816 protein-coding genes, 72 pseudogenes and 2 riboswitches (1 of these 890 only partly in view) are annotated in these 922746 nt (G+C 53.8%); of the genes and pseudogenes, 427 read left to right on the top strand and 461 right to left on the bottom strand.

Annotated features, from left to right (window positions below):
* The 3 genes from KRAC_RS63875 to KRAC_RS45690 form a co-directional block, all read right to left on the bottom strand.
* On the bottom strand, positions 1-221 hold the beginning of the coding sequence (locus KRAC_RS63875) for a PPOX class F420-dependent oxidoreductase (protein ID WP_007919032.1). The gene continues 235 nt to the left of window position 1, outside the view; only the first 221 of its 456 coding nucleotides appear in the window; the start codon lies at positions 219-221; its stop codon lies off the left edge, out of view.
* 76 nt (positions 222-297) lie between these two features.
* Positions 298-1176 (bottom strand): haloalkane dehalogenase, encoded by an 879-nt coding sequence (locus tag KRAC_RS45695; protein WP_007919031.1) that lies wholly within the window; start codon positions 1174-1176, stop codon positions 298-300.
* 403 nt (positions 1177-1579) lie between these two features.
* Positions 1580-1957, bottom strand: coding sequence for a winged helix-turn-helix transcriptional regulator (locus tag KRAC_RS45690; RefSeq protein WP_007919027.1), 378 nt, complete (start codon positions 1955-1957; stop codon positions 1580-1582).
* A 294-nt stretch (positions 1958-2251) separates the two neighbouring features.
* Here KRAC_RS45690 and KRAC_RS45685 point away from each other — a divergent pair, with 294 nt between their 5' ends.
* Together KRAC_RS45685 and KRAC_RS45680 are read left to right on the top strand one after the other, a co-directional pair.
* Positions 2252-3634, top strand: coding sequence for a cytochrome P450 (locus tag KRAC_RS45685; RefSeq protein WP_007919025.1), 1383 nt, complete (start codon positions 2252-2254; stop codon positions 3632-3634).
* A 71-nt stretch (positions 3635-3705) separates the two neighbouring features.
* Positions 3706-5073, top strand: a complete 1368-nt coding sequence (locus tag KRAC_RS45680; RefSeq protein ID WP_007919023.1) for a glutamine synthetase family protein — start codon at positions 3706-3708, stop codon at positions 5071-5073.
* A 91-nt stretch (positions 5074-5164) separates the two neighbouring features.
* Here KRAC_RS45680 and KRAC_RS45675 read toward each other — a convergent pair whose 3' ends face one another.
* On the bottom strand, positions 5165-8284 hold the full coding sequence (locus KRAC_RS45675; RefSeq protein ID WP_007919021.1) for a transglycosylase domain-containing protein: 3120 nt from the start codon (positions 8282-8284) through the stop codon (positions 5165-5167).
* 546 nt (positions 8285-8830) lie between these two features.
* Here KRAC_RS45675 and KRAC_RS45670 point away from each other — a divergent pair.
* The gene (locus tag KRAC_RS45670; protein WP_007919019.1) at positions 8831-10345 is read left to right on the top strand and encodes an APC family permease; all 1515 of its coding nucleotides are present in this window, start codon (positions 8831-8833) and stop codon (positions 10343-10345) included.
* Between the two features lie 84 nt (positions 10346-10429).
* On the opposite strand, the gene KRAC_RS45665 is transcribed toward KRAC_RS45670, so the two are convergent.
* Together KRAC_RS45665 and KRAC_RS45660 are read right to left on the bottom strand one after the other, a co-directional pair.
* Entirely contained in the window at positions 10430-11482 is a 1053-nt protein-coding gene (locus KRAC_RS45665; protein WP_052569346.1) for a WD40/YVTN/BNR-like repeat-containing protein, read from the bottom strand.
* Between the two features lie 264 nt (positions 11483-11746).
* Positions 11747-12325, bottom strand: a complete 579-nt coding sequence (locus KRAC_RS45660) for an NUDIX hydrolase (protein WP_007919015.1) — start codon at positions 12323-12325, stop codon at positions 11747-11749.
* An 87-nt stretch (positions 12326-12412) separates the two neighbouring features.
* Between KRAC_RS45660 and KRAC_RS45655 the strand changes: the two genes are divergently transcribed.
* Together KRAC_RS45655 and KRAC_RS45650 are read left to right on the top strand one after the other, a co-directional pair.
* Positions 12413-13177 (top strand): Type 1 glutamine amidotransferase-like domain-containing protein, encoded by a 765-nt coding sequence (locus KRAC_RS45655; protein ID WP_007919013.1) that lies wholly within the window; start codon positions 12413-12415, stop codon positions 13175-13177.
* Between the two features lie 120 nt (positions 13178-13297).
* Positions 13298-14251 (top strand): aldo/keto reductase, encoded by a 954-nt coding sequence (locus KRAC_RS45650; protein WP_007919012.1) that lies wholly within the window; start codon positions 13298-13300, stop codon positions 14249-14251.
* Between the two features lie 71 nt (positions 14252-14322).
* Here KRAC_RS45650 and KRAC_RS45645 read toward each other — a convergent pair whose 3' ends face one another.
* The 6 genes from KRAC_RS45645 to KRAC_RS45615 form a co-directional block, all read right to left on the bottom strand.
* Positions 14323-14757, bottom strand: a complete 435-nt coding sequence (locus KRAC_RS45645) for a hypothetical protein (protein WP_007919011.1) — start codon at positions 14755-14757, stop codon at positions 14323-14325.
* 143 nt (positions 14758-14900) lie between these two features.
* A complete protein-coding gene (locus KRAC_RS45640) occupies positions 14901-15218 on the bottom strand; it encodes a hypothetical protein (RefSeq protein ID WP_007919010.1) in 318 nt (105 codons plus the stop codon).
* Positions 15219-15419: 201 nt separating this feature from the next.
* Positions 15420-16871, bottom strand: coding sequence for an RNA-guided endonuclease TnpB family protein (locus KRAC_RS45635; protein WP_040441717.1), 1452 nt, complete (start codon positions 16869-16871; stop codon positions 15420-15422).
* Positions 16840-17448: an IS607 family transposase gene (locus KRAC_RS45630; protein WP_007904553.1), complete on the bottom strand. Its 609-nt coding sequence runs from the start codon at positions 17446-17448 to the stop codon at positions 16840-16842. Before KRAC_RS45630 ends, KRAC_RS45635 begins: the two co-directional genes overlap by 32 nt.
* An 87-nt stretch (positions 17449-17535) precedes the next feature.
* A complete protein-coding gene (locus KRAC_RS45625) occupies positions 17536-18843 on the bottom strand; it encodes an RNA-guided endonuclease InsQ/TnpB family protein (protein ID WP_007919009.1) in 1308 nt (435 codons plus the stop codon).
* A gap of 225 nt (positions 18844-19068) precedes the next feature.
* Complete coding sequence (locus tag KRAC_RS45615; protein WP_007919005.1) at positions 19069-19482, bottom strand: hypothetical protein; 414 nt, start codon at positions 19480-19482, stop codon at positions 19069-19071.
* Between the two features lie 102 nt (positions 19483-19584).
* Between KRAC_RS45615 and KRAC_RS45610 the strand changes: the two genes are divergently transcribed.
* From KRAC_RS45610 to KRAC_RS77260, 3 genes are read left to right on the top strand one after another with little or no spacing between them, the layout of a single operon-like run.
* The gene (locus tag KRAC_RS45610) at positions 19585-20181 is read left to right on the top strand and encodes an IS607 family transposase (RefSeq protein ID WP_040447880.1); all 597 of its coding nucleotides are present in this window, start codon (positions 19585-19587) and stop codon (positions 20179-20181) included.
* A 35-nt stretch (positions 20182-20216) separates the two neighbouring features.
* The gene (locus tag KRAC_RS63870; RefSeq protein ID WP_007919001.1) at positions 20217-21515 is read left to right on the top strand and encodes an RNA-guided endonuclease TnpB family protein; all 1299 of its coding nucleotides are present in this window, start codon (positions 20217-20219) and stop codon (positions 21513-21515) included.
* Positions 21418-21636, top strand: a complete 219-nt coding sequence (locus KRAC_RS77260; protein ID WP_338010161.1) for a zinc ribbon domain-containing protein — start codon at positions 21418-21420, stop codon at positions 21634-21636. Before KRAC_RS63870 ends, KRAC_RS77260 begins: the two co-directional genes overlap by 98 nt.
* 98 nt (positions 21637-21734) lie before the next feature.
* Here the strand turns inward: KRAC_RS77260 and KRAC_RS45600 are convergent, their stop codons facing one another.
* From KRAC_RS45600 to KRAC_RS45585, 4 genes and pseudogenes are all read right to left on the bottom strand, one after another.
* Positions 21735-23333, bottom strand: a complete 1599-nt coding sequence (locus KRAC_RS45600; RefSeq protein ID WP_007919000.1) for an amidase — start codon at positions 23331-23333, stop codon at positions 21735-21737.
* Positions 23334-23496: 163 nt separating this feature from the next.
* Entirely contained in the window at positions 23497-26682 is a 3186-nt protein-coding gene (locus tag KRAC_RS45595) for a winged helix-turn-helix domain-containing protein (RefSeq protein WP_007918999.1), read from the bottom strand.
* A gap of 215 nt (positions 26683-26897) precedes the next feature.
* A complete protein-coding gene (locus KRAC_RS45590; protein WP_007918998.1) occupies positions 26898-27173 on the bottom strand; it encodes a YkgJ family cysteine cluster protein in 276 nt (91 codons plus the stop codon).
* Between the two features lie 39 nt (positions 27174-27212).
* Positions 27213-28851: pseudogene (locus tag KRAC_RS45585) on the bottom strand (nuclease/transposase family protein).
* Between the two features lie 456 nt (positions 28852-29307).
* Here KRAC_RS45585 and KRAC_RS45580 point away from each other — a divergent pair.
* Both KRAC_RS45580 and iscB (KRAC_RS45575) read left to right on the top strand, forming a co-directional pair.
* The gene (locus KRAC_RS45580) at positions 29308-30384 is read left to right on the top strand and encodes a CysS/YqeB C-terminal domain-containing protein (RefSeq protein ID WP_244422581.1); all 1077 of its coding nucleotides are present in this window, start codon (positions 29308-29310) and stop codon (positions 30382-30384) included.
* A gap of 319 nt (positions 30385-30703) precedes the next feature.
* A pseudogene (iscB, locus tag KRAC_RS45575) lies at positions 30704-31970 on the top strand (RNA-guided endonuclease IscB).
* A gap of 286 nt (positions 31971-32256) precedes the next feature.
* On the opposite strand, the gene KRAC_RS45565 reads toward iscB (KRAC_RS45575), so the two are convergent.
* The 5 genes and pseudogenes from KRAC_RS45565 to KRAC_RS45545 all read right to left on the bottom strand — a co-directional run bounded on the left by KRAC_RS45565 (position 32257) and on the right by KRAC_RS45545 (position 40631).
* On the bottom strand, positions 32257-34398 hold the full coding sequence (locus tag KRAC_RS45565; protein WP_007918993.1) for an amino acid permease: 2142 nt from the start codon (positions 34396-34398) through the stop codon (positions 32257-32259).
* Positions 34399-34668: 270 nt separating this feature from the next.
* Positions 34669-36447, bottom strand: coding sequence for a peptide ABC transporter substrate-binding protein (locus tag KRAC_RS45560; protein ID WP_007918992.1), 1779 nt, complete (start codon positions 36445-36447; stop codon positions 34669-34671).
* A 460-nt stretch (positions 36448-36907) separates the two neighbouring features.
* Positions 36908-38176, bottom strand: coding sequence for a class I SAM-dependent methyltransferase (locus KRAC_RS74925; RefSeq protein ID WP_211221443.1), 1269 nt, complete (start codon positions 38174-38176; stop codon positions 36908-36910).
* A 108-nt stretch (positions 38177-38284) separates the two neighbouring features.
* Positions 38285-38890: pseudogene (locus KRAC_RS45550) on the bottom strand (AMP-binding enzyme); the annotation flags it as partial.
* 199 nt (positions 38891-39089) lie between these two features.
* Entirely contained in the window at positions 39090-40631 is a 1542-nt protein-coding gene (locus KRAC_RS45545; RefSeq protein ID WP_007918990.1) for an acyl-CoA synthetase, read from the bottom strand.
* A gap of 1266 nt (positions 40632-41897) precedes the next feature.
* On the opposite strand from KRAC_RS45545, the gene KRAC_RS45540 reads away from it, so the two are divergent.
* Entirely contained in the window at positions 41898-42863 is a 966-nt protein-coding gene (locus KRAC_RS45540) for a 3-oxoacyl-ACP synthase III family protein (protein WP_040447866.1), read from the top strand.
* A gap of 23 nt (positions 42864-42886) precedes the next feature.
* On the opposite strand, the pseudogene KRAC_RS80300 reads toward KRAC_RS45540, so the two are convergent.
* Positions 42887-42961 (bottom strand): annotated as a pseudogene (locus KRAC_RS80300) (IS6 family transposase); the annotation flags it as partial.
* Positions 42962-43583: 622 nt separating this feature from the next.
* Between KRAC_RS80300 and KRAC_RS77245 the strand changes: the two are divergent.
* A complete protein-coding gene (locus KRAC_RS77245) occupies positions 43584-43997 on the top strand; it encodes a hypothetical protein (RefSeq protein ID WP_244422521.1) in 414 nt (137 codons plus the stop codon).
* Positions 43998-44459: 462 nt separating this feature from the next.
* On the opposite strand, the gene KRAC_RS72785 is transcribed toward KRAC_RS77245, so the two are convergent.
* From KRAC_RS72785 to KRAC_RS45520, 4 genes are all read right to left on the bottom strand, one after another.
* Complete coding sequence (locus tag KRAC_RS72785; protein WP_157507913.1) at positions 44460-44627, bottom strand: hypothetical protein; 168 nt, start codon at positions 44625-44627, stop codon at positions 44460-44462.
* Positions 44624-45853, bottom strand: coding sequence for an IS701 family transposase (locus KRAC_RS45530; protein ID WP_007918972.1), 1230 nt, complete (start codon positions 45851-45853; stop codon positions 44624-44626). Before KRAC_RS45530 ends, KRAC_RS72785 begins: the two co-directional genes overlap by 4 nt.
* Positions 45854-45937: 84 nt before the next feature.
* The gene (locus KRAC_RS45525; RefSeq protein WP_244422520.1) at positions 45938-46747 is read right to left on the bottom strand and encodes an IS630 family transposase; all 810 of its coding nucleotides are present in this window, start codon (positions 46745-46747) and stop codon (positions 45938-45940) included.
* The gene (locus KRAC_RS45520; protein ID WP_157507911.1) at positions 46639-47046 is read right to left on the bottom strand and encodes a helix-turn-helix domain-containing protein; all 408 of its coding nucleotides are present in this window, start codon (positions 47044-47046) and stop codon (positions 46639-46641) included. Before KRAC_RS45520 ends, KRAC_RS45525 begins: the two co-directional genes overlap by 109 nt.
* Before the next feature lie 160 nt (positions 47047-47206).
* Here KRAC_RS45520 and KRAC_RS45515 point away from each other — a divergent pair, with 160 nt between their 5' ends.
* Positions 47207-48028 carry an IS6 family transposase gene (locus KRAC_RS45515; protein WP_007918970.1) on the top strand — a complete coding sequence of 274 codons (822 nt, stop codon included), beginning with the start codon at positions 47207-47209 and terminating at the stop codon, positions 48026-48028.
* A gap of 98 nt (positions 48029-48126) precedes the next feature.
* Here KRAC_RS45515 and KRAC_RS63865 read toward each other — a convergent pair whose 3' ends face one another.
* Positions 48127-49104, bottom strand: a complete 978-nt coding sequence (locus tag KRAC_RS63865; RefSeq protein WP_244422580.1) for an ISL3 family transposase — start codon at positions 49102-49104, stop codon at positions 48127-48129.
* 588 nt (positions 49105-49692) lie between these two features.
* Here KRAC_RS63865 and KRAC_RS45505 point away from each other — a divergent pair.
* The 3 genes from KRAC_RS45505 to KRAC_RS45495 all read left to right on the top strand — a co-directional run bounded on the left by KRAC_RS45505 (position 49693) and on the right by KRAC_RS45495 (position 52082).
* On the top strand, positions 49693-50622 hold the full coding sequence (locus KRAC_RS45505) for an aminoglycoside phosphotransferase family protein (protein ID WP_007918969.1): 930 nt from the start codon (positions 49693-49695) through the stop codon (positions 50620-50622).
* Positions 50623-50916: 294 nt separating this feature from the next.
* A complete protein-coding gene (locus KRAC_RS45500) occupies positions 50917-51429 on the top strand; it encodes a pyridoxamine 5'-phosphate oxidase family protein (protein WP_007918967.1) in 513 nt (170 codons plus the stop codon).
* A gap of 50 nt (positions 51430-51479) precedes the next feature.
* Positions 51480-52082 carry a dihydrofolate reductase family protein gene (locus KRAC_RS45495; protein WP_007918966.1) on the top strand — a complete coding sequence of 201 codons (603 nt, stop codon included), beginning with the start codon at positions 51480-51482 and terminating at the stop codon, positions 52080-52082.
* A 111-nt stretch (positions 52083-52193) separates the two neighbouring features.
* Here the strand turns inward: KRAC_RS45495 and KRAC_RS69745 are convergent.
* A protein-coding gene (locus KRAC_RS69745) for an IS1 family transposase (RefSeq protein ID WP_085954437.1) occupies positions 52194-52950 on the bottom strand; the annotation gives its coding sequence in 2 pieces (ribosomal slippage) (positions 52194-52692 and positions 52691-52950; 759 coding nt in all).
* 316 nt (positions 52951-53266) lie between these two features.
* Between KRAC_RS69745 and KRAC_RS63860 the strand changes: the two genes are divergently transcribed.
* Entirely contained in the window at positions 53267-55387 is a 2121-nt protein-coding gene (locus tag KRAC_RS63860; protein ID WP_007918963.1) for a WD40 repeat domain-containing serine/threonine protein kinase, read from the top strand.
* Between the two features lie 119 nt (positions 55388-55506).
* Here the strand turns inward: KRAC_RS63860 and KRAC_RS45480 are convergent, their stop codons facing one another.
* The gene (locus KRAC_RS45480; protein ID WP_007918962.1) at positions 55507-55749 is read right to left on the bottom strand and encodes an SHOCT domain-containing protein; all 243 of its coding nucleotides are present in this window, start codon (positions 55747-55749) and stop codon (positions 55507-55509) included.
* Positions 55750-56035: 286 nt separating this feature from the next.
* Here KRAC_RS45480 and KRAC_RS45475 point away from each other — a divergent pair, with 286 nt between their 5' ends.
* A complete protein-coding gene (locus KRAC_RS45475; RefSeq protein WP_007918957.1) occupies positions 56036-56386 on the top strand; it encodes an ester cyclase in 351 nt (116 codons plus the stop codon).
* A 106-nt stretch (positions 56387-56492) separates the two neighbouring features.
* A complete protein-coding gene (locus KRAC_RS45470; RefSeq protein WP_007918956.1) occupies positions 56493-57602 on the top strand; it encodes a Zn-dependent alcohol dehydrogenase in 1110 nt (369 codons plus the stop codon).
* A gap of 92 nt (positions 57603-57694) precedes the next feature.
* On the opposite strand, the gene KRAC_RS45465 is transcribed toward KRAC_RS45470, so the two are convergent.
* From KRAC_RS45465 to KRAC_RS45455, 4 genes are all read right to left on the bottom strand, one after another.
* Positions 57695-58141: a pyridoxamine 5'-phosphate oxidase family protein gene (locus KRAC_RS45465; RefSeq protein ID WP_007918955.1), complete on the bottom strand. Its 447-nt coding sequence runs from the start codon at positions 58139-58141 to the stop codon at positions 57695-57697.
* Between the two features lie 106 nt (positions 58142-58247).
* Positions 58248-58856, bottom strand: coding sequence for a hypothetical protein (locus KRAC_RS45460; protein WP_007918954.1), 609 nt, complete (start codon positions 58854-58856; stop codon positions 58248-58250).
* A 260-nt stretch (positions 58857-59116) separates the two neighbouring features.
* Entirely contained in the window at positions 59117-59260 is a 144-nt protein-coding gene (locus KRAC_RS72780; protein ID WP_157507909.1) for a CBS domain-containing protein, read from the bottom strand.
* Between the two features lie 8 nt (positions 59261-59268).
* A complete protein-coding gene (locus tag KRAC_RS45455; protein WP_274532214.1) occupies positions 59269-59886 on the bottom strand; it encodes a CNNM domain-containing protein in 618 nt (205 codons plus the stop codon).
* 220 nt (positions 59887-60106) lie between these two features.
* Here KRAC_RS45455 and KRAC_RS45450 point away from each other — a divergent pair, with 220 nt between their 5' ends.
* The gene (locus KRAC_RS45450; RefSeq protein WP_007918953.1) at positions 60107-60682 is read left to right on the top strand and encodes a phosphotransferase-like protein; all 576 of its coding nucleotides are present in this window, start codon (positions 60107-60109) and stop codon (positions 60680-60682) included.
* Positions 60683-60869: 187 nt separating this feature from the next.
* Here the strand turns inward: KRAC_RS45450 and KRAC_RS45445 are convergent, their stop codons facing one another.
* Entirely contained in the window at positions 60870-61322 is a 453-nt protein-coding gene (locus KRAC_RS45445) for an NADAR family protein (protein WP_007918951.1), read from the bottom strand.
* A 234-nt stretch (positions 61323-61556) separates the two neighbouring features.
* Here KRAC_RS45445 and KRAC_RS63855 point away from each other — a divergent pair, with 234 nt between their 5' ends.
* From KRAC_RS63855 to KRAC_RS80290, 9 genes and pseudogenes are all read left to right on the top strand, one after another.
* Positions 61557-62747 carry a sigma-70 family RNA polymerase sigma factor gene (locus KRAC_RS63855; protein ID WP_083815111.1) on the top strand — a complete coding sequence of 397 codons (1191 nt, stop codon included), beginning with the start codon at positions 61557-61559 and terminating at the stop codon, positions 62745-62747.
* A gap of 309 nt (positions 62748-63056) precedes the next feature.
* On the top strand, positions 63057-63899 hold the full coding sequence (locus KRAC_RS45435; RefSeq protein WP_007918947.1) for an ABC transporter ATP-binding protein: 843 nt from the start codon (positions 63057-63059) through the stop codon (positions 63897-63899).
* Position 63900: 1 nt separating this feature from the next.
* Positions 63901-64746, top strand: coding sequence for an ABC transporter permease (locus KRAC_RS45430; RefSeq protein WP_211221441.1), 846 nt, complete (start codon positions 63901-63903; stop codon positions 64744-64746).
* A 90-nt stretch (positions 64747-64836) separates the two neighbouring features.
* Positions 64837-65877, top strand: a complete 1041-nt coding sequence (locus tag KRAC_RS45425) for an ABC transporter substrate-binding protein (RefSeq protein ID WP_007918943.1) — start codon at positions 64837-64839, stop codon at positions 65875-65877.
* 222 nt (positions 65878-66099) lie between these two features.
* Positions 66100-66291: pseudogene (locus tag KRAC_RS80295) on the top strand (helix-turn-helix transcriptional regulator); the annotation flags it as partial.
* Between the two features lie 99 nt (positions 66292-66390).
* On the top strand, positions 66391-67110 hold the full coding sequence (locus KRAC_RS45420; protein WP_244422519.1) for a helix-turn-helix transcriptional regulator: 720 nt from the start codon (positions 66391-66393) through the stop codon (positions 67108-67110).
* 28 nt (positions 67111-67138) lie between these two features.
* Entirely contained in the window at positions 67139-68365 is a 1227-nt protein-coding gene (locus KRAC_RS45415; protein WP_007918940.1) for an NAD(P)/FAD-dependent oxidoreductase, read from the top strand.
* A gap of 793 nt (positions 68366-69158) precedes the next feature.
* On the top strand, positions 69159-70964 hold the full coding sequence (ltrA, locus tag KRAC_RS45410; RefSeq protein WP_007905288.1) for a group II intron reverse transcriptase/maturase: 1806 nt from the start codon (positions 69159-69161) through the stop codon (positions 70962-70964).
* Positions 70955-72107: pseudogene (locus tag KRAC_RS80290) on the top strand (RNA-guided endonuclease InsQ/TnpB family protein). The gene ltrA (KRAC_RS45410) and the pseudogene KRAC_RS80290 overlap by 10 nt, the downstream one beginning before the upstream one ends.
* A gap of 43 nt (positions 72108-72150) precedes the next feature.
* Here the strand turns inward: KRAC_RS80290 and KRAC_RS45400 are convergent.
* Both KRAC_RS45400 and KRAC_RS45395 read right to left on the bottom strand, forming a co-directional pair.
* On the bottom strand, positions 72151-72867 hold the full coding sequence (locus KRAC_RS45400; RefSeq protein WP_007918930.1) for a response regulator transcription factor: 717 nt from the start codon (positions 72865-72867) through the stop codon (positions 72151-72153).
* 50 nt (positions 72868-72917) lie between these two features.
* Positions 72918-75605 (bottom strand): ATP-binding protein, encoded by a 2688-nt coding sequence (locus KRAC_RS45395; RefSeq protein ID WP_007918928.1) that lies wholly within the window; start codon positions 75603-75605, stop codon positions 72918-72920.
* Positions 75606-76102: 497 nt separating this feature from the next.
* Between KRAC_RS45395 and KRAC_RS45390 the strand changes: the two genes are divergently transcribed.
* From KRAC_RS45390 to KRAC_RS45375, 3 genes are all read left to right on the top strand, one after another.
* Complete coding sequence (locus KRAC_RS45390) at positions 76103-77860, top strand: peptide ABC transporter substrate-binding protein (RefSeq protein WP_007918927.1); 1758 nt, start codon at positions 76103-76105, stop codon at positions 77858-77860.
* Positions 77861-78508: 648 nt separating this feature from the next.
* Positions 78509-80263 carry a peptide ABC transporter substrate-binding protein gene (locus KRAC_RS45380; RefSeq protein WP_007918925.1) on the top strand — a complete coding sequence of 585 codons (1755 nt, stop codon included), beginning with the start codon at positions 78509-78511 and terminating at the stop codon, positions 80261-80263.
* Between the two features lie 652 nt (positions 80264-80915).
* The gene (locus tag KRAC_RS45375) at positions 80916-82667 is read left to right on the top strand and encodes a peptide ABC transporter substrate-binding protein (RefSeq protein ID WP_007918923.1); all 1752 of its coding nucleotides are present in this window, start codon (positions 80916-80918) and stop codon (positions 82665-82667) included.
* Positions 82668-82945: 278 nt separating this feature from the next.
* Here KRAC_RS45375 and KRAC_RS70420 read toward each other — a convergent pair whose 3' ends face one another.
* The 4 genes from KRAC_RS70420 to KRAC_RS45360 form a co-directional block, all read right to left on the bottom strand.
* Positions 82946-83113, bottom strand: a complete 168-nt coding sequence (locus KRAC_RS70420; protein WP_007918921.1) for a lmo0937 family membrane protein — start codon at positions 83111-83113, stop codon at positions 82946-82948.
* A 233-nt stretch (positions 83114-83346) separates the two neighbouring features.
* A complete protein-coding gene (locus KRAC_RS45370) occupies positions 83347-84798 on the bottom strand; it encodes an RNA-guided endonuclease InsQ/TnpB family protein (RefSeq protein WP_040447194.1) in 1452 nt (483 codons plus the stop codon).
* The gene (locus KRAC_RS45365; protein ID WP_007918304.1) at positions 84767-85375 is read right to left on the bottom strand and encodes an IS607 family transposase; all 609 of its coding nucleotides are present in this window, start codon (positions 85373-85375) and stop codon (positions 84767-84769) included. The genes KRAC_RS45370 and KRAC_RS45365 overlap by 32 nt, the downstream gene beginning before the upstream one ends.
* Before the next feature lie 274 nt (positions 85376-85649).
* Positions 85650-86108, bottom strand: a complete 459-nt coding sequence (locus KRAC_RS45360) for a hypothetical protein (RefSeq protein WP_007918919.1) — start codon at positions 86106-86108, stop codon at positions 85650-85652.
* Positions 86109-86275: 167 nt separating this feature from the next.
* On the opposite strand from KRAC_RS45360, the gene KRAC_RS63850 reads away from it, so the two are divergent.
* The gene (locus KRAC_RS63850) at positions 86276-88369 is read left to right on the top strand and encodes an amino acid permease (protein ID WP_007918918.1); all 2094 of its coding nucleotides are present in this window, start codon (positions 86276-86278) and stop codon (positions 88367-88369) included.
* A gap of 273 nt (positions 88370-88642) precedes the next feature.
* Complete coding sequence (locus tag KRAC_RS45350) at positions 88643-89473, top strand: sugar phosphate isomerase/epimerase family protein (RefSeq protein WP_007918917.1); 831 nt, start codon at positions 88643-88645, stop codon at positions 89471-89473.
* 169 nt (positions 89474-89642) lie between these two features.
* On the opposite strand, the gene KRAC_RS45345 is transcribed toward KRAC_RS45350, so the two are convergent.
* The gene (locus KRAC_RS45345; RefSeq protein ID WP_007918916.1) at positions 89643-90695 is read right to left on the bottom strand and encodes a sodium:calcium antiporter; all 1053 of its coding nucleotides are present in this window, start codon (positions 90693-90695) and stop codon (positions 89643-89645) included.
* A gap of 274 nt (positions 90696-90969) precedes the next feature.
* Here KRAC_RS45345 and KRAC_RS45340 point away from each other — a divergent pair, with 274 nt between their 5' ends.
* The 6 genes from KRAC_RS45340 to KRAC_RS45315 all read left to right on the top strand — a co-directional run bounded on the left by KRAC_RS45340 (position 90970) and on the right by KRAC_RS45315 (position 96878).
* Entirely contained in the window at positions 90970-91896 is a 927-nt protein-coding gene (locus tag KRAC_RS45340; protein WP_007918910.1) for a bifunctional helix-turn-helix transcriptional regulator/GNAT family N-acetyltransferase, read from the top strand.
* Between the two features lie 301 nt (positions 91897-92197).
* Positions 92198-93892: a murein biosynthesis integral membrane protein MurJ gene (murJ, locus tag KRAC_RS45335; RefSeq protein ID WP_040447192.1), complete on the top strand. Its 1695-nt coding sequence runs from the start codon at positions 92198-92200 to the stop codon at positions 93890-93892.
* 33 nt (positions 93893-93925) lie between these two features.
* On the top strand, positions 93926-94483 hold the full coding sequence (locus tag KRAC_RS45330; protein ID WP_007918904.1) for a hypothetical protein: 558 nt from the start codon (positions 93926-93928) through the stop codon (positions 94481-94483).
* Positions 94484-94622: 139 nt separating this feature from the next.
* The gene (locus tag KRAC_RS45325; protein WP_007918903.1) at positions 94623-95081 is read left to right on the top strand and encodes a hypothetical protein; all 459 of its coding nucleotides are present in this window, start codon (positions 94623-94625) and stop codon (positions 95079-95081) included.
* 255 nt (positions 95082-95336) lie between these two features.
* On the top strand, positions 95337-96461 hold the full coding sequence (locus tag KRAC_RS45320) for a hypothetical protein (protein WP_007918902.1): 1125 nt from the start codon (positions 95337-95339) through the stop codon (positions 96459-96461).
* A gap of 60 nt (positions 96462-96521) precedes the next feature.
* On the top strand, positions 96522-96878 hold the full coding sequence (locus tag KRAC_RS45315) for a peptide chain release factor family protein (RefSeq protein WP_007918901.1): 357 nt from the start codon (positions 96522-96524) through the stop codon (positions 96876-96878).
* Between the two features lie 28 nt (positions 96879-96906).
* On the opposite strand, the gene KRAC_RS45310 is transcribed toward KRAC_RS45315, so the two are convergent.
* The 5 genes from KRAC_RS45310 to KRAC_RS45290 all read right to left on the bottom strand — a co-directional run bounded on the left by KRAC_RS45310 (position 96907) and on the right by KRAC_RS45290 (position 100659).
* On the bottom strand, positions 96907-97350 hold the full coding sequence (locus KRAC_RS45310) for an SRPBCC family protein (RefSeq protein WP_007918899.1): 444 nt from the start codon (positions 97348-97350) through the stop codon (positions 96907-96909).
* Positions 97343-97669: an ArsR/SmtB family transcription factor gene (locus KRAC_RS45305; protein ID WP_007918897.1), complete on the bottom strand. Its 327-nt coding sequence runs from the start codon at positions 97667-97669 to the stop codon at positions 97343-97345. The genes KRAC_RS45310 and KRAC_RS45305 overlap by 8 nt, the downstream gene beginning before the upstream one ends.
* 163 nt (positions 97670-97832) lie before the next feature.
* Complete coding sequence (locus KRAC_RS45300; protein WP_007918895.1) at positions 97833-98729, bottom strand: DMT family transporter; 897 nt, start codon at positions 98727-98729, stop codon at positions 97833-97835.
* A gap of 414 nt (positions 98730-99143) precedes the next feature.
* Positions 99144-99395, bottom strand: coding sequence for a hypothetical protein (locus tag KRAC_RS45295; RefSeq protein WP_007918893.1), 252 nt, complete (start codon positions 99393-99395; stop codon positions 99144-99146).
* A gap of 100 nt (positions 99396-99495) precedes the next feature.
* Positions 99496-100659, bottom strand: a complete 1164-nt coding sequence (locus KRAC_RS45290) for a CaiB/BaiF CoA transferase family protein (protein ID WP_007918891.1) — start codon at positions 100657-100659, stop codon at positions 99496-99498.
* A 631-nt stretch (positions 100660-101290) separates the two neighbouring features.
* Here KRAC_RS45290 and KRAC_RS45280 point away from each other — a divergent pair.
* A complete protein-coding gene (locus tag KRAC_RS45280; protein WP_007918888.1) occupies positions 101291-102652 on the top strand; it encodes a GNAT family N-acetyltransferase in 1362 nt (453 codons plus the stop codon).
* A gap of 99 nt (positions 102653-102751) precedes the next feature.
* On the opposite strand, the gene KRAC_RS45275 is transcribed toward KRAC_RS45280, so the two are convergent.
* From KRAC_RS45275 to KRAC_RS45255, 5 genes are all read right to left on the bottom strand, one after another.
* A complete protein-coding gene (locus tag KRAC_RS45275; protein ID WP_007918887.1) occupies positions 102752-104035 on the bottom strand; it encodes a glycoside hydrolase family 125 protein in 1284 nt (427 codons plus the stop codon).
* Positions 104036-104210: 175 nt separating this feature from the next.
* Positions 104211-106169 carry a glycoside hydrolase family 76 protein gene (locus tag KRAC_RS67785; RefSeq protein ID WP_007918886.1) on the bottom strand — a complete coding sequence of 653 codons (1959 nt, stop codon included), beginning with the start codon at positions 106167-106169 and terminating at the stop codon, positions 104211-104213.
* A 108-nt stretch (positions 106170-106277) separates the two neighbouring features.
* The gene (locus tag KRAC_RS45265; RefSeq protein ID WP_007918885.1) at positions 106278-107585 is read right to left on the bottom strand and encodes an ABC transporter substrate-binding protein; all 1308 of its coding nucleotides are present in this window, start codon (positions 107583-107585) and stop codon (positions 106278-106280) included.
* A gap of 129 nt (positions 107586-107714) precedes the next feature.
* Positions 107715-108620 (bottom strand): carbohydrate ABC transporter permease, encoded by a 906-nt coding sequence (locus KRAC_RS45260; protein WP_007918884.1) that lies wholly within the window; start codon positions 108618-108620, stop codon positions 107715-107717.
* Between the two features lie 115 nt (positions 108621-108735).
* Positions 108736-109740, bottom strand: coding sequence for a carbohydrate ABC transporter permease (locus KRAC_RS45255; protein WP_007918879.1), 1005 nt, complete (start codon positions 109738-109740; stop codon positions 108736-108738).
* Between the two features lie 273 nt (positions 109741-110013).
* On the opposite strand from KRAC_RS45255, the gene KRAC_RS45250 reads away from it, so the two are divergent.
* Positions 110014-111126: a LacI family DNA-binding transcriptional regulator gene (locus KRAC_RS45250; protein ID WP_007918878.1), complete on the top strand. Its 1113-nt coding sequence runs from the start codon at positions 110014-110016 to the stop codon at positions 111124-111126.
* A 10-nt stretch (positions 111127-111136) separates the two neighbouring features.
* Here KRAC_RS45250 and KRAC_RS45245 read toward each other — a convergent pair whose 3' ends face one another.
* Together KRAC_RS45245 and KRAC_RS63845 are read right to left on the bottom strand one after the other, a co-directional pair.
* A complete protein-coding gene (locus KRAC_RS45245) occupies positions 111137-111742 on the bottom strand; it encodes a TetR/AcrR family transcriptional regulator (RefSeq protein WP_007918877.1) in 606 nt (201 codons plus the stop codon).
* A 25-nt stretch (positions 111743-111767) separates the two neighbouring features.
* Positions 111768-112406 (bottom strand): GNAT family N-acetyltransferase, encoded by a 639-nt coding sequence (locus tag KRAC_RS63845; protein WP_007918875.1) that lies wholly within the window; start codon positions 112404-112406, stop codon positions 111768-111770.
* Between the two features lie 234 nt (positions 112407-112640).
* On the opposite strand from KRAC_RS63845, the gene KRAC_RS45235 reads away from it, so the two are divergent.
* Positions 112641-113138: a ClbS/DfsB family four-helix bundle protein gene (locus KRAC_RS45235; RefSeq protein WP_007918874.1), complete on the top strand. Its 498-nt coding sequence runs from the start codon at positions 112641-112643 to the stop codon at positions 113136-113138.
* Between the two features lie 115 nt (positions 113139-113253).
* Here KRAC_RS45235 and KRAC_RS63840 read toward each other — a convergent pair whose 3' ends face one another.
* The gene (locus KRAC_RS63840; protein ID WP_007918872.1) at positions 113254-113940 is read right to left on the bottom strand and encodes a hypothetical protein; all 687 of its coding nucleotides are present in this window, start codon (positions 113938-113940) and stop codon (positions 113254-113256) included.
* 305 nt (positions 113941-114245) lie between these two features.
* On the opposite strand from KRAC_RS63840, the gene KRAC_RS45225 reads away from it, so the two are divergent.
* On the top strand, positions 114246-115184 hold the full coding sequence (locus tag KRAC_RS45225; protein WP_007918871.1) for a hypothetical protein: 939 nt from the start codon (positions 114246-114248) through the stop codon (positions 115182-115184).
* 91 nt (positions 115185-115275) lie between these two features.
* On the opposite strand, the gene KRAC_RS45220 is transcribed toward KRAC_RS45225, so the two are convergent.
* A complete protein-coding gene (locus KRAC_RS45220; RefSeq protein WP_007905179.1) occupies positions 115276-116472 on the bottom strand; it encodes a hypothetical protein in 1197 nt (398 codons plus the stop codon).
* 156 nt (positions 116473-116628) lie between these two features.
* Here KRAC_RS45220 and KRAC_RS45215 point away from each other — a divergent pair, with 156 nt between their 5' ends.
* Positions 116629-117129, top strand: coding sequence for a hypothetical protein (locus KRAC_RS45215; RefSeq protein ID WP_157507907.1), 501 nt, complete (start codon positions 116629-116631; stop codon positions 117127-117129).
* A gap of 201 nt (positions 117130-117330) precedes the next feature.
* On the top strand, positions 117331-117585 hold the full coding sequence (locus KRAC_RS45210) for a DUF2277 domain-containing protein (RefSeq protein WP_007918868.1): 255 nt from the start codon (positions 117331-117333) through the stop codon (positions 117583-117585).
* A gap of 23 nt (positions 117586-117608) precedes the next feature.
* Here KRAC_RS45210 and KRAC_RS63835 read toward each other — a convergent pair whose 3' ends face one another.
* The 4 genes from KRAC_RS63835 to KRAC_RS45195 form a co-directional block, all read right to left on the bottom strand.
* On the bottom strand, positions 117609-119564 hold the full coding sequence (locus tag KRAC_RS63835) for a serine/threonine-protein kinase (protein ID WP_007918865.1): 1956 nt from the start codon (positions 119562-119564) through the stop codon (positions 117609-117611).
* 106 nt (positions 119565-119670) lie between these two features.
* Positions 119671-119904 carry an ATP-binding protein gene (locus KRAC_RS80285; RefSeq protein ID WP_420795874.1) on the bottom strand — a complete coding sequence of 78 codons (234 nt, stop codon included), beginning with the start codon at positions 119902-119904 and terminating at the stop codon, positions 119671-119673.
* Positions 119905-120066: 162 nt separating this feature from the next.
* Positions 120067-122019 (bottom strand): glycoside hydrolase family 30 protein, encoded by a 1953-nt coding sequence (locus KRAC_RS63830; RefSeq protein ID WP_007918864.1) that lies wholly within the window; start codon positions 122017-122019, stop codon positions 120067-120069.
* A gap of 367 nt (positions 122020-122386) precedes the next feature.
* Complete coding sequence (locus KRAC_RS45195; protein WP_007918863.1) at positions 122387-123460, bottom strand: LLM class flavin-dependent oxidoreductase; 1074 nt, start codon at positions 123458-123460, stop codon at positions 122387-122389.
* Positions 123461-123774: 314 nt separating this feature from the next.
* Between KRAC_RS45195 and KRAC_RS45190 the strand changes: the two genes are divergently transcribed.
* The 4 genes from KRAC_RS45190 to hflX all read left to right on the top strand — a co-directional run bounded on the left by KRAC_RS45190 (position 123775) and on the right by hflX (position 128330).
* Complete coding sequence (locus tag KRAC_RS45190) at positions 123775-124938, top strand: glycoside hydrolase family 172 protein (RefSeq protein WP_007918862.1); 1164 nt, start codon at positions 123775-123777, stop codon at positions 124936-124938.
* 323 nt (positions 124939-125261) lie between these two features.
* Positions 125262-126419 carry a Rieske 2Fe-2S domain-containing protein gene (locus KRAC_RS63825; RefSeq protein WP_007918861.1) on the top strand — a complete coding sequence of 386 codons (1158 nt, stop codon included), beginning with the start codon at positions 125262-125264 and terminating at the stop codon, positions 126417-126419.
* Positions 126420-126523: 104 nt separating this feature from the next.
* Positions 126524-126844 carry a MazG nucleotide pyrophosphohydrolase domain-containing protein gene (locus tag KRAC_RS45180; protein ID WP_007918860.1) on the top strand — a complete coding sequence of 107 codons (321 nt, stop codon included), beginning with the start codon at positions 126524-126526 and terminating at the stop codon, positions 126842-126844.
* A gap of 169 nt (positions 126845-127013) precedes the next feature.
* On the top strand, positions 127014-128330 hold the full coding sequence (gene hflX / locus KRAC_RS45175) for a GTPase HflX (RefSeq protein WP_007918859.1): 1317 nt from the start codon (positions 127014-127016) through the stop codon (positions 128328-128330).
* Positions 128331-128405: 75 nt separating this feature from the next.
* On the opposite strand, the gene KRAC_RS80280 is transcribed toward hflX, so the two are convergent.
* Positions 128406-128579 carry a sigma-70 domain-containing protein gene (locus KRAC_RS80280; protein ID WP_157508158.1) on the bottom strand — a complete coding sequence of 58 codons (174 nt, stop codon included), beginning with the start codon at positions 128577-128579 and terminating at the stop codon, positions 128406-128408.
* 245 nt (positions 128580-128824) lie between these two features.
* On the opposite strand from KRAC_RS80280, the gene KRAC_RS45160 reads away from it, so the two are divergent.
* The 4 genes and pseudogenes from KRAC_RS45160 (at position 128825) to recD2 (ending at position 133936) form a co-directional block, all read left to right on the top strand.
* Positions 128825-129433 carry an IS607 family transposase gene (locus tag KRAC_RS45160; RefSeq protein WP_007904019.1) on the top strand — a complete coding sequence of 203 codons (609 nt, stop codon included), beginning with the start codon at positions 128825-128827 and terminating at the stop codon, positions 129431-129433.
* The gene (locus KRAC_RS45155) at positions 129402-130859 is read left to right on the top strand and encodes an RNA-guided endonuclease InsQ/TnpB family protein (RefSeq protein ID WP_040447187.1); all 1458 of its coding nucleotides are present in this window, start codon (positions 129402-129404) and stop codon (positions 130857-130859) included. The genes KRAC_RS45160 and KRAC_RS45155 overlap by 32 nt, the downstream gene beginning before the upstream one ends.
* 414 nt (positions 130860-131273) lie before the next feature.
* Positions 131274-131590 (top strand): annotated as a pseudogene (locus KRAC_RS80275) (sensor histidine kinase).
* A gap of 72 nt (positions 131591-131662) precedes the next feature.
* Positions 131663-133936, top strand: a complete 2274-nt coding sequence (recD2, locus tag KRAC_RS45145; protein WP_007918855.1) for an SF1B family DNA helicase RecD2 — start codon at positions 131663-131665, stop codon at positions 133934-133936.
* 88 nt (positions 133937-134024) lie between these two features.
* Here recD2 and KRAC_RS45140 read toward each other — a convergent pair whose 3' ends face one another.
* Both KRAC_RS45140 and KRAC_RS45135 read right to left on the bottom strand, forming a co-directional pair.
* Positions 134025-134420 (bottom strand): PAS domain-containing protein, encoded by a 396-nt coding sequence (locus KRAC_RS45140; RefSeq protein WP_007918854.1) that lies wholly within the window; start codon positions 134418-134420, stop codon positions 134025-134027.
* A 279-nt stretch (positions 134421-134699) separates the two neighbouring features.
* A complete protein-coding gene (locus KRAC_RS45135) occupies positions 134700-135542 on the bottom strand; it encodes a DUF4352 domain-containing protein (RefSeq protein ID WP_007918852.1) in 843 nt (280 codons plus the stop codon).
* 282 nt (positions 135543-135824) lie between these two features.
* On the opposite strand from KRAC_RS45135, the gene KRAC_RS45130 reads away from it, so the two are divergent.
* Positions 135825-136535 (top strand): O-methyltransferase, encoded by a 711-nt coding sequence (locus tag KRAC_RS45130; RefSeq protein WP_007918850.1) that lies wholly within the window; start codon positions 135825-135827, stop codon positions 136533-136535.
* 110 nt (positions 136536-136645) lie between these two features.
* A complete protein-coding gene (locus tag KRAC_RS45125; RefSeq protein ID WP_007918849.1) occupies positions 136646-137125 on the top strand; it encodes an aminoacyl-tRNA deacylase in 480 nt (159 codons plus the stop codon).
* Between the two features lie 86 nt (positions 137126-137211).
* On the opposite strand, the gene KRAC_RS45120 is transcribed toward KRAC_RS45125, so the two are convergent.
* Complete coding sequence (locus tag KRAC_RS45120; protein WP_157507903.1) at positions 137212-139224, bottom strand: S53 family peptidase; 2013 nt, start codon at positions 139222-139224, stop codon at positions 137212-137214.
* 302 nt (positions 139225-139526) lie between these two features.
* Between KRAC_RS45120 and KRAC_RS45115 the strand changes: the two genes are divergently transcribed.
* The gene (locus KRAC_RS45115) at positions 139527-139802 is read left to right on the top strand and encodes a hypothetical protein (RefSeq protein WP_007918845.1); all 276 of its coding nucleotides are present in this window, start codon (positions 139527-139529) and stop codon (positions 139800-139802) included.
* Positions 139803-139884: 82 nt separating this feature from the next.
* On the opposite strand, the gene KRAC_RS45110 is transcribed toward KRAC_RS45115, so the two are convergent.
* Positions 139885-140196, bottom strand: coding sequence for a YtxH domain-containing protein (locus KRAC_RS45110; RefSeq protein WP_157507901.1), 312 nt, complete (start codon positions 140194-140196; stop codon positions 139885-139887).
* A gap of 289 nt (positions 140197-140485) precedes the next feature.
* Entirely contained in the window at positions 140486-141907 is a 1422-nt protein-coding gene (uxaC, locus tag KRAC_RS45105; RefSeq protein WP_007918841.1) for a glucuronate isomerase, read from the bottom strand.
* A gap of 234 nt (positions 141908-142141) precedes the next feature.
* On the opposite strand from uxaC, the gene KRAC_RS45100 reads away from it, so the two are divergent.
* Complete coding sequence (locus KRAC_RS45100; protein WP_007918840.1) at positions 142142-143947, top strand: M3 family oligoendopeptidase; 1806 nt, start codon at positions 142142-142144, stop codon at positions 143945-143947.
* A 215-nt stretch (positions 143948-144162) separates the two neighbouring features.
* A complete protein-coding gene (locus tag KRAC_RS45095; RefSeq protein WP_007918839.1) occupies positions 144163-145971 on the top strand; it encodes a M3 family oligoendopeptidase in 1809 nt (602 codons plus the stop codon).
* A gap of 110 nt (positions 145972-146081) precedes the next feature.
* Here KRAC_RS45095 and KRAC_RS45090 read toward each other — a convergent pair whose 3' ends face one another.
* On the bottom strand, positions 146082-146960 hold the full coding sequence (locus tag KRAC_RS45090) for a phosphotransferase family protein (protein ID WP_007918837.1): 879 nt from the start codon (positions 146958-146960) through the stop codon (positions 146082-146084).
* Positions 146961-147149: 189 nt separating this feature from the next.
* On the opposite strand from KRAC_RS45090, the gene KRAC_RS45085 reads away from it, so the two are divergent.
* Complete coding sequence (locus tag KRAC_RS45085) at positions 147150-147488, top strand: cupin domain-containing protein (protein ID WP_007918835.1); 339 nt, start codon at positions 147150-147152, stop codon at positions 147486-147488.
* Between the two features lie 66 nt (positions 147489-147554).
* Here KRAC_RS45085 and KRAC_RS45080 read toward each other — a convergent pair whose 3' ends face one another.
* The 8 genes and pseudogenes from KRAC_RS45080 to KRAC_RS67755 all read right to left on the bottom strand — a co-directional run bounded on the left by KRAC_RS45080 (position 147555) and on the right by KRAC_RS67755 (position 154209).
* Positions 147555-148331, bottom strand: coding sequence for a metallophosphoesterase family protein (locus KRAC_RS45080; protein ID WP_007918832.1), 777 nt, complete (start codon positions 148329-148331; stop codon positions 147555-147557).
* 111 nt (positions 148332-148442) lie between these two features.
* Complete coding sequence (locus KRAC_RS80270) at positions 148443-148784, bottom strand: VOC family protein (protein WP_420795873.1); 342 nt, start codon at positions 148782-148784, stop codon at positions 148443-148445.
* A gap of 24 nt (positions 148785-148808) precedes the next feature.
* The gene (locus KRAC_RS45070; RefSeq protein WP_420795772.1) at positions 148809-149009 is read right to left on the bottom strand and encodes a hypothetical protein; all 201 of its coding nucleotides are present in this window, start codon (positions 149007-149009) and stop codon (positions 148809-148811) included.
* 1 nt (position 149010) lies between these two features.
* Positions 149011-150396: an IS701 family transposase gene (locus KRAC_RS45065; protein ID WP_007918830.1), complete on the bottom strand. Its 1386-nt coding sequence runs from the start codon at positions 150394-150396 to the stop codon at positions 149011-149013.
* Positions 150312-150689, bottom strand: a pseudogene (locus KRAC_RS80265) (VOC family protein); the annotation flags it as partial. The gene KRAC_RS45065 and the pseudogene KRAC_RS80265, both read right to left, overlap by 85 nt.
* Before the next feature lie 54 nt (positions 150690-150743).
* Entirely contained in the window at positions 150744-151325 is a 582-nt protein-coding gene (locus KRAC_RS45060; protein WP_052568233.1) for an RNA-guided endonuclease TnpB family protein, read from the bottom strand.
* Positions 151318-153114 carry a group II intron reverse transcriptase/maturase gene (gene ltrA / locus KRAC_RS45055; RefSeq protein WP_007903864.1) on the bottom strand — a complete coding sequence of 599 codons (1797 nt, stop codon included), beginning with the start codon at positions 153112-153114 and terminating at the stop codon, positions 151318-151320. The genes KRAC_RS45060 and ltrA (KRAC_RS45055) overlap by 8 nt, the downstream gene beginning before the upstream one ends.
* A 582-nt stretch (positions 153115-153696) precedes the next feature.
* On the bottom strand, positions 153697-154209 hold the full coding sequence (locus KRAC_RS67755) for a hypothetical protein (protein WP_244422515.1): 513 nt from the start codon (positions 154207-154209) through the stop codon (positions 153697-153699).
* Between the two features lie 10 nt (positions 154210-154219).
* Here KRAC_RS67755 and KRAC_RS77225 point away from each other — a divergent pair, with 10 nt between their 5' ends.
* The 5 genes from KRAC_RS77225 (at position 154220) to KRAC_RS45025 (ending at position 158044) form a co-directional block, all read left to right on the top strand.
* Entirely contained in the window at positions 154220-154444 is a 225-nt protein-coding gene (locus tag KRAC_RS77225) for a hypothetical protein (RefSeq protein ID WP_244422514.1), read from the top strand.
* A gap of 353 nt (positions 154445-154797) precedes the next feature.
* On the top strand, positions 154798-155217 hold the full coding sequence (locus KRAC_RS45040) for an organic hydroperoxide resistance protein (RefSeq protein ID WP_007918822.1): 420 nt from the start codon (positions 154798-154800) through the stop codon (positions 155215-155217).
* A gap of 255 nt (positions 155218-155472) precedes the next feature.
* Complete coding sequence (locus KRAC_RS45035; RefSeq protein ID WP_007918820.1) at positions 155473-155952, top strand: group II truncated hemoglobin; 480 nt, start codon at positions 155473-155475, stop codon at positions 155950-155952.
* A gap of 63 nt (positions 155953-156015) precedes the next feature.
* A complete protein-coding gene (locus tag KRAC_RS45030) occupies positions 156016-156624 on the top strand; it encodes an IS607 family transposase (protein WP_007918819.1) in 609 nt (202 codons plus the stop codon).
* Positions 156593-158044, top strand: coding sequence for an RNA-guided endonuclease InsQ/TnpB family protein (locus tag KRAC_RS45025; RefSeq protein WP_040447175.1), 1452 nt, complete (start codon positions 156593-156595; stop codon positions 158042-158044). The genes KRAC_RS45030 and KRAC_RS45025 overlap by 32 nt, the downstream gene beginning before the upstream one ends.
* 274 nt (positions 158045-158318) lie before the next feature.
* On the opposite strand, the gene KRAC_RS45020 is transcribed toward KRAC_RS45025, so the two are convergent.
* Positions 158319-159884 (bottom strand): Tn3 family transposase, encoded by a 1566-nt coding sequence (locus tag KRAC_RS45020; RefSeq protein WP_075164623.1) that lies wholly within the window; start codon positions 159882-159884, stop codon positions 158319-158321.
* Here KRAC_RS45020 and KRAC_RS67750 point away from each other — a divergent pair.
* Positions 159856-160317: a tyrosine-type recombinase/integrase gene (locus KRAC_RS67750; RefSeq protein WP_169461028.1), complete on the top strand. Its 462-nt coding sequence runs from the start codon at positions 159856-159858 to the stop codon at positions 160315-160317. The genes KRAC_RS45020 and KRAC_RS67750 overlap by 29 nt on opposite strands.
* Positions 160318-160971: 654 nt before the next feature.
* Positions 160972-162282 carry an NAD(P)/FAD-dependent oxidoreductase gene (locus KRAC_RS45010; protein WP_007918815.1) on the top strand — a complete coding sequence of 437 codons (1311 nt, stop codon included), beginning with the start codon at positions 160972-160974 and terminating at the stop codon, positions 162280-162282.
* Between the two features lie 73 nt (positions 162283-162355).
* Here KRAC_RS45010 and KRAC_RS45005 read toward each other — a convergent pair whose 3' ends face one another.
* From KRAC_RS45005 to KRAC_RS44975, 7 genes are all read right to left on the bottom strand, one after another.
* A complete protein-coding gene (locus KRAC_RS45005) occupies positions 162356-163912 on the bottom strand; it encodes an alkaline phosphatase family protein (protein WP_007918814.1) in 1557 nt (518 codons plus the stop codon).
* A gap of 148 nt (positions 163913-164060) precedes the next feature.
* Positions 164061-165074 (bottom strand): alpha-hydroxy acid oxidase, encoded by a 1014-nt coding sequence (locus KRAC_RS45000; RefSeq protein WP_007918812.1) that lies wholly within the window; start codon positions 165072-165074, stop codon positions 164061-164063.
* A gap of 230 nt (positions 165075-165304) precedes the next feature.
* The gene (locus KRAC_RS44995; protein ID WP_007918810.1) at positions 165305-165805 is read right to left on the bottom strand and encodes a hypothetical protein; all 501 of its coding nucleotides are present in this window, start codon (positions 165803-165805) and stop codon (positions 165305-165307) included.
* 313 nt (positions 165806-166118) lie between these two features.
* Positions 166119-166724 carry a riboflavin synthase gene (locus tag KRAC_RS44990; RefSeq protein WP_007918808.1) on the bottom strand — a complete coding sequence of 202 codons (606 nt, stop codon included), beginning with the start codon at positions 166722-166724 and terminating at the stop codon, positions 166119-166121.
* Positions 166725-166752: 28 nt separating this feature from the next.
* On the bottom strand, positions 166753-167235 hold the full coding sequence (ribH, locus tag KRAC_RS44985; protein ID WP_007918804.1) for a 6,7-dimethyl-8-ribityllumazine synthase: 483 nt from the start codon (positions 167233-167235) through the stop codon (positions 166753-166755).
* On the bottom strand, positions 167232-168521 hold the full coding sequence (gene ribB, locus KRAC_RS44980; protein ID WP_007918802.1) for a 3,4-dihydroxy-2-butanone-4-phosphate synthase: 1290 nt from the start codon (positions 168519-168521) through the stop codon (positions 167232-167234). Before ribB ends, ribH begins: the two co-directional genes overlap by 4 nt.
* A gap of 350 nt (positions 168522-168871) precedes the next feature.
* A riboswitch (FMN riboswitch) is annotated at positions 168872-169029 on the bottom strand.
* 208 nt (positions 169030-169237) lie between these two features.
* A complete protein-coding gene (locus tag KRAC_RS44975; RefSeq protein WP_007918801.1) occupies positions 169238-170644 on the bottom strand; it encodes an outer membrane protein assembly factor BamB family protein in 1407 nt (468 codons plus the stop codon).
* Between the two features lie 209 nt (positions 170645-170853).
* Here KRAC_RS44975 and KRAC_RS44970 point away from each other — a divergent pair, with 209 nt between their 5' ends.
* The 7 genes from KRAC_RS44970 to KRAC_RS44940 all read left to right on the top strand — a co-directional run bounded on the left by KRAC_RS44970 (position 170854) and on the right by KRAC_RS44940 (position 179120).
* Complete coding sequence (locus tag KRAC_RS44970; RefSeq protein WP_007918800.1) at positions 170854-171369, top strand: MarR family transcriptional regulator; 516 nt, start codon at positions 170854-170856, stop codon at positions 171367-171369.
* A gap of 3 nt (positions 171370-171372) precedes the next feature.
* Complete coding sequence (locus KRAC_RS44965) at positions 171373-172626, top strand: epoxide hydrolase family protein (RefSeq protein WP_007918799.1); 1254 nt, start codon at positions 171373-171375, stop codon at positions 172624-172626.
* Between the two features lie 275 nt (positions 172627-172901).
* Entirely contained in the window at positions 172902-173801 is a 900-nt protein-coding gene (locus KRAC_RS44960; protein ID WP_007918797.1) for an LLM class flavin-dependent oxidoreductase, read from the top strand.
* Positions 173798-175963, top strand: coding sequence for an oxidoreductase (locus KRAC_RS44955; RefSeq protein WP_007918795.1), 2166 nt, complete (start codon positions 173798-173800; stop codon positions 175961-175963). Before KRAC_RS44960 ends, KRAC_RS44955 begins: the two co-directional genes overlap by 4 nt.
* A gap of 21 nt (positions 175964-175984) precedes the next feature.
* Entirely contained in the window at positions 175985-176779 is a 795-nt protein-coding gene (locus KRAC_RS44950; RefSeq protein WP_007918794.1) for an SDR family NAD(P)-dependent oxidoreductase, read from the top strand.
* 90 nt (positions 176780-176869) lie between these two features.
* A complete protein-coding gene (locus KRAC_RS44945; RefSeq protein ID WP_007918793.1) occupies positions 176870-177664 on the top strand; it encodes an enoyl-CoA hydratase family protein in 795 nt (264 codons plus the stop codon).
* Positions 177665-178163: 499 nt separating this feature from the next.
* Positions 178164-179120, top strand: a complete 957-nt coding sequence (locus KRAC_RS44940) for a GvpL/GvpF family gas vesicle protein (protein WP_007918791.1) — start codon at positions 178164-178166, stop codon at positions 179118-179120.
* 81 nt (positions 179121-179201) lie between these two features.
* Here KRAC_RS44940 and KRAC_RS44935 read toward each other — a convergent pair whose 3' ends face one another.
* The 3 genes from KRAC_RS44935 to KRAC_RS44925 form a co-directional block, all read right to left on the bottom strand.
* Positions 179202-180947: a serine/threonine protein kinase gene (locus tag KRAC_RS44935; protein ID WP_007918790.1), complete on the bottom strand. Its 1746-nt coding sequence runs from the start codon at positions 180945-180947 to the stop codon at positions 179202-179204.
* 178 nt (positions 180948-181125) lie between these two features.
* Positions 181126-181539: an ester cyclase gene (locus KRAC_RS44930; RefSeq protein ID WP_007918788.1), complete on the bottom strand. Its 414-nt coding sequence runs from the start codon at positions 181537-181539 to the stop codon at positions 181126-181128.
* A gap of 147 nt (positions 181540-181686) precedes the next feature.
* Complete coding sequence (locus KRAC_RS44925; RefSeq protein ID WP_007918786.1) at positions 181687-182736, bottom strand: S66 family peptidase; 1050 nt, start codon at positions 182734-182736, stop codon at positions 181687-181689.
* Positions 182737-182927: 191 nt separating this feature from the next.
* On the opposite strand from KRAC_RS44925, the gene KRAC_RS44920 reads away from it, so the two are divergent.
* Positions 182928-183263, top strand: a complete 336-nt coding sequence (locus tag KRAC_RS44920) for a four-helix bundle copper-binding protein (RefSeq protein WP_007918785.1) — start codon at positions 182928-182930, stop codon at positions 183261-183263.
* A gap of 72 nt (positions 183264-183335) precedes the next feature.
* Here KRAC_RS44920 and KRAC_RS44915 read toward each other — a convergent pair whose 3' ends face one another.
* On the bottom strand, positions 183336-185135 hold the full coding sequence (locus KRAC_RS44915; RefSeq protein ID WP_007918784.1) for an ATP-binding cassette domain-containing protein: 1800 nt from the start codon (positions 185133-185135) through the stop codon (positions 183336-183338).
* The gene (locus KRAC_RS44910; protein ID WP_211221437.1) at positions 185132-186880 is read right to left on the bottom strand and encodes an ABC transporter ATP-binding protein; all 1749 of its coding nucleotides are present in this window, start codon (positions 186878-186880) and stop codon (positions 185132-185134) included. Before KRAC_RS44910 ends, KRAC_RS44915 begins: the two co-directional genes overlap by 4 nt.
* 267 nt (positions 186881-187147) lie before the next feature.
* On the opposite strand from KRAC_RS44910, the gene fes reads away from it, so the two are divergent.
* The gene (gene fes / locus KRAC_RS44905; RefSeq protein WP_007918782.1) at positions 187148-188410 is read left to right on the top strand and encodes an enterochelin esterase; all 1263 of its coding nucleotides are present in this window, start codon (positions 187148-187150) and stop codon (positions 188408-188410) included.
* Between the two features lie 249 nt (positions 188411-188659).
* Here fes and KRAC_RS44900 read toward each other — a convergent pair whose 3' ends face one another.
* The 4 genes from KRAC_RS44900 to KRAC_RS44885 form a co-directional block, all read right to left on the bottom strand.
* Positions 188660-189610, bottom strand: coding sequence for an alpha/beta hydrolase family protein (locus KRAC_RS44900; RefSeq protein ID WP_007918779.1), 951 nt, complete (start codon positions 189608-189610; stop codon positions 188660-188662).
* Positions 189611-189640: 30 nt separating this feature from the next.
* On the bottom strand, positions 189641-190417 hold the full coding sequence (locus KRAC_RS44895) for an SDR family oxidoreductase (RefSeq protein WP_007918778.1): 777 nt from the start codon (positions 190415-190417) through the stop codon (positions 189641-189643).
* Positions 190418-190730: 313 nt separating this feature from the next.
* A complete protein-coding gene (locus KRAC_RS44890) occupies positions 190731-191717 on the bottom strand; it encodes a carbon-nitrogen hydrolase family protein (RefSeq protein WP_007918775.1) in 987 nt (328 codons plus the stop codon).
* Between the two features lie 298 nt (positions 191718-192015).
* Positions 192016-192867 (bottom strand): pentapeptide repeat-containing protein, encoded by an 852-nt coding sequence (locus KRAC_RS44885; RefSeq protein WP_007918773.1) that lies wholly within the window; start codon positions 192865-192867, stop codon positions 192016-192018.
* Positions 192868-193143: 276 nt separating this feature from the next.
* Here KRAC_RS44885 and KRAC_RS44880 point away from each other — a divergent pair, with 276 nt between their 5' ends.
* The 6 genes and pseudogenes from KRAC_RS44880 to KRAC_RS44860 all read left to right on the top strand — a co-directional run bounded on the left by KRAC_RS44880 (position 193144) and on the right by KRAC_RS44860 (position 198493).
* Positions 193144-193548: a RidA family protein gene (locus KRAC_RS44880; protein ID WP_007918768.1), complete on the top strand. Its 405-nt coding sequence runs from the start codon at positions 193144-193146 to the stop codon at positions 193546-193548.
* A gap of 20 nt (positions 193549-193568) precedes the next feature.
* Positions 193569-194720, top strand: coding sequence for an acyl-CoA dehydrogenase family protein (locus tag KRAC_RS44875; RefSeq protein ID WP_007918766.1), 1152 nt, complete (start codon positions 193569-193571; stop codon positions 194718-194720).
* Positions 194721-194831: 111 nt separating this feature from the next.
* Positions 194832-195457 (top strand): annotated as a pseudogene (locus KRAC_RS80260) (IS607 family transposase).
* On the top strand, positions 195417-196712 hold the full coding sequence (locus KRAC_RS44870) for an RNA-guided endonuclease InsQ/TnpB family protein (RefSeq protein ID WP_007918764.1): 1296 nt from the start codon (positions 195417-195419) through the stop codon (positions 196710-196712). The pseudogene KRAC_RS80260 and the gene KRAC_RS44870 overlap by 41 nt, the downstream one beginning before the upstream one ends.
* Positions 196713-196902: 190 nt before the next feature.
* Positions 196903-198249: a phenylacetate--CoA ligase family protein gene (locus KRAC_RS44865; RefSeq protein ID WP_007918763.1), complete on the top strand. Its 1347-nt coding sequence runs from the start codon at positions 196903-196905 to the stop codon at positions 198247-198249.
* Positions 198250-198274: 25 nt separating this feature from the next.
* Complete coding sequence (locus tag KRAC_RS44860; protein ID WP_007918761.1) at positions 198275-198493, top strand: hypothetical protein; 219 nt, start codon at positions 198275-198277, stop codon at positions 198491-198493.
* A 68-nt stretch (positions 198494-198561) separates the two neighbouring features.
* Here the strand turns inward: KRAC_RS44860 and KRAC_RS44855 are convergent, their stop codons facing one another.
* Both KRAC_RS44855 and uvrA read right to left on the bottom strand, forming a co-directional pair.
* Positions 198562-199176, bottom strand: coding sequence for a superoxide dismutase (locus KRAC_RS44855; protein WP_007918760.1), 615 nt, complete (start codon positions 199174-199176; stop codon positions 198562-198564).
* A 282-nt stretch (positions 199177-199458) separates the two neighbouring features.
* The gene (gene uvrA, locus KRAC_RS44850; protein ID WP_007918759.1) at positions 199459-202500 is read right to left on the bottom strand and encodes an excinuclease ABC subunit UvrA; all 3042 of its coding nucleotides are present in this window, start codon (positions 202498-202500) and stop codon (positions 199459-199461) included.
* 336 nt (positions 202501-202836) lie between these two features.
* Between uvrA and KRAC_RS44845 the strand changes: the two genes are divergently transcribed.
* On the top strand, positions 202837-203397 hold the full coding sequence (locus KRAC_RS44845) for an RNA polymerase sigma factor (protein ID WP_007918758.1): 561 nt from the start codon (positions 202837-202839) through the stop codon (positions 203395-203397).
* A gap of 4 nt (positions 203398-203401) precedes the next feature.
* Complete coding sequence (locus tag KRAC_RS44840; RefSeq protein ID WP_007918757.1) at positions 203402-205153, top strand: outer membrane protein assembly factor BamB family protein; 1752 nt, start codon at positions 203402-203404, stop codon at positions 205151-205153.
* A gap of 86 nt (positions 205154-205239) precedes the next feature.
* Here the strand turns inward: KRAC_RS44840 and KRAC_RS44835 are convergent, their stop codons facing one another.
* The gene (locus KRAC_RS44835; RefSeq protein ID WP_169461027.1) at positions 205240-205863 is read right to left on the bottom strand and encodes a hypothetical protein; all 624 of its coding nucleotides are present in this window, start codon (positions 205861-205863) and stop codon (positions 205240-205242) included.
* 20 nt (positions 205864-205883) lie between these two features.
* Here KRAC_RS44835 and KRAC_RS44830 point away from each other — a divergent pair.
* The 3 genes and pseudogenes from KRAC_RS44830 to KRAC_RS44815 all read left to right on the top strand — a co-directional run bounded on the left by KRAC_RS44830 (position 205884) and on the right by KRAC_RS44815 (position 209431).
* Positions 205884-207519: pseudogene (locus tag KRAC_RS44830) on the top strand (IS1634 family transposase).
* A gap of 143 nt (positions 207520-207662) precedes the next feature.
* Positions 207663-208307, top strand: a complete 645-nt coding sequence (locus tag KRAC_RS67740) for a hypothetical protein (protein ID WP_007918755.1) — start codon at positions 207663-207665, stop codon at positions 208305-208307.
* A gap of 143 nt (positions 208308-208450) precedes the next feature.
* Positions 208451-209431: a helix-turn-helix transcriptional regulator gene (locus KRAC_RS44815; RefSeq protein ID WP_007918754.1), complete on the top strand. Its 981-nt coding sequence runs from the start codon at positions 208451-208453 to the stop codon at positions 209429-209431.
* Between the two features lie 137 nt (positions 209432-209568).
* On the opposite strand, the gene KRAC_RS44810 is transcribed toward KRAC_RS44815, so the two are convergent.
* The 6 genes from KRAC_RS44810 to KRAC_RS44785 all read right to left on the bottom strand — a co-directional run bounded on the left by KRAC_RS44810 (position 209569) and on the right by KRAC_RS44785 (position 215399).
* Positions 209569-211320, bottom strand: a complete 1752-nt coding sequence (locus tag KRAC_RS44810; RefSeq protein WP_007918753.1) for a DHA2 family efflux MFS transporter permease subunit — start codon at positions 211318-211320, stop codon at positions 209569-209571.
* Between the two features lie 212 nt (positions 211321-211532).
* Positions 211533-212111 (bottom strand): PadR family transcriptional regulator, encoded by a 579-nt coding sequence (locus KRAC_RS44805; protein ID WP_007918752.1) that lies wholly within the window; start codon positions 212109-212111, stop codon positions 211533-211535.
* 211 nt (positions 212112-212322) lie between these two features.
* Positions 212323-212805 (bottom strand): heme-degrading domain-containing protein, encoded by a 483-nt coding sequence (locus tag KRAC_RS44800; RefSeq protein ID WP_007918751.1) that lies wholly within the window; start codon positions 212803-212805, stop codon positions 212323-212325.
* 13 nt (positions 212806-212818) lie between these two features.
* Positions 212819-213910: a Gfo/Idh/MocA family oxidoreductase gene (locus tag KRAC_RS44795; RefSeq protein WP_007918748.1), complete on the bottom strand. Its 1092-nt coding sequence runs from the start codon at positions 213908-213910 to the stop codon at positions 212819-212821.
* Between the two features lie 149 nt (positions 213911-214059).
* The gene (locus KRAC_RS44790) at positions 214060-214824 is read right to left on the bottom strand and encodes a DUF4388 domain-containing protein (RefSeq protein ID WP_007918746.1); all 765 of its coding nucleotides are present in this window, start codon (positions 214822-214824) and stop codon (positions 214060-214062) included.
* A 401-nt stretch (positions 214825-215225) separates the two neighbouring features.
* Positions 215226-215399, bottom strand: coding sequence for a hypothetical protein (locus KRAC_RS44785; protein WP_169461026.1), 174 nt, complete (start codon positions 215397-215399; stop codon positions 215226-215228).
* A gap of 768 nt (positions 215400-216167) precedes the next feature.
* Between KRAC_RS44785 and KRAC_RS67735 the strand changes: the two genes are divergently transcribed.
* Positions 216168-216494 carry a zinc-ribbon domain containing protein gene (locus tag KRAC_RS67735; protein WP_075164557.1) on the top strand — a complete coding sequence of 109 codons (327 nt, stop codon included), beginning with the start codon at positions 216168-216170 and terminating at the stop codon, positions 216492-216494.
* Positions 216495-216966: 472 nt separating this feature from the next.
* Here KRAC_RS67735 and KRAC_RS44780 read toward each other — a convergent pair.
* The 4 genes and pseudogenes from KRAC_RS44780 to KRAC_RS80250 all read right to left on the bottom strand — a co-directional run.
* Positions 216967-217756 (bottom strand): annotated as a pseudogene (locus KRAC_RS44780) (RNA-guided endonuclease InsQ/TnpB family protein); the annotation flags it as partial.
* A 1312-nt stretch (positions 217757-219068) separates the two neighbouring features.
* A pseudogene (locus KRAC_RS63815) lies at positions 219069-219443 on the bottom strand (helix-turn-helix domain-containing protein); the annotation flags it as partial.
* Positions 219403-219806: pseudogene (locus tag KRAC_RS80255) on the bottom strand (hypothetical protein). The pseudogenes KRAC_RS80255 and KRAC_RS63815, both read right to left, overlap by 41 nt.
* A 14-nt stretch (positions 219807-219820) precedes the next feature.
* Positions 219821-220135: an NUDIX domain-containing protein gene (locus tag KRAC_RS80250; protein WP_075164556.1), complete on the bottom strand. Its 315-nt coding sequence runs from the start codon at positions 220133-220135 to the stop codon at positions 219821-219823.
* Between the two features lie 23 nt (positions 220136-220158).
* Between KRAC_RS80250 and KRAC_RS44760 the strand changes: the two genes are divergently transcribed.
* The 3 genes from KRAC_RS44760 (at position 220159) to mshB (ending at position 222423) form a co-directional block, all read left to right on the top strand.
* A complete protein-coding gene (locus KRAC_RS44760) occupies positions 220159-220719 on the top strand; it encodes a DinB family protein (RefSeq protein WP_007918738.1) in 561 nt (186 codons plus the stop codon).
* 87 nt (positions 220720-220806) lie between these two features.
* A complete protein-coding gene (locus tag KRAC_RS44755) occupies positions 220807-221499 on the top strand; it encodes a dienelactone hydrolase family protein (RefSeq protein ID WP_007918736.1) in 693 nt (230 codons plus the stop codon).
* A gap of 48 nt (positions 221500-221547) precedes the next feature.
* Positions 221548-222423, top strand: a complete 876-nt coding sequence (gene mshB / locus KRAC_RS44750; protein WP_007918735.1) for an N-acetyl-1-D-myo-inositol-2-amino-2-deoxy-alpha-D-glucopyranoside deacetylase — start codon at positions 221548-221550, stop codon at positions 222421-222423.
* 167 nt (positions 222424-222590) lie between these two features.
* Here the strand turns inward: mshB and KRAC_RS44745 are convergent, their stop codons facing one another.
* The 9 genes from KRAC_RS44745 to KRAC_RS44710 form a co-directional block, all read right to left on the bottom strand.
* Positions 222591-224486: an ABC transporter ATP-binding protein gene (locus KRAC_RS44745; RefSeq protein WP_007918732.1), complete on the bottom strand. Its 1896-nt coding sequence runs from the start codon at positions 224484-224486 to the stop codon at positions 222591-222593.
* A complete protein-coding gene (locus KRAC_RS78775) occupies positions 224476-224607 on the bottom strand; it encodes a hypothetical protein (protein ID WP_007918729.1) in 132 nt (43 codons plus the stop codon). Before KRAC_RS78775 ends, KRAC_RS44745 begins: the two co-directional genes overlap by 11 nt.
* Before the next feature lie 64 nt (positions 224608-224671).
* Positions 224672-225736, bottom strand: coding sequence for an RRXRR domain-containing protein (locus KRAC_RS44740; RefSeq protein WP_052569158.1), 1065 nt, complete (start codon positions 225734-225736; stop codon positions 224672-224674).
* Between the two features lie 497 nt (positions 225737-226233).
* Positions 226234-226944: an urease accessory protein UreG gene (gene ureG, locus KRAC_RS44735; protein ID WP_007918725.1), complete on the bottom strand. Its 711-nt coding sequence runs from the start codon at positions 226942-226944 to the stop codon at positions 226234-226236.
* A gap of 65 nt (positions 226945-227009) precedes the next feature.
* A complete protein-coding gene (gene ureC / locus KRAC_RS44730) occupies positions 227010-228734 on the bottom strand; it encodes an urease subunit alpha (protein WP_007918724.1) in 1725 nt (574 codons plus the stop codon).
* Positions 228731-229081 (bottom strand): urease subunit beta, encoded by a 351-nt coding sequence (locus tag KRAC_RS44725; protein ID WP_007918715.1) that lies wholly within the window; start codon positions 229079-229081, stop codon positions 228731-228733. Before KRAC_RS44725 ends, ureC begins: the two co-directional genes overlap by 4 nt.
* Before the next feature lie 7 nt (positions 229082-229088).
* Positions 229089-229394, bottom strand: coding sequence for an urease subunit gamma (locus KRAC_RS44720; protein ID WP_007918713.1), 306 nt, complete (start codon positions 229392-229394; stop codon positions 229089-229091).
* An 18-nt stretch (positions 229395-229412) separates the two neighbouring features.
* Positions 229413-230396 carry an urease accessory protein UreD gene (locus KRAC_RS63805; protein ID WP_007918711.1) on the bottom strand — a complete coding sequence of 328 codons (984 nt, stop codon included), beginning with the start codon at positions 230394-230396 and terminating at the stop codon, positions 229413-229415.
* A gap of 167 nt (positions 230397-230563) precedes the next feature.
* Positions 230564-231274, bottom strand: coding sequence for an urease accessory protein UreF (locus tag KRAC_RS44710; RefSeq protein WP_007918710.1), 711 nt, complete (start codon positions 231272-231274; stop codon positions 230564-230566).
* 226 nt (positions 231275-231500) lie between these two features.
* On the opposite strand from KRAC_RS44710, the gene KRAC_RS44705 reads away from it, so the two are divergent.
* The 5 genes from KRAC_RS44705 (at position 231501) to cobS (ending at position 236031) form a co-directional block, all read left to right on the top strand.
* Positions 231501-232046, top strand: coding sequence for an RNA polymerase sigma factor (locus tag KRAC_RS44705; protein WP_007918707.1), 546 nt, complete (start codon positions 231501-231503; stop codon positions 232044-232046).
* Positions 232039-233532 (top strand): outer membrane protein assembly factor BamB family protein, encoded by a 1494-nt coding sequence (locus tag KRAC_RS44700; RefSeq protein ID WP_007918705.1) that lies wholly within the window; start codon positions 232039-232041, stop codon positions 233530-233532. The genes KRAC_RS44705 and KRAC_RS44700 overlap by 8 nt, the downstream gene beginning before the upstream one ends.
* A gap of 80 nt (positions 233533-233612) precedes the next feature.
* Entirely contained in the window at positions 233613-234086 is a 474-nt protein-coding gene (locus KRAC_RS44695; RefSeq protein WP_007918703.1) for an MGMT family protein, read from the top strand.
* Between the two features lie 157 nt (positions 234087-234243).
* Positions 234244-234939, top strand: a complete 696-nt coding sequence (locus KRAC_RS44690) for a histidine phosphatase family protein (protein WP_083815098.1) — start codon at positions 234244-234246, stop codon at positions 234937-234939.
* Positions 234940-235068: 129 nt separating this feature from the next.
* Positions 235069-236031 (top strand): adenosylcobinamide-GDP ribazoletransferase, encoded by a 963-nt coding sequence (cobS, locus tag KRAC_RS44685; protein WP_007918700.1) that lies wholly within the window; start codon positions 235069-235071, stop codon positions 236029-236031.
* Between the two features lie 79 nt (positions 236032-236110).
* Here cobS and KRAC_RS44680 read toward each other — a convergent pair whose 3' ends face one another.
* The 10 genes from KRAC_RS44680 to KRAC_RS44635 form a co-directional block, all read right to left on the bottom strand.
* Entirely contained in the window at positions 236111-236728 is a 618-nt protein-coding gene (locus tag KRAC_RS44680; RefSeq protein ID WP_040447166.1) for a class I SAM-dependent DNA methyltransferase, read from the bottom strand.
* A 142-nt stretch (positions 236729-236870) separates the two neighbouring features.
* Positions 236871-237590 (bottom strand): MBL fold metallo-hydrolase, encoded by a 720-nt coding sequence (locus tag KRAC_RS44675; RefSeq protein ID WP_007918697.1) that lies wholly within the window; start codon positions 237588-237590, stop codon positions 236871-236873.
* Between the two features lie 117 nt (positions 237591-237707).
* Positions 237708-238295, bottom strand: coding sequence for a TetR/AcrR family transcriptional regulator (locus KRAC_RS44670; protein WP_007918695.1), 588 nt, complete (start codon positions 238293-238295; stop codon positions 237708-237710).
* 70 nt (positions 238296-238365) lie between these two features.
* A complete protein-coding gene (locus KRAC_RS44665) occupies positions 238366-239538 on the bottom strand; it encodes an acyltransferase family protein (RefSeq protein ID WP_007918693.1) in 1173 nt (390 codons plus the stop codon).
* An 86-nt stretch (positions 239539-239624) separates the two neighbouring features.
* A complete protein-coding gene (locus KRAC_RS44660) occupies positions 239625-239939 on the bottom strand; it encodes a hypothetical protein (protein WP_007918692.1) in 315 nt (104 codons plus the stop codon).
* 21 nt (positions 239940-239960) lie between these two features.
* Positions 239961-240656, bottom strand: coding sequence for a hypothetical protein (locus KRAC_RS44655; protein WP_007918690.1), 696 nt, complete (start codon positions 240654-240656; stop codon positions 239961-239963).
* Positions 240653-241549 (bottom strand): ABC transporter ATP-binding protein, encoded by an 897-nt coding sequence (locus KRAC_RS44650; protein WP_007918689.1) that lies wholly within the window; start codon positions 241547-241549, stop codon positions 240653-240655. The genes KRAC_RS44655 and KRAC_RS44650 overlap by 4 nt, the downstream gene beginning before the upstream one ends.
* Complete coding sequence (locus tag KRAC_RS44645; protein ID WP_007918688.1) at positions 241546-241917, bottom strand: GntR family transcriptional regulator; 372 nt, start codon at positions 241915-241917, stop codon at positions 241546-241548. The genes KRAC_RS44650 and KRAC_RS44645 overlap by 4 nt, the downstream gene beginning before the upstream one ends.
* Before the next feature lie 154 nt (positions 241918-242071).
* Positions 242072-244528, bottom strand: a complete 2457-nt coding sequence (locus KRAC_RS44640) for a beta-mannosidase (RefSeq protein ID WP_007918687.1) — start codon at positions 244526-244528, stop codon at positions 242072-242074.
* Between the two features lie 179 nt (positions 244529-244707).
* Positions 244708-245349: a metal-dependent hydrolase gene (locus KRAC_RS44635; protein WP_007918686.1), complete on the bottom strand. Its 642-nt coding sequence runs from the start codon at positions 245347-245349 to the stop codon at positions 244708-244710.
* Positions 245350-245516: 167 nt separating this feature from the next.
* Between KRAC_RS44635 and cobU the strand changes: the two genes are divergently transcribed.
* The 6 genes from cobU (at position 245517) to KRAC_RS44605 (ending at position 251949) form a co-directional block, all read left to right on the top strand.
* A complete protein-coding gene (cobU, locus tag KRAC_RS44630; RefSeq protein WP_007918685.1) occupies positions 245517-246128 on the top strand; it encodes a bifunctional adenosylcobinamide kinase/adenosylcobinamide-phosphate guanylyltransferase in 612 nt (203 codons plus the stop codon).
* A gap of 18 nt (positions 246129-246146) precedes the next feature.
* A riboswitch (cobalamin riboswitch) is annotated at positions 246147-246363 on the top strand.
* Positions 246352-247533 carry an ABC transporter substrate-binding protein gene (locus tag KRAC_RS44625; protein WP_007918683.1) on the top strand — a complete coding sequence of 394 codons (1182 nt, stop codon included), beginning with the start codon at positions 246352-246354 and terminating at the stop codon, positions 247531-247533. It overlaps the preceding riboswitch by 12 nt.
* A 103-nt stretch (positions 247534-247636) precedes the next feature.
* Positions 247637-248296 carry a cob(I)yrinic acid a,c-diamide adenosyltransferase gene (gene cobO, locus KRAC_RS44620; protein ID WP_007918681.1) on the top strand — a complete coding sequence of 220 codons (660 nt, stop codon included), beginning with the start codon at positions 247637-247639 and terminating at the stop codon, positions 248294-248296.
* A gap of 3 nt (positions 248297-248299) precedes the next feature.
* Complete coding sequence (gene cbiB / locus KRAC_RS44615; RefSeq protein WP_007918679.1) at positions 248300-249289, top strand: adenosylcobinamide-phosphate synthase CbiB; 990 nt, start codon at positions 248300-248302, stop codon at positions 249287-249289.
* Positions 249290-250435, top strand: coding sequence for a pyridoxal phosphate-dependent aminotransferase (locus KRAC_RS44610; RefSeq protein WP_007918677.1), 1146 nt, complete (start codon positions 249290-249292; stop codon positions 250433-250435). It abuts the gene before it with no gap.
* A complete protein-coding gene (locus KRAC_RS44605) occupies positions 250423-251949 on the top strand; it encodes a cobyric acid synthase (protein WP_007918669.1) in 1527 nt (508 codons plus the stop codon). Before KRAC_RS44610 ends, KRAC_RS44605 begins: the two co-directional genes overlap by 13 nt.
* A 75-nt stretch (positions 251950-252024) precedes the next feature.
* Here KRAC_RS44605 and KRAC_RS44600 read toward each other — a convergent pair whose 3' ends face one another.
* The gene (locus KRAC_RS44600) at positions 252025-253164 is read right to left on the bottom strand and encodes a protein kinase family protein (RefSeq protein ID WP_007918667.1); all 1140 of its coding nucleotides are present in this window, start codon (positions 253162-253164) and stop codon (positions 252025-252027) included.
* Between the two features lie 322 nt (positions 253165-253486).
* On the opposite strand from KRAC_RS44600, the gene KRAC_RS44595 reads away from it, so the two are divergent.
* The 9 genes from KRAC_RS44595 to KRAC_RS44555 all read left to right on the top strand — a co-directional run bounded on the left by KRAC_RS44595 (position 253487) and on the right by KRAC_RS44555 (position 262077).
* Complete coding sequence (locus KRAC_RS44595; RefSeq protein WP_007918665.1) at positions 253487-255409, top strand: protein kinase domain-containing protein; 1923 nt, start codon at positions 253487-253489, stop codon at positions 255407-255409.
* A 200-nt stretch (positions 255410-255609) separates the two neighbouring features.
* Entirely contained in the window at positions 255610-255885 is a 276-nt protein-coding gene (locus tag KRAC_RS44590) for a hypothetical protein (protein ID WP_007918663.1), read from the top strand.
* Between the two features lie 163 nt (positions 255886-256048).
* Positions 256049-256438, top strand: a complete 390-nt coding sequence (locus KRAC_RS44585; RefSeq protein WP_007918661.1) for a GntR family transcriptional regulator — start codon at positions 256049-256051, stop codon at positions 256436-256438.
* Between the two features lie 99 nt (positions 256439-256537).
* On the top strand, positions 256538-257440 hold the full coding sequence (locus KRAC_RS44580; RefSeq protein ID WP_007918660.1) for an ABC transporter ATP-binding protein: 903 nt from the start codon (positions 256538-256540) through the stop codon (positions 257438-257440).
* Complete coding sequence (locus tag KRAC_RS44575; protein WP_007918659.1) at positions 257437-258342, top strand: ABC transporter permease subunit; 906 nt, start codon at positions 257437-257439, stop codon at positions 258340-258342. The genes KRAC_RS44580 and KRAC_RS44575 overlap by 4 nt, the downstream gene beginning before the upstream one ends.
* A gap of 37 nt (positions 258343-258379) precedes the next feature.
* Positions 258380-259228, top strand: a complete 849-nt coding sequence (locus KRAC_RS63800) for an ABC transporter permease (RefSeq protein WP_007918658.1) — start codon at positions 258380-258382, stop codon at positions 259226-259228.
* Between the two features lie 113 nt (positions 259229-259341).
* The gene (locus tag KRAC_RS44565) at positions 259342-260073 is read left to right on the top strand and encodes a 3-keto-5-aminohexanoate cleavage protein (protein ID WP_007918657.1); all 732 of its coding nucleotides are present in this window, start codon (positions 259342-259344) and stop codon (positions 260071-260073) included.
* 111 nt (positions 260074-260184) lie between these two features.
* Positions 260185-261483 (top strand): hybrid sensor histidine kinase/response regulator, encoded by a 1299-nt coding sequence (locus KRAC_RS44560; protein WP_007918656.1) that lies wholly within the window; start codon positions 260185-260187, stop codon positions 261481-261483.
* A 183-nt stretch (positions 261484-261666) separates the two neighbouring features.
* Complete coding sequence (locus KRAC_RS44555; RefSeq protein WP_007918655.1) at positions 261667-262077, top strand: response regulator; 411 nt, start codon at positions 261667-261669, stop codon at positions 262075-262077.
* A 27-nt stretch (positions 262078-262104) separates the two neighbouring features.
* On the opposite strand, the gene KRAC_RS44550 is transcribed toward KRAC_RS44555, so the two are convergent.
* Complete coding sequence (locus KRAC_RS44550) at positions 262105-262650, bottom strand: hypothetical protein (protein ID WP_007918654.1); 546 nt, start codon at positions 262648-262650, stop codon at positions 262105-262107.
* Between the two features lie 214 nt (positions 262651-262864).
* On the bottom strand, positions 262865-263353 hold the full coding sequence (locus KRAC_RS44545) for a nuclear transport factor 2 family protein (protein ID WP_007918653.1): 489 nt from the start codon (positions 263351-263353) through the stop codon (positions 262865-262867).
* Positions 263354-263707: 354 nt separating this feature from the next.
* Here KRAC_RS44545 and KRAC_RS63795 point away from each other — a divergent pair, with 354 nt between their 5' ends.
* Both KRAC_RS63795 and KRAC_RS44535 read left to right on the top strand, forming a co-directional pair.
* Positions 263708-267151 carry a PQQ-binding-like beta-propeller repeat protein gene (locus tag KRAC_RS63795; RefSeq protein WP_007918652.1) on the top strand — a complete coding sequence of 1148 codons (3444 nt, stop codon included), beginning with the start codon at positions 263708-263710 and terminating at the stop codon, positions 267149-267151.
* A 520-nt stretch (positions 267152-267671) separates the two neighbouring features.
* Positions 267672-269423, top strand: a complete 1752-nt coding sequence (locus tag KRAC_RS44535) for a peptide ABC transporter substrate-binding protein (protein WP_007918650.1) — start codon at positions 267672-267674, stop codon at positions 269421-269423.
* A gap of 133 nt (positions 269424-269556) precedes the next feature.
* On the opposite strand, the gene KRAC_RS44530 is transcribed toward KRAC_RS44535, so the two are convergent.
* The 4 genes from KRAC_RS44530 to KRAC_RS44515 form a co-directional block, all read right to left on the bottom strand.
* Complete coding sequence (locus tag KRAC_RS44530; protein ID WP_007918648.1) at positions 269557-270513, bottom strand: alkaline phosphatase family protein; 957 nt, start codon at positions 270511-270513, stop codon at positions 269557-269559.
* Positions 270514-270704: 191 nt separating this feature from the next.
* Positions 270705-275573: a cation-translocating P-type ATPase gene (locus KRAC_RS44525; protein WP_040447157.1), complete on the bottom strand. Its 4869-nt coding sequence runs from the start codon at positions 275571-275573 to the stop codon at positions 270705-270707.
* Between the two features lie 93 nt (positions 275574-275666).
* The gene (locus tag KRAC_RS44520; protein ID WP_007918644.1) at positions 275667-276107 is read right to left on the bottom strand and encodes a hypothetical protein; all 441 of its coding nucleotides are present in this window, start codon (positions 276105-276107) and stop codon (positions 275667-275669) included.
* Entirely contained in the window at positions 276104-276373 is a 270-nt protein-coding gene (locus KRAC_RS44515) for a hypothetical protein (protein WP_007918642.1), read from the bottom strand. Before KRAC_RS44515 ends, KRAC_RS44520 begins: the two co-directional genes overlap by 4 nt.
* A gap of 250 nt (positions 276374-276623) precedes the next feature.
* Here KRAC_RS44515 and KRAC_RS44510 point away from each other — a divergent pair, with 250 nt between their 5' ends.
* Positions 276624-276923 (top strand): DUF1330 domain-containing protein, encoded by a 300-nt coding sequence (locus KRAC_RS44510; RefSeq protein ID WP_007918640.1) that lies wholly within the window; start codon positions 276624-276626, stop codon positions 276921-276923.
* A 64-nt stretch (positions 276924-276987) separates the two neighbouring features.
* Here the strand turns inward: KRAC_RS44510 and KRAC_RS44505 are convergent, their stop codons facing one another.
* The 7 genes from KRAC_RS44505 to KRAC_RS44475 form a co-directional block, all read right to left on the bottom strand.
* Entirely contained in the window at positions 276988-278418 is a 1431-nt protein-coding gene (locus KRAC_RS44505; RefSeq protein ID WP_007918638.1) for a sensor histidine kinase, read from the bottom strand.
* Entirely contained in the window at positions 278415-279116 is a 702-nt protein-coding gene (locus KRAC_RS44500; protein WP_007918636.1) for a response regulator transcription factor, read from the bottom strand. The genes KRAC_RS44505 and KRAC_RS44500 overlap by 4 nt, the downstream gene beginning before the upstream one ends.
* 115 nt (positions 279117-279231) lie before the next feature.
* A complete protein-coding gene (locus tag KRAC_RS44495) occupies positions 279232-279813 on the bottom strand; it encodes a ferric reductase-like transmembrane domain-containing protein (protein ID WP_007918634.1) in 582 nt (193 codons plus the stop codon).
* A gap of 22 nt (positions 279814-279835) precedes the next feature.
* The gene (locus KRAC_RS44490) at positions 279836-280330 is read right to left on the bottom strand and encodes a hypothetical protein (RefSeq protein ID WP_007918632.1); all 495 of its coding nucleotides are present in this window, start codon (positions 280328-280330) and stop codon (positions 279836-279838) included.
* Between the two features lie 62 nt (positions 280331-280392).
* On the bottom strand, positions 280393-282522 hold the full coding sequence (locus KRAC_RS44485) for a glycosyltransferase family 39 protein (RefSeq protein WP_007918630.1): 2130 nt from the start codon (positions 282520-282522) through the stop codon (positions 280393-280395).
* Positions 282523-282688: 166 nt separating this feature from the next.
* Entirely contained in the window at positions 282689-283111 is a 423-nt protein-coding gene (locus KRAC_RS63790) for a GtrA family protein (RefSeq protein ID WP_052569155.1), read from the bottom strand.
* A gap of 518 nt (positions 283112-283629) precedes the next feature.
* Positions 283630-284850, bottom strand: coding sequence for a cytochrome P450 family protein (locus tag KRAC_RS44475; RefSeq protein WP_007918627.1), 1221 nt, complete (start codon positions 284848-284850; stop codon positions 283630-283632).
* 247 nt (positions 284851-285097) lie between these two features.
* Here KRAC_RS44475 and KRAC_RS63785 point away from each other — a divergent pair, with 247 nt between their 5' ends.
* Both KRAC_RS63785 and KRAC_RS44465 read left to right on the top strand, forming a co-directional pair.
* Complete coding sequence (locus KRAC_RS63785) at positions 285098-287086, top strand: DUF8189 domain-containing protein (protein ID WP_007918626.1); 1989 nt, start codon at positions 285098-285100, stop codon at positions 287084-287086.
* Between the two features lie 308 nt (positions 287087-287394).
* The gene (locus KRAC_RS44465; RefSeq protein ID WP_007918625.1) at positions 287395-288432 is read left to right on the top strand and encodes an FTR1 family iron permease; all 1038 of its coding nucleotides are present in this window, start codon (positions 287395-287397) and stop codon (positions 288430-288432) included.
* Between the two features lie 76 nt (positions 288433-288508).
* Here the strand turns inward: KRAC_RS44465 and KRAC_RS44460 are convergent, their stop codons facing one another.
* Positions 288509-289426, bottom strand: a complete 918-nt coding sequence (locus KRAC_RS44460) for an ADP-ribosylglycohydrolase family protein (protein WP_007918624.1) — start codon at positions 289424-289426, stop codon at positions 288509-288511.
* Between the two features lie 275 nt (positions 289427-289701).
* Between KRAC_RS44460 and KRAC_RS44455 the strand changes: the two genes are divergently transcribed.
* A complete protein-coding gene (locus tag KRAC_RS44455; RefSeq protein ID WP_040447155.1) occupies positions 289702-290742 on the top strand; it encodes a hypothetical protein in 1041 nt (346 codons plus the stop codon).
* Positions 290743-290958: 216 nt separating this feature from the next.
* Complete coding sequence (locus KRAC_RS44450) at positions 290959-292770, top strand: serine hydrolase (RefSeq protein WP_157507893.1); 1812 nt, start codon at positions 290959-290961, stop codon at positions 292768-292770.
* A gap of 83 nt (positions 292771-292853) precedes the next feature.
* Here KRAC_RS44450 and KRAC_RS44445 read toward each other — a convergent pair whose 3' ends face one another.
* The 5 genes from KRAC_RS44445 to KRAC_RS44425 form a co-directional block, all read right to left on the bottom strand.
* A complete protein-coding gene (locus tag KRAC_RS44445) occupies positions 292854-294266 on the bottom strand; it encodes an APC family permease (RefSeq protein WP_007918621.1) in 1413 nt (470 codons plus the stop codon).
* A 357-nt stretch (positions 294267-294623) separates the two neighbouring features.
* A complete protein-coding gene (locus KRAC_RS44440; RefSeq protein ID WP_007918620.1) occupies positions 294624-296378 on the bottom strand; it encodes an ATP-binding cassette domain-containing protein in 1755 nt (584 codons plus the stop codon).
* Positions 296375-298123 (bottom strand): ABC transporter ATP-binding protein, encoded by a 1749-nt coding sequence (locus KRAC_RS44435; RefSeq protein WP_007918618.1) that lies wholly within the window; start codon positions 298121-298123, stop codon positions 296375-296377. Before KRAC_RS44435 ends, KRAC_RS44440 begins: the two co-directional genes overlap by 4 nt.
* 227 nt (positions 298124-298350) lie before the next feature.
* Entirely contained in the window at positions 298351-299313 is a 963-nt protein-coding gene (locus tag KRAC_RS44430) for an aldo/keto reductase (RefSeq protein ID WP_007918602.1), read from the bottom strand.
* Positions 299314-299408: 95 nt separating this feature from the next.
* Positions 299409-300194 (bottom strand): thioesterase family protein, encoded by a 786-nt coding sequence (locus KRAC_RS44425; protein ID WP_007918597.1) that lies wholly within the window; start codon positions 300192-300194, stop codon positions 299409-299411.
* A 194-nt stretch (positions 300195-300388) separates the two neighbouring features.
* Between KRAC_RS44425 and KRAC_RS44420 the strand changes: the two genes are divergently transcribed.
* Positions 300389-301267 carry an SCO6745 family protein gene (locus tag KRAC_RS44420; protein ID WP_007918594.1) on the top strand — a complete coding sequence of 293 codons (879 nt, stop codon included), beginning with the start codon at positions 300389-300391 and terminating at the stop codon, positions 301265-301267.
* 37 nt (positions 301268-301304) lie between these two features.
* On the opposite strand, the gene KRAC_RS44415 is transcribed toward KRAC_RS44420, so the two are convergent.
* Positions 301305-302351, bottom strand: a complete 1047-nt coding sequence (locus tag KRAC_RS44415) for a LacI family DNA-binding transcriptional regulator (RefSeq protein ID WP_274532213.1) — start codon at positions 302349-302351, stop codon at positions 301305-301307.
* Positions 302352-303184: 833 nt separating this feature from the next.
* Between KRAC_RS44415 and KRAC_RS44410 the strand changes: the two genes are divergently transcribed.
* On the top strand, positions 303185-303556 hold the full coding sequence (locus KRAC_RS44410) for a VOC family protein (RefSeq protein ID WP_007918587.1): 372 nt from the start codon (positions 303185-303187) through the stop codon (positions 303554-303556).
* A gap of 83 nt (positions 303557-303639) precedes the next feature.
* Here the strand turns inward: KRAC_RS44410 and KRAC_RS44405 are convergent, their stop codons facing one another.
* From KRAC_RS44405 to KRAC_RS44385, 5 genes are all read right to left on the bottom strand, one after another.
* A complete protein-coding gene (locus tag KRAC_RS44405) occupies positions 303640-304239 on the bottom strand; it encodes a P-loop nucleotide/nucleoside kinase family protein (protein WP_007918585.1) in 600 nt (199 codons plus the stop codon).
* Positions 304240-304412: 173 nt separating this feature from the next.
* Positions 304413-305243, bottom strand: coding sequence for a CHRD domain-containing protein (locus tag KRAC_RS44400; RefSeq protein WP_007918584.1), 831 nt, complete (start codon positions 305241-305243; stop codon positions 304413-304415).
* A 223-nt stretch (positions 305244-305466) separates the two neighbouring features.
* Complete coding sequence (locus KRAC_RS44395) at positions 305467-306177, bottom strand: response regulator (protein WP_007918583.1); 711 nt, start codon at positions 306175-306177, stop codon at positions 305467-305469.
* A gap of 89 nt (positions 306178-306266) precedes the next feature.
* Positions 306267-307133, bottom strand: coding sequence for a sensor histidine kinase (locus KRAC_RS44390; RefSeq protein WP_007918582.1), 867 nt, complete (start codon positions 307131-307133; stop codon positions 306267-306269).
* 15 nt (positions 307134-307148) lie between these two features.
* Entirely contained in the window at positions 307149-307655 is a 507-nt protein-coding gene (locus KRAC_RS44385; RefSeq protein WP_007918581.1) for a hypothetical protein, read from the bottom strand.
* Positions 307656-307956: 301 nt separating this feature from the next.
* On the opposite strand from KRAC_RS44385, the gene KRAC_RS44380 reads away from it, so the two are divergent.
* Both KRAC_RS44380 and KRAC_RS44375 read left to right on the top strand, forming a co-directional pair.
* Positions 307957-308850, top strand: coding sequence for a DUF4097 family beta strand repeat-containing protein (locus KRAC_RS44380; protein ID WP_007918580.1), 894 nt, complete (start codon positions 307957-307959; stop codon positions 308848-308850).
* 75 nt (positions 308851-308925) lie between these two features.
* Positions 308926-309399: a cupin domain-containing protein gene (locus KRAC_RS44375; RefSeq protein ID WP_007918579.1), complete on the top strand. Its 474-nt coding sequence runs from the start codon at positions 308926-308928 to the stop codon at positions 309397-309399.
* Between the two features lie 80 nt (positions 309400-309479).
* On the opposite strand, the gene KRAC_RS44370 is transcribed toward KRAC_RS44375, so the two are convergent.
* The 7 genes from KRAC_RS44370 to KRAC_RS44345 all read right to left on the bottom strand — a co-directional run bounded on the left by KRAC_RS44370 (position 309480) and on the right by KRAC_RS44345 (position 314579).
* A complete protein-coding gene (locus KRAC_RS44370; RefSeq protein WP_007918578.1) occupies positions 309480-310682 on the bottom strand; it encodes a S1C family serine protease in 1203 nt (400 codons plus the stop codon).
* 199 nt (positions 310683-310881) lie between these two features.
* A complete protein-coding gene (locus tag KRAC_RS44365) occupies positions 310882-311106 on the bottom strand; it encodes a hypothetical protein (RefSeq protein ID WP_007918577.1) in 225 nt (74 codons plus the stop codon).
* 185 nt (positions 311107-311291) lie between these two features.
* Positions 311292-311957, bottom strand: coding sequence for a phosphoribosyltransferase (locus KRAC_RS44360; protein ID WP_007918576.1), 666 nt, complete (start codon positions 311955-311957; stop codon positions 311292-311294).
* Between the two features lie 117 nt (positions 311958-312074).
* On the bottom strand, positions 312075-312764 hold the full coding sequence (locus tag KRAC_RS44355; RefSeq protein ID WP_007918575.1) for a dienelactone hydrolase family protein: 690 nt from the start codon (positions 312762-312764) through the stop codon (positions 312075-312077).
* A gap of 130 nt (positions 312765-312894) precedes the next feature.
* Complete coding sequence (locus KRAC_RS72760) at positions 312895-313044, bottom strand: hypothetical protein (protein WP_007918574.1); 150 nt, start codon at positions 313042-313044, stop codon at positions 312895-312897.
* Positions 313045-313131: 87 nt separating this feature from the next.
* Positions 313132-314220: a DJ-1/PfpI/YhbO family deglycase/protease gene (locus KRAC_RS44350; RefSeq protein ID WP_007918572.1), complete on the bottom strand. Its 1089-nt coding sequence runs from the start codon at positions 314218-314220 to the stop codon at positions 313132-313134.
* 77 nt (positions 314221-314297) lie between these two features.
* Entirely contained in the window at positions 314298-314579 is a 282-nt protein-coding gene (locus tag KRAC_RS44345; RefSeq protein ID WP_007918570.1) for a DUF2795 domain-containing protein, read from the bottom strand.
* Between the two features lie 501 nt (positions 314580-315080).
* On the opposite strand from KRAC_RS44345, the gene iscB (KRAC_RS44340) reads away from it, so the two are divergent.
* A complete protein-coding gene (iscB, locus tag KRAC_RS44340) occupies positions 315081-316397 on the top strand; it encodes an RNA-guided endonuclease IscB (RefSeq protein WP_007918568.1) in 1317 nt (438 codons plus the stop codon).
* A 101-nt stretch (positions 316398-316498) separates the two neighbouring features.
* Positions 316499-316924: a PleD family two-component system response regulator gene (locus KRAC_RS44335; protein ID WP_007918562.1), complete on the top strand. Its 426-nt coding sequence runs from the start codon at positions 316499-316501 to the stop codon at positions 316922-316924.
* 220 nt (positions 316925-317144) lie between these two features.
* On the opposite strand, the gene KRAC_RS44330 is transcribed toward KRAC_RS44335, so the two are convergent.
* From KRAC_RS44330 to KRAC_RS44305, 6 genes are all read right to left on the bottom strand, one after another.
* Positions 317145-318101 (bottom strand): S1C family serine protease, encoded by a 957-nt coding sequence (locus KRAC_RS44330; protein WP_007918561.1) that lies wholly within the window; start codon positions 318099-318101, stop codon positions 317145-317147.
* A 143-nt stretch (positions 318102-318244) separates the two neighbouring features.
* Positions 318245-318958, bottom strand: a complete 714-nt coding sequence (locus tag KRAC_RS44325) for a type 1 glutamine amidotransferase (RefSeq protein ID WP_007918560.1) — start codon at positions 318956-318958, stop codon at positions 318245-318247.
* Between the two features lie 2 nt (positions 318959-318960).
* A complete protein-coding gene (gene gad, locus KRAC_RS44320; RefSeq protein WP_007918559.1) occupies positions 318961-320436 on the bottom strand; it encodes a glutamate decarboxylase in 1476 nt (491 codons plus the stop codon).
* Positions 320437-320722: 286 nt separating this feature from the next.
* On the bottom strand, positions 320723-321634 hold the full coding sequence (locus KRAC_RS44315) for an energy-coupling factor transporter transmembrane component T family protein (RefSeq protein WP_007918558.1): 912 nt from the start codon (positions 321632-321634) through the stop codon (positions 320723-320725).
* Positions 321635-321702: 68 nt separating this feature from the next.
* Complete coding sequence (locus KRAC_RS44310; protein ID WP_007918557.1) at positions 321703-322275, bottom strand: ECF transporter S component; 573 nt, start codon at positions 322273-322275, stop codon at positions 321703-321705.
* Between the two features lie 168 nt (positions 322276-322443).
* Positions 322444-324114: an ABC transporter ATP-binding protein gene (locus KRAC_RS44305; protein WP_007918556.1), complete on the bottom strand. Its 1671-nt coding sequence runs from the start codon at positions 324112-324114 to the stop codon at positions 322444-322446.
* Positions 324115-324758: 644 nt separating this feature from the next.
* Between KRAC_RS44305 and KRAC_RS80245 the strand changes: the two are divergent.
* Positions 324759-325022 (top strand): annotated as a pseudogene (locus tag KRAC_RS80245) (nitrite reductase); the annotation flags it as partial.
* Positions 325016-325489, top strand: coding sequence for an MFS transporter (locus KRAC_RS44300; protein ID WP_052569153.1), 474 nt, complete (start codon positions 325016-325018; stop codon positions 325487-325489). The pseudogene KRAC_RS80245 and the gene KRAC_RS44300, both read left to right, overlap by 7 nt.
* Positions 325490-325635: 146 nt before the next feature.
* Here KRAC_RS44300 and KRAC_RS44295 read toward each other — a convergent pair whose 3' ends face one another.
* The 5 genes from KRAC_RS44295 to KRAC_RS44275 form a co-directional block, all read right to left on the bottom strand.
* Positions 325636-325950, bottom strand: a complete 315-nt coding sequence (locus KRAC_RS44295; RefSeq protein WP_007918542.1) for an EthD family reductase — start codon at positions 325948-325950, stop codon at positions 325636-325638.
* Positions 325951-326246: 296 nt separating this feature from the next.
* Positions 326247-327260, bottom strand: coding sequence for an acrylyl-CoA reductase family protein (locus KRAC_RS44290; RefSeq protein ID WP_007918551.1), 1014 nt, complete (start codon positions 327258-327260; stop codon positions 326247-326249).
* A gap of 460 nt (positions 327261-327720) precedes the next feature.
* Complete coding sequence (nadC, locus tag KRAC_RS44285; protein WP_007918544.1) at positions 327721-328563, bottom strand: carboxylating nicotinate-nucleotide diphosphorylase; 843 nt, start codon at positions 328561-328563, stop codon at positions 327721-327723.
* 20 nt (positions 328564-328583) lie between these two features.
* Positions 328584-330245, bottom strand: coding sequence for an L-aspartate oxidase (gene nadB, locus KRAC_RS44280; protein WP_007918543.1), 1662 nt, complete (start codon positions 330243-330245; stop codon positions 328584-328586).
* Between the two features lie 251 nt (positions 330246-330496).
* Positions 330497-330862: an EthD family reductase gene (locus KRAC_RS44275; RefSeq protein ID WP_211221430.1), complete on the bottom strand. Its 366-nt coding sequence runs from the start codon at positions 330860-330862 to the stop codon at positions 330497-330499.
* Between the two features lie 174 nt (positions 330863-331036).
* Between KRAC_RS44275 and KRAC_RS44270 the strand changes: the two genes are divergently transcribed.
* Positions 331037-333649, top strand: a complete 2613-nt coding sequence (locus KRAC_RS44270; RefSeq protein WP_007918540.1) for an ATP-binding protein — start codon at positions 331037-331039, stop codon at positions 333647-333649.
* A gap of 212 nt (positions 333650-333861) precedes the next feature.
* Positions 333862-334683, top strand: a complete 822-nt coding sequence (locus tag KRAC_RS44265) for an IS6 family transposase (protein WP_007918538.1) — start codon at positions 333862-333864, stop codon at positions 334681-334683.
* 25 nt (positions 334684-334708) lie between these two features.
* Here KRAC_RS44265 and KRAC_RS44260 read toward each other — a convergent pair.
* Positions 334709-335374, bottom strand: a pseudogene (locus tag KRAC_RS44260) (IS6 family transposase); the annotation flags it as partial.
* Positions 335375-335475: 101 nt separating this feature from the next.
* Between KRAC_RS44260 and KRAC_RS44255 the strand changes: the two are divergent.
* Positions 335476-336216, top strand: coding sequence for an IS3 family transposase (locus tag KRAC_RS44255; RefSeq protein ID WP_274532212.1), 741 nt, complete (start codon positions 335476-335478; stop codon positions 336214-336216).
* A gap of 85 nt (positions 336217-336301) precedes the next feature.
* Here KRAC_RS44255 and KRAC_RS44250 read toward each other — a convergent pair whose 3' ends face one another.
* Together KRAC_RS44250 and KRAC_RS44245 are read right to left on the bottom strand one after the other, a co-directional pair.
* Positions 336302-336727, bottom strand: a complete 426-nt coding sequence (locus KRAC_RS44250) for a DoxX family protein (protein ID WP_157507890.1) — start codon at positions 336725-336727, stop codon at positions 336302-336304.
* A 272-nt stretch (positions 336728-336999) separates the two neighbouring features.
* Positions 337000-337386, bottom strand: a complete 387-nt coding sequence (locus KRAC_RS44245) for a VOC family protein (RefSeq protein ID WP_007918532.1) — start codon at positions 337384-337386, stop codon at positions 337000-337002.
* 262 nt (positions 337387-337648) lie between these two features.
* On the opposite strand from KRAC_RS44245, the gene KRAC_RS44240 reads away from it, so the two are divergent.
* From KRAC_RS44240 to KRAC_RS44230, 3 genes are all read left to right on the top strand, one after another.
* Positions 337649-338158 carry a MarR family winged helix-turn-helix transcriptional regulator gene (locus KRAC_RS44240; RefSeq protein WP_007918531.1) on the top strand — a complete coding sequence of 170 codons (510 nt, stop codon included), beginning with the start codon at positions 337649-337651 and terminating at the stop codon, positions 338156-338158.
* Between the two features lie 507 nt (positions 338159-338665).
* Positions 338666-339058 (top strand): DUF1801 domain-containing protein, encoded by a 393-nt coding sequence (locus KRAC_RS44235; RefSeq protein ID WP_007918530.1) that lies wholly within the window; start codon positions 338666-338668, stop codon positions 339056-339058.
* Between the two features lie 208 nt (positions 339059-339266).
* Positions 339267-339662 (top strand): MerR family transcriptional regulator, encoded by a 396-nt coding sequence (locus KRAC_RS44230; protein ID WP_007918529.1) that lies wholly within the window; start codon positions 339267-339269, stop codon positions 339660-339662.
* A 102-nt stretch (positions 339663-339764) separates the two neighbouring features.
* On the opposite strand, the pseudogene KRAC_RS80240 reads toward KRAC_RS44230, so the two are convergent.
* Positions 339765-340979: pseudogene (locus tag KRAC_RS80240) on the bottom strand (ISAzo13 family transposase).
* Between the two features lie 208 nt (positions 340980-341187).
* On the bottom strand, positions 341188-342153 hold the full coding sequence (locus KRAC_RS44215; protein WP_007918528.1) for an ornithine cyclodeaminase family protein: 966 nt from the start codon (positions 342151-342153) through the stop codon (positions 341188-341190).
* 419 nt (positions 342154-342572) lie between these two features.
* Here KRAC_RS44215 and KRAC_RS69735 point away from each other — a divergent pair.
* Positions 342573-343420, top strand: a pseudogene (locus tag KRAC_RS69735) (IS5 family transposase).
* 110 nt (positions 343421-343530) lie between these two features.
* Here KRAC_RS69735 and KRAC_RS44200 read toward each other — a convergent pair.
* The 4 genes and pseudogenes from KRAC_RS44200 to KRAC_RS44185 form a co-directional block, all read right to left on the bottom strand.
* Positions 343531-344862: an ABC transporter substrate-binding protein gene (locus KRAC_RS44200; protein WP_007918527.1), complete on the bottom strand. Its 1332-nt coding sequence runs from the start codon at positions 344860-344862 to the stop codon at positions 343531-343533.
* A 48-nt stretch (positions 344863-344910) separates the two neighbouring features.
* Positions 344911-346225 (bottom strand): annotated as a pseudogene (locus KRAC_RS44195) (RNA-guided endonuclease InsQ/TnpB family protein).
* A 211-nt stretch (positions 346226-346436) separates the two neighbouring features.
* Entirely contained in the window at positions 346437-347306 is an 870-nt protein-coding gene (locus KRAC_RS44190; RefSeq protein ID WP_007918525.1) for a carbohydrate ABC transporter permease, read from the bottom strand.
* A 13-nt stretch (positions 347307-347319) separates the two neighbouring features.
* The gene (locus KRAC_RS44185) at positions 347320-348276 is read right to left on the bottom strand and encodes a carbohydrate ABC transporter permease (RefSeq protein WP_052569149.1); all 957 of its coding nucleotides are present in this window, start codon (positions 348274-348276) and stop codon (positions 347320-347322) included.
* A gap of 373 nt (positions 348277-348649) precedes the next feature.
* On the opposite strand from KRAC_RS44185, the gene KRAC_RS44180 reads away from it, so the two are divergent.
* Positions 348650-349168 carry a hypothetical protein gene (locus tag KRAC_RS44180; RefSeq protein ID WP_007918523.1) on the top strand — a complete coding sequence of 173 codons (519 nt, stop codon included), beginning with the start codon at positions 348650-348652 and terminating at the stop codon, positions 349166-349168.
* Here KRAC_RS44180 and KRAC_RS44175 read toward each other — a convergent pair.
* Both KRAC_RS44175 and KRAC_RS44170 read right to left on the bottom strand, forming a co-directional pair.
* Complete coding sequence (locus KRAC_RS44175; protein ID WP_007918522.1) at positions 349165-350121, bottom strand: quinone oxidoreductase family protein; 957 nt, start codon at positions 350119-350121, stop codon at positions 349165-349167. The two genes, KRAC_RS44180 and KRAC_RS44175, sit on opposite strands and share 4 nt — an antisense overlap.
* Before the next feature lie 102 nt (positions 350122-350223).
* A complete protein-coding gene (locus tag KRAC_RS44170) occupies positions 350224-350823 on the bottom strand; it encodes an Hsp20/alpha crystallin family protein (protein WP_007918521.1) in 600 nt (199 codons plus the stop codon).
* Positions 350824-351028: 205 nt separating this feature from the next.
* Here KRAC_RS44170 and KRAC_RS44165 point away from each other — a divergent pair, with 205 nt between their 5' ends.
* Positions 351029-351502: a GNAT family N-acetyltransferase gene (locus KRAC_RS44165; RefSeq protein ID WP_007918520.1), complete on the top strand. Its 474-nt coding sequence runs from the start codon at positions 351029-351031 to the stop codon at positions 351500-351502.
* A 74-nt stretch (positions 351503-351576) separates the two neighbouring features.
* Here KRAC_RS44165 and KRAC_RS44160 read toward each other — a convergent pair whose 3' ends face one another.
* From KRAC_RS44160 to KRAC_RS44145, 4 genes are all read right to left on the bottom strand, one after another.
* Complete coding sequence (locus tag KRAC_RS44160; RefSeq protein WP_157507888.1) at positions 351577-352458, bottom strand: heme-dependent oxidative N-demethylase family protein; 882 nt, start codon at positions 352456-352458, stop codon at positions 351577-351579.
* Positions 352459-352626: 168 nt separating this feature from the next.
* Positions 352627-353664 (bottom strand): CHAP domain-containing protein, encoded by a 1038-nt coding sequence (locus tag KRAC_RS63780; RefSeq protein ID WP_007918517.1) that lies wholly within the window; start codon positions 353662-353664, stop codon positions 352627-352629.
* Between the two features lie 802 nt (positions 353665-354466).
* The gene (locus KRAC_RS44150) at positions 354467-354871 is read right to left on the bottom strand and encodes a VOC family protein (protein WP_007918513.1); all 405 of its coding nucleotides are present in this window, start codon (positions 354869-354871) and stop codon (positions 354467-354469) included.
* 89 nt (positions 354872-354960) lie between these two features.
* Complete coding sequence (locus KRAC_RS44145; RefSeq protein WP_007918512.1) at positions 354961-356385, bottom strand: WD40 repeat domain-containing protein; 1425 nt, start codon at positions 356383-356385, stop codon at positions 354961-354963.
* Between the two features lie 169 nt (positions 356386-356554).
* Between KRAC_RS44145 and KRAC_RS44140 the strand changes: the two genes are divergently transcribed.
* From KRAC_RS44140 to KRAC_RS44130, 3 genes and pseudogenes are all read left to right on the top strand, one after another.
* A complete protein-coding gene (locus KRAC_RS44140) occupies positions 356555-356932 on the top strand; it encodes a MerR family transcriptional regulator (RefSeq protein WP_007918511.1) in 378 nt (125 codons plus the stop codon).
* 680 nt (positions 356933-357612) lie between these two features.
* On the top strand, positions 357613-357993 hold the full coding sequence (locus KRAC_RS44135) for a hypothetical protein (RefSeq protein ID WP_007918509.1): 381 nt from the start codon (positions 357613-357615) through the stop codon (positions 357991-357993).
* Between the two features lie 1020 nt (positions 357994-359013).
* Positions 359014-360589, top strand: a pseudogene (locus tag KRAC_RS44130) (nuclease/transposase family protein).
* A 44-nt stretch (positions 360590-360633) separates the two neighbouring features.
* Here the strand turns inward: KRAC_RS44130 and KRAC_RS80235 are convergent.
* The 3 genes and pseudogenes from KRAC_RS80235 to KRAC_RS44115 form a co-directional block, all read right to left on the bottom strand.
* Positions 360634-360853 (bottom strand): annotated as a pseudogene (locus KRAC_RS80235) (IS6 family transposase); the annotation flags it as partial.
* A 227-nt stretch (positions 360854-361080) separates the two neighbouring features.
* Positions 361081-361509, bottom strand: a complete 429-nt coding sequence (locus KRAC_RS44120) for a hypothetical protein (RefSeq protein ID WP_040447146.1) — start codon at positions 361507-361509, stop codon at positions 361081-361083.
* Positions 361510-361519: 10 nt separating this feature from the next.
* Positions 361520-363115 carry an acetate and sugar kinases/Hsc70/actin family protein gene (locus tag KRAC_RS44115; protein WP_007918502.1) on the bottom strand — a complete coding sequence of 532 codons (1596 nt, stop codon included), beginning with the start codon at positions 363113-363115 and terminating at the stop codon, positions 361520-361522.
* Positions 363116-363647: 532 nt separating this feature from the next.
* On the opposite strand from KRAC_RS44115, the gene KRAC_RS44110 reads away from it, so the two are divergent.
* The gene (locus tag KRAC_RS44110; RefSeq protein ID WP_007918501.1) at positions 363648-365111 is read left to right on the top strand and encodes a glucoamylase family protein; all 1464 of its coding nucleotides are present in this window, start codon (positions 363648-363650) and stop codon (positions 365109-365111) included.
* A 195-nt stretch (positions 365112-365306) separates the two neighbouring features.
* On the opposite strand, the pseudogene KRAC_RS44105 reads toward KRAC_RS44110, so the two are convergent.
* A pseudogene (locus KRAC_RS44105) lies at positions 365307-366621 on the bottom strand (RNA-guided endonuclease InsQ/TnpB family protein).
* 178 nt (positions 366622-366799) lie between these two features.
* Here KRAC_RS44105 and KRAC_RS44100 point away from each other — a divergent pair.
* From KRAC_RS44100 to KRAC_RS44090, 3 genes are all read left to right on the top strand, one after another.
* On the top strand, positions 366800-367321 hold the full coding sequence (locus tag KRAC_RS44100) for a cupin domain-containing protein (protein ID WP_007918500.1): 522 nt from the start codon (positions 366800-366802) through the stop codon (positions 367319-367321).
* A 197-nt stretch (positions 367322-367518) separates the two neighbouring features.
* On the top strand, positions 367519-367938 hold the full coding sequence (locus KRAC_RS44095) for a nitroreductase family deazaflavin-dependent oxidoreductase (protein ID WP_007918499.1): 420 nt from the start codon (positions 367519-367521) through the stop codon (positions 367936-367938).
* A gap of 330 nt (positions 367939-368268) precedes the next feature.
* Positions 368269-369543 (top strand): MFS transporter, encoded by a 1275-nt coding sequence (locus tag KRAC_RS44090; RefSeq protein WP_007918497.1) that lies wholly within the window; start codon positions 368269-368271, stop codon positions 369541-369543.
* A gap of 57 nt (positions 369544-369600) precedes the next feature.
* Here KRAC_RS44090 and KRAC_RS74920 read toward each other — a convergent pair whose 3' ends face one another.
* Entirely contained in the window at positions 369601-370062 is a 462-nt protein-coding gene (locus tag KRAC_RS74920; RefSeq protein WP_211221429.1) for a DsbA family oxidoreductase, read from the bottom strand.
* On the bottom strand, positions 369996-370322 hold the full coding sequence (locus tag KRAC_RS74915; protein ID WP_007918494.1) for a DsbA family protein: 327 nt from the start codon (positions 370320-370322) through the stop codon (positions 369996-369998). The genes KRAC_RS74920 and KRAC_RS74915 overlap by 67 nt, the downstream gene beginning before the upstream one ends.
* 120 nt (positions 370323-370442) lie before the next feature.
* Between KRAC_RS74915 and KRAC_RS44080 the strand changes: the two genes are divergently transcribed.
* Both KRAC_RS44080 and KRAC_RS44075 read left to right on the top strand, forming a co-directional pair.
* Positions 370443-370997, top strand: a complete 555-nt coding sequence (locus KRAC_RS44080) for an IS630 family transposase (RefSeq protein ID WP_007918492.1) — start codon at positions 370443-370445, stop codon at positions 370995-370997.
* Between the two features lie 243 nt (positions 370998-371240).
* Entirely contained in the window at positions 371241-371792 is a 552-nt protein-coding gene (locus KRAC_RS44075; protein WP_007918491.1) for a hypothetical protein, read from the top strand.
* Between the two features lie 234 nt (positions 371793-372026).
* Here the strand turns inward: KRAC_RS44075 and KRAC_RS44070 are convergent, their stop codons facing one another.
* From KRAC_RS44070 to KRAC_RS44045, 6 genes are all read right to left on the bottom strand, one after another.
* Positions 372027-372950 carry an HAD family hydrolase gene (locus KRAC_RS44070; RefSeq protein WP_007918489.1) on the bottom strand — a complete coding sequence of 308 codons (924 nt, stop codon included), beginning with the start codon at positions 372948-372950 and terminating at the stop codon, positions 372027-372029.
* Between the two features lie 73 nt (positions 372951-373023).
* Positions 373024-374001, bottom strand: coding sequence for an energy-coupling factor transporter transmembrane component T family protein (locus KRAC_RS44065; RefSeq protein ID WP_007918488.1), 978 nt, complete (start codon positions 373999-374001; stop codon positions 373024-373026).
* Positions 373998-375737, bottom strand: a complete 1740-nt coding sequence (locus KRAC_RS44060) for an ABC transporter ATP-binding protein (RefSeq protein WP_007918487.1) — start codon at positions 375735-375737, stop codon at positions 373998-374000. The genes KRAC_RS44065 and KRAC_RS44060 overlap by 4 nt, the downstream gene beginning before the upstream one ends.
* A gap of 4 nt (positions 375738-375741) precedes the next feature.
* Positions 375742-376017: a hypothetical protein gene (locus tag KRAC_RS44055; protein ID WP_007918486.1), complete on the bottom strand. Its 276-nt coding sequence runs from the start codon at positions 376015-376017 to the stop codon at positions 375742-375744.
* The gene (locus KRAC_RS44050; protein WP_007918484.1) at positions 376014-376811 is read right to left on the bottom strand and encodes a hypothetical protein; all 798 of its coding nucleotides are present in this window, start codon (positions 376809-376811) and stop codon (positions 376014-376016) included. Before KRAC_RS44050 ends, KRAC_RS44055 begins: the two co-directional genes overlap by 4 nt.
* 280 nt (positions 376812-377091) lie before the next feature.
* On the bottom strand, positions 377092-378039 hold the full coding sequence (locus KRAC_RS44045) for an LLM class F420-dependent oxidoreductase (protein ID WP_040447143.1): 948 nt from the start codon (positions 378037-378039) through the stop codon (positions 377092-377094).
* 345 nt (positions 378040-378384) lie between these two features.
* Here KRAC_RS44045 and KRAC_RS44040 point away from each other — a divergent pair, with 345 nt between their 5' ends.
* Positions 378385-379377, top strand: coding sequence for a TIGR03557 family F420-dependent LLM class oxidoreductase (locus KRAC_RS44040; protein ID WP_007918481.1), 993 nt, complete (start codon positions 378385-378387; stop codon positions 379375-379377).
* Between the two features lie 249 nt (positions 379378-379626).
* Here KRAC_RS44040 and KRAC_RS72755 read toward each other — a convergent pair whose 3' ends face one another.
* The 3 genes from KRAC_RS72755 to KRAC_RS63775 all read right to left on the bottom strand — a co-directional run bounded on the left by KRAC_RS72755 (position 379627) and on the right by KRAC_RS63775 (position 381373).
* A complete protein-coding gene (locus tag KRAC_RS72755) occupies positions 379627-380244 on the bottom strand; it encodes a transposase (RefSeq protein ID WP_007905171.1) in 618 nt (205 codons plus the stop codon).
* The gene (locus KRAC_RS72750; RefSeq protein ID WP_007905169.1) at positions 380241-380756 is read right to left on the bottom strand and encodes a helix-turn-helix domain-containing protein; all 516 of its coding nucleotides are present in this window, start codon (positions 380754-380756) and stop codon (positions 380241-380243) included. Before KRAC_RS72750 ends, KRAC_RS72755 begins: the two co-directional genes overlap by 4 nt.
* Before the next feature lie 158 nt (positions 380757-380914).
* Positions 380915-381373, bottom strand: a complete 459-nt coding sequence (locus KRAC_RS63775; protein ID WP_052569148.1) for a class I SAM-dependent methyltransferase — start codon at positions 381371-381373, stop codon at positions 380915-380917.
* 121 nt (positions 381374-381494) lie between these two features.
* Between KRAC_RS63775 and KRAC_RS63765 the strand changes: the two genes are divergently transcribed.
* The 4 genes from KRAC_RS63765 to KRAC_RS44005 all read left to right on the top strand — a co-directional run bounded on the left by KRAC_RS63765 (position 381495) and on the right by KRAC_RS44005 (position 384473).
* Positions 381495-382339 (top strand): IS5 family transposase gene (locus KRAC_RS63765; RefSeq protein ID WP_476629972.1). Its coding sequence is split into 2 segments (ribosomal slippage): positions 381495-381810 and positions 381810-382339, totalling 846 coding nucleotides; the frame shifts between segments, so codons are not numbered across the junction.
* Positions 382340-382414: 75 nt separating this feature from the next.
* Positions 382415-382876 (top strand): helix-turn-helix domain-containing protein, encoded by a 462-nt coding sequence (locus tag KRAC_RS44015; protein ID WP_007918476.1) that lies wholly within the window; start codon positions 382415-382417, stop codon positions 382874-382876.
* A gap of 11 nt (positions 382877-382887) precedes the next feature.
* On the top strand, positions 382888-383082 hold the full coding sequence (locus KRAC_RS44010; protein ID WP_007918475.1) for a hypothetical protein: 195 nt from the start codon (positions 382888-382890) through the stop codon (positions 383080-383082).
* Between the two features lie 674 nt (positions 383083-383756).
* Positions 383757-384473, top strand: coding sequence for an IS6 family transposase (locus KRAC_RS44005; protein WP_083815224.1), 717 nt, complete (start codon positions 383757-383759; stop codon positions 384471-384473).
* A gap of 266 nt (positions 384474-384739) precedes the next feature.
* Here KRAC_RS44005 and KRAC_RS74095 read toward each other — a convergent pair whose 3' ends face one another.
* Entirely contained in the window at positions 384740-385006 is a 267-nt protein-coding gene (locus KRAC_RS74095; RefSeq protein ID WP_040447142.1) for a hypothetical protein, read from the bottom strand.
* A gap of 116 nt (positions 385007-385122) precedes the next feature.
* On the opposite strand from KRAC_RS74095, the gene KRAC_RS43995 reads away from it, so the two are divergent.
* Both KRAC_RS43995 and KRAC_RS43990 read left to right on the top strand, forming a co-directional pair.
* Entirely contained in the window at positions 385123-385716 is a 594-nt protein-coding gene (locus KRAC_RS43995; protein WP_007918471.1) for a DinB family protein, read from the top strand.
* A gap of 431 nt (positions 385717-386147) precedes the next feature.
* Positions 386148-386444 (top strand): hypothetical protein, encoded by a 297-nt coding sequence (locus KRAC_RS43990; RefSeq protein WP_007918469.1) that lies wholly within the window; start codon positions 386148-386150, stop codon positions 386442-386444.
* A gap of 44 nt (positions 386445-386488) precedes the next feature.
* Here KRAC_RS43990 and KRAC_RS80230 read toward each other — a convergent pair.
* Positions 386489-388047: pseudogene (locus KRAC_RS80230) on the bottom strand (ISL3 family transposase).
* A 258-nt stretch (positions 388048-388305) separates the two neighbouring features.
* On the bottom strand, positions 388306-389487 hold the full coding sequence (locus tag KRAC_RS43975) for a helix-turn-helix transcriptional regulator (protein WP_007918466.1): 1182 nt from the start codon (positions 389485-389487) through the stop codon (positions 388306-388308).
* 171 nt (positions 389488-389658) lie between these two features.
* Here KRAC_RS43975 and KRAC_RS43970 point away from each other — a divergent pair, with 171 nt between their 5' ends.
* The gene (locus tag KRAC_RS43970; RefSeq protein ID WP_007918465.1) at positions 389659-390441 is read left to right on the top strand and encodes an SDR family NAD(P)-dependent oxidoreductase; all 783 of its coding nucleotides are present in this window, start codon (positions 389659-389661) and stop codon (positions 390439-390441) included.
* Positions 390442-390650: 209 nt separating this feature from the next.
* Here the strand turns inward: KRAC_RS43970 and KRAC_RS72740 are convergent, their stop codons facing one another.
* Positions 390651-391301, bottom strand: coding sequence for a hypothetical protein (locus tag KRAC_RS72740; protein ID WP_007918464.1), 651 nt, complete (start codon positions 391299-391301; stop codon positions 390651-390653).
* On the opposite strand from KRAC_RS72740, the gene KRAC_RS72735 reads away from it, so the two are divergent.
* Entirely contained in the window at positions 391282-391488 is a 207-nt protein-coding gene (locus KRAC_RS72735) for a hypothetical protein (RefSeq protein WP_157507882.1), read from the top strand. The two genes, KRAC_RS72740 and KRAC_RS72735, sit on opposite strands and share 20 nt — an antisense overlap.
* A 334-nt stretch (positions 391489-391822) precedes the next feature.
* Here the strand turns inward: KRAC_RS72735 and KRAC_RS43960 are convergent, their stop codons facing one another.
* The 3 genes and pseudogenes from KRAC_RS43960 to KRAC_RS43950 form a co-directional block, all read right to left on the bottom strand.
* The gene (locus tag KRAC_RS43960; protein WP_040447748.1) at positions 391823-392497 is read right to left on the bottom strand and encodes an IS6 family transposase; all 675 of its coding nucleotides are present in this window, start codon (positions 392495-392497) and stop codon (positions 391823-391825) included.
* 90 nt (positions 392498-392587) lie between these two features.
* Positions 392588-393725 (bottom strand): annotated as a pseudogene (locus KRAC_RS43955) (ISAs1 family transposase).
* Positions 393726-394465: 740 nt separating this feature from the next.
* Positions 394466-394666 carry a hypothetical protein gene (locus KRAC_RS43950; protein ID WP_040447139.1) on the bottom strand — a complete coding sequence of 67 codons (201 nt, stop codon included), beginning with the start codon at positions 394664-394666 and terminating at the stop codon, positions 394466-394468.
* Positions 394667-394766: 100 nt separating this feature from the next.
* On the opposite strand from KRAC_RS43950, the pseudogene KRAC_RS43945 reads away from it, so the two are divergent.
* From KRAC_RS43945 to KRAC_RS43925, 4 genes and pseudogenes are all read left to right on the top strand, one after another.
* Positions 394767-395756: pseudogene (locus tag KRAC_RS43945) on the top strand (RNA-guided endonuclease TnpB family protein); the annotation flags it as partial.
* A gap of 112 nt (positions 395757-395868) precedes the next feature.
* On the top strand, positions 395869-397296 hold the full coding sequence (locus KRAC_RS43940) for a hypothetical protein (protein WP_157507880.1): 1428 nt from the start codon (positions 395869-395871) through the stop codon (positions 397294-397296).
* Positions 397266-398990 (top strand): annotated as a pseudogene (locus KRAC_RS43935) (PAS domain S-box protein); the annotation flags it as partial. The gene KRAC_RS43940 and the pseudogene KRAC_RS43935, both read left to right, overlap by 31 nt.
* A gap of 684 nt (positions 398991-399674) precedes the next feature.
* Entirely contained in the window at positions 399675-401282 is a 1608-nt protein-coding gene (locus KRAC_RS43925) for an ISL3 family transposase (RefSeq protein ID WP_007918456.1), read from the top strand.
* 18 nt (positions 401283-401300) lie between these two features.
* Here KRAC_RS43925 and KRAC_RS43920 read toward each other — a convergent pair whose 3' ends face one another.
* Positions 401301-401741 carry a GNAT family N-acetyltransferase gene (locus tag KRAC_RS43920; RefSeq protein WP_075164620.1) on the bottom strand — a complete coding sequence of 147 codons (441 nt, stop codon included), beginning with the start codon at positions 401739-401741 and terminating at the stop codon, positions 401301-401303.
* A gap of 346 nt (positions 401742-402087) precedes the next feature.
* Here KRAC_RS43920 and KRAC_RS43915 point away from each other — a divergent pair, with 346 nt between their 5' ends.
* Positions 402088-402927, top strand: a complete 840-nt coding sequence (locus KRAC_RS43915) for a hypothetical protein (RefSeq protein WP_007918454.1) — start codon at positions 402088-402090, stop codon at positions 402925-402927.
* Between the two features lie 248 nt (positions 402928-403175).
* On the opposite strand, the gene KRAC_RS43910 is transcribed toward KRAC_RS43915, so the two are convergent.
* From KRAC_RS43910 to KRAC_RS43905, 3 genes are all read right to left on the bottom strand, one after another.
* Positions 403176-403592, bottom strand: coding sequence for a hypothetical protein (locus tag KRAC_RS43910; protein ID WP_244422512.1), 417 nt, complete (start codon positions 403590-403592; stop codon positions 403176-403178).
* A 466-nt stretch (positions 403593-404058) separates the two neighbouring features.
* Positions 404059-404235, bottom strand: coding sequence for a hypothetical protein (locus KRAC_RS72725; RefSeq protein ID WP_157507878.1), 177 nt, complete (start codon positions 404233-404235; stop codon positions 404059-404061).
* 41 nt (positions 404236-404276) lie between these two features.
* Positions 404277-404585, bottom strand: coding sequence for a hypothetical protein (locus KRAC_RS43905; protein ID WP_007918447.1), 309 nt, complete (start codon positions 404583-404585; stop codon positions 404277-404279).
* A gap of 302 nt (positions 404586-404887) precedes the next feature.
* On the opposite strand from KRAC_RS43905, the gene KRAC_RS43900 reads away from it, so the two are divergent.
* A complete protein-coding gene (locus KRAC_RS43900; RefSeq protein WP_007918445.1) occupies positions 404888-406057 on the top strand; it encodes a helix-turn-helix domain-containing protein in 1170 nt (389 codons plus the stop codon).
* 15 nt (positions 406058-406072) lie between these two features.
* Positions 406073-406291 carry a hypothetical protein gene (locus KRAC_RS43895; RefSeq protein WP_007918443.1) on the top strand — a complete coding sequence of 73 codons (219 nt, stop codon included), beginning with the start codon at positions 406073-406075 and terminating at the stop codon, positions 406289-406291.
* A gap of 423 nt (positions 406292-406714) precedes the next feature.
* On the opposite strand, the gene KRAC_RS43885 is transcribed toward KRAC_RS43895, so the two are convergent.
* The 4 genes from KRAC_RS43885 to KRAC_RS43875 all read right to left on the bottom strand — a co-directional run bounded on the left by KRAC_RS43885 (position 406715) and on the right by KRAC_RS43875 (position 410171).
* Positions 406715-408070, bottom strand: coding sequence for an RNA-guided endonuclease InsQ/TnpB family protein (locus KRAC_RS43885; protein WP_007918442.1), 1356 nt, complete (start codon positions 408068-408070; stop codon positions 406715-406717).
* 286 nt (positions 408071-408356) lie between these two features.
* On the bottom strand, positions 408357-408590 hold the full coding sequence (locus KRAC_RS43880; RefSeq protein WP_007918439.1) for a tyrosine-type recombinase/integrase: 234 nt from the start codon (positions 408588-408590) through the stop codon (positions 408357-408359).
* Between the two features lie 116 nt (positions 408591-408706).
* Positions 408707-408988 (bottom strand): tyrosine-type recombinase/integrase, encoded by a 282-nt coding sequence (locus KRAC_RS80225; protein ID WP_075164552.1) that lies wholly within the window; start codon positions 408986-408988, stop codon positions 408707-408709.
* A gap of 691 nt (positions 408989-409679) precedes the next feature.
* Positions 409680-410171: an SRPBCC domain-containing protein gene (locus KRAC_RS43875; protein ID WP_007918435.1), complete on the bottom strand. Its 492-nt coding sequence runs from the start codon at positions 410169-410171 to the stop codon at positions 409680-409682.
* A gap of 503 nt (positions 410172-410674) precedes the next feature.
* Here KRAC_RS43875 and KRAC_RS67695 point away from each other — a divergent pair.
* Positions 410675-410818: a hypothetical protein gene (locus KRAC_RS67695; protein ID WP_244422511.1), complete on the top strand. Its 144-nt coding sequence runs from the start codon at positions 410675-410677 to the stop codon at positions 410816-410818.
* A 274-nt stretch (positions 410819-411092) separates the two neighbouring features.
* Here KRAC_RS67695 and KRAC_RS63755 read toward each other — a convergent pair whose 3' ends face one another.
* Positions 411093-412898 carry a serine/threonine-protein kinase gene (locus KRAC_RS63755; RefSeq protein ID WP_007918432.1) on the bottom strand — a complete coding sequence of 602 codons (1806 nt, stop codon included), beginning with the start codon at positions 412896-412898 and terminating at the stop codon, positions 411093-411095.
* Between the two features lie 404 nt (positions 412899-413302).
* Here KRAC_RS63755 and KRAC_RS77185 point away from each other — a divergent pair, with 404 nt between their 5' ends.
* Both KRAC_RS77185 and KRAC_RS77180 read left to right on the top strand, forming a co-directional pair.
* Positions 413303-413812 carry an IS630 family transposase gene (locus KRAC_RS77185; RefSeq protein WP_040447128.1) on the top strand — a complete coding sequence of 170 codons (510 nt, stop codon included), beginning with the start codon at positions 413303-413305 and terminating at the stop codon, positions 413810-413812.
* Positions 413778-414320 (top strand): hypothetical protein, encoded by a 543-nt coding sequence (locus tag KRAC_RS77180; protein WP_244422510.1) that lies wholly within the window; start codon positions 413778-413780, stop codon positions 414318-414320. Before KRAC_RS77185 ends, KRAC_RS77180 begins: the two co-directional genes overlap by 35 nt.
* Here KRAC_RS77180 and KRAC_RS43855 read toward each other — a convergent pair.
* Complete coding sequence (locus tag KRAC_RS43855) at positions 414317-414496, bottom strand: hypothetical protein (RefSeq protein ID WP_007918428.1); 180 nt, start codon at positions 414494-414496, stop codon at positions 414317-414319. The two genes, KRAC_RS77180 and KRAC_RS43855, sit on opposite strands and share 4 nt — an antisense overlap.
* Before the next feature lie 59 nt (positions 414497-414555).
* On the opposite strand from KRAC_RS43855, the gene KRAC_RS43850 reads away from it, so the two are divergent.
* Positions 414556-415788, top strand: a complete 1233-nt coding sequence (locus KRAC_RS43850) for an RNA-guided endonuclease InsQ/TnpB family protein (RefSeq protein WP_007918427.1) — start codon at positions 414556-414558, stop codon at positions 415786-415788.
* A gap of 204 nt (positions 415789-415992) precedes the next feature.
* On the top strand, positions 415993-416169 hold the full coding sequence (locus KRAC_RS43845) for a hypothetical protein (protein WP_157507876.1): 177 nt from the start codon (positions 415993-415995) through the stop codon (positions 416167-416169).
* On the opposite strand, the gene KRAC_RS43840 is transcribed toward KRAC_RS43845, so the two are convergent.
* The 3 genes and pseudogenes from KRAC_RS43840 to KRAC_RS43830 all read right to left on the bottom strand — a co-directional run bounded on the left by KRAC_RS43840 (position 416166) and on the right by KRAC_RS43830 (position 419155).
* On the bottom strand, positions 416166-416918 hold the full coding sequence (locus KRAC_RS43840; protein ID WP_007918416.1) for a polysaccharide deacetylase family protein: 753 nt from the start codon (positions 416916-416918) through the stop codon (positions 416166-416168). The two genes, KRAC_RS43845 and KRAC_RS43840, sit on opposite strands and share 4 nt — an antisense overlap.
* A gap of 292 nt (positions 416919-417210) precedes the next feature.
* Positions 417211-417970 (bottom strand): annotated as a pseudogene (locus KRAC_RS43835) (IS6 family transposase).
* 195 nt (positions 417971-418165) lie between these two features.
* Positions 418166-419155, bottom strand: a complete 990-nt coding sequence (locus tag KRAC_RS43830) for an acetamidase/formamidase family protein (protein WP_007918414.1) — start codon at positions 419153-419155, stop codon at positions 418166-418168.
* A 276-nt stretch (positions 419156-419431) separates the two neighbouring features.
* Here KRAC_RS43830 and KRAC_RS72715 point away from each other — a divergent pair, with 276 nt between their 5' ends.
* Complete coding sequence (locus KRAC_RS72715; RefSeq protein ID WP_157507871.1) at positions 419432-419683, top strand: hypothetical protein; 252 nt, start codon at positions 419432-419434, stop codon at positions 419681-419683.
* Here the strand turns inward: KRAC_RS72715 and KRAC_RS43825 are convergent.
* The gene (locus tag KRAC_RS43825) at positions 419642-419824 is read right to left on the bottom strand and encodes a hypothetical protein (RefSeq protein WP_007918412.1); all 183 of its coding nucleotides are present in this window, start codon (positions 419822-419824) and stop codon (positions 419642-419644) included. The two genes, KRAC_RS72715 and KRAC_RS43825, sit on opposite strands and share 42 nt — an antisense overlap.
* Before the next feature lie 785 nt (positions 419825-420609).
* Between KRAC_RS43825 and KRAC_RS43820 the strand changes: the two genes are divergently transcribed.
* Together KRAC_RS43820 and KRAC_RS43815 are read left to right on the top strand one after the other, a co-directional pair.
* Positions 420610-421149 (top strand): hypothetical protein, encoded by a 540-nt coding sequence (locus KRAC_RS43820; RefSeq protein ID WP_211221428.1) that lies wholly within the window; start codon positions 420610-420612, stop codon positions 421147-421149.
* Between the two features lie 338 nt (positions 421150-421487).
* Positions 421488-421709 carry a hypothetical protein gene (locus KRAC_RS43815; RefSeq protein WP_040447124.1) on the top strand — a complete coding sequence of 74 codons (222 nt, stop codon included), beginning with the start codon at positions 421488-421490 and terminating at the stop codon, positions 421707-421709.
* A 67-nt stretch (positions 421710-421776) separates the two neighbouring features.
* Here the strand turns inward: KRAC_RS43815 and KRAC_RS43810 are convergent, their stop codons facing one another.
* The 3 genes from KRAC_RS43810 to KRAC_RS43800 all read right to left on the bottom strand — a co-directional run bounded on the left by KRAC_RS43810 (position 421777) and on the right by KRAC_RS43800 (position 425865).
* Positions 421777-422724, bottom strand: coding sequence for a DUF6220 domain-containing protein (locus tag KRAC_RS43810; protein ID WP_007918409.1), 948 nt, complete (start codon positions 422722-422724; stop codon positions 421777-421779).
* Positions 422725-422763: 39 nt separating this feature from the next.
* On the bottom strand, positions 422764-424533 hold the full coding sequence (locus tag KRAC_RS69725) for an alpha/beta hydrolase (RefSeq protein WP_007918408.1): 1770 nt from the start codon (positions 424531-424533) through the stop codon (positions 422764-422766).
* Between the two features lie 837 nt (positions 424534-425370).
* Complete coding sequence (locus tag KRAC_RS43800) at positions 425371-425865, bottom strand: nuclear transport factor 2 family protein (RefSeq protein WP_007918406.1); 495 nt, start codon at positions 425863-425865, stop codon at positions 425371-425373.
* An 849-nt stretch (positions 425866-426714) separates the two neighbouring features.
* Here KRAC_RS43800 and KRAC_RS80220 point away from each other — a divergent pair.
* Positions 426715-426927, top strand: a pseudogene (locus KRAC_RS80220) (sigma factor); the annotation flags it as partial.
* Between the two features lie 173 nt (positions 426928-427100).
* On the opposite strand, the gene KRAC_RS43790 reads toward KRAC_RS80220, so the two are convergent.
* The gene (locus KRAC_RS43790; protein ID WP_007918404.1) at positions 427101-427673 is read right to left on the bottom strand and encodes a DinB family protein; all 573 of its coding nucleotides are present in this window, start codon (positions 427671-427673) and stop codon (positions 427101-427103) included.
* Between the two features lie 166 nt (positions 427674-427839).
* Here KRAC_RS43790 and KRAC_RS78770 point away from each other — a divergent pair, with 166 nt between their 5' ends.
* Positions 427840-428166, top strand: a complete 327-nt coding sequence (locus tag KRAC_RS78770; RefSeq protein WP_007918402.1) for a recombinase family protein — start codon at positions 427840-427842, stop codon at positions 428164-428166.
* Positions 428167-428802: 636 nt separating this feature from the next.
* Positions 428803-429096: pseudogene (locus tag KRAC_RS67670) on the top strand (transposase); the annotation flags it as partial.
* Here the strand turns inward: KRAC_RS67670 and KRAC_RS43780 are convergent.
* The 4 genes from KRAC_RS43780 to KRAC_RS43765 all read right to left on the bottom strand — a co-directional run bounded on the left by KRAC_RS43780 (position 429056) and on the right by KRAC_RS43765 (position 433047).
* Positions 429056-430261, bottom strand: coding sequence for a serine hydrolase domain-containing protein (locus tag KRAC_RS43780; RefSeq protein ID WP_007918400.1), 1206 nt, complete (start codon positions 430259-430261; stop codon positions 429056-429058). The pseudogene KRAC_RS67670 and the gene KRAC_RS43780 overlap by 41 nt on opposite strands.
* 16 nt (positions 430262-430277) lie before the next feature.
* On the bottom strand, positions 430278-430781 hold the full coding sequence (locus KRAC_RS43775; RefSeq protein WP_007918399.1) for a pyridoxamine 5'-phosphate oxidase family protein: 504 nt from the start codon (positions 430779-430781) through the stop codon (positions 430278-430280).
* Between the two features lie 1069 nt (positions 430782-431850).
* The gene (locus tag KRAC_RS43770) at positions 431851-432552 is read right to left on the bottom strand and encodes a type 1 glutamine amidotransferase domain-containing protein (RefSeq protein WP_007918397.1); all 702 of its coding nucleotides are present in this window, start codon (positions 432550-432552) and stop codon (positions 431851-431853) included.
* A gap of 195 nt (positions 432553-432747) precedes the next feature.
* Positions 432748-433047 (bottom strand): hypothetical protein, encoded by a 300-nt coding sequence (locus tag KRAC_RS43765; protein ID WP_169461025.1) that lies wholly within the window; start codon positions 433045-433047, stop codon positions 432748-432750.
* A gap of 208 nt (positions 433048-433255) precedes the next feature.
* Here KRAC_RS43765 and KRAC_RS72705 point away from each other — a divergent pair.
* Positions 433256-434391 (top strand): IS630 family transposase gene (locus KRAC_RS72705; RefSeq protein WP_157507867.1). Its coding sequence is split into 2 segments (ribosomal slippage): positions 433256-433685 and positions 433685-434391, totalling 1137 coding nucleotides; the frame shifts between segments, so codons are not numbered across the junction.
* Here KRAC_RS72705 and KRAC_RS72700 read toward each other — a convergent pair.
* Positions 434370-434813: a hypothetical protein gene (locus KRAC_RS72700; RefSeq protein ID WP_007918393.1), complete on the bottom strand. Its 444-nt coding sequence runs from the start codon at positions 434811-434813 to the stop codon at positions 434370-434372. The genes KRAC_RS72705 and KRAC_RS72700 overlap by 22 nt on opposite strands.
* Positions 434814-435193: 380 nt before the next feature.
* Between KRAC_RS72700 and KRAC_RS72695 the strand changes: the two are divergent.
* A pseudogene (locus tag KRAC_RS72695) lies at positions 435194-436703 on the top strand (transposase).
* 604 nt (positions 436704-437307) lie between these two features.
* Entirely contained in the window at positions 437308-437586 is a 279-nt protein-coding gene (locus KRAC_RS43735; RefSeq protein WP_169461024.1) for a hypothetical protein, read from the top strand.
* Between the two features lie 224 nt (positions 437587-437810).
* Here KRAC_RS43735 and KRAC_RS43730 read toward each other — a convergent pair whose 3' ends face one another.
* Positions 437811-439079: a helix-turn-helix domain-containing protein gene (locus KRAC_RS43730; RefSeq protein WP_007918387.1), complete on the bottom strand. Its 1269-nt coding sequence runs from the start codon at positions 439077-439079 to the stop codon at positions 437811-437813.
* 462 nt (positions 439080-439541) lie between these two features.
* Here KRAC_RS43730 and KRAC_RS43725 point away from each other — a divergent pair, with 462 nt between their 5' ends.
* Together KRAC_RS43725 and KRAC_RS43720 are read left to right on the top strand one after the other, a co-directional pair.
* Positions 439542-440084 (top strand): hypothetical protein, encoded by a 543-nt coding sequence (locus tag KRAC_RS43725; protein ID WP_007918385.1) that lies wholly within the window; start codon positions 439542-439544, stop codon positions 440082-440084.
* A 208-nt stretch (positions 440085-440292) separates the two neighbouring features.
* Positions 440293-440733, top strand: a pseudogene (locus KRAC_RS43720) (IS6 family transposase); the annotation flags it as partial.
* 15 nt (positions 440734-440748) lie between these two features.
* On the opposite strand, the gene KRAC_RS80215 reads toward KRAC_RS43720, so the two are convergent.
* Positions 440749-441601 (bottom strand): IS5 family transposase gene (locus KRAC_RS80215; RefSeq protein ID WP_007909437.1). Its coding sequence is split into 2 segments (ribosomal slippage): positions 440749-441216 and positions 441218-441601, totalling 852 coding nucleotides; the frame shifts between segments, so codons are not numbered across the junction.
* A 90-nt stretch (positions 441602-441691) separates the two neighbouring features.
* Here KRAC_RS80215 and KRAC_RS43710 point away from each other — a divergent pair.
* Positions 441692-441970: pseudogene (locus tag KRAC_RS43710) on the top strand (DDE-type integrase/transposase/recombinase); the annotation flags it as partial.
* 143 nt (positions 441971-442113) lie between these two features.
* Here KRAC_RS43710 and KRAC_RS72685 read toward each other — a convergent pair.
* From KRAC_RS72685 to KRAC_RS72675, 5 genes are read right to left on the bottom strand one after another with little or no spacing between them, the layout of a single operon-like run.
* Positions 442114-442263, bottom strand: a complete 150-nt coding sequence (locus KRAC_RS72685; protein ID WP_157507865.1) for a hypothetical protein — start codon at positions 442261-442263, stop codon at positions 442114-442116.
* Between the two features lie 36 nt (positions 442264-442299).
* Positions 442300-442485, bottom strand: coding sequence for a hypothetical protein (locus tag KRAC_RS43705; protein ID WP_040447120.1), 186 nt, complete (start codon positions 442483-442485; stop codon positions 442300-442302).
* Between the two features lie 30 nt (positions 442486-442515).
* Positions 442516-443709, bottom strand: a complete 1194-nt coding sequence (locus KRAC_RS43700) for an ISAs1 family transposase (RefSeq protein WP_007912830.1) — start codon at positions 443707-443709, stop codon at positions 442516-442518.
* Positions 443660-444226, bottom strand: a complete 567-nt coding sequence (locus tag KRAC_RS72680) for a hypothetical protein (protein WP_007918380.1) — start codon at positions 444224-444226, stop codon at positions 443660-443662. Before KRAC_RS72680 ends, KRAC_RS43700 begins: the two co-directional genes overlap by 50 nt.
* Entirely contained in the window at positions 444223-444738 is a 516-nt protein-coding gene (locus KRAC_RS72675) for a helix-turn-helix domain-containing protein (RefSeq protein ID WP_007905169.1), read from the bottom strand. The genes KRAC_RS72680 and KRAC_RS72675 overlap by 4 nt, the downstream gene beginning before the upstream one ends.
* Before the next feature lie 394 nt (positions 444739-445132).
* On the opposite strand from KRAC_RS72675, the gene KRAC_RS43685 reads away from it, so the two are divergent.
* From KRAC_RS43685 to KRAC_RS43660, 6 genes and pseudogenes are all read left to right on the top strand, one after another.
* Positions 445133-445348, top strand: coding sequence for a YwbE family protein (locus KRAC_RS43685; protein WP_007918378.1), 216 nt, complete (start codon positions 445133-445135; stop codon positions 445346-445348).
* A gap of 354 nt (positions 445349-445702) precedes the next feature.
* Positions 445703-446413 (top strand): annotated as a pseudogene (locus KRAC_RS43680) (IS6 family transposase).
* Between the two features lie 579 nt (positions 446414-446992).
* Complete coding sequence (locus KRAC_RS43675) at positions 446993-447814, top strand: alpha/beta fold hydrolase (protein WP_007918376.1); 822 nt, start codon at positions 446993-446995, stop codon at positions 447812-447814.
* A 292-nt stretch (positions 447815-448106) separates the two neighbouring features.
* On the top strand, positions 448107-448862 hold the full coding sequence (locus tag KRAC_RS43670) for an SDR family oxidoreductase (protein ID WP_007918374.1): 756 nt from the start codon (positions 448107-448109) through the stop codon (positions 448860-448862).
* 360 nt (positions 448863-449222) lie between these two features.
* Positions 449223-449804, top strand: coding sequence for a TetR/AcrR family transcriptional regulator (locus tag KRAC_RS63730; protein ID WP_007918373.1), 582 nt, complete (start codon positions 449223-449225; stop codon positions 449802-449804).
* Between the two features lie 72 nt (positions 449805-449876).
* The gene (locus KRAC_RS43660) at positions 449877-450722 is read left to right on the top strand and encodes a universal stress protein (RefSeq protein ID WP_007918371.1); all 846 of its coding nucleotides are present in this window, start codon (positions 449877-449879) and stop codon (positions 450720-450722) included.
* A gap of 209 nt (positions 450723-450931) precedes the next feature.
* Here the strand turns inward: KRAC_RS43660 and KRAC_RS78755 are convergent, their stop codons facing one another.
* Complete coding sequence (locus KRAC_RS78755) at positions 450932-451060, bottom strand: hypothetical protein (RefSeq protein ID WP_007918370.1); 129 nt, start codon at positions 451058-451060, stop codon at positions 450932-450934.
* A 684-nt stretch (positions 451061-451744) separates the two neighbouring features.
* On the opposite strand from KRAC_RS78755, the gene KRAC_RS43655 reads away from it, so the two are divergent.
* The 16 genes and pseudogenes from KRAC_RS43655 to KRAC_RS77165 form a co-directional block, all read left to right on the top strand.
* Positions 451745-452173 carry a transposase family protein gene (locus KRAC_RS43655; RefSeq protein ID WP_040447118.1) on the top strand — a complete coding sequence of 143 codons (429 nt, stop codon included), beginning with the start codon at positions 451745-451747 and terminating at the stop codon, positions 452171-452173.
* Positions 452174-452185: 12 nt separating this feature from the next.
* A complete protein-coding gene (locus tag KRAC_RS43650; protein WP_157507863.1) occupies positions 452186-452899 on the top strand; it encodes an ISAs1 family transposase in 714 nt (237 codons plus the stop codon).
* 425 nt (positions 452900-453324) lie between these two features.
* Positions 453325-455121, top strand: a complete 1797-nt coding sequence (gene ltrA / locus KRAC_RS43645; protein WP_007918369.1) for a group II intron reverse transcriptase/maturase — start codon at positions 453325-453327, stop codon at positions 455119-455121.
* The gene (locus tag KRAC_RS63725) at positions 455114-455347 is read left to right on the top strand and encodes a hypothetical protein (RefSeq protein WP_052568044.1); all 234 of its coding nucleotides are present in this window, start codon (positions 455114-455116) and stop codon (positions 455345-455347) included. The genes ltrA (KRAC_RS43645) and KRAC_RS63725 overlap by 8 nt, the downstream gene beginning before the upstream one ends.
* A gap of 103 nt (positions 455348-455450) precedes the next feature.
* Entirely contained in the window at positions 455451-457529 is a 2079-nt protein-coding gene (locus KRAC_RS43635) for a serine/threonine-protein kinase (protein WP_007918368.1), read from the top strand.
* Positions 457530-457556: 27 nt separating this feature from the next.
* The gene (locus tag KRAC_RS43630) at positions 457557-457913 is read left to right on the top strand and encodes a hypothetical protein (RefSeq protein ID WP_040447114.1); all 357 of its coding nucleotides are present in this window, start codon (positions 457557-457559) and stop codon (positions 457911-457913) included.
* A 258-nt stretch (positions 457914-458171) separates the two neighbouring features.
* Positions 458172-458429: pseudogene (locus KRAC_RS80210) on the top strand (integrase core domain-containing protein); the annotation flags it as partial.
* A 259-nt stretch (positions 458430-458688) separates the two neighbouring features.
* Positions 458689-458892 carry a hypothetical protein gene (locus KRAC_RS63720; protein WP_052569141.1) on the top strand — a complete coding sequence of 68 codons (204 nt, stop codon included), beginning with the start codon at positions 458689-458691 and terminating at the stop codon, positions 458890-458892.
* 53 nt (positions 458893-458945) lie between these two features.
* On the top strand, positions 458946-459224 hold the full coding sequence (locus KRAC_RS63715) for an IS110 family transposase (RefSeq protein WP_052569139.1): 279 nt from the start codon (positions 458946-458948) through the stop codon (positions 459222-459224).
* A 231-nt stretch (positions 459225-459455) separates the two neighbouring features.
* On the top strand, positions 459456-462110 hold the full coding sequence (locus tag KRAC_RS43620) for a DDE-type integrase/transposase/recombinase (protein WP_007918366.1): 2655 nt from the start codon (positions 459456-459458) through the stop codon (positions 462108-462110).
* Positions 462097-463530, top strand: coding sequence for an AAA family ATPase (locus KRAC_RS43615; RefSeq protein WP_007918365.1), 1434 nt, complete (start codon positions 462097-462099; stop codon positions 463528-463530). Before KRAC_RS43620 ends, KRAC_RS43615 begins: the two co-directional genes overlap by 14 nt.
* Positions 463531-463762: 232 nt before the next feature.
* A complete protein-coding gene (locus KRAC_RS43610) occupies positions 463763-464560 on the top strand; it encodes an ABC transporter ATP-binding protein (RefSeq protein WP_007918364.1) in 798 nt (265 codons plus the stop codon).
* Positions 464557-466980, top strand: coding sequence for an ABC transporter permease (locus KRAC_RS43605; protein WP_007918363.1), 2424 nt, complete (start codon positions 464557-464559; stop codon positions 466978-466980). The genes KRAC_RS43610 and KRAC_RS43605 overlap by 4 nt, the downstream gene beginning before the upstream one ends.
* 140 nt (positions 466981-467120) lie before the next feature.
* Positions 467121-468236, top strand: coding sequence for a HAMP domain-containing sensor histidine kinase (locus KRAC_RS43600; protein WP_052569136.1), 1116 nt, complete (start codon positions 467121-467123; stop codon positions 468234-468236).
* The gene (locus KRAC_RS43595; protein WP_007918361.1) at positions 468233-468883 is read left to right on the top strand and encodes a response regulator; all 651 of its coding nucleotides are present in this window, start codon (positions 468233-468235) and stop codon (positions 468881-468883) included. The genes KRAC_RS43600 and KRAC_RS43595 overlap by 4 nt, the downstream gene beginning before the upstream one ends.
* Before the next feature lie 410 nt (positions 468884-469293).
* Positions 469294-470088 (top strand): annotated as a pseudogene (locus KRAC_RS77165) (serine/threonine-protein kinase); the annotation flags it as partial.
* Between the two features lie 305 nt (positions 470089-470393).
* Here KRAC_RS77165 and KRAC_RS43590 read toward each other — a convergent pair.
* From KRAC_RS43590 to KRAC_RS43555, 7 genes are all read right to left on the bottom strand, one after another.
* A complete protein-coding gene (locus KRAC_RS43590; protein WP_007918358.1) occupies positions 470394-471623 on the bottom strand; it encodes an IS701 family transposase in 1230 nt (409 codons plus the stop codon).
* Between the two features lie 358 nt (positions 471624-471981).
* Positions 471982-473355 (bottom strand): transposase, encoded by a 1374-nt coding sequence (locus KRAC_RS43585; RefSeq protein WP_007911035.1) that lies wholly within the window; start codon positions 473353-473355, stop codon positions 471982-471984.
* Between the two features lie 284 nt (positions 473356-473639).
* A complete protein-coding gene (locus tag KRAC_RS43580; protein ID WP_007918357.1) occupies positions 473640-474047 on the bottom strand; it encodes a DoxX family protein in 408 nt (135 codons plus the stop codon).
* Between the two features lie 69 nt (positions 474048-474116).
* Positions 474117-474335: a DUF4287 domain-containing protein gene (locus tag KRAC_RS43575; RefSeq protein ID WP_007918356.1), complete on the bottom strand. Its 219-nt coding sequence runs from the start codon at positions 474333-474335 to the stop codon at positions 474117-474119.
* Positions 474336-474524: 189 nt separating this feature from the next.
* Complete coding sequence (locus KRAC_RS43570; protein ID WP_007918355.1) at positions 474525-475064, bottom strand: dihydrofolate reductase family protein; 540 nt, start codon at positions 475062-475064, stop codon at positions 474525-474527.
* A 673-nt stretch (positions 475065-475737) separates the two neighbouring features.
* On the bottom strand, positions 475738-475953 hold the full coding sequence (locus KRAC_RS43560) for a hypothetical protein (RefSeq protein ID WP_007918354.1): 216 nt from the start codon (positions 475951-475953) through the stop codon (positions 475738-475740).
* 197 nt (positions 475954-476150) lie between these two features.
* The gene (locus KRAC_RS43555) at positions 476151-479279 is read right to left on the bottom strand and encodes a winged helix-turn-helix domain-containing protein (protein ID WP_075164548.1); all 3129 of its coding nucleotides are present in this window, start codon (positions 479277-479279) and stop codon (positions 476151-476153) included.
* Between the two features lie 276 nt (positions 479280-479555).
* Here KRAC_RS43555 and KRAC_RS43550 point away from each other — a divergent pair, with 276 nt between their 5' ends.
* Positions 479556-479882 carry a recombinase family protein gene (locus tag KRAC_RS43550; protein WP_007918352.1) on the top strand — a complete coding sequence of 109 codons (327 nt, stop codon included), beginning with the start codon at positions 479556-479558 and terminating at the stop codon, positions 479880-479882.
* Positions 479883-480220: 338 nt separating this feature from the next.
* Here the strand turns inward: KRAC_RS43550 and KRAC_RS43545 are convergent, their stop codons facing one another.
* The 11 genes and pseudogenes from KRAC_RS43545 to KRAC_RS43500 all read right to left on the bottom strand — a co-directional run bounded on the left by KRAC_RS43545 (position 480221) and on the right by KRAC_RS43500 (position 490172).
* On the bottom strand, positions 480221-480544 hold the full coding sequence (locus KRAC_RS43545) for an antibiotic biosynthesis monooxygenase family protein (RefSeq protein ID WP_007918351.1): 324 nt from the start codon (positions 480542-480544) through the stop codon (positions 480221-480223).
* Between the two features lie 543 nt (positions 480545-481087).
* Positions 481088-482059 carry a GNAT family N-acetyltransferase gene (locus tag KRAC_RS43540; protein ID WP_040447112.1) on the bottom strand — a complete coding sequence of 324 codons (972 nt, stop codon included), beginning with the start codon at positions 482057-482059 and terminating at the stop codon, positions 481088-481090.
* A gap of 492 nt (positions 482060-482551) precedes the next feature.
* The gene (locus tag KRAC_RS43535; protein WP_040447110.1) at positions 482552-483310 is read right to left on the bottom strand and encodes a hypothetical protein; all 759 of its coding nucleotides are present in this window, start codon (positions 483308-483310) and stop codon (positions 482552-482554) included.
* 164 nt (positions 483311-483474) lie between these two features.
* Positions 483475-483609 (bottom strand): hypothetical protein, encoded by a 135-nt coding sequence (locus tag KRAC_RS78750; RefSeq protein ID WP_274532185.1) that lies wholly within the window; start codon positions 483607-483609, stop codon positions 483475-483477.
* 78 nt (positions 483610-483687) lie between these two features.
* Entirely contained in the window at positions 483688-484278 is a 591-nt protein-coding gene (locus tag KRAC_RS43530) for a hypothetical protein (RefSeq protein ID WP_244421978.1), read from the bottom strand.
* On the bottom strand, positions 484239-484739 hold the full coding sequence (locus KRAC_RS43525; RefSeq protein WP_007905782.1) for an IS1/IS1595 family N-terminal zinc-binding domain-containing protein: 501 nt from the start codon (positions 484737-484739) through the stop codon (positions 484239-484241). Before KRAC_RS43525 ends, KRAC_RS43530 begins: the two co-directional genes overlap by 40 nt.
* A 3-nt stretch (positions 484740-484742) precedes the next feature.
* Complete coding sequence (locus KRAC_RS43520) at positions 484743-485990, bottom strand: IS110 family transposase (RefSeq protein WP_007918347.1); 1248 nt, start codon at positions 485988-485990, stop codon at positions 484743-484745.
* 442 nt (positions 485991-486432) lie between these two features.
* A pseudogene (locus tag KRAC_RS43515) lies at positions 486433-487726 on the bottom strand (IS701 family transposase).
* Between the two features lie 149 nt (positions 487727-487875).
* A complete protein-coding gene (locus KRAC_RS43510; protein ID WP_007918345.1) occupies positions 487876-488892 on the bottom strand; it encodes a zinc-dependent alcohol dehydrogenase family protein in 1017 nt (338 codons plus the stop codon).
* An 81-nt stretch (positions 488893-488973) separates the two neighbouring features.
* Positions 488974-489246: pseudogene (locus tag KRAC_RS43505) on the bottom strand (pyridoxamine 5'-phosphate oxidase family protein); the annotation flags it as partial.
* A 125-nt stretch (positions 489247-489371) separates the two neighbouring features.
* The gene (locus KRAC_RS43500; protein WP_007918343.1) at positions 489372-490172 is read right to left on the bottom strand and encodes an alpha/beta fold hydrolase; all 801 of its coding nucleotides are present in this window, start codon (positions 490170-490172) and stop codon (positions 489372-489374) included.
* 243 nt (positions 490173-490415) lie between these two features.
* Between KRAC_RS43500 and KRAC_RS43495 the strand changes: the two genes are divergently transcribed.
* The 3 genes and pseudogenes from KRAC_RS43495 (at position 490416) to KRAC_RS77160 (ending at position 491310) form a co-directional block, all read left to right on the top strand.
* Positions 490416-490703: a TSUP family transporter gene (locus tag KRAC_RS43495; RefSeq protein ID WP_007918341.1), complete on the top strand. Its 288-nt coding sequence runs from the start codon at positions 490416-490418 to the stop codon at positions 490701-490703.
* A pseudogene (locus tag KRAC_RS80205) lies at positions 490652-490768 on the top strand (sulfite exporter TauE/SafE family protein); the annotation flags it as partial. The gene KRAC_RS43495 and the pseudogene KRAC_RS80205, both read left to right, overlap by 52 nt.
* Before the next feature lie 65 nt (positions 490769-490833).
* Positions 490834-491310 carry a sulfite exporter TauE/SafE family protein gene (locus KRAC_RS77160; protein ID WP_052569134.1) on the top strand — a complete coding sequence of 159 codons (477 nt, stop codon included), beginning with the start codon at positions 490834-490836 and terminating at the stop codon, positions 491308-491310.
* A 213-nt stretch (positions 491311-491523) separates the two neighbouring features.
* On the opposite strand, the gene KRAC_RS43485 is transcribed toward KRAC_RS77160, so the two are convergent.
* A complete protein-coding gene (locus KRAC_RS43485; protein ID WP_007918339.1) occupies positions 491524-494193 on the bottom strand; it encodes a winged helix-turn-helix domain-containing protein in 2670 nt (889 codons plus the stop codon).
* A 597-nt stretch (positions 494194-494790) separates the two neighbouring features.
* Between KRAC_RS43485 and KRAC_RS43475 the strand changes: the two genes are divergently transcribed.
* Together KRAC_RS43475 and KRAC_RS43470 are read left to right on the top strand one after the other, a co-directional pair.
* Complete coding sequence (locus tag KRAC_RS43475; protein ID WP_007918337.1) at positions 494791-496038, top strand: IS110 family RNA-guided transposase; 1248 nt, start codon at positions 494791-494793, stop codon at positions 496036-496038.
* 375 nt (positions 496039-496413) lie between these two features.
* The gene (locus KRAC_RS43470; protein ID WP_040447722.1) at positions 496414-496896 is read left to right on the top strand and encodes a GNAT family N-acetyltransferase; all 483 of its coding nucleotides are present in this window, start codon (positions 496414-496416) and stop codon (positions 496894-496896) included.
* A 339-nt stretch (positions 496897-497235) separates the two neighbouring features.
* Here KRAC_RS43470 and KRAC_RS43465 read toward each other — a convergent pair whose 3' ends face one another.
* Entirely contained in the window at positions 497236-498309 is a 1074-nt protein-coding gene (locus KRAC_RS43465; protein ID WP_211221427.1) for an ABC transporter permease, read from the bottom strand.
* A 52-nt stretch (positions 498310-498361) separates the two neighbouring features.
* A complete protein-coding gene (locus KRAC_RS43460) occupies positions 498362-499330 on the bottom strand; it encodes an ABC transporter ATP-binding protein (protein ID WP_007918325.1) in 969 nt (322 codons plus the stop codon).
* Between the two features lie 262 nt (positions 499331-499592).
* Between KRAC_RS43460 and KRAC_RS63710 the strand changes: the two genes are divergently transcribed.
* Positions 499593-500876 carry a sensor histidine kinase gene (locus KRAC_RS63710; RefSeq protein WP_007918324.1) on the top strand — a complete coding sequence of 428 codons (1284 nt, stop codon included), beginning with the start codon at positions 499593-499595 and terminating at the stop codon, positions 500874-500876.
* A 2-nt stretch (positions 500877-500878) separates the two neighbouring features.
* Positions 500879-501571, top strand: a complete 693-nt coding sequence (locus KRAC_RS43450; protein WP_007918321.1) for a response regulator — start codon at positions 500879-500881, stop codon at positions 501569-501571.
* Between the two features lie 275 nt (positions 501572-501846).
* On the opposite strand, the gene KRAC_RS43445 is transcribed toward KRAC_RS43450, so the two are convergent.
* From KRAC_RS43445 to KRAC_RS43410, 9 genes are all read right to left on the bottom strand, one after another.
* Entirely contained in the window at positions 501847-502212 is a 366-nt protein-coding gene (locus KRAC_RS43445; protein ID WP_007918318.1) for a hypothetical protein, read from the bottom strand.
* Between the two features lie 214 nt (positions 502213-502426).
* On the bottom strand, positions 502427-503035 hold the full coding sequence (locus KRAC_RS43440) for a peptidoglycan-binding domain-containing protein (RefSeq protein WP_007918316.1): 609 nt from the start codon (positions 503033-503035) through the stop codon (positions 502427-502429).
* A gap of 88 nt (positions 503036-503123) precedes the next feature.
* Complete coding sequence (locus KRAC_RS43435; protein WP_007918314.1) at positions 503124-503429, bottom strand: hypothetical protein; 306 nt, start codon at positions 503427-503429, stop codon at positions 503124-503126.
* A gap of 665 nt (positions 503430-504094) precedes the next feature.
* Positions 504095-504655 (bottom strand): LysM peptidoglycan-binding domain-containing protein, encoded by a 561-nt coding sequence (locus KRAC_RS67635; RefSeq protein ID WP_007918312.1) that lies wholly within the window; start codon positions 504653-504655, stop codon positions 504095-504097.
* Positions 504656-504748: 93 nt separating this feature from the next.
* Complete coding sequence (locus KRAC_RS67630; protein ID WP_338010159.1) at positions 504749-504955, bottom strand: heavy-metal-associated domain-containing protein; 207 nt, start codon at positions 504953-504955, stop codon at positions 504749-504751.
* Positions 504956-505378: 423 nt separating this feature from the next.
* Entirely contained in the window at positions 505379-506116 is a 738-nt protein-coding gene (locus KRAC_RS67625; RefSeq protein ID WP_075164545.1) for a transposase, read from the bottom strand.
* Complete coding sequence (locus KRAC_RS43420; protein WP_157507857.1) at positions 506106-506408, bottom strand: IS110 family transposase; 303 nt, start codon at positions 506406-506408, stop codon at positions 506106-506108. The genes KRAC_RS67625 and KRAC_RS43420 overlap by 11 nt, the downstream gene beginning before the upstream one ends.
* A gap of 804 nt (positions 506409-507212) precedes the next feature.
* Positions 507213-508658 (bottom strand): RNA-guided endonuclease InsQ/TnpB family protein, encoded by a 1446-nt coding sequence (locus KRAC_RS43415; protein ID WP_040447102.1) that lies wholly within the window; start codon positions 508656-508658, stop codon positions 507213-507215.
* Complete coding sequence (locus tag KRAC_RS43410) at positions 508627-509235, bottom strand: IS607 family transposase (protein ID WP_007918304.1); 609 nt, start codon at positions 509233-509235, stop codon at positions 508627-508629. The genes KRAC_RS43415 and KRAC_RS43410 overlap by 32 nt, the downstream gene beginning before the upstream one ends.
* Before the next feature lie 786 nt (positions 509236-510021).
* On the opposite strand from KRAC_RS43410, the gene KRAC_RS43405 reads away from it, so the two are divergent.
* Positions 510022-511554 carry a zinc ribbon domain-containing protein gene (locus KRAC_RS43405; RefSeq protein WP_007918302.1) on the top strand — a complete coding sequence of 511 codons (1533 nt, stop codon included), beginning with the start codon at positions 510022-510024 and terminating at the stop codon, positions 511552-511554.
* 76 nt (positions 511555-511630) lie between these two features.
* On the opposite strand, the gene KRAC_RS72650 is transcribed toward KRAC_RS43405, so the two are convergent.
* The 4 genes from KRAC_RS72650 to KRAC_RS43390 form a co-directional block, all read right to left on the bottom strand.
* The gene (locus KRAC_RS72650) at positions 511631-511912 is read right to left on the bottom strand and encodes a hypothetical protein (RefSeq protein ID WP_157507855.1); all 282 of its coding nucleotides are present in this window, start codon (positions 511910-511912) and stop codon (positions 511631-511633) included.
* 171 nt (positions 511913-512083) lie between these two features.
* Complete coding sequence (locus tag KRAC_RS43400) at positions 512084-512953, bottom strand: transposase (RefSeq protein WP_052569132.1); 870 nt, start codon at positions 512951-512953, stop codon at positions 512084-512086.
* Positions 512954-513446: 493 nt separating this feature from the next.
* Positions 513447-514427, bottom strand: coding sequence for a BtrH N-terminal domain-containing protein (locus KRAC_RS43395; RefSeq protein ID WP_007918298.1), 981 nt, complete (start codon positions 514425-514427; stop codon positions 513447-513449).
* The gene (locus KRAC_RS43390) at positions 514411-514983 is read right to left on the bottom strand and encodes a PadR family transcriptional regulator (protein WP_007918296.1); all 573 of its coding nucleotides are present in this window, start codon (positions 514981-514983) and stop codon (positions 514411-514413) included. The genes KRAC_RS43395 and KRAC_RS43390 overlap by 17 nt, the downstream gene beginning before the upstream one ends.
* 421 nt (positions 514984-515404) lie before the next feature.
* Between KRAC_RS43390 and KRAC_RS43385 the strand changes: the two genes are divergently transcribed.
* The 7 genes from KRAC_RS43385 to KRAC_RS43360 all read left to right on the top strand — a co-directional run bounded on the left by KRAC_RS43385 (position 515405) and on the right by KRAC_RS43360 (position 520404).
* Positions 515405-515917 carry an IS110 family transposase gene (locus KRAC_RS43385; protein WP_040447099.1) on the top strand — a complete coding sequence of 171 codons (513 nt, stop codon included), beginning with the start codon at positions 515405-515407 and terminating at the stop codon, positions 515915-515917.
* On the top strand, positions 515841-516836 hold the full coding sequence (locus KRAC_RS43380) for a transposase (protein WP_211221426.1): 996 nt from the start codon (positions 515841-515843) through the stop codon (positions 516834-516836). Before KRAC_RS43385 ends, KRAC_RS43380 begins: the two co-directional genes overlap by 77 nt.
* 364 nt (positions 516837-517200) lie before the next feature.
* The gene (locus KRAC_RS72645) at positions 517201-517371 is read left to right on the top strand and encodes a hypothetical protein (protein ID WP_157507851.1); all 171 of its coding nucleotides are present in this window, start codon (positions 517201-517203) and stop codon (positions 517369-517371) included.
* Positions 517322-518110: an IS110 family RNA-guided transposase gene (locus KRAC_RS43375; protein WP_338010158.1), complete on the top strand. Its 789-nt coding sequence runs from the start codon at positions 517322-517324 to the stop codon at positions 518108-518110. Before KRAC_RS72645 ends, KRAC_RS43375 begins: the two co-directional genes overlap by 50 nt.
* A gap of 566 nt (positions 518111-518676) precedes the next feature.
* Complete coding sequence (locus KRAC_RS43370; protein ID WP_040447095.1) at positions 518677-519063, top strand: transposase; 387 nt, start codon at positions 518677-518679, stop codon at positions 519061-519063.
* Positions 519064-519373: 310 nt separating this feature from the next.
* On the top strand, positions 519374-519886 hold the full coding sequence (locus tag KRAC_RS77155; protein WP_007908413.1) for an IS1/IS1595 family N-terminal zinc-binding domain-containing protein: 513 nt from the start codon (positions 519374-519376) through the stop codon (positions 519884-519886).
* On the top strand, positions 519796-520404 hold the full coding sequence (locus tag KRAC_RS43360) for a hypothetical protein (RefSeq protein WP_244422063.1): 609 nt from the start codon (positions 519796-519798) through the stop codon (positions 520402-520404). Before KRAC_RS77155 ends, KRAC_RS43360 begins: the two co-directional genes overlap by 91 nt.
* Here KRAC_RS43360 and KRAC_RS67620 read toward each other — a convergent pair.
* From KRAC_RS67620 to KRAC_RS43335, 7 genes and pseudogenes are all read right to left on the bottom strand, one after another.
* Positions 520384-521066: pseudogene (locus KRAC_RS67620) on the bottom strand (IS6 family transposase). The gene KRAC_RS43360 and the pseudogene KRAC_RS67620 sit on opposite strands and share 21 nt — an antisense overlap.
* A 238-nt stretch (positions 521067-521304) precedes the next feature.
* Positions 521305-521670, bottom strand: a pseudogene (locus KRAC_RS43350) (transposase); the annotation flags it as partial.
* A 69-nt stretch (positions 521671-521739) separates the two neighbouring features.
* Positions 521740-523566, bottom strand: coding sequence for a reverse transcriptase/maturase family protein (locus tag KRAC_RS43345; protein WP_007918290.1), 1827 nt, complete (start codon positions 523564-523566; stop codon positions 521740-521742).
* A gap of 30 nt (positions 523567-523596) precedes the next feature.
* Positions 523597-523761: a hypothetical protein gene (locus tag KRAC_RS74075; RefSeq protein WP_007918151.1), complete on the bottom strand. Its 165-nt coding sequence runs from the start codon at positions 523759-523761 to the stop codon at positions 523597-523599.
* Between the two features lie 930 nt (positions 523762-524691).
* Positions 524692-525390 (bottom strand): IS110 family RNA-guided transposase, encoded by a 699-nt coding sequence (locus KRAC_RS43340; RefSeq protein ID WP_052569128.1) that lies wholly within the window; start codon positions 525388-525390, stop codon positions 524692-524694.
* Between the two features lie 53 nt (positions 525391-525443).
* A complete protein-coding gene (locus KRAC_RS63700) occupies positions 525444-525668 on the bottom strand; it encodes a hypothetical protein (RefSeq protein WP_052569127.1) in 225 nt (74 codons plus the stop codon).
* 358 nt (positions 525669-526026) lie between these two features.
* The gene (locus KRAC_RS43335) at positions 526027-526785 is read right to left on the bottom strand and encodes an SDR family oxidoreductase (protein ID WP_040447093.1); all 759 of its coding nucleotides are present in this window, start codon (positions 526783-526785) and stop codon (positions 526027-526029) included.
* 168 nt (positions 526786-526953) lie between these two features.
* Here KRAC_RS43335 and KRAC_RS43330 point away from each other — a divergent pair, with 168 nt between their 5' ends.
* Positions 526954-527550 (top strand): TetR/AcrR family transcriptional regulator, encoded by a 597-nt coding sequence (locus KRAC_RS43330; RefSeq protein ID WP_007918288.1) that lies wholly within the window; start codon positions 526954-526956, stop codon positions 527548-527550.
* 473 nt (positions 527551-528023) lie between these two features.
* Here KRAC_RS43330 and KRAC_RS74910 read toward each other — a convergent pair whose 3' ends face one another.
* Positions 528024-528308 (bottom strand): hypothetical protein, encoded by a 285-nt coding sequence (locus tag KRAC_RS74910; RefSeq protein WP_007918285.1) that lies wholly within the window; start codon positions 528306-528308, stop codon positions 528024-528026.
* A 13-nt stretch (positions 528309-528321) separates the two neighbouring features.
* Here KRAC_RS74910 and KRAC_RS69700 point away from each other — a divergent pair.
* Positions 528322-529457, top strand: a protein-coding gene (locus tag KRAC_RS69700; RefSeq protein ID WP_085954436.1) for an IS630 family transposase whose coding sequence is annotated in 2 segments (ribosomal slippage) — positions 528322-528751 and positions 528751-529457 — 1137 coding nt in all. Because the reading frame shifts where the segments join, the coding sequence is not laid out codon by codon here.
* A 14-nt stretch (positions 529458-529471) separates the two neighbouring features.
* Here KRAC_RS69700 and KRAC_RS72640 read toward each other — a convergent pair.
* A pseudogene (locus tag KRAC_RS72640) lies at positions 529472-530596 on the bottom strand (IS630 family transposase).
* An 865-nt stretch (positions 530597-531461) separates the two neighbouring features.
* Between KRAC_RS72640 and KRAC_RS43290 the strand changes: the two are divergent.
* The 3 genes from KRAC_RS43290 (at position 531462) to KRAC_RS72635 (ending at position 534432) form a co-directional block, all read left to right on the top strand.
* Entirely contained in the window at positions 531462-532451 is a 990-nt protein-coding gene (locus KRAC_RS43290) for a transposase (protein ID WP_157507847.1), read from the top strand.
* A 369-nt stretch (positions 532452-532820) separates the two neighbouring features.
* Entirely contained in the window at positions 532821-533996 is a 1176-nt protein-coding gene (locus KRAC_RS63695) for a sensor histidine kinase (protein ID WP_007918274.1), read from the top strand.
* A 58-nt stretch (positions 533997-534054) separates the two neighbouring features.
* Positions 534055-534432, top strand: coding sequence for a hypothetical protein (locus tag KRAC_RS72635; RefSeq protein WP_244422507.1), 378 nt, complete (start codon positions 534055-534057; stop codon positions 534430-534432).
* A gap of 498 nt (positions 534433-534930) precedes the next feature.
* Here KRAC_RS72635 and KRAC_RS63690 read toward each other — a convergent pair whose 3' ends face one another.
* Positions 534931-535902, bottom strand: a complete 972-nt coding sequence (locus KRAC_RS63690) for a GNAT family N-acetyltransferase (protein WP_007918267.1) — start codon at positions 535900-535902, stop codon at positions 534931-534933.
* Positions 535903-536476: 574 nt separating this feature from the next.
* Here KRAC_RS63690 and KRAC_RS43270 point away from each other — a divergent pair.
* Complete coding sequence (locus KRAC_RS43270) at positions 536477-536788, top strand: transposase (protein WP_040447080.1); 312 nt, start codon at positions 536477-536479, stop codon at positions 536786-536788.
* Positions 536789-536847: 59 nt separating this feature from the next.
* Here KRAC_RS43270 and KRAC_RS43265 read toward each other — a convergent pair whose 3' ends face one another.
* Both KRAC_RS43265 and KRAC_RS43260 read right to left on the bottom strand, forming a co-directional pair.
* Complete coding sequence (locus KRAC_RS43265) at positions 536848-537033, bottom strand: hypothetical protein (RefSeq protein WP_007918266.1); 186 nt, start codon at positions 537031-537033, stop codon at positions 536848-536850.
* A gap of 25 nt (positions 537034-537058) precedes the next feature.
* Positions 537059-537547 carry a ClbS/DfsB family four-helix bundle protein gene (locus tag KRAC_RS43260; RefSeq protein WP_007918265.1) on the bottom strand — a complete coding sequence of 163 codons (489 nt, stop codon included), beginning with the start codon at positions 537545-537547 and terminating at the stop codon, positions 537059-537061.
* 293 nt (positions 537548-537840) lie between these two features.
* On the opposite strand from KRAC_RS43260, the gene KRAC_RS43255 reads away from it, so the two are divergent.
* A complete protein-coding gene (locus KRAC_RS43255) occupies positions 537841-538128 on the top strand; it encodes a DUF4158 domain-containing protein (RefSeq protein ID WP_007918264.1) in 288 nt (95 codons plus the stop codon).
* A 39-nt stretch (positions 538129-538167) separates the two neighbouring features.
* Here KRAC_RS43255 and KRAC_RS43250 read toward each other — a convergent pair.
* A pseudogene (locus KRAC_RS43250) lies at positions 538168-538716 on the bottom strand (IS6 family transposase); the annotation flags it as partial.
* A gap of 287 nt (positions 538717-539003) precedes the next feature.
* Between KRAC_RS43250 and KRAC_RS43245 the strand changes: the two are divergent.
* Both KRAC_RS43245 and KRAC_RS63685 read left to right on the top strand, forming a co-directional pair.
* The gene (locus tag KRAC_RS43245) at positions 539004-540443 is read left to right on the top strand and encodes a Tn7 transposase TnsA N-terminal domain-containing protein (protein ID WP_244422506.1); all 1440 of its coding nucleotides are present in this window, start codon (positions 539004-539006) and stop codon (positions 540441-540443) included.
* A gap of 359 nt (positions 540444-540802) precedes the next feature.
* A complete protein-coding gene (locus KRAC_RS63685) occupies positions 540803-541912 on the top strand; it encodes a hypothetical protein (RefSeq protein WP_052569125.1) in 1110 nt (369 codons plus the stop codon).
* Here KRAC_RS63685 and KRAC_RS80200 read toward each other — a convergent pair.
* Positions 541901-542074, bottom strand: coding sequence for a hypothetical protein (locus KRAC_RS80200; RefSeq protein WP_420795872.1), 174 nt, complete (start codon positions 542072-542074; stop codon positions 541901-541903). The genes KRAC_RS63685 and KRAC_RS80200 overlap by 12 nt on opposite strands.
* An 8-nt stretch (positions 542075-542082) precedes the next feature.
* On the opposite strand from KRAC_RS80200, the gene KRAC_RS72625 reads away from it, so the two are divergent.
* Complete coding sequence (locus KRAC_RS72625) at positions 542083-542427, top strand: hypothetical protein (RefSeq protein ID WP_157507843.1); 345 nt, start codon at positions 542083-542085, stop codon at positions 542425-542427.
* On the opposite strand, the gene KRAC_RS43235 is transcribed toward KRAC_RS72625, so the two are convergent.
* The 8 genes from KRAC_RS43235 to KRAC_RS72620 all read right to left on the bottom strand — a co-directional run bounded on the left by KRAC_RS43235 (position 542394) and on the right by KRAC_RS72620 (position 550545).
* Positions 542394-543158: an ABC transporter permease subunit gene (locus KRAC_RS43235; protein WP_007918261.1), complete on the bottom strand. Its 765-nt coding sequence runs from the start codon at positions 543156-543158 to the stop codon at positions 542394-542396. The genes KRAC_RS72625 and KRAC_RS43235 overlap by 34 nt on opposite strands.
* A gap of 26 nt (positions 543159-543184) precedes the next feature.
* The gene (locus KRAC_RS43230) at positions 543185-544129 is read right to left on the bottom strand and encodes an ABC transporter ATP-binding protein (protein WP_007918259.1); all 945 of its coding nucleotides are present in this window, start codon (positions 544127-544129) and stop codon (positions 543185-543187) included.
* Positions 544130-544181: 52 nt separating this feature from the next.
* Positions 544182-544862, bottom strand: a complete 681-nt coding sequence (locus KRAC_RS43225; protein WP_075164541.1) for an outer membrane protein assembly factor BamB family protein — start codon at positions 544860-544862, stop codon at positions 544182-544184.
* A complete protein-coding gene (locus KRAC_RS43220; RefSeq protein ID WP_040447076.1) occupies positions 544822-545757 on the bottom strand; it encodes an outer membrane protein assembly factor BamB family protein in 936 nt (311 codons plus the stop codon). The genes KRAC_RS43225 and KRAC_RS43220 overlap by 41 nt, the downstream gene beginning before the upstream one ends.
* A gap of 44 nt (positions 545758-545801) precedes the next feature.
* A complete protein-coding gene (locus KRAC_RS43215) occupies positions 545802-545993 on the bottom strand; it encodes a hypothetical protein (protein WP_007918258.1) in 192 nt (63 codons plus the stop codon).
* Between the two features lie 62 nt (positions 545994-546055).
* On the bottom strand, positions 546056-546580 hold the full coding sequence (locus KRAC_RS43210; protein WP_007918255.1) for a hypothetical protein: 525 nt from the start codon (positions 546578-546580) through the stop codon (positions 546056-546058).
* Positions 546581-546836: 256 nt separating this feature from the next.
* Positions 546837-549935 (bottom strand): winged helix-turn-helix domain-containing protein, encoded by a 3099-nt coding sequence (locus KRAC_RS43205; RefSeq protein WP_007918253.1) that lies wholly within the window; start codon positions 549933-549935, stop codon positions 546837-546839.
* Between the two features lie 154 nt (positions 549936-550089).
* The gene (locus tag KRAC_RS72620) at positions 550090-550545 is read right to left on the bottom strand and encodes a hypothetical protein (protein ID WP_007918251.1); all 456 of its coding nucleotides are present in this window, start codon (positions 550543-550545) and stop codon (positions 550090-550092) included.
* Between the two features lie 28 nt (positions 550546-550573).
* Between KRAC_RS72620 and KRAC_RS43200 the strand changes: the two genes are divergently transcribed.
* Positions 550574-550828, top strand: coding sequence for a site-specific integrase (locus KRAC_RS43200; RefSeq protein ID WP_007918250.1), 255 nt, complete (start codon positions 550574-550576; stop codon positions 550826-550828).
* Between the two features lie 26 nt (positions 550829-550854).
* Here the strand turns inward: KRAC_RS43200 and KRAC_RS80195 are convergent, their stop codons facing one another.
* On the bottom strand, positions 550855-551172 hold the full coding sequence (locus KRAC_RS80195; protein WP_007918248.1) for a hypothetical protein: 318 nt from the start codon (positions 551170-551172) through the stop codon (positions 550855-550857).
* Between the two features lie 341 nt (positions 551173-551513).
* Here KRAC_RS80195 and KRAC_RS43185 point away from each other — a divergent pair, with 341 nt between their 5' ends.
* The 3 genes and pseudogenes from KRAC_RS43185 to KRAC_RS43170 all read left to right on the top strand — a co-directional run bounded on the left by KRAC_RS43185 (position 551514) and on the right by KRAC_RS43170 (position 553188).
* A complete protein-coding gene (locus KRAC_RS43185) occupies positions 551514-552026 on the top strand; it encodes a tyrosine-type recombinase/integrase (RefSeq protein WP_052569124.1) in 513 nt (170 codons plus the stop codon).
* A gap of 16 nt (positions 552027-552042) precedes the next feature.
* Positions 552043-552569 (top strand): annotated as a pseudogene (locus KRAC_RS80190) (Tn3 family transposase).
* A 190-nt stretch (positions 552570-552759) separates the two neighbouring features.
* Positions 552760-553188, top strand: coding sequence for a PQQ-binding-like beta-propeller repeat protein (locus KRAC_RS43170; RefSeq protein ID WP_007918246.1), 429 nt, complete (start codon positions 552760-552762; stop codon positions 553186-553188).
* Between the two features lie 168 nt (positions 553189-553356).
* Here KRAC_RS43170 and KRAC_RS43165 read toward each other — a convergent pair.
* A pseudogene (locus KRAC_RS43165) lies at positions 553357-553524 on the bottom strand (IS6 family transposase); the annotation flags it as partial.
* 74 nt (positions 553525-553598) lie between these two features.
* Here KRAC_RS43165 and KRAC_RS43160 point away from each other — a divergent pair.
* Positions 553599-554310, top strand: a pseudogene (locus KRAC_RS43160) (IS6 family transposase).
* 438 nt (positions 554311-554748) lie between these two features.
* Here the strand turns inward: KRAC_RS43160 and KRAC_RS43155 are convergent.
* The 4 genes from KRAC_RS43155 to KRAC_RS72615 form a co-directional block, all read right to left on the bottom strand.
* Entirely contained in the window at positions 554749-556449 is a 1701-nt protein-coding gene (locus KRAC_RS43155; protein WP_007918243.1) for a hypothetical protein, read from the bottom strand.
* A 49-nt stretch (positions 556450-556498) separates the two neighbouring features.
* Entirely contained in the window at positions 556499-557761 is a 1263-nt protein-coding gene (locus KRAC_RS43150) for a vWA domain-containing protein (protein ID WP_007918242.1), read from the bottom strand.
* Between the two features lie 17 nt (positions 557762-557778).
* Positions 557779-559968 carry a protein kinase domain-containing protein gene (locus KRAC_RS43145; protein WP_007918241.1) on the bottom strand — a complete coding sequence of 730 codons (2190 nt, stop codon included), beginning with the start codon at positions 559966-559968 and terminating at the stop codon, positions 557779-557781.
* Positions 559969-560274: 306 nt separating this feature from the next.
* The gene (locus KRAC_RS72615) at positions 560275-560490 is read right to left on the bottom strand and encodes a hypothetical protein (protein ID WP_157507841.1); all 216 of its coding nucleotides are present in this window, start codon (positions 560488-560490) and stop codon (positions 560275-560277) included.
* A gap of 165 nt (positions 560491-560655) precedes the next feature.
* Between KRAC_RS72615 and KRAC_RS43140 the strand changes: the two genes are divergently transcribed.
* Together KRAC_RS43140 and KRAC_RS63680 are read left to right on the top strand one after the other, a co-directional pair.
* Complete coding sequence (locus KRAC_RS43140; protein WP_007918239.1) at positions 560656-561927, top strand: MFS transporter; 1272 nt, start codon at positions 560656-560658, stop codon at positions 561925-561927.
* 487 nt (positions 561928-562414) lie between these two features.
* Positions 562415-564067, top strand: a complete 1653-nt coding sequence (locus tag KRAC_RS63680; RefSeq protein ID WP_007914135.1) for an IS1182 family transposase — start codon at positions 562415-562417, stop codon at positions 564065-564067.
* Between the two features lie 49 nt (positions 564068-564116).
* Here KRAC_RS63680 and KRAC_RS43130 read toward each other — a convergent pair whose 3' ends face one another.
* Entirely contained in the window at positions 564117-565058 is a 942-nt protein-coding gene (locus tag KRAC_RS43130; protein WP_007918235.1) for an IS630 family transposase, read from the bottom strand.
* 605 nt (positions 565059-565663) lie between these two features.
* Here KRAC_RS43130 and KRAC_RS72610 point away from each other — a divergent pair.
* Positions 565664-565840 carry a hypothetical protein gene (locus KRAC_RS72610; protein ID WP_007918233.1) on the top strand — a complete coding sequence of 59 codons (177 nt, stop codon included), beginning with the start codon at positions 565664-565666 and terminating at the stop codon, positions 565838-565840.
* A gap of 339 nt (positions 565841-566179) precedes the next feature.
* On the opposite strand, the gene KRAC_RS43125 is transcribed toward KRAC_RS72610, so the two are convergent.
* Positions 566180-567877 carry an ISL3 family transposase gene (locus KRAC_RS43125; RefSeq protein WP_007918232.1) on the bottom strand — a complete coding sequence of 566 codons (1698 nt, stop codon included), beginning with the start codon at positions 567875-567877 and terminating at the stop codon, positions 566180-566182.
* Between the two features lie 151 nt (positions 567878-568028).
* On the opposite strand from KRAC_RS43125, the gene KRAC_RS43120 reads away from it, so the two are divergent.
* On the top strand, positions 568029-569576 hold the full coding sequence (locus KRAC_RS43120; RefSeq protein WP_007918230.1) for a HEPN domain-containing protein: 1548 nt from the start codon (positions 568029-568031) through the stop codon (positions 569574-569576).
* Positions 569577-569733: 157 nt separating this feature from the next.
* Here the strand turns inward: KRAC_RS43120 and KRAC_RS78745 are convergent, their stop codons facing one another.
* The 4 genes and pseudogenes from KRAC_RS78745 to KRAC_RS43100 form a co-directional block, all read right to left on the bottom strand.
* Positions 569734-570207, bottom strand: a complete 474-nt coding sequence (locus KRAC_RS78745; protein ID WP_274532184.1) for a prephenate dehydratase — start codon at positions 570205-570207, stop codon at positions 569734-569736.
* Between the two features lie 85 nt (positions 570208-570292).
* A pseudogene (locus tag KRAC_RS78740) lies at positions 570293-570577 on the bottom strand (prephenate dehydratase domain-containing protein); the annotation flags it as partial.
* Positions 570578-570932: 355 nt separating this feature from the next.
* The gene (locus KRAC_RS43105; protein ID WP_007918225.1) at positions 570933-571340 is read right to left on the bottom strand and encodes a hypothetical protein; all 408 of its coding nucleotides are present in this window, start codon (positions 571338-571340) and stop codon (positions 570933-570935) included.
* 891 nt (positions 571341-572231) lie between these two features.
* The gene (locus KRAC_RS43100) at positions 572232-572900 is read right to left on the bottom strand and encodes a Type 1 glutamine amidotransferase-like domain-containing protein (protein ID WP_007918223.1); all 669 of its coding nucleotides are present in this window, start codon (positions 572898-572900) and stop codon (positions 572232-572234) included.
* Between the two features lie 397 nt (positions 572901-573297).
* On the opposite strand from KRAC_RS43100, the gene KRAC_RS63670 reads away from it, so the two are divergent.
* The 3 genes from KRAC_RS63670 (at position 573298) to KRAC_RS72605 (ending at position 574936) form a co-directional block, all read left to right on the top strand.
* Entirely contained in the window at positions 573298-574029 is a 732-nt protein-coding gene (locus KRAC_RS63670; protein ID WP_052569120.1) for a hypothetical protein, read from the top strand.
* On the top strand, positions 574001-574579 hold the full coding sequence (locus KRAC_RS63665; protein ID WP_052569119.1) for a hypothetical protein: 579 nt from the start codon (positions 574001-574003) through the stop codon (positions 574577-574579). The genes KRAC_RS63670 and KRAC_RS63665 overlap by 29 nt, the downstream gene beginning before the upstream one ends.
* 204 nt (positions 574580-574783) lie before the next feature.
* On the top strand, positions 574784-574936 hold the full coding sequence (locus KRAC_RS72605) for a hypothetical protein (protein WP_007918222.1): 153 nt from the start codon (positions 574784-574786) through the stop codon (positions 574934-574936).
* A 116-nt stretch (positions 574937-575052) separates the two neighbouring features.
* Here KRAC_RS72605 and KRAC_RS72600 read toward each other — a convergent pair whose 3' ends face one another.
* Both KRAC_RS72600 and KRAC_RS63660 read right to left on the bottom strand, forming a co-directional pair.
* Positions 575053-575199, bottom strand: a complete 147-nt coding sequence (locus tag KRAC_RS72600) for a hypothetical protein (RefSeq protein ID WP_157507838.1) — start codon at positions 575197-575199, stop codon at positions 575053-575055.
* 210 nt (positions 575200-575409) lie between these two features.
* Positions 575410-576330: a class I SAM-dependent methyltransferase gene (locus KRAC_RS63660; RefSeq protein WP_007918221.1), complete on the bottom strand. Its 921-nt coding sequence runs from the start codon at positions 576328-576330 to the stop codon at positions 575410-575412.
* Positions 576331-576596: 266 nt separating this feature from the next.
* On the opposite strand from KRAC_RS63660, the gene KRAC_RS72595 reads away from it, so the two are divergent.
* Together KRAC_RS72595 and KRAC_RS43085 are read left to right on the top strand one after the other, a co-directional pair.
* Positions 576597-576752 (top strand): hypothetical protein, encoded by a 156-nt coding sequence (locus KRAC_RS72595; RefSeq protein ID WP_007918220.1) that lies wholly within the window; start codon positions 576597-576599, stop codon positions 576750-576752.
* 47 nt (positions 576753-576799) lie between these two features.
* Positions 576800-576985 (top strand): transcriptional regulator, encoded by a 186-nt coding sequence (locus KRAC_RS43085; RefSeq protein WP_244422576.1) that lies wholly within the window; start codon positions 576800-576802, stop codon positions 576983-576985.
* A 196-nt stretch (positions 576986-577181) separates the two neighbouring features.
* On the opposite strand, the gene KRAC_RS43080 is transcribed toward KRAC_RS43085, so the two are convergent.
* Entirely contained in the window at positions 577182-577442 is a 261-nt protein-coding gene (locus KRAC_RS43080; RefSeq protein WP_040447063.1) for a hypothetical protein, read from the bottom strand.
* Positions 577443-577727: 285 nt separating this feature from the next.
* Entirely contained in the window at positions 577728-578768 is a 1041-nt protein-coding gene (locus tag KRAC_RS63655; protein WP_007918217.1) for a pentapeptide repeat-containing protein, read from the bottom strand.
* A 427-nt stretch (positions 578769-579195) separates the two neighbouring features.
* Between KRAC_RS63655 and KRAC_RS77135 the strand changes: the two genes are divergently transcribed.
* Positions 579196-579390: a hypothetical protein gene (locus KRAC_RS77135; RefSeq protein WP_007918216.1), complete on the top strand. Its 195-nt coding sequence runs from the start codon at positions 579196-579198 to the stop codon at positions 579388-579390.
* 544 nt (positions 579391-579934) lie between these two features.
* A complete protein-coding gene (locus KRAC_RS43065; RefSeq protein WP_007918215.1) occupies positions 579935-582421 on the top strand; it encodes a 3'-5' exonuclease in 2487 nt (828 codons plus the stop codon).
* A 74-nt stretch (positions 582422-582495) separates the two neighbouring features.
* Here the strand turns inward: KRAC_RS43065 and KRAC_RS43060 are convergent, their stop codons facing one another.
* Entirely contained in the window at positions 582496-583116 is a 621-nt protein-coding gene (locus KRAC_RS43060; protein WP_007918214.1) for an HNH endonuclease, read from the bottom strand.
* 321 nt (positions 583117-583437) lie between these two features.
* Between KRAC_RS43060 and KRAC_RS43055 the strand changes: the two genes are divergently transcribed.
* The 3 genes and pseudogenes from KRAC_RS43055 to KRAC_RS80185 all read left to right on the top strand — a co-directional run.
* Positions 583438-583884, top strand: coding sequence for an SRPBCC domain-containing protein (locus KRAC_RS43055; protein WP_007918212.1), 447 nt, complete (start codon positions 583438-583440; stop codon positions 583882-583884).
* A gap of 2 nt (positions 583885-583886) precedes the next feature.
* On the top strand, positions 583887-584225 hold the full coding sequence (locus KRAC_RS43050) for an ArsR/SmtB family transcription factor (protein WP_007918210.1): 339 nt from the start codon (positions 583887-583889) through the stop codon (positions 584223-584225).
* A 366-nt stretch (positions 584226-584591) separates the two neighbouring features.
* Positions 584592-584804, top strand: a pseudogene (locus tag KRAC_RS80185) (alpha/beta fold hydrolase); the annotation flags it as partial.
* A 7-nt stretch (positions 584805-584811) separates the two neighbouring features.
* Here the strand turns inward: KRAC_RS80185 and KRAC_RS43040 are convergent.
* The gene (locus KRAC_RS43040; protein ID WP_040447060.1) at positions 584812-585042 is read right to left on the bottom strand and encodes a LysR substrate-binding domain-containing protein; all 231 of its coding nucleotides are present in this window, start codon (positions 585040-585042) and stop codon (positions 584812-584814) included.
* A 419-nt stretch (positions 585043-585461) separates the two neighbouring features.
* Between KRAC_RS43040 and KRAC_RS43035 the strand changes: the two genes are divergently transcribed.
* Together KRAC_RS43035 and KRAC_RS43030 are read left to right on the top strand one after the other, a co-directional pair.
* Positions 585462-587999: a PAS domain-containing sensor histidine kinase gene (locus KRAC_RS43035; RefSeq protein ID WP_007918207.1), complete on the top strand. Its 2538-nt coding sequence runs from the start codon at positions 585462-585464 to the stop codon at positions 587997-587999.
* Positions 588000-588643: 644 nt separating this feature from the next.
* Positions 588644-589630 (top strand): hypothetical protein, encoded by a 987-nt coding sequence (locus KRAC_RS43030; RefSeq protein ID WP_040447057.1) that lies wholly within the window; start codon positions 588644-588646, stop codon positions 589628-589630.
* Here KRAC_RS43030 and KRAC_RS43025 read toward each other — a convergent pair.
* The 4 genes from KRAC_RS43025 to KRAC_RS43015 form a co-directional block, all read right to left on the bottom strand.
* Complete coding sequence (locus tag KRAC_RS43025) at positions 589606-590097, bottom strand: hypothetical protein (RefSeq protein WP_007918201.1); 492 nt, start codon at positions 590095-590097, stop codon at positions 589606-589608. The genes KRAC_RS43030 and KRAC_RS43025 overlap by 25 nt on opposite strands.
* Before the next feature lie 706 nt (positions 590098-590803).
* Positions 590804-591001, bottom strand: a complete 198-nt coding sequence (locus KRAC_RS63650; RefSeq protein ID WP_052569118.1) for a hypothetical protein — start codon at positions 590999-591001, stop codon at positions 590804-590806.
* A 58-nt stretch (positions 591002-591059) separates the two neighbouring features.
* Positions 591060-591365 (bottom strand): hypothetical protein, encoded by a 306-nt coding sequence (locus KRAC_RS72590; RefSeq protein ID WP_157507836.1) that lies wholly within the window; start codon positions 591363-591365, stop codon positions 591060-591062.
* 9 nt (positions 591366-591374) lie between these two features.
* Positions 591375-591866 (bottom strand): aminoacyl-tRNA deacylase, encoded by a 492-nt coding sequence (locus KRAC_RS43015; protein ID WP_007918199.1) that lies wholly within the window; start codon positions 591864-591866, stop codon positions 591375-591377.
* Between the two features lie 204 nt (positions 591867-592070).
* Here KRAC_RS43015 and KRAC_RS43010 point away from each other — a divergent pair, with 204 nt between their 5' ends.
* Positions 592071-592463 carry a hypothetical protein gene (locus tag KRAC_RS43010; protein WP_157507834.1) on the top strand — a complete coding sequence of 131 codons (393 nt, stop codon included), beginning with the start codon at positions 592071-592073 and terminating at the stop codon, positions 592461-592463.
* A 192-nt stretch (positions 592464-592655) separates the two neighbouring features.
* On the opposite strand, the gene cofC is transcribed toward KRAC_RS43010, so the two are convergent.
* Positions 592656-593270 carry a 2-phospho-L-lactate guanylyltransferase gene (gene cofC / locus KRAC_RS43005; RefSeq protein ID WP_007918195.1) on the bottom strand — a complete coding sequence of 205 codons (615 nt, stop codon included), beginning with the start codon at positions 593268-593270 and terminating at the stop codon, positions 592656-592658.
* A 334-nt stretch (positions 593271-593604) separates the two neighbouring features.
* Here cofC and KRAC_RS43000 point away from each other — a divergent pair, with 334 nt between their 5' ends.
* Positions 593605-594321: an IS6 family transposase gene (locus KRAC_RS43000; RefSeq protein WP_007918191.1), complete on the top strand. Its 717-nt coding sequence runs from the start codon at positions 593605-593607 to the stop codon at positions 594319-594321.
* A 535-nt stretch (positions 594322-594856) separates the two neighbouring features.
* On the opposite strand, the gene KRAC_RS72585 is transcribed toward KRAC_RS43000, so the two are convergent.
* A complete protein-coding gene (locus KRAC_RS72585; protein ID WP_007918189.1) occupies positions 594857-595027 on the bottom strand; it encodes a hypothetical protein in 171 nt (56 codons plus the stop codon).
* Positions 595028-595321: 294 nt separating this feature from the next.
* Between KRAC_RS72585 and KRAC_RS72580 the strand changes: the two are divergent.
* A pseudogene (locus tag KRAC_RS72580) lies at positions 595322-595546 on the top strand (IS6 family transposase); the annotation flags it as partial.
* Positions 595547-595769: 223 nt separating this feature from the next.
* Here KRAC_RS72580 and KRAC_RS42995 read toward each other — a convergent pair.
* From KRAC_RS42995 to KRAC_RS42970, 7 genes and pseudogenes are all read right to left on the bottom strand, one after another.
* The gene (locus tag KRAC_RS42995) at positions 595770-597230 is read right to left on the bottom strand and encodes an MFS transporter (RefSeq protein WP_007918187.1); all 1461 of its coding nucleotides are present in this window, start codon (positions 597228-597230) and stop codon (positions 595770-595772) included.
* Positions 597231-597669: 439 nt separating this feature from the next.
* Positions 597670-597966 carry an SDR family NAD(P)-dependent oxidoreductase gene (locus tag KRAC_RS77130; RefSeq protein WP_244422505.1) on the bottom strand — a complete coding sequence of 99 codons (297 nt, stop codon included), beginning with the start codon at positions 597964-597966 and terminating at the stop codon, positions 597670-597672.
* Positions 597967-598012: 46 nt separating this feature from the next.
* Positions 598013-598204 (bottom strand): annotated as a pseudogene (locus KRAC_RS80180) (SDR family NAD(P)-dependent oxidoreductase); the annotation flags it as partial.
* A gap of 53 nt (positions 598205-598257) precedes the next feature.
* Entirely contained in the window at positions 598258-598911 is a 654-nt protein-coding gene (locus KRAC_RS42980) for a DUF6596 domain-containing protein (RefSeq protein WP_052569117.1), read from the bottom strand.
* 503 nt (positions 598912-599414) lie between these two features.
* A complete protein-coding gene (locus KRAC_RS42975) occupies positions 599415-599894 on the bottom strand; it encodes an RNA polymerase sigma factor (RefSeq protein WP_244422574.1) in 480 nt (159 codons plus the stop codon).
* The gene (locus KRAC_RS77120) at positions 599833-600009 is read right to left on the bottom strand and encodes a hypothetical protein (protein WP_244422597.1); all 177 of its coding nucleotides are present in this window, start codon (positions 600007-600009) and stop codon (positions 599833-599835) included. The genes KRAC_RS42975 and KRAC_RS77120 overlap by 62 nt, the downstream gene beginning before the upstream one ends.
* A 6-nt stretch (positions 600010-600015) precedes the next feature.
* Positions 600016-600375: a YciI family protein gene (locus tag KRAC_RS42970; RefSeq protein ID WP_007918180.1), complete on the bottom strand. Its 360-nt coding sequence runs from the start codon at positions 600373-600375 to the stop codon at positions 600016-600018.
* Positions 600376-600655: 280 nt separating this feature from the next.
* Between KRAC_RS42970 and KRAC_RS42965 the strand changes: the two are divergent.
* A pseudogene (locus KRAC_RS42965) lies at positions 600656-601477 on the top strand (IS6 family transposase).
* Positions 601478-602000: 523 nt separating this feature from the next.
* Here KRAC_RS42965 and KRAC_RS42960 read toward each other — a convergent pair.
* From KRAC_RS42960 to KRAC_RS42950, 3 genes are all read right to left on the bottom strand, one after another.
* Entirely contained in the window at positions 602001-602702 is a 702-nt protein-coding gene (locus KRAC_RS42960; protein WP_040447051.1) for an IS6 family transposase, read from the bottom strand.
* Between the two features lie 131 nt (positions 602703-602833).
* Entirely contained in the window at positions 602834-603316 is a 483-nt protein-coding gene (locus KRAC_RS42955; protein ID WP_007918179.1) for a hypothetical protein, read from the bottom strand.
* A gap of 48 nt (positions 603317-603364) precedes the next feature.
* Positions 603365-605071 carry an IS1634 family transposase gene (locus tag KRAC_RS42950; protein WP_007918178.1) on the bottom strand — a complete coding sequence of 569 codons (1707 nt, stop codon included), beginning with the start codon at positions 605069-605071 and terminating at the stop codon, positions 603365-603367.
* 130 nt (positions 605072-605201) lie between these two features.
* Here KRAC_RS42950 and KRAC_RS42945 point away from each other — a divergent pair, with 130 nt between their 5' ends.
* From KRAC_RS42945 to KRAC_RS42925, 5 genes and pseudogenes are all read left to right on the top strand, one after another.
* On the top strand, positions 605202-605417 hold the full coding sequence (locus tag KRAC_RS42945) for a hypothetical protein (RefSeq protein WP_007918177.1): 216 nt from the start codon (positions 605202-605204) through the stop codon (positions 605415-605417).
* 15 nt (positions 605418-605432) lie between these two features.
* Positions 605433-605531 (top strand): annotated as a pseudogene (locus KRAC_RS80175) (IS6 family transposase); the annotation flags it as partial.
* Positions 605532-606793: 1262 nt separating this feature from the next.
* Entirely contained in the window at positions 606794-607750 is a 957-nt protein-coding gene (locus tag KRAC_RS42935) for an LLM class F420-dependent oxidoreductase (RefSeq protein ID WP_007918175.1), read from the top strand.
* A 60-nt stretch (positions 607751-607810) separates the two neighbouring features.
* Positions 607811-607927, top strand: a complete 117-nt coding sequence (locus KRAC_RS80170) for a hypothetical protein (RefSeq protein WP_420795853.1) — start codon at positions 607811-607813, stop codon at positions 607925-607927.
* Between the two features lie 800 nt (positions 607928-608727).
* Positions 608728-609753: an MFS transporter gene (locus KRAC_RS42925; protein WP_007918171.1), complete on the top strand. Its 1026-nt coding sequence runs from the start codon at positions 608728-608730 to the stop codon at positions 609751-609753.
* Positions 609754-609842: 89 nt separating this feature from the next.
* Here the strand turns inward: KRAC_RS42925 and KRAC_RS72565 are convergent, their stop codons facing one another.
* Positions 609843-609998, bottom strand: coding sequence for a hypothetical protein (locus KRAC_RS72565; RefSeq protein WP_157507832.1), 156 nt, complete (start codon positions 609996-609998; stop codon positions 609843-609845).
* A gap of 103 nt (positions 609999-610101) precedes the next feature.
* Between KRAC_RS72565 and cofH (KRAC_RS42920) the strand changes: the two genes are divergently transcribed.
* The 3 genes from cofH (KRAC_RS42920) (at position 610102) to ribA (KRAC_RS42910) (ending at position 614480) form a co-directional block, all read left to right on the top strand.
* The gene (cofH, locus tag KRAC_RS42920; RefSeq protein ID WP_007918169.1) at positions 610102-612561 is read left to right on the top strand and encodes a 5-amino-6-(D-ribitylamino)uracil--L-tyrosine 4-hydroxyphenyl transferase CofH; all 2460 of its coding nucleotides are present in this window, start codon (positions 610102-610104) and stop codon (positions 612559-612561) included.
* Between the two features lie 146 nt (positions 612562-612707).
* Positions 612708-613859 carry a bifunctional diaminohydroxyphosphoribosylaminopyrimidine deaminase/5-amino-6-(5-phosphoribosylamino)uracil reductase RibD gene (gene ribD / locus KRAC_RS42915; protein ID WP_007918167.1) on the top strand — a complete coding sequence of 384 codons (1152 nt, stop codon included), beginning with the start codon at positions 612708-612710 and terminating at the stop codon, positions 613857-613859.
* A gap of 6 nt (positions 613860-613865) precedes the next feature.
* Positions 613866-614480: a GTP cyclohydrolase II gene (gene ribA / locus KRAC_RS42910; protein WP_007918165.1), complete on the top strand. Its 615-nt coding sequence runs from the start codon at positions 613866-613868 to the stop codon at positions 614478-614480.
* A 394-nt stretch (positions 614481-614874) separates the two neighbouring features.
* Here ribA (KRAC_RS42910) and KRAC_RS72560 read toward each other — a convergent pair whose 3' ends face one another.
* The 4 genes from KRAC_RS72560 to KRAC_RS42890 form a co-directional block, all read right to left on the bottom strand.
* Positions 614875-615024, bottom strand: coding sequence for a hypothetical protein (locus KRAC_RS72560; protein ID WP_211221425.1), 150 nt, complete (start codon positions 615022-615024; stop codon positions 614875-614877).
* 179 nt (positions 615025-615203) lie between these two features.
* Entirely contained in the window at positions 615204-616043 is an 840-nt protein-coding gene (locus KRAC_RS42900; RefSeq protein WP_040447043.1) for an IS110 family transposase, read from the bottom strand.
* Entirely contained in the window at positions 616030-616449 is a 420-nt protein-coding gene (locus KRAC_RS77115) for an IS110 family transposase (RefSeq protein ID WP_040447041.1), read from the bottom strand. The genes KRAC_RS42900 and KRAC_RS77115 overlap by 14 nt, the downstream gene beginning before the upstream one ends.
* A gap of 428 nt (positions 616450-616877) precedes the next feature.
* Positions 616878-617495 (bottom strand): TetR/AcrR family transcriptional regulator, encoded by a 618-nt coding sequence (locus KRAC_RS42890; RefSeq protein WP_007918161.1) that lies wholly within the window; start codon positions 617493-617495, stop codon positions 616878-616880.
* Positions 617496-617837: 342 nt separating this feature from the next.
* Between KRAC_RS42890 and KRAC_RS42885 the strand changes: the two genes are divergently transcribed.
* Positions 617838-618701: an alpha/beta fold hydrolase gene (locus KRAC_RS42885; RefSeq protein ID WP_007918160.1), complete on the top strand. Its 864-nt coding sequence runs from the start codon at positions 617838-617840 to the stop codon at positions 618699-618701.
* Positions 618702-618852: 151 nt separating this feature from the next.
* Positions 618853-619743 (top strand): SDR family oxidoreductase, encoded by an 891-nt coding sequence (locus tag KRAC_RS42880; RefSeq protein ID WP_007918159.1) that lies wholly within the window; start codon positions 618853-618855, stop codon positions 619741-619743.
* A 480-nt stretch (positions 619744-620223) separates the two neighbouring features.
* Here KRAC_RS42880 and KRAC_RS42875 read toward each other — a convergent pair whose 3' ends face one another.
* Positions 620224-620646 carry a winged helix-turn-helix transcriptional regulator gene (locus KRAC_RS42875; RefSeq protein ID WP_007918156.1) on the bottom strand — a complete coding sequence of 141 codons (423 nt, stop codon included), beginning with the start codon at positions 620644-620646 and terminating at the stop codon, positions 620224-620226.
* A gap of 269 nt (positions 620647-620915) precedes the next feature.
* Between KRAC_RS42875 and KRAC_RS72555 the strand changes: the two genes are divergently transcribed.
* The 3 genes and pseudogenes from KRAC_RS72555 to KRAC_RS42865 form a co-directional block, all read left to right on the top strand.
* Positions 620916-621149 carry a hypothetical protein gene (locus KRAC_RS72555; RefSeq protein ID WP_007918155.1) on the top strand — a complete coding sequence of 78 codons (234 nt, stop codon included), beginning with the start codon at positions 620916-620918 and terminating at the stop codon, positions 621147-621149.
* Between the two features lie 129 nt (positions 621150-621278).
* Positions 621279-621491 (top strand): hypothetical protein, encoded by a 213-nt coding sequence (locus tag KRAC_RS72550; RefSeq protein ID WP_007918154.1) that lies wholly within the window; start codon positions 621279-621281, stop codon positions 621489-621491.
* A pseudogene (locus KRAC_RS42865) lies at positions 621484-622605 on the top strand (recombinase family protein); the annotation flags it as partial. The gene KRAC_RS72550 and the pseudogene KRAC_RS42865, both read left to right, overlap by 8 nt.
* Positions 622606-622779: 174 nt before the next feature.
* On the opposite strand, the gene KRAC_RS77110 reads toward KRAC_RS42865, so the two are convergent.
* Complete coding sequence (locus KRAC_RS77110; RefSeq protein ID WP_007912830.1) at positions 622780-623973, bottom strand: ISAs1 family transposase; 1194 nt, start codon at positions 623971-623973, stop codon at positions 622780-622782.
* A gap of 145 nt (positions 623974-624118) precedes the next feature.
* On the opposite strand from KRAC_RS77110, the gene KRAC_RS42855 reads away from it, so the two are divergent.
* The 5 genes from KRAC_RS42855 to KRAC_RS42840 all read left to right on the top strand — a co-directional run bounded on the left by KRAC_RS42855 (position 624119) and on the right by KRAC_RS42840 (position 628547).
* Positions 624119-624430, top strand: coding sequence for a hypothetical protein (locus KRAC_RS42855; protein WP_169461019.1), 312 nt, complete (start codon positions 624119-624121; stop codon positions 624428-624430).
* Entirely contained in the window at positions 624408-625163 is a 756-nt protein-coding gene (locus KRAC_RS42850; RefSeq protein ID WP_157507828.1) for an IS110 family RNA-guided transposase, read from the top strand. The genes KRAC_RS42855 and KRAC_RS42850 overlap by 23 nt, the downstream gene beginning before the upstream one ends.
* 930 nt (positions 625164-626093) lie before the next feature.
* Complete coding sequence (locus tag KRAC_RS74070) at positions 626094-626258, top strand: hypothetical protein (RefSeq protein ID WP_007918151.1); 165 nt, start codon at positions 626094-626096, stop codon at positions 626256-626258.
* A 30-nt stretch (positions 626259-626288) separates the two neighbouring features.
* Positions 626289-628115 (top strand): reverse transcriptase/maturase family protein, encoded by a 1827-nt coding sequence (locus tag KRAC_RS42845; protein ID WP_007918149.1) that lies wholly within the window; start codon positions 626289-626291, stop codon positions 628113-628115.
* A gap of 153 nt (positions 628116-628268) precedes the next feature.
* Entirely contained in the window at positions 628269-628547 is a 279-nt protein-coding gene (locus tag KRAC_RS42840; protein ID WP_052569112.1) for a hypothetical protein, read from the top strand.
* A 327-nt stretch (positions 628548-628874) separates the two neighbouring features.
* Here KRAC_RS42840 and KRAC_RS67560 read toward each other — a convergent pair whose 3' ends face one another.
* From KRAC_RS67560 to KRAC_RS42815, 6 genes are all read right to left on the bottom strand, one after another.
* Positions 628875-629054: a helix-turn-helix domain-containing protein gene (locus KRAC_RS67560; RefSeq protein ID WP_244422502.1), complete on the bottom strand. Its 180-nt coding sequence runs from the start codon at positions 629052-629054 to the stop codon at positions 628875-628877.
* Between the two features lie 460 nt (positions 629055-629514).
* The gene (locus KRAC_RS42835) at positions 629515-629826 is read right to left on the bottom strand and encodes a hypothetical protein (protein ID WP_157507826.1); all 312 of its coding nucleotides are present in this window, start codon (positions 629824-629826) and stop codon (positions 629515-629517) included.
* 177 nt (positions 629827-630003) lie between these two features.
* Positions 630004-630573 (bottom strand): flavin reductase family protein, encoded by a 570-nt coding sequence (locus tag KRAC_RS42830; RefSeq protein ID WP_007918140.1) that lies wholly within the window; start codon positions 630571-630573, stop codon positions 630004-630006.
* Between the two features lie 164 nt (positions 630574-630737).
* Positions 630738-631919, bottom strand: coding sequence for an acyl-CoA dehydrogenase family protein (locus tag KRAC_RS42825; RefSeq protein ID WP_007918138.1), 1182 nt, complete (start codon positions 631917-631919; stop codon positions 630738-630740).
* Between the two features lie 44 nt (positions 631920-631963).
* Complete coding sequence (locus KRAC_RS42820) at positions 631964-632278, bottom strand: hypothetical protein (protein WP_007918136.1); 315 nt, start codon at positions 632276-632278, stop codon at positions 631964-631966.
* Between the two features lie 437 nt (positions 632279-632715).
* Positions 632716-634023: an RNA-guided endonuclease InsQ/TnpB family protein gene (locus KRAC_RS42815; protein WP_007918135.1), complete on the bottom strand. Its 1308-nt coding sequence runs from the start codon at positions 634021-634023 to the stop codon at positions 632716-632718.
* Between the two features lie 222 nt (positions 634024-634245).
* Between KRAC_RS42815 and KRAC_RS42810 the strand changes: the two genes are divergently transcribed.
* Positions 634246-635325: a sigma-70 family RNA polymerase sigma factor gene (locus KRAC_RS42810; protein ID WP_007918133.1), complete on the top strand. Its 1080-nt coding sequence runs from the start codon at positions 634246-634248 to the stop codon at positions 635323-635325.
* Between the two features lie 107 nt (positions 635326-635432).
* On the opposite strand, the gene KRAC_RS42805 is transcribed toward KRAC_RS42810, so the two are convergent.
* Positions 635433-635858 carry an organic hydroperoxide resistance protein gene (locus KRAC_RS42805; protein ID WP_007918130.1) on the bottom strand — a complete coding sequence of 142 codons (426 nt, stop codon included), beginning with the start codon at positions 635856-635858 and terminating at the stop codon, positions 635433-635435.
* A gap of 73 nt (positions 635859-635931) precedes the next feature.
* On the opposite strand from KRAC_RS42805, the pseudogene KRAC_RS42800 reads away from it, so the two are divergent.
* The 14 genes and pseudogenes from KRAC_RS42800 to KRAC_RS77090 all read left to right on the top strand — a co-directional run bounded on the left by KRAC_RS42800 (position 635932) and on the right by KRAC_RS77090 (position 649033).
* Positions 635932-636715 (top strand): annotated as a pseudogene (locus KRAC_RS42800) (IS6 family transposase).
* A gap of 1512 nt (positions 636716-638227) precedes the next feature.
* Positions 638228-639025 carry a DUF899 family protein gene (locus KRAC_RS42795; RefSeq protein ID WP_007918127.1) on the top strand — a complete coding sequence of 266 codons (798 nt, stop codon included), beginning with the start codon at positions 638228-638230 and terminating at the stop codon, positions 639023-639025.
* Between the two features lie 174 nt (positions 639026-639199).
* Positions 639200-640063: an alpha/beta fold hydrolase gene (locus tag KRAC_RS42790; RefSeq protein ID WP_007918126.1), complete on the top strand. Its 864-nt coding sequence runs from the start codon at positions 639200-639202 to the stop codon at positions 640061-640063.
* Between the two features lie 364 nt (positions 640064-640427).
* On the top strand, positions 640428-640838 hold the full coding sequence (locus KRAC_RS42785; protein WP_040447034.1) for a hypothetical protein: 411 nt from the start codon (positions 640428-640430) through the stop codon (positions 640836-640838).
* A 287-nt stretch (positions 640839-641125) separates the two neighbouring features.
* Entirely contained in the window at positions 641126-641251 is a 126-nt protein-coding gene (locus KRAC_RS78735; protein ID WP_274532182.1) for a hypothetical protein, read from the top strand.
* Positions 641247-641543 (top strand): annotated as a pseudogene (locus KRAC_RS42780) (DDE-type integrase/transposase/recombinase); the annotation flags it as partial. The gene KRAC_RS78735 and the pseudogene KRAC_RS42780, both read left to right, overlap by 5 nt.
* Before the next feature lie 938 nt (positions 641544-642481).
* Positions 642482-642883, top strand: coding sequence for a VOC family protein (locus tag KRAC_RS42775; protein ID WP_007918123.1), 402 nt, complete (start codon positions 642482-642484; stop codon positions 642881-642883).
* Positions 642884-643477: 594 nt separating this feature from the next.
* Positions 643478-644242, top strand: coding sequence for a hypothetical protein (locus KRAC_RS42765; protein ID WP_007918122.1), 765 nt, complete (start codon positions 643478-643480; stop codon positions 644240-644242).
* Positions 644243-644416: 174 nt separating this feature from the next.
* Positions 644417-645307, top strand: a complete 891-nt coding sequence (locus tag KRAC_RS42760) for an SDR family oxidoreductase (RefSeq protein ID WP_007918121.1) — start codon at positions 644417-644419, stop codon at positions 645305-645307.
* Positions 645308-646020: 713 nt separating this feature from the next.
* Complete coding sequence (locus KRAC_RS80165) at positions 646021-646359, top strand: putative quinol monooxygenase (protein WP_083815223.1); 339 nt, start codon at positions 646021-646023, stop codon at positions 646357-646359.
* A 61-nt stretch (positions 646360-646420) separates the two neighbouring features.
* Positions 646421-647290, top strand: coding sequence for an NmrA family NAD(P)-binding protein (locus KRAC_RS42745; protein ID WP_007918116.1), 870 nt, complete (start codon positions 646421-646423; stop codon positions 647288-647290).
* Complete coding sequence (locus KRAC_RS42740; RefSeq protein ID WP_007918114.1) at positions 647287-647880, top strand: dihydrofolate reductase family protein; 594 nt, start codon at positions 647287-647289, stop codon at positions 647878-647880. The genes KRAC_RS42745 and KRAC_RS42740 overlap by 4 nt, the downstream gene beginning before the upstream one ends.
* 146 nt (positions 647881-648026) lie before the next feature.
* Positions 648027-648518, top strand: a complete 492-nt coding sequence (locus KRAC_RS77095) for a winged helix-turn-helix domain-containing protein (RefSeq protein ID WP_052569111.1) — start codon at positions 648027-648029, stop codon at positions 648516-648518.
* Positions 648473-649033 carry an IS630 family transposase gene (locus tag KRAC_RS77090; RefSeq protein WP_052569110.1) on the top strand — a complete coding sequence of 187 codons (561 nt, stop codon included), beginning with the start codon at positions 648473-648475 and terminating at the stop codon, positions 649031-649033. The genes KRAC_RS77095 and KRAC_RS77090 overlap by 46 nt, the downstream gene beginning before the upstream one ends.
* Positions 649034-649040: 7 nt before the next feature.
* Here the strand turns inward: KRAC_RS77090 and KRAC_RS42730 are convergent, their stop codons facing one another.
* Positions 649041-649625 (bottom strand): TetR/AcrR family transcriptional regulator, encoded by a 585-nt coding sequence (locus KRAC_RS42730; protein ID WP_007918110.1) that lies wholly within the window; start codon positions 649623-649625, stop codon positions 649041-649043.
* Positions 649626-649958: 333 nt separating this feature from the next.
* Here KRAC_RS42730 and KRAC_RS42725 point away from each other — a divergent pair, with 333 nt between their 5' ends.
* The 5 genes and pseudogenes from KRAC_RS42725 (at position 649959) to KRAC_RS80160 (ending at position 653496) form a co-directional block, all read left to right on the top strand.
* Complete coding sequence (locus KRAC_RS42725; RefSeq protein WP_007918109.1) at positions 649959-650792, top strand: alpha/beta fold hydrolase; 834 nt, start codon at positions 649959-649961, stop codon at positions 650790-650792.
* A gap of 97 nt (positions 650793-650889) precedes the next feature.
* Positions 650890-651723: an alpha/beta fold hydrolase gene (locus tag KRAC_RS42720; RefSeq protein ID WP_007918107.1), complete on the top strand. Its 834-nt coding sequence runs from the start codon at positions 650890-650892 to the stop codon at positions 651721-651723.
* A 120-nt stretch (positions 651724-651843) separates the two neighbouring features.
* Entirely contained in the window at positions 651844-652155 is a 312-nt protein-coding gene (locus KRAC_RS42715; protein WP_007918106.1) for a hypothetical protein, read from the top strand.
* A gap of 135 nt (positions 652156-652290) precedes the next feature.
* The gene (locus tag KRAC_RS77085) at positions 652291-652764 is read left to right on the top strand and encodes a helix-turn-helix domain-containing protein (RefSeq protein WP_052569109.1); all 474 of its coding nucleotides are present in this window, start codon (positions 652291-652293) and stop codon (positions 652762-652764) included.
* Positions 652765-652850: 86 nt separating this feature from the next.
* Positions 652851-653496, top strand: a pseudogene (locus KRAC_RS80160) (transposase).
* 308 nt (positions 653497-653804) lie between these two features.
* Here the strand turns inward: KRAC_RS80160 and KRAC_RS42700 are convergent.
* The gene (locus KRAC_RS42700) at positions 653805-655067 is read right to left on the bottom strand and encodes a hypothetical protein (RefSeq protein ID WP_007918104.1); all 1263 of its coding nucleotides are present in this window, start codon (positions 655065-655067) and stop codon (positions 653805-653807) included.
* 174 nt (positions 655068-655241) lie between these two features.
* Between KRAC_RS42700 and KRAC_RS42695 the strand changes: the two are divergent.
* A pseudogene (locus KRAC_RS42695) lies at positions 655242-655715 on the top strand (MFS transporter); the annotation flags it as partial.
* Between the two features lie 212 nt (positions 655716-655927).
* On the opposite strand, the gene KRAC_RS42690 reads toward KRAC_RS42695, so the two are convergent.
* Positions 655928-656953: a transposase gene (locus KRAC_RS42690; RefSeq protein WP_040447026.1), complete on the bottom strand. Its 1026-nt coding sequence runs from the start codon at positions 656951-656953 to the stop codon at positions 655928-655930.
* 582 nt (positions 656954-657535) lie between these two features.
* Here KRAC_RS42690 and KRAC_RS77070 point away from each other — a divergent pair.
* Positions 657536-658528: a helix-turn-helix domain-containing protein gene (locus KRAC_RS77070; protein ID WP_007918101.1), complete on the top strand. Its 993-nt coding sequence runs from the start codon at positions 657536-657538 to the stop codon at positions 658526-658528.
* A 165-nt stretch (positions 658529-658693) separates the two neighbouring features.
* On the opposite strand, the gene KRAC_RS42675 is transcribed toward KRAC_RS77070, so the two are convergent.
* Positions 658694-659299: a transposase gene (locus KRAC_RS42675; RefSeq protein ID WP_157507824.1), complete on the bottom strand. Its 606-nt coding sequence runs from the start codon at positions 659297-659299 to the stop codon at positions 658694-658696.
* A 416-nt stretch (positions 659300-659715) separates the two neighbouring features.
* Here KRAC_RS42675 and KRAC_RS42670 point away from each other — a divergent pair, with 416 nt between their 5' ends.
* The 11 genes from KRAC_RS42670 (at position 659716) to KRAC_RS42620 (ending at position 670387) form a co-directional block, all read left to right on the top strand.
* Positions 659716-660564: an MFS transporter gene (locus KRAC_RS42670; protein ID WP_052569106.1), complete on the top strand. Its 849-nt coding sequence runs from the start codon at positions 659716-659718 to the stop codon at positions 660562-660564.
* Between the two features lie 394 nt (positions 660565-660958).
* Positions 660959-661777 carry an IS6 family transposase gene (locus KRAC_RS42665; RefSeq protein WP_007918099.1) on the top strand — a complete coding sequence of 273 codons (819 nt, stop codon included), beginning with the start codon at positions 660959-660961 and terminating at the stop codon, positions 661775-661777.
* A 311-nt stretch (positions 661778-662088) separates the two neighbouring features.
* A complete protein-coding gene (locus KRAC_RS42660; protein WP_007918098.1) occupies positions 662089-663036 on the top strand; it encodes an LLM class F420-dependent oxidoreductase in 948 nt (315 codons plus the stop codon).
* A 249-nt stretch (positions 663037-663285) separates the two neighbouring features.
* Complete coding sequence (locus KRAC_RS42655; RefSeq protein ID WP_007918097.1) at positions 663286-663864, top strand: dihydrofolate reductase family protein; 579 nt, start codon at positions 663286-663288, stop codon at positions 663862-663864.
* Positions 663865-663987: 123 nt separating this feature from the next.
* Entirely contained in the window at positions 663988-665004 is a 1017-nt protein-coding gene (fgd, locus tag KRAC_RS42650) for a glucose-6-phosphate dehydrogenase (coenzyme-F420) (RefSeq protein ID WP_007918096.1), read from the top strand.
* A gap of 340 nt (positions 665005-665344) precedes the next feature.
* The gene (locus KRAC_RS42645) at positions 665345-665974 is read left to right on the top strand and encodes a LysE family translocator (protein WP_007918095.1); all 630 of its coding nucleotides are present in this window, start codon (positions 665345-665347) and stop codon (positions 665972-665974) included.
* Between the two features lie 123 nt (positions 665975-666097).
* Positions 666098-666493 (top strand): YciI family protein, encoded by a 396-nt coding sequence (locus tag KRAC_RS42640; RefSeq protein ID WP_052569104.1) that lies wholly within the window; start codon positions 666098-666100, stop codon positions 666491-666493.
* A complete protein-coding gene (locus KRAC_RS42635; protein ID WP_007918093.1) occupies positions 666486-667763 on the top strand; it encodes an RNA polymerase sigma factor in 1278 nt (425 codons plus the stop codon). Before KRAC_RS42640 ends, KRAC_RS42635 begins: the two co-directional genes overlap by 8 nt.
* On the top strand, positions 667753-668142 hold the full coding sequence (locus tag KRAC_RS42630) for a VOC family protein (RefSeq protein WP_007918092.1): 390 nt from the start codon (positions 667753-667755) through the stop codon (positions 668140-668142). The genes KRAC_RS42635 and KRAC_RS42630 overlap by 11 nt, the downstream gene beginning before the upstream one ends.
* A gap of 196 nt (positions 668143-668338) precedes the next feature.
* Positions 668339-669448 carry an epoxide hydrolase family protein gene (locus KRAC_RS42625; RefSeq protein WP_007918091.1) on the top strand — a complete coding sequence of 370 codons (1110 nt, stop codon included), beginning with the start codon at positions 668339-668341 and terminating at the stop codon, positions 669446-669448.
* A gap of 117 nt (positions 669449-669565) precedes the next feature.
* The gene (locus KRAC_RS42620; protein WP_007918090.1) at positions 669566-670387 is read left to right on the top strand and encodes an alpha/beta fold hydrolase; all 822 of its coding nucleotides are present in this window, start codon (positions 669566-669568) and stop codon (positions 670385-670387) included.
* 191 nt (positions 670388-670578) lie between these two features.
* Here KRAC_RS42620 and KRAC_RS80155 read toward each other — a convergent pair whose 3' ends face one another.
* Complete coding sequence (locus tag KRAC_RS80155) at positions 670579-670824, bottom strand: integrase core domain-containing protein (RefSeq protein ID WP_075164533.1); 246 nt, start codon at positions 670822-670824, stop codon at positions 670579-670581.
* A gap of 53 nt (positions 670825-670877) precedes the next feature.
* Between KRAC_RS80155 and KRAC_RS42610 the strand changes: the two genes are divergently transcribed.
* The 4 genes from KRAC_RS42610 (at position 670878) to KRAC_RS42595 (ending at position 674731) form a co-directional block, all read left to right on the top strand.
* Positions 670878-671174 (top strand): group II intron reverse transcriptase/maturase, encoded by a 297-nt coding sequence (locus KRAC_RS42610; protein ID WP_075164532.1) that lies wholly within the window; start codon positions 670878-670880, stop codon positions 671172-671174.
* A 179-nt stretch (positions 671175-671353) separates the two neighbouring features.
* On the top strand, positions 671354-672319 hold the full coding sequence (locus KRAC_RS42605) for an LLM class flavin-dependent oxidoreductase (RefSeq protein ID WP_007918089.1): 966 nt from the start codon (positions 671354-671356) through the stop codon (positions 672317-672319).
* Positions 672320-672720: 401 nt separating this feature from the next.
* Positions 672721-673293 carry an RNA polymerase sigma factor gene (locus tag KRAC_RS63640; protein ID WP_083815074.1) on the top strand — a complete coding sequence of 191 codons (573 nt, stop codon included), beginning with the start codon at positions 672721-672723 and terminating at the stop codon, positions 673291-673293.
* Positions 673277-674731, top strand: coding sequence for a WD40 repeat domain-containing protein (locus tag KRAC_RS42595; protein WP_007918087.1), 1455 nt, complete (start codon positions 673277-673279; stop codon positions 674729-674731). The genes KRAC_RS63640 and KRAC_RS42595 overlap by 17 nt, the downstream gene beginning before the upstream one ends.
* A gap of 284 nt (positions 674732-675015) precedes the next feature.
* Here KRAC_RS42595 and KRAC_RS80755 read toward each other — a convergent pair whose 3' ends face one another.
* A complete protein-coding gene (locus KRAC_RS80755) occupies positions 675016-675330 on the bottom strand; it encodes a DUF7779 domain-containing protein (protein WP_007918084.1) in 315 nt (104 codons plus the stop codon).
* A 170-nt stretch (positions 675331-675500) separates the two neighbouring features.
* Between KRAC_RS80755 and KRAC_RS80150 the strand changes: the two are divergent.
* Positions 675501-676652: pseudogene (locus KRAC_RS80150) on the top strand (IS3 family transposase).
* Positions 676653-677269: 617 nt separating this feature from the next.
* On the opposite strand, the pseudogene KRAC_RS80145 reads toward KRAC_RS80150, so the two are convergent.
* The 3 genes and pseudogenes from KRAC_RS80145 to KRAC_RS42555 all read right to left on the bottom strand — a co-directional run bounded on the left by KRAC_RS80145 (position 677270) and on the right by KRAC_RS42555 (position 682233).
* A pseudogene (locus tag KRAC_RS80145) lies at positions 677270-678599 on the bottom strand (integrase core domain-containing protein).
* A gap of 1117 nt (positions 678600-679716) precedes the next feature.
* Complete coding sequence (locus tag KRAC_RS42560) at positions 679717-681465, bottom strand: MFS transporter (RefSeq protein WP_007918080.1); 1749 nt, start codon at positions 681463-681465, stop codon at positions 679717-679719.
* Positions 681466-681477: 12 nt separating this feature from the next.
* Complete coding sequence (locus KRAC_RS42555; RefSeq protein ID WP_007918079.1) at positions 681478-682233, bottom strand: cytidylate kinase-like family protein; 756 nt, start codon at positions 682231-682233, stop codon at positions 681478-681480.
* Positions 682234-683459: 1226 nt separating this feature from the next.
* Between KRAC_RS42555 and KRAC_RS42550 the strand changes: the two genes are divergently transcribed.
* The 3 genes from KRAC_RS42550 (at position 683460) to KRAC_RS42540 (ending at position 685161) form a co-directional block, all read left to right on the top strand.
* Entirely contained in the window at positions 683460-683837 is a 378-nt protein-coding gene (locus KRAC_RS42550) for a hypothetical protein (RefSeq protein ID WP_040447023.1), read from the top strand.
* A 472-nt stretch (positions 683838-684309) separates the two neighbouring features.
* Positions 684310-684882: a dihydrofolate reductase family protein gene (locus tag KRAC_RS42545; protein ID WP_007918078.1), complete on the top strand. Its 573-nt coding sequence runs from the start codon at positions 684310-684312 to the stop codon at positions 684880-684882.
* 96 nt (positions 684883-684978) lie between these two features.
* Positions 684979-685161 carry a hypothetical protein gene (locus KRAC_RS42540; RefSeq protein ID WP_007918077.1) on the top strand — a complete coding sequence of 61 codons (183 nt, stop codon included), beginning with the start codon at positions 684979-684981 and terminating at the stop codon, positions 685159-685161.
* Positions 685162-685360: 199 nt separating this feature from the next.
* On the opposite strand, the gene KRAC_RS80140 is transcribed toward KRAC_RS42540, so the two are convergent.
* From KRAC_RS80140 to KRAC_RS77045, 4 genes are all read right to left on the bottom strand, one after another.
* A complete protein-coding gene (locus KRAC_RS80140) occupies positions 685361-686035 on the bottom strand; it encodes a hypothetical protein (RefSeq protein ID WP_420795871.1) in 675 nt (224 codons plus the stop codon).
* 219 nt (positions 686036-686254) lie between these two features.
* Positions 686255-687343, bottom strand: coding sequence for a hypothetical protein (locus tag KRAC_RS42530; RefSeq protein WP_007918076.1), 1089 nt, complete (start codon positions 687341-687343; stop codon positions 686255-686257).
* Positions 687344-688009: 666 nt separating this feature from the next.
* Positions 688010-688270 carry a hypothetical protein gene (locus KRAC_RS77050; RefSeq protein ID WP_075164531.1) on the bottom strand — a complete coding sequence of 87 codons (261 nt, stop codon included), beginning with the start codon at positions 688268-688270 and terminating at the stop codon, positions 688010-688012.
* Entirely contained in the window at positions 688257-688682 is a 426-nt protein-coding gene (locus KRAC_RS77045) for a transposase (RefSeq protein ID WP_244422572.1), read from the bottom strand. The genes KRAC_RS77050 and KRAC_RS77045 overlap by 14 nt, the downstream gene beginning before the upstream one ends.
* On the opposite strand from KRAC_RS77045, the gene KRAC_RS77040 reads away from it, so the two are divergent.
* The 6 genes from KRAC_RS77040 (at position 688581) to KRAC_RS42495 (ending at position 695979) form a co-directional block, all read left to right on the top strand.
* Positions 688581-688979: a hypothetical protein gene (locus KRAC_RS77040; protein ID WP_040447019.1), complete on the top strand. Its 399-nt coding sequence runs from the start codon at positions 688581-688583 to the stop codon at positions 688977-688979. The two genes, KRAC_RS77045 and KRAC_RS77040, sit on opposite strands and share 102 nt — an antisense overlap.
* Before the next feature lie 573 nt (positions 688980-689552).
* Complete coding sequence (locus KRAC_RS67520; RefSeq protein WP_007918073.1) at positions 689553-689648, top strand: potassium-transporting ATPase subunit F; 96 nt, start codon at positions 689553-689555, stop codon at positions 689646-689648.
* 24 nt (positions 689649-689672) lie between these two features.
* Positions 689673-691406, top strand: coding sequence for a potassium-transporting ATPase subunit KdpA (gene kdpA, locus KRAC_RS42510; protein WP_007918072.1), 1734 nt, complete (start codon positions 689673-689675; stop codon positions 691404-691406).
* A 1-nt stretch (position 691407) separates the two neighbouring features.
* Positions 691408-693549: a potassium-transporting ATPase subunit KdpB gene (gene kdpB / locus KRAC_RS42505; protein ID WP_007918071.1), complete on the top strand. Its 2142-nt coding sequence runs from the start codon at positions 691408-691410 to the stop codon at positions 693547-693549.
* Between the two features lie 90 nt (positions 693550-693639).
* A complete protein-coding gene (locus tag KRAC_RS42500; protein WP_007918070.1) occupies positions 693640-694959 on the top strand; it encodes a sensor protein KdpD in 1320 nt (439 codons plus the stop codon).
* 201 nt (positions 694960-695160) lie between these two features.
* Positions 695161-695979 carry an IS6 family transposase gene (locus KRAC_RS42495; protein WP_007918069.1) on the top strand — a complete coding sequence of 273 codons (819 nt, stop codon included), beginning with the start codon at positions 695161-695163 and terminating at the stop codon, positions 695977-695979.
* Positions 695980-696164: 185 nt separating this feature from the next.
* Here KRAC_RS42495 and KRAC_RS42490 read toward each other — a convergent pair whose 3' ends face one another.
* Both KRAC_RS42490 and KRAC_RS42485 read right to left on the bottom strand, forming a co-directional pair.
* Positions 696165-698033, bottom strand: coding sequence for a sensor histidine kinase (locus KRAC_RS42490; protein ID WP_007918068.1), 1869 nt, complete (start codon positions 698031-698033; stop codon positions 696165-696167).
* Between the two features lie 408 nt (positions 698034-698441).
* A pseudogene (locus KRAC_RS42485) lies at positions 698442-698876 on the bottom strand (NAD(P)/FAD-dependent oxidoreductase); the annotation flags it as partial.
* 387 nt (positions 698877-699263) lie between these two features.
* On the opposite strand from KRAC_RS42485, the gene KRAC_RS72535 reads away from it, so the two are divergent.
* The 3 genes and pseudogenes from KRAC_RS72535 to KRAC_RS77035 all read left to right on the top strand — a co-directional run bounded on the left by KRAC_RS72535 (position 699264) and on the right by KRAC_RS77035 (position 700900).
* Positions 699264-699425, top strand: a complete 162-nt coding sequence (locus tag KRAC_RS72535) for a hypothetical protein (RefSeq protein WP_157507818.1) — start codon at positions 699264-699266, stop codon at positions 699423-699425.
* A 498-nt stretch (positions 699426-699923) separates the two neighbouring features.
* On the top strand, positions 699924-700499 hold the full coding sequence (locus tag KRAC_RS42480) for an elongation factor P (protein ID WP_007918062.1): 576 nt from the start codon (positions 699924-699926) through the stop codon (positions 700497-700499).
* Positions 700500-700646: 147 nt separating this feature from the next.
* Positions 700647-700900 (top strand): annotated as a pseudogene (locus tag KRAC_RS77035) (UBP-type zinc finger domain-containing protein).
* Positions 700901-701027: 127 nt separating this feature from the next.
* Here KRAC_RS77035 and KRAC_RS42475 read toward each other — a convergent pair.
* From KRAC_RS42475 to KRAC_RS42445, 7 genes are all read right to left on the bottom strand, one after another.
* Positions 701028-702182: a Kelch repeat-containing protein gene (locus KRAC_RS42475; RefSeq protein ID WP_007918056.1), complete on the bottom strand. Its 1155-nt coding sequence runs from the start codon at positions 702180-702182 to the stop codon at positions 701028-701030.
* Between the two features lie 96 nt (positions 702183-702278).
* Positions 702279-703412 (bottom strand): transaldolase, encoded by a 1134-nt coding sequence (gene tal / locus KRAC_RS42470; RefSeq protein ID WP_007918055.1) that lies wholly within the window; start codon positions 703410-703412, stop codon positions 702279-702281.
* Between the two features lie 117 nt (positions 703413-703529).
* Positions 703530-705239: an IS1634 family transposase gene (locus KRAC_RS42465; RefSeq protein ID WP_007904300.1), complete on the bottom strand. Its 1710-nt coding sequence runs from the start codon at positions 705237-705239 to the stop codon at positions 703530-703532.
* A gap of 122 nt (positions 705240-705361) precedes the next feature.
* Positions 705362-706966 carry a pentapeptide repeat-containing protein gene (locus tag KRAC_RS63630; RefSeq protein ID WP_007918052.1) on the bottom strand — a complete coding sequence of 535 codons (1605 nt, stop codon included), beginning with the start codon at positions 706964-706966 and terminating at the stop codon, positions 705362-705364.
* 289 nt (positions 706967-707255) lie between these two features.
* A complete protein-coding gene (locus tag KRAC_RS42455; protein ID WP_007918050.1) occupies positions 707256-708542 on the bottom strand; it encodes an MgtC/SapB family protein in 1287 nt (428 codons plus the stop codon).
* A gap of 23 nt (positions 708543-708565) precedes the next feature.
* A complete protein-coding gene (locus KRAC_RS42450) occupies positions 708566-709252 on the bottom strand; it encodes a BON domain-containing protein (RefSeq protein WP_007918048.1) in 687 nt (228 codons plus the stop codon).
* Positions 709253-709374: 122 nt separating this feature from the next.
* Complete coding sequence (locus KRAC_RS42445) at positions 709375-710220, bottom strand: aldo/keto reductase (protein ID WP_007918046.1); 846 nt, start codon at positions 710218-710220, stop codon at positions 709375-709377.
* Between the two features lie 504 nt (positions 710221-710724).
* Here KRAC_RS42445 and KRAC_RS77030 point away from each other — a divergent pair.
* From KRAC_RS77030 to KRAC_RS42420, 5 genes are all read left to right on the top strand, one after another.
* Positions 710725-710889, top strand: a complete 165-nt coding sequence (locus KRAC_RS77030; RefSeq protein WP_007918044.1) for a hypothetical protein — start codon at positions 710725-710727, stop codon at positions 710887-710889.
* A gap of 200 nt (positions 710890-711089) precedes the next feature.
* A complete protein-coding gene (locus KRAC_RS80135) occupies positions 711090-711221 on the top strand; it encodes a hypothetical protein (protein ID WP_420795870.1) in 132 nt (43 codons plus the stop codon).
* A gap of 353 nt (positions 711222-711574) precedes the next feature.
* Entirely contained in the window at positions 711575-712618 is a 1044-nt protein-coding gene (tal, locus tag KRAC_RS42430; protein ID WP_244422497.1) for a transaldolase, read from the top strand.
* Between the two features lie 122 nt (positions 712619-712740).
* Positions 712741-714120, top strand: coding sequence for an NAD(P)/FAD-dependent oxidoreductase (locus tag KRAC_RS42425; protein ID WP_007918036.1), 1380 nt, complete (start codon positions 712741-712743; stop codon positions 714118-714120).
* Between the two features lie 112 nt (positions 714121-714232).
* A complete protein-coding gene (locus KRAC_RS42420; protein WP_007918035.1) occupies positions 714233-715024 on the top strand; it encodes an HAD-IIA family hydrolase in 792 nt (263 codons plus the stop codon).
* Between the two features lie 259 nt (positions 715025-715283).
* On the opposite strand, the gene KRAC_RS42415 is transcribed toward KRAC_RS42420, so the two are convergent.
* Positions 715284-716363, bottom strand: coding sequence for a DUF2891 domain-containing protein (locus tag KRAC_RS42415; RefSeq protein WP_007918033.1), 1080 nt, complete (start codon positions 716361-716363; stop codon positions 715284-715286).
* Between the two features lie 972 nt (positions 716364-717335).
* Here KRAC_RS42415 and KRAC_RS67505 point away from each other — a divergent pair.
* Complete coding sequence (locus KRAC_RS67505) at positions 717336-717722, top strand: hypothetical protein (protein ID WP_007918031.1); 387 nt, start codon at positions 717336-717338, stop codon at positions 717720-717722.
* A gap of 19 nt (positions 717723-717741) precedes the next feature.
* Positions 717742-718569 carry a slipin family protein gene (locus tag KRAC_RS42405; RefSeq protein WP_007918030.1) on the top strand — a complete coding sequence of 276 codons (828 nt, stop codon included), beginning with the start codon at positions 717742-717744 and terminating at the stop codon, positions 718567-718569.
* A 396-nt stretch (positions 718570-718965) separates the two neighbouring features.
* Here KRAC_RS42405 and KRAC_RS67500 read toward each other — a convergent pair.
* From KRAC_RS67500 to KRAC_RS42390, 3 genes and pseudogenes are all read right to left on the bottom strand, one after another.
* A pseudogene (locus KRAC_RS67500) lies at positions 718966-719681 on the bottom strand (IS6 family transposase).
* Positions 719682-719702: 21 nt separating this feature from the next.
* A complete protein-coding gene (locus KRAC_RS42395; RefSeq protein WP_007918029.1) occupies positions 719703-719888 on the bottom strand; it encodes a hypothetical protein in 186 nt (61 codons plus the stop codon).
* Positions 719885-720652, bottom strand: a complete 768-nt coding sequence (locus KRAC_RS42390; RefSeq protein ID WP_007918025.1) for an ABC transporter ATP-binding protein — start codon at positions 720650-720652, stop codon at positions 719885-719887. The genes KRAC_RS42395 and KRAC_RS42390 overlap by 4 nt, the downstream gene beginning before the upstream one ends.
* Before the next feature lie 436 nt (positions 720653-721088).
* On the opposite strand from KRAC_RS42390, the gene KRAC_RS42385 reads away from it, so the two are divergent.
* The gene (locus KRAC_RS42385) at positions 721089-721559 is read left to right on the top strand and encodes a hypothetical protein (protein ID WP_007918022.1); all 471 of its coding nucleotides are present in this window, start codon (positions 721089-721091) and stop codon (positions 721557-721559) included.
* Between the two features lie 234 nt (positions 721560-721793).
* On the opposite strand, the gene KRAC_RS42380 is transcribed toward KRAC_RS42385, so the two are convergent.
* The 4 genes and pseudogenes from KRAC_RS42380 to KRAC_RS42365 form a co-directional block, all read right to left on the bottom strand.
* Positions 721794-722186, bottom strand: coding sequence for a nuclear transport factor 2 family protein (locus KRAC_RS42380; RefSeq protein ID WP_007918020.1), 393 nt, complete (start codon positions 722184-722186; stop codon positions 721794-721796).
* A 31-nt stretch (positions 722187-722217) separates the two neighbouring features.
* A protein-coding gene (locus tag KRAC_RS42375) for an IS5 family transposase (protein ID WP_085954441.1) occupies positions 722218-722993 on the bottom strand; the annotation gives its coding sequence in 2 pieces (ribosomal slippage) (positions 722218-722393 and positions 722393-722993; 777 coding nt in all).
* Between the two features lie 124 nt (positions 722994-723117).
* Positions 723118-723747 (bottom strand): annotated as a pseudogene (locus KRAC_RS42370) (IS6 family transposase); the annotation flags it as partial.
* Positions 723748-724000: 253 nt separating this feature from the next.
* Positions 724001-726037: a baseplate J/gp47 family protein gene (locus tag KRAC_RS42365; RefSeq protein ID WP_007918018.1), complete on the bottom strand. Its 2037-nt coding sequence runs from the start codon at positions 726035-726037 to the stop codon at positions 724001-724003.
* 393 nt (positions 726038-726430) lie between these two features.
* Here KRAC_RS42365 and KRAC_RS42360 point away from each other — a divergent pair, with 393 nt between their 5' ends.
* Together KRAC_RS42360 and KRAC_RS42345 are read left to right on the top strand one after the other, a co-directional pair.
* Positions 726431-726754, top strand: a complete 324-nt coding sequence (locus KRAC_RS42360) for a hypothetical protein (RefSeq protein WP_007918017.1) — start codon at positions 726431-726433, stop codon at positions 726752-726754.
* A 1825-nt stretch (positions 726755-728579) separates the two neighbouring features.
* The gene (locus KRAC_RS42345) at positions 728580-730220 is read left to right on the top strand and encodes a RecQ family ATP-dependent DNA helicase (RefSeq protein ID WP_007918014.1); all 1641 of its coding nucleotides are present in this window, start codon (positions 728580-728582) and stop codon (positions 730218-730220) included.
* Between the two features lie 549 nt (positions 730221-730769).
* Here KRAC_RS42345 and KRAC_RS42340 read toward each other — a convergent pair.
* Positions 730770-731087, bottom strand: a complete 318-nt coding sequence (locus KRAC_RS42340) for a hypothetical protein (RefSeq protein ID WP_040447001.1) — start codon at positions 731085-731087, stop codon at positions 730770-730772.
* Between the two features lie 166 nt (positions 731088-731253).
* Here KRAC_RS42340 and KRAC_RS42335 point away from each other — a divergent pair, with 166 nt between their 5' ends.
* A complete protein-coding gene (locus tag KRAC_RS42335; RefSeq protein WP_007918012.1) occupies positions 731254-731970 on the top strand; it encodes an IS6 family transposase in 717 nt (238 codons plus the stop codon).
* 164 nt (positions 731971-732134) lie between these two features.
* On the opposite strand, the gene KRAC_RS42330 is transcribed toward KRAC_RS42335, so the two are convergent.
* Positions 732135-733127 (bottom strand): Fic family protein, encoded by a 993-nt coding sequence (locus KRAC_RS42330; RefSeq protein WP_007918011.1) that lies wholly within the window; start codon positions 733125-733127, stop codon positions 732135-732137.
* Between the two features lie 234 nt (positions 733128-733361).
* The gene (locus KRAC_RS42325) at positions 733362-734180 is read right to left on the bottom strand and encodes an IS6 family transposase (protein WP_007918010.1); all 819 of its coding nucleotides are present in this window, start codon (positions 734178-734180) and stop codon (positions 733362-733364) included.
* Between the two features lie 223 nt (positions 734181-734403).
* Here KRAC_RS42325 and KRAC_RS42320 point away from each other — a divergent pair, with 223 nt between their 5' ends.
* From KRAC_RS42320 to KRAC_RS42280, 9 genes are all read left to right on the top strand, one after another.
* On the top strand, positions 734404-736077 hold the full coding sequence (locus tag KRAC_RS42320; protein WP_007918008.1) for an FAD-dependent oxidoreductase: 1674 nt from the start codon (positions 734404-734406) through the stop codon (positions 736075-736077).
* A gap of 72 nt (positions 736078-736149) precedes the next feature.
* Positions 736150-738129 (top strand): beta-alanine-activating enzyme beta-propeller domain-containing protein, encoded by a 1980-nt coding sequence (locus tag KRAC_RS63625; protein ID WP_007918006.1) that lies wholly within the window; start codon positions 736150-736152, stop codon positions 738127-738129.
* Positions 738130-738974: 845 nt separating this feature from the next.
* The gene (locus tag KRAC_RS63620) at positions 738975-739631 is read left to right on the top strand and encodes a nucleotide exchange factor GrpE (RefSeq protein ID WP_007918004.1); all 657 of its coding nucleotides are present in this window, start codon (positions 738975-738977) and stop codon (positions 739629-739631) included.
* A gap of 145 nt (positions 739632-739776) precedes the next feature.
* The gene (dnaK, locus tag KRAC_RS42305) at positions 739777-741675 is read left to right on the top strand and encodes a molecular chaperone DnaK (RefSeq protein WP_007918002.1); all 1899 of its coding nucleotides are present in this window, start codon (positions 739777-739779) and stop codon (positions 741673-741675) included.
* Positions 741676-741816: 141 nt separating this feature from the next.
* The gene (locus KRAC_RS42300; protein WP_007918000.1) at positions 741817-743757 is read left to right on the top strand and encodes a DUF505 domain-containing protein; all 1941 of its coding nucleotides are present in this window, start codon (positions 741817-741819) and stop codon (positions 743755-743757) included.
* Positions 743758-743798: 41 nt separating this feature from the next.
* Positions 743799-744815 carry a DnaJ C-terminal domain-containing protein gene (locus tag KRAC_RS42295; protein WP_007917998.1) on the top strand — a complete coding sequence of 339 codons (1017 nt, stop codon included), beginning with the start codon at positions 743799-743801 and terminating at the stop codon, positions 744813-744815.
* Positions 744808-745164, top strand: coding sequence for a chaperone modulator CbpM (locus tag KRAC_RS42290; protein ID WP_007917996.1), 357 nt, complete (start codon positions 744808-744810; stop codon positions 745162-745164). Before KRAC_RS42295 ends, KRAC_RS42290 begins: the two co-directional genes overlap by 8 nt.
* A gap of 81 nt (positions 745165-745245) precedes the next feature.
* Positions 745246-747864, top strand: coding sequence for an ATP-dependent chaperone ClpB (gene clpB, locus KRAC_RS42285; RefSeq protein WP_007917994.1), 2619 nt, complete (start codon positions 745246-745248; stop codon positions 747862-747864).
* A gap of 225 nt (positions 747865-748089) precedes the next feature.
* Positions 748090-748731: a pentapeptide repeat-containing protein gene (locus KRAC_RS42280; protein WP_007917991.1), complete on the top strand. Its 642-nt coding sequence runs from the start codon at positions 748090-748092 to the stop codon at positions 748729-748731.
* Positions 748732-748972: 241 nt separating this feature from the next.
* Here the strand turns inward: KRAC_RS42280 and KRAC_RS80130 are convergent.
* Positions 748973-749095: pseudogene (locus tag KRAC_RS80130) on the bottom strand (aldehyde dehydrogenase); the annotation flags it as partial.
* A 63-nt stretch (positions 749096-749158) separates the two neighbouring features.
* Between KRAC_RS80130 and KRAC_RS42275 the strand changes: the two are divergent.
* A pseudogene (locus KRAC_RS42275) lies at positions 749159-749740 on the top strand (IS6 family transposase); the annotation flags it as partial.
* A 108-nt stretch (positions 749741-749848) separates the two neighbouring features.
* Here the strand turns inward: KRAC_RS42275 and KRAC_RS42270 are convergent.
* Positions 749849-750667: an IS6 family transposase gene (locus KRAC_RS42270; protein WP_007917987.1), complete on the bottom strand. Its 819-nt coding sequence runs from the start codon at positions 750665-750667 to the stop codon at positions 749849-749851.
* Between the two features lie 90 nt (positions 750668-750757).
* Between KRAC_RS42270 and KRAC_RS80125 the strand changes: the two genes are divergently transcribed.
* The 3 genes from KRAC_RS80125 to KRAC_RS42260 all read left to right on the top strand — a co-directional run bounded on the left by KRAC_RS80125 (position 750758) and on the right by KRAC_RS42260 (position 752511).
* Complete coding sequence (locus tag KRAC_RS80125; protein WP_420795869.1) at positions 750758-750829, top strand: AraC family transcriptional regulator; 72 nt, start codon at positions 750758-750760, stop codon at positions 750827-750829.
* A gap of 95 nt (positions 750830-750924) precedes the next feature.
* Positions 750925-751848 carry a TetR/AcrR family transcriptional regulator gene (locus tag KRAC_RS69670; protein WP_007917985.1) on the top strand — a complete coding sequence of 308 codons (924 nt, stop codon included), beginning with the start codon at positions 750925-750927 and terminating at the stop codon, positions 751846-751848.
* A 78-nt stretch (positions 751849-751926) separates the two neighbouring features.
* Positions 751927-752511 carry a hypothetical protein gene (locus tag KRAC_RS42260; protein WP_007917983.1) on the top strand — a complete coding sequence of 195 codons (585 nt, stop codon included), beginning with the start codon at positions 751927-751929 and terminating at the stop codon, positions 752509-752511.
* Between the two features lie 398 nt (positions 752512-752909).
* On the opposite strand, the gene KRAC_RS42255 is transcribed toward KRAC_RS42260, so the two are convergent.
* Together KRAC_RS42255 and KRAC_RS42250 are read right to left on the bottom strand one after the other, a co-directional pair.
* A complete protein-coding gene (locus KRAC_RS42255; protein ID WP_157507816.1) occupies positions 752910-753257 on the bottom strand; it encodes a transposase in 348 nt (115 codons plus the stop codon).
* Positions 753258-753324: 67 nt separating this feature from the next.
* Entirely contained in the window at positions 753325-754044 is a 720-nt protein-coding gene (locus tag KRAC_RS42250; protein WP_007917981.1) for a TetR/AcrR family transcriptional regulator, read from the bottom strand.
* A 321-nt stretch (positions 754045-754365) separates the two neighbouring features.
* Here KRAC_RS42250 and KRAC_RS42245 point away from each other — a divergent pair, with 321 nt between their 5' ends.
* A complete protein-coding gene (locus tag KRAC_RS42245) occupies positions 754366-755388 on the top strand; it encodes an alpha/beta hydrolase family protein (protein ID WP_007917979.1) in 1023 nt (340 codons plus the stop codon).
* Between the two features lie 368 nt (positions 755389-755756).
* On the opposite strand, the gene KRAC_RS42240 is transcribed toward KRAC_RS42245, so the two are convergent.
* Entirely contained in the window at positions 755757-756029 is a 273-nt protein-coding gene (locus tag KRAC_RS42240; protein ID WP_040446995.1) for a hypothetical protein, read from the bottom strand.
* 26 nt (positions 756030-756055) lie between these two features.
* Here KRAC_RS42240 and KRAC_RS42235 point away from each other — a divergent pair, with 26 nt between their 5' ends.
* Positions 756056-756523, top strand: coding sequence for a hypothetical protein (locus tag KRAC_RS42235; RefSeq protein WP_040446993.1), 468 nt, complete (start codon positions 756056-756058; stop codon positions 756521-756523).
* Positions 756524-756674: 151 nt separating this feature from the next.
* Positions 756675-757280, top strand: coding sequence for a DinB family protein (locus KRAC_RS42230; RefSeq protein ID WP_007917975.1), 606 nt, complete (start codon positions 756675-756677; stop codon positions 757278-757280).
* Between the two features lie 882 nt (positions 757281-758162).
* On the opposite strand, the gene KRAC_RS42215 is transcribed toward KRAC_RS42230, so the two are convergent.
* Positions 758163-759110 (bottom strand): AraC family transcriptional regulator, encoded by a 948-nt coding sequence (locus tag KRAC_RS42215; protein ID WP_007917973.1) that lies wholly within the window; start codon positions 759108-759110, stop codon positions 758163-758165.
* 256 nt (positions 759111-759366) lie between these two features.
* On the opposite strand from KRAC_RS42215, the gene KRAC_RS42210 reads away from it, so the two are divergent.
* The 3 genes from KRAC_RS42210 (at position 759367) to KRAC_RS42200 (ending at position 762454) form a co-directional block, all read left to right on the top strand.
* Positions 759367-760335 (top strand): aldo/keto reductase, encoded by a 969-nt coding sequence (locus KRAC_RS42210; protein WP_007917972.1) that lies wholly within the window; start codon positions 759367-759369, stop codon positions 760333-760335.
* Between the two features lie 760 nt (positions 760336-761095).
* Positions 761096-761728 carry a helix-turn-helix domain-containing protein gene (locus KRAC_RS42205; RefSeq protein ID WP_244422496.1) on the top strand — a complete coding sequence of 211 codons (633 nt, stop codon included), beginning with the start codon at positions 761096-761098 and terminating at the stop codon, positions 761726-761728.
* A gap of 54 nt (positions 761729-761782) precedes the next feature.
* Positions 761783-762454, top strand: coding sequence for a dihydrofolate reductase family protein (locus KRAC_RS42200; protein WP_007917968.1), 672 nt, complete (start codon positions 761783-761785; stop codon positions 762452-762454).
* A 153-nt stretch (positions 762455-762607) separates the two neighbouring features.
* On the opposite strand, the gene KRAC_RS80120 is transcribed toward KRAC_RS42200, so the two are convergent.
* The 5 genes and pseudogenes from KRAC_RS80120 to KRAC_RS42180 all read right to left on the bottom strand — a co-directional run bounded on the left by KRAC_RS80120 (position 762608) and on the right by KRAC_RS42180 (position 765641).
* Positions 762608-762883 carry a Tn3 family transposase gene (locus tag KRAC_RS80120; protein ID WP_075164528.1) on the bottom strand — a complete coding sequence of 92 codons (276 nt, stop codon included), beginning with the start codon at positions 762881-762883 and terminating at the stop codon, positions 762608-762610.
* Positions 762864-763391 carry an IS3 family transposase gene (locus KRAC_RS69665; RefSeq protein WP_040446988.1) on the bottom strand — a complete coding sequence of 176 codons (528 nt, stop codon included), beginning with the start codon at positions 763389-763391 and terminating at the stop codon, positions 762864-762866. Before KRAC_RS69665 ends, KRAC_RS80120 begins: the two co-directional genes overlap by 20 nt.
* A gap of 94 nt (positions 763392-763485) precedes the next feature.
* Positions 763486-763671, bottom strand: a pseudogene (locus KRAC_RS80115) (IS3 family transposase); the annotation flags it as partial.
* Positions 763672-764449: 778 nt separating this feature from the next.
* Positions 764450-765301, bottom strand: a complete 852-nt coding sequence (locus tag KRAC_RS42185) for an aminoglycoside 6-adenylyltransferase (RefSeq protein WP_007917966.1) — start codon at positions 765299-765301, stop codon at positions 764450-764452.
* A 67-nt stretch (positions 765302-765368) separates the two neighbouring features.
* Positions 765369-765641 carry a hypothetical protein gene (locus KRAC_RS42180; protein ID WP_007917965.1) on the bottom strand — a complete coding sequence of 91 codons (273 nt, stop codon included), beginning with the start codon at positions 765639-765641 and terminating at the stop codon, positions 765369-765371.
* A 115-nt stretch (positions 765642-765756) separates the two neighbouring features.
* Here KRAC_RS42180 and KRAC_RS42175 point away from each other — a divergent pair, with 115 nt between their 5' ends.
* Positions 765757-766473 (top strand): IS6 family transposase, encoded by a 717-nt coding sequence (locus KRAC_RS42175; protein WP_007917964.1) that lies wholly within the window; start codon positions 765757-765759, stop codon positions 766471-766473.
* Here KRAC_RS42175 and KRAC_RS42170 read toward each other — a convergent pair.
* A complete protein-coding gene (locus KRAC_RS42170; RefSeq protein WP_007917963.1) occupies positions 766462-766881 on the bottom strand; it encodes a hypothetical protein in 420 nt (139 codons plus the stop codon). The two genes, KRAC_RS42175 and KRAC_RS42170, sit on opposite strands and share 12 nt — an antisense overlap.
* A 167-nt stretch (positions 766882-767048) precedes the next feature.
* Between KRAC_RS42170 and KRAC_RS42165 the strand changes: the two genes are divergently transcribed.
* Positions 767049-767435 carry a VOC family protein gene (locus KRAC_RS42165; RefSeq protein ID WP_007917962.1) on the top strand — a complete coding sequence of 129 codons (387 nt, stop codon included), beginning with the start codon at positions 767049-767051 and terminating at the stop codon, positions 767433-767435.
* A gap of 413 nt (positions 767436-767848) precedes the next feature.
* Here the strand turns inward: KRAC_RS42165 and KRAC_RS42160 are convergent, their stop codons facing one another.
* The 7 genes from KRAC_RS42160 to KRAC_RS42130 form a co-directional block, all read right to left on the bottom strand.
* Complete coding sequence (locus KRAC_RS42160) at positions 767849-768928, bottom strand: DUF2891 domain-containing protein (protein WP_052569101.1); 1080 nt, start codon at positions 768926-768928, stop codon at positions 767849-767851.
* Between the two features lie 287 nt (positions 768929-769215).
* Entirely contained in the window at positions 769216-769473 is a 258-nt protein-coding gene (locus KRAC_RS77020) for a hypothetical protein (RefSeq protein WP_244422495.1), read from the bottom strand.
* On the bottom strand, positions 769458-769808 hold the full coding sequence (locus tag KRAC_RS77015) for a hypothetical protein (protein WP_244422494.1): 351 nt from the start codon (positions 769806-769808) through the stop codon (positions 769458-769460). Before KRAC_RS77015 ends, KRAC_RS77020 begins: the two co-directional genes overlap by 16 nt.
* A complete protein-coding gene (locus KRAC_RS42150; RefSeq protein ID WP_007905782.1) occupies positions 769769-770269 on the bottom strand; it encodes an IS1/IS1595 family N-terminal zinc-binding domain-containing protein in 501 nt (166 codons plus the stop codon). Before KRAC_RS42150 ends, KRAC_RS77015 begins: the two co-directional genes overlap by 40 nt.
* 868 nt (positions 770270-771137) lie before the next feature.
* Positions 771138-771533 carry a helix-turn-helix domain-containing protein gene (locus tag KRAC_RS42140; protein ID WP_007917956.1) on the bottom strand — a complete coding sequence of 132 codons (396 nt, stop codon included), beginning with the start codon at positions 771531-771533 and terminating at the stop codon, positions 771138-771140.
* Between the two features lie 233 nt (positions 771534-771766).
* Positions 771767-773788, bottom strand: coding sequence for a hypothetical protein (locus KRAC_RS42135; protein ID WP_007917954.1), 2022 nt, complete (start codon positions 773786-773788; stop codon positions 771767-771769).
* Positions 773789-774000: 212 nt separating this feature from the next.
* Positions 774001-774927, bottom strand: coding sequence for a TIGR03621 family F420-dependent LLM class oxidoreductase (locus KRAC_RS42130; protein WP_007917953.1), 927 nt, complete (start codon positions 774925-774927; stop codon positions 774001-774003).
* Positions 774928-775627: 700 nt separating this feature from the next.
* Here KRAC_RS42130 and KRAC_RS42125 point away from each other — a divergent pair.
* Positions 775628-776089: a pentapeptide repeat-containing protein gene (locus KRAC_RS42125; protein ID WP_007917951.1), complete on the top strand. Its 462-nt coding sequence runs from the start codon at positions 775628-775630 to the stop codon at positions 776087-776089.
* A 113-nt stretch (positions 776090-776202) separates the two neighbouring features.
* On the opposite strand, the gene KRAC_RS42120 is transcribed toward KRAC_RS42125, so the two are convergent.
* Both KRAC_RS42120 and KRAC_RS42115 read right to left on the bottom strand, forming a co-directional pair.
* On the bottom strand, positions 776203-777396 hold the full coding sequence (locus tag KRAC_RS42120) for a methyl-accepting chemotaxis protein (protein ID WP_007917949.1): 1194 nt from the start codon (positions 777394-777396) through the stop codon (positions 776203-776205).
* A 500-nt stretch (positions 777397-777896) separates the two neighbouring features.
* Positions 777897-779261, bottom strand: coding sequence for an MFS transporter (locus KRAC_RS42115; protein ID WP_040446977.1), 1365 nt, complete (start codon positions 779259-779261; stop codon positions 777897-777899).
* 755 nt (positions 779262-780016) lie between these two features.
* Between KRAC_RS42115 and KRAC_RS42110 the strand changes: the two genes are divergently transcribed.
* From KRAC_RS42110 to KRAC_RS42075, 8 genes are all read left to right on the top strand, one after another.
* Complete coding sequence (locus KRAC_RS42110; RefSeq protein ID WP_007917937.1) at positions 780017-781057, top strand: class I SAM-dependent methyltransferase; 1041 nt, start codon at positions 780017-780019, stop codon at positions 781055-781057.
* A complete protein-coding gene (locus KRAC_RS42105; protein WP_007917935.1) occupies positions 781057-782334 on the top strand; it encodes a beta-ketoacyl-[acyl-carrier-protein] synthase family protein in 1278 nt (425 codons plus the stop codon). Before KRAC_RS42110 ends, KRAC_RS42105 begins: the two co-directional genes overlap by 1 nt.
* A complete protein-coding gene (locus tag KRAC_RS42100; protein ID WP_007917933.1) occupies positions 782331-783602 on the top strand; it encodes a beta-ketoacyl-[acyl-carrier-protein] synthase family protein in 1272 nt (423 codons plus the stop codon). The genes KRAC_RS42105 and KRAC_RS42100 overlap by 4 nt, the downstream gene beginning before the upstream one ends.
* A gap of 110 nt (positions 783603-783712) precedes the next feature.
* Complete coding sequence (locus tag KRAC_RS42095; protein WP_007917931.1) at positions 783713-783985, top strand: acyl carrier protein; 273 nt, start codon at positions 783713-783715, stop codon at positions 783983-783985.
* Positions 783982-784857 carry an MBL fold metallo-hydrolase gene (locus KRAC_RS42090; protein ID WP_007917929.1) on the top strand — a complete coding sequence of 292 codons (876 nt, stop codon included), beginning with the start codon at positions 783982-783984 and terminating at the stop codon, positions 784855-784857. Before KRAC_RS42095 ends, KRAC_RS42090 begins: the two co-directional genes overlap by 4 nt.
* Positions 784858-784936: 79 nt before the next feature.
* A complete protein-coding gene (locus KRAC_RS42085) occupies positions 784937-785392 on the top strand; it encodes an SRPBCC family protein (RefSeq protein ID WP_007917926.1) in 456 nt (151 codons plus the stop codon).
* Positions 785393-785481: 89 nt separating this feature from the next.
* The gene (locus tag KRAC_RS42080; protein ID WP_007917924.1) at positions 785482-785844 is read left to right on the top strand and encodes an antibiotic biosynthesis monooxygenase family protein; all 363 of its coding nucleotides are present in this window, start codon (positions 785482-785484) and stop codon (positions 785842-785844) included.
* Positions 785845-786026: 182 nt separating this feature from the next.
* Positions 786027-787823, top strand: coding sequence for a CocE/NonD family hydrolase (locus KRAC_RS42075; RefSeq protein WP_007917922.1), 1797 nt, complete (start codon positions 786027-786029; stop codon positions 787821-787823).
* Between the two features lie 434 nt (positions 787824-788257).
* Here the strand turns inward: KRAC_RS42075 and KRAC_RS80110 are convergent.
* Positions 788258-789430: pseudogene (locus KRAC_RS80110) on the bottom strand (IS3 family transposase).
* Here KRAC_RS80110 and KRAC_RS42055 point away from each other — a divergent pair.
* Positions 789429-790220, top strand: a complete 792-nt coding sequence (locus tag KRAC_RS42055) for an IS6 family transposase (protein ID WP_007917921.1) — start codon at positions 789429-789431, stop codon at positions 790218-790220. The pseudogene KRAC_RS80110 and the gene KRAC_RS42055 overlap by 2 nt on opposite strands.
* Before the next feature lie 855 nt (positions 790221-791075).
* Positions 791076-791201, top strand: coding sequence for a hypothetical protein (locus KRAC_RS78725; protein ID WP_274532181.1), 126 nt, complete (start codon positions 791076-791078; stop codon positions 791199-791201).
* 11 nt (positions 791202-791212) lie between these two features.
* Here the strand turns inward: KRAC_RS78725 and KRAC_RS42050 are convergent, their stop codons facing one another.
* The 4 genes from KRAC_RS42050 to KRAC_RS42035 form a co-directional block, all read right to left on the bottom strand.
* Complete coding sequence (locus KRAC_RS42050) at positions 791213-791899, bottom strand: class I SAM-dependent methyltransferase (RefSeq protein WP_007917915.1); 687 nt, start codon at positions 791897-791899, stop codon at positions 791213-791215.
* Between the two features lie 73 nt (positions 791900-791972).
* On the bottom strand, positions 791973-792338 hold the full coding sequence (locus tag KRAC_RS42045; RefSeq protein ID WP_157507812.1) for a hypothetical protein: 366 nt from the start codon (positions 792336-792338) through the stop codon (positions 791973-791975).
* Between the two features lie 52 nt (positions 792339-792390).
* Positions 792391-794355 carry a GTP-binding protein gene (locus tag KRAC_RS42040; protein WP_007917907.1) on the bottom strand — a complete coding sequence of 655 codons (1965 nt, stop codon included), beginning with the start codon at positions 794353-794355 and terminating at the stop codon, positions 792391-792393.
* 454 nt (positions 794356-794809) lie between these two features.
* On the bottom strand, positions 794810-795415 hold the full coding sequence (locus KRAC_RS42035) for a hypothetical protein (RefSeq protein ID WP_007917906.1): 606 nt from the start codon (positions 795413-795415) through the stop codon (positions 794810-794812).
* A 419-nt stretch (positions 795416-795834) separates the two neighbouring features.
* Here KRAC_RS42035 and KRAC_RS42030 point away from each other — a divergent pair, with 419 nt between their 5' ends.
* The 3 genes from KRAC_RS42030 (at position 795835) to KRAC_RS78720 (ending at position 797440) form a co-directional block, all read left to right on the top strand.
* Positions 795835-796623 (top strand): IS5 family transposase, encoded by a 789-nt coding sequence (locus KRAC_RS42030; protein ID WP_007907679.1) that lies wholly within the window; start codon positions 795835-795837, stop codon positions 796621-796623.
* A 249-nt stretch (positions 796624-796872) separates the two neighbouring features.
* Complete coding sequence (locus KRAC_RS42025) at positions 796873-797112, top strand: hypothetical protein (RefSeq protein ID WP_007917612.1); 240 nt, start codon at positions 796873-796875, stop codon at positions 797110-797112.
* Between the two features lie 205 nt (positions 797113-797317).
* Entirely contained in the window at positions 797318-797440 is a 123-nt protein-coding gene (locus tag KRAC_RS78720; protein ID WP_007917613.1) for a hypothetical protein, read from the top strand.
* 384 nt (positions 797441-797824) lie between these two features.
* Here KRAC_RS78720 and KRAC_RS42015 read toward each other — a convergent pair whose 3' ends face one another.
* Positions 797825-799294, bottom strand: coding sequence for an MFS transporter (locus KRAC_RS42015; protein WP_007917905.1), 1470 nt, complete (start codon positions 799292-799294; stop codon positions 797825-797827).
* A gap of 348 nt (positions 799295-799642) precedes the next feature.
* Positions 799643-801016 (bottom strand): integrase core domain-containing protein, encoded by a 1374-nt coding sequence (locus KRAC_RS42010; RefSeq protein WP_007917904.1) that lies wholly within the window; start codon positions 801014-801016, stop codon positions 799643-799645.
* Positions 801017-801193: 177 nt separating this feature from the next.
* Between KRAC_RS42010 and KRAC_RS74030 the strand changes: the two genes are divergently transcribed.
* From KRAC_RS74030 to KRAC_RS41995, 5 genes are all read left to right on the top strand, one after another.
* Positions 801194-801352, top strand: a complete 159-nt coding sequence (locus KRAC_RS74030) for a hypothetical protein (protein ID WP_169461017.1) — start codon at positions 801194-801196, stop codon at positions 801350-801352.
* A 122-nt stretch (positions 801353-801474) separates the two neighbouring features.
* Positions 801475-803052, top strand: coding sequence for an integrase catalytic domain-containing protein (locus KRAC_RS42005; protein ID WP_157507811.1), 1578 nt, complete (start codon positions 801475-801477; stop codon positions 803050-803052).
* Between the two features lie 324 nt (positions 803053-803376).
* On the top strand, positions 803377-803514 hold the full coding sequence (locus tag KRAC_RS72520) for a hypothetical protein (protein WP_157507809.1): 138 nt from the start codon (positions 803377-803379) through the stop codon (positions 803512-803514).
* Positions 803515-803626: 112 nt separating this feature from the next.
* Entirely contained in the window at positions 803627-803791 is a 165-nt protein-coding gene (locus tag KRAC_RS72515; protein WP_157507808.1) for a hypothetical protein, read from the top strand.
* Between the two features lie 332 nt (positions 803792-804123).
* Entirely contained in the window at positions 804124-804465 is a 342-nt protein-coding gene (locus tag KRAC_RS41995) for a hypothetical protein (RefSeq protein WP_007917901.1), read from the top strand.
* 104 nt (positions 804466-804569) lie between these two features.
* On the opposite strand, the gene KRAC_RS41990 is transcribed toward KRAC_RS41995, so the two are convergent.
* Complete coding sequence (locus tag KRAC_RS41990; RefSeq protein ID WP_007917900.1) at positions 804570-804830, bottom strand: 4Fe-4S dicluster domain-containing protein; 261 nt, start codon at positions 804828-804830, stop codon at positions 804570-804572.
* 607 nt (positions 804831-805437) lie between these two features.
* Between KRAC_RS41990 and KRAC_RS41985 the strand changes: the two genes are divergently transcribed.
* Together KRAC_RS41985 and KRAC_RS41980 are read left to right on the top strand one after the other, a co-directional pair.
* Positions 805438-805896, top strand: coding sequence for a pyridoxamine 5'-phosphate oxidase family protein (locus KRAC_RS41985; RefSeq protein WP_007917899.1), 459 nt, complete (start codon positions 805438-805440; stop codon positions 805894-805896).
* A 591-nt stretch (positions 805897-806487) separates the two neighbouring features.
* On the top strand, positions 806488-807306 hold the full coding sequence (locus KRAC_RS41980) for an IS6 family transposase (RefSeq protein WP_007917893.1): 819 nt from the start codon (positions 806488-806490) through the stop codon (positions 807304-807306).
* 185 nt (positions 807307-807491) lie between these two features.
* Here KRAC_RS41980 and KRAC_RS41975 read toward each other — a convergent pair whose 3' ends face one another.
* The gene (locus tag KRAC_RS41975) at positions 807492-807746 is read right to left on the bottom strand and encodes a hypothetical protein (RefSeq protein WP_007917741.1); all 255 of its coding nucleotides are present in this window, start codon (positions 807744-807746) and stop codon (positions 807492-807494) included.
* Positions 807747-807832: 86 nt separating this feature from the next.
* Here KRAC_RS41975 and KRAC_RS41970 point away from each other — a divergent pair, with 86 nt between their 5' ends.
* Positions 807833-808276: a hypothetical protein gene (locus tag KRAC_RS41970; RefSeq protein WP_007917892.1), complete on the top strand. Its 444-nt coding sequence runs from the start codon at positions 807833-807835 to the stop codon at positions 808274-808276.
* Here KRAC_RS41970 and KRAC_RS67485 read toward each other — a convergent pair.
* Entirely contained in the window at positions 808206-808901 is a 696-nt protein-coding gene (locus KRAC_RS67485) for a hypothetical protein (RefSeq protein WP_007917891.1), read from the bottom strand. The two genes, KRAC_RS41970 and KRAC_RS67485, sit on opposite strands and share 71 nt — an antisense overlap.
* Before the next feature lie 336 nt (positions 808902-809237).
* Here KRAC_RS67485 and KRAC_RS41960 point away from each other — a divergent pair, with 336 nt between their 5' ends.
* Complete coding sequence (locus tag KRAC_RS41960) at positions 809238-811364, top strand: 3'-5' exonuclease (protein WP_007917890.1); 2127 nt, start codon at positions 809238-809240, stop codon at positions 811362-811364.
* Complete coding sequence (locus KRAC_RS41955; RefSeq protein WP_007917873.1) at positions 811361-812077, top strand: IS6 family transposase; 717 nt, start codon at positions 811361-811363, stop codon at positions 812075-812077. Before KRAC_RS41960 ends, KRAC_RS41955 begins: the two co-directional genes overlap by 4 nt.
* Positions 812078-812132: 55 nt before the next feature.
* Here the strand turns inward: KRAC_RS41955 and KRAC_RS41950 are convergent, their stop codons facing one another.
* Positions 812133-812765, bottom strand: coding sequence for an MIP/aquaporin family protein (locus KRAC_RS41950; RefSeq protein WP_244422493.1), 633 nt, complete (start codon positions 812763-812765; stop codon positions 812133-812135).
* Positions 812766-812992: 227 nt separating this feature from the next.
* Positions 812993-814477, bottom strand: coding sequence for a catalase (locus KRAC_RS41945; protein ID WP_007917888.1), 1485 nt, complete (start codon positions 814475-814477; stop codon positions 812993-812995).
* Positions 814478-814850: 373 nt separating this feature from the next.
* Between KRAC_RS41945 and KRAC_RS41940 the strand changes: the two genes are divergently transcribed.
* Positions 814851-815309, top strand: a complete 459-nt coding sequence (locus tag KRAC_RS41940) for a MarR family winged helix-turn-helix transcriptional regulator (RefSeq protein WP_007917887.1) — start codon at positions 814851-814853, stop codon at positions 815307-815309.
* A gap of 885 nt (positions 815310-816194) precedes the next feature.
* Here the strand turns inward: KRAC_RS41940 and KRAC_RS63600 are convergent.
* A pseudogene (locus tag KRAC_RS63600) lies at positions 816195-816658 on the bottom strand (IS6 family transposase); the annotation flags it as partial.
* A gap of 779 nt (positions 816659-817437) precedes the next feature.
* On the opposite strand from KRAC_RS63600, the gene KRAC_RS41925 reads away from it, so the two are divergent.
* Positions 817438-817773: a response regulator gene (locus KRAC_RS41925; RefSeq protein ID WP_157507804.1), complete on the top strand. Its 336-nt coding sequence runs from the start codon at positions 817438-817440 to the stop codon at positions 817771-817773.
* Positions 817774-818393: 620 nt separating this feature from the next.
* On the opposite strand, the gene KRAC_RS41920 is transcribed toward KRAC_RS41925, so the two are convergent.
* On the bottom strand, positions 818394-821339 hold the full coding sequence (locus KRAC_RS41920) for a PAS domain-containing sensor histidine kinase (RefSeq protein WP_007917881.1): 2946 nt from the start codon (positions 821337-821339) through the stop codon (positions 818394-818396).
* A gap of 677 nt (positions 821340-822016) precedes the next feature.
* On the opposite strand from KRAC_RS41920, the gene KRAC_RS41915 reads away from it, so the two are divergent.
* The gene (locus KRAC_RS41915; RefSeq protein WP_007917876.1) at positions 822017-822268 is read left to right on the top strand and encodes a response regulator transcription factor; all 252 of its coding nucleotides are present in this window, start codon (positions 822017-822019) and stop codon (positions 822266-822268) included.
* Between the two features lie 48 nt (positions 822269-822316).
* On the opposite strand, the gene KRAC_RS41910 is transcribed toward KRAC_RS41915, so the two are convergent.
* Complete coding sequence (locus KRAC_RS41910) at positions 822317-823033, bottom strand: IS6 family transposase (RefSeq protein WP_007917873.1); 717 nt, start codon at positions 823031-823033, stop codon at positions 822317-822319.
* Positions 823034-823070: 37 nt separating this feature from the next.
* Between KRAC_RS41910 and KRAC_RS67480 the strand changes: the two genes are divergently transcribed.
* The 4 genes from KRAC_RS67480 (at position 823071) to KRAC_RS41890 (ending at position 826161) form a co-directional block, all read left to right on the top strand.
* The gene (locus KRAC_RS67480) at positions 823071-823220 is read left to right on the top strand and encodes an aquaporin (protein WP_274532180.1); all 150 of its coding nucleotides are present in this window, start codon (positions 823071-823073) and stop codon (positions 823218-823220) included.
* Positions 823221-823764: 544 nt separating this feature from the next.
* Entirely contained in the window at positions 823765-824721 is a 957-nt protein-coding gene (gene hemH, locus KRAC_RS41900) for a ferrochelatase (RefSeq protein ID WP_007917869.1), read from the top strand.
* Between the two features lie 374 nt (positions 824722-825095).
* Entirely contained in the window at positions 825096-825512 is a 417-nt protein-coding gene (locus KRAC_RS41895) for a Fur family transcriptional regulator (protein WP_007917867.1), read from the top strand.
* 31 nt (positions 825513-825543) lie between these two features.
* A complete protein-coding gene (locus KRAC_RS41890; RefSeq protein ID WP_007917865.1) occupies positions 825544-826161 on the top strand; it encodes a VIT1/CCC1 transporter family protein in 618 nt (205 codons plus the stop codon).
* 515 nt (positions 826162-826676) lie between these two features.
* Here KRAC_RS41890 and KRAC_RS41885 read toward each other — a convergent pair.
* The 9 genes from KRAC_RS41885 to KRAC_RS41850 all read right to left on the bottom strand — a co-directional run bounded on the left by KRAC_RS41885 (position 826677) and on the right by KRAC_RS41850 (position 833459).
* Complete coding sequence (locus KRAC_RS41885; protein WP_075164527.1) at positions 826677-827915, bottom strand: IS701 family transposase; 1239 nt, start codon at positions 827913-827915, stop codon at positions 826677-826679.
* A 30-nt stretch (positions 827916-827945) separates the two neighbouring features.
* Positions 827946-828077: a hypothetical protein gene (locus KRAC_RS78715; protein WP_274532179.1), complete on the bottom strand. Its 132-nt coding sequence runs from the start codon at positions 828075-828077 to the stop codon at positions 827946-827948.
* A gap of 172 nt (positions 828078-828249) precedes the next feature.
* Entirely contained in the window at positions 828250-829059 is an 810-nt protein-coding gene (locus KRAC_RS41880; RefSeq protein WP_157507797.1) for a DUF1349 domain-containing protein, read from the bottom strand.
* 164 nt (positions 829060-829223) lie between these two features.
* Positions 829224-830099: an ABC transporter ATP-binding protein gene (locus KRAC_RS41875; protein WP_007917862.1), complete on the bottom strand. Its 876-nt coding sequence runs from the start codon at positions 830097-830099 to the stop codon at positions 829224-829226.
* A gap of 42 nt (positions 830100-830141) precedes the next feature.
* Positions 830142-831104, bottom strand: coding sequence for an ABC transporter permease (locus KRAC_RS41870; RefSeq protein ID WP_007917861.1), 963 nt, complete (start codon positions 831102-831104; stop codon positions 830142-830144).
* Positions 831105-831193: 89 nt separating this feature from the next.
* Positions 831194-832027 carry a hypothetical protein gene (locus tag KRAC_RS41865; RefSeq protein ID WP_007917860.1) on the bottom strand — a complete coding sequence of 278 codons (834 nt, stop codon included), beginning with the start codon at positions 832025-832027 and terminating at the stop codon, positions 831194-831196.
* A 12-nt stretch (positions 832028-832039) separates the two neighbouring features.
* Positions 832040-832456 carry an RNA polymerase sigma factor gene (locus KRAC_RS41860; protein ID WP_274532207.1) on the bottom strand — a complete coding sequence of 139 codons (417 nt, stop codon included), beginning with the start codon at positions 832454-832456 and terminating at the stop codon, positions 832040-832042.
* Between the two features lie 15 nt (positions 832457-832471).
* The gene (locus tag KRAC_RS78710; RefSeq protein WP_274532178.1) at positions 832472-832603 is read right to left on the bottom strand and encodes a hypothetical protein; all 132 of its coding nucleotides are present in this window, start codon (positions 832601-832603) and stop codon (positions 832472-832474) included.
* A 541-nt stretch (positions 832604-833144) separates the two neighbouring features.
* Positions 833145-833459 carry an RNA recognition motif domain-containing protein gene (locus KRAC_RS41850; RefSeq protein WP_007917856.1) on the bottom strand — a complete coding sequence of 105 codons (315 nt, stop codon included), beginning with the start codon at positions 833457-833459 and terminating at the stop codon, positions 833145-833147.
* Between the two features lie 470 nt (positions 833460-833929).
* On the opposite strand from KRAC_RS41850, the gene KRAC_RS41845 reads away from it, so the two are divergent.
* Both KRAC_RS41845 and KRAC_RS41840 read left to right on the top strand, forming a co-directional pair.
* Complete coding sequence (locus KRAC_RS41845; protein WP_007917854.1) at positions 833930-834463, top strand: hypothetical protein; 534 nt, start codon at positions 833930-833932, stop codon at positions 834461-834463.
* 3 nt (positions 834464-834466) lie between these two features.
* Positions 834467-834910: a hypothetical protein gene (locus tag KRAC_RS41840; protein ID WP_007917853.1), complete on the top strand. Its 444-nt coding sequence runs from the start codon at positions 834467-834469 to the stop codon at positions 834908-834910.
* 887 nt (positions 834911-835797) lie between these two features.
* On the opposite strand, the gene KRAC_RS41830 is transcribed toward KRAC_RS41840, so the two are convergent.
* From KRAC_RS41830 to KRAC_RS63590, 3 genes are all read right to left on the bottom strand, one after another.
* The gene (locus KRAC_RS41830) at positions 835798-836190 is read right to left on the bottom strand and encodes an SCO5389 family protein (RefSeq protein WP_007917849.1); all 393 of its coding nucleotides are present in this window, start codon (positions 836188-836190) and stop codon (positions 835798-835800) included.
* Between the two features lie 62 nt (positions 836191-836252).
* The gene (locus KRAC_RS63595; RefSeq protein ID WP_052569097.1) at positions 836253-836612 is read right to left on the bottom strand and encodes a hypothetical protein; all 360 of its coding nucleotides are present in this window, start codon (positions 836610-836612) and stop codon (positions 836253-836255) included.
* Positions 836613-836615: 3 nt separating this feature from the next.
* Positions 836616-836975, bottom strand: coding sequence for an ATP-binding protein (locus tag KRAC_RS63590; protein WP_157507795.1), 360 nt, complete (start codon positions 836973-836975; stop codon positions 836616-836618).
* 358 nt (positions 836976-837333) lie between these two features.
* Here KRAC_RS63590 and KRAC_RS67475 point away from each other — a divergent pair, with 358 nt between their 5' ends.
* From KRAC_RS67475 to KRAC_RS41795, 6 genes are all read left to right on the top strand, one after another.
* Positions 837334-837594, top strand: a complete 261-nt coding sequence (locus KRAC_RS67475) for an FmdB family zinc ribbon protein (RefSeq protein WP_007917848.1) — start codon at positions 837334-837336, stop codon at positions 837592-837594.
* Positions 837595-837636: 42 nt separating this feature from the next.
* Positions 837637-838293, top strand: a complete 657-nt coding sequence (locus KRAC_RS63585; RefSeq protein ID WP_007917845.1) for a GNAT family N-acetyltransferase — start codon at positions 837637-837639, stop codon at positions 838291-838293.
* Positions 838294-838312: 19 nt separating this feature from the next.
* Positions 838313-839656 carry a CobW family GTP-binding protein gene (locus KRAC_RS41810; RefSeq protein WP_007917842.1) on the top strand — a complete coding sequence of 448 codons (1344 nt, stop codon included), beginning with the start codon at positions 838313-838315 and terminating at the stop codon, positions 839654-839656.
* A complete protein-coding gene (locus KRAC_RS41805; RefSeq protein WP_007917836.1) occupies positions 839644-840699 on the top strand; it encodes a WD40 repeat domain-containing protein in 1056 nt (351 codons plus the stop codon). The genes KRAC_RS41810 and KRAC_RS41805 overlap by 13 nt, the downstream gene beginning before the upstream one ends.
* Positions 840700-840714: 15 nt before the next feature.
* Entirely contained in the window at positions 840715-841764 is a 1050-nt protein-coding gene (locus KRAC_RS41800; protein ID WP_007917834.1) for a CobW family GTP-binding protein, read from the top strand.
* An 88-nt stretch (positions 841765-841852) separates the two neighbouring features.
* On the top strand, positions 841853-842293 hold the full coding sequence (locus KRAC_RS41795) for a (2Fe-2S) ferredoxin domain-containing protein (protein ID WP_157507793.1): 441 nt from the start codon (positions 841853-841855) through the stop codon (positions 842291-842293).
* 6 nt (positions 842294-842299) lie between these two features.
* On the opposite strand, the gene KRAC_RS41790 is transcribed toward KRAC_RS41795, so the two are convergent.
* A complete protein-coding gene (locus KRAC_RS41790; protein ID WP_007917832.1) occupies positions 842300-842761 on the bottom strand; it encodes a nuclear transport factor 2 family protein in 462 nt (153 codons plus the stop codon).
* Positions 842758-843279, bottom strand: coding sequence for a Fur family transcriptional regulator (locus KRAC_RS41785; RefSeq protein WP_007917831.1), 522 nt, complete (start codon positions 843277-843279; stop codon positions 842758-842760). Before KRAC_RS41785 ends, KRAC_RS41790 begins: the two co-directional genes overlap by 4 nt.
* Positions 843280-843455: 176 nt before the next feature.
* On the opposite strand from KRAC_RS41785, the gene KRAC_RS41780 reads away from it, so the two are divergent.
* A complete protein-coding gene (locus KRAC_RS41780; protein ID WP_007917830.1) occupies positions 843456-843773 on the top strand; it encodes a hypothetical protein in 318 nt (105 codons plus the stop codon).
* A gap of 216 nt (positions 843774-843989) precedes the next feature.
* On the opposite strand, the gene KRAC_RS41775 is transcribed toward KRAC_RS41780, so the two are convergent.
* From KRAC_RS41775 to KRAC_RS41745, 7 genes are all read right to left on the bottom strand, one after another.
* Positions 843990-844256, bottom strand: coding sequence for a metal-sensitive transcriptional regulator (locus KRAC_RS41775; RefSeq protein WP_007917829.1), 267 nt, complete (start codon positions 844254-844256; stop codon positions 843990-843992).
* Between the two features lie 253 nt (positions 844257-844509).
* Positions 844510-844779, bottom strand: coding sequence for a hypothetical protein (locus tag KRAC_RS41770; RefSeq protein WP_007917828.1), 270 nt, complete (start codon positions 844777-844779; stop codon positions 844510-844512).
* Between the two features lie 62 nt (positions 844780-844841).
* Positions 844842-845261 (bottom strand): ArsR/SmtB family transcription factor, encoded by a 420-nt coding sequence (locus KRAC_RS41765; RefSeq protein WP_007917827.1) that lies wholly within the window; start codon positions 845259-845261, stop codon positions 844842-844844.
* A 32-nt stretch (positions 845262-845293) separates the two neighbouring features.
* Positions 845294-846301, bottom strand: a complete 1008-nt coding sequence (locus KRAC_RS41760) for a metal ABC transporter permease (protein ID WP_007917826.1) — start codon at positions 846299-846301, stop codon at positions 845294-845296.
* A gap of 39 nt (positions 846302-846340) precedes the next feature.
* Positions 846341-847207, bottom strand: coding sequence for a metal ABC transporter ATP-binding protein (locus tag KRAC_RS41755; RefSeq protein WP_007917823.1), 867 nt, complete (start codon positions 847205-847207; stop codon positions 846341-846343).
* 18 nt (positions 847208-847225) lie between these two features.
* Entirely contained in the window at positions 847226-848185 is a 960-nt protein-coding gene (locus KRAC_RS41750) for a metal ABC transporter solute-binding protein, Zn/Mn family (RefSeq protein WP_007917821.1), read from the bottom strand.
* A 224-nt stretch (positions 848186-848409) separates the two neighbouring features.
* A complete protein-coding gene (locus KRAC_RS41745; protein ID WP_007917819.1) occupies positions 848410-849003 on the bottom strand; it encodes a hypothetical protein in 594 nt (197 codons plus the stop codon).
* Positions 849004-849194: 191 nt separating this feature from the next.
* Here KRAC_RS41745 and KRAC_RS41740 point away from each other — a divergent pair, with 191 nt between their 5' ends.
* The 6 genes from KRAC_RS41740 to KRAC_RS41715 all read left to right on the top strand — a co-directional run bounded on the left by KRAC_RS41740 (position 849195) and on the right by KRAC_RS41715 (position 853857).
* Positions 849195-849485, top strand: a complete 291-nt coding sequence (locus tag KRAC_RS41740; RefSeq protein WP_007917817.1) for an RNA recognition motif domain-containing protein — start codon at positions 849195-849197, stop codon at positions 849483-849485.
* Between the two features lie 80 nt (positions 849486-849565).
* Positions 849566-849913: a hypothetical protein gene (locus tag KRAC_RS41735; protein WP_007917815.1), complete on the top strand. Its 348-nt coding sequence runs from the start codon at positions 849566-849568 to the stop codon at positions 849911-849913.
* A 283-nt stretch (positions 849914-850196) separates the two neighbouring features.
* The gene (locus tag KRAC_RS41730; protein ID WP_007917812.1) at positions 850197-851138 is read left to right on the top strand and encodes a metal ABC transporter solute-binding protein, Zn/Mn family; all 942 of its coding nucleotides are present in this window, start codon (positions 850197-850199) and stop codon (positions 851136-851138) included.
* A 52-nt stretch (positions 851139-851190) separates the two neighbouring features.
* Entirely contained in the window at positions 851191-852057 is an 867-nt protein-coding gene (locus KRAC_RS41725; protein WP_007917811.1) for an ABC transporter ATP-binding protein, read from the top strand.
* The gene (locus tag KRAC_RS41720) at positions 852038-852949 is read left to right on the top strand and encodes a metal ABC transporter permease (protein WP_007917810.1); all 912 of its coding nucleotides are present in this window, start codon (positions 852038-852040) and stop codon (positions 852947-852949) included. The genes KRAC_RS41725 and KRAC_RS41720 overlap by 20 nt, the downstream gene beginning before the upstream one ends.
* Entirely contained in the window at positions 852946-853857 is a 912-nt protein-coding gene (locus tag KRAC_RS41715) for a metal ABC transporter permease (RefSeq protein WP_007917809.1), read from the top strand. Before KRAC_RS41720 ends, KRAC_RS41715 begins: the two co-directional genes overlap by 4 nt.
* 128 nt (positions 853858-853985) lie before the next feature.
* On the opposite strand, the gene KRAC_RS72500 is transcribed toward KRAC_RS41715, so the two are convergent.
* From KRAC_RS72500 to KRAC_RS67470, 8 genes and pseudogenes are all read right to left on the bottom strand, one after another.
* Positions 853986-854228 (bottom strand): prephenate dehydratase domain-containing protein, encoded by a 243-nt coding sequence (locus KRAC_RS72500; RefSeq protein ID WP_007917808.1) that lies wholly within the window; start codon positions 854226-854228, stop codon positions 853986-853988.
* A gap of 698 nt (positions 854229-854926) precedes the next feature.
* Complete coding sequence (locus KRAC_RS41705) at positions 854927-855859, bottom strand: manganese catalase family protein (protein ID WP_007917801.1); 933 nt, start codon at positions 855857-855859, stop codon at positions 854927-854929.
* A gap of 430 nt (positions 855860-856289) precedes the next feature.
* A complete protein-coding gene (locus KRAC_RS41700; RefSeq protein ID WP_007917800.1) occupies positions 856290-857936 on the bottom strand; it encodes an alpha-keto acid decarboxylase family protein in 1647 nt (548 codons plus the stop codon).
* Between the two features lie 306 nt (positions 857937-858242).
* Positions 858243-858791: a sensor histidine kinase gene (locus KRAC_RS41695; protein ID WP_244422491.1), complete on the bottom strand. Its 549-nt coding sequence runs from the start codon at positions 858789-858791 to the stop codon at positions 858243-858245.
* A 300-nt stretch (positions 858792-859091) separates the two neighbouring features.
* Positions 859092-859373, bottom strand: a complete 282-nt coding sequence (locus KRAC_RS41690) for a hypothetical protein (RefSeq protein WP_007917799.1) — start codon at positions 859371-859373, stop codon at positions 859092-859094.
* A 150-nt stretch (positions 859374-859523) separates the two neighbouring features.
* Positions 859524-859856, bottom strand: coding sequence for a hypothetical protein (locus KRAC_RS41685; RefSeq protein ID WP_007917798.1), 333 nt, complete (start codon positions 859854-859856; stop codon positions 859524-859526).
* A gap of 170 nt (positions 859857-860026) precedes the next feature.
* The gene (locus KRAC_RS41680; protein WP_007917796.1) at positions 860027-860812 is read right to left on the bottom strand and encodes an IS6 family transposase; all 786 of its coding nucleotides are present in this window, start codon (positions 860810-860812) and stop codon (positions 860027-860029) included.
* Between the two features lie 66 nt (positions 860813-860878).
* Positions 860879-861457, bottom strand: a pseudogene (locus KRAC_RS67470) (IS6 family transposase); the annotation flags it as partial.
* Positions 861458-861555: 98 nt separating this feature from the next.
* Here KRAC_RS67470 and KRAC_RS78705 point away from each other — a divergent pair.
* From KRAC_RS78705 to KRAC_RS41660, 4 genes are all read left to right on the top strand, one after another.
* Entirely contained in the window at positions 861556-861684 is a 129-nt protein-coding gene (locus KRAC_RS78705) for a serine hydrolase (RefSeq protein WP_157507789.1), read from the top strand.
* 366 nt (positions 861685-862050) lie between these two features.
* Complete coding sequence (locus KRAC_RS41670) at positions 862051-863808, top strand: peptide ABC transporter substrate-binding protein (RefSeq protein WP_007917795.1); 1758 nt, start codon at positions 862051-862053, stop codon at positions 863806-863808.
* A gap of 452 nt (positions 863809-864260) precedes the next feature.
* Positions 864261-866012 (top strand): peptide ABC transporter substrate-binding protein, encoded by a 1752-nt coding sequence (locus KRAC_RS41665; protein ID WP_007917793.1) that lies wholly within the window; start codon positions 864261-864263, stop codon positions 866010-866012.
* 319 nt (positions 866013-866331) lie between these two features.
* Complete coding sequence (locus tag KRAC_RS41660; RefSeq protein ID WP_007917792.1) at positions 866332-867891, top strand: ABC transporter substrate-binding protein; 1560 nt, start codon at positions 866332-866334, stop codon at positions 867889-867891.
* Between the two features lie 384 nt (positions 867892-868275).
* Here the strand turns inward: KRAC_RS41660 and KRAC_RS78700 are convergent, their stop codons facing one another.
* A complete protein-coding gene (locus tag KRAC_RS78700) occupies positions 868276-868407 on the bottom strand; it encodes a hypothetical protein (protein WP_274532177.1) in 132 nt (43 codons plus the stop codon).
* Positions 868408-868551: 144 nt separating this feature from the next.
* On the opposite strand from KRAC_RS78700, the gene KRAC_RS41655 reads away from it, so the two are divergent.
* On the top strand, positions 868552-869316 hold the full coding sequence (locus tag KRAC_RS41655) for a class I SAM-dependent methyltransferase (protein ID WP_007917789.1): 765 nt from the start codon (positions 868552-868554) through the stop codon (positions 869314-869316).
* 513 nt (positions 869317-869829) lie between these two features.
* Here the strand turns inward: KRAC_RS41655 and KRAC_RS41650 are convergent.
* Entirely contained in the window at positions 869830-870879 is a 1050-nt protein-coding gene (locus KRAC_RS41650; RefSeq protein ID WP_157507785.1) for an integrase core domain-containing protein, read from the bottom strand.
* Positions 870880-871112: 233 nt separating this feature from the next.
* On the opposite strand from KRAC_RS41650, the pseudogene KRAC_RS77010 reads away from it, so the two are divergent.
* Positions 871113-871295 (top strand): annotated as a pseudogene (locus KRAC_RS77010) (IS6 family transposase); the annotation flags it as partial.
* Positions 871296-871473: 178 nt separating this feature from the next.
* Here KRAC_RS77010 and ribA (KRAC_RS41645) read toward each other — a convergent pair.
* From ribA (KRAC_RS41645) to KRAC_RS41625, 5 genes are all read right to left on the bottom strand, one after another.
* Positions 871474-872109: a GTP cyclohydrolase II gene (gene ribA, locus KRAC_RS41645; RefSeq protein ID WP_007917783.1), complete on the bottom strand. Its 636-nt coding sequence runs from the start codon at positions 872107-872109 to the stop codon at positions 871474-871476.
* Between the two features lie 5 nt (positions 872110-872114).
* On the bottom strand, positions 872115-873266 hold the full coding sequence (ribD, locus tag KRAC_RS41640) for a bifunctional diaminohydroxyphosphoribosylaminopyrimidine deaminase/5-amino-6-(5-phosphoribosylamino)uracil reductase RibD (RefSeq protein ID WP_007917782.1): 1152 nt from the start codon (positions 873264-873266) through the stop codon (positions 872115-872117).
* Positions 873267-873351: 85 nt separating this feature from the next.
* Positions 873352-875817 carry a 5-amino-6-(D-ribitylamino)uracil--L-tyrosine 4-hydroxyphenyl transferase CofH gene (gene cofH, locus KRAC_RS41635; RefSeq protein WP_007917781.1) on the bottom strand — a complete coding sequence of 822 codons (2466 nt, stop codon included), beginning with the start codon at positions 875815-875817 and terminating at the stop codon, positions 873352-873354.
* Between the two features lie 154 nt (positions 875818-875971).
* Entirely contained in the window at positions 875972-876793 is an 822-nt protein-coding gene (locus KRAC_RS41630; protein WP_007917777.1) for an IS6 family transposase, read from the bottom strand.
* Between the two features lie 157 nt (positions 876794-876950).
* Complete coding sequence (locus KRAC_RS41625; protein ID WP_007917776.1) at positions 876951-877772, bottom strand: IS6 family transposase; 822 nt, start codon at positions 877770-877772, stop codon at positions 876951-876953.
* Between the two features lie 83 nt (positions 877773-877855).
* Here KRAC_RS41625 and KRAC_RS41620 point away from each other — a divergent pair.
* The 3 genes and pseudogenes from KRAC_RS41620 to KRAC_RS41610 form a co-directional block, all read left to right on the top strand.
* Positions 877856-878140: pseudogene (locus tag KRAC_RS41620) on the top strand (integrase core domain-containing protein); the annotation flags it as partial.
* A gap of 713 nt (positions 878141-878853) precedes the next feature.
* The gene (locus KRAC_RS41615) at positions 878854-880311 is read left to right on the top strand and encodes an ATP-binding protein (protein WP_007917774.1); all 1458 of its coding nucleotides are present in this window, start codon (positions 878854-878856) and stop codon (positions 880309-880311) included.
* A gap of 46 nt (positions 880312-880357) precedes the next feature.
* Complete coding sequence (locus KRAC_RS41610; protein WP_211221423.1) at positions 880358-880690, top strand: hypothetical protein; 333 nt, start codon at positions 880358-880360, stop codon at positions 880688-880690.
* Here the strand turns inward: KRAC_RS41610 and KRAC_RS41605 are convergent.
* A complete protein-coding gene (locus tag KRAC_RS41605; protein ID WP_157507783.1) occupies positions 880664-881080 on the bottom strand; it encodes a hypothetical protein in 417 nt (138 codons plus the stop codon). The two genes, KRAC_RS41610 and KRAC_RS41605, sit on opposite strands and share 27 nt — an antisense overlap.
* 348 nt (positions 881081-881428) lie before the next feature.
* Positions 881429-881842 carry a hypothetical protein gene (locus tag KRAC_RS41600; RefSeq protein ID WP_007917767.1) on the bottom strand — a complete coding sequence of 138 codons (414 nt, stop codon included), beginning with the start codon at positions 881840-881842 and terminating at the stop codon, positions 881429-881431.
* Between the two features lie 231 nt (positions 881843-882073).
* Between KRAC_RS41600 and KRAC_RS41595 the strand changes: the two genes are divergently transcribed.
* The 5 genes from KRAC_RS41595 (at position 882074) to KRAC_RS41575 (ending at position 889410) form a co-directional block, all read left to right on the top strand.
* Entirely contained in the window at positions 882074-884440 is a 2367-nt protein-coding gene (locus tag KRAC_RS41595; protein ID WP_007917766.1) for a LuxR C-terminal-related transcriptional regulator, read from the top strand.
* Positions 884441-884665: 225 nt separating this feature from the next.
* A complete protein-coding gene (locus KRAC_RS41590) occupies positions 884666-885088 on the top strand; it encodes an ester cyclase (RefSeq protein WP_007917762.1) in 423 nt (140 codons plus the stop codon).
* Positions 885089-885155: 67 nt separating this feature from the next.
* Positions 885156-886391 carry an oxalate decarboxylase family bicupin gene (locus KRAC_RS41585; RefSeq protein WP_007917760.1) on the top strand — a complete coding sequence of 412 codons (1236 nt, stop codon included), beginning with the start codon at positions 885156-885158 and terminating at the stop codon, positions 886389-886391.
* 633 nt (positions 886392-887024) lie between these two features.
* Positions 887025-887807 carry a hypothetical protein gene (locus tag KRAC_RS41580; protein WP_007917759.1) on the top strand — a complete coding sequence of 261 codons (783 nt, stop codon included), beginning with the start codon at positions 887025-887027 and terminating at the stop codon, positions 887805-887807.
* Positions 887808-888096: 289 nt separating this feature from the next.
* Positions 888097-889410 carry a vanadium-dependent haloperoxidase gene (locus tag KRAC_RS41575; protein ID WP_157507781.1) on the top strand — a complete coding sequence of 438 codons (1314 nt, stop codon included), beginning with the start codon at positions 888097-888099 and terminating at the stop codon, positions 889408-889410.
* 618 nt (positions 889411-890028) lie between these two features.
* On the opposite strand, the gene KRAC_RS41570 is transcribed toward KRAC_RS41575, so the two are convergent.
* Positions 890029-891354: an integrase core domain-containing protein gene (locus KRAC_RS41570; protein ID WP_007917755.1), complete on the bottom strand. Its 1326-nt coding sequence runs from the start codon at positions 891352-891354 to the stop codon at positions 890029-890031.
* 124 nt (positions 891355-891478) lie between these two features.
* Between KRAC_RS41570 and KRAC_RS72480 the strand changes: the two genes are divergently transcribed.
* Positions 891479-891766, top strand: coding sequence for a hypothetical protein (locus KRAC_RS72480; RefSeq protein WP_157507779.1), 288 nt, complete (start codon positions 891479-891481; stop codon positions 891764-891766).
* Positions 891767-891912: 146 nt separating this feature from the next.
* Positions 891913-892056 carry a hypothetical protein gene (locus KRAC_RS72475; protein ID WP_157507777.1) on the top strand — a complete coding sequence of 48 codons (144 nt, stop codon included), beginning with the start codon at positions 891913-891915 and terminating at the stop codon, positions 892054-892056.
* A gap of 147 nt (positions 892057-892203) precedes the next feature.
* Here the strand turns inward: KRAC_RS72475 and KRAC_RS63570 are convergent, their stop codons facing one another.
* The 4 genes and pseudogenes from KRAC_RS63570 to KRAC_RS41545 all read right to left on the bottom strand — a co-directional run bounded on the left by KRAC_RS63570 (position 892204) and on the right by KRAC_RS41545 (position 895375).
* Entirely contained in the window at positions 892204-892593 is a 390-nt protein-coding gene (locus KRAC_RS63570; RefSeq protein WP_007917753.1) for a VOC family protein, read from the bottom strand.
* Positions 892594-893268: 675 nt separating this feature from the next.
* Entirely contained in the window at positions 893269-894267 is a 999-nt protein-coding gene (locus tag KRAC_RS41555; RefSeq protein ID WP_007917752.1) for an NAD(P)H-dependent flavin oxidoreductase, read from the bottom strand.
* Between the two features lie 186 nt (positions 894268-894453).
* Positions 894454-894558 (bottom strand): annotated as a pseudogene (locus tag KRAC_RS67455) (DUF1348 family protein); the annotation flags it as partial.
* A 250-nt stretch (positions 894559-894808) separates the two neighbouring features.
* Complete coding sequence (locus KRAC_RS41545) at positions 894809-895375, bottom strand: IS110 family transposase (RefSeq protein ID WP_007917751.1); 567 nt, start codon at positions 895373-895375, stop codon at positions 894809-894811.
* 127 nt (positions 895376-895502) lie between these two features.
* Between KRAC_RS41545 and KRAC_RS41540 the strand changes: the two genes are divergently transcribed.
* Both KRAC_RS41540 and KRAC_RS41535 read left to right on the top strand, forming a co-directional pair.
* Positions 895503-896219: an IS6 family transposase gene (locus KRAC_RS41540; RefSeq protein ID WP_040446944.1), complete on the top strand. Its 717-nt coding sequence runs from the start codon at positions 895503-895505 to the stop codon at positions 896217-896219.
* Positions 896220-896629: 410 nt separating this feature from the next.
* On the top strand, positions 896630-897844 hold the full coding sequence (locus KRAC_RS41535) for an IS110 family RNA-guided transposase (protein ID WP_007917749.1): 1215 nt from the start codon (positions 896630-896632) through the stop codon (positions 897842-897844).
* 464 nt (positions 897845-898308) lie between these two features.
* Here KRAC_RS41535 and KRAC_RS63565 read toward each other — a convergent pair whose 3' ends face one another.
* The 3 genes from KRAC_RS63565 to KRAC_RS41520 form a co-directional block, all read right to left on the bottom strand.
* The gene (locus KRAC_RS63565; protein WP_244422489.1) at positions 898309-898899 is read right to left on the bottom strand and encodes a GtrA family protein; all 591 of its coding nucleotides are present in this window, start codon (positions 898897-898899) and stop codon (positions 898309-898311) included.
* A 10-nt stretch (positions 898900-898909) separates the two neighbouring features.
* On the bottom strand, positions 898910-900127 hold the full coding sequence (locus tag KRAC_RS41525) for a bifunctional lysylphosphatidylglycerol flippase/synthetase MprF (RefSeq protein ID WP_007917746.1): 1218 nt from the start codon (positions 900125-900127) through the stop codon (positions 898910-898912).
* Positions 900128-900212: 85 nt separating this feature from the next.
* Positions 900213-902111 (bottom strand): glycosyltransferase family 39 protein, encoded by a 1899-nt coding sequence (locus KRAC_RS41520; RefSeq protein ID WP_007917745.1) that lies wholly within the window; start codon positions 902109-902111, stop codon positions 900213-900215.
* Between the two features lie 325 nt (positions 902112-902436).
* On the opposite strand from KRAC_RS41520, the gene KRAC_RS63560 reads away from it, so the two are divergent.
* The 3 genes from KRAC_RS63560 (at position 902437) to KRAC_RS41505 (ending at position 904940) form a co-directional block, all read left to right on the top strand.
* Entirely contained in the window at positions 902437-903789 is a 1353-nt protein-coding gene (locus tag KRAC_RS63560; protein WP_007917744.1) for a sensor histidine kinase, read from the top strand.
* Positions 903782-904459: a response regulator transcription factor gene (locus tag KRAC_RS41510; protein ID WP_007917743.1), complete on the top strand. Its 678-nt coding sequence runs from the start codon at positions 903782-903784 to the stop codon at positions 904457-904459. Before KRAC_RS63560 ends, KRAC_RS41510 begins: the two co-directional genes overlap by 8 nt.
* Positions 904460-904622: 163 nt before the next feature.
* A complete protein-coding gene (locus KRAC_RS41505; RefSeq protein ID WP_040446943.1) occupies positions 904623-904940 on the top strand; it encodes a hypothetical protein in 318 nt (105 codons plus the stop codon).
* Between the two features lie 6 nt (positions 904941-904946).
* Here the strand turns inward: KRAC_RS41505 and KRAC_RS41500 are convergent, their stop codons facing one another.
* Both KRAC_RS41500 and KRAC_RS41495 read right to left on the bottom strand, forming a co-directional pair.
* Positions 904947-905549, bottom strand: coding sequence for a GNAT family N-acetyltransferase (locus tag KRAC_RS41500; RefSeq protein WP_007917742.1), 603 nt, complete (start codon positions 905547-905549; stop codon positions 904947-904949).
* Positions 905550-906624: 1075 nt separating this feature from the next.
* Entirely contained in the window at positions 906625-906879 is a 255-nt protein-coding gene (locus tag KRAC_RS41495; protein WP_007917741.1) for a hypothetical protein, read from the bottom strand.
* Between the two features lie 86 nt (positions 906880-906965).
* On the opposite strand from KRAC_RS41495, the gene KRAC_RS41490 reads away from it, so the two are divergent.
* From KRAC_RS41490 to KRAC_RS63550, 9 genes are all read left to right on the top strand, one after another.
* Entirely contained in the window at positions 906966-907466 is a 501-nt protein-coding gene (locus KRAC_RS41490) for a hypothetical protein (RefSeq protein ID WP_007917740.1), read from the top strand.
* Positions 907467-908018: 552 nt separating this feature from the next.
* Positions 908019-909269 carry an outer membrane protein assembly factor BamB family protein gene (locus KRAC_RS41485; protein ID WP_007917739.1) on the top strand — a complete coding sequence of 417 codons (1251 nt, stop codon included), beginning with the start codon at positions 908019-908021 and terminating at the stop codon, positions 909267-909269.
* Between the two features lie 444 nt (positions 909270-909713).
* A complete protein-coding gene (locus KRAC_RS41480) occupies positions 909714-910430 on the top strand; it encodes an IS6 family transposase (RefSeq protein WP_007917738.1) in 717 nt (238 codons plus the stop codon).
* A gap of 206 nt (positions 910431-910636) precedes the next feature.
* Positions 910637-911131 (top strand): hypothetical protein, encoded by a 495-nt coding sequence (locus KRAC_RS41475; protein WP_007917737.1) that lies wholly within the window; start codon positions 910637-910639, stop codon positions 911129-911131.
* Between the two features lie 809 nt (positions 911132-911940).
* Positions 911941-912183: a hypothetical protein gene (locus KRAC_RS63555; protein WP_052569085.1), complete on the top strand. Its 243-nt coding sequence runs from the start codon at positions 911941-911943 to the stop codon at positions 912181-912183.
* Between the two features lie 12 nt (positions 912184-912195).
* Positions 912196-913053, top strand: coding sequence for an IS21 family transposase (istA, locus tag KRAC_RS41465; protein ID WP_274532206.1), 858 nt, complete (start codon positions 912196-912198; stop codon positions 913051-913053).
* Between the two features lie 499 nt (positions 913054-913552).
* Positions 913553-913888, top strand: coding sequence for a hypothetical protein (locus KRAC_RS72470; RefSeq protein WP_157507775.1), 336 nt, complete (start codon positions 913553-913555; stop codon positions 913886-913888).
* A gap of 393 nt (positions 913889-914281) precedes the next feature.
* A complete protein-coding gene (locus tag KRAC_RS41460) occupies positions 914282-915460 on the top strand; it encodes a DDE-type integrase/transposase/recombinase (RefSeq protein ID WP_007917733.1) in 1179 nt (392 codons plus the stop codon).
* A gap of 752 nt (positions 915461-916212) precedes the next feature.
* Positions 916213-916836: a hypothetical protein gene (locus KRAC_RS63550; protein WP_007917732.1), complete on the top strand. Its 624-nt coding sequence runs from the start codon at positions 916213-916215 to the stop codon at positions 916834-916836.
* Between the two features lie 534 nt (positions 916837-917370).
* Here the strand turns inward: KRAC_RS63550 and KRAC_RS78695 are convergent.
* The 5 genes and pseudogenes from KRAC_RS78695 to KRAC_RS74900 form a co-directional block, all read right to left on the bottom strand.
* Positions 917371-917907, bottom strand: coding sequence for an RNA-guided endonuclease InsQ/TnpB family protein (locus tag KRAC_RS78695; RefSeq protein ID WP_338010156.1), 537 nt, complete (start codon positions 917905-917907; stop codon positions 917371-917373).
* A gap of 31 nt (positions 917908-917938) precedes the next feature.
* Positions 917939-918139 (bottom strand): annotated as a pseudogene (locus KRAC_RS78690) (RNA-guided endonuclease InsQ/TnpB family protein); the annotation flags it as partial.
* Between the two features lie 2 nt (positions 918140-918141).
* Positions 918142-918534: a helix-turn-helix domain-containing protein gene (locus tag KRAC_RS78685; RefSeq protein ID WP_052569073.1), complete on the bottom strand. Its 393-nt coding sequence runs from the start codon at positions 918532-918534 to the stop codon at positions 918142-918144.
* A 445-nt stretch (positions 918535-918979) separates the two neighbouring features.
* Positions 918980-919801: pseudogene (locus tag KRAC_RS41430) on the bottom strand (RNA-guided endonuclease InsQ/TnpB family protein); the annotation flags it as partial.
* 39 nt (positions 919802-919840) lie between these two features.
* Complete coding sequence (locus KRAC_RS74900) at positions 919841-920116, bottom strand: helix-turn-helix domain-containing protein (RefSeq protein WP_211221421.1); 276 nt, start codon at positions 920114-920116, stop codon at positions 919841-919843.
* A 368-nt stretch (positions 920117-920484) separates the two neighbouring features.
* On the opposite strand from KRAC_RS74900, the gene KRAC_RS41425 reads away from it, so the two are divergent.
* Positions 920485-922398, top strand: coding sequence for a protelomerase family protein (locus KRAC_RS41425; protein ID WP_007917718.1), 1914 nt, complete (start codon positions 920485-920487; stop codon positions 922396-922398).
* The last annotated feature ends 348 nt before the right edge of the window (positions 922399-922746 follow it).

Below are 922746 nucleotides of genomic sequence, written 5' to 3'. Positions count from 1 at the left end.
CGGTTGCCAGGCGCGAGGGTGACATGTGGATTATGGGCGAGGCGCTTGACCTTCCAGGTATCCGCTGCCGTCATAAAGTAGAGTTTGCTATTCGATGCGACCGTGCCTACCGGGGTGCCGACGCCTGCGCCGTTGCGGCGGAAGCTGGTCAGCAGGGTCATATGACCTTTTCCAGGGGCAGTCAGGTACTCTCGCGTGGTATGAGTCGTTTTTTCGCTCATGATCTATCTCTCTTTCTTGTGATCGTCTGCTCGGAGTTTTCTGCTCGTTTCCAGGAAACTCCGAGCAAACATGTCTCTATGCCAGGGATTGCAGCCAGGTCGCAATGGCTGCGCCGATTTCACCAGGCGAATCTTCTTGCAAGTAATGGCTGCCTTTGACGGTCACTTCTGCCTGCGCCCGCCATGTGCGACAGAACTCCCGCGCTGCCCGCGTAGCCGTTCCCGGATTATTGTTGATGTATAACTTCGGGACATCGCTTTGGGCCAGCCACTCCCCATACGCCGTGACCAGTTCAATCATGTCTGCACGCTCATCATCAATGGGTGCCTGACGGGGCCAGCTCAGCATGGAACGACGCCCCTCACCTGCTTCAATAAAAGGGCGGCGATATTCCGCCAGTTCTTCCTCACTCAGTTCGCGTAACACGACGTGCGGCAGCAGGTGTTCGATGAACACATTGTCTTCGAGTACCATGCGCTCGCCCGCGTTGGAACGCAAGGCTTTCCAGATGTCACGAGTGAACTCCGGCCAGGTTGCCCAACTGTACGGTCTGGCGATCAGTTCCATATACACCAGGCCCTTGACCGCCTGACAATGACGATTTGCCCAGTCAAAGCCGAGGGCCGATCCCCAATCATGGAGAACAAATGTGATGTTCTCGCGCACCTCAAGCGTCTCAAGCAACTGATCCAGGTAGCTGCGGTGCTCAAAGAACCCATAGGAGCCAGGGCCACTGTTGTGCAGCTTGTCGGAATCGCCCATGCCAATCAGGTCCGGAGCAAGGCAGCGTCCCAGCCCTTGCAGGTAGGGAATAATATTGCGCCAGACATAGGAGGAGGCGGGATTGCCATGCAGGAAGACAATCGGATCACCCTCACCATCTTCGATATAGGCCATCTGGTATCCCAGCACTGTTTGAGAGCGTTTCTCATACGGAAAGGCAGCACTAATCATGCCTGATTCTCCTTCTTTTCAGTAGATGCAGCCTGCAAACCAGGGAGGAGAGATAACTCAATCATCACCGCGTAAGCCGCTATGGTTTTCACTATTTGCCCCTTGCGCGAACAAGTTTCTGCGAAGGTCGTCATCAATGTATCTCCTTGTTTCCAGATGTTGTTCGAGAGTGAGAAAACTTCTCGTCAGGTATACTTATCGTGCATTCGTCCTGTTGACCAGTTGAAACATTCATTGCTCTCACAGAGAGAACCTCTTTTCGTTCCCTTCTCAGGAAGGGCGAGCGCGATAAGGTTCTCTCTTGTGTGCTCCCATAGACTCCTTCTCCATATGTGTGTGAATGCTCACTAACATACTATAGCCAGAGATGGAGAGCTTGTCAAGGGAGGCAGTGCATCCAATCTCACGCACGGATACCATGATCTTCCATGTTGTCACTCAACTGCCAATACTCGATGTTGTTTTGCTCGCAGTACCACTCTCCCCAGGCGTGAATCTGGTAGACAATAGGTTCCAGGCTTCGCCCCGACTCGGTGAGTGAGTATTCCACCTTTGGGGGGACCTGAGCATAGATCTGCCGGTGAATGATTCCTGCCTGCTCTAACTCACGCAATTGGAGGGTGAGCATTTGTTGGGTCGCTGCAGGAATGAGCCTGCGTAACTCTCCGAAGCGTTTGGTTCCGTTGAGCAAACAATAGACAATCTGCAATTTCCATTTTCCTCCAACGATCGAAAGCGTCACTTCGACTGGACACCCTGCCGCTTTTTGCTGCTGTTTCATGATATGCACCTTTCCATAGTATGATTTTCTAGACTACCTCAAATTATTTTGCGTACTTGTTTCTTTCACTGTTATCCTGTATTTTGATTGTAGCAGGACGTGGGGAGCATAACAAGCGAAGCCAGCTTGGGCTGGAGCAAGAAGATCACCTTCTCTCAAGAAGAACAAGCATAGAAAGGACTGGTAGTATGTACAATACCTACCCAGCGAGCTTCACTCGCATGACGCGTCTGTTAGCGGGAGTCAGTATCCTCCCTGCGCTTTTTCGAACTTTGTCTTTGAGGAGAAAAACAGATGTCTCATACTACACTTGCGTCGCTCCCGGCAACGCCGCGCAGACGCTTGCCCCCTGGACCGCCATGGCCTACGGCGGCCTGGAATACCGTCAGATTTGCGCGCCAGACCCTAAGCTTCTTACAGGAACTGCACGAGCGCTACGGCGATCTCGTGACGCTGCCAACGGTCCTGGGTCCCTGGACGCTGGTCTTTCATCCTGATGGCGTGCGCCATGTCGTTCAGGAGAATCACTTCAACTATCGCAAAGGGGGGATTTCCAATCAAGCGCTTCGCCTGACTCTGGGCAATGGTCTGCTCACCAACAATGGAGACTCCTGGCTGCACCAGCGTCGCCTGATCCAGCCGGTCTTTCATCGAAAGCAGATCGTCGCCATAGGCCAGCTGATGGCCGAGAGCGCCCTGGCCTGGACTGAGGAAGCCAGCATCAACGCGGGACAGCCCCTCGATCTGTTCCAGGAGATGAGTAGCCTGACCTTGAACATTGCGTGCAAAGCGCTCTTTGGCGCAGATATGCTCGCGCACAAGGAGCGCGTGTTGCAGGCGTCTACCACGATCAATCATTTGGAAGCACAAGCCTTTTATGTGCCGGGGCTTTTATCGCTACCGACGCCTCAGCGCCGTCGCCTGTATGAGGCCCGCAACACCCTCTACACCGTCGTTGACGCTCTGATCTCCAAACGTCATCAAGCATCGACGGAGAGCGATCTGCTGACCCTGCTCCTGGACGCGCGGGATGAAGAGACAGGCGAGAGCATGACGGATCAGCAGGTGCGGGATGAGGTCCTGACACTCATGGTGGCTGGTCATGAGACCACGTCCAACGCGCTCTGTTGGGCACTTCTGCTTGTGGCGCAATACCCAGACATCGAAAGTAGGCTCAGAGAGGAGTACACCCGCGTCCTGAATGGGCGCGCTCCGCAGATGGGGGATCTGCCCCAGCTTCCACTGACGCGCATGGTGCTTGAGGAGTCCATGCGCCTCTATCCACCGGCATGGGCCTTTGCCCGCCAGGCCATCGCCGAGGATGAAATTGATGGCTATCGCATTGCCAAAGGGGCGTATGTCCTGATGTTTCCCGCGACGACTCACCGGCATCCTGACTTCTGGGAGCGACCTGATGTCTTCGACCCCGAGCGCTTCTCCCCCGAGTGTTCAGCCGGGCGTCATCGCTTTGCCTACTTCCCCTTTGGGGGAGGGCCGCGCGTGTGTATCGGCAACCAGTTTGCCCTCACCGAAGCACTGCTCATCCTGGCGACGATCCTGTCCCGGTATCAGTTGCGCCTCCTGCCCGAGACCAATGTGATCCCAGAGCCGCTGATCACCCTGCGACCACGGGGCAAGCTGTTGATGACGGCCCATTGGCATGAAGAGCTGGCTTAGCAAAAATGAGGCGAAAATGATTGCTTGAGTATATGTTATAGTAGAATAAACCAAAATTTGGGGAGAAGCCTATGGATAAGCATCAGATTGTTCGCAAGGCGAAGAATGATAAAATTCGCCTGGTACGTTTCCTGTATTGCGATAATGGGGGAATTATTCGTGGCAAGGCCACACATGTGGATAAGCTGGAGAGCCGTATGCGTGAGGGTATTGGGCAGACGCTGGCTATGCAGGCCTTTACGGGAGTAGAGCAACTGGCCCCCGTCGAGGGTATGGGGCCGGTTGGGGAGTTCCGCCTGGTGCCAGATCTGGAGACCTTTGTCACGCTTCCCTACGCTCCACACACAGCCTCCATGATGTGCGATATGATCCGCACAGATGGCGTTCCCTGGGAAGCCTGCCCACGTACCTTCTTGAATCGCATAAGTGCTCGCCTGGCCGCGCATGGCATGCGTGCCGAGGCCGCTATTGAGCACGAATTTTACCTGGCGCGCAAAGATGAGCAGACGGGGCAGTTTCTTCCCGCCGACAGCAGCCTCTGTTATAGCAGCATCGGCCTCGATGAACAGGCACATGTGATCGATGCCATTCTCGCCGCCTTGGAGGCGCAGGGAATCTCCATCGAGCTATTTCACACGGAACTTGGACCCGCGCAACAAGAGCTCTCAATCCAGCACGCCAATGTGCTCAGAGCTGCGGACAACGTCTGCCTGGTTCGCGAGACGGTCAGGAGCGTGGCGCGCGACTATGGTCTGTACGCGACCTTTGCCCCCAAGCCATTTCTCGATCAAGCGGGCAGCGGCGCGCATATCCACATGAGCCTCTGGGGGACCGAGCGTGGCGAGCAGGCCGGGAAAAACCTCTTCTTTGAAGAGGGCCAGCGCGGCGGCTTTAGCCAGCTTGGCAGATATTTTGTGGGTGGCGTCTTAAAGCATATTCGCGGACTGGTCGCGCTCACCTGTGGTAGCCCCAACTCCTACAGGCGCCTATTGCCGCATTACTGGAGTTCGGCCTATAGTGTCTATGGCTATGATAATCGCGAAGGCGCGATCCGCATCCCCTCGCTCTTCAGCGGACGCGAAGCCAGTTCCGCCAATATCGAGCTGAAATGTGCCGATCATAGCGGTAACCCCTACCTGGCATTGGGCGCGCTGCTAGCAGCAGGCCTCGACGGTATCGAGAAGCGTATCGAGCCAGGGGAGCCACAAGAGATTGATCCTGGCAATTATAGCGACGAAGAGCGCGCCCGCCTGGGCATCCAGCGCCTGCCAACCACCCTCAGCGAGGCTCTGGACGAATTGGAGCGCGATACCGTTCTCACCGAAGCCCTGGGGCCCCTGCTGGCAACCTCCTACATCGCCGTCAAGCGCAACGAAATCGAATTCTTTAAAGAGAAGACTCCCGAAGAAGAGACCGCGCAACACTTCTACAAATATTAAACATGGTGTGTGACAGATACCGGGCTGCCCACAAGCAGCCCGGTATCTGTCACACACCATTGTTTTACAGTCGCAAAGACGGGCCAGAAAACTACGGAGTTGGAGTGGGGAACGGAGGCACCAAAGTCGGGAAAGGCGAAGGTGTCTTCTGGGGTTTTGGTGTTGATATTGGCGTCGGTGTTAATGTCGGTGTTGGTGTTGGGGTCGGGGTGTTATTACCGCCACCCGGTTTGTTTCCACCATTGCCATTAGTGTTGGTGGGCGCGGTTGGGGCGATATCTCTCCCGCGCAGGGTCGGGGCCTGGCCATTGATAACCCAGTCGCAGATACCCGCCCCCGCCAGGCCATCCTGCGCCGAAAGGTTGCAGGTATAGGTCACGCCACCTGGCTTGGAGAATGTGGTCGGCCCGTTCATGCCATCCGTCGCCGGGTCGAGGCGAGAGGTGTGGCAGGCAATGTGGACATTCATCGCGTCGTTAATGTCGGCGCAGGGACGCCCAGAGACAAACTCCATCACAGCATGCCAGATGGGAGCAGCTCCGGTAATACCAACCACTCCATCCGCCATGACGTCACCATTGGCATTCCCCGCCCAGACTCCAACCGTGGCTCTGGGGGTATAGCCAATCGTCCAGTTATCCTGGAAGGAATCAGTGGTACCAGTTTTCGCGCCTACCTGGTAGGTATCACAGCTAATGTATGTCTTGAGAGATGCCTGGCAGCTTGGATCCCAGTCATAGAACGAGAGATCATGGTCGCCAGGGAACTCAGGCTGGCGTGATGGTTCATCACTCAGGACCGACGTGAGGAGGTAGTTGACCTGACTGGAAAAGACACGTGTGCCTTTGGCCTTAGATGGATCATAATGGAAGAGATGATTGCCATAGTTATCCCAGACATCGAGAATATTCTGGTAAGGCACATGCACTCCATCGTTGGCGAAGGTCTGGTAGGCGCTGGTCATTTCCAGGGGCGGGACATCCACTGTACCCAGTACTGGCGTCAGGTGAAAACAATTCATGGCATCCGTGCAGCCCTTCTTCTGCATAGCTTGATTAAGGCTGGTAATGCCCATCAGGCGCGCGTTGTTAAAGACATTGTCGGTGCCAGCAAAGGTCATTGCCTTCACCGCGGGAATGTTGTATGAGTTCGCCAGCGCTGCCCGAATAGTCGAGCGCGGCCCGGAGACGCCATTGGGTTTCCCACCGTAGTCATTAGGTGTATAGGTTTGGGCTTTGTCACCTTCTCCATCCAGGGCTCCAGCAGATCCTCCATTGGGGAAATAGGTGCGGATATCAGGCAGGACGATGCCCGGATTCCACCCCATCTGGAAGGCCGTGGCATAGACGATTGGTTTAAAGGTTGAGCCAGGACCACGACCACGCGTGGCAACATTGACGCTACCAGCCACACGCTTGTTCTTTGGGTCCTTGTAATAGTCAACGCTACCACTCATTCCCAGTACTTCGCCTGTCTTTGAGTTCAGGACTACGACCGCGGCATCATTCACTCTCAGATCGCGGTTTAGCACAGCCGTTGTTCCAGCGTAGCTACCGAACTTCTGATAGGTTGGCTGCGTAATAAAGTATTTCGAGGCATCCTGAATGTACTGCTGAATGTTCATATCCAGGGTGGTGCGAATATTAAAGCCGCCCGAGAGGAAGGCCCGGACTCCCATTTGATCGTCACCATTGCCAAGCATATGTTCCATCTGAATCGTGACCCAATCGGTGAAGTGGGGAGCCTTTTTGATCACGCTATATGGCGTAAATTTCCAGGTAGCCGTCAATTTCTCGGCTTGCTGGATCATATCGTCGTCGATGGGTTTGCCATCGACACGCTTGCCATCCGCCTTCATCTTTTGGAGCACATAATCCTGGCGGCTGAGCGCGTTCTGGCGCGTGGTATCGCTGATTGATGGGTCAAAAATGGTTGGATTATTAGGAATTCCAGCCAACAGCGAGGCGCGAGCCAGACCTACAAGCGGATTGGGCTTGCCAGTTTTGGGATCAAGATCGAGCTTAGCAATCGCGGGCTTACAGTTAAAGTTCTTATCACAATCGGGCTGCAAGCCAAATAAATCGCGAACCGCGGCCTCAACGCCGAGATCCTGAATCCCATAGGGGACACTATTAAAATAGATCTCCAGAATCTTCCACTTGGGGTACTGTTGTGTCATGCCCAGGGCCAGGGTAGCCTCGACGAGTTTGCGCGTATAGGTACTCTGATTCTGCTGCGACAGGTTTTTAATGACCTGCTGCGTAATGGTACTACCACCGCCATTACCAGAAGTGGCGGCACGCAGAATGCCTTGTGGATCGATACCAGCGTTACTCCAGAAGGTACGATCCTCGGCAGAAACCTGGGCGTCCTGTAATACCTGGGGAATATCTTTATAAGAGACGGGAGTCGAGCGGCCAGAACTTCCCGCATCCTGATTGTAGCTCTCAGCAATCAATGCCAAGTTGCGGTCGTAGATGCGCGTTGTTTGCGCGCTCGTCTTATTCGCAATGCTGGCGACCTTGCCTGCTTGTTGTTGATAATAGCTCACAGCAAAGAAGCCAGTGATAGATGAGGCCACAACACCCACCACTAATACTGCCAGAGCTACACGATTGAAGATCCTGCGGAAGCGAGATTGGGGACGCCCACGCCCACGGCGCCGGTTAGTGATCAAAGGTGAGATAAGGGGTGAGTTCAAAGCGCGCTTCCAGGGAGTAGCCTGCTCCAGGGTCGGTTGCTGAGCGATGGGGTTGTCGCCGTAAGGATATGGCCCCTGATAGTTTCCCATAGGTGGCGGCGCAGTCTGCGTATAATTATTGTAATTATTGCGCCCCAAAGCGGCCATCTTCCCAGAAACCTGGCGCATAACTTGCATCGCATTCGGCATCCAGCCCTGTTGTTGAGGGGGTAAAGGCCTCATAGGAGGCCGTGCAGATTGTGGAGAGAACTGCTGGGGCCTCTGTGGTTGTTGTGGGATCTGTGGCTGGAACTGTTGGGGTTGGGAAGGCGGAAACTGTGGAGGTTGACCAGGGCCGGCAGGCCGTTGTGAAAATGGGCGTGAAGCAGGTGTGCCAGCAGGAAAAGTAGGTGGTTGCTGCTCGACATTTTTTTGCTGATAGTTGCTGAGTAATCCTCCCGTTTTTTTTGCCGGTTTGCCGTTCTGCGCCGTGTTCGCTGGCGCGCCTGGCTGATTCCAGTTATTACTCATATGCCTCCTTATACGTTTTCATGGTCAGCAGCAGGTTGCTCCTTTATTACGCATATGAGAGAGCCTGGCTGATTCCGGGTTAGGAAATGGGCACTCAGTGACAAGAGTCACTTTTTCCTCTTCACAAGCGTATGTTGCGACTGACCTCTCTGTTTTTTTGGCTCCTCTATGCAAAAAACATCGGCAACGATAAGATTGCCGGAAAATTCACGTTCTCTGTTTGCACTTGCTATACATCCTGTATAGGTTAACATACACACTAATCTATCTGCTAATTGCTTGCATAAATGGGCTAGGGAGACCAGGCTAATGGTTTAGTCTATGCGGGTGATGTGCGGCAAATGAAAGTGAAAATGTGCAAAGATCTCGGGACTATTTTACCTAATTAAAGCGGCCTCTATGCTATAATTAGAGCATCAAAATAGATGTACTTCAATTAAAAAAGGATCCTCTTCGCGCACTTCGATTCCCAACGAGCTTGCTGTAAATGATGGCTTTAAGGATGAGCCGCGTATCATTATTTCGCGAAAGGTAGGGAAACTTGCTATGGCGACATCTGCAATGGGAAATGAAGGCAATCAGCTCCGCTCGGAGCGTATTGCCGGGGGAATTTTACCGCGTGTGCTCAATTCATTTGATATGGTGGCAATTTTTGTAGCGATTGTGCTTTTTGCCAGCAACGGCGCGGTTGTCGCGGGTGGGGCGGGACCCTCCGCGTATGTGTACTGGATTCTGGGCTTTATAACCTTTCTTATTCCGGGAGCGATTGTCACGGGTCAGTTAGGTCTGATGTTTCCGGGCGAAGGCTCAATCTATGTCTGGACGCACAAGGCGTTTGGCTCTTTTATGGGTTTCTTCGCGGGCTTTTGTGCCTGGTGGCCGGGTATTCTGGTAATGATCGCCACCAGTGATACCGTGGTCTCGCTCTTGCAGCAGATCAACGCCTCCTGGCTGACTGAGCCATGGCAGCAAGGCGTCGTCATCCTGGCTGTGCTCGCCTTTTCGCTTGTGCTCTCTGTTCTGCGCTTCCGGGTGACGCAGAATCTGGTCAACGTGATCTTTGTGGCCTATGGTGGCGCGATCCTGCTTGTGGGCCTGGCTGGCTTGCTGGCCCTCTTTGGTGGCCATTCCGCCCATGTTGACTATGCAGCGCATAACTGGTTGCCTGTTCCCGCGACCTATACCTTCTATGGCACCGTTATCCTGGCCCTGCTAGGTATCGAGGTCCCACTCAATATGGGAGTCGAGATCACCAATACGCGCTCGATTACCCGGTATCTCCTCTGGGGTTCAGCCGTCGTCATAGCTGGCTACCTACTTACAACCTTTGGTGTGATGCAGGCGGTGACCCCGGTAAGCGCCCAGGGGAGCCCTTCAGCGATTGCCCAGGCCGTGACCTCTGGCTTTGGTGGCGCGGGTAGCGTGCTAGGTTTGCTGGTCAACATCATCTTTATCGGCTTCTTCCTTTTCAACACAACGGTGTATAACTACTCATTCGGGCGTCTGCTCTTCGTCTCGGGCCTGGATCGTCGCATGCCGGCTATCATCAGCAAGGTGAATGCCAACAAGGTGCCCTGGGTGGCTGTGCTGGTGCAGACCATTATCGCCGCCGCCTTTACGGTCATCGCCTTTATTCTGGTTCCGTATGCCTTAAATGCTGGCCTCAAGCCCGCCGACCTTTCAACCATCATCTATGACATTCTGCAAGCGGCGGTAACCGTTATCTGGTGTGTCTCGATGGTCATTCTATTTGTGGATGTGATTGTGATTCGCCACAAATACCAGGATGCCTTCACACGGGTAAAACTGGCCCCCACCTGGGTTTTCTACCTGTGCGCCGTCTTTGGCCTGATCGCCAGTGCCGTAGGCGTGTATGTCACATTCACAGGCCCCTGGACATCGCTTGTTACCAGCACTCAGTGGTTGCTCTGGATTGGAGGCATTGGCTTGCTCTCCCTGATCGTAGGTGTATTGCTCTACTTCGTAGGTCAGTTCACCGTTGGTCGCCAGCAGGCCGACGACCAGGAAATTATCGCCGAAGTCACCGGCTCAGCAGAGTAGCTGCATCAAGTAGCCGCGTACGCCAGTAGCGGGCGCCCGTACACAGCGCCCGCTACTGGCGTACGCGGCTACTTGGGGTGTTGTTTAGGTTGTGCTGAGGGCGAGGGCCTGGTGGTGCTGGGTGAGGTACTCCTCTTTCCAGGGAATGGGAAGCACCTTCCAGTGCTGGCCCGCGTCGGCTGAGCGGTAGAGGCCACGGTTGCAGAGCGCATAGAAGACGCCGGGTTCGGCCTCGTGACTTGCCAGGACGGGCACGACCGTTCCTTCTATATCGGGGAGTCCATCCGAGATGCGTCTCCAGGGCTGGCTTGCTTGCTTCAGGTAGATGGCGGACTGGGCCTCTTCGCGCTGGTGATGGGCGGCATAGGGTCCCGGAGAGGCGGAGACCACAATGGTATCTGGATTGCCGGGATCAACGGCCAAGCCCCAGAGATAGTGCTGCTCCAGGCCCTCGTCGGGTCGCTGCCAGCTTTGCCCGCCATCATAACTCTCATTATAGCCTCGCCCCGGCGAGGAGAAGCCATCGCCCGCAGCCGAGTACAGACAGTCGGGTGCCTGAGGATGCATCACCAAGGTATGGGTATCAATGGGCGCATCGGGGACGCGATCCTCCCAGGTCTCGCCACCGTCCAGGCTGCGCACAAGTGCGCCGGCTTCGATGGCCGCGAAGAGGCGCCCCGGCACCCTGGGATCCGGTGTAATCCAGCGCACATGGCTGGTGTAGGGGCGAGGTGGAAAGCGCCAGGAGGGCGCGGAAGGCAACTCGCGCAAGGCCTTCAGCTCGCGCCAGTTCTGCCCACCATCCTCTGAGCGATAGATAGTGCTTGGCTCAGAGCCAGCATACACCACTCCATAGCCTTGGTTCTGCTCGGTCAAGCTGATCGCGAGCGAGGTGATATGTGGTTGAGTGATGCCATTATTCTCGTAAGGCTCCATCGCAGCTCCGGCATCGCCAACAGGTTGCCAGGAGCGCCCCGCGTCTTCACTTCGCCAGAGTCCTCGCCCAAAGGTGCCACAATATACAATCTCAGACCTAAAAGGATCGACTGCCAGGCAGGTCGGTTGCAAGCCCTCCAGAAACGTATGGGCCTGCCAGCCTTCGCCCGCCTGCTCAACGACGACCAGTTCTCTCTGCATAGCGAGATACATCTTCATTGCGCGTCCCTTTCCTGTGAAAAGATCTTGCACAGCTCTCAGACTCTCTAAAAATATTCTACGCATACAGACCTGGTACCGTTACGGAGAAAGCCGATTTTCTAGTTTCATATTAAGAATTTTATTTTGCCGGTTGCTCTCTCGCTAGGGAAATGGTCATTGTGTTCATGGCTGTTTTTGATGCAGGATAAGACCAGCTAAATGGGCGTATGTGCAACCACTATATTTTCACCTGTTTGGCCTTGCTTACTCATCGGCAATTTCGGGATGCATTTGGAGGAGTTTGTGTAGCCAGTGGAGCTGGAGGAAGGGTTTCAGGGGGAGATGCTGGGGAAGGTCCGCTCGGAAGATGGCCTTGCCTCCTCTAGCGAGATATTGTTCGAGCGTTACACTGCTTGTGGTGATGTAGGCGATGTCGGTTGGGCTGAGAAGTAGAAGGGCCTTTGCCTCGTTTTGCGGTTGTGGTTCATCATATGCATGAGCCAAATACATGGGTGTGATGGTCCCATTGTCACGACTGGTGACCAGAATGGGGGCGACCCCATCAGTAGCTTGCATGGGCCAGGTGCCTGGATGGGCAATCTCTGGGTCTGTGCTGTCTACCCAGTATGTTGCGGGTGCCTCGCGTGGAATGATGCGTAGCGAAGCCTCCTCATACGCCTCGCGGGCCGCGCACTCCCAGCCTGTTTCTTGACCTTCGCGGTGGCCGCCGAGCCTAAAGACAGCGAGGGCCTGTCCAGACTTTGTTGGCCCTACCAAGAAGGGGAAATAACCAGCTACATTCACATATACGCCTGCGGTAATAATTTGGGTAGTATGCTGCATATACTCTGCCTCATATTGATTTATTTCAGTGTATGATAGAGACTATGCTTGAGACAATAGTAAATTATGTTTTCTGGGGAGATAGATATGGAGCAGTTTACAGAGGCAGGGATGCTGGCCCTGTTGGGATCGGGTGAGTACCTGGATGTGATGAATGAGGTGGATGCCTATCTGCTGGAGGCGCGAGGCGGAGCTGTGAAAGAGAGCCGGGTTGCGCTCTTGCCTACGGCCAGCGGCCTGGAGGCCAATGGCCCCAACTATTGGAATGGCCTGGGGAGCTCGCATTTTCGGCGCCTGGGCGTCAAAGAGGTGCGGGCGACGCGCATTATTGACCATCAGAGCGCGAATGATCCTGAGCAGGTCGCGCTGCTTGAGGAGAGCAACCTGGTTTATTTCTCGGGTGGTGATCCGCAGCATGTAATTGAGTCGATGCGGGATTCAGAGGCCTGGCGGCGTATTGAGGCGGCGTATCGTGGGGGGATGTCGCTGGCGGGCTGTAGCGCGGGCGCTATGGCCGTGGGAGGCTTTACCCTGGCGATTCGCGATATCCGCGCTGGCCAGGAGCCGCGTTGGACCAGGGCTCTTGGGCTTGTGTCGCATATTGTGGTCTTCCCACATTTTGATCGCATGCGCCACTGGATGGGCGAAGAGCTGCAGAAGAGGATTATCGCGAGCGCGCCTGAAGGGTGTGTACTTGTAGGCATCGACGAGAACACTGCCCTGGTGCGCACCTATGAGCCACGGGATGGTAGTATTGCGACCTGGCGTGTCATGGGCCAGCAGAGCGTGACGCTTTTCGCAGCTAATGCGGAACCAAGCGTCTTCCAGGCGGGCGCGGAAATCGAATTGTAGGGTCCAAGCAAGCTTGGACTCTCTCCCCTATGTATCCGTTGTGCAGGTGCGCTACGTATAATGCTTGTAAACCGGTCGTGTGCCTACCTGTTGTTTATGTAGTAGTAAGGGGAAATTAATATGCAAACTCGCCGCTTTGGCAAAACCGATATGCAGATCACTCCGATTGGTATTGGAGCGTGGGCCATGGGTGGAGGCGGTTGGGACGCCGGCTGGGGTTCTCAGGATGATCAGGAGTCTATCGCGACCATTAAGCGTGGCCTGGACCTGGGCATTAACTGGATCGATACTGCTGCCGTGTATGGCTTGGGTCATTCGGAGGAGGTCGTTGGGAAGGCCATCAAAGGTCGTGAGAGGCCACTTATCTTTACCAAGTGTTCCCTGGTCTGGGATGAGAAGCGCCAGATAAGCAATAGCCTGAAGGCGGGCTCCATCAAACGCGAGGCCGAGGCCAGTCTTAAGCGCCTGGGCGTTGATTATATCGACCTCTACCAGATTCACTGGCCCAATCCCGAACCCGATATTGAGGAGGGATGGAGCGCGCTGGCCAAGCTGAAACGCGAGGGCAAGGTACGCCACATCAGTGTCTCAAACTTCAATGTCGAGCAGATGCAGCGTGCCGAGCGTATTGCCCCTGTGGAGACGTTGCAGCCGCCCTATTCGTTGATTAATCCCGATGTGGAGAAGGAAATTCTCCCCTATTGTGAGAAGAACGATATAGGCGTGATTGTCTACTCGCCCATGGCCTCGGGCCTTCTAACTGGTCGCATGACGAAGGAGCGCATCGAGCAGATGCCTGACGACGACTGGCGCAAGAATGCCGACAACTTTAAAGAGCCTGCTCTCTCACGCAACCTGGAGCTGGCGCACATGTTACAGGAAATTGGCCAGGCGCATAACGTCACCGCGGGCGTGGTCGCCGTGGCCTGGACGCTGCGCAATCCAGCAGTCACAGCCGCCATCGTCGGCTCGCGCCGCCCCTCGCAGATCGAGGACATGGTCGCCGCGGCTGAATATCGCCTGAGCGATAGCGAACTGCACGATCTCGAAAAATTCATGCTGGCCCACCGCTAGCGAAAGCAATGTATCCCACCAGTAGCCGCGTACGCCAGTAGCAGGTTCGCTATTGGCGTACGCGGCTACTGTTACATTGTTGGCTGGTTGAGATAGAGTGTCTTGTTGTGCTTGAAATTATAGAGCGCCAGGACGGGGCGCTTTCCTGTCTGGCTGCGCTGGATGGCCTCGCGCCGCGCCTCCTCCAGGCGAGGACAGATCAGGGTCACATCCAGATAGCAGCAGAGTGTATTTGGATTGATCCAGGTTCCCAACCAGGTATCAGGCTCGCGCAGGTAGCCCTCATTCGTTTGAATAAAGTTATGTAAACCCTCGGCGATATTGGCCTCGGGATTGAGAATGAGCGTCTTATCCGGATATTTTGGCAGACCCCAGGCATCGATAGGGTCTAAGAACTGGTAGCTGGAGAGTTGAGAGGTCACGCCCCCATATTTAAGCGTAGCAATCGCGACATCGAGAACGAACTTCTCGAATTGATACTGTTCCAACCAGGTAGCAAAGTACATAGCTATTTGTCCTCGCACGCAAAGTTTCAGTCTATATCACGTTTGAGGACGACACTTTTTACTAGGCAAGGCGTGTTTTCTGGGAATGATGGCATAGAGAAGCAGGGGAGCGCTGTTCGTCTCCCCCGCTAGGCGAGAGGAAGCTACCTATCTGACCTATCTAAAAAAGGGCGATCATTAGGGGGTGATTGGTAGGGCGAGAGTTCAGATGTCGCGCGGCGCTCATAGAGCCTCTGCTTCTCATAGTTGAGTTCATTGTAAAGCTGGTTCTCTTCACGGGTCAGCCCATCAATGCGATGCAGGACTCGAAAGAACTCATTAGTATTATGGAAGGCCGTCATGCGATCCTGGTAGAAGAGAATCTCGTCATCAATCGCGTCGATACGTTCTGTCAGGTCTTCAATTTTCTGCTGAATGTGTGCGCTCTCAACATCGCGTGGATGAAGATCAAAGTATCCCATAGGTCAGCTCCGTCTGCTAAGCAGGACATGTCTACATCAAATTAGTATACCTAAGAGGGTGAGGTTATAGTTGATCAAAGCATAACCATCTATTGCAATGATTATCCTTCTCACTTTAACCTACGCCTGTTTACCAAACAGCGGACTAGGCGGGAGGATGCACTACGAGCATCCTATGCACCTCTCTCTACTGAGAGATGTTCACTCGTGAGATGATTCCAGGAACATCTCTGGGGGATCCCAGAAGCTCAACTGGACGGGAGGCCCGGCATCCTGGATCCTCTGCTGATTCTGCTGTTTCCACGCTTCATGCCGCGTCATGAGGAGCGCCTTGACCTCCGAGGTCGAGCGACATGCCGCCAGTTTCCGATCCCCCCAGCGTCCCGCGAGCGTCTGTGCGGCTTTGCGGTCGGCCTGGTCTGCGTAACCACAGACCAGGCACTTGAAGGTTTTCTGGTTCGGCCGATTAGCGCGATCGACATAATGGCAGCGGGGGCATTCCTGAGAGGAATAGGCGGCTCGGACCGTGTGGGCTGCCATGCCCTGTTTGGCGGCGGCCCAGGCCAGCTGCTCTGGGATATGCCCCAGGTGAGAAGCATACAGATAACTGTTCATCACCCTTGCTTTGAAGCGCATCGAGGCCACATTGAGGTCCTCATAAATGAGTCTGGCATCTCGATGATCTTTGACCAACGCATTGACCGCCCGGTTGATCTCTTGCTTGACGTGACGGCTCAAGCGTTGCGACGTTTCAGAACTTGTCGAAGGAAGCTTGCCCTTTGGGACGCCTTTCTTTTCCAGACAGGCTCGCAGTTTCGCCTTGCGGCGACGCTTTTCCCGATCGTGCTTGTGCTGTCGGGCCATCTTGCCATGAAAACTGCCATACGCTTTATTGGTGGAGGTCGTGAGGAAATGGGCAATGCCCACATCGACGCCTACTGTAGGGGCGTCAGGCTTGGTTTGAAGAGGAACGTCCTCGTCAAAGGAGAGCGTCAGCCACCAGACTCCATTGCGCTTGTGAAGTGTTGTGGATGCATTGAGCGTGCGGCCTTCGAGTGCTCGTTTGTGATAGGAGGCGAGTTTGACTGGGACTCGAAGCGGATTCCCGACATCTAAGGTGGACACGCGCAGCCAGTAGTCGAACGTGGAGTCCTCCGACTTCTCGAGCACCACCACGTTGACATTGGCTTGGATGACTGGCACACGCAGCACAGGGAGGTCCCATTCGGTCCAGGTCGGTTCGCGGCGTTTGAAGGCGGACATCCGGCCTTCCGCCTGAGCTTTGGCCTGAGCGTAATCAGCCACATCTTCCAGGTACGCCTGATAGGCGTTCGCTCGATTCGTGCGAACGCTTTTGGCAATGCCTGCGGCTTGCTGTATTGCCACTCGATGCAAGCGGTCGGAAAGATCGGTTTTGAAGACGGTTTCTTGGTACTTGTCCGGGCTTGTCTCGGCCTCGCAAAACAGGGTGGTGTACTGTTGGCACAGCGGCAAGTAAACCGCCACAAGCTGATCGAGCGCCTCAAGTTTGCCAGGATTGGCCTCAATGAGACGGATATGGGTCACCGCTCGAGTGATGGTCTGCTTCGTCTTCTTTTTGCGCTTGCGCTTTTTTTTCTCATCAAGCGAGGCTTTTTGGGGCTTCTTGCTCACGGGCGGGTCCATTCTGCTGCAAAGCCGCTAGCACTTGTTCCGTCTTGCGTTTGGCTTGTCTGCGACCATAAAGACGAGCGCAAAACGAGGGAATGATGCTGATAAAATCGCCCATGAGATCATCTTCGGCGGTATCAGCGGTGTTGACGATGACCAGTTTCCGTCCTTGCATAGCCAACAAGGTCTGAATATAGGCCACGCCAAAGCGAGAAGCGCGATCTTTGTGTTCAACCACGATCTGCCCGATTTTGGGATCTGCCAGCAGCGCCAGAAACTTGGGCCGCTGATCGTTGATGCCACTGCCGCACTCTTTGACGACTTTGCTGACCGACCAGCCTTGGGCATTGCACCAGGTCACCAGCCGCTCGGCTTGCCTTTCCAGGTTGTCTTTGTTTTCGCTGCTTGAAACACGAGCATACACAGCGACGGCGTGGACCGGAACCGAGCGAAGCTCCGGCGGATCAATGATCACGGTGCCGGTGGGCAATTGATAGCCGGGAATCTGGCCGCGTTTCCACATACGCCAGGCGCTGTTATAACTGATCCCAATCTTCTTGGCATAACTCGATAACTTCATACATCCAAGTATACTCTATCTGCTTGAGATATGCAAGAGATGATGATACTTTGTGATGGTTGCTTATACAAAATGGATACCCTACGGCTAAAGCCGAGAGCTTGTGTCTGAACTCCACCGCAACTCAGCATACCTTTTCAGGCGTGCTGCTTTGGCTTCATCGTCCGACACATCAGGGCGTACTGACAAGACGCCCGTTCCTATCCAGTCTTGCCGGATAAGAAGCGTTCTCATGGCAATATTCCTCGCGCCAACCAGATCGGCATGGAGGGTATACTGACAATTCTGACAGACAAAGAGCAATCCCTTGTGAGGACGATTCTCCTTGCAGGTGTGCCCACATTTGGGGCAGGCCTGAGAGGTAGAGTTGGCATCCACCTTGATTGCCATACTTCGATGCAAGAGCGCTTTATAGGCGATCATCGCGTGCAGCTCACCAAAAGCCCATTTGGAGAAGGTACGATTGGCTTTTCGCTGTTTCGCACTGGCTTTTTTGCCTTTCCGTCGTTTGGTCTGCTCACGAATGTCTGTCAGATGCTCCAGTCCAATCAAGCTTTGTGGGTGCTCTAGGACGATCCGCTTACTCACAACATGATTGGCGTTTGCTTTCAACCGTCTCTCTCGTCCACTGATGGCGACGAGCCTTCTCGTCGCGGAACGAGTGCCTTTTTTTTGCAGACGCTTTCTCAGTCGTGCATAGTGGTGAGACTTGGCAATAGGAGAGATGTCAGCATGGAAGGTACAATCGCCTTGCATCGTCGCCGTGACGGCGAGATATCGCATCCCCACATCCACGCCAACGATCTGCTTGTGCGTTTCAGGGGTAGGATCAGACGTCTCCACTTCCAAGGTGACGAGCAGGTAAAACTGTTTCTTGGGCTTGTCATACCAAAGTTTCGATGCACCTATCTCCGCACCATGCTGGATCAAGGCGACGTGTGCATCGTAGCCAGTATAAGGCACAACGATACATCCCTCAAGAGTGAGGATACTTACGTGCTGCTCTTTTTTGAAAGTATAGTCCTTCTTATACTGGTAGGTCAACGTGGGAGAGAGAAACGTAGGAGCTTGATCAAGCCCTTTGTGTCGCTTCTTGGTCTTGCCTTCCTTACGCATGGCAGCATTGTTCTTCACCTTTGTCCAGAGGGCTTTATAGGTAGCACCAACTTGGCGAGGAACGGAACAGGCCATTTGTGAGGGGAGATGAAAACGGAGGCGAATCTCATCATAGGTTCCCTCTTGCAAGCGAACAGCATTGCTGATCTTGCCATGTTCAAAGGCATACGTACTGACATAGTTGAGAGCATCACGATATGCCAGTTGCATCGTGCGTAATGCCTTGAACTGCTCGGGCGTTGCATTCAATTTGAGTTTTGCTGTTAGTACCGTTTTCATACTGTACAGTCTATCATATTTTTCAACAGCCTGTCAATAGAGAAGTAGTAGATGAAAGAATGTCTACGGCGTATCCCACCCAAGCTACCTACAAAGGAACGCCGCATTCCTCCCCATGCCTGAAAGGGCAGGGCATCCTGCGGCGTTTTCGGTGAATGCATGTCGGCTTGATTTTCAAGTTTTCTCCCAACCCAGGTGCTGGCATCTAGGTTGGGAGAAAAGATATTATCCCACGGCTTCATGTACAGACACCTGGGGTGCTTCTCTCCTCTCGGTTTGCTTGAGCTTGAGATAGCGTGCACTCATGATACCGACAAACCCCATCGCACCAGCACTTACGAGCAGATGAGCCACCCGAACGAGCCAGTGTAAATCGCCAATGAGGAGCGTAAACTGGTTCATGCCAAAGGTTGGTATGATGAGCGCGTAGATGATGCCCAGTGCTCCCGCTATCCTCATGCCTCTGGTGAAGAGCAGTATAATACTCAGAGCCAGCATAGCCAGAGCGACGGTGAGACCGAACAACATATGCGCATCGAGGAAGCTTATATTGGCAAACCAGTGCAGAAGTCCCAACACCAGGGCTATCGCACCTGCAATATTGCTTATCCAGTGAAGGATGCGAACTGTTTTCAGCAAGAAAAACCTACTCTTTCTTTATTGTTACTACGTGATTTAAGAGGGGTAAAAATATTTTAGAGTACATTGGCTGATATGGATATTTCATGATAATCTATGGGCATGAAGTTAAGTCAGTATGCCAAAAAAGCTGGAGTCACCTATAAAACCGCCTGGCGGTGGTATAAAGCCGGGACGCTCGATGCCTACCAAACGCCCGCAGGGACGGTGATCGTGCGCGATCCGGTGGCGGAGAAGCCAGAGACGGGGCGCATCGCCTTGTATGCGCGCGTGTCCTCTGCTGCTCAAAAAAGCGATCTCGAGCGCCAGGTGCAACGCCTGCGCGACTACGCGGCGGCCTGTGGCTACCCAGTGGCCAAAGAAGTCGTCGAAATTGCATCGGGCCTCAACGACAACCGCCCGAAATTCCTCAAGCTGCTGGCCGACCCAAGTATTGGCACCATTCTTGTCGAACACCGCGATCGTGGCACCCGTTTTGGGTGGAGGCATCTCACAACGCTGCTCCAAGCCCAGGGACGCCGCATCGAAGCCATCTTTCCCCATGAGACGCAGGACGATCTCGTCGATGACGTTGTCAGCCTCATTACCAGTATGGCGGCCCGGATGTACGGCAGGCGCGGCTCTCGGCACAGAGCCGAACGAATCAAGCAGTGCGTGGAATCTCTCATGAAAGAGGAGCGGACCGAGGAGTGCGTTTGATGAGGCGTTCTTAAGATGCAGGCAGGACCGGATCGATGCTGATTACACGCGGCTATCGCACGCAATTAGATCTCAATCACCAACAAATCACCCTCTGCAAACAGCATGCAGGCGCAGCGCGCTGGTCCTGGAATTGGGGGCTCAGACGCAAGCAAGAGGTCTATCAGCAGGAGAAACGCTGGATCAGTGCGATGGAACTGCACCGGGAATTGAACACGCTCAAGCAAACCGAGATTCCCTGGATGTACGAGGTGTCAAAAGCCGCGCCGCAGGAGGCGTTACGCGATCTGGATCAAGCCTACAGGAACTTTTTCCGCCGCTGTGACCTCAAGAAAGAAGGCAAGTGGAGGGGCAAGCCGGGGTTCCCCAAGCCGAAGACCAAACGGAAAGGAGTGGGCAGTTTCCGGCTGACAGGCAGTATTCATATTTACGAGCAAGCCATTGAACTGCCGCGCTTCGGACGGCTGCGCCTGCACGAGTGTGGCTATTTGCCTACCGGCGGCGTCGCTGTGCTCTCGGCCACGGTCAGTGAAAAGGCAGGGCGCTGGTTTGTCTCGGTGCAGGTGAGTGAGCAGGTGCCCGATCCCCCACAGGCAGCTGGTCCGCCGATCGGCGTAGATACCGGGATCAAAACCCTGGCCCAATGCTCCGATGGGCGTGCCATTGCCAACCCCAAAGCCCTCACATCCGAACTCAAGCGGATCAAGCAGCTGCATCGCTGGCTCTCCCGGAAACAGAAAGGGAGCAAGAACCGCGCCAAAGCCCGTCAAAAAGTAGCGCGCAAGTATGTCCGCGTCGCTTATGTGCGCGAGGATGCCCTCCACAAAGGCACAAGCCAGCTCACCCGCGCCCAACTTCCTCCAGAAGAACGTGAAATCCGCAAAGCTGAGATTGCTGCTACGTTGCCAGAGCCGAAAGCCAAGGTGAAGCCAAAGCGTGGCAAGCGATCAAAAAAGGAGTCGCCCCCTGAACCCCTGCCGAAAACCATTGCGAACAAGGTCAAAGCCAAGCAGATGAAAAAACTGCTGCTCCAGGCTTGCATCTTGGATGCCCAGAGGCGTCCTGCCGTGGTCGTGCTTGAAGATCTCCATGTGGCAGGGATGCGCACAGAACCACAAGCTGGCTCTGGCAATCAGCGATGTCGGATTAGGCGAGTTCAAGCGGCAAATGGGCTACAAAACGTTCTGGCAAGGAGAAAACCTGCTGTAGGCAGATCGCTGGTTTGCTTCCACCAAACTGTGCTCTGGCTGCAACCATATCAAAGAAGAGATAGACCTTTCAGAGCGCATCTATGTCTGCGAGCATCCGGCCTGTGGGCTGGTGATCGATCGTGACCTCAATGCCGCGCTGAACCTGGCAGCGCTGGCGATCTTGTATCTGAGCGGCCAGCCAGGTCCCTACCGGGAGTTCCTCGGGAAGGGTGAAACGCCTGTCGGAGAGGGCAGCTCTGGCTGATCCGTCGTGAGATGGTTCAGTGAAACTGCCCTCGGTGAAGCAGGAACCGATCCGGGTGAATGTGGCTTGTCCATATTTGTCCAAGTGTCGGAGAACGGTTAAGAGCCTTCTGAAACAGGTACGCTTGCACCTGTATGCTCTTCTAGCGCGGCCATAAGTGCTAAGACGATATCCTCTCGCCAGGGGCGAGCCACCAGTTGTACACCTACTGGCAGACCAGCACTGCCCATCTCAACGGTGCGGGCTGCACGCTCAACGCTGTCTTTCCCAATGCTTCGCTCGCTCTCCTCACCTGGGCGCACGCGAGTAATGGGTGCTACGCCAGCGGGCAGGCCAAGCAAGTTATAGAGGATAGCATAGCTGCCAGCATTGGTCACATTTAAAGTGCCACTGCTGCCGTGCGTCAGGGCTGGAAGTGCATGGGGCGGGCAGAGAAGAGCATCAAAATGTTCGGCATCGAGTGCGGTGAGGAAGTGCTGACGATATTGATTGCGCTCTCCCACCAGGTGCCAGTACTGCTCGACCGACAATCTCCCACGAATATGTTGCAAGGAAGATGCCATGTGAACCTGCCCACGTCGCTTGAGCAGGCCTACCAGTGGCGCGCGAACGATCCCTGGCAGACTGCTTACACGCATATTAAAACTGATGCGACGATCGCGTGTATCGCGTCCGAGATTGCGTTTATGGGTCGCAAAACCATCCGCGCCAACCAGGCCAACATAGATCTGTATCGCTTCAGCAACATCGGGCGGGTTCCAGGATTCAACGATAGCGCCACGTGCGCGCAAGACCTGCGCCGCCTCCTCAACAGCGCGGCGCACAGATGGCGCAACCGAAAAAACGCCATTATTGGTATACATACCGATACGCAGGCCGCGAAGAGAGACGGCGGTGGGGTCAGGCCAGGGAACCGGCGGCACCGATGGATCAAGAGCATTCAGGCCAGGGGCCGCCAGAATGTTCATTGCCAGGCGAAGATCTTCAACGCTGCGGGCTATGGGAGCTGGTTGAGCGATAATGGCTTCCTGTCCAGCAACATAGGCATGGTGAGCTGTATCGAGATGGGTCAATCTTCTGGCAGTGGGAAGTAGGCTGTATAGACCACAGAAGTGCGCAGGCACACGAATACTGCCACCGAAATCGCCTCCTAGCCCGAGAGGAGAGCCACCAGCGGCAATAATGGCGGCCTCTCCCCCACTGCTTCCACCAGGGGTACGTGCCAGGTCCCAGGGATTATTTGTACGACCATAGACCGGATTATCAGATTCGTGGTACATCAGTAGTTGGGAGACATTCGTCTTCCCCAGCACAATGGCTCCAGCCTGGCGAAGCCGTTGCACTAGGGGGCCTTCATGCTCCATTGGTCGCGATCTCTGACTCATAATACCCACTGTTGTAGGTGTTCCAGAGACCATAAATTGCTCTTTGAGGGTGATGGGTACGCCATGGAGCGGACCAACAGATGTTCCTTGTGCAAGCATACTATCGGCTTTGCGAGCCTCGGCCCGTGCCTGTGCAAAGAGTGGTACGACGACGGCGTTCAGGAGAGGGTTGACGGTTTCGATCTGACGAATATGTGCTTCAACGACCTCCTCTGAGGAAAGGTGCCCTTCCGCAATACTGTGTGCCAGTTCTGAGGCACTCAGGTGGGTGAGATGCGCCACTTCATCTTTCTGATCATGCTTCTTTATCATAGTAAACTTTTTCTTTCATGCAAATCGCTCTCAGGCTGGGAGCAGAGTTTCGACCTCATGGGGATGTACCTCTTAGTTGCCTGGAAGGAGTATAAATTGCAAGGGGGTGAGTTGACATCACCTGTTGTGATGGTTGTGAGTGGGTGAGGGAAAAGCGAGGAGATCAGAGCAGAGACAGGTTTCGTGCTACCTCGCTGGCCTCGACACGGTTGTGGACATTGAGCCTGCGATAGAGGCTCTGGACGTGGGTTTTCACCGTATTCACCGAGATCACTAGTTCGCGAGCAATCTCTAGATTGGATAGCCCCGCGACCAGCAGACGCAAGACCCGTTGCTCCTGTTCACTGAGGGGCTCCAGCAGCAAGGTGTCCTTCTTGCTATGCAGGATGCCGTTGTCTGGTTGCTGCGTACCGGGTTCGTGGGCAAATGCGCGTAAAAGGGTGCGTACGTAGGCGACCTGGGAGGTCTCTCGCAGTTCTGGTAGCAGCATTTTCAGCAGGGTTTCCACTACCCGGCCTTCATCTAGAAAGAGGCGTTGATAACCCTCATCTTGTGCCATCGTTACCACTGACAGCATAAGTTGTTTTGCCTCAAGCAGCCGAGCCTGGCTGAAATAGGCCAGAGCCTCAAGCAGGAGTATTTCCAGTGTCGAGCGTAAGCGCTGCTGCGTTTGCGCCAGCGTTTTCCAGGGACCTAGAATGTGTAGGGCCTCTTCACTCTCGCCTTGCGCAATATGGAGACGCGCGAGTAGCAGGGCTTCTTCCTGCTGTCTTAAGAGTGGCAAATCCTTTTTCTGTTTGTGCGCAAAGGCATCAAAAGCGTGCTCTCTGGCTTGATACCATTTTGCTACAGAAGGAAGTGCTCCCTCTATGAGCTGAAGGCGAGCCTGACAGGCCCGTATCGCTCTCAGAGGCCAGGCAAAGCGGGCATGCATCTCCCATCTTAAAAGCATATTATGAGCCTGATCTTTCTCTCCAGAGATATACAGGAGACGAGCCTGGATCAATGAAGCAGATGCCAGCACGTGAACCTCATCCTCCTGATTGGCTCTTAAAGCCAGTGCTTGAGAGACATAGCTCCTGGCAGTTTCTCTCTCATTCCATTCATAGGCCAGCGCGGCAAGGTTATGATAGGCCCACGAAACGAAGAATGGTTCTGAACCCCCTGTCTTCAACAATAACTGTTGTCGGATGCTCTCCTGGTCTTCATCAATGAGAGCCAGGGCTTGATGATAGTACTGAGAGGCTTTCTGTAGTTCGCTTTTCTCCCTGCACACCTCTCCCAACAGGAGCGACGCGGCAAACACCATGGAAAGCAAATTGAGGCGTTTCGATTCTCTGTATACTTCCAGGAAGCGCTGCCAGGCCACATCCATCTCACCTGCCAGGAATGCTTCTAATCCTTTAGCTAACATATTGTCAGGATACATCAGACTGTGTTTGGAAAGGATTGGTTGGGCCTGGTGAGCCAACATAAACGCGCTGGCGAGGTCACCTTGAAAAAAGGCAAGCTCAGCGTGAAGTTGCAGCGCTTCCCCCAATTTCTCCCATGCTTCCTTTGCCTCAAAGCCCTGTTCCGCCCATTGAAGGAGCTGATCGACACGTTCCCAGGCGCCAGGCGAACGCTGATCAGTGGCAAATGTCAGAGCGAGCACATACAGGAAACAGAGTTCCGGGTCAGCCTGCACGATCTGCTCAGGCATCTGTCTCAGCCAACGATACAATGTGTGACACTCATTGCGAAAGCCATGCAGGATCACAAAACGTTCGATCAATGTTGCTACGCGAAGAAAATCTTCACCGGCAAGCGCAGCTTCAATCGCTTCCGGAAGCATCTGCTGTTGCTCATACCACTGACTGGCTTTGTTGCTCAGTGAACGTACGGTGGCAGTTCCCAGGCGACGTCGAGCTTCGTGTTGCATCGCCTGCGCCCACAGCATGTGATAGCGATACCATTGCTGCTTCTCATCCAGGGGTTGCAGGAAGAGATTGGCCCGTTCCACCTGTTCAAGCAGGCGGTCGCTATCCTCTCTGCCCGTGATGGCATCGCAAAGCGAGGCGCTCAAGCGGTGGAGTCCGCTGGTCTGTAGCAAGAAGTCTTGCAGCTCTGACGGCAGACTCGCGAGAACTTCTTCGCGCAGGTAGTTGAGCAAAAGGCGCTGGCTGCCACTCAACGTTTGCACATAGGCGGAAGGATCAGTGTGTTTTTGCAGAACGAGTGCAGCCAGTTGCAGGCCTGCAATCCAGCCCTCGGTGCGGGTTTTCAGTAGCGTGATATCGTCCTCCGAGAGGATGAGTCCCATGCTCTGAGTGAGAAAGAGGTGCGTTTCTTCCTGCGTGAAGCGTAGATCAGTATCGCGTACCTCGCCCAAAAGCCCGCGCACACGGAAGCGAGAGAGGGGAAGGTCGGGATCTATGCGGCTAGCTAGCACCAGGTGCACATGAGATGGTAGATGCTCCAGCCAGAAGGTCAGGGACTGGTGAATGGTTGGCTCATCGATGACGTGATAATCATCCAGGATCAGCAGGATGGGCGAGGTCTCTGCATGTGCCTCAGCCAATTCATTGAGCAGGGCTGTCAAGCAGGTAGAAAGAGGCTCCAGTGTAGGCGTTTGCAGCAGGGCCAGCGCACGCGCCCCAATCTCTGGTCGACATCTGCGAAGTGCCATGATTATCGAGAGCCAGAAGCGCCTCAGGTCATTGTCTAGCGCCTCCAGAGAGAGCCATGCAATCGATTGGGGATACCTACGCGCCCATGCTGAGAGCAGCGTCGTCTTGCCCCAGCCAGCGGAGGCGGAGAGCAAGGTGAGTGGGTGAGAGAGGGCTCCATCCAAAACCGAGAGCAACCGCTCCCGTACAACGGGCATGGTGGGCGAACCTGGGGGAGAGAACCTGGTCACTACCATCGTAGCTCTGAGTTCACTGCCCGGCTGTAGAGTGCTGGAAGGGCTTGCTTTATTGGCGTGCGTTGTCGGCAAGGAGACAGGAGAGGCAGACGCGTGCGAAGGTGCTAATGACAGATCCTGATTGAACTCATGAAGGGCCTGTGCCACCTCCTCTAAACGCGCAAATGTCACGGTCGCACTTTGTCCAAGATAGCGTTTCCTGGTCTGCCCCGAGCTTGTGTGGTAGGCATACCAGTAGCTGGTCCCGCGTGGCCGAGCCTCTTTTAGTACGCTCAGATGACCATGTTGCCCCTGGAAGGAGAAGGAGGAATGGGTCGTCAACCAGGTGTGCCACGCTTCCTCATTTTCTGGCGTCATCGGTTGTGGTGAATGGTCAGGGGTATGCAGAACATACAGGTGATGCTCGGCAGACCAGAGAAGTATATGCGCAGGTGGTTTTGGCATAGGCTCCTTGTACACAACAGGTTTCATCCCCAACACCCCAACATGGATGAGTATAGCAAAAACGTGGCTGGCAAGCAAGCCTTCTCGCAAACTGTCAATCTGATCCTGTGGAGAGCGTTCTCTGACTGGCGAGACTGGTTTCTCCAAACAAGAGGCGTCGCCAATTGATAGATTCAAAGAGGTGGCTGTGAGCAATGGTTTAATGAGTTAGTATGCTAAGGCGCCGTCGCGCGCTCAAGCTGAATGAGATAGGTCAATGCCTCCTCGCGTGAGTTACCGCACATCTCCTCGGAGGGGCGGAGCAGGCGGCAGACCTGGGGGCGCTCTGGCTTGCCAAAAATCTGGCAGCGATTATCCTGGGTAAGCTGTACACAACGTACGCCCGCGGGTTTACCCTGTGGCATACCAGGGATAGGTGTGCTGATAGAGGGTGCGATACAGCATGCCCCACACCCGGCGCGACATTCCAAATCGCTCACTCTTCCTTTCATGGTACAGCAGATCCAGTAGTGCTTCTGAAGCTCCCCGCGCTAAAGCGACGGGGGTTCCAGGGGGTCGGCCCACGCTTCCCGTCCTTCTCGCTTCAGCAAGAAAGCTGGCTCTAGTGGTGGTCCCCCTGAACTTTCGGGCAGACGCGCTCTCGCACGGGTCAAACCCATGCTTCGGGGCAAGGTCTGCCCCTCTTTCGCGCGTTGTGTGAGACGCTCGTGTGCTGCCCGCAGGCGCGCTTCCGCACCTTCCCAATACTCCTGGTATCGGGCACACGAGGGAATGGGGTCTGCTGGATCAAGGTAAGCAGCCAGAAACGCCGAATACAGGTCGCGTTGCACGGGACCCACGCCACACTCGCACTGATGCCAACGCTGCGAAAGCGGCTTCTTGAGCTTCTTGCCACAGCCATGACACCACTGGCTCAGCGCGGTGGTGCGTGTGGGGACGCGCCACCAGGGTGCCGCCCGTACTCTCAACGGTGCGCCTCAACAGTTCCACAAACATCCCTGGTGCTCGCAGTCCCACACTCTTCCCAAACTGCCTCTGCCATGCCTTGTAGGAAATCTTTTCGATGATGATGGTGGTGCCCAGCTTCACTACCTGATGCACTTTGTGCCCATGCAGGCTCTTGCGATGCGCTACGAGTTTGCGCTCTTTGCTCGCCTTGCGTTGCCGGGTGGCCTGGTAGCGCTTACTCTGCTTCCAGTGCAGCTTTTTCTTGCCTTGTTTTTTGATGCGCCCCTTCTCGTCGTAGTTCTCAGGATTGGCCGCCCTTCGTTGCCGCTCCATCTGCCGTTGCAAGCGACGAATGGCACAGGCCTCAGGCGCCAGTTGTGCACAGAACACCTCCAAGCTTGCCTCTCCTTCCTGGGGAAAGAGGGCCAGGGTGGAGGGACCAAGGTCACCGCCAACAATACTCGTGCCAACCGTGTGTTTTTTCTTCTGGTGGGGCTTGCCCTCCAAGGCCAGTTGCACGACATAGCGATACCCCTCTTCATCAGCGCCCGCCGCTCTAGGGCTGCTGGCAGGACGCTGGATGAGGCGGGCAAACTTGATGCGGTGCCTGAGCCCATGGGTCACGACTTCATCCTTCCAATCGATGAGGGCGGGCAGCGGGTCTCCGTTCCAGAGCAGATACCCGGCGTTTCCCTCCTCGGGTGGTTGCAGGACGAAGCGCAGGCTGGTATCGTTGCGCTTATTCTCGAGACTGGAGAAGCCGCGTCCTCGGCTCTTGAAACGCACCCGCCTGGCTTGGCCCAGGCAGACGCGATTGAGGGCACGATAGGCGCGAGTGGCCAGGGTTTGGGCCAGCACGGCCTCGATGTGCTCGGCAATCCAGCCCACGCGCAGCCCCTTGACGGCTTCATGCAGGGCGGCTTCGGAGAAGCCATACGTTTTGCGCAAGGCGGAGAAGGCGGCGGCTCGTTCCGCTTTGTGGGTGCGAGGAAGGGCACGGGCCTCTTGCCAGGCGGGGTCAGATCGCATGCGGCGCAGGCGCTTTTGTCCTTGGGAGAGGATGGCGTTGTAGAGTTGACGAGCGGCTTCCAGATGGGAGCGCAGGCGGGCGGCTTGCCCTGGATCGACGGCCAGAGGCAGTTCGAGCAGAAAGGTGGGGGTCGCAGGTCGCTTCTCCTGCTGTTCCTTCTTCTTGCATTGTCCCTGACACTTCTTCGGCATTGTGGCCCCTTCTTCGAACACACACGTGATCTCGATCCACTGACGTCTATTGTACCAGAGGAACGGGAAGAACGCTAGTTCTAGGTATCTGACCCTGCTCTCTTTCCTCTCATCCAGCAGAGACGGCGATTCATCCCCGGCATCAATGACCGGGGCTTTCTCGCCGCGTTCTCTGTAAACTCCCATTCGGGGGCACGGTGGCGCACCTACTCTCATTGGGAAAGGGGGTAGCCTGTTTTTTCGTGAGGTATTTTCGCATTAGTATAACACATGGTTCCTCTACATGAGAGGAATTATTTTGAGCCACTGCATCCGGACTGGCCTACCTGAATGTCTATTTCATGAGAAGGAAAATACCATATATAAGCTCTATGTTCTACAATAGTAAAGAGGCTAATCGGGAAATTGAGCTTGTTATAAAAGCAAATAGCAAATGGAGGGCGAACTTTGCAGACTATGCCGGGACAATGCGCGATTCTAGGATCAGGTGAGACGACTGTGGTTGGACGCCGCGTGCTGAGTCAGATGCTACCTCGCTTAGAAGAACCGCGCACCATCGCGGTTTTAGATACGCCAGCTGGTTTTCAGCCCAACCGTGTGCTGGTCGCGGAGAAGATTGTACGGTTTCTGCGGGAGCGCCTGGGTGAGTTTCGCCCCCAGCCGCAACGAATTGAGACGCGTCAGGAGGAGCAGGAGAGCGAGACCGGGACCGCCATGCTAGCCGCCATCACACATGCGCGCGCCATCCTTGCCGGGCCAGGCAGCCCAACGTATATGATACGCGAACTACAGGGAACGACCTATTTTGATGCCATCCGCCAGGCACATGCTAACGGTACCGCGCTCTATGTTTCCAGCGCGGCCTCTATCGCGATGAGTTCTTATAGTCTTCCAGTCTATGAGATTTTCAAGGTTGGCGATGAGCCGAGCTGGTATCAGGGGCTGGATTTCTTCAAACCCTTTGGGATGAACCTGGCGATTGTGCCGCACTGGAACAATAATGAGGGTGGGGCCGACCTGGATACAAGCTTCTGCTATATGGGGCGCGAGCGCTTCAGCAAGATGCTCAAGCAGTTGCCAGAGGACGTGGTTGTATTAGGTATCGATGAGCATACCGCCTGTATTCTGGACTTTGCCACGGGCGAGATCGCCGTTGAGGGCAAGGGAGGCGTCCATATTATCCGCGAGGGCCAGATGGTGGAGTTCCAGGCGGGCGAGAGCTTTCCCTTAACGTTGCTGGGAGCGGAAGCGATCGAGCAGGGGCAGCAGGCGCTCTCTATGGTTGACAATCCGATCGATATTGAGACGTTGCTTGCGCCGGGCGAGACCCTTGATCCACGCATTGAGGAGCAGAATCTGGCGGGAGCGCTGCCCTCGCCACTTATTGATGCCCTGGTGACCATTCGCACAGACCTGCGTGCCGCGAAGCAGTGGCCCTTTGCCGACCGCCTGCGCGACACGCTCAGCACCTATGGCATCGTGATTGAAGACACTCCCCAGGGCTCCCAATGGCGTATAGAGGAAGAAGAGTGAACTACCACTGAGCTGAAGACGCAGCGGCTTCTTCGGAAATCGTCGGGTCTGCGGTTTGGGAGCTTTTTAGGAAGCTCAAGTTCACCAGACTCCTCATCAGAAATGATGAGACCGTTTGAAAGGTCATGACACCTGCGGTTGACGCATCAGACCGCTGCTCTGTCGCCTGGGTTTAAGTAGGGCTGAGGAAAGGCCCGGTGATCCAGGTGCAAAAAGCCTTTTGAACACTGTCGAGATGAGGTCGGATTCCCTGCATGGTCACAGTGCAGGGATACGCATCACCCGGCGCTTGCCGGAGTATTTTTCCGAAAGGAATCGTCTGAACATGGTCTATGTCGTATCAGCAGATAGGACGCCGCTTATGCCTTGCTCTGCTGCGATTGCCCGTTTGTTGCTCAAAGAGGGAAAGGCCAAAGTCGTCCGCAGAACCCCTTTTACGATCAAGTTGTCCGCACAGCCAGAGCGTACCTACACCCAACCCTTGACCTTGGGAGTGGATACCGGGAGTGCGGTGATTGGTTCGGCTGTCGCGAGTGAACAGGGCAGCATCTTGTATCTTTCTGAAGTGGAAGTGCGCAATGATATTGCCACGACGATGAAAGAACGAGCCACCCATCGTCGAGATCGCCGCAACCGAAAGACACGCTATCGGCCTGCACGCTGGTTACATCGGAGGAATTCCATCAAGACTGGGCGATTCTCCCCAACCATGAGAAGCAAGATCGACGCCCATCTGCGAGAAATCCACTTTGCGCACTCCTTGTTGCCAATCTCGTCCATTGTGCTGGAAACAGGAACCTTTGACCCGCATGCGCTCAAAAACCCGGAGGTGCTGCGAAAGAAGTGGCTCTATCAGAAGGGCATCAATTACGGTTTTGCCAATACCAAAGCCTATGTGCTCACACGGGATGGCTACACCTGTCAACACTGCCAGGGGAAATCCAAGGATCAACGGCTCGAGGTGCATCACATCATCTTTCGTAGCCAACACGGAAGCGATGAGGAAAGCAATCTCTTGACGCTCTGCAAGACCTGTCATGATGCCCTTCACGCGGGAATGATTACGCTCAAACACACCGGGAAGAAAAAAGGGGATTTGCTGCACGCGACCCAGATGAATAGCATCCGCGTGCAATTGTTGAAACAGGTTGAGGCGGAAGAAACCTGGGGCTTCGTGACGAAAGAACATCGATTGCTTGCGGGTTTGCCCAAAGAACATTGTTTTGACGCGGCCATGATTGCGACACGCGGAAATCGGCCTGTTTTCCAGATACAAACGGTGTTTGTCAAGAAATGCATTCCAGATGGAGAGTATCAGCAAACCAAAGGAAAGCGAAGCGAGCAACGGATCCCGACAGGAAAAATCCAAGGATGCGCGCAAATGCGACAAAGTGCGTTATCGAGGTCAGGAATACTTTATCAAAGGGCGTATGTCTACTGGTTATGCTATTTTGATGATGATAGACGGGAAAAAGGTCGATTTGAAACCCATTCCCAAGTTTGAGAAGATGAAGAGAGTGAGTGCGCGATCCTCATGGATGACCTGTCAAAGCATCATGCCAGGTTCCTCAAGCTCTCTCATCTGATGTTCGTGTGCAAATACCGGAAAAAGCTGCTTCTCTTCTCTGGAAATGAGGTAAAACAAGTATTCGAGGAAATTGCAGCGAAAGCCAGGGATAGGAGTAAGGAGCGGCGTTCATCCACGAGGCTGAAGACCTCGTGGTTTTCTCGCCGCTCCCCGTATAAATAAGTGATAGAAGAGGCTGCTCGCGCATGCGCGAGCAGCCTCTTCTATCACTTATGTGGGGCAGCACGGCAAAGGTCGTAGGGAACACGCTTAGTAGGTAGAGTGTGTGTCAGATTGCGAATCTCTCAGGAGGAGCAGCAGATGCAATTGCGTCCCTTCTGTTTGGCCCGGTACATGGCGCGGTCGGCTTGCTCTATGAGAGCGTCGCGTGTGGTACCATGCCTGGGATATGCGGCTATGCCGATGCTGGCGGTCACTGAAATCTCGTATGTGTTATCACGAACACTGCAGAGGAAGGGACGTTCTGCGAGGATGGTGCAGAGTTGTCTGGCTCTCTTCCTGGTTGTGGGCAGATCACTATTGGTGCAAATCAGGGCGAACTCTTCTCCCCCATAGCGGCCGATGACGTCTTCCTGGTGCAGATTGGCATGTAAGCGTTGGGCAACCTCGTAGAGAATGGTATCGCCTGCTCGATGCCCCCATTGATCGTTTACGCTTTTAAAATGATCGAGGTCAATAAACATGATTATGAAGGAGCTATGCTCTGCTTGCGCCCGTGCGAGAGTCGCGTCAATATAGCTCATCACGGCCCGGTGATTGGGAAGCTCAGTCACGGGATCAATAGTTGCCGCAAATGCCTGTTCGCGATAGAGTTTCTCTAGCTCTAGCAAGAGTACGCCCTGTTGTTGATAAGCCTCCTGCAATTGTTCGCGCAGTGTCTTCTCGCTCCTGGTCACGCGCTTCTGGTCGCTTAACAGGACGCTCAGGCGGGGCATCTCACCACAGAGCCAGCCGAGAATCAGCATGATGAATACGACCATCAGAATGATGCTTCCCCAGTGCTCATTTGAGAGTCCAGCGACCCAGGATTGTGTGAGTGTCGCCCAGATAGCTACTAGCGTGGCACCTGTTCCCAGGAGTGCGATTGCTGTAAGCACCAGGCGTTTATAGTTGGCTGCGGACGCTATATTCTTGCCTTTTGCTCTATTGAAACTTAGTATTATGGGCAGGGTGAAGAATAGCGATGTGGAGCATAACAAGAGGACAAATGAGCTTGCCAACATGATTTCATGTGTAGTTCGCTCGATCTCTATGGCGTTATTGCCGCTTTCAAAGAGTGAGGGGATGAATATAAAGCCTATAACCATGACCACCAGGATAGTGAAGGCCTGGACCAGCATTGTAAAGACAGGGACCCCCGCAGCGTTTATGCGTGCAAAGGCAGGAGGCAGGCGGTGATGTTGAGCCAGGGTGATAAGTAGGCGCGAAAAAAGCACCATAAAGATGACTGCCTGGAAGATATCAGCAAGGCCCAGCACGAGAGTGGCGGGAAATGTTACCACTGGTCCGAAGGCGTTTATCCAGAGTTCAATCGCAGCCTGAGTTTCATTTCTTGACACAACAGGTGTCCACGCGGCGGCACCGACCAGGGCCAGCAGATAGAGGAAAGGTATGATGGCAGCGCCCCACCAGATGTATTTGGAGGCTCGGCGTAGGCCCGCCTGGCCCTCATGTACCTCGCTGCCCATAAAGAGGGGATGATTTAGGCCAAGGAAGGCTAGAATCGTGAAGCTATAGAATAGAGGTTGCTCATGCCACAAGAGTGGCTGAGTTGCCGGGTGGTTCCAGGGAAGGAGCCATAGCACGCCATGCTGTAGCCTCCACAGCGCGCTAGCACCCAGGATGATATAGAGTGCGCCGTAGCCGAGACAGGCAATAAAGAGGAGGTGCTTTAAACGCGCCAGTGGGAGACAACTGATGGCCGTTGCCAGAAAGAGCATAAGAATCATGAGCAGGCCCTGTTGAGAAGAGGTATAGAGCCAGGCTGGTTTGAGCATGCGGAAGTAGATAATCGCCTCCTGAAGCGAGGTCGAAGTATAGAGCATGCTTGTAAGCCAGATACTAAAGGTAATCGTAAAGCCAAGGACGGGGTTGAAGACGCTCTTGAGCCACACATAGGGGCTTCCCTGTCCCGGCAGGTGCCGCGCCAGCCAGTAGAAGACGACTGCCCCTGGCAAGAAGAAGGTGCAAGTGCCTATAAGCCAGTAGAGTAAGGCGAATGGCCCGGCCAACTGCATCAGCATCGCAAACGATAGGACAATGATATCGAAAATAAGGAAGACGACTAGGTCACGAGTACCTAATGTCCTGGGAAGCGACTGAATGTCAGGGAGCGTCGCAGTGATCCTGGGTATTTTAGCTTCGAATATATATTGCGCCGTTTGGGGAGAGTTCCGCTCCGGCTGCTCTGGTGGAGGGATTGCCATAATATCTCTTTCTTAGCAAGCTAGCATATAGCTGAGACGCGCTTTAGGTTATGAGAGCAAGATGACAAATCTATTCTCCTTCTAGTATATTTACCCACAGCTACAGAGACCCATTGAAATGCTGAGTAAAATGGCTCGGAGCATGCCCTTGAAGCGCCTTAGAAGGTGTTGTACGTATAACATACAAATACACTAACGCAGACTCCTACAAAGTAGTAGCGGGCCGAAGCAACATGCTTCGGCCCGCTACTGGTGTACGCGGCTACCTGGTTAGCTATACTGTTTCGTGTTAGCGCAAGGGGTCGCGTCAGAGATGTAGATATTGCCCCAATCGTCGGGGGGAGTGAAGTTCTGTGGATTATCAACTACACCAGCCACGCAGGGTTTGCGCACCAGCGTCGAGATGCTCTGGTAGACAGGAATCCAGGCGACATCGTTGATGAGCGCCTGCTCAGCCTGGTTGTACTGTTTCAGGCGTGCCTGCTGATCCGCATTGACGTCGGCCTGCTCCATCAGGAGCTGGTTTGCCTGCTGATCCGTGGCGAGAGGCGTGGTGTTCTGCCCATAGTTGAAGGCGTTTTTGGGCGAGCCCTTATCGAAGATCAGGGTCAGCCAGTCCTGGGGATCGGGATAATCCGAGCTCCAGTCGAGCGCCCACATCTGCATGCCTTTGGGATTGTTCACTGTGCTATTGCGGTCATCAAGCAGCTTGTTGAAGTCTTCGTCCTGGATCTTGACGGTGACGCCAAGGTTCTTCTGCCACATCTGCTGGACAGCGGCAAACATGTTACGCCAGTCAGTTAGACCCAGGGTGGAGACGGTAAAGGTAATCTGGGGGAAGGTAGAGACGGTAAGGCTCTCCTCTTTTAAGCCCTCGGCAAAAAGCTGCTTGGCCAGTTCCACATTACCTTTGGTGCTGGTAACGCCATGCGTAGCCGTCAGGTTCTCATTGTAACCCGGCATGCCCTGAGGAACAATATGATTCGATGGGATGGCGGTGTCTTTGAAGACGTTATGCGCGATGGCGTCCTTGTCGATTGAGAGCGCAAAGGCCTGGCGAATCTTCAGATTGTCAAATGGTTTTGCCAGGTAATTCATGGTAAAGTATTCGACATCGAGCTGAGGGATGCTATGATATTGCCCGTCGGGCAATTGTTTGGCGCTGGCAATTTCTGTAGAAGACACGCTGGAAGAGTCTACCTGGTTCGCCTGGTAGGCGCGATAGACGGTATCTGCCTGCTTGTAGAAGACCATGACAACCTTTTTGAGTTTGGGTTTGGGGCCGTAGTAGTTGGGATTGGGTACAAATTCAATGTCTTTGTTAGGAGTGTAGCTGGCGACTTTAAAGGGGCCATCTCCGCCGATGCCCTCGCTCAGATGAGCGGCAAAGTTATTGCCATACTTCTGGATCATGCTCTTCTCAACCACAAACGAGGTTTGATAGGTCAGGATCTGCAAGAAATAAGCGGCTTTGCTTTTGGCAATGAGGACCACCGTCTGGGAATCGGGCGTCAAAATACTATCATTGATGAGCGATGGTACGGCGCCGCTGAAGCGCTTATCCGCGTCCTTGAGCAGGCCGAGGTACACGGGCGAGACAGGTGACTTGAGATCGGGTGCCAGGGCCCGATCCAGGCTATAGGCCACGTCTGCCGAGGTCAGGGGTGTGCCATCACTGAACTTGAGGCCAGGTTTGAGCTTAAAGGTCCAGGTGACGCCATCAGCAGCCAGTGAATGTGAGGCCGCGAGTTGGTCCTGTACCTGGAGCTTGTCATCGAGCTCAACTAGGCCAGTAAAGACCATATTGACGGCATTGATGGCCGCCGATTCGGTCGCGAGCGCGGGATCGAAGGTCTGCAATTCCGAGCGACCTTCAACGGGTTTGACCAGGATCTGCTGGTCATCCGGGGCCTTGCCGCTGCTGGTTGAGGTGTTGTTGCCACCGCCACAGGCTGCGACAAAGAGCATCAGGATGCCCATGAAGAGAGGGAGTAAACGACGGGTTGTGATGCGTGTACGTGGTCGGGTGTCTGGTGTGTGTAGTTGCATTAGGTCTCCTTGCTACCAGATAGTGAGAGTACCACAAATAAACGATGCGGTGCAGTACGACTCTCTTGTACGTCAGGCACATATTCTGGAAAGAGAGAGAAGGCGCCAATGGCTACTGAGCGCCATCTACACCAATGGAGAAGGCGCTTTGGCCAGAGTTAGCGAGGATAAAGTAGAGAACTCATCCATCAGCTTCTCCAGCGAAAAATTCGGGATAGTAACAGATACTACGTCAGCATCGGCAGAAATATCACACATATGCAAGAAATTGTTTTTTTCTTACCAGTCGTATTCTGCAAACATAGAGCATTTATGTTTCATAAATATAAATATAAACATGAAATGCAGGTTAAAGTATTACACTCTATTGTGAGGTTCGCGTGTCAAAGAGTGTGGGTGGGTTGGCTTCGCCAACCCACCCACACTCTTTGACACAGTTTTTTCTTCATGGGCGCCATGTTTACGGCGTGGCGTTGCGGGCGGTGAGGGTGAAGAGTTTGGGGATGCCGATATCGTCGAGTTTGGGATTGGGTTCCTCGTCCAGGGAGGAAATGATGAGATCAGAGGTGGCGACGGCGGTAACGACCTCGCCGAGGGTCCATTGACGCTGGTACACTATGGGAGCATTTTCCTGTTCCCCTGTGGGGAGATGCTTGCTCAGGGCCACGGGTTTGGTGATAAGCGCTTTGTCGAAGTAGTTGCCCTTGACTTTATGTTTGGCACCTTTGGAGATAATCAGCTTGGTCGAGATGGGGTGGAAGTCCTGGAGCAGGAGCAGACCACCAGGGCGGAGCAGGCGCTTGATAATGCTGAAGAGGGGTTCCAGGTCCACGAAGTAGTGGAGCACACCCAGTTCCAGGAGCACCAGGTCATAGCTGGCATCTAACTCGCTCTCTGGCAGGCTTAACACATCGGAGACAATATAGCGCAAATCGACTCCGGCGGCCTGGGCCACGTCGCGGGCATAGCGTGCATTCCCCTCGGAGATATCGACGACGGTAGCCCGGGCGCCGAGCTGGGCCAGGGCGATGGCCTTGGCTCCATGCGAACCTAGCAGGTTGATAATCTTCTTTCCCTGTACCTCTGGCAGATGGTGTACGAGCGAGCCCAGGCGTCCACGAGGATCTTTCAGAATGCGTTGCGCGGCCTCCTGGGGTGAGCCAAAGCGTGCCAGCCAGGCGTCGTAGGTGTCCTGGTTCCAGGCCTGCATGTTTAACCGATTGTTTTGCTCTTGTAAGCGCTGCCAGTAGGCCTTGATGACACGTACTAACTCATCCTCGGGGGAAAGCGTGCGCACGTAATAGTCTGGCGCCTTGACCCAGAAGTGGCGTCCAGCATGTTCGATGCGTAGGCGGTCGGGATCGGTCGCCACGACCGTATTGTACTGACAGGAGAGCGTCACACGGAACGGCTGTTTGCGGAAGGAGAAGCGAGCCGTATTCCCTTCGTGGGTGATGGAGCCTGAGGGCAGGAGCTCGTGCGCGTGCGCGAAGAGGTCCCATTGGATGGAGATATCTATAGTACGGGGAACCTCTTCGAGGGCGCCCTGAGCATAGAGGGCGGCGCGGTTCAAAATGGTATAGTCAATACGCCTCTCTTCAAGTGTTGTTACGAGCTCGGTAAGCGTCTCCCACCAGTTCGCGGCCATAGAATATTGCCGTTCTCCCTTCGCCATGTTTGTATGTTCACTACTATAGCAGGCATCGCCCATGATGGCAAACTCCATCATATTTGCAGGCAAGACCTTCCAATTCTCTGATACTTATCGCGGCCCGCTACGTGAGCCTTGAGGTAAGGGTGTGAAGGCTTCTCTAATCCACTACCCATGAGCAAAAGGTCACACTATGGGAAGCTGAACTGCAAGCAGGTGCTTCTGAACCTTTCCCAGGGCGTTGCGTGGGAGCGCATCGACAAAGACCACGCGGCGTGGTTTCTTATAGCTGGCGAGACGCTCGCGACAGTAGGTGATAAGCTCAGCAGTTTGAGGCACCTGTCCCTTTTTAGGGACAACTACCGCGACGACCTGCTCACCCATGTCGCTATCGGGTAGGCCAATTACCGCGACCTCGGCGATGCTGGGATGCGTCTCCAACACATCTTCGACCTCGCGGGGATAGATATTGTAGCCGCCGCTGATAATCAACTCGCGTGCGCGGCCCGTAATCGTGTAATACCCATCCTCGCTACACCAACCCAGGTCGCCCGTCTTAAACCAGCCATCCTCAGCAAAGGCCTCAGCAGTGGCGTCGGGCCGGTTCCAGTAGCCCGCGAAGACGTGGGGGCCGCGTACCTCGATCTCTCCTATCTCGCCAGCAGGCAAGGGCTGGTGTGTACCTACATTGACGACCCTCGCCTCCTGACTGGGGAAGGGCATACCAACAGTACCAGCACGTCGTTCGCCCTCGTAGGGATTGGTCATGTTCATAATTGTCTCGGTCATGCCTCAGAATTTCACACCAAAACTTATTGAAGAAATACGGGCGGCTCTCCCAGAATTGAAGCGCATTCTCATGAAAGAGTAGGCAGATGATGATGTTGGCTCTCCCTTCCTGGGAGGGCCTTTTCATCCCTTGCTGTTGTACTGCATATGACCATCCACCCTGAGAAAAAATTTCATGAAGGTGGGCATGCTACTTCTTCTGCTACCTGTGCTCATCTAAGCGAGCAACGAGCAAGTGCTTCTGTACCTTCCCCAAGGCATTGCGTGGGAGCGCGTCAATAAAGATGACGCGTCGGGGTTTCTTGTAGCTGGCGAGCCGTTCACGACAGTAGGCTATGATGTCGTTGGCATCGCGAGGCTGGTTGGGCCTAGGGACGATGACAGCGACAACTTGCTCGCCCAGATCCAGATCGGGGAGCCCGATGACGGCGACCTCACCAACGCCTGGGTGGGTCGCTAAGACGTCTTCGACCTCGCGTGGATAGATATTGTAGCCCCCGCTAATAATCAGCTCGCGGGCACGACCAGTAATGGTGAAATAGCCGTCAGCAGACCGCCAGCCCAGATCCCCCGTCTTAAACCAGCCATCCTCGCTCAAGGCTTCGGCGGTCGCTTCGGGACGGTTCCAATACCCTACGAAGACGTGAGGGCCACGGACCTCAATCTCCCCAATCTCGCCCGCAGGGAGCACCTGGCGCGTTTGTGTGTCCACGATGCGCGCCTCCTGGCCTGGAAAGGGCAGGCCAACCGTTCCTGCACGTCTCTCGCCATCATAGGGGACGGAAAGATTCATGCCCGTTTCCGTCATGCCGTATCGCTCAAGGATGAATTGTCCAAAAGTACGTGCGAAGTCGTTGAAGAGGTGTGGGCTGAGCGGTGCGGAGCCGGAGACGAAGAGGCGTGGATGGGGCACTGGTCCCCCCTGACGTTCGGCCTCAGCCAGCAGGCGTGAGTACATGGTAGGAACGCCAAAGAACAGGCTGATGCTTGGGTCATGGCGCAGGCTTGAGAGCACGCTTGCGGCATCAAACTTCCGCCGCAGGGTCACTCGCGCCCCCGTGTAGAGCGTGCCGTGCATCCCGACCATCAGGCCATGAGTATGGAAGAGCGGGAGTGTGAGCAAGAGATGATCCTGTTCGCTCCAGTGCCAGGCCTGAGTAAGCGCCTGAATATTAGCGAGGAGATTGCGCTGAAGCAGGAGCGCCCCTTTGGCTCGTCCCGTCGTGCCAGAGGTGTAGCCAATGACTGCGGGAGCGTCCGGTGATGGCATGGTCAACTCGTGCGTGCCACCCTGCTTGTCGCCAGCGTCCAGAAACTCGCTCCAAGAAAGTGAAGCGCTGTTCTCCTCATGAACGTCCTCGCCGACGATGATAAGCGTTTCGAGGTCCGGCAGGTCCAGGCGCGACAGCTCGGTCCGCCCGGCAGGTCCAGTGACGCAAAAGCGCACTCCCGCATCGCTCATGATATGGCTCAGTTCAACCTGCCGGTACTGGGTGTTGACCAGCACCACGATCCCCCCAGCGAGGTGCGTTCCCAGGTATGTGACGACAAAGTCCGGACAGTTCTCCAGAAAGAGTGCCACCCGGTCACCTTCGTGCAACCCATGCACCAGCAGCGCCTGCGCGAAGGATGTTACCTGTGAGGCAAGTTGCCCGTAGGAGATGGTTTGCCCTTCAAAGAGGAGAACGGGTCGTTCCGCCCCTCTGTCCGCATGCTGAAATACTGCCTCAACGATTGAATCCATGTCGTACCTCACTCATCATTCACTGTGCTTGCGTGACGATCAACGCCTCATTCTCATGCTCACTACCAATCCTCCCTTTTTATATCACTTCTCGCGTCAAAACGTCATCCTGAAATGGGCATAACCAAAAATGGGAGAACAGAGAAGCGTCACAGAACGCCAGCAGGTTCTCAGATCGAGAGGAAAGCAACCATACGATCACTACCCACTATCCAATTTTTACCCAGCTTGAATTTTTTTCCTATTTGCCTGCTTGAGATGGGGAGGTAAAAGAGGAGAGGCCCAGGGAATGGCCGTTCCTTCGACCACCTTCCTTCACCTCCTATTTCAAGGTGAGAAATGGCTCCCCAGGCGGAGTGAGCGCAAGGGATTAGCCGCCGACATTCGCGCTTTTTCGCGACAATACGGCACAACAACTGTCAGAACTACCGTCAGAGCAAATAGGCCTGAAACGGCATCTAATCAGCGTTTAGGCGGAATATCTTTTGTATATATCTTCAATGAAATATGTATAAAAGAGACGGTATTATACAGCGTTGCTGAAGCTTTGTCTAGCAAGCTTGTTTCGCGTTCACAACCGTTCATCAAAGCCTCTTTTTACCGCCAACGTTCACAGCATTAGGTGTCAATTTGATGTCAAATATACAGAGGGCTGAGCGCCGTTCCTAGCGGTGCTCAGCTTTTTGTGGAGAGGGAGGATCTGATGTATTTTAGGCTCACCCGCTATCCCTATGAAAATGGGGAGCCCGCTAATTGCGTGAACCATTTTCATTCCCTTCTCCGACGCGCAACGTCATGGTCCTTTTGATGCTGAGACTGGAAAGCATGAGCAACTGGGCAAACGAACCCCGAAAAGCTTCGTTCAACGCATCAGCAAAAGGTCTACCTTTTGCTGAAGAGTCTACCATTCCAGCGCGCATGAAAGGTCTACTCGCTGCTGAAAGATCTACTATCATCTCGAAACGTCTACATTCTTCAGAAAGGCCTACCTTTGGCGTGAAGTTGACCCGTTTCTGTAGATGCTCTACAGAAACGGGTCAACTTCACAAATTCCTTCGCAGATAGAAGGGACCTGTAGCCGCGAACCAGATTGATTAGGTTCGCGGCATATTTGAATTCGTCTATTCAAAACAGGGATCATTTTTGGTGTTTACATCAATACTTAGATGCGCAAATGACAAGAGAATAAAGAACAAGCATGCAGCAATTACTGAAACATCTGGGGGCCAGCCCAAGGGAATGGCTCAGAGCAGGCAGAAGAAAAACTTGAATTGTATAGGAATCAAAGGATGCGGCTTTAGCGTTCCACCGAATATTCGCGGCAATGACGATCCTATTTTTCACCAGGTGATCACGGTAGCAAATGCCCAGGGGATCGCCGAAAAGGACCTCTTTACGGGCATGAAAGAAAGGCGGTACCTGGCTCAAGGTGAGCGGCTTGAACCACTGATGGTCGAAGCGTCTCAGTTAGCGCTCCAACGGGCGCAGGTGGCTCCAGAAGAGATTGATCGGCTCTATGGATATGCATCCGTACCAGAGTTTTACACGCCCAATAGTCTCTATCTGGTGCATCAAGGCGTCCAGCTTCCCGAACACACCCTGGTTGTGCCAATTAATAACGAATTTAGTACCTTTTTGCTTGGCGTGCTTGAAGCATGTGCTGCCATTACAGCGGGACGGAGCAAGTACGCTTTGGTTACCTGCGGTACGAACTGGATGCACTATATGGATTACACGCAAGGGCACGCGCTCAGTGTTGGCGATGGTGCGGGTGCGGCTGTAGTTGGTCCAGAGGCGGATTTTGAACTGATTGACTACGCAACACAAACACTGAGTTCCCAATATGGCGCGATGACGATGCAAGCACGCGATACCCCGCGTGCGACGTACAAGATCACGGAAGATACAGGGATTTACTCCTTCCAAGTATCTGCAATGGAAGGGATACCCACGATGGTGCGAACCTTGCTCAGCAAACATGGGTTGACGGGGGAGAACATCGCCCTCATTACCCATCAAGCATCGCGAGTTTTGATGGATCACTGGGCAGAGCGTCTTCAGCCCAAACAATATCTGGACACCCTGGAACAGTTTGGGAACCTGACGCTGGCCTCCTATCCTGTCACCCTTGCCTACCATTATTTGAATATCACGGTTGACTATCTGGTGCTCGCGGCAGTTGGCGTGGGCTATCATCAAACAGCACTGCTTCTAAAGCGGCACAGTCATTAAGAGTGTCATAGTGCGTTGTCATTTTTGAGCAGCTTGCGAAAAAATCGCTTGGCCGTTTTTGCGTTGCGTTGGCTTTGTATCAGGATGTCGAGCACATTGCGGCATTGCATGGGACCAACACCGCAATGTGCTCCGCGTTTTAGCTGCCTACCTCGATCTAGCAGATCCCTTTCCCTCGTGTGCTAGATCCAGCGGTATTGGGAGGGGGCAGAAGCGCGCTTCCGGACGCGGCATGCCGCGTCCTTGGGACGTACCCTGCGGGTAGCACATGAGCGCACACACCAACGCGCGAAAGAGAGGCAAGCTCTGCCCCGAAGATTTGGCATTTCCGAAGCCGGAGCGCGCCTACCCGAAATTCCGAGCTAACTACCATTAGAGTGGGCTGTCCTCATCAGCGGGGAACGGCTCAAAGCGTGGACAGAACGTTTAGTACCCCCGCTGCTTTAGCACGGGGAACTTTCAGAAGGCTTGCACCATATCCATGTAGCTAAGAGAAGAGGTAGGTCTACTTTTTCGCTTATAGTGTGATAAATAAAGGTATTAATTCATTAATACTGTTGAGTATACTGCATTGTATAAACTCATCTTTTGTGAATTTTATCGCCCAAAAGTAGTACCATCCAGCTATATTGCGGATGGCATGAGCTAAAGACTATTTCAAGAGCTGTATACTATCCATAGTTTCAAGAACGCCTATGTAGTGGGAACGTTCTTGAACGTTTGGGAAAGGTCGCTTCCCATAATACCCATCGCGGCGACATGTGGGCGGTCGCTATGATGCCTTGTTATGGGAAGGTTGGTCGACCCGAACTTGAGAATGGTGGTCCATCTCTCAAGATAGCGGATCACTCGTTTTTCATAGTTTATCAAGGAGGATTTGTTTCCATGTTCGACGAGAAGAATCCCATGTTCCAGGAGTTGACCGATGAGGATCTCGACCAGGTCGCTGGCGGCGCTGGCGTGTTTGGCGGTCTCGTGGGCTCGGTCTTGAATACGGTCAACGGCACGGTTTCGAACGCCACGACGACGGCGACCTCGACAAGCCTTCCTCATGCCACTGGTGGCGTGAACGTTGACGCGCAGACTCCTGTTGGTAGCGTGAACCTGAGTCTGGGCACTGATCTCGGCCTCTAGCAGCGTATAGATCGATGGAACGCAGGTAAAACGTCTAGACGTTTTCTATTTGTTACGTTACATGATCTCTGAAATGCTGCTCTACTCGTAGTCACTGGGAAATGCATTACGAGCAGAGTTCTCCAGCCGGTTGGTAAGATGTTTGACGCACTTGCCAACTGGCCCTTATTTTACCATTTTTTCTATTCTATGACTTCTTTAAATCGTTCGATCTTTCGTGAAGATGCGTATAAGCGGCATCTTCAAGTGTGGATTTTTGCCTGGCTGCTTTTGTTCCTTTTCCTGGGAGCAGGTCTCCTTGCGTAGAGAACGCAGGTCCCGGTTTTCGTGGGAGGACAGGGGATTGTGACGCGACAAAACTCCACACATGGAGAGAATATTGTCGCTGTGCTCTTTGTGCCGGCGAGACAACAAGAGCAGATACATCCTGGTCAACCTGTCGAATTAGTACTACAGTTGGAGTTAGGAAGTATTGAGAGCCAAACGGCGTTTGTAATGGTAAACTTGAGCGACCGCCTGATGGTGCCGCCGAAAGAGAGACCAGGCCACCACCTGAGCATGTTGAACGATCTGTTGCCACACCAGCGACCAGACAAGGCGAAGCACTTCTGGAAGGGTGTAAGGGATCAATGGACAACCAATCCTCTCTGGCACTTGAACTGCTGCAAACTGCTTGGGCTGGACTGCTGTTCCCACGCTTTTTTTTCCCGGGCGGTATTGGCCTGTTCGACCATCATTGTTGCACACAATTGGGCCACAAGCGAGAGCGTGACATGCCGGTACCACCCGGTCCAGGAAGGCACTTCGTACTGATCGAGTCCACACTCGCCTTTCGCTCGCTCGATGGCTTCTTCGACCTTCCAGCGCTGGCCGGCTACGTCCACGATCTGTTGTAGCGTGGTCTGTTTTGGGGCACACACCCGATGATAGACGACCTCAGTGGGATCGGTGAGGCTACGTCGCACCACGATCCAGGCTTGCCAGCCATCGGGAACCTCTGCATCCATTTTTCGCCAGGCCCATTCAAACCACCGAGGTCCCTTCGATCCCCATCCGGCTGAGAGTCGATACCAACGCCCAGAATGCTTGCGCGCGAACCACTCATCCACCCCAACGGAGGCGAAGCCTTCATCCAATCCCATCCGGATCTGATTCTGAGGTGGGACAGCCAGCACGTAAGGAATGTGGTGCTCGGTGAGAAAGCGCCGCAGGTGATAATCGGCTCCATACACGCTGTCAGCAGTTACCCAGGCGCAGGGCAGGTGATGGGCAAGCATCCGTTCGAGCATGCGGCGAGCCAGGACAAGCTTGGTGGCAAACTCCATCTCCTCTGGCACACCTGCTTCCTCACAGCGGTGGCGATCATCAGTCCATTCGTGAGGTAAATAGATCTCCCGATCCATCAACACCTGCCCCTTGGGACTCGCGTAGGCTAGGAAGACGCCGATCTGGCAGTTGCCAATCTTGCCCACCGTCCCGCTGTATTGAGGAGCGACTCCGACCGACTTGGTGCCCTTTTTCACAAAGCCCGTTTCATCAATGACGACCACGGCGGTGCAATCAGCGAGTTTCTCTCGCACCAGGTCCAGCAGGTCGTCGCGAACCGCATCAGCATCCCAGTGTGCCCGACTGAGCAGTTCCTGGTAGCCGTAGGGATTGGCTTCTCCTGCTGCTTCTGCCAGTTGCCAGCCATTTTTGCGCTCAATGGGACGCAACAACCCTTGCAGATACGCCCGCGCACGCTGGCGCTGTTCGGAGCGGGCAAAGCGCCCTGCGATACGTGCATGCACTTCATCGAGGCATCCTGCCCACCGCACTGCGGCCTCTTCCTCCTCTTTGATTTCCTGGTGGTTCATGATCCTGCTTCTTTCGCTGGGTGATTGGTTGCTCTCTTTCTATACTAGCACCTAACTCCAACTGTAGTACTAGTGCTCCGTTCGTTAAATGCGGTAAGAAAAGAGCCGCCGATAGTGGCGACGAGTCTTGGGAGGCCGTCCCCAAACCCAGGGCTTGGCTCGGTGGTTGAGTTGCGCGGTCGCCACGCGCCTGGCCAGATCAATCTCGCTCGGGTTGGCAAAGCTCTGGCCGGCGAAGGCATCGCGGCGGAAGAGCCGCCACCAGCCTTCTTGCAGGTTGAGCCAGCACGCTCCTTTGGGAATGAAGACGTGGTGGATGCGGGGATGTTCTGCCAGCCAGGTGCGGGTTTCCAGGCTGTTGTGGCTGCTCAGATTATCTGTGATAATGAAAATGTCGCCCGTTGGATTGTCGGCTTCGATCAGTTTGAGCAACTCGATATAATTCGTCGAGTTGCGCGCGGGCGCACAGCGGGTGAGTTCTTTGCCATCGCGCACACGCAACGCCCCATAGATCCAGGTTTTCTCCAGTCCTCGGCTGTACTCCAGAGGCGCTTTGATCCGGTGCCCATTCGGCGACCAGCCAGGTGCTGGGGGAAAGCTGCGGGGCAAGACCGGCCCTAATTCGTCGGTACAGATGGTCGTCGAGCCTGCGGGTGGGTCGGTGTAGTGGCTGACGACCGCTACCCTTTTGGGACGCGCGTCTTTTTCATCGCTGGTCCCCCAACTGTGGGTCCGACGCCACCGCACCCCTTCGCGCAGCAAGATCGTACGGATCTGGCTGCGTTTCACGGCAATCCCGGCTTCCTTGGCTGCCTGGGCCAGTGCATCCAGGCTCCACTGCGCGGCTTTTTGCTCCTCTCTGGCCTCCAGGCTTCCGTCAGTGTACCTGACCAACCGCCCGGGAGGCGGCTGTCATCTTCTGTCGTCAAGCGACGAGGACAGCCGGCTTTGGGTCGATCACCCAGCCCCTCAATCCCCCCTGTCTCAAAGCGGTGCAACCGACGGCGCACGGTCTGCGCGTCACAGTGCAGGGCCTGCGCAATGGCTTCCACGCGTTCTCCATCCCAGCTGCGCACGACCATCTGTGCATGCAGGATCCAATCCGCTGGTCCATGCCGGCTGGCGGCCAGTTTGCGCACTCGCCTCTCTTCGCGTTCATCTTGCGCTGCTCGCGCTCGCAGGATCTTCGGCATCTCTCGCGCTCCTTTCTCTTTTCCACCTTCCTCTCTTCTGATTCTATCACCACTTCACGAACAGAGCACTAGGTTCTGTCAGAACTGAGAGGAAGACTTGTCGTGGAGCTTGTTTGCAAGGTATGCTGAGGACAATGACTCACCTGAGAAGGAGCTATTCATGAACTGTCCACATTGTATCTCAGCTGCCACCAACGAGCAAACACAAAAGACCACACTTGGCTATCGCATGTTCCGTTGTTCAGTTTGCAAGCACCGCTTCAATGAACGTACAGGAACGCCGTTCAATTTCCTGGAATATCCCACTGACATCATTCTCCTAGTCGTCTTGTGGCGGCTCCGATACAAGCTGAGTCTGCGGGATCTCGCGGAAATGTTTCTGGAGCGCGGCTGGGAGTTCACGCACGAGGCAGTTCGAGAGTGGGAAAGGCGGTTTGCACCGCTCATTACAAAGCAATTGCGAACCAAACGGCGCGGGCAAGCGGGATCATTGTGGTATGTAGATGAGACGTATATTAAGGTGCATGGAAAGTGGTGTTATCTCTATCGAGCCATTGATGCTGGTGGCAATCTGGTGGATTCACGGTTGAGCGAAAAACGGGATATGGAAGCCGCCCAGCAGTTTTTCAAGCAAGCCCTCGCCGTTGTCGGCCATGCTCCAGAACGGGTAACGGCGGACGGTCACACCTCTTACCCGCGAGCAGTGCGTGAAACGCTGGGGTACGATGTCCAACATCGGACAAACAAGTACCTCAACAATCGCTTAGAGCAAGACCATGGAGGAATCAAGCAAAGGTATTATCCTATGCACGGTTTCGGGAACTTCAACTCGGCATCTCGTTTCTGCTGTGCCTTTGACGAATTGCGCCATTATCTCCGTCCTCGTTCTACCACAGGAGAACTGTCTTCACTTTCAGAACAGCGACGAGTTCTCCTTGATCGGCTTGAAACCTTAAAGGCATTGATGCAAGTAACCCTCTAGTGAGAGAGTAAATAGCTCAGTATTCTGCTGAGCTTTTGTGCTCTCAGTTCTGACAGAACCCTTGCTGTGGCCTTGTGTCGAGAAGGCCTGGTAGTAGTTTACTGTAAAAGGTAAGGATCAACGATGGAAGAAGAATGAGATCGTCGTCGTGGAGATGGTGGCGTTTCTTGTTCGAGAGTACGGTAGACTTTGCTCGAACTGACCCCGACGAGCTGGGCAATCTGCGCTTTGTGGCAGCCTTGCCGATACAGTTTCCAGATCCGCTTATGAAGTTTTACTTGTTGACGATGACGCGCCTGTCGCTCTTGTGCGACTTTTTCAGGGACGGCCGTCCCCTCAGTTGGACGTGTTTTGCCTGTGCTACCTGGTATTGCCTTTTTGAGCGCAGGTTCTTGCTTGCGAAAGAACTTCTCCAGAGCTTCAGCAAAGTTCTTCTGTAAGTGAAAACGATCTACGACCTGGTTGGCCTGAGGAGCGCCGTCTGTGGCAGCTTCACGAAAGATTTTGCCGCGATCTCGTGAGACCAGATCGATTTCTGGATGCGTGCGCAACCATGCTGTACTTGTTTCGACGGAACGCTCTGCTAACAACTGCACAACTCGTCGCTTTTCCAGGTCCACGAGAATGGTTCCATAGCGCTGGCCTTTCTTCCACGCCCATTCGTCTATTCCCACCTTCGCTACCTCGCCTTCACTGGGCAAGGGAAGCTGCAAGACGCGACGGATGATGGTTTTGGCGGTGGTGGGCATGCTAAGGGACGAGGCGATCCGCGCTGCATCAGTTCCATTGGTGGTCACTCCTAGTGCTTGAAGAGCCTTGACGAGGCGATCCGTCATTCGTGCGTATCGCTGGACCAACTCTGGGAAGCGCTCAGCAAAGATGTGTTGGGAACAGGATGTCTCACGACAGATCCACTTGCGCACCCGTAACTTGAGCACAAGGCATCGCCCGCCAAAGGCGACATCGGCAATGGTGCGCACATAGCGACTATGGACCCGAGAGCCCGGCGTCCCACATCGTGAGCAAAGAGCACTTGGCGAGGTGGCTTGAAGATGGGTAGTGGTAAAAACGAGAATGATGAAAACATGGTGGTCCAGGGGATCACGAGGTTATTCTTAAATAAACGCATCATTTACCGAAATTGGGCCAGATCCATTATTCGGCTCTCCCCCGCTGTTCTCACCAGTATATCCTCCTGAAGGAATCACTCCTCAGGGGCTACACTCAAACCATGATATGAGCCATTATTCGGGTGAGTCATGTTGTGAAGATTCGAACACCCGCTTTCCGTCTGAAGCGAGCATTCTGACCTGGTAAATGACCTACCAAGTGAGCAGGGTTGGCCCTCAAATGTAAGCATTTGCCCTGAATGTTGAGCAGCACAACCATTGACAGCCGGGGAAAACGCTCCAGAAGCGGAGCGTTGCGCATCGTTTTTGTAAATTCGGGAGTTCAGCTCGAAGTCGCATTTTGCGCCAAACCTGTAAATCCCATCTTGATCCTGGTAAGTATCTAGCAGTGTCAAAAGAAACCACCCTTGACCCACATGAAGAGAAGCAGTACCATAGCTTCAAAAAACGGATCATCATAGCTCTCCCCGACAAAAAGGTTCCTGATCTTCTCAGTCGGATGCATATGATGCACCAGATACAGGAGTCCTTTTGATGTCTGCTTTGCCCGAAGATTTTCTCCAATTTATGCGCGATGTTTACGGAACAGAGGCGGCCAATGCCTGGTTGCAACGGCTCCCCTCTTTTTTAGAGGAATGCGCGGAGCGCTGGCAACTCACGATCTTGCCCCCGTTTGAAAATCTCTCGCTTCACTATGTGGCACCGGCTGTACGTGCGGATGGCACACCAGTTATTCTGAAGACGTGCGAGTTTTCCGATGAATTTGAACATGGGCTGGCCGCGCTACGTCTTTTCAATGGACGAGGCATCGCTCGTCTCCTGGAGTATGACGAGGAACAAAAGGTGATGCTGTTGGAGCGTTTGCAACCGGGAACCATGCTTGAGTCACTGGTGCCGGAGCAGGATGAGCGAGCTACATCCATTCTGGCCGGGATCATGCGTCAACTTTGGAGACCGGCACCTACAGAGCACACCTTTCCGACGGTCGAGCAATTGGGACAAGGCTTGACGCAGCTCCGCGCACATTACGCTGGCGGCTATGGTCCGTTTCCGCCGCGCCTGGTCGACGAGGCGATGGATCTCTTCGCGATATTAAGCGCCTCAGTTCCTCAGACCATGCTGCTGCACGGCGATCTCCATCACCATAATGTCTTGCGTTCGGGTGATACGTGGCTGGCTATTGATCCGAAAGGTGTAGTTGGTGATCCTGGGTATGAGGTGGGAGCCTCGTTCTATAACCCTATGCCTCGCCTCCTTGAGGTACCCAACCTGGAGCAGATGCTCGCCCGGCGCGTCGCTCAACTAAGCGAGGAACTGGGAATGGAGCGAGCGCGCATACGCGGATGGGGATTGGCACAATGTGTGCGCAATGCGTGGAGCATGGTGGCGAATAACCAGTTGAGCAAGGACCCGCACGGAATAATACTTCGATGTGCGGACATTCTTTCGCATCTCACCGTTTGATGCGGGGCGCTCTCTGGTTTGTGCTCCTGTTCGCCGTGAATTTACACACGTTGAGTGCAATGAACCGCTTCTGGAGCGTTTTCCCCGGCTGTCAATGGTTGTGCTACTCAACATTCAGGGCAAATGCTTACATTTGAGGGCCAACCCTGCTCACTTGGTAGGTCATTTACCATGACCTTTGGAGGCATCGCGTCGTTTTTGGCCTTTCCAGTTTTCCTCCGCGCAAAGAGAATGGACTGGTATCTTCTCGCGCGCCTCGCGAGAGGAACAGAACGATTGAAAGGAGTTCTTAGGATGAACGAACCCATCACAACACTCGACCTCCGACACAGCGGACCAGACGGAGTGGTCACGCCATGGGAGGAGACGCGTCGGGTGCTGGAAACAGCCGACCTGTTCTGGCTCTCAACCGTGCGGGCCGACGGTCGCCCTCACGTTACGCCGTGCGTGGCCGTGTGGCACGACGGGGCCATCCACTTTACCGCTGAAGAAACCGCACAGAAGACGGTCAACCTGCGTGGAAACCCGCATGTCATTCTGACGACCGGCTACAACCAGAGAGGGGGGCTCACTGTGGTGGTTGAGGGCGACGCCGTGCGGATCACCGACCAGGACACCCTCGAACGCTTAGCCTCGGTGTGGGCGACCAAGTGGGAGGGAAGCTGGCCATACCAGGTACGCAACGGGTATTTTTACCTCTACGATGAAGACGAACAACGAGTTCTCGTAGATTCGAACCTCGTGTTCTCCGTCAAACCCGGGAAGGTCTTCGCATTCGGCAGAGGTCAGACCCGCCACCAGTTCTAACTACTCGCGTCGCGTCGCGACGCGACATCACCATAGGAGATAGTGAGCCCATGAGAAAACTGATCGTCCTCACTTTCCTCACCCTTGACGGCGTCATGCAGTCAGACGATGGCCCGGAGGTAGACCCCAGCGGCGGCTTCACGTATGGCGGGTGGTCTACGCCGTACTTTGACGACTTTCTGGAGCAGACTCTGGCCGAGCACCAGAGCGCACCGTTTGACTTCGTGTTAGGCCGAAAGACCTATGAACAATTTGCGGCCTTCTGGCCGTACCAGACCAGTGAGACCTTCCCCTTGGCGCAGCGAATCAATCACGCCAGGAAATATGTCGCCTCAACCACTCTGCAGAAGCTCGACTGGAACAATTCGACGCTTCTGCAGGGCGATGTGGTCCAGGCGATCCAACAGCTCAAGCAGCAAGATGGGCCGGTTTTACAAGTCAGCGGCAGCAGTCACTTCCTCCAGACACTGCTCTCGCATGATCTGGTAGACGAGCTGTACTTGTACATCTGCCCGATCACGCTGGGTATAGGCAAGCGAGTGTTTGGCGAAGGCACCATTCCGGCAGCCTTCAGCTTGCGCGACGTGAAAGCGTCGCCGCGCGGTGTCGTCATCGCTACCTATGAGCGGACGGGCGACGTGCAAACCGGTTAGCGTGCCACGAGGTTACGAAGTCATACAGGTGACTCATGCTCCTTTTACTCTCCAGAGGCATCGGATGGTAAAGAACACCCTCCTGCCTGTTAGTGGGCATGACGTCGCGTGTCAGCGCAGCGCCTCCATCTTCCCCAAACGGAGCACGCGCTCACGATTGTATCGGTGGAGAAACAGGTCGAGGCATGCCTGATGCATCACGGGCGATTTGGAGAACGACAGCGTTTTGCGAACAAAGCGGGCCAAACGCTGTCGCAGCGTATTGTTCCACCGTTCGACATGGGCCGTTTCTCCTGTGTCTTTTCCCACAGCACTGTGCTGCTCTTCTGGAATCACCGCGCGATAGGCCGCCCAAAAATCGGTGAAACAGTGACTTGCACGATACGACAGAGGGATGGTCTCCCACAACCGACGACACGTTGCCTCGCTGCGATCCCCTATCGTGTAGGCGACCACCTGTCGCGTTTTGCGGCACAACGCAATCCAGATCCAGGCTGGGTTTGTCTTCTTCAACACAAAGGACCACAGCTCATCCAATTCTAGTACGGTTGCCTCTTGATCGTTGGCATCAGGTTCCATCAACGTTTCATCCAACGCCGGAAGCGTGGCAGCCTTTTTTTATCCAGGTGATGACCGTCTGACGGGACACCCCAAAGGTTCGCTCCAACCCACGTAAACTGCTGCGTTCTTCATAGGCGCGAAGAATCTCTTCTCGGCGTTCGGCTGAGTAGGCGTGAGGAGCGGGATGTTCTCGGCTTTGTCGCTGACATGATCGGCAGAGATATTTCTGTTTCCCGTTGGGCGCTCGCCCATTTCGCACGAGTTTCTCACTTTGACAATGCGGGCACTGGAGCGTAATCGTGACCATACAACCCTCTCTGGACAGAATCGTTCTCGTACTGTATCACATCATTCCCATTCTGACCACTACCCACGCGTCTACAAATGATAGTACGACATGCTCTGTGACATGATGTGTAAGCGCGTGCTTTAGCAGTGCAGCGCCCCACTGATCTGCTCCTTTTATTGTACGCCAAAATCCGGAGGTAAGGGGGTGTGGGTGGAAAGCGGCAGAGCTCGCGAGCCTGAAATAGGTCACATGACCCACACACATTTCGTTAATTTTGTTTTAGAATATAGAGATATGAATATTTGCTGCGAGGAATAGAAATAGGAATATATGCATGAAAACGGATGTTCTTTACTGTCTTCAATGTGGGGCCGCGAATGATGTAGGTCAAGTTGCCTGCTTTGCCTGTGATCAACCTTTGACTGATACTGTGGAGAATGAGCAGCCCTTCTTAATTCACGAGCGCTATCGCCTGCTCTCCCAGCTTGGAACTGGCGGCTTTGGTGCTGTGTATAAAGTTGCCGATACTCATTCTAATAACGCAATTCTGGCCCTGAAACAAATTAATCTGCGTGGCCTCTCTTCTCAGCAGGTTATTGAGGCGACGGATGCCTTTAATCGCGAAGTAGCGCTCCTCTCTACTCTCAAGCATTCCAATCTTCCTCGCGTCTACCACCATTTCACCGATCCCGAGCACTGGTATCTCACCATGGATTTTATCGATGGCGAGACGTTGGAAGCCTACCTCGAACGCAAGGACGCCACGCGCTCACCCACTTCCATGGAGCCTTTGTTGCCACTGCCTGAGCTTCTCGATATTGCGCTTCAGTTATGTACAGTCCTTCACTATTTACATACGCGTCAGCCGGCTATTATTTTTCGCGACCTCAAGCCCGCGAATATCATGCTGACGACGAGGCGTAAGCTCTATCTCATTGATTTCGGCATCGCGCGGCATTTTAAGCCCGGCCAGACCAGGGATACCATTCCCTTTGGCTCGCCAGGCTATGCCGCCCCTGAGCAGTACGGGAAGGCGCAGACCTCGCCATGCTCGGACGTTTATAGCCTGGGTGCGCTCCTGCACTATCTCCTCTCCGGCATAGATCCCGCCGACAACCCTTTCAACTTTTCTCCCCTGCGTCTTACGGCCCTGCCTGGCGCGACCCAACTTGAAGACCTGGTCATGTCTATGGTCTCGCTTCACCCAGAGCGGCGTCCCGCATCGATCACACTTGTTGAAGGTGTATTGCGCGAGATTGCCAGCCTTCAACCCACAATTCAGCCGCCCCGACAACCTATCTTTATTCCTCCTATGGCTTCTCCTCCGGGTTCGGTTCCAATGCCGGGTATGGGACAGGTTCAAGTACAGGCACCTCAGTTGCAACCGCAGCCAAAACCAGCTAAGCGCCTTACGCGCCGTTCGATTCTTGGTGTTGCCGTCGCGGGTACGGCTGTCGTTGTTCTGGGGGCAAACCTTTCCAAGGGATTACTTCCGCACAGGCCGCAGCCGCAGAGTGTTATGCCTGATATGCAACAAAGTTCATCTAAAGACACTCAAGTACGCTTCGCGTCCTTTGCCTCTAGTGGGAAAAATGCGGCTATAGTATACAACGATAGTTTTGACGTTCTCGCGATTGACAAAGCCTCCAGTACTCCTACCACGCCGTATCAGTTGCAGTATGCGCCCTATGACTTCTCTCTTTCTCCCGATGGGACACATATGCTTATCTCGGACATGGCCGGTTATCTTAGCGCCTGGGATGTTTCAACGAATACACTGCTCTTCTCTTACCCGGTCTTTAATGCAAAAGGCGCTCCCCTTACATTCCTTCTAGCCTGGTCTCCCGACAATCGCTATTTTGTCGGCGCTCGTGGTAGTAGTCTGGAGGGTTTTCAAAATGAGGTAACCGTTTATGAGGCATCCGATCATGGTAAAGTTGTGCGTTCCTATTCAGGTGTTCAAAGGCATATAACTTCGCTGACCTGGTCTCCCAATGGAGCATATATCGCTGCTATTGGTGAGGATCAGTTGTATGTCTGGGATGCACAGAAGGCGGGCGACCCGCTGATGAGCACATCAGGGTCTTCTGTGTTAGCATCTGGCCATCTTAAAGCCTGGTCGCCTGATAGCACCAAACTTGCCTGCTATGATTCCGGGGGAAACATACAGATCTGGTCGCTGCAAGATGGCAAGCTACAGCAACAGGGGGGTATGTCGACACAGGGAAGGATTGAAGACCTGGTCTGGTCCCCTGATGGGAAGTATCTTGTCTCTGCTAATCCATCCTTACTTACACTTTGGGACGCGCAGAGGGGAGCAATGCTTGACCAGAAAGCAATGGGGCAATTTACTGTCGCCATCTACTGGCCTAAGGATTCTCAGGAGATTATCATCCTGGACTCGGCGAAGGTGGCCTCGCCTATCGATATCATTGAAGGGCCACATTTCGGTTAATGTTTTCACTCATGAGTGGCAAATGCGACACCTTCTTTATAGTGAGGCTCGACCTCGTCAGGGTGTGACGAGGTCGAGAAATGGGGAATAGGGAGGGCCTTAGAAATGCCATCCTGAATCTAGTAGCGAGGTTGGGCCGAACTCTCCAGGCGCTCGCGCATCTGGTCGAAGGTCGTACCATCAATCTCGCCCCGCGCATACCGCCGGCGCAAGATCTCCATCGCGTTCGGCTCTACAGGCATCTCGAAATGTCTGTGCTTGGTCCTCCAGCCGAACCAGCGGGAGGCTCCCCAACAGAAGAACGCCACAATTCCTATCCACAATAACGGAAACACAGGCCAGAAGCCAGAACCCCAGTGCATATACAATCTCCTTTATCTTCTTAACTTTATAGTTCCTGTAGATAGAGAAAGTATAGTGTTGGAAGATGACTGGGATGTGAATTCTGGCACCCTCTTTTGTCATTGATTTGTCATAAAAGCCTTGCTCTTGTGATTTAGGTGCAATCATGCTTCTTTCTGATGAGATTCAGCACGAGAATAGACGTAGTATATAACAGATAACCTAGTTTTTTTAATAAATAGAGCCTCTCTAAGCATGCGGAGCACATTCATGAGTAGGGGACAAATATTTTTAAAAGGATGAGAAATGGATATTGAGGCAAATAAAGACCTTGTGAAACGTTACCTGGAGATGTGGAACACTGGAAATGTGGATTTGGCCAATGAAGTGTTAGCCTCGGACTGGGTTGATTATGCGCATCCAGAGGTGAAAGGTCCTGAGAGCGTCAAGCAATCGTTGTCTCAGGTGCGGGCCGCCTTCCCCGATTTTCGGATTACGATCAAGAGTATTGTGAGCGAGGGTGATATGGTGGCGCTCCGTGTCACTATCCAGAGAACCCACCAAGGCAAAGAGATTATCTCAGGCGTGATGTGGTTTGTACGTATTACCGATGGCAAGATGGCGGAGATGTGGACTGGCTCCGAGACCTCAAGATAAGTGTTTTTTTGCGGTATAATGCCTGTAAGCCTGGCACGAGGAGATGGACAGGCTTGCCGATTTATGTATGGATACATATTTGCGAGCAGTAACGAAGGAGTGAGCAATGATGCAAACACGAGCGGCTGTCTTGTATGAGGCGGGGAAGCCTGTCGTTATTGAGGAGATTACGCTGGACGCGCCACGCCAGGGCGAGATCCTGGTGCGCATGGAGGCGGCGGGCGTCTGCCATAGCGACCTGCATGTGCGCGATGGCAGCCTGCCGGAGCCGATGCCGATCGTGCTGGGACATGAGGGCACGGGCGTCATCGCCGAAGTTGGGCCGGGCGTGACGGGTTTCGAGGTCGGGGACCGCGTGGTCCTGACCTGGGTCCCTTCCTGTGGGCAGTGCTATTTCTGCCAGCGTGGTCAGACGCATCTCTGTACGACTGCCGGTGCCATGGGAGTGCAGGGGACGCTACGCGATGGCACCAGCCGCATGCACCTTGGTGATAAGAACCTGCACCACTTTCTCGCGGTCTCGTGCTTTAGTGAGTATGTGGTTGTTCCCCAGGAGGGGGCGGCGAAGATTCCCGCCGACGTACCTATGGAGGTCGCGGCGGTCCTAGGTTGCGCCGTGCTGACCGGCGTAGGGGCCGTTGAGCGCACGGCCGGCGTGCGTCCAGGCGAGAGTGTGGCCGTGATTGGCTGCGGCGGCGTAGGTTTGAACGTGATCCAGGCGGCCAGTCTCTCAGGTGCATATCCCATCATCGCCGTCGATATCAACCCCGAGAAGTTAAAGATGGCGCAGAGCTTTGGCGCATCGCACACCATCAACTCGCGTGAGCAGGAGGCTCTGCGCGAGGTCCGGCGTATTACACAGCTTGGTGTGGACTGGGCTTTCGAGGTTCTGGGGAACCCACGCACGATAGAGCAGGCCTGGAGTCTGATTCGCGCCGGCGGTACAGCGGTCGTAGTTGGCCTCGCGCCACGAACGTCAACGATCACACTACCCGCCTTTGAATTTATCATTGAGAAGAGCATTCGTGGCTGCTTCTATGGTTCCTCACGCTTCCACGCCGACGTCCCCGCACTACTCAAGCGCATCCAGGCTGGCCGTATGCGTATCGAAGGTATGGTCAGTCACACTGCTCCCCTCGATGAGCTGGAGACGGCCTTTGAGCGTATGCGTCGTGGCGATGGCGCACGTACTATTATTCGTTTCCCCAGCGCGTAATCTACGCATTATTCAGAGCGCTACTGACGTACGCGCCTACGCAGGGGTACTACATCTGGCCTAGAGGCGTAGGCGCGTACGTCAGTAGCGTTCTAATCATCCTCGATCTCGAAGCGTCCATTTTTTTTGGCCAGGCGGATGCGGTAGATTGCGCTGACGAATGAGGTAGCTTGTGAATCGACCTTACGCATCTGGTGAACCGATTGGCCACTGGCTATGAGGGTCATTTCACGTTGCATCAGCAGGTTCGCAGCCTGTGCCGCCTCTTCTCCCTCAAGCTCTTCAAAGGTGCCCCAGGCCATGACGCTGCGCCAGTTGGCGAGGTTCTTCACATGATCTACTTCAAAGCAGACTTCGGGATGGGCTCTCAGCACCTGAAGCTTCACTCCTTCGAGCGAGCAGCCATAAATACACTCGCCGTCATAGACATAATTGATGGGGTAGACATAGGTCTTGCCCTCCGCATGACAGCCAAGGCGCCCGATCATCTCTGTGTATAGCATTTCCTCGATTTGCGTGTTACTGAGTTTGCCAAGCATACCTTCGCTCCCCTCCCTCTAGAGAACGTTCACTTTACTTTTAGTGTTGCGCTTCACGACAAACAGAGGTATAACGATTGGGCATTGAAGGCGATATCTGTATTGTTTAATATCTTGTCTGGACCACTGTGACCTGGGCGTAACGGCGCTTCAAGGCTCCACTCAGGAGTACGGCATTCAAGATGACTGCGCCGATAACGAGCGGGATATCGCAGAAGATGCCAATCCCTAAGGTGAGTATGGCGAGGCCGATCAACACAGGCCAGTAAACGACGAAGCTACAGACGAGCAGGACGATGCCGGTAGTGGTTTCGCCTGCCATGAGCCAGCCGACCCCATAGATGCCAAGAAAGAAATTGAGCAGGACCTCTACGATGACGGGCGTGTTACTCGTCTGCGCATTATTGACGACGGTAACATTTGTCATTTGCTGGTAGGGTGGAGGATATTGAGGCTGGCCATAGGCATAGCTCTGCTGCTGACCCATATAGCCTGCTTGCGCTGAATTGTAGCCGGGTGCGGCATAGCCTTGCTGTGGTGCGGCATAGCCTTGCTGTGGATATGAATATCCTGTCGCAGGAGGAGCATTATTGGGTTGTTGTGGTGCATAATCAGGAGCCTGGGGATATGAGTTTGGCATGGGGAAGGAGGCACCGCAGTTGGGGCATATTGCTGCATTATAGGGGGCAACTATGCCACAGCTTGCACAATTCATCAGAAATTCTCTCTTTCATTAGCGGAAGTTATTAAGAATAATTGAGCTTATTAAAGTGGCTTGCGAATTGTAGCATATAAACGCATCTATTGCAACAAATTTGAAACAAATTTATAGTTACTTGCATTCAGGACCTTTTCAAGAAGCCTTCGCGCCTGCGGTGCTCAGGGGTAAGGGATGTGGTGGCTGGTTGGCCAGCCACCACATCCCTTACCCAGAGGCGAGCTTGCGAGCCGAGGTAGGGAGATAGAACCCGGGACCTAGCGTACTGTGATAATCGCGTTGCAGATGTCTGCAAGCGTGAGGAGTCCGCAGGTCAGACCATAGTTGTCCTGAACAATCGCGAGTTGTACAGGTCGATCTGAGGGAGATTCCAGCAGGCTCAGAGCATTGATCACATGCATTTTCTGCCTCAATTGAGGAATTGGTTGAATGGGTGAGAGCAGGGAGAAGGGTTGATTGGGTTGTGCCTGGCACATCCAGCGGTAGAAGTCCTGGAGATGGAGCACCCTATGACTGTGTCCAGTGTCTCTTCATAGATGACTATGCGTGTATAGTTGAAGCGTAGAAAGGCCTCTTTAACCTCCTCAAAAGAACTTATTAAGGGGAGCGCAGCGATTTCATCACGATGGCGCATAACATGGCGTAGCGTCTTATACCTCAAGGTGAGGAGATGATAGATGAGCTGATCTTCTTTGAGGACAAAGGCCTCTCTCTGGTGGTGCTGGTATGGTTCGCGTACTACATGCGCAGCAGAAGAACCGGATGGCAACTGTTGCAGTGTCTCAACGACCTCCTGATCAGTTGGCCAGCGGGTGAATAGCTCGCCAAAGCGACGTATACTTTTGCTTACAGGCTGCATCAGTGTAAGGTACCAGTGAAATGGGCGGGCGATAAACCAGATCGTTTGCTCGCTGCGTAGCAGGGCATACGACTTAGGGATAATATTGCCGAGAAACATGTAAATAAAAAATAGCAATTTGGCGAAGGCGAAGAGGAGCGAGAATGACTGTGGAAAGTACCGAGTAATACTCGTATATGTTGAGGGAAAAGAAAAAGAGCCACAAATCTGTGGCTCTTTGCAAGTGATGTGTTAAAGTATACCTGATTTTGGTGTAAAAGTCAAGGATGTTTTTGGAAAAATGGAAAAATGGAAAATTTTGTATGTGCAGAGATAAGCGTGTTTGCCTCTTGCTGGATACAAGCATGCCAGGGAAGAGAAAAATTTAATGGAGTTACAGGAAAATCAAATGGTATCAGAAACTGCTATTGCGCAGCTCAAGATTGATGGCCAGCCCAGAATTATTGTGCTCACAGGCATCATGGCTGCGGGCAAGTCGACTGTGGCCCGCCTCCTGGCGCAGCGCTTTGCGCGTGGCGTCTATATTGAGGCAGATGCCTTGCAACGCATGATTGTCTCGGGAGGGCAATGGGTAGTGGAGCCAGGAGAGCCACAGGGCGCAGCTAAAGCTCAATTGCTCCTGCGCCTCAAAAATGTATGCCTACTTGCTCGTTCCTTCTATGAAGCAGGTTTTACCGTTGTGATGGAGGACATTATTCTGGGAGAGCGCTGGGAGCAGCTACAAGAGGAGTTAAGCGGCCTGCCCTTCTCGCTAGTAGTGCTGGCGCCACGGTTGGATGTAGTCGTGCAGCAGCGGGATAAGCATCGTGGAAAGAGTCCTCAGGGTGAAGCCTGGGCTACCTATCTTAATCAAAGCTTACGTGAAACTATGGCAGACGCTGGCCTCTGGCTTGATTCAAGCGAGCAGACGCCGTCGCAAACAGTGGAGCAGATTCTTCAGCAACTTGGCCTTGCAACCGTATGAATATTACCTTACTTTTGCGCAAAAAAAGAGAATGACCACAAATTTGTGGTCATTCGCAAGTGACAGATTAAATATTAACATATTTACGGCTAAAAGTCAAGGTTTTTTAACTGCCAATTTTTGACTGCAAAATTGGCTTGCGTAAAAGTCAGCCATCGCTCGTCTCCTGAAGCGTATGGTTAATAGTCTATGTTGGAGAGGGTAAAGAACTTAGCTCCAAACGTACGCGCATCAGAAGTTGTCCTAGCTTATTCTGTCCGCTGCCATCGCTGCCACACCCCCAATAATAATCGCTAGGCGCGTTCTCGATCAATTCTTCGGAGCCGGTCGCGAGGAGAAGTTTGCGCAACTGGGTGTGTAACTCGAACTTGCGGCGAACCGCTTTAAGCATAATTTCGTCCTTCACCTGTTCCCAATCGGGGCGCAGGGGATGTTGGCGGCTGCGCCCCAGGTCGGCTGCCTGCTTGGGTGTGAAGGCGATACGAATTTTATTCGCGTAGGGTGTGCCCGCGAACTTCTGAGCCTGGAAGTAGTGCTCTACAGTTGGCCACCAGGCCCCATCCAGGTCGATGCCGTGCCGGGAGAAATTGGAGAAACAGCCATAGGGTTCTTCGCGTGCCGTGTAAAAATAAATAGTCATAGACGTAGGACCTCCTGTCCCTGGATCTGCCGTCAGGATAGCAGCCTTTGCCAGGAAAAAGATAATGCCGTTTGCGGCTTGAGAGTACTCTCTATAAATATAAATCGCATAGGACGCCAAAATGTAGCACCGTTTTTTTATCACTCACACTTGCTCGATAAACGCCCTCAATACTCAGGTGTAACGCTCATCTGTATATCACAATGAAAAACTGAGAGCCTTCAGAAAGGAACTATGGTAAGCGTTATGCAGCCCTCAAACTACGCGCGTCGCCAGGAGCGCTTGAACCGTTTGGCAGAGATTTACCGTTTGTATGCTGCCGACCTGCAACGCTCTATCTACAGCAAAGTCGGCGATCATGCCCTGGCTGAGGACCTGGCCGGCACGGTCTTTCTCAAAGCACTACGCTGGCTCAAGGAAGATCAGAGCCTTGAAAGTGCTCGCGGCTGGCTCTATGCAACGGCCCGGACAACAATTGTTGACTATTGGCAGACGCAGAGTCCATACGAAATGCGTTCGTTGAGTGACCTGGAGGCGCAGTCTCTTTTTCGCGAGAACACGAATTTTATCGATCAGCAGACCGAAGTGCGCGTGCAGCACCTTCTCAGCTTGTTGTCAGAACGCGATCGCAGCATTTTGACCTTGCACTATCTTCAGGGATATAGCGCGGCTGAGATCGCCGAGGCATTGGGAACCAACGCGGGTCACATTCGCGTGTTGCAATTGCGAGCACTGAGGCGTGCGGCACAGGTCGAGACAAGGGAAAGGAACAGGGATACTATGCAAGAACAAGAATCGTCATTTGACGCATTCGCCAGATCCATGACACTGGAGAGCCAGCGTGTACTAGATCTCGCTCGCGAAGAGATGCTTACCCTTTCACACTGGTGGATTGGCACAGAACATCTGCTGTGGGGCCTGGCGAGCGAGGGTAGCCTGGCTTCATTTCTTACACCGCTGGGTATTACGCCTCAACGTATTCATGCTGGTATCGTTTTTATCTTTGATCGCCAGGCACAGCACAGCAAGTTGATTCCTGGAGAGCCACCTGCCACGAATGTATCCGCGGACGCGCTCACGTTGTTGACTCCTCGCGCTAAACAGGTCATTATTCTGGCAGGGGAAGAGATGAAGAATCAGGGCGAGAAGAGCATACGCCCGACCCATCTTTTGCTGGGTTTGATGAATGAAGGCGAGGGGATTGGCGCGGGCCTGCTTCGCTCGTTAGGCATCAGTCTCTTGCAGGCGCGTACCGCGCTCATACCACCTACCGCTCACCAGACATGCTCCTTCTGTGGGCGTAGCGGTTCCCAGATTGCTCATCTCTTCCCATCTGAGATTGGTATCGCTGAAGGCAGTTCACCCACTACTTTTATCTGCGATCACTGTGTGCAGCGTTTCCACGCCATGCTTGGAACAGTCTAGAAGGGTCATCACTAGGGAAGGCTATTTATAGAGCGCGGCCCTCATCGGCGGCAGTGTGTTTATACATTGTTTATGCCAGTGGGGGCCGCGTTTATGCGTTGTTTATGCCTTCCTGGCTATACTTACCAGCACAGGCGTAGAGTATAGTTTATCGTCAAGGAAGGCAGGCGCGCCTGTACGCTGTGTACACAACCACAACCCGTTAGCTCAAAAGCAATTGTGCTCATATAAAAGAACGACTTGAACTGGTAGCACAAGGTGGTGCCAGCAGACCATTCAAGAAAGGGGTTGGGTAAAATTACTCTCTCTATGACAAACACATCAACTACTCTGCAATCTGAGTCGGGCCTGGGGACGCCTGCCATTGAATTGCGCAATGTGACCAAGCGCTTTCAGACGCCAAATGGGCAGGCATATACCGCTTTACGCGACCTCTCCCTCAGTGTAAAGCCCGGCGAGTTCTGTGCTGTTGTTGGTCCCACTGGTTGCGGTAAATCGACGACCCTGGGTCTGATCTCTGGCCTGGAGAAGCCAAGCATTGGCGAGGTCGAGGTGATGGGCAATCCCGTCCAGGGCATCGACCCTCGCATCGGCTATGTCTTCCAGTCGGACGCGGTCTTCCCATGGAAAAACGTGTTGCGCAACGTCGTGACTGGCCCTCTCTTCCGTGGTGTTCCCAAGGCAGAGGCCTTTGAGCGTGCGCGCGACTGGATCGCCCGCGTCGGCCTCTCTGGTTTTGAGGACCGCTATCCCCATCAGCTTTCAGGCGGTATGCGTAAACGCGTAGCCCTGGCCCAGACCCTTATTAACGAGCCACAGATTATTTTGATGGACGAGCCATTCAGCGCCCTGGACGTGCAGACGCGCATCCTGATGGAGGATGAGCTACTGAGCCTCTGGTCCGCCACATCGGCCTCCGTCGTTTTTGTCACCCATGACCTGGAAGAGGCCATCTCCCTGGCCGATAAGGTCTGTGTGCTGACCGCTGGCCCCGCAACCGTCAAAGGTATCTACACCATAGACTTGCCGCGCCCGCGCAACCTGACGGAGATACGCTTTGATCCGCATTTTGTCCATCTGTATAAAGAAATCTGGGAAGCTCTTCGCAACGAGGTGGTCATTAGCTATGAAAGAAATAAGCAGAAAGCCTGAGATGGCAGTAAATGAGGCTGAAGTCAGCATAGTGACGAAAGCACGCCAGGCCAGGACTCGTCAGCGCATCATCGTTAACACCTTGCGCATTGGCTTGTTGATTGTGCTCGTCGGTGGTTGGGAGCTGCTCTCGCGCCTAGGCATTATCGATTCCTTCTTCTGGGGACAGCCCTCGGGTATCTGGGCACAGCTCGTCACCTGGGTAACCCAGGGGACCGCGCAGGGGCCATTGTGGGTCCAGATCAGCGCCACGCTTGAGGAGACCTTCATCGGCTTTGTGATTGGCGTCGTCCTGGGCGTTATCTCCGGTGTCGTCCTGGGGCGCAACTACTTTCTGGCCGATATTCTCAGCCCCTATATTAAGGCCGCCAACGCCATTCCGCGTGTCGTGCTTGGCTCAATCTTTGCCATTGGTCTGGGCCTGGGCATCCAATCCAAGATTGCCCTTGCCGTCGTGCTCGTCTTCTTTATTGTCTTTTTCAATGCCTTCCAGGGCGTTCGTGAGGTAGATCGTAACCTGATCGCGAACGCTCGCCTGCTTGGTGCGAGCAGCCGGAAGGTCTCGACTGAAGTTATCATTCCTTCGGCGCTGACCTGGATTATTGCCAGCTTACATACCAGTTTCAGCTTCGCGTTGGTAGGTGCTGTAGTTGGTGAGTTTATCGGTTCGACTGAGGGCCTGGGCCTGATGATCGAGTCCGCGCAGGCGAACTTTAACGCCAATGGTGTCTTCGCGGCGATGGCGATTCTCGCGGCCGTGGCCCTGATCATGGAGTTCCTGGTGACATCGCTAGAGAATCGCTTGATTACCTGGCGACCAAACACGGTGAAGGATGTCACTATCTAAACCGTGATGTATGAAGTGCATACGTTAAGATGCGCAAAGGAGCGCTATCTTTGCACGTATATTTATCAAAGATGAAAGAGGAGAAACCCTATGAAAACATGGAAGCGTAGCGTCTGGGCCAGCTTAATGCTGGGCATGACCCTGGCTCTCGTTCTCAGCGCCTGCGGCGGCGATAGCGGCAGTGCCAGCAGCGGCGGCAAGACGCATCTCTCAATCATGGTTGGTGGCCTGAGTAAGCAGATTTATTTGCCAAACATGCTTGCCAAGCGCCTGGGGTATTTTGATCAAGCCGGCCTGGATGTGACCCTGATCGACGAGGCGTCTGGCCAGTCTTCCGAGAACCAGGTGCTCGCGGGCCAGGTAGACGCCGGTTCGGGCTCGTATGATCACACCATTGATCTACAGGCCGCTGGCAAGGGCATGGAGAGCGTAGTACAGCTCGACGTTGCTCCTGGCGAGGCCGAGGTTGTCTCCGCTAAAGAAGCGGGTCAGATCAAGACCATCGCCGATCTCAAAGGCAAGAACCTGGGTGTGACTGAGCTGGGCTCAGGTACGCAGAACCTGACAATTGCGCTGCTGGCCAAGGCTGGTATCTCGCAGGACCAGGTGCACTTCGTCCCCGTGGGTGCAGGCGATACCTTTATCGCGGCGATGCAGCAAGGGCGTATCGATGCTGGTATGACTACCGAGCCGACCATCTCGCGTCTGACCACCAAGGGCATTGGTAACGTCCTGGTGGACTTGCGCACACCTGAGTCGACCTCTGCTGCCCTGGGTGGTCCTTATCCCTTCATTTGCGTCTTCATGAAGACAGAGTATGTCAACAGCCACAAGGACACTGTCCAGAAGCTGGTCAACGCGTACGTGAAGACCATGAAGTGGATTCACACGCATAGTGCGGAGGAGATCACTGCGCAGATGCCCGCTGACTACTATGCTGGCGACAAAGCTCTTTACATCACGGCACTGAAGAATCAGTACGCGATTTACAGTCCTGACGGCAAGATGCCCCAGGGAGGTCCCGAAGCAGTGCTCAACGTAGAGAATCAGACCAAGCCTGCCGTTAAAAGCAAGACGATTGATCTGAGCAAGACCTACACCAACGAGTTCACCGACAAAGCCAACAGCTAAACGTCATTTCTCCCAATAATCCGTAAACCTTATCCCCAACGAGCAGGGAGCCAGCCACGCGGCTGGCTCCCTGCTCGTAAATTTTTTTGGATCATACTCCACTGGATGTACGGTTCTTGAATGAAGAAGACAAACCGGCCAAATTGTACTTGACAGCTATCGAAGGTGATCGGCCCTTGACACTTTTTGTCAGGGATTGTTGCTATACTGAGCGCAGGTTTCGTGTTCTGGCAGCAAAGGAGAACAGCTCTGAAATTTGATCGCTTACTTGCTCTTGTTTTTCTGTTACAACGTTACCCACACCTCACAGCCAGGGAATTGGCAGAGCGACTACAGGTCTCAGAGCGGACGCTGTACCGCGATATCAATGATCTCAGTCTTGCTGGTGTTCCTATCTATGGAGAAGGAGGACCGAGAGGAGGTTATACCCTCCTGCCAGATTATCGTCTCCATATAGCCGGACTGAACGAGGAGGAATTAAGCACGCTTTTTTTCTCTGAAGGCCAAAGACCGTTGAGCGATCTTGATCTGCATACGACACGAGAGGTGGCCCTTGCCAAAGTCTTGAGCACGCTTTCTGAGCGAGACAAAAGGCGTGCCGTGGAGATACAGGAACGCTTGCATGTAGACCCAACAGGATGGAATTTTCCGGTTGATCAGGTGCCTCATTTGCGAGCTGTTCAGGATGCTGTCTGGCAGAATCGCCGCCTCTCTCTGGTCTATCGGCAGGAAAGCGGGAACATTATGACACCCCTGGTCAGTCCATTGGGACTCGTCGTGAAAGCTGGCATCTGGTACCTTGTTGGAGCCACACACGAAACTATCCGCTCTTTCAGAATTGCTCGTATCCAACAGGTTGAAGTGCTGCTGGAGACGTTCAACCGTCCAGAGGGATTTCATCTCGCTCAGTACTGGGCAGAATGGTGTGCTCGTTTCCTGCCATCTTACCCGGTCACACTACGCATTTCGCGAGATGCGGTTCCTCGCCTTCTCCAGCTTTTTGGGGAAGCTCTCAGCGACCGCCTTTTGCGCTCAGAACCAGATGCCTCTGGATGGAGAACGGTTTCCCTGGTCTTTGAAACGATGGAGACAGCCCGCACGGCTTTACTGGGCCTGGGTCCCATGGCTGAAGTGGTGGAACCGCGAGAACTCCGAGCGAGCGTCATGGAATGGGCAGCGGGCCTCCTGGCCTGCTACAGCAACGAGGCGCAGAACCAGGTTGATCTCAATTGATATTGTAAAGAGTGAAAGGATATAGGTAATGGTCCTAGAATCCGTCTCCTATTGGCAACGTACTTCTCCGCGTTTCTCTCTCCCCACTGATCTGCCGCCAGTGGCAGATGTCGCCATTATTGGTGGAGGACTCTTAGGCGCCGCGACCTGTTATTGGTTAGCACGAGCGGGCGTTCATGCTGTCCTGCTCGAACGCACAGCACTTGCGGATGGTGCGACAGGGCGCAATGGTGGTTTTGTTCGGGCTGGTACCGCCGGGTCTTATCCTGAAGCCATTGCTCGCCTTGGACAGCAAACCGCCCGTGCCGTGATGGACATCACGTATGAGAACCGCGTCTTGCTCCGCCAGGTGGTACAGGAGGAAGAGATCGCGTGTGACTATCGGGAGCCGGGTGCGCTCCAGTTGGCTCTAACCGAAGCCCAGAGTGAGGAACAACGCCAGGAAGTGGACCTATTACGGGCAGAAGGATTTTCCGCAGAGTGGCTTGGGCGAGCACAGGTGCAAGCGATGATCAACACACTACTTGCTCCCGAGATTCTTGGCGGGCGTTTTCTGCCAGAACAGGGCCTCCTCCACTCTGCGCGGCTCGTGCAGGGCCTGGTCCAGGCAGCGTTGCGCCATGGCGCCCAAGCCTATCAGGCAGAAGTTCATAAGATCGAACAGGATGGAGCACATGTCCGCCTGCGAACTTCGCAGGGGAGCCTGGTTGCACAAAGGGTTATCGTTGCAATCAATGCCTGGACGAGTACCTTATTGCCAGAACTGACGAAGGTCATTGTCCCGGTTCTGGAGCAGATGCAAGCCTATGAGGCACTTGATCCCATTTTTTCGATGGCACTCAGTGTCCACATGAATACTGGAGAATACATGCAGCAAACTCCTTCTGGCAATATTCTGATTGGAGGGTGCGGGTCTGTTGCCCCAAACGCAGGGGTTGGGGTCTGGGAAAGTGTGCCAACAATCCCAGTACAAAAGGCGATTGAGCAGGTGTTGCCACGGATCTTCCCATTGCTTGCCCCTCAACTGCGTGTGGTACAGCGCTGGGCAGGAATCCTGGGATGTACGCAGGATATGCATCCGATTGTTGATGTCGCGCCAACATTTCCACAGGTCTTCTTCGTTGGCGGTTTTACTGGTCACGGGATGCCATTCGGTCTCCGCTTCGGGCAACTTTTAGCCACAGCGGCAATGGATGGGTTCCTTCCCTCTGCTCTTCAGCCGTTTCGGCTGGATCGTCCTTCGCTGGACAGGTGAGAACATTGTGTTGCGTGAGTCCATGCCAGCATGGGCCCTACAACTGGGCGGATATATGATTTATCTAACCGCGCCAGAAGATCCCTGTTTTGAAACATGGGGATGAATGGCGCGCTCCTTTCTTGGGGTGGATAGGGCAGTGCAAATTGTTGCATTTTTACGCCGTAACTGCTATAATGTAACGTATGAAACAGAAACGCGCTTTCAAGTACCGTGTGTATCGTGCGACCCGTTTTGCTCCAAACCATGATAAATGGGGGACGAGCAGCGGTGTTTTTTTTGAAAGACACTGACAACTGTTTCTCTGACGAGAGGCGCAATTCCTCTCTCATTCGATAGGAATGGATAGCATCATCCCCACTGTAGCGACTGGCCCTCAATCAGTGAAGCGGGATGAAACGGGGGATGCCTCATAAACCTGATATGAGGACACCTTCTAGCTGGCTACTACGGTGAGAAGCCTGTCTAACAAGGCAGATAAAACGAATGCATGACTGAACCATCGTTACGGAAAACTGGCTTACGCAGGATAACAAGCCAGCCCAAAACGGGAACGAGTCGAGTACACAATGGAGATGGTACAGCTCCATTGCCTATCTGTCAGGACTCCGGTGGAGAATGCACACCTACGGTAGCGCAAAACAGAGCAACGGAACGGAGTAACCGCGTGTTTGCTCTCATGGGGGTCGATACCATGAGCAGGTGCCAACCGCAAGCAGCACGACGGAAGGATTGTCCAAGAAGCGAATGCCTCTCGGAAAGCGAGAGGATAGGCTGACGTGGACACAGTTGTATGGAAAGTAGAAGATCAAGTACGATAGCAAATAGGAAAGCACCCAGGATCAAGAAGAAAATTGACCCTGAGAGTGAGGCTTGGAACAAGTTGCCCTGGCGCAAGTTTGAGCAGCATGTCTACCGCATCCAAAAGAGAATCTACCGAGCCAGTCAACGTGGCAATCAACGTGCAGTCCAAAAACTTCAAAAGCTCTTGATGAAATCGGAAGCAGCAAGGCTTCTTGCTGTACGCCGCGTCTCACAGGATAACCAGGGCAAGAAAACAGCGGGGGTTGATGGAGTGAAGAACTTGAAACCTCAACAGAGGCGACAGGTGGCATCGCTCATTCATCCCAAACAATGGCCGCAGAAAGTAAAACCAGTCCGAAGGGTATTTATCCCCAAGCCTGGAAAAAACGAACAACGGCCTTTAGGGATTCCTACGATGTATGAGCGCGGACGACAATGTCTTGTGAAATCCGCGCTCGAACCAGAATGGGAAGCTCGCTTTGAGGTGAACAGCTATGGTTTTCGCCCTGGACGATCCTGTCACGATGCTATCGCAGCAATCTTTCTGGATATCGGAAAAAAGGCAAAATATGTCCTTGACGCTGACATCCGGGGCTGTTTCGATAACATTGACCAGACAGCACTCTTGAAAAAACTTCAGACCTATCCACGTCTGAGACAGGCCGTCCAGGCCTGGCTCAAATCGGGAGTCATGACAGAGGGGGAATTCACACCTACAACCAGCGGAACCCCGCAGGGTGGCGTTGTCTCTCCTTTACTCATGAATATAGCGTTGTACGGGCTGGAAGAGGCTCTCAAAGGCGTAAAGAGGACCACAAGGGATAAACCCCAAATGGTACGATACGCCGATGATCTAGTGGTCTTTCATTCAACGCTAGAAACCATCCTTGAAGTGAAAACAAGAATCAATGACTGGTTAAGGGACATGGGACTGGAACTGAAGCCAAGTAAAACGAGAATAAGCCACACGCTCACACCCTATGAAGGAAATGTGGGATTCGAGTTTCTAGGATTTTCCATCCGGCAATATCCGGTAGGAAAGAACCGTACAGGGACAAACTCACAAGGCACTCCGCTTGGCTTCAAAACGATCATCAAACCGAGCAAAGAAGCCGTCAAACGACACATAGCCCAGATGAAGCAGCAAATCAACAAACGGAGATCAGCGCCGCAAGGCCAACTGATTAAGGAACTTTCTGCCATCATCAGGGGATGGTCCAACTACTACAGAACAGTCTGCTCCAAGGCTGAGTACAGTAGATGTGACTACATTCTTCAGCAACAGCTATGGTCGTGGGCAATTCGTAGGCACCCAAACAAAAACAGACATTGGATTAGGCAAAGGTACTGGAAGAGAGGCGAAGGCCAATACAGCATCTTTGCAACCTCCGAAGATTATGACCTGAGAAGGCATGATGCGACGAAGATCCAACGACATGTCAAAGTAAAAGGTGCTGCCAGCCCCTATGACGGAAACCTCATGTATTGGAGCCAACGACTGAAAAACCACCCAACAACGAGAGGAACACTGGCGATGCTGCTTCTGAAGCAGCAAGGCAAGTGTAGATGGTGCGATTTGCAGTTCCGCGAAGGAGATCAAATCGAGATAGACCACATCACTCCTAAAAGTGAGGGAGGAGGAGAGGAACTGAGTAACAAGTGTGCTCTCCACCGACATTGCCACGACCAAAGACATGGTACCCATAACAAGGGCCATATGATTGAGGAGCCGAGTGAAGAGAAATCTTCATGCTCGGTTTTGCAGACGAGCGGATGGGGCGACCCATGCGCTTAGTTTATCCCACGCCAGAACAACAGCAGATCCTTGCTCAAACCTTTGGATGCTGTCGCTTCGTCTATAACTGGGCATTGCGCAAGAAAACCGATGCCTATTACAACGACCATCAGCGACTCTATTACAAAGAGTTAAGTATCCTGTTAACTGACTTGAAAAAGCAAGAAGAGACGCACTGGTTGAACGAGGTTTCCAGTGTGCCCTTGCAGCAGGCTCTTCGCCACCTGGACAAAGCGTTTCTCAACTTCTTTGAAGGTCGTGCCAAATACCCGACCTTCCACAAAAAGCGAAATACCCAATCCGCCACGTATACAGCCAATGCTTTCACCTGGCGCAATGGCTCTCTTACGCTTGCCAAGATGAGCGAGCCTCTCCAGATCGTGTGGTCGCGTCCTCTGCCAAACGAGGCCATTCCTTCAAGCGTCACTATCACCAAAGATTGCGCTGATCGCTACTTCATCAGTCTCCTTGTGGAAGAGGAAATTGCCCATCTGCCTTGCAATGAGAAGGCGATTGGTGCTGATCTTGGCTTGAAGTCCTTTGTGGTTCTCTCGACGGGTGAAGTGGTAGGCAATCCCAGATTCTTTCACAAGGACGAAAAGAACCTGGCGAAAGCTCAACGCCGCCATGCCAAGAAGAAAAAGGGCTCGAAAAATCGAGACAAGGCGCGTCTCAAGGTCGCATGCATTCATGCTCGTATCGCTGATCGTCGCCGTGACGCGCCTGCACAAGCTCTCTACCCGCCTGATTCGTGAAAACCAAACGATGTGCGTGGAGAGTTTGCAGGTCAAAAATATGGTCAAGCACCCAACTCTGAGCAAAGCGATCAGCGATGTGGGATGGAGTGAGTTTGTGTCTCAGCTCGAATACAAGGCAGACTGGTATGGTCGAAACCTTGTCAAGATCGACAAGTGGTATCCCTCCAGTAAACGGTGTTTCGAGTGTGGTCATATTCTCACCTCCTTACCGCTTGATATCCGCCAATGGGATTGTCCTGAATGTGGTATCCATCATGACCGCGATATCAACGCTGCCAAGAATATTGTGACCGTGGGGCTCACGGTCCTCGCCTGTGGAGAGTCCATAAGACCAGGACGGGTTTCGTCTCGTTCAGGCAAGACTCAGCGAAGCAGGAAACCCTAGAGGCGACTCTAGGAATCCCCTGGCTTTAGCCATGGGGAGGATGTCAATTGCTGGTTGGGGCGACGAAGCGATAGCCGACGCCAGGCTCGGTGAGGAGGTAGCGCGGGTTGGCTGAGTCGGTCTCCAGTTTATGGCGCAAGCGGTTGATATAGACACGAAGATATTCGGCCTCATCGCCATATTCTGGCCCCCAGATACTCTGGAGGAGCATGCGATGCGTAAGCACCTTGCCTGCGTTGGTGACCAGTTGCTTCAGCAGCGCGAACTCGGTTGGCGAGAGGCGAATCTCTTCACCCCGCAAGCGTACGACATGTCCCGCCAGGTCGACCTCGAGCTCGCCAAAGTGTTTGGCGTTGCTGACAGCTGGCAGTGATCCTGTCTCTTCCCAATTTGTGCGGCGCAAGGCAGCACGTACGCGGGCTAGAAGCTCCTCCACTCCAAAGGGTTTGGTCAGGTAGTCGTCCGCGCCAAGGTCGAGCGTCGCCACTTTGTCGCGCTCTGAATCCAGCGCGGTGAGAATGATGATAGGTACGGTAGAGCTTTGGCGCACGCGCTGGCAGACCTCCAGCCCATCCATACGTGGCATCATGACGTCCAGGATAAGCAGGTGGGGGGCTTCCTGTTGCCAGAGGGCCATGGCTTCGAGACCATTGCTGGCTTCCAGGACTTCAAAGCCACGTGCGCGCAGATTACGGCTCACAAAGTCTCGTAACGCCTCCTCATCCTCGGCAAGCAGAATACGTTTTAGGGTAGCTGGCATAAGTTTTCCCCTTTGTTCAGATATGTTGATAATTGTAGATCCTGTACTACTTATGTGAGCCTTCTCTCGCCGGAAGGGGGGAGTGGAAGGGCGAACGAGATCGTTGTTCCCTGTTCAGCGCTTTCGGCCCAGATAGATGTTCCATGAGCTTCGATAAAGGCTTTGCAGATAGCCAGGCCAAGCCCGGTGCCTCCTGAATGGCGTTGCCGACCGTGTTGGGCGCGGTAGAAACGTTCAAATACATGTGGTAACTCGGTTGGTGCGATGCCAGGGCCGTTGTCTGTGACGGCGACAATGACCGCGTTTTCCTGTAGCTTTGCTGAGATATGTATCTCGCCCTCGCCATAGGCCAGGGCATTCATGACGAGGTTGCGCAGCACAACCTCTATGCGTCCACTATCTATATCTACGAGAGGCAGGTCATCAGGGATACGCGTGGTTACCATCACATCCGGATGCTCGGTCTCCGCGATGGTGTGTGTCACTATTTCCTGTAGCCTTGCCGGAGCGCGCTTGAGTAGTAGGAGTCCTGCCTCCTGACGGGAGAGGTCCAGCAGGTTGCTTACAAGTTGTGCCATGTAGTCAGCCTTGCTACTGATGGTTTGCAGGAAGTGGCGCTGGTCTTCAATGGGCCAGGTAACGTCTTCCTGCAGGAGGGTAGAGGCGTAGCCTTTGATGGCCGCCAGAGGCGTGCGCAATTCATGCCCTACCGCGCCCAGGAGTGTTGTCTTAAACTCATCTACCTCACGCTCGCGAGTTACATCACGTAACAGCAGGCCCCGTCCGATAGTTCGCCCCGCCTCGTCACCCACATCAAAGAAACGCAGGTGGATGACCTGGCGTTGTGCGTGTGGCTCAAGCTCAATGAGGAGTTCAGGCTTTTCGGCGGAAGTGGCCTGGAGCATCTTTCGCGCGCACTCCTCTGGCTCCATAGCTGATCGGGAAAGCGCCTCGTAGAGGACCTGTATAGGATGACGTTCAAGTTCTGTAATGGGTAGGCCGGTGATGGAGCTGGCGCCCGGGTTGGCGTAGAGTACGGTTCCATCGATACCTGTCAGCACCAGGCCATCGCTCATGCTCTCCATAATTGCCTCTAGCTTTTGTTTCTCCTCCGATGCCTGTTGATAGAGCTGGGCATTCTCACGCGCTACCTCCCGCAACCGTTCATCGCTGCGCTCATAGAGGACAGCGTGCTCCCAGGCCAGGGTGGCATAGTTGGCGAATGTCAGGAGGAGATCAATCTCCTTCTGGTTAAAGGGTTGGGGTTGAGTGCGATGGACCAACAGCACCACGCCGCCTGCGTGGCGGCTGATGATGGGGACAGCCAGCACCGAGCGGAAGCCCTCGTCATATGAGAGCGAAGGCGCTGGCTCTGTGCTGAGTAACTTTTGCACAGGCTGGCCAGAGTGGAGTGCCAGGACCGCTGAGGAGCTTATATTTTCGGGCGCCAGGGAGAGGGCATAGTTATAGCGCCGGTTATGCCCATCGCTCACTAGCACGTGCAAGACCCCTTGCTCGTCTGGCAGCAGTACCGCAGCGGCCTGTACATCTACCAGGCGGCGAACCTCGCGAATAATTTTCCCTACCACCGCCTGTGGTTCTAAGGAGCCCACGACGACGCTTGAGGTCTCAAGCAGTGTCTGGAGCTCGCCCAGCTTGGCCAGGCCATCGCGCTCCAGGCGGATGAGTGAGCGTGCCAGGTAGCCAACTTCGTCCGCGCGCCTGGCGAGTTGCGTAGCATGGGATGGGATAGATTGTTCCGAGGAGGGCAGAGCCTGGTGCTGTATCGCCAGGGTATGTAGAGGGCGAATAACGCGCCCATGTAGCAGGAGCCAGAACAGCAGGCCGCCGACAGTGAAGATGAGCGCGACCGTAAGAAGCCAGAGATGCAATTGGGTCACGACGTGGAGAGCTTCGGCGGCAGGACGCTGAACAACCACGGCCCAGCCAATATCAGGAACTGGGACTGAGCTAAAGAGCCAGCTCTGCCCATCAAGCCCTGTTCCAAGTTGTGAGTTCCCTTGATGCTGTAGGGCCAGGTCCGCGCCTGGCAGTTCATCAAGGACAGTTTGCAGGAGACGCGAGTGATCGGGAGTCGCTACCAGCTCGCCACGGGCGTCGATAATGCTAATTTGGAGTTGATGCTGCTGGAGCTGTTGCGCTTTAACGACGGCTTGCAAGGGATCGCTCAACTCGAAGAGCGAGAGGCTGGCGGCAATGATCGCGACAAGCGTGCCATGCTTATTAGTTATAGGAGCGGCGATGATGACACCTGCATTAAAGGTTGTTTCAACGGCGATGCCTACCTCTATGACAGGGTTAGCTGTATTACGTACGCGTGGGACCACATCTGGCGGCGAAAACTCGACCGCCATATCGGATTTCAATTGTGGATAAGAGCTTTGAATGAGGCCGAGTGGGTCAAGCCAGTATACATGGTCTACGTCGTTACGCGCAGCCTGATAGGTTTGAAAGAGCTGCATAATGGCCTGGGAGTTCCTGGCCTGCATGGCCTGATATCCAAGCGTGCTCAGTGAAACTTCAGAATCGCGTAAATGAAGATTTGTCTCAAGCGCAATGTCTTGAGCCAGGGCCTGGTCAGAAGCCTGAACGGCTTCGCGCTGTTGTTGCTCAATAACAGTGTTTATTCCTGCTCCCCCGACGAGAACTACAATGACAAAAAGTAAATAGACGCTTACTAATTGGTAGAGCAGCGAATGACGTAAAAGTGGAGGCATACCTGGCACTCCTCACCGAGTTTTGGCTGAAGCCCCGCATAGTAGCGAGTCATCAGTGTATAACGCGCCTCTACTTTGAGACATTTAAATATATTATATCCTACAAATGGGGAAAGCTAACAAGCAATGCATAGAAATAGTAGCAAATATGTCTGTTTGCTTATGTCCGCTACTAGATAATAGAGCATCTTTTTGCTTCTTATTGTAGACAATGTAATGAAAGAATGCGATAGGATATTCTATTAAAGTGTATGGGTTTTATTTTTTATATTTTTTGTGTGAGAGATTATGCAAACCCATGACGTATATATACTATACTGCGTTACTAGAGTCCCCCTTTTTAAGGATATGAAAAGGTGTGAACAAGAACGCTTGGTTTTTCCTGGTATATGGCTGACGTAAGGTTGTAAAAGCTAATTTAAGCGATGATATGCAGCAATCTTTGCTATTTCAACACAAAGTGGTCATTGCATACTGTCCCAAGGAGAATGTACTCAATGCGATCTGGCAAAAAACGCGTGTCACTCTTTTTGCCATTGCTCCTGACCCTGCTCGCCGTGCTTGTCGCGGCATGTGGTGGCAATTCAGGAGGCAGTGGCTCAACTGGCAGCAAACTCTCTGATGACAAGCAGATCTATGTGGATGCTTCACAGACGGCTGGTCTAGCGGATCTCGCGACGCTTGATCCGGCGCTCTCGACTGACGCTCCCTCGATCAGCGCGATTGACCTGATGTTCACAGGCCTTGTTCAGCTCGACGACAATCTGAAGGTCTATCCCGAACTGGCTCAGTCCTGGACCACCTCCAAAGATGGCCTGACCTGGACTTTCAAACTGCGTCCTGGCATTAAGTTCAGCGATGGCAACCCCATCACCGCTGATGACGTGATCTTTAGCATTGACCGCGCCCTCAAGCCTGAACTGAAGTCGACTGTGGCCCCAGGTTACCTGGCGCTTGTTAAAGATTCGGATAAGCGCTTCGCGGGCAAGATTCCCACGCTGATCAATGATAGCCTCTTCGCCCCCGATCCTTCGACGGTCAAGATTGTGACCAGTCAGAACGGTCAGTACTTCCTGGATGCGCTCACTTACTCGACCTCCTATGTCGTGGAGAAGAGCTTTGTGCAGAAGTATGGCGATACCAATTTCCTGAAACACCTGAGCGAGGGTGGCGGCTCGGGCCCCTTCAAACTGGATCAGTATAATTCTGGCAAGTTTGTTAGCTTTGTACCCAATACCAACTACTGGGGTGGCAAACCACAGTTGAAGAAAATCGTTTACCCGTTCTACAAAGATCCCCAGACGGCCTACAAAGCCTTCCAGACCAACCAACTGGACCTGGCTAATGTGCCACCTACCAACCTGGATCAGGCGCGTGCCCTGTCTAACAACCAGTATCGCCAGGTGCCTCAGCTGACCATCGACTACTTCGCGATGAACTACCTGGCCAAGCCCTTCAACAATATTAAGATCCGCCAGGCCTTTGCTCTTGCCGTTGATAAGAGCGCCATCGAAAAGAGCATCTACAAGGGTGCGCGCCTTGCCACCAACCACATCGTGCCTCAGGGCATGCCTGGTTACAACCCCAACCTCAAAGGTCCGGCTGGCGTGACCAGCGTCAAGGGCGACAAGGCCCTGGCTAAGCAGCTCTTCCAGCAAGGTATGCAGGAGGCGGGCTACACCTCCTCTAACTTCCCCGCTGTCACGCTGACGCTTGCCACCAGTGGCTCATCTGCTGCCAAGAACCTTGCTGAGTTCGCGCAGCAGCAGTGGAAAGATGCCCTGGGTGTCACGGTTAACATCAATGATGAGGACTTCAACAAACGCCTGGATGATGTCTCCAACACCGTAGGCAATGGCAAACTGCAGATGTGGTTTGCTGCCTGGGGCGCGGACTATCCTGATCCTGAGGACTGGACGACCCTGCTCTTTGGTGCTGGTTCATCCAACAACTCGCAGAACTACGGGATGGGTAATTCGAAGACGGTTGCCACGCAGAAGCAGATGCAGGACCTGATGCTGAAAGCGGATGTCAACCAGAATAACACCCAGCGTCTCGCTCAGTACAACCAGATCGAGCAGCAGATGGTTGATGATGTCGCCTGGGCTCCCGTCGATCAGCGTACTTTGAGCTATGTTCTCAAGACTTGTGTCAAGGGTGTCGTGGACAACGCGCAGGATCTGATTCCTCCTGGCGACTGGGCCAACATCTACAAAACCAGCGATTCCTCCTGCGCCAACACGAGCGCTTACTAATCTCGTGTAGCGAAGAGGGTATGTGACAACTAGTCACATGTGCTTCACAATAAAGAAAGAGGAGAGGATGCAATTTGCATCCTCTCCTCTTTCTTTATTGTGAAATAGTGCTCTGTAAAATGAGCTTATGATGCAGATGTGCACGAGCTTTCTGGATGCGAACATCGCTCGTATCTAAAGTATTTAAGCATGAAATTGTTAAAAAATGGAAGTACAGATCTTCAAACACATTAATAGTTGTTGATAAGATGGTTTGATTACATAGCTGCTTGATATTATATTACCTTTATATTTCATATCATAGATAACTTGATGGAAGACAACGCTGGGTAAGTTATTAAAGAGCATGAAATTTGATTTTTGGGGATTTGTGCGAGAGATTATACAAACTCATGGCGTATATATAATACGCTGTGTTAGTGTAGTATCCATTTCTAAGGATATGGAAAGGTGGGGGCAAGAAAGACGGATTTTCTTGTCTTTGTTTGTCTCGCATAGTGGCAGCGGTATTTACATGTTTGTAGTAGAGAAGGGGTCCAGTGGTGAGCTGGTTTATAGCCGGGAAAAGATGGTTTAAGCGGCGATAATACTCTTCACTATCTCAGCAAATCATAGTCCTTGTATGCTTTTCTAAGGAGAATGTACTTAATGCAGTCTGGCAAAAAACGTAGGATACTCTTTTTGCCATTGCTTCTGACCCTGCTCGCCGTGCTCGTTGCAGCATGTGGCGGCAATTCAGGAGGTAATGGTAGCTCATCTGGTAGCAAACTATCCGACGACAAACAGATCTATGTAACCCCCTTGAGCGGTCTATCAGATCTCGCGACGCTTGATCCCGCGCTCTCAACCGACTCGCCTTCGATCAGCGCTATTAATCTGATGTTTACGGGCCTGGTCCAGCTCGACGACAACCTGAAGGTGTATCCCGAACTGGCTCAGTCCTGGACCACTTCCAGTGATGGCCTGACCTGGACCTTCAAACTGCGTCCGGGAATCAAATTCAACGATGGCAACCCCATCACCGCGGATGACGTCATCTTCAGCATTGACCGCGCCCTCAAGCCTGAGTTGAAGTCGACGGTGGCTCCGGCCTACTTGAGCCTGGTGAAAGACTCGGATAAGCGCTTTGCAGGCAAGGTTCCCACGCTGATTAACGATAGCCTCTTTGCCCCTGATCCCTCGACGGTCAAAATTGTGACCAGTCAGAATGCGCAGTACTTCCTCGACGCGCTGACCTATCCAACCGCTTATGTCGTGGAAAAGAGCTTCGTTCAGAAGTACGGTGATACCGATTTCCTGAAGCACCTGAGCGAGGGTAGCTGTTCTGGTCCCTACCAGCTGGAAAAGTACACCTCCGGCAAACAGGTCAGCTTTGTTCCCAGTAACAACTACTGGGCTGGTAAGGCCCAGATGAAGAAGGTTGTATTCGCCTTCTACAAAGATCCGCAGACGGCTTACAAAGCTTACAAGACCAATCAGCTGGACAATGCCGGTGTGCCAACCGCCAACCTGGATGAGGCGCGTGCCCTGCCTAATAAGCAGTACCGCCAGGTGCCTCAGTTGACCATCGACTACTTCGCGATGAACTACCTGTCCAAGCCCTTCGACAACATTAAGATCCGCCAGGCCTTTGCTCTCGCCGTTGACAAGAGCGCCATCGAGAAGAGCATCTACAAGGGTCAGCGCCTGGCAACCAACCACATCGTGCCTCAGGGCATGCCTGGTTATAATCCCGACCTCAAAGGTCCTGCAGGTGTGACCAGCACCAAGGGTGATAAGACCCTGGCCAAGCAGCTCTTCCAGGAGGGCATGCAGGAAGCCCATTATACCCTTGCAAACTTCCCCGCCATCTCAGTAACGGTTGCCAGTGGTGGTTCACAGTCGGCGAAGAACCTCTTCACCTTCGCGCAGCAGCAGTGGAAAGACACTCTGGGCGTTAACGTAACCATCAACGATGAGGACTTCAACAAACGCCTGGATGATGTCTCTAATACCGTAGGCAATGGCAAATTGCAGATGTGGTTTGCGGCCTGGGGCGCGGACTATCCCGATCCCGAGGACTGGACGACCCTGCTCTTTGGTGCTGGTGCATCCAATAACTCGCTCAACTATGGTCTGGGTACTTCCAAGACCGTTGCGACTCAGAAGCAGATGCAGGACCTGATGCTGAAAGCTGACGTTAACCAGAACGCCACCGAGCGTATTGCTCAGTACAATCAGATCGAGCAGCAGATGGTTGACGATGTGGCCTGGATGCCCGTCGATCAGCGTACCCTGAGCTATGTACTCAAGCCCTGTGTCCAGGGTATCGTGGACAACGCGCAGGGTATGACTCCTCCTCAGGACTGGCTGAAGATCTACAAGTCCAGCGATTCCCCCTGCGCTAACACGAGCGCATACTAAGCTCGTATCGCAAAGAGGGTATGTGACGACTTCAATCACATGCGCTTGACAGAAGAGGAGAGGAGAGGATGCAAGTTGTATCCTCTCCTCTCCTCTTTATTGTGAAATAGTGCTCTGTAAAATGAGCTTGTGATGCAGGTTTGTATGAGCTTTCTGGATGCGAACATCGCTCGCATTTAAAGTATTTAAGCATGAAATTGTTAAAAAAAGGAAGTACAGATCTACAAACACACTAATATTGGTTAATAAGATGGTTTGATTACATAGGTGCTTGATATTATATTACCTTTATATTTTATATCGTAGATAACTTGATGGAAGACAAAGCTAGGTAAGTTATTAAAGCGCATGAAATTTGATTTTTTGGGATTTATGCGAGAGATTACACAAACTCGTGGCGTATATATAATACGCTGTGTAAATGCAGTATCCATTTCTAAGGATATGGAAATGGTGGGGGGTAAGAAAGACGGATTTTCTTGCCTTTGTTTATCTTGCATAGTAGCAGCGGTATTTACTTATTTGTAGTAGAGAAGAGGTCCAGTGGTGAGCTGGTTTATAGCCGGGAAAAGATAATTTAAGCGGCGATAATACTCTTCACTATCTCAGCAAATCATGGCCCTTGTATGCTTTTCTAAGGAGAATGTACTTGATGCAGTCTGGCAAGAAACGTGTGACAATCTTTTTGCCGTTGCTCCTGACCCTGCTTGCCGTGCTCGTTGCAGCATGCGGTGGCAGTTCGGGTGGTAACACAACTGGTGGCAAACTATCTGATGACAAGCAGGTCTATGTCATCCCTTTGAGTGGTCTATCGGATGTCGCGACGCTTGATCCCGCGCTTTCGACCGACTCGGCTTCTATCACTGCTCTTGACATGATGTTCACGGGCCTCGTCCAGCTCGACGACAACCTGAAAGTCTATCCCGAACTGGCTCAGTCCTGGAAACAGTCTAGCGATGGCTTGACCTGGACCTTCACCCTGCGTCCTAATCTCAAGTTCAGCGATGGCAACCCCATCACCGCGGATGACGTGGTCTATAGCATTGACCGTGCTCTCAAGCCTGAGTTGAAGTCGACGGTTGCGCCTTCCTATCTGGGGCTTATTAAAGACTCGGACAAGCGTTTTGCGGGCAAGGTCCCCACACTGATTGGCGATAGCATCTTTGCTGTCGATCCCACAACAGTGAAGATTGTGGCCAAAAGCAATGCCCAGTACTTCTTGCAGGCGCTGACCTACTCGACCTCCTATGTCGTAGAGAAAAGCTTTGTAGAGAAGTATGGCGATACCGATTTCCTGAAGCACCTGAGCGAGGGTGGTTGCTCTGGCCCCTTCAAACTGGACCAGCACCTCAATGGTAAGTATGTTAGCTTTGTACCCAATTCTAACTACTGGGGTAGCAAGCCACAGCTGAAGAAAGTAGTGTACGCGTTCTACAAAGATCCACAGACGGCCTACAAAGCTTACAAGACTAATCAGCTGGACCAGGCTGGAGTGCCAACCGCCAACCTGGATGAGGCACGTGCTCTGGCCAACAAGCAGTTCCGCCAGGCCCCTCAGCTGGCTATCGACTACTTTACCATGAACTGGCTGACCAAGCCTTTCAACAACGTCAAGATCCGCCAGGCCTTTGCGCTCTCCTTCGACAAGAGTGCGATTGAGAAGAGCATTACCAAGGGCGTGCGTTTGGCGACTAACCATATTGTGCCCCAGGGTATGCCTGGCTATAATCCCAATCTGAAGGCTGCTGGTGGCGTGACCAGCACCAAGGGTGATAAGACCCTGGCCAAGCAGCTCTTCCAGGAAGGTATGCAAGAGGAAGGCTACACAACCGCCAACTTCCCCGCCATTACCTTGACGGTGGCAACTGGTGGTTCACAGACCTCCAAGAACCTCTACGAGTTCGCGCAGCAGCAGTGGAAAGATACTCTGGGCGTTAACGTAACCATCAACGACGAGGACTTCAACAAGCGCCTCGCCGATGAGTCCGGTACCGTCGGCAATGACAAATTGCAGATGTGGGCCGCTGCCTGGATCGCTGACTATCCCGATCCTCAGGACTGGCTGACCCTGCTCTTTGGTAAGGGGTCGTCCAACAACGAGAACAACTACGGTATGGGTAAAGCAAAGGATCTCAGTGTCCAGCAGCAGACTCAGGACCTCATGTTGAAGGCTGATGTCAATCAGAATGCCACTGAGCGTATCGCCCAGTATAACCAGATTGAGCAGCAACTTGTCGATGATGCGGCCTGGATTCCTTTTGATCAGCGCACCACAGTCTATGTCCTTAAGACATGTGTCCAGGGTGTTGTGGATAACGCTCAGGATTTGACTCCTCCTGGAGACTGGGCTAAGATCTACAAGTCCAGCGATCCTGCCTGCGCCAACACAAACACGTACAAATAAGCTCGTGTAGTGTAGAGGGTGTGTGATAACCATTCACGTGTGCTCGACAAAAGGGGAGGAGAGGGTGCAATTTGCATCCTCTCCTCCCCTTTGTTATATGAAATAGTTCTATGCAAAAAGAATTTGAGGGGTGTGCTGAATTTTTGTGTGTGAATTTGCGTATGAGAATTTGTATACGTAGAAAGAGAACCCACAAAGCATAAGATGTGTGCGATGGGTTCTCTTTGCAAGTCTATATCACCAGAAAGGCTTTTCCTGCTCTGCTGAGTAGTTGCTGGTTAAACGGTGCGGCGTGAACGGCCAGCCACGAAGAGATTGTACAGGGCCACGATGACGGCAATCACCAGCAGCAGGTGAATCAGGCCACCTGCGATGTGCAAGACGAAACCAAGCAGCCACAGAACAAAGAGAATGACCACGATGGCCCAGAGAATGCTACCAATCATGATGTTACCCCTTTCGACTTATCCGAGGAATTTCGCGAGAAGGCGAATATATGCTGGCCTCTCAAATATTTCTCGGATTACAAATGTAATCATAGATGATAGTTGATCAAAGCATAACCATCTATTGCAATGATTATCCTTCTCACTTTAACCTACGCCTGTTTACCAAACAGCGGACTAGGCGGGAGGATGCACTACGAGCATCCTATGCACCTCTCTCTACTGAGAGATGCTCACTCGTGAGATGATTCCAGGAACATCTCTGGGGGATCCCAGAAGCTCAACTGGACGGGAGGCCCGGCATCCTGGATCCTCTGCTGATTCTGCTGTTTCCACGCTTCATGCCGCGTCATGAGGAGCGCCTTGACCTCCGAGGTCGAGCGACATGCCGCCAGTTTCCGATCCCCCCAGCGTCCCGCGAGCGTCTGTGCGGCTTTGCGGTCGGCCTGGTCTGCGTAACCACAGACCAGGCACTTGAAGGTTTTCTGGTTCGGCCGATTAGCGCGATCGACATAATGGCAGCGGGGGCATTCCTGAGAGGAATAGGCGGCTCGGACCGTGTGGGCTGCCATGCCCTGTTTGGCGGCGGCCCAGGCCAGCTGCTCTGGGATATGCCCCAGGTGAGAAGCATACAGATAACTGTTCATCACCCTTGCTTTGAAGCGCATCGAGGCCACATTGAGGTCCTCATAAATGAGTCTGGCATCTCGATGATCTTTGACCAACGCATTGACCGCCCGGTTGATCTCTTGCTTGACGTGACGGCTCAAGCGTTGCGACGTTTCAGAACTTGTCGAAGGAAGCTTGCCCTTTGGGACGCCTTTCTTTTCCAGACAGGCTCGCAGTTTCGCCTTGCGGCGACGCTTTTCCCGATCGTGCTTGTGCTGTCGGGCCATCTTGCCATGAAAACTGCCATACTCTTTATTGGTGGAGGTCGTGAGGAAATGGGCAATGCCCACATCGACGCCTACTGTAGGGGCGTCAGGCTTGGTTTGAAGAGGAACGTCCTCGTCAAAGGAGAGCGTCAGCCACCAGACTCCATTGCGCTTGTGAAGTGTTGTGGACGCATTGAGCGTGCGGCCTTCGAGTGCTCGTTTGTGATAGGAGGCGAGTTTGACTGGGACTCGAAGCGGATTCCCGACATCTAAGGTGGACACGCGCAGCCAGTAGTCGAACGTGGAGTCCTCCGACTTCTCGACCACCACCACGTTGACATTGGCTTGGATGACTGGCACACGCAGCACAGGGAGATCCCATTCGGTCCAGGTCGGTTCGCGGCGTTTGAAGGCGGTCATCCGGCCTTCCGCCTGAGCCTTGGCCTGAGCGTAATCAGCCACATCTTCCAGGTACGCCTGATAGGCGTTCGCTCGATTCGTGCGAACGCTTTTGGCAATGCCTGCGGCTTGCTGTATTGCCACTCGATGCAAGCGGTCGGAAAGATCGGTTTTGAAGACGGTTTCTTGGTACTTGTCCGGGCTTGTCTCGGCCTCGCAAAACAGGGTGGTGTACTGTTGGCACAGCGGCAAGTAAACCGCCACAAGCTGATCGAGCGCCTCAAGTTTGCCAGGATTGGCCTCAATGAGACGGATATGGGTCACCGCTCGAGTGATGGTCTGCTTCGTCTTCTTTTTGCGCTTGCGCTTTTTTTTCTCATCAAGCGAGGCTTTTTGGGGCTTCTTGCTCACAGGCGGGTCCATTCTGCTGCAAAGCCGCTAGCACTTGTTCCGTCTTGCGTTTGGCTTGTCTGCGACCATAAAGACGAGCGCAAAACGAGGTAATGATGCTGATAAAATCGCCCATGAGATCATCTTCGGCGGTATCAGCGGTGTTGACGATGACCAGTTTCCGTCCTTGCATAGCCAACAAGGTCTGAATATAGGCCACGCCAAAGCGAGAAGCGCGATCTTTGTGTTCAACCACGATCTGCCCGATTTTGGGATCTGCCAGCAGCGCCAGAAACTTGGGCCGCTGATCGTTGATGCCACTGCCGCACTCTTTGACGACTTTGCTGACCGACCAGCCTTGGGCATTGCACCAGGTCACCAGCCGCTCGGCTTGCCTTTCCAGGTTGTCTTTGTTTTCGCTGCTTGAAACACGAGCATACACAGCGACGGCGTGGACCGGAACCGAGCGAAGCTCTGGCGGATCAATGATCACGGTGCCGGTGGGCAATTGATAGCCGGGAATCTGGCCGCGTTTCCACATACGCCAGGCGCTGTTATAACTGATCCCAATCTTCTTGGCATAACTCGATAACTTCATACATCCAAGTATACTCTATCTGCTTGAGATATGCAAGAGATGATGATACTTTGTGATGGTTGCCTATACAAAATGGATACCTTGTAATAGATGATGCAACTCTTTCTACTATGGACACGAGTTACCTATCCGATACGATGCATGAATGCCTGAGTATCTGTTTAGAAAAGGATAAGTTTTAGCTTAAAAGTAGGGCTGGGTGAGGGTAAAGAGCTGTGCCCTTGGCTTCGCCAGCGGCGGCAGCTCAGGAATCCTTGTCTTTCCTGACATCCCGTTATGACTGCAGCTCTTGGAAGGTTTGGAAGATTGCCTCCATGGTCCTCTCGTTGGTATAAAACTGCTCCGGTGGCGTGTTAAACGCGATCCGGTAGGGATGAAAATGGGCGACCTCTGCCTTTACGGCTGCTACTTGGGAGCGTGGAATATCAACAATGGCAGTTGACCACGTGAGTTGATTGATGGTTATTTTGTTTTCACGCTCTATCTTGCCCCGCTGAACCAGGAGATCCTGTTGAAGCAACGTATCTGGAGACTCTTGCCCATTTGCCATCGGACTCACGATAAAGGAAATCATGCTTGTCGCTGAAGGGACAAACTCTACTTGTTGGAGGTAGATGCCACTGAGATTGATCCGTTTTAGTCCAGTCAGAAAACGTGGAAGGTAAACTGGCAGTAATCTCTGAAAAATGACTACATCGTACGTCAGTAGCTGTTTGCGGTCGCGACAACCCATATCACATCAGGGGTAGAGCAAGCCGGTACCTGGTGAGACTTGTTTTTTTATTGATACTACTATGAATAATAGAGAGCAGATATGCCGCGCGCGCTGGCCTTCTTCTCTTTTTATAGCCGAACGTTTCCCTCTTGCTCATTGTCCTCTAGCCAGGGAGAGAAGTAGTAATGAAGACGCTCTCAGCATCTCAACCCAACAAACCCCTGCCAGGCTCCAGACCTGAGATTCCCCTACTCCCTGCTGTGCTGAGCAGGAGGGACCTTGTTGTTCTTCTCCTCCTGGCTGTCATGGTCTTTTCTAATATTGCTTATATCCACCCCGCCGGTCCATCCGCGATTTCCTACTGGCTATTGGGAGGAGCAAGCTTCTTGCTTCCCTGTACCATCATCACCCGGTGGCTTGCGCTGCGCTTACCTGGACAGGGCAGCCTCTATGCCTGGGTCAGCAGTGTCTTTGGCTCGACTCCAGGCTTTATAGTGACCTTTGGCACCTGGGTTGCTGGTCTTTTACTGACGGCTACCTATATTGAAGAGGTGGCTGACTATCTGCACCTCTTATACCCGGCGTACCTCAGTACATCCACTCAATATGCCTTCGCCATGTTTCTTCTTTTCTGCCTGGCGGTGGGTATTAGTTGCCTCCCGCTCGCACGCTTAAAATACGTCTTATTCGTAAGCTGCCTGCTCTATTGCCTGCTCTATCTCTTACTCGGCGCGGGAGCGCTCGAATGGCTCCTGCAAGGGCACCAGAGCGCTGCCTCCTTTATACGCCCCGTAAACTGGTATGCCATCTTCCCGAACAATGCGTCCTATTTTAGTACCATCATTTTCGCCTTACTTGGCGTCAATTATCCTCTTTTCCTGGGGAGGGAACTGCGTGAAGGACAGGCTGGTTTGCGACACGCGTCAACCTATGTCTGGTGGGGAGCGGGCCTCATACTGCTGTTCTACCTTCTTGGTACCTGGAGCCTTGTGGTAGTGCTACCAGCCACGCCCGAAACAGAAACGTTGACCGCATTTCGTGCAAGCACCATGCTCTTTGGCTCGTTTGGTGGTTCCCTCTTTGCCCTCGCCCTGGCCTGCTCAGATGTGATACTGCTGGTTGTCTATCTACTGCTCTTTTCGCGTTTATTGGTGACGCTGGCTCAACACCATCGCCTTCCTGCTTCTTTTGCGCGTCCTAATCGTTGGGGTGTTCCTCTCGTCTCTCTGCTCATAGATGCATTGGCTGTTGCGGTGACTTCTGCCGTCCTCTTTGTCCTCTTCCCTCTACTGCATGTATACGAGCTAAATTCAGCAGTGACGAGGTATAATAACTACGAGCTTTCCCTGGCGGTAGCGATTATCCTGCTCCTCACGTCGACGATCATTCTGTTTGTCCTGCCCTTCTTTATCCGCTCTTATGGATCTCAACAGGGCGCTTCTCCTGGGCTACGGTGGCGAAAACATTTTCCCTTTTTCTTTATCGCGCTCACTGGAATAAGTACGTCGGTAATCGCTATCTGGGCGACGCTCTCGACATCCTGGGTTGCCTCAATGCCCAACCGGAGTTGGGAAAATACGCTCCTCATGAGTGTTGCGGTAACACTTGTCGTGGGCTGGCTCGGAGGAGAATATCCCCGGCTATGGGCCTTGCTGAGTGATCAACAATTTGAGACGGAAAAAGAAAGAATGTTACGCGAGCAACTTCAGGAAGCGTATCAGCAACAAGAGGTCTTGCTCATGGAAGTGGACCGTCTGTATCGAGAACAAGCTCGTGCCGCGACAACTGATCCGGTCACAGAACTCCCGAATCATAGGGCAATCATGAGCACGCTCAATGTTGTGTTTACTGAATGTCGTCAGAGAACATGTGCGATCCTCTTTGTCGACGTGGATCGCTTTAAACGGATCAATGATCGCTGGGGACACCAGGTTGGCGATTGTATCCTGCATGAAGTGGGGCAGCGCCTGCGAGCCTCCCTTCGGGCAGATGATACGGTCGGGCGCTACGGTGGAGAGGAGTTCGCGGTTATTTTACGGGACACCAACCTGGACCTGGCAATGAGCGTCGCAGAAAGGCTTCGTCGCGCTCTGGAAGAGCGGCCATGTTGCTGGCAGACCGAGGGGGAGAGGCACGAGACGCATGTCACTATCAGCGTGGGGATCGCTCTCTATCCCGATCATGCCTCGACTCCAGATCAGCTCATGAAACGCGCGGACCTGGCTATGTATCGAGCCAAGCAGGCTGGTCGAAATTGTGTCTGTATCGCAACCGCATAGACGATGACCGTCTGGAAACCGTGGAGCTCATACAGTGCTCGCACGCTAGATCTCCGTTATGTTATCAGGTGGGAACGCGAGAAGGTCTCACCTCTACCATAGGCTTGACTGCGTACCTTTCTGTAACGCGCGAAGAGTGAGGCTTCTTCCCCTGGATGCAGTTGGAAATAAAATAGACGGCTGCCCGCTTTGAGAGATATACTTCACTATAAAATAATTTTTGCTTATGTGTAGGAGCGTTTCGCTCTTTGCAAGAGATAGGGAGGATGTATTTTGCAGACGAATAATCAATCTGCTCGTGTCTCAGTATCTACGTGGAGCCTGCATCGTACTCTTGGCGGTCCGGCTTTTTATGGTGTTGGCGATCCGCTGCCAGCCGATACTCACAACAAGGGGGCGTATTCGCTGTTAGCATTGCCTGAGCGCCTGGTGGTGGCGGGTATCTCTACTATGGAGATTTGTCATTTTCATTTGCCCACTCTCGATCCAGGGTATCTCGGAGAACTGCGAGCGGCATTGGAGGCTGCACAGGTAGAACTCTTCTCGTTACTGGTAGATGACGGCGATATTACGCATCCTACGAATGGGGAGCGTGACCTGGCATGGATACGTCAGTGGTTGGACGTGGCTCAAGCACTGGGGGCACGCTGTATGCGTGTGATCGCTGGAAAATCCGCCCCCTCGCCTCAAGCGCTAGAACGAAGCTACCAGGCCTTGAGCATATTGGCGGCTGAGGCCAGGGAAAGGGATGTACGCTTGATGACTGAGAACTGGTTCGCGCTCCTTTCAACTCCCCAGTCGGTTCAGGCCCTGTTCGAGCGCCTGAATGGCGAGGTCGGACTCTGTCTCGATTTTGGTAACTGGAAGGGTCATGAGAAATATGCAGCCCTTGAAGAGATTGCTCCCCTGGCTGAGTCCTGCCATGCGAAGGCTTCTTTTGACTCACCCTATGTCCTGGACCAGGAAGACTATCTACGTTGTCTAGACATTACGCGCCTGGCCAACTTCTCTGGCCCCTATACCTTGATTTATGATGGTCCAGATCAAGACGAGTGGAAGGGGCTAGCCAACGAACTGGCTGTTGCGCAACAGTACGTGCAATAAGCACAAAAAAATGATCTAGTAGAGGGGAGGTACAGGAGGAAGACTCCCCTCTATTAGCAATCTTATAAGTTCGCTTAAGTTCACTTGCTCTATTTGCTGCTCTACGCGGTCGAGCGTGGTGAATGCTGCTTCATGAAATGTCCTTCGTTTACATGGTTCCCTGGAATGCTTAACGCGCGAAGGTAACGAGTCCCAGGATACCTAGCACGTAGCAGATGAGCACCAGGAGAGAATCGATGCCCATATGTAGTATCTGACGCTTAGGTCGGAAAATCAACCCATAGATATAGATGATGGTAAGTACGCCACCGAGCGCGGCCAGGTAGAGATCGGCCTTCTGTGCCTTTGGCAGCACGGCTTCGCCTGAGAGCAGAGTTGCGAGCAGGAAGAGGACTGGGAGGAAGGCATTGCCACCAAAGATATCGCTAAAAGCCAGGTTATAGGCCTTCAATTTGATCGAAGCCAGACCCGTTGAGATCTCTGGCAAAGCGGTTGCCAGCGCCAGAATAGTGCTACCAAAGACGACCCCGCTCATGCCAATTTGATTAGCGATCTCATTGCCACTCTCCTCAAGTGCTACACCTGCAACCAGCGTAAAGAGGGCCGCGGCCAGAAAGACAAGTACGATATGTACTGTGTTCCAGTGTTGTATCTTCTTTTTCTTTCTATCGCTGCGCTCTCCATGCAGCACCTCCTCGGGAACACCTTTCTCCTGCCAGGGGAGATCCTTGCGTGCCTTCCCGATCAGCCAGACACCGACAATCCAGGTAATAGTAATGAGGAGCGTCGCTGGCGTAATGCGTAGGAAGACGAGCGAAGAGGGGAGCTGAGTACCCATAATTGTCAGGAGAAGCACGGCAATGACCAGGCCACCTTCCAGGACCAGTTGGAGAGAGGCGGCATAATAGCTCAGCGCATCCTTTCGCCACAGGCCCACAACATCAAATAGGACCAGCACCACCGTCTGAATAGCGATTCCGCCCAGGATGTTACCAACCGCGATCTCCAGATTATGTGAAAGGGCCGCACTGGCCGTAATCGCGATCTCTGGCAGGTTTGTCGTAATGGCCAGGAAGAGCATGCCTCCCAGAGCCTGCCCCAGCTTAAAGCGATCATCCATCTCATCGGTCGTGCTTGAGAGGTAGATACCAGCCAGCCAGACGACGGCGACTGCGGCCACAAAAATTAGTATTAATATGAGAAGTGGCAATGAATGCAGCATGGTTCCCTCCTCTTGGTAGCGCGATATATTGTGTGCCTGTCTGTAACTGAACACGTATCGCTTGAGCAAAAGGAGGCAGGCGCATTGAGATAAGGGTGAGACATAGTTTTGCGAGCAGTCGCCTAACCCGTTCAGTGGCAAACAAAGAGGAACAGTGACAGAAAAAAGAGGAAGAGATCGTCTTCTGTCCTCGTCCTTGCATTTTTATTGTTTTTGGCTTATATTTGACTGAAGCAAGTAATTAATTGCTATAAGCAAGGAAGAGAGAACAGAGATGGTGGATAATTTGGAGACCAGGATTCGCGAGGTACGACGCTTTAACCGCTTCTTCACCCGGCAGATAGGCGTATTGCGCGAGGGCCTGTTGCATAGCCCCTACTCCTTGACTGAGTCACGTGTGATCTTTGACCTGGCTCAGGGGCATGCTCTGACGGCATCTGACCTGTGTCGTGAGTTGGGACTGGACGCTGGCTACTTGAGTCGTCTCCTCAATCGCCTGGAGCAGCAGGGACTGCTAGAGAAGGTGCGCTCGGAGTCCGACGGACGCCAGCGCCTCCTGCGCCTAACCGCTGAGGGAAAGCAAGCCTTCTCCGTGCTGGATCAGCGTTCACGCGACGAAGTCAGCGAAATGCTTGGTGAGTTAAGCGAGGGCGAGCAGAAACGCCTGTTGAGCGCTATGGAGGGCATTGAGCATATTTTTAACAAGAGCCTGAAATACTCTGAACCCTTCTTTTTACGTTCACATGAGCCAGGCGATATGGGCTGGGTAACGCACCGGCATGGTGTGCTCTATACCCAGGAATATGGCTGGGATGAGCGCTTCGAGGCCCTGGTGGCCCAGATTGTCGCAGATTTTATCAACAACTATCAGCCAGAATGGGAGCGCTGCTGGATTGCCGAGATGCAAGGCGAGATTGTGGGTTCAGTATTTGTCGTGCGGGCCAACGAGGATGAGGCCAAATTACGCCTGCTGCTGGTTGAACCGAAGGCACGCGGCCTGGGACTCGGCACGCGCCTGGTAGAAGAGTGTATTCGCTTCGCGCGCCGTAGGGGCTATAAAAAGCTCAAGCTCTGGACGAATAGCATTCTTGTGGAGGCGCGCCACATTTACACCAAAACTGGCTTCCAGCTCGTGGAGCAGGAGCCTCACCACAGCTTCGGCCACGACCTCGTAGGCGAAACCTGGGAACTATTATTATAAGAGATACTACCTTTTACTGATGACTCGGTATTCAACTTGTTCCAGGTAGACAATGTGGCTGCTCTATGCAGCCTATTTCGGGTAGATAATGTGGTGGCCCTATTCGAGTCAGTCATGTGGTGGTCCTGGCAGCCACAGGCTGCCAGGACCACCACATCATCTACTCCTGCGAGCGCCGCAGGCGCGAGGAGTGAGAAAGAATAGGAATTATTTCTACCTTTGCTGGGCTTGTTACCCCTGGAGTGATACACTATCAAAATAAACTCACATGTAACGCAAGAGATAAAGAGGTAGTTTCTTCATGGAAGAGCAAGCGAGCACAATGCATGTTCCAGCTCCTGAACCGGTTCAGCAGGAGATCGCTGACCAGGAGATAGTTGGGGTAGTCGAGACGACTGAGGCTGCTCCAACGCCAAGTAAACGAGGCCAACTCGTCAGGTCGGCGACGGTTGTTATGCTGGGAAACCTGGGGAGCAGCGTGCTGGGTCAGCTACGCCAGAGTGTTCTGGCGGGCCTGGGGACACCCATTATAGGGCCCTTCGCTACCGCCCTGACGCCCCTTCAAACCTTTCTAGATCTCCTGGCCAATGGCACCGTCAGTGGCGCGCTCATTCCCACTTTTACGGACTACGCCGATGAGGAGAGGCACCAGGAACTGAGGCGCGTGGTCTATAGCCTGGTGAATCTGTTGATTCTTATTTCACTATTTGTCAATGCGCTCTTTATCTTTGTCGCGCCCTGGTTTGTGGGATCTATTCTGGCTGGCGATTTTAATCCAGGCGAGAAGGCGCTCACCATTACTTTCTCGCAGGTCATTATCTGTGCCTTGACCATTATGGGACCCTTCGCTGTCTTGCAGGCTGTGCTCTATGCGCGCAAGGAGTTTGGCTTCGCGGCCTTTGCCTCGGGCGCGCTGCACCTGGGAATCATCGCTGGTGCCATCGTGACTGGTTGGCTTGGTGCCACCCACTTTGGCCAACTGGGCCTGGCCTTTGGCGTCATTCTAGGTGGCCTGGCGCAGGTTGCGTTGCTGGTACCTGGACTGAAACGCCAGCGCCTGCCATATATGTTCGTGCTGGATATGAAGCATCCCGCGATCCGGCGTATCTTCAAGCTGTATGCCCCTCTCGCTGTGAGCTATATCGTCAGTATGTTCTTCGTCTTCCTCGATCTCAGTCTGATGACACGCACCCCTGGTGACCATGCGGCTAATCTGACGGCTGCTAAATTCGCCACGGCCTTAATCCAATTCCCTGGTGGCCTTGTGGCAGCAGCGCTCTCCTTCGCCATCCTGCCCACGCTCTCGCGTTACGCCACCGAGAAAGAGGACGCTCAGTTCAAAGAGACATTGACTATGGGCCTGCGCCTGGGCCTGCTCCTGATGATCCCAGCCATGGCGGGACTGATCATCCTGCGCTATCCAATCGTCTCTCTGCTCTTCCATCATGGGCTCTTTAAGCCCAGCGATGCCGACCTGGCGGCGGTCGCCCTGCAAAATTACGCTTATCAGCTTCCCTTCCTGGTTGTGGACCAGTTGATTATGTTCGCCTTTTATGCGCGCAAGAATACCATTGTCCCCGTCATTGTGGGCTTCGTCTGCTATGGCCTCTACGCTCTGGTCGCTCTGCCCTTCTATCGCACGATTGGCATGCCCGCGCTGGTCTTCGCCAACACTGTACAGAACTCGATGCATGGCATTCTCCTCTTCGCCCTGTTCTACAAATTTTTTGGCTCGCTGCATTTCCGCTCCTCGCTCCCGGCGCTCCTCAAGATTATTATTGCGACCGTGGCGATGGCGGTGGTCGCCTGGACCTTGCAATACTGGATGGGCCACTATGACTTCTTCTCCCTGCACACGCTGCGCGGTCAGCTCTTAACGACGCTCATTGCAGGCGCCGCCGCCGTGATCGTCTTCTTTGGTGGTATTCTATTGATGAAGGTGGAGGAGATCTCCCTGCTGAAGCAGGCGGTTATGGCGAAGCTGGGTAAGAAATAATAACCAGAACGAAAACAAGGATTGAGCTAAGGCATGGAGCGTCAAGAAGTCGAGCTCTATCTCCAGGAGTTGGGAGATGAGCTAGAGCGGCGCGGCTTTCAGGAGCCGGTGCGTATTATGATCGTGGGCGGCGTCTATATGCTCATGATGGTCGGCAACCGCGAGTCGACCCAGGATATCGACGTCGTCTTGATGGACCTGCCCGATACCACGAATCGGGATACGGCCACCAAAGAGACAAAGCTCTTTCAAACGGCGGTGCGCGCGGTCGCCCGCCGTTTGAAGATCAAGCAGCATTGGCTCAATGATGATGCGGCCCTCTTTGTGCGCGGCTTCGCCCCTGAACCTCAGGCCCGCCACTGGAAAACCTTTGGCAAGCTCTCAGTCTATCTTCCCTCCAAGGCCTGCATCCTCGCCCTGAAGCTGATCTCTTTCCGCGAGAAGGATCGTAGCGACGTTGAAGCCCTCTCCCAACAACTCGGAGTCCGTACGCGCGATGAAGCCCAGGCTCTCGTAGATACCTTTATCGCCAAGCGCTGGCAAGAAGAATACTTCCTCGAAGACACCCTCGACGAGTTATTTTTTGAGTAAGTGTGTGATGTGTATTTTTTGAACGCGTACGCGTTCAAAAAATACACATCACACACTCCTACCTCTTCTTGTTTCTTCCTTCTTCATGGTATAATTTGGTTGACAGCGAAAGAGGCTGCAAGCAGAAGAGGATAGTATCATGCAAACATGCACACAGCTACAGACCATGGCTGTCGCCTTTCGGCAGATCTGTGAGGATACCGACAAAACACCGTGGGTCCCGCTAGGCGATTTTATGAACGATTTCTTTGAAAACTTCGCGGACCGCCGCGAGGATCTAGTCAAAGATCCTATCGAGGTATCGGCGAACCTGGCGCCCGAGTTGCAGCGCTGGGCAGTCTTTTGCGCGGCCTCGGTGGAGTACCTGTGTGCGAAATATGAGCTTCCCTGTCCCACCTGGGTGCATGAGGCCGCCTACGCTCCCCTTGCGGACGCCTGGTTCTTCTCTCCGGCTGCCGAGCGCAACCCGCGCGTGCGCGAACGCTATGAGCGCGAAACTCCCGAGGAGTTCAAGCGGCACAACATCTACTGTGGCAACAAGGTCTATGTGAGCAAGCGCGAGGCCGCCGCTGAGTTACGATTGAAGCTATCAGCCTAGTGTTACAATAAGAAGAGCAGTTCTATCAATGAAGCGGAGAGATGAGGTATGTTCCTCATCTCTCCGCTTTTATATATGCTCATACTTTTCTCAGTGTTTCTCGCGCCTGCGCCCTCCACGCCTCCTCACCAGGGGAACTAGCCCGTCTTTCCTTGAGGTTGAATAGACTTTTCTCTAACTCTGGTGTATAGTTCGTCGTATAAATGAAGGTATCATACCTCGATGCATGGGAACATCACAAGGAAGGAATCCTCCATGGCGAGCAAATCTGATAATCTAGGGTTTTCTCAGGGAGCAAGCGGGATAGTGGTGCGCACTGCGAGCTCCCTCCGTTTTGATTGGATTATGGTCATTGTCTCCGTCTGGTGGCTGGGCGGTCTCTTTATCGATGGGTGGGCGCACAGCAATATTCCGCAGCTAGAGACCTTCTTTACCCCCTGGCATGCTGTCTTCTATTCGGGATATCTGGCGGTGGCTTTCACTCTGCTCGCTCAGGTATTTCTCACCGTACGCCAGTCGCCCCTTACAAGTGGCCAGGGTACACCTGCCTTCGGATCGCTGCTGAGTATGACCCTGAAAGATCGAAACTGGCTGCGCGCCATTCCAAAGGGGTATGATCTCACGCTGCTGGGTCTGGTGGTTTTTGGTATTTGCGGCATTGGCGATATGACCTGGCACATTTTTCTGGGGATTGAGCGCAGCACCGAGGCTCTGCTTAGCCCGACACACCTGGGCCTGGCGTTGGGCATTGCTCTCGCCTTGACTGGTCCATTGCGTGCCGCCTGGCGTCGCTCTGGGGTTGCCCCTTCCTGGCGCCAACTGGGACCCGTCATTTTCTCCCTGACTTTTACCTTCTCGCTTTTAACCTTTTTTACTTCGTACGCCTCGCCATTGATCTCACCCTGGCCGCTGCTTACTGTTACGCGTTCGGCCACAGATGGCATTACCGCTATCCTGCTGAATACTGCTATTATGATGGGCTGCGTGCTCTTGATTCTGCGCCGCTGGCGGCTGCCCTTTGGCACCTTCGCCTTCATGCTCGGCTTAAACGGCGTGCTGATGCTGGCTTTTCATCCTCGTGCGGCATTGATTGCTGTTCCCACGGCGCTTCTGGGTGGACTCGCGGCAGATCTTGTCTATCGCTTCTTGCAGCCATCATCGGACCAGCCGGAGCGCGTGCGTTTGTTCGCTTTCCTGGTACCATTGATGTTCTATATCCTGTACTTCATTGATCTCTCTATTGTGGGACCAATCACGTACGAGAGCGGCATTCAGTGGTCCGCGCCCTTCTGGGCCGGAGCACCTGTGATCGCTGGCTTCGTTGGCCTCCTGCTAAGCTTTGTCCTGCTGCCACCTCAGGGGGCTCCTGAGGAAGAGTAATATGCGCACGTCCCATCCTCTTGCGTCTATGTGGTAAGCTAGAGCAAGCGCAAGGGGGTGATGACTACGCAATGGTATCCAATTGATCGTGACTCGCTGGAGCGCGATTGTACGATCGAGTTTTTTATTGCTGGTGGACCTGGAGGGCAGCATCGCAACAAGGTTGAGAGCGGTGTGCGTCTGATCCATCGTCCCAGTGGCCAGGTGGTCACTGCGACCGAGCGGCGTTCACAATATGCCAACCGCGAAATGGCTTTTGAACGGATGGCGGCACGCCTGGAACGACTCCAGCATGTCGATGCTCCACGTGTACCAACAAGGCCTGGCATGGCAAGCCGTGAGCGACGGCTCCAATCCAAACGCCATACCTCGCTGACTAAACGACGCAGAACGACGGCTATTCATCGTGATGAATAGCCGCAATTTTTTTACGAAGTAATTTAGTTTACTTTTCTTCTTCAGCCAGTATATCGGCAATGTGTTGGAGGAGGCGGCTCCAGCCTTTGCTCATCATCTGGTAGCCCAAATGCTGGAGTGGATGGTTGGGATCAAATCCAGCGTGTTCCAGGTAAAGGTGTGTCCCCTCTCCTTCAGGTTCGAGGCGCCAGGTTACAGTTGAGTTTAGCCCGTTCTCCTTACCTCGATCAACCCAACTAAAGCTCAGCCAACGCTCAGGCTCGAACCCTAGAACCTCACAGTATACCGTGCCACCAAACTTCACGTTAGGAATGGGTACGTTTTGAAAGGTAAAATGGTGTCCTACCTGCAACTGGAAGTCATTAGGCATCAGCCAGCGTGCAATTAGCTCTGACATGGTAAGCGCCTTCCAGACCTGGGCTAGTGTGTAGGGGAGAAATTGGTCGCAATAAATAGTAAGAGTCTCAGTCATGGTTTTCCTCTGCAAGTAGTTGCTCTAAACTGGCGATACGCTCTTTCCAGAACCGCTCATAGGGCAACAGCCACTCCTGAATTTCTTGAAATGGCGCCCCCTGTAGAGAGTAGTAGCGCTGCCGCCCCTGTTTATGCTCGCTAACCAGTCCCACATCTCGTAATACTTTTAAGTGCTCCGAGATGCTTGGTCGCTGCATAGCAAAGTGGTCCGCCAGTTGCTGAACGGGTTGGGGTCCCTCATCACGCAGCAGGCGCAGCAGTTCCCGCCGCGTCTGGTTGGCTAGAGCAGCGAAGACCATGTCGATGGAATCAAGCATGCATTGTATCCTTCTTTATGCCCTGGATGATGCGTAGGAACTATCCTACGCATGTGACCCAGGCATATTATACGTAGGAAATATCCTACCTGTCAAGACTATAATCTTATTCCGAAACCCAACGTCACTCACGTGACTAGCGCTTCGCGCTCAGGGTTTCGGATCAGAAGTATTTTCGATAGATAAGAATAAGCATCGAGCCAACGAGCAGTAACGCGCCCAGAATACCAAAGACGCCCAGCTCTTCGCGGAAGATAAGCCAGGCCAGGAGCGCGGCGGTCAGTGCCTCGCAGAGCGTTATGATGCTTGCCATCGTCGCGGAGATCGAGCGCATGCCAGCCTGGAAGAGGGCATAAGCCAGGGCGGTAGGCACACATCCCAGGTAGAGTAGCAGGAGCCAATCATTGAGTGGATAGGTAGTCACCAGCGGCGTCGAGGTGGTAAAGAGTAGAAGCAGAAGCGCGCCGGTCCCGAAGGCCACAAAGTTAATCTGGACCGAGTGATAACCAGTGCTAAAGAGGCGCCCTAGCAGGATAAAGAAAGCGTAACCAGCAGCGGCCAGCAAGGCTAGCCCGATTCCCAACAAAGACACGCTCGCCTGCTGTGGATGGGAACTTGCCGCCACTAGAAGCACTGTTCCGCCAAGGGCCAGGACCAGCGCCAGCAGCGTTGAGCGCGTCAGGTGCTCGCGAATCAAGAAGGTCGAGCAGAGGGCAACGATGACCGGGGCTACACAGAGCGCGATCAGTGTGGAAATGGTGACGCCAGTATAGGCGATGGCCGCGCTATAGCTTACCTGGTACAGTGCCTGCACGCCCCCCATCAGGATCATGATCAGCAGGTCACGTGGTTTAATTTGCCAGAGGCGGCGCCCCAGTAGCTTGCCACAGGCAACGAGAAAGAGTGGCGTGGCGATAGCCAGGCGAAAAAAGGCGAGTGAAAGTGCATTGGTGGCTGTATGAGCATAGATCGCCTGATTGGCGACCCCGACCGTCCCCCAGGCAATAGAAGCGCTGAGAATAAACCAGAAGTCGCGGCGAAAAGAATTGCGCGAAAGCATAGAGCATCCCTTCCTCAAAAACAATCTTACTTCTGATCCGAAACCCTGAGCGCGCTTGCCGTGCCACCTTCAGGTGGTCCCCGCGTGTCCCCGGATGGGGAAATGGGGGAAGCGCTAGTCACCCCCATTCAGGGGCAGGCGCGAGTGACGTTGGGTTTCGGAATAAGATCTTAGAGTTGAAAAATGGCGTGTGAGGGCAGGATGAAGGCGTGTAGAGAGAGGCGCAAGGCCTTATGAGAAGGATGCGCTTATCAAGAAGGTTTTATAGAGCGACGCCGCGTTACCTGCCCTGGTGGGAAGGGACCACGGGTGGGGGCAAAATAGAGTAAGAGCTATAAAAGACGCGATCAACCACGGTGAGAGTATCCTTCTCTGTATAGATCAATAACATGTAACGCAACTATATTGTATCACCTACGAGTCAGCTTTGCGTACGTAGACAAAGTCATGCGTGAAATAGAGCTGCTCCCCTCTGTCGTTTGTACGAAGATTGGTGTAAGTGACAAGCCAGCTCATATCGGCTTCATCGTGTTTGATAGTGTTGACCCTGTTTTCCTCGTCAGCGATAACGAGGATGTCCTTGAGCTTGAGTTGATGAATGCTCTTCCAATCATAGCGATAGGTAGAGAAGAGCGCAGGCTGTTGCTCATCCCTCTTGCGTGGCATATGGTTCTCCCCTCTGTGTAGAGTCTCATATGTGCTAGACGCTTTTTCAGTATCAGAGTAACTTACTAGGGAGAAAAGGGAGATATGCACATGGCATTATTTAATTGTTGCCAGGCTGTGAAGGATCACGGTAGGATTGAATAATCTCCTGGGTGTGCTCACCCAGCAGCGGCGGTGGGCTGGTGATTTCGGCGGGTGTGAGGCTGTAGTTGACTGCTGGCCCGACCAGGCGTACATCGCCAGCGGTTGGGTGAGCCAGGCTCACGACCTGTTGCGAGTGCATAACCTGGGGATCTTGAAAGACCTGGTCCATGCGGTTGACTGGCCCGACAGCGATACCCGCCTGGGCTAAAAGTGGCTCCCAGGTAGCGACGCTCTCCGCCTGGAGTGCATCCTCGATTAAGGATATCAGGGCCTCGCGATTCTTTACGCGCTCAGCATTGGTGCGAAAGCGCTCGTCAGAGGCCCATTCAGGGTGTGCCAGGGCCTGGCAGAGCTTCTGGAAGAGCTTATCATTGGCCGCGCCAATCACGATATAGCCATCGGCGGCACGAAAAGCCTGGTAGGGAACAATGGAGCCATGCGCGCTGCCTTGGGGCTGTGGTACTTCACCTGAGACGAGATAATTGCTTGCCGCGTTGATCAGTGCCGCCAGCTCCGCACTTAGCAGCGAGACATCGAGGCGCTGCCCCTGCCCACTGCGCTCCCGGTGGTAGAGCGCTGTTTGAATCGCTGAGAAGGCGTAGAGTCCGGTGATCACATCCGTGAGAGCCACACCCGTCTTGACGGGTTCACCCTCCGGCGTTCCAGTAATCCCCATCAATCCACCCATTGCCGAGACAATCACATCATAGCCCGCGCGATCTTTATAGGGGCCACTGCGCCCATAACCAGAGATGGAGCAGTAGATCAGGCGTGGATGGCGCTCGCGCCAGTCCTCATAGCCCAGGCCAAAGCGCTCCATGATGCCTGAGCGAAAGTTCTCAATCATCACATCGCTCTCTGCCACCAACCGGTGTACCACTTTCAGGTCATCTTCATTGTTCAGGTCGAGGCAGACGCTCTTCTTATTGCGGTTGACACTCAAAAAGTAGGCGCTCTCACCCCCGACAAAAGGGGGTCCCCAACTCCGTGTATCATCGCCCTTCCCCGGCTGCTCAATTTTGATGATCTCGGCCCCCAGATCCCCCAATAGCATTGTGCAGTAGGGTCCAGCAACGACCCGCGTAAAATCAACGACCCGAATTCCTGAAAGCACACCCATTGTGTTTTCCTCCATCTGGCATAGTGTACTTTGCATTATATGCCAGAGGAAGCTCGTGAAACCAGGCGGATGGGTGTCAGCTTGCGAGATATATTTTGTCGTTAACGTTCTGTCATTAGAACCTCCAGCAGGAAGAGGCGATGGCAAAGAAGGTCGAGAGCATATCCAAGCAGGTTGACAAGCGCCTGCTCTCCGACATGCGCTAGAAGTAGTATTACAAGCAGCGGGATGAAACGCCATCCCGCTGTTTTTCGAATCGTTTCCTTGACAATCGCCGTTATTAGTTTGTATAGTTGATGTGTGCTGAAAAAAGATTGACTCTCAATGGCACACGTATGCACGATCAAGAAAAGGAGAGAAAGTATGCGCTTTCCACATTGCCTTGCGCGGTACCTCTACCCGGTCGTGCTCTTCATCCCCTCACATCGTCATACACCCACTCACTCCCGGCCCAAGGGATCATTGCGCCCATTTGCAGGCCAGGTGTCTCCGTTACTCAGCAGTAATCGCTAGCTTTTTTCACCTTCGTACTGTAAATCTCAAGCATTTACCCTTACGGGCTTCCTGCAGGGCTTTTTGGTCCTGGTTCTATCATGCTGTCCCCACGTTATGTATTACAGAGGAGAATTTCATGCAAGAAGATATTCATCACTCATATCGTCGCGATTTAGGCGCCGGGCTGGTACTTCGCTGGTCCACAGTTGAGGATACGGAGCGTATCGCGATGCTGTATGGGATGGTTCATCGCGATAAAGCTGATGCTCCACTCAATACAGGTGCTATGAGGAGTATTCGCACGTACATGAGTGGTCATTATCCCCTGATGGGACCCAATGATTTTGGTATCGTCGAGGATACAAGTAGAGATGGAAATCCCGTTGTTGCCACGACCTGTTTCTGGAAGCATATCTGGACGTATGAAGGTATTCCTTTTAATGTTGGCCGTCCTGAGTGTGTGGCAACCGATCCCACCTATCGCCATCGCGGGCTTGTGCGTGCGCTCTTTGAGATGTTTCATGCGCGCAGCGAGGCTGAAGGAGACCTGGTCCAGGCCATTACTGGGATTGCTTATTTCTACCGCCAGTTTGGCTATGAATATGCGCTCGAATTAGAGGATAGGCGCGCCACTCCAATCGTGTTAATCCCAGAGGCCAGGGAGGGTGAGCCTGAGCCATTCACCTTGCACGCCGCTACAGCCGAAGATATTCCCCTGATCGAGGCACTCTATAACCGGCGCCAGGCCAGTAGCCTGGTTTCGGACAGCACGCGCACATTGTGGCTCTATGAGATTGAAACCTGGAAAAAGCATCCCCAACTGAGGCATACCTTTAACTTCCAGATCATAGTGAACGTTTCGGGAGAGGCAGTAGGTTTCGTGGCATGTGATGCCTCTCGCCGGGGCAAGGTGTTGGGCATCTGGCTGTTGGAGTTTGTCCCTGGGATAAATATGCAGAGCGCTATGCCCTCTCTGTTGCGTGCTCTACGTAGCTATGGCCTCGCCATGGAAACGAGCCGCCCTGATACCCCTGCTTTGCAGGAGATCAGCTTCTCGCTTGGCACGACCCACCCGGTTCATGGCGTGTTGGGCGAGGTATTGGACCATCCCACCGAGCCTCCCTATGCCTGGTATATCCGCGTAAAGGACCTGCCAGCCTTTCTCATGCATATCGCACCCGCGCTTGAGAAGCGCCTGGCAGCTTCACCCGTCGCGGGTTATACAGGCGATCTCAAGCTTGATTTCTACCGTGATGGCCTGTGCATGCGCTTTGAGCAGGGGCGTCTCGTTGCCGTGGAGCCCTGGCGCACGCCGCTCTATGGCGCCGACCCGAGCGCCAGTTTCCCGCCACTGGTCTTCTTACAGGTCCTCTTTGGCCATCGCAGCATTGAGGAACTTCGCCATGTGTTTCCCGATATCTGGGTAAGCAATGAAGCCAGGCTGCTACTCAGGGCGCTCTTTCCCACGCGACCATCCTTTGTCTTCGGCTGGAATTAAAAATTGTGGATAAAGGGTGTGACCGACGCTGCTAAAGTACGCGTCTACATATGATGGGACCATCATATGTAGACGCGTACTTTAGCAGCGTCGGTCCACTTATACTCTCAGGGCATTTTTCACATAGTCGAGGGCGAACTCGCCGAAGAGGCTGTTGGCCCAGGCAAACCAGGAGCGGGTATAGCGCTGGGGCTTGTCCGGGTGGAAGCTCTCGTGCATATAGTTGGTCTCGGCGGTGGTGTTGACCAACATGCGAATGATCTCTTCTTGCTCGGCTGGATCGTTACTGGTGAGGCCCTGGATACTGAGGGAGATGTGCCAGATATAGCCCCTGGGTGTGTGGGGGCTGCCGACGCCACTGGCATGTTTGCCTGTAAAGTAGTATGGATTATCAGGACTGAGCACGAAGCGGCGTGTGTTCTGGTAGAGCGTGTCATCGACAGGCCGATAGCCGAGGTAGGGAATAGCGAGCAGGCTGGGAACGTTGGCGTCATCCATCAGGTTATAATTGCCGTAACCATCAGTCTCATAGGCATAGATGCGCCCGTGGCGTGGATGCTCAACGATGCCATACGTCTGAATGCCGAAGTCAATCTCCTGGCGCAGTGCCTCGGCTGCCTGGGCCAGCTTCTCGTCCTGGTAGACCTCGCGCGCGATCTCGCAGGTATACCCCAGGACGACCACGGCAAACATATTGGCGGGAATCAAATACCCAAATCTACAGGCATCATCGCTAGGTCTGAAGCCCGACCAGACCATGCCGGTAAAGTTGGTGCGTGTACCGTGTCCCTGGAAGGGTAGGGTATCGGATGGCAGTAACGGATCGGGGCGCTCAAAGGAATAGGTTGAGTGTGTATCATGTTGTTGCTCAATGCGCATAATTTCAATAATCTTGCGCAACATGGCATGGACGGTCTCATTAAAATTGCTGGTATCGCCTGTATGGCGCCAGTAACTATAGCAGAGTTTAATGGGGTAGCAGAGCGAGTCAAGCTCATACTTGCGCTCCCAGACCCAGGGGCCTGCGGGCGGAGTATCGCCTTTATGGCCCTGGCCGTTTGCTTCACGATTAAAGGCATTAGCATAGGGGTCGCGTAAAATATATTGTGCCTGGCGCTGTATCAGTCCACGCAACATGCGTTGTAGAGCCGCGTCCTCTCTTGCCAGGGGGATATAAGGGTTGACCTGGGCTGAGGAGTCGCGCAACCACATCGCGGGAATATCGCCCGTCAGCACAAAGGTCGTGTCATCGTCGAGTAACTCAACAGTGGTCTCCAGAGTGTTTGGATAGCACTGTGTGAACATATCGCGCAATTGGGGAAAACTGACAAGCTGCTGTTTTACATCTTCGGTCAGGGCTGCGATTGCTGGATAATGGTACACGTTTCGTGGATTTCCTTCCTGATAGAGTGCATGTGGACGCGAAAGGGAGTACAGGAGCCGCAAGCACGTCCCTGTACTCCCGAGAGTTAATTATTAAAAATTTCCCAAAACCTTTCCACGCTAAGGATTGTCTAGCCGCGCGTGGTGCAGCAATTGATGATCTTCAGGTCTCTTATTAGCTCCCATAGACCTCCAGTTCATAGATGCGAGCCGCGACGGTATTGGGATCGCTCTGCGGATTGGTAATATTCAACTTTACGTAGCGCGCAGTCGTGGTGCTGATAGGGTGGGTAGTAATGCTGGAAGTGTTACCAGTCACGTTGACGACCGTGCTCCAGTTGGAGCCATCCGTACTAAGCTGAAGGTTAAAGTCGCGCGTGTTCCAGGCGGTATTCTCGCCACCTGCCCCGGCGTGCTTCACGGTAAAACTGCTAATAGCATAGTTGGCTCCCAGATCAACGCGTAGCCAGTACAGACCACTAGTTGCTCCGGCGCACCACTTGCTATCATTGGTTACACTCCCATCGACCGCTTTATTGGGCGTCTCTGACGAGGTGCAGGAGTTATTAGCGGTAGCCGTTTTATTGAGCGCGACATTGCTGGTGGCGCTTGTAGCGTATACCTCTAGCTCGTAGATGCGAGCCGCGATATAGTTAGGATCGCTCTGTGGATTGGTAATGTTCAACTTCACATAGCGCGCGGTTGTCGTGCTGATGGAATGCGTCGTGATGCTGGCCGTATTCCCGGTTACATTGACGACTGTGCTCCAGTTAGAGCCATCGCTGCTCAGTTGAATGTTGAAGTCGCGTGTGTTCCAGGCGGTATTCTCGCCGCCCGCTCCCGCGTGCTTCACAGTAAAACTGCTGATGACATAGCTGGCTGCCAGGTCGAGGCGTAGCCAATACTGGCCGCCAGTTCCACCCGAGCACCACTTGCTGTCATTTGTCACACTGCCATCAACGGCCTTGTTAGGTGTCTCCGATGAGCTACAAGAGCTGTCGGTAGTGGCGGTTTTATTGAGCGCGACATTGCTGGTGCCACTACTGGTACTGAATGGGATGGCGGCGTTGAGTGCATCCTGTGCCGAGCTCTGGCGCGCGGCATCGGCGCTATCAAAGGGTCCGTACCACATCAGGCCCAACTGGTTGGAGCCATTGCGATCATTATTCCAGATCGAGTCCACGTTTTGCGTAATAAAGTTCTTGTATGCTTGCTTGTTGTCACTGCTGTAGAGATAGCCCAGGTTGCGCATAAAGATGCCTTTGAACTGTGGACCATCGCCACCACAACTTGAAGGCTCACAAGACTCCTTCAGTATACCATTATTCACCAATGTCCCTGTTGCCGCATCGGCGATGGCTTCGGCCTTGCTGAGATAGGACGAGTCATTGGTGATTTTATACATATCGGTTAAGCCACCCAGGATCACGCCTTGATTATAGGTCCAGGTCGTCTGCCCATTATTGTGACATGAACTATCCAGGCCATCATTGACCAGGTTGGAACTGTTAATCATGCCACTGTTGTTGAACCAGCTCCACTCGCGATTGGCCCAGTCAATGTAGCTGCCGCTGCCGCTATCGCCAGAGGTGCGCTGGTGTAGTTTTGTGGCGAGCGCAAGAAACAGCTCATTGGGAATAGCGTTCTTGTAGGTGCGATCCTTACTCCACCACACACCGCCTCCGCAGGTGCTATCCCAGCCACCAGCCATGTTGGAAAAGATGGTTTTGGCCATGCTTAGATAGCTGCTATTACCGGTAAGGTCATAGGCCTTGACCCAGGTTAAGCCCCACCAGCCTTCATCATCATAGTAATTGTTGAGGAAGTTACCGCTCGAGTTTTTACTATAGGTCGTCGCGATATCGCCCGTATAGGCCGTTGAACCTGTGTTTGATGAGTAGCCGATGATAGCTCCCAGCGCGTTGGCCGAATTCCACCAACCAGTGCCATTGAAGAGGCCATTTGAACTGTTATACCAACTCTGAAGCGTAGCCGCACTGCTATTGGCATATGAGCGGTAGTCACCAGCCGCCCTGGCCTGGTGTGTATCGAGAGCTACTCCCAGGCTCGCGCTAAGAAGACAGAAGAGCACTATTATACCTATGACCAGGCCGCGAAAGCGTTGCGTGAACATACCAACCTCCTTGTTGTCATCCAAAGAACACCAATCGTCCTGGGCGCTCATATTACAACCAGTAGCCGCGTACGTAAGTAGCGGACTTACGTACGCGGCTACTAGAATTTACTGGTTTGATTTAATTATGTCGTTGATCTGCTGCACCATTTGCTGGGTGCCGCTCTCAAGAGGCTTTTTGCCAAGCAGGATGTCGTTCCAGTTGGCGGTGATGACATCGGTAGCCTTGGATGACCAGGGCGCGACAAATCGGATGCCCACTTTATCAGGTGTGTTCAGGGTGTAGTTTACCGAGTCGGCGACCGAACTCAGGTCATCCTTCTTCAGTGTATCAAAGTAGGGTGTCGAAGAAGGGACATAGGCCGCGGGCGCGACAGGCGAGCCTGGCAGGACCGTCTCCCAGGCTTTGGAGGCCAGGAACTGCATGACCTTCCAGGTCGCGTCGGGATTCTTTATATATGTGGGTGAGGCGATGCCGACCGCATCATAGACCTGCACATTCTTCTTTACCTGGGGCAGGGGCGCGAAGCCATACTTGAAGCCAGGCTTGGACTGCAAGAAGCCAGCCGCCAGCCACTGACCATTGTAGAACATCGGGATCTTACCGGCGACAAAGCTATCTTGTGCGGTATCGGTGTTGTATCCAGGAGGCGTGACAGAGCCGTTCTGGACTGCGCCAGCGAACATTTTGGCGCAGTTGATAAACTCGGGGCTGACGGTCACGCTGCTGGGATTGAGAAGCTTATCTTCGAAGGAGGTGCCACCAGCGGAGACGGCGCAGTTGTTGGTCAGGAAGGGATCATCTGGCGTGTTCCACAGGCCATAACGCGAGACCTTGCCGCCGTCCTTTTGTGTCAAGACCTGGGCGTCGTGCAACATCTCGTCATAGGTCCAACCGATTTTTGGCAGGGGGAGACCAGCCTGCTTGAACAGGTCCTCATTGTACCAGATGCCATAGGTGTTCATCAGGGTGGGCAGACCATAGAGCTTGTCGCTGGTCTTCCAGTTTGCCAGCGAGTTAGGCGCGAACTTGTTGATATCGAAGTTGCCAGAGCTCTGCTGGGCCTGGCTGCTCCAATCATAGAGGAGGCCCTGCGCCCCATACTGCTGCTCGGTATCATTGCCAGCCCAGAAGATATCGGGAAGCTTCTTAGCCAGTACCAGCGAGCTAAGCTTCTGACCATAGTCACTATTAGGCGAGGGGATGCGCTGAACCTTGATATCCGGGTTCTGCTTCATAAACTCTGCCATTGCCTGGTCGATCAGCTTGTTGGTGTCAACCGTCTCCCAGGTCATGAAGGTTACAGTCTTGGGGCCGCTGCCGGTATCGCTACCGCCACATGCCGCGATGCTCAGTGATGTGAGCAGCAACAGGAGCAAGACGATCGATGTCTTGAAGATCCTTTTCTTAGTCATTGTGATGCAAACTCCTTTAAATTGAGAAAAATAGAAAAATATCCAGAAGATCTATCACTCGTAATGACAACGTTGTCTTCGCCTCGACGCGAAAGAGCCGGGTACGCTGAATGCTTTTAGTGAAGCAGTTTACTTATCGCGGGCAGAGCTTCCCAGTGCCCCCAGACCTTGCATAAAGTAGCGCTGAGCGACGAAGAAGATGATCAATGGCGGCAACATGTAGAGCAAGTTAGACGCCATATACAGATTCCACTTTGTCGTTGCGACGCCCGCGAAGGCCCCGGAGAGGGTTGCCATACCCAGCGACAATGTCCATTTGTCATCGGAGTAGAGATAGACCAGGGGATTGAGATAGTCGTTCCATGAGGATGTGAAGGCCATAATGATCATCGTGATCCAGACCGGGCGTGTGAGCGGGACCATAATTTGAGTAAAGATGGTCCAGTGATTCGCACCATCCAGGCGTGCGGCCTCGTCGAGCGAGGTGGGAATGCTCATATAATACTGGCGTGCCAGGAAGATGAAGAGCGGATTACCCAGGCATGATGGCACGATGAGTGGTAGCCAGGTATCATACCAGCCGATGTCGGAATACATATGGAAGAGTGGAATCAGGCCCACAATGCCAGGCAACATCATACTTCCCACAAACAGGTAGAACCAGAGTTTGCGTCCAGGGAAGTGAATGCGTGAGAGACCATAGCCCACGAGCATGGAACTGATGACTGAGCCAGAGGTGCTCAACACACTCACGACAACGGTGTTAGAGAAGAGGCGAGCAAAGTTGATGCTCTCTGGTCCCAGGATAAAGTTCTCAAAGTGGAACTCTTTGGGCCAGAACTCGGGTGGGATGTGATAGATATCGTTATTGCTCTTTAAAGCGACAGTAATCATCCATAGCAATGGAAGAAGCATCGCGGCTGAGAGGCCAATGACGACGATGTACCAGATGATATTGCCACTTATCTTGTCATACCTGACCTCCCGTTTGGCCTCGGGGGTCACATGATCGTTTCTATTGATGCTCAAGCTCATACATTCAACCCCTTTTTGAGCGTAAAAAGCCTCTTACAATGTGTGCAGTGCATGTGTATACATTGCTAAATGTGTGTACAATCCGTGATTGTTTGCGCTTTTAGAGAGAGCGCTTTTAATCTACGCTATTTTCTTCATACACCCACATTGATGAAAAGCGGAAAGTGAAGATCGTTACAAGCATGATGAAGAAGAACAGTATCCAGACCTCTGCTGTGGCATAGCCAACCTGCGGGAATTGGCTGATACTACCGAAGCCAGTGTGATAGATATGTACCATCAGTACTTCGGTTGAGAAGCCGGGACCGGGAAGGATGCTGAACTGGTTGAACGCCTGTAACGCGCCAAAGATTTGCAGAATGAGCTGTAAGAAGATGATGGGACTGATCATAGGGAGGGTTGTATGCCAGAAGAGCTTGATTGAACCCGCGCCATCGATCTTTGCCGCCTCGTAAATCTCCTTGGGAACCGCCTGGAGGCCAGCAAGAAAGATAATCATCGTGCTGCCAATGCCCCAGAGGCCGACAATTACGATGGAGGGAAGCGCCATGGTGTAGCTGGAGAGCCAGGTGCTCGTGGGCAAGTGCAGAAAGCTCAAAACCTGGTTTGCCAGGCCGATTTGCGGATTGTAGATAAACTTCCACAGCGTCAAGGTCGCGACCGCGGGAAGAATGGCAGGCAGATACATGGCCGTGCGAAATAGCTTGATGCCCGGCAGGTTACGGTTGAGCAGTACTGCTAGTAACAGGCCCAAAATCAGCGACGAGGGAACGCTCAGCAGGGCGAAGAGGCCCGTGGCTTTAAGCGTGGGAATGAACGATGGGTCTTTGGTAAAGATATAGATATAGTTTTTCAGGCCGACGAAAACCGGGTTTGTGACGCCATCCCACTTTGTCAATGAATAGTACACTGAAGTCACGAGTGGGTACAGGACAAAGACCGCGAAACCAATGATAGCGGGGAGAATAAAGAGATAACCCGCCAGAGTCTCTCTCCCATTCCAGCGTCTACGACGTAGAGCGCTTTGCCTGCCTCCCTGCTTCTGTGGAGCTTTCTTTGCTTGTTGCTGCGTCGCAATAGCATCGTCTCGCACGCCTGCTGTTTCCTGGTGAACGCTCATATCCAAGTTGATCACCTCTTTGAATCAGCGCAATAACAATTCTAAATCACAACACTACAGGTGTATCATGCATTGATCACCCTGATACTTTACAATCTTATGCCATTCTGGTTTAATAGTAATGACAACGATGTCATCAAGCGTTTATACGCTCTACTACATGTTTGACAACGATGTCATTACTGTACCATGCAAATGACATCGTTGTCAAGAGGTTGAAGAAGAAATTTTAGGTTATACTTATAGATAAAAAGCGGATCCGGAGGATTTGCGGTGAGTAACGAGCAGACAGAACTCTCTCTGTCAGAGAAACAACTGGCGAGCCAGGAAGGCACCAACCTCCCTCTCACTTCTTTAGAGCCTCTGCATACTGAGGGAAATAAGTTGCGGCCAACCATGCAAGACGTGGCGGAGATGGCGGGTGTCAGCCTCAAGACCGTTTCGCGTGTGGTGAATAAGGAGGCGAGTGTAACCCAGGCCACGCGGGAGCGGGTCGAGGCCGTCATCAAATCGCTTGGTTTCAGGCGCAACGACCTGGCACGTAACCTGCGCCAGGGCCAGACCTCCTCTACCATTGGCCTGGTCATCGAAGATATCGCCAACCCCTTCTATTCCCAGCTTGCGCAGGGTGTTGAGTATGTCGCGAGGCGTTATAATCATATGCTTATCCTCAGTAACTCGGAAGAGAATTCGCAGCGTGAGCGCGAGCAGGTGAGTGCGCTCTCTCATCGCCGGGTTGCAGGCTTGCTAATCGTTCCTGCTGGCTCCGACCACTCCTACCTGAAGAGCGAAATGGAGCGAGGGACACCGGTGATTTTTGTGGACCGTCCACCGGCGAATCTGGATGTGGATATGATCTTGCTGGACAGCTATGGGGGCTCCTATACGGCTGTGAAGCATCTCTTGTGCCAGGGGCATCGGCGTATTGGCCTGATCTGTGGTGATCCATCCGTCTATACAGGCTCAGGGCGCGTCGCGGCCTATCGTACTGCGCTGGCTGACTGGGGAATTATCCTTGAAGACGACCTGCTCTGCTTTGGCTGCGATGACGCTGAGAAGGCGGCGGCGGCAACACAGCGCCTGTTGAGCCTTCCGCATCCACCAACCGCGGTCTTTACTACCAGTAACCGTATTAGCGTCGCGGTGCTGCGTGCCCTGCGTGGCGTCACGCGTCGCCTGGCGTTTGTCGGCTTCGACGATTTCGAGCTAGCGGATATGTTGCCAACGCCAGTTACGGTGATCGCACATGATGCCGCGGAGATGGGGCGCCAGGCGGCAGAGCTGCTCTTCGCGCGTATCCAGGGCGACGAGCGCCCAACCCAGCGCGTGATCATTCCCACCAGGCTTATCATGCGTGGCTCCGGCGAAATTCCTCCTGAAGGCTAGCTCCTGAGCTTTAGGAAGGCGAAGGCAGGACGAGAGTATACTTGATACTTGCCTCCATGGAGGAGGAGGCGCGGCGGATATAGGCAGGATCCTGGTAGAGCTTGCTGAGCATGATCGCGCCCTCCATGGTGGCGATACAGGTTGTGATCCAGGTCTCTATATCGATGTCTGCGCGTAACTCCTGGCGCTCGATCCCTCGTATAATGATGCGCCGTAGCGTCTCCTGGAGCTTGTCCATGGCCTGGCGCGCCCGCGTACGTAAGATGGGGTTGGTATCATCCACCTCTACAGCCAAGTTTAGAATGGGGCAGCCTCCCTCCACTGGTGGATCTTCGATGATACCCTGAAAATACTTCAACAGGGCCAACAGGCGGTCAAGGGCATGTTTTTTCCCCAGAAGTGCCTGCCGCATGCTCTGTTCCAGCAGGGATAGGGAGTACTCGAAGGCTTCGAGTGCCAGTTGTTCTTTGTTGGAGAAGTGGTTATAGATGCCACCCTTTTCGAGACCGGTTGCGCGCATCAGGTCTGTAAGCGAGGAACCGACGTAGCCCTGTTGATTAAAAACGGGGGCCGCGCGGGCGAGGATCATTTTGCGCGTCTCACTCCCTTTACTCATTGTTTGCTCCTTCCTGGCATGTTCCTCACAGCCCTGGCAGCGTATCTGAACGTAGCAGGCCGTCAAAGAATTGCTTGACTAATGCTTGCTTCGCATTCTTGCCCAGGCGCGCGAGAAAGATATTAGCTGGGTGCATGCGAATATTTGGTTCAGAGGTCAGATATTCTGTGAAGCCATAGGCCGCGCAGAAGCGTTCCAGCATCTCGCGGTACCCGAAAGGCTCCAGCCCCAGGCTAGCCATATCCCAGTGCCAGTAGAGCCCCATCCCAAGTACGATGACTTCCTCATAGGCTGTCTCCGCAAAGACGAGCTGCATTAGCTGATGTGCGATGCCAAGCTGCCGCCAGTTGGAGCTGACCTCCAGGCCGATCTCATAGGCGGCCTCCAGATTTTGCCACCAGACGTCAACTGGGCAGAGGGCAATGTGTCCAACAATGGTGCCAGCCGGTGTATAGGCGATGGTGAGCATTGTATCCTCCCGCTCCGCGATCTGCAAGAGGAGCGCATGTTCATGCTCCGGCAGGCGCGTAAAGGCACGCATGCCACTATCCGGCTCAAGCTCTTGGATAAAGAGGGGCGAGCAGTGGGAGCGCAGGTAAATTGGCCCGGCAGCGGTCATGATTGTTTTTTGATGGGGCGAGGGAGATAGAACAGTGTTGCGCACAATTTTCTCCTTTATCGTGACTGCCATAGGCGGGAGAAGACTGGCAATAATCAGACCGATCGGTTTGTTTTTATGCCAAATTTTTAAGACCAATCGGTCTCAAGCCAAGTATACCTTGCGTACTTTTCTTCTGTCAAGAGTCTTCTGAAACTGCAATCAGGAACGACCTTATCCTCTTTTGACAGTACCATTAGAGGGTAATGACCATTACCATAAAGTGAAAGGATACTTTCTATGTCGGAGCAAATGCAAAAGCAGGATCTGCGAGAGCATATTCAGCGGGGCTATGGACAGTTGGTGGAGCTTGTAAGCTCTTTGAGTGAGGAGCAAGCGACAACGCCAGGAGTAAACGGGGCCTGGTCCGTTAAGGATAACCTGGCTCATCTTACGGTCTGGCAAAATTATACGCTAGCTTCGCTGCGAGTGATACCTACTGGTCAGAAACCGGACGCGCTCGCCCCTGGTTTGGAGACGGAGGATGAGATCAACGAACATTTCTATCAGCAGAACAAGGATCGCTCTCTGAAGGAGGTGCTCGCCAATCTACAGGAGGGATACCATGGCGTGCTCGACGCGCTTGAGGGCTTGAGTGAGCAGTCCTTAAACGAGCCTTTCCCCTGGCGCAAACAAGGCAATGTAGTCTGGGAGTCCATCGCTGGCAATACCTATGAGCACTATGAAGAGCATCGTGCCAATGTCTTACACTGGCTGGCCAGCGCCTCAACGAATTAAATCGCCCCGTATCAAGCTACTTCGGGTAGTAGATGTGGTGCGTGCTGGCGGCCACAGGCCGCCAGCACGCACCACATCTACTATCTAGGCGAGCGCCACAGGCGCGAGTTGCAGATTACAGGCCCTGCCAGTTGTACGTAGTATCGGGAGTGATGCCTGGAGAGTTGTAGGCCAGGGTAATCAAAGCGTGAGCGTTCAGGGGGACCGAGTTGATATCGCCGTTATATTGTTTGCCGTTTACGTAGACGATCCAGCCGCTGGTCTGGCTGAGCTGGGCGGGATACTGCAATTCGGGGAAGCGCCCATGCCAGATCTGGAAGAAGTCGCCCAATGCATACGTCTTGGTCTTTGGCGACTCAATATGAAGGATGCCCGAAGTATCGTGGGTATGGAGCCAGTAAATACAGGAGTTGTCGCTGGCAATGCCAATAGATTGAGGAACTTGGACCTGCTGCCCATTGATATAGATGGATAGATGGGCATGGATATGGTAGTCGAGCTGTTCGTTGCCCTGGCAAGCGATCCCATTAACGGAGGGATACAAGGGGTTGTCGCTGGTATTCGTATTGCTGGCAGCGGTTGCTGTTGCGGAGGTGCTGGAGGAGTTGGCGGCCTGGGCAGGCTTCCATAATGTCCAGGTGACGCCACCAATTGCCAGGAGGGCCACAACAATAACAGCGGCAATGATAATGTTCCGGTTGCGCCTGGCGCGTAGTTGCTTCTCTCTCTCGAGGCGCTGTCTCTCACGGCGCTCTTGCTGACGCTGGCTCTTTGTAGGGAGGTGGGTGGTTTGTTTCGGCATGTACTTCTCTCGTCCTCATGCAATACTTGTGAGTATTTCCTGTCTAAATATCTTCATACTTACAAGCTACAACGTTATATACTTCCGATAGTATATAGCATATGTAAACCCATGTTTACGTCTACTTCTTCTGGAAAAATCCCGGGCGCGTTCGCGCCTGGGATTTTTCCAGAAGAAGTAATTAGCTTTCCGATAAAAAAGAGCAACTGTGGCGTTTACTTCTCATACAACAATCCCTGTAGAAAATCACAGACGCTGGATTTTTCCGTGGCCGGTTTCATTCACGCCTGTATCGAAAGGCATCTATGCAAGATAAGCATCATGTATTCGACCCATCACAGTCGATGGGAGAGAGAAAGCAGCCGATTTCTCTTGTGGCTCAGCTTTTGCAAGCAACGGTTACCATGCATCACGTAGATGAAGTGTTGCTCTGGTTGTCGGACAAGATTGGACAGTATTTAGGCATACCTGTGGTCCAGTTCTGGACAATGCAATTGGATCGTAGTGGAGAGTTGCATGCTGAGGTGCGTGCGAGCGCGAGCCAGCTCCCATCTTTACCGCAACAGGCGACAATAAATCAGTATATGGTATCTGTGGTAGATCGTCTCTTGCTGGAGCAACATGGTATAGCATCTCTCCCTGTTGCAGATGTTTTTTCTCCTGTACTGGCCTCCTTCTTGACCCGCTATGGCTTACAATATTGGGCTGGATATTTTTTGCAGCATGAGATGCTGCTCCCTCCCGCGAGGAGCGATTCGGAGGTAAAGCAGAGTCCCACGCCTCTTACTGTAATTGTTTCATTCTTCTCACAATCTTCTCTCTCGAAAGAGCAGGAGCGCGCCATCGCCTTTATTTTAGAGCAGGCCTTGCGTATTTTGATCAATCGCCGCTTTCTTGCCGCTCCTGATGCTCTCTTGTCGCCAACTCCCGATAAGCAGTCAAGGAAGTCTTTTTCAGGTCTGACGCTCGCAGATATTGTGCCCCGACGCGCACAAGACCTGGAGGCGTTTCAGGCGGATAACCCATTCGCGAACGCAGCGATCCTTGCGGACAAGAACGCCAGGCGTCTCTATGCGGCAATTGATGGGCGCAAGACTATGGCCGACCTCATGAAAGGCCTCGCTTTTGGACCACAAGAGGGTGCTGAGGCATTTCGCTATTTACTCAATCAGCAGAAAATTCAGCTCTCAACGCTGGACGAAAAGCCTCTCGAGAGTTTTTCTATTATCGATTCACTGTTCTAGAAACGCGAAAAACATGTTAGTCAAGGGAAATAGTATATGATCAGTCAAATTGCAAATTTGATGTCTATTCCAATTGGCAGGTAGAACCCCGCTAACCGGTGGCTGAGCACAGGACCCCCTTGCGTAGCCGAACCAGCGGCCGAAGGCGAGCAGGCTCGGCTACAGAAAGCGGCTCACGTGCCTGTTTCTTTCGCCGTCCTCGTTGCTTGGGTTCAACCCATGCAGGAGGAGCCACTTTGTAGTGCAAGAGTTCGCTTATGCTCCAGATATGATCAGTCAGCCCAGCCGCCATGGCAGGCGTGCAGGCTCTGCCCTCATGGACTGGCTTGCCGAGCTCATGATGCGGCCAACAGAAGTTATAGGTCGTCCCAAGCAGGTACATTCCCGTTTCCAGTGGACGCAGGTGGCGAGCGCTTTGACGACATTTGCGCGTCAAGGTGGCAAGCCGCTGGCGCATGGTGGCATTCAAGCGCTCAATAAAAGCCGTGTTGAGCACATTGCCTCCTTGTGACTGCTGGAGGAGCCGCTCGGCCTCCTCTTGTGAGCCATGCGACATCTTACGCGTGACCTCGACCACCCGTTTCTTCTGCGTCCGCTTGATGACCGTCCCAATATGCAACTCTGACCAAACGACCAAGCGAGCGCGTCCTCGCCCTGGCATCGCTTTCACCTTTTCACGAAAGGCTCGCTTGATACTGCCCGGATACGCGCACCAGCCATCAGTCAAGACCAGCAGCGCTTTCAAGGGCTCTGCACAGCGTCGTACCTGTTGCAAGAGCCGATCAGCCAGGGCGCGATCACGGGTACGTGAGACGGTCCCGGCCACCCACAGACGTGTCTTGACCATGATGGCCAGACCCATCCAAGCGACCATCTTGCAGCCTTTGACGCGGATCTCATCGGCCTGCACATGTTGCAGATCCAATTGGGCGGTCTCAACGATGTCTTGATGGACCTGTTGGCAATGGATTCCGGCTCGATCTCGCCAACTGGCCACGGTGCGTTCATCGAGGCCGAAGGCATGAACGATGGCTTGAAGCGGACAGCCATACGAGAGCAGCGTCACCACAATGACAATGAGCTCGGTTGGCTTGCGCAGTCCCTCAAGCATGGTTCCTCGGCGCGCGCTGAAGGTTTTGCGACAACGCGTACAGCGATAGCGCTCTCGCTTGCGATCATGAATGACGATGTTGCCTGCCCCGATTTGCCCTCTTGCGCAACACATCGAATGAGGGCAAAATTGTTTCGATGGCTCCATTGAGGGAAATATGGTCTTTTGCATATCCATATCTTGTCAATGGAGCCTAATTTTTGCAAGCCTCTCCCACTTTCACCAGTTAATGGAGTCCTACCAATTGGCACTGTCTGCTTCATTATTTCTTTGAGAGCTTTTTACGTCTACAGGCTCTCTCGTAGTGATATGCTCTTTGTGCTGGGGCTTGCTATGGCCTCTATTTCTTTGGCCACATTTGTGGGTACCGTTGGCGAGGCGCATATTGGGGGCAACACATTCGCGACGGATTGGGCGAGATCGTTTGGCGCGTGTGGTGGGGGTCTCTTTATCTTTCTAAGTTCTCTGGTGAAGTCCCATGACCAGATGCAGCAGCTTAAACGTTGGCAGGTAGTTGAGATGGCGCTCTTCCTTATTGTGATACTTTTAACGCCATTCTACCCATCGGTTCCCGGACCCCAGGTATCCCTGGCGCTCAATGCCTGCCGCATGATTATCTATACCTGCGCTTTCGTCCGGTATGCCACACTTTATGTGTCAAAATCTACCCGTTTTAGCTTGATCATGAGCCTTGGTTTTCTGGTGTTGGTGATTGGCTATGCATTCAACATTCCGGGCGTACTTCAATCAAAGCTCGGCTTTATGACGATTATCGCGGCATCGGTGCGTATCATTGCATATGTAACTCTCTTAGTGGCCTATTCAATCGGGTGAGTGAAAAGAAAGAAAAGGGGATACCCCTTCGACCCCACCAGGGGGATTCCCCCTGGACCCCTTTTTCCGGAGGTTGAGTGGAAAGAAAGAAAAAGGGGACCCAGAGGGCTTCCCCCCCCTGGATCCCCTTTTTCCGGTTTGGCTGCTGTTGGTGAGAATGCCTGTGTAGTAGAGAATGATCTAGGAAATGAGGGGAGACATATGTGTAGAAATATCAAGGCGCTCTTTAACTTTGAGCCGCCGGCGACTGAAGAAGAAATTCGCCAGGCGGCTTTACAATTTGTGCGCAAGGTTAGCGGTTATAATAAGCCATCGCAGGCCAATGAAGCTGCCTTCAATGCCGCCGTGGCTGAGATAGCAGCCATCACCAGTACGCTCCTTGATTCATTGGAGACACACGCTTCACCAAAGAATCGCGAGGAAGAGGCCGCTAAAGCGCGCGCGCGCCGTGCATAATCAATTTGCCTAGGGTCGCGCCATCAGGGTGCGACCCAAACCTGGATGGTGCCGTCTCCTCCACCAGAGGCGATGTGCTTGCCACTGGGCGACCAGGCCAGAACCTGTGTGGGGGCCGCATGGGAAAAGGTGAAGAGCCTGAGGTTTGTCTTGGTATCCCATACCTCGGCCTTTGCATTCTTACCGCTATAGGCGAAACGTGTCCCATTGGGTGACCAGGCGACGACGGAGATGGGAGCAGCATAACGATAGCTGAGCACCTCCCGGTTGGTCGCCGTGTCCCACATCTGTACCATCCCATCGTCTCTGCCGCAGCCAACACGTGAGCTATTGAGGATACTCGCTGAAAAGCTTGATCCAAGAGACAAAGACGAATAGACCCTTGGCGACCAGTCAACGCTTGTAACCCTTGCTGGATACCCTTGATGGCGCGTAATGTTTGTTCCTGTGAAGGCATCCCAGACCTGTACCGAACGATCATCGCCACCGGAGACGATGCGGTAATCACGTCCAGGGGCCGGCGAAGCCTCATCGGGGAACCAGGCCAACATGTTGACACTGCCAGCATGCCCTTGATAGATAGTAATGAGTCGACCCGTCATCGCATCCCACACATGTACTCTGCCGTCACTTGCGGCGGACGCGAGAAAGAATTGCCCAGGCGACCAGGCAATAGCATTGACTGTGTTCCCCAGATGTCCACGATAGGAGGCTATCAGGCGATTAGTGGCGAAATCCCAGACCTGGATATGTGCATCAGCTCCAACCATGGCAATTCGCGTTCTATCAGGCGACCAGGCAACGAGATCGATGACATTGGAATGATTATTGTAAATATTAATCGTGGAACCTGTCATGGCATTCCAGATGTGGACAGTCTTCTCATGGCTGGCGGAAACAATGCGTGTACCATCGGGTGACCACGAGAGAGAGCGTACGCCCTGGAGATGCCCGCGATAGTTGCAGAGAACCGTTCCTATAGGCTCGACTGGTCTGGCTGGTCTCTGAGGAGGCAGGATGGAAGGAGGCGGGGGCGTCGTATTTTTTACCACGGCGGGAACGGGTTCCTCGAAAAAAGGGGGGGGCGCAACTGCCTGGCTCTTGCCGCCCTCCAGACTTCCCTGCTCAGGAGCGAAAGCCCCATACTGGCTGGTAGGAGTAAGTGCCTGGTAGCGACTGGCTTGTTCCAGGGTGAGTGCAAACTCTCGTACACTGCGGAAGCGCTTCTCCGGGATCTTCTCCAACACCTTCATGACGACCTGCTCGACGGCCGGGGCAATGGTAGGTACCTTTTTGCGTAATGGGGGTGGCGGGGCAATAAGGTGCTGTGAGAGCACTTCTGTTGGCGAACCATTGAATGGGCGTTCGCCGGTGATCCACTCGTAAGTGATGATGCCCAAAGCATATTGATCACTGGCTTGTAGCGGATGACCTTGTAGTTGTTCCGGCGCCATGTATACCAGGGTTCCTGCCACATCCTCTATATTTTCGTCTTTAAATGTCTTTATCATCATCGCAATACCAAAGTCGCTCAGAAGGACTTCATTGCGTCTCCCCAGCAGCATATTCTCTGGCTTTACATCGCGGTGAATCAACTTTTCATCGTGCGCATATTGTAAGGCTTCGGCTATCTGTTTCACATAAGCAACCACGGTTGGCAGTGGGAGAGGGATGCCTTTGGCATGCCGTTGACGAAGTGTGCCATTGGGCGCGTATTCCATGACGAGAAAGGGCGTATTGCCTTCTATACCAAAGTCCAGGACGCGCACGATATTTGGGTGCACCAGGCGCGCGATGGTGCGAGCCTCGGTGCGAAACCACTCGACCGGGTCGCTTGTCAGTTGTGTATCGAGCACTTTGATCGCGGCCTGTGTGCCGAGATAGATGTGCTCTCCTAGATAAACCTGGGCAAAGGCTCCATCTCCTACAAGACGTGTGAGTTGGTAATTGCCGAGCTGCTGCCCAATATAATCAGTCATGTTACATGCGCTCCCTGGAAATACCTATAGCCCCTATTGCTCTTTACTACTAACGGTTAGCATATCATAAAGCGCGCCAAAATAGAATGCTCGCTCCTTTGTTATTTTAAGGTTGTACCTTGGCTTGCTGATAAGGTAAGGCAACAGAAAAGGTCGAGCCTTCTCCTTTGCGGCTCTCCATTCGCATTTGTCCCTGGTGCCGCGCGACAATTTCGCTGGAGATATATAAACCGATACCTAGCCCTGGAAAGGTTTGCTCTTCGGGGCCCGTGACGCGATAGAAGCGCTCAAAGATTCTCTTATGGTGGGCTATGTCGATGCCGATGCCAAAATCTTGAATATGGATGAGGGCGTGCGTCTACATATAACGATCATTATATGTAGACGCACGCCCTGCCGTGCCACCTTCAGGTGGTGCCCTTTGTGGGTATTTAGCAGCGTGGAATCACGCCGTTTTGTGTCTCTACTCTCTCAAGAGAGTTGGATAGAGCGAGTGCATATTTTATTCCTCTTCCTCATGCCATGTAAAGGTAACTGCCGCGCCAGCAGGCAGTGTATATGAAAAGGTTTTGTGACCTACTTGAACCTGGAAAGTTGTTGCTCCAGCACTACTCGCGTTATGGTTGTAGACAACCAGCACGCGCGTGCCATCCCGGTTAAGAAACGCTACGTTCTCAAGGTTGCTACTGCTGGTGGTTGAGGCGATACGCCAGGCGCCAGCAGTGACAAATTTGCTGAAATGTCCCAGGCCATAATAGTCAGAGTTCTTGGTCACGCTTCCATCCGCGGCAATTGAGATGACGCCCCGGCATGTACCACATGATCCAGCTGTATCCAGGTGCGGATTACCGTTGGGATCAAGTGCCAGGCCCCAACGTACAACCGTTTTCGCACCATGGGTCGTTGAGCCAATTCCCAGTTCCATGACATCTTGAAGAGTCGCGGCGAAGGTGGGATTACTGTTGTTCTCCCACTGTCCTCCCGAACACTCGGTTTCGTAGATATCCTTCTGGCCGTAGAACTGGTCTTGCGCGCTGGGATCTCCACCATAGCAGTGGAATGCGATCCCATCCACGTACTTGCCAGCGGAGCTATTCAGGATGGCGCTGGGATATTCTGGCGTGTCCCAGTTGTGGTCAAAGGCCAGAATTTTGGTCTGAACATGACTCTGCTGGAAAGCACTTGCCAGGTTCGTGATGAAGTCCGCTTCATTGCCAATGGTCGTGTCGTTAGCGGTCTGGCTGGTTGCGGGCAGGAGCATAGTTGGCATATAGTTGCCGTTCTGCGGCTCGTTCTGTGGCGTGATCGCATAGATTGGAATGCCTTCGCGCTCATAGGCTTTGATGAAGGCAACGAAGTACTGCGCATAGGCCTGGTAATACTTCGGGTTTAGATATCCCTGGTTGATACTGGCGACGCCGGAGCCGCCATAGGAGAACTGGTTGAGCCCCGAACCCTGTACGTTGTCATCGACGGTAATGACGCCGCTCGCTGAGATAATATCGACGCGATCAGGGTTAATACCGTTCCAGTGCGCGCTGCTGTTCTGCTGGCCAGTGACCCGAACCTTCAGTGTATGCTGGCCCGCGCTCAGGACCGGACTGGTGTAGACCAGTGTGTTACCGGCATTGGTGGGCGCGTAGAAGTCAACCATCGTCTCGGAACCTCCATCAATGGAGAAGGCGCCGATGCCATGGTCTGTGCCGACGACACCATAGAACTTGATCTGTGTGCCATTAAAGGTAATGGACACATAGTCATTGGGCGTATTATCCCAGCTATTGCTCCCATCATAGAAGCCCTGATTTCCCCCATCGCAGTTGGTGCAATGGCCCCAACTATTTCCGGGTAGCTTCATCCACGCGGGCGGCGACCAGGGGGTTGCCATAATTTTGAGCTGGGGATTAATGCGCAGAGCCTCTTTCAAGAGTGAGGTAATGTGATAGCGATCATCCTGTGCAATCGAGAAATGGCTGAGCGTGGGATCTGTCTGCCCTGCAGGCATATCATCGTAGGTGTATTCTCCAACCCAATTCTTGCTTGCATCCAGGGGTGGTGCCAAATCAGATGATCCCATAGGCTGGCGCAAATAACTTAGTCCAATATCCTGGTGGGGATCAAAGAGCGTGCGCATTACCTGCTTTTGGTCAATATTGGACTGTGAGAGAACGACTGCCGACGATGCAGTCAGGGATGCGCCGAAACCGGTCATGCTCTGGTATTTTTGGTCTGTGTTGACGGTGATCGTAGGGGTATTGGGATCGGCGTGATTAGAGAAAGAAATAGCTGGCTGTTCTTTGAGCAGGTTGCCCTGATCAGGTGTTGTCAACCAGGCACGCGCATCCTGACTATCGGCGTATGCCCGCGAGGGATAACTGGCCGCGAGTGAGGCCACACTCAAAATAAACAGAGCGATGATGAGTGGGGAAGCAATTTTCTGTGTCAAGCGAGACATAGCATCCTCCTTGAAGAACGTCTCCTGGGGAGTGAGAGAGAGCATCCACGCATCTCTCGGTCATCTCTTTACTACAAAAGACATGATTTTTGCTGCTATATTGTTCTGGCGCACTACCTCCATAAAAAGAGTAATGTGTTTCGTATATAGAAAGAAAACACATCTGTATTTACTATTGTGTTTATGGGAGTGTAGCCGAATGAATATATTTTATCACCAAGAATAGTATATTTCCATTTATGAATAAAGATGGTCGTCCTGTTGCTTAACGTTTCGCGTCTGCGGCTCTCAAATACATAGAGAGTGTGGGCGTGTATGGCGGATGCTCGCTATACACGCCCACACTCTCTATGTATTGATTGATAGCTTAAGGACAGGTATTGACCAGGGGCGAAGCCGGGGTGGAGGGAGAGTCGGTCTCACGCCGGATGACAGGGGCGACTTTGGTGCCGAAAAGCTCGATGGCGTGCAGGATCTGGCGATGAGGCATTGCGTTAACACTGGCCTGCATAAGGAAGCGATGGTGTCCAAAGATAGCATGCTGTGCGAGGATCTTGTCGATGACTTCCTCTGGGCTGCCAACCACCAGGGCGCCTCGCGGCGAGCAGGCCGAATCGTATTCCCTCCGACCCATCCTGGGCCAGCGGCGCTCCACTGCCAGCTTGTTCATCATGGCGATATAGTATTGGGAGTGCTCATCTCTCGCCGCCTGCGAGGTATCGGCGATATAGCCATGCGAGTTGATGCCTACGGGCAAGGTGCTTGCGTCGTGTCCAGCGCGCTGGGCTGCGTCACGGTAGAGCTTGATGAGTGGTGCGAAACGTGCTGGTTCTCCTCCGATGATTGCCAGCGCCAGGGGCAGTCCAAGGGTTCCCGCGCGCACGACTGAGGCGGGGGTGCCGCCAACGGCAATCCAGACCGGCAATGGCTCTTGCTGCGGGCGTGGATAAACGCCGAGTCCATCCAGGGCGGGACGGTGCTTTCCAGACCAGGTGACATACTCTTCCTGGCGGAGGCGGAGCAGGAGATCAAGCTTCTCAGCGAAGAGCTCCTCGTAGTCATCGAGGTCATAGCCAAAGAGCGGGAACGATTCGATGAAAGAGCCGCGACCAGCCATGATCTCTGCGCGCCCCCCCGAGAGCAGATCGAGCGTCGCAAAGCTCTGGAATACGCGAACGGGATCATCTGAACTCAAGACCGTGACGGCGCTCGTCAGGCGAATCTTCTTTGTGCGCTCAGCGGCGGCAGCCAGCACGATCGCGGGCGTCGAGACAGCGTATTCAGGGCGGTGGTGCTCGCCAACTCCGAATACGTCGAGTCCGACCTGGTCGGCTAGCTCAATCTCCTCAATAAGGTTGCGTAAGCGTTGTGCCGGGCTTATCTTCTCCTCTGTTTGGGAGGTCGACGCAATATCGGCGAATGTATAGAAACCTAGTTCCATCAGAGCTCCTTGTGGGGCGATGCGTGGCGGAAATGCGCATAGTCCAGAATCTGTTAGCAGCATGCAGCCAGTTGAGTAGCATTTTCTTCTTTGCTAACTATTTGTTTGTTACTTACTTACTAATAATAGTATACGCCCAAAGGATCGTTGCGTCAAGCCTGTTTGGCTGTAGCGTCTACGGCGTTCAGGGTAGTGAGCTGAGACATTAAAAGGACTCTGGCCTTGTATATGTTAGTGTCTATGGTTTATTTGTATCGTTGTATGTGAGCATGCGATACTTGTCTGTAGACACATCAAAGGAAGGACGTAGAGATATGACAGATCATATTCAGTTTAACGGGCTTGGTATGGGGCTAGGCAATCTCTCCCGGCTCTCCAAAGCCAAAACGCGCTCAATCAGCGCCGAGAACTTCACTGGAGAGAAGGGCAAGGGGGGAATGGCGACCGAGGGAACGGGAGCTGCCAGCGCGCGTGATCTGGGTCAGGGATGGAAGGTCTCACCCTCAATTGCTATCCCGCCACGGAGCAGCGTGACGCTGGCTGAGATTGAGGGGCCAGGAGCCATCCAGCATATGTGGATGACAACCTTTCCGGGGAACTGGCGTAGCCTGGTCTTGCGCGCTTATTGGGATGGCGAGGAGAATCCCTCTATCGAGACTCCTTATGGCGACTTCTTTGCCAGTGGTTGGTGCGAACCTTGCCAGATTAACTCGCTGCCTCTCGCGGTAAACTCTTCGGGTGGCATGAACTCCTACTGGGAGATGCCTTTTCGTGCATCAGCGCGGATTACGCTTGAGAACCTGAGTGAAAGGGAGGTCGTTCTCTACTACCAGATCACTTATACTCTGACTGAGGTTCCCGAGGATGCAGCCTATTTTCATGCGCAATGGCGGAGAAGCAATCCTCTACCTTATAAGGAAGTGCATACGTTGCTGGACAATGTTCGGGGAATGGGTCACTATGTTGGTACCTATATTGCCTGGCAGAGCAATAATGCTGGCTGGTGGGGTGAAGGGGAGATGAAATTCTACCTGGATGGCGATAAGGATTTTCCTACTATCTGCGGAACTGGAACGGAAGACTACTTTGGCGGGGCCTGGTGTTTCCTGCGCCCCAGAAATGACTACGTGGTCTTCGATGGAGAGACACTGGGGCGCAGCTTTTTGGAATCGAAAGTAGATGCGCGCTCGACGGAGTATGGCACGTATTCTACGCCTTTCCAGGGCCTGCCCCAGGTCATACAGCCAGATGGTGTCTATCGTAGTCAGCAGCGGTTTGGCATGTACCGCTGGCATATTATGGACCCCATTCGCTTTGAAGAGGATCTGCATGTAACCATTCAGGGCTTAAGCTGGCGTCGTGGCGGGCGTTACTTGCCGCTACAGGATGATATTGCCTCAGTGGCCTACTGGTATCAAACGGAGCCGCATGTGCCTCATCCCGCTCTACCTGGAAGCGACGCTCTAGAGGTCATTTAACCCGCTGTGTAACTTCTGTACTCGACTTCTCGCGCCTGTGGCGCTCGTCCTGGTATGAGGGGTGGTGTGTGCTGGCAGCGCTAGCACACACCACCCCTCATACCATACCTCTGTGAGCCTGGTGGCGCGGAGGCCTGAAAGGAAGCAACCAAAGAGGGCTATACGGCTTCCCTATGAGGATATTCTCATAGTATTCTCATTTTTGGCTCATATAGTGAGGGATAATTGCAGTCCCTTTTAAACAAGCAAGAAAACTCAGCTTGCGGAACAGTTGTTTACCCTTTCATAAGATCCTCATGTCTTAACTGATCGGAGTCTCTTTGATGAAATCGACACATACACCATCATCTATAGCTGATAAATCTACGCTTCATATGTCTACTAGCCGGTCCGATACCCCTGCACTGTCAGGTGATAGGCCTTCACCCATTCGTGGGTGGATGCTTTTCCCTCAACGTTTGTTTCTGGGGGCGACCTTTGTGTATGCTGGTGTGCAAAAGCTCACGGATCCCCAGTTTTTTCACAAGGGGACGCCGGGTTATATTGGTAATCAAATTATCGGTTTTGCGCAGGGCTCGCCGTTGCATTTTATCCTGGTCAAAGTGGCGGTTTCGCATGCCGTATTATTTGGCTGGGCGGTCGCTTTAGGTGAGCTGGCCATTGGCCTGGGTACGCTGGTGGGATTATTCTTCCGTCCTGCATCTTTCTTCGGAATAGTCTTGAGTATTCTGTTCTTGTTAACGGCAAGCTGGCATGTCTATCCCTACTTTTACGGTGCGGACATCGTCTTTGCCTGGAGCTGGCTGACACTTTTTCTTGTGGGACCCGTTGGCACGGGACTTCCCACTCTCGACGGTTGGCTGCAGCGTGTGTTTTTCCCTCAAGGCGCAACCAGGCGAGGTCTGATTGTGCGTACCCTGGGTGTCCTGATTCTTGGCATGAATACCTGGCGTTCGGCAGAGCCAGAGACGTTTCGCAGAGGATCACAGCGGCGTTTTTCGGCATCGCAGCAGCAGCGTGAGAAGCGGCGTACCTTTCTGCAGGGCCTGGCTGTGGGGGGCGTAAGTATGGCTGGCCTGGCGTTTCTGGGTTCGGTGCTGCATGTTTTTGGTAGACCAGACACAACGACTGCGAGTGGTGGAACTGCTGGCGCGGGAAAAGCTGCTTCTGGTACGTCCATAGCCCAGGTCAAGGCGGTGCCTGTCAATAGCGCCGTGAATTTTACGATCCCCAGCACTGGTGATCCTGGTGTGCTCATTCACCTGTCAGAGGAGCAATTTGTGGCCTTCGATACGACCTGTACGCATGCAGGTTGTGAGGTAGGTTATGATCCAGGCAGCAAACTGCTGATTTGTCCATGTCATGGGGCACAGTTTGATCCAGCCCACCAGGCCGCAGTCATGCAGGGACCTGCCCAGCTGCCGCTAACAGCCGTCAAGATCCATGTTGATGCGGCAAGCGGCGCTATTATTCTCGATTAGACGGTGCCAGCAGATAAAATCGCCCAGAAGTAATTTGCACACGGTATTAATTGTGCTAGGATAGTTCGAGAATAGAGAAAACTATCTTTACGGAGAGTAATTTTATGGCACAATTGCCCGAAAAGCCTACATTGAGCGATCTACAAAGCTATGTTGCCGCCGTCTGCCAGGAGCGTGGCTGGACGAAGGATAGTCCCTCGGAGAAGTTTGTGCTGTTTATCGAGGAGGTCGGTGAGCTGGCCAAGGCTATGCGTAATGCGGCGGGATTATATGAAGAGAAGGCAAAGCAGCGCGATATTGACCTGGAAGAGGAGTTTGCCGATGTCCTGAGCTATATACTGGACCTGGCAAATACCTTTAATATTGACCTGGAGAAAGCTTTCCGGGCGAAGGAGCAGGTCAACGAGACTAGAGTCTGGGAATAGCGCCTGCCCATAGAGAGTATGTATGCGCCCCTGGTAGCCTATGGCTACCAGGGGCGCATACATACTCTCTATGACCAAGCTCTTTATGGAACTCCTCTCTTCTCCTCGGCGTGATGTTTCTATGATTTGTGTTGTCATAGAATTTTGGTCGAAGAGAGGGAAAGAAGAGATGTCGCAACGAGAAGGCAAGCAAACTACAGGCGGAGAAAAAGAGCGTGCGTTTCTTATAGCTGTTGATACAGGCAATGAAGAGCAGCTCTTGAGTGTTGAAGATTCTTTGCAAGAGCTGGCAACGCTGGCGCAAACGGCTGGTGCAGAACCTGTGGGTATGATGACGCAGAAATTGGAGCATCCTGATTCGGCGACTTATATAGGAAAGGGCAAACTTGAGGAACTCAAGGCGTTAGAGGGGCAGTTGGCATTCGATGTTGTTGTGGTCGACGATGAGCTTCGTCCGGCCCAGCAGCATAACCTGGAAGATCAATTACATGCCCGTGTGATTGATCGAACAGAGCTTATCCTGGATATCTTCGCGCAGCATGCACGCACACGCGAGGGCCTGCTCCAGGTCGAACTGGCACAGTTGGCCTATCGCTTACCTCGCCTGAGTGAGCATGCTATTAACTTTTCTCGCGTAGGTGGTGGAACGCTAGGGGGTGCGATAGGTGTGCGTGGTCCCGGTGAAACAAAGCTGGAGATAGATCGGCGGCGTATTCGACGCCGTATGAGTGAGATCAAACGTGAGCTTGAAGCGGTGCGCCAGCATCGCCAGGTGAGCCGCCAGCAGCGCGCTTCACATGCGCTACCAGTCGTGGCCGTGATTGGTTATACTAACGCGGGGAAATCAACCCTCTTTAATGCCCTGACCGACGCGAATGCGCTCGTCGAGAATAAGCTCTTCGCGACTCTCGATCCGACGACGCGTCAGCTGACGTTGCCAAATAACCAGGAAGCCTTGCTCACTGATACCGTTGGTTTCATCCAGAAACTGCCTACAGACCTGGTCGCAGCTTTCCGCGCCACGCTCGAAGAGGTGACGGATGCCGATATCTTGCTAGAAGTCGTTGATATCAGCCATCCTAATATGCATGAGCAGCATGAGGAGGTGCTGCGTACACTCAAAGATTTGCATGCCGAGCATTTACCACGTATCACAGCCTTGAATAAAATAGACTTGCTAGGTAAAACACCGCAGGTTGATACGTCATTTTTCCCCGATGCGGTAGCCATCTCAGCCTTACAACGGCAAGGATTGGATACGTTATGCGAGAAGATGTCCCAGGTGCTGGCAGTAAATATGGTGCCGATCTGTGTGACTGTGCCGTATGACAGAGGGGAATTAGTTGATCTCTTCCACCGTAAGGGGCATATTGAGCAGGAGCTACATGAGGAAGAGGGGACGCTGATTGTGGGGCGCCTCCCATACAGCCTGCGTGGACAATATCTGCCCTACCTTTGCGCGGTTCCTGCTCATGTCCATGTGTAGTGAAGCTGCTCTCCAATAGAGGCACGCATTTGTTGATGAGCCATTGTCTCGCCAGGTACTGCGGTAGAGGGATCATCAAGCATATTGCTCAGCGAGATCTCGCTCTCGTCCTCGAGAGGCGTGTCCAGGCTGAGTGCATGTTGCTGGTGTTGCAACAAGCTCACGTGTGGTCTCGATATCCATTCCCATGGCTTGCGCAAGCTCCTGAATATCAGGTTCACGCCCCAGCTCCTGGAATAAGAGGTGTATCTATCTCAGTTTCAACTGGAAGCTGGTTATTATCTTGTTCCTCCTCCCCCTCTTCCAAAAACCACTCTTCTGGCGAGTCACTGGTTGGCCTCTCATCCTGAGGCGTAATGGTGGAATATGAGAGAGGAGATATCTGTGTCTGCTGTGTTTGTTCTGAAACATGAGGTATCCATTTTGTATAAGCAACCATCACAAAGTATCATCATCTCTTGCATATCTCAAGCAGATAGAGTAAACTTGGATGTATGAAGTTATCGAGTTATGCCAAGAAGATTGGGATCAGTTATAACAGCGCCTGGCGTATGTGGAAACGCGGCCAGATTCCCGGCTATCAATTGCCCACCGGCACCGTGATCATTGATCCGCCAGAGCTTCGCTCGGTTCCGGTCCACGCCGTCGCTGTGTATGCTCGTGTTTCAAGCAGCGAAAACAAAGACAACCTGGAAAGGCAAGCCGAGCGGCTGGTGACCTGGTGCAATGCCCAAGGCTGGTCGGTCAGCAAAGTCGTCAAAGAGTGCGGCAGTGGCATCAACGATCAGCGGCCCAAGTTTCTGGCGCTGCTGGCAGATCCCAAAATCGGGCAGATCGTGGTTGAACACAAAGATCGCGCTTCTCGCTTTGGCGTGGCCTATATTCAGACCTTGTTGGCTATGCAAGGACGGAAACTGGTCATCGTCAACACCGCTGATACCGCCGAAGATGATCTCATGGGCGATTTTATCAGCATCATTCCCTCGTTTTGCGCTCGTCTTTATGGTCGCAGACGAGCCAAACGCAAGACGGAACAAGTGCTAGCGGCTTTGCAGCAGAATGGACCCGCCCGTGAGCAAGAAGCCCCAAAAAGCCTCGCTTGATGAGAAAAAAAAGCGCAAGCGCAAAAAGAAGACGAAGCAGACCATCACTCGAGCGGTGACCCATATCCGTCTCATTGAGGCCAATCCTGGCAAACTTGAGGCGCTCGATCAGCTTGTGGCGGTTTACTTGCCGCTGTGCCAACAGTACACCACCCTGTTTTGCGAGGCCGAGACAAGCCCGGACAAGTACCAAGAAACCGTCTTCAAAACCGATCTTTCCGACCGCTTGCATCGAGTGGCAATACAGCAAGCCGCAGGCATTGCCAAAAGCGTTCGCACGAATCGAGCGAACGCCTATCAGGCATACCTGGAAGATGTGGCTGATTACGCTCAGGCCAAGGCCAAAGCTCAGGCGGAAGGCCGGATGTCCGCCTTCAAACGCCGCGAACCGACCTGGACCGAATGGGATCTCCCTGTGCTGCGTGTGCCAGTCATCCAAGCCAATGTCAACGTGGTGGTGGTCGAGAAGTCGGAGGACTCCACGTTCGACTACTGGCTGCGCGTGTCCACCTTAGATGTCGGGAATCCGCTTCGAGTCCCAGTCAAACTCGCCTCCTATCACAAACGAGCACTCGAAGGCCGCACGCTCAATGCATCCACAACACTTCACAAGCGCAATGGAGTCTGGTGGCTGACGCTCTCCTTTGACGAGGACGTTCCTCTTCAAACCAAGCCTGATGCCCCTACAGTAGGCGTCGATGTGGGCATTGCCCATTTCCTCACGACCTCCACCAATAAAGAGTATGGCAGTTTTCATGGCAAGATGGCCCGACAGCACAAGCACGATCGGGAAAAGCGTCGCCGCAAGGCGAAACTGCGAGCCTGTCTGGAAAAGAAAGGCGTCCCAAAGGGCAAGCTTCCTTCGACAAGTTCTGAAACGTCGCAACGCTTGAGCCGTCACGTCAAGCAAGAGATCAACCGGGCGGTCAATGCGTTGGTCAAAGATCATCGAGATGCCAGACTCATTTATGAGGACCTCAATGTGGCCTCGATGCGCTTCAAAGCAAGGGTGATGAACAGTTATCTGTATGCTTCTCACCTGGGGCATATCCCAGAGCAGCTGGCCTGGGCCGCCGCCAAACAGGGCATGGCAGCCCACACGGTCCGAGCCGCCTATTCCTCTCAGGAATGCCCCCGCTGCCATTATGTCGATCGCGCTAATCGGCCGAACCAGAAAACCTTCAAGTGCCTGGTCTGTGGTTACGCAGACCAGGCCGACCGCAAAGCCGCACAGACGCTCGCGGGACGCTGGGGGGATCGGAAACTGGCGGCATGTCGCTCGACCTCGGAGGTCAAGGCGCTCCTCATGACGCGGCATGAAGCGTGGAAACAGCAGAATCAGCAGAGGATCCAGGATGCCGGGCCTCCCGTCCAGTTGAGCTTCTGGGATCCCCCAGAGATGTTCCTGGAATCATCTCACGAGTGAGCATCTCTCAGTAGAGAGAGGTGCATAGGATGCTCGTAGTGCATCCTCCCGCCTAGTCCGCTGTTTGGTAAACAGGCGTAGGTTAAAGTGAGAAGGATAATCATTGCAATAGATGGTTATGCTTTGATCAACTATGACATTGAATCTCCTTGAAAATCATCAAAATTCTTCATGGTAAGAAGGTGTTGCGCCAGTAGAAAAGCGAACGCATAAAAAATGCAAAGAACGAGTGTCCAGGAGCTCTTCTCGCTAAGACGAAGAGCTCCTAGAAGCGCTGCTTAACAGCTATGATGGGGCGATATATTCAGTCAAATGTTCAGTGGTAAAAGGGAGGCAGATATGAAAACGTTCTATATATATAGTTTATTCCATATCTGCAACTCTTTTTTTGTATGAGATCGCATTGAGCAGGTTTTGCATAACTTGATCTCGAATGCCTTGAAATACAGCCCGGCTGATGCGGAGGTCAAGGTAGAGGTAACGCGCTGCCAGCAGGGGAAGCGCAACGAGGTGGTTGTAGCAGTACATGACAAGGGCCGGGAATCTCTCAAGAAGATCAAACGCACCTCTTCGAGCGCTTTGATCGTGCCCATCATGAGCGCGATAAAGTAGAGGGATTGGGCTTAGGGCTCTATATCACTCATGCCATTATCTCCCAGCATAGAGGCCGAATCTGGGTTGAAAGTCAACCGGGTCAGGGGAGTAGCTTTTATTTCTCGCTCCCTTATTAGTGGCGTGAACTTTCTCCTGGCTGTGCTATACTGTTTGTATCACTCTTTGGCGCAAAAGAAAGCAAAAGTGGCATGCCATCCTTCGATTCCGAACAGCTAGAATCGCATAACAACCAATCCCCCCAACCCAAACGCGAGTATATCCAGGGAACTGTCGAGCGTGTGACGTACCACGCGGAAGACTCAGGCTATACCGTCGCGCGCTTTCACGTTCCTGGACGGCGTGACCTGGTGACGGTCGTTGGTCGCTTTCCTGCGATCGCCGCCGGACAGAGCCTGCGCCTTACCGGTTTCTGGCGCGAGCATCCCAAGTATGGCGAGCAATTTCAGGCGCTCTCCGCCCAGGAGACGAAGCCCGCTACCCTGACCGGCATTGAAAAATACCTGGGGAGTGGACTTATCAAGGGGATTGGACCCGTGACGGCGAAACGCATTGTGGCCCACTTTCAGCTTGATACATTGGAGATAATTGAGCAAGCATCAGCGCGTCTGGTGGAGGTGCCTGGGATTGGGGCCTCGCGCGCGCAGAAGATCGCCAGCGCCTGGGCGGCACAAAAAGCCATTAAAGAGGTCATGATCTTCCTCCAGGGGCATGGCGTCTCCCCCACCTATGCCGTGAAAATCTATAAGCAGTACGGCGACGAGGCCATCGAGATCGTTTCCAGGAATCCCTATCAACTTGCCACTGATATTTATGGCATAGGTTTTATAACCGCCGATACCATTGCGCGCAACCTGGGAATCGCTCCTGACGCGGATTTTCGTTACCAGGCGGGAATCCTGCATATTCTCGGCCAGGCCTCGGACGAGGGGCATTGTTTTCTGCCAGAAACGGTCCTTGTCGAGCGCAGTGTAGAACAACTGGCCCTGCCTGAGTTTCCCGTTGCCGCCGAGCGCATCCTCGCCCTGCTTGGGAGCATGGTGGAGGCGCAGGAGCTTATCGCCCAGGCGGGCTATGAGGACCTGGCGCAGGAGCGCATCTATTACTCACCAGCCTTTTACCATACTGAGACTGCCCTGGCGCGGCGTCTCTCCGCCTTTGTGCGTCATCCAGTGGAGGTGGACCAGGTGCGTGTCCAGCGCTGGATCGAGGGATATACGCAGAAGAAAGGCATCGAGCTTTCAGAGGAGCAGCGTCATGCGGTGGAACTGGCCGCCTCCTCACGCCTGCTCGTTCTAACCGGCGGGCCTGGCTGTGGCAAGACGTTTACCACGCGCACCATTGTGGCCCTGTGGAAGGCCATGGGGAAGTCGCTGCTACTGGCTGCCCCCACGGGACGCGCGGCCCAGCGCCTCGCGGAGGTCAGTGGGCACGAGGCGAAGACTGTGCATCGCCTGCTCGCGTTTGATCCTAAGACGATGGGCTTTCGCCATAATGAGGAGAATCCTCTGGTGGTAGATGTCCTGGTCGTAGACGAGGTCTCGATGCTGGACCTCTTCCTCGCTCACTCGCTTTTCAAGGCCCTGCCGCCTCATGCCCAGATCTTGCTGGTAGGAGACAGTGACCAGTTACCAAGCGTGGGGCCAGGCATGGTGCTCTACGATATGATTGCCTCACGCCAGGTGCCAGTGGTGCGCCTGACCTCGGTCTTCCGCCAGGCGGCGGAGAGCCATATCATTATGAATGCGCATCGTATCAACGCTGGCCAGTTCCCTCAACTCACCCCTACAACCAGGTTTAGCGCTTCAGACTGCTTATGGCTGGAGGCGGCGGAGCCTGAGTTGGGAGCGGAAGGCATCGCGCACCTGGTGCAGCAGTACCTGCCCGCGCACGGAATCGATCCGGTACGCGAGGTCCAGATACTCTCGCCCTCTACGCGGGGCGATGTCGGTACCCGCCAACTCAACGCCTTTTTGCAGGAACTGCTCAACCCACGTCGGCACGGAGTTGCAGAGCTTGCACGTGGTAGTGGCTGTCTGCGTGTGGGAGATCGCGTCATCCAGCAGGTCAATGACTACCAGCGCGAGGTCTTTAATGGCGACCTGGGCACGATTAAGGCCATTGATGTGGAGGAGCAAGAACTGGTGGTGCAGTTTGCCGAGCGTGAGGTGCATTATGACTATGCAGACCTGGGCGAACTCTCCCTGGCCTGGGCCATAACCATTCATAAATCGCAGGGCAGTGAATATCCAGTCGTTATCCTGCCCCTCTTTACGCAGCACTATATGCTCTTAAGTCGTAACCTGCTCTACACCGGCCTGACACGCGCACAGAGGCGTGCTATTCTTGTTGGCCCTACAAAGGCGATTGGTATGGCCGTCAATCGCATCCTGGATCGTAAGCGCTACACTGCTCTCGCGGATCGCCTCAAAGGAATGCCAGAGACCACGTTCGAGGCATCATAAAACAGGGCTGCACTCAAGCATATGGTAGTTTTGGAGGCTTTGATGTAATGTCTCAAGGTAGGAGTTACAAGGAGGCAGAAGCGATCTTCTAGCCTAGAGGGAGCTCACGACAGATTAAGAGCACAGAGCGAATCGTGCCATCATCCTGGTAGAGGGGAGTCCCCAGCACATGCACAAAATGAGTTTTTTTATCAAAAGTGCGGATAAACACATCCATTGCTCTGGGTCCCGTCAACACTTCGCCACGAAAGACATGGCTTTGCGGCCAACGTGTATCAGGTAAGAGACGCCCTTGCTCGTCATAGATTTCAAAGAGCGGGCCATTTTGCCATGCCTGCTCAAGGGGAAGGCCTTCTGGCAGGGATAGTAAATGATAAGCCTCCCGGTTCATATGACATAGCCCATTATCCTCGACGATAAATATGGCATCTTTCAGTGTGTTCAGGAGCACATCCCGTTGTTGATCAGTGGCGGGTTCTCTCACACGTTGCTCCCTTCTACTACACACGCACACAACTATGTCTCGCTTAGAGCACGAAGCTTGGAGGCCAAAAAGTTTCGCTATGACCATGTTTAGGTACAATGTAACATGTAATACGCCTACACATACGTTACATATACAATAATCGACAGTTATTAAGCATAAGAGAGGGTATTGGATGCTATTTTTCGGGATGGATATCGCGGTCTCCTCCACAAGCAAAAGAGCCGGGGTATCCCGGCTCTTTTGCTTGTATGGGTTTGTCTATGCTTGACAACAAAATTATACGTTGATGTCCCAGATGGTTTGTCCACTCTCCATAATATCGTTGTCAAACAGGAAGGTGAATTGTTTCTGGTTGGCGGGCACCTGATAGACGAGGTCACCTCTGATTTTATCACCGGTGGCAACCTTGCCATCAGGTGGCTGGGAAACGCTAGAGCTCAGGAAGGCGTTCTTGGCCTCGGTTCCATCAGCCTCTCTTAGTTTAAAGTTGAGCAGGCTACTGATGATCTGCTCTTTAGCGCTAATATTGTGTGTCGTGACATTGATGATAATAAAAATATTGCCATTGTCGGGCTTGAGAAAGTCCTCGCCGTTAGAGGTCTTCACAGAATTAACGGTGACCTCCCATGTATCGCCCGTTTTGACAGTCTGGCCTACCGTATAATGTTTTCCGTTCCCTGATGACTGATTTGTATCGGGTGTGCTTCCAGTATTCGTATTGTTGTTGCTGCTAGTGACAGTACTGGTAGCGCTTGTGATAGTGTTAGAGGCGCGGAACGCGAATGCGCTGATGACGCCGCACGCTACCAGTACGAGTAGTAGGACAACGCCTCCAATCGCCAGTCCCTTGCCAAGACCGCTCTTCTTTGGCGGTTGCTGAGGATAAGGTGGATAACCTGGCTGTGGGGCATAGGGCGAATAGGGTGCCTGCACCTCTGGCTGAGGATAGGGTGGATAGGGCTCATGTTGTTCAGACTGTGGCGAATACGATGAATAGGGTGCCTGCGGATCAGGCTGTGGGGGATAAGGCGCGTAAGGTGCCTGAGGTGGATAATCAGGCTGTGAGCCCTGATAGGGCGGTTGATAGGGTTGTTGTGGGTATTGTGGATAATCGCTCAAGAGAATTAGCCCTCCATAGTATGAATGTGGTCTCTAGAGGTATAAACGAACCAGCCTACCAATTGTACAACGTGGGTTCTACTTGTTTATAGGTAATAGCTATGAAAAGCAATGTTTAGTACCCAACCTTGCTTTTCATGGCGTCGAAACAAGCCAGAACCTGACCCATTTTTTGCCTGATTTCGCGAATATATTTTATACTTGCCTTAGGTAAGAGGGAGTTCAAGATTGTAGGCTTCCTTCAAGTCGTATATCGTCCTACTGGAGGGAGAAAGAAATTATATGTCTTCTGTATCTCTTAATGATGAGCAGCTTCGTCGCGAGGCTGAGACTCGCGCTTTTGTCGATCACGAATTGCAGCAGCGCTTCGCGCCGGAAGATGACGCTTTGCGTAATTCACTCCTGCGTGCGCAGGGCGCAGGGGTTCCCGCGGGGCAGGTTTCGCCCCTGCAAGGGAAGCTGTTACAGGTCCTGGCGCTGACCTGTGGCGCGCGTCGCATCCTCGAAATTGGATCGATGGCGGGATATTCAGGAATCTGGCTGGCGCGTGCGCTTCCCGCGGGAGGAAAGCTGATCTCGTTGGAGGTCAATGACAAGCATGCTGAGCTGGCGCGTGCGAATCTGGCAGAAGCGGGTCTGGCAGAACGGGCAGAGGTACGTGTAGGGTCTGCTCTTGAGCTTTTGCCAGCGCTGGTCTCCGAGGCGCCCTTCGACCTGATATTTATCGACGCGGATAAGCGCAATAATCCACAGTACCTGGAATGGGCGCTCAAATTGAGCCGCCATGGCTCCTTGATTGTGGCAGACAATATTGTGCGCAATGGGCAGGCTTTTCAGGCATCGCCTCCTGATGAGAGCGCCGCTGGTGCTGCGGCCTACAATCGTATGATTCTTGAACATCCACAGTTAGTGAGCGTGGCCTTCCCCCATGACGATGTCAATAACGGTATTGACGGTTTCTCTATCTCTGTAGTGCAAAGCAAGGACGCTTGAGGCTATACAAGGTACAGCTACGCCTCCATTTTATACTGATATTGCCCGCCTCAGATAGACAGTAAATATGTGCAAGTGCTTTTCAGTAGCTGAGAAATGGAGGTGTTTCAATGCAGTGTAAAGAGAGACTGGAGAGCTATCTTCAGGAACAGCATGTGCCTTTTCATGAGCAGCAGCACGAGCGGGTCTTGAGCGCTCAGCAGATTGCGGAGTGCGAGCACATTTCGAGTAAGAAGGTTGCCAAGGAGGTCATTGCCTTTGCCGATGGTAAGATGATCGAACTGTCACTTCCTGCTTCATGTTATGTGGATCTTGAAAAAATTCGCGCAGCGCTGGGGGCTAAAGAGGTGCTCCTGGCACAGGAGAAAGAGCTGGCCGATGCCTTTCCAGATTGTGAAGTTGGCGCTATGCCTCCCTTTGGGAATCTCTACGGCTTACCCGTCTATGTCGAGAAGAGCCTGACAACACAGGAGGAGATTACCTTTCCCATCGGGACACATACAGAAACCATGAGCGTGCGCTATGCTGACTTTGCGAACCTGGTACACCCTCATGTCATGGAGTTTGCGCGCTCTAGCTCGGCAGTCTAGTAGTCAGTAATAGAGAGTGTGGTGGTGGGCTGGTATAACCAGCCCACCACCACACTCATGCTTTTTATGCCCGCATAGAGGACATGCTACCAGTTAGGGCCATAGCCGGGGTAGCCGTTATTCCCACCAGGATAAGGGTAACCGCCACCGGGGTAGCCCGGATAGCCAGTGTTGCCACCATTCGTAGATCCGCTGGTATTGGGGTTACAGTTGTTATAGCGATATCCGCGATGATAGCAAGGAGGATTGGTATTGCCGCCAGTGTTACCACCGGTATTGGTGCTACCGCTGCCGCTGGTATCTCCACCAGTGTTACCACCAGTATTGGTGCTACCGCTGCCACTGGTGTCGCCACCAGTAGTCGTGCCAGTGCTGCCGCCGCTGGTTGTGCTACCACTCTTAGCTGCGAGATCGCGAGCGATATTCCAGGCGTCGGGGGTACCCATGCCAGTGGCCATGTCGTAGCCCTGCTTGGCATTGTAGTACAGGTTATTGCCGCTGGTGACGTCGTGGTAGGGGGCATACTGCTGCTGATTTTTGTACAGGCTATACAGCGCCTCGTGCCCACTGCCCAGGGTTGGCTTATTCTGAGCTTGTAGGTACTGGTTGACGTTGGTAGCGATACCAGCCCAGAGAGGGGCCGCAGCACTGGTACCACCAACAATGTCCCAGTGACCCTGAATGTAGAGTGAGTAGCCGCTATTAATATCGGCGTCTGCCGATACATCGGGCACAGCACGTTTAGCATTCGACTGCACACCATCCTGGTAGGCTGGACGGCTGAAGTGCTGGCTGATACCGCCACCACCACCGCCGATGCGCTGACCGCTTGGAGAGCTCCACGCCGACTCGCTGGCATAGGTGTTATCGCTATTGATGCTCAGTTTAGTACCACCCACACCCACGACATGGGGATCGCCGGCGGGATAATCGACGTTGAGCTGTTTGTCGTCACAGCCATAGGCCCCAGAGTCGCCTGAAGCAGCGAAGAAGGCCTGTCCCTGGGCCACGCCCTGTTTGAAGACGTTGTCCATGGCGTCGACGAGGGCTGTGCCGGTATCGCGCTCACACTGACCCCAGCTAATGCTAATCACCTTGGCGCTATTGTCGCTGACAATGCGGTTATAGATATCCAGGGCACCATTCGCGCTGTTAGGACCAATGTAAACCTTCTGCGTCGCCTGGGGCGCGATAGCCGAGAGGACCTCCATATCCAATTCAACCTCGAGTGCGCCGCTGCCCGCCGTATTTCTGGCGCCATCAATCAGCACATTTGAATATTTGGTTGAACCAAGATTGTAATGCTGAAGGTATGTATTCACATTGCTGGGAGTGTAGCCATCCAGCTCGAAGAGCGCCACTGTCTGACCCTTCCCATTGTAACCTGCGTTCAAGAGTGGGTTAACATTATATGCCGCACGCAGCTCGGTTGGCGTATAGCCACCAACGGGACCGCTGCCAGGGACGGTGCTGGCACGAGGCGCGAACTGGGCGAAGTGACGATAATGGGCGATAGAGTCCAGGCCCGAGACGTGCAGGATCACGTCACCCAGCTCAGCAGGCACTGATGGCTCATCTGTAGGTGCATAGACTACCTGCCCATCGATCTGGTAATCCGAGATCGAGACAGCGAAGGCCTTCTCTGCATTCTCCATGCTTCCGCTCATGCTGATCAGCTGATGATTGGAAGAAACGTTGTCTATGCTTAAACCATTAGCCCGCAAATAATCGCTTACGCGCTCAATAGTCTGTTCATCGGGTGCGAAATGTTCCGTAAAGTATTCTGGCGTAATATAACGGTGATACAAGGACGAATGGGGATCATTCTGTGCGGCTATCAGTGCATCCAACTGTGCCTCATTACGCAGGCGAAGTGAGACTGCAAGGTGCATGCTTTGATGACTATCCGCGGCGTGCATTGGCTTATACTGCTTCAGCACTGGAGCAATATGTCCCCGCATCGTATAACGGGGCGCAGACTTGGCATGAGCTGCTGTTCTCTGGGCCGCAATCATGGCGGTAACCAGTAGGAGCAGCATCATGAATGTAGCTGGGAAAGTCCATTTCCATGAAGTCGACTTCGTGTTCCTCCTCCGCATAGTGCCTCGCTTCCTAACCATAAACAGACTTCAAGAGGTCGCAACACAACGTTTCTACACACACCGGCCAGCCAGAAGGGCTGGCTCAAGAGCATATGTTTCTTATAGCTGTGCCTTGTCTACAGGATACATTGATATATCTTGATACACAATGAAATAAAAAAATAACAGCACAAAAGTACTAATAGAAATTTTTGCATGCCTGAGAGTGTGAATGTAAATCTTGCTTCTGCCCAGAATATAAGGTATGCTTACATTGTTATTTTGGTACGTTGGTAAAAAGATGGCAAAAGGAGAATCGTATGGAGCAGGCAGACAAAAGGCATGGTAATCAGGATATCGTGGTAGAGCGTGTGCAAACAGGTATGCGCATGGAGAAGCGTATGGTGAAGGTTCTCAAAGGGCTTGCGGAGTATCTGGATATGTCACTTGGTGATCTTATGGAGGGCATTGTCCTGCACGCCTTTGCTGGTGAGGCACCCTTTGGTCCACAAACCCAGGCGCAGATTCAACGCTTGAAGGAGGTCTACGGCATGGAGTATGGAGCCGATGCCAGCCACCACCTGCGCGAGGAATAAGACCAGACACAAATAGTGAAATTCACAAAGTATGTAGGGTCCGTGCATGCACGGACCCTACATACTTTGTGAATTTCACTATTTAGCGCTCAAAGCGCTTATCGGGCCGTCTCTTAATATCAGGTTCAGGTGGGGTGATGACAGTATGGGGAGTGGGCTCCTCTTTCGGCATGAGCGATGGACCCTGTCCCATTGTCGAAGTCTGTTCTGTTAACCCTGCTCCACGTTCCATACGTGGTTCCTGGGAGAGCGAGACCTGGCTTTCACCCTCCAGACTCTTTGGCTGGTTCAGGAAGCGCTCGCTTAGCATACGGCGCATCTCTTCACCTTTCCTTGGGGCGACGAGCAGACCTACACCAACGCCAACGAGAATGCCATTCATGAACTTACCCACAATAATGCCCCTTTCTCTAAGTATTACCTGCCAATGCTCCACGCAAGCTCTTTCTATAAAGACCTCCTTCTCATGGAGCCCTCACTTCAAGTGACACGTAGAGAAAGCGGGAAAAGTTCTATGACTTCTCGCCACTACGTGGCTCGCAGGGTTAGAGTGTGTGGGGTGGAAATGCCGCAGGCATTTCCACCCCACACACTCTAACCCTGCAAAGCGTCGCAGATGCTGAGATCGTCTTCTGAAGAGCGGAGCGGCGTAGTTACGCTCTGATTGAGAGGTAAAGGCCCCTTTATATCTTCAGTTTATAGGCCTTTTTGGCCAAGTCATAGGCCAGGTCTACTATCATTTCAGCGGCGTCCTCTTCATCAATGATGCCTCGTACCACCAGACCAGCCAGCCAATCCGCGCTGGCGCGCCGCCACAAGTCATGGCGCGCTGGAATAGAGGGATAGGCACGGGTATCGTCATTAAAGCCCACCGTATTGTAGATGCCAGCCGTCTCTATAACGTTATCGAAGAAGCGGCGGATACCATTCAGGCTATCAAAAAACCACCAGGGAGGCCCCAGGTGCAGGGCTGGATAGTGCCCTGCCAGCGGCGCGAGTTCCCGGCTATACGTGCTCTCATCGAGATTGAAGACAATCAAGGTCAGGTCGCGCTCGCGTCCAAAGGCGTCGAGCAGGGGCTTAAAGTTATGCGTAAACTCGCTCGCCGTCGGAATGTCAGCGCCCATATCGGCTCCAAAACGCTCATGAAGCAGAGCGTTATGGTTACGATAGCTGCCGAGGTGCAGTTGCATGACGAGACCATCTTCGACACTCATGCGAGCCATTTCAATGAGCATATGGCCCGTAAAGCGGCGTGCGTCATCAGCCGAGGCCTCACCCTGTAAGGCGCGCTGGAAGATACGCTCGGCCTCGGCCTCACTCAGGCGTTCGGTATAGGTAGAGGTTGCACCGTGGTCTGTGGCGGTAGCCCCCATCTCCTTAAAGAAGCGCCGCCGCTGCTCAAGCGCGGCGATGTAGGAGCGATAGCCGCTAATCTCGCTAGCCGAGACCTCGCCCAGGCGTTCTATACTGGCCGCGAAGTGCTGGTTATCGATATTGACCACCGCATCAGGGCGGAAGGTAGGGATGACGCGTCCGCTCCAGTCAGACTGGCGAATGGCTCGGTGATGATCCAGGGTATCCGTAGCGGCGTCGGTGGTCGCGAGCACTTCAATGTGAAAGCTCTCAAACATCTGGCGCGGCTGAAAGACTGGACTATGCAGCTTCTCTTCAAGGAGATCATAGATTTTTTGCGCATTGGCGGAGTTCATTTTCTCCTCAATGCCAAAGATATTGCGTAGCTCGTCGCGCAGCCAGAGGCTGGAGGGCGTGCCACGGAAGAGATGCCAGTGGTCGCAGACGGTCTGCCAGATCTGGCGATGATCGGGCGGGGTGAAGTGGCTTTCTTGTGCCTTGGGAGTTATACCCAGCTCCTCTAGCGAAATACCCTGGGAGTAGAGCATACGGAAAATATAGTGATCGGGGATAATCAGGAGGTCGACAGGGCTCCCCCAGCTATAGCTGCTTGCGGCAAGCATCGCTGGATTGACATGGCCATGAACGCAGACAAGTGGCAGATCCTTGACCTGTGTATGTAAATTCAAAGCAACCCGGCGTTGCGCAGGATCAGGCAAGAAGAAGCGTTCTTCCTGGAGTTGCATCATTGTTTCTCCTTCTTTACGACATTCTCTAGAAATTTGGACTCACCGTTTTACAGTTTTACAGCTTTACAGTTTCCAGGAAAACACATATTTCGCCAATGTGCAAGCCGCACTGCATTGCGAAGTGGTCTGTTTACTACATACAGAAGCGAAAGAACTTGTAGGGGTCCATGCAGATCGCGAGGCCTCCATGCTACAATAGCAGTATTGAGGACGGAAAAGGAGATATGACCGTACGTGACTACTACACAGAAGCTTCCTAATTGGGATATGACCGTGATCTATCCTGGCCTGCAAGCGCCTGAGTTTGAGCAGGGCTTTGCCGCAGGGATACGCGAGATCGATGAGCTGGCCGCGCTCTTCGATCAGTACCAGGTGGCCGAACGCCCGGCGCTGGTGGTAGATGATGCCCTGGCGCAGGTCTTTGAGGCCGTGCTGGCGCGCTACAACGAGGTGCTGGAGCGTAGCGAGACCCTATTTACCTACATCAATTGTTTTGTAGATACCAATTCGGAGGATACGCTGGCTCAGGCGAAGCTGAGTGAGCTGATGAACGCCTATGTGCGCCTCTCGCAGTTGGGGACGCGCTTCACGGCCTGGATTGGCTCGCTGGATGTGGAGGCACTACTCGCCAAATCCGAGCAGGCGCGTCAACACGCGCATCTCTTGCGCCGCGCCCAGATTCAGGCGCGCCACCTGATGTCGCCCGCCGAGGAGATGCTGGCCTCTGAGCTGAATGTGAGTAGTGGCCTGGCCTGGAGCCGCCTGCATGGCAACCTGACCTCGCAGCTCAAGGTAACGCTGGAGCTAGAGGGCGAGACGAAAGAGTATCCCATGAGTACCGTGCGTAACATGTCATACTCTCCGGATCGCGAGGTGCGCAGACGCGCCCACGAGGCCGAGCTGGCTGCCTGGAAGAGTGTGTCTGTTCCCCTGGCGGCCTCGCTGAATAGCATCAAGAACGAGACAAATGTGCTGGCGGATAAGCGTGGCTGGTCCTCCGCGCTGGAGGCGACGCTCTTCCTGAATAGCATCGATCAGCAGACGCTGGACGCCATGCTGGAGGCGGCTCGTGAGTCCTTTCCAGATATGCGGCGCTACCTGAAGGCCAAGGCGCGTGCCCTGGGCCTGGAGAAGCTGAGCTGGTATGATCTGAACGCGCCCATCAGCAAGAGCGAGAAGAACTGGTCGTATGAGGCGGCGAGCCGCTTCATTGTCGAGCAGTTTGGCAGCTTCTCGGAGCGGCTGGCGGACCTGGCGCGGAGCGCGTTCAACGAGAACTGGATCGATGCCGGGCCGCGTCCAGGCAAGGTCGATGGAGCCTACTGTGCCGGGCTGCGGCGTGGAGAGTCGCGCATCCTGGCGAACTACTCTCCCTCCTACGAGAGCATGAGCACGCTGGCACACGAGCTGGGCCATGCCTATCATAATCTGAATATGCGTGAGCGCACGGCTCTACAGAGCGGCTCGCCCATGACTCTGGCGGAGACAGCCAGCATCTTCTGTGAGACTATTATCCGCAACGCCGCGCTCAAGGACGCCAATAAGCAGGAGCAGATGGCTATTCTCTCCTCGTCGCTCCAAAGCTCGTTCATGGTCGTAGTAGACATCACCAGCCGCTTCCTCTTTGAGCAGGGCGTCTTTGAGAAGCGTAAGCAGCGTGAACTCTCGGTGGATGAGCTGAACAACTTGATGCTGGATTCCCAGCGCCAGACCTATGGTGATGGCCTGGATGAGGCCGTGCTGCATCCCTACATGTGGGCGGTCAAGGGGCACTATTATAGCAGCGATTTCCCCTACTATAACTACCCCTACATGTTTGGCCTGCTCTTCGGCCTGGGTCTCTACGCACGCTACCAGCAAGATCCCGAAGCCTTCAAGCAGGGCTATGACGAGTTGCTCTCCTCAACCGGCATAGCGAACGCAACCGAGCTGGCAGCTCGCTTTGGCATTGATATCCGCTCCAAAGACTTCTGGCGCTCCAGCCTGGCCATTGTACGCCAGGACATCGAGCGCCTCGAAGAGCTAGTTGATACCCTCTAGTCTTGAGTAAGGTGGGAGTGTGGTGCTGGTTAGCAGCCTATAGGCTGCTAACCAGCACCACACTCCCATATGCTCCCTATCCTTGAGCACCACACGTCCTTACCCTATGCGAAGCACCGCAGGTAGTGAGGAGGAAGGTGGATATGCGCTGGGTGTGGACAGGTGCTACAATACTCTCATCCCCATTGTTCCATTTTTAGAAGGAGAGAGAGTTCGTGTCAACAACAACAGCATTGCCGCATTGGGACATGACGGTGGTCTATCCCGGGTTGGACTCGTCGGAGTTCGCTCAGGGGCTGAGCCAGGTCTTACAACATATTGATGAGCTAGCGAGCTTCTTTGCTGAGAAGCAGGTGCAGGCCTTACCGGCCGCTCCGGTGCTCGATGACGCCTTTGTGCGTGACTTTGAGCAGGTCGTAGCGCGCTACAATGCCATGAGCGACGAGGTACGTACCATCTCTGTCTATATCAGTAGCTTCGTCAATACCAACTCGCAAGACGACCTGGCCCAGGCGAAATATAGCGAGTTGCAGCGCGGCCTGACGTTGTTGGCGCAACAGGCTACCCGTTTCACGGCCTGGATTGGCTCGCTCGACGTTGAGGCGCTAATTGAGCGCTCGCAGGTAGCCCGAGATCACGCCTTCCCGCTGCGTAAAGCATATAAGCAGGCACGCCACCTGATGTCGCCCGTTGAGGAGGAGCTGGCCTCTGAACTCAATGTCAGTAGCGGCTCGGCCTGGACCAAATTGCATGGCAATATTTCTTCCCAACTTAATGTGCCGCTGAAGATCGATGGCGAGACGAAGAGCTATCCCATGAGTGCCATTCGTAACATGGCCTTTAGCGAGGAACGCGACCTGCGCAGGCTTGCCTACGAGGCCGAACTGGCCGCCTGGAAGAGCAACGCGGTCCCCCTGGCCGCGGCGCTTAACAGCATCAAGAACGAGGTCAACGTGATCTCGCGCCGTCGCCAGTGGGAGTCGCCGCTGGAGGCTTCGCTCTTTGATAGTAGCATTGATCGTGAGACGCTTGACGCCATGCTCTCGGCGGCGCGTGCCTCTTTTCCCGATTGGCGACGCTATCTGCGTACCAAGGCGCGCCTGCTGGGCCTGGAGAAACTGGCCTGGTACGACCTCTTCGCTCCAGTGGCACGGGAGAGCAAGGTCTGGGAGTTCGCCGAGGCCAGCAACTTTATCATTGAGCAGTTTGGGAGCTACTCGCAGCGCCTCTCGGACTACGCGGCGCGTGCCTTCCGCGAGCGCTGGATCGATGCCGAGCCTCGGCCTGGCAAGCGTGATGGCGCGTATTGTGCCTCCCTGCGCGCTGATGAGTCACGTATCCTGGCTAACTTCAAACCAGCCTTTGCTGGCATGAGCACGCTGGCGCACGAGTTGGGACATGGCTACCACAACCTGAACATGCTCAAGCGTACAGCCTTGCAGCGCCGACACCCCATGACCCTGGCGGAGACGGCCAGCATCTTCTGCGAGACTATCATTCGCCACGCCGCCCTGGGCCAGGTCGAACCCTCCGAGCAGATCGCCATTCTGGAGGCCTCGCTTCAGGGCTCATGCCAGGTTGTGGTAGATATTACCAGTCGCTTCCTCTTCGAGCAGAACGTCTTCGAGAAGCGTCAGCGTCGCGAACTCTCAGTCGATGAGCTAAACGAGCTGATGCTGGATTCGCAGCGCCAGACCTATGGCGCTGGCCTGGATGAAGCCATGCTGCACCCCTATATGTGGGCGGTTAAGGGCCATTACTACAACACGGGTCGCTCCTACTATAACTACCCCTACATGTTTGGCCTGCTCTTCGGCCTGGGCCTCTATGCGCGCTATCAGCAGCAGCCGGAGGAGTTCAAGCAGAGCTATGACGACCTGCTCTCCTCAACCGGCATGGCCAGCGCCGCCGAGCTAGCCCAGCGCTTCGGCATCGATATCCGCAGTGAGTCCTTCTGGCGCTCCAGCCTCGACATCACCCGCCAGGATATCGACCTCTTCGAACAACTGGCAGCGCAACGATAAGATCTAATTAATTCCCCTGGTAAGTGGTGTAGTGCAGATTGGCAGTCACCTGCACTGCACCACTTACCAGGGCGAGCGTCGTAGGCGCGAGTGCTCAAGCCAAAACTTTATTAGATATAATCCTTGATACCGGCTTTGAAGCTTTCCTGGTCGTTATTCTCGATGCCGTAGAGAGCCTCCTGGAGAGCGAAGGTACTGGTGTAGAAGCGGGTGCGTGGTAGCAAGGTATCGATATCGGGATAGATACGTTTAAAGCGCTTGGCGAAGTCTTCCCCATAACCAACTGAACAGGTCAGAGCGGCAATATCGACGGCTGGATCGCCCAGGCTGATCGAGCTAAAGTCGATAATGCCTGTGATGCGCTGATCCCGTTGGTCGTAGAGGATATTGCTGCACCCAAAATCGCCGTGGATTAGGACTGGTTGGTAGTCCTGGTTGCGAGCGTCGCCCAGGAAAGCCTCAAAAGCGTGAACCACCTCATCGCGAGCGTCGACGCGCATAAAGGGAAAGAGTCGCTCGCGGAAGCGCCGGTAGAGGTCTGCCCAGACCTCGTTGCCCTCAGGCGTGGGCAGATCGAGTCCCAGCTCGGCTGCTGAGAGGCTATGAAGCTGGCGCAGAAAGCCAGCAACCTGCTCGGCGAGATGCTGTACAGTTGCCTCATCAAGGGCCTGGAGTGTTTCTGGCCAGAGAGGCTCACCAGGGATCATCTTATAACCGCTGAAGACGCGACCAACCTGAGTGCGCTCGCGACTGTGATAGATAGGATTTGGGATAGGGAGTGTGAGATGTCCCTGCAAGGCACGTAAATGAGCGCTCTCAGCCTCAAGCTGGGGGATGGCGCTCGCATATTTGGGGAAGCGAAAGACCAGCTCACCATTGATGATCAGGATATCGTTAAACTGCCCGTTTGTATTGAGCTGAGTCTGCTGAATATTTAATTGCGGATACTCTTCACGAATAACCTCAATATAGTTCTCCTGCTTCTGCATAATTCTCCCTTAATTATTCTTTCGTTAAATTTATGATATCTCAGAAATTGATGTTTGTACAACTGCTGCCCGAACTAAGAGTGGTATGCCCTGTTTTGGCGAAAGTGGCACTTTCTTTAGAGCCACATCGCGCGCGATAATACTGAGCAGGACTACAGTGTATTGCCATATGAAGAACAGGAGCAGAATATGCCAGAGAAGCAGGCTTTTACCTTAGCAGATATATTTGCCGCGCGTGAGCAGGCGGGGAAGCTCTATCACGAGTTTCTGCGTGTACCTTCGATGAGCGTGGGCCTCTACCAGTTGGAGGCGGGCGCGAGCGATCCCCAACAACCGCATACTGAGGATGAACTGTATTATATCGTTCAGGGGCGTGGTCAACTTCAGGTAGCGCAGGAGCAGATCGCGGTCGAGCCAGGCTCGCTGATCTTTGTTCCCGCCAACATGGAGCACCATTTTTATTCGATCATGGAGGCTCTGAGCGTGCTTGTCTTCTTCGCGCCAGCGGAATATTCCCAACGTGGTTAAAGAGGCGTTCAAAGCAGGCCAGTAACGGAAGCGTAATCGTTTCCGTTACTGGCCTTCTCGATTTCTTCACATCTGCGCCCAGGGCGATATTTTTTCACCGCGCATGAATTGTGTCAGGAACTTCTCCGCTGGATGTGAGACTTTCTGAATAGCCTCGATGACAGCCTGGTGGTCGTAGTCGACGAAGCGTTGCTGGAGCTGGTAGCTATTTGCATTGGTATTGAGCAGCGCATAGCTGGCTTGTAGCGAGGGGATGATTGGATTGCTCACACTGCCAAGGTTTAGCACATGTACGTTTCCTACGCGACGCTCCAGGGGGAAGTGTGTATGTCCAACAATTACCAGGTCAGCCTTTGCCGGGGCGAGAGCCTTGCGCAACTCTTCCTCACTCAAGGTTGGATGAATGCCTGGACCGTCATCCAGGCCCGGCGCAGCGTGTACGCCCAACACACGTGTGCCATTCGGCAGGGTCAGGCCAACCTCTAGCGGGAGTTCGGCCAGCCAATCCCACCAGCCTCGTGCTTGAATAAAACCCTGAGTCCAGGCAAAGTTAGCCGAGAGTTCGGCCAACCTGGCAACCAGGTGGGGCTGAGTCTGCGCCTCTTCAAGGGTAGGTCCAGGTCGCTCGCCAGTAACGATGTAGCGATCAGTATTGCCACGCGTAAAGCTGGCGTTGGGCAAGGCTGTGACCTGTTCGAGCACGCCTACAGGATCGTGACCAAGCGCCGAGAAGTCACCCAGGATCCAGTAACCATCGACGCCTCCCTGCTTCTGAATATCCGCTAGAACCGCATCCAACGCGATGGAATTGCCATGAATGTCAGACAAGATAGCGAGCCGCATGCTGTGTCCTTTCGACAGTAATGTTATCAGAAATATGGAGATCATTAAAGAGTATAGTTGATATGTGCAGCTTTGTCACATTCTGAACCAGAAACGTGTTTATATACGACCTTATGGAAGTACTACTATTCCTCTGGGGGTGAAGAGCCCCACATGGTGAATGCCAGGAGCGCTATCCACCAGACGTAAGGGGACCTGTGCTGTCCCTAACCACTTTTTCAAGCGCTGCGGGTCTCTGGGTGTGATTTCCAGCCAGGCAATGCCCTGAGGTTCCATTGCATGCTGAACAGGCAGGTTACCTGGATAGTATGAGGGATTATCCCACTGCATAAAGAAAGGTAGCCAGCCCTCCACAAGTGAGAGCGATAGGCCAGCCGCCTTCCAGGTGAGGAGTGTTCCATCGGGGCGCAGCCTTGAGCGGCTCTCTGGAGTCAGACCTCGCTCTCTGGTGATCTCTTCTAGTATTACAACGAGACTTTACCAACGCAGCCCCTGCAAGTGGGCAAGAAGCCGCTTCCGATGAGAGCAATAGGCGGCGTAGTTGTGGCGTTGCTGATAAGAGATCAACGTCAGGACTGCAGGCACATCCAGCACAGGTTGGGGCAAGACAACCTGCAAGAGCAAGCGTACCTGAGCGACGCTCAGTGGCAGAGAGGCATGCGCGTCCAAGCTGGGCACCTCATCTGGGGTGGGCAAGGGACGCGTAGTCGCCGGGCGCAGGATCCCCCTCTCTCTGGTTCAGGTGTTGTTGCCACCGAACCAGGAAATGATGGGCGAGAATGACCATGGTCATGTGATGGTGCCACCCGCGCCAGAATCGCAGCTCGTAGTGGTCCATGCCCAGTTCCCCCTTGCATTCGGCAAAACAGGTCTCGATGGGCCAGCGCATCCCACTCACGCGCACAAACGTGGCAAGCGGCGTCTCTGGAGGAGCATTGCTCAGATAAAATTTCCATTCCGGCTCCTCTGCCGAACCGCTCACTTTGCGCCGGATCACGACCCAGATTTCTGGGCCTGGCAGGCGATCAAGCGGCAGGATAGCGCGAAGGACGAGAAAATCGGCAACCAGCGGGCCTTTGTGTCCCTCTAGCAATCTAAACCGTTGCCAGCGCGAGGCGGGCCACTGTTTGGCCAGTTCCTCCACGGTCACTTTGGCGGGGGAGTCGGGATGCAGGCGGGCGCGTCGGGGAGCAGGTCCTTTGCGTGAAGAGACCTGAGGCCGAACCCAACTGCTCGGAAGCGCTCGCTTCGTTTGCCCGTCCGTTTCCAGGAGCGGCCAGACCTTGGTGTCTCGCGGGATCTCGGCCAGATACCACAAGCCCACCGCATCCAGCCGTTGCAGGAAAGCAGGGGAGTCGCCGTACCCTTCGTCACAGGCGACCCACTGGGCTTGGAGACGACCCGAAGCCCTGATGCCCTCGACCAGCTGCGCCGCTAACTCATGCTTCGTTTGAAAGGTGATCTCATCGGGAATCTGGCAGTCCTGCCACCGCGTTTGGTGGTCCTCAGCGAACCAGGGTTCCGGCAGGTAGAGACGCCGGTCAAGTAAGGTGGCTCCCTTGCGACTGGCATAGCCTACAAAGACGCCGGCCTGGCAATTGTCCTTTTTGCCGGTGTGCCCGCACCATTGAGGCGCCACGCCTGCTGAGTGATCCCCATGTTTGGGAAAGTCCGAGCCATCCACGATGAGCACCCCATCCGCTTCGCCGAGCGTCTCGTTCACCAAGCGCTGGTGTTCGGCCAACAGCGCGTCATCGTCCCACTTGCCCTCTCCAATGAATTGTTGGAGCGCGCGCACGTGCCGTTCCGCATGTGGCCCCACCCCTAACAGGCGCAGGGCCATCGCTTCGACATTCTTCCGGGGAACATTCGTGGTGAGCAGCCCGCGCAAGTACAGCGCCGCCCACTCGCGCTGCTCACGTCGGTAGAACAACGGAGCGAAGTGCTGGTGGTAAGCCACCAGCACTTCGGCCAGAGAAGCTACCTCTTCCGGAGTCCATTCCTGCACCGCCAATTGGCCCGTAAGAAGCGGCTGATCGGCGGTGACATCGAGCATAAAAGACATCGGATTTCACCTCCAGGAACAAACTTCCTTTCAGTATACCCTAAAAAGTCTCGTTGTAATACTAGGGTATCTGTACGCAAGGACCAGCGCACCAGCCGATTCCCTTGCTGAATTTGTTGCAATGATGCTGACCCGTATGGATTGCGCAGGGCTTCTTCTCTGTCCACAATACCCAGGATCTCAAAATAGGCGTCACCTAGAGGAACAATACGGTTTGCTGTTCCCAAACCGGGATGACGCCCGCCATCGAGCACAGTGAAGCCTCGTGCTTCTATCTGCCTTGTTGCCGCGTCTAGATCCTGTACAGTATCTTAAAATGATGACGAATATGCCTAGAAGCCATCCGTTCAGACGGCCAGCCGTCTCGGGAGAACTGCGGCTCCCGCTACTCCTCGCCCCACTTGCAAAGGGTCGGAGCTACTTTTGCGTAAGATGTTGTAGGATCCGTTGATATCGGCATGAATGAGGCGTCCATCCCTGGCACGATACCAACTGCGAGCCACACGCTTGCCTGAAAACACTGGCTTCTCAGCCGTGTTGGCTTCATACGTTGGGATGGGGTCACCGTCCAGAAAACTGGCCTTGCTGGTGTAGCTTTCTTCTTGAAGGATGACCCTGATCCCAACCAGGTGCGCTTTGTAGGTCAACTGCTCAATGAAACGAGCATGGGGAAGCTGCACAAACTGCTGGTTGTTCCTGCGTCCCATACTCACCTCTTGTTTCCACAAGGGATTCTTGCCAATCACCAACGTCCCGATGCCTTCGCTGACCAGCAGATCAATGATCCGACGGCTGGCCGTGTGCAGATAGGCATCCACACGGCGATTGCGCTTCGTCGTCACACGATCCAACTGGCGCGAGGTGTATCGGTTCTCATGCGCGAGGCGTTGCTGCTGCTTGGCGCGCTCTTTGTTGTTAAAACTAAGCATGAGTGTCACCACTCCTACTCGTCTTCAAAACCGTGCTTGACAGTTTCCCGTCACACGGCTCCTCAGTAACATGGCCTTTGTCGTAGGTACCGTTGGCCTTTTTCGAGTGGCGCTCGTCGTGGCAATGACGATGGAGAGCGAACTTGTTGCTCAATTCCTCTCCGCCTCCTTCACTTTTCGGGGTAATGTGATCGATCTCTATGAGGTCTTCATCTTTGAAGTACAGTCCACACCAACGGCATTTTCCCTCTTGCTTCTGTAAAAGTTTTGCTTTAACTCCGTTAAGAAGCGGGTGTTTCTTGAGTCGCTGGCTCCAGTAAAGAAGATTTCCGTCATATGGGCTGGCAGTTCCTTTCACTTTTACATGACGCCGGATGTATGTTTGTTGGTGGTTTCGTAGTTGTAGGTCGGGGGTTCGGAAGATCCATCCCTTTCCTTCATCCACTTTCCAATACTTTTGCATAATCCAGTGTCGATTTTTGTTTGGGTGCCTGCGATTCGCCCATCTTTCCAGTTGTCGAAAAAGTACCATGTCGCAGTGCTTGAATGCCCTTCTTGCACAGATGCTTCGGTAGTAGTTTGCCCATCCGTAAATGACCGGGTTCAACTCTTTAATGAGCTTTTCCTGTTTCATGCTCCGGTGCTCTGCTACCAGACGATGCGTTTCTTTCACATGGTGCGCAATCGCTTCCTTACTGGGTCTGATGAGTGTCTTGAAGCCAAGTGGTTGACCATTAGGCCGCTTTCCGGTGTGTGTTTTCCCCATCGGATACTGGCGTATGGTGAAACCAAGGAAATCAAATCCCGTTTTTCCCTGATATTCCATCAAGGTGTGCATGATCCGTGTCTTGCTCGGCTTGAGTTCTAGTCCAATGCGCTGTAACCATTCCGAAAGGATTTCTTTTGCTTTTTCGACGCCTTCGAGCTTGGGATGGAAAACCACCAGATCATCGGCGTAGCGGACAAATTTGGGTCGTCCCTCCTTCCACCGGTAGGCCGCTATCAAGTCCGTTTCCATACCATGAAGCGCGATATTCATAAGTAATGGTGAGATGACTCCCCCCTGCGGGGTTCCTTTCCGGGTCTCGTCAAATATGCCATTATCAATGATTCCCGCTTTGAGCCAAGCTTTCACAAGCAGCCTTACTGCGGGATAGGTGTCGAGTTTGGCGAGAAGTGCCTGATGATCAATATGATCAAATGCTCCTTTAATATCGGCATCCAGGACATACTTTGCCTGTGTGCAGATATTGGTGTGAATGGTTTGAATTGCATCATGACAGGAACGTCCAGGGCGGAAACCAAAGCTATTGGGTTCAAATTTGGCTTCCCATTGTGGCTCTAAAGCGAACTTTACGAGGCACTGGTGCGAGCGATCTCGCATGATGGGAATCCCCAAGGGTCTTTTCTCATCCTTTCCAGGCTTGGGAATATAGATCCTTCGCACTGGTTGGGGTTTGTATTGAGACCATTGCTTGGGGTGGATTTGTTCAGCCAGAGTGAAACGCTGGGCCGGTTTGACTGATTTTACTCCGTCAATGCCTGCTGTGCGTTTTCCCTGGTTGTCTTGGGTCACTCGTCGAACCGCTAAAAGCCTTGTCGCTCTGGATTTCATCAGAAGTTTCTGTAGTTTGTGGACTGCTCTTGTGTTGCCACGGCTCTCGGCTTTGAAGATGCGCTTTTGTAGGCGGTAAACATGCTGCTCAAGCTTGCGCCAGGGCAGCTTGTTCCAACTTTCACTCTCAGGGTCAGGTGGTAGCTTGATCTTGGGTGCCTTCGTTTTCACCATACTACTCGTTTCTCTTCATTCCATGTTACCGTGCCTACGTCAGCATATCCTGGGCATTACCCCAGGCATTGGCTTTTTAGGCAATCCTTCTCGGAGGCAGCTTGCGGATGGTTTCCTGCTCATCGTATCGACCTCCAATGAGAGCGTACCTTCGAGTTACTCCGTTCCGATTATCTGTTTTGCGCTGCCGTAGGTTTGTGCTATCCACCGGGTACGCTAGTGAGTGAGGCAGGGTATCACTACACTACCCTTTCACTTTCTCCATTGTTTCGCAGATTGGTACCTTACCTTTTGGTCAAGTCTATCAGCCTGTTTGACTTGTTCAACCTAACGATGGTTCCGTTGCACATTCGCGTTATTCATTCTGTTGAATGAACTGCTAACCATAGCCGCCTGACTCGGAGATGGGTCTGCTTCAGACTAGCAGTTTCCTCTCCTGGATACCCGCTTTACGGATTGAGGACCAGTCGCTACCGTAGGGCATCGTCTTTCCGTGCTCACTTCACAGGTGAGGAATTGCACCTCACGTCAGATAATCAGTTATCAAGACATTGATCAATGTCTTGCCAGCCTTCCCCTTACTTATCCAGCAAGTTTCGGCTGAACGGATCGCACGTAGCACTGATTGAGGCTTTTGAGGGGTTTGCCACTCACCAGGCGAGGCACCAAGCCGGGCTTGTCGCTGGTGATGGCTGCGAGCACATTGACGCCCACATCCACGGCTGCCCGAAGCTGTGGGTTGACCGCAGCCGGTTGGAGCTCCTGCTCATAGACGACCTCCACCATGTAGCCATCAGCGCGTGGAACGATGCGAACCTGCCGGATGGCTTCCCAGGTGATCTGGGTCGCGATCTCGATGGGCAATCCTGATGGGATCAGCTTGCCCGTGCGCTTGAATACCCTCTTGCCCAGGGCTTTTTTCTCGTAGATGAGCATGAAGCGGCCCTTGGTCTTGTCTTGATAGCCAGGGATCTTGGGGCGTCCTGTGAAGGCGGAGGGATCTTCGCGATAGGCCTCCATCACGCGCAAAAAAGCTGACCCAGTTGTGGTGGAGCTGAATGAGGATGGCATTACTGACTTTGCGAGGGAGGGCACAATAGGCCTCATGCTGTTTCAAGCGATGGAAGATGGCAGCGTAGGGCAGATAGGTTCCCTCGTGAATGAAGGCTTGCCGGACGTGGTAATTGGCCTGATTATAGAGGTTCTTGGAGGCAAAAGCTGCCCGATCAATGATGGCAAAGCGTGCATCCTGATGACGAATGAGATGTCGTTCGACCAACTGCACCTGGTGCCTCCTCCTTTTCCAACAACACGTCCTTCGTGTCGGTGAACCTCTCTTGGCGTTTCATACAAGAACATTCTTTCTAACAAAACTCTACCAGAGACGTCTCCATTTGTCAATATCCGGTATGATTCCTTGGAAACGTTTATCACACCATAAATTATTTGCGAGAGGGTCAGCATAGTCAGGCTCCTTCGGATAGATGAATTTAGAGACAGTGTATCACCCTTTGTTGCTGACCCCTGGAATAACTGGCCAGGTGCAGGTGTTACCACAAGGAGGATGGAAGCTGTTTACGACTAGTGAGAAAAAGAATCACACCTGTCAGAAAGCAGCATCATCTTACCGGCTCTTGCTACATAGGTACATCACACACTTTATACAAGGAAAACGGCCAACAGATGAAAGTTCTCTATACAGCTGAAGCAACAGTACACGGTGGACGAGAGGGAGAGGCCCGCTCTTCAGATGGCAACCTGGTCGTGAAGTTAAGCCCGCCAAAAGAGATGGGAGGGTCAGGTGAAGGCACGAATCCCGAACAACTCTTTGCCGTCGGCTACGCAGCCTGCTTCCAGTCGGCTCTAATGCGAGTTGCACAACGTGAAAAGGTGGATGCAAGTCAATCTTCCATCACTTCCCGAGTGGGCATCGGGCCGAACGGGCAGGGTGGGTTTGGACTCGAAGTCGAACTGCGTGTCTCTCTCCCTGGAGTAGATGCAGCCACCGGCGAGAAACTCCTTGAACTTGCCCATCAGGTCTGCCCCTATTCCAACGCCACGCGCGGCAATATTCCTGTCAAACTCACGCTTGAGGAGCAATAGATGACAACCCTCTCATAGAATCTTGAGTACGAACGGAGCGGAAGACAACATGAAAGTTTTCGTGTTGTCTTCCGCTCCGTTCGTTAGAAATCTGCCTTTACCCATCAGGAAACAACTACCTGTCAAAATTGTCAGGTCCTATCCAGGAGAAATAGACAGCGACAAGCCAGTGTAAACAACTTATAATATGCAAGAAATTAAACAAGCCTATTCGCTTGTTTTGCTCCCATTCTGATACTAGAAGGATACAAAAGTTTGACAGAAAAACAAGAACCAACCCTGTTAGAGTGGGCCGGTGGGCTGCCAGCTTTAACGCGTATGACGCGCATTTTTTACGAGAAGTATGTACCGCAAGATGCGCTCCTGGCTCCCCTTTTCGCAGACATGGCACCAGATCACCCTGAACGTGTAGCTGCCTGGCTCGGCGAAGTTTTTGGAGGGCCAAAGACCTACACTGAACACTATGGTGGCTACCCGCGTATGGTCTCCCAGCATATAGGGAAGGGACTCACTGAGGCTCAGAGGGCTCGCTGGGCCTACTTGATCTGCCAAGCTGCCGATGAGGCCGGTTTGCCAACCGATCCGGAGTTCCGCTCAGCCTTTGTCTCCTACATTGAGTGGGGATCACGGCTGGCCGTAGAAAACTCGACCCCAGGCGCACATCCTCCGCTTCACATGCCCGTACCCCGCTGGGACTGGGGCACAGCAGGCCCTCCAGGTATACATTTTGTATAAGCAACCATCACAAAGTATCATCATCTCTTGCATATCTCAAGCAGATAGAGTATACTTGGATGTATGAAGTTATCGAGTTATGCCAAGAAGATTGGGATCAGTTATAACAGCGCCTGGCGTATGTGGAAACGCGGCCAGATTCCCGGCTATCAATTGCCCACCGGCACCGTGATCATTGATCCGCCAGAGCTTCGCTCGGTTCCGGTCCACGCCGTCGCTGTGTATGCTCGTGTTTCAAGCAGCGAAAACAAAGACAACCTGGAAAGGCAAGCCGAGCGGCTGGTGACCTGGTGCAATGCCCAAGGCTGGTCGGTCAGCAAAGTCGTCAAAGAGTGCGGCAGTGGCATCAACGATCAGCGGCCCAAGTTTCTGGCGCTGCTGGCAGATCCCAAAATCGGGCAGATCGTGGTTGAACACAAAGATCGCGCTTCTCGCTTTGGCGTGGCCTATATTCAGACCTTGTTGGCTATGCAAGGACGGAAACTGGTCATCGTCAACACCGCTGATACCGCCGACGATGATCTCATGGGCGATTTTATCAGCATCATTCCCTCGTTTTGCGCTCGTCTTTATGGTCGCAGACAAGCCAAACGCAAGACGGAACAAGTGCTAGCGGCTTTGCAGCAGAATGGACCCGCCTGTGAGCAAGAAGCCCCAAAAAGCCTCGCTTGATGAGAAAAAAAAGCGCAAGCGCAAAAAGAAGACGAAGCAGACCATCACTCGAGCGGTGACCCATATCCGTCTCATTGAGGCCAATCCTGGCAAACTTGAGGCGCTCGATCAGCTTGTGGCGGTTTACTTGCCGCTGTGCCAACAGTACACCACCCTGTTTTGCGAGGCCGAGACAAGCCCGGACAAGTACCAAGAAACCGTCTTCAAAACCGATCTTTCCGACCGCTTGCATCGAGTGGCAATACAGCAAGCCGCAGGCATTGCCAAAAGCGTTCGCACGAATCGAGCGAACGCCTATCAGGCGTACCTGGAAGATGTGGCTGATTATGCTCAGGCCAAAGCTCAGGCGGAAGGCCGGATGTCCGCCTTCAAACGCCGCGAACCGACCTGGACCGAATGGGATCTCCCTGTGCTGCGTGTGCCAGTCATCCAAGCCAATGTCAACGTGGTGGTGCTCGAGAAGTCGGAGGACTCCACGTTCGACTACTGGCTGCGCGTGTCCACCTTAGATGTCGGGAATCCGCTTCGAGTCCCAGTCAAACTCGCCTCCTATCACAAACGAGCACTCGAAGGCCGCACGCTCAATGCATCCACAACGCTTCACAAGCGCAATGGAGTCTGGTGGCTGACGCTCTCCTTTGAGGAGGACGTTCCTCTTCAAACCAAGCCTGACGCCCCTACAGTAGGCGTCGATGTGGGCATTGCCCATTTCCTCACGACCTCCACCAATAAAGCGTATGGCAGTTTTCATGGCAAGATGGCCCGACAGCACAAGCACGATCGGGAAAAGCGTCGCCGCAAGGCGAAACTGCGAGCCTGTCTGGAAAAGAAAGGCGTCCCAAAGGGCAAGCTTCCTTCGACAAGTTCTGAAACGTCGCAACGCTTGAGCCGTCACGTCAAGCAAGAGATCAACCGGGCGGTCAATGAGTTGGTCAAAGATCATCGAGATGCCAGACTCATTTATGAGGACCTCAATGTGGCCTCGATGCGCTTCAAAGCAAGGGTGATGAACAGTTATCTGTATGCTTCTCACCTGGGGCATATCCCAGAGCAGCTGGCCTGGGCCGCCGCCAAACAGGGCATGGCAGCCCACACGGTCCGAGCCGCCTATTCCTCTCAGGAATGCCCCCGCTGCCATTATGTCGATCGCGCTAATCGGCCGAACCAGAAAACCTTCAAGTGCCTGGTCTGTGGTTACGCAGACCAGGCCGACCGCAAAGCCGCACAGACGCTCGCGGGACGCTGGGGGGATCGGAAACTGGCGGCATGTCGCTCGACCTCGGAGGTCAAGGCGCTCCTCATGACGCGGCATGAAGCGTGGAAACAGCAGAATCAGCAGAGGATCCAGGATGCCGGGCCTCCCGTCCAGTTGAGCTTCTGGGATCCCCCAGAGATGTTCCTGGAATCATCTCACGAGTGAGCATCTCTCAGTAGAGAGAGGTGCATAGGATGCTCGTAGTGCATCCTCCCGCCTAGTCCGCTGTTTGGTAAACAGGCGTAGGTTAAAGTGAGAAGGATAATCATTGCAATAGATGGTTATGCTTTGATCAACTATTAGAGTCTCCGCCTTGGCCGAGCAGCTCGTAGAGCAAGAGAGCGTCGCCCTTCCCGCAGCCGATGAACCAGTGCATTTCTCAGAGCATATTGGGGTCACTAGATTACCGCGGGTAAAACATACGCTAAGAACGAATGAGTTACCGCTGCCCATTCACCCGGAGAGGGCGGAGCTGTCCGCTCGGGGGAATCTGTCTGGGATTCCACTGAAAGTCTCCGGTGAGATTAATGTGTTCCCATCCGAGCGGGGAGAGATGCTGAAGATGATCGTCGCTGATGATGACTCCGTCGCGCTTCAACTGCTCCACGGCGGCGGCGAGATACACAGTATTCCACAAGATAATCGCCGCGACTACTAAATTGAGACCGCTGGCGCGATATTGTTGATCCTGATAGGATCGATCGCGGATCTCTCCCAGTTGGTGGTGACACACCGCGCGTGCGAGGGCGTTGCGCGCTTCCCCTTTGTTGAGTCCCACCTGCACACGTCGGCGTAGCGGCGGGCTCTGAACCCATTTCAAGGCGAAGATACTGCGCTCGATCCGCCCGAACTCGCGCAGTGCCCATGCCAGCCCATTTTGTCGTGGGTAGGACGCCAGTTTGTTCAGGATCAGGGAGGCGGTGACCGTTCCCTTGCGCAGGGAACTGGTGAGGCGCAGCAGATCGTCCCAATGGGCTTCAATCTGCTTCACATTGATCGTGCCGCTCAAGAGCGGTTGCAGAGTCGGATAGCACTCCGGTTTGTTAAAGGTGAAGATCAGTTTCCCACCCAGATCCCGAATGCGTGGCGCAAACTCGAAGCCCAGGAGGCGCATGATTCCAAAAACCTGGTCCGTATAACCCCAGGTGTCTGTGTAATGTTCGCGGATGGCCAGATCGGTTTCGTGATAGAGCAGCCCATCCACCATATGAGGCGCATCGCGAGCGGTGGCGCTAATGACTTTCACCCGATAGGGGCCGTATTGATCTGACAGATGGGTATAAAAACTGACCCCAGGCTCGGTTCCATAGCGCAGGTTCACGGTGGCACCAGGGGTGCGTCTGCCACTCACTGGAAAGCGTTGTCCATCGGAGGAAGACGTCGTCCCATCGCCCCAATACGCCGCGAAGGGATGCTGGTGCTGAAAGTTCACGATTTCCGCCAAGGCTTTGGTGTAGGTTTCATCACGCATACACCAGTCCTCGACCCAACTGATCCGAGCAAACGTCATTCCCACGCACGCCTCGGCCATCTTCGCCGGTCCCAGGTTGAGCGCTTCGCCCAGGAGCGCCGCGAGTAGCGCGGTCTGGTCTTTGGCTAGCTCACCGGTTTGCAGGTGCGTAAAATGGCGCAAGAACGGTGCCCAGGCATCCACTTCCAGCAGGAGATCAGGCAGTTTGATCCGCGGGAGGAGGTCATACGCCTGCCGCGCCAGTCCATCCACTTCACCGGGCACAGCTTTGGACAGGGGGGTGATCACCAGTTTGTCCTTGGCCAGGCAGACATCGGGCAACGCACCAGTCACCACAAGCTGTTCCACCGTGCGCAGGTGGGTATTGAGTTCTGCCTGGCGTTCTGCGAGATAGGTCGGCCAATCACGCTCGATGGTGATCTCGGTGGTCCCTTCCTGTTGGTGTCGTTGCCACTCGGCATCGGGAAGCAGATAGTCTTCCAGGGCTTTGTACTGCCGGCTGCGCGTGATCGTGCGCTCTGGAAAGGGAAACAAAGCGCGGACCGTCCCGCTCAATGCCTCGGCGCGGCAGGCTCTCGCTGCGTACCTTGCCCCGCGCTTTGGGTGCGAGTCTACCATCAAAGCCGTGGCGGCGGCCTGGCCCCTCGGGAAACGTGAGGCGGCGCCCCTCCCGCTCTGGCAGAGCCAAAAGCGTGGGAGGCTGACCACCTCGGCCATGCGGCAAATGATTGATATCCTGGTGCGCGATGCCTCCACACGAGGGCTGATACCAGCCCAGGCCAGCGCCCACACGCTGCGGCACACCTTCACCCACAATTATTTGACTCAGCATCCTGGAGACATCGTCGGGCTTGCGACGCTCCTGGGGCATACATCTCTCGACACCACGAGGATCTACAGCCAACCCACGGTGGAGCAGTTGACCATGCGCGTCGAAGGGCTACGACAAAATGCCTACGGGGAGTGAACGGCTGTCTGGCGCAGAGACCCAGGCGGCTCTTGCTCTTGGCTAAACGGCTTAGCGTAGTCAACCGGAGCATATTTTCTCGCTCTCGATCCTTAGCGTATGTTTTACCCGCGGTAATCTAGTGACCCCATATTCAGCCACTATTTCGCCCAAAGGATCGACAATCAATGAAATGGGCATTCGACTTGTGGTCATACGAGGATGTCAAAAAACACGCCTCTGCCATTCTGCACCGCCTGCAAAGCGGGTCAATGCCGTGTGATGGTGCTTGGTCACAAGAAAAACTCGATCTCTTCCAACGCTGGATTACTTCTGGTATGTCACAATAGTCGCAGAAGCGCTCTGCATCAATGTCAAAAGCAGCAGAGGGGTATGACTTGAGGCAGGGCTAGGATCCTTGCCAAACTTCTCGCCATCCCTTGCATTCTGTAGATTCCGGCCTTTTACCAAAATTTACAGGTACTCAATGGTTCTGTCAAAACAACGGATTGGTCAAGGGACAGGCGTGAAGGCAGACGCCCCCAAAGAAACTTTTATGGGCAAAACACAGCTAAAAGTGCTATAATAAAGGCAGAAAGATAGAAGAAAAAAGATTTAAATGAAGGGCAATGAAGCCGAGCGAGGAACGATGGCGTTGCTGAAAGGATTTATACTATGTACGCCTCAAAAAACATACCTCGCGTACAAACTATGGATGGTATTCCCGCAGCGGAAGATCCTCTACCCCGGGTGGTAATTATTGGCGCAGGCTTTGCAGGCCTTAAGGCTGCGCTGCACCTGCGCAATGCTCCTGTTCATCTGACTGTGATTGATCGTACAAATCACCATCTCTTCCAACCTCTCCTCTACCAGGTTGCGACCGCGACGCTCTCCCCTGGCGAGATCAGCTCTCCCATTCGGCATGTGCTCAAGCGGCAGCGCAATGCTGAGGTGATCATGGCTGAGGTTACAGGTGTCGACACAGTCCAGAAGCGTGTTTTGCTTGGTGAGCGGAGCGTGCCGTATGATTACCTTGTCGTGGCAACGGGGGCGCGTGAGAAGTACTTTGAGCATGATGAATGGAAGCCGTTGGCTCCTGGCTTAAAGTCAATTGAGGACGCGCGTGCCATTCGCCACAAGCTCTTACACGCCTTTGAGACGGCTGAGCAGGAGCGCGATGTTGAGCGACAGAAAGAGCTTCTGACCTTTGTGATTGTGGGCGCTGGTCCGACTGGTGTCGAGATGGCAGGAGCTATCGCCGAGGTTGCGCGCAAGGTGCTAACGTCGGAGTTCCGCCACATTGACCCTTCGCTGGCGCGTATCGTCCTAATAGAGGCACATGAGTGGGTGCTGAGCGCTTTTCCAGAGAAACTCTCACATCGTGCCGAGCGCGAGTTGCGCCGTCTAGGTGTAGAGATTTGTACGAAGACCTTTGTGACACAAATTGATGAGCGGGGTGTCGTTGCCAATGGTGAGCGTATCCAGGCCTGCACGGTGTTCTGGACGGCGGGTGTTCAGGCTTCGCCCGCCGCGAACTGGCTGGACGTAGAGGCGGATGGCGCGGGTCGTGTGCCTGTAGCAGAAGATTTAAGCGTGCCAGGTTTAGAGAATGTCTTTGTGATTGGCGATACCGCGGCCTGTACATGGCGAGGTCGCCTCTTGCCGGGTGTGGCTCCAGTTGCCATGCAGCAGGGAGTGTATGTGGCGCGGCTCATCGCTGCCAGAGTGGCTGGTCGAGCTATGCAGCCCTTCCATTATGTGGATAAGGGTAACCTGGCGACCATTGGGCGCGGCTTTGCTGTCTTGCAAATGGGTCGTCTCAAGCTCTGGGGTTTTCCTGCCTGGGTGTTATGGCTGCTCATCCACATCTACTACTTGATTGGTTTCGAGAACCGCATCCTGGTCCTGATGCAGTGGGCCTGGGCTTATATCACGTTCCGGCGCGGCGTACGCCTGATCACCCAGGTTGAGCCTCTGGCCTCCTAAGTAGTTACCTTTAACCTAAAAAGCGGAGTGGCGCGGGATTGTCCCGCGCCACTCCGCTTTTTAGGTTAAAGGCTTAATTCCTGACGGGTTCGCCGGTGTTGGGATCGAGGATCAGACGGTGATCATCGTTTCCACCGTGGGAGAAGTTGAACATGTTCTGCATGCTGCCAGCGATGGCATCGGAAGACTGATCGCCGATGCGACCCGTGTTCCAGTTGTCTTCGATGAAGCGTAGGACAGAGCTCTGATCGGTGATGGCATGGTCGACATAGTTCTGCTTGGCGTAGGGTGAGATGACCATCAGGGGCAGGCGAGGACCGTAACCGCAGCGGCCAGAGTAGGTGCCAGCCTTGGGTGTGCCACAGGCACCGGTGCCGGTCAGGGCATCGTTAGGATCGTTCGACTGCATCAGGACGGGAGGCATGACATGGTCGTACCAGCCATCGGAGTCATCATACGAGATCACGACAGCGGTGCTGTTCCAGTCGCGGCTGCGCTGCAAGCGGTTGATGGTGTCAACCAGGAAGTGCTGCTCATCCAGAGGGTTGGAGTAGCCAGCGTGACCGTCCTGGTAAGCAGGGGCCTTCAGGAAGCTGACGGCAGGCATGTTGCCAGCGCCGATGGAGCTCCAGAAGTCGGTCATATCATACTGGTGGTTGGCCTGGTCGGTCTTACCAATCATCTTCGCCGAGCTAGGCGCCAGGTGATGGGGATTGGCGGTCGACTGGTAGTACTGGAAGGGCTGATGGTGAGGGATATAATCGGTGACGGTTGAGCCAGCGATATTCTTGTGGTTCGAGCCGCAGACGGCTTTACCATTGGTGGTAGCCGTTGGGCGGAAGCCACCCTCGAACCAGCCCCAGGTGACGTTCTTGCTGTTGAGCAGATCGCCAATGTTTTTGCCCGTTAGAGCACCATTGGTAGAGTTAGAGCAATCGTCATAGGTAGGATCGAAGTCGTTGAGTACGGAGCCATTGGAGATCATGGGATGGCCAGGGGATGCGAGAGTGCTAGGGGTGGCGCCGTGGGTCTGGCCCGAGATCAGATTCAGCGCGCCAGGGGTCGAGGGACCAAAGGTGGTGCCGAACGAGTTGTCGTTCATGGCATAGTTCTGAGCGTAGTTCCAGAGGCCCGTGACCGTGTTGCCATCATAGTAGTCCATCACGATAGACTTGTCTGGGCAACTGCCGCCGCTGGCGGACTCTACAAACTTATCGACCAGGCCATGATCATAGGCCTTCTGCTCGTCGGTGTAGGCATGATCCTGGTCGCAGGTGACGGCCTGAGAGCGGGCCAGGCGAGTTGGATTAGCCGAGTTTGGATTATTGGTCAGCAGAGCATCAGTGAGACCATTGACCGAGGGGGTACCTGGGAGCGCTTTGAATGTTGGCTCGCCCGCGCTGTTTTTGGCATTTGGATAGGTGCCAAAATAGTGGTCAAAAGAGACATTTTCCTGAAAGATAACAACAACGTGTTTGATTGGCGTCTGGGTTTTTGGCCCTGACTGCCAGTCTGGGGTGTTATCGGTCGGCGCGGCAAGCGCCGAACGTGCGACATTGAAGGACGCGAAGAGCACGCCTAGAAGTGCCACAACACCTAGAACAGCGAATAATTTACGCGATTTCTTCATACAGGTAGCGTCAACTCCTTTTCCGGATTTTTCCATAAGAGGTTGATTGAATTAAAATTGCCAATATTATATGCTCTGCGTCTTGATTGTATCGCTCCTATGTTAAGGTTTTGCTAAGTAAGCGTTAAAAGGTGCGAAATATTCTTTCTTAACGGCGAATGAGCGCGGGTGTGATCTGTTTGAGGGTTGGGGCGCCGCAGAGGGCCATCGCTAGCTCCAGCTCGTTGCGGAGGAGTTCCAGGACGTGGCGCACGCCCTCCTGGCCATTGACGGCCAGGCCCCAGAGAACTGGACGCCCAACGAGGACGGCGTGTGCACCTAGCGCCAGAGTCTTGATGACATCGGTACCCCGGCGAATGCCGCCATCAAAATAGATCTCGCAGCGTCCACTGCTTGCCTCTACTACCTCGGGGAGCGCCTCCAGGCTGGTAATGGCTCCGTCCAGTTGCCGCCCTCCGTGATTTGAGACGACGATGCCATCGGCACCATGCTCCAGGGCCAGAATGGTGTCTTCCGCTGTCAGGACGCCCTTGACCAGGATGGGGAGCGAGGTGAGCGATTTGAGCCAGGCCAGGTCTCTCCAGGTCAGCGAGGGCTTGAGTTTGGTGACGTCTGGTACATCGAAATTGGCCGATGCAGGCAGATGAAAGGCGTTGCGCAGGTCGCGCTCGCGGTTGCCGAAGCGCGGGACATCGACGGTCAGGACGATGGCTTTATATCCAGCTTGCTCGGCTCGCTGGACCACGTCGATCGTGATATTGTTGTCGTCAAAGACATACAGTTGGAACCAGAGTGGCCCACTGGCGGCTGCGGCCACATCTTCTAGCCTGCGGGAGGAGACTGAGGAGGCGGTCAGCAAGGTACCTGCCTGGCCCACGCCGCGAGCGGTCTCGCACTCGCCCTCGGGATGGGCAAAGCCGTGTTGAGCCGTGGGGGCGACCAGGATAGGCATAGAGACGGGGCAGCCCAGCACGCTTGTCGAGGTATCACAGGTGGTAACGTCTACGAGCATACGTGGCCGTAAACGAATATGGTCAAAAATGGCGCGGTTGGCGTGTAGCGTGATCTCGTCGCCGCTACCGCCCGCGTAGTAGTCCCAGTGAGCGGCGTTCATACGCACCTGGGCCGGGGCTTCGTAGTCCATTACGTTAAAATATTGCATGCAGTGCCTCCTACATTATTTCTCGCGCCTGCGGCGCTCGCCTGGTAGATGGTATGGGGCGCCAGGGTAGCCATAGGCTACCCTGGCGCCCCATACCATCTACCACAAATAATTAGCACACGGAGTCAGCTAAAATTAGCTTAGACCATTATGTAGGAGAAAGCAAGGTAGAAGCAAAAGGGGGAGGTTACGCAAAGGTAGTCGCCCCCTTTGGGTGAAGTATCCAGTTTTTAGCGTTCGGGGATATTAAGAGCATTCGCTACATCGTGGAGGACCTGGGTCTCCTGTGGGCTGATGTTCTGGCCAGCGACATTGCCCTTTTCGGTTGCGGCATTGGCGACATCCTGACCGACCTCTAGCAGCCAGAGCTTGAAGGACTGCGCTTCTTGAGGTGTACCCTTCGTTTGCAGAATACTAGATACCTGGCGACACTCCTCAATGCTTTGATCTCTCAAGCGCTGAGCATTGGACTGACTGAGGGCACTGCGCGCGGTATTAGTCCAGCTCTCGATCTGGTCACGACCAATGCCTTTAGGCATAATGTCTTGCACGAGCTGGCTGTCACGATGGCGATCAGCCGCCTGGCGCATGCTATTGACGATGGCCGTGCCCTCTTTGATGGAACCCACCAATCCGCTGGGGGATGCGGCTGCGACCGCGCCACCAACGCTCAGGGGTGCGTGACAGATAAGTTTCCATTCTTCGGTTGTAAAGTCAGACCTTGAAGTCATGATATGTATCCTTTCTTCTCTGGACTTCTCAGCGCCTGCGGCGCTTCGCGGGGTTAGGGAGTGTGGTGTGGGCGTCGCGAACGCGACGCCCACACCACACTCCCTAACCCGATTTTGAGGGTTAACCGAGTGCGCGATTGTATGGCGCAAAGTCCTGAATAGTTTTGTTCTCAATGCCAGTATACATAACGGGAAAATATTGGTTTCGTGCTCTGGACCGACGCTGCTGAAGCACGCGTCTACATATAATGGTACGAGGCATATCGCGCCATTATACGTAAACGCGTGCTTCAGCAGCGTCGAGCTATTATATTTACTGACGGATGGCTGCTTCTTGCCCTACATAGTGTTGCAGGTGTTGAACGACGTAGCGTCCGATGATATCGCTTTCGATGTTGAGTAGCATGCCAGGTCGCGCCTCGCCCAGGTTGGTGTGCTCCTGAGTGTAGGGGATGAGGGCGAAGGTAAAGTGGTCGGCCAGGACGTCGATGATGGTCAGGCTGACGCCATTTAGGGCGATAAAGCCCTTGGGGATGATATATGAGCGTAGTTCTGAGGGCAGGGCTACCTCGACCTGGAGGGCCATGCCATCCTGGGCGACGTTAAGGATGGGTGCAGTGGCCTCGATATGCCCCTGGACCATGTGTCCGCCGATGCGGCCCTGATTAGGGAGCGAGCGCTCCAGGTTGACCTTATCCCCAGGCTTAAGCGAACCCAGGCGCGTGCGGCGCAGGGTTTCGGGCATGGTGTCGACGTAGAACCAATCGGGTCCCATCTCGGTTACAGTCAGGCAGGTCCCGTCGACGGCTATGCTGTCCTTGATCTCCAGATCCGCCAGGACGAGCGAGGCGGAGATGGTGAGGCCACGCTCACCACAGGCTTTGAGGATCCCTAATTCTTCAACAATTCCAGAAAACATACTGCTTTCTCGCTTTCTTTGCTTTCTTTTAATTATGTGTATGCAATTGTTGCAGGCTGCGAGCCATCTCGACTGCGGCCCGGGCGCATTCTGTGGCGCGTTCGATGCGCTCTTCGGCCTGTTGCTGGCTCTCGGCGCAGATGACGCCGAAGATGATGGGGATGCCGCTCTCCAGAGCGAGGCGCTGGATGCCCTGTGCCGCGGCATCACTGACGACAACGTCATGGCGTGTGGCCCCCTTCATGATGCAGCCAATGCAGAGCAGGGCGTCGTAGTGCGCACTGGCGAGCATGCCATGGGCGAGGGTTGCCAGTTCAAACGCTCCAGGAACGCTACGGGCCTGGATGTGTTCGGGTGCGACGCCCAGGCGGATCAGTTCAGCGGTGGCCCGCTCAAGCATGGCGCCCGTGATGGCCCAGTTGTAGCGTGCAACGACGATACCGATGTGTAGATCTCGCCCATCCAGGTTGGGTTCGGGGAGGTGAATAGAGAGGTTTGGCGTTGTCATCATAGGATTGTTCCTTCCTGATTGGCATCATGCGATGTGCTGAGCTGTAAGAGATGACCCAGACGTTGCTGCTTGGTGGCGAGATAGCTCTGGTTTTCGGGTGTAGGTTCGATCTCCAGGGAGACACGCTCAACCTGGATTCCGCCTTCGTTCAGGGCCTGAATTTTGCGCGGATTGTTGGTCAGCAGGCGCACATGGGTCAGCGAGAGGTCGCGCAGGATAGCGAGCGCGCTATCATAGCGGCGCGCATCCACGGGATAGCCAAGCAGCTCATTGGCGCTAATCGTATCGTAGCCCTGGTCCTGCAAGGCGTAGGCCTGGATCTTGGCGCTCAGTCCAATGCCGCGCCCCTCCTGGGGCAGGTAGATGAGGATACCACGTCCCGCTTCGGCTATGCGCTGGAGGGAGGTATGGAGCTGGGCCTGGCAATCGCAACGCTGTGAGCCAAAGATGTCGCCGGTGGTACAGGCCGAATGCAGGCGTAATAGCGGTGGTTCCTGCCTGTCTGTTGCAAGGTCGCCGAGGATGAAGGTCAGGCAGTGCTGATCGCTGGCGATCTCCAGGTAGTCGCGCAGGAGAAAGTTGCTGTTCCCGATAGGGAGGCGGGTCGTGGCGATGAGGCGGACCTGCTCTTGTGAGCGATAGCGGGCGATAGCGTCCACGGTCACAATACCGATTCCCCACTGGCGCGCCAGGGCGTGCAATTCTTCGCCACGGGCCGCCTCACCCTCGTCGTTGAGCACTTCACAGATCACCGCTGCTGGCTCCAGACCTGCCAGGCGTGCCAGGTCAACCGAGGCTTCGGTATGCCCACGCCGCTCAAGTGTACCTTGGGGCCTGGCCATGAGTGGAAAGACATGTCCAGGTCGTGCCAGGTCGGAGGGCTGTGTAGCGGGATTGACCAGGGCGCGAATGGTTGTGGCGCGGTCGTGTGCCGAGATGCCAGTAGTCGTGCCAGAGCGTGCATCAACGGAGGATGTAAAGGCGGTCCCCTGTAGTGGCTGGTCTGACTGATCGAGCATGGGGAGCTTCAACGCGGCGAGTCGTTCCGCGCTGAGGGAGGTGCAGATTAGCCCGCGTGCCGAACGCAGCATAAAGTTAATGGCCTCGGGCGTGACAAATTGCGCTGCCAGGCAGAGATCGGCCTCATTCTCGCGCTCCTCGTCGTCACAGATGAGGACCATATTACCCGCGCGCATGGCCTCAATCGCCTCCGGCACGCTGATATAGTGTGTTTGTGGTCCCGCCTCTAATTCTTGAGCATGGATATTCAAGCCAAGAGTTTGCATAGCGCTTTCTCCTTGCGATTCCAAACAAGCAAGAATATCCTCGGAGGCAGAACATGGGGAAAGCAGTGTGAGTAACAGACATGGACGAGGAGACGAGCGCATCATAAGTAGCTCCGTACCTGATGCCCTTTAGGGTAGCAAGTAGCAGGCCTTAGTAGCGCTGAGAGAGGCCATGGCACGTATACGTAGACGGGTTTCTAAGCAGTGCGCAGCAGCATTGAACTATATGGCCCGACGCTGCCAAAGCACGCGTCTACATATGATGATACCATCATGTGTAGACGCGTGCTTTGGCAGCGTCGGGCCACACATTGGCACCATCATGTACGCGCATAGCGCTCATGTGGTTATTTCGTCTTCTCCCATCCAGACTATACTGTCGGCCCTGGAGTTTCACCAGATCCACCGTGGAACACGGGTCGCGGACTGTAACCGCCGGTCGGGAATTGCAGAGTTGCCTTCTCCTTAGAAAATGGCAATCTCTCCTCACCCTGCCCCGAAGACATTCAATTGTAAGAAAAACTTCTATTAAGAAAATAATACAAAATGTATCGAATGTCAAATCAAGGTATGCGCATCACAGGATTTTCAGTTTATCTGCCTTGGCTCTCAAACTCATCGGGTTAAGGGGTGTGGTGGCTGGTTGGCTGGCGGAGCCAGCCAACCAGCCACCACACCCCTTAACCCCTGAGCGCCGCGGGCGCGAAGGGAGCATACTAAGCAACCAGGTTGATGGAGGTGATGCCTGTGGTGGTGCCGATGAAGATCTGCTGGCCGCTGATGGTTGGCGTGGCGAAGCGTGTCGTCGCATCAATGGCTAGAGAGGCACGAGTGGAGCCATTAGCGCCGTTGAGCGCATAGAGTGTGCCCTGGGGGGCTAAGGTGTAGACTGTGTGACCGGCGATGATGGGCGAGCCATTGATCTGTGAAGGAGCCTTCCAGCCGGGGGTAATGCTGCCATCCGTATTGACAGTGATTTGCTGAACGCCATCGACGCAGGGAAGAAAGACCTGGCTCCCATCAGTGGCGGCGCCGCCGAAGGAGCGGCAGACGGTCTGCTCATTAAGCTGTCCTCCCACGCCACCTAGCGCGCGCGCGCGTACAACGTAGCCCTGACCGGACTTGCCCGCGCTAAAGATCAGGCCATTGGAGAGCAGGACGGGACTCATTGAGCCAAGATCGGCATCGGTAGAGTTATCCTGTGCCCACTGCTGGGGTGCGAAGCCTTCCTCAAGCTCAAGCTCAGGCGAGAGACGTAAGACGGAATCGGTATGGTCCCAATCTCCACCTGTAGATTCACCATTACCGACCGCAACATAAAGTTTCTGGTCGGCGTCGATAACTGGACCTGGAGGCGCCCAGATGCCTCCCTCGCGGTTGGTTGGTACCTGGTAGACGAGGAGCTTTCCCTGGCCATCGGTGCGTGAACCAATCACGGTCCCATGGTAGTTGCCACAGTCTCCAGCCAGGCCACCAAGCGCTACGTAGACCGTATTATTGGCGAGGGCGAGCGCCGCCCGCTGCTGGTGTGAAACTACCTCGATGCCAGGGGGGTCAATGTCGCGCCTGACCTTTACCTGGCCCGATTGGACATCGACGCCCACCAGGATATGAGCTGGTCCCTGGCTAATCTCCGCAACCGCGAAGACCAATCTGGTCGCGGGATCATAGACCGGCGTACCGGTAATTCCAAGAGGATCAATATTGCCACATGGCAGGTTGCTACGTGCGGCAGGCGTACCCACATGCCGTTGCCATTGTATTTGCCCTGTTTTAGCGTCCAGGGCGTAGAGCGTGTCATTCTCGGTTGCCACTATGACATGGCTGCCAATTACCAGTGGCTCGGCATACACTGCGCCATCCAGCTTAAGGTTCCAGGCCTTACTGAGGCTGCGTGGATCAGGTGTGTTTGCTAGATAGCCGCTACGCGCATCATCATGATGATACATGGTCCAATCCGTGCTACCAGAGGTGGCTATACTGGTTGGGAGGGTCGTGGGATGCGGATTATGAATGGGAGGCTTCCTGCTAATGGATGGCTGTGATCCATTTGTTGCGCAGGCCCCAAGTATAAGAGCCAGGCAACAGAGGAGTGAGAGCAACGAGATATGTTTTCCAGGCATGGTTTTCCTTTTCAAGAGTCCATGCCAGCATGGACCCTACAAAACGACGATTTACAGAGATAGTAATCAATATAATACACGTTTGATGTGTACCTGTTTTTCGAAAGTGCGCTACTGTCGATGTCTACACTGGTTGGCATGGTGTACATGAGAGACACCTTTCTTAATTTCAATAAGAAATTTATATAAATTTGTGATATAATAGGAGCATGGGAGATCATTTTTCTGCTGCTGACTTGAATGTCAGTGATTTGACGACCATCATTGAAGAATTTACGACGATCTTTATTCGATTACCCTCGGTGGAACGACTGAGTTTCACCACTCTTTCAGTGTTGCATACGCTCTCTCGCAAAGGCTCCATGCGGCTGACCGAGTTGACTGCAACAGAACAAATGACGCAACCGGCTATTACGCAAATGGTGAGACGGCTCGAACACGACGGATTGGTCGAACGCCGAGCAGATCCCCGCGATGCCCGTGCGGTGCTGCTACAACTCACCACACGCGGAGCACAGATCATCGAAGTACGCCACGCCGCGCGTGTGAAGCAACTTACCAGCTTGCTCGACCAATTGCCCCAAGAAGAACGTGGGGCAATTGCAGCCGCCTTGCCAGCTCTGGCCCATACGATCGAATTAGGAAGAAAGGCCGAGCTACCATTGCACCCCCTTCCTTCCGCCAGCGGCGAACAGCACGCGGAACGCGCAAAAGAAAAGGAGTGAACTATGCCTGGAAGCCAGGAAGGAGCCTCTCTGGCAGGCTCCTCGTTTCCACTTCAACCCACACCAATCCACGTCTCGGACGAACAACTCTCGGACCTTCGCGCACGGCTGAAGCGCACCAGATGGCCTTTGGGTGTTGGTAATGACGACTGGTATTATGGTGTTGGTCGAAGCTACCTTGAGGAACTTGTTGACTACTGGCTTAATGCCTACGACTGGCGCAAAGCGGAGGCAGCAATTAACCGCTACGAACATTACCAGGTGAACGTCGATGGCGTTCCTGTGCATTTCATGCGCAAACCTGGTGTCGGCCCGAACCCAGTTCCACTTATCTTGTCTCATGGTTGGCCGTGGACTTTTTGGCATTGGTCCAAGGTCATTGATCCGCTTGCGAACCCCGGTGCATTCGGTGGCGACCCTGCCGAAGCGTTTGATGTCATCGTACCCTCACTTCCCGGTTTCGGCTTCTCGACGCCCCTGCCAAACAACCCGGATATGAATTTCTGGAAGGTTGCTGATCTCTGGCACACCCTTATGACGGGCATACTTGGCTACGAAAAGTACGCTGCTGGTGGATGTGATGTCGGGGCACTGGTGACTGGCCAGCTTGGGCATAAATACGCCAACGAACTGTACGCGATCCATATTGGCTCTGCACAAAAGTTAAGTTTGTTCAATGGGGATCGTGCATGGGATCTCAGCGGCGGGCATCCCATTCCAGAGAGCGTTCCTGAGCACATCCGGACCGGGATCGTATCGCTCGATCGCCGTTTCGCTGCCCATCTAGCTGTGCATGTTCTCGATTCGAGTACCCTCGCATATGGACTCAGCGACTCCCCAGTGGGGATGCTCGCCTGGATTCTAGAACGATGGGCGAAATGGAGCGATAACGATGGCAATGTTGAGCACACCTTCTCGAAAGACGATATCCTCACGCACGCCATGATTTTCTGGGTTAATAATGCCATCGAAACCTCCATGCGCATGTACGCGAATGCAAACCGCTATCCGTGGGTACCCGTCCATGACCGCTGGCCAGTCGTCGAAGCTCCCACCGGTATCACGTTTGTGGCCTATGAGAACCCGCCTGGTGTTTCTACGGAGAACCGTGTGCAGCATTTCCTAAGCAGCGATCGGGCATCCTGGTACAACCACGTGAACGTCACTCTTCACGATCGCGGTGGTCACTTCATCCCCTGGGAAATCCCGGACGGTTGGATTGACGACTTGCGCCGCACCTTCCGTTATTACCGATAGTCCAACGAGGAGGAATAGCTTAAAGATCTAATCTGCTGGACTTTTCTGCTCAAGATACCTACACCTTACCCAAAAAAGTGCGGTTGTAGTGGTTATGCTCACTCAACGTGTAGGCACGTACGTCAGTAGCGCACTGCCCACCCATCGGTTATCGTGCCATATTTGCGTACGCGCCTATTCAAAGGCTGCTGCTTGAGATATGGCGATACGATGTGACATACTGTTAAGTGATCCAGCCAGAAAAAATGGAAAAAAAGTAACAAGGGGGTTACTCTATGCGCGTCGGAATAGGCTTACCTGGCGGTGTGCCGGGCACCGATGGACACCTCATGGTAGAATGGGCGCGCCAGGCAGAATATGGCCCTTTCTCCAGCCTGGGTGTCATTGATCGCGTCGTCTACGATAGCTATGATCCTCTTACCGCGCTTACTGCCGCCGCCGCTGTGACACGGCGTCTCCAGCTTGTTAGCATGATCATTATCGCTCCCCTGCGCAATCCTATGCTCCTCGCCAAGCAAGTGACCAGCATTGATGCCCTCTCGGATGGCCGCCTCGTCTTGGGTGTGGCCGTTGGCGCACGCCAGGACGATTACGATGCCGTTGGCATTGAGTACCAGGAGCGTGGCCGCAGTTTTACCGAGATGCTGGGAATGCTGCGCGATCTGTGGGATGATCCAGCCTTTGGTCCGGTGAAACGGCGCGCGGGTGGGCCCCCGCTGCTGATAGGGGGACAGAGCGACCAGGTTTTCTCCCGCATAGCGCGCTATGGGGAGGGCTATGTGCATGGTGGAGGTCCACCTAAGACCTTTGCGCGTGCGGCTGCCAAGGCCCTTGCCGCCTGGAGCGACATGGGGCGTCCAGGTAGGCCGCAACTGCGCGCCCAGGCCTATTTCGCCCTTGGTGAAGAAGAGAAGCTACATGGCATGAGTTATCTGCGCGACTACTATGCCTTTACAGGTCCCTTTGCCCAGAAGATCGCCGAAGGATTGCTGACTACTCCCCAGGCCATTGCACAATACCTGCGGGGCTACGCTGAGGCGGGCTGCGACGAGGTCATTCTCTTCCCCACCGTCCCGCGTATCGAGCAGGTCGAGCGCCTGGCAAAGGTGCTACAAGGTCTGGGTTACTCCAATGGGCATACCGTCGCGAGAAAGGGTGAGAGGGGTGGCTGGTGAAGATAGTTATCCTGGGTGGAGGGCCAGCTGGCCTCTACTGTGGTCTCCTGCTCAAGAAGACACATCCCGATTATGATATCACTATTCTTGAGCGCAACCAGCCCGATGTGACCTATGGCTGGGGCGTCGTCTTCTCGGATCGGACGTTGTCATCCTTCCAGCATGCCGATTACCCTACCTACGAACAGCTCACCAGTGGCTTTGTGATTTGGGACGCAATTGATGTCTACTACCGTGGAGAGACCATCCGCTGTGGTGGTCACGTTATCGCCAGCGTCTCGCGCGTCTTCCTGCTCGACATCCTGCGTCAGCGCTGTGCCGAACTGGGCGTGAACCTGCGCTTCGGCTACCCGGTACAGGATCTGGAGCAGCTTGGTCCCTATGATCTTCTGATCGCGGCCGATGGGATCAATAGCGTCGTGCGTCAGGCCTACGCCGAGCATTTCAAGCCGAAAATAGAGCCAGGCAAGGCGCGCTATATCTGGCTCGGCGTCGATAAGGTGCTCGACGCCTTCACCTTTATCTTTCAAGAAAATGAACACGGCCTCTTCCAGGTCCATGCCTATCCCTCCAGCGGCTCCTCAAGCACCTTTATTGTTGAGTGCACCGAGCAAACCTGGCTGAGCGCGGGCCTGGACCAGGCGAGTGAGGAGGAGAGCCTGGCCTATTGTGAGCGGCTCTTTGCCGACTTCTTACAGGGCGCGCCCCTGCTCTCCAACAAGTCGCGCTGGATCAATTTTCCCACGCTCAAGACGCGGCACTGGCACCACAAGAACATCGTGCTGCTTGGAGACGCCGCACATACGGCGCATTTCTCCATCGGCTCAGGCACCAAGCTTGCCATGGAGGACGCTATCAAGCTCGCCGAGGCCCTGGCGGGTGCAAGTGACCTGGAGAGCGCGCTCAATACCTACGAGCTTGAGCGCAAGCCAGTCGTGGAGCTATTCCAGCGGGCGGCCCAGGAGAGCCGCGTCTATTTCGAGACCTTGAGTCGCTACCTGGACCTTGATCCTATGACCTTCGCCTTCCAACTGCTGACACGTAGCGGACGCGTGACCTATGATGATTTGCGTCTGCGTGACACCCATTTTGGTGATGCCATCGCGCGTCACTGGGCCTCTCAAGCTCAGCATACCGTATTGGGTGATTCCGTCTGCCCTTCTCAGGGGGTAGAGCCGTTGGTCGCGCCTCCTCCGCTCTTCACGCCTTTTAAGGTGCGTGACCTGCTGCTGACTAACCGCGTTGTTGCTCAGCCAGGAGCGCCAGAAGAGGCTGAGGCGGGTTGTCCTGCTCCCGCGTATGCTGAGCGCCTGGAGAGGGCCATTGCCAGCGGTACGGGCCTGGTCATGAGCGAGATGGTGGCTGTGGAGGCTGCCGGGCGCATTCATCCCGGCAGCCTGGGGCTCTATCAGCGCGAGCATCTGGAGGCCTGGCGAGCCATCGTCTCAGCCGTGCATGTGCGCCCTGGCGCGAAGATCGGCCTGCAACTTGGGCATGCGGGGCGGCGTGGCGCGACCTATCCTCGCTCGCAGGGCCTGGATAGACCTCTCAGTGAGTGTGCCTGGCCACTTATCTCGGCCTCGCCCATCCCCTATACGGCGCGCAGTCAGGTACCCGAAGAGATGCAGCGGGAGAGCATGCAGCGCGTTTGCCAGGCCTTTGTCGCTGCGACCCACATGGCGCAGGAGGCTGGCTTTGACTTGCTAACCCTCAATTATGCCCATGGCTATCTGCTTGCAAGCTTTCTCACGCCGCTTACTAATAAACGTGAAGATATATATGGCGGCTCACTTGAGAGGCGAATGCGCTACCCCCTGGAGCTCTTTGAGACCGTGCGCCAGGCCTGGCCCGCTAAGAAGCCCCTGGCCGTCTCGCTCAGCGTGAGCGATTGCCAGAAAGGCGGGATAGAGGTGGACGAGGCCATCCAGGTCGCGCGCCTCCTGCGCGAGCAGGGCTGTGATCTCCTTATCGTCGAGGCAGGGCAGACCACGCCAGCCAGCGAGCTTACCTATGGCTGTGGCTTCCTCACCGCGCTCAGCGACCGTGTGCGCAACGAGGCGGGCATCCCCACCCTCGTCGGTGGCTACCTGACCACCAGCAACGAAATCAACACCGTCCTGGCAGCCGGTCGCGCTGACCTCTGCCTCTGGCACAGCGAATGAATAGAAACGTGAGGACGAACTATGACACAAGAGCAATATTTGCCGTTGGCGGGGAGACGCGCCATCGTCACAGGCGCGGGTCGGGGGATTGGACGCAGCATCGCCCTGGCGCTGGCGGAGGCTGGGGCTACCGTTGGCGTAACGGCGCGCTCGGCTGAAGAGCTAGAGCAGCTCGTAAGCGAGATCAAGGCGAAGGGGCGTGAGAGCCTGGCTGTGTGCTGTGATGTGACCGATCCCGAGCAGGTGCGCAGCATGGCGCAAACGCTCCAGGCAGGCCTGGGTGGTGTCGATATCCTGGTCAATAACGCGGGGAACGCGGGCAGCCATAAGTTTGTGGATCATCCCGATGAACTCTGGCATCGTATGCTGACCATTAACCTGACCAGCGTCTACTACGTCTGCAAGGCCCTGACGCCGACCTTTATTGAGCAGCGTGGAGGGCGCATCATCAACATCGCCTCTATCGCCTCGCGTGTGGGGGATCGCTATATTGCTGCCTACACGGCCTCCAAGCATGGCGTGCTCGGTCTGACGCGCGCCCTGGCTGCTGAACTGCTTCCTTATAATGTGACAGTAAACGCCATCTGTCCTGGCTACGTTGATACGCCCATGACGGATGGCAATGTGCGCAATATGATGACCCTGACTGGCAAGAGTGAGGAGCAGGTCCGTGACTTCCTGGCTAAGACAAGCCCCCAGAAGCGCCTGATCGCACCAGAGGAGGTAGCGGGCCTGGCGGTCTACCTCGCTCAGGACATCGCCAAAGGCGTCACAGGCCAGGCCATCAACCTCGATGGCGGCGGTGTCATGTCATGATAAAGGTAAAGAAGTGCTGGTTGCTGGCTGGCAAAGCCAGCCAGCAACCAGCACTTCTTTACCTTTATCTACAACAAGCAAAGGATCTTTATGAATTACGACTTTCTTTATGAGGTAGGCGAGGACGGGATTGCTCACATTACGCTTAATCGGCCCGAGGTCATGAATGCCCTGACCTTTGATATCTATGCGCAGTTACGCGACCTCTTTGCCGGGCTACGCGGCGATGACGAGGTGCGTGTAGTAGTGCTGACAGGTGCGGGCGAGCATTTCTGCTCCGGCGGGGATGTGCATGGAATTATTGGTGAGCTATTTAAGCGCGACATGAAGGGGCATCTGGAGTTCACGCGCATGACAGGCGCGGTCGTGCAGCATATGCGCCTCCTCGACAAGCCTATTATTGCGTCCCTCAATGGCATGACGGCGGGCGCGGGCGCAGTCTTGGCCCTGGCCTCAGACCTGCGCCTCGCCTCGGAGAAGGCACGCATCGCCTTTCTCTTCTCGCGTGTGGGTCTGACAGGCGCAGACATGGGGGCGGCGCACATGCTGCCGCGCGTTATTGGTATGGGGCGCGCCACCGAACTCTTGATGCTCGGCGATACCATCGATGCCACGACCGCCGAGCGCTACGGGCTTGTAAATCGCGTCGTTCCACACGAGGAGCTACGGGAGGCCACCCTGCAATGGGCGCGCAAGCTGGCTCAGGGTCCGGGTTTCGCTCTCTCCATGACTAAACACATGCTCAACGCCGAACAGCACATGGACATCGTCTCCGCGCTGGAGGCCGAGGCCCAGGCTCAGGCCTTGATGCTCATGGGCGAGGACCATCGCCTCTTCTACGAAGCGGCCAAAGATAAACAGAAGCCAAAGTTCACCGACCGCTAGAGTGAAGGCCGCGCCTACATATAATGGTACGGGAACCTCGTACCATTATATGTAGGCGCGTGCTTTAGCAGCGCAGCCCCCCCGCAGCGTCATCTCACTACTTATTTGCCTTTACCGAAGATGCCCAGGAATTTTTTTCGCGTTTTCCTTTTCTTGGGTCTGCTAAGGGGCAGCAAAGGTTTTTTCTTCAATTTACTCAATGGATTCTTTAATTTGCTCTGGCGTTTAGGGAATAGGCCCATAACTTGCTCCTTCATCTACGTGGCTGACACATCTTCTTCTGGTCTCTCTCATCAGAGAAGTAAGAGCTATCAGATATAAGTATACAAACAAGCAATAATACTGAGCCTTGCCCTTTATGCTATGTAAGCGCGAGGCCTGAACCCTTTATAGATATTGAGCAGCGCGGCGACTGCTGCACTCCTAAAAGAAGTTGACGTTATCGGGTGCCTGTATACTAGTCATGTCTAAAGAGTGTCAGGTAAGTAGGGGGTGTGTTATGAAAGATGGCTTATACGTTTACGGCATCATTAAGGAAGCGGGTCCCCAGGAATTTGGTGAGATCGGCATCGGGAACAACGCGCATGCCAGGGTATTTGCTCTAGGTCATCAAGGGCTGGCTGCTATAGTCTCTCATAGCCCCTGGCGCGTCTATGAGTCTCTCTCTAGAGAAGAGGTCATCAAAGACCTGGCCATTCATCAACTGGTTACTGAGAAAGTGATGCAGCGGTTTACGATTGCGCCAGTTAAATTTGGCACACTGCTCGAGAGTGAGGATGAGGTACGCGCGTTTCTGACCAACGACGCTAATCTGTTGGCTGGCCTATTAGACGAGATTGCAGGGAAGATCGAGTTAGACCTCGTCGCCTGGTGGGAGCTTGCGAAAATAATTGCCACCCTTCCGGGTCGCAATGTTGAGGTTCGGGAGCAACAGCGCAAACTGGCGCTCAAAGGCGAGAATGTAAGCCTTGAAGATAAAATTCTCCTGGGTCAGTGTATCGAACGCGCGCTTAAAGAGGAGAAGGAGAAATGCTTGCAGGTCATAACTCAGACTCTTGGCAAAGTAGTGCTGGACACCTCTCTCCATGATCTGGCCAATGATGAGATGATCATCAATGCCGGCTTTTTACTTGAGAAGTCTAAAGAAGAGCTGTTTCATGCGACTGTGGAGGCCCTGGATCAGACTCTGGAGGGGAATATCAATTTTCGCATTGTGGGTCCCTTACCTCTCTACAGTTTCTCTACCATTGTCTTTCACAAAATTGACGTGGCCGAAGTTGAAGATGCCAGGAAAGAATTAGGTATCTCTGGTGAGCTAACAGAGCAAGCCGTGCGCAATGCATACCGCCAGCGAGCCTGCCTCTTAGCGATCCGCGAATTTCTAGCCAGCCAGGAAGAAGATGTCGAAAAATTATTTGTCACCAGGGAACACTTTATAGCAGCCATGAAAGAATAGTCGAGTAGTATGATGTGCTGGCTACTGGCGGCCGCCAGTAGCCAGCACATCATACTACTCGAAATAAGTTGCGTATGGACCCTACGACCAGATCGCCAGGTTCTGGAAACTGGCCTCTACGGGCCCATTCTGCGCATCCGCTAAAAAACCAATATGGCCACTGTGGTAGGTTGTGTCCTGTACCGTGGTTTGAAGGACGCCATTGATGTAGAGGTCAAAGGAGCTATTGTGGGCGTAGAGGCCCAGGCTATTGCTCGTTCCTGTCCCCGTTTTGATATCTGATGACCTATTGTTTACAAGCACGCGAGCATGAGCGCGTGTATTATCGGTATAAACGATGAGCTGGTAGCTGCCATTTAGGTTGATCTGGAAGGCATAGCATACGCCCTCTCCCTGCTGCTCATCAAAGATTACACCGCCGGTATCCCCTTTCAGCATGCGCAAATCGACCTGGAGCTTGAAATTGGCCTCGTTCGTCGCGCCTGCGGTACAGGTTGTGAAGTTGCCCAGCGTCGACTGGCTGACGTGATAGGCTTGCTGTTGAAAGGCACATTTACCCGCTCCATCCTTGCTTATCTCCCAGTTGAAGGCGGCTCCATTATCTGCAAGCGAACTGCTAAGCGAGGGTTTGACGTTAGTTGTGAAAGTCGCCGCTGGATTTGCTTGAATGACGTTCGGCGACTGTGTGCTCGGCTGATTATATATAAGGAAATAGCCCAGCACGCCAATGATGCTTAGTCCAATCAGGAAACCCAGCAGGAGGGGCATAAGTGTGCCTGAGCCTGAACGCTTGTGTCTCGGCGCGACAGGCTGAAAGGCTGCGCTCACCTGGCTGCGAGGCTCAACATTTTGCCAGGTATTCTCTTCGGGCCCAGCAGGCTGGCGTCTATGCATAGGTACAGTTTGTTCGCCTGTATGATAGAGCTTCACGGACCTTTGAGCCTGGACCGCGATGGCGTCTGAGTTGGGGGCGTGCGCCAGGGCGCTCTTCAAGGCCCATGCGAAGTCAGTCACATCTGGATAGCGCTCACCCGGCTCTTTGCGCAAAGCACGTAGTAATACGTTATCCGCTGCCTGAGGCAGGTTAGGATTAAGCGTGCTGGGTAGAGGTGGCGTGACGTGAGTATGCTGGTAGGCGAGCTGGGCCTTGCCGCCACGGAAGGGTATGCGGCCCGTGAGTAGCTCATAGGCCATGACTGCGAGCGCGTACTGGTCGCTGGCGAAGACCGGGTGACCTTGAAGCAGTTCTGGCGCCATATAGGGTGGCGTGCCTCGAATCTGTGTGCTGGTCGTCATCATAGTTGCCAGCCTGGCGATGCCGAAATCCGAGAGAAAAATATCCGGCAGCCCCACGACCTCAGTATCCTGAACGCGAATTAGAAAGTTAGAGGGCTTCACATCGCGGTGAATAATCTCGCGATCATGGGCATGTTGCAGCGCGCTCGCGGCTTGTGTTACCAGGTGGGAAACCTCGTGTGGCGGTCTGGGCACCGTACCCCGCTCGCGCCACCACTGCTCAAGGGTCCCATCCTCAAAATACGGCATCACCATGTATGCCAGCAGCATCCGTCTCTGCATCTGCTGCCCCGAATCGAAGAGTTGTACAATATAGCGATGGTTCAGGCGTGCGATGGCCTGAAGTTCGCGCTTGAAGAGCTGGATATTCCTCTCCACATCCTGTTGCAGAGAGGTGTCAATTTTAAGCACCTTAATCGCGACATAGCGTGGTACACGTGGATCTTCAGCCAGGTACACCTCGCCCATGCCGCCATTCCCCAATACATGCAGCAGCCTGTAGTGTCCAAGCGTAGAGCCTTCCAGTTGCATCCTCGTATCCTTTACGCCCGCTATGTAGATTTGTAGAGATAGCCCATTCTATAACATGCCTACTATTGTATGACGCGAAAGGATGCCGTTCTTCAAAAGGTGTTTTTTGGGTTCGTAATTAGATGATGTGGTGCACCGTGGCAGCCTGATGGCTGCCACGGTGCACCACATCATCTAATTAACCACCAATGGGCATGCCAAGCTGTTGGGCCAGGTTCAGGCCGTCCTGGGAACTCCACAGCTCGACGATCTTGCCATCGGCGATGCGCAGGAAGTCCGCGCCTGTCAACACAATCTCTTTGCCTGTGGGGGGAAAGCCTGCGAACATGCCTTTATGCCTGCCGCGCCTGGCGAAGCGGAAGGCGACGATATCGCCCTCGCCAATCATATGTATGACTGTATGCGTGGCATCGGGAAAACCACTGCGAAAAGTAGCGATGTTCTCTTTGACGCCTTCGGGACCTGGCGCCTGGTGTGGGCGTGTGTGATCCACAAAATCTGGAGCCAGGACTTCTTCTGCGATATCCAGGTTGCCTGTATCCCACATCTCCAGATACCTCTGGACAACGGCTTTATTGGCTTCAATACTCATCAGAGTCTCCTTCTCTCTCGGCCCGACGCGTCGGGCAGCAGCTTTTTGCATACCATTGTGTACGCAGCCGCTCTATCCACTGCTTCTTATACTTCCAACCACAGCAAATAGTTTCTACACCAGGAAAGAGAAGGTTCCAGTAGCGGGCTAATATCGCACAAACACGCGTTTCTCGATCCCATCGATGCGTACATAACCACCGCTGGGTACCATGAACTGGGGATCAGTATGGCCAAAGTCCATATTGAAGATGACTGGCATGGAAGGATGGTATTCTTGCAGAGCCTTCAATATAGCCTCTTCTTGCTCTCGATTGTATGTGTATTTCTGCTCGGTAGAGAGCTGACGATCAAAATTCCAGGTCTTGGGACGTCCCATAAGCAGTGCGGAGAACTGCTGTAGCAGCCCACGCTCGCCCATGCCAATAAGAACGCGGTAGACATATTCTGCCGAAGGCATCTCCTCGGAGGTCTCCAGGAAGAGCACGCAATCTTTATAGCGCTCAAGTGGCTGGAGGTAGCGGTGTGCGCGCAGGTGATAGTCGACAATCTCCAGGCAGCCACCCCAGGCTGTGCCTTCGATGATGCTGCCCGCGTTGTGCCATTTCCAGCCAGGATTGCTGAACATAGGTACGCGCAGACGTAGCTTCTCCGGCTCTCCCCAGTTATAGTTCTCGTCGGACCACTCTGACGCGGGCATGATCTCAAACTCGCCATCCTGGAAGAGGGCGTGGCGCAGCGACTCCACCGTATATTCATCCATCGCATAGTAGCGACCAAACTGTGTCATGATCGCGCCTCCATAGAAGGAGACGATGCCCAGGTTCCAGAGATACATGTGCAGATTCGTGGCGTCGCTATAGCCCAGAAAGGGTTTGGGATGAGCGCGCAACACCTCTGGGTCCAGGTGTTTTAACACCTTGATCTGGTCATCGCCACCAATCGAGCAGATAACAGCCTTGATCTCGGGATCTGCGAAGGCCGCCATGATATCGCGCGCGCGCGCCTCTGGAGATGTGTTCATCTTGCGAGTGCAGGAATATTCCACGGGTATCAGGCCAAAGTTCTCGCGCAAACGTTGCAGACCCAGGTCAAAGACCTCGGGAAAGATCTCGGGCAGGCCCGCCGAGGGCGAGAGTATGGCCACCTTGTCTCCGGGCTGTAACTTTACGGGATAGATAAATTGCTTGTTCTGCATATGTTATTAACAGACCTCCTTGCGTCTCAACTATAAGTTCTTAGTGTAGCATGCGTGGGCAAGCGAGCATGAGCTATATGGCTCTGATACGCTGTTGAGGTATTTTTCCCTGTTATACCGGAGTTAATTTCTTAGGCGGCGTGACGTGTAGTGAGTAGGGCCATAGCAACGTTAGAAAGGAAGATGATAGTATGGCAGAGAGTAGTTCCCCATTAACAGGTCAAGTGCAAGATACTATTCGTGATTGTTTACGGTGTCACACAGCATGTATGGAATCTGCAGTGATTGCTAAGCAGAAGCAAGCCGCACATGGCAACGTGATGCTTGACTGTTCAGAACTGGCCCTGGTCACAGCTCATATGTTGCTACGTGATTCTCCATTAGCTGGTTATGCCTGCCAGGCGTGCTCATCCGCCTGCGCACATTGCGCTGATGTCGCGAGCCGGATTGGAGATACCGACTGTGCTAATGCCTGCCGTGCCTGTGAGAATGCCTGTACTCAACTGGTCAAGATGGTACCCTTCTAGGGTCTCTACCCTAAAGGATACAGGGTACACGGCTACTTACACGATTGGACGAGATAGAGTAAGGCCGAAGCCTCACTCTATCTCGTCCTTTAGCCATAGGTAGCGCATCTCCGCGCTCTGTTCCAGGACCTCTTCGAGACACCCGCAGACCTCGACGTGACCCTCCTTGAGTACGATGACCTGATCGGCGCGTTGTAGTATGGTCCGACGATGCGAGACGACCAGGCAGGTGTGCTGCTCTTCGCTGAAGAGGCGCTCCCAGAGCCGCGCTTCGGTAGCGACATCTAGAGCGCTGGAGAGGTCGTCGAAGACCAGCAGCTGGGCGGGACGTACCAACATGCGTGCCGCTGCGCTCCGCTGGACCTGGCCCCCGGAGAGCTTGACGCCTTTGACGCCAACAACCGTCTCCAGCCCAGCCTCAAGTTGTATCACATCCTCCTCCATAACTGCATTTCGTATAGCCTTATGTAGTTGCTCCTCGCCTACGGGCAGGCCAAGCAGGATATTCTCGCGCAGGGTATCGCTGAAGAGGTGTGGTACCTGTGGTGTGTAGGCACAGCGTGGCGGGACAAAGAAGCTGGCGGGCTCGGCGACTTGGACGCCGTTCCAGGTGATCTCTGCCTCTGCTTCTGCTGGTAGGAGACCCAGTAGTGTACGAAGCAGCGTTGTCTTGCCCGAGCCAATGCGACCTGTAATCACAGTGAGCGTACCGCGTTTGATCTCCAGGTGAATGCCAGTAATGCCGCGCCCGGTGTCGGGATAGTGATAGGAGAGGTTGCGTGCCTGTAAGGTGTGGAGTTCCGAGAAGGCGTCCAGGGCTGGCAGGGTAATTTGAGGCAAGGGACGCTGAAGGTAGAGTTCGGCGGGCGCGACCAACGCTGTGTCGGACGCGCCTTGGAGTAGCGCACGCAGGCGGGTAAGCGAGACGTGTGTCTGCGTGACCTGTGCCAGCAGGGTACCGATGCTTTGTACAAAATTTGTAATGTTGCTCAGGAAGGAGATGAAGAGCGCGATATCGCCCACGCTGAGATGCTCGCTGCCCCGCGCGATGGCGGCCATGATCAGGATGGCGCCGATGCCAATCCCAACCGTGTTGCCAAAGAGCGAGTTCAGGGCCGCGCTCAACACACTATCCTGAACCATCGCGTCATGGCGGCGCTTATTGAGACCAGAGAAGTGCTCGGCTACACGCTCTTCGGCTCCCGCAACCTGGATGGCCTGCACCGAGCCGAAGATCTCACCGATGGCTCCCGTTACCTCAGCCGTAGCGGCTCGGCTGGCGACCCGGTACTTCTCCAGGCGTTTCTTCATGCTCTGGGCTACGATGACGACGCAGAGCAGTGGCAGAAAGACAAAGAGCGTAATTCGCACACTGGCATGTAACATGATAACCAGGGCGATGCTGGTAAAGCAGGTCAGCGCAAAAACATTTAGCAGTCGACTAAACAATTGAGCAAAGATCTCGATATCGTCACGGAAGCCGCTGATGGCCTCGCCTGTAGAGCCTGGAAGAGGCCTGGCTCCGGGTCGTTCCAGGATGCGTTTGAGTATATTGTGGCGTAGGGTTTGCGTGGTCTTAAAGAGCGCGGTAACAAGGGCGCGATTACCAAGAGAACCCAGAATCGCTCGCATCAGGGCTGCCAGGATAAATGCGAAAGGGAGTAGCCAGAGAGCCAGGTCTGGCCCGCTTTGCTGCTGCAATCTATTGAAGAAGACCTGGAGCAACAGGCTAAAGGTCAGGCGCCCTGCTAGAAAGAAGGAGAGCGGCAGCAGCTCGCCGCAGGCATAGCGCCATGGTTGCTGGCGCAACAGGAGCCAGAGTATGTGCGGCAGATTGAGCGTCTGTCTTGCCGGAATCTGTGTCGTAGTCATGCCAGGGCCTCCTCCAGACCTAGATGCAGTAACTGAGCGAAGCGTGAGTCGCGATCATGTGCCAGCTCAGCACGTTTGCCATGTTCCACAATGCGCCCCTGTTCGAGAATCAAAATCTCGTCGGCGCGCTGGACTGTCGAGAGGCGGTGCGCGATGATGAGTACTGTGCGCCCGCTGAGAAGGCGATCCAGGGCGCGCTCCATCAGGCGCTCGGTCGCCGGGTCCAGGCGCGCCGAGGCCTCGTCGAGAATAATCAACCCCGGTTTATGCAGGAAGATACGCGTCAGGGCTAGCAATTGTGCCTCGCCAGCCGAGAGTCCGCTTCCATCCTGACCAATAATGGTATCCAGGCCCGCTGAGAGCGAGTCGCACCAGCTTTTCAGGCCAACCTGCTCGATCTGTTCCAAGATATATGCGTCGCTAAGAGTGCGATCAAAGAAGGTCAGGTTATCGCGTACCGAGGCGTGAAAGAGCTGTACATCCTGCGTCACAAGCCCGACATGGCGGCGTAAGTCACGCAGATAAGGCTCCACTAGTGGAACTCCGCCCAGGCAAATGCATCCCTCCTGTGGATCATAGAGCCGGGCGAGTAGGCGCGCCAGTGTGGTCTTGCCGCTACCGGTGCGGCCTAGCAGGCCGATGACTGTCCCAGGCTCCATGTGAAAGCTGATGTCGTGTAGTACCTTCTGCTCGGGTGTATAGCCGAACGATACCTGCTCAAAGTCGATGGCAAGCGCTCCCCCTGGCAGAGGTGTGCCGTGCCCATCTGGAAGGAGGGTGCGGGTTTGTAGAAGTTCCTCAATGCGCTGGATGCAGGCCTCGGCCTGTTGTAGATCCTGCATGTGGGTCTGGATCGTGTCAAGCGGCTGAGATAGCAGGTCGGTATAGCGAAAGATGGCGTAGATCGTGCCTACAGCGATCAGCTTCGTGCTCCACAGGTAGACGCCGATAAATAGCGAGAGGCTGGTACCGCAGACGAAGAGGAAGAGCACAGTAACATCCAGGTTGTTCGTGGTGATAAGTGTCCGCCGTTGGATGGGAAACCAGGCGCGAATGACCTGATAGAAGCGCAGCATCACATAGGGCACGGCGCCATTGCCGCGTAAATCCTCACTGCCCGAGAGATGCTCGCTCAGAAAGCCGAAGAAGAGCGCGCTCTGCTGGCGATTCTGCTTCCACAGGGGCAGCACGCGACGGCGTATAAGGGTGATCACCACCAGCATTGTAGCGGAGAAGGCTACCATTAAGATACCAAGCAGCCAGTGGATAGTGAAGAAGATGCCGAGAATGCCTGCCAGCAAGAGTAGGTTGATTAGTAGCTCGACAAAGAACTGCGAAAAGAAATTGGAGAGCGCATCCACATCACCATCGATGCGCTCGATCAGCTCACCGGAGCTACGCGTCTTATGAAACGAGAGGTCGAGCGCGAGGCAGTGGCGCACCAGGTCGGTCCTGAGACGGTTGGTTGCCGTCCAGGCTATGGTGCCGCTCAGATAGGTGCTCAATATGGCCACACCCTGTGTAAGGAGCGCAATGACGATATAGGCGCAGCCAGCGAAGAGCAGCACCGTGATATCGCCGCCCGCGATAAAGGTATTGATGAAATATTCAATGATCTTAGGGCTACTCAACTGCAGCCCGATATCTACCAGTAAGATACATGTCAGAGCGAAGATTTTTGGCCCCTGTGGCCTAAGATAGACAGAGAGTAGCGCCAGGTAGCGCCGGACAGGGAAGCGCACCATCAACTCCTTTCACAGCAAAAAGAGACAACGAGGTCCCACGGGACTCAACTACGTGAGATGCTCCAAAGAAGGAAAGTACAAAGTTCAAACTATGAGGAACGCGAAAAAAGCGCGCAAAGGCTATTATAACATATGAATTTTTCGGTTATAATGAAATAGTGAAAATAACCTGCGCTACTTACGTACGCGCCTACGCTCCCCAGGCAGAGTACAAATACCCAGCGTAGGCGCGTACGTAAGTAGCGCAGGGTTGGGAAGGAACTCCGTATGACAGACAAGAAAGAATATACCAGCCCTCGTATCGCCTCGCTTAAAGAGGCGCTTTCCTCTGGCGATAACGCCGCTTTAGAAAGTTTCTGGCAAGAGATTGCCGAGCATGGCGCGCCACTGATGGAGCGCATTGAGGATGATCCCGAGCATTACCTGGTGACCTTCCTCTGGCGCGACGAGGGGGATACGCAGAATGTGGTGGTCTTCTCCGGCCCGGCGGGCTTTACCGATCCCGCCAAAAACCAGATGCAGCGCCTGCTGGAAAGCGACTTGTGGTATCGCTCCTATCGCGTGCGCTCGAATTTGCGCCAGACCTATATGCTCTCGCACAACGATCCCTTGACCGATCTCGATTGGAAGGCTGACCTTGGCACACGTCTCGTGGCCGACCCACTCAATCCGCAGATCTTTGCCTTTCCTAAAGACGAGGATAGTCAGAATGATCACGGTTTTACGATTTCTGTGCTGGAACTACCAGAAGCGCCGCCCCAGCCTTACATTACCCCACGCCCCGACGTTCCCAAAGGTCGAGTAGAGAAGCATCGCGTGCACAGCGAGATTCTCAATAATGAGCGCCGCGTGTATATCTATACTCCGCCCGGTTATGACTCTGAAAGTGAGCCATATGCTCTGCTTCTGCTCTTCGACGGCCCGGCCTATATTGAGATGGTGCCCACGCCAACCATCCTCGATAATCTCATAAGTGAGGGCAAAATTCCGCCCATGATCGCAGTGCTTCCCGATAGCCTGGACGGAGAGACGCGTAGTCGTGAGCTACCCTGCCACCAGCCCTTCGTCGACTTTCTGAAGCAGGAGCTTTTGCCCTGGGTACGCGAGCGCTATCATATTACGGACGATCCAGCGCGCAGCATTGTTGGCGGTTCCAGCTATGGCGGCCTGGCCTCCTCCTTCGTGGGATTGCGCGCCTCGGAGTACTTTGGCAATGTTCTCTCACAATCTGGCTCCTACTGGTGGGAGTCGGACCCTGAAGATGGCATTCCACAGGAATCGCTCACACAGCAGTTTATTGAGAGTCCGCGCCTCCCTGTGCGCTTTTACATGGAGGTTGGCTTGCAAGAGAGGAACGCTTCTGATACCAGTATGATCATCACCAACCGTCACCTGCGCGATATCCTGCGTCTCAAAGGCTACGAGGTCCACTACACCGAGTTCAACGGTGGACACGACTACCTCTGTTGGCGTGGCACTCTCTCAGACGGCCTGACCACGCTGGCTGGCCAGTTTATATCAAAACTGTGAAGAACCAAATAGATACATGACGATGGATAATTCTCTGATTATGGTGTGGCTCGCTACGTCGCGTAGCTCATGGAGTGCCTTATAGGTTGGAGCATGGATTATAGGCTGCTGGTAGTTAAATTCAGCAGCCCAATCGGTAGCGACCTGTGCGAGATGGTCGTTGCTCAGCCAGGCAAAAAGCGTGACGAAGGTTTCTGTAAGAAGTGTGAGCGATTCCGTTTTGCCATCATACCAGAGTTCCTTTTCAGGTTAAGTATTTTGTAACCAGCGATCAAGGAAGGCGTAGGCTTCGGCTTTGACATTAGAGGGGAAGCTGTGCCCAGCAGGGAAGATGAGGGTCTGGAAGTGGTCGGGCACACCTGCCTGAGAGTAGGCTTGCTGGGCGTGTTTGGCCAGGACCCGCACTCCATCTATAGGGAAAAGGGGATCGTGCTCGCCTGCTGTAAGCATGAAGGGGCGCGGGGCCAGGGAGGCTACAAGGGCGTCCATGTCGCCTATTTCGAGCATGCCGGGGATGTAGGCAGCGAAATTATGATTGATATTGTCGCGTAGGATGGTGCGCAGCAGGCCAAAGCCACAGGAGGAGACGGCGGCGCGTACCCGTTCGTCGTACCAGGTAAGCCAGAGTGTCTCCTGTCCACCGAGCGAGTGGCCGATAGCACCCAGGTGTGAGCGATTTACGTCTGGCAGGGAAGAGAGGAGATCGAGGCCGCAGGAGAGATCATGAAGATACTTTGCCTGTAAGTTTGAGCCGGAGAGGAGGCGTTTGGTGAACTCGAAGCGTTCATAATTCATGCCGTTGAGCGCGTAGTGCGCCTGGCGCTCTTCCTCTGAGGGCCGACGATCCTCGAAGCACAATTGATCAGGGCAGAGTACAACATAGCCGCGGCGGCAGAGTTCCCGGCCGTAGAAATACATGGGATCACCAGCTACTCCAGCTGGCTCGGACTTTCCCAGTTCGAACTGGCCTGCGTGCTGATGAATAGCCAGGATTGCGGGCCAACCACCTTGAGGAGCATCTCCTTTGGGTATGAGAAGCCATGCGGGCACGCGCTCGCTGTGTTCTACCATGTAGGTCAGGGCTATACGTGTGTAGTCGCCCTCGTCTATGGAACTACTAAAGACTGGCTCGAGGGGTACATGCTCCGGAAAGCGTCCCAACCGTGTTAGTAGGGCCTGACGTAACTCGATACTGGACATGACTTCTCTCCTCTCAATATCTCTGCTTGTTTACCAGGCCGTGGAGCCGCCGTCGACGACGATGGTCTGGCCGGTCATATAGGCTGCGGCGGGCGAGGCAAGCAGAACGATCACACCTTTGATGTCGTCGGGTGTGCCGAAGCGCGCCAGGGGGATGCCCTCCTGCATCTGTTCGCCGAACTTGGCGAGCAGGCCTTGCGACATACGCGTGGGGAACCAGCCAGGTGCGATACCGTTGACGGTAATGCCATATTGCGCCCAGCTTGTGGCCAGGTCGCGTGTCATATTGATGATGGCTGCCTTGCTGGCGTGGTAGCCTGCTGCGCGCATGTACTTGGGGTGTCCGCCGGTCAGTCCGGCCACGGAGGCGATGTTGATGATGGTGCCGCCTTTGCCACGCGCGATCATGCTTTTTCCTACAAGCTGGCTCATCAGAAAGGTGCCCTTGATATTGACATCAATCACATGCTGGAACTTGTCCAGGGGCATCTCCTCGGCGGGCGCGCCCCAGGTGGCACCGCTGTTATTGACCAGGATATCGATGGCGCCAAAGTGTTCCTGGGTGGCGACGACGACGCGCTCGACATCCTCCGGTTTGGTGATGTCGCATTCGAGGGCCAGGGCCTTGCCGCCTTTGGCTGTAATCTCGCGTGCGACCTCCTCGCAGGCGGCGAGCTTGCGCGAGCAGAGCACGACGTTGGCCCCTACCTCTGAGAGCGCCTGCGCGAAATATTCTCCCAGTCCCCGGCCCCCACCGGTGATGATGGCTGTCTTGCCATCCAGGCGAAATAGATCCAATACACTCATGCTAACGTCTCCATTCTTATTTGTTCGCTTCTCAACGCTGAGTTGGCTAGACTACTCGCGCCTGCGGCGCTCGCTTGGGTAGGGAGTGTGGCGCTGGTTTGCAGCCATAGGCTGCAAACCAGCGCCACACTCCCTACCCAGGCAAAAGTAAGCCATGCATGGTGCTGACTATGTTGTTTGTGCTGAATCTATCATACGACATCCAGGGCCACTATGGCACACACCCTCTCTTCAAGTTTGCGACGCTCAGGGATAAAAAATGTAGGTGGTTGGCGTGCGCATGCGCACGCCAACCACCTACATTTTTTATCCCTCACACTTTGAAGTGTCTGCCCTGGGCGTTGATGCGAATGAATGGATATTGAGTTTGTGTCTCAGTGATAGCGCCATAGAGGTGAGGGCGACGGAAGGTATTGCCCAGAGCTTCGCGTAGGCGGAAGTCACGCAGGGCTTCCAGGTCAAAACTTGCTATGTAGATGCCTTCGCCCTCACCAGCCTCGATCAAGAGCATATCCCGTGATCCCTGTGGACCATAAGCGATCCCATCGAAGGCAATCGAGTGGCCGTTCTGCTGAGGCGCGGCATAGTTAGCCATTGCGACACCAACCATATTTTCGTAGGCCCGAGTGCGAAATTGTGCCAGCCGGTTAATCTCCAGCTCACAGGCGTTGGGTACCAGGATAATCTCGGCCCCTTGTAGCATAAGTAGGCGTGCGGTCTCAGGAAATTCGCGGTCATAGCAGACCATGGCTCCCACTTGAACAGGGCCTTGAGCTGTGTCCAGCGAACAGACTTCAACGGTATCGCCGGGCGTCAGGGCTGCTTCGTTCCAGCTAAAGGCACAGGTATGCATTTTGGCATAGGTCAGAACGATCTCGCCATGGCGGTCGATTAAGGAGACGCTGTTGCGTGGTGCGCCAGGCCATGCCTCCAGGTAGGTAAGGGCAATGGCCATCTGGAGTTCACGTGCGAGCTGCTGAAAGTGGCGAATAAAGGAGCTATCGCGAGCAATGGCCTGCCCCTGCCAGACGATGTCCGGGTCGGGCATGCCACGAGCGGCGAACTCTTCGCGGTTCTGCCATTTCTCTGGCGCTTTCCACAGATCATCTTCAGGTGTGTCCGCTCCCTCAGGAAGAGGCTGGGCGGATGAATAGCCTACATTCCACATCTCAGGGAAGAGTGCGATGTCTGCACCCATGGTTTGTGCCCGGCGACAAAATAGCTCACCTTTCACAAGATTGGCCGCCTGGTCCCTGTCACATGAATTCATCTGGAGCAGGGCGATATGAAGTTGTTGCATTGTAATATGCACCTTTCTTGTAGTCATTAATTGATGTGAATTGTTAATGGGGGTGTTGATAGAGGTGAGAATGGGTGGCCCACGAGGGAGGTAGACTTTGGAGAAGTAAAAGACACAATGATATATGCGACAGATTGCGAAATATGCTCTATCTGCCTGGAGGAGAGTGCTAGAAGATGTGCTGGCTAGCGCGTGTCAGCGTCAATAGTGTGCAATCATTGCAGCCTCTGTCTGTAGTGAAATTTGTCTGTGAGCTTAGAGTAGCATCATGCTCATGGTACTGTCAAGCAACATAACTTTACCAATGTGTTGGGTGTGTGAGGGATGCTGGCAGTCTCGTTTCGCTGTTGCCCTTTGCTGAATCGAGTTGGGATTGAATGAGAAAGATACTTTCGGTGAGGTTAGCGCCTCTGAGATCGGCATCTCGAAAGTCGGCTCCGATCAGGTCGGCCAGTCGCAGGTCGGCGTCTCTAAGGTCAGCTCCAATAAGATATGCTCCACGCAAGTTGGCGCCTCGAAGATCGGAGCCTCTAAGTTTGGCTCCGATCAGGTCAGCCCCTCTGAGTTCTTTCTTCTTATGCTTGAATTCAGCCCGCACTAGTTCGCTCGCGCGTAGCAGCAGGTTATTGATCTCTTGTCGATGTGCCGCCACGTCCAGACTTATAAGGGCATCGGGGCTGTTGTGCGTGAGGCGTTCGGTTTCTTCCAGCGCGAGGTTAAGTTCCTGGTGGAGCGGGTGAGCCGGTTGCAGTGTCAGAGCTTCGCTTAGATACCAGAGTAGCTCATGCAGGTCTCGCATGACTGGGAAGACTGCGAACATCTGTTTGGCACTTTGTGGTGCCTGTCGCCAATCCCGGCCACCGAAGGTAACCTGGGAGACCTTTTGCCCGGCGCCGAAGCAGTCATAGACGGTACAGCCCCGAAAGCCCTGCTGTCTGAGGCGCGTGTGAATGCCGCAGCGAAAGTTCGCTTGCAGATTGGGACAGGCCTGCCCAGCAGGCTTGTTGATGGCGAAATCCACCGAGGCTGAGAAGGCTGGCACGACACAGCATAGCCCGAAGCAGCGCTCACAGTCAGCTCGTAGGTCGAGGCGCCTTCCTGCAACAGTAAGCTCTCTCTGTTCACGTTTTTTAGTCAATGTGCGCGCCATCCTGTCTTATGCCTATGCATTCATTGAGGGTTATAGTTTTTCCATGTGTTATTGTAACAGAATCTTCGCGCCTGCGGCGCTTCATGGGAAAGGTGTGTGGGTGGAAAACGGCGAAGCCGTTTTCCACCCACACACCTTTCCCATGAGGTGAGCTTAGCGAGCCGAGGCAAGAGCTGAAAAGCCCTGTATTAAAAAGCCTCACTTGAAGTAATATTTAAAAGAAAGTTATAATACATTCATTAATCAACGTTGTGAATTAGAGTCAGAGAGGCCTCTATGCACAAAGAGCTTGTGAATCCGCCTGAACTGGCGCAGCCAAGCGGGTTTAGTCATGGCGTCATCTCCTCGGGTGGGAAACTCCTTTTTCTGGCCGGGCAAACGGCCAGTGATCCAGAGGGCCAGATCATCGCTCCAGGCGATATCGTGGCCCAGTATGAGCAAGTGTTGCGTAACCTCAAGACTGTGGTGGAGTCGGCGGGTGGAAGCATGCCGCAGATTGTAAAGATGACTATTTTTGTGCGCGACCGCGATCTCTACCGCCTGCACCTCAAGGCCCTGGGCCGAGTCCATCGCTCCTTCTTTGGCCGCTACTATCCCGCGACCGCCCTGCTAGAAGTCTCGCGTTTCTTTCAAGACGAAGCCCTGATCGAGATCGAAGGCATCGCAGTCCTCGAAGCATAACGTCCAAAGGAGCATCTATTATGGATTTTTCACTAAATCAGGAGCAGCAGCGGGTACAGGAGGCGGCGCGCCGCTTCGCCCAGGAAGAGGTGGCGCCCGTGGCACGGGCCGCCGATGAGACGGGCGAGTTTCCTATGCATCTTGTAAAACGCATGGGGGAACTGGGTTTCCTGGCGGGACCGGTGGGGCGGGAGTATGGCGGCGCGGGCCTGGATTTTGTGAGCTACGCCCTGCTCTGTGAAGAACTGGGGCGCGTGGACGCCTCAGTGCGCGGCTTTTTGACGGTTCATGCCGGGCTGGTCGCGCTCTGCATTCAGAATTGGGGCAGCGAAGAGCAGAAGCGGCGCATCCTGCCACGCCTCGCCAGCGGGGAATCCATTGGCTGCTATGCCCTGACAGAGATCAACGCCGGGTCGGATGCCGCGAGTATGGAGACTACGGCACGCGAGGAGGAGGATAGCTATGTCCTCAATGGCGAGAAGATCTGGATCACCAACGGCCTGAGCGCCACCACCACAATTGTCTTTGCCACTCTGGATCGCGGACTGCGCCACAAGGGCATCTGCGCCTTTCTGCTGGAGGGCAATCCCCCAGGCTGTCAGCGTGATCCCATGCCAAACAAAGAGCTAGGTCATCGCGCCTCTGAACATGCCCGTATCACTTTTAAGGAATGTCGCGTTCCCAGGTCGGCGCTGCTGGGCGAAGCTGGCCAGGGCTTTGCCATTGCTATGTCGGCCCTGGAGTGTGGACGCATAGGAGTGGCTTCGGGCGCGGTCGGCATTGCTCAGGCCTGCCTCGATGCCTGTGTGGATTATACCCGGCAGCGCCGCCAGTTTGGGCAGCGCCTGGCCGACTTCCAGATGCTTCAGGGGACGCTGGCCGACATGGCGGCGGATATCGAGGCGGCCCGCCTGCTGACCTACCGCGCGGCCTGGACTAAGGATCGTGACCTGCCCGCGACACGTGCGACCTCCATCGCCAAGCTCTTCGCCACCGAGGCCGCGATGCGTGCCGCCTCTGAGGCCGTGCTCCTACATGGTAATCGTGGCTACTCCAATGAATACCCCGTCGAACGTCACTACCGCGATATCAAGGGCCTACAAATCTATGAGGGAACCAGCCATATTCAGCGCGTGATTATCGCCCGCGACCTGGTCGGGCGCGAGCGATAGCCGTCATCCAGGAGGCTGCTCCTGGTATTTCGCTCTCTCGGGCAAAAGGAGATCTGTACTAGATGGAAGCTAGCTCTTGAAAATGTAGTCAAATATGTGTAAAATATGTATATGTATACATCTGGCGAATTCGGCAAAAGGATCCATGTTTCGGTGAAAACGCTGCAACGATGAGACAGACAAGGAGTGCTCAGAGCACACCGAACACCCACCAACAGGCGCTATTACACGGCAGCGGACCTCGAAGCGATCCTGCCACAAGCCGCAAGAACAGGACGAAGAACCCTTGCCTCCTACCGCGTTTCCAGCATCGCCCAAAAGCCGGATCTGGAAAACCAACAACGCTTGCTCGAAGCCTTCTGCACTGCTTGCGGTTTTGTTGTTGATGAATGGATGAGCGAAATTGGTGGGGGCTCAATTTCAAGCGGAAACAGTTCTTGCGACTCATCGATGCCGTGATTGCAGGAGACGTTTCAACGCTCGTTCTTGCTCACAAGGACCGTTTTGCTCGCTTCGGCTAGAGTCTGCTCGCTCACCTGTGTGAAACCCATGAGTGCGAACTCATCGTCATGAACACTGAACAGCTTTCTCTGGAACAAGAACTGGTTCAGGATCTGATCACCCTTACGCACTGCTTTCGCTCATGCTTGTATGGATGACGAAACTATCGAAAAGCCTTAGAGAAGGCGCTGAAAGATGAAAACCGCAAACAAAATTCGGATGAACCCGACGTCTGAACAGGTGGAGTATCTCAAACGCGCCTGCGGCACCAGACGTTTCATCTACAACTGGGGACGGGAGCAGTGGGAACGCCAGCATCAGGCCTATAAAGCAGAGCAGGAAACGGTGCCTGAGGCTGAGCGCCAGCTTTCCCCCCCCAACGCGCTCGCTCTCAAAAAACAGTTTCATGCCATTCGAGAAGAAGCCTATCCTTGGACGTATGAGGTGACCAAATGTGTGGTGGAGGGAGCCTTTGACGATCTGGGGAGGGCCTATGCGAACTTCTTTGCGGGACGGGCTAGGTATCCCAAGTACAAGAAAAAGGGCAAGTCGCATGAGTCCTTCTACCTTTCCAATGACAAATTCACGATAGGCAGTCATTGGATCGCCATTCCGGGATTGGGCCGTTTCATCCTGGACCAGCGTCAAACGCAGAAAGATCGAGGCAAGCTGAGGAGAAAGCTGGAAACGGTCAATCTCGCAGAAAAGCTGCGCTTTGTCGAGAAAGCTCAGGCCTCGTCTCCGACGAAGAAGCGGAAGTGGCGCAAACAGGTGATCTGCGATCAGGTCCAGATTGAAGGCGCCACCGTCTCTTGTGAGGCAGGACGGTGGTATGTGAGTATTCAGGTCGAGATCAAGAAAGCTCTTCCTCAAACTCCTGAACCGGTGGTGGGGGTGGACGTCGGCTTGAAGACAGCTGCCGTGGTTTCCGATGGGCGCAGGCTTGAGAACCAAAAGCCCCTGGCACTCCATCTCAAAAAACTCCGCAAGCTGCAACGCAAGCTCAGCAAAAAGCAAAAAACTAAAGATCCAGAAACGGGCAGAACCGTTTTCAGTCAGCACGCTCAGAAGCAACGAGTGAAGGTAGCACGCAAGCATCAACAGATCGCTGCTATCAGACGCGACGTGCAGCACAAGTTCACCACGCAACTGGCTCAGACGGCTGGAACCATTGGGATCGAAGACCTCAATCTGTTAGGGATGATGGCCAACCGGAGACTCGCGCGTGCCGTTGCCGACGCAGCCATGGGGCAACTCTTGCAGTTCTTGAAGATGAAAGTCGCAAGCGCAGGCGGTCAGGTCTTCATCGCCTCTCGCTGGTTTCCCTCAACCAAACGCTGCTCTGGCTGTGGGCACGTCAAAAAGCGCATGCCACTCAAGCATCGGACCTATCATTGCTTGGTGTGTGGGTTGGTCATCGATCGAGATCTCAATGCTGCTCTGAATCTGGCACAGTTTGCACGCGATATGCTTCGCCACCTTCTTGCGTAAAGGTGGCCGTCCTGGGTAGTGGCTACGACCGATGACGTTAAAGCGCCTGTGGAGCGGATGTGAGACCGAAACGGGAGGGCTGATTCAAAGGTTCCCGTGCCATGGCAATCGGCAATGAAGCAGGAACAACTGACCGCTCAGGGGCGTCTTGCACACCTTTGAGTATGAGAAAGGTAGCAGGGACATCTATATGGCCTACGCGGACTACTGGAATCCCAAAAACGAGACACGCCCACGCGAGGAGTTGCAGGCGCTCCAGCTTGTGAAGCTGCGTCGCCTCTGCGAATGGGCCTACACCAAGGCTCCCTTTCACAAACGGCGCTTCGAGGCCGCGAACTTTCATCCTGAACAGCTCAAGACGCTCGATGACATCCGACGCATCCCCATGATGACGCGCGAGGAGTGGATGGCCTCGCAGGTTGAACGCCCCCTCTTTGGTGATATGCTGGCGAGCGAGCAGCGCAACGCCATTCGCTATCACCTGACCTCTGGCACCTCGGGTCGCGTGCCGCTGCGCGTGCTGGATAGCATGAAGGACTGGGATTGGATCGGGGAGATGTGGTGCTATGGTTTGTGGGGCTTTGGGGTGCGCCCGGAGGACACAGTGTATTTCGCCTTTGGTTATGGCTCTTTTATCGGCTTCTGGGGTGCGCACTATGCCTGTGAGAAGCTTGGCGCGCTGGTTATTCCGGGAGGCGCGCAGGCGACCGAGGCGCGTATCAAGCAGGTCGTTGAGATGGGAGCCACCACCGTCTGTTCCACGCCGACCTATGCCCTGCACATGTGGCAGAAGGCCAGCGAGATGGGCATCGATCTTGCCCGCGAGAGCAAGGTCAACAAGCTGATCCTCTCTGGCGAACCCGCAGGCTCAATTCCCGCGGTCAAGCAGCAGTTGGAGACGGCCTGGGGCGCGAAATGCGGCGATACGGCGGGTATGACCGAGGTGGGAACCATCATGATCTTTGAGTGTGCGCACCAGCCTGGCGGGACGCATATCATTGAGGATCACTTCATCGAAGAGGTGCTTGATCCTCATACGGGCGAGCCTGTAGGCTATGGCGAACTGGGCGAGCGCGTCGTCACCTCATTTGGGCGCGGCTTCATCCCTGCCATTCGCTACCGTACCAAAGACATGGTGATGAAGGTTCCTGCCAGCCTGTGTGGCTGTGGGCGTACCTATGATATCTACGAGGGCGGCATTCGCGGGCGTTGGGACGATATGAAGCTTATTCGCGGCACCAATGTCTATCCCCGCGCCGTGGAAGCGATTGTACGCGAATACGACGCCATCGACGAGTTCCAGATCTACATCTGGCGCAAGGACGAGATTCAGGACGAAATCACCATCAGGCTGGAGATCAAGCCTGGACGCGAGAGCGAGTGGGAGAACTTGCAGCCGAGCCTGGCGCGTGATCTCTCCAATGCCCACGAGGGGCTACGCTTCAACCTGGAGCGCATGGAGTACGGCCAGCTCCCCCACTTTGAACTCAAGGCCCGGCGTCTCATCGATAGTCGTCCCGTCGCACAATACGGTTAGCTGCTAGCAGAAGAGGAGAACAAGCATGACCACATCCACAGTATCTGAAGACCTGCTGGGGCAGCCCCTCAGCCCGGCAGAGCAAGAACTTCTCGGCGCCTACGAAACTCTCAAGCAGCTCGCCAGCCGGGATGATCTCCCGCCCTGCGCCAACAGCAATATCCGTAAGGCCCTCGCCGCGCTCTGGCAAGCCACCAACGACCTCAACCTGCAATACGAACAACTTTATGATCTAGGCGTGTAATAAATCCAGTGAAGCAAAAAGAGGTTGGGCAAAAGCCCAACCTCTTTTTGCTTCACTGGATTTGAAATCTAGCGGTTGGTTGCCTGCTCGAAACGGCGACCAACGATGTCCCAGTTGACCACATTCCACCACGCGCTCAGATACTCGGGGCGGCGGTTCTGGTACTTCAGGTAGTAGGCATGCTCCCACACGTCGTTGCCGAGCAGGGGAACATTGCTGTCCAGCAGGGGGCTATCCTGGTTGGGGGTGCTGGTAACTTCGAGCTGACCATTCTTGTTCAGCACGAGCCAGGCCCAGCCAGAGCCGAAGCGCTTGGCACCGGCATCATTAAAAGCAGCCTTGAAGGCATCAAATGAGCCAAAGGTGCTGGTAATGGCCTGGGCCAGGGTGCCGGTAGGCTCCTTGCTGCCACCAGGGGTCATGGTCTCCCAGAAGAGGGTGTGATTCGCGTGCCCGCCACCGTTGTTACGGACGGCGGTGCGCTTGGCCTCGGGAACCTCGTTGAGGCGGGCGAGAACCTGCTCAACGGCCAGGCTGGCGAACTCGTGCCCTTCGAGGGCCGCGTTCAGGTTGCTGACGTAGGTGGCATGATGCTTATCATGGTGAATCTGCATCGTCTGGGTATCGATGTATGGCTCCAGAGCCTGGTAATCGTAGGGGAGAGGTGGAAGTTGAAATGCCATAACATTACTCCTTTGTTCTCTATCCATGTATTTTTAAAGCGGAAACATGGTTTATCAACACTTCTTCGCGAAGCGAAAGTGCATGTCGAGTCGGGGTAGGTGTGAGGTCAAGGGGCCAGCACTAGCGACCCCCTCGACCTCACACCTACCCTAAACGTCCACCTTCTTCACGAAGAACGCGATCAACTGGTGACATTATATCGCGTTTTGCATATACATTGCCATGGCTGAAAGAACAGGAGAGCCTGTTCTTTTGGCCATTGTATTTATGCCCCGTGATTATTACAGGAAGTGCCCAGTGTGGCTTGCTGTTACCTGGGCGACTTGTTCGGGGGTGCCTTCGGCGATGATGTAGCCGCCGTTGTGGCCACCTTCGGGACCCATGTCGATGAGCCAGTCGGCATTCCTGATGATATCCATGTTGTGCTCAATGACGATGATGGTGTTACCGAGCTCGACCAGGCGGTGCAATACATCAAGTAGGCGCTGTACATCGGCGAAGTGCAGGCCAGTGGTGGGCTCGTCCAGGATATAGAGTGTGCGCCCGGTGGAGACGCGGCTGAGCTCTTTGGCGAGTTTGATGCGCTGGGCCTCCCCGCCACTGAAGGTCGTGGCGCTCTGACCCAGTTTGATGTAATCCAGGCCCACATCGTGCAGTGTCTGGAGCACACGTGCGATCTTGGGAACATTGGCGAAGAAGGCCAGTGCCTCCTGGACGTCCAGGTTAAGGACCTCGTGAATGTTCTTGCCCTGGTAGCTCACCGCCAGCGTCTCGCTGTTGAAGCGTTTTCCATTGCATTCTTTGCAGGGCACCCAGACATCAGCCAGGAAGTGCATCTCCACCACGTGCTGTCCATGACCCTTGCAGCTCTCGCAACGCCCACCCTCGACATTGAAGCTGAAGCGGTCGGCCTTGTAGCCGCGTTCTCGCGCCAACTCGGTCCTGGCGAAGAGGGCGCGAATATCGTCGAAGATGCCAACATAGGTGGCGGGATTAGAGCGCGGTGTGCGCCCAATAGGCTCCTGCGTAATGTTGATGACCTTGTTCAGGCGCTCAATGCCCTCCAACGAGGCAAAGGGTCCCGCAGGCTCCTGTGTATTGTGTAGCGCCTGCATCAGCGCGGGATAGAGCGTGCCATTGACCAGGCTACTCTTGCCACTGCCGCTGACACCCGTGACGCAGGTCAGCAGGCCAAGTGGGAAGCGTCCATCCACGTTCTTCAGGTTATGCAAAGTGGTGTTCTTGATCGTAAGCCAGCCCTGCGCGGGAGCGCGCCTGTTTTTTCCACGAGGTGAGGTGATACGCAGCCGGTTGCTCAGATAGCGCCCGGTGAGCGAGGTCTCGTGAGTTGCGACGCGTTCAGGAGTATCGGCGACCACGACCTCGCCACCCAGGATACCGGCGCCAGGACCCATATCAATCAGCCAGTCCGCGCTGCGCATGGTCTCCTCATCATGCTCGACAACCAGGACTGTGTTGCCCATGTCGCGTAGCTGGAGTAGGGTGTTGAGCAGGGTATGCTGATCGCGGGCGTGGAGTCCTATGGATGGCTCATCCAGGACATAGAGGACGCCGACCAGACCACAACTCAACTGGCTTGCCAGGCGAATACGTTGTCCCTCGCCGCCGGAGAGCGTGGGCGCGGATCGGTTGAGCGTCAGGTAGTGCAGGCCTACGTTGAGCATAAACTGAACGCGCTGGCGGGTCTCCTTAAGAATCTCGCTCGCGATTAGCAGTGGCTCTTCGTCGAGGGTCTCATAGAGTTCGTTGAGCCAAGAGAACAGTTGGTCGATGGTCATCTCACCGATCTCGCTGATGTTGCGCCCGGCGAGGGTGACACTTCGCACTTCGGATGAGAGGCGCGTCCCCTCGCAGGCGGGACAGGCCTGCTGGCTCATATAGCTGGTGTACCAGTTCTTCATGTTCTCCGAGCTGGTCTGGCGGAAGCGGCGATTGAGTTCCTCAATGATGCCGGGATAGCTCTCAACGCGGTTATGGGTCCAGCTTCCATTGTTATTTGCCTGCGAGAAGGAGAGATTGAACTCAATCTCCTCAGCGCCCGATCCATAGATGAGCACATTGCGGAAGTGCTGAGGCAGCTCTCGCCAGGGAAGCTCTAAATCAATCTGATAGTGCTCCGCTAGCGACATCAAGACGGAGGTCGTATAGTTGACGCCCTTCTTACGCACGTTGCCGAACCAGCGCAGCGCACCATCCAGCAACGAGAGGTTAGGGTCCTCAATCAGCAAGGCTGGATCGACCTCCAGGCTTGTCCCCAGGCCATTGCAGGCCTGGCACATACCAAAGGGCGAGTTGGGGCTAAAGTGTGAGGAGAGCAGTTCAGGGAAGGGTGCGCCGCAGTGGCCACAGCGTCGCTGCTCGCTCAAGATCGCCTCATTGCCATGATAGAGATCGACGACCAACGAACCTGCACCCAGTTGCATCGCGCGCTTGACGGCGGCCAGCAGACGCTCATGCCAGGTATCATCCTGGGAAGCGGGAACGCTCTCGCGCATGATCAGCAGCTCGATGATATGTGACTCATGCTCCTCCAGATGGATATCGGCGAGCGCGACCTCGGGTGCTCCATCGACGCGGGCGTGCGTATAGCCATCACGCATGGCTTGCTGAATGAGGATATTGTGACTATCTACCACTGAGGCAAGCAGGCGAAAGGGCGTCCCAGCTGGGAGCGCGGCGATGCGGTGCGCGATCTCGTTGGGTAGATGTGATTGAACGACTGTGCCACACTTTGCGCAGTGCTGGATGCCGATGCGTGAGTAGAGCAGGCGCAGATAGTTAATGACCTCCGTAATGGTCCCAACGTTTGAGCGTGGATTCTTGCTCACCGTCTTCTGTTCGATAGCCACAGCTGGACTGAGGCCATAGATGAAGTCGACCTTGGGCTTCTCGACCTTATCCAGGTAGTGGCGTACAAAGGGCGAGAGGCTCTCCACATAGCGGCGCTGCCCCTCGGCGTAGATGGTATCGAAGGCCAGCGAAGACTTACCGCTACCGCTCACACCTGTCAGCACGACGAACTTGTTGCGCGGAATTGCCACATCAATGTTCTTGAGATTGTGCTGCTGCGCACCCCGAACAAAGATTTGCTCCGGCTCGACATGTACCTCCAGGCTCTCCTCCACATAAGCCTGGCGTTTCTGACTGGCTTGCCCCTTGAGACCGGGATTCAAGCCCATAAGCAGCTCGATGTGGGGATGGAGCTGCACCCCTCCAGCCTGTGATTCATATAGCCTTGAATCTTTGCCTCTGGGCATATCTTTCAACTTCATATCAGTATCTAATTGTTGAACGTCGTGCATATGTCGGGCTACCTCCTTAGTGCCCTGGTGGAGACAACGCGTCCTCAGGGTCTCTATTGTCAGGTGTATAGCTAAGCGTAAGATGATGGCGTAGGATTAGGGGAAATGCCTGGCCATGAAGGCCACGCAACTGTGAGAAGTATACAAGGGGTAACCTGACATCTTCTGTCAGGAAAGGGGTAATGTGTATGTGATGCGATGCCGAGCGGTGATCAAGGGCCACAGCCCGGCATCGCATCACATACATAAACTTTTGTCAGAGGGCGGGGCATTTTTGCTAGAAGAGCGATATAAGGAGTGAACTCTACGGAGAGTACGGGTTGTACAGGAGTCAAGATGTCGCGATTAATTGACCAGGATCACTATGAAGAAGACGCGGGAGGGCAGCAGGCCAGTATTTCTGAACTCTATCAAAGATATGCTCCAGCTCTGTTGCTGTATCTGCGTCGTCACTGCGCATCGATAGAGGATGCGGAGGATCTGTTACTAGAAATTTTTGCCGCCGCCCTGACCGAGAAGCGTTTACTGGCGCTGCCGGAATTGACGCAGCGTTTATGGCTCTGGCGCGTGGCCAGAAATAAGCTCATAGACACCTATCGGCAGCAGGGGCGGCGTCTCACAATCTCTCTGGAGAACACAATGGTGGATGTGTTGATGAGTGATGAAGTGGCGCCGGAGCAGCTTATCGTGCGCCAGGAAGAACATGCGTGCCTGCACCTGGCGATCCAGCACCTCTCGCCTGTACAGCAGCAGGTATTGAACCTGCGTTTTGCACAAAACCTGCGCTGTGGGCAAATTGGTCCACAGATGGGCAAAAGCGAGAAGGCCATTCGATCGCTGCTTTCGCGCACCCTCAATCACTTGCGCAACATCTATGGAACCGGGCGGGAGGACTGAAGCGATGGCTAAGCACGAGGATTCTATGCATACCAACGATTTCTATGTGCCAGAACAGGTAGACGAGCAACTGGAGGCTATCCTACATACAGGCCAGGCCAGCCCACGAGACCTGCGTTTGCTTGAAGGACTACTATCTGAGCTTTCCATGCAGCAGGAGCAGGCCAGCGCCACGGATGAAGCAGGCCAGCGTGTATTAACGCGTGTCTACTTTCGCTTGCAGCATATGGAAGAGATGCAGCGCCTCAAGGAGCGTCACGCGTCACCTTCTGCCTATCCCGAGAGGACCCTGGAGAAAAGAGGATCAGCACGCATGAAAGACGTGTTAATAAATACGGGACCCGAAAACAATGATGCCCTGCCGCCGGGCCAGGCACGACAACATAATCAGGCAGGAGCACCGTCAAAGAGACGAGGCCGCAATCTCTTTGCCCTGCTGGCGGCAGTTGTACTCATAGGTATAGTCGTAGGCTCATTCGCAATTTTCGCGCAGCTAAACCATGCCCAACCGGGAAATCTTCTCGGCAATCAGCAGAAGCCGACAAAGGCAACAGCCACGGCAGCCGTAGCCCTGCCGAGTTCCCTCTATGTGACTCAAGGAAATGCGATAATTAAACTCGATAAGCACAGTGGGAAAGTCCTCTGGACCTTTCATATACCGGGCGTACCGGGAATACAGAGTTTCAGGTATGACACCTTCACAACTTTACCAGGATTAAGTATCAATACTGATACTACGATCTACTTTTTTTATTCGTTACCTCAAGTCAGTAGCAAGAACATTAATGGTTTTGTCTCACATGTATATGCTATCGATGCTAGAGATGGACATCAGAGCTGGAGCTATGCTCAACAGGGCGATTTAATGCGGGGGCAGCCTGTAGTCTCGGGGAAGATTCTGTATATGGCGTTGAATACCGGGGCAACAGTGGAAAGGAGCAATGGTTCGGAGCAGATAACAATGGGGACAGGTGGCTATCTGCTCGCACTGGACGCGCAGACTGGTCGCACACTCTGGCGTACCCCTCTCAAAGGAGCTACGGATGGCAATCTAACCGTTGCGAATGACCTGGTTCATGTTAATGTAGCCCAGTTTAAAGAAAATGGCGGTTCAATTCGTGGTATTCAGGCCATTCATGCTCAAAACGGAGCGCCAGCCTGGTGGGCCTCGACCGAGAATGGTACGGCCCAATCGCGACCATTAGTTACGCAATCCTTTGTCTATACCTTCACACAGGAAATTGCTAATAACCAGAATACCTCATATGTGAACGCCTTTGATGCGCAAACGGGCACCTCACGCTGGAAATCGGCTCCTATCTCTGACGTGTCGATATCAGGAGTAACGCCAATTATGGCGAATAACAAGATCTACTTCTGTGCTAGCTTTGGTGGTGAAGCGACCATGGTCGGAAAGATATTTGCCCTGGACCCTCTCACCGGGCGGCAACTTGAGGTGCATGGTCTCCCTTTAGAGCTTTATAAGATGCGTTTTGCTGATGGTCACATCTATATCAGCTATGCTACCCATAACGGTACCAGTATTGATACCTATGGGAACTCTGGCCTGCTGGCCCTGGATATGGCGACCTACAAGCAGCTCTGGATCTACCAACGGCAATTCTTTCCCTATGATTACCTCTCCGACAATAGTGTGCTATATGTGGCGGTACAAAACCAGGTAGAGGCCGTAAATCCGAATACAGGCAAGTCGATCTGGCTGCAAGATATAACCAGTGAGTTGCATCCCAACTAGTTGAACTGCTCTTCACGGAAAAGGAGACGTTCTCAGCATCTTCAGTGCTGAGAACGTCTCCTTTTCCGTGAAGAGCTACCTAACTACTACGCAGTGAATTTGAATGACTTTAGCATGACCTGGAAGGCCTGCTCGTCGTACACTTTCTGATCGTCACCATAGAGGATGGTGAACTCTTTATCTTTATGCTTGACGGTGAGAACATTTATCTTCTCAGTGGCGCCATCGTTTTGCATCTCACCGGTGAAGCCCTTCTGATGCCAGGTCTCACCGCCAACCTGTACCGTTGCTGGCACGGTGGTTTCCTTATAGTTCTTAGTGGCAGACTTCAAGGTTTTCAAGTAAGTAGAGAGATAAATCTCATAGAACTGATCTGAAGCCTGAAGGCTAGTGCTCATGGGGAGAGCTGTAACGTTGAAGGAGCCATCAGGTAGGCTGGCGACTTGAACATTACCATTGCTGTTCTGCTCAATCCAACCCTTGGGATGATCAAATGTGTAGCCGTTGCCTTTGTAGGTCGCCACGTCGGGCGTGGGCGTGGGAGTGGGTGGCTTGGGTGTGCTTGCGGCGGTGGTGCCGCTATTTGTGGAACCGCAGGCTACTACAAAGAGAGCCAGCATCAGCAGGACAATCAGAAATGGAGTCTTTGAACCCACATTCCGCAGGGTAATTGACAGAAAAACGGAAATTGGATAAGGTAGTCTCAGCACACGCAAGGAGCAGACTCTCGATGCAGCAGGCTGAAGATTACCAGAACGAACGTTTGGATCATCTGGGAATTGTCGCAGGTATTTGCCAGGAAATAGGGCTGGCAGCCTGGTTGGACGCGCGGGCTCCTACCCAACAGCGCACGGTGAGTTACGGAACGGCCACAGTTGCCATGATCCTCAACGGATTGGGCTTTTCCAATCGACAGCTCTACCTGGTTCCTCAATTTTTTGAGCACAAGCCAGTCGCCCACCTTTTGGGGGCAGACATCAGCGCGGACATGCTCAATGACGATTGCCTGGGCCGAACCCTTGATTGGCTCTACGAGCAGGATGTGACCACCTTGTTTGCTGGCATCGCCCATCAAGCCCGTCACCGTTTTGGGGTGAAAGCCAGGCATCTGCATGTGGATACGACCTCCTTCTCGGTCAATGGAACCTACGGCAACGAGAACGAGCAAGTCATTGCCATCACCCATGGCTACTCGCGTGACCATCGCGAAGATCTCAAGCAGTGGATGCTGGCTCTTGCTACCACGCATCAGGGGGATATCCCTCTCTTTTTGCAGCCCCTTTCGGGCAACAGCAGCGATAAAGGGAGCCTGATTCAGGTCATTGCTGATCTGCATACTCAATTGCAGCAGCAGGAGCCGCAAGAGACGCCCATCTACGTGGCTGATAGTGGCCTCTACAGTGCGCACAACATGCACCTGCTCAATCAAGCCAACGTGCAGTGGATTAGTCGGGTTCCTGAAACCAGCAAAGAGGCCAAAGCGGCACTCAGAGAGGCTGAGGAGGCGTGGACGCCGAGCGCTGATGGTCAACGGCAGATGGTACGCTTGCAGATGGAGTTGGAGCAAGGACCAGAACGCTGGATCGTCGTTCGAAGCGCCGATGGCATCAAGCGTGCGTTGCAGACGGCTCGCAAGCAGGCCGATAAGCAACTGGAAACCTGGAGCAAGAAACTGTGGCATGTGAGTACCAAGTCGTTTGCTTGCCAAGAAGACGCACAACAGGCCTGGCAAGCCAGCCTCAAAGGGATCCCTGAGTGGTTGGACGTCTCGATGGACATCACGAGCCAGGCGGTCTTTCTTGGGCGAGGCCGTCCAGCTCGTGATGCCGAACCAACGGGACGGCGCTGGAGTGTTACGGGCAGGGTCAGCCTCAATGAAAGCAAGCTGTTGGCGTACGCAGAGCGTAAAGCCTGTGCGCATTGTTGCCAGCAATATGATGGATGATGCTCAGGTCTCCAACGAGGAGGTGATCAGCCTGTACCTGGAGCAGGGCAGCGTGGAACGAGGGTTTCGTTTCCTCAAAGATCCCTTGTTCCTGGCCTCCTCGGTCTTTGTGAAAAAAACGGAACGGATTGTGGCGTTGAGCTTGATCATGGTGCTCGCGTTGTTGGTGTACCGTCTGGCAGAACATCGTTTGCGTGAGCAATTGGCAGCAACGGGGCAAACCATTCCCAATCAAGTCAACAAGCCCACCGACCGACCGACGATGCGCTGGGTCTTCCAATGCTTTGAAGGCGTTGAATTGTTGCACATCCGCACGACAACCCGCACGCAGTCGGTCGTTCTGCACCTTCAGCCGCTGCATCGACAGATCCTTTCTTTGCTGGGGCCAGCTTCTCAACAATTCTATTTTTTCTCAGATTAAAACTGCGGAATGTGGGTTTGAAATACGCTGAGATTTCATTGTTACGCTTCCTTGCTTGCCAGAGTTTATATTGATGAGTATATATTTGCTTTTCTGAAAGCTTAAAGTTATTTAAATTCCTTACTTAGAAGGGTTTATATTTTATGAGTCAGCAACCAGGGCGTTATTATGCACCGCCTCCTCCACCCCCGCCTTCTACTTTGTCCAATCGAGTTACTAATTGGTATAAGAGACAGCGATTAAGAGCCAAAGTTGGATTTGGCTGCCTGGCTATTTTTAGCGTCTTGCTTCTCTGTACATGTTCGTTGTCGGCTATTGGGAGCGCTCTCCCTCCATCTAAAGCCGATCAAGCTGCGGCCTCGACCCCCAAGAGCCAGGTGACGGTGCAGCCAATAGGAGCGCAACTTAAGGCTACACCTTCTCCTACACGGCAGGTCGCAACGCCGACCCCGACACCAAAGCCACCGACGCCGACTCCCACGCCAAAGCCACCGGTCCCAACGCCTACTCCGGCTCCAAAGCCACCAGTGTCGGTGCCTACTACAGCGCCACCCTCGCCTCCTTCAACGGGTGTGAATGGAAATCCCTGGGGCTACGACTTTGTGCCAGGAAGCTTGATTTATGCACCTCCGGCAGATTTCTGCGGCTATTTTAGCTGCATTGGCAGCTTCTGGTCGGGCAGAGGCTATGTGATGGAGTGCAACGATGGAACGTACTCCAAATCTGGAGGTATCAGAGGGGGCTGCTCCTATCACGGCGGCAATCTGAGACCCTTGTACGCGCATTAATTTCTCATTTTCAAACTAGCCTGTAAGCCACTCAGAATAGCGGCTTACAGGCTAATTTTATTAAATAAGACAGAGCGTGACATATTTTCCTGTTACAATAGAGAGCAAGAATATGAATGTTTGGGAAGGAGGGATGAGAAGCTATGCGTGCTGACCGCTTGCTCTCTATTTTGTTGCTCTTGCAGGTGCATAGCCGTTTAACCTCGCGGGAGCTGGCACGGCGCCTGGAGGTCTCGGAGCGGACGATTCATCGCGATATGGAGGCCCTGGGTGTGGCGGGTATTCCCGTGGTGGCGGAGCGGGGCAATGGGGGTGGCTGGGGACTGCTGGAGGAGTATCGTACTAATCTGACGGGCTTGAACGAGGCCGAGATCCAGGCGCTCTTCTTTATTAAGCCTGACCGTCTGTTGAATGATCTGGGGTTGCGTAAGGCCTCGGAGGCGGCTTTGATCAAGCTGCTGGCGGCTGTACCCTCCGCGCAGCGGCGTGACGCGGAGTATGCGCGCCAGCGTATTTATGTGGATACCGCCGGGTGGAATACGAGCGAGGGCGAGAGCCTGCCATATCTCGCGATTGTGCAGGCGGCGGTCTGGCAGGAGAAGCGGTTGCATATCGGTTATCTGCGTAATGAGGAGTTAGTCGAGCGCGTGCTTGATCCGCTGGGGCTGGTCGCCAAGGGGAATATCTGGTATCTCATCGCCGCCGTCGAGGAGCAGTTGCGTAGTTATCGTGTCTCACGTATCGCCAGTGCCGAGCTGCTGGAGAAGCCATGCCAGCGTCCCACTGATTTCGACCTGGCGAGCTACTGGCGGCAGTCAATGCGCTCCTTTAAAGCTAATCTGCCGCGCTATACAGTGCGTGTGCGTGTGCCAGAGGAGTTAGTCCACGGGCTGTATCATGCCAGCCGGGCCATGAAGATTGAGCAGGTGGGCGAGGCCGATGAGCAGGGATGCGTGGAGCTGTTGCTGCATTTTGAGATGCGCGAGGATGCCTGTGGCTATGTGCTCAGCTTCGGACCACGTGTGGAAATCCTGGAGCCGCCGGAGCTGCGCGAACAGGTTTATGAGCTGGCAAGAAGCTACGTGGAGCACTGGAACCAGCAAAGCAGGACAAACCTAACATAGACACCACATTTATGGGATGAAAGAAGCCTCTATAAAAATGTGAATCACACCCTGCCTGGACTTACGCGCGCGGAGGGGATAAATCGCGGTGGGTGAGCAGAGGCCATGCAAGCATGGCCCCTACAAAGTTTTTAGGGTTAGTGGGTGGCCATGACGACGGGCGGCTCGCCGTCGGCGACCTCGGCTGGTTTACGGCGCTCGATAGCGGTCAGGAGCGAGACGATGGTCCCAATGGCAGCGAAGATAGCGGAGATGAGCCAGGTCAGGCGGAAGGTATCGATAGCGCCCGCCTTGAACTCGCGGGTAATGCTGTCGTTGAGTGACTTCAGTTCAGGCTTGAGGGCCTGGCCTGCGGGACCGGGAATCTGGTCGGCCAGCTTTGTCAGGTCGAATGAGTTTTGATTGGCCGACGAGGAGGCCGCGGCCTCGCCAGAGGTGGTACTGCTGGCGGTGCTCTTCTTCAGACCTGTGACGATACCGTCGCGCAACTGTGGAGGGAGCTTGTTATCCTGGTTCACAATCTGGATGGAGTTCTGTTGTGCCTGGTTAATGTTGGGTGTGATCTGATTAGTGAAGACGGCGATCAGGATGGCGATACCCAGCGCGAAGCCGATCTGGCGGAAGGTATTGAAGATACCACTGCCCACACCCAGCTTGGCGCGTGGGACGTCTGAGAGGGCGAAGGCGGGGAAATTCTGAAAGCAGAGGCCCATGCCTATGCCCAGGATCGCCAGGCGCCAGGCCATATCAGGGTAGGAGGTATCCACACTGGTGAAGAAGGTAAGCATAAAGCCAACCGCCAGCGCCGCTAAGCCCACTGTCCCCATAATGCGGGGATTAAGGAAGAGACTGAAGGCGCCCGAGAGCGCCGAGACGACAAAGGCGGTCAGAGGAATGGGCAGGATGGCATAGGCAGCATTGAGCTGATCATAGCCCTGGGCATTGATGTAGTAGAGCACGGTCATCAGGAACGCGCCCTGGATGGCGATACCGAAGAGGAACATCGAAATGTTCGAGGCGGTAAAGCTGCGAATCTTGAAGAGGCTGAAGTCGACAATCGGGTCCTTCTGTCTTGCCTCAATGAAGACGAAGAGGACCAGGCAGACTACCATTGTGGCGAAGAGGCCCAGAATCGTGGGCGAATTCCAACCCCAGGTGTTGCCCTGCATAATCGCCAGGACCAGGCAGAACATGGAGATGCTCAGGGTCAGCAGACCAGGGAGATCAATGCCCTTGCTCGCACTTGGCTGGCGTGTCTCAGGTACGAAGAGCGCGACCATGATCAGGCCGATAATACAGAATGGGAGATTGACATAGAAGATGGCGCGCCAATCAAAGTTCTGTACCAGGAAGCCGCCCAGAACCGGGCCGATGGCCGAGGCGATACCCGACGAGGCACCCCACACACCAATGGCTGCACCACGCTTCTGGGGCGGGAAGATGGAGATGATAATTGCCAGGCTAATCGGATTGAGGGCTGCCGCGCCGATGGCCTGGAAGGCCCGGGCCGCGATAAGCACTTCAATCGAGGGCGCAATCGCGCAGAGCAGCGAACCCAGGCTGAAGACCACCATACCGATCATAAAGGTCAATTTACGCCCAAACTGATCGGCGAAGCGGCCAATACTGACCAGCAGCACGGCAAACACCAGGCTATAGGCGTTCAACACCCAGGTCGCCGTCGTCAGGTCGGTATTGAGCTTGGTGACAATGTCCGAGAGCGCGATATTAACGATGGTTACATCCAGGAGGGACATAAAAAAGCCAAACATGAGCGCCGTCAGGGCGAGCCAGGGATTGGCTACCTTGCCATTGCGCAGCGTGAAGGTTGTTTGTTCCCACTGCCCAGGTGTTGCATTTGGGCTTGAGGAATTCTCTGCCGCTGACATAAATGTTACTCCTTAACATGATAGGTAAAAGTTTGTGTTCATTGGAGACTTCTTATTATTGCGTGGCTCGCAGGAGTCAGGATATGCGGTGCTGGGCTGGCTCCGCCAGCCCAGCACCGCATATCCTGACTCTTTTCAGGTGTAGTAGGCACTGAGAAAGTCTCATCGTGTGGCAAGCTGTGGCTAACAGGCTCTAGGTATGTAGCCTGCTCTTAAAGCATCGTTGTGTCCCGAGCGCGGGCCAGTTCTCGTTCGCGCAGGTGTTGTGCCCAGGTATACTCAAGTTGCCAGTGCGCAATGAGATGATCAACGCCTTCGAAGATATCGTCACGCAAGGGCTGGCTCCAGCCATAGCTCGCATCACCAGAGCTATGTTGATGGAGATCCTCACGCTCATTCTGCAGGTGCAAGATGTGCGCCTGGCAGTAATTGAGGTAGTGATCGATCAGGTAGAGACGTTCTGAGGGAGCCAGGAACGAGAGAAATGGCATCTTTTGCTGAAAAACCTTCTGGTACTCGCCAGGATTAGAGGTTGTATCCAGCATTAAGAGGCGAAAGCGCTCCCGCCCTTTATCCGTGATTTGGTAGGAGCGATAAGGTCGATTGCCGTGCTCATTCTCTTGTTCTTCTGCTACAAGCAAGCCATTTTCTTCCAGCCTGGCCAGGAGAGGATAGAGGCGCCCATTGCTGAACTTGGCATAGGGACCAATCATGTCGTTAATAATTTTGGCGATCAGGTAGCCATGCGCGGGCTGATAGAGCAGATGGGCCAGAATGAGCAGTTCGTACATATCGCCCCCTTTCCTAGATTTTTCAAGTGCTTTATTTAGAGAGAGCTGTCTATATAACCCGTCATAGAGACATGTCTCTATGACCTATTGTACCCACTAAAATGAAAGAAGTCAATGAGGAAGTAGGCGCGTATGCCAGGAGCGGGCTCGCTCCTGGCATACGCGCCTACTTCGGGGATCGCGCAGCGCAGCCCACAGACATTGTCCTCACTTATGCATGCGCCGAGAGGAAGCTGCGGATGGTGCTTGTCACCAGTTCATGATCCTCGGCCTGGGGCAGCCCGGAGACGGTAATCGTGCCGATGATGCCCACATGTTTGATGATCAGGGGGAAGGCCCCACCATGTGCGGCATACTCGCTCTCTGAGATCAGATATTTCTCCTCGATACGCTTGCCCTGGCTACGCAGGTACGACCCGACATAGAAAGAGCTATGTCCGAAGCGCGTCACGACGCGATTCTTGCGCAGAATCCACTCGTTGTTGTCGCTGGCCGTCCCCTCCATCGAGAGATGGAAGAGTTGCTGGCCGTTGCGCACGATATCAATGGCGACGGACTTCCCTTTGTGCTTTGCAGCCTCGTAGAGGGCCAGGCCAAGTTTAAGCGCGGTCTCATTTGTGAAGCTGGTAAACTGGAGTTCCTCTTCCTGCTGGCGTAGTTCGCGCAGCAGGGCTTCATAGTTTTGTTCGGTCATGTTTCTTTCCTTGTTAGAGGGTGATGATGCGGGACTGGTGAGCACTTTTCTGGGCGGCTTCGATGACGCGTAGCGCTTCTACGACCTCGCGTGGGTTGACTGGTGGCTGTGTGCCTTCGCGCAAGGCATCGCGCAAGCGGGCGTAGAAGAGAGGATAGCTACCAGGCTCGCTCTCGACCTGGCCATCGAGGCTTACACCGTTGATCTCGCTAACGATGTGGCCCCAGCGCTCGCGAGGTTCCTGGCCCCATGCAGGCGTATTGGTGGGTGTTTTGCCAGCCTTTAAATCGTCTTCCTGTGGATCAAGGCCCCATTTCTCAAAGGTTCCTAGCAGGCCGCGTACCAGGAAGCGTGGGCCAGAGAGGCGCGCGACCTGGCTGACCCAGAGATGGGCAATGACGCCAGTAGAGAAGCGGAGCGCGACGAAGCTATCATCGTCGGCCTGGGCATGTTCGCGGCGCTTGAACATCTCGGCATAGACACTCTCAGGCTTGCCGAAGAGGAAGAGCGCCTGGTCTATGAGGTGACTTCCCAGGTCGAAGAGCTGGCCACCCGCATCTGCCGGATCAGCCGATTCTTTCCAGTTGCCAACTTTGGGCTGCAGGCGATAGCGCTCGAAGCGCGATTCAAAGCGCGTCACAGGACCCAGGGTATTGGCTTTGAGCAGTTTGCGGATAGTGAGAAAGTCATTATCCCAGCGCCGGTTCTGGAAGACGGTAAGCAGCTTGCCTGTCTCTTTACTGGTCGCGATCAACTGTTCGGCGTCGGTGACCGTGGCTGCCATGGGTTTATCGATGACAACATTCAGCCCGGCGCGCAGGGCCTCCAGTCCCAGAGGAACATGGGCGCGATTGGCTGTGGCGATAACGACCAGGTCATACTCGCTGGCATCGCTCCATAAATCCTGGACGTGAGAGTAGATATGGGCCTGGGGATACTTTTCCCTGGCCTGCTGCTGGCGATCAGGATTACTGGTGACTATGGCTGTGAGGCGCATGCCAGGCGTACTGGCGATCAGGGGCGCGTGAAAGACAGAGCCAGCCAGGCCGAAACCCACGACGGCGACGCGTACAGGCTCGGCTGACTGAGAGGACGACGAAGGCATATCTATACTCCTTGTTATTGCTTGCTAGTCAGGCTCTCTCTCATTATCCGCATTCGGCAAGCGACTTGCAAGAGTAATACATATGGGAGAGTGGCGGGGCAATGCCACAAGCATTGCCCCGCCACTCTCCCATATTTCTGCTTCCCTTCTTAAGAGGCGATTTTAAATCTAACGAGGCCCATCTGTTCTAGCTCTATCAACAACTGGCGCACGCCGAGAATGGAGTTACCGGTCAGGCGCGCTAAATCGACGATGGTGCGTTGCTCATCGAGCAAAAAGTAAAGGTGGCGCTGAGAGCGGGTCAAGGGATAGCGACCAATGAGCGAGATAGCGTCTGGGCCTTGCAGGAGGCGGTAGGGAACAAGCGTTGTTTCCTGCCCGGCAGGCGCCTGCTGAGCATCCCATGAACTATAGGCTGGTGATTTTGGGGAGTTGGTCGGCGGAGAGTTTAGAACAGACGCGTTCTGGAAAGGGAGCAGCGTATTGGGCGCGAATGGCCCTTTATTTGTGTGTGCAGGAGGGATGTTTGGTGTATAGGATCCCGGTGGGAGGGTATTTGATCGTGGCTGTATGCTCGCGGGAGGTATGGGGGTCTGGGGAGGCATAACGATAGGATCTGAGGTTGGCTGACTTCTTTGAGGAAAGGTGCCCTCCATTTCCATAGGCGAGGTGAGGGCAAATGTATATCTGCACTGGCCCCATGCAAGCAGCCAGTTTAAAGCCTCCTCGCCGGTGCGTGTTCCCACGCTTACCTCGACTATTCCTCCATGAAGCAAAATAACGCGCCCTTTTTCTTTCACGCCAGCTTTGCTGCGCTCTAAATCAAGGACACCACTGCGCTGCTCGTCAGCGAGATTTTGTAAAAAAGTCTCTAACTTTGTTGCCCATCCTTGTTGCGGTTCTTGTTCGGGCATGCTGTACCTCACTGTTTCTTACCCGTGATTGACATTCCTCCAACTATCTTGTAAATGAGCACGGCGACTCTGTCCTCTGCCGAATTACGAGACAATGCGGTCTTTGGAGGAAAAATAGTAGTGTAAATTATGTTTTGCTAATCTTTTATGGGAAAAGTAGTTTTAGCAACTAGACAATTATCACCAGCATAGTAAATATAAGGTGAAGGTACAATGTTTGTCAATGTTTTTTCTATTAAAAAAGCACTTGTTAGTTTGAAGTTACCACTCATCCTGGACGGGAGTAAAATTTACTTCGACGCGTGCGCGGTCGCCCCGATGAAAGGTTCGCGAATACTCGTCCTAACTGGAGCAGTCAATAAATTGTAGGGTCCAAGCCAGCTTGAACCCTACAACAGTCATCAAATGTGATCCAGTCGGCCAATCCGTGGGGCAATAGCAGAGTTGAGTTGTAGGAGGATCAGTAGCACAATGCTGATATATGTATTGATGATGCTAAAGAGCATGGTGACGGCGTAGAGCACCTGGTAGAAGACTATGCGTCGCTCGGTGGCGGAGCGTATTTCGGTGGTCACTTCGTCTTTCAGTAATCCTGCACGCCGGGCATAGCGCCAGCTGGCGAACAGGATGCCTCCCAGCAAGAGCAGGTGAAGCCAGTATATGCCCAGGGCGACGCGATAGGTGGTGACGACTCCCCACGGCTAAAGCCGGGGGCTTCTCAGCAAGCCGAAGCTTCCTGATGGCTCCGTCCGAGCCAAAACGTGTTTGCTCTCTTGTGTGAAAGGCGGCTTGTGAGCTCTTAAAGACCTTTCGAGAGGTACAGGAACACATGTACGCAAGCATTTTTACCATAGGACGCGAATTTACCTACGAACCCAGGAAACACTTTTCATTTGTGTATGTACAAAAACACTTGTTCTAGTATATCGGAGAAGAGTGAGTATGTCAATACGGGTGTATCCCCCACAACCCTATCCACCAGAAAAGGACTCGCTTGTATCCCCATGCCTGAAGGCAGGGGTCTTACGCTCGGTCTGATAAGTCGTTTGCCTTTCCTGAGACAAGTGTGAAACCGAAGGGAGCGCGTAGCCGCGCGCCGCTTTCTCAGGAGAGCCTTCGCGCCTGTGGCGCTCAAGGGTAAGGGATGTGCGTGCAAAAGAGAATCGGAAATTCTTGCCAAGGAGAGGATGAAAACACTAGCAGAAATGAAAAGAATGTGTTATACTAAACGAACACTGTATGGTGCTTTGTTGCTCTAAGTAAACTGACTGAGGTGATGGTGCGCAATACAGAAGTTCAACTATTCGATCCGTATAAGCGGATAATGAGAAAGAGAGTTCCCTTTGACTGACCAGACACTGTATTGTCGCGATTGTAACCAGGAATTTACCTTCACTGTCGGTGAGCAAGAATTTTATGCGAGTCGTGGACTGACGAATGCCCCAAGTCGTTGCCCCGAGTGCCGTGCTGCCCGCAAGCAGGCAAATGGAGGCTCACGTGGTGGCTACCAGCGCGAGGCACGTCAAATGTACACGGCTACTTGCGCGAGTTGTGGAAATGAAGCCACTGTTCCTTTTCAGCCACGAGATGATCGCCCCGTCTATTGCCGGGATTGTTATCAGCCCCGTGAGACATCGTATTCCAACAACAACAACCGATCAAGCTGGTAATACCGAAGTGCCATATTATTGTCAACCCAGACTGACCATTTGAAGTTGCGGTGAAACAGTTTAGCCGTAGCGTGTAAAATGCAGGCATCCTGGTTGAGGCTTGTTGTCGTTACTATGAGAAATCCCAGAATCGACGGAAGCGCAACGCCTAAGGCAGAAGCGATCACGCTTCTAGCCACAAGTCGGTTGAATATTATGGCTATATTCTAAAAAGAGGGTGTACTTCTCTAGTAGAAGTACACCCTCTTTTTAGAATATAGCTATACACATCCTCCAGCAAAAAATCTTTGTTCTTTTAGTTTCTTCTTATGCAGCGCAAAGCCTGGTAACACAATTTCGTGCTGATTACGCTCGCTATCTGTGTGATGCCTGCTCCGATTTTCATATGCAAACGTATGCAAGCACACGTTCACACCGAATTTCGTTGTTCCTGTTTCATCCGTAGGTGCCTCCGGGCCGAAGCCCTTTGGTCTTACCCCGCGTCCGCAGGCAAGTTTGCGTCTTCGTCCGAGCCAGTACCGGAGACGGCTTGATCCATGAGCCCGATCAAGCGAAGGGTTTCCCGTAACACATTCTGACCTGCGTTGTGATCTCGATCCTGCGAAAACTGATCATACGGACAAGCAGGATTCTGACACACAAAGATGCGATCCTTGAGCGTCATCGCTTCCCACGTCCAACCGCAGCAATGACAGGTCTTGACTTCCAGGAAAGAAACGGTCCACCTTGATCACCTGTCCCCCACGTTGCGCCACTTTTGCCTCGAGCAGACGTCTGAGGGTGCCGAGCGAGGCATCGGCGAACGAGCGAGCGAGACGGCGATTCTTGAGGAGTCCCTTGAGGTGGAGATCTTCCACCCCGATGATCCCGTAACTGTCGGCCAGCCTGGTTGTGAGCTTCTGAAGGACATCCTGGCGCAGGCAGGTGATGCGATAATGCAGACGGGCGACCTGTCGGCGCGCTTTCTCCCGATTCTTTGATCCCAGTTTTCGGCGATGCAGCCGTTTGTTGGCCTGACGCAATTTCTTGAGGGCGGTTTTGAGGAAGGCTTGGTTTTCGACTCCCTCTCCCGTACTCAAGGTGGCCAGGCGGTTCAGCCCCACATCGATACCCACGGCGGCTGGTTTCTTCACCGCGATGCTATCAGGGATCTCGACCTGGATGGACACAAACCACCAATCTGCTTGACGAGTAAGACGTGCGCCTGTGACTTTGCCCTGCAAGCGCAGCTTCTCAGCCAGATTGACCCATCCGAGCTTGGGGTTGGGTAGGCCGCGGGCGAGGTATTGCCTTGTGGCAGCCCTTTTCCCTCGGCCCCCCACCGAACCGGACATGCCCGTTTCCGTAGCATCCGGCTCTCCAGCTTCTGGGAGTTTTCAGGTTTGGCTCTTCGCATTTCGCGTCCCTTGCCTTTCCGCTCCCATATAACCTGTTGCCCTTCCCCATGTCTCGGACATTACTCCAAGCCTTTGAGGTAGGGTAAGAGGCCAAGTCCCGATTACTCGGGAGCATCAACCCCTCCCCTCCGAACTTAACGTGCACCCTTTCGATGCATGAAGCTCTCCAGAGGCCCGTGTCTTTTCAACACCGCTCCCATAGCGGTCTTATGACACATCCATGTCAACCGCCACTTTTGAGTCTGGCCTCCTGCGACCCTTTGTCTCCCACATGGGGAAACTCCTATGGCCGCTCCGTTACCCTGCTCCTTACGGAGTTTAGGCAATCCCTCAGTTCCATCAAATGTCTCAGTCTGTACGTAGGTGCCCATTTCGTCATTTCCCTCTCCGTGAGGGCTGGCTCCAACGAGAGCTTGCAGAGAAAATAGTACCGTTCCCCTGCACGTTGGACACAGGCGATTATCCCGTTCCTGTGGGCTGCCGCATTTCCGCCGTGACTTGGATTCAGCCAATCAAGACTTCACCATATACAGCTTCACTTGACTTCCCTCTGGCTCCTGGGACTGGAGCTTCACCAGCATTTTGCACGACATGCTATTTTCCCCTCACGCCTTTCGGGTGAAGGTGTCCCCGCTCTCGTAAGAGAGCGAGTAAGTCGCTGTGTTACTCACCTTGCTCTAGTGAGCTTACCCCGACGGGTAAGAGAGACATTTGTGACACAAAGGCGCACTACTATGGCAACTCCGTCGCCATGAGACTCGCGTCTTTTAGGCGATCCCGCTTTTGCGCAAAGAGAACGTTGAGTGTGTTTAGGTGCCCGTATGTTTCCTATCGGGTTCATTACCCGCTGCTCACTGGAGAGAGTGTTTCCATCATCTGGATCCCCTATGATGTATTCTCAGTGTCATCCCTTTGGGCATGGTGGGATGGATGCGCATTTCATCGCACGGAAACGTAGGTTCAACAATTGGCCAGTTTCGCCTCTCCCCCTAGCGGGGCTTCATGCACACAGGACTTGCGAGACTCTATCATACATGCCTTCTGATATTTCTCGCTTTATGAGCATGCTACAGTCGCCTTTGGGTTTCCCCTCCGGGTTAGCTCTTGTCCTAGAGGTTTTCACTCTCGACCTCTCCTGTCTGTGACAGGTATTACTCTCTGCACCGACACGGCGCACGATCCACATGCGATGATCCCCCAACTCGAATTGATCGTTGGCAAGGTAAAAGGAGGGTTTGCTTTTTTTCTTGCGCTTGAACTTGGGGCGTCTGGCTTTGCCTTCAAAAAACGCGATGAAGGCTTTTCCCAGATCGAGAAAGGGCTGATCTGAGGCGTTCTTCGTCACCTCCCATGTCCAGGGGAATTGAGAGCGCCGGAGCTCGTTGAATTGCTTCTTGAGTTTCAAGGCGGTGGGTTTTTCTCCGGCCTCATACTGCCGATTCCACTCAGCAAGCGCCCAATTCCACACAAACCGGCTGGTTCCTGCGGCTCTTGCAAAGTAATTGGCTTGCTCAGGCGTGGGATGCAGTCTGATCTTGTGTGTCTTGATCATCCTTGATATCCTTTCCCAGAGCTGCTGCTCGAATCAGGTTTTTGTGCAAACGCAGGCCAGGAAGCCGTGCCGAGAACCCAGTCACAATGGCGATCACATCCCGCACCAGTTCTTCTTCAAGGGAGCACGTTTCGCCAGTGATCACCCTGATGTGGGTTCCATACCGCAGACAGACGCAATCACCAATCCCGGCTCTCAAGAAATCAACCCGCGATACTGCAAGGAGTGTTCATGCGTGTAGTAGCACCGATTTGTTGGGCGATGATACGCGGGAAAGATGCTTTTCCGATCCCATTATTGCAGGGTGTTGACTGATGGTCCAATCAGTTTCCTAAATTCTTTTGTTTGAAACATACGTTCCATACATGCATTTTAACCTATTTTCCTCGCTTTTTCAATACTGTTGAAATCTCTTTTCGTGCAATCATCGAAGACCTGCAACAAGCTAGCCCACAGACCCATAGCAATGGGCCAACCTTAGCCTCACACCCTACTTCTTCGGAGACTTCTCGTTGAACAGCCTGATCAAGTGTCTCTCCGGCTTCTTGTCCGCCTGTTGGGAAACTATACAAGATTCCTTGCTCAAAAGGAGAGTTGAGCAGGGTGAAAATATGTGATAAACTTACAAATTGTAAGGTCGCAAGAGAGCGCTTATGGAAAGTGCTGACCAATAATGATATAGAACGCGGCATTGTAGGCCGCGGGAGGATTTGTAATGCCACAGTTTGATTTTACTGCGCTCCGCGAGGGCAAGACCACCTACGCGGACATGGTTGCCGAGGTTAGCTATAAGGATCTGCAAAACTATATCGAGCAGGCCTTTGAGACCGTTGAGACCATCCTCAAGGACACGACGGATGCCGCGGTGAATTTTGTTCCTAATGATCCCAAGGCGACTGAGGACGGTGAACGTGGCTGGACCATCAGTCACATCGTGGCGCATTTGACTGCAGGCTTTGAAGAGAATGCTTCGGCCTCCTCTATTCTTGCGCGCGGCCTGGCTCTTGAGGCACGCCTGCACGCTGAGACCCCCTGGGAAACCCTGAAGACCGCGGACCAGGTGCGCGCCCGCCTCAATGAGAGCCGCCGCATGAGCCTGGCTTATCTCTCCGCCTGGCCTGACCAGCCCAATCTGGCAACGACCATCACGCGTATCCCCGCCTTTGGCCCAATGAATGCCATTGGTGTTGGTATGCTTGGCTTCTTCCACGCACAGATGCACTATGAGCAACTGCGTGAAACGCTGAAGCGGGCTGCCGAAAGCGTGAACGCATAAGTTATAGTAGATGGTGTGAAATGCCTGCGCATTTTACACCATCTACTATAATCCCATGAAGCACATGTTATAAGGAGCGTAACAGTTATGGTACAGACGCAAGATGTGTCTTTCTCCTCGGGGAAGCGCCAGGTACAGGGTTACCTGGCGCGACCGGAGGGCGAGGGTCCTTTTCCCGGCGTGATTGTGATCCATGAGATCTTTGGCATGAATGAGAACATTCGGGATATTGCGCGCCGCTTCGCGGATGTGGGATATGCCGCCCTGGCCGTGGATCTGTTCTCCGGGCGCAATCGCACGGTGTGTATGTTCCGCTTTATGGGGCAGATGTTTCTCAAGTCGCTCAACAATGAGAGCCTGAACGATTTAAAGGGCTCGCTTACCTACCTGACGGAGCAGCCGGGGATAGATGACTCACGCGTGGGCGCGATTGGTTTCTGCATGGGTGGTGGTTTTGCGATTGCCTGGGCCTGCACCGATGAGCGCCTCAAGGTCGTCGCTCCCTTTTATGCCGCCAATCCCAGGCCCCTGGACGCAGTCAAGCGTGCCTGTCCAGTGGTGGGCTCCTATCCAGAAAAGGACTTTACAGCTTCTCAGGGACACAAGCTTGAGCAAGCCCTGGAGCAGTATACCATTCCCCATGATATCAAAATCTATCCCGAGGCAAAGCACTCCTTCTTTAATGACCAGGGGCGTATGTATCACGCCGAGGCGTCCGAGGATGCCTGGCAGAGGGTGATGACGTTCTTTGAAGCGCAGATTGGGCCAGTCTCCGTATAGATATTAATTGATATTGAAGTTTCACTGATAGTTGAGAAAGAGATCATTATGACACAGACGCCTCTGACTTTTATGGCTGTTCATGCTCATCCCGATGATGAGGTATTTGGCACGGGCGGCACATTTGCTATGCTCGCGGCCCGGGGTGTGCGCACCGCCCTGGTAACGTCAAACCTGGGCGAAGAGGGCGAGATCGTTGATCCCGAACTGGATGAGGCCGCGAAGCAGGCGATGTTCCCGCGCCTGGCTGAGGTGCGTCGGCAGGAGCTTCAGGGCGCGGTTGAGGCTCTCAATATTCAGGAACTGCGCCTGCTCGGCTATCGCGATTCGGGCATGGCTGGCCGTCCTTCTAATAATCATCCTGATTGTTTCCATCGAGCTGTGTTTGACGAGGCCGTCGGGCGCTTGGTGGCGATTATTCGTGAGCTGAAGCCGCAGGTGATCGCGACCTACGATGCCTTTGGTGGCTATGGTCATCCCGATCACTTGCAGGCGCATCGCGTGGCCCTGGCGGCCTTCGATGCCGCGGCCGATCCTCGTTGTTATCCCGATATCCCTGGTGCCTGGCAGTCCTTGAAGCTCTACTACACAGCGATGTCGCGCTCGATGATCCAGCAGGCGGTGAAGCAGATGCGCGAGAGTGGCGCCGATGGCCCCTGGAATAATCCAGAGATGAATATGGACCGTATGGGCACGCCAGATGAACTTATCTCTACCTGTGTTGATGTGCGCCCACATATCGAACAGAAGATTCAAGCCTTACGTGCGCATAGAACGCAGATCGCGCCCGATAACTTCTTCTTTACCCTGCCTCCAGAGCAGCGTGAACTTGCTCTGGGGTATGAATACTTCACCCTGGCGCGTGATCTAACGGATCGCCGTCCTGGTCTCTATGAGCAGGATATGTTCACAGGCATTCTCTAACTTTATCCATGCTTACTCCTTCTGAAAAACAATGCCTTTTCCTCGCGGTGAGGCATTAAGGCGATGAACTGTTTTACGGGAGAAACAGTGATGCAGTTTCTCCACCAGCACCACTAGCAGTGTCGCTGGTGGAGAAACATCTAACCGGAATGATCTATCTTTTGCTCTTACCGATACGCCTCCGCCTGCAAATTGAACAGCTCGGCGTAGCGGCCATCAAGCGCGAGCAGCTCAGCGTGTGAGCCGCTTTCTTTGAGCACGCCCTCCTCGATCACAAAGATACGATCGGCCAGGCGCACGGTGCTGAAACGGTGGCTGATGAAAATGGCTGTCTTCCCCTCGGTCAGCAGGCGGAACTTGGTGAAGATCTCATACTCGGCATGGGCGTCGAGCGAGCTGGTTGGCTCGTCGAGGACAAGAATCGGCGCATTGCGCATAAAGGCACGTGCCAGAGCCACCTTCTGCCATTCGCCCCCGCTGAGCTGAGTACCATCCTTAAACCAGCGACCCAACATGGTCGCGTAGCCATCGTGCAGTTTTGTAATGACCGCATTAGCCCCACTCTTGCCTGCGGCCCGCTCCACCAGTTCCAAATTCTCAATTTCATCGATCTGGCCCACGCCGATATTCTCGCGCGCGCTCATATAATATGTTACATAATCCTGGAAGATCACACCCACCACGCTCCGCAGCTCTTCAATATCGTACTCGCGGATATCGCGCCCGCCAATCAAGATTTGACCCGCGTCCGGATCGTAGAGGCGCGTCAGCAGCTTCACTAGCGTGGTCTTACCAGCTCCGTTTCGCCCTACTAGCGCGATAGCCTCGCCAGCCTTGATGGCAAAGCTGACATTTTTTAAGGCAGCCTCGGTCTCAGGATCTTTGCCAGGATAGGTGAAGCTGACATTGCGGAACTCCACAGCCAGCCCGGGCGAGTTGGAATCGCGCTGCAAGGCATTTGGTTGGGCAGGTGAGACAATGCGCGGCTGATATTCCAAGAATTGGTAGAGGGTGTCCACAAAAAGATTGCTCTCATAGATCCCTGAGAGATCGCCGAGAATCCCCTGGAAGCTTGAACCAACCTGTATGATCGCTTGCGTATACATGGTCAGGCTACCAATGCTGATCGCACCGATCACTGCCCGCAAGGCCACATAGATATAGATGGCCGAATTTGCCACGGCTGAGAGACTGCTCCAGGCAAAACTGGCCAGATAGCGCCGCACAACGATGCGTTTATCTTCTTGGTACAACGTCTCAGCCAGATCTTTAAATTGATTAATGAAAAAGTGTCCCAGGCTGAAGAGCTTGATCTCTTTATTATAGGTGTCAGTAGTCATCAGGCGGTTCAAGTACATCATGCGCCGCCGCTCTGGTGACTGACGACGCATCTTTTTATAGCCCCGCCAACCATAGCGCGTGCTGGAAATAAAAGAGGGAATCGGCATAAGCAGGGCAATCACCGCCAGCCACCAGGTTAGGTTGAGCAGCAGGAAGAGCATAGAGAAGAGCGTCACCAGCGTCTTGGCGAAATCGAAAAGCTGCGAGATTATCGACATCGGCTTATAGCTCGATTCGTCGGAGGCATTGCGCAGCTTATCATAAAATTCCGCATCCTCAAAAAAGGCCAGGTCAAGTGTATTGGCTTTCTCCAGGATCATTGCCTGCACGCGATTGCTCACGCGCTCCTGCAAAAGCTGTTGCGCAATATTGCTCAAGGTACTCAAAAGGTTCTGCCCCAAACCCACGACCATCTGTGCCCCCACAAAAAACCAGACCATGCCCAGCGTGTGCGTGCGACTAAACGCGGCAGTGATCACACTATCGACCACGCCCCGCGTAATCCAGACGCTCAACGCAGGCAAAAAGCCACTGGCAAAGCTGATCAGCGCCATAATGATCGTGAGCAAAGGGCTGGTAGACCATACCAGACGAATCACTCTCGGCAATTGCGTAAAGGCTAGAAAAACTCTGCTTAACTGAAATGTATCGTCGTTTTGCTCTTTGGGTTGCTTCCCTTTTGGTGTTTGGGGAGGCTGCCGTCCGTTCCCATTACTCGACATGGACAAGGGTGCCTTTCTCGCTGGAGGTAATCACAATGCATTGCTCTCCTATTAATGGGGTTTGAGTACGAATGAAGTGGGAAAGCGAAAAGGGCAGTTGTGTAGCATCGGTATTCTGCATAGGTTGCATCCTTTGTAGATCTACTCTTACTCATCGGATCTCCACAGGCGTTCCTTAGTTGGGGCTAGGAAGAGTGGCTTCCCTTGCCCTTTGACGATGTGCGCTTTCCTCTGAGCAACCAGGAGCGCCAAGACAGCCAGGTCAAGACTCGACAGGTCTCCACTTTCGCTGCTTGGGTGAGTCGTGTGTTCGTTCTGTATTCGTGCAAGCTGATGGTGTTTCGCTTGCGGTCAACTCCGCCGACGGTACAGCGTCCGTATTTCTTGTGCTCGACAAGGGTTCCCCGTTTCACGCCCAATGAGCGGGTTCCCCCATAGGGCTTGCGCACGCCTCCCTTTGACGCTTGCAAACGATGGAGTTGGCGACGATGCAAGATGGCTGGCACCATGTACCACAGACGGGTGCAGGTGGGGTGCTCCGCCCCACTGATCGATGCTGCGAGCACCCAACTATCCACCGCATGCGACTCAAAGGACTGCTTCGACTTGCTCTTCGTCTTTTTGAGGCCATGCTGCTCTCGAAGTTCCTTCGTCTGCCAGCCCTCGCGCAGATGCAGGGTGAGTCCCATCGCTCGCAAGAGTCGGTAGAGATGCTCCTTCCCCACTTGGACAGGACTAAAGGAGCCGTTCCATGTGCCCCCTTTGCCCTTGCGTGTCACCGCCTGCACATCTTCTACCACCACATCCGTGAATGGAAGGATGGTCCGCAAGTGCGCAACAATCCTGGCTTTGGCTTCCCATCGACTTCTCGTTGAGGGGGGAATGCGCTGCATGCGGTTGAGACGGTTGTGAAAGCGCTTGGGCCTGCGCCACTTGCGCTGCCGTCTGGCCCTGCGCATCGTGCGCCTGGTCTGAACCGCACCTTTGACATGATCGGGTGCTTCCACCATCAAGTTGAGCACGGTGTCTTTGGTGCCAACCACGCTCAAACCCTCAAACTTCGACCCAGGATCGACCCCTGCGACGAGGGATTGGTTGTCTGGTTCCTGTTCGTAGCTCAGTTGGACGTAAAACAGCCCGAGCTTGTTGCGCTTGGGTCGTGCGTTGCCGCTTTTGAGCAAGTGGCGTGCTTTGGCTGGTGTGCATGGCATGAGCGCCATCCCGCGTATATCGACAACAGGTATTCGCATAAGGGATTGCCCTTCTCCTGGTCCAGGCCAGGGTGATATGACCCTTCGTGGTGGCATGAGAGGCGTAGCTACGAGTGTATCCGTAGCATCAGCTTCGGCGTGGCTAGGAGTGGTACGGATTAGGGTGGCGTCCGTGGACATCCTTGTGGCCCCTCACGCTGCTGTCTGTTCCGAAAAACAAAGCCCACTAGTCCAAGAATCGCGTTGCTCTAGCCGTTTGAGCAAGCCCCCACATTCAATGTGGGGGTTCTTGACTTCTCTTGAAAGCTCTTACCTTCTGTCTAAGCATACGGTAGACTGGAGCATATCGCAACTTTTTAGCTGATGAGTTAATTAGAAGTTAATTGGAGAATGGAGAACGATGACACACGTTATGGATCTAGGGGCTTTGCAGGCTGAGGGACTGAAATATTGGAAATGAGTTGGTTTCTATGAGTATGGTTGGCGAGCGTACGCTCGCCAACCATACTCATAGAAACCAGACACAACTTTTTTATTTAGGCGTGCATGTGTTCGTGTGAGTGACTGTGGCTATGCGCCATACCCGAAGGGGCTGAACTGGTGGTGAGCAGGGTGCGGCGTTGCTCCAATGGCGCGCTCATCTGCTGCTCAAGCCAGGCGATGAGTTCAGATAGACCAGTCCCGACTTGCATGTTGGTGAAGATAAAGGGGCGCTCGCCACGCTGCTTGGTGGCGTCGCGACGCATGACCTCAAGCGAGGCCCCGACAAAGGGAGCAAGGTCTATTTTATTGATAACAAGGAGATCCGAGCGGCAGATGCCGGGTCCGCCCTTGCGTGGAATCTTGTCGCCGCCTGAGACATCGATGACATAGATGGAGACATCGACCAGTTCGGGGCTGAAGGCCGCGGCCAGGTTATCGCCACCGCTCTCGACGAAGATCAGTTCCAGCCCTGGCAGGGACTCCTCCAACTCTTCAATAGCCTCCAGATTCATCGAGGCATCCTCACGGATGGCGGCATGGGGGCAGCCCCCGGTTTCGACGCCGCGCACGCGCTCGGGTGGCAGTGTACCCTGGCGCAGAAGGAACTCGGCATCCTCTTTGGTGTAGATATCATTGGTGACGACGGCCAGGTTGTGACGCGGCCAGAGCATTTTGCTGAGGCGGTCTATGAGCGCGGTTTTGCCGCAGCCAACTGGCCCGGCAATACCGATGCGAAAGGCGCGAGGGTTTGTGGTTTGTGACATGGTGCCACTTCCTTTCTTAACGCTTCAGGTTATCTATTTCCATTGTAATCCTGGTGTTATAGAAATTAAAACAGGAAGTAGCGCTGGGCCATAGGGAGCTCGGTCGCGGGTTCGCAGGTGAGGAGTTCTCCGTCGGCGCGTACTTCGTAGGTTTCGGGATCGACCTCGATGGTGGGCATGGCGGCGTTGTGGAGCATGTCGGCCTTGCCAATGGTCCGGCAGTTCTGGACCGCGACAGCTTGTTTGCGCAGGCCGAGCTTGTGAGGCAGGTCTGCCTCGATGGCGGCCTGAGAGGTAAAGGTCAGGCTGGTAGCGGCGGTGGCTCCGCCGAAGGAGCCGAACATGGGTCGATACATGACAGGTTGCGGCGTCGGAATCGAGGCGTTGGCGTCGCCCATCGCACCCCAGGCGATAAAGCCGCCCTTGATGATCAGTTCAGGCTTGACGCCAAAGAAGGCGGGCCTCCAGAGCACGAGGTCTGCCAGCTTACCCGCCTCGATGGAGCCAACATGCCTGGCGATGCCATGCGTGATGGCCGGGTTGATGGTGTACTTGGCGACATAGCGCTTGACGCGGAAGTTGTCGTTGCGCTCCGAGTCCTCTAGCAGATGTCCGCGCTGCTGCTTCATCTTATGTGCCGTCTGCCAGGTGCGCAGGATGACTTCGCCCACGCGCCCCATGGCCTGGGAGTCGCTAGAGATCATGCTGAAGACTCCCAGGTCGTGCAGAATGTCCTCGGCGGCGATGGTCTCAGGCCGTATGCGGCTCTCGGCGAAGGCCACATCTTCGGGAACCTGGGGATTCAAGTGGTGGCAGACCATGAGCATATCCAGGTGTTCCGCGATAGTATTAACCGTGTAGGGGCGCGTCGGGTTTGTGGAAGAGGGCAATATATAGGGATACGAGGCGATGCGGATGATGTCAGGGGCATGTCCACCGCCCGCGCCCTCGGTGTGATAGGTATGGATGGCGCGCCCGGCGATGGCGGCGATGGTATTCTCGACGAAGCCAGCCTCGTTGATGGTATCGGTATGGATCGCGACCTGGATATCATACTGATCGGCGACGCGCAGGCAGGTATCGATGGTGGCGGGCGTCGTTCCCCAGTCCTCGTGCAGTTTGAGACCACAGGCCCCGGCCCGGATCTGCTCGCTGAGCGGCTCCGTCGTCGATGTGTTGCCCTTGCCGAGAAAGCCCAGGTTGACCGGCCAGGCCTCTGCCGCCTGGAGCATACGTGCCAGGTTCCAGGCCCCCGGCGTACAAGTTGTAGCGTTTGTGCCAGTCGCGGGACCAGTGCCGCCACCAAGCATGGTCGTGATGCCGCTGGAGATAGCCTCGTAGATCTGCTGGGGCGCGATAAAGTGGATATGGCTATCGATACCACCCGCTGTGACGAGCATATTCTCGCCCGCGATAACCTCGGTTGAGGCGCCAACGACCAGCTCGGGATCGACCCCGGCCATAGTATCGGGATTTCCGGCCTTGCCGACCTTGACAATGCGCCCATCTTTGACGCCGATATCACCTTTGACGATGCCCCAGTGGTCGATGATCAGGGCGTTAGTGATGACCAGGTCTAGCGTGCCATTGACTCCTTCACGCGTGGCGCGGCTACTCTGGCCCATGCCATCGCGGATAACCTTGCCTCCGCCGAAGGTAATCTCGTCGCCATAGGTGGTGAAATCTTGCTCTACCTCGATGACCAGGTCGGTATCGGCCAGGCGCACGCGGTCGCCCACGGTTGGGCCATAGAGGTCGACATAGGTCTGGCGTGGAATGTGCAGACTCATAGGGCGCTCTCTCCTTTCTCTGTAGGTGCTTCTGGGGCCAGGGGACCATTGACACGCCCAGAGTGTCCATATACAATGCGTGCCCCGGCGAAGGGGACAAGCGTGACAACCTTTTCGTCGCCTGGCTCGAAGCGTACCGCTGTGCCTGCGGGAATATTCAGGCGCATGCCATAGGCCGTGGCTCGCTCAAACTGGAGGGCGGAGTTGACCTCGTAGAAATGGAAGTGGCTACCGACCTGGACGGGGCGGTCGCCTGTATGCGTTACCTGGAGGTCGACGATAGTGCGCCCTGCATTAGCCAGAATATCGCCTGCCTCGTCGTCAAGAAAATATTCACCCGGTTTCATGTGTACTCTACTCCTGAATGGGGTCGTGAAGCGTCACCAGTTTGGTGCCGTCGGGGAAGGTAGCCTCGACCTGGACGTCAGTAATCATCTCCGCGATGCCATCCATCACATCTTCGCGGCGCAGAATGGTTGTTCCAAACGTCATAATCTCGGCGACGCTACGACCGTCGCGTGCCGCCTCCATAATCTCAGCCGTCAGAATAGCCATAGCCTCGGGATAGTTTAGCTTGAGGCCGCGCTGCTGGCGTTTGCGTGCCAGCTCGGCGGCTACAAAAATCAAGAGTTTCTCCTGTTCGCGTTGCGTTAGTTGCAAGATAAGCTCCTTTTCTACTTAATAGGTTTTGCGTGGCATGGTGGCGCTTCTGCCGTAGAGGGCGGTGCGTGCCTTGTACCAGAAGTTTGGTAGCTGCTGTTGGAGGGTGCGGCCCTGCTTGCTAAGTGCGCGAATGACCAGGCCATGCGCGGGGAGCGTGCTTACGCCCCAGAGCGTCTCTTGAGAGCTGATTTCCTGGGCCATTTCTGCCAGTTCGCGCTCCAGTTGTGTCCAGCGACTGGCGTCAAGGTCCACACGGCAGATATAAAAGGTACAGAAATGGGTGTAGGGTCCCAGGCGTGTGGACGAGGTAAGGGGTCGCAGAGCTGGTTCCAGATGGGAGCGCTCGCAGGCTATCAGGCGTTCGGGTGCGTAAATATCCAGGTCCAGGAAGAGCTGTTGATAGGCGAAGTGCTCCTCGCTGCGTCCAGGCGCTACGATCTCCCAATAGAAGAGGCCCGCGTCCTGGGCCAGCTCGATGCGTGTTACTTGTTGATAGCGAGAGCCAGCAAAAGGTATCAGGGGATCGGGCAGGTATTCGAGCAGGGCATGCTCGCCGACTCGAAGCAGGGTGTTCTGGCGAGCCAGGGGATCACCGGGACGACTGCGATAGAGGCGTGTGGCGCTCGTCGAGGTAAGCTGCGCATAGGCGCCCGCCTCCAGGGTTGCGTGTAGCTCCAACTGATCGCCGCCCAGGACCCCACCCGAGAGATTGTGCAGGTGGACTAGCGCGCCACCCTCCGGCAGAGGAAAGGCGCGAATCACGCGTAGCGGCGGGCGCTGTTGCTCAACGCGTAGGCGCGTTCCTGTGTGGGCCTCGGAGTGCGTGAAGCGCAGATGAAGCGCTCCCCGCACGTCTGGTCTAAACTGAGCAGGTTCCGGCCGAGTGTGATTGATTTGATTTTCAGACTCTGTATGAAGCATAGTAGCCAAAGCAATCCAGGCAAATAGAGAGAACTCTCGTTGAGACGCGGTACGCTCCGCCTGAGGCAAGACCCACACGATCTTCCTCACTTCCTCCACGCGATGAACGGCGGTTGATCTGGACGCTCACGGGCGTCTATAGCAGGCAGGCATGAGGTTGGTAGGCTCTGCAATGAGCTATCTTCGGCACTGATTTTCGAATCGATCACACTTACAGGTATATCGAGGTGTGATCGATAGCTTTTTTAGCTGATAAAGAGCCGGGTGGTAAGGGTTGGATGGCGCATGCTCGCCAGATCCAGCAGGAAGGTAAAGCTAGCCACCTCATCCAGGGAGGTGTGAGCGATACGTTCTCCAACCTCGACCAGGATGGGCTTGAGATGCCAGATAATGCTGCTGGCCTGATTCTGCCCAACGGGTAGCAGGCGTTGGCAGGCATAGACCAGGCTGGTCAGGGTTTGTTGTAGGTAGGCCAGCACCAGGGTTCCTTCCTCTATCTCCAGCATACCACCAGCCAGGCCAAATGCTGTGCAGTAATGGGCTTCGCTCTGAGCTGACTTTGCCAGGCGTAGCGCCTGCGCCAGGAGTTCGCCCCGATCGCTTTCCTGAGCTAGTAACTGGACGAGCTGGAGGAAGCGCCGTCCCAGAGTGATGCTGGCAGTACGGGCCTCGCGCGCGCTTTTGAAAGCACTTAGACGCGTATTGAGTACTTGCCAGGAAGGTGCGAAATCAGCAGGCGAGAGCTTGCTAAGGCAGCAAGCTTCGCGGCAGAAGACGCCCTCCAGCGGCCCACTCTCTTGCATATAGTCAGAGAAGAAAGTGAAAAGCTGTTCGCTGGTGAGATGTCCATCGTCGGCGAGCGTCTCCAGGCCATAGGAGTGCGCGGTACTGCCGATGGGAAGGGCGCTATCGGCTAGCTGTAGTAGTTGTAGGAGCTGAAGATCCTGGCTATGCACCAAGCGCGACCTACTTTCTTTCTAAATTATCAGGGGTTAAGGAGAGTGTACTGTGTAGAATGCCTAAATACAAGGAAAGAGTACTAGCGGACAATTACATCGGCTTCTGCCCCAAAGTGATGAACGAGGTCAGCGCGTGAAAGAAAAAGAATTGAAACGTTTCTCTTTACTCAACGATTTACAGGTGAGGTCTTAAATAAAGCAGACGTAAAGGAGCAGGACATAGTTGTGGGAACAGCGAATGATATTTGAGGAATCACCCATTGCGGATCTCTACGAGCGCTTTGCACCGACTGTGCTTAAGTATATTCGTCGTAATGTCGTCACAAGGGAGCAGGCCGAGGATGTGTTGCTGGATGTGTTTGTGGCGGCTTTAGAGAAGCAAGACTTTGCGCGCCTGGGTGAGCAACAACAACTGGCCTGGCTACGGCGGGTTGCGCATAACAAATTTATTGACACTCAACGGCGTGCGCTTCGGCATCCTCTACTTCCGCTAGAGATGGTTGAAGGCATGCTTACTGATGATGAACTTGCTCCTGAGCAGGTTGTGTTGCGCCAGGAGGCGCATGAGCTTCTAAAAATACGCCTGGCTGCCCTTCCAGTGGCCCAGCGTGAGGTATTACGCCTGCGCTTCGCGGGTGGCCTGCGTTGTGCGGAAATTGGCCAAAGGATCAACAAGAGCGAGGGCGCGGTGCGCATTATACTCTCGCGTACGCTCAATCTCCTTCGTAGCATCTACACAAAAAATAGTGAGGAGGCAGGCAATGAATAGACGTGAAGAACTGTTTCGGCCAGAGGAGGTCGATGAGCGTGTGGATGAACTTGCCTGGGGGCCGCGCCAGCAGGCTGGAGCGCCTGCCAATGCCGCGCTCGTGAAAGACCTCTATCGCGTTCACGAGGAGGAGCAAGAAGAGAACGCGATATTGGAAACAGTGCGAGCTCGCCTGGCGAAGCATGTCGAAGGGCAAGCCCACTCAGAATCTGAGGGAGATGTCGTCATTCAAGATACTCAATTAGTAATATCCAGGCTGCCTCTTAAGCGAGAGGTACCTGCACGGCGTCCTTTCACGCGCTTCGCGACGCTTGTGGCCTCGCTTCTCTTTGTCATCGTGCTTGTAGGAAGTATGCTGGCCATTTTCACGCTTGCACCTGCACATCAGCCTGCTAACCTGTCTTCCAGAAGCATCTATGTTGGTGGCGCTGGTATCATCTATCGCGCGGACGCGCAGACCGGGAAAATCCAATGGAGCTATCCGCTGACGATTTTGAAGCTGAAAGATAGCGAGTCATCACAGAGTGTTACGCATTTAATCGTAGCGGATAATAACGTCTATGTGCTAATGGATGATCCTGTACATGCAAAAATCCAGTATCCTGGCCCTGATCATATTGTGCTGGCCCTGGATGCAAAGACTGGTAAGAAGCGCTGGTCCTATGAAGCCAATAACGCGGAAGAGAGTGGTATTCGTGACCTGGCTCTGGTGGATGGAACGCTCTATGCGACTGTGATAAACGCCAATTCCACCAAGATCTATGCTTTTAATCCTGTCAATGGCACAAAACGGGAAGTATATCGTATTGATAAAGGGTCAGGCTCCTATATCACGGGCGAGAACAACATCCTCTACATAGCTGCTGCTGATGGCCTACGCGCGATCAATTCAACAGACGGGACACAACTCTGGTATGTACCCAGTCCAGATACTAATCCAGACTTGGTCTGGAGTCGCCCTCATGTCCATAATGGTGTGCTCTCTATCACCCTATCTAATAATGAAAAAGGCTATGTATACGCCTTCAACGCGAAGAAAGGAAATTTCCTTTGGAAATCAGAACAGACACATGGCCTCGTGATGGATCTTATAGTCACTAACAACGCGGTATACTTTGGTTCCCAGGATCGGTGGTTCTATGCCTATGACTTACAGACAGGAAAGCAGCTCTGGAAACACCAGGTTGGTTCTGCCTCAGAGGCTCCAGTATGGGATGGCAAGACAATCTATGTCCCGGTTAGTGACGATATCAACTCGTTTTATGGGATAAAGGCCTTGAACGCCACGGATGGGCATGAAATCTGGAGAGCCGGTACACCTGGCGGTCCCAGCCAACCAGTCGTCGCCAATAATATGGTCTATACCCTCAACTCTGGCATCTTCGTCTTCAATGCCAAAAGCGGTGCTCTCCTCTGGAAAGCTTCCGTTCCTTCATTGCCTGATGGAGCCCCTGCCATAGTAGAGATAATACAAGTGGCCCCATAATTCTTACACTTGCATCGGTGAGGGTGATTGCGGTACTATGCGTTTTGAGCTTACAAGAATTACGCAAAAGGAAGTGTGATATGGTACAGAATTCTGCTTCGACGCCGGAGTCGGTAGCGCTGTTGAAGGCGCGGGTCTTTGCCCTGGTGGAGGCTTGCCCGGCGGGGCGCGTGACGACCTATGGCTGGATTGGCAAGGCGCTGGGCTATCCACGCGGGGCGCGCATGATTGGCTGGATCATGAATGACGCGCATGAGGAGGTGCCCGCTCAGCGCGTGGTGAATAGCAAGGGCGAGCTGAGCGGAAGCTGGGCCTTTGGGCAGAAAGGGCGCATGCGCGAGCTATTGGAGGCTGAGGGCATTGAATTTTCCGGGGAGGACCGCGTGGACATCAAACGCTACGGCTGGGATCCCTCGCGTGACCTGGATGCGGAGGAGCTACAGCAGATTGTGAGCGCCGCCACCCCCGACAGCGGCGGCTCCAGCAAGCGCCTGCTCTTTCTCCTGCAAAACGATCCAGCCTCACCCTTGCGCGAGGAGCTACGCGGAGAGTAGCCCGCTACTGGCGTACGCAGCTACTGATTATGGAGGGACCATGCTAGCATGGTTTTGCCATGGGAGCTGATCACTGCTGCCCTTGGGAAAAGTCCAAGCCAGCTTGGTCCCTACAATTTGGTAGATGCTCTAATGATTGCGTATATTAAGGGGGGAGATGATGGTTGGTGATGTGAGTCTGGAAGAGTTGAGGATGTTGCGTAGACCGTTTCGATTGTGGCTGGTGCGGCATGGGGTGACGCAGTGGAGCGTGGAGAAGCGTTATTGTGGCTGGAGTGACCCGCCGCTCGTATCAGAAGGAGAGGAACAGGCTCGCTGGCTGGCGCAGCGTTTCAAGGGAAAGGTTATTGCAAAAATTTATAGTAGCGATACCCAGCGTGCCGTGCAGACAGCCGAGATCATCAGCCGGAGCGTACCAGGATCGATGACCATAGAGCAGGCGCTAGAGTGGCGAGAGATGCACTTTGGTGCCTGGGAGGGTCTGACCTATGAAGGGATTATGGCTAATGCCTCGGAGCAACCAGGTTTTTTTCGTGATCCGGTGGGCGAGGCGCCGCCAGGTGGGGAGAGCTTTGAGCAATTGGTCACGCGTGTGCGCAAGGGTCTGCGCAAAACATTTATGGATGTGAATGTTGGGGTTGGAGGGCAGGGGGAGGAACAGGCTCACTATGTGCTCGTAAGTCATGGCGGTCCATTGCGTGTGCTGTTTTGTCTCCTGCTGGCATCTCCCGTGGAGCGCCAGTGGCAGTTTCGCCTGGACCCTGGTTCGCTGAGCGCTATTGACCTCTTTCCCGGTCAGAAAGAGGGTGAGCCGCTAGCAGCCATACTGGTGCTTCTGAATGAGCAGCGGTAACTAGGTGATCAGAAAAGAGGGGAGGTGCAGGAGGGTCTCCCTCCTGCCGGGGTGTGGGGTGTCCCCCACAAATTCCCTTTCCTCATTTGAGATGTTCCAGTATAACGGTAAAAGGAGCGCAGTCAGAGTATGGAGAATGAGCCAACACCACATAGTATGCCAACTGAGCGGGACTCAGGGTCCTGGCGACCAGGAGGAACGAGCTATGGTAGCGTGAGCAGGGGGCGGCAAGCGCCGGGAGCTCAATCCCCGCGCGGACCAAAGTGGCGACCATCGCTATCCCCAACAAATACTTCATTAGGTGAGCAGTATGCCGAGTTCGTCGCGGCAGTACAGTTCCTCTCCGTATTGCCAGTACCTTCGAGGTCTGGGCGAGCGCCGCAGAGCACGCAGGACGCTAGCACAAGCAGTCAGACAAGGATTGGCGCCGCCTATTTTCCTATAGTCGGGTTAATATTTAGCCTGCTCTTATGGCTGGTCACCTGGATATTGGGCTTTCGTCTGCCGCACCTGGCGTTGACCGCATTGTGTGTCGTCGGGCTGGTGATCCTGACGGGTGGGCTACACCTGGATGGCTTGATGGACTCGTGCGATGGGTTACTGGGAGGGAGGACGCGTGAGCGCAAACTGGAGATCATGCGCGATAGTCGCGTAGGTAGCTTTGGTGTCCTGGGGGGCATCTGCGCACTGCTTCTCAAGTGGGCCTTTTTGGGGAGCATCTCGGGCGCGCACCTGGTGCCCTCGCTCATGTTGACACTGGTTCTGGGGCGTTGGGCCATGCTACTCGCTCTGTATGTTTTCCCCAATGCGCGCACGAGTGGTCTGGGTGTCAGCTATAGGCAGGTGGTTACACGCGGACAGGTGTTGCAGGCAGGAGTTATCTCGTTGGTGATCGCGCTGATAGTGGGCGCCTGGCTGGCCTCGGGGCTGGGTCTGCTCATAGGCCTGCTAATCTGGGTGTGTGCTGGTATCTGTGCCCTTCTGTTTGGCAACTGGATAAACGCGCAGATAGGCGGCCTGACAGGCGACAGCTATGGCGCGATTGAGGAGTTCACCGAGGTTGTGCTGCTCCTTGTATTGGCGCTATTCTAAACGATATATGCTAATGGACCTATTGATAAATGAGGCGAAGAGTGGATCTGGTACACTTCTGAATCTGGGCTATGTACGATCACGATCGCCTTCGAGATTGAGCAAGCCAGACTGTTCGTCCACCAGCAGTAGGGTCTTCGACAGCATGTGCCACAACATCGAAGCCGAATTGATCAAGCAACATCTGGTATTCCGCTGGATCGAGGCTGGCATGGTAGAGTGATTCTCCCCGATACTCACCAATCGCCTCGCCGTGCCGTGGACCCGTATTGAACATTATGAAAGCGGAAGGGGCTGCGTGGGCGGCGAACACGTTGAACATTTTTCGCTGATCATCGGACTTGAGGAAGAAAAAGCTGTCCCAACCGAGAATGCCGTCAAATCGTCGGTGAAGCGTGACTGCCCGCATATCCGACACAATCCACTCCTGCTCCGGCATGCGCCTGCGACAGAGCGCGATGAGCGTCGGAGAGGTATCGACACCAGTGACACGAAGTCCATGCTGCACGAGATTGTGAGCGACAGGCATTCCTGACCCACATCCAAGATCAAGAATAGTTGCGCCTTCAGTCAGGCATTTGACGAACCGATCATGCCAACCCTTGTCATTCCATTTTCTGCTATTGCGATCAGCATCCCATTCAAGAGCGTATCGCTCATATATCTCAGGGATCTGTTCGGCGAGATGCTTTGTCATGGTCTGTAGTATAAGCGTTCGCTCATTTCCTCGCAAGTACTTGTGGTAAATTGGCTGAAGGTTCGACCAAAAGTGCTGGGTCAAGAACCTCTGTGTCAAACCTTCACCTGATTTTCGGCGGTTTAGCCTGTTTCGTCCAGGCTTAAGAGAACTTACTGGCAAAGGCTTTAATGATGCTGGCGGCATTGCCGATCAGTGGTTGGCCGTGGCCGAGGCAGATGGTCGCGACATTTAGTTCAGCAACTTTATGGATTGAGCGTTTGGCCTCGGCTATATCGGGAGTCGCTGCAACCATGGGTAGGAGGAAACGACCCAGGGGGGAGCGCATCATAACATCCCCTCCAAAGAGAATACCGCGCTCCGCGTGCCAGAAGCCGCACTGGCCTGGGCTATGTCCCGCCAGGTCCACAACCTCCAGGCCGGGAAGCACCTCGTCGAGTCGATCACCCTCCTTAAGTTCGTAGTCCACCGGAACAGCTACGGTATGGCGTAGTTTGGGTATCACCCAGGCATCATAGACGAGGCGGTCAAAGGCGCCTAGCTTCGCCTTTGAGGGATGCAAGGGTCTCTTCTCGCCACGAATGACCGCGCTCTCATAGCGATGGTGGGCGTAGACCTGGGTGCTAGTTGCCTCCTTGAGGGCGGCCAGGCTGCCATAGTGATCCCAGTGGGCGTGCGTGATAAGAATGCGTTTGACCTGGTTAAGCTGATAACCTGCGTTCTTGAGTTCCTTCTCCATCTGAGGAAGAGAGCCGGGAACTCCCGTATCGACAAGCGTCAGGCCATCGGCGGCCTCGATGACATAGCTGTGGGCGAGGTGTAGACCCTCGATACTAGAAATACCTTGTTGAATGTGTTGCATAGCTACTCTCCTTTGTATTAGTACTGAATGGTACTAATATGTGTGCAAAAAAAAGAGCAAACTTCTTTCTATTTGACAGACTGTCATTTAAAAAGAGGGCCACTTTGGTTTTAGTAATCAGGAGGATTTTAATAGGTGAAGCAGGGCATCGCGTTCTTGCCGGAGTGCTGTGGCGCTCTTCTCGATGCTCGCCACCATCAGGCTCCCTTCAAGCCATGAAATGAACAGAGAAGCAAGGGCTGACGTTGGCAGGTCAGCGCGGACCTCTCCCAGGCGCTTCCCCTCATTCAGGAGTTTCTCAAGACCCTGATTTTGCTGGCTGAAGAACTGGCGCAGACGTTCGCGCAGACGTTCGTTGGCCTTCCCAGCCTCCACCATCAGTGACATAAGAGGGCAACCTCCGACGCACTCGCGCTCGACGAGTTCAGCAATCAACCCATCGGTATACGCTCGTAGCTTCTGTAAAAGTGTGCCGTTCTTGTTTTCAAGTACGCACTGGCGGAAGAGCAGTTGCAGCGAAGCGATATGCTTTTCTAGCACAGCCAGGGCCAGCTCGTCCTTGCTCTGAAAGTGATAGTAGATATTCGATTTGGCAACGCCACTCTGCTTGACCACGTCATCCATACTCGTGGTAGTAAAGCCATGAGCAAGAAATAGCTCGGCCCCTACCTTGATGACCTGGTCACGATTCGATGTGCTTCTCATAGTTAGTACTATACAGTACTAACTATGAGAATGTCAAGGACCAGTAGAAATGATGTGTAGTATGTTATGCTTAGAGGATCTTGCGCGCTAGTGGGAGCTTGCGGAGCAAGTAGGCGCACACTAAACAGAGCGGGATAGAAATGAGCATAGCGAGTGCAAACTTGAGCAGTGGATAGAGGTGCAGACTACCTAACGCATATTCCGCCACGCAGACCAGGATAAGGGCGTGAATGATATAGACTGCGTAGGCTTGCCTACTAAGGAGCTTCCCCAGGTTGCCTTGCCGGTTCATACGCTGGCGGAAGAAGACGAGCAGGCCCATGCTCATGCCAACTCCCATGAGTGCTTCCCAGAGCGCGTAGACAAATGCCTGCCAGTGCAGACCGCCAGCGAAGGTTCCCCAACCACTTAGCAGAGCTGGAAGAAAGAGTATAAGCGTGGAACCGAGCGCAACGCCCAGGCCAATCTTTCCCATTGAGGTTGGAATGTTTTGAAACCAGCCATGTCGAGTGGCCAGCAGACCAATAAGGAAGAGGCCGATATACTGTGGGAAGTTGGAAGGGATAAGATTCACCAACGGGACTGTCCAGCCAAAAGGGAGCCAGAGGCGCACCAGGAAGGTGATAAGCGCCAGGGAGAGTATGAACGCCAGGATAGCGCGATAGGTCAGCGGCTTGCTGATCGCAGTGGCGGGTGTAGAAGTTGTGCGCTTACGAGTCAGCCAGCGCCAGAATACATAGAGGCAGTCAAAGACCAGCAGCGCCTCGACGAACCAGAGCGGTCCAGTGCCAATGGTAGAAACGCCATACTTAAGCAGGAATGACCCGTAGGGCATAGGTGTTCCAGCACCAAGGTAGATGATCAAGGGATTGAGGATGAATGTAAAGATCAGGAGCGGCAGCCCCAGGCGTAGAAACCTGTCTCTGAGAAATGCCTTCGGTCCTTTGCGATTATATGAGCCGGGTGTAAAGTAGCCTGAGATCAGGAAGAAGCAGCCCATGAAGAAAGACTGGTTAAAGAGAACCAGCAGCCCCAGGAGCAAGTTTGTGAGCAGGTCATATGTTGTTTCCCGGTAATACCAGGGACCAGCAATATAGGTGAGCGCAAGATGATGTATGATGACCAGCGTCGTTAGGAAAATGCGTGTATGGTCGACAAAGAAGAGCCGTGGTCGTGCCGTGGCTTCTGATGCGAGCGGCGCTTCAAGTGTATTGGATGTTTCCTGGTCAATCTGGGTTGACATGGTGAGTCCTTTCAAGTAGTGACACTTTAAGCCTATTTTTGCCCAAGTATCAGCCGGTTGTATGCTTTACCTGATGTATGACTTAACTACTCAATTTTATCAATGGCGACGACGGCGATGAGAAAGATGGCAATGGCGGCGATGCCAAAGCCAATCCAGCCCTGTGGTCCTCCCATAAAAACCATAAAGAGGAGGGCAAATGGAATGAGCATGAGCATGGAGGTGATTGCCAGTATAAAGCGGTAGATGTTCCGCATGTCGCGCTTGGGAGCGCGAATCTTCTCATTGGCTACTTTGTCTTGCTTCTGGAAAGAGGACATCTCGTACTCCTGATGTTCGCTTGCTGATTGCATTTCATATGCTCCATAGGAGGAATGATTGGTGTGGCTGAGAGTCGACATAATGCTTTTCCTTTCTGCTATCTAAGCTATAGTTGCTTTACGCAGCAATACATAGGAGATCGAGAGGCAGGCAACGAGCGGCAAAAGGAACCATGAAGCTAGATCAGCGGTGCTCTGATGGGTTAACCAGGCGAAGATGTTACCCCACCAATTGTACTGTGTACAGGCGAAGGAGCCAATTGTGCCAAGTAGTAGCGCCGCACCACTCGTAGCCAGCAGGCCAGTACGACCAGCGCGCTGATAGAGGCTACCGATAATAAAACCTAGAGCATAAAGGGTTGCTAGGGCAATAAAGTACACCCAGAATTGAGCCAGGAACGAGCCATCGCTAACATAGGGCAGGTGGAAGAAGTGCAGCCTCACGCCCCAGCCCCCTGTGAGATCTGCTTCAATGAAGGAGAGTAGAAGCAGCACAATGGCTTCGATTGCGCAAACTGTTATTGCGACTAGCGTTGTCCCCAGAATATAATCTGTGCGGCGCATGGTAAAACCAAGGGCGAAGGAAAAGGTGCGATACACAACGAGCGCGCCAATGATGAGCATATAGATGTAAATGGAGACTAGGCCGCCTGTATAAATGCCCGCATCTGTATGCGCGAACAAACTTATGATCAAGTTGACGGCGAAAGATGGTAACAAAGCCCAGCACCAGGGCGCGAGAAGCCACCAGAACCAGTCTTTGGAGTGTATATGGAGTATAGCTTGCATGCGATTCATAGGACTTCCACAGCCTTTCTTTCGGGTCGCTCGCTCGTGAGGTGCACGATCAATTGTTGCAAAGAGATGGGCGCAAGTTCCAGTCCAAGTGTCTCGGCCTGCCGCCGCGTATCTGTATCCAGGTGCCCGAGGAGAGTGGTCTCGGCAAGCGAGCCAAAGGCTTTGCGCTCAAGTATCTCCCTGCCCGCTGTAAAGGCATCGACCTTTGAGGCTGTTCCAACGATGGTGAAGGCTCGTTCGCGGAGCGCGTCGGCTTCCTCGTCGATAATTAACCGGCCCTGATCGATGACAAGGATATGCTCCAAAATTCGGCTCACCTCGTCGATCAGATGGGTGGAGAGGACAATGGTGCGTGGATGTTCGGCGTAGTCCTCGATCAGTCGATCATAAAACAGGCTGCGTGCTACGGCATCAAGTCCCAGGTATGGTTCATCGAAGATGGTAAGTGGCGCGCGGCTGGCAAGGCCGATAATAATACCCAGGGCGGAATGCATGCCCCTGGAGAGAGCCTTGATGCGGCGTTTCAGAGGCAGACGGAAATCCTCAACCAGGGCGCTGGCGTACTCGCGATCCCAGTTGGGAAAGAACGAGCCGGAGAGGTCTAGCATATCCGCGACACGGAGGCCCTCGGGATACTTCTGGCTCTCCTTAACGAAACATATCTTGCCGAGCACGCGATTATTCTCATAGGGTTGTTCTCCAAAGACCAGTAATTCTCCACTTGTAGCAAAGATCTGGGCTGTGATCATCTGCATAATCGTCGTTTTTCCGGCTCCATTGCGGCCAAGTAGCCCATAGATCTTATTCTCTTCAATAGCGAAACTGACCTGGTCGACCGCCGTGACCTTACCATAGGTCTTGGTTAGCCGTTGGGCCTCAACAACCTTGCTCATCGGCTATGCTCTCCTCTTTGAATCATATTGATTAGTTCTTGTTTAGTGACTCCCAGCTTGTGTGCCTCATGCAGCATAGTCACAATATATTGCTCATAAAAAAGCTCTCTACGTTTACGCATTAATTGCTCGCGAGCGCCGCTTGACACGAACATACCGACACCGCGTTTCTTGTACAAGATACCCTGATCCACCAGAAGGTTGACGCCCTTCGCCGCCGTTGCCGGATTGATCTGGTAGAAGGACGCGAACTGGTTCGTAGAAGGTACCTGTGACTCTTCAGGCAGCTCGCCGCCCAGGATATCGTTCTCGATCCGTTCGGCAATTTGCATGAAGATTGGCCGATTGTCATCGATTATCTGCGACATAACTTACTCACTTAACTGGTTAGTTACTCATGTAACTAACTATGCAACCTTAAAGGGAGAAAGTCAACGGTTTAGAGTAGATCGAGGAAAAAGTTACAACGAAAAAGCCGTGTTGAGGAGCTCCTCAACACGGCTTTTTCGCTATGTGTTCTTGTTATGCGCGAAGCCAGTCGACGTGAACTACGCTGTCATCCTTTAAGCCCTCGGCCTTGACGATGTAGCTCTCCCCTGGGAGGAGATCGAGCATATTGTCGCTCCATTTGACCCCATCCTCGGCTGTGAGCCAGACACCCTTTGCGGGGCGCTGTGTTTGCAGCGAGAGTGTGTCCGGACCCAGGCGTTCCACATGGATGCCGGGTTCGGGCAGGGTGAGGTATTTGAAGGGTTCGGGCCAGATGGTCGCTCGCGCGAGAACCTGGTCTTCCTGAAGCAGACGCGCGCTCAGGACGTGACCTGTCGTGGTCGCAAAGGGGGCCGTTTGCAGCTCGGTCGCCTGATTGGGCGCGAGCGTGTAGGCGTGGTCCTGTTCGTCGATTAGTTCGCCTTCGAGGGTCCACCACTGGAGAGCCAGGTGGACATCGAGAGGCTGCCGGGTGGCGTTGATGGCCCAGACGGCGGCGTGTTGCTTATCGTGCGTGGCGAGGCCGACGGCGATAGGGGCCAACTCGCGGCGCACGCTGTAGTAGGCAGGCTTCGGACGCAGGTAGTAATCGACCATGGCCCAGCTGGTGACGGGCCAGCAGTCATTGATCTGCCAGACCAGGGCGCCTCCGATATACTCTTTGCCCAGTCCCTGCCACTGGCGGCGCCAGCCACGGATACCAGAGCAGAGTGCCTCCGATTGGACAAGTTGGGTGGCGTAGATGTAGCTATCGAGATCGGCCGGATTGCGTACCGTATCGGAGAGGTAAACGGCCAGGCGGCGTGATCCGTCAGAAGCCTTATTATGGTGCTCCAGGGTGCGACTGAGTGGATAGCGCTCCTCTGCTGAGCTAAAGGCTTCAATCGTTGAGCGACCTGGCGTGGCTTGCATACCGAATTCGCTGATGAAACGGCCTCCAAGGCTGGAGTAGTCCTGGTACTTCCTCATAAAACCATGCCAGACATCCCAGACGTGTTGATCACCTACTTCGGGATTATTGCCATTGGTGCCACCATAGGGACTGCCGCGCCAGTAGGGGCGTGAGGGATCGAGGCGCGCGCATACTTCGGGGAGTACGCGTTCATAGAGTTCACGGGCGGAGAATTGAATGGCGGTAAAGTCGCCTTCAAACGCGGCATCATAGTGTCCCTGAGAAGATGCGACCATATAATCTTCGTTATTGCCGCACCAGAGCGCGATACTGGGGTGATGATGCAAGCGCCCAATAGCGGCCTCGGCCTCGGCCCTGACGCTTGCCTGGAACCAGTCTAGCGCGGGATACATGCCACAGGCAAACATAAAGTCCTGCCAGACCAGGATACCCAGTTCATCGCAGGCGTCATAGAAGACATCCTCTTCATAGATACCGCCTCCCCAGACGCGTAGCATGGCCATATTGGCATCCGCCGCCAGTTGCACCCAGGCCCGATAGCGCTCAGGCGAGATGCGCGTTGTCAATGAATCGGCGGGTATCCAGTTCGCGCCCCCACAGAAGATAGGGGTATTGTTGATGGTAAAGAAAAAGGAGTTGCCCGGCTGATCGGAGAAGGGATGCTGGCTTAGCTCCAGGCGGCGTAGTCCTGTGCGTACCTCGCGCTGATCCAGGGGGCTGCCTTGCTCATCGTGAAGCGTTACCACCAGGCGGTAGAGAGGCTGCGCGCCATATCCACGTGGCCACCAGAGTTGTGGCTGGACAAGCTGTAGCTTGGCTTGTAGACGATATTGCCCATGGTCAGGCAGAAGTTCCAGGGCCGTGCCAGGAAGTTCCTGCTCGCCAACGAGCGTATTCTGTGAATCATAGACACTGACACTGCATGAAACATTAGCAGGATCCGTGCCACCAAGCTCAATATCTGTGGTGACAGAGAGTAGAGCGCTTTCTAGATCGGGGCTGACCTCAGTCTGAGACAACACATCGACGATGCGGCTCTTATAGGCGAGCAGCGAGATAGTGCGCCAGGGACCGGCGGTCAGGAGAACTGGACCCCAGTCCCAGCCATAGTGATATTGCGCTTTTCTGACATATAAGCGGCTACTATCGCCGTTCCAAGATACGTGCTTGCCATGTTGGGCTTCTAGAGCTTGACCCAGTCTGAGCGCGGACTCAAAATTGATCAAGAGCTCATTCTGACCGGGGTGGAGCAGGTTAGTGACCTCGACGTGTAGGGGCACAAACATATTGGTGCTGCGCGCGATCTCCATGCCATTGAGCCAGACCGTTGCGTAAGTATCCAGGCCCTCGAACTGTAACACAACATGTTCAGCGGCCTGAACATCATCTATAAGCGTAAAGGAGCAGCGATAGAGCCAGTCACGCTCGCCGATCCACTGAATTTCATTCTCATTAGTACCCTGGAACGGATCGGGAATGCGATTAGCATCGAGCAGGGCCTGGTGGACCGTGCCAGGTACTGATGCGGGAATCCAGTCCTCCTCGCTCGTGCCATCCTTCTCAACAGAGAGAGACATATTCCGTTCTTTCACCAACCAGTTTGTTGCTAAAGGTAGACTCAGTTTCTCCAAAATAAACCATCTCTTCTTAGCTCATCATAGAGCGGGTATGGATGCGAATATCAATGTTGGTAATCGTATCATATTGGCCATTGTCAATGCCAAGGTGGTTGATAGATTTTCAGTCCATGTTGGGGTTAGACAAAGAAGAGGTGGTAGAGCAGGCCGAGGCCTACGAGCACAATAAAGAAGAGTACGATGGCGTACTCAGTCAGGCTACCGGAGCGAAAGCGGATGAAGGAGAAGTGCTGGCTGCGCCTGGAGAGGGGATAGAGCCAGGGGATGCCAGTGAAGGTCATGGTATCTTCAAAGCTGTGCAGGAGGCAGCCAAGGGCGGTCGCGAGGTAGAAGAGGAAGGCGGCATGCATCATCTCGGCAGAGAGAGAAAAAACAGTGGCATTGAAGAGGCCGAGTCCCAGCGCGAGCAGGATGCCCCAGAAGATGGTCGCGGCAACGATGCCAGGTAGGCTGTGGGTGAGTGTGCGATGCTTGCAGAAACCGGTAACGATGTGGCTGGCCCAGGGGAAGAGATGGCTGATGAGGCTCTTCGGATGATCGATATCAGGCGCGACTGAGCCAAGCACGATCCCGCCATAGAAGGCGCTTTTATAGAGGAGATCGGTGAAGGTGAGCGATTGTGAGGCCAGGGGGAGAAGCTGCTCCGTCAGCGCCAGGTTGACCGGGCTGCCAGCCATTGAGAGGTGCGTAACGTCGAAGATGAGCGTGTTGACGACAGCGGCTGCGGCAAGACTAAAGGCGATATGGTTATGCCCTTTCATGCCCAGAAGATCCTCTCTAGCGCTTGGAGCGCGTTGCGCGCCTATGCAATCGGGATGGTTGCTTTGATAGTAGATCTATTCTTTTTGAGATGTTGGAATATGGAAATGGTGATATGCTTCAGTATATCATGAGAGGAAGCATAGGGATTTAGGAGGGATGAAATTTGATGAGTAGTGATGAGAAGCGGCCGCGGTTGGTGCTGGTGCTGGGTGGGGCGCGTAGTGGGAAAAGCACCTTCGCCGAGCATATGGCCAAGGCGAGTGGGCGAGAAGTGGCGTTTATCGCCACGGCCACGGCGAGCGACGAGGAGATGCGCGAACGCATTGTCCGGCATCGCGCCGACCGCCCGGAGCAGTGGGTGACGATTGAGGAGCCGCTGGACCTGGCGAAGGCGATCCGCGAGGGGGCGCAGGTGGCCGATGCGCTTGTGCTGGATTGTATGACACTCTGGCTCTCCAACTGGCTCTTTCGTGAGAGCGGGGTGGTCTGCGAGGGTGAGATCGCACAGCCAGGCGCGCTCTTTGACCAGGAGTTGTTGGGCGAGGTAGAGCGCCTATTGGAGGCGGTGCGAGAGCTTCCTTCAGGCAAAACATTGCTGGTGGTCTCGAATGAGGTGGGCCTGGGGTTGGTGCCGGATACCCCTCTGGGACGCATATATCGTGATGGGCTGGGGCGGGTCAATCAGCGCCTGGCGGAGGCCGCGGAGCACGTGTACTTGCTTGTGGCTGGTCTGCCTGTGGAACTGAAGCATTTGCGCGCCACGCCCCCGTGGTGGTAGAATAGAGCCTGTTGTTGATACACATCAAACACATTGGGTGGCCCGCAGAGCTATAGCGGGCAGAATAGGGAAGCCGGTGCGAGTCCGGCGCAGTCGCGCTACTGTAACTGGCGAGCGACTCACCAGCCCCGAGAAGGGGCATGAACATACCACTACGCTCCGTTGAGCGCGGGAAGGTCGGTGAGAAGCGTTTGCAGCCAGAAGCCAGGAGACCTGCCCAATAGTGCCGATCTCATCCTTCGCGTCAAAGGAGCGAGTACATGGAAACAGCGTTGAGGCTTTGAAGGGTTGCGAGGCGACTCCTGCCGCACGCTGGAAACCTTTTCCCCATGTCTTCTGCAATACCTCCAAAGGGCGCGAGGTGACGACGGGCAGTGTCGTTGTCTATCTTGATATATTTGGAGGAGTACGACTCATGTCTACCCGTGTCATCTCCCATCGTCTGTTGCCCCTGATGTTAGTGGCGCTTTGCGCGCTGCTGGCGGCCTGTGGTGGGTCTACGCAGACGAGTTCATCCGCTATACCTGTGGCGACGCAGGCCCCGGCGAACGACTATTATGGCAAACCCATTAATATGCCTAAAGCGGCCCCCCAGCGCATTATATCGCTCACAGCCAGTACCAGCGAGATCCTGGGCGCACTGGGCCTGCAAAGCAGGGTCGTAGGCGTAGATGCTTTTACAAACTATCCCGCCGACCTGGCGAAGGTAACCAAGGTCTCCAGTACACAAGGCTACAATACTGAGCTGATCATTTCGCTCAAGCCTGACCTGGTGCTCTCCTCTGGCGGCCTAACCAAGCAATATGATAGCAAGCTCAAAGACTCTGGTGTGAACATCGTTGACCTCTCCCTGACAAACTTCAGCCAGACCTTTGACCAGATTCAGCTCGTGGGGCGCCTGACCTATAGCGAAGCTAAGGCTAATGACCTGGTCGCGCAATTGAAGAAGGAACGCGACGATATCGAGCAGAAGGTCGCGGGCACACCCACGCCAAAAGTCCTACTGGAGGTCGATGATAGCACGCCCGGTAAGCCCTATGTCTTTGGCGGCGGCTCGTTTGGCGACGAACTATTGCAGGATGCCAGCGCCACCAACATCTTTCATAGCAATACTGCCAACGAAGGGTATCCCCAGGTCACCGACGAGGCGGTTTTGAGCGCCAACCCCCAGATCGTGATTCTCACGGAAGACCCCGCCTATGGAGGCACTCCCGATAGCGTCTATAAGCGCGCCAACTGGAGTACCATACAGGCCGTCAAGGACCGCAAAGTTTATCGCCTTAATGTCGACATCATGCAGCGCCCGGGTCCGCGCCTCGTGCAGGGTCTACGCTGCGTCGCCCAGCTTGTTCACCCCGACAAATTCCCCGGCGCGCTCCCCGACTACTGCACTGGTACAGTTTAAATATAGAGTCGATGGATGGTGGAGTGACTGGAGAGGCCGTTGGCCTCTCCAGTCACTCCACCATCCATCTTAATACGCGCCGCAGGCGCGAGGAGTGGTGGTCATGACAGAAGAAGAGCTAGAACCTAATGAAGAGGTAGAGGAGGCATACGATCCGGAGGAGGACGTAGAACTAAGCGAAGAGGAGCGGCTGAAGCGGCAGCGGGCTAGCCACGCGGCGCGGCGCGAGCGCGCAAAGAGCGCGAAAAAGAAGGGACTGGTCATCCTCAACACAGGGAAGGGCAAAGGGAAGACCACAGCGGCGCTGGGCCTACTCTTCCGCGCCTGGGGCCAGGGCCTGCGTGTCTGTATGCTGCAATTTATCAAGGCACGCACAGCCAATTGGGGCGAGGAGAAGGCGGCGCGGAAGGCTGAGATCGAGATTCACCTTCTGGGTGATGGCTTTACCTGGCTCTCCAAGGATATCGAGAAAGATAAAGAGCTGGCGCGCCAGGGCTGGGAGATCTGCAAACTGAAGATCCTCTCGGGCGACTATGACCTGATTGTGCTAGACGAGATGACCTATGTCCTTAAATACGGCTGGCTGGCCTGGGAAGAGGTGCACCAGGTGCTGGAGCAGCGCCCAGAGGGGATGCACATCGTTATCACGGGCCGCTACGCCATCCCTGAACTGATCGAGTATGCCGATACGGTCTCGGAGATCACGGATATAAAGCATCACTACGACGCCGGAGTCAAGGCCCAGAAGGGCATCGAGTTTTAGCCCATGCCAGAGACAAAAGGGCAACGAAGTGTGCATGAAGCGCTGGTGCTCTTGCTGGCGGTTGCTTTTGACCTCATAGGCGAGCCAGCCGCCAGCGTGCATCCCGTCGTCTGGTATGGCAGGCTCATTCGAGCGCTTGAGAGCCGTGCCCCTCGTGGCCAAGGCGCACAGCTAAGATATGGCGTCATCATGCTGCTGGTAGCTTTTCCACTGGTTCTTGTGCCGGTGAAGCTGTTTCAAGGTCTAATAGGGAGCATAGAGAAGAAGGCCAAAGACTATGGGGAAGCGCGAGTAGGCTTGCTTGCCTCGGCAGTATTCATAGGAATGGCCCTGAAGCCTTTTTTCGCCTTGCGGATGCTGGTAGAGGCGGGGGCGCAGGTACGCAGATCGCTCGAGCAGGGGAACTTGGAGGAGGCTCGTGAGGCATTAAGAAGCTTGGTAAGCCGGGATCGCTCACACTTAAACCCTGGGCTGGTCGCGGCGGCGGCAATTGAATCGCTGGCAGAGAATGTGAGCGATTCGGTCGTCGCGCCCCTTTGGTATTATGCCCTCTTTGGCTTGCCAGGGGCGGCATTTTATCGCCTGGCCAACACCTTTGACTCGCTGATAGGCTATCATGGCAAGTACGAGTATTTGGGGAAGGCAGCCGCGCGGCTGGATGATCTACTCAACCTGCTTCCTGCCCGCCTCAGTGCGCTGCTCATTGTCGCCTGTGCGCCGCTCTATGGAGGATCGCGAAAAGAGGCATGGCGCGTGTGGCGCCGTGACGCGGGCAAGACGGAGAGTCCAAACGCCGGGCATCCCATGTCGGCGGCAGCGGGAGCGCTGGGCGTGCGTCTAGAGAAGGTCGAGCATTATATCCTTGGGGAGGAAAGGCGGAACATAACGTCCGCCGTCATAGTGCAGGCAGAGCGCATGACCTGGTGGGTCGGGGCATGTGCCTTCCTGCTCGCGCTGGTCGTGCGTATATGGAGGCAAGCAGGAAGAGGTTAGATGCAGCAACATCCACCGCTTACAAAGGAACAACTAGACGGGCGCGAATTGCCGGTGCATGGCGCTTTAGATTACGGAGAATTAGAGCGCCTGGACTTGCGCCCAGAGGAGATACTCGATTTCAGCGTTAATGCCAACCCCTATGGTCCCTCACCGGTGGCTCGCCAGGTTTTGGCTGGCCTGGTGCTTGAGCGCTATCCAGATCGTGCCTGTCTCGCATTGAAACGGGCACTATTGCGTTATGAGATTGATGCCCAACAGGTAGAGATAGAGTGGTTAGTATGTGGCAATGGTGCAAGCGAACTTATCTGGAGTATCGCGCGTACCTTTCTCTATCCAGGATCTGTGGTCGCGCAATTGATGCCGACATTTGGTGAGTATCGGGTGGCCTCACAGGCTGTGGGGGCCAGTGTGAGCGATTATATACTACGGGAAGAGGACGACTTTCAGGTAGATATACCCGAAGTTATACAGTGGTTGAGGAGGCTGCGCCCGGCATTGTTCTGGCTCTGTAATCCCAATAATCCAACCGGGGAGTGGCTACCTCTGATGAAGTTGTGTGAGCTGACTCGAGTGTGTGCGGAGCTAGGAACGCTACTGGTCATTGATGAGTCGTATCGCCATTTTCTCTCTCCCGCCGAAGAGGAGACGGCACTGGAGTTGGTGCAGGAAGAGGGACGGGTGATCGTGTTGCGCTCCCTGACTAAAGATTTCGCCCTGGCGGCGCTGAGGATCGGCTATGCCGTGGCGCCTCCTGAACTGGCAGCAAAGCTTGCAACTAACCTGCCAGCCTGGAATGTCAATGGAGCCGCGCAGGTAGTGGCTACAGCAGTCCTCGCGGACAGGGAGCACCTGGCATATAGCCTGCAAGGACTGGTGCGAGAACGAGAGGCCTTCTTTGGAGCCTTGCAAGGCCTGGGATTCACAGTGGTGCCGACGCGCACTCACTATGCGTTGATACATGTGGGAAATGCAAGGCAGCTGCGAGAGGCTTTATTGCAGGGAGGTCTCCTGGTGCGCGATTGTACCTCGTTTGGCCTACCACAGTATATACGAGTCGCTACACGGCAGGCACATGAATGGTCCAGGTTGGTGGGAGCGTTAGGGGTATTACAGAGTGAGGAGAAGGAGCTATGGGAGAATTAGCGCGTACCATCATGGTACAGGGAACGGCCTCGACAGTCGGCAAGAGCACGCTAGTTACCGGCCTGTGTCGCCTCTTCGCTCGCCAGGGCTGGCGTGTGGCACCATTTAAGGCTCAGAATATGGCCCTTAACTCATTTGTCACGCCCGCCGGAGGCGAGATTGGGCGCGCCCAGGCAGTCCAGGCCGAGGCGGCAGGCATCGAACCAACAGTCGAGATGAATCCTATTCTACTAAAGCCCGAGGGAGACTCGCGCAGCCAGGTTATTATGCTGGGGCGGCCTCTAAGCACGATGGAGGCGCGTGAGTATTATCGCCAGCGTACAGGCTTTGAAGCGGTGGTAAAGCAAGCCCTGGAGAGCCTGCGTCGTGCCTATGACCTGGTAATAATTGAGGGCGCGGGCAGCCCGGTCGAGATCAATCTGGCGCGCTATGACCTGGTCAATATGCGTGTCGCACACTGGGCAGATGCCTCGGTGCTGCTGGTGGGGGATATCGACCGGGGTGGCATCTTCGCCTCGCTGCTTGGAACCTTAATGTTGCTTCAACCCGAGGAGCGTGAGCGCGTCAAGGGCCTGATTGTGAATAAGTTTCGTGGCGACCTGGAGCTATGGCGGGAGGGTGAGCGAATGCTGGAGGCGCGAGCGGGGATACCCGTGCTCGGAACGGTACCTTTTGTGAGGGATCTGGGAATCGCCGAGGAAGACAGTGTCGCGCTGGAAGAGGGAACAGCGCTCCTGGCGCAGAAACAGCAGGGAGAAGCCACTCGACAACTACAGATTGTGATACCACGTCTGCCGTATATGAGCAACTATGACGAGTTTGATGCCTTAGCGGCGGAACCAGGTGTGTGCCTGCACCTGGTAAGTTCGCCCGAGGAGCTTCCTGAACGGCCTGACTTGATCATCCTTCCCGGCACAAAGAACACCTTTGCCGACCTGGCCTGGCTCTGGCGCACAGGATTGGCTGTCCACATTCGTCGCCTGGTGCGGAAGGGAGTGGCGATCCTGGGCATTTGTGGTGGCTACCAGATGCTTGGCGAGCGTCTATGTGATCCAACAGGTGCGGAAGGCAGCGTAGGAGCGGTTGAGACAGGCCTGAGTCTTCTACCGGTGGAGACGATTTTCGCCTCTCTAGAGGAGAAGGTAACCTCTCAGAGTGTGGCCAACTTGACGAGAGCTGCTTGCAGGGGCCTGTTTGCCTTTGTGCCTGAGCAGCCGTTGCGAGCCTATCAAATTCATCTCGGTCGCACGGCGGATGGGAATTCGACTTCCCTTGTGCCGCTGCTAGAGGTAAACGGCGAGGCTGATGGCTTCCTTAGCGAGATGGGTTGGATCGCGGGCTGCTACCTGCATGGCCTCTTTGAGAATGATGCCTTTCGTCATGCGATCCTAAGAGCGTTGGGAGAGCGGCGCGCAGCTCCGGTGCCAGAAATGCGGCCCTTTGAGCGTATGCAAGCCTACGACAGGCTGGCAGACATCCTGGAAAAACACCTTGACCTTTGCTCATTTATTTAATTTCTCATTATGTGTCAGGTGTTGAGAGTCAATCCTATTGCGGGCATCTGCCCGCAATAGGATTGACTCTCAACACTATTTCTTCTCTGCGAGTTTGCGTAGGGTGAGGCCGCAGCCCATGTCCCAGAAGTTGCGTACCAGGCAGTGGAGCTTGGGATACCAGTAAGCGCGCGACGCGCCCGCCGTCTGGTCCCAGATGGGATCAAAGAGCATAAAGACGACCATCATCTGGTAGTCGCGCCAGAGCATGGCCCAGTTGTAGTTCTCGACGCCGAACTTGCGCAGGCGCTGGAGGTAGCGAATCAGGAAGAGCTCCTCGGGGCGATGGACCTTGCGCTGCTCAGGTGACCAGAAGGTGGGCATCAGGTAGGCCAGGTCATAGGTCGGAAAATTGGCACTGACGGCCTCCAGGTCGAGAATATAGGTCTGCCCCTTGGGCTCCTCGGCCTCGCCCGCGACCTCGCGTGGGCAGAGCAGGTTGCTCAGGTAGCAATCGCCCTGAGTGAGAGTAAGCTGGCGGCGGTTCGTGATGCGCTCCTCCAGATACTCCTCCCAGAGAGCTGGCATACGTCTGAGCACATATTCATAGGTCGCGCGGATCTGAGGCGAGACCTCGCTGGCTGCGCTCTGTTTAAAGGAATCCCACTCGCGGGTGCGGCGCTCGATATGCTGCTGGTAGCTCTCTTTATCGTGCCACCAGGGGCGAATGGCCGTCGCCTCGTATTTACCCAGATCGTGATGCTCCCACCAGTAGGCGTGGAAGCCAGCGAGGGCATCCGCGATGCCATCGAGCTGATCGGCGCGCGGAACACCCTGCCCCTCAAGAAGCTGCTGGCGCGTCACGGGCGCTACATGCGTGGGCGAGAGATCCTCAAAGAGGAGATAGGAGTTCCCGCTCTGCGCGTCATAGTCCAGGGCGAAGCAGGGGGCGAGCATCGGCAGGTTTGCGCCTAGCTGGGCGACCAGGCGATAAAATTGGACCTCGTTCTTTCCATCGTGATTCTTCTGGAGCTTGAGTACGAGATCTTGTGGCGGCGTATCAGTTGCGTCTTCGCTATAAACCAGGCGTAGATGGGCGGTGCTTGAATTGAAGGCATCAGAGACCCGTTGCTCGGCCGAGACAACGTTGCCCTGAGAGAGATGGCCAGTCTCGCGCAGAATGGTATTTAACCAGGCAGATGTCGCCTCAGCGAGACGAGAAATAACTTCGCTCATAAAATGTATCTATATTCCTCCTTTATAACGTCTCTTCATGGTAACGCTTTTTAGCTCCCCCCACAAGTCCTAGTGCCAGCTCATAGCAGTTGACGAGTATCTTGTTCAATGTATACACTTCATTTACCATAAGTATTCATAGTGTGTCAAAGTGTTTTCTTGATTGTCTTCATTGTGTTCTTATTCCGAAACCCAACCCCCATTCGGGGGCACGCGTCACTCATGTGACTAGCGCTCCCCCATTCGGGGGACAAGCGCGCTCAGGATTTCGGATAGGTAGTATTGTAGTCCGGGGCGTAAGTTTTCAGGGAGCTATCTTCGTATGTCTACGTCTTCGCTATCTGTTGATGAGTTAGTGGGTCAAACGCTGGGGACATACCAGGTTGAGCAGTTGTTGGGGCGAGGGAGCCTGAACGCAGTCTACCAGGCTCGTCAGGAGGGATCAGCGCGCCCGGTTATGCTCACGACCTACTTTTTACCCTCTACTCTGCCTCCTCAAGCGCGGGCGCGCTTTATTGCTCGCTTTACCACAATTGCTTCGAGCTTGCTGCAATTGCGCCATCCCTGCGTTCAGCCGCTTGAAGATTTTGGCGAGCACCTGGGATTGCCCTACATGGTTTCGCCGCTGGTCTCTGGCAATACGCTGGCAGAGCTGGTACGCGAGCGTGGGCAACTGACGCCTTTGCAGGCTTCACGGATCTTGCGCCGACTGGCGGAGGCCCTGGATTACGCGCATAATCACGGATTTGCACATGGAGCTTTACGACCGCTGAATATCTGGGTGGATGCTAAGAGTCTCCAGGTGGTGGGCTTTGGCCTGGTGTCGATGCTGGCCCTGGAGGGCCTTGCTCCACTAGAGCATGCCTATCCTCACCTGTTAAGCCTCTCGGGTTCCTTTTTAGGAGCGCCCGAGTATATCGCGCCCGAAGTGGTTAAGGGGCGGGCGCTGAGTGCGCGTGCCGATGTCTATGCCCTGGGTGCCATCGCCTTCGAGATGCTCTGCGGGCGTCCTCCCTTCAAGGCCAGCGATCCATTTGAGCTTGCCAACATGCATGTACAGCAATCCGCCCCTCTGATAACAGAATTTAAAGCGGATGTGCCTAATGGCCTGGACCTGGTCTTGCAGCGTGCGCTGGAGCGTAATCCCGCGGAACGCTATAGCTCTGCGGGCGATTTCGCGGCCGCCTTTACGCGGGTTGTGCAGCTGTTTGATGCCCCACAGGGGATGCAGCAGTCAGGCAGGCTGGCACCAGTGTCTATTCCTGGCCAGACCATGCCGGGCATAACAGGTCCTATTTCGCTGGGCGGAATACCTCCACGTACGCCCGTCAGCGGTACATCTTCAACCTCTATGTCGATGCCCGTGCTGCCACGCAAGATTCATTGGCAGCTTATGCCTCCTGTTGTGACCTCCAAACTGGAGACGGTGCCGCTCACGCCCGAGGCGCTGGCGCAGCAGAGTTTGCAGGCACAGCAACAGGCGATGCAGTCTGCCATGACACGCAGCACACAGCCTTTGGCACAGCCGCAGCGACCTATGTCCGGGAATTATGCGACGGTCGCGATGGAACCTGTAAGCGCGAAGGCGAGCGAGGTGCAACGGCCTCCCATAGCGCCTAAGGTGGCTCCAGTCTCAGCGAAAGTGGTGAAAGAGGAGCGCATCGAGGTCCTGGCAGCTCGGCTGGTTGCCCTATTGAAGGCGCAGATTGAGCGCGTGCCGAAGAGCCGTAAGCATATGCTGGCTGTGCTTATTGTTGGCATCCTGGTCCTGATGATAGGTGGTATGAGTCTGGCCTTCGCCTCGCAGGGAAGTGGGCAACAGGCGAGTAGCCAGAAGGCGAGCACAAGCGCGCCAGCGCGTACGCCAAAGCAGGCTGCCTCGCCAAAGCAGGTCGCTACGCCTCCTCCGACCTCGCAGGGGACGCCGATTGTCCACACGGGACGGGTCATTGGTAATACCAACCAGGGGTTTGGGACCGCGCAAACGTTCACCAATCCCGAGGATGGGCGCGATAGCCTGTTGATCCGTATGCCCAATGGCAACTTCGTTGCCTACGAGAGCGGCTGCACCACGGATGGCGGAACGCTCAACTATGACGCGAATAGCAATAAGCTGGTCTGCCCACCCGATGGTTCAACCTTCGATCCCGCCAATAGTGGCAACGTCGTCAGCGGTCCGGCCACGACGCCACGCAAGCAGATTCAGCTCCATGTCAACCCCGATGGAACGGTTACCATCGGTTAGAATTTGTGCCAAATACTCTTTTCTAGTGCCGTGAGTGCTTGCCAACAGGGAAGGTGCGATGGATACGCTCAGCGTATTCATTGCACCTTCCTCATTTTTGGCGGGAGGTGTATGGCGTTCTGTCTTTGTGTATTGCTTGTATCAACTATAAATAAATAGATGCAGGAATGAGGAGCGTTGGCAGAAAGGATGGTCAAGGTATGGTGCTAGCAAGCCTGTTGGATGCGCTGTGGGCTGGTATTGTCTGGATCGCCATTGGGGGCGTAGCCGGGGCAATTGGTGATTATGTGATGCAGGAAGAGCGGCTGGGCACGCCTGTTACGGTTGTGATTGGGATTGGCGGCGGAGTGCTTGGAGGCTTGTTTCCAGGTCTTATAGGTCTGAGCGACAAAGGTATGTTCTGGACCTATATGACCTGTGTATGCGGTGCCGTGGCAGCCCTCGTATTCGCGAAGAGGCAGGTTGATCGCACCTGACAATACGTGTCAAGGGAAGGATAAGCAGGTGGCGTGGGCAATTGCCCACGCCACCTGCTTATCCTTCCCTTGACATTTGTGCATGTTCCGCCCTATACTTATACTATGTTCATAGTTATTTAGTAGATTAGTAGAATAGCAGTGAGTGAGACGAGAATATGCGATGATTGAGTTTCACCTGGAGCAACGTACCGGCGTGGCTCCATATATGCAGTTGGTACAGCAGGTCAAGCGCGCGCTGCGCCTGGGTTTGTTGCAGCCGGGCGACCAGTTACCTACTGTACGCGAGGTCGTGACCATGATTGCCATTAATCCCAATACGGTGTTCAAGGCCTATCGAGAGCTGGAGCGTGATGGGCTGGTGGAGAGCCGGCCCGGTCTGGGTACCTTTGTGCGCACACAGTTGCGCGTACCGGACCGCGAGAGCCTGGAGCGGCTGCGTGTGAGCTTACAGCAGTGGCTTGAGCAAGCCGCCGGGGTTGGCCTGGACGACGAGAGCGTTGTGGACCTATTGATGGATACGCTACAGAAACGGCGCGCGGCCCTTTCATAGGGGAGAAAAAAACTTGTAGGGGCAGAGCTTGCTTGGCCTGAATCCATGCAAGCATGGACCCTATATATGATCAAACAGTCTCAAGAGGAGAAACTGTATATGACACTGGCATTGGAAGCAAACCAGCTCGGCAAGAAATATGGTAAGCGCTGGGCTTTGCAAAACTGTGACCTGCACATTCCCGAGGGGGGAGTAACTGGCCTGGTGGGCCTGAATGGCGCGGGCAAGACCACGCTGCTGCACCTGGGGGTGGGCCTGCTGGCCCCCAGCGCGGGCAGCATTAGCGTTCTGGGCGAGACGCCTGCGCCAAACGCCACTGCGCTCATCGCGCGCATCGGCTTTGTGGCCCAGGAGCGTCCGCTTTATCGCTCATTCTCCGTCAAGGATACCCTGACGCTGGGGCGCAAGCTAAACACGACCTGGGATAACGATCTTGCGGAGCGTACATTGGCGCGCCTGGATATTTCCCTCAAAACGACGGTCGGCAAACTCTCGGGTGGGCAGCGCGCCCTGCTGGCCCTGGTGATGGCCCTGGCTAAGCGCCCGCGCCTGCTGCTGCTGGATGAGCCGTTCGCCAACGTTGATCCCCTGGCGCGGCGCGAGCTAGTGCGCCTGTTTATGGATGCCGTGGCCAGTAATGGAGCCAGCGTCGTGATTTCATCACACCATATCGCCGACCTGGAGATTATCTGCGACCGCCTGGTGCTGCTCTCTCAAGGGCAGGTCAAGGTCGAGGAAGATTTGGAGACATTTGTTACCTCGCACAAGCTGCTGATTGGTCCCCATGATGACTTTGAGCGCATCGCCTCCGAGGTAAGCGTCATACAGGCCGGACATACAGGGCGGCAGAGCAATGTCTTCGCGCGCCTCTCTGCCCCCTTCTCTGATCCCCGCTGGGTTGTGCAGGATCTCTCGCTGGAGGATATCATGCTGGCCTATCTCGACACACAGTCGCCCCTGACCACGCCAAACAACCACTCACAGCAGGAGGTAGCGCGATGACCTGGCTTACCTGGTGCCAGTACAGAGTGGCGCTACTATGCGCTGTCGTAGCTATTGTGCTCTATGCCACCGCTGTGGTGGTGCTTGGTGCAGGCTCGTACTCGGGGCCTTGGTTTGCGCTTAGATCGATGGTGCTGGGTTCTAGCAGTCTCTGGTCTTTGTGGCTCGGTCTTATCGTAGCGACCTTTATAGGGGCTCCACTGATCGCTCGCGAGCGTGAGCAAGGGACGCACCACTTTACGTGGACACAGGGTGTAGGGCGTACGCACTGGCTGGTGGTAAAGCTTGGGCTACTTCTCCTTGGCCTCGTTGTCTTAAGCATAGGCTTTGCGTTGATTGCGAATAAGCGTTTTGAGTTTGAAACCAATACTGCTGCAAATCATTCTATGATCACTGTGCTTGGTATACGAGTTGCAGGCTCCTGGCGTGGCTTCTTCTCCACCAACATTGTGTCTGTCATGCTTGTCATCTTCGCGCTTGCGCTGGGGACGGCTGTAGGTTGTTTTGTGCGGCGCAATATTCCAGCTATGACGACAGCCTTTGTGCTCTTTCTCATCATCTTTCTGGCCCTGACCAATTGGTATACTTACCTCCTTCCACCTCGGACATACACATATACAGAAGATCACCAAGGATATCTTCAAACTGTCTTGCAAAACGCCGCTGTTATAAAGTGGACGTATGTTGATCAGCAAGGGAACGAGGTCAAGGGTTACATAGTTTGCTCTGCGTCATCTTCAAAAGGAACAGATGTATGTATACCTAACTATAGTCAACAGCTCATCTATCAGCCGGTAGAGAATTACTGGCTGCTGCAATGGATTGTGAGTGGAATTCTGTTTGTGCTCTCGCTGGGGTTGGGTTTGGCGGTATTCCTGCGAGTGCGTTCCTCGGTTGACTGAATGAGATGTGACTGTTACGAAGAAGAGGTATCGATATATGGTCTGGCTTACCTGGCGGCAGCACCGTGTCGCCCTGCTCATAGGTGTGCTCTTGCTGGTCTTCTATGCGTTTATCCTGCTGGGGCGCAACTATGACGCCTTTACGTTTCAGTTTGAAGTTGTCATGTTGCTGCCACTGCTTGTGGCTGTCTTTGTGGGTGCGCCGCTGGTGGCACGTGAGCGAGCGCAGAGGACACATTATGTGGCCTGGCTACAAGGAACTTCGCGCACGCGCTGGTTAGTGATCAAACTGGCGTTGGTGGCAGCTGGTGTGTTGGTGCTCGCTACTGTCCTGGCTTTTCTAGAGAAAGCTTTGCAGGATATGCTTATGGGATATGGCCCGTTCTACATCTGGTCGCGCTATCTTGTAACAGGGCCGGTTGTGGTTGGGCTGATGCTCTTTGGCTTAATGCTAGGTGTGCTTGTTGGTAGCCTTACCCGGCGCAGTATTCTAGCCATGGCGCTGACCTTTGTGCTCTGTACGACATGCATTATTGTGTTTAATAACGAATATCAATATCTGGTGCCTCCTCATGTGGAATATATGGAGTATCATGGGAACGGGTATTGGGGTCCGCAACAGGGAGAACTGGTGACGTATGCGGGCTTCGCTGATCGCCAGGGGCAGGAGACGGGCGATATTCACGGCTATTGTGACTGGCATGATTCCGCTTCTAATGGCAATATAAATAAGTGCATTCGGGACCTTAACTTACAGTGGAAAACGGTCTATCAGCCGGAGGAAAATTATTGGCCGCTGCAATACGCGGGTGGCGCGCTCTTGCTTGTGTTCTCGCTACTCTTTGGCATTCTAGCCATCATACGTGTGCGAACTATCCGAGATTGAGGAAATATGGATAATAACGAAGAGAAAGCGCATCGCGACGCGCCTTCTCTTCGTTATTATTTGTAAGGCACATTATTTCATTGTAGCGAAGACTAGCAGGATAGGAGAGCAGAGTGCTGATCAAAGCGTGTTTAAACGGGAGCCGTGAACGAGATGAACATCCTGGATTGCCCTTGATGCCTGAAGAGCTGGCGCGCGAGGCGCGTGTGGCGATAGAGGTTGGCGCAGGGGCATTGCATATTCATCCACGGAACAGACAGGGCGCTCAGTCGCTGGCCCCCCAGGTTATTGGGGAGGCGCTCCAGGCCGTGCGCAAGAGTTGTCCAGGCATACCTGTGGGCGTAAGCACCGGCCTCTGGATCGAGTCCACTGTGGAGCGGCGCCTGGAGAGTGTGCGTGCGTGGCGAGTGCTGCCAGATTTCGCCTCGGTCAACTTCTCGGAGCCAGGCGCGGCTGAGCTTTGCGCGCTCCTACAAACGCGTGGCGTAGGCATCGAGGCTGGACTCAGCACGCTTGAGGACGCAGAGGCGTTCCTGGCATCAGGATATGCGCCGCGCTGCCTACGGATCCTATTGGAGCCGGAAGAGGTGGAGACGTGCGCGGCCTTGCGCACGATTGAGTCTATCGTGGCGCGCCTGCGCACAGCGAGCGTATGGCGCCCGCTCCTATTACATGGTTTTGAACAGACAGCCTGGCCCCTGCTAGACGCCGCGCTGGCTCATGGTTACGACACACGTATAGGCTTTGAGGATACCCTGACCTTGCCAGATGGCAGCCGGGCGACAAGTAACGCGCAACTCGTGAGTGCCGCTGTGGAGAAGGCAGACCTGTACCATTACTCATAGGCGGCTTAATTTGGAGACGGCGCGAAGACTCTTCTCTGAGCAGGGAAGAGATCTCGAAGTTGACATAGGGCAATCTCGTCTTTTACAATCGATAGTATGGAGAGAAGAAACGTGTTGCCTTCAATGGCGGATGCACGACTACTGGTAGTGGATGACGATCCCGCTTTACTGCAAGCGCTTCCTCATATGCTGAGATTGCGCTTACAGAACCTGCATGTAGATACTGCGGAATCGGCGCAGCTCGCGCTTGAGCTTGTTCGAGCGCAGAGCTATGACGTCATTGTCAGCGATATAAAAATGCCCGGTATGGATGGTTTTGATCTGCTGACTGCTTTGCAGGACTTACAGTCAGAGACTCCTGTGTTGTTAATTACGGGCCATGGTGAGCATGACCTGGCTATTCGCGCGCTCCGTGGTGGTGCGTATGATTACATACTTAAGCCGATAGATCGTGATGATTTCGCCGCCGCGGTACGCAGAGCCATCGATACAGCCCAGCTCCGCCAGCGGGTGAAACACCAGCAGCAGGAGCTTGAGCAGTATGCGGCCTCGCTTGAGCGGCAGGTGTATCAGCGTACTGAGGAATTGCAGCAGGCGAATGTAGCGCTTGCATCCGTCAATGAATCTAGAGAACAGATGTTGCGCATGGTGGTGCACGAAATGGCGGGCCCCCTTACCAGCGTTAAAGGCTTGACGCAATTGATGAAGCGCCAGGTGCGGCAGGGACAGTCGGGTGAGCGGCTTGTGCAGAACTTTGACACGGTCGAGGGTGCTCTTAAACGCATGGAACGACTTATAGCTGACCTGCATGACGCTGCCCATATCCAGATGCAGCAATTTCATGTGCAGCGTGAGCAGACCGACCTGGTCGCGCTCTGCCAGCAGGCCATAGATGAGTTCGCCTGTGAGCGCGTGGCGCCGACTGCCTCTACAGAGGATCAGTGCATAGGAGTGGTGGATCCTCAGCGGCTCAGCCAGGTGCTACTCAATCTGCTTAATAACGCGCGCAAATACTCTCCATCTGAGAGACCAATAACCGTCACCTTTCAGGCCCGCGAGCAAGAGATATGCATTGCCGTCCAGGATGAGGGCGCGGGTGTCGCCCCTGATGCTCTACAGCACATCTTTGAACAATTTTATCGCGTTGGGGGAGTAGGAGGGCAACCTGGTTCTGTGAAGGGGCTAGGGTTGGGACTCTATATTGCCCGTGCTATTGTTGAGGAGCATGGAGGACGACTAGAGGTACAGAGCAGGTTGGGGCAGGGCAGTACTTTTTCCATTAACTTGCCAACGTCCGAGTTAGCGGTTAATGCGGCGAAAGAGGCTTTTGAGATGGGAACACGGTCTCTGCTGTGGAAAATTGAGTGGCGGGACCCTCAACTTGATCCTCTCTCATCCGTAAATATGTAGTAGAATGGATTGCTTTCCCCTGGAAAAAAACTGTATCATGGTATATGCTGAAGCGTATTGAAATCACCATCTTCTTATACGGAAACCAACCCCCATTCGGGGGCACGGCGCCACTTACGTGGCTAGCGCTCCGCGCTCAGGTTTCCGATAGGTAGCACCTAGTTAAGTTAGAGGAATCAGAGGATGCCAAATGTGTATGGCCCCGAGGATCTTACAAAGCAGTCAAGGAAGACGATTCTCGTTGTCGAAGATGATATCCATGTAGGATACTTTTTAGCGCAAGCGCTTAAGGAAGAGGTTTCCTATAAAGTCATTTTTGCTACAGATGGCTTGCAGGCGCTCAGAATGATTCGTACCGTGCTGCCAGACCTTATTTTATTGGATTACCATCTGCCCCATATGGATGGTTTTGAGCTTATCGACCATCTACGCGCCTCAACCGAGAGTGAGCATATTCCAGTGATTCTCATTAGCGGCAATCTCCCTGAGCGCTTGCCCAAGCGCAAGAACGTCATGTATCTCAAAAAACCATTTGAGCTGGATGCCCTTCTTCAACATGTCACGGACTTGTTGGAGCGTTCGACCCCTGCATAGGTGAAAGGCATCCAGAGGTGAGCCTGGCTAGGAGCCAGGTGTCGCGATGACTTTAATGATGCGCCCGGTTGGTACGGGAGGCTGATAGCCCTGTCCGACCTGGATGCGCTGGACCAGCATATAGTAGCCCGCAGGCATGGATGAAGGCAGTTGCAGATTAGCATCGACGGCCTTGTCAGACCAGTTATTCGTCTGAATAGGTGTAATTGTGGCCTGCACATGGCCTGTGATATTATTGCCATCGAAGCTAATGGCCTTCTTAAGGCTCTCTATGCTAGTAAAGGGACCTACTAGCCCAGCCTCAATCTTTACAGACTGGGGTTTATTAGCGAGGGTATCCTGTCCAGATTGTGTAGCCCAGGAGAGAACAACGTTTTCGCCTGTTTGATAGGTATAGGCTACCTCCTGAGGATTGGTTACGCGATCCTTTGGCAGACTGGCGACGGTAGAATAGGTATAGGTTTTATGTGTAGGTGCCTCGGTCAGGCCACAGGCACTCACAATCAGCATCAGTTGTAGGAGCAGGAGGGGAAGCGCCAGGCTTCTTGCCGCTCGCACTATTGGCCCAAGCACGGTATTTGCGGTATCCTTTCGAACCCTGTATCGATAATACAGGGTAGAGATAATAGCATGAAGTTGTTATTATTTCCCCTATTATAGCAACGAGGGTGGCCAACAGACAAAGGCCACCCTCTTTTGCTATCTTGGTGTTAGAAGTGTGACATGTGTGCCCTGGCAGCCGCAGCTTGCCAGGGCACACATGTCACATTACACTCTTTGCACTTACCTAAATTCTATCTAAGGAGATAATCTTCCAGGTTGATCCCTCTTTCTTCATGGTCAGATGGGAATGATAGTGCACGCCGGCATTGCGATCAATAGTGGTCACAATCTGCGTCCCATCGCTGCTACCAGGAACCATCGTAATATCGGTGATAGCGCCGCTCTGGGTAAAGGCGTTCTGGGCCATCTGAGTAAAGCTCTCCTGGGTCAGTTTCTTGCCATCGGTGGTTGTGACGTTGGCATCAAGATAGGCATATGCTTTCGCATAGTCGCGGTCCTTGAGGGCCTGATAGTAGGTAATAGCAGTGGGAATGCTGCTTACAGCGGATTTGGTAAAGGTTGGAGCCGGGACGGGCGTAGTGATCGCGTTCGTCTGTTGTTCCTGGCCTGATGATTGCTTAGATGGACCTGTGCCCTGGTTTTGATCATTACAGGCAACGAGTAGAATAGCCAGGCAAGTGAAGAGCATGACAATAAAAAGTGAGCGTTTCATACGAATACTTTCAGCCTTTTACACCGAAAAGGCTAAACTCCTTCTGTTCTTTTCTTGTGACTGATAAAATACGCGTCATCTAATGTAACTAACGTCTATTGTGCTGGTTAGTTCCAGCACCTGGAATTTTTGATCAGGACTTTTGTCTATAGGTAGAGGTAAATATTCCAAATTAATGTTTGCTGTATTATACTACAGAAACATCTCAAATTATGTCTATTATAGTAGAAAAGTTTTATCATTCTCTCGGGGCGAAGGGATGGGGTAAACTATCTCTCTATTTCACCATCTTTTTGCTCGTTTTGCCGCAATAAATAGCCGCATTTGTATGTATCCTATGTAAGGAGAACATGGATGATGTCCAGTCCCCAACCTCCCCGTCGCGCATCCTTATATGCGCGCCTACCCATTCATCAGGGGAGAAAGAGGTATTCAACGTTCCTCATCATAAGCCTGGTGCTCCTCGTGTGTATTGTGGGAGGAACGTTTCTGACTCTCGATGAGATTTTACCAAATTTGAAGGCCCATGCAGCAGCCGATAGTGCTATTTTGACCTATAAGGGTGATAATAATCGCACTGGCGCCTATGCAAATGAGACAACGCTAAATAAGAGCAATGTCAAGTCACAGTTTGGCAGGCGTGTGAGCTATCCAGTAGATGGTCAGGTCTATGCGCAGCCGCTCTTCGTTCCCAACCTGACGATTGGAGGTGCGACGCACAACGTGGTCTTCGTTGAGACCGAACACGATAGCGTCTATGCCTTCGATGCGGATCAGACCACGCCTACGCAGCCGCTGTGGTATACCAGCTTTCTGACCAACGGCGCGACCTCTGTGCCATATGGCGATGTGGCCTGTAACGATATGGTGCCCGAGATTGGCATTACTGGGACGCCGGTGATTGATAGCACGAACAATATCATGTACGTGGTCTCCTATACCAAGGAGAATGGTGCTCCCATCTATCGTTTGCATGCCCTGGACATCACCACGGGACTGGATAAGATAGCACTCCCCATTCAAGGCTCGGTCGCTGGAACGGGCCTGGGTAGCTCTGGTGGGCAGGTGGCCTTCCGCGCGGACCGCGAGCGGAACCGCTCGGCGCTCTTGCTGGCAAATGGGCAGATCTATATCGCCTTTGCTTCGTTTTGTGATAACCAGCCCTACCATGGTTGGATTATGGCCTACGATACGAGCTTAACGCAGAAGGCTATTTACAATAATACGCCGAATGGTTCTGGTGGTGGCATCTGGGGTGCAGGCAATGCCCTGGCCTCGGATAGTCTTGGTAACATCTATACTATTTCGGGCAATGGCGACTTCGATATTAATAATGGTGGCCCGGATAATGCGGATTCCTTCGTCAAACTCTCGCCTCAGTTGCAACAGGAAGACTATTTTGCCCCCTTCAACCAGAAGTGTTTACAGAACGCGGACGCCGATCTGGGTTCGGGTGGTCCTTTGCAGATTCCTGGCACCACCGAGCATATTGGTGTAGGGAAAGAGGGCCGCATTTACGTTGTTGACAACAATAATATGGGTAAATTCACTGCTGCGCCCGGTGGTCTGGATTGTAACAACGTCATCTCGACTAGTATCGACCAGGTAAAGCAGGAGTTGCCGCCGCACCTGGTAGGTGGTGTGTACAGTACCCCGACCTACTGGAATAACAACGTCTACTTCACAGGTGCCAGCGATAGCATTAAGGCCTTCTCCTTCAATTCAACGACTGGCCTGCTCTCGGCAGGTTATACGTCGAAGACACCAGAGACCTTCGCCTTTACTGGTGGCGGCTCGGTCACATCCAGCAACGGAACGGATACTTCGACGGGGATTGTCTGGGCCTTAGATCCAGGTGGCTACCTGCGCGCCTATGACGCGACGAACCTGGGGAACGAGCTCTATAACGATAACTTTGGTCAAAGCATTTTTGCGAAATTCACTGTGCCAGCGGTGGCCAATGGTGAGGTCTTTGTAGGTACGAAGAATAGCCTGCTCATCTACGGTTTGAATGCGGGTAGCACGTCGACGCCAACTCCTGGTGGTACGTCGACATCAACGCCGACACCAACTCCAAACCCACAGACAACATTTAACAATGTAGGCATTACCGATGATGCCAATCCTGGCGTTGGTAATTTCGATGGAGGGAAGCGCAGTTACTCCTTGCAGGCATTGCAGAGTAGCGGCCTCGTCACCGGCGATAATGTCTTCTTTAACAATATGGTTTTCACCTGGCCGAATGCGGTCGCGGGAACGCCGAATGATTACCTGGCGCAGGGACAAACGGTGCCAGTAACACCCATCGCGAACGCGAATGTGTTGGGTTTCCTGGGTGCTTCGGCTAACGGGCCCACATCTGGCAGGACAGTCATTCACTATACCGATGGTACTTCGCAGGCCTTTACGCTGGGCTTTAGCGATTGGACACTAGGTGCTGGTAAGAGCCCGGTCTCCTTTGGCAATGGCAAAAAGGCGATCATGGCATATCGCAATACGCCCAATGGCCAGGAGGCAGTGAAAACCTATGTCTTCTACGCGGATGTGGCTCTTCAGGATGGCAAAACGGTGCAGAGCGTGACGTTGCCCTCAACCGTTGTTGGTGGACAGTTGCACGTCTTCTCCGTTGCAACGAAGGTTGGGACTGTCTCGACTCCTGTCTCGCCAAATGTTCCTTATAATAACGTCGGCACCAGCGATGATGGGCAGCCAAAATCTGGAAGCTTTGATGGCTTGAGAAGTTATTCCTTCCAGGCTATGCAATCTGCCGGTCTTGTGCCGGGAAGTTCGCTGACGGTGTATGGGACAACCTTTGTCTGGCCAGCTTCGGATCCTGGAACGCAGAATAACTATATTGCTCAGGGACAGAAGTTAGCTATCACACCTGTGGATAACGCGAGCACGCTGGCCTTCCTGGGGGCCGCGACAAATGGACCTTCAAGTGGGCAGGCCACGATTACTTATACCGATAATACAACCCAAACCTTTACCCTGGGCTTTAGTGATTGGACGCTGGGCGCGAATGCAGCTGCGCCCTCATTCAACAATCTGGTGGTGACTTCAACTCCCTATCGGAATACGCCCACAGGGAAAGAAAATGTTAGCACCTATGTGTTTTACACCGAGGTTGGTTTGCAGGCAGGCAAAATCATCGCAAGCGTGACGCTGCCAAGCAGTGTCAATGGTGGTCAAACCCATGTCTTTGCTGTCGCAACCAAGGCAAACGCGCCTTATGCAACAAATCCCTACTCTATGGTAGGCACCAGCAACGATAACAATACCCGCGCTGGTAACTATGATGGTGGTGGATATAGCTACTCGGTTCAGGCGCTCCAGGGGAATGGTATTAAGCAGGGTGGCTCTGTCTTCGCCAATGGGGCAAGCTTCATCTGGCCTGCGGTTCCCGCAGGGGCGGTAAACAACTACGTTGCCAATGGACAGACCATCCCGGTCAACGGCAGCTTCGGGTCGAATTACCTGACCTTCCTGGGTTCCTCGACCAATGGCGCGACCAATGGCACAGTGACGATCACTTATACCGATGGTTCGACGGACACAGGGACGCTGGGCTTTAGCGACTGGACATTGAATGCTGGTCGGGTGGCACCATCCTTTGGTAACCTAACAGTGTCAAAGACGACCTATCGCAATGGTCCCAATGGAAGGCAGAGTGTAAACACCTATGTGTTCTACACTGACATTCCAATTAATCCGAAAAAGACCGTATTGAGTGTAACGCTTCCAACGGCAACAACGGGTGGTGGTCGCATTCATGTCTTTAGTGTCGCGACACGCTAGCCTCTACAAGGGCTGCTCGGCCATACACGGTCTATACAATTAATCAGTACAGATAAAACCGGGGTGAGTGAGAACATAATCTATATGTTTTTACTCACCCCGGTTTTATTGCTTCTTAATTTGTGAATGTGAGACTATTATAGCGACTCATGTTTTATTTTTTGATAGACATGGTGCTAGCAAAATAAATCTTTTTGGAAATTGCGCGAGATTGTGTGAGATTATTAAGATATGCATACGTAGTATACACATAAGGTAGAATTATCACCTCATGAAAGGGCTAAACATTTAGCCTGCCGGGCGATTGCTGAAGCATACTTGGTTTCACCCTTGTTGTTTTTAAGCAAGAGGAAAAGACCTTAACACGAATGACCGCTATCCTCAAGCATTTTTCGAGCCTACATTGTATTGGAACACCCCGCTGTTCAAGTCTAGAGTAAATTCTTATACGAAAACCAACGCCACTCTCGTGGCTAGTGCTTCGAGCTCAGGTTTTCGATAGGAAGTAAGGAGTATTTGCATGAAACGTGGCAAACGCATTGCCATAACCTTCCTGCCTGCTCTTCTCTGTCTGCTTTCCATGCTGATTTCGGCATGTGGCAGCAATTCAGGAAGTAGCACAGGTAGTAAATTGCCTGATAACAAGCAAATTTATGTGCAGCCCCTCAGTGGTATCTCTGATGTGGCAACACTTGATCCCGCCCTATCTACCGACTCGGCCTCGGTCAATTCACTCGAAACGATGTTTACAGGCCTGGTACAGCTCAATGATAAGCTTGAGGTGTATGGAGAGCTGGCGCAGTCCTGGACTACCTCTGCCGATGGCCTGACCTGGACCTTTAAGCTGCGCCCCGGTCTGAAGTTCAGTGATGGTAAGCCTCTGACCTCAGACGATGTGGTCTTTAGTATTGATCGTGCGCTCAAGCCAGAACTCAAATCAACGGTTGCCCCTGCCTACCTGGCGCTGATCAAAGATTCGGATAAGCGTAACACGGGCAAGGTTCCAACCTTGATCAATGACAGCCTCTTCGCGCCAGATGCCACGACGGTCAAGATTGTGACCACGCAGAAGGCGCAGTATTTCCTGGACGCGCTGACCTATCCTACCTCCTATGTGGTAGAGAAGAGCATGGTGCAGAAGTATGGCGACACCGACTATTTCAAGCACCTGAGCGAGGGTGGATGCTCCGGTCCCTTCAAGCTGGACCAGCGTCTCTCGGGCCAGTATATTAGCTTCGTACCCAATGCGGACTATTGGGGTGCCAAGCCACAGTTGAAGAAACTGGTCTTCCCCTTCTACAAAGATCCCCAGACGACCTACAAGGCCTACAAGGCCAACCAGGTCGACTACGCGACCGTACCGACCAGCAACCTGGATGAGGCGCGTGGCTTCGCCAACAATCAGTTTCGCCAGGTTCCTGAGCTGACCATCGACTACTTTACCATGAACTACCTGGTGAAGCCCTTCAACAACATTAAGATTCGCCAGGCATTCGCGCTCTCGATTGATAAAGACCTGATCGCTCAGCGCATCTGGAAGGGCGCACGTATAGCCTCCAACCATATCATCCCCAGCGGCATGCCTGGTTACAATGCGAACCTGGTGGGGCCTGCAGGCGTTAAGGAGACCAAGGGTGATGTGACCCAGGCGAAGAAATTGTTGCAGGAGGGTATGCAGGAAGAGGGCTATACCCGCGCGAACTTCCCCCAGATCACCCTCACCGTAGCTACCCGTGGCGACCAGGCGACCAAGAACGAGTACCAGTTCTTGCAGCAGCAGTGGAAAGATAATCTCGGCGTGAATGTGATCATTAACGACGAGGATTGGAACAAACTGTTGGACGATACCGCGAACTCGACGGGTAATGTCAAGTCCTTGCAGATGTGGGTCATCGACTGGATCGCGGACTATCCCGATCCCGAGGACTGGACCACGCTCCTCTTTGGTAAGGGGTCAAGCTACAACGAGACTAACTACGGTATGGGAAAGTCGAAGGATGTCAGCGTACAGCAGCAGATCCAGGATCTTATGCTGAAAGCTGACGCCAACCAGAATACTGCTGAGCGCATCTCGCAGTATAACAAAGTCGAGCAGCAGATGATTGACGATGCCGCCTGGGTGCCCATCGACCAGCGCACCGCGACCTACGCGCTCAAGTCGTGTGTCCATGGCGTTGTAGATAACGCGCAGCAGATCACCCCCCCGGCTGACTGGGCCAACATCTACAAGACAGGCGACTCGACCTGTGCGAGTACCAGCAAATACGAGTAAGCGCGCGTAGAATTATAATACATACAATGAGGCGGCCAGGCATTGCCTGGCCACCTCATTGTATGTATTAATTGACAGTTTTCTGATTTACGCCATAATGGCAGACTGGTGCTTTTTTGTATCTCACACAAGACTAGCGCCAGGTATCGCTGATGGATTGGGCGTGCGCGCTATTGTTGGCATAGGGCAGGCCATACATATCTTCGAGCGTGCGCAGGGTATTATAGTGGTTGAGATTCTCGCCATAGTGTCCAGCCTTGACCATGGGGCCAACGAAGAGGGTTGGAATCTGATTGACCGAGGTATCATTATCCTCATCCCAGGTAACGATCAGCAGACTGTTATGCTTTTGCGCCCACTGGACATAGCTATCGAGGTGCTGCTTCAGCCAGTTGTCGGCCTGCTCGACTGAAGCGGAATGCATATCGTTGTTCTGATTGGGGACCACGAAGGAGACGGTTGGCAGCGAATTGTAATCGCTGGGAAAGCTGGAGAAAGGCTGGTTGGTGCTGGCAGGCATATTGCTGAAGTCGCTCCAGGGATTATGCTTGCGTGCGTACATCTGGAAGAACCACCAGGGAGCGTAGCAATCGCTAAAGCCAGTATGGGGCATATCTTCGGAGTAGCCGCTGAAGCTGTATCCCGCCTGTAGTAGTTCCTGGCCCAGGTTCGCGCTCTGGAAGCTCTGAGGGCAGTCATCGCTGGAGAGATTGAAGGTAGAGCCTGCGAAGAGCGCCAGGTAATTAGGCTGGCTGGGATGGGTGATGCCATGCATATTGGTGAGGGAGGCGCCACGCGCGGCCAGGGCATTGATATAAGGCGCGTCCTCATTACCAATGATCTGAGAGTAGCTATGGTTCTCCTCAACAACGACCACGACGTGATCAGGTGTGGGGAGATTGGCTCCAGAGCGCTGGTGTACTACACGGCGAGAGATAGGTTGTGTAGTGTGTTGCGCGTGCGCGCTTGAGTAGATGAGGAAGCCGGTGGCGATGCTAAGCAGCAACAGTAGAAATACAGCCGTATAGCGCCAGAGGGGTGAGCTAAGAGCACGATAGAGAGAGAAGCGCGACTTGTGGCGCGTCTGCATAAAGAACCTCCTACGAAATAAGATGGATATGGTGAACATATTGAGAGGTGGCGGGCTGGCAGGTCTGCCTCTCTCAAAGGAGCTTATGGAAAAATAAACGGATGTTTGGCGATTTATGACGTACCTTGCTACGGTCTCAAAATTACATGAGGTATCTGGCGATTAGTGATTAGTACCAGTATAGCGTTTTTTCAGGCCAGCACCACGTTTTGCTGCGTGTCGATATGTGGTATGCCGGCGGGAAGCTTCGCCTGGCCGTTGCGCAGAAGCTCAAAGAGGCGATTTAGCGCGAAGGCGAGGAGCGCGCTGGCACCCAGGATAGCCCAGCCGATGGGAGTGGGCGTGACAAACTGAAGTAGGTCACGCAGTAAGGGAAGCGTCATAGCAGCGATAAGCACGGCGCTTGAGCTGGCGACAGCGGCCAGGACAGGACGTGTCAGAGTGCCTTCGGAGCGTCCAATGTCGAGGGTCTGGGCAAGCTGGGTCGCGACGATACTGGCGAAGGCAATGGTGCGAGCCTGGGCAAGACCTAGGGGAAGCGTTAAGAGATACGCGCCCAGCGCGGGCAAGGCGCTGATAAGCGCGCGCCGCAGAATATCGTCGCGCAGGGGCCGATCAAGGGCGGAGGTGCCCTCGCGTTTGAGCGTAGCCAGGTGGCGATGCTCTGGCTTTTGGAGCGTGACGGCCAGCGCGGGCAGGATATCTGTAATGGCGTTCATGGCGAGAATCTGGCGGGGCGTGAGTGGTAGCTCTAACCCAAGTAAGCTGACACCTACTATCAGCGCCAGCTCGCCCAGATTTCCACCTAGCAAGAGACCAAGTGAACGCCGGATATTGCGCCAGAAGCTGCGTCCCTCGATTAAACATTCGACGAGCGTAGAGATTTCATCGTTCATAATGACGACATCGGCTGTCTGGCGCGCGACCTCGGTTCCTGTATGTCCCATAGCGATACCAATATCGGCGAAGCGCAGAGCCGGGGCATCATTTACACCATCACCGGTCATAGCCACGGTATGGCCCCTGGAGCGTAAGCATTCGACAATGCGTAGTTTGTGTAAAGGGGTGGCCCTGGCGATGATGGAGGTATGTTCGAGGCGTGTCGCCAGCTCTTCCTCGTCCAGGTTGGTGATGTCTGCTCCCATCAGGAGTTCCTGGCCGTCCAGGAGGCCTGCCTCGCTGGCGATGGCGCGAGCGGTCTCTGGATGGTCGCCTGTGATCATCATGACACGTATTCCTGCCTCCTGGCAGCGTTCGACAGCGGTCCGTACGGTTGAGCGCAGAGGATCGCTGATGGCAATAAAGCCCAGGAAGGTGAGATCCTGTGGGTCATCAATATTTGTTGTTGCTGCTCCCTCGGCAACCATGAGGATGCGCAGGCCACGCCGGGCCAGCTCTTGCGCTCTGTTCAAAAGAGCACCGCCGTGGGCCTCATCCAAAGCGCGCTTCTTCCCCTTCAGATAGAGCCGGTTACAGCGAGCGAGAAGCACCTCGGGCGCTCCTTTGAGATTTAGCTTGTGAGAGGCCAGGGTCGCGTGAAAAGCGCGCATGGGATCAAAGGCAACCTCGTCCTCATGGGGGACGCAGATCTCTTCAGCCAGGCCCAGGTGGATTGCGCCCTGGATAATTGCATCATCAGTTGGATGTGCACTGGCCTCGGGCGCGTTTGGATGCGGACTGGCCAGGGCTGCCGTTATGAGCACATGGTGTAGGGATTTGGTAAGTCGAGCTGGAAGGCGCGCCTCTCTTTCGGCGTCGGCGACGAGGCTTAGCTCCAGATGGCCTCGGGTCAAGGTTCCAGTCTTATCTGTGCAGGCCACATCGACGCGACCTAGCGCCTCAACCGCCGAGAGACGGCGTACAAGAGCGTTATGAGTTGCCAGGCGGCGCGCCACCCCTGCCTCGCCAACCTTCGTTAACAGTGGTAGCCCTTCGGGAACGCTGGCCAGGGCAATCGATGCCCCTGTTGCTAGCAGAGTATCCAGCGCGCGTCCCTGAAGGAGGCCGGTGACAATGACAACGCCACCACCCAGGAGAGAAACGGGGAGCAGGACGCGCAGCATACGCGCTAGCCTGGAGCCGAGCGGACTCTGCTCGGTCTCGGCGGTCTCCAGAGCGGCAGTGGTAGCTCCAATGCGTGTCTGGTTGCCGACCGCGACCACGACGGCTTTGCCCCTGCCTGTCGTCACGTCGCTACCCGCCAGCACGATATGCGTGTTATCGCTTCCCTCGGACGGGTCTTTTGCAACGGGAAGCGACTCGCCTGTAAGAGAGGCTTCGTCAACCTCCAGCCCCTGGGCCTCGATCAGGCGAGCATCCGCCGCGACACGCTCTCCTGGTGAAAGGAAGAGAATATCTCCGGGTACGACATCGTTGGCAGAGACACAAGTGATGTGGTTATCGCGTAGGACATGAGCGGTGGTGCTGCCCAGGCGTTGCAACGTCCTGGCTATTTTATTGGCCTTCTGCTCCTGCCAGGCGCTTACAGCCATGTTGATAAGAATGGTTGTAGCGATAATGCCGACGTCGGCACTGGCACCAAAGAGGAGCGAGAGTACAGCGCCACCCGCGAGAATAGTATTGAGCGGGGAGCGTAGTTGTTCCAGCAAAGCCAGGAGCATACGATTCCGTTGCGCGTGAGGCAGTGCGTGATGTAGGCGTTGTCTTGACTCCTGGCTTGAAAGTCCCGTGATACGGCTATGCAAGTTCTGCAATACGCGCTCGCTGCTCATCTGGCCCCAGCGCTCGGGATGGGGATCAGCCAGCTGGGAGAGTGAGGAGGCAGGGCGCCTCTGACCACGCAGGTGTAGCCAGCTATCGGCTAGAGCGCCCAGAGTAGCCAGGTAGACGACGCGTGCGGCCAGAGCTATTCCGGGTGTACCACGCCAACCCCAGACCAGGCCCGCGATATTCGAAAGAAGCGAGAGCAGAATTGAATCACGCGTAGCGCTCTCGCGCTTCTTACCTGCGATGATAATAGCCGTCAATGCAAAGAGGTCAGGCGCGAGGAGATCCGCCCGCGCCGGCAGACATTTCTCGCTATTGAGCAGGCCAATGGCCAGGTCACAGACAGCGAAAGCCGCCGCCGCGCCCGCGTGATCTGAAACATAAGCGACGCGCTTCCCCAACTTTTGTTTCTCCTGGATGAGAGTAGACGCATCGTCGCTTTGTAGTAGCGAGATTCCAGCTCGCCGCGCCAGGGCCTGGGTCGCCTCCTGGTTTTCGCTGGTAAGAATGTGTAACTCTATGCCCAGGCCTTTACATGTTTGTACCAGGCGGGGGACATCAGGAGCGAGGTGGGGGCGTATCGCCAGCACGCCAAGCGTCTCTTCAGAGGCCTGTCGCGAGTTGGCGCGACGTAGTGAAAGGAGCAGGCAGTCGCGATGGCGTTGGAGAAAGGATGGCGAGAGAGACGAGCCAGCGTCTTCCAGGGGGCCGAGGATATAATGCCCCTCCTCTGTGATGGCACGGATGCTTTTGCCGTCAAAATGAGCCAGCGAAATATGGAGAGGACCATGTGTCTTGAAGATGGGTCCCCAGGGAGAACCAGCGGCCGTCGAAATATTTGTGGCCAGTTCTAGCAGTTCGTTTGTCTCTATCTGTGGGGATAACGAGAGGGCATCGACCATTTCCAGCCCCTCCAGGAGGAGTCGTGCACCATCGAGAAGTACGACCTGGGGTTGGCGAATCACACGATCCTTACGTGTGCCGACGACGATTGCACCTGCCTTGAGTGCGTACATCGAAGCTCCCAGATCCGAGCTTTCGGCGCCGATCATGGCTGGTCGGGGATTCACAAGGACCAGCGAGGCGAGCGTCTGGGTGAATGAGCGTGTTAACAGGGCGGTGCCAGCGGCATAGAGCAGCGAGAGTGGACTGAGGAACTGGATATAGCGATCATAGAGGGTGGGCGCAACCGGAGCTGGTCGCGGTGTGGTAGTGAAACCCGTGAAAGAGGGTTGTGCTTGTAATTGAACGGTAAAGGGGCCACCGTAGAGCTGGTAGCCAGCGGAAAGCTCCAGGCCCGGCGTAACCGCTACAGGTACTCCTTCGCGGGTGATGCCGGTGCCAGCGCCCTCCAGGACGCGGACGCCCATAGGAACTTTCCTCCCACTTTCCAGGTGTAGAACAGTTCCGGGGCGCAGATGAGGCTCATTGGCTTCCTGTTCCTCGTAACGCTGCCAGGAGGCGCGGCGTGCTCGCACCTCGGTCAGCAGGCGGAGTGATTCGCTGCCGATGGTGAGCAGGCCCAGCACGCTACCACCCAGTGTGAGCGTAATAATTCCTGGCACATTAAATAGCAGATCGCTTGCGGCTTTCCCCACCAGTTGGCGCAGCCCATGTCGAAGTGGAGGAATGCCCTGAAGGATGGCAATGATGCTCGCGATTTGAATAGCCTCTGTCGCGCCAGGGAGTGGATCGGTCATACCAAGGAGGCGGCGTATAGAAAGAAAACCCAGGCCCAATGTAGCTCCCAGGGTGCGTATGCTACTTTGCACGAGTGGCCTTGGATCGAGGGGGTGGGTTGGCTGGTCCTCCCCTGGCAGGTCAGGAAGGTCGACTCCAGCCACCATAGAGACAAGATCATCCAGCTCTTGCTCGTGCTCTGCAAACTCGACAAGTACATGCCCGGTGGACCAGCGTATATGGGCATGGACATTCTGGCGTTTCTCAAGGGCCGCGACCACCCGTTGGGCTACGGCTGGATCGCGTTCCAGGCCACGTACAGGAATAGAGGCTCGCACCAGGTTGGCATTTTTCTCCTGATGGATAGGGGAAGAAGTGTGAGTAGTTTTTTGCCCCTGTTTTGTCTCAAGAGAGGAGGGGTCAAGCGTCTCTAATGTGGAGAGAATAGCTTGCTGATCGGTTTTTTGAGAATCATAACCTATGAGCACATTGTGAGTGAGCTCGTTTGCCTGTACTTTCTGGATGCCGGGTAACTGGCGTATCCGCTCTTCTAACGCAAAACAATTGCCCCCATTCCACCAGGGGATGTTAAGGCGTATGCGTCCAGGTAGGGCGTGGACAATGTGTAGCTCTTCAGCAGTGGCTATGCTCATAGTATTTCTTCCCGGTTGCTCCCTGAAGCGATAGGCACCGGTCCGTCCGGAGAGTGTAATGGACACATATCCATCACACTCCCGGTGTCATAACTACCTGCTCTCACGTGCCTTATGATGTTTGTGTTTAGGTAGGGCTGAAGCTTGCGGTGCCTCTTCTGTATGTGGAGTAGTACGGATGTGGTGGGCCTCTGCCAGGATGTCCTCTGCCTCTTCACGCATGCGCGAGCCCACTTTCTGGAATTGCGCACTGGTACGCGAGAGGGTCGTATTCAGGCGATGCCCTACATCATCCACTATCTCCTCGGCTCTACTCATATGAGGGTTGCTGCTACTAGCCGCGGCCTGTTGAGACTGCTCCATATTTTCCGGGGTATGTTGCGCTCTTTCTGGATGCTGCCTGCTTCCCAGGTGATGCATAGCATGATTGAAACGGCCAAAGGCGTAACCAAGTTGATGCCCCAAGTGTTCAGCTGGACCCTCATCGCTCTCAGAGCGGTCTGGACCTGGCTGCTGTTGATGTTCTGGCTTCATCGTTCCTGACCTCCCGCAACCTCCTGGGGTCGCATCTCTGGAGAAGGATGTGCTCCATTTGTTAATACTTCATCTTGATCGGCCTCTTTCAGGCCATGCCCAAATCCCTTGAAGAATGAGTTCACTGCCTCGCCTGCTGCCAGGACACCGGCTGTGCCATAGACGGCACCCCGGCGTACAATTTTGCGTGCGCGCGGCGAAAAAACGGTCGCGGCGACGACAGCGGTCACAGCTACCTCAGGTTCTAGATAGTCTTCGAGCTCCATTTTTGTGCCACCTTTCGCTGCATATAGCAACAAATCCATACCCCTCTTCGGGGAGTAGACATATCCTAATGGATAAGTAAGCAAAGGGAAAAATAAATATGATATAAATACACGTATGACAAAAGCACAAAGATACAAAAACCTTTAGGAATTACGCAGAACTTGCTCACCGCGTTCCATATACTATTGTAGGGTCCATGCTGGTATGGACGACCAATAGTATATGGCTCAGAAATGAAAGGAAAGAGTTATGGCCGCATATTTCATTGTGGATATAGAAGTGAACGATCCCCAGATGTATGAGGAGTACCGCAAACTGGTGGGACCCACGCTGGAGCGCTATGGTGGGAAGTTCCTGGCGCGTGGCGGCGCGACAGAGACCATTGAGGGCGATTGGCGGCCGAAGCGCCTGGTCATGCTAGAATTTGAGGACGCGGACCAGTTTAAGCGCTGGTACTACTCGCCCGAATATAGCGAGGCCAGGGAGATTCGCTTCAAGGCGTCCAGCGCGCGGGCGATCCTGGTTGAGGGGATAGTTGAGGGGATATAAGAACAGGAAAATGACGCACACTGTACAGTGTGCGTCATTTTCCTGTTCTTATGGCGAAGAGAGCCTATTTGCTTTGCATGGGTGGTGAAGCCAGGGCGATGGCTTCTTGAGCCTGGTGCGTCTGTGAGCTGGAGGCGGCAGGCAGCGTGAGCAGGGCGCGCGTTCCCTCATGAGGGGTGCTTTCCAGGCGCAGCGAGCCGTCGTGAGAGGTCGCGATGCTGCGGGCGATAGAGAGGCCCAGGCCCGTGCCGCCCGCGGCGCGCGAGCGGGCTTTATCTACGCGATAGAAACGCTCACCAAGGTTGGGCAGGTGCTCTGCCGGGATGCCAATGCCTGTATCGCTTATCTCAATCTGTGCCTGCTGGTCGACGAGCGCGGTATGTATGGTCACACTGCCACCGGCATGATTGTATTTGATGGCGTTATCGAGTAGCACCAGGAGGGCCTGTTCGAGCAGCAGGGGATCTCCAATCACGCGCAGGTCGTCTCTGACTTCGGCATGGAGGGTAATACTCTTCTGATCGGCGAAGGCCGTGACACGGCGTAGACCAGCCTGGACAATGGTGTCGAGGGAGACAACCTCGTGCTCGCGGTGCTGGGAGCCTGCGTCCAGGCGTGCCAGGGTCAGCATGTTATTGGCCAGCGTCGTCATATGGTTGGCTTCGGTCACGATATCTTCTAGCAGCTCGGCATCTTCAGGGTCCATACCTTTGCGAGAACGGAGCAGGACTTCGGCATCGGCGCGTAGCAGCGTCAGCGGCGTGCGCAACTCGTGCGAGGCGTCGGCAATAAAGCGTTGCTGATTATTCCAGGCCAGGCGGGCGGGGACTAGCGCCCGGTGCGAGAGGAAGAGTCCACCGATAACCGCGCCAAGCATGGTCACTCCACCTACCGCGAATAATAGTGTCAGGATGATGGAGAGGGCAGTCTCCTGCGCCTGCACAGATTTCCCCACGACGATAACGCCCAGGTAGCTTTTCCCGTCCGGGCCGGGAATGCCTAGCGCATAGCGGTCGACCTGTCCCAGAGGCCCACCTGTATCAATAATATCGCTTGCGCTCCCATTCTGCATTGCCTTCAAGGCCAGTGAGGTATCGAGAAAAGCAGTAGGAAGCTGTGATGTATTCTCCTCCTGGAGTAAATTGGCATTTTGATCGAAGCAGGCGATCAAGATAGGATCGTGCGGAACAATGTCGGGAACAACGCCAGGGCGAGGAGAAGGCATTGAGCAGGAATGATCCGGCGAGATAGCGAGCCACCCCTGGGCCCCCATTTGAGCATGGCTTGTCAGGTCATCAGTGATAGGTGAGAGCAAGAGTTGTTGCACACCAAGATAAAGCGTAACGCCAAAGAAGATGAGCGCGATTGCCAGGACGCTGCTATACCAGAGGGTTAAGCGCAGGCGCAGGCCAGAGAAGAGGGCCGCGCCAGGCTCCCTGGATTGGCGATGCAGGTAGCGGCGGAGTCGCCAGAGGAGTGATGGTTCGTTCTTCATACAGCCTGCTCCTTGCGGGGAGGATAGGCTTCGAGCTTGTACCCGATGCCGCGCACGGTCTTGATGAGTGGACGTGTGAAGCCTTGATCGATCTTATCGCGCAGGTAGTGAATGTAGATATCGACTACGTTGGAGAGCGCCTCCAGATCATAGCGCCACACGGCATCGGTAATCTGGGTGCGTGTAAGGGCCTGTCCAGGATGGCGCATCAGATATTCAAGGAGGGCGAACTCCTTCGCGGTCAGCTCAATCACGCGCTCTCCACGCCGGGCCTCGTGTCGCACGAGGTCGAGGATCAAGTCATCGGCGCGCAACTGGGTTGCCACCTCAAAGGTGCGGTCGCGGCGGCGCAAGAGGGCGTTGACGCGTGCGAGCAATTCCTCCATCGCGAAGGGCTTGGGGAGATAGTCGTCCGCGCCCACATTGAGGCCAGCCACGCGATCCTCGACCGAGCCGCGTGCCGTGAGCATCAGGACGGGAGACATGACATTATCGGTGCGCATACGGCGACAAATCTCAAATCCATCGAGTTCGGGCAGCATGACATCAAGAACGACCGCGTCATAGGTTCCGCTTTCAGCCAGTTCCAGGCCGCTCAGTCCATCATACGCGAGATTAACGGTGTGACTCTCTTCTTGCAAGACGCGGCGCAAGAGGTGGGCAAGTTTTTTTTCATCTTCTACCACCAGGATATGCATAGTTGCCTACCTTCTTTCTCTAACAGAATGATGTATGGTGACCAGGTATGAGCGAGAAACTACTCTCTCACGTATTCTACCAGGAATAGCCCGGCTTGAAAAATGGTAAATGACTTCAAAGGGCGCGATTATTTTTCTGCATGACAGGCGCGGGCAAGGGGCGTTCTGGCTCCTGGGCGGCCTTCAAGAGGCGCAGCACGAGGAGCGTTCCTACCAGGAGGATGCTGCCGATATAGAGCGCCGTCGCCCACCAGGTATCGCTATCGCTGCCAATAAACACGCCATGGAGTGTGACCAGGACATACAAGAGCAAGGTCAGGACATGGAAGCGGCGCCACCATTGATAGCCAATGAGCGGGCGCAGCCAGGTGCTGAGGCCGATGGCCAGTCCCAGGTAGAGCGCGAGAATGCCCAGGGTCATCCAGAAAGCGTGATAGGTGCTGGCAAAGGGAATGAGCACCTCGCTCCAGGCAAAATGCGTAAAGGGATCGATCCAGATAGCGAGCACGTGTACAAGCGTAAAGATCAGGCCGAGCAAACTCAGAAAATTGTGCAGTTCGCTGTTGATGAGGCGTGGCCAGCGTGAAGATTGCCAGCGCAGGGTGAGCGCGAGTCCGACCGCGACCGCGAAGGTTAGCAGGACATAGGCGGTCAGCCCACCGGCGCGGGCGATGTTCCAGGTTAGCGCATTCCACATAAAAGTTATTCAACCTCTCAACTTAAGAGACGTGAGAGCCAGAGACGGGTGGCTGATTGGAATTGTCGGTGCCAAAATTGTTACCGCCATTACCTGGCCAGGACTGAGATGGATCGGACTGATTTTGATCAGGTGTGACCTGGTTAGATGAATTAGTGGGTATTGTTTGGCGCGCGGCATCCCCCACACTATGGCTCATCACCAGGCCACTGAGCGCAGCAAAGCAGGTGAGTGTCGCGATAACAATCCCGCGTTTCCAGCGGCGTGCCAGGGCCAAGGCCTCTCTTTTAGGAAGGCGAGCTGCTGGCTTCGCTGTAACAAGCTGTGGCCGTAGCGTGGCAGGTTGAACTGGCGCATATGGCCTGGTGGGTAGCTGGATATAGGGATAGGTGGGCGATGGCGGTTGCACATTCCTCTGACTGAAGAACGTTGGGAGAGCCTGCCTCTGCCCGCTTGTGTCAGGCGGGGGGAAGGAGAACTGTTCGCCATACCTCTCGTAGAGATTGGAAGAGTCCATAAATTCTGCTCCTAGTGCGGTTGCACCCTGTGGAGGTAGTGAGCCTCCACAAGGTAATGTGATTAATGGGTTGTTGAGCAGTCGTAGAGCTGGCTACCAGCACTGGAGTTCGTTGACCAGGCGCTGCTGGGTACCAGGGTGCAGTGCTGGGTGACCCAGGTTGTCGCACCGCCGGAGCGAGCGCCACCGAAGCCGCCAAAGCCGCCACTCTCCAGGCGCTCCCGCAACTGCGATGGGAGATCTTCGAGGATCCGCTCGGGTAGGGAGCCGCCGCGACCCGAACCGAGCAGGAAGAAGCGAACTGTGCCATTTTTTACCAGCGAGGATAACTGGCTGGTAGTAAGAATGGGATCGCTACCACCGAAGCCGCCCATTGCCATTACGGCCTTGTTGGTCGAGAGAATAATGTTATCGGCTGTATTGGAGCTGGGTGTCGCGACCAGGTATTTGGCGTTTCCCTGATGGGCCACCAGGTAGTTGATCAGGGTACTGGTGCCATCGCCACCAGCGGGACTGCCAGCATTGCGCGCGAAGTCATTGCCCTGGGAAGGTCCAGCCACCGGAAGCTGAGAGGCGGTATTCTGAATAACGGGTATCGCCGCCCAGATGGTTGGAGTGATCAGCAGGACCAGGATCCCAAGCGCCAGTGCCAGCGAGAGGACGCGGACATTAGGAGCCTGAACGCGAATTCTAGGCGCGAGGCGATAGGCCAGCAGAACGCCCAGCGTGACGATAGAGAGGATCGCAATCAGTGGCGTCAAGAACTGGCTCCAGGAGGGGTAGCTCTGGAGGATATAGATCTGTTCGATTGCAGTAAGGGCCAGGGCCAGGGGTAGAAGCCAGCCGCGCCAGCCGGAGGCGCGAAAATCTTTCCACATGACCACCAGGCCAATGCCAAAGAGGGCACAGATAGCCGGGGCCATCGTTGTCATATAGTACTGGTGGAAGAAGCCTGCGACACTGAAGAAGATGCTTTCAGTGAGCAACCACACGCCCCACAGGACCAGTGCCTGTTGCTGGCGATCACCCTGGAAGCGCAGACGACGCTGGAAGGCGAGGGCCAGAGCGCCCAGAATCGCGGCGGGTAAGAGCCAGGCAATCTGGCTACCCAGGGACGATTTAAAGAGGCGGAGGGGGCCAGGGTTGCCCGTACCAAACATACCACCGCCATTGCCACCAAACTGCCCGCCCTGCCCCACGTTTGGAGGAAGATCAGGCGTGCCTGAACCATTGGTTCCACCTGGGAAGCCATTCCGGGAGCCATTTTGATTTCTTATGCCCTGGCCATCTGTGCGCGTTCCTGTACGGTTCCCATTACCACCGAAGCCGCCAGCACCGCCAAAGCGGCCTAAGAGGCGGCTGGCGCCGTTATAACCAAAGGCTAGCTCGATTTCGGAGTTGGTCTGGCTGGAGCCGACATAGGGACGCTGAGAGGCAGGCGTTAGATCGACCGCCACGAGCCAGGAGAGCGTAAGAACCACCATCACCACGCCCGCGAGCAACAGGTGCAGGATACGCTTGCCAATGCTGTGAGGAGCCGCGAGCAGGTAGAGCAGGCCAAAGGCGGGCACGACCAGGTAGCTCTCTAGCATCTTGATATTAAAGCCCAAACCAACGGCCAAAGCGCTCAGAAGGAGCCAGCGCAGGCGCCCGGTCTCGGCCGCGCGAAGCACCGCCCAGGCACCAAGCAGCATCACCAGCGTCAGCGTGCTATCAATCGTATTATTGCGGTTAGTGACGACACTGATGGGGCTGATAGCTAGAGCCAGGGCCGCGAGCAAGCCAGCGACCACGCCAAAGTGGCGGCGTACCAGCCAGTAGAGGATGGCCACCGAGAGGACACCCGCCAGGGCCTGGGGGAAGAGCAGGGCGAAGCCCGTAAAGCCAAAGATCTTCGTGCTGATGACCTGCAGCCAGAAACCAAGCGGTGGCTTATCAATCGTGACGAAGCTGCCTGGATCGAAGGAGACAAAGAAAAAGTTATGTAGACTATCGCCCATGCTCTTGACGCCGGCTGCATAGTAGAGGTTGCCGAAGCCATTTGCTCCCAACTGGAAGAAGTTCATAAAGATCGAGATGAGCATAATGGCACCTAGAGCGATGCGGCTCCAGGTGAAGGATTGCGGCTGTATTTTATGCGCCGCATCGTCCTCCGATGGTGGTCGAGCTACAATTTCTGTCGTGTCAGCCATAAGGTGTTCCCTTCACTTATCGTTTATAGATGGAGTGCTTTATTTTTATGAGAAAGTTTGCCGCCCGCGGCAGCAGTAAGAGTAATGCCCTACTGTATCAATGTACGCCTCATTTATTGGTCATTTATTGGAATATCATGAGAATTTTCCAATAAATGACCATCGTTTAGTGAATAAAGACCCAGAGGCGCATCGCCAGGAAGGAGAGAAGGGTTCCGCTGGCGATGGCGAGGCCCTTCGAGAGGTCTGTCCAGGCGAGCGTATTGGTCACAAAGGGATGCGCGACCATGCTGGCGAGCCAGGTGAAGAGGCTATTCCAGCTAAGGCCCAGGAGCGTAGCCAGGCCAAACCGCTTTAGCTCGCGCCAGGTTGTAGGCTGGCGATGGGTAAAAGTCCAGTTTTTATTAAGCAGAAAGCTATTCGTTGCCCCCACACAGTAGGCGATGGCGGTATACAGGGCAATCAGCCAGGAGCTACCAGTTGGGCGCAGCAGGAGCAGGGCATTTAAGACGAGCAGGTCCAATACGGTATTAAGCCCACCGACCGCGCTAAAGCGGAGAAGCTGTACCCAACCCCTATGTACTCGCATATCATCTTCAGGTTCAGGGCGCGTTACCGAAGAAAAAGTGTACGTGTCGGAAGTCTCCCCAGGGGAGAGGGTTGATGTTTCTGGCACGATTGTTTACTCTCCAAAGGATTAGTCATCCATGATGAACGACCTACGAGTATGATCAATAGGATTATTAATATTAAGATGGGTTCTTGCGGTAGCATAACAAGCGAGGATGGGAGAAAGATTGGAGAAATATGAGGAGATTCTCATCCTTGATATGCCTCCAGATTTGCTCATATACTGTATTACAACGTTGCATCGAAGACAATCTATCTATAATGAGTTAAGATAAGATGGCTTCGCGTTTCCTGCAAACGCTGTGCTGGGTGAACAGTGAAGTCCATGCAGGCAAAGAAAGTTCCACATTGAGTGACTTTTTGATGAGAAGGGTTTGTTGAACAGGATGCAATCCCTTTTATGACTGGATATGAAGAAGCACCCTAACTGCTACAGGTAGCCAGGGTGCTTCTTCACATAAGCAATAATATAATTCTCTAGAAGGTGACGGGGAGAGTGTTCAGGCCCATGATGAGTGAGCCTGGACGCCAGGTAAGTTCTTCGGGCGCGACGCTCAGGCGCAGGTGAGGGAGGCGGCGCACCAGTGTGCCGATAGCAATCTGACCTTCGAGGCGTGCCAGGGGAGCACCCAGGCAGTAGTGAATGCCCTTGCCAAAGGCAAGGTGCCGGTTCTCCTTGCGCGTAATATCGAGCTTGTCAGGACTGGCAAACTCTTCTTCATCGCGATTATTAGCAGAGAGCGCGACAAGGATATGATCGCCACGTTTCATAGGTTTGCCGCCAAATTCAAGATCTTCACGAACCCAGCGCTGGGTTGCGAGCAGCAAGGGACCACGATAGCGCAGAAATTCCTCGACCGCTGTTCTAATCAACTCAGGTTTTTCCTGAAGTAAGCGCATCTGGTCGGGATGCTCTAGAAGGGCCAGAATGCCATTGCTGATCAGGTTAACGGTGGTTTCATGTCCAGCAACGATGAGCAGAAAGACCATGGCCATCAGCTCTTCCTGCGAGAGTTTATCGCCTTGCTCCTCTGCTTGAATAAGCTTACTCAGCAGGTCATTAGCGGGAGACTGGCGTTTGCTTTCGAGTAGCTCAAAGAGATACTGGTAGAAGGCCATCAGCTCACCCGCCGCCTGGCGAAAGGCCTCAGGATTGCCTGAGGCCTCTACAATGAGGTTGGACCAGGCGCGGAACTTTGCGCGGTCGGCTGAGGGAACGCCCAGCATTTCAGAGATGACGATCATAGGAAGCGGAAAGGCGAACTGGTCGATCAGGTCCATCTTGCCTTTGGACTCAACCGCGTCTAGCAGCTCGTCTGTGATCTCCTGAATACGTTCGCGCCACTGCTCCACCAGGCGAGGGGTGAAAGAGAGGTTGATAAGCGAGCGTAGACGGGTATGGTTGGGCGGATCCATATTGAGCATGTGGAGGCTAAGGAAGCTTGAGGCCTGTTGTGGTAACGCACGCGGGAATTGCTCTATCTCTTCGGGAGTGAAGGCATTGCCCACGCTTTTCACGAAGCGCTCGTCTCGCAAGATGGTATCCGCATCCTGGTAGCGTGTTACTAGCCAGGCGGAGCGCCCACTTTGCAGCGTAATCTGGTGAAGGGGGTCCTGGTGACGCAGGTCCGCGAAGGTAGGGTATGGATTGGCTTTGAATGCTGGTGAAGTTAGATCCAGGTCTGGAAATTGTTGCATGTTTTCTTCCTTTATTTTATTTGTCGTAGATTTGGCTCCCATCCATAGAAAAGACACGTCAACTGTGAGAACTGGGTCTCGCTTGAGTTGATTGTTGCTTCAGGTTGTTGAGCCTGGACGCTAGAAGCATGAAAAGTAATAGTACTTTACACCCCTTTTCTAAGCTATGTGCTCGTATGTTTGTTATATTACTATGTTGTAGATATGCAAATCTAGAGCAGTGATGCATTGGAGGAATTTTCCCGCGATGATGGAGCAAACTGAACAAAAGCTCGGCAACTATCGGCTGGTGAAACGCATCGGTCAGGGAGGCTTCGCCAATGTGTATCTGGGGGAGCATATATACCTGAAGACGCAGGCCGCGATCAAGGTATTGCAATTGCAGTTGACGCCAGAGGTGCTGGAGACCTTTCTTACGGAGGCGCGGCTCATCGCCCACCTGGCACATCCCAATATCGTGCGGGTATTAGAGTTTGGGATAGAGCTGGAGACGCCCTTCCTGGTCATGTCGTATGCCCCTTATGGCTCGTTGCGTGAACTGCACCCGGCGGGCAGCGTTGTGCCCATTTCAGCGCTTTCGCAGTATGTGCGTCAGATGTCGCAGGCTCTCCAATATGCCCACGACCGCGATATTGTGCATCGCGACGTTAAGCCCGAGAATATGCTGCTCATGGATGATCACACCGTCATGCTGAGCGACTTTGGTATCGCCGTGGGCGAGCAGAATCGGCAGCATACGCAGGCAGGGCGGGGCGTCATCGGAACCTCGTTTTACATGGCCCCCGAACAGTTTCATGGTCAGTACTCTCCTGCCAGCGATCAGTACGCTTTGGCAGTCGTGGTCTATGAATGGTTGTGTGGTGTGCCTCCCTTTGTTGGCTCACCGACCGAGGTCGCTATCCAGCACATCCGTTCGTCCCTCCCCTCCTTACGAGCCAGGATGCCCGCTCTGCCCATCACCCTTGAGCATGTCATCGAACGCGCCCTGGCCAAAGATCCACAAACGCGCTTCCCCTCCATTCAAGATTTTGCCTCCGCCTTCGAGGAGGCTTGTGCGATGCTACCCACCCGCACGAGTAACTTGAAACCCTTACATATGAGCCTGCCAAGCAAGGCGGCTCAGTCCTCGCCGGAGTATCATTCATCCGCCACGGTCGCGGGTCCCTTTTATAGCGGGACCTTGCCCCCACCCTCGACGACGCCCCTTCCTTCCTCCAATCCTCCTCAGAGACAGATCTCGCGTCGCGCCGTGGTCGGAGGACTGGCGGGATTAACGCTGGGCGGCCTGGCGCTGGCTGGCCTATCGACGGTGTTTCGCTCCCAGTCACAAACGGCTAGCTCCACTCCCGCTGTGCATACAAAGAAGAAGCCAACGCCAAAAACTCAACCTACAGCGACGCCCAACGCGACTGCCACAGCCCAGGTCGCGGTCATCAATGGTGTGCCAACCAGGCCAGCGGTAACCTCATGGGGAACCGGGCGATTGGATGTCTTTGCGCGTGGCAGCGATAATGCTCTGTGGCATCGAGCCTTTGATAATGGCCACTGGGCGGCCTGGGAGTCGCTGGGTGGCTCGCTGGCCTATGACCCGGTCGCGACCTCGTGGGGGCCGGGACGGCTGGATATTTTCGTGCGTGGCGGTGATAATTCTTTTCAACATATGTGGTATGACGGCACCTGGCATGCCTGGGAGACGCTGGATGGTATCCTGACCGCCGATCCAGCAGTTGCCTCACCTCTACAGGGCGTCATCGATGTCTGTATTAGTAGTGTTGCTGGTGCTGTCTACTACCGGCGCTTTACTGGCGTCTGGAATGCCTGGACAGCGATGGGTGGAGTCGCGTCGGCCGCCCCCGCGATCTCTTCCTGGCACACGGGGCAGATTGATCTCTTTGTACGCGGTACGGATAATCACCTCTGGCAGAGGCATTTTGAGAATACCTGGCGCGATTGGACGCCCATCAGCCAGGATACCTTTACTTCCGGCCCGACTGTGGCCTCCTGGGCGCCTGGGCGCCTGGATGTCTTTATCAACGCCGCCGATAGCTCGGTACGCCATAACTGGTTTGATGGGACCTGGCATGACTGGAGCTTTATCGCGGGCGCGCTCGGCTCCGCGCCTACAGCCGTCTCCTGGGGAGCGAACCGCATTGATTTATTTGCACGCTCAACCAGTAATATCTTGCAGCAGGCCGCCTATGATGGAAGCTGGCACAACTGGACCCCTCTCCCATAACCTCTCCCATAAGCACCAACCCTCACTTTGCTACGAGAAGTAGGTAAGAGATGTGGGCATAGGTGGCAGGCGCTTGCCTGCCACCTATGCCCACATCTCTTATTCAGAGGCGAGTCTGCCAGACGAAGAGAAGAGAAATAGAGTATTACCACAAAGTTCTAAGCAAGCGGGCTACAGATCTTGACAAAAGTCTTAGGGTGCCCTAATATCTTAGTGAGTGAGTCGGATATAAATCCCATTATTGCTAACTCTATTTTTCTCTCCCGCGGGAGAATACCATATTTATGTTACCATCAGGAAGGGTTGACATGTTTACTAGGACCAACCTCAAGATGACAAATCCCCTGCGTCTAGGTGTACGTATTGTGCTGGCTATTGCTGGCCTGCTTGTTGTTGCGCTGCTCGTCTGGCAGGGAATTACTGCCGCGGGAAATCCCGATCCAACGACGGCCCATATCGGCCAGGGGGCGGCGATTGTCAATACCGGGCTACTGGTCTTTCGCGAGGGGCTGGAGATGATCCTGGTCCTGGCTGCGATCACGGCGAGCATGGTGGGACCCAAGAAGGTGTACCGGCGGCCAGTGGCTTTGGGGTCTGCTGGCGGCTTCCTGGCGACGATTGTAACCTGGTTTGTGGCCATCGCCGTTCTTAGCGTCATTAACGCGCCTGCGCTGGATATTCAGGCTGCGACCGGTTTGCTGGCGATTATAGTACTCCTGGTCATCATGAACTGGTTTTTCCACAAGATTTATTGGACCGGTTGGATCTCCTTGCATAATCGTAAGCGCAAGGACCTGATGCAGCAGGAGAAAGAGGAGGGTGTGAGTAGCTCGCGTATCCTCTTTGGTATGGCTATGCTGGGGTTCTCCTCCGTCTACCGTGAGGGCTTTGAAGTTGTGCTCTTTCTGCAAAACCTGCGTCTGCAAGTTGGTTCAAATATCGTATTGCAAGGCGTGGCGATTGGCCTGTTCCTGACGGCCATAGTGGGTGTCCTGACCTTTATCGCGCACCATCGTCTTCCATACAAGAAGATGTTGATCCTGACTGGTGCCTTGCTGAGTATCGTCCTGGTGGTGATGGTTGGTGAGAGTATTCAAGAGATGCAATTGGCCAACTGGATTGGGACCACACCTGTTAACCTGCCCATTCCAGCCTGGATGGGACTCTGGTTCGCGCTCTTCCCCAATATCGAAGGGATCATTGCCCAGGTCCTGGCGGGTGTGTTTGTGATTGGTTCATACTTCCTGGCGCGCTACCTGCAAGTCTGGCGCCCAGTCAAACAGGCCGAGGCGGAAGTGGCTAAGCTCGCGGCCTCAGCGCAGGAGCCAGTGTCCAGCCATTCATAAGTTTTAAGTCCATGCCAGCATTGATCCTACAAGGGAATTAGGAGCGTGTAGGGTCCATGCTGGCATGGACTTTTTTTTATTTCACCCAGGTAGGGAGAGGCTCTCGGGCCGTCAGCCAGGTTGTGGGGAGGGCTGGCTCGGGGCAGGAGAGTGCGACGATGCCACCAACCATGGCGCAGGTGGTATCCATGTCGCCCATGCCACGTATCGTCAACCAGAGCGCCTCTGTGTAGTTACCCAGTCCTTCACCTGCACACCAGAGGACAAAGGGGACCGTATCGGGGGCTGAGATAGCATAGCCGCTGCCCAGCATGGCGGCCACGGCCTCAACAGAGGTTGTTTCTGAGATATCGCGTGCGCGCCGGGCCTTGTTGCGTACCTGGCTCTCAGGTAGAAAAGGTAGAATGAGATCAATGAACTCGGTACGCGAAGGAAGCAGGCTGCCCTGGCGAAGCTGCCAGGCGAGCGCGGTTGCCACTGCGATGGCGATGGCCCCCGCAATGGCTTCAGGGTGAGCGTGAGTCACCTCCGCCGAGAGTGTAGCCTGCTCTACGACCGTATCTAGTTGATCTGCTAAGAAGGCACCGAGGGGAGCCACGCGCATGGCGGCCCCATTGCCGTATGATCCCTGACCCTCGAACTGACTTGTGGCACCCTCCCGCCATGGGCGTCCCTGCTGAATGCCGCGCAGCAAGCCGTGCATACTCGCGCCATATTTGCGCCCTGGCTCGTAGTGGGCCGCGAAGCTCGCGGCGAGTTCGTCCTGGTCAATATATCCTTTATCACGCAAGACCGCGACAAGCGAGAGCGCCATCTGGGTATCATCGGTATACGGCCAGGGAGCGTTTGCTAGCCCTCGTGCATCAATACGAGCCTGGATAGCGTCTGGATTGGCGGGGCGGCCAAAGAATGTGTCGCCAAAGGCGTCTCCAAGTGAGAGACCATCCAGGGCCAGGTGGGCGAGTGCCAGGCGCTCATGCCGCGAAAGTGCCATATAAAAGTGTCCTTCTTCTATAGAATTTGTGTCTACTGCGTCACTAGTATAGCATGTTCGTGTCTGCGACGCCCATAAAAAAGGCGGTGCAGTATAGGAGAGAGCGCCCGTGTACTACACCACCTTTATTTATAAGTGTATAGATATGTTCCTCTAGGTGGCTCTGGCATACTCTTTTCTAGAGAGATTGTGGAAGGGATTATGCTGTGCGTAAAACATCTGAATACTCTAAAGGTCAAGGATCTGAGGCGAAGATGCCTCTTTTAAAACCCCAAATGAAGATACGACAGCGGTGGTCACGCTTTATTAGTGGGCCAGGGAGTGCCGTTGTTCTGGTATGTAGTCTGCTGGTGGTGGTTGGGATGGTGATATTTTACCCCATATGGGCTACTGCTCTATCTCATCTGCGTCTCCCTTCTGTTCCCCAGGAGACGAAGAAGGCATATCCACCTTTTGATCCGGCTTTGGGAGCTGTATTGCCCAGGCATCGTGTCGTGGCCTACTATGCTGTTCCCGGGTCTGAGGTGACTGGCCCCGCCTTTGAGCCAAGTGAGTCCATGTATGAGAAGCTACGCGAGCAGGGAGCCGCCTATGAACGGCTAGACTCGGCGCATCCCGTTCAATCTGGCGTAGACCTGGTGGTGAGCGTGCCAGATTCTTTTCCTGGTCCCGATGGTTACTACAGTCATCACGTGGATGCCCGGACGATACAGAGCTATGTAGATTTCTGCCAGCGGCACCAACTCCTGCTCTTCCTCGACCTCAATTTCGGCCGGGCACCTGTCATGAAGGAACTAACGAGCTTTCTACCGTATTTGCAGCGCTACTCCTTTGTGCACCTGGCGGTCGATCCAGAATGGATGTTTCCGCGTCATGATGGTGTGCCGGGTGTGAACTTGAGCAATGTGCGTGCCAGTGACCTTAATCCAATCATCGAGGCTCTCGCGACCATACCTATGAAATACCATGTCCCGCGTAAGATGCTTATTTTTCACCAGTATCGTGGAGATGGAGATAGCCTGACCAACCCCTTTGATGCGACCCAGGCGGAACTGGCGGATAAGCATAAATTGCTCGCTGATAAGCGTGTGGATGTCATCCTGCATGTGGATAGTGTTGGTGGCTACCAGGGAGATCATGAGGATAAGAAGAAGCAGTATGCCGAGTGGGTGGGGCAGGATATGAAGCAGTATCATAACTTTCGTTACGGTGGCTTCAAACTCTTTTATCACATCGAGGCCGCAACCGGGCTGATGACTCCCGCGGATGTGCTTGCAATGAGGCCGGCGCCCCTGGTTATCACTTACGGAAATTAGCGGCGACCTCTCGCGATTTAAGTCGCAGAATGCCGTTATGCAGTGTAAGACTTGACAAATTCTTGAGAGCTTTTTTTTATTTTCAAGATATTTCTCTGCTAGTATTCAAAGAGGGCATTAGAGACGAAGAAGAGAAGAAGCAACATGCAAGAGCGAAGCAAGAAGGCGAAAAGAACACGCATAAAACCTCTTTCTCCCAAAAGTACTTTAATTATCATGATACTCCTGGTATTTAGTACCTTATTATGCATAGGTCTGACCTCTAGTTCGCTCTCTGCGCAACAGGGGAGCGTAGTGGCGGTCAGTCGGAGAGAGCGTTGGGAGAGCGATGGCAAGGTTACAGAGCCGGATTTCGCGTTTTCTCTCACTTCGTCTCAAGCCCTCAAAGTCTCTCCCCTCTTTGAGGGGTATTATCAGAAGCATAATGGCAGAGCGAATCTGGGCGTGCCAGTAACGGCTGCCTTCCCGACGAATCGGGGCTGGCTGCAATTTTATAGCCTGGGCGCTCTCTTTCTGCCAGACAAGCAGCAGGGCGACCTGGCGGATACAAAAGATGTGGTGTCAAATTTGATTAGCACGGGTGTGAGTGACCGCTCGACAGGAGTTGAGCGCCTCTCGCTGCTGCCCTCGCTGTTGAACGCGGGCAGCCAGGTGCCCATTGGCGGCAAGGGAAGCTCGTTAACCTATGTCAATGTACGAAGGATGATTAGCTCCTCGCTACTCGCGAAGCATGCTGCTTCGTCTCCTCCCTTGAGTAAGAATGTCTTTGTGAAGATGGGCATCTTCCTGGGCCAGGATGTTGGTCATTTTATTCCGCAGACCCTATGGACGTATATGAATCGCGCGGATATCTCGCCCGATGGCTGGCAGAAGGATTTTGGTCTGCCAGAGACCGAGGTAGTGCCCTTTACCGTGAAAAAAGATGGACAGATCCACCATATGCAGGTCCAGGTGTTTGAGCGTGATGCCCTGCTGCTTGATCAAGATACACTTGATGCCTCTGGCCACCCAATTGCGCAGCGTTTGACCTCGGGACTGGATTATTTGAACACCCTGGGTGGACCCGATATTGCTGTGAAGACTCAGCAGACTGTCTGGGCGCAAGGCGACTCATCTCTGCTTAGCCTGCCTGTGAAGGGTCAGGAAATGGCGCATGTGGGACAGAATTTTCCCCTGACGCTGTTGGGCGAGGCTGAGTGGCAGTCGGGTATGCTCTGGTATCACGTGCAGTGGTCCGCGCCAAAGAATAGCGGAAATGGTTGGATTACAGCCTCCGCGGTGAGTTACAACTCTCCTAGCACTATGTTGTCGCACGCGTCGCTGGATGTGCTCTCGTCTGACCTGGCGAAATACCTGAGGCAAAATGGCGATAGTGTAGGGGTCGCGATCTATGATATCACGCGCCAGCGTACATATACCTATAATGGGAATGTATCATTCGCCATGGCGAGCTCGATGAAGGTGCCTATCATGCTGGCCTTTTTCGATAAACTGGAGAGTCAGGGTCAGGAGCCAGACGATGATCAGATGCAATTATTGACCACAATGATTGAGAACTCTGACAATGACTCCGCCTCCGCGCTCTTCTTTGATGAGCTTGGGGGAGCATCAGCTATTACGAGCTATCTCCAGAAGATAGGCGTCACGGGCCTTGAACCCAACAATGACGCGTGGGGCTATAGCAATGTGACGCCACAGACGATGGTCACCCTGCTGGCCCTCTTGCAGCAGGGGAAGATCCTGACGCCCTATGATCGCGCCATTGCCCTCAACCTCATGCGGAATGTAGAGACTGATCAGCAGGTGGGAGTCGGCGACACTGTGCCCCAGGGAGCTTTAGTCGCGCTCAAAGATGGCTGGGTGGTTGGTCCCGACTCATTGTGGGTTATGAACTCCTCAGGCATCATTACGCGTGGCAAGGAGACCTATATCATTGCCGTCTACACCCAGAGGCAGAACGCTCTTGAGGATGGCCAGGGCATCGCGCGCCGCGTCTGCAAAACCATCGCCGATAAATTGCTTTCCTAAACGTGAAGGGGTTGGCGGAGCCAGCCCGTCGCCAACCCTTTTTACCCTACGAGCCACGTAGTGGCGAGAAGTTTGTTTCCTCCCTACACTATCTGTGTGGTCAGCTTTTTGCGCAGGACGAAGAGCAGGACGAATCCCAGGATGAGCCAGGCTCCGAGCACAAAGGGAATGAGGTTGAGGGGCCAGGGAGAGGGCGAGATAAAGACTGCCGCCAGGATGCCCGCGATAATCAGGGTTGCCAGTCCTGGGAGCAGGGCGTGGAGGAAGACGTTGAAGCGCGCGCGGCGTTTGCGCCAGAAGAAGAGGATGCTGGCGACCGAGACCAGGCCGTAGATGATCAGGACCAGGGCGGCGTCGAGTGTACCCAGGAAGCCAAAGGCCTGGATGGGCGTGAAGAGGAAGCCCAGCGGTAGACCGATGACCAGGCCGAGGGTGCATAGCATGATGACCGTGCCGATGGGATTCTGGCGCCTGGGATGCAGCCAGGTGCTCCAGCGAGGCAAGAGGCCGTCGCGGCCCACTGCATAGAGGATGCGTGCGCCACCATTGATGATTGCCAGGGCCGCGCTAAAGAAGGAGAGCACGCCCACGATATCGATGAGTACGATTAGTATGGGACCACCATAGAGGCGACCAATGGTATCGAAGGGCGCGGGATCGTTGGCGAAACCATTGACCATGTGCGGAATACCGTAACCGATTGTGCCGACATAGGCCATGAGCACATAGAAGAGGCCGACGACGAGCATGGAACCGAAGACGGCGTGTGGAATATTGCGATGAGGATCACGCGTCTCCTCGCCCAGGGCGGCGGCGGTCTCAAAGCCAATATAGCTGAGAGTCGCGAGAATCAGACCAGCGGTAATATCACCATTGGCGGGCACGGTTTGGAGGGTGAATGGAACCAGGCTCAGTCCTCCCTGCTGTCCCACGTGGAAGAGGACGATGGCCGCTAGAATCAGGCACACGCCAATTTCGAAGACGAGGAAGGCCAGGTCCACATTCAAGGACTGGCGCACACCCAGGTAGCAGATGGCGAAGGCCAGGCCTATGGCCAGCACAAACCAGAAGCTCCAGTGGAGATTAAGGCCGAACCAGCGCAGGACCAGCGTTTGCAGGTTGGCACCAAGCAGCACAAAGGAATAGGGTACGCCGGTGACGACTGCCGCCAGGCCAACCCAGGCGGTAAGAAATCCTGGAATTGGGCCTAGCCCCTCCAGAACAAAGGTGTAGGCCGAGCCGCTGGAAGGGATCTCGCGTGAGAACTCGCTGTACTGATTCGCGACCAGCAAAGCGATCACAAATCCCACCAGGTAGCATAAGGGGATGGCCGCGCCGACCAGGCCGGCTTGAGGAATAGTGTTGAAGAAAACCGAGGCGGCTGGCGACATAACAGCCACCGAAATAACAATCGCGTGACGTAGACCCAGTGTATTCTGCCGCAGCGCCGAGGCCCCTTCCCCCTCTGTTGGGGGCTGGACGAGTACATCACTCATGGGCGGTCTCCTGAAAATAATATAGACAAACATCAATAAAAAGACAGTAAACTATCCAGGTATATCGATGATTGGGAATGCCGCTTGTTAGCTGTACTATATCACATGTAAAGGCTTTTTTACTCATTTGTCTGTAGTGAGTAAGTCTTGTGAGTACATTGATTTTGCCATGTACCAGGCCAAAAGCGCCGGGCGCAACCGCGTCTGCCTCGCTGAGTAAGGATGATGACGCTGCTAAAGCGGCAATGTGCGCTCCGACCGCGCTGCTAAAGCACGCGCCTAAATATCATGGCGTAGCTCCGTCCCTTTATATTTAGACGCGTGCTTTAGCAGCGCAGCCCACTACCTGCCCATGCTCTAAATTCGATTGAAGATACCTTGCAGCTCTTCGCAGATCTCTAGTAGCGAGCCCAGGGGCCCTGTGGCTTCGACGCGGCCATCTTTCAGGACGATGACCTGGTCGGCTAGCTCTAAAAGCGCTGGGCGGTGCGAAACCACCAGGCAGGTGCGTTCTCCACCAGAGAAGAGGCGCTCCCAGAGAAGCTGTTCGGTTGCGACGTCGAGCGCGCTGGAGAGGTCGTCAAAAACCAGGAGCTCGGCTTCGCGTACAAGCATGCGCGCCGCCGCTGTGCGTTGGATTTGCCCACCGGAAAGCTTGATGCCACGCGTCCCTACCAGGGTCTCCAGCCCTTGCTCCAGCGCTGCAATATCTGGCTCCAGAACGGCTGTAGCGATGGCCTTATTCAATGATTGCTTACCTGGTTGCTCAGGCCAGCCCAGGAGAATATTCTCTCGCAAAGGATCGCTAAAAAGCTGGGGTACCTGGGGCGTGTAGGCACTCTGGGGTGGTATGAAGAAATGTGCGGGTTCCGCGATTAATTCACCATTCCAGTATAGCTCTCCCTCAGCTCTGGGCAGGAGGCCGAGGAGAGTGCGTAAAAGCGTGGTTTTGCCCGCACCTATACGTCCAGTAATCACCGTCAGTGTGCCGCGTCGCAATGACAGATTAATCCTTTCGATGCCACGTTCTCCACCTGGATAGCAATAGCTTAGATTGTGGACTTCGAGGCACTCAAGCGGCATGGCCTGCTTTTTGATGGGAGGTATCTCCGGCAAATCTCCTTGTAGAGAGAGTGGTTGATGCGTTACCAGCGTATCTCGCTCCGCCTCTGGCAGAAGAGATTCCAGGCGCGTGAATGAGACCTTTGCCTGAGCATAGCTTGCGAGCAAGCTACTGGCCTCGTTAAAGAAGCTGGTTACCAGGGCCAGGTAGTAGGTGAAGATGAAGATATCTCCTGGACCAAGCGTACCGTTATTGACCAGGAGCGCGATCAGCACCAGAGTCAGCCCCGTGCCGATATCGCTGACATTACTGGTAACGGTTTGCAGCATCGTTGAGAAGAGCTGGTCGAGCAGCATGGCCTGGCGGCGTTTGGCGCTCAAGACCTGGAAGTGCCCTATGACATGTGGCTCGGCCCCTGCAACCTGGATGGCCTGCACAGATGAGAAGATCTCGCCGATGACCCCGGTAACCTCAGTGGTGGCTTCGCGGCTAAGCTGGCGATAGCGCTGAAGCGATTTGCGGGCCTGGCGCGTTAGAGCCAGGACGACCACAAGTGGAAGGAAAACCAGGAGCGTAATCAAGACATTGGTGCGCAGCAGAATTACGAGCGCCGTGAGAGAGTAGAGGAGGAGCGCGATAAAGTTGCCAATCCCTGTCAGCATCGTCACGATATATTGTGGGTCGTCGCGAATATAGCTTATGTTCTCCCCTTGTGAGTATGCCTTGCCCGCGCCATGGACCCTGTTGAGCAGGTATTGAAAGAGATTGTACTGTATGAGCGCTCGGGCACGAAAGTCAAAGTGGATAATGCCATGCATACCCGCGTAATACACCCCTACGCGGAGCGCGATGACGAGCAGCCAGGGGAGAAAGAGCATGAAGAAGCCAGGCGTTAACTGATGCTTGGTCGAGAGTGCGTTCAAGAAGGCCTGGCAGATCAGGCCAAAGACGATGCGCTCCATATACATCGTGATTCTGACCAGGCTATTGCAGGAAAAGTAGAGGGGCTTATAGCGTACCAGTCGCCAGAGCGACTTGAGTGTTGTCATGCCAGGACCTCCGTGAGGCCGTGTTTGAGAAGCTGAGCAAAACGTGAAGTAGGATTGCTGGCCAGTGCCTCGCGTGCCCCATATTCGCCTATTTTCCCGTCCTCCAGGAGCAGGATATCGTGAGCGCGCTGAACAGTAGTGAGGCGATGGGCGATAATAATGGCTGTGCGACCAGCCAGCAACTTCTCCATGGTCTGTTCCAGCAGGCGTTCTGTGATGGGATCGAGGCGCGATGATGCCTCGTCCAGCACCACGATTCCTGGATTGATGAGGAAGATACGCGCGAAGGCCAGCAACTGCGCCTGCCCCGCCGAGAGGCCCTCACCACCCGGACCCAGCCTGCTTTCAAGCCCCTGGGGGAGAGACTGGTACCACACGCCCAGGCCGCTCTCGTGTAGCGCGGAGAGGATGGCTGTATCGGGAATCGTGGGATTGAAGAAGGTCAGATTATCGCGCACGCTGGCGTGAAAGAGCTGTACCTCCTGCGTAATGAGTCCGATATGCTGGCGAAGGTCGCGGATGCTGAGTTCTTGAAGCGGTATATCGTTGATGCATACCTCGCCATGTTGCGGATCATAGAAGCGAAAGACGAGGCGTGCCAGGGTAGTCTTACCGCTGCCAGTCCTGCCCACAATGCCCAGGACCTTCCCGGGTTCGACTGTAAGCGCTATATCTTGTACGACCGGCTGTGTCTCAGTGTAGCCAAAGGTAACGTCACGAAACGCAAGCTTCAGCGCTCCATCAGACAATGTCCTTTGCCCATCCTGTAGAGCTGATGTCATAAGCAGTAATTCGTTCACGCGTTGAATGCAAGCCTCGACCTGTTGCAGGTCTTGAATATGGTCCTGAATTGCCCAGACTGGCTCCAGAAGCATCAAGCCATAATTATACATGGCAATGATGGTGCCAACGGTGACCTCGGTTGGATACAGGCCATGGAGGTAGGCACCAAGCAGGAAGATCAGGAAGAAGCCAGCGGCAATAGTAGTGAAATTGACAATGGAGAAACGCGCGTCCATCATGCGTGCCCGATAGGTAAGAGGAAACCAGGTGCGTAGGAGCAGGAGAAAGCGCCGCATCATGGCCGTGACCGCGCCATTAGTCCTGATATCCTCGACCCCAGCCAGGCGCTCACCTAGAAAGCCATAGAAGTCCGCGCTGGCCTGGCGCTGGGCCTTCCAGTAAGGTATCAGGCGTTTATTAAGTATGATGAGCATGCCCAGAAAGAAGGCTGCATAGAGCGTGACGCCCAGTCCGGCGCGCCAATCGATGCGAAAGAACATAATGAGAATGCCGAAGAGCAGGAGCACATTACTGAAAAGCTGAAAGAACAATTGGGAGAAGAAGTTGGCGAGCGCGTTGACATCGCCGTCCACGCGCTCGATCATCTCGCCGGAGGTATGCGAGCTATGAAAGGCGTGGTCAAGCGTCAGGCAGTGCGCGATGAGGTCGCTGCGGAGCTGATTGGTCGCGGTCCAGGCCACATACTCGCCCAGGTAGGTGCTGGCGATGGACAGGCCTTGCTTGAGCAGTAACACAGCAAGAAATGCCAGGGCAATCAGCAGGAGCGAGCTTGAGACGCCATGAGCCAGCGCGGCATCGATAAACGTTTTTAGGATTTGCGGACTGAGGAGCTGGAGTCCAATCGTCAAGAGAATCAGCAGCCCAAGCAAGAGGCTACGCCGCCATTGGGGTTTAAGGTATGTAGATAGCAGGATGATGTAACGCGTGAAGGGCGTGTGCATGCCTTCTCCTTCTACTGAGGTTTGGAGTGTAGAGCGTCTATGTGTGGCAAACAAAAACAGTACATTGAAAGAATACCCTCAAAAAGAAAGAAAAACATCGTCCAAATAGACGATGTGTAGTAATTGACAGGTGTGATACGATAGAACCAGCAAAGAAGATATTAAAAGCCCGTAGCAGGCGTACGCGGCTACTTAGGGAAGTAGCCGCGTACGCCTGTTGTGGGTTTCTATTTGTAGGATTGCGCGGCCTGGTCGATGCGGGCGAATTCTTCGGGTGAGAGTTGCCAGCCGAGGGCTTCCGCGTTTTGCCGGGCCTGGTTGGCGTTTTTGGCACCAGGGATGGGAATGACGTGCTCGTCACGGGCGATGAGCCAGTTGAGGGCTACCTGTCCTATGGTTTTGTCATGGTTCTGGGCGACCTCCGCCAATGTGGCGATGAGCGGTTCCATCTTGTTCCGTCTGCCACGACTGAAGGCAGGGGTAAAGCGGCGGGGTCCGCTAATCTTCGGGGTGTTGCTGCCATTGGGGCGGTATTTGCCTGTGAGGAGTCCCTGCTCAAGTGGGCTGTAGGCGATGAATGCGACGTTGAGTTCGCGGCAGGCGTCCAGGACGCCGTTGCTCTCCGGCTGGCGATGTAGCAGACTGTAATGGACCTGGTTAGAGGCCAGGGGAATATCGTAGCGTGCCAGGCGGGCATGGGCCTTGTGCATCTGTGTGGCGCTATAGTTGCTGACGCCGACCGCGCGTACCTTGCCCTGGCGTACCGCTTTGGCTAGCGCGTCCATCAGGGAGTGAATGCTGAGCAGGGTGTAGGGCCAGTGGATCTGATAGAGGTCCACATGATCAACCTCGAGGCGCTCCAGAGAGTCGTCCAGCGCCTTGAGCAGTGTGCGGGCCGAGAGGCGTTTGGGGAGAGGCGCGAACTTGGTAGCGATAATAATAGGTTCTCTATCCTCACGCATGCACGCGCCAAGGATGCGCTCGGACATGCCACTTCCATAAATTTCCGCAGTATCAAAGAAGTTCAATCCAGCGTCCAGGCAGGCTTTATAGGCTTGTGTGATATCCTCGCGGGCAAAGTCCTGTCCATAGCCCCAGAAATTGGCGTCGCCCCAGCTCCAGGTGCCGATCCCCAAGGCAGGAACGACGATGTCAGTGGCACCCAGCGTGCGTTGTTCGGTTTTTAGCATGTATGTGTTTTCTCCTGTTTTATATATTGATGTATAAAGACTTGTCAGCGTCTGTGGCGCTTCGCAGGGTAAGGAGATATGGGTCACCATGGGCTTTACTGGGCGCGCCGGGAGATAAAGAGAGATTGGGCGGAGCGAGCGGCCAGGCCATGGGTATCATAGAGTTTGGAGGTTGTCAGGCCGGTTCCCTCGCTCTGGATGAGGGTCGCTGCATCCATACAGAGCCACTCGCCGGTTGGTGGGCGCAGAATATGCAGAGTTAGCTCAGGTGGGATAAATTGCCAGGTGCTGATATCGAGCGCGCTACTAATGCCGTTGGCCGAATCGGCGGTCGCGATCAGGCGCTGGGTGGGGGATAGCTCTTCTCCCGCCAGTAGAGGGTAGCGCAGGCGAATCCAGGCCATGGCCGAGCCAATTTGGGCATAGTTGCCGCGGACGAAGCGCCACTCGGTCGCGGTGAGGAAGCCACAGTTCCAGGCAGGAGTCTGGGTGGGATCGGTGGTCTCTGCTGGTATGGGGGGAGCCTGCTCGGGAGCTTGCGCGGGCGGCTGCGCGTTGGGTAGCTTTACGCGCCAGGCGTTGGCACGCATGACGGTTCGTCCCTCATGTTCTAGTGTGGCGTTCAGTAGCTCCACGCTGCGTCCAGAGCGCACCACGAGTGCGGTGGCGCGAAAGGTGGCGATGGGCATAGGCCCAAGGATGTCGATGGAGACGCGTGCTAGCATCATATATGGTCGTGGCGAGCAGCGCTCTATCTGGCGCACCAGCAGGGCCGCTGGCGGCCCTCCATGCTGAAAGTCTGGATGCCAGGGTCCTTGTGTATGTATTGTTGCGCGGAAGGTGTCTTCCCCTGCCTCGATCCAGAAGGCTTGTAACATCATGTCTTCTCCTATACGTCCTATAGCCATAGTGTATGCCTGAAATGGGAATTACGCCTGAACATTCCTTGTCTGGGTGTGTGCGATAATGATGTTTGATGCTGAAATATGCACCTGATCTGTCATTGTACGGCGCATCATTTAACGACGACAAGCAGTTGTTTCATTGTTGAGTGTGTAGAGCCAAAGGAGGCCATGTGTTTATTGCGAACGATCAGCCTGATTTATCTGTTGCGCGTACAGCCTGGGCTGTGCTGGAGCCGTATAATGCGATGATCTATTTCGCGCCCGAGGCTCGCGAGGCCTACAAGGAGGCGGGTCTTAAAGGCTTCTGGATGGGGTATTTTGCCTCGCGTGCCGCTCCCCTGGGTGCAGTCTCCGCCTCTATTGTGACCGCCACCTTCTATAATTTTCACCCACGCATGGTTGCGCGCGCCATTCCCGATGCCTGGAAGTTCTCAACCCCCGAGCGCGTCTGGAGCGCCCGCGTGCGGGCTGCCGACAAGGCCTTGCGTCGCTTGCTGGGAGAGAGCATTGCTTCGCCCGAACTGGCAGAGGCGGCGGAACTGGCGCGAGAGGCAGTCGTGGGCTGCTCAGTGATTGGTCGCACCCTCTTCGCGGCCTATAGCGACATGAAATGGCCTGAAGAGCCACATCTCGTGCTCTGGCATGCTGCCACCTTGTTGCGTGAGTATCGAGGTGATGGCCACATCGTCGCCTTGCTGGGCGAAGGGATTGATGGCTGTGAGGCGCACGTGCTTCAGGGAAGTGTGGGAAATATTGCCAGGGAGGCCATACAGCCTCATCGTGGCTGGAGCGACGAAGACTGGCAGGCTGCCGAGCATCGTATGCGCCGGAGAGGCCTGATCGACGAAGAGGGCCGTGCTACTGCAAGCGGTACAGCTTTGCATCGAGCCATCGAAGATCGCACAGATTGGCTGGCGCTCCCGCCCTGGCAACATCTGGGTGAAGAGAAATACAAGCGTCTCATAGAGCTGGTACGCCCGCTCAGCACGCGCATTGTGGACCAGAGTGGTGTTCCCATGCCCAACCCTATGGGATCTCCCCGCCCATAGGCGCTACCTGAATTACATGCAGTATTGCTTTCGCCTGCTAGCTTTGCGGGAGGGGAGCAGCTGTAGAGCTACGAATGATAACCCTGGGTGGTAGCAGAGTGGTTGTTGCGGAGAGGGCCTGAGTGCCCAGGAGTACCTCGAAGGCTTGATGTCCAAGCTCGGTTATGGGTTGGGCGACGGTCGTCAGGGGTGGCGAGACCATCTTTGCCATTTGAATGTCATCGTAGCCGATAAGCGAGATCTGGTCCGGCACATTGATGCCCTTTTCGTGGAAATATTGGAGCGCTCCTATGGCTAGCTGGTCGGTGGCCGCGAAGATAGCCGTGGGAAGCTCTTGTGGGCCCTTCTGAGCTAGCATGCGTTGCGCTAGCTCGTAGCCTGCCTCGACGCCAAAACCCTCGCTAAAGACGAGGTGATCATCGAATTTGATCTGGTGGGCCTCCAGGGCTTTGGCGAAGCCACGCAGGCGCTCAAGCGACGAGCGCAGAGTCAGTGGCTCCAGGAAGATGGCAATCTCGCGGTGTCCCAGCTCGATCAGGTGCTCGGTCGCCAGGTAGCTGCCCAGGTAGTGGTCGGTTGCGATGACGGGATAGGGCACATTGGGAATGACGCGGTCGATAAAGACGACGCGCACCTGTGATTGATGTAGGGTGTTGAAAAATTCCTGCCCCATGGCCTCAGATGTAGCAACGATCAGGCCGTCCAGGCGCTGGCGGAGGAAGAGCTCCAGTTGTTTTTCCTCGCGCTCGGCGATGTTATCGGTGCTGCATATGAGGACGGCATAGTTGTGGGCCAGGGCCTGGTCCTCGACAGCACGCGCCAGGGCGGCATAAAAGGGGTTGGTAATGTCAGGAACAAGCAGGCCCACGCTAAAGGTCTGGTGTTTTTTCAGCGCGCTGGCGATCAGGTTGGGGCGATACCGAAGCTCCTCGATGGCGGCACGAATCCGCTGGCTGGTCTCTGGAGAGATGCGGCCAGTTCCATTTAAGACTTTCGAGACGGTGGCGGCAGAGACGCCAGCTCGTTTAGCCACGTCATAAATTGTCACCTTTGGCATGGCAAGCCTCTTTCGAGCCTCTTTAATATATGGCTATAAGGGTAATCGGTTTCGCTGCATATAAGTATAACATTGCCCCTGAACACTGTAAATATCTAAGCTTCAACGCTCGCTTGTTGCTGAGGGTATGCTTGAATGCGCATAAAGAAACCGATTACCCTTATAGAGAAAGTGCACGAGCAGGCCAGGATGGGCATGTTCTCCATAAACAGGAGATTGCACCCAACCGTGGTGGGGCAATGTGCATTGATAGATGGGTTTGTCCGATGGCGCTGTCTTTTCGTCTTCGCACGAGAGAGGGCGGCGGACTGAACTCCTCCTGGCAAGTGAGCAAGATGCGAGAAGTTTTCCTAAGCCTGATAGGGTATACTGAATCCGATCAGGGATACATAAATAATCCTGGTTGGTAGACTTGTGAACTACCACTGAGCTGAAGACGCAGTGGCTTCTTCGGAAATCACTGAAGACTTGGTTCAGTAACTTCTTCGGAAGTCTGAGTTCACCAGACTCAGCCCCAGAAATGGGAGCTCCGTTCGATAGGTCATGACACCTGCGGTTGACGCATCAGACCGCTGCTCTGTCGCTGAGAGTTAAGTAGGCTTGAGGTAAGGGTCGGTGCTCTCGGCGTAAAAAGCCTTTTGAACCTTGTCGAGATGAAGCCGGATTCCCTTCGTGGTCACAGCGAAGGGATACGCGCCACCTGCCTTCGGGCAGAGCTTTTTGAGTCAATGGATCGTCTTTTGTTCAAAAGAACAGGGGGCAGTCCGGCGATTCATCCACGAGGCTGAAGACCTCGTGGTTTTCTTGCCACGCCCCTATAAACGGCTACTGACAACCAGCAGTAAAAGGATAGAGGAAACATGTTCACGAAAATCGGAACTATCACTATAGGTGTCAGCGATCAAGACAAAGCCCTTGATTTTTATGTTCACAAGCTCGGCTTTGAAAAGGTAGATGACCAGCCGATGAGCGAAACTGAGCGCTGGCTTGAAATTGCCCTTCCCGGTACACAGACCCATATCATGCTTGGCCTGCGCGGCCAGAGTGGCGGCAATGCAACAGGCATGACTGGTTTCGTCCTGCATACCGACAATATAGAAGAAACTTGCGCCACTCTCAAGGCTCGTGGGGTTACTCTTACTCAGGAACTTACCACTCAACCCTGGGGCAAATGGGCTCAATTCGCTGACCTCGATAACAACGAATTTGGTATCTGGGCACCTGCCTGGTAAATTTCCTCTCTCTAAAAACCAGCCTTCTAGCATGGAAGGCTGGTTTTTAGAGATTTTATCCCTGAGTCCAGTTGCTCATTTTGCTAGAGCCGTTGACGTATCCACTGAGCGATCTCTTCGCTTGTCTCTTGAAGTTGTTGGTGGCTATTATCATAGAGGGTCATTGGTGGATTGGTCGTACTCGCGTGCTCTTTGAGCCAATGGTTAAATTGTACCATTCGCTCAACAACATCGTTCGAGCTTGAATTACGCCACGCGGGCCGAAGCTTCAGGCGCTCTTCCAACAAGGCGTCATCACAAATCATCGCGAGATAGTGTATCGTCGAAAAGTAGCGGCGTTCAGGCTGCGTTTCCAAATGCTCAGGGAGCGTGGTTCCACAGAGGACGACAGGACGACCAGCCTGGCCAATATTCTTCGCGATCCGCAACCATATCTCGTGATAGCTCTCAAGATTATGGCCCCAGAGAATGTCTGATTCCAGGACAACACACTCGTGCAGGCGTGAAACTAGTTCCAGGCAAACTGTCGTTTTTCCCGCGCCGCTGGGACCTGTGATGATGAACAACGGTTGCTGGAGAAATGGATGGGCATAGTGGCAAAATGGACAGAAAGCGTGGGGTCCAGAGGGATCAACTGTTTTCTCAACCGAATATTCGCCACACTGCGGACAAACGTTAAACACAGAGAATCTCCTTGAGAACGTTTATACTTATTTCTATGCAAGCAAGCGTACAGCGCATATAATACCATACATTGGTAGGAGATGTAATTTGCTCTGGTAACTTGCGGTTGCCAGGGCACATCACAAAAATAAGATGAGAGGTGCAGGCATCGGCCTGCGCCTCTCATCGCTCTTTATCCTCGTACGATATTGCCGCAGGAGATGGGGTTATACCCGGTCTGCGTTGAGATGTCTGCTGAGTCGTGGACGTGGATGTACCAGCCATAGGCGGGGATGGTGTCGACGTTGTTAAAGCTGGCCGTGACCTGGGCGGTGCCCTGGGCGCTGGCGGTCACAACAGGGAAGGGGTGGACGACCGGGCCAGAGCGGTAGCAGCTACCAGAGTGGATGTGCGCGGCATGGGTGCTGCCGGGGGCAAGGCCCTGGAGCGATAACGTTACGGTAAGGACGCGGTCTTTCAGCGCCAGGGTGGCAGATCCACTGACGGCCTCGTTGGGATCGTTGGTTGGACCCATTGTGACATCGGCGCGTGTCTTGGCGAACTTAATGTCGCCACAGGTAATAGTTACTTTCTGCGTCGCGCTCCCGAGAGTTGGTCCATTATGGACGTTGAGTGCTAAGGCGGTTGTGGGTATGCTAAAGCCGCTGATGGTAGTATCCAGGTAGGCCAGGCCGTGTTTGTCGGCAGTGATGTTGGGGAGCGAATAGAGGATGGTGTTCTCCTGGCTCTGTTCGCAGGTGCCGCTATGGATATGGGCCGGGTGCACACTATTGGGCGCGAGTCCGTTCAGCGAGACGATTACATGCAGCCCGTTGCTACGTGCGGTGAGGTAGGCCATCCCGCGTGGATCGTGGCTCAGGCTGGCCTTTGCATTGAGCTGTATAGGTAACTTGCTCGACTGGTTATGAGTATGCGCGGAGACGCTTAACGTTTGTCCGCTTGTCAGGAGTAGAGCGAGAGACAGCGCAAAGAGGCATACTTTACGCGTGAGATGTTGGATCACAGAGTCAGTCCTCCTTTTCGTACTCGCGCAGACTCCCCTTTAAAGGGCATCTGCATTGTACGTTCTACGTTCTCCACCTCCGTTCCAGCTTATACTCAGCAGGCAGGTGCTGGCAATTCCATTATAGGCGAACTCTCACTACATATTAGTGAGTTTAAAGGGCGTAAATGTGTTTTGCTATTTGAGTGATGTATAAGAGGCTATAGGTGTTGTGAGAGAGCAACTATAGCAGCCCCTGCTCGCGTGTATAAAGCACTGCCTGGGTTCGGTCGCGCAGCCCAAGACGGCTAAACAGGTTTGCCAGGTGATTCTTGACGGTTCCCTCGCTGATGACCAGGCGCTCAGCTACTTCACGATTCGTCGCACCCGTGGCGACCAGGCGCAGAATCTCCTGCTCGCGCCTGGTTAGTCGCGCTTCAGTAACGCTGCCTGTTCGTGTTGGGGATGGAGCAAGTGGTTGCTCTGTGGTAGGCTTTATCGTCGCGCCAACAGGCGCGACGATACGCTCAATCACTGCCGCGTCAAGCTGGTAGACGCCTCTGGAGGCCGCGAAGATGGCCTTTGCCAGGTCGGCAACGGGCATATCTTTGAGCAAATAGCCACGCGCACCCGTACGTAAGGCGTCTCTGACATAGGCGTCATCATCAAAGGTGGTTAGCATAAGGATGCAGCAGTCGGGCAGTTGCTTGAGTATCTGGGCGGTGGCTGTCACGCCATCTATGACGGGCATACGCACATCCATTAAGATAACGTCAGGACGCAGTGTGAGAGCTTGATCCAGCGCTTCCTGCCCATTCCCTGCGGCCCCTACTATTGTCAGCCCGGCCTGGACACGTAACAGGGAGACAATTCCGTCGCGTACAAGTTGCTGGTCATCGACCACGAGCACGCGGATAGCGTCCCGTTCCCTCTTTTCTGACTCTCCAATGGTCATATACTCAACATTCCTTCTAATTTGTTCTATTTTCATCTTTATCTATATTTCTTTTGAGACAAGGGGCTTTTCGCCACTAAGGTTTCTCGTTACCTGCCTAGTGCTATGTTCCTTAAATGTGATAACAAAACAAGCGAGCCTGGGATGCCAATCAACGAGAATTTAGCCCTGTTTTTGTTTTCATCGTATTTGACGAACGTAGCACTAGGCACAAGCGCTAGCAGTTGCGTTCCCTGCCCTGGAGAACTATCAAGACGCAAACTGCCGTTGACCAGTGAAAGGCGTTCCAGCATTCCCTGCAAACCATAGCTTTTCATATGACCTGAATCTTGCTTCAGTATGGAAGAGGTATTAAACCCAATGCCATCATCGTCCAGGCATAGGTGTGCCTCTTGAGCACCGAAATCGAGATGGATATGTACATGGCTGGCTTGAGCGTGGCGCTGGATATTGGTGCACCCCTCCTGAGCCACGCGGTATAGCGTTGTCAGCGTTTGTTTGGGGAAAGCCTCTTCATCTCCTTCGCAGACAAAGTCAACTACCAGTCCATTTTTGCGTAATTGTTCAGCCAGCAAGGTGACTTCGCGCATACAGGAAAACGGAGGCTCTTCTGTGCGCAAGGTACGCACGGAGCGGCGTACATCCTGCAATGCCGTTTTTGCAACATCCCTGGCGTCTTGAACTGCTTGTCTGGCCTCTTGTGGAGAAGTGTCGTAGTATACCAGCGCTTTCTCCAACTGGAGATGGATGGCGGTGAGCGCGTGTCCCAGGCCATCGTGGATGTCGCGCGCGACCCGGTTTCGCTCTTCGGCGGCAGCCAGTGTGGCTACCTGTTCAGCATAGATGTGTAACTGTTGGTGGGAGCGCGTGATCTCCTCCAACAATTCTTCTGTGTGTAACCGACGCATATGCTCGCGTTGTTGGCTCTCTCGCTCAAGCGAAATTGTGTGGGTCATCGAGACGCTCCAGATTCAGGCGACGCAGAAGATAAAGGCAAAGATAACGCTTATGCTATCGTGATTTGAGCGCGGATCAAGCCAGAAGAAAGCGAAATAGGCGATGACGATCAGCGCAGTCATACCATAGGCGGCCTTGCGGCCAAAATAAAGCATTGTGCGAAATGGGAAGAGCAGATATAACATGGGAGTCAAACTGGGGGCAATCAGGATCGCCAATTCTACGCATAGAAAGCGGAGCGCCAACAGGAGGATCGCAACGCGCTCCAGTGTCTTTTCTCCATAGCGCTGGTATTCAACACGATCTATAAAGAAGAGTGCCAGGATCGCGGCGACAAAGACGGGTAGAAGCCACCAGGCAGATATCGCTACCAGCCAGAACAGGCCAAAGATGAGTTCAATGAGGTAGAGAAAAGATGCGCTCCAGGTGTAAGGGCGAATGGGCAGGAGCCATCCCCGCCAGGAATGCCTAAGTCCTCTCTTTACACGCTTGCTAGCTTGCTGTAATCCTTCTGTTTGCATCAGCCCCTGTAACTCCCATCTTTATCGACAAAATAGGGTATTCCTCACCGAGAAGGATAGTGGAAAACAGGATACAGCGCAATAGGCAAATGGCCTATTATTGGCTAGCCAGTCGATCTAGATCTATCGGCTAAGGACTTCTCCGCCAGCCTGATTTATAGATAGTCCTCCTCACTGAAAAAATAGTCCGTCTTACACTCACGTGAATCCGCTCTAGCTCGCTATACTTTTAGCACATAATCGCTGATATAGAGAAAGTAGCGCACTTACATACAATATTATCCATTCAAGGAGAAGAAACATGCAGCCTGAGCAACAATTTTATGATATACGAAATAGCAATGTTGAGCCTCGTGCGTTTAATACTGACCATCGCGAGGAGAAAATAGATCCGTATGGCTATGCAGGCCAGCAACAAAATCCTCAGCGTCAACCGCAACGTTTACGTAGACGTCGTCCAAGGTATCTGGGGGTACTGGTCTTGCTGGTCTTCTTGCTTGCCGTGGGTGGGCTGATTAACAGGCAATTATCCGCAACAAGCATCAGCAGCCCTTTGCCTGCACATACATTCACACTCACGGGAAGAAGTAGCCTGCATGTCAAGAACACACATGGCTATGTTCATATCCATCAAGGAGCAACTAACGCCGTTGTCGTGGCAGCGACGAAGCACACGCCCAATCCTGGTGCTTTTCTCGATAACTTGCAGGTCGATTATGCTCAGAATGGCAATACGAGCACAGTGCAGGTCGAAGGGAGCAGTGCTTCATTCCTCTTCGATTCAGCCAGCATTGACCTCGATATTACCGTTCCCAGCGCAAGCGATCTCGATATATATGATGCATCTGGCCCGATTATAGTCGAGGATGTCAATGGGCAGATCAGAGCCGAGACGGGTAGTGGTGATGTTACACTCCAGAATGTGCGGCTACAGGGAGCTAGCGTTTTGCACACAGGAAGTGGTGATATCCAGTTTAATGGGAGGTTCGTGGCCAGCGGGAACTATAAGTTAGAGAGTGGAAGCGGGAGCATTGACCTGCGCTTACCTTCTGATTCCGCACTTCTGCTTACCACTCATACCAGTTCGGGTCGTAATATTCAAAACGACTTCAATACTGACAGCATCGGCACGAGTCCCCAGGCACTCATCTCGATCAGCACAGGAAGCGGCGCGATTCACATCTATAAGCAGTAGCCAGGAGCTTTCAGCCTGCTATAGACCTTGCTGTAATGTACAATAAGCTCAAAAGAGTCTTAATAAGGAGGAGACATGAGCGGACAGGAAGGCGTTCAGCCAGGGCCGGAGCAGCAGGCATCGGTGCGCGTGATTAAACCATCGCAGTTTGACGCAAATACGCCGCAGACACCGGGGATGGAGCGGATCGCGGCCGTCTCGCGTGAGCTTGCGGGATCGCAGGGGATCTGGGCTGGTATTACGGTCGTGCAGCCTCAGGTCGCCAGCGGTGTACACCATCATGGCGAGTTGGAGACGGTTATCTACGTGGTCTCGGGGCATAGCCAGGTGCGCTGGGGCGAGGGAATGCAGTACAGCGAGGAGGTCGAGCCGGGCGATTTCATCTATATCCCGCCTTTTGTGCCGCACCAGGAGATCAATCCCTCTCCAGATACATCCTCGCGCTGGGTGATTATCCGCACCGGGCAGGAGCCAATTGTCGTCAACCTGGAACCAGAGGCAAGTGTGTCCAAAATCGAGGAAAACAAGGCAACCCATCCGCAGCTCTAGACCCAAGTAGCCGCGTACGCCAGTAACGGGCGGTGGACCCGCTACTGGCGTACGCGGCTACTCTGGAGGCTTTCAGTATCTCAGGTAGTAGGGATTTGTAGCTCGCCCAGAGTGACGAGAGCCGTTGCCCGGTTATTGTCTCGGACGTATCTTACCGTCACTTTGTCGCCGGGTTTTTTGGTCAGCAGATAGCGGCTAACATCTTCATTTTGCTCGACGGAGACGTTATCGATCTGAGTGATGACATCCCCTGTTTGAATGCCTGCTTGGTCGGCAGCCCCACCTGCTTGCACCCCTGCAACCAGTAGACCCTTTGTGACAGAGAGGTTGCGTTGTTGCGCGATAAAGGGAGTAAGCGGGAGGGCTGTAATGCCCAGGGCTGCGCGCCCGGAGTTGGTGACGCGCCCGTCTTTGATGATCTGCGGCACGATAAACTTGACGCGATTGGCAGGAATAGCAAAGCCAACGCCGGAGGCGGGGGTCTTAAACTCGGGATCAATTGCCGCTAGCGTGGGCACGCCAACCACGTTACCATTTAGATCGACCAGGGCGCCGCCGCTATTGCCTGGATTGATTGCCGCGTCAGTTTGGATCGTATCGGGGAGAACGGCGCCGCCACTGCCCTCGGAGACGATGCGGTTGAGGGCGCTGACGATGCCGCTGGTGACAGTCTGGGTGATGCCGAGGGGATTACCGATAGCCATGACGGTTTCGCCAACGTAGACCTTTGAGGAGTCTCCGAGGGTCGCGACCGGCATATTGCGGGTGGGCTTGATCTGGAGCACGGCCAGGTCATCGGTGGGATCTGTGCCTCTAATTTGTGCTGGAAGGTGTTCTCCGCTGGCGAGCTGCACCTCAACGTTCTGCCCATTCGCGACGACGTGATTGTTCGTCACGACATACCCGCGCTTATCGATGATGATGCCAGAGCCAAGCGAGCCACCGCTACTGGTCTTCACATTAATCTGAACAATCGTGGGCTTGACGTTGTCCGCGACCTTTCTGCGTATCTGATCGATCTGGATATTGGCGCCCTGCTGGGGGGGCGTGGCCTGGGGATTCGTGGGATTAGCTGGATTGAGGACGCCCAGTGGCCTCTGACTTAGCAGGAGTGCCGCGAGAACACAGACAAGGAAGACGCCTGCCAGGACGCCCGCGAAGAACGGCCAGTTGCGTCTGCGGTCGTGATGTTCTGGAACAGGCTGCCCATAGCTCGCTGGACGCGTAGGTTCTGTAGGCTGTTCGTGATCAGGTGTTTCATCTGAATGATTGCTGCCGCTCATGCGCTTGCCCTTTGCTGAATATGTAGATTTGAGAGTTTTTTGTGCAGAGTTTTTTGCTGTTGCTACCATTCTACCGGCTTGCCAGGGCAAATATATGCACATAACAGGATGTATTGTTGCCTGATCTCTCGCGCCTGCGGCGCTCGCCCTGGCAGCCCCCGGCTGCCAGGGCGCACTATTTCACTGACGACAAATCTCCCTACCTGGAGGGGCGCATCTGGTCCAAGAGCTCTCGGGCGCGTTGCGCCTGCTTGTTACAGTCTTGCTGAACGTCCCTAAAGAATTGGGTCAGGTTCTGGTTCCCGCTCTGTTGTGCGTCCTTGGCGTAGGCTTCGCAGGTCTGTGCAGACTGTAGCGAGTGATACAGACAGCTAATCAAGTCGTACTGCACGTTGTCGGTATTGGTTGCCTGATTCTCTTGCATGCGTACTCCTCTTTCTTTCGTTCGTTCTATCGTTGTATCCTGTGCATGGCAAAGGAAGACACGACAGGCGACATAGCTCTGCAAAAGCGGCATGTCATCCAATAGTGTCTGCTTGCTAGCAGAAACACGATTAGCCGCGAACCTTCGTTGACTCAGCTAGGAGGAAGAGCGCCTCTGAACGCATTTCAGGTTGCATGCTCACGGAGTTCCTGGCGATTAAGCGCGAGCAGTTCCCGTACTTGCTCATCGGAGGTCTGGGCGAAGTCCTGGTACCAGTAGCCAACGCCGTAGAATGGCTCGGGTGTCTGAGCACAGACGAGGCGATCAACCTCGCTTTGCAGCAAGAAGCAGGTGGGCATAGCCGCGACTGGTACAGCCACTGCCAGGTGAGCTGCGTGCTGATGCTTGATAGCTTGAATGGCTGCACGCATGCTGGCGCCTGTCGCCAGGCCATCATCCACCAGAAGAATGGTTCTGTCTGCAAATATGGGTGGTGGTGCGTTGGCGCGATAGAGGCGTTCGCGTCGCTCAAGTTCTCGCTGCTCGCGCCTGGTCGCCTCCTCAATGACTAGCCCAGGTATATGTAAGTGTTCGACGACATCCTCATTCAGGACACGAATACCACCGCTGGCTATGGCTCCCATGGCCAACTCTTCCTGTCCAGGAACGCCGAGTTTGCGGACCAGGAAGACATCGAGCGGTAACTGGAGCTGGTGCGCTATTTCATAGGCCACTGGCACTCCACCACGAGGAAGAGCCAGGACCAGGGTCTGGGGCTGATTGGCGTAAGCTGTCAGTAGCGTGGCTAGCTGCCTCCCGGCGTCGTTGCGATCACGATAAATGTAGCTCATGCGTACCTCTCCTCTAAGTTGCCTCCTTTAGTGTAGTGGCTTACTTGCTACACATTCTTCTTTGTGAGACGAGTATATCCGATAATGGACCGTGAGGCGAATCCCCTATCTGGATAGCTAGTGTGTCGTACCTGTTGCTTGAGAAGCGAGGTGGCGTGTAAACCATTGGCCAGCCAGAGTAGCGACTTGTTCCAGTGTGCCAGGCTCTTCGAACAGGTGGGTCGCGCCCGCGACGATTTCGAGGTGTTTCTCGACGTGAAGGTGTGCGTAGGCCTCCTCGTTCAGACGAATAACGATTTCATCACGCGAGCCGACGATGAGCAGGGTTGGTGCCTGAACCTGCTCTAACATGTCCCCAGCCAGGTCTGGCCTACCCCCACGTGAGACCACGGCAGCGATCAGGCGGGGTTGCTGCGCGGCTGCGACCAGGGCCGCAGCCGCCCCTGTACTCGCGCCAAAGTAGCCGAGCTTGAGATGCGCCACCTCGGGCTGTTTGAAGAGCCACTGTGTCGCACCAAGCACGCGCTCACTCAGGAGGGCTATATTGAAGCGCAGGTGTCCGTGTACCTGGTCGAGGATCTCTTCTTGCTCGGTAAGTAGATCGAGGAGGAGGGTCGCAATGCCAATATTATGCAGGCAGCGTGCCACAAATTGATTGCGTGGACTGAAGCGCCCACTTCCACTGCCGTGTACAAAGACAACAATGCCCGCTGGCTCAGGTGGAACACGTAGATTACCAGCCAGGGTGAGATTTTCGTTGATTGGGATGAAGCAGGTGTCCTCGTTCCAATTTGGGAGCGTTTGCATGATCTGCCTCGATTATCTTCTTGTATGCAGAGGAGTTGTATTAAAACAACACGTAGCAAGCAGAGAAAAGGTTTCCTGTGAGGGTATGGTGTGGGCCTACTGCCTTTTCACACCGTATCCTCCATGTATCTTAAATATATTCTTCTTTTTCTTGCGGGTGCTCTTCTTTGGCTGGCTGGGAAGGAGATGTAGCCAGGGAAGAGCGGGCGAATAACACCACCAGTATGGCAAGTACAATAAAAAAGACGATCACAAGCAGATAGGAGAGTACAGCTTCCATATTGCGCTGATCCTTTCTTGAAGTGCAGGGGTCTGTATACCTGCACTTCAAGCGTAAAATGTACAATTGGCGTGTATGCCAATAGCACTATTGTCTTGCCTGCTTCTTGGTGCTCTCTATGGTTGCTCCCAGCAGGCGCTGTTGCAGGGCATTGACCAGGTTTTGCTCAGATTTCGCGAGTGAGATCTCCATATGGTCAAGGATGGCGACCGTGATGGGATCGGTCAGGGTTGAACTCATCTGGTAAACGCTAATGATTCGCGCTTGTAGGTGGTTGAGCACATGCAGCAGGACGGCCTGGCTATCGTGTATGTTGTGCCAGTCCTGCCTGGCCTCACGGGCGCCATCCTGGTTAACAGGTTGAAGATTGCCACCCAGGTCGTGCAAGCGCCGGGTCAGAAGCTGCATATGTTGCCTGGCTTCATCCCCTAGATCCTGGTAGATGGTCTGTAGCCCTTTGTCACCGACTTTTTGCGCATGTTGCAGGCACATATCTGCCGCATACTGCTCATCCTGGAAGGCGTGTTCAATGGCTTCGGTGATCTGACCTTTGCTGTTGCCACCCCAGTACTCGGCGACCTGCCACCAGGGAACTTCTACATTATTGATATCGTACAACTTTTTGCCTTCTATCTCCAGACCCAGGCGTTGTAACAATGCCGTCGCGAAAATGGGGAGATCACCTGGTCGACGCGCGGTAAGTAGATTGCCATCCTCTACCAGGGGCACGTCAATGTAGGTGGCTCCCGCGTTTTGTATATCTTTGCGAATCGCGCGAAAGCCGGTCGCGTTCTTGCCACGTAGTAGATCTCCCTCGATCAAAACCTGTGGCCCATGACAGATGGCGGCGACCAACTTCCCCTGGTGCAACGCGTCGCGTACCAGGTGGACCGTGCGCATATTGGTGCGCATGGTATCAGGTGCCATGCCACCTGGAATACAGATGGCGTCGAATGACCTGGCCAGTACCTCGGCAGTGCTGGCATCCGCGTTAATCGAAATTCTACCTTGCTTCCCTGCATAGGAGACGTGGCCACGAGAGCCCAGTATCTTAACATCTGCGCCCGCCTGCTGGAGCGCATTGTACGGGATGAGAAATTCGCTGTCTTCAAAAGCGCTCTCGACCAGGATCGCGACGCGCTTTGTTGGCTGCTGACCTGGAAGATGTTGTTCCATATGACTTCTTTCTCTCTCTATCCCGCCTCGCTGATGCAAGGTCGTGAACTGCTACCTTTCAGGAAGTGAAGGGAAGGTTAGACTTGTTCCCCTTTACCACCCTGAGGAATGTTGCCGTTATAGTTGGTTGAGCGGACGTGAAGATCGGTATGGACCTCTGCCTCTGAACCACGCTCCAACCCCAGGTCACGCAACACGTCTGCCGGAGTATCAAACTTACGTTCGGGAAGCTCTACAAGCTTATCGCTAATCTGTTGCTCTACCCCATATTGTTTGGCGTAGGTCACCAGGTTGGCTTTCGTGGTAGGGTATTGCACTCCATTCAGGAATTTCTCCAGGCGTGCATATGGTTCCGTCATAAGTAGGCTGCTCCTCTCAAAATTTTATAGCTTCTGTTAGCTAGCACGTTGACCCGGCCTGAGAAGATACAGGCTCTTCTGTATAGGGAAAAAGATATAAGTGATACTCTTCTGTTCCCTGATGCGTATTAGAAAGGAGCATTATTCTACCTTTTTACAGCAGCCAGCTCTTGATGTCAGCGACCCCACAGGTGAACCTGGGGGCTTGCCCGAAACCGCCTCGTGCGGTCTGGGACAAGCCCCGATGCTGACCAGCCCCCGTGGTGTTCGCACCGCGGAGCCGTTGTCTGGAGGTGCCTCCGTTCGGACCATTCGGTGGCTTTTCCAGCCGTATGCTCTTCAATCCCGATGTTAAACAGGTTGATGGGGTGTCCAAAGCCAGTGTATCGGGAAGATGGCCGCCAGACACACAGGGGCGAGGAAAACTGTACCTGTCCGGGCAACCGGGCAGCGATCCCTCATTACCGAGGGTCCCGCAAGGGAAAGAAAGGACGCGAGCACATGTCACGCATTTTGATCGTCGATCAGCAGCGCAGGCCCTTGATGCCCACGACCCCAGCGCGGGCACGTCTCCTGCTCAAGAGCCGCAAGGCCGCGATCCTGCGGCGTTTCCCCCTGGTCCTGATCCTGAAAGAGGCGAGGCCAGAAGCCGTGGTCGAGCCACTGCGGGTCAAACTGGACCCCGGCTCCCAGACCAGCGGGATCGCGGTGGTCAACGAGCGTTCTGGGGAAGTGGTGTGGGCGGCGGAACTCACGCACCGCAGCCAGGCCGTTCATGAAGCCCTCTCCAAGCGCCGGGCAGCCCGCCGTTCCCGGCGCAGCCGCCACACCCGGTACCGCGCGGCCCGCTTTGCCAATCGCCGCCGCCCCAAAGGCTGGCTGGCCCCCTCGTTGCTCAGCCGGGTGCAGCATCTGCTCTGCTGGGCCAAGCGGCTTGCCCGCTGGTGTCCGGTCGGCGCGCTCTCCCTGGAACTGGTGCGCTTTGACCTGGCGCTGCTGCAAACCCCTTCGCTCGAGGGGGTAGACTACCAGCGCGGCACCCTGTGGGGGACCGAAGTGCGCCAGTACCTGCTGGCCAAATGGGAACATCGGTGCGCCTACTGCCAGGCCACCGGCGTCCCGCTCGAGATCGATCACGTGGTGCCCCAGAGTCGAGGGGGCAGCGACCGGATCGCCAACCTGGTGATCGCATGCCATACATGTAACCAATGCAAAGCCGATCAAACGCTCGAAGCGTTCCTGGCCGATCGGCCGGAGGTGCTTGCGCGGGTGCAGGCACAGCGCAAAGCGCCCCTGAGGGACGCCGCCGCGGTGAACAGTACGAGGTGGGCGCTCTACGAGAACCTCAAGACGCTGGGGATGCCGCTGGAAACCGGCTCTGGCGGGCTCACCAAGTGGAACAGGACGAGCCGGAATCTCCCCAAGAGGCACTGGATCGATGCGGCCTGCTGCGGACGCTCCACGCCCGAACGCTTGCGGATCCAGCACGTGCGCCCCTCTCTCATCGAGGCGAGGGGTCGGCAGGCCAGGCGCATGGTGAACGTCGATGAGCAGGGGTTCCCGGTCGGACGAGCCAAGGGGCCGAGCCGGGTGCAGGGCTTTCGCACCGGAGACCTGGTCCGCGCCCGTGTCACGAGAGGGAAGAAGGTCGGGGTGTATGTGGGGCGGGTTGCCATCAAAACCGATGGGTACTTCAAGCTCACGGGTCGTCCGTTCGGCATGGTCGAGGGCATTCACGCCCGCTATTGTACGCCGTTACACCAAAAAGACGGCTATGCCTATTCGCAGGGAGAGGCGGCGCTTCCTCCCCAGGCGTGAACGCCGGGGCTTCCGCGCCGCCGCTTGGTGAATTTTTGCACCTGTGACATTCAAGAAGAGCCTGGTTTTTATCTATTACAAAAAGTAAAGGACGTACTTTTATGAAGAAGATTCTGGTGGTGGGGCATCACACCTTTGCGAATGAGGTGTCTGGCCTGCAAGTCACGTGGGGAGGCGAGCACTACCACTTCATCTATATTTCTTCTGGCGAAGTGGCATTGGATGTGGCGAGAGAGCTGAAACCTGATGTCTTCTTACTCAATTATGCTCTCTCCGATATGAATGGAATTGAACTCTATGATCGTTTACATGCGCAGTCGGAACTAGCCGATGTCCCGGCCCTCCTCTCCTGTGTCCAGATTTTTGATGAGTCCCTGGCTGAGGCGGCAACCAGGCGACACCTCTATATACTGAAACAGCATGTGGATCTCCTGGCTTTGTTCCGCCTGTTCGAGATGGCCCTCTCTGAGCTCAAGACATCGACGGCCAAGCGCCAGGTGGTTTTGCAGGGCGTGCGTGCGAGCTAACGTGCCAATACTTATCATTGGTACATCGACACGTTGTAGGGTCCAGGCTGGCCTGGACTGTTCTCATGGGCAAGGAACGCCTGAAGGCGTTTCTAAATTTATATGAGTGATGGGGTAGGATTGGCGGCTATCTGCTGCCAATCCTACCCCATCACTCATATAAATTTTTACCTGTCTCTCCATATGTACACAGCCGTAATAAAAGGCTGAAGCCGCGAGGCTAGCGGATATACTGGTCCATTACCTCTTTGACCTTGTTGGAGGGAATGGCGAAGCCCATGCCGTTGGCAGGCGTATTGAACTCAGGATTGATGGCTGTTAGTGTGGGGATGCCGACCAGGTTCCCCTGCATATCGACCAGAGCGCCGCCGCTATTGCCTGGATTGATAGGAGCATCCGTCTGTATCGCGCTGTGCAGGGTGACGCCATGCCCCTCGGAGATCGTGCGTCCAACCGCGCTGATGATGCCGCTGGTGACAGTTTTGCTGATGCCCAGTGGACTACCGATGGCGAGCACATCCTGCCCCACCTGAAGTCCTGAGGAGTTACCCAGGGTCGCGGGCGTAAGCGGCGTGGTCGTAGTGACTTTGATGATCGCCAGGTCATAATCGGCGTTGGCTCCCACCAACTGACCGGTCGTTTCGTGCCCATTAGGAAGCTGGACACGGATGTTCTGGGCGTTGTTGACCACGTGATTGTTGGTGACTATATAGCCGCGCTGATCGACGATGACGCCGGAACCAACAGAGTTGCTGGTCTCCTGCTGTGAGTTGATCTGCACCATCGAGGGCTGAATGCGGCTGACTACCCTGAGACGGGCCTCGCTCATAGAGGTGACCGCGATAGGCTGTACAGATGGGATTCCGGTACCGACGCTGTTGCGCCCAAAGGTCCAGCCAGCCCCAAAGAGCATTGCCCCAAAGGCGGTCGCGCACAGCAGGGTCAGGAGTATGGAGCGTAGAACGCGGTCATTGTGGGGTTGTGGTGGGGATGGACGCACTCCCACGGTAGGCGCGTTGTAGTACTCTTTGTACTCTTGATTATAAGCCTGCCAGGGCTGGTATACCTGTTGAGGCGACCAGTGATCTGATGGCCGGTAGCTTGGTGTCGGCTCGGTTATTTTTGTGAGTTCAGGTTCCCCATGATGGCTATCATCATGGGCATTAGGATCATACATAGCTCTACCCTTTCTTGAGAGCCACGGTGGGCACTTTGATCACAAGTCCAAGCCAGCTTGGACCTTACAGACTTACCCCGGCGAGCGGGAGGAGTCCATGCAAGCATGGACCCTACAACGGATGGGATGCACTATCATACTATCTAAAGTAATCGGACGATGTGTAAGAAGTTCTCAATAACAGTATGCGCGTCTTGATAATAGCGCTTGTAGAGCGATTTGCGTTGGTGCTCAATCTTGTTGAAGGTCTCCTGACCATAGAGCTTGACCAGTTCCTGCTTTAGCTCAGGCTCATGCAGCCAGCAGACCATCATTTCACGCGTGAGCTCGATATGATATTGGAGGCCATAGGCGCATTTACGATAGCGAAAGGCCTGGTTGATGCCTTGCTTATCATGGGCTAGTAGGACGCAATTGGCGGGCAGCTCGAAGTGGTCTTCATGCCACTGAAAACCCTGTTGAAAACCTTGCAGATTGGCATAAAGGGGATCTTCTTTTCCCTCCTGTGTAAATTCAACATGGAGAAAGCCTATCTCCGCCTTGGGCATCTTGCTGACCTCGCCTCCCAGGATATGCGCGAGAAGCTGACTACCATAACAGATTCCCAGGAAGGGGAGGTCCTGCTCCACAGCCTCGCGGATGAGCGCATTCTCACTCCAGGAAAAGGGATACTGCATCTCGTCATAGATATGCTGCTTCCCGCCAAAGGCGATCAGGGCATCGTAGGCGGAGGGATCGGGAAGGGCTTCTTCTCCGACGTGGACCACCTTACAGGCAATGCCATTCTCTTGTAGAACCTCGCCCACCAGTCCCGGTGGATTCTCGCGCACATGTTGTAGGGCCAATACACGCTTCATGCTTAACGACTCCTTTCCTGGTGCTGGTGGGTTGCTTGCTCCCTGGCTGGTTGTGTGTGGGATTCCTTCTTCTCCTCGGTCGAAACGCCATGGCTAAAGCCGCCTCCATGGGTGGTGGCGCGGTAGCCTGGCTGGGAGGCGAAGAAATCGAGGGCATGGCGCATATCACGAATGAGCAGATCGGCCATGTCGTGGCTCAAGCCGTCGCGAACCACGATGCGTAAGACCGAGAGATCCTCGCGGTTTTTAGGAAAGGTATAGGCTGGAAGGAGCCAGCCACGCTGGCGCAAGCGATCCGAGAAATCGAAGACGGAGAAATTCGAAGCATCCTGAATCGAGAAGGCGAAGACTGGTAGATCGCTGCCATCTGAGATGAGCTTAAAAGGGCCAATTTTAGCGATCTCGCTGGAGAGATGGAGCGCGACCTCCTGGCACGAGCGCTGGATCCGACTGTAGCCCTCGCGGCCCAGGCGCAGGAAGGTATAGTATTGCGCGATGACCTGGCTCCCTGGGCGCGAGAAGTTAAGCGTAAAGGTTGGCATGGAGCCGCCCAGGTAGTTAACGGAGAAGATAAGCTCCTCTGGCAGCCCGTTGCGGTCGCGCCAGATGGCCCAGCCCACACCAGGGTAGACCAGGCCATATTTATGGCCCGAGGCATTGATAGACTTCACGCGTGGCACGCGGAAATCCCACTCCAGGCCAGGCTGGATGAAGGGCGCGATAAAGCCCCCGCTGGCTGCATCAACGTGGACGGGGATGTCCCAGCCCTTGCTCTCTTGTAGCCTATCGAGTGCCTGGGCAATCTCCTGCACAGGCTCATAACTGCCATCGAAGGTGCTGCCCAGGATTGCAACCACGCCGATGGTGTTCTCGTCGCAGTATTTGACCGCCTCTTCCGCCGTCAGATGATAGCGTTCGCCCTCCATAGGCACCAGGCGTGGCTCGACATCCCAGTAGCGACAAAACTTCTCCCAGCAAACCTGGACATTGATGCCCATAACGAGATTGGGTCGATCTATGGGGAGGCCCCTGGCCTGCCTGCGCTTGCGCCACTGCCACTTCATCGCCATGCCAGCAAGCATACAGGCCTCGCTGGAGCCGACAGTGGAGCAGCCTGTCGCACTGTTCTCATCTGGCGCATGCCAGAGGTGAGCCAGCATATTCACGCAGCGCGACTCGATCTCGGCGGTCTGAGGGTACTCATCTTTATCGATCATATTCTTGTCGAAGGTATCCGCCATAAGTTGCCGGGCCTCGTCCTCCATCCAGGTTGTAACAAAGGTCGCCAGGTTGAGGCGAGCATTGCCATCTAGAATCAGCTCATCGTGGATCATATTATAGGCAGTCTGGGGGAGCATCTCACGTTCGGGAAACTCGTATCGTGGCAGGGAGGCATTGAGCGCGGTACGCCCATACAGCGGAGTCAGAGGCGACTCCTGTTCAGCGGGGCTATGACCATGTTTCTGCTTATGAAGCATGCACAAATCTCCTTCTCGGGCAGCAAATACGTGATTTAACGATAGTAAGCAATTAAGCTAGAAGCACGTAATATGGTTGAGATGTTCTCTCTCTATCACGTATGGGAATGCCTTAAAGTTGCCCGATTGGAGCGCAGTGCAGGCCAGGTAGAGCGATCAATTGGCTTGGTAACAAGTATACGTGATGCTTTCAGTGTAACGCTCTCCTAAATGCCTGGAGAGGAATATATTTGGGATGTGTAGCGCTTTTGCTGTACGACAAAAGCGCTACACATCCCAAATATATTTAATGTAGCCAGGAGGCGGGGATGCCCTGAGTGTGAAGGGCATGGAAGATGCTGAAGCTTGAAAAGCCGCCAAGAATATTGCAGGTGGTCACACAGGCAAAAGCTATGATGCAGAGTGTGATCAGGGCGATATCACTGTGGCGCGCATGTGCTTCATAGAGCCAGGTGCGTTTGCCCACGCCGAAGCAGCGTAGCTCCATGGCGCTGATGATATCTTCTGCTCCTAGAATGGAGCCTATGACCAGAGGTACGATGAGTGGGGCCAGGCGCGCGATCTTGCCAAAGATGCCGCCGCGCAGCTTATCAAGCTCAAAGCCGCGTGCACGTTGAGCATCAAGGGTCGTGCTAAAGTCGCGGCCTACGCTGGGGAGGAAGCGGAACGATAGCTCGATGGCATAGGCGATCCAGTCAGAGAGGCCCAGGCCTTTGATGCCAGATGCGATATGGCCCGGGTTGGTGGTGTAGGGGAATGAAATCGCCAGGAAAGCGATACTAAAATTGCGGAGCGCCTGCGTCAGGAGAAAGACCAGGCTTTCGACGCTTATTGGGAGCGAAATAATGCTGAGATAGGGGGCATGTGAGATGAAGCCAGGAAAGGGGATATGTGTGAGGACATGGAAAGAAGCGACATCCACGCCGCGCACAACTGCGCCATTGGTTAAAAAGAAATTGCCCAGTACAATCATGATATTGAGTACGATGACGAAGCGCCAGGCAGCCCTGGTTTCTCGCCAATGCAGATGGCATTGTTGATAGTAGAATGCAGCCAGGAGAAAGGCCACAAGCATAAACCAGAAGTTAGAGGTCTGAGCGACCATCAGGCTAAAGGCGACCAGAAAGAGCAGCTTCGCGCGCACATCTAGACGATGAACTGGCGTGTCGCGCTCGACATAGGGGAAATTTATTAGCATAGCATGGGCCTACCCTTATCAAAGAAAGGTATGGAGCACACCTCTCAGGTATGCTCCATGTGCATCTCTTAACCGCGTCCAGTGCGTCTCACCGCCGCGTTATACGCTACAAGCAAGATTGGCAGTAGAATCAAGCCATTCACCAGGTCAGAGAGGGCTGCTGGTGTCAGGTACCCGAGGGTTGCCGTTGTAAAGCTGATCTTCGAGAGCCAAATCTCAGTGTACGAAGCGAAGGCGAGACCAACGATAATACCGATAGCGCTAAAGAGCTCGGCGATAACGATCCTGCGTGTGGTATTGTAGCGCCCAAGTGTGTAAAAGATGGCCACGCCAGCGATAAAGCCGATAAGGGCATTACCAACATCCCAATTCCAGTAGAAGCCGCCACCGAGCCAGTCGCCCAGAATGTTGCCTACACCACCCGCGAAGAGGCCGACCCAGGGACCATACAGGACTGCGAAGAGCAGTGGAATAACAATGGCCGGGCGGAGTGAGACATTGCCCGCGCTGGGAAGCTGAATAAAATTGCTCAGGTAGCTTAAGCCGCCGTAAAGAGCCGCACCAAGCGCTGCATAGACCACGTGGCGAACGCCAATGCTCCAGAAATTGGACCTGGACTCGGTTTGTTCAATGCTTGCCATTGAGAAATATCCTTTCCGCGATAAAACAAAATGAATCGCTCGAAGAGGGTGAATAGAGAGTAGCAATGATAAAAGAAAATACAATGGCCGTAAAAAAGTCGTTCTCCGGTAAAGATAGATCCCTGTAATGCACCTCCTTTCATAAAAGATTATTTATAGAGAAAGCACTTAGCTCACCTGTTGCCGTGTACCTAAGAGGTAGTGCAGCAGGGAGGTAGGGCGGAGATTGCACTCATCCAGGAGCTTTGCGTCCGAGAGCACCTCAAGTGGTACACCATCGGCAACCAGGCGTCCATCCTTGAGCAGGAGGACGCGTTTGGTGAAGCGTAGCGCCAGGTCCAGGTCATGGGTGATAAAGAGCAGGGCATCCAGGCCGGGTAGGTCGCGCAGGTGCTCCATAAAGTTCATATATGAGCGGTGATCCTGGCCCGCCGTAGGCTCGTCAAGCAGAAGGATACTGCTTTGCATAGCAAGCACCGAGGCGATAGTGACGCGTTTCTGTTGACCAAAACTGAGTGAGAAGGGAGAGCGCTGCTCAAAGGCATCGACATCAAGGGCTTTAAGCGAGGCCTGCACTGCTTCCTGGACGCGCTCCTTTGTAAAGCCCAGGTTGGTGGGACCAAAGCTGGCTTCTTCAGTCACGCTAGGTGCGAAGAGCATCGCGTTTGGACTCTGGAAGACATAGCCAATGCGCGCGGCCAACTGGGCTACACTGAGTTTACGTGTATCGTCCTGGTAGAGGCTAACGCGCCCCTTCGTGGGACGGAGCAGGCCGAGGGCTTGCTTGACCAGGGTGGTTTTCCCCGAACCGTTTGGCCCGAGCAGCGCGATGGTCTCCCCACGCTGTACGCTAAACGAGATGCCACGCAGGATCTCTTCGGAGAAGAGTCCGTAGCGGTAGTGGACATCCTCAAAGCGAAGAATGGGCTCAGTTGCTTGCTGCTGGTCTTTCTCACCCAGAGTAATGGGCTGAAGCAGCCAATCGCGTGGTTGTGCAGTTGCAGGTATTGTGCGTAGCGTGGCCTCGACTGGGAGCTTGACCTGGGTAGGGTCGGCGATCTCAAGGAATTGGGCGGTGGGGCCAAAGAAGGCCTGTTTGCCCTCGTGCAGGAGCAGGACCTTATCGGGATTGAGCCGCAGGGCCTCCTCAACCCGGTGCTCCACAATTACTACAGTACGTCCCTCGGCCTGCAGATTGGCGATGAGCTGTTCCAGTTCATCAATCGCGCGGGCATCCAGGTTGGCAAAGGGCTCATCGAAGAGCATGATCGCGGGCTGCATAACGAGGATGCCAGCCGCCGCGACCTGTTGGCGTTGCCCTCCGGAGAGGGCGAAGGTTTCGCGTCCCTGATAGCGCTCCAGGTGTAGCTGCTCTAGGGCGTTCCTCACACGCTGGCGCATCTCAGGCCGAGGCACGGCCAGATTCTCCAGGCCAAAGGCGATCTCCTGCTCGACGGTGCTGCCCACGACCTGCTTATCGGGGTCCTGGAGCATCGTCCCAATATAGTGAGCCAGGTCACGCAGCTTCAGTCCCTTTGTAGTGTGCCCCTGGAGCTGAATCTCGCCGCTGAGCACCCCCTTATAGCTATTGGGAATAAGCCCATTCAAGCACTTGATCAGCGTGCTTTTGCCACTGCCGCTGGGACCAGCAATCAATAAGAGTTCTCCCGCCGGGAGAGTAAAAGAAATATCTTCAATCGTAGAGGGAGCCGAAGCCTCCTCTGTAGATGTCTTGGGGCTTGTATCATCCTCGTTGGCGCCACGATAGCGAAAGCTTAGCTGATGGACATGGATGGCTGGAGGAGGGGTAGAACTGTCTTGTTGCGCGGATGTCGTCATTGGGCGACCTCAATGGTATAAAAATAAAGAAAATAAGTGCTAGTAAGCTGCCCGACACTGCTCAAATACGCGTCGTGCCACACCTGGCCTCAGCTAAGGAAAAGAGGGGAGTGCAGAGGGGCGTCAGCCCCCTGCGTCCCCTTCCCATGCCGCCGTAGGCGGCATAAAATACCTTTCAATGAAACTTAACAGAGCAATAGACAAAGCTCTATATAAGCGAGCAGGCTATAAAATGGGAAGAGCTTATGCCTTATATATTACTCAAGAAAGGCTGGATTTGTCAATAATGACAAAGTAGATCAACAAACGTAACTTTGGCACGAAGGGAAGAAGGCGCCAGGAAGCGTTCGGCAAAACATACAAAAGAGCGGATGTTAAATTCATGCTTTTTGTATCTAACGCCTGCGTAAATGCGATGGTACACTCTGTATTAGCGATGCTTCATGTGAATATTTAACATGATGAGTCAAGAATTAGTGTGTGCCAAGTAGTAACTAGTACCTGATGGGTATGCATGCGATGCAGCAGTATTTTTGCCAGCCATACCCTGGCTAAGCGATTGGTTCACTCAAGGAGATGAGGCTTCTGTTAAACACGGATGTTTAGCGGGAGCACGCGTTAAAGCCGTCTTATTGGGGGAACAAGTGCATGATACCGTTGCGCTATCCGTGGAGAAAGCGACTGAACAGGTCGCGACTCATTGTCCCTACTGCGCCCTTCAATGTGGCATGCTTCTCTCAGGTCCTCGCGACCGGGTTACGGTCGAGGGGAACGAACACTTTCCCGTCAATAATGGGTCCCTCTGTGTCAAAGGCTGGAACGCTGCCGAACTACTCAATCACCCCGACCGTCTCCGTACGCCTCTGCTGCGTGACGCGCAGGGAAGGCTGGTTCCCGCTTCGTGGGAGGAAGTACGCTGCGTCCGCTGGGGGGATACATCGCGGATAGGCTGGGAGGTGTGCGTGTACTCTCCATCCTGCTGCTCTTGATTGCTGGCACGTACGCGCTGGCCTCGTTGCTTCTGCCGATTGGTTTTACGGGCGCCCTGTTCATCGTTGGCATCGCCTTCCTGGGTATGGGCAATGGAGCGGTCTTCCAGCTTGTGCCACAGCGTTTCCAGCGCACGATTGGGGTCGCGACCGGCCTGGTAGGCGCCCTGGGTGGTATCGGTGGCTTTGTTCTCCCCTTCCTGTTGGGGTCAATCAAACAGACGAGTGGTTCATATGCTGCAGGCTGGATCACCCTGGCGATCTTCGCGTTTGTGGTCCTGGCCGTTCTACGCCTGCTAGCCGCCTTACGGGCAAGCTGGCGCTCGTCCTGGGCGACTGAGGCAGAGAGTACAGAGATCATCTATACTCAAGCCTCTGGAGTTTAAGGGATGCAAGAATAATTAATCATCCCGGGGCGAATATTCGAACAAAGGGTTCTGAGGCCAGTATTTGCGTTCGAATATTCGCCCAAATTACCACCAAAAAGGGAAGGAAGACGCAAAAGAAGTCGTCTGTGTCGTCGGGCGCACTCCTAGACTTCTTCCACCTCATACGCCATGGTCCGGAAGCTAGTTCCAGTGCTGCGGACTAAACTGGCGGCATCTTGCGCGGTTGCCTGGCCTTGAGGCGATTGGAGCGCCTTCTGGAGAGCGTCCATGGTGTCCCACTCTAACTCGGCTATCCAATAATAGGGTTCGCCTCCGCGAAGCGCCGTCACGTGAGGGCCAATGGTGTAGCGTCGCAGGCCAGGCATTTGCTTGACCAATGGGATATGTACGTCGCGATAGTGGCGCTCAAAGGCCACGGGATCTTCCGGGGTATTCCAAAGTACAATGTATTTGACCATATCGTCCTCGCTTTCAATAGTCACTTATTGTCACTCTATGTTTGCACTTTTGGGAAGGAGGTAGCAGGAAAGGACACCATGTGGTATCAAACATGAGCCTCAAATCTGGCCATGAGCCTCAAAGCGTTTGTATTTACACACAGACTCCCTATCAGCGCCTGGTAGCCACCGGAACACTTCAGAAGACGCGCTGGCTTGCGTGCAAATCCTTTACGAGCAGACCAACCCTATGACTCGAAGATCTATCGGAGGCTTTCGGTTTTGTGGGAAGTCCCCTCTGCGGCCACCAGCGCCGCCTAAACTGTTCTGTTTTTCTCCATCCTGATAATCGTGTGCCCGCGCGCCTCACCTTTGAGGACGCGTTCCAGGGCTGCGGGCAGTTCCTCGAAGCTGATCTCGTGGCCGATAGCGCTCAGGAGGTGCGCTGGCTTGTAGTCATCAGCCAGATGCTGCCACAATTCGCGCCGCAGCTCCATGGGACAGGTGACAGAATCGATGCCCAGCAGTTTGACCCCACGCAAGATAAATGGGAGAACAGTGGTGCTGAAATTGAAGCCGCCGGTGTTGCCAAAGGCTGCGATGGAGCCGCCGTATTTTGTGGTGCGCAGCAGATAGGCCAGGGTTGAGCCGCCCACGGCATCGACGCAGCCCGCCCAGAGTTCTTTCTCCAGCGGGCGCTTGCTCTCCGCCGAGGTGATGGCGCGGTCGAGAATTTCGCTGGCACCTAGTTCGCGCAGATAGGCGTGTTCGGCCTCTTTGCCGGTGCTGGCCGCGACCTGATAGCCGAGATTGTGCAGGATGCTGAGCGCGATACTGCCCGCGCCACCGGTCGCGCCCGTCACCAGAACCGGGCCATTCTCAGGTTTCAACCCATTTTTCTCCAACTGATGGACTGCCAGCGCGGAGGTAAAGCCTGCTGTGCCAAGCGCCATCGCCTCTTTGAGCGTTAGCCCTTGCGGCTTGGCGACGACCCAATCTGCCTTGACGCGCGCGTACTCGCTAAAGCCGCCATAGTGGCTGACCCCCAGGTCGTAGCTGGTCACGATCACCTCGTCGCCCGCCCGAAAACGTGCGTCGCTGGACTCCTCAATCACGCCCGCCAGATCGATGCCCGGCACCATGGGATAGGTGCGCACGACGACCTTCCCCTCTGGGCTTGAGGCCAGCCCATCTTTGTAGTTCACCCCCGAATAAGCCACCTTGATCAGAACCTCGCCCGCTGGCAGTTCTGCCTGGCTCAGCTCTCCCAGCGCGGCGCTAAAACTTTCCTCTGTCTTGTTGACGATAAACGCATGAAACGTTGCTGGCATGTTTGCTCTCCATAAGTTTGATGTAGTGTACAGGCGAAGCTTGCTTCCGTCTTCCCCCGCTTATTAAAAATGCAATGAATTTGCTCCCGCCTTTCAGTTTCTTTCCTCTCTCGTTCGGCTCATGAAACCTGGAATGATCTGATGGTGTTCTGTTGGATCTATCCAGGCTTTATAGGGTATCGAGCAGTAACAGACAGGAAAACAACGCTAGAGAATATTCATTCCAAAATCTCACTTTTTGCATCTTTTACCGTTTTGAATACTCTCGATGCGCAAACAGAAGCACTCCTTTTCGCTGATCGAGACGAGAGCGACACCCCCTTTTCACGCTCAAAAATCCTTAGCGTTGTTTTCCTGTCCGTGGAGCAGCAGTTTTGCTCTTCTTTCCATGCTTAGAATAAGGAGAGCAATCGTTAGACAAACTCATCATTCACCAAAATTGGGCAAGACCCAGCAATGATTACACAAGCTCTAAGGAGGCATCGAAACGGGGTGCGGAATGCGTCAGCGCACCAAGTGAAATAAAGTCGACACCAGTTCCCGCGATCGCGACGAGTTGCTCCGCGTTTGGATCGATATTTCCCGAAGCTTCGATCAAGATCTGCGGTGCTTGTGCACGAATAACGGTCACAGCGCGGCGCATCGTCTCGATGTCCATGTTATCTAACAGGATAACGTCTGCTCCAGCACTCAACGCCTCCTGTACTTCGTCCAAGGTTTCGCACTCCACCTCAACCTTCAACGAGTGAGGAGCCTGCGATCTCGCGCCTGTAACAACCTGTGCAATACCCCCAGCAGTGACAATATGGTTATCTTTAATCAACACGCCATCACTCAAATTGAAACGATGGTTCTGCCCACCACCGCACCGCACCGCTTCTTTCTCCAGACGGCGCAACCCTGGCGTCGTCTTACGCGTATCACGCACGAGGGCATGTGTCTCCTCAAGGGCAGCCGCACAATGGGCAGTCAATGTTGCAATCCCAGAGAGATGCCCCAGGAAGTTCAAGGCGACTCGTTCGGCGCTGAGTACTGAACGCGCAGGGCCAGTAATACGTGCCAGCACATCACCAGCTCGTACAGGTGCGCCATCGGAGACGACCGCGTCAACGGTGATCCGGCTATCAAACAGGCGGAACGTTTCTATGGCCACGGACAAACCTGCCACGACGCCATCTTCACACGCGAGGATTCGTGCACGCGCTTGTTGATCCTGAGCGACGGTACTCAAGGTGGTGATATCGTTGTAGGCACCATCTTCTTCAAGCGCCAACGTGAGCAAGTCGCGAATGGTTTTGTGCATAAGGGATGTTCCTCTCTTTCCTAAAGGACTGCCTGTACATCAATCTGCTGTCGCTGCCAGGCGAAGTGGCGATACTCAAGGTTCTCATCGGTTGTCTGGTAGTCGAGACGCCAATGGCTACCACGACTCTCACGACGCTCCAGAGCTGCGACAATCACCAGTTCGGCGACCTGCAACATATTGCGTGTTTCATGCCAGCTACGGTTCATCTCATCCTCCCGTCTTCTGGTTAGCAGGGTCTGTAACTCTCGTACACGCTTCTGAACAGTACATAAGCCGTCGTGACTGCGCGCAAGCGAGACATATTCCCACATCAGCTGCCGCAATTTGCCACGTATTTGCGCGAAAGACATTTCCTTCATCGCAGATAACGATTGTACGTCCATATCAGAAACCATCGCAGGCGTCTTGAAAATCGATGAAGTTCGTAGTGAAGACCATGGCACGGAGGCTCTCTGCTCGTCTTGCGCAGCCAGGGTATCGGCGACGCGCAGACCATAGACCAGTCCTTCCAGCAAGGAGTTGCTGCCAAGGCGATTCGCTCCATGCACACCAGTGCATGAGACTTCGCCAACCGCGTAGAGCGCGGGCACACTGGTTCGCCCATGGGTATCGACCATAACGCCCCCCATACAGTAGTGCGCGGCGGGCGCGATGGGGAGTAGATCCCGCGCCAGGTTCAGGCCGTTCTCACGACAGAAGGCCGAAATGGTGGGAAAACGGGCATGCATCTTCTCGGCAGGCAGGTGCCGCAGGTCCAGGTACTGGCAATCCGTTTCCTCAAGCAACATCTCTCTGCGTATGGCCCGTGCCACGACATCGCGGGGCGCGAGTTCCTCCTGCACGCTATAGCGGGGCATAAAACGCTCACCCGCGTGATTGCGCAGATACGCGCCCTCCCCACGCACCGCCTCAGAAATCAGGTGCGAGGTCCCGTTGGCGACGAGAACGGTGGGATGGATCTGCATAAACTCAAGGTCAACCAAGGCGGCTCCAGCACGCCACGCCAGTGCCAATCCATCCGCCGTCGCGCCAGAGGGATTCGAGGTATGGAGCCAGAGGCCGCCCGCGCCACCACTCGCGAGTACGGTCGCCTCGGCACGCAGTGTCAGCGTTTGTCCATCACGATCACTGGCACGTACACCCACACATTTCCCACCCTCCAGCACAAGGTCCTCGACAAATGCTTTTTCAAAGATGGTGATGGAGGAACGCGCACGCACAGCCATCATCAAGGCTCGCTCGATCTCATATCCGGTCGCGTCGCCGCCCGCGTGCAGCACACGCCAGCGACTATGCGCCCCCTCTCGGCCAAGCAGAAACCCATCAGGCGTTACATGTGCCTCACTTCCCGCTTGCGCGCGGTCAAACTGGACTCCCTGCTCCATCAGCCAGCGCGCGGCCTCCGGTCCATGCTCGACCAGAATACGCACCGCGTCCGCGTCACAGAGACCTGCTCCCGCCGCCATCGTATCTTGAAAATGGAATTGCGGGCTGTCGTCTTGTGCCAGGGCAACCGCGAGTCCCCCTTGCGCATAGCGCGTGTTGCTCTCGCCGAGCTGACCCTTGGTCAGCAGGGCGACGCGCATCGTTTCGGGAAGCCGCAGGGCCAACGATAAGCCCGCGATGCCTCCTCCTACAATCGCGACAGTAAAGGGTTGATTATCATCCAGGATAGGCATGTCTCTTATTCTCCTTTGGTTGAATATCTGATCACTAAGTGTGTATTTTACACTTAGTGATCAGATAAAAAAGAAAAGGCGGTGCACATACATCAACCTTTGTTAGGGATGCAAGAATAATTAATCATCCCGGGGCGAATATTCGAACAAAGGGTTCTGAGGCCAGTATTTGCGTTCGAATATTCGCCCAAATTACCACCAAAAAGGGAAGGAAGACGCAAAAGAAGTCGTCTGTGTCGTCGGGCGCACTCCTAGACTTCTTCCACCTCATACGCCATGGTCCGGAAGCTAGTTCCAGTGCTGCGGACTAAACTGGCGGCATCTTGCGCGGTTGCCTGGCCTTGAGGCGATTGGAGCGCCTTCTGGAGAGCGTCCATGGTGTCCCACTCTAACTCGGCTATCCAATAATAGGGTTCGCCTCCGCGAAGCGCCGTCACGTGAGGGCCAATGGTGTAGCGTCGCAGGCCAGGCATTTGCTTGACCAATGGGATATGTACGTCGCGATAGTGGCGCTCAAAGGCCACGGGATCTTCCGGGGTATTCCAAAGTACAATGTATTTGACCATATCGTCCTCGCTTTCAATACTCCTGTTTTTGGGCTTTCCGTCTGTTGTCAATGCATGCTCGCTTCTAGAGGAGACACTCGCGCTGTTGACGGAACTCATTGTAGCTGACTGGCGCCTAGTGGTAGAATGGATATGCCTTCGTATTGACTGTTCGTCTTGTTTCGTCTTGGCTGTTCGTCTTGTTCCCCCGGGTGGGTGGAGGCGAAAAGGAGTGGAAAGAGCCTGATGCCCCATGCGACGCGGGAATGGGAACCTGCCTCATTCGATCAACTGCTTCGTCTGTTTCGTGTGCGACCACGAGTTGGAAGCAAGAAAAAGCTCCGCCAGATCGATCTGGCCGCGCTGGTGGGGGTTGAAACCCGAACCCTGCAACTCTGGGAGAGTGGTGAGCGTTTGCCTGGTCCCGACAACTTACAGCGTTTGATCGGTGTCCTGTTGGCTGAGCGCCTTCTGTTGCCGGGAGAGGAGGAACAGGAAGCCCGGCGCCTATGGGAAACCGTTGTTCAGGCGTATGAGGAGCGCCCAGGCGCCTACCGTCGCTATCCCTCATTTGACGAGCGCTGGTTCCGTCGCCTGTTGCAAGAGACAACGCACGCGCCAGTAGCGGAAGATGGACTCCACCAGGAAACACACGCAGGAGAGCGCGGCAAGCACACCGGGTCGGCGTATCATAACACGCCCACCAATCTTCGCCCTCACCCTACTGCTTTTATTGGACGTGGTCCTGATCTTGCCGAGATCAAGCAGCTCCTGGTACACACACAATTCGTGACCTTGACGGGCGCTGGCGGCTGCGGGAAAACGCGCTTGGCGCAACGGGTCGGCAAAGACATGCGTGACCAGTATGTTGATGGCGTCTGGCTGGTGGAATTGGCCACCCTCACTGATGCTGCCCTGCTGCCCGGTCTCATCGCGACCACTCTGGCGCATCAGGAGCAGCCAGGACACCCTCTGTTGGAGACGCTTGTCGCGGTTTTGCAAACCAGACGGATGCTGTTGATTCTGGATAATTGTGAGCACTTAGTGGAAGCCTGCGCCAGTGTCGCGGAACATCTGCACGCCGTCTGCCCATCACTAGCCTTGTTGATCACTAGCCGCGAAGCCCTCAACGTTGCCGGGGAAACTGTCTGGCAGGTTGCGCCGCTGACAGTGCCTGCACGCTCTCTCCAGCCAGTAACAGCGGCTCAGATCAGACACACAGAGGCAGTCCAGCTCTTTCTCGCGCGCGTGCGCCTTCTTCTGCCCCATTTCGAGCTGACAGACCAGAATGCATTGGTAATCGCGTCCATTTGTCAACAGCTCGATGGCCTCCCGCTCGCGCTGGAACTGGCTGCCGCACGGATGAACCTGCTTTCCCTGGAGCAGCTGGCCGAGCGCCTGGAAGATCGTTTCCATCTGCTCACTGCTGGTCGGCGCACGGCGCTGCCCCGTCACCAGACGCTGCGTGCCACGCTGGATTGGAGTTATGAGAGCCTGAGCCAGCAGGAGCGGCGACTGTTCAGGCGCCTGAGTGTGTTCGCCGGGGACTGTACACTAGAGGCCATGGAAGCTATCTGCGCCTGGCCTGCAACGGAGACCGATCCTGCCGAACTGACGATAGAGCCAGGGGAAGTGCTGGGTCTCCTGGCCCAGCTTGTGAACAAATCTCTGGTCCTGACAGTCTCAGCTCATGGAGAAACAGGCCCGCACGCCCTCCGCTATCGTCTGCTGGAAACGATGAAGCGCTATGGGCAGGAACAATTAGAAGAGTGGGGAGGGAAGATCACACAAGAGCTGTTTCTGTTGCAAGAGCGGCATGCTCGGTATTATTTGGAACTGGTCGAGCAGGCTGATCGCCATCTGCGCAGCAGCGCACGAGAAACTTGGTTGGTGCAGCTACGAGCCGAGCAGGAGAATCTGCGTACCACGTTGGCCTGGAGTCTCACCCCCCAGGGAGAACTGGAGGTGGGTATGCGCATTGCGGGTGTGCTTTACTTGTTCTGGTTCCATGAAGGAATCTGGAGTGAAGGGCGCAGATGGTTGGAAAAGCTGCTGGCACGGGTGCCGCATCACGTTGAGAGTATTCCTCTGGTGAGAGCAGTTCATGGATTGAGCATCCTTGTCTGGGTTCAGGGAGAACAGCAACTGGCTGAGCACCTAGCACGAGAAGCAGTGGCCCTGGCTCGGCGCAGCGGCGATGACGCCCTGCTCGCGACCACGCTGCGCCTGCTGGTCCAGGTTGAACTGAGCCAGGGAAACCAGAAAACTGCCAGGGAGTTCGCCGAAGAGAGCGTACGCTTGGCACGTGAGCAGGGAGACCACTGGAATCTGGCAAGTTCACTGAGCGTGCTGGGAACGGTACTCCAGGTGCAAGGAGACCATACCCAGGCTGAGCAAATATATCAGGAGAGCCTGCGCGGCTTCGAGGAAACGGGGGATCGCTGGGAGCAAACCGGTCCATTGCGCAGCCTGGGATATCTCGCCTGGATGCGAGGAGAGTATGAGCTGGCTACTCGCTTCTATACCAGGAGCATCGCCCTCTGCCAGGGCATGCGTGGCACCTGGCTCCTTACTCGTAGTCTGGAGGGACTGGCTAGGGTGGTCTGTGCGCAAGGCGATTTCCCGCGTACGGCCACCCTTCTCGCTGCTGCGGAGAAACAACGCATCGCCTTGGGGGCTGTCGTCCTGCCCACTGCACGCGCCAATTACGATGACACGATCAGTTTCCTGCATACCTCCCTCAGCTCGCAAGCCTTTGAGGAAGCCTGGCACCTTGGCAGTTCGATGAGCAGAGAACAAAGCATAGTCTACGCTCTTGGGAGTGATTCTGACACCTTTTCCAAGCGTCCTCTGCGCTAATCCAATTCCTTGGTATTGCTTTCCGTTCTGCTCGTGCTTAAGTACCTGTGTTCCTTGTAGAAAAACTCAGCAAAGAAAGATTACCGCCGTAGAAAAAAACTGCCCGAAACCGATGCCATGGTTCTGTCAGAACTCAGACACCATCTTGGCATAGGGGTCGTATTTCTGGTATGCTGATCTCAGCATTCTGACGGAACGAGGAACATTGACCAATGAATTGCCCCCATTGCACAGCAATGAGCACCAGAGAACGAGCGAAGAAAACGAAACTTGGCTATGCAATGTTCTTCTGCCCACATTGCCGACATATTTTCAATGAACGAACCGGTACGCCCTTTAACTACCTTGAATTCCCCACGGACATCGTCCTCCTCGCAGTCTTGTGGCGGTTGCGCTACAAACTGAGCCTGCGTGATGTCGCCGAAATGTTCCTCGAACGCGGCTTTGTCTTTACGCATGAAGCCATCCGAGATTGGGAAACACGGTTTGCTCCACTGATCGCAGAGCAGTTACGAACCCGGCGACGTGGACAGGCGGGAAAATCCTGGTACGTCGACGAAACGTACCTTAAGGTGCATGGAAAGTGGTGCTACTTGTATCGGGCCATCGATTCTGATGGCCATCTGGTTGATTCTCGGCTGAGCGAGAAGAGGAACATGGAGGCGGCCAAGCAGTTTTTCCAGCAGGCCGTTGATGTCGTTGGCCATGTTCCCGATCAAGTGACGACGGACGGCCATACGTCCTATCCGCGGGCCATACGTGAGACGATGAGCAGCAACGTCCAGCATCGAACAAACAAGTATTTGAATAATCGGTTGGAGCAAGACCATCGAGGAATCAAGCAACGCTATTATCCCATGCGTGGCTTCGGAAGCTTCGAATCAGCAGCCCGTTTCTGTTCTGCCTTTGATGAATTACGGAACTATTTCCGTTCTCGCTCTCCTATGAAAGCATTTGTCTCACTCTTACAACAACGACAAGCTTTCCTCCGACGACTTGCTGCCTTGAAAGCGTTCATACAAGTAGCCTCATAGCGAGAAACGCACAAGTAGTAGATTCTCAGGACTCCTTATGAGTTTCTGTGCTCTCAGTTCTGACACTACCCTGTTTGATGCCCCGATGGTCTTGTTCCAGACGGTTGTTCAGATACGGATTGCAGCGATGGCGCACCTTGCTGCCGAGGGTCTCGCGTAGAGCTCGAGGATAGGCGTCATGTCCATCAGTCGTCACTTGTTCTGGCGCATGACCCACCGTTTGGAGTGCTTGCTGGAAAAAGCGCTTGGCTGCATCCATATCTCGCTTTTGGCTGAGCATGCAATCAACGAAGTTCCCTTCACGATCGATAGCGCGATACAGATAACACCACTTTCCATGCACTTTGACGTAGGTTTCGTCCACGTACCAGGACCGGCCTGCTTGCCCACGTCGCCTGACGCGCAATTGCTCCGCTATGAGTGGAGCAAAACGAGCCTCCCAGTCGCGAACAGCTTCATGGGTAAACACTATGCCACGCTCCAAGAACATCTCAGCGACATCACGCAAACTCAGCTTATACCGCAGCCTCCAGAGGACAACGAGCAGAATGATCTCGGTGGGATATTCCAAAAAGTTAAAAGGAGTGCCGGTACGTTCGTTGAAGATGCGTCGGCAGGCCGAACAGCGAAATGTTCGGTATCCAAGGGCGGTTTTCTTCTGCTGTTCCTTTGTGGCAGAAGAGAGACAGTTAAGAACAGTTCACGGCTCACTCCTCCTGAAGATGTGCTGGGTGATCGGTAGTATACCACAGGATAGGTCTCTCCATCAGGACTTGTTCTCAGTTCTGACGCATCCCGCTTGCCGCCCAGATTCAAAGCCTTTTTGTGCAGCATCGTCGGGTCTATGGAAGCCCACGTATTCATGCTGCGTTGCAAGCTGAGGGCGTGCGATGTGGCCGCAAACGCGTCGTGCGACTCATGCAGCAACTGGGACTGTGTGCCAAGCCTCGCCGCCGATCCAAGCCCAAGACGACGCAGAGCGATCCGACAGCCCAGTGCGCGCCCAATGTCCTCAACCGTGACTTTACCGCTGCCTGCCCCAATGCCAAGTGGGTGACTGATGTCACGGCCATCCCGACGGCACAAGGGTGGCTCTACCTGGCCGTCATCTTGGATCTGTTCTCTCGCATGGTTGTGGGATGGGCCATGTCCCCAAAGGACAATGAGCACCTGGTCACGCTCGCGTTGCACATGGCGCTGACTCGTCGGCGTCCGCCACCTGGTCTGCTTCACCATTCGGATCGAGGTAGCGAATACACCAGTCATGGCTACCAGGCGCTGCTTGCTACCCAAGGCATTGAGGTGAGTATGAGTCGCACGGCCAATTGCTACGATAACGCAGCAATAGAATCCTTCTTTGACACACTCAAGAGTGAATGCGTGAACCGGACGCATTTCGCCACCCAGCAGCAGGCCAGAGTGACCATTTTCGAATACCTGGAGTGCTTTTACAACCCGATACGTCTGCATTCCACGTTACAGTACGTCAGTCCGCTTGTCTATGAACAAGCTTTTTCCCAATCGTTGACATAACCCACTTTAGGGTCTCCACAAATCTGGGTGATGGTCACTCCATCAATAGTTTCGGAGGGAATCGCTCTCTTGTGTCACCCCATCCTTATGAGAGAACAGACGGTCTCTTGACGAAGGAAAATGTGGGGAAGGTAAGATTCCCAAACGTGCGGCTTGATGGCCGAAGTGCCCACGAGGCAACCACTAGAAGCGTGATGGAACCGGTTTCGAGAAGGTGGATCGTGCCAGTGCCGACAAAGGCGTGGGAGAGCAATGCCCCCGTTATGTCGAAGAACATGCCAGCATATGCCCACTCCTTGAGTCGTGGCAACCCTGGCACAGCAAGAATGAGAGCCCCAAGGATTTTCCAGATCCCAATGATATTCAAAACGTAGAGCGGGTAACCAAGGACGGTATGGGTCTCGATAGTTCCCCACTGACGTGTCAACTCTCCCAATGCTCCTGCGAGCATCACAAACAGGAGAGCGGCGGTGGTGATCCAATAAGCGAACCGTTTAATGTTCATCGTCATGTTCTCTTTCTTCTGTGTTTCTATTATGATTTCGTGATCAGGTTTCGCTCGTTCGTTATCACTGTGACGAGATGTGACCAAAGCCTATGTGACCGTAGATTGCAGTCGAACGTGAGGCAGACTCAGGATAGATGCTGTTGGCGAATTGGTTTTCCAAACTCAAAACGCGCGTGGCCTTGTCTTACAAAGAACATGCGTTATCAATTCGCCAACAGCAACAAGATACGTGGAAAAATCTATCACGCTGAGTGGTTTTTCCACATATCCCGAGCCTACCTCGACGAGGACTGAACGAAGAGCCACCGGTTGCCGTCGGGATCGTGCAGGTCAAACCACTTGACGCCAGAGCCCGGGCCATACAGGTCATCCTTCACATCGTTGACCTTGATGCCCTTTGCTTTGAGCTCGTCGAATGCGGCTTCAATGTTGGAAGCCGAAAGATAGAGCTTCATCGTCCCAGGTTTCATGTTTTCATGAAACGTCGTCAGGGTCAGCGAGGCACCTCCTCCTGGGAGTTCAAGCGTGACCCAGTGGTGATCGCCTTGTCCCTTGTCTGTCGTGACAGACCAGCCCAATTGTTCCGCGTAGAACGCTTTGGCCTTTGCCATCTCGGTGACTGCTACTGATAACATCAGGATGTTCTCATTTGTCGTTGTCATGTCATCCTTTCGTCTGTCGTAAAACAGCGTGTGGTGTGCCCTTCTCGCACAGCGTGAGCAATTGGCTTGCGGGAGCCAGACGAAATCGCGTGTTTTAGCGCGTCACTCCGTTATTCAGAAGACATCCCCCTGTTCTTCGCCCAAGAGCTGTGAGAAAAGAGCTTCCCTTCTATGCTATACTGAAGTTAGACAAAATTTTTGTCTAACTTCAGTATATAGTAAAGAATTTTGTCTAATTTGTCAAGGGGAGGGACGGTATCAGATGCAGAATCCGAACGATAATGGTCTCCTTGGGTCCCAACTGCTGAGCATTCCAGCTGATATTCTTGAACACGAAGTGTATGAACAGTACGCACAGGCCGGATATGGTGAGGTGCGACTCATGCATAGTGCTATCCTTCGCTACCTGCCACCAGAGGGATGCCGCGTCACGGACCTCGCTCGTCAGGCACGCATGACGAAGCAGGCTGCGGGATATATTGTTGACTCCCTGGTGCAGCACGGGTATATAGAACGCGTTTCCGACCCAGCAGATGGCCGTGCTCAGATCGTGCGCCGAACGGCAAAGGGATGGGAACTTCATCGGCTCGCACGACACGTTGTTCAGCAGGTCCTGGAGGAGTGGACACGTGTGTATGGTGAGGAAAACATGCAGCAATTGCTCTCGCTCCTCCAAGATCTGGTCCATCGTGTGCTGGGTATCCCATATCAGGGGGGGATTTCCGTACGGAGCCCTGGGGAGCAGCCCGAAGATCCAGCAGAAGGCGGATAGCGGCAAGCTGCGGAGAACAACCGAGAGGGCTCATAAAGGTGAAAAGCTACATGATGTATCCTCCAACCACACTCCAGTCTGTTTTTCCTGATGAAGACAACATTTCTCTGTCAGAGGCGTCTGCTGCTTGCGTCGGGTGTGCGCCTTGAATCGGAGGATGCCCTTGTTTGGGGAGAGAGAACGCATACTTCCACAGTGAGGGGAGCGGTATTGTCCACATCACACAAACCCCTGCTCACTCTTGAGGCAACTGTTCATTTGCCAGGACATTTCCCACACTGCATTGACAAAAACGGTTGGTGGCGTTTCGCTTCTGGAGCGGTTTTCCAGATAGGGAAGTGTCCAATTCCATCCTTTAGTACAAATTCCCACCCTTCCGTGCAAAATCGGTCAGCCCTTCAGTTGATTTACCAACAATTCAGGGCGATCGACGGTTACATATTACGGCATTTCGACCTGCTGACACCGAAGATACTGCGACAGAGTTTCAAGAGAAAGGAATTTTATATGATAGATAACCAGTCTGCCTCACAGCAGATAAATGCCATACTCAAAATGAATCGTGACTGGCGGGGCGAAACATTATCACGGCTACGCACCTTCATTCAGAAGGCCGACCCTGCTGTGATTGAAGAAGTGAAGTGGAAGAAGCCCTCTAAACCAGAGGGAGTTCCCGTTTGGTCTCACGATGGAATTATCTGCTACGCAGATACGCTCAAGAATGCCGTTAGGTTGACTTTCCCCAAAGGTGTTCAGGTGCAGGATCCCAAAAAGCTCTTCAACACACGCCTGGAGAGCAACACTGTTCGTGCAATCGACTTCCACGAAGGTGACACTTTCAATGAAGCGGCATTAAAGGCGCTCATTCTCGATGCTGTGCGGCTGAACATGTCAAAGTGATTTGCGTTTGAGGTTGTGCAAGAGCCGAGAGTCTAAGCCCCATAGTCCTTTGATTCGCTTTGGAAGTGGCTTCAAGAGGATTATTCCTGTTGAGGGTTCTGTCAGAACTGAGATAACCCTTGAGCAGATTTCCCAGGAAGGTCTTGACCTTGACATGGTGTCAAGGTCAAGACTCCTATCAGAGCATGATCCAGAAAGGAGAGACAGTATGCAGATCAGTGAACTTGCCAGTAGAACAGGGGTAAGCCTTCGCTCATTGCGTTACTATGAGGCAAAAGGGTTGCTTTCCGCACAGAGATTGGAAAACGGTTATCGCTCGTATGGAGAGGAAGATGTTGACCGTGTGCACTTAATTCAGCAGTTTCTGAATATGGGATTGACAACCGACCAGATCTATCAGAGCGGTCTCCACAGGCTGCCAGGTACAGGCGAAAATTTTGTGGAACTGATTGGGGGCTGTCTGCCTGCTGCGCTTTCATTTTACGAGCAGAAGTTGGTTGAGATGGAGCAAAAAATTGAGATTCTCAATCAAGCGAAAACAAAGCTCTCACAGGTGGTGGCTACATTGCGCAATCGTGCAGTGAGCACCTTCTCAGCTCAATAAGCTATTGGAGGGTGTTGTCAACTTGACGGAGAAATAGAAGAGTTTTTGGGGGAGAAAGGAGCAGAGCAGAAAAGAAGCAGAGGTTTAGGGATTCAAGAATAATTAACCATCCCGGAAATCAGGAGCGCGGTACATGATATCCACGAACCATTTTTCCAAGGAGGGCAACCGCTGAAGTTTGGTTTCTACGGCGTCCATGGCTTCCCTGGTCAGTTTGACGCCGGTTTGATAGATGCTCGTCACTAATGCGACGACGGGATGTTTTCCTTTCCAAGTCATCGTGCTGGCATACTGGATGGTTGCATCGACTGAGTCGAGCAAGGAACCATTCCAATGCTGCTCTAAAATCCCCCAGCACCGTTCGACCGGGTTGTATTTGCTATGATACGGCGGATAATACGCCAAGCGGACCGTGATTTGGTAGCGCTCCACAAACTCCAGCAATCGCTGCATAAACTGGGTCCGCCGACTGTGATTCTCTGGACCATTGTCCACATTGATGAGCAGCGTCTTGATATGGGCAAAGCGCTCACGAACGCTTTCCCACCAATCGATGAGACGATCCACTAGGCAATCGCTGGTCACTTTGGAGGTGACTCCATAGAGAAACAACTCATCGGAGGCCGGCAGGAAAATCCCCACAGGCGTGACCGTTGCTACCGGTTGAAAGTCGTGATCAGCAGCCTTGGTGACCACGCGACTTTTCCCTCCACGTGCAAAGGGGCCAACTTTCACCGTTGCCTTGGCATCCATCGAGATGCGTAACGTATCCGGAGCGGCATCAGCTTCTTCATTCAGAAGCTTTACTTGGGCAAAGATCGCGTCGGTTTCCGGGAGTTTTTTTGAGGTTGGCTTTTGGCCACCTTTTTCGGGTAATATCCCAGCTCATTGAGTTTCGTCGAGATGGTCTCGGCTGTCGGTAATTCCGCATCGCTGTAGCCCTTTTGAGCAATGAGTTGGCGGCGAACTTCTGTTGCAGTGAGCCGCGTATACAAGCGGGTTGTACGCGCACTGTGGGTCCGCTTGGCTCTGCCCATCTACGATGGCAGTGATATCGCTAAGCAAGCTGGGCAAGTGCTGCTCGCTGCGCTTGCGTCCTCGCGAGGTATACGCATCGATACAGACGATCCCATGCTCCAGTTCATGCAGCCCTTTGCGAATCGTCCCACGATTCCATCCTAGTTCCCGCTCTGCCAAGCGTTGACCTCCTTCACCCAAGGCGCGTACTGTCCGGGCCAGAAACAAACGGCGCGCGCTCCCTTTCAGCGATTTCCCCGTCTCCACAAGTAACTCTTTCACCTCTTCGACCAGTTCCATTCTTCTGCCTCCCAGAGCTTTTTTACGACAATATATCATCTCTAGAGTCATAGAAGCCTACCATGTCATCTGGGGAAAATCTACTCTAGCAACAGTGTATAAAAACGTTACTCTGCCCAGGTTCCCAGAAAACGCCTTGTGTGGATTCGATGATCACACGGTAAATTGACTCAAGTTCGAACTTTTCACCCTGTGGTTCAGCCCAAGATCAAGAGAGAAAATCAAGGCTCCTGCTTTCAGGGTGCGCTGCTTGCTGATAGACATACCAACACGTCGCGAGATCCTGAAAGGCTAGACCCACACCTCCGTAGATGGTAATTTGCTCCGCACTCGTGCGTCCTGATTTCACCCCAGCAATCACTTCGCCCAGTTCGGCATGCACTGCTCGTCCATCCAGGCCAACACTCCCTAGCGCCCCCATACGTATCGCTAGATCCCGGTCGTCACAGACAAAGAGGCCGTGTTGAATCAGATCAGCAGCCACCTCGCATTTGCCCGGTTCATCCGGTCCCAGCGTGGTGATATGAGTGCCGGGCTGTACCATGTTGGGAAAGAGAAACGGCTCGCGGGACCAGGTGGCAGACACAATGATCTCCGCGCATTCAGTCGCCTCGGCAAGAGAGGAAACCGCATGCACTGGGAACGGCAATTCCTCACGCATCAACCGGACAAAGGCATCGGCTTTCCCAGGCGCAGTATCATACACCAGGACCTGCGTCAGCGAACGCACGAGAGTCAGGCAGCGCAGTTGCCATGCCCCTTGTACCCCGGCCCCAATGAGAGCTACCCGTCCAGCATCCGGGCGCGCGAGGAGATCCGCTGCGAGCGCGCCTGCCAGCCCGGTGCGTACGGCTGTGATGGCAGTAGAATCCATGAGAGCGAGCAGGTTCCCCGTCTGCAGATCATGCAGCAAGAGAACCCCTTTAATAGCCGGTTGCTGCAAGGGAAACTTGGCATGAACTTTCACTGTATAGGCAGGGATGCCGGAAAGCAGACCAGGAAACAAGAGCATGGCACCATTCGCATCCTGTCCGGGCAGAGGTGAACGCACACGCTGAGCAGGAATGGAACGCTCCAACGAATACGCCTGGAAGGCTTGGCGCATCTCAGATAACAAGGCAGGCAGGTGCAACAAAGGCTCGACCTCTGAACGGGTCAGCAAAACAGTGGTCATGATCGATCACACTCCAGCAAGACAGATTTGGGTCTATCTTTGCAAATTTTCCATGGAGAGACAAGAGCCAATGATGCAGAAGCTCGGCCAGCCATTCTCTTCGGGGTCAGGTTCTCAAAAGAGAACAAGATGCATATCACCCAGATAGACAGATGATCGCCCACACGCCTGTCTCAGGTACGGGTACAGCAAGCCAGGTGAGCAGTTCTCTCCGAAGCTCTCTCGGCAAAGTAACTCCTCTTGACGCATCTTTCAAAAAGGTACACCACATCATCTCTGGGACAATCTAATTTTCGAAAGTCCCTAAGAAGGTGTGCAGAAAGCCGAAAACTAGCCGATAGAAAAGAGAAAGGAGAGAAAAAAGCCGAGCAAAGCTATCGAAAGGAGCGGGATGATGGGAAAGTACTCACTCTCTGCGGATGCCGTATCCATCAGATGTAACAGACGAAGAATGGGAGATTCTGGAGCCGTTGATTCCAGGAGAGAAGCCAGGCGGACGTCCGCAGGAAATTGCGCGGCGGGAAATCCTCAATGGCATCTTGTATGTGCTGCGGAGTGCGTGTGCCTGGCGCATGATGCCCCATGATTTGCCGCATTGGAGCACGGTGTATCTCTCTTTCCGCCTGTGGAAACAGGCAGGCGTCTGGGAACACGTGAATGCAGCCCTGCGACGTGATCTGCGCGTAAGCCTTGGGCGCGATCCTGAACCGAGTGCCGCCATTCTCGATAGTCAATCGATCAAAACGAGTTCGGTGCGCGGTGATGAGCGCGGGTTTGATGGCGGGAAAAAAAATCCACGGCAGAAAACGGTTTGTGCTGGTTGACACCCAGGGGCTGGTGATCGCGGTGAAAGTGCTGAACGCTCACATCGATGAGCGGGAAGGAGGCAAGGTTCTGCTTCTGCCTCTGAAAGGAGCGCTGCCTCGTCTCCAGCTGATCTGGGTCGATAGCGGGTATGCAGGCCACCACGCGAGAGCAGTGGGTCAAAGAGCACCTGGGGGTACGTGTGGAGGTGGTGAATCATCCCTGGACCGGCATTCGCGCCGTCTGGGTGAAAGAAGGGGAGGAAGTCGACTGGAATGCGATCATTCCCCCAGGTTTCCACCTCCTTCCCCACCGATGGGTAGTGGAACGCACCAATGCCTGGATCACCCAGAACCGTCGGCTCTCCCGCGATTATGAGGGCACCTATTCGAGTAGCGAGGCATTGATCTCTCTCGCGATGAGTAAACTGATGGTGGCCAGGCTGGCTCGCGCCGCTCCCTAACTGGTGTCATTCTGCACACCTTCTAAGTGGAAAGTTTGTAGTAGATGATGTGATGCCCCGTGTAGCCGCAGGCTACACGGGGCATCACATCATCTACTACATGAGATATCTTAGCCTTCAGCTAGCTTTGTACTACAGCCCTGCGTCATCTTCTGCAAGGCATCGTTCGCGGAAAGCTGGCTGGTGAGCGCGCTGGTAAAGTCGCTTGTGATAACTGTGCGGCAATCGTCCCAGGCGGGCAGAATGCTGGGCACAAAGCCATATTGAAGCGATTCCGGGCCAGCCTGGCGCGCGGGATTCTGCTCGAAGTAGCTCTTCAAAGTCGAGCCCTCATAGGCAGATTTGCGAATAGGCATATACCCGGTCGCCTTGACGAACTGAGCGTTCGCATCGGCGCTGGTCAGGTACTTCATAAAGTCCCACGCGGCTGTCTTGGCATCTGTGCTGGCGCTGGAGAACATCGCCATATTGGTGCCGTAGAGTGAGGTAAACTTGCCAGCGGAACCACCGGGCAAAACGGCCTCTGAGAACTTAAATTTGCCGCCAATGGAACTCTTGATGAAGGGATAGCTGGCGACAGTGCTGATAGCGAAGGCGGATTTACCCGCGGCAAAGTCGTTCTGCCAGCTATAGAGCTTGGTCACATGGATGTTGCCAGACTTGACCAGGGGCGTGAGATCGCTCAAGGCCTTTAAAGCGGGCTGGGAATTGGCTCCATCACCAAAGGTGGCCTTGGTGCCATCGCTCGAAACGAAGTCGGTGCCGCCAAAGGCTTTGTAGAATGTCGCCCACTCGTCGACCGAGGGCGTGAAGGAGAGGCCCCAGCGTGAGCCATCGGCCTTTGTCACTTTGGTGATGGCAGCCTTCAACTCATCGGTCGTCGTGGGAACGGCAATCCCCTCTTGCTTCAACACATCCTCGTTGTAGTAGAGTACCTCAACGCTTTTGTTGAAGGGCAGCATATATTGCGTGCCGTCGATCTGTCCATCCTTCCAGATGGTGGGGTAGAAATCGCTGATATCGCTCTGGCTCAGGCCGTTCTGCCCTGAGATGTAGGGCTGCAAGGACTCAAGCGCGTTCGACTGCTGATACTTCGAAGCCCAACTCTCATAGACCTGTGCCATCGTGGGCGCGTTATTGGCGGCGATGGCGGCGGTCAGCTTTGTCTTCAACGTATCGTAGGAGTCATAGGCCTGCAATTTGATGGTGACATTCTTATGCTGGCTCATATACTGCTTGGCGAGAGTCTCGATGGCGGTCTTATTCGCACCAGTCGAGAAGGCCTCCCAGAAGTCTACAGTATATTTTTTATTGGCATCCAGAACACCGGTGCTGCCGCTGTTATTGCCGCTATTGCCGCTTGAGGAGTCGCCTCCACATGCGCTCAAGAGGAGCACTATAACGAGGAGCACCAGGGTCATACTAAACCCAGTACGACGCATGGAAATATCAGTCCTTTCAATACTTCGATCAATAAAGAAGTCAGTACCCTACGGCGAAAGCCGAGGGCTTGGAGTTGTGTCTGAACTCCACCGCAATTCAGCATACCTTTTCAGGCGTGCGGCTTTGGCTTCATCGTCCGACACAGAAGGCGCGTACTGACAAGAGGCCCGTTCCTCTCCAGTCTTGCCGGATAAGAAGCGTTCGCATCGCAATGTTTCTTGCACCAACCAGATCGGCATGGAGCGTGTACTGACAATTCTGACAGACGAAGAGCAATCCTTTGTTGGGTCTATTCTCTTTGCAGGTGTGCCCACATTTGGGGCAGGCCTGCGAGGTAGAGTTGGCATCGACCTTGATTGCCATACTTCGATGTAAGAGCGCTTTATAGGCAATCATGCTATGCAACTCAGCGAAGGACCATTTGGAGAAGGTACGATTGGCTTTTCGCTGTTTTGCATTTTTGCCTTTGCGTCGTTTGGTACGCTCTCGAATGTCTGTCAGATGCTCCAGTCCAATCAAGCTTTGAGGGTGCTGTAGGACAATCCGCTTACTCACGACATGATTGGTATTCTGCTTCAACCGTCTCTCTCGTCCACTGATGGCAACGAGCCTTCTTGTCGCTGAACGAGTGCCTTTCTTTTGCAGACGTTTTCTCAGTCGTGCGTAGTGGTTTGCCTTGGGGACAATCTGTTTGCCTGAATGGAAGGTGCAATCCCCTTGCATCGTCGCCGTGACGGCAAGGTATCGCATCCCCACATCCACTCCGGCGACCTGCTTGTGCGTTTCAGGTGTAGGATCAGCCGTCTCAATTGCAAGAGAGACAAGGAGGTAAAATTGTTTCTTGGGCTTGTCATACCAGAGTTTCGATGCACCAATCTCCGCTCCACGCTGGATCAATGCCACATGCTTATTGTAGCCAGTATAGGGCACGATAACACGTCCCTCAAGGGTCAGGATGCTCACCTGCTGCTCTTTCTTGAAGGTGTAGTCTTTCTTGTACTGATAGGTCAACGTGGGGGAGATGAACTAGGGAGCCTTATCAAGCCCTTTGTAGCGTTTCTTGGTCTTCCCTTCCTTACGATGAACAGCATTGTTCTTGACCTTTGTCCAGAGGGTTTTATACGAGGCACCAACTTGGCGAGGAACAGAACAGGCCATTTGCGAAGGCAGATGAAAACGGAGGCGGATCTCTTCGTAGGTGGCATCTTGCAAACGAACAGCATTGCTCATCTTGCCATGCGCAAAGGCGTACTGGCTCACATAGTTGAGAGAATCCCGATACGCCAGTTGCGTTGTACGTAATGCCTTGAATTGCTCGGGCGTTGTATTCAATTTGAGTTTCGCTGTTACTACCGTTTGCATACGCTAAATTATACCATAGTTTTCATCTGACTGTCAACAATACATGAGCAGATGAAAGCATGTCTACGGCGTATTCCACCCAAGCCACCGACAAAGGAACGCCGCATTCCTCCCCATGCCTGAAAGGGCAGGGGCATCCTGCGGCGTTTTGGGTGAAACTTAGTGGTGAGTCCCCCACAAAATTTTTCCCCTTGTTTCGTAAACAAACCACTTAGCCTTTTGTGCTGCCAGCGGAGATGCCTTCTATGAACTGCTTTTGCGCGATCAAGAAGACCACCAGCACTGGTAGAGTGGTAAAGGCAACGGCAGCGGCCAGGCCAGTTGGATCGTTGCCTTCGTCAGCGACAAAGGCGCGCAGGCCAACCTCAACCGGGCGAAATGCGTCGGTACTGGTTACCAGGTAGGGCCAGAGAAACGCGTTCCAGCTGCCGATAAATATCTGTAGCGCGATTACCGCCAGCGCGGGGCGAGCCAGGGGCGCCGCCACCCGCCAGAGATAACCCAAGCGCGAACAGCCATCGAGTTGAGCCGCCTCCCACAACGAGGGGGGGAGCGCGAGGAAGAATTGGCGTAACAAGAAAATGCCAGAGATGCTGACCCCAAAGGGAATAATCTGCGCCTGGTAGCTATTGATCCAGTGGAAGGTTGAGATGAGCAGGTAACTGGGGATCAGCGTGGCCTCTGAGGGAACCATGATGATCCCTAGAAGTAGCATAAAGAGCACATGGCGACCGGGAAACTTCATCGTCCCAAAGGCATAGGCCGCCAGGAGCGACGTCAATGTCGCCAGGACAATCGTGCAGAGCGCGACGAACAGGCTATTGCCAAAATACTGCAACCAGGGAGCCATATTCCAGGCGCGTACATAGTTTGACCACTCCCAATCGGGCAGGATATGTGGCACCACATCATAGGCATCATGCGTGGTCAGCAGCGAGGTGACCAGCATATAGTAAATGGGAAATACCGCGATGAGCGTGGCGATAATAATCACCAGATAGCGTGTACCGCGCCGTAATTGAGCGCTCCACCAGCCGGACGCGCGCTTCTGACGAGACCCTGATAAACGTGTGGCGGACATAGCATCGAACCTTCTAATCTACAGAGGGAGTATAACGGCGCGATAAGCCAAACTGCGCCACTGAAACGGTAAAGACGAGCAGAAAGATAATTACTGAGATGGCTGACCCGATTCCCGTATGGGCCGAAGTGCCAAAGGCCTGGGAGAAGAGGTAGAGGCCCAGCGTTTGGCCCGCATTCTGCGCACCTCCATCCGGCCCCAGAAACAGGAAGGCTGGCTGAAACATCTTAAATGCCTCAATGGTGCTCAATAGCAGTACCACAACCGTCACAGGCGCTAGCAGTGGCCAGGTAATATGACGGAAGGTTTGCCAGGAATTCGCGCCATCCACCTGCGCTGCCTCGGCGAGCATGGGCGAGATATTTGTCAGGCCGGACATAAAAAGCACAACACTGAAGCCCAGAGACTTCCAGGTGGTATAGAAAATGATGCTGGGTAAGATCCAATGTGGATCTCCCAGCCAATCGATTGGTTTAAGGTGTAACAGGTGTAGGATGCCATTAAATAGGCCGTGATAGTTATCAAACATCCACACCCAGATAGATGTTGTAGCCACAATTGGTGTAATGAATGGTGAGAAGATGGCCAGGCGCCAGAACGCTCGCCCACGAATACTCGACATCAACAAAATCGCCAGCAAGAGCGAGAGCACCAGTTGCAGCGGAACCGAAATGACTACATAGAGTATAGTTGTCTGAAGTGCCTGCCAGAAGTTCGGATCGCTAAATAAGAAACGGTAATTTGCCAGGCCTACAAATGGCTGTGTACCGTGGTTGAGGAAGTTCCATTTGAAGAGACTGATCACAAAGACGAAAACGGAGGGGAAATATGAGAAGACACCCAAAATAATGAAGGCTGGTAACAGGTAAAGATAGGCTTGCCCCATCGTCAACCAGCGCCTCCACCTCTGCTTAGGCGCCAGAGACCGCTTTTCCTCTCGCGCTATCGACAACAAAATATCGCTTTCCATACGACTCTCCAGACAAAGATAAAATATCACCATAAACATGATACTTATAACATATTAACCATAAGTAATCAAATCATAAAAAGTAGTTTAACATTCCATTATATCGCTTTTTCGCGTATCCGCAATATGCCAAAAAGGATGGAGGGTGTATTGTGTTGTCCTCTGGCAGCGGGCTCCGCCCGCTGCCAGAGGACAACACAATACACTTGACTCTATGGAGGGCGTGTAGCCCCACAAGCAGCTTCCCCGAGGGTCAGGAGCCAATAGTAAGGCAGGGTTTCGTAAAGAGAAGGGAATTTTTTATACTATAGGTGTACACATCTGTGGATTGTGCATACCTTGGGCGATGTGTTGATGTTGGAAGGAGTGTAGGATGGGCGAGCTACTGCGTTCACGTATGCAGGTGGTGTTGTCATTTGATATCGAGGTGACCGACGAGGAGACGGAGATCTCAGATGAGACAGAGCAACTGGCGGTCTATTTCAAGGAGTATAATCGCAGGTTGCTCCTGGCGATTCTTCGCCAGCCTGAGAACCTGCGCCGCTTTTTGATTGGTTGGGTCGCGGCGCATATTGAAGCGCTTCCCATGCAAGAGGGTGTCTCTTCGTGGGAAGCGCTTTTGTTAGAAAAGGAAGAAGTCTCGCTGCCCAAGCAGCTCTGGGCGACCATTCGGCAGATGAGCAAAGAAGACCAGGCTATCTTTCGCTGGTGGGTGGAGGATAAGCGCATCGATTTTGGCAGCCAGATCACTGATTTTCTTAAGAGCTTTCGCGTCGAGCTAAAAGAGCTAGAGATCACTGATCCTCTTGACCCAGACAAGGCAGCTATACAGTTGCGCTCACGCCTGGTGTTACCCCAGGCGGAGCAGGCGCATGAGAGCAGGGTTTTTTAGCATGGTATAAAGACTATTTTGCCACCCGCGGAGCCCTGGGCCAGGAGCTGGTAAGCCCTGGGGGCCTCTTGTAGTGGGAAGGTGCGTATCTCCTGGGGGGCGCGCAAGGTGCCTGCTTCAAAGCCCTGTTTGATCTCAGAGAGGATATGAGCTGTCTGGCTGGCGCCAAGCTGAAGCGAGTCTACTCCTACCAGGTGTAGCTCTCGGTGATAGAAGTCGCGCATATTGAATTGTACCTGTCCATCGCCACGCGCGGTAATGGCGACGAGCCGTCCCCCATGGGCGAGGCAGGTCAGTCCCAGGTCAAAGAGTGGCCCCCCTACGGTATCGATGCAGGCGCTGACCCCTTCGCCGTGTGTAAGCTTCATAAGGTCGGTCTGGGCATCGGGCCGCTCGGTGTTGATTACATCGTATAGCTCGTTGCCCCGTGGTTCACCACGCTGGGCGCCAAACATGCGCAGGCCGCGCATCTTGCCCAGTTCGATGGCGGCGTTGCCGACCGCGCCCCGCGCGCCAAGTACCAGTACAGAATCACCTTTGCTTGCGCCGCTTGCCTGAAGCGTAAGCCAGGCTGTCAGGAAAGGCACGCCAATCGCGCCCGCCTGCTCCATCGAGAGGTTGTGTGGCTTCAGACTGAGCGTATCGCGTGGCGCGACAATATATTGGGCGTGCGAGCCATCGCGGGTAAAACCAAACTCGGCCCCACTGGCCCAGACCTCCTGCCCGCGTAACTCCTCCGGCCCTTCGACCACGATGCCCGCGAAATCACGTCCTGGAATGCGCGGTAACTGGGTTTGGATGAAGCGACCCAAAATATTGCCGATGTCGCTGGGATTAAGTCCGGCAGCGCGTATTTCGACCAGGACCTCATCTGTCCCTGGACGAGGTCGCTCAATCTCGCTCATATGGAGTGTTTCGGGTGGACCAAACTCAGTGATGCGCAAGGCTAACATGATGTATCCTTTCCTGGTGGCTTGTGGAGAGAGGCAAAGCAAGCATGTGCCGTGTTGCCAACTTTGCCTCTCAGGGATTACAGGCTGTCAGTATTATTGTAGCTAGCGTCCAAGGTCAGTGGATGGACGCTGTGATTCATCCATGGATGCTGACCGCTGTTCAGGGGTTGGAGATGGTTGCTGCTGGCTGGCTGTCGCAGAGGACGCACCACTCTCCGACGCCCGTGATTGTGGGGCTTCAATAGTACCTCGTGCTTGCTCCTGACTTGCCTGAAGGGCGATATGGCGCGGACGAGCCGCCTCACTCACAGGTAGGCGTATGGTCAGGATCCCATTTTCATACTCGGTTTGTACATGGTCCATGTCAACAGGACGTTCAAAGCTCATGCTTCGGGTGAATGTTCCCGAGTGAAGCTCATGTACGAGCCAGTTGCCTTGTGGAACATCAGAGCTACGGCGATACTGGCCATGGATGGTGAGCATATGCTGATCGATGGTCAGGCTGATGTCTTCAGGTTTCATCCCTGGTAGTGCCGCACGTACGACATAGTTATTGTTCTCCTCGTAGACATCTACAGGTAGGCTTGTCTCAACGCCTTCGCCAAACAGATGCGGTCGTATGAAACTCTGTTCAAAAAGCTGGTTGATGGCGTTGCGCAGGCTTAATCCCTCACCGAAGGGATCATAACGTGAGATGCCCATAGAAATGTGCCTCCTTTCGGCATCTTATCTCCTGGCTTATTGATCCATGAGGCTTTGTTTTCTCCTCACAGGAGATATCACGACGCGCCCGCTTTGCGGGTCGACACAGGAATACCAACTCGTCTGAATGCTCCAAGTGCGGCGGATAATCTGCCTGTGTTAGAATGAGGCGTATCTATAAAGTAAGAGAAAAAGGAGATGCTGTATGACGCAACTGGTATCCATGACCGAGGAGCAATTTGAGCAGTACTTAAGCCATTCCATTCGAGAGTATGCGGAGGACCATATCAAGGGAGGGCGCTGGACGGCTGAGAACGCTTACGAGGAGTCGCGAAAAGAATTTCAAAACTATCTGCCGGAGGGGGTGCAGACGCCAGACCACTATTTATACTCGATCTATGATGAGCAGCGCGACGCGCACGTTGGCATCCTCTGGTTCGCGCGTGTCACATGGAGCGCCGAGCCAATGGCCTTCGTCTATGACGTCAAAATCGATGAGGCCCATCGCAGACACGGCTATGGCTCACAGGCCTTCCAACTCATGGAAGAGAAGGTGCGCGAACTTGGCCTCTCCTCCATTGGCCTGCACGTCTTCGGCCACAACAAGGGTGCCCTCCAGATGTATGAAAAGCTTGGCTATGTCCCCACCAACATCAACATGCGCAAGATACTGGGGTAGCTAACTTATAGGGTCAAAGCTGGCATGGATTGGAGGCCCACAATTCATCGTTGGCGTGCCCACAGGCCGATACCTTAGAGCTGATCGAGAAGGTAGTCGATGAGCATGGGAGCGAAAGGAGCGATGCCCTTATATTGCAAGACTTCAGGCGGGGTCGTCTGGAGGACGCCCAGGAGGGTCCTGGCTTGCTGACCGTTTTGCGCGATGGTGGCTATGGGTTCCTGGTAGGTGTGGATGGTGAAGAGAATACCCTGTGTGCGAGGCAGACGGATGAGTGCCTGGCGTTCTACGCGTAGCAGGCAGCGCGCGCCAATCGTGTCGGATGTGAGTTCACGTTGCGCCTGTGCCACCTCGTGAGCATATCTGGGCGTGAGATTGAGTCTGGGGATGTTCTTGATGGCCCAGTTGAGACGCCAGGCGGGCCTGCCAACCTTTAAGCGTTCCAGCAAGAGGTAGGACGAGCGTCCGATGTGCTCCGCGAAGAGCGGTACCTCCTGGTGAATAGCTAAGAACGACTTGCCAAGTTTCTCCTCCAGGCACCAGGCATTGGGGAAGCAGAGCTGGCCCGCGACCAGGGGGATGCCCTGTGTCGTATCGGCGCGCAGCAGAAGCAAGTCTTCCTGAACCTGCCTTCCCAGCCAATCCAGGGGCGCATAGGGGAGGCTGGTGGCCTGGCCCATTTCAAACGTCGTCACCTCTTGAAGCAGGCTATTGTGCCATGTCACTTGCTTGCCGTTCTTCGTTAGTGAGAAATAGTGGGGGTAGTCGCGGGCAAGCTGCTCTAAAAGCAGTTCCACGACCTCCCATTGGGCGGGCAAGGTCTCCTGAGGGGCGTGCAGATAGTGATTCTGGTCGTCTGCCAGGAGTGCACGTTTGAGTTGTATCTCAGGTGCATAGTGATCGGCATCAATCTCGATAAGGCGACCGTTTTCCAGGGCCTGTGTCCCCATAGCCATAGAGAAAGTGTCAGCCTTTAAAGGAAAATAAGGAAACACTGTCGTCCTCCCTCTGCCCTCTGGTTATAGAATGTGGTGGGGAAGTGCCTCAGGCACTTCCCCACCACATTCTATAACCAGAGACCCGCCGATGGCTAGCTAATATCTCTCTAGATGCCTATATATCAATTAGAGGGTGACGAACGAGACACCACTACCGGGCGAGAAGGTCCAGTAGGAGAGGATACCAAAGCCGCCGCCACCGGCATACCAGTTGTAGGTGCTGACATAGACGCTGCCATTTGAGTTGATGTGCTCGACGATAGCCACGTGTCCATAGCCGCCAGCGCCCTGGACGCCGGGTTGCAGCACGATGATAGCGCCAACGGAGGGACTACTGGAGACATGCCATCCATAGGCTGCGGCCTGTCCCGACCATTGCCAGGCGTCGCCCAGCCAGGGAACCCACACGTTTGTAAGCTGGTGGAAGCGGTACGCCGCCCAATAGGTACACTGACCCTGGAAGAAATGGTTGCCAGAGCCACCAAGGGTAGGTCCAGGGGTGACACCGGCATAGGTGGGAGCGGGAGCAGGTGCGCTACTGGTCTTGGGTGTCTGCCGGGGAGGCTCATAGCCATCCTGTGTCACCGCCGTAGCGGTCGCTGCCTGTTGAGCCAGCAGTGCCGAGTTATCCCCACTCGAATTATACATCCCATTTGTGCTTGGGGAGGAGCTGCCTGTTCCAGTGTGTGCGCCCACATCGCCAACGGCGGCCACAGCCATCAGTGAGCCAGCCATAATAAAGAGCAGGAGCGCGGTAACCGTCACATGGAGCATCAAGCGCCTGCCCTTGGGCTGAGGCGGAAGCATGCCAGTGCTCTGTTTACCTGACCCCTTGATGACCACGGGGATGCGTAGGGCCGTTGTATTGCTCCGGTACGCACTGGTAGCGAATGGCTGAGTTGTACCAGGGGTCTTCGTGGTATCGAGGATAGCTTTCAGCGTACCGGTCGTATAAATAGGGCCTGTATTAGGCTGGCTTGTTGTGGTAGGCGTGGGGGGGAGTTGTGATATCCCGTCGGTTGTAGTTATATCGGGGAAAGGAAGCTGTTTTATCTCATACGCTTCCTCCTGGTTGGGAGCCTCCTGAATGACTGGATTGGAAGCTACTTTGGGTTCCCAATAACTCTTTGAATTACGCTTTGAGCGACGTTCTAAAAACGACATACTACACTTAATCCCTTCCAGAATCTGAAGTGTCCCTCAGGACAGTTACAGATGGCTTACAAGACCTCCCTAAAACCCAGACCTCCTCTTTTTAGCTGACCGGGAAGCCCAAATGTATGTAGCGCAAGGCGAGTATTCGTTCGTTACATCTAAACTGCCAGAGCGCATATACTAGGCGGCGCACCATAGCGCTCCTACAAACTGTATCCGAATGGGTATGGATCGGTCAAGTTGGATACGTTTATCCAGGACCTTAGAACTATGTCAGCGTGTCGCGCCTTAACCCAGATTTTGCGTCTGTGTTTAATGGAATACCAAATTGTTGAGGCAAAAGAGTGACCAAAACGCTTGCTTGAAACGTTTTTTATTGTGGAAGTATGGGCGGGAATAATTTTCTGGTGGGATGTGTTTCCTGTAGTAGAGACAACCTCAACTTTAATGTTTTGTTATTGAAAAGCAATCGTGAACGCCGCTTCGCAGCGGCTAGCTCCGCTCACACGATTGATCTGCAGCCTCTGAATATGTACACGTATAGTAAAAAAAGACCACTTATTGAATATGGGTATTCCCTAATGCTGTTATTTCCACACGCAGCCAGCAAAGGAGATTTATTATGGCAACTATCCTCGCACTCCTGCTCATTGTCCTGATCGCTGTGGCGGCCTTCGGCTTTATGACTATTTCCTATGAGATTGAGAAACGCACCATCGATAAACAACAGTGCGGTGAATAAATAGAAGCAGCAAAAGAGGCTGGACTGATCTACTAGATCAATCCAGCCTCTTTTGCTGCTTCTATTTATTCACCAGGAGAAGAGTTCGATGACGTAGCCGTCGGGGTCGCGGACGTAGAGTTGGGTGACGCCATCGCCACGGGGTTTGGGGCCGCCGACGATCTCGATGTTGTGGGCCTTGAGGTGCTGCTGGGCTGCTTCGAGGTCCTCGACTTCGAAGGCGACATGGGTGTCGCGCCCAAGGGTGAGTTCATGCTGGGTGTAGCTGCCAGCGTAGATAGCGTCGACGCGTCCAGGGGTATCCTCGCCGATGAGGTGGATAATGGCGCTCCCCTTTTTGAGCCAGGCACCAGGGAAGTTGAAGCTGCCCGGGCGAGCGATCTCCTCCATGCCAAGCACCTGGGCATAGAATTGGCGCGAGTGCTCCACGTCGCGCACGTATAAACTGACGTGATCAAGTCGGCGAATCTGCATAAATGTAGGCTCCTTGCATTATGTTAGGTATTGTCTTCTGGCAAGCTTACAACAAAACACGAAAGCGCCGCAATGGGCACTCGTTTCGATTAAAGGGGAACCTCGCTGACTTGCTGGAGCTTATTGCCCAGGACCAGCAGAAGGTGTGTGTTATCAGTGGACCACTGGAGGACGCCAGGGTCAACTCCACTTTGTGGGAGAGGCACAGTCTTTGTATCCTGGCCTGGTTTGACCGTGATGGTTCGCAGGCGTGCGCCCGTCGCGCAATCGTATAATTCTATGCGCGTGGCCGAGAAGTTATAGCGCGCCAGCAAGCGTCCGTCAGGCCGCCAGGCATAGGAACCTGTTCCTGGTCCCTGAATGAGCAGGCTATTGAGCGCGTTGTCGTGGACCCGGATGCTGGGCAGGACATTGGTTTCGGGGGGCGTGGCCGAGAGATGCTCATTGAGGTGTTCGACATGCGAGGACCAGGCGAACAGCGCCAGGTAGCGGCGATCCGGAGACCAGGCGAAGAAGGTGGTGCTCCAGCTAAAGCGGGGTTGTAAAAGGCCGTTTTGGGGTTGGATGAGGCCAGGTTGCCAGAGCGTGAAGCCCTGCCCCTGTAAGGGGAGGCCAACGGGTTGCGCAGATTCATCCTGGGCAGGATGAGCCAATAACTGGCCATTCTTGCCCCAGGAGAAACGTGGCGAATCCCATATAATCTCCTGAAGAGCCTTTTGGGCTGGCAGGACGGAACCACTCTGCAAATCCCAGACGGCGTATGACAATGTATCTGAGAGAAAGTTATCCTGGTTTTGTTGCGCGAAGAGTACACTGATAGCACCAGATGCCTCGTTTAGTTGCCAGAGTCCCCAGAGGGCATTGGGATAGACGAGGGTGGCAGGCCGTGACAGGGAAATTTCAAAGGCGCAGATGAGTTGTTTGCCATCAGGTGACCAGGCAATTTGTTGGTATTGCACATCCAGAAAGTTCTGGGTGGGGAGCTTCTGGGCTATAGCTTGATTGAGGATCATGCTGTACAGGGTGAAGCGCTTTAATGCCTGCTTGTTGCTGGCTCTAAAAACCTGTATCAAGGCGTCACCGGGTTGCCGTGAGGGAGGAGAGAGTGAGGGCTGAAGGCAGTATTCGCGTTCCAGGGTAGCGATACGCTGGTTATCGGGGGAGAGCGCGGCGCTATAGCAGGGAGTGCTGGCCTGGACTGTGCTGGCTTTAGCGACAGACTCCGGTGCTCTGGAAGTATTTATGAATAAAGCCCAGGAGCCGCTCATGATGATGAGTGAGACAAAACCGAGCAAGACGACCAGTGTTACCAGCGATGCCTGAGTTTTGCGGCTTCGCAGCCAGGCAGGAAGATCGAGCGTAGCGGTTCGCCGTTTGAGGGCCTTTCTATAGACATTGAAAAGAAATGCTTTTTTTGCTGGTGTGTGGCCCTGTCTTTCTGGATCGTCCAGATCGACTACCTGTAGCTCATACTCGTCATTATCCAGGAAAGAATCTTTCTCATTCTTGCTCATAGCACATCCTTGTGGTGCTTTATAATCAAAATAAGTTCTGATACATACTGACTTATTAATGCAATCTGACAACTTATATCAGGAAATAGTCTGTACTTGTATCACAAAGTATCTATACTATACGACAGTTTTAGAATGAATTTCGAGTGCATTGTGGGGGAAACGAACCGTGGCAAGTGTGAAGACTCGCCGCGGTTCGTTTTGTTGGAGCTTAGGGCATGTTGTTAAATGGTCCAGGAGTGACGGTACCATAGAGATTAAGGAAGTCAAAGAAAAACTAAATATTAGTGGAGCAATGGTACTCAACTATGTGAAACAAGGAAAAATAAAACATGCAGTACCACCTGGGAGAAAGCATGGTTACTACCTTGAAAAGGACGTGGAGAAACTTGCCAGCGAACTTCAAGCATTTTTTGATCTTGAAGAAGAAACCGAAAATACCGAATTTACAGTAGCAACAGCAGCAGATATACCGGCATGCATTGCTCTGAATAGAGAACTTTTTGATATCAAAAATACCGAGGCGGTCAAAGACAACCAGCGCTAAACCCTCTGCATACGAGCTATCATTCACAAACCGTGTGATTTTGCCCTTGGCTCCTTTGGGCCATTGTCCGATGACTTGCACACGTTCATGGCGATGGTAGGGTAGTGAGTGCCGCGGATATCAAGGATGGTTATCTCTCTCCACGCGCTTCTGCTTCTTGCCACATGCGCGCTTGAGCCTTGCGTACTCGTCTGTGTTCTCTTCACGACTTTGGTGCAAGAATGATGAGCAAGAGAACCAATGCAAGAATGATGAGAACAGGGATCATGTCGTACTTCTCGCTAACCTTGTCGCATTGTGAGCATCAGCGGCCCCTGTGGGGGAGGTCGGCGCCCCTCTCTGCAAGTGTACTCTCGGCGATAGCGCAGAGAGAAGGCTCGCACTTTGTTGGAGGTCTAGCGCGCGTTATGCACAAGGTCACGGGCTGGCTCGCATATATGTGTAGAAACTGTTCAGGGTGGGGGATCTGAGCCGCAGTTGCTTGTTCTGCTGCAGTGTAGCTACCAGCATTTGACTCCTCATCCACGTGCGATACCTCACGGCGCTTTTGCTGTGCTCTTTTCTATGGTTGAAGCTCTTCTATAATGGAAGTGTGAGCAGCATCTCAGCGGCGCAAAGAGAGAAGGCTCACACAATATGTAGACGTGTAAGTATTAAAAAAAGATGAGGAGAGTTTATCAATGTTAAAGCACATACGAAACGTCAGCCTGCTCATGGCTTTTCTCGCTCTCGCATTTGTGATCTGTCTGACCTGTCAGCCACAAAGCGTTTCCCATGCCAGATCTCTTACCGTCTTGGACGGCTCACCTTCGCAGGAGAGTACGATGGACTCGCCTTCGCAGCAGAGCACGATGGACTCGCCTTCGCAGCAGGACACGACGGGCTCATCTTCGCAGCAGGACACGACGGGCTCATCTTCGCAGCAGAACACGACGGGCTCATCTTCGCAGCAGAACACGACGGGCTCATCTTCGCAGCAGAACACGACGGGCTCATCTTCGCAGCAGAACAAGGCTGGCTCATCCTTGCAGCAGATTGTGGGTGAGTTATTCGGGCAGTAGAGCGCACCAACTCAACGCATACCTTAGCGCGTTGGTGAGCAAATCCTTGGCTCACACCGTTAAAAGAAATTCTATGGCTCTCCTGCAATGTATGTGACACGTTCTGCAATACCATGAGTATGCAAAAGTTGGTCTGGCTCCAACAAGTACATTCTGAAAAGAGCATACTCTTGAGAAGCTCATGTTTCACACAAATTGCGGGAGCGCCACTTAATTCGCAAAGAAACCATGCGTCGCAGCCGCACCACCCGGCATGGAACTGAGGATGAGACGACAAAAAGCTCTTGCTATCCAGGAGTTCCAGACGAAGCGTCATGCACCGTAGGTGCACCATTCAGAATGAAAAAGAATTCGATGGACGAAGTTGGTACACTACGGAGGAAAGATCCCAATACTAAAAACGATGGAAATAATAAGGCAGTCAAGCTTGAAGACGAAGCTGTCTTCGGGTGTCTGGAAGAACCACTCATTGTTGCTCCCATCAGGGAAGCACGTAGAGGAAAATCTCATGTGGAAAGACGCCCTGTTGGTGATCTTTCAGAGCAAGCGTCGAATCAGTTTTCAGGAGGAACATCTCTGGAAGTCGTGTCCCCACAATGGAGGTGAGCTGTAAGAGAGGAACTGACTCCTTTCCCATCGCAAATAAACAGAAGATTCAACAACGGCTCGTTCGCCCATTGGAACGCCTAGGTAATACGGTCATCTTGCAGCCTTAAGCCAAGACAACCCCTGCCTAAGCACTCTTACATCATCTGAACAATTGATACGGAAGGTTCAGATCTGAGGGAGAGATTTTTGTCTCTCGTGCCAGGTTTTCAGAGGAATTTACAGAAAACCGAGCGAGAAAGCCCCGGTTCATTCATGCCGGGGATGAATCGCTCTTCCTTGTTGGGAGGCTTGGATGGGAGGTGGCTGCTTGTGATGCTCATTCCTCCTGCTCGTTAGCACTCTCCGCTTGACATACCGCTTTTTTGAGGTAAAATACCCTCATAGCATTCAACGGAAGGTCAGTCAGCCCAGATGAAGCGGGCCAAGACGCCAACATTTCTCATCGAGTTCCCCCTCCAGGTCGACTGGAGCAGCGAACGACAGCTGCGTGCGCATCTGGAAGCGGCACGCTGTCTCTATAATGCGCTGCTCTCTGAAGGCAACACACGGCTCCAGCAGATAAGGCATGACCCCGCCTGGGCGAGTGCACGCGCCATCCCTCGCTCCAGGCGAGAGGAACGCGCGCAGGCCTTCTCTCAGCTGCGCAAGAAGCATCACTTTTCCGAATACGAGCTGCATGCCTCTGCCAAAACGGCCCGCGTCTCGTGGCTTGCTGACCACATTGATGCCACCATGGCGCAAACCCTGGCCACCCGAGCCTATCAAGCCGTCAATCGTGTCTGTGTCGGCAATGCCAAACGGGTGCGTTTTCGAAGCAAGGGGCGTGGCATCGATAGTGTGGAAGGCAAGCGCAACGATGTCGGCCTGCGCTTTGTGCTTGACCCCAACGCTGGGGACGGTGGCTTTCTCATCTGGAACCAGCTGGTCATCCCTGCCATCATCAACTGGCTGGACCCGGTGATCCAGCATGGATTGCGCCACACGATCAAGTATGTGCGCCTGGTCCGTCGCAAAGCGTCCTCTCCGCAAGCGAGAGGGGCTGATGTTGAGGGCAACCGGTATTCTGTGCAACTCATCTTAGAGGGGTACACCTTTGTCAAGAAAAAGCACGAGAAGATGGGCACCCAGACCATTGGCCTCGATATTGGCCCCCAGACGCTCGCCATCGTCCCACGTGAGGGGAAAGCCCAGTTGGTGACCTTCTGTGAGCAACTCGCCCCCAATGCCCGCAAGAAACGACGCCTCCAGCGTCAAATGGAGCGGCAACGCCGCGCCAACAATCCCGAGCACTATGATGAGTTGGGACGCGTGAAGAAATCTGGCAAGAAGCGCTTGCGGTGGAACGAGAGTCAGCGGTACAAGACCACGCGTAGGCAGCATGCCACTGCGGAGAGAAAACTGGCCGCCCACCGCAAGAGCCTGCATGGCAAGCTTGCCCACGACATCGTCAAGGTGGGAAACACGATCACCTTAGAAAAAACGTCGTTTGTGGCATGGCAGAAGCAGTATGGGAGAAGCATCGGACTTCGCGCCCCAGGGATGTTTGTAGCACATCTGGCTCGCATAGTTGCAAAAACTGGCGGCACCCTGAGCGAAGTTTCTGCCTTCAAGACCCGACTCTCCCAATATTGTCATGCCTGCGGAGCCTACGTCAAGAAGCTCAGATCTCAGCGCTGGCACCACTGTTCCTGTGGCTGTGGACCGGTGCAACGCGATCTGTACTCGGCCTTCGCGGCTTTCTCACCTGGAACGCGAAGAGACCATCCCCTCTGTCACCCAGTCAGACTGGGAAGGTGCGGAGCCGCGCCTGCAAGCCGTGATGGAGGATCTGCACCAACGTGCGAATGAAGGGCATGTCTTGCCCCCAAGCATGGGCGTGGTGGCTTCTGGCAAAGCTGCCCGTGCGAGAGCGCGTCGGCTCGAAAGTCCTGCCTATCCCCACCAAGAGCCGCTCTCCCTTTCGGGGGAGAACGGAAGCGTTGGGTGAGCAACAGGAACCCCCGCGCATTCATGCCGGGGAGGTCTCAGACTATGGGTGAATGTCCAGCCTCGCTCGAGAAACGGTTCGGCGAGATCTCGCAGACTCACCTTGTACCGGAGCCGCCAAAGGACAACGAGGAGGACGAGAGCAGGAGGATATTCCAGGGAGTTGAACGGTGTTCCCGTTCGCTCAGGGACCGGTTTGCTTGCCACCTGAGCAGTGCAACGTCCGAGAGCCACATGCGGTTTTCTTGGTCTGTGCGTTGATGATGGTTGAAGAGCAGCGTGGGCAGTTCCTGAATCACTCCTCATCAGAGAGGTCTTGGTTCTCCGCATACCTCACTAACGATCTCCAAGCCAGGTCTTCTTCTGAGCTCTGACACTTCCCTATCCCCCAGGAGTAGCGTAGATGACTGAGCAAAAAGCGGCTGGCGTTTTCTTTCGCCAGCCGCTTTTTTGTTGCCTGATTTAGAGGTACAAACCTGATGGATGCACAACTTAGTCTGGTTGCCAACCAGCGGAAAAGCTCTCTCCCACGCCTAACCCTTGCAACTCCTCGATTATCTCTTGATCGAGGAGGAAGCTTGGAGCAGGAGCGTCAGATGCCCCCTTTTTTGTCGCAGGCGTGGGACCATTTGCATCCGCAGTGAGCGCCAGGTAGGGGTGCTGGCCTGTTTCTAACAAAAAATCAATGGGTGCTCCCAGAACACGTCGCGCCAAGCGTGCAAGGTACGTTGAGGAGAATTCCCCATACTCGCCTACCTCATTGTCTGGACCCGCCTTGATTAGTTCGATCAGTGACCCTGCCACTACACACTGGCGTAAAACCTCAGTCGTATCCGACCCACTTTTTGCGCTGATTGCCTGGACCATTTCCCAGGCTTCCCCTGGGATATTTTCGATGCTGATTGGGTACTTGCTACTCATCTTCATCTCTTTACCTCTCGCCTGCCGCGGCTGCTGCCTGCTGTGTATCGTGGCGCGATATCGCCTGCTGTGCCTCGCGGCGCAATATCGCCTGCTGTGCCTCGCGGCGCGATATCGCCCGCTGTGCTGACGCCTGGGCGAGCACTAGTCCGCCAATAGCGTTGAGGAAAGGCGCGATTTCAGGCGGGACAAAGTAGAAGGAATCCGCTTTGCGATGTGTGTTTACCAGGTGAAGGAGGGTATCATGAAGAAGAACACTTCCCCCGCCAGTAAACATCAAGAACGACTGACCATATTGTAAGTATTTCACTATGAGGCTGTTCAGATTGTCTACACGACTTGCGATGACCTGACTCACTATGTCGTTAACAGGTTGTCTGTGTCCGCCAACGGAAATCATGCGGTTCAACAGAACATGCTGAGCTTCTGCATCAGAGAGTTGAATGGTTCTGTATTGTTGACGAATAGCCTCGCTAACGCCGCGCGCAATAAGAATGGTGCCCTCCCCGATTTGCTCCGCATTCATCCTCAGTTTGGGACGAGACTCGCCACTGCGGGGTGTAATTTCCACTTCACATATGTGGAACTGTCCCCCCCCGATGTCGAGTGTAATATGGCGATCGATATTGGTCGCAATAGGTGCTCCTTCCAGTGTGTAGTACCAGGCACAGAAGGACCCGAATGTTTGTCCATAGGGAACAAACTCGACAAAGCAAAGATGCCAGGTAGTTTCCTGCCCTTGCTCGTCAACACGCACAACCTCAAACGGCTTGTTGAAGATGTACTTGAGTGCTTCGCGTGCTTCGGGGGTTGCACCATTTCGATCAACTTCCTCCGGGGGCAAGCCAATGGAGAGAAAAATATTGAACTCACCCTGACCGCCCTCCATAAGCTTTCCTGATGCATCGCGCTTGCCATGTCCCGCCCTGACCAGCAGTTCTACCTGGAATGCGGCTATGAACCGCTGAAAACGGTGATCTGGAAACCGTTCAGGAGAGAAACCGACCGGTAAGCTCTCTGCTTTTTTGGTCTCCAGGGCATCGTCACCCATCCAAAAATCCTCTGATCCGTTCACTCGCCATGTGATCCGGCCATCACCGCCCCGTAGTTTCTTCGCCGGGGTATATGCGGTAGGCACTCGCAATCTGGCGAGATAGGGAGCGTTCGCTATTGGCATGACACCTTTTAACGCTTCATTGCCATTGTCAATACAGGCCATCTTCGCGATGACTGGCGACCAAGAGAATGTCTCGCGATTCCAACGCTGGGAAGGGACCTCTGCTATTAACCCCTGGTCCTTGTTGTTCAGCAAGGGAGTACCAGATACCACTTTAGCCAGAAGACTGTCAGGGTGTGGATGTTGTGTCTGGACTTCTACAAAAGTTGCCATGAAAATTCCCTCTTGTACGACTTTCTTTATTATTTCTCTTTTTCTTGCTGGCATGCAACTTACCTTTGTCAGGGTCATGCGTGCCATAAGCATCTCATACAGTTCTCTTTTTAAGATACCCCACGGGCGCAAAACACATTCATCAATAAAATATTCACGGAGGATATCAAAGTTGTCGCCATAGAATAAGGTGTTCTCAGTAATTGCACGAGCCATCCGCAGTCCCTTTCAGCGCAATCAATTAGAAATTATTCATACTCTGCAAGTATATACAAAAATAAAGGCATATAGGGATATTTTAGTATATAGTAGACTATGGAGATAAAACTGCTATAGTTGAAATCCAAGAATAATTGGTCAGATCCAAAGAAAACGCATAAGGTGTCAAAATCAGGTGTCAAAAACCATTTAAGGATTCAAAAAAGAGGCTGGAGAGCGTGGATAGAACTGTATCCATGTTATATGATAAGGATGAGAAAACAAAGGAATGTCGATAAGAAGCGGTTTCATGCTTTAGCTGTAGTCTTCATTGCGAGAGAACCTTCGCGCCTGCGGCACTCAGGGTAAGGGTCATGGGCGTGTAATGCGGGCAGCGCCCGCATTACACGCCCATGACCCTTACCCTGAGGCGAGCTTGCGAGCCGAGATAAATAGCATGCATGCAACCATTGACGTGGTAGATGCATGTATCTATACTTGGTAATAGTAAAGAACGGAATCGTCTCAAAGACGAGAGGAGAGAAGGAACTTGAAATCACTGCGTTTGACTTCTGGTATGCTCTTAGCGTTCATTCTTGCCATGGGGAGCTTATTGGCGCCTGTGGCTCATGCTGCTACGCGCGATGCGGCGCCTTCTGGAGAGTTAAATGGCGCGCAGCGCGCGGCCCTCTACGCTATAGCGGCTCAGACATGGCGCTTCTTCGATGCTGATCTTGACCCCAATACGCATTTGCCACTCGACAACATTGGCTTTAATGGAGCACCCGCACGGGGTGCCTATACCTCGCCAACCAATATAGGGGTTTACTTCTGGAGTGTTGTCGCGGGCGAGGATCTCGGCTTTATCTCACATAAGCAGGCCCTTCAGAGAGCTAACGCGACCTTGAGCGAGGTTGAGAAGCTGAGTAAGTGGCAAGGCTTCCTTTTTAGCTGGTACGACACTGGTACTGGTCATAGGATATCTGGACCTGGCGGAAGCGACCAGGAGGGGCAGCCAGTGCAGGGCGCTTTTATCTCTACAGTTGACAATGGCTGGTATGCAACGGGCCTAATTCTGGTTCGCCAGGCCTTCCCTGAGCTGGCGCAGCGGGCCACAGCGCTGTTTGACGCAATGGACTTTGGCATCTTCTACGACAATGGTGACCAGAGCACGAATATTACCGCTGGCCAGATGTATGGAGGGTATAATGCTGACCAGGGACCCGCTACCTTCCATTATGGTATGCTCAATGCCGAAACGCGTATTGCTGCATACATTGGTATTGGCACCCATAAGATGCCCGGCGATGTCTGGTGGCGCACATGGCGTACGCTACCTGCCGATTTTACCTGGCAGGGGCAACCACCGCAGGGTTCTAATGTGACCTATACAGATCCCCAGTCGGGTAAGCCGTTTACCGTCTTCGAGGGTCACTACAGCTCCAATAACATCAACTTTGTTCCCAGTTGGGGTGGGAGCATGTTTGAAGGCCTGATGAACAATCTGATCATTCCCGAAACTACCTGGGGAAAGCACAGCTTTGGCTTGAATGATCAGCACTATGCTCAGGCACAGATCGCCTACGCCAAGCAGACGTTGCATTATCCCGTCTGGGGTCTCTCGCCAGCCAGTACGCCTGATGATACCGGGAATTACCTGGCATATGGAGCTCACGCCCTGGCCTCCAATAGCAACTGCTGCCCCTATGACGAAACAGCAGTAACGCCACACGCTTCATTTCTTGCGTTGACGGTGGCACCCCAGGATGCCTTTAAGAACCTTGAGGAGCTACTCGTGCGCTATCCCTCGCTATATGGGCCGTATGGGTTTTATGATGCCGTTAATCCGACAACGGGCACAGTTGGACATCGCTACCTGGTACTCGACGAGACTATGATCATCGCCGCGCTGGATAATGCATTACGCGGAGAGAAAATGCAACAGCATTTTATGCAAGATCCCGTTATCGCTGCGGCCCGCCCCTATCTGGAGGGCGAGCACTTCTCCATATAGAGCACTTTTGCTCATAACAGAAAGAGTGATATTACCAGAACAGTAATATCACTCTTTCTTGTATTCTCGCAGGCTAACATGTGAGCATGTTATACGATTTGCCGAGGCGAAGCACTACTTAAAGCTGCTTGTAGTAGTTGAACGTGGCTTGTGCGTACAATAAGAGTGACTATATCCTATATCCAAGTCAGTACCCTACGGCGAAAGCCGAGGGCTTGGAGTTGTGTCTGAACTCCACCGCAATTCAGCATACCGTTTCAGGCGTGCTGCTTTGGCTTCATCGTCCGACACAGAAGGCGCGTACTGACAAGAGGCCCGTTCCTCTCCAGTCTTGCCGGATAAGAAGCGTTCGCATCGCAATGTTTCTTGCACCAACCAGATCGGCATGGAGCGTGTACTGACAATTCTGACAGACGAAGAGCAATCCTTTGTTGGGTCTATTCTCTTTGCAGGTGTGCCCACATTTGGGGCACGCTTGCGAGGTAGAGTTGGCATCGACCTTGATCGCCATACTTCGATGTAAGAGCGCTTTATAGGCAATCATGCTATGCAACTCAGCGAAGGACCATTTGGAGAAGGTACGATTGGCTTTTCGCTGTTTTGCATTTTTGCCTTTGCGTCGTTTGGTACGCTCTCGAATGTCTGTCAGATGCTCCAGTCCAATCAAGCTTTGAGGGTGCTGTAGGACAATCCGCTTACTCACGACATGATTGGTATTCTGCTTCAACCGTCTCTCTCGTCCACTGATAGCAACGAGCCTTCTTGTCGCTGAACGAGTGCCTTTCTTTTGCAGACGTTTTCTCAGTCGTGCGTAGTGGTTTGCCTTGGGGACAATCTGTTTGCCTGAATGGAAGGTGCAATCCCCTTGCATCGTCGCCGTGACGGCAAGGTATCGCATCCCCACATCCACTCCAACGGCTTGCTTGTGTGTTTCAGGTGTAGGATCAGCCGTCTCAATTTCAAGAGAGACAAGGAGGTAAAATTGTTTCTTGGGCTTGTCATACCAGAGTTTCGATGCACCAATCTCCGCTCCACGCTGGATCAATGCCACATGCTTATTGTAGCCAGTATAGGGCACGATAACACGTCCCTCAAGGGTCAGGATGCTCACCTGCTGCTCTTTCTTGAAGGTGTAGTCTTTCTTGTACTGATAGGTCAACGTGGGGGAGATGAACTAGGGAGCCTTATCAAGCCCTTTGTAGCGTTTCTTGGTCTTCCCTTCCTTACGATGAACAGCATTGTTCTTGACCTTTGTCCAGAGGGTTTTATACGAGGCACCAACTTGGCGAGGAACAGAACAGGCCATTTGCGAAGGCAGATGAAAACGGAGGCGGATCTCTTCGTAGGTGGCATCTTGCAAACGAACAGCATTGCTCATCTTGCCATGCGCAAAGGCGTACTGGCTCACATAGTTGAGAGAATCCCGATACGCCAGTTGCGTTGTACGTAATGCCTTGAATTGCTCGGGCGTTGTATTTAATTTGAGTTTCGCTGTTACTACCGTTTGCATACGCTAAATTATACCATAGTTTTCATCTGACTGTCAATAATACATGAGCAGATGAGAGAATGTCTACGGCGTATTCCACCCAAGCCACCGACAAAGGAACGCCGCATTCCTCCCCATGCCTGAAAGGGCAGGGGCATCCTGCGGCGTTTTGGGTGAATCTGAGGGGAGGTATCTTATTGTGAGTGACTTACCGTGGCTTGCGAGCCTGCTGAAATCGAGAAATACCATTGATGGTAAGATTGCCACGTTGATCGGACACACGGCCCAGGTCGGGAATGTGGCCGAGTATATCGCTGCGACTATCTTTCACATAGAGCTTGATGAATCGGGGAAACGTCGGGGCTATGATGGGCATTTCACTTCGGGTCCGCTTGCGGGCCAGACGATCGATGTCCAGTGGCACCCCAGGCGCGATGGACAAATGAACATCAAGACGGATGCGCTTCCAGACTATTATCTGGTGTTTACGGGACCAGAGACTACAACGCCGAGCTTTGCGAATCCCTGGCTGATTGATTCTATCTTTCTCTTCCATGCGGGCGAATTACTCAATGCCTTACGTGAGCGTGGCGTCCAACTAGGAAGTGGTACCAGTGTCACTGGCCCATTATGGGAGCGTGCAGAGATTTACCCTATTCCCAGGAATACACGGCTGCGGGTCTCAGAAGAGGAACGTAAACTGCTCATACTCTTTAGTTGACCCAAAAGGCCCTTTGGGAATTATTTGAAGGAATACAGTGTTTCTTTATTGGTAAATGTATTTTTTGCCCACATAAGCCCCAGTGTTTGTGGAGGGGCAAAGCGATTCATCTATATCGTGCATATTGTCGATAGAATGGTGTTGGCGGCTCTTTATCACAGAGTTATACACGCATCAAATAATAGTAGGTGTTCAAATTGTCTGAAACAAGTGCAAACGACTGGAATAGCAAGATCATTGAGGAGTTCCGTGCGAATGAGGGCAAGGTAGGTGGCCCTTTTGAGGGCGGCACGCTGCTTTTGTTGACCACGACGGGAGCGAAGAGTGGCAAGCAGCGCGTGAATCCTCTGGCTTATCTGCCTGATGGCGAGCGTTATGTTATCTTTGCCTCCAAGGCTGGTGCGCCCACCAATCCTGATTGGTATCATAACCTTGTGGCTCATCCCCAGGTGAAGCTTGAGGTAGGCACCGAAGCGTTTGAGGCGACGGCCACCGAAGTCACTGGCGAAGAGCGCGACCGGCTCTATGCAGGAATCGTGGAGCGTATGCCTGGCTTTGGTGACTACGAAAAGAAGACCACGCGCAAGATTCCTGTGATAGCCCTGGAGCGCCAGTAAGCCCGCTACTGGCGTACGCGGCTACTGAAGAAACATACACAGTGAGCTGATTGGGCAAATCGCCCAATCAGCTCACTGTGTATGTTGACAGATGTGCTTGTGTGTCACTATAATAGAGATATTCTAGACGAAAGCGAGGTGCCCCGATGGGTACCATCTTCATCACTCGCGCCCGGGTGTAGCCGCGGCGTGAGGGAAACATTTTAATCCTCCTTCCCCTATCCTCAAAAGACATATACGGGAGCGCCGTATCCTCATTTTCTGGCTACACCTCCATACCTCCTATTCATTTCTCAATGTTGCATCACACATTATGGAGGTAGCCGCTGTATGGCTTCACACGATATTCCTGCTGTGCCACAAACAGACGAACAGGTTCCCGAGGCGGTCGTGCCCCGTTCATTCTGGCTCAACCGGGCTTTTGGCTTGCTCTGGAGTGGTCAGACTGTCTCCTTGCTTGGTTCACACATTACTGGTTCGGCCATCCCATTTATCGCTATCATGCTTCTGGGGGCCACGCCCTTGCAAGTCGGGCTGCTCTCTCTCTTCGCCAGTCTGCCTACCTTGCTTTTTAGTCTACCAATAGGCGCCTGGGTTGATCGCCTGCCACGCCGTCCCATGCTAGTGCTGGCCGATATGGGCCGGGGGCTATTGTTGCTTAGCTTGCCTATAGCGGTGTTGTTTGGACAGATTTCACTGTTCCAACTTTTGCTGGTTGCCTTTCTTACAAGCACGCTCACCATCTGCTTTGATACGGCCTATCAAGCCTTTCTCCCCCAGGTCGTGCGCCATGCACAACTGGTTGAGGGCAATAGTAAGCTTGGAACCAGCGAGTCCCTGGCTGAGGTGGCTGGGCCACCCCTGGCGGGCGTGCTAATTCAGTGGTTAAGTGCGCCCCTGGCAGTATTCTTTGACGCGCTAAGCTTTCTCTTCTCGGCCTTGAGCATTGGCCTGATTCACTCTGGAGAGATAGAGCTTGTGCCAGTTGTTGAGGAGCGCGCCTCGCTGTGGGAAGATATGCGGAGTGGGCTGAGAATACTTTTCTCCTATCCGCTTCTGCGTACCTTGGCGATCTATGACACGCTCAAGGCTTTTTGTGCTGGTGTTTTCGCACTGTACGCTATCTTTGTGTTGCGCGATCTGCATTTGAGTCCTGTGCTCTATGGGATTCTGATTGCCGTGGGAGGCGTCAGCGCGCTGATAGGCTCGTTTCTTGCCCCTGCGCTTATCCAGCGCTATGGCGCACGGCGTGCCCTGCTCTATGGCTTGATTGTGGACAAACTGACCGCTCTGGCGACCCCGCTGGCCTTTGGTGGCCCCTCACTGGCCTTCGCACTGCTGGCGCTGGCGCAGATGGGCGACATTGGATATGCGCTCTTCTCAATTAATGAGATCAGCCTGCGCCAGCAGCAGATTCCCGCGCACCAGTTGGGGCGTGTTAATGCCGCCATTAACTTTCTCGTCAACGGGATTGGGCCACTGGGTGCCCTGCTAGCAGGTCTGCTTGCCGAAGTTATAGGTGTACGCTATACGTTGTTGTGTGGGGTGTGTGCCATGATGCTCAATGCTGCCTGGCTGGCAGTTGTCTTGTGGAGGCAGAAATAGAGAGTATGTATGGGCTTTGGGCATTCGCCCGAAGCCCATTCTTATTCTTGTTCACATTTAGAAGCGAGGAGTGAATATGTTATTTCTGGGCTTGCAAAGCCTCCCGAAAGATGTTGTGGTAGATGTCCAGGCATGCTGCTCCCTTGCAGGAGCCAGGTGGATTTCTACCAGGCGATAGTGGCGTTTGGGATCAAGGATGGCCCTGGGCAAGCCGAGGGCGCGGTAGGAGTACTGTTTGCCATTGGGAAGTACCAGCGTTGGGCTGGCCTCGACCCTTAGCTCTTCCCAGCCCTCTTGAGCCTCGCGAAGTACCCGAGCCTTGGTGATGCCACTATCAAAATCGTTGGCGAACTGGCGCATGTCCAGTCCCACCTGCTCGGCAACGGCAAAGAGGACATGGCGCATAGAGATGCAGCGGCTCTGGTCAAAGAAGGCCACACGCAATGACCAATCTAGCTCGGCGGCGAGGTGCAACCCCTGGCGCTCCGCGCATTTGACGGCTTCAAAGGCTGGCCACATGGTGACTGGCCACTCATTGAGAGGGGCGTGCCAGGCTGATAGGGAATCTCTGGCTCTTCAAGCATCAGGGCCGCGGTCTCGTTATCGAGGATGCCCTTAGGCGTTGGCTGATTGTTGCGATACTCCAGGGCTCGAGATTTATAGACAATCTCGATCTGCCCCGCATATTCGGTGCGGAGCTGGCGCAGACGATACGCGTTGACATAAGCGTAGGGGCAGTGCAGATCAGAGTAGCAGGCAATACGTAGCGGCTGTGTCATCTCTCGTCTCTTTCTGTCTACGGCGGTAAGCAGAAAGATTGATCCCGGCGGTTGGCCGACGCTGCTAAATACCCTGAAGGGCACAGGGCACGCGTCTACATATAATACGGGCATATGTAGATGTGTGCTTTAAAAGCAGAGCAAGAAAAGCGGCAGATTGTTTTTGTAGACGAATCGGGCTTTTATCTGTTGCCGATGGCGGTGCGCACCTCTGCTCCTGTGGGCCAAACGCCGGTCCTGTGGGTGCCGCTGACGTATGACCACATCTCGGCTATTGGTGCGCTGACCCCCGAGGGACGACTCCTCATGCAGACGCAAGAACGCTCGTACAAGGGGCCTGATGTGGTGTGTTTTCTGCGACTGCTTTTACGCGAGATCCCAGGCAAATTGCTCATCATCTGGGATGGTTCTGCCATTCATCGCTGCCAGGTCGTCAAAGACTTCTTGGCTCAGGGCGCTGCTGCACGCATTCACCTGGAACGCTTGCCTGCCTACGCACCCGAGCTCAATCCCCAGGAAGGGGTCTGGAATCTGCTCAAACGCCGTGAACTCAAGAATCGCTGTTGCAAAGATCTGTCTGAGCTTGAGCACGAACTGCTGCTCGCCCGCGCCAGGCTTAGGCATCGCAGGCACGCTCTGCATCACTGTTTTCTTCATGCTGGCTACGCTCTTTAGGTTTTTATGCTGAGATCAATAGAAAAGGGAGTGGAAAGAGGCTCTCCTTGGAGAGAGTTTCAGCCACAGATAGAAACTATCTGTGGCTTTTTTGTCTTTATGACTGTGTCAAAAATGCCTAGAGAAATCTTGTATCAATTAATAGAGGATTAGACCACACAAAAAATCATGAATTTATAGAAATTTGTCGCTTCTATTAGGCTCATATATAAGTTATACTAGAAAAAAAACCAGGAGGACATTATGGCTTTACAACAAACAGAAATTGCAAATAAGAAGGGTCAACAGAAAACAACTACAGACAGGGTTATCTTGTATGAAACCTTCTTATCTGTTCTTGATGACTATCAACTCGAGGTCGACAATTCAAAGTGGTATTTCAAGACCTGGGAAATAGAAGAAGAAGATGCTATTAGAGCTCTTTCTACTGCTTCTTATGTTGAGAGAGTTGATTCCGGTTTAGGATTATTAGATCGTGTATGTGGAGACTATAATTTTGCTGGAAAACCAGAAGGAGAAGGGCCAGCTGATCGTTTCATCGTAGTACATCCACAAATGCCTGGTAAGTTATTTTCACATACCCTACGAACTATTATTCAGAATTACCGAGGAATTAACGGAGGAATTAAAGAGAGAGCTGATTATTGGTTGGGGATACCATATCGATGGTTTGAGGTAGACGCACTGACATTCCCAAACTCAGGGGAAGAAAAAGCGGTAGAGCCACACGATCTGGTGAAGAACGCAGAAAAACTTGTGAAAATGAACTCGAACAAGGAGGCCGTCATCATTTAATGCGGCTCTACCGAAAAGCAAAAGCTATTGACAATAGCTAACGCGATGTGCATGTTCTTAGCGTGACCACTCGTGCCTGCGGCGCTCGTTGGGGTAGGAGGTGTGGTGTGTGCTGGTGGCCGCCAGCCACCAGCACACACCACACCTCCTACCAGAAAGAACTTGCACATGGGGTTAACTACATAATTTATACTAATTTCAAGTTGAGGAGGTGTAAGTGTGCCATGACCTTCTTTATACCCATTCCAGCAGTTCGCTCAGGTGATTAATGATGAGTTGTGGGCGGATATGCTTCTTGCTGAAGTGCTCCAGGTAGATGATACCATCTCTACGCAGGTGGGTCGTTGAGGGTGCAATGATGCCCTGCTCTCTGAGAGAGAGGAGCTGTGAGCGATTGTATTCAGCGACCGAGATCCCTTCGCTTTCGGCCAGGTAGCTCGCGATTTCTGCATAGTTGTAGGGCTTCCAGACGGAGAAGATGCCAAGCTGCTGTGCGCCCCCGACATCGGCGACCAGCGAGTCACCGATCATGATGCTTGTCTCTGCCGTTGTATCACAGGCCTGGAGGGCAAGCTGGAAAATGGTGGGATTCGGCTTGCGGATATGCAGGTCAGCGGAGGTCATAACCTTGTCGAGATCGAAATATTCAAGCAGGCTCATAGTGTGCATATCCTCTTGAAATGAGGGACCTCCCCAGTAACGATTGGTGACCACGCCAAACTGGAAGCGGCGTCGCTGTAGTTCGTTAAGTGTCGAGAGCGCGTCGTCAAACAGCGTGCGCGATTGCGCGATACCGATTTGCATGGTGTCAAAGATTGTCTGGCAGAAAGAGAGATCCAGGTCTGGAGCGCCCAGGGCTGCAAATGCCTGTTGAACCATGGGGCCCCCCTCGGGTTCGATAAATGGATCTTTCTCAATGGTAAGCGCGAATTGTGTCAGGAGGGTGCGCCGGAGCAGGATACCTGCCTCTTCACCTTTTTCTTTGAGAATAGAGAGTGAGGGATATGTCTGGTGGAACAGGTGTATAGCACGCTGATCGGCGGCAAATTCTAGGGGAGCGACCTCGTCATAGGGATTGCGGTGCCAGAGCGTATTGCCCAGGTCGAAGAGCAGACATTGAACACGACGATGAGAGAGTTCTGAGATGATATCTGTCACTATTGTACTCCTTATTTTTTAATGCTTCAGTTGTATTTTATGATTTTTCGGGATAATTCGCCACTTGTTGAGATTATGCCTGGCGGTTGGCGATGTGCAGCAGGATCAGGGTCAGGGTAATGAGCGTAACAAGCGCTAGCGCGCCAATTGCTACATAATCATTCTTTGCCAGGCGGTGCTCTTGAAGTGAGCCTCGGGTCTTGCTAACACCAAAGGCGCGGGCATCAACGACCATGGCCATAGTGGAGGTTGAGCGCAGGGAGCCGATGAGTAGCGGCACCGTAAGCGTTGGCAAGGCGGCACAGACGCGCCCGATATAGTCGGGCCAGGCGGGTAACTCCCACCAGCGCGGCCTGGTCAAATTATAGCCACGCACCTGCATGACCTGGAGCAGAACCGTGGTTCGCTCGATGAGTTGCGGAAGGAAGCGCAGCGCGACCGTGACCGCGAGTCCCACGGCGGGTGGCATGCGGAACTTGTAGAAGGCCCAGATAACCTCAGATGGCTTGGTTGTGAGCAGGAGGATAAGCGTCGCCGAGGCTGCCACCATGACGCGCCCGGTCTGTTGCAGGCCATACAACAAGCCTTCAGTAGAGATGCCGGGCGTGCCTATCCAGTTGAGGGTGGGAGGGAAGGTAAAGAGGAAATGGATATGGCCTGTGAGCGGAACATAGAACATGCCCTGTGACCAGACAATGCCCAGGGCGGGCGTTAGGATCATTGTCAGCACGAGGCGCGCGCGCACAAAGGAGGCCTTAACCAGAATCCAAGGAATGACAGTAATGATCAGCAGCAGGTAGACAAAGTTCCAGTTGAGCAGCACGCTCAAGGTGCCAATCACAAGGGGATAGAGAATCTTGATGCGTGGATCCAGGGAATGGACAAAGGTTGGTCGTGGCTCATAGGAGAAGAGGTGGCGCACCCCCTGGACTCCCACGAGCGTCACCAGGATGATGGGCAGGCTCAAGGGGACCACGAACATCAACAGATAGCCAATGAGTGTCTCTCCGATGAGAGTATGGAATAAGAATTGTTGCAAGTTCGCGATCATGGGTGGGCCTCGATAGACTGAAATGTCTGTAAGAGCGTGGGAAGGTTGAGCGCGACGCGTTGAGCCTGCTGCTCGCAGAGCCGGGCATGTAACTGCGCGATAGGTGGCGAAAGGATGCCGTATTGCTCCAACTCAGCGCTATGGGCAAAGACCTGCTCGGGCGGCCCGTCCATCACGATGCGTGTATCGTGGAGCACAACCATGCGCGTGGCATACTCGGCGACCGCCTGCATATTATGCGTAATCATCAGGTAGGTCAGGCGCTCTCGCTCACGCAACTGTTGTAGAAACTGTAAGAAGGCGCGGGCGTGCTTCTCATCCTGCCCCGTAGTGGGTTCATCCAGGATGAGCACGCGTGGATAGCGTGCCAGGAGCGCGCCGATAGCCAGGCGTTTGCGCTGGCCGTAGCTCAGGTGGAAGGGATTGGTGTGGCGATAGGCCAGCAAATCCACGATTTCAAGCAGGTGCTCCACGCTATAGGAGGTGGGCGTAATGTCTTTGCGCTTGCGCTGGCTCTGCGCACCGAAGAGAAGCTCTTTCTCCACAGTAGGCGTAAAAAGCATTTTATCGGCGGCCTGGAACAGGTAGGCCATATGTTGCGACTGGCGCGAGATCTGGCCGGGGATGACAGGCTTGCCCTCGTACTGGATAGCGCCCAGCGTGGGTGCTTGAAAGCCCATTGCCAGCGAGGCGAGAGAGGTCTTGCCCGCGCCATTGGAGCCGACAAGCGCCAACCATTCCCGTGGCTGAACTGTCAGGTTGATATCGCTGAGAATTGTCTTCTCGCCATAGGCCAGGCCAACCTGCTCCCAGGAGAGTATTGAACTGGCTGAGGAAGAAGCAAGCAAAGAAGCAGGCTCAGGTGAGAACTGCGCGGCCTCACGTTGGAGGGCTTGAGCATAGCGCGTTCCTCTCAGGGCCGCGTGAGCTTCATCGACTGAGAGGGGGAGCACATCGGGAAAGATATCGGGAAGCTGGCGAGCCAGGTGTACCATCTGGGGGATGGCCACACCTGGACGCTCCCAAAGCTCCATCGCGGCGAATGCCTGGTGGGGCGGGGCGTCCACAACGACCTTGCCCTGGTCCATGAGGAGGACGCGGTCAACCCAGGGGATGACCTCGTCAATTTTATGCTCAATCAGGATAATCGTCCAGCCGTAGCGCTTGTTTAAGGTGCGCAAGACGTTGAGGACCTCCTGAGTGCCAACGGGGTCCAGGTCAGAGGTTGGCTCATCGAGCACGAGAACACGTGACTGCATAGCAAGCGTGGCGGCAATGGCTACGCGCTGTTTCTGGCCGCCCGAGAGGGCGAAGATCTCCAGTTTGCGCAATGGCTCCATATGGGTGTAGGCAAGTGCGGTCCGTACTCTGCTTTCGATCTCATCATGGGAGAGTGCGAGATTCTCTGGTCCAAAGGCGACCTCGGACTCAACATCAAGATGCACAAGTTGCTCTTCGGGGCTCTGGAAAACGATCCCGATATGTTGAGCCGCTTCGTGTACCTCCATCGTGCTGATTGGCTTGTCTCCCAGAGAAATGCGTCCTTTGAAAGATCCGGCAATGCGTGATGGAATGAGTCCGGCCAGCGCGAGTGCGAGAGTGGATTTCCCGCACCCGGATGGCCCGGCGAGTAAGACGAACTCGCCTTCAGGTATAGTGAGATTGACAGAGCGAAGGACGGCATGTGAGGAGCCCGCGTAGGTAAACGAGACATTTTTCACATGAACGTCTGGCATAATATTACTCTTGACCCTCTGCTTCCGTGATAGCTGCTGGCTGTGGTACCGAGACTTGTCCAGGCTGGGTGCGTTGAGACAGGACAAAAGCAACGACGGTGATGATGAGGAGCAGCGCGGCAGCGATCAGGACGGTGGCCCCGTCTGAAAGATGGGACATATGGCCGCTGGTATCATCAGGGTTGTAATTAGTCACAACCATGTAGATGCCATCAATTGCCACAAGTAGCGTCAAGATCAGGCCCGCGATGGCGATGCGGCGAAGTGCGACTGGATTCATGATGCGCTCCCCTCTCCAAGGGTGGTATCAGCAGGGACGACGGTTTCTTCCTCTTCGGCCTCCGCCTGCTCAGCAGTGCGCGCGGCGGCTGGATTTACCGACTGCGCGATGCGTACCGCCAACGGACCAGAGATAGCGGCCTCCACGCCGTTGCCGATCAGGTTGAAGAGGGAGTAGAAGAAGATGTAGCCAAGCGTTTTGGCCTCGCCCTGAAGGAAAGGGCTAAGGATAGAACTCTGAATGGTCACGGCGGGAACGGCGCGTAGGGCGCCCATGATCAGGCCATCCACAACCGCTGTCCAATCGGCGCGAGCGAAGACGCGACCACCACGCGCTACAAGATAGAGATCGATAAACAGGCCCTGCAACAGGCCGTATTGCCACATCAGCACATTGATGCCGGAGCCGCTATAGAACAATTGCATCAGAATGTAATTGAGAAATACCATAGCGGTAGCACAGCCGGGCTTGCGTACCAGGGCGACGCCGACCATGAGCAAGAACATGTAGGGCAGGTCATTGAGTGCTAGCAAGTGACCGAAAGGAATAAGCTGAATGATAGGGGTAATGAACTGGTCGCCGATGAGGTTATCGTAGACCTCAAGCAGCACGGCCATGATCGCAATGATAAGGATATCCTGGGTTGTCCAGCGGGCGAATTTGGCTGAGCGGCTACGCTGAAAAATGAAGAAGAGACCAGCGATAACGATAGCCCAGACAATGATGTAGATAATGAGATTGACCTGAGGGGGCAGAGAGACTGTGGTCGTTCCCTGCCATGATGATGGCATCATGTCGGCATCTCCTTAGCTAACGGATGAGTGTAAGAAAGGTGTGGTTAAATAGCTTTAGCAAGAGGAGCACTAGACGCTCCTCTTGGATTAGCTAAATGAAGTATAGAATCTGACTTTTAATCACAGGTAATGCGAGTATGAAATTTATGTAAAACTTGTTAAAAATCACACTTGTTACATTGAAATTGCTGTTACAAAATAAAAAGGGGATGCTGAACGCGACAATTGCCGCGTTCAGCATCCCCTTTACTCTGTGAAAGTTTTCGATGAAGGAGAATGGCTAGGAGATAAACTCCTGGGCGAAGTGGCGGAGGGCATCCGTGTTGGTGCGATCCAGGAAGCCGAGAATGAGTTCTTGTACGCCAGCCTCCTCATATTCCGCCAGGCGCTGGCGAATGGTGGCGGGACTGCCAATAAGGGCGTTATTGATGCGATCTCCGAACTGGTTCTTCACAAAATCAGGAACCTGGGCGAGAGCGGCTGCATCAGTCTCGGCCAGGGAGCAGAATGTGGTCGTAGTGCGGTGAATGCTCTCGTAGTCGCGTTCCACATTTGCGCAGTGATCTTTAATGACGTCGAATTTGTGCTTAATGGTTGTTATATCGCCGCCGACGTTACAGGCGTCGCCATACTGAGCGACCAGTTTGAGCGTGACCTTCTCGCCACCGCCACCAATCAGCAGAGGAATGTGAGGCTTCTGTACGCCCTTAGGCTGGTTGATTGCGCCGCGCACTTGATAGTATTTCCCCTCGAAGACAGCCTCCTCCTGCGTCCACATATTCTTGATGACCTGGACGGCTTCGCGCAGCATACGCAGGCGTTCGGGGGCGTCGGGATACTCATAGCCATAGGCGCGGTACTCATGCTCATACCAGCCCGCGCCGATGCCGAAGTTCAGGCGCCCATGGCTGAGTACATCCACCGTGCTCGCCATCTTGGCGAGGATGGCTGGATTGCGATATCCATTGCACGTTACCATCTGGCCGATGCGCACGCGCTTGGTATCGCGGGCCAGGGCGGCCGTGCTTGTCCAGCACTCAAAGGTGACCTCCTGTGAGGGGCGAGGAATGGTATGAAAGTGATCGACGAGCCAGACCGAGTCAAAGCCAGTTTCGTCGGCGGTCTGCGCGACCCGGGTCATTGTCTCGTATGCCTCAACGGGGTCTTTGATACCTGTCAGGTCCATCGTCCATCCTTGAGGGAGGGAGACGCCAAATTTTAGAGCCATGAAAAACAATACCTCTTCTTTCGTTTTTTTGTTGCCCAGCGCTGCTAAAGCACGCGCCTACATATCATGGTACGGAGCATATCGCACCATATGTAGGCGCGTGCTTTAGCAGCGCTGGGCATCCGACTACAGGACCTTTCAGAAGCATTATAGCATCGATAAAGGCGGCTCTGCTGTTAAGTGCTCAGCCTGTGTATGGACGTAACCTTATATTATCGTGCAAATGTATATTTCTTTGGCAGAAATGTACACGCGAGAAAAAGTTGCTTCGTGTCTCTTTCAGAAGAAGTCCCCTATGCTGCGCTTATCGGCGCTAAGAAGGCTATCTTAGAAAGAGGAGGCATCATGGTACAGCTTGGTTGGAAGGCAGGCCCGGAGCAGTATCCCCCTGTTGAGCTTATGAAGTATGCCATCGCCGCTGACAAGGCGGGTTTTGATATGCTTGACGCTAGTGATCACTTTCACCCCTGGAGCGAGGAGGGCCAGGCCTGCTTTACCTGGACCTGGTTTGGCTCGGTCGCGACCCAGACGCAGCGCATCACCCTTAGCTCAGGTGTGACCTGCCCCATTCTACGCTATCATCCATCGATTATCGCCCAGGCCTCCGCAACCGTCACCCATTTTGCCCCCAGGCGTTTCGCTCTTGGCGTAGGCACAGGCGAGGCGCTTAACGAATTTGCCGCGACTGGGCAGTGGCCTGAATACGCGGAACGTCGCGACCGCCTGGCCGAGGCCATCGAGTTGATTCGCGCCCTCTGGACCGGCGAGCTGGTAACCTATAAGGGGAAATACTATCACACAAATAAGGCCAGGCTGTACACGCCGCCAACCGGTCCGATTCCCATTATCGTCTCGGCCCTGGTGCCCCATAGCGCGCAATTCGCGGGCAAATACGGTGATGGCCTCTGGTCTGTAGGAGGCAAGCAGCCGAAGATCTACCAGGAGATCATCAAAAGCTTTGAAGAGAGCGCTCGCGAGGCTGGAAAAGATCCCAAACGTATGCCGCGCTGGCTTGAGCTGACAGTGGGCTATTCTGATAATCCCGAGGCGGAGATTCAGTCGCGCTTGAAATACTGGGCGGGCGCGTATGTCCCGGCACTCTTCGATCAGAAGATCTATACGCCGAAGATGTCGCAGGAGAATGGCGAGGTGGTTGGCGCGGATACGCTCAAGAAGATGGGCTGTTTCTCCTCCAATCCCGAGGACCACGTGAAGTTTGTCAAACAGTACATCGACCTGGGTTTTGACCACATCATCTTCCACTCTGGCGGCCCAGACCAGCTCGCCTTTATTGAGAGCTACGCCCGCGACGTGCTACCTAAGTTGCGCAATTTGTAGGTGAGTTTATAAAGGCAGAAGCGGGAGAGCTACCCGTGCATGTAACAATCGAGGTTTTTGATGAAGGTGAGTGTATAGAACCTCGCGAGGTAGAGGACATATTAAATGACATCCATGAGTTGTTCGGGAAAAAAGGAATACCGATCGTAATTTAAGCGGGGTTGGAAGTCAAGAGGGAAGAGGTTGAAGTGAAACGATATCACTTCAGCCTCTTCTTTCTCGATGAATTCTTCAATTTCTAGTGCAAGATTACGAAACCTTTTCGGGAAGAGATAAATGTGGCTCATATGCACACCCATAATAGGCACAGACTCGCTCAGCGAGGTGGTGAGCCGAAAGCAGCCCATTGGTTTCGGCCACATTGCGTTTGCCATGGACCCACTTGGGCTCAATTGGATTGAGCCAGGGACTTTTGGTGGGCAGTTGGAAAGGCAAAATCCGTACCCCTTCGTCCGTTTGTTTGACAGCGAGGTTGTGTTTTCTGATCCAGGTGCGCACCATCTTACTCACATGCCAGGAGGCGTTGTCCCAGATGAGGAGCCACTGACGTTTGCCTTGTGCGGCCAATTGCTGACAACACCAGTCCAGAAACTGGATGGTGATCTCACTCACCGGGCGTCCTGTGACAAAACGAAGCCACATCTGCTCTCGCACGGGTTCCTCCGTGGTTCCGTTTTGCCAGAGGACACCATAGCAAGCCAATGCTTTTGGGTCAGGGTCATTCTTTTGCCAGGATTGCTCAACCAAACGGACTGGGTACTCTGGATCTTGCCAGGTGTGAAGGCGTGGAAGAGCAAATCGGCTCCACCAGACCTCGTCGAGGAAGCCAATGGCCCAATCAGAGCGGGGTTGAGCGTACGCGATCAAGCGGTCACGAGCCTTTTTTTTCGTGCATACTGCGGATCGGGGCTGGTAATCCAGTGCTTGGCTCGTTTCCAACTGACGCCCAAGCGCTTGAGCGCGCGGCGGACACTGGCAGCAGTGGTCGGGGCAGCTACGAGTCCTTGTGACAAGCAGATTTGCGCCACCAGTGGGAGAGACCAGAGATTGCGCTCGATCCCAAAATCGCGCGGGCTGCGATGGAGCAGATCGCGCAAGGCTGGCAGATTCTCGTCGGCAATGCTGGTGCGTAGCCGATGAGGGCGACAGGACTCCTTCTTGAGCACGTCGAGCCCCTGCTCGTTGAAGTCTTTGATCACATTGCGCACTGTCTGGTCGTCGCAGCCCAGCTGCCGCGCAATGGCGATGGCTCGCTCTCCACGGGCTGAAGCCAGAAGGATCTGGCAACGGCGTAGCACAAAGGCTGAGCCGGAGCGTAAGTGAGCCTCGATATGGGCTCGCTCGGATTCGGTGAGTGGTCGAATGAAAATGGGTTGCATACCTTCTCATATCGGCTACTTTCCTACTTTCTTTTGGACGATTGCACTAGGAGAAGGAAAGCTTCCTTCTGTTCTCGGCTTTTACTGAATTGGGGCAACTCCACATATTACTCTCGCTTTGTCAGTACTTTAGAAAACTCTTTCTTTCAACGTTTAGCCTAGCTTTTGTATGCACAGACAAAACCTGCTCCAGGGAAAGACGAGAATCGCGAGGGCTGCATTTCCTCTGTTTCCACCGACTCGAAACCGGCGTCCGAGACGATAGCAGCCAGATTTTGCATGCGGCTCCCTCCAGCGTGAAAGCGCGCAGCCTGATCCTGACGTTCCTTCTTGTGCGTGAAATCGGCAATGACCAGCCGCCCCCTTGGTTTGAGCACCCGGGCGATTTCCGCGAGTCCCTGGCGTTTGAGGGGAGCAGGCAAATGATGCACCATCAAGGTCGAGAACACCACGTCAAATGTCTGATCGGGAAAGGCGAGTTGCTCGATCACCCCGATCTGGAACTCGATGGGCACGTCGCGCCGGGCCGCTTTCGCGCGGGCACGGGCAATCTGCTGACGTCCGGGGTCAATGCCCGCAACGCGGCCTGCACGGCCCACGCGGCGGGCCACTTCCATCACTAGAGACTGTATGTAAAGCGGTAAAATTGAAAGGGAGAGGAGTGTCAAAGAAACTGAGCAGGGACGTTTATCTCAAGCAGGAGGACTTCCATGAGATGGCGTGCCTATCCCGCGCGATATGAGTGATGAGGAATGGGCAATCTTGGAACCCTTGATCCCGCCCGCCAGGCTAGGTGGACGACCACGAGCGGTGAACATGAGGGAAATCGTGAATGCGATTCTGTATATCTTGAGAAGCGGTTGCCAATGGCGCATGCTTCCTCGTGAGTTCCCGCCCTGGTCAACCGTCTGGACCTACTTCCGTACGTGGTGCAGGAACGGGAGTTGGGAAAGGATGCATACTGTTCTGAGAGAGGCGCAAAGGAAACAGCAAGGGCGAGAACCTCCCCCCAGTGCCGCCATTCTCGACAGTCAAACGGTCAAGACGAGTCAAAAAGGGGGACCCGTGGCTATGATGGCGGCAAGAAAATAAACGGGCGAAAACGTCAGGTTCTCGTTGATACGTTGGGATTGATCCTGCATCTGAAGGTTCATACGGCAGATGTGCAAGATCGAGCAGCGGTTGCGTTCCTACAGGGGGTTCAAGCTCGCTATCCTCGCCTCGAGCACGTCTGGGTTGACCAAGGCTACACGGGAAGTAGGAAAACCTGGATAGAAGAGCATTTGGGGTGGAGCGTTACCGTCGTCCAACATCCCCCTCGTTCCCGAGGAGAGTGGGTTCCCATAGGCGACATCAATGATCTGGCTCATCTGCGCTTTGAGTGGCGACGACTTCCTCCTTTGCATACCGGTTTCCGAGGAGTCCTTCCGCGCCGCTGGGTGGTCGAACGGACCTTTGCTTGGCTCACCTTCTGCCGTCGGCTCTGCAAGGACTACGAGTTCTTGCCAGAAAGCAGCGAAAGTTGGATTTACGCGTCTCAGATCCGCTTGCTTCTGCGTCGCCTAGCGAGAGCCCCATCTTGAAGCCTTTACATACAGTCTCTAGTGGTCAGTCCAGTTAGGTTTGACAGAAACGCCCTCGTGTGCTAGCGTAGAGAGATGAAAGAACCAATCAAACTCACCGCATCAGATCGCAAAGAACTGCAAGCCGTGTTGCATCGGGGCAAAGCCAATGCTCGAACCTTGACCCGTGCGCGTATCCTGCTCAAAGCCGCAGACGGTTGGTCTAATCAGCGCATCATGGAAGCCATCGAAACCAGCCTTTCTACCGTGAAACGCGTTCGTGAGCGGTATGCTGAGGGCGGTCTGGCCCGTGTGCTTCAGGATCAGCCCCAAGCCCACCGACGGCACGCGCTGACTCCAGTTCAATCAGCTCACCTGGTGGCCATAACGTGTAGCCCTGTGCCAGATGGCCATGATCATTGGACCGTGCGCTTGCTCGCCGACCAAGCGGTAGAACTTGGCTTTGTCGAGTCCATTTCGCCGGAGACGATCCGTCAACTCTTGAAAAAAACGAACTCAAACCGTGGCAACACGAGCACTGGTGCATTCCACAGGTAGGAGCACCATTTGTGGCAGCCATGGAAGATGTGCTCGAACTCTATGAAGAGGAGTACGATCCGCAGTATCCCACGGTGTGCTTTGATGAAAAACCGGTGTCTTTGATCGCCGATGTCTCTCCTTCCCAAGCTGTTGCGCCAGGAGTTTCCGCGCGTCCAGACTATGAATATCAACGCAATGGCACCCGCAATGCCTTACTGGACTGACCACTAGGTGTTAATAACAGGCTCTCTATTTGCACACCTACAGACAAAGAAAGGGACAAGCCATGGATTTGGACTCAAGCCGATCTCCTCTTTCTGCGGCAGAGCAGCAGCAAGTCGAACAGGACCTGCTAACCTGGGCCCACGCACGCGTGGACATAGATTTTCTCATCCAACAAAGAAGCGAGGGTAGTGACCTGGCTCTCACCCTCATCAACCGCATCTTTATGGGCGAGACACCTTCTCAGCTTCTGAAGAGGATACTCGATCAGAAACTGCCTTCGCTTCTTGAAGCCTTCGATACAGCCATGAAGGCCCGAAATACCCATTTCCATTACTCTCCGCAGGACGCTCAAGACTTCCTCCCATCCCCTGAGCACTCGCTCGCCGATCAGCGAGATCTCGTGGGGGGATTCTGGAAATCTGGTGGTTTGATTCCCGATGCACCTACCGGCTCATGTGCGCCTCAATGCCGGGAGCGTAGCAAGCACGCCAACTCGTCTTCCACATCAGTTTCCTGGGAGAGACACACACGAACATGGCAGCCCATCTGGATAGCAGAGACCTGCAGTCAGTGCTGGCAGTTCTGCATTGGGTGCAAACAGATCCGCCCAGATCGGCTGTGTTGCAAAATAAGAACCTCATCTGGTAGGATAAGACCAAAAGAAGAGAAGAAGATGGTTCTGACAGCGCAAGCTCCGTTTAAATGGCGCCATTTCGAAGCTGAGATTATTTTGCTCTGTGTTGGTTGGTATCTCCGCTTTTCACTCAGCTATCGAGACCTGGAGGAAATCATGCAGGAGCGGGGTCTACGAGTCGATCATACCACGATCTATCGTTGGGTGCAGCGATATGCTCCCGAGTTGGAGAAGCACTGCCGCCCCCCTCTCAAAGAGACGACTGACTCGTGGCGCGTTGACGAAACGTATGTGAAGGTCAAAGGGACGTGGATGTATCTGTATCGCGCGGTGGACTCCCACGGGAACACGCTGGAGTTCCATCTGAGCACCACACGCGATACACAGGCTGGGAAGCTTTTTTTCGCGAAAGCCCTTGGGGCCTCCCATACGGTGGCTCCGCGCGTTATCACAGTCGATAAAAACGCGGCGTATCCCAAAGCCTTCAACGAATTGAAAGCCGAAGGGATTCTTGCAGCCTCTTGTGAACTCCGGCAACGTAAGTATCTCAACAACCAGATTGAACAAGACCATCGATTCATCAAACGGCTGACGAAACCAGGGATGGGCTTCTTTTCCTTTGAGACTGCACAAAGAACCTTGCAAGGGTATGAGATCATCAATATGCTCAGAAAAGGTCAGATGCAAGGTGTAGACAAAGGAGAGACTCGAAGCCAAGCGATATTCATCGCTGAACTGTTTGGAGTAGCTCTCTAAACCCAGCAATAGAGCGGGCATTTTCATTTTTTCCTTCCAGTGTTTTTGCAACACAGCCCCATTCTCTGCAAAAATCTGACGGCTACCCGTTCGCCAACCTCTCCTTGACAGGATCATCTCTCTCCCTGTATAGTAGTGAAGTATTCACTCATTTTTTGGGGAGGTTTTGACATCTATGCCAGTGTGCTGCTAACTCCATCCTGTTTCCTGTTCAAACAGTGAAACAGACGTTACCATTCTTGCTTCCATCTATCGCGTGACTCTCATCAGGCATGGGCGCTCAGCCGTTCCACGCCTGGAATGCCGCAGGGCATGATTCCTGCTCGACGGCCTTTCTGGCTTTGCCAAAGCGAGACGGCGGATAGTGATAACGCAAGAATTTGATGGTGCTCAGAGATATGGAGAAGCGTGCGGCAAAGAGGTGTCAGGCATGGAACTGCGGCGAACGCATTGCTGATGTTCCCCATCCACCATACCAATTGGCAGATGGATGCCATCTTTTCCCCTGTCGTGGCAGCCGCATATTCGATCATTGTGCAAGCGATGACCTGCTCTCTCTCCTCCCTCTGGTCTCTCCCATCGTTTCCTCGCGCGAGTTGATACGATCGTGCTGTCTTTTTCTCTCAGAAAAAAGCAAGGAATAGCTATCATGACAGAACATCAGCTTTCACTCCTCCCCTTCTACGCGGGTTGGGGGATCCACAATCAGCGTCTTGTCGCGGCCATCGCGCCCCTTACAGGAGAGCAGCTTGCCTTGCGCAACACGCCGCAACACTGGTCGATTGGCATGTACGCGACGCATATTGTCGCCAATCGCGCCTGGTGGTTCCACGCACGGATGGGCGAGGGGAGCGCCGACCTGACTTCCCTCGAATTATGGGCTTTGGGAGTCTGTGAGGCGGACGTGGATCCATGCCACCCGGCGGCAGAACTGGTTGCCGGACTTGAGAAGACCTGGCAGATGATCGAGCAGACGCTTGCCCGCCTGACCCCTGCTGATCTTGAGCAGGTCTTCCCGCCTTTTGGCGAGGCGGAACGTGTGCGTCACGCGAAACTGGTAGAGCCTGCGCTCCAGCCATTCGCCCAGATGTGGTTGGATGCGGCGGCTCGTTCTGGAGTAGTGAGACCCGCAGTTTCACGCCAGCAGATCATCTGGGGTGTGCTCGAACATGACATCCATCATGGCAGCGAAATCTCCACCATTCTCGGCGTCCACGGCCTGCCAGTAATCGAGTTGGATTAAGAATAGGAACGTCTTCCGTTCCCCTCTCTCATGGGTGGATATGTTGCGCATGATGCGGTCGCTTCAGCGACAAGGTCGCCCCTGTCGCTGAAGCGACATTCCATGCTCACATGGACAGAAAAAGGGGAAAGACTGGATGGAGAGATGCACAGCATAAACCTGTTTTCTGACGCATATATACCTGGCTCTTGACCACTTTGGATATTGGTGGCGAAATCAAAAATTGAGCTTGCGATGAGAGGCAACATCTCTGCAGTTCGAGCCAGAGAAATCACTTCGCCACCAATATCACTTTGGGGGCTTAGTACTCGCTTGCTGATTGGGAGCTTGAGGAATTGGTAATGTTCAGTTATACTGTCCCGAGCAGCAAGCGCTCAAAAATCTTCTTCATTTGAAGTAAAAAGTGCATAAATCGAGAAGAGAACGATTTGATGAAGAGAGAGACATCTCCCCAAGAACTCCATTTCATTGTTGCTAATGACGACGCACATGATTTTGATTTAATGCAAGAAGCCTGGATTGGGAATCAGATGGTAGCCGTGATCTACCGCGTCGGATGGGAGGCTGCTATGGAATGGCGTGTCTCATTTTATCCTCAGCAAAAATGGGGACTCGAGCTTCCTTGGGAAACCTATCAGATGATTACGCAGACCTTTGCGGCTTTCCGTGAGGAAATGGACCAGATACCTAATGATGTCTCCGAGGAACCGTCAGATCAAAACGTGTGAAGTAGACGTTTCCAGAGCAGAGGAAAACCAGCTCTCCCATAACCCTATCTTTTCATCAATTTAAGTTTGGTCACATGCCCTTCAACCATCCCATTGTTCATCGACCAGGTGAGACCAGCCTTCACCGCGTCTTTGCCTTTTTCTATCCCACACCCAAATGACTGAAGTTCTGGCAATTCGCTCTTCTCCAGCTGAGAGAGCCAGGTATCGAGGCGATCTCCTTCTCGTAGGTGAACGATGGAAAGAAAATCTTGAATGAGACGGTAAGCATTGTTGAGGGTGGGACTGACCTGGCAGAAGGCCGCAAGATCCTCCTGTTCGATTTCATCCAGGGTTCTGGGATCGCGCACGAACAGCCAGACGGCCGTTTTGGCAGAGAATTTCTTGAGACGATGAAGAGGAACCTCTGCCCTGACCTCTGCCAGCTTGAGTGTTTTCAGATAACGGTAGACACTGCGATCTGATCCACTGTAGCCTTGTTCCTGGATTTCCCGCCACAGGACCAGGCCATTTCTCTCGCCGTGCTGCCAACGAGAAAGAACATACGGGGCAAAAGGGTCAAAGGGACTCTGTCTCTTACGTCGTTTTTTGGCTTCGGGAAAGCTTCCATGCTTGAGCCAGTCTCGAACAGTTCGGTCAGAAAGACCGACAAGTCTGGCAATCTCTTGCGACTTTATCCCCTGCGCATGCATCTCTATTACTTGTTAGTAGCGTGCATAGCGTCCAGATCTTCGAGCCAGCCGTGCCTTCTCTACATGTGCAGGTTCTGGGGGCGCCATTCTTCAATGGAGATCACATGGTTCTTGTGTTCATTGAAACCGGCTTCTTTCGTTTTGGATGCCTCCAGAATCTCTGCATGGCAGCGTGCCAAGAGCAGTTGCGTCGCTTCCGTTAAATTTTTTACCACATGAAAACGATCCGCACACTGCGTGGCCTGGGGAGCTCCCTGTAAGGCTGCTTTGGCGTACTCACTACCACGGTCACGGCTAACCACGGTGATATCTGGGTGTTGACGCATCCACTGCGCCGAGGTTTCTGCCTCACGATCTGGTAAGAGATCAATCACTCGCCTGCTCTCAAGGTTCACCAGGATTGTTCCGAAGCGGTAGCCACGCCGAAACGAGAAGTCGTCTATGCCCAAAAGGAGCACTGAGCCAGACGAGAAATCAGGAAGGTTCATGATACGGCGCAGAATGGTCTGGCGAGAGGTTTGTATTCCCAAACGAGCGGCGAGTCTGGCGCCACCGTTGTCACAGGTGGAGAGCCCGATGGACGTGATCTGCTGGCAGAACCGGATGGTGGTCCTGGCCCAGGGCTCGACAAAGGTTGGCAGGCGCTCTGCAAAGACTTTCCGTGAGCAGTAAGGATTACGACAGGAGAACTTCCGAACAGTCAGGAGCAATTGGACTCGACGGCCCATGCAAGGGATATCACGCAGGGTTCGGTGGTAATGACAATGGACCGATGAGGACGCTTCAAAGCACAATGGACAGCATGATGTAAGAGACGCGGCAACGATGATGATGACCAGACGAATTTCACTGATTTGGAGCTGCTCAATCAACATCCCATCTGGGAGGGAAAACAAGGATGTCTCTTCCATCACAACCTCACTCTCGATAATGAGACAGTCTTCAGAAGCTTCTCATGGAAGAGACTCTATCATGATACGTCAATCGTTTTCAAGCAAGCATACACAAAGCCCCGAAAGTGGACAAGAGCCCCCAAAGGATGTATGCGGTTAGAGAAATGATCCGCATATATCATCAAGAAATGTTAGAGAATGACCAATCTCTATACGAAGAAAACCCAAAGGATGTATGCGGTTAGAGAAATGATCCGCATATATCATCAAGAAATGTTAGAGAATGACCAATCCTCTTACACCACGTGCCATTTTTCGCCGACGATGTTCGTCGACGACTCTTTTGTTGACGCCAATCTCTAAGCCGTGAGTTGCAAGAGATTGCGAGACGCCTTTCGCCTTCTTCGGTTCGTATCCGTGTGCCTCGCACCAGTTTGCATAGGAGATCATGATTTCGCTGTTCGCTACCCATGCCCTTTCCACTCTTTTACCGCATGCTGCTAGCCACCATCCAACCGTATCTTGTCCTGATAGCTGTGTCTGTGGAAGATGGTGGACCGCTTGAGGAGGATGAGGCCCCTGCCCAACGCGCAGATACCACTGCTCTAGAAGCTGCTCCACTTTACGAGGCGTGTCTGCTTCCTCCAACGGGGTATACACGGTGACTTTGAGATCTGGCGTATCAAAAACCTGAAAGGTGAGACGTTCAAACACGAGATATCCCACCTGTGGATGGTTGAGCGTTTTCCGCCCTTCTTGCCCACTACGCACTTCATGATCAGGCCACCAGGCGCGAAATTCCGGGCTGTGGAGCATGAGATCATGGATCAACTCGGTCACCTGAGTGTCGCCGGGATGACGACCACTGCTGCTGCGGAATTGCGCCAGGATCTGGCGCGCATCGTCTTCCCAATCGACGATGAAGTTCCGGGACGCGGGATCGGTGAAGAGGCGCCAGAGCGTGTTGCGTTCGCGCGTGCTCATGCGGCGGTAATCGCCAAAGACGGCGCAGCCGGCATCGTTCCACGCCAGGATATCCCAGCACCTTCCGGACACAAAGGCGGGGCGCGTGCCGAACTGGTCGAGGAAACGTTGTAACGCCGGACTGACGATCTCGGGCTCCGGGGAGAGCACCGGCGGGGATTGTTGCAGTGCCAGCAGAAAGAGATGGCTGCGTTCATTCGCATCCAGGCGGAGCGCCTGGCACAGGCGCTCCACGACCTGCGTCGAAGGCGTGATGGGACGTTCCTGCTCTAACCAGGTATACCAGTCTACGCTGACGCCCACCAACTGAGCCACTTCCGCCCGTCTGAGCCCGGGCGTTTTGCGCCTGCCTCCACGCGGCAGTCCCACCTCTTCAGGCGTCAGCCTTGCCCTGCGCGTGCGCAGAAAATCTCCAAGCTCCTGTAAACGATAGTCTTGCTGGTGCCGCTGACTGACCATGTTGACCTCTTTCATCCTGGTAGTCTCCAAAGAGCAACGCTTGAAATAGAGGAGTGGAATTCCTATGATCATTGCTCATCTTGTTCTAGGATCTCCTTCAGTATACTATAGATCCGCGGGTGAAGTGCCTGCAAACAGTCAAGTGATCTGCACTGACCTAAAACAATCTCATCCGGAGTACAAAAAATGCTAACAGAAAACCAAGTTACGTCAAACGCTAAGATCGCGATCGTCACCGGTGGTAGCCGCGGCATTGGCCGCAGTACCGTTGAGAGCCTTGCAAGACGCGGCGTCGATACGATCTTCACCTATCACAGCCATGTCGCGGACGCGGAGGCAGTCGTTGCTGCGGTGAAGGATGCAGGGGCGGAAGCCCTTGCGTTGCAACTGGATGCTGGCAACATCGCTTCGTTCGATGCCTTTGTCGAGAGCGTGAAAGACGCTCTCGCTCGGCTTGGAGCCGAGCATTTCGACTTTCTGGTCAACAACGCTGGAAACAATCACCGCAACATGCCGTTTGAGACGACTACCGAGGAAGAACTGGACAGCATCTATAGTGTCCATTTCAAAGGCGTCTTCTTCCTGACACAGAAGCTTCTTCCTCTCATCAAGGACTGGGGACGTATCGTCAACGTATCCACGGCCCGGACTCGCATAAGCGGGCCCAGAGGCGCCGCTTACGCGTCGATGAAGGGAGCTCTTGAGGTGCTGTCCAGGCATATGGCGTCAGAGTTGGCACCTCGCAGGATTGCCGTCAATGTTGTTGCGCCGGGTGCCGTTGCTACCGATTTCAGCGGAGGCATCGTCCGCGACAATCCTGCCATGAACAAAATGGTGGCCGAAGCGACGGCACTGGGCCGGGCAGGTGTTCCCGACGACATCGGTCCAATGATTGCCTCGCTGCTCTCCGAAGAAAACCGTTGGGTCAATGCGCAGCGCATCGAGGTTGCGGGAGGCGTGGTAATTTAGCCATCCATATGAAACCTCGCCACGACTTATTGGACAGAGACCTGTTGGGATCTGTTAGATCAAAACAGCTTTTTCAAATTGCCCAACCCGCTCTCCAGGCCGATAGGCTGATGCCAAAACCCGATTTTTGATCTAATGATCAGGACAAGTCTCTGTCCATAAGGTCATGGAGAGGTTTCTACGTATAGACATCGGGGATCGCTTGATCCTCAGCCAACTTGTGCAATCAAGCACCAGTTACTCCTTTTTCTGGACGAGTATCCACTCCGATCCCTGTCTGCCCAGCGTGTAACATTGCGTACTGGCCGCGACTTGCGCGGGGGATGTGGCACAATGACCACTGATTGCCCTTTCAGTTTGGCTTTACTCACCGACCCGCACGTTGAGCATTGCACTTCTTGGACTGTCGATTCCAGCCAACGAGCTGCCTCCAGTTTGATTGGTCCTGAGAAGGAACAATGGGTAGCTTCTCCCTCCTGTTGTGCCGTTCCCACTTGATCCCGACGAGGCGATGGTTCGCCAACACGCCCCTTCGACTTGCATGTCTTCTGATCAGCAGTCCCATCTTCAGGTGGCGGCGTTGAGGGAGAGGAGGGAGTAGGATCGGGTTGCGGAGGCGCGAACGTTGGCATACTCGCCAGGTTCGCCAGATAGCTGTTTTGCCCATCGGCGTACTGGAATTCGGCTTCTCCACTTCTGGCATCTGCACGCATCCGCTCCCATTTGGCGTCTGGCAGGACAGACTTTTCCAAATGGGCACGAGTGAGTTCGGGACTTTCTTCGCGCAACGCTCGGTACAATGCCCGCACCAGCCACTGTTTCAAAATCCCGATACAGCCAATGCTTCCCTCGTTTGTCATCCTCCATGCCCGCCTCGGCGATGAACGGTTGCCCGTTGGTCAAAGTGCCCACCGCATCGGGCAAGTAGTGATGGGGCTTGTCCTCAAGCGTGTAGCCGATGGCGAATGGCGCGTGTTTTGGGATGGGCAGTCGATAGGTCTCGGCAAACTGCGGGCCAATGTCGCCACGCGCGTAGGAGGCGACTAGTGGATGGTATTCGAGCCACATCAAAAGACGTTCTTCGAGCTGGCTACAGAACGGCTGCCTGACAGTGGTGTCCGTTTTGGGGCTGGGAATCCATCCTGAAATGGAGCGGCCTGCTATTTTGAATAGATCAATGCCTTCGACTGCTGGCGCACCCATGACAACCCTGCCAATCTGATGACACGTCTGTCTTCCGCACTCCAACAGTTTGTTAATCTCTCGATGAGGAACGCGATTTACCCATGTAGAGAAAAGTTTACCTGATGGGAAGCGGTTTTTTCAGGCATCGCAGTGTCAATTTCCACCCTTCAGTGTCAATTTCCACCTTTCAGTTAATTTACCAACAGGGACTGTCTCCTTTGTTCATTCCCTGCATCTGCCCTTTCCTGATCATATTCATTACCTCGTATCCACGTAGCGTTTGCCATGCAGTGCAGAATGAAAAGAAGCCCATTCCTGGTTTGACCAGGCGTTTTATGAAACGATGATCTTGTTCGACTACATTGTTGAGATATTTGCTCTGTCGGAGTTCACACAAAGCCTGAACAACTCCTGCTGTTTCCAACTCATGGAAGGCTTTCGCATAGGCTGCGTTTTTGTCCACGGTGATCACGCGAGGCATGACCGTGTGGCAAGCACCAAGAGCCCTCATGAAAAAGCGCTTAGCCGCCTGGGCATCACGGGTAGCACTCAACCAGAACTCCAAGGTCTTCCCTTGGGAATCGACGGCGCGATACCAGTATGTCCACTCTCCCTTAACCTTCACATACGTCTCGTCGACGCGCCACGAGTCCGTTGTCGTTTTGAGATGCGGTCGGCACCGTTTCTCCAACTCGGGGGCATAGCGCTGCACCCAACGATAGATCGTGGTATGATCGACGCGCAGACCCCGCTCCTGCATGATTTCCTCCAGATCTCGATAACTGAGCGAATAACGGAGATACCAACCAACACAGAGCAAAATAATCTCGGCTTCAAAGTGGCGCCATTTAAATGGAGTTTGCGTCGCCATAATCATCATTATCCCATCTTTTAGCTCCATCCTATCAAATGAAGCTCTGTTTTTGCAACTCAACCAGGATGATCATCAGGGCAATCGCATCTAATTAACCCCATCTAGAACACGAAGAAGATACGAGTTGTCCCAGCCAGCTTTGAGACGCTTGGCATGGATGCCAACGCGAGAAGATTTCTCCTGGCGCAAGAGATTCAAACTGATGTGACGCAGCACCGCGAGATTTTCGTCGGCATGACCAAGCCGCACACGCGATTCATCTTCCCGAAAAGCGACATCGAGCACCCAATGCAGACTGTTTTCGATCCCCCAGTGGCTTCTGACGGCGGTCGCAAACGTTTTGACGGAGGAAAAACTGAGCAAGAAGTAGCGTGTTTCTTTCGTCGTCTTCTCTTGCATCCGCCGCTCAGCTCGAACGACCCCAATGCCTTGCAAGCGTTTCCACTTGCCCTCTGGGTTCAGATGCGCCAGGATCGCTGGATCGCTCAGGGTCCAATGTTCACGAATCTCCAAACGACCATGCCCTTTCTCCACTTGCCGATCCAACTCCCAGTGCTGAGCTTCAACGCCCTCCTTTTCTGCCAGAGCAAAGGTGGCTTTGACCTCCTCAAACAGGTCCCCATGATTGTCTTTGAGTGCCAGGGCATAGTCCCCTTCTTGCTCGACAATCTGCTGGGCAATCTTGCTCTGGGTTCCCATCGCATCAATGGTCACAATGCACCCATACGCGGGCCAGTTGTTCCAAGAGCAAGGGAATAGCCGTGATCTCATTGGACTTTTCTTCCGTTGCCAATTGCGCCAACACGAGGCGATTTTCGACTGCCCAGGCGCTCACCAGATGCAGCGCTTTTTTGCCGTTGGCCCGATCATGCGAGCGGCGCGACGTTTTCCCATCAATGGCGATGACCCCTTGAACCCTTTGGCTGATCCCTTGAACCCATTGAAGGAAACTGGCTTCAAACTGCTTGGGATCAAGGAGGGCAAAGACGCGCCCGAAGGTATCGTGAGAGGGAATGCCATTGGATAAGTCGAGTAACTCCGTAAAAAAGGCCTCTTTGACCTTCCCAAATTCCTCGATCTCCACCCACCCCTCCGCTCCACACAGGACGCCACAAATGGCCAGGATGATGATATCGCGCAATCGATGCCGCTTGGTGCGCTCCATCCGAGGGTCTTGCACTTGGGCAAAGATACTTTCCAGGTCTGACCGGGTATTCTCTTCCAACTTCTGCTCTCCTGCTTTTTTGACCTATTGTATCACTCCCCCTTTCTTGTTTTTCGTTGATGAGTTTATTTAGATGCGATTGCCCTGGGATGATCATAGACCAGAGCGTGGTTTGAGACCGTGCTCTTGAAACGGACTTGCTCGGAGGAAGAATATCATCTTTTTCGTGTAGAAGAATATAACAAAAGCAAGCTCAGCCTCAGTTATCTGGTACGTCGTACTTTTTCGTTAAAAATACACCGATAGGCCTGTTGGCCCACCCCTAGCGTGGCGGCCGTGAATGAGATAGAATTTAGAATATGTGTACAAAAAAAGGCATCATTTCCTCTTGACATCCGCTTTGTCGCTTGTTATCATTAGTGCGTAGCATAAGTAGTTCCTCCTCACCAATCATTTGCATGATAGACTTACTACTCGCTACACCAGTTAAAGCGTGGAAGAGCTGGCCTTCACCCACGAAGGCTTGCCACTCCCCTCTTCTCCATCGTATACTGCAGTTGTTCGGTATAGGCGGTTCCTCTTCATTGCTAAGCCGCGGGTCGGGGGTTCGAATCCCTCCACTGGCTTCGGTCAGTGTAGCTCAGTGGTAGAGCAGCGGATACCGCCCGCCGTTCACCAACATCGCCGCAGGAGGACCCTTGCACAGCAGGGGGAGGAATGCAGCGTTCATTTTTTTTGGGGCGGAAAACCCTCATTCACCCGTCAGTGGTGGGACACCTAACAGGAGGGAAACTATGGAGTCAACAATTCGGCTGTTTAAGGGATTGCCTATCGAAAGCAAGGGAAGTAAAAGCGACGAGCAAGTGTTGAAGCAGACGATCAGCCGAGGCTTCGTATTCGCCCCTGAAGTCCTGTACAACTACCCCGACGTAGCCGGGGTCATCGACCAGGTGGACAAAGCCTACGGGCGCTCCCCAGAGCAGCTTAACCAGACTTTCCATAAGTCATGGGCCAAGGTGCGAGACGCTTCAGTCGAACAGCTTGTTCTCGAACAGCTTGTTCACCGGACATCGCCTGCGGATGCCCCCGTTTTCAAACGCGGGGAGGAAGCAGGCGTTCCTTACCGAGCAGCGCGTTTCGGTCCTGACCCTCTCCGGTCGGCTGATCCTTCCCTACAGCGGCTACGAGCGCCATGTGGCCCTCATCGAGCAGGGAACCTCCATCGGTACGGCGCAGTTGTGGTATGACCAGCGGAAAAAGCGCTTCTACTTGCTGGTGGCGCTCTCCCTGGAACTGCCCGACCCCGAGCCAGGCGACCTCCCCCAAGTGGTTGGGGTGGACGTCGGACGGCGGTACCTGGCGGTGACCTCGACCACTACTGGCTCGGGTGATCCTCTCTTCTTTTTGGGCAAAGAGGCGGTTGCCCAAGCTGACCACTACACCCGCCTGAGAAAACGACTTCAGCAGAAAGGCACTCGCGGCGCAATGCGCAAAGTGCGTGCGATTGAGCAGCGAGAGAGACGGTTGAAAGCTGAGACCAACCACTGCATTTCCAAGCGCATCATCCATAGGCACCCCGCGTCCCTCATCGGGCTGGAAGAGCTAACAGACATTCGAGAGCGCACCAAGCCAAAGAAGCACCGGCGCACAAAGCAAGGCAAAAGCAGCGAGCTGGTCTCCCCCAAGCAGCGCAGGGAAAACCGGCGGCGCTCCCAATGGTCCTTTGCCCAACTGCAGGCCATGATTGCCTACAAGGCGATGCTCGCCGGCTCAGTGGCCATCAAAGTCGATGCCGATTACAGCAGCCAGGCTTGCCCCAGGTGCGGGCACACCGCGCGGGCCAATCGGCCAGGCAAGGGCCTCGTCTTTGTCTGTCAGAACTGCCATTACACGCTCCATGCGGATCTGGTGGGAGCGAGGAATCTGGTGCTGCGAACGCTTCTGGTTTGGCAAGACTGGGCCAGAACGGGGCTGTTGTCGGTAGCCCCTGATACGTCGGACAGCGAAGCCAAAGCGGCACGCCTCTCAAGGTATGCCGAGTTGCGGTGGAGTCCAGACGCAAGCCCCTCGCTTCAGCGATGGGGTCACTGACTATGTCACGACCTACGGCTTCGGGGCACTCGGTATCTACAATAAGGACGCAGTCTATATTCCCTGCGAACAGCTGAACGCCACTGGACTCCAGGACGATATCAGGCTGGTTGTGATCAGGGGCTATACCAGGAGCGAACTGAAAGAGAAGCTGCTGGCGTTGCTCACTTCCGGCGTCGCCCTCCACGAAGAGACGATCCGCGATGTGTTGGATGTCGCTGGCTTTGTCGGCCTTTCCGATGAGGATATCGACCTTGTGCGCAACAAGGAAGTGAAGGCCGCGCTCTACGACGGTCTCGGTCGCGTACCGGGCAACCCCACAGAGTTCCTGCGCTACGTGGCCTACAAAGCGACGAAGAAGACGCTGTTGATCAAGAACCAGGCGTCGGTGGCCGCGATCAAAGGGCGCGACAACCTGGATATCGCGGGCTACTTCGACTGCTACGAGCGGGAATACGGCCTGGCGCGGCTGGCCGAAGTGTTCTACCGATACAAGCCGCTGTTCCTGGCGTTCCGAACGAATAGCGGGCTGAAGAGTACCGTCAACAGGATACGCCGCCTGGCTGAGCGTTACCATAAGCCGATGCCTGAAGATACGCTCAATACCGTGACGGCGCATCTGCGTCACGGTCAGCCAGCCGTGAGCGATCGCCTGTTGAAGGCATTGGAAACGGCATCTCTTTTCCGCAAGATTCGCCTGGCGTACGCCTTGAAGTTCCGGACGATCGATGCTGACGCTATTCTGTACCGGATCCGCAATGGCAAGTCGTACGCGACCGCGTTCGATTTCACGAACCGAGACGGTGCCCATGAAGCCTACGAGATCGTTCTGCAGTCGCTGACGAGGGATATCGCAAAACAGGTCGCCGGGAAGAAAATCTACATTCCGGCGGGCATCAGCTACGGCCTCCCAGCGACCGAGAAGCAGTTTACCGGCAACCTCCCGTCTGGCACATACGTCGAACTGGCAAAAAATATGGTTGTTGGTATCCACTGGGAGAACGTTTCGGGGACCCGCATTGACCTCGACCTCTCCCTCCTGTCGCCGGGCGTCGGCAAAATCGGCTGGGATGGCAGCTATAGGAGCGAAAACAGAGATATTCTCTTTTCCGGAGACATGACGGACGCCCCGAGCCCCCAGGGAGCCTCGGAGCTCTTCTACATCGGGCAGCAGGCGCGGGGCGTCTTCATCGTGTTCGTCAACTACTTTAACTTTCATTCAGCAATAGAGGTGCCGTGCAAGATCCTGGTGGTGCACGAGGAACCGGTCGATTCGTTTAGACACTATACGGTTGATTCTAACAATATTGTGGTGCTGAGCACCACGACGATGAACGTCAGGCAGAAGAATCTGGGCATCATCGTTGCCGACGAAACGAGCCGCAAGTTTTTCTTTGCCGAGTCAGACCTGGGGCGTTCCCGAAGTACCCGCGGAGGCGGATACGTTGAGCAGGCCCGAAAATACCTGCTCAACTACTACACCCACTCCATCGCTCTCACCGAGGTCCTAGCCGCCGCTGGCGCGACTATACCGGCCTGAGCACCGAAGAGGCGCAGGGAGATGGATGGATGCAGTGTACACATCCTGATGACCGGCAACGTGTCCTGGCGGTGTGGCAGCGTGCCGTCCAGACAGGCGGATTGTATGAAACGGAACAGCGCCTGCGTCAGAGTACGACCGGAGCCTATCGCTGGTTCCTGATGCAAGCGGTGCCGTTCAAAGATGCGCAAGGCACGATCCTCAAATATATTGGCACCTGTACCGATATTGAGGAGCAGAAACAGGCTGAACAGAGAAGCAAAACCAGCGAGGAGAACTGGCGGATGCTGGCCGAAACGGTGCCGCAGCTCGTGTGGGCATCGTCGCCAGATGGACGGGTTGAGTATTGGAATCAACGGTGGTATGCCTATACTGGTTCCTCCATTGAACACGCATTGGGCCATGGATGGAGCCAGTTTTTGCACCCTGACGAGTATCAGCACACCCTGACGGTCTGGCATCATGCGCTGGAAATGGGTGAGCCCTATGAGATCGAATATCGTCTCAAGGACGGCCAAGCGGAGGGCTATCGCTGGTTCTTAGCCCGCGGTATGCCCGTACGCGATGAAACAGGCCAGATCGTGAAGTGGTTTGGCACCAGCACTGACATTGAGAACCAGAAACGAACGGAAGAAGCCTTACGTCAGAGTCAGGAGCGCATACGCGCCCTCATCGACTCCAATATTATCGGGATTGTTTCCGTCGAGGGGGAAGGGGAAGTGCTGGTGGAAGCGAATGAGGCGTTTCTTCACATGACAGGCTATATCCAGGAGGATGTGCGCAGCAGAACGCTGAACCGGGTGAAGATCACTCCCCTGGAACATGCGCCTTTCTTCCAGCGCGCGATCCAAGAGGTAAACGCACGCGGGCAGCATACGCCCCTTGAAACAGAACTGGTGTGTAAAGACGGCAGTCGCCTGCCGGTGTTAGTGGGAAGCGTCATCTTTCAGAAGCGTCCGCGCCAGATCATCAGCTTTGTGCTGGATAACTCGGCCCGCAAGGAGTTGGAACAACGCAAGGATGATTTTATAAATATGGCCAGCCATGAACTGAGGAACCCGCTTGCCGCGTTAAAGATGCAGACCCAACTGGTACGAAAACGACTGGAAAAGCAATCCCATCACGAGGCTGCCACAGCGCTTTCCAGGGTAGAGGGGCCTGTCAAGCAACTTGAACGCCTGATCGGAGAGTTACTGGATGTCTCCAAGATCCAGGCGGGCAAACTGGAGTATCTCCAGGAGCCAGTGGATCTGGAGGCGTTGCTCCATGAGGTGGCCGACACCATGCAGCAGATAAGTACGACGCACGCCGTTGTGGTGCGTGGGGCAGCGCCTTGTACGCTGATCGGGGACAAAGGTCGGCTCGAACAGGTCTTCACCAATCTGATCAGTAATGCCATCAAGTATTCCCCCGACGCAAAGACGGTCGAGATTGACCTCGATGCTTCCCCAGAGATGGTCACTATTCGTGTGCATGATCATGGCCCGGGCATCCCGCGAGAGCAGCGCGACAAGATTTTTGAGCGCTTCTATCGGGTTGCTGATCCCAACCAGAAAGCGATCCCCGGTTTGGGCATGGGGTTGTACATTGTCGCGGAGATCGTCAAGCGTCATGGGGGAACGATCACCGTGGACAGCGAAGTCGGAAAAGGATCGACCTTTACAGTGACCCTGCCCAGGAAGAGGGAGGCCTGAGCAGATGATGTGCATGTCATGCGTGTCATCTGAGAAGAGGAGAGCGGCGGAAGCGGTTTTAGCACGGATGGCACCGCCATCACAGACCAGATGCTTGTGGACAAACGCGCTGGGAACGCCCTGCCTGGATCCGTCGGCTTTGCTGTGCATCATGGAGGCCTACACACGCTCTCTTTTGCATCCCAGCCTTGCCTGATCATGCTGATGACACACGCATCAAGCGCTCGCGCGGCAAGGCCTCGACATTCGCCCAAGTACTCTCACCAGACATCCATCTACGATTGTCGGATGAGTTCCAGCCAGGTGCGCGCGATGTCCCCAATGGACAAGAGGTTGAGGAAGAAGCTTCATGGGGAGCAATATGGCCAGGATGACAAACGCCGATTCCCATGATTCCCGTCCTTCCGTTCAACATCTAACCACTCTTGAGTGAATTCCCCAACCGTTCTGCTCTTCCCAAAGCATGTCAATGTACAAGGCATCGATGGAAGGAGCCAGATGTGGAGCGGCTTGCCCAGGAACATTTCTCCCAGTGCTCATGATTGGGGCAAGTGCTCATGTTTGAGGGCAAAAGCTGCTCACTTTTCGGTTCTGGCTCACTCTTGGTGATTTAGGCCGCTTGCTATACATTCATTAACAGATCGTTCTACATCAATAAAACCACATATGTAGAAGGACCTAAAGATGGAAGTGAAGCAAGTCGCAGCTCTCCCAAAGGGGTTAGAAATTACGGATATTGAAATGCTCAATGACGTACTCACCATCACAGCAGTTTCCATATGTCCGCATCCCCTCTGCCCGCTCTGTGGCAAACCATCCACACGAGTGCACAGCCACTACATGCGCCAAGTGGCAGATCTCCCTTGCGGTGGGCAACAAGTGCGCTTGTTGGTTCGCGTGCGCAAGTGCTTTTGTGATGCGCCCAACTGTGCACGAAAAATCTTCGTGGAGCGCCTGACGCCCTTTATTGACACCTTTGCACGAGTCACACGGCGCTTGTATCAGATTGTACAGATCATTGGCCTGGCGACAGGTGGCCGGCTTGGTGTACGTGTCACAGATCGCTTGGAGATACAGACCTCGCGCCACACCATTCTCCGGCGCATCATGGCGCTGCCTACAGAGCCAGTTGCGAAAGTTTCACAGATTGGCATTGATGATTTTTCGTTTCGACGTGGACGCAAGTTTGGGACAATCGTGGTGGACCTGCAAACACACAAGGTACTGGACGTGTTGCCAGACCGGACGGCGGACACGTCAGCCGCCTGGATGGCAGCCCATCCAGAAATTGAACTGGTGAGCCGAGATCGAGGAGGCGACTACGCTGCTGCGGCCAGGAAAGCGGTTCCAGAAGCCACACAGACAGCAGATCGATTCCACCTACTGAAAAATCTTGGTGAGGCTCTGGAAGGAGTTCTGTCACACCATCTAGCCGCTCATCGCAGAAGTCAGACCGAGGAGGTAAGAGCCACCTCTCTCTCTACTGCGCAACCCGTCCAGCCACCGAAATTGAGTCCAAAGGAAGCCGCGCTGAGCCAGGCGAAGCGCGAGGAGCGCCTGTCTAAATACGAGCAAGTTGTCGCCTTACGCAAACAAGGCTTCTCGCAGACGGCCATTGCCGAGCAAGTTGGCGTAGGCCATGCTACCGTCTCGCGCTGGCTGAGTAGTGACACCTTTCCTGAACAAAAGCTGCGGCAACGTATGACGCGGCTAGCTCCACACCTTAAAGAGGTTGCAGAGCGGTGGGAAGCTGGTTGCCACAATATCGCTCAGTTGCATCGGGAATTGGTAGCCGCAGGCCACACCCTCACGTACAAGTCAGTGTACAAACAGCTTGTTCGTTACCTTCCAGAAGGGCGGAAGAATGCGGCAGCTCCTGATCAGCTTCCTCGTCCTCCGGTGCTGGCACGACAAGCGATGTTCTTGTTTCTTCGCCGTCCCGAAGAATTGGAAGCCGACGAACAAGAAACGCTGGCACTGCTCCAGTCTCTGCATGCCGAGGTGAAGTTGGCCTACGAGCTGATTCAGCAATTCGCTCAGATGCTGCGCACACGCACAGGAGAACAGCTCGATGACTGGCTCGAACGGGTAAGAGCCAGCAAGATTCGCCAACTTCAGAGCTTTGTTACTGGAGTGGAACGAGACAAAGCAGCAGTGGTAGCAGGGCTCACGCTTCCCCAAAACAACGGTTTGGTCGAAGGAAAAGTGAACAAGCTCAAACTTATCAAAAGGATGGGCTATGGCAGGGCAGGATTTCCTCTGTTGCGCCAGCGCATTCTCCATGCACTCTAGAGTGAGAAGGACATGGACTCAGACGAGCAGCGCTGAAACCTGTTGGCAAAATGGCTCATCAATGATGAGTTCCATATCATGACGATGAAGCCCAACACCATAGCCATCAATAGTGAAGGCAAGAGTGCGAAATCCCAGCCTCTCATAAAAGCCAACGCTTTGCTGGCTGGTATGTAACGTAATACGTTTCACAGAAGAAAGAGCACAGAGCTGAGCAAAACGAGCCAGCGTGAGACGGCGTCCCCATCCTTGCCGATGTCTCATCGCATGAATCATCCCCCAAGTCAGAATGCCATCCTGACCCTGATTACGTGTAGCAATCCCTCCACACCCGATGATGGTTCCATCATGGTCTTCCAATACGTTATAGATTCCTAATGATGACTCAAGGAAGAGATGAAAATCTTCACGATCTTGAGGCAGAAAATAGCGGGGAATATTGCTTTCTAGAATGTTCATACAAGCAGAATAATCTGTCTTGGTATACCGACGTAACACGCTTCATGCCTTTCTTTGCCAAATTTACCTGCTTCCTCCGCTTTCCATTATATCGGTGGCGAATGATGCAAACAAGCAATCAATCGGAATCACCAAGATTGAGCCAGATCCCACTTTTCGGGTCATTTACCAACTGCGCTTCATCGGTGAGCAGCTCGTGCGCAAGCACATGCCAATTGAAAAGTGGCTACGGAAGCGGGTCATGCGCAGAGCGAGACCACCCGGCGCTATAACTGCGGGTCACGCAATCTGGAACACACCGTAGATGACTAGATCCACGATTTGGCCTGAATGAAAGGAAGAGAAAATGCAAGGAAAAGTAGTATACATGGGTACAAAGGCAGTTACAGCATACTATGCAGCGATTATTTTGCTTGTTATTGTATTCGGTGCAATCATCGTGGGCATTCTGAACAGTGTTAATAGCTTACCCCCTTGCACCACTGTCTCAAAAAACATTTGTGGGGTCAATGATTGGTCAATCGCCGGATTAGCTGCAACAATCCTGGGTGTAGCAGCTACAGTACTGGCGTTTCTGGGTGCCTTCGCGGTAGCTGCCTGGTGGAAAGATCTCAATGAACAAGTAAAGCAACAGGTTAATGCCCATATGCAAGAACAGATTAATCAGATCACAAAAGACCAAGAACAAAGGTTGAAGGAAGAGTCCGAAAGTCTTCTTCAAGAACAAAAGAGAAGATTTGATACAATGTTCATTGAGGTTCGTAAAGAGTTAGATGAGGGAAAAAAATTATCAGAACAAATTGATAACAGGCTCCAAAACAAAACGGACGCATTGCTGCTTGGCATAATGATGCTCCATAATCCATGGCATTTAGGGGAATGGACAGATGAGATCCAGAATATGGATAATGAATTTGACCAGGAAATAGCAACGCGCATGACACTGAACTACCTGAAAATAGTTAGTGGTTTTGAAACGGATTATGCAAAACAAGCAGAAAGCCTGAGGAAGAAAGGAATCTCGGAAACTTTTATTACACCTCCTGAATTCTGGAACTCAGCATTGAATTGGAAACAAAAGATGAAAAAAGTAAACGATTCCAACACTACTTTTGTTGATGCTGAGATGAAAAGACTCTCACCTTTTATTAGCACATGGGAACAATCAAATCGTCCATCATCCTAATAAAAAGCAACCTACTATGCAGCGAAACCAGGGCATTGGCACCACGCGCAGCGGCCTCTCTATGTTGATTTTGGGACATCCGTTCATCTATATAGATGAATGATCATGTGTGCGGATTGGGAAACACGCACACATTGGTTGTGGCACTGGCAAAGCTTTGGATACAAAGAAGCGCCTGGAGTTCTCCAGGCGCTTCTTTGTGCATTCCAGCTGGTGTTCGCATTATAACAGATATGATTGTGTAACAATCACGAACGATCAAGAATTGCTTTCAAAAACGTCGTAAAATCACTCATCTCTGCTTGATACGCCTTAAGCTTTTGTTGCCGCTCTGCTTCAGAGAAGAGATCTGAAAAAGCAGCGCCTCGGCTATGCATCCGGTATCCATGGAAGATCAGGACGCAATCAAAATCTGCAGATCTATCTTTATAGAATCGGGCGAGGTACTGATGGAGGAGGAATTTCTGCTCCAGATCGTTTTGGATACTCACCCAGGGATAAGGAACGCCCCATTCTATATGCCCTTCGCACGACTGAAGGGTACCAACCCCTAACATGTTTAGCGCCACGACGGTATCGAAAATGCCATCATCAATCTTCTTTCCAAGTTTATCTGTCACATGCAAAAATCGCTCGGCGATCACATCCCACGTTGCCATCATCATCCTCCTTCTATTTACATTATGCGGAGGCATGGCAACAATAAAGGGGAGAGATGGGACGTTTCTCCCACCTCTCCCCTTCGCTAATGGACGTTACTACTAGTCGTCGTCCTCGTCTTCGTCGTCAACCATGCCTGAGCCGTCACAATACGAGCGCTCGACAGTACCATTGCCATCACAAGATGGGCACTTATCCCCAACTTTGTCCTGCCCATAACCGCGACAGGTGTAACATGTAAGGGAACCAGACCCACGACATGAAATGCAGGTTTTCATAAAGAGGTTCCTTTCTCTGCTTAGTTGCAGATACACATTAACTAACTTATGACCTCACGCACCACTGCGAATCCAGAACATTCAAGGCTTGGAGTGCTGCGATGGCGACGCGTCTGGCGGTGAGACCAAAGAGCACTTTGTGGACTTCGAGTACATTGGAGTTATTGAGGGCGCCGAGCTGCGCCCTGTATGCCTAGGTAAAGGCGAGTTGCGCCACCATCGGCCTCTTGGCCATCGTGTTGAGGATTTCATCAACCGTGTAACCCTGTAGTGGCTCTGGTTGATTAAAGAGGTGTTGTGCGACCAGCGCAAAGACAGCACGGTCATCATAGTGCTCGAGGTTGGCTTGGATAGATCTGTGTTGATTCATAGTGTCCATCGATGCATGAGCTACCACCATACAATCCTCGCTTAAGACCGATGCTTGAAGCAGTGCGGCCCTCGAATGGCTGTGAGCATGTCGCTACTCTCGATAGCACACAAACAGACAGTAAAACTATTCAGCCTTCGTGAGGTCCCCGCGAGGGTATTGAGCGCCTGTATCACGCTGTGGGCGTCTTGGCGATCTATGGGATCGCCTTGTTGGAGTGCCCAAATACAACGAGCATCGCAGTGCTCACTGAGCATTTCAAGCGTAATCTGATGCTGGCCCATCACCTCAAAAAGCGTTTTCTTGTGCTGTGCCTGTTTTCGATTCTTGCGAGGCGTTGGGTTCGTCAAGTCTATATATAGCCTCTCACTGCTAGGGTGAACCTGGTGGCGGAAACCTGGGCAGGCCAGCCACCAGGGGGGAGACACCAGTGTCGGTGCATCCTCACATGTTCAACTCCGGTACTCTTTAGAGTGTAACTGCTCGTCGCTAAAAATGTGACATCATCGCATGTATTCTACTTAACATCTAGAAGTACTCTTCTTAGCATCTTTGCAATCATGGTGCTATATATCTCGACATATGCGTATACGGATGTTATTATGAGTTAGAGAAACGTTGTCGAGATAGTTTCATGCGAGGGCAGGCGCATATGAAAAAACGAGGACGGCTGACACGAGCGCGCTTGGATAAAGGTTGGTCGCAAGCATATGCAGCAGAGCAGGTAGATGTCAACCCGGTTACCTTTAGTCGCTGGGAGCGCGGGATTTCTGACCCGTACCCGGTGCATATCGCAAAAATGAAAGACCTTTTTGAGCTCTCGGCCGAGGAACTGGACCTGGTGGAGAGCGAAGGTGTGGGCCAGGAGATCATGACACGCCGGGATGCTCTGTTTGCCATTCCAGGAGCATTTCTGGCAATCGAGGAGCTTATGCGGAGCAGTGAAGCGTTGGCGCAGTGCGCGATTGGGGTTCCATCGTTGTGGAATCTCTATTTTTCCGGGAAGATCGAGGATGTTACAGCGATCCTCCCCATGTACAAAAGCTACGTGACGGCCCTGGTCCTCCAGCCATCGGTACTGCAAAATCACGCCTTCGGATTGGCTTCCCAGGTCCACCAGCTCGTGGCCGAGATTGCCACCGACCAGGAAGACCAGAATGCTGCAATGATCGCTAGCCAAGAGGCACTTCTCTATGCACAAAGCGCGAAAGATGCGAACCTCATGGTCGCATCGTTGATGCGCCAGGCGAACATCTTTTTCCATCGAAAGATGTCCACCAAAGCCCTCCAAACCTATCAACAGGCCATCCCCATTATGACTCAGGCCTCGCCTCTTCTCCAGGCGAGGATTCACATTGGCCTGGCAGAAGTTCATGGCATGCGCTCAGAGCGCCAGGAAGCACTACGTTCCATTGGCTTGGCGCATGAAATCTTCCCAGCACAGCCAATACTTGATACCGCCTTCGGATACACACACATAAATGAGTACGAACTCGATGTGTTTGGTCGCTGCCAAACACATCTCTACCTTGGTCAGCCTAAACAGGCTGTCGAGGGCCTAGATCACATCACACAGGTCATGGGGGAGCAGATCGACCCATTACCGGCGGTTGATCTGCTCTATTATCGTGGCGAGGCTGCGAGCATGATGGGCGATCTAGAGGCGGCGACCAAATACGTTGAGGATGGCGCGATCCTTGCCAAGCGGATCAACAGCCAGCTGTACTTCGGAAAGATCGCGGCGACGTACCGCGATATGAGTCAAAGGTGGGCCAACGATGGGCGTGTCGCAGTGCTCGCCGAACTCTTTCAGTCATGGTAGCAAGGAGGCAAACCTATGAAACCTATCCAATTTCCCCCTGATCAGCCTAGTGAATCGCGTATATGCATCCTTCGTTATGATATTCGCGAAAGCGAAGAGAAGGAGGCGCAGCTTCTCGCCAAAATCGAGAAGTTGAAAGCCGAGATATATGACCTTCAGCAGCAACGCAAGATATGGAGTGAGACGCTTGCGAACCTGGAGGCGGAGAAAGCTGGAAAGCAGGCGGCTAGCTAGCATTGAACCCAAACGGAGCGCCGAGATCGTGAAGGTCTCGGCACTATTTTTGTAATGCATCTGTTAAATTTCGTGTTCTGCCTCGTCTACATCTTTGTATGACTTTTATCAATGTATGATAAATTTAGGAAGGATTCCGAAATCTTATGCAAGATTCCCCAACCCCCCCATTTCAACCTTCTGCTCCAGTACAGCCTCCTGAAGGTACGTATCAGCCTCAATAGTACGCGCCTCCGACGCCTTTGCCTGGCCAGCCCTATCCTCAGCAGGCGCAACAACCGCAATTCCACTATCCCCAACCACCACAGGTGCAGCCCTATCCTTAGCAGCCAATGATGCAGCAAGCTCCCTATCCGCAGCCTGCGCCAATGTATTATCAGCCTCAAGCAGCGCCGGTGATGGCCTCTAACGTCAACGTCTAGGTCAGTGACCCCATCGCTGAAGCGAGGGGCTTGCGTCTGGACTCCACCGCAACTCGGCATACCTTGAGAGGCGTGCCGCTTTGGCTTCGCTGTCCGACGTATCAGGGGCTACCGACAACAGCCCCGTTCTGGCCCAGTCTTGCCAAACCAGAAGCGTTCGCAGCACCAGATTCCTCGCTCCCACCAGATCCGCATGGAGCGTGTAATGGCAGTTCTGACAGACAAAGACGAGGCCCTTGACTGGCCGATTGGCCCGCGCGGTGTGCCCGCACCTGGGGCAAGCCTGGCTGCTGTAATCGGCATCGACTTTGATGGCCACTGAGCCGGCGAGCATCGCCTTGTAGGCAATCATGGCCTGCAGTTGGGCAAAGGACCATTGGGAGCGCCGCCGGTTTTCCCTGCGCTGCTTGGGGGAGACCAGCTCGCTGCTTTTGCCTTGCTTTGTGCGCCGGTGCTTCTTTGGCTTGGTGCGCTCTCGAATGTCTGTTAGCTCTTCCAGCCCGATGAGGGACGCGGGGTGCCTATGGATGATGCGCTTGGAAATGCAGTGGTTGGTCTCAGCTTTCAACCGTCTCTCTCGCTGCTCAATCGCACGCACTTTGCGCATTGCGCCGCGAGTGCCTTTCTGCTGAAGTCGTTTTCTCAGGCGGGTGTAGTGGTCAGCTTGGGCAACCGCCTCTTTGCCCAAAAAGAAGAGAGGATCACCCGAGCCAGTAGTGGTCGAGGTCACCGCCAGGTACCGCCGTCCGACGTCCACCCCAACCACTTGGGGGAGGTCGCCTGGCTCGGGGTCGGGCAGTTCCAGGGAGAGCGCCACCAGCAAGTAGAAGCGCTTTTTCCGCTGGTCATACCACAACTGCGCCGTACCGATGGAGGTTCCCTGCTCGATGAGGGCCACATGGCGCTCGTAGCCGCTGTAGGGAAGGATCAGCCGACCGGAGAGGGTCAGGACCGAAACGCGCTGCTCGGTTTTGAAGCCGTAGTCCCGGCCCTGCTGATAGGTCACGGTGGGAGAGAGATAGCGGGGCGGCTGGTCGAGTCCTTTGTAGCGTTTCTTGGTCACCCCGGCCTTGCGGCTGGCGGCATGCTTTTTGTATTTGGTCCACAAGCCCTTGTAGGTCGCTCCTACCTGGCGAGGGACAGAACAGGCCATCTGCGCCGGCAAGGCGTAGAGCACCCGAAGCTCTTGATAGGTGCCCTCCTGCAAGCGCCTTTTGCTGCTCATTTTGCCATGTTCGAAGGCGTAGCGGCTGACATAATTCAGCGCGTCGCGATAGGCCAGCTGCAGGTTACGAAGCTGGGCGAGCTGCTCGCTGGTGGTGTGCAACTTGAGTTTGGCAATGATGGTTTGTTTCATAGTCTACTTTTCTTTTTGCGGGGCAGCGAACCGGAAAGGCTCCCCCTCCGTTGCCCCACTCGGACAAGGAACGCCTGCTTCCTCCCCGCGTTTGAAAACGGGGGCATCCGCAGGCGATGTCCGGTGAATGGCAAGAGTGGACCTGGTTTCGTTGCGCGAGCACTTTATTTTTGCTTTATTGGTTGGTGGCTCGGCTTCTTCTGGCTCCAGATTGGATTCGGGCTTTGCGTTCTTGTCGTAACGCTCCCACTCGGGCTCGTCATGTTAAACATGTTGCCAACCGTGCTTACTCAATACCAAACAGTTCCGCAACCGCCTCTGTATGCCGGTTTTTGGCGCGTTTGAGCGACGCAAGGTAGAGGCCCGTGATCGCCAGCGATTCATGGCCCAAGCGGGCCTGGATCTCGCTGGCTTTGGCTCCAGCGTCTTCCATGGCAGCCGCGAAGGCAACGCGCAGCCGATGGATATTCGATATCTCGAAATGCTTCATGCTGACGTCGGCCATCGCTTGCGCAGTCATCGCTCGCCCGTAGTAGCGAGGATTACGCGCCAGTGCTACCTAGATTGGGGCCTCTGGCTTGAGCCTGCCCATCTTTACGCCATAGAAGAGGCGTAGCCAGGAGAGCAGCGATTGACTCACAGAGGGGGGAAGCTCGTCCCACATCTGTTTCCCCCTTTACACTGCTCGAATTCGAGTGTCACCAGCTGCGTCTTCCTCTCGATCGTGACGTGTCGCCATCGGAGGCTCGGGACCTCCGATACACGCTGCCCTGTTTGCAGCAGGACGGAGAGGAGGGCATGATCGCAAGCGCCTGGCGGTGTCTTTCTGTTGATCGCGGCCAGCGCTGCGGGGGTGTTGCAGCAGCCCTTGAGGGCAGCAGAGAATTGAAAATCGTACACATACTGCAATTCGTCCATCTCTTAGCAGTTGCAGCAGCCCTTGGGGGCAGTTGAGGATTGAAATATAAATGCATTTTGTTACTATTTCGGCATATTGTATTTCAGCGGCCTCCATAGACAGCTGAGGATCGAAACGCGAGTGATCGCGACGACTTGCATCGGGCGCTTCTATAGGTCGCAAGGGATAGCAGCAGATATATCCTATAGACATTGCAAGAGGTATTGGTGCGTGACAAATCCAGAAGGGTAATGGAGGAATAGCAACAGAAGAAGGGGAACGCATCCTCAGATGTGTGCAATTGCAGCGCGAACCAGGAGTGCTGACATGCCGAGCTCAAGGTTCGCGTACAGAGGCGATCTTGCCATGTTTGGGAAGCCATGCTAGTGTCTATTGCCTGGTGCGTCGCAAGAGGAAAGGGTCGCGACAGCGCGAAAAATAGGGTATGCTAGAGGAGTGGTAAATGCCCTACCAAGTGAGCAGATCTGGCCCTCAAACGTTGAACATTGCCCTCAATCTTGAGCACTGGGACAAATTTTCGTGGAAAAACCGCTTCCCATCAGGTATACTTTCCCCAAAATCTGTAAATCGCATTCCTCATCTTTGGATTGACGAACTGGAGCGAACCCCTGTTGCCAGACAGATGAGAAAGTCAACTTCTGATGGAGAGAGTGAGCGGGTCACTCTCTCCTTTCGATTTCGGACCCGCTTTTATCGGCCAGCTTCCTGCTCGACATAGCGGGCCAGTTTCTCCAGACTTGACTGAGTGCCAGCTTCGTTGTCCTTGGGCCGAACGCCCGACGGAATCCCCTTGAAGAAGAGAGAGACGGTTGTTCCGCCGTTTTCGGCCTCAAATGTGGCCTCCATGATCATCTCCCCTTTGAACGCCGGATTGACCGTATCAAAGGTGATCGCTTCAACGATTTTTCTCGGAGGCGTCAGTTCCACGAACCGCGCAGCATATCGATCTTCCCGATCTTCAGTCTTGCCTGGGGAGGTCGTTTCGGTTGAAGGGTAGTACAGTGACATCTGATACCCTCCTCCCACTCGGTAGTCGAAACGATGGACCTTGCCAGTCATGTCTCCAGGTGCTTGCCAGACAGCCAGGGCTGCGGGATCAGTAAAGGCGCGATAGAGCACTTCAGGCCGTGCTTTGATCCATTTGGAGTTTCGTGTGCTGGTCCGCGAGAACGCATCGGTCATGGGCATCTCCTTTCACCGTCTCGTTGGTAATCGTCTTCCATCAGCAGATGGACGGGGGATCGTGAATGATCTTTATGGGAACATAGCATATGGAAAGCAGAGAAACTTCTCCTATCTTGCTCTTTCCTTCCCAAAGAGGTGCGAGCACGTGCTGATCTGGTCTTCGCGCGCCGTCGCCGTTCGAGATGGACACCCTACTTAACCTGATCAGACAACACCTTGAAGAGAGCTAACGCGAACCTCTCTTTCTCTCCCTCTCATTTACAAGACATCAATGGAAGAAGCCTGATGCGGAGTGGTTTTCCAGACAACGTATGTACCAGTGCTCAAGATTGAGGGCAATTTCTCACGTTTGAGGGCCAGACTTGCTCACTTGGTAGGGCATTTACTAGTTACAGAGGTATTCCAAAGGCATCCGAAAAAACGGAAGACTATCTCGTCAATCATCCGAGCTAATATATCAAGTGCGCGGTCAGGTGCAGGGGCGAGGGCAGCAGGTGCATGTGTTTCGTGAGTGGGTGGAGGTGCGAGAGCTAGATCTGGAGCTTGATTTGTTGGGGCTCAAGGATCCGGGGTATAGCGCGGGAAACGATGAGGAGGAAGATGGACTCAGGTGGGTCATTATTGATCTTAGCAGAAATAGCTAAATGGAAAGAGACAGAGATCTGGAGCATACTCAGCCCGATACTAGGTGTATTGGGAAGGTGCGCAGGCGCACTCCCGGAAGCGACAAGCCGCAGCCCTTGGGACTTATGCTGCGTGCAGCACACGAGCGCACTCGTCAACGCGCGAAAGAGGGGACGGAGGGCTGGGCGGGACCCAGTCCTCCATTCACAGCTTCTCTCACGATTCCTCCTACAGAGATAGTGACGAGAAAGCCCCGGTTATTGATGCCGCGGAGGAATGTGGTGGTTTGTTGAATTAGTAATACAGTGTACCATAGACATTGTAAGAGCCTGTTGCACCATACCCCTGGAATTGCAGATGAAATGTGGTACCTTTAGTCATTCCCCGTGCAATGAGCAGTTTACTTCCGACCGATGTGAACCGGACCCAGCCACCACAACTACCACTACTTAAACAAAGGCGGACCTGAGTATTCGCAACCAGAGGAGCCTTGGTAAAAACATAGTAGGCTCGCCCGCCACAATATGCGCTTGCCGCGACAAAGGTACCACCGTTGCTAAAAGCATAACCATTTCCCTGGTAGATCGGATTCGATGGAAGGATCCTCCCCAAGCAGGGATGAGGAGTTGGTGTCGGAGTTGGCGGCAGTACAGTGGCCGGTTGAGTGGACTGAGCGGGCGGTTGAGTGGTCGGTTGAGTAGACGGAGTTGTTCCGTTCCCGGTACTCTCTTTACTAGTGGAAGAAGAGGCAGATGTTTCTCTAGCAGAGGGAGACGATGTTAGCGTTGACGACTGAGAGGTTGTGGCATCGGCAGTGCCGCTTGTTTGCATAACATTGAAGGAAATAAATGTCGCAACTAGTGCGCTGGCAAGCAAGAATACAGCCAGTATGGCGAGAAAGATACGCCATTGTGGCATCAGGAATGTCGAGCGGCGGAGCACTGGTGAACGTGGGGAGAAAACGAGTTGTGCTTTTTTGCCAGAAGTGATCAGGTCACGCTCCGGCAGAGTTGGAGCGGCGGGCGAGTTGCTGTGGTCCCCAACGGACTGATTGTCTGTCTGCACATCGCGTGATGGAACTGATTGTTCGACCGAGGATAGCGCGGCGGAATCCGCTGCTGGAGGCTGCGTAGTATTGTCCAGTGTAACGCTAGTTTCAAGTGCAGGCGTTGCTACAAGAGGTGGGGGAGGAATGCGAGTCTCGATTGCAGCTACTATTAAAGGCGAGAGAGGAGCTGACGAAGATGAAGCATCGGCGACTGGGTCAAGGAGAGGGGGATGAGCGGCTTCTTCAAAAGCGGCTGCGAAGGCTTCGATACTGGGGAAACGCTGCGTGGGATCTTTCGCAAGTGCTTGCAATATTACGTGTTCCACCTCGGGGGGAATAGAAGGATTATAGGAGCGGAGAGGTACGGGGGGCACTAATTGATGCAGACTAAAGAGCTCAACGAAAGATCCCGCGAAGGGGCGGCGGCCACAAAGCCACTCATAGGCCATAATGGCTAACGAATATTGATCGCTGGCAAAGACCGCCTTGCCCTGAAACTGTTCTGGTGCCATATAGAGTGCGGTTCCGGCAATATGCTTTTCCATTTGCGCGGTAGTCGGACGAGTGGTACTGACAATACGAGCAATACCAAAGTCACTGACCAGCAATTCTTGATGACGGCCAAGCAAGATATTGCTGGGTTTCAGATCGCGATGAATAATTTTGTGATTATGAGCATACTGGAGAGCGCTGGCGATTTGTTTGATAGTGGTGATTACTGTGAGCAGGTCGATTTGCGTATCATGAGGAAGATGCTGACGAAGAGTACCATGTGGAGCATACTCCATTACCAGGAAGGGATGTGCCTGTTCAACACCAAAATCGCGCATACGTATAATATGTGGATGCGAAAGCTCAATGAGAATGCGCGCCTCACTGACAAAATCTCGATACCCTTTATCAGACAAGCGCTCCTGCAATATTTTGATCGCCGAGTCCGCAGCATCGCTATCCAGATAAAGATGTTTACCAAGATAGACATCAGCAAAACCACCACGACCGAGCAAGCGCAGGAGCCTGTAATTCCCGAACTGTTTTCCTACCAGATCCATTGCGTAGAAAAACCCCCCATTTTTGTAAGCGTGCAGAATAAGACTATTCGATTATAACGCGATAGAAAAGAGAGAGCCAATTTCATAGCGCTTCGTGGAGTTCCTCATTCCTTTTCCCTTCTGTTGGTACAACTCTAAAGGAGCGCTTGCTCGTTGATGAGGATTATACACAGAATGGTAATCTCTCACAAGGACAGGTACCGGACACTTCTCGGCCACATTGCATCTATCACATTATTTCAAGCTTTTATAAGGTGATTCTTTTCAATGTTATTTAATCCTTTAAATTTACTGTAAGCTAAAAATATTTATTGAATACTAGCGTTAATAGGATACCTGGCTTTATTATAGATCTCAGCAAAAGTAGCTAAACGGAAGGAGAGAAGGCCGAGTGCACTAGTAGCATGAGCAAACACGAACCACTCGTCCACGATTGGCGCGAATGGCGAAGACGTCGCACCTGGTACCTCTATGAACAAGGCTGGCAACAAAAGGAGATCGCTCAGGCTCTGGGAGTGAGTAAAGGAGCGGTGAGCCAATGGATCAACAAAGCGAAACAGGAAGGAACCCAAGGGCTGCGTCGGCAACCTCGTTGTGGGTGTCCTGCCAAGTTGAGTCAAGAGCAACGAGCACAATTGCCCGAGTTGTTGGCCAAAAGAGCTGAAGCTTTCGGCTTTTCGGGAGCGGTTTGGACCACAGAGCGAGTGGCTGCGATGATCAAGCAGCAGTTTGGAGTAAGCTATCATCCTGCTCATTGTAGTCGTGTGTTACGAGCCTGTCACTACAGCCGTCAGAAGCCAGTGACCAGGGCCACACAACGCGATGAGCAGCGCATTGAAGCTTGGAAACGTGAGCAGTGGCCAGTGATAAAAAAAAGCCATGGAGGAGAAGAGGACCATCCTTTTTGTGGATGAAGCGGGCTTTGCCTTGCTCCCCATGGCTGTCTTGACCTACTCTCCTTGTGGGCAGACGCCCATTCTACCGGTTCCCTTGACCCACGATCATCTCTCGGTGATTGGGGCACTGAGCACGGATGGGCGCTTGTTCATGCAAATGCAACGCAAAGCCTACAAAGGGCCCGACGTGATTCGCTTTTTGCGCCTCAGATTCGCGCAAGATTCCGGGGAAATTGCTCATCATCTGGGATGGAGCCTCGATTCATCGCTGTCAAGCGCTCAAGGATTTCTTGGCGCAAGGGGCAGCCAGGCGCTTCACTTAGAAGCCTTGCCTGCCTGGCTATGCTCGCCGCCCTCAATCCGCAAGAAGGCGTCTGGAACGCGGCTGAAGCGGCGTGAGCTCAAGAATATGTGCTGTACAGACCTCTGGCAGGTCGAAGACGAACTTCGTCATGCAAAAGAGCGTCTTCGCCATCGCAAGCCAATCCTTTTGCAGTGTTTTGCTCATGCCGGCTGCCCGGTTTAGTTGTTTACGCTGAGATCAATAACAAATTGAGTATGTGATAATTGCCATTGTTTACTCATGAAATCAAAGTCATCAATATTCACCCAAAACGCCGCAGGATGCCCCTGCCCTTTCAGGCATGGGGAGGAATGCGGCGTTCCTTTGTCGGTGGCTTGGGTGGAATACGCCGTAAACATGCTTTCATCTGCTCATGTATTGTTGACAGTCAGATGAAAACTATGGTATAATTTAGCGTATGCAAACGGTAGTAACAGCGAAACTCAAATTGAATACAACGCCCGAGCAATTCAAGGCATTACGTACAACGCAACTGGCGTATCGGGATTCTCTCAACTATGTGAGCCAGTACGCCTTTGAGCATGGCAAATTGAGCAATGCTGTTCGTTTGCAAGATGCCACCTACGAAGAGATCCGCCTCCGTTTTCATCTGCCTTCGCAAATGGCCTGTTCTGTTCCTCGCCAAGTTGGTGCCTCGTATAAAGCCCTCTGGACAAAGGTCAAGAACAATGCTGTTCATCGTAAGGAAGGGAAGACCAAGAAACGCTACAAAGGGCTTGATAAGGCTCCCAAGTTCATCTCCCCCACGTTGACCTATCAGTACAAGAAAGACTACACCTTCAAGAAAGAGCAGCAGGTGAGCATCCTGACCCTTGAGGGACGTGTTATCGTGCCCTATACTGGCTACAATAAGCATGTGGCATTGATCCAGCGTGGAGCGGAGATTGGTGCATCGAAACTCTGGTATGACAAGCCCAAGAAACAATTTTACCTCCTTGTCTCTCTTGCAATTGAGACGGCTGATCCTACACCTGAAACGCACAAGCAGGTCGCCGGAGTGGATGTGGGGATGCGATACCTTGCCGTCACGGCGACGATGCAAGGGGATTGCACCTTCCATTCAGGCAAACAGATTGTCCCCAAGGCAAACCACTCCGCACGACTGAGAAAACGTCTGCAAAAGAAAGGCACTCGTTCAGCGACAAGAAGGCTCGTTGCCATCAGTGGACGAGAGAGACGGTTGAAGCAGAATACCAATCATGTCGTGAGTAAGCGGATTGTCCTACAGCACCCTCAAAGCTTGATTGGACTGGAGCATCTGACAGACATTCGAGAACGTATCAAACGACGTAAAGGCAAAAATGCAAAACAGCGAAAAGCCAATCGTACCTTCTCCAAATGGTCCTTCGCTGAGTTGCATAGCATGATTGCCTATAAAGCGCTCTTGCATCGAAGTATGGCAATCAAGGTCGATGCCAACTCTACCTCGCAAGCGTGCCCCAAATGTGGGCACACCTGCAAAGAGAATAGGCCCAACAAAGGATTGCTCTTCTTCTGTCAGAATTGTCAGTACACGCTCCATGCCGATCTGGTTGGTGCAAGAAACATTGCGATGCGAACGCTTCTTATCCGGCAAGACTGGAGAGGAACGGGCCTCTTGTCAGTACGCGCCTTCTGTGTCGGACGATGAAGCCAAAGCCGCACGCCTGAAAAGGTATGCTGAATTGCGGTGGAGTTCAGACACAACTCCAAGCCCTCGGCTTTAGCCGTAGGGTACTGACCATAAACCTCTCTAGTTAATGTGGTAAATATATACCAATTATGCCTTTAAATTCAGTGGACGAATCAATGTGAGGGGACCGCTCGGCGGTCTGACGCGATGTGGGCGGCTCAGGTGGTCGAACATGTCCAGGCCTGGAAGCAAGAACATCCTTCTCCCTCGACGGAGCGGTTGTGGAAGGTCGTTGGCGCGAGTACTGCAACCCCTATGACCTGTCTGCCTGGGACGATAGAAGAGGCGTTGGCGAGTACGAAGCGCGCGCTTGCCGCATTCACTGGTAGTGCTAACTAAACAATGGTAAATGTAAAGCCACGTTGTAATAAGCCTGTGATGATAAGAGGTAGGGCCTGCACTGTTTGAGAACGATTTCCACCACCGTCATGCATTAAGATAATGCAGCCGTTGGTTGCCTGCGTAAGTACTGTATGTACAATCTGGTTTACGCCTGGTCGTTGCCAGTCTCTTGTGTCGATAGTCCACAATATCTGCTGTAAGCCAAGCTGGCTTGCCACGCGGCGTACCTGTGCATTGGTTGAGCCATAGGGAGGCCGGAAAAATAGAGGTGAGGCACCCGTTGCCCGTTGAATCGCGACAGACGTTGCTTGTAGTTGTGTGTGGATGGCCTGAAGAGTGAGCCTCGTCAGATCAGGGTGACTCCAAGAATGGTTGCCAACGACATCTTCTTGCTGATGCTCCTGTCGTACGAGTGATGGATAGGATTGTACTTGCCTTCCGATGGTGAAGAAGGTGGCGTGGATGTGGTATCGTGCCAGTATATGAAGTATAAGAGGAGTATATATTGGATTTGGTCCATCATCAAAGGTTAATTCAATAGAAACAGGGGGTCCATGACGTGTGAAGTAATGAGCATTTGTCCACGAAGATACCTTGCCGCTGTCGCCTCTCCCCAGGGTTGTAGATGAAATGGCAGCCTGAAACGTGGCGGCATGAACCACTCTTGAAGTATTTGTGAGTATGCTTAGCGCACTAAGCATAAAGAGCAGATTGCATATTAAAATGCAATAGAGCAACTTTCGCATCCTCAACTCCAGACGTTTTCTTGGCCTTCTTCTTATAGTATAGTCCTTTGGTATAGTCCTTTTTTAGTAGGATGTATTGTACATCCCAATATTAAACCGGGCTTCGCAAAAGTTACAACACCCATGCCAAAGCCTCCTCAGGATAAGAGGAGAAGCGGCGGATCTGGCGAGCCACATTGGAAATGTGATGGAAGTCTATCAAGGAAAGAACGAGGGAATTGAGCATGGCGAGCACCTGAGGGTATTGTCAAGTTATTGTATGAGGGAGAGCATAATTCTGAGGGAACGCTTGTTAGGAGAATAAGAGCAGGTGAGAACTGGGGGAAAGAGGCCTCATCATGCAACTCTGTTTTCCAGCAGTGATATCGTTCCAGGTCCCAAATCGCTCCTTCATGAGAGCACGATAGTCTGAAGCGCAGAGACGATGTCGTTGGGGACGGAAATGATCAGAGATCGGTCCAAAGGCTGAGAGGAACCGCTGCGCATGTCCAGGAGATGTGAACCGACGCATGGTTCGTTCTCGTTGCCGCGTCGGTTGATGGGAGTTTTCCGCTCGGTTGTTCAACCCTTTGTGTTTGCGGTGCTCAACGCTTGGTAGAATCTCTTTCTTAGCAGCCCCATAGCTAGCGAGCTTGTCGGTGATGATCACTCGCGGCGCGTATTCAAGCCCCTTGAGCAACTTGCGAAAGAACTTCTTCGCTGCCTGTTTGTCACATCGACTTTGTACTAGGATATCGAGAACAGTGCCGTGCTGGTCGACGGCTCTCCACAGGTAGCTTCGCTTTCCATTGATGGTCAAAAATACTTCATCAGATGCCACTTGTCTCCCGGTCTTGTGCGTCGACGTTTCACCTCATTGGCATACGTTTGGCCAAATGTGAGGCGCTACTGGCGAATGGTTTCATTAGTAAGCACGATGCCACGCTCGGCCATCAATTCTTCCACGTCACGAAAACTGAGGGGAAGCGAAAGTAAAACCAGACAGCATAACCGATAATTTCCGGCGGGAAGCGGAAGCCTTTGTAGGGAGACGCGGAAACATTCTTTTGCATGGCGCCATTGTATCACACTGTTTAGCTTTCTATGAAGGAGTCTCTCCAAGTTGACAATACCCTGACATGGGTGAGTCGCGTGAGTGAGTCCAATGCAGGCCTGCCGGTTGCTGCTCTCCAACCACAGGTGCCGGCAACTCCCCATAGCGAATGGACTCGGGCGGACCGGGGTGTTCAATGGAAGCGGCTTTCATGTCACACTCCGTTCTTACTAGCATCAATTGCATCATGCGCAAGAAGCGCATGCACGCCACGAACCCCATTGACCACCTGGGTGATCCGCAAATCCATCACCAGACTGGCCAGAGCGAGTGCTTCTTTCGGTTGCAGCTGATAGAACTCACCCATTAACTGCACCATTTCTCGGGTTGCTATGGCCCAGGCCTCATTCAAATCCTCGTGAAACCCAAAGGTGAGCCAACCTGCCGGGGTGAACGCGCGAGGCAGAGACAATTGCATACGCGTATGGAGATGGAACTCAAGCTCGACCAGCTCCATTGGACAGGCCAATGCCGGTCCCGCCACCTCTCCATCCCCTTGAACGGCATGCCCGTCACCAAGAGAAAACAGTCCTCCTTCCACAGCAATCGGCAGGTACAACCGGCTTTGTTCCACGAGTTCTTTGCAGTCCAGGTTCCCTCCACAGAATCGTGGCGGAAAGGTGGTTTGCACGCCCGGTTCATTGGCGGGCATTCCCATGACACCCATGAACGGGCGCATGCGAAGCGTCTGACCCAGCCGGTTATGAGCCAGGCCTTGGTTTGGGTTCAGGGACCACATCGTCGCTTGATCTCCAGTTGGTACCGTGATCACCGCCGGTGGACCACTTGGGGCCTTTGCGAAGCCCAGCCTTTCATCCATCTGGCTGGGCAATCCAGGCCCGGCCGACCAGCCCCAAGTGCCCGTGCGGATACGGTTGACCCGCACTTCCAAGGTCATACCCGGCTCAGCGCCACGCACGGCGAGAGGACCAGTGAGGGCGTGGCCAAAATCTCTTTGGCGATCCCGGAGCGCGAAGTCCTGGGGAATGCCCAAAGTCTTCGCCTGTTGAAGCGCCCCCCAGCCAGCATCCAGCGTTTCGTAGCGGACGGTATCGCCCGTGTCAACAGTCAGAACAGCGGAAAGGTCACGAGAAAAAAAGCCATGAAGATTCTTCGGCTCAGCCTTGAGAGAATGCACTGCCATTTTTAGCCTCTCAACACTTCCCTTGTAACAGGGAGGGACTACACGGACACATCACATCAACACCTGCATAGTACCGATCCAGTCGAGAGCTTGCCTCGATAGGACCTAACACTTCTACCTTTCTCCGCCCCATGATACGTCACGCGAAACATCACTATGTGTAGCACGCTCACACGTACAGGAAGTTTGACCCAGAGTCAGGGATGTAAACGCTAGACTGATAGAGAGCCACTCGCTACCAGAAAAGTGAGCCATGTTCCCAAGAATCCGCTACACTTGAAAAAAATTCAAGCGCCCTGTGATCGCTTAGGTGTGCCTGCCTATGTGTCGTTGCTGGAGATGGAAGTGGTGTGCGTCGTGAGAGAGCTAGCGGCGAGCATCTTGCGGAGGTACGCGAAGCAGGAAGCATCATTGTGTTCAGGGGAAGCGCTCCTGCGCGCCGGAGAAGGCAGCAATGAGTTCGGCATCATGGAGGGCCTGGTCGCGCTAGGAGTCGAGATAGAACTGGCTGTAGTGCTCGTTGAGTGACTGGATAAGGATCAGGAGAGAGAAATAGCCATGGTCGTGCGAGTGGTAGACCCCCATCTCGCCATTGAGGCCCTCCCATTCTTTGAGTGCGACCAGCGAGGGATCGCCGAGGATGGCTTGTGCACGCTCTACAGTTGACATGGTGCTCCTTCCTTTCGCTCCTCTTCTTTCTATTGTCCCCCAGGCGCTCTATTGACCCGCAGGCGCTGTGACCAGGGTGCCTTTTGCCGCAGGCAAACGCGGTTGGTTTGTATATGGAGGTAATTGACCTGAAATGTGAACGGATTTTGCCCTCAAACCTGCACATTTGCCCTCAATCTTGAGCAAGACGACTGGTGACAGGCTAAGAATCCGCTCCAAATGCAGGTTGTCGCACACCGTTTTTGTAAATTCAGCGCTCATTATTCGGCGCAAGGCTGATGTTGAATGCTCGGACACTTTCCAGAACCGGCCAGTTTCAAGCCGAATGTTCGGATATAAACCAGATACGGAGGAATGTCCGAACATTTAGGTTATTATTGCTCACATCCATACAGGGTTTCTGGCTGCAAGACGCATTTGCACATCAAGAATGGGATGTGTAAAGTACGGCGAGAAATTGCACCAGAGCCAAAATAGAAACCGTATTTTCCAGAATGGAAGGTCAGGCTTCTGCTCAAGGGAAGGAAGCCAATCTCATGTGCAAAGGATGCTGAGGCTCGAGACTTTGACAAGTGTGGCGTTTTTCATAGACAGAGAGACAAATCTACTTTTATACTGAGTGGTAATGTTGCGTTGTCATGATGAAGAGAGAAAACGATGGATACGCCCTCCTCTGATGAAAGGAAAAAAGAATGATTCTCCCCCCTAGCAACTGCCCTGTCTGTAAACGAGATGACCAAGTTCAGAAAGTCCCAGCTATTCATCGCAATAGCTCCTTCACTACAATGGAAACCCAAGTCACCACCTCTGTTTCTGTCACCTATGACTCCGCAGGAAATGCTACATACAGCTCTATCCCTCAGGCTATCACCGTTCCAGTCACTCGCCAGACGAGACTTGGCGCTCTGCTCCGTCCACCTCGGCGCAAAACGGTTCCTCTTCCTGTTGGTGAGAAAATCATTTTTTGGCTCTGCCCTTTCCTTGCCATTGCCCTTTATCTCGGTTCCTTAACTTTCGGTTCTGATTTTTTCTCCCATCTCCTTCCCGACAATTCCAGCGTTGGTCGTATACTCCTTGTCATCTTTAGTGCATGTGGTCTCTCCATCGGCCTGCCTGTGCTCCTTGGGGTCTTGGCTCATCGTGTGTTTTTCCGTCAATCCAACAAGCACCGCCGTGAGTTACAAAAGCAGGAGATGGAACGCTGGCAAGATCTTGTGCGCCAATGGGAGCAATTCTGTTACTGCCATCGGTGCGATTGCGTCTTCTCTGCCAATACTGGAGAAAGGGCTGCACCTGCGCAAATACAGCAACTCTACCGCCAGTAGTTGTCTGCATGGTTCACCATTCTCTTGCCATCTAAACTCCTAAAGTCTCGGACTTCAGCATCCTTTGCACGTGGGATTGGTTGGCCTCCTTGAGCAGATGCATGATCTTCCATCCCATTCTAGATGTGCAGAAACGTCTTATGGCCTGAAACCCTGCCATAGCGCCTGGAATTACCAAAAACGATCCACCGTCAACGGCTCCAGAGGCGGTTTCTCAACTGACCAATGATTGTGCTGCTCAAGATTGGGGGCAAAAGTGCAGGTTTGAGGGCAAAATGTGCCCACATTTCGGGGCATTTACCACGTGGGAACTACCCCGTCTTTTCTGGGAAGCCGCTATGCTTGATGATGATGCCTATCTCCGCTGGCTCGATCAGTGTGGATTCTCTGATCCCGCTCGCACCCTACTCACCGATATCCGTCGCTCGCCTCCCGCTCCGACCGGTGCTGGAGAGGCCAAACTAGTTCGTACACGACGGACAAACACCCGTCCAGGAACCCGCAAACCGAAACGCGATGCCGTCAGTGATTCTGCTGGAGCAAGCACACAACAAACGTAATTGCGACATAGCCGATTTCCTTTACTCCGTCAACGCGTTCTCCTTCGCTTTGGCGAATTACGGCAGATCAGGAAACCTGTCGTTTCTCCGCTGAGAAGAAGTCGCGTGACGCCTGAGGGACCCATTGCAACGTGGCGCTGGACAGAATCATCAGGATCATGAGAATCTGGACAAAAACAGCGTAGATCCGTTGATTGGGAGCCAGGACTGCCGGGACATCCGTCGGCGAGAGCCATTCGTAGCATATTTCCAGAACCACAAGGCCAGCTACAACGCTGCTTACTATACGTACCCAGTTCTTCCCTGTGCGGATCAGGAAGGCAAGGCAGGCAGTGCAGGTGCCAAAGAAGAGGTGTGCCCCTACGACGATCACCTGGATCGAGAACACTAACCCGTCGATCTCACTCTGCGAAAAACCAGGGTTCAGCGCTTTGACAGCGTTGACGACATCATTGCGATTGAGGAGAAAGAGCGTAAGGACACCCACACTGATAAGCGTGTACAGGAGGAAGTCTCCGGTCGCCAGATTGATCTCCAGCGGCACCTGATGACGTGCTCCCCCGTCATCAGGAAGCGCTTTTGCTGTCTGTGCTTGTTCCATTTCAGGACTCTGCTTCCCCCTCATTTGCCAGCCTTGAATGATCAGGATCACGTTCAGACCAAACAGCAGCATAGCATTAGACGGATGCAAGGCGGCCAGGAATGGAACGCTTCTGGCGAAACCTGCCAGCGTCACCTGGAGCAAGGTTAGCACGAAAAGCACCGCACTCCAGATGGTCATTTTGCCAGGCAATCGCGCCAGCAATGCTGCTAGTGGCAACAGCAGCGTTAGCAGCAACAGCAGCAGTCCCAGTGTACCGTGTGTTGCTCGTCCCCAGGCTGTGCCCGCGAATGTCGAAGTTCCAATGAGATAGCCTTGTATCAAGATACCCAGTAAGATCAGCCCGGCCAATGTCAGGTAGAGAAGGCGCACTCGGGGGTACGTCACAGACGTTTTTTTGTGCGATACTTGCATAATAATTCTCCTTTGCCTAAAAGGTGAAAATATGACAATTCATGTTCTCTGATGTTGGCGCATAAACTTTGTGATATGTCTGATGGATAATTGTGCCTCGGGTAACGCATTGTTTTGAGATAAGGTGGCGTTATCGGTCGCAAAAAGGGGCCAGGCATGCCACATCCCTGGCCAGATCTCCAGTTTGACCTCGACCCCAGCCCTGCGCAACCGATCTGCCATCAGCACCGTATCTCTCGTCGCGAACTCCTCAGTTCCTGCCAGCAGGAAGGTTGGAGGCAAGCCATGTGCGTCCGCATAGAGCGGCGAGACCAGCGGATTATGGGGATCTACCGCACCATGGTTGGTATAGGATGCATATGCTAGTGAGACCTTGTTCCCCAATATAGGATCAGGCTCGATGGTGGCTAGATCACATGCTGGCGAGATAGCCACCAGCGCAGCCGGTAACGCCTCGCCGCTCTCACGTAGTGCCAGGGCTGTGGCGAGCGTCAGATTTCCACCAGCCGATTCTCCTGCGATCATGATCTGTGAGGCGGCGAAGCCCTGCTTGCGCAACCACTTGTATGCCGTCACACAATCCTCCAGGCCAGCGGGGAAAGGATGTTCAGGTGCCAGGCGGTATTGTGGCATGAGGACGTATGCTCCAGTCTGTTGAGAGAGTTGTGCAGTGAGGAAGAAATGCATTTCACGCGCAGCATCCATGAAACGGCCCCCAGGCAGGTAGAGGATAACACGGTTTTTCGTGGCTCCTCTGGCATAGACAAACTGCGCCGGGACTCCGTCTGCATTGACGCGTTCAAAAGAGACGGCAAACGGGAAGGAGAGCCGCTTAGGGTCAACTGTTGTTCTGAATGGGGCCGAGTTTCCTGGAAAGAGTCGTACAAAGATTACTGACAATACATAGTAGTAAGACGCGATCAGGCTCGGCTCTGCAGGAACATCGTCACTCTCGCTCTCGGGTGTGTTGCCAATCGTCAAGCTGGTGCGTGCCAGCACAAAAGCGCTCCCGGCAGTTCCTACGCCCACACTGGCGAATAATCGTAAGAAGTTGCGGCGCTTGATGTGAGTTTCGTTGATCTGTAGATCTTTCCTGGTGACTTGTGGCGCTTGTGTCACACTATGCACGTTTTTGTTCTGGCGAAAGCACCAGAATCCGAGCAGCCAGAGCCAGAGTAGCCAGAAGGAACTTCCCACCACTGCCAGAATGTTCAGTATTCCTGCGGCGACGTAGAAGCCTGATGTTATCGGTATGAACGCATTGAGTTCCCAAACCAGCGAACGCAGGCAAGTCAACAAGAGACCGATTGCTCCGAGATTCCCGATCGCTTGATACGCTCGCAATTGCCTGGCCAGGATCACCGTCCAGGACAGCAGGAGCAGTGGCGCACCGATCTCGGTCAACAGAAAGAGGACGAGGGCAAGGACGAAGGCAACAGATGAGGCCGTAGTGCTCCAGAGCAGCAGAAGCAGTAACCCGAGCCCACTGCCTGTGGCCCAGGATATCCCTGCGAGACGTCCGGTGATGCTCACACGCCTGCACCCATTTTCCTCCAGAAATGCTGCCAGTGAACGTGAAACAGTGATGAGAAGCATGGAGCATGCAGCGAGCTCGAGAAAAGCCAATAATGCAGGGAGGACTTCTTGCAGACCAGCCGGTTTTGCCAGAGGGGCTTGCATCAGAAGAAGAGTTGGATAATTCAACGTTGTCTGTACGGTAAAGCTGGTGAGCGTGAGGAGAAAAGCCAGGAGCAATACGATGCTTCCTACGCTTCGTGTCGTGGTCGGACGTGTCCAATGAGCAATCATTTTATATCACCTGCTCTATAATATTGACGCCAGATGTGTTTATAAATCATCAGCTCTTTGCTATTACTCGTATGCGCTTAATCCCGCCAACGCAAAACAGAGCCAGGCGGCGGTGAGCTGGTGCATAGTGCTCAGGAGAAAAATTCCCCCGATCAGTGAAGTAGCAAACATAAAGGACAGGGTGAAACCAGACACAGAAGATGCTTCGCCGTTATTGTATCCATGCAAACCGGGCCATCTTCTTGACCCGTTGCGGGCAAGTTTCACTTCGAGCTGCCCTGTTTCGAGCTTCGTCAGGACCTGTTCCAATGTCTATGGTAGCGCGAGCAGCGCTCTGCTGTGTAAATCACGGAATGCGCATGGGAGAAATCTGTACAATTCCGTGGGCCATCTCCCCTCTGACAAACGGGCAGATCACCCCCGTAATTATCAACTTTCGGCCCATTTAATGGCTCTCCCGCACTTTGGATACTGCTGGCGAACCCTGGAAGGCAGGGAAATACCGACAAGCAGAGAAGACCTTTCCGATGTGATCGACCAGATGGCCACTCCTCCAGCTTGAACAAGCGGGGCTGTTGCGCACCTCTGAGCGTGGTCGCGCAGACAAAGAAAAGCGCAGCACGGTTTCTCTTGCGTCGGTTTCGGTTGGTTTTCTGTACCCCCATGGAAAAGCCTTTCATGGGGTTTCGCCAGCAGTATCACTTTGTGTGAAAGCTCTTGCATACGTAAAGAAGCCACGGTCATGGTGAGACTTCGCAACAGGCTTTCCCTTTTGGCTGTTTGCCACAACCAGTTCAGAATCACGCAAAGTGAGGCAGAGCCATTTCATCCTGTGATTTACCTTCCTTTCGTCGAAGACTTGTTCTCGGTCGGCTCCTTCGCGGGCGCCCCCGCTGCGTGGGGCGCCGAGCCTGCCAGCGGAGTGGTGTCGAGGTATCTGACCTCGTAGACGCGCTCTGCGAACTTCCAGCCGTCCGGGGTGCGCTGGTAGCGGTCGTGGTACACGGAGTAGTTCAACTGCGAGCTGCCGTCGCGCCGGTGCCCAAGCTCTGAGACGTATGCACGGCCGACCGCGGTGTCGCCCTCAAGCTGGATCGTGCCCGGGTGCGTGGTTTGCACGAAGTAGTCCCAGAGACCCTGCAGCCGCTCGACCCCGGCGCGGATCTCCTCCCGGCTGACGAGCTCGGCGTTGATGTCGGGGATCCGCACCACGCCGTCCTCTGTGAACAGCGACGCGAAGCGGTCGTAGTCGCGCATCATCCCCGCGTCGGTGAACTCGCCGCGCAGCGCCTCGATCTCGAAGCGATCAGCAATGGCCTGAAGGTCGCTCATCGGTTTCCTCCCTCGTCTGTGTGTTTCAAGCGCCATGACACCTCGGTGTCACGCGCACAAAATCCTAGTCATTCTCTATCACATCTTGAAGGACAAGAAGCCCTACACTGTAAATCGCGGAATGCGCATGGGAGAAATCTGTACAATTCCGTGGGCCATCTCCCCTCTGACAAACGGGCAGATCACCCCCGTAATTATCAACTTTCGGCCCATTTAATCCTGTGATTTACAGTATAGTGCCTGGAAGTGACAGGAGGATGAATAGCTCTCCTTTTTTTGTCATCGTTCTGTCATCTTGCTTGCTTCTGGAAGTCTAGAGTAGCGCAAGCGAAAACTCTTGTGGTCTGTGAAGCGGAAGATAAGATGAGGCATTTATGACAAATCTATGACAAAACAGGGGGGCGGAATTCATGGGCTGGTCAGGCCAAAATGGCCAGCAGAGAGGTCACCATCGCCAGATGCAGCCGCACAGGCCGACGATCGCCTCTGCTCTCGTGCAGAGAGCGACAGAATGCAGGCCCAAATGACATATCTACTGACCTCCTGTTCGCAATCTCCGCGCGAAGGTTTCCGAGGATCGGGCGACAAAGGAGTACAAAAAACTCGTGGCCAGGATATATGTCTCTGAACAATGGGAGCACAACAACAGCGATCAAGGCTACACCTAACTGAAGTGTCTAGGCGGCCATTATATGGGTGATCAATTTGGCCAGGAATTACTTCGAGGTACACCGACACTGGTGTCATGCTGCGATCCGAAAGACTCGGCTCGATCGTCCCAGACAATGTCACATCAGGTATGTTTGGCGTGTCACTTCCTTGACAACACCTCGTGGAGGAAGAGAACCTATGGAGAATCACGACTGGCTGGCGCAAGCCTTCGAGGAAAGCCATCCCCACCTGCGAGCGGTGGCCTACCGCTTGCTCGGCTCCCTCTCGGAGGCAGATGACGCGATCCAGGAAGCCTGGCTTCGTCTCAGCCGCTCCGACATGAGCGAGGTCTCGAACCTGGGCGGATGGCTAACGACAGTGGGGGCGCGCATCAGCCTGAACATGCTGCGTGGAGACCTCGCCACAGAGGGTTTACAGATCCTGGCAGTGACGATGACTGATCGGCTCAACACGAGACTGAGCTTCGACCGGATGCCGAGGCCGAAGCTCTTGGTCTCTCGACGAGCGCTCTGCGTGTTTGGGAATGCGTCGGCCCGACGGGTAGCCCACTCGCCTCCGCGAACTTAGCTGCCAGGTTCATCCTTCGCTTGCGGGACCCAGTCGAGCGCCTCGTGCTGGATGCCGTGCTGTCCGAGAAAGAGGCTCAGTTGGGCCGCATGTTCCTGGACGTGGCGCATGATGTAGAGCAGTCCCTCCAAGAAGCTGACGGCCTGCCCCTCCGCCCAGTGGTACTCGACGGCCTGGTATGCCTGCTCGTCCGTCAGTGCGGAAAGGGAGGCGTGGTACTTGCGGCGTGTCGCCTTCAGATAGGCGTGCAGCTCCTCCTTCGTATAGGGCCGTTGAGGCGAGACGGGGGGATCGAGCTCAGTCCAGATAAAGGGAGCAGGGGGAGCAAATTCCTCCTCCGACTTCCCGGAGAGATTGAAGTCGAGCCCGAAGAGCGTATGATAGGTGACGTACCAGAACTGAGCGGACTCAGGTGGCATCCAGGGTGAGTGGCCGTTCCAGAGCCGCTCTTCCCACAGCGAGGTGGGGCAGGCCAGCAGGGCATTTTCAAGCATATCGATGGCTGCACCGAACTGCTGCCACAGAGCAGTGCGCAACGTTATCTCCATCGGGTGTTCGCGTTCAGCCATAACATGTGCTCCTTGCTTCTCATACCATGAAATACTTCGTCTTCCGCTCAGACACAGTGATGTCTATCTCGTTCCTGCTCCAGACGGTTGCTGGTGCCTTGCACCTTGCCGTTCAGTCTCATCTCCACGGAGCGGTGGTCTCTGGCACTGGGGAATATGGTTCCGCATGGCCATGCGCCAGTGTTCAAGGAACTGCATACCTCTTCTTTGTGAGGAGATCAAAAGCGGCAAGCTCATCTTCCATCTGATGGGTGCGCTGGCCGAGTTCGAGCGTGATCTCATTCGCGAGCGCACGAATGCAGGATTAGCTGCGGCGAAAGCCAAGGGACGGAAAGGTGGGCGACCAAGAAAGCTCAAGACCAATGGGAAAGTGGCACTCGCCTGGCAGATGTTTACCGATCAGAGCCATTCCATTCCAGTGATTTGTACGACCCTTGGGATCTCCCGTGCCACTCTGTATCGATACGTCAAAGAGGCTGAACCGCTCACCTAATTGTTAAATTCCCCGCTCACAGAATTCCAAAGAAACCATGCGTCGCAGCCGCACCACCCGGCATGGAACTGAGGATGAGACGACAAAAAGCTCTTGCTATCCAGGAGTTCCAGACGAAGCGTCATGCACCGTAGGTGCACCATTCAGCATGAAAAAGAATTCGATGGACGAAGTTGGTACACTACGGAGGAAAGATCCCAATACTAAAAACGATGGAAATAATAAGGCAGTCAAGCTTGAAGACGAAGCTGTCTTCGGGTGTCTGGAAGAACCACTCATTGTTGCTCCCATCAGGGAAGCACGTAGAGGAAAATCTCATGTGGAAAGACGCCCTGTTGGTGATCTTTCAGAGCAAGCGTCGAATCAGTTTTCAGGAGGAACATCTCTGGAAGTCGTGTCCCCACAATGGAGGTGAGCTGTAAGAGAGGAACTGACTCCTTTCCCATCGCAAATAAACAGAAGATTCAACAACGGCTCGTTTGCCCATTGGAACGCCTAGGTAATACGGTCATCTTGCAGCCTTAAGCCAAGACAACCCCTGCCTAAGCACTCTTACATCATCTGAACAATTGATACGGAAGGTTCAGATCTGAGGGAGAGATTTTTGTCTCTCGTGCCAGGTTTTCAGAGGAAATTTACACCTGGTGCCAAGCCGAGGGTAGCTGGGATCTTGAAGTGGTGGAGCGCCAGACAGGCTCGCGTGGCTTCAGTCTCTTGCCCAGGCGTTGGGTCGTGGAGCGAACACTCTCGTGGATATCCTGCAATAGGAGGCTAAGCAAAGATTACGAGCGAAAAGTCCAAACCAGTGAAACGCTGATCCTGGTGGCGATGATTCGGCTCCTCCTCGCTCGTGTGGGGCGCAGGTGCAGACCCGTGCCCAGCCATCCCCTTAGTCGTCGATTGCCTGGTAGGCTAACGTCCAGAACGTGACGTTCGGTGGATTGGGGGAAGTCAGGAAGCAGGGAGTCATCAGAATGATGGTCATGTCCTCTCTGGGGTCGCAATACCAGGAGGTGCCCATCCCACCATCCCAGCCATATCGACCGGGGACCGCCGCGATATCATCACGCCTGGTGATCACGGAGACGCCAAACCCCCAGCCCATGCTGTCAAAAAAGCCAGGGAACAAACCGGACACCGCTTTCTGCTCAGGCGTCAACTGGTCAGTCGTCATCGTCTCAACGGACGGTCTTGACAGGATGCGCACGCCGTTGTGTTTGCCCTGGGAAAGCATCATCTGACCAAAGGCCAGATAGTCATCAATGGTCGAAACCAGTCCCCCCGCTCCCGACGGGAAGGCAGGAGGATGGCTCCATTGACCACCCAGAGCCTTGTCATACACGGTCAGCTTCCCACTTCCAGCATCACGCCAGTAGCTGGTGGTGAGTCGATCGAGCGATACCTCCGGCACGCTGAAACCGGTATCCTGCATGTGAAGTGGCTCGAAGATGCGCTCGCGCAAGAACGTCTCAAGCGGCTGACCCGAGGCGCGCGCAATGAGGACGCCAAGCACATCGGACCCGGTGTTGTACATCCACTGTTCACCCGGTTGGTGCATGAGCGGAAACTGCCCCAGGCGACGTATCCATTCATCGGGGGAAGGCATCTGCGATGGACTCGGCGGCCCCATGCCAATCTGTTGGTCATGCGCGGCTTTCAGGATGGGAGAGGCATCTGGCGGTGCCATCATTTGCCCAAAGCCCATGCGGAACGTGAGCAGGTCACGCACGGTAATTGGTCGCTTCGCAGGGATAGTTTCGTCAAGCGGCCCATCGAGCCGCTTCAGCACCTGCCGCTTGGCCAGTTCAGGAAGCAGCATATCCACTGGCTCGTCCAGGCGCACCTTGCATTCTTCCACCAAGATCATGGTCGCAGCAGCGATGATGGGCTTGGTCATAGAGGAGATACGGAAGATGGTGTTACGCTGCATGGGAAAGCTCTCCCCGAACGCCTGTGTCCCGATGAGGTCAACGTGGACCTCGCCCCGCCTGCTAACTAGGGTGACAAGACCAGGAGCTTCTCCGCGCTCGACATACCCGGTCATGACATCATGCATGCGACCCAGCCGCGCCTGGGACAATCCAGAGAGACTCATTGCCTGTTTCCTCCATTCAAAACTGATACCGTGTGTGACTGAAGGTGCCCTTGGCGAACGCGAGGATCTTGGTGGGCTTGACCTCGAACACCAGGGCCATGCCTCCATTTGTGTGGAAAAGGTCACCGTCGCGTCCCTCGTATTGCCAGCGCCCATCCCATTTGGTTGCCCACGCCGCAGCTAAACGTTTGAGCATAGCACGGTCAACGACTGAGATGGCCTTGCCCTCGACGACGACATCGAGCCCGGCGTCCCAGTGATTGCACCCGGTCATCAGAATCACGTGTGGGTTTTCACGAAGGTTGAGGGCCTTCTGTTCGGCGGCACCGGTGGTGAAGTAGAGCGCCCCATCGAGCCACACTGCAACCAGTGGAGTCATGTGGGGGCGGTCATCAGCCCGAATCGTTGAGATCCAAAACAATTCAGCGGTTTCGAGCACGCGACGCGTCTCATCCCATGGTGTGGCAACCGCATCCGGATCGCTGAAACGTGGGTCGATGTTCGTCACGGGTTCGTTCATGAGAAAGGACTCCTTTCAATTGTTGAGTGATGAGGAAAGGCAGATCGCTTTTTTCCCGTTTCATCTCACTGCTCGTTTACTCTCAGCATCAGGGATGTGTGGCTTTGTCATCGGGTCACAAAGCACGTTGAACAGGGTCTCTCGAGAAAGCATACCATATGGACCCGAAAAAACTTCTTCTCGCTTGCTCATTTTGCCACACAAAGCACTCTCCCTCGTATTACCAAACAGGCTCTCATACTACAGTGCCAGTTAGTATCTGAGACGGCTCCTGGAGGGCATTCACCTATTTAGTGATGTGAATCGCCATTCAGCCTCCCAAGCCGCCTTACTTCACTTTTTGTGTTATAAGTGGCGCTGTAGTACTCAGCTCGTACAGCGAGCACCGTTTGCAGGTACAATCCTCGTCCCCGTTCGTTGCCAACCTGGCCCAGACCTGTGGTTTTGGGATTGATCTTACCCCACTCTCTGAATTTACAACTCTCAAGATGAGTAAACCGCCTCGGGAGGGGATTCTCTCTTAGTCAATGGTTGAGTTGCTCACTCTTCAGGGCAAGTGCTAACCCTTGAGGGCAAAAAGTGCTCACTCTTCAGGGCATTTACCAGGTGCTCTACCCAACTATCTTGCCCTGTCTTTTGATCGCTACTTTATCATCTTCTGTTAGATGCGTTTCCCTTGAGGAAACTATAACAATACCTGCTTCTGTCAGGTGTTTAATGTAGTTAGTTATAGAGGCAAATTTAAAGGTAAAAAAGATGTATGTCAATGAATCCTAAAATGAAAGACCCAATCAACATACATGCAATGGTGTGTTACGATTTAGTTGTAACTGAAAGGGGTTACAACGGTTTTTACTTGAGTAACTGAAAGGTTGTAACACAAGAGAAATTGTAACATGATTATGCATCAATCTACAACCCGCTCATTCACCGATTGTGCCATATGATGCGATCAAGCTGACAAGTCAATCGTTGGGCAACTAAACCTTCTCTGGCTCAGCCACCTCTTGATGGCCTCGATTGGCTCTTAACTTAATGCGCATGGGATGGATGAGGAGATGCCCCAGTTTTACGCCGTCGCTTCGGATTGACCAGAGCGAAGTAACTGCAATAACGCTTCCGCAGCGGGACCCGAAGATGCTGGATTCTGACCCGTTACCAGTTTGCCATCAATCTGCACATAAGGCGCAAAAGGTCTGGCTTTGCTATAGATGCCGCCTCTCTCCTTGAGCTTATCCTCTAGCAGAAATGGTACTACTGTGGTCAGGCCCACAGCTTCTTCTTCCTCATTGGTAAATCCTGTCACGTGCTTGCCTCTGACTAGGGGCTGACCATTAGCATCATGTACATTTATGAATGCGACAGGTGCGTGACAGACGGCTGAAACCGGCTTATTGGCTTTCACTAGGGCCTCAATTAGCGCGATGGAGTGCGGGTTGTCTGGCATATCCCACATCGGACCATGACCGCCGGGATAGAAAACGGCATCGAAATCGTTCGCCGATATATCAGCGAGCTTCCTGGTATGGGCAAGTTCTGTTGCCGCCGCAGAATCGGCGCGGAAGCGTTTCGTCGTTTCCGTCTGGTTTTCGGGCAGGTCGCTTTTCGGATCGAGTGGTGGCTGCTCGCCTTTTGGTGAAGCGAGTGTTATTGTGACGCCAGCATCTTTCAGGACATAATAGGGTGCGGCAAACTCTTCCAGCCAGAAGCCGGTTTTCTTGCCAGTGTCGCCGAGCTGATCATGGGAGGTAAGGACCATCAAAACCTTCATTGCAATCCCCCTTAACTAGAAAACGCTATCAATCTTCTGTGTTGTGTACATTATCGCAATAGAGCAGATGTCCGATGATACACAGTCGTATGTGGATGGCGAGCGGATCAGCTCGCTTCAAATGAGCTGATCTGCTCACTTGAAGCGAGAGCGGGGCATTGGTGCTCTGTGCAAGACTCCTGATGTCGGGTAAGGCTAGACCCAGTGGGGACAATAGCGAAGCAGTGCGCCCATGCCTCCCATTGCCTGAAGGACGGGATGGCCTTCTACGGACTCAACCTGGGCACCCGTATTCGCGGCCCGGCGCACAAGCTCGCTGCGTTGCTTCTCGCCCAGCGGGATACCGTTCGCCAGTATCAGGATATCGGCTTGCCCATGTCCGAGCGCGTCAAGCGTTTCCTGCATCCCACTTACCGCCAGCCCGTTCGCGCGCACTCCTTCCACAAGGATGTCGGCCTGATTATGCGACGCCTCCCTTTCCATGTACTGTATCACTGGCTTGATCTCGTCATGAACCTCGTGGCGAGGCATGCGAAGGGATAGCACAAGGCAGAGGTGCCTTGCGGGGAAAGAAGAAAAAAGAGGTGATACCCCGCTCCCAAAGGGATCTACGACTAGTACTCTGTCATCCTTGATTTGATGAGCTGAAAAAGATGGAGTATCCTTGAAGGACAAACGAAACAGATCCATTCAAGGAGGCTCCATGAAGAAGTATAGCGTCCAGTTAGATGCCCAGCAACGCCAGATGCTCGAAAGCCTGCTGACAGGAGGGAAGGCAACAGCGCGCAGTCAGACACACGCGAGAATTTTACTGAAAGCCGATCAGGCAGAGGGAGGGCCAGGGTGGACAGATGAGCAGATCGCCGAAGCGCTCTCAGTCGGAAGGGCCACAGTAGAACGGGTGCGCAAACGCTTTGTTGAGGGAGGGCTGTTGGATGCTCTGGTGCGGCGTCCACAGCCGGAACGGCCCCAGAAGCGGAAAATGGATGGAGAACTGGAAGCACGCCTGGTCACGCTGGCCTGTAGCCAGACGGAAGGGGGACAAAAGCGTTGGACGATGCGGATGCTCGCCGAGAAGCTGGTGCAACTGGGGTACATTGATCAGATCAGCCACAATACCGTCTGGGTCACACTAAAAAAAATGAACTGAAACCGTGGCGAAAAAAGCCTTTCTGCATTCCGCCAGAAGCGAATGCGGAATGTGTGTATCACATGGAGGATGTGCTGGAAGTGTACCAGCGTCCCTATGATCCGCGGGTGCCGAAGATGTGTATGGATGAGGGAAGCAAACAAGTGCTGGCTCACACGCGCAAGCCGATCCCGATGGAAGCCGGCGAGCCAGAGCGCGTCGATGACGAATATGAACGCAAAGGAGTGTGTAGCGTGTTTCTCGCCATGGAGCCGGAAACGGGAGCGTGCCAGGTGCGCGTGAGCAAGCGGCGAACCAAAAAGGACTGGGCGCTGTTTCTGCGTGATGTGATTGACCTTCACTACCCCCATGCCGAAAAAATTGTGCTCGTAATGGACAATCTCAACACGCATACGCCTTCCTCGTTTTACGAGGTCTTTGAGCCCGCAGAAGCTCGACGGCTGACCGAAAAACTGGAGATCCATTACACGCCCAAGCATGGGAGTTGGCTGAATATGGCCGAGATCGAACTGTCCGTTCTCGCACGGCAATGCTTGTCCGATCGCTTTCCCAACATGCAGGCGCTTACTGCTCAGGTGGATGCTTGGCAGCAGGAGCGCAACCAGGCAAAAGTGACCATCAACTGGCGCTTTACCACGGCTGATGCGCGCATCAAGCTCAAGCGTCTTTACCCATCCATTGAAGCATGACAGAATACTAGTATGGTCTTGAGTGCAAGCTGAGGAGTGAATAGGAGAAAGGCATCGAGAAGGGAGAAGGAGAGGCAGGGAAGCCGATGGTGGCGTGTGTGCTCATGCCCTGCGCCGATGCTGGCGCGCAGGTGGTCTATGCTGGCCGTAGGTGGCTGGATACAGGCACGCCGGAGAGGGAGTGGACTGGAGTGGGAGACTGGCGGAAGGGTAGCGGAAGGAAAGTGAGCGATATCGAATAGAATTGCATGTAGCCAGAGGAGGGAGAGCTGCAGGCGAGAAGTGGCTGGCAGGGGAGGTGTGAGGCTTCCCTTTTTCTGGCGAGGAATGCTCGTAAAGATCGAATTACTTTTAGTGCTCCTATGCGTTTCTATAGATGTATTTGACTTTGGTAACAGGAAGGCCGCTGCGGGGGGCACCATGCAGCGGCCTTCCTGTTTTACAGAGAAGGTGGCGAGAAAGCCCCGGTCATTGATGCCTGACACTTATACACAAATATGCAATCTTGAGAAAGAACACGGAAGCGATGCGCTGCAGGTGCCTCGTTTTTCCCCACACGAGAGGTGACACACGTTCGGTGAAAACGTCGCTTGTCTCGCCAAGCTGAAAGCACATCATTGTGCATCAAGGGGCGTTTTTTTCTAGAATCGTAAACAGGGCTTGGAGGAAGGAGTAAACTAGAGAGAAAGAGGCGAATGAGGAGAGAGAGCAGATGAGAGGAAGAAGAGTAGCCCTTCCGCAGGCAGAGCAGCACGTTCGTTTGAAGCCACAGAAGGAGCACTTTCCGTCTTGCGGCGAGTGGATGCCGGTGGCCTACCACGCCTACCGCAAGATCCTCACGATGAAAGGACTGATCCAGCTCCGTTTGGTGGTTCGTCGTTGTCCCAATCCAGCATGCCGGGGCTACAAGCAGCCCTGCCGACCAGAGGAAGAAGGCCGATGGGCATACCACATGGAGAATGTGGTCTAGATCTGATTGCCTATGTGGGCAGGCTGCGCTATCGAGAACAGCGCTCAGCCCCCCAAATGCAGCGGATCTTGCAGGAGCGAGGGCTGCGGGTGTGTGAACGGACGGTGGAGCATCTGATGCACCGTTACGAGGAATTGGTGACCCTGCATCTCTCATGCCGACGACGCTTGCAAGAGCGCTTCGCTTCACAAGGGCGCGTGATCCTGGCCATCGATGGGCTGCAACCCGATGTGGGCCATGAGGTGCTCTGGGTGATTCGAGAAGTGCTCTCGGGAGAAATCGTGTTGGCACAAGCCCTCTTGAGTTCGACGCAGGAGGACCTAGCCGGTCTGTTCACGGAGGTGAAAGCGATCCTTCCAGCCCCGATCCATGGGATCGTCTCAGACGGCCAGCTCTCCATTCGCCGGGCCGTCGCCAGCGTCTTCCCTGAGACCCCTCATCAACTCTGTCACTTTCACTTTTTGCGTGAAGCCGCCAAGCCGATCTCTGAAGCGGATCGACATGCCAAAAAGGAGCTGAAAAAACAGGTTCGCGGCGTGCGTCCCATCGAGCGGGCCGTCGAAAGTAGGATCGACACTGAGGCACAAGCGATTCACGAGTACTGCCTGGCGGTTCGTGCCAGCCTGACCGACGATGGTCTGCCACCGCTCTCGGCTTCTGGCTTGCGTTTGCAGGACCGACTGCAAGCGATCCATGACTCACTGGAGCGGGTGGAAGAAAAAAGGGGCTTCCCAGAGCACTTGAACGATTGAAGCAACTCTTGCAGAAAGGACTCCAAGCGACCGAGGCCCTCTTTGCGCAGGTGCGCCCCCTCTTTGCCCTGCTCTTGCAAGGAGCTCAGGTGCTCAGCAACAAAGAGCAGGCAACGGCAGATGAGGTCCGTACACGCTTTAAGGACGTTCTGACACAGATGCGAGCGCACACCGAGCAGTCGGAAGCGGGACGCTCGGCCCTCATACACTTCCTCAAAGCGACGCAAAGCTATGCTCCTCATCTCTTCTTTTGCTATCAGATCGCGGATCTGCCCAAAACCAACAATGATTTGGAGCAGGCATTTGGCAAGGTTCGAGCCGGCGAGCGCCGAGCCACAGGACGACGAGGAGCCATTCCTGGGCTGGTCGTTCGCGGGCCGGTTCACGTGACCACCGCACTGGCCACTCGCTTGCATCTTTTCAGCGAGGAGGAGCTTGTTCCTTCTGATCTGGCCCGCTGGCGACAACTGCGCTCCGAAGTTTCCTCTCGTCAAGAGGCTCGTTGCAAGCAGTTCCGTTTTCGCAAAGATCCTCTCGCCTACTTGACTACTTTGGAGGAGCGACTCTCCAAGATACGTTTACGATCCTAGTTTTTTTCAACACCTTTCCCTCGCATCATTCTGAGGATCTTCTACAAACGTTCATATTTGTGTATAAGTGACAGGCATCAATGACCGGGGCTTTCTCGCCACCTTCTCTGTAAAAGGAGGGTGCTATGCCTGTGCCCAAGAAAAAGCCCACCACGTTGTTCTCTGATGGACGTGTTCGAGGCGTTTTGCGGGAAAAAGAAGTGCGTATAGGAAGAGGAGCAGCAGCAGTTGAGTGTGCTGGGGAGGCTTGTGCCAAGCGTGGAGAGAGGAACGGTATGTGGGGGAGCTGCAGCCCTATGACGATTGCTTGTGGTGTGCTGCCTGGCGAAAGGCTTCTGTCTCTGCCATGGTCTCCTATTGTGATGGTGGCTCCTGCTGAAGTGGGAGGACCAGGTCGCGTGTTGCCCTGATGAATAAAGGAGAATGAGACCGTGCGAAAAAACACGAAGGTGATGTTGCAAGGATGGCGAAGGGAAAGTGTGGTGATTGTGTGTTGTGGTGTGCTGGTGCTTGTGGGGCTGGTGCTGTGGATGTTGAGTGTGGAGCAGATGCTGTCTGGGTTCTGGGGTATGTGTACTTCGCACAGAATGTGAAGGCGACAACCATGAGCAGCAGTTTCACCCAAACGCAACCAACGCCAATTGTTCACTATGGCGGTGTCTGCGAGGGTGATGTCAGTTGTACAGGGAATCGGGATCTCTACGATGATTTTGGCGTCGCGGCGAATCCTGCGACCGGCCTGGCTTCGATTGTCTACAGTGATGACCAGTACACCAATGACCCGAACAATCCGCCTCAACCTGGATACAGTCCATCGACGTCCAATTCGTCCACATGTAATCACACATCCATTGCAACACAGACTTCAGGAACAGGAATCTAACAACGTTTTTTTACTCCAGAAACAGAGAATCTCCCTATCTCAAGCCCGGGAGATGCTCTGTTCCCAGGTATGTGAGAGCTTTCCCAAGAGGCATGGCAAGAACCTCTACTGGCTCTACAGGCTGCTCTGGAGCCTAAGCCGTTGGCAATTGCCCCGTTGTCTTTCATGAGCATTTTTTCGCCCTTCTTCAGAAGCAAGGGCGGCAGATAGCTGCATAGAGTCGCTCATATGTCAGTCCTTTCTGAAATGCTCAATATATTTGCGTTCAGCCATTTTACTTGAGCATTCTCTTTCCAATCACGAGGAGCCTGGTTATAGACCTTTAATGCCGACTGCAAACGATGGCTACTCCCTAACGCTGTCGCAAGCAATGAACCCTCGGTCAAGCTGCTGCTAAAAAGTTCAAGATCATGACATTGCCGCCCGGCTTCTGCTCGGCGGATGAAATGCTCGCAGCGTCCCCGATCAGTGAGAGGCTCTGTATTACTTGCCTGTAACGCTTCTAAAGCTCGTGTGGGCTGATGTAAATGCAGGAATACCTTGGCCTCGGCTTGATGGAGCAAGTTCACAGGATAGTTAGCATAAAAATAGGATGAGTCGCTTCTTGGATGATCAGGATATGCATCTTTTGCCTGCCCAATCGCTGTATAGGTTTGTTGCTTCTCTCCTTGCAAAGAATAGATCTCAGCCAGAGCAATAAAAATATCACTTCTAATAAGAGAAGAGCATTGGCCAAGGACATGAAGCGCTTCTAAAAACGTCTCTATCGCCTTTTTGACTCGCAGAGGAGGGCAGAACAAATACGTATGCCCCAAGCACACTAACGCAGCAGATTGTAAGACACGGTCATGAGATAACTTACTGAATTGTACTGCTTCATAGCAATGAAGCTCACGTGCCACATAGTGTAAACGATGTTTTGCCAGAATGGCCCGGAGGATTGCCATCTGTGTCGCCAGTATAGCCGCTTCTTTCTGATACGGAGATGGTTTCAGTGCAATTCTCGTCAAAATGGGAGCTTGGTGATCCAGAACACGTTCAGCAACCGCGCTATTTTCCCCTTGCATGAGGTGCCAACAGCTTTGGATGCTATCAGCACTCAATGGTAAAAATTCGCTGAAAGGAAGAGTGTCAGGTTGAAGAAGACCCATGTGAGGTGAGACAAAAGCGGTACCTAGCAAGCTCGTATGTATTTGTAGTGTTTGCCGTTTCTTTTGATCTCTCTCCCTACCTTCTACTAAAGAGTCTATTTCTGCTCTCTTGTGCGATGCCGCTAGATACTCTATTTCCGGTTCAGATGGTATCACGAAACCTAATTCTTCTGCTGTCAGCTTCAAGTATTTACAAATCTTGCCACGTGAGTAAGCACCGATCCTCTGGTTATGCTCAGCTTTCCAAATGGTCTTGACACTAAGACCGACTTTTGTCGCAAATTGTGCTTGGGTGAGGTTACACATTTCACGAGCTTTTACGAGCGGGTGCTTTTGTGGCATAATTCAAGCTCCAATCGTGTTCAAAATTGTCCACTTCTTCTTCTGGCCGTACAAGCTGCTTTAGACACCGCACTGTTCCAGAAATATCCAAGAAAAATACCACTATACTTCATGCAATATTCAACATTTGCAACTATATTGAGTATACACTTAGATGGTAATAAAGCAAGTCTTGAAAATTTAAAAGGCAAGAAGAGATACAGAATTAAATACGCATAGCAAGAAATAAAAGGTTAGAAGGATAGAAACCAGGACATTGAGTGTATGCAAGGATATGGGCTTACTCATGAATTCGTCTCTCCCCATACTATCCAAGAAGCGTGTATGAACTTACACCAGCATCTAGGGCATGTATGTATGACTCCATCATAGGCAAAAACAAAACTGACGAAATTGTATGCCTATCTCGCAAGCGGCTGCCACATCAAGTTCGTACGTGTTTTTGATAGGGGGAGAAACAGTATGAGAAATGTTCTCACGCTCTGGCATAGTAAAGCGAGCAATGAGCGCAATTATCTCTATATGCTCTACTATGCTCATAATAGAAGAGAAGCCAGGCAACTCGCCCAGCCTTTTTTCAACGCACACCCCACGTTTCCAGAGCATCGATTGAAACCGCTTCCCTATGGCTTTCCATCTCTCACTATGGGGTGGATGCCTGGACAGATGACCGAGGATGGGCGAAATGTCACGCCCTGGGTGCCAGCGTTTGAACGCCTCGACCCAACGATATTTGAAGGCTGTATTCACGAAGAGGCAAATGTCAGGCTCACGATTTTAAATCAGGCTCAGTTAGCACTCTCCTCAAGTGAAGACTGGAGTGAGAGCAAACTGATTGAGCGACGAGCCGCAAGAATGGTTATGCGTCAACTGGCATGGTTCAAAGAGAACACTGTCGCCCTTAAATATATCCATTTTTGGACATTTGACCGCGCCAAGTACGATCTATTGACCAGAAGACCGAATTGCACATACCTGGCAGGAGGAGACGGAGTAGATGTGTGACTACGTACAATCACGCAACATCTGCAGAGCTATATATGCTCAGAGAGTAGTTGGAGTCGACCCACTTGGGACGAGGCTGGAAAGTGAGAGAATGCTCCTATAACACATGGTGATGGCGTGAACCCGTTTTGAGAGAGGCCAGAAGGTTGTGTTGCAAGAAATAATTTCATCTGGTAGAGTGGAAGCAAAGGTGAGGCGAGGCAAGAGTATGGAAGCGCAGGCTCCGTTCAAATGGCGCCATTTTGAGGCTGAGATTATTTTACTCAGCGTGCGCTGGTTTCTTCGTTATTCGTTGAACTACAGAAATCTGGAAGAGATGATGTTGGAACGGGGTCTACGCATCGATCACACGACCATTTACCGATGGGTACAATGCTACGCTCCTGAGTTGGAGAAGCGTTGCCGCCCTTATCTCAAGTCTACGAGCGATTCCTGGCGGGTGGATGAAACATATGTGAAAGTCAAGGGGACCTGGATGTATTTGTATCGCGCTGTAGATTCTCAAGGGAACACCCTGGAATTCCTGCTCAGCCCGACACGGGATGCCCAAGCAGCCAAAGACTTCTTCTCAAGAGCTCTCGCTGCGCCTCATGTGACCACGCCTCGAGTCATCACGGTCGATAAAAATGCTTCATATCCTAAGAGTGTGTCGTAAGACGAATATTCAGTATCGGGAAGGAGCTAAACGAGTCAAGAAGAGACGGATGGCAGCCACCTGGATAAAGGCCTCGCTACTTGAGGGCGAACCCTCATAATCGCGAGCAAGCCGTCGAAAGCGAATAAGCCAACCAAAAGTTCGTTCAACAATCCATCGTTTGCGTTGAACCTGGAATCCTCCTTGGGGTTTGCCAATTTCAACGGGTTGCCCATTGATGAGTTCCCAATGCGATGGAGGCGGAACAATCTCAATTTCCCATCCAAGATGTTGCCAGAGCCATTGTTCAAACGGCTCTCCATCGTAGCCATGATCGGCAAAGAGATGAGAAAGACGAGGAAACACAGACGCTAGCCCATCGAGCAAGAAATGAGCGCCTGCCCGATCCGCGATGTTGGCTGCAAGCACCTTGATGGCCAGGATGAAGCCCTGAGTATCAACGAGGAGGTGCCTTTTGCGTCCCCAGATTTTTTTTCCCGGCATCGTAGCCACGTTCGATGCCTGGGACAGGACTGGTTTTGCTGGATTGGCTATCGACGATACCGGCGCTTGGTTCTTCCTCTCGCCCTATCGAGCCACGAGCCTGACGGCGCAAGGCATGCATCACGTTTTCCCAGATTCCATCGAGTTTCCAGCGACGGAAGTAGTGGTACGCTGTTTTGCCATCGGGCAGGTCGTGGGGCATTTGCCGCCAAGAACAGCCTGTCCGCAGAACATAGAGGATGCCATTGATGATTTCTCGCCTGGGAATGACCTCCTGGGTCGCATTGGGAGAAGGTGGCGGGATAAAGGGAGCCAACCGCTCCCATTGCGCATCGGTCAGATCCGATGGATAGCGCTTTCTCGTGATGCTCTCATTCATCAGATTCGGCTCCTTGTTCAGTTTATTGCGTCTCTTGATTGTCTCCTTTCAGTTTATTCTTGGCTCTATGAGCCTCTTACGACACACTCTAAGGCTCTTCACGAATTGAAAGCGGCAGGAGTGCTTGCAGTGGCTTGTGAACTGCGACAAAGCAAGTATCTCAACAACCTGATCGAACAGGATCATCGGTTCATCAAACGATTGGTCAAGCCCGGGATGGGCTTCTTTTCGTTTGAGGCCGCATGGCGAACCATACAAGGATATGAGGCGATGCATATGATGAGAAAAGGACAAGTGAAAGACGTGGACAAAGGAGATATCCTTTGCCAGGTGGCTCTTGTTTCCAAATTATTCGGAGCTGCCGCCTAAACTGAACAAGAAAGAGGAACCATTATCTGCTGTTTCCTTTCCTGATTTTTTGCAACACAGTCTCCCCTTGCAACATACCAACATATACTCATCGAAGAGAGTCTATCAGAAAACCGAACCGTCGTCCAAGCAAGCAGGCTCACTTAAATTGAGGATGAGCCGACTATCCCCTTGACGTTTACACAGAGCAACGGGTTGCGCTCAACGGCCAGTTCGGGACGGTCGATGATGTGGAAGAGAAGCGTTGGATCGTCATCGTGATCATTTTCTTCCTCGCGGGTAAGAGTATCCATGGCGCAATGCGAGGTATTTTCGTCTCTAGTGCAAGATTACGAAACCTTTTCGGGAAGAGATAAATGTGGCTCATATGCACACCCATAATAGGCACAGACTCGCTCAGCGAGGTGGTGAGCCGAAAGCAGCCCATTGGTTTCGGCCACATTGCGTTTGCCATGCACCCACTTGGGCTCAATTGGATTGAGCCAGGGACTTTTGGTGGGCAGTTGGAAAGGCAAAATCCGTACCCCTTCGTCAGGGCTTGTGAATTATTGCTGAGCGACGCTCCTGGGAAGCAAGAAGCGAAAAGCAAGATGAGGATGAGAAGCAAAGTGGCGTCTGGTCGCAGCAATCTGAGAAGACCCTTGACGATGAATAAGGGTGATCGCCAAATTGCGGAACGTTGCCAGGATCTGAGGTGCCTGCCCAGAGCGCAAGCGAGAACGATCCTCACCAAAGGTCATATCGCGGACATAATGGGAGGAGTTCTCGATACTCCAGTGTCCCCGTACTAATGCAAGTAAGCGCTGGGGGCTGGCCTCAAGAGCAGTCAAAGGCGTGATGAGATAGACCACTTCGTGGCTGGTTTTTCCCGTTTTGCGAACCGTGACGGTTCGTGTCAGTTCGGCCACTTGCTCGATGAGTGGCCAGTCAGCCAGGTAGGAATTCATTTCGGTGCTCACACGGATAGAACGCTTTTCAATCCGTCCTCGATGCTGATCAAGCGTGGAGTCTTGCGCAAAAGAAGCATGTGGATCGGCGAAATAGGCGGTGAGATCTGCGTAGAGGGTCGGCTGATTGTTTTTGACGGTGAGAACGGTTTTGCCACCCAAGGCATCCACGCACCTCATGAAATCCTTCTGCGTGTGCAAAGCGTCTGCGGTGAAGACGCGTCCATCGACAGGCAAGCAGGGCAAGAGGGCCTGTGCGACTGGGATTTCATTCGTCTTCTCGGAAACGGCAACTTGCAGCAGTGTTTCCTGGCTGTGATGTGTGCGAAAGGAGAGCAGATGGGGAGCAGAATGTTTGTCCGATCTTCCCCCACGAACCGTCTTGCCATCTAAGGCAATGGGATCATCGAGGGTGGCTTGCAGAGTCCGACGTATCCAGTCCGCCAGGGCGCACTCGATCTGTTCGGCATCCAGGCGCGGGAGGAGTTTGCGGTAGAGTGAATCACTGGGGCACAGGAAGCGACGTGGTCCGAAGAGTCGGATGAGCAGAAGACGTTGATCACGACACCACTCTGCAACTGCCAGGGTCGAGTCACAATTGCAGAGGAAGCCCGCTACCAGGCAGGTCAGCACGTACGCCAATTCATAGCGCAATCCATGCTTGGAACGGGGATCTGGGATGGTGGCAAACACTTCGTACAAACTCAGCAATGGTTGCTTTTCCAATAACTGGTGGCGAGCATCACTCGTCAGTGAAGGCAAGGTCAGTGACAATGCAGTAGAATAAGACATCGGAGGCTCCTTCTTCTCGATAGATCGGTTTGGAATGTCTATCGTAGCAGATCTTGGAGTCTCCTGCTCTCAGCAATAATTCACAAGCCCTGACCCCTTCGTCCGTTTGTTTGACAGCGAGGTTGTGTTTTCTGATCCAGGTGCGCACCATCTTACTCACATGCCAGGAGGCGTTGTCCCAGATGAGGAGCCACTGACGTTTGCCTTGTGCGGCCAATTGCTGACAACACCAGTCCAGAAACTGGATGGTGATCTCACTCACCGGGCGTCCTGTGACAAAACGAAGCCACATCTGCTCTCGCACGGGTTCCTCCGTGGTTCCGTTTTGCCAGAGGACACCATAGCAAGCCAATGCTTTTGGGTCAGGGTCATTCTTTTGCCAGGATTGCTCAACCAAACGGACTGGGTACTCTGGATCTTGCCAGGTGTGAAGGCGTGGAAGAGCAAATCGGCTCCACCAGACCTCGTCGAGGAAGCCAATGGCCCAATCAGAGCGGGGTTGAGCGTACGCGATCAAGCGGTCACGAGCCTTTTTTTTCGTGCATACTGCGGATCGGGGCTGGTAATCCAGTGCTTGGCTCGTTTCCAACTGACGCCCAAGCGCTTGAGCGCGCGGCGGACACTGGCAGCAGTGGTCGGGGCAGCTACGAGTCCTTGTGACAAGCAGATTTGCGCCACCAGTGGGAGAGACCAGAGATTGCGCTCGATACCAAAATCGCGCGGGCTGCGATGGAGCAGATCGCGCAAGGCTGGCAGATTCTCGTCGGCAATGCTGGTGCGTAGCCGATGAGGGCGACAGGACTCCTTCTTGAGCACGTCGAGCCCCTGCTCGTTGAAGTCTTTGATCACATTGCGCACTGTCTGGTCGTCGCAGCCCAGCTGCCGCGCAATGGCGATGGCTCGCTCTCCACGGGCTGAAGCCAGAAGGATCTGGCAACGGCGTAGCACAAAGGCTGAGCCGGAGCGTAAGTGAGCCTCGATATGGGCTCGCTCGGATTCGGTGAGTGGTCGAATGAAAATGGGTTGCATACCTTCTCATATCGGCTACTTTCCTACTTTCTTTTGGACGATTGCACTAGTACGGCGACATGGCTACGTTGCCAGGTTGACAATACCTCTCCAGAGACTCAAAGATGGACAGTCGCGCCTCTTGAGGAGTACAATACGTGGAACGGTCTGTCCACACTCGCTTTTGAGCGAGCCCGCAGAAGCTTTCCCTTGCCGCATGGTCAGAGCGAGTGGCTCCAATGTGTTGCCTCTCCTGAAAGCAACAGAAAAAAAGGGACTCATGAAGGGAAGGTGTGTTGCTCTGGATGGTGACGTATCATCCAACGTGCGAGTGTGAAAATCAGGAAATACTTGCAACCTGCTCTGGGAAAAGAGACATCCATTCACCAGGGATGGCAGGAGAAAGCGAAACGAAATGCCAGATGGACGCATCCGTCAAGATATCCGTTCGGGAATCGAAGTGTCAATCGTCCTCAAGCAAGACCAGCGAACAGGAAAACTGACCCGAGGGATCGTCAAGGATATTTTGACCAACTCCGTTTCTCACCCACATGGGATCAAGGTACGGCTTGTCGATGGACAGGTTGGGCGCGTACAGAAAATCGAGGAGGAGCATGCGACCCAAGGATGACCTTGCTCCATTTCCAATGATGGAGTTTTCGTTTGAACTGAGTGCAAACGAAAGCTGATCATGACACGTGGTATGGTGCTCTCACGTCTCCCCGATACGACAGCTCCTTCTCAGATAGAGCACCTCTCTCATGTACCTCCGGCGATCATATCGCAAGAACCGCATTTTCGTTGTGATAGAGTAGTATCTCGTGTATACCATCACAAAACATCTTACCTAGCGATAAGATGTTTTGTGATGGTATACACGAGATACTACTCATTGCCGCCTGGTAGACCTGTCGGTTGTGTTGCAAAAAAGGAAGCTGATCTGCTAGAGTGGAGGGAAAAAGCGAAAGAGGTCTCCTTTATGCGTATCCAAAGTCAAAATCCCTTTAAATGGCGTCACTTCCAGTCTGAGATCATTTTGCTCTGTGTTCGCTGGTATGTGCGCTATTCGCTGAGCTATCGAGACCTCGAAGAGATGATGATGGAGCGAGGCTTATACGTTGATCACACGACCATCTACCGCTGGGTTCAGCATTATGCGCCAGAATTGGAGCGGCGATGTCGTCCCTATTTGAAAACCACATCAGATTCCTGGCGGGTTGATGAGACCTACATCAAAGTGAAAAAAGAATGGGTCTATCTGTATTGAGCGGTTGATGCGCAGGGAATGACACTCGACTTCGTACTCAGCCCAACCAGAGACGGAGAAGCCGCCAAGCGTTTCTTTCTGAAAATCCTTGCCGCCCCTCATACTGCTGAACCACGAGTGATCAATGTGGACAAAAACGCAGCCTATCCCAAAGCATTCAACGAGCTCAAAGCAAGAGGACATCTCCCCGAAAGCTGTGAGTTGAGACAAGTCAAATATCTTAACAATCTGGTTGAACAAGACCATCGTTTTATTAAACGCCTAGCCAAGCCCGGGATGGGCTTTTTCTCGTTCGAGACGGCAAGGCGAACCCTTCAAGGGTACGAAACGATGAACATGATCAGGAAAGGACAGTTGCAAGGGGTAGACAAAGGGGATGCAGAAGCACAAGCAACATTCGTCACTCAATTGTTTGGGGTGGTCGCTTAAACAAAGCAGAAAGGGATATTTCTTACTCATCTTCTTTTCTTTAAATTTCTTGCAACACAACCAATCCACCTCCTCGCATTGTGTATCGCACCTAACGTGTAAAAAAAGCTGATTTTGGCAGGATCTCAGAGAAGTGTTTTTGTTCTCCATTGGCCATTTATCGCACCTCATGCGCAATGAGCTGCGATAGCATCCAAGGAAAAACGGCTCTTGTCGAAATGGCCCATTTTTGCAGAAATCCTTGTATTCCCCCGAAGCTATTGTACTATGAATCGTATGAAACCGCTTCCCGCCTGGCTTCACAAGAATTTCGTCTCAACGCCAATGGAATAACAGATGTGCCTCTCAACGACGAGTCTTTCACTTCACTCGAATACTATTTGTCTTTACAACAAAGCAAGGTGAGATGGCAAGTGAGATGGTCGGTGATGAGCAGTGCTTTCTTCTGCGCACGCTTTTATACTTGCAGCAGGAAAGACGAAATGCTTCAGAGCGTGCTGGTCATAGAGGTTCTGAGAAATAGGGAATCAGCATTCCTGAGCAGTTGTCGCTGTTGCTCTTGAAAGGAGATACCAGAGCATGAGTACATTCACCACAAAAGATGGCTCCAATCACTATTACGAGGACTGGGGGAGCGGCCAGCCCGTCGTCTTCAGTCACGGTTGGCCGCTCAACGCTGACTCCTGGGGCGAGCAGATGTTCTCTCTTGCCTCTCATGGCTATCGAACCATTGCTCACGATCGGCGCGGCCATGGCCGCTCTGACCGAACATGGGACGGCAATGACATGGACACGTACGCTGATGACCTGGCAGAATCCCTTGAGCAGCTGGATCTGCAGAATGCTGTGTTGATCGGTCATTCCACAGGTGGCGGCGAAGTGACCCGCTACATTGGTCGCTACGGGACCTCGCGTCTGGCGAAAGCCGTGCTCATCGGTGCGATCCCTCGGCTGATGCTCAAGACGGAAGCGAATCCTGGTGGTCTCCCCATCGAAGTATTCGACCAGCTCCGCGCCAGCATCAGGACGGACCCTTCGCAGTTCTATAAGGATTTCAGTGCCCTCTTCTACAGTGCCAATCGACCAGGCTCCAAGGTGTCACAAGGCGTTCTGGACATGCTTTGGTTGTGGTCGATGCAGGTCGGGATCAAGGGGGCCCACGACTGCATCAAGGCCTTCTCTGAGACGGATCTCACCGAAGACCTCAAGCGGTTCGACATTCCCACCCTGATTATCCATGGGGACGACGATCAGATCGTGCCAATTGTCGACTCGGCTCTGCTCTCCTCGAAGATTGTCAAGGGCGCGATCCTGAAAATCTATCCGGGAGCACCTCATGGCCTTGCCACGACGCACGCAGACCAACTCAACGAAGACCTGCTGTCTTTTCTCAGGTCCTAGACCTCGTTGGACAGAGCAGCGTTGTGGTCTTCTGGGTGCTCGTTGAGCGACGACGTCACAGGGAAATGCTGGTGTGAGTGCGTCCTGGACGGATCGGTTGCAACCCCTTTCGTCCATCCTGAAATGAGGAAGAGGTCTTGGCGAGCTGTTTGAAGAGCTCATGCAGTGAGTGGTACGGGAAAGGAACGTGCGATGGAAGAGACCACGTACCTCAGCCTCTCCAACCATGAGCATGTCTGTATGTTTGTACAGAAGAAAGCCCCCATTGTGGGCTTATGAGTAGGAGGTTCATATGAAGATTGTGGTTATTGGCGGGAGCGGGCTTATTGGAAAAAAGCTTGTGAAGCAGCTTCGTGAGCGTGGCCATCAGGTCATGGCGGCGTCACCGAGCACAGGCGTCAACACCATTACGGGTGAGGGGCTAGCGCAAGCGCTTGTCGGCGCTCAGGTGGTCGTCGATGTGGCGAACGCGCCTGTGTGGGAGGACAAGGTCGTTTGGGAATTCTTCGAGACATCAGGTCGCCATCTCCTGGCGGCAGAAGCGATTGCTGGTGTGGGACATCACGTTGCCCTCTCGGTCGTCGGTGCCGACCGTCTTCCCGAGAGTGGGTACTTACGTGCGAAGGTGGCCCAAGAACACCTGATCAAGGCTGCGCAGGTTCCCTATACGATCCTTCGTGCAACACAGTTCTTCGAGTTCGTTGGCGGCATCGCCCAGCAGGCCAGCGATGGACAAACGATTCGCTTGTCGCCGGCCTTTCTCCAGCCGATCTTGTCGGATGATGTTGTGGCTGCACTGGCCGACGTCACACTCGGGGCGCCTGTGAACGGCACGCTTGAGGTGGCTGGTCCAGAACGGATACGTCTCGACGAACTCATTCGCCGCTTCTTGAGCGCGAACAACGACACACGTCAAGTCATCACAGACGTCCACGCACGCTACTTCGGCACAGAGTTGGAGGATTCCTCCCTCACCCCGGGCGAGAACGCTCGGATCGCCCCGACGCGTTTCGAGGAGTGGCTGAGCAGCTCCAGAGTGCAAAAGTAAGTGAGGAAGGCAGCGTTGACGCTCGGGTTGTCTCGTCTAGCGGGGCAGCAAGAAACTCCCTGTGTTCACGAGGCAGGGTGTTCAACTCTGTTTCAGAGCTTGTGTTCTGGTTGGAAGAGAACAAGCTATGCTCACGCGCGCTCCTGATGTATGGCAGTGTGACGTTACTCTACGTGTTCCCTGCTTTTCCTGAGCGGGCTCTTCGGCTCTTGCTCTCTGGATCGGAAAACTGAAAAGCCCTGTAATCGCGCATGCAAGCGGTTGCTTGCATTTCCGCGTAACCGATGCTATACTTTGAATGTAGCAAGTACTTACTTGCATGAGGAGTGTTGGTTCTTCTTGAGGAGGAAACGAGGAAGCATGGTAGCACCTTCTGATACTGCCGAACGCATTCTCACCGCATTTTTAAAACTCGCCGCTGAGCGTGGTATCGAGGGCACGACCACTCGCGCACTCGCGAAAGAGGCAGGCGTCAACGAGGTGACAATCTTCCGCTACTTCAAAGATAAAACGACCCTGATACGTGAAGCCTACCATCATTTCGCACCAGGCAGCCGTATTGTTGCCTATCCGCTCTCTATCGACGCATCCAGTCCGGCGCAAGCGGCGGCGGGAATGGTTGAATGTCTGAAGTTTTTGCGCGACTGTTTGCGAGAGCATCCTCAGTTGTTGCTCGCGGGGATGAGCGAGTACTGGCATTTTCCAGAATTACAGGATGAACTGGCCTTCCATCCGCACGCGGCTCATCACTTAATTGAGCAAGCGCTGGCCCAGGCCGCATCAATGTTGCGTCCCGAAGTAGATCGTGAAACAACCGCTATGAGCCTGCTAGGACTCCTGTTAGTGACACTCTTCTGGCAGTATCGCGGCTGGCTTACGATGACTGACGAGGAGTGGGATCACAAGCTAGAAGCGGCCATTCATCCATTGCTGCGGACCTGATGAACACAGATTCGTCATGTGAAGCATTTGTCAAGCAAGGAGTGCACGACGCTCCAACAAAGGAGAAAGAAGATGCAACAGCAGATTCTTGTCACACTGAATGGCTCTCAATTAAGTGAAGCTATTCTCCCCCATGCGCTGGCCCTGGCTGACGCGACCCACAGCGGCATCACGCTTCTGCGAACCGTCACGCTTCCAAGAAATTTCAGCACCGGTATTGCAGAGATCGTACCTCCCGAGAACTGGTATGACGAAGAGCAGGCATCGACACGCACTTACCTGAACAACATTGCTGGATATATCCGGGAACACGGCGTTGAGGCGCAAGTGGTGATGCTGGATGGTGACCCGGCAACAAACATTGTTTCCTACGCTTCCCACCAGCCGAATGTGCTGCTGATTGCCATGGCAAGTCATGGACGCGAACGAGTGCAACGCTGGCTTCTGGGCAGCGTCGCAACGCAGGTGATCCACGAGATGCCAAAACCCGTGGTCCTGATGCATCCAACCTCGAATGAAAATGCGCTCTCGGGCGTTATTCCAGCTTACCACAACATCATTATCCCTTTCGACGGCTTGACACGCAGTGGACTTGTCCTGGAGTTCGCCCAACCGCTCATTCGCGCATCCAGTACGACCATCACGCTTGTCCAGGTAGAACCAGCATCCTCTGAGCGGAGTCACTTGGAAGAAGGGCAGACATCCATCGAACACGAGGCCCAACAACTCCGCGAGGCTGGGCTGACCGTGCAGATACAGGCGCCAACCGGCGATCCATCTGAATTGATTCGGCAGTTGAGTAGGCAGCAGCGCGATGTGTTGCTTATGGTGGCGCAGAGAGAAAAGCTTGAAGAGTTGGTCATGAAGTTTATCCACCAGATAGGCGTCCCTGTTCTGGTGGTTCCAGTGAAGAAATAGCTTCTTGCTGAGCGTGCAACAGCCGTGTCTTGGGGTAGGGGCTTCCTCCACTGTGCCATCGGCTTCGCGGCGGTGTTCGTGTGGGAGGAGTGTGCTGCAGCCAGGGAGGGAGAAGATCGGTGTACTGGTCCTCTTGTCCAGGAGATGCGCGAAGAGCCACATGGTCGACTCTTCGCGCGTTTGCTTGTTTTCGCGACTGGAAGCCATGTTTAATGGCTTTGTCCATTGACGGAGGTGGGTTGGCCGGCGGCATAGTAGCTGCTCACGGCGGTAGAGGTTTGCTGGTTCACGTGCAGGGTCATGGAAGCCTGGACGGGGTCCTGTGGGCTATAGAGCATGGGAGACCAGATGTCCTGATCCTGAAGAGGGCCGATGGCTTGCGTGGCTGAAGGGCGTGCTTGATTGCTGCCTGCTGCTGTTGTTGCTCCTGCAGGTATTTATTGTCTTTTCAGGAAAAAGGAGGTATGCTCACAAGAGGTTCGCGCAGCAGGAAGCAAGAGCGGGCCAATGTAGCTGACTCACGAAGCGACGGTTGCAGCGACCCGCCAGGGTCGCTGAGGGTTGAAACCCGCCTGAGAATGGGTGGTATGACCAAGGCGTGGCTGCGTTGCAGCCGCCCTGACGGACCGCTGTGGGTTGAAACAACGTTATTGGCGGGAAGATAATGTGGCACAACAGGTTGCAGCGGGGTGGGTTGAAACCCAGTATGGCTCAAGCCTGTCGAGGATGTCAGCGCCAGTGAAATTCCGAGCCGATTTAAGGATGTTTTGCCTCAATGGCTGTGCGAGTTTAGCACGCTTCTCACGCGGTATCAAGGCCGCTCCCAGGGCTTTCCAGTTCTCTGAGAACGCTCTCTTCTCAGGTGAGCTTTCGCGCCTGTGGGCCAAGGTAACCGTTAGGGAGAATTAGAAAGCCCTGGAGTGTAAGCAGGGCGATGTAAAAGTCCCAGAGAGAAGGCAAAAAAGAACTCCCTTGCTACACTGAGAAAAGCAAAGATCTCAACAAGCAAGGAAGGCCGTTGGATGAACTATAACATGCCCCAAGGAGCAAGGGAAGCCGAAGAATGGTTACAGGAAATCGAAGCGATGTCAGTGTATCGAGCCTTTGAGCAAGTGGTTGATGGCCGGCACAAACGGGGAGTGCGCTACAGCGTTGCCCAAATTTTGACGCTGGTCGCGCTGGGCAAACTGGTTGGAATGACAACGCCTGCGGCCATAGCCGAGTGGGTCCGCTTGCGTGCGCAGTGGCTCAAGCAAGTGATAGCCTGGCCACGGCCCAGCTTTCCGTGTGCCTCAACCTACAGCAATGTGTTGCGCACGCTGGACGCCGAGCAGGTGAACCAAGTGCTGGCCCAGTTTATCCTACGGGTTGCGGCCACCAAGCGGTGTGGAGAGGAACCGAGCCGACTGCTGGGGCAAGAAGAGGCAAAAACCCATGTCCATCTCGCTTGAGACGGCAAGACGTTGCGAGGTACGCTCGGACATCACGTTGCAGATCAACAGCCGATGCATCAGGTGGGATTGTATGAGACCCAAACAGGAGTGTTGCTCAAAGAGCAAATTGTGGGCGAGAAGCAAAACGAGTTGAGCATGGTCTCGGAGTTTCTGACTCCGCTGTGGGTGAAAGGACGCATTCTGTCAGCGGATGCGTTGCATACCCAGAAAACGTTTTGCACCACGGTCGATGCCTATGGAGGGTTTTATCTGCTGATCGCCAAGGGCAACCAGCCAACGTTGCGCGACGATCTGCATCTGTTTTTCAGCGAACCGCCAACAGACTGTTGGGATTGGCGGACGGCTCAGACCTTCGGCAAAGGGCATGGACGCCTGGAGCGCCGGGAACTGGTTGCCACAACCGAACTCAATGATTTTCTCTCTTCGAACTGGCCAGGAGTGGCTCAAGTCTTTCGCCTGACTCGCACCATTGAGCGATCGGGGAAGCGTCATCAGGAGGTCGTCTATGGCTTGACGAATCTTTCTCCAGCGCTCGCCACTGCGCGCGGACCTTCTGCGCTTGCAACGAGAGCACTGGGCAATTGGTGCGATCCGTTTCGCCGAAATGAGCGAAAGCTCAAGGATGGCGAGCAAGGAGAAAGCTCCTTGACAACTGATCGAGTGATGTGGGGCGCAATTCCCCATCCTCTGGGTGAAAGAGGAAACGCGGCTCCCTCACGGTAGCGACTGGTCATCAATCCGTGAAGCAGGGAGAAATGCGGAAGAGCCTGGACCTCGACCAGGTGGTCTCCGCTACACAGGTTCCTACGGTTAGCGCAAGCGAACGCTCGATGAACCGTCGTCACAGTGAAAGAGCCAACGCGAGGTAAGAGGCTCTGACCAAAATGGTCACGGTCACATAGGGGTCGAGAACATCAATGCGGCTCTCGACTTCACCCCCTTGACCCGGCGGATAGAGACGAACCTACGGGAACGCAAAACACTTGATCGGAACGGAATAACTCTGCGAGAACTCTCGCTGGTGGTCGATCTAGCGAGCAGACAACCAACCGCATGTTCTCGGAGAGAAGGATTGCCGAAGAAGCAAAGGCCTCTGGGAAAGCCAGAGGATACGCTGACGTCGGCACGGTGAGATGGAGGATAGAGCCATGAGTCACAGGAAAGAAACGGAAGCGATGGTTGTCCCCCAACCAATCGAAGACTGGACACAGACGCCCTGGCGTAAGCTAGAACGAACGGTGTACCGACTGCAAAAACGGATCTATCAAGCCTCTCTTCGTGGCAATGACAAAGCAGTTCACAACCTTCAACGGTTACTCATGAAGTCGAAAGCAGCCCGGACGCTGGCAGTACGCAAGATGACGCAGGATAACCAGGGCAAGCGGACGGCTGGAGTCGATGGAATCAAATCTGTCAAACCAGCCCAACGCCTGGCGCTGGTGAAATACCTTCGTCATCACAAGCAGATCAAACCACAGCCAACCAGACGAGTCTGGATACCCAAGCCAGGAAAGGCAGAGAAAAGGCCATTAGGCATCCCGACGATGCTGGATCGCGCTCATCAATGCCTGACAAAATTGGCGTTGGAGCCCGAATGGGAGGCACGATTTGAGGCTGACAGCTACGGGTTTCGTCCTGGTCGCTCAGCTCAGGATGCCATTCAAGCCATTTTCATTTACATCTGCAAACAGCCCAAATATGTGCTTGATGCAGATATCGCGAATTGCTTCAACCAGATCAATCACGAAACACTCTTACACAAACTCCAGACCTTTCCCGCGATGAGGCGCGCCATCAAAGCCTGGCTCAGAGCAGGAGTGCTGGAAGACAACGTGTTCGAGCCAACGACAGCCGGAACTCCGCAAGGAGGTCCACTGAGTCCCTTACTTGCCAATATCGCCCTGCATGGGATGGTGCAAGCTGTTCAACAAGGGTACAAAGGCAAGGATAAGCCCAGGCTGGTTCGCTATGCAGATGACCTGGTGGTGCTGTATCGAACTCGCGAGGGGATTGAACAGGCCAAAAGCAGGCTAGAAGACTGGCTGAAAGACATGGGATTAGAAATGAAGCCGAGCAAAACCCGTATCGCTCACACGCTCGAAGCGCTTGGGGCAGAAGCCCCTGGCTTCGACTTCTTAGGTTTTGAGATCCGACAGTACTCTGTTGGTAAACACCATTCAGGAACTCTGCACGGGAAACGGCTTGGCTTCAAAACACTCATTCGCCCCAGTAAAGAAGCTATCAAACGGCATCGGGAAGGGCTGCGGGCGGTAGTGCTCGCAGGCACAGGGCTTTCTCAAGGCGCGCTCATTGGGCAACTGAACCCAAAGATCCGTGGATGGTCACGCTACTACCGCAGCGTCGCCGCCAAGAAAACTCTCAATGACTGCGACTACCACCTGTTTCCGCTTCTGCTTCGCTGGGCCAAACGCCGACACACACGCAAGTCTGCGAGTTGGATACGAACGCGCTACTGGCGAACAATGGGACAAGATCACTGGCGCTTTGCAACGCCTGATGGACTCTATCTCAGCGATCACGCAGCAACGGCGATCCAACGCCATGTGAAGGTGAAAGGCACGACCAGCCCGTTCGATGGTAACCTGCTCTACTGGGCGAAGAGATTACAACAATCTCATCCGCTCAACAGGAGTAAACTGGGGGCCTTGCTGCACAAGCAACAAGGGAAATGCCGTTGGTGTGAACTGCACTTTACCGAGAACGATTTGATTGAGATCGATCACATCACTCCCCGCAGTGAAGGGGGTACAGATGCACTCAGTAATCTTTTCGCTCTCCATCGGCACTGCCACGATCAACGACATACAAAGAAGCATGTCTGGGGTACTCATGACACGAGCCATCCCATTGAGGAGCCGGATGAGGGGAAAGCTCTCATGTCCGGTTCTGAAGGCGGGCAGGAGGGAGCGATCCCTCTTGCCTAGCTCTCAAAATCGCCTCCACCATCGGCGTGATGTGACGCTTCGTGAAGATCATTGTCAGGTCCGCAAGGGGGCCGCTCCCCGCGTCCTGGCAGTCTTGAACAGTTTTCTCCTAGGACTGCTCGATTTTTGTGGCGTGACGAATGTTCCCAAGCAAATGCGGCTTTTCGACGCTCGACCTCATCTGGTTGCTCGCTTGCTCTTGGGGTCTCTGCTGACTTTTACATAGCCCTGGAGTGTAAGGGATAATTCTTGACTGTTCTGCCTCTTTTGTCCTACAATTGGCTTTTGTGGAGAACAATAGAGATCCAGATAATTGGGGAATATGCAGAATGGGAGAGCAGATCAGCCACATAGGAGAGCGGCTCGGCAATTACCATATGCTTCGCTTGTTAGGAGAAGGAGGCTTTGCTCAAGTCTATCTTGGTGAGCACATTCATCTAGGGACTCAGGCTGCTATCAAGGTGCTTCATACTCGCTTGGGCCGTACTGATATTGAGAAGTTTCGCGAGGAAGCCCGTACTATCGCGCGCTTAGCTCATCCTCATATCGTGCGGGTTCTTGAGTTTGACGTGGAGGATAACACGCCATTCCTGGTCATGGACTATGCCGTGGGTGGGACCCTGAGGCGGCAGCATCCTAAAGGGACAATTCTGTCCAGAGAGACTATTGCCCCCTATGTTCAGCATATTGCCGAGGCGTTGCAATATGCTCATGATCAAAACGTGATTCATCGAGATATTAAGCCTGAGAATATGTTGTTGGATCAGCATCATCAAGTGCTCTTGAGCGATTTTGGTATTGCAGCAGCTACACAGAGTTCGCGTGATCAGAAAGTGCTGGGCATCGCGGGGACTGTTACCTATATGTCTCCTGAACAACTCCAGGGCAGGTTCTCCCCCTCAAGTGATCAGTACGCGCTGGGCATCGTTGTCTATGAATGGTTATGCGGGGAGCGCCCATTTGGGGGAGCGTTTGCTGAACTTTGTGCGCAGCACATGTTCGCGCCACCCCCTTCATTACGTGAGAAGATCCCCGCGATCTCATCTGATATTGAACAGGTGGTGATGAAGGCTCTCGCTAAAGACCCCGACCAACGGTTTCAAAATATACGCGCCTTTGCTACTGCCTTGCGTGAGGCGTACCAGGCGGAGCAACCTGACATTGTGCAGCCTCTACAAGCGAGCCTTCCATCTCCCAACTCACAAGAGGACCCGCTCGTAATGCGCCAGAGAGCGGATGCCCCATCAATAAGAGTGGAAGAAGATACCCCGCCAACGGAGTTAAGAGCCGTAGCACCATCAACAGTACCCAATGAGGATATGTCATCGGCGAACGTGAGGAAACACACAACTCAGCCCTCAAAGCGCCTTGCACGTCGAACGGTGATTGTGGCGGGCCTGAGTGGTTTGGCTGGCTTGGGGATAGGACTCACCTGGCTTGTAGCCTCGCGTAATGAACTCTTATCCACATCAGCTTCGACATCTCCTCCCTTCTTGACTGCTTTGCCATCAGTGGGAGCTACCCTTTATAGCTATGAGGGCCATGATGATACAGTGGATGTGATCGCCTGGTCGCCAGATGGGAAGCGGATTGCCTCCGGTGGAGGCGATAAGACGGTACAGGTCTGGGAAGCAGCGAAAGGCAGCCATATCTTGACCTATCGTGAACATACCGAAGGAGTGTATGGACTGGCGTGGTCACCCGATGGGGCACGGATCGCCTCCGGCAGTTTTGATAAAATGGTGCGTGTATGGGATGTCGCTGAAGGCGGTCATATATTTACCTATGTTTACACTGGACACGACAATCTTGTAGAGGAGGTCGCCTGGTCACCAGATGGGAAGTGGGTCGCCGTCACTGGAGTGAGGACAATGGAAGCGTGGAGCGCGGTAGATGGCAGCCAGCGTTCCATCTATCAGAGAGGTCTGGGGGCTGCAAAAACAGTCGCTTGGTCCCCTCACGATGGTCGACAGATTGCCTCCGGTGGCGGCAACATGGTCTATATCTGGAACACGGCAGATGGCAAGCAAACGTTTGTATATCGTGGACATACCGACCGCGTGGACACAGTGGCTTGGTCGCCAGATGGGAAGCGAGTTGCGTCTGGAGGGAAAGATAAAACGGTGCATGTGTGGGATGCCGCCAATGGCGACGATGTTGTGATCTATCGTGGACATGCTGAATATGTCAATTCGGTTGCCTGGTCGCCAGACGGAAAGCGAATTGTTTCTGGCGGCAACGATGAGACAGCACAGGTTTGGGATGCCACAAATGGCAAACCCATCTTTACGTATCGCGGTCATACCAGCGATGTAAACGCTGTAGCCTGGTCACCGAACGGGAAGTGGATTGCCTCAGGAGACGATGGCAAAAGCGCCCGAGTCTGGGTTGCACCAGAAGCACGTTGAATGGCGAATCTAGAAAGAGAGAACCTTATGAACGAAAGTTCTGCATTACGGCAAACTCTCCTCACACGATTGGGGCACTTCCCTGAGAAGGTAGCTCCTGACGCGATCTTCGGGCCTTCGATGCTGTGTAATCTGGTACCACACCCCTTTCTCCTGACCACGGAGGAATATGATAGCCTCTTCCCTATCGATGGCGTGCGATCACGTAGCGAGCAAGCGCAGCGTATCTATGCCAAACAGGGCGTACCAGAACGCTTCCGCGCTCTGATTTTCCCATCTGGACATAGCTTCCCTTCCGAAGTAAAAGCCGAAGCCTATGCCTTTCTTGACCAATGGCTCAAGCCCATTGGGAGTGCGACAGGGCACCTACGGCTTGAGTCGTAAGGGGGAATCGTCACTCAGTAGCGCACCATATTCTCCACTTATATCCCTTTCTCCAAGGCCCGCTGCGCTGGCCGGAGGCAACCGCCAGGGTAGAATTGGAAAACCCTGGCCGCTCCGTTTTCCCTTGACACCGCGTGTGAAGCGTGTTAAGAGGATTGATGTGCCATTGAAGCGAAAAAATGGTCATTTCTTTCTCGCTTTAAAAAGCTGTCATTTTAGCCTTAAACCGGCGCGTAATGACGTCGGCGTTAACAGTGGGCCCAGGCCCGAGAAGATTTTCACGAGCAAACCGCGCTGGAAGCGGTGATCACGTTCCTCCGCCGATATGGGCGTCCCCGTCAGATGACCTTTGATCGCGATCCGCGCTGGGTAGTCAGTGTGTCAGGCCGGGATTTCCCCTCGCCGTTGCGTCGGCTCCTGTTGTGCCTGGGGATCAGGCCCCACGTGTGCCCGCCGCATCGATCCGACAAAAATGCCTACGTTGAGCGGTATCACCGAACCTATGGTGGTAAATGCCCTACGAAGCATGATGACTCTCTGAGTCAGAGAAAATGATGAAAATGGGATAGAATACCCACGAGGCCAACGTGTAGAGATCGGCTCACAGTGGTGTGCTTCAACCCGTCTACGAAGCTGATCCGGGTGCGTCCAGCAGAGCTGATTGTCGCCAGATTGAAAGAACTGAGCACGCGTAGGAAATTTGTGTCTTACTTCGCACCTCTCGTTGGTCGCGCGCTATGACGAAGAACGCCTATTGAGAGAGGTAGGAGTTGGCATGCAAGTCGTCCATGAGCGCTGTTGCGGCTTAGATGTGCATAAAAAGACGGTAGTAGCCTGTATTTTGATTACCCTGGCCAATGGAGAAGTTCAGCGTCATATCAGGACCTTCTCTACCATGACGGCTGGTTTGTTGGCGCTTTCTGATTGGTTGGAGAGTCTAGCCCTCACGGTGATCGCCATGGAATCGACCGGAATTTGACTTCAGACCGGTGTTTAACTTGTTGGAAGAGGGCCGCAGCGTCATCTTGGTCAATGCTCAGCATATGCGCATCCATTCCAGGTCGCAAGACCGATATTAAAGATAGCGAATGGCTCGCCGATTTGTTGCGCCATGGGCTGCTCAAAGCCAGTTTCATTCCGCCAGCCCCTATTCGTGAACTGCGCGATCTCACCAGATACCGCAAGAGTTTGGTCCAGGAGCGTGCGCGAGAGGTCAATCGTGTGCAAAAAGTGTTGGAAACCGCCAATTGTCATTTGTCAGATATAAAAAACCGGTTGTCAAATAAGCTGCCACGCTGCCAAGCGGATTGAGCCGATGGCCTCTGCCTCATAAGCTGACGTGACATACGAAACTCTTCTTTTTTTCTTCCTCCTTTCCCTTCTTCACGACGTTTTTCTTCTCCTGAGCCAAGATACGTGGCAGAGACGCCAGGAAATGCATCCAAAGCGTCGCATTTTTGATCCATCTCAGGTATACTTTGCTTGAGGTGGAAAAAGAGAGACTCACGGATGCGCGCGGTTTACACAGATCGGAGAATCATCATGAAGATGACGTCTGAAGCCTTCCAGGCGTGGTGTCAACACCTCCAGCTTCCCCCAGAAACAGAAGAGCTTGTTGCGTCCATACGTTCTTCTCAGCCAGTGCGCCGTGTCAGTGCCCGCGGAAAGAACGTGACTGGACGGTATCCTAGCCCCAAAATGGGGGTGCCGATTCAGTTTGAAAGCGAGCAGGGGGAATTTTGGGCGATCTATGAGATGGAATGCGATGAGGATGTCTTGGAATTGTATGAGCAGCCCTCGCGTATCCCGCTCAGCTATCGCGCCAGATCAGGTCGTCGGACCACTCAGTGGCATACCCCAGACTTCTTTGTCCTCCGCCGTGAGTCGGTGGGGTGGGAAGAATGGAAGGCGGCTGAGCGTCTCGACCACCTGGCCGAATCTCAGCCAGGTCGCTACAACCGGGCCGCTACAGGGCACTGGAGTTGTCCGCCGGGAGAAGCCTATGCGTCCCACCTCGGACTGACCTATCGCCTACGTTCCTCTGCGGAATTCCGGCCGTTGGAGATTCAAAACCTGAAGTTTCTCCAGGACCACTGGGCACACGAGGTTCCTCCCGACCCAGAACATGAAGCTCTGGCTCTGGCGCATATTCAAGCCCATTCCGGGATCAGACTGAACGACTTGCTGGCGACCTACCCCCATCTTGCTGTTGATGTCATCTGGGTGTTACTCTCCACTCGCCGAGTTTTCACCGATCTCTCCGCGACTCTGCTCATGCGTCATGAACAGGTGGCGCTGTATGCAGAGGAAGGGCAGGTGCCACGGGATACGTCGGAAGAATCTCCGGCCCTGCACCTTTCGCTCCCGAGTGCACCGCTGGCCTGGGATGGGCGGCTCTGGTGGGTGGAGCGGCTTGAAGGGGAAGAGGTGCAGTTACGGCCAGAAGTGGGTGAGCCTCTGGTGCTTCCGCGAGCCGAGTTTGAGCGGCTGAAAGGGGAAGGCGCTCTCTGGATAGTGGGAGCAGCCACTCCCTCTCCCATGACCCTAGAGGTGCGCCAGATTCTCCTGCACGCCAGTCCCAAAGCGCACCAGGCAGCAAATGCACGGATGATCCAGATGCTGGCCTACGCGCGAGGAGAACCGACGACGGCCTCCCGGCGTTCGGTCCAACGCTGGTGGAGGGCATACCAGCAGGGAAAGCGGGAGCATGAGTGCGGCTTTCTGGGCTTGCTTGACCGGGTGGCCGCGCGAGGGAACCGAACGGAACGGATTGAGCCGGCTTCTCTCCAGCTCTTAGAGGCAGCGCTCCAGGCTCATTACGCCACGCCTCAAAGCAAAAGCGCCGCCGCCGTCTATCGGCTGTATCGCGAGCAGTGTGCAAAGCAGGGCCTTCCTCCCGTCAGTGAGCGCACGTTTTATCGGGTGCGCGCTCGGTTCGCGACCAACGAGGTGGAAGCCAGGCGTCGTGGCACGCGAGCCGCCTACGCCTCCCAACCGTTTTCCTGGTTGGACCAGACCACTCCCCGCCATGGGGAACGGCCGTTTGCCCTGGCCCATCTGGATCATACAAAGCTCGACATTGTGTTGGTGTCCTCGCTCACCGGTAAACCGCTAGACAGGCCCTACGCAACGTTTCTCACCGACGCCTACAGCCGCCGGCTTCTGGCGTGCTACCTGACCTACGATCCCCCCAGCTATCGCTCGGTGATGATGGCGCTGCGGATCTGTGTCCAGCGCCATCAGCGCCTCCCGCAGGAATGTCTGGTGGATCGTGGTCCCGAATTTGGGAGCGTGTATTTTGAGACCTTGCTCACGCGGTACGGCGTCACGAAAAAAGAGCGCCCACCCGCACAACCACGCGTCGGATCGGTCGTCGAGCGGCTCTTTGGAACGACGACAACCCAGCTCTTGCATCAATTGCTTGGAAACACCCAGGCAAGTCAGCATCCTCGTCGGATGACGCGAGAGGTTGATCCCAGGCGGCTAGCCGTCTGGACGCTGGAGCGGTTCTCCGCTCGCTTGTGTGAGTATGCCTACGAGATCTACGACCAGTTGGACCACCCGTCGTTGGGGCAGAGTCCGCGGGAAGCGTTCGCTCAAGGGGTGGCACTCGCGGGGATGCGTCTGCATCGGCTGATCCCGTACTCTGAAGAGTTTCTCATCCTGACCTGCCCAACCACGCGCACCGGTTATGCCAAGCTGGATGCGAGTCGTGGCATTGTCGTGAATGGGCTGCGATACTGGAATCCGCTGATGCGTGGCGCCTCGGACGCAGGCCGCGCTGTGCCGTTTCGCTATGAGCCCTTTAATATGGGGGTCACCTACGCCTTTGTCGATGGACAATGGTTGACCTGTACCGCTGATGCCTTCCTTCAGATCCAGGGGCGCTCCGAACGGGAATGGGAACTGATCCTGTCTGAATGGCGCGAACAGCAGCGCGCCCACCATCGCACGCGGATGAGTCTGGACAGTACAAAGCTGGCAGCGTTTCTCGAAGAGGTGTTGGAAGAGGAACCGCTTCTGGAACAACAGCAGCGCGATTTGGAGGGGGTGTCCATTCGCGACGCGATTGTTGGTCGAGCGATGTCGACCGGTCTCCCGCTTGACACGAGCGAAGCCTCGAGCGAGGCAGACGATGAGCTGGACTTGACCACCCTTCCAACGTTAGAGGAGTATCGCTCAGATGGCAAAGCTTGAACCCGAGGCTAGAATACGCTTGGACACGTTTAAGGCAGTCACCGTGAAACATGCACATTTGCAAGTGGTGGATGATCAGCTTTCCTTATGGGTGGAAGAGCATGCCGAAGCTACCCATGTCCTGCTCTGTGGACCAGGTGGTGTGGGGAAGACAACCGCTTTGGGGGTTGTCGCCGAACGGCTCACGCGCGAGGAATCAGATCGCTTCGTGGTCCCGATCCTCGTGTTGGAGCCAATCCCACCAGATCAGGGACCCTATCTGCGGCTGGATTACTACTGGCAAATCATCGAGGCACTCAAAGAACATGTGCTGGTCAAAGAGTTGGTAAGCAGCGTGGCGCACTTGATGGCTGCGCCGAGAGCCACCCGCGTAAAACTAGGAGCGATCGATTGGCTGAAGATGCGTCACGTCGCCGAGCAAGCTCTGATCCGGGCGCGCGTCCGTGCCGTGTTCGCTGATGAAGGGCATCGCTTAATGCAAGGGGATGGGAGTTACAGCGTCGATGAGCAACTGGAGTGGGTGAAGTCGTTAAGCAATCGCACGAAGGTACTCCACGTCCTTGCTGGCCCCTATGCTCTCTTTGGCTTCCGCAATACCAGCGGACAACTCGCGCGTCGGGGCCGCGATATTCATTTTGCCCGCTATCATGTCGAGGACAAGGAAGAACGCACGGCCTTTGTGGCCGCCTTGAAATACTTGCTGGAACGGGTTCCGCTTGAGGTCGATGTACCTGCCTTGCTCTCACGCTGGCGCTGGTGGGCCTCAGGCTGCGTCGGCTGCATTGGCGTGCTCAAAGACTGGCTCGTGGACGCGGTGGCAGCGACCTTCGTCCAACACGGGACCAGTTTAACGGAGGAGGTCCTCACCCAAACCATGCCGCATCCGGCCAGGCGACTGAGTTTAGAGATGGAAGCGCGTGCAGGAGAACGCCAGGTGGCGCTTCACAACAGCGAGAGTGCCAAAAAGTTCCAGGCGCTCCTAAAGCAGCCCCCAAAGAAAGCAGAGCAGACAGAATCAGCGCTTGGAAGTTCCCCCAAAGCTGGGGAGGAGAAGGAAGCTTCCACGATCAGAGAAGGTGCTTCGGAGTCATTCCCTCTACCGCAAATCACGCCCAAACCGACACCACGTCGTGTGGGAAGCCGTGCCCCCGAGCGTGATCCTGTGGGAGAGGCAGGAGCTACCCTCGAGCGGAAAAACACCGGCTGTCCCTTTACCGAAGTCATTCCGGTGTCCCTCGCGCAGATGGAAGAAGCCAACCTCTTCTGTTTTGAATGTCCAGTCTGTCTCGCGGTTCGAGACATGCACCCAAAGGGAGCCATCGTGAGATTCCGTTGGCACCCCAGGCGCACGACCAGCACCCCAAATCGTGGGAGACGCTGGATCAGACGAGAGGGAGTCTGGACGCCTTCTGCTAGCTGAAAGCAGAGGGAACCCCCGCGCGTGGCAGAGACAAGCCAATCGTGCTTGCAACGCACCCATTTTCAGCCTACAGACTGAGCGCGTTCCGCCCTAAGACTGATGACGGATCTCCTGACATCAGGCATGCTTTGAGTGAGGAAACCGCATGGTTTCCTCGATTATGCCACATGGTTCCCCTTTCCATCGCAATGGAGAGGGGCCAGGGGTGAGGCCACCCCGAAGGAGATCGTATATGCTACAGAGAAGGAAATCGTCCCTGGGACAGACGACCACATCGAGACCATCTGCACCATTCCCGCAAGGCAGCCCGTTGATCCGTGTGGAGCATCTGTCGCGGATCATCGCGACCCGCACCCAGAAAACCGTCATCCTCAATGATGTGACGTTCAGCGTGCCTGCGCAGAGTTTGTTTGTCATCAATGGGCCATCGGGCAGCGGCAAATCAACCCTACTCCACCTGCTGACGGGCATCGACCGCCCAAGCAGCGGGCGCGTGCTCTTCGGCGCCGAGGAACTGAGCGGAAGCTCCGAGAACGCCCTGGCGCGCTGGCGCGGACAGCACGTGGGGATCATTTTTCAATTTTTCCAATTGGTCCCCACCCTCACCGCGCTGGAGAATGTCTTGCTGGCTCTGGAATTGGGCAAAGGTGGCGGGCTCCCCCGCCGGGCCTGGCGTGAGCGGGCGCAGATGTGCCTGGAAACGGTGGACCTGGGCGCCTTTCCCCATCGGTTGCCCAGCGAGCTTTCCGGCGGGCAGCAGCAGCGCGTCGCGATGGCGCGGGCGCTGGCCAACGATCCGCCTATCCTCGTTGCCGACGAGCCGACCGGCAATCTGGATTCGCGGACGGCGCATGGTGTCTTTGACACATTGGCGAGCTTGACCGAGGTCGGCAAAACCGTGATCTATGTCACCCATGATCCCAACCTCGCGGCCCGCGCCCAGGCGCGTATTGATCTGCTCGATGGACGCATCGTTGGACAGCACGGCGCGCAAGCGCTGCTTGCTGCTTCGCCGGAGGTGTGGTCATGAGCGCCAGCCTGAAAAAGTCATTTGCGGATGTGACGCGGCGCAAGGGGCGAACGCTGATGGTCGTGCTGGGCATCTTCATCGGCGTGCTGGGCCTCGTGGGCATCACGTTCATTCAGCAGACCCTCCTGTCCGCCTTTACCTACAGCACAGGCACCGCCGTCAACTCTCCAGATATTACGCTCCAGGTGAATCAGCTTGACCCGGCGCTGACCCCGCAGCTTTCCGCCGTTGCGAACGTGCGAGCGGTGCAAATGCAAGCGGTATTTGCGACGCAGTGGCACGTCAGCGCCACGCCCGGACACGTGCCCATCACGCTTGTCAGCTTTCCTGACTTGTACCACGCTCCCATCACGCCGTTTCAACTGACGAGTGGGCGCTACCCAGGCGTGGGTGAGGTTGTGCTGGAATATGGAGACCAGGAGTTACAGAGTGTTTCCCTTGGCGATACGGTTACCGTGGACACTGGCCAGACTACCACCATGTTGCGCGTCGTGGGCTTTGCGCGCACCCAGGGGTTGGCAAATCCGGCGGACAGCGGCACGGCGCGCGGGTATATGAGCGAGGCCGCCATCACGCAGGCATTTGGGTCCTTTGTGCCCGCGCCGGGCAGCCAGGGGCCGCAGGTACGGCAAGAAGTTGCGGTCAAGGTCCAGAACATCAGCCAGGTGATTACAACGGAGGACGCGCTGGCGCGTGTGCTGCGGGCGAAAGGCGTGGCTGTCCTGAGCGAAACGATCAACCAGCCATTCAACCAGGCAAATATCCGTACCGCCAACGGCGTCTTTACACTGCTGCTGATGTTATCCATCCTGGCGGTGATGTTGAGCGCGCTTCTCATTCTTAACACCATCATCACGCTCATTACCGAGCAGACGCCGATCATCGGCACGCTGAAAGCCGTGGGCGGGACGCGCGGCACCATTCTGCGCGGCTACCTGCTCTCGGTGGTGATCTACAGCGCGGCTGCAACCTTGCCCGCCATCGCGCTCGGGCTCCTTCTGGGGTATCCGCTGGCATCCTCCCTTGCCAGCGCCAGTTCGCTCGCTGTGGGTCCCTTTACCGTCTTCCCCTGGATCATCATCCTTGGCCTGGCGGTTGGCTTTGGTGTGCCGCTGCTTTCAGCCCTCGTGCCGCTGTGGATCGGCACGCGCATCACCGTGCGCGAGGCGCTTTCCGCCTATGGCATCAGCGCCGGGCGGGCTGGCAATCGCCGCGCCAGGCTGGCACAGCAAATGCCCTGGGTCTCGCAGACGACCTGGCTGGGACTGCGCGGGGTCTTCCGCAAACGCTGGCGGGCGGCGCTGACTCTGCTGACATTGACGCTGGCAGGGACCACCTTCCTGGTGGTCCAAACGGCCACCGCTGCCACCAACCAGACCACCGCGAATGCGTTCACTCCCTATCATTACGATGTCTCGGCGCAGATCTACGCGCAAAACGCGCCACTGGTCTCGCAGATCAGCGCGTTGCCTAATGTCGGACTGGTGGAACGCTACCGAGAAGCGGAGGGGGCAGAGAGCCAATGGGGGCAAATGCTCCTGCTGGGCTTTCAGCCGGATACCAAACTCTATTCCCCGCAGCTCATCAGCGGGCGCTGGCTCTCTCCCGGTGACACAAATGCGGCCCTGATCAACGAAGAGGCGGCCACGGCAACGGGCTTGCACGTGGGCGATACCCTGACCCTTTCGAGTGTTCAGTATTTCAATGGTCAGCCCACACCAGGGAATCAGGCCACCTGGACCATTATCGGCATCATTCATCAGCCGATGGATGGTCTTGGACAAATTGGCACAGTGATTACCTCGGTGGAGAACGCCAATCACTTGTTCGGCGACCCCGCCGATTTGACACCGGAACTGCTGATTCAGGCGCGGGACCATGCGCCAGGTGCCGTGGATGCCCTCACCAGGCAGGTCGATCAACTGGTCAATGCAGGCAATGCGAATGGAGGGCATGTGAATGGAGGATTGGTTCACACCAGACAGCAGGAGGTCCAGCGCCGCCAGCAGAGCTGGTTGATCTTCTATGTCCTGCTCTACAGCGTGGCGCTGATCGTGGGGGCGGTGGGCATCCTGGGACTGGCAAACGCGCTGGCGGCCTCGGTGCTGGAACGGCGGCGCGAGATCGGCCTGCTGCGTGCGATGGGAGCCTCCGACTGGCGAGTGGCGCGCGTCTTCTGGGTCGAAGGGCTGGCCTTGGGCGGCATCGCCTGGGGGCTTTGCGCGCTGCTGGGGCTTCCGCTGGCCTATGGGTTCATCCAGGTGATGAGCAAGCTGGTGTTCCGAGTGGATTTCCTCATCGCCCCTTCAGCCCTGGTCGTCATGCTGGCAGCCGTACTCATCATCTCGACACTGGCGAGCATCATTCCGGCGCTGCGGGCTTCGCGCGTGCGCATCGCCGATATGCTGCGCTACGAGTAGCGGCCATCGGGAGCAGGGCAGAGCGTCCGGACGCGCTGCTCCCGGTTTGCCTCGTATGGTATACTACTCGCGTCTTTCGAGAGTTTCTGAGCCCGCGCCGGGAGGAGCGGTGCGGTATGATTATGCGGAGGAGAAGTGACATGCAAAGTCTACGCAAACGTTTTGGGGGACTCTATTGGCGGTTGACGGGTTCCTACTTGCTCGTCACTTTGCTGGCAGCCGTCATCATTGAAGTCGCCATCACCCTTCCTGCCAGCTTTCAAGGTTATCAGCAGGGGAACATCACCGTTCACCCCTCACCTTCTGGCTTCTCGCCCCCCAGTTCGCCCACGCCCTCTGGCGTCTCCCTGTTTCTCAGCATCTTTTGGAATCACTTGCAGGGCGGGAGTCTGTATTTCATCCTGATCGCCAGCGTAGTCGGCACGCTAACCGGCCTGCTGATCATGCGCAACGTCACCCACCGCCTGCACCGGATCACCCAGGCGGCGCAAGCCTGGAGCAAAGGGGAGTTTGCGGTCGAGGTGCGTGATCCCTCCCGCGATGAAATCGGCCAGCTGGGGCAGGACCTCAACGACATGGCCGAACAACTCCACACTCTGCTGGCGGCGCGCGAGGAGCTTGCGGTAATCGAGGAGCGCAACCGGCTGGCGCGCGATCTGCATGATTCCATCAAGCAAAATGTCTTCGCCACCGCCCTGCTGGTCGGCGCGGCGCGCACGTATCTGCCGCCGGATACGGGGCCTGCGCAGACCTATCTCGCCGAAGCCGAGGCGCTGGCCAAGCAGACCCGCCAGGAATTGACCGCGGTCATCCGTGAGTTGCGCCCGGCCCGCCTGGAAGATAAAGGGCTGGCCGTCGTCCTGCGCGATTATGCCGAGGAGTGGTCGCGCCGCATGGGCATCGCCGTTGCCATGCAGGTCCAAGGCGAGCGGGCCATCGCGCTCGACAGCGAGGAGGCGCTCTTTCGCGTCGCGCAGGAAGCGCTCACCAACATCGCGCACCACAGCGGAGCCGCGCACGTCACCATCCAACTCGCGTGGGATGGTGCGCAGGTGCGCCTGACCATCGTCGACGACGGCACCGGTTTCGACGTGGCCCGTGCCAGCGGGCGCGGCGTGGGGTTAGCCAGCATGCACGAGCGAGTAGCTGCCCATGACGGCGCGCTGACTATCTCCAGCGCAGCGGGCGCGACGACGGTGGAGGCCACGATCCCGCTGCACTCAGCTTCGAAGCCGACCCAGGAGGCGACACGATGAGCGATCCCATCACCATCTTGATTGTCGATGATCATGCGGTCGTGCGGCGCGGCGTGCAGGCATTCCTCGAAGCGCAACCGGATTTCGCCGTCGTGGGCGAGGCTGGCTCCGGCGGCGAAGCGGTGTTGCTGGCAACTGACCTGGCCCCCGACGTCGTGCTGATGGATCTGGTGATGCCCGGCATGGACGGTGTGCAGGCGACCCGGCTGGTGAAGCAGAAAAGCCCCGGCTCCCAGGTCATCGTGCTGACCTCGTATCATGAGGACGAGCATATCTTTCCCGCCATCCGTGCCGGCGCGCTCTCCTATTTGCTCAAAGACATCGGCCTGCCCGATCTGGCCGACGCGATCCGCAAAGCGGCGTGTGGCGAGGTCGTGATGCATCCCCACATCGCCGCACGCGTCGTGCAGGAGCTGGATGGCGCGTCGCATCCTGACATGGCGAGCTTCGCCCAACTGAGTGAGCGCGAGCGGGAAGTACTGCGCCTGATCGCCGAGGGGCTGAGCAACGCCGCGATCGCCGATCGGCTCGTCCTCAGCGAAAAGACGGTGAAAAGCCACGTCCGCAACATCCTCGGCAAGCTGCATCTCGTCGACCGCACGCAGGCCGCCATCTTTGCCTGGCGCCAGGGATTGATGGGAAGCTAAATGCGGGGTGAGCCGAGAAACGAGCAAAAGCGGCCCTTGCTGAGCTCCCCCCAGCAAGGGCCGCTTTTGCTCAGAAACCCATCTGTTTTTTGGGGTTCTGTGCCATGTTATCCTGGCAAAACTCGTGTGGCTTCAGATGCGGCTTTCAAGAGATGCGCGCCATTTTATGGTGACGAAACAATCCATTTCGTCAGAGCTTCGGAGCCCTTTGAAAGATGAGCTATGTTACCACGTCACATTATGAGACAGAGATTTTATCCAGAAATTGTCTCGCCCAGCCATCAGAGCCAATCCTGGGCAATAATCCTGGCAGAAATGCGCCTTTAAATCGGACAGACGACACCTATCATCATTATGTGATGGGCTAAAACTTAAAAAACTGCTATTGACAAAGCTTCACTAGCTCAAATATGGCAGATCGAGGTACAAACCTGTTTATGGATGAGCAGACTCTTATTGGACAAGAGATAGGGAACTACCGTGTCACGATGGCATTAAATCGTGGGGCCTTTGGTAGTGTTTTCAAGGCGGAACACAAGTACCTTCAAGAACACATTGTCGCTATTAAACTGTTGCACACCTTCATCGGAACTCAAAAAGAGCGCGAACAGTTCCAACAGGAAGCACAATTTCTCGCTCTGTTAAAGCATTCCCACATTCTCCGAGTTCTTGACTTTGGCTTTCTACAAAGCCAGCCCTATTTGATTATCGACTATGCTGCTGGTGGTTCACTGCGCGACTTACTTCACCGCCAGACACCGCTTCCTTTGGAACAGGCGCTGACCATTCTCTCACATGTTGGGCAGGGGCTCGACTACGCGCATCAGCGCAATATTATTCACCGAGATCTCAAACCTGAGAATATTCTTTTCGATAGTGATAGTAATGCACTACTGGCTGACTTTGGCATCGCGGTGACGCTCTCAGAGGAGAGTATGAAACACTTTACACATGTGAGTGGTACCCCACCCTACATGGCTCCAGAACAATTCCAGGGGAATGTTAGCAGGCAATGTGACCAGTATGCGCTGGGATGTATCGCCTACGAACTCTTGACTGGCCGTCCCCCCTTTACCGCGCCCGATGCCCTCTCAATGGGATTCAAGCATCTTACCGAGCAGCCTGTTGCACCCACAGAACACAATCCAGAGATACCAGCCGCGACCGAAGAGGCGATCCTTAAGGCTATGGCTAAGCAGCGCTCTGAGCGCTACTCTGACGTTCCAGCCTTTCTCGAAGCACTATGCACTCCTCTGACACAAGCAGCAACCCTTCCCCCTGATACCCTTCTAGCATCTCATCTGCAACCTACAGCTCTGGCTAAAACATTAGTACTACAGTTGGAGTTAGGAAGTATTGAGAGCCAAACGGCGTTTGTAATGGTAAACTTGAGCGACCGCCTGATGGTGCCGCCGAAAGAGAGACCAGGCCACCACCTGAGCATGTTGAACGATCTGTTGCCACACCAGCGACCAGACAAGGCGAAGCACTTCTGGAAGGGTGTAAGGGATCAATGGACAACCAATCCTCTCTGGCACTTGAACTGCTGCAAACTGCTTGGGCTGGACTGCTGTTCCCACGCTTTTTTTTCCCGGGCGGTATTGGCCTGTTCGACCATCATTGTTGCACACAATTGGGCCACAAGCGAGAGCGTGACATGCCGGTACCACCCGGTCCAGGAACGCACTTCGTACTGATCGAGTCCACACTCGCCTTTCGCTCGCTCGATGGCTTCTTCGACCTTCCAGCGCTGGCCGGCTACGTCCACGATCTGTTGTAGCGTGGTCTGTTTTGGGGCACACACCCGATGATAGACGACCTCAGTGGGATCGGTGAGGCTACGTCGCACCACGATCCAGGCTTGCCAGCCATCGGGAACCTCTGCATCCATTTTTCGCCAGGCCCATTCAAACCACCGAGGTCCCTTCGATCCCCATCCGGCTGAGAGTCGATACCAACGCCCAGAATGCTTGCGCGCGAACCACTCATCCACCCCAACGGAGGCAAAGCCTTCATCCAATCCCATCCGGATCTGATTCTGAGGTGGGACAGCCAGCACGTAAGGAATGTGGTGCTCGGTGAGAAAGCGCCGCAGGTGATAATCGGCTCCATACACGCTGTCAGCAGTTACCCAGGCGCAGGGCAGGTGATGGGCAAGCATCCGTTCGAGCATGCGGCGAGCCAGGACAAGCTTGGTGGCAAACTCCATCTCCTCTGGCACACCTGCTTCCTCACAGCGGTGGCGATCATCAGTCCATTCGTGAGGTAAATAGATCTCCCGATCCATCAACACCTGCCCCTTGGGACTCGCGTAGGCTAGGAAGACGCCGATCTGGCAGTTGCCAATCTTGCCCACCGTCCCGCTGTATTGAGGAGCGACTCCGACCGACTTGGTGCCCTTTTTCACAAAGCCCGTTTCATCAATGACGACCACGGCGGTGCAATCAGCGAGTTTCTCTCGCACCAGGTCCAGCAGGTCGTCGCGAACCGCATCAGCATCCCAGTGTGCCCGACTGAGCAGTTCCTGGTAGCCGTAGGGATTGGCTTCTCCTGCTGCTTCTGCCAGTTGCCAGCCATTTTTGCGCTCAATGGGACGCAACAACCCTTGCAGATACGCCCGCGCACGCTGGCGCTGTTCGGAGCGGGCAAAGCGCCCTGCGATACGTGCATGCACTTCATCGAGGCATCCTGCCCACCGCACTGCGGCCTCTTCCTCCTCTTTGATTTCCTGGTGGTTCATGATCCTGCTTCTTTCGCTGGGTGATTGGTTGCTCTCTTTCTATACTAGCACCTAACTCCAACTGTAGTACTAGTGCTCCGTTCGTTAAATCCACCAGTAACAAAAACAAGCAGGCTTATCGCATGATCCGGTTCTAGAAGCCAATCCGTTTTGCTACTGCACTTAACGAACGGAGCACTAGTAGGAACTCTCTCGACCTCTTGTATTCCTTCAAGTGGTATCACCAAACGAGTCTAAGAGCCATATTTTGGCAGTGGATCAACCACCTTTGCGGCCAAAGGCATCTGGATGAGATACGCAGTTATCCAAAGCAGTATTTTCATCCGGTACGCTTCAGGCAGGTGCTAGACTAGCCTGCCTAAGTTTCGCCCAAAATAACAACAATCTGGAAGGGAGCAAGCAGCTCCTGCAAGGGATAGAGGAGTGAGTGAGCCAGGGGAGCGTCCTGATTGAGCTCGATCTCAACCACCTGATGCAACGCATTGAAACGGAGCAAACCGCTGACATGAAAGACATCACGCACCATACGCAAGATGCCATAACGATGGATTTTTGGGCTGTTCAGCCAGCGACGTGCCCAGACCACCACGTTGTGAGCCAGTGAGCCGAGCAGCGCCAGCATGTACTGCGCCTCAAAGCGCTTCTTATTGCGTTTCGTCAGTCCCAATCCCTGTTTATCACCCTTGAAGGAGGTTTCGATGCCTCCACCACGCTGATCATAAAAGGTCACATAGGCCAAGAGCACCGCCGTGGGATCAGCTGCTTGCGATGCCTCCCATCCCAGAAGGGGAAGAACCTGCTCAATCGAGAGCGAACACATCAGAATGCCATAAGCAAATGTGCCATCTCTTCTGCGACAGCGTACCGCAATACGTCGCATGGGACGGACGTAACCAGCGGCTTCCTCGCTCACCCAGCCAAAGGAACGTTCCGACCAGGTGGGGTCCTGGACCCATTCCTTGACCGTTTGAGACAGTCGCGTGATACGTCGTCCCGAGTATTCTTTCGCCATGACCTCGTAGCCTCGGGAGAGCAGCCAATGGAGGTCGTCCTCGGTTCCCGCACCTGCATCGACACGGATAATGGTCCGTCTGCGTTTGGCATCGTCCAATTGCAAGGTCGTCTCAGCAGTCTCTACCAGCGGTTGCAGAGCCTTGATCAGTTGGACATTGCCTGCAAAAAGCTGATCGACCACGACTTCTTCATACTGGGTCGCCAGCACACGACCCAATTGCCGCCCTCGGCGATGATAGAGTCCTGCAAAATAGCCGCGCGTGGCAAACGCCGCTTTTGGTCCACAAGGCATGCCCGTCAGGTCCACGTCCAAGAGTTGAAAAGCGGCCTGATAGTCATGATGAAAGCCTTGGCTCTGAGCGCGGTAGATCTCATCGAGCGCCTGATGCAACTGAAGGACATTTTCCTCAGCACAGGCAGAAAGCGTCTCTTGCACCACCGACTGCTCAGCACAAGAGGTTCGACCGAAGGCTCGTTGCAAGCCCGGATCGGCTCGCAGCCGACTGTTGATTTCTACCAGTCCATGGGCTCCAGCCAACAGACTGATAAACGCATCCATCAGCTTGTCGAGAGGCGTATGCTTGATGGTTTTCTGCCTGATCTGCACTCTCTTGCGGATCGGGCTCAAGACATCCAATTGCTGCAATTTGGCTCCTATGGCGGCCAGGATGGCGCATCCAGTGAAATGGTTCGTTGTTGTTGTGATAGACTCGTTCATGGTGATACTCCTTTTTCTAATGAAAGCTCCTTTGTTCCTTCATTAGCTATGGAGTATCGCTCTGCTTTTTGCAAGCTCTGCACTGGCTCGCTGGACTGTCGTCAATTTGGGCGAAACTTAGGTAGCCTGAGCCTCCATTCAGACTCAAACATAGCACAATGAAGCATATCGTGCCGATGCGTCTGTGAAGCATATCGTAGACCAGGATTGCCAGAATATGGGTAAATGTTCAATGGGCTTCGCTATCAGGATCACATCTGGCCATGAGCCAACCTTCGCGCTTTTTACCACGAGCCTTTCAGGGAGAATAGCGTACGTAACCGCGTGTCTCTCAGGAAGAGTCCGCCCCAGAGCAACACGCCGAGAAGAAGCGGGAAGATCATGTTAAACAGCGGTGCCGCAACACGCACTTGGAGAACCACTGCGCCACCCAGATAGCCAGTCAGCAAGACCGCGCCGAAAAACGAGGTACGCGGAATGGCGTAGATGATCAGGCACACCATCTCCAGAATACCCACAAAGGTGGCAAGGCCCAGTGGAAAACCGAGGCTCTCAAAGGACGAGGTGTAGGCTACGGGCACAAACTTGACAATGCTGTCGAAGAGCATGAAAAGGACGCCCAAGACGCTCAAGACGTATCCAACCCAGAGGGCTGGCTTTGAGATGGGTGTAGATGAAGTCAAAGATTCCATAAGCTTTCTCCTTCAAGAGGCTTTTTACTTGCAATCTGCAAGCTCAATGATGTCTGTTTTCGTGTGCGGCTAGACCATCTCCTGATGGTCTCTTAACCACTTAACAATCGCCATAGCGTGCCCATGACCAAGTGCCAGATGCTCCTTCAACCACGAAACAATCTCGCCGGCTTTTACGCCGTCTTTCAATACTCCTTCGCTTCGTAACATTTCGGTGATTTGTTGCGGTGTTTTGCCGGTCTTCTTTTGGATATTCTCGATATAAGACAAAAATGGATCTGTCGTCATCTTCTCGTTGCTCCTTGTCTCTCCCACGGAATATACGATAAAATAGATCTGTCGTCATCTTCTCGTTGCTCCTTGTCTCTCCCACGGGCCATCTGCCTGGCTCCTGAGATATTCTAGGAAGCGTTCGTACGGCACCAGAGCGATAACCATGAGCCAACAGAGATATGTGTTGAACTCGTGCGCGCCACACTACCTTTCAGGCTGATAGCGCAACAGCACCACCCCGTTGCTGAATGGTCTGGCTTCTATCAGCCTGAGGGAGGACGTATTCAGGCCGTCTGAAAAAAGACGCCTTCCCGCTCCCAAAATGATCGGATAGACCAAAAGCGAATATTCATCGACGAGGCCGAACTGCATCAGGCTTTGAACCAGCCTCCCGCTGCCGCTGACCACGATGTTCTTGCCAGGCTGTTGTTTCAGGGCGGTGATGGCTTCAGCGATATTCCCTTGAAGCAAGGTGGAATGGTTCCAGTCAGCGGTTTTCAAGGTCGTGCTCACCACATATTTCTGCAGGTGATTCATCGTGTCAGCCTCACCGCCAGTCTGGGGGGAAAAGGTGGAGGCAAATGCTTCGTAGGTCACGCGCCCTAAGAGGAGCGCGTCGCTCGTCGCCATGCTTGATCCCAGATGGGCTCCAACCTCTTCATTGAAGTAGGGGAAGGTCCACTTTTCTGGTGCTTCCATGACGCCATCAAGTGAGAGGAACTCTCCGATAACAAGCTTTCTCATGCTGAATCTCCTTTATGTCATTGCTTCTAGAGCGTTTTTTTGGGCTGTCAATGGTTGTGCTGCTCACCATTCAGGGCAAGTGCTTATGTTTGGGCTCTGGCTCAATTTAGGTGAATGATGAGCTTATGTGGCGATTGCTCTCCTATTTCTGAGCATGTCTGAGCATGTAATGAAGAGCAAAACCACTGCTACTGATGTGCTTTCACCAAGATTGGGCCAGTTCCATATCACTTCGCTTTCCTGACGAATAAATTTTTCGCTCGCTTGTCAGAGAGGAGCCAGTGGAGCCAGATAAAGCCGCATAGCAGCGAAATGGCCCTGACACAAAACTTTTCCAGGCAAAATCGTGCCATTTTTCTCAACCGGAGGCAGACCCGGTAACGGAGAAATGCATCGGCTTCTGACGCAATTCTTTTCGCAAGGCTCTCTGAGAGAGCTTCTGGAGCGGCGTCATTTCTGCCACAAAACTTTTCGTGATTCTGGCAAAAAAGGTCTTTTGCGTGGGCCTCGCCTGCGAAAAATGGTTGCACTGCTGTTTGGAATAGAATTGCGTCAGATTGCACCGGAAATGCGCCTTTCCTGCTTCTCGACTATCGAGATACACGAACGGTTATGGGTCAAACGGCGAAAAGAATTACGACAAACAACACTCGGTGGCTGTCGGATGGAAAGATCACCCCTCATCTGGCCTCTTTTCGCTGCGTTGGAGCGAAAGGAGCCTCAAGTGTAAACCATCAATCTTTAGCAGCACGCCATAGAGAGCGGCCTGGTCGGGAAGGGTACCGGAAAGCTGTGAGGTGCCAGCTTCCTCATGAACGATGTGCAGATTCTCCAGCCACTCTTGCCAGGAGGGGTCCAGGTGCCCCTGAACGCGGATCGAAACATACATTGGTACGCCTCCTGATGGTGCCGTATTGACACGCTTTGCTTATTCCCTCATTGCCAATTGGTTCTACACTGCTCTTGCAGCTTGAGCAAAGTATAGCCGGCAGATGGGGAGCATGACATCACCTGTCTTCGCGATGTTTAGGGTGAACGCTGGCAAGGGCGTTGGGGAGGAACGGAAGGATAGTCTTCATCTAGGAGTCAGAGGAGGTTCAGACGTGTCGTCACCGCCATAGCTTCGGTGCGGCGGCTCACACCCAGCTTGCGATAGATGCTGCTGACCTGGCTCTTAATCGTATTGAGGGATACTACCAGGGTTTGGGCCATCTCGGCATAGGTCTGCCCAACCATCAGCAGCCGTAGCACCTGCTGCTCCTGGCGAGACAGTGGTGAAAGCAGGGCTTGTGGATGCCGATGGTTGGAAAGATGGGCGGCTTGTGCGTGAGCTGACTCATGCCCTTCCTGCTCGGAGGCCGCAAGGATTCGCAAGACGTAGGGCCTGAAACTGGCAACCGTGCAGGACTCGTCATGGTGGGGCACCTCCAGCAGCATCGTGAGAGCCTGCTTCATGAGTGGGCCAGCATCCAGATAAACACGCAGCATGCCCTCTGGCTCGGTCAATGTCAGTAGACGGGTCGCGACGTTCTGCGCGCGCGTGCTCTGGCCTGCATGGAAGAGGGCCACCACAGAGAGGGCCAGGAACGAGAGCGCCGACGGGGGATCGCCAGGCCGATCCAGATAGTGGCTGAAGCTGTCGAGCGTCTCAACAGCCTGAGCATAGTGCCGCTGTGCAATAGAGACATGGATGAGCGCCAATGCCTCTTCTTTCCGCAAGGGGTTCCACGCCTCTGATGAAAGTGTTGTCTGCGCCGCCCATTGTGACGCTTGCGCCAGCTTCCCCTCCGCGACCCACCACTGCACACGAAGAGCGATCAAGGAAGCCCTATGGGTGGCCAATCCTTCTTGTTCCACCAGCGCTGTGAGCTGTTCGAGAAACTCTTGCGCGGTAGAGAAATCCTCTCTCGCCAGCGCAAGCCGCACTGACAGAATCTTCTCCCTGACCAGCAGATCGATCAATTGCCATTCCTGCGCGATCTGTCGCAAACAGGAGAGCCAATCAGCCGCCTCCTCCAGGCGATTCCTGGCATACGCGACCTGGAACAGGAAATGATACACATAGCCTACCAGAATGGTGCGCGCACCATTCTGTTCGACCAGGGCAAGGATTTCCAGGCACTCTTGCTGCGCTAGCTGCAACTGCGCGGCCTGAGTATAGGCAAAAGCGAGCCAGCATCTTACGCGGATGGTGACGAGTGAGTCTCCTGCCTCCATCATCTGCTGCTTCGCAGTAAGCAACCGCTCGATCAGAGAAGCGCCCTTCCCCAGCAGCAGCGCCTCCCACCAGAAAATGAAGTAGAGGGGGATCACATTCCAGTGGGCCTCCTCATCTGGGGGCAGTGCTTCCATCTCCAGCGTGAGCAGGCGCAGGCCCTCCTGGTTGCCATCCTTGATGATCGTCATGACTGTCGCCAGAGCACGCAAGACACGCAGACGCCGTCCGATCAAGGCAACCTCTGCATCGGAGAGTACCAACTCCGACTTCCTCCGCAGAATCGCTTCCATGCGTCTATGGATTCGCTCTACCTGGGCCTGCATGTTAGAATGGACCAGTTGCGTTGCTATCGTGATGGAGTTGACCAGGTGAAAAGCCGCATTAAGAGCCAAGCGCAAATACACACGCAAAACAGGATCTGGCAGGGACAACATCCAGGTGTAGACGGTCTCAACTTCTCCATGCAACCACAAGGCAGGAGCGGCTCTCTCCATCAAGGAGGCAGCAAAGGAGAAGTCCTGGGCGGCCTGCGCGTGGGTAATGGCCTCCCGCAGCTCGCCCTGTGCTTCATACCAGCGCGCGGCCCGCATGTGTAAGAGGGAAACGAGTTCTGGCTGGCTGGCGTGCAAACGTGCTTGTAGCGCTTCTCGAAACAGGTCGTGATAACGATACCACTCCCGCCTGGAATCCAGCGGAATCACAAGGAGGTTCGCCCGCTCCAGCTCTTCGAGCAGCTGCTGGCTTGCTTGAAGAGTCGGCAGTGATGTGACTGCCTGGACCAGAGCAGCATTCATACTCGTCACCACGCTCGTCTGGAGCAGAAAATCCTGTACCCGTTGGGGGAGGTGCGTGATAATGTCCTGTTGGACATAGTCCAGCAGATAGCGGTGGGAGCCTCCAAAGTCCTTCACAAAAGCGGAAAGATCCTGCTGCTTGCGCAAGGAGAGCGCGGCCAGGTGCAGCCCGGCGATCCAGCCTTCTGTCCGTTCCAGAAGGATGGCGATGTCATTTGCCGAAAGCGGCAGAGCCATCCCATCACGCAGGAAGTGGGCGGCCTCTTCATGGCTAAAGCACAAATCGCTGGAGCGTATCTCGATCAACTGCCCTTTCACGCGCAAGCGAGAGAGAGGAAGCCGCGGATCAGTGCGCGTGGAGAGAACCAGATGCGCTCTCGCTGGCAGATGATCGAGCAGGAAAGACAACCCTTCGTAGATGGCCTGATCCTCGATCAGATGGAAGTCATCCAGAATCAGAATGATTTCCTGGTGAAGCAGGGCGATGTCGTTGAGCAGCGAGACCAGGATCGTCGAGAGCGGGAGTGCCTCTCGCGCATGCAGGAGGGCGAGTGCCTCCCCTCCTGCCGTGGGATCATAGCAGCGGAGGGCGGCAATACAGGATGCCCAGAAACGTACTGGATTGGTATCCGAAGCATCCAGAGAAAGCCAAGCCACCGGATTCTTCTGGCGGCTTGCCCACGCAGAAAGCAGAGTCGTCTTCCCGCTCCCAGCGGAGGCAGAAACAAGGGTTAATGGGTAGGTGTAGACTGCCTCCAGCTCAGCGAGCAGACGTGAACGCTCGACCAGAAAACTCGGCAGGCGAGGAGGAGAGAGCCTGGTGGAGAGTAAGGCAGAGAATGAGTGGGGGGAAGAAGCACTTTCTTGCGCCTGTCGTTCAGCCTCCTGCGAGAGCGCCTTCGCAGTCTCCTCTAAGCGTGCGAGCGAGATCTTGTCCGTAGAGCCCAGATAGCGCTTGCGATTGCGACCCTCTGTGGTGTGATAGGCATACCAATAGCCCGCTCCCCTTTTGCGCACCTCTTTGAGCACATTGAGATGACCATATTGCCCTTGAAAGGAGAAGGAGGAATGGCTGGCTAACCAGGTCAGCCACGGTTCCTCCTTGCCAGTCTCCAGTTTCAGCGGTGGCTGGTCAGGAGTAAGAAGAATATAGATCTTGCTCTGGGCGGACCACCTGAGCATATGAAGAGCTGACCTTGGCATCGAATCCTTTCCCTCAATCTGGTTTCTCCCCAACTCCCCAACTGAGGGGGAGTATAGCACATAACGCCACCAGCAGGGAAGCTTCCGGCTCCTCGCTATCAGCCAGGGGCAGTTTAGGGTCGCAAAAAACGGCCGTTTTATGAGACATATTGCTCTGCTTCTCTGAGGCTGCAGCGCACCACCTCCACAAGCACGGGATTCCCTCTTGACGAATCTCAAAACTTATCTCATAACATCAGACCGTTGACGGGAAACGTGAGACATATGGAGGAGCTTATGAAAATTGGGTATGTACGCGTCTCCAAACAGGAACAACACGAGGCACTTCAAATAGACGCGCTCAAAGAAGTAGGTTGTGAGAAATGGTTTGTAGACAAGATGACTGGATCAAAAGCGGAGCGAAAAGGACTGGACGAAGCGCTGGCGTATGTGCGGCCAGGGGACACGTTCGTTGTATGGAAACTGGATCGAGCAGGGCGCTCTTTGACCCATCTGATCGAGCTGCTCAAGGGTCTCCAAGAGCGCGGCATTGATTTCATCAGTTTGACGGAACAGATCGACACCACTACTGTACCTCGAAGTAATACTTGGCCATATCACTGACCAATATATTGACCGCATACACTCCTAAAATGGCTTCTAGCCTTGCTCGTTTCCTTCCATCTCCATGAGAGCCGAGACACATTTCCTGACCGCAAGTGCCATCGCCCTTTGCAATACGCTTTCCGATGCATGTTTCTTGCCTCAAGTGGACTGGTAGGTCAGGATAGGTGTCATTTTGGCCATGGAAAATGTCGCAAGCAGGACAAGATGGTTGTATGTTCACGCTTGTAGTAGTCAGTCCGTTTCGCTTTTAAAGCGGTGGGAGTGCCGCCCTCCATCGGCTCATATGAGCGGGAGAAGGTGAGGATACCCGCTCTCTCCCACTCAACGGCGCAGAGTCAATTAACTGCCTGGCGTTCATAGAGATAGACGACATCGTAGGTATGGGGATCGATGCGTGAGGCGTTCTGGCTGAACTGCGCGAATTCCGCGCCATGCCTCCTCAGAAAGGTGTCAAAGTCTGCCTGGGATCTCCATTGCGCATAGTTGATCATGCGGGTGCCGTCTGTGCTTTTGTGTAGGGCTATCCCGATCACGCCAGGCTCATCTTTTATCTCTTCAGTAAAGCGAGTCCACTGATCGATCAGCGCCTGCTGCTGCTCGGGCGTCGTCTCAAAGACATTGATCAAAGTTACCAGGTTACCCTCTTTGGAAACAAGCATATCTTTTCTCCTCTCATGTACTGCTCCATCGATGATCCATTTTTGATTGTCGTGATCAGGCAGGTAGTCTCTTTATTAGCCAGCGAAACCATCCTGGAAAGACGACGAGAGCCGACGTACTCCCTGCTTTACCGGTATTGTACGCGATTACGGCGAGAATCGCCAGAAATAGACGCAAAAAGCTGTCATTTCTCAGGTAAATTGGCGCATTTCTCTCAGATAATTTGCCGACGATTGGCTTGAGGAGTGCATTGAGACGGTTTTTGAGAAAAATTTCTCTCTCATAAAATGGCGGTGCAATTTCATCTCATCTCTTTGATGCTTTTCAGAAAAATGTAACGGCTCATTTTGTAAGCATAAAATGGCGCCCATTTCGGGCTGTTGCTTCGATCACGAGAACCGCGACTAGGGGTGACAAGATTACGGAGGGCAAAACCTACGCTAAGCGCTTAGCGTAGGTTTTGCCCTCCGTAATCTTGTCACCCCTAGCTGGATGTATGACGAGGGAGAAGGAGAAAGGCTCCCTCGTTTCTCATGGTTGGCTTAGAAGGGCTTGCGATACCTCGGCATGCGTTGCACCACCTGGTAGCCAACGCTTTCGTACAGGTGGACGGATTTGCCTGGATTTTCCGCTCTCGTCCCGATGTCTGCCTGCGTAATGCCGTGCTCCTGGCAGCGTTGGAGCATGCGAGTCATCAACGCTTTGCCCAGACCGCGCCGTCGCCAGGGACGGAGTGTCGCGACCCAGGGCGTATGCGCGCCCTCCTCATCGCTAGTACTCAGGACAAGCCCCGCGATTTGATCTCCATCCCAGGCCACCACCCACAGACTGGTATCCAGGTTCGGCCAGCCCAGGTCACGCAGCCAGGTTTCATAGCTCTCGATTTCGTGGCCCCCGTCACTCTCAGAGAACGCTTCTTCGTTTGCCGCGTAAATGGCAGGCAACTGGTCACGCTCGACGGGGCGGATTTCCAGACCATCAGGGAGCGGTGCAAGGTGGATAGGTTCGGTGGGAAGCTGGCAGGTCATCCACACCATGGTAAACGCCACCGTGTATCCCTCACTCAAGAGCAAGGCGCGGTTCCCAGGCTGGGTCTCGTCTGCATTGCCACCAAACACACAGGGTTTCGTCGTTGGGTGCATCTCGGCAATCTGGCGGATCCGTCGCTCTTGCCAGCGTAAGAGCGTGCGCCCAATGCCTTTGCGTCTCCACTCAGGAACAAGCCAGCCGAGGGAGAGAAACAGCTCAAGAAAGTTCTCTGTCCACCAAACGAGCCAGGTATAGCCAATCACCTGGCCATCCACCTCGACGAACAGACAATCTTGCAAAGGATTGCACACGGGATCGGAATCGGTATCTGGTCCGGGAAGCCAGATGTCGCCATCGACAGCTTGTATTTGCTTACGCACCGCCTTGATTGCGGGGAAGTCAACTGCTCCCTGAAACAAGCGGAATGCCAAGCCAGGGATGGCGGGCGCATCGGGAAGCGTGAGATACGATTTTGTTTGACTCATCAGTATATTCGTTCCTTTCTGCATTGACGTTCTCTGAACATCTTCTCGAACGTCAATCACATGGGAGAGTGTATAAGCTCTGGTTCTGGGCAACAAAAAACCACGAGGTGGCTCGTGGTCTGAGTAGGAGGGTAAATGTGAAAAACGCAACAAAAAACCACGAGCCGTAAGTGCGCCTCGTGGTGCCATTTTCGCGGGAAAAGCCGAAAAATCTACCCTTTTGAGGACGCACTCATAGATAGGTAAGCGGAAATGCCAATTTTCGTGCCTACGCCGCACTTGCTTCGATCATATAAAACCATCGTGTGCGTCCTCCTTTCTCAAAGATAATAGTTGGGTTACTGACCTAAGATACCATAGATTTTGCCGTGATGCAAGCCTTGGGGTGACAAGGTGACAAGGTGACAAGGTGACAAGGTGACAAGATTGCATGCCGTTCAAGCAAGGGCAATGGATAACACCTTCGCCAGAATTAGCTTTGTAACGCTCGCTCTACTTTTCAGAAAGCTGCCATATTTCTCGCTTGACCCAACGTAAGCCGTGATTAGGAGTAACCGTGGTGCGCTTCGGATGCCAGGGGAACCTCATGCTCCCTTCAGCAAACGTAAGAGTTCTCGTTGCCAGACAGATTGGACACTCAAAGCGCGAGACACCTTCTTCTTCAGCTTGAGCACGTGTTACTGGGATAACTTCGGTAAAGAAACATCCCACAGATTTCTGCGCCGGAGAAGGAGTAATTCCAACAGGATCACGTTCTGGAGCACGTTGCCCCACACGAGGTTTGGTCGGTTTGGGGGTCACTTGCGGCATGGGAAGTACCGTCGCAGCGGAGGATTCCTTCATCTGGTCGACTTGGTCAGCATGAGGCACTCCAGGTCCGTTTCCCGTTGCTTGTTTTGCCTCTTCCTTTACTCTTTTGGTCGGCTTTTTGACCAGTGCCTGGAATTGTTTGGCACTCTCGCTATCGTGGCGTGCGATGCTATGTTCGCCTGCCCGTGCTTCCATTTCCAAGCTGAGCCGTCTGGCCGGATGTGGTATGGTCGCAGTCAAGACCGCTTCGGTCAGGCTGGTCCCGTTCTGGATGAGCGTTGCTGCCACTGCGTCAACCAGCCAGTCCTTCAAGATCCCAATGCAACCAACGCAACCAGTGGCCCACCACCGCCAGCGAGACAGTGATGTATTCAGATCGACCTCAAGTGGAACCCGTTCCAGCAAATACTTCAAAGCGGCCACAAATGTAAATTTTGACATTACGCTGCCGTTTTTTAGGCAATTATGTCGTTGGAGGATTTCTCCTCCCTTGGCTTTTTCAGCCAACTTTCTCATGATTGGCCGAGAAAGAGCATCTCTGATCAGCAGAGGAATTGCCTAAAAATCAGCAGCGTAATGTCAAAGTTTACAGGCGAGTATAGTAGTCAGTCCAGTTTGTTATTGATGACAGGATAGAGATCATGGAGTGTGTCGCGAGCATCGTTGCAGGTAAACCTCCAGGAAATGGTACAACGCTGGGCGTTGCGCTCGGCCTCCAGTGTCACAATGCGCTGACGCAACTCTTGCAGACTCTGCACGCGACGCGAGAGACAGCCACGAGCAAAAATCCCGATCTCAATTTCTGGGTAGTGACTCCTCTAAGAGGTGATAGGGAGTCGAGTAGTCAACAAGTCTTGGAAGGACCAGAGATGATCAGTCACGCCCAGAGCCATTGCTGGAGATCGATGGTGATAGCGATGAACGCCATCGACAATCTGAAGCGGCAGGCGTAGAGCGTAATGAGCCCGATGGAAATTGTGATCGAAGATCTGCAAGCCGACCAGCGCATCCCAGGTCGCGTCTCGTTTGGCAAAAGCATGCGTCTTGCGGGTCAGCGCATTCAACCGATCACGCAACGCACCATGAAGTCGCTCCACGTGCACGGTCCCGGCGGGTCCCTGGCTTGCTCCCATCGCCATGCGGATTGCTACTGACAGGAGGCGTCCATGCTCATCACGGTGTTTGACTGTTTGCGTCAACGACACGGTGTCAGGCACCACCAACTTGCGCCGTCCGGTTTTGCCCTGACGCGACTGGGGTTGGCGATAGGCACGATGGAGAATGGCCGCATAGCCATGCCAGCCATCACTAAACCAGCAGAGCGGGCGGCGATGGGTTCGCAGGACCGTCCTGCTGACGGCCCGCGTCATCAGGTTCTCGCCCAGCGGTCCGGTGGCACTGGCAACCACGAAGCGGCTCTCCCGATCTTGGACGAGGCAAGCCCAGCGTGCTCCTTCGTCGGACGCCCCTTCAGTCCCCTTTTTTTCTGGACAAACGACCAGAACTCATCGATTTCCACCTGGCTCACGTGCAGATCGCAAGCCATCACCTGCGTCAGGGCCTCGGCATGCTCTGCTGCTCGCTTGAGCCAGACACTGATCGTTTCGTATTTGTGCCCGGTGATCTCCTCGGCAGCCCGCAAGCTGCCGCGCCGCATCACCACCAAGAGCGCTTGCGCTACCTCGGGGGCAGGCGTCTTCAACCCATACATCGGCGTGCCTTGCGTTGCTCCAAAGTACGTCTTACAGGTGCGGCACAGATACCGTTGCCGTCCCCGGTGGCTGCCATTGCGCACAACGCGCGGCCCTGAGCATGCGGGATTGGGACACGTTGGCAGACTGCTCTGCTCCTCTGCTTCTCGCTTGTTCATCGTTCACCTCCTCCTCTCTATTCTATCACCCCCTTCCGGAGTCACTACCGAGAAATACCAATCTCGTCCCATCGCTTTAATTCGAGCGGGATGGCACAAGATTGGTATGAGTGGGCCATGGCCTGGTTTGACCAGACCGTTGATCTGAGCCTGGGCACAAAAAAAGCGTTTCTTTTCCATATTCTGGTCACGGGCCGATGGCTTTCTGAACATGCTCCCCACATCCACATACCAGCGCAATGGACTGAAGACCTGGCGCTTCGTTTCAGAGCTGATATCTGTTCGTGGACAAATGGGCAATACGCAAGTGATAGCGCGCGGCACAAGCTTGCAAGCCAGGAGCTCCTGAACAAACCATTGGGACCACAAGCGATTTATCAGTATCTGACGGCGTTGCGGCGTTACTTCACCATCATCGGAAAGCAACCGTTCAATCTGGGCATCAATTTGCTCCAGATGGACCTGAGTGGAACGGAGTTGCTCGCACCAAATTTGCAGGCTCAGTTCGCGCGCCTCCACTGCAAGCCCACTGCTCACCGACTGGTGGGCTACATCCACTAACCGTTGCGCTGTCTCACGCCCATAGTTGTGGGGAGCCGTTGCATGCAAGATAGCCGCAATGGCATCCACTCCTGCGGCGCGGATTGTTCTTGCGCTGGGATACGCCTGGAGCACCGCAGTAGCAGTCATGCGGCAGGGATCGGCAAAGACCTGGGTGAACTCGGGAAAGAGGACCACCAGCAGCCCCTGGATCTCGTTCTTGTCACGAGCGATCTCATCGCTCAGTCGGGTATGCAAGCGGACCAATTCGCGATAACTGGCAATATGTTGCGTGGGAACATACCCTACTCGCGCCTCTCCGCTGAGCAAGACGCGCGCAATGGTGGCCGCGTCCAAACGATCGGTCTTGGCGCGCAAGCCACGTTGTTTGGCGAATTCATGCGTTTGTCGAGGATGTAACAAGCAGAGGTGATACCCCTGCTGCTGGAGAAAGTGAAAGAGATTCTCCCCATACCGCGAGGTCGCCTCCAGGCCAACCACGATGCGCGATGGATCTCTCTCCAAACGGGCGAGCTGGGCCTGGAGTTGATGAAACCCTGAGGCCGCATTGGCGAAGCCACGCGGTTTGATAACCACCTGCTTCTGGGGAGTGAGAACGGTAAAGCAGCAAGCTTCACTGCCCAGATCAATCCCGACAACATACGAAAAAGATGACGGGTCAAGCACGACCGAAGTTGCTGGGTCGGCCATCACACACCTGCTTTCTTCTCGACCAGTCCCTGTCCCGTTCGTGTTCCTTGTTGGCTAGTGGGATACCCTCCCACGCAGAGCAACCGTGAACTCACGTTGGATCGGCAGTCCGGCGCTTCTCACGGGAGAACGCGCTGCTGCACCAAGCCCAATCGACCTTTCTCGCTCTGGCAGGCGGGGAGCCGTCTGTAGGAGGCGGTCACTCTCTACGAGAGACAGTCGAGGCCGCATGTTGTAACGATGGCTCTCCCACTGGTGTTTCCAGTCTCGCAGATTCCCTGGCTGTCAACAAGTCCTCTGCTCGACACCAATTAGTATATGAGTTGTAGATAACTGGAGATGGCACTTCGGCGCTTATAGTGACAGAGCCGAGCGAGAGCCTGATGGGCGCGTCGCCAAAATGACCAGGCCAAGTGGTAGGCAAAAGGGAAAGACTGTGTGCCTACAAGACGAAAGAAAAGCCGCCGGATTTCGGCAACACTGAGGGGAACCATGACCGGGAGATCAGAAGACACGTGGGCTTGAATAGGGTCGGTTGCTTCTGCCTCTGGTGTCTGAGGCGTCTGCTCAGACTTTTTTTGAGTGTGTCTTCTTCATCACGGGCTCGCAAGACCGTTAAAAAGGCCAGAGCAAGCATTGAAAGAGTGACGTGCCGGTACCAACCGTGCCAGGAACGGACTTCGTACTCATCCAGGCCAACTTCTCCCTTCCCTTCTTCAAAACACTGCTCCACTGTCCAGCGCGCGCCGAAAGCCTCCACCATCTCCTCTAAAGAGGGAGGCATCAGCGGGAGCAAAGACCAGCAAGGCCATCTCTGTAGGTTTGGTTCCCTCGTCCAGGCTTCGGCGCACCAAGAGCCAGCGTTGCCATCCGCTGATCTCCGGTGCCGAGAGTTCGATGCGCGCCCATGCGAAGAGGCGAGGTCCTTTGCTCCCCGCGCCTGCACTCAACTCCTGCCAGTCTTCCCGAGCCAGGCTACGCCCTATCTGATCCACTCGCCTGCGGATTCCTTGCGCCTCCACATGTTCTTTGCAAGCCACTGCCAATGCATATGCCTGCTTACGGGCTTCCAGACCAGCCCGCAGCGACTGTGCGCTTCCGTACACGGTATCACCGGTTACCCAGGCGACGGGGAGGCCAGCATCTAAAGTGCGCCAGAGCATTTGCGCGGCCAATTCCGGTTTCGTAGCAAAGGTCACCGAAGCAGGCACATGAGCTTCTCGACAACGCCCCTGGTCGTTCGTCCAACTCTTGGGCAGGTACAATTCGCGATCTAGCAACGTGTGTCCACGCGAACTCGCATAGGAAAGAAACACGCCCACCTGACAGTTTTCGATACGCCCAGCCGTGCCGCTGTACTGCCGTTGCACTCCTACCGATTTGCGTCCCTTTTTGAGAAAGCCTGTCTCATCAATCACCAACACCGCGTTTGGCTCCGCAAGCGTTTCCCAGACGTACATACGCAACGTATCTCGCAGCCCATCGCAATCCCACTTGGCCCGATCTAACAGGTGTTGCATCGCGTACGGAGTGACTTCCCCCACTTCCTCAGCCACTTGCCACCCGTTTTTTCGTTCTACTGGACTCATCAATCCCTGTACGTAGGCAAGTGCTCGGTAGTAAGGCTCCGATCGCACGAAATGGCGTTTGATCCGTTGGCCCAGTTCGTGGAAGGCTGTGGTCCACACCTCTTCAGGAGAGGAAGATACCCTGACAGAAGAAAAAGGAAGAGGCATAGAGGATTCTCCTTGTGTTCTCATTTTCTCTCTCATATGAGAACTCTCTAGAACAATACAGGTGATAAGAAAGGACGAAAGCATCAACATACAAGAATCGTGCCGGTCCTATCGGGACCGGCACGATTGCGCCTCCAATGGATCGGTGCTCAATTGTGACTGATGATCACCTTTCCGAAAGGCTGAGCTTCTTCGTAGTAACGGTAGGCTGCTTTTGCGTCCTCGAAAGGAAACACGCGATCAATGGCTGGCCTAAGCCGACTCTGGGCTACGGCGCGGTTCATGGCGTGAAATTGGACGCGACTCCCGCCGAAGATGGGCCACAGCGCGACAAGACCGAAGAAAAAGCTTCCGATGTCAATGGTTGATACGTCACTGGGAAGCCATCCAACCAGGACAACCTGTCCTGAAACTGCGGTCGCCTTGATTGACTGCTCAAGCGTGCCAGGGTTCGTGGACTCAACGACTACATCGACACCTCGTCCACTGGTCAGTTCACGCACCGTTTCATGCCAGTTGGGCGTCGTTCGGTAGTTAATCACCTTATCTGCCCCAAGCGTATGAAGCTGTTGGGCTTTCTCCTCGCTCGACGTGGTTGCAATAACGCGCGCACCGAGGTGCTTGGCGAACTGAAGCGCGAAGAGAGAAACACTCCCCGATCCCAGGATCAACATCGTTTCGCCAGCCTGGAGCGGTCGGGCACCTGTGAGTGCATTCCAGGCAGTAACCCCAGCAGTAGGCAATGCTGCGGCTTCTTCAAAGGAAAGGTGATCAGGAATGTGGACAAGCCACTCTTCATGCAACAGGGCATATTCTGTCAAGAGTCCGTCCAGCGAACCGCCAATCTGTGCCGCCGAGTCCAATCCTGGGAAGAAAGGCTCGTCAATCCACTGCGGAAGAGGGGTTGCCGCCACCCGGTCTCCTGGTTTCGCCCGAGTAACGTCTGTCCCTATGGCGATTACTTCGCCTGCCCCATCAGCCAATGGAATGCCGTCCGGTTTGATTGGGAGAGGGTACGTTCCCCATAAGATCGCGAGATCTCGATAATTGAGCGCGCTGGCCCTGACCCGCACCACCACTTCGTGTGGGCCGGGAGTCGGAATGTCGTGCTCTTTCACGGTCAGGCTGTCTAAACCTCCACCTTTATTTGTATGGTAACTCTTCATCGCATACTCTCTTTCCTTTCAAGCAAACTACAAAAACATTTCGGTATTTTTCTCACCTGTGAAATGAAGGGCGACACGCGGTCATTCCGCAAATGTTGCTGTATATTGCTCCCTGGTTGCTTCGTCTTCGATGTAGTGCTCGACGAGCCGCTCAAAATCCCGACGCACGCTTGCTTGCTCATCGATAAGCTTGATGCTCCCCGTAATACTTATATAGCGCGTTCCTTCCACAATGCAGATGGAAGCATGTGGGTTACGGCGAATGTTCTTCACTTTTTGAAGATGTTCCTGGCTATTCAGGATAATCCTGCCGTCATCGTCAAACAGGTACCACATCGGTGTCAAATGCATACTTCCGTCCTTGCTGAAGTGCTTAAAACGGTAATATGTTTCTCTTTGAGAAACGCCTGTGCCCTGTCAGATACAACTGCTGTCGGCATAAAAATCTCCTTCACCTTTCTTACTGGCTCTTTTAATGCTTATGACAATGGGTGATGTGCTAGAAACGCTTTGACGATGCGGCTGGCCTCTTCGCGAAACTCGATCAGATACCCATGTCGTGCTCCTTCGATCAGAGACAGTTCTGCGCCTGGAATGCGCTTGGCCAGCAGGTGGGCGTTCGCTGGAGGGTTCATCCGATCCTCGCTCCCGTGGAGGACCAGCGTCGGTGCGCTAATGGTGGGCAAAAGATCCCAGGCATCATGTCCTTCGCTCGCCTGATAATGCAGTCGGCGTACATACTCAGGAAGAGGAGGACTCTGCAACGCAGCCTTCACCACTTCCAGGTGTGATGCGATCCAGCCAGGTGAATAAAAGAGCGCGCCTATCTTTTCAAGAGCCTCTTGCGGATCGGTTAGCGGGTTGGTCCACAAGGCGTTGACCTCCGCGCTGCGAGGAACCCCATGGGCCGAACCAGGCGTGGTGGCACCCAGCACCAGCGCACCAACGCGTTGCCCATGATCAATACCGAGCCATTGGCTGACACGCCCACCCATTGAGTACCCATACACATGCACACGTGCAATTCCAAGATGATCAAGCAGCGCGATTGCATCTTGCGCAAATCCACGTGTCGAATAGGGCGGCGCAGTGGGTTGATCGCTTTGGCCAGTTCCACGGTGATCAAAGACAATCACCCGGTAGCGGTCGGTGAAATCGTCGCGAATACCGTCCCAGGAGGTATGGTCCAACCCCTGGCCGCTGACCAGCAAAAGCGGCTCACCTGTACCGGATTCTTCATAATAGAGGCGTGTTCCATCTGGAATTGTAACAAATGGCATCGAACGTTCTCCTTTGTTGCTGCAATTCTTCCTGAAGGCTCTGTTTGTATGGGCCATACGGTACCAGTTGTCTCGCAGAGGATCACCCATCTAAAGGAGGGGAGTTGAAGAGGAAAGAAAGCCCTCCTTTAGACGGGTGATGGGTGCAGGGCGCTGCGCTATGATCTCAGGCATCTGAACCTAGATCTTCTGAGCAATACAAAAGGAAACACACATCTCCGGTAAAGAGAGAAGGAGCGCACTATGACCTCTGCAACACGCGAAGAGAAGCCCATTTCCAGTCCCCCGCAAGAATCCATTCCTTCCCCATGGATACATGGACTCATTGGCCTGGCTGGAGGAATCGTTGGTGGCTTGATTGGTGGAGGAGGAGGTATCGTGACGATTCCCGCGCTGGATCACACGGCGACCCTGTCTCGTGCTCGCATCCATGGGACATCTACACTGGTCAATGCGGTAATTGCGGTGATCGGGGCGGGATGTATAGCTGGCGCGGAGAGACCATGGATCTGCGCACTGGCATCGCTCTGATGTGCGGAGGTCTCATCGGGGCGCCACTTGGAGCGCGCCTCACGGCGCGTCTTCCCGAGCGACTGCTTCGCCTGCTTTTCCTGGGAGTGCTCCTCGTCACTGGTGCCCAAATGCTCCTCAACGCGGTCTTTTGTGCGGAGGTCTCATCGGGGCGCCACTTGGAGCGCGCCTCACGGCGCGTCTTCCCGAGCGACTGCTTCGCCTGCTTTTCCTGGGAGTGCTCCTCGTCACTGGTGCCCAAATGCTCCTCAACGCGGTCTTTTCCAGAAGCCAGACCCCATCTCTGTTCCCAGGACCCTCCCTCACTGATCCCATCCTGGTAGTTCTTCTGGCCTTTCTGCTCGGAGTGCTCATTGGAGCCTGGTCGAGTAGTATGGGGATGGGAGGGGGAATACTCACCATCCCGGCTCTTGTCTTGATCTTTGGAGTGAACCAGCATACTGCGGCGGGGACTTCGCTCCTGGTGATGATCCCGAATACCCTTGTTGGCTCATTCATGCACCTGCGCCAGCAAACAGCCTCACTTCGCGCTGGGAGTATCATGGGCATCGGAGCGTTTTTTGGGGCCGCCATTGGTATCTGGATGGCCTTGCTGATGAATGACTAGTTCTTGCAACTCATCTTTGGTTGTTTTGTGCTGGTGGCAGCGACGCGTGAAGGATATGGCCTCTTTCTCCGACACCGCCAGAAGCCCCGAACGACAGCGGGGCCGAACCGTTAACCATCGCTCTTGCGGAGAACACGTTGAGGCATCGAGAAGAGCAACGTCACGCTGGGAGACAGTTGCTCTTTTTTGGCAAGCAGGTTCACCGCGATCAGATCAAAGCACGTTCAGTTCTCTGGCCTGGGCAATCGCCTGCGTGCGGCTATTGACGCCCAGTTTGTTAAAAATCTGTCTGACATGCCATTTGACCGTGCTCATGGCAATGACCAGGTGATCCGCTATCTCTTGATTTGACAACCCTGAAGCAAGGAGGCGCACGATCTCTCGTTCACGCTCACTCAAGAGGATATGCGAGCTTGACGAGGTTCTACGTTCAGCGCAGGCATCCAGTAACCGTTGGAGATACTCTGGCGCAAGGCGAAGCGCGAGCGATCCTGTGCGTTGGGCCGCGTGTACTGCTTTGAGCAAACGTGCCATCTCTGCCCCTTCCTCCGTGAACGTGAACACATAGCCTTCCGGTTCAGCAAGCACAAGTGCCTGGATGATGGTACTCATGGCGCGCTCAGTGGCTCCTTTCGCCTGAAACACCAGGGCCTGAAGCACCTTCGTCTTGATGACCGCTCGCATGCGGCCTTCTTCTTCCGCCAGCGTCAACATCTGAGCCAGGACGCGCTCCGCTTCTGCGTCGTTTCCTGCCGCCAGTTGCACGCGAGCCAGGATATGATACTCTCGCTCATTTCTGCTGGTCAGAGGGTACGAAACCGTTTGCTGCTCAAAATCCCGCATCCACGGTATCGCTGCCTGGACATGTCCGCGCCTGACTTCAAGCAGAGCCTGATAGGCTCTCGTGACCTGGATTGCTGGCGCAAATTGTTTCTGATGGCCAACCATCTCTTCTCGCCGCAACAAAGCAAGGCTTTCATCGATCTGCTCCTGAGCCTGTTTGATGAGAGCCAAAAGGACGGTGATCTCAAGAAATGCAGCGGGGACATCTCTCTCTTTGCCTAATTTCAGGGCCTGGAGAAGAGCCTGTTCAGCGTGCTCCAGTTCATTCCATTCAAGGTGCACATTCGCGATACCCAGATACGCCATCCACATCGACGCAGTCATTTTCCCCTCTGGCTGAAGACGCAATGCCTGCTGATAAATCTCCAGGGCTTGATGCAGTTGTCCCTGCTCTTGCAATTGGTAGCCCAGATGCTCCAGACTGAGCAAGCTGACATGGGGACTCTCGGCGTCACGGATCGCTTGCTCCAAAGCCTTGCGCGCGGCCAGGCCATTTTGGAAGCGAAAGGCAATGCCCAGACAAAGGGAGATGAGGCTGCGCATCAACACATCGCTGGTGGGCAGATACTCCAGCGCGCGGCGCGCGAGCTCTCGAACCCGCGGGAAGTTCTGTTGTTGGGTGGCGATGAAAGCACGCACAACCAGCGTTTCGCCTCTCATGGTTTCACAATTACAAGCCATCTCTGTGGGAGTGTGCTCATTGCGCACACATGCTTCAAGTTCCTGGAGACGCGCCTCAGCCTCCTCAATATTCCCCAGGAAAGCCAGCACTTTGGCATGGATAATGAGCAGCCTGGGATTGCTCCGCACCAATGCACCAGGCAGGCATACGATCCAGCGATGAAGGATGGCAAACTCCCCACGCTTCATCATTTCCTGGCTGTTCTGCTCAAGCAATCGCGTCGCTTGCATAAAATCCTGCGCTAGCAGCAGATGGTGCATCGCTTCTTCAAAGTAACCATGACGCTCATACCAGTCTGAGGCTCGCTGATGCAGTGTCGTGATGTGGTCAGGCTGGCTTTGCTGCAAACAGGTCCGTAGGAAATCGGCGAAGAGTTGGTGATATCGATACCAGGTGTGCTCTTCATTCAGGGGAACGATGAACAGGTTGGACTGCTCCAGATGAGCGAGCAAGGCTTGGCTCTCTGCATCTTCTGTGACCGCCTGACAGAGGGACGCGTTCAAGCGGCCAAGCAGCGAGGTGCGCAGCAAAAACTGCTGGACCCGCGCGGGTTGCTTGTGCAGGATTTCTTCCGCGAGATACGTCACCAGCGTGTGGTGGCTCCCCGTAAAAGCGTTAAGAAAGCTCAATCGATCAGCATGGCGCTGCATCGAGAGACCAGCAAGCTGGAGACCAGCGACCCACCCTTCGGTACGTGCTTCCAGCACAGCAACCTCGTCAGGGCTCAGGTGCATATCCATCACCTTCCTGAAGAAGAGTTCCGCTTCTTCAGGGGAAAAGCGCAGATCGGCGGTGCGGATCTCCTCCAATTGATCGCTGGCTCGTAAACGTGCAAGCGAGAAAGGCGGATCGCGCCGCGTCACAATGAAGAGATGCAACCGCATCGGAAGATGCTCAACGAGATATGCCAGAGAGGTATGAATGGCGGGGGTAATGATTTCGTGATAATCATCCAGGATGAGCACCACATCATCATCAAGATGAATGAGGTTATTGATGACGGCGGTAACAATCTCCTCGATGGGAGGAGATTGACGAGTACGGGCAGTTTTGAGCAATTCCTGCGCATGTGTGAGGGTGCCTGGATGGAGCTCATCCAATGCAGCCAGGACATACATCCAGAAGCGATGTAGGTCGTTATCATGGGCATCGAGCGAGACCCAGGCAGCCATGACTCTGCTCTCGCGGAGCCAGGAACTCACGATCGTGGTCTTCCCCGAACCAGCAGGAGCGGATATCAACGTGAGTGACCGCCGAGTTCCCTGCTCAAGCAAATCAACCACATGCGGACGCGGTACGAGTTTGGCCCGAAGGGGCGGCACATACAATTTGCTTGCGAGCAGGGTGTTCTTGAGCATCACACGATATCTTCCTCATGGTTGTTGATCTCTCAATGACAATTATATGCTACTGGAAACACTTTTAAAAGTCGTAGAGCTTATGCACTTTGACGGCAGGGAGATGGAGAAAGGGACGGATTACCGCGAAGCAAATGCACTCAAATGCAGAGCTTGGACTTTTTCAGATGTGATAAGAACTGTGCCGTCGCTGAAGCTGAACAGAGAACAGAAAGAGGGTATCTCTTTAGGTCTTCTTCCTTCCAAATATCTACAACTGTCCAAATATCTACAACTCATATACTAATTGGTGTCGAGCAGAGGACTTGTTGACAGCCAGGGAATCTGCGAGACTGGAAACACCAGTGGGAGAGCCATCGTTACAACATGCGGCCTCGACTGTCTCTCGTAGAGAGTGACCGCCTCCTACAGACGGCTCCCCGCCTGCCAGAGCGAGAAAGGTCGATTGGGCTTGGTGCAGCAGCGCGTTCTCCCGTGAGAAGCGCCGGACTGCCGATCCAACGTGAGTTCACGGTTGCTCTGCGTGGGAGGGTATCCCACTAGCCAACAAGGAACACGAACGGGACAGGGACTGGTCGAGAAGAAAGCAGGTGTGTGATGGCCGACCCAGCAACTTCGGTCGTGCTTGACCCGTCATCTTTTTCGTATGTTGTCGGGATTGATCTGGGCAGTGAAGCTTGCTGCTTTACCGTTCTCACTCCCCAGAAGCAGGTGGTTATCAAACCGCGTGGCTTCGCCAATGCGGCCTCAGGGTTTCATCAACTCCAGGCCCAGCTCGCCCGTTTGGAGAGAGATCCATCGCGCATCGTGGTTGGCCTGGAGGCGACCTCGCGGTATGGGGAGAATCTCTTTCACTTTCTCCAGCAGCAGGGGTATCACCTCTGCTTGTTACATCCTCGACAAACGCATGAATTCGCCAAACAACGTGGCTTGCGCGCCAAGACCGATCGTTTGGACGCGGCCACCATTGCGCGCGTCTTGCTCAGCGGAGAGGCGCGAGTAGGGTATGTTCCCACGCAACATATTGCCAGTTATCGCGAATTGGTCCGCTTGCATACCCGACTGAGCGATGAGATCGCTCGTGACAAGAACGAGATCCAGGGGCTGCTGGTGGTCCTCTTTCCCGAGTTCACCCAGGTCTTTGCCGATCCCTGCCGCATGACTGCTACTGCGGTGCTCCAGGCGTATCCCAGCGCAAGAACAATCCGCGCCGCAGGAGTGGATGCCATTGCGGCTATCTTGCATGCAACGGCTCCCCACAACTATGGGCGTGAGACGGCGCAACGGTTAGTGGATGTAGCCCACCAGTCGGTGAGCAGTGGGCTTGCAGTGGAGGCGCGCGAACTGAGCCTGCAAATTTGGTGCGAGCAACTCCGTTCCACTCAGGTCCATCTGGAGCAAATTGATGCCCAGATTGAACGGTTGCTTTCCGATGATCCAGAAGCCAAGCGGCTCCAAGCGATCCCTGAATTTGGGCAACAGACGGTGGCCGTCTTGCTCGCCGAATTGGGAGAGGTCGCCCGTTTTCAGCGCTTGGACCAGGTGGTCGCCTATGCGGGCATGGATATCGAAATCAAACAGAGCGGGAAATGGCAGGGCAAAGCCAAACTGTCTAAGCGAGGCAGCGGATTGGTTCGGCGCATGCTCTATATGGCTGCCATGCGTTGCACCTGGCTCCCAGGTTCGGCCTTTGGCAGCTACTATCATCGGCTCCTGGCGCGAGGTGTGGGGGAAATGACTGCCCTGATGGCTGTTATGCGCAAAATGCTGCTCGTTGCGGCTTCTTTGCTCCGGACGGGAGAGGAGTATGATCCCACCAGGGTGGCACCAGGACCAGCGGGCTAACCCCAACTGTATAAATTGTTGGGGTTAGCCCGCTGGCCCCACCCCCCACAAGGCTCCATTCAGGCGCTTCAGAGATCTTCAAGCGCTAGCAGCGAATTGTTGTCTCCCCAATTGGATGGGGTTTCTTCAAACCGATCCACAGGGGTCTTGACAATTTCTATGGCTTCTGTAGGACTAGTACTCAACGGGCAATTATATCAATTCACCATTGGGCAAAGGGAGGAACACATGGAAGAACGAGACGAACGAGACGCGCCAAAGGTCGGTGAATGTTCCTTTATCGGTAGGCAGGCCGTGGGCAGGAAACCCGCCCACACGGAATCGAAGGAAGACAAGGGAACCGGGTTGGAATCGACACCACGCCTCCAACTCCTCATGCCAGACCTTCAGTTGCTCCGCCTCGATCACGCGCCAGCCCTGCTTGCGTTCGAGCGGGAGAATCGGGCGTACTTCGCGGCGTCGATACCGGATCGGGGGGACGAGTTCTTCGCCGAGTTCGACACGCGGCTTGCGCAACTGCTCGAGTGGCAGGCAGCCGGGACGGATTACTTCCACCTGCTGGTGGCCGAGCGCGGCGAGGTGGTGGGGCGGGTGAACCTGGTTGAAGTGGCAGATGGGTCGGCGGAACTCGGGTACCGGATCGCGCGGAAGGCCGCGGGGCTGGGACTGGCCACAGCGGCGGTGCGCAAGGTGCGTGAGCTCGCCGTCACAGAGTACGGACTCACTAGGTTGCGCGCGAGAGTCACGCTGGACAATCCGGCCTCGCGCAAGGTGCTTGAACACAACGGATTCGTCGCCGTCGATGAGCTAACGCTCAACGGCAAGCCAGCCATGTCCTACATCTGCGAACTTCGGTGACGCAATGCACTCGTGTAAATCCCAACACTATTCTGGGGTATTAGGCCCGCGCAAGAAATTTACAACGTTAGCGGCTCGTGCACCTTATCGGCAGCGATTGTTCACCAGAGAAAACCGCCAAATGAGCATCTTATCGGCAGCGTAGAGGCGATTTTGGCGGTGAACGTTGCCGATAAGGGTCATTCTCAGCACCCTTCCGTCCTCTCAGGAAATGGAGAGAGGAGCTCAGATACAGATACTCCTGGTTGGACCGTATCACGGCGAGGCGAAGTGCAACCCTCCATTTGGGGCCACCTTTCCACCGAATGAAGCGGGGTCTGACCCGTTCACCTATCTCCTTTACAGCCATTTGAAGCCGCGCCACACGACGATGAGGGAAGCAACGATCCAGGCGAGGAGGATGAGCACGCTGGTCTGGACAGCAGCCCAGCCAGCACCATTGTTGATGATTTGGCGCAGGGCATCGTTGAGATAGTAGAGCGGCAAGACGTGGATCAGCGGCTGTATAAAAGACGGGGAATTGCCGACGTCAAAGTAGGATCCTCCGAGGAACATCATTGGGAAGCTGATGAGCAGTGTGATCGATTGAGCGGCTTCGGGCCGACGGATAAAGCTGGCGATAGCAAAACCGAGGGCCAACATGGTGAGCGCACCGAGCGTAACGACAAGCAGTAGCAAGCCCAGGTTACCATAGATGTGGACATTGAAGATCCACGCTGCCAGAGCCATGAGGATGATCCCCTGCACGACGGAGAGCAGCAGGCGGGCCGTTACCTGGCCGCTGATCATGGTCAACGGCTTGAGGGGCGTGGCCGCAAGACGGCGAGTAATACCGAAGTCGCGCCAGCGCACCAGATCGGAGCCAACGGAGAGGTTGGCCCACATCATCAGCATACCGAGGATACCGGGGGTGAGAATGTCGATGGGGCGCAGGTCGTGGGCCGCCACACCCTGCTCGTCCAGGGTAACAGGGCCTGGCTTACCAGCGGCAGCCCGATTGACGCTATCGACGATAGCCTGCACGGTCAGGCGTGTAGCGGCGGCAGAGATGGGATTGCTCTGGTCGTAGTAGACCTGCATATGGGCGAGGCCCTTGATTACCTGGGAACCGAAGCCGGCAGGCATGACGATGATGGCATCGCGATGACCGTTGAGAAGAGCCTGTTGCTCGTCGTTAAAATTGCCCATAGTGATGCTGAGCGCGGCGGATTTCTGGAGCTGGCTGGTGATCTGCTGGGAAATGGCCGAATGGTCTTCATCAACCACGCCAATGGTCGTGGTCGTGCTCTGATTGCTGCCGAAGAGCGCTCCAAAGATGAGGATAGAGAGAACGGCGAGGCCGAGGCTGGTGATTATCAGGGTCCTCTGGCGCATGAGCATGCGCAAGTTGGTACGGATAAGGGTAATAAGCATATTCATTGTCTTTTCGCTTTCTCGTGCCGCCATAGGCAGCGTACTTGTCCTTTTACTCGGGGCGTAATTGACGGCCAGTGAGTTCAAGGAAGACATCTTCGAGCGTAGGAGTGCTGACCTGGAGTTCGGTCAGGGTGATGCCGCGCTGATTGGCGTACTGGAGCAGCGCCTCCAGTGTTGGCTGCATTTCGGCAGTGAAGATGACAAAGTGCTCAGCGCTCTGGCGAATTTTGGTGACAGCGGGCAGCGTTTCCAGGTCAGCCGCGACTGTGTGGCTGTTGAGTTTGCAATCGATCGTGGCCTGAGCGCCAAGACGATCAATGAGATGAGCCGCAGTATCCAGGGCAATGATCTCGCCATTGTCCATAATCGCAATACGATCGCAGAGGATCTGGGCTTCATCCATAAAATGGGTGGTAAGCATGATGGTTGTGCCCTGCTCTTTGAGGGCCAGCACGATATCCCAGAGCATGCGGCGACTCTGCGGGTCCAGAGAGGCAGTTGGTTCGTCCAAGAAAAGAATCTGAGGATCATTGACAAGAGCCAGAGCCAGAGCCAGACGCTGGCGCTGACCACCGGAGAGATCTTGCGGGCGGGCTTTGGCTTTTTCCTCCAAATGGACTTCGCTCAAGAGCTGGCGCGGGTCGCGACCAGTAGGGTAGAGCGAGCGGAAGAAGGTGAGCGTTTCCAGCAGCGTGAGTTCTGGGAAAAGCGTCGTGGCTTGCAACTGTACGCCGATGAGGCGCTGGACAGCGTTCTTGCGATGGCGAATGTCAAGGCCCGCGAGAATGGCGGTACCAGAGTCGGGTTTGCGAATGCCCTCGATCATTTCCAAGGTAGTCGTTTTGCCTGCACCATTGGGACCAAGAAGACCAAAGATCTCGCCGTGCGGCACCTGGAAGGAGACTCCATTGACGGCGGTGCGCTGGCGATAGCGTTTCACCAGCTCGCGGGCTTCGAGCATAACGCCAGAGGCTGAGGCTTGCAGCACTGAGCTGGCGGTTTGTGTCATTTCAGACATAGTAGTTCTTCCTTTGTTGTTTTCTTTTTTCGTCGGCAGAAACATCTTTCTGTCTGCTGATCATTAGGATAGTCGATGCAAAGAGGATCGCGCATGTGCAGCCGGTCACGAAGAAAGAGCTATTGTGGAGAGTCCACGGGATGACCGGAGTCATAGGCGAACGTCAGCTGCAACCATGACTCTGGTCACTGGCAAGGAGACAGACAAGTAGGGTATAATCAGCAAAAACACGCGCATCTGACGAACGCGAGAGGATAGTAGCATGGAATTCAAGCAAGGTCAGAGAAAATTGCAAGCAAGGCGAGTACCTACATGGTTCCTTCATTTCTCTCTCTCCCTCCTCGCCTGCGTGGGCTATCTCTTCAGTCTCTTTGAGACGGCGCATACGACGCTAGCCAGCTTTCTTCTGCTCACCGTGACGTACGGAGCCTGGCTGGTAATCTTCCATCTGGGGAAACTGTCCGATGGGAATCCGCGCCGCTCCTGGTTGCTTGTGCTCTTCTGCCTGGCCTGCGTCTCTCCGCTTCTTTCCTTGCTGGGCCCCAGATCTGACTGGCTCTGGTTGCTGCCAGTTCTCACCACTACCTTAATGGCGGCACTCAGACCGAGGGTCCTTGGTCTGAGTGCCGCGTTTGTCCTCTGGCTGAGTTCAAGCCTCGTGTCCACGCTCATAGAGCAGCATGGAGATGTGAGCAGCCAGGTGACACTTTTGCTCACGTTCATCTTCGCCTTCGGATTCGCCTCTACGATACGCGAACTGGCGCTGGCCCACGTGCGTATGCAGCAGCTTATCAGAGAGCTGGAAGGTTCGAACACCGAGTTAGAGGCAGCCCACACACAACTCTTGGAGTATATAACCCAGGTCGAGGATCTCTCGGCAGTGCGCGAGCGCAACCGTATCGCGCGCGAGATCCACGATACACTCGGGCACTCGCTCACGTTGCTCGCCGTGCAGCTTGAAACAGCAACACAGTTGGAGGTGCGTGGCGATGCCGGTCTGCACGAAGAGCTAGTAGAGGCGCGGCGCGTGGCGAAAGCATGCCTGACAGACGTGCGTCACTCGGTTGAGGCACTCCGTCCCGATGCAGCAACCGCAGGCCCGTTCGAGGAGGTGCTCCGGCAGTTGGTCGCCGAATTTGACATGACCTGCCGCGAGATCGAAGTGACGCTCGATCTGGAAGAGGTCACGCACGCTCTGAGTCAGGAACTGCGTATGGCGCTGTACCGCTGCTCGCAGGAGGCGCTAACGAATATTCGCAAGCATGCGCGCGCGACAAAGGTGTTGCTGCGCCTCTCGACGAGCGATGAGCAGGTGGAACTGACCGTGCTTGACAACGGCCAGGGCTCCACATCTCAGGACGACAACGACGCGCCGGGCTTCGGCCTGCTCGGCATGCGTGAGCGAGTCGCGCTCCTGGACGGTACGCTCAAGGCCGGTCCCGAGCCCGGACACGGCTGGCGTGTTGAAGCGGTGATCCCATTAGAGAAACGGGGATCAGCAGAAGTCGCCGCCAAAAGATCAGGAGAAACGAGGGATGGAGCATAGCCATGGCAAAATGTATCCATGTGTTGATTGTTGACGACCAGCGCCTGCTGCGCGAGGGCTTTCGTAAGCTGATTGAGATGGAGCCGGATTTTGAGGCCGTGGGCATGGCCGGTGACGGTGAGGAGGCACTGGCGGTCGCCGAACGCCTCCATGCTGAGCGGACCGCGCCCGATGTGGTGCTCATGGATGTACGCATGCCGCGTATGGATGGCATCGCCGCTACTAGGGCCTTCAAAGAGCGCTGGCCCGAGAGCCGCATCGTCATCTTGACCACCTTCGACGATAGTGAGCTGATCCACGCTGGTCTGCAAGCGGGAGCGCTCGGGTATGTGCTCAAAGATATCACCGCCGAGCAGCTCGCCACTAGCATTCGTGCAGCGGCGCAGGGCCAAGTACTCCTGCATCCAGATATCGCGAGCAAAGTCATCGCCTCCCTCTCATCTGTTCCCACCGAGACAGCAGTGACCCCTGCCACGCCCCCGTCCATCGGCGGAAGCGACCTGGCGCAGTTGACCGAGCGCGAACGTGAGATCCTGGCTCTGCTCGCACACGGTGCTTCCAATCGTGAGATCAGCGAGGCACTCTACATTACAGGTGGCACGGTGAAGAACCATCTCAGCAACATCCTGGGCAAACTGGGGGTGCGTGACCGCACCCAGGCAGCACTGAAAGCGAGAGAACTCGGCTGGATGTAAAAATTGAATATGATACGTTATCTCTTTTTCGTCAACTTTGCGCTGCCAAGCCAATATAAAAAAAAGTCCAAGTTTCAGGAGCACTTTGGGGCTTAACGTTGTAAATTTCGTCGGCGGGCCTAATAGGCCATTCTGGCCGCTTTTCCAATAATTGTCCTGGTAGGTAAGCTCCCCTGAACAACTTGTTCACCAGGATAATTATGGGATTTTCGCCAGAATAATGTTGGGATTTACACCTGTAAAACACGTATCAGGTTGCAGTTGACAACTGAAAATCATCCTATATAATTGCTGTTATTCTCGACACGCAGCCAGAGCGAGACTTGCAGCGTCTTCTCTGCAGGCTCATCGCTCTTCTCCCCCTCGCTCGCCTCAGCCGCCTGCTTTTTCTCTCGGTGCCGTCTCACTCGCTCACGAGTCTTCGCGCGCCTGGCTCCGTCCTGGCACTCATCACTGCAATAGCGTGGGGGAGCTCCAGGATAGCGCCATTGTGTTTTCTCCTGGCCACACTGCGCGCAGGTGAATGTCACCTGGCGCGGGTGTATCTCTCGCTGATACGCGACGCGGGGATGCGGCGCAGCCTTCGCTGTCTTGTCGCCATAGATGTCTATGAGCTTGCTGTCGTGGCGATCTACGCCCATTGCTTCTTACCATCCTCTCCGTGTAACGCTCACTTACAAGATAGCGTTACCTCTTGCCAGTATACCAGCGTGGGAAGTGCAACGCTTACTAGCAAGTTTGCGTTACGTCTCCAAGCAATAAAAAAGCGCCTTCCAGGGCGCAAGGAAAGCGCTATTGTGCGTTTCATTGCCTCTGTATACTACAAGGCAGTTCTATCAATTGATATATCTGGTACTAACAATGCCCAAGAGCATGCCAGGTCCGTGGGCCAACGATTCCATCTGGATCAAGGCCATAATAATCTTGAAAGTCAAATACGGCCTGCTGTGTGAGTACACCAAATTGTCCATCTACAGCTAGAAGAAATGGATTACCATTGCTATATTCATGAACCCAGGTCCTAAAGCCCGTGCTAGAAGTATTGTGCCAATAATTTAGTGACTGCTGCGCTAGCTTCACAGCCCAGGAAGGATTGTTACTGTTATGCCAATAGATCACCGGTAATGGGCAGGTGTAGGAAGGCGACATGGTTGTATTTGATACAACATGCCCTGTAAACCCTGCTGGCGTGGTATGAGGATTCATGTCTAGTGTCGCGGCATGCGCTGAAGGTGCAGTGATCCTAGCCCTACCTCTTTCTATGCTCATTGGCTGATAATAGAATATAATCTCTTCGCCAGGCACCAATGTGATCTCAGAGGGATCAGCGAGGAGCAGCGCCTCCTCTTCGACTTTCATTGATGCTGGCCCGGTCGCAATGCCTTTTGCGCCATTCTTTACCTTATCCAGCCAATAGCCATCGAATACCCATTCTCGACGGATGACACTGTGATGCCCTGTCATTGATATTCCTCCTTTCGGGCAATAAAAAAACGCCAGCCTCCCGGAAGAGACCAGCGTTTTCACGATTCCTACCAACGACTGTTCCATTCTATGATCGAGGTGCTACTTCGTCAGTGTAACCAAATTCTTCGTTAAAATTGTGGGCTGCATGGCGGAATATGGTAAGTGCATAGTGCGATACATAAAAAGGATCATCGCCGATAAGCGATTTGACGATTTCCTCTATCATTTTGAATCCTGACAGAAGTGCATCACTCCTGCTTACGCCAAAGGCATGCAAAGTAATCATTTTCTCAACTACCTTACTAGAAACTTCATCAAGTGACTTTCCATGTTTATTTTGGAGACCTAACGCAAATATGGATAATTCGAACTTTTCCTGATCTTCGTTCATCTTCTTAGCTACCTTTCTGAGCTAGAAGCTCCTTTGCCGCCTTGATGGGGTCACGACATATTTTCCCCCTCTAGATTCCGCTAAGAAGGGACTAGCACACGTCAGGTGGCACCAGGGGCAGATATACAGGAGCGCCGCTGGGAATTACGGCTAAACCCATTTGGCTGCAATGTCTAATGATGCTCATATATCTGCGCGTTTTCTTCCTGCTCCCTTGCAGTTGGTGACATCTTTGTGCGACACTCTGTTTCAAAAGCATTAGGGAAGAGCCTTTCAAGCCATTTTTCACAAACATTGCCGGGGCAGAGAGTATGACTTTTGTATATAATACGAGTTATAGGCCCTTGAGTATTAACGGACCGGAATACCACGTTAAGCGCTTAGCGTGGTATTCCGGTCCGTTAATACTCAAGGCGTATACCATCGGCGTTAACAGCGTGAAGTTCTGCCACGAATTGCTTCACAAAGCATTACCAATGGCAGCGTAAAATCACAACTGGGATCAGCAGATCAAACACGGAGTGGGTCAGGAGAACGCCCACTCCGTGCTTGGTACAGAAAAGGGGTGTTCAGCGACGAGTCCTCATGACTGCTCCCAAGTCGTGATGAACTGTGTGTGCCCTGAAGCACTGCGGCGGACGTGCGGCTTGTCCATTACTACCCATTTACTGGAGGAGCACCAGCCGCTGTCCCGGGTGGATCATCCGAGGATCGCTACCAATGATGCTCCGGTTGTTCTGATAGAGGCGTTGCCACTGCTGGCCCGATCCGTAAAAGCGGGCGGCGATCACCCATAAACTGTCTTTGGGCCCCACCACATAGGTACCGGATCTGGATCGTGTTGCTCTGTTTCCATGAGTAGACGCAAGGGTCGAGGTACTGCTCAGAGAGGACTGAGTGACACTTCTGCCTCTCGCGATGCTATGAGCGACTGGACGGGATACCGATCCTTTCTTCCCACTGGCCGCGTGGACGGCTGGACGGGATACCGATCCTTTCTTCCCACTGGCCGCATGGACGGCTGGACGGGATACCGATCCTTTCTTCCCACTGGCCGCATGGACGGCTGGACGGGATACCGGTCCTTTCTTCCCACTGGCCGCATGGACGGCTGGACGGGATACCGATCCTTTCTTCCCACTGGCCGCGTGGACGGCTGGACTGGCAACCGCGAGCAGGAGCAGTGCCATCACCAACGTTATCCCTGCTAAAGACCATTTCCACATATGCATCCTCCATTGCTGATTTGAAGCAAGAGACGTATCAGCACCTCTTGCTCATGAAAATGAGAGCTGTTCAGAACAATCAAAGCAAGATGCTCAACACTTCCTCTCCTCACGCGAGTATTTACGATGCGATGCTATGGCCAGCGCCGTTTCGATCTGGCTGTGTGAAAGCTGATCGGGCTGATAGTGCAAATGCACCGTTTTCGTCGACAGATCAATACGCACATTACACCCACCAGCGAGCGATTGATGCGATTGCTGGGCGTTGCTCACAGAGCCCTCACAGGTTATGTCAGGGATCGAAAGAACCAGTTTTTTCCTACATTCCTATTCTCCTTTGCGTGGCTTGTTCAATCCTTTGTTACATGTTCAGTATGCTCATTCCCGGGAGAGAACATGTATACCGAAATTCTAGCATAACCTAACATAAAACACAAATAATGATATTTAATGCTATTTATGTTTAGCTCATCGCGATACCGCAAATTGGCCCTTGAGTATTAACGGACCGGAATACCACGCTAAGCATTTAGCGTGGTATTCCGGTCCGTTAATACTCAAGGGCCAAAACGGTGAACTGAAAAGATTTGCCATCCACTGGTTTTTGGCCCAGCGCTACGTAAGATACGGTATTGTTTGTCAAGGAAGAATGGCTGAGCTTAAGAGGCAAAAAAATGCTGGGGTGTGGGGAGAAAAAAGCTCTTCTACTGAGGCGTAAAATGATCAGGCTACATTCCGTTGTCTTGGCACATACTGCGGATCAAAGTCCTCCTTGTTTTTCATGCAAGCCCAAGCTACGTGCAGAAGCTTACGTGCAGCAGCACAACGAGCGACCTTCATCGGTTTGCCAGCAGCTCGCAATCGATCATAAAATGCTTTGATGACGGGGTTGTATTGAGCGGCACTCAAGGTTGCCAGATACACAGCTGTACGAAGTGCAGCATTTCCCGTATGCCCAATGCTTGCTCGCCCGTGCACGCTCGTTCCCGATTGGAAGGGATGAGGAGCCAACCCGGCATACGCTGTCAGTTCCTCCACAGTCTCACAGATGGTGAAGTTAAGCGTGGTCACTACGAGCCAAGCCGCAGTGATCGGACCAATCCCAGTAATCGTTTGGAGTCGGGTGACAGAGGCGGCCCAGGTCGCGTCTAGCGCCAGAACTGCATCCAGTTCAGCCTCCACCTCGCTGATCTGCTTGGCCAGCGACTCGATCAAGTGCTCCATACGCCTGCGAACGGAGGCAATCACCGTGGGGCAATGGGTGAGGGCATGCAGTTGATTGCGAATCCGTTGACGCATTCCGATGAGATTCTCTCGTTCGAGAAGCCGCTGATAGAGTTCTGCGAACATTGTCGGAGGAGGATTCCACACTGCTGGTTGCAACAAAGCGGCTAGCTGAGTGAGCGTTTGTGCATCAATGGCATCGGTCTTTGCCCGCTTGAGGAGCGCTTTAGCGCGCATGGTGGGCTTGAGCCGGGTTGATCACGCTCACCTGGAAGCCGGCTTGTGTGAGGCTCAGAGCCAAGTTCATCCAGTAGGAGCCTGTCGCTTCCATCACCACCAAGATGGTACGCGCGGCATGGCCAGTCGAGAGCAACCGCTGCTGGAGAGAACGGAAGCCCTGCGGGGTCTGCTCAATCGTCATGGCACGAGAGGGCTTCCGACCAGAAGTCATCCAAGCCACTGAGGCAGAAGCTTTCGCGATGTCCACTCCGACGAAGAGGTTGTACGATGCTGCTTGAGAGGCCATCATAGCCTCCTTTCTAGGGGGGCAAAATGGAGAACACCGTGTTGTCTCGGAACCAGGGCCAGGTTTGTCTAAGCTCGTCATACGTGGTCAAAGCCACAGGATACGGTACAAACTTGAACCAGCCCAGGATGATGGGGGACTCTCTTACGTTCGCGGTCATGCCGCTGCTGTCACCTCGTCCTCACCATCATCTTGGAACCGATGCTCCTAGTATACGAGCTGACATGAAGGGCAGGGTAACGGTTACTCTATGCAAAAGCAGTATTATTGCTCATCTCTTGCTCCCGATTATGATGGAGCTGGTAATAAGCGCCAATAGTGAGCCAAAATCAGCGCGAAACGTGGGAATTCAGCGCCAATCATGAGCAGCGCAGCCATTGTTAGCCTAAGAACCCACTCCACAAGCGAACGTTTGCGCACCGTTTTTGTAAATTCGGCTGTGTAGTCGTGCCGCTTTTACTCGTTGTGTCTGACATTGCAACATGAAAACATGGGCCGAAGGTTCGGACAGATCGGAGCGCATTGTCATTTATCAGATAAAATTGACAGTTTCTCAGAAAACATGCCACGCTACCAAGCTTGTTTAGAGGATGAGCTTTCTCACATAATTTGGCGCAGCGTCATTTTTGTTCTTTCGTTGCTCTCCACTGCTCTCATTTCTGGGATTCTCTGATAGTTGATCAAAGCATAACCATCTATTGCAATGATTATCCTTCTCACTTTAACCTACGCCTGTTTACCAAACAGCGGACTAGGCGGGAGGATGCACTACGAGCATCCTATGCACCTCTCTCTACTGAGAGATGCTCACTCGTGAGATGATTCCAGGAACATCTCTGGGGGATCCCAGAAGCTCAACTGGACGGGAGGCCCGGCATCCTGGATCCTCTGCTGATTCTGCTGTTTCCACGCTTCATGCCGCGTCATGAGGAGCGCCTTGACCTCCGAGGTCGAGCGACATGCCGCCAGTTTCCGATCCCCCCAGCGTCCCGCGAGCGTCTGTGCGGCTTTGCGGTCGGCCTGGTCTGCGTAACCACAGACCAGGCACTTGAAGGTTTTCTGGTTCGGCCGATTAGCGCGATCGACATAATGGCAGCGGGGGCATTCCTGAGAGGAATAGGCGGCTCGGACCGTGTGGGCTGCCATGCCCTGTTTGGCGGCGGCCCAGGCCAGCTGCTCTGGGATATGCCCCAGGTGAGAAGCATACAGATAACTGTTCATCACCCTTGCTTTGAAGCGCATCGAGGCCACATTGAGGTCCTCATAAATGAGTCTGGCATCTCGATGATCTTTGACCAACGCATTGACCGCCCGGTTGATCTCTTGCTTGACGTGACGGCTCAAGCGTTGCGACGTTTCAGAACTTGTCGAAGGAAGCTTGCCCTTTGGGACGCCTTTCTTTTCCAGGCAGGCTCGCAGTTTCGCCTTGCGGCGACGCTTTTCCCGATCGTGCTTGTGCTGTCGGGCCATCTTGCCATGAAAACTGCCATACGCTTTATTGGTGGAGGTCGTGAGGAAATGGGCAATGCCCACATCGACGCCTACTGTAGGGGCGTCAGGCTTGGTTTGAAGAGGAACGTCCTCGTCAAAGGAGAGCGTCAGCCACCAGACTCCATTGCGCTTGTGAAGTGTTGTGGATGCATTGAGCGTGCGGCCTTCGAGTGCTCGTTTGTGATAGGAGGCGAGTTTGACTGGGACTCGAAGCGGATTCCCGACATCTAAGGTGGACACGCGCAGCCAGTAGTCGAACGTGGAGTCCTCCGACTTCTCGAGCACCACCACGTTGACATTGGCTTGGATGACTGGCACACGCAGCACAGGGAGATCCCATTCGGTCCAGGTCGGTTCGCGGCGTTTGAAGGCGGACATCCGGCCTTCCGCCTGAGCCTGAGCGTAATCAGCCACATCTTCCAGGTACGCCTGATAGGCGTTCGCTCGATTGGTGCGAACGCTTTTGGCAATGCCTGCGGCTTGCTGTATTGCCACTCGATGCAAGCGGTCGGAAAGATCGGTTTTGAAGACGGTTTCTTGGTACTTGTCCGGGCTTGTCTCGGCCTCGCAAAACAGGGTGGTGTACTGTTGGCACAGCGGCAAGTAAACCGCCACAAGCTGATCGAGCGCCTCAAGTTTGCCAGGATTGGCCTCAATGAGACGGATATGGGTCACCGCTCGAGTGATGGTCTGCTTCGTCTTCTTTTTGCGCTTGCGCTTTTTTTTCTCATCAAGCGAGGCTTTTTGGGGCTTCTTGCTCACAGGCGGGTCCATTCTGCTGCAAAGCCGCTAGCACTTGTTCCGTCTTGCGTTTGGCTTGTCTGCGACCATAAAGACGAGCGCAAAACGAGGTAATGATGCTGATAAAATCGCCCATGAGATCATCTTCGGCGGTATCAGCGGTGTTGACGATGACCAGTTTCCGTCCTTGCATAGCCAACAAGGTCTGAATATAGGCCACGCCAAAGCGAGAAGCGCGATCTTTGTGTTCAACCACGATCTGCCCGATTTTGGGATCTGCCAGCAGCGCCAGAAACTTGGGCCGCTGATCGTTGATGCCACTGCCGCACTCTTTGACGACTTTGCTGACCGACCAGCCTTGGGCATTGCACCAGGTCACCAGTCGCTCGGCTTGCCTTTCCAGGTTGTCTTTGTTTTCGCTGCTTGAAACACGAGCATACACAGCGACGGCGTGGACCGGAACCGAGCGAAGCTCTGGCGGATCAATGATCACGGTGCCGGTGGGCAATTGATAGCCGGGAATCTGGCCGCGTTTCCACATACGCCAGGCGCTGTTATAACTGATCCCAATCTTCTTGGCATAACTCGATAACTTCATACATCCAAGTATACTCTATCTGCTTGAGATATGCAAGAGATGATGATACTTTGTGATGGTTACTTATACAAAATGGATACTCATGGGAGTTCTCTGACTCTATCAAACTGGCCCTTCTGGTTGATTGGAACTAGCATCGCCCTGATTTTAGGCTATCAGTGTATTCTACGATGCATTATTCGTCCCTGGCAACTAGCACGGCGATGTCGCTATACAGTTGGGAAGGTGGTCGAAGTTCGTAGATTCCCTCCAAGAGCAAGCGGCACTATTAGCGCAATTGAATTTCAAACACATAGCATGCCTTCGCTCACTGTTCGTATCACGAAACGAGGAGAATTGCATGGTAAATATGATATTTGCTACGATTTCTGCCACCCTTTCACAAATTATAAGTTGAACACAGCCAGTTTTAGAAGAGATTCAGCCTACAGACATATAGTTTGTGGAGTTTTTTTTCATCCTCCTGTTACTTGCAATACAAATGCTGATCATCTTCAATGCTTGCACTTTTTAGCTTGCGTTTTAACCACGACAAGGGAAGCGGAGGCCAAAAAAGGTGATCGCAAGCCAAAAAGAAAAGCAAAACGGAGGATTTAAGCAGCCTTTTTGACAGGATAGGGCTTTAGCCCGCCGCAAGCCACGGTTCTTTAGACCGTGGTGAGGCGTGTTATTGGGCTTGAGCCCTTATCAAACCTAGTACTCATAGAACACATGTTTGACAATTTCACATCAGCAGAGTATTCTCTACGAGAGATACCATCTATTTTGTGAGAGGAGGTCCTGAAAATGGCAAAAGCCACGAAAACCATCAGGCAGGCGTTGCACTATCCGCCGCAGTATGCTGCCTACTTCGCGGCAAATCAGGCCCTCTTCAATCGTGTCGTGGCCTTTTATTTCGACTGTATTCAAGCGCACGAGGGTCTCCTTTCCCTCAAAAACAAGCAGGCCCTCACGGCCCTGGAGAAACTCACGCATGCAACGGAGTCTAGCCCCCATCCGATCATGCCGCTCACCGATCTCGCGCCAGATATCCCGGCGATGTTCAGACGCGCCGCCATCAATGCGGCCCTTGGTTCGGCCCGCGCATTTTTCTCCTCCCTCAAAACATGGCGAGCACGGAAGCAGAAACACGAAGCCAAACACACGAAAAAGCGCAAGAAGAGGCCGTTTCGGGAGCGGCCACCAGTCCCACCCCGATCATGGAAGAAGTCGGTTCCCTTCTACGCAAGCCTTTGGCGTGAGCGTCATAGGCATGGTATCGTGCTCAAGGTCTGGACCGGCTCGTGCTGGTCCTGGCTCAAAGTCCACATCCTCGGTCGCGAGCTCCCCGATGGGTACGCGATGGGCAGTCCACAGCTTGTTCGCAAGGGGGATCGCTGGTGGCTGCATACTCCCATTGAGAAGACCTTCGAGACTCCCGCAAAGAGCGGAGAGCAACTCACCACCGCCCAGACACGTCTCTGTGCGGTGGATCTCAATCTCGACAAGCATCTCGCTGTGTGCAGTGTCCAGACAGTTGACGGCACCATCCTGGCTACGTCCTTCATCGGAAATGGCACAGCGGTATCGGGCTGTAGGAAACAACTCCTTGGACGCATTGCACGCAACCGATCACAGACTGGTCTCATCGCCGAGAACGAACAGGACAATGCCGACCTCTGGGCGAAGATCAGGCACGTGGACGAGCAGATCGCGCACCTGGTGAGCGCTCGCATTGTCCAGTTCGCCAGCGAGCACAAGGCGAGCATCCTGGTTTTTGAACATCTGGGCAACCTGCAACCGGAGAAGGGCACGTATTCGCGCCGGAGCAATACCAAATGCGCCTACTGGATGAAGGGGCGCATGTTCCGCTATGCAACGTACAAAGCCTGGCATGCAGGCGGCATCATCACCTGCCGTGTGAATCCGCGCAATACGAGCAGAGAATGCCATCGCTGTCACGCTGCTGTCATTCGCTATAATCAGGGACACCCTGTGGAAGGCTACACCTCCGGTGCCGCACTCTGTCTGTGCCCACAATGCCAGATGCGCGATCATGCCGACCGCAATGCCAGTATCCGTGTCGGACAGCGCTTGATCGAGCGGACGCAAGAACCGTTGAAGGAAAAGCCTCATGCTCGTTCGCAACGTGCGAAGAGGGAGTCGAAAGACTCAGGTGTTGGGATCTCCCAGGATGCCAAACGCCAGATGGGACCATCCATCCCTGCGGCCAGGCGTGGAGATCATGCCAACGGGCATGGCACCGCCCAGGGGAGAAGGCGCCGGATGGGCGCGTCTTTCCCAGATATTGCGTCCCAACTACGGGTTCACTTTGAGTAGTGGCTACGCCACCTGTCTCACGAACCCGACTACGGCACAGTGTCAGAAGCTGCTCGGCTTTAGCCGATGCGGAGTGTCACGGCAGGATAACGCGGTGCGTGGCCAGAAAGGCGACCTTTTGGTCGTCCGGCGATCGTCCACAAGGTTTCGGTACATTTGCAAGCCCTGGGAGATGTCTCAGAAGTGACGAAAACGCGCGACGCACGCGATAGGGAGTCAACTTCCCCTCGGCCAAGGGCTTTTCCCAGAGTAATCGGTGATCAGCCACAAGGGGGCGAGCCAGACGCAGTTGCGTGTATGCGAGTGCGACCAGCCAGGTCCAGCGATCCGCCTGTTCAGGGTGACGTACTCGTGGCAAGGTCCAGTTGAGGAACTATTTGACAAAGCGAAAGGTGTGCTCCAAGTAAAGCGGGGGCGACATAGGCGCGCCAGACCAGCGACAGGAGAGGCTGTTGAGGAGCATGCCACCACAACCACAATTGTTTAGGGACACGCGTGCGTTTGGGCAGCTGAGCGACCTCAAGGAGGATCAACGTGCCACGCATGAGCGGTCGTGGACCACGGGTGCCGCGTTTGGGATGATTCTGAGGGATTGCGTGGAGACGGTGCCAGGCACGCACATGAACATGGCCATACTGCGAATCCTCAGTCGCATATTCCTGATCGGGCTCAAGCCAAGTGGTGGAATCAGCGCAAGCGAACTTGTGTCCATGTCTTGGGGGCGTCCCGTGGAAGCCAGTTCCGTAGGATCAGCGTAAAAGCAGCGCCCCGATCGTAAGCGAGTGAGAGCGGCTGCTCGTAGAGATCCCCAGGCAAGAGCCAGTTGTCCCGGCTCATAGCCTGCATCAAAGACAAAGATCGGCAGAGGAGCATCATCGGGATACTCTTGCAACAGCTCTTTAATTTGTTCGACTGCAACTTGATTGATGTTGTCAGCAGGCTTCAGACGACGGATTTTGCGCGGAGCGGTCCAACTGTCGTGAGCGAAGCTTACCTGGGTAATCCAGTGATAGGCCCAACCTGCCACAATTGGTTGACCAGCCGAGTGACGGGAAGGATGATGATAAAAAGCGCGTTGGGGACTCGTTTCGGCATCGCATCGAGCCCAGACACTCGCATCAACGGCATAGATCGGCTCTCCTGCTTCCAGAGGATGTTTGGCGAGCAAGGTCTCGACGGCTTGCCCATCGATTTGCCCATCAACCAGAGCATCGTAGATGCTGCCCCAGCTCCGCTGAAAACTGGCAGCCAGACTCAAATGTGCTGGGGAGAGAACCGTGCCAGTCGTAAGCAAGGCGTCAGTGAGGTCAAAAAGTGCATCGCGACGCCGCGTGAAGAGTTGATACATCTGCTGACGGAAGTTCGTCAGTGGTTCCAGGGGAGTGATATTCATGCTCATAGTATCGCATATTCAGCTTGTTTTGTCAGGTTCTGCTTGCTTGTTTGACTTCGCTGATTAAAACACAAGTTTAGCTAGACTTTCTCCATATTACGCCGCAAAGGCGAGCGTGTCGGTCAAACGATCAAGCAGTGCTCGTGGAATTTCCACCATGTCGGGTTTTGCAGGCGACATGCCAACTCAGTTTGAACAGTTCCTTCCCCATTTCCCCTGGAACGAACAAACGCCATATGCTATCATGAATGATCTTACATCTTTCTCCTCATGGCCTCTTTTGACCAGGGAGATGCTTCGCCGCTGCCAGTTCAGCTCGCAGCACGTTCGCGCGGAGAACCGACACGCGAGGCAGCGGAGCTTGGAAGATATGATGGGTCACTCAAGGTCAGGACTCTGCGGAGTCGGCTGAGGCACAGGCTTTCTGCTTCTCAGACGAATCCACGGAGCCTTGTATGTTGAGGCATCCGTTCCCGGAGGGGGTACAAGGGCAATATTGTCAGGATAGTAGCTCCATAGCTGCGCGTTCTTTATCCGCAATCTCGAGCAAAAGCTTCGACGCCTGCTGTAGCTCCTGTTGGTTACCTGTTCTTCCCGCACGGTCGATCGAAGCAGAAACACTGACCCACATTGGAGCGATTTCCGTAAACAAACGGTAGGCTTGTTCGATTTTCGGGTCTTCCAACAGATCGACGCATTCTTTCAGGAAATCCCGATACAGATTCCGAAACAAAGCGCCGCCGGTTCCAGCACGCTCCATCAGCAAAGCGGTCAGGCCTAAATCACGTTCGATATTGTTGCTACGGGAAGGCCACTTCAAGATTTCATCGCTCATTTTGACTATGCCTTTGTTCCCAATATTGCGAATGGGCGGGTTCAAATAGTCATACGAATTCTTGGTCAAGGATGCGCGTACAGCTGGAACGAGCGGCGGCAAGGCGTCGATCGGCTCGAGCGTAAAAGAACGATTTCGGGACCTCATGGACCCCTTTGCGTTTCTGGCCGCGGCCAAGCTGGTCAAACGCGTCTTCACCAGTCCGCCCTGTTGTCTGGTGTCCGCCATATATGCGTATTCGTCATCGATACCGTATAGGACCGCATAGTGACCGGCAAAGTGCACTTTGTTCGTGAAATAGTCCAAGTAATAGGAGTCCAATTTCAGCCCGACCGGAATTCCGTGTTCGATGCAGCTCCGTACGTTCTGCCACGCTTTATCGACGGACGACGTTTCTTGAATTCTGACAGTCAACCCCAGCCGGGCGGCGAGATTGGCCGTCAATTCATCCGGTTTCACCCTTCCTCCGATGAACGGAAAGTCCATCCCCTTTGAGTCCCAATATATGAATCCGAGCCCTTGCCCAAGTCCGAACAGCATCGGTTCCGACAGCTGGACTCCCGCAAATTGCAGCAAATTGCCCATAGCTGTCGTTTCACAATGTTCGCCTTGATAGGAAACGAAACCGTCAATGATTTTGCCCATATTCCTCTGTCTCCTCCAACAATTCTTTAATTAGATTGGCAACGAACGCTCGCTCGCTCTCGATGAGGCTTATCGGATGCAAGAACAGCGCTCTTACGTTCAACGGCAATCGAACGCTGCCTTGCGATTCATACTTTTGCTCTATTTTTTTTGAAGTCTCTCGAAGAAAATCCAACCGATTCCGCAAAGCTTCCACGGCCTCGTCCTTCCCGACAAAAGGCAAAGCAGCCAGGCCGAGATCGAAGCGACTGTCGCGCTCTCGTGCAGACGACAGGCTGTCCAGGATTTCTTGTTTCAGCTTGGCAATACCGGCTTCGGTGAGGGCAAAACGGTTCGGCATAGGCCCCTTACCAGATTTTCCGTCGGATTCCTCGGTTACGATCCAACCTTTATCACTCAGCTTCTTCAGTCCTGCGTAGATCGAAGTCGTGCCTATATTCGCCCATTCCCGATAACCGCGTTGATCGACTAACTTCTTGATATCGTACCCCGAAGCCTGACGACATTCTTCGATCATTTGCAGCAGCATGAATTCTACATTCGAAATTGGGTGCATGGAGAGGCCCCCTTATCTTTAATATTTCACATGTGAAATATACCACTAGTGAAATAAAAGTTCAATAATCAGATCTATTAGAGAACGACAGGGATGTATGGCTCGCCAGATTTGATCGGCTGAGGCCCTGCGTTACACACGCCATCTTGAATTCTCCCGATGATTTAGGTAATATGTTCCATGAGAGGGGCGCTCAAGGGTAGCTCCTTTGAGAAGTGAGAGCCGGAGAACCTTACCTGCGTTATGGAGATCGACTCTTGTTCCTTAAGTGGGGAATGTGCTGTGATCCTTGATGAACCTTTGAGGATGCCCGTGCTGACCTTTGGTGTGTAACTGGGCAAGGCACATTCGCGGCCCTCGGCCTCTCTCACCCCAGGCCAGGTAGCGCGGTATGGCTCCCCTTGAGAGAAGGAGGAGATGCATGACTCAACAAAGAAAAGCGCGATCAGCATTGGTTCTCACTCCGATGCTTTCTCAAGAAACGCTGTATATTGGGGTGGATATCGGGAAGTTCCGGCATGTCGCAGGTTTTCTCTCCCGAACGTTGCTCGCTCGACATGGACGTTTCGAGGGCTGCCCAACCTTCGCCTTTGAACAATCGCGGGAAGGACTCCGCAGCCCGGTGGACCGTATTCGCGAGCTCGTGCCCCTCGAACAGGTCACTATTCTCCTTGAGCATACAGGTCACTCTCACCGGCTGCTTGAGCAGTATTTACTTGAATTGGACATCACCGTCTATCGGATTCATGTCCAGGAGCGCCCCAAAGGGATGCTCAAGACCGACAAACGGGATGCGTTACGCTTAGCCAACATGCTCTACACGCAGCTGGAACTGGGTGCGAAGGCGCGAGGACAAATTGCAGTTGGTCCGACGAGCTTTTGTGCCCACAGGGGCAGCCGCTCAACTGAGAGGATTGATCCGACACCGCTATGAACTCAGCCATCATGGGACGCAACTGAAAAACAAGCTGACCGCCATCTGTGATGAGGTCTTTCCTGAGTTCACCCAGGTCTTCCATGATCCCAATCGGCCCACCGCCCTGAGCTATCGAGAGCAATTTCCTACGCCCACCGCCCTTGCCACCGCCAGTCTTTCGGCTCTGCAAGCCCTGCGGGCGAGAAACTTTCCCTCTGACGCTCAGCTCCTCAAGCTCCAGCAGCTTGCCCGCGAGACGATTGGCACCAAGGAGGTTGACCGGCAGAAGGGGCTCCTTCTCGAACAGTCCCTTTTGCTCAAAGAATTACGACTCGCCCAGGAACACCTGGACCTCATGCAAACAGAGATCTGCGCCATCGTGACCAATTGCAGGGAGGGACAGATCGTGCTCTCCATCCCCCCAATTGGGCCTGTCCAGGCGGCCACCATCATTGCCACGATCGGCAATATTGCCAATTTTGAAAAAGCGTCGGAACTGAAGTCTTACTTCGGGTGGGCGCCTCGTCGGCACCAAACGGGGGTCACGTTTGATCGGACGAAACTGAGCAGAGCTGGGGTGCGCCCAGTCAAACAGATGCTCTTTCTCATGGCTGCCTGTGCGACGACGCTGGATTGTGAGTGGGCTCGCCTTTACCGTCGCTTGCTTCCTCGGCTAGCAACTTACGATGAGCGGATCAAGGATTATCGTGGTAAGCTCAAAGTGATCGGACGGATCGCCGGGCAGATGGCCGCCATGATCTTTGCTTTGCTCAAAACCGACCAGGAACTTCTCAGCCAGGCGCCTACGGGACAAGATCCTCCTCCACCAATGCTCTATGACCAAGAAACGCACCGACGCCATCAAGAAGGTCACTATCGTTCGCTCAAGCCTGGCACACAGCCCAGAAAGCTCATTCAACTGCCGAAACACATATGAAAACATGGCAGCACTGCTCTTTGCTTATTCCTGTAGAGCTTACTCTCAGATGGCATGAACCTTAAGGAAGGTGCCTTGTAGCCGCAAAGTAGATAAGTGGGTACTGTCAAGATATCATGTGCCGAAGGCACACCACCCTCTATGAAAACGGGCTACAATGAACCCCGAGAAGAGCTTCCAGCGAGAGGACGAGAACAAGTTTAAGGCCATCGAGCTTGTTTCATTGTCAAGATGTCCCCTGGTGCCTGGGTGAACCACCCCTTGTCGCTCCCTCGGGAAGCACGAAGAAGAAATGAGAAATAATGGCACCTCGCTGGGGATCTTCGCGAACCAAGTGTTGTGAGAAAAAGGAAGGGGGAAGTGAATGGAAGTGCTCTATGCGCGCTGTAGCGGCATTGATGTCCACGAACGCTTTGTGGTCGTTTGCCTCAGCCAGGTGGAACAAAGGCGACGGACCAAAGAACTGCGGCGCTTCGCGACGATGACTGGAGATCTTCTGCGGTTACGCAAATGGCTCCTGGAGGCGGGTTTATGATCACCTCTATGGCTTCTTTGAACTGATTGTGACCAATGCTCAGCATATGAAGGCCGTGCCTGGCCGCAAAACCGATGTTCAAGATGCTGAATGGATCGCGGACCTCTTACAACATGGCCTTCTCAAAGGCAGCTTTGTGCCACCTCCCGCACAGCAAGCGTTGCGAGATCTGACGCGAATGCGTGTGACCCTGGTACAGGAACGAGCCCGACTGGTCAACCGGTTGCACAAAGCGTTAGAAGAAGCCAACATCAAATTGGGCGCGGTTCTCAGTGACATCCTTGGCGTCTCGGGCAAAGCCATCTTGTCGGCGCTGGCGGCAGGAGAAACCGACCCTCAACGGTTAGCAAACCTGGCTCATCCCAGCCTGCAGCCAAAACACGACCAGTTGGTCCAGGCCTTGGAGAGTGAAGGTGGGGAACACGTTCAATTCGTCCTCCGGGAGCTGCTCAGCTTGATTGAAGCCCTTGATCACTCGATTGCTCATGTGGAGCACCAACTCGAGGAGCACTTGCATCCCTGCGAGGAGACGCTTGCCCGTTTGGAAGAGATTACCGGGGGGAGCCGACGCATCTTGTATGTTCTGTTCGCCGAAGTTGGGACGGATATGGGCCGCTTCCCAGATGCTGCTCACCTGGCGTCCTGGGCCGGAATGGTGCGCTGTATCACGCACTTGAGTATCCCTGGCGCAGCCAGGAGGAACTCGAAAGGAGGTTCTTGGGTCAATGGCTTACCTTGAGTCGAAAGACAACGGGGGACAAGAGCATGCCACTGAAAGCGAGAGGAAACCAGAAGACGCTTATGGAACCGTCTCGCAAGACCCGTGCAATATGGTGAGAGCTACACTGCTCAAATTCCAATCCCCAATCGGTGTATGCCCACACCCATCGCTACAGCATCTAAGAGCGGTGTCGCCTCATGGAGTGAACTCAGATGCCGACACTCCACCTTTCGTGAGGCGAGATGATGGACAGCGAGTCTCTTGAAGGGGATGAGTGGAACACCTACGTTGTGCTCGTACGTACTCAAGTGACGGAATGCAGGATGACCTAAAAGGGGAGACCCTCATGGTTACGGAGCTTGGATAGTACTCGTCGGAGTCACGCCCGATCAGGGAAGCCAGGAGAGCTGGCCACAGGGGGAAGCCAAGCAGGTGCTTGGAGTCTTCCTTTCAGGGAGGTGCGCGAGATGCGCTTCTGCCATAACTGAAGGAAGACTCACTGGAAACAGAGAAGCACTGGAGAGCGCCGTGCCTGGAAACTCGCATGCGGCGTTCGGAGGAGGGCCGGGGGAAAAGGGCTGTTTATGCAGTACCTCGCCCGCGGCCTATCCTACTGCCCTGGCCAGCATGAGAGTGCTGGCAAACGGCTCAGCGGGCGCATTCGTAAAGGGAATCAGTGGTTGAGAGCAGCGTTCATCCACGCTGCTCATGCGGCAGGTAGGACCCAAACGTACCTCGGAGAACACTATCGACAGATTGGGAAGCGGCGCGGGAAGAAGCGGGCAGCGGTTGCCGTCGGGCACAGCATTCTGATCATTTTTTATCACATGATGCTCACGGGTGAGCATTATCAGGAAAAAGGGGTGACATTCTTACACGAGCGAGATAAACAACGGCAACAGCGCTGCCTCGTCCAACGGCTAGAACGCCTGGGCTATGAGGTCAGCGTACAACCACAGCCGGCCGCTTGAATGAAACGAGCGAACTGAATGAGAAGATGCTGAAGAGGTTCGAGAGGGAGGTTTTTTTTGCTTTTCGTACGGCGTTTTCAGAAGAACTTGTTCGCAGGAATGAAATATATTGATGAGTTAGGAAGAGAATAGGTATCGGAGGCCAGGAAGAGCGAGGAGATCTGTGTGGCTATGCGACCAGTTTGACGCCAGTCACCCGCGTTTCAGGTTTGAAATCTGTCCTGTAAAATGGCACGATATTCCTCGGCTCCCAAACAATGGGTAGTGACTCTTGAGAGAAGTGGTAAAATAGAGGTCAGGAGGACGAACCATGACACCCATACCATCCCTGCCAGCATGTCCCAACCCTGCATGTGAACAGCCCCACGTCATTCGCAATGGTAGCAGCAAAGGACGACGGCGCTACCAGTGCCGTGGATGTGGCCGCTTCTTTGGTGAAACGGAAGGCACGCCGATGTATCGCCTCCATACGCCAGTAGCCGAGGTGACCCAGGCGCTTCTGGTCGTGATGCGTCGGGGAAGTCTGCGGGCGGCAGAAGAGATCACGGGCCACAAGTACGAGACGATTGGCGAATGGTTGCGGCGGGCAAGCGAGCATGCGGAAGCCTTGACGGCCATTCTCACGCAGGACTTGCGCCTCTCGACGGTTGAAATCGATGAGTTTTGGTCCTTCGTGCACAAAAAAACGGAGCCCCCGACGAAGTTGATGCCGGTGAACGCTGGGGTTGCCTCGTGCAAGATCGCCCCAGCCGCTTCATTGCCGCCTGTGCCACTGGACGCATCGGCGACGATCTCGTCGAGCGAGCGGTCACCCTCACCGTAGCGCGTACCCAGGGTCGTCCATTGAACTGGTGCAGCGATGGCTGGCGGGGCTATGCCGCCATCCTCACTCGAGCCTATCGTCAGCCGGTCCGCTCAGGGCAGCGCGGTCGTCCCCCACTGGTCGTCCCTCCAGATGTGTGCTTGACGCAGACCATCAAGCACCGTGATGAGCATGGAAAACTGCTCTCCGTTGAGATCCGTGCCGCCTTGGGCGAGGTCATCATCCAACCCGGAACCGTCCATGTTGAGCGGGCCAACGGTGCTCTCCGCGATCGGCTCAATGCCCTCACACGCAAGACCCATGCCTTTGCCAAACGTGATGTCACCTTCGATGCCTTGCTCCACCTGCACCTCTTTGAACACAACTGGATACGTCCTCATCGGGCGTTACGCCTCCCAAGGGAGGGGACTCCACAACGATATCAGCGACGCACTCCTGCCATGGCTTTGGGCCTCGCCGATCATCCCTGGTCCTTCCTCGCGTTCTTGACGACTCCCTTACATACCACTTCTCAATAGAGTCACTACCAAACAATGACATCGCGGTTGAAAATGTCTAGCAATGAGACCGAAGGCAGAGAGAACGCGCTGTGCCTGTTTGGCGGACTTGAATCGCCGCATCTTCTTTTCACGCAGTCGCGTGGGCTGGTGCGAATTTTCCGCACGATTGTTCAGCCCTTTGTGCTGACGGTGCTCAACACCAGGCAAGATTTCTCGTTTCGCCGCACCATAACTCTTCAGCTTATCAGTGAGAATCACGCGCGGAACGTATTGCAACCCTTTGAGAAGCTTGCGGAAAAACCGTTTGGCGGCTTTCTTGTTCCGTCGGCTCTGCACCAGGATGTCCAGGACGGCAACGTCCTGGTCCACTGCTCGCCAGAGATACTGTCTCTCGCCACGGATCGTGAGAAAGACCTCGTCCAGGTGCCATGTGTCTCCACAATGGGGGCGACGGCGACGAAGTTTATTCGCGTAGGTCTGCCCAAACTTCAAGCACCATTGTCGCATGGTTTCATAGCTCACGACTACTCCTCGTTGTGCCAGAAGCTCTTCCACATCACGAAAACTGAGCGAGAAGCGAAAATACAACCACACCGCGTGGCTCACGATTTCAGGCGGGACACGATTTCAGGCGGGAAGCGAAACCCTTTGTAGTTGGTGGGAGTGGTGTGTGTTTTCATACAGCTATTCTAGCATATTGTTCAGCTATCTTACCAAGTTGACAATACCCCTCCAGGAGAGCTAACGCAAATCTCTCTTTCTCTCCCTTCAATTTACAAGACATCGATGGAACAAGCCCGATGAGGAGCGCTTTTCTAAGAAATGTGTGTCCCAGTGCTCAAGATTGAGGGCAATTTTCCACGTTTGAGGGCCAGATCTGCTCACTTCCTATGAAAATCAGAATCCTCACCCGACTCGCTAAGCAACCTCCTTGGGAACGAGCGTCACCATGTAGCCGAGAGCCTCAAGTTGCCGGACAGAACGTTGGGTCAGCCGCGTGCTATCTCGTTGCTCGAAATAGTCTGCCCCCAGATCGCGGTAAGGTTGCTTGGTAGAGAGCACGTGATAGATGATCACCAGAAGGCTGTGGGAAACCGCTACGATCGCCTTCTTCTTCCCCAGACGACGCGCCAAGCGGTGGTACTGGGCGGAAAGATAGTTATCTTTCATGTGTGAGATCACCCAGACCACTTCTGCCAGAATAGCCTGTAACGTCGCATTGCCTTGGGTCGTCTTGCCGCTGAGCCGTTTGCCCCCACTTTGCTTGTTGCCTGGGCAGTCGGGTAGCCAGCCGACGAGGTAGTTTGGTAACTCCTTTTTCGCCTGGCCCCCGCCGAACGGAGCGTGCGATTTTCACCGCACTCCGCTCTCCAGTGATGTCTTTCGCGTTTGTGGTTTTCCGTCCCCTCGATGGATGTTCTCATGGCAGTTGGCGCAAACGATGAGGGTTTTTCGCCTTCTTTGGGCCATTTTCTTCACCCACCGAGGCTTCTCTTTCCTTCCTTTTTCTCTGAGGTCGGCCAGCTTGCGAATGTGATGGACTTCTATGTTCGTGTGCGAACCACAGAGTTCACATTTCTCCGCAAGAAGTCGTTTGATGAGTTCATTGCGGTCGCGGCCTCGCTGTTGAGAGTAGATTGGATCGAGATCGGTCAGGATTGCCTTTTCTTGCCGTCTCAGCGGTATGCCTCCGAACTGTGCTACCAAGGGCTTCTTTCCGTTTGCTCGTTCAACAACTATCTCTAAACAGGACAGTCTTTCGTAAGGAGTCTCTGTTGTCGCTCGGAATTTTTCGGCCATGGCTTTCAGGCTTGTCCGATGTTTCCGGGCGAGTGTCCTGAGGAGTGAGGCTTGCATGACCCAATGAAGTTGGTGAAACCAGCTTACATTGATTGCCAGCACATAGTATTGAATCAGACTCCGGTATTCGGCCTGATAACGATTGATGATGGTGTAATCATCATCTTGGATCAGTTCATTACGATGCGCAGGAACTCCCTTGCGCATGTATCTGGTGCATCGCTTTTGGATGACCTCGGCAGGAACTCGTAATCCCATCTTGCCATTGACGGTCCGATATCCCGATTGGGAGTTGTGCTTCTCGTTGGCACGTTGGGCGACGATTTCATAGCCGAGGAAGTGAGCCATATCTGAGCTTGCGTTGGTAATCAACGTTTTCTCCAGAGACAGGGAGAGCTTCAGATTCTCTCTCAACCAGTTGGCTATCTTTCCTTTGATTTCCTCAGCCTCTGCTTTTGGTCCGATGAAGCCAAACAACGTGTCATCTGCATATCGGACATATTTGAGGCGCCGGTAGTCAGGATCGTGTGGGTCTCTGGAAGGCAGGTGTTGAACTTGTGTCCAGAGCCGTTGCGCTTCTTTTCGTTTTCCCGCGCGTTTCCTGCGATTGGCCTGTGCTCTCAATGCTTCGTAGTGCAGATTGGGTCGTCTTTTGGCTCCCCGTGTATATTCTGGAATGAGCACTTGCTCGACAAAGGCATCAAACTTGTCCAGGTAGATATTGCTGAGTATTGGTGAGACCACCCCGCCCTGCGGGCTTCCGGAAAGGGTTCGGTGGTATTTCCAATCCTCCAAATATCCTGCCCGGAGGAGGTTTGATAGCAATCTCAAGAAACGGTTGTCTTTGAGCTTTTCTCCCAAAATGGTCAGTAACACAGTATGATCGATCGTGTCAAAGTATTGGGATATATCGCCCTCGATGAACCATTTCGTTCCACTCCAGTTGTCTGTGATGCTAGTTAAGGCAGTGTGACAGCCTCGACCAGGACGGAACCCATGAGAGAAGGAGCTGAATTGCGGCTCGTAATACGCCTCAAGGATGAGGCGGATCACCTCCTGTAAGAGCTTGTCACTCCAGGTGGGCAAGCCCAGGGCACGCAGTCTCCCATTCTTTTTGGCGACGTAGGTGCGCCGAACTGGTGTCCAGCGATACCGTTCATGTCGAAGGTCGTCGATGAGTTGCTCGATTTTGGCCAGCGACATCCTGTCTACCGTTTCAGGGGTCGATCCTGGGGTTAGAGCACCTTTATTCGCATAGAGGCGTCCATAGGCCATCAAGTACAGCTCTGGATTGTAGAACTGTCGATAAATGTCTTCCAGTGGCAATCCTCGTTTACCACGTTCTCGAATGATACTGAGTACAGTTTCGGCTGAGCGCATCTCGCGCACCTCCCTGTTTTCACTATCACATCACCTGTTCCCCTTTGCCTTGCAGCAGGTTTTCCCTGCCTCTGACATGAAGTAGACCGCCAGCGAGGTACTGATGCTGTCCTGACCTGCCTGATGTTTCAGGTGGTTTCCTGGACTCAGCCCTTTTCCAACGGTCTCTTCCCGAACCCAGCGGGCCACTTTCATGGCACTGTAGCTCTCCAGAACCCTTTGCCTCGTTGCGCAAAGATCGTGTGGCCCATCCAGGCCAACCTCTGCCGCTGAGACGAGTTCCTGGGACCCTTCGCCCTGTCTGTGTCTTTCTCACAGGCCCCGGCGGGGCGTGACTTCCGCGACTACTTCGGTCCCTCTGTACCCATACACCTCGCGGTGGTTAGGGCAACCCCAAGTTGCCTCCAAGAATCTCAGTTCGTGCTCCAGGTGTCCTTTACGTCTTTTCCCGTTCCTTACGGGTAGGCTCCGTCGGAAGCTTTGTCGGGAAGTAGTACCGTTCCCGGCAACGTCGAACACAGGCGCTAGTACCGTTTCCTGTGGGCTGCCCCGGTTCCGCCTTGACTGGGCTTCAGACAATCAGTCTTCACCATACACGACTTACCTGACGAGCCTCTGGCCCCTGGTACTGGGACTTCACTCGCCTTTGATTCAACATGCTACGGTCCCCTCGACTCTTTCGAGCGAAAGTAAGTTGCTGGTTTATCCACACTGCTTCAGTGGACCCACCCCGACGGGTGAGAGAGGTTCTTGTGCCACATGGGCGCACTACTACGGGAACTCCGTTATCATAGGTGTCTCCACCCGTAGACAATCCTGCATTCCGTCGCTTGAATACGTACGAGCACAACGTAGGTGATCCACTCATTCCCTTCAAGAGACTCGCTGTCTCTCATCTCGCCCCACGAAAGGTGGAGTGTCGGAATCTGGGTTCACTCCATGAGGCGACATCGCTCTTAGGCGCTGTAGCGGTGGGTGTGGGCGTACACCAATTGGGAATTAGATTTTGAGCAGTCTAGCTCTCACCATATTGCACGGGTCTTGTGGGACGGTTCCTTAAGCGTCTTCAGGTGTTCTCCCGCTTTCAGTGGCATGCTACAGTCCCCGTTGTCTTTCAACGCTGGGTCAGCCATTGACCCAAGAACCTCCTTTCGAGTTCTTCCTGGCTGCGCCAGGGATATTCAAGCGCGTGATACAGCGCACCACCCCAGCCCACGACGCGAGATGCTTGGCGGAAGGGAACCGCGTCATATCATCGCCAATTTCTGCCAGAATAGTCGCAGCAGCAAGGGCGGCAATACTGGGAATACTCATGAGCAAGGTCATGGTCTCCTCAAAAGGGCAGAGGTGTTGCTCGATCTCCTGTTGCAGCTGCTCCAAGGTCTCTTCCAGAAAGATGATATGAGCCAGAATAGGTTTGAGCAAGAGTCGATGATGGGCCTGGACACGACCATCTAAAGCCTGCTGTAATTGAGGAAGCTGCTTCCGCAATTTCCCACGCGCCAGCTCGGCGAGGATTTCGGCATCGGTGGTCCCTTCAATCAATGCAGAGAGCATATCCCGCCCACTTTTGCCCAACACATCGGTTGCTACCGAGGACAGCTTGATATTGGCGGTTTCCAACACTTTTTGCACACGATTGACCTCTCGCGCACGCTCCTGGACCAAACTCTTGCGGTATCTGATGAGATCGCGCAGTTCACGAACAGGGGCTGGCGGAATGAAACTGGCTTTGAGCAGCCCATGGCGCAACAAATCGGCGAGCCATTCGCTATCTTTAATATCGGTCTTGCGACCTGGAATGGATGCGCATATGCTGAGCATTGACCAAGATGACGTTGCGGCCCTCTTCCAACAAGTTAAACACCGGTCTGAAGTCAAATTCCGGTCGATTCCATGGCGATCACCGTGAGGGCTAGGCTCTCCAACCAATCAGAAAGCGCCAACAAACCAGCCGTCATGGTAGAGAAGGTCCTGATATGACGCTGAACTTCTCCATTGGCCAGGGTAATCAAAATACAGGCTACTACCGTCTTTTTATGCACATCTAAGCCGCAACAGCGCTCATGGACGACTTGTATGCCAACTCCTACTTCTCTCAATAGGCGTTCTTCGTCACAGCGCGCGACCAACGAGAGGTGCGAAGTAAGACACAAATTTCCTACGCGTGCTCAGTTCTTTCAATCTGGCGACAATCAGCTCTGCTGGACGCACCCGGATCAGCTTCGTAGACGGGTTGAAGCACACCACTGTGAGCCGATCTCTACACGTTGGCCTCGTGGGTATTCTATCCCATTTTCATCATTTTCTCTGACTCAGAGAGTCATCATGCTTCGTAGGTCATTTACCAATAAATTTCAGGGCTTTCCTCAGGTGCATTTTGGTGGCCAGCACGACGTTGTCGCGCCGGCCTTTTAGAACCTTCCCGACGATCCCTTCGATCACGCGCCCGATACTACATCACCACGGGAGCCGTCCGAGTTTTGTGTGCGAGAACGTACCTGTCGGGCCGTCCGGGCCGAGCAGCGCAAGGCGCACCGCCTCGCGAGCGCCCTCCTCGACAGTCTCCGTACCCTCATAGTTGTTGAGGTTCGTCTTGGTGGGGCCCGGGGAGGCGGCGTTGACCTTGATCCCGGTCGACTCCAGCTCGATCGCCATGGCGAGCGTCATAGCGTTGAGAGCCGTCTTGGAAGCATGGTAGAGGGGGCGGAAGCCCGAGCGGTAAGCGAAGGCCGGGTCCGAGTGCATCGTCAGCGAGCCAGCGCCGCTCGACACGTTGACGATGCGGGCTGCCGGCGCCTCGCGCAGGAGCGGCAGCATCGCCTGGGTAACGGCGACGACGCCGAACACGTTGGTCTCGAACACCGCGCGCAGTTCATCGAGGGACACGTTGCTCACGAGGGTCGACTTGGCGTACTCCTCGATGGACACGCCCGGCCGCCGTCCCGTCTGCGAGATGGCCGCGTTGTTGACGAGCACGTCGAGGCGGCCAAACTCGTTGCGGATGCGCTCCGCCGCGGTGGTGATGGAGGCTTGATCGGTAACGTCGAGCTGCACGGCGTGGGCTGCCGCTCCGATGCTCTTCGCGGCTGTCTCCCCATTCTCGAGGTTGCGCGACCCGACGAGCACGGTGAAGCCGTGCGCCGCGAGATCCTTCGCGATTTGAAGACCGATTCCTTTGTTGGCCCCAGTGACCAGGGCGACAGGTTTGTCCTGCATAGTAATCTCCTTTTTGCATCGAACTATGGCCAACACCGTCACTAGGGTGCGGTATTGCATGACCGTCTTCCTCCATGATATAATGAGAAAGTGGAGCACTGCTCCGATACCATTATACGGAACAATGTTCCGTATGTCAAGCTATTGTTTGAGGGAGGGAATGAAGCGATGACCACCATCGACGAGGGAGCGGGGCAACCAGCCCGGCAGAAGCGGGCCGACGCGCAGCGCAACGAGCAGGCGTTGCTCGCCGCCGCCGCCGCCGTGTTCGTCACGTCCGGTGTCGAGGCGCCGGTGCGTGACATCGCGGCTGCAGCTGGCGTCGGGATGGGGACGATTTACCGCCACTTCCCGACACGAGCGGATCTCGTTGTTGCCGTGTACCGCCATCAGGTCGAGGCCTGCGCCGAGGCTGGTCCGGTCCTGTTGGCGAATGGTGGCTCGCCGCACGCTGCACTCGGTCAGTGGGTCAACCTCTTCGTTGATTTCCTGGTCACGAAGCACGGACTCGCCGCGGTCCTGCAACCCGCCAGCGTCGGCTTCGACGCACTGCATGCCTACTTCCTTGACCGCCTCGTGCCTGTTTGCGCTCAGTTGCTTGCCGCCGCCGCTGAAGCCGGCGAGATCCGCGCCGATATTGATGCCTACGAACTGATGCGTGGCATCGGCAACCTCTGCGTTGGCGCCGACAACGACCCGCGCTACGATGCCCGCCGCATGGTCGAGCTGCTGATCGCGGGACTCCTCCAATTGCGCTTGACCTGATACTGCCGCTCCATCTAAGGAGCACCTGTAGTGCCCCAATAAGGTGGGTCAACTATGTCACAGTGCTGGGACATGACACAATCCTTCAGCCCGCTTTCTCGTATGAACGAGTGCAGGGAAAACTCGAAATGCACTGGTTCGTTGCTGCTCGAATTGACAAAAACGGTCTACAAACGCTCACTTGTGGAGCGGCTTGACCGGCCGCTAATGGTTATGCTGCTCACCCTTCGCGTCAAAAAGTGCTCATTCTTCGCGTCATTTACCAATACTTTGCCTTCGGGCGAAAGAAAGTCGTTATAAGGATCAACTAACAGCAATGCTGTCTGACTTCTTTGGTTCTCTTCGAGAGACATGCTTCTCCTCCAATCAGATGAGATCCTCTTCAAGATCTCACGAGGAACGCTCATGTTGGCGTGGTTCTCCCACCATGGAGACAACAACAAGTGCGTGAAACGCTCAGAAAGCCATTTTTCTTACCCCTGGAGAACGCCCCGACCACCCCTGGCCCATGTCAGCACGCGAATACTGAGTGGGTTCTCGATGAGGGCGGTCAATTCCAATGAAAACAACGCCGCGTTCCTCTGGTTCTCGATAGGTGCCTTCGCGTCAAGGCGTTGTTTTCGCTTGTTGTCGTTTACTTCTTTCTCTATTGTTCCATTTCCCCAATACAGTTGAGCTTCACCTAGTACTCTGTCATCCTTGATTTGATGAGCTGAAAAAGATGGAGTATCCTTGAAGGACAAACGAAACAGATCCATTCAAGGAGGCTCCATGAAGAAGTATAGCGTCCAGTTAGATGCCCAGCAACGCCAGATGCTCGAAAGCCTGCTGACAGGAGGGAAGGCAACAGCGCGCAGTCAGACACACGCGAGAATTTTACTGAAAGCCGATCAGGCAGAGGGAGGGCCAGGGTGGACAGATGAGCAGATCGCCGAAGCGCTCTCAGTCGGAAGGGCCACAGTAGAACGGGTGCGCAAACGCTTTGTTGAGGGAGGGCTGTTGGATGCTCTGGTGCGGCGTCCACAGCCGGAACGGCCCCAGAAGCGGAAAATGGATGGAGAACTGGAAGCACGCCTGGTCACGCTGGCCTGTAGCCAGACGGAAGGGGGACAAAAGCGTTGGACGATGCGGATGCTCGCCGAGAAGCTGGTGCAACTGGGGTACATTGATCAGATCAGCCACAATACCGTCTGGGTCACACTAAAAAAAATGAACTGAAACCGTGGCGAAAAAAGCCTTTCTGCATTCCGCCAGAAGCGAATGCGGAATGTGTGTATCACATGGAGGATGTGCTGGAAGTGTACCAGCGTCCCTATGATCCGCGGGTGCCGAAGATGTGTATGGATGAGGGAAGCAAACAAGTGCTGGCTCACACGCGCAAGCCGATCCCGATGGAAGCCGGCGAGCCAGAGCGCGTCGATTACGAATATGAACGCAAAGGAGTGTGTAGCGTGTTTCTCGCCATGGAGCCGGAAACGGGAGCGTGCCAGGTGCGCGTGAGCAAGCGGCGAACCAAAAAGGACTGGGCGCTGTTTCTGCGTGATGTGATTGACCTTCACTACCCCCATGCCGAAAAAATTGTGCTCGTGATGGACAATCTCAACACGCATACGCCTTCCTCGTTTTACGAGGTCTTTGAGCCCGCAGAAGCTCGACGGCTGACCGAAAAACTGGAGATCCATTACACGCCCAAGCATGGGAGTTGGCTGAATATGGCCGAGATCGAACTGTCCGTTCTCGCACGGCAATGCTTGTCCGATCGCTTTCCCAACATGCAGGCGCTTACTGCTCAGGTGGATGCTTGGCAGCAGGAGCGCAACCAGGCAAAAGTGACCATCAACTGGCGCTTTACCACGGCTGATGCGCGCATCAAGCTCAAGCGTCTTTACCCATCCATTGAAGCATGACAGAATACTAGTAGTCAGTCCAGTTTGATTTTTGGCGAGGGGTACAAATCATGCATCTGAGCACGAGCATCAGCACAGGTAAAGCGCCAATGGATCTGGCAGCGTTGTGCATTGCGTTCGCTGGCCAGGGCCTCAATGTGCTGCCACAGATGTTCAAAGCTTTTGACCCGTTTGGACAAACAGCCCCGCTCAAAGATGCTGATCTCGATCTCGGCCATATTGAGCCAACTCCCATGCTTGGGGGTATAATGCACTTCCAGCCGTTTCCAGATGCGCTGGGCTTCCTCGGGAGGGAACGCCTCGTAGAGGCTGCCCACCGTATGAGTGTTGAGGTTGTCCATGACCAGGCGAATGACGCGAGCATCAGGATAGACCTCATCCACCAGCCAGCGGATCGTCTGGGCTCGCATCTAGCCTGGTGCGCTGGTCGGTCATCTCGACACAACGGCGACCAGCCAGGGGCTCGACGAACACAAACAGATTGGCGGTCCCCAACCGCTCATATTCGTAATCAGAACGTTGGGGAGATCCCGGTTTCACGGGCAGAGGCTCACGAACCTCTCCATGGACCACCAGCGGCTTCTCGTCAAAACAGACCAAAGGTGCTTCTGGATCATACGGCTGGGCGTACAAATCCAGCACATCTTCCATGGCTGCCACAAAGGGAGCATCGACGTTTGGAATGCACCAGTGCTCGTGCTGCCACGGTTTCAACGTGTTTTTTTGAGTAACTGGCGCACGGTTTCCGGCGAGATCCTTCGGACATATCCCAATTCGACGGCCTGGCCTGCCAGCATGCGCACCGTCCAGTGGTCATGCCCATCAGGAACCTTGCTACACGCAATGGCAATGAGATGGGCAGCTTGCTCATCCGCCAGTGCCTGGCGTCGGCGCTCTTGCCGTTTGTCGGTTAGCACTGCTTCGACGCCTCCCGCACGAAAGCGCTGGCGAATGTTGCGGATTGTCTGCTCCGAGATGTCGAAAGCCTGGGCGATTTCGGCATCCGTCCAGCCTGTATCGCTTTTTAACAGCACTCTCGCCCGTGTGAGGGTTCGCGCATTGGCTTTGCCACGTCGCACAAACACCTGCACGTGGTCTCGTTCGTCTTCGCTGAGGTGCATCGGAGCTGGTCGTCCCATGAGATCTTCTCCCGTTTTTCCTCAGCATACCATAAATTTCAATCTGGACTGACTACTAGAGCAATCAGTCCCAATTACTGGTAAATGACGCGAAGAGTGAGCACTTTTTGACACAAAGGGTGGGATTTTGACGCGAAGGGTGACAGGCGGAATCTTGATTTTGAACAAAAGTTCTGGTATTCTTGAGCGTGGATAGGCAACCTGGGACTAGCTATCTCAGGACAGTGCTCGCAGACCCCTTGAAGAGTGATGGGGATAGACCCCTGGTTGCTCAGTGGGGGAGATACTTTGGGACCCTTGATACGTCTGTGGGGACCTGTTGGAACTCCTGGCCTGTCTATGGGAGCGGTGTCTCCACGGGCGCTGGCCTATCCACCCAGGTTGTGGCATCATGCCTTGTTGGCTCCCTCGTGGAAGGATGAAGCCCATGAAGAGACAGGCGAAAAAGGCACTCCAAGTTGTTCCGCTATTTCAGCACGAATCGCTCTTTATTGGCATTGATGTTGGAAAAACGAAGCACGTAGCTGACTTTGTTTCCAAAACCTTTCTGGAACGGCATCAACGTTTTGAAGCCTGTCCTGCTCTGGCATTTGAGAATAGCCGGGAAGGATGCGCAGGCGCTGGTAGAACGCATGCGTGAGTTTGCTCCGCTTGAACATTATACAGTCCTTCTGGAAAAAACGGGCCATTACCACAAAGCGCTCCAACAATTCCTTCAAGAACTGGATTTGCCTGTGTATATGATGCACGTTCAGGAGCGGCCTTCTGCCGTGATGAAACGGATAAACGCGATGCCCTCGGCCTGGCCAATACACTGTATAACCAACTCGCGCTGGGAATACAAGTTGCAGACAAAACCCAGCTTGTGCGGAAAGCCTTTCCTCCCAATGCCACTGCTGCTCAACTCAGAGGCTTGATTCGTCATCGCTATGAACTAGTGCGTGAGGTAACGCAACGCAAGAATAAGCTCATTGCCATTTGCGATGAGCTTTTCCCGGAGTTCACCCAGGTTCTCAAAGATCCGAATCTTCCTACTGCACTCGCTATCCGCGAACGCTTCCCAACTCCAGCAGTTCTGGCTACGGCTTCTCTCTCCACCCTTCAGGAGGCACAAGGCAAGGTTCGAATGCTCTCAGATGCGAAACTGCTTGACCTTCAGCGCCTGGCCGCCTCCAGCATTGGAACTAAAGATATGCAGCGTCAGCGAGGTCTGATGATTGAGCAAACCCAACTGATTCGCGAACTTCGCCTCTTGCAAGAACATATGGCCCAGTTAGAAACGGAGATCACCGCAATCCTTGGGCAATCACGGGAAGGGCAAATTGTGCAATCGCTTGGGATTGGTCCTATCCAAACGGCGACGATCCTGGCTGCTATTGGCTCCATTGAGAATTTTCCTAATGCAGGCAGCCTCAAATCGTATTGCGGCTGGTCTCCCACGGTGAAACAATCTGGCTCAACGCTGGATTCGACCAGGCAAACGCACGGAGGCACCCGCACTATGAAGCAAATGATGTATCTCATTGTCACTGGGCTGATTACCCGTGATACGGAGTGGGCCAAGCTCTACGAGCGGCTAGTTCAGGCCAAATGTCCTGTTGATCCACACACTGGCCAACGCACGGGAAAGTTACGCATCATTGGTCGAGTTGCTGGCCAGCTTGTCGAGACGATGTATGCGTTGCTCAAAACAGATGCAGAGGTCTTGAGCAAAGTTCCTACGGGCAAGGAGCCGCCAGCACCCCTTTTGTATGATCGAGAGCGGCATCGCCGCCATCGAGAAGGCCATTATGAGCCGTTGAAGGTTTCGGCTCGACGATCTGCATTGAAGTTGCTTCCGAATCCATCGGAATGATTCTATACGTCTGAGCAGCACAGCTATTGGCGTCAGAGAAACCGCTCCAGAAGCGAACCGTTATACGCGGCAGTTGTAAATTCATGTACAGTGCCTGGATTGACCGTTAACCATTCCGGTACTAAACTAGAGGGACAGACCATCTGTATCTGAGCTCGAAAAATGCGAGAAGCGAGAAATAGAAGCTCATCATTCACCAAGATGGTGTAAGAGCTGGTAATAGAAGGACATATTGACCAACAGATGACACTTGTCCATTCTCTTCATTGAAATATTTGCTCCTTTTCACTGGCGTAACAAGGGGATTCTTTCAACACGGACGAGACAACGAAACAAGTAGGCAAGTAGCCTATCCTTTCGAGGTAGGCAATGAAGGTTAATGAGAAACAACAAAAGCATCTCCAAGCAGACCACCGTCACGTGTGGTGGCGTTCCCCTTTGCTTGGCTATCCTTTTGCCGTTCTCTTTGCTGCTGCTGCATTTGTGATTCCACTCTCTGAGAGATCGTGGGGAATTCAGGATTTTTTTATTGAGCCCCCGTTTGTCATTGCAACGCTTCTAGTTGGGTGGTTCTGGGGCATCGGCCCAGCGCTCCTGGCTTTGCTTCTTGAAGTACTCGCTTTAGATTACTGGATTGTCCCTCCTTTAGGGGTTATTGATTTTTTCCTCTGGCCCGAGATTGTTTCATTTGTGCCGTTTATTCTCATCCAACTCCTCTTCCTGGCTCTGATCGTAATCCAGAAAAACTACCAGCAGCAGCTTCTCCATGCCAGCCAGGAAGCGGCTCAACAAGCTGAGGAATTGGCGGAGAGCAATGCTCGACTCCAACAAGCGAATCGGATCAAAGATCAGTTTCTCTCGATTGCCTCCCACGAACTGAGGACGCCAGTCACCCGTATTCATGGATCTGTGCAATTGCTCCAGCGCCGCTTGAAGAGGCAAAGCGCACAGCATCCTGAATGGCTCCCTATGTATGACACTCTGGACAAGGTGAATAGTCAAATCCAGCAGTTCACGGACCTGATAAATGATTTGCTTGATATCAATACGTTACGTTCAGGGAAGATACCAGTACATCTGGCCCCTTGTGATCTGCGTTGTCTGTGTCAGCAAGTCATTGAAGAACAGCAATCGCAGACAGATCGTTCGATTGATCTGCGACTGCCTGCTGATCCTGTGGTCGTGCAAGCCGACGATAGACGGTTCTCTCAGGTCGTGAGCAATCTGGTCACCAATGCCCTCAAATATTCCCCTGCGAACACACCCATACGCGTGGAGATAAGCCAGAGACCAGGAGAGGCCATCCTTGCGGTTTACAATGAAAGTCCTGTGCTTTCCCAAGAACAGCAGAAGACTCTTTTTGAACCATTCTATCGCAGTCCTGAAGCGCGATCCTCTGCGACACCCGGATGGGGACTGGGACTTGCCATCTGTAAAGAAATTGTTATGCGGCATGGTGGGCGCATCTGGGTAGAGTCTTCGGAGGAAAAGGGGACAACCTTTTTTGTCGCCTTGCCTCTTCCAACGAGTTCGAAAAGCGCATAGTCCAGAAACGGGTTCGCGGCAGGTATGTGCCACCAGACAAAAGAGTTCCAAAGAAACCATGCGTCGCAGCCGCACCACCCGGCATGGAACTGAGGATGAGACGACAAAAAGCTCTTGCTATCCAGGAGTTCCAGAAGAAGCGTCATGCACCGTAGGTGCACCATTCAGAATGAAAAAGAATTCGATGGACGAAGTTGGTACACTACGGAGGAAAGATCCCAATACTAAAAACGATGGAAATAATAAGGCAGTCAAGCTTGAAGACGAAGCTGTCTTCGGGTGTCTGGAAGAACCACTCATTGTTGCTCCCATCAGGGAAGCACGTAGAGGAAAATCTCATGTGGAAAGACGCCCTGTTGGTGATCTTTCAGAGCAAGCGTCGAATCAGTTTTCAGGAGGAACATCTCTGGAAGTCGTGTCCCCACAATGGAGGTGAGCCGTAAGAGAGGAACTGACTCCTTTCCCATCGCAAATAAACAGAAGATTCAACAACGGCTCGTTTGCCCATTGGAACGCCTAGGTAATACGGTCATCTTGCAGCCTTAAGCCAAGACAACCCCTGCCTAAGCACTCTTACATCATCTGAACAATTGATACGGAAGGTTCAGATCTGAGGGAGAGATTTTTGTCTCTCGTGCCAGGTTTTCAGAGGAATTTACAAGACGGCAAGAGAAGAAGTAAGATCTGGAGCGGTTTCCCCAATTACGTTTCTGCCGGTGCTCACTCTTCGGGGCAAGTGCTTACGTTTGGGATCTGTCCCGCTTTTGGTGATGTCAACCGATGGGCAGAGCTGCATATCAGAGCTTCGGTCGAGAAATAGAGTTGGGTAATCCTCTGTGATGAGAATATCTCCAGATTTGACCGAGGGATGGAAGAGGGAGCTGGCAGGCTCTCTTCCATCCCTTTTTCTGCAAAACAAGGTATGGAAAGATGTTTAGATGGTCGTGGCAAAAACCTTGTGATACAGGTAAGTCCGACACAGCAATTGAAAGCCGACGGCTTCATAAACGAAACGCGAGGAAGTAAACTCCGTACTCTTCTCCTCCTTCCCGGGATGAGCGCCTGTCACCAGTGCTGCCTGCATCCCCCGTTCGCGTAAGCGCTGTAACCCGCCAAGCATCAGCGCCGTTGCCAATCCTTGACGACGAAATTGCGGGCGCGTTCCCACCGGTTCAAACAGGCCCACGCGGTTCACAGGGTCCACCCAGCAAATGCAGCCCGCTGCTGGCGTGCCATCAGGGGCCATGATCATCAGATCGAGCTGAGGATCGTATTGGGGCATCTGCATCACTGCCAATTGTCGCAAGGTTCCTTCCTCGTAGGTCTTGCTCCCCTTTGGGAAAAAAGCATCACGTTGAAGCGCAGCTCGCATCTCTGCCTCAGCCTCTCCAGCAACCGGGCGAAGTGTGAATCCTGTGGGCAAAACGGGGGCTGGCACAGGCTCGATCAGCGGTCGGCGGTAGCAATGATAGTACATTTCTTGGCGCTCATATCCTTCACGTTCAAGAAAACTCACCATCTCCAGATCGTCGCCGGAGGCTAAACCCCAGGCTTGTTCCCATATCTCATACTGGTTCTCGCCCTGCTGCCCAGCGCGCTCTTTTACGCGCTGCACTGCCCACTGGTGTACCATAAGATAGCGCTCGCGCGTACGGAAGTCGGGATGAAGCAAGCAGACGATCTCATCCCCGGCAATGATCCCTAGAGCAAGCGCCTCACCATTTTCTTGATACCAAAAATGCCAGTTCTGCTGATCATCAAGCGAACCATCTCGGCACCACCATTGGAGGTCGCCAATGTGCGGATAATCGTTCTGTGGGTCCAGTGCTCGACAGATGGTGACAAATTTCATGGCTTCTACAAGCGCTGGTCCGCCAGGACGCGCAAGCTTCTGTGCTGTGTTCATGTGTCTGTCTCCTTATTTTTCTCATTGCTGTGTTATTGAATGCTTCCTGTGCCTGATCGGCGGAATTTCTCCCGGTCAGGGGTTGCCGCTATTGCCATCAATACATCGTTTCACCTGCTTTCATATGGAAAACAAGTGCGCAGATAGATACCACCTCATTGCGGTAACATCGGCAAAAGTAGGGAAGAAGCAAACTGCATCAAGCCAGGTGAGCGAGCAAAGAGATGGTATGCCACCCAGCGACAAGGAGAGAAAGAAACGAGAGGGAGAAAAGCGTGCCCAACAAACCATACCCAGTTGAGATCTCAACTGAGGTCATGAGGAAGCATGGCACCCTTTTCTGCCGCATAAGCCAATCTTGTGCTGGGACTTATGCGGCAGAGGTGCTTGTTTTGCGGTTACAGTTCCGATGGATCATCCATCCAGGGGGAGGCATTTCCCCCTTCAAGTAGACAGTGTTCATGGAAATACAGTACCATACGGTTGGGGTAAACGTCAAATAGGATACACGCGCTTTCACCGACGCAACCATCAAAAGATGGTTGGGACAAGAGAACGGATCTGGAGGAAATAGATGCAACCAGCTATGTGGAAGCCACCTGTGACGCTCACGCAACAAGAAGAACACATTGTTACTAAGATTCGCAAAGCCAAACTGTTTGTCCAAGAGGCCTATGAGTTGATCCAAAGCTTTACGACCATGCTGCGAGAGCGAAAAGGCGAACAGTTGGATGCATGGCCCGCCCAGGTCGAAGTGCAGGGGATCTCTGAACTCAAGAGTTTTGCGCGAGGACTCAAAAAAAACTATGATGCTGTCAAAGCCGGACTCACCTTGCCTTGGAGTCAGAGGCTGTGGAGGGCCATATCCACCAACTCAAGCTTCTGAAGAGATAAGCCTACGGTCGGACGAGCTTCGGCAACTTCGGAAGCGGTGCTGCAATACTTTTAGCAAAAGCGATCTAAATGGACCTGTTCCTCAATCATCAAAAGCTCGAGAGAACCACCATCATGTGAGTCGGTGTCATACTGGACCGTGTCCAGATGCTTAAACACGTCCGGTAGATTGGTTGGTTGAAAATGATAGCGCGCGAGGAAGCGCCGGGCCTCCTCGCGCAATAGCTGAATGCTCATAAAGCACCTACTCCTTTGCGCTGCTCTACCTCGCCAGCCAGTCGCGAATATACTGCTCATGCTCTTGGTAGTGCCCGTTTGGTTCGCTAAGCCATGTTATGATCGTGTAACCTCCTAACCATGCGTATGGCGTCTTCAACTCCTCCTCGCTCAGCTTTTCGAGATACTCCATGACCTGCTGATGCGTTGCCTGAAATTCGGACAGCACGTCTGCCAGCGAACGGTCCTTGTTTTGCAGGTAAACCTGCTGGTTGGTCTTGTCTCTCACTTCTTCGGTACTCTCAAGTCCTGGATCGGTCCAGCTCGTACCTTGCTCGATAGCTTTCAATATTTCAAGCAGGTTCAGGCGCTCCCAGAACGTAAGATGGGCGATGTGATCCTTGACTGACCAGTCGCCATTAACCCCCGGCATTTGTATCTGCTGCTCACTCAGACCTGCGATCAGCGCATCGAAATAAGTATAGAGCCCACGTCTCATTTCTAAAAGTTCTACTTTGCTTTTCTGTTCCGTCATAGTTTTAGCTCTTTCTACAATCTTTCAACTTCTTCCTTGAGTATAGCAGCGAATACGGTTATACTGTGTCCTGATTGAGACGTACTTTTAGATATTACAAAAAGCATTAAAGACTATCCTAACGTTTTTGAATACCTCGCACTTGTCGTTTGTATCGCTTGAGAAGCACCAAAATATCCTATAGTGCTCTTTTCTAGTTGCCATTTCTGTTCTTCTTGCTTTAGGATGAGTCTATTGACCCTCATCTCTGCAATGCAGAGAGTACTCTCTGTGGGCAGGAAGGACCCGCATATATGACAGCGATTGAACGAACGGCCTATCCTCGTTTTACCCGCGCTCCCTCCGCCAAAGAGCTGCGTGAACTCTATACCCCGACCTCTGCTGAGAAAGACTTTGTGAACAGTAAGGTCCGGGGCGCATCGCAAAAGTTCGCCCTGATGATTTTACTCAAAGTCTATCAGCGTCTGCACTACTTTCCCGAACCCCAGACGATCCCTGGCTCCTTGATCGGCCATGTTCGCGACAGCCTGCGCTTGCCGCCAGAGGTGGTGCCTGATATGGTTGTGTTGCAAAAACTATGACGAAGGCGAGATGGACGTGAAGAGGTTCTCCTTGTTCAGTTAGTCTGCCACTCCAAACAGTTTGGCAACCAGTGCGGCCTGCCCTCCCACATCACCTTTCTCCACTCCTTGCACTTGTCCTTTCCTCAGCATATTCATCATCTCGTAGCCTCGTAATGTTTGCCATGCTGTCTTCATCGAGAAGAAGCCCATTCCAGGTTTCGTTAGCCGTTTGATGAAGCGGTGATCTTGTTCAACCAGGTTGTTGAGATACTTGGCCTGTCGTAATTCGCAGTGTTCAGGAATGTGTCCTTCCGCTTTTAACTCAGCACATGCTTTGGGATACGCCGCGTTTTTGTCCACGTTGATCACCCGTGGTTCTGTGGCATGAGACGCAGCGAAGGTTTTCAGAAAGAAGCACTTGGCAGCTTCTGCATCTCTGGTGAGACTGAGAAAGAAATCGAGCGTGTTTCCCTGTGAATCAACTGCGCGATAGAGGTATACCCACTCTTTCTTGACTCTGATGTAGGTCTCATCGACTCTCCACGAGTCAGTCGAGGGCTTCAAATAAGGACGGCAACGTCGTTCAAGTTCAGAAGCATATTGCTGACTGTCATTTATTAGATAAAATTTACGGTTTCTCAGAAAACGTGCCACGCTGCCAAGCGCTTCCAGCGGATCGGCTTTCTCATATAATTTGGCACAGCATCATCTCGCGTTCTTTTTCTGCTCCCCACTTCTCTCCTTCGTGAGATCCTGCAGCATTCTTGCCACAATATCTGAGAAATGCGCCAACAAATGGTTAAGAATGGTCCCATTTCTGGCGAATCTCAGGTACACTTCCTCTTGAGAGAAAGAGACACGCGATTCCAGCACAACGGAAGCAGAAAATGGTCATGAGAATGACGCCCGAAGCCTTTCATACCTGGGGCCAGCGCCTTCGGTTAAGTTCCGAAACCGAAGCACTCATCGCGTCCATTCGCTCATCACCTCCCGTTCGCCGGGTGAGCGGGCGTGCCAATAACATTACCGGACGCTACCCGAGCCCCAAAATGGGAATGTCTATCCAGTTTGAAAGTGATCGTGTGGAGTTCTGGGTTATCTACACGATGGAGAGAGACGATGATGTGCTGGAATATTACGACCAGTCCTCTCGCATCCCGCTCAGCTATCGCGCCAAATCAGGCCGTCGGACCACCCAATGGCACACCCCGGACTTCTTTGTGTTCCGGAACGCTTCGGCGGGTTGGGAGGAGTGGAAGCCCGCGCAGTCACTCGATACCTTGGCCGTTTCCCAGCCTGCTCGCTATCAGCACGCTGAAACCGGACAGTGGCACTGTCCTCCAGGGGAGACGTATGCTGAGCAGCTTGGGTTGACTTATCGATTACGCTCTTCCGCCGAGTTTCATCCCCTGGAGATTCAAAATCTGAAGTTTTTACAGGATTTCTGGGCGCACGAGATTCCTCCAAACGTGGAGCAAGAAGCCCTGGTACTGGCTCATCTTCAGGCTCACCCTGGCATTCCTCTGAGTGAATTGCTTGCAACGTACCCCGGTCTTGCCGTCGATGTCGTTTGGACCCTGCTTGGCACTTGTCGGGCCTTTACCGATCTCTCCGCCACCCTGCTGATGCGCCATGATTACGTTACTCTCTATGCACAGGAAACGCAGGTTCCCAAGGTTCACCAAAGGGAACCTGCCCGCCTTTCAACTCCCTTACCTGATACGCCTGTGGCCTGGGATGGACGGCTTTGGCGGATTGAAGGATGGGGAGAGGTGGTGCAGTTACGCCCAGAAGTCGGCGAGATCTTTGCCATGCCGCAAGCTGAGTTTGAGCAGCTGAAGCAGGAAGGTTCCCTGTGGACCGTAGGTTCAGCATCCCCCTCTCCCATGACGCCAGAGGTGCGTCAACTGCTTACTCAGGCGGGTTCTAAAGCACAACGGGCGGCGAACCAACGCATGATCCACATGCTGGCCTACGCACGGGGAGAACCGACCACTGCCCCAAAGCGTTCTGTCCAACGCTGGTGGAAGGCGTTTCAGCAGGCCAAAGAAACGCATGGATGCGGCTATCTGGGATTGCTTGATCGTGTAGCAGCGCGAGGGAACCGGAACCAGCGGATCGAACCAGCCTCTCTGCAACTGCTGGAGGCGGCATTGCAATCCCATTACGCTGCTCCTCAAGGCAAAAGCGCGGCAGCCGTCTATCGACTGTACCGAGAGCAGTGTCTCAAGCTCGGGCCCCCTCCAGTGAGCCAGCAAACCTTTTATCGGGTTCGCGCCCGCTTTACTACCAACGAGGTAGTAGCCAAACGCAAAGGTACGCGTGCGGCCTAAGCATCTCAACCCTTTGTGTGGCTCGATCAGACGACGCCTAGCCATGGAGAACGTCCCTTTGCTCTGGCTCACCTGGATCACACGGAACTCGATATTGTTCTAGTTTCCTCGCTGACAGGCAAACCTTTGGGCAGGCCTTGGGCAACCTTTATGACCGATGCCTACAGTCGGCGGATTCTGGCATGCTATCTCACCTATGATCCTCCCAGTTATCGCTCAGTGATGATGGCGCTACGGATTTGCGTCCAGCGTCATCAGCGCTTGCCACAGGAGTGCTTTGTCGATCGCGGTTCAGAGTTTGGAAGCGACTGCTGCTGTGTGGACCAGGTGGCGTTGGGAAGTCGAAAGCCCTGGGCGTCGTGGCAGAACGCTTTGCCAGAGAAGAACCTGATCGCTTCGTGGTTCCGATCCTCTTGCTGGAGCCGATTCCGCCAGATCAGGGACCCTACCTTCGGCTGGATTATTACTGGCAAATCATCGATGCCCTCAAAGAGCATCTGCTGATCAAAGAACTGCTGGGGAACGTGGCCCACCTCATGGCCTCCCCCAAAGCGACTCGCTCAAAACTTGGGGCGATCGATTGGCTGAAGGTGCGTGGAGTGGCAGAGCAAGCCCTGATCCGGGCGCGCGTCAAAGCGGTGTTCGCCGATGAAGGACACCGCCTGATGCAAGGGGATGGGAGTCAGAGTGTTGATGAGCAACTAGAATGGCTGAAGTCTTTAAGCAATCGCACGAATGTATTACACGTTCTGGTAGGTCCCTATGCCTTATTCGGGTTTCGCAATACGAGTGGGCAACTCGCTCGCCGTGGTCGAGATATTCATTTTGCACGTTATCACGTTGAGGACAAAGAAGAACGCACAGCCTTTGTGGCAGCTTTGAAATATTTGTTGGAACGGGTTCCGCTCGATGTCGATTTGAATGCTTTGCTTTCACGCTGGCGGTGGTGGGCCTCCGGCTGTGTTGGCTGCATTGGGGTCTTGAAAGACTGGCTGGTTGATGCAGTAGCGGCAACCCTGGTCCAGAAAGGGACCAGCTTGACCGAAGAGATCCTCGCTCGAGCCATGCCTCATCCGGCCAGGTGTCTCAGTCTGGAGATGGAAGCGCGAGCAGGCGAACACAAAGTGGCGCTCCACGATAGCGAAAGTGCCAAACAGTTTCAGGCTCTGTTGAAAAAGCCTGCAAAAGCGTCAAATGGGAAGACTGCACCGACGCCTGGAAGCATGCCTGGAGCGCCGCATGCTGGCCAGGCAGACGGGATCGCGGAACCCGCTTCTGCGACCCTCCCCATGCAGCAGGTTGCTCCCAAACCCACCAAGCTCCGCGTTGGCCAGCGTGCTCCAGAGCGCGATCCTGTTGGAGAAACGAGCGCTCCAAGGCCCGCCGGAGAAATTTACAACGCTAAGCCCTCAAAAAGCCCAGAAGCGCGAGATATCCACAAGCGCTTTGGCCTTTCGTCAGCCTCGTGAGAACAGCGGAGACGTTGTCCGTAAGGGACACAGTTGCCCGTTCCGCTTTTTGGGGGCCTGCAAATCCAGATGATGTGAGCCATGCAGGTTGATATGGGCCGAGGTAATCGGTGAGAGGTGTTCCAGATCACTGTCCTGAACTGGATACCCGCTGGCTCGCAGGTGATTGAGTGCCGCCTCCAGTAGCGCGTATTCCAGACGGCAATACTATTCCAGAGGTCATTGCTCCGCCGCTCTCCCCCATGGCCTGTTCACCACGTCTGCGCGTGCGAGAAACCAGCGTCATGTCGAGATACTATCGGGTCGGGTCATTGAGCACAACGTTCCTGGCTCGGAGGGGTGTCCGGTTCGGGGCATTTGAACGGTCCCTCCCGAAACACGAGGCATCGTGGAGCGGCCTGCGCGAGCGCCTGCATATGACATGGAAGGGGTCAGCATATCCAATCCTGCTCTTGGATATGCTGACCCCTGTCACACGCTCCTACTTCCAACGTGTCAGAATGGTTTCGCGCTGAAAAAGTTGGGCGGCCCCCCAGGTCAGGAGGATCGCTATAGGGATCAGGATAATGGTGGCAATGACCGCCGCGAGTACGGTTAGCTCAAACTGGCCTGACAGCTCGCCCAGTATTATCCCAATGACCGGAACAACTGCCCAGACCGAAAGCTGCTGCGCCGTGCGGGTATCGTTCACCCGCGACGAAATGGCCGTCATGATGGCAACCGCGATCAGCCCTAAGAGAGGAGTGCAGGCGATGAAAAGAATGAGCCAGCCCGTCGTCACCACATGGGAGACGACATTCACATCAGTGAAGATCGCTAATTCCGCGATGAAAAGGCCTCCACTGATCCAGGTCACGATCACCGCAGGCAGCAACGCCGAGAGAATCTTGCCCGTCAACAGTTGCCACCTGCGTACGGGCGTTGCCAGCACCGGCTCAAGCGTGCGGGTGTTCTTCTCTCCAATGATACTATACGCCGCAATGATACTGGGAACAATCATAGACAGCAGAATATACAGGTTCGAGAACGCCGTTGCTACCACTCCCTGGGTGTACTCATGAAGCGTCAACCCCTCGAGGGACGGAATGGCAAGAGAACTGGCTCTCGACCCATTGCCACCCAGTTGCAGGTAAAAGAGGGGGATCACTGCGAACAGCAAAGGCGGCAGGAGAATACTGAACAGGAGGATACGTTGCTGGACGATCTCGCTGAACTCTTTCCGCAGGATCACAAAGACTTTGTGCATACTCGTTCTTGCTCCTTCTTCATTGGTTAGCGGCTGACAGCCGCAGCTTGGCGTTCATTCTCCACCAGTTCCAGGTACACCTCCTCAAGTGAATGGGAGATCGGTTCCACCGCGCGTATCTGGGCCCCTGCATTCACGAGTGCCTGCACCAGCACCGGATTCTGCTCATCGGGATGATCGAGACTGACGGAAAGGACCCCGTCTTCGGCATGCGCATCATGGACAAAGGGCAGGACACGAACAGTATCTATCCAGTGAGTCGCGTCACCGACGACGCGCACCTGTGTGCCGGTGCCAAACATGCCAATGCGTAAATGAGCTGGGGTGCCCAGGCGCAGGAGCCGCGAGCGAAACACCCCGATGAGATCGCAGAGTTCATCGGCCTCTGGCAGATTATGCGTGGTGAGAAAGATGGTCCGCCCCTCGGCCCGCAACTCTTTGATGAATTCGCGCACCACCCGCGCTGCTTCAGGATCGAGGCCAGACGTTGGCTCATCCAGGAAGATGATCTTTGGTTCGTGCAGCAAAGCGCGGGCAAGCGCCAGTTTCTGACGCATGCCTTTCGAGAAGCCACCGACCTTGTCGTCGCGCCTCTCCCAGAGATCGAGCAGATGCAGGTAGCGTTCGACCTGGGAGGCGGCTCGCTTGGCTGTGAGGTCATACAACTCTGCAAAGAACATCAAGTTCTGCCAGGCGCTCAGTCGGTCATACAACCCCGGCGTCTCGGTGAGGATCCCCACGGATTGCCGAATGGCCTCATTTTGCTCGCCCAGGCGATATCCCGCCACCGCAGCGCTCCCACTCGTGGGAGCAATCAATGCCGAGAGCAAGCGCACGGTTGTCGTTTTGCCCGCGCCATTAGGTCCCAGGAAACCAAAGACGGTTCCCTCTGGAATGGCAAGCGTCAAGTCGTCCACAGCCACCAGGCTGCCGAAGGCACGGGTCAATTGGTTGGTTTCGATAGCGTTCATCGGTTCATCCTTCACTCTTTCAAAAAGGCAGGCCGCAAGGGAGCCTCACGCCCTACGTGCCAAGTCGATAGGCTACGACCACTGGGTGCTGCGTCGCCGTCAGTGGGATGCCTGCCCCAGCGAGCAGCGTATTCCCAACGATGGCCAACGTCGCATTCGAGCCGGCCGGGAGCTGTGCCGTCCAGACGACCGATCCATCCTGGCGCGAGAGCGCGATGAGTTCGCCGGTGAACATGGTCGTTAACACGAGATCATTGGAGACCGTCGCGCCTCCAAACAGCAATTGTGGCAGTTGGGTTGCCCACAGTGGCTTCCCTGTGGCGATGTCGATGGCAACCATCTCACCTTTGCCCTGGAAGAAGTTTGACGTGCCAACAGGGGCTGTGGCAGTCGCAAACGTTTCTGGCAGGTTATCAACCAGCACATACACCACGCCGTCCGCAGCCGCCATGTTCGTTTCCACCCCGCCGGCTTCTCCTGGTTCCAGCGTGTACGGGGTTTGTAGATGGAGTGTGCCGTCGAGGGCCAACTGGTCATCATCGTCGTGTCCGTTATGGATACCGACTGATGTCTTCCACAGCAACTGGCCGCTCACGGCGTCGAAGGCGAACACACCTCCCCCTTTGCAGGCGGCGAGTACCACCGGGCGCCCGGCAACTGTGGTATAGATGGGCGAGATCTGTAGATCCCAATCATGAAAGTCGTTGGGGAATGCCTGGTAATACCATTCCAAAGTGACCCGTCGTTTGATTGAGCTTGACGATACTATCCGTGTACAATTCGCGGCTGGGGGTCGCCTGCGCCTCCTGGAGTGAGAGATAGGGATTGCCGATGCCCGCGTAGACGGAGTTATCCGGGCCGATCAGCAAGGCATCCCAGGCACCCTCTGCGGTCGCTTTGAGCTGCTGGCCCATCTTGTCCACCACAGTCTGGAAGCTCCAGAGCGTGGCGCCGGTGGCGGCGTTGAGGGCATAGATGATGCCGCCACCAAAGGTGAGCGCCGATGAGACGAAGACCTTCCCGTTGGCCACCTGTGGGGCGATGTCGAAGCGGACTTTGCCTGTCGCGAGATGCGTATCATACCACACTTGTTGACCTGTTTGCGCATCAAGGGCGAACACCCCACTAGCTGTGACGCCGTAGATCCTGCCATTGGCGATGGTCACGCCGTTTGGCCCATAATCTGGAGAGTTGTACTCGTGTGTCCAGAGCACCCGGCCAGTCGCATACTGCACCGCGATAACATTCGAAGCCCCATCCTGAAGATAGGCGATGCCGTTGGCAATCACCGGATTGCCAACGTCTGCACCAGTCGAACCTTTGCCTTGCAGTGGGATCGTCCAGGCAATCCCCAGCTTCGACACGTTCGTCGAAGCAATGGTCGAGTGCGCGACCCGCGTGTTGTACAGGTTCTCATTCGGGAAGGGCCACTCCGTCGCGTAGCAGATATCCTCCACAGGGGCACCGGGCGGTACAGATGTAGCACTGGCTGCAGCCGACGTGTTGCATGGCAGCGGTGTAGGGGTGCCTTGCGCTGATGGCGAGCCGCCGCACGCTGCGAGCAAGGCAGCGAGTACCAGGGCGGCCACAAAACCTCTCCATGTGCCGGGTCGTTTCAAGATATGCATCTTCAATTCCTTTAGCGACGAGTACGCATCGTTTTTTACAACGATTACAATCGGCTTCTGTTGCGCGTCACCATCATACCGGCAATACCAAAAATCAACAGGATCACACCGACTGCAATGAGCACAATGGCGCGTGTTGGATAATAGCCAAGAACCTGCACCTGGAACAACACACCTACGACAAGTGCGATAATACCGATCACAATAATGGCAACGTATCGCGTGGAATTTCTCATAGTATAGAACCCTTTCTTTCGTCCGTTCTATTGATATTTTACTGGGCAGATGGCGGTGGAGTTCACACGGTGCCAGCAACTGGTGTGGAGGCGACCCGTGGGGCCTGGCGGCGCCCGACCAGGCCACCCAGAGCGCCGATGCCCGCTCCCAGACCAAGCTCTAAGGCGACCGTCACGATCAGGCCGATGACGATGCCAACGACGGCGACCGTGTGTAATGCGCTTGACGAGAGACTCCTCCCCTGGTGCTGCGCACTTTGCGCGGCCTGATTGAGTGCCTGCGTGAGCTCCTGCTCATTGGTCGCGATTTGAGCGATCACGAAGATCACCGCGATCAGACTGCCGATCAAACCCGCGACCAGTCCGACCAGCGCGCCGGTCCCCACTCTGCCGGTCTGGCGAGCGGCGAACAGGCCGATCACGAAAAACCCGATCAGCCACACGAGAAGATCAAGGATCGTCTTGAGCGATCCAAGGGGGAGCAGTGAGATGATGATCTGGATCACGCCCAGCACGACCCCACAGATCGCTCCCCATGTCCAGATAAAGGCGGCGCCTCCCCGGCGCGCAATACCCTGTTCTTGCATAGAAACATCCTTTCCTGTGAGAGCACAGAAGCCGAGCTGTGCTCCAGGGTAGCAGGTGAACGCTCGGTCCTCTCGCGGCTGACATTCGTCCGTGGTCAGCGTGTTCCCAGAGGAAGAAAGGTGCCAGACGCTATGCCTCTGGCCGCTTGCCATCGGCATATAACATATTGTTATTCACCTTCTGTTGAGGAGTCTACCGCAAAACAGCCAGGCTATCTTCCCTCTAAAGAGGTATTTCGAGGGGATCATGTCCTCCTCAGAAGGGAGAGAGGATGTGCAACGCACGCGCACGGGCCACGGCCTGGGTGCGATTCGTGGCGCCCAGTTTGGCCAGGAGATGCTTGACGTGGAGTTTGACGGTATGCAGGCTGAGGATCAGGTGCTCGGCGATCTGCTGGTTGGAGTACCCCTCGGCCATCAATTGCAAGACGCTGCGCTCCCGTGCACTCAGCGGCTCATAGGGTGTCGAGCGTGGTCCAGCTTGCGTCGAAGGATCGGGCTGAGTATGCCACGCGGGGGCAATCGCTGCCTGGATGCGCTGAAGGTAGTCAGGCGAGGCGGTGGTAAACGGGGCAATCCGCGTGAGCAGGTGCGCCATCACCTCTCCCTCGTCGGCAAACAGGCGCAGATAGCCCTCTGGTTCAGCCTGAGCGAGGGTTGGTCCCAGGGTGGTCAGCGCCTGCCTGGTCTTGCCCTGGGTGTGCAGTGCCAGCGCGCGCAGCATTTGGATCTCGATGCGCCGGCCATGAGCATCTGTCCCAACGGCGATCTCCAGCAAACGGTCCAACAGAATCTGTGCCTGAGAGAGCGATGAGGCATTCGGATGGCCGCATCCACGCGCGATCAAGACACGCGCCAATGTGGTATAGCCCAGGTAGCGATTCTTCTCCAGTGGGACCGTGAGCAGGTCGTCGTAACGCAATCCGCAGGTCGAAGCCCACTGCAGGGCCGGATCGAGCTGGCTGCGGGCGAGGGCTAGGTGTGCGGGAACCAGACTCAGCAGCCCTTGCCTCGTTTGGGAGACCGGAAGCTGCGCCACGTCAAATTCTTTGCGCTCCAACAGGTGCCAGGCACGCTCGCTGTCGCCTTGTGCCATCGCGATGCGTGCCTGCCTCCAGAGGCCGAGCACAGTCAACACAGGGGTGAAACGAGCAAGATCCTGGTGTGAAGCCAGCTCAAGGAGTTGCTGCGCAGAGGACTCCGCTTCTTGCAGGCGATTCCACTCGTACAGCAGGGCTCCATAGCGCAGATGCGCCCGGGCCAGAAGCAGGGGCGGGAGGTGGTGGTGCCAGGCGAGCGCGCGGAACACGTCCTCATAGAGCCGCCCCAGTTCGCGTAATCGCCCCAGCTCCTCGTACAGCTCATCGAGACTGGCGAGGACCAGGAAATTGGGGCTGGTTCCGCTAGTAGGAAAGGCTTGCCGCAAGGTCTGTTCCGAGGCCAAGAGATCCCCCCTCACGCGATAGGCCGCCCCAAGAAGCACGCGCTGGCGCCAGAGGGTGAAGCGACTCCAGGCTGTCTCAGGTCCCGTAAGGGAACGCGTCATCTCCGCAGCGAGGGAAAGCGCCTGCGGGATATCACCCCGGGCCAGCGCCAGCGTTGCCTGTTGCAGCGTCAACTCCCGTTGCAGATCTGCCTGCGCCTCGGGATCGTCCTTTTCATGCGTTTTGAGCAGCACCGTGAGGTGCTCGATGACCTTTTCCGGGTCAGGTGGCTGCGACGTGCGAAGGGGTTGGGTCCAGATCCAGGCGAGAGAGAGGGGCATCGAGGCCGCAATGATCTCCTGCGGGAGCCGATCCAGCCAGTGGCCGAGGCGCACGAGCTTGCCTTGCTCCACCAAAGATGGCACAAGTTCCGCCAGCAAGCGTGCCGCGCGAGACAGGTCGGAAGCTCGATACGCATACTCACAGGCGTCCTCTGCCCACCCGTGCTGCTCATACCAGCGACTGGCTCGACGATACAACTCTGGCACGAGTGCTGGCTCCTGCTTCTGCAGCTGTGTGCGCAGCGTTTCGGCAAAGAGCGGATGGTAGCGGTACCAGGTGTTGGTGGCATCGAGCGCACTGACGAAGAGATTCGCCTGCAGCAGGCTCTCCAGCTTCAGCTGCCCATCAGGCTCTTCGGTAACGCTCTCGCAGAGCGGCCCGGTGAGCCGCTCCAGCACGCTTGTTTGGAGCAAAAAGCGCTGCATGTCAGGTGGGAGCTTTCGCAGGATTTCTTCACACACATAATCCAGGAGAAAGCGAGGGGTCACACCCGTCGCCCGGAGCACTTCTGCTCCATCGGCGTGCCCGCGCAGGACCAGCATCAGCAATTGGATTCCAGCAATCCACCCCTCGGTCCGCTCTTCCAGCAGACGGATCGCCTCGGAGCCGAGCGGAAGTTCCATGGAGTGCGCAAACGCCTCGACTTCGGCTGGCGTAAACCCCAACTCTTGGCTGCGCAGTTCAGCGATCTGCTGACGCGCCCGCAAGCGCGCAAGTCTCGGTGGATCCACCCGTGTGCCGATCAGCAGATGCAGGCGTGAGGGGAGATGATTCAGCAGAAACAGCAGCAGGGCCTGACTCGCCTCGGTCGTGAGATGGTGGACGTCATCCAGGATCAAAACCGTGTTGTGCTGGAGCAGGCGCTCAAGGTCGTTGAGGAGGCGGGTCTGCACCTGTTCGTGCTCGGAGGGATGCCAGGGCCGCTCGGTCTGAGCCGCGCTGTCCAGGCGCGCATCGACACGCGCCAGAGCAGCGATGAGCGAGGAAAGGAAGCGCGCCGGGTCGTTCTCTCCCTCCTCGCAGGAAAGCCAGGCCACCGGCCCCGTGGTCGTGGCAGCCCATTCGGCCAGCAGCGTGGTTTTGCCAGAGCCAGCAGGAGCCGAGACCAGCGTCACTGGCCCTCGCAGACCCTGCTCCAAGAGCGCGAGCAGGCGGGGGCGCGCCACATGCTGCACTGGCAGGCGCGGGGGAGCGATGGTGCTCTGCAGGATCACCGCCGGCGTTCGTCCTTGAGGTGAGATGGGAACAGGCACAAGAGGTGGCGTGTCCTCAGCCTCTCCCGCGAGGCGGCGGGCCGCCTCCCGCAGTTTCGCGAACGTGAGATTGGGTGAGACGCCCAGGTAACAGCGCGAGAGTCGTCCGCGCTTGCGACGATAGGCTCGCCAGTACCACCCACCCCGCCGATTGCCAGCTCGCGCCTTGTGCGCCGTAAACGTTCCCTGCTCGCAGGTAAAAGAGAAAGTCGTGGCCGTTTCCAGCCAGGCATACCAGGACGGGGTATCGACCAGCACGATCATGTGTTGGCCCTGCTGCTCGTACACCAAACAGCCGTTGCAAACCGCTCCGATGGTTAGTGAGGCCTTCTCCATGTGACAACCCTCCGCGAGAAAGGTGGGAGATGTTAGGGATACTCCGAACAGTTCCCTAACGCCAAGTATATCAGGGTGGGGACGAAACCTCAAGGCCCACGACGCAATCGGTATGTTCCACCATCCTCCGCGCAGGCCCCCTGGAAACGTCTTTTCAACTCCTCGGTATGATCACGCACCATGCGCGGACTGGGGCAGGTCGACCTGCATCCAGCAGAACCATCGCGCGCTCACTGTCGATCTGGTCGTCCTGCGTGAACGGGTGAACGAGGCATCGCCTCGTTTGCTCGATGAACACCTCCTCACGTTCACTGTTCGTCCCTCGTGTTGCATTCGCGGCTCGCGCAGACGAAAGCGAAAAGACCGTGAGTCCCTCATGAGATGAGTCCCTCCGAGACGGGATGGACTCGCGACGGGTGAAGATCCCCTGATCAGATGGACGCGCAACGAGAAAAGAACGAGACGGGCCACAGCGCTGATAGCTGCCCTTATCGGCACCGTGAATGCTCTGAAAGAGGTCCACAGTGCCGATAAGGTGTTGCGTTTTGCCTGCGTTTCTGGTATCCTGACGCTGCCGATAAGATGCACTGGTCTGTAAACAACCCATCATCAGAGGAAATCACACACCGGAGAGCACCATGTTCGATCGCATTGTGGAACAGTACCTGAGGTCTTTGCCCACTGCTGGCAAGGCAACTACCACCCAGCGCGCTGTTCGGTCCGATCTCCTGCAGTTTTGTACCTGGTGGGAGCACGTCTATCAGCGTCCATTCGATCTGACGCAGGTAGGAGAACGGGACCTGCGCGCGTGGAAAGTGGTTCGGCAGCAAGACGAAGGATCTTCTCCGGAGACGATTATGAATTTTAACTTTCAAAATCGGGAGACTACATAGAGCGAAAAAGTTACCTACCTTGGTTGTTAAAGTTCATAATCGCGGACTCTTGAGTAGGGTAAGAGGCCGGGTCCTGATGATTCAGGAGCACCAACCCCTCCCCTCCGAACGCAGCATGCACCTTTCGATGCACTACGCTCTCCAGAGGCCAGTGTCTTTTCAACACGACTCCCACAGCGGTCTTTTGACACATCCATGTCAACCGCCACTTTTGAGTCTGGCCTCCTGCGACCCTTTGTCAGATAAAATCCGACTCGTATGGTCGCTCCGTCACCTTGCGCTTTACAGCGTTTAGGCGATCCCTCAGTTCCTCCAAATGTCTCAGTCTGTACGTAGGTGCCCATTTCGTCACTTCCTGCTCCTTGCAGGCTGGCTCCAACGAGAGCTTGCAGGGGAAGTAGTACCGTTCCCCTGCACGTTGAACACAGGCGATAGTCCCTTCTCCTGTGGGCTGGCGTTTTTCCGCCATGACTTGGATTCAGCCAATCAAGACTTCACCTTATACAGCTTCGCTTGACTTCCCTCTGGCTCCTGGGACTGGAGCTTCACCAGCATTTTACACGACATGCTACTTTCCCTTCAGTCCTTTCGGTTGAAGGTATCTCCGTCCACTTACGTGGGCGAATAAGTCGCTGTGTTACTCACCTTGCTCTAGTGAGCTTACCCCGACGGGTAAGAGAGACATTTGTGGCACAAAGGCGCACCACTGCGTCGCCTCTGCACCTGGGCGGTTGAGCAAGGACTGCTGCGTGAGAATCCCACCAGAGAGGTTCCAGATATCCCTTCGACGCCCGTTTCGCCACGCTCGCTGCCAGACGAAGCGGTGAACGCTTTGCTACGCGCCACACGTGCTGAACGTGATCCCCGCTTGCGCCTGCGGGATGAGGCTCTCCTTGCGCTGCTGGTCTACGCAGGGGTGCGTATCCAGGAGGCCTGTGATGTGCAACTGTGTGACCTGGATCTGGCCTCGGGTACTCTCGTGGTGCGTAGCGGCAAAGGGGGGAAAGTGCGTCGCTTGCCGTTGCACTCTGAGGCCCAACGCACGCTCTCTCGCTATCTGCAGGAGGTGCGCTGTCCGGAAGGCCTGCCTCCAATCGGCAGTGAGCAGGAGCGCGCACCACTGCTCGTGGGTATGCAGCGCGCGGTCGCTGGGCGTCCGCTGGTTCCGGGGACCGACCATCCGGCGGGACTTAATTGAGCGATGTTGGGACGATATGCATCGCATTTCCGCTTCCCTCAAAGATGGTATGGTCACTGCCGTCCTGCTCACGAGCAAATTGCAGGCGCTTGACAACAAGAACTTGATCCATCGTGGACTGGAGGAATACGGACGCATCCTGTACACCATGGATGTGCTCACGTTTCTCTCGGACCAACCGCATCAGCGTAAGGTGGGGCGTATGCTCAATAAAGGAGAAGCCATCCATAGCCTGGCCCGCGACGTCGCCTATGACAGCGCGGGGTGCTCACCGATCGCGATTTTGCCAGTCAACTCAACCGCGCAACCTGCCTGAGTCTTTTGCTGAACATCATCGCAGCCTGGAATACCCGCTACATGCAGGCAGCGCTCGACCACCTGCGAGCCACCGGCTATCCCGTCCAGGAGAGTGATCTGGAGCATCTCTCGCCGATTACCTCAGCCCACATCAATGTCCATGGCTCGCATCACCTCGACTTACAGGCCCCTAAAAAGCGCAAAGGACAACTGCGTCCCTTACGGACGACCCCTCCGCTGTTCTAACAAGGCTGCCAGGAGCCTTAGCGTTGTGGATAACTCGCACTCCGGGGAGTTGAGAGGGCTTAGCGTTGTAAATTTCTCACGCGGGCCTAAGAGGCCTACAGCAACAATGCTCTCTACTTCAAAAGTTCCAGCGGCACCGTCTACGCGATCCAGGCCAATACAGGCTACATTACGTGGACCTACGAAGCACATGATACTCAGACACAGAGCACTCCCACACCCCAACCAGGCTCCTTTCCGACCCAAGATCTGCCACTGGTCGTACGCAATGGCGTCGTTGCGTTTTTTTTCTGCTAACTCCGCTCTCCACTTTCTGAACGCCACAACCGGTCAGGAATTTCTCTCTCTCCCACCTGGCAATCCTGTTTCGCTCCCCTCGATAGACGGACAGATCATTTACCTGTCGCCACCTCTGGGTGCGCCGTCTGCATCCATCCAGGCGTTTCACATTCCCAATGGCCGGCTTCTCTGGACGTACCCGCTCCCCAAAGAGACCTCAGTGCAGGCAGAAATGGAGGGCATGATTTACCTGAGTGCGGCAGCAAACTCGACTCTCATCGCCCTGCGCGGCAGCGACGGACATCGCCTTTGGACGTACCATTCCAGTTTATGGTCATAAAACTGGCCGTTGCATGCTTTGTGAATTACACCAACATAGATGAGCTACGATGACACGCCACATTATGAGAGAGAAACTTTACTGAAAAATCGCATTGGCGCGCTTCTCAAGCCAATCGTTGGCAAATTATTTGGGAAAAACGCGCCATGAATTAGGGTCTTACACACTGACCCAACGATAAATGGTCGTGTGATCGACGTGCAAACCCCGCTCCTGCATCATCTCTTCGAGATCGCGGTAACTCAAAGCAGAGCGAAGATACCACCTCACGCACAAAAGAATGATGTCGGACTGGAAGTGGCGCCATTTGAACGGATTCTGACTCTGGTTACTCATACTGGAAGTACTCTTTTGCTCGTTTCAGTTCACTCTAACATATCAGCTTTCTTCTTGGAGAAAGAAGATTAGTCATGGCAGAGCAGCCCCCATTCAAATGGCGTCATGTTGAGGCGAAGATTGTCTTGCTGTGCGTCCGCTGGTATCTGCGATATGCACTCAGTTATCGAGACCTGGAGGGAATCATGGCAGAACGAGGACTCTCGGTAGACCATACGACCATCTATCGCTCTCGTCCAGCACTACGCGCCCGAACTGGAGAGGCGCTGTCGACCACATCTCAAAAGGACAACGGACTCGTGGCGCGTTGACGAAACGTAGGTGAAGATCAAAGGAGTGTGGATGTACCTCTACCGTGCCGTGGATACGCAAGGGAGCACAGTGGAATTTCGGCTCAGCCCAACCCGTGACGCGCAAGCAGCGAAGCGTTTTTTTGAGAAAGCGCTCGGGTCTTCCCATACAGTGACTCCGCATGTCATCACCGTCGACAAAAACGCAGCCTATCCAAAAGCCCTCAAGGAATTGAGGGCAGCCAGGAATCTTCTCGCTTCATGTGAATTGCGGCAAAGCAAGTATCTCAACAATCTGATCGAACAAGACCACCGGTCCATCAAACGGTTGGTCAAGCCAGGGTTGGGATTCTCTGCCTTTGAAACTGCATGGAAAACCTTGCAAGGCTATGAATGTGTGCATATGATTCGGAAAGGCCAGATGGATGGAGTGGAAAAAGGGAACATCACTGGAGAGATTTCCTTCATCGCCAATCTGTTTGGACTGGTTGCCTAAGCTCAACAGGACGCAATACTGCGCGCCCATTCATCCTCCTCGTAAATCTTTGCAACACAGCCCGCCCTCGTTGGGCACGCAATCGTGGTCGTAAGGGCTCCAGACGAGTCTTGCCTCGTCTCACCTTTGCTTCCACTCTACCAGATGAAATTATTTCTGGCAACACAACGGTTTTGCGTGGGCGGATGCAAGGATAGCTGTCGCGTTATTAAGTAAGAAGGAACGGAGTGGGTTCCTTTTGAGCCTGAGTGGTAAGTGTTGCCCTATGCGGAGATGGGTGGCAAGCGCAACCTTGGCGTCTCCCACGCCTTATGTTCGTACCAATGAGGCACTTGCCCTGCAGGATGATAGTGATGATCGTTGTGGAGGTGAGGTAGAAGGTGGGCCAGCATAGGATGTGTTTTCCTCGTGGTGTATGCTGGCCCATCTGTGTGGTGGCTAGAATTCGTTGAGTCGCGTGTAAATGCCCCAGGCGGCGCAGAGGCCGATGAGGGGGTAGAGTATAGCGCTGAGTGAGGTGTAGATGTTCAGGGCGTTCTGGGTGCTACTGAGCGTGATATTGTAGTGATCGTAGTTGGCTTTGCTCAGAGCAGTAACGGCGTCTGAGAAGGTGCCGAAGGCAGCGTTGGATGGTCCGGTGCTGATGACCTCAGCGTTATGGATATGCTGTGGATCGCTGCCGTTGTTGGCGGCTGCGCGGATCTGTCTGTCGATGGTAATGTATTTGTTCCAGCCAGAATGGATATCGGAGAGAGGTTGGATCTCTTCATTCCAGGTCTGGTTGTTTTGGGCGTTGGCGATTAGCTGTTGTACCTGCTGGATGTTGGTGCCCCAGTCGGCGGCCCAGTGGTCTGCACCACTCGCTGCGGTTGTATCGTTGAAGGTCAGCGCGATCAGCCAGCGAGACTCGTCAGCGTTGGCATCGGTGCCGTAGCGTTTCAGTTTTGCTGCGTAGTAGACACTGTCGTAATCGTCTTTGACTAGTTGCCGATAGGCCCCGTCCTGACTGGCAGTATGCGTGCCTGGGAGTCCGGTGAAGTTGAGCAGGGTACTAATGATCATAAGACTGAAGATCAGTCCGACGAGTAGCGACAGGCTGAGCCCGATATTGATCACGCGGTGGGTGACCGCCGCCATACGCCAGGTAGAGATGAGCAGCCAGCCTACGAAGATAATACTGAGCAGTATGGCGCCGATAAGTGCGGTGTTTAAAAATGATATTACATCATTGTAGCCACCACCAGTACTGGTTGTCCCTTGCAGATGGGTATAGTTGATATCGCTCAAACAGTCGATATTGTCTGCAATGCCGCCGTTGACCCAGGTGTTGGGTTGCGCCAGGTGCTGGTCGATACCAATGTGGCAGGCTGGCAGCGTTGACCTATCTTCAACGATACTCGGTTGGCGTTGAATCCTGGTGTGCAGGACACTGCTGGCTGCCAGGTAGGCCTGGTAAGCATTACGGAGATGACTATCCTGCGCATTAGCTGTGTTGCTAGCCTGGTCAAACTCGTGCTGCATGACAGTCAGGTGCCCGACATATTCCTCCATGCCAGCAGTAATGCGCTCCACAGCAGTACGCTCGCCAGGGTAGGTAACGTTGTGGGCAGCATTGAACAATTGTTGATTAGCCAGGATAATTTCAGCATCGATATTGAGCTGATCACAGTCATGGACGCGCCTGGGTCCTACATTTTTGCTGCCACTGGCAGTAACGACACTGCACGCTTCTATCTGGGTCAGCGGAGCAGTCGCAATGTAGTCAGCCGCTTTCGCGTCGATATCGTCAATATATTGTGCCAGCGATTGCGCAGCATCGACACTGGGGATACTGCCATTCGCGATAGTATTCAGATCTGTGGCGGCACGGTTGAACGAGAGAGAGATAACGAGGGCTAGTAGTATGGCGAGTAGCAGGCAGCCGCTAGCCAGAGCGATGAACTGGCCTTTCAACGTACGACGAGCCTGTTGCCAGACACGACTGACAAACGTTGGACCAGCAGGTGTCGTTGTTGGTGGCACAGCCTGACCTGGCACAGGTGTGGACTGTACCTGCTTCCCAGCGCCTGTATTCGATGTTGCAGGTGGCGTGTAGTAGGGGGTTGACGTACCTGTCGTACTCACCCGTGGTTTAGCCATTTTAGCGATCTTCTTTCAAATTCTTCTAGTCGTTTTATAGAGAGCGGTATTACTGCAATTTTGAAGTCTTGCTGACATTGATGGCCAGAGTTTTACGGGCCACGGCGTCGGCCTGTTTGTTGAGTTGTATCGTCCCTTTGGCGTCACGCGAGATTAGCTCACTGAGCAGACGGGTCACACGTGCATTGCCGGAGCGTTCGCTAATCTCCAGCGCTCGACCTAGCAGACGTGTGGCCTTCTCATTGTCTCCCGCAGCGAGAGCTACCTGGCCATCTTTGATATTGTTGGATAGTTCTTCTTGATTGGTATAGTGGGCGATATGGGCCTCGATCTGAGCGGCCAGGGATACATCCTCGGTCCATTGTACGAAGACCCAGCCGGAACGTTCGCTTTTCTCCTCCTGCTCCGTTCCGCCACCCGCGAAGTACTTGAGGGTGGGACGGACAAGCATAAACTGTTGACCCGGCGTGTTGACCGGCATAGTAATATCTAGCAGGTAGTCGCGCTGATCACCAGGAGCGAATGAGCCGAGCGCAATCACCTGCTGACGTGGACTGGTCGGATCGGGTTCTGTACCCAGCGGCACAATCGTAGGATAGACCTGCTGCAGGTTGGTAATCTGGACACCCGCAGGTGACCAGAGATACATGCGCGCATTCGTGATAGCTGTCCTGCGCATCTCACTAAATGAACTGCTGAATGCCGCCTCGACCTGATTGGGGGTCGGGATAATATCCGCCGAACCACGCGTCGCCTCCGCCATATGCAGAAGTTCAGCCGCATCCCAGTCTGTGCCAACCCCCCACGCACTGATACTGATATTCGCAGCCGAACAACGTGCAACCGCGCGATCAAGGGCAACACGCGGTTCCCCTTCATTTTTACCATCAGTCAGGAAAAGGATACGCGTAGCACGTGATTGATTGTTGCCAAACTTATCCACAATCGTATTCAGGGCAGTGCTCATACGCGTCCCGCTAGCCGCATAGACCGTCTGGATAGCAGCAATCGCGCGATTTTTATTCTCCTCAATTCCAGCCGCCGGGCCAAAGATGATACGAGCGTTATCGTTGAATGTCACAACCATAAATTGCATACTGGCATCGATCGCCTGCACAACCTTCACCGCCCCGTCACGAGCAGCACGCATCTTCGCACCATCCATCGAGCCAGAACGGTCCAGCGCAATCGCCAGAGCCAGAGGAGCCGGAGCCGTAGCAGCGGCCTCATCTATACAGACCGAGAGGACCGCCTGCATCGTTGATTGTCCAACACGCAAGTATGGATTGTGATAAGCAGTAATTTTAAACATAGTTTTTGTAGTTTCCTTTATAGAAGACGCCAGGGAGCAACTTCGAACTTACGACGGACGATAGTCTCACGGTTTGCAGGTTTGCGGGCGCGGCGTAGATACTCATGATAGCTCTCTTCGGCAGCCTGGCCTAATGTTGCTGGTCTGAGATCGGTCACCCCGGCTATCTTGCTCGTGGACGGTAGTTGTTTCGCGCGAGCCAGGCCATACGCAACCCGGTAGACATCGCCACGCGCCAGGTAATAGCGCGGATCTTCAGTGCGGCCATCCAGTCCGCTCACCGCCTGCGATGCACTCTGCACATTCTGAGGTGTGAGCGGAACCATGCGGCTGAGATAGAGGTCACAGAGCATCAACTGAGCCTCAACATACTTTGCGGCCGCCTCATTGATACTACTGAGCACCCGCGCAGCCTCATCCCAACGTTGTAGATTGAGCAGAGAGCCCGTCACCCCCAGTACAGCCTCCGTATTGCCCGGATCAGCCTTGAGCACTTTAGTGAACAGCTCCACAGCAGTCAGGTCATCGCCCATACGCGCACAGACACGTGCCAGCGCCTGCTGAGGTGGTAGTTCACCTGGTAGGTCCGCAATCAACTCACGGTACTGATCAGCCGCCGCAGCATACTTCTCCTGCGCCTCCAGTAAGCGTCCGGTGTACCAGGCAACCTTCCAGTTACCAGGAGCCATACGCTGTACCTTCGTAACTTCAGCCAGAGCCATGCCAAATTCGCTGGTATCGATATACACTTCAGCGAGCCGGAGATGGGCGTCGACACTGTTGGGGTTAATCTTTGCGGCCTGTTTGTAAAAACTTTCCGCGCTAACGTAGTTGCCTCCACGTAGCGCCTGGTCACCAAAACGCAGGTGGTCGATCGCCTTATCGCCCTCATCTAAGACCGCCTCACCACGAAAGCCCAACTTGCCAGTCGTCGTCATAATCCCTGGCACAAAGAGATTCGAGCCCACAGGTACGCCTAGCGTGCCACCCACAATCTGACGCAGAACTCCAGCCAGCTGATCGCTCAATTGTTCCGCACTATGAAAACGTTGCGCAGGTTTGCTGTGCGTCCCCTTGGCCAGCAGACGATAGAGAGCAGGATAATCGCGAAAAGCCTTGTAGTATTCGGAGGATGGCATGCCAAAGATCGGATTTGCCAGGTCCATCTGCGTCACGAGATATGCAAGCGTGCGGCAGATAGTATATAGATCAGTCTCGGGTGACGGATTCTTAACCGCCTCCGGAGCATAGAAGCCGTGCGTGCCATAAACATCGCCTGGACGCACCGTATGTTTGATCACAGTACCCAGATCGATCAGCTTCACAATCTGAGTCCCATCTTTCAGCGTCTCGACCATCACATTCTGTGGTTTAAAATCACAGTAGACAAGGTCGAGTTTCGCCAGATACGAGAAGGCCGGCAGGATACCCAATATATAGCGGATCGCTTCAGGCACATCAAAGGGGTGACCGCGTTCCTCTAACAGGTCGTCGAGCGTCTTGCCCTCGACATACTCCATCACGATATAGCCACGCATCCCAATCATCACAAAGTCATAGATCGAGACAATATTGGCATGCTTGATCGCAGCCAGGAACTCGCGCTCTTTCACACTCTGAGCCGCCATATCAGGATCATCATCGCTCAGCAGCGCCTTAATCACCACCTGGCGTTTCAAGACCTGGTCATACGCCAGGTAGACCGCACCCATACCGCCCGCCCCAATGACACGGATAATCTCATATTTATTATTAAGTATATTTCCCACCACCAGTAAGGTAGATGATGGGCTTGCAACCGAGGTAGAGTTGCTCAAAGTAGTCGGTCCCGTAACACCTACATAGCTAAAGCCACAGCGATTACAAAACTTAACGCCCGGTATGCGTGGACCGTGACATTGGGGACACTGCTGAGCTGTCGGCGTGCTGGTAGGATTAACAACAGCACTATTCGTAGTTGCAGTTACAACCATGCCACACTGCTCGCAGATATCATCGCCCGGTTGTAGAGCACTGTGACAGTTAGGGCAGACAGCAGGAGTTGTCGCAGTAATCACGGCAGATGGAATGGCTGCAGGTAACTGCATTGAAGCGGAGGCAGCAGTAAAAGTCGGAGCAGCCAGTGCACTATCAAGGACAGCGCCACAATTTTCGCAGATATCGTCACTGGCACTGACAGGTTGATGACAATTAGGACAGTTGCGCATAGAAATCTCCTCATGAGACATTCCGAAAGCAGATATTGCTGGCCAACTCTCCTCGCCGCTCCGCGGCTCGCTTTTTTCTGATATGTGATGGCCGCTCAACCTGCCACCACACAAATGATGTGAAGCGCCGAAGGTGCTGAAAAGTCGAGAGAAAAGGTTTGCCAGCAATATCGAAAGCAGAGAGTCTTCTGTGTACTCCACACCTCTCTACGTGGGGGCAGGCAGAGCAGGAATGGGAAAGGATTCACCTCCAAAACATTACGCCACCAACTTGAGAAAAAGCAAGAGCTACACATAAAGATTCGCTCAAGAAAGGATATATTCGTTAAAGAAGGAGCTTATCTTCAGAAGGTAGCGTTGCAAAAAAATTTGATCTGAGAAAATGGAGCGAGTAATTACGGCGTAAGAAACACTGTCGCAGAGAAAATGTGAATGTTCTGCATCTTTTCCACGTGGACTACGCTCATGTATACCAGCAATTTGCTGAGCTTTAATTTTTTGCAACACTACCGCATCTGCCACTCCTCCACTCCGACTCCTCTGACCTTCGTACTCCAGGTGACCTGGAAACACTGGCTCCAGTCCAATTAGGACACCTTTTAACCTCTTTGGCTGATACCATTGAGGAACAAAAATCGTAACGGGAAGGCATTCTTCTCTCAGAAGCCTCGTGTAAGGATAAAGAGTATGAGCACAGTGACAACACAACGCAAGGGTCTGCGCCTGACCCAAGCCTTTTTCTCGCGGGCCTTTGCCTGGTTCTGGTTGGGGCAGACCATTTCGACACTGGGCGATGGCGCGTTCACCATGGCACTGGCGGTAGTGGTCTATCAGTTGACCGGCTCAAGTCTGGCTATGGGCTTCTTTTTGATGGCGAAGATGATTCCTGAATTGCTGTTCACGCTCTTTGGCGGAGTCGCGGCGGACCGTCTGCCGCGCCGTCTGCTTTTGTTGTGCGCGGACAGTGGGCGTGCCCTGACAGTGCTGGCTATCGCGGTCCTGGCCTGGCTGCATCTGCTTCAGGTGTGGCATCTTTTTGTGCTGGCGGTGCTCTTTGGCCTCTGCCGCTCCATCTTCAATCCGGCGTATCGCGCCATCACCCCGGATCTGGTTGGAAAAGACCATCTCTCCTCAGCTAACGCACTGACCGCACTCAGCTTACAATTTGGAAACTTCCTTGGTCCGCTGCTAGGTGCGGGTTTGATCGCGCTGGCCAACGGTTCTGCGAGCGCGGCCTTCGCCTTCGACGGGCTAACCTTTGTTGTCTCTGTCTGCTCACTCCTGGTGCTACGCTCGTTGCCACGTACCGGGCACTCGCCTGCCACTACGTCGGCCAATAGGCCACGAGGGATGTTTCTGGATATGCGCGATGGTTTTCGAACCATCCTCAACTCGACCTGGCTGTGCTGGTCGCTTCTCGCTGCCACTTTCGGCCTTGTGGCGTATACAGGAGCCATGTCCGTTGCGCTACCCAGGCTGGTTTTCGCCGTGTATAAAAGCGGCCCCTGGCTCCTGGCCGCGATTACCACCAGCGCTGCCATCGGAGGCATAGGCGGGGCCATCTTTGTCGGCCAGGTGCGCTTGCGCCATCGCGGCATCATCGCTTTCCTCGCCTACGTTCTCAGCGGTTTAGCTCTGCTTGTGTTCAGTCTGCCCATTGCACAGAACATACTCGTCTTTGTTGTGCTGCCCGCCGCTTGTGGCGTTGGCTTCGGCATGAGTACCATGGATATGATCTGGGTCAACCTGCTTTACGAATTGGTCCCCAACAAGAAGCTGGGCCGCGTCGTCAGCGTTGATCAGCTCGGCGCGCTCGGCATGCTCCCTGTTGGCTACGTGCTCGCTGGTTGGCTCAGCGACCAATTCGGCCCGACCTCGGTCTTCCTGCTCGGTGGGCTGATGATGGTGGTGCTGAACAGCTTGCTGCTGCTCTTATGCGGCATTCGCGAGATAGAGTAGGCAACAGTCTCACGCAGCGGCTATCCGACTCTTGAGTACAAATGGATCTGAATAAGGTGATCTCATCCTTCACCTACAGCGGCTGGTAAAAATATTGAGCCATTCCTTGGTCAATATTGAGGTGAAAGAAGAAAAGAGGATTCCCATTTCCCAAGCCATCAAAAAACCTCGGCTTTCTGTCTCAGCTTTTCCGTCGGAAGGGCCATGTTTTGAGATGCGTTTTGTTACAAAACATTAGGTTATCGTCAGCACAAAATCATGTGCCAGAACACGATGCTCATCGGCGTCTGGCTGTCGCAAGAAACGGACCAGCCTGTTGAAAAAGGCTTCCAAATACCTCATCAGGAGAAGAGAAAGCCCTCTTGACTTGCCCCGTGCCTTGCCCTATACCATGCATAGTTTGAAGCAATGAGCAAAAGCTGACGTTGAATGGCCTATTGGAAGGGAGTAGCAACGGCTAGGCGCTTTGGCCTACGAGGTGAGCGGTATGATGGGAACGAAAGAGCGCGCATTTGCACGGCTGGTCAATGTATCTCGTGAGAAACTGGTGCCAGCAGACCATTTTTATCGGCAGGTGGAGCGAACCCTCGACCTGTCCTTTGTCCGCGAATGTGTGCAGCCAATGTATGCAAGTGGAGGGCGGCCCTCAATTGACCCTGTTGTGTTCTTCAAGTTACAACTGGTCATGTTCTTTGAGGGTATTCGATCCGAACGCCAACTCATTCGTCAGGCTGCTGATCGTCTCAGCGTTCGCTGGTACCTGGGCTACGATTTGGATGAGCCTTTACCTGATCATTCCAGCTTGAGTAAGATCCGTACTCGCTATGGCCTTGATGTTTTTCGCTGGTTTTTCGACGCGATCGTGCAACAGTGTCAACAGGCAAAGTTGGTGTGGGGGAAGGAACTTTATCTTGATTCCACCCAGGTCAATGCGAATGCGGATCTGGATTCCCTTACACCTCGCTTTGCTGTTGAGGCGCGAGAAGCCATCCAGCGCCATTTGACCGCTCTTTTTGCGCAGGAAAATCAAGGGGACGAGGAAGAGGGAGGAGAGAGCATGGACGCTCCCATGTCAGAAGGTTCTTCAAACACGGGGACCTGCCTTCAGCCTACGTCCCTGCCAGTCGTCCTCTCTCAACAAGAGCAAGAAGAGCTTGAGACCGAGCGCTCAATGCGGCACGACTGGATCGTTGAAGAGGGTCGGCAGCAGAGGGAAATCCATGGGCTCTACCAGCGTTCTGCCGACTTCCAGATCAGTACGACTGATCCCGATGCCACTCCAATGCGCCTCAAGAACGGCGGTCTTCATTTGGGCTATCATACCCATTATGTCGTCGATGGAGGCAAACGTCGCATTATCCTAGAAGCCCTGGTGACCCCTGCGGAGGTGATGGATAACCAGCCGATGCTTGACTTGCTCTGGCACGTCCGCTTTCGTTGGCATGTGAGGCCTCGACAGATAACCGGCGATACCAAGTATGGGACCATCGAAAATATCAAGGCCATTGAAGATGCGGGAATGCGGGCCTACATCCCCTTACCAGACTGGGATCAGCAGAGGCCTCCTTACTTCGGCCCCTCCAAGTTCACCTATGATGCCGTGCATGATCGCTATGTCTGCCCCAACGGTCAACTGCTGCACCTCTCTCGGATGGAGTATAAAGCGGAGAAGGTGGAGTACCGCGCCGAGGCAGCCACTTGTAATGCTTGTCCACTCAAAGCTCAATGTACCCCCAGTAATCACGGTCGGCAGGTCCACCGCTCTTTCCATGCGAACTACCTCGAACGAGTCAGGGGCTACCAGCAGACCCTGGCCTATCAGAAAGCCCTGAAGAAGCGGAAGGTATGGGTCGAACCCTTATTTGCCGAAGCCAAGGATTGGCATGGCATGCGACGCTTCCGCTTGCGACGCCTCTGGCGAGTCAACTGTGAGGCTCAGGTCATCGCAGCAGGACACAATCTCCAACAGTTGCTCAAAAAGCGAGGTTGGGGCCGACGTCCGTTCCCAACGGACGCCATCTGTGCCTCTTTTGGGCTCTTTTGGATGCTGTGCTCGCTCACTTTTGCAAGGAAAATCTCTTCTTTTGCCGATTGCCTCAGCTTTTTCAAGGATGAGGAAGTAAGATTTCCTCTTTGCTGATGAGCTTATCAAAGGCTTTTTCAACAGGCTGCCAAGGTTTTTGAGACTGTTACCCTCCTGTTTGTGGAAAGTAGCCACCATGCTGGAACCAGCCCTGCGCATCCTGGGCAGTCACTGTCTGTAATGCTTGAACAATGGCTTCTTGCAGCGCTTCACGGGTGCGGGCTCCAGCCCGACGAAGGAAGGTCTTCAATTTCGAGAAGGTTTCTTCAATCGGAGAGAAATCTGGCGAATAGCTCGGCAAAAAGAGAAGCTGGCATCCCTTGGCCTGGATCAACTCCTCCACTCGCGTGGACTTGTGGGCGGCCAGATTATCCATCAGCACAATCTGCCCTTCCGTCAGGCATGGCGCGAGAATCTTTTCGATGTACTGTTCAAAGGCCACGGCATTTGCTGATCCCTCAATCAGCATCGACTCGCCCATGCCTCCCCAGGTGAGTGCGGCAATTACGGTGAGATTCTTCCCGCGATTGCGTGGCGCCTTGCCATATGCACGCTTCCCGCTCGGAGCCCAAGCATACAGCGGGGTGAGACCAATATGCGCACCGCATTCATCGAGGACCACCAGCTTGGTGGCATCTAGCTCCTTGCACTGCTCACGCCACGCCGCTCGCGCTTCTTCATCCCGCTCAGTGGCTCCAACCGTCTTCTTTTTGCGCGTCCACCCGAGACGCCGGATGACCCGACTCATCGTACTCGTACTGACACGCATTCCAGACGTTTGTTCCCAGAACTGGCAGTGCATCTCTAAGGTGGCGTCAGGGTGAGCTTCAAGCTGCGCGACGAGCCCGACACGCAAGGAAGCGCTTTCCTTGGGAGGACGACCGGGAATGGGTTTCCTCTTCAATTGTCCCGTCTCTCTCCGCTGCTTCAGATACCGCTTAATCGTGGCTCTCGACACACCAAACAGTTTGATGATCTCTGCTCGTTGATATCCCTGATCAACGGCTCGCACGACTCGTTCTCTTAGGTCAAGGCAGTACGCTTTCATCCATGCCCTCCGGGTCGTCTGTGCTCGATTCACCGTTTTACTTTTCTATTCTATCATTGGCTCAAGCTTTTGGCCAGCCGCTGTAGAACTGCATCAACTCACCCCGGATTTTGCGGCACTTGAAGATTTCCTCACGCATCGTTACAACTTTTGGAGCGACGACATCGATCACGAGGACCTATTTGTCCTATCATAACAAGACTGGCTGTTTTCAGCCGCTATGTAATACGGGGCCCCGACATGAAAACCCTCAAAATTCCGGTAAAGGCGACCAAGAATGCGTCAGCGACGAACGGGAAGATTGCTCTGGCTCGGTGGGTATTCGATAATCAGAGTCATTCTGCCCTAGAAATGTGTGCGGCACTTGGGATCTCTCGTGCGACCTTGTATCAGTCTATCAAAAAGACCAGCGCTGAAGCATCTGAATAGTAAATATTACCAGTACCAAGAGTGGCCAGGAGCCTTATTCCTGCCAAAAACAGGACCGTCTCTTGCCAAAGAAGAAGCGAACGTTACTTCTTGGTGAAGGAGACGTTTTCTAACCATGTATGTATTATCTTCAATACATGCATGTTTCATATTTGAAGAATGAAAGAAGAAATCTCATGAAAGTTGGTTCCTATGTCGTTGCAGTGGTTGGAATTCTTGCCATCATCGCTGGCATTGTTCTGAAAGTGACAGGCCAAGCGCATGGTCTCACAACCCTGGGAGCTGGCGCTGTGCTGTTGATCCTTGGCTTGGTTGGCGCTTTTGTTCTCAAGCCCAAGTCTCAGGAGTCCTAACAGCCTCTCAGTTCACGAGGAAGCCTTCCCCACTGCTCACAAGAGGCAGGAGGAGGGCTTTCTCTTGCCTCTGGGAAGACTGCAAACCCCCACAGGATACGCAACGTGTAAAAGAGCAGCAGCAGCTGAGGGTGGTGGGCCGTTTGAGCCAAGCGCGTAGAGAAGACCGATATGGAAGGAGATCTGCAGCTTTATGACCTTTGTTTGTGATGTGCAGCGTGAGGAGCAAGGGCGTTTGGGGAGTTTCTCCTAGCCTGTGAAGATCCTAGCTGGCGAAGAACTGATATCTTGATTGTCCTGTACCTGGTAAAATGGTTCTCCCGCACTTGTCGTGCTCAGTTATGCAGCCGATAGAAGCACTCGTCGACGTAATAACTCAAAGCTCCCCCGCCCGTACATCGAACCCTTAATATGCTTGAGTTTGTTGACAAACCCTTCAGCCATCCCGTTGCTGTAAGCCAGAGAGCACGCTGCAACGAAGGCAGGCAGCTCTTTTTGTATGCCAAGGGCAAAAGCTTCCAGTTCTGAGATGCCCGACTGGGAGCAGATACTGATCCAGGCGGCGACCTCATCACCCTGCTTCTTCTTCATCAGTTGAAACAGTTGCCGGGTCATCTGATACGCCAGTTCCAGCTCTTTTTCCTGGCGGATAAAGGCAAGAATCAGTTGCTTATGGCTTTCTAAACGTGCTGGGTCTTTGACGAAGAGATAGGAAAGCTGGCGAGCCGATGGAAGTTCGACCACAGGTTCGGCAGGAGTCTTCCCCTCCTGGGAAGCGGGAACAAGGCGTGCTTCCCCTTCTGTCATGGTGTGAGAGGTCTGGGGCACGGCTTTCCTTCCCCAATCCTCTTGAAACTGGCGAAGCTCGTATCGGCGAGGAAACAGTCCTTGTGCTTGCAACCATCGGAGCACCGTCCTGGGATTGCCCGAGAAGCCTTGTTCATGGATTTCCCGATAGAGCTGTTGCGCATTTTGGCATCCCTGAGTACACCGTTCGCGCAGGTAGGCTGTGTAGGGAGCAATGAGTTTGCCCGTTCCAGGAGAGGGAGATCGTGGATGGCGTTCGGGAAAGCTCTCGGCAGCCAAATATTTATAGACCGTTGTTCGTGTCAGATGGGCCTGTTTAGCAATCTGGGTAATCGAGAGTCCTTGCTGGTAGTACGAGAGCACTTCCTCGTAACGAGCAAGGCGCTGTTCACGTGCGGCGTCGGAGATGGCCTGTTCGTGGATCGTGCGCGGCTTTTTGCGCTTCTTGAAGGGTGTCGATGGCTGCTGGAGACGTTGTTCAAGTCCGGAGTACAGCCGACTGACGACGCGTTCGAGCGCCTCTCGCCAATTTTTGATCACATGCCATCGATCCATCACCTGTTGGGCTTCTGGTGCCCCAAGGTGTGCTCCACGAGCATATTCCCCCGAGCGATCTCGGCTGATCCATTTCACACCTGGATGAGCTTGCAGCCAACTCTCCAGGGTTTCCGCCGTGCGGTCTACCAGAAGATCAACGACCTGGTGACGCTCCCAGTCAATGAGCAGCGTCCCATATTTCAACCCTCGGCGAAACGCGAAATCATCCACGCCAAGGATCTCAGGGGTGCTGCTTTCCACGATTGGGCTTGTCCTGGCGAGACGCAAGAGGGTATCAGGGCTCACCGTTGTTCCCACTGCTTTGAGTAGCCGTGCTCCTGGTTCTCCCCCACTCTGAATGGCGAAGACCGTCCACAGAAGCGTTAACCGAAGCGTTCGTCGGGAAGTATGACCCACAAGGTCGGGTAGTGGCTCGGCAAACGTCTGCTTTCCGCACGCCGTGTTCAGGCAGCGAAAGCGTCGCACCCGAAGACGCAATTGAACTGTCTGACCGCTGATTGGTAAATCACGTGGACTGCGTTGGTAATAACTATGAATACGATGCGAAACCTGTTGGCAAGTCGGGCAGTGGGCTTGTTCCGTCTGGGAGGTCGCACAGATCGTCAGCTTTTCTTCGGTGGAGATCACTTCTGTCACCGTAAAGCCTGGGAAAGAAAAGGGAAGGGAATGCAAGAAAAGGCTCCTGATGAAGACAAATGTTCGTTCTTCTTTCTTTACGAACCAGTAGCTCAAAAGTTGAGCACGACAAGTGCGGGAGAACCATTTTATCGGGTACTTGACAGATCGTTATGTCTATGTATGAGCAAAGGGAGAAATACTGCTTATGAGTAAAAAAGACATTTTTGTCATATTTCCTTATCTCAAAACCACTAATCGAGTACTTCTTCGTGGCATTGTTTTCCGTAGTAGTGAGGATCTAGAAGGTTTATCGTTGGAACAACAGAAGCATCTGAAAACGCTGTTTGCAATGTTCTTCTTACGTAACAACCTTCGCATCAAACGGATGGTTTATGCATGTGTTGAACTTGAGGAACATGACAATATAAACCAAAATCTTCAGCAACGATTGTATGAAGCGCAGATTCTCATCAATTATCGGTATGCTTCAGGTGACCTTGTTTTGCATCAAGAGCATGCTAGTATGTATACCCTTACTACAACCAAAATTCCCCAAAGCTCGATTTGGCCTGAAGATCATCCACAAATTGACCACAACGTTGAAAATATGACACCAGAGGATGTTTCATCAAACAAGTATATTGATGGATATGATGGAATGCTTAACGGCAGGTCGATTTTTTGGGTTGTGCCTGGAAACAGAACATATCCTCCCGTCCCTCATCTCTCACTCAATATTAGTCAGGATCTCTGGTTCGATATCGGAGTATTTGCAGAAGCTGAAAGAAACTGGGCTTGGGTCGATTTTCTAAAGGGGTATAAACGTGAAAATACAGAGCTAGAAAATCGATTATTCACTGCAATGGATTGGTACAATCGAGGTACTGTGACAGATACAAATGAGCCAGAAATGCTACTCAATCTCGCCGTTGCGTTTGAAAGTTTATTCAGCCTTGAAAGCACTGACAAAGTTACTGCTCGGTTTGAAGAGACCGTGATGACTCTTCTCGGATCGTTTCCTCGTCTTGACAGTTGGCTCAAACAATTCTACGATGCTCGTTCTTCAGTTGTACACAAAGGAATGACTCAGCATTATCTGTTTTACACAAAGGATCGAGAAAAGACGCGCTTTCCAAGCGGTTATGGTGAAAAAGATACTGCTGAATTGACTTACGGCTCTTTGACCTCTTCTGGAAGGCGCATCTTTCGTTTATGTTTAACCACCATGCTTTCTGGCGCAAAAATGGCGGAAGATGATAGACTTTCGTCGCTATTTGTACACAATCAAGAGCGACTTAGCAAGATACTCCGGCTACTCAACCAGAAGACTCAATTGCCAGAACAACGCCTGCATTCTATTGCGGAAGTAGTCAATGACTTGCATGATCATCATCCTTGGTCGTCAGAAGACCGAATACTATCAGAAACGCTGGTAGCAGTTGGAAATTCGGTGATTCAAACGTATCTAGCCACAAAACCACAATTATCCGAACAAGCGGAAACATTGGTGCAGGAAGTACTTCAGCAATTACAGCGAAAAGATATCTCTGCAGATGAAAAGCTGGATTTCTTTGAAAGGATTGCTCCCACTTTGAGTCAAGGTCTGAGCAACCCTGCTGCTAACCAACCTTCGCAAGGAAAACAGTATCCATTGGCAACGGTTCTCTATCTGCTTAGTTATGTGGCATCTCCTCACTTTCTCACCCGAAAATGGATGCGACCACAGAATGGTAGTCAGGGTCCTTCTTCCTAAAAGAAAGAGGAATGTTGCGATCGTCGCGATAAAAAAGATCAGCAGCAGGCATGCGTTTGCGCTCTTTGCCCATGTCTTTCCCTTTCTGCTGGAGTTTCAGGGGTATTGTATCAGGATGTGGAATATGAAGGCCAGGATGCTTCATGTCATCGCTCTCTCAGCTTTGCTCCGTGGCGGTTTGCGTGAATGAGCCAAGCACCTTGCACGCTGTGGTATACCCCGCCAGCTCTGCCAGCGCACGACACATAGCTGGATCATCGCGATGCCCTTCGAGATCGAGAAAGAAGATGTATTCCCAGGACAGCTGGCGCGCTGGGCGCGAGCTGAGTTTGAGCAGGTTAATCTGTCTGGCTGCCAGGGCACCCAGGCAGCGAGAGAGTGCACCAGGTTGGTGCATGATGGCCATAGCGAGCATCGTTTTTGTCGGACCTGGGAGGCGTACCGTTGGTTTGCGACTGAGCGCGATGAAGCGCGTGTAGTTTTCTTTGATGGTTTGAATGCCCTCGGCTAGAACCTCTAACCCATAAAGTTGAGCCGCCGCTGCACTGGCAATTGCCGCGACGCCTTGAAGCTGTCCATCGCGAATTGTTTTGGCGCTGCCCGCAGTATTGTAGGTGGCTACTGTTTTCACTCCGAGCTCTCGCAAAAAAAACATCACACTGCGCAAGCGCTTGTGGATGAGAGATGACCTGTTTGATCGCTCCTAGTTGCTGGCCTGGCAGGCATAATAAATAATGATTGACCGGATAGAGAATCTCTCCAATCACATAGACATCATGCTGAACTAGTAAGTCATACACGTCATTGATACTGCCAGCTTGCGAGTTCTCTAGAGGGACGATACCGTAATCTACCTCGCCCGCGCTGACAGCGTGAAAGACATCAGCGAAGCTATGATGGGGCTGAAAGGATGCTTCTTGCTGTCCCTCCTGGCGGAAATATGCCCGTGCAGCCTCGTCCCCAAAGGCTCCCCGCTCCCCCTGGAAGGCGACACTAATCATGTTGGCTACGCAACTGGTACCCAACTGTTTACTGGGAGATGTTACCATTGATTGATTTTCCTCCATGTATTTATGGAGGATTGTGTCAGTTTTTCTCGGGATCTGTCAAGAATAGTACCTGCTATATAGTATTTTTGAGTCATTATAAGGTGCGCGAATCTATTTCCTGTAGTCAAGGAAGAGGAGGATCTGGCGTGCTGGAGGAGGATTGTCTGGATGGTATAGGAGGGTGTAGGTGGGCCGGGACGTGGGATGGGAATTTGGTATTCCGCTTACCAACGCTGTTCTCAGCGCTTTAAAACGCTCTGGTCCAAACTGTTTCAGGCTGGAGAGAGCCAATGGTTGGCCGGCTCTCTCATGCCAACGTCTGTGAGATCAAGCCAGATTGTCTGCTGGTAAACACAGTGACTTCTCGGATCTGATTGAGGGAGAGTTGCCAGAAGGTTGCCTGGATGGCTTTTTCGTCTCGGGTCTGCTTGCCGAGCCAGTCCGGGTCGCCAACGCCTTCCAGTTCAAAGATGCGTTGCCAGCTATCGAGGATCCTCTGATGGAACACCGGATCGGAGAGGGGTTCTAATGGTATGTACGTAAGGCCACACACCGCTAATTTGGTCTCAAACTGCTCGGCCATCCATTGATAGGCGGTTTGCCATTGCCAAGACTCAGTCACTCGACTGATGAGATCTGGGCCAGGCCCGTCTAGGAAGCCATCTTGTTGGAGCGTTTCCCATACCTGAAGAGATTGAATCGTCCAAACCAGCATTGAGGCGCTCTCTTTCTTTTGCAGTTCCTCTATAGACTCTAGGCTGCCTTGAAGGCCATGATAGCAGTTGTGTCAATGTGGTGACAACCTTTTCCCAGAAGAACATGCTATGCAAAGATGCTCCTCAGCCAGATGCATTGCATATAGTCATAGAAGGAGAAAGGGCGGAGCAGCAGCTGAGGGGCGAGGTGTTGCTGGCGTTGCCAGATGTTGAAGGAAGTGGCAACTGGTTGTCAGTGAGTGGTGTGTCAGCGTGACAGTTCTATTTCCTGTAGTCATGACTAAGAATAGAGGGAGGGGTGGAAAGCTTTCACGGGTAGGTTTTTAAGCTGAACAAGCGAAGGGACATGGCTCTCTGATAGGATGAAGAACCTTCAACAGCTTCATTCTCTCAGGAGGAGAACCATGTCCCATACAGAGACCATAGCATATTGGCAAAGAGAAATCAGCGTGCATATGCCCCATCTGAGTCGTCCACAGGCAGCCGTTTTGGCCTTATGGAGTTATGGTATGGTCTTGAGCAAATCCAGTGGAATCACCACCATTTGGTAAATGACATCCGACATGAGCGGATTTTGCCCGCCGACTTGAGCACTTGCCCGCCAATGTGAGCAACAACGCCACTGTCTGACAGAGAATCCGCTTCTGAGGCGGCCAATCATTTCTTGATGCTGTCAATTCCAAATCGAATACCTACGTGTTTTTGGTCATAGTAAGATTCTGCTATCAGTTACGAGAAAATGAAGCCAGTAGCCTCTTCAGACTACTGGCTGTGACTGTAAACACCCTGCCATTTGTTCAGAACACATCTCGCCATGTTCTCCCTGCTCGAATCTGGCTTGACGGGCAGCGGGAGAGGCAGCATTGAATCATCCGAAACTGCCCCGAAACTTAGGGCGTAAACCGTTTCCAATGGCCCTCGGAGACAACTTCGACGACGCCATCGATCACTTTGATGGCGGTCTGATCGTCGATCGCGTATGCCGGTACTGGTATCCCGGCGGCCCATTTTTCTGCGTCGGCCATGGAGTTGTCCGGCAGATAGTCGGCATCCAGGTGCGGAAGCAACGTAAAGTCAACCAGTCCCAGCATTCTGTCGCTGCGGCTCTCCGTCAATTGAGGGTCGTCGTAGACTCCGATGGGGGGGGTGACCACCATACTCCCACCGCTCAGCCCCACATAGACTGCCTCGCGCCGCAGCGTCGGCAAGAGGTCCGCTAATCCCGATTGCCACATCCAATAGCACAGATAAAACACCTCACCTCCTCCAACCAGCAGGGCGTCAACCTCTTGGACCAGAGGGACCCAATTCTCTTTCTTGATACTGGGGAGAGCGGTGAGCTCCAGTACTCCCAACGACTTCCACCCCAATTCGCAAAAGGGACTCTTGGCCACTCCGTGGATCAGTTGGTAGACTCCGGCAAGACCGCCGGGGTAGGCGTACCACGCAGTGGGAATGACGAGGGCGCTGGACTCGGCGATCGGTTTGCCCAGAGACTCAACCAGGGCGTTACGAATGCTGTCGTTGCTGATGCCAGACGAGGTGAGAAGAAATTTCATGATGGTTTCCTTTCCAATCCGATTTCGAGCGCGATCCGTCTTTTCCGGTTATGCTCTTTGATAGAACATTTGTCTCCTCCAAGAGTACCTGAGAGACAACCACATGGCAAGATTTTCTAGGAGCAAAGGACCATTGTGAAAGAGAAGGCCCCGAAATGTGTGAGCAGTTGTTCGGGGTCTGGCTGGATTGTATCTGAGCAGGAAAAGGGTCAGTGAGAGGGTGTTATCTTGCATCCAACACTTGCGCTCAATGATGAGCAAAATGGACTGAATAGCTCGGACAGATCACAAGCTACTGGCTTGAATGCTGCTGGTACGAGAAGACCGTCCGAGCATTGAGTACCAGCATGACGTTGAATCTTGAGCGACTCTCATTGACAGAAACAGTACACACCTCTTGGCTTGGAGAGCGGCTTCGTTTGCGCCTGATGGCTCTGCTGCTCATATTGGCGGGCAAGTGCTCAAGTCGGCGGGCAAAATCCGCTCATGTCGGATGTCATTTACCACCATTGCCAGTTTCCTTGCCAAAGTGCTTGCCTGTCCCAAAAACAACCTACGGCAACGCTTGCGAGAATGGTGTTATGATGCCAAAGATAAAGCAGGCAGGAAGCGAGCGGAACTGGATCTGGAAGCCTGTTTTGCGCCATTACTCGGCTGGATTGTGAGTTGCTGGGCCTCGCAAGAGCATCAGCTCGCCCTGGCACTGGATGCGACCACGTTATCAAGTCGCTTCACGGTCCTGGCAATCAGCGTGCAATATCGAGGCTGCGCCATCCCAGTAGCCTGGTACGTGATGCCAGCCCATCAAAAGGGGACATGGCGTCCACAGTGGGAAGCGTTACTGCACGCCATCGCCCCAAGCATTCCATGCGAATGGATGGTCATTGTGATGGCGGATCGGGGGTTGTATGCTCCGTGGCTCTATCAGCAGATAGTGGCCTTGGGCTGGCATCCGTTTTTGCGAGTCAATGAACAGGTCTTGCTGCGACTGCAAGGCAGTCAGGAACCGTTTCGCGCTGTGAGCGAGTGGGTGCGCAAAGCCAGGAGAGCAGTGGAGTGGAAAGGTGGAATGCGGGGAAGAAGAGCGCTTGTGCTGCAGCATGCTGATCGGGTGGGAGGAAGGCTATGATGAGTGTTGGGAGATCGTGACCGATCTCCCGCCAGAAGAAAGCGAGATCGCCTGGTACAGCATGAGATTTTGGATCGAAGGAGGGTTTAAAGATCAGAAGCGGGGAGGATGGCAATGGCATCACACGAAAATGCGCGATCCGAGGCGAGCAAGACGGCTGTGGTTGGCAATGGCAGTGGCCGCGCTCTGGGTGGTGGGGGTGGGAGGAAACGCAGAGGCAGAGGAGGAGATCCAGAAGCCTGTGACGAGGGCATCGAATGAGGAGAAGAGCGCAGAGGGAGTGAGAGGGGAGGAGAAGCCATCTCGTGGACGAGAGGAAAGTTGTTTTTTGCGAGGACGGCTCCTGATTCTGGCGACGGTGGTGCGAGCTGAGCCGTTACCGTTGGGTCGATTTGTGCCACAATCATGGCCGACGAAGTTGTATCCAGTCTTGAAGGCATCATCAGCCTGGGCCAAACGCAAGCGCGAAAAGCAACAAAAGCGTCGGGAGAAACAACGTAGGAAGGAGCGCAAGCGGGATCAGAAGCGCCGCCAAAAAACCTACCCGTGAAAAGGGGTGGAAAGGGGGTTTTCCAGTGATCCGGAGGGGGAGAGGAAGGCCCAGTGCTCGAGAGAGGGAGGCGCCAGGAGGTGATGTGGATGGTTGAAGGTGGCCGTTATGGAGGGTGTGTCTCTCTCTAAAATATATGCGATATCGTATAGATATTATGTGTGCGGAGGGGACGTGCTATGCTGGTTTTGTGAGGAGGAGCATATGAGGTTGACGTATGAGCAGATGAAGGAGTTGGCGCGGCAGAGTGGAAAGCGGGTGACGGATCTGATTGCGCTGGCGGCGCAAAACGATCCGTTTTCTGTTGGCCGACCGGCAGATCTGGCCCTGGCGGAATGGTTTGCTCAGGTGTGTTAACGGTTCGGGTATACTGGTCAGGTGCATATCCGACGTGTGCATTATCAACTCGTGAGCCAAGATCCGCCGATTCTGCTGCCAAGTGGCATTGCATGAGACTGCAAACAAGCGATCTGTCAAAGATCGCTATGATCCGAGTGTATGTCTGCTTCTGGATAGATATGTTCAGCCAGCCACGCTTCTGCCTCTCCAGGAGCAAAGATCATCGCATGAGCCTGCAGGGCTAGCCCTTCACTGATCACATAGCCCGGTGAGCAAGGCAAAAGCCCCGGTTCTTCCTTGTAGCATCTCCTCCTATCGCTCTCTTTCTTTGTCTGTGTAGATGGAATATGCGCGTCCTATGCTGGAAGGAGCACACGGCCCTTCCAGCATGGCTTGGTGTCGTGTGATAGCCATAGTGAGTGGCACTCTGCTTTTGTTCTGCTTTTGTTGGACGCCGTGCAAGGTCTATCGAGAGAGGCAGCGCCTTCCCGTCAGCGAAGCACCTGGGAGAAGATGAGGTAGCAGCGAAGATAGGTATAGTACTGGTGCCATTCTTGCGGAAGGGTTGCTAGCACGCGGTCATAGGTGGCGGGTTCAATCTGCAGGTGCGTACAGATGGTGGACTTGAGTGCGAGAAACAGATTGAGGATATTCTTCTCGACGAGGGGTCCGATGCGATCGTGAGAGCGCCAGCCGCCAATGGGGAGGTCGAGCCATTGCTTGGTGAACTGATGAAGCTGTACGCCTTGCGCATTCGCCTCGTGTTGGAGAATACCATCGAGTGTTGAGATGATGTCCATCTGGATGCCTCGCGCCTGTAAGGAGCGGCGAAGCCAGGCGTCAGCTTGTTCCATGGCAGGCCCCATGCTATAAAAGCCATCGAAGTCGAGGAGTTCGACCCAGCCTTGCGAGTGGGTGACGCGGACCAATTCGCCCAGGACAAAGGGCCATTGTGCTGCTGGTATGGCGAACACGAGCAGGCGTTGGTGGGTCAAGTCGAAGGTGGGGGCGGAAAAAGGTAAGCCCTTGAGCACGTCTCCCTGAAGAAAGCGATAGTTGGAAGGTGGGAGGGTTGCGGCTGCCGAGAGGGAAACCGTTTGTGGCGGTTCGAGATCCAGGCCAACAATGTGCGCGTGAGGGAATTGGCGGGCCATCTCCTGCCCCCAAATGCCGGTGCCGCTTCCGACATCGAGGATGTGCTGAACCTGCTCACCCAGAGGGGCCACGAAGTTGCCTTTTAATGCCAGGCGGAGTGCGTAATGCTGAAAATTGAGTCGATCGCCTTCCTCCAGATCTTTCGGGAGCAAATAGGGAACATCATCACGATAGCGGCGTTCAAGGGAAGGAGAAGCGAGGGTGGGCATGTGGGTTGGAGGGGAAGACCGTCGAGCGAGTCGTTTCAAGAACTGCATACAAGGAAAGATCCTCTCTTTATAGTGTTGTTACGTATATGGTATGTAGCTGTGATGTATGGACGTTTATGGATTTTCTATGATTATAGCTGGAAGATTGGTGCTCGTATATAAAAATCGTATAAAGAAAACGGCCATGCGTATCCTGCCCCACAGGTGCAGTGTGGTGGTGGAGGTGCCCCGTGTGCACCAGGGGATGAGGAGGGAAACGAGATGGGGTACAATAGAGAGGTATATTTTTGGCAGAAGGAAGGGTCGTACACGTCATGCGATTGAGAAAGATGGCCGAGGGGAGAGTGTTTGCCTCGACGGTGCCCTGGGAGATGAAGTCCCTGGTGGTGCTGGTAGAGCAGGGAAGTGAGTGGGGTTCTCTCTTCCTCTGGTATGGATATAAGGAAGGGTCGCAGAGCATATGCGATTGAGAAAGACCGAAGCGGGGGTGAGGGTGCAGTCGACGTTACCTTGGGAGGTGGAGCATTTGGCGTCGCTGGCAAAGCAGGGAAGCGAGTGGGTGTCTCTTTCCAGTATAGGAGCGCAGGGGCAGGTGCTGGGTGAGATCAACAGCCGGACGTACGCCATTCGGTTGCGTCCTGGGGTGCAGATTGTGGATCGGCAGGTGGTGGTACTGAGCCCGCCAGAGTCGAGGAGAGGGTAAGCAAAAAGGGTTTAGGGGAGGGAGGGAGAAACCGGCGATGTTTTCGATCCCTCCCCTGTTTTTCTTTGGGTTGTCTCGCGTGGTGTCGCTGGTGCTGGCGCGACGGCGTGTGGGGAAACGGACGGCAGGAGGACTGAGGGGAAGCAGTGAACGGTGCCGCGCCTGCGAGGGAAGGGGCAAAGCGTGTGTGCTGTGTTCATGGTTCAGGGAGATCGAGGCCATAATCGGTGATGTGAAAGCGACCGTCGAGGGGGGAGCGTTCGACGACGCAGTAAGGCTCAAGGGGTGGGAGGTCGAAGGAGGGAGGGCGCTGTTGCGTTAGCCAGGTGGCGAGGGCCTCTGGGAGGTCGGGCATGTGTGGAGCGAGCCACTGGATAAAGTCCAGGGCCTGCTCAGGCGTCAGGTGGATGCGGCGACCATCGGGGAGCTGTATGTCCAAGGCATGGTGTATGGCCATAGGGATCTCCTTGCATGAGTGTGAACAGCGTGAGAGGGCCGAAGGGTCTTCTCCTTAAGAGTATAGCGCATGCTTGTCTCTTTCAAGCTGCATGAGAGGACAGATGAGAGTATCTCTTCATAGTACGGTGAGACGGTGAGACGGTTTCACGGTGTGCTTCTTTGCTCTTTTGGCCTGCTCATCAATCTGGTGGGTGCGTTCAAGGCAAGTGGTGGGAGCGAGTGTGCTTTTGGGAGGAGTGCCAGGCGCCTGTCTGATAAAGGCAGGTTATCAATAAGGAAATAACTATGGATGTGCTGATCCATCAGGCATGGTTGTACCTTTTAGTGATTTTGCTTTCTCCATTTGCTCAGAAGAAATATTTGCTCTATACAGGTTGGTCTCACTGAGATCAGCATCAGCCAAATTCGCTCTATGCAAGTTCGCGCCAAATAGTATGGCTCCCTGTAAGTTTGCCTTACTCAGATCGGCCCCACTTAAGTTTGCAGCACGCATGGTGGCTTTACTCAGGTCTGCGTTTGTCAAGCGAGCTCTCTGTAAATCCGCATCGCTTAAATTCGCATTACGAAGATCGGCATCTCCTAACTCAGCATCATGTAGATCAGTCCTAAGAAGATTAGCGTTACTCAGGTTCACACTATATAGTATAGCCCCAGCTAGATGAGCTTCAGACAAGTCTGCTCCGCTCAGGTTAGCTCCAAGCAGGTCGGCTTCATACAGATCAGCTTCACTCAAGTCAGTTTTATGTAAATTAACCTCATTCAGCCACGGTTTATATAGTTGAACTCCGTTTAGGTCTGCTCTGAGCAAATCGATAATAGCATCATCACTGCTTATAAGGCCAGACTCCGTCAGGAATAGGATTACACTTCCTTTGCGTTTCGGGTCCAAACGGGGAAGGACCGTCAAGGTCCGTATACGTGCGATGTTACGTACCTCATCGTTCGTTTTCGAACTGCGTAAGTTATCATGCAAAAGAAGTTCTGATATGTTGTCAAGGTACGCTTGTAATGCAGCTTCCCGTTGGTTGTCTGATGCAATTTCGCGTTCGGCTTCAGCATGCTTCTCTGCTGCCGCTCGCTCATTTCGACTTGTTGTGAAAGTAAACACATATCCGCCTATAGCCAGCACTGCTGGAATAATAAGCAGTTGCATCCAGTCCCACAGCGTTTTACCTGATTTGATGTTTCCATTGAACCCAGTCCAATCAAACCTGTACCCTACAATAATCAATGCTATGGCTACTATCAGGATGATTGCAACCACTAGGATAGTGGCTAAGTGTTGCTTGACTTGCTGCCACCAAGAACGCAGCCTGGCTCCCATCGCTTACTCTTTCCTTTTGCAATATTCTCAGGCAAGTATAGCAGACAGAGCATGTAGTGCATAGAGCAAAACCTACTTTCGTAGCATATGGTGCGTTCGATACTGCCTGCCTCATTGATGGCTTCTCTGATCTTGACCACCAGTTATTGATATTGTTAGCTTTTATCTGGGCTCTTGGACAATAGAGGCCCATGGGTTGCGCAACGAGATGCGGTGAGGAGGTTAAGCAGCTTTTCAGGCTCGTTCAATATATCCCAGGCCAGATTCGTATGCCCGATAGCGGCCAGTCTGTGCGTGGGTTGCTCGTCCTATCGCCGTGAATAGCCGTGTGATGGATGGTGTGTGGTAGGAGCCTGGTCATATGCGTCAGGGGGAGACGCCCTGATGTCACCCTCTTTCTCCGGTTGGAGTGTAGACGGGAGGATATATGGAACAGCGCAATATGCGCGTGAGTGAGTCGGTGGTGTTGCCGCTGCCGCGTCGAATGGGGGTGATGGCGTTGGCCGCGGTGCTGTTTGTGCAGCAATATGGCATTGAGGTGCGCATTGAGGTGCGCGGCCAGGTGCAGGGGAAAGGGCAGCAGGTGCATGTCTTTCGTGAGTGGGTGGAGGTGGGAGAATGAGATGCTGCTCTTGATTTGGTGGGGCTGAAAGATTCGGGGTATGTTGCGGAAGACGAGGAGGAGGATGGACTGAGGTGGGTAATTCCGACAGGCCCGGGCGAATATCGGCTGTCGGAGCGGAATGAGAGACCTGTGTTCTAGCGGTGACGAGGGGCGTACGCCAGGCGCGGTGTGCGCGATCGTGGCCTGCAGGGAGAGGATTGCATTCCTGTGGAGGTATCGAGATGCTCGTCTGAGTTCTGTTTCTGTCGCAGGAGCGCAGCGCTAGGGGACAGTGAAGGTTGACGACCAGCGATACGAATTTCAAGAGCGGATGAAGAGAATGACGTTTCAGCAGGGGTTCAGGACGTGACGGCTGCTCCTCGACGTTCGGTAATGACCATCTCCTTCTTTCTCGCATGTTCTCTCACGTTTTTCCAAGGTGTTCACCTTTTCCTCTCAATCAGGACGATGCTTTACCGCTTTTGCCAGTATCATAAAGGCGTCTGACCACTATGCAACACGCGAGCATTGAAAAAACGGGGTATTCAGAGGTGCTGCTCTGATGAGAAAGGAAGAACACGTGACTGCCGATCCCGATGGGAATGTCCCTGCCCAGCTTCATGATGAGGTGCTTTTCGGCTGGGATCCGACACCAGGCATTGTCTCTGTCTGGGCGACACGGGCAGGGAAAGCGCTTGTCTGGCAACGGCAAGGGGGAGCGGTCAGCTGTAGCAAAGCGTCCTTTCGCCCCTGGCTCTTTGCAAGAACGTTGGAGGATCTCCCATCGCTGCACGCGCAACCTCCGGCGACGCTTCCCTGGGACATGGATCAATCGCCGATCAGCTATCGCTTGTTGGAAGGTTCCGTTGGCTCGTATCGGTATCTGCTTTCAGCTCGCGATGGGCACCTGTTAGAGCGGATGCTTCTTGCGGGAGCCTCACGACGGCTGGGCCGCCAGGTAACCTCGCTTGGTTCCTTGTGGGAAGACTATTACCGCGTTGGCCCCGTGGAACAATATCTGATGCAAACGGGGCGTGTCTTCTTTCGAGGCCTGGCCTATGATGATCTCCACCGCCTGCAATTTGATGTAGAAACCACCTCGCTTGATCCCTCGCGAGGTCGCATCTTTCTGGTCTCAATTCGAGACAATCATGGGCACGAATGTATCTTAGAAGCGCCTACCCCTGAAGACGAACCTGCTCTCATCACCGAGTTGTGTGCCTTGATTCGCCGTCTGGACCCCGATGTCATCGAGAACCATAATCTGTTTGGCTTTGATCTCCCGTTTCTTGAGGCCCGCGCTAAGGCTCTTCGTGTGCCGTTGCAACTTGGACGATCTGGGGCCCCATTGCAGTTGGAATCGTTTGAGGAAGCGGGAGCTCATCGCAGGAAACGCAAGCACTTCAGTGTCGCGGGACGAGAACTGATCGACACTTTAGATGCGGTTCGCCGATATGATTTTGTTGCGCGCTCCTTGCCATCCTATCGCTTAAAAGAAGTTGCTCGCCATTTCGGCATGGCCGCTCCAGAACGTGTGTACCTGGAAGGGAGCAAGATCTATGAGACATATCAGCGTGACCCAGATCTGGTACGCAAATATGCACTCGACGACGTGTGTGAGGTTGACGAGATTTCGCTTCGCCTGATGGGAGCTGCCTTTGCCCTCGCCGGGATGGCCCCTCGTCGCTATGAGCGAGTAGCTTCAGCCGGTCCAGCTATGGGAATCCTTGAGCCGATGATGGTTCGGGCATACGTACGAGCAGGTGCGGCGCTTCCACCCTATACGACCGGCCAGGAAGAGCGTTATGGGCAGCATCAAGGTGGTGCCTCTTACCTGTTAGCAGAGGGGGTCGCAGAGCATATCGTGAAAGCCGATGTTGCCTCGCTCTATCCCTCGCTAATTCGGGCTTTTCGGATTGCGCCGAAGTGTGATCGTCTGAGCGTGTTTCTGCATTTTATGGATCGGTTGACGGAATTGCGTCTCACCCATAAACGAGCGGCTCGGGAAGCGCCCCCTGGTTCGATAGAAGCCAATCAGCATGATGGTACACAGGCCGCTATGAAAACCGTAATTAACGCGGCGTATGGGTATTTGGGAGCGACCTCGATGGCACTCTTTGCGGATCTGGAGGCGGCAAACGAGGTGACCAGGCGAGGCAGGGCACTGCTCGATAGCCTTCTTGCGTCCCTACGAGAGCGAGGAATGGTGCCAATTGAAGCGGATACCGATGGGGTATACTTTGCGGTTCCCAGTGAATGGGGTGAAGAGCAAGAACGAGCACTAGTCAGCGAGGTGGGCGCGACGTTGCCCGACGGAGTGAAGCTGGAATACGAAGCTCGCTATGCCGCGATGTTCTCTCACGCGATCAAGAATTATGCGCTCTTGACGTATACAGGGGAGGTGATCGTGCGAGGGGCGTCCATGCGGTCGAGTCGTTCGGAACCCTATGGGGAGCGGTTTTTGCGCCAGGCATTGCGCTGTGTGATGCAGGGTGACCTGGTTGGAGTGGAGCAAGGGTATCAGGAAATGCTCCGGGCGCTGCGGACACGCTCACTTCCTGCCTCCGATGTTGCCACTCGTCTTCGGCTCTCGAAAGACGCGCAGACCTATCTTGCTGGTCGTGCAAGGCAGAAAGAAGCGCAATACGAAGCGTTACTGGCAGCGGGGAGAAGGCAGTGGAAGAGCGGTGAGCATGTTCGCTTTTACCGTGCCTCCAATGGTACTCCTGTATGGTTGCCCGACGACATTGACGACATTTCTCCTCTGGAAGACTCTGAAGAAGACAGCGAGGAAACGGTGCGAGTGCCCCCTCCCTCTTCTGCACTTGGGCGTTCCCCAGATTTGCCAGCCTATGATAGTGACTATTATCGACAGGTGTTGCTGAATTCCTATGCGGAGCGCCTGCGCGTTGCCCTTGAGCCAGAGGACTTCCTCCAACTCTTTCGTCTGGATGCGCAAACAAGCTTTTTTGATCGCCCCATTAAGGAGATGCAGGTACGCTGGATCCGTTGCGTATCAGAGAAGCCTTGTGTGGAGGAACAAAGGTGATTGGGTGAGAAGACCATGGTGTTTGCGAGGTACTCAAGATTACAGGCGGGTGATGGTTGAACGAAGTGTGCGTCCTATGCATCGTCATGGAGGATGGACCAAGCGTTCTGACATGCCGCAGTGAGTTCGGGGAGTGTACTGTGTTGTTCCTGCCAGGAGAGGCTGACGGTCACCTGGAAGTAATGCGAAGGATCCCATTCCACTCCAAAGAGCATCAGGCGTAAATAGCCATAGGCAGCGCTTTCGCTGGAGGTGCTTTCTCGCGAGCGCTGTTCGCAGTATACCTTAAGACGTGCAACCGCAGCCTCCATCTGAGCAAACCTTGGTTCACGTACGCATAAGCGCCGCATTGATTCCTGATTGCGTTTCCCAATAGCCTCCAGATATGTGCGAATGGTGAGCAATCGTTCTGAACTGATCAGGGATGGGGGAAGCTCGTGAAGGAAAGAAGAGGCCTTGGTAGTATTGCAGAGCTGACACGCAGGTACGACGTTGCTATGTGTTGATCCACCCCCATAGGCGAGGGCCTGGAAGTGGTCAATAGTCCAGGCCGTAGCCGTGCCACAATAGGAACATTGCTGCTTAAAAAACTCGAGCGAATGTTGCCAATCGAGTGTCGTGAGCGTTCCCGCCAGTCCTCTCTCTCGAGCTCGCCGGTTGCAGGCCGCCACTTGCTTTGCGAGGGCAGAAGCCATAATCCCCTCTGAGATAGAGATGAGATGCTCATAGTGAGCGTGCCAGTGCTTTTTCTATATTACCATTACATCCATGCGTGGAGATCCAACTGGTCAGAGTTGTTACTTGTTGCAGGATCAATGATGTTATTTGTTGTCGCTAAGGTGGTAAGGTAGCCAATTGGCAGAAAATGCTAAAGTGGTAGGGAGAACAGCCTGCTCTTCTCTTGACAACGTGCTTCGTTCTGATTACAATAAGAGTATGATATGCAACCAAAGGTTGCATATATGCGCGCTCCTCTGGAAGCGTTGGTTACGTGACATAACGTCAGGAGAATTTCTATGACCGAGAAGATTGAGCGAGAAATCAGCATTCAGGCACCGATAGCAACAGTATGGGAAGTCATCACAAAGCCCGAATATATTAGCCAGTGGTTTGGGAGTCAGGTAGAAATAGACGTGCGACGAGGAGGAAAAGGCAGATTGGTCTGGGGCGAAGACGTTGAAGCTCCCCTGGAAATTGTCGAGGTAGAGAAGCCGCATCTTTTCTCATTTCTGTGGGTCGCACCCGATGAGGAAACCAAACCGACCCATCAGCAAACCCTGGTTGCGTTCAGGCTGACAGAGAATGGTGCGGAGACCAAGCTCTACTTTACAGAAAGCGGTTTCGAGAAACTGGAGATTACGGCAGAACAGAAGGCCACGCTGATTGCCAACCATACCCCTGGCTGGGATGACTTTCTGTCCACGTTGCAGCGTTGTGCCCAGAATATCCCAACAAAGGCGTAGCTATGTCATCACCTGCCCCTTTTAATGAAGAGCTCTGGTTTGCCATTGCTGAACCGAGCCGACGGAAGATCATCGAGGTGTTGCTTCTCAAAGGTGAAGCGACTGCAAGCAGGCTGGCGGATGACGTGCCGTTTAGCCGCCAGGCGGTGAGTAAACACATCGCTGTTCTGAAAAGGGCAGGTCTCGTCAAAGAGCGCAAAACGGGCAAAGAGGTACGTTTTCGCCTCTCGCCAGAAGGACTCAGTGTTGCGGCCCAGGAACTGTCACGGGCTGCAATGCTCTGGGATGAACGGCTCCAAAAGATTAAACACATTGCTGAAACGCTTCCTCAAGAAGAGTGATACCACCATGACCGCCACCCTCGATCAGCTCTTACACCGGGTAGGGCTCAGTGAGGTGCGAAGGAGAGGAGCCACAGAAAATCGCGTAAGGACATGCTGTTGTAAGAGGGGCGAGAAAGAAGCGGGGAGAAAGAAGCGGGGAGAAAGAAGCGGGAAGGAGGAGGATCATGTTGCTAAGGAAGGAGACCTGTACTAGGTCATCTGTAGTTTTACAATAGTTACATAGAAATGCATGGAAATAGAGAAAGTGATAAAAGGGGTTGCCAATGCCCACTGGTTTCCCCATGCTGGCATGGCGGCCCCTGGTGTTTTTCCTCTGCTCTGCTGGGGTTCCCCTCGCTGCTTCGAGGGCCCTGCCTCTTATGTTTTAGTACCCCATCAGGAGCACCCGCTTGGAAACAGGTGCCATCGTGGTATCTCGTCTCCAAAAATGATCGCACTATTAATCCCGATCTCGAACGTTTTATGGCCAAAAGAATAGGTGCGACAACTATTGAGATCGCATCAAGCCACGCATCGCCAGTTTCCCATCCCGAAGATGTATTCCAACTCATTGTGGCAGCATCTCGCAAAAGATGATCCCAAATTACCCTCTACGCTGCACATCTAAGATCAATTCAACATGAGGAAAGCGTTCACGGAACGCCTGGATCATAGCGGGAAGAACTCCATAGGCTGATGATCCCACAAAACCGATAGCAAGCCGCCCGATTTCACCGCGATCCGCCTGTTGAGCCGCATGGACTGCTTGTTCTACCTGAGCCAGGGCCTGATACGCCTCCTGGAGGAAGACTTCACCAGCAGCGGTCAGACGCACACTCCGTTTGGTGCGCTCAAAGGCCCAGCGTTAAGGTAGCGACTCTGTAGCCGCAAAGTAGATAAGTGCGGCATAGTTGCGTTATCGGCACAGTTTTGGGTGAGATCGCACTGCCAACACTGCCGATAACACCGTCATTTTAGTCAGAACTCGACCGATAAGATCAGTTATTGTCCCAGTTTTGCCGGGTAGTTCTAGAGTGGTACATGAAGAAGCAAGAGACGAGAAGGAATCTAAGAACGCCACCGAAGGATCACATTGACCCCCAGACGGACGAGCGATTTTACTGCCAACACGATGGTACAGCTTGCTTATTTTTTGCCTATATCACATCATTTCACTATACTTCTTGAGGTTCGAGCAGGAATGCGTCTTTGTTCTCAGGGATGGGGTACGTGAAAGGGATAGGGTACCACCGTATGTCCAATGCCAAACAGACCAGGCGTGTCACTCCTGGGTCGCGTGAGACGCTTCCTGATGCCTTGTTTGTCGTCGATGACACGGAGACCATTGTGTATGCCAATGCGAGCGCGCAGGCCATCACCGGAACCACACCAGAGGAATTACGCAGAAACAGCTTCTGGCGCTGCGTTCCCCGCCTGGTCAGCACGCCGCTCTACCAGGCGGTCCAGAAGGCCAAACAGACCCGAGAACCAACCGAAGTGGAGTATGTGTCTCCCGTCACTAACACCTGGCTGCACGTCTCTCTCTCGCCAACAGACGAAGGCCTCGCGCTCTTGTTCCAGGAAAACCTGGAACCACCGCACTTCCAGGATGCCTTGAGCCGGAACGAACAGATGTATCGGGATCTCCTGGAAAGCTTCTCTGACGGAGTCACGATCGTGACCCCTGACGGGCTGGTCCTGGACATCAATCAGCGTCCTCTGGCCGATGCGCACCTCCGACGGGAGCAGGTGGTGGGCACACCGTTGACCGACCTGCCTGCGTGGTCCTCTGACCCTGCTGTCCAAGAGCACTTGCGCGCAGCCATTGCGAGAGCCGCCCGGGGAGAAACCGTGCGCTTTGAGGCCAAAATCCATCCACGACTCGACCTGTCTCTGGCCATTTTGATGACGATTACCGCCCATCGGGATGCCAGCCAGCAGGTGGAGTATCTTATCTGTGCAGGTCGGGATATCACCGAACGCAAGCACGCCGAAGACGAACTGCGTACCCTGGTTGATGCGCTCCCCCAGTTGGTCTGGATCGCAAGACCCGATGGGTATGTCACCTACCACAATCAACGCTTGATCGACTATATGGCGATGACCCTCGAACAGGCCGAAGGTGATGGCTGGTTGGCGAGTGTGCATCCTGATGACCGGCAACGGGTCCGGGCGGCGTGGCAGACCTCCATCCAGACAGGGGTGCCCTATGAAGTGGAACTGCGCTTACAAGACGGCACCAGCGGAGCGTATCGCTGGTTTCTTGTCCGAGGCATGCCGCAGCGAAATGCACAGGGCACGATCCTGCACTGGGTTGGCACCTGCACTGACATCGACGATCAGAAACGAGCTGAGCAGCGGATCAAAGAAAGCGAGGAGAACTGGCGGGTGCTGGCCGAAACGGTGCCCCAACTGGTGTGGACGACGCGACCAGATGGCCGTGTTGACTACTGTAATCAGCGCTACTGTGACCTGACGCAGGCCGATTTCGAGCAGTTACGGGACTATAGATGGCGTCAATTCCTGCATCCTGAAGATGCTGAGCGCGCGCTTACGCTTCGGCAGCAATCCCTTGCAACGGGTGAACTCTTTGAGAACGAACAGCGTCTCAGAGATGGGCAAACTGGAAGGTATCGTTGGTTTTTAGCCCGCGCGCTGCCGGTGCGCGATGAAGCAGGCCAGATCGACAAGTGGTTTGGCACCTGCACCGACATCGACGACCAGAAACGCATGGAAGAAGCCTTGCGAGAGAGCCAGGAACGCGTCAACATCCTGATGAACTCCAGTATTATCGGGATCTTTCTCGCAGAAGAAGAGCAGATTGTGGACGTAAACGACACCTATCTGCGCATGACCGGCTATACCCGGGAAGACCTGCAAGCTGGGAACATCAACTGGATGCGCATGACGCCTCCAAAGTATCTGGCTCGCACCCAGCAAGCGCGCCAGGAACTCGTGGTTCAACAATATGGAACCCCCTATGAGAAAGAGTACGTGTGTAAAGATGGCAGCCTCCTTCCCGTGGTCGTGGGAGTCGTAGCATTACGACGCGACCCGCTCCACACAATCGGCTTTGTGCTCGATAACTCCGCGCGCAAGGAACTGGAGCAGCGGAAGGATGACTTTATCAGTATGGCCAGCCATGAACTGAGGAACCCGCTCGCCGCATTAAAGATGCAGATCCAACTGGTGCGAAAACGACTGGAACGGCAATCCCATCACGAGGCTGCCACAGCGCTTTCCAGGGTAGAGGGGCCCGTCAAGCAACTGGAACGCCTGATTGGCGAGTTACTGGATGTCTCCAAGATTCAGGCGGGCAGGCTGGAGTATCTGCAGGAGACGGTCGATCTTGATGCGTTGCTTCATGAGGTGGCAGACACGATGCAGCAGCTCAGTACGACGCATACCATTGTGGTGCGCGGTGCGGCACCACGCGTACTCGTCGGAGACAAAGACCGGCTTGGACAGGTCTTTACCAACCTGCTCAGTAATGCCATCAAGTATTCTCCCGGCGCAGAGACGGTCGAGATGGACCTGAGTGCCTCCGAAGAGACGGTCACGGTCCGTGTGCATGATCATGGCCTGGGCATCCCACGAGAGCAGCGTGACAAAATCTTTGAGCGCTTCTATCGGGTAGCTGGTCCCAAGCAAAAAGCGATCCCCGGACTGGGCATGGGCCTCTACATTGTCGCAGAAATCGTCAAGCATCATGGGGGAACGTTGACAGTGGACAGCGCCGTCGGGAAAGGATCGACCTTTACGGTGACCCTGCCCTGCAAGCGCGATGCCTGAGCAGATGACGCGCACACCACGCGTGTCATCTGAGCCCAGGAGAGCGGCGGAAGCGGTTTCAGCACGGATGGCATCGCCATCACAGACCAGATGCTTGTGGACAAACCTTGCTGGGAACGCCCTGCCTGAATCTGGCGGCTTTGCTGTGCATCATAGAGGCCTACACACGCTCTCTTTTGCATCCCAGCCTTGCCAGAGGCTGCGAGGGGGGAAGAACTGGGTGAAGGGCTGTACAATTCTCGGGGTAGCTATCTGGAGCAAATAGAGGTGTATCGAGCCTTTTGTCGCAAATAGCGACTGGTTTGAACGAGCAAGAGGAGCGGTAGCCGATGAGCCTGGCTCTGGGTGTGGAAGAACGCGCGCGATCAGAGTGATCGAGTGCTGGGCATTGCCCAGATGAGGGGATGATGATATACAGCTCATAAGCCCAAGGTGCTTTTGCTGATGTCTTCTACCTTTCCTGCGTGTGCTTTTGTCGCAGGAACGTCTGTGCGATAGAGAAAGAAATACCCTGCGCGAGGGGACAGTGCATGGGAACGACCAGTGACCCCGGTTGCTGCTCGTTGTCGTCCGCTGTCCTCTTTTTTGTTGCCTTCTTGGAGAGATGCTCGAAGGAGATCGAGCAGTGGAAAGGAAACGCAGTGATGGTGAGTCAAGCACAGATGCGCCAGGCGCATGCGATTGCCTCGATGGGTCTGGTGCCGTACGCTCGCCTGGTGGAGGCGATGGACAAACGTAGCGCTAGCGTGGCGCTGTATGCAGAGCTGCGTCAGGTGTTTGATCAGCCTGCTGGAGAACGGACCCTCCTCGAGGCGTACCGTTTTGCTCGCCGATCGGCCGAGTGGACGGGGATGACGTTTGCAAAGGCTTTCTGGATCTGGCTGCGCCGACATAGTTCGCCTGCCGCGTTGCAGCAGTATACAGACCTGGTTGCAGCGCTGCGTGACGCTGCTCAGCAGCGGTCTCTGGATCTGGAGCACGAGACGCAACGGCTGAATCACGATGCTGATCGGTATCTGATAGAGCGCATTACGGTCTGCCTCAAAGGCGATCCCTTTGCTGAGGAATGGCGGTCTGAGCAGATTGAGGCCCACCAGATCTACGATTTCTGGTGGGCACAACGCAGTGAGGGAACTGCTCAGCGGTCTGACGCACTGTGGGCGGCTCAGGTGGTCGAACAGGTCCAGATCTGGAAGCAAGAGCATCCCTTTCCCTCGACGGAGCGGTTGTGGAAGGTCGTTGGCGCGAGGACCGCTACCCCCATGATCTGTCTGCCTGGGACGAGAGAAGAGACGTTGGCGAGCACGAAGCGTGCGTTTGCCGCGCTCGAGAGGTGGGACGCGCCTTTGGGCCGCGGGACAAGGAGGTGGGCCAGCGAACGCTCGTCTCCTACGCCACGCAGGGGATACAGGCGAGCCAGGAGTGTTTTCTGCTGTGCTGGACGGCTCACCGGAGGAGACATCCTTGCGCGTATTGAGCAGGAGCGAGCGGTGGCGATTCCGTGGTCAGACAGGCGCCAGGTGTGCGTTAAGCCCCTAAAAGGAAGATGCGGCGAGTCCCCTCGCAAGGGGACTCGCCGCATTGTCTGTTGTCGGTGTGGGTACGTTTATTTACTCTGCAAGAGGGTATAGATGGAATTGACATTTTTGCTGAAGTTTGTTGCAAACCTGTTCGCCTCGTCCTTAGAGACCTGGCCCTGGCTCACGCCTTTGTTCAGTAGCGTGGTGGTATCCTGCTTGAGATCTTTCTGAAGCTGCTGTTCGGAGACCTTTTGCGCTCTGGCAATATCGGTGACTTTCTTGCCCCCTTGAAGCTGACGATTCAGCTGATCGCTGCTGAGCTTGAGATCTTTTGCCACGGCGGCGACAAGCTCTGAACGGTGAGCCTTGAGATAATCAAGAGCGCTCAGCGTTTTCTGGCTGTGGTTGTTTGTATTGGAATCTTGTTTGGCTGGCTGACTCGTAGAGGTAGATTTGACTGTTTGGGCAGGTGTAATGCTGCTCGCATGCGCAGAGAGCGAACTCGTGAATGAGGTTCCGAAGAGTATAGCAATAGTGAGCACCAGGCTGCTTAATCCGATAAAGAATAGCTTTTTCATAGAGTTTTTTCTCCTTTGTTTTACATGCTAGTGGCTTATTGAGTGGCTTCATAGAGATCATATGCAATTTGATCTGCTTACTTTGGCAGAAGCGGTAATCGTCGGTGACGTTCAACATCAAATTGAACTTATCCATACTATACGACAAATTTCTAAATAGATAATCACGAATATGTAAGATTTTTGTATGGTTACTATGTTTACTCCAAAGTGAGATAATATGTATTTATTTCTATGCCCGCTCGACGTCAGTTTGCAATAGCAGCACTAATAGTAAACTTTAGCCACTATTCCTATCAGTTGCCGTGTAGGCCAGGATTTTCACCAAACCCGTGCCAGGATGCCCCCAGCTTTCGTGCCTGGGGGTCTTTGTTCTTATACCCGGATATAAGACGGGTATAAGACGAGAAGGAAAATGGCGTAAAGACGGTTTCTGCCGTAAGTGCTGGAGGAAAGCCCAGAATACGTGTAAAAATCTATCACTATGAGTGGTTTTTACACGATCCTGGGCTTTCCTCATGTATACTCTACCGTGGCGGCTAGTTAGCGCCGACGACCTTGAAGTCCTGGTTGACGAAGACGTGGTGCGGCCAGTTGACGCCGATGTTGTGGGCCTCGTACTCGCCGTTGCTCAGCAAATGCGCCCGTGCCGTTTGGGAAGGGGGCAACGGAAAAGGGCCATTAGGTACCTCGCCGGTGCCCTACTTCATTCGGAGGGGAGGGGTTGGTGCTCCTGAATCATCAGGACCCGGCCTCTTACCCTACCCTCATGACCGACATCGGGCTGCAATCCGTCCAGGGCCAGGAAGACCTGCCCGTGCTTTAAGAGACACTCCTGCAAGCGTTTCGGGTCCGCGAGGTTCAAGGCCAGCAGCTCTTCGTAGCGGTAGAGTTGATCGGTCACGGTGCGACTGGCGATCTGGACCCCTCGTCGTTGCAGTTCGTGATGGATCTGGGAAACGCTACGCTACTCCTGATAGCGCAGCGCCCCGACCAGAGCAATGACATCCAGCACAAATTCGCCATGTGGTAATTGCCCACTGGCCCTCTTCCTCCGGTCGTGTCACTTGACGGAAGCGCGGACAGTCAGCATTGCTGCATCGATAGACTTTGAGGGTGAGGTGTGTCACCCCCTGCAAGGTCGTCACCATTCGCTGGCTGTGGCGTGCCATCCGCATCCGATTGCCACAGGCTCGACAGGTGATCTGAATTGGCTCCAGGACCACTTCTTGGGAGGCTTCGGGACGAGCCTGTTTTCGTGCCATCATGCTCTTTCCCTACTGGCGAATACGGAGAAGGGTCCCTTGATTTGCACGAACCAGTTCGGTGGTCCTGATCTTCACCAGGGAGGTTTCACTGCCGCCTCCCGTAAAGACCAGTTCTCGTTCCATCACTTTCGGGTCAATGAGGAACATCGCCGGATATCCAAATGACGGAGTTCCTCCACACGGATAGCCCGTTTTTTCCAAAATTTCTTCTGGGGTCGCCAGACGGAGTCCGTCTTTCTGCAAGGCTTTGGCAATCCGTGAAACGCTGACCCGATCTTCTCCTTTCACAATCGCTGTAGTCAGTTGGCCATCGCCATCGAGAAGGCAAATGTTCTTGACCAGTTCTTCGGGAGAGGCATTGACGGCACGAGCTGCTTCTGCAACGGAGTGACACGGTTGATCGAATGAGAGATGCTCGGCCTGAATATGCTGTTCTTCAAGATAAGTGCGCAGGCGTTGTTCATACCTATTCATCAAATTTCCTTTCAAAATGAGCGTCATGTTCAGATCCCTCTTCTCGCCTCATGGCAAGATTCCTTGAGCTGGAGGATACTGCGTCACCAGCAGTGTCTTCGCGCCACTGATGGAGGTGCAGGAGTGCGCAAGATCGGCAGAGAACCCAGACGGAATCTCCCGCTTGCAGGTGAACCTCCTGTCCCTCTGGACCAAGAGCAAGGTCTCCTTCGAGACACATGATGAATTCTCGTGTGCCAGAGAGATGAGCCAGAGAGTGATACGCTCCTTGGGGAGGCACATGGATCTCATAGATTTCCGTGCGCTGTCCGTCGCCTCTTGCCCCCACCTACCTCGGTTGAGTGTGAGCAAAAGCCAGTCCTTCTCGGACCAATACGATGGGTGGATGTCGCAGGCCGAGCGCTTCGCCGCACCTGGACTCCCCATTGGCGTCGTCAACATGCCGAGATCATCCCGCTTGTCGAGTGCCCAAAGAGAATTTCCCCTCCACCACGTCCACCTCGTGCGCTACGTTCGCATTATCGCTGGAGTTGGCCTGATCGGCTTGCCTGTAATGCCTGGTGGGAACCACCGCAACTGCGTATTACCGTCGCAGGCGTTCTCGCCGTTCTCGCCATCAAGTAATACAGGAGGAACTGACTTCCAAATAGATGAATTGCTCGAGGCGTCATCTCCCCTCTGAGCTGCTCATGAGGGGCAAGAGTCCCTGTTTGTTTCCAACAACCTCTTCCATTATTTCGTTGTTCACTTGCTACAAGCTCGTTGCGTATCCAGTGGGTTGATTGAAACTTTGTGGAATATATAACAATCAATAGATTAGCCTTTGGCAAGGGTTTCGCAATGATCGTAGCTCCAATAGAGCATGAGATCTTCGAGGGTATCAATGTCCAGTTCGGTTCCCAGGCTGCGATAGAGCATGTAACTCAGTTGGTACGAGCGAGCCTGTGCGATATAGTGTTGCAGGCTGTTGACACCGAAGACATAAGGAACGACCAGGGGTGGGCGCGCCAGTAGAGCGTTCGTTCCGGTTCCATCGCGGGACGGAGCCAGCACAATCTGGTGAGTCTCGGATTGCTCGATCATCGCGCGCACATCCTGTCCGCAGAGAAGTGGCAGGTCGGCAGAGAGCGTGAGTAGTGTATCCGCGCCATGATTGATCGCGTGATGGGCGGCGACGGCCAGAGCTTCGTTATGGCCTGGTTGCTCTTCTTGCAAGCCATGCGCGCCCCAGCATCGCGCTCTCTCAAGTACTTCGCTGTCTGCGCTGACAACCGAGATGCTTTCAAGAGCCTGGCTGGCATGGAGCGCGTCAATAACGCGATGCAGCATATCAAGCACCAGCGTAGAACGTTGCTCTGGCGTCAGGTGCCTGGAGAGGCGTGTTTTGACAGCGGAAAGATGTTTGACCGGGATTAATGCTCGGTGTCCCATGCGTGCCTGACTTTCTTCCTGTGAGTGTGATTGATTCGATGTTTTATAATTGAGACCTGCTGCTCGAAATGATGGTGCGTGCCAGCTCGGCTTTATGTTCCAGGTCGTGCATGATAGTATCGGTTATCCATTCTGAAACAATGAGTTTTCTCATATTCCCTCCAATTTGTGTATCTAATAGATCGACTTGGCCTTTCTTTGATGGCATGATTCAAAACAAGTGCAAGCTGATGAAACCGAAATGCTGAGCTGGCATCTCTGAGCCGCTTCAGGATGTATTCGGAAGGTATTGTCAACTTGGGAATGTAGCTGAACAATGTGCTAGAATAACTGCATGAAAACAACCCCCACTACTCCAAGCTACAAAGGCTTTCGCTTCCCACCAGAAATCATCAACCACGCAGTGTGGCTGTATTTCCGCTTCTCGCTCAGTTTTCGCGATGTTGAAGAGCTTCTGGCGCAGCGCGGAATCGTCGTGACGTATGAAACAGTGCGCCAGTGGTGCCTTCAATTTGGGCAAGTGTGTGCCAACGAACTGCGCCGTCGCCGTCCGAAAACGGGAGATACATGGCATCTGGACGAGGTGTGCCTGAAAATTAATGGCAAAACCCACTATTTGTGGCGAGCTGTTGATCAGTATGGCAACGTGCTGGATATCCTTGTTCAGAGCCGACGCAACAAGAATGCGGCCAAAAAGTTCTTCCGCAAGCTCCTCAAAAGGCTGCACCACGTGCCACGCGTGATCATCACTGATAAATTGAAGAGCTATGGAGCAGCGAAACGCGAGATCCTGCCTGGCGTGGAGCATCGGCAACACAAAGGATTGAACAATCGAGCGGAAAATTCACACCAACCCACACGGCTCCGTGAAAAGAAGATGCGGCGGTTTAAATCAGCCAAGCACGCACAACGCTTTCTCTCGGCTTTCGGCCTCATCGCTGGCCATTTCCAACCACGAAGGCACTGTCTGAGTGCTGAGGAATACCGTGCCATTTTACAGACCCGATTCCAGATCTGGAATGAGGTAACCGAAACAAAAACTGCGGCATAACACTGCATCGTCCACTCCTATTCTTCTACCTCTTTTCTTTCCCTCGTCCTTCTTTTTTACAAGCTCTTCCATTCTTTCAATAAGTTGACAACATCCCCTTGCGGGGGAACCGTTTTTGTCGGGAACGGTTCCAAACCCCTCTTCCAGAGCTTGCACCCTGGAGGGAACGTTGGCCTCGACAACCTTCTCCAGCGGTTTGGCGTGCAACACACTGGCTCGAACCCCGTCTGCCTCTTTAATGTTGCACCGTAGTGGTCAGAACGGTAGTGTTGCAAAAAAATTAAAGCTCAGCAAATTGAAGCGCACTCGAACATCTCTCGTCAGGAAAAGATGCAGAACATGCACCTTTTCTCTGTGGCAATGCTTCTTGTGCCGTCATTACCCGCTCCATTTTCTCAGCTAAAATTTTTTTGCAACACTACCTTTGGTTGTGGCACACTTTTTTGCAAGCAGTGAGCAGAAAGAGCCTACATCTGAGAGCGAGCGCTATTCCCCTTGTTGCCCAGACTTTTTATGCCAAGGAAAAGCAAGATACCTAGTATGTATCTCCTAAAATGATTCCGACACCTGCCAGAATCCAGCCATCTGACCGCCCCTGTATCAGGGCGACATAGAGGCCCACACATCCAATGACGAGAAAGAGGAGGCCAATCAAAATACGTGGAAGAGGTTGACCGTTGAGAAGCAAATTCATAAGACGAAACATGGACTTTCCTTTCAATTATGGCTTGCATTGGCAGTACTCGATTCTTCGCACAAACAGTCAGTCTATCTGAAACGAAGAAGAGGATGGTTGCCAGAGAAGAGAGGCTTCTCTCCCTCCATATGGGACCCATCTGCTAGCCTAGGATATCACCGTACATCTACAAGGATACATGAGCGGTCTCTGCGTTTCAGTGAATCACTTCACTAGAACAGCCTGGATCTGGGACCTTCTTCTCATCTGAGCCTCCCACCATAAAAAATCGTGAAGGCAATTTGATGTAGCCTGGGTTTCTTTAATCGGCTCGAGCAAGATCATCGGGGTATCAAACAACGGTACTATCCGATGCGTGGTTTTGGAACCATTGAAGCGGCGGCACGCTTCTGTCGTGCCTTTGACGAAGTGCGCAATTATTTCCGTCTGCGCCGCACCATGGGCGAAGTGATCTCCCTCCTGGAACAACGACAGGCTTTTCTCCAACGTCTTGCAGCCCTGCAAACAGTGATACAAGCGGCATTATAGGCCAATGAAATAAGAAGTGAGCATTACTCTGATCCGGCAAGCTTTTCTGTGTTCTCAGTTCTGACAGAACCAATAACGTTATGTTAAATCTTTCACCATTTCTCTCACTTACGCTCCAATATACAGCGTGAAATAATTTCGCAAGATCCATTTGGTACAGGCAAGGCACGCTCCTACCTGCCTACTCTGGTTCAGAGCGTGGTTTCATTCGCTGCCTCCTCGTTTACGGCGTTTCAGACCGTATCTTTAAGCCAAAGAATGCAATAAGGACACCCAGCGCAGCACCTGCCGCTGCGGCCAGGAGACCAGCGTGGAAGCCACTGAGCTGTGCCACGACGGATGGGATGGTAGTCGTTGCACCCACGTGTCCAGAAGCCATGTTCGCCGCGAGCACTGCTGTCGTGATGGCAAGCCCCAGCCCTCCGCCAGCTTGCCCTAATGTTCCCTGGAGACCGGCTGCCAAACCCTGCTCAGCCTGCTCGATCCCGCTGACAGCAGCAATAGCCAGCGTCGGAACGCAAATGGACATTCCGACCTGAGAAAGAATCGTCGATGGCAAGATGATCTCCACATAGTCAGCGCTTGCCCCAGTCCGCAAAAAAAGCGCAATGCTACTCAACAGACAGAGCAGACCCAGGACGCTACTGTACCTCACCCCCAACCAACTCATGAGCCAGGGCGCGACAAACCGGGAGACAGGGATGGTGATAATGCTTGCTGGCAACAAGGCAAGACTCGCAAGCACAGGGGAGTAGTGGAGCACATCCTGCAAATAGAGCGTGCAGATGAACAAGAAGCCGAAAAACGAACCGAGCAAGGTGAACGAGACAGCAGAAGCTGCACCAAGGGTGCGCGACCGGAAGATGCGCAGCGGCATCAGTGGGGCTTTGCTATATCGTTCGATGAGGAGAAACAGTACCAGGAGGAAGCATGCGAGGGCGAGCAGTCCTCCCGTCTTCAAAGGAGTGGCACTGGCCTCGTTCGCTTGCGTAATCGCGTAGACCAGCAGGAGCAATCCTCCTGTTACCGTGACGGCACCTGTCAGATCGTAGGACCGTTCTCCCATCATCGACCGACCCTCAGGCACCACGACCCGGGAATACCCCAGGATCAGCAGCACGACGGGGACATTGACCAGGAAGACCCAGTGCCAATTGATAAAATTGGTCAGCACCCCACCAAGGACTAACCCGCACGTGAAACCCGCGCCACCCGTTGCGCTAAAGATGCCTAACGCCTTGTTGCGCTCCGGTCCCTCTGCAAAGGTCGTGGTGAGAATCGAAACGGCTGAAGGCATCGTCAAGGCGGCTCCGATCCCCTGTGCCCCGCGTGCCACAATTAAGAGCCACCCACTGTTGGCGAGGCCGCTGATGAGCGAGGCCAGGCCAAAGAGCGTGGCTCCCAGCAGAAAGATGCGACGACGACCAAGCAGGTCAGCAGCACGCCCCCCCAACAACATGAGACCCGCGTAGGTGAGCAGGTAGACACCTTGGACCCAGAGCAAATCCGTGGTGGTCAGATGGAGCCCTCGCTGGAGATCGGGCAAGGCCACATTGACGATGGACACATCTACGGTATCCAGAAAAATGGCCAGGCTGACGAGGATGAGCGCCACCCAGCGCCACCTGTCTGCTCGCGTCCCTTGCTGTTCCGGATGGTTTTTGGCAATGGAGGAGGTCTTCATAATGCGCTCCCTTTTCCAGCATGGCCCTGACTTCTTCTTGAGCTATGCTGAAGAATCTCTGGTTCCGCGTTCGTCGTAGGGCGTCTATAATATCTCACAAGAGATTTGAGAAGCTTCCCAATTGCCGCTCTCATGCCTGATGCACTCCTATATCCTGATGTTTTTTCGTAATGTCGTCCAGTCATACCTCGCTGCATTTCCATACGGGAGCGAAGGTAATGGCCGAAGAGTTGATGGTTCGGTTCCATGCTTTCTCCTCTTGGAGGTTCAGCGCCGCTTCTAACCCGGTCACAGACGCAGCGCGACCACTCTGTTCATTTGGGTGACCGACGAAGGTGTCACAGGGCGCGCAGACCATAGAGGGCCAGGGTCAGTTGGTAACCTGCATATGGCAAATATGCTCTCGACGAGCACGAGGTCCTCGGACTGCGACGGGGTCTCAGCCCGCATGAGGTCTGAGCCATGTGCCACCGCTCGCGTCGAGCGTGACAGCCGTGATCCCCCGCGCATCGTGCGAGGCGAGGAATGCGACAACGTCGGCGATATCGGTCAGTTGCCCGAGCCGCCCAATGGCAATCATCGCCACGATGTTCTCCTCGAGACCTGGAGCGCTGTACACCCATGCCCCCATATCAGTCTCTATGACGCCTGGTGTCACCGTATTTACGGTGATCCCCCGCGCACCCAATGCCTGGGCGAGCGTCCGACTCAAAGCCTCGATAACTGCCTTGTTCATCGTGTAGTGGAAGAACGTAGATGCAATCCGGTCTGCCGACGCCGAATTCGGCGCGGGTCGTGAAGGCGTGGCTGCCAGCCCGTTCAATCTCCGCCAACGCTGCGTTGGCGGCTGTCTCGTTGTTGCCGTAGTGAATGCCGACGAGCGCACCGTCGGACACCAACCGCCGGGCTATTGCACGCCCGATGCCCCGGGAGGCACTGGTCACCAGCGCCGTCTTGCCAGAAAGATTCGTCATGTCATACTCCTTGTCCATTTCGTTACGATGATGGTCATCAATCGATTCCTCGATCACCACGACAGTCCCTCAGAGGAAGGTCTCTCTGGTTTGGACATCTCACCTTGATTGCTGTTTTTTGTCCTCTTCCTTGCTCGATCAGCGGTCCCAGGATAGGTGCAGTTGCCTGCGCTTTCTGGAGAGAGGCGCTGGTGGAGGAGGGACTGCTCGGCCTGGTTGTCAGTCAGCGCACGTGCCCGCAACTCAGCGGCCTGGGCCCGATCGCGTCGGCCGAGTTCCAGCAGGAGTTCTCCCCGGATGGCATGGAAGAGATGATAGCTCTCCAGATCATGCGCCAGCGTTTCGACCTCGGTCAGGGCTTCTTCCGGTCCGGCCACATAGCGTACCGCCACCGCTCGGTTCAGTCGTATCACTGGCGAGGGAGTCAAAGAGAGCAGCAAGTCGTAGAGGGCCAGGATTTGCGGCCAGTCAGTGGCCTGCCACGACTCGGCTTCCGCGTGGCAGGCTACCAGCGCAGCCTGCACCTGATAGGGACCTGGATGGCCCAGGGCCGCCGCTTGTTCGATCAGTCCTCCTGCTTCGGTAATCATCCGTCGATTCCAGCGGGAACGATCCTGTTCGGCAAGTAAGATCAGTGAGCCTGTAGCATCGAAGCGCGCATCAGTGCGTGCGAGATGGAGGCGCATCAACGCGAACAAGCCTAACACCTCCGGTTCCTTGGGATAAGCCCTGTGAGGAGGCAGCAAGCCATGCAGCATCCTCAGCGAGATCACGACACATAGGGGTGCTGCCCCCGCTGGCAAGATAGCCTTCGTTAATGGTAAATGACATCCGAAGTGAGCAGGTTTTGCCCACCCACTTGAGCACTTGCCCTCCAATGTGAGCAACAGCGCCACTGCCTGACAGAGAATCCGCCTCAGAGGCGGTCAACCAGCAGCAGGTGTTGTAAATTCCAGACAGGGTACTTGAGCCCAATCGTGAGCCCGCATGAGCCGGATCTTCAGCGTTTGGCTTGAATTCTGCTGGTGCTGGAAGTCTGTCTGAACATTCAGTACCCGCATGACGCCGAATCTTGAGCACTGAATGTACAGAAACGGCACACGACTATTGGCTTATAGAGCGGCTTCATTTGCGCTTGATAGCCACGCTGCTCACATTGGAGGGCAAGTGCTCAAGTGGGTGGGCAAAACCTGCTCACTTCGGATGTCATTTACCAGTTAAACATCAGGTAGAGCACCGCTAACACTTCACCGAGCCGCTCGTCGAGGTCCTCATCACCGGGAACGCGATAGGGGATGCCAGCCTGGACAATCTTCTGCCGCGCTCGTACCAGACGCCGTGCCACCACTGCCTCCGAGGCCAGGAAGGCGTGGGCAATCTCAGCAGTCGTGAAGCCACAGACGGCCCGGAGCGTCAGGATCACTTGCGCCTCGCGCGAAAGCGCCGGGTGGCAGCAGGTAAACATCAGTCGGAGACGATCATCCGGTTCCTGCACCGCTGAGTGCTCCAGTTCGGCGAGTTTGTCATGGTAACGAGCATTCCGTCGAAGTTGATCGATGGCGCGACGACGAGCCACTGTCAGCAACCAGGCACCGGGCTGAGCCGGAATGCCATCAACCGGCCAGCGTTCAAGTGCGACCAGCAGAGCATCCTGGACGATCTCCTCGGCCACCTCGAAGTTGCCCAAAATGCGCAGAAGCGCCCCCCACGATCCTGCCTGCCTCTTCGCGGAAGACCATAGTAAGCGTGACCTGGATCTCATCGTGCGGAACGAGAGGAAACGTGTCGCTGTGTTTATCGGTCATAGAGTGCTACTCCTCTACCATGGGCCAGATCTCGACCACCGGGTGGCCTGGCGTGTGGACAGACCATGTCTTGGCGAGTTGCAACGCTTCATCAAGATCGGCCACCTCAATCTCAGCCAAACCACCAATCACTTCTGTGCCCTCAAGGAAGGGGCCATCAGTCACGAGCGGTTGACTGCCTGCGCCAAAATGGACGCTGGTGACGGTATGGGGCAGATGGAGTCCATAGCTCTTGCGAATCTGAGCGCTGTGTTCGGCTATCCACAGACTGGCCTGCGCACGTTTGTGGGCGCGAACCTCATCAGACAGCGCCTGCCATGCTTCCAGATCCTGGGAAGCTGCGCAAAACAAAAGCACGTATTTCATGATATTATTCTTTCCGTTCTTGAAGTTTCTCTATCAAAGGGTGCTAAGCATTCCGCCTTTATACATACGACGAACAGGCATGATCTGAAAAGGACATCCTTCCAGCGAATTGGCGCAAGATCCGTCGACAAGAAGCGATAACACCAGATCATGTGCTCTCGCGTAGCAAAAGGATCAATACTATTGATGGAGGGTTCTGTCAGAATTCAGAAGAAGGTTTGGCCCGGAAATCGTTGATGAGGTATGCTAAGAGCAACGACCATCTGACGAGGAGTGCTTCATGAACGGTCCACACTGTGCATCAGCTACCACCAAAGAACAGACCAAGAAGACATCGCTTGGCTATCGGATGTTCCGCTGCTCAGCTTGCAAGCAAACCTTCAATGAGCGGACAGGAACACCGTTCAACTTTCTGGAATACCCCACCGATATGGTTCTCCTGGTCGTCTTGTGGCGGCTCCGGTACAAATTGAGTCTGCGAGACCTCGCCGAGATGTTTCTTGAGCGAGGATGGGAGTTCACCCATGAGACTGTTCGGGAGTGGGAAACGCGGTTTGCTCCACTGCTTGCAGAGTAACTCCGCATCAGGCGACGCGGGCAAGCAGGGCAGTCGTGGTACGTAGATGAAACCTACGTTAGGGTCAAGGGGAAATGGTGTTATCTGTATCGCGCTATCGATGCCGATGGCAATCTCGTGGATTCGCGGTTGAGTGAGAAGCGAGACATGGACGCGGCCAAACAGTTTTTCAAGCAAGCTCTTGCCGTTGTTGGCCATGTTCCCGAGCAGGTCACAACAGATGGGCATACCTCCTATCCACGAGCAATACGTGAAACGCTAGGCGACTGTGTGCTTCATCGAAACAACAAATATCTCAATAATCGCCTGGAGCAAGACCATCGGGGAGTCAATCAACGGTATTACCCCATGCATGGCTTCGGAAACTTCGATTCGGCTGCTCGTTTCTGTTCTGCTTTTGATGAATTGCGGAACTCTCTTCGCCCTCACTCCATCATGGGAGAACCAGCCACACTCTCCGAGCAGCGGCGAGCTTTCCTTGATCGGCTTATTGCTTTGAAAGAAGCCATGCGGGTCATTTCCTAACACAATACAGCAATCTCCATATGTACTGGTCCTTGATGAGCTTCTGTGCTCTCAGTTCTGACAGAACCGTATCCCACCAATTCTTGCATTAACGAGGAGAGTGAGATCACCAAGAGCGATTACTGGCGGAGTTCCTCTTTGCACTTGCTTCCGTTTCGCAGTTGCCATGCCGATATGAACAACAACCCCAACCAGGACGGCTCCCCATCCAATAAGTAACATGGACGGTTGTGTTGCAAGAATGAGGGTGCGATGGTAAACTCTTCTTTATTTGAGGCGTAGCCGAGGAGTACCCTTGATGAGTCATCAGCATTCGTTCAAGCGGCGTCACTTTCAGCCCGACATGATTCTCCTCTGTGTGCGCTGGTACTGGTAAATTAACTGAAGGGTGGATCGATTTTGCATCGAAGGGTGGGAAGTTGATCTGAAGATATTGTCAACTTATTCGCAGGGATAAAATATATTGATGAGCTAGAACGAAGTGGGGCGTTGCAGTGCGGGGAAGGTGGGAATGTCTCTGGGATTATGTGGCCAGTTTCACCTCAGTCACCTCACTCCATTGCTGGAATCGGTCCTGTAACAGGGTACGATATTCTCCGGCACGCAAACGGTGGCGTCGCGGCTGGAAATGCCCAGCAATGGGACCAAAGGCGGAGAGAAAGCGTTGCGCGTGTTTTGCTGATTTAAAACGTCTCATTTTCTTCTCTCGCAGTCGCGTGGGTTGATGCGAATTTTCTGCTCGGTTGTTCAACCCTTTGTGCTGTCGATGTTCCACCCCAGGCAGGATTTCACGTTTCGCCGCCCCATAACTCCTAAGTTTATCGGTAATGATCACTCGAGGGACGTATTGCAGCCCTTTGAGAAGTTTGCGGAAAAATCGTTTGGCTGCCTTTTTGTTGCGGCGGCTCTGCACGAGGATGTCGAGCACATTGCCATCCTGATCCACTGCTCGCCAGAGGGAGTGTTTTTGGCCACGAATGGGAAAAACGACCTCGTCCATGTGCCATTTGTCGCCACAACGAGGACGGCGACGACGCAGTTCATTGGCATAGGTCTGGCCAAATTTCAAACGCCATTGTCGAATGGTTTCATAGGTCACGACAATCCCGCGCTGTGCCAAAAGTTCTTCCACATCGCGAAAACTGAGCGAGAAACGAAAATACAACCAAACAGCATGGCTGATGATTTCAGGTGGGAAACGAAAACCTTTATAATCGGGAGCAATGACTCACGGTTCGCCTAAATTTTGGGCGGATTTGAAGAATCATCCAAGGGTATTTCGCAACTTGTGGGTGTGGAAGTCCCCTGATTCAATGAAGGCACATACAATGTTGCACTTCGAATCTTTGAGAAGCTTCAGATCTCGTCCCAGTAGTCTGAGATCTGAGGCTCTTTTAAATCGTCGAAGCCTCTTGCTTTCAGATCTTGTGAGGTAACGACGAGATCCCGTTTGCCGTAAACGCACGTAAAAAGATCGTAGATCAGTTGAAGGTGGGCCTCTCGACTGCTCTGCGTCAACTCCTCAATGTGTTTGCTCAGTTGGAAGATCTTTTCTCCTTGGGGACCAAGTTGTTCGATCTTCTGAACGATAAGCCCTGCTTCTAGGAAGTTACTCCAAGGAGTCCTTAGACTCACATACGAGCGAACCGTGGCTTGAAAGAGCATCCAAAGAGCACCCTGTGATGAAGGAGGTGACGAAAAATCTACTTCGAATACCCGCTCAAGCAGCGTGAGCAGCCTCGCGTAATACTGTTCGAAAGCTGCGTGTGGGTGATCTTTCCGCTCGGTTTGAATATACGTTTGCACGAGTTCGCGGTAATCGTAGGCACTTTCATCCATGGAAAGGACTCCTTCATTTCGAAAAAATGCCTGAGTGAGAGTATGTCCTCACTCATCCACCAGTCGGAGATAGACAGCAGGAGAGATGCCTAACAGGGTCAAAATCTGCTGCTGAAGAGAAGAAAGAGGCGTGACATACCGCTGTGCAAAACCAGGAGCAGAAACGACCGTCAAAGTCACTTCGCGGAAAGCTTCCAGCAGGCGTTCTGCTGTGGGTTGAGCCGTCCGACGTTTGGGATTGCCAGCAAACAGACCAGCCAGATCCTCCTTCTGTTCACCCAGGCGCTGCCGCACGACGCCTTCCAGCAGGGTGAGAACGCGCAAGGCGAGGGTGAGCAAGCGGACCAACCCGATGCGGTGGTCATCACGTTGGACGTACAAAGGAGCCAACGACAACGGATGGCCTTTGAGGCGAGAGAAGTTGCGCTCCACCAGATATTCGTCGCGATAGGCTTCTACTGCCTGTTCCAAGGTGAGGTGTTCGTCCAAATAGTTGGTAGCATAGACCCGCCAGCCGAGTTGGCTCATAGCCTTTTCAATACTCTTCTCCTCGCGCTGACTGCTGACCGTAAACGTTACCACGCGGCGCACGCCCGACAAACGTCCACGATACGCACGCACCAGGCGTTCTTGCACGTGTTCCTGGATCTGCACATCCAACAAGCCCTCGACGCGAAAGCGGGTGAGAACGTCTTTGATCGCCTCTTCAACCTCTACACGCTCCGCCAAACGTGTTTTCCCTTGTCGCCGTGCGGTCAGCTCCTGCAAAGCTTGCTGCGCTTTCTGCAAACGCTCCTGCAAACTCGCCTGAGCGGAGTGAGTGGAGGCCATCGATTGGACCAACAAGCGACGCTCTTGCCAGGTCTGAGATTGCCCATCCACCTGGGCCGTTACTGTCTGGACAGTCTCATACCCTTGAGCGATGCAGGTGTTCTTTCCCTCGGAATCCATGCGTTCTACTTGGATCAAACGTGCTCCTTGGGATTGTTGGGCTTCTACTTCCTGAGACACCTGAGCTGGCGGCGCTTGTATGGCCGAAAGGGGGCACAGATAGTACTCTCCCTGCATCTGGATGCTGGCGCGGGTCTGCAAAGCCGCCATTTTGCAATCCCCCACGTACAGCAACCCTTTCTTCTGGAGTCCGTCACGCACACGAGCAATGATGGGCAGATACACGGGATCATCCGCATGCTCACCGGAAATCACTTCGGTCGCCAGCGGCATTCCCAACGGGTCCAGGCTGGCGAGTACGAGCTTGAGTTGGGGCAAGTCAGGGCGGTGATCCTTGCTATGGCCCAATTGCAATAGCCCTTGTTCGCTCACGTCGGTATAGCTGCTGGCCGTGGTGGTATCAATGCGCACACACTGCGCTTGCAGGTCATAGATACGCACCAACTGACCCATCAGTTCCTGCTCAAACACGTGCCAATGAACGTCTTGCGAAAGCAGGCGCAGCACATCTGCCAGCCGATCATCCGTCAGATCCTGTGCACAGAGAGCGTCCACCCCACATCCCCACAAGGTTTCCAGCCGGCTGGTGGCCCACTTCTGCACGCGATTCATCCGATGATCGGCTTGCGAAAGGATATGAACCAGCCAGACCACACTCAGTTCTCCCACGCTCAGTCCTTTCCGGTGACCGTGGGTCGGCATGTGCTTATCCAGCAACTCGGCCAATTTCATGCGCTGCATATGTGTGATCAACAGCGGGATATCATCCATACGTTCTGTCTCTATGCTCAGGGCTTCTTTCATGCCCTTCAGCTTACCAGAATTTGAAAATGGCGTCCAGATTTAAGCGAACGGTGAGCAATGATGTTTGTTTTCATGCAGCTATTTTAGCATAGAGCTTAGCTCCGTTACCAAGTTGACAATACCTCGCAATATGTTCGTTGCGGCGGGCTTTACAGAACAGGACACACATCCGGTTTCAGAGAGACTCATTGAAAGCCTGGTGGTCTTTGGTAATGAGGACAAGATAAGGGATCGCGTGCTGGAACTGCTCGGAACGCCCATTGATGCGCTGGCGTTAAGCCTTGTGCCAGTCTCGGACGCCGCCCAGGAGAGGGTTCGCCTGGCGCGGTTGGTCGGGCGATTGTAAGGAAAAGGAATGGAGTTTCGTCTCACTCTACAACAATATGATTCTCTTGCCGACCAACGCCACTTGTTCTGCCAACGATTGGATACCTTGAAGACGATGGTTCTGCGCGCCTAACAGGAAACGAGAGTGGCTTCTCTCCAGGCGCTTTGCTGTCATCTGTATCCTCAGTTCTGATGTATCCCCATATTCGGCTTCAAGGATGTCCTTTTTGGATTGTGCTTGTTCGTCGTGTGTATAGAAGATCACAGATGGTGGTCTTTACGACAACATCTCATATCCCGAGAAAGGAGAAAACATGAATATCCTATCAGCCTGGATTCCCTTGAACTGGATTCCCTTAAACTGGATTCCCTAAGGAACACGCCAAACCTGGGTGATTGCAATCATCAGTGGCCCTGACAGCCTCCATGCCGTCAGGGTCATCTCTGCCTAAAGACCAGGGAAAGCATGATGAGGCTGTGTGCCAATTCTTGCGCTCTCCCCTTGGTTTTAGGGGCAAAGAAATTCATGGAGCCAGGAGTCTACCATCTCAACGGAAATGGTATCCATTGGCAAAAGTCTACCATCCGCGTATGGTGAAGAGGACGAAGAAGAAAGCTTAAAGTTATGACGACAGAAATTAGGTGAGGGATTTCCAGTATATAGAAATAGAAGGATGTCCTTTTCGGACCGTGTCTGTTCGTCGTTTCTATAAAGGTGGAAAACTGAGCATCCTTTCCGCATGATAGCAAAAACAGTGCTGGACAGTCATACATCGCTCGCGGTCTCAGTTGCAAATGGAGAACATCTCGCTCAGAAAGTCACAGCATCATCAGCAAGGAGCTTTTCAAAAGGCGCTTGTTTGGTGGGCTACATCATTGTAGAGAAAGAGGTAAGCACGTATGTCTATTCAATATGGTCTCTTCCTTCCCTGAGGGTTAACGCATGAACTGGCTGGCATCAAAGACCCGCTGGAAGCGCATGAAAAGCTGACCCGCCTGGCGCAAACGGCTTGAGAGGAGGGGGATTTGCGCGAACGAAGAGGCGAAAAAGGGTTTTGACGGGCTAGAATCATTCCAAGCATTTCAAACAGCGCTTGCTCAAAGCCATCCCGAAGCGCCACCTACAACAGCGACTAGATTTACGTTGATAAATGCTACATCAGGTCTACTTCAATGATGTCCTTTCGTCTCGATGTCTAGCTAGCCGATCTTGGCAGAGCTTCACTGTAAAATGCTGTCAAGTTGCCGTCCTATATAAATTTTTAACTTTGGCCGAATATGTTGTTCCTAAAACAAAGCAACAGCAGAACAAGCCAGGTAGCTTTTCAAATAGTGCTTATTCTTCGAGCTGTATTGCTGGCAGAGCTTCTTCTGCTAGCAGAGAAAGAGGTAAGTATGTCCCTTAAGTATAGTATCTTCTTTCCAATGGGTGGTTTGATGGATCTGACAGGCATCAAAGATCCGGTGGAAGCATATGAAACGTTAACGCGCATGGCACACACGGCTGATGAGTATGGCTACGAGTCGATCTGGGTGGCGGACCACTTTCATGCCATTGCCCAACCAACACAAGAAGTCACGTTTGAGTGCTGGACCACAGCGGCGGCTCTGGCTCGCGATACGAAGCGGGTGCGCATTGGCCAGATGGTGACAGGGAATAGTTATCGCAACCCCGCCTTACAGGCGAAGATGGCCTCGACCCTCGATGTGATCTCGCATGGACGTTTCACCTTTGGCATCGGAGCGGGCTGGTACGAGCCTGATTATCGAGCCTATGGCTACGAGTATCCCGATGGGCCGGAGCGTCTGCGCCGGTTGCGCGAAGCCGTGCAGATTATTCGCGCCATGTGGACACAGGAAGAGACGACTTTTGAAGGAAACTATTACCAGGTTCATGGTGCGATGAATCGACCAAAGGGAGTGCAGCAACCCCATATTCCCATGCTGATTGCTGGCGGTGGCGAGCAGGTCACGCTCAAACTGGTCGCGCAATACGGCGATATCTGTAACGTCTTTGGCGATCCCGCCACGGTCGAGCACAAGTTCGCAGTGCTCAAAGCGCATTGTGAGGCAGTTGGACGCGATTACCATAGCATTCACCGTACCGTGCAAGTGGGCTGCCGCATTGCTAATACTGATGAGCAGGCCCAGGCTACGATTCCAGACTGGGCAAAAAGCATGGGAGGAGATCCTCGGCCATTTGCTCTCATTGGCAGTCCGGAGACGATCCGCCAGCGTATAGCCGCCTACGAGGCCGCAGGCGCTCAGGAGTTGACGCTCATCTTCGATGATATGATGCAAATAGATATGGCTCGTCGTTTCGCCAGAGAGTTCATTAATATAGCTGGTTAAAAGAAGCGAGCGCTGGTCAGGAAGCGCGCGAAGGCGCATGCGTTCGAGGCATTGCCCACCGTGGAGATTGTGGAAGGTGATCTGCTTCGACCCGAGACGCTTGGAGCCGCTCTGGACGGCGTGGAGCGTGTTCTGCGCTGCGGAGCGGATGCTGGAGACGCAGTCCACCTTTATTGATGCTGCCCAGGAAGGCTGGCGTGCTCTGGTGCTGAAACAAGCATTGGTTTTGATCCGAAGAAATCGAGCGATATCTTGGAGGGTCAGGGTTAGCATGGGCACACCTGCGTCCCAGCCAATTCATGCAGTTTTATCTCCCGGGAGCGCCAGCGATGCTTCTGAGAGTCTTGCGTTCTCCATTGGGAGGGAGAGCACAAGGCCCTCGCCTGTCGATAGTGAGAACATCGCCAAGGCAACGTTCGCGATACTCCACAGCGAAGGACATGAGGGCAAGATCTACGACATGACGGGTCCGGAATCGCTGACGATGGCAGAGATAGTCGAGCGGATATCTCAGGCAACTGGCAAGGCGATTCGGTATATCAACAGGACTATGGAGGAATACAGGCGAGCGATGCTGGCTGCAGGGGCTTCTCCAGAGCGCGCCGATGCTTTCGTTGAACTATGGAGAGAGCGCAGTGAGTGCTCTATGAGTATTATGAGTAAACAAAAGCGAGTTGCGTGGGGAAACCGAGTGCCGCCGCACACATTGCTATGAAACCTTTTTTGGGTACAAAAATATGATATTGCATGTGTATACATGATTTATATAGAGAATCATTATATGCACGATAAACGTAGTCGATCCTGGACACTTGCCAGTATGGAGGGGAGCAGTTTGTAATCTCTGCACATCTTTAAGATTGCTGTGATGTACAAACTGTCCGTTTGGATTGGAGAAGGCTGATCACTTGCTAGATGGGGGAGATGCGTTTCACGTTGTACTTACGCTCAGATGTTCTTGAAAGGAGCTACACTCTTTGGACACGCAAATGATATCTTCCCCATCGGAGCCACAGGCGCATGCCCTCAATCCTCGTCGCTGGCTCATGCTGGTCGTCGTTTTGTGCGCATCCTTCATGGGGACCCTCGATGAATATATTATCAACGTTGCCGTTCCATCCATTCAGAAAGAATTGCATTCGAGCTTTGCCGAGGTGCAGCTTATTGTTGCGGTCTACGCACTGGCATATGCCGTTTTGCTGGTGATTGGAGGACGTCTGGGTGATCTCTATGGGCGAAAACGCTTATTTCTGCTTGGCGTTGGCATCTTCACTACTGGTATGCTGGGCTTATCGTTGTATGCCGGGCAGTTATTCTTGCAAGCCTTCTACCTGCAAACGGTGCTACGCCTCTCTCCGCTGCAAGCAGGCCTGGCGTTTCTGGTGAGTAGCATCACCTTTATCCTCATGTCTAGTCTCAGCTCGTTCTTCTCCATGCGCCTGAACGTCTGGGGTATGTCTGTGGTGGCTGGTTTGATGACACTGGCATACCTGGTGACGCTCCTGGCCGCTCAATGGTTTGTAGCCATTGTGGGGAATGGTTCCGATGCTCGTCGCCCCCTCTTCACGCTCGGCATAGGCATAGGCCTGCTCTTTACGCCGCTGATGAGCAAGACGCTTGAGGAGATCCGCGTTCACGATATTGGAACTGCGTCGGGCGTCTTTGCGACGGTCTCGCAGTTGTCAGGTGCGCTTGGTATCACCCTGCTCGGCCTGATATTCTCGGTCGTTTCAGCAAGTAACGGAAGCAGGCATGCCTTCGTCATCGCAACCCTGGTGGCGGTAGTACTCAGCCTTGGTCTCTGGCTCGCGGTCCTGCCACTGAAGGGATCACGAGAAGCCAGCCGTATTGTTCCACCACTCGTAGAGGCCGATGTCTTAGAGTGTTCACACGATTGGTCGGGCAGAATACTCCCTGCATCGTGGTATTTTGACCCCGGTGCAAGGGTCACGGGTAGCGAGAGGAAGGATGGCGCGTCGGCGCAAATGGTGAAGGAGCACTGACTGTACATCAGATGCAACCTTAGAACTGACTTCCCACCGATATCGTCGACGGATACCGCGCTGCTCGACTGGCCTTTGATGTGTGAGTATCAGCACCTCGGGACCGACGCGCTGACAGGGGACGTGCATGGCGTGGTGGTGCCAACCTCCTCAATGGATATGTGGTCGGCCTCAGTCGTGCCCATCTGGCGCGAGTCGTGACGAGATGGGGCAATCTGCGCACACCAACCAGCTGTATCGGTCATCAACTCCTTGAGGGAAAAATAGACCAAATTTACGGAATACGTCGTACTTGAATGGTGGCTATCTATATAACAGGCTTTTCTCTTACTTACGAAAGGAACAGGCATGACGCAGAAGGCAACAGCGAGAGTTCTTGATGCTGTCTTACAAGGACAGGTTCTCTCGGATGCTGAGGCTCGCTCATTAGTTGATTGGACCAATCTTCCTCCGCTTCTGTCTACCGCAACGCAACTCCGCGATCAGGTTCACCAGAATCGTATTTCTTATTCCCGTAAAGTATTCATTCCTTTAACGCAGCTCTGTCGAGATGTGTGTCACTATTGTACGTTCGCACAGCCACCCCGTCCTGGTCAGAAGGCGTATCTGACGCGGGATGAGATTCTGGCGATTGCGCGGGCAGGAACTGAGGCTGGTTGCCATGAGGCGCTCTTCACGCTGGGGGATAAGCCTGAGCGGCGCTATAAGGTGGCGGCTCGCGAGCTGGCTGAGCTGGGCCATGAGACGACAATCTCTTATTTAGCTGAGATGGCTGAGCTGGTTCTCAAGGAGACCGGCTTGTTGCCGCACGCGAATCCTGGGGTGCTGACGGCTGAGGAGATTGCTCTGCTCAGACGCGTTTCTGTCTCACAGGGGATTATGTTGGAGAGTGTTTCCGCTCGACTCGGTGAGCGTGGGGGAGCACATTACGGTTCACCAGATAAACGGCCAGAGGTGCGGCTGGAGACGATTCGGCTGGCTGGTGAGTTAAAGGTACCGTTTACATCTGGAATTCTGATTGGAATTGGGGAGACTCGGCTGGAGCGTATTGAGTCGCTGCTGGCGCTGCGCGCTCTCCATCAGCAATACGGTCACATTCAGGAGATTATTGTCCAGAATTTCCGCGCCAAGCCGGGAACAAAGATGGCCAATGCGCAGGAACCTGATCTGGATGATCTGCTCTGGACGCTGGCTGTCGCTCGTGTGATCTTTGGCGGGACCATGAATATTCAGGCTCCTCCCAATCTGAGTCCTGGGGTCTACCAGCAATTGGTGAGCGCGGGCTTGAATGACTGGGGTGGTGTTTCGCCGGTGACGCCCGATCATGTAAACCCGGAAGCTCGCTGGCCTCATCTGCAAGAGCTGGCTGAGCGGACGGCAGAAACTGGGAAGGTGGTGGTGGAACGTCTGGCGGTCTATCCGAGTTATGTTCTCGCTGCGTCACAGTGGCAGGACCAGCAATTGCTGACACCGCTCTTACAGTCCAGTGATAGCGAGGGCTATGCGCGAACAAGTGACTGGTCTCCCGGCGCTCAGGCTGAGCTTCCCGCCGAAGAGCTGGAGCTAATCACACAGACGCAGGGGAAGGTGCTGGAGCATGTCTCCGCTGATGTGCAGATGATCATTGGGAAGGCTCTGGCGGCTGAGCCGGTGCGCGAGGCTGAGGTTGTTCGGCTGTTTCAGGCACGAGGTGCCGATTTCGTGGCTGTGTGTCGCGCTGCCGATACGTTGCGTCAGCGTGTAAATGGGGATGTTGTTTCGTATGCGGTCAACCGCAATATCAATTATACCAACATTTGTTACTTCAAATGCCAGTTCTGTGCTTTCTCAAAGGGGAAACTCAGCGAGAATTTACGTGGGACGCCTTACGATCTGGGTCTGGATGAGGTAGTCAGACGCGCTCAGGAGGCCTGGGCACGCGGGGCAACTGAGGTCTGTATGCAGGGCGGCATCCATCCAGAGTATACGGGCGAGACGTACTTGAATATTTGTCGGGCAATTAAGGCGGCATTGCCGGAGATGCATATCCATGCATTCTCGCCGCTGGAGGTCTGGCAAGGTGCACAGACGCTTGGTCTCAGTCTGCATGACTTTCTGGTTCAGTTGAAGGAGGCAGGACTCAGTACGCTTCCTGGGACGGCTGCTGAGATTCTAGATGATGAGGTGCGGGCGACCCTCTGCCCTGACAAGATTAAGACGGACCAGTGGTTAGAGGTGATCGAGGAGGCGCACAAGGTTGGTTTACGCACAACCAGTACGGTCATGTATGGTCATATTGAGCAGCCGGTCCACTGGGCACGCCACCTGCTACGTGTGAAAGGTCTTCAGGAGCGCACTGGCGGGATTACTGAGTTTGTGCCGCTCCCCTTTGTGCATATGGAGGCTCCAATGTACTGGAAAGGCCGTGCACGCAAGGGGCCAACCTTCCGCGAGGCGGTGCTGATGCACGCTGTGGCCCGCTTAGTCTTATATCCACATATTACAAACATTCAGGTCTCCTGGGTAAAAATGGGACGCAAGGGCATTCAGGCTGTTTTGCAAGCGGGAGCCAACGATCTAGGTGGGACGCTGATGAATGAGAGCATCACGCGTGCGGCTGGCGGCGAAATGGGTCAGGAGTTACCGCCTGAGCAGATGGAGGAGATTATCTACGAAATCGGACGTATTCCCCTCCAACGCACGACGCTCTATCGGCCTGTGCCAGAGGAACGTCGTCTGGCCTCGTTCGCTGCGCCAGAACTCCAACCCATTGTGTTAACACCCGCAAAGCGCTATACACGGCCTCAAGTGCAGACGACAGTTCATTAAGGCAGAGGCAAGCGCCATCGCTCCATGCGGGTAGCGATGGCGCTTGCCTCTGCTTGGGGTGGTGTGGGGTGTGCCTCGTTCGCAAAAAATGAACTGCATCGCACCCGTCTTGCCCTACAATCACTTCTCTTACAAAGAGAGGGAATATGAGTCACCTGGAATTTATGCAAAAAGCCATTGCCTGCGCTCGTTCCATTGAAGGACGGACCAGTCCACGTCCGCCTGTCGGGGCTGTGCTGGTCCGAGAGAACCAGGTCATTGGACGTGGCGCGACTTCACCACCCTATGGACCACATGCTGAGATCCACGCATTACGCGAGGCGGAGACGACCGCAGCGGTGGGGGCGGATCTGTATACGACACTTGAGCCGTGTTGCATTACCGTCCATACTCCACCCTGTACCGCCGCTATCATTGCGGCCGGGATTAAACGAGTGATCATTGGCTCGCTCGATCCTAATCCGCAGGTCAGTGGACGTGGAGTAGCGCAATTGCGTGAGGCAGGGATCGAGGTAATCACAACCATAGCCGAGCCGGAAACGGCGGCTCTCATTCGTCCCTTTGCGACCTATATTACGCAAGGACGGCCCTATGTCACAGCCAAGTGGGCGATGACGCTCGATGGTAAACTAGCCAGCCATACAGGGGACGCTTCCTGGATCAGCGGATCAGCTGCCCGCACCTGGGTCCATCAGCTCCGCGACCGCGTCGATGCGATTATGATTGGGGTAGGCACAGCACACGCCGACGATCCACGCTTAACTATCCGTCTGACGGAAGAACAGCGCGTTCACCCACGAACACAGCGTCCCAACCATTTGCGTATTGTGGTGTCGTCTCGGGGCGAGCTAAACGCTCAACTTCAACTCTTCCAGAAGCAACTGGCTCCAGGCACATGCGTCATCGTCAGCGAGACAAGTGCTCCAGACCAGCGTGAGCGCCTGCGTGAGCGTGGTATCCAGGTCATTGAGGTACCAGCTGACCAGACCGGGCGGGTAGATCTTATGGCCGCGTTGCACATCCTGGGGCAAAGAGAGATTATGCATCTACTCCTGGAAGGTGGTAGCAGCCTGCTGGGTAGCGCCTTTGAGCACAAACTGATCGATCATGTCGCGGCCTTTGTCGCGCCGAAGCTCATTGGAGGTGAGGGCGCACCATCACCTATTGGAGGAGCTGGCCTGGCGATCATGCAACACGCTCACCGCCTCCAGCAGGTCTCATTCCAGACAGTTGCTGAGGATCTGCTGATCGAAGGAGAGATGTCCTACACAGCAGAAGAGAACAATAGAGGAAATTAGAAATACATGCAACAGATTATTCGTTTACTCGCGGAAATACAACTACCAACCCAAGAAGCACTCTTCCATCTGCGCCACTATGAGGAATGTGCCAGCGGAGAAGCATATCTGGCGCTACTCCTGGGAGACTTCACCGGGAGCCAGGACCAACCGCCGTTGCTCCGTCTCCACTCCTCCTGCACCACAGGCGATATCTTTGGCTCCCAGCGCTGTGACTGCCAGGCCCAAATGCATGCCGCGCTCCGAGCAATTGCCAAGGAAGGCCGGGGCATCTTCCTCTATTTGCCCCAGGAGGGACGTGGCATCGGTCTGGCAGGCAAACTGCAAGCCTATAAACTACAAGAGCAGGGCTATGATACGGTTGATGCCAACCAACACCTTGGCTATCCTGTTGATGCTCGTCGCTATACGACTGCCGTTGCAATCTTGCAAGAAATGCAAATCACCCACGCCCGCATTATGACCAATAATCCTAAAAAGATTGAGGCATTGCAAGCACATGACATCAAGACAGAGCGGGTACCCCTGGAAATTCCGCCGACGGCGAGTAATTTCGCTTATCTCCAGACGAAGCGCGAGCGCATGGGGCACCTGTTGCATAGCTTGCCGGAAACAAGGTGATGTGAACCAGCACGTCTTCCAGTTATTCCATGTTGGGAATCCGTTTGGAAGCTGCACGCGCACGAGGCCGACAAGGTGGCAGACCGAAAGCGGTTGAGAAAACAGAGCCACGCAACTTGGCACGTGCCAAAGAACTCTATGCAGCTAAGCAAAACACCGTTGCCGAGATGATGCAGATGACCGGTTTCAAAAGTAGAAACACGTTCTATAAGTATGTGGTCAACCCAGAGAGGTAATGATGAAGTAAGCTATCACGGATAGTTGCCTCCTCAACTGGCTGGGAGATTCACGTGACTCAAGCAGCGAAATTGGTGATGGGATCTGTGTAAAGTCGCAGGTTCCATCGCGCGAGAATCACGGGATGAGCAGGACATTGCCGATGCTCTTTCGAGCTTCAATGGGCTGCATGGGCATCAGCGGCACGCTCCAGTGGGTACGTCTGCGCAATCACGGCTACCAGCTGCCCGGCAGCCGCCTTTTGCAGTGCAACCTCTCTGTCTGCGCTCATTTCCTGTTCTGTCCTGGCTAGTCCTACAGAAGCCATAGAATTTGTCAAGCCTTCTCGCGAAAAAAGTCTGGCGCGAAACAGACCAGGAAAGGACGATCTACCTTAGCGAAAACCCCATGCTCTGCCTGGCCTCTGAACTCGATCCAGAGGCTCGCGTCCCCGCCACTCATCGGGTGGGGTGGGGTCGGGGTACAGGCGGTAAGCTAGCCGCGCGGCTAGCTTACCGCCTGTACCCCGACTTTGCCAGCATTATAGTCCTCCTGCGTTTGGATCAGATGGGCAGCGACGATCAGGAGTTTGCGCATGACCGCAATCACCGCCATCCCTTTTTTCATACCACGTTCCACCAGGCGATGGTAGTAGAGCCCAAAGGGAGAGGTAGACAAGCGAATACTGCGCAAGGCCGCCAAATACAAGATACGGCGAAGCCGGCCACTGCCACGCTTGGACAGCTTCGTCTGTCCCTTCCATTTGCCGCTTTGTTTCACTTGCAAATCCAGTCCTACGTAGGCCACCACTTGCTCCATGCGCACAAAACGATCCAGATCGCCCAACTCCGCTCGCAACACGGCAACCGTCATCGGCCCCATCTCGGTGATAGAGAGCACGCCTTTGACTTTCGGATCGTTGTCGAGTAAACGTTCCATCTCCTGCTGCAAGAGCTTGAGGTTGCTCTGGGTATGTTCCAGTTGATCACAGAGAATCCGCATGCTGCTCGAACGGGCCTGAGTCGCTTGACCACTGCTCACTGAACACTGCGCCAGCCGCACCAATGTTTCAGCCGTCTGCCGCCCATAGTGACCAGGACACTCTTCGCGCAACATCTGGCTCAGTGCCTTTGGATCGGCCTCGCGCATCGCTTGGGCCGAAGGATACGCCTTCAGCACCGTCAAAGCGCTTGCTCTGGTGGGATCGGCGAACACCTGGTAGAATTCTGGGAAAAGCACCACCAGGAGCGCGTGGATCTCATTTTTGTAGCGAACAATCTCCTCAGTCAGTTGCTGGTGTAATCGCACCACTTCTCGATAGGTTGCTACCTCTTCACGCGGGTACATAGCCAAAGCGCGTTTCCCCACTGAGGAGGGCTCGTGCAATGGTGGTGGCATCCAACCGGTCTGTTTTCGCACGCAATCCTCGTTGTTGTGCGAATGCGTGGATCTGTCCTGGATGCAACAGACAGATACGGTATCCTCGCAATCTGAGTGCATGATACAGGTTCTCCCCATAGCGTGAGGTGGCTTCCAGTCCAACCAGGATCTGATGGGGAGCGATCTTGAGTGCCTCCAGATGCGCAAAGAGCCACGCAAAGCCCGCTGCATCGTTGCCAAATTGACTGGGTTTGATCACCTGGCGTTTCTCCATCGTCAGGCAACACATCAGACACGACTGCATACCAATATCGATGCCTACCACATAGGCCAGTGCCGCAGGTGCAGGCATTGGAGAGGATGTTTCAGACATCGTTTCTGCCCTCCCTCCTCACACACACGTGTGAGTCCAATAAACCTCAACGGGAGTACCATCTCATCAGGACGAGCGAGCACTCATCATGGATTGGCAGTCTGGTCAGCTCACGCCACAAGCTGCAACAAGCCTCATCGTCGCTTGCGATCCTGATGGGACGGAGAGCTGTCTGTAGGAGGCGGTCACTCTCTCTTCGCTAAAGAGGCCGCACGTTGTAACGACGGCTCTCCCGTTGCTTCCACCAGTCTAGCAGATCCCATCTTTCTGAGATGGGATCTGCTATCTACCAATTAGTATATGAGTTGTAGATAACGCTGCTGGATTGATAACAGAGGATGGGACGATGAGAGAGGCTGGGTGTTCAGCCTTGTGCTCCTTTTCATGCGAGCCGATGAGAATGGTCTCGTGCAACCTAGTGGAGTTGCTCAACCGAGAAGAGGCTCAAGATAGCGATGCAACACCGTTTTCAGTTCACGCATGAGCAGCCTTCGCTCAGCCTCCTCTGCCGATAGGAGCAGTGGGAGGATCGCTTTGAAGAGCTGGACACTCATCGTGGCACATAGAATTCGCTGCGTCGAAGAGAGGTTGGGAGCACGTCTCTGAAAGCCTGCCTCAAAGCGCGTTTGCACCTCTTTCTGCAAGGCATGGGCAGAAGAGGCAAATTGAGAAAGAGACGCACCTCGCGAGAAAAGTAACAAGAAAGCTGGATGAGCGAGATGAAACGCAACCAGCCTGTCAAAAATCTGATCGAGCCACTGAGGAAGGGGAAGAGATGTGGCTTCAATGGAAAAGATGGAGTCATAGACTCCCTGGAGTTCCTCCGTGTACCGAGCAGCCAACGCCTGGACAATCTCCTCTTTATTAGAAAAGAATTGATAGAGAGAGCCGGGTGAGATCCCGGCTTTGGCCGCAATATGATTGGTCGTTGCCTCGTCGTACCCCATTTCAGTAAAGATGGTTTCAGCGGTATCGAGAATGGAAACGATGCGCTGTACTCCTCGCCGTCGCCGCTGAACAGGCTGTGTCTCCTTCTGCTGATCCATGTGGTCCTCCAAAACTGCATTCCAGAAAGCGCTCGATGGCGCTTGTCTCTGGCTCACCTCTTGACAACACGAGTTTTTACTTGTATATTTCTCTTTATAGGCAAGTTTTTATTCGCCTAGAAAGTATAGCGCAACACAATGGCTTTGTCTACCAGAGAAGGGAGGCGACATGGCTTCTAGTCGAAAAGCGCTCGGAGGCTGGTCGCGTGGTGAACGAGTTTCGGGGATGTCATCCATGAGAATGACGCTGCCTGGTCCGAAGGTAGACAAAGCGGCTCTGGTAGAACTTCACCAGATATTCCATAAGAAGTAAGGAACGCATAGAAAGAAAAGGGAACAAAAATGCAAATAGACTCGCGAATGGTCAGAAGCGCTGACGGATGTCACCTGTATGCCGAAGCCGTCGGGAACAGAGATCACCCGGCCATTCTCTTTATTCCCGGCGCTAGTGTCACCGGCACCTGGTGGCGCAAGCAATTCGACTCCCTGTCCGACACCTTCTATTGTGTCCGCTTTGATTTGCGAGGAAACGGTGCCTCGGATAAACCGTCAGACCCGGCAGCCTATCAGGAAAGCCAGCGTTGGGCGGATGATATAGCGGCTATCATCTCCGCCTTCGAGTTGAGCAAGCCGACTGTGTGCGCCTGGTCATATGGAGGGTATGCCCTTGGAGGCTACCTCCAGCATTATGGGCAAGCGAATCTTTCTGGTGTGGTCATGGTCGATAGTGGTGCTCAATTGAATACGGACCAGAGCAAGGATCAGCTCCACGAAGCATTCGGGCAGCTGATCGGGAAATTGTTCTCACCCGATGTCACCGCCTATCGCGAGGGCGTTGAGGACGTTTTCAAATCATTGACTGCTGCTCCAGTCGAGGATCGAGATCGGGCCGATTTTCATGGTGCATCCTTCCTGATGGCCCCTGCTACCTGGCAAGCGATGTTTGGTCGTAGGATCGATCATACCGAGGACTTTGAGCGCGTATCACTACCCATACTTGTTGTTCACGGCCAACAGGACCCCATCTTTACTCCGCGTGCGGCAGAGCAGTTTCGAGAGATCATCCCACAGGCTCAGATTTCCTCCTATCCCTGCGCCCACGCGCCCTTTTATGAATGTGCGGAAAGGTTCAACCTGGAACTCGTCCAGCTTATGAACGATGTCTCCTCAAAGCGTCATGTCGCAGCGCGACATGGAAGCGGATGAAAATGACCTGCACCTGAGACTTTATCTCAGCCTTAGAGGCCTATTTTCGGAGGAAGTGAGCAGAAGGTAGTGTCATATGAACTTTTTCGAGTTCAGAGCAATATGTGTTCCTCAAATCATTCCTGTATGAGTAGAGTGAAAGGAAATTTCCATGATTCTAGTAACGGGGGCAACTGGGGTGAGCGGATCTCTCATCATTCGCGAGTTCGCCCGGCAGAATGCGCAGGTTCGGGCGCTCGTCAGGAGCCGCGCGAAGGCGCGTGCAATCGAGACATTTCCCACCGTGGAGATTGTGGAGGGGAATATGCTTCGGCCTGAGACTCTCGGAGCCGCGCTAGACAATGTGGACCGTGTTCTGATGATCTCTTCCGCAGCTGAGCGGATGCTAGAAACACAAAGCACGTTCATCGATGCGGCCAAGAAGGCAGGTGTTCGCCACATTATCAAGTTCTCCGGGAAGGGTTCGGGCATTGGTTACAACACGAAGCTTTTCCGTACTGTGCGGCTGCACGAAGAAATCGAGCGGTACCTTGAAGGGTCAGGACTCGCATGGACGCACCTGCGTCCCAGCCAATTCATGCAATTTTACTTCCCAGGAGCGCCAGCGATGAATCTCACTACCAATACGCTCTCCCTCCCTATGGAGAACGCCAGGCTCTCACCCGTCGCTATTGAGGATGTCGCGAAAGTTGCCTTTGCACTGCTCCACAGCGAAGGGCATGAGGGCAAGAGCTACGACATGACGGGTCCCGAAGCGCTGACGATGGCGGAAATCGCCGAGCAGATCTCACAGGCGACCGGTAGGACCATTGAATATGTCAACATCACTCTGGAGGAATATCGACGAGCGTTGTTGGCAGCGGGGGCTCCCCCGGAGCGTGCCGACGCTTTCGTCGAACTATGGAGCGATCGGCGTGGGGGGAATTCCGAATCGAGGGTGGACCTGGGGACGCACGAGATATTTGGAGTTCACCCCACGACGTTTGCCGAGTTTGCACGTTGGAACGCCGCTGTGTTCTGTGGCGAGTCGATGCCATCATAACCCCTCTCATGCGAAGACGCGACGCGTGTTCTTGCCAAACACAGTGAAGAGGCTTCCCGGGAAGAAGAGCGAGACAGACAGCATGGGAAGAGCTGTTTTCACAACGTTCTCCTTATGGTATCTCTTGCTGGTTTCGCATCGAAGACGGCAAAAGAGGGAATCCCCAAGTTCTGAGCTGTTTCCGAGCGTGGCACTCCATCCAGGGATGGAGTGCCACGCTCTCCTTTCCGATGCCCGTCCTTCAAGCAAACCATCATAACAGGTATAAAGCACAATGAGACCTGGCTACATTCTCCATTGTGACCCATCTGCGCTGTTTCGTTGCAAGCACGAGGCTTACGAGAGCGGACGTTGCACAACAATGGAGGCCAGGCTGACAGTGAGACACCCCCTTTTCTCCAGCCCCCGATCAGACTGCCCCCGAACGATGCGTCATGAGTGCCGATGGAGCCATGATTTCTCTGGGACGGAAAACTACCATTAGTGTTGCTCTCTCTGCTGCACCAACGAAGCTACCTGCTCTTGAATAGAGATATGTTCAGTTTGATTGTGCTTAATGCGAGCCTCTTTCACCTCGTCTAAATGCTCTTCCGCCCATTTGCGTAAAGCGGTGATTGGTTCAATCAATGTCTGACCCAAAGGGGTCAGAGAATACTCCACGTGAGGAGGGACAGCGGGGTAGACAACGCGTTGTACCAGCCCATTGCGCTCCATGTCACGAAGCGTCTGCGAGAGCATCTTTTTCGAGATACCGTCGATTTGAGTGAGTAACTGGCTAAAGCGCTTTGTGCTATCCTTATCCTCTAGGGCATACATGACCAAGGCTGTCCACTGATCCGCAATGAGGTGGAGCACCTGTCGCGAGGTACAGGTGGCTAAAAAGATATTTGAGTGTGGCTGCATCTTGTTGTGGGTAAGAAGTCATGCGCCAAAGGCGCACCACCCAGAATGAAAACGGGGTAGAGTGAGGGGGTGAAGGTCCTGGCGAAAGGACGGGCTTAGGTTAAGGCCATCGAGCTTGTTGTTGTTAAGATGTCCCAAGGTGCCTGGGTGAACCACCCTTTGTCGCTCGCTATCCGAAGCACGCAGAAGAAAATACGCAGAAATGGCACCTCGCAAGGAACCTTCGAGAAGCGTTGAAATGTGAGAAAGAAAGCAAAGGAGGAAACGCCATGGAAGTGCTTTATCCACGCTGCTGTGGGATTGACGTCCATGATGACTTCGTTGTGGCTTGTTTCAGCCGGGTAGAGCGGGGACAACGGAAGAAAGAATTGCAACGCTTTCGGGCAGTGACAAGGGATCTGATCGCCCTGCGAAATTGGCTCCTGGAAAGAGGCTGTACCCACGTGGCCATGGAGTCAACGGGTGTCTACACGCCTCCCCCAATGTTACCAAGGGAGTGCTAGACTGGGAGTATACAAGAGAGATCCTGCGAGTCCACCTTCGCGCTCACACTGGAGACCAGCCTCAAGCTCCACCTCACAGCCCAGCATCGTCTCACGAAGGCTCCTATCCACAGGGTCGGGGAGCGTCCCATGTCCAAGGTGTTGTATTGCCCCAACAAAGCGCTGGAGGTAACGGCGATGTTTGAGCCCCATCGACTTCAACACGAGTTCCTCCAGGCTGCCTATGCGTCTCTGGTTCCTTTGTCTCGAAGATGCCTCACCATCGTGCAGCAACCAGTTCCCATTCCATGGAACGGGAGCCGAAGTCTCCCCATTACCGAGAAAGGAGTGAGCCATGAATGAGATGCAAGTCGCCCTTTACGCCCGTGTGTCTTCCGAGCAACAAGCAGAAGCTAAAACCATTGAGAGCCAACTGGCGGACATCCATGCGAGGATCATTGCCGATGGCTTTGATCTCTCCACGATTCTCGAGTTTGTCGATGCTGGCTACAGTGGCTCGACGCTGCTCCGACCAGCGCTGGAGCGTTTACGCGATGTGGCAGCGGCGGGAGGAATGGACCGATTGTATATCCATTGCCCTGACCGTTTCGCTCGCAACTATGCCTACCAGGTCTTACTGGTCGAAGAGCTCAGCCAACGGGGTGTCGAAGTCATCTTCCTGAATCGACCGCTTGGGCAGACGCCGGAAGATCAGTTGTTGTTGCAAGTACAAGGCGTGATTGCCGAGTATGAGCGGGCAAAATTTCTCGAACGCAGCCGACGGGGCAAGCGCCATGCTGCTCAAGAGGGACGGGTTAGTATCCTCTGTCATGCGCCCTATGGGTACCGATATGTGCATAAACAGGAAGGAGGCGGAGAAGCTCGCTTTGAAATTGTGTTTGAGGAAGCTCGTATCGTGCAACAGGTGTATACGTGGGTGGGGCAGGAACGTTGCACAATCAATGAAGTGTGTCGTCGTCTTCACCAAGCTGGTATCCGTACGCAGACCGGCAAAGAACACTGGGATCACAAGACCATTTGGGATATGTTGAAAAATCCCGCCTACAAAGGGGAAGCGGCCTTTGGCAAAACCCGCTGGCGCCCTGTTGGGCCGCGTTTGCGGGCTCCACGAGGCAGGCCGGAGCAATCCCGGCGTGGATACGCAGGAAACGATGCACCCAAGGACGAGTGGATTCCTATCCCTGTGCCTGCGCTGGTCGCTTCTGCCTTGTTTGATGCCGTGCAAGAACAATTGGAAGAGAATCGGCAGCGAGCACGCATTCCTGCGAAAGGCTCTCGCTACTTGTTGCAGGGCTTGCTCATCTGTGCGAAGTGTGGGTATGCGTATTGTGGACGAACCAACGATGAGCGTAACGCGTATTATCGCTGTGGGGGAGCAATGAACGTCCCGCGACAGGGCTTCGAGCGCGTGTGTTGGAACAAGGAGGTACGCATGGACCAAGCCGATGCTGCGGTCTGGCAAGAGGTCTGCCAACTGCTGGAGGACCCAGACCGGCTAGAGCAGGAATATCGGCAACGGCTGCAACCGCAACAGACGCCTAGTGAGCAGGAAAGTCTGGAAGCTCAGATGGGCAAGCTCCGCCGAGGAATGGCACGCCTCATTGATAGCTATGCTGACAGGGCTTGTGAATTATTGCTGAGCGACGCTCCTGGGAAGCAAGAAGCGAAAAGCAAGATGAGGATGAGAAGCAAAGTGGCGTCTGGTCGCAGCAATCTGAGAAGACCCTTGACGATGAATAAGGGTGATCGCCAAATTGCGGAACGTTGCCAGGATCTGAGGTGCCTGCCCAGAGCGCAAGCGAGAACGATCCTCACCAAAGGTCATATCGCGGACATAATGGGAGGAGTTCTCGATACTCCAGTGTCCCCGTACTAATGCAAGTAAGCGCTGGGGGCTGGCCTCAAGAGCAGTCAAAGGCGTGATGAGATAGACCACTTCGTGGCTGGTTTTTCCCGTTTTGCGAACCGTGACGGTTCGTGTCAGTTCGGCCACTTGCTCGATGAGTGGCCAGTCAGCCAGGTAGGAATTCATTTCGGTGCTCACACGGATAGAACGCTTTTCAATCCGTCCTCGATGCTGATCAAGCGTGGAGTCTTGCGCAAAAGAAGCATGTGGATCGGCGAAATAGGCGGTGAGATCTGCGTAGAGGGTCGGCTGATTGTTTTTGACGGTGAGAACGGTTTTGCCACCCAAGGCATCCACGCACCTCATGAAATCCTTCTGCGTGTGCAAAGCGTCTGCGGTGAAGACGCGTCCATCGACAGGCAAGCAGGGCAAGAGGGCCTGTGCGACTGGGATTTCATTCGTCTTCTCGGAAACGGCAACTTGCAGCAGTGTTTCCTGGCTGTGATGTGTGCGAAAGGAGAGCAGATGGGGAGCAGAATGTTTGTCCGATCTTCCCCCACGAACCGTCTTGCCATCTAAGGCAATGGGATCATCGAGGGTGGCTTGCAGAGTCCGACGTATCCAGTCCGCCAGGGCGCACTCGATCTGTTCGGCATCCAGGCGCGGGAGGAGTTTGCGGTAGAGTGAATCACTGGGGCACAGGAAGCGACGTGGTCCGAAGAGTCGGATGAGCAGAAGACGTTGATCACGACACCACTCTGCAACTGCCAGGGTCGAGTCACAATTGCAGAGGAAGCCCGCTACCAGGCAGGTCAGCACGTACGCCAATTCATAGCGCAATCCATGCTTGGAACGGGGATCTGGGATGGTGGCAAACACTTCGTACAAACTCAGCAATGGTTGCTTTTCCAATAACTGGTGGCGAGCATCACTCGTCAGTGAAGGCAAGGTCAGTGACAATGCAGTAGAATAAGACATCGGAGGCTCCTTCTTCTCGATAGATCGGTTTGGAATGTCTATCGTAGCAGATCTTGGAGTCTCCTGCTCTCAGCAATAATTCACAAGCCCTGGCTATGCTGATGGGTTGATTGACAAACAGGAATTTGAGCCGAGAGTGATGCGCATGCGTGAACGGCTCCAGCACTTTGATGAGCAGCTGCAACGTCTCAAAGAAGAAGCCGAGGTGGAAGAGGAGGTGCGTTTGATTTTGGGACGTCTGGAAACCTTTGCCGCCAAAGTCAAAGACGGGCTACAAGACGCTGATTTTCAGATGCGCCGGGAGATTATTCGTGCTCTGGTCAAACGGATTGAGGTTGATGAGCAGCAGATCCGCGTTGTTTTCCGTGTGAGCCCGATATCTCCTGCTTCCTCTGCTGACGGGGCCTCCCCCAATTGGCAACATTGGGGGAGGCGTGTACTGGCGTCCGGTGTATGATCGGCTCTTTGGCTTCTTCGAGTTGACGGTGGCGAATGCCCAGCATATGAAGGCGGTTCCAGGACGCAAAACTGATAAACAGGATGCGGAATGGATTGCTGACTTGTTGCAACACGGCCTGCTCAAGAACAGTTTTGTGCCGCATCGTGAGCAGCAAGACCTGCGCGGCTTGACGCGATTGCGCACGACGCTTGTCCAGGAACGGGCTCGGTTAGTCAATCGACTCCACAAGACCCTCCAAGAGGCCAATATCAAGTTGAGCGGCATCTTGAGCGATATCGTGGGGGTTTCCGGCAAAGCGATCTTGCATGCCTTGGCGGCAGGAGAGACTGATGGTCATCGGTTAGCTCGCCTTGCTCATCCCAGCGTACGATGTTCCCACGATCAATTGGCGGATGCGCTGGAGAGTGAGATCGGAGAACATCATCAGTTCTTACTCCAAGAGCTGCTGACCTTGATTGAAGGGTTGGATCGCTCAATCACCCATTTGGAGCACAAGATTGAAGAGCGGTTGCAGCCTTTTGAGAAGACACTTGAGCGTCTTGAGGGGATCGCCGGAGTCAGTCGGCTGGTTTTGCAGGTCCTGTTTGCTGAGGTGGGAACAGATATGAGTCGCTTTCCCGACGATGCTCATCTGGCTTCATGGGCAGGGATGGTGCGCTGTATCACGCGCTTGAATATCCCTGGCGCAGCCAGGAAGAACTCGAAAGGAGGTTCTTGGGTCAATGGCTGACCCAGCGTTGAAAGACAACGGGGACTGTAGCATGCCACTGAAAGCGGGAGAACACCTGAAGACGCTTAAGGAACCGTCCCGCAAGACCCGTGCAATATGGTGAGAGCTAGACTGCTCAAAATCTAATTCCCAATTGGTGTACGCCCACACCCACCGCTACAGCGCCTAAGAGCGATGTCGCCTCATGGAGTGAACCCAGATTCCGACACTCCACCTTTCGTGGGGCGAGATGAGAGACAGCGAGTCTCTTGAAGGGAATGAGTGGATCACCTACGTTGTGCTCGTACGTATTCAAGCGACGGAATGCAGGATTGTCTACGGGTGGAGACACCTATGATAACGGAGTTCCCGTAGTAGTGCGCCCATGTGGCACAAGAATCTCTCTCACCCGTCGGGGTGGGTCCACTGAAGCAGTGTGGATAAACCAGCAACTTACTTTCGCTCGAAAGAGTCGAGGGGACCGTAGCATGTTGTATCAAAGGCGAGTGAAGTCCCAGTACCAGGGGCCAGAGGCTCGTCAGGTAAGTCGTGTATGGTGAAGACTGATTGTCTGAAGCCCAGTCAAGGCGGAACCGGGGCAGCCCACAGGAAACGGTACTAGCGCCTGTGTTCGACGTTGCCGGGAACGGTACTACTTCCCGACAAAGCTTCCGTCGGAGCCTACCCGTAAGGAACGGGAAAAGACGTAAAGGACACCTGGAGCACGAACTGAGATTCTTGGAGGCAACTTGGGGTTGCCCTAACCACCGCGAGGTGTATGGGTACAGAGGGACCGAAGTAGTCGCGGAAGTCACGCCCCGCCGGGGCCTGTGAGAAAGACACAGACAGGGCGAAGGGTCCCAGGAACTCGTCTCAGCGGCAGAGGTTGGCCTGGATGGGCCACACGATCTTTGCGCAACGAGGCAAAGGGTTCTGGAGAGCTACAGTGCCATGAAAGTGGCCCGCTGGGTTCGGGAAGAGACCGTTGGAAAAGGGCTGAGTCCAGGAAACCACCTGAAACATCAGGCAGGTCAGGACAGCATCAGTACCTCGCTGGCGGTCTACTTCATGTCAGAGGCAGGGAAAACCTGCTGCAAGGCAAAGGGGAACAGGTGATGTGATAGTGAAAACAGGGAGGTGCGCGAGATGCGCTCAGCCGAAACTGTACTCAGTATCATTCGAGAACGTGGTAAACGAGGATTGCCACTGGAAGACATTTATCGACAGTTCTACAATCCAGAGCTGTACTTGATGGCCTATGGACGCCTCTATGCGAATAAAGGTGCTCTAACCCCAGGATCGACCCCTGAAACGGTAGACAGGATGTCGCTGGCCAAAATCGAGCAACTCATCGACGACCTTCGACATGAACGGTATCGCTGGACACCAGTTCGGCGCACCTACGTCGCCAAAAAGAATGGGAGACTGCGTGCCCTGGGCTTGCCCACCTGGAGTGACAAGCTCTTACAGGAGGTGATCCGCCTCATCCTTGAGGCGTATTACGAGCCGCAATTCAGCTCCTTCTCTCATGGGTTCCGTCCTGGTCGAGGCTGTCACACTGCCTTAACTAGCATCACAGACAACTGGAGTGGAACGAAATGGTTCATCGAGGGCGATATATCCCAATACTTTGACACGATCGATCATACTGTGTTACTGACCATTTTGGGAGAAAAGCTCAAAGACAACCGTTTCTTGAGATTGCTATCAAACCTCCTCCGGGCAGGATATTTGGAGGATTGGAAATACCACCGAACCCTTTCCGGAAGCCCGCAGGGCGGGGTGGTCTCACCAATACTCAGCAATATCTACCTGGACAAGTTTGATGCCTTTGTCGAGCAAGTGCTCATTCCAGAATATACACGGGGAGCCAAAAGACGACCCAATCTGCACTACGAAGCATTGAGAGCACAGGCCAATCGCAGGAAACGCGCGGGAAAACGAAAAGAAGCGCAACGGCTCTGGACACAAGTTCAACACCTGCCTTCCAGAGACCCACACGATCCTGACTACCGGCGCCTCAAATATGTCCGATATGCAGATGACACGTTGTTTGGCTTCATCGGACCAAAAGCAGAGGCTGAGGAAATCAAAGGAAAGATAGCCAACTGGTTGAGAGAGAATCTGAAGCTCTCCCTGTCTCTGGAGAAAACGTTGATTACCAACGCAAGCTCAGATATGGCTCACTTCCTCGGCTATGAAATCGTCGCCCAACGTGCCAACGAGAAGCACAACTCCCAATCGGGATATCGGACCGTCAATGGCAAGATGGGATTACGAGTTCCTGCCGAGGTCATCCAAAAGCGATGCACCAGATACATGCGCAAGGGAGTTCCTGCGCATCGTAATGAACTGATCCAAGATGATGATTACACCATCATCAATCGTTATCAGGCCGAATACCGGAGTCTGATTCAATACTATGTGCTGGCAATCAATGTAAGCTGGTTTCACCAACTTCATTGGGTCATGCAAGCCTCACTCCTCAGGACACTCGCCCGGAAACATCGGACAAGCCTGAAAGCCATGGCCGAAAAATTCCGAGCGACAACAGAGACTCCTTACGAAAGACTGTCCTGTTTAGAGATAGTTGTTGAACGAGCAAACGGAAAGAAGCCCTTGGTAGCACAGTTCGGAGGCATACCGCTGAGACGGCAAGAAAAGGCAATCCTGACCGATCTCGATCCAATCTACTCTCAACAGCGAGGCCGCGACCGCAATGAACTCATCAAACGACTTCTTGCGGAGAAATGTGAACTCTGTGGTTCGCACACGAACATAGAAGTCCATCACATTCGCAAGCTGGCCGACCTCAGAGAAAAAGGAAGGAAAGAGAAGCCTCGGTGGGGGAAGAAAATGGCCCAAAGAAGGCGAAAAACCCTCATCGTTTGCGCCAACTGCCATGAGAACATCCATCGAGGGGACGGAAAACCACAAACGCGAAAGACATCACTGGAGAGCGGAGTGCGGTGAAAATCGCACGCTCCGTTCGGCGGGGGCCAGGCGAAAAAGGAGTTACCAAACTACCTCGTCGGCTGGCTACCCGACTGTCCAAGTCAACACGAAAGTGCAGGCAAGCGGCTCAGTGGTCGGACACGCAAAGGCAATCGCTGGCTGCGAGCCGCGTTGATTCAGGCGGCGCATGCAGCAGGCCGCACCCAGACGTACTTGGGCGAACAATATCGACGGATCAGCAAACGGCGCGGCAAGAAGCGGGCAGCAGTAGCAGTCGAGCATAGTATTCTCGTCATTTACTATCACATGATGCTCACCGGAGAGCATTACCAGGAAAAGGGAGTGGAATTCTTCCGGCAGAGAGACAAACAACAACATGAGCGTCGTCTGATCCAACGGCTAGAGCACATGGGCTATCAGGTCATCTTACAACCACGCCCGGCGGATTAAGAACTGCAGATAGCTGAACAAGAAAAGCTGGCGGAGGGGATGAGGGGGAGTGTTGTGCCTTTTTGGCTGGGTTTTCAGAAGAACCTAAGCAAAGAAGCCACCTTATAGGGTGCAAAGAATGATATAGGAGCTTGATTTGAACTGAAAAATCAGTTAGGAACGTAAGCGAAGCCATCCTCAGTAAGATGGCTTCGCTCCATTTTTGAGATGTCCACCGAGTGGCAAGCTTTCTATACAGCAGCTCCAGCTTCTGGATACGTTCCTTGAGCCGGGCAATTTGCGCATCCTTGTGTAAATCCCAAAATTCTGCGGGAGATTTCTGTTCAATTAAGCAGGAGGGTCGGAGGGTTTCGATGTCTTTTTTGTCTCTCTGATATACCGATACAACGTCGAGCGAGAGATCCCTAATGTGGAACAAATATCATCAATGGAGTGATTTGTATCTTCAACAAGGTGAAGTGCCAGAGCAATCTTCCCATCGGTCGAAAGCTTGAACCGCTTACTCACCAGGATAATTGTTGGATTTTCGTCATGATAATGTTAAAATTTACCAGGCACGCTGTACGCCTGAGTATTCGGCATACTGGACTTCACGCTGTACTTCTGAAAGTAGTGATAGCTCAACTGATCACGGTAAATTGGCGCTTTCAGCAGCTTATTCAAGTCCTCCCGCAATTTGAACAAATCCATGTAAACGCTTTTTTTTGGAACTGCTGTAACTCAAGAAGAAACTCGCGCAAACGGATAAGTGCGGGCAAGGCCCAATACACCTTACTTGAGTGCGGATCGCGAAGCACCTCTTCTTCATGCATTACAAGTTCTTCAACCCCCTTCTCTATTAGCCCAGAGAGCTCATGCTCTGCTAAAGAAAGATCATACCTCTGTACTTGCTGCCGCTCAATCTGAAATAGAAAATCAAAATGCTGGTTTCTGCCCTGCTTACTCTTTCGTTCTCCATCATACCTTTCTACAGCCCAAGCAGATCGCTGATCTGCTCGGCGTACTTGTTCGTCCCGCGCTCCAGTTGTTTGTCATAAATCTGAGTCGTGACGGGACTGCTATGCATCAGCATACCCTGGCGCTCTTCAAGCATCGCCCCCGCTTGCTTCGCAAGTTTATTGAATGTGTAGCGGGCTGTATGCGTTCGACTGACATCCAGGTACTTCCGAAAATATTGCGAATTGCTTGGTACTCGGGGTAGAGTTGTGGAATAGGCGGCTGGCGAGAGTACCGATGGCTCGGCCATTTTCCACAGTTCTACCCCCACTTCATCAGACACCAAGGCCCACCCCAATGCAGCGATCTCTCACACTTCCCATCCTCATGCTCAAGCGCTCCACCCCATATGTAGGCGCGACGCTTCAGCGAGCGCTGACTCACCCCGCACCGGAGCATACCCAACGCGCCCACGCCCGCCACCATATGCCCACCCTTATTCATTCAGTTGACACTTCCGTTAAGAGGCATCTTCCCACTGCATCTCTCTCCAGAGAGACATTGCATTCTGGCGGCGAAGATCGGTAAGGCGCCCCATCTTTCCCCGATAGTAGGTTAGCGGCATACCTTCTATAGCCTGAGCACTCTGGACTTCGGCAAGAAACACCGAGTGCGTCCCACCCGTAATCTCTTCGGTCACACGGCATTCTATGGTAGCCAATGCATCACTTAGGAGAGGCGCGCCAAGTTCTCCATACCAGAACCTCATGCCGCTAAACTTGTTTGGCTGAGACTGGGCGAACTCCTGAGCTTCCTTGCTTTGATGCTCCTGTAAGATGTTTACTGCGAAGACTTGAGATTGGGCAATAGCCTTGTGGGTATTGGACGCCTTATTGACACAGATGAGCAGCATAGGCGGATTGCGTGATAGCGAAGAGACGGCATTCGCCGTGAGGCCATAGTCTATCCCTTCGTGTCGCGTGGTAATAATCGTGACACCACTGGCAAAGTGGCTCATGACGCTCCGAAAGCGCTCTGGATCCACCAGACCGCTATGTTGTTGCGCCGCACTCTCGGTAGAGAGTCCCATTTGTCTTCCTCCTGGATTGGTGAAAGGCATGGATGCAAAGTGTCCACGCCCTATGCTAGCTCACCCACAGTCGGCACTGGATACCAACCGTGGGTGCGTGCGCGTAGCCATTCCCCCCTTTCAGAACACGCTCGCTCAGAGGAAGGAAGGCTCATATGAACAGGCTAGATGTTGACTGTGTTGGGTTCCAGGCCACAGCGGATGCGCCCATAGAGTTCGAGATTGGTGTTCGGATGCATCATGCCTTGCAGGTTCGCTGCCTGAATATCTCGTTCGATACGCTGCATGGGTACGTGACTATAGATCGAAGATCCTCCACTGGCTGTGTTGAGGATGTCGATGGCCTCCTTTGCCAGCCGGGCGACCATCGCGGTGTCCATACGCACACGGGCACGTTCTTCAAGTGTCCAGGTGTCATCGCTCTCTGCCTTCGTATCCACTAGCGTTGCCGCTCGAGATGAATGAAAATCAGCTTCGTCGATCTTCATTGTCGCCTCGGCTACTTGCAAGTGCGTGATTGGGGCCTCAGCCTGCCTAGCATAGTTGGTATAGGCAATGCCCCGCTCTGGGAGCCGCTGGAAGAAGTTTGCCATGGCGGCCTTCGCCAGGCCCAGTGGAACCCCGCTAGCGGCAGCAGCAATGGCCGGGACCATGGGACTCCGATAGATTGGCACTCCTGCATTCTGTTTGGAGGCGGACTGCCCCTGAAGTATAGAGAGAGCCGGGAGCATGCGTTCCGCGGGCACAAAGACCTTCCTGGCGACACTGCTGACGCTGCCTGTGCCCTTGAGGCCCGCTGTATTCCAATCGTCAACGACCTCCAGTTCCTTCGTTGGGATGAGCGCGACGAGTGGTGTCGGGGTCCCTTCTGGAGTGGTGGACATTGCCGCCATCAAGCTCCATTGGCTGTGCAACGAGCCGGAATGGAAGTGCCATTTGCCGCTTATGGTGAAGCCACCATCCTGGTACTCTGCCTTGCCAGTTGGACTCAGAGTTCCGCTCACGCGCACATCGGGGGTCGCGAACACCTCATTCTGAACGGCATCAGGAAACATACCAACCAACCATGTGTTGCCAGCCAACACCCAGGCCACCCACGCGGTCGAGCCATCTCCTTGCCCAAGTTCCGCAAGCACCTCGACCAGAGTGCGCGTGTCGCTTTCATAGCCGCCATAGCGTTGAGGCATACGTAACCTGAAGAGCCCAGCCTGTCTCAGCGCCTCGATGGACTCGTCATGAATACGTCGATGCTCCTCGTTCCAGTGAGCATGTTCCTGAAGTACGGGTATTATCTCTGAGGCGCGGCGTACGAGTTCTGATCTAGTGGGTATGTGGGTGGCTTGCATGCTATTCTCCTTAAATCTTGCCATATTACTGTCCTCTAAACAGGTTATCGTGAGAGTAAGTCTGAAGTCGAACCAACTAGGGTCACGTTATTCACCGAAGGAGACACTTCAGGCTGGCTTTCGGTAAGCGCTGCTTGAAAGGCCGCGAAGGCCTTCAGCCCTGTGAAAGCCCTCCCCGCCTCCTCATTCGCGCATATTAGCAAATGAGTGAAGGTTTTCCCGTCCTCCTGCACAAAGACGCTGTACTGGATATCATCTCGATGCAAGGCTTGTAGCTCCTCTATCACCTGGCTGACATGCTTTTTGTTCTGTGTCGCGTATTCCGCTTTCACGGTGTACATAGCGTGTGCGATGGTCATAATGCGTTATTCCCTCTTTGCAGCAAGAAAGCATGTGCTCTCTGCTCTATTCCTGACATTGATGCTCAATAGGTATATCAAAGTTCGCTCAGGGGAAGCCATGTTTTCCATCAACTCTGTCGAATGGCCCCTCGTTGTGATATACACTTATGAGACAGCGGCGAAGGGAAAAACTGTGCGGTCTGCCTGGAGAGATTTTTTGGCCTCATACACAGATACAGCAGATAGGTGCGAGAGGCTGATACTATTCTGACCTGCGAGGAACCATGGATAGTAGTGACAAGCGTATGGTATAGAGAATACTTGTAGCGAGAGCGCACAGTTTTGCTCTTCACTACAGTCTCATAAGTATGGACCTGAGTGCCTCCAGGGGAGTTGCAATCCTCATTCGGGGGCACAGTGGGTGTTCGCTTAAGAAAGAAGTCAGTACCCTACGGCTAAAGCCGAGGGCTTGGAGTTGTGTCTGAACTCCACCGCAATTCAGCATACCTTTTCAGGCGTGCGGCTTTGGCTTCATCGTCCGACACATCAGGGCGTACTGACAAGAGGCCCGTTCCTATCCAGTCTTGCCGGATAAGAAGCGTTCGCATCGCAATGTTTCTTGCACCAACCAGATCGGCATGGAGCGTGTACTGACAATTCTGACAGACGAAGAGCAATCCTTTGTTGGGTCTATTCTCTTTGCAGGTGTGCCCACATTTGGGGCAGGCCTGCGAGGTATAGTTGGCATCGACCTTGATTGCCATACTTCGATGTAAGAGCGCTTTATAGGCAATCATGCTATGCAACTCAGCGAAGGACCATTTGGAGAAGGTACGATTGGCTTTTCGCTGTTTTGCATTTTTGCCTTTGCGTCGTTTGGTACGCTCTCGAATGTCTGTCAGATGCTCCAGTCCAATCAAGCTTTGAGGGTGCTGTAGGACAATCCGCTTACTCACGACATGATTGGTATTCTGCTTCAACCGTCTCTCTCGTCCACTGATGGCAACGAGCCTTCTTGTCGCTGAACGAGTGCCTTTCTTTTGCAGACGTTTTCTCAGTCGTGCGTAGTGGTTTGCCTTGGGGACAATCTGTTTGCCTGAATGGAAGGTGCAATCCCCTTGCATCGTCGCCGTGACGGCAAGGTATCGCATCCCCACATCCACGCCAACGACTTGCTTGTGCGTTTCAGGTGTAGGATCAGCCGTCTCAATTTCAAGAGAGACAAGGAGGTAAAATTGTTTCTTGGGCTTGTCATACCAGAGTTTCGATGCACCAATCTCCGCTCCACGCTGGATCAATGCCACATGCTTATTGTAGCCAGTATAGGGCACGATAACACGTCCCTCAAGGGTCAGGATGCTCACCTGCTGCTCTTTCTTGAAGGTGTAGTCTTTCTTGTACTGATAGGTCAACGTGGGGGAGATGAACTTGGGAGCCTTATCAAGCCCTTTGTAGCGTTTCTTGGTCTTCCCTTCCTTACGATGAACAGCATTGTTCTTGACCTTTGTCCAGAGGGTTTTATACGAGGCACCAACTTGGCGAGGAACAGAACAGGCCATTTGCGAAGGCAGATGAAAACGGAGGCGGATCTCTTCGTAGGTGGCATCTTGCAAACGAACAGCATTGCTCATCTTGCCATGCGCAAAGGCGTACTGGCTCACATAATTGAGAGAATCCCGATACGCCAGTTGCGTTGTACGTAATGCCTTGAATTGCTCGGGCGTTGTATTCAATTTGAGTTTCGCTGTTACTACCGTTTGCATACGCTAAATTATACCATAGTTTTCATCTGACTGTCAACAATACATGAGCAGATGAGAGAATGTCTACGGCGTATTCCACCCAAGCCACCTCCAAAGGAACGCCGCATTCCTCCCCATGCCTGAAAGGGCAGGGGCATCCTGCGGCGTTTTGGGTGAATGTGACTCGACACGGTCGATGATCTTATTGATAATGAACCAGACCCGGAGGAATTGAGGAAGCATATGGTATCTGAACAGAGGAAAGCTGACGCGGGAGGCCGCGTCACAAATCGCGTCGATTCGCTAGCAATAGCGAGCTATAAGGGCCAGGGACAATCTGATATCGGCTCCTTGATCGAACCATATCGCAGAGAGTTGCTGTTGCACTGTTATCGCCTCATGGGTTCGCTGCACGATGCAGAGGATATGGTGCAAGAAAGCATGCTGCGTGCCTGGCGACACTTCGACACATTCAAAGGCCGAGCGTCGCTGCGCACCTGGCTCTATACAATTGCGACCAATGCCTGCCTTGACGCCCTCAAGAAGCGCTCCTCACGCCCGCTGCCGGTTGCTATCTCTGCCGAGGCGGATTCACGCATCCCTATCGCGAACCCTTCTGCTGAAGCGGATTGGCTTGAGCCTCTTCCTGATACCTGGCTGGTTGAGGCAACGGAGAATCCAGAAGCGCGTTATAGCAGACGCGAAAGCGTCTCGCTGGCATTTCTTACCGCCCTTCAGTTGCTACCACCTCGCCAACGGGCGATCTTACTACTCAGTGACGTGCTGGACTGGCGCGCGAGTGAGGTTGCGCACCTGCTTGATCTCTCAGTATCAGCCGTCAATAGTGCCTTGCACCGCGCCCGTGTCACGCTTGAGCGGAGCTATCATACAGATAAGCGAGAGACGACGCTGGCACAGCGCACTGATGCGGCGACGAACGCGTTGCTCTCCCGCTATATGCATGCATGGGAGACGGACGATGTTTCCGGGCTTGTAGCCCTCCTGAAAGAAGACGCGATATTGAGTATGCCACCTGTTCCTTCCTGGTATCGAGGGCGAGAAGCCATTCGAACTATTCTTCTTGTCGCACCATTTGGACCTGGAATGCAGAGCAGATGGCGTCTGTTCCCAACGCGTGCCAATGCACAACCAGCATTTATCCTGTACGCCGCTGACAAAGCGAAAGGGGCTTATCGAGCTTTCGGAGTCCAGGTTGTCGCCCTCGATGGCTCGCGACCTCCTGGCCAGATCGCCGAAGTGACGATCTTCCACGGCTCATCGCTCGTCACCTCCTTCGGATTCCCGCTTCAATTGCCCCAATAAATGCAGCGTCCTTGCTTGCCTTATGGAATCAAGAGTGCTTTCTGTACAAAAAGAGTGGAAGACAACGACAAGCCGTCGTGTTGTCTTCCACTCTTTTTATCCTCGATCTATAAGCGTTGCTCCTCAAGCGTGAGTTTGACAGGGATATTGCTGCGCGTGGCATTGGAATAGGGGCAGACCTGATGGGCAAGTTCAAGGAGTTTTTCGCCGGTGGCTGCCTCGACTCCAGTCAGAGAGACACGCAGTTCGACTTCGAGTCCAAATCCCCCCTGCCCATTGGGTCCAATACCCACGCGAGAGGTGATGGTGGACTGACTTGCATCCACCTGTTCACGTTGGGCGACTCGTAGCAGAGCCGACTGGAAGCAGGCTGCGTACCCGACGGCGAAGAGTTGTTCGGGATTGGTGCCCTCACCTGACCCATCTATCTCTGTTGGAGGGCTTAACTTTACGGTCAGGTTGCCATCTGAGGAGCGAGCCTCCCCCTCTCGCCCACCGTGTACTGTTGCTTCAGCTGTATAGAGAACTTTCATCGGTTGTGTTGCAAGAATGAGGGCGCGATGGTAAACTCTTCTTTATTTGAGGCGTAGCCGAGGAGTACCCTTGATGAGTCATCAGCATTCGTTCAAGTGGCGTCACTTTCAGCCCGACATGATTCTCCTCTGTGTGCGCTGGTACCTACGGTACGCGCTCAGTTATCGCGACCTGGAAGAGCTAATGCTCGAACGGGGTCTGCGTATTGATCACACGACGATCTATCGCTGGGTGCAGCGGTATGCGCCGGAACTGGAAAAACGCTGCCGACCGTATCTCAAAGCATGCAACAACTCCTGGCGCGTTGATGAGACCTATCTTAAGATCAAAAAAGCCTGGGTCTCTCTACCGAGCCGTCGATTCCGAAGGGAACACACTGGAGTTTAGCTTGAGCCCGACGCGCGATGCCGAGGCAGCGAAACGCTTCTTCCTGAAAGCACTCGCCTCGACTGCTCGTTCAGTTCCTCTGGCATGCCCGGTCGCTGAGCAGGTGACTCAGCCCATAGCTCTGACTGACGTCACAACCATCACGTCAGCCCCTCGTGTGATCAATGTCGACAAGAACGCGGCCTATCCCAAAGCCATTGGTGAGCTCAAATCCGCTGGAGCGCTGCCTCAGCACGTGGAGTTGAGACAGGTGAAATATCTCAATAATCTCATCGAACAAGATCATCGCTTCATCAAGCGGTTGACGAAGCCGGGGATGGGCTTCTTTTCCTTCGAGACAGCTTGGCGAACCGTACAAGGCTTCGAGGTGATAAACATGATTCGGAAAGGGCAACTACAAGGCGTGAACAAAGGAGATGTGCGAGGCCAGAATGCCTTCATTGCCAGGTTCTTTGGAGTGGTCGCTTAAACGACACTAGGAAAGAACTTCATTCTTCTTTTGATTTCTTCATAATTCTTGCAACACAACCCCAAGAAACCGTATGCCGATCTGGGCGCTGATTATTTTGACCAACGGGATCGGGGACGGATCGAACGTCACCATATTCACCGCCTTGAACAACTCGGTTACGTGCGCCGTTTCACGCGGGAGAATATCGCTTGCAGAGCAAGCTAGAACACGAGGAGAAGTTCTAGGGTCAATGGCTTACCTAACGTCGAAAGGCGGAGGGAACAGCAGCATGCCATGAGGTCCATCAAAGGACGAACGTGTTGTAGCCCAAGGATGGAAAGACCCGCACGAATGGATGAAGACTGAATTGTTTGAATGCAAGTCCTCAAGTGGGCAGAGTTGACCTGGTCGGAAGAACACGTGATGACGACTATCCTTCTCTACGGAGCATCGTGTAGCCGTGCTTCGTACTCCTCGGAGGAGGAACGCTCTGTAATAAGCAGAGAAAAGAGGACGAAATGCACATCCCCATCGTGCTAGAACGTATTCTCCCGACGGAAGGCGGGATGACCTGTGGGCGGAGACGCCTATGGTCACGGAACTCCAATAGTAGTCGCAGGAGTAACGACCTGCCAGGAAGGTTGGGAAAGCCAACCGTAGGGCGAAGTGGAGTAAGGGGAAGAGTGGGGGAGGCAGAGGGTCTCGAATGAGACAGGTTCAAAGCCACCAAAGCCTATGACATCACTCGAAACTGGAAAGCTGGATGCCTGGGAACAGGCACGTCCGGTTTGGCGGAGGGGCCGACAGAAAAGGGCGATTGCACCTCGCTGGCGGCCTACTCTACACCGTTGTCTCATGCCAAAGGAGGCAGCTTAACTGCTCATTCTGCATGAGACAACGGCTTCAGACGGAGACGAAGAGGAATCCAATACGATCAGGATTCCTTTGGGTCCCTTTGGCCAGTTTCCAGATCTGGTGCTGGGCCCACAAGAGAGATTTTCGGAGGAATCCGCACGGATTTTGAGGAGAATGTGGGAAAATCAGCGCGAAACAGAGGAATTGACCATTCAGCGTCTGGAGAAACCGCCTCCCATCTCTGCGTATCAGCAAGAAATGCTGGAAATCCCTTGCCCGCGAGTGCTGCTTCGTGGAGGTTGAGTGGTCTCTGGTCCTTCTTTAGGGGTCCCGACAGCATTTCCCCGAGAGATTTGCGCAGATGGCGCGAGCGGGCTGGAAAGAAGTCCTGATGTGTTCCGCTTAGGTTGGGTTCCTGGTTGATGGTGAGAATCTTCGCGAACCCCCTCTGTCCACAGAGCAGGCAGCACACCCTGCTCTGGCGAGACCGCTAGCCAGAGCAGGCGATCCGGCTGATTTTTCCAGGGCTGGAGCCGGGTCGAGGATTTGAGCAAGATAGGAGAAGTTTTGTTCTTTCTCTGCCAGTAGAATAGATGTACTTGCAAATTGCAAGAAGATTTCTGCTCCCCATGAGTCATCCCGAATGCAAGAGGGAGAGGAAAGAAGGAAACACTTATGAACACACGTGATCAACACAATTTCATCACTGGCAGCGACACCTCTGCGCTGCCTGCGGTGGTCGACTGGGCCACCTGGCAGGCGGAACTGGACAAGCTGCTGGTTCGGGAAAAGGCGCACACCCGCGAAGGGGATGCGATCGCGGCGGCTCGAAGGCTTCTGCCGATGGTGGAGGTGGACCCCACCATCCAGCTTGTCGGCCCGCACGGACCGATCACGCTGCTGGAGGTCTTCGAGAGCCGAAGGCTGCTGATCGCCTACTTTCATATGTGGCACACCGGTCAATCCGCCAGCGCCCAGTGCGAGGGCTGCACCTTCTTCATCGGCCAGGTTCGCGAGCTGTCCTACCTGCATTCCCGCGGCGTCACCTACGCCACGTTCTGTCAAGGCCCGTACGAGGAGAGCGTCCGTTACCGCGACTTTATGGGGTGGGACGTCCCGTGGTACTCGGCGCAAGACGCAGCCTCCGCCCTGCTCGCCGGGCGCGGGTTCGGCATGCTGGTGTGCTACCTGCGGCACGGCGACCGCGTGTTCGAGACGTACTGGACCACCGGGCGCGGCGTGGAGCCAATGGCCCCTACCTACGGACTGTTGGACATGACCGTGTACGGCCGGCAGGAGACCTGGGAAGACTCGCCCGCCGGCTGGCCGCAACGGTGGGAAAACACCGGCGAACAGTTCCGCACGGACGGACGTCCCACCGCCCAATGGTCCCGGCTTGCGGCCGGCCGCTCCGATGACCTCGGCACCAGGGCCACCGCCACCACCCCTCACTGCTGCCAAAACCAGTCGTGAGACTTTTTGATCAGCACCGACGCGGCGGTGGCGTGCAGCGCGGCGGTCAGACGCTGGTGAGAAGCATGAACCTATCCCGATTTTGCTTCCTCATGTACACCGCCTGTTTTGCCCCCTCTAACCACAACTTTTTCCGAAGATCCGAAGTTTTTAATAGAAGGAAGTTTTTAATAGATGGAATGCCGAGTTCGAGATATCCCTCTCTCTTATGAATCCCATGGATCTGGCTTGCCCATTCTTTTGCTTCATGGATATTCGGCCGATCATCGTCTCATGAAAGGCTGTATGGAGCCGCTATTCGCACATCGGCCAGGCTGGCAACGTATCTATCTTGATCTGCCCGGGATGGGGCAGACGCCTGGCAACGAACACATTAAGAGTACTGATGATATGCTCGATGTTGTGATCGACTTTCTTGACACAGTCATCGGTGGAGAGCCGTTTCTGCTCGCGGGAGAATCCTATGGAGGATATCTCAGCCGAGGAGTGCTCCAGCGCAAATTCGATCAGGTGGCAGGAATGGCGCTCATCTGTCCTGTCATTGTTGGAGATCGAAGTCAGCGGGATCTCCCTCCGCGCACGGTAATCGTCGAGGATCCCTCTTTGTTGGCGTCCCTGAGTGAGAGAGATGCAGAAGAATTCGGCTCTGGGGCTGTCGTACAGGATGCCTACACCTGGCAACGTTCTCGAGACGAGGTTCTCTCGGGAGTCAGGATAGCAGATGAGGCCTTTCTTGAACGGATCAGCCAACAGTATAGTTACTCGTTTGACGTGGATGCCCTTCCGCACCCTTTCACCAAGCCGGTGGTGATGCTCGTCGGCAGGCAAGATCATGTCACAGGCTATCGAGACGCCTGGCGCATTCTGGAAAACTATCCTCGCGCCACTTTCGCCGTGCTGGATCGCGCAGGCCACAATTTGCAGATTGAGCAGCCTCAGCTCTTCAATGCGTTGATAGATGAATGGTTGGACCGAGTGCAAGAGTCCTTGAAGCAACCAGCGCATCCCAAGGTTTCTCTCCAGGCCAAACGAGCATAACTCAACTTCGTATCTCGGTTCGCAGATGCTGGAGGATCAGATGTCCAGAATCACACGCGCTGCCCCTCATCTGGAAGCGGAAGCCATCAAGAGGCGAGTCAGAGAGGATCCAGGGGTCAGCGCATCTAAAAGTGAAATGTGTACGGTAAGGAGTTTTCGGTCAAAACTGGATAGGCTACTGCTCGTTTGTGACGAAAATACTCGTTTTCTGGTGAACAACTCGGCGTAGTATCAACTTTCTGCAACAAGCGTTCTCCGACGAGGGGGGACGTTCGTGTACCGTTTTTCAGTTTGTTACCAACTTGCGGATGGCTTAGCGTACAGTTTTCACAAAATGATGTGATGACCCCATCCACGTCCATGGGTGCGCCTTCGCTGGCTCATTATCTACAACGCGTTAGTCGATCCACGAGAAGCGACCGAGATCGCCGCACATACTGGGGCAACGGTTTCCATGGTTCACCAGGTGATTTCCAGCTACAATCGGCTGGGAATCAGCGCCGTGGAGACTCCAAGCAAGGGAGGTCGCCGTCGCCAATATCTGAGCCTGGAAGAAGAGCGAGCCTTTCTCGCGCCCTTTTTCGATCAGCCGGTCGCTCCGATGACCTCGGCACCAGGGCCACCGCCACCACCCCTCACTGCTGCCAAAACCAGTCGTGAGACTTTTGATCAGCACCGACGCGGCGGTGGCGTGCAGCGCGGCGGCCAGACGCTGGTGAGAAGCATGAACCTATCCCGAAATGAGCGAAGAGGCCATCGTCGAGGAGTTGATTGAGATCGCGTTGCGACAATAGTCCCACCAGCTCCTCCACCATTCTGAGCCTGTACACCAGCATCCTGAATCGGAATTTGTTGTGGATACCAGAGATGGCAGATTGCTCCATCCACAATAAATTCCGATTTTGCTTCCTCTTGTACACCGCCTGTTTTGCCCCCTCTAACCACAACTTTTTCCGAAGATCCGAATCATTCCAGGCATTTCAAACAGCACTTGCTGAAAGTTATCCCGAAGTGCGATCCTCCACGGCGACACGATTGGCATTGATTGGAATGAAGCCACTCATGTGTGCGGCAAACAATATTACCGAGGGGGAATATGATCGCCTGCTTGCCCAGGCGTATCTTGAGTTCGAAGAGTACAAGAGTTCTCTGCAACTCACGATCATCTATGCCCAAAAGCGTGCATGACTCTTATCCACGAGCGATCCGCGAGGCGCTTGGTAGCGAGGTTCTCCATCGTTGTAACCTTTACTTGAACAACCGCCTGGAACAAGATCATCGTGGCATCAAGCAGCGTTATTATCCGATGCGTGGATGTGGAAGCTTTGCGTCGGCCTCACGCTTCTGCAGAGCGTTTGATGAGGTACACCAATGTTTCCGGTTTCGTCTCACTCTACAGCAACACGTTTCTCTTGCCGATCAACGCCACTTGTTTTGCCAACGATTGGATACCTTGAAGACGATGGTTCTGCGCGCCTAACAGGAAACGAGTGGCTTCTCTTCAGGCGCTTTGCTGTCATCTGTATCCTCAGTTCTGACGTATCCCCATATTCGGCTTCAAGGATGTCCTTTTGGGATTGTGCCTGTTCGTCGTATGTATAGAAGATCACAGATGGCGGTCTTCACGACAACATCTCACATCACGAGAAAGGAGAAAATATGAATATCCTATCAGCCTGGATTCCCTTGAACTGGATTCCCTAAGGAACACGCCAAGCTTGGGTGATTTCAATCATTCGTGGCCCTGACAGCGTCCATGCCGTCAGGGTTATCTCTGCCTAAAGACCAGGGGAAAGCATGATGAGGCTGTGTGCCAATTCTTGCGTTCTCCCCTTGGTTTTAGGGCAAAGAAATTCATGGAGCCAAGAGTCTGCCATCTTGACGGAAATGGGAAACCTTGGCAAAAGCCTACCATCCACGTATGGTGAAGAGGACGAAGAAGAAAGCTTAAAGTTATGGCGACAGAAATTAGGTGATGGATTTCCAGTACATAAAAATGGAAAGGGCAAAAATGTATTTCATAAAACTGTATATTTTTTAGGGAAAGTATCTCATTTGACATTTAGACTAAGTGATTCTACCAGGACTTCTGGAAAAGTGCTGTAAGCGAGAAAAAAGGGACTGAAAGATCAGCTATATGGTCACGATGGAACAAGGTAAGGCCATCCATTGTCACTCCTTCCCAGACGAGCACTAAGATAAGCATGGGGTGATCCATATGATGGCAGACTGTGTAGAGACGATGTATGCGCAAGAAGAGCAAGATTGGAGAAGTTTTTCCTCTCTATCTCTGCTCGATTGCTTCTTGTCGAGCACAGACGTGCCAATTTCTCTCCCGACTGGACGAGGGCATGACTCATATATGCCCATAGGCCCAGTTTCTGATCTAATAGAGAACAAAGGAAAAGAGGTATAGGTATGATTAATGGGATAATCGCGACGGTGTTGTTCGTACAAGATCTGGCCGAATGTACAATCTTTTATCGAGATATACTTGGGCTCCAGCTGCAAGAGAGTGATTCCGTTTCTGCCGGTTTCCGTATGGAAGATCGGTACTTGCTCCTGCTGGAGGTCTCAGCCGCCGCAGACCTGATAAGCTCGGAAGTCGATGCACTGAAACTCAAGGGAGGGCCACGAATGCTTCTGGCTGCTAGTGTTGAGGATGTTGATGCCGCATATGAGGTGCTCAAGGCAAAAGGAGTCACGTTCCTCCGGCCTCCAACTAACCAGCCTTGGGGGCTGCGCACGGCGCACTTTGTCGATCCCGAAGGTAACCTCTGGGAGATTAACCAATCTATTGAATCGAAGACAGAAGGATAAATGAAAATACTTGGGCTGCGTTCAGCGCTTTATGGAGATTACTTTCAGAACGACTGCGCTATGGTTTGTCAATGCACAAACAGCCAAGGCTCCTGGCCCAGAAAGAGTTGCTAAAGTGGTGGTCAAGGCTGCTGCCGCTCAGAAACCAATATGACAGGCCCTGAGTCCTTGACAATGACAGAGATTGCCGAGCAGATCACTCGGGCGGTCGAGAGAAACATCCGCTATGTAAACCTCACTTCGGCGGAAAGAAGACAGGCTCTTTTAGCAAGAGGAGGAATATCTGCCTATTTCGCTGACGCCCTCGATGAGCAGACAGCGAGCGTCTGAAATGCTCTGAATCACGGATCTGCCTCGACGCACACAAGGCATTTGGGATTGTGCCGACTATATTCGCCGAGTTTGCGCGCCGGAACGCAGCCGTATTCCGTGGCGAGCTGGCATAATCTTGAGAGAGGGTGCGTCGCACATTGGAAGTTGCGATCCGGAATGTGCATGAAAAAACGCCGTGATTCACATCAATGGAGACCGGTGTCTGGCTCATCGAGCCTCAACCTGACAACATTGTCTGAGACAAGAAAGGATTTATGAAAAGTGACCAGAAACGATTATCAAAGCTATCCACTCGTTGATACTGCCGTGGGAACCCGACTGCTGCTCGGCTTCATCGCCGACGCTACAGCCATCCAACGGCGTTTACCTCCCCCCTGGAGGATTGCGTCCCTGCCGGCTTTCGAGGCAGTGGGGTTACCAACAGAGTACCAGCCCAACCTGTTACTCGCTTTCCATCACCTGCTGTTGGACCAGGATCCTCAGGGACAAACACTCACTGATGCTGGCTCTCGTTTCCTCGTGTTGGATATTCCGGCATGCCATCCAGACAGTGGTGAACGTGGCCTGGTCCACTTTCAAATGTTCACCGGCGGAGCCATCCCTGGTCGCTACCGTGACGCTCTGCCAGCGCAGGTGACGCATGACTATCATGTCGTGGAAGATAGTGCTTCCACGAGCACGAGAGAAGCCTATCAGGTACAACCGGAGGCTGGGGGTCTGATCGAGGTGCAATTGACCTCTCATAGGGGACCGCTTCTGCGCCAGACAGCATCCTCCCCGAACTTCCCCTTGTGGGCAGCAGCCGATCCAACCATCATACGCATCTATCAGGAAGATAGCGTGATGGAACTCCTGCGTAATGACTTCACGGGTTTCAACCGCGTCCAGGATCTGACTCTACGTGTGACGGTGCCAGCCCTGGCGGATCTCTTCGATGGCAACGAGCGACTCGTCGCCATCATCGGTAACCCACATTATATGAGGAGAGTGTTCTCGCCACGTAGCGAAACGGCTTCCCGCGAATAAGCGCTGTACTGACAGAAGATTCTGACGAGTCTGGGCATAAGCGCACTTCGGTTCTTGAAATGCCACCGGTCAGGATGAGATGGGTCACCTTGATCGATTCGACTTCAGACCAACTCTAATTATGATACTATGTCCTGTTGTGCGTATGTACTGACGTAAGAAAAGGAATGTCTTATGATTCTTGTGACTGGAGCAACTGGATTGAGCGGATCTGCTGTGATCCGCGAGTTCGCCCGACAAAAAGCACCAGTACGCGCGCTGGTTAGGAACCGCGCGATTGCACAAGCCTTCGCGACATCGCTCACAGTGGAGGTTGTAGAAGGAGATATGCTTCGGCCTGAGACACTTGGCGCTGCGCTACGCGACGTAGACCGTGTCCTCATGATCTCTTCAGCCAGTAAACGGATGGTGCAGACGCAATGCACATTCATCGACAGTGCCCGCGAGGCGGGCGTCCGCCACATCGTCAAGTTTTCCGGCAAGGAATCGAGCATTGGCTTCAACCCAAGTCACTTTCGCTCTACATGGGAGCACGAGCACATCGAGGACTACCTCGAACACTCCGGGCTGGCATGGACACATCTACGCCCCAGCCAATTCATGCAGTTTTACCTCCCACCAGCGCCGACGGCGGTGAATGTGGCCAAAGGTGCGCTCTTGCTCCCCATGGAGAATGCCAGGCTCTCACCCGTTGACGTTGAGGACATCGCGAAAGTCGCTTTTGCGTTGCTTCACAGTGAAGGACATGAGAGCAAGAACTATGACATGACGGGACCCGAGGCCCTAACGATGACGGAGGTAGTAGAGCGGATCGCTCAGGCAATTGGCAAACCCTTCCGCTATGTCAATATCCCGCTGGAGGAAACGAGGCAGGCGTGGTTGGCGGCAGGAATTCCCTCCGAGCGTATTGACACCATCAGCGAAGTGCTCAGTGAGCGCAGCAGATGCGTTGAATCGAGAGTCTTCCTCGACACACACAAGGCGTTTGGGGTTCGCCCTACAACGTTCGCCGAGTTTGCGCGCCGGAATGCGGCTGTGTTTCGTGGGGAATCGGTGCCATTATAATACCGGGACCGCGTCGATGGTATTGTCAACTTAAAAATTTTTGTTGATGAGCTTTCACCACTCCTGCGCTATTTTCGCCAAGATTCTCCTGAATATCAGGTCAGAGATAGGGAGTTCTCCCCACTTTGGGGCTGTTTTTCGCATGTAAGCTCTACAATTTTGGCTAAGTTGACAATACCAAATGAACAGTATGACAAAGTATATCGTTTCTTCATCACCTCTGAACGTTCCATGGAAAAACACAACACGTATCCAGGGAAATATCGTTGAAGAGATTATCCGACTCAAACAAGAACTTGGACAGGAAATTCGCCTTGCTGGCAACGCTACCCTAGGTGTGCTATTCCCTGGAACAGAATATTACAGCTGAGTGACGACCAGGACTCGATGAAGTCGAAGTCGAGTTCTGGCGAGATATGTCAACAGCCACAAGAAAAAGGAAAAAAAACATGGTGACTGTAGGAGTGCTTGCTCAATTCGAAGCCAAACCCGGAAATGAGGCAGCCGTCGAGCGCTTCCTCAATGAAGGGCGACCCATCGCCCAGCAATACAAAGCCTCAACTTTCTGGTACGCGTTCCGCCTGGGACCCACGACGTTCGGTGCCTTCGCCGCCTTCGCGGACGAGGAGGCTCGGGATGTCCTCCTCAAAGGAGGCGGGCCGACATTGGCGGAAAGACATGCTGAGTTGTTCGCAGTGCCACCCACCTTCGAAATGGTCGACGTGCTTGCGGCCAAGTATCCAAGGGGAGAAAACAGAGTGACGGTCGGATCTCTTGTTCGCTTCGAGGCAAAGTCAGGAAAAGAAGCAGATTGGGAACGCTTCCTCAAAGAAGCGCTGGGAGCAATCCAGGAGGTACCGGGAACAATTGCCTGGTACGCGTTCCGTCTGGGACCCGCGACCTTTGGCGTCTTCGATACTTTCCCAGACGAAGCAGGTCGGCAAGCCCATTTCCTGGATGGAGCCGCACGCGCAGAGAAAGCCTCCGATCTGCTCGAAATGCCCCCTGTTGTTGAGAGGGTTGATGTCCTTGCAACCAGGCTTCCTAGGTAGAATCGCGTCCATTTTGGGGCTTCGTAAGCAGTTCAGTACGAACAAAGGGAGGATCAAAACCATGAAAACATACACAGTAGTAGGCGCTATGAGCGATGTTGGAAAAAAAGTGACACAACAGCTTGAGGATATGGGGCATACGGTACGAAAAGTGTCCCGTTCTGTAGGTATTTCGATTGATGACGATGAAGAGCTTCTCAAGGCTTTTTCTGGCGCAGATGGTGCTTATGTCATGATCCCGATTGACATGCAAGCTCCTGACCTTCACAAACGGGAAGGCGAAATTGGTGAGAAGTTGGCCAGAGCCATACAAACAGCAGATGTTAAACGAGTTGTATTGCTGAGTTCCTTAACCGGCCTTGTCAACCCTGAAAGGGCGAAAACCAGTGCCTGGGGGGCAATCATGATGGAGGAGCGCTTGAACAAACTTGACATAAAGGAGATCATGTATTTTCGCTGCGCCTTTTTTATGGAAAATTTCCTCAAGGGGCTAGACTTTCTTGAACAGGCGAAAAATGGCTCTTTTGTGACCGCTTTTCGGTCTGACGTTGCCATGCCTATGATCGCCTGCACAGATATCGCAGAAAGGGTGGTAGAGGCGCTTACAACTGAGACTTTTCGTGAGGTTGGTACTCGTGAATTACAGGGCGCACGTGACTACACTATGGCCGAGGCAACTCAAATTCTTGCTACAGCTCTTGGGAAATCGGAGATCAAATATAGACAAGCTCCTATTGAGGAAGCGCATAAGGCCATGATTTCTGCTGGAGTTTCATCAAGTTTTGCAGAAGCCGTCATGGAAACTGCGAGAAGCTTCAACAAGGGAAATTCCATGGCGTTGGAAAAAAGATCACCCGAAAACACGACCAAAACCACATTGGAACAGTGGGCTATAGAACAGTTTGGAAAAGGGAAAACGGGTATGCTATGAGAAAACTGCTTTTACAAATGCAGATGTCAATGGACGGATACGTTGCCGATAGAGATGGCGGTATGGACTGGATGGTCTGGAGTTATGACAGCGACTGGACCTGGGATACCAAACTCAGAGCATATCACACTGACCTCATGACATCTATCGACTGCATTCTACTCAGTAGAAAAATGGCAGTGCAAGGATTTCACGCTCATTGGGCTGCGCTGGCCCAAAAACCTGACAATCCACAATCTCACTTTGCAGAGAATCTTACAAAGGCTGAGAAAGTTGTCTTTTCAAAAACGCTTGTCAGATCAACGTGGGATAATGCCTTCTTTGCAAAAGGCAATCTCGTTGACGAGGTACTTGCGCTCAAGCGGGTATCTGGTAAAAATATTATTGCGTTTGGCGGTGCAGGTTTTGCATCATCACTCATCCAAGCTGGTCTCGTCGATGAGTTTCATCTGATCATCAATCCGGTTGTATTAGGTGCGGGTTTGTCTCCATTTAAGGAGATAAGCAGTCCATTGAACCTTCACCTTATCGAGGCCATTCCTTATGCCCACGATATTGTTGTTTTGGAGTACTCAAAAAAGGAACGGTAAAACACGTCTACTGATCGGGCGCACCCGAGATGCGCCCGATCAGTTGCTCAACCAAGATATGGCTCAAGATAGCGCTGCAACAGGGTTTTTATTGAGCTCGTGAGAGAGAGCTAAAGTTTGGAAGCAACCAGCCGAGAGAAAGAGGTATGGGAGCACCAAAGAAAGCCGATTGGCGAGAAGAACGGCGCAAACGCGCCTGGGAACTGAAACACACAGGATGGAAACAAAAAGATATCGCAGTGGCGCTGGGGGTGACAGAAGGAGCAATCAGCCTATGGATGAAAAGCGGGCGAGAGAAAGGAGAAGAGAGTCTCAAAGCCCATCCAGCCAAAGGAGCCACACCCCGTCTGACAGTAGAGCAACAAGCGCGCATCCCAGAGGTGCTGGCAAAAGGAGCAGTAGCCTATGGATTTCCGGGAGATGTGTGGACGAGCCGGAGGCTGGCAGTGGCCATCAAGCGAGAGTTTGGAGTCAGCTACCATCCCGATCACTGTGGATACCTGGTCCGCAAGATGGGTCTGAGCTTGCAGAAGCCAGTGGTGCGAGCCAGCCAGCGCAATGAGCCAGCCATTGCCCACTGGAAAAACCAGCAGTGGCCTCAGCTCAAAAAAAAGCCGAACAAGAAAAGCGCACGATAGTCTTTGTTGATGAAGCGGGCTTTTACCTGTTACCGATGGTGGTACGGACGTATGCCCCGCGCGGACAGCCCCCGGTGCTACGAGTTCCACTGACCCGCGATCACATCTCTGCCATTGGAGGCATCACCCCCAATGGGCGGATCTTCATGCAAACGCAAGAGCAAGCGTACAAAGCGGTGGATGTGGTCCGGTTTTTGCAAGTGCTCTTGCGCAAGATTCCTGGTCGCTTACTCGTCGTTTGGGATGGATCGCCGATTCACCGTGCGGATGTGATCAAGCAATTTCTGGCCAGTCCGATGGGGAAACGAGTGCATGTGGAACGCTTACCCGGCTATGCGCCGGAGCTCAATCCACAAGAAGGGGTATGGAACTTGCTCAAACGTCGTGAACTTAAAAACCTGTGTTGCCGGGACCTTGCTCGCCTGCGCCAGGAACTGGTCCACGCCAAAGAGCGCCTGCGCCATCGGCAGACCATCCTGCAGCATTGTTTCTCCCATACTCTTGCTGAGATTTAGTTGTCTGTCACGAAATCAATAGTTCACGTACCAGCAATTGCCGTTCAGCCTCCTCTGCCTGGAGAATCAGCCGAGGGACCGCTCTGAAGAGTTGGACACTCATCGTGGCGCTTAGTCTTTGTTGCGTCGGAGAGAGGTGAGGAGCGCGTACCTTAAAGCTAAGCTCAAAGCGGGTTTGCAGATCTTTAGGCAATTGATGAGTCAGACCTGCTACTTCCAAAGAGGGAGGGGTATCGAAAAGGATATGGAACGCTCCATGAGCCAGATGAAACGCGATCAGGGCATCAACGATCTGATCGAGCCAGTGGGAGAAGGGAAGCGTTGCTGCCTCGATGGAAAAAACCGTGCTGTACACGCGTTGGAGTTCCTCGGTATATCGAACTGCCAGAGCCTGGGCAAGCTCCTCTTTATTGGAAAAGAATTGATACAGAGAGCCGGGCGAGATCCCGGCCTGGGCCGCAATATGATTGGTGGTTGCCTCGTCGTAACCCATTTCAGTAAAGACGGTTTCAGCAACATCGAGGATGGAAGCAATGCGCTGTACTCCTCGCGCTCGTCGCTGAACGGGCCCTGCGTGTTTCTGTTGATCCATACGGTACTCCAAACCGATCTGCCAGACTGCGCCAGATGGCGTGTAGCTCCGGCAGGCGCTTGACAATGCGAGTTTTTACTTGTATACTCCCAATAAATGCGAGTTTTTACTTGCAAAAAAACATCCAAATGGGCGAGTTTTTACTCGCCTATAGAGTATAGCGCAGCAGGACGACTTTGTCCACAAGAAGAGGAAGTGCACGCCTATGATCATCACCACACATCGTGACGTCGTGAAAGCAGAGGATTCGGTACAGAACTGCGCGTCACCCTTCATCTAAAGGGGAAAAGTCTCAATATGTTCTTTTTGGGAGTCGAAAAGGAGATACATGCAATGCCATTTGTCACTGTCCCAGATGGGACGCGTCTCTATTATGAAACAGCAGGAGAAGGAGAACCGCTTTTGCTGATCAGCGGTTCGGGGTTGGATCATACTTTCTGGAATTGGAACGATGTTCGCGACGATTTCGTGAGTCGCTATCGTGTGATTGTCTACGATCATCGTGGGACGGGGCAGAGCGACAAACCAGACGCACCGCCTTATTCGACACGCAGGCTTGCTCAAGATGCGGTCTGGCTGCTTGATCATCTCGGCATTGAGCGTGCGCATGTGTATGGCAACTCGATGGGGGGAATGATCGGTCAATGGGTAGCCATTGATCACGGCAAGCGCGTCGGCGCGCTGGTGCTTGGTGCCACCACTCCGGGTCCTATGTTCCGTGAGCAACGTGATGCGAGCAATGCACATAGCGTTCCCCGTACAGCGAAGATCAACGCAATCTGGACCAATCCTCCTGCTAATCGGCAAGAGGCTCTGGAAAAGGTCGCCCTGACCCTTTCACCTGCCTGGGTCACGACGCATCCGGACGCCTTTAAGGAGATCTTCCCGGTTCCTCCCATTCCCCATTACGCGAGCAAGTTCTTTGCCCAAGCGACTAGAGAGCACGACGCCTGGGATCTCTTGCCCACGATAAGTACACCTACGCTGGTGATTCATGGCAGCGAGGATTTGGTGGCTCCTACAGCCAATGCGTCTCTGCTTGCCGAGCGGATTCCGGGTGCGGAACTGTCTCTTATCAAGGGTGGACGACATGTCTATCATGTCGAATTTCGCGAGGAGGCCAGTCGCGTCGTGAACGAGTTTCTGGCGCGTCATCCCTTGGAATGACGCTGCCTGGTCTGTAGGCAGACGAAACGGTCAGGAGCAGAACTTCACTGGAAATTCTGTAAAAAGAAAACACTCACATCAAAAAAGGAAGTAAAAGATGCAAACGGTATCGCGAATTGTCACAAGCGCTGACGGATGTCAGCTGTATGCCGAGGCCGCCGGGAACAGAGATCAACCGGCCATTCTCTTTATTCCTGGCGCGAGCACAGCCCTCTCCTGGTGGCGCAAGCAATTCGACCACCTGTCCGACACCTTCTACTGTGTCCGCTTCGATTTGCGAGGAAACGGTGCCTCGGACAAACCGTCAGACCCGGCAGCCTATCAGGAAAGCAAGCGTTGGGCGGACGATGTGGCAGCTATCATATCCGCGTTCGAGTTGAACAAGCCGACCGTGTGCGCCTGGTCGTATGGAGGTTACGCTCTTGGCGACTACCTCCAGCATTATGGGCAAACGAATCTTTCTGGTCTGGTCATTGCCGATAGTGGTGCCCAATTGAATACGGACCAGAGCAAGGATCTCGTCCACGAAGCATTCGGGCAGCTTGTCGGTAAATTGTTCTCGCCCACTATCACCGCCTATCGCGAAGGCGTTGAGGACGTTTTCAAGTCGTTGACCTTACGTCCAGTCGAGGATCGAGACAAGACCGATTTTCATGGCGCATCCTTCCTGATGGCCCCTTCTACCTGGCAAGCGATGTTTGGTCGCATGATAGATCATACCGAGGACTTTAGGCGCGTATCGCTGCCCACGCTTGTTGCCTACGGTCAACAGGACCCAATCTTTACTCCGCTTGCGGCAGAGCAGTTGCGAGAGATCATCCCACATGCCCAGGTTTCCTCCTATCCTTGCGCGCATGCTCCATTTTATGAATGTGCGGAAAGGTTCAATATGGAACTCGTTCAGTTTATGAACGCTTCCTTCTCACATTGAGCAGAAGGTATCCGTCAGAGGAAAAAGCAATGACCCAATTTTTGTTTTGATATTCTCTATCTATATACGTTAGGATTACTGTAACTTTGATGTCTTGTTTCATAAAAAAGGTGATAAACTATGGATATGCTAAAACGTTTCTTGTGGAAGAACCTGGGAATTACACTGGATCGAAAATTTTTTATCACGACAGGAATCTTTGTAGCAAGCTGCATAGCAACGATCCTCTTCACCGTTCTTTCATTTCAATTTTCGGACTTTAAAGTCCTGGCGGTGCTGGCTGGAATTCCCGCAGGACTCCTCATAATTAATGGTTTGTATACCACCCTCAGGTGGGACTTTGCTACGAAAGAAGAAAAACAAGAGATTGAGCAGGAGATTGCCTTCAAGCAACTTAAAAGAAGAGTCAATGATAAAGACTTCCAAAGATAATAGGATACGTCAGAACTTACTCAAGGGGAAGGAGCAGGAGCGAAGGTGTTTGCAGCGAGAGATTGAAGCTAGTACACAGAGGCTCAAATCCGCGTGTGGTAAAATGGGACCAGCAAAATTGAAGGAGCAAAGCAGATGCGTGGTCCCAAACCAGCAGTGTTGGCATTGAATGCGCGAGAGCAAAGAGCGTTGGAAGAACTGATACGTCAGCACAGCACCCCCCAGCAGATAGCGATGCGAGGGCGCATGATTCTGGCGGCTGCTCAGGGCAAGAACAACGCACACATCGGGAGAGAGCTGGGAGTGAAAGCGGACACAGTGCGCTGTTGGAGGATGCGGTGGATTGGTTTGCAGGCAGTCTCCCTGGACGATCTTTCGGTGAGTGAGCGGCTCCAGGATACCCCACGCTCTGGTCGGCCAGCGCAGATCACGGCAGTGCAAACCTGCCAGATGATCGCGCTGGCCTGCGCGCAGCCCAAGGAACGTCCGATCAGCCACTGGACGGGGCGCGAAATCGCCGACGAAGTGATGGCACGAGGCATTGTCGCGCAGATTTCGCCGCGTCACGCGTCCCGCCTCTTAAAAAAAGGGATCTCCAGCCGCATTTGATCCGCAACTGGCTGACTCCGCCAGTTGATCCGCAGCGCGAGGAAACCATCCGAACCATTTGCCAGGTGTACCACGACGCGCCTGCTTTGGCCAAACAGGGCGAGCGCACGATGAGTACGGATGAACTGACTGGGGTCCAGGCGCTCGAACGCAAACATCCCGGATTACCTCTCGCGCCAGGCCATGTGCAACGACGCGAATTTGAGTACGAGCGCCATGGCACCCGTGATGCGCATTCTCAGTCGGGATGTGGTCACCGGAAAGCTGCTGGCTCCTTTTTGCGGCCCGACGCGGAAGGAAGACGATTTTCTAGCCCATGTGCAAGCCGTCGTAGCCACTGATCAAGAGGCCACTCGCTGGCATTTTGTCTGTGATAATTTGAACATTCATCAATCCGAGTCTCTGGTGCGCTGGATCGCTGAGATCTCAGGCATCGAGCAGGATCTGGGGAAGAAGGGCGAATATGGCATCCTGGCCTTGATGTCGCGCCGGGCGGCGTTTTTGAGCGATCCCAGCCACAAGATCGTCTTCCATTACACTCCTAAGCATAGCTCGTGGCTCAATCAGATCGAGATCTGGCTCTCGATCCTGGTCCGTAAGCTGCTCAGACGCGGCTCTTTCACTTCCGTTGAAGAGTTAGAAGCCAAAGTGTTCGCTTTTATCGAGTACTACAACACGACGATGGCAAAACCCTTCAAATGGACCTTTCAGGGCAAGGCTCTGACTATCTAAACCACACGCGGATTTGCGCCTCTGTGTACTAGTGCCCTGTCACGTGATGGCGCAGCGGACCTTCCAGCCGAGAATGTTGTGCTGTTGTTTCGGGAGAGAGGAGCAGGAGGTGCGTGAGGTTGTGTTGCAAGAAGTAAGCGGATTTGCTAAATTTGAGAGAAAAGAGCAAAAGAGGACCTCGTTATGACATTGACGTTTAGACTACCTAAGTTTCGCCCAAACTAGCAACAATGTGTAAGGGAGTGAGCAACTCCCGCAAGGGATGGATGAGCGAGCGAGCCAAGCAAGCGTCCTGATTCAGGACAATCTCAACAACATGAGTCAAAGCGGAGCAAGCCACTGATATGAAACACATCACGCACCATGCGCAAGATGCCGCAGCGTTGGATCGGAGGACTCATCAGCCACTGGCGTGCCCAAATCACCACGTTGTGAGCCAAAGAGCCAAGCAGCACCAGCATGTGTTGAGCCTCAAAGCGCTTTTTATTGCGTTTGGTGAGACCCAACCCCTGCTTGTCACCTTTCAAAGAGGTTTCGATGCCTCCACCGCGCAGATCGTAGAAGGTCACATAGGCAGCCAAGACGGCGACGGGATCAACCGCTTGCAAGCTCGTACGCCCCAGCATCGCGAGCACCTGCTCAGCCGACAACGAGCAGATCAACACGCCATAGGCAAAGGTGCCATCTTGTCTGCGACAACGTACCGCAATGCGCTCGACGGGACGGACATAGTTGGTAGGAGGCTCGGTCACCCATCCAAACGAGCGTTCGGGCCAGTCCGGATCCTGGACCCACTCGGTAACCGTTTTGGCCAGGCGGAGAACGCGTTGCCCCGAGTATTCTTTCGCCATGACCTCATAGCCCCGAGAAAGCAGCCAATTGAGGTCATCCAGGGTTCCAGCACCGGCATCCACGCGCAGAATCGTCCGCGCCCGCTTCGCCTCATCCAGTTGTAAGGTCTCCTCAGCCGCTTCTACCAACGGCTGCAAGGCTTTGATCAACTGGACATTGCCCGCAAAGAGACGATCAACGACCACTTCCGCATACTCAGTAGCTAGTACGCGGCCCAATTGCCGTCCCCGGCGGTGATATTGCCCGGCAAAGTACCCCTTGGTAGCAAAAGCCGCTTTAGGGCCGCAGGGCAGACCACTTATGTCCACATCCAGCAGGAGAAAGCGTGCCTGGTAGTCATGATGAATGCTTTGACTGTACTGCCGAAAAATTTCATCGAACGCTTGTTGCAATTGCGTTACATTGTCTGCCGTACAAGCATCCAAGGTCTCTTGCACCACTGACTGTTCGGCGCAGGCCGAACGTCCAAAGGCCCTTTGCAAGCCTGGGTCCGTTCGCGGGCGGGTATTGATTTCTACCAGCCCGTGGGCTCCGGCCAACAGGCTAATCCACGCATCATAGAGCTTGTCAGCAGGCGTATGTTTGACGGTCTTCTGCTTGATGTGTACATTGGTGCGGATCGGGCCAAATAGGTCTTGTTGGTTCAACTTCACTCCTATGGCGGCGAGACTCGCTGTCGGGCTAAAATGGTTCGTTGTGGGTGTGATACACTCGTTCATGATGATTCTCCTCGCGAATGAACGTTGTTTCGTTTCTTCATTAGCTATGGAGCATCACCTTTCTTTTCGCAAGCTCTTCAAGGGCTGGCGAACCTGTTGCTAGTTTGGGCGAAACTTAGGTAGTCTAAACTCCAAACACAAAAAAGAAACGAAAAAGCGACGCAAGCCTGGGTTCTGACGCTTGCGTCGCTGGCCTCCTTTATGATCTCGCTCGACTCGTTAGTCGTCTCGACCGTGCTTCCCACGATCCGTCTGCATCTGGGTGCCTCCATCGAGCAACTGGAGTGGACGGTGAATGCCTATACCTTGAGCTTCGCGGTGCTGCTGATGATAGGCGCAGTGTTGGGCGACCGCTTCGGTCGTCGGCGCATGTTCGTCGCTGGCCTGGGGCTGTTCGTAGCGGCGTCAGCCGCCTGCGCGCTCGCGCCCTCTATTGGTTGGTTGATTGCTGCGCGTGCCGTCCAGGGGAGCGGAGCGGCCCTGGTGATGCCGCTGGCGATGACGCTGCTGAGCGTGGCATTCCCGCCGGAGCAACGAGGAAGGGCTCTGGGGATCTTCGGGAGCGTCACCGGGCTGGCTGTCCTCTCCGGTCCGGTGGTGGGCGGCGCGATTGCTCAGGGCCTTGCATGGGAGTGGATCTTCTGGCTGTAAACGCTAGACTAATAGAGGCTCATCCTCAATTTAAGTGAGCCTGTTTGCTTCTTGTCAGCTTGAGCAATTGCTTCGCTACATGTTTCCTTCTGGAAGATTTCTGATGAGAAAAAATGGCAGGAGAAAAGGGGCTGGGCACAGGCAGAAGATTTTGTTGGAGAGGCTCGAAGCACTCAGCTAGCGTTCCTTGGATAGGCTCTTCAGTAACATCAAACACGACAGAGCACACGAAGCCGCAGTAAATCGAAGTTGGCTCGTCCAAACACCAGCCGTTTCTGAAGCTTCAAACAGTTGACCTGCGCTTCGACCTGCCCATTACTCCACTCTGAAGAAAACGCGGCTTTGACCGCCGCATAATCAAGGCGAATTCCGTTCGCCATTTTTTTGAATTCGGGCAGGCCGCTGTGTTCCGCTTGGGTCAGCCAAGCATCCAGATCCGCACCTCGCCGCTCTGCCAGCATCATCACAAAATCCTGACTCAATTGGTAAGCCCTCTCCAGATCAGGGTGTCCTGCTCGAATCTGTGCGACGTGCTGTTTTTGCTTCTCATCAAGCGTTCCTGCTTGACTGACAAAGAGCCAGGAAGCGCGTGTTGCAGACATACGGCACGTAATACGGGGCTTGGGAGGGAGGGAAGGAGGGATTTTGATGGTCTGCCTCGAAGCATCGAGTGTCAGGGCTAAGGCCGAGCCTGCCTCCTGGTGCTTTTTCCTCAGCTCTGACAGAAACATTCTGAGCAGAGCCGCTGATCCTGTGAAGCCACGAACGTTGATTTCATCGTAGAGCTGGGCACCGTTTGTACATCCTTGTTGCCATCGCTGCAAAATGTACAGTTTGTAGGGATCGAGAAGGCTCCTTCTTTCTCCTCGTTTGGGATGGTGCATCTCAGGATACTCCTCTGCCTGGCCAAATTTCCTCACCGTTGCCCGTGCCAGTTTCAGTTTCCGTGCAATCGCTCTCTGGCTGAACCCTTGCTCCAGGAGTGCATGCACGTCTTGATAGCGAGCAACACGCTTATCTCGGCGTACCTGCTGCTGAAATTCGTCATATCGCATCCCTTCAGACCGTTGATTGGGATAGGGAGAACTGGCTCGGTAGTGTTTCTCTGATGCTAACGCTGCTTGGGGTTCTGCGAGTTGGTGAGCGTCCGTATCTTTGATGCCTTGCGCCTTTGCCGGGATCGCATCAGAAGCGTGTTCTTCGACTTCAGGCAAGCAAGACTGCTTGCGATCCATGACCTCTTTGAGTCTTTCGCGCAAGTTCTTGTAGCATAGGACGCCGACGAGGTTCTGTTGCCAGCCCTTTTCCGACGCCCCTGCCCCAAACCCGCCGTGCACCCTTTCGATGCAACGGGCTTTCCAGTTTCCAGAGGTCTCTGAGGTCTGTTCATTAGTGCATCACGCGCCAACAGCCTCTCCTCATCTGTACTCCCTGCCGCGCTTTCCCCTGTACGCCGCTTTCCGGCGCTCCAAGGCGGGGCGTGACTCCCGCGAGTACTACCGCGACTCCGTGACCCTTCTGCTCGCGCAAGGGAGGGCCATCCCGCATTCTCACGTATTCGACGTTCTAGCACACCGTAGGTGCCCGTTCGTTTCCTTTACCTGGCTCATTGCCAGTCACTCACCCAAGAGAGGGTTCCGCACCCCTACAGAACTGATGCGTATTTGGGTGACATCGCAAGTGGCGTTCAACGATGAGCGTTCCATTCGCCGTTGGAAACTGGGTTTGGCAATTCAGCTTCACCATAGCGCGCGGGACACATGGGGCCTAGTGCAATCGTTCAAAAGAAAGTAGGAAAGTAGCCGATATGAGAAGGTATGCAACCCATTTTCATTCGACCACTCACCGAACCCGAGCGAGCCCATATCGAGGCTCGCTTACGCTCCGGCTCAGCCTTTGTGCTACGCCGTTGCCAGATCCTTCTGGCTTCAGCCCGTGGAGAGCGAGCCATCGCCATTGCGCGGCAACTGGGCTGCGACGACCAGACGGTGCGCAATGTGATCAAAGACTTCAACGAGCAGGGGCTCGACGTGCTCAAGAAGGAGTCCTGTCGCCCTCATCGGCTACGCACCAGCATTGCCGACGAGAATCTGCCAGTCCTGCGCGATCTGCTGCATCGCAGCCCGCGCGATTTTGGGATCGCGCGCAATCTCTGGTCTCTCCCACTGGTGGCGCAGATCTGCTTGTCACAAGGACTCGTGGCTGCCCCGACCACTGCTGCCAGTGTCCGCCGTGCGCTCAAGCGCTTGGGGGTCAGTTGGAAACGCGCCCGCGCACTGGATCACCAGCCCCGATCCGCAGTATGCACGAAAAAAAAGGCTCGTGACCGCTTGATCGCGTACGCTCAACCCCGCTCTGATTGGGCCATTGGCTTCCTCGACGAGGTCTGGTGGAGCCGATTTGCTCTTCCACGCCTTTATGCCTGGCAAGACTCCGAGCACCCCGTCCGTTTGGTTGAGCAATCCTGGCAAAAGAATGATCCAGACCCAAAAGCATTGGCGTGCTATGGGGTTCTCTGGCAAAAGGGAACCACGGAGGAACCCGTGCGAGAGCAGATGTGGCTTCGTTTTGTCACAGGACGCCCGGTGAGTGAGATCACCATCCAGTTTCTGGACTGGTGTTGTCAGCAATTGGCCGCACAAGGCAAACGTCAGTGGCTCCTCATCTGGGACAACGCCTCCTGGCATGAAAGCCGCGAGAGTGCGCACCTGGATCAGAAAACACAACCTCGCGGTCAAACAAACGGGCGAAGGGGTACGGATTTTGCCTTTCCAACTGCCCACCAAAAGTCCCTGGCTCAATCCAATTGAGCCCAAGTGGGTCCATGGCAAACGCAATGTGGCCGAAACCAATGGGTTGCTTTCGGCTCATCACCTCGCTGAGCGGGTCTGTGCCTATTATGGGTGTGCATATGAGCCACATTTATCTCTTTCCGAAAAGGTTTCGTAATCTTGCACTAGCATCAACGCCTTCAGCTACCCCCACCTTTGGAACATGCTACTGTCCTCTTTGGGTTTCCCCGCCAAGTAAGTTCCCGTCCCAGAAGTCTTTACCTCCCAACTTCTCCTCTTTCCAAGAGGGATCGAATACGCGCCTATGCGGCGCACCAGGAGGTGAAATCTATCGGCAACCTGCTGAGCCTGAGGAGCGCCTTTTCTGGCTGCTGCTGCGTAATCCCCGCCGCGATCTCGGCTCACGATCTCTACTTCTGGATGGGTGCGCAGCCAAGCTTCTACCGTCTCTGCCGTTCGATCTGGAAGCAACTCGATGGGCTTGCGCGATTCTAAGTCCACCAAAATGGTCCCGTAGGTCAATCCCTTTTTCCAACTCCAGTCATCGATGCCTAAGATGCGCACGGACGAAGGTACGGGACAAGAGCGTGTGCGCATGCGCCGCAGAAGCGTTGGGCCTGAAACCTGCATCCCCAGTTGGGGAGCGAGTCGTTCCCCAACTTCCCCGCAGGTCGCAAAACCGAGCGCCTGGAGGGCCTCCGAGAGTCGATTCGTCATGCGGGCATAGGATTTGCACCAGATCAGGAAGACGTTCCGTGAAAATCCGGCGCGGGCAGGTGGGTGTGCCACACACAAATTTGCGCACCGAAAGCTTCAAGATGACGCGACGACCGCCACAGGGCAAATCAGCCACAGTCCTCACATAGTCTCCATGTATCCGCTCAGATGGCTGTCCGCAGAGAGGGCAGAGGGCAATGGGAAGAGAGCAGGCAATAGAAACGAAACGATCACTCTGCTCGCTTCCACATGAATGGATGCAATGACGATGCCATCAGGAAGAGGCAAAAAGGGAGAAGAAGTGTCAGTCTGGTTCATCGATGATGTCCCCTTGCAATATACCAACATCTATTCATCGATGAGAGTCTATCAGAAAACCGAACCGTCATCCAAGCAAGTAGACTCACTTAAATTGAGGATGAGCCACTATCCTCTTGACATTTACATAAGGTGCGCGCACGGCTCTCGACATAGGTGGCCTGCTCCTGGTGACGGGCGCTTCCCTGGGGGTAGCGTGGGGGCTGGTACGCGGGAACAGTGCTGGTTGGAGTAGCTTTGAAGTCGGAGCGTCCCTGGTGGCTGGAGTTCTGCTGGCTGTGGTTTTCGTCGTCTGGGAGGTGCGTACCCGCGTGCCGATGATGCCGATGCGCTTCTTCCGCTCTCGCGCCTTCTCAGCGAGTAATGTGGTCGGCTTTTTGCTCTTCGCGTCGCTGTATGGCAACAATTTCTTCCTGGCGCAGTTTCTGCAGACCGCGCAGGGCTACGGACCGCTCGCCGCCGGGCTGCGACTGCTCCCCTCGACCGCCATGCTGTTCGTGGTTGCACCGATTGCCGGTTCCCTCGTCAACCGGCTTGGCGAACGACCACTCATCGTTGGCGGGCTGCTACTGCAAGCCGTTGGGCTGGCCTGGATCGCGCTGATCGCCAGGCCTAACCTTCCCTACACCGGGCTTGTCGTACCGCTGATCGTCGCTGGCATAGGTGTCTCAATGGCGATGCCAGCTGCCCAGACTGCCGTCGTGAGCGCGGTCGCTCCCAACGAGATCGGCAAGGCGTCCGGCACCTTCAACATGTTACGCTTTCTCGGTGGGGTGTTCGGGGTCGCGATCCCCGCTGCGGTGTTCGCCGGGATCGGAGGCTATGGCTCCCCCCAGGCATTCAGTGGTGGGTTCGTCCCGGCGATGGGCGTCTGCGCTGTCCTGGCAGGAGTGGGAGCCATCGTCGGCATGGTGCTCCCCGGCAGGCGCGAAAGGGCTGTAGTGCGCCCAAGGGCGAAGGCGCCTGAGCCAGGGGAGAGTGAGCCATACGGCACGCCGGAGCAATCCTTACGCCTGTAAATTCCAGGCGTCTGCGTAGGCTTTTCCGTGAGAAGCCGAAGAGAGTATGAGATACGAAGAAGCGCAATCGTCTTGCGGTTTGGATGTTTTCCCCCAGAGAGCCGCGCCGCACGTGCGGCTCTGGGTGAGCTTACTGCCTCTCACAGGACTCCCAGGGGGTCAGTTGTTTACGCTATGGTTCGGCCCTTTAGTCGTAAACGACCCGAAGAGGTGAGCAACTTTTGCCCAAAAGAGCAAGCTTTTGCCCCGAAGAGTGAGCATGGATATCAGGGCTTCTCAAAAGTCGAGAGAAGGTGAAAGGGATGCGTCAGAACTGAGAACAGGACTCTAAGCGAAGTTCCGCTAGCGTGTGATAGACTGATCAGCACAGAAACATTTTGGGGAGGCGTGCCCGATGAACTGCCCGTATTGCCTGTCTGTAACGACGAGAGAACAAAACAGGAAAACCACACTTGGCTACCGGATATTCCGTTGCCGAGGGTGCCACCATATCTTCAATGAGCGCACTAACACGCCTTTCAACTTTCTGGAATATCCAACCGATCTCGTTCTGCTTGTCGTGCTCTGGCGGCTGCGCTATACACTGAGTCTACGGGATCTCGCTGAGATGTTCCTTGAGCGCGGTTGGGTCTTCACTCATGAGGCGATCGGAGACTGGGAATCTCGTTTTGCTCCCTTGCTTGCAGAACACTTGCGTACCAGGCGGCGGGGACAAATAGGGACATCATGGTACGTAGATGAAACATACATCAACGTGCGAGGAACGTGGTGTTCTCTCTATCGCGCTCTCGATCGTGATGGGAATCTGGTCGATTCACGCCTGAGTGAGAAACGTGATATGGAGGCAGCAAAGCAGTTCTTCCGCCAAGCTCTCGCAACGGTTGGTCACGCCCCGGAGCGGGTAACGACCGATGGACATGACTCCTATCCACGTGCGATTCGTGAGATTCTCGGCAACGAGATCATGCATTGCCGGAATGCCTATCTGAATAACCACCTGGAACAAGATCATCGTGGGATCAAACAGCGCTATTACCCGATGCGTGGATGTGGAAACTTCACCTCGGCCTCTCGCTTCTGCAGGGCATTTGACGAGGTACGCCAGTTCTTTCGGTTTCGGACCACGAGAAAGCAACATGTTTCCCTCGCTGACCAACGTCATCTCTTCTGCCAACGATTGGATGCCTTGAAAACCATGTTGCTGGTCGCCTAAACAGATTCAGGTTGAAGATGAAGCACGCCTTGTGATCTTCTGTGTTTTCAGTTCTGACACATCCAGAAATAGACCTGTGGTGACTGATAGTCTCTTCCTTCCTCATCAAGAATGTCCTTTTCAGATCATACCTGTTCGTCGTATAGATAAAGGCCAAATACAGGCATCCTTTGAAAGGCAATTGCTCGAACGAAAGGAAAGAATCCATGAACTCTCTTCTTTTGTTAAGCACCGATGCTCTGGTTCTGGCTGCATAGTGAGTGCTTATTTTTGTGAGCGCTCTTACCCACCAAGAAAAAAGGACGGAACAGATGACACTCAAATATGGCCTCTTTCTCCCCCAAGGGTTTACGCACGAACTGGCTGGCTTTCAGGACCCGGTGGAAGCCTATGAAACCCTGACCCATCTGGCGCAAACGGCTGACCAGTCGGGCTATGATTCTGTTTGGATCTCTGATCATTTTCTGACGGCTCCCCCTTCGCAGAACATGGTCTTTGAGTGCTGGACCATGGCAGCTGCTCTGGCCCGCGATACCAAACGGGTACGTATCGGCCAGATGGTCACGGGAAATAGTTACCGCAATCCTGCCTTACAAGCGAAAATGGCTTCAACCCTCGATGTGATCTCGCATGGACGACTCAACTTTGGCATTGGAGCAGGCTGGTACGAACCCGATTATCACGCCTATGGCTACCCCTTTCTTGATGGCCCGGAACGCCTGCGCCAGCTGCAAGAAGCGTTGCAGGTCATTCTGGCTATGTGGACACAGGAAGAAGCTACCTTTGAAGGGAAGTATTACCAGATTCGGGGTGCGATCAATCAACCCAAAGGGGTGCAACGCCCCCACATCCCGATGATGATCGCCGGAGGTGGTGAGCAGGTGACGCTCAAGCTCGTGGCACGATATGGCGATGCCTGTAATGTGAGTGGGGACCTCTCCACTCTCAAGCGCAAGTTCGCCATTCTCAAGCAGCATTGCGAGACCGTTGTCCGCGACTACGAGAGCATTCATCGGACAGCCCTCACGCTCTGCATTATCGGTGAGACCGATGAGCAAGCCAGAGCCCAGGTCCCTGATTGGGCTGGCGCCGTGTTTCCCGGTGACGTCGGGTCCTATGGCCTCATTGGGACGCCTGAGACCATTCGTCAGCGTCTGACTGCCTATGAGGAAGCGGGTGTGCAGGGGCTGGTGATCAGCTTCCTGGATGCCACCCACCTGGATGAGATTCGTCAGTTTGCTCAAACCTTCATCAGCTGAAAGAGCAAGAAGGTTGCTATCGTTTGTGTATGTGGGTGCTGAGCACTACCACCTGCTCAGCACAACACAGTCAAGCACAAGAGTATACATCATGATGACAGTGTGAGTAATGAGAGGTGTCCGAAGAGGTACCCAAGCTGACTGGGAGATGATGGAAGAGAGTGCTGTTGCCCCAGCTTGGGCTTGCTTCACACAATGGCATCGAAGCACACTGCTGTCAATTCCTAAGCTACATCAACTGGAGGGGAAATGAGAAAACTTGTTGTGTCAGAATGGCTTGCCCTCGACGGTGTCTTTGATTCCAATACGATGGATCAGTGGTTCCATCCTTTTGAGAGTGATGAGAGGGCGGCATACATTCAAGAGGGAGTCCTGACTTCAGATATCTTTCTCTTTGGGCGCGTGACCTATGAAATGCTGGCGCCGATCTGGTCACAGGCGAAGAACAATGAAATGGGCATCGTGGACAAGATGAATAGCATGGCGAAATATGTCGTTTCATCTGAGCCTCTGAATATTCCCTGGGAGAATACCACACGCCTTCAGGGGAACCTCCTCGAAGAGGTCAGCAGGCTCAAACAAGAGCCTGGGCAGGATATTCGCATAGCAGGGAGTGCAACCCTGGTGCATTCACTGATGCCAAGCGGTCTTATAGACGAGTATCGATTTCTGGTGCATCCTATCCTGATGGGAAATGGAAAGCGCTTTTTCAAGGAGGGGAAAGGTGCCAGCAGACTCCAACTGATTCACACCGAAACGTTGAGCAAGGGTGTTGTCTTGCTTTGCTACCAACCTAACAAACCAGACACTCCTGTCAACACCTTGTAGAGCCCAAAGCGTCGTGGCGAAGTACTAGGGGGGAGTTTAGCTTTTAACCTCTTCCAGAGAACAAGCCAGAGGAGGGGCTTTGCGGCTTAGAGCGGTTTTGAGATAAGTATCAAAGGAGAATGTATGGCACAGGCACATCCCTTGAAACTAGGCTATAAAGCATCAGCTGAACAATTCGCTCCCAGAGAGTTGCTCAATTTTTCAGTTGAGGCTGAGCAGTGCGGCTTTGACAGTGTGTGGATCAGCGACCATTTCCAGCCCTGGCGGCATACAGATGGGCATGCACCCCAGGCCTTCGCGTGGTTAGGTGCGCTGGGCGAGCGCACACAGCGCGTTTTGCTCGGCACCAGCGTTCTCACTCCAACATTCCGCTACAACCCGGCCATCGTCGCTCAAGCATTCGGCACGCTGGGCGTGCTAAACCCCGGACGCATGATCCTGGGAGTGGGCTCAGGTGAGTCTCTCAATGAGATTGCAGTCACCGGCGGCGAGTGGCCGCCTGCCAAAGAGCGCCTGGCGCGCCTGCGCGAATCGGTTGAATTGATTCGTCGCCTGTGGTCAGAAGAACTGGTCACGTTTGAGGGCGAACATTATCGTACGCGCAACGCAACGATTTACGATAAGCCTGATCAGCCTATCCCCATCTATATCAGCGCAGGCGGTCCGGTCGCGGCGAAATTCGTCGGGCGCGCGGGCGACGGCTTCATCTGTACCTCGGGCAAAGGCGATGCGCTCTATCGTGATCAACTGCTGCCGTCAGTAGCGGAAGGTGCCAAAGCAGCCGGACGCGATCCTGAACAGATTGAGAAGACGATCGAAGTCAAGGTTTCTTTCGATACAGATCGCAATCGCGCCTTGCAGGACACGCGCATCTGGGCTGCGTTAGCCCTGCCCGCAGAGGATAAAGTTGACATTCACGACGCGCGTGAGATGGAGGCGAAAGCCGTCACTGTAACCGACCAGGCCCACAAGCGCTGGCTCGTCTCCAGTGATCCCGAAGAGCATATTGAGCAGATTCGCCCCTATATCGAACTGGGCTTCACTCACTTGATCTTCCACGCCCCCGGCGACGACCAGTCGCGCTTTTTACAACTCTACGCAAAAGAGATCCTCCCCCGCCTGAGACAGCGCTGGGGATAATCTAGAGGCGGATGCTGAAAAGATTTCTTGCATGAATGTCGTTTTCGGAACATGTCTATTCGTCGAATGTATAGAAGATCACAGAGGGTGATCTTCACAACACTATTCGCTCTCACGAGAAAGGAAAAAAGATGCATATTCTCTTGAACTGGATACCTTTGAATTGGATACCTTTGAACTGGATACCCTAGACAACATATCAGACCTGGAAGCTTGTAAGTATTCGTAATTGACAGCATTCATGCTGTTAGGAACATCTTTGCCAGAAAACCAGGGGAAGGCGTGGTGAGGCGCTGTGCCAATTCGTGCGCCTCCTCTGGTTTTAGGAGTCGTCTCACCAATGCCCTCATTCATCAATATCTTTCTGCTCTTTGTAGCTGCATTTCTTTTAAGCGTTATCCCCGGACCAGATATGCTCTACATCATTGCGCGCGGGACGGGACAGGGACGTTCTGCCGGGTTGATTTCCAGCCTTGGGATCGCAACTGGGGGACTGATCCAGACCAGTGCTGTTGCACTAGGACTTTCTGGGTTGTTTCTTCTAGTCCCTTTTGTCTATGAGATCATTAAGTATGTTGGAGCGATCTATCTGATCTATTTAGGGATACGCACCATCCTGAGCCATCAAGAAATGCTTGTGAGTTCAAGTAGCGAGAAGGCGGGTTTGGCAAAGATATTCTTGCAAGGAAGTCTAACCACCTTACTCAATCCGAAAGTGGCATTCTTCTACTTCGCCTTTCTTCCACAGTTTGTCGATCAAACACGAGGTTTTGTTCCTTTCCAGCTGCTCATTCTAGGCCTGGTATATAATCTCACCGGCTTGGCTGTAGACGCAAGTGTTGCCTCTCTCTCGAGCTTTCTTGGGCAATGGATCAAAAAGCGTTTGGGAGCGGCAAAGGTGCTTCGTTGGCTCACTGGAGGAACGTTTATCGGACTGGGCGTCCGCCTTGCATTTTCACAAAAATCATAACTCAATCAGAATGGAGTATCCATTGCAAGGCTTCACTCCTTGTCATGGATGTCCTTTTCGGGTCGAGTCTGTTCGTCGTATGTATAAAGGCCAAATACTGAGCATCCTTTGAAGAGCAACTTCATGAACCGAAAGGACATTTTGATGAACTACCTTCTTTTGTTTTGCACCAATGCCCAGGACCTGGCGGCGTGGCAGGAGCTGTCTGAAGAAGTTCTTGCCCACAAGCGAGCGCAGGCCAGTCAGTGGTTAGACGATCACCGCTCTCAGATCCGAAAGAGCTATGGGCTCCATTTGCCCCATACCGTGACCAGCGTCCACGTTGGCTCGGGCGGGCAACCGCTGGTGACTGATGGTCCCTTCCTTGAGGGAACGGAAGTGATCGGAGGGGTCGCTGAGATCGAGGTAGCTGATCTTGATGAGGCGTTGCGCCTTGCCAAGGCATGGTCGGTTCACGCACCAGGCTACAATGTGGTCGAGATCTGGCCGGTGGTGGTGGAGCCGCACACCCATGTCTGATACTCCAAGGACCCTACTTCCACCTGTCTCCAGTGGTGGAATCCAGGCCACACTCAGTGCGGTCTTCCGCGAAGAGGCGGGTAAAATTGTGGGTGCCCTTCTGCGTATCCTGGGGAACTTTGAGGTTGCCGAGGAGATTGTTCAGGATGCTCTGCTGGTTGCGCTGGAACGCTGGCCCATCGAAGGGATTCCAGCTCAGCCCGGTGCCTGGTTGCTGACGGTCGCCCGTCGTCGCGCTATCGACCAGCTCCGCCGCGATGCACGCTACCGTGAGAAGCTCGCCGCGTTGGAGCATCCGGTGGTGCAAGAGCCAGACGACCGCCTCCGGCTGATGTTCACTTGCTGCCATCCGGCGCTTTCGCGCGAGACGCAGGTGATCTTGATGCTGCGAGCGGTCTGCGGCTTTACGACCGCAGAAATTGCCCACGCCTTCCTCTCCTCCGAAGCGGCGGTTGCGCGGCGTCTGGGGCGGGCCAAGCAGAAGATTGTGCAGGCTGGTATCCCGTATCATGCCCCTCATCATGAGGATTTGGATGAGCGGTTGGGCGAAGTGCTGGCGGCGCTCTATCTGATGTTTAACGAAGGCTATCTCTCCAGCCGAGGGAGCGCCTCTGCTCGCCGAGATCTCGCCGAAGATGCGGCCTGGCTGGCGGTCCTTCTCACGCGGCTCTACCCCCGAGAACCCGAGCCTCTGGGGTTACTCGCGCTGATGCGTCTGCACTTGGCGCGGACCGATGCGCGCTTCGATGCCGAGGGCAAACTGATCTTGCTTGCCGATCAGGATCGCTCACGCTGGGATCGAGGGATGATGACGGAGGCGGGAACGCTTATTGAGCAAGCGGCGGCGCTGGGTCGTCCTGGCCCCTACCAGATCCAGGCGGCACTCGTGGCTTGCCACGCGGAGGCCACGTCGTGGGAGGAGACCGACTGGCCACAGATCCTGGCGCTTTATGATCTGCTGTTACGCATGACGCCGTCGCCAGTCATCCAACTGAACCGAGCAGTGGCCTTGCGCTATGTGGCCGGACCAGAAGCAGCACTGACCGAAGTCGAAACGCTCACGCGTGATCTGGAGGGGTATCATCTCTTTCACGCCATTCGGGGGAACTTCTTGCTGGAACTGGGTCGGCGAGAGCAGGCTCAGGCAGCCGAGTTGCGTGCCCTTGCGCTCACAGGAAACCGAGCCGAACAATTCCTCCTGCATCAGCGCCTTCAACAGAAGGGAGATGAGGGGAGCACAAAGGAAAAGAGGTGTAGATATGATAAATAAGATCATTGCGACGGTATTGTTCGTCCAAGACCTGGCCGCATGTACGACCTTTTATCGAGAGAAACTAGGATTTCAGCTGCAAGAGAGCGATCCCGTTTCTGCCAGTTTCCGCCTGGACGACCTGTACTTGATCCTGCTGGAGGTCTCAGCCGCCGCAGACCTGATCGGCTTGGAGGTCAATACATTGAAGCGCAAGGAGGGAGCCCAGACGCTGCTAGCTGCTGAGGTGGAGAATGTCGATGCCACATATGAGGTGCTCAAGGCAAAAGGCGTCACGTTCCTCAGGCCTCCAACCAATCAGCCTTGGGGGCTGCGCACAGCGCACTTTGCCGATCCCGAAGGGAACCCCTGGGAGATCAACCAACCGATCGAATCCTAGATAGTGGGAGAAATAGGGCTATATGCGCCGCATGCAGCCGCCCACTTAGAAATCTTTAGACCATTGAGGTTTCCACCTGGCTCTCGATACGGTGGTTTGTCGCTAGATAAGATATACGACCATAATTCCGAGTCCTCTTACACGCTCATTGGACTCGTTGCTATCTTTCGCACCAAAGATTAGGAGGAGGAAGAGAGTGATCACCCCCTATACAATTGCGATTTCCCAAGCAGACCTGGATGATGTACAGGCTCGGCTTGCCCGTGTTCGCTGGACCAATGAACTTCCTGGCGTAGGTACCAACTATGGTGAGCCTCTCGCCCCCATCAAGCGGTTGGTCACATACTGGCGCGAGGACTATGACTGGCGAACCTGGGAAGCGAAACTCAATGCTTATCCACAATTCACGACGACCATTGATGGACAAAATATCCACTTCCTGCATATTCGCTCGAAGGTGGATGACGCGTTACCACTGATCCTGACTCATGGCTGGCCGACGTCGGTGGTCGACTACCTGGATCTGATTGGTCCGCTCACCGATCCGCGTTCACATGGTGATGAGACGGCCCAGGCGTTTCACCTGGTGATCCCGTCGCTTCCCGGCTTTGGGTTTTCCGGTCCCACACACGAGGTGGGCTGGAATCAGTACCGTACCGCCAGAGCATGGGCTGAGCTGATGCACCGCCTTGGCTACGATCGCTATGGCGCACATGGCAACGATTGGGGCTCTGTTCTTTCCCCAGAGATAGGCCGCTTCGATCCTGAGCATGTCGTTGGGGTCCACGTCACGCAGATCTTCTCAGCGCCTTCTGGTAACCCAGCTGAGATGGATGCCCTGTCTTTGGGAGAGAAGGAGCTGTGGCAAAAATTCCACTGGTCGCAACACCATCGGGGAATCTATCATCCGCTCCAATCCAATATCCCCCAGACCCTGGCTCATGCCTTGGCCGACTCGCCAGTAGGCCAGCTTGCCTGGAACTATCAGATCTATGGAGACGATGTGAGTGACGACTACATCCTCACCAATGTGATGATCTATTGGCTCACGAACACGGCAGCATCCTCAGCACGCTTTTACTACGAGGTTGCTCACCCAACGTTCGTGCCAACTGGACCTACTACGGTCCAGTTGGGTCTGAGCCACTTTGGCAACGACTATCCCGCGATCCGCCGCTTTGCCTCACGCGATCACACGAACATTGTCTTCTGGAAGATCTACGACCAGGGCGGTCATTTCGCGACCCAAACTGCTCCAGATCTGCTCATCGACGACATTCGCAACTTCTTTAAGCAATTATGGTAAAGGCAGTGAAGTGTGCGTGGTATGCATGAGAGAGAAATACATCCCTCTCGTAGACGCGTTGTGACACGGTTGCTTGCTGAGCACAAATATCTTTCACTTAAATAGAAGGGCAAGGATATGAAATGTGACCTGGGAGATTTTGAAATCTTCTATGAAACCTACGGCGCGGGCCGACCTATCGTGATGTTGCCTGGGCGGCCAAGCGATCATCACATTATGGAACGGCTCATGGAACCTCTCTTCACGCAGCGGACCGGCTGGCTGCGTATCTATCCTGACTTGCCTGGTACAGGCCTCACTCCAAGCGCGGATCGCCTGGCTACGCATGATCAGATGCTCGATGCCGTGCTGGCATTCATCGACACAGTGATTCCCGGTCAACGCTTTGTGCTTGCTGGACTCTCCTATGGAGGATACCTAGCCCGTGGTGTAATCTCGCGCCGGGCAGCGTTGATCGATGGCTTGCTGTTGTGTGCACCTCAAGTGAAGGCAGATCTCTCCCAGACCGCTCTCCCAAAGAGGACCACACTGATAAAAAATCCAAAGCTTTTGGCACAGTTAGAGCCAGGGGAGGTACAACTCGTCGAAGACCTCGTCGTCGTAGAGAACTCCAGGGTCATCGAAGCGGTACGCAATGTGTTGGCGGAGGTGAAGCGTGCCGATCATCCCTTCAACGCGCGACTGGAGATGGCTGGCCCTTCTTCCTTTGAAGTGGACCCACAGCCCATCTCCTTTGGGGGCCCCACGCTCATTGTGACCGCACGGCAAGACCATCTCTGTGGGTATCAGGACGCCTGGGATCTGCTGGACAACTATCCCAGAGCGACGTTCGCGGTACTCGATCAAGCAGGCCATTTCGTCAATATCGAGCAGGATGAACTCTGCCGCGCTCTTATGCGCGAGTGGCTGGATCGAGTGGAGAAATACGCCAGTGCCTGACTGCTCATGGGTCTGGGATGCGTGTTGTAGTGGTAGTGTCAACTTAAGCATTTTTGTTGATGCGCTCTCACCACTTTGACTCCACTTTCGCCAATTTTCATCTGCAAAAAGGGCTGAAATCTGGGAATCATCCTCACATTGAGGCCCTTTTCTCCCTGGACTGGTTCCCAAAGGCCACTCCAGATGACATTTCAGGAAAGCAGACCTTGGTAATACATCTGCTTAAATTCGTTTGGTGATCGATATGCCAAGTCGGAATGCAGCCGTTGCCCATTATAGACATTGTGTAAGAAGTACTCAATGTTAGCACGTGCTTTCTCCAAAGTTTGATAGTCGTTGAGGTTAACCTCCTCAATCTTGAGGGTTTTCATGAAACTCTCGGCAAAGGCGTTTTGATAGGGGTTGCACACCGCAACCATGCTGATGCGGACTCCCATTTCCTACAGTCGATTGATGTAGGCTGTATTAGCATACTGGACGCCTTGATCGGTTGGCACGAATTACGGGAAAATCAAGACTGTACAAGCGCCGATCAACTGGATGGAAAACCGCGATCAAAGCGCTTATCGAGAAAATCATCAAACAGTTGCATGACCACAAGATATGTACAGCAGAAGGGGAACCAACCGCAAAGGGAGCGTGGTCACATCTGGACAACAACCAGATAGTAGCTCTGTACAGCAGCATCAATCGCGGCTTACAGAACTTCTATCGCTTCGTTGACAATTGGCAGGCACTGGCCCGCATCCAATATATCTTGCAATTCTCGCTCGCCAAAACCGCTTGACGTGGTTTTTCGTATGGTTAATACTCTACCCCTATTACATGTTCTCGAATCTGATAGGTATCAATCGCTATACATCGTCGCCTCTTGATTTTCAGAGGCGACACAAGCAAAACACTGATGAAAGAGACGGTTTCTGAGTAGATATCTAATCTCTTTCCAATACCAAAGGAAATGTATCTGTGGAAAAACAAGCGGCAGTTCGTTCTTTGGGAGAACGAGTGGGTATAAGCGTGCAGCCAGCTGATCCTGCAACGTTGGTTGCGAATATTGTCGAGATTGAGGATGCAGGTGTTGATCATGTGTGGGTCGCTTTTGGCCCGTTGGGGTATCCAGATGTGCTGACGACCTTGGCCGCTGCGGCGGCACGTACCAGCCATCTGAAATTGGGAACATCTATTGTGCAGATCACGTCGCGCCATCCTGTTCTCATGGCACAGCAAGTCCTGAGTCTCACTAGCCTGGCCCCTGGGAGGCTGAGGTTGGGAATAGGAGGGACGGGATTGCCCCAGATGGCAAAGAGCATCTACGGCATAGAAATGGATGCACCTCTGGCCTATCTCCGTGAATATATCCAGGTGCTGCGTCCATTATTGGAGCAAGGAGAGATTCATCACCAGGGGCGCTACTTTACAGTGGATGCCTCTCTTCAAGGATCATCGCAGGTCCCCCTGTTTGTCTCTGCACTCGGAGTAGGGGCTTTCCGTCTCGCGGGCGAAGTAGCGGATGGTGCCCTCCCTTTTATCACGCCAATTCCCTATATGCTCAATACGGCTCTTCCCGCTCTGAGTGCAGGGGCCGCGGCAGCCGCGCGGCCCCGTCCGCCAGTGGTGGCCCATGTCCCAGTGGCTTTTACAGAAGATCGGGTGATCGCGTTACAGGCGGGACGGCAAGCTCTAAGTATATATCCAACGCTGCCAGCCTATCGCAAGATGTTCATTGCGGCAGGCTTTACAGAACAAGACACCCATCCGATTTCAGAGAGACTTATTGAAAGCCTGGTGGTTTTTGGCAATGAGGGCAAGATCAGGGACCGTGTGCTGGAACTGCTGGCCACGGACATTGATGCGCTGGCGTTAAGCCTTGTGCCAGTCTCTGACGTAGTCCAGGAGGGGGTTCGCTTGGCGCGGTTGGTCGGACGATTGTAAGAAAGAGGAATGGCATAGAGAACCTGCTCCTCGTAGCCGGGGAGCAGGCTCTCACTTTGCGGCGGAGAAGTTTCAGCGAGACTTGACAACTGTAGTTGTCCCGGTTTGGATGAATCTTATCTCGACTTCAGTGAGGTTCTGAGGCCGAGATACGTGGGAGATATGTCCAGGACGAAAAGGGAAATACGTTCAGATTTGCTCATATGCCTTACTGAGAGCAGCTTTAAGCATCGCTAGTAAGATTCTTTCTGCCCACACACCCTTTACCCCTGGCGAGAGAGGGGTGAGAAGTCCTGAGTAATTACCAAAAGACGTCAAAAAGCGAGGGTTTGGGAACATGACTGTTGCATTTTCTCTCTGCTTGTCGTTTGTTGAGGTGAGATCTCTGAAAACTGAGGAATATGATGCATCAGTCACAACAACCTATGGATTACGCTGTAGAGTTACCTGTGGCAGCTCTCTATAGACGCCATGCTCATGCCCTCCTGACCTATATTCGCGCGTTGATATCTCCTGAGGATGCTGAGGACATCCTCGTAGAGGTATTTCTCGTCGTCATACAAAACGAGACGCCATTGCGGCTGGGAGAGAAAGAACAGCTTACATGGTTGCGGCGGGTGGCTCGCAACAAAATTATTGATCGCTATCGACATCTCGGGCGCCTTCCAGCGTTTGTATCGTTGGAGGATTTTGCTGAGACGCTCATTCATGATGATGGACAAGAACCAGAGGTACAGGTGCTACGCAGCGTAGATCATGCTCAGCTTCGTGCATACCTGAGTAGTCTGCCCCAACTCCACCAGGAGATACTGCGGCTGCGCTTCGCAGACGATCTGAGCACGAAAGCCATTGCGCAACGGCTCGCCAAAAGTGATGGCGCAATTCGTATGCTGCTATCGCGCATTCTTAACCGCTTACGCGCCATGTACGAACAGGCTAGAGGGGAGGAGCATACCCATGAATCATCACGATGACCTGTTTCAGCCAGAGAGTGTCAATGAACAAGTTGAAGATCTCCTACATGACCAGGATGGACACCAGCAAGAGGCTACACCTGGAGCCCCAACCATTGCTGCGTTGCGGACCATTTATGCAGAAGATGCAGCCATCCTGGAGCGTGCCTGGTCAAGAATTGCCCAGGCAGAATTTGCCGCTCGCGAGCAATTCACAGAGCCAGCCGCGCCATCCATGGAAGAGATATCATCTCTGGGAGAACAACCAATGCAAGAAATAGATACCCCCACCCGGGAGAAACAGCCACATTCAGTCGCCGCCAACGGCAAACAGGCACGTTCACGCCAGCCGCTCCGCTTATGGACTCTCGTCGGACTGGCCGCGGCGATCCTTTTCGTCCTGGCCAACATTGTAGCTTTCCGCTACTTTGGGCAAGGCCAGCACACTCCTGCCGCTACAACCCGGCCATCCGAGATTGGCAAAACGCTTTATACCCATACCTTTCCGCAAAAGGGCAAGAACAGTGACGATGACATTTCGATAAGTATGCTTAAGTGGTCGCCCGATGGAAAACATCTCGCGGTCGCGGCAGGCCCGATTAGATATGGCTCGGTACACGTCTGGGATGCCCTTACAGGCACCCACGAGGTTGTACTCACGCCTGAGCCAAGCACAAATCAGTATGTAGACCGTGAAGTGTATGCCACACAGGTTGCCTGGTCCCCTGATGGTACCCACCTGGCTTCCGCCATTGGCGATATACAGGTTTGGGACCCGCTGACAGGTAAATTGCTCACTCGTTACTTCCCCGAGGTGCATACGACAACAACCATTAGCCAGGTTGCCTGGTCCTCTGATGGGCAGTATCTTGCGGGTGGCTATAACACAGCAGATTCGACAGGGGGTGTGACAATCTGGAATGCCAGGACAGGGGCGGTAGTAAAAATGCTTTCTACCGACCAGATTGACAATATCAGCTGGTCACCCAACGGCAAATACATCACAGTTACGAGTGGAGACAAGACAGTGATCAGGAGCACAGCCGATTGGCAGTCGGTCCTTACGCTAAATGCTCCAGACATAAGCTGGTCACCCGATAGCACACGCCTTGCGCTGCATAAATATGCGACAAAAACGTCTGGCGAGGCTATCCAGATTATCAGTATTCCAACGGGCAAGGTTTTGCTTACCTATCGAAGCCCTGAGCACACTTATGCACTCTCCTGGTCGCCCGATGGAAAACGTATCGTCTTCGCTAAGAATAAAGCTATCGAGATCTGGGATAGTCAGACTGGCGAGAGGCTTTTCACCTACGATGGTCAGCATGGAACTGCGGATCGGAATGCGTATCCAGGTTCGCTCTGCTGGTCACCAGATGGCAAATATATCGCCTCAAGCGTAATCTTTGCATCACAAATTGGTGGTGGTGGCACCATCCAAGTATGGCAAGCTGAGTAATCCGTGAGGGGAGACGCTGTGTAGGGCGACGTGTACTTCAGCACACGTCGCCCTACACAGCGTCTCCCTACAATTTGCATCTCTCTCTAGAACCTCATACACTGTATGGCAGATATATGAGAGTATGCTTGATTAAGTACACTCATAAAAGAACCGAAGATCACAACTATGGCGACAGTCCATTTGTAAGGAAAATTGTAACTGTGGCTACTGAATGAAGCTGACATAGGGGAAATCTCCTACCTAATAAAATCACTTCAAACAAAAGATGCATTGTTTTTGCCCTATAGAGGCGATTTTATGGCAGCGGATGCGGCTGTCACTCGGCTTTTCCACATTGCTCGCTCTCGGTCACTCATATGCTCAGAGAGTACACGCTGCAAGAGAGGATGAAACGCCAGCATTTGTTTCTCCGTATGACGCTGCACTAGTGAGAGGCGACGGAGAACTCCAACAGCAAGATCAAGCAGATATGGTTCAGTTATGAGAGCCTCAAGCTCGGCCCCTAGATGTCTTGCTCCTGCAAGGAAAAAAAACTCAGGAATGTCCACTGTCTGCATAACAGCCAGCACGCGCAATATATCAGCAGCCATGTTCATCTCTCGCTCAACATTCTCTTGTGCATGCAGGAATGCAGTAGTAACGGGCAGTGGATGTCCCCCTGCCGATCTACCACGACGATCAAGCAATCGTATGGTGAGATTGCCCCGATTTGAAAGAGTCCCTAAAGCTGAGATATACTCGAAGCAGATCAGAAAGGGGCTTATCAATGGGAAAGAGCCAAAAGGTCTACACAAAAGAATTCAAAGAGGAAGCCGTGCGGCTGGCGCAAACATCAGGCAAGCCGATTGCACAAATAGCGCGCGAGCTGGGTATCTCCGACAGCGCGATTCATGGGTGGCGCAAGGAATTAGCAGAACATGGGAAAGAAGCATTTCCAGGCAAAGGGCATCAAACCACGCTTGAGGAAGAAAATCGTCGCTTGAAACGCGAAGTCGAAAGACTCCAGCAGGAGCGTGACATACTAAAAAAAGCAGTGAGCATCTTCTCACGGGAATCCAAATGAAACATCAATTTATTGAACAGCACAAGCATGAATTCTCCATTGTTATCATGTGCGATGTGCTCGGAATCTCGGAAAGCGGCTTGTATGCCTGGCGCAAACGTTCAGCCTGCCTGCGCGAACGAGAAGATGCTCATTTAACGCAGAAGATACGGCAGGTGTTTGTAACTCATCAAGGACGATATGGAAGCCCACGCATTTTGAGAGAGCTGCGTGACGAAGGGATCACCTGCTCACGCAAACGGATCGCCAGGCTCATGCGGCAGAAGAACCTTTCTGCCAGACGTAAACGGCGTCGAGTAGTGACCACAAAAAGAGATATGGCTCATCCAGTCGCTCCCAACCTTTTAAATCGGGAATTTCGTGCTGAAGCGCCAAACAAAAAATGGGTGACGGATATCACGTATATCCCAACTCGACAAGGATGGCTCTATCTCGCGGTCATTTTAGATCTGTATTCACGAATGGTTGTGGGATGGTCGATGTCGAGCAATTGCGATGAGAGATTAATAGAACAGGCACGCTAACCTTGCCCTTGCCCGCCGTCGCCCTAAAGCGGGGTTGCTGCATCACAGTGATAGAGGAAGTCAGTACACTTCAAGAGCGTATCAGGCGTGTTTAGAACAAGCTGGAATACAGTCAAGTATGTCACGTAAAGGAAATTGTTGGGACAATGCCGCGATGGAGAGTTTCTTTGGAACCTTAAAAGATGAATGTGTAGGGGAACGCATTTATTCATCACATGATGAAGCGCGATTAGCACTCTTTACCTACATGGAAGTCTATTATAATCGTGTTCGTCGGCATTCTACACTCGGATACGTAAGTCCACTGAATTATGAGCGGACGGGGAATTAAAAAACATAACGTAACGTTTGACGTAGTACAATTTTTATACTATAATAAAAACGTTAACGTCACGTTGCGTCAAAACATTTTTCACTCTCCTCACCTCAAACCTCTAGAGACTCTACGAAAACGGGGCAAGCTCACAGTGTGGGCAATTCATAGATCACTCCTCATCATATATTGGCTTTTCACAAGCATACCCCGTAAGTGGTCTCCATGCCAAATTATCTTCCGAGTTCTGACAGAACCAGGAGTCTCGAAACTAGTTTCTGTGCTGATTCTACCCCTTTCCTCCACGTTCTCTCTTCCCTCTCCTGGATGAGATGGACACGAAGTCGCTACCGCGCTGAAGTGTATGACTTTGCGTCATCGTTTCCTCAACCAAGTAGCCTCATCGAAACCACATCAGGGAAGAGAAGCAACAAACCTGAACATGATATGTCCCTGCTCATGAAAAGCGGAAAAAAGAGTGTGGATGGTTGAGGTTGAGAGGGAGTAGAAGTGGGTGGGAGTGGGTGGGAGTGGTGCGGAAGAGATGCAGTTGGACAGACCATCCCAGCCGTTCAGCCGCAGAGCTGAACAGATTGGGGGAAGGAGTCTGTGGTGTTCGTCGCCCAAGCTTCGCTTCACCAGAGCGCCAGTTGCCGAAAATGGCGCTGGCTGGCCGAGAGGCGACGCTCCTCAGCCAGGGCTTCCTGGATCATGAGGGCGAAATAGTCTTCCAAGGGTATCTGTTGCCCGTAGAGATGTTTGATGGGCACTGTTTTGAGCATGTTGGGGCCATGCCAGACCAGAAATGTTCGCTCGCTCGCCACCACCTGTAAGGCCATGTATTGCCCTGCGACCTGCTGACTGATGTAGTAGGGGGCCAGATCCACGTTCACACACCCATCTGCTCCCACTTTACGAACGAAGATCTGTCCCTCGATGGCTTGAAGCCAGGCATCGGGGTCCACCATCTGCGGAAGCGCGGGCAACGTCGGCAACGTTGGGAAGGCCACCCGTGGCGGAACGTTGCGACAAGCGCACCCCTGGTGTGGCCTTTCCCAATTGTAATGCTGGAGAAAGGCTTCAGTGACCTCTCGAACCTCTTGCAAGGTGCCGGGGCGTTGGACGTGCAGACACTCTTGCTCGTAGCTCTTGTGATACCGCTCGACAAACGCATTTTTGTCTGGTCGGTGAGGCGGGCACACCTTGGGCTGGATACTCAGACAGAGCAGCAAGCGACGCAGGGCAGAGGGAAAATCCCGTCCGCTGCTGCTTCCCACCCATCTGGGATCACGGTCAAAGGACATCATCGGCGGTCGACCATGCTCACGCAAGAAGCCGATGACAGTTTGCATCGCGGTTTGCGCATGGAAATCTTCCCGGGCTTGAGCGCAAAGCAGCACCGAAGTGCCAGCATCGACCCGCATTGCACACCTCGACCACATGTTGCCGCTTGCCCTCCTGATGTTCATTGACGAGAACGGTGCTGACATCTTTAAAGTCCATCTGGATCTCTTCGAGCGGCGCTCTTGACTCCAGAGGCTGCTTCTTGGGTGTGGAGTGCTCCAGGATGCAACCGTGTTTGTGCAACATCTTCCACACAGTGCGCGTTGAGCGCGGCAAAAGCACGTGCAAGGCTTGCAACTCTGGATCACGCTGCAGATAGTATAACAAAGCGCGTGGTCCTGGTACGCGATGAAGATGCTCTGGAGGAGTCTGGCGCATCTCGACGATGCGCTCCTCCACACGTGGGTCCCAGGACGGATACGGAGCGTGATGGGCACGTGAGCGGGACAAGAGGACGTGGACATCATGGGGATCAGCCTCCCGCAAGCGTTTGCGCCATTTCTTGACCCAACTGATCGACCGTCCGACGGCCTGGGCGTAGTCCTGCACCCTCCAATCGGGGAAGCGCATCAGCACATCGCGCAAGCGAGCGCGATCACGCATCCATTCTTCTTCCATCATTTTCTTCCTCCAAGATGAGGGGTCTCGAAACCAGTTTCTGTGCTGATTCTACCCCTTTCCTCCACGTTCTCTCTCTTCCCCCTCCTGGATGAGATGGACACGAAGTCGCTACCGCGCTGAAGTGACGATGACGCAAAGTCATACACCGATTGATCACTCTTCGCCCTAAAACCTGATCACTCGTCACCTTATTTACCACCTGCTCCACAAGCAGCCCCGTTTGATGCAAGAGCCGCCAAATGGTTCGTGGGGAACGGGGCAGGCGGGCACCTTCTCGTCGCAGATCAGGATCACGGTGTAAGTAGTACAGTGGCCCAGGGGTACGCTGCAAGCCCTCGGGGGGCTGCACACGAATGTCTATGATGCGCTGCACGACGCTGGGATCGTAGGCAGGAGGAGGTGTATGTCGCGCTCGCGAGTGGGAACACAGGACCTCCAAACCATGGGTGGGGCTTTTCGCAAGCGTTTGAGCCACTTCTTGACCTAGCTGCGTGAGTAGCCAAGCAGACGGGCGAATTGCGTGGGACCCCAGGTCGGGTGACGAGCGGCCAGGTGCGCAGGGCAGCCCGATCGGCAATCCATTGAGCTTCCATTGACGGACTCCTTCGTAGAAATGAGCCTTCCTGGCTCACAAACAGTCTCTCTGTCCTCTCACTCTAGCGCACAAGCGCGCCCAGGAGAAGAGGGGAGGAACTGAACAAGGAATCGCAGCTCAGCCGGTCTCGATGGGGGTGCCCCTTGCCAGTCTCGATGACGTAAATTCATACAATGTGAGATGGATCGGCTTCTTTTGAGCTTTTCCTCTTTGTCTCCTGAGAGGTAGTGTTGCAAAAAATTAAAGCCCAGCAAATTGAAGTACATATGGGCACATCTTACCAGTAAAAGGCGCAGAATATGCGAATTTTCTCTGCAGTAATGATTCTTGTGCTGTAATTGCCTGCTCCATTTTCTCCGCTCAAAATTTTTTGCAACACTATCCAACCTGGTGATCCCCAAGAGAAGCACCTGGAACAGGCGAAACTCCAAAAGCACGTGCTCTTTGAGGAGCAAGAGTTCGCTTTGTTCGATGAGACGCATTAAGTGGGAGGAACTCACGATTCATTCAGTCAACCCACAATTAAGCAGAGGTGCTCTCGTGAATGTAGCGCTGGCCGCGCAAGAGCGAGGCGAAGGCAGCAATCAGACAGAACATAGTCGAAAGGTAGAAGACGGCATGCAGGCCGACCATGAACGGTGACGAGATCAGGTTCGGGAAGAAGCTCTTGCTGAGCAGAGCGGCCTGGTTGGGCGGCGGCAGGTGATGCAACACCGAAGCTGGTAGCAACGTGGCCATCGGGTTATAGCCCAGGAAGGCGGCAAACAGAGCAGACGTGGGAGGGAGATGCGAAATGGTGGTTGCGATGGAGAGTGGCACGTTCTCCTGGACCAGGCCACGCAAGAGGGCGGCAGACAGTGTAGAAGCCAGACCAGCGGTGATGATGCTGAAGAAGACGCCGATGCTCATGACGATGGCGGCGTTCTGGAAGGTGGCGCGAATGCCCGACGCCACACCGCGGTGTGGCGTCGGCACGCTATTCATGATCGCGATGGTGTTGGGTGCGGCAAACATACCCTGCCCAACGCCTAGCATGACGAGCACCAGTGCAAACCAGGCGTAATCGAAGTTCGCCGGCAGGAACGTCAGGCCGAGGAAACCCACGGCCTGAATGAGCATCCCCGTAGTCGAAAACATCCTGGCTCCGAAGCGATCGGATAGCCAGCCGCTGAGTGGAGCTATAACGATGAAGCCGCCCATCAAGGGCAATATATAGATGCCTGACCACAAAGGCGTGACTTCAAAGGCGTAGCCGTGCAATGGCAACCAGATACCCTGGAGCCAGATGACGAGCATGAATTGCAGGCCGCCGCGCCCGACGCTCGCGAGAAAGCCACTGACGTTGCCCGCGGCAAACATGCGTATCTTGAAGAGGTCCAACCGGAACATCGGCTCGCTGACGCGCAATTCTATCCAGACGAAGAGCACCAGCAAGACGACACCACCGACGAGACTGCCGATGACGAAAGGGTTGCTCCATCCCGTTGACGAACTGCCGTACGGTTCGGTGCCGTAGGTGATGCCCACCAGCAGGATGGTGAGGCCCGCCGCGAAGGTAAGGTTGCCCAGCCAGTCAATCTTGTGATGGCCGCGGTTGGTGACGGTCTCGCGCAGCATGAGAAAAGCCCAGATGGTGCCGGAAGCGCCAAACGGCACGCTGACCAGGAAGACAAAGCGCCAGTTGATGGCGGAGAGCACACCGCCTAGGATCAGTCCGATGATGGAGCCGAGTATGGCGGCAATCTGGTTGATGCCCATGGCGAAGCCGCGCTGGTGCACCGGGAAGGCGTCGGTCAGCAGGGCTGTGCTGTTGGCGAAAAGGAAGCCGCCGCCAACGCCTTGAATCAGGCGGAAGATGATGAGCTCCAGGGCGGCGGTATTGCCCGAGCCCGGTGCCAGGAAGAGCAGCAGGCTGCCAAGAGTGAAGATAGCAAAGCCAAGGTTATAGAGCTTGACGCGCCCGAAGATATCCGAAATGCGTCCGAATGTGACGAGCAAGGTGGCGGTCACAACCAGATATCCCTGCAGTAACCAGAGAAAGTAGTTCGTCTCGCCGGGGGCTAGCGGATTGATGCCGATGCCACTAAAGATGGCCGGAAGCGAGATGAGCAGGATACTGGAATTGATGGTAGCCATCAACATACCCAGCGTGGTATTCGATAAGACGACCCATTTGTAGCGCGGTCCCCCTTCTCCTCCTCTCTTTCTCGCAGCACGCGATGTCCTACCTCCGCCGGGTTCCAGCATTCGTACCGTCGTATGGTCTTTCATTTTCATCCTCAACTAGTGTGGCTCAGGTAGAGGGAAGTCTCCCGGTTGGCCCGGATACTGTGGCAGGCCCGCCCCCGGCCCCAAAGCGTCTGCCGGTGTCGAGAGTTGCGCGGCTTTGTATCGCAGAGCGTCGCACAGCAGACTGACGATGCTGTTCAAGGCGAGCACGTCGGTATTCACGACGAGATCGTACAGGTGCGCGTTATCAGGATGCTGCTTAAACTCGGATTGCAAATAATGCATGCGGTCATGCTCTTTGCGCTGGATGCGTTCAATAGCCTGCTCTCTGCCCAGACCTTCGCGGTTCATGACATACGTGACACGCGTCTCCAGCGAGGCAACCACGCGTGCATGGAGCACATCACGCCGTGCTGCCAGGAGTACCTGAGACGCTCGCCCCACAATGACGACGTGGCCTCTCGCCGCGGCAGCGTCAACGACTTTCGTCAGCGCCTCGCGATATGCTCGGGGGCTTACGGCTATGCTATCCAAAGAGGACGTGGCCGCCATGAACGGCGCATCGACCCCCTGCATCGCATTCAAGATACGTACGAGCAAGCTCTCCGTCTGCTCATCGAGTGCCCTAGATTCTCCTTCGCTCACGTTCATTTCTCGTGCGACTCGCCAGACAATATCGTGATCGATCAATTGCCATCCCAGCCGCGTCGCCAAACGCTTCGCGATCTCACCCCCGCCGCTGCCGTATTCGCGCGAGATAGTGACTGCACACATCTGCTCAAGTTGGTGATCGTTACGCTCACTCATCATATGCATCTCCTCAATTTCGATGTCTGGCTGGTCGATCCGGCTCCATCTCGCTCAGTGCGTTAAGGCGATCAGCTCGCCAGGTGCTGGCGGTACCCAGCGCCGCTATTGTTGAGAATTTCACAAATGCAACGACTGCTACGAGCATAGCGGATGAGGGCAAGAGGCCCTTTCAGGTATAGATTTTTCCGCCTCCCACGCATGTCGCCTGCGGCGACATGCAATAAGAAACATCAGTCATCCCAGATTTTTGGGAAAAGGAAGAGGTAAAAGAGAGAAAAGCCGAGGGAAAAGGCAGCGCCGGACGAAAAACGACAGCCCCTCGAAGAAGCCGAAGCATTGACAGTTTCGGAGGAGCAGCGGCTGATGCATGTAAAGAAGCATCAGCCACTGTTATTTGTAAACATCGCTGTTGCTCGAATGAGGAGGGCAAGCAGAACCAGCTCCGATCCCTCGCGCGCGAAAAAAGACGAAGGAAAAGGAGTGAGTCGGTTGTGCTGGGGCCGGGCTGGCCTATCAGTGTATTTCTGATCAAAAGATACGACGTGCCATAGAGCTGAGGATGATCTTGCTCCTGCTCTTCCTTTCTGCATGTCCAGCAGGTATTCTTGGCTCTCAAATGCCATTTTCTGCTGTAAATGTTTCTGATTGCGATGCAAAACTCAGTGGCGATGTGAAGGTTCTCAAGATGCACATAAGAGCCTCTAGAGCCATTCCATACAGAGCTCATGCGTAGTTCTATGGCACGTCGTAGTGCGCCCAAAGAGGCTTCTGATCGTCTGTTGCGAGCAATCGCAACCTCACTCAGGCGAAGTGAGTAACGCAACGCCTTACTTTTGACCGAAAGGCTCAAGGGGACAGTAGCATGGTGGAACAAAGCCGGTTGAAGCTCTAGCACCAGGAGCCAGAGGACCAGGCAGCAAGGCCGTCTATGGTGAAGACTGATTGTTTAAACCCCAGTCATGGCGGAAATTGCCTCTCCTGCGGGACGGTGTTATTGCCCGCATCCGATGGTATGGACGAAAGGTACGACACGCCCATACAGCCTGCATCGGAGCCAGCCTGTAAGGAACAGGAAATGACGTAAAGGGTACCTACGGACGGAGCGACGATCACTGGTAACTTGGGGATGGCCTAAACCGCGAGAGCGGCAAGGTCACGGAGCGGCAATAGTAATCGCGGAAGTCACGACCCGCTCAGGGGTGTGGGAAGTCCACATACAGGGTGAAGTGCCGCAGGAACTCGTCCCAGACGGCGAAGTTGACCCGGATGGGTCAGGAGACTTTGTACAGAAAGGACATAAGAATTCTGGAGAGCTAACTGCATTGAAAGGTGCATGGTTGGTTCGGGAAGGGGCGGTTGGAAACGTGCCGAGAGGTAACGCGCTGGCCGCCTACTTCACTCTTTTGATCAGAAATACACTGATAGGCCAACAGCAAACCGCAGCTCTTGACCTCTCCAGAGGGGTGCTCGCCATTCCAGACGAAGAAATGGCTGGTAAAAAGCACGAAGAGCGGTTCTTACACACTCTCGGTGAAGGATGTGTTTATTTGTTTGGCTTCTCCCCTTTTTCAAGCTCAGATTCAGAACTTCTGCACTTCTATTGATGAGCTTATCACCGAGAGTGTGTAAGAACCGAAGAGCTAGCAGGTTTTAAGGTGTAGAGTGAGCAATCGGCACGAAGGTTGAGCAGCTCAACCATTGGTAACAAGAGAAACCGCGCCAGAGGCGGATGATTGCGTGCAGAATTTGTAAATTCGGATGCGAAGTCGGCTGCTTTTCCTTGTTGTGCTCCTTCAGCCAACCGAGAAACATGGTTGAAGTGGTAAATAGGCTGAAGTTTCGGACAAATCAGACTCAATGATAACAAATTGGGCTGAAAGTTCGAACAAGGGGTACTCCATCCAGCATTTGCGTCCGAACTTTCAGCCTCTTTCTCCTCCGGAGAGGGAAGAATAGCTCTTTTGGCCCTCCCTGTCTGCATTTTCCGCTTTCAAAAGCGTCATTTGGAAGAGGATACTAACATCGATTGCAAATTGCAAGGACCATGAAGATACGAAATGATGAAGGAGCAAGATCATGAGAAAACTGAAAATGACGATGTGGGTCACTCTCGATGGCTATATTGCCGGACCAAAGGGCGAAATGGACTGGATCGGAGCCATCTACGATGCTGCAATGGGCAAATACGAAGACGATTTTGTCAGCGCAGCCGACACCCTTCTCCTGGGCCACACCACCTACGACAGCTTCGCCGGTTCCTGGCCTTACGTCCCTGACCGACCAGGAGCCGATCCGAACGAGGTCGCCTACGCAAAGAAACTGAACGCCATGCGCAAAATTGTCTTTTCAAAGACGCTGGAGCAGGCCGACTGGAACAACTCGACGGTTGAGAGAGAGATCTCGCCAGCAGAGATCGAGAAGCTGAAGCAGGAGCCGGGCAAGGACATCATCATCTACGGCAGCGCCAGTATCGTCCAGGCGCTCACCAATCTGGGCCTGATCGACGAATACCAGCTCCTCGTTCATCCGTTTGTGCTTGGCGCCGGCAAGCCCCTCTTCGCCAATATCGAGCAGCGTGTCAACCTGAAGCTGGTGGGCAGCAAGACGCACCCCTCCGGTGTCGTTGTGTTGTATTACCAGCCTGCCTAGGGGTCAGGCGCCTTCGCCTTGAAGGCGGAGACGTGTATCTTTTTGTTCATCTCAAACAGAGAGGCATCTTGAGCGTGGTCCACCGAGCGGGAGCCAATGCAGAGGGAAATCGATTGGCAGCGTGCCACTCTCCTCCGCAAGCGTCTCGAAGCCACCGCCGAACAGCTTACGCTTCGCCGCGACGCAATACCTGTTATTGATGGACAAAGTCGTAAGGAGGAAGACGAGGGCGGATCACAAGAGGCTGTCAAGGAAACCCACGAGTCTCCTGCGAAATGAGTCCGAACCTTCGGCCTATTTACCATGAAGGTTCGGACAGATGGCGCTGAAGGCTGGTTACTTCCGTCCATAATTTGAGCATGCGCGAGCATTTTCGTTCGTGAATTTACAACCATCGAGTGTCGTAAACCGCTTCCAGAGCCATGTTTCCAAACAGCAATAGTTGAGTTGCTCACTCTTCGCGCCGATTGCTTACGATTCACGCCGAAACCTGCTCAACCTTCGCGCTTTTTACCAATGGCGTCGCTTGCTCACTCCATTCGCCAAGAATTGGAACGACTTGGCACTTTCTCATCATCTCTTCCCCCAGATTGATTGCTCTGTTTGAGATCACGTATTGGGGGGATTGCTGCCTCATTGCTTGTAACTTGTTGCGCATCCCTTGGGATGCACTGGACAGATCCCTTTCTGACAAGTGCGATTGACGCGACCAAAACCGTTGGAGTAACGCTTCTAACGGAGCAGGATCGGTGTAAATCGTGTCTAAATCGATGTTTAGGCTGACCTCTACGACCTGTGTGACCACTAGGACACACGGCTCGATGCTGACTCCTACTCCGCAGCTTCGATGGATTTCTGCTTCTAGCTCCATTCGGTGCTTGAGCATATAGCGGCTATAAATCAAGATGACCTGCTTGGATGTCAACCCACGCCGTCGCAATCTTTTGTGTATGCATCGTGCTCGACGGACGCTATTTGCGCAGACGAGCCCTGTTTTCCCAGCATGAACGTCGTATAGGATACGAGATGGGCCTTCCTGAAGCAGGTTTCCTGTGAGCAGGTGGAGCCGATGTCGCTGGAATTTTTGAAAGCCGGTCGCAGTCACAATAATCCTCTTCTGCCCACAGAGAGTGCTATGGCCGCATAGGCACATAGAAGTGGGTCTGTCTAGCATCGGCTTGTCTCTTTCAACCGCCGCAAGCACCTCTGGCATCCACCTCCATCGGCAAGCTCCTGAGGAAAATACAAGCGGAAAGATGAGAGGGATTGGAGACGCTGACCGATACTGGTGTCTTTGGGAGAAGAACCCTCCCTGAGAGGGCAATTCGAGCGTGTATGCACGCTCGAATTGCCCTCTCAGACCAGCGCCGCGTTAAAAGCGTGCGGGAATAGCGATCACCTTCATACTGAGGTTGGCATACTCCCAGGAACCTGCGCGAGGCATCCAGAGTTCGCGAATCTCTCCATCATCGCCGACATAGGCGACTTGCTTGGATTGGCCAGCGGACCAGGCATAGCCATCCATGGTGGTAATAGGCGTGATCGGCGCATTGGTTTGCGTGGTCAGATCCGTATACTGCCATCCTCCACCAGCGGCAACAGCAAGCTCATGAATGTGCCCATCTTGACCAACATAGGCTATCTGCTTTGATTGTCCTTGTGGCCAGGCATATCCCGTGATGACATTCGTTGCGAGCGGGGCCTGGAGCATCGTGTGCAAATCGGTGTGGGTCCACGGATTGACAACCGACTGATGCAGTTCGTGAATATGCCCGTCCTCGCTGACAAAGGCGATTTGTTTGCATTGACCTTCAGGCCACTCGAAGCCCACCTTCACCTCCACGGCACGTGGAGCGTTGGTCTGGGCACTCAGGTCAGTGTGGTGCCACATACCCCCACTGACCAGACACAATTCATGAATATGTCCATCCTGCCCCACATAGGCTACCTGCTTACTGCGGCCTGCCGACCAGTCATAACCAACCATTCTGTTGTTTGCAGGCAACGGTGCACTCGTCAGATCCGTCAGGTCGACATGCCGCCAGGCTTTTCCTGCTTCCTGACAGAGTTCGTGAATGTGAGTATCATCGCCCACAAACACGATTTGCTTGGACCTGCCCTCTGCCCAACTATAGCCTGCGCAGACCTGGATGGCTGGAGGAGCGCCTGTGATCAGGCTGAGGTTGGTATGCTGCCAGGTTCCCCCCACGCTCACCCGCAGTTCATGAATATGATTCCCAGGCCCAAGATAGGCCACCTGCTTGGTCCCCTCTTCAGGCCAGGCAAAGCCGACGAAGAAGCGGCTTTTCGCGATAGGGGCACCTGCCTGTGTCATCAGGTTGGCATGCTGCCACTCCCCTTCGATCCCCACATAAAACTCATGAATATGGTGATCCTGGCTCATATAGGCGACTTGCTTGGTTCCCCCTTGGGGCCATTCATAACCGACCAGTGGTTTCATTGTGTGTTCCTACTTTCATGAAAATAGATGGTTTTGAGACAGGTGTGTGCGTGTCTCGATACCGTTTGCGCTCTCTGTGAACTCCATATGCAGGCGCGCCAGCGATCCCAGTGGACAAGGAAGAAGATGTGAAGCATCCCTTCCTCTGAGCAATACTCGTGGTTGTCGTGTGGGCGAAAAGGTGCAAGCGTGCCTTGCTCATGCGGCATCGCTGCTGCTGCTCGCGCTCTTGTTCAGATATGAGGTTACTAGCGTGAAACCGAGGGCCGACCTTGGCGGAACAGGAGTGTCTTTCCTCTCCCAAGGTGTGCCAAGAGCGTGTCTCATTCCCATCTCTAGTATACCGAGCTGTTTCATTGAAGCCGATCTTTCTACCTGTCGGTTCAGGACCCAGTGTATGAATTTGCGTCATCGAGACCGGCACGGGCCCCCCCTCATCGAGTCCAACTCATCCAGAGCAAGGGAATGGGGGACGACCAAGCCGAACCGTTTTTGGCGAGAGGAAGAGGCCTGCTTCTCCGGGCAGAGGAGAAAAGTGGAACCACGAGCAGGATGCTCACCATCAGCAGATCCCTGACCAGGATACAGGAAAGCCTCCTCACGCGCTGACGATTGCTGATCCGCCAGCGGCTTGCTCTCTCGTTCTCCCCCGTACCCTCGCGGCACCTAGGCCCATAACGTGTGCTGGACCAGTCGCTGCCGACGGAAACGCAACTGTCGCTCTTCTGAGCGCGCCTGATCGAGCATCAGTTGGATGTAGCGCGAGAGGGGAAGTGGATGCCCGATCAGGCCTTTGAGCGGCAACTGCTTGATGGTCTGGTTCCCTAGCCAGACGTCCAGGACCCGCTCGGGGGCGTTGAGCAGCAGCGTCACATGTTGCCCGCAGAGAGCTCGCGAGATGTAGTAGGCCTCTCTATCCACCGTCACGTAGCCATCCGAACCAATCTTGCGTGCCAGGGCATGTCCATGCAACGCATCGAGCCAAGCGTCCGGATCGACCGGATCTGGCAAGGGCGGCAAGGTGGGGAGCGTCGGGAAGGCCACACGCGGAGGCTGATTGCGGCAGGAGACCCCCTGGTGCGGGCGCTCTTGGTTGTAATTGGTGCTGATACTGCGCCGTGACCGTGCACACCTCTTGCAGGGTGCCGGGACGATGGACCAGTAGACACTCCTCTTTGAGGCTGCGATGCAGCCGCTCCACAAACGCGTTTTTCTGCGGTTGATGAGGAGGGCACAGATGCGGCTCGACTCCCACGCACCGCAAAAAGCGGCACAGCGCAGAGGGAAAATCGCACCCGCTGCGGCTCCCGACCCATCTCGGATCATGGTCAAAGGTCATCATGGGAGGGCAGCCGTAGGTGAAGAGGGAGTTGATGACGGCCTGCAGTGCGGTTTCGGCGTGAAAGTCCGCATGGACCTGAGCATCGAGCCAGATCGAGGTGCCAGCATCCACGGCATTGCAGATCTCCACCACATGCTGCTGCTTGCTGCCGGGTTCGCTTGGATCGGGACACACGGTGGAAGCGTCCTTGAAGTCGACCTGCACCTCCTGCAGTGGCCCGGGGCGCGGCAGGAAATGGATGCCATCATTCAGGCGCTGCTTCAACACAAGCATTCCCAGTGTGCCTCAATATGAGGCTAGAAGGCGGCATGTATGCCTTCGCCATCAGCTTCGTTACCTGAGTATGCCTGTTCCTGAGGAAACACGACCACCACGTACGAAAACCGCTGCCCAGCAAGACTATCGATGGGTGAAGCGAAAGGACCCCAAAGTGGGGATGACTCCCTCTCACTGACCTTGTATTCTGGAGCATCTTGTTTACAATGGGATCGAAGACCACTGAGATTGAGTACGTAGAACCTTGAGTAGTTATTGATTTCTTGGCTTATTTTACATAGAACATTTTTACATATTTTGGATATAGTGAAATGAGAGATGATAGACGAGGAGTTCCTACCATCCTAAAACCGTCCAGTTCACGCTATCATCCAGCCCTTGGGGAAGGAGGATATGTATGCTTGATATCCTCATCGTATTCATTACCATTACTTGTTTTGCCATCCTTATTGGATTCGCTCTCGGGTGTGACAAATTGTGACAGCTTGTGATGCGTAAGAGGAGGCCAAAACTGGTTCCTGGTACATAGGCTTTCAGAAGCGATGCTTCGCTTCTCGTCTCTTCCTGGAAAGAGGAGGGAAAGGAGTTGGTATGAATACGCCAATTGAGTATATTCTCGTTGGTCTCGTAGCGTTTGGCGTTCTTCTCTATCTGCTGATCGCGCTTCTCGCACCGGAGAAATTCTAGCCTCGGAAGGGAGAAACGAAGGCCATGCCTGTTACGCTCAATAGTGTCATGCAGGTCTTCCTGTATATCATACTGCTCCTCCTTATTACAAAGCCGATGGGTCTGTATCTCTATGCGATCTTCAATGGCAAGCGAACCTGGCTCTCCCCGGTGGTTGCTCCCGTTGAGCGCTTCTTCTATCGTCTCAGCGGAGTCCATGAACAGGAGGAGCAAAACTGGTTAGGCTATATCGTCTCGATGCTTCTCTTTAGCCTGACTGGCTTGTTGTTCCTCTATCTCCTCCAACGAACACAACAGTGGCTACCACTTAATCCTCAAGGCTTGGGGGCGGTCGAGCCGCAACTGGCCTTCAACACAGCGGTAAGCTTCACCACGAACACGAACTGGCAGGCCTATGCCGGTGAGCAGACGATGAGCTATCTCACCCAGATGGCGGGTCTGGCCTTCCACAACTTTGTCTCTGCCGCAACTGGGATCTCTCTGGCCGTGGCCTTTGTACGGGGCCTGACGCGTCGTAGCGCCCACCACCTGGGCAACTTTTGGGTCGACCTGACGCGGTGTGTGCTCTACCTGCTCTTGCCTATGTGCATCATCGGTGCGCTGGTGCTCGTCTCACAAGGGGTCATACAGAATTTCAACCCCTACACGGTGGTTCATACCCTCGAAGGGACAACACAAACAATTGCCCAGGGGCCAGTGGCATCCCAGGAGTTTATCAAAGAGTTCGGCACCAATGGTGGAGGATTCTTCAACGCCAACTCGGCCCATCCATTTGAGAATCCTAATGGATTCACCAATTTGCTTGAAATGCTGGCTATCTTCTCTATCGGTGCCGGACTGACCTTCATGTTTGGCAAAATGGCAAACAATCAGAAACAAGGCTGGGCCATTTTCGCCGCCATGCTGGTTCTCTTTCTCATCGGCATCACGGTCGCGCTTCCTGCCGAGCAGGCAGGCAATCCACAGTTGACAAAATTTGGCGTCAACCAGACGGTGACAGGCAATCAGGCAGGTGGCAACATGGAGGGGAAAGAGGTCCGCTTTGGTATAACCCAGTCTGCTCTCTTTGCGGTGATCACGACCGATGCCTCGTGCGGCGCGGTGAACAGTTTTCTTGATAGTTATACGCCTCTTGGTGGACTTGTGCCCCTGACGAACATCGCGCTCGGTGAGGTCATTTTTGGCGGCGTTGGCTCCGGGCTCTACGGCATCCTGATTTTCGCGATCCTGGCCGTCTTTATTGCAGGACTCATGGTTGGTCGTACCCCCGAATATCTGGGGAAGAAGATCGAGCAGAAGGAGATGAAGATGGCCGCACTTGCGATCCTTCTCCTTCCCGCCTCCATTCTTGGCTTTTCGGCGGTCGCCTCCGTCCTTCCCACGGGAACCAGTTCCATTCTGAATCCTGGTCCGCATGGCCTCTCCGAGATCCTCTATGCCTATACCTCTGCCAATGGCAACAATGGCTCCGCATTCGCGGGGTTGAGTGCCAACACGCCTTTTTATAACTGGACGCTTGGCATGGCCATGCTGATCGGGCGCTTCGCCTTCGTGATTCCAGTAATGGCATTGGCAGGCTCCCTGGTCAGGAAAAAGGTCGTGCCGGCAGGATTGGGGACCTTCCCTACCACTGGGCCACTCTTTGTGCTCTTGCTCGTGAGCGTCGTCTTGATTATCGGTGCCTTAACGTACTTCCCTGCCTACTCTTTGGGTCCAATTGTAGAGCATTTGTTACTCTTCGCAGGAAAGGCATTTTAGAATGAGCCGCACGACGATAGAAACACGGCAATGGAAGACGCGCACGAAGGCGGGTCATCCCCTTTTTCACGGACCCATTCTGCGACGTGCGCTGCTCGATTCGTGCAAGAAACTCGACCCACGCTGGCAGGTCAAGAATCCCGTCATGTTTGTGGTCGAGGTGGGAAGTGTCATTACGACGATTGAGTTCCTACGCATCCTCTTCATACAGCCTGTGGCGAAAGCCGATCTGCGTGAGGCCGCCTTTGTGCTCACGGTCTCAGTCTGGCTCTGGTTTACGGTTCTCTTCGCGAACTTCGCTGAGGCCATTGCGGAGGGGCGTGGCAAGGCACAGGCCGATGTCCTTCGCCGTACACGCAAGACAATGATGGCGAAGCGACTTCCCAGTCTCGAACGGCGTGATAGGATCGAGACCGTGGCGGCACCGGAGTTGCGCAAAGGCGATCTGGTGCTGGTGGAAGCTGGCGATATCGTTCCTGGCGATGGCGATGTAATCGAGGGTGTGGCCTCGATCGACGAATCAGCCATCACCGGTGAGTCTTCTCCTGTCATCAGGGAAAGCGGCGGGGACCGCAGCGCCGTGACTGGTGGGACACACGTCCTCTCCGACCAGATCATCGTGCGTATTACCGCCAATCCGGGTGAAACCTTTCTGGATCGCATGATTGCCCTGGTTGAGGGAGCCAAACGTCAGAAAACTCCCAACGAAATCGCGCTCAACATTCTGCTTGCTAGCCTGACGATTATCTTTCTGCTCGTCGTTGTCTCACTGGAGCCATTTGCTATCTATTCGGGAAATGCGGTCTCAGTAACAACGCTCATCGCACTGCTCGTCTGCCTTATTCCGACGACGATTGGAGGGTTGCTCTCGGCCATCGGCATTGCCGGCATGGATCGTATGGTGCAACGCAATGTACTGGCCATGAGTGGTCGTGCCGTTGAAGCCGCGGGCGACGTGGATGTGCTCTTGCTGGATAAGACCGGCACCATTACCCTGGGAAATCGTATGGCAAGTCGTTTCTTCCCCCTAGAGGGGGTCGATGAGCGCGAACTGGCCCTGGCGGCCCTGCTCTCTAGCCTCTCGGATGAAACGCCGGAGGGGCGTTCGATTGTGGCACTGGCGCGAGACCGCTATGGGTTCAATGAGGAAGAGAGCGCAGGGGCGACCTTTCTTCCTTTCTCAGCACAAACGCGGATGAGCGGTATCGATCTCAATGGACGTGATGCAAAAGGACGCGCCATTCGGAAGGGCGCCTCAGACGCTATAGCTACCTATGTCAGCCAGCATGGTGTCTCGGTCAGTCCCGACCTCACACCACTTGTCGAATCGATTGCCAGGGCGGGCAGCACGCCGCTCGCTGTCGCGGAGATCACGTCGAGTGCCAATGGCGCCAACGCCGGACGGATTCTTGGCATCATTGAACTCAAGGATATCGTCAAGGGAGGAATGCGCGAGCGCTTTGAGCACCTGCGTCGCATGGGAATTCACACGATTATGATTACTGGTGATAACCCACTCACCGCTGCCGAGATTGCCAGGGAAGCCGGGGTCGATGACTTTCTCGCCCAGGCCACACCTGAGACGAAGATGCAACTGATCAAAAAACAACAGCTGGGGGGACGACTGATCGCGATGACGGGGGATGGGACCAACGATGCCCCTGCACTCGCGCAGGCAGACGTCGGGGTGGCCATGAATACAGGCACACAGGCAGCCAAAGAAGCGGCGAACATGGTCGATCTTGATTCTAACCCGACCAAGCTGATTGAGGTCGTCGAGGTTGGGAAGCAGCTTCTGATCACACGCGGTGCCCTGACCACCTTTAGCATTGCCAATGATATTGCCAAATACTTCGCTATTATCCCGGCAGCTTTCGCTGTGACCTATCCCCAACTCAATGCTCTGAATCTCATGCGGCTTGCGACTCCGCATAGCGCCGTGCTCTCGGCAGTCATTTTCAATGCGCTCATTATCATCGCACTGGTTCCCCTGGCCCTGCGCGGTGTGAGGTATCGTCCAATCGGTGCCGGGCCGCTGCTACGCCGGAATCTGCTGATCTATGGTTTGGGCGGGATTCTCATCCCCTTCATCTTTATCAAGCTGATTGATCTGGTGCTAATGGCGCTCCACCTGACCCTGTGAGGAAGCGGGAACCATCAGCGCGTACCAGGGAATACAGGTGAATGTTTGTGAGAGGATACCTGGTGCTGGATGCAGTGTGAAAGGAAGTGTATGTCTCAGCGAGATCTTGACGAACAACAAGAGAAAGCGCGGCGAGATGGACGTCTTGCCCCGGAAGAAGTGCTGGATCGTTATCACCTGCATGATCGCGAGATGGGTGTTTCTCCTGGTGCTGGAACGGAAACGCCCCAGATCCAGGAGCACCAGCAGGGGCGACTGCGCATCTATCTCGGGGCCGCGGCGGGGGTTGGCAAAACCTATGCCATGCTCAATGAAGGGCGTCGTCGCAAGGCACGTGGCACGGATGTGATCGTTGGATATGTTGAAACGCATGGACGTGCCCAGACACAGGTGCAAATCGGCGATCTGGAGGTCATTCCGCGCAAACGCTTCATCTATCGCAACCTGGCGTTGGAGGAGATGGATACGCCAGCGCTCCTGGCTCGTCATCCTCAGGTGGCGCTGGTTGATGAACTGGCCCATACCAATGCTCCTGGTTCCAGGCATCCCAAACGCTATCAGGATGTCCAGGATCTCCTTGGAGCAGGCATCGATGTGGTGACCACGGTCAACGTCCAGCATCTGGAGAGCCTGAATGACCTGGTGGCGAATATCACAGGGATCGAAGTTCGCGAGACCCTGCCGGATCGCATCCTGGATGAAGCGGAAGAAGTCGAGTTGATCGATATCGCGCCCCACGCGCTCCAGCAGCGCATACAGCAGGGCGAAATCTACCCTGCAGAACGCATCGAAACCGCCCTGGCCCATTTCTTCCGCGAAGGCAACCTCATGGCCTTGCGCGAATTGGCGTTGCGCCAGACGGCACAGAAGACAGAAGAACAACTTGAAGCCTACATGACCGATCATGCCATCCACAAAACCTGGGCAACAACCGAGCGTGTCCTGGTGGGATTTGACCATCACCCCCAGAGCCGGCAGGTGATTCGCCACGCCTGGCGGCTGGCACATGGGCTCGATGGGGATTTGCTGGCCATCCACATTGAGCCAGAAGGCGCGGCTGCCTGGAAACGCGCAGTGATGACATTTCTGAAAGACGGCGCGAACGCGGGTAAAAACCGCATCGAAGCGCAGAAGCGCCTGGAGGAGCATGCGCGGCTGGCAGAAGACCTTGGTGCAGAGGTGATCCGGATCAGCAGTGACGACCTGGCCGGGGCACTTATCGAGGTGGCCCGACAGCGACACGTCACCCAACTGGTCCTGGGGCAACCAGCCCGAAGTCCGTGGGAAGAACGCCTCTGGGGATCTGTGGTCAATCGGATGCTGCATCTTTCAGACGGCACGGATATCCACCTCGTGCTACAGAATCGGGAGAGAGCAGCACCAGGAAGAGAAGATGCGTTCCCAGCGTGAGCAGCTCATGTGACGTTGGCCCAAGCGGAGATATGGTGTTTGGGACCTTTGGCTATACTTGCTCTGAAGGAGAGCGACCCGATGGCAGATCTTCCAGAACAGACAGAGGATGTGTCAGAACTGAGAATAAGACCCCAAGCAGCGTTCCTCCAAGATGTGATAGACTGATCATCTCACACAGAGTTTCAGGAGGCGTGCCCCATGGATTGCCCGTACTGCTTGTCAGTGACCACCAAGGAACAGAACAAGAAAACCACGCTGGGCTATCGGACGTTCCGTTGCCGAGGGTGCCATCGTATCTTCAATGAGCGTACTGGTACCCCCTTCAACTTTTTGGAATATCCCACTGATCTTATCCTGCTCGTTGTGCTGTGGCGGCTGCGCTACAAGCTGAGCTTGCGGGATTTGGCTGAGATATTTCTTGAACGAGGTTTTGTGTTCACCCATGAAGCCGTTCGAGATTGGGAAGCGCGGTTCGCTCCGCTGATTGCAAAGCAACTGCGAGCCAAACGACGCGGACAAGCAGGACGATCCTGGTATGTGGATGAAACGTATGTCAAAGTACATGGGACGTGGTGTTATCTGTATCGCGCCATCGATCGGGATGGCAACTTGGTTGACTCAATGCTGAGCGAGAAGCGAGACATGGAGGCGGCTAAGCGCTTTTTCCAGCAAGCCGTCGAGGTCATTGGTGACGTTCCACAACGCGTAACAACCGATGGCCATAATTCCTATCCGCGTGCCATTCGTGAAACGCTTGGCACGCGCGTCATTCACCGCTGTAATCCGTATCTCAACAATCGATTGGAGCAAGACCACCGTGGTATCAAACAGCGGTACTACCCGATGCGTGGTTTTGGAAGCTTCGCGTCGGCATCACGCTTCTGCTGGGCGTTTGACGAGGTACGTCAGTTCTTCCGGTATCGTGCCACCATGAACCAACACGTTGCTCTTGCTGACCAGCGTCGTCTCTTCTGCCAACGATTGGATGCCTTGAAAGCCATGGATCTGGTAGCCTAAAAGCATCGGTTGAATGGATTCAACATGCCATATCGTCTACTTGATTCTCAGTTCTGACACATCCTGTAATTGTGATATATAGATACTTATAAATGCATCCAGCTTGATATGTCGAGCCAGAATGCGACATGGCTTTAAGAATTAGTAAACTTATAGTGTGGCTCTTCGATTATGAGGGCTTTTTTCTATGAGGATTGGTCAGCTTCATCTTTAGAAGTCTCGACGACAGGTAGTGTAAACCAGAATGTTGTGCCATGACCAGGGACACTTTGCATACCAACACGACCATGATGATATTCAATAAAAGCCTGACAAATGTAGAGTTCTAAGCCTAAACTTAGATCTAATTCATGTTGCACCGCAATCCCTTGGGTACGATAAAATCGTTCCCACACGTGCTCTTGCTCTTGTAGTGGAATTCCTGCACCATCGTTGTGCACCGCAACACGTGCCAATGAGTCCTCCCTCGATACTTGAGTAAGCACAGGGCAGTCTTTTGGTGAATATGTAAGGGCATTTTTCAGGAAAATGGTAATAACGCGCCGAATACAATTCTCATCGGCAATAATGGGGATTTCTTTGTTGGAAGATATGATTTCCAGAAGAATTGTGTGATCTGGTGTTTGCTCCTGCTGCTCTTTCACGGTTTCCTGAACAATCTGGCTCAGATCGCATCGCCTCATGTGTAACGTAAGTGTATGTGTCTGAATACTAACATCATCTAGCATATTTTGAATCATCTGCTTTTGCAGGTGAGCACTTTGATTAGCTTGCTCTAGAGGCTGGCGAATGTGTTCGATTCTTTTCACTAGAATCTCTGGGTGATCCTTTACTTGGCATTGTAAAACATCTAAACGATGCTGGGCTAACTGGATATTACCTATAATTGCGGTAAGAGGCGTCCTTAACTCATGGCTAGCAAGATATAAAAATTCATTAATGAGTTGATCTGCTTCCTGACGCATGAGTGCTTTGCCATGCGTTCCGTTCCATTGATTCAACACATTGACGCACTCGATCACGAGTGTTATGAGCGTGGCAACAGATTTTGCTAACGTAATCTCTTCAGGCGTATAGATGTTGCCGGTGTTGCTTCTGGCAATGAGCAAGATTCCCGCTAAATTCTTGCCAATAAATATTGGGGCATGCAACGTCAACAACGCACTCCAATTGGATTGATCATGAAATGGTAGATGGATACGCGTGTATGGTATGATGGCTACCTCATGTGAATAGAATTTCGCTCTGCTTGCCTCATCATAGAAGTCCGCAAGAGTATAACGTCCGCTATTCTCGCGCCGAATCTGTTCTTGTTCCGGTGTAAGTCCGCTCATTGCAACATAATAGAGATGATTTTCTGGCGCTCCAAGAGAGAGAAGCATAACCAACCTGCAACGTAGTACCTGATGAACCAGATTGGTAAGTTGCTGCCCAATATAATGCATGCCTGGCGGTAATAGGAACGCGCCTTTCCCTTCACGAGGTAGAAGATCAACGATGGCAGGGAGATAGGTGATAGCTGTGAGCAAAGAAAACAACGATTGCAGGGATTGATTGCTCTGTTGATACTGCAGCTCCTTTTGACGAAGATCTGTCATGTCATGGAAGACGTGGATCATCCCTTTATACTGCTTCTTTTGATCAATAATTGGCGTGGAGCGAATATTTACATATATCTTCCGCCCGGAAGGATGGTTGATAGTCACGTTGTGCTGCTGCATATCCTCAGAGGTGGATCTCTGTGCCAGTGCTATTGGATGCTGGTCCTCATTATAGATAGTATAGTGAGAGAGAAAGTGGTTATAGTCTCTTCCAAGATAGGATGTTTCAGATGGGATCTCAAACATTGCCAGTGCTACCGGATTGATCAGCAAAATCATCTCATTGGGGTCACAGACAATGATGCCCTCTGTAATTGATGCAACGGCAGCTTTGAGTAAACTTGTGGGAGCGGGGATCCTGGGCCGTTTCTGCTTTGGTATAAAGTTGTTATACTGGTGATCCTTGCCATGTCCTTGCTCGCCTGAAACCTCATCCTGCCAGTGATCATTCATCGTAGTCGTCCTTTATGGGTACAGAAGCAGTCTGTCAGTCTTTTTGTTCTCCAGCCCTCAGTGTCTTCTCAGGCAAAAAGGTATGGGTTGGCAGAAGAGTGTGATAAAAGGCATATACTGAATTATCGTCAGAACCTACCATAGAGAGTATGGTTCCGCGTGGCAATATACAGGATATCATCCGTTACAAGTGGAGGCAAAAGCGGAGTATCACCTATTTGAAGCGCCCAAACTTTAAATAGCGAAGGGACATTGGCTGGATAGATTACGGAATGAACCATGATACCTCTCTTTCAGTCGTTCATCGAGCGACTCGATATGATTCTCCATGCCATACTATTAATACCCATAATGGATCAGAGCCTATTCTTATTATTCGCTGGCAACAAAGCTGTAGAGTATTTCCCCTCACTGGCTCAGGTATCGATGGATAAACAGAACAGCGATTGCACCTTCGCCGACGCTAGAGGCAATACGTTTGATAGAGCCATGCCACATATCCCCTGCAGCTAAGATTCCGGGAACGTTCTTTTCCAAATAGAAAGGATCACGATTAAGTGGCCAACCCTTTGGTCTCTGCCCGTCGGACAACAGATCAGGGCCAGTGAGGATGAAGCCCTTCTCATCGATATCTACCACATCCCTCAGCCAGGTGGTACATGGTTCCGCACCAATAAAGAGGAACAGTGATGTCGCAAGCATCGTCTGTTTCTCATGCGTACCGATGAGATATTAGAACATATCTTTTGCGAGTAAATCGGTATGTACCAGTATCGTCACATAGCGCGTGTACCTCGCAAAATAGATGGCGGCCTGCCCGGCGGAGTTTGCTCCACCAACAATGTTATACATCTTTATTTAGGATACACACCACAGGAACTCGATTGGAAGCAATCTAACCCTAACAAAAATAGAAGCAATATTTATATAGGAATTGATTTTGTTTACCATGGACATACAAGGCATGCCTTGTCGCTAGTAAAAGGACACGTAATTTTCTATTGCTGAATGGCAAACTGGGGTTGAAGGGGGAGCTTAGAAGGAGAAGCAGGCAAACAAACCCAAGAAGAGAAAGAGCATGGCTCGACGAACTCCGCGCCGTAAGCGACGCACAAGAAGATTCTCATTCCGTTGAAAGAGCACTGTGACCAGTGTGGTTAGCCCCTGTCGGTGGCCAATCACGACCATCACAGCGTGGCCACCTTGTCTGGTCAATGGAGATTAACTCTCGTGATCCGCCAATGCATCCAGCCGGCCTGTCCCAACTACTACCAACGCCAGTGTCCCGAAGAAGAAGGGCGATGGGCCTTGCCCCATCGCGAATTTGGCCTGGACATCATTGCCTTGATCCCGCCGTCAAGGAGAAAAAACCAGGATGCATTTGCTCACTGATATGCGCACCCCGAGCGCCGTCACTCACTGCCTGGCATATACGCCCAAACCACGATACCTGCTGCTTCTGTTCCACACTTTACCCATACCTTCCAACACGCACACATCCATAGAACAGCCTACGAGGATATACCAGGGGAATTCTCTTGAGGAAACACTGTCAGAAATCAACCCTAACACAAATATATAAAAAATGCAAATAAGGGATAATCTATCTGAAAAGGCTACAGCTTGCGAATGCCTCCTCTACACGATATGCTATAAAGAATAAATAGAATATACTGTCTATAAGGCATTCTGGCTCAAGCTTGTAGAGAATCCTTTTCGCTGTTTTTTTACCTCATCATATGCGCGAATTTTTCTATCCACGACGAATTACATTTCTGACCCGTTGCCTGTCACACCTTTCCCCATCGCCATACGTGTTGATGGCAGGAGGTATGTCTCTTACACAACAAATCTTGTAGAGAGGTTGTACAGTGCAGAAGCGGGTGCTTCATGATTACAGCAAGTGGCATAACCAAAGGAATCGCCATCGAGATCGAAGGTGAACCCTATATGGTTGTCGATTGGGAGAAAGTCGCCAGGGCGCAAGTCGATCCAGACGTAAAGGTAAAGTTGCGTCACATACGCACACATGACTTGATTGAACGAACCCTAGATGCACATTCCGAACTTACAGTCGTTCTGATTGAGCGCCTTGCAGTCGTCTTTACCCACTGGGATGGTGAATTCTACCACTTCGCAGATATCGGCTCCGACAATCCCGATGATCCCGATGAATTTCAGCTCCCACCAGAAATGCTAGGTAAAGCGAGCAAATTTATTGTCGATGATCTGCAACTCAACATGCTTGTGCTTAACAGTGAGCCGGTTGGCGTCGAATTACCGCCCTCGGTCATCATGCGCGTAAAAAGTGTTGATATGGTTGGGCGCTACTGGCGCGCTATCATGGAGGGACCCGCGAGACTTGAAACTGGCCTGGCCGTAATGGTCCCCCCCATCATCTCCCCAAGTGACCTCATCCGCGTCAACACGGAAAACGGAGAATATATGGAACGCATCACACCTTGACTTCATCCCCTGGGTACAGGCAACTTTGTCAGGTTGCCTGTACCCAGTTCGCTGACACACATCCTTAGAATCGTGCCAGGAGTGCCGTTTCATCTCCATAGTAGAGATAATAGGGCCTGGATTGTCAAAGTTAAGGAGAGCAAAAGTATGATTGCTTGTACACATCTTGATCAAATACGAAATGTCGAGCCTCACTCACGTGGGTGTGAAGAGTGTTTGAAGATGGAGATACGTGGGTGCATCTACGCGAATGCCTTACCTGTGGTCATGTTGGTTGCTGTGATTCATCAAAGAATAAGCATGCAACGAAGCATTTCCACAAGACGTTACATCCCATCATATGCTCACTGGAGCCTGGCGAAAGCTGGCGCTGGTGCTACGTAGATGAGTTGCTTTTCTAATAGGGATGGCCTTGGCGTAAAGACCTGAGTAGAATGAGGTCCTAAGTATCCAGACCACGCATAGATGATGCTCCTCCTTCGCAGAGAATGGACCAAACGTGATGCACCATTTGCGGACCATTTCATCTTAACGGGGCATGACGAAGATAAACCTCTCGACTGAGGCCAGGGGCTTCTTGCTGGGAAACTGAATCCCGCCTGTGACGAGGACCGCCCCGTCATTCAGGAGCGTCGCTGTGTGGTAACTGCGTGCTTCGTTCATGTTACTGCCATTTGTCCAGCTTCCATCCAGGGGTGGGTTATCAGGTAGCGTTTGATAAAGTTCTGCTGAAGAAAGGCTCACCACATCAGTGGGCGCCCCTACCGAGGTAGTGAAGTAGTTTCCCCCGGCTACCAGTACAACTCCTTCCTCGAGCAGGGTGCTGGTATGCCTGTGACGCCGCTGCTGCATGCTTGCGGTCTGGTGCAGTTCTCGTGCGATAGGATAGTAGCGCTCCTCGACTGGAGTGTCTGCGTGCTGAAAGGGACCGGTGAGCGCGTTGGCACTTGTCCTGGTTCCTCCACCAGCCAGGAGCACAGTGCCGTCGGGGAGAAGCGTGGCAGTGTGCCAGGCTCGGGCATACTTGAGAGGCAAGGTATCATCCAAGGTGTCATGCACTGGATCATAGAGATTGGACGCGAAGACAGGATTCTCCCATTTACCGCCATAATTCGAACCGCTGTACAGGAGCATATACGTGTCTGCGAGCAGATTACCTGTCCCGGCGTAGCGACAGTTCCCCTTCGCCTTCTGACGCCACGTCTCGGTAATAGGGTCGAACCACTCAACCAGGTCGAGGCTGATTACGGGTTCACCTGCAACTCCACCGTTTCCGTTAGCGACGAAAACTTGCCCACCAGGAAGAAGCGTGGTGGTGTGCTCTGCATGAGCGCTTAGCATGTTCGGCATTCTCTTCCAGGTGTTGGTTGTAGGGGAGAATAACTCAACGGTGGCGAGCACCGGAATCCCCATACCGGACCTTGCTTCTGCGTACCCACCGGCAACCAGGACCTGACCATCTTGCAAGAGCGTCGCCGTATGGCCCCACCGTGGGTCGTTCATCGAACCAGTGTGCATCCATTGGAGCGTCTGGGGGTCGAAGATCTCGGCGGATGACCTGGTTGGCCCCACGTCCAGCCCATTCCCGCCAGCAACCAGGACTCGTCCATCACGTAGCAGTGTCGCCGTATGCCCCCAACGTGCCTCATTCATCCTCCAAGTTGTTTCCCAGATGCCCGCCATGACGTATCTCCTCCTCATTTCTTCGATAACTTGATGTAATATTTATTGAACTAGAGTTTCACCATATCACTACCTCCATGATCCGAAGGTTCTCATTCATACAGTTCCCATTGCTCGTTGTTTGTCCTGAGCTCCTTGATACATCGCACTGAACGAGGCCGCAAACTTCTGTATCCCTTCTTCTTGAAGTTGCTGTGTGACCTTCTCATAGGAGATACCTACCTGCTCTAGAGACGTAAGTATATTACTCGCCTCGACAAGATCATGTTCGATACTTAAATGAACTTGTCCATGATCACGGAAGTGTTCTATAGTTTCCAAAGGCATTGTATCTACGGTATTCGGCCCGATCAGTTCTTCAGCGTACAACACATCGCGATATGCCGGGTTCTTCGTACTCGTACTGGCCCACAGTGGACGCTGCATCTTTCCTCCTGCTCGCGCAAGCGAGGCAAAATGAGCTGTACTAAACACCTCTCTGAACTCCTTATAGACAAGACGAGCGTTCGCAATTGCGGCTTTCCCTTGCAACGAGGCGATTTTGTGCTGCTCTACGGAATCACGCGTTGACCTGATCTTATCTTCAAGCAACGAATCAACCAACACATCCAGACGGCTGACAAAGAAGCTGGCAACGGAAGCGAGGTGTTTGATATCTTGGCCTCTCTGAAGACGAACCTCTAACGCACTTACATATGCTTCTGCAACCCGATGATAATTCTCCAGAGAGAAGATGAGCGTCACGTTGACATTGATGCTCTCTGTCAACGCCTGCTGAAGGGCCGCAATGCCCTGTGGAGTTCCTGGTATTTTAATCATGAGGTTTGGACGTGCAATCATATTCCAATACCGACGCGCTTCCTCAAGTGTTCTTGGGGTATCATAGGCGAGTTCTGGCGAGACTTCCAGGCTGACAAATCCATCTTGTCCACCCGTTGACTCATAGACGGGATACAACATCTCAGCAACGGTGCGAATATCGGTCGTCACTAACAGGTCACAAATGTCTTTGGCGCTTTTGCCCTCACTTATCAGTTGATGCATCTGCTCATCATAGGCATGCCCTGCGCGTATGGCTTTCTCAAAGGTCGTGGGATTGGCTGTCACTCCTACAACGCCGTCTTCCTCGAGGAGACGGTGAAGCTGTCCAGACTTGATCTGAGCACGATCAATATTGTCATACCACAGGCTTTGTCCCAATGGCCTCAATTGAAGTAATGGATTGCTCATAGCCTCATCCTCTTTTCTGCTTGCTGGACTCTGTCCAAATAAACACGTAGCTAGCCTGTTAGGCGTTTCTCTAATAAAGAACTTCAGCTTACCGTTCGCTTAAATGTGAGGTCGATATTACGAATCATCAGCTAACCCAAGATAGACAGCAGGAGAGAAGCCAAAGAGGGCCAAAATCTGCTGTTGAAGAGGAGAAAGAGGCGTGACATGCCGCTGTGCAAAACCAGGAGCAGAAATGACCGTCAAGGTCACTTCGCGGAAAGCCTCCAGCAAGCGTTCAGCCGTGGGCTGAGCCGTCCGACGTTTGGGGTTGCCAGCAAAGAGGCCAGCCAGTTCCTCTTTCTGCTCGCCCAGGCGTTGACGTACCACGCCTTCCAGCACAGTCAGAACGCGCAAGGCCAGGGTGAGCAAACGGACCAGCCCGATGCGGTGGTCATCGCGTTGCACGTACAACGGAGCCAGGGACAGAGGCTGGCCTTTGAGGCGAGCGAAGTTGCGTTCCACGAGATATTCATCGCGATAGGCTTCGACGGCTTGCTCCAACGTCAAGTGGTCCATCGGATGGTTGGTGGCATAGACCCGCCAGCCAAGTTGACTCATGGCCCTGGCAAGAGCCGTCTCCTCTCGCGAACTGGTCAGCGTGAAGGTGAGGTCGCGGCGCTCTGCCGACAAGCGCCCCCGATAGGCGCGCACCAGACGCTGGTGGACGTGTTCCTGGATCTGCACCTGCAAGAGCCCCTCGACACGAAACTGCTTGAGAACCGCTTTGATCGCTTCTTCGACTTGCGTGCGCCCTGTCAGGCGAGGTTTGCCTTGTCGCCGGACAGCCAGTTCAGCCAGCGCCTGTTGTGCCTTCTGCAGGCGCTCTTGCAAGCTCGCTCGAGCGGCGTGGGTAGCAGCCATCGATTGAACGAGCAGACGACGCTCTTGCCAGCGAAGTTCCTCTCCGTCTCTCTCGGCGGTCACGATCTGGGTCGTTTCATAGCCTTGAGCGATGCAGATGCTGCTTCCCTTTTCGTCCACGCGACAGACTTCGATCAGTCGGCTGCCGGCTCGGCGTTGGATTTCTACTTCCTGATGTATCTGCTCTGCAGGTGCTTGCAGGGCCGAAAGAGGGCACAGGTAAAAATCCCCTTGCGCAGCCAGACTCGCGCGGGTCTGCAACGCGGCCATCTTGCAATCTCCCACATAGAGCAATCCCTGCTGGTGGAGACCCTCACGCACACGGGCAATGATGGGCAGATACACGGGATCATCGGCGTGCTCGCCCGAGAGCACTTCTGTGGCCAGCGGCAGCCCAAGCGGGTCCAAACCGGCCAGCACCAGTTTGAGTTGGGGCAGATCGGGACGATGATCTTTGCTATGGCCCAATTGCAACAATCCCTGCTCGTTCACCTCGGCATAACTGCTGGCGGTCGTCGTATCGATCCGCACACACATTGCGGGCAGATCGTACACACGAAGCAAATGTCCCATCAGTTCCTGCTCAAATGCCTGCCAGTGAACGTCGTGGGAAAGCAGACGCAGCACATCCGCCAGACGATCATCTGTCAGATCTTGTGGACTCAAGCCATCCATTGCGCATCCTCGCAAGGTTTCCAACCGCCGGCTCCCCCACTCTTGCACCTGATTCATCCGATGGTCGGCTTGCGAAAGAATATGAGCCAACCAGACGACGCTCAACTCACCCACGCTCAGTCCTTGGCGATGGCCGTGCGTGGGGATGTGCTTGTCCAGCAGTTCGCTCAGTTTCATGCGCTGCATGTGGGTGATCAGCAACGGAATATCATCCATTCGTTCCGTTTCAATGCTCAAAGCTTCTTTCATGCCTTGAGCTTATCAGAATCGTGTTATTGCGTCCAGATTTAAGCGAACGGTAAGCTTCAGAGTATCAGACTCTCACTTTCCCAAGAAGCGCTGGGTGAAGGTCGCAATAAAGCTGACCTCGATCAACAGACCAGCACTGCTTCTATGGCAGCCAGTCGCGCGAAGGCGTCTCCCAATGACATGTTTGGCAGCAAGAAGCCACGTCCATGAAAACTGACCACACTTAAAACGAGTGCCTCGTCCCAGCTAAGATGGGCAGAGGGGATGAATAGATAGAGACAAGTGAAGCAGAAGATAACGATGAGATAGGCAAGCAGGCTCCTTCCAGGCTTATATCCATAGCCTGCGAGCAGGTCGAGGCAGGTTGAGAAGAGGTATGATCCAAGCTTACCTTGCAGCCGCAAGACGATACGTTGCAAGATTTGCGCGCGGTAGGCAAAGCGCGCCGCCTCCTCATCGAGTCCCTGTGCCCGCAACGCGACGGCGAGCTGACGATTGGCTCGCACCGCCGCCTCATACTCCTCCAACCGGGTGACCTTGTCTTTTCTCTTCCCCGCGTGTAGGGTCTGTCGTGCTTCGTATTCATCACCAAGCATGTCTATTTGTATCCACTGCACGATGGCGAGATTAACGTTGCCCCATTGTGTGTCTGCCAGCGAAGGGCCAATATGCGGCTCACCGCTTTGCGAAACATTTTTCAGTTGTGTGTCCACGCCATGTGACCCGCTGAGTTTGACCCCCTCCAGGTGGGCCTTATAGAGAAAGGTTCGCTCCAGGTGAGCCTTGTACAGAGTTGCTCCCTCCAGAAATGCCTCGTTGAGGTATGCTCCCTCCAGATGAGCCCCACTCAGGTTCGCCTTCTGCAAATGGGCCCCATTGAGGTACCCTTCCTCTAGATGTGCGACACTGAGATTGGCTTGCTCTAGATAGGCCGCACTCAAATAGGCTTTTTCCAGGCGCGCTGCGCTCAGGTCAGCCTTCGCTAGATGCGCTCCATTAAGGTATGCCCCCTCCAGGCGCGCTGCTACGAGGTTAGCGTTTTGTAAATATGCCTCACTTAGATCGGCTTTTGCCATATTAGCTTCATTCAGGTTGGCATTCTTTAGAAATGCTCTAGCGAGGAATGCACGCTCCAGGTAGGCCCTGGCGAGGTTTGCTTGTTCCAGGTGCGCTTCATACAGTGAGGCATGCTCCAGGTGGGCTCCGATAAGGTCAGCTTGCTCCAGGTGAGCCTCACTCAGATTGGCCCCCGTGAGCAGGACTGCTGCGGCGGCACGTTGTTCCGCGGTAGCTTCATCCCACTCTTTGCTGGTAAGACTACCGCGCAGGCGTGCCAGTGGAAGGGTGTGCAGGTCTTCAAACTTTAGATCCGCACCTCGTAGATCCAACCCCGGATGGAGCTCTCGACGCTCATCATCGCCATCGCCGGGCCCCCTCCCTTTCATGGATATTGAAAGCAGCCACTCGACATCGGCACGGCTCAGTTTTACCCCTTTGAATGGATAAAGGCAGTGTATGATGTCCGGAACTGTTGCAAGATAGCGGGATAATTGTTCCTGGCGTTCCTGCTCAATCTCGGGCTCAATATTCCAGGGTTCCTGGTACTCTTGCCTGGTTGCATTCTTCAGGGGAGATGTAGAGAAGATAGCATCTCGCGCTGCATCCCGCTGATTGCCACTTTCCCTTCTCACGCCTGCATTTTTCTCGTTTTCTTCATTAGTAGGCATAGTTTTTTCCTAATAACTGCTTCGCTGGGATAAACATGAAAAAACTGGGGCTCTCATTCAATCTGGGTGCCTATTTAGTCTCTTTGCCGATCATAAATAAATCTCAAATACAAACGACATACTAATGATGTATTCAAAGTCCTTTATTAGTATACCATCTCGATCTACAAAAAATGAACTTGGGAATAACTCAAAATCGAAACAGACACCGTTTGGAGGTAGTAGTCAGGTAGCATCGTAATGAAAGGGGCAGAGTTTTCACCCACAGATTTGCTAGATGTACCCGTTATTACCTGTTAAGAGCTATTGCTGCTACGATCGACAGGAGCCCGATGAGCACGATTGGAGTAGTAAGCAGGAGGAGGCGCAGGCTTGGACCGGGCTTGCGCGTGATCAACCAGAAGATGACTACATTTTCTAATAGTCCCACCAGGGTAGCCAGAAACATCGCGAGTGCGGCTAAAGAACCAGTAATGTGTCCCCTGTTTAATTGTAGGCCTATAAGGACCGAGGAAGAAGCCGCGCTCGCCAAGGCGCCTGCTACTACTGCGACCAGGAAGCCAATGGTTCCAAACAGGAGGTTGGCTACTCTGCTTATTACGGTTAATGAGAAAAAAAGTACGCCAAAGCCTAGTACCTCACGTAGCTCAAGAGGCGACTTGAGCTGCCGAACCTGCGGCTCTTCTCGTTCAGGCTGTTGAGCATTCCCCCATTTTGCTCTCTGGAAACCCAGAAGATCAACTATGACCACAATTCCCGTTGCCAGCATCATTGGCACCAACACTATTACGGTTTTTAAGCTTGCTTGAATACTCCCGGGAAAAGCGAAAATGATGACGAGTACTAGATTACGTAAAATCATGGCCAGATCGGAGAGCACCACATCGGTTGGTGCTGTAGTAGCCATAACCGGATCGTCACGAGCCTCTTGTCCTAGAAGCACCACTGTTGCCGCGCTATTTACGAATCCGCCCAGGGCCGCGCTATAGTGTATGCCGCGTGTGCCAAATTGGCGTAGTAACACGTAGTTCACAAAGCTTAACCCAGACACGATGACGACGGTAAGCCAGACTGAACGCGGATTAAGTACTTTCCAAGGGTCGATAAATTGGTCAGGAAGCAATGGATAGACCACCACTGTAATAAAACCGAAGAGTATCAAGCCGCGAATCTCAGCTACGCTCAATTTGCTGGTTAATGTAACAAACTCTGTTTTCCAGGAGAGAAAAGCTGTAACCAGAAGAGCACTTGCGAATGCAAGGAAAAAAATCCCCATCCCTATCACAATCCCCAGTACATTTGCCGCCGCCAAAGCGAGGGAGGTCGTGATTTCTGGAGGAACTTCTCCGTTCCATAGAGCATGTGCATTGACTAGAAGCAAAATCGCTACCACTATCCCGATCTGTACGTATGCCAGTGTGGGAGACACCAACCAGGAGAGCGTTCCCAGTAATGTGGCTATGGTGAAGCTTCTCACACCAACATCTTTATGTGCCCATTCACGTTCCAGTCCAATGAGCATGCCAATACATGCTGATGCCGCGATTTTTGCTGTCAGCAGTAAAGGCGCATCCATTTTTATTCCTCGTTGATGGGATTTTATCCAGTAATGGGCTCCAAGGCGGGATCAACCTCGATCTGGTTTTCAACTTCGGTGACGCCAGGAGCTGACCATGCGCTCTCTTCCGCTACCAGTTTCTCCATATTAGAATGTACCTTCCCGTGGAGAATTACCTTGCTACCCTGAACTTCGACCGTAATATGTTTTGCGTCCGTCTCTGCATTGCGGACAAGTGCTTCCTCGATTTTCAACTTCAGGTCACCTGGTACCGAATGAGGTTTGACTGTAATAAGGTTGGTGATACCCTTGACCCCTGGTATGTGTTGAACAACATGTTCGGCTTCTCTCTTCTGGAAGTTGTACTCGACCGCGCCCTTGAGCGTTACCCAGCCCTTGCTTACCGTCACATCCAGGTCATCAATCGGAACGGGTGCATGCCATGCAAGGGCATCTATTACAGATTTAGTGAGGTCATCATCGGTGCGCTGAGCGGAACTGGCCAGGCGAACCTCAATTTCATTGACGACATCCCTAACATCGCGAACACGGCGAGCAGCGGCCTCGGCTGCAACCTTTTGCACATATGAATCGACCCAACCAAGCAGTGTGACGATCCCATTCTTGACAATAACACCGATTTCGTTTGCACGGACGCGTGGCTCCCACCTCAATTCTTCCAGGACATTCTCCTGAATTTCTTCATCAGTATGAGGGCTAATCGCCATGTTGTGCGTCTCCTTCTAGTGTCTTTCATTGACATCATCTACGATTTCCCTTATATCAAACGAGGATTTCAACGTGACCCCAGTGTAACCTTCAATGCTTATTAAGCATGTCATGAACCATGTTAGAGCATTTCAAGCGGCCGCTTCGCGGTTGGTGGCGGAAACGCGCTGTCAAGCATGGCAAGCTCCTGTTTCGAGAGGAAGATGTTGAGTGCACCACGGTTCTCCTGGGTATGCTCCGGTGTTCCAGACTTGGGAATGGCGTTAACTCCATCAAGCCGGATCACCCAGGCGATTGCCACCTGGGTTGGTGTCGCGCCGTGTCCGTCCGCTATTCTCTGAAGCACGGGATGGTTAAGCAATCGGCCCTGCTCAATTGGCGAGTAGGCCATGATTGGAAGGCTACGCGCGCGGCACCAGGGCAGCAGATCATACTCGATGCCGCGCCGCGTGAGGTTGTAGAGTACCTGATCGGTCGCGACGTCCTCGCCATTACGTGTGATCACAAGTTCTTCCATATCGAACACGTCGAAGTTGCTGACGCCCCAATGGCGAATCTTGCCCACGCGAGCTAAATCCGCTAAGGCACCGAGCGTCTCTCTTAATGGCACAAGGCCGCGCCAGTGTAGCAGATAGAGGTCAATGCGGTCTGTTCCGAGACGCATCAGGCTACCCTCGCAGGCAGAGATTGTCCCGCCTCGTGTCGCATGCTCTGGTAACATCTTGCTGACCAGAAAAACCTCGTCGCGCCGCCCGGCAATCGCCTCGCCAACAAGTTCTTCAGCGGCACCATCGGCGTACATTTCGGCTGTATCGATTAGTGTCATGCCGAGATCGAGACCAAGGCGCAATGCCGCGATCTCGTCATCTCGATGCCGGGCGTCTTCCGCCATGCCCCATGTGCCCTGTCCAAGCACTGGGATTGCCTCGCCGGAGGGAAGCTTTATTGTGCGAATGGCAACAGACATGGCAATTCTCCTTCTTTTAGGCCAACTTCGTCACGATGGTCTGGAGGGACCTTTATACTCTACTGCCTTTATGAAGTTCTTGTATCTAATCTTGCAAGGTGATGAAATCTTAATGCCCATCTATACTGTAAACGCGGGTATACTATTAATTAACTAAAAAATAACAAATATCATAAATAAAAACCTTTGTCAATGCCATAAATAATTCATATCTATAAAGAAGAGGAATGGCCTTTGATAAAATCGAACCTCCCTGAGATCCTTCAAGTACCAGGGGATAATATCTTTCTTCGCGAAGTAACATAAGCGCGGCAGCGTAGAGATGCTCCCGTTCTTTCGGTGAGACCTTTTCCCATAACCAGACGTGCTCTCTATAAAAGAAGGCTATTTGGTACCAGACCAATCAAGCAGAAGTTGTGTACATCGCTTACGGGGAGGATTTCATGATTTTCGCCGAAGGAAATGGAAAAAGGTCTTGTACTCGAGATTAAGGGGGAGCCTTATATGGTCCTTGATTGGCGCCGCCTCGTAAGAGCCCAAACCGAGCCGAAACTCTGGTTGAAGCTGCGTCATTTACGGACGCACGCCGTTATTGAACGGACACTGGAGGCTGACACCAAGCTCAAATTGGTTCCAATTGAGCGCCTCCCGGTGGTCTTCATGTATTAGAATAGAGAGCTGTACCACTTCGTGGATCCCACCATCTCGGATGAAATAATGTTTCCTGCTGAGATGCTTGGCGAAGCGAGCAAATATATCGTCGATGGCTTGCAACTCGACCTTCTTCTGCTCAATGGCGAACCGGTTGGAGTAGATTTACCTCCATCGGTCGTGATGCGCGTTAAGGATGTTGAGATGTCTGGTCGCCACTGGCGCGCCACGATGGAGGGGCCAGCGCGCCTAGAGACCGGTCTGGTAGTAGAGGTTCCCCCTTCATTTCCCCAGGCGATCGAATCCGCGTCAATACGGAGAATGGGGAATATATAGAGCGAGTTTTGTGAAGCTCTCCGCTTCAACACCAGGAGCCGCTCTCCACCCTATATGCCGCTGCGTGTGGCGCATAGAGTGGAGCACCAGCAAGGAAAGAGGACTCATACAGTTGACAGGACGAGTCGGGGACGATTTAGCTCAAGAGGCAGAATTGAGCCTTGCAATGGATCAGCTCAAGAACATGCAACGAATTTTTAAACGTGTAAATTCACGTTAACCGAGCAACTGACTGGATTAGAAGTCGCCAGCAGAAAAGATCCAAAAGGAGACACCGACACATGAATCCCTTACTGCAATTGAAAGAACTCGGACAAAGTGTCTGGTACGATACCATTGACCGGAGTGAACTGCTTTCGGCTTCTTTGTGCGGCTGATCAATGAGGATGGTATTACAGGAGCAACAGGGAATCCTACCATTTTCGAACAGCCAATCAGTAAAGATACAGCCTATGACGAGCAGATGCAGCAATTGTTAGGAGAGGGAAAGAACGCTCAAGAGGTCTATGAGGCACTTGCACTGACGGATGTGATGAAAGCAGCTCAAATACTCCGCTTCATTTATGAACAGACAGATGGACGGGACGGGTACGTGAGTATCGAAGTCTCACCCTTGCTGGCGTACGATACCGCAGGTACCCTGGCGGAGACACGGCGGCTGTGGAAGGCGCTCAATAGTCCGAACGTGATGATCAAAATCCCCGCGACACCGGCAGGCATCCCGGCTATACATCAGGCGCTTGTCGAAGGAATAAACATCAACATTACGCTCATTTTCTCGATCGAGAACTACCGCCAGGTGGTCGAGGCGTATCTGAGCGCGTTGGAAGAACGTAGAACGAAAGGGCAGGACATCAAGCGTATCGCCTCAGTCGCCAGTTTCTTTGTCAGCCGTGTAGATGTGTTGGTCGATCAACTGATCGAGGACAAAATCAAAACCATCAGCCTCCACGCCGAGCAGCAAAAACTCAGGGGTCTGCAGGGCAAGATTGCTATCGCCAACGCTCGCCTGATCTATCAGGAATTCAAACGGCTGTTCGCGAATAGACGCTTTGAGGTTCTCAAACATCTGGGAGCGGAGAAACAGCGGCCGCTGTGGGCCAGCACCAGCACGAAAAACCCGGCGTACCGGGATGTGCTCTACGCAGAGGAACTGATCGGCCCCGATACGATTGACACCATGCCGCTCAAGACCATCGAGAACTTTCGCGATCACGGCCGGGTGCGCTACTCTCTCGAGGATGCCCTTCCAGAAGCAAAAGCTGCGCTTGCTGCGCTCGAAGAAGAAGGAATCCACTATGATCAGGTCACCCAGCAACTCCAGGAGGAAGGCGTGCAGCGGTTTGCAGATTCCTTCTGTGCACTGCTTGCCAGCATTGACCATAAACGAAAGGTTCTTCGAACGCGTTAGGAAGAGTTCCTACACTTGATGCACACACAGGTATTTTCCGCGTACAGCGAGAGGAAAATCGGATGCGAAAGATGTTGACATTGGCTGCGGCGGTAGCGGCAGCCCTCGCGAGCAGGTGACTGATGCGGCCTCGGCGAGACAAACAGAAGTCAGAACAGGTACGTGAGAACGAGGAGATGTATCGTCGCGCGAGCACCCGAATACTCATCCTTGGTGCTGGATATAGTGGGTTGACCCTCGCGCTTCAACTAGGGCGGGAGCTCAAAGCCTTGAACAATATACGGGTCATGGTCATCGACCGCAATAACGATCTACTGTTTACGCCATTGTTGTGGACAGTAGCGAACGGGCGTGCGAACCCCAATAACGTGGTCATCCCCATCCGCGATTTCCAAAAGGGCAGACAATTCTTTGTCCGGCACGCTGAGATTGAGCAGATTGATCTCGACCAGAAGGAGGTACGAACATCGCAGGGCTCTCTTCCATACGATATTCTTGTGATAGCCCTGGGCAGCCGCACGGCTGTGCCAGACCTCCCTGGCCTGCGCCAGCATGCGCTCCCGTTTCACACCCCAGCCGACGCCTTGCAGTTGCGCAATCACCTCATCGATGCCATTGAATCCGCCCATTACGCCACCGACCCGGCGGAGCGACAGGAATGGCTCACGTTCGTTGTCGGGGGCGCAGGCGATACCGGGGCTGAATTGGCAGCGATCGTCCATGACTACCTCCTCACTGGGCTCTTCAGGGCATATCCATGGCTAGCCGATGCGCCCGTTCGCGTGGTCATGGTTGGACGAGCCGAGCGCATCCTTCCCATGAGCGACCCCCGCACGTCTCACCTGGTCTATCGAGCACTCAAGCGGGAGGGGATCGAGGTGCTGACAGGGAGATCGATCACTGGCGTAGAGGGGAGGGCGGTGCTCACCAGTTCGGGGACTATTCCTGCGCGGACACTCTTCTGGGCGGCAGGAATCACCGCACCCGAGGTGGTCTGTCACCTGCCTGTACCGCACGCACGCAATGGTGCTGTCCTCGTCGATGACCACCTTCGCATCCCCGAGTATCAGGATGTCTACGTGATCGGCGATTGCGCCTGGGCGTACGATTCGATCACCAAAGCTCCCGTGCCACCAACCGCTCAGGCAGCACGTCAGCAGGGGGCTTACGTGGGCAAGGTTCTTGCCAGGGAGTGCACGAACCAACCAGCACTGCCCTACCGATACACACCGCTTGGCCACCTGGCGCTGCTGGGCCATGAGACAGGCGTAGCGCAGGTGGGTTCGCTCACTTTTGGAGGGCTCCCCGCGTGGATTCTCTGGCACCTGGTGTACTTGCTGCGCAATCCTTCGTGGACCAGGCGGATACGGTTGGTGGCGGACTGGCTTCTCTCCGGCTTTCTCGGTCCTGAGACCGGACAGTTACGCCTGGAGACCGAGCTGTCACAGCACATGAGTGCCCCAGAGCCGATGGCAAACCGAAAGCCCGGGAGGGAATCCTGAAAGAAGAGGTACCAGAACGGAAAACACAGCAGCAGTGACACTCATGCATAATATCTGTTAGAAGGATTTTTGTTTTCTTATTCTGTTTCATATGAAAAAGAGTCGTATTCCAATGAAAGATAAACCAGAGAGAAACAGTATGGATGGGAGCAAAAATTACTTGATAGATATGGATGGAGTGATTGTACGGGGAAACACACTTCTCCCTGGTGCAAAAGATTTTATCCAGCATCTCCAGGCTCAGAAGATCCCGTACTTGATTCTGACAAATAACTCGCGGTACACTCCGCGCGATCTGCAAGTGCGATTGTCCTTTATGGGGCTGGATTTGCCGCACGAAGCAATCTTTACTTCCGCCCTGGCGACCGCCCAGTTTCTGCATATGCAGCGACCCGGTGGGCGGGCATACGCCATTGGCGAGGCCGGGTTAACGACGGCATTACATGACACCGGCTACGTTCTGATTGATCAGGAACCTGAGTATGTGGTACTGGGTGAGACGAATACCTATAGCTTCGAGCGCATTACGCGAGCTATTCGTTTCGTCAATGCGGGTGCCCGTTTCATTGCCACCAACCCCGACGTAGCGAGTCCTGGAGAAGGGGGAATTGTTCCTGGAACCGGCGCCGTGGCAGCGCTGATCACTGCCGCGACAGGTGTCAAGCCTTACTCTATTGGCAAACCGAATCCGCTGATGATGCGCACTGCTCTGCACTCCCTTCATGTGCATTCCGGGGATGCTGTAATGATTGGTGATCGCATGGATACCGACATTATCGCTGGAATTGAGAGCGGCATGCGGACCATTCTGGTACTCACAGGCGTTACCACGCGAGAACAGGCAGAGCGCTTTCCCTATCGTTCCACATGGGTACGAGAGTCTCTTGCGGATGTGGAGGTGTAAAAGGCATTCATGCTAGGCTGGGAAGCAAGCGCGTTCTTCCTGGTTTCGGCACAGGGTACGGTAGTGTTGCAAAAAATTAAAGCTCAGCAAATTGAGCATATATATGAGCGGAGTCCACGAGGAAAAGATGCAAAACATTCACATTTTTTTTGCAATAGTGATTCTTATGCCGTAATTACTTGCTCCGCTTTCTCAGCTCAAAATTTTTTGCAACACTACCGGAATAAGCCCCCTGATCTGCCTTTCCTGCCGAGGATAGCTACGCGCCTCGCATGTGTTTATGAACTTGATGGCTTTCGCTAAGCATAAGTACAACAAAACAGACCAGCCAGTGGTCGACCATATAGTCATCACCCGTGGCATGTGGGAGAGCTGCATGCGCATGTGTCCATGCGGCCGCCAGCGCAGGCTCGATCCGTGGATCTCCTGCAGGAAGGCTCTCAGCGATGCGACGCCAGCACCAGGCACGACTGGCATTAAGCCCATGCAGGTGAGCTATGAAACCATCGCTGGCATCTGAAACGACTGCCGGAGTAAACAGGGCCGCTGGTTTTTCGTCCGTAATCCCGGGTAGGAAGGCAGCCAACCAGCCAGCAAATCTGTCAGATGGCAGAAGTTGCAACATCAGTTCAGCCTCGACCAATGTAGGTGATAGAAAGTCTGTCCCCGATGGTTCAAATTGACCGGGATAATTGGTATCGCCATCATACCATCGGTGAGCGTTAGCAGTAATGGCTTCGAGCAGTGCGGCATCACCAGCTCGCGCTCGTTCATAGGCATAGGGCAGTGACCGCGAGAGTCCGAAGGCACTATTGGAATGTACACCATGCCGTACTGGATAGGTCGCTTTTGGCAACCAATGTAAAAAATTATTTGTTAACGCTTCGGCTAGTGGAGCAATGTTCGTTGCCCAGCGCCGCGCATCGGGATCATCCCAAGTTATAATTTCATGCACCAGTTGTAATGCCCACCCCCAACCATAGGGGCGTTCGCGGCTACCATTCATCGGATGGCCGATGAACGCCGCCTCTGCTGCCAATGCCTCTGCGGTGAAGTGTTCATCTAGAGCGGCACGAATCTCCTGTTGGGGCACAATGTCGCCAGCACGGCGCAAAAGCCGCACCAATAACCAGTGCATTTCTACACAGGAATGCCAATCGAAACTGCCATAAAAAGCTGGTGATTGCTCGCGAGGCCGGTGTGGGAAATCACCGGGTGTCTGCATTACATTGTGAACAGCGTACGGAAATTCTCGCTCGATATTGTTCAGTGCCACACGCACATAGTCAGTTGCGTTGGCACATAATACCGTATCCCATTGAGTGATACTATCCATCATTTTGCTCCCCTCAGTTTTTTCTTACCTTTGCTGTAAATTTTGGGGTATTGTCAACTTAAATTTTTTTGTTGATGAGCTTTCACCACTTCGATGCCATATCAGCCAGAATTCTCGAACAAACAAGGGCAAGAAACAGGGCACAATCCCCACTTTGAGGTCTGTTTCTCTTCTATAAGCTCTACAGTTGTAATTAAGTTGACAATACCCGAGGCCAGAATGCCTTCATTGCCAGGTTCTTTGGAGTGGTCGCTTAAACGACACCAGGAAGGAACTTCATTCTTCTTTTGATTTCTTCATAATTCTTGCAACACAACCCTTTTATTCAACTACTGCAGGCAGCTGCTTGCCAATTGGTTTCTTCTTGCCTCTCTTGAGAAATACCCAGAAGGAAATTAATCCAAGCAAGCAGCGTTGAGCTTGCTTTATCTCACGCCATTTGTATACTCTATTATGAGGAGAACAGGTATCCGCAGGCACATTTTTCAGGATGCAAAAAGATCGCTTGCTCGGTCTCAATGGCGAGAAACTGGGAGGTGATCTTTTGTCTCCCAAGATGGACGGGATCAGAGTCAGCTTCGCACGAGGCAAACAATACAGGATCACATGAGTATGCAACTCTTCATTCTCCTCTTGGTGCTCTTCGTCCTCCTGAAAGGTCTTCTCTGGTTCAGGGAAATACAGGACCGGCGCCAATGAGCCCACTGAGAAAAAGCGACACAATTTATTCGATGACACTGTTTCAAGAGTCCGCTCCCGGTTGACACGCCTTCAGCAGAAGAAGCGTTCCTCTTGTTTCTAGCAGAAAAGGCAACTTCTATGGAGCATCATTCAAGAAACATACGCGCCAGTCAAGGCGATGAGAAACTCACAACCGTATGCGCATACAGAAACAGTCGTGGCCGTTCAAGGGGTCTCTCCATCTATGCAGGGTTCTTCTACGAGAGAAGATATTGAAACCTCGCAGGGACGATCATGTCGGAGAGGCATGCTCAAACTCAGTGTGTCTACCCGGCATGGCCGGCATCCAGGTCCGGCTCGCAGGTTGCCCACTCTCCTCCAGGGCAGAAACCGCACCCAAAGCGCACTGATCAGATGGTCTATGACTGCTATGACCAGGAGCGAGGAAGACCATGCGTTTCTCCTGCAACCCAGGTAATGCGGGAAACGAGAGTCAGAACCTCCCTTCCTGATAACAACTTCCTCGAGGTGATTTCTGAGGCTGAGGTAACGGAACGCTGGCGTGATGATGGCAACGCATCCGAGACCGAGGCAATAGGGCGTTGGCTCGACGATGGCGGCGCATCTGACGCCGCGTTTGAGATGGGGAGCCTTTCACCTCGGCACCTTGTACAGCTATAACGCCATCAGGAGGCTTGCCATGACGTTCTTTACCGTGTTTGTGTTTGGTGTCATCGTGGTTTTGTTAGTGTTCGTCGCGCTTTCTGCGATTCGCATCGTGCAGCAGTATGAGCGCGGCGTGATCTTCGTGCTGGGACGTTTAATCGGAGCAAAGGGTCCCGGGCTCATCTTCGTTCCCCCACTCATTTCACGCGTGAGTAAGGTCGACTTGCGAATTATCACGCATACAGTTCCCCCACAAGAGGTCATCACCCGTGATAATGTCACGATCAAGGTGACAGCGGTCCTCTACTTCTACGTCGTCGATCCCATTGTGGCTATTGTCAATGTGATGGACTTTAACCAGGCAACCACGCAGATTGGTCAAACGACCTTGCGCAACGTTCTCGGTCAATCGGAACTGGATGAGCTATTGGCGCAGCGCAACAAGGTCAACCGTGAATTGCAAATCATCATTGACGAGCAGACGGGGAGATGGGGAGTAAAAGTGACCGCAGTTGAGATCAAGGATATTGAGTTACCTGCCACTATGCAGCGTGCCATGGCCAAGCAGGCGGAGGCAGAGCGCGAGAAGCGCGCGAAGGTGATTCATGCTCAGGGAGAATTACAGGCCTCGACCCAGTTGGCTCAAGCCGCTGAAATTATTGGCTCACAGCCTGCGGCGTTACAACTACGCTACCTACAAACGCTGACAGAGATCGCGGTGGAGAAGAATTCGACGATTATCTTCCCGCTGCCGATTGACCTGATTGAACCAATGTTAAAGATGACGCACTATAAGGCGGACAGGGAAGTACGTGAGCCGCCCAACGATGTTCCACTGATGGAGTTCTCTCTCCCGCGTTAGATGACTTCTGGAAGTCGTCATTATCATGGGAGCAATGCTTCTCTGGTGCTGCCACGAGTGTGCCTCGAAAGAGCTTCTTTCTGGCAACTCACACCTGGGGGTATTGTCAACTTGTTAGAATAATGAAGAGCTTTTCAGAAAGAAGATGAGGAAAAAAAGAATGGTGAGTGGTGAGTGGCGGGTGGTGGGGTGCTACACGGCTGCTTCATCCCTATCACCTCGCTCCACACCTGGAATCGTCCCTGCATGAGAGCGTGATACACCGAGGCTTTGAAACGGTATTGTCAACTTGGGGACGTAGCTGGGTATTGTCAACTTATTTACAAAAACGGAATATACTGATGAGCTATAAGACAAGCAATGGAAGGGTAATGAGAGGTGGGGAGGGAGAGGTAATTATGCGACCTGCTTGACTCCAGTCACCTCATTCCATTGCTGGAATCGGCCCTGTAAAAGGGCACGATATTCCCCAACATTCAGACGGTGTCTCGGTGGTTGAAAATGTTGGGAGATAGGGCCAAATACAGAAAGAAAGCGTTGCGCGTGTTTTGCTGATTTGAACCTTCACATTTTCTTTTCTCGTAGACGCGTGGGCTGGTGCGAATTTTCCGCCCGGTTGTTCAGCCTTTGTGCTGCCGATGTTCTACACCAGGCAGGATCTCGCGTTTGGCCGCCACATAACTCTTCAATTTATCAGTGATGATTACGCGCGGAACGTATTGCAACCCTTTGAGAAGTTTGCGAAAAAAGCGTTTCGCCGCGTGTGTGTTCCGCCGGCTCTGCACCAGGATATCCAGCACGTTGCCGTCCTGATCGACGGCTCGCCACAGATACGACCTTTTCCCATTGATGGTGAGAAAGACCTCATCCAGGTGTCACTTGTCCCCACACTGAGGGCGACGCCGGTGGAGTTCGTTGGCGTACGTCTGCCCAAACTTCAAGCACCACTGGCGCACGGTTTCGTAGGTCACGACGATCCCGCGCTGTGCCAGCAGCACTTCGACATCGCGAAAACTGAGTGAGAAGCGGAAATACAGCCAAACAGCATGGCTAATAATCTCAGGCGGAAAGCGGTAGCCTCTGTAATCGGGGGCAGTGGTGGTTGTTTTCATGAGGCTATTTTAACATATTGTTCAGCTACGTTCCAAGTTGACAATATCAGGGTCGGTACTGTAGAGGAAGTTGCCGCCAAGCTGATCGCTGGCCTGGTTAACCGCGGTGATCCCCAACACGCCAAGCATGATGCTCAGGACAGCTAGCAGGGTACGGCCCCGGCGTTTGATCACGTCGGCCCAGGATTTGCGCAACAGCATACTCATTGCTCGCCTCCATTCACCAAAGATGCCTGCAGGCCAGAGTTCTGGACAACGCAGCCGTCAAGCAGCTCGATTTGTGCGGTTGCCTGCTGAGAAAGTACTTGCGCATGTGTGACGTAAATGACCGTTTTGTGATAGTGTGTCAGACCTGCTAACACAGCAAACACCTGCTGTGCAGTCTGCGAATCAAGGTTGCCAGTCGGCTCGTCGGCGACAATCACTGGTGGGTCGTTTGCCAGTGCACGGGCAATGGCAACACGCTGCTGTTCTCCGCCCGACAGTTCACTAGGCAGACGATGAGCGAGATCTTTGAGCTGCGCGAGTGCCAAACAATCCAGCGCCCGTTCACGCCACTGCCGACGCTTGAGGCCCCCACCGCCCCCTAATTCCAGAGCGAGAAGGACATTTTCAAGGGCAGTAAGCGTGGGAAGTAATTGGAAGAATTGGAAGACAATCCCAACATGCCTTCCCCTCCAACGTGCCAGGCTATCCTCACTCAGCTCGCGGATCTCTTGTCCAGCAAAGAGAACGCGCCCGTTGGTTGGGCGATCAATGCCTGTGAGCATATGAAGCAAGGTTGATTTTCCACTGCCAGATGGCCCGGTGATAGCAAAGAGACTCTGTGCTGGCACGCGAAAGGTGATATCGTTGAGGATGGCGGTTTTTTGTGTTCCCGAACCAAGAGATCGCGAGAGATGTTCGACCTCGATGAGCGCAACGGCATCCAGAAGCCTTTCTGGACCTGGTTTGATATCCGATGAGTGCATACGCGTTCTTCTCCTTCATACGCCGTTCTCTTTATCGAGAGCGCGGGCGAATATCCTTCATCTCTCGTAGTATGTGCTGAGATAGCTCAAAGAGCATCAGGCCAGAGGAGAATTCCACTCAGACCAAAGTCGGATATGCCCACGGGATGCGCAACGAGCTAGCGTAGCTGAGCAATAATAGAGAAGAATCCCTGGCGGAAGGTCAAAGGAACAGGCTTCCTTACTCAATTCTGCATCGTCTGTTTCACACATCCTCACCTCCTTGACAAAGAGCTTCTGTGGGATATAATGGCAGCACCGTAGAGGAACAGGTCGCCATCAGAGGCGGCCTGTTTTGTTTCGCAAAAGACCAAGAGAGAAGGCACGCTGGGTTTCCCTTTCCAGCGTGCCTTCTCTCTTGGTCTTTTGCATCACCGCATAAAAAGGAGTTTCCATCATGAGCCGGAAGCATTCTTTCGTCACGCTATCCGAGGAACAGACCCTCGCCTGGTATCAGCATCTTGTGCAGGCCCTGCATGGCTACACACTGGCACTGACATTAAAGGCAGGACTCAGCCCGGCGGAGGCAGCGAGGCTGTGGGAGAACTGGCACGGAGGCAGGACCTCTCAACCATCTCAAGCCACGCTGGAGATGGTTGAGCAGCAAGCCGAGCAGATTGCAGAGGTCTTCGCGCTCACACACGGAGAAGAGCACGTTCAGATCGAGCAACAGGATGAGGCCTGGTTGGTTGAAGTCACAATAGCTGACCGTGAGCCACTTGAGCGCTATGGGGCGAGCCTTGAACTCTACACCCAGTGGGTTGCTGAGCAAATGCGCCTAGTCTGCGAGCCGAAAGGGATACGCTGTTCTGTCTGGCTCGATCAAGAGACGCCATCACTGCATTTCTCCCTTCTGGTTGGTCGCTAGCCAGAAAACGCGAGGATATGGTGAAGATGGCATCTCATTTCTCTCGCCTTTGTCATCTTCACCTTATCAGGGAAAACTCTACAATTAATTTTCAGGGATTTCCTTTGTCTCTTGCACAGGATGCGATTGAGAAAGCCAAACCAAGGTGAGAAACAACAAAGAGGACTAAGTGCCTATCCGAATAACCCAGCAGCTTAAAAAGTCATCAAACCACAAGCAAAACGGAGGTTTCACCTAGAGGTCTTGCACAATCTCAAATGAATGGGACAGCACCATACGCCAACTCAGGTCTTCCTGGCGAAAAACATTGCTCAACATGACGCGACTGCTCCTCACCCTCCCTTCTGGAAGATGAAGTTGTGCAACTTGAACACCTGTGAGGACAGCAACTTCTCCAAAAACATGCACTTCAATCGCTTCACCCGCAATTTCACTGATCGAGATGGGAAAGGCGGTGAGGATGGTGATGAACTCTTCCCTTGTCTGATCGGGTTCTCCTGGCGAACGCCCAACAAACGTTGGTGCGAGAATCGTTGCCAATAAGGAAGCATCTCTGGTCTTCAGGGCCTTCCAAAACTGCTCCTGGACGAGAAGGATCTCGCGTTGGACTGGTTGGTCAAGATGCATTTGTTTTCTCCTCTTCGCGCACAAAGCTTCTTCAAAGTAACCCTGCGGCACGAAAAGCAATCAAGCCACAGGCAAAGTGGAGAAACGCCAGATAGTTTGCAGGCTTTTTCTCCCACCGAATAAGTAGGCGGCGAAAACGGTTCATCCACGAATGTGCACGTTTCACTACCCAGCGACGTGCTTTGAAGCCTGCTTCCCGCTTGATTGCCTGGCTTCTTCTCTACGAGAGCGTACATGAGCAGTAAAGCCAAACTCCTGCAAGATCGCATAGACCTCATCATAATCGTATCCTTTGTCCGGGCACATTCCCTGTAGGCGCTCCTTTATGGGCTCCGGACGCACGACCACCAAACTCTCGATAGTCGCTCGCACCAGTTTCATATCATGTCGATTGGCTCCTTCAACCGTCAGGCCAATCGGCACTCCATGGCCCTCTGTCAGTAGGCTGCGCTTGACGCCGGACTTACCCCGGTCGGTAGGATTGGGTCCTATTTTGTCCCCACCCAGCGGCGCTTTCGTCATCGCTCCGTCCATCGCGAGCCAGTCCCACTCAATCCCGCAGAGCTCATCAAACTGCTCCAACCCTGTTTGCCAGAGTTTCAAGAAAACTCCCGCTTCTACCCAGACTTGAAACCGATCGTGGGCCGTCGAATGGGCACACAGTTCGGTTTGGTCGAGAGCTTGCCATTGACAGCCCGTGCGCAAAACGTAGAAGATTGCGTCAGCACAATGTCGATCAGGGATGCGAGGTCGTCCCCCGCCAAAGCAATGCGTATTGACATGGACTGGCAGCAGTGGCTGGAGCACAGCCCACAGCTCATCAGAAATCCGGAAGCCCGTCGTGGTGCGATTATTCGGCGTTCGTTCTCGCTCTCCTTGCTGGTTGTCTTTTTTATCCATCCCTCAGTATAGCAGATTATTCGGATAGGCACTTAATACCACGGTGATCTTGCTCCAATCGATTGTTCAGATAGGGATTACAGCCATGCGTGACCGCGCTCTCAAAGGTCTCGCGAATTGCACGAGGATAGGAGTCATGCCCATCGGTCGTGACTCGCTCAGGCGCACGACCAACCGCCTCGAGTGCTTGCTTAAAAAAGCTCTTGGCGGCCTCCATATTTCGTTTCTCACTCAGACACGAATCCACCAGGTTGCCATCTGCATCAATGGCACGATAGAGGTAGCACCACTTTCCCCTGACCTTGACGTACGTTTCATCGACATACCAGGACAGCCCTGCTTGTCCGCGTTGCTTGGCCCGTAGATGCTCTGCTCTCAGTGGAGCGAACCGTGCTTCCCACTCTCGAACCGCTTCATGTGTGAATTCCCATCCGCGCTCCAGGAACAGTTCCGCGAGATCCCGCAAGCATAACTTCTATCGGAGTCGCCAGAGAACAACGAGCAGAACGACATCGGTGGGATATTCGAGAACGTTGAACGGAGTTCCTGTCCGTTCGTTAAAGGCTTGCTTACAATCTAAGCAGCGGAACGTCTGCTATCCGAGCGCGGTTTTCTTGGTCTGTTCCTTCGTGGTAGCTGAAGCACAGTGCGGACAGTTCATGAACTCCTCCTCCTCATCAGATGAGTCTTTGCCATCAGCATACCTCATCAACTATCCGCTAGCCAAATCTTTGTCTGAATTCTGATGAATTCTGACGCTTCCATTCAAACCAGTAGGTTGCTATGAAACACCTTCTCAGGCCCATTCGTTCGTTTTGCGCCGGATACTCGTACTACATTCTTCTCGGCCCTCAGCCCGTTTGCTGGCAGCTTGTGTGCACGGCAGGTGGCACACGAGGGCAGTGCCCCAACCCCTACGGTCCAACCTGAATGATCATCTTGTGCTCGTCGAGGGGCAGCACATTACCGGGGCTATCGGTGACTGTAATATGGGCCTGGGTAATCCCGGGCCGGTGCAACAGCAGATCCTGCGCTGAGGCCGCATTGAGGCCCGCGATCAAACGCGCCATCTCCTGCCGGCTCGCTGCATCAAACTGTGCCACCCACTGCCCCTGCGCCTCGATGTGCAGCGAGATCATGCTCTGTGGATTCTGAATCACAGCATTGATCAATGTCGTTTTCAGCCGGCTGGTCAGGGCATAGTTGTTGTGAAAGGTCTGCGTGGCATCACTTTTGAGCAGGTTGGTCGCCATGGCATAGGCATCATCGCGATTGAATACTTCAGCTATGCAGGTCATCGTCGTGGAGACGGTCACGCTATTGGAGCGCTCGCCCGCGCTATGGCTGGCGCTCGAACTGGCACTGCATTTCGCATTTCCGGCCTGCTGTTCCCCGCTCTGAATCTTCCCTTGTATCGCCTGCTGTCCCTCGCTGGTCATTTCGGTTGTCAGGTTGCTGGCGGCCATATCAATATCACTCTGCTGCACATACGAGTAGGGCCGGGCATCCTGTCCATCACTGAAAGCATCATGATTGGTCAGCGTAATGCCCGCGTGGCAGCAGGTTGTCTCTTTAAAATCCAGGGCCGGGATATTGCCTTGCGCGCCGGGAATGAGCGCGTGGGCGATACTGCTCATGCTGCCTTCGGTGGGCGGATTGGCCGCGGGAATGGTAATCGTTTCGTCGGTGGCGACCTGGATGCCTTTCTTATCGGCAAAGATCGTTCCGGCGGGAATGTTCTGTGAATAGGGTAGGGCATTATAAAAGGTCAGCAAGCCCAGGGCATTGGTGGCCTGAATCATGCCGCGTCCGGAAGTTTGCACCGTTTTTGTGTGGGGTGACGTGGTCACGCTGATAAAGTGCGCGGCTACCTGGTGCAGCGTCGGGTCAGGCACCCAGGTAATCGCCGAAATAGCATAGACATTTTTAAATATTCTCTTCTCAGGCGTGATGGTCACACTGGCGGAACTGCCGGGGAAGAGCCGGGCCAGCGGGCCGAATCCGACAAAAACGCTCAACATTGAGCCGCCGATCAGCAGGAAGAGCGCCAGCAGCAGAGCAACCAGTAGCGCACGTGTGCGTCTGTGCTTGCGTCGTGGCGGTGAGGCTGGGACCAGGCTGACCACCACATCTATTGGAGTGAGCATCTGGCTGGGAACGCTGCGCGGCGTGATGACCTCATCCACCACTATCGGTCTGGCCTCCATTGGCTGTAGTGGTACTGGTAGATTCACTTTCTCCTCCTTCTGTGCGGCCTTGTCTCGTGACGCTGGCTTCTTAGGCGGAGCGGCAGGACGTTCAAATGGCTGAGCCGGCGACTGGTCAGCGGAGGCTGGCGCTGGGGTAGAGGTGCGTGCTGGCTTCTTAGGCGGAGCGGCAGGACGTTCAAGTGGCTGAGCCGGCGACTGGTCGGCGGAGGCTGGCGCTGGGGTAGAGGTGCGTGCTGGCTTCTTAGGCGGAGCGGCAGGACGTTCAAGTGGCTGAGTCGGCGACTGGTCGGCGGAGGCTGGCGCTGGGGTAGAGGTGCGTGCTGGCTTCTTGGGTGGAGATAAAGGTGTCTCAGTCGTCTTTTTTTCAGCGGAGGCCGGGGGGTGATCTCCGCTAATAAATGTTTTAGCATAGCTGGCATAGTTTTCTAGCGAGAGAAAGACCGGGAATTGCTGGCGTTGTGCTAATCTGGCAATCGTAGTGTGAGATGAGGCCACAATCACAAGTTGGGTCTTCAGCCCCTGTAGCAGGTTTCTCAGGTCTGCGAAGTCGGTTGTACGCCGGAATGCGGCGTTATCGTCAGGCATGACCAGTACGGTATGTCTGCGTCCCAGCTTATCTTGAGCAAGAATCGCGGTCAGAATGCTTTGCCGGTCATCTGACGCGGCCACGTGAATAATTCCAACGCTGGCGCTGCGTGGATCGTCGGGTCCAAATAGTTCCGTGCCATTCTTCTGTCGCATAATGCGTTCCTTTCCTGCTACTTCGGTAGGGTTTTTCAGTTTTCCGACCTCTCCAACGCAAGCCCGCTGACGTGCCTGCTCCTCACCCAGGCTTTATTGTATAACGAGCAACGCTAGCCAGGTTTCTCTCTTTTTCTTTTGTGTATGACTTTCCTCTCCTTTCCCCATCCTTATGAGCTATTTCATTGCAACCTCTCTCATGGATAGAGATGTATGATATCTTTACCTCTCTGAGGCAGGTCTGCTTCGTTATCACCAAAAAGGGGGAAGACCGTAACCAAAAGCAGCATGGAAGCAACGTTCCCTCTGAGGTTAGCCCATCTCCGATGGCCTCTCCTCGTCTGGTTCAGAATCCTATCGTCTGCAATTCACACGTTCTAAGGAGAAGTGCATATGTTTATTGCTGGACTCGGCGTCACTTTCTTTGGTCTCATTATCGGTATCATTACGTATCGGATACTACGACAAGCCACGGGTGCCTCTGGATACTCGAACCTCATCGCCATTGTAGGAGTAGTTGGGAGTGCAGCGGTGGTTACCTTCTTGAGAAGTGATGTGTTATTTGGCTGGTATGCGATTGGCCTGGTCATTGGTTTGTTTGGTTACTTTACCGTAGGCTTGAGACTCTTTGGCAAACAGGAAATGCAGGCTTGGCGAATTCCACCGATCCCCTCAACTTCTGTGCCTGTCAATGTTCATGGAGAAGAAGAGTCATGAAGAAAGTGGTACACATGACCATTCAGGATGCCCTTCAAAACCTGAGGCAGTATGGATTTCAAGAATGCACGAAAGAAGGGAGGAGCCAATGCGAGAGGGAGTGCCTCTATGCATTCGAGCAACAGGGTGATGAAAGTGGTGTCTGTTATGGCTGTGAAACAGTGGATGATGTTTTTGCTCTCTTGTCTCTGGTAGAAGCATCAGCCTCGCAATGAAGCGCTCACATTGCTTCCTTTCTCACAATGAGAGAGCTTCCTTCCGTCCAACACGGAACTGGTGAGATCTCTACAATTATTCTGGTGAGAGCAAGAGCGTATCTTTGTTTCAAAGAGATGCTCTCATCAGGAGAAGGTTCTATTATCTGGCGACAACAAATTCTCCTCATTCTCCCCTCTCATACAGATGGTACCCCTGTAGAGTGGTGTATCCCAAGTGGAGATATTGTCTTTGGAGAAGCGATTCAAGAAGTTACCATCCGTAAATTTCTTGAAGAGACGGGATGAGAAGCCCGTATTGAATATTTTATAGATAAATTTGAAAGTATCCGCCCCGAGAAACCTTGGTATAGCATTACTGTTATTTTTTAGGCAGTTTAACAGGAGGAACGCTCACATCAGAAAGAACACCGTATGGCGAGAAAAAACCGCAATGCCTTTCTATGAGGGGTTGAAGCAGCTATGTTCTCCTCCTCTGAGAACTCAGTTATGCAACCTTTCTTGTACCATCGTACGTGCATCTGAATCGTTCTTAAGGGGAACTTCACGCTGCAAATTGGCAAGCAACCTGATCGAAACCACGATTCCTTGGAGTGACAAGGCTTGTCGTGAGACTTTACGCTATTTTACCGTATCATGATTAAAGGATCTGCCAGAATATAATTCACATCTCACTCTGAAAAAAGAGGCGTGTTTGGGTTTTCTCTGAACGGAGGCCCTTATTTTTAGAAGGAGGAAAGCCAACTGTTACTATGATCAATCAGCATGAGGGGAGTCTTTCATCAGGAATACTTCGCCATAACACACATCACCACAAGCTCCAACTCAATGGGCAACTGCTCACACCAGAGATGTGGATTGAAATATGCGTATTTCATTGCTGGATCCCTGGACAAGTGCAAAGTGATGCAGGGGGGTGGTATCTTCAAACGCTCAATCACATTGGTATCCGTCTTTGTGCTGGACTCACAGCACGTTTGTACGTCGCTCAGCCGCCATCTTGTCAAGAGACGCCTTTGCCTTAAACATATTTATCTTCTTCTATTTTATGCATGACAAAGAGAGGTGACTGTGAAACGTTTGTTCAGATATTAGTAATATCAAATCCGTTGAAGTACTGCACATTCCTGTTGCTGGCAAGCTCCACCCCACTCGAAAAAGGTGATGGCCCGGCTTCGATAAAGGCCACTATTTAAGCGGTTTTGATATTACTCCTCATCAGATGGTCATTGTTCTCAGCATACCTGCAAACGATCGCCAGGCAAGCCTTTCTCTGGATTCTGACAGGACCGGTGGAACCACTCAATACTCCCCTAGTGTGTGTTGGCAATGAAGAGCATATAATATACAGAGTATTCCTTCGGAGACACAGACGAAGAAAAGCGTCGCTCTGGTAATCAAGGTAGCGGCTGAGCACCTGGGTAATACGGCGTCATTGTCGCACGTGTTTTATCCGCCCGGGAATACTTGATTTCTATAGATAGAGATGTATCGTTTCTGAGCTATTAGGAACGTTTGTATTGCACAAAGCAAGCGGCAGCGTGGGAACTCTACCTCGATGAAGCTGTTTTGCTGAAATTTCTCCAACACTTATGAACAAAGTAGGATGCATGTTTAAAAGATGGATCAATAAGTGGCGCCTGAGGCGTATTACGCGTAAAAAGATGCACTATGATGCGCTACGCCCAGGCCAAGAAACGGCTATTCAGGCCCTCCTGGATGGTCACGACACGCTGGCGGTGATGCCAACCGGCTCAGGGAAGTCCTTTATCTATCAGGCGGCTTCCCTTTTGATCACAACAGGCCCTACAGTGATTATCTCGCCCTTGATCGCGCTCCAGAAGGACCAAGTTGAGGCGATTGAAGAACAAAGCATGGGTAAGGTAGTTTTGCTCAATTCAGCGCTCTCTGCAGCAGAATGGAAGAAGGCATTTGCCGATTTGAAAGGTGGAAAGCTTGACTTCCTCTTTTTGACACCTGAACAGTTTAGCAATGAGGAAACGTTACAGCGCGTGCGTGAGGCCAGGCCAGCGCTATTTGTAGTAGATGAGGCGCACTGTATTAGCGAATGGGGCCACGATTTCCGCCCTGGCTACGCCCGATTAGGGGCGATTGTCGAAGCACTGGGACACCCTAGAGTGCTGGCCCTAACGGCAACGGCGTCCCTGCCTGTACGCAATGAGATCGTTGAACGCCTGGGTATGCATAATCCGAGGGTGGTCGTGCAGGGCTTTGACCGGCCAAACATCTGGCTGGGGGTTGAGAAATTCTACGACGAGGCAGAGAAAAAGCGGGCGCTGACTGAACGGATTAGAGAAGCAGAGAAACCAGGCATTGTCTATGTAGGTACACGTAAACATGCGAAAGAGTTAGCGGAACACCTGCGTACACAGAACATAGAGACAGTAGCCTACCATGCAGGCATGAAACCAAAGGAACGCGCACAAGTCCAAACCGCCTTTATGAAAGATGAGATTGAGGTAATTGTCGCCACCACTGCTTTTGGTATGGGAGTAAACAAGGGCAATGTCCGTTTCGTGTATCACTACGAGATCAGCGATTCGGTCGATGCTTATTACCAGGAGATTGGGCGTGCGGGCCGCGATGGTGAGGAGGCGGAAGCCATTCTGTTCTATAATTCCAAAGATCTTGGCCTACGCAGTTTTCTCACCAGTAGCGGGAAGGTGGCGGTCGACGAGGTAGAGATGGTTGCCCGCGTGGTACATGAGCATAGTGGAGTCAGTGATCCCAAGGAGCTCAAAGAAGAGTTGGATATTTCACAAACCCGACTGACACAAGTGTTGGGCTATCTGGAAGAATTAGGAGTCGTCACAATTTTGCCTGATGGCAAGGTCAAACCGTATAAGAAGCCATCCAATTTAAGCAAAATTGCCAACGAGGCCGTACGCTTCCACGAGAACCGGCGTCAGGTTGTGCGCTCACGTCTAGCGATGGTCCAGGGTTATGCTGAAGTTATTGGCTGCCGGCGCAAGTATTTATTGAACTATTTTGGCGAGGAGATGGACAAGCCCTGTGGTTTCTGCGATACCTGCGAGAGTGGATTAATTGCCGCGGATAGCAGCTCGATGCCTTTCCCCGCCAATAGTCGTGTCACCCATACCAGTTGGGGACAGGGCCTGGTGATGCGCTATGACGAGGATAAGATTGTTGTGCTGTTTGACGATGTGGGATATAAAACGCTCTCAATCGAGATCGTGATCAATAACAGGCTACTTACGGCAGTCAAGTAGTATTTGGAGCAAGGGCCGAAAGAGGGAAAATCAACAAGCTCAAATTGCCAAGCCCGCATTATACACTATCTAAACGGTTTTGATATAACCCTCTCGCGACCAGATGGTTTCTCAAGAAACGCTTGCAAACCAAGTACCTGTCCGCTTTGGTTTGCAAGCGTTTCTTGAGGAGCGCAAGCTGGCAGCAAAGCCCAAGCGATTCGCAGGACTCCTTCGACGATTGACTAGTTCTACAGGGTTTCACGCCAGTCGATCATCTGCGCATCTAGAATGAGAACGGTGAGCAGGAAGTTGAGCTGTGATGAAATGAGAATGAGGAGGGAGTGTGTTTTGATGAGGCAGAGTGAGCAAGGGCGCGCCTGGTTCGGCCGAGCTCTTCATGATTTCCTGAGGTGGAGTCAGGACGATTGAGCGGAGCGGAATGAGCCTGGGCCACTCCTCGTGGCCAGTGCTCTATGTGGTGGGTGAGAGCGTATCCCCTCTTCTAGAGCGCTGGGCAACGGAATGGTGCTCCAGGTGTGGAGGGAGCGCAAGGCAGGTGTGGTTGGGTTAGGGGAGGATCTCCTGCGCGCCGGCGAAGGCGGCAATAAATTCGGCAGCATGGAGGGCCTGGTCGAGATCCGTAGGGGGATAGGACTGCGTAGAGTGTTTCTCCTCGGAAGGGATGAGAATGAAGAGAGAGTAGTGGCCGTGGGCTTGCGAGTGATACACGCCCAGCTTGCCATTGAGACCCTCCCACTCTTTAAGAGGAAGTAAGGATGTGTCGCCTAAGATGAGCTGAGCAGCCTGCAAGTGTAGATTTTGTTTTTGCACTGGAGTAGATGTGACTTTGCACTGGAGTGTGCGGTGCTGTTTTGGAGTAAGCAAGTGAAGGGTGATATTTCTTGTGTACCCCAGAAGAATGCCACAAACTCATCAATAATAAGGTGGGTAGCAATTGGGGAGAAGAGAAGCCTACATTTGTCATAAGGAGCGGGCTCAAAAGGTATTGTCAACTTAGTAACAGAGCTGAACAATATGCTAAAATAGCTTCATGAAAACAAACACCACTCCCCTCAATTACAAAGGGTTCCGCTTTCCGCCGGAAATTATCAGCCACGCGGTTTGGTTGTATTTCCGTTTCTCGCTCAGTTTTCGCGATGTGGAAGAGCTTCTAGCACAACGAGGCGTTGTCGTGACGTATGAAACGGTGCGACAGTGGTGTTTGAAATTCGGCCAGACCTATGCGAATGAATTGCGCCATCGTCGCCCTCGTTGTGGCGACAAGTGGCATCTAGACGAGGTATTCCTCACGATCCGTGGCGAGAGACAGTATCTGTGGCGAGCGGTGGATCAAGATGGCATTGTGCTTGATATCCTTGTGCAGAGCCGCCGTAACAAGAACGCCGCCAAACGATTTTTTCGCAAACTGCTCAAAGGGCTCCAATACGTTCCACGCGTGATCATCACCGATAAACTGAAGCGTTATGGAGCAGCGAAACGCGAGATCCTGCCTGGCGTCGAGCATCGGCAGCACAAAGGATTGAACAACCGGGCAGAAAATTCCCACCAACCCACCCGACTGCGTGAAAAGAAGATGCGGCGGTTCAAAGCAGCCAAACAGGCCCAACGCTTCCTCTCCGCCTTCGACCCCATTGCTGGGCATTTCCAACCGCGACGACACCGTTTGCATGCCGGGGAATACCGTACCATTTTGCAGGGCCGCTTCCAGCAATGGAATGAGGTAACTGGAGCCACGCAGGTTGCATAACCACACTGACCTCTCCACTTCTCGTTGTCCCTCCATGTCTTTTCTTCTTATAACTCATCAGTATCTTCCGCTTTTACCAATAAGTTGACAATACCATCAAGGATGCGCATTTCACGCATCAAATATTGCTTTGAGTATACAATAGTTCGGCAAAAAGGCAATTGTTAGTTACCCTCCTGGGAGCGCCTATGCTGGCGGAGGTATTCCTCGGCGCGGCGCTGATACTTTGCCACAGCAGCACGGGTTGCGTACCAGTGGCGGTCCCGCTTACGTGCCTCTAATCTCCCGTAGCGCGCTGCCCAACTCAAGGCCTCCGGGGCGTACCCGAACTCTCGCGCTAGCTGTGGGAGAGGCAAATAATCCTCCTCCTCTGTTGCCGGTACGGTCGCGCACGCCTCCAAGTAGAGGTCAAGACTAGCCTCAACGGCCTGACCTATCAAATTCGCCAGGGGGCCATAGTTACCAGTGTTGCCAGTATCAAGTGCGTGAATGTAGCGCACACGCCAATCTTTGAGCACCAGCGCGGGTGGGTAGCCCTCTTGCATCAGCATGAGATTGAGCAGCAGGCGCCCTACCCTGCCGTTGCCATCGGGGAATGGGTGAACGGCTTCAAAGCCGTGATGGGCGATGGCGGCGCGGGTGACGGGATCGTACAGCTGGCCCTGCCTACCGTTTATCCACTTCTCCCACTCACGCATAAGCCGGGGAATATCGCGGGCTAGGGGCGGCGTCATGTTGCTTCCTCGAATGTACACTGGCACAGTACGCCACACTCCGGTCTGGGCTTCGTCGAGAATGCCACTCATCACCAACTGATGCAAGGTCAAGATGGTTTCCTGCGTGATCGGCTCTCGTTTGCCAGCTACCAGAGACACAACATAGTCATAGGCGCGGGCGTGGTTCTCCGTCTCCTTATACTCCCTGAGTGAGTGCCCCCCAACGGTCATCCCGTACTCAATCACCATGGCCGTCTCGTTGAGGGTGAGCGTGTTCCCCTCAATCGCCGTGCTATGATGGGTCAGCATGACTTTGAGGTCCTCATTCAAGCGCGTCACGGTTCCGGCTGGGAGGGGCCGGTATCTGTCTAACGCCGCCTTCTTCTGTTGGACACGGGTGGCTAGCCTTGCGTCCATTGCTGGCTTTTGCTGCCTGCTCATGCTTGTCTTCTCATCTCCATTACTATGCAACGGAACACGAAAAATAACACGTTCCGTTACGTATTTTGTGCTCACTCTTCTCTTCTTTTTATACAACGGATACACGGAAATAAAGCTATCCGTTGTATGAAATTTGGAACGTGTGACGGTTGCTTGTGGTCACGCTTGAGGGATGTGTCAGAACTGAGAATCAAGTAGACGATATGGCATGTTGAATCCATTCAACCGATGCTTTTAGGCTACCAGATCCATGGCTTTCAAGGCATCCAATCGTTGGCAGAAGAGACGACGCTGGTCAGCAAGAGCAACGTGTTGGTTCATGGTGGCACGATACCGGAAGAACTGACGTACCTCGTCAAACGCCCAGCAGAAGCGTGATGCCGACGCGAAGCTTCCAAAACCACGCATCGGGTAGTACCGCTGTTTGATACCACGGTGGTCTTGCTCCAATCGATTGTTGAGATACGGATTACAGCGGTGAATGACGCTCGTGCCAAGCGTTTCACGAATGGCACGCGGATAGGAATTATGGCCATCGGTTGTTACGCGTTGTGGAACGTCACCAATGACCTCGACGGCTTGCTGGAAAAAGCGTTTAGCCGCCTCCATGTCTCGCTTCTCGCTCAGCATTGAGTCAACCAAGTTGCCATCCCGATCGATGGCGCGATACAGATAACACCACGTCCCATGTACTTTGACATACGTTTCATCCACATACCAGGATCGTCCTGCTTGTCCGCGTCGTTTGGCTCGCAGTTGCTTTGCAATCAGCGGAGCGAACCGCGCTTCCCAATCTCGAACGGCTTCATGGGTGAACACAAAACCTCGTTCAAGAAATATCTCAGCCAAATCCCGCAAGCTCAGCTTGTAGCGCAGCCGCCACAGCACAACGAGCAGGATAAGATCAGTGGGATATTCCAAAAAGTTGAAGGGGGTACCAGTACGCTCATTGAAGATACGATGGCACCCTCGGCAACGGAACGTCCGATAGCCCAGCGTGGTTTTCTTGTTCTGTTCCTTGGTGGTCACTGACAAGCAGTACGGGCAATCCATAGGGCACGCCTCCTGAAACTCTGTGTGAGATGATCAGTCTATCACATCTTGGAGGAACGCTGCTTGGGGTCTTATTCTCAGTTCTGACACATCCAAAAAATCGAGAAAGATAGTAAAAGCCAGGCATAGAGCCTGGCTCTTTTTTTGCTACCAAGCGTATAGTAGATTGAGAGAGAAGCTATTTGTAGAGCATTAACAACAATAGTTGAATTGGAAGTCGGATATGCCGAAGCCCGCTATAGTTGTGGTGGATGATTCGCCTGTGGTCTTACATCAGCTTAAACATGATCTACAACGGAAATACAGTGACCGCTTTCGCATCCTCGAAGTGATCTCGTGTCAGCAGGCCATTAACCAACTACAACAGATGAACGTGCACAACGAACCGGTAGCGGCTCTCTTGGCTGACGCGCAAATGCCAGAGATGCAGGGCTCAGATTTTCTGCAAGTCGCACGAGCTCTCTATCCAAAAGCCAAGCGTATCTTACTCGCAACCTACGAGGACAACCGCGCCACCATCCAGGCCATCAACACCTCACTCATCGACTACTACATTATGAAGCCCTGGGAGCCGCCGGAAATCCACCTCTATCCCGCGCTCGATGATCTACTGGAAGACTGGCTGGCTTTCTACGAAACATCATTGACACAGCTACGCCTTGTGGGGCACCGCTGGTCCCCTCAGATGCATGAGATTGGCGACTTCCTGGCGCGCAATGGAATTCCCTACCAATGGCTCTATATAGAAAATAGTTCGGAGGCGAATCAGGTGCTGGCTCAGTTGGGTCTAAGCCAGAGAAATTTGCCGGTTGTGGTCTGTCCCGATGGCTCTTACTTGATCAAACCCAGCTTAGTTCAGCTTGCGGAAAAAATCCATCTCAAGACTCACGCGGAGCAACCTTTCTATGATTTGATCATCATTGGCTCCGGGCCTGCCGGGCTTGCCGCGGGTGTCTATGGTGCCTCGGAGGGGCTGCATACCCTGCTCATAGAGCAAGAGGCTCCGGGGGGACAGGCAGGAACCAGTTCACGGATCGAGAACTACCTCGGTTTTCCGACGGGGTTATCAGGAAGTGATCTCGCGTGTCGCGCCGTTATTCAGGCCAAACGCTTTGGAGCGGAGATTGTCACACCGCAAAAAGCTACGAAAGTGCGCTTGGATGGACAGTATCGCTGTGTTGAATTAAGTGATGGCACAGAGCTACGCTGCCATGTCCTCGTACTTGCCTGTGGGGTCTCCTATCGTAGACTGGATGTGCAGGGAATTGGGCGATTGACGGGGAAAGGGGTCTATTATGGAGGCTCAATCACTGAGGCCATGGCCTGCATCGATGAAGACGTGTATATCGTTGGTGGCGCGAACTCTGCTGGACAGGCTGCCATTTACTTTGCGAAATACGCCCGACACGTGATAATGCTGGTACGCGCCGACTCACTCGCAAAGGATATGTCCAGATATCTCATTGATCAGATTGATAGCACAAATAATATCGAGGTCAAGACCAGTATACGTGTTATCGCTGTCCAGGGCAAGCAGCACCTTGAAAGCATCACGATTGTCAATGATATCACTCAGGAAGAGCAAACCCTGCCCGCGACCGCCCTGTTCATCTATATCGGGGCTGAACCTCACACGAACTGGCTAAGGGGTGTCGTGCAGGTGGACGAGAAAGGCTTTATCCCAACTGGCTCTGACCTGGTCCATGAAGGGCAGGTTCCAAAGGGTTGGCTACTCAATCGCGAACCCTTTCACCTGGAGACCAGTATCTCTGGAATCTTCGCCGTGGGCGATGTGCGTCACGGTTCTGTCAAGCGTGTTGCCTCCAGCGTTGGAGAGGGATCCATGGCTGTGATGTTCATACATCGTTACCTGGATAATTCTGCCCTGAGAACTTAACGCCTGTAAAATGATTGCTTTGCTCCTAACGTGCGCAAAACGCCGCTCTGGGTGCGGCTAAGGAGATGGATCATGGAACGTTCCATAATCTACAAGGACAATGTCCCCTACCTGAGGCCGATCGGAACGCTTCAGATTGGCGATACACCTCTATGGCCGCCGCTGCTGAATGATGACGTTCTCTACATTGCCACGCGCGACCGCACACTTTACGCGTTGGATAAGCATACACACACGCCGCTTTGGAGCTACAGAGCGCAGGGCGACATCCTAGCCGCACCTCCCCTGGTTGAGGATGTGCTCTATATCGCATCCTCTGACTACACGGTCTGTGCGCTTGAAGCCAGAACAGGCGGCGTACTCTGGCGTTACCAGGCCACAGGGCCGCTACCATTCGCACCAACCATTGCCGAAGGGGCCGCCTACCTTGTCGCGGATCGCACTCTGTATGCTTTAGATGCCGCGCTAGGCGACGTGCTTTGGTCCTATAACTTGCAAGAACGCGTGCACGTGCCCTTAACAGTGAGCAACGGCGTTCTCTACATCGCGGTGAAACACACGCTCTATGCCCTTGACGCTATCCGCCGGGTCATCATCTGGAGTTATGCCACCCAGGATACCTTGCGCGCTTCTCCAGCCGTGGTAGATGAAATGGTCTACCTTGGTTCGCGGGATCACACTCTCTATGCGCTCAATAGTGAGGCTGGGCAGAAGATCTGGAGCTATACCACCCGCGACGCTCTTCTCGCATCACCGACCATAGCCTACGGCATAGTCTATGTTGGCTCCAATGATTGCACGCTCTATGCGCTAGAGGCAAATTTTGGTGTGCTGAGATGGCAGTATACAACTGCCGGGCCTCTTCTCGCGCCGCCGACGCTCTCAGATGAGGTCCTGTTTGCGGGCTCTCTAGACCATTTCTGCTATGCCCTGGATGCACTCACAGGCGAGAAACTCTGGAGCTACGCGACCAACGGGCCAATCGATACCTCGCCAGTCATTGCGGATGGCATCTTGTATGTCTCTTCCACCGACACCTCCCTCTACAGCTTCACCAGTGACCGCCTGTGGACCTTTCCCACCGGTAACGCTATCGAATCATCGCCCGCAATCGCCAGCGGCATGGTCTACGTTGGCTCAACGGATCATAACGTCTATGCGCTCAGGACCGAAACCGGCGAGGTACAATGGCGCATAGAAACTGGAGAAGAGGTCTTCTCCTCGCCCCTGGCGCATGACGTACGTGAGGTTGTCTATATCGGGTCAAACGATTATACGCTCTATGCCCTGGCCGCGAGCACAGGAGCCATCCTGTGGAGCTACCTTACCGCGGGGCACATCATCTCTTCGCCCAGAATATGGAACGGCATGGTCTTTGTCGGTTCAGCTGATCATTGCGTCTACGCGCTTGATATAGAGACAGGAGAGGAACTCTGGCAGTATGAAACGACGAGTAACATCACCTCCTCGCCCTGTATCGTCGATGGCGTTCTCTACATAGGTTCGCTTGACCAACAGATCTATGCGCTGGAGGCCTCTCGTGGAACGCTGATATGGTCGTACATGACTGGCGGCGGCGTCCATTCCTCACCCACTGTGGATCAGGATCTCCTCTATGTTGGCTCCCGCGACCATACGCTCTATGCCCTGGATGCCAAGACGGGAACGAAACGCTGGGAGTTCAAGACAGGCGACATTGTGGATTCATCGCCTACGGTTGCCAGCGGCATCGTGTACGTTGGTTCTCATGATCATCATCTGTATGCGCTCGATGCGCACTCGGGCGAGAAACGTTGGCAGTATAGAACGGGCGGCGCGGTAGCCTCCTCACCACGAGTTCTCGAGGAAACGGTCTATGTAGGCTCGGAAGATGGCTTACTCTACGCGCTCAACGCGCACTCAGGGGAAAAACGTTGGTGTTACCATACAGGGGGTGCGATCCATGCTTCAGTCGCAACCGATGAAGACCTTGTCTACATAGGTTCCTCTGACCACACCTTGTATGCCTTGCAGCGCATCCTCCTCCCAACGCATATTCACCTGCCAGGCTGATGTCTCGGCTATTTGGCGCCGAGACAATGGAATTCGGGAAATAGTAGAACAGAGGCATCATGTTGACGACGCGCAAGGCGATGATGCCCTGTGATCAATGAATGTGGGAAATGGGGTCGGGCCTCTCTTTCACAGGCACTCGATTTGTCACGCGCAAGGTGATGCTCCTGAAAGGGATTTTCCCGGCCTTCCTCCTCAGCACCTGCGGCGCTTCGCATGGGGTAAGGAGGTGTGGTAGCGAGAAGTCGCTTCCTCATAATATCCCATATTAAATAATTAGAAGCCATGCTATTTATAGTGGAATTATGGGTTTTGCAGATCAGCACATTTAGATACTTTATTTATGTTACTACTGACAATAATTCATAGAGATTTTTTCCTTTTCATGCTATCTTTCGTATAATGACATGAACGGGACAACAGTAGGGCATAAACAAATATTGATCTGCCAGCTGATGCAGATCTCAATCTGAGGAACTATAAAGGCGATCATTGTTGCCCTCTTGTTTTCAATGCATCGTACAGGCGCTTCGCGACGCAGGTTCTCTCTCATAAGACCTTCACCAGCAAAAGATACATCTAGCCTCTGGTATCTGGATGTATAGCGACCTCCACCGCCATCGTAAGCGCTAAGGAATTTCGGTGTGCCATTCAAGCGTGTGAGCGAAGCCGTCTGGAAGGCGAACAGGTGTGCTCCAGAGAGATGAGTTTCACAAGGCTGGGGGGTGGCGGTATCGCTAGCTGCTGCGAAACGGCGTTCACGATTGCTTTTTCATAGCTTGTTGTTTGGCAAGATGCTGCTGATACGCGTAAAAAATAGTGTTGAAAAGAAAAGGGTTCATGCTATGCAGTCAAACAACCCGGAACAACAGAAGGCCACAACTGGAACCACGACAGCCACAGAGTCAGCCCAACAGGGTCAAGCAGAGCAACAGCAGGCTCCGCCTGAAGCTACGACAGCCATCCAGTCAGTTCCCCAGGACGAAGCGGTGAAGGAAGAGCACCGCAAAGCGGAAGAGTACCTGGATCAACTGCGGAGAACGCAGGCGGAGTTTGTCAATTATCGCCGTCGCATGGGTAAGGAACAGCTTGAGGGGCGCATCACCGCCCAGAGCAGCTTGCTCTATCACCTCTTGCCTGTCCTCGATGATCTTGAACTGGCGCTGCGCTCGGCGCCAGCGGAGATGTGCCCACATGCCTGGGTGCAGGGTCTGTTTCTGGTCGCGCGCCGACTTGAGTCCATGCTTGACCAGCTGGGTGTACAACGCGTTGGGGCCATCGGCGAACAATTCAACCCACGCTGGCACGAGGCCGTCACGACCGAGGCCCGTGCAGATGCGCCCGAAGGGGCCATTCTCGATGTCCTCCAACAAGGGTATATCATCGAGGACCACGTCATTCGTCCAGCCAGGGTGAGTGTCGCGGGAGCCTCCCCACAACGCGAAACGCCCACGGCGCAAGAAAAGACTGATCCTAACAACAAGCAAACGCAAGCCGAATGAGCAGCGGTCACGCCTCAGAGGCGTCGAGGGGGCCAGGGAAAGAAGCAGCCTCTGGCATTTGACAGTTCACGTGAGCAGGCCACATACGTGCTCTGGCTCCTTGTCGAGAGGAACCGTGGACATACTACAAGAGAGAGGGGCAACAATGGCAAAGGTACTCGGCATAGACCTGGGAACAACAAACTCAGTTATGTCAACCATGGAGGCAGGTGAACCCACTGTCATTGAGAACAGGGAGGGCGCGCGGATTACACCCTCTATCGTTGCGATTACAAAGAATGGCGAGCGCCTGGTGGGCCAGGTCGCCAAACGTCAGGCCGTGACCAACCCGGAAAATACCGTCTTCTCCATTAAGCGTCTCATGGGGCGTAAGTTCGATGATCCTGAGGTACAGCGTACGATAAAAATGGTCCCCTACAAGATTACAGGCGCTGCCAACGGTGATGTCCGCGTCGTGATGGGAGGGCGTGAGTATAGTCCGCCAGAAATTTCGGCCATGATCCTGCAAAAGCTGAAAGTTGATGCGGAAGACAAACTGGGGGAGCGCATTACGCAGGCCGTCATCACTGTCCCAGCCTACTTCAACGACTCACAGCGCCAGGCCACGAAAGACGCGGGGACCATCGCAGGACTTGAAGTCTTACGCATCATTAATGAGCCAACTGCGGCCTCACTTGCCTATGGGCTGGACAAGAAGCATGACGAGCTGATTGGTGTCTATGACCTTGGTGGTGGCACCTTTGATATCTCCGTCCTGCAACTGGGGGAGGGTGTCATTGAAGTCAAGGCCACCAATGGCGATACCCATCTGGGTGGCGACGACTTTGACCAGCGGATTGTGGACTGGCTTGCCGACGAGTTTCGCAAGGATCAGGGCATTGATTTGCGCAACGATCGCATGGCGCTCCAACGCTTGAAAGAAGCGGCCGAGCGAGCCAAGATTGAGCTCTCCTCATCGACCCAGACCGAGATTAACCTCCCCTTTATTACAGCTGACGCCAGTGGCCCAAGGCACCTTGTGATGACACTTACACGTGCCAAGCTAGAGCAACTGGTGGGTGACCTGATCGAGCGCACGCGCGGTCCAGTCATGCGTGCCCTGGAGGATGCGCAGGTCAAGCCAAGCGACGTCAACGAGGATGTGCTGGTCGGTGGGCAGACCCGTATGCCAGCCGTCGTTGAGTTTGTCAAAAACATTTTTGGCAAGGACCCGCACAAGGGCGTCAATCCCGATGAGGTGGTCGCCGTTGGCGCGGCTATCCAGGGAGGTGTGCTGGGAGGCGAGGTCAAGGATGTCTTGCTCCTGGATGTCACTCCCCTCTCACTTGGCGTCGAGACATTGGGTGGCGTGACAACCAAGCTTATTGAGCGCAACACGACCATTCCTACGCGCAAGAGCGAGACCTTCAGCACAGCCGAGGATAATCAATCAGCAGTAGATGTCCATGTGCTCCAGGGCGAGCGCGAACTGGCGCGCGATAACAAGAGCCTGGGACACTTCCGCCTGGAGGGGATCAGTCCGGCGCCGCGTGGTATGCCACAAATCGAAGTCACCTTCGATATTGATGCAAACGGCATTCTCAATGTAACCGCGCGCGACAAGGCCACGGGGCGTGAGCAAAAGGTTACTATTACGGCTTCTAGTGGTCTCTCGCAAAGCGAAGTCGACCGCATGGTGCGTGAAGCGGAGCAGCACTCTCAGGAAGATCGACAGCGCCGCCAGGAGATCGAGACACGCAACAATGCCTCCAGTGTCGCCTACCAGGCAGAGCGTATGCTCCAGGAAAACAGAGAGAAACTCTCGCCCGATGTGCGCGCTGAAGTCGAGAATCGGATCAAGGCGGTCCGTGACGCGCTGACCGGGAGTGATACAGCGCGCGTGCAGAGCACCATGGCTGAATTGGAGAGCACCTCTCAGCGTATGCAGCAGGAAATCGCCAGCTATACAGGCGCTCCGGCTGGTAGCGAAGCCACTGAAGCGAGAGCGCAGGCCGGTACTGGCAGCGAACCGGGAACAGTCGAAGGCGAATACCGCGAACTCTAGCTGCTCCCAACAGGACATCCTGGAGGCACATCAGTGTTCCCTCCAGGATGTCGAGTACACCTTTGCAATGCTAAAACTAATACAGATAGGCAAGCTTGCTTTCTGTGTGTGCGTTTAAGAGAATAGGAAAGGATGTGCAACATGCTTTTGGCTTCAGCGCATCTTATCGCTTTACACGAACTGGCTGCCAAAGAGGCTGCGGGACACACAACTCACACATTGGCAGAAGACGATGTTCAGGAGCACATCTATCGCGAACTTGAATTGCAGGGCCTTGTCCTCCTCGAGCCCCCTCGTGCCTATCAGCTCTCCTACGCGGGACGGGAGGCGCTTGACCTCATAAGAGCAATGCATGCGGAGAACTTGCTCCCTACAATAGATCGTCTTGAGCACAACTGGCGCTTTCTTGGCTCAGATATTCTGGGCGCTTTACACGCAGCAACATTGCGAAAGGGGCAGGTTGGTCCAGTGACCACCGATATGTTGCGCGCACGCGGCTTAGCAAAACAAACGCAGGATACATTAGAGAAACGCCAGCTTACCTGCTTGAACCGCTATGGCGAGGCCTGGGAGGATTTCGCTGAACGCCATCGCCCACGTCTGGAGATTTATGGTGAACTCGCGAATGCGATTCGACACATGCATCCTGGCTATGCCCAGAAACCTGCTGCTCAAATGACGGCAGGGCAACTGGCGCTTATGGAGGCCATGAACCTCCTTGTCTGGTCAGTTCCTGAAGGGGATAACTATGTCTTAACAGCTTTAGGCCAGGCCGTCTATGATGCCTTGCGTAAAGGAGGCTATAGCCCACTCGATGTGGTACTCGATGAGCCGTTACTCCAGGTACTGGCAGAACTGGTGGATAAGGGAAGCGCGGCCCTGGCGTCCGAGCAAATAGCTAGCCTACAACTGCTGGGCTATGTAGATGCGGATGAGAAACTGAGCGAAGCGGGTTACGCGGCGCTAAGAGCGTATTCGCTCCTGCAAAGAGATGTGCCAGAAAAGACACATACATTCGCGATCACCGAACCTGAAGTCGAATTACTCACTACAATCGATCGCCTGGCCCAGGAGCAAAAGCCCACCCATAAAGAGGCACTGCATCGCGCTCTGATCGACCGCATGGTCAAACACTATCGCTCTCTGGAGGGGCGCCGTGGCAGGATGTTACGAGAGAAAGCCCCGCTGAAGCGTCAGGCAGTGGCTCTGCTGGAGGAGGTAAAAGAGCACGACAAGTGGTTTAACACCAATTGGGACCTCGAGGAACTCATTGTTGGCCTGGAGGCCTTTGATCTGCTGAGAGCTGAAATGGAAGGCTCAAAAATGAGTTATCGCTTGACACCCACTGGCAGCAGGATTGTAAAAGAGCAGGAAGGAAATACACGCGATATTAGCGCGACAGCAGTCAAAGCCTTGACGATTGTCGCCACCCCCTTAAGCGTTCCCGCGCAATGGTGGATCGAACAGGCGCGCGAAGAAGAGCTTATCGGCACTGGAGGGATCAGCGCATCCGGCCATTTTTACGCTAACCTCGCCAATCACTGCGTACGTCAGCTCGCGCTTACACGAGAAGAGGCTGAAATTTTGGAGCAACTTCCCGACACTGAAGGAGCGTCATGTGGTTTCGGCACGAGCAATCATGAAGGGCTCGACGAAGAAAAACGAAATTGGGCAATGGAGAAGCTCGAAGCGCGCGGCTTTATTAACAGGCTGGTTGATTGCCAGATCATACGTACGGAGGCAGGGCAACTTTTAACCAGGGCTGTGAGTGGCGCCATGCATCTCGGGCATCCCGTCACGCCAACCATCGTACGCTTACTCGCCGCCATCAGGCAGGCGGGGACTTTATATGTGAAAGAGCGCAAGGTTCGCATTCAACCTCACCAGTGGGGAGAAGTAGAGCGTTTGACTGGGCTAGGGGAACACGAGTTTCGCGAAGTGCTGCACGTTGCCCGCATGGGTCAATACGTTGGGGAGGCAACGCTGACAGAGGCTGGTCTGGATCTCCTGGCTGTCCACGAGCTCATTCATAAAGAATATGGCGTTGCTGCAGCGGAGTCCCACCAAGTCGGACATCAATAACTCGGCTCTTTTGAGACTCCTCTTCCAGGGAGAAAGATCCCATGGCTGTTGATTATAAGGACTATTACAAGACGCTGGGCGTGGACAGGAACGCGAGTCAGAAAGATATTCAAAAAGCCTATCGCAAACTTGCGCGCCAGTATCACCCTGACATCAATCCTGGCGATAAAGCGGCCGAGGAGAGATTCAAGGATATCAACGAAGCCAACGAAGTGCTCTCGGATCCAGAGAAACGGAAGCAATATGACGAGATGGATAGGTATTACCGGCAGTATGGAAGCTGGCCCGGCGCTGGCCACGCGGGTGGGACGGGAGCGACAGGCGCAGACGGACGGCGTACCTACTATCGTACAGTCAGCGAAGAAGACTTGAATGATCTCTTTGGCGGTGCAGCCCCGTTCTCGGATTTCTTCGAGACCTACTTTGGAGCGGGCCCAGGCACGAGGAGATCGCGAACGGCTGGTCGTACGCGTGGTGAGGCTCGTGCCCCGGCCCGCCAGGACGTTGAAGCCGAAGTCGTCGTGACGCTTCCAGAAGCCTACAAAGGCGCCACGCGTGTTTTGGAACTGGCCACGCCAGATGGTAGCACACGCCGCCTGGAGGTAAAAATTCCCCCAGGGGTGGACGAAGGCTCGCGCATACGGATAGCTGGTCAGGGCCAGGAGGGTCCCGCCGGGCGCGGTGATCTGTATCTGCGTGTACATATGGCGCCTGACCCTCGCTTCACACGGGAGGGGACGACGCTGCATACGCGCGTCGAGGTTCCTCTCGCCGAGGCTGTATTAGGTGGAGAGGTACAGGTATCGACCCCAGATGGCCGCCGCCTGTTGCTGCGTATACCTCCCGGGACCGAGGAGGGTACCGCGTTGCGTCTACGAGGCCAGGGTATGCCTGTTATGGGAGAACCAGATAAAAGGGGCGATCTCTACGCTGACGTACACGTGGTAATGCCTAAACACCTCAGTCCAGAGCAACGTCACCTCTTCGAAGCCTTCGCCCGTTCTGTTGGCTACGTTCCCCAGGCAAGCCCGGTAGAAGAAAGGAGCAGCCATGGATAACCCATTTATCACGCGTATCGTGGTGCAACCATATACCGCGCCACGCTCATATAGCGAACGTGAGGCTGCCACCGCGAGCCACCTTAATATGCGAACATTGCATTCATTGGAGACATTGGGCCTTGTACAGGGCGAAGGCAGCGGTAAAAACCGACGCTATAGCGAAGAGGATGTGCGACGCCTGCGACGTATTCGCCGCTTACAGCATGAGTTAGGAGTGAATCTGGAGGGCGTCGAAGTCGTCCTATACCTGCTCAGACGCCTGGCAATGCTACAGCAAGAACTGGAGCAAACAAGAAGCCAGGTAACCGAGATACAGTCTTCGGCATGGCAGATTTCCAGCGATTGACAAGAAGAAGTTCAAGATCGTCATTGTGCTCTACCCACAAGCATTGTGTATTACATATACCAACAGGGGGAACGAGAGAGTATGAACATTGAGCGTTTCACAGAAAAAGCTCGTGAAGCTATCAATGAAGCTGGCCAGATAGCAAGAGCAAACAACCATAGCCAGGTTGATGTAGAGCATCTCCTTGCCGCTCTGCTCAGTCAAGAGGGTGGAGTGGTGCAGCAAGTCATCGAGAAGGCTGGAGGCGACTTCGAGGCGACGCAGCACCTTGTAAACCAGGAGCTTGAGCGTATGCCAAAGGTGTATGGCGGAAGCGAGCCGAGCCTTTCACCGCGCCTGCGCACGCTCCTGGAAGATGCCTGGAAGGAGATGGGGAACTTTCACGACGAGTATCTCAGCGTTGAGCACTTGTTGCTAGCCATGTTCAATGTAAGCAATGGTGTGACGCCAAAGGCACTACAGACGGCAGGGTTGACGCGGGACAAGGTACTACAGGTCCTCACCTCCATCCGTGGTGGGCAACGCGTGACCGACCAGAATCCAGAGGGGAAATACCAGGCACTCGAAAAATATGGCCGCAATCTTACCATGCTGGCGGCACAAGGGAAGCTCGATCCGGTCATCGGGAGAGACGCAGAGATCAGGCGTGTCATCCAGGTCTTAAGTCGCCGTACCAAGAATAACCCGGTCTTGATTGGAGAGCCGGGCGTCGGCAAGACCGCCATTGTCGAGGGATTGGCCCTGCGTATCATGCGCAGTGATGTGCCGAAAACGCTGGTCGGCAAACAGATTATCGCCCTCGATCTCGGCGCATTGATCGCGGGAGCCAAGTATCGTGGTGAGTTCGAGGAGCGCCTCAAGGCCGTGCTCAAAGAGGTGATCGACTCCAACGGCAACATTATCCTCTTTATCGATGAACTACATACCCTGGTCGGCGCGGGCGCGGCGGAGGGGGCCATGGATGCCTCCAACATGCTCAAACCCTTGCTGGCCCGTGGCGAGCTCCACTGCATTGGCTCGACCACACTGGAGGAGTATCGCAAATATATTGAAAAAGATGCCGCGCTTGAGCGCCGTTTCCAGCCCGTCATGGTTGATGAGCCAACAGTCGAGGATACCATCAGCATTCTGCGTGGTCTCAAGCAGCGCTATGAAACCCATCACGGCGTGCGCATCACCGACAGCGCCCTGGTCTCCGCAGCCGTTCTCTCCAAGCGTTACATTACCGACCGCTTCTTACCCGATAAAGCCATTGACCTGGTGGATGAGGCAGCCAGCCGCAAGCGCGTAGAGCTGGATAGCACCCCCACCGAGATCGATGCGCTGGACCGGCGTATTAGACAGTTGCAGATTGAGCACGAAGCTCTCAAAAAGGAGTCCGATCCCGGCAGCCAGGAACGCCGCACGAAAGTTGAGCAGGAGATCGCCAACCTGCAAGAGCAACTCAATGCTATGAAGCTGGCTCTTGAGCGCGAACGCGGACCTGTCGAGACCATGCGCCGCGTACAGCAAGAGCTTGAACAGGTTCAGATAGAACTGGAGAAAGCCGAGCTTGAGTACAACTTCGCCCGCGCGGCTGAACTGCGCCATGGCGTCATTCCCAGGCTGGAGCAGCAACTACACGAGATGGAGGAGAGGCTCGCCAATATCAAAGGCGCTCGTATGCTTAAAGAAGAGGTGGATGCCGAAGATATTGCCGAGGTCATATCACAATGGACCCATATTCCCGCGACCAGGCTCATGGAGGGTGAGATAGAGAAGCTTGTGCATATGGAGGATCGCCTGCGTAAACGTGTTGTCGGGCAAGAACAGGCGTTACAAGCGGTCTCCGACGCTATACGTCGCGCGCGAGCTGGACTCCAGGACCCCAACCGGCCGCTGGCCAGCTTCCTCTTCTTAGGTCCAACGGGCGTGGGTAAAACCGAGCTGGCACGAGCCCTCGCCGAATTCCTCTTCGATGACGAGCATGCCATCATTCGCATCGACATGTCCGAGTATATGGAGAGGCATAGTGTCGCACGCTTGATAGGCGCGCCTCCTGGCTATGTCGGCTATGAAGAGGGAGGTCAGTTGACGGAGGCGGTACGCCGTCGTCCCTATAGCGTTGTGCTCTTCGACGAAATCGAGAAGGCCGCGCCAGAGGTATTCAACATCTTGCTCCAGGTACTCGATGATGGTCGCCTGACAGATGGACAGGGCCGCACTGTTGACTTCAAGAATACCGTCCTGATCATGACAAGTAATGTCGGAGTACTCTGGCTGTCTGAGCTTGAGAAACTGGACGAGGACGAGGTCCAGCGCGTAGTCCGTCAACGCTTGCGCGGGGAAGGCTTCCGTCCAGAGTTCATCAACCGCATCGATGAAATCATCGTCTTCCGCCCGATCGCGCGCGAACAGATGCAAGATATCGTCAATATTCAGCTGGAGCGCCTGCGCCTGCGCCTGAGCGAGCGCCACATTACGCTCCAACTCACCAGCACTGCCCGTGATCGGCTGGCCGAAATGGGATACGACGAGGAATTTGGTGCCCGTCCACTGAAGCGCGTCATTCAACGGGAGGTTGAGAACCGCATCGCGCGCGAACTGCTTGACGGGACAGTGCGCGATGGCGATACCGTCGTCATTGATGTGAAGGATGGCAAGTTTACGCTTGAAGCGGTCAGGGTCGAGGTCCCTGAGGAAGTTCATGCGCGCAGGTAGAGAGTGCCTGCCTGGCTCAGGCCCACGCGGGAGGGCGGGTAGGTGCGCCTTTCACAAGTACCTACTCATGCCCCCGCAAGGGGCTGCCCTTCTGCCGGGCGTGGGGGGACAAGGCTTTAACGGATTTGCTATCAAAGCAGGCATAACGCGCTCGTCTTATTGCGACTCACCTGGCTTTCCTGGGCAAAACAGGCTGCTACGCGCCATCTGCGCTGGAGGAATAAGGTGCGAAGACGGCTTTCGATATGGCGGCAATATATATTGCGGCATCGGGCGCTTAGTAAAGGGATAGTCATTGCGCTAGTAGTCTCCATTGCCGCCATTGTGGCTGGCTACCACCTGAACTGGACCGGTTTTCAGGGGAGAACGCTCTGGGACTGGCTCAACCTCCTCGGCGTCCTGGCAATTCCAGTAGTAGTCGGCGTGGGAACGGCATGGCTTAGCACTGAACAGGCGCGAGAAGCCGCCCTCCATAGATACCTTGATAAAATGGCGGATCTCCTGCTGAGCGAGAACTTACGTGAGTCAAAAACCAATGCGGAGGTGCGCGCTGTTGCCCGCACACGCACCTGGACCGTATTGCGGCTATTAGATCCTGACCGCAGAAGCATTCTCTTCGCGTTTCTGGCAGAATCTGAACTTATCAACATCATCGATTTGAGCAAGGCCGATTTGAGCGGAGCCAATCTCAGTGGAGCTGACCTGCGCGGTGCAGATCTGCACGGTGCAAACCTGAGCAACGCTGATTTACGCGGGGCAAACCTGGATGGGCTTAATCTTCTGGCGGCGAACGTCACCATGGCACAGCTCCTTCAAGCCAAATCACTCGAAGGGACTATCATGCCCAACAAATCTCAATCGTCCTGACACTCTACCGCCTTAAAATAAGGCCTTACCAAAACTTTATGAGGTAGGAGTATCTCGTGCTTTTTAATAAAAAAAGAGACTAAAGTGAAATAAGTTCACTTCAGTCTCTTCCTTCTTGCCCTCTAAAGTCCGGTTAGATTATGGCCGCTCTTCCTCTTTTCTCAAACAACTTATGGGTGGCATTCAGTATCTTCTCTACGCCGTGAGGTTCTATTCATTCACGGTCATCAAAGAGCATACGTTATGCTGCGGGCTTGAGCACGACCTTAGTCCAACCGTTGTCGCGTGCATCGAAGTGTTTATACGCGTCGGGGGCTTGCTCCAGGGGCAGCCTATGCGAGACGATGAACGATGGTTTTGCCGGTTGTGTTGCAAGAAGTAAGCTGATCTGCTACAGTTGGGAGAAAAGAGCACAAGAGGAATCATCATGACCGAGCAGGAACCCTTCAAATGGCGTCATTTTCAGGCCGATATCATCCTTTTATGTGTCCGCTGGTACCTCCGCTATGCTTTGAGCTATCGTGATCTGGAGGAGATGATGCAGGAGAGAGGTTTGCAGGTCGATCATACCACCATCTATCGCTGGGTCCAGCAGTATGCCCCCGAGCTGGAGAAGCGTTGTCGCCCACATCTCAAAACGACCAATGACTCCTGGAGAGTGGATGAAACCTACGTTAAAATCAAAAAGGTGTGGATGTACCTCTATCGGGCAGTTGATTCAGATGACCAGACCCTGGAGTTTCTCTTGAGTCCGACACGCGATGCCGAGGCCGCCAAACGTTTTTTCGTCAGAGCACTGCAGTACACGGCATGTTCAGTTCCTCACGCTCGCCCTGCCGAGGAGCAGGGAGCTTGGTCCATCGCTCCGGCAGCTCCGCGAGTGATCAACGTGGACAAGAACGCCGCCTATCCCAAAGCGATTGCCGATCTGAAAGCCGCTGGAATCCTTCCTGAAAACAGTGAGCTCCGTCAGGTCAAGTATCTCAACAATCTGATCGAACAGGACCATCGCGCGCATCAAACGGTTGACGAAGCCAGGGATGGGGTTTTTCTGGATGTGTCAGAACTGAGAATCTAACAGGAGATATGGCATGTTGAATCCGTTCAACCGATACTTTTAGGCGACCAGATCCATGGCTTTCAAAGCTTCCAATCGTTGGCAGAACAGACGACGCTGGTCAGCAAGAGCAACGTGCTGGTTCATGGTGGGGCGATACCGGAAGAACTGGCGTACCTCGTCAAACGCCCTGCAGAAGCGTGATGCCGACGTGAAGCTTCCAAAACCACGCATCGGGTAGTACCGCTGTTTGATGCCACGGTGGTCTTGCTCCAATCGATTGTTGAGATACGGATTACAACGGTGAATGACGCTCGTGCCAAGCGTTTCACGAATGGCACGCGGATAGGAGTCATGGCCATCGGTTGTCACCCGATGTGGAGCGTCACCAGTGACCTCGACTGCTTGCTGGAAAAAGCGCTTAGCTGCCTCCATGTCTCGCTTCTCGCTCAGCATTGAGTCAACCAAGTTGCCATCCCTATCGATGGCGCGATACAGATAACACCACGTCCCATGCACTTTGACATACGTTTCATCCACATACCAGGATCGCCCTGCTTGTCCGCGTCGTTTGGCGCGCAGTTGCTTTGCAATCAGTGGCGCAAATCGCGCTTCCCAATCTCGAACGGCTTCATGGGTGAACACAAAGCCTCGTTCAAGAAATATCTCAGCCAAATCCCGCAGGCTCAGCTTGTAGCGCAACCGCCACAAAACAACGAGCAGGATAAGATCAGTGGGATATTCCAAAAAGTTGAAGGGGGTACCTGTACGCTCATTGAAGAGACGATGGCACTCTCGGCAACGGAACGTCCGATAGCCCAGCGTGGTTTTCTTGTTCTGTTCCTTAGTGGTTGCTAACAAGCAATACGGGCAATTCATGGGGCATGCCTCCTGAAACTCTTTGTGAGATGATCAGTCTATCATACCTTGGAGGAACGCTGCTTGGGGTCTTATTCTCAGTTCTGACACATCCATTTTACCAGGGTCTTCAAAAACCGTCTGGGTCTCACCCCTCATCGATATCGACGGGAGCGCCAGTGATATGCATGGCTCCTGTGTAATAGGGATAGAGTGGAGACCATTTCAGAGCAAGCAATCAGTGAAGCCCATAAGCGTTTTTCTGACGAAGTGATACAATGCCGGGCATCCTGGGCAATTTGAGCGTGCTGACCCCGGAGGAGGAGCGGCTGGGAGTGGCCGTCGCCAGCGTCAATCAAACCTACGTGAACGAGCACCATGACGACAGTATAGAGATGCTGGCAGTGGATTACCTGGCGGCGCGGCACGAAACATTGGACCTCCTGCAGCAGTTCACCGATGATCAGCTGACCGCTCTGGCACCCACTGTCATTGGAGACCAGGCCGCCGGCGACTTGTTTGTTGGGAGAGCGGAGCATGCAGCCACGCACATTGTCTGGATTGAGGAGGGATTTCGTTGGTTCCCCCCCTTGACATTTTACTTACTAGTAAGTAAAATTAAAAGCATGAGGACACAGGCGAATACAGCACAACAGATTATTGAGGTCGCGCTCGGCCTCATGATAGAGCGAGGATACAACGCCTTCAGCTATGCCGACATTAGCGAGCGGATGGGAATCAGGAAGGCCGGTATCCATTATCATTTTCCGAATAAAAGCGACCTGGGGCGTTCGGTTGTTGCCTATTATCGTACACTGGCGCAGCAGGGACTTCACCAGATTGACCAGATCATGTCTGAACCCAGAGAGAAGCTCACTCTCTACATAGAGAATTTCTACAGGCAAATGAAGGAAGCCAACTTCTTTTGTCTCTGCACCCTCCTGGCCACTGAGCTTCCGACCCTGCCTGAATGCGTCCGTGACGAGATTCAGGGCTATTTCTGCGAGCACACAGCCTGGTTTGCTACGCTACTGGCAAGCGGTCGAGCACAGGGCGTCTTCAGCTTTGGTGGTGATTCCACGATCAAGGCGCAAAGTGTCCTCGCTGCCATCCAGGGAGCCATGATTGCCGCGCGCGCCTATCAAGATCCCGAGCACTTTCGCACGATTGCGCTCCAGGTGTGTGCAGATTTGCAAACGTAGAGGAAGTCTCTTTTTTTGGGGTATAAACCTACTTACTAGAAGGTATAAATCTGATAGCATTACAGAAAAGAGGAAAACATGTCGATATTCAAATCATTGGGAGCTCACCCGAGTGCAAACACTGCACTTCTTATGCGTAATCTGTACTTTGTGCGAGCCGCTTTTGCGCTGGTCTGGGCGCTTGGCCTTCTCTCCCTGATTAAAATGCCTGCACTTGTACCCTTCCTACTCATCCTTTATCCAGCATTTGACGCTGGCTCATCCTTCTATGATGCTTATGTTCATCGTGCCTCAAAGAGCACTCTGGCTCAAAAAACAAATGGAGTCATTAGCTTCCTTACTGTTCTCGCAGTGCTTATTGTGCTCTCGATGGGAGTTCCGGCTATCTTACGTGTGTTCGGTGTCTGGGCTATTCTCACGGGTGGAATAGAATTAGTAACGGCAATACGACGGTGGAAAGAATTTCGTGGTCAAGCGGTCCTCGTCTTCGGTGGCGCTGTCTCTGTTCTTGCCGGAAGCTTTTTCATTGCCTCTGCTGGACAGCCCACATCTGGCCTGAGCAGCCTGGTTGGTTACGCCCTGATGGGAAGCTGGCAATTTCTTTTTTCTGCTCTCCGTCTGATCAAACAAGCCCGCCAGAATACACAAACTGATCTGCATTAAGATAAGATGTACTCGCTTCATGGTTCTGTCTCAATGGAAGCATAAAGTGGAACTCCATCAACTTTGATGAGAAAAGTTGATGGAGTTCCACTTTATAGCAAAATGCACACCATTTCAGCCGTCTTGCTTGCCACAAGGAGAGAAACTAGGACTGGTAGCGCAAAAATCAAGCTGCTTTTTTGTCAAATCCGAGACTCCTAAAAAGAAAGTTCGAGAGGAGATGACGGAGCCAAACAGATCAACCAATCTTCCACAACAAGTTTCAGCAAACGAAGCAGCCTGTTGAAAAAGCCTTTGATAAACTCATAAGGAAAAAGAAAGGCTTGCTTCCTATTGCCGGAAAAAACTGAACCAACTGGCCAAAGAAGAGATCTTTCTTTCCAACGTCAGTGAGCACATCACCCAAAAGAGCCAAAAAGAAGCATAGAGTGCGTCTGTTGGGAATGGACGTCGCCCCAGCCTCGTTTTTTGAGCGATTGTTGAAGATTGTGTCCTGAGGCAATGACAAGTGCCTCACAGTTGACCCTCCAGAGTCGCCGTAAACGAAAGTGGCGCATCCCGTGCCAGTCTTTCGCTTCAGCAAAGAGCGGTTCGACCCACACTTTGCGTTTGTTGAGGGCTTTCTGGTAAGCCAGCGTCTGCTGATAGCTACGAACCCGCTCGAGATACTCCTCTCCAAGATGACGATACACGCGACGTCCCTGGTTACTCTCTAGCCCACGGGTTGCGCAACGAGATGTAACCACTAGCAGAGCAACCAAAATTCTCGGAGCACCCGAAAATATGCCTCTTTCACGTTTGATGACATCATGATCACCCGTGAGTAGCAATCCTGTCTAGTATCTCTGTCAGGAAAAGCCGTTCTCCGTCTGTCAGTGACTTCACTTCCGGGAGCGCAGCTTTAAGCGTAATCGCTGCCGTTCCAGCTCCAGACTCGTTCGACGTGGGTGGATCGTTGGTAATAGCGGCTATGACCGCTTCACATGCATCTTGCGTGAGTCGAAGATCTCTATGTTCTTCAGGCATCGCAAGGAGAGCAAGAACGGCCCCGGTGCTCGCTGCATACACTAACTCGACGGCCTGTTTTTCAGTAACTCTCAATCGGCCTGCGAGTGCGATCTGATGGATTGTCTCTCCGAGACGCTGCTGGACCTTTTGCGTCATTGGAGAAAGGAAGCCGGGTCGCAGATCACCGACCATTAAAGCATACAGGATGGGATTCTCGAGTCCGTATTGGGTATGGTGCTCCCAGGCTTTTCTCAAATGTTCAAGCGGATCGGGGTCGTAGTTCTGCGCTTCTTTTGTCTTGAAAGACGAGGCATAGCTGTACTCAACCACCGCATCTAACAACCCTCGTTTGTCGCCAAAAAGGCGATACAGCGTGGGAGCCTGTATTCCCGCAGCATCCGCTACCGCCCGCGTCGTCAAAGCGTCGCGTCCGCCTTCTTTCAAAAGCTGCAAAGCGACCTCAAGGCTTCGGGTTCGTACATCTTCCCGGGAGGCACGAACATCCTCTTGAGAGACCTGCTTCATCTTTCTCATCTCTTCTATTCTCACGTCTTTTTGGGATCAACGCTCTCAGCTGATCGTTCTCAGCCATTTCGCTTCGATGAAATACCGTATCAGTCATCTCTCTTGTGGAAATGCTGGATCCGTTCGACCTCGAAGCCCTTGCCGTTTCATGAAGGCAGCAACACCGATCGCCATCAAGCTGTCTTTCCGCCAGACCATCGATTCTTCTCAACATGATATCATTGATAACAAATATTGACAACGGCGATAACAGTATGCTACCATTTCCATGTTAGCAACGATATCGATTTTATGTTATCTTCGATAACGGAGGAATACATTATGCAGAGCAAAAACGTCGCTTCAACTCCTGATCCAAAGAAAGAAACAGGCATTCAACTGGGAAGGGACCACGTGCGGATAGGCAGAGCCGCGAACATTCCGGTTCCTGCCGCGACTCCAGTCGTTGCTGTCAGCCCGGTTGTCCTACCAGTTCCCGGTCGCCTCGTGGATTTACAGATCAAAGTGTCCGCACCAACCACTGGGCGCGACCTTCCTCTCATCCTGCTTTCGCACGGCGGAGGAACGACGAACTATCTCTCTTCGCTCCACGGCTTCAGTCCCGTCGTCGATTTTTGGGCTGCGCATGGCTTTGTCGTCATCCAGCCCACTCATCTCACTTCAAAAAGCCTGGGCTTTGATCCAACAACTCCCGGGGCACCTTTATTCTGGCGATCTCGCATTGAAGATATGAACCACATTCTCGATCACCTTGATGTCATTGAAGAGGCTGTGCCGGAAATCAAGGGACGGCTTGATCGCAGCCGTGTGGCGGTCGTTGGACATTCATTCGGCGGGCACACAGCAAGCATGTTGCTGGGTGCCCAATGTACCGATGATGATGGGACGGTCGTGTATCTCCCCGATACCCGGATCAAAGCAGGTGTGTTGCTTGCCTCCACTGGCGCTGGCGGCGATCATCTCGGTCCGGCTGCCGCTCATCATGCCTGCCTTCGCACCGCTCGCTTCGACCAGATGACCACGCCAACGCTCGTCGTGGTGGGCGACAAAGACAATGAGCCACAACTCACTTCTCGGGGTGCCAGCTATCATGCCGATCCCTATGTTTTCAGCCCAGGACCAAAGAGCTTGCTGATGCTGTTCGGTGGAGAGCACATGCTTGGCGGCATCACGGGATATGATGCGGTAGAAACTACTGACGAGAACCCTGAACGAGCGGCGATGATCCAGCGGTTGACTCTCGCCTATCTCCGGAGCACGCTTTACTCGGGAGATCCCGCGTGGTCTGAGGCATGTGTTGCATTTTCAGATCTCAAAGACCTGGGTCATATCGAAAGCAAATGACGTTCGATAGGCGAGAAACGTGTTCACCAGTAAGCGTAGACAATGGTGCTATGGACACGCTTCCCAGTTCCGTTGTCCCAGAGGCATGACATCGCGCTCGGGCAACGGATCGATGAAAGGTGCTCATGTGCCATGTCCCAGCTCACCCCTCTAAACGATCTCGACCGCCTCAGACATGAAACACCCCACACTTTGAAGGGATGAGATTGCAGAAAGAACCTCCTGAGAGAAACTGAAGTCAGACCATCAGTGTTCTCACCAGGAGGTTTCTTCTGTGGTCACAGTATGCTCTCTCCGAGACAGAAAGGCAAGCTGGACAGCAGCTTTCTCAGGAAACGACCGAGCTCCTTGTCACGCTCTTGGCTCCCTTACTGGCAGTGCTTGATGCCCTGCTGGACATCCGTTTGGTTCGAACCCTTCTCGAAACCGTGCAGGCACTCATCGTGTGGCGAGATGCAAAGAAGGTCATGTTGCTCAGTGAACTGGGAGCCTTTCTCGCGTCCCCAGCTCATGCCCCCGTTGGCACGAAGCGCCTGAGCCGTCTGTTGCATTCCCCACGTTGGAATGCCAGCGTGATTGAACACTTTCTCTGGACTCAAGCCAGCCATGCCATCGCTTGCCTCAAGAGCCAGGGGAAACACCCCTGCTGGTATGGGATGAGAGTGTCTTGGAAGAATTGGAATGCAGTGGAGCTGTTGATCCCGTGGCGTATCTTCATCAGTTGGTGCGTCAAGATCGCTTGCAGCAAGGCATGTCTGAGGCCCTGGTTTCCTATGAGCAACTGCCATACTCTCATCTGGTGGGCATTCAAACCCGTGCGGCGAGAAGAGAACGCTGGCGTCGCGCGGTGTGGACCATCATGATGCATAATCGGGCCTGTGTTCGGAGTGAGGATCGCTGGTACATGAACTACTGGGCGGTTTTAGCGCTTGCTGGTGGAGATCCCCTTGGTGTGGGTCGATATCTTGAGGAGCGATCAGAAGAGCTGCGACGCCATCATGATCTTTATGAAGTCGACCCTACTATGAACCAGAAGGCCGTGTCTATCATCGATGCTCTTTCTCTTCCAGAAGATCCTATTCCTCCTGATGGAGAGGCATTTTGGGCGCAGATTGATGAGCAGCGAGATCTTTGAGCTCTTTTCTCTGTAACCGTGCTAGTGCAGAAACACGAGACCTCTTCGGATTCCCTCTTATCCTTGCTTCATTCCGTTCCTGATACTATGATGGCGAGAGACAAATGTTCATATTTTGTTTCCCACCTCACCATACAGAGAGGATATTTTCATGACCACGACTTCCCCTTTCTTGAAGATCGCCTACGAAGGTTGGGATAGCCACCAGCAGGCCCTGATGCATGCCGTCACTCCACTGATGCCAGAACAACTGGCATGGCGCCCCGCACCCAATCAGTCCTCGGTGAACGAACTAATCGCCCATATCGCTGGCGCCCGGCTGTGGTGGTTCTATAAGATGAGTGCCCCTGGATCTGCTGCTCTCGCCCGTCAGATTGCTCCCTGGGCAAGTGAAAAGTTCAACGCCGGGGATATCAACGAGCTCAACAGATGGATGGAGGCCAATTTGCAATGGGAGGAGACGCTGACAAAGACCCCCGGCGAATCGCTCAAGTGGCTGGAGTCGAGCTGGCAGATGATCGAAACAACCCTCAACACCTGGACGGTGGCCGATCTGGCACAGACCTATCGGCACATCGGAGAGGGCAAAATATATGCGGTGACACGCCAATGGACCATCTGGCGTATCATGTCCCACGACCTGCATCACGGCGGGCAGCTTGCATTGATGCTCGGCCTGCAAGGCATTGACGTTCCTGAACTTGGTGACAAAGGCGGACACCTCACCCCATGGTCCCTGACCGAGCCGGATGCATAAGGCACGATCAGGAGCCCTGAGTGCATTCTCAAGGGACCTTTTCGGAGTGAGGAAGGCAAAGATATGGCTCATAAGAGCATCCAAAGGAAGTACAGATGCGCTGGTGTTGTCGCTAAAGTGGTAAGGTGGCCAATTGGTTACCTAGTGTAGATTTAAAAATTACATGAGGCATATTTTTACGAAGTATTTGAGGTTGAAAAACTGACCTTTTCTTTCCCCCGTGTGCAATTCGAGTGGCTTTGCAGGCTCTCTCCACCTTCCCTGTTCTTGATAGAAAACACAACTTGTTTCCTCATTGATTGGAGAAAAAAGGCCGCCAAAAAGCGCTAAAATTGAGGAAAGGCCTTTCTTCTGTTTGTTTGTTTGCTGGAGACAGTGGATACATTGCGTTGCTTGGAGGAAGATGCATCCCACTTTTTGTTTCTCTCCGCGGTCTGTGTGCTTCTCCTCCAGGCAACGCATTGATGTGCGAGTATATGAGGCATGGTTTATTTCTTCCACGTGCCTGTCTCGCTTTTGGGGAGGAGGGAGTAGAGGTGAGATGGGCGTTCTCTTTGCCAGAAGATGCTGCGCGAGAATATGTGGTAGTGCCGTGGTGACATCTCGTCGTAACGTGCTTGACGTATGTGGGAAGTCGCAAAGTGAGCAAAAAACGCCTGTGGACCCTCAAATGGAGAAAAATCTGGGTACGATTGATGCACCAGCCCATTTGGAGGGAGCACGGTGCCCAAACTCAAGTGGGTTCAACGAGAGCACCCGGAATAATCCTCTTCTTTTTTCTGGATGTGCCGATGAAGAGAATCCGATCAACCCTGTCAGCCCTTTAGAATGCGGCCTGTTGCGCGGAGCGTATCATGCACTCTATCGGATGGGCGTTCAGGCTCATTGGCTGGGTAAAGCGAGAGCCTCTTCCCGCAACCGTTGAACGTCGCGCATCGGGGGGGCACCGAAGAGGTTTTTGTACTCACGATTGAAGTGGGAGGCGTCCTGGTAGCCCACACGATAGGCTGCGCTGGCCGCGTCGAGGTCTTCACTCAGCATCAGACGTCGTGCTTCCTGGAGTCGCAACTGCTTCTGGAATTGCAGAGGGCTCAACGTTGTGACGGCTTTGAAGTGGTGGTGGAACGCTGAGACGCTCATACCCAGTTCGTGCGCGAGAGTCTCAATACGCAGTGGCTGGTCGAAGTTTTGATGGAGTAGCGCAACTGCTCTGCTAATATGGGTGGTATGGCCCTCCTGGATCGCCAGGTGTCGGAGCCTGCTCCCCTGCTCTCCCTTTAGAAGCCGATACATAATTTCCCGTGTGATCAGTGGCTGAAGAACCGGCGCTTCGTCAGGGGTATCCAGGAGCCTGACAAGCCGAACGATGGCATCCAGCAGATGGATATCCAATGGGTTGACGTCAATGGCCCTCGTATGGGCCGTGCCGGGAGGTAAGGTGTAGCTCGCCTCAAGCATCACTGCACTGACAAGGGCGGGGTCCAGTTTCAGGCGAAGACCGAGGTAGGGCCGCTCCTTCGAGGCTTCCAGAACCTGAGAGACATTGGGCATCTCGACGGTGAGAAGCAGGTAATGCATGGGATTGTACTGGTAGCGGTTCTCACCAAAAAGCACTTCTTTGCTTCCCTGAGCAGTGACACACAAGGATGGCTCAAGGACACTGTGATGCGACTTGAAAGGGGCTGAGGAGCGGGACAGATGCAACCCCTGGAGCGGCTGGCTGGTCCCATCGAAACTGATGGCCTGCCCAATTCGCTCGCTCAGTTCTTCGCGATTGGCTGCGAGCCTCTTCGCTTCGCGTTCTGCTGGCTTGTGGATCATGGCACTCATCGAAACCTCTCCTCCGGTTTCATCGCTGGCAGGTCTGGAAGACGTGCAGAATCAGACAATCATTGGCGAGAATCATTCTATCACCTGGTGTGAAGGCGCGTCTATAATGACCACCAGGGGAGCAGGAGGCAACACCGAACAGTTCTGAACAGCCTCCGAAGAGCGAAGGAGAAGGACTGATAGAGACGGAACTGAAAGAGGTTCTTCCATACTCAGCGTTCTACGCTGGCTATCCAACAATCCAAAGGAGAGAGAGATGGAATACAAACGGCTAGGCAATTCAGGGTTGAAAGTTTCACGGATCATTTTGGGCTGTATGGGTTTTGGTGACTCATCACTTGACACGTATAACGCGAATAAGTGGGCGCTCGGGATCGACGAGGCTCGGCCCATTCTTAAGCAAGCTCTGGAAGCGGGGATTACGACGTTTGATACGGCTAATTCTTATTCGCTCGGTGCCAGTGAGGAGATTATCGGCAAAGTCCTCTTTGAGCTGGCCAGACGCGACGAGGTGATTCTTGCGACCAAGGTCTTTTTCCCGATGGGGCCGGGTCCCAAAGATACTGGACTCTCCCGGGCCGCTCTCTTTGCGCAAGTCGAGCAGAGTTTGAAGCGGCTCAAGACGGACTATATCGACCTGTATCAGATTCATCGCTACGACCCCGATACTCCGATAGAAGAAACGTTGGAAGCCTTGCACGATCTGGTGAAGAGCGGCAAAGTGCGCTATATCGGTGCCAGCAGTATGCATGCCTGGCAGTTTGTTCAAGCACAGTATGTGGCTGATTTGCATGGCTGGACCCGCTTTGTCTCGATGCAAGACCATTACAACTTGCTCATGCGCGAAGAGGAACGGGAAATGTTGCCGTTCTGTCTCAACCAGGGGATTGGGGTGATCCCGTGGAGTCCGCTAGCGCGAGGCCTATTAACTCACGAATGGAATGCGCAAACCCAACGTAGTGCAACCGACCAGTTTACGAAAGCCCTTTACTCCAAGACTGAGGAAGCCAACCAGCAGATCATCGAGACCGTGAGAACCATTGCCCAAGAACGCCAGGTTCCCATGGCGCAAATCGCTCTGGCATGGTTGCTGCATAAGGAGGCGGTGATTGCGCCTATTGTTGGCGCGACCAAACCACAACATCTAACGGACGCTGTCGCGGCAGTTGATCTCAAACTGAGCGATGAAGAAATACGACGGCTCGAAGCACCTTACATCCTCTAGCTTCCTGTGGGTTTTTCGTGACCAGGAACGATTCGCTCGCCTGACCATTGACCGGATAGAACAGGAACGCTTCGAACATGACCAGGATAAAAGGAAATCATCATACATAGGTCCGGCACTATAGGGTAGGCGACTGGCGAGGAGTCCTCGCCAGCCGCCTACCCTATAGCAATACCCCATCTTCGACAATGAGCACGGTTTTGATCGTATCCTCCTCGGACGTTTAGTGAGCGCCCTCTATCGCGTTTCTCTAGCTTCTTTCGGTTTGCACCAAATGATCGTTCTTTCTTTACACAATGGAAGAGTCTCAACCGTTTCACTATTTGCCGCTCAGACCGATGTGGCTACCACTTTTTGCTCACATTGCACTGACCACATACGTCAAGCATGTTACGGCGAGGTGTCTTCTGAGAAACGTTGAAGGTCTTGCGCACCTTGGTGTTCTCAGTTCTGACAGAACCAGAACTGTGAGGAGATGCAAAAGTTTTGTATGCTATTGCTTGTCTTACCGCCAGTTTAACTGTAAAAATTCTCTTCGAATCCACCAGTTTCATTCCGTGATTTACACCTTCTCACTTCTTACAACACAACCTCTTATTGACAGTGTGTCTGTTTTGCTTTATATTGATGTGAAACATAAGTTCTATTCAAGGTGTTGCGTATGGAAGCAGTTGCAGGGGTGAGGGTTATCTTCAGGGAAAGACCATCGGATTCCCCTTTCGTGGAAAGGGTCTGGAGTAGCTATAGCCAGGGGTGTGGGATGTTTACGTCGATTGCCGCCTCTCATTGGATGATGGTTGTCACAAGGCTTCAAGGCAAAATCACGCTCGACATACAGGGGCCGGAAACGAGAGCGACAAAGGTGTACTGTCCGGCAGATGGCGAATGGACCGGTATTTTGTTCAAGTTCGGCACATTTATGCCCCTCTTTCCCACCTCTACTCTGGTGGATGGAGGGGTGACTTTGCCTGAAGCGACGCGCCAATCCTTCTGGCTGCATGGATCGGGGTGGCAGTTTCCGAGCTATGAAAATGCCGAGACCTTTGTTGATCGGCTCGTGCGCGAGGGTCTACTGGTGGTTGAACCTGCCATCGAATCTGTATTACGCGGTCAACCAAACACTCTGTCAGCACGCTCTTTACAGCGTCGTTTCCTCACCGCTACCGGGATGTCTTATACTGATGCTCGCCTTATTGAACGCGCGCGTCTTGCGACGATTCTCTTACAACAAGGCATATCCATTCAAGACGTGGTTTACCAGGCAGGTTATTTCGATCAGTCACACTTGATTAGAGAACTGAAACGTTTTATCGGGTGGACGCCTGCACAAATCAAGGATAGAAATCAGTCGGGGCAGGTGTCGTTTCTGTACAATACTGATCTCTTTGAATGAGTTAGGATAGCCCTGTTTGAGGCAATACACTCGGAAGACAAGGAGATAAGAAACATGAGAAAATTGGTTGTGGGCACTTTCGTGACGATGGATGGTGTCATGCAGGCACCCGGCGGTCCTGACGAGGATCGAGACGGTGGCTTCCAACATGGCGGATGGCTCGTCCCCTATATCGATGAGAAGTTCGGCGAGGTCATGTCCGAGTGGACGAGGCATGCCGACGTCTTTCTTTTCGGTCGGAAAACCTATGAGATGTTTGCGGGCTCCTGGCCCAAGTCCACTGATCCAGTGGAACCGCTCAACACGAGGCCGAAGTTCGTCGCATCCAGGACGCTCCATAAGGTCAACTGGAACAACTCCATCCTGCTCAAGGGCGATGTTGCCCAGGAGGTTGTGAAGCTCAAGGCACAGGAAGGCGGTGAGATTCAGGTCCACGGCAGCGGCAATCTTATCCAAACCCTCCTTCAGCACAATCTCGTTGATACCCTACGTATTTGGCAGTTTCCTGTCGTTCTCGGTACTGGTAAACGTCTGTTCGAGGGAGGCACGATCCCGTGCAGTTTTCGCCTTGTCGATACACAACTGAACACGACTGGTGCAGTTCTGCATGTTTACGAACGCGCGGGCGGCCTCAAGTACGGCGAAGTAGAGGTGGGCCAGGAGACGGTGATCTTTGATTCGGAATCATCACACCATACTGGTGATGGAGAAAGAGAGACGCAATGAACCTATCATCTGCGGTGCCTGTACCTTACGCGATCTTTTGAGCCTGCAAATGGGTTTTAGCGAGCGGTATCCCCACGAGTTCTGGCGCGATCCCCTCCGCTCCGCACTCCTGCGTCCAATGGTCGAACCACCAGGAGTGCGTTTTTTTACCGTTTACTGGACGGATTTCTCTTTTGAACCGCTCTCGTCCTCTTCTTGGAAACGCAACGGGCGCAGATTTTCCAGGGACCGCCCAGATTGTGGGGTGAAATGGTAGTCGCCAATCAGGCGAATGTGTTCCCATCCCAGTGGCGCAATATGCGCTACAGTGGCTTCTGGAATCTCTTCACCTCGTTTGCGCAGGGTCTCAATTGCTTTGGTGAGATAGACTGGGCTTCCCGGACTTTTTGGGAGGGAAGAAACTCGGAATCTAGCGCATCCGTTGTTCAAATTCCACCGGACTCAGGTATGTGAGGGTGGAATGTCGGCGAACGCGATTATAAAAACATTCGAGATATTCAAAGATCGTTTGTCGCGCTTTTTGTCGGGTGGCGAAACGTGTGCGATCCACACACTCCCCTTTGAGGGTGCTGAAAAAGCTTTCCATGGCTGCATTGTCGTAACAATCTCCCGTTCGACTCATGCTCACCACGATGCCTCGCTCAGCCAGCTTGTGTTGATATCCATGACTGGTGTAGGGACTCCCCTGGTCGGAGTGCAGGAGCATCCCCTTTGGAGGATCACGACGCAAGAGGGCCATGTCAAGCGCCCGGCTCACCAGTTCCTCATCGTTGTGTTCTCCCATGGCCCAGCCCACGACCAGGCGCGAAAAGAGATCCAGGATGACGGCCACGTAGAGCCATCCTTCGCTGGTCCAGAAAAAGGTGGTATCGCTGACCCACTTCGTATTGGGAGCTAGGGCTGTGAACTCGCGGTCGAGCACGTTGGGAGCTGGCATCACTCCAGCCCGTCGTGCGCGTTCCAACCGGTTTGCTTCGTTTCGGCTTGGCGCACAAATCCATCTCTCGCATCAAACGAGCCGTGCGTTCCCGCGAGCAACGCATGCCCCGGCTGCGCAACTCGGCATGAATCCGTGGACTGCCATACACCCCTCGGAAGGCATGAAAGAGCCGGTGGATCTCCCTGGCCAGTTCGCCATCTTCTCGCTCATGAGCGCTCGGTTCGCGATGGCGCCAATCGTAGTAGCCACTGACACTCACCTGCAACACCCGGCACATGGTACTCACTGGATACAGCTTCGCATGCTGCTCAATAAAGGGATAACTCAGCTCTGGCTGCGCGAAAAGATGGCAAGCGCTTTTTTTATTGTAGATTTAAAAATTAAATGAGGCATATGTTTGCGAATTCTGCGAGGTCGAGAAGCTGACCTCTTCTTTCCCGGGTAGATACTTCAAGTGGCTTTGCAGGTTCTCTCCGACGTTCCTCTTCTTGAGAGAAAACACTGCTTGTTTCCTCATTGATTGGAGAAAAAAGGCCGCCAAAAAGCGCTGAAATTGAGGAATGACCTTTCTTCTGCTTGTGTGTTTGCTGGAGCAGTGGGATATGTTGCGTTGTTGGAGGAAGATGCCCTCCACTTTCTGTTTGGTTTATGTTTCTCTCTCCGCGGTTCTCTGTGTTTCTCCTCCAGGCGACGCATCGAGGTGCGAGTGCATAGGGCATGGCCGATCTCTTCCATGTGCCTGTCTCGCTTCTGGGGAGGAGGGAGGTGGAGGCGAGACGGACGTTTCCTTTGCGGGAAGATGCTGCGCGAGAAGGAGCGATAGCCCCATAAGGAAACAGGAGTGTTATTGTTGGCAGTCGAATCTCTCAGTGCCCGTATTCTTATAGTCATTTGGGTACCTTGATCGCTCTGCGCGCACACCTTGCCAGATCAGAGGAATCAGGAGCGCCGATGCACGAGTTCTAGCACGTGTCGTCTGTATGGGGGGCTGCTGCGCGCAAAGAGAAGAGGAGGCAGACGAAGGCTCTCCGCTCTAGGCGTATATTCGTTTATTTCTATCTAAAATGAGATAAAGTAAAATTTCTCTTGTTTGTATGGATTTTTCTTTTTTTGCACAGTATAGTTGTATCTATGGATGGATACCCTGATGGAGACCATCGTCTCTGTGGAGGAGGGAGTAAGCGGATGGCGAGCATGGAGGACCAGCGCCTACAGGCATTGAGCCGGACCAGACGCTCAGGCGAGAGCGCGCGTTCGATTCCCTGGGTTGTCGGATATCCATACCAGCGGGAAAGAGCGTCTCCTTCCAGCCTGAGGAGCCTGATGAGTGGAGGAACAACGGTGACGTGGATGAGTTGGCGGGTACCCCACTGATCCCCACGTTGCAATTTGCAGACGCTATCGAGGAGATAATACCAAAAGCTCTGCGCTGTCTGCTCAAAAGCCTCTCGCAGATCCGACGGGCGTAAATTCTGATCAGCTAGCTGTTGCATGTAGAAAGTCAGTTGCCCATCGGTCGCATCATACCAGACACTCGCCGTATCTGCCGTTGGAATCTGTGGCCAACGCAAGGCATTCCTCATTTCTCCCAGACGATAGTACACCATATCTACCCTCAAGGGGAGCGGCTCCACATCATAGACGGCACGTGTGAGAGGATGCCCTGTTGTCTCATTCTTTATCAAGAGGAGAAGTACTCCCAACTGATCAAGCCACTCCGGGAGTGCCGATGTAAAGGTCTCAAATTGCGCATCATAGAGAAAGACAGCGACGTCGATATCGGACCAGGAATCAACTTCATGTCCGCCGGCAGAACCATAGTCAACGAGACCGACAATGCGATGATCATGCTGCCCTCTATTGACAATACGTTGTACCATCTCCCTGCGTACGGATGTTTCAGACATGTGTGAGCCTCCATTCTCTTCTCTACAATGATCCTGGAGATCACTATTTCGGAGTTGAAGTTTCAAGCTATTTCGATTGCTCGCCAGTTATTACTCCCTGTTGGGTTTCACGTTTATCTTGTAACTGTCGACTCCACCAGAGCAGGACACCCATTGTCAGAGCGACGAGCACGAAGCCGGGAATTTTATATCTACTGGGAAGGGTTAGGGCCAGAAGGCCTGAAAGAAATGTGACACTATAGAGGATGATGCAGATCTGCCGTGCCCCTAGTCCGCCAAAGAGCAACCGGTAATGAAGATGGGTCTGGCGATAGTGTAAATGGAGGATATCAAACTTCATCGGATTCTGACCGCGGCGAATCCGGTTGATTGCTACCCAGGCGATGTCCAGAATGGGGTATTGTCAAGTTGATGAAGCTACACACAAAAGCTGAATAGCATGATAGAATACCCTCATGAAAAAGAGCGTCTCATCTTCACCCTACAAAGGGTATCGCTTTCCGCCCGTGATTATCAGTCATTGCGTGTGGTTGTACTTCCGTTTTTCGCTCAGTTTCCGTGATGTCGAAGAACTCATGGCAGAGCGTGGAGTTGTGCTCACCTTCGAAACCGTCCGTCAGTGGTGCCTCAACTTTGGCCAAATGTATGCCAATGAGCTGAGGCATCGCCGCGCAAAGCCGGGAGACAAGTGGCATCTGGATGAGGTGTTTTTGACGATCAAGGGCAAAAGACAGTATCTGTGGCGTGCGATTGATCAACATGGCAACGTGCTCGATATTCTGGTACAGAGTCGACGCAACAAACAAGCGGCCAAGAAGTTCTTTCGCAAGCTCTTAAAGGGACTCGAGTACGCGCCTCGCGTCATCATCACTGACAAGCTGGCCAGCTATGCTGCAGCTAAGAAGGAAATCCTGCTCAGCGTCGAGCATCGACAACACAAAGGCCTGAACAATCGAGCTGAGAATTCGCATCAGCCCACCAGACAACGTGAACGAACCATGCGACGTTTCACATCTCCTGGTCACGCTCAGCGCTTCCTCTCGGCCTTTGGCCCCATTTCCGATCATTTCCGACCCCGAAGGCATCATCTCAACGCCTCAGAGTATCGTGCGCTTATACAGGAACGATTTGAGATCTGGAATGAGGTTACCACCAAAAAATCAGCTGCATAATGGGCCTTTTCTCCAGTTCCCACCTCCTCTTGTTCTCTCAGCAAGCGTTTTCTCGCTACTTCTCGCTACTTCAAACATTAACTTGACAATACCATCGGAACGGCCCCAGTTCTCTGGCGCGATTGGAATCGCAAATTCTATCGGCGCACCTGCATCCAACTGGTGCGTTCCCAGCACTTGGAGGTAGAGCTTCATCCATCTCTTGCTCCTCCACCTGCTGCGTCGCCTGAAGTCATCTCCCGCGCGCAACGTGCGCACTATCGCCTCACGTTTCAAGAGCGCCTGGCTCGCAATCGGCGCACTCCAACGGCGTGTCAGGTGACGATCACGCTCTTCGGCGTTCCCGATCCCTTTGCCGCTTTTCTTGGTCTCCAGAGCGCCTAACACTTGCCTCTCTGGAGCCATCATGCAGTTCTTTCTCCCTCGGACCGGCTGGCTGCTCCGAGTGGCGTCCCTTTGCCCTTTTCGCCCCTCATTTGCTCTTGCCTGAGTGAGGATGGTATCATAGAAAGAGCGTCGCATGTCGGTGGCGGACAGCGTCAGACATGGAGGCGCCATACTGTGAGAGGATAGACATGTCTATCAGATTCAACCACACGATCGTTGCCGCCCGAGATCGGCACGTCTCGGCAACCTTCTTCACGCACCTCTTTGGCCTTCCCGAACCAACCGCCTGGGGACCATTCGTCTCTGTCAGGCTGGACGAGGGCGTCTTCCTCCAGTTCGCTGAACCAGGCATCAACGACATCCAGATGCAGCATTACGCCTTCCTCGTCGATGACCGAAGTTTCGACGAGATCTATGCGCGTATCCTCCAAGATGGGATCGAACACTGGGCTGATCCCCAGGCAACCCTGCACGGTCGCATCAATACCAATCACGGCGGATGGGGCGTCTACTTCCGCGACCCAACTGGGCACGGCCTAGAAATCCTCACCCGTCCCTATGGTTCGGCCACCTAACGGGCAAGGACACAGCGCTTCATGTCCTGTGTTCGCTGGTTGACAGTACCTCAAGCTTTTTCTGCATCCAGCTTCCTCTGCATCCAGAGGAAGCTGGGCATATACCTCTCGTTGCGCATCGCGTGGGCACATACACAGATTTGGTGAGACTTCTTCAATAACCTTGTAAATACTCTGGAGTTTGCGTTCAAGGAAAGGATCACTTCTGCCCTCATAAGCTCATCCTTCACCAAACCTGTGTATGTGCCAAAGTGTCCAACCTCTTGACGAACCATTAAATGTCCAAATTGGTCAAGACCAATGTCAAATCACACAAGGCGACACCACCCGGGATGAAAACTCACTTCCAGAAGAGTTGCAACAAAATAAAGTGAGGAATAAGGTCCCTGATCTGCCTTTCCTGCTGAGGATAGCTACGCGCCTCGCATATGTTTATGAACTTGATGGCTTTCGCTAAGCATAAGTACAACAAAACAGACCAGCCAGTGGTCGACCATGTAGTCATCACCCGTGGCATGTGGGAGAACTGCATGCGCATGTGTCCATGCGGCCGCCAGCGCAGGCTCGATCCGTGGATCTCCTGCAGGAAGGCTCTCAGCGATGCGACGCCAGCACCAAGCACGACTGGCATTAAGCCCATGTAGGTGAGCAATGAAACCATCGCTGGCATCTGAAACGACTGCCGGAGTAAACAGGGCCGCTGGTTTTTCGTCCGTAATCCCGGGTAGGAAGGCAGCCAACCAGCCAGCAAATCTGTCAGATGGCAGAAGTTGCAACATCAGTTCAGCCTCGACCAATGTAGGTGATAGAAAGTCTGTCCCCGATGGTTCAAATTGACCGGGATAATTGGTATCGCCATCATACCATCGGTGAGCGTTAGCAGTAATGGCTTCGAGCAGTGCGGCATCACCAGCTCGCGCTCGTTCATAGGCATAGGGCAGTGACCGCGAGAGTCCGAAGGCACTATTGGAATGTACACCATGCCGTACTGGATAGGTCGCTTTTGGCAACCAATGTAAAAAATTATTTGTTAACGCTTCGGCTAGTGGAGCAATGTTCGTTGCCCAGCGCCGCGCATCGGGATCATCCCAAGTTATAATTTCATGCACCAGTTGTAATGCCCACCCCCAACCATAGGGGCGTTCGCGGCTACCATTCATCGGATGGCCGATGAACGCCGCCTCTGCTGCCAATGCCTCTGCGGTGAAGTGTTCATCTAGAGCGGCACGAATCTCCTGTTGGGGCACAATGTCGCCAGCACGGCGCAGAAGCCGCACCAATAACCAGTGCATTTCTACACAGGAATGCCAATCGAAGCTGCCATAAAAAGCTGGCGATTGCTCGCGAGGCCGGTGTGGGAAATCACCGGGTGTCTGCATCACATTGTGAACAGCGTACGGAAATTCTCGCTCGATATTGTTCAGTGCCACACGCACATAGTCAGTTGCGTTGGCACGCAATATCGTATCCCATTGAGTGATACTATCCATCATTTTGCTCCTCTCAGTTTTTTCTTACCTTTGCTGTAAATTTTGGAACTCTGTGGGCGGAATCTTTCCAATTCCATGGGCGGCAAAACGTGCAATAGTGTGTAGAAAAAAATTGAGAGTTGCTGTGGGTTCTCTCTTTCGGCTCTGCTGGCTGCTTCGCATTGGTTGCTTGCTCGCCCATTTAATTGTCAAGATTTTTAACAATTCGCCCATTTAATTATCAAATTTACAACACTCAAATGCGGAGAGAGGCCAAATCGGTCTCTTGCCTTTTGTGGGTAGTGACTCCTCTAAGAGGTGATAGGGAGTCGAGTAGTCAACAAGTCTTGGAAGGACCAGAGATGATCAGTCACGCCCAGAGCCATTGCTGGAGATCGATGGTGATAGCGATGAACGCCATCGACAATCTGAAGCGGCAGGCGTAGAGCGTAATGAGCCCGATGGAAATTGTGATCGAAGATCTGCAAGCCGACCAGCGCATCCCAGGTCGCGTCTCGTTTGGCAAAAGCATGCGTCTTGCGGGTCAGCGCATTCAACCGATCACGCAACGCTCCATGAAGTCGCTCCACGTGCACGGTCCCGGCGGGTCCCTGGCTTGCTCCCATCGCGCCATGCGGATTGCTACTGACAGGAGGCGTCCATGCTCATCACGGTGTTTGACTGTTTGCGTCAACGACACGGTGTCAGGCACCACCAACTTGCGCCGTCCGGTTTTGCCCTGACGCGACTGGGGTTGGCGATAGGCACGATGGAGAATGGCCGCATAGCCATGCCAGCCATCACTAAACCAGCAGAGCGGGCGGCGATGGGTTCGCAGGACCGTCCTGCTGACGGCCCGCGTCATCAGGTTCTCGCCCAGCGGTCCGGTGGCACTGGCAACCACGAAGCGGCTCTCCCGATCTTGGACGAGGCAAGCCCAGCGTGCTCCTTCGTCGGACGCCCCTTCAGTCCCCTTTTTTTCTGGACAAACGACCAGAACTCATCGATTTCCACCTGGCTCACGTGCAGATCGCAAGCCATCACCTGCGTCAGGGCCTCGGCATGCTCTGCTGCTCGCTTGAGCCAGACACTGATCGTTTCGTATTTGTGCCCGGTGATCTCCTCGGCAGCCCGCAAGCTGCCGCGCCGCATCACCACCAAGAGCGCTTGCGCTACCTCGGGGGCAGGCGTCTTCAACCCATACATCGGCGTGCCTTGCGTTGCTCCAAAGTACGTCTTACAGGTGCGGCACAGATACCGTTGCCGTCCCCGGTGGCTGCCATTGCGCACAACGCGCGGCCCTGAGCATGCGGGATTGGGACACGTTGGCAGACTGCTCTGCTCCTCTGCTTCTCGCTTGTTCATCGTTCACCTCCTCCTCTCTATTCTATCACCCCCTTCCGGAGTCACTACCCAAATTTCGCTGAGAGGCGATATAGGGTGAGCCGCATCGCGAGTAGACTGTGTCATATATATTGTTCGTCGCCTGGAATACACCTTTTGTCTCAACTGATGATGTGATACTATACCACAGGTAGCACTTCATCATCGTCATGGCTCAGGGATGAGTTGCTTTGGGGAACGAGAAAGGATTTCGCGTACCCGCTATGGGGAATATTTTCGTACCGACAAGACCCTTAACACGGGATTGTTGCTCGAAGGCAATAAAACGGCGAGAGTTCCGCCGCTTCAAAGAGGTTCGAGTTCGTTCGGGAGAGCTCAATGTTCCCGAGAGTGAACTCCAGCCCACTGCTTACGAGCACGTCGCTGCTAGTATTGCAGCCGAAATTCCCGATGCGAAATTCGCTGAGATTCTTCGGGAAAATCCTGAATGGTGGGATATCTTAACAGATCTCCATGAAAGTGATTTAGCAACTGGTGTCTCAGTGAAAGCTCTTGTCCTCAGACACCTGTTCCTCCAGGCATAACAAACGGCTGTACTTGCTGTTCCACTTGTTGTTGTGAATCAGGTAGATGTGTGCCCGCCAACGAGACCGAGCGATCACCATGATTTCCTGCCAGCGGATGTGGCGGGGGAGCTTCGAACCTCCTTTACCAAAGACAGTGCGCTTGGAAACCATAAGCGTGTGCTTGGCGTGGATGAGTAAGGTCCCTTGGGAGCTGTTTCCCAATCGCATTCTGTGCGACGAGGGATTTCCAGCCATGGCTGCCCGCGGGTAAGCAGTAATGTTACACGTTCGTGTTCTAGAGAGAAGGCTCCCCTCTTTTCGCCTTATCCCTCTTTTGCATCTCGAAACCATCTGTACAGAGTTGGACGTGATATTGCTAGTGTGGTGCAAATCTCCATGGGTTTCTTGCCCTCCTCACGCAGCTGTTGGGCAAGTGCGACTTTGGCCGGATCAGGATAATTCAGATGCTGACCATTGGTGCGACCAAGTGCAAAGTGCATCCCCTTTTCCACGCAACGCTGTTTGATACGCAGCACTGTACGCTGTGCAATTCCCACCGATTCTGCAATCTTAACATCCAGTTGTCGTTCTGGCTGACTGCAATCAACCAGGAGCAAGACATGAGCAACTACCCGCTGATATTCGGTCCCCGTAGGGAGCACGACACTATTGAGATAGTCCCGCTCCTCCTTGGTCAAGGTAACGGTATAGCGGCGCATGCTTGTTTGCCTCCTTCTTTTTTGTCTCAGTATATCCATCTTTGCTTACCGGTGCCAAGAAAAGAGGCGAGAAGTCCCATCCGTTTTTTTTGAAACACAAGGTATCTAGTGTCGTTGAAGGATTATCCTCTCTAAGTACCCCTAATAGCGGAATGAGGGGCGGCATAAACCGACCTGGTGCGTTGCAACGCACCAGGTCGGTTCGATGTGTTTGGTCCAGGAGAAAATGGACGTTATTGGGCAGTGAAGGGAGCCTGACCGATTACATAGCCACCCATAATTAGCTCGACCTCATATGTTCGCCCACTGACGAGATTCGCCGGGGCGGTCACCGTCCCAGGAAACCAGCAAGCCGAGGCTAGATACTGTGAAGTACCCGCCGTGGGATCATACCAGGCAATATACGGTCGCTCAGTAACACAGAGCAAATTATTTCCAGTGTTGCTAAAATTCGGAGACTGCACCGAGATGCTTGTGCCAGCGCTTCCCGTGGTAGGCGTAATGATCAGTGGAACGTCAACGACCAGGGGAACGCTTGAGCTAACGGTGCCATCCGACACAGAAACACTTGAAGGGCCTCCCTTGATGTTCGAAGGGATGGTAAGCGAGGCCGTGAAGGTTCCATCGCTGGCAACGGTAGCAGTGCCAACAACACTTGTCGACCCTGCGAGTTGAATGCTGACGGTGGCATTTCCATCAAAGCTTCCGCCGCTGATACTGACCGTGTTTCCCACCAGAACGCTGGTTGGGTTAAGTGAAACGGTGGGTTGTGGCTGCACTTGGTAGGATGCCGTAAATGTGCTAGTTGAAGCAATTGCTTCGATCGTAGCATTGCCGGTAAAAGGGCTGCTCGGGGTAGTAAGGTCAAAAGAGAATGAGCCATCGGCAGCCGCTAGCACTGTTCCCACCTCGACCTGTCCAGCTTGCTGATAGTTCCAATAGAGTGTGATCTGTTCGTTTGCCGGGAAGTTCTGGCCACTGATGGTTCCAGAAGAGCCATAGGCGGCGGTATTATTCTGATTGTAGATATCCGAACTAGCCCAGCTGATGCTTGGTGCAAGAATATAGAAAAAGGCGGTCGCTTTCTCAGAGCCGTCGCTATTTATTGCCTCGACATGATATTGCGGGCCAGGGATAAGGCTGAGAGGAACGACAAGATTTGTCTGAAAACTGCCATCAGCCGCCGTCGTCACTGAAATGCTGGTAGCATTTTTCTGATCGACAATAAAGACATTTAGCGTTTCCCCGGCACGAAATCCGCCGCCAGATACCGGAATAGTGCCACCTGGATTGTTCAACGCATTTACCTGGATGCCAGGCCCCACATTGAGTGGCGCACTGACCTGCAATCCGCTGCTTTCGCCAGTAAATGTAAGGGTATACGAGCCGAGAGGAGCCGAGGGGATAAAGACTTGCCCGTAACTTGGGCTAGCAAAGAAGCCATAATAATTTGCTTGAATCACGCCTATTTGTTGACCGCCGTTGGCATTCCAACTGATAGTGACATTTTCGTTACCCTGGAAGCCTTTGATCTGGAATTTCAGCAACTGTCCGCTACGAATGCCGGCGGCCGCAGTCACAGTAGGTGGCACTACGGTAAAAGTCGTTGTTACCGAGGCAGGTTTCTGTCCTGAGCGCACAACCGTTATAGGATATTTGCCAGGAGCTACATGTGTCGGCGTGATAAATGGAAAAGTGAAAAAGCCACTATAGCTGTCGCTCGTGACCGTTCCGAGAAGGGTACCTGTCGCATCCCCCCAGTAGACACTGACAGTTTCATTCAGCTGAAATGCATACCCAGTTATCGCAGTACTGGTTCCGGGGCCGCCCTGGTTAGGCTGACCCTGGGAAGTATTAAAGAAAATTGTCGGATTGAGGATGATAGGCGCATTTACAACCGCTTCACCAGGTTGGGAACCTTGGGCAAGAACCATGTGCTGCCCCTGCGGGCCGGTCAGCGGTATAGTCACCGAGCCGGAGCAATCGCCATTGCCATTACAGGTCAGATTCCCGAGAGGATAATACAGTTGATCCAGAAAAACAAATACCGTGTCATTCGGCGCAAATCCCTGGCCAGTGATTGTGATCTTCTGCCTGGGACGTACAGTGTGAGGCGACACGCTAATGGTCGGTGTAACAGTAGCAGCGTGCACCTGCGACATCCCACTCTTCGCGAATGGGAAGCCAGCCACGAACGCCACTACCAGGAAAGCGACGACCAGCAAAAGAGCCGGGCGGCGCATCCATGTCTTCATTGTTTTCATCCTTCTTTTCAAGAGAACGGCAATACGAGATATTCAACAAAAATGGTCCCCAGATGGAAAAGGGACACCAGATACATAGACGTATGCAAATTATGCAACTCAAACGGCTGAGTATAACATCGCTTCTTATCGAAAAAATGGTTGTATTTTCTCCATAAACATGGAGATTTCTTATGCCGCAAGATGAGTGATATATTGCGCTCCTATTTCCCAGCCAGGCGTGCGATAACTGGCGCAAGAGTTTCCATATGTGGTTCAGTTACTTCAATATTCGAGATGCCAAAGAGCTCACGCCTCTTTTGTAATTCCTCAACCATTTGATCGGTAGTGCCAATAAGTATATGCAAGCAATCCAGAGCCTGTTCAGCCGTTAAGCCTAGACGACTTCCAATTTTTTGAGCAGCAGGCTGTGGATGGTCAGTCGCTGCAGCAATAAAAATGGTTGAGCTAAACTCTAGTTGCGAGAAACGCTCTCCTGCTGCCTCGCGTACCCATTGCCGTTTTTCTCTATTTGCATCGGGTAGGGCAGATGTCCAGTCCAGGCCCTTAGAATTGTTACGAGCGACTAGTCCTACGATATCAGCTTCCCGCGCAGCAATTGAAAGAATACGCTTCCCGCCACCACCAACATATATGGGAAGATGTGGTTTTTGCATAGTCTTGATAGCCGTTTTCAACCCTTGAATTTGATAGTGTTTGCCAGAAAATGTCACTTGCTCTTCACGGAAATATGCTTTAATGATTTGAAGAGCCTCTTCAAAACGCGAGATGCGGACTCCAACAGGATCTAGAGAGATGCCAGCCTGGTGATATTCTTCAGCGAGGTAGCCACATCCGAGACCAAGCTGAAAACGTCCTTCTGAAAAGAGATCGAGATTAGCTGCCTGGCGTGCCAAGACAATGGGATAGCGAAAGTCATTACAAAAAACATGGCTACCAATACGTAAAGATGTGGCATCTGCAACTGCCATAAGGCCTACAATGGGATCGACATCAAATCCGAGATGATCTGGCATTAGCAAGGTTGTATATCCAAGATCTTCTGCGCGATAAGCCTTGTCAAGCCATTCCTTGCGTGATTTTGCCACCTCCGCTACAATGCTAAAACGGAATGGACGAATGCTTGTCATAGAAAAGAACTCCTTGTCGTGATGAACAAAATAAGCACATATTGGATCGATTGCGTAGGGTAATTGCTCCAGGTCTCCAAAGATTGTTGTTGCTTTAATTGAGGAACAGAGCAGGCTAGTGGTGAAGTATAGAAAGCATCAAGTATTACTACCACAATTAAAACAACATACTAAGGTGATACTGGTTCCAATAAGTTAAAACCCATCAATATGGGCGTTTTGAGTGTAACATATATTCTGCGTTTTTACTTAGATGTTACAAAAAGGTAACAATTTTGGCTACGATTATAAATTGGGAGCTGATGGCCATGAGTAGCTATTTTGTAGAGTTTCTTGACAGAAAGCACCAAGTTTCCTAACATGATCGTTATGACGTAACGCAAGATTCTGAGGTTAGGCATTGATGAGAGCATTCCAATTTTTATCTTCTGTTTTATCCTTTTGCATTAATTGTTAATGTTTCTCTAAAATTTTCTTATTTCGAATTGATAAGCAGAAGAAACAAACTTGTGTGTATTTCATCGAAAAACGTGTTACCTGATAGGATAGGTAATAGCAGCTAAAAGGGAAATTTTGGAATTGCTTAGGAAAGTAAATTATATACTAACTTTCTAATCTAGCTGCTATCGTACCTTTATTATTTTCGTTGCCTGATTCTTCCTCATATTTTGCTAACATACCTGGGTAAAGGAGCAAAGAAATGGCACGCCAGGAACATCTTTATGTTCTCAAACAGGGAACGAACTACTGGAATCAGTGGAGACAGGCAAACCCAAAGATACAACCTGATTTGAGCAAAGCTAATCTCAGCCGGGTGGATTTGAAAGGGGCTAATCTTAGTCAGGTTAACCTGAGCTTTGCCAACCTTATTTCTGCGAACCTCGAAGGTGCCAACTTGAAAGATGCTAATCTCAGTATCTCAATTCTTCGCTCCGCTAATTTGACGGCTGCAGATCTCAGTAACGCGAATCTGACCGGCGCTGATGTCACGGATGCCGATTTGAGACAAGCTAATTTTAGTTTTGCCAATTTGCAAGCAGCGAATCTTACCAGAGCAGATATGCGAGAGACAATTCTTGATGCTGCTAACTTAGATGGAGCTATACTTGACAATGTAAAAAGGCGATCAGGTCTTAGGCGTATCTTTGGTGGCGGTGATTAAGCGCCCTTGCACACTAGGGATTTTTGGGAGAAGATATGTATTTATGACTGTAGTGTGGCTGAATACTTCTCGAAGTGCACCCAGCCACATTTTATGTCATTCTACGTGGCTATTTAGCGATAATTTTTCCTCTCTACGTTTGCTTTAGGCTGTTGTGGAGATTTCTCCTGCGCGGGAGCCGGTTGGTTGTTTTTGACCGGGTTAGAAAGAGATGTGCTGCTCATAAGCTCCAAAATAAGTGGGTCCAGGTGTGTTCCTGTGCGGTTAAATCTAATAGGCTGACCATACTTGGCTTTTTGGATAGCTTCCACCAGACGTGCTGTTTCAGCTCTGGCGCGCTGGAGCTCGTTTTCCGCTTGGCTCAAGCTCTGTAGTCGTGCTAATAAGTTATTGAGCGAGGAGCCAATCGCCCAGAGAACGTTCCCCCGCTTCAATGGTGTGCGCGCGGAGAAATTACCATTAGCTACTTCCACATGCGTTTGCAAAATTTGCTGAATTCCCTCATCCAACTGCTGTTTTAGCGCAATTTCTTGCTGCTGTCGCTCTACCTCGCGGCGCTCTAACTCCGCGATAACTTCTGCACGATCCGCTCGTTTGATGGCATAATTTGCGCTTGTTACCCATAGATAGGTCACAATAGCCACGATGATTTGCAACGTAATAGGACGCAGCAACATATCGTAATGATTAGCTGCCAAAACGGCAGCGAACTCGTTAGTATGTGGTAGGAGTTCGATAGTAGCAACGATAAAAGCACTGTGAAGGAAAAGCATCAAAAATACGGTGGCTGGGGGTAACAATGTGACAGCTACAAACTCAGCCTGTACCAGCAGGTCATATTGTGGTAATGCGTAGGTTGTCAGTCCCCCTGAGCCAAGAGCTGGTCCAAGAATTGAGAGAACGAGTCCTACCTCAATGCCGATAATGACCAGAATTCCGGCAGTAGTAATTTTCCCTGCTCTATTAAAAATCAGCGCAACGATATCAATGAACACGGGAATAAGCAAAATAAAAGCTAAGGCCTTATTTGTTCCAAAGATAGCTGTGGGCTCCGCTGCTAGAACCAAGAGAATAACCACAAGCAGGGTTGCGCTGGTGAGTCTGCCACGACGAGATATATCTCGTTGCTGGAGGGTAGCATTTGCAGGTGCTGGTTTGGGAGCGGTGAAGCGATACCACCATCGTAAAGGACTTACATCCTTCTCAACAGTCTGGGCAATCACTGATACCGTTGATTGCCCGCCTGCATTGTTTTGATTGTCATAAGGGAACTGATCCTTATGAGCCGTGAAGAAATCTCTACTCACGAGGTTTAACCTCCAATACTAAGAGCGACAAAATTACGGGAAATACTTTGAATAGAAGGATTCATATTTATGAATGCGGCGATGCAATAATTGCCTTGAATATTTGGATAGGCAGAGTACATGGACATCGTCGATCAAATCTAAGAATGGAGAGATGAGCTCTCGAATTTCAGACTGGACTTCTTTTTCATTTCAATATGAACACCTTCTATCGCCAACTAGATATGCAATAGCCCTTGCATGTAACTCCTCTCTTGCTTTGCCAGTATTATAATACCAAACTAGGCTTGACAGGTCAAAAAAAGTAGGCTTGAGTATAAATTTTTATACGGGGAGCGGCGAGAAAACCACGAGGTCTTCAGCCTCGTGGATGAACGCCGCTCCTTCGGTCTCATCATTTCTGATGAGGAGTCTGGTGAACTTGAGCTTCCGAAAAAGCTGCCAAACCGCAGACCCGACGAATTCCGAAGAAGCCGCTGAGTCTTCAGCTCAGTGGTAGTTCACTGATATCTGGGCATTAATAACTTACTATGCTTTATGCGCCTGTTTGGGGCTTTTAGTTGCATGGAGGCAATGACAGCAATTATCGAAAAAGTGGCGGCAATGACCCCGAAGGCGAGGGTAAAGTTATTTTTTTGCTCCTCAAGGAGTAACCCAATAATAGGCGGGCCTGCAATTGCTACTGGTGATGCTAATATTGCTATTAGGCCCTGGGCAACGCCTGAACCTATGGGGCTTGTTTTCCCAATAGCCGATGCGGTACTAAAAATCGCGGCGTAGGGCAGTGTTGTGCCTAGTGCGAGCAGAAGTAAGCCGATGCAAGCAAGGGGAAGAGAAGCGATTGGTAGTGCCAGGACACCTAAGCCAAGAAAGGCCATAATTGTTCCCGCTCGAATGAAGTGCAGTGGCTGACGAGTGCGCGCTAGCAATAAACCTCCCAAGGGCCGGAAGACAATGCCTGCGAATAAGCCGATTGAGCCAAATCCTGCTGCGAGTACGAGAGGTAAATTGTACTTAGTCGTAAAATATATGGCAAGCCAGGCCGTAATAGCGTTCCCCAGGCCGAACGTACCCATATTTGCGAGGCCTAGCGCCCAAATAGCAGGCGAGCGAATACCCGTCACAGGATTGGCTTGCTGGTGTGCTTCTCCAATATGATCAGATTTATTTGACGGAACAAAGAGCCATACCACGAAAGCCAGAATACCCAGACCTCCGCTGACGAATAGTGCACCTTGCCAACCAAGAGGTCCTAACAGTTGTGGCGTGACGAAGAGTCCAAGCCCCGCTCCTAGTTGTGCCACTCCTCCATTCAATCCCTGACCTAAAGCTTCATACCGTCCTAACTCTGATGTGGCATGGGAGCCAGCCACCAACGCTGCGCCAGCTCCTAAGCCAATCATAGCCCGGCAAACCACCATCCATGTAAAATTAGGGATTAACGGAAAGAGTAGCGAACCAGCGCTAACAAGTATGAGTGAGCCAAGCATGGTTAAGCGTGACCCAAAGAGATCCGCCAGGAGGCCGCCAGGAATATTTGTGAGAGCAATACCCAGAAAGAGCAACGTCGAAAAAAGCCCAATCTGACCACTATTGATGTGTAGCTCATTTTGTAACACTGGTATAAGTGGCCCATAATTAGTAAAGTTGACACAGACTGCTATCGGGGCTATGCAAATGGCAATGAGCCGCCATGCTATTTGACGACCATTTCGTAGCGAAGGTTTAGAGACGACCAGGTGCTCTTTGGGTGTGGGCTGTTTTATCAGTGTCTGAGATTTAGCTAGCGTCTGAGATTTAGCGCGTGTAAGGTACTCCTGTTTTGCTCCAGGTAGAGTCTGGATAGTTTGTACCTTCGTCTTCAATTGATTACTAGTTTTTTGCTGTACTAGTTGTTTGTATTTTCTTCGAGGTCTAGATTTTGCTGTGACCTTGTATTTTTCAGTATTTCTACTCAACCGTAAGGCCCCTCTAATTCCATTTTAAACAATCATCTCATCTTCTTATAACAAGAAGATAGTGCTTGCGGAGCTATAAGTCAATTTATTGTTACTTATAAGTACCAATGTAGTATAAGTATATGTCAACGGCATTGCTTTTACTGAAGAAAATAGCAAAATAAGTTGACCTGATTTATAAATTCTTTTGAAATTCTCTGGAATTAATAAGTGCTTAGAGTTAACAATTTGCTTTAAAGCGATTCATATTGTGTCAATTTGCCTGAAAGTTTATTTATAAATTTCAAGACTATTCTACATTATATACCACATAAGATACAAATAGCTTATACGCTTGACAGATGGCATGTAGATCTGTTATTTTGAACTAAAGGTTACGCTTGGTAGGCAGCTAAAAGAGTTTTTATCCTATTGGGGAAGGAGTCTATCAGGAATGCTTATTCCCTGATAAATACTCTCCCTCCTTTTCTTCATAGAAAGTAGTAATTGCTACTATTTAGGAGTTATATTGAAAATTTCAATTAGCATGCTCGTATCCTGCAAATATATCAGGTATGCTCCTTGTATAATGGAGCATATTTACCAAGCAGTGTATCTGTTACTGCCCTCTTTGGGCAGTAAATTATATACCTATGTCTCCTCATGAGGAGGAATAATATTCTATGACCGCTTCTCTATCTGGTCATAAAGAGCAAAAGCTTCTTCCGCAAATGATTCTCGATATGAATTATGCTTTTGCTCGTACAGCCATGTTAGTGGCTTCAGTGCGACTTCGCGTTTTTACCCACCTTGCTGAGAAGGCGCTCACATCTGTTGAGCTGGCTTCTCTTACTGGCACTCATCAAGAACCACTGGAACGTCTCTTGAAGGGCTTGGAAGGGCTAGAACTAGTAAAAAGAGAAGGCGACACCTACCGTTTAACCCCTATTGCCAACCTTTTTCTGGTCGAGGGGAAATCCTCTTATCTTGGCGGTGATACCCTGGCTATGGTCGACTATGTACCGGCATGGTTTGAACTCGACCGGACCATGCGCATGGCGGCACCATATCGCGATTTGGGCGATCAAACGACAGCGGAGGCATTTTTCGCCCCGCGTGTCGTCGATCTTTTCCCTCTCGTTTTCCCAATTGCCAGTCGCACAGCGGCCGACCTCCCTTTGAGAAGGCCGAAGGATGCACCGTTACAGGTACTTGATGTTGGCGCAGGAAGTGGCCCATGGAGCGCCGCATTCGCCATGCAATACCCCAATGCTTGTGTAACAGCCCTTGACCTTTCCGAGGTCGTTGCTGAGGGAAAGCAACACATCCTTGCACAGGGACTGGAGCATCGATACACCTGGATTGAGGCGGACATGGAAACCTTTGCGTTTCCCCCTCTTGCATATGATCTGATTCTTTGCGGACACATCTATCGTTTCATTGGTGACGAACGCGCAAAAGCCCTGCTTACCAGGCTGATGCAGAGTTTGCGCCCCGGGGGCACACTCCTCGTTGCAGATGTATTTTATTCAGACGATCGTAATGGGCCTCCTCCTGCGATCACGCTCGATCTTTCAATGCTCGTAAATACCGCCCAGGGCCGTATACGGACCGTAGACGAGATTATGCACTGGTTGATCGAGATTGGGCTGCAGGATGCACAGCGATTTCATGTTGCCGGACCATTTCCAGTGGTCGTTGCGCATAAAGAGGAGAGCTTATAATGCGCCGTGTCGTTATCTCTGGATTGGGAGTGGTTTCACCTGCTGGTATTGGCAAAGAAGCATTCTGGCAAAATTTGCTGGATGGAGTCTCGGGAGCGGTAGCGTTGGATAGGGTGACTTGCTCCCCGCTCTTTGGACATCATGAATTTGGTGCGCAGGCGGTGTGTGAAGTTACGGGCTTTGATCCAGTAACCCACCACGTCCCCACTGCCTATCATTCGGCTGACCGTTTTATCCAATTTGCCTTTGCTGCGGTTCATCAAGCATTTCTTGATGCACATTTGGACCAGGATACATGGGATGTATCACGCGTTGGCGTGACGCTGGCGACTGCCATTTGTGGCACACAGACCCTTGATCTTGAATTTACGAAATCTACGAATGGGGGCAAGGAAGCTTTTCATTCAGAAGGGATTTCCCCTTTCCTCTATTCCGCGGCAATGGGCAACTCCGCCGCTCTGGCTGTCGGCTCACGCTATGGTTTGCAAGGTGAATGTGCCACTTTATCAACCGGGTGTATCGCTGGTCTCGATGCAATCAGTTATGCCTATGAGAGCATTGCGTACGGAGATCACGACGTTATGATCGCTGGTGCATCTGAAGCACCCATCACTCCTATCACTATTGCCGCGTTTGACATTATTAATTGTCTTTCACATCATTCTGACCCGACAACCGCGTCACGCCCATTTAGTGTTGATCGCGATGGCTTCGTGCTCTCAGAAGGCTGTGGTATTGTGGTGCTTGAGGAACTAGAACACGCTCTTGCTCGGAACGCGCCAATCTATGCTGAGATTTTGGGTTGTGACGTTACCGAGCATGCTGTTCACATGACTGATATGTCACCGGAAGGTCGTGACCTTGCACGTGCCATTACGGGGGCATTAGGCAAAGCCAACGTAGAGCCTGAGGCGATAGATTTTGTGAATGCACACGGAACATCCACTCCGCAAAATGATTTTTTTGAGAGCCTGGCCCTGAAAACGTCATTGGGGCAACAAGCCCTGACAATTCCTGTCAACTCAACAAAATCAATGGTAGGACATGCGCTAGCCGCCGCCAGTGCCGTAGAAGTTGTGGCATGCGCAATGAGTATGCAGACACAACGTATTCACCCAACGATTAATCTTGTGAATCCAGATCCGCGTTGTGATCTGGACTACGTTCCAAACCATGCTCGGTCGCATGATGTTCAACGTATGTTGACGACAGCAAGTGGTTTTTCTGGCTTGCATGCGGCTATGGTCCTCGAGTCCTACTCAACAAGGGAAGAATGATGGCAAGAATAGTTATCACTGGTATGGGGGTTATCTCTCCCTATGGGATTGGCTCTGGGATTCTTTGGGAAAAGCTTCTAGCTGGCGAAAATGGATTGAAGCCGCTTACAACCTTTGAGACATCACACATCCAGTGTCGTGTTGGTGGGCAGCTGCTTGATTTTCGCCCGGAAGCCTATCTTAGCCCTCGCCTCATTCGCAAGATCGACCGCTTTTCGACTTTTGGTTTGATTAGCGCATACCTGGCTTTGCAGGACGCAGGATTGTTGTCTGACGGGAAAAAGCCTGTATGGACCCAACAAGAGCAGCATAGCCATCGTGTCGGCATTACGGTTGGCAATAACCTGGGCGGATGGGAGTTTGCCGAACGCGAATTGCGCCATCTCTGGGCTTTAGGGCCGCGTGATGTCAGTCCTCACATGGCAACAGCGTGGTTCCCGGCCGCAGTGCAAGGCAATATGTCTATTTATTTTGGCATCAAAGGTATTGGGCGTACCTTTCTCAGCGACCGGGCCAGTGGCGCGCTTGCGATCATGCATGCCGCCGATTGTCTCCAACGTGGACGCGCAGATATTATGCTCGCTGGAGGAACTGAGGCTCCATTCTCTCCCTATGCCGCTCTCTGCTATGAAACCTCAGGGCTCATGTCAAAGAAAGCTGTAACTGGCTCTCCAGAGACATATCGGCCATTTGATGAAGCGCACGATGGGCTCGTTGCGGGTGAAGGTGCAGCCTTTTTCATTCTCGAACGCGCGGAAGATGCTGAGAAACGCGGCGCCACTATTCTGGCTGAGGTGGCAGGTTGGGCATCAACCAATGATGGTTATCATCCGGTACAACCAGCCCCTGACGGCGAGCGTTACGCGGCGGCTATGACTCGGGCCATGCAGCGAGCCGATGCGTCTGCTGATGAAGTAGATTGTCTCTTTGCAGCGGGATCCGCGGTACCCGATGAGGATGTCTCTGAGACGCGTGCTATTCACTTGGCATTGAGAGAGGCGGTCAGGCGTGTTCCGGTCGCGACACCTAAATCTGCCTTTGGCAATCTCTTTGGGGCGGCATTCCCCGTTGATATGGCGATTGCGTTGCTTGCGATGCAGCACCGGGTGCTTCCTGCGACGCTCCACCTGGATCAGGCAGCACCGGGGTGCGACCTGGACTATGTGCCGCAAACTCCTCGTTCCGTTGACCATCTTGATCGCTGTCTCATTAACGCGCGTGGCATAGGAGGGGCGAACGCTTCTGTGTTACTGCGCACGTGGGCCTAGCGCGCAAAGAAGACGGAATGAATGGGAAGCGCATAGCACACCACACTTTTCTTTTTTCAGGGTAAGCAGTTGTAGTATACGTTGACAATGTGCGAAAGGAGAATCGCAATATGGCTAAAGATTCGGGACAAGCGACAGTTTCTTCACGTGTCTATGAAATTCTTCGCCCTTACGCCGAAGGTATAGCGTTGACTCCAGAGACCCATCTCTCGGATGATCTGAATATCGATTCAATTGAACTTGTGGAAGTAGGCGTCGCGCTAGAAAAAGAGTTCTCTAATAAACGGTTCACTATTACTGGCTTAAAAAGCTGCCCCACTGTTCAAGATCTTGTCAAACTGGTCGAACAGACTGTGGCAGCGGAACAGGTCCAGAGCGTATGAGCGAGTGGCCAAAACAAATAATCTCTGAGGTCGCTGACGGTATCTTCGCGGTCATTCATGGACAGGGGGAAATGGGGGTCTCAAATGCAACCTTCATTGTAGAGCAGGGTAGGGCCTGTGTTGTCGATACAATGACCTTTCCAGAGATGGCGGCACAGATGGCGCAGGCGATTGAGCGCCAGGGAGCACATGTCGATACTGTCTTGAATACGCACCACCATGTTGATCATATGGGTGGTAACGCAGTCTTTACAGGTGCTCGTATCCTGGCTCATCCCAGGTCGATTGACGCAGGACAAAAGTTGGGATTTCCTGTTGCTGTTTATGAGCATTTGATGCCGCGGTTCAAGGAGCATTTTGCCGACCTGGAGCTGGTTATCCCTGAACCCTTGCCAGATCCTATGCCTCTGCCACAAGAAGGTGAAATCCTTACCTTTATGCCAGCTCATACAGCAGCGGATCTCGCTGTATGGTTCCCCAAATCGCGAGTGCTTCTGACTGGCGATGTCGGCTTTAAGGGCGTGGTTCCTCTTGCGCTCAACGGTCTGGTTTCAGGCTGGATAGAGGCCTTGAATACTTTGATTGCCCTGAAGCCTGAGGTTGTGGTTCCTGGTCATGGTTCTCTGGGCACACTTGAAGACCTTCTCGTGTTACGGAACTATTTCACGACCATTCATAACCTGGGGCATGAGGCTGTACAGGCCAAGCTAACATTGCGGGATGCTTTGGCTCAATTTGATCCAGGTCCTTTAGGCAAATGGTTGGAGTCGGAGCGTCACGCTATCAATCTTGAGCGAGCTATGAAAGAAGCAAGAGGCGAAATTAGTCGTATTGATCTCTCAGCTCCGGTTCTTAGTAAACCTCTAGGATGAAGATTAGTGTTGCTCCACGCTTCACACTAAAAGTGACTAGTTGTATGTCAATGCATATTTTGTAGAATGGAGACGAACAATGCCGCAAGCACAAGCATCTATCGTCATTAAACGCGATCCCGATCAGATTTTTGCTATTACCAACGATATTGCGCGTTGGCCAGAACTCTTTAAAGAGTATCGTGGAGCAAAAGTATTATCCTTCCAGCGTAACGGACGCTTTGCCAGAATCGAGTTTGAACTGACAAACGAGGAAGACGAAACCTGGCAGTCATGGCGTATCCTGGACTTTGAAAAGCGCGAAGCTATTGCCCAGCGCGGAACCCCCAAATTCCCATTTTTTTATATGCACCTGACATGGACCTACGAGCCAGTTGAAGAAGGCGTCCGTATGACCTGGATTCAGGATTTTGAGATGGATCCAAAAGCGCCTGTCACAAATGAGCAGGTGCTTGCGAGAATGACAGCGCATATGCAGAACAATCAGGAGCACTTTAAGAAGGTGCTTGAGGCGATGCCAGAGGCGGCGCTGTAGGCTTAATTATTTCATGAAAGAAATGTGAGTGCATGCCTTACAAGGTATGACTCTTTGTGCAAAATAGAAATCAGAAAAGGCAAAAAGCAGTGAGCGAAACAAATACTACCCGCGTTACCACGATCCAGGAAAATCAGCCAATCTGCACCATGATCAATACGTTGACGGTGAAGCCTGAGAACCAGCAGAAGCTTTTGGATTATTTGAGGGCCATGACCGAAGAGGTTGTGGTGACTGCGCCAGGCTTTATCAGTGCCAACTTCCATCTCAGCCAGGATGGCACAAAAATTATCAATTATGCCCAGTGGCGGAGCCTCGCGGATTTGCAGGCAATGCTCGCGAAGAACCCACATCATGTGAAACAGTGTAATGCGCTCGCAGAAAACATTGAAATCAGAACTGACCTTACCGTCGCATACTGCGCATATCCAAGTGAGGCCCTGGTTCACTAGGGTTTGCTGCCTTTGTGTTGCAGGTCAGGTATATACGCAATTTTGCGAAATAGGCTGCGACGGAAAGTGATATTTTAATGTAAAGCGTCTATGGGCAAAATTTGACCCATAGGCGCTTTGCTGCATGATTTTGAATTTATCCATAAATATCCATTCTGCATTCCTTGCCCAAAGGAGGAAATATGGCTATTGCTGAACAGGCGACGCCTGCTAAAGGATCAACAGTGCGCGTGCGTCCGCTCACCAAATTGACCGGCGAGCAGTTCGCAGGTGATTGGACACCAAAGAAAGCCTCTGTACCAGTGTATGATTTACTTTTTGAGCCAGATGTTTCTATCCCTCTACCTGATGGTACAATTTTGCGAGGTGATCTCTATCGGCCAAAAGCCGATGGGACTTTTCCCGCCCTTGTTGCGTGGTCTGGTTATACCAAGGAATTACAGAATACGGGTCTTCCTCTTCCAATTAATGAAGTGGGACAGGTGAGTTACATCGTATCGCGCGGCTATTGTCACTTGACAGTGAATGCTCGGGGAACAGGAAAATCGGGCGGCGATCACATGATGCATTTTTCTCCCCAAGAGCAGAAAGACGTGGCTGATACTATCGAATGGGCAGCGGCACAACCCTGGTGTAACGGAAATGTTGGTATGGTTGGTATGTCCTATTTTGCTGCCATCCAATATCTCGCGGCTGCTCAGCAACCACCACACCTCAAAGCTATTTTCCCCTACCTGGGCTTCACTGATCTCTATCGCCATTTCGCCTATCACGGCGGTGCATTTCATTCGGGATTTTTTGCTCCATATTATGCGTTTGTGGGAGCGACGCAAAAGATGTCCGTGCCTCCTATGTTGCGCCATCTCATGAGCCATATTTTCAATCGGAACTGGATTCAGAAACAAATCACCAGTTTCTTTTTCAAAAACGAAAAGAAGATGCCACAACAAATGCATCCCGAGGAAGCCTGGATGCGTGATTTTGCAGAGTTAGCCTTCGATGAGCCGTATGACGGTCCATTTTACCAGGAAAAATCGGCCTGGCCTGTATTGGATCGTATTCAAGTTCCCGTATGTATAGGAACCAACTGGGCGAATCCAGGTCTACATATGCGTGGAGCTTTTCAGGCCTGGCATGGCATCCAGGCGCCCAAGAAACTTTTTATTGGTCCTCCAGATCCCCGATGGCCATGGTCAAACTATCACGGAGAAGCACTTGCCTGGTATGATCACTACCTCAAAGGGCTTGACACTGGCGTTGATGAGCAGCCCGCCGTGCGATACTGGTTGCAGGGGGCCGATTGCTGGAAAAGCGCTTCTGATTGGCCTGTACCAGAAGCAGTCACGCAACGCCTCTACCTGGCTACTAGCTCAAACGAAAGTGAGGGACCACATAGTTTGCAAGGGGAACTCCCTTCCCAGCAGACGACGCTAAAATTTGCTGCCATCCCACAAGGAATGCAGTATCCCAAAGAATTGGATAAATATACAACCCAGGTTTTAAGCTATCTCAGTGAACCGTTTGGCGAAGAAACTGAACTAACGGGTCCGATCAAGTTGCAGCTTAGACTCGCCTCGACTGCGATTGATACTCATGTTATTGCACGTCTGAGCGACCTTTCTCCCCAGGGGGAAGTTCGCCTACTCTCATTTGGCTGGCTTCAGGCATCGCATCGCAAGATTGATGAGAAGCTATCTCGGTCAGACGAAATTATTCATGAGCATCGCGGTTCAGAGCCGTTGATACCAGGCGATCCTGTCACTCTTTCCTTCAGTTTGACTCCCACTGCCAATCTCTTTAAAAAAGGCCATCGCCTCAAATTGGAAATTGGGAGTCGTCCCGATATTCTTAATGCGACAGTGTTTGACAACTTTATCTATTTCCCATATGAAGCACCGCCATATCCCGCAAGGAATACTGTATTCCATGGCGGTGCGTCAGCCTCCTATCTTGAAATATCGGTTCTAGGCAACCGTTAGCTGACGTGACGACTCCCCACGTATACATGCGGGGCTTCTCAGCAAGTTTCGGCTTGCTGATGGCTCCGTCCGAGCCTATCGTTCGTTGCAACCACGCCGAGCGGCTTGTGGGCTCTAGACTCAGTAGACGGCGTTTCTATTTAAGCGATAGAGGTCTTGTATGCCTTCCTGGAAGGGAAAAATCGCTCTTTTGAGCTAGATACCGAAGAAAGCTAGAGAGCAAGCGCCAACAGAGATTTCTGGTTTGTGCTACACTACGCATGAATCGCATCAAAGATGAGATTGACCCGGAATTGGGGAGGACTCAAACGTGGAAGTTGAGTCAGAGGAGAGACGTGAAAAACGTTAAAACGTTCTATTTATCTTAAAATAAGAAGTGCCAACGTTAAAGCGTAATGTAACGTTTACACATAAACATTATGTGACAATTGATGTTATTTGTCAAGTGTGAGTCTCTTTGCTTCTTCCTGTTTTTCAAAGGTAACTGGGCTAAGATAGCCCAGAGCCGAGTGTCTTCGTTTTCGGTTATAATAGACCTCGATGTACTCAAAAATAGCGATTTTCGCCTCATATCGACTTAAAGAGGGAAAAGGAGCATCACATTCTTCCTTGAGTGTCCCCCAAAAACTTTCGATCATCGCGTTATCATAACAATCTCCTTTTTACTCATGCTGATCTGAATATGATGCTGGCACAGCAAGGCTTGATACGCCAGGCTCGCATATTCGCTGCCACGGTCGGAGTGATGGATCAGGTCAGCTTCAGGCTGGCGTCGGGAAAGCGCGAGATGAAGTGCGGCTTTTGCTAGCTCTGCATCATGATGCTCACCCATCGACCATCCGACAATTTTTCGTGAAAATGCATCTATTACCCCTGCAAGATAGAGCCATCCCTCGCGTGTCTCGATATAGGTAATATCTGACATCCACTTCTTATTCGGTGCAGAAGCTGCAAAATCACGTTGGAGGAGATTGGGTGCAATCGGCAACGCATGATCGCTGTCCGTTGTTCGGACTTTTCGCTTCTTTTTCCTAGCACTCAGCTCCTTCTCTCGCATAATTCTTGCAACTCGTTTTCTTCCACAAGAAATCCCGTCCTCCTTCAAATCAGCATGGATGCGAGGACTTCCATAATGGCCCCTATGAGAATGATACGCATCTTCAATCGCTCCGCAAGTCGTTCATCTTCTCGCTTTCTCTGGCACTTTCCTCTTTTACGCCAGTTAGAGTATCCATTTTCTGATACTTCTAATACGTGACACATGCGAACAATAGGAAAGAGATAGCGATGCTCATCAATGAACTGAAATTTTACGGATGGGGTTGCGCAAAGATGCTTACCGCTTTTTTTAATATATCCCTTTCTTGCCGTAATATTTCTAGTTCACGCTTTAGATTTCTCATTTCCTCTTCTGTTGGTGTTTGATGTCCCTTTCCAGGAAAAGCTTCCTCACCTCGTTCACCAAATTCTTTACACCATTTGCTTAAAGCACTGTCAGATATGCCGAGATCTCTCGCTATTTGTGTTTTACTTTTTCCACTGGTTTGAACAAGCTGAACAGCCTGCTGCTTGAATTCTCTCGTATAAGTCGGTTGAGATTTGCCCATGAAACCCTCCTGGTTGTATTGTAGCAATTTTCTCTTCCCCGACTCCCCAATTCCGGGTCAATCTCACTTTCAAATCGGGGCAATCTCAACTGCTCCCGACTACAAAGGGTTCCGTTTCCCTTCTGAGATTATCAGCCACGCGGTTTGGTTGTATTTCCGCTTCTCACTCAGTTATCGTGATGTTGAGGAACTTTTGGCCCAGCGAGGGATCGTCGTGACCTATGAAACAGTGCGCCAGTGGTGCCAGAAATTTGGGCAAACCTATGCCAATGAACTGAAACGCCGTCATGGAAAGCGAGGAGACACGTGGCACTTAGATGAGGTCTTCCTCAAAATCAACGGGAAAACCCACTCCCTGTGGCGGGCGGTTGATCAGGATGGCAATGTGCTTGATATCCTCGTCCAAAGCCGGCGCAACAAGCATGCTGCCAAAAAGTTCTTTCGTAAATTGCTCAAAGGCTTGCAATACGTGCCGCGGGTTATCATTACCGACAAACTCGCTAGCTACGCCGCCGCCAAGAGGGACATCATGCACAGTGTCGAGCACCGCCAGCATAAGGGCTTGAACAATTGTGCGGAACGTTCGCACCAACCAACCAGGCAACGAGAGCGCACCATGCGACGCTTCAAATCCCCTGGCCATGCGCAACGCTTCCTCTCTGCGTTTGGTCCGATCTCCGATCATTTTCGGCCCAAACGCCACCGTCTGAACGCCTCGGTCTCTCGTGCCCTCATGCAGGATCGCTTCCAGGTTTGGAATGAGGTAACCAGCGGGAAAACAGCAGCTTAAGAGAAAACCACTCTTCTCAACCTTCCACCTTCTCCTTTCCTCTCATCATTCTTTTCAGAAAGGCTCTTCCATTATCTCGCTAAGTTGACAATATCCGTCTCAGCGGCAGAGGTTGGCCTGGATGGGCCACAAGATCTTTGCGCAACGAGGCAAAGAGTTCTGGAGAGCTACAGTGCCATGAAAGTGGCCCGCTGGGTGTGCGCCGTGAGGCGCGTTATGATATTCCTGCCTGAGGCAGGAGGAACTGGGGAGAAGTTCCTGGGTTACTGGCATACCTAACGGGGAAACCCAGAGGGGACCAAGCATGCCAGGTAAGCGGGGCATGTCCGAAAGCGTTGTAGGACAGGGCATTCGTAAGACCCGCTCCCTATGAGTAAAGCTGAATTGCCTGAACTCGAATCCCGACGGGGTGCATGTGCCCACCCATCGGAAGAACGCTTGAAACCGATGTCACGTTCTGTACCGGCATGAACCGGAGGCTGATACACTCCCTGAACGTGAACGGGGACCAACGAGGTCATTCAAGGGATGAGTCGAGGCTCTAAGGGGAGCTAGGACGTATCATGACGACGTACCACGGGATCACCTTCCTGTCGCGAGACAGATGGTGACAGAACTGCCGTAGTGAGTCGTGGGAGTCACGCCCCACCAGGGAATGCCGGAAAGCGGCATGCAGGGCAAAGGGCAGTAGGAGGAACAGATCAGAATTGCTAGGGTTGCAAGGCCGCGAAATGCATAAGTCCTTGCTTATTCCCGATGCTATGATTTGTCTCCTCTGGAAAGCCGAGTGCGTAGAAATGCGCCTGCTCGGTTTGGGAAGGGGGCAACGGAAAAGGTCCAAGAGGAACCTCGCCGGTGCCCTACTTCATTCGGGAAGAGACCGTTGGAAAAGGGCTGAGTTCAGGATACCGCCTGGCATTCCAGGTAGGTCGGAACAGCATCAGTACCTCGCTGGCGGTCTACTTCATCTGGACCTCGTAAGCTTGCTCGTCTCATTGATGAGCAATAAAGACGAACTCTTGGCCGGGGCGGTCGGGGGCATCTCGAACCGCTTCCACCGTTAATTGAGCACGGGAAAGTGTCTCTGTAACTTCTGATTGAGTGCGGAACCGTAACGTTGACTCGGATGTCATTGTGCTCCCGTCCTTATGAAATATGTATATGCTGCGAAAAGAGACGAGCGGTAGCTGCACGTTCACCCAATCCACCCAGGACTCGACCGTGCCGATTTCAGGCGCTTCAATCGTCGTGTAGGTCTGCTCTCGGTTCAAGCCCTTCCATACTTCCTTATCTGGATTCCGCGTCTCAAAGACAAGCCTCCCATGCGGGCGAAGTGCATCGCGACACGCGCGAAGAGTCGCCATCCATTCCTCGTCCGTAACGAATACTTGTGCCACATTGCCAGTCATCGTGATGAGGTCAGCACTCAATCCTTGAAGCTGCTTTGCAGTACCCGTGATCCAACGAACTCGGTCGGCATACGCTTTCCGCTTCGCAACGCTCAACGAGGCGGCAGCCGGATCGATGCCAACGACCTCTTTTCCAAGTGCCGCAAGGCGACAGGCAAGATTCCCAGTTCCGCATCCCAAGTCAATAACAGAATGAGCGTGGAACTCATCTGCCATGGCTAGATAGATATGGAGCAAGGTCTGGTCGATCCAATCCCTCGAAGAGGTCATAGAGTTCGGCAAGTTTAGACTCGGCAAATACAGCGTCTGGCATTATGGTGACTCTCCTTATCTACACGACAGTTCATACGTTTCCTTTATTTAAAAGAGGGACGACTGGTGACAAACGGCGAGCAGCCTCGGCTTTGGCAAGGTTGTGATCACTGCGTTTATCGTCTTCCATGCCCGCCTCGGCAATGAATGGCGTTCCGTCCGAAAGACGGCCTACCACATTGGGCAGATACTCGTGTGGTTTCCCCTCGAACGCGTAGCCAATGGCGAACGGCGCGTGCTTGGGGATCGGCAGTCGATAGGCTGCGGCAAACTGCAGGCCAATATCGCCACGTGCATAGCTGACCACTAGAGGATGGTACTCAAGCCACAAAAGTATCAGCACCTCAACGGTGGCCGTTGGATGGGTCGTATTTGTCTCTGTGGTCTTCGTTTTCATGAGCATGCATTTTGTTCTTCTGCACACAATATTCACCTCTTTCTAGAGACTCTTAACGTACATGGTGGACATGCAGCAGATATTCCTCACGGTGCAAGGGATTATAGTCCATGCGTTTGCGCGTGGGATACTCGCCCTCTTTTTGACGATAGCCGGCTGCCTGTGCCAGGAAAACGCCTTCGCCCTTGCTAAAGGCTGGCAGTTTACGCCTAAATTTCTCTGTTGTTTCTACTGGGATTGTGCCTGTTAAAAGGAAGGCGTCGCCTTGCAGAATCGGTTGCTCATAGACGGCTCCCAGTGCTGAGAGTTTGAATATGGCGGTGCTGAGGACATCTACCGGAATGCTGAGCTCAAACTGGTTGATTGGTTCATAGACGGCACTGCCAGCCTGGGAAAGAGCAGCCATCAGGACCAGCGGCGTCAGGTTTCTGAAGCCGCTCGCTGTGGAGCTAGCGCGATCAAAGCCCATGTGGGTGAGGGTGATGGCGATATCCGTCACTTCCCAACCATACAGGCCCTGTGCCAGGGTGGTGTAGAGCGTCTCCTCGATCGCGCGATAATAGGACAGTGGCAGCGCGCCGAGCGTACTTTTATAGCTCACCCCGCTTCCCACTGGCCCTGGCTCGACGCGAAAACCGATCGTCGCCACAAAAGGATTATCATCCTCGCCCATAATCTCCACCGCCTGTCCTATCCCTACCGGCTTTTCGATACAGACGATGGTTGTCTCGCTAAAGCGTACAGCCAGGCCATGCTGTTCTAGCAGCAAGGACTCAATGACCTCTTTCTGGACCTCGCCAAAGATGCGCAGGTAGATGGTCTGATGCAAGTCGTCCTTGAGGACAGAGATCAAAGGATCCTCTTCCGCCAGTTCCAGAAGCACCTGATAGAGCTGATGGTTGTACTCAGTGGGCACAGCCTCGATGCGCGTCTCCAATTGCGGAATGGCGAAGTGCAACGTTTTGATCTGGCTGGACCACTCGCCGACCACGTCACCGATTTTGACCTCCTTGAGTCCCCAGACTTTACAGAACTCGCCAGCCGCCACCATTGGTACCTGCTCGGTGGTACCTTCGCAGAACAGATGTAGCTTCTGAATCTTGCCCGTATACGTCTCGCTCGCGCCATCCGCCATGCGGCGTAGTACGTTTACCTGGCTGCGCACCTGCAAGCTGCCAGCGAATATACGCACATAAGCGATCTTCTCACCTGTCGCCTCCTTCTCCAGCTTAAAGACGATGCCTGACAATGGCTCCTCCTCCAGACTGGTCTGGGATGGGAACAGGTCGGCGAGCTGGGTCAGCAGCTCTTTGACGCCGACACCCGTAATGGCTGAACCAAAGAAGACCGGCGCGATCTGTGCCGTCCCGACTTGCTGCTTGAGCGCGCTCCAGACCTGTTCCGCTGTCATGCGCTCGTCCTCCACATAGGCGGCAAGCAGATGCTCATCATGAAGCGCGAGTTGTTCAAGACAGGTGTGTAGGAACACAGGATCATGCAGATCATTGGGGATAATGGCAGCCTGTTTGGTCTCGAGTTGTGTTGGTTGATTAAGTGGAAGAATATGCTCTGTGAGCTTGTCCTTGATGCGTTGCAGCAGGGAGTCAGATTGCGCGCCGCTGCGATCGATTTTGTTGATAAAGATAATGGTGGGGATTGCAAGTTTCTGCAGGGCTGACAGCAGAATGCGGGTCTGTGCCTGGATCCCTTCGACGGCTGAAATTACCAGCACCGCACCATCTAGCACGCTAAAAGAGCGCTCAACTTCAGCTAGGAAGTCCGCGTGCCCAGGGGTATCAATCAGATTGATTTTAACATCATTAACAAAAAAAGAGACCACAGAGGCCTTGATAGTGATGCCCCGTCTCTTCTCCAGATCCATAGCATCGGTCTGGGTCGTACCTTTATCGACGCGACCGACAGCGTCGATGACATGGGTCTCATACAGAATCCGTTCGGTCAGGCTGGTCTTGCCCGCGTCTACGTGCGCGACGATCCCTATATTGATGGTTGGCAATTATGATCATCCTTCTCTTATTCCTCATAATTTTTACCTCCTTTCCTGCTAAATGCACTAAAACGATCAACGTGTTCAGCCAGATTGCTGATCACTCATGAACTCACAGCAAGTTCGGCGCCTAGCGTACCATGGATGAATTCGCCTGTCAACTTTATTGGGCGGACCCCCAGGGCTTTCCAGTTCTCGAAAACGTAAATGTTGGAATTCTGTGGAACTGGCCCAATCTTGGTGAAAACACATCAGTAGCAGTGGTGTTGCTCTTCCTCCCATGCTCAGAAATAGGAGGACAATTGACCCAAAAAAGCTCATCATTCACCAAGATTGGGCCAGTTCCAAAACATGAGCACTTGCCCTCAATCATGAGCACCGCAAGGAAAGTACCTGGGCAAACCGCTCCGCACCTGGGGTATCGGCATGGAATGTTGTAAATAGGGGGGTGTTCGGATCACATTTACTTACCCGTCTTTGCTCCTCCCTTTGGCCTTTTCCGTGGGAGCATATTGCCGGCTTCGTCGTAAAAGTCCTTCATCGTGTCTGGGAAGTACAGGCGTTGTATCCCTGTTGACCTGCTCTCCTCCTTCGCCTCTACGTCAAAGTACAAAACCACTCCCGTCTCTAAAACGAGATGGACTATTCCCTCATAAAAGGGATCTTGACGTGTGTGATACCTGAGTTGACTCTGTGTCAAAGTTGCCCGCGCTTCTTCTAAAGACAGGCCAGGATGGAGAATCCAGGGATCTATCTGCATCTTTTCGCCACCAGAAGGAAGACACTTATACAGATAATCTATAAGGATGTACCATAGACTATGCTGCTCATCAAAGAACAGTTGCACACTGCCCGGTATGCCGTTGTCGCCGTTGCTGCCGTAGACCCATACCCCGGAATATTTCCAGTGATCTTCCTCTTTGTACCGCCGACGCTCCTTGCGGGAAAGTATACCATAGTCATCTGGGGGGCCAACAATCTCTTCTATTTGTCTCCGGGGCATTTTCAGGCGAAGAGAACCGAATGCTCCAGTTTGAAAAAACTCAAGCATCGAGACGAAAATAGCCATCGTTGTTCTTCCTCCAGTTCTCTGAAAAGAGTATGGGCGACACGTATTTTTCGATGAGACTCCTTTACAGGCTATGACAGCTTCACTCATTTTACCCTAAGTATGCTATTTACAACATTCCATGCCGATACCCCAGGTGCGGAGCGGTTTGCCCAGGTACTTTCCTTGCGGTGCTCATGATTGAGGGCAAGTGCTCATGTTTCGGGGCAAAAGCTGCTACATTTCAGGTCATTTACCACGAGCCTCACAAACCGTTATGGCATCGGTACAAGGAAAAGTTTTGTGAGAGAATAAGAATCCACACTATTTATCACAGCGATCATTAAGCCGGCCTCGCTAAGCCTGGCCCTCTCTTGGGGTGTGACTTCTAAGAGCCTGTTTGAAAAGGGGCAACCAGTCAGGTGAGATACACTTGGGATATGAAAGCAAACCAAATCTATCCCACAGATCTGACGGATGCCCAATGGTATTGTATCAAAGAGTTGATCCCAGCGGCCAAGCCGGGAGGAAGACCCAGAACCCTACCCATGCGAGCCGTCATCAACGCGATCCTCTACGTGGTCGTGACAGGATGCCAATGGCGTATGCTGCCCAAAGAGTATCCCGCCTGGCAAAGCGCGTATGTGTACTTTCGCGCGTTTCGTCGCGATGGGACGTGGCTCCGAATTCATGAGACACTGCGTGCTCAGGTTCGTCGACGAGTTGGCCGTCACAAGCACCCAACCGCAGGTGCCCTGGACAGTCAAAGCGTGAAAACGACACAGGGGCCTGGTATCCGTGGCTATGACGCAGGCAAACACGTCAAGGGTCGCAAGCGTCATATCCTGGTTGATACGTTGGGCTTGCTCATGGCCGTTGTGGTCACGGCAGCCTCAATGTCCGACGCGGCAGGAGCCAAACTTCTGCTCAAGCGCCTGGGTGGGGCTTGCAAAAAGCTCCGGCGCATCTGGGTCGATGGTGGCTATCGCGGTCATCTGCTCGAATGGGTGATGCTGCATTTTCACTTTCTTCTCCAGCCCGTGCTACGTAGCGATGATCAGAAAGGCTTTGTTGTCCTGCCCAGGCGGTGGGTGGTCGAACGAACCTTTGCCTGGATCACCCAATGTCGTCGCTTGAGTAAGGACTATGAAACGCTGACAGAAAGCAGCGAAGCTATGATCTACATTGCTATGACTCGCTTGATGATCCGACGCTTGGCAAGAAAATGACCTTTACAAACAAGTTCTTAGAGAATTCAGAAAGCGTCTCTCATTCAATCGCACTTATGGAAGCACAGCATAGTTTGGACGTAGGACTATAGGGATCGATCATATTGCTTGGATGTTGGTTCGAGGGTGTAAAATATTTTGGGTATGTGGTCACATGAAAGGTAGTGGATGCGCGAAGATGAAAGAAGAAGAAAAACGTCTGACCATTTGACGTGAACTGATCGATGAATTACTCGAGGAGAGCCACTTATGAACAATGGAGGAGAGGAGCAAAGGGAAGACCTGTTTGCGATTGAGCATTTTCCTTTGCCTCAAAGTGCCAGTATCTATTCACGTAAGGTCGCTCGCAGCGGGCATATTTCCTATGAAGGACGCCCCTACTTTGTCAGTAAGGCGCTGGCTGGTCGCTATATTCGTCTCGTGGTGAACGAAAATCGACTGATCGTAGATGTTGCGATCCCTTTGCATAAAGAGTACCTCTTGCACTAAAGATCAGGAAAAGAGCCCAGCTGTTTGTGCCAAATCGTTCCAGCCTGCGGTGGTAATAAGCGCGAAGAGTGGCTCTGCCCACGGGTTGCGCAACGAGATGTACTTTCGGCTAAAGGAGCTTCGAAGGCCCATTCAACGTTCGCGCTTTTTACTGGCAAGGAATCAGAAATACCTCTGCCTTATGGAAGCAGGAGCGTCAGGAAAGATGCTTTCAAGCCAGATTACTGGTGAGTTGAAACTCGTTGCGCAACCCGTGGGCTCTGGCTCACTCTTGATACCGCTGGCGAACCTTGGAGAGAGCGATGAGGTAGCCAGGGAACAGGCGTAACGTGAAGGGGGCCGGATCTGCGAACACCCTTGAGCCAAACAGAAGACTGACAAAAGGAGGAATTGCTCATATATTCCGCATTTCACCGAAGATTGAGGAGCTTTCAGCATGCTTGGGATCCAGACGCGCCCTTTACAATGCCACTCTGATGCGGTCGAGATGGGTTCGCCAGCAGTATCACTCTTGGTGATAAGGTCTGCAATAGCCCACGAGAAGTCAGAAGCCTGAGCACAAACATTGGGAGAGCGCAACTAAATAAGCTCATCATCCTCAGATACCCTACGGCAGAAGAAGCGCTCACGACACATGACATGTGCCGTGAGCGCTTCTTTTATTTTTGTTCCAGTGGCTAGCCGGTGCTTAGGAAGTACTGCATCGCGAGATTTAGGCCGGGACCTGTTCTTTCTTCATCTCGGCCAGCAGCTCGTGGTCGCCCGCGATCTCCTCCAGGGAGCGCTGATTTGGCTCGGGTAGGGTGAAGATGGTCAGGAGCAGACCCAGCAGGGAGACGACCGCCGCGACCCCCATGGCGCCCGGCAGTTTGACACTGGTGAGCAGGTAGGGGAAGGCGAAGGCGCCGATGAAGGCCCCCACCTTGCCCAGAGCGGCGGCGAGACCGTGCGCCGAGCTGCGAATCATGGTCGGGAAGATCTCGGCGGGATAGACAAACGTGGTAACGTTGGGTCCAAATTCTGTAAAAAAGTAGCCCAGCGAATAGAGCGAAAGGAAGGGCAGTGTGCTCTGTGTCAGCCCCGGCACCAGCGCAAGCAGGCCATAGGAGAGCGTCATCATCGCAAAGCCAAGGCATTGGATCTTCTTGCGTCCCAGGCGGTCGATGGTCAGGGCCGCTACAATATAGCCAGGCATGGCCGCGACCACAAAGATGACCAGGGTATACATCATGTTCGTAACGGCATTGGCATGCGAGTTGAGCGACTTCAGGACCAGGGGACTAGAGATGGTCGTGCCGTAGTAGGCGATATCGAGCAGGAACCAGGTGCCTGCGGTGCCAATGATCCATTTCAGGAAGCGTGGGGTAAAGAGCAGGTAGAGCCAGGATTTCTTTGGCTGCTGAGCCTGTTGCTTCTGAACTTTGACGTTCTTTTTTGCTGTACCATTGCCGGTCACGTTGCTGATGGTCTGCTGCGCGGCCTCGGCGTTGCCATGCATTATCAGGGCATAGCGGGGAGTTTCCTCAATCTGGCGGCGCAGGTAGAAGGTCGCCAGGGCGGGAACCGCGCCAAGCGCGAGCATGATGCGCCAGGTCAGGTCTGGATGCAGCCCTGAGACAAGTAGTACCAGCGCGACCAGGGGACCAAGAATCAGGCCCAGGCCCTGCATGGAGAAGACCATCGTGATCAGCTTGCCCCGGTCCTTGCGGTTAGAGTATTCGCTCATCAACGTGGCGCTTAGCGGATAATCGCCACCGATGCCCAGGCCCATGATGAAGCGGAAGACGAGCAGAAAGTAGATGTTAGGGGAGAGGGCTGAAATGATCGCCCCTGCCGCCAGCACGATCAGGGTCAGACCATAGATGGCGTGGCGTCCAATACGATCAGCCAGGCGCCCAAAGACGTACGAGCCCAGGGCTGCGGCGATGAGTGAGGTGCTACCTACGAGTGAGGTCTCTAAAGCGTTCAGGTGCCAGAGAGGGATCAGAATGGTCAGCGCGGCCCCAATAATAAACAGGTCATAGGCATCGGTAAAGAAACCCATACCTGAAGTGATCATAGCCTTCCAGTGAAAGCGTGAGAGGCCACTATTATCGAGTTGTGACAGCACATCATGCGCGTGTGGTGTTGTATGAGAGGGTTCGTTGGCCAGTGAACCAGTTTGACTATCTTTGACGAGCATATGGAACAAAACTCCTTGCTTAAGGGATAGGTTTGTAAATAGAAATATAACAATTAAAAGAATAACGCTCAATTGTTATGGGAGTGTTAAATAGAGGTTAAATTTCGCTGAGACAAAGGCAACGCCCTTGCCCACCATTGCTTCTCCCTAGAAATTGGGTACAGCCACAGGACATGGTGGAGAATTCTAGAAGCCTCTGCCAATCCCCTCTGGGCTGGATTTTTGTCATTGAACGGTCCAGACAGGCCATCGCTTCCCGAGGCGAGGCTTTATCCGAGTGCTTTTGCTGGCACCTTCACTGACTTTCTCACGACATGACACTGCACCCGCAACTGGCTTCGGTGGCTCTCAAGAGGAAACCGGCGACAATGGGTAAGAGAGCACCTCACGCGCCGTCCATCGTCGGTTGGTTCTTTCGGCTGCCATGGCTGGCGTCTGTTGCCGATAGCGTTGCGCTAACAGTTGGCCACCTCGCTGTCGTGGCTGCTCGAGCGCCACCCGCAGGGATTGGTGAGGACGCACAAAATGGTAGTACGCTCGCCACCATTCCAGATGGGCCAGCAGTTGTGGAGCCTGTTGGGAAGTGGCCCAGGTACGGCGAGCGAGCGCGGCTATTCCATGTCGGACGGTCAGATTCACCCGTTCAATGAAAGCCGTATTCAGTCGTCCTGAGAAACCCAGTCCCTGCAAGGTGCTTGTGAGAGCGGCCTGTGTCCCAAGGCGCATCACAGGCGTGACTTGTGCCAGCTTGCGCCGTCGGTAGCTTTTCTTCACTTGACCATACAGCAACTTCGCTGCCACTTGCCATCGGAGGACTTGCCGGCCTCGGCGATTCACCTGGAGCCAGTGTCCAAAATGGGCTGTGAGAGCATAGAAGTACAAGTTCAAGCCATCACTGGTGAACAGCGGAATGCACCCAGGCGCCAAGAACTGCCGCAGGGAATGGATGACCGTATGGGCCATGTGCTGCGTGCGGGGACCCAGATGGAGTACGGGAAGGATCTTGGTGAGAGGATCGATGGCCAGCCAGAGCCAGAGCACCTGTGTGGAACAGCGCAGCCGGATGCGCAGTTCGTCCAACTGGAGGTATGGGAGGTGGAGATGGAAGAAGAAGTGCTCATGCAAGGTCTGTGCGTGCCCACCTGCACGAGTGAGCCACGTCGTGATGGTGGCCTGGCGATAGCCGAAGACCCGTTCGGCGGCCGAAGCGTCCAGCCCTTCGGCCAGGGCAGAGAGCACCATGGCGATCTGGGGCGAGGGGGGGTTCAGACGATACAAGGGGGTGTGGCGTCTGGCAGTGAATGTGGTGTGGCAGGCCTGACAACGAAACGTCTGGATCCGCTCAGCCTGGCCATGTCTGCCATCACCGACCAAGGCGTGGACGTGAGCGTCTGTGATCCCGGCGTACGGGCACTGCGTGTTGGGACAAGCGAAGCCCTCAGTGTTGATCCGCTTGGGGGCTCCCCGGCGGCTTTTCACTTCGCACCAGGGTCGCACAGGCGTAGGCAGTGGCCCTCCCCTCGGCGAGGCAGCGGAGGCAAGACGACAGGAGGAACAATCGTGTGGGGAGCGGGGCTTGAGGAGACGATGGAGCTTGGGACGTAGCTTGGCAACTGCTCTCGACTGGGCAGGACCATGATGGGTCCAGCAGAGAGACCAAAGCCCGAACAGGCAGAGCGTGAGGAAGGACACGAGCAGGAACAAAAACACATAAGTGGTCATCAGGATCCTCTCTGCTTGAAATGAGGTGAATGGGAAGAGTACTCAGGAAGGATAACCAGGGTCACGGAGGATTGTCAATCCAGTAGGAGAGACGGCTGATTTATCCACCATCGTAAGAGGCTGTACCTCCCCCCTCGGATAAAAGAGGCGAAAGCGAGTGCGCGGCAGCTGGTGCGCTTGATTGCCAATGATGAAGGATATGGGACGCGTGTGGCGCAGCGCTGTGTCGAGGAGTGGTTGTTGTCTGGGAAGGGAAGTGTTGAAGCGCTGGCCGATAGCCTCGCCTATGTCTATGATTGCGAGCAACCAGCGAATGGGCCCAGTGTTCAGCGATAATTAGAACTGCCGGCGAATTGACTCACTAAAGATCTTACTTTGACAGGGTGATTGCCTCACGAGTAATGTAACCCAAGGCAATGTATTCCTACAGAGCGGAGGGTCAAGAAGTGAGGTCACACTTGAGTTATCAAAGCAAACGAGAATTGTTATGGCAGATGGCCCCTCGGTATCGAGAGGCATCCTCAGCACTCAAGGAGATCATCCTTGATGAGTTTGTCGCAGCGACTGGCTATGTCCGCAAGTATGCCATTCGGCTTCTCAACCACCCTGCGGAGCAGAAACTGATCATCACCCGCTCACGTCCAGCCCACTATGGACCAGAAGTACAGCACGCCTTGCATCTGGCCTGGACCGCAGCCAACCACATTTGCGCGAAGCGGCTCATTCCTTTCCTCCCGACCCTGGTTGCATCGCTAGAGCGGCATGGACATCTCCACCTGAGTGAGAAATGCCGGAGCCAGCTTCTCACGATGAGTCCAGCGACGGCTGACCGGATTCTCCAGCCGTATCGTAAGCAGGAGCGACATGGGATCTCGACCACCAGATCGGGAACGCTGCTTAAAAAGCAGATCCCAGTTCGCCCCTTCAACGATTGGAATGAAACCCAACCCGGCTTTCTGGAAGCTGACCTGGTTGCTCATTGTGGCACCCATGCCGATGGGTCATACCTTTACACGTTAACCCTCACCGACATTGCCACCGGCTGGACCGAATGCCTCCCTCTCCTCAACCGAGGCCAGGAGGCGGTGATCGTCGCCCTGAAACGAGCGCAGCAACTCCTCCCCTTTCCGCTGCTCGGGATCGACACGGACAATGGGGGCGAGTTTATCAATGCGGAATTGCTGACATTCTGTGAACAAGAACACATCACCTTCACCAGAGGGCGCCCCAGGCGCAGTAACGATCAGTGTTACGTCGAACAGAAGAACGGGCAGATTGTTCGGCAGGTCGTGGGCTATGATCGCTTTGAGGGCAGACTTGCCTCTCAGCAACTGACCGAACTCTATCGAGCATTGCGTGTCTATGTCAATTGTTTCCAGCCTTCGATGAAGCTGGCATTGAAAGAACGGGAGGGCAGCAAAGTGCGGCGCACCTACGATCAGGCCCAAACGCCCATGCAACGGCTGCTCGCCTCGGGGATCTTATCGGAGGCCAAGCAGCAGGACCTGCTTCGGATTACGGAGGCGCTGGACCCACTCCGTTTACTTACCCAACTCGAGCACTTACAGAAAGCCCTTTGGAGGCATGCGGTCACCTCATCCGCAGAGGAGGCTGCATCTCTTGCTCCCGTTCGGTTTTCGGTGCAGCAATGCACCGAGGGAAAAGTCCCTACCGATGGGCTTCCTCATACGCCGCCTTCGCTGCTCAAACAAGCGCGTAAGAAGACGTATCAAAAAACAGGGCGACCGCATGATTGGCGGACGCGCAAGGACCCCTTCGAGGGGGAATGGGAACAAATCACTACCTGGGTGCTCGTCCAACCAGAACTGACAGGAGTGGAAATCTTTCACCGCTTGGAACAGCATTCCCCAGGACGCTACCGACCAACGCAGGTTCGTACCTTACAGCGGGGTCTCGCGAAGTTACGCGCTCGGCTCCTGATCACCTTCGAAGACCACTGGGAGGAGGAAGTGGTGAATGGACACCTCCCAGTTCCTGAGCTGCGAGCTGAAGTCCTTGCTGGTCTTCCCTCATGAGAGGACGAGATCGGAGGAATCTCCTCGCCAGAAGGCGTGGGCGATGCCGCCCTTGACCGGAGGGGGGCGCTCTCCGCGCCTTCTGGCGGAAGCACGCTGGTCATACCGCCAAGAAGCCTCAAGCCCCCCAGAGATGCTTGATGAGCCTATCGGCTCCTCCTTGCAGAGAGGAGGTTTCTCAGCGTAAGATATGATATTCGCAAAGTAAGATTTCCCATGAGGCATTTCCTCTGGTTTGGTAAGATTCTTTCATGAGGCAATGCGCCTCCTCTGCTGTGGCGCGGCAAATCCAAGGGCGATTGTTGGACCTGAAGGCATTGTCTGGTGGTCGTACGTTTCCCGACCAATGGTGGTGGTGGGCGCGTCACGCGCACCTGCACAGCGCGGGGGACTTCTTTGCCCACCGAGGCCAATATGAGCGGGAAACGGCGGGGACGGGAGCGACCAAGCTCTACTCTATAGAGAGTGTTGTGCAGGTGTGTTCCTAGGCATGTCTGGACCTGGTGACGGTGCTTGGGTTGGGGTTGCTCCTGGAAGAGGAACGTCTCTCTTTACCAGGGGTGCTTGATCTGAAGTGGTGGCAGGAGCGGGTGAGGTCCGCGCGGATCTCCTCGCGGATCTCCTCGCGGATCTCCTCTCGCGTCGAGTTGTCACCGCTGTGGTTGCCCCAGGGGATGAGCACGGGACGCTGCACGTTGAAGAACAGGTTGAGCTACATCCAGCGCATGGTCTGCAGTGAGGGGAAGACAGCGTGTCTATTTCCTGGTGCTCAGGAAGGACGTTAAAGGGAACATCATACAACGGATTGGCTGATGTGCGGCTTTCCGTTGTATGATCGCAAGGGAGTGTGGCGGTTGTGCCTGGTCGGGTGTATGTCGCGCGTGCGAGTGTTGGGCTGGATGAAAACGGCGCTCATTGCGTGCTTGTGCCCACTGCCTGGCTGTTGCCAACAGTTCATCGTGACCTGTTGGAATGATGGTATCCTGTTTCTTCTCTAAAATATATGCGATATCGTATAGATTTTACGTGTGCGGAGGGGACGTGATATGCTTATTCTGTGAGGAGGAGCATATGAGGTTGACGTATGAGCAGATGAAGGAGCAGGCGCGGCAGAGTGGAAAGAGGGTGACGGATTTCATTGCGCTGGCAGCGCAAAACGATCCGTTTTATGCGGGTCGTCCGAATAATCGTCGCCAGGCGCAATGGTTTGCGGAGCTCTGGAGAGGATTGGGATATGAGCAGAGGACCCATTTGCGACGGGTGCATTATCAGCTTGTGAGCCAGGCCTCGGCGATTGTAAATTCACGGTGTTTCTTCTTGAGCAGGAAAGAGACTGAAGTAGGAAAAAGACAGGCCAGACAACTGATGAGGAAAACTGGCCTGTCAACGGCAGTGTTAGCCCTTACTGGCTAGTGCTCCGTTCGTTACGTGCAGTAGCAAAACGGACTGGCTTCTAGAACCGGATCATGCGATAAGCCTGCTTATTTTTGTTACTGGCGGATGTAACGAAAGCAGCATTAGCCTTTGAAAAAATCCGCGTTGATCTTAATATACTGGTTCCATTCCTCGGGAACGGCAGATTCCTCGAAAATAGCCGTCACCGGGCAGACAGGTTCGCACGCGCCACAGTCAATGCACTCGTCAGGATTGATATAGAGTTGCTCGCTGGACTCGAATCCCGCCTCGCTCTGAGTGGGATGGATACAGTCTACCGGGCAAACATCGACACAGGAAGCATCTTTCACACCCACGCATGGCTGGGTAATTACATAGGTCATAGCTACGATATCCTCCTCTTGGCTCGCCATGTGAGAGAGGCTATTGATCCCTGGTACATGACGGCTACGTGTTTAGTTGTTGGTGGTGTTGGCACTAGGGACAAGCGAACGTTCCAACGGAACGGGCTGGCAACGTTCACGACGTCATGGGCGAATCCATCACAAGGAAGGGACAAGAAGCATTCCCCTACCTCATTTTAGGGCAGAGATGCAATGAGCCCCGAATTTACAATTGTCGAGCACTGGAGGTCGCCTCTAGAGTGGTTTTCCCAGGCGGTCAATGGTTACTGCTCATGCTTCGCGCCAATTGCTCACTCTTCGGTTCTGTTCCGCTTTTGGTGATTTAGGTTGCTTGCTACATATGCAGTGCTAGTGCTGGTTCCATTGAGCCTGTATGGGCAGGTTCGCCGGCGTGCCGGATGTGAGGCGCAGGATGGAGTGGTGGACTTGATTCTCCAGGGCGAGCGCGTTGTCGCCAACGTGTGTTGCTCAAGGAGGTTCTCCCAACCTTTTTCCCCTTCTGTTTGAGAGGAAGTGCACACGAAAGGTGAAAACGCTCTATTGACGATGAGAGCGTGTTGCTCTTGAGCAGAGGAGGGAAGAAGAGATGCTTGGGCAACTGAGTCGCACGCAAATCGAGGAAATGCTGCATACAGAAATGGTTGGGCGTTTTGGGTACCATGCTGAGGGCAAAACCTACATTGTCCTAATCAACTATGTGTACGATGACGAGCATATGTATGGGTACTCGCTCCAAGGCATACAGATCCAGCTCTTGCAGGCTCATCCCGAAGTCTGTTTTGAAGTGGACCATAGACAGAACCTCTCTCACTGGCGCAGCGTTATCGCCTGGGGAACATTTGAAGAGCTTGAGGACGAGGAGGCGGCGCGCGCGGCCCTCCTGATCATGCAGCGCGAAATGACCCTGATCGCCAGTGGGCATTCGGTTCACAGGATGAACCGGATCAATCCGCAGTCCACCTCATTGGGCAGTATGATCTACCGCATTCACCTGGTGGAGAAGACCGGGCGCTTCGAGACGGATAGCGAAGCAGGACAGCCATAGCAGACAATCGCTTCAAACAAAACAGCGTTCATGCGAAACGTGCAGCGGCATGGCCTCTACGTTTTCACTCACATGTGTATACAATGTAAAATAATAGATATTATGCGCATGTGAGATATGAGAACATATAGGAAACATGGACGATTGGAGTTTTTTTGCCACGTATTTGAGGAGGGAGCCAGGAGCCAGAAGAGGTGTTCAGCTCGCTGGCTTTCGCGACCTGTGTGGCAGCAGAAGCGGCAGAGAGGATCAGCATTGTCCCAGAGAAGTGTCAAGCCTGACCATCCTCGCATCTGAACATTTCCCATCTGGCGCTCACGCCTCAGTCGTCATTTGCATGGGACGTGTCACAAAAAACGTGTTCCCTTTCTCCGCTGAGGATTCCGTCCACATCTGCCCTCCATGCTCCGACCTGCGCCTCCTTTAAAACCTGGCGACACGTGGTGCGATGGAACGACGATGTATCGCTATCAGTGTACTCCCAGTCCCTATCCCGGTAGCCGGTTCTGTCAGAATTCAGAGAAAGGCTTGCCCTGGCGATCGTTTGCGAGGTATGCTGAGAGCACCAACGTATTTGAGATGGAGTGATTTATGAACTGCCCACACTGCGACTCAACCACCACAAAAGAGCAAGCCCAGAAGACAACACTCGATTATCGCATGTTCCATTGCTCTGCTTGTAAGCGTCTTTTCAATGAGCGCACAGGGACGCCGTTCAATTTTCTGGAATATCCCACCGATGTAGTCCTGCTGGTAGTCCTGTGGAGGCTTCGGTATAAGTTGAGCCTGCGAGATCTGGCTGAAATGTTTCTGGAGCGGGGCCTCGTGTTCTCTTATGAGACGGTTCGAGCATGGGAAGCGCGCTTTGCTCCACTCATCGCAGAGCAATTACGAGTCAAACGGCGTGGGCAAGCAGGGCGGTCCTGGTATGTGGACGAAACGTATATCAAGGTCCACGGGAAGTGGTGCTACCTTTACCGAGCCATTGATGCTGATGGCTATCTGGTTGATTCGCTACTGAGTGAGAAGCGTGATATGGATGCTGCCAAGCGGTTCTTTAAGCACGCTCTTGCCGTTGTTGGCCATGCTCCGGAACAAGTGACAACGGACAGACATACCTCCTATCCACGAGCAGTGCGTGAAACACTGGGCAACCAAGTGCAACATCGAACCAACAAATACCTCAATAATCGCCTGGAGCAAGACCATCGGGGAGTCAAGCAACGGTATTATCCCATGCATGGTTTTGGAAGCTTCAACTCAGCTGCCCGTTTCTGTTCTGCTTTCGATGAATTACGAAATTATCTTCGTCCGCGCTCCGCTGTAGGAGAGTCAGCCACACTCTCAGAGCAGCGACGAGCTTTCCTTCAACGACTTGCTGCCTTGAAAGCTTTGATACAAGCAGCTTAGTAGCGAGAGACGAGCTGTAGTAAGTTCTCAGGAACTCTGATGAGTCTCTACGCTCTCAGTTCTGACAGAACCCTTCGTATTTCTTTGAGCTGTTGTGGTGTACACAGTGTTATATGCGTCTGCTGGGCGGCCGTGTGTCAGGCGGATCCGTTTCCTCCAGAGGGGACAATGGGTGTGTGCTGGATTCACAATTCCGGGATATCGAGGCCTGCATCGGCGATGTAATAACGGCCGTCGAGGGGTGAGCGTTCGACGACGCAATAAGGCTCAAGTGGTGGGAGGTCGCGGGAGGGAGGATGTTGTTGTGCGAGCCAGGTGGCGAGGGCCTCTGGGAGGTCAGACATGTGTGGCGCAAGCCAGGCAACAAATTCCAGGGCTTGCTCCGGTGTCAGACGGATGCGGCGACCATCGGGGAGCAGCAGCTCGAAGGGAGTGTCCATAGGTATCTCCTTAGTAGGACAGAGTACGAGGGGCCTACTGGTCTTTCTCTTAAGAGTATACAGCATTCTTGCTTGGAGGAGGCAGGATGAGCGTGCAGATGATGGTGCCTCTGCATCCTGATCCAGAGGCCAAAATCTGGCGTGCGTGTCTCTGTGAAGAGAAGAACGTGGTGAGAGCGCGATCGCGCTTTGGAGAAGAGCCTATGCGAGTGAGCGAGTCTGTGGTGCTTCCGTTGCCCAGCCGGGTGCAGGTGATGGTGCTGGCAGCGCTGTTGTTCCACGAGCAATATGGGAGGGGCGTGCGGATTGAGGTGCGTGGTCAGGTGCAGGGCAAGGGGCTGCAGGTGCATGTCTTTCGTGAGTGGGTGGAGGTGGGAGAATTCGATGCAGCTCTTGATTTGGTGGGGCTGAAAGATCCGGGGTATAGTATGGAAGAAGAGGATGAGGAGGAAGATGGACTCAGGTGGGTAATTCCGACAGGCCCGGGCGAATATCGGCTGTCGGAGCGGAATGAGAGGCCTGGGTTCTAGTGGTGACGAGGGGCGTAGGCCAGGCGCCGTGTGCGCGATCGTGTCCTGCAGGGAGAGGATTGTATTCCTGTGGAGGTATCGAGATGCTTGTCTGCGTTCTGTTTCTGTCGCAGGAGTGCAGCGCGAGAGTGTGAAGGTGGGTGTGGGAGGACTCGCTTGCCGTATAGAGGAGCAGCAGGAGTCGGAGACATTGATGGGGAAGGAAGAGCTGGTGCTGTTGATAGATGGCAATTTCATCTTCCCCGAGCTCTGATGCACAGGCCCAGGCAAGGTATAAGTGTGCCTGGTGGAGCGAGCGAGCATGGGTGATCTGCGTGAGCAGGTGCGGCAGAAGCGAGGGGTGCCTCACAGAGCAGCGCGTCTTCTCTTCGCTGGCCTGTTCGATAAGCGTCGTTTCAATGGCTGTCTTCTCCAGATGTTGGAGACAGGACTTGCAGGAGATGTGTTGCGGCTTGCCATGAAGGGAGAGACGCCAGCCACGCGAGGAGATGTTCCCTTGTGAATCTGCATCCGGTTTCCCATTGAGGCAAAGCGTGCGGCCATGCCTGGCAACATGGGTGGTGAACTGTGTGGGCGACCAAGTCTTGTGTGTGGTGTCCCAGTGATGTTTGATGAGAAGGTGCATATTTTTGAATGCCTGTGTTTTGATGTGTAGCTCTGAACGAGAAACGTGTATATTTCTCACTAGTATACCATAAGTATTTCAAGAGCAAAGGGGGAGAAAGGACGTTTCAGAAGGGCTTACGTTTCAGCAGGGCTTTAGGAAGGAGTAGCTGATCTTCGATGTTCGGTAACAGCCATCGACTTCCTTCTCGAATGTGCTCCCGTGTTTTCCTGGAGATCTCGCTCTTCCTGTCAATCAGGGTGAAATTTCACCGCTTTTGCCAGTATCATAAAGGCGTCTGACCACTATGCAACACGCGAGCATGAAAACAACGGGGTATCCAGAGGCGCTGCTCTGATGAGAAAGGAAGAACACGTGACTGCCGATCCCGATGGGAGTGTCCCTGACCAGCTACATGATGAGATGCTCTTCGGTTGGGATCCGACACCAGGCATTGTCTCTGTCTGGGCGACACGGGCAGGGAAAGCGCTTGTCTGGCAACGGCAAGGGGGAGAGGTCAGCTGTAGCAAAGCGTCCTTTCGCCCCTGGCTCTTTGCCAGAACGTTGGAGGATCTCCCACCGTTGCACGCGCAACCTCCGGCGACACTTCCCTGGGGCAGGGATCAATCGCCGATCAGCTATCGCGTGCTGGAAGGTTCCGTTGGCTCGTATCGGTATCTGCTTTCAGCTCGCGATGGGCACCTGTTAGAGCGGATGCTCCTTTCGGGAGCCTCACGACGCCTGGGCCGCCAGGTAACCTCGCTTGGTTCCTTGTGGGAAGACTATTACCGCGTTGGCCCCGTGGAACAATATCTGATGCAAACGGGGCGTGTCTTCTTTCGAGGCCTGGCCTATGATGATCTCCATCGCCTGCAATTTGATGTAGAAACCACCTCGCTTGATCCCTCGCGAGGTCGCATCTTTTTGGTCGCAATTCGAGACAATCATGGGCACGAATGTATTTTGGAAGCGCCTACTCCTGAAGAAGAACCAGCTCTCATCACTGAGCTGTGTGCAGTGATTCGTCGTTTGGACCCCGATGTCATCGAGAACCATAATCTGTTTGGCTTTGATCTCCCGTTTCTTGAGGCCCGCGCTAATGCGCTCCATGTGCCCTTGTTGCTTGGACGATCTGGTGCCCCATTGCAGCTGGAATCGTTTGAGGAAGCGGGAGCTCATCGCAGGAAACGCAAGCACTTCAGTGTCGCGGGACGAGAACTGATCGACACTTTAGATGCGGTTCGCCGATATGATTTTGTTGCGCGCTCCTTGCCATCCTATCGCTTAAAAGAAGTTGCTCGCCATTTCGGCATGGCCGCTCCAGAACGTGTGTACCTGGAAGGGAGCAAGATCTATGAGACATATCAGCGTGACCCAGATCTGGTACGCAAATATGCACTCGACGACGTGTGTGAGGTTGACGAGATTTCGCTTCGCCTGATGGGAGCTGCCTTTGCCCTCGCCGGGATGGCCCCTCGTCGCTATGAGCGAGTAGCTTCAGCCGGTCCAGCTATGGGAATCCTTGAGCCGATGATGGTTCGGGCATACGTACGAGCAGGTGCGGCGCTTCCACCCTATACGACCGGCCAGGAAGAGCGTTATGGGCAGCATCAAGGTGGTGCCTCTTACCTGTTAGCAGAGGGAGTCGCAGAGCATATCGTGAAAGCCGATGTTGCCTCGCTCTATCCCTCGCTAATTCGGGCTTTTCGGATTGGACCCAAGAGCGATCGCCTGGGCGTTTTTTTGCATTTCATGGATCGGTTGACGGAGTTGCGCCTCTTCCATAAAAGAGCAGCACGGGAAGCTTCTCCTGGCTCGACAGAGGCGAATCAGCACGATGGCACACAGGCGGCCATGAAGACCGTGATTAACGCGGCGTATGGGTATTTGGGAGCGACCTCGATGGCACTCTTTGCGGATCTGGAGGCGGCAAACGAGGTGACCAGGCGCGGCAGGGCACTGCTCGATAGTCTTCTTGCGTCCCTACGAGAGCGAGGAATGGTGCCAATTGAAGCGGATACCGATGGGGTATACTTTGCGGTCCCGCGTGAGTGGAGTGAAGAACAAGAACGTGCACTAGTGAACGAGGTGGGCGCGACGTTGCCCGACGGGGTGAAGTTGGAATACGAAGCTCGCTATGCCGCGATGCTCTCTCACGCGATCAAGAATTATGCGCTCTTGACGTATTCGGGAGAGACCATCGTGCGAGGGGCGGCCATGCGGTCGAGCCGATCGGAACCTTATGGGGAGCGGTTTTTGCGTCAGGCATTGCGCTGTGTGATGCAGGGTGACCTGGTTGGAGTGGAGCAACACTATCAGGAAACGCTCCGGGCGCTGCGGATACGCTCACTTCCTGCCTCCGATGTCGCCACCCGTCTTCGGCTCTCGAAAGACGCGCAGACGTATCTCGTCGGTCGTGCAAGGCAGAAAGAGATATTGTCAACTTGGAACGTAGCTGAACAATGTGCTAACATGGCTTCATGAAAACAACCACCACTGCCCCCGATTACAGAGGCTACCGCTTTCCGTCTGAAATCATCAGCCATGCTGTCTGGCTCTATTTTCGTTTTTCCTTGAGTTTTCGCGACGTTGAAGAGCTTCTGGCACAGCGCGGCATCGTCGTCACCTACGAAACCGTGCGCCAGTGGTGCTTGAAGTTTGGGCAGACGTACGCGAACGAACTCCGCCGCCGTCGCCCTCGGTGTGGGGACAAGTGGCACCTGGATGAGGTCTTTCTCACCATCAATGGGAAAAGGTCGTATCTGTGGCGAGCCGTCGATCAGGACGGCAACGTGCTGGATATCCTGGTGCAGAGCCGGCGGAACACACACGCGGCGAAACGCTTTTTCCGCAAACTGCTCAAAGGGTTGCAATACGTTCCTCGTGTAATCATTACCGATAAGCTGAGGAGCTATGGCGTGGCCAAACGCGAGATCCTGCCTGGCGTAGAGCACCGGCAGCACAAAGGGCTCAACAACCGGGCGGAAAATTCTCACCAACCGACGCGCCTGCGTGAAAAGAAGATGCGGCGGTTCAAATCAACGAAACAGGCTCAACGCTTCCTCTCTGCCTTTGGCCCCATCGCTGGACATTTTCAACCGCGACGACACCGTCTGAGGGCCGGAAAATACCGCGCTCTTTTACAGGACCGATTTCAGACTTGGAATGAACTGACTGGAGCAAAGCGAGTCGCATAACCATAGGTATCCCCCACATCTTCCATGACCCATCAGCATCCTTCTTCGCTATAACTCAGCAATATTCTTCATTTTTCTGGTTAAGTTGACAATACCGCGCGGGATTCAGAGACGCGCCGCTAATTGATCCGCCCACAAGGATGCTGACCAGCAACGTAAGGCCGATGCCAAAGCCGCCAATTTTGGGCGCGCGCTCGTCAACAGCAGTTCCAAAGACCGCCAGGACTAGGAAGAAGGTCAGCAGCGCCTCAACGAAGACGCCCAGGCCGAAAGAAACGCCGGTTCCAAGCATTGGCGTACCGAGTTTCGCCGCTTCCCAGACTGATTGTGGGAAAATGACGCGCAGTGCCAGGCCGGAGAGCGTCGCGCCAACCAGTTGAGCGATAATATATAGCAAGGCTAGGGCAGGTTTGATACGGTTTGTTACTGCCAGGCCGATAGTAACAGCAGGATTGAAATGTGCTCCCGAAGTCGCGCCGAAAATGCAGATCATGATCGCGAGTCCCAGGCCGTGCGCGAGCGCAATGCCTAACGTACCCAGCGCTCCATGCGTCATTTGATTCGCAACAATCGATCCCGCGCCGCTGAAAATGAAGCAAAACGTTCCGATGAGTTCCGCGATAACGGGTCGTACATAATCGACGCTTGTCTCTTGTGTCGTGGAAGCCGCTTGATCCTCGCGGATCATTTTACCTCTTATAATATCGCTGCTCATTTATTTTCATCCTGTATGCTATCTTCCATAAAGCGATGAATCTGCTGTTATAAGCGATCGCATCGTCGTATTTTCCGAAAAATTACCTCGTATTTTCCGAAAAATTACCCAATTACGTTACCGCAGCTGGCATCCCGTAGCGTACGGACACCAGCTTTGTATGCGTTATCTCAACCGCTCCCTAACCACTCTTGACGCGATTATCTGACGCTCACCTCAAGGCCGAGACCTTTGGCTACGCGGCGGCCCAGGTCGGGATCAACCTGCGACCAGTAGGTGTTGATCACACGTTCCTGCAGGGCACGGTCAACACCCTGGCTCATGTGGGCGACAATATTGGTGACCAGATGCTCTTTCTCCGTCTCGCTCAGCACGTTACGGTAGAGGTTGCCTGGCTGGATAAAGTCGTTATCCTCAGGATGCAGCGTGTACGCGGTACGCGCAACCTCACCACTGATCACTACGCCCTCAGGCTCGCCATAGCGCTGAGTATCGGCCTGGGGACCATTGAAAGTGTTCGGAGAATAGTGAGGCTGGTCCCCATTGTGACGGTAACTCATCGCGCCGTCTTTATTGTAGTTATTCACTTCGCTCTGTGGCTGGTTGACTGGCAACTGATTGTAGTTGGTGCCGATGCGATAGCGGTGAGCATCCGGATAGCTGAAGATGCGACCCTGCAACATCTTATCCGGGCTGGCAGCAATACCAGGGACCATGTTGGCCGGAGATAAAGCAAGTTGCTCAATATCATTGAACATGTTCGCCGGGTTGCGGTCAAGGACCATGCGACCAATCGTGATCAACGGATAGTCGCTGTGCGGCCAGACCTTGGTCAGATCGAAGGGATTGAAGCGATAGGTGGCGGCATCCTCATAGGGCATGATCTGCATCTTCAACTGCCAGGATGGATATTCCTTTCGATCGATCGCCTCAATCAGATCGCGGCGATGGAAGTTAGGATCCTGACCGCTTATCGCACCTGCCTCTGCATTGGTGAAGTTCTCCACGCCCTGATCACTGATGAAGTGGTATTTCACCCAGAACTTCTCGCCTTTGGCATTGATCCACATGTAGGTGTGGCTACCATAACCATTCATGTGGCGTAAGGTGCGGGGAGTCCCACGATCGGTCATCAGGTAGGTCACCTGGTGAGCAGACTCAGGGTATAAAGTCCAGAAATCCCACTGAGCAGTGTGGCTCGGGAGACCCGTGCGAGGTACACGCTTCTGCGAATGGATGAAATCCGGGAACTTAATGGTATCGCGGATGAAGAAGATCGGAGTATTGTTCCCGACCAGATCGTAGTTACCCTCTTCAGTGTAGAACTTGATGGCAAAGCCACGTGGATCGCGCACCGTGTCAGCAGAACCCAGCTCACCGGCAACTGTCGAGAAACGAACAACGAGAGGAGTGCGCTTACCGACGCCATTGAGGAAGGCGGCTTTGGACCACTGGGACACATCAGCAGTTACCTCAAAATAGCCAAAGGCACCTGTACCTCTAGCATGCACTACACGCTCAGGAACACGCTCGCGGTTGAACTGCGCCAACTTCTGAACCAGGTAGTGGTCTTGCAGCAGTAGGGGCCCATTGGGGCCTACAGAAAGCGAATGCTCATCGTTCGCGGTAGGAATGCCCGCATCATTCGTTGTGACTGGTGGTTTCTTGTTGACTTGATCGCTCATTGATTCCTCCAGGAGTTCGTGTTCATACCAAATGTGAAAGTGATTTCAGCAAAGTTCGTGTCGGATACACACAACTCACTTCACAATTTCTCTGTTGTTGACATGCATTAGCCGATGCATAACCGCATCTGGATATAATGATGTCACACAATTAAATTTTTGTCAATACTATTGATCAAAATTAAATTTTTCAAAATTATATTTATTTCAATTTAATTGCACACAATTAAATTGACAAAAACATGTCCATGCGCTATGATATGTGTTAGTAAGATGTAATTTAACCCTTTGCTGCTACTAAGCAGAGGAGTAGGTGGATTTTTATGCACCTATATTTCTATTGCATTGCAAATTTTCGTCGGAAGGATTTTCTATGAGACAGATGTCACAAGATGATATTCTCAAGCTTGACCGCCAACTATGCTTTGCTCTTTATGCAGCAACACGGGCCATGACAAATGCGTACCGTGAACTTTTAACATCGCTGGGATTGACATATCCTCAATACCTGGTCATGCTTGTCCTCTGGGAACATGGGACAAGTACAATGAAAGATCTTGGGCAGATGCTCTATTTAGATTCAGGCACACTCACTCCCTTGCTCAAGCGCCTTGAGATCGCAGGATTGGTGGAACGAATACGTAGCCATGTGGATGAGCGATCGGTAGAAGTTCATCTCACTGAGGCTGGTCTCTCACTCAAAAATCAGGCTCCTCCGATTGCTAGGGAGTTCATCTGTCGTACGGCCTTAGAATCTGAAGCATTTACGAATTTGCGTGAACACCTTCATCAACTGACAGCGGCACTTTCAGCAACAGGTGATGTCATGTGACTTGATTACTGGGCTCTTGGACACATTCGGCCCACGGGATACGCAACGAGTTGAAAACAAACGAGCGAAAAGCGGTTCACGAGAAGTCTCGGAACATGGAGAAGGGGAACAGATGAGGAAATTGGATGGATAAATAGACACAAGTGAATGTCAATGAGATGGTGAAGAGAAGAGGTCCGGAAGAGAAAAGGCGATGGAGAATGCGAGACGAGTCAAGCAGCTTGTATGACAGGAGGTTGTGTTGCAAAAACTATGACGAAGGCGAGATGGACGTGAAGAGGAAGTGTAAAATATTTTGGTTCTTCCGCACTTTCCGTGCTCAACAATTTCAACATCCTGGCAAAAAGCACACCCAGAGAGCGATGAGGTCTGTTTGCATTGAAAAGATGATCAAAGCCATCGAAGAAGCCTTCCTACCTCTGGTGAGGCCGTATGATACCTGGCTCTCCGTATTGTTGAGCACGGAAAGTGCGGAAGAACCAACGTTCGGGATGGCCCCCTAAAAAGTAATACGCGAGAAACACCCGAATGGACTCTTTTGGTCGATTTTCAGCCAAGTGTGCTGAGGGACCCAATTTACAAGCTGTCAATGGAAGAAGAGGTTCTGTCAGAACTCAAACCTGATCTTGCTGAAAAGCCACATCTTTGTTATGCTCATCCCGTCAAGAGAATGGAAGAAGGAGTACGGCCAATGAACTGTCCCTATTGTACAGGGTAGTGTTGCAAAAAAATTAAAGCTCTGCAAATTGAAGCACACACAAACATACCTCACTAGTAAAAGATGCAAAACGTGCGCCCTTTCTCTAGAATAATGATTCTTGTGCTGTAATTACTGGCTCCATTTTCTCCGCTCAAAATTTTTTGCAACACTACCGTTGGAACAGCACCAGTTGCTTTCATCTCGTGGAAAGCTTTGGGATACGCAGCGTTCTTGTCCACGGTGATCACACGAGGGGAGACCATGTGAGAAGAGTCAAGCATATTGTGGAAAAAAGCGTTTGGCGGCTTCAGCGTCGCGGGTGGGACTGAGCAAGAACTCAAGCGTATTCCCCTGAGAATCTACCGCTCGATACAGGGAGACCCAGACGCCTTTGACTTTTCCATACGTCTCATCCACGCGCCAGGAGTCCGTTGTTGTCTTCAAATGAGGTCGACACCGTTTCTCCAACTCGGACGCATAGTGTTGGACCCATCGATAGATCGTGATATGGTCGACGCGCAGACCGCACTCCTGCATGATGCGCCTCCAGGTCGCGATAGCTGAGCGAATAACGGAGATACCAACGAACACAGAGCAAAATAATCTCGGCTTCAAAGTGGCGCCATTTAAATGGGGTTTGCGTCGCCATAATCATCATCATCCCATCTTTTAGCTCCACCCTATCAAATGAAGCTCTGTTTTTGCAACACAACCCGTCCTGGAACGATCGTAGATGTATGCCTGATTATCATGACATGTAGAGCGGGATGATGACCACCGATTAACGCGGGGCGGCCTATGGGGCGGGGTGGCTCTCCCTCTATCCTGGTCAGTAACGAGCAAGCAACCGATTAACCGGGTGAGCTAGGGGTAGTGGAGAGGGTAAAGCCCAGGCTAGGGGTCAGGTGAATCAGTGTCAATCGTCCTCGTCCTGGTCAATGACTGTATGCTACGGCTGCACAGGGTGATGGGATTCAGGAAACGTAGGTAGGCTGTACAACCATAGCATAGAGGATATGACGGAGAGACAGAGCGACCAGTCACAACGTTCCAAAGACAAGGGGAAGGGGATAGGGTGAGTGAGTAGCCTGGACTGCACCCTGGCTATAGGGGAGGAACACCCCACGCATACTCACAATGAGCATACGATCATGAGCAGTTATAAGCGTCAGGTGAGCCGCTCAAAGTGGATCAATGAGCACAACAATGGGTAATCTCAGCGATAACAATGGGTAATCTCAAACACTGTATGAGATTTGAGCCAGTGAGCACAAGTGACCAGTGAGCAGGTAAGCAAGCGAGCGCATGTGAAACTGATTGGTTGTTTGGTCCGTGACACTCGTTGAGTATTTAGCCCGAGACCGAAATTGGAAGCTATTTGAATGGAAGAGCTATCACTGCCTCTCAAGACGGTGCTCATTGTCGAGGATGACCCTTGATATTGGCGAGATGCTTGTAGCGGTTCTTCTGGATGAGACCCCTTATCAAGTGAAGCTCATCCAGGACGCTTCTACTGCACTTGAGATCGTTCGCACTCTCACTCCCCAGCTTGTCATCCTGGACTATCTGTTACCCCATATGGACGGGGTAGCGTGTCTGGACGCACTACGAGCTACGAAAGGCTTGGAACGTGTCCCTGCTATCCTCATGAGTGCCAGCCTTCCCAAGCAAGCCAGGGAACGAACGGACGTCCTTCTTGTGGAGAAGCCCTTTGACCTCTATCAGTTCGTTTCCCTGGTAACGCAAGTGCTCGAAGCAGAGTAGTGAGTGCGATTGAGACACTCATGGTAAGAGCCATGCGCCAAAAGCGCACCACCCCGGATGAAAGTCATCAGAATAGATGACTTTCAGAGGAAATGACCTCAAGGATCGAACGAAAATGCTGGGCCGAGAGCCTCTGCGTCGAACCCTCAGGTCAAAAAAATGCGCTGAAGGTTCGACACGATTTCCGAACCTTGGTTTCTTTTCCGATGAAAGGCTATTTTTCATTGCAAAAGAGGTACCACATGCTTCCATTCTGTGCATCGAAACTCTAACTCCTGGAGCGGCTCTAACCATACAAATTTGTGGCTGACCGAACCTTGAGGGCGAAATTCGATCCTTGGGGTCCATTCCGTCGAACCTTCAGGTCAATTACCAACTCATTTGCCGCCGCTTGTGGTAAATGCCCCGAAAAGTGAGCACCTTTTGACCTCAAGGGTTAGCACTTGCCCCGAAAAGTGAGCAGTTCAACCATTGACGAGCTGTAAAACCGCTCCAGATGCGGATGGTTGTGTGCAGAAGTTGTAAATGCATCTCGAACGACCACAGAGCAAGAGGACAAGGCAAAAGCTGCTTACTTTTCAGGGCGTTTACTTATAACGTGCGTAGCGTGCTTTCCACGATCAGGCATCCCTCCTTTTGGGGAGGGTGACTGTAAAGGTCGATCCTGTTCCGACCTGGCTCTCCACTGTGATGGTTCCCCCATGGCTTTTGACGATTTCGGCCACAATGTAGAGCCCCATGCCCAGGCCGGGGATCGCTCTCTGCTTGGGATCAGTGACCCGATAGAACCGGTCAAAAATCTTGTCGCGCTGCTCTCGCGGGATGCCCAGGCCATGGTCGCGTACACGGATCGTGACCGTCTCAGCGGAGGTGGAGAGATCCATCTCGACCGTCTCTGCGCCAGGAGAATACTTGATAGCATTGCTGATCAGGTTGGTGAAGACCTGTCCGAGCCGATCTTTGTCTCCGACCAGGGAGCAGGGTGCCGTGCCACGCACCACAATGGTATGCGTCGTATGTATCTGCTGCATCGTGTCTGCCACCTCATGGAGCAACGCATCAAGATCGACCATCTCCTGCTGATACTCCAGCCTGCCCGCCTGGATCTTAGAGACATCCAGCAACTCTCCGATCAGGCGTTCCAGTTGCTTGACGGACCCCTCTACCCTGGAAAGCGCGGTGGCAGCCTCGTGATGGGATTGCCTTTCCAGTCGTTTTTGCACCAGTTGGGTCTGCATCTTTACTGCGGCGAGCGGGTTCCTGAGCTCATGGCTGGCCATGCTGATAAAGTCATCTTTGCGTTGTTCCAGTTCCTTGCGGGCCGAATTATCCAGCACAAAAGCGATTGCTTGGAACGGGTGATGCTGTAAGACGACGGCACCTACAAGCACAGGAAGGCGACTGCCATCTTTACACACGTACTCTTTCTCATAGGGTATTATTGACTGATGCAGCGCAAATTCCTGATGGGCCTGCAGGGTCCGGGCCATATATTCTGGAGGCGTCATGTGCCTCCAGCTCATACGCCTTTCACGCAGGTCTTCGAGTGTATAGCCTGTCATGCGCAAAAACGCGTCGTTCGCGTCTACCACCCGTTCATCTTCGGCGACAAAGATCCCGATAATGCTGGAGTTCATCAGGACGCTCGCGCGTTCCTGACTCTGGCGTAAGGCTTCCTCCATCCGTTTCTGCTCGTCGATGTCGGTGACCGTGCCAAACCACTTGACGATCTGACCTGTGTCATCACGTACCGGCGCCCCGCGTGTTAAGAACCAGCGATACTCCCCAGTCTGGCTATTTCTGAGACGCTCTTCGTGCTCATACATTGCTCCCGTCTCCAGGGCATGCTGCCAGAGCGTTCGGGTGCCTTCCCGGTCATCGGGATGGATGAACGGGAGAGGAGCCCATCGGTCGCTTTGCATGTGTTCAACCGTGACCCCGGTGTAGTCACACCAGCGCTGGTTCACATACTCGTGCTGCCCGTCTGAGCGCGTCGTCCACACCAACTGTGGCACCGTTTCGGCCAGCACGCGCCAGTTCTCCTCGCTTTCTTTGATTTTCTGTTCAGCCTGTTTCTGCTCATCGATGTCAGTGCAGGTGCCAAACCATTTGATGATCTGACCGGTGTCATCGCGCACCGGCATGGCACGAGCTAAGAACCAGCGATACGTCCCCGTTTGGCTATTTCTGAGACGATATTCTATCTCATAGGGTTCACCTGTTTGGAGTGTCTGCTGCCGAAGAACCACAACCCGTTCAGCATCCTCAGGATGCATGAACTGACGCCATCCATAGCCTTGGAGGTGCTCAAAAGCGGCATGGGTATACTCACAATAGCGCTGATTACAGTAGTCAAAACGGCCATCTGGTCGAGTGGTCCACACTAACTGCGGCACCGTTTCGGCCAGCACGCGCAAATTCTCCTCGCTTTCTTTGAGCTGCTGCTCCGCCCGTTTCTGCTTCTCAATGTCGGTGCTGGTGCCAAACCATTTGATGATCTGGCCGCCTTCATCACGTACCGGCATGGCGCGGGCTAAGAACCAGCGATACGCTCCGGTCGTGCCCTGGCGCAGGCGCAGTTCCGTTTCATACACTCCGCCGGTCTGGACGGCGCGCTGCCACATGGAGAGGACGCGTTGCCGGTCCTCAGGATGGAGACACTGCACCCATCCCTCCCCCTGGGCCTCTTCGGTACTCAGCCCGGTATAGTCGCGCCAGCGTTGATTATACGAGTCACGATAGCCGTCCGGTTGCCCGGTCCAGACCAGCTGGGGGATGGCATCGATGAGGGCATGGATTTCCGCTTCGGCGCGCTTGCGCGCGGTGATGTCGATGCCAGCGAGGACGAGGTACTCGATGTGGTGCTCCACATCCATGTGGGGGGTGATCGTGACTTCCAGGTGACGGTCCATGCCTTCCCTGGGGTGAACTACCGTCTCGAAACACACCGTTTCACCCATGCTGGCTCGCGCGATGGCGGCGCGTAGCTGCTCTTGACTAGGAGGAGAACAGGACCACCACCGGGTTTGGGCGAGCGGTTGGCCAATGACCTCCTCGCGTCGGATCTGCGCATCCGCTAAGGGAACCTCATTGATCCCCAAGACGATCCCTTCGGGGGTCAGAACGACGATCCCGCTATACAAGCCATCCAGGCCATTGAGGTAGAGATGCTCGCTTTGGGGAACCGTCTCCTGGCGTGGGGCTGGTGCCCCCATCTCGTGGAACTGCAGAAGAAGTCCCCCAACCGTGGAAGAGAGCTGCACGTGCAGCCAGGTCTGGGTCACGGGAGAAAAATACTCCACTTCGCTTGGTGCTCGGGTCCGTTTGGTCTTCTGGACGGCCTGGTAGAGCGAGGTGCTCACCAGCTGCGGAGCGCAGCGCCACAATGGCTGGGCACATACTTCCTCGCGTGTGGCGCCTAGGATACTCTGCGCGCTCGCATTGGCATACACAATCGTCGCGGCGTCATCGACGACAAACAAGGCCCCAGGAAGCGTCTCAAGAAGCGTGAGGAGCGTCTCACTCGACGCAGGCGTGAGACGCTTGGTCGGCTTTGGATTCGACATAGTGCGGTCAATCTCCCTTTCACGTGTTCCCATCCCTGGTGGCGAAGATGCGTACCTGCTCTCACCTCAAGAAGTCTAGTGAAATGATGTGCTATCTTCAAGAAACAAGCAAGCTGTACAATGAGATATCGGTGAAATCGCTCGCCCTATACATAGGACTATTGGCTTATGCACGTCAATGAGACGTTTAGACCTCAGGGGAACTTGTAAAAATAGACTCAACATCTCTCTATGACCCATACCATTTTTCCACCGAGCGTCACGCGGACCGCCCGAAGACATCATGCGTCGCAGTCGCACCACCCGGCAGAGAACCTTGGGAAATGCGCCTTGTCCTCTTGCTCTGTGGTCGTTCGAGTTGCATTTACAACTTCTGCACACAACCATCCGCATCTGGAGCGGTTTTACAGTAGTAAATAAGGCGAAATCCGCAACAATTTTGAGGCGAACGTGAAATAATCAGCGCGAATTGTAGGAATTCGCTATCCTGGGTCTGGAGAAACGGCTCCTCATCTGAGGTTTCGGCGTAAAATGTTGTAAATAACTTGAAGAGAGAATATATAAACAGAAATATGGTGGAGATGGGAAAAGAGGTGTGAATGTGAAACGAAAAACCTGTTCCATTCGTGAAAGAAGCACGCCTTTAGCGACCACAATGGAAAGGACCACGACGCACAATGCAAGCACCTGATGCTCCCTCCTCCCAGGAGGAGGACCCTCCACCTATCAAGACCATCCTCATCATCGAGGACGATCCTGATATTGGCGAGATTCTCGTGCAGTTCTTCAAAGACGAGTTCCCCTGTCAGGTGATCCTTGTTGGTGATGGATTTGCCGCTCTCAAAATCACGCGCACCCTTGTTCCCGATGTCATTCTTCTCGGTATTGTCAACTTAACCAGAAAAATGAAGAATATTGCTGAGTTATAGCGAAGAAGGATGCTGATGGGTCATGGAAGATGTGGGGGATACCTATGGTTATGCGACTCGCTTTGCTCCAGTCAGTTCATTCCAAGTCTGAAATCGGTCCTGTAAAAGAGCGCGGTATTTTCCGGCCCTCAGACGGTGTCGTCGCGGTTGAAAATGTCCAGCGATGGGGCCAAAGGCAGAGAGGAAGCGTTGAGCCTGTTTCGTTGATTTGAACCGCCGCATCTTCTTTTCACGCAGGCGCGTCGGTTGGTGAGAATTTTCCGCCCGGTTGTTGAGCCCTTTGTGCTGCCGGTGCTCTACGCCAGGCAGGATCTCGCGTTTGGCCACGCCATAGCTCCTCAGCTTATCGGTAATGATTACACGAGGAACGTATTGCAACCCTTTGAGCAGTTTGCGGAAAAAGCGTTTCGCCGCGTGTGTGTTCCGCCGGCTCTGCACCAGGATATCCAGCACGTTGCCGTCCTGATCGACGGCTCGCCACAGATACGACCTTTTCCCATTGATGGTGAGAAAGACCTCATCCAGGTGCCACTTGTCCCCACACCGAGGGCGACGGCGGCGGAGTTCGTTCGCGTACGTCTGCCCAAACTTCAAGCACCACTGGCGCACGGTTTCGTAGGTGACGACGATGCCGCGCTGTGCCAGAAGCTCTTCAACGTCGCGAAAACTCAAGGAAAAACGAAAATAGAGCCAGACAGCATGGCTGATGATTTCAGACGGAAAGCGGTAGCCTCTGTAATCGGGGGCAGTGGTGGTTGTTTTCATGAAGCCATGTTAGCACATTGTTCAGCTACGTTCCAAGTTGACAATATCTCCCGCGCGCACCTTCGGGCCTGCGCTCGCCGGTGGTTTCTGGACCAATGATCTTGTCTACTGGATTGGCCCAATCGTTGGTGCAATCATCGCGGCCCTGCTCTACCAATATGTGATCTTGCCCCGCAAGAATCAGTAATCAAGGGTTGGGGAATACAACATTCGCGGCGGAATAATCATACTTTACGCATTCAGAAACACCACTCCTGTGGCTAGAAAAAGGCTGCGCCTCTTTCTCAGATACCATGCTACATAGCAGAAAAGCCCGGAAGTCAGGTCTGGACTGAGTTTAGCACCCTCTCGTTGTACATCGTTAATGAAGTAGGCTGATGGTGAGGTACCATTGCTGGCCCTGCTCTATCGGCCCTTTCCCAATATACGGAAATGGACCTCTTGGCTGTACTTGATAGAGTATCAGCTGGAGAAGCACTCGAAGAGGCAGACAAGTGCCAACCCTATGAGCATGATGATAAATGAGAGGAAAAAGACGCTGTGAATGCTGGGGGGGGGCCAACGCGGACTTGATGATCATCGCATCAGAGAACAGTGGCTGTTCCTTGACGGTAGCTATACGATACAAGTATCGTGCTCAATTGTAATCTTTTGCAGGCGAGGTGGGGATGAGGCGGAGATGTGATTCCCTCGTCTGTCTTGTTCATGACTATAAATATGAGGAATGATATATGTCAACGGTACCACAACCTTCTATTGGTGTGCTCGTGATGGCTTATGGTACGCCTGCTAGTCCTGAGCAGATCGAGCGTTATTATACGCATATTCGACATGGGCGTAAGCCGACGCCCGAACTGCTGGCCGAACTACAGGGTCGCTACCAGGCAATCGGCGGCATCTCGCCTTTGATGCACCATACGCATACGCAGGTTCGTGGCATCCAGGCCGCACTGGATACATTGGCACCGGGCCGCTATCGCACATCCTTGGGAATGAAACATGCTGCGCCTTTTCTCGAAGAGAGCGCACTGGCGCTGGCACAGAGCGGTGTGAAGCAGATCATCGGCTTGGTGTTGGCTCCGCATTATTCCAGCATGAGTGTGGGCGAGTATATGCAGCGTGCCCGGACCGCTATCCCGGCGGAGATCCCCTTCACAGCCGTCGAGTCCTGGCATCGCGCGCCCGGCTACTTGGAGTATCTCACCGAACAGGTGAAGCAGGCGAAAGAGCATCAGTTACGTGAGAGTGGGATCGCTGAGGAGCGGCTAGAAGTCTTGTTTACCGCCCATAGCTTGCCCATGCGTATCCTCGCGCAAGGGGATCCCTATCCTACGCAGCTACAAGAGACCGCACAGGCGGTAGCCACGGCGGCACAACTCCAACACTGGTCGATTGCCTGGCAAAGTGCAGGGCGGACAGCCGATCCCTGGATTGGTCCCAGCATCTTAGATGTCTTACCGGAACTGGCTGCGCAGGGCGTACAGGGCGTGCTGGTCTGTCCCGCTGGCTTTGTCTCCGACCATCTGGAGGTGCTCTACGACCTGGATATCGAGACGATCCAACTGGCGCAGTCGTTGCAGTTGGCATTTGCGCGGACTGCATTACCGAATAATGATGCCCGTGTCTTTGCGACGTTAGCGGACCTCATTCAGGATCATGTAGCAGCGCAGGATATGGCCCATGCCTGAGATGCCGAGGATTGTCATTATAGGCGGCGGGATTACCGGCTTCATCGCCGCCTGTAAATCCCAACATTAAACTGGTGGGAGCGGTATAATTATCCTGGTCAAGGCGGAGATGTTGTTTGAGGAGGGAAGAGAACTTGTTGAGCCTCTCAAGAGCAATGGGGCAAAAACAAAGAAGGCAGAGCAAGCTAGAAGCCACCAGAATAATTGTACTCCCCCCACCAGCTTAATGTTGGGATTTACACACAGGATACGCAAAAAATGCGCGTTTTTCACGATTAACTGCTGCGCACTGCGGAGCTGACAAAAGCTTTGATGAGGATCATGCTTGTGATCTCTGAGGATCATAAACAGCTGGGAGGAAAACGTCGTGAACTATGAAGAAAACACTGACCGTGAATGCACAGGCAGTCTTAGAAGCGGTGCGGAACGCACCGTACCACCCAACTGCCTTAGAGGTGTATGAGATCGTCAGGCAAGAGCAGCCTCATATCGGGTTAGCGAGTATCTATCGTATTCTTCGTTCTCTCGTTGAGCAGGGATACATCCGAGAGTTGCACCAGGGGGACGAGAGCAGCCAATATGATGGGCATATTGCGCGTCATGACCATGCGATCTGTCGCGTGTGTGGCAAGCTCGTGGATATACCTGTTGACGTTGCTTTCTCGTCACAGGCATTGCAAGAGGCGGCGTTCACGGTAGGCATGGTCTTAGAGACGCACGAGGTTCGTTTATATGGATGTTGCTTGTCGTGCCAGGCCGCTCAAGAAGACAAAAAGACCACCAAAGACTAACGATGACCAGTTGAGAGGAGGAAATTAGCTCATGTCATTAGAACAAGAAGTCAACGTGGGGCAGCCAGGCACTGTCGAGCATCCTGCGACAGCCGATGAGCGAGGGGGAGGAGAAGAAACGCCCAGGACCGTCCAGGGTCAGATTGCCGAACTGTTCCATGCGGCCACATCCGACGATGACCAATCGCGCACGTTCTTATTGCGCGTGGTCCAGCCAGGATTGGCGGGTTTGATGGATGGCTCCGTCTCAACGCTGGCTCCTATTTTCGCGACGGCGTTTCTTACTCACAAACCGTTCGCAGCCTTTCTCGTTGGTCTGGCGACTGCCACGGGTGCAGGGATTAGTATGGCCTTATCGGAAGCTCTCTCTGACGATGGAAAGATCACGGGTCGGGGAAGTCCGGTGATCCGGGGGGCTATTACGGGACTGATGACCTTCTTCGGGGGAGCGCTACACACCATCCCCTTTCTGATTGCTGACCTCCACCTGGCGCTGATTGTGGCGTACGTGGTGGTGGCGTTTGAGTTGATCTGCATTGCGGCTATTCGTCATCGCTACTTCAATACCAGTTGGTGGCTCTCGTTCCTCCAGGTGGTTGGCGGAGGCGCATTAGTCTTTGTGGCAGCGCTGCTCTTTGGCAATGCGTAAGCCATCAACGCTTCGGCTTTCCGAGTTCCAAGAGGACGAGAGCTAACGCGTCCTCTTGGAGCTTGGTATTTTCGTGTGGATGAAAATGCGAGAGGGAGAGAATAGAGCGGTGAAAGTAGATGAGGAGCGGGGTGAATGCTTTCACGTGTAGAGGAATATTTGCGCGTGATATGGCTATGGTGGTGAGAAGAAACGAGCAAGTGCGTGCCCCTTGCTGCCGGCGTGATTGTGGTCGCCGTTGAGGCTTTCAAGCGGCAATTTCATGTACCGCACTGTTATCTGTATGTGCAAGGGCATGTAGTAATTGAAGAGGGGAGTCAGCTCTGCGAGATTCTAGTCCTACAGTTGTAGATGACTGGAGATGGCACTTCGGCGCTTGTAGTGACAGAGCCGAGCGAGGGCCTGATGGGCACGTCGCCAAAATGACCAGGCCAGGTGGTAGGCAAAAGGGAAAGACTGTGTGCCTACAAGACGAAAGAAAAGCCGCCGGATTTCGGCAACACTGAGGGAAACCATTACTGGAAGATCAGAAGACACATAGGCTTGAACAGAGTCGTTTGCTTCTGGCTCTGGCGTCTGAGGCGTCTGTTCAGACTTTTTTTGAGTGCGTCTTCTTCATCATGGGCTTGCAAGACCGTTAAAAAGGCCAGAGCAAGCATTGAAAGCGTGACGTGCCGGTACCAACCGTGCCAGGAACGGACTTCATACTCATCCAAGCCCACTTCTCCTTTCCCTTCCTCAAAACACTGCTCCACCGTCCAGCGCGCGCCGAAAGCCTCCACCATCTCCTCCAAAGAGGTGCCAGTGGGGGCAAAGACCAGCACGTAGGCCATCTCTGCCGGTTTGGTTCCCTCGTCCAGGCTTCGCCGCACCAACAGCCAACGTTGCCATCCACTGATAGTTGGTGCCACGAGTTCGATGCGCGCCCATGCGAAGAGGCGTGGTCCTTTGCTCCCCGTGCCTGCACTCAGCTCTCGCCAGTCCTCCCTCGCCAGACCACGTGCTACCTGATCCACTCGCCTGCGAGTTCCTTGCACCTCCACGCGCTCTTTGCAGGCCACAGCCAACGCATACGCCTGCTTGCGGGTCTCCAGACCAGCCCGCAGCGACTGTGAGCTTCCGTACACGGTATCACCAGTTACCCAGGCGGCAGGGAGACCAGCATCCAAAGTGCGCCAGAGCATTTGCGCTGCCAATTCCGGTTTCGTCGCAAAGGTTACCTCTTCTGGCACATGAGCTTCGCGGCGGCGCTCCCGGTTGTCTGTCCAGCTTTTCGGCAGATACAATTCGCGATCCACCAAGGTGTGCCCACGCGAACTAGCGTAAGAAAGAAACACGCCGATCTGACAATTTTCAATCCGACCAGCCGTACCACTGTACTGTCGTTGGACTCCCACCGATTTCCATCCTTTTTTGAGAAAGCCCGTCTCATCAATTACCAAGACAGCACCTGGAGAGGAGAGCGCTTCCCGAACATAGGCATGCAATTCATCTCTTACCCCGTCGCAATCCCACTTCGCCCGATCCAACACGTGTTGGATCGCATACGGCGCGGCCTCTCCCATCTCTTCCGCTACTTGCCATGTGTTTTTTCGCGAGGCATCACCCATCAATCCCTGGAGGTAGGCCAGCGCTCGCTGATGAGCTTCTGGTCGGACGAAATATTGCCTGATCTGTTGGCTCAAGTGGTTGAACGCCGTCGTCCATATCTCTTCAAGGAGAGAAGAGGGGCGAGCTTTGGGGGGGAAATTCATAGCAGCCTCCTTTGTTGTTCTTGTGCCTTTTTAGCGAAAAAAATGCTTGCAGATTGCCTGAGAAGTGAAGAGGGGCAAGAGATCATCCGTCTCCGGGAGGACGCAATGCACCCCCGGCGGAGTTCGGCTGATCAGGCCGCCGAGCTGAATGGCGATGGGCATCCCTTTCTGCCAGACCCGAACATCCGGCCTGCCCGGAACCCGCAGAGAGGTATCTCCCAGGCTGGGGGATGCGGATGCGACTAGCCGGGTCTTCAACAGTGATAAATAGCACCGCCACAATGATTACCTTGATCGGCCTGGTGACTGGGCCGATCAAGGTGCGCTCGACGGGTCAGCCATCTTCGGCTGCGCCAGTGGTTCCAAGTGACGTAATGTCGCCGTTGCCAGTCACGGTAAACGTGCCAGCGAACTCGACGAGCGAGCCTGGGTGGTGGGGCTTCCCATTGGGATCGATGGTGACTCCGACATCGTCGCGGCTCCACGCGCCTCGGGGCACTCCGCCTTGCAGACTGACGTGGTCGAAGACGGCGGTGGCCTGGGCGAAGCGACAGCTACCTCCATTCTTCTCTCCCGTCAGGACGCACGGGGAGGTGACGAAGAGTCCGATTTGCACTGTGACCAACAGCCCGGCCAAGTGAGCCGTGCCGACCCTGGTCCACCGCGTGCCATCGGTCGACTCGTCGCCGGTGAGCGTGTCACCCAAGCGCGTCAGCCGCAGCCAGCGCGGGGATGTCGCGGAGACGAGGCCCGGGATGCCAGCAATGTCCTGGGTGAAGTTGTCCTGCATCCGCACCCCGTGGCTGCCAGTGAGCATCATCGCCGCGTAGGGTGATCCCTGTGTGGTGCTCTCCTTGATGATGACCCCGGCCTTCGCCCATGGCTGGACACCGGGGACCAGAACGATGCTAGAGGCAGAGGCATTGGGGGTGGCGTTTGGCGGAAGGTAGGCGAATTCTCCGGTCATGGAGGTTAGACGGGCGGTGATGCTGCCGTTGCCGACCAGCGGTTGGTAGACAAAGAAGAACTTGTCCTCCACTGCTTCGCCATCTGGCCCCACCGCTCCCTCGGAGGGAACAGTGGGAGAGGAGCAGACCGTGTTACCACCGCAATCCACGGACACAGGGGTGTTGCCGGCTACCACGTAGGGCAGCCCGATCAGCCCGATGAGCAGTGCCGCGACCACCACGCCGACCACCATGCCGCGTTTTTTACGGAAGATGGCCCACTGCGCGCGCAGCACGTGCGCGACAGCTTCGCGCTCGGTTCTCTTTGGTTCCATCATGGTTCCTCCCAGTGTGGCTCCTGTTAGAGACGAGCTTCTTGCCTGCCCACAGCAAGCAGATAGCCTTCTTCCAGGCTGGGGTCACTGGCGACGGCGGACTCGTGCGGGCGCGTTGCGCTGACGATGCGCAACGTGATGCCGTTCATCTGGTTGACCATCGTACTGACTTGATAGGTCGCCTGCAACTGCAAGGCGGTAGCCTGATCGGTGGTCACACTCCAGACCGAACCTGCGGTGCGTACCAGCAGCGCCTCCGGCGTCGTATCAACAAGCACGCGCCCCTCCTGCAAAATCATCAAGCGGTTGGCCACGGCCTCCACATCGCTGATGATATGCGTACTCAGCAGAATGATGCGGTTGCGGGTCAGGCTGGCGAGCAGCGTGCGAAACCGCACGCGCTCGGCGGGATCGAGTCCTGCGGTCGGCTCATCGACAATCAAGAGTTCGGGATCGTTGAGCAGGGCCTGCGCGATGCCGATGCGCTGCTTCATGCCGCCGGAATAAGTGGGCAGCTTGCGGTCAGCCATCTGCTCCAGATTGACGACCTCGATCACTTCATCAACGCGCTTATTGGCAATGGATCTAGGCAGCCCTTTCATCGCAGCCAGATAGCGCAGGAACTGGCGTCCCGTGAACTCTGGATAGACGCCAAACTCCTGGGGCAGATAGCCCAACACCTGCCGGAGCGCCTGGCCATGGGTGCGGATGTCCTGTCCGTTCCAGCGGATGGTCCCCTCGGTCGGCTCCAGCAGGGTCGCGATCATGCGCATCAAGCTCGTCTTGCCAGCACCGTTGGGTCCAACCAGCCCCAGCATGCCCGGGGCACCTCGCAGCGACAGGTCACGTAGAACCCAGTTCTGCCCATAGCGCTTGCTCAGGTGGTCAATCGTCAATTCCATCTTTGTTCCCTCTTTCTTTTTGCGCCCTCGCGCTCGAAGCCCTTAGCTGAGCACATCGCGGAACCGCTTGAAGGCGAGGGCCACAACCAGCACCAGCACCAGGCTGAACCCGGCCAGCAACAGGTGTGGCACGAACCAGCCCGCGAGATCGGGCATTTTGTTCTCAATGGAGAGAAGAAACTGCTGAAGCTGTGCCTCGCTCGTGATCGTAGGGTCAAGGTTAATGAAGTACGAAGGAAGGAGCCCATGCGCAGTTATCCCGCTCGTCGGGTCCCAATTGACGTACCAGGCAGGAGGAGTGGTATTGTCGCCTAGCCCGAGGGGGATCACCAGCGCCCCCACGATCCACGCCACCAGGATCACAACCTTGACCAGTGTGGAGAGACGCGGGAACAACGTGCTCAAGGCGAAGCCGAAGCTGCTGACTAGGATCGTCGCCGGTAAGACCATGCCAACCCAGAGGAGCAGCACGGTGCCGATCTGGGGCAATGGGTAATCGGCGACGGTCAGATGCAAAAGCCCCCCCATCCCAAGAATGGAGGCCAGCAAGAGCAGCGCCAGTCCCAGGCTCATCACCAGGCCCGCCAGGTAGCGTCCCCAGACATAGGCCCAGGTCGGCAGCGCGGTCGTCATCAGCAGTTCGTGGGTGCGCCGTTGCAGATCTCGTGTTACGCCATCAGCTGTGACAAAGGGCAGAAGGAGAACCAGCACGATCAGAACGGTCGGCAGGGTACGAAGAAGCCCTCCCGCGCTGGTTCCGGCAACGAAGCCGCTGAGCGATTCGCTACTCCCCCCGTGAATTACGCCTGTACTAAAATGCTCTGGTGCGTGCAGTGCCCACGTGATGAGGAGCAAGAAGCCGATGAGGCCGAGGGCCTGAAACCAGAAGAGCTGGTTGGCGCAGAAGCGGCGAAACTCCCAGATCATCACGTTCAGAAACAGGCGAGGGTTCTTGTTGAGAGATCGGGTTTGCTGGCCAGTACCGGTCAGCGCAGTAATACTCATGGTAATCTCCTTTTGTATGTGAGAGTTTACAGGTGCGATGTGTTGCACATGCCCTCTTACGAGTCAGCCCCTAAAAAGGTTCGCAACCCTTAGAGATGCGGGAGCAGGCGGTGCATGCTGGCGTGGATGCGTAGAAGCGCAATAACGAGCAGTGCCAAGCCGATGCAGCCCGGCAGCATCACAAGCGAAAGTGAGAGCAGATGCGCCTGGAGGTTGGAGAGAGTGCTGATGGCCAGAAAGGCGAGCCAGCTTCCATAGGCCAGGGAGGCTGCGGCCTGGACCGAGAGGCGGAGCGAAAGCAGCAGGGTCAGTCCCGCGACCAGGAGCAGGGGTATGAGAAAGGTGAGCGTCAGCGTCAGCACCTGCCCGGCGCCGCCGGCCCAAAGCGCCAGACTCAGCGCAAGGCCCAGGCCCACATCATAGCCCAGCACAATCACCAGCCGGGCTATGGCCAGTTGCAGTGGAGAGGGCAAGCAGACCAGTTCCAGTTCCAACACCCGCGTTCCTCTCCCACGAAAGGCGACGAGGGTTCCCAGGTAGGAAAGGCACGGCCCACTGACACGCAGCACCAGTTCTTGATCAGGAAGCACCCTGCCCAACACCACCGCCGCGCCCAACAGGGTGACAAGCGCGCTCACTAGCCAGAAGCCCAGGCCAAAGAGGCTCACCTGCGCGCGGGCTGTTGCCAGCAACCCGGTGACGCGACGAGGCTTTTGCTCACGAAGCGCCTGGCGCACGGCTGAATGCAGCGGTATCGCCTGTTCGAGGACGGACAACAGGTCCCCCTGGTCAGCAGGAGTGATGTGCCCCTCAGGCCACTCTGCCAGCCGTCGCACAAGGGGTGTCCAGGCAGCGATTTCAGCCGGAGTCGCATCCAGTTCCCGCAGCGCTTCCCTCAGATCATCACGATCGTTTGTCTCCACAGATCTCCTCCTTTAGCAATAGGTATCCGCTGACGATGCGAGAAGACTCCGTAAGCGCCGCAAACCCGTAGAGAGTCGCCATTTGACCGTTCCCAGGGGAATACCGAGCGTGTCAGCGATCCCTTGCAGACTCAAATCGCAGTAAAAACGCAACCAGAGCGTCGTCCGGTATTCCATACCCAGCAGGTTTAAGGCATCGACAAGAGCGGATCGCTGCTCCCCGCGCAAGGCATATTCCTCTGGCCCAGGAACCTCATCGAGTATCCAGACCTCATGCTCAGACGCTAACGGCGTTGAAAGGCGTGTCGCGCTCGATTTGAAATGATCGCGGGCCAGATTGGTCGCGATGGCATACAGCCAGGATTTGAACGGGCGATTGCCACGCGTCGCATGTTGGCGAAGCACGCGCAAGAAGGTTTCCTGGGCCAGATCTTGAGCAAGCGCTCAATCAGCCCCCATCAGCCGATCGAGGTAACCGGTGAGCACGTGTTGATAGCGCTCGACAAGGGTAGCCAGGGCAGCCATTTCTCCTGCTATCACCTCATCAAGGAGTTGCTCATCGCTCAACCTCTGCATACCTATCCTTTCTTTCTGGCGCCTCTCTGGTGTGTTTGTGTTCGTCCCTTAAACGAGCGAACAGGGCAAAAGGTTGGCGGATGCCAGACAAATTTCACGTGATGGAAGTTCATCCACAGTGGCTCGCATTTCCGCGGCCTGGGCTATTGCAAGCAGATCACTGGGCACCTGGCAAGACACAAGCAGAGGAGATAGGCAAAAGCCAGATCATCCTCTCGGAAGGGGGCGAAAGAGACGGAGTCATCTACAACTGTAGGACTAGGCTGGGCGAGTGTGATTGGGCCGGACAAGGAATTGGATTTGCTTATTTTAGGAGATGCAGGCGCGGAAGATGATCGAGCCTGGCGCTGGGTCTGTCCAATGCCGGGCACTGTGCTCCTTTTATCGACGTCTCGACAGGCCTTTCAGGCATTAGTGGTCTGTTCACCAATAGCTAGGAGCAAGCTTCTTGTGAAGAATCCCTTTCCGCCAAAAAGAAGCGAAGAGCATCTTCCCCCCGACGGGGGAGGATGCTCTTCGCTTCTTTTCTCGCTAGAAGAGACTAGTAGCGGTCGCGATAACCACCACCATTTGAGCTGCGACCGCGGCTCTGGTAGCCACCACCACCGGGAGCGCGACGCTCGCGCGCCTCGTTGACCGTAATAGTGCGGTCGCCCAGGGTTGAGCCGTTCAGCTGCTCAATAGCCGCGCGGGTCTCGTCATCGCTGCTCATCTCAACAAAGCCAAAGCCTTTGCTGCGCCCGGTCTCACGATCGGTGATGACTGTGGCGGAGGTAACCTGGCCGATCTGCTCAAAAAGCTGGATCAGATCTTGCTCGGTTGACTGATAGGGGAGGCCCCCAACGTAAATTCTCATCTTAATTCTGCTCCTGTGCTGACATCTCTCGACAATTGATGCTCGTGAAACCAACTCTCACAGGAGCGATCCAATTCCTTCTAATGCCATACGGCAATTGTACCATATGTCGTGACAGGGGTTACTGTTTCCCCACCTGGGACAGCCAGGAGTAGTGCGGTGCTGCCAGCTTTCCCAACTCGTGTGATCAAGGCCTTGACCTGGCCTGTTCTCTCGTCGTGCATGGCGCGTTGGTGTCTATGAAGTCAAGGACCGCGAGCTTTTTGTCATCCAGGAGAGCGGAGAGAGAACCGGTATCATCGTTGGAGCTTGGAGAGAGATGAAAAAGCGCATAGGACAGAAATAGAGTATACTTGAAGCACTAAAGTAAGAAGCACCAGGGCGAGCGTCTCTCGTCAAATCGGCTCACCCTGGTGTGATCGGATAAGAGCAAGGCTCTTGCTTTCATGATACCAGATGAGGATGGAAGAATGACATTTAACACACAGCAGTTATTGACCTGGCCGCGTGTCCATGAGTGGGCAGAACAACAGGAACCCGGCGCGATCGTCGGCGAGAGCTGCACCAACAGCACTTGCCCACTCGCCAACTATCTACGAGATCAGACCGGCATCCATTGGAGTGTAGGCCCAAGTATCCGGCCAGTAGACGGTACGGTACAAGATCGCTTGAACAAGCCAAAGTGGGTACAGATGATGATTGATCGAACTGACGAGGCCACCGGCAACAAGGGCGGTCACGTCACACGAGAGCAGTTGCTTGCAGTGCTAGAGCAGGTGAAGAACGAAGCGGAGCCATATACCCCCTCACCCTCTGATGAGGGCCTATTCTTGACGCTCCTCACAGGTCAGGTGTGCCAAAAAATTCAGCGTGAGTACTCAGCTGGTCGAATCGCCGACCTGGAGACCTACAATTGCCTGTCTGAGATGGCGAGGAAGGCAGATATGCAGGCGAGGAAGCTTCTTCAACTTTTAGAAGGCGGTCAACAAAGAGAGGAGAAATAGAGCATGCCAAAACGTGTACCGCATGTGGCAAGCCTGCATACGACGGCGAGGAAGAAGGGCGTGGATAAACGCAAAAGAATGATGGGCGACCTCAGCTATGCCGAGCAAGTTCTCATGCGTGTAAGCACTTGGCTAGAGAAGTTACAGCATGATGAGGCACTCTCATCCGACCTGCGCACGCAAGCCTCTTCGTATTGCACAGATGTAAGACAGGCTCTGCATGGTATTCAAGAGCCTACCGATGGGTTAAAGGTGGCAATTCTCTCTCTGATAGGCGAGTTCTTGCCTGGGGATATCGTGAATCATCCTCTTTTGGGGAATGGCATTGTGCTACCATCGGCATCACACCCTGGATACATCACAGTTCAATTCGCAGATGAAGCAAAGCCAAAAGAGCTTGATTTGTCAATCGCCAAGCTGAAAAAGGTTACCATCTCCACTCCTTAACACCTGCCACCTCGACCAGAGCGCCTCTCCAACTGGAGGAGCGTCTCTTTCAAAGAGACGGAGGCCATGCCGAGTTGTGTGTAAGGGCAAGCCTTTTCAAAGAAGGGTAGTGGAGGTGATACTACAGGCATAGGATGTTCTTTTAGAACAAATCACTCATTTTCTCAAAAGGAGAAGACTATGCCTGCATCCAAGAAAAAGCCTACCACACCAGCTTCTGAGGTTTCAACTCAGGAGTCATCATCGCCTGCCCTGCCAGAACAGGAGGAATTTCGTCAATATTTACATGACGCCATTCCGAGTTTTGTGTAAAGAAACATCTGCTTGATTTGGCACACAAATCTATAAAACGTGTGACATTGCCCATTCAGCAGGATGGAAGAAGTGAGAGCAGAGTACGTGATGCAGGTGATACACTAGAGAAAAGGAGGTATTCATGAACTACGAATCCTCAGCTACAATATTTTGGCTGGTGGCGAAGGTCGCCTTCCACTTCTTCTTAGTGTCATCAAGAAGCAACAGCCAGATGTTATCGCATTGCTAGAAGCCAGAAGTCGTTCTCATGCAGCCATGCCCGCCCAACAATTGGGGATGGATCTCACCATCAATGAAGCACGAAACATGGTTACCCGTCCCTACTTATTGTTTTATCAGTTTGCTCTGGAGGCTCATGTAAGGCCAATGTTGTTGTTGGTTGTAGGGGATGAGTAGAGATAGTTGCGAGAATCAGGGCGTTTCGTGTCTTCTATCATTGTGCATCACGTTCCTTCACCTACGTTTTCATGCGCGAGTCAAATTAACCTATAGATAGGTGGGGAGAATTTCATCAGTTGAAGAAACAGGCGAGGAGGGAACACCTCGGCATTGAGGTGTTCCCTTTTGATTCGTTAGCAATCAACGAGTTCAGGACTCTGGTTGAGCAGTTGACTTCTAGGCGAAACGAACTCTTGGTAGCTCTCCTGGTCAAGCTGGTCCTTCTGAAAGAGCGCAACCCGATGGCAGTTCTGGAACGCCAGTTTGACGCCAAAATGGCTCTCTAAAGCGGTGCGCATGGAGTCACTGGCGAGGACGCGCAGTAGTTGACCGCGTGCCTGCTCGCTGGGAGGTGGGGTCTGATTGTCAACAAAGCTGGCCTCACTCTGATGAAGCTTGCCCGCAAGTCCTTCGATGAGATTCCAGGCATAGGGAAGTGAGTCCTTGATACAGGCCAGAAAATCGTTCTGCGAGACAGTACCCTGTTGGGCTTGCTCCAATAATGTTGGGGAAACCGTGAGAGACATTGTGAAACTCCTTTTTGCTGCTGACGTTCTCTGCTCAAGCGAGGGGAGAACAGCCGTTCTACTTACAACGAGAGAGAGGTGAGCAATGTGCTCAAGGAAAAGTCAGGGTCAATCTGCGTGGTGACATCTTCCCCAAGGTATGTATTCATCCAGGCAAGAGCGTTTCGACGGTGAAACTCGACGGCCTGGTGGTAGAATTTGTCCCAGTCCTGTTGACAGTTATCCACAGCCCGTTTCATGGCTGTAAGCGCGGAATGGGCGCCTGCTTCCAGGGAGGTGAACGGGAGAACATCTCCCTTCTCCATTGCTCGCACATAGTCTGAGCGCCCAAACCAGGTGAGGAGACCATCCTTCACCTGCTCACGCACAAAGGCCAGATCCTCCTCAGTCTCAACCTTGTTCGCGATAACCTGCAATTTCACGTCCTAGCCGCACGCATATTCAGCGTGCTGGCGATAGACACCAAGTGCATTCCTGGTAGATTCAACGACCAGGAACGTCAGATCAAAGCGCGTGAACAAACCAGAAGTGAAGGTATCCGCACCAGCCGTCATAACCACGACGACGTACTCATCTGACCCCTCAACACAGTGATTGAGGAGCAGTTCTACCGCACCCACTTTTGAGTGATAGCATTTGAGTCCCAGATCCTGTTCCTGGAATGGCCCCGTCACCAGGAGCGTGACCCCGTTGGAAAGTGCGACCAAAGTAGGACAGCACGGTATTTTCTTCGCGCACGCGCCAGAGACGGGAGCCACAACAGCGCAATTTTCATACCGCCTCACATCCACCTCTTCTTACAAATGAGATTTCGTCTCATTTATTGCTTAGAGTATGCCATACGCATGAGGGAAAAGCAAGGGTTTTTGGTGCCAATATTGATATTACGTCTTATTTACGAAGAAATTGCTATATACTGTTTGACGGCTATGTAAGACTCCTTTTTGCCGAGCCGCCTTGTGAGCGTTCCTGGCAGAGGCTATGAAGATCAGGAATGGTGTTCTCTTCAGATACTCATTTTTCACCAAGAGATTGCTAATGATATCGCGTATCATTGACAGAACGTGACCGTATCCAGTATACTTGCTAAAGATCTCACTATTGATACTTTATATCATTAGCAGGCCAAGAGGAAGTTGTGTTATGCCGATGTACGAGTTTGTGTGTCCCACGTGCCGAACTCATTTTGACGAGTTACGACCGGTGCGTGAGGCCGATGATACGGCGTGGTGTCCCGCGTGCGCAACAGTAGCGGTACGTCAGCTTTCGCGCTTTGCCTTTAAGAAGGCTGCCAGAGCCAGGGCGCAGGAGCGTGAGAGCACGCTTCAACGTTCCGGTCCCGTTTCGCATCCTAGCGGGTGTGCCTGCTGCTTCCCATCGCCACCTCGCACACAACGTGCCTGAGTCACTGTACAGAGATACGTTGGACCCTGGAAAGGACCACATGTGATTGTGAACCAACGTTTGCAGGAGATTGGACAAGAACGTCTGCGTCTTGCTCCGGCCACGCGCGATGACTTTGAGGCTGTCGCGACGCTCTTTGCCGCGTTGCATGCCTATAACGCCTCGCTCAATGCGCAGTTTGCGCTGGCCGATGGCTGGCAAGCCTTATTGAGGGAGCATTTTCTGCGCACGCATGAGAGCGAGGGCACGTTCTGGCTGTTGGCCTGGAAGGGGCAGCGGCCTGTGGGATTGTTGCTTTTAGAGAACCACCTCGACTCGCCCCTCTTTCGCCATCGCGCCTGGGTGGAGCTGGTCGCGCTCTATGTCGATCCAGACGTGCAGGGCGCAGGACTGGCGCAGTGCTTGATGGAGGAGGCGAAGAACTGGACGGCACAGCATGGAGCCTCGCATATGCAACTCTATGTGACGGCGCAAAACGCGCGGGCAAAGGCCTTCTATCGCCATTGTGGCTGGCAGCCCATCCAGGAGATCTGGAGCCTGGCCCTTTCGGCAGAGCCAAACTCGCCATCCTTGCTGGTTGACCCCTCGTGTGATGGGGAACTGCTCAACAACGGGCACCATCACCTGGCACTCAAAACACATACACAAGAAGATCAGGCTCGGAGCAATATCTACACTCTTGAGCAGGAAGCACGATGAACAGAAAGGATAGATACGTATGACGACACAAACGCAGGTCCCGGTGACCGTTCTGACAGGTTTCCTGGGTTCCGGGAAGACGACCCTCCTCAACTCTATTTTAACCGTCGAGCATGGCAAGCGCATTGCGGTGATCGAAAACGAGTTTGGTGAGGTCGGCGTCGACCAGGATCTTGTAATTGGGGCGGAGGAAGAGATCTTTGAGATGAATAATGGCTGCATCTGTTGCACCGTCCGCGGAGATCTCATCCGCATTCTGGGCAACCTGCTCAAGCGCAAAGATCGCTTTGACTACATCCTCATTGAGACGACAGGCATGGCTGATCCCGGCCCTGTGGCTCAGACCTTCTTCGTTGATGACGAGATGCAGAGCAAGATGCGTCTCGATGGCATTGTGACACTGGTGGACGCCAAACACGTCTGGGAGCACATTGATGACAGCAGTGAGGTCAAGGAGCAGATCGCCTTCGCCGATGTGATCTTGCTCAATAAGATCGACCTGGTTGCCCCCGAGGATGTGGACCGGCTTGAGGCACGCATCAAGAGCATGAATGCCGCCGCGAAGATCTACCGCACGCACAACGCGGAGATTGATGTTGAGAAGATCCTCCATGTGGGTGGCTTCAACCTGGATCGGGCCATGGAGGTTGATCCCCAGTTCATGGAGCCAGAGTATCCCTTCGAGTGGGGTGGGATCTACGCGCTTGAGGCGGGAACGTATCAGCTCGCGCTTCAGCCCGGACCCGACCCCGAGATCAATGTTGCGCTTTTTTCGGCTCAGGAGGCAACGACCGCAACCCTGGCTGAGCGCACGATGGATGCAGTGCTGCTCTTCTCCAATGATGAGCAGGTGCGCCGCCCCGGTGAAGTGCTTGAGCGAACAGATATCCTCTATCAATTGGCACTGGAGGGCCAGGAACTCAACTATACGCTCTCAATTGCGCAGCCTGGTTTCTATGCCCTCTACACCCAGCACCATCCCACAGAATTTGAGCTCGAACTGCGCGCTGAGCGTGGTCCTCTGATGGCTGTGGTGGCACACGACTACAAGCCAAAGCACGAACACGACGACGAAGTTTCCTCCGTGGGCATTGATGTTCCGGGTGACCTCGATCCTCGCAAGCTCAATGAGTGGTTGGGCGAACTCCTGCGTACTCAGGGTCCCGATATCTTCCGTATGAAGGGAGTGCTCAGTATCCAAGGGGCTGAGGAGCGCTATGTCTTCCAGGGCGTTCACATGCTCTTCGATGGCCGTCCTGACCGAGCCTGGGGGAGCACGCCCCGTCGCAACTCACTGATCTTTATTGGGCGCAACCTCAATCGCGAACAGTTGAACAAAGGATTCAAGGCATGCCTGGCATAAAACCTCATTCCAAGCGATTACTGGATCCGACCTCGAGCCAGCGGTGGGTGGCGCACCTGGATGACCATGTCAATTCCCTGGCCTGGTCACCCGATGGGTGCTGGCTAGCGGCAGCTTCGGTCAGTGGTCCTATTACGATCTTCTCTGGTACCACCGGGCAGGTCGCGCATACCTTAACAGGTCATGGCTTTGGAACCTGCGAGCTGGGTTGGAACGCTGATGGTAGCCGCCTTGCCAGCGTGGGACAGGATGGCAAGGTCAAGCTCTGGAACCCACAGACAGGCGAGGAACGCTGCTCGCTGCCTGGTGGTGGCTCCTGGGTGGAGCACCTGGCCTGGAATCCCCAGGGGAACCTGCTTGCCACGGCGGCCGGGCGCAAGCTCCGTCTTTGGGACGCGGTAGAGGGGAAACTAGTGCGTGAGTATCCCGACCACCGCAGTACCATCGCCGACATTGGCTGGAAGCCTGCCAGCAATGTGCTGACCTCGGCGGCCTATGGGAGCCTCACGTTCTGGAGCATCGACAAAGATGAGCCATTGGAGCGCTTCGAGTGGAAAGGCTCGATCCTGACGATGGCCTGGGCTCCCGATGGCAAGCATATCGCGACCGGCGACCAGGATGCGACCGTGCATTTCTGGATCTTCCAGAGCGGCGAGGACCTGCAAATGTGGGGCTATCCAACCAAGGTACGCGAGTTGTCCTGGAACAGTACCGGGCGCTACCTGGCAACGGGTGGCAGTCAGACGGCGACCGTCTGGGACTGCTCGGGCAAGGGGCCAGCCGGAAGTAAGCCTATTGAGCTTGAGGGGCATGCCAACCTGATTACGGCGCTCGCCTTTCAGCATAAAGGCTCACTCATTGCCACCGCCAGCAACGAGGGGAAAGCGATCTTCTGGAATGTTGAGCGTCCACGCCGTCCGCTGGTCCAGGCCGATTTTGGTTCAGGTATCAGCCAACTCTCCTGGTCGCCTGATGATCAGTATGTCGCGATTGGCACTGAGGGCGGGCTGGTCACTGTGTGTACGCCTCCACGAGGCAAGTAGAAAGAGAGGCCGCATATGAGTATGCTCGCACAGAGGCGCGCGGATCAGCGCGTTCCAGTGTATGTGCTCGTCGGTTTTTTGGGCAGTGGCAAGACCACCGTGCTCGGCGAGATGCTTGGCTGGTGCGTCGAGCAGGGCCTCAAGCCAGGCCTCATTATCAATGAGTTCGGCGATGTCTCCATTGATGGCGAGGCGCTGCGCAAGGAAGGACTCGCGATGACCGAGCTGACCGATGGCTGCGTGTGCTGTACGGCGGGCGAGGAACTGGTCCCTGCGATTCTGGAGATGGCACGCCGCCCGGATGTTGACCTGGTCTTCTTGGAGGCAACAGGCATGGCTGACCCGGCAGATATACTTGACGAATTGACGGACCCCTTCCTCTGGCAAAAGGTGGTTGTTGGCGGCATCATTTCGGTGATGGATAGCAAGCGCATCATTGAACTGGCAGGCAATCTGGAGTTGGCGCGTAAGCAGATTGAGTTTGCTGATGTCCTGGTTATGAACAAATGTGACTTAATCGACCCGGAGTGGCGCCAAGCCCTGCTGGAGTGGGTACCACGTTATGCTCCCAAAGCACGCGTCTTTCCCGCCGTCGAGGGATTGCCCGAAGAGGGCGTCGAGGCCTTGCTTCTGCACGCGCTGCATCTGGGAGAGAAGCGTTTGGAGCATATTCCCGCTCCTCAGCGTCAGGAGGAGCACGAGCGCACACATGATGCACACGAGCATCATCATGAGCATGGACACGCTCATGAATCTCTTCATACCGTGGGCTTGCCCCTTGATCAGCCGGTAGAGCGCGCCAGGTTTGAGCATTTCCTGCGTGAGTTGCCTGAGGAGATCTATCGTGCCAAGGGCTTCGTGACCTTTGTGGATGATCCACAGGCCATTCATGTCTTCCAGTTCACCCCTGGCTTTTTGCGTATTCGCCCCTTCAAGTTGCAGCGGCGCGATTTGTTGCGTGCTGTCTTCATCGGGCAAAATCTTGAGAAAGCCGGGCTTGCGGAACAGCTCCAAACCTGCACGCAGCCAGCTACTCCTGAGCAGACAAAGATACCCTCCAACTAGTTCTTGCTCTTCGTGACTCGTCGTGTGCCGTTGACCTCCCTTGGCACGCGACGAGTTTTTCTCTTTCGTATGTCCAGAAAGGTAACAGATGGAACGTTCAATGCGCGTAACAAGCACGCCAGTTGTGCGAGAAGATGGAAAATTAATCAAAGTAGTGCAGAAACGAGGACAGCTCTTTATCTGTGCACATGGGTGTTGTTGTGGAAAGACCGAGCGCGGTTTCGCTCCCGTCCCCGAGGACCTCTATCACCAGGAGTGGGAGCGACGCAAACTGCGGAACAAGGTCCATCTGACCTTTTCAGCGTGCCTGGGACCATGTTCACTGGCCAATGTGGCCTTGCTCATCTTCGACGGCACCTCCACCTGGTTCCACTCGCTCAACACACATGAGCAGATTCTCGCGCTCTACGAATATATTGAGGCGCGTCTGCTTGGTGATGTTCCTCTCCCCAAAGACTTACAAGAGTGTATCTTCGACGGATTTGCGCCCGTCGAGGGAGACAGGTCTTCTCTTCTCCCGGTCGAGTGACCTGCACTACTGGATGACAGGAAGATCGACCCCTAATTGATGCAGAAGCCCTGCGAGACCGCTTCCTGGTACAGGCTCAATGGCGAACGCTACCAGTTGATCCTGCTCAAAGCGATAGGTGACGTCTTCGGAGGGCAATGCGATACTGCGTCCCTGGAGCGCAACATCTGGGAGTCCGATGTCTTGCAGGGAAAAGCTCTGGCTTTGATAACCGGAGATCCGTAATGTCCCCGTAAGCATCGTCTCGTCCTCCTCCAGAATATTATGCAGGTTGAATATGAGTCCTGGTATCCCCTCTTTCAGGTGCGTGATCAGGCTGAGAAAGCCTGGCTTTCCAAGTGGTTGAGGCGTCCAGCCGGAGAAGGTGAAGGCTTCTGCCAGGTAGCTCTCGACAACCTCTTGATCATTGACCTCAAGCGCATTCATGACGTTGAGGACGATATCAGTATTGCTCTCTCTGCTGTTCATGAGCGGTCCTTTCTCCGTGGAGCATCTTCTCTCATCTCTTCTGGAGGTTCGCCTGGAGAACAGGCCTCTAACTGTGACGAAGGATAGGCTTGGCTTCGGCATTGCGCACAGCGTCCGAAGAGTGTCAAGGTCAGCCCTTCGAGCGAGAAGTCGGTCTGGTGACATGCGGAGACGAACTGCTCAACGGAGACATCCAGATCGACCTCAACAAAGCGCCGACACTGAACACACGTCAGGTGATAATGGGTGTTATCGTGACAGACATGATAACGATGTGTCCCATCGGCATACGCAATTCGATCCAGCAATCCCTGGTTGACCAGGACTTCAATCGAGCGATAGAGTGTCGCACGTCCAAAATGAGGATCTTGTTGACGCAGATCCTGCCATAGATTGTCAATCGAGAAATCTGTGCCGCTGGCAGCCAGCTCCGCCAGGCGATCCGCAATCAAGCGGCGTGGGCGCGTTATGCGTTGTCCGGCCCGGTCAAAGGCGGTCTGAATATTCTTCGCAAGCATGGTCTTACTCTCTCAATCCTGACTGGTTGCCATGTGCAGACGCATCCTCGCTGTCATGCCTGCCATGTCTTCCTTGTTCTTCCTCTGAATTAATGATATAATGTATCATTAATTCTGTCAAGCAGAGCGCCTGGGTACTTGTATGATAAAGAATGCATTCGTGGAGAGAAATCAACATGCAGCGAGACACATTGATTGAGACAAACGATAGGGAGGCTCAGCTTCTGGAGCAAGTGACACGCTGGGTTACTGATCTGCTTGCTCTTGAGGAGGATACGTCTCTCCTGATCAAGCAGATGCGTTGTACCACGCCTGACTGCCCTCCTTTCCGGACGATGATCTATCTCATGAGTGAGGGCCGCCCTGTCTATCGATACAAAATCCATAAGACCCTCATGGACATCACGTGCGAGGATGTGGCAGCACTCGTATTTATTGAGCCGAAGAGGGATACGTTTCTGGACATCCACATTACTCAGACTGAAAAGGGATAATAGGCAAGTATGAAGAAAAGGGAGGGCGGGCGGAAGGGAGAATACCTATTCGCTGCCTGCTCTTCTCTCCATTAAAGGGGATGAGACCTTGTGCCTATGAAGTTTGTCATTGGTTTCAGGTTTTACACTCTGCTCTAATGACGAGACAGGTGGTAAAAAGTATAGCGTGGAAGGGCAGCGAGTTATAGACAGCTCATTGTAGAGAGCAATAGGCACTTATTTATTGCCTGCGATGTTGTAGAGCTGAAGTAATTCATTGATCACAGCCTCTTCCCGGCCCTCTTTGATGCCTTCAACAACACACAATTGCAGATGCTCGCTGAGGATCGCTATCTCAAGCTTCTCGATGGCCTTACGCACGGCATATGTCTGGCGCAGTATATCAACACAGTATTTGTCTTCCTTCACCATTTTTCGAATACCTGCGATATGCCCTTCTATATAGTTGAGCCTTTTGAGGATATCGTGCTCTTCGGCTTGCATTCCTGTTCTCCTGTCTCGTGCTCTCCGCAACGTGAGGGTCTGCAATAATGTTATTTTGTGCACTTACATCCATGAAAAATGATTCTGAATCTCATGCGTATACTGCATTTGTAATACCTAATATATCCAAAGGACGCCTGTTTTGTCTACTGGGAGAACATTCTATTGCTATACCTGAGGGACCCCAGCATATGGCCTCTCTTTGCTCATAAGGAATGAACATCTTCACATTCGTGGAAGCCTCAAAGTGGGCTTAATCTGTCGGCTGTGTAAGAGTCGCAATATCCTCTTGCGTGATTTCAGCTATGGTCTTATGGATCTTGTACTGGCTGGTTGGATGAGCTGTTTTCAACAGAGCAATGACCGTCTCAATGGGAGGGCATCCAGGTTCGGAACAGCGTAGCTCTGTCACCATGATAGAGGTATCTTCATCTGGATGAAGTGCCTGGTGAACCCAGCTTTTCACCTGTTCGACGAGGCGAGGATCGCTTTGGTGCCTGGGTTCAAAAAAGTTGTTCAGCATGGTCTCTCTCTTCTCCTGGCGACGTGTCGCCGTTGTATTCTGTCAGGGCATAATGGTTCGCTTCATCCTGTGTAGGGATGAGGGGGAAGATTCTGGTAGACGTGATCGGCGTGATACTCAGCCTCGCGAAAAAGGACCGCGAGATGCTCATCGTCGAGCGAATAGTAGATAATGTTGCCCGAACGGCGTTGCCGGACGAGCCGTCGATCACGTAGCAGCCGCAGCTGATGGGAGACCGCCGACTCCGACACACCAACCAGAATCGCTAAGTCGCGCACACAGAGCGTATGATGCATGAGCGCGTACAGTATTTGAAGCCGGGTGGAGTCGCCCAGGGCCTGAAACATCGTGACCACCAGGGAAAGTAGCTCTTCTGATGGAGCAGAAGAACGCGCACCCTCCAGGGTCTCCGGGTCAATCGGTGTCAAGACAGTAGGCGTGGCACGGCTCGGTTGTGGTATGGGGTTCCTCGGTTCTGTCATAATCTAATGATACATTGTATCTTTAGTGATTGTCAAGCGCCCTGTGAAGGAGCGAGCGATAGTTCTGTGTCCTGTGGCGCGAACAGCGTCTCGTCTCCTGGCTCTTCTAGAGCCTCGCGCTGCGCGCCTCGCTTGCGTAGGAGCATGGGGAGAAGGCGTACCAGGACGTATGTCACAAAGGCAAAGGTGGTAATAAAGAAGCTCACGGGGTAGGGGAGATAATACGAGACCGTCAGTCCCAGCCAGGTGAAGAGGATGGAGAGCACGACGGAGCAGAGAATTGTGAGAGGAGGGCGTGAGGTCAGGCGCTCGGCAATCGCAGCGGGCGTGACCAGGAGGGCGAAGATCATGAGGACGCCGACGACCTGGGTAGCCGCGGTCACTGCCAGGGCCAGCACCACCATAAAGAGCAATGAGAGCAGTTGGGTTGGCACACCTCGCGCCTCGGCGATCTCTTCGTCGAGAGAGGCAAAGAGCAAGGGGCGGTAGATCGCAAACAAGACGACGAGCGTCACAATGGTCGTGATCAAGGTAATGATGACGTCGCGCTGGCTGATCCCGAGCACCTGCCCAAAGAGCACGGCATAGGCCTCGGTCGCATACCCCTTGTAGAGTGAGAGGAAGAGCACCCCCAGGCCCAGCATCCAGGCCAGGACAATCCCTGTGACCACGTCGCGCCCCTGCAAGCGTTTCCCCAGCCATCCCATCATCATGCCACTGCCAATGGTGAAGGCCAGGAGGCCGTAGAGCGAACTCACCCCTACGAGGATCGCCGCAGTCGCACCCGCGAAGCCGATGTGCGAGAGCGAGTGGCCAGCGAAGGAGAGTCCGCGCAGGACCACAAAATAGCCAACAATGCCAGCGACAATCGCCACCAGCGTCCCCGCGAGATATGCATTGCGCATAAAGGCATAGCGAAAGATCTCCCCGAAGTCGGCGAGCAGATTCCAGGACAGGGTCGGGCTACTCGCTACGACCAGGCCGTGTCTTACCTGTAGCTGGGACAGGAATGGGAGAAGCAAATTGATCGTGTGCAGCATCAGTCTGAAGTTCCTTCCTTCTCTCTTCTGTGTCAGTATTCATCTTCCCAACTCTAAACCAGAGACCAGGACGCGCCCCCGGCTATCGCGCATGACCTCAACGGGTGCGCGGTAGAGACGCGAGAGACGCTCAGTCGAAATAATCTCCTCGGGCGTGCCGAGCGCGATTTGCTTCTGTGCGATGTAGAGCACCTGCTGCGTCATTGACAGCAGCGGGTTGATATCGTGAGTGACCAGGAGGACCGTCATCTGACGCTCCTGGGTGACCTTGCCAACCAGCCGAGCGATGGCGTACTGGTTGCGGATATCCAGGCTCGCCAGTGGCTCGTCGAGCAGTAACAGGCGTGGCTGGCCCAGAATGGCCTGAGCCAGGAGCAGGCGCTGCTGCTCACCCCCCGAGAGCTGTCCGACCGGACGATTGATGTACCCGGTCGCTCCGACCGCCTCACACGCCGCCTCCACCAGTTCGCGGCGCGCTTGACGCTGTTGTTGGGTGACAAAAGGCGAGGCAATGCCCCATTTATGCCCATCGAGGCCCAGCATGACAAAATCGCGTGCGCACACTCGCAGGTGCGCGTCCAGGGTGCGCCTCTGCGGGACATAGCCGATCAAGGGATTGCCGCGTCTCGGTTGCGCTCCCAGCACACGTATCTCCCCTTGCGCTGGCGACATCAGGCCGAGCACCAGGCGCAAGAGCGTGGTTTTGCCCGCGCCATTGGGGCCAAGCGCGCAGACAAACTCCCCTGTATGAATAGTGAAGGAGGCTTCGCGCCAGATGGTGCGGCCTCCCTGCCGCACTGTCAGGCCATACGCTTCAAGCACGTTAGCGCACACCTCTTGTTTCTGCCTGGTCGTTGTCTCGGTAGCGTGTTGCCTGGCGTGTTCTGTCTCTGCTGCACCTGTCATTTCCTCACTCCTCTCTGGCTAGCTCTTGCTCCTCTGGCTCAGGGCCTGCTCAAGTTTGTCGAGCTGAGCAAGCTGCCAATCCTGGAACTTACCATTGGCGGGGCGCACCGTCTCGGAGACCTCGACAACGGGAATACCAGCCTTTGCCACCTGTTGTTGGAGGTTTTTGACACTGTTATCGATAGTCTGCACATTGAGAATAAAGACCTTGATCTCGTTCTTCGTAATTTGGTCGTTGAATTCAGCGACAGAGTTCGCAGGAGGTTCAGAGCCATTGGCCTCGGCGGTGTAGTAAGCCTCCGGCGTGATTACCTTGAGCCCCAGGGCGTCTGTCATGTAGATAAAGATGGATTCAGAGATGCCAATGGGCTTCCCTGCATACTTCGACTTGATCTCGGTGATCTTGTCGAGGTAGGGCTTCAAAGCCACCTCAAAGGCGCTATATTGTTGCTCGAAATAGCTGGCATCAGCGCTATCAATCGCCTTATAGTCAGCGGTGATCTGTTTGGCGACCTGTTGCACATACTCCGGGTTATACCAGAGGTGGGGATTCTCGCCCTCTTTCTTGCCCACCAGCTTGCCCACATCGAGCAGCTTGCGCGTATCGGAGGGGTTGGCATCCAGCAGCTTGCTACCCCAGGTATCATAGCCCGCGCCATTGAGTATGACGTAATCCGCCTGAGCGATAGCACGCGCATCGTCGTTGGTGCTCTCGTAGTCGTGTGGGTCGCCGGTTGGTGAGCTCACCAGGCTCTTGAAGGAAGTGTGTTTGCCACCGATTTGTGTGGCGATACTGCCCCAGAAGTTTTCGCCCGCGACGACGCTTACGACTTTCGATCCGCTGGCGTTGCTGGCCTGGCTCTCTCCTCCACAGGCCGCCAATGGCAGGAGCAGACCAAGGAACAGCAAGATGCCGAAACAGCGACGGCTGACTGACAATCGGCGTTTGGGTCGTAACGCCTTCTCCATACGTGACATGTATCCTCCAAAGAGAAAAGGAATTCGCTGCGTTAATGATACACAATATCATTAACTTCCGAGACACTGTACCATCATTCAATAGCCATGTCAAGGGAAAATAAGCCTATTTGCGCAAATTTTCTAGTAAAAGTCACTACTTTATTACATGAACAGATGCTCATATAGGTGGGAGGAGAGAGAGGAGCTGATCGTTCTGAGACTTTCTGGAGGCGAGAAATGTTCTACCTGCTCTTCTCAGCTCTGGAGCGTGCTGTATAGGCATCCGCAAGGTGCTGCCATTGAGACACTATCGCCTCAGCGGGACAAGCGACTTCTCCCCAGGCGGCGAGACACTGATAGCGATAGGCCAGGCCTTGCGTTTGAAGCACCCAGGTCTCGTAGGCACTGATCCAGGAGAGTAAAGAAGTGAGGAGAGAATTGACGGCCTGACATTTTCGCGGGCTTGATGGAAGCGAGAGCGCCGGAAGCTGATCCAGTGCCCAGGCGTCCAGAGGCCATTCGACATTGAGAGCCAGGCGAGGCGTGAAGCTATACCGTTTGAGAAAGATGCCCTCAGAGGGGGAATGGGTGTAAAAGAGACCAAATCCCCAGAGGGTAACGGTGTGCTGTTCTTGCGTCTGAAGAACATAGGAACTGCTGCCCACGACCTCTTCTGGCGGCCTCCGACGTGTAAAGCCATATTCGAGTAAGAGATTGCCTTCTGCACGGCGAATATCCTGCCCCCAACACCACATTTGTTGATTGAAAAGCGCGGCTCCCTGCTTCTTGAGGTGTAAAGGGCGTTGAGAGCCTTCAAGATGAAATTGATGCGTCATATGTTCCTCCTGTGCATAAGATGAAGCCATATGCGGTTGAAAAAGATCTCAAAGATGCTTGCAATTACTAATGATACATTATATCATTAGTAGGCAGCGGTGTGCCAGCGAAGACTCTTTCCTGGAACAACATGGTCTACAAGGAGACTCTCTGTTGCTGCGGAGAGCGTGAACAGACAGGAGAAAAAAGCATGAGACTGTATGTAGGAAACTTGTCATATCGGATAACCGACCAGGAATTGGGTGATTTCTTTGCCCAGATTGGTCGAGTGCAGAGGGTCCGTGTGGTCACGGAGCGGGAGACCGGACGGAGCAAAGGTTTTGGCTTTGTGGATATGTTGAATGAGCAAGATGCCAGAGCCGCTATTGAGCAACTGAATGGAAAGAGGCTTGGAGGAAGGGCTCTAACGGTGGCAGAGGCTCGTGAGCGTCCTGAGTCACCAGAACGCTGGCCGATATCTACGCGAGAGCAAGCCAGGTAAAAGCCTCTCTCTCAAACCGATGTGGTCCTGGCCCCGCTTGCCAGGACCACACTGGTCTTACCTGGAGAAGGATGAGTAGTATGCTGATACGCATATGGCATGGTCGAATTGCCAGTGAGAATCTGACGAACTATCTCAGGCGTTTGCGAATAGACTGTAGCCAACAGTATCGCCAAGCGCGGGGGAATCGTGGCCTTCAGATCTTGTGTAGGCAGGACGGAGATGCGCAGGCGCTAGAAGTACACTCCTTCTGGAATACACAGGCTGACCCGCAAGCCTGTATCGCAACCTATGATCTCTATCAGCCTGAGACACAAAAAGACCTGCTTCTGGAGGCGCCATACGTGGTTCTCTATGAACTGGCCATGGAGGCAGATCTGGGACACTACCACGCGATGCATTCAACACAGGCTCATACACATGACTAGCCGCAGCCCTTTGCTGTTTGCAGAAGCATACGCCTGGATTTTACCAGAGAGATTGCTGAGATTTCGTCTCAACAAGTATTGACACTGCATCTCAATAAATGGTACTGTAATAGCGTATTGATATACAGTATCGCTAGCAAAATAGCGCAAGGAGCACCTGAAATTTTCCTTGGAGAGACTTTTCACAGGGAAACGATGAGAAGATATCTTTACAAATCATCAGGTGCTCTTACTTATCTATTGTCTATGGTGTATATTTCTATTTCCTTCAAGGAGGAATCCTATGTCTCCCTCGCGTCGTGTAGCGCTTCCGTCTGCACTTATCAGTATGTTTTTCCTGCTGCTCCTTGCGGCCTGTAGTGGGAGCAACGCTCAGGGGTCGTCCACTGGAAGTGGCAGTAGTGGAAAGACGATTGAAGTGGTGGCCGCCGAAAATTTCTGGGGTAGTATCGCCTCCCAGGTTGGCGGTAGTCATGTCCATGTCACCAGCCTGATCGTCGATCCCAATGCCGATCCTCATAGCTATGAACCAACCACCGCCAATGCCAGAGTGGTGGCTGATGCGCAGTATGTTATCTTCAATGGTGCGGGCTATGATCCCTGGATAGACAAGCTGTTGAAGGCCAATCCGGCAAGTGGGCGCAAAGAATTGAATGTGGGCGACTTCAATGGCAAGCACGAGGGTGATAATCCCCACATGTGGTACAACCCCGATTATGTGACAGCCGTGACGAATAAGATTCGCGACGACCTCAAGACGCTCGATCCGGGCGATGCCACTGCCTTTGATCAGTCGGATCAGGCTTTTCTCACGAACGGGTTGAAGCAGTATCATACGCTGATCGCAGACATCAAAGCAAAGTATAGCGAGACGCCGGTCGGGGCGACAGAGAGCATCTTCTCCTACCTAGCGCCCGCCCTGGGATTGAAGCTGGTCACGCCATATTCCTACCTCAAGGCCGTTTCTGAGGGACAAGATATCGCAGCCGCTGACCAGGCGACCGTCGAGCAGCAGATCAAGCAGAAACAGATCAAAGTGCTGATCTACAACTCGCAGAATACGCCCAATAATATCCAGGCCCTGATCAACCTTGCGAAGGCCAACAACATTCCTGTCGCCACCATCACTGAGACACTGACCCCGGCGAACGCCTCGTTTGAGGAATGGCAGTCAGCGCAACTCCAAGGCATCGAAACCGCCCTCGCCCAAGCGACGGGCAAATAACGCATTGGCACGGCAAGTCTGGGCTTGCCGTGCCAATGGAGGGAACCACAGCATGCATGATATATCCTCTTCTCCTCTGCCTGTTCCCACCTCTACCGCGCTTTCCCCCATTATCCAGGTGGAAGAAGCGGCGGTCATGCTGGGCGGGCGTACTATCTGGCAGCAGGTACACCTGAGCGTCCAGCCAGGCGAGTTTCTGGCGATCCTGGGTCCCAATGGCGCAGGCAAGTCGACGCTGCTCAAAGCCATCCTCGGGCTGCTTCCGCTCGCTGCTGGAAGCATCACGGTCCTTGGGCGTCCCGCGCAACGAGGAAATACCGTCATCGGTTATGTCCCCCAGCGGCGGCATTTTGAGGCCGATGTGCGTGTGCGCGGGCGCAGTATTGTGCGCCTCGGGCTGGACGGCGCCCACTGGGGATTACCCCTGCCGCTGCTTCAGCGCCGTAAAGCACGGGAAGTTGCGGCACGCGTGCAGGAGGCCATTGAGCTTGTTGGCGCAAGCGCGTACGCTGATCGGCCCATTGGTGAGCTCTCCGGCGGAGAGCAGCAGCGCTTGCTGATCGCACAGGCGCTGGTCAAGCGTCCGCGTATCCTGGCCTTGGACGAGCCTCTCGACAGCCTGGATCTGCGCAACCAGCAAGGTGTGGCGGGCGTGATCCGCCAGATCAGCCGTGAAACGGGGGCCACGGTACTCCTTGTCGCGCATGATGTCAATCCCATCCTGTCGGCGGTTGATCGCGTGGTGTATGTCGCGCATGGGCAGATTGCTGTCGGGAGGCCAGAAGAGGTGATCACGACGGAGACACTTTCGCGCCTCTACAATACGCCTATTGAGGTTCTGCGTGCCAGCGATGGGCGCATTGTCGTGGTTGGGCAGCCCGAAGAGGAGGTCAGCTATCATGCACATCGTCTTCGCTGATGCCAATCCCTTCTCCTGGGACCTCATCGCAGACCTCCAGCTCCTTTTGCACTATCACTTCATGCAAAACGCCTATCTCGCGGGGACGCTTGTCGCCGTGGTGGCAGGAGTGATGGGCTATTTTATGGTCTTGCGCGACCAGAGCTTCGCGGGACATAGCTTGGCGAACGTCGGCTTTGCCGGAGCGACGGGGGCCGCTCTCTTTGGGATCGCGCCCGTCATCGGCCTCTTTCTCGCGGGCCTGCTCGCAGCGGTGGGCATCCAGACGTTAAATAGTGCGGCTCGCCAGAACCGCCAGAGCGATATCGCGGTCGGGGCCGTTTTTACCGCCTCGCTGGCGCTGGGCTTTCTCTTTATTCACCTCTCCACAGCCGAGTACGCAGGCAGCGTCTACACGGTCCTCTTTGGCAATGTGCTCGGCATTAGCGACACTGATCTGACCATCATTGCCTGCTCAACGCTCCTTTTGCTCGTCATTATGTTCTGTATCGCACGCCCCCTCTTTTTTGCCTCCCTTGATCCCAATGTAGCGGCGGCGCACCGAGTACCAGTGCGTATCCTCTCCCTTGGCTTCCTTGTGCTGCTGGCACTGGAGGTGGCCGTCGCCGTACAGGTCGTTGGGGTGTTGCTCATCTTTGCCCTCCTGGTCACGCCAGCAGCGATTGCGCAATATGTCACGACTCGCCCTGGTGTGGCTGTGCTCGTCGCGATCACCTTAGCACTGCTCTTTACCTGGGTCGGACTCGCCATTGGCTACGCCACTCCCTATCCAGTTGGCTTTTTTATCACCACTTTGGCCTTTGTCACCTATGTCCTGGTCCGTGGCATGCGCTTCATCCAAACGGCTCTTCTACGCCGACGTATCCATTCACGAGAAGGGGGGATCATATGAACGTCATCACTGCAACAGCACTGCCCCCATTCACCCTCAATCTCTGGCAGGATCTCCAGGTGATGCTGAGCTACGACTTTATGCGCCAGGCCCTCCTTGCCGGAACGCTTTTGAGTATCGTTGCCGGGCTGGTTGGCTATTTTGTCGTCCTGCGCCACCAGGCCTTCGCTGGTGAATCGCTTTCGGACGTCGCCTTTACCGGAGCACTGGGTGGTGCGGCCTTGGGGATCAACCCTTTCCTCAGCCTGATGATCACCACCGTTGTCGTGGCGCTCGCGATGGGTGGATTTGGTGAGCGCTTGCGGGGGCGGGATGTGGCGATTGGCACGGTTCTGGCCTGGGTGCTTGGATTAGGCGTCTTCTTTTTGAGCTTGTTTACCGCGCATGTGAGCGGAACAGGAACGGGCTTTTCAGGGGTCACCGTGCTCTTTGGGAATATTCTGGGGGTATCAGCAGATCAACTGCGAACGATAGCACTTGTGAGTGGTGGGGTAATACTTGTCCTCTTGCTGCTTGCACGCCCCTTACTCTTTGCATCCCTCGACCCTGATGTCGCAGCTGCTCATGGGGTACCAGTACGTGCGCTTGGTCTGGGGTTTATGGTGCTCCTGGCCATCACGGTGAGTGAAGCAACCCTGGCCGTGGGAGCATTACTGGTATTTGCGCTGTTGCTTTTGCCGGCAGCCATTGCATATCAGGTTGTCAGCCGCCCCTTTGCGGCCCTTGGGTTTGCCGCTGTCCTCGCCATCGCTTTCACTTGGATCGGCATTGCCATCGGTTTCTACACAGGATATCCGAGCAGTGTCTGTATTAGTCTACTAGCCTTTGTGAGCTATATTGCAGTAGTCGGGGGAAGCGGTCGCATGGTGAAGATCGCAAGGACAAAGAAAGAGATCTCACACGCATGAAAGGGTAGTGTTGCAAAAATTTTTGAGCCCATCAAAACAAAGCGTAGGACAGCAGCAACAGAAGCGTTTTCAGGAGAAAGAGGTACATCTTTTGCTTGTTTTACCCTAAGACGATTTTCGAATATGCATCATTTTGATGGGCTTAAAAATTTCTGCAACACTACCCCGTAATCTACCTCGCCCGCGCTGACAGCGCGAAAGACATCAGCGAAGCTATGATGGGGCTGAAAGGATGCTTCCTGCTGACCCTCCTGGCGGAAATATGCCCGTGCAGCCTCGTCCCCAAAGGCTCCCCGCTCCCCCTGGAAGGCGACACTGATCATGTTGGCCGCGCAACTGGTGCTCGACTGTTTACTGGGAGATGCTACCATTGATTGATTTTCCTCCATGTGTCATCTGGAGGGATTGTGTCAGCTTTTCACGTGATCTGTCAAGAATGGTACCTGCTATATAGTATTTTTGAGTCATTATAGGGATATAGCTAGACTATATTGATCAAGTGCTCTATCTGAAAGGAGGGTGCTATGCCTGTGCCCAAGAAAAAGCCCACCACGTTGTTCCCTGATGGGCGTGTTCAAGGCGTTTTGCGGGAAAAGAAGTGCATAATAGGAAGAGGAGCAGCAGCAGTTGAGTGTGCTGGGGAGGCTTGTGCCAAGCGTAGAGAGAGGAACGGTATGTGGGGGAACTGCAGCCCTATGACGATTGCTTGTGGTGTGCTGCCTGGCGAAAGGCTTCTGTCTCTGCCATGGTCTCCTATTGTGATGGTGGCTCCTGCTGAAGTGGGAGGACCAGGTCGCGAAGGTTGCCATGATCGGCAGCCCTCTGGCTCTGTGGCAAAAAAAGCGATCTCCTGGCGGTATTGTGAGAGTAGGGGACAACAACATGTTCGCACTGGCACGGATCGAGTCTGAAGACTCGTCCAGCATTCACCCTCACGTGGCCAGGAGCCATACCATGCAGAGAAGCACGGACGATACTCGTTTCCACTCGTCCAGCAATCTGAACTGACATGCATGGAGTACGCATCGCGTAAGGAGAGGAAAGAGCAAGCTAGAGCCTGTATCGTCCTTTACCGCACGTGTTTTGCTGCCTGCATCACCTGTTCGGCCATCGCCTCAATATCGTGGGAGAGACCAGGAGCAAACTCTTCTGGCCGTACGTCCCCTGGCGTGAATGGAACGCCTTCAGGAGCCTGCTTGGGAACCTGCAGGGTGCCTCCATTGTGCTCACTGGTCGTCGAGGGGGATTGGCCGGTAATAATCTTCGCCATCTCTGAGCCATCCAAGCGCCAGTGGTACTGCTGGTTGTGAAGCCCCTTGTCCATCAATTGCTTCACTTCGGGGAACTGTGTGGCATCGAAATTGGGAATGGGAAGCAGTTTATTCCAATTTACGCCCAGCGACTCCAGTGCCTTCGCAAAGACATTCTCATGCGCGTGATCACGCACAATTAAATACGAGATGGTGGAGCGTGCCGTCTTATTCGCGGTCATTTCATACAGACGACACTTTTGGAGACGCCCCGTGCTTTCCAGCATCAAATTATAGAGCAGATCAAGCGACAAATTGCCGCTATTATAGACATACGAGCCCGACCAGGGATTTCCGGCGGCATCCACTGGCATTGCTCCCTGAGCAGCGACCAGGAAATGATGAATATTGCCATGCCCCTGACCATTCCGATCAAGCGCAACCTTGAGCGGAGTGCTGTTGCGCCCTTCGCCCATTTCCTTGCCCTGATAACGCGGAGATCCATCCACGAGCCGGTTAATTGTGGTCGCGATCAGTTCCACATGGCTAATCTCTTCGATGCCTACGCCTTGAATGACATCGAGATAGGGTTTGGCTTTGCCGCGAAAATTGAAGCTTTGAAAGAGGTACTGCATCATGGTGCGCATTTCACCAAATTGGCCGCCCAATCCCTCCTGAAGCGCATTAGCCGCAGCCGGATCTGGTTCATCGGGCACAATTTCATTGATCAGCTTCTGTACATGGAAAAACATATTTTCTCCTTCTTGTCTCGTAAAGAGGAGCACACCCGTCTCCTCTTGGGGAAGAAATCACTTTATTTCCATCATAGGCTGAACCACAACTTATTAACCTCTATCGTTGAAGCGAAAGCGTGTTAACTGGTATGTCTGAGGGCTGTTGCAGGCGGTGGTGGCCCAATTGATGGTGGTGATCGTGCGTCACTGGCTGCACTGGTAGGAAGAGCGTGATGAAGATTGTTGATGGCTGGTAATTGACCCGAAACCTTAGCTGGTTTTGCCCTCAAACGTCGGTCTGTCTCACTCTTGGTGAAGGATGGGTTGATCTGGCGACCGCTCTTTATTTTCTGCACAGAGAAAAGGGCAACCCCCCCTGTTTCTGTGCTTTCGTTCCAATAGGGCCAGTTCCATCTCAGGAGCCTGGCCCCGCGGAGCAACGTCTCGCTCACTGCATATAGAGCGTGCCGCGAGCTTCATGGATCTTGAGCGCGAGCGTCGGGGCGACGTACTTGCCCGTCACCACTTCAATATAGACTCCCGTCTCACCCGTTTCGGCACGAGCGATGGCACGGTCCAACTCGCCACAGGTGGTGACTCTAGCCACAAACCAGTTGTCACACCCGAGGGCCGCTGGTACCTGCTGATAATTCCACGCCGCCACATCGTTGTAGGCTTTCTCTCCATCCTTACAGAGCAGGCGTTCAATCAGGTAGCCATGATTATTGAGGACAAAAATGATGGGCTTGAGTCCGTAGCGAGCGAACTGGCCCACTTCTTGCGCAGTGAGTTGATGGGAACCTTCCCCCGTGATCAACACGGTCCGGTGCTGCGGGGAGGCAACAGCGGCCCCAAAGGCTGCTGGAGTGGCCCAGCCGATGGAGCCCCAGAGAGCCTGATTGTGAAAGACGGTGTTCGCAGGCATCCGCGCGAAGGCCATGCCCATCGAGGAGGTGCCTGTCTCGGTGATCAGGATATCATGCGGCTTGAGAAACTGCTCCCAACGAGGATAGAGATACTCGGCGGTGATTTTCCCATCCTTCGTGCCCTGGGGGGGTCCCAGTCCGCTGACTGGTGGTCCTTTCACATCGGAACGCCTGGGCAACCGGCGGGCAAGTTCCTGCAACACATCCTTCATCCACACATGCCCAAAGACCTGATGGCCTACCCGCACATGATCGTAGAGCATATTGATACTCTTTGTGCGATCAATACGTGCTGTGAATGCTCCCGTGTTGAAATCCGTTAAAAGAGCTCCCACACCCAGGACGCAGTCGCAGTCTTCGACGAAGGCACGCACTTCGGGATTCATCAGTTGACCATCATACATGCCGATAGAGGAGGGATGCGTCTCATCAAGCGTGCTCTTATCGTTGAACATGGTGGCAAAGGGCAACCCGGAGTGGTCTATGACCGCTTCCAGCTCCTGGCGCAGGTTGGCTCGTGCGACGAGAAAGCCAGGAAGAATACATGCCGTCCTGGCTCGGGTCACCTTTTCCACGATGGCCGCGATCGCAGCTTCAAGGACCGCCGGGTCACTCTGCGGCATGGGCAGTGGTGTAGCCATTCCGAGCACGGGCTGATTGACATCATCGGCAGGGAAAGCCATGTAGACCGGTCGGCGCTGAGAGAGGGCAGCCGCAATCAGCCGTTCGGTCTCAGATGCGCAGTTCTCTGGGGTCAAGATGGCTCGTGCGCAGACGACAGGTTCGACCATCCGATAGAAGAGGTCAAACTCGCCATTGCCAAGAGTGTGGTGGACCAGTGCTCGTGCGCGCTGCGTGGCTCGATTGGGCATACCCACCAGGTGGAAAACAGGGACGTGCTGCGCATACGCCCCAGCAATCGCATTGAGCGCGCTCAGTTCGCCAACCGCGTAGGTGGTACTGACTGCCGCCACGCCTTTGATGCGCGCATATCCATCGGCGGCATACGCCGCGTTCAACTCATTGCAGCAGCCAATCCAGCGCAGGTTTGGGTCCTCATCAATGGCATCATCGATGGGGAAGGCATAATCACCGGGAACCCCAAAGATATCGGTGATGCCAAGCTGATGCAGCCGCGAGAGCACATAGTGGATGACACGTTGTTTCATTGAAGCGTTCCTTTCTCTCGTGGAAGAGCGATTGAGCTACCTTTCTTTGATAGCCGATGCGTCGTATGGAATAGTTCCCAACGTCAGTATAGGCGAGCAGTTCAAGCACAGGGGGCAAGTGTCATCCAATCATTTTGAATCACCGAATCTGTGCCAGACTCCAAACGTGAGCAATTGCCCCAAGAGTGAGCACTAGCAGAAACGTGACTGGGGAAACCGCTCCAGATCTCACTTCTTCTCTTGCCATCTTGTAAATTGGAACTCTTTTGTCTGGTGCCCCATACCTGCCGCGAGCCCGTTTCTGGGCTATGCGCTTTCCGAACTCGTTGGAAGAGGCAAGGCGATAAAGAAGATTGTCCCCTTTTCCTCCGAAGACTCTACCCAGATGCGCCCACTATGCTGCAGAACAATTTCTTTACAAATGGCAAGTCCCAGTCCCCATCCGGGTGTCGCAGAGGATCGCGCTTCAGGACTGCGATAGAATGGTTCAAAAAGCGTCTTCTGCTGTTCTTGGGAAAGCACAGGGCTTTCATTGGAAACCGCAAGGATGGCCTCTCCTGGTCTCTGGCTTATCTCCACGCCTATGGGCGTGTTCGCAGGGGAATATTTGAGGGCATTGGTGACCAGATTGCTCACGACCTGAGAGACCCGTCTATCGTCGGCTTGCACGACCACAGGATCAGCAGGCAGTCGCAGATCAATCGAACGATCTGTCTGCGATTGTTGTTCTTCAATAACTTGCTGACGGAGAGAGCCAGACAACGCGCGTCCAGGGCCTGCTCTGGGGTCAAGGAGATGGAGCGGCCATCGGGGAGCTGCATTTGCAAGGTGGTGTCTCCCTGGCTGGTATTTCAAGGTGGCGAGAGGACATCCTCTCAAGAGGATACCTCATTCTTGCTATTGAGCAGATGTGCTCGCCGTCATCGCGGCGCAAACTGGTCAGTCACCTATGCAGATGACAATACAAGCCGCTTGGAAAGCCATTGCTCAAATGGGGGCTATTTAGCTCGTCGCAGCGATGGTCCTCCCGGCTGGAAAACGCTTTGGAAGGGCTGGCTTCGTGTCCAAACCCTGCTTGAAAGGGTTTATCTCGCTTCTCATCTCCGTTTGTCATTTGTGTAGAAAAGACAGGGCTCTAGCCGTGGGGAGTCGTCACTATAGCTCAACCTCTCTTGGCTCATATTGATATCCATTCGTTACCCATTGGCGGCGGATTATCTCTGCCTTCTTCCTCTGCTCATCTGTGATATCAAGCGTCTTAAACCAGATGATAGGCGAGAGGCTGTAGGCATTTATCAGAGACTCGATACTGCTATGACTCTCACAATCAACCGACCCCAGGCCAATCGAGTCGCACTGATCGAGCGCGACCCTGCCAGAGTCAAACTCTATACCATTGATCAGGTTGAGTTCGGTGACGAGCATAAACCGTCTCATGTTCTCACTTCCTTCTACGTTCATATTGAAACAAGCCTACTCGACGAAGGGCCGGAGCAAGATGTAGACTTGCTCAAAGGACAGTCGAACACGCTGGGGAAAGGCGACTCATTCCGTACGGTTTGACCGATTAAGAAAGCTTTCCTGGGCCTATCTCTGATAACAAAAACCTTCACTCCGGGCCTCATCAGTAAGGCCCCCATACTTCACACATTCACCACATGCCCACACCATATCGTCAGGATCTTGTGGCGCTTCAACGGGACGAAACATGTCTGTCTGCTTCCCGCACAGTTGGCAATGCGTCGGGATGAACATCGTCTCTTCAACCTCTTCAGGTGTCAAATCGGTGATAGCCAATACATTGTCGGGATGATCCTGTAGACAGGCTTCAGCGCACAACTCACACAGGTATTCCTCACACGCAAGACACACATACATCGCATGGGCTTCACAGGTGCATCTAATCAATTCTTTCGACATGAGACACCTCCTTACCACCGTCCTACCACGCCACACAAACACAGCTAGCTTCCCTACTTAGGGGAATTCAGAGGGGGGTATGTCTGGCCTCCATAGAGAGGGGAAAAACGGGTTGTGTTGCAAAAAGTACGAGGAAAGAATTTGAACATGAGCGACTCTCTCAACCTTTCTTAGACTGCCACTCCGAACAGTTTGGCGACCAGCGCAATCTGCCCTCTCACATCCCCTTTTCCCACCCCTTGCAACTGCCCTTTTCTCATCATATTCATCACCTCGTATCCTTCTAAGGTTCGCCATGCCGTTTCAAAAGAGAAAAAGCCCATCCCTGGCTTCGTCAGCCGTTTGATGAACCGATGGTCTTGCTCAATGAGATTGTTGAGGTATTTCACTTGCCTCAGTTCGACAGTTTCTGGAAGGATCCCAGCGACTTTCAGATCGGCAAGTGCTTTGGGGTAGGCTGCGTTTTTATCGACGTTGATCACTCGTGGAATTGGCGTCGTGGTGGTGGGGAGAGCCGAAACGGTGGGCTGGCTCACTGGCTCCTCAAGCAGACGAGCATGAGGAACTGAACACGCAGGACCGTGTAGCGCTTTGAGGAAGAAGCGTTTGGCAGCCTCGGCGTCGCGTGTTGAGCTTACGAGGAACTCCAGGGTCTGGCCATCTGAATCCACTGCACGGTAGAGGTAGAACCACACCTTTTTGATCTTGATGTAGGTCTCATCAACGCGCCAGGAGTCATTGCATGCTTTGAGATGAGGCCGACAGCGCTTTTCTAGTTCCGGAGCGTAGTGCTGCACCCAGCGATAGATCGTGGTATGATCGACAGAGAGTCCCCGTTCCCGCATCATTTCTTCGAGGTCGCGATAGCTGAGTGTATAGCGCAGATACCATCGTACACACAGGAGAATGAGGTCGGCCTCAAAATGACGCCATTTGAACGGGTGCTGTTCTGCCATGATGGATCCTCATTTTTCTTCTTTTCCACTCACTCTAACAGATCAGCTTTCTTTTTGCAACACAACCCGATGGAGAACGTCGCTACCAAGTGTTTCGCGAATCGCTCGTGGATAGGAGCCATGCCCATCCGTCGTCACTTGCTCTGGTGCATGGCCAACTGTCTGGAGTGCTTGCTGAAAAAAGCCCTGAGCAGCCTCCATATCTCGTTTCTCGCTCAAGCGCGAATCCACCAAGTTGCCATCCGAATCAATGGCTCGATACAGATAACACCACTTCCCATGCACTTTGACGTAGGTTTCATCGACATACCAGGATCAACCCGCTTGTCCGCGTCGCTTGGTGCGCAGTCTCTCCGCTAGTAAAGGGGCAAAACGAGCTTCCCATTCTCGAACGGTCTCATGTGTGAACACAAAACCGCGTTCCAAAAATATTTCAGCGAGATCACGCAGGCTCAACTTGTAGCGAAGCCGCCACAGGACGACGAGAAGCACGATATCGGTCGGATATTCGAGATAATTGAAGGGAGTACCAGTTCGCTCGTTGAAGGTGCGGTGACATCTCATGCAGGAGAACGTGGAATAGCCGAGTGTCGTTTTCTTGCGCTGTTCTTTCGTGGTTGGGGATGCGCAGTGCGGGCAGTTCATAATGCTCTCCTTATAATGATGTCCTCTAGGACTATCAGTGTATCACAAGACTGATTTCCACTATCCTTGTTCTCAGTCCTGACGTATCCCAGCTTCCCATGAAGAGCAAGACGATCTTTCGTATAGCTTCAATGACGAAACCGATCGTCGCTGCCGCTACCTTGACGTTGGATGAAGAGGGCGAGCTTAGTCTCAGAGAACAGGGCATTCTAGCACGTTCTCTGTAAAATTTGCACAAGACACACTCACAATCATCGGTAAGTTTGCCCCTTGTAAGGCAAGCAAGTGGACGGTATCCTTGTGATAAGCGCATATGATTGTGCACCTTGTATGAATATGCTTGCTCAATGATACCAGCGAGGCAGTGGCGCATACGTGTTCCTGAGAGGCCTTATCCTCTCGTCCTCTGACGAGCGTAATAATCCCGAGCCGGCAATATATTGCTAGTACAAGGAATTTGAAAATACCGCGTACCCATTTGTGATTATGAGTGGAAGCTGCTGATATTTCACAATAGCCTTATAAAGGAGGTTCACAATCGAAAAAGCCTGAATGGCTCAGTGTATCTTATCTTATACAAGGAGTATTCACGGATGAAACCTGGCAAAACGCTTGCTGGCAACTTGCTGCCAGCTGTCCTCTTCATGTTGACCATGCTCATTGTCGCATGCGGTGGTCCTTCAGGGAACAGCACTGGTGCTAGCAATAAGCTCTCCGCCGACAAACAGATCTACATCTCTCCGCTCAGTGGCATCTCCGATGTCGCTACGCTTGACCCGGCACTCTCAACCGACGGTCCTTCTATTAGTGCTCTAAGTACGATGTTCGTGGGTCTGGTACAACTCAACGACAAACTGGAAGTCTACGGCGAACTGGCGCAGTCCTGGACCACCTCTCCAGATGGACGTACCTGGACTTTCAAGCTGCGGCCAAACCTCAAGTTCAGCGATGAGAACCCCATCACTTCTAAGGATGTTATCTTTAGCATCGATCGCGCACTCAAGCCAGAACTGAAGTCTACCGTTGCTCCGTCCTACCTTGCTCTGATCAAGGACGCCACCAATCGCAATACGGGCAAGGTCAAGTCTCTCATCAATGATAGTCTCTTCGCGCCAGATCCCACTACAGTCAAGATTGTCACCGAATCCAAGGCACAATATTTTCTCCAAGCGTTTACCTACCCCACCTCCTATATCGTAGAAAAGAGCTTCATACAGAAGTACGGTGATACTGACTGGCTCAAGCACCTCAATGAGGGCGGCGTTTCCGGCCCCTTCAAGCTGGATCAGCACATCGGCGGCAAACAGATCAGTTTTGTGCCCAACCAGAACTACTGGGGACCTAAACCACAGTTGCAGAAGTTAGTCTATGCGTTCTATAAAGACCCGCAAACGGCCTATAAAGCCTATCAGTCTAACCAGCTCGACTATGTGGGAGTGCCAACAGCCAACCTGGAACAGGCACGCGCCCTGCCCAGCAAACAATATCATCAGTTCCCGCAGCTCTCCATCGATTACCTTGCGATGAACTATCTGGTCAAGCCCTTCAATAATGTGAAGATCCGCCAGGCCTTCGCTCTCGCTATTGACAAAGATACCATCTCACACAACATCTGGAAAGATGCACGCATTGCCACCAACCATATCATCCCTCAGGGCCAACCCGGCTATAACGAGAGTCTCTCTGGTCCCGCTGGTGTTAAGGGGACCAAGGGCGATAAAACATTGGCCAGACAACTTTTGCAGGAAGGCATGAAGGAAGAGGGCTATACAACCTCGAACTTTCCGCGCATCATCCTGACCACTGCCACCGGTGGCTTGCAATCCTCAAAGGACGAGTTTCAGTTCATCCAGCAGCGGTGGAAGGACAACCTCGGCATCGATGTCAGCATTAACGATGAAGACTTCAATAAACTGCTTGACGACACGACTGCGGCATCCGGGAATGCCAAGGGATTGCAGATGTGGGCTATTGCCTGGGGTGCCGACTACCCTGACCCACAAGACTGGACCAGCCTGCTCTTCGGGAATGGCTCGCCTTATAACCAGACCAACTATGGTAAAGGGAACTCCCAAGATGCGTCCCAGCAAAAGACGAATCAAGATCTGATGCCAAAGGCTGATGCCAATCAGAACACGAACGAGCGCATGGCCCAATACAACAAGATCGAGCAGCAACTGGTTGATGATGTTGCCTGGATTCCCATCGATCAGCGCACGGCGAGCTACGTTCGCAAACCCTGCGTCAAAGGCTTTGTAGACAACGCACAAGGTATCACTTCTCCACAGAACTGGGCGAACATCTACAAGTCCGGCGATACACCTTGCGCGAACACCAGTGCCTATAAATAAAATCTGCATTCTTGACTCGCGAGAGAGGGTCGTGTTGCAAAATTGAAAGCTCAGCAAATCAAGCGTACTTGAACATATTTCTCCAGGAATGGACTGCAGAATATGCACTCTTTCTCCGAGGAAATGATTCTCGTGCCGTCATTACCTGCTTCATTTTCTCGGCTCAATTTTTTTGCAACACAACCCTATATAGTAGATGTTGCCTGGCAGGTTGTTTTGTTTACCGCGGTTATATCGCAGCAAGGCGCTACGTATAGTGATAGATAGCGTATTGGTTCGGGTGCCACTCCTGCGAGCGTGCGTTGTAAATAAAATAGTGCGGGAATAGTGCATTCCTACATTGTTCTCGTAAAGAGCGTCGTTCAGGTTACTGCTCTGCCAGTTGCCCCATCTGGTATGTGTCCGTTCCATATTTTGCAATTCCTCTGTTTTTTGCGAAAGGAGATGTTGACATGCTATCGCACAAGCCTGCTGTTCGTCGCCTCTTACCGGTTCTATTTTTCTGTGCACTTGCCTTTATCGTGGTCGCTTGCGGTGGGAGTGCTCCATCACAGACATCGAACACCGAGAAGGCTGCCGGTGACAAGCAAACCTTTATCTTTCCCGAGACTTATGTAGCTGACATCAAGACATTCGATCCAGCTCTTGTCACAGATGTGCCCTCTAATGACGCCACCAAGCTGGTCTTTAGTGGGCTTTTGACGCTTAATGATAAGAAAGAGCTGGTCTATGATCTCGCGCAATCGTATAGTGTTGCCCCCGATGGCGTTACCTGGACCTTTAAGCTCAAACCCAATCTCAAGTTTAGCGATGGTTCCCCGCTAACCTCAGAGGATGTGGTCTTTAGTATCAACCGCTACCTCCTTCCTGAGACCAAATCTGGCTCCGCCTCTAGCCTGGACATGATTAAGGACTACGATAAGCTGCAAAGCGGCCAAATCAAAACTCTTATCAATGATAGTCTCCTGGCTCCTGATCCCCAAACCGTCACGATCATCACCAGTCGTAAGGCACAGCCCTACTTTGCCTATACCCTCTCAGGTAGTAACGTCATAATCAGCAAAAAACTGTTCGATAAGTACGGCCCGAAATTTGTCGATCATATCAGCGAGGGTGCTGGTTCGGGCCCCTGGACTGTCCAGAAGTATGATAAGGGCGTCGATATCACCTTTATTCCCAACCCCAATTACAATGGCGCGAAGCCACAGCTTAAGAAGATAGTGATGGTTTTCTATAAAGATAGTGATACTTCCTACAGGGCCTATCAGACCAGCCAGGTAAGCATGGCTCCGGTTCCGTCCTCCTCGCTTGATGCCGCCAGAAACCTGCCGAATAAGCAGTTTCGCCAGGTGCTTGAGCCAACTATCTCATATTACACAATGAACTACCTGGTCAAGCCCTTCGATAATATTAAGATCCGCCAGGCCTTTGCCCTTGCCCTGGATAAGGAGGCTATTGTTCACAGTGTCTACAAGGACGATGGAAGCGCTACGAATCATATTGTCCCCCAAGGCACTCCCGGCTATAACCAAAATCTGGCGGGGCCGCTCGGTGTTACCTCTCTGAAGGGAGATAAGACCAAGGCTCGCCAACTCCTGGAAGAAGGTATGAAAGAAGAGGGCTATACTCCTGCGACCTTCCCCCAGATCTCGCTAAGCGTCAGTGCGGGCTCATCTGATATCGCCAAGGAGGTTACGGTTGCTCAGCAGATGTGGCAGAATAACCTGGGTATCAGCGTCAAGATTAACGCGATCGACTTCAACAAACTGCTCGACGATATGGTGAACGCGATAAATAACCCCAATGGCCTGCAAATGTGGCGTATCGGCTGGCAATCAGGTACGCCCGACCCGCTCTACTCGCTCACCTATGTCTTCGGCAAAGGCTCATCGTACAACTACATGAACTATGGTAACAACAAGACCAGCGCCGCCGCCACCCAGCAGCAAAATCAGGCCTTGATGGCTCAGGCCGACGGCAATACCACTCGTAACGAGCGTTTTCAGCAGTACAACCAGGCAGAGCAGCAACTGATCAATGATGTGGCCTGGCTTCCAGTCTATCAGCCAAAAGCTGCCCAGGTCTATAAGACCTGCGTACAGGGTGTACCCGCTGAAGCGTATGGTATGCCCTCTTCGGTGAGCTGGTCTCAGATCTACATCTCTAAGGCCACACCCTGCGCGAACACCGATACATACAAATAGTCGTTAGATGATCATTTGTGACGATTCTGCTTTGCGTAAGCACTAACCGGTAAATAAGCTGAAAAGTTGGCTCTTACACAATTCAGGTGAAGGATGAGCTTATCGTTGAAAGCTCCTCGCGTTTTTGAGCACAAAGAATGGCTTCTCATCGTTCTATTGATGTGCTTATCTCCTAAATTGTGTAAGAGTCCTACAAGCTCTTAACGTGGTTTTCCGGTCCATTAATACTCGGGCCCCACTATTCATGTACATATCGTCCATTGAGAATTGGAGAAACTGACCCGTGATGCATAATAGATTGGAACGTATGAGCAGGTCTATGTTCGCACGCACATGGGTGCTTACGATCACTGCCATTTTTCTTATTTCGGCGCTGATCCTGACAGCCTGTGGGCAAGACAACAGTGCAACGTCTCAAACGAAATCAGGCGGTACCATTAGTGTTGGTCTGGGGCAAGATGTTGTAACACTTGATCCATTACGCTCATCTTCGTTCGTTGACCGACAGATAATGTTGAATATGTACGACACGCTGGTACAGGTTGATCAACAAAATAATATTCTTCCTGACCTTGCAACTTCCTGGTCATACACTTCACCTACACACCTGATATTTACACTGCGCACTGGTGTGAAATTTCAGGATAAAGCGACTTTTAACGCTGATGCCGTTGTCTTTAATATCAATCGTATTTTATCTACTCCATCGTCACCACGCTATAGCGAGTTATCCAGTGTCAAGTCAGTCCAAGCTGTAGATGCAACTCATGTTGCTTTTAATTTGAAAGCGCCTTTCTCTCCACTGTTAGCAACCTTGTCCGATCGTGCGGGTATGGTTGTATCACCGACAGCTGTAAAGAAAGCAGGTGCCAATTTCGCGAATGATCCTGTAGGCGCAGGAACTGGACCTTTTATGTTTAGTAGTTGGATGAAAAGCGATCATCTTATCATCAAAAAGAATCCAGGCTACTGGCAGAAAGATGCGCAGGGGAATAAGCTACCCTATCTGGATGCCATTACCTACCGCCCAATCACGAATGGTACTCAGCGGTTTAACAACCTGCAAACTGGGACGATTAATGTTGCCGATTCTGTCGATCCGACTGATATCGGGATGGCGAAAACAGCGCCTAATCTTGTCTACAAACAGATCCCAGCACAGAGTTTCTATGGCATCGAAATCAACGCAAAAGCTGCACCATTGGATAATGTTCATGTGCGGCGAGCAATCGAATACGGCGTGAATCGACAAGAGATACTGAATACTGTCTTGAAGAATGTTGGAGTTGTTGCCAATGGTCCTGTTCCGCCGAGTAGTTGGGCCTATGACAAGAACTTTGTACCTTATACATATGATATTAACAAAGCGAAAGCTGAACTCGCGCTCGCAGGCAAGCCGCACGGTGTCTCCTTTACACTGTTGATTGCAAGCGGTTCTCCGCTCATTGCACAGGAGGCACAATTTATTCAAGCGGAATTGCAACCAGCAGGAATTACAGTGATAATCAAGCAAGAGACAGCTGCCGCCGAGTTCAGTGATGCCCAGGCACATAACTATCAGGCAGGTATGTTTTTCTGGAGTGGTCGTCCAGATCCTGATGGTAACACCTATACCTGGTTTCATACCGGCGGTGGACTCAATAACACACAGTTCACAGACCCTCAGGTTGACTCTCTGCTGGATGCGGCACGTGTGTCCAATAATCAGAAAGAACGTGCTGCTGATTATCAGAAGGCCCAGCAATTAATACTGCAAGATGCAACCTGGATCTTTCTCTATCATGGAGTTGCTGTCCAGGCTACGACGACTAACGTGCAGAATTTTACATTACAGTCTTCAGCTATCATAAATTTCGCTCGGGTGTATCTTCACCCATAGCAAAGGGATTCTCCTGGTAATACGAAGATTATCAGATCGGTCCTGGGCAGAGCATTCCCGTACAATGTGGTAGGAAGCGCCCTTAGCACATCACAAGCGATGTTCCAAGGGCGTAATGGTCGGAGAGATATCTAGAAGCCTTTGAAGCGACGTCTGAAGACACTCCCAGGCAAAAGCACGGGAGTGTCTGTGTTGTTTGAATCAATTCCAGGATCATACACAGGTTTGGTGAAATAGTGCTCGCTTAGTTTTCCCTTCCATACTGAACGGAGAGAAGACGCTACAGGGCGTGAAGGACACGTTGACGCAGGAGTGGAATGCTGGCTCGGCCATATTCCCTTCGTTTAATGTACTAGTACATGGGAACCAAAATCCTTGGATGGTTTAGATGATCAACGCCTTGCCTTGAGAGGTACACTGGAAGGGCTTGGCCGTGGTAACATTATAGTAGTCGATGAAGGCCAGGACTTTGGCCTGCAAGTCGTCAACGCTCGGGAAGGATCCACGTCTAAGCACCTTGCGCACCAGGATCGAAAGCCCACGACTTGCGCAACGAGGTGTTCTCAGATCCCATGCCGCTCTTTTGGAGCATCTTCCTCAAAGAAGTCGAGATGATATACTGCCAGGAGGAGATAGTCGCCATCAAGCAAGGAGAGAGCTATGACACGAGCTTCTTACAATGATATCGCCCAATGGTATGATCAGTTTCTGCGCGAGAGACCTGTCTACATGGAAGTGATCTTGCCGGGTCTGCTCACGCTTGTCGGAGAGGTCGAGGGGGAAGTCATTTGTGACCTGGCCTGCGGACAAGGCTGGGTGGCGCGCGAGTTGGCCCGACGTGGAGCGCAGGTCATCGGTCTTGATCTGGCCCCGAACCTGCTGGCACTCGCCCAACGTTATGAAGAGCAGGAGCCGCTGGGAATTGGATATGTTCAAGGAGACGCTCAACGTGCAGAGGGGCTGAGCGACCATCAGTTTACTGGTTGTGTTTGTGTTATGGCACTGATCAATATTCCTGATCTTCAAGCCACTTTTCAGAGTGTCAGACGGATTCTCAAGCCAGGAGGCTGGCTGGTCTTTGCCATTCCTCACCCGTGTTTCGAGTCCCCTCACGCTCAGTGGACATCGTTGTCTGATCCTGAGCATCCACTCGGCAGGACCGTCACTGGCTATTTTGACGAACGTCAATGGTTCTCATCGAACCCAGATGGAGTCCGTAGCCGGGTTGGAGACTATCATCGCATGCTCAGCACGTACCTCAACCAGCTCGCCGCCGCAGGTTTTGCACTTGAGCGCACCCTCGAACCTGGACCCTCTGACAGACAAGCTGAGCGAGTGCCAGGCAACCGCGAAATCCCTACGCTCCTTCTGATCCGTGCCCATCTCTCAGATGGTCCCCAGGCCGAGAATATAAGCCGTGGCTGAGGGCACTCCAAACAGGGTGAGAGCCACAGCAGGAGCAGAAGGCTCTCGCGCATTGCGAGCCAGCCGCACAGTCCACGAGAGCCGAGAATGGGCCCGTTGCGTACGGGACAGGGATGCAGGCGCAACCGTTGGGTTGGCAGAGAGACTTTGCTCCACGCGTACTTCCACAGATACTGTCAACTTGGCTATGGGCTTGACCAGAAAACAAATCTTGTGACAGAGTGCGAGCATGAAAACAAACACCTGTGTTGGCTACTTGGAATATCTGTTCATAAGATCGGATAAATGGTCCAGGATACGCTCTCGTCTTCCACATTGCTTTCACAAAGAGACGCACTGCCAAGCAAGGTGAGGCCTTTGCTTCATGAGCAGAGAAGCACCGATCTCGGTAATGAAGCAGAGAAATAACCTGTTCTTTTGTCCGATGAGGGAAAACGGGCAAAGAATGTTCAGATGCCACATTCGATATTTTACGGGCTACACATACTTTTTGGGGTATATGCTTGCCAGTGTTTATGCTGCTCTGCGGTAGTTGTGGTGTAAGCCACCCAACACAGGAATGGCGCTCACCTGGTTCGATGAGTTCGGGAGAGGAGTAGACGGAATCGATGGATCGGGAATTCGCTGTCCCAACCCTTGATGCGGTCGAGCCTGGTTGAAGTACACGACATACGCTTTGAGAAGGCGGTACAGCTGCTTTTCCTGGAAGATCAGGAAGTGATCCAAGCATTCTCGTCTCACACTTCCCAGAAAGCGTTCACAGATGGCATTCGCTTGTGGGGTTCGGTACGGCGTTCGAAGGACGTTGATGCAGCTCGTGGTTGCTACTCGCGCGAATTCCGGCCCGAATTTGCGATCATTATCCCGGATCAGATAATTTGGCGCGTGTCCATAGGGAGTCGCTTCTCGCAACTGTTGCGCTACCCAGGGATCGCTGGGAGAGCGCGTCACATTGACATGAATGACCTTTCGCGATTGCAACTCGATGATGAAGAACGCAAAAAGCGGGCGGAAGAAGAGGTCAGGGACCTGCAGGAAATCGCATGCCCATATTTCTGCCGCATGGTTGCGCAGGAACGTTTTCCAGGTCTGTCCACTCAGCCTTTTGCGGCGGATGGGTCTCATATATTTCTGAATCGTGCGTTTACTCACCCGAATATCGAGTTTGAGAAGCTCACCGCGAATACTTTCCGCTCCCCAGAGCCGATTGTTTGCGGCCATCTCCTTGATCAAGCTGATCGTCTCGGACGAGAGCTTCGGCTTTCTCTCATGCGCCTTCGATGTGCGCTTCCAGAACAGACGGAAAAGCTCACGGTGCCAGCGGAGGAGCGTCTCTGGCTGGACAAGCAAAAGCGCCTGTTTCCAGGTTCTGACCATCCTGGCAAGGAGCACCAGAAGAAGACGATCCGTCTTCCGATAGGTTGGTCGCTTGACCTCTCGATGCAGAATGATCAGTTGTTGTCGCAAGAGTGCATTTTCCGCAAGTAGTTCGGCTTTGCCGCGCGTCAGATCGGCGAACGTGCCGAGTACAAAGGAAGTTGTCGATGGTTTGATCCAACGCAAAACATGTTCTTGAAGCGTATGGAAGCAAAAAGAGACACATTGCTTGATCGAGGAAAAGAGACACAGCACAAATAGAAACCTCTTCTTTGTGAGAACGGCGTATGGTCGGAGCTCATACGCAGAATGGACCCTATTGATTGTACGCGCATCCCACGTGCTTTGACAAGAAAGCTCACTTCGTCATACACAACAGGCCGATTTATCGAACGGATGTCCCAAGTAGCTAGCACAGCTATTACCCGATGCGTGGATTTGGAAACTTCACCTCGGCCTCTCGCTTCTGCAGGGCATTTGACGAGGTACGCCAGTTCTTTCGGTTTCGGACCACGAGAAAGCAACATGTTTCCCTCGCTGACCAACGTCATCTCTTCTGCCAACGATTGGATGCCTTGAAAACCATGTTGCTGGTCGCCTAAACAGATTCAGGTTGAAGATGAAGCACGTCTTGTGATCTTCTGTGTTTTCAGTTCTGACACATCCCTCTGGAGATGCTTGATGAGCCTGACGGCTCTCCTCCCCCTACTATTACTGTTGACATGTCGTAAAGATTCCGCCTGTCTCGTTGCGTATCCCGTGGGAGAATGGACGCCATTATTACAGAAGTTTAGGGTCAATATCTTTTCTTTCGGGCAAAATGGTCAGCAAGTGCCCCATACGCTCACGTTTGGTCCGGAGGTAGAAGATATTGCTCGCGTTGGGCGGAATCTCCAGAGGAACGCGTTCTGCGTGAATGCCATGTGCTTGCAGGGCCTCGATTTTTTCAGGGTTATTCGTCATGAGGCGTGCGTGGGTAATCTGCATCTCTTGTAAGATAGCGACCGCAGTTGTATAGCTACGCGCATCAACGGGATAGCCAAGGTGTTGATTAGCGTCAACAGTGTCATAGCCCTGCTCTTGCAATTTATAGGCTTGCAGTTTGCCTGCCAGGCCAATCCCACGTCCCTCCTGGGGGAGATAGAGGAAGATTCCCCGACCTTCCTGGGCAATAGCTCGCAAGGCGGCGTGCATCTGGGCCTGGCAATCGCAGCGCAGTGAGCCAAAAATATCGCCTGTTGTACAGGATGAGTGAAGACGTAATAAAGGCGGATTGTCCTGGCTCTGTTCAAGATCACCCAGGAGCAGGACAAGATATGCCTCTCCACTCATGCTTTCTTCGTAGTAGCGCAGGCGAAAAAGCGCTTCCCTGGTTGGTAGCTGTGTTTCAGAGAGTAGATTGATTGATGATTGCATATACGCTAATTTCCTGTCGTGGTTTGTTCTACTATGTGGGGTATCTCACCTTCGATCAGCAGATCTTCATCGATGGTCTGGATTGAGACACCCTGGAGGCGGAGAGCATGTTGCATTACCGCCAGTCCCGAACCACCAATGGGAGATGGTGAGCCTGCTCCTCCAATAAGCTTCGGTGCGATAAAGGCCGCGACATGATCGATAAGGTTGTGCCCAAAGGCAGTGCCAAGTAAATTGCTCCCGCCTTCCAGGAGGAGATGCATGATCCCTTTTTGAGCCAGAATGTTGAGCGCGGCAACGAGATCAACCTGTCCGGTTTTGTTTGCGGGAACCTCGATGACCTGAACTCCCCGCTGGCGCAAGTCCTCGCGCTGTTGGAGAGAACTGGTCTCGCTGACCATGACGCAGGTTCCTGGCGCAAGTTGCTCTTGGAGGAGATGGAGATGGGAACCCAGCTTGCCATATGACGAGAGGACGATGCGCAAGGGATCTTGACGTGGTGTCCGTTTGTGAACGCGTTGAGCTTCAGTCAGGCGTACAGTTAAGAGCGGATTATCGGCGTGAGCAGTTCCCGCTCCAATCATAATAGCGTCCACGCGGTCGCGGAGCTGGTGGACCCAGGTACGGGCTGCTGGTCCGCTAATCCAATGCGCATCGCCAGTGTGGGTGGCCAGTTTGCCATCCAGGGTCATAGCCCATTTTGCTGTGACATAAGGACGCCCTTGCGTAATATAGGTTGCAAAGGGTCGGATCAAGGCAGACGTTTCCTGCTGGGCGATGCCTGTAACAACGTTGATTCCTGCCTCACGCAATTGTGCAACGCCGCGGCCACTAACCCGAGGATTAGGATCGAGCGCTCCAATAATGACGCGTCGAATCCCGGCCGCGATAATCGCTTTTGTGCAGGGTGGCGTATGGATGGCAATGCAACACGGTTCAAGCGTCGTATATAGATCCGCTCCGCTTGCTGCTGTCGCACCGGCTTCGTTCAGAGCGTGAATCTCGGCATGTGGTCCATAAGGCGGCGAAGTTGCGCCGCGTCCAATAACTCGATTGTCCCGGACAATCACAGCCCCGACAGCCGGACGCGGACTGGTGTGCCCTTCAACGGAATGTGCGCAGGCTATGGCCTGCTGCATAAATTCCAGATCACTCATAACTAAAAAAAATCTCCCAGGTGTTGCACACCAGTACAGGCAAGAAAGCGCCTGTACTGGTGTAGGAATGCCGCAAGGTCAGGTCTCAGCTTTCCCTGGCGCTGGCGTGGACTCGCGTGCGCGTATAGCGTTTGGCGGGCGTCAGCACGATGGGTTGGAGCTCGGGGGCATTGAATGACGCCTGGCGTCGTTCCTGCGAAGCCGGTTGATAGAGCGTGGTGCGTTGGAGAGGGATGCGCCCAACCGAGCGTATAATCTCCTCCATCTGTTCCGGTGGTAATTCCTGCCCCATTTCACCACCAGCCGCTCGCGTGATGCTTTCATTCATCAGTGTGCCTCCCAGATCATTTGCCCCAGCTTGTAGGACGGCCTGAATGCCTTCACGTCCCATTTTGACCCAGGAGACCTGAATATTTGTAATGTGGGGGTACAAAACCAGGCGTGCAATTGCGTGCACCAGCACTGCTTCGCGGAAGGTTGGTCCTTTGCGGGCGTGTCCTTTCCAGTAGATGGGTGCCTCCATATGAACAAAGGGTAGCGGCACAAATTCGGTAATTCCACCAGTTCGCTCTTGCAGCTGTTTTATCCGCAAAAGATGACGTGCCCAGTGGACGGGCTGCTCGATGTGACCATACATAATCGTACTGGTCGTGCGTAGCCCGACGTTGTGCGCTTCTTCTATCACCTGTAGCCACTCATCTGTCTTGATTTTGTCGGGACAGAGCGCGGCGCGTACCTCATCGTCCAGAATCTCGGCGGCGGTTCCTGGTAGAGTGCTCAGACCCGCCTCCTTCAATTGGAGCAGGAAGTCATGCAGGCTGATACCGAGCGTTTGGGCGCCTTGCCAGACTTCCAACGGCGAGAATGCATGGATATGCATATCAGGCAAGGCCGCTTTAATTGCTCGGCAGATGTTCAAATACGTTTCACCTGTATACTCTGGGTGTATTCCCCCTTGCATACAGACCTCGGTTGCACCGCGTGCCCAGGCTTCTTGTGCTCGCCGGACAATCTCGTCCAGGCCAAGATCATAAGGTGTTCCTCGCAGATTTTCGCTTAATTTTCCTTTGGAGAAGGCACAAAACTGACATTTAAAGTAACAGATGTTCGTGTAGTTAATGTTTCTATTTACGGCATATGAGACAACATCGCCATTCAGACGTTGGCGGAGTGTATTCGCAGCTCGACAGACTGCTGCAAAATCGTCTCCGCGTGCCCGAAACAGGCGCACGATCTCTCTCTCTGCCAGACTCTCAGCCACCAGCGCCTTCTCAAGTAGCGCCTGCACATCGGAAGAAACATGTTCATTTGCTCTGTTCTGTGTCTGCGTTGCCAGCGCCAGCTCGTCAGCGGGAATCTCAACCTGTGCTCCTGGGGACCAGGAGCTTGTGCGAGCATAGCCCTCGCTATCACTTGCATGTAAAAGAGGCATGAGCAGTTGCGGGTCTTCCCATTGTGGGGCATCGAGGGTGTAGGTTGGATAGACCGCCAGCCGTTCAACCAGTATCTTTCCCGTTTCGGCTGTGCGCGCCGCCAGTTCTTCCAGGTGTGGCCAGCGCGCTTCGGGATTCACGTGATCGGGCGTGACGGGCGAGACCCCACCCCAGTCATTTAAGCCAGCGCTGACCAATTGCTGATAGACGCCGGGACTCAGGTTCGGGGGAGCTTGAATATTCATAGTTCCGCCAAAAATAAGCCGGGCAATAGCCAGGGTCCAGAGCAGATCGTCTAAATCAGGTTCGGGCGCGTTGGCCATGCGTGTGCCTGGCTTGGCGCGGAAATTCTGGATAATGATCTCCTGAATGTGGCCATAGTGCTGATGGAGCGTACGGAGCGCGAGGAGCGACTCTATGCGCTCCTGTCGTGTCTCTCCAATGCCGATCAGAATGCCGGAAGTGAACGGCACTTTCAACTCACCAGCCAGACGAATGGTTTCCAGGCGAACCTGTGGTTGTTTATCCGGTGAACCGTAGTGTGCTCCTCCGCGCTCACCGAGCCGTTCGGAGGCACTCTCTAGCATAATCCCTTGTGAGACAGAGACGCGTCTGAGCAGAGCAATCTCATCCGCCGTCATGACCCCTGGATTCGCGTGTGGCAATAAGCCAGTCTCCCTGAACACAAGTTCAGCCATCTCGGCTAAATAAGAGATGGTTGTTTCATGGCCTAATTCGATCAGTTCTCGTGCCGCAACTTTATAACGTCGCTCTGGCTTATCGCCAAGGGTAAAGAGTGCTTCATGGCAACCAGCCTCGGCACCAGCCCGGGCAATTGCCAGGATTTCGTCTCGCGTCAGATAGGCTTTCTGGCCTGGCCGTGGTGGTTGTGCGAACGTGCAATAGTGACAAACGTCCCGACAGAGTTGTGTTAAGGGAATGAATACTTTGCGTGAGTAAGAAATACGATTATGGTGAATCTGGTCGCGAAGCTGCGCTGCGGCTGCAAGGAGTGGTGGAAGATCAGTCAAATCAACGAATGAGCGAGCCTCAACATCTGAGACGACATGTCCTTGTAAGACTGCATCAATAACTCTTGCGAGTGCCTTCTGCGTCATGCCTGTTTCCTTTCATTGGTAAGAGAAAAAGCCTGCGTTATAGATGAACAAAAATTTATGTACTCCATATTCCGAATGTTTGGCGGTATTGTCAGGTTCTGTCAGAACTGAGAGCACAAAAGCTCAGCAGAATACTGAGCTATTTACTCTCTCACTAGAGGGTTACTTGCATCAATGCCTTTAAGGTTTCAAGCCGATCAAGGAGAACTCGTCGCTGTTCTGAAAGTGAAGACAGTTCTCCTGTGGTAGAACGAGGACGGAGATAATGGCGCAATTCGTCAAAGGCACAGCAGAAACGAGATGCCGAGTTGAAGTTCCCGAAACCGTGCATAGGATAATACCTTTGCTTGATTCCTCGATGGTCTTGCTCTAAGCGATTGTTGAGGTACTTGTTTGTCCGATGTTGGACATCGTACCCCAGCGTTTCACGCACTGCTCGCGGGTAAGAGGTGTGACCGTCCGTCGTTACCCGTTCTGGAGCATGGCCGACAACGGCGAGGGCTTGCTTGAAAAACTGCTGGGCGGCTTCCATATCCCGTTTTTCGCTCAACCGTGAATCCACCAGATTGCCACCGGCATCAATGGCTCGATAGAGATAACACCACTTTCCATGCACCTTAATATACGTCTCATCTACATACCACGATGATCCCGCTTGCCCGCGCCGTTTGGTTCGCAATTGCTTTGTAATGAGCGGTGCAAACCGCCTTTCCCACTCTCGAACTGCCTCGTGCGTGAACTCCCAGCCGCGCTCCAGAAACATTTCCGCGAGATCCCGCAGACTCAGCTTGTATCGGAGCCGCCACAAGACGACCAGGAGAATGATGTCAGTGGGATATTCCAGGAAATTGAACGGCGTTCCTGTACGTTCATTGAAGCGGTGCTTGCAAACTGAACAACGGAGCATGCGATAGCCAAGTGTGGTCTTTTGTGTTTGCTCGTTGGTGGCAGCTGAGATACAATGTGGACAGTTCATGAATAGCTCCTTCTCAGGTGAGTCATTGTCCTCAGCATACCTTGCAAACAAGCTCCACGACAAGTCTTCCTCTCAGTTCTGACAGAACCCTTCACCCGGTTCTGTCAGAACTCAGGATGTCAAAAAGGTGCCCATAGCCTTACTGATGATTTCTGCATTAGGAGACTGCCATCATCAGCGTTTGTAGATCTGCGAACCTCTGAGAAAAGAACAGCCGTTGTTCCGCGAGAGACACGTTTTCTTCCCTCCTAGAACGAGGGCGTAAGTAATGGCGTAATTCATCAAAGGCACAGCAGAAACGAGATGCTGCTTCAACGTTTCCAAAACCATGCATCGGATAATACCGTTGTTTAACGCCACGATGGTCTTGTTCTAATAGATTATTCAGATATTTATTTGTACGATGGTAAACATGGTTGCCTATGATCTCGCGTATTGCTCGTGGGTAGGAGGTATGCCCATCCGTTGTCACCTGTTCAGGAGCATGACCACAGATCTCAACAGCTTGCTGGAAAAATCGTTTTGCCGCTTCCATATCGCGCTTCTCGCTAAGACGCGAGTCAACGAGATTGCCCTCGTGATCGATGGCTCGATACAAGTAGCACCATTTCCCGTGCACCTTGATGTATGTTTCATCAACATACCAGGAGGTTCCTGCTTGTCCATGCCGCTTTCTTCGCAGTTGGTCTGTAAGGAGCGGGGTAAATCGAGCTTCCCAATCCCTTACTGCCTCATGAGTGAAGGTCCATCCCCGCTCCAAAAACATTTCCGCCACATCACGAAGACTCAATTTGTAGCGCAACCGCCAAACGACGACGAGGAGAACGATGTCTGTAGGGTATTCAAGATAGTTGAAAGGGGTGTTCGTGCGCTCATTAAACAGGTGTTTGCAGGCTAAGCAACGAAATATTCGATACCCCAGAGTCGTTTTCTGACGCTGCTCTTTTGTCGAAGGGGAGGTACAGTGCGGACAATGCATGAATCACTCCAAATGTTTGTTTCTCACAAGTATACGATCTGAGTGGACATCGTGCCAAATCATCTTCTGAGTTCTGACAGAACCTTCGTAAAGTGGGAACAGATGGGTGTGTGAACGTGGATCTGGCCCCCTACTACATCAGTCAGCAGGTCGCAGGGCAATACATGGCCTTACAGGTGGTGGCGAGCGAGCGAACCTTTCTGGTCTGGCATGGCCCCAACATGCTCAAAACAGTGCCCATCAAACATCTCTACGGGCAACAGATGCCCTTGGAAGACTATTTCGCCCTCATGATCCAGGAAGCCCTGGCCGAGGAGCGTCGCCTCTCGGCCAGCCAGCGCCATTTTCGGCAACTGGTGCTCTGGTGAAGTGGAGCTTGGACGACGAACACAACGGAGACGTTCTCTGACCTGTTCAGCTCTGCGGCTGAACGGTTGGAGCCGTATGGCCAGCGACGTCCTCTGCACATCACTTCCCACCACTTCCACACTCTTTTTTCCGCTTTTCATGAGCAGGGACATATCATGTTCAGGTTTGTTGCTTCTCTTCTCTGATGTGGTTTCGATGAGGCTACTTGGTTGGGGAGACGATGACGCAAAGTCATACAATCAGTGCGAAGAGTGAGCGGCTCAACCATTAATGCCTGCTCAACCCGCTTCGCATCTCACTGATGGAGCACGTTTTTTGTAAGTAAAATGGTTCTCCAGGTCGTTTTTCTGCTACTCTTGGAAATGCCCTGAAATGTGAGCAGCTCAGCCATTGGCGAGTTGAAAAACCGCGCCAGATGCGGATAGTTGCGCGCTGAAGGTGTACATTTACAAGGCTGCCAAGCCTTCCGGCAAGTGACAGCCATAGAGGGAGATTGAGTCTTTTTTTACAAGTTCCCCTGAGATGTATACGTTTCATTGATGTGCATAGGCCTATACTCCTATGAAGAGGGCGAACGATTTCACTGATATCTCATCGTACAGCTTGCTTGTTTCTTGAAGACAGCACGTTCTTTGAAGAGACGACTTGAGGCCACAGTTAGGACGCAGCTTCGCCACCAGGGATGGGGACACGTGAAAGGGAGGTTTCCCGTATGCCGAAGACAAAGCAAACCAGGCGTGTTACTCCCGCGTCATGTGACACGCTGATCGATTCCATTCCCCAGTTGGTCTGGACGGCACGACCCGACGGCCTGCACGACTACGCGAACCGTCGCTGGCTGGACTACGTTGGGTTGACGTTTGAGCAGGTACACCGCGACATCTGGGCGTATCTCCCGTTCCTCCATCCTGAGGATCAGGAAGGGAACCGAATGCATTGGGAGTATGCCCTGGACACGGGAACTCTGTTTGAGTACGAACAACGTATCAAACAATGCCAGACCGGGGAGTATCGCTGGTTTTTAACCCGCGCCGAGCCTTTGCGCAACGAAGCCGACCAGATCGTCAAGTGGGTTGGCACCAGCACCGACATCGAGGAGCAGAAGCGGATCGAGGACGTCTTGCGAGAGGGTCAGGAACGCGCAGACGCCTTGATGCAATCCAAGATTATCGGGATCAACATCATCGAGGGTGAGCAGATTGTGGATGCAAACGACACATTTCTGCGCATGACCGGCTATACCCGTGAAGATCTGCGTGCTGGGCGCCTGAACTGGAGGAACATGACCCCTCCAGAATATATGGCCCGGACCGTGCAGTCCCTGCAGGAGCTGGCCACCCAGCAGTCGATGACGCCCTATGAGAAAGAGTACGTGTGTCAAGATGGCAGTCGCCTGCTGGTGCTCGTGTGCGGGGTCGTCTTCCAGCATCACCCCCACCAGGCGATCAACTTTGTCCTGGACAATTCGGCGCGCAAAGAACTGGAACAACACAAGGATGACTTTATCAATATGGCCAGCCATGAACTGCGGACCCCGCTCACTGTGGTCAAGATGCAGACTCAACTGGTGCACAAACGCCTCGAAAAGCACTCCCAGCACGAGGCGGCTACCACGCTTTCCAGAGTGGAGAGGCCGATCGAGCAACTGGAGCGTCTGATCGGAGAGTTACTGGATGTCTCCCAGATGCAGGCAGGGAGACTGAAGTACGTCCGAGAGCGGGTGGATCTCGACGCTTTGCTGCGGGAGGCCACCGATACCATGCAGCACATGAGTCCCAGCCATACCATTGTGGTGCGTGGGAGCATACAGACCAGTGTGATCGGAGATCGAGACCGACTGGAACAGATGTTAAGCAACCTGCTGAGCAATGCCATCAAGTATTCTCCCGACGCAAAGACCGTCGAGGTGGAGCTCTCCACCTCCGAAAGTGCGGTCACGATCCGGGTGATCGATCATGGCCTGGGCATCCCGCGAGAGCAGCGCGACAAGATTTTTGAGCGCTTCTATCGGGACGCTGGTCTCCGGCAGCATGCGGTCCCTGGTCTGGGCATGGGCCTGTACATTGTGGCGGAGATCGTCAAGCACCATGGGGGAACCATCACAGTGGACAGCGACGTTGGGAAAGGCTCGACCTTTACCGTCACCTTTCCCAGGAGGAGGGATGTCTGACTGGGGAAAGCACGCGGCGCACGTGATGAGGAAACGCCCTGAAAGCGTGATGTCGCAGCGCGACATGAAAGCGGATGAAAATGAGCTGCACCTGAGATTTTATCTCAGCATGAGAAGCCTATTTTCGGAGGAAGTCCCATGCCGCGCCGCGGCACCTCAGAGGATGAAAATGGCGTATACTGCCAGCAGTGAAGAGCAGGTCGAGGTCGGTTCTCATACTGGTGCCCTTGAGCCTGAGGAGGAAGTTGACCGGGGTGCGTCCAGAATCTCTGATTGTCGCCACGTGCGCGAGCAGGACCAGAGCCAGATGGCGATGCAAGCCGTTCCAAAAGAGCAAACAATCAGAATATGGTCATCTCTTATCGTCCTCAACATCTAGTTTCTGTAGATCAGCCTCTAGATAGCTGAGGATCACATTTAACTGGTGGTGGTCTTTCTCGCCTTTGATTACCTTGATGACAAGCTCTCGACCTTCACGCTTTCTGAAAATCGCTTGAACAAGGGAAATGGAGCCTTGGGGATCGCTCAAAGTGTTGATTTTTGCGCTGAGGACATCATGGTTATTTATCCATTGAGGGTGCCTCTGATCCTTGTACCCCAGACCTATATCAACAATGTCTTTCGGCGAGTGTGATGTTTGCTGCGAAGATGGGGCCGTTGGTTGTTGTGTCCCACTAGTTTGCGGTCTCACCTGCTGCTTGCTCCATTGCGCCTCTATGGCCACAAGCCCCTCAAGAACCTCAGCAAGCGTCGCTTCTCCAACAAGCAACGTATTGCCAACCTTCTTGACCAAGGAGCGATAATCGGTGCTGGAAGGAGAGGAACTCGGTTGAGCCACACGAGTCTGCAAGAAGGTCTCGAAGCGTCTATCGGATACGGCAAGATGTGTGATATCAGCTATGAGCGCGCCGCCAGTGCTTTTCAAGAAAACGACTTGGTGCAACTGCACGGATGGGAACGAGAGCTCAAAGGGTATTGTCAACTTAAGAATTTTTGTTGATGAGCTTTCACCACTTCGATGCTACTTTCCCCAAGATTCTTTAGAAAACATTGTCCGAATTAGGGCGTCATCCCCACTTTAAGGCATGTTTCTCCTATATAATCTCTACAATTTTGCTTAAGTTGACAATACCGAGGGAAGATGTCCATTGGGAAAAAACAGGAGCAAATAGGTGAGCATCATATACCAGCCCATTGCCCTGGCCCACAAACCAATAGCGCCCGCTAATGCTTCCAGCGGGCTCACCGCTGGATTTGCCAGGAAATCGGATACAGTATATTCTACCAGCACAACGCCCAGTGTCCACAAAAGCGTACTGGCACAGAAGAGCCAGCCAATTGGGTGCTCCGGACGGTGCGAGGCAATCAGCGCACCAACAGTAGCAAAGGCGAGCAAAACCAGGGTATCAAACAGCTCCCCAAACCAACCAGCAGGCTCTTGTCTGATCTGCGAAAACAGCGTAGCAATCACCATGCCCAGGCACAGCAGCCATACACTCCACGCCAGCCAGAAGGCCATACGTTTGCTCATGCATTTCCCTTTCCCGAACTTCCCACAGGGGAAGAGCAGCTCTCCTTCGCAACAGTGCTCTCCATAGCAGAATGATCGTTCTCCGAACTGTCCTGAGTATAGCGCAGCAACGTTACAAAAACGTTACATAGAAAAGATGAAATTACCCCGTTTTTGTCCAGTACCATCAATCCATGTGCTATACTTACGTTGATAGTAAATGATGCGGGAATAGAGGAAATGTGAGATGGAATGGCTCCCCACGATATACCCATAAAGCAAATACTGAGACCATTGAAGAAGCTCATTGGTCGTCAACGTGATATTGAGCGTTTCCTTGAGTTGTTTACATTGAGAGGCAGCCGCCTGTTTACTATCGTAGGAACAGTGGGAGTTGGCAAAACGCAGTTCGCTTTGCAGGTGGCCTCTGCTTTACAGTCTTCCTTTCCAGATGGTGTTTGTACCATTTTTCTTGACAGTCTCTTCGATCATAACCTCGTTCTATCGGCAATACTTCACGCACTAGGGATCACCGAGGTCCCTTCAAGTTCTGATTTAGAAACGCTCTGTTCTTTTCTTCATAAGACACAGATGCTGTTGTTACTTGATACCTTTGAGCATCTCCGCCCAGCAGCCTCATTCTTCCCTCGTATTCTCGATGCCTGTCCTGGCATTACCATCTTGGTGACAAGCCGCGCAGGTTTGAAAGTGCGTGGGGAACAGCAATTTCCTCTCTCTCCGCTCGATCTCCCAAACTTCACACAGAAGTATGACCCCGAAGTCCTTGCGCATAACCCTGCCGTTGCTCTCTTCCTTGCATGTACGCGCACACACCTCCCGCAGTTTCAGCTTACTGCAGAGAATGTGTACCCCATCGTGCAAATTTGTGCTCATCTTGGCGGGCTTCCCTTGGCGATAGAACTTGCTGCGACAACGGGTATGCAACTCTTCCCCCCCAGGATGTTGCTGAAATACTTAGAGCAACATCCATTACATATTTTGGTCAATGAAGAACAAGATATTCCAGAACGCCAGCGTACATGGAGCAAGACAATTGATCGGAGCTATTCTCTTCTTCAGCCCCAGGAACAGCGTCTGTTCCGGCGACTGGCTATATTTTCTGGAGGAGCGACGCTGGAAACCTTGGAAGATCTCTATGAGAGACTTGGCGAGAAACGTCACCATATATTGCAAGAGCTTGCTGTACTGACGAATCATCGGCTCGTGATTTCTCCTTCAGAGGGCCCAACAGATCTCTCTCATTTTAGAATGCTGCAGGTGATCCGCGCGTATGGACGAAAGTGTATCGATGTTGAAGGGGAAACGAACGCTATAGTACAGGCATATACTGCGTATTTTCTCCATCTTGCGAAAGAAATAGAGCCACAGCTTATTGGCGCGGCACAGTTACAGGGACTGGATATACTCGAGCAGGAGCAGAACAATTTCCGTGCGGTTTTCACCTGGCTGGTAGAATGCAATGAAATCGAAAACGCACTTGAGCTCGCCGCAGCACTATGGAGATTTTGGTCGTATCGTGGCTATGTCTCTGAGGGATACCAGCAGATCAAGCAGCTATTGAAGAGATGCCAGGATGAAATGGTCTCGGCAGCAGTGAGAGCAAAAGCGTCCTACGCAGCTGCTCTATTAGCCTTTTTTCAGCTTCACACAGCAGCCATGAAAGAATATTTACAAGCATCCTTAAAGCTCTACCGAGAAGTTGGAGATAGACATGGGTATGCTGTCGCACTTAATGCAATGGGATTTTGCGAACTTCTGCAAGGACACGACGAAAATGTAAAGACGTACTATGAAGAAAGTTTTCCTATTCTTCAGGAAATGGGAGATCGTTGGCATCTTGCCGAAGCATATGCTCTTGTGGCGAGAGAGGCGCAGGCGCAAGGTAACTACGTGCGGGCTCGAACATTACTTGAGCAATCTCTTGTCCTCATAAAAGAGGTGGGAGATCGTCGCGCGATTGTCCAGGCACTGGATTTTCTGGGGCAGATCATCTGTCACTTGAAAGAATATGAAACCGCGCTGCATATGTATAAAGAAAAATCTCTGACAGCTCTTGAATTGGGTGAAAAGCTCTTAATTGCCACAAGTCTTGAAGAAGTTGGCGCAATTGCGACCATCATTGGTCAAGAAACGTGGGCGGCCATCCTTCTAGGTGCTGGAGAGGCATTGCGCGAAATAAGCTGGGGATTGATTTCAGACGCGGACCAGCGGCGCGTTGACGATGTAAAAATGCAACTCCGCGCTAAAATGAACGAGGAGACCTTGACAAGGATATGGGCTCAAGGACGCGCGATGACTCCAAAACAGGCCCTCCTGGCCTCTTCTCTCGAAACCTCTCTTCAGCAAAAGACCGATTCCATTCCCTTGTCTGCCCCCGATACCTCATACCACCTGTCTATGTATCCTGATCAATTAACGCAACGGCAAGTGGAAATACTTCGTTTGCTTGCTGAAGGCCTCACCGATAAAGAGATTGCTGAGCGCCTTTGTATAAGTCCTCGTACGGTCAATGCTCACCTCAATAAGATTTACCCCAAAATTCATGTTTCCACCCGTAGCGCTGCAACTCGCTACGCTGTAGAAAGAAAATTAATCTAGTACCAACCGTCTCCGCTCAGTACCTCCATTTCGCGACGCATACTACCAGCACGAGATGCCCCGTACGTTATTCTACCTACGTATCTCCCTTCCACATGTTGAGAAAATTACAGTTGTTTTACAGATGCGAAACGACTTGCGCACGAATACACTCAGAAGAGGAAGCGCTTTCTCAAAAGCAAGCACAGAAGAGACGTACCTGCAGCAAACAAGAAGGAGTGTAGGATGTTAACGGAGGCAAATAAAGCGGTCGCTCGTGATTTTTATGAGGCTATTAAGGCATATAACGAAGGAGATGAACTGGCCCTGGAAAGGGTTCTGGCCCCTTCATTCGTCAATCACCGTCCTCTTGCAGGTCAGACACCTGATATCGAAGGGCTCAAGTTGCCAGCATTTCATCAAGCCTTCTCTCAGATTCATGTCACCATTTTGGATCAGATAGCGGAAGAAGACAAAGTCGTTGATGTGACAGCGTGGTCGCTTCTGCACACAGGGGAGTTCATGGGGGTACCTGCGACTGGAAAACGCATTTCTTACACAGAGATCAATGTTTTACGCGTGGTCGACGGCATGGTCGTCGAACGTTGGGGACTTCCCGATGAAATACATATTTTACAACAGCTGGGAATTGTATCACTACAGGCGTAGGATGTGATAGAACCACCTGGCGAGAAGTCTCTAGAAGATTTAATAGATATCAAGCAGAGAGGATAGTATGGATACGACGAGACGCAAAATTCTTCAAACACTGGCAGCTGCTGGAGCTGTTGCCAGCATCACCAGTGTCCCCGCTGTTGCTCATGCTACATCGACGCCGGCTGATGAACCGGTTCCCGAGCCGATTGAGGGCAATCTTGGTGCCACAGATCCTGGCCCCCGCAATATAGCGCTCGATGAGATGAACCCTGATACGCTAGCTCCTCCTACGACTGATGCAGGCATTATGCCAAACCTCAAGTTTTCGTTTGGCAATGCTCATAACCGGCTTGCCAATGGCGGCTGGGCCCGTCAGGTAACGGTAACAGAACTGCCCGTCTCAACATCAGTGGCAGGGGTGACGATGCGCCTGAAAGAGGGTGCCGTTCGCGAATTACACTGGCATGTGCAGGCTGAATGGGCCTATATGCTTAATGGGAAAGCGCAGGTCACTTGCCTGGACCCTCAGGGGCGTAACTTCGTCGATAACGTTGGCGTCGGTGATCTCTGGTACTTCCCTGCTGGCTTTCCGCATTCGATTCAGGGACTCCAGGGCGGTTGCGAATTCTTACTGGTATTTGACGACGGTAGTTTCTCTGCGGGTTCAACCTTCATGCTCAGCGACTGGTTCGTGCATACGCCGAAAGACGTGCTGGCGAAAAACTTTGGCGTGCCGGAAAGCAATTTTGCCAATCTCGCACCACCATCCACTCGCTGGATTTACCCCGGCCAGGTTCCCACATCAGCAACTCCGATCTCTGATCCCTACGGGACGTCTCCACAGAGCTTCACGTATCATCTGCTAGCTCAGCCACCAACGAAGGGCAAAGCCCACGGCCAAGTGAGGGTCGTTGATTCGACCAAATTCGGCGTCTCAAGGACGATCGCCGCCGCACTAGTGGAGATTGAGCCTGGTGGTTTGCGCGAAATGCACTGGCATCCAAATGCAGATGAATGGCAGTACTATATCGCAGGCAATGGACGCATGACCGTCTTTGCTGGTGCTGGCACCGCTGCTACGTTCGACTACCAGGCCGGGGACGTTGGGTATGTGGAGGCGAATATGGGACACTATGTCGAGAATACAGGCAAGGCAACGTTACGCTTTCTGGAGATATTCAAAACGGATCGCTATGCTGATTTTTCTCTCAATCAGTGGATGGCAGTGACGCCACCAGCATTGGTGCAAGGTGATCTCAACGTGCCTCAACAGGTGATGGATGTACTACAGAAGACGAAGCCGATCATTATGTAATTCAGCATAAATGCGAGTTTCGGATCAGCGTTGCCCGACTCAGCCAGGTCGGACCAGTGCCGACCTGGCTGAGCCCTAACTTAATAGGGCATATCTTTCCGCTTGACACACCAGGCAATGATCAGCGCATGCACAACGCTGATAACTACCAGTACCCCCAGCAGAGCAGTAGGTGTTGCAAGGCCTGCGCATGCATATCGGGTATTGTCAACTTAAGCAAAATTGTAGAGATTATATAGGAGAAACATGCCTTAAAGTGGGGATGATGCCCTCATTCGGACAGTGTTTTCTCAAGAATCTTGGGGAAAGTAGCATCGAAGTGGTGAAAGCTCATCAACCAAAATCCTTAAGTTGACAATACCCTTTTTCTCGCCCTCAACCACCCCAAGAAAAAGGGGTCAATCTTTCAGCTCGTAACGTTTGTGGTAACGATGAGAGGACGCCTTGCTCCTACACTTGTAGACAGAAGATGTATACCGTTAGACGAGTAGTCGCAGGAAGATGCTCTACAAGCAAGACAGTAGCAACTGGTTGGGAAAATGGTGTTGTGGAGGCATGAAAGTGCATCTTTCTCGTGTATTGTTACCTGATAAATAAATTGCCTTGTGCATCCCTCGAAAGGAGATGGCGAAGATGAAAGTGATCAGGACGCGAGTCAAATTGAGCGTTATGCTGTATATCGTTTTCCTTCTGATTCTCAGCGCCTGTAGTTCTTCCACATCAGCTTCTAGTGACCGGACGAATTCGGCAAATTCTGGAAACGCTACCAACCTGGCACCTGCTGGCTATAAAAAATTCATGGTCTTCATGGGTAACGGCGAATTTAGCCCCAGTAGCATGAACGATATGATGTCAATGATGAGCGGAGCCGACTTTTTCAGACACATGGACTGGAACGACGATCAGATTACCCAGCACAAGGCTCAAGCCCTGGCTTTCTTCAAGTTGCGCTATGGCCTGGACTTTTCTAAAAGCAATCAAATCGGTCACGCGATGTTCCTCGATTTCACCAATGATCCTCACATGAACCTGCGCGCCTATTCCATCTCAGATATGAACGTTCCCCGCTCCGGTTGGTTCGTTGATGATGGTGGCTGGGCTGTGTATGCCGTCAAAGGTAGCATGACCCTTTACGGAACGTATGGAGGAGCGACCGGGACACAAGTCCCCGCTGGCACCGCCCTGATGTTTGGCTACTACAAAATCAATACGGGTTCAACGCCGATTATCATTGCTTACCAGGCGATTGTTCCAATGTTTACCGACATGGCCGGTGACTCAACTGTTATCTGCCAGGTAAGCAATGACCAGTTTGGAAAAGGCATGAATCAAGGCGTTATGGGAATGCCCGAAATGCTGCCAAATGGAAACATGAAATACGACGTACGGGAAGTCATGACGTTCCCGGGTTACTAGAACACCCCAGGGCATAACTCGGAGGACTACGATGGATAGACGAGACGAGAGAAAGTGGCATGCGCCTCTGTTCAAGAGCACTGTTCTGAGCCGACGCAAGCTATTTCGGAGTGGTCTTGGCGTGGGAGTAGCGCTGGCTGGGTCAGGGACAGTAGCAGATGTAATCAGCGGCTGTGCCTTTAATCGGAGCGCAGACGCAGCAAAGAGCTCACAGTCTCTTCCCACAGCTCTCTCTTCCATAATTTTAGATATGAACGGTAACGCTGTACTACAGTGGAGCAACCTGTGCTTGCAAGCCATACGCGACACCAGGCCTGGACCACCAATGGTAGCCCGAGCAATTGCAATTGTGCAAACATGCATCTACGATGCATGGACGGCATACGATCAGGTAGCCGTTGGTACGCGCCTCGGGGGAACATTGCGCCGACCGGCCTCCGAGCATACTCTTGCCAACAAAAAACAGGCTATCAGCTATGCTGCTTATAGCGCCCTTATCGATCTGTTTCCATCGGAAACTCCGCTATTCAATGCTTTCATGGAAAAGCAGGGCTATGATCCCAGCGATAAATCCGCTGACCCAACGACGCCGACTGGTATCGGTAATATTGCAGCAGAGGCCGTGCTGATGTTCCGGCATAATGATGGCTCAAATCAGTTGGGTGATTTGCATACAGGACCCTATTCGGACTATACAGGGTATAAGCCGCTCAACGCTCCCGATGTTATCAAGGACCCCAATCGCTGGCAGCCTTTGAGAGTTGCCAACGGGTCGGGAGGCTTCGTTGTGCAAAAGTACATTGGGCCGCAGTGGGGAAGAGTGATCCCCTTTGCGCTGACTTCTGGCTCGCAGTTTCGTCCTGCGGCCCCCCCTCAGTATCCATCCGCCGACTATTTGCAAGAGGTGAAACAGGTTATCCAGTATAGTGCTGATCTAACGGATGAGCAAAAAGTGATTGCCGAGTACTGGGCGGATGGACCCTCCTCGGAGTTGCCTCCGGGCCACTGGTGTCTGTTCGCTCATTTTGTCTCAATGCGCGACCATCATGACCTGGACAAGGATGTCAAGATGTTCTTCCTGGTGGGAAATGCAGTTTTTGATGCGGGAATCGCTTGCTGGGACGCTAAACGTGCCTACGATTCGGTACGTCCTGTGACTGCCGTTCACTACCTGTATAATGGAAAGGTTATCCAGTCGTGGAGGGGGCCATACCAGGGAACCCAGTTAATCGATGGAAAAGACTGGAAGCCGTATCAGGCACCAACCGTTGTCACACCAGCTTTTCCTGAGTACATCTCAGGCCATAGCACATTTAGTTCGGCGGCAGCCGAGGTGTTGAAACGCTTTACTGGCAGCGATACGCTGAATGCTTCGTATAAGAAGCCCGCCAATACCTCTAGTTTTGAAACTGGAGTACTGCCCGCTTCCGACATCACCCTCTCCTGGCCCACTTTCTCGGCAGCAGCAAACCAGGCCGGTCTATCACGCCGATATGGAGGTATCCATTTTGAGCGGGGAGACCTGGAGGGGAGAAAAGTAGGTCGCCTTGTTGGCACTCAGGTGTGGAACAAGGGGCAGGCATACATAAATGGAAGCGCATAGCTTGAGATATTGACACTCCCCCGGATAAATCCTGTCACGTATACACAAATATGAACGTTTGTAGAAGATCCTCAGAATGATGCGAGGGAAAGGTGTTGAAAAAAAAGCCCCTTGATGCACAATGATGTATTGTTTTCCGACTTTGGCTCTTACGAGAGTACTTGAGATCGAAAAGCGAGCAAGCTATGAACATCACACTTGCTCGCTTGTTTTAGCAAGCAAACAGTATAGTTTGCACTTACTTGATTGCTTGAAATCAGGTAGTGACTCTTGAAAGAAGTGGTAAAATAGAGATCAGGAGGACTGACCATGACAGCAACCCCATCTCTGCCAGCATGTGTATAGCTTTCCGTCATCGTCTCCCCAACCACGTAGTCTCATCGAAGCCGCTCAGAGAAGAGGAGCAACAGATGCGAAAATGAGACGCCCCTGCTCATGAAAAGCGGAAAAAGGAGGGGATGGTCGAGGTTGAGAGGGAGTGGAAGTGGGCGGAAAGGGAGTGGAAGTAGATGGAAGTGGTGCGAAAGAGATGCTGCTGGACACACAGCCCCAACCGTACAGCCGCAGAGCTGAACAGATCGGAAACGTCTCCATGGTGTTCGTCGGCCAAGCTCGGCTTCACCAGAGAGCCAGTTGCTGGAGATGCCGTTGGCTGGCTGAGAGACGACGCTCCTCGGCCAACGCTTCCTGCACCATCAGGGCGAAATAGTCCTCCAGCGGCATCGGTTGCCCTTGCAGGTGCTTGATGGGCACCATTTTGAGCAGCGTGCTTCCATGCCAGACGGCAAAGGTCCGTTCACTTGCCACGACCTGTAAGGCCACGTACTGGCCCGCGACCTGTTGACCCACATAGTAGGGGACCAGATTCACGTTCACACAGCCATCTGCTCCGACCTTTCGCACAAAGATTTGCCCCTCAAGGGTTCGCAGCCAAGCATCGGGGTCCACCATTTGCGGAAGTGGGGGCAATGGCGGTAGGGTTGGGAAGGCGACCCGTGGAGGAACGTTGCGACAAGCGCGCCCCTGGTGGGGGCGTTCCCAATTGTAATGCTGCATGAAGGTCTCGGTGACCTCTCGAACCTCTTGCAGGGTGCCTGGACACTGGATCTGGAGGCATTCCTGAGCATACGTCCGATGATACCTTTCAACAAAGGCATTTTTGTCTGGGCGATGAGGTGGACAGACGTTGGGGTGGATCCCCAAACAGAGCAACAAGCGGCGGAGGGCCGAAGGAAAATCGCGTCCACTGCTGCTTCCGACCCACCTGGGATCGCGGTCAAAGGTCATCATCGGCGGTCGGCCATATGCTCGCAAGAAACCGATCACTGCCTGCATAGCCGTTTGCGCATGGAAATCTTCCCGTGCGTGAGCACCCAGAAGGACTGAGGTCCCCACATCCAGAAAGTGACAGACCTCCACGATATGTTGCCGCTTGCCTTCCTGGCTTTCACTGCTTGGAACAGTACTCACATCCTTAAAATCCATCTGGATCTCTTCGAGAGGCTCCCTTGGCTTCAGAGGCTGCTTCTTGGGCTTGGGGCGCTCCAGAATACAGCCGTGTTTGTGCAACATCTTCCACACTGTGCGAGTCGAGCGCGGCAAGGGCACCTGCAAGGCTTGCAGCTCGGCATCACGCGCTAAGTAGTACAGCAGGGCGCGAGGTCCCGGAACCCGCTTGAGGTTCTCCGGGGGTGAGAGGCGCATCTCGACGATGCGCTCCTCCACGCGTGGGTCCCATGAGGGGTAGGGGGCAGAATGAGCGCGTGAGCGAGATATGAGCACCTGCACATCATGCGCCTCGGCCTCTCGCAAGCGTTTGCGCCATTTCTTCACCCAACTGATTGAACGACCCACCACCTGGGCGTATTGCTGCTGCGTCCAGAGAGGATAGCGGGTCAGGAGGTCTCGCAAGAGAGCGCGATCGCGCATCCATTCTTCTTCCATACTTCCATTCCTCCACCAAAGGCGTGTCGAAACCGTCTTCTCCTGGATTCTACTCCATGCTCCACGCCTTGGTTTCCCCTCCTGGCTGAGATGGACACGAAGTCGCGACCTCGCTCGGGAGACGATGACGGAAAGCTATACACATGCTGGCAGAGATGGGGTTGCTGTCATGGTCAGTCCTCCTGATCTCTATTTTACCACTTCTTTCAAGAGTCACTACCGAAAAATGGCGGCAATGTTTTACTTTTTTATTGGGTATTGTGGCAAATATATGTTCCGAATTGACAATCAGAAGGGCAATCTATTCAATTATATGGACCAACAAGCGGCAAGTATGGGTTCCGAAAGCGGCAAAGTTCTTCTTCCATTTGCAGACGAGCGGGGGTGGGACAAGTTTTTTTGCGCGAGATAGCGTCCATGAATCAAGATATTGATTTTTTCTCCTCCAAAAACACAATAAATTGTGTAGCTCTACCATAAATGTGGCGGGTGCGGCTTGTGACCTGCTGAGGCTCAAGAGACATATGAACAGGTCATGAAGCAATTTCCTCTTCAATAATGGTTTTGGCAAGTAAGTGGGCGGCAGGCGTCTACGCTGCTGGCGAGACCCTGACGCCCCTTGGCTGGTTTGGCTGTGTCTGCATCCTCGTGGGCATGATTATTGGTGAACTCCGCCTCTGGCCCCGGCGCAGCCGATCATAACAGTGCCAGCGCACAGGAACGCGAGGCCATGTATCGACAGGAACTGCTGGCCCCTTTTGAAGGCATGATGCGTATTTATGGCGGAGGGCGACGATCCACTGGCTTGGGCGAAAATGTGGACCCTGTATACGCCTGAAGATTTCGACATTATTCTATATCTTGGTTGATATCCCAGAGGTTGCCTTCGGGGTCGACAAAGATGGCTGTGCGTACCCCCCAGGGATGATCGGTGGGTGGTCGGAGGAAGGTAACACCCGCTGCTTGGAAGGTTTCATAGGTCGCATGAACATCTTCAACTCTAGAGGCTATCATGGCACGCGGGTTGCCCTCGATGTTGACTGCGTCGGGCTCAATCCCAAAAAGTTTTGCGACTCCTTCTGGTGATAGCAGGGTCAGGTAGCGGTCTTGCACCTTGAAGGTGGCAACGCCGGGATCGCTTCCTACAAAGGGGAGCTTGAGGACATCACGATAAAATACGGTGCATTTGTCCAGTTCACGCACAAAGAGCAGTATGGCGTTTATGCCGAGCTTAATCATAAAGTGTACCCTTTCTTTATTCAGCAACCAAAATCGAGGACAGAAATCAAGAACCGATCAGGCAGCCCATAATGGTTCTGCTTCATGTGCAGTAGCATGCCCAAGTTTCCCTTAATATACCAGGGTGGGACCGACCAATACTTCTCTTATCTTGCTCTTTATATAATTTCTCAAATTTAGCGCCATTTAATTTTTGGAATGACAGAATGGACCCGACGACAATGGGCATTGTGTAAATTTGAGAATTAAATGAATGCATTGTTAAAAATTTTGACAAGTAAATGGGCGGGTAAAACGAGTAAGAGCATACAAAATGTTTGCAACGTATCGCTGTTTATGGTCTATTTAGCTGTTTGCTCGTTTTACCGCTCACGTAATTGTCAAAAATTCCGCTCACGTAATTCCAAAATTTACAATATGGTAAATGACTTACCAAGTGAGCAGGTTTTGCCCTCAAACGTAAGCACTTGCCCTCAATCGTGAGCACTGGTACGAACGTACCTGGGCAAACCGCTCCACATCTGGGGTATCAGCAGAGCATGTTGTAAATAACTTGGGCGCTCCGGGCAGTCGCCGCATCCTTGTCGTCTGGATATGGGCTGATCATTGGCTAAACCAGATATGCCTGACGACGAGCCGCTGAACACAATTGATACTTCATCGCTCACGCTGGTCTCATCCTTCGTCTTCACTTGATGCTTCATACCCGTCAAGCAGCAAGGAAGAACGCGTGCGCAGCAGGCGTTCGGCCCCATTTCCCAGAGCGTGAATAACTTCCCCAGCGGGTTGCTGGCGAGTCACTAATCCGACCGCTTCTCCTGCATAAATGGAGGCCACATCGTAGTTCTTGTTCGCTATCGCCGTGGCAAGTTGTTGACGTGCTTCGCTGGCTTGCGGAAGCGTCTCGAGGCGATCATGCCATTGCTGGGTAAAGTGATTGCGCAAGGCGCGGCCAGGATACTGTTCTGGCCAGGCCAGACCCTGGGCAACGTCGAAAGCACGCGTGAGAATCGTATCCGTTTCTTGCGCCTGCAGAATCCTGACCCTGGCTTGCTCGACATGCTCGCATTCTGGTGAGGCTAACAAACAGGTTCCCACCCAGACGCCTTCGGCACCGGCTGCCAGGGCCGCTGCCACACCATGTGGAGTAGCGATCCCACCCGCCACCAGCACCGGCACCTGCACCGCATCGAGCACCGCCTGTAATAAAGGAAGCGTACTCACCTGGCCAGTGACGTGTCCTCCGGCTTCCACTCCTTGCACAACAATGAGATCAACCTTGTCTCCGACTGCCTGCACCGCTTCCGCTCGTGTGTTGACCTGGGTGGCAAGCAAAATCCCATGCTGATGCAGCCGCTCCACATAGGGAGCAGGTGAACCAAACGAGAGCGAGAGAAGGAAAGGGTGAGCTTCTATCGCGGCCTCAAGCAAGTCGGGGCGCTTTTCAATGGCCCAGGTCATCAACCCGATTCCAAAACGCCCCTGGTCTGTTCCACGTGCAATCGCCGCCTCTCGTGCGATGAGTTCGGCAGGCTCCGTACCAATGCCGATCATGCCCAGCCCCCCTGCCTCGGAAACTGCGCGTGCCAGGCGTCCGCGCCCTACCCCTACCATGGGTGCGCCGATGATAGGATAACGCAAGCCCCAGGATGTGGTCAGATAGGTATGAAGCATATTCCGCTCCTTTTCTTGCACCCTCTTGATCTTCTTAGTGCCTTCTTCTGTGTTGAAGAAGCGCTTCTACTCTTCCTCTCGCACGACCGGAGCGGGGTATTGGCCCCTCTTCTTGCGCAGTTAACGATCGTGCTTCCCGCTGATTTGTTGATTGGGGAAAGTGCTTCTCAGTGAACCTCGTGACTCTTAACGGTAACGCCGCTCTAACTCCTGAATCGGATAATCATTCGCACTCATATCGCGCCGCCGCATGAGTCCCTCTTCGTCAAATTCCCAATGTTCATTCTCATGGTGCTGGAACAAACAGTAGAGCTGGCGTGCCGTTCCCTTCCAAAGCATCCAGTGATGGCACGTTTCAACATCCGAGAAAGATACTCATCGCTTCACCGTTTGACACCAGCCCGAGTTGTAAATCTCAACATTAAGCTGATCATTTCCCAACAATATTCTGAAAAAGCTGCAAAAAAGCAAAAAAGATTCCCTAACGCCACACCATGTGGCTGTGGTTTTCCTCACCTGCCTCTTGAGATGCCCGCATCCATCAGGCTGCTGGCTGCGTGATCTGATACCCCAGACGTTTGAGACGTTGAATCAATTCGCGCTCCACCTTGCCGCGATCCCTCTGGCGGAAAAACTCCTCTCCCTTCTCTTCATAGTCTTGCCCCGTTGTCATCATCTCATAGTAGGTGACCAGGATGCTGCGTCTCACGGCTAAGGCCGCACGTTTACTTCCTTGCCGCTTTTTCAGACGACGGTAGCGTTCTCCCAGGTAGGTATGCGAGCGGCGAACGGCATGGGCGGCTTGCACCAGGGCTGTTCGCACATAGCGATTGCCTTTACGACATCGTCCACTTTGTCGTTTGCCTGCGCTTTCCTTGTGTCCCGGGCAGACTCCGGCCCACGAGCTGAGATGTTCGGCATCGGGAAAACGAGAAAGATCGGTTCCTACCTCTGCCATCAAGACGTGGATGATGTGCGAACTCACCCCATTGATCTTTTCGCAGCGTGTCATCTGTTCCTCAAAAGGGTGCAGATGCCGTTCGATTTCCCTTTCCAAATGACTGATGGCACGATCTTGCGCATCAATAAGTGTGAGTGTCAATAGCACCGAAAAATGGCCCTTCCGCACTTCTGATGAATTCTGCTCGCTTGTTTAAAGGAAAGGTTTCCTAGCATGGTATTGTCAAGTTGATGAAGCTACACACAAAAGCTGAATAGCATGATAGAATACCCTCATGAAAAAGAGCGTCTCATCTTCACCCTACAAAGGGTATCGCTTTCCGCCCGTGATTATCAGTCATTGCGTGTGGTTGTACTTCCGTTTTTCGCTCAGTTTCCGTGATGTCGAAGAGCTCATGGCAGAGCGTGGAATCGTACTCACCTACGAAACAGTCCGTCAGTGGTGCCTCAACTTCGGTCAAACATATGCTCATGAGCTGAAGCGTCGCCGCGCAAGGCCAGGAGACAAGTGGCATCTGGATGAGGTGTTTCTCAAAATTAATGGAAAGCAGCACTATCTCTGGCGTGCCGTTGACCAGCATGGCAAAATACTCGATATTCTGGTGCAGAGCCGACGAGACAAAAAAGCTGCCAAAAAGTTCTTTCGCAAGCTCTTGAAGGGACTCGAGTACGTGCCTCGTGTCATTATCACCGACAAACTCACCAGCTATGCAGCCGCCAAGAGGGAGATCATGCCGAGCGTCGAACATCGGCAGCACAAGGGCTTGAACAATCGAGCAGAAAACTCGCATCAGCCTACTCGACAACGCGAACGAACGATGCGACGTTTCACATCTCCAGGTCACGCCCAACGGTTCCTCTCGGCCTTTGGACCTATCTCCGACCATTTCCGACCGAGACGACATCGCCTCAGGGCATCGGACTATCGTGTCCTCATGCAGGAGCGCTTTGAGACCTGGAACGATATTCGCAGTGAAAACAACGCTGCATAGCAAGCATAATTCTTCAGTTCTCCCTTGCCATTTTTCTCCCAACAGACTTTTCCTCAGAACAATGCTCTCCCTCATACAATAACTTGACAATACCATCCGTTGGACAATGTGTTCTTCTCGCTCGGAAAGTGCTACTGGAGGCTGCCAATCGAAAGGTTGCATGCATCTTCTCCTTATATGTTAAGATTTTGGTAAGCTCTCTCAAACAAGAGCTGAGCAGGATGAGCCTGCTCAAGAAACACTGCTGGGGAAAGGCTCTTTTCTCCACACAGCTTGACTGATAAAGCAAGATTGTCCTTCCCCTGGCAGCCCTCCTGGGCACATCGATGATTAGAGGGTCGTTGCTTCGAGCACTCGGCATATAAGGACCCGATCCCCCCAGGAATGCTTCTCGCAAAGGAGATGGAACGATGTGGTACGTTGGTTTGGACTGGGCAGACACACATCATGACGTTGATGTCCTCGATGAAGCCGGTAAACATGTTGGAGCGCGCCGCTTTTCCCACAGCCAGGAAGGCTTGCATGACCTGAAGCAGTTTTTGTTGAGCTTTACCTCTCAACCTGAAGAACTGGCTTGCATTCTCGAAACGAATCACGGGCTGCTCATCGCTTTCCTGCTTTCGGCTGGCCTTCCCGTGTATCCAGTGAACCCGAAAACGATCAATGGGTTGCGGAAAGTAGCAGGAGGCAAGACTGATCGCATTGACGCGCGTTTGTTGGCAAAAGCGGGATACTTCAACTTGGCTGAGCTGCATCGCTTGGAACCTGATAGCCCTACCGTCCAGGAATTGAAAATGTTGACACGCGATCAGGATGCTCTGGTTCAGATGCAAACGCGCCTGGTCAACCAATTGACCGCTTGCCTCAAGGAATACTATCTGGTGGCCTTGAAGTTGTTCTCCAAGCTCCAGCAGCCTTCCACACTGCGTTTTTTGCAAGCGTACCCAACTCCCCAAGCAGCACAGTGTGCGTCGGTTGAAGAGATAACGGCTACCTTGCGTCTGGGAACGTTTCCCAACCCAGCACAGGCCGCCGCCTCGATGGTTGAGGAACTGCACCATCCTCAGTTGGTCGCCAGTGAAGTCACCGTGCGCGCTAAATCGCGGTTGATGCTGTCTCTGGTCAAACAATTGCTGGTGGTCATTGAAGACCTTGCCAGCTATGAGAAGGCGATTCAGACCCTTTTTTTGACCCATAAAGACCATGCGATCTGGAGTTCTCTTCCACGAGCAGGCAAGCGTCTGGCTCCGCGCTTGCTTGCTGAATGGGGGGATGATCGCACACGCTATGCTGATGCCAACAGTGTTCAGGAACTGGCTGGGACAGCTCCTGTCCCCTACCAAAGCGGCAATTACGCTAAGGCGCACAAACGCTTTGCCTGCGTGAAGCCCTGGCGCAATGATCTGTACCAATTCGCCTGGCAATCGACGCTCTCGGAGCCGTGGGCGGCTTCGTATTACCAACGCAAACTGGCAGAAGGCAAAACGCACAGCATGGCCCTTCGCGCTCTGGCCAATATCTGGGTGCGGATCATGTACCGGATGTGGATGAGTGAGACGTGCTATCAAGCCGAGACCTTTGAAGCCGCGAAGCTGGCTCACGCGCCTCGCCAACGTGCCGCCTGAACCCAGGCTGTCCCTTTGCGTCACACTTGGTTGGGCACGCTCAGCACTGCGAAGTTCTTTGTCAGTGCTGATATCGTGTGCTCCAACGGAGTCGCCCAAGCGGTTCCCGCCGCGTCCCTTCTGCCGACGGTGAGCCGTTCCTGCGCACCTGCCTGTTGCTCCAACGTCTGCCGCGGCCCACCACCGCGTTCCCGACTCCCGGTGTGGGTTGCTCGCTCCAGGCCACACCGAGTCAAGGCCGCGCAGGTGGTGAGAGAGTCGGGTGTGGGCGCGCTTGTCTTGGCCTTGACCGGTGTGGAAAACTTGCATCACCACACGGGAGGCAGCTTCACCTACGTTCACCTTGCTTTTTCCTTTCTTGTTTTTGGCTCTTGACATAGAGGGTCTTGCTTTCATGAGAGGCGGAGGCGTGAATGTCGAGTGCGTTCAGGCCGCTTTCTGTATGAATGGAACGAAACATAACGCTAAGGAAACTGAGAAGGAATTTCCTTCATGTTCTCCGGTTCTTCGGCTGTCGGGGGAGAAGCGCCTTTCGGGATCGCGCGGTCCTGCGTTCCACTGGCAAAGATCCAGAAGCGCATGAGGAGATACGAGAGCACCGCATTCGCGGCCACTGCCAGCAGTTTTGAGATATTGCCCCACACGATCACATTGGCCATGAAGGGAGACAGAGCCATCCCTGCGAGCCACAGGAGAGCATTGTTCGAAAGAATTTCGAGCGCCACGCTGAGGAGAAAGCGCCCTACCTCCTGGCGTGTTGGCTGCTGCTTGCGCCGAAACGTCCAGTATTTGTTCAAGAAAAAACTACTCACGGCGCCGCCGGCATACGCCACGGAGTTCTCGACCACCAGGAGTTGCATATTGTGCGTCGGAAAACGCCAGAGCAGGGCATTGAGGATCGACACATCGATGAGCGTGTTGACCCCACCCACCAGGCAGTAGCGAACAACTTGCCAGCAGGTGCCGCGCCCTCCCCCACCAGGAAAAAGAGCGCGAACCGGGCCTGGCGGGGTAGGGCGCGGCTTGCCCATACCAGGAATGTGCGGCACGTTCACGAATGTCTTCTCACATGCGCTCATGGGGCATCTTCTCTCCTTGCTGCTCAACGGGAAGCCATCGGGGCCGGGCGATCGATCTCGTCAGCAGTCTCACGAATCCTGTTCCTGAGTAATGGCGCAGGCGCAGCACGGCCAGAGCAACTTTTGGGAGGGCGAGCCTGGAATCGACGACCAGGTAGCGGCTCTCCCAGCAGGGAGCAAATTTCTGTTTGAAGCGCAAGAGCGTCTGGCGCTGCTCGAACAGCGCCAGATGCCGGGCGACAAGATCGACGAGGGACCGCCAGGGTTGGGCCATTTCCTGCCTGGTATCAGCCAGGGCGACCAGGGCCAGGCTGGCCCTGTGTGCTCCCCGTGCCCGGAAGCGTTCGAGAGCCTGGACCAGTAACAGATCCATTGCGCCAGAAGGGGCATCCGCCGTGCGGCGCATCAGATCGAGCGCCCAACCCCAGCGTTGACCGGTGCCTTCCTCGCCAGTTGCCACGCCGTAGATGGGAGTAAAGGTGACAAAAGCGCACGCCTGACCAGAGCGGGTCAGGGCGACGCCGGTCACGAGTGGCAGCGCAGGTAACGCCCCATGCGATGGGATAAGCAAGCCGATAAGCCGGTCAGCTCGTCGAGCGTGTGTCTGTATCTCAGAGCATTTTCCCGTGCTAAAGCCCGTCTCCTCTGCCTGCCGGCCTCCTTTGCTTTCGAGCCAGGCGTCGGAAATGGAGACAAGCTGCTGCATCACGGCGGCTGGTACAACGCCCTCGTACCACTGGATCTGCACTCCTTCCCGCTGCGCGTGCCGACACCGGGTGCGGACTTTGGCCAGAGCCGGGCCCTGCAAACTGAAGGTCTGGGGAAAGAGCATCGCCTCTTCCCCCATTTTGAACGCATGCAGATTGAGGACGCGATAGAGAGCCAGATAATCGGGACTTGCCTGATAGAACGCCACGCGGAGGCCTCGCGCGCGGCAAAAGGCGAGGAAGCTGCGCGTGACCGCTTCAACCGCCTGCGGCGCACACAGGGGGTCTCCGAGGGCCACTGCCACGCGATTGACCACGCGATAGGCGATCAAGCCCTGCTCCCCTGGGGCCAGGAACTGCTCGAACTCTTCCGCCAGACCAAAGAAGGCGAGCGAGTGGCTGCCATAGAGACGGAGGAGGTCCACTTCGGGATGACGAAATGGGATGCGCTGGTCCACTGGCTCGGTGTCAGCTCCTGGTGGTTGTCTGTTCATCATCGGTGCAAGTCCCTTCAGCAAAACAGGTCGGGAGCCGTGTCCTGGTGCGGATGTCGGCACGCAGGACACGGGCGCTCGTGGATCATCAGTGCAAGAGATCACAATTGTACAGGACCGCGGCACTGCCTTCGTAACTGGACGAGGAAGACTGCCACAGGCTCGGCGGCACGGTCGCGCAGTGCTGCGCCACCCAGGATCTGACAGAGTTGCTGAGCGGGTCACTGCTACCAGAACGGCCTCCTTTGAGGGCTGGTCCTTGCCACAGCAGGAAGAAGCGTACCGTCCCATTGGCAACCAGGGACTGCAGTTCAGTGATCGTGAGGGGATAGGTCGAAAAGTAGTTCAGTGGTATCACCGGTTTGTTCGTGGCGAGAATGAGGGCATTGGGGTTGGTGATGAGTGTATCGATGGCGACCAGCGCTCGCGCGTGACCCTGATGCTCCTCCAGATACCGAATCAGCACTGGATCAACGCTCGTGCTCTGGATGGTGGGACCGCCAGGACCGGCCAGGGGGAGATCCGATTCCGTCCCCTGGAGGATGGGGATGGCTGCCCAGATCGTTGGGGCAAGCAGCAGAGCGACCAGCCCGACGGCCACGGCTGGCCAGAGCAAGCGAACAGCTTTCGCTTTGCCCATCCAGCGGAAAGCGAGGCGGGCGCCGATGAGCACGCCCGCTGCCAGGAGGCACGGGATGAGAAGCAAGGGGATCAGAAACTTCCCCCACGCGGGATAATTGGTGAGAATCACGATCTGCGCAGCCGCGGTCAGCAGCAGGGCGAGCGGCAACAGCCAGCCGCGCCAGCCCCCACCACGATAGTCCCGCCACATCACGACCAGGCCAATCCCGCAGAGAGCGGCAATGGCCGGGGCCATCACGGTCACATAGTATTCGTGCCTGGGGTCTACGGCGCTGAAGATGATGCCCATGGGCAGCAACCACATGCCCCAGAGAAGCAGCGACTGCATCCTGCGATCTTCTCGTGGGCGGGGACGCCCCTGCCAGGCGAGGGCGACCAGACCCAGAAGCTCCAACGGCAACAGCCAGCCGGTCTGCCCTGCCAGGGGTTCCTCCAGGAAGAGGCGCAGGGGATCCGCATGGCAATCCGGGCAATCCCTCTGATTAGCTGTCCCCAGTCCCAGGCGCTGGAGGCCATTGTAGCCAAGCGCCAGGCTGAGCTCAGAATCATCCTGGGAAACCATATTGCCCACGTAGGGCCGCTGCGACGCCGGGGTGAGGTCCACCGCCAGCACCCAGGAGAAGGAGACCACCAGCAGCACGAGCAGGGCCAGGGCCAGGTGGAGCACGCGCTTCTTGAGGCTGGTGGGAGCAGCCAGCAGGTAGAGCAAGCCAAAGGCGGGCACCACCAGGTATGCCTCCAGCATCTTGATATTGAAGCCGATGCCGACGAAGAGGGCTGAGAAGAGCAGCCAGCGCAAACGTCCGGTCTCCGCTGCCCGCATCACGGCCCACGCCCCGAGGAGCAGGAACAGGATCAGCGTGCTATCGATGGTCTCGTTGCGATTAGTCACCACGCTGACCGGGCTGATGGCCAGCGCAAGCGCGGAAAGCAGGCCGGCCACGACGCCGAAGTGACGCCGCACCAGATAATAGAGCAGGAGCACGGACAGCACGCCGGCCAGCGCCTGGGGCAGCAGGACGCTGACCGTATTCAAGCCGAAGATTTTGGCGCTGAGGACCTGGAACCAGAACCCCACCGGGGGCTTATCCAGCGACGTGAAGCCTCCGGGATCGTAGGCGGCAAAAAAGAAATTATGCCAGTTGTCCATCATACTCAGCACAGCGGGCGGATAATACGAACCGAAGCCGTCCTGGCCCAGCTTGTAGAAGTCCAGAAGAGTTGCCAGCAGGAGGATACTTCCCAGCGCGAGTCGTTCCCAGAGCACGGGAAAGCGCTGCGCTTCCTGTGGTGCGGTCGGATGCTCAGGCCCAGCCTGAGAGTGTATCGTGGATGTCTCAGCCATAGCTCGTTTTTTTCCTTTCACCGGTGTTGCCGGGCATTCCTCGCCGAGAAGCAAGGAAGATCATCACACCGGACAACAATACGGGACAGATATCTGCTCGTCTTCCAATAAAGCGAGAGTGTTCCACTGACTACTCTAGCAGCCTGTTCTGCCGCCTGTCATCGTGGAACTTCCCTTGTAGAAATGTCCGCAAAAGGGATACAAATTACCGGAGTACATTACTGCCGTAATTTAGGCGTGGGCAGGGGATGGAAGCGATGGTATACTGGTGGGAAAGCTGAAAAGCGCCGCCTATCGTCGCTTCTCAAGGAAGGAGGCCCGTCGGATGAAAAAGCAATTCCCTCTCAGGTCGTCGCTGCGCTGGTTTCTCTTGCTCTGGGTAGGTATGGCGGTTGCCGCATGGCTTGTCGGGAACCTGTTTCTTGGTAATTTCATGGGCACAGCTTCTCTCACACCGGGAAAGCAGGTTGCAGTGAGGCCTCCTCTGCCCCTTTCGCTCATGCTCCTCTTTCTCCTGCTAGTAGCGCTGTATAGCTTCTTGCTCTGGATGGGACTTTCTGACCGGATACAGCCCCGGTTCTTCTGGTGGTATTTCCTGGGGCAGGGTCTGCTGGTGTTCACCTTGCAGGTGGTGGGAGGGCCACTCAATCTCACGCTGAATTTCTACCTGGCACTGGTGCTGTGTGCCCTGACGATGTTCAAACGTGTTGGCCCGGTGCTCCTGATTGCCGCTGGCTCCCTCCTTCTCTGGGTGGCCCCGCTGGGCATGAAAATCTTCTCTATCATTTCCTTGGGGACAAGCCTGACGGCTTTTTGGTTCAATATCTGGAGCCAATCCGATGTCACAACGATGGTCTTTTTTGTGCTCGGCTATGTCCTCGTGTATCTCCAGCAAGCGCACGCACAGGCGCAACTCGAACGGGCGCATCGAGAGTTACAGGCAGCTCATCGCGAGCTGGCTGCCTCGGCCAGGCAAATTGAAGGGCTGACCCGGCTCGCCGAACGCCAGCGCATGGCGCGGGAACTGCATGATACGCTGCTGCAGGACATGACCGGGATGGTCATGCAATTGGAAGTCACCTCTGCTCAGATGGATCGGCAGAACTACCTCCGGGCGTACCAGGTTCTCAGCCAGACGATCTCCAGCGCGCACACTGCCCTGGTGGATGCGCGTCACGCCATTCGTGATATGCGCGCGAAGACCCCTCGCATTGAGCAGTTCGTCGCGTCCGTTCAGGAAGAGATCGCGCATTTTTTCCAGCTGACCGGGATCGTGTGCTATGCCGAACTGGATGACCTGGTGCATACTCCGCCGCAGCACTGCGAGCAAGTCCTGCGCGTCATTGGAGAAGCGTTAAGCAACGTCGCACGTCATGCCAGGGCCCGGCACGTGAACGTCGAAGCGAGGGTCGTGGAAAAGTGGCTGGAGGTCACGGTGCAGGACGATGGCCAGGGCTTTGATCCTGAAAGCTCGGAGCTCCACTCAGGGCATTATGGCTTGCTGGGCTTGCAAGAGCGCGCGCAGCTGGTCGGGGGAAGCTTGTTGCTCAGCAGTGCAAAGGGAGCAGGAACGACCCTCCGGTTCCGTGTCCCTCTCGCCACATCTCACGATCCAGCCCACCCTCTCAAGCAGGAGGTCTCACCTTCTTTAAGCGGAGAGGGGCACACGTATGTCTGAGAAGATTCGTGTCGTCATCGCCGACGATCACCCGGTGGTCCGCACGGGCCTGCGCTTGAGGCTCGACATGGAGGAAAGGATCGAGCTGGTCGGGGAGGCCGCTGACGGCGTCGCTGCGATCCACCTGGTAAGCGAACTGGTACCCGATGTCGTGTTGATGGATCTGCGTATGCCCGCAATGGATGGGTTGGAGGCGATTGAGCAGATTCGGGCGACATTCCCGCACATCGCCATCATCGTGCTGACCACCTATGATGAAGACGAACTGATGCTGCGCAGCCTGCAAGCAGGCGTGCGTGGCTACTTGCTCAAAGACAGCGGCCTTGAGACGGTCCTGCAAGCAATCGAGCGCGCCGCTCGTGGCGAGATGCTGCTCCAGCCAGAGCTGATGCAACGCGTCCTGGACTACGCGGCGCGTCGGGCAGCCCCAGCATCACCCCCACCCGGCAACAGCAATGTTCAACTGACCGAGCGTGAGCAGGAGGTGCTGGCCGGGATCGCAGCGGGAGAACGAAGCAAGGAGATCGGTGCGCGCCTGGGGATTACCCGCCGCACGGTCGAGTCCTATCTGAACAGCATCTACACCAAACTGAACGTAGACTCGCGAGCCGCAGCAGTCGCGGTAGCGATTGAGCGCGGTCTGCTTCCTCGGCGAAGAGAAGAAACCTGACCGATGATGGACGACGTTAGGTGAGTGGAGGAAGGCTCCTGCTTGTGCGGCTGCTTCGATGGTGCAGAGAAAATCGGAGCAGCCTTTTGCTTGAACCACTTTTCTCCTCAAGGAGAAGCAATGACTGCTTCTTTATAGGCTCAAAGCCCAGGCACTTCATTTCTTGACCGGTTCTCTAGCTGGACATGAGACGCTCGTCAATATCTTTCAAGATACATTAACGCTTGAATATGGGGAGTACCCTCTCTCGAAGTACTCTGTTGAATGGCAACCGGATGATCGACATTTCCTCAGAGTAGGCAATCCTCGCCTCTATCAGCATCCCTACCAATCCCCACAGCCATCTCTCTGGCCGCCTGGTGAAGTTGAGTGGCATGTGATCATCCGGTGTGAATCAAAGCCGCGCCGAAAGCGACGCCGCACGCAGTCCTTCATCATCCAACTGCCTCTGCCGATTGCGCGTGATGAGGCTCAAAGCTAGCTCGGTTTAGTTTCTCGGTTGGTCCGGGGCAAAGATATGATGTAATACTGGGCTCGTAAAATCTGTTGCCAAGCAATCCATGAAGATCTGGTCCCACAACTTTCCCCCCATGAAGCGACACTCGCGACGGCGACCACACGCTCGAAACCCTGCTTTCTCGTAGGCTCGTAATCCTGCAAGATTATAGGCATTCACCGTCAGCCAGACATTATGGAAACCACGCGCGGTAAAAGCATAATCAAGCATCAAACGAGCGACCTCCGTCCCATACCCCTTTCCACGAGCGTCAGGCTCGCCAATGATGATCCCAAATTCAGCACGACGGTTCTCTGCATCGATGTCCATTAATCCAGTGACGCCAATAGGGTTCCAAGTCGCTCGCTCATAGATCACAAACCACGCTTCTCGTTCATTGGTGGCGTGCCGTTCATACCATGCAACCGCCTGTTCCTGTGTCATCGGGCGTGACTTGCCCACGGTTCGTGTGGTCGTAAAATCACTTAACCAACGTTGATAAGGCAGATGTCGGCACAAAGGTCCTAAAGAGACAGACTCTCCAATGAGATTGACGAATGGCGTTTCCTTTTTGACCTCATCGTTTTCAGACATACAAAGCCCTTTCTCAGATTATTCTCCCTCAATTTTATCACATCCTTTCCGCTTATCCACCTCTGTCTGATTGCTTTTCACCTCAAAAACCGCTTCACTTTTGTTAGCTGAGCAAGGGAAAAATTCCAGACGATACTGCACATATTCGTCAAGCCTCATAAGAGTCGATGTCTTGAGGTGCAGGGGATGCGCTATTGGGCGGTCGTTATCGGGAGCGTCGCTGTCTACCCACGGTTTGAGGCGTAGCAGGCAAGGTGATGATATTTCTGTTCCGCCGCAGCGCAGGGGGGGTATGCGTAGTAGCGTGCTTGTTATGCATATCTTATAGCCATGTGCTTGGGGGTGTACTGGTGGTTTTGCGCGTGACCTTGCCACCATGGTGGTGAGGAGGCTTTTCGGATCTGGGTATCATATACCAATCCTTCGTTTTACTGGGTAAAGCCGGGAGTGCCGAGGCGTGGTATGCGGGCCAGGATGAGAACGGCAAGAGGGGATTGAACTGGGACACATGGACGTTGCGAGCATTGCGACCCTATGAGGAGTGGAGAGCCAGGCGCCTCAATCGCCCATGTCTCCAGGTGGAGTCAGGGCGATTGAGCAGAGAGGGATGACCTGCCCGAGGAGGATGGATGTCGATTGGTTTATGTATGGGGTAAAACTATTGCGTAACGGTGTGACGGTGTCACGGTCACAGGGTGAGGTCAGAAGAGATACTTCCTTGTCCCTGGTTGACGCAACGCTCCCTGGCACTGGTACGTAAGAATGCTAGGGCTTCTCTGTTGCCCCTGATCCTCCCTGCAGAACGAAAGAGGTTCAAGTCATGGACGAGCAAGAAAACGAGTATCGGAAGATGGTACGTTTGTTTCGGCTCCGTCGCTTGCAACGTGTGCTGCTGGTTCTGTGCTCTTGACAGGATTGGGAATGATCTGGATGCTGCTTTCCCTGCTTGCCTTTGGTATCCCCTTCGTATTTCTTTGAGCTGTTGTGGTGTACACAGTGTTATATGCGTCTGCTGGGCGGCCGTGTGTCAGGCGGATCCGTTTCCTCCAGAGGGGACAATGGGTGTGTGCTGGATTCACAATTCCGGGATATCGAGGCCTGCATCGGCGATGTAATAACGGCCGTCGAGGGGTGAGCGTTCGACGACGCAATAAGGCTCAAGTGGTGGGAGGTCGCGGGAGGGAGGATGTTGTTGTGCGAGCCAGGTGGCGAGGGCCTCTGGGAGGTCAGACATGTGTGGCGCAAGCCAGGCAACAAATTCCAGGGCTTGCTCCGGTGTCAGACGGATGCGGCGACCATCGGGGAGCAGCAGCTCGAAGGGAGTGTCCATAGGTATCTCCTTAGTAGGACAGAGTACGAGGGGCCTACTGGTCTTTCTCTTAAGAGTATACAGCATTCTTGCTTGGAGGAGGCAGGATGAGCGTGCAGATGATGGTGCCTCTGCATCCTGATCCAGAGGCCAAAATCTGGCGTGCGTGTCTCTGTGAAGAGAAGAACGTGGTGAGAGCGCGATCGCGCTTTGGAGAAGAGCCTATGCGAGTGAGCGAGTCTGTGGTGCTTCCGTTGCCCAGCCGGGTGCAGGTGATGGTGCTGGCAGCGCTGTTGTTCCACGAGCAATATGGGAGGGGCGTGCGGATTGAGGTGCGTGGTCAGGTGCAGGGCAAGGGGCTGCAGGTGCATGTCTTTCGTGAGTGGGTGGAGGTGGGAGAATTCGATGCAGCTCTTGATTTGGTGGGGCTGAAAGATCCGGGGTATAGTATGGAAGAAGAGGATGAGGAGGAAGATGGACTCAGGTGGCGCTCGGTGTCGCGCGTGCCGTCCATGACGCCGAGCAGCGTCAGCTGCTCCCCGTACTCTTCACGCAATTGGGCAAGCCTGGTCCTGAGATTGACTGTTGTGCCAATCTTGATGGAGTGATCTTCGAGATGGTGCAAGAAAGAGATCATAGCCTCGATCTGTGCGGGTGGTGGCACGCTCTCGGGAAGCCTACGATGATGGGTGTCTCCTTGTCTTCTCGATGATCTTGCTTCAATTGTACCATATGCTGTGACAGGTGAAAGCATTTTTCGGAGTGTGACAGGCTCCAGCAGCTACTTAAAGCCTGTTTTTCTTCTCCAGGTCTGTGTGCTGGCCTATGTGTGGCAGATCTCGTCAGGGTTTCACGCCAGAAATGATGGACGCATCTAGACATAGACTCCACGATATGCTAAATTGTTGAGTAGAAAGGACAGAGGAGTGAGGACCTGTGACCGAAACCGTTGGTTTCCTCGGCAGATGGACCCCTTCATCACTCCCACCGAGAGGCTCGGTCTTGTGTGAGATACCGGACGAAATGAGAGGAGCAGGCCAGAGCCAGGCAAAACGCCGAAACGTCCCAGGCTGGTGGTTAGATGTCCCGCCTTCTGCTACAATGCTCATGGAAACACCTTGTCTAGCTTTGATCCCTCCATCTGAAGCAAGGCGTCTTTCATGAACGAACGCTCGATTCCCTCCACAGCCATCTACGGGGGCAACCTGGCTCGCACGTTCGAGTATCGCACCACTGGTGTGCACGCCACGCCCCATCTGCACTGGTCCTTCCCACTCCGGGAAGGAGCCACGATTTCCTGTCCCGTCCTGGTCGCGGAGAACGTGGTCTATGTTGGCGACTCGGCTGGCTTCTTTTCCGCCCTGGATGCCCGCAGCGGGGACCTGCTCTGGTGCTTCGCCACCGATTGGGCCCTGGACGAGGGAACCGACGATTTGCGCTATACATCTACAGGCGTGACGGCATTCTGCCTGGCCGGGAGGGTTGGCTATGTCGCCAGCAGATACCACACGCTGTACGAAGTGGACTTGAGTAACGGACAAGCAATCCGCTCGTGGGATAAGGAAGCGCTAAGGATGAGGATCTCTTGTGAGATCTCTTCGCTCCTGTTTTATGATCAACTCGTCTGGTATCCTAGCGGCGATGGTTCGGTCTCTCGCCTTGATCCTGCAACAGGAAGCATTGCCACTTTCCTCTTCTCCTACTACGGCCCTCCAGTCATTTATCGTCCTCCTCATGGCGACTGCGATGTGATCTATGGCTACGAGCTGATCGATAACAGCATGCTGGGAGGCTTTTATTCAATAAGCTTTCTTGCAATCAATCTTCCCCTCTCTGGCCTCTCATATCCTCTGGACTTGGCCGGGAAGAAAATGCAAAAAAATACCCATCTCTGGTATATGGGCGAAGGAGACGGCAAGGAAGTCTGCGAACAAATCTATGAGGATATGTGTACGGTGATGGATGAAACGCTCTATGCGGTGTGCCGTCAGCACTCCCTCGACGGCACACCCCTATCCACCGAATTGCTTGCCCTCGATCCTTTCACAGGGGCAGTGCAGTGGCGCTACACTATTCCAGAGGGTGAAGACCCCTATGACGATCTCATCCAACTGGCCGCCTCTTCTCACCTGATCTTTCTCGTGACACGCGAGGGCGTTGAGGCCATCGATACGCACACCCACCAGCGACGCTGGACATGGACTTCGAACGATGATGAGCGGCATGCCCTGGTTGCGGACGGGCTGCTCTTTGTGCTTGATAAAGCCGGGCAGATCACCGCTCTGGATGCACTCACCGGAGAGCAGCGCTGGAACTGGCAGACAGAGCAACCGATCACGGGAGAGGTCAGTACGATTGCCGGCGCGACCCTCTATCTCGCTATGGGACACACCCTCTGCGCGTTCCGCTGAGAGGCGGGGCGTCGCCCCTCTCGAAGAACAAGGAGGAGTTGATTCTATGAACAAGGAACTGCTGAGGGACAACAGGGAGAACCACCACTCCAGCACTGCGCAGACAATTCTTGCACACGCGTAAAGGCCGCCAGGCGTTGCTCTTGTCTGGCTTGCCGGAGTTGCTCAGCCTGAGAACGGGCCAAAACGTGAGCGAGGGCTTGCTGGTCCAATGTTGCGATTATGTGATGCTCTTCGCGCTGCGAGCGAACGCGCATTTGAGATCAGCATGATGCCGGGCCAGGACTTTTTCCAATGTCTCGCCCAGGTATTGTCAACTTGATGAAAATTAATGAGTTTATGAGAGCACATGTGGGGTGCAAGTGGAGTGTTCGCCCACATTGTGCTCAAGAAAAGGTATTGTCAACTTGCTGAGTGGCTCCAATTTCTGATAGACTCACATTCATGAAAACACAAGCACCTGCATCCCTCTACAAAGGCTTTCGCTTCCCGGCTGAGATTATTGTCCATTGCATCTGGTTGTACTTCCGCTTCTCCTTGAGTTTCCGTGATGTTGAAGAGATTATGGCAGAGCGTGGGGTGGCGTTGACCTACGAAACCATCAGGCAGTGGTGTTTGAAATTTGGCCAGACGTATGCCAATGAACTGAAACGTCGTCGCCCAAAAACGGGTGACAAGTGGCACCTGGATGAAGTGTATCTCAAGATCAATGGCAAGATTCATTATCTGTGGAGAGCTGTTGATCAGTATGGAAATGTCCTGGATATCCTGGTGCAAAGCCGACGGAACAAACAAGCAGCCAAGAAATTTTTCCGGAAACTGCTCAAGGGCTTGCAATACGTGCCACGGGTGATCATCACTGACAAACTGGCCAGCTACGCTGCAGCGAAGAAGGAGATCCTGCAAAGTGTAGAACATCGTCAGCACAAAGGACTCAACAATTGCGCAGAGCGTTCGCACCAACCAACTCGGCAACGCGAGCGAACCATGCGACGCTTCAAATCCCCAGGACAGGCCCAACGGTTTCTCTCAGCATTTGGGCCGATCCTGGATCACTTTCGTCTGAAACGGCATCGCCTCACTGCCAGAGATTACTGTGCCCTCATACGGGATCGCTTCCTGGCGTGGAACGAGGTGACCAATGGGAAAACTGTCGCCTAACCCCACACCATCCTCTCCAATATTCCGCTTCTTTCCTCCTCCTTCTCCCTTTTCTTCAAAAAGCTCTTCTATTTCTTCGTTAAGTTGACAATACCTCGCTTTGTAATCTGAATAACGAGGAGCGGACGCGTCTTTGGCGCCGGCGTTGCCCAGAAGAGTATGCCCAATTTCTTTGTGCAGTTGAAGCAACCAATTATCATCCAGGGATGTTGCAGTATATACTGATCGTGTTGAGCCTGCTCGTATTCTTGCGCTATGGGCTTGTCGGGCTGGACGAATTGGCCCATTCTCTCTCGGCTGAAGACCTGGAGCAAGTCTGCCGTGAACATCGTCTGCTCACCTTTCATGTGCGTCATGGCCTGTTTTTGCCCTATCCGCTTTCAAAAGACATTCGTGTGGGTCATGTCATTCTCGATGAGATTCGGTATTATATCTGGCAGTATACGGCGCATCATGAGCCAAAGCCTGAGAGGCGCCAGAGAGGGGGTGGCCCTCGTCATTGGGATTTGTATCTGGTGAATGCTATTGAACAAGCGTTGGCTGCGGCCGAGCCTGGCCCAGGGCCAGACACGGGCGCGCCGGTCTTGTGCTCCAAACGATCCCACACGTTCGCCGTTGCTACCGGCGCGCCCAGCAATGCTCTCTGCACTGGCATCAATGAGGATCGTTCTCGAGGCTTGTCCCTGCCGCTGCCAGCATGAAGGAGCGTGTGTTGGCCTGGGAGGCGCCAGGACGATGGATGGTGGTTTTCTTTTTCCCATGTTTTTCCCATGTTTGTTCTACGCAGCGCCTGCCCTCCACGTGTGCTGCTCCCGTGTTTTTCCTCCAACGTCGTGCCAAATTACGATTGCACAAAATTGCGTTTTTTGAGCACGAAAAGGGGGTGTTACACCCCTGTTTTGGTGCATTTTTGGGGAATGGTTGCGTTTCTTCCGATACCGGTGAGGGAGATCGTCAGGCATTGGCAGGTGAGAGGGTGTGGAGAATGGTCTGGGGATGAACGAGAGAGGTGGAGATGGCGACCTGGAGGAGAGCGAGGGCTTCCGCTCTCTCCTCTGGATGAGGAACCAGGCGGTAGCGCCCTGGTTTGTTGTTGATAAAAAGGAAGTAGGCCAATTGGCAGAAAATGTGAAAGAAGAGGAGTCCAGAGAGAGGCGAAAGGGAAGCAATTGGAAGGGAATGTTAAAGAGGAGTGGGCCAGGGAGGAGGAGGTTCACCGGGTGAGGGGGAGATGGATGAGGGGCGCGTGTTGTTGCAGAGGAAGTCAGAGAGAAGCGCTTGATCCGAGAGGAGAGAGTTTTTTTTGTGGGAAAGAAGAGGGGAAGAGGGAAGGCAGAATGGGGAGCGTGGAAGGGAAACGGAGTGTTAAAAGGAGGAGGCCAGGGGTGGCAAAAGGATAGGTAAATAGAAATAGATGGAAATAGCGAAATGTTAAAGAGAACCTTGCCAGTAGAGCAAGAGATAAGTTAGGATGATACAAGTGTATATATGGATATAGAGGAGGATGGTGATGTATATAGGAGATGAAGAACGGGAAGAGATACGGCGAGCATATTATGTGGAGCGGAAGAGTCAACGTCAGATTGCGCGAGAGAGTGGTCGAAGCCGGGAGGCGGTGAAGCAGATTGTAGAGGGGAGAGTTGGAATGAAGCGAGAGCAAAAAGGTGAGAGAGTGGGGGTGTATGAGCCGTATCGGGAGCGAGTGGAGGAGTTGTTGGAAGAGAATGCAGGTCTGCCGGCGAAGCAGAGGTAGACGGCGGCGAAGATCTACAAGATGATTGTGGGAGAGGGGTATAGGGGATGTGAATCGAGAGTGCGGCAGGAGATGTGGAAGTGGAAGAAGAGGCAGCAGGTGGGAGAGGTGTATCTGCCGTTGGCGTTTGAGCCAGGTCAGGCCGCGCAATGTGATTGGGGGGAGGCGGTGGTGGTGATGGGAGGGAGAGAGATGAGGGTGCAGGTGTTTGTGATGCGGATGTGCTATTCGAGACGATTGTTTGTGATGGCCTTTCCGACGGCGAGGAGGGAATGTTTTTTGTGGGGGCATGTCCAGGCGTTTACCTATTTTGGAGGGGTGCCCAAGCGGATCAGCTATGATAACGTGGCGATGGCAGTGAGAGTGACGTATGAGAGAGAAGAAGGGAGGAGGGAGTTGAAGAGAGAGGAGAGTAAGACATTTGTGTCGTTTCGTCGGTATTATGTATTTGCCGCCCATTTTTGTACTCCTGGAGAAGGGCACGAGAAGGGGGGAGTGGAGAACGGGGTAGGGTATAGTCGACGGGATATGTGTGTGCCGATCCCACGAGTGAAAAGGTATGAGGAGTTGAACCGCTTGTTGTTGAAGCGGTGTGATCGAGAGAATGAGCGGACGGTGAGGGGGAAGGAGAAGAGCATTGGAGCGTTGTGGGAGCAGGAGCGGAGGTGGTTGGGGCCACTGCCAGCGAGAGCTGAAGTTGTTGCGGCTCAGAAAGAAGCGCAGCTTGCCAAACTCAGCGAACGACTACCTCAACAAGAAATCATGCAACTCAAGAAGACGCTCATTGCTTTGCAACGCCAAGTGGCCAGTCTAGAAGCGTTACTCGCTCGTTGTACCTGTGGTTTTTCTTCTCGTGGTACTACATCTTGAAGCAGGATACATTACATGAATGAAAACATTCCCATGTGTTTATTCTCTTGTTGAATGTGGTGAAAGTCTCTCTGTCGTGGTTATGTTTCCACTGTGATAGGATGCCCCAGGGGATAATGATTGATGGCATTACTTCTCTGCATGGGTGGTACTCAAGAAAGAGCGGGGGAGAGCTGTATATTTTTCGGGGTTGATGGGATTGCCTTTGGAATATCATCCATGACACAGAGCAGTGAACAAAAAGGAAAAGCCGCAACTGGGAAAGAATATTCCTAGCAGAAATATTCCTCTCGCCATTTTCGGCATAGCATGCATTCATATGTAGATTTAAAAATGAGATGAGGCATAGTTTTGCGCAGTATGTGAGGTCGAACACCCGACCACGTTGTTCCCCCGCATGTGATTGAGCTGGTTTCACACGCCCACCCCACCTTGCTTGGCCTTGATGGTTAGGCGGTTATTGAGGTGGAGTTCGATGAGGAGGAGATTGCAGTTCTCGATGAGATTCGGCAGCAGATGGGATGCGGGTCTTGCCGCCGTCGGGATGACGAATCGAGGTGAAAACGAAGGTGATGCTGCACCAGGGGGAGGTGCAGGCACGCTGCATCTCTCCATGTGCCTGCGCAATCAAGGACTCTCGCCAGTGTTGTATGAGTTTAACCGGCGTGGCTTGCGCGCATCTTCGCGGCAGTGTGGAGGAATTTGTCACGGTGTGCTTACGGGAGGAAATGCTCTTTGGGATTGCGCACTACAGCAACCGTTTGAGACAATGGTGTCCTCTGAATTGAGGGCAGGTGATCCCCCACAAGTGACGCGTCAGATCCCTCACGAGTAAGGCCGTAGGCCCGGTGAGACGAGGATGAGGGCGGTTCTCTGCGAACAGCGGCTCGCGAGAGGGTTGTGCTGCTGGAGGAGGGGAGCGTGTGCGCGGAGGTGATGACCCTGGAATCGGGTGTACCGGCTGTTGCTGGTACTGCTGCGCGCCTGTTCACGCGAGGAAGGTGAAAAGCCGTGCGTCGCGCAAAAAGAGCATGGGAGGGGGTGTTCTTGCGCAAGGAGAGGGAAAAGAGGAAAAAAAGAGAGAGCCCAACGGGTCTCTCAAAAAGCTTACCTATCAAGTGTACCTGAAGAGCAGAGAAAAGTCAAGTTATCGCATTCCCTCAAGTAAAATGTTACTGAAGAAGGTACACTTCCCTCAAATAAGAATGTTACCGAGGGGAGGAAGAGCATGCCGACAGAAGACGAGATGACTGTGAGCGAACGTCGAAAATATCTCAAGCGAATGAAGCCCTTGTACATCAAAGCTGAGCGAACGGAACAAAGTCGTATGCTCACCGAAATGGAGCAGGTAACGGGTTTGCATCGCAAAAGCCTGCTCAGATTGTTGCATGCTCCCACGCTGGAGCGCAAGAAGCGGGAAAAAGGAAGAGGGCGCACCGATGGGTTAGCCGTTGAGCAAGTGATCCTGGTGGTGTGGGAAAGTTTGGATTATGTGTGTGCCGAACGATTGACGCCTGTGCTGCTTTCCACAGCAGAGCATCTGGCTCGCTTTCGCAGTGAGCGGCTCACCAGCGAGGTCCGTGAGCGGCTCGCCCAGATCAGTGAGGCCACGGTGACGCGGATCTTGTACAAGTACCGTAGCCGTAAACAGCGCTTGCCGCAAAAAGGCCCAGAACGAGCCAATCAAGTGCGCAAGCCAGTCCCGATGAAGCGCATTCCATGGGAAACCAGCGAGACCGGCCATTTTGAAGTCGATCTGGTCCAGCACAGTGGGGAAAGCGGCGAGGGGATCTTTGCCTTTACGTTGCAAATGGTGGATGTAGCCACAGGCTGGAGTGAACGGGTAGCGATCCTGGGTAAAGGACAACAGGCCATGGAAGGTGGTTTCCGCCACATCCTACAACGCCTCCCCTTTGCGGTCAAGGAACTGCATCCCGATAATGGGTCGGAGTTCTTTAATCATCATCTCGTGCGCTTCTGGGGCGAGGCGATCACTGGTCTGATGTTGAGTCGGAGCCGGCCCTACCAGAAAAATGACAACCGGTTTGTTGAGCAGAAAAATGCGACTCTGGTGCGCCAGTATTTCGGGGCCATTCGCTTGGATACTCCTGAGCAGGTGCAAGCGATGAACGCCCTCTATGAACACATGTGGATCTACTACAATTTCTTTCAGCCCGTCCTGCATTTGAAGGAAAAAGTGTGCCAGGCCGACAAGGTCGTGCGTCATTGGGACCAAGCCCAAACGCCCTATCAGCGCCTGATCGCCGCTGGAGGACAGAGCCTCGACCAACGCACGCGTTTGCAAGCTCTCTACGAGCAGACCAACCCTATGGCTTTGCGAAAGGAGATTTACCGCTTGCTGGATGCGCTGTGGGACACTCCCTGTGCAACCGCCAGCATCGCTTAAATTGTTCTGCTTTTCTCAAGGAAGGAGATTGTCGGCTCCAGTAACATTCTTATTTGAGGGAACCATCTCCCTTCGGTAACATTTTTATTTGACTTGACACGGTTATTCGTATAGCCGTCGAATCTCACGCAGCATGGAGGGAAGGGGGCAGAACGCTTGCTGTGTGCTCTGGTGCTTTTGGGGGCAAGGCGCGGATGGGGGGAAAGGGCAAAAGGGATGCTCGACATGATCAGTGCTGGCATGATCAGCCGTGTCTAGTACGGAGCTGACGAGAGAACGCTTCTGCATCTCTCGTCAGCAGCGTGTATATTTGCGGGGTAGTATATGTCCCCTTGGAAAATGGCGCCTGCTTCCTTTGACGCCTGGGGCAGGCATTCACACCATGTACGAATGCCTCATTTCATCTTGAACTGTAGCATGAACGACCGCAATTTGCAATGCCCTAGATGCGCAAGAGGGAAATGTATGAGAGAGCTGTCTCTGTATGCGGTTGGGAGTGAGACAGGATGAGTCGATATCCATCCTTTCCTGGTTGATGTCCTGACTGCTGTTCTCTCCAACGTTCGCGAAGCTATGCACAATTGGTGCACACCCTCCTGGAAAACTTCGTGGAAAAATGGGTTGTGCGTTTGCCTCTGGCTCAGGTATGCTTTGGGTGACCGACTGCGGTGACCGCCTCCTCGCGATTGCTCAGGGCTCTCTATTTCTTCTTGGTCCTTGTTGTGCTTTGCGTGTCAAAGGAGGGAACCAGTATGCCAGTAATCATCGGGGGAGAGGAGCCTCGTCTGGCTCCACGCAGTCTTGTTGTACGTCGCCGTCCGAGGCCCTGGCCCGGGAAAGCGCCAGCGGTTCAGACGGCGCGCGCCTCTCAGTTCGCCAAAGCGCGAGCGCGGCGTCCCACGACAACCGAAGAGGTGCCAGAATTCGTGCGGGAGGCCGCGCCAGAGCCGAAAACGTCGCGAGGAGGGAGTTGGCTCCTGCCCCTTGGGCTAGGCATGTTCTGTGCGTTGCTTCTGGCGCTTGTTGGATCGACGGCGATGAATTGGAGTAGCACGCTCATTGACAACGTTCGCTATGGCTATCCGCGAACGACGCAGGTCGATCACATCGTGGGCCATGAGTTGGATCCCCATGTGCCAACCCATTTTACCGCTCTCAATCTCAAGGGGCAGGTGTTGATCTTTGAGGTGCCCAGCGGCGATGGCGCACAGGCTCGTCTTCTGCAAGGGCCTCACCTTGTTGGGACTGGCGCGGATCTGGCAGCGATCACGCTCACCTTCTCAGGCGATGTCCACCATCCGGATCTCGTGGTGACGGTGAATGGGCTTGAGGTGATGTTTCACAACACAGGAACGAGCTATACGCCAATGCGGTAGAAGACAAAGGGGCGACCGTCATAGCCACGTGAGTGAAGGTGGCTATGACGGTCGCCCCTTTGTCTTTGGCAGAGTCATGGAAACGTGGCAACCGGTTGCCACGTTTTGTAAGAGCAACCTGTTTATGAGAAGCAATGAGGAGCAGCAGCTGAGAAAGGAGCTGTCGTTTTCTTTGCGTTCTGGTGGCGGTATCGGCTCATCTGCTTCTCTGCTCGCGAGGGGTGTCATGGCGGGAGTGCTCACGCGACACGCGCCTATGGGATGTGTAGGATATCATACTTCTTGTCTTTGACTCAGCTCACCTCGTGTGAAAAATCCCACAAATGCTGTCATTGCTTCCCACAACCTGTGTCATTGCCCTCCAGCGTGTTCCTGGCTTGGTGATGGCGGAGTCGGCTGATACGCTTCTTTGGACTCACAACGTCTCCGCCTGCTCCGATAAATGTAGTAAAACGTATGCAAGCACAGCCTTACTGCATCGTTCGTTGTTGCTACTTCATCCGTAGGTGCCTCAATGCCTGGGCATTTTTGGTCTTACCCCGCGTCCATAACCAAGTTAACGTCCGCGTCCGAGCCAGTACCGCTGACGACTTGATCAACCAGCCCGATCAAGTGAAGGGCTTCGCGTAGAATGTTCAGAGATGCGTTATAATCTCTATCCTGCTCGAATTGATAATAGGAGCACGTCTGGTTTTGGCAGAGAAAAACGCGATCAGACAACGCCATGTCATCCCATTTCCAATGGCAACAATGGCAGGTCTTACTGGAGGGAAAGAAGCGCCCCACCTTCAAGATCTGTCCCCCGCGCTGCTCAACTTTGCTGGTGAGCAGGTTTAAGAGCTTGCCGAGCGAGGCATCAGAGAACGAGCGAGCGAGCTTGCGATTTTTGAGCAGTCCCTTGAGATTGAGGTCTTCAATCCCAATGATCCCATAACAGTCAGCGAGCCTGGTGGTCAGCTTGTGGAGCACATCCTCTCGCATGCAAGTGATACGGTAGTGCAAGCGTGCGACCTGCCGACGGGCTTTCTCCCGATTCGCGGGATCCCTGTTTCCTGCGATGCAGCCGCTTATTCGCTTGACGGAGCTTCCCCAGTGCCGTTTTGAGAAATGCTTGGTTTTCGTATTCCTCTCCGGTGCTCAAGGTGGCCAATCGGTTCAAGCCCACATCGATGCCAATGGCTGCGGGTCGCTTTGTTGATTGCTTCTCTGGAACTTCTACGGTGATCGCGATGAACCACCAATCCGCTGTGCGCGTCACCCGTGCCCCGGTGATTTTTCCCTGGAATCTCAGATTCTCCGCCATATTCACCCATCCGAGTTTAGGGATCCACACTCGGTGGTCCCCTCGTTCCATCTGATCATTCGCGAGATAAAAGCTCGGTTTACTCTGCTTTTTGCTCTTGAATGTGGGACGGCGAGCCTTGCCCTCGAAAAACGCCGAAAGGCTTTGCCCAGGTCCAGAATAGGCTGATCTGAAGCATTCTTCGTGACTTCCCACGTCCAGGGGAATTGCTCCCGCCTGATCTCGTTGAATTGCATCTTGAGCATCAAAGCGGTCGGTTTCTCTCCGGTTGCATATTGCCGATTCCATTCAGCCAATGCCCAGTTCCAGACGAACCGGCTGGTTCCCGCTGCCTTCGCGAAGTAATTGGCTTGCTCAGGTGTAGGATTCAGCCGAATCTTGTGCGCACGAATCATCGACAGTTTCCCTCAAAATAGATCAAAGCGCATGATGCATGTCTATAGTAGAACATTACTTCTCCAGTGTCAAGGGAAGAGAAATGTATGTCTTTTGCCACCATTTGATGGTGTTCTCCTCTCTTCTTGAAAACTGTTGCATTCTCTTTTTCGATCACCCAGCTCCACACAAGGAGCAGTGTGGAGCTGAGTGATCCATCCCCTTTGGATGTTTTGGCACTGGCGCTCATGGGCGTATCCCCATATTGCATCGCTGCATGTCTTTGGAGAGCGGCAGTGCCAATGGCCCGTCGATACCAATGCCGTTCTCCGAAACTTACCCATATCTGGACATGCCAGACACAGTGTTCGGTTTCTGCTTCAATGCAGACAGCAAGCCTTTCGCTTGTCTTACACCTGCTCCACAGGCGTCAATTCCCGCAGAACTTGCGGTACTCCGTTTTCATCAGGCCAATGCCGCTAAATTTCTAGCGGCGTTGTCGTCTCGATCCTGTACACTTCCACAATCCCTGCAGACAAAGATACGATCCGAAAGCGTGAGTGTCTCATTGACCCAACCACAACACGAACAGGTTTTTGAGGAAGGTTCCCAGCGGGAGGCCAGCAGCACCTGTACTCCTGCCTGCTCGGCTTTGTAGAGGATCTGCCGCTTGAACTCGTACATGCCCACATCGGCAATGGCTCGGGCCAACTTGCGGTTCTTGAGCATGCCTGCAATGTTTAAATCCTCTAAAACGATCACACGCGGCCTCTCTGCATCGGGCTTGGTTCTCGCCACGATCTGAGCGGTCGCTTTGTGCAAGGCATCGTTGCGCACGTTGGCAATCCGGGCATGCATCCGCGAGAGACGCTGCTTGGCTTTCTGGCGATTGCGTGATCCTTTGGCCTTGCGGCAATGGCGTCGCGACGTGCGTTTTAACGCCGTGATCTTCTTGCGCAGCGCCTTAGGGTTCTCAAAGGTGCGTCCATCAGATAGGGTAGCCAGTCGCTTGATCCCCAGGTCAACGCCAATGACGTCGCCTGTGGCTGCCTGGGGTTCTTTCGCTTCCTCGGCTTCCTCATGCACACAGATCGAGACATACCACCTGCCGGCTTGCTCACTGATGGTCGCACTGGTAATCTTGCCATTCAGAGGGAAATAGCCGTGCTCTTTGAGTCGGAGCACCCCCAAACGAGGCAACTGGATGGCATCAGGAGACACCCGAATGGTCCCAGTGAAGCGTGCGCCACCGATGGCTTTCTTCCGGCTTTTGAAGCGGGGATAGCCACACTTGCCCTTCCATTTGCCCTCTTTTTTGAGCCGGCACTAGCGAAAGAAGTGCTTGAAGGCAGCATCCAGATCACGCAATCCCTCTTGGAAGGCGCACTTGCTGACCTCATACATCCAGGGCTCAGAGGGCTTGAGGGCATTGATTTCGCGATGCAGATCGATGGCGGTGGGCGTTTTCTGCCCTGCCTTGTAGACCTCCTGTTTGCGGCGAAGACCATAATTGTAGGCCCAGCGAGAGGCCCCGGCATGTTTGCGGCATAGCGTCTTTTGTACATTATTGAGGTCAAGTTCACCCCGATACCCACGTACCATCTGTTGCTCTTCCCCCCTCTGTGTCGAAAGTAGAACAAATATACCAGAAAACCACTGCTTTAGCAAGGGGGATATATGTCCCTCTTTGTCACAATCTGTCTAAAGAATGTAAAACTAATTATTGCCCTTCCTGTGGAGCGAGAGCAGTGAGGGGCATTCTGGCAAGCGCTCTTCTTGGGTTGTAAGAGCAGAAAAGGAAGTAAAAGGAGTGAATGATGATGTTCCTTGGGAACTATGTTTCTCTTACGTGTAAATCGGTATAATTCTCACTTGACAGTTATTGGAGTAGTGTGATAACTTATAGGTATCGGAAGCTTCAGGACTGGGTTGTTCTGTTGTGTATGTGGATTGAAAAGGAGCATGAGGCGATGCGCATTCCTCAGTGGTTGCAGACGTATTGGCTGGAGCGGTTGTGGCCTGCACTGAGCCAATGTGATGGGAGCAATGGAGACTACCTGCAGGTGTTTGAGCAGACGATCCAAGACTGGCAAGAGCGGTCGTCGGAGCTGACGAGCCGTCCCTTCACGGATCGTACGATTGGTCGTTATCTGACCGAAACTCGCAACTGGATTGCCACCTTGCCCCAGCTAGAGGGGGCAAAGGAGAGCCAGTGGCACCGGCACTTTGAATCCAGGGAGGTGGAGCGTATTCTCGCGGTCTTCAACCAGCCTTCCCAGTGGTGGGCTGTGCTCAACGACCGGTCGCGCGAAACCGTGGATCAGCGCACCACCGCCCAAGTAGTGCTGACCCATCCCGAAGACATTGTTACTCAGCTTCGCACGCTGTTGCACGCGCCGGACTGGGCGCCACTCGCGGTTGGGTTAGCGGGTGCCACTGGCCGCCGCATTGGTGAAGTGCTGCTTTCTGGCACCTTTGCGCCCAAGAGCCCGTATACGGTGCTCTTTACGGGCCGGTTAAAGCGCCAGGGGGCGCCGGAGCAGCCGTTTGAGATTCCAACTCTGTGTGAGGCTGCCCTGGTGCTCTCTGCCTGGCAACGCCTGCGTTCTCACCCCGATATTGAGGCAATGGGCTTTCCTTTGCAGGATGGAACCAATCAGAAGCAGGCGTTGCAGGAGATGAACCAGCGCCTCTATCCGACGGTGCGTAAGGCCGCCAACTATTACTTTCAGGATCTGATCCCTTCGGTTGAGGATGAGGATGAGCAGGCGCGGGACCTCTATGCTCATTTGTTCCGCAGTGTGTTTCGTACCATCGCGATTTGGGCTTACTGTCCCGTTCGCGTCGACCCTGATACGTTTTCGGCGACGATTCTGGGGCATACCTATTATCAACAGCTCACCACCAAGAAAGAGCGGCTCAATTTTGCCTCTGAGCATTATTATCATCGTTTTGCCATCGGAGATCGCCAGGGACAGATTGACGGGCGGCGAGGCATTCGCTTACCCGATGGACTTATCGAAGCGTTTCGCAAGGAGTATGAGATGCAGGTTGCACAGAGTGGCGCGTCCAAGCCAAAGCGGAGCGCCAAGAGGGCTGCTGAGCCGCGCGTGTCTAAGACCGGGCGTTCGACTGGGCGGTCGCTCTTGTCCCCCAAGGCGGATACCAAGAAGTGGTTCGACCAGGTCGCTGATGAGCTGGAGCTGACCTGGAAGGGGAGCGATGCCACCCTTAGGCGCTTACTCGAGATCTACGAAGCGCATAAGCTGTGTGAGAATGGGGGCGCAAATGGTAGCACTCCTGATCCGCAGCGGCTGACACCGCAGCACCTGGTCCTCTCCGCTGAACTGCTCACACGCATTGAGCAGGCGATGCAGGAGTCCGGGCAGCCCTCGTTCTTTGAGTTTTTGACGCACGCTCTTGACCGAGAGAGCAATGTCCAGATTGGCCTGGCCAGGAATCGCAAGGAGCGGGTTGCTCAGGATCTTTCCAAGGTTCCCACTTCGAAGATTTTGCGTACGCATCGCCCTGAGGAGGCGCGCGAGCGCATTCGCCGCGCGATCGGGACCCTCATTGATTATAATCGCCGCTGCGAGGATCCTAATGGCTTCTGGTATATCAATGCCAGCCTCTTGCGCGAGTATACTGGCGCGAGCCTGGCCTATGTCTCTCCCTTCTTACAGGCCAATGCTGACCTCTTGGCGCGCCATCATGAGCACTATGGGATTGTCCCTGCCCACAACCGCACGCCTGTGCATAAGGCGACTCCCATCTCCAAAGACCCTGCCCTGGTGATTCCTGAGAACCCTGCTGATATTAAGAGCCTTAGCGATATTGCTATGCCTGTTCCTTCTCTAAAGACCGAGGGCTTGGCGGCTGAGTGATTCCTTCCTGGAGAAACAAGAGAGCGTCGATGATTGTTCGCTCTCTTGTTTTTTTGCATTGAGTTGTCCGGTCATCTGTAACTAGGGTTGTATCAACGAATAAGCAGTGATTTACAGACTGTATTTGTGTTATCTAAGTACTATAATAACTAATAACAGGTTACTGATATGGGTTATATAGTTATTGAGGTAGTTTAATGCCATAACTAGTAATTAAAATATCATAATAACACCATGATAGGGGGTAATTATGCTGATTCGAGGTGGATAATCGTCATTGTGCTACTACACTGACAGAAATCTCTGTGTAAATAGTCAGTGTAGTGCCATAATAACTAATATCGGCCA

Origin of the sequence: Ktedonobacter racemifer DSM 44963 (assembly GCF_000178855.1) — a bacterium.
GTDB lineage: Bacteria > Chloroflexota > Ktedonobacteria > Ktedonobacterales > Ktedonobacteraceae > Ktedonobacter > Ktedonobacter racemifer.
The sequence above is the reverse complement of the archived record's forward strand: the minus strand, read 5'-3'. Positions and strand labels throughout refer to the sequence as shown.

Coding starts and splice junctions, on each gene's coding strand:
- KRAC_RS45320 (WP_007918902.1), top strand. CDS start 95,337: ATGGCGAGCAAATCTGATAATCTAGGGTTTTCTCAGGGAGCAAGCGGG.
- KRAC_RS42090 (WP_007917929.1), top strand. CDS start 783,982: ATGAGCGAGTGGCCAAAACAAATAATCTCTGAGGTCGCTGACGGTATC.
- KRAC_RS63690 (WP_007918267.1), bottom strand. CDS start 535,902: ATGAACACAGCACAGAAGCTTGCGCGTCCTGGCGGACCAGCGCTTGTA.
- KRAC_RS41785 (WP_007917831.1), bottom strand. CDS start 843,279: ATGCTTGCGAAGAATATTCAGACCGCCTTTGACCGGGCCGGACAACGC.
- KRAC_RS45130 (WP_007918850.1), top strand. CDS start 135,825: ATGTCTTCTGTATCTCTTAATGATGAGCAGCTTCGTCGCGAGGCTGAG.
- KRAC_RS45595 (WP_007918999.1), bottom strand. CDS start 26,682: ATGCCAAAACCACCTGCGCATATACTTCTCTGGTCTGCCGAGCATCAC.
- KRAC_RS80250 (WP_075164556.1), bottom strand. CDS start 220,135: ATGCCGCGTTCTATATCATTATTGGTCAGCACTTTCCATAAGCGCTCT.
- recD2 (WP_007918855.1), top strand. CDS start 131,663: ATGCCATCCTTCGATTCCGAACAGCTAGAATCGCATAACAACCAATCC.
- KRAC_RS67625 (WP_075164545.1), bottom strand. CDS start 506,116: ATGCGCGCTAAAGCGCTCCTCAAGCGGGCAAAGACCGATGCCATTGAT.
- KRAC_RS45660 (WP_007919015.1), bottom strand. CDS start 12,325: ATGCAGCATACTACCCAAATTATTACCGCAGGCGTATATGTGAATGTA.
- KRAC_RS44995 (WP_007918810.1), bottom strand. CDS start 165,805: ATGACTTCAAGGTCTGACTTTACAACCGAAGAATGGAAACTTATCTGT.
- KRAC_RS43420 (WP_157507857.1), bottom strand. CDS start 506,408: ATGATGGCCTCTCAAGCAGCATCGTACAACCTCTTCGTCGGAGTGGAC.
- KRAC_RS43600 (WP_052569136.1), top strand. CDS start 467,121: ATGCAAAGTCTACGCAAACGTTTTGGGGGACTCTATTGGCGGTTGACG.
- KRAC_RS45280 (WP_007918888.1), top strand. CDS start 101,291: ATGCAAGAAGATATTCATCACTCATATCGTCGCGATTTAGGCGCCGGG.
- KRAC_RS41555 (WP_007917752.1), bottom strand. CDS start 894,267: ATGCTTCATACCTATCTGACCACATCCTGGGGCTTGCGTTATCCTATC.
- KRAC_RS45565 (WP_007918993.1), bottom strand. CDS start 34,398: ATGGCAATCCCTCCACCAGAGCAGCCGGAGCGGAACTCTCCCCAAACG.
- KRAC_RS43150 (WP_007918242.1), bottom strand. CDS start 557,761: ATGTTTAAAATTACTGCTTATCACAATCCATACTTGCGTGTTGGACAA.
- KRAC_RS43435 (WP_007918314.1), bottom strand. CDS start 503,429: ATGAACGAAGATCAGGAAAAGTTCGAATTATCCATATTTGCGTTAGGT.
- KRAC_RS41715 (WP_007917809.1), top strand. CDS start 852,946: ATGAACGTCATCACTGCAACAGCACTGCCCCCATTCACCCTCAATCTC.
- KRAC_RS41960 (WP_007917890.1), top strand. CDS start 809,238: ATGAGAAAGGAAGAACACGTGACTGCCGATCCCGATGGGAGTGTCCCT.
- KRAC_RS45365 (WP_007918304.1), bottom strand. CDS start 85,375: ATGAAGTTATCGAGTTATGCCAAGAAGATTGGGATCAGTTATAACAGC.
- KRAC_RS80165 (WP_083815223.1), top strand. CDS start 646,021: ATGGTCGACGTGCTTGCGGCCAAGTATCCAAGGGGAGAAAACAGAGTG.
- KRAC_RS41480 (WP_007917738.1), top strand. CDS start 909,714: ATGAAAACACAAGCACCTGCATCCCTCTACAAAGGCTTTCGCTTCCCG.
- KRAC_RS41915 (WP_007917876.1), top strand. CDS start 822,017: ATGCAAGCACCTGATGCTCCCTCCTCCCAGGAGGAGGACCCTCCACCT.
- KRAC_RS43775 (WP_007918399.1), bottom strand. CDS start 430,781: ATGAACGAACCCGTGACGAACATCGACCCACGTTTCAGCGATCCGGAT.
- KRAC_RS43050 (WP_007918210.1), top strand. CDS start 583,887: ATGTCATCACCTGCCCCTTTTAATGAAGAGCTCTGGTTTGCCATTGCT.
- KRAC_RS43220 (WP_040447076.1), bottom strand. CDS start 545,757: ATGCATATCTTGAAACGACCCGGCACATGGAGAGGTTTTGTGGCCGCC.
- KRAC_RS43820 (WP_211221428.1), top strand. CDS start 420,610: ATGGAAACCCAAGTCACCACCTCTGTTTCTGTCACCTATGACTCCGCA.
- KRAC_RS42180 (WP_007917965.1), bottom strand. CDS start 765,641: ATGAAGTTTGATATCCTCCATTTACACTATCGCCAGACCCATCTTCAT.
- KRAC_RS44375 (WP_007918579.1), top strand. CDS start 308,926: ATGAGCGGACAGGAAGGCGTTCAGCCAGGGCCGGAGCAGCAGGCATCG.
- KRAC_RS43015 (WP_007918199.1), bottom strand. CDS start 591,866: ATGACGCTCATTTTGAAAGGAAATTTGATGAATAGGTATGAACAACGC.
- KRAC_RS44890 (WP_007918775.1), bottom strand. CDS start 191,717: ATGCAACAACTTCATATCGCCCTGCTCCAGATGAATTCATGTGACAGG.
- cbiB (WP_007918679.1), top strand. CDS start 248,300: ATGCCAGAGACAAAAGGGCAACGAAGTGTGCATGAAGCGCTGGTGCTC.
- KRAC_RS43410 (WP_007918304.1), bottom strand. CDS start 509,235: ATGAAGTTATCGAGTTATGCCAAGAAGATTGGGATCAGTTATAACAGC.
- KRAC_RS43970 (WP_007918465.1), top strand. CDS start 389,659: ATGCTAACAGAAAACCAAGTTACGTCAAACGCTAAGATCGCGATCGTC.
- KRAC_RS74900 (WP_211221421.1), bottom strand. CDS start 920,116: ATGGTACGTGGGTATCGGGGTGAACTTGACCTCAATAATGTACAAAAG.
- KRAC_RS41660 (WP_007917792.1), top strand. CDS start 866,332: ATGTTCGCACGCACATGGGTGCTTACGATCACTGCCATTTTTCTTATT.
- KRAC_RS44050 (WP_007918484.1), bottom strand. CDS start 376,811: ATGATGCCATCATCATGGCAGGGAACGACCACAGTCTCTCTGCCCCCT.
- KRAC_RS63720 (WP_052569141.1), top strand. CDS start 458,689: ATGCAAGTCGTCCATGAGCGCTGTTGCGGCTTAGATGTGCATAAAAAG.
- KRAC_RS43630 (WP_040447114.1), top strand. CDS start 457,557: ATGAACGAAAGTTCTGCATTACGGCAAACTCTCCTCACACGATTGGGG.
- KRAC_RS41885 (WP_075164527.1), bottom strand. CDS start 827,915: ATGAATTTCCCCCCCAAAGCTCGCCCCTCTTCTCTCCTTGAAGAGATA.
- KRAC_RS43780 (WP_007918400.1), bottom strand. CDS start 430,261: ATGAGTCTCTCTGGATTGTCCCAGGCGCGGCTGGGTCGCATGCATGAT.
- KRAC_RS45380 (WP_007918925.1), top strand. CDS start 78,509: ATGCAGTCTGGCAAAAAACGTAGGATACTCTTTTTGCCATTGCTTCTG.
- KRAC_RS42820 (WP_007918136.1), bottom strand. CDS start 632,278: ATGACCATCGCACACGCTATGTACACCGTGAAAGCGGAATACGCGACA.
- KRAC_RS45220 (WP_007905179.1), bottom strand. CDS start 116,472: ATGGATATGCAAAAGACCATATTTCCCTCAATGGAGCCATCGAAACAA.
- nadB (WP_007918543.1), bottom strand. CDS start 330,245: ATGCCTATCCTGGATGATAATCAACCCTTTACTGTCGCGATTGTAGGA.
- KRAC_RS45560 (WP_007918992.1), bottom strand. CDS start 36,447: ATGCAACTACACACACCAGACACCCGACCACGTACACGCATCACAACC.
- KRAC_RS41810 (WP_007917842.1), top strand. CDS start 838,313: ATGACGACACAAACGCAGGTCCCGGTGACCGTTCTGACAGGTTTCCTG.
- KRAC_RS43475 (WP_007918337.1), top strand. CDS start 494,791: ATGGCCGACCCAGCAACTTCGGTCGTGCTTGACCCGTCATCTTTTTCG.
- KRAC_RS44990 (WP_007918808.1), bottom strand. CDS start 166,724: ATGTTTTCTGGAATTGTTGAAGAATTAGGGATCCTCAAAGCCTGTGGT.
- KRAC_RS77045 (WP_244422572.1), bottom strand. CDS start 688,682: ATGACCTTTGACCATGATCCGAGATGGGTCGGGAGCCGCAGCGGGTGC.
- KRAC_RS42165 (WP_007917962.1), top strand. CDS start 767,049: ATGTCTATCAGATTCAACCACACGATCGTTGCCGCCCGAGATCGGCAC.
- KRAC_RS44745 (WP_007918732.1), bottom strand. CDS start 224,486: ATGTCGAGTAATGGGAACGGACGGCAGCCTCCCCAAACACCAAAAGGG.
- KRAC_RS44135 (WP_007918509.1), top strand. CDS start 357,613: ATGTTAAAGCACATACGAAACGTCAGCCTGCTCATGGCTTTTCTCGCT.
- KRAC_RS44920 (WP_007918785.1), top strand. CDS start 182,928: ATGGCAGAGAGTAGTTCCCCATTAACAGGTCAAGTGCAAGATACTATT.
- KRAC_RS44970 (WP_007918800.1), top strand. CDS start 170,854: ATGGGAGATCATTTTTCTGCTGCTGACTTGAATGTCAGTGATTTGACG.
- KRAC_RS42665 (WP_007918099.1), top strand. CDS start 660,959: ATGAACTGCCCGTATTGCCTGTCTGTAACGACGAGAGAACAAAACAGG.
- KRAC_RS67740 (WP_007918755.1), top strand. CDS start 207,663: ATGAGTCAGCAACCAGGGCGTTATTATGCACCGCCTCCTCCACCCCCG.
- KRAC_RS42890 (WP_007918161.1), bottom strand. CDS start 617,495: ATGGATCAGCAGAAGGAGACACAGCCTGTTCAGCGGCGACGGCGAGGA.
- KRAC_RS43055 (WP_007918212.1), top strand. CDS start 583,438: ATGACCGAGAAGATTGAGCGAGAAATCAGCATTCAGGCACCGATAGCA.
- KRAC_RS42555 (WP_007918079.1), bottom strand. CDS start 682,233: ATGATGAGTGAGCGTAACGATCACCAACTTGAGCAGATGTGTGCAGTC.
- KRAC_RS42715 (WP_007918106.1), top strand. CDS start 651,844: ATGGATATGCTAAAACGTTTCTTGTGGAAGAACCTGGGAATTACACTG.
- KRAC_RS72620 (WP_007918251.1), bottom strand. CDS start 550,545: ATGATGGGTTGTTTACAGACCAGTGCATCTTATCGGCAGCGTCAGGAT.
- KRAC_RS42655 (WP_007918097.1), top strand. CDS start 663,286: ATGAGAAAACTTGTTGTGTCAGAATGGCTTGCCCTCGACGGTGTCTTT.
- ltrA (WP_007905288.1), top strand. CDS start 69,159: ATGGAAAGTAGAAGATCAAGTACGATAGCAAATAGGAAAGCACCCAGG.
- KRAC_RS77135 (WP_007918216.1), top strand. CDS start 579,196: ATGGAACAGCGCAATATGCGCGTGAGTGAGTCGGTGGTGTTGCCGCTG.
- KRAC_RS72635 (WP_244422507.1), top strand. CDS start 534,055: ATGCGTCGCAGCCGCACCACCCGGCATGGAACTGAGGATGAGACGACA.
- KRAC_RS44295 (WP_007918542.1), bottom strand. CDS start 325,950: ATGGTCAAATACATTGTACTTTGGAATACCCCGGAAGATCCCGTGGCC.
- KRAC_RS41750 (WP_007917821.1), bottom strand. CDS start 848,185: ATGTCACGTATGGAGAAGGCGTTACGACCCAAACGCCGATTGTCAGTC.
- KRAC_RS41655 (WP_007917789.1), top strand. CDS start 868,552: ATGACACGAGCTTCTTACAATGATATCGCCCAATGGTATGATCAGTTT.
- KRAC_RS41570 (WP_007917755.1), bottom strand. CDS start 891,354: ATGGAAGAAGAATGGATGCGCGATCGCGCTCTCTTGCGAGACCTCCTG.
- KRAC_RS42830 (WP_007918140.1), bottom strand. CDS start 630,573: ATGGGACTCTCTACCGAGAGTGCGGCGCAACAACATAGCGGTCTGGTG.
- KRAC_RS43495 (WP_007918341.1), top strand. CDS start 490,416: ATGACCTCTGCAACACGCGAAGAGAAGCCCATTTCCAGTCCCCCGCAA.
- KRAC_RS45325 (WP_007918903.1), top strand. CDS start 94,623: ATGCAAACATGCACACAGCTACAGACCATGGCTGTCGCCTTTCGGCAG.
- KRAC_RS45235 (WP_007918874.1), top strand. CDS start 112,641: ATGTCGGAGCAAATGCAAAAGCAGGATCTGCGAGAGCATATTCAGCGG.
- KRAC_RS42900 (WP_040447043.1), bottom strand. CDS start 616,043: ATGTACCCGCGTGAAGAGGTAGCAACCTATCGAGAAGTGGTGCGATTA.
- KRAC_RS45295 (WP_007918893.1), bottom strand. CDS start 99,395: ATGCCACGCAAGAGGGATGAGCAACAGCCTGCGCTCTTCTCTACCTAT.
- KRAC_RS63775 (WP_052569148.1), bottom strand. CDS start 381,373: ATGGAAGTGGCCCGCCGCGTGGGCCGTGCAGGCCGCGTTGCGGGCATT.
- KRAC_RS41830 (WP_007917849.1), bottom strand. CDS start 836,190: ATGTCTCTCACGGTTTCCCCAACATTATTGGAGCAAGCCCAACAGGGT.
- KRAC_RS41665 (WP_007917793.1), top strand. CDS start 864,261: ATGCTATCGCACAAGCCTGCTGTTCGTCGCCTCTTACCGGTTCTATTT.
- KRAC_RS41540 (WP_040446944.1), top strand. CDS start 895,503: ATGAAAAAGAGCGTCTCATCTTCACCCTACAAAGGGTATCGCTTTCCG.
- nadC (WP_007918544.1), bottom strand. CDS start 328,563: ATGCACAAAACCATTCGCGACTTGCTCACGTTGGCGCTTGAAGAAGAT.
- KRAC_RS42160 (WP_052569101.1), bottom strand. CDS start 768,928: ATGATGGATAGTATCACTCAATGGGATACGATATTGCGTGCCAACGCA.
- KRAC_RS72565 (WP_157507832.1), bottom strand. CDS start 609,998: ATGACCGATACAGCTGGTTGGTGTGCGCAGATTGCCCCATCTCGTCAC.
- KRAC_RS74915 (WP_007918494.1), bottom strand. CDS start 370,322: ATGACACAGCCGCTACGTATTGCCTGCTACTCTGATCTGCACTGCCCC.
- KRAC_RS44265 (WP_007918538.1), top strand. CDS start 333,862: ATGAATTGCCCCCATTGCACAGCAATGAGCACCAGAGAACGAGCGAAG.
- KRAC_RS45115 (WP_007918845.1), top strand. CDS start 139,527: ATGGAGCAGGCAGACAAAAGGCATGGTAATCAGGATATCGTGGTAGAG.
- KRAC_RS77115 (WP_040447041.1), bottom strand. CDS start 616,449: ATGTCTGAAACATCCTCTCCAATGCCTGCACCTGCGGCACTGGCCTAT.
- KRAC_RS44240 (WP_007918531.1), top strand. CDS start 337,649: ATGCAGAATCCGAACGATAATGGTCTCCTTGGGTCCCAACTGCTGAGC.
- KRAC_RS43440 (WP_007918316.1), bottom strand. CDS start 503,035: ATGACAGGGCATCACAGTGTCATCCGTCGAGAATGGGTATTCGATGGC.
- KRAC_RS42100 (WP_007917933.1), top strand. CDS start 782,331: ATGATGGCAAGAATAGTTATCACTGGTATGGGGGTTATCTCTCCCTAT.
- KRAC_RS44545 (WP_007918653.1), bottom strand. CDS start 263,353: ATGAAACGCTCACTTTTTATTGTCATGCTCTTCACTTGCCTGGCTATT.
- KRAC_RS44490 (WP_007918632.1), bottom strand. CDS start 280,330: ATGGACTCTTCCAATCTCTACGAGAGGTATGGCGAACAGTTCTCCTTC.
- KRAC_RS41735 (WP_007917815.1), top strand. CDS start 849,566: ATGCTGATACGCATATGGCATGGTCGAATTGCCAGTGAGAATCTGACG.
- KRAC_RS72560 (WP_211221425.1), bottom strand. CDS start 615,024: ATGGCTTCTGTAGGACTAGCCAGGACAGAACAGGAAATGAGCGCAGAC.
- KRAC_RS42885 (WP_007918160.1), top strand. CDS start 617,838: ATGCAAATAGACTCGCGAATGGTCAGAAGCGCTGACGGATGTCACCTG.
- KRAC_RS44235 (WP_007918530.1), top strand. CDS start 338,666: ATGATAGATAACCAGTCTGCCTCACAGCAGATAAATGCCATACTCAAA.
- KRAC_RS63780 (WP_007918517.1), bottom strand. CDS start 353,664: ATGTCGTTTTTAGAACGTCGCTCAAAGCGTAATTCAAAGAGTTATTGG.
- KRAC_RS42490 (WP_007918068.1), bottom strand. CDS start 698,033: ATGAATGATCACTGGCAGGATGAGGTTTCAGGCGAGCAAGGACATGGC.
- KRAC_RS43610 (WP_007918364.1), top strand. CDS start 463,763: ATGCTACAGAGAAGGAAATCGTCCCTGGGACAGACGACCACATCGAGA.
- KRAC_RS41585 (WP_007917760.1), top strand. CDS start 885,156: ATGGATACGACGAGACGCAAAATTCTTCAAACACTGGCAGCTGCTGGA.
- hemH (WP_007917869.1), top strand. CDS start 823,765: ATGTCAACGGTACCACAACCTTCTATTGGTGTGCTCGTGATGGCTTAT.
- KRAC_RS43390 (WP_007918296.1), bottom strand. CDS start 514,983: ATGCACCCAATTTCGAATGTAGAATTCATGCTGCTGCAAATGATCGAA.
- KRAC_RS42135 (WP_007917954.1), bottom strand. CDS start 773,788: ATGAAGACATGGATGCGCCGCCCGGCTCTTTTGCTGGTCGTCGCTTTC.
- KRAC_RS44065 (WP_007918488.1), bottom strand. CDS start 374,001: ATGATCGCGAACTTGCAACAATTCTTATTCCATACTCTCATCGGAGAG.
- KRAC_RS42330 (WP_007918011.1), bottom strand. CDS start 733,127: ATGAGCAGGCAGCAAAAGCCAGCAATGGACGCAAGGCTAGCCACCCGT.
- KRAC_RS43245 (WP_244422506.1), top strand. CDS start 539,004: ATGAGAATGACGCCCGAAGCCTTTCATACCTGGGGCCAGCGCCTTCGG.
- KRAC_RS42545 (WP_007918078.1), top strand. CDS start 684,310: ATGAGAAAACTGAAAATGACGATGTGGGTCACTCTCGATGGCTATATT.
- KRAC_RS67635 (WP_007918312.1), bottom strand. CDS start 504,655: ATGTGGAAATGGTCTTTAGCAGGGATAACGTTGGTGATGGCACTGCTC.
- KRAC_RS43560 (WP_007918354.1), bottom strand. CDS start 475,953: ATGTATGTTTCGATCCGCGTTCAGGGGCACCTGGACCCCTCCTGGCAA.
- KRAC_RS43545 (WP_007918351.1), bottom strand. CDS start 480,544: ATGCTTGTTTCCAAAGAGGGTAACCTGGTAACTTTGATCAATGTCTTT.
- KRAC_RS41945 (WP_007917888.1), bottom strand. CDS start 814,477: ATGAGCGATCAAGTCAACAAGAAACCACCAGTCACAACGAATGATGCG.
- KRAC_RS41425 (WP_007917718.1), top strand. CDS start 920,485: ATGCGCATTCCTCAGTGGTTGCAGACGTATTGGCTGGAGCGGTTGTGG.
- KRAC_RS41720 (WP_007917810.1), top strand. CDS start 852,038: ATGCACATCGTCTTCGCTGATGCCAATCCCTTCTCCTGGGACCTCATC.
- ureC (WP_007918724.1), bottom strand. CDS start 228,734: ATGAGTCTGCACATTCCACGCCAGACCTATGTCGACCTCTATGGCCCA.
- murJ (WP_040447192.1), top strand. CDS start 92,198: ATGGAAGAGCAAGCGAGCACAATGCATGTTCCAGCTCCTGAACCGGTT.
- KRAC_RS43880 (WP_007918439.1), bottom strand. CDS start 408,590: ATGACTGCGCAAGCGATGGCCGACGTCAGCATGAAGCATTTCGAGATA.
- KRAC_RS72645 (WP_157507851.1), top strand. CDS start 517,201: ATGGAAGTGCTCTATGCGCGCTGTAGCGGCATTGATGTCCACGAACGC.
- KRAC_RS42390 (WP_007918025.1), bottom strand. CDS start 720,652: ATGCACTCATCGGATATCAAACCAGGTCCAGAAAGGCTTCTGGATGCC.
- KRAC_RS63570 (WP_007917753.1), bottom strand. CDS start 892,593: ATGATTAAGCTCGGCATAAACGCCATACTGCTCTTTGTGCGTGAACTG.
- KRAC_RS44885 (WP_007918773.1), bottom strand. CDS start 192,867: ATGGCGCGCACATTGACTAAAAAACGTGAACAGAGAGAGCTTACTGTT.
- KRAC_RS44950 (WP_007918794.1), top strand. CDS start 175,985: ATGACACAAGAGCAATATTTGCCGTTGGCGGGGAGACGCGCCATCGTC.
- KRAC_RS44815 (WP_007918754.1), top strand. CDS start 208,451: ATGCGTGCTGACCGCTTGCTCTCTATTTTGTTGCTCTTGCAGGTGCAT.
- KRAC_RS42325 (WP_007918010.1), bottom strand. CDS start 734,180: ATGGATTGCCCGTACTGCTTGTCAGTGACCACCAAGGAACAGAACAAG.
- KRAC_RS45005 (WP_007918814.1), bottom strand. CDS start 163,912: ATGAAGAAATCGCGTAAATTATTCGCTGTTCTAGGTGTTGTGGCACTT.
- kdpA (WP_007918072.1), top strand. CDS start 689,673: ATGCCTGTTACGCTCAATAGTGTCATGCAGGTCTTCCTGTATATCATA.
- KRAC_RS44090 (WP_007918497.1), top strand. CDS start 368,269: ATGGCTTCACACGATATTCCTGCTGTGCCACAAACAGACGAACAGGTT.
- KRAC_RS42945 (WP_007918177.1), top strand. CDS start 605,202: ATGTTCGTTGCGGCGGGCTTTACAGAACAGGACACACATCCGGTTTCA.
- KRAC_RS45080 (WP_007918832.1), bottom strand. CDS start 148,331: ATGCGGCTCGCTATCTTGTCTGACATTCATGGCAATTCCATCGCGTTG.
- KRAC_RS45650 (WP_007919012.1), top strand. CDS start 13,298: ATGCAAACTCGCCGCTTTGGCAAAACCGATATGCAGATCACTCCGATT.
- KRAC_RS41795 (WP_157507793.1), top strand. CDS start 841,853: ATGGAACGTTCAATGCGCGTAACAAGCACGCCAGTTGTGCGAGAAGAT.
- KRAC_RS43120 (WP_007918230.1), top strand. CDS start 568,029: ATGAGTAAAAAAGACATTTTTGTCATATTTCCTTATCTCAAAACCACT.
- KRAC_RS43260 (WP_007918265.1), bottom strand. CDS start 537,547: ATGACGGAACAGAAAAGCAAAGTAGAACTTTTAGAAATGAGACGTGGG.
- KRAC_RS42045 (WP_157507812.1), bottom strand. CDS start 792,338: ATGAAAACGAAGACCACAGAGACAAATACGACCCATCCAACGGCCACC.
- KRAC_RS44145 (WP_007918512.1), bottom strand. CDS start 356,385: ATGAGCAAGAATGAGAAAGATTCTTTCCTGGATAATGACGAGTATGAG.
- KRAC_RS44445 (WP_007918621.1), bottom strand. CDS start 294,266: ATGAGTGATGTACTCGTCCAGCCCCCAACAGAGGGGGAAGGGGCCTCG.
- KRAC_RS77130 (WP_244422505.1), bottom strand. CDS start 597,966: ATGAACAAGGCAGTTATCGAGGCTTTGAGTCGGACGCTCGCCCAGGCA.
- KRAC_RS42640 (WP_052569104.1), top strand. CDS start 666,098: ATGAACCGAAAGGACATTTTGATGAACTACCTTCTTTTGTTTTGCACC.
- KRAC_RS41740 (WP_007917817.1), top strand. CDS start 849,195: ATGAGACTGTATGTAGGAAACTTGTCATATCGGATAACCGACCAGGAA.
- KRAC_RS43580 (WP_007918357.1), bottom strand. CDS start 474,047: ATGGAATCTTTGACTTCATCTACACCCATCTCAAAGCCAGCCCTCTGG.
- KRAC_RS44200 (WP_007918527.1), bottom strand. CDS start 344,862: ATGCGTCGTACTGGGTTTAGTATGACCCTGGTGCTCCTCGTTATAGTG.
- KRAC_RS43850 (WP_007918427.1), top strand. CDS start 414,556: ATGCAAACGGTAGTAACAGCGAAACTCAAATTGAATACAACGCCCGAG.
- KRAC_RS72480 (WP_157507779.1), top strand. CDS start 891,479: ATGACGGAAAGCTATACACATGCTGGCAGAGATGGGGTTGCTGTCATG.
- KRAC_RS41625 (WP_007917776.1), bottom strand. CDS start 877,772: ATGCATTGTCCGCACTGTACCTCCCCTTCGACAAAAGAGCAGCGTCAG.
- KRAC_RS80155 (WP_075164533.1), bottom strand. CDS start 670,824: ATGGGAGTCCGCATCAGCATGGTTGCGGTGTGCAACCCCTATCAAAAC.
- KRAC_RS44790 (WP_007918746.1), bottom strand. CDS start 214,824: ATGCCCGAACAAGAACCGCAACAAGGATGGGCAACAAAGTTAGAGACT.
- KRAC_RS45590 (WP_007918998.1), bottom strand. CDS start 27,173: ATGAAAGGAAGAGTGAGCGATTTGGAATGTCGCGCCGGGTGTGGGGCA.
- KRAC_RS42110 (WP_007917937.1), top strand. CDS start 780,017: ATGACCGCTTCTCTATCTGGTCATAAAGAGCAAAAGCTTCTTCCGCAA.
- KRAC_RS45180 (WP_007918860.1), top strand. CDS start 126,524: ATGGCACAATTGCCCGAAAAGCCTACATTGAGCGATCTACAAAGCTAT.
- KRAC_RS44495 (WP_007918634.1), bottom strand. CDS start 279,813: ATGTGGAATGCGCTAACCTGGAACATCGCCCGCGCCGGTGGGCTGACC.
- KRAC_RS42775 (WP_007918123.1), top strand. CDS start 642,482: ATGATTAATGGGATAATCGCGACGGTGTTGTTCGTACAAGATCTGGCC.
- KRAC_RS42660 (WP_007918098.1), top strand. CDS start 662,089: ATGACACTCAAATATGGCCTCTTTCTCCCCCAAGGGTTTACGCACGAA.
- KRAC_RS72725 (WP_157507878.1), bottom strand. CDS start 404,235: ATGAATCAACACAGATCTATCCAAGCCAACCTCGAGCACTATGATGAC.
- KRAC_RS44345 (WP_007918570.1), bottom strand. CDS start 314,579: ATGACGGAACCATATGCACGCCTGGAGAAATTCCTGAATGGAGTGCAA.
- KRAC_RS77120 (WP_244422597.1), bottom strand. CDS start 600,009: ATGACCGATAAACACAGCGACACGTTTCCTCTCGTTCCGCACGATGAG.
- KRAC_RS44910 (WP_211221437.1), bottom strand. CDS start 186,880: ATGGTGCGCTTCCCTGTCCGGCGCTACCTGGCGCTACTCTCTGTCTAT.
- KRAC_RS74070 (WP_007918151.1), top strand. CDS start 626,094: ATGAAAGTGGCCCGCTGGGTTCGGGAAGAGACCGTTGGAAAAGGGCTG.
- KRAC_RS45580 (WP_244422581.1), top strand. CDS start 29,308: ATGCCGGGACAATGCGCGATTCTAGGATCAGGTGAGACGACTGTGGTT.
- KRAC_RS44865 (WP_007918763.1), top strand. CDS start 196,903: ATGGCCTACGCGGACTACTGGAATCCCAAAAACGAGACACGCCCACGC.
- clpB (WP_007917994.1), top strand. CDS start 745,246: ATGAACATTGAGCGTTTCACAGAAAAAGCTCGTGAAGCTATCAATGAA.
- KRAC_RS69725 (WP_007918408.1), bottom strand. CDS start 424,533: ATGATTGCTCATTGGACACGTCCGACCACGACACGAAGCGTAGGAAGC.
- KRAC_RS44450 (WP_157507893.1), top strand. CDS start 290,959: ATGATACTCCTGGTATTTAGTACCTTATTATGCATAGGTCTGACCTCT.
- KRAC_RS63835 (WP_007918865.1), bottom strand. CDS start 119,564: ATGACTGATTATATTGGGCAGCAGCTCGGCAATTACCAACTCACACGT.
- KRAC_RS43105 (WP_007918225.1), bottom strand. CDS start 571,340: ATGCTGGTTTGGACGATTCAATCTCTTCAGGTATGGGAAACGCTCCAA.
- KRAC_RS63790 (WP_052569155.1), bottom strand. CDS start 283,111: ATGCGAGTACATAGGGGTTGGGTACAGCTTCTCCGCTTTAGCGCGGTC.
- KRAC_RS41975 (WP_007917741.1), bottom strand. CDS start 807,746: ATGGACACTCCCTTCGAGCTGCTGCTCCCCGATGGTCGCCGCATCCGT.
- KRAC_RS45390 (WP_007918927.1), top strand. CDS start 76,103: ATGCGATCTGGCAAAAAACGCGTGTCACTCTTTTTGCCATTGCTCCTG.
- KRAC_RS44595 (WP_007918665.1), top strand. CDS start 253,487: ATGTCTACGTCTTCGCTATCTGTTGATGAGTTAGTGGGTCAAACGCTG.
- KRAC_RS42360 (WP_007918017.1), top strand. CDS start 726,431: ATGTTTATTGCTGGACTCGGCGTCACTTTCTTTGGTCTCATTATCGGT.
- KRAC_RS44165 (WP_007918520.1), top strand. CDS start 351,029: ATGACGCAACTGGTATCCATGACCGAGGAGCAATTTGAGCAGTACTTA.
- KRAC_RS44800 (WP_007918751.1), bottom strand. CDS start 212,805: ATGACCGAACAAAACTATGAAGCCCTGCTGCGCGAACTACGCCAGCAG.
- KRAC_RS44855 (WP_007918760.1), bottom strand. CDS start 199,176: ATGGCATTTCAACTTCCACCTCTCCCCTACGATTACCAGGCTCTGGAG.
- KRAC_RS77180 (WP_244422510.1), top strand. CDS start 413,778: ATGGAGGAGAAGAGGACCATCCTTTTTGTGGATGAAGCGGGCTTTGCC.
- uxaC (WP_007918841.1), bottom strand. CDS start 141,907: ATGATGCAACTCCAGGAAGAACGCTTCTTCTTGCCTGATCCTGCGCAA.
- KRAC_RS45190 (WP_007918862.1), top strand. CDS start 123,775: ATGACAGATCATATTCAGTTTAACGGGCTTGGTATGGGGCTAGGCAAT.
- KRAC_RS44510 (WP_007918640.1), top strand. CDS start 276,624: ATGGCCGCATATTTCATTGTGGATATAGAAGTGAACGATCCCCAGATG.
- KRAC_RS44845 (WP_007918758.1), top strand. CDS start 202,837: ATGTCGCGATTAATTGACCAGGATCACTATGAAGAAGACGCGGGAGGG.
- KRAC_RS44015 (WP_007918476.1), top strand. CDS start 382,415: ATGAAAGAACCAATCAAACTCACCGCATCAGATCGCAAAGAACTGCAA.
- KRAC_RS42290 (WP_007917996.1), top strand. CDS start 744,808: ATGGATAACCCATTTATCACGCGTATCGTGGTGCAACCATATACCGCG.
- KRAC_RS41870 (WP_007917861.1), bottom strand. CDS start 831,104: ATGAGTATTACTGCGCTGACCGGTACTGGCCAGCAAACCCGATCTCTC.
- KRAC_RS42035 (WP_007917906.1), bottom strand. CDS start 795,415: ATGGCTATTTTCGTCTCGATGCTTGAGTTTTTTCAAACTGGAGCATTC.
- KRAC_RS45500 (WP_007918967.1), top strand. CDS start 50,917: ATGAACGAACCCATCACAACACTCGACCTCCGACACAGCGGACCAGAC.
- KRAC_RS44330 (WP_007918561.1), bottom strand. CDS start 318,101: ATGTATGATCCTAATGCCCATGATGATAGCCATCATGGGGAACCTGAA.
- KRAC_RS42380 (WP_007918020.1), bottom strand. CDS start 722,186: ATGCATCTTGACCAACCAGTCCAACGCGAGATCCTTCTCGTCCAGGAG.
- KRAC_RS43730 (WP_007918387.1), bottom strand. CDS start 439,079: ATGCCACAAAAGCACCCGCTCGTAAAAGCTCGTGAAATGTGTAACCTC.
- KRAC_RS42230 (WP_007917975.1), top strand. CDS start 756,675: ATGACCACGACTTCCCCTTTCTTGAAGATCGCCTACGAAGGTTGGGAT.
- ribD (WP_007918167.1), top strand. CDS start 612,708: ATGAGTCACCTGGAATTTATGCAAAAAGCCATTGCCTGCGCTCGTTCC.
- cofH (WP_007917781.1), bottom strand. CDS start 875,817: ATGACGCAGAAGGCACTCGCAAGAGTTATTGATGCAGTCTTACAAGGA.
- KRAC_RS44335 (WP_007918562.1), top strand. CDS start 316,499: ATGAAGAAGATTCTGGTGGTGGGGCATCACACCTTTGCGAATGAGGTG.
- KRAC_RS41765 (WP_007917827.1), bottom strand. CDS start 845,261: ATGACAGAACCGAGGAACCCCATACCACAACCGAGCCGTGCCACGCCT.
- KRAC_RS44310 (WP_007918557.1), bottom strand. CDS start 322,275: ATGGCAAGCATTGAACAAACCGAGTCCAGGTCCAATTTCTGGAGCATT.
- KRAC_RS44660 (WP_007918692.1), bottom strand. CDS start 239,939: ATGTCGACTCTCAGCCACACCAATCATTCCTCCTATGGAGCATATGAA.
- KRAC_RS41775 (WP_007917829.1), bottom strand. CDS start 844,256: ATGCAAGCCGAAGAGCACGATATCCTCAAAAGGCTCAACTATATAGAA.
- KRAC_RS42365 (WP_007918018.1), bottom strand. CDS start 726,037: ATGCGACAGAAGAATGGCACGGAACTATTTGGACCCGACGATCCACGC.
- KRAC_RS41630 (WP_007917777.1), bottom strand. CDS start 876,793: ATGAACTGTCCACATTGTATCTCAGCTGCCACCAACGAGCAAACACAA.
- KRAC_RS77185 (WP_040447128.1), top strand. CDS start 413,303: ATGAGCAAACACGAACCACTCGTCCACGATTGGCGCGAATGGCGAAGA.
- KRAC_RS45160 (WP_007904019.1), top strand. CDS start 128,825: ATGAAGTTATCGAGTTATGCCAAGAAGATTGGGATCAGTTATAACAGC.
- KRAC_RS45430 (WP_211221441.1), top strand. CDS start 63,901: ATGGCAGTAAATGAGGCTGAAGTCAGCATAGTGACGAAAGCACGCCAG.
- KRAC_RS44500 (WP_007918636.1), bottom strand. CDS start 279,116: ATGCATATCCTGGTGGTAGAAGATGAAAAAAAACTTGCCCACCTCTTG.
- KRAC_RS63800 (WP_007918658.1), top strand. CDS start 258,380: ATGGTCTGGCTTACCTGGCGGCAGCACCGTGTCGCCCTGCTCATAGGT.
- KRAC_RS44695 (WP_007918703.1), top strand. CDS start 233,613: ATGGTACAGAATTCTGCTTCGACGCCGGAGTCGGTAGCGCTGTTGAAG.
- KRAC_RS77225 (WP_244422514.1), top strand. CDS start 154,220: ATGCTGTTTCAAGCGATGGAAGATGGCAGCGTAGGGCAGATAGGTTCC.
- KRAC_RS44690 (WP_083815098.1), top strand. CDS start 234,244: ATGATGGTTGGTGATGTGAGTCTGGAAGAGTTGAGGATGTTGCGTAGA.
- cobS (WP_007918700.1), top strand. CDS start 235,069: ATGGAGAATGAGCCAACACCACATAGTATGCCAACTGAGCGGGACTCA.
- KRAC_RS63855 (WP_083815111.1), top strand. CDS start 61,557: ATGGTAAGCGTTATGCAGCCCTCAAACTACGCGCGTCGCCAGGAGCGC.
- KRAC_RS44755 (WP_007918736.1), top strand. CDS start 220,807: ATGGTACAGACGCAAGATGTGTCTTTCTCCTCGGGGAAGCGCCAGGTA.
- KRAC_RS42175 (WP_007917964.1), top strand. CDS start 765,757: ATGAAAAAGAGCGTCTCATCTTCACCCTACAAAGGGTATCGCTTTCCG.
- KRAC_RS41800 (WP_007917834.1), top strand. CDS start 840,715: ATGAGTATGCTCGCACAGAGGCGCGCGGATCAGCGCGTTCCAGTGTAT.
- KRAC_RS43620 (WP_007918366.1), top strand. CDS start 459,456: ATGAAGATGACGTCTGAAGCCTTCCAGGCGTGGTGTCAACACCTCCAG.
- KRAC_RS43080 (WP_040447063.1), bottom strand. CDS start 577,442: ATGGCCATACACCATGCCTTGGACATACAGCTCCCCGATGGTCGCCGC.
- KRAC_RS72500 (WP_007917808.1), bottom strand. CDS start 854,228: ATGGTAGCATCTCCCAGTAAACAGTCGAGCACCAGTTGCGCGGCCAAC.
- KRAC_RS41845 (WP_007917854.1), top strand. CDS start 833,930: ATGACATTTAACACACAGCAGTTATTGACCTGGCCGCGTGTCCATGAG.
- KRAC_RS42480 (WP_007918062.1), top strand. CDS start 699,924: ATGATTACAGCAAGTGGCATAACCAAAGGAATCGCCATCGAGATCGAA.
- KRAC_RS43345 (WP_007918290.1), bottom strand. CDS start 523,566: ATGCGCTCAGCCGAAACTGTACTCAGTATCATTCGAGAACGTGGTAAA.
- KRAC_RS44875 (WP_007918766.1), top strand. CDS start 193,569: ATGGATTTTTCACTAAATCAGGAGCAGCAGCGGGTACAGGAGGCGGCG.
- KRAC_RS44915 (WP_007918784.1), bottom strand. CDS start 185,135: ATGACTACGACACAGATTCCGGCAAGACAGACGCTCAATCTGCCGCAC.
- KRAC_RS42345 (WP_007918014.1), top strand. CDS start 728,580: ATGTTTAAAAGATGGATCAATAAGTGGCGCCTGAGGCGTATTACGCGT.
- KRAC_RS78735 (WP_274532182.1), top strand. CDS start 641,126: ATGTGTGCGGCAAACAATATTACCGAGGGGGAATATGATCGCCTGCTT.
- KRAC_RS41600 (WP_007917767.1), bottom strand. CDS start 881,842: ATGAGCAAACGTATGGCCTTCTGGCTGGCGTGGAGTGTATGGCTGCTG.
- KRAC_RS44860 (WP_007918761.1), top strand. CDS start 198,275: ATGACCACATCCACAGTATCTGAAGACCTGCTGGGGCAGCCCCTCAGC.
- KRAC_RS45670 (WP_007919019.1), top strand. CDS start 8,831: ATGGCGACATCTGCAATGGGAAATGAAGGCAATCAGCTCCGCTCGGAG.
- dnaK (WP_007918002.1), top strand. CDS start 739,777: ATGGCAAAGGTACTCGGCATAGACCTGGGAACAACAAACTCAGTTATG.
- KRAC_RS43030 (WP_040447057.1), top strand. CDS start 588,644: ATGGTGAGTCAAGCACAGATGCGCCAGGCGCATGCGATTGCCTCGATG.
- KRAC_RS42725 (WP_007918109.1), top strand. CDS start 649,959: ATGCCATTTGTCACTGTCCCAGATGGGACGCGTCTCTATTATGAAACA.
- KRAC_RS44425 (WP_007918597.1), bottom strand. CDS start 300,194: ATGATGTTACAAGCCTTCTGGATCGAGGCAGGGGAAGACACCTTCCGC.
- KRAC_RS45290 (WP_007918891.1), bottom strand. CDS start 100,659: ATGGGTGTGCTTTCAGGAATTCGGGTCGTTGATTTTACGCGGGTCGTT.
- KRAC_RS44805 (WP_007918752.1), bottom strand. CDS start 212,111: ATGTACGAACTGCTCATTCTGGCCCATCTGCTCTATCAGCCCGCGCAT.
- KRAC_RS44250 (WP_157507890.1), bottom strand. CDS start 336,727: ATGACGATGAACATTAAACGGTTCGCTTATTGGATCACCACCGCCGCT.
- KRAC_RS43450 (WP_007918321.1), top strand. CDS start 500,879: ATGGCAAAATGTATCCATGTGTTGATTGTTGACGACCAGCGCCTGCTG.
- KRAC_RS41725 (WP_007917811.1), top strand. CDS start 851,191: ATGCATGATATATCCTCTTCTCCTCTGCCTGTTCCCACCTCTACCGCG.
- KRAC_RS44080 (WP_007918492.1), top strand. CDS start 370,443: ATGTGTGCTTTAAAAGCAGAGCAAGAAAAGCGGCAGATTGTTTTTGTA.
- KRAC_RS45195 (WP_007918863.1), bottom strand. CDS start 123,460: ATGGAACTAGGTTTCTATACATTCGCCGATATTGCGTCGACCTCCCAA.
- KRAC_RS42455 (WP_007918050.1), bottom strand. CDS start 708,542: ATGGATGCGCCTTTACTGCTGACAGCAAAAATCGCGGCATCAGCATGT.
- KRAC_RS43215 (WP_007918258.1), bottom strand. CDS start 545,993: ATGAGAAATTCCACGCGATACGTTGCCATTATTGTGATCGGTATTATC.
- KRAC_RS72700 (WP_007918393.1), bottom strand. CDS start 434,813: ATGGTGCCCCCCGCAGCGGCCTTCCTGTTACCAAAGTCAAATACATCT.
- KRAC_RS44670 (WP_007918695.1), bottom strand. CDS start 238,295: ATGAGAAGCACATCGAATCGTGACCAGGTCATCAAGGTAGGGGCCGAG.
- KRAC_RS43575 (WP_007918356.1), bottom strand. CDS start 474,335: ATGACGACAGATCCATTTTTGTCTTATATCGAGAATATCCAAAAGAAG.
- KRAC_RS42130 (WP_007917953.1), bottom strand. CDS start 774,927: ATGACAAGCATTCGTCCATTCCGTTTTAGCATTGTAGCGGAGGTGGCA.
- KRAC_RS43815 (WP_040447124.1), top strand. CDS start 421,488: ATGCTTGATGATGATGCCTATCTCCGCTGGCTCGATCAGTGTGGATTC.
- KRAC_RS42210 (WP_007917972.1), top strand. CDS start 759,367: ATGGAATACAAACGGCTAGGCAATTCAGGGTTGAAAGTTTCACGGATC.
- KRAC_RS78710 (WP_274532178.1), bottom strand. CDS start 832,603: ATGCAGAGGTTGAGCGATGAGCAACTCCTTGATGAGGTGATAGCAGGA.
- KRAC_RS43925 (WP_007918456.1), top strand. CDS start 399,675: ATGGAAGTGAAGCAAGTCGCAGCTCTCCCAAAGGGGTTAGAAATTACG.
- KRAC_RS42335 (WP_007918012.1), top strand. CDS start 731,254: ATGAAAACAAACACCACTCCCCTCAATTACAAAGGGTTCCGCTTTCCG.
- KRAC_RS42385 (WP_007918022.1), top strand. CDS start 721,089: ATGAGCCGGAAGCATTCTTTCGTCACGCTATCCGAGGAACAGACCCTC.
- KRAC_RS43635 (WP_007918368.1), top strand. CDS start 455,451: ATGGGAGAGCAGATCAGCCACATAGGAGAGCGGCTCGGCAATTACCAT.
- KRAC_RS63640 (WP_083815074.1), top strand. CDS start 672,721: ATGATGCATCAGTCACAACAACCTATGGATTACGCTGTAGAGTTACCT.
- KRAC_RS44895 (WP_007918778.1), bottom strand. CDS start 190,417: ATGAGTGTATTGGATCTATTTCGCCTGGATGGCAAGACAGCCATCATC.
- KRAC_RS45480 (WP_007918962.1), bottom strand. CDS start 55,749: ATGCACTGGGGTTCTGGCTTCTGGCCTGTGTTTCCGTTATTGTGGATA.
- KRAC_RS44270 (WP_007918540.1), top strand. CDS start 331,037: ATGCCCCATGCGACGCGGGAATGGGAACCTGCCTCATTCGATCAACTG.
- KRAC_RS43595 (WP_007918361.1), top strand. CDS start 468,233: ATGAGCGATCCCATCACCATCTTGATTGTCGATGATCATGCGGTCGTG.
- KRAC_RS63625 (WP_007918006.1), top strand. CDS start 736,150: ATGGAACGTTCCATAATCTACAAGGACAATGTCCCCTACCTGAGGCCG.
- KRAC_RS42105 (WP_007917935.1), top strand. CDS start 781,057: ATGCGCCGTGTCGTTATCTCTGGATTGGGAGTGGTTTCACCTGCTGGT.
- KRAC_RS63850 (WP_007918918.1), top strand. CDS start 86,276: ATGAAGACGCTCTCAGCATCTCAACCCAACAAACCCCTGCCAGGCTCC.
- KRAC_RS43910 (WP_244422512.1), bottom strand. CDS start 403,592: ATGATGATGGCAACGTGGGATGTGATCGCCGAGCGATTTTTGCATGTG.
- KRAC_RS43200 (WP_007918250.1), top strand. CDS start 550,574: ATGTTCGATCGCATTGTGGAACAGTACCTGAGGTCTTTGCCCACTGCT.
- KRAC_RS44680 (WP_040447166.1), bottom strand. CDS start 236,728: ATGACAAAGCATCTCGCCGAACAGATCCCTGAGATATATGAGCGATAC.
- KRAC_RS45505 (WP_007918969.1), top strand. CDS start 49,693: ATGTCTGCTTTGCCCGAAGATTTTCTCCAATTTATGCGCGATGTTTAC.
- KRAC_RS44940 (WP_007918791.1), top strand. CDS start 178,164: ATGAAAGATGGCTTATACGTTTACGGCATCATTAAGGAAGCGGGTCCC.
- KRAC_RS63730 (WP_007918373.1), top strand. CDS start 449,223: ATGGTAGCACCTTCTGATACTGCCGAACGCATTCTCACCGCATTTTTA.
- KRAC_RS41745 (WP_007917819.1), bottom strand. CDS start 849,003: ATGACGCATCAATTTCATCTTGAAGGCTCTCAACGCCCTTTACACCTC.
- KRAC_RS45375 (WP_007918923.1), top strand. CDS start 80,916: ATGCAGTCTGGCAAGAAACGTGTGACAATCTTTTTGCCGTTGCTCCTG.
- KRAC_RS42760 (WP_007918121.1), top strand. CDS start 644,417: ATGATTCTTGTGACTGGAGCAACTGGATTGAGCGGATCTGCTGTGATC.
- KRAC_RS43550 (WP_007918352.1), top strand. CDS start 479,556: ATGAAAATTGGGTATGTACGCGTCTCCAAACAGGAACAACACGAGGCA.
- KRAC_RS78770 (WP_007918402.1), top strand. CDS start 427,840: ATGGCCATGCGCCAGTGTTCAAGGAACTGCATACCTCTTCTTTGTGAG.
- KRAC_RS44580 (WP_007918660.1), top strand. CDS start 256,538: ATGACACTGGCATTGGAAGCAAACCAGCTCGGCAAGAAATATGGTAAG.
- KRAC_RS45495 (WP_007918966.1), top strand. CDS start 51,480: ATGAGAAAACTGATCGTCCTCACTTTCCTCACCCTTGACGGCGTCATG.
- KRAC_RS45610 (WP_040447880.1), top strand. CDS start 19,585: ATGAAGTTAAGTCAGTATGCCAAAAAAGCTGGAGTCACCTATAAAACC.
- KRAC_RS44675 (WP_007918697.1), bottom strand. CDS start 237,590: ATGCAACACATTCAACAAGGTATTTCTAGTATCGAGGGTCTACACCTC.
- KRAC_RS44460 (WP_007918624.1), bottom strand. CDS start 289,426: ATGGCACTTTCGCGGCATGAGCGCCTGGCACTCGCCCACCTGGCCCTG.
- KRAC_RS44635 (WP_007918686.1), bottom strand. CDS start 245,349: ATGAAAGGGCATAACCATATCGCCTTTAGTCTTGCCGCAGCCGCTGTC.
- KRAC_RS41920 (WP_007917881.1), bottom strand. CDS start 821,339: ATGTCGAATCCAAAGCCGACCAAGCGTCTCACGCCTGCGTCGAGTGAG.
- KRAC_RS78685 (WP_052569073.1), bottom strand. CDS start 918,534: ATGATTCGTGCGCACAAGATTCGGCTGAATCCTACACCTGAGCAAGCC.
- KRAC_RS42320 (WP_007918008.1), top strand. CDS start 734,404: ATGCCGAAGCCCGCTATAGTTGTGGTGGATGATTCGCCTGTGGTCTTA.
- KRAC_RS44150 (WP_007918513.1), bottom strand. CDS start 354,871: ATGCAGATTCGCCGACTTGATCACGTCAGTTTATACGTGCGCGACGTG.
- KRAC_RS44505 (WP_007918638.1), bottom strand. CDS start 278,418: ATGAAGAACGAACCATCACTCCTCTGGCGACTCCGCCGCTACCTGCAT.
- KRAC_RS42500 (WP_007918070.1), top strand. CDS start 693,640: ATGTCTCAGCGAGATCTTGACGAACAACAAGAGAAAGCGCGGCGAGAT.
- KRAC_RS44880 (WP_007918768.1), top strand. CDS start 193,144: ATGCACAAAGAGCTTGTGAATCCGCCTGAACTGGCGCAGCCAAGCGGG.
- KRAC_RS42420 (WP_007918035.1), top strand. CDS start 714,233: ATGAAAGATAAACCAGAGAGAAACAGTATGGATGGGAGCAAAAATTAC.
- KRAC_RS42855 (WP_169461019.1), top strand. CDS start 624,119: ATGCGTGAACGGCTCCAGCACTTTGATGAGCAGCTGCAACGTCTCAAA.
- KRAC_RS44485 (WP_007918630.1), bottom strand. CDS start 282,522: ATGGCTGACACGACAGAAATTGTAGCTCGACCACCATCGGAGGACGAT.
- KRAC_RS63860 (WP_007918963.1), top strand. CDS start 53,267: ATGAAAACGGATGTTCTTTACTGTCTTCAATGTGGGGCCGCGAATGAT.
- KRAC_RS44430 (WP_007918602.1), bottom strand. CDS start 299,313: ATGCTAAAAACCGAACAACGCACGCTGGGTGCCACTGACATCGTCGTT.
- KRAC_RS43265 (WP_007918266.1), bottom strand. CDS start 537,033: ATGAGCATTCAGCTATTGCGCGAGGAGGCCCGGCGCTTCCTCGCGCGC.
- KRAC_RS74920 (WP_211221429.1), bottom strand. CDS start 370,062: ATGTGGCCAGCCTTTGAAGCCGTCAAATGCGCGGAGCGCCAGGGGTTG.
- KRAC_RS43235 (WP_007918261.1), bottom strand. CDS start 543,158: ATGCACAAAGTCTTTGTGATCCTGCGGAAAGAGTTCAGCGAGATCGTC.
- KRAC_RS41495 (WP_007917741.1), bottom strand. CDS start 906,879: ATGGACACTCCCTTCGAGCTGCTGCTCCCCGATGGTCGCCGCATCCGT.
- KRAC_RS42795 (WP_007918127.1), top strand. CDS start 638,228: ATGAACACACGTGATCAACACAATTTCATCACTGGCAGCGACACCTCT.
- KRAC_RS80195 (WP_007918248.1), bottom strand. CDS start 551,172: ATGGGCACCTACGTACAGACTGAGACATTTGGAGGAACTGAGGGATCG.
- KRAC_RS42815 (WP_007918135.1), bottom strand. CDS start 634,023: ATGCAAACGGTAGTAACAGCGAAACTCAAATTGAATACAACGCCCGAG.
- KRAC_RS42450 (WP_007918048.1), bottom strand. CDS start 709,252: ATGGCGATTAGCCCTCATACTGATGAAGAAATTCAGGAGAATGTCCTG.
- KRAC_RS45530 (WP_007918972.1), bottom strand. CDS start 45,853: ATGAACCACCAGGAAATCAAAGAGGAGGAAGAGGCCGCAGTGCGGTGG.
- KRAC_RS43810 (WP_007918409.1), bottom strand. CDS start 422,724: ATGCAAGTATCGCACAAAAAAACGTCTGTGACGTACCCCCGAGTGCGC.
- KRAC_RS43800 (WP_007918406.1), bottom strand. CDS start 425,865: ATGAGCGACCTTCAGGCCATTGCTGATCGCTTCGAGATCGAGGCGCTG.
- KRAC_RS45640 (WP_007919010.1), bottom strand. CDS start 15,218: ATGGGATACTTTGATCTTCATCCACGCGATGTTGAGAGCGCACACATT.
- fes (WP_007918782.1), top strand. CDS start 187,148: ATGACAGACAAGAAAGAATATACCAGCCCTCGTATCGCCTCGCTTAAA.
- KRAC_RS43230 (WP_007918259.1), bottom strand. CDS start 544,129: ATGAACGCTATCGAAACCAACCAATTGACCCGTGCCTTCGGCAGCCTG.
- KRAC_RS78715 (WP_274532179.1), bottom strand. CDS start 828,077: ATGCCCATCGCCATTCAGCTCGGCGGCCTGATCAGCCGAACTCCGCCG.
- KRAC_RS42095 (WP_007917931.1), top strand. CDS start 783,713: ATGGCTAAAGATTCGGGACAAGCGACAGTTTCTTCACGTGTCTATGAA.
- ltrA (WP_007918369.1), top strand. CDS start 453,325: ATGAGTCACAGGAAAGAAACGGAAGCGATGGTTGTCCCCCAACCAATC.
- KRAC_RS41925 (WP_157507804.1), top strand. CDS start 817,438: ATGACCCTTGATATTGGCGAGATGCTTGTAGCGGTTCTTCTGGATGAG.
- KRAC_RS41790 (WP_007917832.1), bottom strand. CDS start 842,761: ATGAACAGCAGAGAGAGCAATACTGATATCGTCCTCAACGTCATGAAT.
- KRAC_RS43655 (WP_040447118.1), top strand. CDS start 451,745: ATGAACTATAACATGCCCCAAGGAGCAAGGGAAGCCGAAGAATGGTTA.
- fgd (WP_007918096.1), top strand. CDS start 663,988: ATGGCACAGGCACATCCCTTGAAACTAGGCTATAAAGCATCAGCTGAA.
- KRAC_RS63795 (WP_007918652.1), top strand. CDS start 263,708: ATGATGTCCAGTCCCCAACCTCCCCGTCGCGCATCCTTATATGCGCGC.
- KRAC_RS41950 (WP_244422493.1), bottom strand. CDS start 812,765: ATGATCCGCGAGGATCAAGCGGCTTCCACGACACAAGAGACAAGCGTC.
- KRAC_RS72675 (WP_007905169.1), bottom strand. CDS start 444,738: ATGCAACCCATTTTCATTCGACCACTCACCGAATCCGAGCGAGCCCAT.
- KRAC_RS43675 (WP_007918376.1), top strand. CDS start 446,993: ATGAGTACATTCACCACAAAAGATGGCTCCAATCACTATTACGAGGAC.
- KRAC_RS63630 (WP_007918052.1), bottom strand. CDS start 706,966: ATGCCTACTAATGAAGAAAACGAGAAAAATGCAGGCGTGAGAAGGGAA.
- KRAC_RS44535 (WP_007918650.1), top strand. CDS start 267,672: ATGAAACGTGGCAAACGCATTGCCATAACCTTCCTGCCTGCTCTTCTC.
- KRAC_RS44215 (WP_007918528.1), bottom strand. CDS start 342,153: ATGACCACTGTTTTGCTGACCCGTTCAGAGGTCGAGCCTTTGTTGCAC.
- KRAC_RS43840 (WP_007918416.1), bottom strand. CDS start 416,918: ATGCGAAAGTTGCTCTATTGCATTTTAATATGCAATCTGCTCTTTATG.
- KRAC_RS44960 (WP_007918797.1), top strand. CDS start 172,902: ATGCGCGTCGGAATAGGCTTACCTGGCGGTGTGCCGGGCACCGATGGA.
- KRAC_RS45600 (WP_007919000.1), bottom strand. CDS start 23,333: ATGATAAAGAAGCATGATCAGAAAGATGAAGTGGCGCATCTCACCCAC.
- KRAC_RS43590 (WP_007918358.1), bottom strand. CDS start 471,623: ATGAACCACCAGGAAATCAAAGAGGAGGAAGAGGCCGCAGTGCGGTGG.
- KRAC_RS41970 (WP_007917892.1), top strand. CDS start 807,833: ATGAGCGTGCAGATGATGGTGCCTCTGCATCCTGATCCAGAGGCCAAA.
- KRAC_RS41940 (WP_007917887.1), top strand. CDS start 814,851: ATGAGACAGATGTCACAAGATGATATTCTCAAGCTTGACCGCCAACTA.
- KRAC_RS43585 (WP_007911035.1), bottom strand. CDS start 473,355: ATGAACGAGTCTATCACAACAACAACGAACCATTTCACTGGATGCGCC.
- KRAC_RS74925 (WP_211221443.1), bottom strand. CDS start 38,176: ATGATGGAGTTTGCCATCATGGGCGATGCCTGCTATAGTAGTGAACAT.
- KRAC_RS44390 (WP_007918582.1), bottom strand. CDS start 307,133: ATGACCCACACAATTTCGCTTGAGCGAGAGAGCCAACAACGCGAGCAT.
- KRAC_RS42465 (WP_007904300.1), bottom strand. CDS start 705,239: ATGAAAGAAGCTTTGAGCATTGAAACGGAACGAATGGATGATATTCCG.
- KRAC_RS43535 (WP_040447110.1), bottom strand. CDS start 483,310: ATGTCAAAATTTACATTTGTGGCCGCTTTGAAGTATTTGCTGGAACGG.
- KRAC_RS44650 (WP_007918689.1), bottom strand. CDS start 241,549: ATGAGCAAGGTTGTTGAGGCCCAACGGCTAACCAAGACCTATGGTAAG.
- KRAC_RS72760 (WP_007918574.1), bottom strand. CDS start 313,044: ATGGAAGCTGTACTCTCCTATCTGCTTGTGATCGTCTTTTTTATTGTA.
- KRAC_RS43510 (WP_007918345.1), bottom strand. CDS start 488,892: ATGAAGAGTTACCATACAAATAAAGGTGGAGGTTTAGACAGCCTGACC.
- KRAC_RS74075 (WP_007918151.1), bottom strand. CDS start 523,761: ATGAAAGTGGCCCGCTGGGTTCGGGAAGAGACCGTTGGAAAAGGGCTG.
- KRAC_RS63665 (WP_052569119.1), top strand. CDS start 574,001: ATGCTGATCGGGTGGGAGGAAGGCTATGATGAGTGTTGGGAGATCGTG.
- KRAC_RS45680 (WP_007919023.1), top strand. CDS start 3,706: ATGGATAAGCATCAGATTGTTCGCAAGGCGAAGAATGATAAAATTCGC.
- KRAC_RS43895 (WP_007918443.1), top strand. CDS start 406,073: ATGAAACCTATCCAATTTCCCCCTGATCAGCCTAGTGAATCGCGTATA.
- KRAC_RS42995 (WP_007918187.1), bottom strand. CDS start 597,230: ATGAAGACCTCCTCCATTGCCAAAAACCATCCGGAACAGCAAGGGACG.
- KRAC_RS43145 (WP_007918241.1), bottom strand. CDS start 559,968: ATGCGCAACTGTCCTAATTGTCATCAACCTGTCAGTGCCAGTGACGAT.
- KRAC_RS44870 (WP_007918764.1), top strand. CDS start 195,417: ATGAAAACCGCAAACAAAATTCGGATGAACCCGACGTCTGAACAGGTG.
- KRAC_RS43465 (WP_211221427.1), bottom strand. CDS start 498,309: ATGCTTATTACCCTTATCCGTACCAACTTGCGCATGCTCATGCGCCAG.
- KRAC_RS67485 (WP_007917891.1), bottom strand. CDS start 808,901: ATGCACCTTCTCATCAAACATCACTGGGACACCACACACAAGACTTGG.
- KRAC_RS72550 (WP_007918154.1), top strand. CDS start 621,279: ATGTCCAAGGTGTTGTATTGCCCCAACAAAGCGCTGGAGGTAACGGCG.
- KRAC_RS44170 (WP_007918521.1), bottom strand. CDS start 350,823: ATGGGCATCTCACGTTATGATCCCTTCGGTGAGGGATTAAGCCTGCGC.
- KRAC_RS43205 (WP_007918253.1), bottom strand. CDS start 549,935: ATGGAGAAGGCCTCACTAACCATCGGAGCGGTTTGCAACGGCTGTTTG.
- KRAC_RS77040 (WP_040447019.1), top strand. CDS start 688,581: ATGCGGCTCGACTCCCACGCACCGCAAAAAGCGGCACAGCGCAGAGGG.
- KRAC_RS42295 (WP_007917998.1), top strand. CDS start 743,799: ATGGCTGTTGATTATAAGGACTATTACAAGACGCTGGGCGTGGACAGG.
- KRAC_RS44075 (WP_007918491.1), top strand. CDS start 371,241: ATGGCTTTACAACAAACAGAAATTGCAAATAAGAAGGGTCAACAGAAA.
- KRAC_RS45225 (WP_007918871.1), top strand. CDS start 114,246: ATGCAAGATAAGCATCATGTATTCGACCCATCACAGTCGATGGGAGAG.
- KRAC_RS67785 (WP_007918886.1), bottom strand. CDS start 106,169: ATGTTCACGCAACGCTTTCGCGGCCTGGTCATAGGTATAATAGTGCTC.
- KRAC_RS42125 (WP_007917951.1), top strand. CDS start 775,628: ATGGCACGCCAGGAACATCTTTATGTTCTCAAACAGGGAACGAACTAC.
- KRAC_RS43700 (WP_007912830.1), bottom strand. CDS start 443,709: ATGTCTTATTCTACTGCATTGTCACTGACCTTGCCTTCACTGACGAGT.
- KRAC_RS41475 (WP_007917737.1), top strand. CDS start 910,637: ATGTTGCAGTATATACTGATCGTGTTGAGCCTGCTCGTATTCTTGCGC.
- KRAC_RS42185 (WP_007917966.1), bottom strand. CDS start 765,301: ATGTCTGAAACATCCGTACGCAGGGAGATGGTACAACGTATTGTCAAT.
- KRAC_RS44060 (WP_007918487.1), bottom strand. CDS start 375,737: ATGCCAGACGTTCATGTGAAAAATGTCTCGTTTACCTACGCGGGCTCC.
- KRAC_RS43025 (WP_007918201.1), bottom strand. CDS start 590,097: ATGAAAAAGCTATTCTTTATCGGATTAAGCAGCCTGGTGCTCACTATT.
- KRAC_RS42595 (WP_007918087.1), top strand. CDS start 673,277: ATGAATCATCACGATGACCTGTTTCAGCCAGAGAGTGTCAATGAACAA.
- KRAC_RS43035 (WP_007918207.1), top strand. CDS start 585,462: ATGTCCAATGCCAAACAGACCAGGCGTGTCACTCCTGGGTCGCGTGAG.
- KRAC_RS43385 (WP_040447099.1), top strand. CDS start 515,405: ATGACTCAACAAAGAAAAGCGCGATCAGCATTGGTTCTCACTCCGATG.
- KRAC_RS41755 (WP_007917823.1), bottom strand. CDS start 847,207: ATGACAGGTGCAGCAGAGACAGAACACGCCAGGCAACACGCTACCGAG.
- KRAC_RS42140 (WP_007917956.1), bottom strand. CDS start 771,533: ATGCGCCGCTATACCGTTACCTTGACCAAGGAGGAGCGGGACTATCTC.
- KRAC_RS42970 (WP_007918180.1), bottom strand. CDS start 600,375: ATGAAATACGTGCTTTTGTTTTGCGCAGCTTCCCAGGATCTGGAAGCA.
- KRAC_RS63560 (WP_007917744.1), top strand. CDS start 902,437: ATGAAAAAGCAATTCCCTCTCAGGTCGTCGCTGCGCTGGTTTCTCTTG.
- KRAC_RS43685 (WP_007918378.1), top strand. CDS start 445,133: ATGCCAGATGGACGCATCCGTCAAGATATCCGTTCGGGAATCGAAGTG.
- KRAC_RS45695 (WP_007919031.1), bottom strand. CDS start 1,176: ATGATTAGTGCTGCCTTTCCGTATGAGAAACGCTCTCAAACAGTGCTG.
- KRAC_RS45125 (WP_007918849.1), top strand. CDS start 136,646: ATGCAGTGTAAAGAGAGACTGGAGAGCTATCTTCAGGAACAGCATGTG.
- KRAC_RS77030 (WP_007918044.1), top strand. CDS start 710,725: ATGGTCCTTGATTGGCGCCGCCTCGTAAGAGCCCAAACCGAGCCGAAA.
- KRAC_RS77110 (WP_007912830.1), bottom strand. CDS start 623,973: ATGTCTTATTCTACTGCATTGTCACTGACCTTGCCTTCACTGACGAGT.
- KRAC_RS43990 (WP_007918469.1), top strand. CDS start 386,148: ATGAAGAGAGAGACATCTCCCCAAGAACTCCATTTCATTGTTGCTAAT.
- KRAC_RS43100 (WP_007918223.1), bottom strand. CDS start 572,900: ATGAAATTTCTTCTCACCTCGTCTGGCATCAGCAACGACAGCATTCGT.
- gad (WP_007918559.1), bottom strand. CDS start 320,436: ATGCTTCATAAGCAGAAACATGGTCATAGCCCCGCTGAACAGGAGTCG.
- KRAC_RS44610 (WP_007918677.1), top strand. CDS start 249,290: ATGCAGCAACATCCACCGCTTACAAAGGAACAACTAGACGGGCGCGAA.
- KRAC_RS43405 (WP_007918302.1), top strand. CDS start 510,022: ATGGCAAAAGCCACGAAAACCATCAGGCAGGCGTTGCACTATCCGCCG.
- KRAC_RS44055 (WP_007918486.1), bottom strand. CDS start 376,017: ATGAATCCAGTCGCACTTCGCCGCATCGCCATCGCGGGCCTGATCTTG.
- KRAC_RS41805 (WP_007917836.1), top strand. CDS start 839,644: ATGCCTGGCATAAAACCTCATTCCAAGCGATTACTGGATCCGACCTCG.
- KRAC_RS72780 (WP_157507909.1), bottom strand. CDS start 59,260: ATGCATGTGATCAATGCTCTGAGCCTGCTGGAATCTCCCTCAGATCGA.
- KRAC_RS41840 (WP_007917853.1), top strand. CDS start 834,467: ATGCCAAAACGTGTACCGCATGTGGCAAGCCTGCATACGACGGCGAGG.
- KRAC_RS41525 (WP_007917746.1), bottom strand. CDS start 900,127: ATGATGAACAGACAACCACCAGGAGCTGACACCGAGCCAGTGGACCAG.
- KRAC_RS72750 (WP_007905169.1), bottom strand. CDS start 380,756: ATGCAACCCATTTTCATTCGACCACTCACCGAATCCGAGCGAGCCCAT.
- KRAC_RS44120 (WP_040447146.1), bottom strand. CDS start 361,509: ATGAGTAGCAAGTACCCAATCAGCATCGAAAATATCCCAGGGGAAGCC.
- KRAC_RS43735 (WP_169461024.1), top strand. CDS start 437,308: ATGAGCAGCAGTTTCACCCAAACGCAACCAACGCCAATTGTTCACTAT.
- KRAC_RS77155 (WP_007908413.1), top strand. CDS start 519,374: ATGACACCCATACCATCCCTGCCAGCATGTCCCAACCCTGCATGTGAA.
- KRAC_RS42730 (WP_007918110.1), bottom strand. CDS start 649,625: ATGGATCAACAGAAACACGCAGGGCCCGTTCAGCGACGAGCGCGAGGA.
- KRAC_RS42720 (WP_007918107.1), top strand. CDS start 650,890: ATGCAAACGGTATCGCGAATTGTCACAAGCGCTGACGGATGTCAGCTG.
- cobO (WP_007918681.1), top strand. CDS start 247,637: ATGACAGAAGAAGAGCTAGAACCTAATGAAGAGGTAGAGGAGGCATAC.
- KRAC_RS63825 (WP_007918861.1), top strand. CDS start 125,262: ATGAAATCGACACATACACCATCATCTATAGCTGATAAATCTACGCTT.
- ltrA (WP_007903864.1), bottom strand. CDS start 153,114: ATGGTGAAAACGAAGGCACCCAAGATCAAGCTACCACCTGACCCTGAG.
- KRAC_RS63660 (WP_007918221.1), bottom strand. CDS start 576,330: ATGCAGTTCTTGAAACGACTCGCTCGACGGTCTTCCCCTCCAACCCAC.
- KRAC_RS42150 (WP_007905782.1), bottom strand. CDS start 770,269: ATGAACAAGCGAGAAGCAGAGGAGCAGAGCAGTCTGCCAACGTGTCCC.
- KRAC_RS42635 (WP_007918093.1), top strand. CDS start 666,486: ATGTCTGATACTCCAAGGACCCTACTTCCACCTGTCTCCAGTGGTGGA.
- KRAC_RS44965 (WP_007918799.1), top strand. CDS start 171,373: ATGCCTGGAAGCCAGGAAGGAGCCTCTCTGGCAGGCTCCTCGTTTCCA.
- KRAC_RS74910 (WP_007918285.1), bottom strand. CDS start 528,308: ATGGATCTGTTTCGTTTGTCCTTCAAGGATACTCCATCTTTTTCAGCT.
- kdpB (WP_007918071.1), top strand. CDS start 691,408: ATGAGCCGCACGACGATAGAAACACGGCAATGGAAGACGCGCACGAAG.
- ribA (WP_007917783.1), bottom strand. CDS start 872,109: ATGCAATCATCAATCAATCTACTCTCTGAAACACAGCTACCAACCAGG.
- KRAC_RS44360 (WP_007918576.1), bottom strand. CDS start 311,957: ATGAGCTACATTTATCGTGATCGCAACGACGCCGGGAGGCAGCTAGCC.
- KRAC_RS45470 (WP_007918956.1), top strand. CDS start 56,493: ATGATGCAAACACGAGCGGCTGTCTTGTATGAGGCGGGGAAGCCTGTC.
- KRAC_RS44160 (WP_157507888.1), bottom strand. CDS start 352,458: ATGGCTATGGGGACACAGGCCCTGGAAAACGGTCGCCTTATCGAGATT.
- KRAC_RS67520 (WP_007918073.1), top strand. CDS start 689,553: ATGAATACGCCAATTGAGTATATTCTCGTTGGTCTCGTAGCGTTTGGC.
- KRAC_RS44975 (WP_007918801.1), bottom strand. CDS start 170,644: ATGCCTGGAAAACATATCTCGTTGCTCTCACTCCTCTGTTGCCTGGCT.
- KRAC_RS42630 (WP_007918092.1), top strand. CDS start 667,753: ATGATAAATAAGATCATTGCGACGGTATTGTTCGTCCAAGACCTGGCC.
- KRAC_RS45360 (WP_007918919.1), bottom strand. CDS start 86,108: ATGGGTTGTCGCGACCGCAAACAGCTACTGACGTACGATGTAGTCATT.
- hflX (WP_007918859.1), top strand. CDS start 127,014: ATGTCGCAACGAGAAGGCAAGCAAACTACAGGCGGAGAAAAAGAGCGT.
- KRAC_RS43330 (WP_007918288.1), top strand. CDS start 526,954: ATGACCACCATCGACGAGGGAGCGGGGCAACCAGCCCGGCAGAAGCGG.
- KRAC_RS41890 (WP_007917865.1), top strand. CDS start 825,544: ATGTCATTAGAACAAGAAGTCAACGTGGGGCAGCCAGGCACTGTCGAG.
- KRAC_RS43335 (WP_040447093.1), bottom strand. CDS start 526,785: ATGCAGGACAAACCTGTCGCCCTGGTCACTGGGGCCAACAAAGGAATC.
- KRAC_RS78705 (WP_157507789.1), top strand. CDS start 861,556: ATGAAGAGCAAGACGATCTTTCGTATAGCTTCAATGACGAAACCGATC.
- KRAC_RS42805 (WP_007918130.1), bottom strand. CDS start 635,858: ATGAAAGTTCTCTATACAGCTGAAGCAACAGTACACGGTGGGCGAGAG.
- cobU (WP_007918685.1), top strand. CDS start 245,517: ATGAGTAGTGATGAGAAGCGGCCGCGGTTGGTGCTGGTGCTGGGTGGG.
- KRAC_RS63840 (WP_007918872.1), bottom strand. CDS start 113,940: ATGCCGAAACAAACCACCCACCTCCCTACAAAGAGCCAGCGTCAGCAA.
- KRAC_RS45465 (WP_007918955.1), bottom strand. CDS start 58,141: ATGCTTGGCAAACTCAGTAACACGCAAATCGAGGAAATGCTATACACA.
- KRAC_RS42010 (WP_007917904.1), bottom strand. CDS start 801,016: ATGACCACTTATGTGTTTTTGTTCCTGCTCGTGTCCTTCCTCACGCTC.
- KRAC_RS41875 (WP_007917862.1), bottom strand. CDS start 830,099: ATGGAATTGACGATTGACCACCTGAGCAAGCGCTATGGGCAGAACTGG.
- KRAC_RS45425 (WP_007918943.1), top strand. CDS start 64,837: ATGAAAACATGGAAGCGTAGCGTCTGGGCCAGCTTAATGCTGGGCATG.
- KRAC_RS41680 (WP_007917796.1), bottom strand. CDS start 860,812: ATGGCAGAACAGCACCCGTTCAAATGGCGTCATTTTGAGGCCGACCTC.
- KRAC_RS44930 (WP_007918788.1), bottom strand. CDS start 181,539: ATGAGTATTGAAGCCAATAAAGCCGTTGTCCAGAGGTATCTGGAGATG.
- KRAC_RS42875 (WP_007918156.1), bottom strand. CDS start 620,646: ATGCAGCCACACTCAAATATCTTTTTAGCCACCTGTACCTCGCGACAG.
- KRAC_RS44350 (WP_007918572.1), bottom strand. CDS start 314,220: ATGGAACAACATCTTCCAGGTCAGCAGCCAACAAAGCGCGTCGCGATC.
- KRAC_RS41500 (WP_007917742.1), bottom strand. CDS start 905,549: ATGTCTGAAAACGATGAGGTCAAAAAGGAAACGCCATTCGTCAATCTC.
- KRAC_RS78775 (WP_007918729.1), bottom strand. CDS start 224,607: ATGCAGAATACCGATGCTACACAACTGCCCTTTTCGCTTTCCCACTTC.
- KRAC_RS45260 (WP_007918884.1), bottom strand. CDS start 108,620: ATGAGCTTGAGCATCAATAGAAACGATCATGTGACCCCCGAGGCCAAA.
- KRAC_RS44475 (WP_007918627.1), bottom strand. CDS start 284,850: ATGCAACAATTTCCAGACCTGGATCTAACTTCACCAGCATTCAAAGCC.
- KRAC_RS72610 (WP_007918233.1), top strand. CDS start 565,664: ATGAAAGTTGGTTCCTATGTCGTTGCAGTGGTTGGAATTCTTGCCATC.
- KRAC_RS41615 (WP_007917774.1), top strand. CDS start 878,854: ATGCCGAAGACAAAGCAAACCAGGCGTGTTACTCCCGCGTCATGTGAC.
- KRAC_RS45690 (WP_007919027.1), bottom strand. CDS start 1,957: ATGAAACAGCAGCAAAAAGCGGCAGGGTGTCCAGTCGAAGTGACGCTT.
- KRAC_RS44315 (WP_007918558.1), bottom strand. CDS start 321,634: ATGCTAATAAATTTCCCCTATGTCGAGCGCGACACGCCAGTTCATCGT.
- KRAC_RS41995 (WP_007917901.1), top strand. CDS start 804,124: ATGAGGTTGACGTATGAGCAGATGAAGGAGCAGGCGCGGCAGAGTGGA.
- KRAC_RS45245 (WP_007918877.1), bottom strand. CDS start 111,742: ATGAGTAAAGGGAGTGAGACGCGCAAAATGATCCTCGCCCGCGCGGCC.
- KRAC_RS44325 (WP_007918560.1), bottom strand. CDS start 318,958: ATGAAGCGTGTATTGGCCCTACAACATGTGCGCGAGAATCCACCGGGA.
- KRAC_RS44040 (WP_007918481.1), top strand. CDS start 378,385: ATGGTACAGCTTGGTTGGAAGGCAGGCCCGGAGCAGTATCCCCCTGTT.
- KRAC_RS70420 (WP_007918921.1), bottom strand. CDS start 83,113: ATGATTGGTAGCATTCTCTGGGCCATCGTGGTCATTCTCTTTGTTCTG.
- KRAC_RS43830 (WP_007918414.1), bottom strand. CDS start 419,155: ATGGCAGTGCATTCTCTCAAGGCTGAGCCGAAGAATCTTCATGGCTTT.
- KRAC_RS45305 (WP_007918897.1), bottom strand. CDS start 97,669: ATGCTTGATTCCATCGACATGGTCTTCGCTGCTCTAGCCAACCAGACG.
- KRAC_RS41955 (WP_007917873.1), top strand. CDS start 811,361: ATGAAAACAACCACCACTGCCCCCGATTACAGAGGCTACCGCTTTCCG.
- KRAC_RS42645 (WP_007918095.1), top strand. CDS start 665,345: ATGCCCTCATTCATCAATATCTTTCTGCTCTTTGTAGCTGCATTTCTT.
- KRAC_RS43140 (WP_007918239.1), top strand. CDS start 560,656: ATGAGCACAGTGACAACACAACGCAAGGGTCTGCGCCTGACCCAAGCC.
- KRAC_RS43725 (WP_007918385.1), top strand. CDS start 439,542: ATGAGAAATGTTCTCACGCTCTGGCATAGTAAAGCGAGCAATGAGCGC.
- KRAC_RS42300 (WP_007918000.1), top strand. CDS start 741,817: ATGCTTTTGGCTTCAGCGCATCTTATCGCTTTACACGAACTGGCTGCC.
- KRAC_RS43170 (WP_007918246.1), top strand. CDS start 552,760: ATGATACTCAGACACAGAGCACTCCCACACCCCAACCAGGCTCCTTTC.
- KRAC_RS44190 (WP_007918525.1), bottom strand. CDS start 347,306: ATGTCCGCCACACGTTTATCAGGGTCTCGTCAGAAGCGCGCGTCCGGC.
- KRAC_RS42745 (WP_007918116.1), top strand. CDS start 646,421: ATGAAAACATACACAGTAGTAGGCGCTATGAGCGATGTTGGAAAAAAA.
- KRAC_RS72595 (WP_007918220.1), top strand. CDS start 576,597: ATGCGATTGAGAAAGATGGCCGAGGGGAGAGTGTTTGCCTCGACGGTG.
- KRAC_RS42405 (WP_007918030.1), top strand. CDS start 717,742: ATGACGTTCTTTACCGTGTTTGTGTTTGGTGTCATCGTGGTTTTGTTA.
- KRAC_RS43825 (WP_007918412.1), bottom strand. CDS start 419,824: ATGTCAACTGTAGAGCGTGCACAAGCCATCCTCGGCGATCCCTCGCTG.
- KRAC_RS43615 (WP_007918365.1), top strand. CDS start 462,097: ATGGCAAAGCTTGAACCCGAGGCTAGAATACGCTTGGACACGTTTAAG.
- KRAC_RS44640 (WP_007918687.1), bottom strand. CDS start 244,528: ATGTCTCTCTCTGTTGAGAAGGATGGCACGAGCGAGGAGGACTGGATT.
- KRAC_RS72685 (WP_157507865.1), bottom strand. CDS start 442,263: ATGGATACTCTTACCCGCGAGGAAGAAAATGATCACGATGACGATCCA.
- KRAC_RS45400 (WP_007918930.1), bottom strand. CDS start 72,867: ATGCCAGCTACCCTAAAACGTATTCTGCTTGCCGAGGATGAGGAGGCG.
- KRAC_RS41910 (WP_007917873.1), bottom strand. CDS start 823,033: ATGAAAACAACCACCACTGCCCCCGATTACAGAGGCTACCGCTTTCCG.
- ureG (WP_007918725.1), bottom strand. CDS start 226,944: ATGTCACAAACCACAAACCCTCGCGCCTTTCGCATCGGTATTGCCGGG.
- KRAC_RS72475 (WP_157507777.1), top strand. CDS start 891,913: ATGGTTTTGGCAAGTAAGTGGGCGGCAGGCGTCTACGCTGCTGGCGAG.
- KRAC_RS42425 (WP_007918036.1), top strand. CDS start 712,741: ATGCGGCCTCGGCGAGACAAACAGAAGTCAGAACAGGTACGTGAGAAC.
- KRAC_RS44455 (WP_040447155.1), top strand. CDS start 289,702: ATGAAGATACGACAGCGGTGGTCACGCTTTATTAGTGGGCCAGGGAGT.
- ribD (WP_007917782.1), bottom strand. CDS start 873,266: ATGAGTGATCTGGAATTTATGCAGCAGGCCATAGCCTGCGCACATTCC.
- KRAC_RS63785 (WP_007918626.1), top strand. CDS start 285,098: ATGATGGAGCAAACTGAACAAAAGCTCGGCAACTATCGGCTGGTGAAA.
- KRAC_RS43920 (WP_075164620.1), bottom strand. CDS start 401,741: ATGAACATTCTAGAAAGCAATATTCCCCGCTATTTTCTGCCTCAAGAT.
- KRAC_RS42260 (WP_007917983.1), top strand. CDS start 751,927: ATGTCGATATTCAAATCATTGGGAGCTCACCCGAGTGCAAACACTGCA.
- uvrA (WP_007918759.1), bottom strand. CDS start 202,500: ATGCACGACGTTCAACAATTAGATACTGATATGAAGTTGAAAGATATG.
- KRAC_RS45310 (WP_007918899.1), bottom strand. CDS start 97,350: ATGACTGAGACTCTTACTATTTATTGCGACCAATTTCTCCCCTACACA.
- KRAC_RS63710 (WP_007918324.1), top strand. CDS start 499,593: ATGGAATTCAAGCAAGGTCAGAGAAAATTGCAAGCAAGGCGAGTACCT.
- KRAC_RS63695 (WP_007918274.1), top strand. CDS start 532,821: ATGAAGGTTAATGAGAAACAACAAAAGCATCTCCAAGCAGACCACCGT.
- KRAC_RS43520 (WP_007918347.1), bottom strand. CDS start 485,990: ATGGCCGACCCAGCAACTTCGGTCGTGCTTGACCCGTCATCTTTTTCG.
- KRAC_RS45645 (WP_007919011.1), bottom strand. CDS start 14,757: ATGTACTTTGCTACCTGGTTGGAACAGTATCAATTCGAGAAGTTCGTT.
- KRAC_RS63870 (WP_007919001.1), top strand. CDS start 20,217: ATGCTGATTACACGCGGCTATCGCACGCAATTAGATCTCAATCACCAA.
- KRAC_RS44945 (WP_007918793.1), top strand. CDS start 176,870: ATGAATTACGACTTTCTTTATGAGGTAGGCGAGGACGGGATTGCTCAC.
- KRAC_RS42445 (WP_007918046.1), bottom strand. CDS start 710,220: ATGTCTGTTGCCATTCGCACAATAAAGCTTCCCTCCGGCGAGGCAATC.
- KRAC_RS44115 (WP_007918502.1), bottom strand. CDS start 363,115: ATGGCTCGTGCAATTACTGAGAACACCTTATTCTATGGCGACAACTTT.
- KRAC_RS44305 (WP_007918556.1), bottom strand. CDS start 324,114: ATGACGACATCCGCGCAACAAGACAGTTCTACCCCTCCTCCAGCCATC.
- KRAC_RS63550 (WP_007917732.1), top strand. CDS start 916,213: ATGCCAGTAATCATCGGGGGAGAGGAGCCTCGTCTGGCTCCACGCAGT.
- KRAC_RS45630 (WP_007904553.1), bottom strand. CDS start 17,448: ATGAAGTTATCGAGTTATGCCAAGAAGATTGGGATCAGTTATAACAGC.
- KRAC_RS41590 (WP_007917762.1), top strand. CDS start 884,666: ATGTTAACGGAGGCAAATAAAGCGGTCGCTCGTGATTTTTATGAGGCT.
- KRAC_RS44900 (WP_007918779.1), bottom strand. CDS start 189,610: ATGTCCAGTATCGAGTTACGTCAGGCCCTACTAACACGGTTGGGACGC.
- KRAC_RS77095 (WP_052569111.1), top strand. CDS start 648,027: ATGGGAGCACCAAAGAAAGCCGATTGGCGAGAAGAACGGCGCAAACGC.
- KRAC_RS43875 (WP_007918435.1), bottom strand. CDS start 410,171: ATGACCGATGCGTTCTCGCGGACCAGCACACGAAACTCCAAATGGATC.
- KRAC_RS43065 (WP_007918215.1), top strand. CDS start 579,935: ATGAGAAAGGAAGAACACGTGACTGCCGATCCCGATGGGAATGTCCCT.
- KRAC_RS44370 (WP_007918578.1), bottom strand. CDS start 310,682: ATGAGCGGCAGCAATCATTCAGATGAAACACCTGATCACGAACAGCCT.
- ribB (WP_007918802.1), bottom strand. CDS start 168,521: ATGCAAACTCTTGGCTTGAATATCCATGCTCAAGAATTAGAGGCGGGA.
- KRAC_RS72740 (WP_007918464.1), bottom strand. CDS start 391,301: ATGACAAACGAGGGAAGCATTGGCTGTATCGGGATTTTGAAACAGTGG.
- KRAC_RS43210 (WP_007918255.1), bottom strand. CDS start 546,580: ATGCAAGAACAGGGTATTGCGCGCCGGGGAGGCGCCGCCTTTATCTGG.
- KRAC_RS44185 (WP_052569149.1), bottom strand. CDS start 348,276: ATGGAAAGCGATATTTTGTTGTCGATAGCGCGAGAGGAAAAGCGGTCT.
- KRAC_RS42245 (WP_007917979.1), top strand. CDS start 754,366: ATGCAGAGCAAAAACGTCGCTTCAACTCCTGATCCAAAGAAAGAAACA.
- KRAC_RS44530 (WP_007918648.1), bottom strand. CDS start 270,513: ATGCAGACGCGCCACAAGTCGCGCTTCTCTCTCTATCGTGCTCTTAGC.
- KRAC_RS44045 (WP_040447143.1), bottom strand. CDS start 378,039: ATGGCTCTAAAATTTGGCGTCTCCCTCCCTCAAGGATGGACGATGGAC.
- KRAC_RS42170 (WP_007917963.1), bottom strand. CDS start 766,881: ATGATGGCTCCAGAGAGGCAAGTGTTAGGCGCTCTGGAGACCAAGAAA.
- KRAC_RS63755 (WP_007918432.1), bottom strand. CDS start 412,898: ATGGATCTGGTAGGAAAACAGTTCGGGAATTACAGGCTCCTGCGCTTG.
- KRAC_RS45460 (WP_007918954.1), bottom strand. CDS start 58,856: ATGAATTGTGCAAGCTGTGGCATAGTTGCCCCCTATAATGCAGCAATA.
- KRAC_RS45435 (WP_007918947.1), top strand. CDS start 63,057: ATGACAAACACATCAACTACTCTGCAATCTGAGTCGGGCCTGGGGACG.
- KRAC_RS42620 (WP_007918090.1), top strand. CDS start 669,566: ATGAAATGTGACCTGGGAGATTTTGAAATCTTCTATGAAACCTACGGC.
- KRAC_RS42935 (WP_007918175.1), top strand. CDS start 606,794: ATGTCCCTTAAGTATAGTATCTTCTTTCCAATGGGTGGTTTGATGGAT.
- KRAC_RS42015 (WP_007917905.1), bottom strand. CDS start 799,294: ATGCTCGTCAAAGATAGTCAAACTGGTTCACTGGCCAACGAACCCTCT.
- KRAC_RS43340 (WP_052569128.1), bottom strand. CDS start 525,390: ATGCTCAGCATATGCGCATCCATTCCAGGTCGCAAGACCGATATTAAA.
- KRAC_RS44005 (WP_083815224.1), top strand. CDS start 383,757: ATGGTTCTGACAGCGCAAGCTCCGTTTAAATGGCGCCATTTCGAAGCT.
- KRAC_RS45445 (WP_007918951.1), bottom strand. CDS start 61,322: ATGACTATTTATTTTTACACGGCACGCGAAGAACCCTATGGCTGTTTC.
- KRAC_RS42055 (WP_007917921.1), top strand. CDS start 789,429: ATGAAACCCTCCTGGTTGTATTGTAGCAATTTTCTCTTCCCCGACTCC.
- KRAC_RS44435 (WP_007918618.1), bottom strand. CDS start 298,123: ATGCACACGCCCTTCACGCGTTACATCATCCTGCTATCTACATACCTT.
- KRAC_RS43395 (WP_007918298.1), bottom strand. CDS start 514,427: ATGGGCAAAATCATTGACGGTTTCGTTTCCTATCAAGGCGAACATTGT.
- KRAC_RS42810 (WP_007918133.1), top strand. CDS start 634,246: ATGGTATCTGAACAGAGGAAAGCTGACGCGGGAGGCCGCGTCACAAAT.
- KRAC_RS41510 (WP_007917743.1), top strand. CDS start 903,782: ATGTCTGAGAAGATTCGTGTCGTCATCGCCGACGATCACCCGGTGGTC.
- KRAC_RS44645 (WP_007918688.1), bottom strand. CDS start 241,917: ATGTCGCAGATAATCGATGACAATCGGCCAATCTTCATGCAAATTGCC.
- cofH (WP_007918169.1), top strand. CDS start 610,102: ATGACGCAGAAGGCAACAGCGAGAGTTCTTGATGCTGTCTTACAAGGA.
- KRAC_RS45515 (WP_007918970.1), top strand. CDS start 47,207: ATGAACTGTCCACATTGTATCTCAGCTGCCACCAACGAGCAAACACAA.
- KRAC_RS77085 (WP_052569109.1), top strand. CDS start 652,291: ATGCGTGGTCCCAAACCAGCAGTGTTGGCATTGAATGCGCGAGAGCAA.
- KRAC_RS45000 (WP_007918812.1), bottom strand. CDS start 165,074: ATGCAATATTTTAACGTAATGGACTACGAAGCCCCGGCCCAGGTGCGT.
- KRAC_RS44665 (WP_007918693.1), bottom strand. CDS start 239,538: ATGTCAACCCAGATTGACCAGGAAACATCCAATACACTTGAAGCGCCG.
- KRAC_RS43060 (WP_007918214.1), bottom strand. CDS start 583,116: ATGGCTTCTGCCCTCGCAAAGCAAGTGGCGGCCTGCAACCGGCGAGCT.
- KRAC_RS45655 (WP_007919013.1), top strand. CDS start 12,413: ATGGAGCAGTTTACAGAGGCAGGGATGCTGGCCCTGTTGGGATCGGGT.
- KRAC_RS45210 (WP_007918868.1), top strand. CDS start 117,331: ATGTGTAGAAATATCAAGGCGCTCTTTAACTTTGAGCCGCCGGCGACT.
- KRAC_RS41895 (WP_007917867.1), top strand. CDS start 825,096: ATGAAGAAAACACTGACCGTGAATGCACAGGCAGTCTTAGAAGCGGTG.
- KRAC_RS44600 (WP_007918667.1), bottom strand. CDS start 253,164: ATGAGCGAAGTTATTTCTCGTCTCGCTGAGGCGACATCTGCCTGGTTA.
- KRAC_RS80225 (WP_075164552.1), bottom strand. CDS start 408,988: ATGGACGAATTGCAGTATGTGTACGATTTTCAATTCTCTGCTGCCCTC.
- KRAC_RS41985 (WP_007917899.1), top strand. CDS start 805,438: ATGCTTGGGCAACTGAGTCGCACGCAAATCGAGGAAATGCTGCATACA.
- KRAC_RS41780 (WP_007917830.1), top strand. CDS start 843,456: ATGCAGCGAGACACATTGATTGAGACAAACGATAGGGAGGCTCAGCTT.
- KRAC_RS42825 (WP_007918138.1), bottom strand. CDS start 631,919: ATGCAAGCCACCCACATACCCACTAGATCAGAACTCGTACGCCGCGCC.
- KRAC_RS43540 (WP_040447112.1), bottom strand. CDS start 482,059: ATGAGTCAAACAAAATCGTATCTCACGCTTCCCGATGCGCCCGCCATC.
- KRAC_RS45065 (WP_007918830.1), bottom strand. CDS start 150,396: ATGTCTTTTATGCTCGATGTCACCGCCGATCAGCCGCTTCTTACGGGC.
- KRAC_RS45685 (WP_007919025.1), top strand. CDS start 2,252: ATGTCTCATACTACACTTGCGTCGCTCCCGGCAACGCCGCGCAGACGC.
- KRAC_RS43900 (WP_007918445.1), top strand. CDS start 404,888: ATGAAAAAACGAGGACGGCTGACACGAGCGCGCTTGGATAAAGGTTGG.
- KRAC_RS43915 (WP_007918454.1), top strand. CDS start 402,088: ATGCAAGGAAAAGTAGTATACATGGGTACAAAGGCAGTTACAGCATAC.
- KRAC_RS41685 (WP_007917798.1), bottom strand. CDS start 859,856: ATGTCGAAAGAATTGATTAGATGCACCTGTGAAGCCCATGCGATGTAT.
- KRAC_RS45545 (WP_007918990.1), bottom strand. CDS start 40,631: ATGGATTCAATCGTTGAGGCAGTATTTCAGCATGCGGACAGAGGGGCG.
- KRAC_RS63555 (WP_052569085.1), top strand. CDS start 911,941: ATGTATATAGGAGATGAAGAACGGGAAGAGATACGGCGAGCATATTAT.
- KRAC_RS44810 (WP_007918753.1), bottom strand. CDS start 211,320: ATGTCAGCGGCAGAGAATTCCTCAAGCCCAAATGCAACACCTGGGCAG.
- KRAC_RS41980 (WP_007917893.1), top strand. CDS start 806,488: ATGAACTGCCCACACTGCGACTCAACCACCACAAAAGAGCAAGCCCAG.
- KRAC_RS45675 (WP_007919021.1), bottom strand. CDS start 8,284: ATGAGTAATAACTGGAATCAGCCAGGCGCGCCAGCGAACACGGCGCAG.
- KRAC_RS44440 (WP_007918620.1), bottom strand. CDS start 296,378: ATGACAACACTCAAGTCGCTCTGGCGACTGGTACGCTATAAGCCCCTC.
- KRAC_RS44175 (WP_007918522.1), bottom strand. CDS start 350,121: ATGTTAGCCTTGCGCATCACTGAGTTTGGTCCACCCGAAACACTCCAT.
- KRAC_RS43370 (WP_040447095.1), top strand. CDS start 518,677: ATGCAGTACCTCGCCCGCGGCCTATCCTACTGCCCTGGCCAGCATGAG.
- KRAC_RS74095 (WP_040447142.1), bottom strand. CDS start 385,006: ATGATCGAATATGCGGCTGCCACGACAGGGGAAAAGATGGCATCCATC.
- KRAC_RS44380 (WP_007918580.1), top strand. CDS start 307,957: ATGCAGCCTGAGCAACAATTTTATGATATACGAAATAGCAATGTTGAG.
- KRAC_RS44925 (WP_007918786.1), bottom strand. CDS start 182,736: ATGCAGAACAAGCAATTTATCTATCCCGTAAAGTTACAGCCCGGAGAC.
- KRAC_RS43885 (WP_007918442.1), bottom strand. CDS start 408,070: ATGAAACAAACCATCATTGCCAAACTCAAGTTGCACACCACCAGCGAG.
- KRAC_RS42270 (WP_007917987.1), bottom strand. CDS start 750,667: ATGAATTGCCCGTATTGCTTGTTAGCAACCACTAAGGAACAGAACAAG.
- KRAC_RS44180 (WP_007918523.1), top strand. CDS start 348,650: ATGGGCGAGCTACTGCGTTCACGTATGCAGGTGGTGTTGTCATTTGAT.
- KRAC_RS44760 (WP_007918738.1), top strand. CDS start 220,159: ATGCCACAGTTTGATTTTACTGCGCTCCGCGAGGGCAAGACCACCTAC.
- KRAC_RS45345 (WP_007918916.1), bottom strand. CDS start 90,695: ATGCTGCATTCATTGCCACTTCTCATATTAATACTAATTTTTGTGGCC.
- KRAC_RS41770 (WP_007917828.1), bottom strand. CDS start 844,779: ATGCTGAACAACTTTTTTGAACCCAGGCACCAAAGCGATCCTCGCCTC.
- KRAC_RS63830 (WP_007918864.1), bottom strand. CDS start 122,019: ATGTCTCGCTTGACACAGAAAATTGCTTCCCCACTCATCATCGCTCTG.
- KRAC_RS42075 (WP_007917922.1), top strand. CDS start 786,027: ATGGCTATTGCTGAACAGGCGACGCCTGCTAAAGGATCAACAGTGCGC.
- KRAC_RS43855 (WP_007918428.1), bottom strand. CDS start 414,496: ATGTTTACGGCGTATTCCACCCAAGCCACCGACAAAGGAACGCCGCAT.
- KRAC_RS45450 (WP_007918953.1), top strand. CDS start 60,107: ATGGTATCAGAAACTGCTATTGCGCAGCTCAAGATTGATGGCCAGCCC.
- KRAC_RS43790 (WP_007918404.1), bottom strand. CDS start 427,673: ATGGCTGAACGCGAACACCCGATGGAGATAACGTTGCGCACTGCTCTG.
- KRAC_RS43255 (WP_007918264.1), top strand. CDS start 537,841: ATGACAGCGATTGAACGAACGGCCTATCCTCGTTTTACCCGCGCTCCC.
- KRAC_RS41535 (WP_007917749.1), top strand. CDS start 896,630: ATGTGGTACGTTGGTTTGGACTGGGCAGACACACATCATGACGTTGAT.
- KRAC_RS42950 (WP_007918178.1), bottom strand. CDS start 605,071: ATGAAAGAAGCCCTGAGCATAGAGACAGAACGTATGGATGATATCCCG.
- KRAC_RS42560 (WP_007918080.1), bottom strand. CDS start 681,465: ATGAAAGACCATACGACGGTACGAATGCTGGAACCCGGCGGAGGTAGG.
- KRAC_RS44245 (WP_007918532.1), bottom strand. CDS start 337,386: ATGACAACGACAAATGAGAACATCCTGATGTTATCAGTAGCAGTCACC.
- KRAC_RS78755 (WP_007918370.1), bottom strand. CDS start 451,060: ATGCTCTATAGCCCACAGGACCCCGTCCAGGCTTCCATGACCCTGCAC.
- KRAC_RS45665 (WP_052569346.1), bottom strand. CDS start 11,482: ATGCAGAGAGAACTGGTCGTCGTTGAGCAGGCGGGCGAAGGCTGGCAG.
- KRAC_RS41485 (WP_007917739.1), top strand. CDS start 908,019: ATGAACGAACGCTCGATTCCCTCCACAGCCATCTACGGGGGCAACCTG.
- KRAC_RS42540 (WP_007918077.1), top strand. CDS start 684,979: ATGCAGAGGGAAATCGATTGGCAGCGTGCCACTCTCCTCCGCAAGCGT.
- KRAC_RS67505 (WP_007918031.1), top strand. CDS start 717,336: ATGTCGGAGAGGCATGCTCAAACTCAGTGTGTCTACCCGGCATGGCCG.
- KRAC_RS45475 (WP_007918957.1), top strand. CDS start 56,036: ATGGATATTGAGGCAAATAAAGACCTTGTGAAACGTTACCTGGAGATG.
- KRAC_RS41705 (WP_007917801.1), bottom strand. CDS start 855,859: ATGTTTTTCCATGTACAGAAGCTGATCAATGAAATTGTGCCCGATGAA.
- KRAC_RS42050 (WP_007917915.1), bottom strand. CDS start 791,899: ATGACCTCTTCGAGGGATTGGATCGACCAGACCTTGCTCCATATCTAT.
- KRAC_RS41990 (WP_007917900.1), bottom strand. CDS start 804,830: ATGACCTATGTAATTACCCAGCCATGCGTGGGTGTGAAAGATGCTTCC.
- KRAC_RS42025 (WP_007917612.1), top strand. CDS start 796,873: ATGAACAATGGAGGAGAGGAGCAAAGGGAAGACCTGTTTGCGATTGAG.
- KRAC_RS80140 (WP_420795871.1), bottom strand. CDS start 686,035: ATGTGCCTATGCGGCCATAGCACTCTCTGTGGGCAGAAGAGGATTATT.
- KRAC_RS45330 (WP_007918904.1), top strand. CDS start 93,926: ATGGAGCGTCAAGAAGTCGAGCTCTATCTCCAGGAGTTGGGAGATGAG.
- KRAC_RS42415 (WP_007918033.1), bottom strand. CDS start 716,363: ATGATGGATAGTATCACTCAATGGGATACGGTATTATGTGCCAACGCA.
- KRAC_RS45085 (WP_007918835.1), top strand. CDS start 147,150: ATGCCAGAGAAGCAGGCTTTTACCTTAGCAGATATATTTGCCGCGCGT.
- KRAC_RS43660 (WP_007918371.1), top strand. CDS start 449,877: ATGCAACAGCAGATTCTTGTCACACTGAATGGCTCTCAATTAAGTGAA.
- KRAC_RS43670 (WP_007918374.1), top strand. CDS start 448,107: ATGAAGATTGTGGTTATTGGCGGGAGCGGGCTTATTGGAAAAAAGCTT.
- KRAC_RS42085 (WP_007917926.1), top strand. CDS start 784,937: ATGCCGCAAGCACAAGCATCTATCGTCATTAAACGCGATCCCGATCAG.
- KRAC_RS43445 (WP_007918318.1), bottom strand. CDS start 502,212: ATGGGCGTAGATCGCCACGACAGCAAGCTCATAGACATCTATGGCGAC.
- KRAC_RS43950 (WP_040447139.1), bottom strand. CDS start 394,666: ATGGAAAGTCTGGTTAAGCTGCTCTGGGGAGCGCCCGTAGGCTTTGTC.
- KRAC_RS44585 (WP_007918661.1), top strand. CDS start 256,049: ATGATTGAGTTTCACCTGGAGCAACGTACCGGCGTGGCTCCATATATG.
- KRAC_RS44525 (WP_040447157.1), bottom strand. CDS start 275,573: ATGAGCATAGCCACTGCTGAAGAGCTACACATTGTCCACGCCCTACCT.
- KRAC_RS43485 (WP_007918339.1), bottom strand. CDS start 494,193: ATGCTCAAGAACACCCTGCTCGCAAGCAAATTGTATGTGCCGCCCCTT.
- KRAC_RS45340 (WP_007918910.1), top strand. CDS start 90,970: ATGGTGGATAATTTGGAGACCAGGATTCGCGAGGTACGACGCTTTAAC.
- KRAC_RS44520 (WP_007918644.1), bottom strand. CDS start 276,107: ATGAAGCCAGAACATCAACAGCAGCCAGGTCCAGACCGCTCTGAGAGC.
- KRAC_RS72735 (WP_157507882.1), top strand. CDS start 391,282: ATGCTTCCCTCGTTTGTCATCCTCCATGCCCGCCTCGGCGATGAACGG.
- KRAC_RS45300 (WP_007918895.1), bottom strand. CDS start 98,729: ATGCTTTCGCGCAATTCTTTTCGCCGCGACTTCTGGTTTATTCTCAGC.
- KRAC_RS42495 (WP_007918069.1), top strand. CDS start 695,161: ATGGATTGCCCGTACTGCTTGTCAGTGACCACCAAGGAACAGAACAAG.
- KRAC_RS44355 (WP_007918575.1), bottom strand. CDS start 312,764: ATGCAAACGCTCCCAAATTGGAACGAGGACACCTGCTTCATCCCAATC.
- KRAC_RS43130 (WP_007918235.1), bottom strand. CDS start 565,058: ATGAAAGCGTACTGCCTTGACCTAAGAGAACGAGTCGTGCGAGCCGTT.
- KRAC_RS44465 (WP_007918625.1), top strand. CDS start 287,395: ATGTTTACTAGGACCAACCTCAAGATGACAAATCCCCTGCGTCTAGGT.
- KRAC_RS43605 (WP_007918363.1), top strand. CDS start 464,557: ATGAGCGCCAGCCTGAAAAAGTCATTTGCGGATGTGACGCGGCGCAAG.
- KRAC_RS41690 (WP_007917799.1), bottom strand. CDS start 859,373: ATGAGACGGTTTATGCTCGTCACCGAACTCAACCTGATCAATGGTATA.
- KRAC_RS43400 (WP_052569132.1), bottom strand. CDS start 512,953: ATGAGCATGAATATCACTCCCCTGGAACCACTGACGAACTTCCGTCAG.
- KRAC_RS72590 (WP_157507836.1), bottom strand. CDS start 591,365: ATGATGGCACGAAAACAGGCTCGTCCCGAAGCCTCCCAAGAAGTGGTC.
- KRAC_RS45030 (WP_007918819.1), top strand. CDS start 156,016: ATGAAGTTATCGAGTTATGCCAAGAAGATTGGGATCAGTTATAACAGC.
- KRAC_RS43500 (WP_007918343.1), bottom strand. CDS start 490,172: ATGCCATTTGTTACAATTCCAGATGGAACACGCCTCTATTATGAAGAA.
- KRAC_RS42700 (WP_007918104.1), bottom strand. CDS start 655,067: ATGAACGAGTGTATCACACCCACAACGAACCATTTTAGCCCGACAGCG.
- KRAC_RS45265 (WP_007918885.1), bottom strand. CDS start 107,585: ATGACTAAGAAAAGGATCTTCAAGACATCGATCGTCTTGCTCCTGTTG.
- KRAC_RS42740 (WP_007918114.1), top strand. CDS start 647,287: ATGAGAAAACTGCTTTTACAAATGCAGATGTCAATGGACGGATACGTT.
- KRAC_RS44740 (WP_052569158.1), bottom strand. CDS start 225,736: ATGCGAATACCTGTTGTCGATATACGCGGGATGGCGCTCATGCCATGC.
- KRAC_RS43975 (WP_007918466.1), bottom strand. CDS start 389,487: ATGAAAGAGGTCAACATGGTCAGTCAGCGGCACCAGCAAGACTATCGT.
- KRAC_RS41760 (WP_007917826.1), bottom strand. CDS start 846,301: ATGCTGCACACGATCAATTTGCTTCTCCCATTCCTGTCCCAGCTACAG.
- KRAC_RS42790 (WP_007918126.1), top strand. CDS start 639,200: ATGGAATGCCGAGTTCGAGATATCCCTCTCTCTTATGAATCCCATGGA.
- KRAC_RS44395 (WP_007918583.1), bottom strand. CDS start 306,177: ATGACCATTGGAGAGTCAGAAAAGAGGGAACGGGACGCTATCCGCGTG.
- KRAC_RS43525 (WP_007905782.1), bottom strand. CDS start 484,739: ATGAACAAGCGAGAAGCAGAGGAGCAGAGCAGTCTGCCAACGTGTCCC.
- KRAC_RS45120 (WP_157507903.1), bottom strand. CDS start 139,224: ATGCGGAGGAGGAACACGAAGTCGACTTCATGGAAATGGACTTTCCCA.
- KRAC_RS41595 (WP_007917766.1), top strand. CDS start 882,074: ATGGCTCCCCACGATATACCCATAAAGCAAATACTGAGACCATTGAAG.
- KRAC_RS45010 (WP_007918815.1), top strand. CDS start 160,972: ATGTACGCCTCAAAAAACATACCTCGCGTACAAACTATGGATGGTATT.
- KRAC_RS44840 (WP_007918757.1), top strand. CDS start 203,402: ATGGCTAAGCACGAGGATTCTATGCATACCAACGATTTCTATGTGCCA.
- ribH (WP_007918804.1), bottom strand. CDS start 167,235: ATGATGACAACGCCAAACCTCTCTATTCACCTCCCCGAACCCAACCTG.
- KRAC_RS42530 (WP_007918076.1), bottom strand. CDS start 687,343: ATGAAACCACTGGTCGGTTATGAATGGCCCCAAGGGGGAACCAAGCAA.
- KRAC_RS45625 (WP_007919009.1), bottom strand. CDS start 18,843: ATGAAAACGGTACTAACAGCAAAACTCAAATTGAATGCAACGCCCGAG.
- KRAC_RS44230 (WP_007918529.1), top strand. CDS start 339,267: ATGCAGATCAGTGAACTTGCCAGTAGAACAGGGGTAAGCCTTCGCTCA.
- mshB (WP_007918735.1), top strand. CDS start 221,548: ATGACACAGACGCCTCTGACTTTTATGGCTGTTCATGCTCATCCCGAT.
- KRAC_RS44385 (WP_007918581.1), bottom strand. CDS start 307,655: ATGCAAACAGAAGGATTACAGCAAGCTAGCAAGCGTGTAAAGAGAGGA.
- KRAC_RS45520 (WP_157507911.1), bottom strand. CDS start 47,046: ATGCCGAAGATCCTGCGAGCGCGAGCAGCGCAAGATGAACGCGAAGAG.
- ribA (WP_007918165.1), top strand. CDS start 613,866: ATGCAACAGATTATTCGTTTACTCGCGGAAATACAACTACCAACCCAA.
- KRAC_RS45060 (WP_052568233.1), bottom strand. CDS start 151,325: ATGCTTAGTTTTAACAACAAAGAGCGCGCCAAGCAGCAGCAACGCCTC.
- KRAC_RS72605 (WP_007918222.1), top strand. CDS start 574,784: ATGAGGTTGACGTATGAGCAGATGAAGGAGTTGGCGCGGCAGAGTGGA.
- KRAC_RS45395 (WP_007918928.1), bottom strand. CDS start 75,605: ATGCCTCCACTTTTACGTCATTCGCTGCTCTACCAATTAGTAAGCGTC.
- KRAC_RS41460 (WP_007917733.1), top strand. CDS start 914,282: ATGCCGACAGAAGACGAGATGACTGTGAGCGAACGTCGAAAATATCTC.
- KRAC_RS63680 (WP_007914135.1), top strand. CDS start 562,415: ATGATGGGAACGAAAGAGCGCGCATTTGCACGGCTGGTCAATGTATCT.
- KRAC_RS80755 (WP_007918084.1), bottom strand. CDS start 675,330: ATGAACATGGCTGCTGATATATTGCGCGTGCTGGCTGTTATGCAGACA.
- KRAC_RS72470 (WP_157507775.1), top strand. CDS start 913,553: ATGAGATTCGGCAGCAGATGGGATGCGGGTCTTGCCGCCGTCGGGATG.
- KRAC_RS45040 (WP_007918822.1), top strand. CDS start 154,798: ATGAAAGTTCTCTATACAGCTGAAGCAACAGTACACGGTGGACGAGAG.
- KRAC_RS43570 (WP_007918355.1), bottom strand. CDS start 475,064: ATGAGAAAGCTTGTTATCGGAGAGTTCCTCTCACTTGATGGCGTCATG.
- KRAC_RS44575 (WP_007918659.1), top strand. CDS start 257,437: ATGACCTGGCTTACCTGGTGCCAGTACAGAGTGGCGCTACTATGCGCT.
- tal (WP_007918055.1), bottom strand. CDS start 703,412: ATGAGCAATCCATTACTTCAATTGAGGCCATTGGGACAAAGCCTGTGG.
- KRAC_RS44590 (WP_007918663.1), top strand. CDS start 255,610: ATGGTGCTAGCAAGCCTGTTGGATGCGCTGTGGGCTGGTATTGTCTGG.
- KRAC_RS43555 (WP_075164548.1), bottom strand. CDS start 479,279: ATGCCAAGGTCAGCTCTTCATATGCTCAGGTGGTCCGCCCAGAGCAAG.
- KRAC_RS44365 (WP_007918577.1), bottom strand. CDS start 311,106: ATGCAAGAGAATCAGGCAACCAATACCGACAACGTGCAGTACGACTTG.
- KRAC_RS45215 (WP_157507907.1), top strand. CDS start 116,629: ATGGCCTCTATTTCTTTGGCCACATTTGTGGGTACCGTTGGCGAGGCG.
- KRAC_RS44700 (WP_007918705.1), top strand. CDS start 232,039: ATGAATAGACGTGAAGAACTGTTTCGGCCAGAGGAGGTCGATGAGCGT.
- KRAC_RS42845 (WP_007918149.1), top strand. CDS start 626,289: ATGCGCTCAGCCGAAACTGTACTCAGTATCATTCGAGAACGTGGTAAA.
- KRAC_RS43960 (WP_040447748.1), bottom strand. CDS start 392,497: ATGGCGACGCAAACTCCATTTAAATGGCGCCACTTTGAAGCCGAGATT.
- KRAC_RS45090 (WP_007918837.1), bottom strand. CDS start 146,960: ATGCAGAAGCAGGAGAACTATATTGAGGTTATTCGTGAAGAGTATCCG.
- KRAC_RS42215 (WP_007917973.1), bottom strand. CDS start 759,110: ATGAGTGCCATGATCCACAAGCCAGCAGAACGCGAAGCGAAGAGGCTC.
- KRAC_RS42475 (WP_007918056.1), bottom strand. CDS start 702,182: ATGGCGGGCATCTGGGAAACAACTTGGAGGATGAATGAGGCACGTTGG.
- KRAC_RS43460 (WP_007918325.1), bottom strand. CDS start 499,330: ATGTCTGAAATGACACAAACCGCCAGCTCAGTGCTGCAAGCCTCAGCC.
- KRAC_RS44725 (WP_007918715.1), bottom strand. CDS start 229,081: ATGAAACCGGGTGAATATTTTCTTGACGACGAGGCAGGCGATATTCTG.
- KRAC_RS44410 (WP_007918587.1), top strand. CDS start 303,185: ATGTTCACGAAAATCGGAACTATCACTATAGGTGTCAGCGATCAAGAC.
- KRAC_RS44795 (WP_007918748.1), bottom strand. CDS start 213,910: ATGCCTTCGTCGTCCTCTCAGTCAGCCGAGCCTGTACGCGTCGCCGTC.
- KRAC_RS67475 (WP_007917848.1), top strand. CDS start 837,334: ATGCCGATGTACGAGTTTGTGTGTCCCACGTGCCGAACTCATTTTGAC.
- KRAC_RS42250 (WP_007917981.1), bottom strand. CDS start 754,044: ATGAAGCAGGTCTCTCAAGAGGATGTTCGTGCCTCCCGGGAAGATGTA.
- KRAC_RS45255 (WP_007918879.1), bottom strand. CDS start 109,740: ATGAGCGTTCACCAGGAAACAGCAGGCGTGCGAGACGATGCTATTGCG.
- KRAC_RS69670 (WP_007917985.1), top strand. CDS start 750,925: ATGCCGGGCATCCTGGGCAATTTGAGCGTGCTGACCCCGGAGGAGGAG.
- KRAC_RS44515 (WP_007918642.1), bottom strand. CDS start 276,373: ATGGAGCTCGAAGACTATCTAGAACCTGAGGTAGCTGTGACCGCTGTC.
- KRAC_RS42395 (WP_007918029.1), bottom strand. CDS start 719,888: ATGAGTATGCTGTTGCGCAAATCCTGGGCCGACGTGATCAAACGCCGG.
- cofC (WP_007918195.1), bottom strand. CDS start 593,270: ATGGGACACCGAGCATTAATCCCGGTCAAACATCTTTCCGCTGTCAAA.
- KRAC_RS63715 (WP_052569139.1), top strand. CDS start 458,946: ATGCTCAGCATATGCGCATCCATTCCAGGTCGCAAGACCGATATTAAA.
- KRAC_RS42200 (WP_007917968.1), top strand. CDS start 761,783: ATGAGAAAATTGGTTGTGGGCACTTTCGTGACGATGGATGGTGTCATG.
- KRAC_RS43995 (WP_007918471.1), top strand. CDS start 385,123: ATGACAGAACATCAGCTTTCACTCCTCCCCTTCTACGCGGGTTGGGGG.
- KRAC_RS43770 (WP_007918397.1), bottom strand. CDS start 432,552: ATGAAGGTTTTGATGGTCCTTACCTCCCATGATCAGCTCGGCGACACT.
- KRAC_RS41490 (WP_007917740.1), top strand. CDS start 906,966: ATGAGCGTGCAGATGATGGTGCCTCTGCATCCTGATCCAGAGGCCAAA.
- KRAC_RS78720 (WP_007917613.1), top strand. CDS start 797,318: ATGCTTTCAAGCCAGATTACTGGTGAGTTGAAACTCGTTGCGCAACCC.
- KRAC_RS41580 (WP_007917759.1), top strand. CDS start 887,025: ATGAAAGTGATCAGGACGCGAGTCAAATTGAGCGTTATGCTGTATATC.
- KRAC_RS42205 (WP_244422496.1), top strand. CDS start 761,096: ATGTTTACGTCGATTGCCGCCTCTCATTGGATGATGGTTGTCACAAGG.
- KRAC_RS44555 (WP_007918655.1), top strand. CDS start 261,667: ATGCCAAATGTGTATGGCCCCGAGGATCTTACAAAGCAGTCAAGGAAG.
- KRAC_RS44935 (WP_007918790.1), bottom strand. CDS start 180,947: ATGCAACTGGAAGGCTCTACGCTTGGACACTACAGGCTGCTGCATGTA.
- iscB (WP_007918568.1), top strand. CDS start 315,081: ATGTCACGCATTTTGATCGTCGATCAGCAGCGCAGGCCCTTGATGCCC.
- KRAC_RS41670 (WP_007917795.1), top strand. CDS start 862,051: ATGAAACCTGGCAAAACGCTTGCTGGCAACTTGCTGCCAGCTGTCCTC.
- KRAC_RS63655 (WP_007918217.1), bottom strand. CDS start 578,768: ATGGGAGCCAGGCTGCGTTCTTGGTGGCAGCAAGTCAAGCAACACTTA.
- KRAC_RS63620 (WP_007918004.1), top strand. CDS start 738,975: ATGCAGTCAAACAACCCGGAACAACAGAAGGCCACAACTGGAACCACG.
- KRAC_RS72555 (WP_007918155.1), top strand. CDS start 620,916: ATGGAAGTGCTTTATCCACGCTGCTGTGGGATTGACGTCCATGATGAC.
- KRAC_RS42690 (WP_040447026.1), bottom strand. CDS start 656,953: ATGGATCGCAAGCAGTCTTGCTTGCCTGAAGTCGAAGAACACGCTTCT.
- KRAC_RS41700 (WP_007917800.1), bottom strand. CDS start 857,936: ATGAAACAACGTGTCATCCACTATGTGCTCTCGCGGCTGCATCAGCTT.
- KRAC_RS77070 (WP_007918101.1), top strand. CDS start 657,536: ATGCAACCCATTTTCATTCGACCACTCACCGAACCCGAGCGAGCCCAT.
- KRAC_RS42880 (WP_007918159.1), top strand. CDS start 618,853: ATGATTCTAGTAACGGGGGCAACTGGGGTGAGCGGATCTCTCATCATT.
- KRAC_RS44605 (WP_007918669.1), top strand. CDS start 250,423: ATGGGAGAATTAGCGCGTACCATCATGGTACAGGGAACGGCCTCGACA.
- KRAC_RS41520 (WP_007917745.1), bottom strand. CDS start 902,111: ATGGCTGAGACATCCACGATACACTCTCAGGCTGGGCCTGAGCATCCG.
- KRAC_RS45315 (WP_007918901.1), top strand. CDS start 96,522: ATGACTACGCAATGGTATCCAATTGATCGTGACTCGCTGGAGCGCGAT.
- KRAC_RS44290 (WP_007918551.1), bottom strand. CDS start 327,260: ATGCCAGCAACGTTTCATGCGTTTATCGTCAACAAGACAGAGGAAAGT.
- KRAC_RS42030 (WP_007907679.1), top strand. CDS start 795,835: ATGAAAGCAAACCAAATCTATCCCACAGATCTGACGGATGCCCAATGG.
- KRAC_RS43000 (WP_007918191.1), top strand. CDS start 593,605: ATGAAAACAACCCCCACTACTCCAAGCTACAAAGGCTTTCGCTTCCCA.
- KRAC_RS41850 (WP_007917856.1), bottom strand. CDS start 833,459: ATGAGAATTTACGTTGGGGGCCTCCCCTATCAGTCAACCGAGCAAGAT.
- KRAC_RS43470 (WP_040447722.1), top strand. CDS start 496,414: ATGCCAGACCTTCAGTTGCTCCGCCTCGATCACGCGCCAGCCCTGCTT.
- KRAC_RS69665 (WP_040446988.1), bottom strand. CDS start 763,391: ATGCCAGCTCCCAACGTGCTCGACCGCGAGTTCACAGCCCTAGCTCCC.
- KRAC_RS44655 (WP_007918690.1), bottom strand. CDS start 240,656: ATGAATCGCATGCAAGCTATACTCCATATACACTCCAAAGACTGGTTC.
- KRAC_RS42955 (WP_007918179.1), bottom strand. CDS start 603,316: ATGGATGAAAGTGCCTACGATTACCGCGAACTCGTGCAAACGTATATT.
- KRAC_RS41730 (WP_007917812.1), top strand. CDS start 850,197: ATGTCTCCCTCGCGTCGTGTAGCGCTTCCGTCTGCACTTATCAGTATG.
- KRAC_RS72585 (WP_007918189.1), bottom strand. CDS start 595,027: ATGTTTCGTCTTATGAATTTGCTTCTCAACGGTCAACCTCTTCCACGT.
- KRAC_RS43270 (WP_040447080.1), top strand. CDS start 536,477: ATGCAACCAGCTATGTGGAAGCCACCTGTGACGCTCACGCAACAAGAA.
- KRAC_RS43155 (WP_007918243.1), bottom strand. CDS start 556,449: ATGGCTAAACCACGGGTGAGTACGACAGGTACGTCAACCCCCTACTAC.
- KRAC_RS45415 (WP_007918940.1), top strand. CDS start 67,139: ATGGTCCTAGAATCCGTCTCCTATTGGCAACGTACTTCTCCGCGTTTC.